Source organism: Tardiphaga sp. 215_C5_N2_1, from assembly GCF_052076055.1.
Lineage (GTDB): Bacteria > Pseudomonadota > Alphaproteobacteria > Rhizobiales > Xanthobacteraceae > Tardiphaga > Tardiphaga robiniae.
The window spans coordinates 2,604,312-3,523,570 of sequence record NZ_CP197240.1 but is presented as its reverse complement, the minus strand read 5'-3'; the positions used below and the strand labels follow the sequence as shown (position 1 = coordinate 3,523,570).

Sequence of the window (919,259 nt, the reverse complement as noted above, 5' to 3'; positions counted from 1 at the left end):
CTCAACGTGCGCGACAATATCGGTTTCGGTCTCAAGAGCGCTAGCCTGACGCGTCTCGGCATCGATACGCGGGTTGCCGAAATGGTGGCGCTGGTCAAGCTCCAGGGACTGGAGAAACGCCGACCGGATCAATTATCGGGCGGCCAGAAACAACGCGTGGCGCTCGCCCGGGCGCTGGCGCGGCATCCGCAATTGTTGCTGCTCGATGAGCCGCTGGCAGCTCTCGACAAGAAACTGCGCGAGGAAACCCAGGTCGAATTGATGGCGCTGCAGCGCCAGCTCGGCACCACCTTCGTGATCGTCACCCACGATCAGGAGGAGGCGATGACCATGGCCGACCGTATCGGCGTCATGAATGACGGTCGCCTGCAACAGGTCGCGACACCGCGACAGCTTTATGAGGCGCCTGCATCGCGCTGGGTCGCGGAGTTCGTCGGCGACATCAACATCATCGAGGGCGGGATCACGCATCGTGACAGTCATCGCCTGACCATTGCAGGCCGCGATGTAGGAACCCTGTTTGCGATTGAGCCGCGACAGCCCGTCGGCGATGCGGTCATCTGTGTTGCGATCCGCCCGGAGAAGATCCGGTTGTCGCGTCGCGGGCCGGCGACGGACCTCGTCAATAGCGGCGCCATGAATAGCCTTGAGGGTGTCATTTCCGACGTCGGCTATCTCGGCGGTCGCTCGCTCTACAAAGTGAAGCTCGACCGCGGAGCCACATTGCGGGTCGCTCTCGCCAATACCGCGCGGCTCGATGTTGATGCCTATTCGATCGGCGAGCGCGTTGCGGCATGGTTCGCCCCCGATGATTGCGTGGTGCTGGTTCAATGAGCGCGCGTCGCATCTTCACGGCGCCGGCGCGGCTGGCTGCCATCCCGCCCTATGTCTGGATGGTGCTGTTCTTTCTGGTGCCGTTCGGTTTCGTGCTGAAGATCAGCCTGTCGCAGACGGCGATTGCGCAGCCGCCTTATCTGCCGGTGTTCAGTCTGTCCGAAGGAATCGCCGGGCTAAAGGCGTCGTTTATCGCGCTGTCGCTGGATAATTTCCGGCTGCTCGTTTCCGACAATCTCTATCTTGCGTCCTATCTGCGCAGTGTCCTCGTCGCCGTCGTGTCGACCCTGATCTTGCTCGCGGTCGGTTATCCCATCGCCTATGGCATGGCGCGTTTGCCGCGACGCTGGCAGGGCATTGCGATGATGCTGGTGATCGTGCCGTTCTGGACCTCGTTCCTGATCCGCATCTATGCCTGGATCAACATCCTGCAGCATGACGGCTTGCTCAATAAGGTCCTTCTTGCGCTGCACGTCGTATCGACGCCAATCGTGTGGCTCTCCACCGACAGTGCGATGTATCTCGGCATCGTCTATTCCTATCTGCCTTTCATGATCCTGCCGCTCTATGCCACGCTGGCGAAGCAGGACCCGTCGCTGATCGAGGCCGCCGCCGATCTCGGCGTCTCGCGCATCGACGCCTTCTGGCTGGTGACGGTTCCCTTGTCGCTGCGTGGCGTCGGCGCCGGTGCACTGCTCTGCTTCATTCCGATCATGGGCGAATTTGTCATTCCCGATCTGCTTGCCGGATCGAATTCGCTGATGATCGGCCAGACGCTGTGGCTCGAATTCTTCACCAACAAGGATTGGCCGGTCGCCTCTGCCACCGCCATCGTGTTGCTCGGGCTGCTGTTGATCCCGTTATTGGTCTATGACCGGCTGCAGCGCCGGCAGCTGGAGGCGCGCTGATGGCCGTGCATCCGCTCCGCCTGTCGCGCTTTAACGTCACGTCGCTGGTGCTTGGTCTGGCGTTTCTCTATCTGCCGATCGTCATTCTGGTCATCTATTCGTTCAACGCGTCTCGCCTCGTGACCGTGTGGGGCGGCTGGTCGACGCGCTGGTACACCGAATTTTTCAACGACCGCGCGATGCTGGACGCTGCCTGGATGAGTCTCCGTGTGGGTGTCGTGTCAGCAACACTGGCAACGCTGCTCGGCACTTTGGCCGCGATAGCGTTGACGCGTGGCGCGGGATTTCGCGGCCGGATGCTGATGTCCGGGATGCTCTATGCGCCGCTGGTGATGCCCGAAGTGATTACCGGCCTGTCGCTGCTGCTGCTGTTCGTGGCGCTGGATGCCGAGCGCGGCTTTGTCACGGTGACCATCGCCCACACCACACTGACCATGTGCTTCGTCGCTGTCGTGGTACAGTCGCGTCTCGCCGGGATCGATCGCAGCCTCGAGGAAGCGGCGATGGATCTCGGCCGCGATCCGCTCCGCGCATTTATAGCCGTCACGTTGCCGCTGATCTGGCCGGCCATTGCAGCGGGCTGGATGCTGGCCTTCACACTGTCGCTGGACGACCTCGTCATCGCTAGTTTTACGACCGGGCCGGGTTCGGCGACGCTACCGATCCGGATCTATTCGGAAGTGCGTCTCGGCGTGAAGCCGGAGATCAACGCGATCTGCACGCTGATCGTCGGTTTCATCGCCGTCGTTATCGTGCTGGCATCGCTAGTGTCGAAACTGTCGAGCGCCCGCGGCGAAAGCGCCGCGCCGTTGTAAGGCAAAAAGTTAGTTCGCCTTTGGTGCTGCATCCGCAGGTGCTGCCGCCGCAGGTGCATCGGCGGGCTTATCCGGCTCTGCTATCGGCGCCTGCTTCGGCACGCCCGTAAAGCGCTCGATCACCGAGCGTACAGCGTCGCGGGTCTTGCGATCCTTTACCGCATCCAGCAAAGGCGCCGCGCCCGGCGACCGGCGGATCAGGCTTTCCGGATCTGGGAAGATCAGCGGATCGTCCCACGGGCCTTGGATCACAAAAGGCAACTCGAAGCCGCCGGTGCCGTTGGTTGCCGGATTGAGACTGGCAATGCCCTTGAAATCATATTCACGCGCCGGCACCGACGCGGTACCGGTCAGCGTCAGTTTCGCAGCGGGACCATCGATCCGGATATCCTGTGCGGTGGCGATACCGTCGTTGAATTTCACGGACATGTTGAGCGTGTTGAACGGCGTCGAACCCGAGCGGAAATTGCCGGCGCCGGACAGCGGACGTCGCTCCAACCGCTTCAGCAACTGTTCGACGTTGAAGCCACTGATGGCGCCGTCATGACCGGTCAACGTCGCGGTGCCGTCGAGTGATTGTGCGAGGCCGAAAGGCGATGAGCCCGAGGCCTCCAGCATCATGCTGAGATTGCCGCGGCCGGTGAGCTTGTTGACGCCGAACAGATCGCTGGCACAGGCCTGCAGATCGACATCGCTGAACTGGAACTGGGCCTTCACATCGGCCACGGCATCGGAATGGGCAACATTGAACGAACCACGGACGATGCCGCCATACATCTGCGCTTCACCCACCGACAGCGCCAGTGTGCCGCCGCGCAGGTTGGCGCCGAGCGCGGTGCGGCCGAGCACTGAGGAGCCAACTGTGACCTTGGCGGCCGACAGGCGCATGTCGAGATCCGTGGTGGACAGCGCGTTCAGATCGAACAACTGCCGGTTCCAGTCACGGGCGCCGGAGGCCAGCAGCCGCACGGTAGACACATAGGGCGTGAAGTCGAGTGCGCCGGCAGCCAGGGTGGCCTGCAGCGTCTGACGGCCGGTGTTGCTGTAGGTCATGACGCCTTCGGCGCTGTTGCCGTCGAGCTCGACATTGACATTGGTCAGCGCGATCGACGGACCGACCAGGCTGGCGCGCGCCTTCAGGGCAAAGCGGCCGAAACCGCCGGAGCCGGGCGGTGCCTGACCGACCCAGCGCAGCGCATTGCGCAGCGACAGGCTGTCAGCAGTCAACGTGCCTTCCATGACCAGACTGGCCTTGTTGGCGACGGTGCCGTCGAATGCCAGCTTGATCGGCGCACCAGCGATGCGGGCCTTTACACCGGAGCGCTCGCCGGACAGTGCGGCAATGAAGTCGCTGACGCTGAGGCTGCCGTCGATGCGTTCGCCGCGCCAGTCGAACTGGCCGGTTGCAGCGAACGAGCGCGAGATCGATGGCCAGGCCAGTGACAGGTCGATGTCGCCGAGACGCTCGGTGTTGTGCGGGTCCTGATAGTGCAGCACGCCGTCCTGGATGCGGATCTCGGAGAAGGATAGTGGCTGTTCAGCGCCCGGCCTCATGGTGCGGGCGATGGACTCGATGAATGGAGTCCAGTTGCTTTCGCCGGAGGCCTCGCGGATCACGCGGATACGTGGCCGCAGCATCATCATGTCGGCGATCTCGAAACGCTGAAGCAGCAGCGGCAACAGCCGGAGATTGGCCGTCAGCACATCGACCGTCAAAGCGGGATCGATCGACCCGCCGCCTTTCAGACCGACATCGTGAAACGAGACATAGCTGCCTGGAAAGACCGAGACATCCACCGCGCCGTTGACGACGAAATCCAGCCCGGTCACGGCGCGGATCTGGGCCTCCACGGCATGACGCAGCGTATCGCGGTTAAGCAACCACGACATGGCAAACAGCCCGATCACTGCAACACCCAGGAGCGCCGCAATCGGCATCCCCAGGCGTCTTATTCCTTGGGCACTCGTCAATGAACTATCCGGGTTGGTTGGTGGTCACACATAGCGGGGCGGCATCCACGTGCGCCCACGTCCAAGGTCCTCAATTTGAAGGGTTTTCTTGACGCTTTCAAGGCCATAGCGGGGGTGATGGGGTCGCAGTCCCCCGCGATTGACCTGTCGCGGAGTTTCCGCCTAATAATCCACGACATAGCCGCCCGCGCCCGCTGGGTTCTCAGCGCATTCCTGCATCAGGTCGATTCCCATGAACAAGGTCTACCCCGACGCCAAATCGGCACTCGATGGCATTCTCAAGGACGGCATGATGATCATGTCCGGCGGCTTCGGCCTCTGCGGCATTGCCGAGGACCTGTCGGACGCATTGCGCGATTCCGGGGTCAAGGACCTCACCGTGGTGTCCAATAACGCCGGCGTCGACGGCATCGGCCTGTCGCGCCTGCTGGAAACCCGCCAGATCAAGAAGATGATCTCGTCCTATGTCGGCGAGAACAAGCTGTTCGCCCAGCAGTATCTGGCCGGCGAACTGGAACTCGAATTCTCCCCGCAGGGCACGCTGGCCGAGCGTATCCGCGCCGGCGGCGCCGGCATTCCTGGCTTTTACACCAAGACCGGCGTCGGCACGCTGATCTCGGAAGGCAAGCCGACCATGGAATTCAATGGCGAGACCTACATGCTGGAGCGTGGTCTGTTCGCCGACATTGCCATCGTGCACGCCTGGAAGGGCGATACCGCCGGCAACCTCGTCTATCGCAAGACCGCCCGCAACTTTAACCCGATGATGGCGACCGCCGCCAAGATCACCATTGCCGAAGTCGAGCATCTGGTGCCGGCCGGCGAGATCGACCCGGATCACATTCACACCCCCGGCATTTTTGTGAAGCGCATTGTCGAGGTCGGTACCGGCAAGAAGCGGATCGAAAAAGTTACCTCGCGTCAGCGTCCCGCGTAACCGCCAAAAGCAAAAACAGGAGAGAACGATGGCTTGGACCCGTGATCAAATGGCAGCGCGCGCGGCTAAAGAACTGCGCGACGGATATTACGTCAATCTCGGCATCGGTATTCCGACGCTGGTGTCGAACTACATTCCCGAAGGCGTCGACGTTCAGCTGCAGAGCGAGAACGGCATGCTCGGCATGGGTCCTTTCCCCTATGAGGGCGACGAAGATCCGGACCTCATCAATGCCGGCAAGCAGACCGTCACCGAACTGCCGGAGACCAGCTATTTCTCGTCGGCGGATTCGTTCGGCATGGTCCGTGGCGGCCATATCGATCTGTCGATCCTCGGCGCCATGCAGGTCGCCCAGAATGGCGATCTCGCCAATTGGATGATCCCAGGCAAGATGGTGAAGGGCATGGGCGGTGCGATGGACCTCGTCGCCGGCGTCAAGCGCGTCGTCGTGGTGATGGAGCACTCCGCCAAGGATGGCGCCAAGCTGCTGAAGAGCTGCAACCTGCCGCTCACCGGTGAGCGCGTCGTCGACATGGTCGTCACCGATCTGGCGGTGTTCACCATCGACAAGCACGGCAACGATGGCATGGCCCTGATCGAACTCGCCGATGGCGTGACGCTCGATGAGGTGAAGGCCAATACCGAAGCTGAATTCCGGGTCGCGCTGACCAATACCTGAACGATTGCGTGCTCCGAACGTTGACATGATGCCCGGCCTCGTGCCGGGCATTCGTGTTAGTATCTGCCTTTTCATCTCTTTAGTTGAGCATGATCATTCGGAAAACCGGTTGCCACTTTTCCGGGTCATGCTCTAGGAAGCCGACATGCGCGCCAGTCTCGAAGACCGTTTCTTCCTGCTTCTGATAGTCGTGGTCACGTTGGCCTTCGGCTGGATCATGAGCTCGTTCTACAGCGCGATCCTGTGGGGCGTCGTCATCGCGATCATGTTCGCGCCGATGCATCGGCGGCTGGAGCGCCGGATGCCGAAGCATCCGAATTCGGCAGCTCTGCTCACCGTAGGTCTGATCGTGTTGATCGTGATCCTGCCGCTGACACTCGTTGGCGCATCGCTGGCGCAGGAAGCGGCTGTCGTCGTCGGCAAGATGAAATCTGGCCAATTCAATCTCGGCACGTTTCTGCAGCAGATACTCGATGCCGTTCCGCAATGGGCAAAGGGACTGCTGGATCGCTTCGGTGTTGCCAATCTCGGCGGTATGCAGGACAAGCTGACCGAGGGTCTCGTCAAAGGCAGTCAGTACTTCGCATCCCAGGCGCTGAACATCGGTCAGAGCACGTTCGACTTCATCATCAATCTCGGCATCATGCTCTACCTGCTGTTCTTCCTGTTCAAGGACGGCGAGGCGTTGTCGCAGCGTGTGAAGAATGCCATTCCGCTGCGGCCCGAGCTGCGCGATGAGCTGATGGAGAAGTTCACGGTGGTGATCCGCGCCACGGTGAAGGGCGGCATTCTGGTGGCGCTGGCGCAGGGCGCGCTCGGCGGGTTGATCTTCTGGATCCTTGGCATCAATGCCGCGTTGCTGTGGGCGGTGCTGATGGCGTTCCTGTCGCTGTTGCCCGCGGTGGGGGCTGGCCTCGTCTGGATGCCGGTCGCGCTTTATCTGCTGGCGACGGGCTCCGTCGTTCAGGGTGTGATCCTGATCGCCTATGGATTTCTCGTCATCGGTCTGGTCGACAACATCCTGCGCCCGATGCTGGTCGGCAAGGACACCAAGCTGCCGGACTATCTGGTGCTGATCGCGACGCTCGGGGGCATCGATGCGCTGGGCCTCAATGGCTTCGTCGTCGGTCCGGTGATTGCTGCAATGTTTGTTGCGGGCTGGGCGATCTTTGCGGAGTCACGCAAAAGCGGTCAGGTCCCGATCGCGTAAGCGCGTTACACCGGCCCCTGAGGCACATCTGCAAAACGTGTCAGCCAGACCACGGGGCCGATGCTCGCGGCGACGATGAGAAGTGCGGCCAGGGCGCCTTCTTCAAAGCTGCCACGGCTCGCATATTGATAGATCGAAGTCGCCAGCGTTTCGACATTGAGCGGTCGCAGTAACAGCGTTGCCGGCAATTCCTTCAGGCAATCCACGAAGACGACGATGACGGCGCCGAACAGTGCCGGACGCAATAGCGGCAGTTGAATCACGCGCAGTGTGGTGATTGCCGGTGCGCCGGCGGCGCGGGCGCTGTCGTCGTAATCGACGGGGATGTGCTCGAAGCCGGCCTTGATGAAACCGGTCGGCACCGCCAGGAACCGGATCACATAGGCGATCACCACGGCGGCGCCAGAGCCGACCATGACAAGCCCGGGCGAAGCGAGACTGAGCCATCCGGCGAGCTTGCTGAATCCATTGTCGATGAACAGCACCGGCGTCAGCAGACCCAGCGCCAGCACCGTTCCGGGCAGCGCATAGCCGGTCTGGGCGACAGCGACCGACAGGTTAGTCAGCCGCGAAGCACGCCAGCGCTGAGCGACGATCACCACGAGCCCGAGAAGCAGCGCGGCTCCCGTGGCAATTGCGGCCAGCGCAATGGTGTGGCCGGCATCGCGCCAAACCGTCGTTTCCATCGACAGCAGACCGCGGCGCAGGCTTTCACGCAGCAGATAGAGCAAGGGCACGGCGAAGCCGAGCAGGGCAGGGATGAGACAGGCGGTGAAAGCAAGCCATCCGCGTGCACCCGTCAAAGGCGTGCGCGGTGCCAACCGCGGATTCTCCGAAGAGAATTCCACGCTGCCTTCGCGGCGGCCGAAGCGCTCGATGGCGATCAGCACCGCGACGATGGCGAGCATGAACAATGACAGCTGCGCAGCACCTGCAAGGCTGCCGCGGTTGAGCCAGGTCGTGAAAACCGAGACGGTGAGCGTGCGAATGCCCAGATATTCGCTGGCGCCGATATCGTTCAGCGTTTCCAGCGATACCAGTGCGAGGCCCACAGCGAGGGCGGGGCGCGCCATCGGTAGCGAGACACGGCGGAACGTCGTCCAGCGATCCGCACCGAGTATCTTCGCGGCTTCAGCAAAATCGGCGCTGCGATGCTGGAACATCGCGCGGGCCGAGAGATAGACGTAAGGATACAACACGATGCCGATCACGAAGATGGCGCCGGGCAACGAACGCAGGCTCGGCAGCCACCCGATCGCGCCGGGCAACGACATTGCCGTTGCCAGCGCGCGATGGACGAGACCCAGTGGCTCGAACAGGTCCACATAGACGTAAGCGGCGAGATAGGTCGGAATCGCCAGCGGCAGCGGCAAGAGCCAGAGCATGAGCGTGCGGCCGGGGAAATCGTGCGCCGAGACCAGCCATGCGGTGCCGGCGCCGACTGTGAGCGTAACGATACCGACGCCGATCAGGAGGGCTGCGGTGTCGCGCAGCGCTTGCGGTAATACATAGGCAATCAGATGCTGCCAAAGCTCAGGCTCCGGCTGCAGCGCCAGTAATGCGATGCTGATCACGGGCGCTGCCACGAGGAGTGCGGTGGCAACTGCGACGAGAATCGCGAGCGCTTCGGTGCGGGAAGGCCTCACGGGCGTGCATGCCCACGTGGGCACTCTCCGCATGTCATCCCCGCGAAGGCGGGGATCCATACCCCAAGGAGAAGTAAGTCAGAAATTGCCGTAGCCACAGCGCCCTACCGAGAGTTCGGTGCGTATGGGTCCCCGCCCCGTGTGCGCTGCAGGCACACAGGGCGGGGACAACATACTGATAGGCTGTGCATCATCGCAGCCTACGGAGCAATAGCCGGGCTCAATTATCAAACCCGACCTTGTCCACCAGCGTCGACGCGGCTTTGCGGTTGGCGGCAATCTTGGCGATGGGCATCGGATCGGCATTGAGCTTGCCGTAGCCCGCGATGGTCGGATTGATCGTGATGCCGGCGCGCACGGGATATTCGTAATTGGCGTCGGCATAGACCTGCTGGGCATGCTCGCCGGCGAGCCATTCGATCAGCTTCATGGCATTGGCCTTGTTCGGCGCATGTTTGGCAAGCAGCACGCCGGACAGGTTCACATGGGTGCCGCCGCCTTCGAAGGTCGGCAGGATCACCTTGGTGGCTTCCGCCCACGGCTTCTTGTCGGGATCGGCATTCATCATCAGCGCCCAGTAATAGGTGTTGCCGATACCGAGATCGCATTTGCCGGCTGCAACGTCCCGCGCGGTCTCGCGGTCGCCGCCCGAGGGCTTCTGCGCCAGATTGGCCTTGACGCCGCGCAGCCATTCTTCGGCCTTGGCTTCGCCGTGCTTGGAGACATAGGCGGCGAACAGCCCGTTATTGTAGATGTGTTGGCCGGAGCGGATGCAGATCTTGCCCTTCCACTTCGGATCGGCCAGTTCCTCATAGGTGATGGCGTCCTGCTTGACGCGATCCTTCGACGCATAGACCACGCGGGCGCGCATCGAGATGCCGGCCCAGTGGCCGTCGGGATCACGATATTGCGCCGGCACGACCTTCTCGATCACCTCGGATTTCATCGGCTGCGTCACGCCCGCCTGCACGGCTTCGTCGATCCGGCCGATATCCACGGTGAGCAGTACGTCCGCCGGGCTGTTGACGCCTTCGGCCTTCATGCGTTGCTCGAGGCCCGAGCTCGCGGAGATCACATTGACCTTCACGCCGGTGTCCTTGGTGAAGGCCTCGAAGATCGGCTGCACCAGCTTGGTCTCACGATAGGTATAGACATTGACCTCTTCGGCCGCCTGTAGCGCGGATGCACCGAGGGCAGCGAAGACGACGGCAGTGGCAAGGGCGTGATGCTTCATCATGAAATGGCTCCGGCAAGGGGCATATCTGCAATGTCAGGTGGAATAGCGCAGTGGGCGTTCGAATGTCAGTGACTGGACGTCGCGTGACAAAAGATTAGATTGATTCCAGATTCGAAGGTGGGCCGCAGATAAGCAACAGCTTACCTGCGGCCCGAGATGAGAGATCTTAGAAGTTAGCCGTTACCGAAGCCCGGAACGCACGCGGCGAGCCCGGCGTGATGTTGTTGGCCGCATCGGCGGTGGCGTAGTAGCTGGTATCGAACAGGTTCTCGATGTTCAGCTGGGCACGCCACGTCTTGTCGAGCCGGAAGTAGATTGCGGCATCGACGCGGGTGAAGGCTTTCAGCTTCACTGTATCATCCGACGTAGCGAAGAAGTCGTCGTAATGGATGATACCGAGGCCGGCACCCCACATCTCATTGAACTGATATTTGTTCCACATGGTGAAGGTGTTGAACGGCACCAGGCCGACGCGGTTGCCCGCGACGATTGTGGCGGAGCTGGCATCGACGATGCGCGCGTCGGTGTAGGCGTAGCCGCCGGTGACTTGCCACTGATCGGTGACATAGCCGGTTAGGCTGAGCTCAGCACCCTTGGTGTTGGTCTTGCCAAGGGCGACGACCTGGCCGCCCACGATGAACCTCTGGTTCTCCCGGTCGAGATCGTAGACGGCCGCGGACGCCTGCAGCCGCGGGGTAATGTCCCACTTCACGCCGACTTCGTTGTTGATGAATTTCTCCGGCACGGTGACGGCGAGCGATGGCGTCAGCGAGCTGAACTGGTCGCCAGCGCTTGGCAGATACGAAATGCTGTAGCTGCCATAGACCGAGACGTTGTCGACCGGCTTGATAATCACGCCGGCGCGCGGCGAGACAAGGTTGTCGACACGGCTGTCTACGGTGCCGCCCGGATTGAGGTTCTGCGACGTGAGGTCGAAGCGATCGTAACGAACGCCGCCGATGAACTGCAGGTAACGGCTGACTTCGATCTGATCCTGAATATAGACCGATGCGATATCGAGCGTCGCATAGGAGTTGTTGTCGGAGGCGTTGTTGTGGATGAACGACCACGGGGCAAAGGTGGTCGGGCTGGACGCGAGAACGGGCAGGGTCGTGCCGCCGTTGATCTGGCCGGTGTTGCGGAGGCTGAACGTGTTCTGCCGTCCGAACTCGGTACCGAAGACGATGGTGTGCAGCACGGGGCCGGTATTGGTCTTGTAGGTCCAGTCGGTTTGATTGAAGAGGTTTTCGCGCTGAGCAAGGTTGTTGTAAGCCGAGATTGACGCGATACCGCCCGGTGTGACGAACGTGCCCGTGGTCGGGAAGACGTTCTGGTAGAATTTGTCGTAATTGGCATAGCGCGACGAATTTTTGACCGAGAGACCGTTGTTGAAATCGTGATCGATGACGGCGTTGGCAATGTGGACGTCCTGCTTCGAATAGCTCTGGTCCGGATTGCCGAAGAAGGTCGACGCATTGGTTGCGAATGGCACCGTCGGGCGTGCATTCGTGGGCGCCGGCACGGTGCCCTGTGCCGGGATGCCGCGATCCGCGGTGCGGTCGTCATGCAGATATTCGTAGCTGAGCTTGACCTTGGTATCCTCGCCGCGGATTGTCACGGTCGGATTGATGCCATAACGCTCCAGGTGACCGTAGTCACGATAGGTTCCGGAATTCTCATACATCGCGTTGATGCGCGCCGCGACGTTCTCGTTCACGGCGCCGCCGGTATCGATCGTCACGCGCTTGTTGTCGAACGAGCCGCCCTGAACCGTCACTTCGCGGATCGGAACGCCGTCGGCTTCCTTCTGCACGCGATTGATAACGCCGCCACCGCCGCCGCGGCCAAAGATCATGGCATTCGGCCCCTTCAGGACCTCGATGCGCTGGGTGTTGTAGAGATCGCGGAAATACTGCACGTCGTCGCGGATGCCGTCGATAAAGAAGTCGGCATTGGTGCGCTGCCCGCGGATGACGACGTCATCGCGATTGCCTTCGCCCTGATGCGGAACGACGCCCGGCACGTAGCGGACCGCTTCGCCAATGCTGCGGAAATCCTGATCCCGGATGAATTCCTTCGTCAGCACCGTGACGGATTGCGGCACGTTAAGGAGCGCGGTGTTGGTCTTGGTGCCGCTCGAAATGTTCTGGGTGATGTAGCCGACCTGGCCGGACTGTGCGTCCTGGGGGTTGACGCTGAGCGGCTGCCGAACCGGCTGCGGCGCAACGGGGCGCGTCCGGGCGACGCGGCCGGATGCGGCGCGTTGCGGCTGGGCGCGGCGTACGCGCGGTGCGCTGGGAGCGTCGACTTGCACCGGCGGCAATGTCGATGCGCCGGAATTCGCATTCTGCGCAATTGCCGGCTCTGCGATGCAAAATCCCGCCGCGATGATGGCCGCCGCGCTCGTCGAAATCAGAAAAGCTTTGCGCGCCGCCGTGCCGCGCTCCCCGATAGAAGTCCTGGAAGTCATTACTACGCCCCTGAAATATTCTCCGCTCATGCAAATGCCGGCGGTCCTTGTGCTTCCTCGGAAACACTTGGACACATCTGCAATTCGGAGTATTAGGCGCGAATTAGATGGCGTTTAGAATAAATCGAACTTCGCGGGATATGCCCAAGGTGTGTGATCTACGCACCAATGGCGTCTAGATAATTTGTAATCGTTCTAAACGAGGGGCGGCGGCTAGCCAGCGCCAAACGATTGGTCACTGGACAAGCGCTGCGCGTAAGCGCCGCAGTCACCGACACTTGGGATAAGGGAATATCGGGATGCCTCCGATGTTGTCTGACTGACTGACCTTCCGAAGGTCCTGCAGGCACGAGATTGAATGATGCGCGTTCTACTGATCGAAGACGATGCCATGTTCGGCAAGGCGCTGGTGCGCGGCCTGAGCGAGAATGGCATGAGCGTCGACTGGGCGCGCAATGGCCGTGATGGCTTCGCCGCGATGGACCGGTCGGAATATGCGGTTGCACTGATCGATATCGGTCTTCCCAAGATGTCCGGTCTCGACGTGCTCAAGGCGAAAAGAAAAGCCGGTATGACCACGCCAGCCCTTATCATCACCGCGCGGGATGGCGTGTCCGACATGGTGGCGGGTCTCGATCTCGGCGCAGACGATTACATCGTCAAGCCGTTTGAATTGCCGGTACTGCTCGCGCGAATCCGCGCAGTCACGCGCCGCGCCAATGGTCGCGTGGTATCGCTCATGACGTCTGCGGAGATCACGCTGGATCCATCGACGCAGGTGGCGACGTTCCGCGATATCAAGCATCTGCTGTCGGTGCGCGAATTTGCGGTACTGCAGGCTTTGATGGAACGCCCCGGGCAAATCCTGTCGCGCAGCCAGATCGAGAGCCGGATTTACGGCTGGGGCGAGGAAGTCCAGAGCAACGCAGTCGACGTGCTGATTCACGGGCTGCGCAAGAAATTTGACAAGGACATTGTCCGCAATGTCCGCGGTGCGGGCTGGATGGTCACCAAGGAGGGCGCATGACGTCGTTGCGAAAGACCGTGATGACTTACGTCACGGGACTGCTCATCTTCGTTGGCGTTGCTGCGGCCATCACGTCCTATTATTTCGTCAAATACGAGGTGAACAGCTTCCAGGACAACGCTCTGCACGAGGTTGCGCTTACGGCGGGCATGGTGTTCCGCCATGATATCGAGCCGCGGATCGATGCCGAACTGGAAGACCAACTGGTAATCCAGATCTGGGATCAGTCGAAACAGCCCATTCATCGTTCAGGCCCTTCGGTCGATATCCCGTTTCAGTCGGAACTCGGCTATGCCGACGTGACCGCAGGTGGGGAGCGCTGGCGCGTGTTCAGGTCGCGCGACGCGACGCATGCGATCCAGGTTGCGCAACGCTGGAGCGCGCGTGAGGAAGTCGCCGCCTATGCGGCCGCTGGCGCTGCGGTGCCGTTGATCGCCGCCATTCCGATCGCATGGCTGATGATCTGGTGGGCGGTCAAACGCGTGTTGTCTGGCCTTGGGACGCTATCGTCGGATATCGGGCAGCGCAGTGCCGATGCGAAGGATGCACTTAGCCTGAAAGGTGTGCCGGTTGAAGTCGCTCCGCTTGTGACAGCCATGAACTCGCTGATCGAGCGACATCAGACCGCGCTGGAGACCCAGCGTCGCTTCGTGTCTGACGCGGCACATGAATTGCGGACTCCGCTCGCGGCCCTTCAGATCCAGATCGACAATCTGCGATCGCGGGAGCTCAATGGGCCTGAGCGTGAAATAGCGCAGGATCTGCTCGACGGGATTCGAAGGGCCTCCTATTCGGTCAACCAGCTGATGACCATGGTTCGCGCCGATGCCGGCATCGAAAGCGAAGCCGAAGTCGTCGATGCGGAGGCCTTCGTGCGGCTGGTGGTGTCCGGTTTCGTGTCCATCGCCGAGGCAAAGGGCGTCTCACTCGCGATCGCACCGGGGACGCGTGATGAATTGAATGTCCGTGCCGCGGATCTCCGGCTGATTGTCTCGAACCTGCTCGACAATGCGGTGCGCTACACGCGCGCCGGCGGCGCGGTCAGCATCAAGGCTGTGCGCCGAGGCACGGATTTCGTCATCGAGGTGATCGACAGCGGATGCGGAATACCGGAATCCGCCGTGCCGTATCTCTACGACCGCTTCTTCCGTGCGGCGCCGATGGATATCGATGGCACCGGGCTCGGATTGGCGATTGCCCGGACGGCGGCGGATCGTAACGGCTTCAGCCTCGATATCGCAAACCGCGACGATGCTCAGGGCGTCAGGGCTGCCGTCTCGATCCCACTCGGAGAAGTGTCGAACGAAGCCAGGCAGTTCGAAGCGGCGTAACCGCGCTACGCGTCGTCACCTGGAACCGCATCAGCGAGCGCACGCAATGTCTCGGGTTCGCGCAGCACGATGCGCTGCCGGCTGCTTTCGATCAGCCCGCGCTGTTCCCAGGTGCTGAGCGTGCGGCTCACGGTGAAGACCGTGGCGCCGGTCATCTCAGCGATATCCTGACGGCTCAACTGGAAATCGATCTCGATGCCTTGTGCTGTCTTGCGGCCTGATTGGTTCACCAGTCGCAGCAGGGCGTGAGCAACGCGCTGCTCGACCTGCTGGGTCGACATCTCGACCACGCGCGTATGCGCTTCCTGCAACCGGCTACCGACGGTCTTGAGCGTATTGGCGGCGAGAGCAGGATAGTCGGCAACCAGCCGCGTCCAGATCGTGGTAGGCCACACCAGAACCACGCTGTCATCCACCGCCGTTGCCGTCGCCGGATAAGTCGTAAGCCCCATCGCCTGACCGATCCCGAAGATCTCACCGGTCGCGACATAGCGCACAATCACCTGTTCGCCGGCGGGCGTCATCTTGGTCGCGCGGATATGGCCATGGAGCAGTAGATAGAACGAATGGACGTCCTCGCCCTGCTCGAAAATCACCTTGTTCTTCGGGACGCGGATCGAATGCGCCTCGCGCAGGATCGCCTCGCAGGCTGCGGTATCGAGACTCTCGAACAGCGGCAGATGCGCGACCATGGAGCTGTCGACTGCCGACATGCGTTCTCCGTCAAATTTCCGTTCCGGCCACTTCTAGACCGTGATTGCGGGCGTCGATCAAGCGGAAGTTTGCGCTGGCGCAATGTCGCTGCCCCGCCATGCGCCTAATTTGGTGCATCCGGCTGAAATGACCGGTTTACGGAGAAACACGATGCGCAAGGCTCATATGCTTGCAACCGCCGCCGTCCTTTTCGCTCTGACAGGCGCCGCTGGCGCTGCGGAGGTCGAGGTCAAAATGCTCAACAAGGGCGCTGACGGGGCCGCCATGGTGTTCGAGCCCGCATTGGTCAACGTGCAGCCCGGCGATACCGTGAAATTCGTGTCGACCGACAAGGCGCACAGCGTTGAATCGGTCAAAGGCATGCTACCCGCCGACGCGACGCCCTTCGTTGGCAAGATGAGCCAGGACCTCGTGGTGACCTTCGACAAGCCCGGCGTCTACGGCGTGAAATGCGCGCCACATTACGGCATGGGCATGGTGGGACTGGTGGTGGTCGGTACGCCAACCAACGCGGCTGAAGCCAAGGCAGTGACCCATCCCGGCAAGGCCAAGACAGTGTTCGCGACGTTATTCGAGAAAGTCGCTGCGAAGTAACACACCCCAAACGGGAGAGTAACGATGACGCTTCTTCGTGTTCGCTCCATCGCCGATTGGCCGTTGCTCTCGGCCGGCTTCCGCCCTTTTTTCCTGCTCGGTGCGTGTTATGCCGGCTTGGGAATTCTGGTTTGGATGCCGGCCTTCCATGGCCGGCTGGCTCTGGCCACCGGTTTTGCGCCGCGCGATTGGCACATTCACGAGATGCTGTTCGGCTTCATGTCGGCCGTGGTCACCGGCTTTCTGTTCACGGCCATTCCGAACTGGACCGGCCGGTTGCCGATCCGGGGCTTGCCATTGCTCGGGCTGGTCGTCCTCTGGATCGCTGGGCGCGCTTGCATGACATTTTCGGCCTATACGGGCTGGCTCGTGGCGATGCTGGTCGATGTGAGTTTCCTGACGCTGGTCGCTGCCGCTGCAACCCGCGAGATCGCCGCGGGGCGCAACTGGCGCAATCTGCCAGTGGTCGGCATCGTCGCCTTCCTGCTGCTCGGTAACATCGCCTTTCATGTTGAAGCTCATCTTGCTGGCGTCGCAGACGTCAGCATCCGGATCGGCGTCGCGGTCGTGGTGTTGCTGATCTCGCTGATCGGCGGGCGGATCATTCCGAGCTTCACCCGCAACTGGCTGGTGCGCGAGAATCCCGGTCGGCTTCCAGTGCCGTTCGCGCGTTTCGATATGGTTGTCATTGCCGTCAGCGCCGCTGCGCTGGTGCTGTGGATCGCGCAGCCCTTTGCCGAACTAACGGGAGTGGCTCTCGCTCTGGTCGGCTTGCTGCACATCATGCGTCTCGCGCGCTGGGCCGGCAATCGGACTTGGCGCGAGGGCCTGCTGCTGATCCTGCATATTGGTTACGCTTTCGTGCCGCTGGGTTTCCTGCTGAATGCCGCAGCGGCAGCAGGATGGGTCGCGCCCAGCGCCGGCCTGCATGCATGGATGGCAGGTGCGGCCGGCGTGATGACGCTGGCTGTCATGAGCCGGGCAACACTCGGTCATACCGGCCAGGCACTGCATGCCTCACGCACGACGCTGATGATCTATGCTGCCGTCATCGTGGCGGCACTGGCGCGGATCGGCGCCGTGATCGCGCCGGCTTACAGTCCGCCGCTGCTCCATGTTGCAGCATTGACGTGGGTCGCGGCCTTTATCGGCTTCGCCGTCTCATTCGGTCCGCTGCTGATCGGCTATCGCAAGCCACGCCGTTCCGACGCGGCGATGGCGCTCAGTCACTAAATCGGTGAAGGCCGCTCAGGCCTTCATCGCCGCATTCGAGAATGCCACCTCGATCAGCGTGCCCGAGCTCGGCGCGGTCTTGATCTGGAAGCGCGCGTTGTTGGCTTCGACGAGGGCTTTGGTCAGCGACAGGCTGACACCCGAACTCTCCGAAGAATCCGCCGGCGTCGAACTCCGGAACGGCTCCATCGCGGCGGCGAGTTCGTTGTCGTTGAGGCCGTGACCGGTGTCGCGGACGCGCAGTACGATCTCACCGAAGTCCGACAATGCGGTGGAGACGATCACCTGACCGCCGGCATTGGCGAGATGGATCGAGTTGCCGATCAGATTCAGCGTGATCTGCCGCAGCGCGCGGGCGTCGGCAACGACGGTCGGCAGCAGATGCGCCAGCGAGGTACGGATGATGATGCGGCCGCGATTGGCCTGCGGCTGCATCACCGCGACGCATTGCTCCACCATCTCGTTGAGGTTCTGCGTGGTGAAAGCGAGGTCAATCTTGCCGGTCTCGATGCGTGACAGATCGAGCAGATCGTTGACGATCGCGATGACGCGTTCACCCGAGGCCCGAATGTCTTTCATGTATTCGACATAGCGCTCGTTGCCGAGTGGGCCGAAGCGCTGGTCGACCATCACTTCCGCAAAGCCGATGATGGCATTCAGCGGCGTCCGGACCTCGTGGCTGATCCGCGCCAGCACATCCGCCTTGGCGGTTGCCGCACGATCGGCCTGGCGGCGTGCATTCAGCAGTTCGGTTTCGGTCTTCTTCGTCTGCGTCAGGTCGCGGAACACGGCAAAGAAGTTCGGTCCATCCGTGCGCGTGCGGCCGATGGTCATCGACAGCGACACGAGGCCGCCGGCGCGCACCTGGCCCAGGGCCTCACGGCCATGATCCATCAGGCTGGCCACGCCGGAATCCTTGACGCTTGCGAGATAGTCCTGCACCACGCGGCGGCTTTCTGCTGCGAAGAGGTCGGTCAGATTCCGCTGCGTCAGTAATTCGCCGCTATAGCCGAACAGTGCCTCGGCGCTGCGGTTGCAGGAATTGATGTTGCCTTCGGCGTCGAACATGATGACGCCTTCGGCCGTGGTATCGAGGATCGTGGCCAGATCTTCGGCATCGATATGGCCCGCGGGCAATGGCGCGTCCGCAACGGGCGCAGCGATCGTAACAGGGGCGGCGACAGGCTCTGCCTTGGGCGGAGAGAAAATCAGCGCATGCGCCGGTTCGTTGTCCCATGAAATCGTGTACAGGCGCGCTTCGGCAGGCACTGTGTTGCCGGACTGGTCACCGCCCGAAATCGTGACGGCGGTGCCGTCATCCGAGGTACTGGCCGCAGACGAAACATCAGCTCCGACATAGAGCGCATCGAGGCCACCTGCTTCTTCCAGTGCGTTCAGGCTTGGATAGTTCATCCGGGCGAGGAAGGCGGGATTGGCGAATAGCAGGCGATCGAGGCGATAGATCAGGACGCCGACCGGCATCAGGTCGAGCAGCACCTTGTCGCGCATCATCTCGCCGCGTGGTGCAGCCGGTGGCGTTGTCAGCCAGGCAGCCTGTGACACCGCCTCAGTTGGCTGAGACAAGGTCTGGGCAGCCGTCGGTGCATCTTCCGTCTCGCTGTCCGCTTCCGGTGTGTTCGTGCTTGTGATCAGTCCCGTTTCCGACTCAAGCCGCGCCGACAATTGCCGCGCAAGCTCGTTGAAGGCGCTGTTCTCGACAGGCGTCAGTGCCGGCGATCTGGGATCGCCTGGTCGAAATGGCACGACGTTCTCGGGTGGTTGCACGGTGCTGTCCGGTGTGGTTGGCGGTGGTGTCTGTTCTGGTATCGGGTTGGTGGTGAGGGTAATCGGTTCATCGAGACTGTCGCCGACAGGGCCGGCCTGCGCGACATCGGCGGATAATGGTCGGGGCGGTGGATCGCCGATGTGATCATGTCGACGCTGCTCGGCGAGCCGCGTCATTCCATCGAGGTCGCGGCAAACACCGAAACCGCGATAGCCGGTGAAATTGCGCTCGCGATCGAACAGCGGCAGGCCAGAGAGTTCGACAGGCAGGCGGCCACCGCCATCCACCGGCCAGAGCAGTGTGATGCCACTCCATGTCTGCTGCGTGGCCATCGCCTTGACGACGTGGCTATCGGGATCGAGATTGAATTCGGCTGTGAGATCGTTCCACTTACGGCCAAAGCCTGCCGCTGTGCGCGGGCCGATCAGGTGGACGAACTCGTCGGAGTTCAGTGTGAAACGCTTCTCCGCATCGATCTGCCATACGAAACGGAGCGGCGTCGTGCGCGGTTCGATCTCGGGCAGCGCGACGGATGCATGTTCGTCAGCAACGGCTTCGACGGTCGGCGTCTGCGCATCAGTCTCAGTCGGTGCGTCGGCATGTGCGATGGTTTCGGCGATCACCTCTTCGAGATGTACGTCGCGATCGATCTCGGCTTTTTCCGGCTCGATCGGAGCGTCGATGTCGATGGCGTTTTCGCTCGGGTCTTTTGCCCCGGTGGCCTCATCGAATTCGACAAACAGGTCGCTCGGCTCTGCAAGGGCGCTCTGTGGTTCAACACTGGCTTCGGGTTTTGTGGGAGCCTCGAGTTCTTCTTCGCTCGGTGCCGGATGCACAGCGCCCGGCGCGATCAGCGCCACCAGTCCGACATCGGCGCCGCTGCCCACGCGCTGCAGTACCATGCGGCCAAAGCCGATAGGTGTTTCGATGCGGCCGTCCTTCAGCGCGCCGTCGCGCGCATGATCGAGGCCGGCATCGGAGAGATTGCGAAAACCAAGCAGCGCCCGAGCCATTTCGTTGGCGCCGACGAACAGGCCGTCGCGTGCAAAGGCGGCGATCGGAGTGTCGATTCCCTCGACGAGATTTTGCAGCCGTTCGACCAGCGGCATGCCGCGGCCACCGAGCGGCTCCGCTGCGACAACGAGAATGCCGCTGCCGCCATCGGGAAATTCAAGCTGCGAGCAGGCGCAGGTCATCAAGCTGCCCAGCGCCGCGCCGAAGCCGCGCAGGCGCTCCAGCCGCATTGCGCCACTGGCCGGCAACCGGGAGCCGAGCTGGGCTATCTGGCGGCGATGGGTATCGGCGGGTCCGAAAGTCCTGGCAAACAGGTCCGCTGCGTTACGGGCGCCGAACAGTCGCGCGCCGACCGGATTGGCCCACAGCACACGGGTGCCGTCGCGCGACCACAGCCAGACCGGTTGGTTGCTGGTGGCGTGTACGGCCAGCCGTGCATCGCCAACGCCCCGCAACTGAAAATCCGCATTGTTCATCGGCACTTCATGACTGACTCGTTGGGCGCCCGTCCGGTATCCGCGTCACAGATTGCGGGCCAAACGATGACATCCTTAATAATTCGTTAGTATCGCCCGCGCGGACGCGCAGGTCCACGTCCCCGGCCCATTCCAGCAGGCCAAAGCAGCAATAACGTTAATCCGCTCCGAGGGTTCGGCATTCTGCCGAACGGAGGGGCTGGGCCATGCGTTGGCAGTTGCAAAACAAAAACAAAGGTCCACGATGGGATCGGACGAGGACGGGACGCCGCGTCACATCGGCGATGCCAAGCTCGGCTAGATTGCAGTGGGCGACACGGGAGACGGGGCCGTGGATGGCTTCGTCAATGCAAAATGGAGCGGGACATGACCGACCAATTCGAAATTCCGAAGGAAATGCGCGCAATGGCCGAAGCCAGCTTCGACCAGGCCAAGCAGGCATTCGAGAAGTTTCTGGCCAGCGCCCAGAGCACGGCGTCGTCGATCGAGAACCGCGGTGAGACCGTGCGCGCCGGCGCCAAGGATGTCAGCACCAAGGCCATCGCCTATGCCGAGAAGAACGTCGCCGCGTCGCTGGATTATGCCCAGCAGTTGCTGCACGCCAAGGATCTCGGCGACGTCATGCGGCTCCACAGCGAATACGTGCAGTCGCAGATGAAGTCGCTGGCAGAGCAGGCCAGCGAAATGGGCCAGATCATGAGCCGCGCTGCCATGGACGCCGCCAAGCCCAAGAGCTGACCGACCCCTGCGCTCTCCGTTCTGCAATCAATGGTTGATATTGAGCGGGTTCCATGACGTGGGCGCGCATTCGATCCGGGTCTCATGCGATTCTGCGGTGCAATATTCTGTTGCGCCGCACAATTCCGACATGATATTGCGGTAACCACAATGAGGCATCGCCGATGGCGATGCCGCTCTGTTTCCCGCCAGCTGATGAAAGGCACCGGTGCCTTTCGCAGCCTCCACGGGTTTATTGATTTCACCCCCACCACGAAGGATGCACGCTATGGCCGAATCGACCGATCCGTTCTCATCTTCCGTTATCCCGTTCCAGGTGCCGGAGCAGGTCCGCGCGTTCGCCGAAAAGGGCGTCTCGCAGGCGCGCGAGGGTTATGCCAAGTTCAAGGACGCTGCCGAGACCCATAACAGCACGGTTGAAGCCGTGTTCGGCACGGCCACCAAGGGCGCTGCCGAATATTCGGCCAAGCTGCTCGACATTGCCAAGACCAACACCAATGCGGGCTTCGACTTCGCTCAGTCGCTGATCGGCGTGAAGTCGCCTTCTCAGGCGATGGAGCTGTGGACCGCTTTTGCGCGCAGCCAGGTTGAAACCTTCACCGGTCAGACCAAACAGCTGGCCGAACTCGGCCAGAAGATCGCCACCGAGACCGCCGAACCGATCAAGACCGGCGCTTCGAAGCTGTTCCAGCCGGCCGCCTGAGCCGATCGCACCGCCAAATAATCGAAAGCCCTGGCCGCAAGCCCGGGCTTTTGTTTGCGCCAAAAATCATCATCGCGGCCTTGCCAAAGTGATGCGTTGCACCTAGTTTCCCGCCTGTTCGGGACCCCCTGATTTTGGGGCCGGTCAGGATGCAGTTGTAGCTCAGTTGGTTAGAGCGCCTGTTTGTGGAGCAGGAGGTCGGTGGTTCGAGACCACCCAACTGTACCATACAAATCAATCATTTAGCCGATTCGAGCCTGGCCGTTGCTTTGGGCTGCGGCAATGTCTGACCGCTTGGGGCGGGCCGGTAACGCCGGCGCGCCGGTCAGATCACTCAGCGTGCCCACGATCTGGCTCGGGGCTGTAAGGTTTCCGCACAAACAGCCCGCCTTCGGGCAACTCGACGTCGTAAATGCCCGCGTGCTTCCGCCGGGCCGGTCGTGGAACTCGATTGCCATCGTTCCGTTGGCTTCCCAACGACAGGGAGGCAATCATGATCGACGCTGATATCAGCAATACCGCTATTGCGATGATGTGCGACATCGCGCGCGCCTCTGGGCCCGATCTCAATGCCGAAAAACGTGCCGTGCTTGACGGGCTGATTGCTCAAGGGCTTGTCGAGGTAATCGATCAAGCCAAGCCGGCAGCGGGGCCGAAATTTAGGATCACGTTGAAAGGGCAGCAGCTCCTTGATGAGCGCGGCGTTGGCGTCAATGAGGCCTGATGCGGTTTTCTGCGTTGTTGTTACTTGCCTTTGCAGAGGACGTCGCTGACCCCGCCGAGAACCGCCTTGGTCCAGATGGCATAGCCGGCATCATTCAGGTGAATGCCATCGGTTGTGTATTTCGCTGGCATGGACGGGATGGTGACAAGGCTCGCGCCAGCATCGCCCGCGATGGTTGGCAGCAACGCGTTGTAGCTGTCGATCGCCCGGTCGTTGATGCGCGCGCTATCGGATTTGCCGGCTTCAACACGTGTCACCGTCGCGATGGCCATTCGCGGAGCCGTGGATTTTAGCGTCGCGAGCAAAGCGAGATAGTTGGTCCTGTATGAGTCCGCGTTCACAGGGACCGCAGCATCGTTGAGTCCGAGGGAGACGACGACCATGGCGGCCTGCTTCCCGCCAAGTGCTTTTGTCAGCATGGCATCGAGACCGCTCGATGTCGTCGATCCGTCGATTCCGGCATTGACGATGGGCCGACCGCAGACGGCACGGGGGAAGGTTGCGCGTTTGACGATACTGTCGCCGAGGATGATGACGGGATCATCGACCTGTTTCAATGCTGCCCTGATCAGAAGTGGGCGCGGCGGCGTCGCGTCATTTCCTTTGGGCCATGCCGCCCAGCCGCACAACCCCACGAAGCCGATAATGCCAATACGGGTCCAGTTCATGATCGTGGACCGCCCGCGCAGGTTCGGAGTATCGCTTTTGTCTCACTGTTCATCTTGGACCGTCTCTCGCACGAGGTCGCGACGGGGCAACGGCGCCGCGATGTCCGGGAGAAACTACAGGGCCGGCGCGAAGGCAAGCCCGATCCCCGTCACGTCCACCTTGCCAAGCTCGCAATCGTCTCCGACACTCCCACGATAACGTGCAACCAGGGGAGGAGTAATGTCGGTACGTCCAGGGATTTTGAGCGGGTCGCTTGCCATGTCACTCATGATCGGCGCGTCGTTCTTGGCGACGCCGTCGCAAGCTTATACCGACGATCAGCAACAGCTCTGCACCGGCGATGCCTTTCGGCTCTGCAGCGCGGCCATTCCCGATGTGGATCGCGTGACGGCCTGCATGATCCAGAAGCGGGCGCAATTGAGCCCGGGCTGCGCGCAATTCTTTCGGGCAACGCCGGTCAACGCGCGCAAACCCACGGTCAAGTCGCGAAGGGCGAAAAAACCGACTCGTCCGAGCTGATCAGGCTTCGCTCTCACGTGAACGGACGTTTAGTCAGCGTGCAGAACGGCGTGATCTCGCCGAGTCGCTGCACCGTGACGCCATCGATCGTGGCAAAAAAATGAACCCGTGACAAACTGACACGTTGGTATCACGTCACGAAGCAACATCTCCAAATCACAAGGAGCGTCATTTTGAGCAGCGAAACCAATATCGACTACAAGGCCGAACTCAATCGGCACCTTGCATGGTTCGAAACCAAACTTCCGCCCCGACCGGCTCGATTTGTAGGTTGGTTGCGCAAGCCCTCATCGAAGCTCATTCGATTCCCGCTTGGCATTTTGCTGATTATCGGCGGGATTTTCAGCATTCTTCCCGTGCTGGGCCTCTGGATGCTGCCGCTCGGACTCATCCTCATCGCGCAGGATATTCCGCCGCTGGAAAAACCGGTGGCGCAGTTTCTCGGTTGGCTTGAGCGAAAGTGGATCGAACGTCAGCGCGCGAAGGGCATTGTTATCGAAGGTCCGGACTCAACTCGTTCCAACGGCGCTGATAGCAAGATTTGAGCGCCTGACTTGATACCAGAGTGCGACAAAGTGGCGACAAGCGTACTACACCTGACTCATTTCGGGCCTGTTGCGCCGCACTGTGTGACTCAAAAACCAACATTCCAAACAAATCAGGCACATATCCTTGAATTACGCGTAAATATGACTTTAACGAATCAGCAGACTGATTCATTTTCGCCTCCTGGGGTCAATCTGGAGGCCAACATATGAACGTCATAGTTTTCGCATCGCGTAAAGGCGGCTCGGGGAAGAGTACCCTGGCTGCACATCTTGCTGCTCAAGTTCATAAATCAACGAAGCCTTGCTTGCTCATCGACGCGGATCCGCAGGGTTCGTTGACGCTGTGGCACAAGCTGCGGGGAACAAATGAACCGCCGCTGAAGATCGCAAATCGCAGCGTGACCGAAATGGTTGCCGCCGCGAAGCGTGATGGTTTCGAATGGGTGTTCATCGATACGCCGCCGAACACATCGGCTGTGGTCGACGATGCCATCAAGAACGCAACCATGGTGATCATTCCTGCGCGTCCCGGCGTGTTCGACGTCGACGCCGTACAGGCGACGATTCAGTCCTGCCGTTCGGCCCGCAAGCCCTATGCGGTTGTCATCAATGGTGCGCCGGCACGCCGTGACGATTCCGAAAGCCGTATCGTGACGATCGCCCGCGAAGCGCTCGCCAAGTTCAAGGCTCCGGTGTGGTCCGGTCAGATCACCAACCGTGCAGATCTCCTGCTCGCGCTTGGCAACGGCGAAGGCGCCCGCGAATATCAGGCAGAAGGTCGCGCAGCCAGCGAGATCGGGAAGCTGTGGGCGGCGATCGAACGTTCGATCAAGGCTATTCGCGGCAACGGATCGGCGACCGGCGCGATGCACAAGCAGGCGGCCTGATAGCCGTTCTGCTCTTTTGACCCCAGAAAAAGCGCGCGAGACTTTCGCGCGTTTTTTGTCGTTGGTATGACCGCGACGGTGGGGTGTTCACGCCTATGCTGAAATGGCGATATCTCCGGCGGGCGAGGTCACCCCTTGGGTGACTTCACGGAAGTTGTCTATGTCAGCCGGACGGCCGAGCAGATAGCCCTGCGCCTCGTCGCATTTCTCGTCGCGCAGGAATGCGAATTCCGCTTCGGTTTCCACGCCTTCGGCGAGCACCGGTAGCCCAAGCCCGCGGCCGAGGCCGAGGACGGCGCGCACGATTGCTGCTGCCTGGCTGTTGGTGTTCACCGACCTGATGAATGATCCGTCGATCTTGATCTTGTCGAAAGGGAATGCACGCAGGTTCGACAGCGACGAGTAGCCGGTGCCGAAATCATCCATGGCGATGTGAACGCCGAGTGCCTTGATCCGGCGAAGTGTCAACAGCGCGCGATCGAAGTCGCGAATCAGCGCAGTCTCGGTGATCTCCAGTTCGAGCCGATGCGGGGGCAGGCCGGTTTCCAGCAAGACCTCATGGACGGTTGCGACAAAGCTATCGTGGTGGATCTGAACCGCCGAGACATTGACCGCGATGGTCAACGGATGCTTCCACGTCGCTGCTTCACGGCATGCGGCGCGCAGCACCCATTCGCCGATGCCGAGAATGGCGCCGGTGTCTTCCGCAATCGGAATGAAGATGTCGGGGCGAATATTGCCGCGGACGGGATGGTTCCAGCGCAGCAGCGCCTCAAAGCCGATCACGCGGCCCGACTCCATGGTGCCCTGGGGTTGATAGACCACTTTCAGCTGATTGGCATCGATGGCGTTGCGCAGATCGTGTTCGAGCAGCCGGCGGTCGCGCACGGCTTCCCCCATTGCAGGTTCGAAGAAGCGCCAGGTCGCGCGGCCTTCGGATTTGGCGCGGTAGAGCGCGGTGTCGGCGCAAGCGAGCAACGTGTCGCGATCACTGGAGTCGTCGGGGCAGAGTGCGATGCCGACACTGGCGGTGACGCTGCCGAGTTCGAAGGTGGCGTCCTTGCTCCGGAATGCTTCCAGTATCCTGTCGGCGAATTGACTCGCAGCTGCGGGCGAGGTCAGGTTCGGCAAGAGAATGGCGAACTCGTCGCCGCCAAGACGCGCCATCATCTCGCCTTCGCCAAGCAGGGCGGTGATGCGCGCCGTTACGCTCTTGAGGACCTTGTCGCCGGCGGCGTGGCCGAACAGGTCATTAACCTGTTTGAACTGATCGAGATCCAAAGCGAGTACGGCGAGCGGGCGGTCCTTGGATAGTGTCGCAATCTCCTGATCGATTCGATCATGGAACGTGCCGCGATTGGGCAGTCCGGTCAGGGAGTCGTAGTGGGCGAGATAGCGGATGTGCTGTTCGGCCTGTTTGCGTTCGCGGAGGTCACGTACGGCGATGACCTGATGCGGCTCCCCTGCAAAGTCGATTCCACGCAGGATCAATTCGACCGGAATCGTCTGGCCGTTGCGCTGCCGCAGGCTCGCTTCCACCGATTTGTCAGGCTGGCTCATGATCTGCGTCCGCGTATCTCCGTCGGGGAAGCAGTCTTGCAGACGCCCGCCAATCAGCAATTCAGCGGACGATCCCGCCAGCGCGGCGAAGGACGTGTTGACCGTGACGATCGTGTCGCCGTCGCACACCAGCAGGCCTTCGACGGCAGCATTGGCGAGTCCGCGCATGCGGCCGGCTTCGAGATCGGAGCGGCGGTGATCACGGATATCCAGCACGATGCCGGCCAGCGCCAGACCAATGATGGCGAAGCTGATCAATGAGACGCCAAGTGCGAGCCATCCGGCGGGGATGGTGAGCGGCGAGACGGCGATGGTCGGATCCGGGGTGATCGTGACCGCGCTCATCGCCGTGAAATGGTGACTGCAGATCGCGAGCGTTAGCAGCAGCGCGCCGCTGATCTTCCAGCGCAGGGTGGTGCCATGCAACCCTACCGGAAGCGCGATCGCACCGAGCACGGCTCCCAATACGATCGAGACGATGACGAGCGTCATATCCCAGTCGATGCGCGCCTGAAGTTCGAAGGCGGCCATACCGGTGTAATGCATCGCCGCGATGCCGCCCGCGACAACGGCGCCGCCGATCCAGAGGCCGGCACGAAAATTCGGGATCAACGATACGGCGAGGCCGGCGCCGGTCAGCAGCAGCGCGGCGATCAGCGAGACGACCGTAAGTACAATATTGTAGCCGCTCGGCATCCCCGGCGAGAACGCCAGCATCGCTACGAAATGCGTGGCCCAGATGCCGAAGCCCGTGGAGATCGCGGATACCGCGAGCCAGACGAGGCGCATCTGGCCTGTGGCGCTTCGCGCATGACGGAGCAAGTTGATAGCAGCGAGGGACGCGATCGCGCAGATGATGGCCGCGAGTCCGACGAGCCTGAAATCATGGGCATTGGCGATGCAGTTATAGATCGTAAGCATGTACAGGTACCGCGAGCGGGATTACCGCAATTGCGCGGGACGTTAGATATAAGTACGTAAAGACACGTAAATACCGGCGATCGGCGCTATTAGATCGCCCCGTGTGCTATCGCTGCGCATGCTTATCCAGTCGTAAATTTTGCGGATATTCGCCGGCTCTTGATGACCTAAAGGTGTGGTCGCATTTCAGCGCCACCCTCACCGGGCAAAAAACGTAACGACTGATCAACCGTTTTCCAACATCGCGCCCGCTCGTCGCATTCGCGTCACCGGTCGACGCGACTGACCACGTCCATCAACTCGGCGATCTTGCGGCGTTGGTCGGCCTTGTCGCCTGATGAGATCGCGTGCTCCACGCAATGCGCGACATGGTCGCGCAGGATTTCTTCCTCGACGCGTCGCAACGCTGCGCGGGCCGCGGCGATCTGCGTAACCACATCGATGCAATAGCGGTCGGCCTCGACCATGCCGGCCAAGCCGCGGACCTGGCCTTCGATCCGTTTGAGGCGTTTTAAACAGGACGTCTTGATCTCGCTGCGCATGAGGTCCATATACCCCCATAGGGTATATGTTTCAAGAGGCGAGGTCACGGTGGCAGAGACAACTCACACGCATAGGGGGCACGATGCCCATGCCGGTCACACGCATGGCGCATGCTGTTCGCATGGTCACCATCACGACGAGGTTGCGCCGACCAAAGTGCTCGATCCGGTCTGCGGCATGACCGTCGATCCGGCGACCGCCAAGAACCGCCTGATCTATCAGGGTCATGAGTATTTCTTCTGCAGCGCGCGCTGTCGCGAGCGGTTCAATGCGGATCCCGAGGGTTTCCTGAAGCCGAAGGAGCCCGCGCCGCCCGCGCCGGCCGGCACCATCTATACTTGCCCGATGCATCCGGAAATTCGCCAGGAAGGGCCGGGCAGCTGTCCGATCTGCGGCATGGCGCTGGAGCCGGAGCAGGTCTCGCTCGACGACAAGCCCGATCCCGAACTGATCGACATGACCCGGCGCTTCTGGATCGCGCTGGCACTGACATTGCCCGTGTTCGTGCTGGAGATGGGCGCGCATCTCGGCCTGATGCAACTGGTATCGCAGACCACATCGAACTGGATCTCGTTGGTGCTGGCGACACCCGTGGTGCTGTGGGCCGGCGCACCGTTCTTCGAACGTGGATGGCGCTCGGTGGTAACGCGCAATCTCAACATGTTCACGCTGATCGCCATGGGCACCGGTGTGGCGTGGATCTACAGCGTCGTTGCGACCTTCGCGCCCGGTCTGTTTCCCGACACGTTCCGTGACCATCACGGTGCTGTGGCGGTCTATTTCGAAGCCGCTGCTGTCATCACCGTGCTCGTGCTGCTCGGACAAGTGCTCGAGCTGCGCGCGCGCAATCAGACGTCAGGTGCGATCCGCGCGCTGCTCGGTCTTGCGCCGAAGACCGCGCGGCGCATTGGCAAGGACGGTGATGAGGACGTCGCCCTCGATGCCATCGCCATCGGCGATTTGTTGCGGGTGCGGCCGGGCGAGAAAATTCCGGTCGACGGCGTCGTTACCGAGGGGCGTTCGTCGGTGGATGAATCCATGGTGACCGGCGAGTCCATGCCGGTGAGCAAGGCCGAAGGCGCGCGCGTCATCGGCGGCACCGTCAACCAGAGCGGTGGCCTCGTGCTGCGGGCCGACAAGATCGGCCGCGATACGATGTTGTCGCGGATCGTCGACATGGTCGCGAAGGCACAGCGCTCGCGCGCGCCGATCCAGCGTCTCGCGGATCGTGTCGCCGGCTGGTTCGTGCCGGCCGTGTTGGCCGCGGCGATGATCGCATTCATCGCCTGGGCGACATTCGGGCCGGAGCCGCGGCTCTCGTTCGCGCTTGTTGCTGCGGTCACTGTGCTGATCATCGCGTGCCCCTGTGCGCTCGGTCTCGCAACGCCCATGTCGATCATGGTCGGCGTCGGTCGCGGTGCCCAAGCCGGCATTCTGGTGCGTGACGCGCAGGCGCTGGAGCGGCTGGAAAGCATCGACACCATTGTGATCGACAAGACGGGTACGCTGACGGAAGGCAAGCCGAAACTGGTGAGCATCACGCCGGCGGAAGGGTTCAACGAAAGTGACATTCTGCAACTTGCGGCAAGTATCGAACGTTCCAGCGAGCATCCGTTGGCGCAAGCCATCGTCAATGAAGCAAAGCAACGCAATGTGGTGCTGAGCGATGCCAGTGACTTCGCCTCGCCGTCCGGCAAAGGTGCGTCGGGTGTGGTCAATGGCAAGCGCGTTGCGCTGGGCAATGCGATGCTGATGGACGAATTGAAAGTGGATACGACGCGCTCCGACGGCGTCGCCGAACTGGCGCGGCAGAACGGTGCGACTGCCATCTTCGTGGCCATTGATGGCAGCGTCGCCGGCGTGATGGCGATTGCCGATCCCGTGAAGCCATCGGCGCAGGACGCGTTGAAGAAGCTGCGCGCCGACGGCCTGCGCATCGTCATGCTCACCGGCGACAATGCGACGACGGCTAAAGCCGTGGCAAAGACACTGGGTATCGATGAGGTCGAGGCGGGTGTGTTGCCGGAGCGCAAGAGTGACGTGGTCACACGTCTGCGCGGCGAAGGCCGCCGGGTCGCCATGGTTGGCGATGGCGTCAACGATGCACCTGCGCTGGCTGCTGCGGATGTCGGCATCGCCATGGGGACCGGCACCGATGTCGCGATCGAGAGTGCTGGCGTGACGTTGCTGACCGGCGATCTGATGGGGCTGGTGCGCGCGCGCGAACTATCAAAGGCTGTGATGGGTAATATCCGTCAGAATCTGATTTTCGCCTTCATCTACAATGCGGCCGGCGTGCCGATTGCGGCCGGTGTGCTGTATCCGATCTTCGGCATCCTGCTGTCGCCGATGCTCGGCGCTGCAGCGATGGCGCTGTCCTCGGTGAGCGTGATCGGGAATGCGCTCCGGCTGGCGAAAGTGAAGCTGGACTGACAATTCGCGGGCGCAAAAAAAAGCCGGACTCAAACGAGTCCGGCTCTGAGGTATTGGCCTCGAGAGGCCGACACAATCACCTTCCAAGAGGGATTACTGAGACTTCGCACCACTGGAGGAGGGGGACAAATGCGCAGCGCAAAATCTCAGCGTCTGAGAAGTATGATCCCTGAAGGTGGCATGCAGCAACGCATCACTTGGCATGTCTGACATGCTGGGAAGCGTGGGCATATCTGCCCTGAAATATTGCGGGTTAGGACGGCCAGCGCTGCGCCTTGCTGACGATGAAGTCGCGGAACACCTGCACACGGGCGACCGTCTTCAACTCTTCGGGATAGACAAAATAAGTGTCGAGTTGAATCGAGTCCGACTCGCTGAAGAGCTGAACCAGACGATCGTTTTCTTCGACCAGGTAGTCCGGCAATGCTGCAATGCCCAAGCCCTGCTGGCAGGCGCGCATCAGGCCCAGAATATTGTTGACCTTGAAGTAGGGTTCGCGCGGGCCGGAGCCGTTGCGCCCGGCATCGATCAGCCAGCTGCGGTTTTGCAGGTGCGGGGACACCTGGGCGTCGCTCAGCATGATAATGCGGTGCCCGTCGAGTTCGTCGAGGGTGCGCGGGGTGCCGAAATGCTTGATATATTCCGGCGAGCAATAAGCGTGGAATCCCATGGCGAACAGCTTGCGCTGGATCAGGTCCGGCTGGGTCGGCTTGCGGGTACGGATGGCCACATCGGCTTCGCGCATCGACAGGTCGAGTTCCTCGTCGGTAACGATCAGCGAAATGCGGATTTCCGGATAGAGCGCGGTGAACTCGCCAAGGCGTGGGATCAGCCAGTTGATGCCGACGCCCGGGGTTGTGGTGACCTTGAGGTCGCCGCTCGGCCGCTCGCGGCTGTCGGTCAGCTTTGCGCGGGCCGCCTGAAGCTGCATGAACACGTCATGGGCGGTGCGGAACAGCAGGTCGCCCTGTTCGGTGAGGATCAGGCCGCGGGCGTGGCGGTGGAACAGCGAGACCGCCAATTCCTGCTCAAGCGCGCTCACCTGTCGTGAGACTGCCGATTGCGACAGGCCCAGTTGCTCGCCTGCATGCGTGAAGCTCCCCGCTTCCGCCGCCGCGTGAAACACCTTCAGCTTGTCCCAGTCCATATCTGTAAATCCGTCGCGGGTTCGTTTGATCATCATTCGGCCGCTGCGCGGTCATGAGCATGCGCGGCAAGATAGCGTTCGGCTTCGAGGGCGGCCATGCAGCCCATGCCGGCGGCGGTGACCGCCTGCCGATAGGTTTCATCCGCCACGTCGCCGGCGGCGAACACGCCGGGCATCGAGGTTGCGGTGGAATTCGGAGCCACTTCGACATAGCCCGAGGGCTTCAGCTTGATCTGGCCCTTGATGAGTTCGGTCGCGGGCGCGTGGCCGATGGCAATGAAGACGCCGTCGGCTGGCACCTGGGTGATGGCGCCGGTCTTGACGTTTTTCAGGCGCACATGGGTGACCTTGGCCGGGCCTTCGGTGCCGCAGATCTCGTCGAGCGCCGAGTCCCAGACCACCTTGATCTTCGGGTGCTTGAACAATCGCTCCTGGAGGATGCGTTCGGCGCGGAAATGGTCGCGGCGATGCACGATGGTGACCTGCGAGGCGAAATTGGTCAGGAACAAAGCTTCCTCGACGGCCGTGTTGCCGCCGCCGACCACGATCACTTCCTTGTTGCGATAGAAGAATCCGTCGCAGGTGGCACAGGCGGATACGCCGCCGCCCTGGAATTTCTCTTCCGACGGGATGCCGAGCCAGCGCGCCTGTGCGCCGGTGGCGAGAATGACGGTTTCGGCGAGATAGACATCGCCGCTGTCGCAGGTCAGGCGGAACGGACGCTGGCTCAGATCCATGTCACTGACCAGATCGGTGACGATCTTGGTGCCGACATGATGCGCCTGCTTCTCCATCTGCTCCATCAGCCAGGGACCCTGAATGACGTCGGCGAAGCCCGGATAGTTTTCGACATCCGTGGTGATGGTGAGCTGGCCGCCGGGCTGGATCCCCTGGATCAGGACGGGCTCGAGCATCGCGCGTGCGGCGTAGATAGCGGCAGTGTAGCCAGCCGGGCCTGAGCCGATGATGACGACTTTGGCATGGATGGGGGCGGCCATGGTCGAGTCCCTTTCTGAAGGGAAATTGGTCATTGCTGAGGCGAAATGTGCCGGCGAACACGTCGCTGCGGCGTCGAAAGTCTTGTCTGCTAGTGTAGAATATCTGGCGAGCCATGCAAGAATTGCAATTCGTCCCGGCAATTTTTCCCCCGGAGACACTTAATTTCTGCGATGCACGCGCAATAAAATTGCGCAAGTTGCGGCTCCTGCGCTAAGAGAGTTCAAACGGTTTGTTTGAATACCAGCCAGGATCCGCGCCGCGTGCCGAAAAGCCTAGACGACATCGACCTCAAAATTCTCAGCGAAATCCAGGCCGACGGCCGAATCACCAATGTGGAACTCGCCAAGCGCGTTGGCATCTCGCCGCCGCCCTGCCTGCGGCGGGTCCGGACCCTGGAAGAGGCTGGCTATATCCAGGGCTACCGCGGGTTGCTGGATCCCCGATTGCTCGGTTTCGACGTTACCGTGTTCGCCTCGGTCCACCTGTCGAGTCAGGCCGATGCCGATCTCAAGGCGTTCGAGGATTTCGTCCGCAAGGAGCCTTTGGTGCGGGAGTGCTGGATGCTATCGGGCGAGATCGATTTCATCCTGAAATGCGTGGCGCCCGACATGGCGACCTTCCAGGATTTCGTCGGCCATCTCACGGCCGCGCCGCATGTCCGCAACGTCCGCACGTCTCTGGTTCTGCAGAATTCGAAATACGCTGCCGCCGTGCCGCTCGAGCTGAGGGCTGCGGATTAGCAGTACTTTCTAAGAGCGAAGGGCGCTGACCGTGAAGTCAGCGCCCTTTCTTTGTGTAGGATGGGTAGAGCGAAGCGAAACCCATCACCTGAATGTGTGCACCGATGGGTTTCGCGAAGGCGCTCTACCCATCCTACCGTTCAATCAGTTCTTCTTGCGCAGTATAGCGTCGAGGCTGATCGGGCCTCCGCCTGACGTCGCAAGATAGAGGCAGGAGAAGCAGAACAGGATGGCAGCGGTGCCGCCGTTCAGCAGCGGCAGGAAAACCGGATCCGCGCCTTTAAACATGTGGCCGAGGAAGTAAGCGAAAGCCATTTCACCGGCGAGGATGAACGCAACTGGGCGCGTGAACAGGCCGAGCAGCAGCAGCGCACCGCCGACGAGTTCAAGCGTTGCCGCGACCTGGATCAACGGCGGGATATTCGCGAAATAGGGCAGAACCGGAAATTTGAAGATCTTGGCGATGCCATACTGCAGCAGCAGCAGGCCGGTGATGAAGCGGAAAAGGCTTAGTGCAGCAGGCTGAAATTTAGCGAAGGCTTGGTCCATGTCATTAGTCCCCCTGTGATGACCATCGTTTCTAGCATTACTGCAATGCAAAATGCTGGTCACTCTCGTGTGAAAACACGTGAGCTGTGGAAGTATTCCAGAAGTTTCCGTGAGTAGCGATGGCTGGATACCGCAATCAGGGGACAATAAAAAAGCCGCGCATCATGCGCGGCTTTCTTGTTTCGCGTTGAGCGCTGTCGATCAGCGCCACTCGACCTTGGTGATCTCATAGGCCTTGGCCCCGCCGGGAGCGACGACTTCGACCGATGCGCCTTTGCTCTTGCCGATCAGCGCACGCGCCAGTGGCGAGGTAATCGAGATGCGACCTTTCTTGGCATCGGCCTCGGGCTCGCCGACGATCTGCCAGACTGCCTTCTTCTCGGTGTCCTCATCGATCAGCGTCACGGTCGCGCCGAACTTGATGGTATCGCCGGACAGCTTCGAGATATCGATGATATCGGCGCGGGCGAGCTTGTCTTCGATATCGCTGATGCGGCCTTCATTATGCGACTGCTCTTCCTTGGCGGCATGATACTCGGCATTTTCCGAGAGGTCGCCATGGGAGCGCGCTTCGGCGATCTGCTCGATGATCCGCGGACGGTGCACCGACTGACGTTCCTTCAGCTCGACCTCCAGCGCAGCGTAGCCACCTGCTGTCATCGGGACCTTCTCAACCATTCTCTTCGTCCTCTAACGTCATGCGGAACGCGGCGGCGCGCGCATGAAACCATTCGTTCTGCAAGATGTCGGCTTGGCCGCGCTTGCAGCCAGCTCAGACGCCGGCTTCGAGTGCCGAAACAAAACAAAGACGCGACCGGTGAGTTCCGGTCGTGCCTTGCCTAGCTGATCTCGTCGGACCTGCAGTCCGCCCGAATTCAGGCTTCGGAAAAGTAACTCTGCAATGTGCGGACCTCAAGGTCCCCGCCCAGATAGGCCCGGACGCCCTGTGCAGCCGCCACGGCACCCGAAAGAGTGGTGTAATACGGTACTTTATGCAAGAGGGCAGCCCGCCGCAGCGAGCGGCTGTCGGCCAGGGCCTGCGGCCCGTCGGTGGTGTTCAGAACCAGCTGAATCTCGCCATTGGTGATGGCATCGACGATGTGCGGCCGGCCTTCCAGCACCTTGTTGATCTTCTCGGCGGGGACGCCGTTGTCGACCAGGAAGCGCTGGGTCCCCGATGTCGCGAGCACCTTGAAGCCGTTCGACGAGAGCAGCTTCACGGCATCGAGAATGCGCGTCTTGTCGCTTTCGCGCACGGACACGAATACGGTGCCACTGCGCGGCACGCGGGTGCCGCCGCCGAGTTGGCTCTTGGCGAAGGCGATTTCGAACGAGCGGTCGATGCCCATCACTTCGCCGGTGGAGCGCATCTCCGGGCCGAGCACCGTATCGACGCCGGGGAAGCGCGCGAACGGGAAGACCGATTCCTTGACGCCGACATGGTCGAGCTTGCGCTTCTTCAGATTGAAGTCGGCGAGCTTCTCGCCGGCCATGATGCGCGCGGCGATCTTGGCCACCGGCATGCCCATCACCTTGGCAACGAAAGGCACGGTGCGCGACGCGCGCGGATTGACTTCGAGCACGTAGATGTCGCGATCCTTGACCGCGAACTGCACGTTCATCAGTCCGACCACGTCGAGGCCGAGCGCCATGTCGCGGGTCTGGCGTTCGAGCTCGGCGATCATGTCGTCGTCGAGCGAATGCGGCGGCAGCGAGCAGGCCGAGTCGCCGGAGTGAATGCCAGCTTCCTCGATATGCTCCATGATGCCGACGATGAAGGTGTCCTTGCCATCGCACAGGCAGTCGACGTCGACTTCGATGGCATCAGACAGATAGCGATCGAACAGCAGCGGATTGGTGCCGAGCACCGTATTGATCTGGCCGGTCTTGTCGTTCGGATAGCGCGCCTTAACGTCGCCGGGCACCAGCTCCGGCAGCGTGCCGAGCAGGTAATCGCCGAGCTGGCTTTCCTCGCGAATGATCTGCATCGCGCGGCCGCCGAGCACATAGGACGGACGCACGACCAGCGGCAGGCCGAGATCGGCTGCGACGAGGCGGGCCTGTTCGACCGAATAGGCGATGCCGTTCTTCGGCTGCTTCAGCTTGAGCTTGTCGAGGATGCGCTTGAAGCGATCGCGATCTTCGGCAAGATCGATGGCATCCGGCGAGGTACCGAGGATCGGCACGTCGGCGGCTTCCAGCGCGCGCGCGAGCTTCAGCGGGGTCTGGCCGCCGAACTGCACGATCACGCCATGCAGCGTGCCGTTCTGACGTTCGGTGTCGATGATCTCGAGCACGTCTTCGGCGGTCAGTGGCTCGAAATACAGGCGATCCGCCGTGTCGTAGTCGGTCGACACGGTCTCCGGATTGCAGTTGACCATGATGGTTTCGTAGCCGGCGTCGGCGAGCGCGAAGCAGGCGTGACAGCAGCAATAGTCGAACTCGATGCCCTGGCCGATACGGTTCGGGCCGCCGCCAAGAATGATGACCTTGTTCTTGTCCGACGGCTGACTCTCGTCGGCGAAGCTGCCGGCGAAGGACGACTCATAGGTCGAATACATGTAAGCGGTCGGCGAGGCGAATTCGGCGGCGCAGGTGTCGATGCGCTTGAACACCGGGCGCACATCGAGCGAGCGGCGCAGTGCCTTGACGTCGGCCTCGGTCTTGCCGGCGAGCACGGCAAGGCGCGCGTCGGAGAAGCCCATGGCCTTCAGCGTCCGCATGCCGAAGGCGTTGGCGGGCAGGCCATTGGCTTTCACCTTGGCTTCCATTTCGACAATGCCGCGCATCTCGGCGAGGAACCACGGATCGATCTTGCAGGAGTTGAAGATTTCCTCGTCGGTCCAGCCCAGACGCATGGCCTGGCCAACCTGCAACAGACGGTCCGGCGTCGGTGTACCGAGGGCAGCGCGGATGGCGTTCTTGTCGTCGCCGCGGCCGAGATCCTCGATCTCGATTTCGTCGAGACCGGTCAGGCCGGTTTCAAGTCCACGCAGCGCCTTCTGCAAGCTTTCCTGGAATGTGCGGCCGATGGCCATCACTTCGCCGACCGACTTCATCGACGTGGTCAGCGTGCGCGATGCGCCCGGGAATTTCTCGAAGGCAAAGCGGGGAATCTTGGTGACGACATAGTCGATGGTCGGCTCGAACGACGCAGGGGTTGCGCCGCCAGTGATGTCGTTGGCGATTTCATCCAGCGTGTAACCAACGGCAAGCTTTGCCGCGACCTTGGCGATCGGGAAGCCGGTGGCTTTCGAGGCCAGCGCCGAGGAGCGCGACACGCGCGGATTCATTTCGATCACGACCATGCGGCCGTCGGCAGGATTGACGCCGAACTGCACGTTGGAGCCGCCGGTCTCGACGCCGATCTCGCGCAGCACCGCCAGCGAGGCGTCGCGCATGATCTGATATTCTTTATCGGTCAACGTCAGCGCCGGCGCGACGGTGATGGAGTCGCCGGTATGCACGCCCATCGGATCGAGATTCTCGATCGAGCAGATGATGATGCAGTTGTCCTTTTTGTCGCGGACGACTTCCATCTCGTACTCTTTCCAGCCGAGCACTGACTCTTCGATCAGCACTTCGTTGGTCGGAGACGCGTCGAGGCCGCGCTCGATGATGTCGAGGAATTCTTCGCGGTTATAGGCAATGCCGCCGCCGGTGCCGCCCATGGTGAAGGACGGGCGGATGATCGCGGGCAAACCAATTTCGGACAGGGCCATCAGCGCCTGGCCGAGGGCATGCTCCTGATAACGCTTGCGGCGGTCGCCTTCATGCAGCACCCACTGCCGCTCGTGCTCGGCCAGTGCGTCGCCCGTCAGCTTGGCTTTTTCGGCCTGGTGCTGCTCGCGATACTGCTTCTTCAGCGCGGATGCGTTGGCGAGCCGCGACTTCGGTGTCTCCAGGCCAATCTTCGTCATCGCCTCGCGGAACAGCTGGCGGTCTTCCGCCTTGTCGATGGCTTCGGCGGTGGCGCCGATCATCTCGACGTCGAACTTCTCCAGCGTGCCCTGCTGGCGCAGCGACAGCGCGCAGTTCAGCGCGGTCTGGCCGCCCATGGTCGGCAGCAGCGCAAAACCCTTGGAGCGGTCGCCGCGCTCCTTTTCGATGATCTTGGCGACGATCTCGGGTGTGATCGGCTCGATATAGGTCGCGTCCGCCAGTTCCGGATCCGTCATGATGGTGGCCGGATTGGAATTGACCAGAACGATCCGGTAGCCCTCTTCCTTGAGCGTCTTGACGGCTTGCGTGCCCGAATAGTCGAACTCGCAGGCCTGGCCGATCACGATAGGACCGGCGCCGATGATCAGGATGGTGGATATGTCGGTGCGTTTTGGCATTTAAACTCGCGGTGGTGACAAATCGGCACAAAAAAAGGGCGCGCATACGCGCGTCCCTCGGGCCCGGGCGCCAAACCAGCCATTGACCCCTCAGGGAGCCATAGGCCGATCCTCGCGCGCGGCTGTCTTTAGACCACTATAACGGGGCGGGGAAGGCTTTTGAAGGTGCCATCAACCGGCAATTTGGGCCGGTTTCGGGCGCTTCAGAAGGTGTCCGGCGAGGACGAGCACGAGGGCTGCTGCCTCGGCGCAGCCGCCGATCCAGCCGAGGTGGTTGGAGCTCAATGTCGACAGCACCACGCCGCCCAAAGCGCTGCCGCCGGCAAAGCCGATATACATGGCCGAGGCGTTCAGCGAGAGCGCGATGACCGAGGCTTCCGGCGTGACGCGCACGAGATGTGCGACCTGTCCGGGATAGAACATCCAGCCGGCAATGCCCTGGGTAAAAATGAAGACCAGAAACAGCACACCCGCAGTGGCGGGCGGTGCGAATGTCAGGGCCGCCGATTGCAGCGTCAGTGACAGCATCATGCCGATCAGGCCCAGCGTTGAGGTCCGGAGCGGTCCGATACGGTCGGACATCGCGCCGCCCAGGGTGTTTCCGATGGCCGCAGCGACGCCAAAGACCAGCAGTGCCAGACTGATTCCGTTGGCGTCAAAGCCGAGCCGATGCAGCGGCACAGCCAGATAGGTGAATGAGGTAAAGCCCCCGAGGCCCCACATGCAGGTTACGGCAAGGGTTTTCAGCACTTCGGGATGGCGCGCAACGGCGAGCCTCTGACCGAGGGTGGCAGCAGTGCGCGGCAAACCGCGGGGCAATCCCAGCAGCAGCCCGGCCAATGCGACGGCGCCGAGCGCTGCGACCATCACGAATGTCGACCGCCAGCCAAAATGACTGCCGACCCAGGTTCCGAGCGGCACGCCCAGAACCGTCGCCACCGTCAGGCCGGAGATCACCAGCGACGCGGCGCGGCCACGGCGTTCCGGTGCAGCGATCGCGATTGCGACGGCCATGGCGGTCGGCATGCACAGTCCGGCGCCCACGGCCATCAGCATGCGCGACAGCAGGAGCGTGCCGAATGTGGTCGCAACGGCCGCCAAAAGATTTCCGACGATGAAACAGACCAGCGCCAGCGAGACGACGGTGCGGCGGTCAAAATTGCTGAACAGCACAGCCAGGATCGGCGAGCCGATGGCATAAGTGATGGCGTAAACGGTGACCAATTGTCCCGTGGCCGCCAACGTGACATTCAGGTCCGCTGCCATGATTGGAAGAAGGCCAGCAATTACAAATGCTTCGGTCCCAATCGCAAATGCCGCCAGGGCCAGCCAGAAGACGCTCATCGCCACATCCTTAGTTCAATCTTCGTTGAACTATTGATGCGGCAATGCAAAATGTCAAATGGTTCAAGAAATATTGAACATTGCGACGGCCGGTCGGAATCAGTATTGAGGAGCCATGAGCCGCATTCTCCCGCATCCCACGCGCGAACAGATCGAATTGCCTGGCGTGATGGATTGCCTGAGCGATCCGATCCGGCTGGCGATCGTCTACAATCTGGCCAAACGCGAGAAAGAGGTCGGAGAATTGCGCTGCGGCGATTTTTACGGCCTCAGCGGCAAGTCCAATCTCGCCTATCATTTTGCGAAACTGCGCGAGGCCGGCCTGATGGAAACGCGCGCGGTGGGGACGGCGAGGTTGATGAAACTGCGCCGCGAAGATCTCGAGAGCAGATTTCCGGGTTTGCTGGATGCGGTGCTCGCATCGGCCGAGCGCGATGCCGAGCGCCTGCAGCTTCCGGTGCTGGAATTCACCGAAGCCTGACAGCGCCGACCCACTGGTAAATGCCTGAAAGGTTGGAGGCCCAGCCTGGACTTGAACCAGGATAAAGAGCGATGCATCGCCCCCGCGTAGACATTTCCGCCACCGGGCCGAGCACAATGTTACCGATCACGGGGTGGCGATCCACCTCAAGTTTTGTAAACCGTCTGTTAACCTTAATCGTCCGTTTGCCCGGGCCGATGCCTCAGAATGCGTGATGGGCGACGAAGGTCATGCGCGAGGAATTGTGGCCGATATTGATCGGCGCCCGCGACGCCCGGAAACCGGCCGCGGTCAGCTTGGCCAGCATCTCCGCCTCGCTGTAGCGCTGCAGGCCAACCTTGGTGCGCAGCTGGCGGTAGTCAGAGAGGGCCGTGCGAACAAGCCCAACGAACGCATCCCACAGAAAGCCGTGTTCCCGGGCGAGCTTCAGCAGCGCCATGACATCGGTCGCCATGCCGACATCGGGCTGCAGGATGTCGCCGACCACCAGCTTGCCGCCAGGCGCCAGCAGCCGCTTGATGATCGCAAAGGCATCGTCGAGTTCGGGGCCTGTCATGTACTGAGCCACCGAATTCATGACAGCCAGGTCGATCGACTGCGCTGTCATGTTGCGCAACTCTTCCAGCGAACGGACCCGGATTTTGGTGTTGGGCGCGAAGCGGGCGACCAGTCGGCCGCGAACGCCAGGCGCGGGCTCTGCCAGGATCAGCTTGCTGCAGGCATTGGCCACTTTGGCGGCCGAGAGTGCTTCGCCGCAGGCATAGTCGAGCACGACGGCATCCTGAGAGGCGATGTAGCCAATGATGTCGCGGGCGATGACCTCGAAATGCACGTCACGATGCAGCTTGCTCGCATAAATCGTATGCGTGGAATCGTAATAATCGATCCAATCTTCCATCGTCTGCCCGGCCCGATTGTTGTTCCCGTGTCGGGAACCCCTATATTTGTGATGCGTTGAAACGGTCTAGAGCGTTTTCAGGCGCGTGGGAAACCGCCTTTCCTTCAAGAACCGCAGTTTTCGGAAATTTGCAGTGCTTTCCGTCAAGACCACTCCGATTTTTCCTGAAATCTTCCGCCCTGACGACAACCCTCCAGCCATCAAATCATCCGACACGGGAAGGTAAGTAACGTGAGCACCAAGACATCGAAAATCGCTGCCGAAATGAATACCCCGACTGACCTCTCAGCCGACGCCGTGGAGAAGGTGGCCAAGGCGCTGAACGGGTTGCTCGCCGACGCTTTCGCGCTTTACCTGAAGACCAAGAATTTTCACTGGCATCTCAGCGGGCGCCATTTCCGCGACTATCACCTGATGCTCGACGAGCAGTCCGACCAGATTTTTGCGACGACTGACCCATTGGCAGAGCGCGTGCGCAAGATCGGCGGTCGCACGCTGCGTTCGATCGGCGAAGTCGCCAAGCTGCAGACCATCAAGGACAATGACGAGGCTTATGTGCCGCCGGTGGAGATGCTGCGCGAGCTGATGAACGACAACAAGAAGATGGCAGCGGCGATGCGCAAGGCTCACGAGGTCTGCGACGACGCCAAGGACATCGCCAGCGCCAGCCTGCTTGAAAACTACATCGACGACACCGAGCGCCGCACCTGGTTCCTGTTCGAGGCGTCGCAGCAGGAAGGCGGCAACGAGGCGTAAGCTTCGTTCCCGATTGAATATGTCAAAGCGCCCGCTTCACAGCGGGCGTTTTCATGTGGAGATGCTGCCGTTGTTCGGCACAAGCGCTGGGCCGCGGTTATTCAGGCTGAATACCGAGCTCCTGAATCGTCTTGCCCGTGGCGACAAGCTCGGCGTCGAAAAAGCGCTTCGCGCCCGCAGGCGTCACCACGTCACCGGAGGCGACATCGAAGCCGAGCACGGGCGCGCGCTCCTGCACGTCCGGCGATTTCAGTGCCTGCGCAATCTCGGCACTGAGTTTGTCGACGATCTCGGCAGGTGTCCCGGTCGGGGCCATCATCATGAACCAGCCTTGCAGATCCGCGCCCTTCAACGTCTCGGCAATTGCGGGCACATCCGGCAATGAATCGACGCGCTTGTTGCCGGCAATGGCGAGTGCCCGCAGCGTACCGGCCTTGATGAAGGACTCAGCCACCGATGCGGACTGGATCGTCACCTGGGTGCGTCCGGTCAGGCTGTCCTGGATCGCGTTGGTGATGGTGTTGTAGGGGACCAGGACGAAACTGGTGCCCGCCTGCTTGTTGATGGTCTGTGCGATCAGGCCGGAAATGTTGCGCGCGCCGTCGACCGCCATGCTCAGGGAACCGGGGGCGGATTTTTCGAGCGCAATCAATTCCGCAAGCGTCTTTGCTTTCACTTCGGGATTGACGAGCAGCACGTGGTTGCTGCGCGCCACCATCGCCACCGGCACGAAATCCTTCACGGGATCGTAGGGCAGCTTCTTGAACGTATAGGGATTGGTGACCAGCGCCGCCGACGTCGCGAACAGGAAGGTGTAGCCGTCGGGCGCGGCGCGCGCGACCGTCTGTGCGCCGACGAGGTTCGCGGCGCCCGGGCGGTTCTCAACGATGAATTGTTGTCCGAGCGAGCGGGAGAGTTTTTCGGCGACGATGCGGCACAGCACATCCGGGCTGTTGCCCGCCGCCTGCGGCACCACGATCGTTACCGGCTTTTGCGGCCATGATTGCGCGTGGGCGGGCAGCGAGAGGCAAAGAATGCCACCGGTCAACAAGATACGACGGGACAATGTGAGCATGAACTTCCTCCTGAAATGGTTGGCCTGCGATTTCTGATCGCTTGTTGAGGCGTGCTTTTTGAACGAGCGGGTCTTTGTCGTGCGAAGCAGCCCGCGGCGCTGGCGGTGCGGGCTGCCGCTTGCATCAGGCTTCGTCGGCCACGCCGTTGCGAAGCACACCTAGCCGATCGATCTCGACTTCGACGATATCGCCCGGCTTCAGCCAGAGCGGAGGCGTGCGCTTGGCGCCGACGCCGCCCGGCGTGCCGGTGGCGATCACGTCGCCCGGCTCAAGACGGGTGAAGGACGAGCAGTATTCGATCTGACGCGGGATATCGAAGATCATTTGATCGATGGTGGCGTCCTGCACGACCTGGCCATTGACGCGGGTCTGCAGCCGCAGCGGCGCCACGTCGCCGAGTTCGTCCGGCGTCATCATCCAGGGGCCGAAGCCGCCGGTCTCCGGAAAATTCTTGCCGGGCGTGAACTGATGGGTGTGACGCTGGAAATCGCGCACGCTGCCTTCATTGTAGCAGGCGTAACCGGCGATATGGCTCCACGCATCGGCCTGCGTGATGTGGCGGCCGGGCTTGCCGATAATGATGGCGAGTTCGCCTTCGAAGTCGAGGTGGGTCGAGACCTTCGGCCGGATGATATTGGTGAGATGACCGGCCTGACTGTTGGCGAAGCGGCCAAACACCGTGGGATTGTCGACCTCGGCGCGTCCGGTTTCCTTGCGGTGCATCTCGTAGTTCAGGCCGATGCAGAGAATCTTGTCCGGATTCGGAATCACCGGCAACCAGGTAATATCAGCCGTCGGGATACGTTTGGCCTTGTCCGCTGCATCACGCACCACGGACAGCGCGTCGGCTGCAATGACGGATTTGAGATCGGGATAGCGCGCTCCAAGAACCGCGCCGATGTCGAGTGCCTCGTCGCCCTCGATCACACCCCAGGTCTTGCTGGTGCCGATCTGAAAACTTGCCAATTTCATCGTGATGTCCTCGCTGTGGAAGCTGCGTGTCCGTGGGGAATGGTGGTGTGGCGACGCTGTGCGGCCGGCGTGATCATCGGAGCCGCTCAGCAAGATCGGTGAGCAGCGCGTCGAGTGCGCTGGTCTCGCTGGCGACGCCGAAGACGTAATGGTCGGGTCTGACGACGGCGGCATGGCAGCCGTGGCGATCGAACCAGGCAGCGAGAACGCCATCTTCTTCAGTAAGTACGTCATCGGCGGAGGGGCCGATGCGAATTGGCCTGATGTCCAGCCGAGTCAGGATCGCTCGCAGATCGGGACTGAGCTCCAGTTCGTTGCGCATATCGAGCACAAGCCGCCATCCAGTGCCGGCGACGCTATCGAGACGGCGCCGTCCTTCTGCAGTCCTGATCCAGGGCTGTGGAAACAACGTGCCGTGTGCCGGGTGGAGGGGAAATGCCAGTAGTCCCGTCTGCAAGGGCGGCACGATTTCCTGACGGGTGATGGTGCGGGGATGGCCGCCATCCTCCGCAAGAATGCGCTCGTCGCGTGCTGCTGCGGCGTCGGGATCGCGTTCGCAGATCACATGACCGATGGCCTTGATGCGGGAAGTGAGCTGGCGCACATGCTCGCCGCGCTCCTCGCCGTAGCTGTCGAGCAATTTTGCATTGGATTGTCCGCGGAGTACGCGGTCGAGCTTCCAGACCAGATTGCCGACATCGCGGATACCCTGGCACATACCCTGGCCGATGAAGGGCGGCTGCTGATGTGCGGCATCGCCGGCGAGGAAGATGCGGCCGCGTCGCCATTCCTTCGCGACGAGCGCATGAAACCGGTAGCTCGCAGCACGCCACAGCGTGGCATCATCAGGCGTGATCCAGCGCGCAAGCAGTCGCCAGACTTGCGCGGCCGTTTCCATCTCGCGCGGATCTTCGCCGGGCAGCAGCATGATTTCGAAGCGACGATGATTGCCGGGGCCGATGATGAAGGTCGTGGGCCGCGACGGATCGCAGAATTGCGCCGCGGTCTGCGGCAGCTTGCTGAGGGAGGCGTCGTTGACCTGAAGATCGACGACAAGCCAGGGCTCATCGAAGACGAGATCTTCGAATGCGATGCCAAGCTGTTGCCGGGTGCCGCTCGATGCGCCGTCGCAAGCGATGACGTAGTCGGCGGTAACGTCGCGCGTCGCGCCGCGGTCGTTCCGCAAATGCAGCGTCACACGGTCGGTCGATTGCTCGAAGCCGAGCAGTTCGGTGCCCAGCTCGACTTCGACGCTATCATAGGCCGCGGCATGTTCGCGCAAGGCAGCTTCGACCGGCGGCTGCGTGAACACCATGCTGGGCGTGTAGCCGAGCGGATAGGGCTCCGCGACCATGTCGATCCGGCGGATCAGCTGCCCTTTGGCGCCGAAATGCTGGGAGGCGGGGAATGGAGCAACATAAGGCAGCACGCGCTCGGCAGCGCCGATATTGTCGAGCAGGCGCAGGATCTCGTGATCGATCGCGATCGCACGCGGCTTGTCATAGACCTCTAGCTGACGGTCGATGGCCAGTGTGCGGATGCCACGGTCGCCAAGAAGACTGGCCGCGATGGCGCCTGACGGCCCATGGCCGACCACGACGACCTGAAAATCATTTCGTGTCTGCTCGGATGAAAGCGTCACGCGGTACTCCCGTCGGCGTAGCCAATGGCGGTCTGTGCCGCCTTGACGTGATCGGCCTTGGGTGGGGCGATGCCCCAGTGATCGGTGCGGCCGGGTGGCCAGACCCATTCCGCCGGGCCGCGCACGACATAGCTGTCATCGACCTGCAAAACTTCGGCGGTGTATTCGATGACGATCCCGACCGGATCGATGAAATAGGCAAACACATTGTCGCCGGGGCCGTGACGGCCGACGCCCCAGGCAATGGGAAATCCGGCGTCGATCATGCGGCCCGAGCCGCGCATCACGGCTTCGAGATCCGGCATCAGGAAGGCGACGTGATTGAGCCCGTTCACGGCAGCGTCGGCGATGACGATGGCGTGGTGGTCGCTGTTGCAGCGAACGAAGGCCATGATCTTCGAGCGGTCGGTGAGACGAAAGCCGAGTGCCTGCTCGTAGAATGCGGCGAGATCATCGACACCGGTGCTGTTGATGTTGACATGCGCGAGGCGTGTCGGATGGTTGGCCGATGACGGAGCTTCGGCATGTTGCAGGTCACCATGAACGAAGCGCAGCACGCCGCCGTCCGGGGCGCGGATGGTCATGATCGTTCCGCCATCGGGCGCCGGATTTGGTGCCGGGCCGGAGAGCAGCGTGGCCCCGTGCTTCACCGATGTTGCAGCGATCGTTTCGAATTCCGCATCCGAATGCAGTCGGAACGTGATGGCCCGAAGCGCGGGGCGATCGCCCTGCCGCAAGGCGACGACATGGTGATCGCTGCCGCTGGCCCGCAAGTAAGTGACGCCTTCCTGGCGCGTCACGCGTTCGAGTCCCCACACAGATGTGTAGAATTGCTCGGATCGCAGCAGGTCAGGCGTGTCGAGATCGACGCTGCGCAGAGCGGTGATCGGGAAATGGGTCATTGCGAAGCCTGCTCGTCAAGGCCGAGGAAACGTCTTGCATTGGCATGAAGGACGAGATTGCGCGTGGCCTCGTCGTTGATGGCCGATGCGGCGCGCGTTGCCGGCGTGCGATCGTGAAATGCGAACGGGTAGTCTGTGCCGAGCATGATCTGCGTTGCGCCGAACTTGCCGATCAAATGCAGCAGCGTCGGGTCGTCATAGACCAGCGCGTCGTAATAAAGTCGGCGGGCCTGCAGGGTCGGGGATTCCTGGATGCTCTCCTGCAGCACCGGGAAGACCTGATAGCCCTCCTGAAGCCGCGGCAGCAGCGCGGCGAGCGTGCCGCCGCCATGGCTGAACGCCATGCGCAGGCGCGGATGCCGCAGCAAGAGGTTCGAGGTGATCACTGACGCCGCGGCAAGGCCGACATCGGTCGGATAGGCCAGCACCTGCTGCAATTGCGCCGGGCCGACGAGGCGGTCCATGCCGCAAGGCCGCAAGGCGTGGACGAACACCGCCATGTCGAGCTTCTCGACTTCGCCGAAGAATCCGTCGAAGTCGGGAGACCCGATCGGCTTGCCGTTGATGTTGCTGCCGATCTCGATGCCCGCAAAGCCGAGTTCGTGCTTCAGCCGATGTAGCTCGGTGATGGCCCGGTCGATGTCCTGCAGCGGCACCGCGCCGAGGCCGACCAGTCGCCCCTCGGAATGCGCGATCATCTCGGCCATCTGATCATTGATGTAGCGCAGCAGGTCAGTGGCCGGTTCGGGCGCCATCCAATAGGACAGTAGCTCCGGCATCGGCGAAATGGCCTGCTCACCGAGTCCCATCTCCGCCATATCCGTGACGCGCTTGGCGACATCCCAGCAGCGATCCGACACCGTGCGATAGACGCGGCCGGCCATCATCACATGCTTGTGGCAGGGTTTGGCATCCGCCATCGACGGCCAGTCGGCCGGCACCGCCGCGCCCATATAGGCCGGGAAGGAGGAGGGCACGACATGCGCGTGGATATCGATCCCGCAAGTGCATCGGGAGATGGCGCTCATGGCTGTGACTGGGCCATGCGCGGCTGGACGGCTGCGAAAACTGCCGATGCCTCAGGCGCTTGCGGAGCCTTGCCAAACATTGTCGCGCCTCCCGGCAGTCATCTCTCAGGACCTTGGGGAACTAATATCTATAGAAATCGGCTCGTACAATAGAAATTTATAGATTTTTCTGAAATCAGAAAAAGTGTATAGAAATCGAAGCCGACAGGCAGATGATTCCGGGATTGAAGCACGTGGACACAACCTCACTGGAATTGGCTTCGCCGCCGTCCTCGACCCAGGCCAGCACGGTCTATGACCGGTTGCGGGAGGACCTGCTGTCCGGACGGCTCGAGCCGAGCCGGAAGCTCCAGATGCGTTTCCTGACTGAGCTGTATCAGACCGGTCAGACGCCGCTCCGCGAGGCGCTCAACCGGCTGACCGCCGATGGTCTGGTCGAGTGCCGCGAGCAGCGCGGATTCTATGTCGCGGATATCAGCCGCAGCGAGCTGGCCGAACTGACCAAGACCCGGTGCTGGGTCGAGAGTCTGGCGCTGCGGGAATCCATGGCGGCCTCGACGCCGCAATGGGAGGAGCAGCTTCTGCTCGCGCAACATCGCCTCGGGCGAACCCCGCGCTCGCTCAATGCCGAACACTTCGAAGACAATCGGGAATGGGAGCGGCTGCACCGCGTCTATCACCGCACCTTGATCGGGAATTGCGGTTCGCAGTCCCTGATCGCGTTCTGCGGACAACTCGCCGACCAGCTCTACCGCTATCGACGTCTGTCGATCCGCAAGGCATTCCCGTCACGCCATGTGACGGACGAGCATCAGGCGATCATGACTGCTGTTTTGAGCGGCGATGCGGACCATGCCGTGGATCTGCTCACCGCGCATTACAGGCAGACCGCTGAAGTCATTCTCCAGGACAAGCAGATCTTCTCAGAACTGCACGAGGGCGAAGACGCCGCATCGTAGAGGGCACGGACGCAGGCCGAGCAAGCGCCTCTGCGGGCATGAAAAAGGCCTCGCGACGCATGCAAGGCCTTGGAAACATGTCTGCAAGATTTGGTAGGCAGAAAATTTGGTAGCGAGGAGTGGACTCGAACCACCGACCCCAGGATTATGATTCCCGTGCTCTAACCAACTGAGCTACCCCGCCACGGCATCCGGAGGGGACAAATTGTCCCCCGGCGAATGCGCGGCATATAAGAAGTCGAGGGACTCGATGTCAAGCAAGGCGACGTCTGAAATCACTGCCTGAAATCGATGTTCCTGCCACCCGGCCGCCGATTTCGGGGCCGGGCCGCTATCGTCGCCCGATCAGGCACTTAGGACCGGCTTCAGCCGCCGTCGAAGGCCTTTTTCAGGGCGGCCATGTCGAGTTTGACCATGCCCATCATGGCCGTCATGGCACGCTTGGCGCCCTCGCCATTCTCGCTGGCAAGCATTTCAGTAAAGCCGTTCGGCACGATCTGCCAGGGCACGCCCCAGCGGTCGTTGATCCAGCCGCAGGCATTTGCCTCGCCGCCATTTGTCAAAATGGCGTCCCACGCACGATCGACCTCGGCCTGGTCTTCGCAATGGATGGTGAAGGACACGGCCGTGCTGAATGTGGCGGGGCTGCCGCCATTGAGGCCAATGAAGCTTTGGCCGGCCAGCGTGAAGCCGACCACTAGCACGTTGCCTGCTTTGCCGCCGGGATAATCGATCGGGGCGCGCTGCACGCGATCGATGGAGGAATTGGGCACCAGCGAGCAGTAGAATCTGGCGGCTTCCTCGGCCTCGGTCTCGTACCAGATGCAGGGTGAGATCTTTGACATCGCTGCTATCCCTCTCTCGATCAGGCCTGAGCCATCGCAGATTGCGCGGCGGCCATGTCCATCCACATCACTTCCCAGATGTGACCGTCGGGATCCTCGTAGCTGCGGCCATACATGAAGCCGAAATCCTGCGTGGGTGTTGGATCGGCGCTGCCGCCCGCACCCACGGCCTTCTTCACGAGACCATCGACTTCGTCGCGGCTGTCGGCGGAGACGCAGATCAGAACTTCGCTCGACGTCTTCGCGTCGACGATCTTCTTCGAGGTGAACTGACGATACTTGTCATGGGTCAGCAGCATCGCGTGGATGGTGTCGGAGAACACCATGCAGGCGGCGGTGTCGTCGGAGAATTGCGGGTTTTTGGTCGCGCCGACCGCTTCATAGAAGGCGACCGCGCGGGGCAGGTCGGTGACGGGCAGGTTGACGAAGATCATTTTGCTCATCGGATGGCTCCTGTGGGTATACGCTCTGGGTGTTCTCTTTGGTGACTGTCTCGCTTAGGACGCGTGGGCCTGCCGCGATCCGACATCACCGGCAAAATTTTCTCAGTTATTTTTACAGGCGGAATTTCTTGTCCGCCGCGATCAATATGTCAGCCGGGCGATCTCCGCGTGCAGACGGAATGTCGCATGGCTCATCCTGATTGCGAATTGCGGCGGCGGTGAAATCATCGTTGATTGCCAAAGACGCAAGACGCGTTCGCAGCCGGGTTCGAAACATGTCCTTTTCCTGGGTTTGTTCCGGGCTAGACTGAACGACAATAAAAATACAGCCGGTCCGGGCATCACCCCCGGAATCGCAGAGGGAGAAACACATGTTGCAACGCAATCGCCTTGCCTTGTCCGCTGCTGTCGCGCTTTCCGCGGCCGCCACCATGTTCGGTGGTGCAGTCCAGGCGCAGGACTATCCGACCAAGCCGATCACACTGATCGTGCCATGGCCCGCCGGTGGCTCCACCGACATCTCGATGCGCGCGATCGCGGACGCGGCGTCGAAACATCTCGGCCAGCCGATCGCGGTCGACAACAAGGGCGGCGGTGGCGGCACGGTCGGTCCCGCGACCATGGCAGCCGCGGCCAAGCCGGATGGCTACACCATCTCGCAGATTCCCATCACCGTGTTCCGTCTGCCGCTGATGCAGGAAGTCTCGTGGAATCCGGACAAGGATTTCTCCTACATCATCCATCTCACCGGCTACACCTTCGGCATTACGACGAATGCGGAGTCGCAGTTCAAGACCTGGAAGGACGTGGTCGATTTCGCCAAGGCCAATCCGGGCAAGGTGACCTATGCGACGCCGGGCACCGGCACCTCGCTGCATGTGGGCATGGAGCAGATCGCGGCGATGGCCGGCATCAAGCTCACGCAGGTGCCGTTCAAGGGCGGTGCTGAAACCAACGCTGCCGTGCTCGGCAATCACACCATGCTGCAGGCGGATTCCACCGGCTGGCGGCCACTGGTCGATGCAGGCAAGCTGCGCCTCCTAATGGTGTGGACCGACAAGCGGTCGCCGAATTTCCCGGATGCGCCAACGCTGAAGGAGAGCGGCTATCCGATGGTCTATGACTCGCCGTTCGGCATCGCCGGCCCGAAGGGCATGGATCCGAAGATCGTCGCCAAGCTGCACGACGCCTTCAAGAAGGCCATCGAGGATCCCGCCGTCATCGCGACGCTGGCGAAATACGACATGGTGCCGAATTACAAGAACACCGAGGACTACAAGAAATTCGTTGTCGAGGTCACCAATTCCGAGCGCAAGGTGATCGAGGGAATCGGGTTGGGCAAGAAGCCGAATTGATCGTCGAATAGCGACGTCAGGCGCATGCGATGGGGTCCATCGCATGCGCCTTCATTTCATGTCGATGTCCCGGGACAGAAACGATGACTGACCAAACCCGCCCGCCATTCCGGCTGAACAATTCAGAACTCTGGACCGGCGTGATCGGCATTGCGCTTGGCGTGTTCGTCATTCGCTCCGGCCTCAAGCTGAAGCTCGGCACCATCAACGATCCCGGCTCCGGCTTCATGCTGTTCTATATTGGCCTGCTGATGTGCGCTTTCGCGCTCACCATCGTTCTCGCTTCGGTAACCGAAGGGGGACCGACCTTTGGCTCGCGGTGGGAAGGTGCAAGCTGGGGCAAGCCGGGCGCGATCATCGTCATCCTCTCGGCTTATGCTTTCGCGCTCGAACCGCTGGGTTTCCTGATCTCGACCATCCCGCTGATGCTGGTGTTGTTGCGCGTGATCGATCCCGTGCGCTGGACTTTGGCGATCCCGCTCGCGGTGCTGGCGCCTGTTGGTGTGTGGTGGGTGCTGAAACGCGGCCTGCTGATCCAGTTGCCTTCGGGCATGTTTGAAATCGGCTGACGGGAAACACGGATCATGGATGTTCTCGTCAATGTCATGCACGGCTTCGGCGTGGCGCTGCAGCCCGTCAATATTCTCTACTGCTTCATCGGCGTCTTCATCGGCACGCTGGTCGGCGTGCTGCCGGGCATCGGGCCGATCTCGGCGATGTCGCTGCTGCTGCCGGTGACTTTGTCCGGCACGCCGGAATCCGGCATCATCATGATGGCCGGCATCTATTACGGCTCGATGTATGGCGGTTCGACCACGTCGATTCTGGTCAACATTCCCGGTGAGGCCGCCTCCGTCGTCACTTGTATCGACGGCCATCAGATGGCGAAGCAGGGCCGTGCCGGTCCGGCGCTCGGCATTTCCGCGCTCGGCTCCTTCATCGCCGGCACTTTTGCGCTGGTGATGCTGATGCTGGTGGCGCCGTCGCTGGCCTCGGTCGCCATTGCCTTCGGTCCCGCCGAATATGCCAGCCTGATGGTGCTCGGCCTCGTGGTGCTGACCTTCCTGACACAAGGCTCGATGGCCAAGGCGCTGCTGATGGCCTGTATCGGCATCGTGCTTGGCCTCATCGGCCTAGACAGCATCACCGCGCAGCCGCGGCTGACCTTCGGCCGGATCGAGCTGATCGATGGTATCGGTCTCGTGCCCGTGGTGATGGGTCTGTTCGGGCTCGGCGAGGTGCTGCTCAACACCGAGCAGGTGATCAAGCGCGACATCATCAATGCCAAGATCACGCAGCTATTGCCGAACAAGGAAGACTGGAAGGCCAGCGCCGGACCGATCGGACGCGGGACAATTCTTGGCTTCTTCCTCGGCATCCTGCCGGGCGGCGGTGCGGTGGTCGCGTCCTTCGCGTCCTATGCGCTGGAGAAGCGGCTGTCGAAACATCCGGAGCGCTTCGGTCATGGCGCGATCGAAGGCGTTGCCGGACCTGAAGCGGCGAACAACGCGGCAGCAGGCGGTGCCTTCATTCCGCTGATGACCCTCGGCATTCCGCCGAACGTCGTCATGGCGCTGCTGCTCGGCGCCTTCGTCATTCACGGGTTGCAGCCCGGCCCGTTGTTGATCACGCAGAACCCCGGACTGTTCTGGGGCATCGTTGCCAGCATGTATATCGGCAACCTCATGCTGCTGGTGCTGAACCTGCCGCTGATCGGCATGTGGGTGAAGCTCTTGAAGCTGCCGTACAACGTGCTGTTCCCGCTGATCATCCTGTTCACGATCATCGGCGTCTATTGCAGCAGCAACAATGTGTTCGACGTCTATGTCATGATCGGCTTCGGCGTGATCGGCTACTTCATGCGCAAGTTCGGTTACGAGCCCGCGCCGCTGGTGCTGGCCTTTGTGCTTGGTCCGCTGCTGGAGAACAATCTGCGCAAGTCACTGATCCTGTCGCAGGGCAATCTCATGACGTTCATCGAGCGGCCGATCTCGGCGGCTTGTTTGCTGCTGGCAGTGGTGCTTCTGATCGCCCCGCTGTTGCCTGCACTGCGCAAGAAGCGCGAGATGGTCGCGCTCGACGAGGGCGCGTAGCCGGGGAGCGTTCGCATGGACACCGAATTGGCCAGGACATTCCTTGCGGTTGTGAGCGCCGGCAATTTCGTAACTGCGGCGGACAAACTCCATGTCACGCAGTCCACGGTCAGCGCGCGGATCCAGACGCTCGAGCAGTTGCTGCGCGTGACGCTGTTCGTCCGCAACAAGGCCGGTGCGACGCTGACGCCGGCCGGCCGCCAGTTCCAGAAACACGCGTCCACGCTGGTACGTACGGTCGAACATGCGCGGCAGGATGTCGGCATTGCGAAAGGCTTCAGCGGTACGCTGACCGTCGGCGGTCGCATCGGGCTGTGGGAGGAGCATCTGCTGCACTGGCTGCCGCTGATGCGCGCGAAACATCCGGATATCGCGATCCGCGCCGAGAGCGCTCTCGAAGCCGAATTGATGCAGGGCCTCGTCGAAGGCAGGATCGATATCGGCGTGATGTATACGCCGCAGAGCCGGCCCGGCCTCAAGGTCGAGCAGTTGTTCGATGAGCAGCTCATTCTGGTCTCGACCAGCACGCACAGCGCGCCGGAGCCGCAGTCGGGTTACGTCTATATCGACTGGGGCCCGGAATTCTACGCACGCCACATGGCGCTGTTCCCCGATTTCGCCGGGCCATCGCTCACCGCCAATATCGGTTGGCTCGGGCTGCAGCATGTGCTGGAGAATGGCGGCTCCGGATATTTCCCGCGCCGCATCGTTGCACCCCAGCTGAAGGCTGGGCGGCTGCATGCCGTCGCCGATGCGCCGGAATTCTCGATGCCGGCCTATGTCGTCTATCCCGGCGATCGCGACGATGCGATCATCGCCGAAGCAGTCGCACTCATGCATCGCCTCGCGCGTGACGCGGCCAACAAAAAGCCCGCGCCTGCAGGGCAGGCGAGGGCGCCGAAACGTCCGGCAAGGCGGACGTGATGCGGGGCTGAGGCGCGCCTAGGTGCCGGACGGATATCCCGATGTCGCAACGATGGCCGCGATCTGATCGGCGCTGTGCCGGGAACGCGTGGTGGCTGTCAGGCGTGCGATGATCGCCGCGGCAAAGGCGAACAGCGCGAGAGCGACCGATACGTCGGGGTGGATGATCGTTTTCATGGTCGGCTCCTGCATCATCGAGGGGCGGCATCGCCCCTCGGCTTCCTTCGAGCCTAGGACTGTCATGAATTTTGACAAACGAATATTATTGACGCTTGTAATCGATATTATCGATTTGAAATCCACCCGGGCCGAATGACGCCGCGATCGTCGGAATGCGGATCGTATCGGCAGCCTGTTGCGGCCCGCATGGCAACGGCATCGTCACACGATGAGGGCCACGCCCGAGAACAGCAGCAGGACGAGAATGGTGCGTCGGAATGTGGCGTCCTGCACGTTGCGGAATGCAAAGATTCCGAGGCAGACACCCGCGGCCAGGGCGGGAAGGCTGTAAGCGAATTCGCTGACGATGTTCGGCGACAATTGCTGCCGGGACAACATCAGGACGAGCGAGAAGATCTGCATCACGGCGATGAACGGCTGTACGAGGCCGCGCTGTTGCGCTTTCGGCACGCCGTTCAGGTCGCACCAGATGGTTGGCAGAGCTCCGGGCATCGCCGTCAGTCCGCCGACGAGGCCGCCGCCGAAACCGATCATGACATTTCGATTTCGGGTCATCCGGTTCAGATGCGTGAGCGACGGCCGGAGCAGCATATATGCGGCGTAGATCGCGATCAGTGCGCCAAAGCCTTCCTTGAGAATGCGCGCATCGGCGATCTGTAGCAGCCAGATCGCAAGCGGTGCACCGAGAACGCCGCCAATAACAAGCGTCAGGCTCTCCTTCCAGGCGATGCTGTCGCGCAGCGCCCAAAGGTTCGTTGCCTGAACGGCGACGCTGCAGGCCATCATCAATGGAACGGCCTCGGTCGGTGGCAGGACATGCAGCAGGAGAGCGCCCGCAACGGCCGAGAATGCGAAGCCGGCCAGACCGGACACGAATGCTCCCAGGAACACGGCGGCGCTGAGAATGATGAATGTGGATGAGGTCATTCCTGGTTCAGCCCCTTGCCCAGCGCGTCATCCGGATATGGCAATGGTGATGCGCCGACGGCCGGACTCGCGATGAATGGAAGGGTCCTGTGCGGCAGGAGCGTCTTGCGCAGGAGGCGGTGAGTCCAATCGCCATCGCTACGTTCGATGGCATAGCCAAGCGAGCAAGCGAGCTTGTGGATGCGATCGTTGGTGCCGAAGATCGTGCCGTACAATTCCTGCACGCCTCGCTGGGCCGCCAGTGCTTCCACCGTCGCCAGCAATGCACGACCGATGCCGCATCCCTGGACGGCGTCGTCTACCGACAGGGCGACTTCCGCGGTGGCGGTCGCGGCGCATACGGCCTCACCGACGATGTGATGCGACTTCTCCGATTGCGTCGTGGCGATCACGCAGAAGAAGGCGCTGCCAGCACCGTCGATGGTGTGAGCGATGTGGCTGATGGATTGATCGGCCACATTTCCGAGGAAGCGATTGTAGCGCGAGGGCTTCGACAGCGTTCTGAAGTAAGATTGCAACTTCGCAGCGTCGCTCGGACGTGCCAGTCGCAGGTTGATCGCGTGATTGGTCATGTTGCTCCGGAACGAATGCGATTGCGGTGATGGCGTTGAGCGACCTGTTTAGGTCGCGCCGCTATCGCAATGCGTCAGCCGATCGAAGGAGATCGCTGCAAGAATGATGTGGCCATGTGCGCGCAGCCGTCAGCGCCGCGCATGAGTGAGCTTGCGTGTGGAAAACCGAATATCGCGATAAGCGATGAGACCGAACGGGCCGTCGACGTGATCGCCAGCGCGCTCGTTGCAGTGAGACAAGGCAGCCGCGCCGAACGCATACGATGGGATGCAATTGATTCAATGCGAGGACGAACAACGCGCGCTCGACAAATATCAGCCGCAGATTCGTCCGATTAAAGATTCACGCTCCGGCGAAATGAGTTGGGGGCTGCATCATGGCGTTTGTCGGACCTGAATTTCCCATCAATTCCACCACGGCCAATGATCAGGCGGGCGCAACCCAAACGTTGTTGTCCGACGGACGTATTCTTGTCACGTGGACTGCGACCGATGTCGGCGGTCATCAGCCGCATACAATTCAGGGCCACTATTTGTCGGCGGACGGTACGCCTCAAGGACCTGATTTTCAGATCACGATCGACCGTAGCGGGGATCCGGGAGCGCCTTCGGTCACGGCGCTTTCCGACGGCCGCGCCTTTGTCGCATGGCAGTCCTATATCGCCGCCGACAATGTCACCGAAGTTCGCGGCACCCTCATCGATGCGGAGGGGCATCCCGTTGCCGATATGGTGGTCAATTCATCGACGGCAATTTTGCCGCAGATGCCTTCCGTCACGACGCTTGCTGATGGCCAGATCTTGCTGACCTACGTGTCCGCAGACGGCGGGGATCCGAAATATCTTGGCGACATCCGCGGGAGGATCCTCCACGACGACGGGACCGTTGCTGTCGACGATTTCACCGTGAATACGACCACCTGGGGTACGCAATATGATCCGAAGGTAACGGCGCTGCCCGACGGGCGGGCGTTCGTCACATGGAGGTCGTACGATCCCGACGAGGGGCGCTACAACGTCTCCGGCCAGTTCGTGAACCCCGATGGCAGCGCGAGTGCGCCAGACTTTCGCATCCTGGCGGGAGCCCAGTTCAATCAGAGCGACGCGTCCACCGCGGTTCTCGCGGATGGACGCATTCTCGTGGCCTGGACCGCGCAGGAACCGGATGGTGACAGCAACATTCATGCGCGCCTGCTCAACCCGGACGGGTCTGTGGTTGTGTCCGATAATATCGTCAATGCGAATTTTGACGGCGGTCAGGATTCCCCGTCGATCGCCGCACTGCCGGATGGCCGCGCCGTGATCGTCTGGCACGCCACCGATCCCGTCACCGGCGCCAGTGATCTCTATGGTCGCCTGCTGATTCCGGGCGCTTTTCCGATCGGCAACGATTTCCTTGTTAATTCGACAGGTGGCTTGGCGGAAACCGGACCGTATCTGCTGACATTGTCCGATGGGCGTATTCTCGCGACCTGGACCTCGTTCGAGCAGGGACCGGCTGCAGACGATATCCACGGCCGCATCATGTCGTTCAACACGATCACGAATGGCACGCCGGGCGATGACGTGCTTCCCGGCACCGCGGATAACGATATCATTCACGGCGGCGATGGTCGCGACACAATACATGGTGCGGCGGGAAACGACGTCCTGCATGGCGACGGCGGCAACGACTTTCTCTACGGCGATGCCGGAAATGATTTTCTGTTCGGCGGCGATGGCGACGACCGTATGTGGGGCGGTGACGGCAATGACATTTTCGTCGGCGGCAAGGGCGCCGATGCTTTCGCCGGCGCGTCCGGTATCGATACGGTGCGCTACGAGACATCGCCGTCTGGTGTTCACATCGATCTGACGCTTGGCACGGGCAGTGGAGGCGATGCCGCCGGTGACAGTTTCAGTTCGATCGAGATCGTCATTGGTAGTCGCTTCGACGACACGTTGATCGGCGACGGTGCCGCCAACACGTTATTAGGCGGTAGCGGCAAGGATGCGCTTGACGGGCGCGACGGCAATGACGTGCTGGATGGCGGCGAAGGCAACGATGCCCTGACCGGCGGCGCCGGCAATGATATTCTGCATGGCGGTGCCGGTAACGACCAGCTTTGGGGCAATGCGGGTGACGATATCCTCGCCGGCGGCGCAGGTGCCGATGTGCTTGCCGGTGGCGCCGGCAACGATACGGCGGACTACGGCACGTCCATCGCCCAGGTGAATATCAATCTGGCGACAGGTGTCATTCAATGGGGAGATGCTGAGGGCGACAAACTCATTTCGATCGAAAATCTGATCGGGAGCGGGACCATGGACCTGCTGACGGGTGACGCAGGCGACAATCGCATTTCCGGTGGCGGTGGGAACGATCTGATCGATGGCGGCGGCGGAAACGATAGTCTTGATGGCGGCAGCGGCAACGATACGCTCACAGGCGGGCTCGGCGCCGACATCTTGACCGGTGGAGCTGGCGCGGACAGTTTTGTATTCAAAGCTGTGCAGGACAGTCTGCCCGGAGCTGCCGATCAGATCGCCGACTTTTCGTCGATCGTCGCAGACACGGCCGACTGGATCGATCTGTCGGCAATCGATGCCAACAGCAAGGCCGCCGGCGATCAAGCGTTCGCCTTCGTCGGAAGCGCTGTTTTCACACATATCGCCGGCGAATTGCGCTTCGCCGATCATCTTCTTCAAGGCGATGTCGATGGCGATGGTGCGGCCGACTTCGCGGTTCAGGTGAACAGCGCTGTCTTGAAGGCAGGTGACTTCGTCTTGTGATGTCCGCGATGTGAGTGTTGTCGCGCAGCCACCGGCGTCGCGGCCGCTTTCGCGTTACGCTGCGGTCGACGTCCGCGACGTGACGCCCGGCATCAGCTGAAACGGTTGCTCGATCACGATGCTCGGGCAACCCAGCGACGCCGCGACCTGGCTGGTCGAGGCGACCACGGCATGGTCGATCTGCGAGCCGGGAATCTGGGCCACGATCAGCTGCGCGATGCAGAGCTGTTTGGTGCCGCGCAGGTCGAGATCGACCCGGTAGGCAAATAGCGCGTGGACGATGTCGCGCCGGTCGCGGATCACGATCAGCCCGTTGTCGCCGCCGTCGGCATCGGTTCGCCGGCGCACGAAATCCAGCCATGTGTCCAGCGTAACGCTGGCATCGTGCAGATAGACGAGCGGATAGGCCGCGCGAGCGTCCGCCCAAGCCATTGGTTGCGCCTGATATTCCTCATTCATCGCCGGATTCCCGCATGGCCTGCGAAATTGGCGGGGATGGGCTGGTTCGGCATTGATATGGGTCAAAGCGTCCACGATTGATCCATGTCAAATGGTGTAGAGTGATTTTCAAGACCTGCCACATATCACCAAACCGAAGATGGACAGTGCCATGACCTTCGCGGAACCAGCGGCCGAGACCTGTGCCGGAGAGCGCGACTGCAAGCACGGCCGCAGCACCAACGGCTGCGACGATTGCAAGGTGCGCCTGTTCAGCGTCTGCGGCGCATTGGAACCGGCGGAACTCGACGAGCTCGATCGCCTCAGCCAGGTCAAGAATTTCCCGGCCAAGGCCATGCTGTTCGATCAGGGCGCGCTGGCCGGTAGCGTGTTCAACGTGACCGAAGGCATCGTCCGGCTCTACAAGTCGCTACCGGATGGCCGTCGCCAGATCGTTGGCTTTGCGCTGCCCGGTGATTTCCTGGGACTTGCGCTGATGGACCGCTACGGCGTCGCCGCCGAGGCCGTAACGTCGGTGCGCGTCTGCCGTTTCTCCCGCGCGCAGTTTCTCAGCTATGTCGATGGCAAGCCGCATCTGCTGCGCCGTTTGCATGAATTTGCCGGCCATGAACTCTCGCTCGCGCAGGACCAGATGCTGCTGCTCGGGCGCCGCACTGCCGACGAGAAGGTGGCCGCATTCCTGCTGAACCTGCAGGCGCGCTATGGCCGCATCGGCGCGATGTCGGTCAACGTGCCGCTGCCCATGAGCCGCCAGGACATCGCCGACTATCTCGGCCTGACCATCGAAACCGTCAGCCGCACTTTGACCAAGCTCGCCAAGGAAAAGACCGTGGTCGTGGTGCCCGATGGCGTGCGGCTGCTGTCCACCGACCGGCTGGATCAGCTCGCCGCGGCGTAATGCGGCGCTGCATTTTGATGCAGCTCAAGGAGAGCGTGTCCTGCCGCGCTCACACTCTTCTCCGTCAATCAAGGAGAAGAGATATGCCTTTCGACAGTATGCTGGTCGCCGCCGCCGTGGTCACGATGTTCGTCTGCTTCGCGCTGCCGCTGGCCTGCGTCTCGCGCCGGACCTTCGGGCAGTCCTGAGCCCTCCGCGGGCCGCTCGGCGCCTCGCAAACAGCTGATTTGTCTTTCAAAACATGCCATGAGTCCTGACCCCGGCGACTGTTGCGCCGCGTCTGGGCTCTTGGTGTACGAAGGAGAACAAATGGCTGCTCATGTGAGTCCGCTGGCCGGCAAAACCATCGATCCGTCCCTGCTGGTCAACGTGCCTCGGCTGGTGACGGCCTATTTCGCCGGCAAGCCGGATCCGTCCATCCCCGCCCAGCGCGTCGCTTTCGGCACCTCCGGCCATCGCGGCTCCGCGCTCCACAATTCCTTCAACGAGAACCACATCCTCGCGGTCAGCCAGGCGATCTGCGATTACCGCAAGGGTGCCGGCATCGACGGCCCGCTGTTCATCGGCATCGATACCCATGCGCTGGCTGAACCAGCGCTGGTCAGCGCGCTGGAAGTCTTCGCCGCCAATGGCGTGCATGTGCGGATCGACCAGGACGACGGTTATACGCCGACGCCAGTGATCTCCCACGCCATCCTCACCTACAACAAGGGCCGCTCATCTGGTCTGGCCGATGGCGTCGTGGTCACGCCGTCGCACAACCCGCCGGAAGACGGCGGCTTCAAGTATAATCCGCCGAACGGTGGCCCGGCCGATACCGACATCACCGGCATCATGGAGAAAGCTGCCAACGGCTTCCTCGAGAACGACATGGCCGGCGTCAAGCGCATCCCGATCGCGCGTGCGCGCAAATCCGAATTCGTGAAGCGCTACGATTTCATCACGCCCTATGTGACCGACCTCGCCGATGTCGTCGACATGGAGGCGATCCGCGCATCAGGCGTCAAGATCGGCATCGATCCGCTCGGGGGCGCCGGCGTGCATTACTGGCAGCCGATCATCGAGCGCTACAAGCTCGATGCGACCATCGTGAATACCGCGATCGATCCGACCTTTCGCTTCATGACGCTGGACTGGGACGGCAAGATCCGCATGGACTGCTCGTCGCCCTATGCGATGGCCAAGCTCATCGGCATGCGCGACCGGTTCGATGTCGCTTTCGCCAACGACACCGATGCCGACCGCCACGGCATCGTCACCCGCACCGGCGGCTTGATGAATCCGAACCATTATCTGGCGGCGTCCATCGACTATCTGTTCGCGCATCGCCCGAACTGGCGCAAAGATGCGGCGGTCGGCAAGACCATCGTCTCCAGCGCCATCATCGACCGCGTGGTGAACAAGCTCGGCCGCAAACTGGTCGAGACGCCAGTCGGGTTTAAATGGTTCGTGAATGGCCTCGTCGATGGCTCGTTCGGCTTCGGCGGCGAGGAAAGCGCCGGCGCCTCGTTCCTGCGCAAGGACGGCACGGTGTGGACCACCGACAAGGACGGACTTATTCTGGGCCTGCTCGCCGCCGAAATCACCGCGGTGACCAAGCAGAATCCGAGTCAGCGTTTCGAGAAGCTCACGCAAGAATTCGGCGCGCCCTATTACGAGCGCATCGACGCCGCGGCTACGCCTGAGCAAAAGAATGTGCTGAAGAAAGTCACGCCGGAGCAGATCGGCATGACCGAACTCGCCGGCGATGCGGTGACCAAGACCGAGAGCAAGGCGGCCGGCAATGACCAGTCGTTCGGCGGCATCAAGGTCTCGACCGCCAATGGTTGGTTCGCCGCGCGGCCGTCCGGCACCGAGGATGTTTACAAGATTTACGCCGAGAGCTTCCGCAGCGCGGATCATCTCAAGCAGATTCAAAGCGACGCGCAGGCGGCGATCTCGAAGGTGTTTGCGAAATAGCCTCACGCGCAACCTCACACTCGTCGTTCCGGGGCGCGCGGCACGCGCGAACCCGGAACCTCATGGTGCTTGGCACGATCAGAGAGCCACAGGATGAGGTTCCGGGTTCGCTCGCAAGAGCGAGCGCCCCGGAACGACGAGTATGTTTCTCAATGCCCGCTCGTTCGCCACCGTAGCAGTCGCTGTTCGACCATCGACATCGCCAGCGCGGTCACATAGCCGATCATGCCGAGCAGGATGACGCCGGCGAACAGATCCGCCGAACGAAACGCGCGCGCCGAGAGCAGCACCCAGTGGCCGAGGCCGTCGAGCCCCGCGAGGATTTCGCAGACCACTGCCAGGATCAGCGACACGGTCAGGCTGAGCCGCATGCCGGAGATGATATCGGGACTGGCAGATGGCAGAGCTATCTTGAAGATCACCGCGAGGCGCGACATATGCAGCGAGCGCGCGACCTCATAGAGACGCGGCTCTACTGCGCCGAAGCCGTGAACGGTCGCAAGCAGCATCGGCCAGATCGCGCCGAAAGCGATGACGAACAGCGCCATGCCTTGGGTCAGTCCGAACAGAGCGATGGCGACGGGAATGATCGCCGATACGGGCAGTGGCCGCAGGAATTCCAGCGACGGGGCGACATAGCTGCGCATCGCCTTGGACGAGCCGATCATGGCGCCGAGTGCGATGCCGACGACGGATGCGACCAGCCAGCCATAGAACATGTGTTCGAGGGTGCCGATCGTCTTGTCCAGCAATGTGCCATTGCTGAAGCCGCGCATCAGCGCGGCCCAGGCGCGATCGGGGCCGGGCAGGAACACCGGCGAGACCAGTTTCAGATTGGCGATCAACTGCCACAGCGCGATCAGGCCTGCAGTCACGGCGAAGCTGGCAAGGCGCCAGAGGGTGAGTGCCCAGTTCATCGGACCTCTCCCGCCAGCGCTGCGGGGCCAAACAGATGCTGCTGCGCTGCCAGCAATCCGGCATTGAGCGTATAGCCGATGAGGCCGATCCACAGCAGGTAAGCGAGCATCAGGTCGGGTCGCAATGCTTGCTGCGCAATCATGATGCCGGCGCCAAGCCCGATGGGATTGATCGCGATCTCCACGGTGACCGCGACGATCAGCGCGATGCCGGCGGCCAGGCGGAAGGCGAGAAAGATGCGCGGCAGTGCGGCGGGAATGATGATCTTGCGGACGCGGTCGCCTGGCGACAGCCGCAGCGCGCGGGAGACTTCGATCAGTCGCGGCTCGATGCTGCGCACGGCAGCGCGGCTGAGGATCAGGATCGGCCACACACAGGCAAAGGCCACGATCACAATTTCCATGCGATAGCCGAAGCCGAGCGCGATCAGGGCGATCGGTAGCAGCGCGATGGAGGGGATCGGCCGCAGGGATTCGATGGTGACTTCCATCAGCCGATCCAGCGGCTGGAAGATACCGAGTGCAATTCCGAGGAACAGGCCGATGGCGCCGCCGAGCACGAGGCCGGCAAAGGCCGAAGCCAATGTGTCGCGCGTCGCCGCCAGGATCGAGCCGTCGCCGAACGCCTGAAACAGCGCCAGCACGACGGCGCTCGGCGGCGCCAATGCATCGCTGTGGATATCGACCGAGCGCGCCCAGATTTCCAGCACGATGAGCAGGCTCATCGGAAGGATCGCCGCTTTCAGGCGCTCGGACCTCATGCTTCCGATGCCTTGATGAAGTCGAACAATTCGCGGCGCAGCCGCAGGAATTCCGGGTTCTCGCGTGTGGTCAATTGATCGCGCGGGCGCGGCAGGTTGATCTTGAGATCAATGCCGATGCGGCCGGGATGCGGCAGCAGGCCGACCACGCGGTCGCCGAGATAAATGGCTTCTTCGAGATCGTGGGTGACGAAGATCACTGTGGCCTTGCTGGCATCGAGCAGTGACAGGACCTCGTCCTGCAGACCCTGCCGCGTCATGGCATCGAGTGCGCCGAACGGCTCGTCCATCAGCAGCGCTTTCGGTTCCTGCGCCAGACATCGTGCGATCTGCAGCCGCTGCTGCATGCCGCCGGACATCTCGGCCGGATATTTCGCGGCGTGATTGGGCAGCCCGACTTTCTTCAGCAACTCGTCGATGCGGGCCGGGCGCTGGGTCTTGGGCATGCCGATGGTTTCCAGCGCCAGCGCGACATTTCCGGCGGCGGTGCGCCATGGCAGCAGTGCCTTGCCATAATCCTGGAACACGATGGCGACGTCGCGCCGCGGCGCGCGCATGGGCTCGCCGTCGAAGCTGACATGTCCGGATGTCGGTTGGTACAGGCCGGCGGCAAGGCGAAGCGCCGTCGTCTTGCCGCAGCCGGAGGTGCCGATGATGCAGAGGAACTCGCCGGGCTTCACGTCGAGGCTGACGTTTTCGATAATCGTCTTGCCGCCGAGATCCAGCGTGACATGGGAAAACCCGATCTGCGACTTTTCGGGTTGGGCCGCCGGCATGTCTTTGCGAAGGGCAATGGATGTCATCGCGCTCAATCTCCCTGTCCGGGCGGATAGACGAAAGCGAGCGTCGAGTGCAGATGCGACGTCAGCATGGCCTGTGCAGGACCGGTTTCGCGCGCAAGCACCCGATCGGCCAGAAGCTGATGGGCTGCGACAAAGCGGCTGCCGCTGTCGAAGCCGCGCATCATCACTCGGCGGTAGCGATAGGCCTGATCGTAAAGTTCCGAATGGGCCGCGAGCAGGCGCTTCGAATTGCAGGCCGCCAGCAATGCGGTGTGAAATCCCTTATGGAGCTTGTCGAAATCCGGCGCTCCTTCGCGGAATTCATCGCCGGTCCGGTCGATATGCCTGCGCATCTGGTGAAGCGCGCCGAGGATGCCAGCCTCCCAGGCATCGTCGCCATGTTCGATGGCCAGCCGCAGCGCCTCCATCTCCACCACGCTACGCATTCGTGTGATGTCGGCCAGATCCTCCCGGCTGATGTCGGCGACGCGAAAACCGCGCTGGCCGATGCCGATAATCAGGCCGCGTGAGATCAGGCGTGACAGTCCTTCGCGCATCGGCGTGGCGCCGATCTCGTAACGCTGCACGAGATCGACGATGCCAAGCCGCGTGCCCGGCGCGAGATTGCCGGCAATGATGTCATGCTGGAGCAATGTCGCTGCACGTTCGCTCAGCGTATCCGAGCCGGATACATCGATTGGACTGCTAAGGGGCTGGCCCGCCATTCAGTTTGACCTATTTCAGAATCAGTTTGTTGAGATCGAGTTTGGTCTCCAGCATTTTCTGCGAGGACATGACGTCGATCCACCATGCCAGTTGCTCGGGCTTCAGCACCGGCTCTGACTTGTTCGGCGGCGATGCCTTCACCAGTTCGATGGTCTGTTTGGTGAATTTGGCAATCGCGGCTGAGGTCTTGTCTTTGTCGCTGTTCACGATCGCCGCACCTTCGGCGATGGCAGCGCGAAATTTCCTGACTGTGTCGGGATTCTTCTCGGCCCATTCGCGCGAGGCCGCGTAGAAGATGATCGGCTCCGTGCGCTCAAGCTCCGACGCGTAGCGTGCGCCGATGCTGCCGCTGCCGGCCGCCAGCATGCGCGATACCGTCGGCTCGGCGGTCAGCACGGCATCGACACCGCCGGACTTGATGATGTCCGGCATGGTCGGGAAGGTCACTTCGACGAAATTGACCTTCCTGGGATCGACACCCTTGTCGACCAGCCATTTGACGAACAGCACGTGAAGAAACGCACCGAGGCCCGGTGCGCCGACCTTCTTGCCGACGAAATCCTTTGGCTCCTTGATCGTGATGCCGTTACGTACGAAGGCGGTAATATTGGCGTTTGAGGTCGGGCTCATCACCGTTGCGCCGGCGACCGCGACGAGATCGAGACCGCCGTCGGCAGCCTGCAGGAAGACGGTGGAGGTCGGGCCGCCGATCTGGATCGAGCCGGACAGAATGGCCGCCGGGATATTGGAGTTGATGCCGATGGGAATCATCTCGGCATCGAGCCCGTGCTTCTTGAAGATGCCTTCATCGACCGCGATCATCGCGGACGCGCAGTCCGTTGTTGCAGTGCAACCGATCTGGAGCTTGGTCTGGGCATGCGCGGTGCCCGTCACAGCGAGCGTGGCCAACAGGGCTGCCACCGTCCACTTGGTCATGGTCGTCTCCCTCACCCGAGCATTTTTCGATCGTGAAGCAATCTTTGCGATCGCCTCTTGTTTATCGATATTTTTTTTGATCATATATTTTATCGAAGAACAAGCAAGTGGGAGACGCCAGTGAAACTCGCGACATTTCGTGCCGGCGGTCAGCAGGATGGCCAAGCCAGGGTCGGCGTCGTTCACACCAACGATACCAAGCTGTTCGATCTCGCCAGCGCTGCAGCCCGCGATGGCGGAAATCCCGCCTTCGACTCGATGCTGGCGCTGATCGATGCAGGTGAAGGCGCACTCGATACGGCGCGAGCCTTGTTTGAGAAGCACGGCAGCGACGCCTCGCTGTCCGTGAATGTCGCCGGCACAGACATTCTCGCACCATTGCCCGAGCCGCGGCAGATGCGCGATGGCATGTCGTTTCCGTTGCATATCCGGCAGTCGCCGCGTGGCCAGTTGAAGCTGGCCGCCCGTGCGAAGGGTGACATGGAAGAACTGGCACGGCTCGAAGCCGAGCCACTCGGCGAATTGCCTGAAGTGTATCGCCGCCAGCCGATCTACTACATCACCAACCGCTTCAGCGTGCGCGGTACGAATACGACGGTGAAGTGGCCGCGCTACAGCAAGGTGATGGACTACGAACTCGAATTCGGCATCGTCACCAAGAACAAGGGCGCCAATATTTCCGCGGCCAAGGCGAAGGATCACATCTTCGGCTACACCATCTTCAACGATTTCTCGGCCCGCGACGCGCAGCGGCTCGAGATGGAAGGCCGCCTCGGCCCGGCCAAGGGCAAGAGTTTCGATGGCGGCAACGTGCTGGGGCCGTGGATCGTCACCCCTGACGAGATCGGCGATCCCTACAGACTGAAGATGGAATGCCGCGTCAACGGCAAGGTGCGTTCGTCCTCGACCAGTGAAGGTATGCTGTTTTCCTTCGAGGAGATCATCGCCCATGTGACGCAGGACGAGACGCTAATGCCCGGCGAATTCATCGGCTCCGGCACCGTCGGCAACGGCTGCGGTCTCGAACTCGGCTGGTATCTCGAACACAATGACGACATCGAACTCGAGGTCGAAAAGATTGGGATATTGAAGAACAAGGTGGTGCGGCAGGATATGTAACGCACCTGCCTCTCCACGTCATTGCGAGGAGCGAAGCGACGCGGCAATCCAGAAGCAACAAGCGCAGACTGGATTGCTTCGTCGCAAGGGCTCCTCGCAATGACGACCGATAGGATCAAACAAAAAACGAAAATCGAGGAAATCCCATGCCCCGTCGCCTCATCGACATTTCCGTTCCCCTGCAGAATGACGTTCCCGCCGATCCGCCGGGTAATCATCCCACCATCAATTATGTCGATCACCAGCAGGGCCTGCCGCGGATGCTGCAGTTTTTCGACGGGCTGAAGGCCGAGGATCTGCCGGACGGGCAGGGCTGGGCGGTGGAGCTGGTGCAGCTCTCGACCCACAACGGCACGCATCTCGACGCGCCCTATCATTTCCATCCCACCATGAATCGCGGCGAGCGGTCATGGACCATTGACGAAGTGCCGCTGGACTGGTGTTTGCAGCCCGGCGTGAAGCTCGACTTCCGGCATTTTCCGGACGGCTATGTCGCGACGGCCAAGGACGTCGAGGACGAGCTCAAGCGCATCGGCCATACGTTGAGCCCGCTGGAGATCGTCGTCGTCAATACGTCTGCCGGCGTCAAATACGGCCAGCAGGACTATGTCATCTCCGGCTGCGGCATGGGCTATGAGGCCACCATGTATCTGCTGGAGCGCGGTGTGCGCCTCACCGGCATCGATGGCTGGAGCTGGGACGCGCCCTTCGTCTACACCGCGAAGAAATATGCCGAGACGAAAGATGCCAGCCTGATCTGGGAAGGCCACAAGGCCGGCCGGCATATCGGTTATTGCCATCTCGAGAAGCTGCACAATCTCGAACAACTGCCGTCCACCGGCTTCATGGTGTCGTGCTTCCCGGTGAAAATCGAGAAGGCATCGGCGGGGTGGACAAGGGCGGTAGCGATTATCGATAGTTGAACATCGCGAGCGCAAGCGCAGCCTCACACTGTCATTCCGGGGCGCTTGCTCTTCGCGAGCGAACCCGGAATCTCGAAGTGTTCATCACTCTACTACTTCGAGATTCCGGGTTCGCGTGCGCGAAGATGCGCTCGCGCCCCCGGAATGACGAGTGTGTGGAGCAGCGCTGTCCTACACCGCCGCCGCTTCCTCATGCCCGAAATAGGCCCGCTCCAGCCGCTGCGGCAGGTTGGCTTCCGACGTCGCGGCTTCCAGCACGATGCGCCCCTGCGACAGCGCGTAGACGCGGTTGGCAGCGCCGAGCGCTTTCTCGACAAGTTGCTCCACCAGCAGTACGGCGGTGCCTTGTTTCTGCAATTGCGCGATCACCGTCAGCACGCGATCGACCAGCACTGGCGACAGACCGGCAGAAGGTTCATCCAGCATCAGCAGCCGCGGGCGCCGCACGAGACCTTGGGCCACAACCAGCATCTGCTGCTGCCCGCCCGAGAGCGAAGCTCCGCGCTCGTGGCGCTTCTCCGCGATTTCCGGAAAGAACGACAGCGCCTCATCGACACGCGCGTTGCGCTCGCCGCGCGGCAGGTCGTAGGCCGCGAGCAGCAGATTTTCGGTGACGGTCTGCTGCGTGAACACGCGGTGGCCCTCGATCACATGCACGAGGCCGGCACGCGCGGCTTCGCGCGGCGTGCCGTTGCTGATGTCACGGCCGTCGAAGCGCACGCTCGCAGCATTGACCGGCAGCAGGCCGGAGATCGCGCGCAGCAGCGTCGACTTGCCGGCACCGTTGGGGCCGAGCAATGTGACGACCTCGCCGGCGGCGATATGCAGGTCGATGCCATGGAGCACGCGGATCTTGCCGTAGCCGGATTCCAGCGCGGTGACCCTGAGCAGCGGTTCAGCCTCCGAGGTAAGCACTGACGACCTCCTTGTGAACGCGGATTTCGGCGGGGGTGCCGGCGGCGAGAATCTTGCCGAGATTGAGCACCGTGACCTGATCGCAGATGTCGAAGATCAGGTCGGCGTGATGTTCCACCAAGAGTACGCCGGTGCCGCGGCGGCTGATGGCCATGATCAGCGCGCCGAGCCTTGTGATCTCGTCGCTGGAAAGACCGGCGGCAGGTTCGTCCAGCAGCAGGAAGTCCGGCTGCAGCATCAAGGCCCTCGCGATCTCGATGAAGCGCAACTCGCTGTGCTGCAGGCGATCGGCGCGGACATCGGCCAGCGCCTCCAGCCCGACAACGCCGAGCATCGCGCGCGCCTGTGCGGCGAGCTTGCGTTCGTCGCGATGATGCCGCGGCAGCGACAGCAGCGCCTCGGCAAATGTTGCTTCGCCCTCGATGGTGCCGCCGACCATGACATTCTCAAGCACCGAGGCTTCGCCGATCACGCGGGGCGTTTGGAAGGTGCGGGCGATGCCTTTGCCAGCGCGCAGTTCCGGCATCCCGGGCGGCAGCGCGTCGTCGCCGAGCGTGATGGTGCCGCCCTTGGCGGCGTAGTAGCCGGAGATCACATTCAGCGTGGTGGTCTTGCCGGACCCGTTGGGGCCGATCAGGCCGTGGATCTGGCCGGGCTTCACGTCGAGATAGAGGCCGTCGATGGCGCTGACATTGCCGAAGGTCAGCACCACATCACGCAGAGTCAGCGTCTTGGTGGTGGCCGTCTTGCGCAGGACCTCGGCAAGCCCGGCGATGCGCGGCACGATGGTGCGGTTGCTGGCGAGCGGACGGCGGCTCTTGAAATCCAGCAGAGCGGCGATGCCGCCCGGCATCACCAGCACGATGAGGAGCAGCAGCACCGCATAGAGGAAGGTTGACCACGCCGCGAGCGGTGCTGCGATTTCCGGCAGGATGGTGAGGATGATCGTGCCGAGCATAGGGCCCAAAATTGACCCGCGGCCGCCGATCAAGATGGCGATGAAGAACAAGACCGAGAGATCGAAGGTGAAGGCATCCGGCGTGATATAGGTCTGCAGGCTGGCGAACAGCCCGCCGGCAAAGGCCGCCATCGCGCCGGCGAGCAGGAAGATCGACACCAGCAGCTTCGGTTTGGAAATGCCGGTGGCTTCCGCCGCCACATCCGCATCGCGGATCGCGATCAGTGCGCGGCCGAACCGGCTATAGGCGATATTGGCGCTGAGCCATGTCGCCACCGCCGCGAAGCCGATGCACAGATAATAAAAGCCCCATGGCGTGTTGAACGGCGCGGAGAATTCCGGGCCGACGATGCCGATGCCGCCGCCGGTGACGCTCTGCCAGGCCAGCGCGATCTGTGTCACGATGGTGGCGAAGCCGAGTGTGGTCATGGCGAAGTAGAAGGTGCGCAGCCGCATCGCCGGCAGGCCGACGATGACGCCGAACACCGCGCCGACGCAGCTTGCAATGATCAGCGCGCCATAGATCGGCACCGGCGGCAGCACATTGCCGGCGGCGAGTACGCTGGTCGTGTAGGCACCCAGCGTCAGTAGTGCCACATAGCCGATGGCGAGATGGCCGGCGAAACCGACGACGAGATTGAGCCCGGCCACCAGCACCCAGTAGATCGCGGCGCGGGTGCCGATCAGCGCCCAATAATCGTTGCTGACGAAAGGCAGGATCATCGCCAGCGCGAACACGCCGAGGAAGGGCAGTAGTGCGGGCAGCACGGAATGTCTGGTCGTGGCGTCGCGCGATGTCGGAATATCGGTGATCGCCGTCATCACACCCTCCGCGCCGTTGCGGAGCCGAACAGGCCCGAGGGCGCTGCCAGCAACACGATGATGAAGATCGCGAACACCGCGACCGACGAGAAGATGCCGCCGACCAGGAAATTCGCCGCTTGCTGGAACAGGCCGAGCGCGAGCCCGCCGATCAGCGCGCCGCGATTGTTGCCGAGGCCGCCGAGCGCAACGGGCACGAAGCCGTAGAAGTTCAACAGCGCGCCATTGGCGAAGAAGGCCAGCATCAGTTCGCCGCCGGCGAAGCCGGCCACGCCGCCGATCACGCCGGCGAGGGCATAGCTCGCCACGCGCAGGTTGCGCTCCGGCAGGCCGAGTGCACGTGCCGCAAAGTTGTCCTCCGCGATCGCCATGAAGGCGTGACCGACCAGCGTGCGGCGATAGAGATATTCGAGGCCGAGGATGGTGAGGCCGCAGGCCACCACCGGCAGCCAGAATTTCTCGTCCCACACGCCGGTGCCGAGACCGACGATGCGTGGGAAGGGCTGCGGCTCGGTGCCCCATTTGATGGCGGTGACCTGCTGGATCATCAGCGCCAGCGCCAGCGTCGAGAGCACATAGAGGTGCTGTTCGAGGCTTTTCAGCACCGGCCGCACCGCGACGAATTCGGTGATGACGCCGATGATCGCGCAGGCGATTAAAGTGAGGGCGAAGCCGACCAGCGTCGGCATCCCCATTTTCAGCATGAACAGCGAACCGAACACCCCGCCGAGCATCGCGAGCTGTCCGGCGGTGAAGCTCATCACCCGCGAGGTCGAGAACATCGTGTTGTAGGTGATGCCGACGAGCGCATAGATTGCGCCCGCTGCGAGGCCTGAAGCTATGATCGAGCCGAGCATATGTGTCGTCCTCGCGCCGGTCTATGAGTAGCCGGGGGCGAGGGCGAATGTGCCGTTCTTGGCAGAGCGCGCTTCCGACATCACGATCTCGTCGGTCGGATAGCCGTTGTGCTGGGTGGGTGAAAACGAATAGTTGCCGAAATAGCCGGGATATTTGGTCAGCGAGTTCCAGTATTTGACGATGCCCTCGCTGTCGGTCGATCCGCTGGCTTCGACAGCCCTGGCAATCAGTTCGACGGCGTCGATACCGCCCGCGATCCACCACAGCAGCGTGTCGTTCAGCGGCACCTTGGCCTTGTTCAGGCGATCGACGAGATCCTGACTCTTCGGCGGCAGTTTGCCGGCTGAATCGTAACTGCAGCTCTTGTAGCCGATGGCGTAGACCTTCTCCCAGTTGGCAGGCTTCTCGATCAGGCTGGCGAGTTCGCCGGATGCCAGCGAGGGATGGCCGACAAAGGCAACGTCCCAACCCATCGATGCGCGGGTGTTGAACATGCGCGCTTCCATGCCGGTGGAAACACTCCATACCACGATGACCTGCGCAGCGGCATTCTTGGCGCGCAGCATGTCCGGCGTCATGTCGGGCTGCGTCGCGTCGATATTGGCGCTGTAGACCACGTCAGCGCCGTCTTTCTTGAAGGCCTCGACCGAGGCTTTCACGGCGGTGACGCCGTAGCCCGTGGTGTCGCCGATCACGGCGATCTTGCTGACTTTCAGCACCTTGAGGCAGTAGTTGCGGACGGCGTCGTCCCACTGGCCGTTGGATGGCGCGATACGAAACGCGGCGGGGAATTTCGCGGGATCGATCAGCGTGTCGACGACGCAAGGATGCAGGTCGGGCATCTTGGCGCGCGCCATCAGTGGCGTCGTGGCCAGTGCCTCGCCGGAATTCACCGGCCCCCAGATTGCATGGACCTTGGCCTGGCTGATCAGTTCCTGGGTGGCGTTGACGGCCTTGGTCGGATCGCCCTGCGTGTCGCGCGTGATGATCTCGATCTTGCGGCCCTTGACGCCGCCGGCGGCATTGATGGCTTCCGTGGCAAATGTGACGCCGCGGTTGAAGCCGACGGTCGGCGCCGAACTCGGTCCGGTCATGGCGGCGAGCCAGCCGATCTTGATCGGTTCGGACGATTGCGCAATGGCGGGACGTGCGAGTGGAAAACTTGCTGCGCCGAGTGCGCCGGCGCCGCCCAACAGAATTCCACGACGAGAAATGCTCATCTTGACTTCCTCCCTGTGTTTTCCCTTTGCGGTGCCTGTCATTGATGCAGGCATCCGTTTCGTCCGCCCGGTCGTTGCCGGATTATGTATGTGGGTGATGTCGTTGGTCGGTCAGATACTCCGGATCGTCATGATATATGCCGATGTTGCGCGGTGGCAGAACGCGGCGCGCAAATCCATCTCCATCGCCTCAGGCTGACCTGTCGCGGTGGCTTTGGCAATCGGCTTGTGATCTTTGACGATGGCAAGGACGTTGCCAAGGGCGTAGTCGTTGCAAGTCACACGGTGCTGCTCTGCAGTCTCGCTCGTCTGTTGCAACGCAATGATGCGCGCCGTCGTCAGGTCGCGCTGAAGCCGCCATCTGCCGATAGCACATGGCCGACGATGTAGCCGGCATCGTCGGACGCGAGCCACACCACGGCTTCGGCCACTTCATGCGGTTGGCCCATACGCCGGATCGGCAGGCCGGCTGCGACGGCCGACATGTCGGCGATCCCCGAGGCCAGCATCATGTCGGTGACGACGCGGCCCGGCGCCACCGCATTGATGCGGACGCCGCGCGGCCCGCATTCCATCGCTGCCGAACGCATCAGTGAGATCACCGCCGCTTTCGATGCGGAATATAGCGCAAGGCCGGGATTGGGATTGCGGATGCCGCTCACCGACGCGTTGATGACGATGCGGCCGCCGCCACTCAGTTCCATGGCCTGGATCTGATGCTTCAGGCCAAGAAACACCGAGCGGACATTGGCATCGAACACGGTGTCATAGACCGCCTCTGTCTGCTGCTCGACCGGCGCGCGCCGTTCCTGATAACCGGCATTGTTGAAGGCCACGTCGAGCCGCCCGAAACGGGACATCACAGCCTGCACCAGGCTGGCGACCTCGGCCTCCTCGGTTACGTCAGTGCGCACGAACAGCGTTTTGGCACCGAACCGGCCGCAGTCGTCGGCGGCGGCCTGTCCCTCGGCCTCGCGACGGCCTGCGATCACCACTGCAGCTGCGCCTTCCTGCGCCATCAGCAGCGCAGCCGCCCGGCCGATGCCGGTGCCGCCGCCGGTCACGAGGCAGATGCGTCCGGCCATGCGGTCGCGGGGGCGGAACTGGGCAGCGCTGGTTGTCATGATCATTCCTTGCACGGATCGTGCTAACACGGGCGTTATTCGTTGCCAGCAATATAGTTGTATTATGCAACTATCGTCAAGGAGCCTGCGATTGTCCGATATTGACGCCGATTTGATTGATCACATCCGCGCCGCGTCGCGTCTGATGGTGCGCGAACTCGGTTTCATGCAGGCAACGGTTGCAGCGACCGACTATCCGCCATCGGCGGTGCATACGCTGCTGGAGATTGGCGCGCGCGAGGCGATGACCGCGGTCGAATTATCCGCGTTTCTCGGGCTGGAGAAATCCAGCGTCAGCCGGATGATCCGCAAGCTGATCGACGCCGGCGAGCTGAAGGAAGCCGCCAGTGCCGGCGACGGCCGCGTCAAGCGGCTGTTGCTCACGGCCAAGGGGCGGCGGACCCGCGAGGCGATCGAGGCCTATGGGCAGCGGCAGGTCACCAATGCCTTGCAGCAACTGGCCCCGGCCCAGCGTCAGAAGGTGGCCGAAGGTCTCGCGCTCTATGCCGAGGCACTGGAAGCGCATCGGCTGGCAGACGCACAGACGCCGGACCGGACATTGGCCAGGCGGTCTTGAACCGCTACAGTCGAATCCGGCACACTCGACCGGCTTGACTGGTTCGCATCGTGCAAAAGTAAGTCGTGCCAAAGCAAAAAGAAACAGGGATGGAATTATGCCGGGCCACAAGAAGACTCCCGATCAACTCCGCAGCGCACGCTGGTTCGCGCCGGACGACCTGCGTGCCTTCGGCCATCGCTCGCGCGCCATGCAGCAAGGCTATGCGCCGGTGGAGTGGGCCGGGCGTCCCGTCATCGCCATTCTCAATACCTGGTCGGAAGCGCAGCCGTGCCACATGCATTTCAAGACCCGCGTCGACGATGTGAAGCGCGGCATCCTGATGGCCGGTGGCTTCCCGATGGAGCTGCCGGCGCTGTCGCTGTCGGAGAGCTTCCTGAAGCCGACCACGATGCTCTATCGCAACATGCTGGCAATGGACGCCGAGGAACTGCTGCGCGGCCATCCGGTCGATGGCGTGGTGCTGATGGGTGGCTGCGACAAGACCACGCCGGGGCTTCTGCTTGGCGCCACCAGTGCCGGCTATCCCGCGATCTATCTGCCGGCCGGCCCGATGCTGCGCGGCAACTGGAAGGGCAAGACGCTGGGCTCCGGCTCCGACGCCTGGAAATACTGGGACGAGCGCCGCGCCGGCAAGATCTCCGACAAGGAATGGGTCGAGGTCGAGGGCGGCATTGCCCGCAGCTACGGTACCTGCATGACCATGGGCACGGCCTCGACCATGACGGCGATCGCGGAGTCCATCGGCATGACGCTGCCGGGCGCATCGTCGATCCCCGCTGCAGACGCCGGTCACATCCGCATGGCCAGTGAATGCGGCCGTCGCATCGTCGAGATGGTGTGGGAGGATCTCACGCCGCAGAAGATCCAGACGCGCAAGGCCTTCGAGAACGCCATCACCGTGGCGATGGCGATGGGCTGCTCGACCAATGCGATCATCCATCTGATCGCGCAGGCGCGCCGCGCCGGTCAGGACATTGGCCTCGACGATTTCGAGATCGCCAGCCGCAAGGTGCCCGTGATCGCCAATGTCCGCCCGTCCGGCGACAAATATCTGATGGAGGATTTCTTCTATGCCGGCGGCCTGCCGGGACTGATGAGCCGCATCAAGGAGCATCTGCATCTCGACGTGATGACCGTCACCGGCAAGACGCTGGGTGAGAACATCGCCGGCGCTGAAGTCTATAACGACGACGTCATCCGAACCGTCAAAGATCCCATCTACGCCGAGGGCGCGCTCGCGGTGCTGAAGGGCAACCTCGCGCCCGATGGCTGCGTCATCAAACCGTCAGCCTGCGAGCCGCGCTTCCTCAAGCATACCGGCCCGGCACTGGTGTTTGACGACTATCCCAGCATGAAGAAGGCGATCGATGACGAGAGCCTCGATGTGACGGCCGATCATGTGCTGATCCTGCGCAATGCGGGTCCGCAGGGCGGGCCGGGCATGCCGGAATGGGGCATGCTGCCGATCCCGAAGAAGCTGGTGAAGCAGGGCGTGCGCGACATGGTCCGCTTGTCGGATGCGCGCATGAGCGGCACCAGCTATGGCGCCTGCATCCTGCATGTGGCGCCGGAATCCTTTATCGGCGGTCCGCTGGCGTTGGTCGAGAATGGCGACATGATCACCCTCGACGTCGATGCCCGCACGATCAATCTCGACATCTCGGATGCCGAAATGGAAAAGCGTCGCGCGGCGTGGAAAGCCCCGGAGCGCAATTACGAACGCGGCTATGGCTGGATGTTCACCAAACATATCCAGCAGGCCAATGAAGGCTGCGACTTCGACTTCCTGCGCACCGACTTCGGCGCGCCGGTCAAAGAACCCGTGATTTATTGAGTGAGTGATCCCATGACCAAGCTCAGCGACGCGACCCGCGCCAAACTCAAGACCATTTCCACCGCCACGGTGGCCACCGCGCTCTACAAGCGCGGCTTCCGCAATCAGTGCATCCAGGATGTCCATCCGCTCGGCCCGGATCAGCCGACGCTGGTGGGCGAGGCCTTCACGCTGCGCTACATGCCGGCGCGCGAGGATCTCAACAAGCTCGACGTGTTCAGGGACCGTTCGCATCCCCAGCGCAAGGCTGTCGAGGATTGCCCGCCCGGTGCCGTGCTGGTGATGGACAGCCGCAAGGATGCGCGTGCGGCGTCCGCAGGCGCGATCCTGATCAACCGGCTGGCGCAGCGCGGCGTTGCCGGTGTCATCACCGATGGCGGCTTCCGCGATTCCGCTGAAATCGCCAAACTCGGCTTTCCCGCCTATCACCATCGTCCAAGCGCCCCGACCAATCTGACGCTGCATCAGGCCATCGAGATCAACGGCCCGATCGGCTGCGGCGACGCGCCGGTGTTTCCCGGCGACGTCATTCTGGGTGACAGCGACGGCGTCATCGTCATTCCCGCGCATCTCGCCGACGAGATCGCCAACGAGGCCTTCGAAATGACGGCCTTCGAGGATTTCGTCACCGAGCAGGTACAGAACGGCAAAGGCATCTTCGGGCTTTACCCCGCGACGGACGAGCAAACGCTGGTGGATTTCGCAGCGTGGCGGAAAGAAAAGGGGCGGTAGGGCGCGATCACGGCGTGCATCGCGTCAGGATGGAACCAGAGGCGGTTCTTGGCTTTGTCTTGGAGAGATGCGCCGGTGCGCATCATCCATCACTCAGCCGGAAAGAGACGCTATGCGCAGCCTCATCGTCGCGGTCGGACTGTCGCTGCTGGCGCAGGGCGCAGCCCTCGCCAAGGATTCCGACAAGCCGTCCAGGGCTTTCAATGCCGAGACGATCAACGCAGCCAATTTCACGGGCAAGCTGCCGCCCGACGAGAAGCTCAGCTCGCTGGCGGTGAAGCTCCAGGTGCTGCTCGACCGCGCGCATTTCTCGCCGGGCGAGATCGACGGGATGTTCGGCGACAATGTGGAGAAGGCACTGCTGGCTTTCGCGGAAGCCAACAGCCTGCCGTCCGGCAAGGCGCTGACGCCGGAGATCTGGGCGAAGCTGCAGGCGGGATCATCGGACCCGGTCATGACCGACTATGTGCTGACTGAGAAGGACGTGAAGGGCCCATATCTCGACAAGCTTCCGGTCAAGATGGAAGAGATGAAATCGCTGAAGAAGCTGGACTACACCAGCGCCCGCGAAGCCCTCGGCGAACGCTTCCATATGAGCCAGGATCTGATCGAGACGCTCAATCCCAAAGCAAAGTTCGACAAGGCCGGTGAGACCATCACCATCGTCAAGCTTTCGGATCGCAAGCCCGACAAGGTCAGCCGCCTTGAGGTCGACAAGGTCCGGCAGACCGTGAAGGCCTTCGCCAAGGACGGCGCGTTGCTCGCCTTCTATCCTGCCAGCGTCGGCAGCGATGAGAAGCCGACGCCATCGGGTGCACTGAAAGTGACGTCGGTTCACGCCAACCCGGTCTATCGTTACGATCCGAAATACAAGTTCAAGGGCGTGGAATCGTCGAAGCCCTTCACCATCAATGGCGGCCCCAACAATCCCGTCGGTGCCATGTGGATCGGCCTGTCGGAGAAGAGTTATGGCATCCACGGCACGTCGGATCCGTCCCGCGTCAGCAAGAGCGATTCCCACGGCTGCGTGCGTCTCACCAACTGGGACGTAGAGCGCCTCGGTGCATCCGTGAAGAAGGGCGTGGAAGTCAGCTTCGTCGACGGCAAGCAGGCGGCGAAATAGGTTCGCCGGCCCAGCGCAAGTTTCCTGCGGTCATTCCGGGGCGTGGGCGGCGCCAGCCGCACGCGAACCCGGAATCCCGGAGTGTTTTCCGCTGAACATGCTGGGATTCCCCGCCACTCCAATTGGAGTGGCTGAGGTTCGCGATACGCCGCCTTCGGCGTCTCCTCGCGCCCTCAGGCAAACCAATTGGTTTGCCGGGGAATGACAGTGTGGGGCTGGAAGACCGTACCTGGATATTTTTTCCTATCTCCCGTTGACACCATCCCCATCAGGTTTATATTCCCCTTCGTCCTGCCCCACCGAGAGGGGCGATCGCGATCGTCACGTTCGCGGGGTGGGATGCGGTGGACGCCGGAGATGCGGCGTTACGCGGTTTGGGGGTGACGTCTGTCTTCGGGCAGGACGGATCTGCGCCAGCACTGCCACTGGCAAGGAGACGGCCGACCTTGGGATGGAAAGACCCCCTGGACAGTGTGACGGACGACCAAATCGAAACGCGTTCGGCCAAGTGCTTTGCGGCTACCCTGTCCCTCCGCCCTGGGACATTAATTTTGGTGATGGGACCGTTCGCCATGGCAGATGTGCAAGCAACCGAAAAAACACCGCAGGCGGAACGTCGGGCACTTGCTCGGCGCCTCCGAAAGTCCTGATGCACTCACAATTGCGGAAGACCGCATCGCATCAGGCCCAAGGGTGCAACGGGCACCCGGCGTTCCGCACGCCCTCTCACAAGGGGGTAGGAATGCAGGAGACGACGGCGCCCCCGCGCCGCAAACAATGGGGGCGATGACGCATGTCTGAAGAGCCGTGGCTGTTTGAAATTCTGGGTTTGCGATGGCGCGACGGCGCCAGAAATATCCCTCCCCCCACGCGAAGCGAAGCTTCGCTAGGTGGGGAGGGTCGGCCGATAGGCCGGGGTGGGGGAGCCACAAGCGACGCTCTCACGTGGGGCACCCCCACCCGTCACGTTTGCTCGCTGCGCTCGCAACGCGCCACCCTCCCCGCAAGGGGGAGGGAGAAGCAAGATGCTATCCCCTGAAATCCCGCACCCGCTTCACCATCTGCTCCACATGGGCGATCGGCGTTTCCGGCTGGATGCCGTGGCCGAGATTGAAGATGAAGCGTCCGCTGGCATAATTCGCCAGCACGTCATCGACGGCGCGGTCGAGCGCTGCGCCGCCGGCGATCAGTACCAGCGGATCGAGATTGCCCTGCACGGCGACGTGGCTCTGCACCCGCTCGCGTACGAAGGACGGCTCGGCGGCCCAGTCGATGCTCACGGCATCGACACCGGTTGCGCCGACATAGCTCGGCAGCAGCGCGCCGGCGCCGCGCGGGAAGCCGATGATCTTCGCATTCGGCACCTTGGCGCGCACGCCGGCGATGATGCGCTTGGTCGGCTCGACCGACCAGCGCTGGAATTCCGCTGCAGGCAGTATGCCGGCCCAGGTATCGAAGATCTGCAGCACATCGGCGCCGGCCTTGAGCTGGCTCAGCAGATAGGTGATCGAGTTCTCGACGATGGTGTCGATGATTTTTGCGAAGGCCTCGGGATGCCGATAGGCCATCATCCGCGCCGGCGCCTGATCCGGCGTGCCCTTGCCGGCGACCATGTAGGTCGCAACGGTCCAGGGCGCGCCGCAGAATCCGATCAGCGTAATCTTCGGATCGAGCTGCGCGCGCACGCGGCGCAGTGCTTCGAACACCGGCTCAAGCTTCGTGAAGTCGGCCTCGGGTGAGAGCGTCGCGACCTTTTCCGGCGTGTCCAGCGGATCGAGCCGCGGGCCTTCGCCGACCTCGAAGCGGACCGAGCGGCCAAGGGCATAAGGGATCACCAGGATATCCGAGAAGATGATCGCGGCATCGAAGCCGAAACGCCGGATCGGCTGCAGCGTCACTTCAGTGGCGAAATCCGGATTGAAACACAGATCGAGGAAACCGCCGGCCTGCGCACGAACCTCGCGATATTCAGGCAGATAACGTCCGGCCTGACGCATCATCCAGAGCGGCGGCACCGCCTGGCGCTGGCCGGCGAGGACATCGAGGAACGGCTTGCGGGGCGCGGACTGGGTCAAATGCTTGGGTTCCGGAAACTGGTGCCGACAGGCATGATTTTGCCGCCTCTGATACACCGCCGCGGCGCTCTTGGCGAGGCGCGGCAATTCCGCAAAACCGGCGATTCACCTCACGTTTTGACGCATCTCAAGGTGCCATCGCGCTGCAAGCGGCATATAGACTGTACGAACATCATGAGCGAAAAGACCATGAACATCATGACCCCGATCGTCAGTCCAGAAATCGAACAGAACCGCACCCGTGCCAAGGTCTGGTTCGAATCCCTCCGCGACCGCATCTGCGCCGAGATCGAGGCGCTGGAGCGCGAGGCGCCGCAGGCGCTGTTCCCGGGCGCGCCGGCCACGTTCACCTACAAGCCGTGGACCCGTGCGACAGGCATCGGCGGCGGCGTCGGCGGCTTCCTCTCGGGCGGCCGGCTGTTCGAGAAGATCGGCATCCATACGTCATCCGCGAACGGCAAGCTGTCGCCGGAAATGGCGCGGCAAATGCCGGGCGGCGGATCGCAGCTCGATTACGTCTCCAGCAGCATCAGCCTGATCATGCATCCGCGCAGCCCGCGCGTGCCGACCGTGCACATGAACACGCGCTTCCTGTCGACGGCAGTGGGCTGGTTCGGCGGCGGCGCGGATCTGACGCCGATGCTGCCGGAGCAGCGCAAGGTCGATGCGCCGGATACGATCACGTTTCACGATGCGATGCGCGGCGCCTGTGATGCGCATGATCCCGCTTACTACAAGAAGTTCAAGGCCTGGGCCGACGACTACTTCTTCCTGCCGCATCGCGGCGTGGCGCGCGGCGTCGGCGGCATCTTCTTCGATCAGCTCAACACCGGCGATTTCGAGAAGGACTTTGCGTTCACGCGTGATGTCGGCTCGGCCTTCCTCGATGTCTATCCGCGCATCGTGCGCGCACGGATGCAGGAAGCCTGGACCGAGGAAGAGCGCGCGCAGCAGCTCGAAATGCGCGGGCTCTATGTCGAGTTCAATCTGCTCTACGACAAGGGCACGATGTTCGGCCTGCAGACCGGCGGCAACGTCGAGAACATTCTGAGCTCGATGCCGCCGCTGGTCAGCTGGAAGTAATTTCCTTCTCCCCGCAGGCGGGGAGAGGCTAAGAAGCCACCTGCTCCGCTTCGATCGCACCCTGCACCGCCCAGGACAGATCGGTGTTGAGCTGGAACGCGACCGAGCCTTCATCGATGATCGCCTGCGGATTCTTGGCAAGCTTGCCGGCCTCGTCGAGCGCGTTGCGATAGTCCGACTTCAGCGCGGCGAGATCGGCATAGGCCGGGAAGTCGTAGAACGACAATTCCTCCGGCGCGAGGCCGGGCTTCTTGGCGAGCAGGCGCTTGAGAATCTGGCCGCCGGAGAGATCGCCGAGATAGCGCGTATAGGCGTGGGCAATCAGCAATTCGCCGTCGCCCTTGGCGGCATCCGCGATGCGCTTGGCATAGGCTTCGCCAGCAGGCAGCATCGGCACAGCCGAGAAATCGCCATCGCACAGCACATTGAGATCGGCTTGCATGGCCGATGCACGGTCGAGCCGATACTGGGCGAGTGCGGCGAGCACAGGCGTGTCGCGATGGCTCTCAAGTCCGGCTTCCAGCGCCTGATAGGCGGCCAGCAGATTCCGCTGCAGCAGGACATAGCCCTTGCGGCTGACGTCACCGCGCAACATGTCCTTGATGATGCCGGAGCGCTCGGCTTCGGTGTGAAGCACCTTGGTGCCGAGATAAAGGGCGGTCACGACGCTGACGGGCGCAGTGCTATCTGCCGAGGCAGCAGGCATTGAATTCTCCGATGACTGATAAAGGGATGTGTTGGCGCTCAGGCTGGCGACACCATATCACCCTCGCCGGATGCTACAAGGTGAGGCCAGGTCGGTCGCTATAGCGCCGCGCGGCTGCGGGACTTGCGGCGTACCGGCGCAGATTTGCCGGTTTCCGTCGCAGGCAGGAACTGCGCGCCCTGTGCGGCGAGGAATGCGCGCATCGCCTGCGCCGGCGGCAGCAGCACCTTGTCCTTGCGGTTGAGTACGAACCATTGCCGGATGATCGGCAGGCCGATCACATCCAGCATCACCAGTCGCCGCTGCTCCAGTTCGGTGGCCACCGTATGCGCGGAGATGAAGGCGATGCCGAGCCCGGCCATCACGGCCTGTTTGATGGTCTCGTTGCTGTCCATCTCCATGCCGATCGTGGCGCGCAAGCCTGCGCTCTCGAACAATTGCTCCATCAACCCGCGCGTGCCCGAGCCGGGCTCGCGCGTCAGGAAAGTCTCGCCTCCAAGATCGCTCATGGAGAGGCGTGCCTTGCCCGCGAGGCGATGATCGCTCGGCGCGATGATCACATGCGGATGATCGCCGATCAGGTTCACATCCATGTCGATCCCGGCCGGCGGCCGGCCCATGATCGCGATATCGAGATCGTAGCTGCGCAGACCTGCGATGGTCTCCTCGCGATTGCCGACCGTCAGCAAGATCTCGATCTTGGGATGGAGCTTCGCGAAGGCCGAGATTGCGAAGGGCACGAAGTATTTCGCGGTGCTGACGGCGCCGATGGAGATGCGCCCGCCGGTCTTGCCGGCCATCATGTCCAGCGATGTCGCGCAGGCGGCCATCGCCGCCTCGATCCGTTCCGACAGCGCCAGCACCTCGCGGCCGGCATCGGTGAGGACCATCCCGTCGCCAGTGCGCTGGATCAGCGGCAGGCCGGCGAGGCCTTGCAGGTTGCGCAGTTGCAAGGTGACAGCCGGCTGTGTCAGGCGCAGCTTCAAAGCTGCCGCCGTAATACTGCCGCTGGCGGCGACGGCGGCCAGTGCACGCAGCTGGCGGATCGAGATGTCGCGGAAGCGCTTCGTCATATAAGGAAAACTTTCGCCGCCCGATTCTTACGAAAGTTCCTTTATTTGGCCCAGCGGGTCAATATCTGTGGGCAAAATGACCCATTTCTGCCATTCCCGGGCCTTCCGGACGCGGCCATGTGCCAGAAGGAGCCCAGTATTTTGCGGAGATTGCGATGACCGACCACATGCCCCTGTCCCGATATACGGCTGACTACGCCGGACAGGACCCGCTGCGGCTGGCCGTGGCTGCTGCGGTCGATGCCTTCGCCAGGGCCTCCATCGAAATCTCCGACCTGATCGGCTGCGGCGCGCTGGCCGGAATTACCGGCGAGGCGCAGGGTGCGCAGAATGCCGATGGCGACGTGCAGAAGGATCTCGATGTCCGCGCCGACGAGATTGTTCGTACCGCGCTGAAGCCGGTGTCCTGGGCAGCGCTGGCCTCCGAGGAAGCCGAGACGGCGGATATCCGCGACGGCGGCGGACTGCTGGAGATCGCCTACGATCCGCTCGACGGATCGTCGAATATCGAAACCAATATGACCGTCGGAACGATCTTCTCGATCATGCCGACGTCGAAGGACGCTGTGCCGTTCACGCAGAAGGGCAGCGCGCAGATTGCTGCCGGCTTCGTCGTCTATGGTCCGCAGACATCGCTGGTCCTCACGCTTGGTGATGGCGTCGAAATCTTCACGCTCGATCGCGCCGCTGGGAGCTACAAGCGCATTCGCCAGCGCGTGCAGATCCCGGCCGAGAGCTCGGAATATGCCATCAATGCGTCCAACCATCGCCACTGGGAAGCGCCGGTGCGCGACTTCGTCGAAGAGTGCCTCGCAGGCGTCGATGGCCCGCGCGGCAAGAATTTCAATATGCGCTGGATCGCAGCCCTGGTCGCCGAGGCCTATCGCATCCTGATCCGGGGCGGCGTGTTTCTCTATCCGTCCGATGCGCGCAAGGGCTATGCCGATGGCCGGCTGCGTCTCGTCTATGAAGCGCATCCGATGGCCTTCATCGTCGAACAGGCCGGCGGCGGTGCGACCACGGGCCGTGCCCGCATTCTCGATCTTGCGCCGACGGCGATTCATCAGCGCGTGCCGCTGATCATGGGTTCGATCAGCAAGGTGAGACGTATCGAGACCATGCATCTCGATGCCAGCGCGGGACAAGCGCAAGCTGCAGCAGAATAAAGCAAAGCGCAGCCGAACAAAGAATGTGCGCACGACACATCCTGTTTTGATCCATTCAAAACATGACAGGCTTGAGGGCTTCTAAGGCCCGTGGTCCCGAAACAAGTTGAGCATGACGCGACCGCGGCCTAGACAAACGCAGGGGTCGCAAAGGATACGCGCATGCTTCCGCAGCAGGTCAAGGTCTCCGATATCACCGATGAGAATTCGGCACAGACCTATCTCAACCAGGCCATCATGACGACGTTCTGCCGCGTGCTCGACAGTTCGCGTCTGCCGCCCGATGTGGTGATGCGTCTTCTGGCAACCGCGATCGGCGCGACCTATCGCGAAGTTGCTGCTGCCCATCAGGACGGCCAGTGCCCCTGCGGATGGCGCCCGGTCCCGGATGCCGATATCGAGGCCCTGCGATCGTCGCTTGAAGGCGCTGCTGCGCCGAAGATGGCTGACGATTTGCACAGCATGGTGATCGCCGGACGGGCGTAGCCGCCAGTCGATCTGCCCTCAAATAAGGCTGCATTTACGCGGAATTGGCCACTGAGGATCACCGCAGATGGCATTTTTGCGTCTGTTCCGCTCTCCCGATCACGTGATTGGGCCAGCGCGATCGACATATGGCAATTCCTTTAGACCTAAACTACTTTGGCCCGATCCTTGAATGTCGAGGAGATCGCGATCGGTGCAAAGTGACCTCATGACATCCTCATCCGCTGCAGTTCTCGACCACACCCCGGCCAATTCGACCGTCTGGCGCGAAGTCGCACGCGCGATCGCCGATATCGGTGCCAAGCGCTGTTTCGGCCTCGTGGGCGGCGCAAACTTCAAGGTAACGCTCGGATTGACCGAGTTCGGTGTCGAGTTTGTCGCTGCGCGCCACGAAGGCGGCGCGGTAAGCATGGCCGATGTGGCGGCGCGTCTGACGCGCGACCTGACCATCGTCAGCGTAACGGCCGGGCCGGGTTTGACTAATGCGATCACCGGCATCGGCGAAGCGGCCAAGAGCGACACGCCTTTGCTCGTTCTCGCAGGTGACGTTGTGCTCGGCGACAAGCAGTCGGCATTTGCCTTCAATCAGTCGGAACTCGTTCACGCGGTCGGCGGCGAGTGGCGTCAGATCACCGATGCACAGAGCGCTTACGCCGACACCTGGAAAGCAGCCTCGGTGGCTCTGCGCGAGCGCAAGCCGGTCGTGCTCAGCCTGCCGATCAATGTGCAGGAAATGCCGGTGACGGCGACGATGGGCAAGAAGCATTTGCCGATCATGCCGCGGGTCACGATCAATCCGGCGAAGCTGGATGAACTTGTTGCGACGATCCGGACATCGAAGAGACCGCTGATTCTGGCGGGTCATGGCGCTGTCGTGGCCGATGCGCAGCCGCTGCTGGTTCAACTGGCCGACAAACTTGGCGCGTTGCTGGCGACGTCGTTGCAGGCGCATGGGATGTTTTCCGGTCATCCGTGGAATCTGGGTGTGGCCGGAGGCTTCTCCTCGAAAGCAACGGCTGAGCTGATCGCGCAGAGCGACATGATCCTTGCTTTCGGCATGTCGCTGAACATGTGGACCACGAAGAAGGGCAAGCTGATTTCGGACTATGCTCAGCTCGTGCAGATCGATGTCGAGAAGGGCCGCATCGGCGTGCATCGCCCGGTCGATCTCGAGCTCGAAGGCGATGCATCGGCTGTGGCCACTGCCGTGTTGCAGGCGTTTGATAAGACGCCGCCCAGCGAGGCCGGCTGGCGCACGCCCGAGGTTGCCGCGGTGATGACTGCCAGAGGCAATCATAATCTGGCCTATGACGACACCAGCACTGCCGACCACATCGATCCGCGCACGCTGAGCAAGGCGATGGACGATATCCTGCCGAAGGATCGCACGGTCGTTGTCGACGGCGGCCATTTTGTCGGCTGGGTGACGCGCTATATTTCAGCGCCCGACCACAAGGGTTGGTGCATTCCGATTGCGTTCCAGTCCATCGGTCTCGGCCTTGCCGGCGCGATCGGTGCGGCAGTGACGCAGCCGGAGCGGCTGACTGTGCTGGCCGTCGGCGATGGCGGTTTTCTGATGTCGATCGCGGAACTTGAGACCGCGGTGCGGCTGAAGAAGCGCATCTGCATCTTCATCTATAACGACAGCGCCTACAGCGCCGAGGTGCATCACTTCGGGCCGGAAGGCTACAATGCGGGTATGGCGCAATTTCCGGTGACCGATTTTGCGGCCATTGCGCGCGGATATGGCGCCGATGGCGTTGTTGTGCGGACGCTCGCCGATCTCGATGCCGTGAAGACCTGGGTCGCCGATGGCGCGCAGGGCGTGTTCATCGTCGATGGTCGCATCAATCCAAAGCTGATCGCGGATTGGTACAGCGAGATGTTCAGCGGAGCGAACTTGTAATTGGCCTTCTTACCTCTCCCCGCTTGGCGGGGAGAGGTCGGCTGAAGCGCGCGGAGCGCGTGAAAGCCGGGTGAGGGGGAGCGCATGATACACTTAAGCGCAAACCACTAACTCCCCCTCACCCGAAGGCTCCGCTGCGCTCGCCTTCGACCTCTCCCCGCAGGCGGGGAGAGGTTATGCCGCGGCTTGGTTCGTTGCTTCAACATTCCCCAACCATTCCTTCGCAATGGTCAGATCCGCCTGCGAGAGCTGATGGCCAACGGGCAGCGTGCGATGCTGCACATCGGCCCCCGCGTTTGCCAGCATCACGGCAAGCCGCTGCGAATTGCTTGGCGGGATGATCGGATCGGATTGGCCCGACACGATCAGTACCGGCTTGCCAGCGAGATCTGCCACCGGTGGTTCATGTAGAGGGACCATCGCCCGCAACAATATGCCGCCGGCCAGCGCCTCGGGGCGCAACAGCATCATTGCCGCGGCGATATTGGCGCCGTTGGAATAGCCGAGCGCGATCGGTGCTTTGAGCCCGTAGCGCTTGCGGGCTTCGACTACGAAGTCTGCAAGGTCATTAGCGCGACGCCGAACGTCGTTCTCATCGAACACGCCTTCGGCGAGCCGGCGGAAGAAGCGCGGCATGCCGTGCTCCAGCACCTGACCGCGGGGCGAGAGCAGTGCTGCACCCGGCGCAATCGCCTCGCCGAGCGGGAGCAGGTCGCTTTCGTCACCGCCGGTGCCATGCAGCAGCAGGAGCGGCGTTGCCTCGCGCCGGTTGCCCGGCGCGAAGCGATGGATGTGGGACAGGTCGTTACTCATGACGTCACCTTTTCAGTGTCGAGCGCCGGCAACACGCGCTCGATCTCGCCGCGATGCTTTTCGAGGAACGCGGGCAGTTTCAGATGCTCGCCAAGGGATTCGACGGGCTCATCCACGGCGAAGCCGGGGATGTCGGTCGCAATCTCGAACAGCACGCCGCCTGGCTCGCGGAAATAGACCGAACGGAAGTAGTTGCGATCCTTCTGCTCCGTCGGCTGCTGGCCGTAGGTCTTCACCAGCTTGTTAGCCATCACCTGCTGATCGGCATCATCCACGGCGCGGAAAGCGACGTGATGCACCGAGCCGCGGCCCTGACGGCCCGGCAGGAAACCGCCGGCCTCATAGATGTCGACAATGCCACCTTCGACGCTGTCGGTGCTCAGGCGAATGATCGAGCCTTCACGCGCCGTTTCCTTGAAGCCGAACACGTCGGTGAGGATCGCGCTGGTCTTCTCGGCCTTCTCCAGCAGAAGCGTCACGCCATGGAAGCCGCGGATCGCGTGCTCGGCCGGAACGTCGCCATTGCTCCAGCCGGGCTCGTTCTCCGCGCCGGTAACGCCGACCAGCGCAAGGCTCATGCCGTCCGGATCGGTGAAGGGCAGCACGGCTTCGCCGAAGCGCTTTTCGAGCGCCTCATGGGCAATGCCCTTCTCGATGAAGCGATGCGTCCAGTAGCCGAGCGAGCGGGCAGGGACCCGGAACGAAGTCTGCTGGGTCTGGCCCACGCCGCCTCGGCCGGGGGCCGCATGCTCCCACGGGAAGAAGGTCAGGATGGTGCCCGGCTTGCCGGTCTCATCGCCGTAGTAGAAGTGGTAGGTGCCCGGATCGTCGAAATTGACGGTCTTCTTGACGAAGCGCATGCCCAGCGCGCGGGTGTAAAAATCGAAATTCCGCAAGGCGTTACCGGCGATTGCGGTGACATGGTGGATGCCTGACATGGTCTGTCTCCTGGTTAGGAAGGCGTCTCGTCTTCCGTTGCCGGGATAATTGGGGCATCCCCGTTCAAAGACAATCTGGCCATTTGTGACATGACTGTCTATGAATTGGGGACAGTCGGGAATGCTCCATGGATAAGCTCAACAGCCTGCGCGCCTTCGTCAAAGTCGTCGAACTCGGCAGCTTCTCCGAAGCAGGGCGGCAGCTGCGGCTGTCGCGCTCGGCGATCTCGAAATATGTCGGCGAGCTCGAACAGGACCTCGGCGTGCAATTGCTCAACCGCACCACGCGCCATGCCAGCGCGACCGAGAACGGTCAGGCCTATTTCGAGCGCGCGCTGACCATCCTCGCCGATCTCGAAGCCGCCGATCAGGCGGTGGCGCAGGCGCAGTCGACGCCGCGCGGATTGCTGCGCGTCAATGCGCCGATGTCATTCGGCACGCTGCAGCTCGGGCCTGCCATTGCCGACTTCATGGCGCAGTGCCCAGAGTTGCAGATTCAACTCGTACTGTCGGACGATCAGGTCGACCCGATGCAGGGCGGTTTCGACGTGACGCTTCGCATCGCCGACCTGGAGTCTTCAAGTCTCATCGCGCGAAAAATCGTCGCCATCGATCGCGCAGTTTGCGCGTCGCCGGACTATCTCAAGCAGCATGGCACACCGAAGCTGCCGGAGGATCTGCGCAGCCACGCGCTGCTCACCTATGGCTTCCTACTCACGGGCAATCAGTGGAAGCTGACCGGCAGGGATGGCAACGATCACTGGATCCAGCCGAGCTGGACGCTCTGCGTCAACAATGCTGAAGTACTGCGCGATGCCGCGATCAAGGGCAGGGGCGTCGCGCTGCTGCCGACCTTCATTGCCGGCGATGCATTGCGCGCGGGCGCTCTGCGCAGCGTGCTCAATACCTACGAAGCACCGCCGCTGACGCTCTATGCGATCTATCCGCCCACGCGGCATCTCGCCGTAAAAGTGCGGCTGTTCATCGATTTCCTGGTGGCGCGCTTCAGCGGCGTGCCGGAGTGGGATGAGAAGCTCTAGCGCCAGATCGCGCGCATCCGCGAATTGATGTCCATGCGCACACCCTGCGCCGCCGCGCGCGCGGGATCAGCGGCGGCCACTTGCGGCCAGGTTGTGCGCTCGAACAGGCCGAGCAGCGCTTCCGGAATGAAGCGGGTGCGCGACGCATAGACGTGGCGGTCACCTTGTGCGTGCTGGCCGTGGGTGAAGAAACGCTGCGGCACCATCAGATGCAGATCGTCCTTGGCGCGCGTCATCGCCACATAAAGCAGCCGGCGCTCTTCCTCGATCTCCGCTGATGTCCCGGTGCCCAAATCCGACGGCATGCAGCCATCGACCACATTCAGCACATAGACAGACTTCCATTCCTGCCCTTTGGCGGAATGGATGGTCGAGAGGATCAGATAGTCCTCGTCGAGCAGCGGCACGCCGGACTGATCGCTGGTCGCGTCCGGCGGATCGAGCGTGAGTTCGGTGAGAAAACGTTCGCGCGACGGATAGCCTGATGCGATCGCTTCGAGCTGGATCAGATCGGCGCGGCGCGTCAGCGAATCCTCGTGAATGCGATCGAGATGTGGCTCATACCAGCGTCGCGCCAGTTCCAGCTCGGCGGGCCAGCCCGCACGGCGTGACTTGATCTCGCTGATGACCTCGACAAAGCCGCGCCAGTCGGCTGCTGCGCGGGGCGGGGCCGGCGCGTGAGCGAGGGCGTCGATCGGATCGGGTGCCGCGATCATGTGATCCAGCGCGCGCTGTGCGGAAGCTGGTCCCACACCGGGTAGCAATTGCATCAGCCGGAAACCGGCGACGCGGTCACGTGGGTTCTCCACGAAACGCAGCAGCGCCAGCATGTCCTTCACATGCGCGGCGTCGAGAAATTTCAGGCCGCCAAATTTGACGAATGGAATGTTCCGCCGCGTCAGCTCCACTTCGAGTGATCCGCTGTGCGAGGACGTCCGGAAAAGCACGGCTTGTTCCTTCAGCTTCATGCCGCCTTCGCGATTGTCGAGCACACGCGCAACGATGGCGCGGGCCTGATCGGTCTCATCCCGGATGGTGACGAGTTGCGGCCTAGCGGAGGAGACGCGATCGGTCCAGAGATTCTTCGTATAGCGTTCACGCGCGAGATCGATCACGCCATTGGCCGCCGCCAGGATCGGTTGCGTCGAGCGATAGTTGCGGTCAAGCGTGATGATGTCAGCCGGCGGGCTGAACTGCCCGGGGAAATCCAGAATGTTGCGTACGGTGGCGGCGCGAAACGAATAGATCGACTGCGCGTCATCGCCGACAACGGTGAGGCCCGCCCCGTTGGGCTTCAAAGCCATCAGGATCGCCGATTGCAGGCGATTAGTGTCCTGATATTCGTCCACGAGCACGTGATCGAAGCGACCGCCGATATCGCTAGCCAGTAGCGGTTCGCTCGCCATCTGCGCCCAGTATAGAAGCAGGTCGTCGTAATCGAGCACGTTCTGCTTCTGCTTGGCTTCGACATAGCCGGCGAACAGTTCGCGCAGCTCGGCTGACCACGCCGCGCACCACGGATAGGACGCACCGAGCACCTGATCGAGTTCGGTCTCGGAATTGACGCAGCGGGAATAGATCGCGAGGCATGTGCCTTTTGTCGGGAAGCGCGTCTCGGTTTTGGAGAAGCCGAGTTCGTGCCGGACCAGATTCATCAGGTCGGCGGAATCCTCGCGGTCGTGAATGGTGAAACCGGGATCGAGTCCGATTTGTTCGGCATAGTCCCGCAGCAGCCGCGCGCCGATGCCATGGAATGTGCCAGCCCAGGCCAGCGCATCGGTCATGACGCCGGCATTGTCGCCCATCACTTGGCGCGCGATGCGCTCGACGCGGCGGCTCATCTCGCTGGCCGCGCGCCGTGAGAAGGTCATCAGCAGGATGCGGCGCGGATCGGCGCCGTTGACGAGCAGATGCGCGACGCGGTGGGCGAGGGTGTTGGTCTTGCCGGAACCGGCACCGGCGATGACCAACAGCGGAGCAGACGTGACGCTGTTCCCATGCGGGAACACGCCATGCTCGACGGCACGGCGTTGTTCTGGATTGAGGGCGTCGAGATAAGAGGCTTGAGCGAGCAAGGCATGTATCCGAGGTGACGAATCACGCTCGCTGATTCCCGCTTTGTTCGCAATGGAAGAGCGGCGTGCCGAAGCGCGCCGCCGGAAGAATTACGCCGCCCGCACTTCGCGGAGGAACACATCGACCTGCGTGCGCAGATCTTCGCCGTTGCGTGACAGGTCCGCGGCCGACTCCACCACGCGCGACGCGGCGAGGCCGGTCTCGCGGGCGGCGTCATTGACGCCGGCAATGTTTTGCGAGACCTCGCCGGTGCCGCGGGCGGCTTCGGCGACGTTGCGGGCGATTTCGAGCGTGGCTGCGCCCTGTTCCTCGACGGCGGCGGCGATGGCGCTTGCGATCTCGCTGACGCGGCCGATGGTCGAGGTGATGCTTTGGATCGAACCCACCGAGAGCTTCGTGGCGCTCTGAATCGCGCCGACCTGTGCCGAGATTTCGTCCGTTGCCTTCGACGTCTGGGTGGCCAGTGCCTTCACTTCGGAAGCGACGACGGCGAAGCCGCGGCCGGCTTCACCTGCGCGGGCCGCTTCGATGGTGGCATTGAGTGCGAGCAGGTTGGTCTGCGCAGCGATCTCGCTAATCAGCTTGACGACGTCGCCGATCTTCTGCGCGGCCTCCGCAAGACTCTGCACTTCGCTATTGGTGACGTTGGCCTGCGATACCGCATCGCCGGCGACGCGGGCAGATTCGTTGACCTGCTGTGCGATCTCGCTGATCGAGGCATTGAGCTCTTCGATAGCAGCGGCGACCGCCTGAGCGCTCTGCGTGGCCTCCTCGGATGCTGCCGCGACAGCTGCGGTCTGCCGGGTCGATTCCTCGGCGGTGGCCGCCATCGATTGCGCGGTTGTGCGGAGTTCGCCGGCAGCCGAACCAACGGCGGTGACTACGGTACCAACGCTGCCCTCGAAGCGCGAGGCGAGAGCACTCATGGTGTCGCGGCGATCAAGCTGGGCGCGCTCGCGCTGCTCTTCCTGGGCGGCGCGCAGCTGCTCGGTTTCGATCAGCCCGGTCTTGAAGATTTCGACGGCGCCGGCCATCGAGCCGATCTCGTCCTTGCGGCCTGCACCCGGCACCGCGATCGTGTGATTACCGCCCGCAATGGTCCGCATCGCAGTTTCGAGTGCGCGGATCGGCTTCGCCATCGAGCGGCCCATGAAGGTTGCGATGGCACCGGCGAGCAGCAGCACGCAGGCAGAAATGATGGCCAGCCAATTCAGCGAGGATCGCATCAGGCTGTGATATCCGCTGGTATCACGGGTGATTTCGAAGACGGCGATGTTGTCGCCCGAAAAGCTCTTGATTGCGCCGAAGGTCGTGGCAACGGGCTTGTTGTCGAGTTCGCCATATTGGGTCACAACTTCGCCGGCAAGCGCGCGACGCAGCATATCGACACCCGGAGCAGCCGACTTCAGGGTGGACGCCAGCGTCTTGCCGGCCTGGCCGTCGATCTGGTGAATGCCGACATCGACACCGAAACGCGACTTCATGGTGTCGACGAAAGTCTTGCCGAACGGAGCGCCGACATCGATCGTGCCGAGAATGGTATCACCATCCATCGCCGGTGCTACGCCAAAGACGTTGAGCGCATCACGGCCGGGCTCGATGCCGCCGACCGACTTCTTGCTGGTCATCGCCTGCACCACCATCTTGCGGCGCTCGGAAACGTTGTCTCCGAAGGTGCCGGGATTGTGGACGCGGGCGAAGCTGATGGCCGGCGGTGTTTGAATGGTGATCAGTTCGAGGCCGCGCGGCTTGATACGCTGATGGGCCTCCTTCAGATTCGCGAGCGCACTGGCACGATCGTTCGCCTTGATGGCGTCCTTGATCGGCTGTGACGACGCGATCGACTCGGCAACTGCGAGCAGCGTGCGCGTTTCGGCATTCAGCGCTGCCGTGAGATTGGCGTAGTCATCATGCGCTTCGCGACTAAGGGCTGTGTCGATGATCGCCTGTTGCTGCCACATGCTGAAGGCAGCGAGCGCGCCGCACGATCCGGCAGCGACGAGCGTGATGGCGACAATCATACGTGCTGAAATAGAATTGAGTGCTTGCATCGACATGCCCCTTGGACCGCGACAAGCAATTTTGCTGCGGCACTGAAATTCCACGTGAAAATAGGGAAGCCGAGTGAAGGAGCCCTTAATTACCTCTGATGTGTAGGTATCCTGGTATCATGATTCCATTATGCCGCAGCAGATTTTGGCTTCGGGCGATGCCAGCATCAGTCGTGATCGAATGCGCGACGATACTAGTGGAGCCGAGACGAGCCATTCCCCGGCGCAAGGCACCGGTCCACGTGCGAGAGAAGAACTGCTGATTTGAGGGGCTTCTGGAGGCGACAGACGGCGCCGAGCTCGGTGGACATCGCGAGAAAATCGGGCGCGGACACGCCTGCCGGTGAGGCCGCGTGACCTGACATGACGATGATCGGGATCTCCGGGCGGCACCGATGCGCCAGCTTCATCGTCTCCAGCCCGTTCATCCCGGGCATGAAGATATCGATGATGAGCAGATCGAAATCCGTGTTGCGGAGAATGTGGCGCGCGCGCGGGCCGTCGCTCGCGCAGGTAACGCGGTGGCCTTCGCGCTCAAGCATCAATTTGGTGAAGATCTGAACGACCTTGTCATCGTCGACGATCAGGATGCTTGCCATCTGCCGGTCCCCCGGATGCCGTCGCGCCAGTGCGGAGCATGGTTGTCTGGTTACGCACGCATCGCTACATGCCACGTTGCAAATGTGGCTTCTCGTTAAACGCCGCATCGAGCAGCGATCTGTGGACCTGAATATGTCCGTCATAGCTGACGAAGCCGAGCTTACGAAACTTGTTCATGAAGAAGCTGACGCGCGACCGCGTGGTGCCGATCATCTCCGCCAGCATTTCCTGACTGATGTCGATATCGATGGGATGGCTGACACCTCCCTCGCCATAGTGAGCGAGGATCAGCAACAGGCGCGCGAGGCGCTTCTCGCTTGAATTGAACAACTGATCGATCAGATCTTCTTCGATGCGGTTGTTGCGCGACAGAAGATAGGCGACGAAGAATTCTGCGAAAGCGGGCTCGTCGCGCAGATGGGCGAGCATCACCGACTTGTTGATGGTAACGATGGTGCAGTCTTCCATCGCCGTCGTTGTGACGGTGCGCAGCGGATGACCATTCAGGCAACCCTCACCCAGGAACTGTCCGGGTTCGAGCAGGCCGACGACAGCTTCCTTGCCTTGTTCGGACAGGACCGTGAGCTTGATACGTCCACTCAGGATGTAACAAACAGAATCTGCCGTCTCACCCTGACAAAAGATGTTCTGGTTTTTCTTGTAGTCGGTTGTAACCTTTCCGATGCCGGGACAAGTCAGAAAATACGGCGCATCGAACTCGGCTACAGCAGGGACCTTCAAGGCAGCTAGCCGTGTCATCGCGAATCTCCGGAGATCAATCTTTGCAGGTCAGCGTAAATCTATTCAGGGTTGTATTGTTCCCGCCAGATCTAGTTAAATTGCCGGCATAAGAGATTACAAACGCACATGCGTGAGTGGGAGGATTGATGGGGTCATCAATCCCGATGTGCATATAGATACCACCAGGCGCGTGAGGCGGCGTAGTTACGTCATCGGATTCACTGCCCTGAAACAACTTCCCTCCATGTTGCTACGCAACTTAACGCGCAGATCGTCTGTCATGTCCGCAACACACGCTGCCCTCGAATTGCGAGGGTTAACGAAACGTTTCGATCGGCCAGCTGTCGACGGACTCGATCTCACGGTTCGTGCTGGCGAGTTCTATGCGCTGCTGGGTGCCAACGGAGCCGGCAAGACGACGACATTGCGCATGGTCGCTGGATTGCTGCGCCCCGATTCAGGATCGGTGTCGATACTTGGTATCGACGCGCTCGCCGATCCGGTGGCAGCGAAACAGATCATGGCCTGGGTGTCCGATGAGCCGATGATCTATGACAAGTTGACGCCGCTCGAATATCTCGAATTCGTTGCCGGTCTATGGGGCTGCGATGCTGAAACGGCAGAGCGCACGTCGCATGAATTGTTGGCATCGCTAGGTCTTGGTCCACATCTGCATGAGCGATGCGAAGGCTTCTCCAAGGGCATGCGCCAGAAGGTGGCGCTGGCCGGCGCACTCGTGCACGAACCTCGGCTGATCATTCTCGATGAACCGCTGACCGGACTCGATGCCGTGTCGGCGCGTCACGTCAAGGGCCTGCTGCAGGATCGCGTGCGCTCCGGCTGCACCGTGATCATGACCACGCATATTCTCGAAGTCGCCGAGCGCATGGCTGACCGGATCGGCGTGATCGCCGCAGGCAGGCTGATCGCCGAAGGTACGCTTGCCGAATTGCGTCAGCAGAACGGACAGGGCGACACCAGCCTCGAAGATATGTTCGTGGCGCTGGTGGACGGCGCGCCGGTTGCCGCATGACGCCATCCGCCAGCGTGATGTGGTTTGCCGGCCACGAAGTCCGGCTGGCCTGGCGAGAGATGCTGAGCATGCTCACGGCGGGCCGTCGCTGGCGTCCGCGCAGCGTTTCGCTTCTGCTGATTGTCTTCGTGATTTTCCTGCATTTGCCGGCCTATGCGGTGGTCGGCCGTTTCGCAGATGTGCAGACGCCGCTCGATCAATCGACGGCGATTGTTATCACTGCGAGTATCTTCCTCGCCTGGGCGCTCGTTCTGTCGCAGGCCATCGAGTCCGTCACCCGCGTATTCTACGCGCGCGCCGATCTCGATCTCATCATGTCGTCGCCGGCGCCGCTCACCAACCTGTTCTCCGTCCGCATCGCGGCCATCGCTTTGACAGTGACCCTGATGGCGATGCTGCTGGCGACGCCTTTCGTCAACGTACTGGTAATCGGCGGCGGCGCACGCTGGTTCTCCGCCTATGCCGTCGTCATTGCCATGGGCCTGTCGGCGTCTGCGTGCGCTATCGCCATCACTGTCGGATTGTTTCAGCTCTGCGGCCCTGCCAAGACGCGGCTGGTGGCACAGATCATTTCGGCGGTCACTGGCGCAGGTTTCGTCATCGCATTGCAGGTTGCGGCGATTCTCTCTTACGGCACGCTGTCGCGTTTTGCCGTGCTGACCTCCGATGCCGCAGCCGCCTTTGCGCCGGCGGCGGACAGCGTGGTGTGGTGGCCCGCGCGCGCGATGCTCGGCGATATCGCAGCACTGGTGCCGCTGCTGGCGGCCGGGTTGATCCTGCTTGGCATCACGATGGCGATCTTCTCGCCGCGATTCAGCAATTACGTGGCCAGTGCCGTGCCATTGGCGCAAGTTCGTCGCAAGAAAGTCGTAAGACCGTTCCGGACGGGATCCCGGCGTAACGCCTTGCGTCGCAAGGAGTTTATCCTGTTGTGGCGCGATCCGTGGTTGGTCTCGCAAACGCTGATGCAACTGCTGTATCTGCTGCCGCCGGCCTTGATGCTGTGGCGCAGCTTCGGCGAGGGGGCAGGCGCGTTCATCGTGCTGGCGCCGGTGATCGTGATGGCGGCCGGTCAGCTCGCCGGCGGCTTGGCCTGGCTGACGATCTCCGGTGAGGACGCTGCGGATCTGGTCACAACCGCGCCGCTTCCGGCAAACACGATCATCACGGCCAAGGTCGAAGTCGTGCTCGTGATCATCGCCGTGGTGTTCACGCCGATGGTCGCGGGTCTCGCGCTCGTCTCACTGCGGCTTGCTGCGGTGACGGCATTGGCAACTGTCGTGGCGGCAGCCTCGGCGACGGCTATCCAGCTCTGGTTCAGGGTGCAGGCAAGGCGCAGCCAATTCAGGCGACGTCAGACGTCATCGCGTATCGCAACCTTTGCTGAAGCCTTCTCGTCGATCGGCTGGGCTGCGACTGCGGCACTGGCACTGGTGCTGCCAATTGCCTCTGCAATCTCGGGCGCCTTGACGGCAGGCATCATGGTGCTGACCTGGAAGATCAGTCCTGTCAGGACCTGAAAACAACAAAGCCACTCGCGGACACGGGTGGCTTTGCAATTACCAACTGCCTCGAAACGACGATCAGGCCACCATCGACATCGGTGCGATGGCAGGGGTGGCTTCGCTAAAAACCTCTTCCGTGACCACCGTAAAGCGCACCAGCGGCGTCGGACCGAAATTGGTGGAGATCGCCACGTCCGCGGCATCGCGGCCGCGGGCCATCACGATACGGCCGATGCGTGGATGATTGTGGCGCGCATCGAATGTGTACCACTTGTTTCCGAGATAGACTTCGAACCAGGCGCTGAAATCCATCGGTGCGGGATCGATGGGCACGCCGATATCACCGAGATAGCCGGTGCAATAGCGTGCCGGAATGTTCATGCAGCGGCACAGCGTGACGGCCAGATGAGCAAAGTCGCGGCAAACGCCGATACGTTCCTCGTGCCCTTCGAAGGCGGTGCGATCGTTGCGGGCATGGTGATAGCCGAATTCGATACGCTGATGCGCGTAATCGACTATGGCCTGGACGCGTGCCGCGCCATCCTCGATATGGCCGAACAGCGACCAGGCAAGATCTGACAGCTTCTGCGTGTCGCAATAGCGGCTGCCGAGCAGGAAGACCATGACCTCGTCAGGCAGTTCGCCGACCGCCTGCAGCGGCCCTGATGGCGGAGCCGCATCCGGCAATCCGCTATCGGAGATGAGAAAGTCATTCCTGATCTCGATCAGTCCGGGCGGCGCGACGATGCGCGTGCAGGTATTGCCGAACATGTCGAGATAGTCATGCGCCTGTACGTCGTGGGAAAACTGGATGCGGTGTGGGCTCTGCAAATCCTTCGCGCGCGAAGGATGAATGCTGAGCATCAGGATCATGGGCGTTTCCTGCAAGCACTGGAAAGCGATGTCGTAGCCCGCGCGAATCTTCACTTTTGCGTCTCCGCTAGCTCGGCAAATCAGGAATTCATCGTTGCCAGACAAGTGTAGTCACCAAACATCGTTCCGAGGTTCAGTGACAGGAATGTGCAGAAAATGTGGGCAGCGAGGCCGCGCCGGCCCCGCTGCGCCATAAGCTATTTCTTCAGGGACAACAGCAGCAGCGAGCGGGCGGTCACCTGATACATATGGCCGAACGGGAAATCCTCGCCACCCTTCGTATCGGGAATGTTGGTATCCACCAGAAGTTCCCATGCCTGTCCACCAAACGCCTCTGGCATCGTGAAATCGACCAGTCCTTCGAAGCCGTTGAGAATCATCAGCATGGTCTGATCCTCGGCCGGCTTGTGAATGCCGGTCTTTTGCGCGCGGCCGTCCAGCAGCATGCCGAAGCACTTCATGTTGCCGTCTTTCCAATGCGCATCCTGCATCGGGCCGCCATTGGCGTTGATCCACGTGACGTCACGAACATCGAGGTCGGGATCGTGCTCGCCGGTCAGGAAGCGGCTGCGGCGCAGGACCGAGCAGCCGCCGAGCAGTTTGATGAGCCGCTTGGTGAAAGCGAGAAGGTCCTTGCCCTCGGTCGTCAGGCTCCAGTTGAACCAGGAAATCTCGCTGTCCTGGCAATAGGCGTTGTTGTTGCCATTCTGCGTGCGGCCGAATTCATCGCCGCCGAGCAGCATCGGCGTGCCCTGAGAGAACAGCAGCGTCGCCAGCATATTGCGCTTCTGCCGCTCGCGCAGGGCGATGATCGCCTTGTCGTCGGTCGGCCCTTCGGCGCCGCAATTCCATGAGCGGTTGCTGGAGCTGCCGTCCTTGTTGTTCTCGCCATTGGCCTCGTTGTGTTTCTCGTTGTAGCTCGCCCAATCATTCAGCGTGAAGCCGTCGTGAGCGGTGACGAAATTGATGCTGGCCCAGGCGCGGCGCCCCTGATGGTTGAACATGTCGCCGGACGCGACGAGACGAGGTGCCAGTGCCGCGACCGGCGCTTTGCCGCGCCAGAAGTCACGCGCGGTATCGCGGAACTTGTCGTTCCATTCCGCCCAGCCGGGCGGGAAACCGCCGACCTGATAACCGCCGGGGCCGATGTCCCAGGGTTCGGCGATCAGCTTCACTGTCGTCAGCAATGGATCCTGATCGACGGCTTTCAGGAAGCCGCTCTGTTCGGTGAAGCCGTAGACTTCGCGCGCCAGGATGGTGCCGAGATCGAAGCGGAATCCGTCGATATGCATCTCCCGCACCCAGTAGCGCAGGCTGTCCGCCACCATCTGGATGACTCGGGCATTGGATAGGTTCACCGTGTTACCGGTGCCGGTGTCGTTGATGTAATAGCGCGGCTTGTCCGGCATCAGCCGGTAATAGCTGGCATTGTCGATGCCCTTGAACGACAGGGTCGGGCCTAGCTCGTTGCCTTCGGCAGTGTGGTTATAGACCACGTCGAGGATGACCTCGAGCCCGCCGGCATGCAGCGCTGATACCATCTCCTTGAACTCGCGCAGCGAGTTCGGCACGTCTGAGGCGTAGCGCGGATCGGGTGCGAAGAAGCCGATGGAATTATAGCCCCAGTAATTCACCAGCTTCTTGTTCAGCAGATAGTCGTCATTGATGAAAGTATGGACCGGCAGCAGCTCGACCGAAGTGATGCCGAGGCCGCAGAGATAGTCCACCACAGGCTTGCTGCCGAAGCCGGCATAGGTGCCGCGCAGCTTCTCGGGCACGTCGGGATGCAGCCTGGTGAAGCCCTTGACGTGGGTCTCGTAGATGATGGTCTGGTCCCATGGCACGGGCTGCCGGCCGGCCTCGCCGGCCCAGTCGAAGTCGCGATCGACGATCACGCATTTCGGCATGAAGGGCGCCGAGTCGCGTTCGTCGAAGGTGGTGTCGTCGCCGCTCTCCATCTTGTAGCCGAACACGGCCGGATTCCATTCGAGCTGCCCGGCATGGGCACGGGCATAGGGATCGAGCAGCAGCTTGTTCGGATTGAAGCGATGGCCCTTTTCCGGCTCATACGGGCCATGGACGCGATAGCCATAGAAATTGCCGGGGCCGACGTCGGGGATGTAGCCGTGAAACACCTCGTCGGTATATTCCGGCAATTCGATTCGCGTTTCCTTGTCGCCGTCGAACAGGCAGACCTCGACCTTGGTGGCATTGGCAGAGAAGAGCGCGAAGTTGGTGCCCTTTCCGTCCCAATGCGCGCCAAAGGGATAGGGAAGACCTTCTTCGACTACTCTGTTCGTCACGATTGCCCCACTGTCTGGTGATGAAAATGCGCGGGATAACTGCGCTGCCGCATTTCCGTTGCAATGCAATCAGGCTGTTTCGGAATATATCTTGGCCTGCGAGGGTCGCTAGCCCGGAGTTTTGCTTATGACCGATGTCTCACGTCACAAACGCATCGCATTGCTGGGCGCGCCAGTCGAAGTCGGGGCCTCGCAGCGCGGGACCTTGATGGGACCGGCAGCGATGCGCACCGCGGGGCTTGGTCCGTTGCTGGAAGAGCTTGGTTTCGCGGTGGAAGACCACGGCGATCTGGTGCCGCCGTCTGAGCCTCTGTCAACCGATACACCACCCGACAATGCCAGGCATTACCGTGTGATCCAGAACTGGATTCAGGCGCTGAGCGCCCGGGCCTATACGCTGGCACGATCAGGGGCACTCCCGATCTTCATGGGCGGTGACCACAGCCTGTCCATGGGATCTGTCAACGGCGTCGCGCGCCACTGGCATGAACAGGGGCGCGAATTGTTCGTGCTGTGGCTCGATGCACATGCCGATTACAACACGCCGCATACGACCATCACCGGCAATATGCATGGGATGTCCGCGGCCTTTCTGTGCGGCGAGTCCGGTCTCGACGGCCTGCTCGGTGTGGAGCCTCGGGCCTCGATCAAGCCTGACAATCTCGATCTGTTCGGGATCCGCTCCATCGACAAGCTCGAGAAAGAGCTGGTGCACGCACGCAAGGTGGCCATTGCAGATATGCGGCAGATCGACGAGTTCGGTGTCGGCGTTCTGATCCGCCGTGTCATCGAGCGGGTCAAGGCGCGCAACGGCGTGTTGCATGTGTCCTTCGATGTGGATTTCCTCGATCCTGCAACAGCGCCCGGCGTTGGCACCATGGTGCCCGGCGGCGCGACCTATCGTGAGGCGCATCTGATCATGGAGCTGCTGCACGATTCCGGCCTGATGTGTTCGCTGGATGTCGTCGAGCTCAACCCGTTTCTGGATGAGCGCGGGCGTACCGCACGGGTGATGGTCGAGCTGGTCGGCAGCCTGTTCGGCCAGCAGATCACCGATCGGCCGACACCGAGCAACGCAATTATACCGCCCGGCTAGTTCACGGTCGGCTAAACCTCGGTTGGTTCCGAGCTTTCGCGCGCGTTGCGCATGATCGTTTTGTAATGTTCTCGGAACCAACCCTGCAGCGCGGGATTGCTACCTCATGGTTCACACACGAGGAGCACGTCATGATTAAGCATCTTGCCATCATCGCCGTTGCTGCGGCGGGCATCAGCAGCGCAATTCCAGCCAAGGCCCAGGAGATCGGCGTTGGCGTCGGTCCGGGAGGCGTTACGGTCGGCGCCGTCGGCCGCGACCGCTATCGCGACGATTATGACCGCGGTTACTACCGCGATCGCCGTGACCGCAACGAGACCGTGATCATCAAGCGGAGCCGCGACCGCGATCGTGGCTATTACGATGGCGGCGTTGAACGTCGTACTGTCATCGAACGCTACTAATATTGCGCCGAACGAGAGGCGGCCCTTCCTCGGAAGGGCCGTTTTTTCGTGCGTGAAGGAAGCCTCAGAACATTGAGTGACATAACTATGGCAACTGCAGCGACAGTCTGGTGGCAGGCCGGTACCATCTATCAGATCTATCCGCGGTCGTTTCAGGACTCCAACGGAGACGGCATCGGCGATCTGGCGGGCATCGTCGGCCGGCTTCCCTATCTGCGGCAACTTGGCATCGACGCGATCTGGCTGTCACCGATCTTCCCGTCCCCGATGGCAGACTTCGGTTATGACATATCAGACTATATCGGCATCGATCCGATCTTCGGCACATCGGCCGATTTCGACGCGCTGGTGGCTGCGGCTCACGGTCATGGTCTGAAGATCATTCTCGATCTGGTGCCAAACCACACCTCGGATCAGCATCCGTGGTTTATCGAGAGCCGATCGTCGCGCGATAATCCCAAACGCGATTGGTATATCTGGCACGATCCGAAGCCGGACGGCAGCGTGCCGACCAACTGGATGTCGGAGTTTGGCGGCAGCTCTTGGCAATATGACGAGGCCACAGGGCAATATTACTACCACGCCTTTCTCGACAAACAGCCGGACCTGAATTGGCGCAATCCTGCTGTTCGCAACGCGATCTATGAGGTGATGCGGTTCTGGATGCGTCGCGGCGTCGATGGCTTTCGCGTCGATGTGATCTGGCATCTCATCAAGGACGAAGAGTTTCGGGATAACCCGACAAACCCAAATTTTACGGCTGGACGTCCGCCGCACGAGGCTTTCCTGCCGCTCTACTCGACCGATCGGCCGGAGACGCTGGATGTGGTCGCCGAAATGCGCCGCGTTGTCGATGAATTCGACGATCGCGTGCTGATCGGCGAGATCTATCTTCCGGTCGATCGGCTGGTCGCCTATTACGGAAGTGACCTGTCGGGTGCGCATCTGCCGTTCAATTTTGCGTTGCTCTCCGCGCCGTGGAATGCTTTCGCCATCGGCGAATTGATCGCGCGCTACGAAGCGGCACTGCCGCTCGGCGCCTGGCCGAACTGGGTGCTCGGCAATCACGACCGGCCGCGCGTCGCCAGCCGGGTCGGCATGGCTCAGGCGCGTGTCGCCGCGATGTTGTTGCTGACGCTGCGCGGGACGCCGACGCTATATTATGGCGACGAGATCGGCATGAAGCAGGTGCCTATTGCACCGGAGCAGGTTCAGGATCCGTTCGAAAAGAACGTGCCTGGGATTGGTCTCGGCCGCGACGGATGCCGCACGCCGATGCAATGGGGTGCCACCGAGCATGCGGGTTTCACGACCGGCGAGCCCTGGCTGCCGCTGGACACGGACTATCACCATCAGAATGCGGCCGCTCTCGCGGCCGATCCCCATTCGATTCTCAGCCTCTATGTGAAGCTGATCGATTTGCGCAAGCACATGCCTGAACTGGTGTTCGGCAGCTATGACCCTGTGGATGCTGCAGGCGATGTGCTGGCCTATCGGCGCGTCTATGACGGGCAAATGGTTCTGATCGCCCTCAATCTCAGCGGAGAGCCGGCGTCATTGCATGTGGGAGGCGGCGAAATATTGCTGGCGACGGGACTGGATCGCCATGGCGAGAACGTTTCGGGCGCGCTGGAATTATCGGGCAACGAAGGCGTGATCGTTCGGTTGCGCTAGCTCAATCTCCACTGTCATGGCCGGGCTTGTCCCGGCCATCCACGCCTTCTTGCTTGAGGCTAAGACGTGGATGCCCGGCACAAGGCCGGGCATGACGGCGTTAAGGTTGATGGGCTGCCGCTATCAGTCCAGACCGATCGTCGTCAGATCCTGGAACCAGTGCTGCGCCTGCACGAACTTCTTCACCTTCGGCGACAGCGCATGCGGGTTGGTGTCGTGAACGACCCAGACCAGCACCGCATCGTCGACGATCTGCGCATGGGCTTCAGCGAGCAACTCGTCCTGCTTCTTCGGATCGAAGGTGTTCTTGGCTTCGTCGATCAGTGCATCGACCTTCGGGTTCTTGTAGCCGCCCCAGTTCACGCCGACCGGTGCGATCTGGCCGGAGTGAAAGAAGCGGACGATGGCGTAAAGAGGATCCGAGGTGACGTAAGCGATGTTGTTGGACGTGATGCCCTTCATGCTGTCGTCGGCCGCACCCTTGCGCCATGCGGTGTAGAGCACTTCGAGCTCGACGACCTTGAACTCGACCTCGACGCCGATTTCCTTGAAGCTCTGCTGCAGGAATTCGTTGATCGGCAGCGACAGCATCTGGCCGGTGCCGCCATTGGCGATGATGAAGGTCGCCTTCAGCGGCTTCTCCGGACCATAGCCGGCTTCCTTCACGAGCTTCTTGGCTTCGGCCAGATCATATTTGATCTTGAAGGTCGGTTTGCCGAACCACGGGCTCGACGGATCGACCTGGCCAATGGCGGGCTTGGCGAGACCGTTCATCAGCGCAACGACGGCATCGCGATCGATGGCGAGGTTGAGCGCCTTGCGCAGACGGACGTCGGTCCAGGGCGAACCCGGCAGCACGCTGAGATGATAATTCCAGACATGCGGCGTGACGTTGTCAACGATCTTCATGCCGGCGCCCTTGAGCTGCGGCACAGCGTCGGGAGCAGGGGTCTCGATCAGATCGACCTGACCGGCAAGCAGCGCGTTGGTGCGGGTGAGGGCTTCCGGCATCGGCACAAGTACAAGCTTGTCGGCTTTCGGAATGCGCTTCTTGTCCCAATAATCCGGATTCTTGCTGAGCTCGGCGAGCTCGCGCGGCACGAGCTTGGTCAGCTTGAACGGGCCGGTGCCCGAGGGCTGCGACGCGAACTTGTCCCAGTCCTTGCCGACCTTTTCATACTGCGCGGGGCTGGAGACTAGGAACCACAGCATCTGATAGGGGAAGAAGCTGTCGACGCTCTTGGTGGTGATCTCGACGGTGCCGTCATCGATCTTGGCGTAGCTGGCGACCGAGGGCAGGCGGGTCTTTACCTGCGCGCTCTGGCGCTTGTCGAATTGCGGCGCCTTCTCGTTCAGCACCTTGTCGAGATTCCAGATCACCGCATCGGCGTTGAAGTCGCTGCCGTCGTGAAACTTGACACCCTTGCGCAAGGTGAAGCGCCACTTGGTCTTGTCGGTGTCGTCGACCTTCCATTCGGTGGCGAGGCCGGGAATGAGTTTGCCGGGACGATCGGCGACATCCATTTCCCAGGCGACGAGCGGATCGTAGATCGTGTAGCCGGTGAACTGGTAGCCTCCGGCGCCGCGATCAGGCTGGCCTGTGGTCAGCGGCACGTCCGCCATCGAGATGCCATAGCGCACCACCGTTTCGGCTTGCGCCGGCGCGGCTGCGCTTATGACGGCGGCGATGGCCGCAACAAATAACGAGCTTCGAACGCGCATAAACCAGACTCCGTATGGTGGGATATTGTCCGCCAGATACCTGCAATCCTGATGCCAGATTGGGCATATCGAACGGTTGCTGTGTGCTGGTGTGCTGCAGTGCCGCAGTTTGAGTCATTGCGGTGCAAGGTTGCAGGCCTTGGCACAAGCGTTGCATAAGAATTAGCCAGTTTAGAACAAGCCAACACTGGCGAAAGCCAACGTGTCATCCAAATCCAAGAGGGACTGATTACGATGCGTATCGAAAAGCCAACAAAGAGCCGTCTCGCGGCAGCAATCACCTTGCTGACGTTCGCCACGGCCCTGACCTTGCCACAGGTGGCGCGCGCCGAGACGGTGCTGCGCATCGGCATGACCGCTGCCGATATTCCGCGGACGCTTGGCCAGCCCGATCAGGGCTTCGAAGGCAATCGTTTCACCGGCAATACGATGTATGACGGCCTGACCGGCTGGGATCTGTCGTCCGCGACCAAAGCGAGTGTTGTTATCCCGGCGCTCGCCACTGAGTGGGCAGTAGACGACGCCGACAAGAAGAAGTGGACCTTCAAACTGCGTCCCGGCGTCACTTTCCACGACGGTTCGGCCTTCAATGCGGATGCCGTGGTCTGGAATGTGGACAAGGTGCTCAAACAAGATGCAGTCCAGTTCGACGCCAGCCAGGTCGGCGTGACCGCCTCGCGCATGCCGACCCTGGTGTCCGCGAAGAAGATCGACGACATGACCGTCGAACTGACCACGAAGGAGCCGGACTCCTTCCTGCCGATCAATCTCACCAACCTCTTTATGGCGAGCCCCACCAAGTGGCAGGCGCTGTTCGACAAGGCCGAAGGCGCCGATGCCAAAGCCAAGTCGCAGGCCGCATGGGCGGCCTTCGCGCGCGAAGCCTCCGGCACCGGCCCGTGGAAGATGTCGAAGTTCACGCCGCGCGAGCGTCTCGAACTGGTGAAGAACGACGCCTACTGGAACAAGGACCGCGTTCCGAAGACCGACAAGATGGTGTTGCTGCCAATGCCGGAAGCCAACGCCCGCACCGCTGCGCTGCTGTCCGGTCAGGTGGATTGGGTCGAAGCGCCGGCGCCCGACGCGGTCAAGGAAATCACCGCGCGTGGCTTCAAGATCGAGAAGAACGAGCAGCCGCATGTCTGGCCGTGGCAGTTCTCCCGTGCCGAAGGCTCACCGTGGAACGACATCCGCGTCCGTAAGGCCGCCAATCTCTGCATCGATCGCGAAGGCCTGAAGGATGGTCTGCTCGCCGGCCTGATGGTGCCGGCAAGCGGCACTTTTGAGCCGGGCCACCCCTGGCGCGGCAAGCCGACCTTCGAGATCAAGTATGACCTGAAGGCTGCACAAGCGCTGATGAAGGAAGCCGGTTACGGCCCTACCAAGAAGCTCGAAGTGAAGACCCAGACCTCGGCGTCCGGCTCCGGCCAGATGCTGCCGCTGCCGATGAACGAGTATCTGCAGCAGGCGCTGGCGGAGTGCTACTTCGACGTCAAGCTCGACGTCATCGAATGGAACACGCTGTTCACCAACTGGCGCCGCGGCGTCAAGGATCCCTCGGCGAACGGCTCCAACGCCACCAACGTCACCTATGCGGCGATGGATCCGTTCTTCGCACTGGTTCGCTTCCTGCAATCGTCGATGGCGCCGCCGGTCTCGAACAATTGGGGCTTCATCAACAATCCGAAGTTCGATGAACTCGTGACCAAGGCACGCACCACCTTCGACGCGACGGCACGTGACGCGGCGCTGGCCGAGCTTCATGCTGCTTCGGTCGATGACGCAGCCTTCCTCTACGTGGCCCATGACGTCGGTCCGCGTGCGCTGAGCCCGAAGATCAAGGGCTTCGTGCAACCGAAGAGCTGGTTCGTCGACTTCTCGCCGGTGTCGATCACGCCGTAAGCAACAAGCGAATATCGGCCGCACATTGTGCAGCCGATATTCGCACGAACCTCTCCACGTCATGGCCGGGCTTGACCCGGCCATCCACGCCTTCTTCGCTGCAAAGACGTGGATGCCCGGGTCAGGCCCGGGCATGACGAACGAGGGGGCAGAGTTTCTGAATCGAAGGTGATCAGTGTTCGTCTACATCGCGCGACGCGTCGTCTATGTGATTCCTATCGTCCTCAGCGTGGCGCTGGTGTGTTTCCTGCTGGTGCACATTACGCCCGGCGATCCTCTCGTTGCCATTCTTCCCGCTGACGCGTCGCAGGAACTGGCGCAGCAACTGCGCGTCGCTTACGGCTTCGATCGCCCGCTGCCGGTGCAGTTCGGCCTTTGGCTGTGGCGCGCGCTGCACGGCGATCTCGGCAGCTCCATCGCCACCGGACGTCCTGTTCTGGCAGAGGTGATGAAAGCCGTCGGCAATACCGTGACGCTGGCCATCGCGGCCGCCGCCATCGGTTTCACGCTCGGTTTGTTTTTCGGGCTGATCGCCGGCTATTTCCGCGATACCTGGGTCGACAAGGTTGCGACCTCGATCGCCATTGCCGGCGTCTCCGTGCCGCATTACTGGCTCGGCATGGTGCTGGTTATCATCTTCTCGGTGCAGCTGAACTGGCTGCCTGCTGTTGGCGCAGGGCCGGGCGGTTCGGGCTCATGGGCCTGGGACTGGGAGCACATCAAATATCTCGTGCTGCCGGCGATCACGACCTCGGTCATTCCGATGGGCATCGTGACCCGCACGGTGCGCGCGCTGACCGGCGATATCCTGTCGCAGGATTTCGTCGAGGCGCTGCGTGCCAAGGGTCTGCAGGAAACCAAGGTGTTCCGTCACGTCATCAAGAATGCGGCACCCACGGCGCTTGCCGTGATGGGCCTGCAGCTCGGCTATATGCTCGGCGGTTCGATCCTGATCGAGACCGTGTTCTCGTGGCCCGGTTCGGGGCTTCTTTTAAACTCCGCGATCTTCCAGCGCGACCTGCCGCTGCTGCAGGGCACGATCCTCGTGCTGGCGCTGTTCTTCGTGTTCCTCAATCTTCTGGTCGATATCGCGCAGGCGTCGATCGATCCGCGCATCAAGCGGAGCTGACCATGCTGGATATCCTCTCATGACCGCGATGACCGACACCGCATTGCAGGCGGCGCCTGCCACCAAGGCCCGCGGCTATTGGGCCACGGTGGGCCGCCGCATCGTGCGCGACAAGGTCAGCATGGCCTGCGCGTTCATTCTGCTGCTGATCTTCCTGGCGGCGATCTTTGCGCCCTATCTGCATCTCGCAGATCCCTATCAGGGCTCCATGATTCGCCGTTTGCGTTTCATCGGCACACCCAACTATCCGCTCGGAACCGACGAACTCGGCCGCGACATGCTGGCGCGCCTGATCTATGGCGGGCGACTGTCGCTGCTGATCGGCATCCTGCCGGTGATCCTTGCCTTCTTCATCGGGACGGGGCTTGGCGTTGTGGCCGGCTATGTCGGCGGGAAGCTCAATACCGCGATCATGCGCACCGTCGACGTATTCTACGCGTTCCCGTCGGTGCTGCTGGCCATTGCGATTTCCGGTGCGCTGGGCGCCGGCATCGTCAATTCGATCGTGTCGCTGACCATCGTCTTCGTGCCGCAGATCACGCGTGTCGCTGAAAGCGTCACCACCGGCGTGCGAAACATGGATTATGTGGAAGCCGCGCGTGCCTCCGGCGCGAATGCCTTCACCATCATGCGGGTGCACATGCTCGGTAACGTGCTGGGCTCGATCTTTGTCTACGCCACCGGCCTGATCTCGGTGTCGATGATCCTCGCTGCCGGCCTGTCGTTCCTCGGCCTCGGCACCAAGCCGCCGGAGCCGGAATGGGGTCTGATGCTGAACACGCTGCGCACCGCGATCTACGTCAACCCATGGGTAGCAGCACTCCCCGGCGCGATGATCTTCGCCGTGTCGATCTGTTTCAACCTGCTGAGCGACGGCATGCGCAGTGCCATGGACATCCGGAACTGATGGCATGAGTGATATTGTAGAAGAAATCGACAAGCTGGAACCGCTCGAAGATATCGGCGGTGTTGCACAGCCGCTGTTACAGGTGGTCAGTCTGACCAAGCACTTCCCCGTGCGCGGCGGATTGTTCGCGCCGAGCAAGACCGTGCGCGCGGTGGACGATGTGTCCTTCGCCATCGCCAAGGGCGAAACCGTTGGCATCGTCGGCGAGTCCGGCTGCGGCAAGTCGACAACGGCGCGGTTGCTGATGCATCTGATGCCGCGCAATTCCGGCGATATCATCTATGACGGCCGCACTGTCGGGCGCGAACTTTCGCTGCGCGAGCTGCGCCGCGGCATGCAGATGGTGTTTCAGGACAGCTATGCCTCGCTCAATCCGCGCCTGACGATCGAGGAATCGATCGCGTTCGGACCAAAGGTCCACGGCATGGCCGATAAAGCCGCGCGGCTGCTGGCGCGCGAGCTGCTCGGCAAGGTCGGTCTGCGGCCCGAGACGTTCGCCAACCGCTATCCGCATGAGGTCTCCGGGGGGCAGCGTCAGCGTGTCAACATCGCGCGTGCGCTTGCGCTGTCGCCGCGTCTCGTCATTCTCGATGAAGCGGTCTCGGCGCTCGATAAATCGGTCGAGGCGCAGGTGCTCAACCTGCTGGTCGATCTCAAGCGCGAATTCGGACTGACATATCTGTTCATCAGCCACGATCTCAACGTGGTGCGTTATATCTCCGATCGTGTGCTGGTGATGTATCTCGGTGAGGTCGTTGAACTCGGTCCGGTGGACGAGGTCTGGGACGGGCCGGCGCATCCCTATACGCGCGCGCTGCTTGCGGCGATGCCGTCGTCCGATCCCGACAAGCGTACCGAAACGCCGCCGATCACCGGCGACCCGCCGAATCCGATCGATCCACCGTCCGGTTGTCGTTTCCACACACGCTGCCCCTTTGCCGAAGCGATGTGCGGCGAGGCCACGCCGAAATTGACTGAAATCACTGTGACCGGCCATCAGGCTGCCTGTTACATGGCGATCCCGGGTTCGGGCCACAGCAAAGCACCTGCCGCAGGAGCGCACTGACATGACCAAACCCACTGCCAAGCAGATCAAGGCGCTGACCGAGGTCAGCGGCCTTCCGGCCTCCGACGAGGTTGCGGAGCGCATCGCCAATTCGATCGGTCCGGCCTTCGAGGGATTCGCGGCCGTGGCCGGGACGCTGCCGTTTGATCTCGAGCCCGCGACCTTCCTCGCCGTTCAGAATACGAAGGCTGCCAAATGAGCGCAACCGAACCCGCATTGCTGTCGCTGACAGACGTCGCCGACGCGATCGCAAGCAAGAAGATTTCCTCGCGCGAAGCCACGCAGTCCTGCCTCGATCGCGCCGTGAAATCGCAGCCGAGCCTCAACGCCTACATGTCGATCGAGGCCGATGCAGCACTGACGGCAGCCGATGCTGCCGATGCCGCGCTCGCCAAGGGGCAGAGCCGCGGCGCACTGCACGGCGTGCCGCTGGCGCACAAGGACATGTATTACGACGAAGGGCACGTCGTGACATGCGGCTCGCATATTCGCCGCGACTGGGTTGCGACCACGACGGCAACGTCGCTGCAGCGCTTGAAGGATGCCGGCACGGTGCGGCTCGGTTCGCTGCAGATGGTCGAATTCGCCTATGGTCCGCTCGGTCACAACGTGCATTACGGCGCCGTGCATAATCCGTGGCATGTCGATCACGTCACCGGCGGTTCATCGTCGGGTTCGGGCTCCGCTGTGGCGGCGCGTTTGACTTTTGCAGCGCTGGGCTCCGACACCGGCGGGTCGATCCGTCTGCCAGCGCATTTCTGCGGCGTCTCCGGCTTGAAGACGACCGTCGGTCTGGTCAGCCGCGCCGGCGCAATGCCGCTGTCGCAATCGCTCGACACGGTCGGTCCGCTGGCCCGCACCGTCGAGGATTGCGCGCTGCTGACCGGTCTGATGGCTGGTGCCGATCCGCTCGATCCAACCACCAGCGCACGCCCTGTGCCGGACTACATGGCGGCGACGCGTGCGTCCGCCAAAGGCATGACGGTCGGCATTCCCAAGGCATTCTATGTCGACGATCTCGACGCCGACACGGCTGCGATCTTGCAGAACAGCATCGCGACGCTGAAGGATGAAGGCGTCAAGATCGTCGAAGTCGATCTGCCCAATCAGGGCCAGCTCACGGCGGCCTGCCAGTTCGTGCTCGCGACGGAAGCTGCGGCGATGCATAAGCGCTGGATGATCGAGCGTCCGCAGGACTATGGCGCGCAGGTGCTGATGCGGCTGCAGAACGGTCTCGCGATCACCGGCGTCTCCTATATCGAGGCGCTGCGCTGGCGCGGTCCTGCACTTGCAGCCTATCTGGCTGCAGTCACCGGTACTGACGCCGTGCTCGCACCGGTCTCGCCCGGGGCGGCTCCGACCATTGCCGAGACCGATGTCGGCAACAGCTCTGGCGCCGAAGCGATGATCCAGCGCCTGACGCGCTTCACGCGCCCGATCAACTATCTCGGTCTGCCCGGTCTCTCGATCCCGGCGGGTTTCACCAAGTCGAAACTTCCGGTGGGCATGCAGCTGATCGGTCGCCCGTTCGATGAAGCGACGTTGCTGACCATCGGTGCGGCCTTCCAGCGCGCCACCGACTTCCACAAACAGTGCCCGGAGCTCGCATGAGCAATCTTGTCGAGGTTCGCAATCTCAACGTCCGGTTCGGCGGCGAACGCACCGTCTATGCAGTCAACGATCTCAACCTGACGCTCGGCGAAGGCGAGGTGCTCGGGCTGCTCGGTGAGTCCGGGTCGGGCAAGAGCGTCACCTTGCGCGCGCTGATGCGGCTGCTGCCGAAGAAGCGCACGCAGATCACCGGCACGGTCAACGTGCTCGGCAAGGATGTGCTGGCGCTCGACGATGACGAACTCTCGGCATTTCGCGGCCAAACGGTGTCGATGATTTTCCAGGAGCCGGCGTTGGCGCTGGATCCGGTCTATACGATCGGCCAGCAGATTGCCGAAAGCGTGATGCGCCACGAGGGCAAGAGCCAGGCCGAGGGCGTGAAGCGCGCGCTCGAAATGCTCGAAGTCGTGCGTATCCCCTCCGCCAAGCGTCGCCTCGATGCCTATCCGCATGAGATGTCCGGTGGCATGCGGCAGCGCGCAATGATCGCGCTGGCGCTGGCCTGCAAGCCCAAGATTCTGCTCGCGGACGAGCCGACCACTGCGCTCGATGCCACCGTGCAGATCCAGATCCTGCTGCTGCTGCGCGAGCTGCAGCGCGAATTCGGCATGTCGATCATCTTCGTCACGCACGATATCGGCGTGGCCATCGAAATCTGCGACCGCGTCGCGGTGATGTATGCAGGCCAGATCGTCGAACAGGGCACGCTGAGCCAGATCGTGCGCTCGGCCGTGCATCCCTATCCGCAGGGGCTGCTGGCCTCCACCGTGCACGGCGCCAAGCGCGGGGCGCGTCTGGAGACGATTCCGGGTACGCCGCCGTCGCTGGACAAGCCGCCGGTGAATTGCTCCTTCGCGCCGCGCTGCAAATTCGCCCAGCCGCGCTGCGTCGAGGCGCCGCCGCCGAATGTCGAACTCGCCGACAATCGTGTGGTGCGGTGCATTCTGGCGGAGCAGGCGGCAGCGGCAGTGCCGGCCTGACGCTGTCCTACCCCGCCAAATTCTTCAGCAGGAACGTCAGTGCCGTCTGGGCGAAACTGCGCATGTTGCCGGAGCGGTCATTACTGCCGGTCTCCAGCGTCATGACCTCGTTCCGGGGGCCGGCGACGGCCATGCAGCTATGGCCGGCGGCATCGCCATAACGATTGCCGGAGGGGCCGGTGGCGCCGGTCTCCGACAGTCCCCAGTCGCAGCCGAGGCGGGTGCGGATCTGCGTCGCCAGCAGTTGTGCGTAGGGCTCTGAAGATGAGCGCATGCCCGGTATCCTAAACGCGTCATCGGAAATATCCATCAACACGCGCCGTGCATCGCGCGTATAGATCACGCCGCCGCCGATGAAGTAGGCGGAGGCGCCGGGCACTGCGAGCAGTGCTGCGGAGATCAACCCGCCGGTCGAGGATTCAGCTATGCCGATGGTCTGTTTGCGCGCGATCAGCTCAATCGCGATCTTCTCGGCGAGGGGAATGAGATCTCTCATGACTTCTTCCCCCAAGGTTTTGACCAGGGCCTGATCCACGGCTTCTTCGCCATTGATCCATAGACAGCGCGAATGAAATTCTTGCTGGCGGTCTCGTTCGGCGCCCATTTGGCGTCGAGATCGGCGAATGGCTTGGCCGCCAGAACCTCGTCCTCGGTCTTGCCGTCCTTGATCAGCTTGGTCATGCGATCGCGCGCCGTCACCAGCATGGTGCGATAGTCGACCAGCGCAGCCTTGTTGGCCAGCGGACCGTGGCCGGGAACGATCTTGGTGGTGTCATTCGCCAGTTTCAGATAGGCGTCGGTCGCCGCGATCATGCCCTTGATATTGCCGCCGTTGAGGACGTCGATATTGGGATAGCGGCCGTTGGTGAATGTATCACCGGTCGCAATGACATTGGCGCTCTTGAAGTAGACATAGGTGTCGCCATCGGTATGCGCGTTGTCGGGGTGGCGCAGTTCGGCGATGCGGCCGCGCAGGCTGAGTTTAAGCTGATGTGTGTAGGTGTTGGTCGGGAGCGCCGCCTTCGGCGCAGGCGGATTCTGTGCACCGGTCAGGAAGTTCGTGGTGCCTTTTTTCAGGCGGGTTCTGACCTTGACGTTGGCGACGATGGTTGCGCCTTCATTGACAAAGGCCTCGTTGCCGCCGGTATGGTCGCCGTGGAAATGCGTGTTGACCAGATACTTGACCGGCTGCGGCGTCACCGCGGCGATGGCCGCCTTGATCTTGTCGTGCAGCGGGGCAAACTGGCTGTCGACGAGGATGGCGCCCGATTTGGCGGTGGCCAGCGTCATGTTGCCGCCCTGGCCTTCGAGCATGTAGACGCCGTCACCGAGATCCGTGGTCTTGATCTCGACCTTTGAGAAGTCGGGCGGCGGCGGTGCTGCCGGCGGTGTGGACGCCTGCTGTGCGAGCGCAGGCGCCAGCGCCAGAAGGGTGAAAACCGCAGCCAGTGTCGTCCGATTCATCGCAAGCTCCATTCCGAAACAGGCCAGACTTCTAGCATGTTTCGGATGGCGATCTGCTCGCGAACACGTGATGTCTACAATGCCGATCAGCGGCCAGAACGGTCACGTTCCGGCGGGACCTGGGAGAGCAGCCAGTCGCGAAAAGCCTTCAGTTTCCGCGAATCCGACGACGCTTCGGGAGACACCAGATAGAAGCCGGCGTCGGCGGGCATGCGCATGTCGAAGGGCACCACCAGTCGGCCCTTGGCGAGATCGCCCTCCACATAGGTGGTGCGGCCGATGGCGACGCCGAGGCCGTCGATCGCAGCCTGCAGCGTCATGAAGATCATGTCGAAGGTCAGGCCGGGCTGTTTCGAAATATCGGTTGGCAATCCGGCCGCGGTGAGCCAGAGCCGCCAATCATCGTCATAGCCGCCGCTCGAATGCAGCAGCGTATAGTCCGCGAGATCCTGCGGCTTCAGCAGCGCCTTCTTTCCGGTGCGAAGCGTCGGGCTGCAGACCGGAAACAGATCGTCCGCCGTCAGCCAGTCGGCGCGGAGGCCAGGCCATTGGCCACGACCGTAACGGATCGCGGCATCGACATCGCCGCTCTTGAAATCGACCATGCTTGTCGATGTGGTGATGCGCACATCGATATCGGGATGGGCTTTCTGGAACGCTGAGATGCGCGGCAGGAGCCATTTCGAGGCCATCGATGCGAGCGTGCTCACCGTCAGCACGTGGTCATTGTCGCGGCGCTTGAGCCGGTCTGTGGCAAGACGCAGATCGTTGAAGGCCGCGCGTACGCCGGGCAGATAGTCGTGTCCCTGCGGGGTGAGTGCGAGGGCGCGGTTCTGCCGAATGAACAGTTTGAGACCAAGCTCTTCTTCCAGCCGCTTGATCTGATGGCTGATCGCCGTCTGCGTGACGTTCAACTCGCTCGCCGCATTGGTGAAGCTCAGATGGCGTGCGGCGGCTTCGAAGGCGCGCAGTCCGTTGAGTGACGGCAACCGGGTGCTCATCCGCGCTCTCTCCCTGGCGATCCACTGCTCTTGCCACACATGAGTTTGTGTCATGTGATGCGATGCACAATGTCGTTTGTGCAATGTGAGAATGAAGCCGATATTTCCTAAGTAAATTTAGCTTCAGGAGAGCAAAATGTCTACTTGCACCCATGAATCGATGACAAATCATCATGCTCCGCTCAGCGTGGCGGCCATCGCCGAGACGTTCCACGTCTGGCGGGAGCGCGCCCATCAACGCCGCGAACTGGCCCATTGGAGCGAGCGCGACATCCACGACGCCGGCCTTTCGGTGGGCGACGTGATGGCCGAGGCCAGCAAGCCGTTCTGGCGCGCGTAAGGACGGTCCGATCGTCCGGGAGCAACTGTCATGCAACATCTCAACCTCGATGACCTCGGTCAGTATTCCGATGTGGTGTTGTCACGCAGCGGCGCTGCGGTGACAGTTCGGTTTGTCGAGCTTCACGATGCGGACGCGTTGCAGGCCTATTTCCGCGGCCTGTCTGTGCGGTCGCGCTACAATCGCCTGATGGGCGCCGCCAGCGAATTGCCGGCGGGGCAGCTCGACAAGTTCATCCATGTCGGCGAGGCCGACAGTTTCTCGGTCGTAGCGACGATCTCGCGCGATGGCTCGGAGACCATTGTCGGCGAGGCCCGCTACGCGTTCGATGAAGCGACGTCCCGTTTCGAGCTGGGCCTGTCCGTTGCCGATTCCATGCAAGGGCAGGGCATCGGCGCGGCCCTTTTATCTAACCTGGAATGCCGTGCTGCTGCGCTCGGAGCCGACCAGCTCTTCGGGGATACATTGCGCTCAAACGAGGCAATGCTCGCACTGGCCCGCAAGGCCGGCTTCACATTCGCGCCGACGCCGGGCGATTGGAAGCAGGTGCGCTTCGTAAAGCAGATCGATGCGGCGCCAACCGCAAACCCATGTGCGGTCTGGCGCCTCGCAGCGCGATCCCTGCAGCCGATACTTGCCTAAGCGCGGCAACGCTCGCCACGTTCAGGCAAGGTATGATGCGACGAAGCAATTCAATCCCTCTCTAGCTCAGGATTGCTTCGTCGCATCTGCGTGTCCTGAAGACGGCGCCTATGCCGTCCCTTTCGCGAAGTCTGTTGATGTGGCCACGTCGCGCCACGCAGCCAGTTCCTTTTCGACAAAAGCATGCTTGCTCTCAATCCGCGCAACCGTGTCGCTGCCGAGCGGCAAGCGGACTGGAGGGGTCTTGGCAGCCGCGAGCTGCATGAAGGCCTTTGCCAGCTTGCTGGGATCGCCGGGCTGCGCATGATTGGCGTCGGCGGCATGGCCGCGAGTCTTGCCGACGGTGGCGTGATAGTCGCTGATCTCGAGTGCGGTGCGCACCAGCGAGTTATCGTCCAGAAAGTCGGTGCAGAAGAAGCCGGGTTCGACCACGGTGACATGGATGCCGAGCGGCGCGACTTCGGCGGCCAGTGCTTCACTGATGCCTTCGACCGCGAACTTGGTCGAGCCATAGACGCCCCAGCCGGGGAAGCCGGCATATCCGCCGACGGATGAAATGTTCATAATGTGACCCGAGCCCTGCCGGCGCATATGCGGCAGCACGGCACGGGTGACGCCGAGCAGGCCGAACACGTTGGTGGCATAGAGGCGTTCGACTTCATTGGCACTGGCTTCCTCGATCGCGCCGAGCAGGCCATAACCGGCATTGTTGACCAGCACATCGATGCGGCCGAATTTCTTCACGGCCTGACCTGCGGCCTCATGGGCCTCGGTCTCGCTGGTGACATCGAGCCGCGTCGCCAGCAGGCGCTCATGGGTGCCGAGACGTGCAGTGACAGCATTGGGATCGCGGGCCGTTGCCACGACGGCATCGCCCTGGGCCAAGGCTTCTGCCGCGATGAGGGCGCCGAAACCGCGGGATGCTCCTGTGATGAACCAGACACGCATGGTGGTCTCTCCTGTGTTGGCCCCGCGTTAGTGCAGGGCTGATGGGAGGAAACTAGCGGCTCGCCAGAACTGAAATAATCCTCTATTTGTTCCATGTGTTCATGAGTTGGATTCAACAATGAGCCTGATCGGCCCGGCCGACCTCGCCACCTTTCTGGCGATTGCCCGGCATCGCAGCTTTCGCAATGCCGCCATTGAGCTGGGCGTATCCGCCTCCGCGCTGAGCCACGCCTTGCGCGGCATCGAGGAGCGTCTTGATGTCCGGCTGGTCAATCGCACCACCCGCAGCGTCGCGCTGACGGAGGCGGGCGAGCGGTTGTTCGCGCGGGTCAGTCCGGCGTTTCAGGACATCAATGATGCGCTGGAGGACCTCAACCATTTTCGCGGCAAGCCGGCGGGGACGTTGCGCTTCAACGCCGCCCGGCAATCCGCACAGCTCGTGCTGCTGCCGATCGTCACGCGATTTCTGAAAGCCTATCCGGAGATCAATGTCGAGATTGCCGTGAATGACGGTCTTGTCGACATGGTCTCGGCCGGTTTCGATGCGGGCATCCGCTTCGGCGAAACCGTTGCGGCGGACATGATCGCGGTGCCGATCGGCCCGCGGCAGCGATCGGCGGTCGTTGCGTCACCCGGCTTCCTCAAGCAGCACAAGCTGCCGCAGACGCCGCATGAGCTGAAAGATCTGCCGTGCATCCGCTATCGCTTCTGGGGTGGCGCGCTCTATCGTTGGGAATTCGAGCGCGGCGGCATCGAGGTCGAGATCGACGTCGCGGGCGCGCTCACACTGAACGATCAGGATCTGATGGTGGACGCCGCGCTGGACGGAGCCGGACTGGCTTACGTGTTCGAAGGGCAGGTCGAGGAGTTGATCGCCAAGCGAAAGCTTGTTCGAGTCCTCGCTGACTGGTGCCCGGCCTATCCCGGCTTCTTCATGTATTATCCCAGTCGCCGACAATTGCCGGCGGCACTGCGGGCGTTTGTCGATTTTGCCAGGACGGTGGGTTGAAGTTTCATGCGCTTTGCTCTCAGTCGTCATACGCGGGCTTGACCCGCGTATCCATCTTGACCGCATGCGCATCGTTCCGACAGGTGGATTGCCGGGTCAAGCCCGGCAACGACGTGGGAGAGGCTATTCCCTAGTTGCCAGAGAAGTTTGGCTTGCGCTTCTCGATGAAGGCTTGCACCGCCTCGCGGTGATCTGCCGTCATGGTCGTGCGGATCAGCCTCTCCGCTTCATGATCCCTCGCGGTGGTGAAATCGAATGCGAGCGCTTCGTCGAGATTGTCCTTCATGTAGCGCAGCGCCAGCGTCGGTCCCTGGGCCATGCCACGGGCCATGGCGAAGGCTTCGTCCTGCAGCCTGTCGTCAGGCACCACGCGGTTGAACAGACCGATGGCTTCGGCGCGGCTTGCCTCGACCTTATCGGCCGTGAACATCAACTCGCGCGCGCGGGCTGTGCCGACGAGCCGCGTCAGCAGCCAGGCGATGCCGTAATCGCCGCTGAGGCCGACGCGCAGATAGCCGGTGGAAACGAAAGCCGATTGCGCCGCGATGCGGATGTCGCAGGCCATGGCTATGGCAAGGCCGGCGCCTGCAGCGGGGCCGGGCAGGGCGGCAATGGTCGGCTTGCGTACGGCGACCAGCGCACCGGTCAGCAGGCGCTGGCGCTCCTGCAGGTCGGCAACGCGTTCGTCGAAGGACATATCGAGCGTGGACTGCTTGCGATGAGCGCCCATGCCCTTCACGTCCCCGCCGGAGCAGAAGGCCGTGCCGGCGCCTGTAATCAGTAGCGCGCCGACATCGGGGTTTTCGCCGCAGGTGCGGATCATCGTGCGCAATGCGGGCGTGAGATGATCCGACAGCGAGTTGCGCGCTTCCGGCCGGTTCAGGGTGATGACGGCAACGCGCTCGCGGATCTCACACAGCAGTTCACTGGTGCCGGTGTCGATGATCTTTGCGGCTTCACTCATGTATCTCGCCCCGTTCTCGCGTCAGAATTTCTCGACCCATGGACGGATTTCGAGCTCCGAACTCCAGGCACTGCGCGGCTGCTGTAGCACGTTCCAGTAATTCATGGCGATGGCATCGGGGTCGAGCATCGAATCCGGCCTGTCCGCGGGCTCGATCCGCACCGAACTGCGAATGCCGCCATCGATGACAAAGTGGGCGATGTGGATCCCTTGCGGTGCAAACTCGCGGGCCAACGACTGCGCCATGCCGCGCAAAGCGAACTTGCCCATGGCGAAGGGGGCCGATTGCGCAAAGCCCTTGATACTCGCGGAGGCACCGGTGAACAGGATGGCGCCGTGCTTGTTGGGCAACATGCGCTGCAATGCCTGTTGTGCGACCAGAAATCCGCCGAAGGCGCTAACTGCGATGGATTGTGCAACATCGGGAGGTGCGAGCTCGATGAAAGGTCCGCGGGCGCGCTGGCTGGCATTGTAAACGACGATATCGGGCGCGCCGATCTGGCGTTCGGCATCTGCAAACAATTTGGCGACATCTCCAGCCTGGGTCGCGTCGCAGGCAAAGGCCTTGGCGCCGGTCTCCTGGCACAGCGCATCCAGCTTGACGGGATTGCGGGCGGCGAGTGCGACGCGGATGCCCTGTTTGGACAGCAGCCTCGCCAGCGATGCGCTGATGCCCTCACCGACACCGACGATCAAAGCGGTTTCGTAATGCGGAATTTCCATGGATCAAATCTCCGGCTGGGCACTTTATTCGCTGGCGCGGTAGGCGCATGATGAAGATGGAAACGCAACTGCCAAACACAAGAGGCCGTCATGAACGCCCATGCCCAGATCGCCGCCAATCTGATCGCACCCGACACGTCCGGCATGAATTTCTACCGCGCCGATCCGGCGCTGACCGATCTGCTGCGCATTCATCTGCCGGAGGATCTGTTCAAGCATATCGAGCCGCATCTCGATCGGCTGGGTGGCCTTGTCGGTGGTCCGCTCGATGAAGCCGGGCGGATGGCCGACAAGCATGGGCCCGTGCTGCATCAGCGCGACAAGTTCGGCCAGGACGTTCAGTGGGTGGAATATCACCCGGCCTATCGCGAACTGGAGAACGCAGCCTTCGGCGAGTTCGGCATTCACGCGCTGTCGCACCGCAAGGGCATTATGGGCTGGCCCTCGACCTATCCGGTGGCGGCCAAACACGCCTTTACGTTCCTGTTCAACCAGGCCGAGTTCGGCATGGGCTGCCCGATCAATGTCACCGACGGTGCTGCGAAGCTGCTGTCGAATTACGGCGACGATGCGCTCAAGGCGAAATATCTCGACGGGCTGACGCAGACCGACATGAGCAAGCTGACCCAGGGCGGCCAGTTCATGACCGAGAAGGAAGGCGGCTCCGACGTCGGCAAGCTGACGACGCGGGCCGTGCAGGAGGGCGATCACTGGCGGCTGTATGGAGAAAAGTGGTTCTGCTCCAATGCCGATGCGAAGGTCGTGATGCTGCTGGCGCGGCCGGAAGGTGCGGTCGGCGGCACCAAGGGCGTCGGCCTGTTCCTGATGCCGCGGACGCTCGATGACGGCACGCCCAATCACTACCGGATCGTGCGCCTGAAGGACAAGCTCGGCACGCGGTCGATGGCATCAGGTGAGATCAAGCTTGAGGGCGCTATCGCTTATGCCGTCGGCAAGCTCGATCGCGGCTTCGTGCAGATGGCCGAGATGGTGAATTCGTCGCGCCTGTCGAATGGCGTGAAGTCGACCTCGCTGATGCGCCGCGCCTGGCACGATGCGATGGCAGTCGCGCGTGGACGTGTCGTGTTCGGCCAGCGCATTATCGACATGCCGCTGGCGCGGCGGCAGTTGATGAAGATCATGCTGGCGACCGAGCAGGCGTTGTCGATGAGCTTCCTCACCGCGGATGCGCTGGACCGTGCCGAAGCCGGCAGTCAGGATGCTGCAGCGCTGCTGCGGATCCTGACGCCGACGCTGAAATTCCGTGCGACGCGTGACGCGCGCAAGGTCTGCGGGGATGCGATGGAGATGCGCGGCGGTGTCGGTTACATTGAGGAATTCGCCACCGCGCGGCTGCTGCGCGATGCGCATCTCGGCTCGATCTGGGAAGGCACCGGCAATATCGTCGCGCTCGACGCGCTGACGCGTGCGGTGGGCCGGCACGGTGCCGAGGCTGCGCTTGCTGCCGACTTGCATGCGCGGCTGGACGATTCTCCGAGCGTACCGCAGGCATGGCGGGATCGCCTGCGCGGTCTGACAGACAAGGCGATCGACTTTGCCCGTGAGGTGGCTGCACGTTCGGACAATGAGGGCGATGCCCGCCGCGCAACGAGCTCGCTGTATCATGTGGCCAGCGCCGTGGCACTCACATGGGAGGCGCACCGCATCCACGCCCGGCGCGGCGACGCGCGGCGCCTGCTGCTGTCGCGCCTCGTGATCGATCATCGCCTGATGACGCCCGATCCGTTTGCTGTGATCGAAAGCGAAACGCAGAAACAGATCGTCGCGCATCTGCTGGGTGAGCGCGATGTCAGCATGGAGGAGGCCAGTCGGCTGATGCTGGGCTGACCTGATCGCAGGGACTATGAGCGCGGACCGTTGTCTTTCAGGAACTTGAGCAGCAAGCGGCTGACCTCTTGTGGTTGTTCCTGCTGCACCCAATGGCCTGCGCCGTCGATCAGGTGCATCGCGCGCATATTCGTGCAGGCGCTGTTTTGCATCGTCTCGATGGCGCCGGGACGCTGATAGATGCCCCAGTCCTGCTTGCCCGAAATGAAAGCTGAAGGGACGTCGATGGTGCGACCGGCAAACGTCTCGTAGTCGGCATTGAACGCGCCTGTCGTGTTGCAGCGGTACCATTGCAATCCGCCCTGGAAGCCGGTGCGGGCATATTCACCGGCATAGAAGGCCAGTTCATTGTCCGGCAGCCATTTGCATGATGCGATCTGATCGGGCGTCGGCATCTCTGCCGCGACGGTCTCGGCCATGGTCTGGTCGCGGTCCATTACATAATAGGCCGGAAGTTTCGCAAGTTCATTCGCCGTCCAGCCCTGCAATGGAGTGGGCGTGTTGCCCGGCCAGTCCGCACTCTTGTGATGATAATAGGCGCGCAGGAAATCATGCACGCCTTGCGGTGCGTGTTGCATATGAGCGTTGGCAGCACGCGTCGCGTAGTACCACTGATAGTGGATACGCGGCCGCGGCAGTGCGGCGAGGTCGCGATGCACGGGATCTTCCGCCTTTGGCGGAGCCGGCTGATCGGCGGTACCGAAAGGCAGCGGCGGAGGTCCGGCGAAGGGCGCGCTCATCAGCACGACGGATTTGAAGACATCCGGCCGCACCAGTGCGCACCATGCTGCGACCGAGCTGCCGTAGTCGTGTCCGACCACGGCGTCGACATGGCGGTAGCCGAAGGCGGCGACGAGGCCGACCGCATCGCGCACGAGGTTGAGCAGATTGAAGGGACGCAGATCGCCATCATAGTCTGCGCTCCAGCCGGTGGTACGACCATAGCCGCGTTGGTCCGGCGCAATCACGTGATAGCCGGCCGCGGCGAGCTGCGGCATGACCTTGCGCCAGCTGAAGGCCAGCTCGGGAAATCCGTGTACCAGCAGGATGCAGGGCCGGCCTTTGGTTTCAAAGCCGGCCTCCAGCACATGGACACGCAAACCGTTGATGCCCTCGACGAAGCGCGAGCGAATTCCAGCCGGCAGAATGTTGGGATCGATGGGTGTCACGTCGCCTCCATGCTGCACTTGTGCGGCAGCGTGAGTGCACTCCAGCGCAAGCACCGTGAAAAGACAACTAGCGTTTGAAGCGGGCCACCAATTCGATATGGGGCGTATGCCGGAACTGGTCCACGGGTGTGACGCTCTCGAGCTTGTAGCCGCCATCGATCAGGATCTTTGCATCGCGTGCGAAGGTCTGGACGTTGCACGACACGGCGACGACGACGGGGATCTTGCTTGCCGCGAGCCGTTCGACTTGTGCCTGTGCGCCCTGGCGCGGCGGATCGAACACAACAGCGTCGAAGTCGCGCAGCTCCTGCGGCACCAGTGGACGGCGAAACAGGTCGCGCATCTCGGCCTTGATCGGCTTCAGACCCTTGGTGTCCTTAATGGCCTGTTGCAGCGAGGTGATGGCGCCTGCGTCGCTATCGAAAGCTGTAATCTTCGACTTGGTGGCCAACTGCAGCGCGAAGGGACCGATGCCGCAGAACAGGTCGGCAATGTTCTTCGCGCCTTTGCAGAGCTGGAGCACAAGCGCCGCCAATGTCTCTTCACCGGCGGCCGTGGCCTGCAGGAATGAGCCCGGCGGCAGTGTAACCTGTGCGCTGCCCATCGTGACCACAGGCGGTACGCGCATCAGCACGAGTTCACCATGCCGCGTGAGGCGCGCGAGTTTGTGCGCTTCAGCGATGCGCGACAGCGCTGTGATGATCGCGGTCGGCAATGGCCCGGTGCCGCGGACGTCGATATCGAGTCCGTTACTGGCCGCTGTCACCTGAATGTCCAGCGGCTTGCTGACCGGCTTCAACACCTCGGCCAGCGCGCGCGCGGCATCGAGCGCGCCATCCAGTGCAGGATCCAGGATCGGGCACGCGTCAATGGCGATGATCGCGTGGCTCGCGGATGCGGCAAAGCCGACACGCAGCTCGCCATCACTACCACGCCGGGCATGCAACGTTACGCGGCGGCGGCCGGCGCCATGAGCATCAACGATCGGATCGACCGGGCAGGTGATCTTCGCCTGCGCCAGCGTGTCGATCACGATCTGGCGCTTCCAGGCCTGATAGGGATCGGGTTGCCAATGCTGGATGGCGCAGCCGCCGCAGCGCGTGAAGTAGGTGCAGAACGGATCAATTCGTTCCGAGCTGGCGGTGTCGATCTGCAGCAATCGTCGACGCTCCGGATGTTCGTCGTCGCGTTCCGTCTCGACGATCTCATGCGCCAGCGTGTAGGGCACGAACAGCGACGCGCCACTGGTGAGGCTGACGCCGTCGCCGCGCTGGCCGACATGATCGATGGTCAGGTGTTCAGCCACGCCGGGCACCCATGAAGAACTCGATATTGCCATCGCCGCCTGTGATCGACGACGGGAAGACCTCGATATCGGTGCAGCCGAGCGTCCTGGCAAAATCCGTGATGTCGTCGCAGATGGCCTGATGCACGGCAGCGTTCTTGATGATGCCGCGCTTGGATTGCTTCCGGTCGGCCTCGAATTGCGGCTTGATCAGCGCCAGCAGGCTCATCGGCGCCGCGGCGAGCGACAGCGCGACAGGCAGCACCGCCTTGAGCGAGATGAAGCTGACATCGATTACCACGACGTCGGGCCGCGCCGGCAGGCGCTTGTTCTCATAGTTGCGGATATCCGTTTCTTCCATCGAGATGATTTTCGGATGGCCGTGCAGCGATGGATGAAGCTGGCTGTGCCCGACATCGATGGAGAAGACCATGCTGGCGCCGTTGGCGAGCAGCACTTCTGTAAAACCGCCGGTGGAGGCGCCGACGTCGAGGCAGACGTGGTCCTCGATCTCGATCGGATATAGCTCGAGCGCGCCGGCCAGCTTGACCCCGCCGCGCGAGACCCAGGGATGCGCCGGTTCAGCCTCGATCGCGGCGTCGAGCAGTAGCGGTTCTGACGCTTTGGCGACCGCTTTGCCGTTGGCCTTCACAAGCCCCGCTTCGATGGCGGCTTGCGCACGCGCGCGGCTTTCGAAAATTCCGCGGTCGACGAGAAGCGTATCGGCGCGTTTGCGCGGCGCGGCAGCAGTGTTCTGAGATTTCGTCATGGTCAGTACGATGCAGCAAGTTTCAAACAGGCTTCGAAGCTCGTCAGATCCTGCCAGAGATCATTGGGTGCTTCGCGGGGGACGATCATGGGCGCGCCATAGAGATCGAGCGCGTGGATCATCATTAGATTGTCGGCGAGGCCGAAATTTTCGACGGTGAGCCCATCCGCATCCACCAGATGTCCGTCCCGATCGGTGACCTCTGTCATGCGGCGGACACGGTCGATATAGAGCGTGGGGTCATTGCAATAGCCGAAGCAGAGCTTGCCGTGGCCCGCCATATAGCCAAGCTCGAACACCGTGCCGGCATCGGCGCTGGGACCGCGGAACGGCGTGAGATTGGCGATGATAATGTCGCAATGATTCATCATCGCTTCGTTGCCGTGGAAGATCTGGCGCGAAGCGTCGCCGGCATTGATGTCGATGGCGTTATCGAGCGGGAAGAACCCGTGCGCGCCGTAGCGCTTGCAGAGCGCGACCTTCTGCCGGCCGATCTCGGCGGCATTGGGCAGGAACACGTCGGGGCCTGCGAGATAGATATTCATGAAGTCCCCGTCTCATGGTGAGCCGCGCCGACATTGACGAGCCAATTCAGACGAGAACGAGGCAATCCGGCGGTTCCTGCCGAATTGCCTCGTCGTATTCTCTTCGCAATTGCAAACGCGATGTCGCGTTCAACGACAGATCAAGCGAGCTTGACGGTCTCGGCCTTGAAATCCTTGCCGAGGGTCTCGAACACCTTCTTGACGATCCCCTTAGAGTCGAGACCCGCCTGGGCATACATCGCTGCCGGTGTGTCGTGATCCTGGAACATGTCGGGCAGCACCAGCGAACGCATGCGCAGACCGCCGTCGAGCATGCCGTTGTCGGCGAGCAGCTGCATCACATGCGAGCCGAATCCACCAATCGAACCTTCTTCGACGGTCAGAAGGATCTCGTGATCGCGGGCGAGCTTGAGGATCATGTCAGTGTCGAGCGGCTTCATGAAGCGCGCGTCGGCAATCGTGGTCGACAGGCCGTGGGCGGCGAGTTCGTCGGCGGCCTTCTCACATTCGGCGAGGCGCGTGCCGAACGACAGAAGAGCAACCTTGCTGCCTTCGCGGACGATGCGGCCCTTGCCGATTTCCAGGGGGATGCCGACTTCAGGCATCTCGACGCCGCGGCCTTCGCCGCGCGGGTAGCGCAGGGCGCTCGGTGAATCGTTGATGGCGACCTGGGTCGCGACCATGTGCACCAGTTCGGCTTCGTCGGAGGCGGCCATGATGACCATGTTCGGCAGACAGCCGAGATAGGCATTGTCGAATGAGCCCGCATGGGTCGCACCATCCGCACCGACCAGTCCGGCGCGATCGATGGCGAAGCGCACGGGCAGATTCTGGATCGCCACGTCGTGGACGATCTGGTCGTAGCCGCGCTGCAGGAAGGTCGAGTAGATGGCGCAGAACGGCTTGTAGCCTTCGGTCGCAAGACCGGCGGCAAAGGTCACCGCATGCTGTTCGGCAATGCCGACGTCGAAGGTGCGGTTCGGGAACGCCTTGTTGAAGATGTCGACGCCTGTACCCGACGGCATGGCCGCGGTGATGGCGACGATCTTGTCGTCCTTCTCGGCTTCCTTGACGAGGCTCTGGCCGAACACGTTCTGATAGGCCGGGGCGTTGGGCTTGGACTTCGATTGGGTGCCGGTGGCGACGTCGAATTTGACGACCGCATGATATTTGTCAGCGGCGGCTTCGGCCGGGCCGTAGCCCTTGCCCTTCTGGGTCACGACGTGAAGCAGGATCGGGCCGGTCTCCATGTCGCGAACGTTCTGCAGCACGGGCAGCAGATGATCGAGGTTGTGACCGTCGATCGGACCGACATAATAGAAGCCGAGTTCTTCGAACAGCGTGCCGCCGTTGACCATGAAACCGCGCGAATATTCTTCGACGCGCTCGGCACGATCGGCGATCAGCTTCGGCAGATGTTTGCCGAGCTGCTTGGCGGCATCGCGCAGCGAGCGGTAGGTCTTGCCCGAATACATGCGCGACAGATAGGCCGACATGGCGCCGACCGGCGGCGCGATCGACATGTCGTTGTCGTTGAGGATGACAATAAGGCGGGAATTCATCGCGCCTGCGTTGTTCATGGCTTCATAAGCCATGCCTGCCGACATCGAACCGTCACCGATCACGGCGATAACGTTGTTCTTGCCGCCGGAGAGGTCGCGGGCGACCGCCATGCCGAGGCCGGCGGAGATCGAGGTCGAGGAATGCGCGGCGCCGAACGGATCGTATTCGCTCTCGCTGCGCTTGGTGAAGCCGGACAGACCACCGGCGGTGCGGAGCGTACGGATACGGTCGCGGCGACCGGTGAGGATCTTGTGCGGATAGGCCTGATGGCCGACATCCCAGATGATGCGGTCGCGCGGCGTATCGAAGACGTAGTGGAGGGCGGTGGTCAGTTCGACAACGCCAAGACCGGCGCCGAAGTGGCCGCCGGTGACGGACACCGCATCGATGGTTTCCTGACGAAGCTCGTCGGCAACCTGACGAACCCGCTCGATCTTCAGCTTCCGGAGATCTTCCGGAGTCTTGATGGTATCGAGCAACGGTGTCTTACTAAAATCGGTCACGGCACTATTCCAATTTTACATGTCCGGGACTGCGTCTGGCTTCGGGGCCGTCGCGTTTCCGCGCGCCCACCGGACAACCGCAGCCTCCAGAACCGGGAAGCCTGTTTCGAGGCCTTATAATGGGCTTCGATTTTTCAGTGTGATATCTAACATGCTTGGCGGCGACTTCATCTGATCATTTTTGCCAGATGAATGAAGCGCTTATCTACGTTAACGGCCGGCGTTTCAGCCTGCTCGTCAGCGCATAGTCCTAGTCCCTTTACACCAAAGCGATGGCCAAAGCCAACCGCCGTGCCTGCGGGGGTGGCAGCACAAAGGCGCTATGGACATTCGCGCGGTGTGCCTAGCCGATGCGCCGGGCGACCGGTTCCGTCTCATGGGAACCCGTGTGGGTAGGGCTCTTCGCGCCCAAATCGAGCTTTTTCCATGCGTTTTCGCGGGTGGTGGGGGTGCCATCGACCAACGCCAAAGTTGTAGCCGGCTGACTGACACGCCCCCTGAGAGGCACAGGCCCGCAAACGATCATGAAGAAATCGTAGGCATGCGGCCGCTCATTGGCCATGACGAACTGGAAGTGCACCCGGAAGAATTTCCAGCGGAACCGGTTGTAATGTTCCGGGCGGATGATTTCGCGGAACCGGACGGGGACGATGGTGGGATTGCGCCGGGCCGCGCCGGCGTCGATCCCGTGACCGGCGATGGGATCGAACGGAAAGAAGTTCATCACGTCCTTGCGGGATTGGCAGTCGATCCAGTCGATGGAAGGCTCCACGGCCAGCAGCCGCAAATTGTCGCGAAAGCCTTGCGCGACTCTATGGAAGCCGACGATCGGCATATTGCCGCCGAGCGTCAGCAGCACGACGCGAGGGCCGTGGCTACCGAGTTCCGGATCGAGTTTCAGCGCGCGGGCGAGGATTTCGGAGCCAAGGAACGAGCCGGAGCTGTGACCGACCAGCACGATTTCCTGCGCCTTGGTAGACTTGGCGACCTGGACCAGATGCTGCGCGAAACGGTCGATCCGGGCGTCCCAGTCCGGCCGGTTGCCGTGGGAAAACTGCCAGGTGAAGATCGTGTCGGCCATCAGATAGAGCAGATAGGTGTGCTTTTCGGTGTATTTCAGCAGCGAGCCGAGCACGGCCACGAACACCGCCGCAGCGCCGCAGCCCACCAGAAATCCGTGTATTCCAAGCGCCTGCAGCCCTAACGCGAACAGCCAGGCGATGCCCGCCGACCAGATCGCTCCGTTGAGCAACAGGACGTGGGGCCAGCTGATGAAGGTGGCGAAGCGCCAATGCGCCTTCCAGAACCGGCCCATCGTACCGGAGAAGACAAGGCCCCAATAGATGGCGATGGCGTGGATCAGCGTGCGCCAGATCGGCACGGCCAGATCGCGCTGGATCATGTCTTCCCAGCGCAGGAAATCGTAATCGGTTGTGGTCTGCCAGCCGTCGCCGGAGGTTTCGATGCGCCAGGAGGCGGATTCATGCGCAAATTCGCCGTCCGTATGACCTTTCGGCCGGCTGACCGAGGTGGTCAGACCATAGAGCCGGCCGAACTTGCGCAGTTCGGTCCGAAACATGCGGTAATACTGCGAGAGTCCCCGCGGATCGTATCCCTGCACATAGATGACATGACGGTGCTGGACGCGCACGCTGGTTCCCCGGACTGACGGCGGACTATAAACAGGCCGCGCCATGCGCCAAGCGCTAATTCGGCCGCGGGGTGGTGCGAGGTCTCAGCCCGCGCGATTTCCTACTGGACGTCCAGCGGTTCGGTGCCGATCGCTTTGCCGTTCGAATCCGTGGTGATCTTGTCCACGCGGGCTTCAGCCTGACGCAGCAACTCGTCGCAGCGCCGTTTCAGCGCCTCGCCGCGCTCATAGATGGCGACCGACTCTTCCAGCGGCACCTTGCCGTCTTCGAGGCGCTTCACGATCGATTCCAGTTCTTCGATCGCGGTCTCAAACGTCAGCTTCTTGACGTCAGCATGGGTGTTCTCGGCCATTCGGTTTCCCGTGTGCGCATTTTGGAAGGACGGAGTCAAAGATATGTTTGAGGGCGTATTGTGGCGGGTACGTTTTGCGACCTGCCCCCTTTCAGCGCGATGCCCCCATCAGCGCAGAAACATGGGCCGCGGCCGATTCTTTCAAGCCCTGCAGATCATAACCACCCTCGAGTACCGAGACAATGCGGCCACCGGCGGTGCTGTCGGCGAGATCCATCAGCTTGCGTGTCACCCAGCCGAAATCCTCGGCGTCGAGATTGAGCGACGCGAGCGGATCGCGGCGATGCGCATCGAAGCCGGCGGAGATGATCAGCAGTTCCGGTGCGAATTTCTGCAGTTGCGGCAGGATGAGATTGTCGAAAGCAGAGCGGAATTTTGCACTGCCGTCGCCGTCATGCAGCGGTGCATTGACGACCGTGTCGTGCTCGCCGCGCTCCTGGGATGCACCGGTACCGGGAAACAGCGGCATCTGATGTGTCGAGCAATACATCACCGTGGGGTCGGCCCAGAAAATGTCCTGCGTGCCATTGCCATGGTGGACATCGAAATCCACGACAGCCGCGCGGGTAATGCCGTAGGTGCGCTGCGCATACCGCGCTGCAATCGCCGCCTGATCGAAGAAGCAGAAGCCCATCGGTTTGTTGTGCTCGGCATGATGGCCGGGCGGGCGGGTCGCGACGAAGGCATTGGTGTGCTCGCCTTTCATCACCGCGTCGGTCGCCGCGATTGCGCCGCCAACGCCGCGCATCACCGCTTCCCAGGTGCCAGGGGACATCGACGTGTCGCCGTCGAGATAGACGAGGCCGCTGCTCGGCGCGACATGGCGCAATTCATCGATGTAATGATTGTCATGACAGAGGCTGACGACGTCGAGATTGCCCTCCGGCGCTTCGCCCCGCACCAGCGCGTTGAAGCGGTCTTCGCTGAGTGCCTGCGCCACCGCGCGCATACGGTCGGGGCGTTCAGGATGGCCGGGCGGGGTGAGGTGATCGAGCGAGGCCGGATGGCTTAGAAGAAGTGTCGTCATGCAAATGGTCCGCAAGCGCAGGGTGCGCTGGTATGATGAGACGATAACCTAGCCGGTCAGGTCAGGTTCCGATAGGGGGGCATCGCTGGTGCGGTCGTCCCCTAACAAAGCTACCGATCAGAATTATGGATCGCTTTCTTCACATTCGATTCATGTCGTTTCATCGACACCGCCTGACGCCGCGGAATTGAAACGCGCGTTAAGTCGCGGCTGCTATCGGTGGAGGCCGCGGCATTCTGCGGAGAAGGTGCGCATATTCCATCGTCGGACTCCGCAGTTGCGCTCGCGTCTGGGGTGGGTTCGTACGCGATGAGTGAATCGAAATATCCAAGGCGCGTACCCCATCTCTTGCGTTCGGTGTGGCCGTTCGTTGCCATCGTCTTGCTGCAGGCATTTCTCGCCGGCACCAGCATCCACATCCTGTCGTCGGTCCGCGCCTATGTCACCGGCGAAAGCCGATGGTCGAAGGGGCAGATGGAGGCGGTGCATGCACTCAGCCTCTATGCCGAGACCGGCGACGACAAATATTATCGTCTCTATCAGGCGAGCATCGCCGTGCCGCTCGGGGATCTCATCGCGCGCCGCGCGCTCGAACAGGCGGTGCCGGATCTGCGGGCTGCCTATGACGGATTCCTGCAAGGCGGCAACGATGCCGCAGACATCCCCGGCATGATCTCGCTGTTTCGCAATTTCAGCAAGGTCGTCTATCTCGCCCGAGCCATCGAGACCTGGCACGCCACCGATCCCGTGATCCAGAATTTGGTGGATACGGCCGACGCCATTCACGCCAGCGTCATCGATGGCAAGGTGGGATCGATGCGCCTTGCAGCCCTGAAGGCGCAAATCGACCAGATCAATGAACAGACCTCGCCGCTGGCAGTGGAGTTCTCCCGACGCCTCGGCATCGGCTCCCGCGCCATTCAAGGCATTCTGCTGGTCGCCAATGTGTTCACCGCGGCGCTGTTGATCCTGCTCGGCATCTGGCGGACACGTAATCTGCTGATCCAGCGTCAGCGCTTCGAGACGGCGCTGAAGATCGAGAAGGAGCGTGAGCAGAAATACATCTCACGTCTCGCGTTCCAGGCCTCGCATGATGCACTGACGGGGCTGCCGAACCGCCGCGAATTCGAGCGTCGGGTCCAATATGCACTGCCGCGGATCGACGCCGATGCGCGGCCGCATGCACTGATGTTTCTCGATCTCGATCAATTCAAGATCGTCAACGACACCTGCGGCCATGCCGCCGGCGATCATCTGCTGCGGCAGGTCTCGGGCATACTGAAAAAACATCTGCGCCCGGACAATCTGTTGGCCCGCCTTGGTGGCGATGAATTCGCCGTGCTGCTGGAACGCTGCGAGCCGGATCGCGCGGCGGCGACCGCCGAGCGATTGCGGCGGACGGTCGAAGAGCTGAACTTCGTCTGGAACGGACGTTCGTTCAACGTCACCGTCAGTATTGGCCTCGTCTGTATCGCGCAGCCCGAGGTGACGCTGGAAGAAGCGCTGCGCGCGGCCGATGCAGCTTGTTACATGGCCAAGGAGAAAGGCCGCAATCGCGTTACACTGCATCAGCCCAGCGATTCCGAATTGCTGCAGCGGTTCGGCGAAATGAACTGGGTACAGCGCATTCACGATGCGCTGGAACAGGATCGCTTCCGTCTCTATGCCCAGAAGATCATTCCGCTCAGCGAGCGCGAGGATGGCACTCTGCATGTCGAACTGTTGTTGCGGCTGCGCGACGAGGCGGGGCAACTGGTTGCGCCCGGCCATTTCATTCCCGCGGCAGAACGTTATGGTTTGATGACGCTGATCGATCGCTGGGTGGTCAGGAATGCGTTCATCATTCTCGCCGCGCGATTGGTCGAAGGTGCGACGCCGGTCTCGACCTGCGCCATCAATCTGTCCGGCGCGACATTCAAGGATGAAAGCTTTCTGGACTATGTCCGCGAGCAGTTCCGCATCTATCGGATACCGCCGACCATCATCTGCTTCGAGATCACCGAGACAAGCGCCATCGCCAATCTCGCCGACGCCAATAAATTCATCCAGGCGCTGCAGCAGATCGGTTGCCGCTTCTCGCTGGACGATTTTGGCAGCGGCATGTCGTCCTTCGCCTATCTCAAGCACCTGCCTGTGGACTATCTCAAGATCGATGGCTCCTTCGTCAAGGACATGCTCACCGATCCGATCGACCGCGCCATGGTCGAGATGATCAGCCATATCGGCAAGATCATGGGCAAGCGGACGGTGGCGGAATTTGTCGAGAGCGACGAGATCATCACGGCGCTCACGCAGATCGGCGTGGACTTTGCGCAGGGCTATGCGGTGGGCAGGCCGGAGCCGTTCGATGTCCATAGCGAGATCGACCGGAGGAACGTGGCGTAGAAGGTGAAGGCCGTTCAATTTCATGACGGTCATGGCCGGATAGCGCGAAGCGAGCTTCGCAATAATCCCAGGCCTCTCCCCACGTCATGGCCGGGCTTGACCCGGCCATCCACCTTGTCTTGTGCGACGGTGTGCGGGCCAAGCTGGATCCCCGGGTCAAGCCCGGGGATGACACCTGTGGGGGCGGCGCCTTCATCGCGCCATCACAGATTCAAATGTCAAACAGCCACTGCTCTTCAGACATGCGTCATCGCCCCCATTGTTTGCGGCGCGGGGGCGCCGTCGTTGCTTGCATTCCTGCCCCCTGTGAGAGGGCGTGCGGAACGCCGGGTGCCCGTTGCACCCTTGGGCCTGATGCGAATGCGGTCTTCCGCAATTGAGAGTGCATCAGGACTTTCGGAGGCGCCGAGCGATTGCCCGGCGTTCCGCCTGCGGTGTTTTTTCGGTTGCTTGCACATCTGCCATGGCGAACGGTCCCATCACCAAAATTAATGTCCCAGGGCGGAGGGACAGGGTAGCCGCAAAGCACTTGGCCGAACGCGTTTCGATTTGGTCGTCCGTCGCGCTGTCCAGGGCTCTTTCCATCCCAAGGTCGGCCGTCTCCTTGCCAGTGGCAGTGCTGGCGCAGATCCGTCCTGCCCGAAGACAGACGTCCCCCGTGAACCGCGTAACGCCGCATCTCCGGCGTCCACCGCATCCCACCCCGCGAACGTGACGATCGCGATCGCCCCTCTCGATGGGGCAGGACGAAGGGGAATATAAACCTGACGAGGGTGTTGTCAACGGGAGATAGGAAAAAATGTTTAATGACGTCTCCCGCCCCAAACTGTCATTCCGGGGCGCGGCCGGCATTTGCCGGACGCGAACCCGGAATCCCGATCTGTTCAGCGCAAAGCACTTCGAGATTCCGGTTCGCACTGCAGCGGCCCCGCCGCTTTCGTGCGCCCCGGAATGACGAGCCATGATGATTCCGGAATGACGGCTTGGGGCCGACAGGCGTTCCGCTAATCCACCCGCGCAATCCGCCCCAGCGGCATCGGCGACACCGGGCTGTTGGCCTTCATGTAGGCGTTCAGCGCATCGACATCATAGACGCCGACCAGCGGCTCCTTGCCCTCTTTCAGCACCGTGAAGCCATCGCCGCCGACGGCCAGAAAGCCGTTCACGGTGACGCGATAATTTGCTGCGGGATCGATCACCTTACCATCCAGCATCATGCGCTCGGGTGGAACACGCTGGCCGGCGGCTGCACCGTTATTCCAGGCGTAACTGAAGCCTTTCGACACCTGCAGGATGCGCGGCCGGCTCTGCGTGTTCCATTGCTGCTCGAGCATCGCCTTGATCTGCGCGCCTGTGAGCGTCAGCGTCACCAGCTGGTTGCGGAACGGCTGCGCTGCGAAGACGTCGCCATAGGTCACGCTGCCGTCGGCCGATTTGGTGATGTCGGCGCGGATGCCGCCGGGATTGGTGAAGGCGATCACGGCGGCGCCGAGATTGCCGGCCGATGTCGCGGCGAGATGTGCGTCGGCGATGATATCGCCCAGCGGGCTTTCGCCGGTCGTCATGTCGGGCATGCGCGACAGCGTTGCGGTGACCGATCCCGCAGGGCGACTGGCAATGGGCGCGGCAACCTTGTCATAGGCGGCAAGCAAGGCCGTCTGCGTGGGATCTGCGGGATAGGTTGCCGTGCGCACGATGACGTTGTCGGCCTTCGCGCTGATGACGTCGCGCGTCGTGCGGTCGAGCTTGAGATCGATGGTGGTGACCAGCGTGCCGTATTTGTCGCCTGACGTGACGAGGCGTCCGTCGATCTGGCAGGTGTAGGCGCGGTGGGTGTGACCGCTGACGACGACGTCGACCGCCTTATCGAACTTCTTCACAATATCGACGATCGGTCCGGAAATACCCGGACATTCATTGTAGTCGCCGGTGGGGAAGCCGCCCTCATGGATCAGCACCACGATGGCCTCGACGCCTTTGGCCTTCAGTTCGGGCACCAGCGCATTGACCGTGTCGGCTTCGTCCCTGAATTCCAGCCCGGCGATTCCCGGCGGGGCGACGAGACCGGGCGTGCCTTTCAGCGTGAGCCCGATGAAGGCGACGGGAATGCCGTCGAATGTCTTGATCTGATAGGACGGCAGCAGCGGCTTGCCGGTCTTGGTGTCGATGGTCGAGGCGGCGAGATAGTTGAACGTCGCGCCGGCAAAGGGATGCGGGCCCTGGCAGCCATCGATGGGGTGGCACCCACCGTTCTGCATGCGCAGCAGCTCCTCGCGCCCTTCGTCGAATTCGTGATTGCCGACCGAGGCGATCTCAAGGCCCATCATCGATAGTGCCTCGATGGTCGGTTCGTCATGAAACAGCGCAGAGAGAAACGGGCTGGCGCCGATCAGGTCGCCGGCAGCCACGAATACACTGTTCGCCTTGCCGGCGCGGAGCTGCTTCACCAGCGTCGCCATATGCTCCGCGCCGCCGGCGGGCACGGTGATCTTCTTCGTCCTGTCGGCGGGATCGTCGATACTGATACCGCCGGGGGCAGGGCGCAGATTGCCGTGGAAGTCGTTGATGGCAAGGACGGTGACGTCGACGGGAGATGCGGGGGTCTGGGCGTAAGCACCTGTAAAGCTCAGCGACCATGCCGCGAGCACCGCAAGTACGATGGTCCTAACCTCTCCCCGTGTCCATGCGAAGCGCAGCTTCGCTAGGCGGGGAGAGGTCGACCGGCGAAGCGCAGCGCACGATGTCAGCAATTCTGGAAGATCCCTCGGGTCGGATGTCCGCAACTTTCGCTGCGATAATTGGTCATTCATGCCGCTATCGTTTGACATGACAGCGACACGATAGCTCACAATTGCGTTGACGACAGTGCCATGCCCCTCACCCGACGTTCATGCGCTGCGCGCCTGAACGTCGACCTCTCCCCGTGAAACGAGGAGAGGTTAAGAAAGCGCAGGATCATCACCCCTTCTTGCGCGCGAAGAACGCCTTGAACGCCGCGCTCGCTTCGTGCGACTTCATGCGCTCGCCGAACAGATGGCTCTCCTGATCGATGCGCCGCGTGAGATCCTCGGGCGGGAGCTTCAGCAGCCGGCGCGAGATTGCCACGGCTTCCACCGGCAGTGCGCAGATTTCGCGGGCGACCTTGCGCGCTTCGACTTCAGTGTGACCGGGCGGCACGATTTCGTTGATGAAACCGGCGGCCTGGCCATCTTCCGCCGTCATCGTGCGGCCCATCACCAGCGCGGCGAAGGCCCGCTGATGACCCATGGTGCGCGGGAACAGCAGGCTGGAGGCGGCTTCCGGCACCAGGCCGAGATGAATGAACGGCGTTGAGAAGGTTGCGGTGGTCGAGGCCAGCACATAGTCGCAGTGGAACAGCATGGTCGTGCCGATGCCGATGGCAATGCCATCCACCGCGGCGATGATCGGCTTGGTGTTCTGCGCCAGCGAATACAGAAACTTCACGGCGTTCGACGCGCGTGGGGACTCGGCCTTTTCGGCGCTGTCCTTCAGAAAATCCTGCAGGTCGTTGCCCGCGGTGAAGGCGCCGGAGCCGCCGGTGATGATCATGCAGCGGATATCGGGATTGTTCTGCGCGGTGTCGATCGCGTCCGACATGGCGTGATACATGTCCTGCGTCAGCGCGTTCTTCTTTTCCGGCCGGCGCAGCGTGATCACGCGCGTGGCCTCGTCGTCGGTCACGATCAGATGTTCGGTCATGTCAATCCCTTGCAGCTCCTTGCAGCGCCCCGCAAAAAGCGCGGCTGGCACGTTTCCTCTGCCGGATATTACATCAATCCGCTGCGGCCGATATGGAGGGCGATGGTTTATGCCAGCAAAACGGCATCGGCCGACATCACGGATTCACTGGAGTCCATCACGGTGCGTTCAAGCGAACCAGCCTGCACCGCAACATTCTCGGCGAAGAACCGCGCCAGTGTGACATAACGCGTCGCGTTGCTGCCGCCGTCGATGTCGCGCGCTGCAAGCGCCTCATTGGCCAGCATGCAGCCGCCGAGGGTGGAGCCGAACAGCCGCAGATAGGGCGTGGCGCCGGACAGAGCGTCGTTTGGCGCCGAGGCCAGCTTCTCCAGCAGCCATTTGCTCGAACGCTCCAGCGAGCCGAGCGCGTCGCGGAGTTTTGCGCCGGTGGTGCCGAAGGCGGGATCGTTGGAGGCCTCCACGCGCGACACGATGCCGCTGAGTTCGTCAAGCAGTGCCCATACGGCTTCGCCGCCTGATGCTGCGAGTTTTCGCGTGACGAGATCGATCGACTGGATACCGTTGGTGCCTTCATAGATCGCGGTGATGCGCGCATCGCGGTAGTGCTGCGCAGCGCCGGTCTCCTCGATGAAGCCCATACCGCCATGGATCTGCACGCCCAGTGACGTCACTTCATTGCCGATATCCGTGGAGAATGCCTTGGCGATCGGCGTCAGCAGTGCGCCGCGTGCCGCCGCTTCGGTGCGCACCTTGGCGTCGGGCGAACGCGCGGCGACGTCGAGCGCCACGGCGGTGGCGTAGCAGATGGTGCGCGCAGCGGCGGTGAGCGAGCGCATCTGCATCAGCATGCGCTTGACGTCGGGATGCACGATGATCGGGTCCATGCCCGCAGTCTTGCTGCCGATGCCGCGGCCTTGTTTACGCTCCTGCGCGAAGGCCAGTGCCTGCTGATAGGCGCGGTCGGCAATGCCGACGCCTTCAAGCCCGACGCCGAGCCGGGCCTGGTTCATCATCGTGAACATGCAGAGCATGCCGCGATTTTCCTCGCCGATGAGGTAGCCAACCGCGCCGCCCTTGTCGCCCATGGTCATGGTGCAGGTGGGGGAGGCGTGCATGCCGAGCTTGTGCTCGACGCCGGAGGCATGGATGTCGTTGCGTTCACCGAGCGAGCCGTCGGCATTGACGAGGAATTTCGGAATCAGGAACAGCGAGATGCCCTTGGTACCGGCGGGGGCATCGGGCAATCGCGCAAGCACGAAATGCACGATGTTATCGGTCATGTCGTGATCGCCATAGGTGATGAAGATCTTGGTGCCGGAGATGCGATAGCTGCCGTCCGGCGCACGCTCGGCGCGCGAGCGCAGCGCGCCGACATCGGAGCCGGCCTGCGGCTCGGTGAGCTGCATGGTGCCGGTCCATTCGCCGGTGACCAGCTTTTCCAGATAGATCTTTTTCAGCTCATCGCTGCCATGGGCGTCGAGCGCTTCGATGGCCGACAGCGTCAGCAGCGGGCAGAGGCCGAAGGCGATGTTCGACGCGCTCCAGATTTCGGTGCAGGCGGCATTGATCGCCAGCGGCAGGCCCTGGCCGCCGAAAGCTTCGGGGCCAGAGACGCCGTTCCAGCCGGCGGCAGTCCAGCGCGCATAGGCATCGGGCCAGCCGGGGGCGGTGGTGACTTTATTATCCGCGAGCTTGATACCGTTCTTGTCGCCCACGGTATTGAGCGGCGCCAGAACGTCACTGGCAAAGCGGCCGGCTTCTTCAAGCACGGCAGCGGTCATGTCGGCGTCGAAATCGCCATAATGGCCGGCTTTCAGGGCCGCCTGCAGGCCGGCGCCATGGTTGAGGGCCAGCAGCATGTCGTTGATCGGTGCTCGGTAGGTCATGGCATCTCGCTCCCAGAAATTCTTTGGGTACACTTTTTCAGCTTTCCGCCGTCTTCCCACGAAACGGGCAGCTCCTCAACACGCCAAAGGGCGCATCCGGGCCCCGCTGTGGCTGGGGCGGGAAGATTCGACCCTTCGCAGGGGGAGGCGAGATCCGCCAACTTCTGCTGCAATATCAATGGCTATTCTGAAGCTGACTTGTGCGATACGACGCATTCATGTTGATGCGGATCAAAAGCTGGGCTCGGAACATCAAGACGGACACGCATGCCGTCTATCTCGCCGCGCGCGATCCGCGGGTGCCATGGTTTGCGAAAGTTCTCGCGATCGCTGTCGCCGCCTATGCGCTGTCGCCGATCGATCTCATTCCGGATTTCGTGCCGGTCCTCGGCTATCTCGACGACCTGATCATCGTGCCGCTGGGTATCTGGCTCGTGGTGGCGCTGGTCCCGGGCGAGGTGATGGCCGAGTACCGGATCAAGGCGCGCGAGGCTGCGGAACGCCCGACCAGCAGATCGGGCATGATCGCCATCATCGTGTTGTGGCTCGCCAGCGCACTCCTGCTCGGGTGGCTCGGCTATCGCTACTGGACGCGGGCCTGATCGCCCACGCCCGTCAGAACCTGACTTTCACACCCGCATAGAAAGCACGCGGCCGCGCCGGGCTGACCGAACGTGCGTCTGTGAACTGAGCGCCGCCATTGGCAAAATTCGGCACCGAGTCGGTCTCGAAGAAAGTCCCGTATGTCGAATAGCGTCGGTCGAGGAGGTTGTCGACGCGGGCGAAGACCTGCACGGATTTGTCGATCTGGTACGACGCGTGGGCATTGAACACGGTATAGGCTTCAAGTTTCGGTGCCTGGTTGGAATCGTCCCCGACGAAATACTGGCTGCTGACGAACAGCGCATCAGCCCCGACCTTGAAAGCGTCAGTCAGCGCATAGTCGAACCCGGCCTTGACGCGGTGACGCGGGATCGCCGGGATCTGGTTGCCGGGCAGGATCTGGACGTTGCCGTCATCATCCTTGAACGGGCTGTTCGAGCCGATAGCGAGCGGATCAAGGAAGCGCGCATCGACGAAGGCATAGCTCGCATAGAGCTGCAGGGTCGGTGCACGCAGCGTGACCTCCGCCTCGATACCCTGCCGGCGCGTCGAGCCGACATTCTGGAAATAGCCATAGCCTTGCAGCACCGGGCTCGGGATTGCGAGAATGTCATCGGTGTTGGTGGCGCGGAAGGCGCCGAGCTTCCAGCCCAGCGTGCCCGCATTCAGCTCTTTGGTGCCACGCAGACCAGCTTCTATCGTATGCGAAACCACCTGCTTGAGCGGCGGATCGGAGATCAGGAAGGCACCGACGATGCAGGGATTGGCGGGGTCGGCGCAGCCGAGTTCCAGCGGGGTCGGCGCGCGGTTGGCTTCCGAATAGCCGGCATAGGCGGTCAGTTCAGGCGTGATCTTGTAGGTACCGCCGATGATCGGATTGAAACGATTGAAAGTGTGGTCACCGTTGAGCGCGGTGCCGATCTGATCCTCGAGCACGATCTGCGCGGTGTTGAAGCGACCGCCGCCGGTGATCGAAAAGGCATTGGTCACGTCGAACGTGTCGAGCGCGTAAATGCCGCCATAGCGATTGGTGGTGCGCAGCGACACCGGGCCGATCGCGATCGGATCGCCGGACTGACCGAGGGAAATCCCGCTGCCGGTGACGATGTAATCCGGGCCGATGGTGCCGAGTTCGGCGCTGGCCGTGAAGTGACTGGCGCTGGACGAATAGCTGGCGCCGACGACAAAGCGGTTGTTATGGCCGAACAACTGATCGGTATTGGTCGCCTGCAGGGAGCCGCCCACCGTGGTCGAGCGCGTCGAGGTCCGATCATTCTCGCCAAGAACCGCGCCGGGCGCGAAAGGATTGGCAATTTGCGCGCCGTTGAGGCCGTTGGCCGGCGTGTCGTCATCGCCGAAGCACAAGAGGGTCGGATCTTCACAGGGCTGGGTGCCGGTTGGATTGCCATCCTGGGTCTTGTTCCGGAAGAAGCGAAGATGCGCCGCCGCCTCCACCGTCCAGGTCGGCGTCGCCTCGACCTTTCCAGTGAAATTGAGATAGCCGACGCGATTGTTCGAGGTCTGCGGCGTTGTATAGGTGGCGCCATAATTCTGCTGCAGCAGTTCGACCGGAACGGTCGCCGAGGCGCCAAACTTGTTGTTGGCGACGCCCATATTGAGGTGAAGCTCGCTGCTGTCGCTGCGATAGCCAACATCGCCATAAAAGCGTCGGACGTCCGATGTCGCGAAGTTGCGGAAGCCCTTGTCATGCAGGCCTTCAAGCGCGCCATAGACGGCGAAACCCTCGACCTGCTTGCCCCATTGCGCCGAGCCCTGGATGCGGCCGAACGAGCCGCCCATCGTGCTGAGCTCGGCTCCCTGATAGTTGAAGCCGTCCTTCATTTGGATGTTGACCGCGCCGCCCAGTGCGTTGAGGCCGAAGGCGGGATTGTTGGTCACCACGCTGACCGATCGGATTGCCGCGGTCGGGATCAGGTCCCAATTGACGGTGTCGCCGAAGGCTTCGTTGATGCGCACGCCATTCTGATAGACCGCGAGCCCCTGCGGCGTACCAGCCACCGGCGACGCCACGAAGCCGCGAAATTGCAGATCGGGCTGGAAGGGATTGCCCGCGACTTCGTTGATCAGAATGCCGGGCACTTGCTGCTGCAGCGCATCCGTGACGTTCAGGGAATTGGCACGTTCGATCGCGCGGGCATCGACATAATTGATACTCGCCGTGACCTTGTCGACGTCGATGCCGGAACGCGACGTCGGTGTGGTCGGATAGACGTAGACCGTACGCGGCCGCTCGGCGACCCGCTGGGTGGTCTGACGCCGGGGGCCGCGTTTGCTGGCGGTGGCGGGGGCGGACACCACCACCGGAGGCAGCACCTGCGGCTCTCCAGGTGGACTTTGCGCAAAAGCCGTTTCGGAAACCGGTAGAAAACCCGTCGACAGCGAAGCCACGACCAGCACTCTTACGCGCATCTGTTTCACCCCATTCCGCGTCGGCGCTCTGATGGCACCGTTCGGTAGCGTGATACTAGCGAGTGTGAGAGGCTGCGCTATCTGCAAATGTCGAAATCCGTCTCAGTTATTTTCCCGATAAAGTCGGGACAAATTCCCGATCGCGCGTTACAGGCGCATTTGGCAGCGGCTCCGTCACGGGAATGATAGCCTCGACAGTCACACCGTCCACATCAGATCTGACCGTGAGCGTCCCGCCCAGGGCCCAGACCCGCTCTCTCATGCCGACCAGACCAAAGCCGCCATTGCGATCAGGATCGAGGCCGCGGCCATTGTCGCGCACGCGGACCAGCACGTTGTCACAATCAGGCTTCGCCGCTGCCCCCATCACCGGTTCGATGATCACGCTCACGGCGGAGGCTTGCGCGTGGCGGAACACATTGGTGAGTGCCTCCTGAACGACACGATAGGCGGTCAGCTCGGCGACCTCACCAAGGCGAGCAAGCGTCGGCGATACCAAGCTCTCGATCATGACCTCCGGATGGGATTCGCGCCAGAGACGCAGCAAGACCGTAATAGCCTCGGACAAACCGAGATCTGTCAGCCCGACCGGTCGCAATCGCTCGAGAATGCGGCGATTGAACTGCTGCAAGACATCGACCTGCGCCAGAATGGCAGTGCCGTGCCTCGACAAGGCACCTGTGCCCGAGGGATCGTGATCGGCGAGACGCATCACTGCGCCCGCATGGGCGCGCAGGGCGAACAGATACGGCCCGAACTCATCATGCAGTTCGCGTGCGATATCCTTGCGCTCGATATCCTGCAGCGAGACGGCCCGTTGGGCCAGACGCCGCCGGTCCTCGAGCACATCGCCCAATGTGGCAGCGAGATGATTGAGCCGGATGCAGAGTGCGGCGAGTTCCGGCGCTCCCGCGGGGGCGACGCGCGCCTGATAGTTCCCCGCTTCGATATCGACCATGGCCTGCGACAATGCATCGAGCGGCGCCAGCGCCCGCCGGACGACCAGGCTAGTCACGACGAACAGCACCATTGCAACGATCAGGCTGAGTGTCAGCTGGGTGACGATGCCGTCCCATATCTCCCGCATCTCGTCATCGGGATGCGAGGTGATCAGCAGCGTCTGCCGCTTCTCGCCAACCATCACCGACACCGACTCCGATATCCGCTCCGGGTGAATCAAGGATACGAACCACGATGGCGGAGAGCCTGCACCCTCGCTCCGATCCTGACCGTCACTCTTCGGGGGCGGCGTGTTCCCATCGCCTTGCCTGACAATACTGACATGTCGCAATCGATTGAGATCGGCGACAATTTTATCGAGCCGCGCATTCGGATCCTGCGCTTCGTTCAGGCCAGTTCCGATACTTTCGATGACTTCACGTGTCAGCCGGATAACGCTCTGGTCCTCGGCCTGGACGCGTGGGCCAGCTTCCAGCGCGAGCCGCACGACATTGGCGACCAGGCCAAGAGCGAGCACGACCGCCACCAGAAGATTGATCCGCGCGCGCAGCGAAAGATTCTGCCACATGACCATGCTTTCACTCGCATCTCGCCTGCATGCCGCGACTATGAACTTGACAGCGAAATTCGACGGCGATCATATCGGATCGAGGCGACCTTCGATTGTCAATCATGTCACTCCAAAGGCGCGCGGCTGATGCAGCGCAGCAATCGAGGAGCAGGCCGAGACTTGCTGACAGAGTTTCTGGCCGACAGAGTTTACGGGGTTAACCCATGCGCGTTCTGATCGTCGATGATCACCCCATCGTCACATCGGGCTGCCGCGCGGTGTTTGCGGACGATCCGGAGATCGAACTGCTGGAAGCCTCCGATGCCGCCAGTGGGGAGCAGGTTTTCCTCACCGGCGACCCCGACATCTGCATTATCGACATCAATCTGCCAACAGTGTCCGGATATGAACTGGCGCGGCGCATTCTGCTGCGCGACGACACGATGCGCATCATCATGTTCAGCATGAATGACGACCCGATCTTCGCAGCCCGCGCGATCGAGAGCGGCGCCAAGGGCTATGTCTCCAAGACCGGCGACCCACACGATCTGCTGGAGGCCGTCTATGAGGTCGCGCGCGGCGGCGTGTATCTTCCGCCTGCGATGGCGCGAAGCCTAGCCTTTGCCGGACCTGCGCTGACGCAGAGCCCGCTGTCGAAGCTGAATTCGCGCGAGATGGAGATCCTGCGACTGCTCGGTGCCGGCAAGAGCCTCGCCGAGATTGCATGGATGGTTCACGCCTCCTACAAGACGGTCGCCAATACGTCGTCACTCATGCGGCAAAAGCTCGGCGTCCGCAGCTCGGTCGAACTGGTGCGCTTCGCCATCGAGCGTGGCATCGCCTGACCGGACGTCCCTGACCAGACATCACCTGTTTCGGCGATGTCGCATCGCTGCCGCACCCAACCTGTAAAGTCATGACCATGCAGACAGTTTCGCTCAATCGATCATATGGCGGCACACAGGGTGTCTACAAACACGCCAGTCGCGCGACCGGAACTGACATGACATTCTCGGTCTATGTGCCGCCGCATCAGGACGGCGCCAGGCTGCCCGTGGTCTGGTATCTCTCGGGCCTCACCTGCACCCACGCCAATGTCACCGAAAAGGGCGAGTTTCGCGCTGCATGCGCCGAACTGGGGCTGATCTTCATTGCGCCGGACACCAGCCCGCGCGGTGCCGATGTTCCCGGAGACCCCGACAATGCCTATGACTTCGGGCTGGGCGCCGGCTTTTACGTCGATGCCACCCAGGAGCCGTATGCGCGCAACTATCGCATGTGGAGTTATGTGACCGAGGAGCTGCCGGGCCTCGTGGCCGATCAATTCCCCATCGATAGCAGTCGTCAGTCGATTCTCGGCCATTCCATGGGCGGGCATGGCGCGCTGACCATTGCGCTGCGTCATCCTGATCGCTACCGCGCGGCCAGCGCTTTCGCGCCGATCGTGGCGCCGTCGCAGGTGCCGTGGGGGATCAAGGCGCTGCGCGGCTATCTCGGCGACGACAAAGCGGCGTGGCGAAAGCACGATGCGGTTGCCCTGATCGAGGACGGCGCGCGATTCCCCGAATTGCTGGTCGATCAGGGCGACGCCGACAATTTTCTGGCCGAACAATTGCGGCCTGAACTGCTGCAAAGTGCTTGTAAAAAGGCAGGCATTCCGCTGACGCTGCGCCATCAGCCCGGCTACGACCACAGCTACTATTTCATCTCGACCTTCATGGCCGATCATCTGCGCTGGCACGCGGCGCGGCTCAAGGGGTGAGCTGGGGCTCGCGTTACTGCGGCTGCGGGGCGCCGTAATTCGGAGCGAGCAGGCGGTTGCGCACCAGATAGCTCGTCGCGCGCGACCAGCTTTCATCGGTGTTGCCGCGCAGGTCGGCGCTCATTGTGGCGACCAATCGCCCGGTGTGAACATTTCGCAGGGTGATGTTCATATTGAGGATGAGGTTCGAGACCTTCTGTACGAGCCCCGTAATGACGAGGTCGGCACCGATCTGCTGCGCGAGTTGTACGTCACAGCCGCCGCATGCCTGCAAGTTCCGGCCTTGCGCCGCAACATTGAGGGATGACATGTCCAGCAGCTCGAAACGGCCGGACTGCTTCATCTCCTCGCGAAGCTGGTCGGCAGCATGGAGCAGTCTTGCCTGCTCGTCGCTGCGGCGTCCCTTCACCTCGCCTTCGAGGCTTGTATCCAGCCATTCGAAACTGAATACTGCCACTTTAGGCGCTGCGGCGTGAGCTGTTGCCGTCATCATCAGTAACAGCACGGTGATCGATAGGGCTCTCATCGCGGACCTCGCATCATTAAAATGCAACGCGTCGGCAGAATCCGAGGTTGCAAGCTACGATAATTGGTTCATGTTTCAAGCACGAGACCCTTTACCAGCGCCAAGCCGGGAAGGAGTAGCCGGAGGGAACATGATACGGTGGTTGATCGGCGCGATCAGTCTATGCGCCGTGACGTCGTCTGCGCTGGCGGCCGAACCGCTGACGATCAGCATCGGTTATCTCGGTCAGACCGGCATCAAGGCAACTCTTTCGCTGGTCGAATTACCGTCCGAGAACGATGGCATCGCCGGCGCGCGGCTCGCCATCGAGGACAACAACACCACGGGCAAGTTCCTGAAGCAGCAGTTCGGGCTGGACGAGGTCCGTGTGAAGGACGGTGACGATGTCGCCGGAGCCGCACGCGATCTCGCTGGCCGTAATACCTTCATCATTGCCGACCTGCCGCCCGATGCATTGCTGCAGGCGGCCGACGCGGTGCGTGACCGCGGTGGCATCCTGTTCAATGTGGGTGCCGCCGACGATCGGCTGCGCGAGGCGGATTGCCGTGCCAATGTGATCCATATCGCGCCGACGCGATCGATGCTGGCGGATGCGCTGGCGCAGTATCTGGTGTGGAAGCAGTGGAAACGCTGGCTGCTCGTGATCGGCTCGCATGACGACGATCGACTTGAAGCCGACGCCTATCGCCGTGCCGCCGCGCGGTTCGGCGCAAAGATCGTGCAGGAACGCGTCTTCGAGGACACTGGCGGCGCGCGGCGCACCGATAGCGGCGTCACGTTGATTCAGCGCCAGATCCCGGTCTTCACACAACAGGCACCGGCCTATGACGTCATGATCGCCGCCGACGAGAGCGAAGTCTTCGCCTCCTATTTGCCGTATCGCACATGGGATCCGCGGCCGGTCGCGGGATCGGCGGGCCTGGTGCCGACCAGTTGGCATGCCGCACAGGATCAATGGGGCGCCGTGCAGATCCAGAACCGCTTCACCAAACTGAACGCGCGCCGCATGACAGCGCGCGACATGCAGGCCTGGCTTGCGACCCGCATGATCGGCGAAGCCGCGTCCCGCACGAATTCGGGCGACGGCAAGGCCATTCTGGCGTTTCTGAAGTCGCCCGATTTCTCCATCGCCGGCTTCAAGGGGCAGCGGCTCACGATCCGCGACTGGAACCTGCAGCTACGCCAGCCGATCCTGCTGGTCGACGGGCGCATGGTGATCTCGGTCTCGCCGCAGGAAGGCTTCCTGCATCAGGTCTCGGAGCTCGACACGCTCGGTATAGATCGTCCGGAAAGCAAATGCAGGCTGCAATGATGATGAACAGATCGAAGATGCTGTGCCGTGTCTGGCTGTGTGGAGCGGCGACATGGCTTGCAACGGCAGTGCCTGCATCGGCCTTTCTCGCTTATGTGTCGAATGAGAAGAGCAACACGGTCTCGGTGATCGACACCGATAGCTGGACCGTCACAGCGACTATCAAGGTCGGTCAGCGTCCGCGCGGCATCGAACTGACGCGCGATGGCAAATCGGTACTTGTCGCGGTCGGCGACGACGACACCATCCAGATCATCGACGTCGCCAGCCAGAAGGTGGTCGACTCGCTGCCGTCCGGTCCTGATCCTGAGCTTTTCACCCAGGATGCCGCAGGCAAGGTTCTCTATGTCGCCAACGAGAATGACAACACGGTGACCGTGATCGATCTCGAAAAACGCGTGCGCATGGGCGACGTGCAGGTCGGTGTCGAGCCCGAAGGCATGGCGATCAGCCCCGATGGCAAGATCCTGATCAACACGTCTGAAACCACCAACATGGCGCATTTCATCGACACGACGACACGCGAGATCGTGGCCAATGTCCTGGTCGACGCGCGCCCGCGCTTTGCCGAATTCAAACGCGACGGCTCGGAGCTGTGGGTGTCGTCCGAGATCGGCGGCACCGTATCCGTGATCGATCCCGCCAAGCGGGTCGTGACCGGCAAGATCGAGTTCAACATTCCCGGTCTGCGGCGCGAAGCCATTCAGCCGGTCGGCATCGGCATGACCCGGGATGCCAAAATCGCCTTCATCGCGCTCGGCCCCGCCAACCGGATCGCCATCGTCGATGCGGCGACCCACAAAGTGATCAAGTATCTGCTGGTGGGGCAGCGGGTCTGGCACATGGCGTTTACCCCCGATGAGAAATATCTGCTGGTCACCAATGGCGTCTCCAACGATGTCTCGGTCATCGACGTCGCGGCGCAGAAAGTCATCAAGACCATTCAGGTCGGCGAATTGCCCTGGGGCGTCGCCATGGCACGGCCATGACCACCATCGACACATCGCGCCCTGAACAGCTCGCGCACGACGCGCCGGAGCCAATTGACGCGCCGGCGGTCACGCCCGCTCTGTCGGTCGCAGGCATCGGTCATTGCTATGGTCGTCGGCAGGCGCTGTCGGATGTCTCCTTCAGCGTCGCGCCGGCGAGTTTCACGGCTCTGCTCGGCCTCAATGGCGCGGGCAAGAGTACGCTGATTGCGCTGATCACCCGGCTGTTCGGCATTCAAACTGGACGGATCAGCGTATTCGGCCACGACATCAGCGATACGCCGAGCGATGCCTTGCGGCTGCTTGGTGTGGTGTTTCAGCCGCGTACGCTCGATCTCGATCTGTCTGTCATGCAGAACCTGCTCTATCATGCCGCGCTGCAGGGTATCGCGCGGCGCGAGGCCCGCTTGCGCGGCGACGAGGTGATTGCGCGCATTGGTCTTGCCGACCGGGTGAACAGCCGGGTGCGCGATCTCTCCGGCGGACAGATGCGACGTCTCGAGATTGCCCGCGCACTGCTGCACCGGCCGCGGCTGCTGTTGCTGGATGAAGCGACCGTTGGCCTCGACGTGCAGGCGCGCGCCGATATTCTTGCGCATGTCCGGATGCTGGTCGCGGAACAAGGCATCGGCGTGCTGTGGGCAACACATCTGTTTGACGAGATCGCCGCCAGCGACGATCTCGTCGTGTTGCATCACGGTCATGTGCTCGCACGCGGTTCCGTAACGCAGATCCTGGGCGAAACCGGCGCTGCCAATTTCGACATGGCTTTCCGGAGCATGACCGAGGCGGCCGACCGGCGCGGGAGGTCATCGTGAGTACGATATTCGTCGCGCATGAGCGTCGCAAGCTGGGTTTCGGCAATTATGTCACCTGCCTCAACGGCATTCTGTGGCGCGAGGCATTGCGCTTCCTGCATCAGCGCGAGCGTTTCGTTTCGGCGCTGGTGCGTCCGCTGGTCTGGCTGTTCATTTTCGCCGCCGGCTTTCGGCAGGTGCTGGGTATTTCGATCATCCCGCCTTACGAGACCTATATTCTCTATGAGGTCTATATCGCGCCCGGCCTTATCGCGATGATCCAGTTGTTCAATGGCATGCAGTCCTCGTTGTCGATGGTCTATGACCGCGAGATGGGGAACATGCGGACGCTTCTGGTCAGCCCGCTGCCTCGCTGGTTCCTGCTGGTCTGCAAATTGCTGGCCGGGACAGTGGTCTCCCTGCTGCAGGTTTATGCGTTTCTCCTGATCGCGTGGTTCTGGGACATCGCTCCGCCGCTCATTGGCTATCTCACTGTTCTACCGGCACTGATCCTGTCCGGATTGATGCTGGGATCGCTGGGCATGCTGATATCGTCGCGCATCAAGCAACTGGAGAATTTTGCGGGGGTCATGAACTTCGTGATCTTCCCGATGTTCTTTGCGTCGTCCGCGCTCTATCCTTTGTGGCGCGTGCAAGAGGGCAGCCCGATGCTCTATTATCTCTGCCTGTTCAATCCCTTCACCCATGCGGTCGAACTGATCCGCTTCGCGCTCTATGACAAGGTCAACTGGGTCTCCCTTGCCGTTGTCGCGGGCTGTACCGCCGTATTCATGATCGGTGCAATCATTGCTTACGATCCCGGCCGCGGCCTTGCCCGCCGGGCACCAGCCGGGGGCGAGACATGAACAGAGCGATCGGCATCATCACAGCACTCTTGTTGATCTGGTCGGGCACTGCGCAGGCCGCGGATCCGCGTTATCCCGACTGGCCGTGCGTTCAGGCCAAGGTACCGGAAATCTCGCTGGCTGCCGTCTGGGCCGGACCGTCGATCGATGATGTCGCCAGCGCCTGGAAAGACGACGTGGATGTCAGCGCGCTTGTCGAACGTCTGGCGACACGGCGCGTACCTGTTGAGGAAGCCCAGAAGGCGGTCACGGACTTTCTGTCGCGATCGCCGGACAAGGCCAGGTCAGGCAAACTGATTTTCGCCGGGCTGTTCGACAGCCTGAACGCGCAGCGCGCGACGGTGCTGGCCGGTCTCGAACGCGTCACGCGTAAACAGCGCGAAGCGGCCGACCGGGTCCGCGCCGACACAGCCACGCTGCAGACATTGCAGAGCGCGTCGCCACCCGATCAGGCGAAGATCGACGAACTCAACAACAAGCTGCTATGGGAAGCCCGCATCTTCGACGACCGGCGCCGCGTCGTCACCTTCGTCTGCGAGGTGCCGACGCTGATCGACCAGCGGCTGTTCGCGCTCAGCCGCACCATCCAGCAGGAGATGGAATGATATCGCGTGCCAGGGCGTGGACCTATAAAATCGGCTGCTTGGAGTAGGCTCGCTTGATGTCCGCTTGGCACCCAACACTGGCGGAAAGCCGGCTATCCAACGACTTCGCCTTCGCGCCATAGGCGGTCGTCGCGCACCAGCTACATAAACGAGAAGGAGAGACCGCCGTTGCCGACTGTCTCTCTTACGTCCCGGCAATGGCCTAGCGCGATTAGCTTTTTTGAACGGCGGCCGCGGCCTTGCGGATCACCTCGATAATGATGTCGGGCTGAGAGAGCATCGGCACGTGACTGCTCGCCACTTCGGTGACGGTCGCTCCCATGCGCTTCGAGACCCAGCGCTGCAGGTCAGGGTGTACTGTACGGTCTTGCGTGGCCAGAATGTACCAGCTCGGCTTCGATCTCCACGCGATGTCGTCTGCGCTGAGCTTCTGTTGGCGGAACAGATCGTAGACGGGCGCATAATGCGTCGCCCACACGAGTTTCTGGTCTTTCTCGGAAAGATCTCCAGCGAAGAACTCGGTGCCATTCGGAAGCATCCAAGCGCGCCCGTCCGCGACCTCGACGCGAGAGAAAATATCTGACGGGTACTTGTCAAGCTGGTCCTGCACGGTCTCGCCGGCGTCAGGGGCGACAGCTGCGATGTAGACGAGGCCGACTACGCGCTCATCGGTGCCCGAGGCGGTGATGGTCGCTCCACCATAAGAATGACCGACGAGGAGGACCGGGCTGCCGACACGGTTGAGCGTGCGCTTCACCGTCGCCAGGTCCTCTTCGAAGGAGTCCAGGCCATATTGAACCGCGATGACTTCGTGTCCGTCCGCCTGCAATGCAGGAATGACCTTACTGAAGCATGAGCCATCGGCCCAGATTCCATGGCAGAAAACGATGGTTGGTTTGGCTTGCGCAGGCATATTGCGTTCCCTTTTTTTACGAAGTGAGAAGTGGGATTCTAACTCTGACGATTTGCTGGCCGTCTACTCTACGGGGGAGCGATGAAAGGCATTTGAAGACCTAGACCATGGCGTCCAGGGATCTGAACAATGACAGCGGATCTCGCCTTGTATCTGCGAGATCGCTCATTGCGATGGCTAGACTATTCGTTCATAGATGGCCGAATAGATAGAAGTCGTTCGGTTCTTTCGAGATCAAATGTCCTGAATGGCGACGATTTTGGAAAAGACGGCGGGCCTGCTCGCCTTTGTGCGGACGGTTGATGCCGGGTCTTTCGCCGGCGCCGCAAGGTTGATCGGCGCCAGCCCTTCAGCGGTATCGAAAAGCGTCGCGCGCCTGGAACAACGTCTCGGTGTCCGCCTTCTGCAGCGGTCGACGCGCACGCTCAGCCCGACGTCCGAAGGCGCCGCGTACTACGAGCACGTGGCTCCCCATCTGCGCGCTATAGAGGAAGCCGAGGACATCGTGCAGATTCCGGGCAACGTACGTGGCGTGCTTCGGGTCTCCGTGCCGACTACATTTGGGCGTCCGCTAATTTCTGCCTGGTCTGGCTCGTTCCTCGAACGCTACCCAGACATCAAGCTCGACCTCAGCGTCACAGACCGCCGCGTTGATCTGATTCGCGAAGGTTTCGATCTCGCGGTGAGAATCGGAGAATTGGAAGACACGAACTTGATCCGTCGGTCGTTGGGTGTCCTGCAATATGTCCTGGGCGCATCGCCAGACTATCTCCAGCGCCGGGGAATCCCCCGGTCTATCGATGATCTCAAACAGCATGCTTGTCTTGGCCATTTGCTTGCCGGCCGGCCGCAACCGTTTACTTTTGCCGATGGCACGCGGATCGTTCCGGCTGGCCCCTTCGATAGCGACGACGCTCAATCCTTGATCGAGGCAGTCCTAAAGGGGGTCGGTATCACGCAATTCATGCGCCTGGCGATCGAGGATGACCTTGCGGCCGGACGATTGAATATCGTGCTGCCAGAGATACCCATGTTCACCACGCCGATCCATGTTCTCCACGCGTTCGGACGGCAACTTCCGCTACGAGCGCGCCTGTTCATCGATTTTCTAGTCGAGGCGTTGGGCGTTTGAACTCGCCGATTTTGAATGCGCTACGATAAAGCCGATGCTGCTCAACAAGCAGCGTCGCGTTCCCCGCGTAAATGACGGGGCGCGGCTCGACTGTCCGGCCTCGTCATTTATCCAGCAAGCTTCAAAAGCCTGCGGCGACGATGGTGCGCAGCAGCTTCGCGTTGCTGAAGCCAATATCTTCACGCGTCAATCCCATACGCAAGATCACCAATTTGCGCGAGGGAATGATCGCGATCACCTGACGGAGGTGACCTTGCAACATAAACGTGTCGGCGGGGAGATCGAATCCTTGGCCACGCGCCAACCAAAGCTGTCCACGACCATAGACGGGGCCTTGGCCCTGATCGGACGCTGGGAAAGGTGAGCGCATATAGTCGACAAAGCCCGCCGGCAAAAGCTGTTGGCCGTTCCAATCCCCGCCCAATCGCAAAAACTCGCCGAAGCGCGCCCAATCGTGCGCGTTGGCGTAGAGGAAGCCTTCGCCGAGAAACGTGTCGGCCTCGTCGGCTTCGATAACAGCGCTATTCATGCCCAAAGGGTTGAACAGTCGCTCGCGCGGATAAGACAGAGCCCCCTCGCCAATCGCGTTCTGCCATAGTCGCGTCAGCAGAACGGACTCGCCGGACGAATAGTGAAATGTCGTTCCCGGTGAGGCGACGAGCCTTCGATCCCGCGCGAAAGCCGCCGCATCCCGCACGAGATACTCCATGCGTCCCGGGTCGGTGTGACGCCCCTGATCTTCGTTCCATTCCAGTCCGCCAGACATGGCCATCAGATCGGCGACCGAGATGTCCGAGCGGGCGTCCCCCGCCCATTGCGGAAACAGATGTTTCTTATCGAGCGAAAGTTTGCCGTCCTTGATGGCCAGCCCGACCAGGGCCGCCGTGACGCTCTTGGTCATCGACCAACCCAGCAAGGGCGTTGAAGGGGTGAAACCCTGGCCATAGGTTTCGGCGACGATGCGCCCGTCGTGCACGACAACGATCGCTCGCATGCCCGGACCTTGCAAAACCGGATTGTTCACCGCCGCCTGCAAACGTGCGTTGTCGGATAACTGCACTTTTTCGCCGGTCGGCCAGAGCGTGTCGGCGTCTGTCGTAGGTGAGGGTCGCAGCGCGGCAGGATGATTCCAAGACGTGCCATTCAAGACGTTGGTGCAGCCCCGTCCCTCGACATACTGGGCGTGACGTTTGGCGAAAAGACCGAAAAGACTGGCGTCGACGCTGTGGTCGACGGCGCTGACGTCGATTTTCACGAGGCGGAAGATCGGATGTCCGAGGGCCAGCAGGTCGGTACGCAAGATCGCATCCGCTTCACGCTTGGCCATGAATACGTTCGAGCAGATGGTCTTCGCCGCAGCAGCGGAGGCGAGCTGTAATTCGTCTTGATGGGCGATGACGATCCAACCGCCAAGCCCCAATATCGCCAAGGCCAAAACACCGACGACGAAACCGAAAAGCCTGAGCGCCCAATGCATGATGTCTTATCCCAGCCAAGGGGAGTTCTTTACTATGGCGCGGAAGATGGTTCCAAGCACGGCCTAATTCGCCTGCGACCGTGGTTCAGGCTGCGCATCCGCCAGCGGTAGATCCTCCAGCTCCCAACCGTCGGTGCCTTCCGGATACCAGACGATATTGCTGTAGCCATAGGACACCGCGCGCTTTGCGGCATTCCACGACATCCAGCAATCGGCCTGACAGTAGATCACCAGAAGCGCAGCACGGTTGCCGGCCGATGCGCGCGCGAGACCATCCTGCAGATAGGCCTCGGTCTCGGCGGCCAGTCTGCCGTAGCCGGTGTCGGGCAGCCACAAGCTGCCCGGAATGTTGTGCCGCGGCTTGTCGCGCCAGACTGTTTTGGGCGGTAGATTGGCCGGCTTCGGCGGACGCGGCATGACATCAATGAAAGTGCCACGTTTGTCGCGCCAGATCGCCTCCGCGTCTTTCGTCGTGATGACGCGTCCGCCTTTCAGCGTTGCCGGCACCGGCGTGCGATAATTGTCGGTGCGATAGTCATCGGGCTCGGGGACGATATCCTGGGCCCGGGCCGACGTGACCATCACCAGTGCCATCGCGAGAAGGATGGCGTAACGCATGGTCACGGCGACTTGGCTGCCGCCTCCGGCCCGATCGGACGATTGTTCTCATCGAGAATGGGAACGCCGAAATCGAGCAGGACCTTGTTGATGGCCGGCTGGTTTTCCTGAATCAGCCGGTTGAGTTGCCGCTTCCAGTTCTGATCCGCGGAGCGCACGCCCATGCCGATGCGATAGACGAGGCGCGGCCCGGTGGTTTCCTTGACCAGCGGCGTGACATGAAGCGGAGGATTGGCGTTCTTGGCGTAGAAGCCCGCCATAGGCCCCCACAGGATCGCAGCGTCGATATCGCCAGCTGTGAGGTCCTTGATCATGGCTAGTGCCGATGAATCGATGCGGGTATCGATCACCAACGGATAGGGCTTCGCATTCACCATCAGCCCGTTGACCGCCATATTGGTGGCCGGCGGCGTCCCCGCCACGATGCCGATATGCTTGCTCTTCAACCTGGCGTCATCCAGCGTCGTGACACCATCGAGACCGGCGCCGGTCTTCGACACCAGCGCATAGGCCGTCCGGTAATATGGATTGGTGCCCTGGACGAGGTCGTCGCCCTGCGGGAAGCCCATGATGACATCGCAACGATGCGCGCCGAGAGTCATGCGAACGAAACCCGTCGCCTGCGGGAAATAGACGTAATCGAGCTTCTTGTTCAGTTTGGCTGCGAACAGCTCGGCGAGCTTGTTCTCCAAACCCTCGCCCTTCTCATTCGAGAACGGCATGTTACGCGGATCGGCGCAAACACGCAGGACCTGCGGATCGACCAGTTCGATCGAGAGATCGTCGGTCGCAGCAGTCTGGCCAAGCGCGGTGCATATGCCCTCAAGCAACAGCGCACTCGCAAAGAGCGACGTCAGTAGCGCGCGACGTGTTCCGGATCGTTCCGTTCTGTGGTGCATGCGCTACCTGCCGTTCACATTTGATGGGTGACACGACAAAAACCTAGGCCTCTCGTTTTAAGCGTGCAAGATGCAATGGGGCGCTTCCGATGTTGCGCCGCACTTTCCGGGTGATTGCAGGATCGCTGCTTCCCCCGGGGTGATATGGAGATGCAAATGACATCTCGCCTTGCGATGCATGTAGCGCTCATCATCCTGGCAATGCTCGCATCTGCTCGCGCACAACAGCAGACTTTGGCGATCAGTGAAATCGCACCGGGTGTTTTCATGCATCAGGGACGCATTGCCTTGATGTCGTCGGACAATGACGGCGCCATCGCCAATATCGGCGTCGTGATCGGCGAGCAGGCTGTTGCCGTGATCGACACCGGGGGCAGCGTGCGGGAGGGGCGACAATTGCTGGCTTCTATCCGCGCGCGCACAGACAAGCCCATTCGCTACGTCATCAATACCCATGGTCATCCCGACCATATGTTCGGCAACGCCGCCTTCGTCGCTGACGGAACCGAGTTCGTCGGCCATATCAGGCTGCCGCAGGCACTGGCTGCACGCGGACAGTATTATCTCGGCGCCTTCAGGCGCAGCATGGGTGATGCACTGATCGATGACGTCCGTATCGTACCGCCAACCCGACTCGTCGATGGAGAACTCGTCCTCGATCTCGGCGGGCGCACACTTGTCGTGAAAGCCTGGCCCACCGCCCATAGCGATAGTGATGTCACGGTATTCGACGCGGCGACGAAGACGTTGTTCGCTGGAGATCTGGTCTTTCTCCGCCATATTCCGGTGCTCGATGGCAGCATCCAGGCGTGGCTCAAGCTGCTGGACGATCTCGCGGCGCTGCCGGCCGAACGCGTCGTTCCCGGCCATGGTCCAGTGAGCATTTGGCCGCAAGCCCTCGCCGCTGAACGCCGGTATCTCGAAACACTCGCGTCCGGTATCCGCAAGGACGTCATCGACGGCAAGCCGATCGCGGAAGCTACGAAACACGCGGCAGAAGCCGAACGCGGCAAATGGGAGCTTTTTGATGATTATAACGTCCGCAACGCAACTGCAGCATACTCACAATTTGAATGGGAATGACTGCCGGTTGGGGTAGTATGAAGCGCGTCGCTTCTTCTCTTGCGAGGGCCGTACCATGCCGGAATTTGCAATCCGCAGCGTCTGTGCCGCCATCCTGCTGAGCGCCTTACTCAGTGCGCATTCTGTGTCCGCGGCTGGTCCGGAGCCTTACGATCCATGGCCGGGGCTGGTGCAGGATATTTTCGACAGCCGACCGATGGAAGACGGCAGCAACCTGATTGCACTCGAGATGCCGACGCGCGCGGAGGATGCCGCGATCGTGCCGGTGACGTTGCGCCTCAAGCCGACGTCGGACGCACGCTCGCGGGTGGTGACGATCACGCTGGTGATCGACCAGAACCCGGCGCCCATGGCAGCGAAATTCAAGCTCGGGGCCGACGCCAATGTCTCGGAGATTTCCACCCGTGTCCGAATCAACAATTACACCAACGTCCACGCCGTCGCTGAGACCAGTGACGGCAAACTCCATGTGGTGCAAACCTATGTGAAGGCATCCGGTGGCTGCTCTGCACCTGCGGCGAAGAATGCCGAAGAGGCCAAGGGCCGGTTGGGCCAGATGCGCTACAGGGAGTTTGCCGGAGCGCAAAACGAGGAAAAAAGCGGTACGCGCGAGGCGCAGGTCATGATCGGCCACCCCAATAATTCGGGCCTGCAGATGGATCAGGTCACGCAACTCTATATTCCGGCCCTCTATGTCGACCGGCTCCAGCTTTGGCAGGACAGCAGCCCGGTCCTGTCGGTGGAGGGTGGCATCTCGATCTCCGAAGACCCGAATATTCGATTCACTTACGTCTCAAATGGCGCAAAGACGTTCCGCGCCGAGGCCAAAGACACCGACGGGCATCAGTTCAGGCATGAGTGGAAGGTCAATGGCTCCGGCATGTAACGTAGCGCAGCATGCGGACCATAGCGCTAGAAGCAGCGCACTTCAGCCTCGGCCTGGGCGCGTCGGACGTCATTGATGGCGCTGGTGGCCTGCTCCGAGGTCCGGAACTGGGCGCTCAGATTGCCGCGCACCTGTGACATGCTCAGCGCCGTTTCCGCCGTGATGTAGCGGGTATAGGGCACCAGAGATGCCACGACATCGATCGAGCACGAACATTGCTCGATCGACTGCCGGGTCTCACCATTCGCCTTCATGCAGCCGAAGACATATTCGGCGCGCGCGGAGGTCGGATAGTCATTGATCTCCGCCGCCCTTGCCGACCCCGACAAAACGGCAACGGCCGCAAACGCGACGAGATATCCTGTCATTCGATCGGGTCCCACGAGAGCCTCGCAAAGCTGGCGAAGACGACCGGCAAACTATACTAAGAAAACGAAACGGCTCAATAAGCCGAACAGATATGGAGGGGACATGTCACGCGCATCTCTATCGATGGCTGTCATATTGTTGCTCATGGCAAGCCAAGCTCATGCTCAGGGCAAAGCCGGCAAGGGCATTCGGCTCTGGAACCTGACGACATCAACCATTACCGGGTTCCAGCTATCCCCAGCTGGAAAGCAGCAATGGAGCGCCAATCTGACATTGGCGGACAAGGATAAGGAAGTCGATCACGACGAGCGGCTGCGCATCACGGGGATAGAGCCCGGCAGTTACGACGCCAAGGTCAGCTATTCCGAGGCGCGCCAATGTCTGGTCAGGAATATCGAGATCAAGGCCGATGCGGTATTCTCGATTGCGGACAAGGACCTGCAGGACTGCAACAAGTAGCGATCATGCCTTGTCGTGGCTATGCGGATATTCGCAGCGCCACTTCACCGCGGTCCATTTCGGATGTTCGCCGATCCACTGGGCGATGTAGGGCGGCGCCGCCATCGCGCATTGATGCAGCGAGAAGTCCGCCGTGAACGACAGGTTCCGCTCTTCGCAGGTGTTTGGCGACATCACCGCGCAGACTGTCAGGACCAGATTGATCATATTCATGTCGGCATCCCAGATCGTTCACCGGACGATAACATCTGAAATACGCGCCCGTCAGCGCGAAGTTTCGGCGATTTCCAGGCTAAAAATTGATCCCGTAAACCAGCCGGGCCTGGTGACGTTCGAAATTGACCAGATCCAGCGACGATCCCGGCACCTCGGAGCGGCCCCACACTTGCGTGCTCCAGCTTGCAGTCAGCCGTGATCGGTCCGAAAGCTGGACATAGGCGGTTGGCCCGACGAACAGCGCCTGACCGGACAGTTCGCCAAGACCGATTCCTTCATATCGGCGCATATAGCGTGCTTCGCCGCCGAGAAGGATGCCGGGGCGCACCTGCATCATGACGCCGAGCGCCGCTCCGATGCTCGCCTCGCGTTCCCGCGTTCCGGTATCGACATAGCGCGTCCATTCCGGCTGATAGATCAGATTGAGTGCCGCAACAGCAACGTCAGGGACGATCTCGCGATCGAAGGCCAGCGTGAGCCCAGTGCCGTAGCTCCTGACCCGCGCTGCGCTCGTTTCGTCGATCCCGTTGAACTGCGTGTCGATCGCGAGCGTCATGCCGACGGGGGCCGTCTCGCGATCAAGAAATCTGTAGCGAAAATCCAGCGATGCCCCCTGCCAGGCAAGCGTGCGCTGATCGGCGAATCCGGGAACGCCAGTGATCCGATGGGCCGAGAAACTGCTGCCGATCTCGATGCGAATGTCCTTGGCGGGAACGAACTCCAGTTCGAATTCCTGCTCGCCCGCGCGATAGCGACCGCCGGATTTGCCGAATCGCCCGGTCGTCTCGCTCTGGAATTCCCGCTCGCCCACCCGGCCGACATCACTGCCGATCATGAAGCCGAAAATATGCTCGGTATCGATGTCACCGGCCTGAGCGCGTGGCACGGCCAGCGTGCTGAATGCAAGAATCGCCGCGTAGACTGTCCTGACGCCGCGCTGCACCTGCATCCAATCCTGTCATCGAAGAGAGACGTATATATAGAGAGATAACGCACCGCGCGAGCCTAGCCGAAATTGGCCCTGCCGCGAAGACGCCCTGCGATTGACTTGAACATCGCACCAGGATCGGTTGCTATACGCATGCGGCGCGCCGTTAGTGCCAATAGTCAGGGAAGGATAAATCCATGGCGAGACTTCTGGTCCTCTACAAAACACCGAAGAAGCCCGCAGCCTTCGACAAATACTATCAATCCGTACATATCCCGCTGGCGAAGAAGATTCCGGGGCTGAAGCACTATGGTGTCAGCACAGGGGGCGTCACAACGCCGACGGGAGACAGCGATATTCATCTGGTCGCGGCGCTGGATTTCGAAACGGTTGCGGCGCTCAAGCTTGGCCTCGCCTCGCCGGAAGGGCAGGCTGCAGCAGGCGATCTCGCGAATTTTGCGGATGGCGGCGTAGATCTTCTGATCTTCGACACGAAGGACGCCTGACAGCCGCAACGCGGGTTCAGCGGCCTCTGCCCGGCTCACAAACCGCAGTCTGCGAGCCGGGAGAGATCGATCAAGACGATCAATCTGTCACTTACGGGCCGCGCAGGCGTACATGTTGATTTCCATGCCGACCTGCACTTCCACGATCTTCGGAGTCTTCCAGCTCATCTTGGTCTCCTCAGAGTTTGCGCGATGATTGCGCCGCCGCACGATAAGCAGTGAGGCGACGTCTTTCAACTTAACTCCTCAGGTTGCGGCGCAAAATGTGCAGGCAACCGAAGTTTAACTACACTTCCTCGGTGAGAGCAGGGCGCTGATGGCCGTGATGCGCTTTGTGTATCGCGGATGGAGCCACGCCAAAATATTTCCGGAACACGCGACTGAAGTGCGAGGAACTTGAGAAGCCCCAGGAAAATGCGACGTCCGTGATCGTCTTTCCGTTCTGCGCTTCCAGCTCCTGCCGGCAATTCTGCAGCCGCGCCTGCCAGATATAGTCGCTGACGGTTATTCCGCGGTCGCTGAACAGCATATGCAGATAACGTTTGGTGCAGTGCAGTGCAGACGAAATCTGATCGATGCTGAGCTCGGGGTCCCGCAAGTGTTCCCGAATGAAACCCTGCGCACGGACATACATGGCTTCCGGCCCGACGCGATCGAGCGTCATGTCGACTTCCCGCAGCGGCAACAGCAACAGATCAATCAGTGAATCGGCAACACCGATGGCACTGTTTGGCGATAGTCTGGTCGCTTCGTGGAAAGCGGCCTGTACAAATTCGTGCGCGATGCGCCCGGTGCCGGCGCGCGCCGACAGTTTGCAGGCGGCCAGATTTCCCGCACCGAGGCCGCGCTCATGCAGCAACTCCTTGGGCACGATCACGACGTCATGGCGTGTAAAGGCCGGGCTGACGATGGTATGCGGGCACGACACATCATAGACGAGGCAATCGCCGGGCCCGATATCGATCCGGCGACTGTCCTGTTCGAAATGCGAAACGCCATAAGTTTGGAACACGATCTTCACGTAGGGATGATCGCTTTGCCGAATTCGCGGGGCCGCGTGGCCGATTCGGTGCTGGCTCGCCTCGATGTGACACAATTTCAGCCGCGAAACCGATGTGCAGCTGATCAGCGCATCGAATGTTGATGCTTCCAGCGGATCGATGTCAAAACGCCCGCACAGATCGGTCAGGGCATCTGACCAAACCTGGATCTGCCTTGTCGGCGTCAATCCGGATGTGCTGAGAGAACTAAGCGTATCGGACATGAACAATTCACCGATGAAAGGTCATCACGTAACAATTCGTCACGAGACGGAACTATACTTACAGAACGAAGCACATATCGAACGAAGCACATATGGAAAAATGTGCGAAACAATATGTAACGGCGCAGCCCGCAGCTCGTGAATTGTGGTCAGAGTAACTCACTTCTCCTTGTCGATCCTCTGACTCGATACCAGCCCCGTCAAGTGAAACATCACCCTTAGGTCGCAGTGCGGCGATCCGTGTGCAGTGCGAAAGGCGCGGGCTTTCCAGATACCGTTCAGGTTTTTCGTCAATGTACGAGAAAATTATCTTGCACGGGTTCTCTGTCGAGCAAGCCTGCTTCGCTCTTGGGCAAGTACGCAGCAGCGGATCTTGCTACTCATAGATACCAAAATGAAGCTGGGCCGCTTGACGAGACCCGGCATTATGTCTGGGAGGACATCACGATGCGAAAGGTGCTGCTTGCGACCTGTCTTGGCACAATGGCGGCCTCTGCCGCGAGTGTTGCCATCGCCAATGATGAACTGACAAAGATGGCGCAGAACCCGAAAGACTGGGTCATGCCAGCGGGCGACTACGCCAATACGCGCTATTCGAAGCTGAACCAGATCACGGCGGCTAATGTCGGCAAGCTGCAGGTGGCCTGGACCTTCTCTACCGGTGTTCTGCGCGGCCACGAAGGCGGTCCGCTGATCATCGGCAACATGATGTATGTGCATACGCCGTTCCCGAACAAGGTCTACGCAATGGACCTGTCGCAGGACAACAAGATCGTCTGGAAGTATGAACCGAAGCAGGATCCGAACGTCATTCCGGTGATGTGCTGCGACACCGTCAATCGCGGCGTTGCCTATGCGGACGGCAAGATCTTCCTGCACCAGGCCGATACCACGCTGGTCGCACTCGACGCCAAGACCGGCAAGGAAGTTTGGACCGTCAAGAACGGTGACCCTGGCAAGGGTGCAACGGGCACGTCGTCCCCGCTCGTGGTCAAGGATAAGGTCCTGATCGGCATCTCGGGCGGCGAATTCGGCGTTCAGTGCCACATGACTGCCTATGACCTGAAGACCGGCAAGCTCGCTTGGCGCGCCTTCTCGGAAGGACCGGACGACCAGATCATGGTGGATCCGGAGAAGACCACCGCACTCGGCAAGCCCGTCGGCAAGGACTCCAGCATCAAGACGTGGCAAGGCGATCAGTGGAAGATCGGCGGCGGCTGCACCTGGGGCTGGACCTCCTACGATCCGGAGCTGAACCTCGTCTATTACGGCTCGGGCAATCCTTCCACCTGGAATCCGAAGCAACGGCCGGGCGACAACAAGTGGTCGATGACCATCTTCGCGCGCGATGCCGACACAGGCATGGCCAAGTGGGTCTATCAGATGACTCCGCATGACGAATGGGACTATGACGGCGTCAACGAAATGATCCTCAGCGATCAGCAGATGAACGGCCAAAACCGCAAGCTGCTGACGCATTTCGATCGTAACGGCCTCGCTTACACCATGGACCGTGTCACCGGTGAATTGCTGGTTGCCGAAAAATACGATCCGAAGGTGAACTGGACCACCGGTGTCGACATGAACAAGTCGTCGCCGACCTATGGCCGTCCGAAAGTGGTCGATCAGTACTCCACCGAGAAGCAAGGTGAAGACGTCAACACCAAGGGCGTCTGCCCGGCGGCACTCGGCACCAAGGATCAGCAACCCGGAGCCTATTCGCCGGATACCCAGCTGTTCTATGTGCCGACCAACCATGTCTGCATGGACTATGAGCCGTTCAAGGTGAACTACACCGCCGGCCAGCCTTATGTGGGTGCGACGCTGTCGATGTATCCACCTCCGGGCGAAACCCATATGGGCAACTTCATTGCCTGGGACAACAAGACCGGCAAGATCGTCTGGTCCAACAAGGAACAGTTCTCGGTCTGGGCGGGGGCGCTCGCCACTGCCGGTGGCGTGGTGTTCTACGGGACGCTGGAAGGCTACCTGAAGGCGGTCGATGCCAAGACGGGTAAGGAACTCTACAAGTTCAAGACTCCGTCCGGCATCATCGGCAACGTCACCACCTACGAAAACAATGGCCGGCAGTATATCGCCGTCCTGTCAGGCGTCGGCGGCTGGGCCGGCATCGGTCTCGCAGCGGGTCTGACGGATCCGACTGCCGGTCTCGGTGCCGTCGGTGGTTACGCAGCCCTGACCAACTATACCGCACTCGGCGGCGCGCTGACGGTCTTTGCACTCCCACAGTGAACTGACGCATCAGTCACCGGCGCATGGCTTCGTCCATGCGCCGGTCTTTTCTGAAATCGCATGTCGAGGACAAGCTATTGCGTCACATCTGGTCTGTCATTGCCACGATTGTTGTCGTGGCCTCCGGGAATACGAGCTTCGCCGAGAATGCCGGCGATCCGAAAGCCGTCAAATCCGAGGACGGCAAGTATCTGGACAAGGAGGGCAATCCGACCTTCAACGTTGCCGCCGATGGCACCATCGACTGGTACACATATTCGGGTTACCGGCGCTATCACTCGGAATGCCACGTTTGTCATGGCCCCGATGGGATGGGATCGACCTACGCGCCGGCGCTGAAGGACTCGCTGAAAACGATGAGCTACGGCGATTTCCTCGGCGTTGTCGCCAGCGGTCGCAAGAATGTCAGCACGTCGCAGGAAAGCGTCATGCCGGCCTTTGGCGATAATACCAATGTCGCCTGCTATATGGACGATCTCTACGTCTATCTGCGTGCGCGCGCCAATGATGCAGTCGGCCGCGTCCGCCCGGGCAAGCGTGAGGAAAAACCCGCAGCCTATACGGAGGCCGAGAGCGCCTGCATGGGGAAACCGCACTGATGCGGATCGCAAGCCGCTGACCTGCAATCCCGGATGACGCGAGCTCGGACCACACAGGACCGGATGACGCAAGATCAAACGACCGAGGGAGTTGAGAATGAAGACCCGCGCCGCAGTCGCCTTCGAAGCAAAGAAGCCGCTTGAGATCGTCGATGTCGATCTCGAAGGGCCGAAGGCAGGCGAAGTTCTGGTCGAGATCAAGGCGACCGGCATTTGCCACACCGATGCCTATACGCTCGATGGTTTCGACAGCGAAGGCATCTTTCCTTCCATCCTCGGCCATGAGGGCGCGGGTATCGTGCGTGAGGTCGGTCCCGGAGTCACCTCGGTCAAGCCCGGGGATCACGTCATCCCGCTCTACACGCCGGAATGCCGGCAATGCAAAAGCTGCCTGAGCCAGAAGACCAATCTCTGCACCGCGATCCGCGCCACCCAGGGCAAGGGCGTGATGCCGGACGGGACCTCGCGCTTCAGCTATCAGGGCAAGCCGATCTACCACTACATGGGCTGCTCGACCTTTTCGAACTTCACGGTGCTGCCGGAGATCGCGGTGGCGAAGATCCGCGACGACGCGCCGTTCGACAAGAGCTGCTATATCGGCTGCGGCGTCACCACGGGTGTCGGTGCCGTGGTCAATACGGCGAAGGTCACGCCGGGCTCCAATGTCGTCGTATTCGGCCTTGGCGGCATCGGCCTCAACGTCATTCAGGGCGCACGGATGGTAGGGGCCGACAAGATCGTCGGCGTCGACATCAATGACGACAAGGAAGAATGGGGCCGCCGCTTCGGCATGACCCATTTCGTCAATCCGAAGAAGGTCGATGGCGACATTGTTCAGCATCTGGTGGGGCTGACCGATGGCGGCGCCGATTACACCTTCGACTGCACCGGCAATACCACGGTCATGCGCCAGGCGCTTGAAGCCTGCCACCGCGGCTGGGGTGTTTCCGTTGTCATTGGCGTCGCGGAATCAGGAAAAGAGATCGCGACCCGGCCATTTCAGCTCGTCACAGGTCGCGTCTGGAAAGGCACAGCCTTCGGCGGCGCGCGGGGTCGTACCGACGTGCCCAAGATCGTCGACTGGTACATGAACGGAAAGATCGAGATCGATCCGATGATTACGCATGTCCTCAAGCTGGAAGAGATCAACAGGGGATTCGATCTGATGCACGAAGGAAAATCGATCCGATCGGTGGTCGTGTTCTGAATGCAGGCTGCAACACCAGAGTGCCAATACAACAATGCTTCACACAAGTGACGCATCATACCAGGAGGATAGACTGATGACTGTTCATATCCACCCGTCCGTTGACGGCGGTGTCAAACAAGGTTCAGGCCATTTTGCCGGCGGAACGCTGGTCTGCAAATGCAGCGACAAGCCGGTCAAGGTTGGTGTCAAAGGCGACGTCGCTCATAACCACGCCTGCGGCTGCACCAAGTGCTGGAAGCCGAGCGGCGCGACGTTCTCTGTCGTCGCAGTGGTTCCGCGCGAAAACGTCACCGTACTGCAAAACGGCGACAAGCTGCGCATCGTCGACCAGGCCGCAACCATCCAGCGTCATGCCTGCACCGGATGCGGCGCCCACATGTTCGGCCGCATCGAGAACAAGGGACATGCGTTCTATGGCCTCGACTTCATTCATCCTGAATTATTCGAAGAATCCGGCTCGGCCGCACCGGGCTTCGCCGCCTTCGTCTCGTCGGTGATTGAATCCGGCGTGAAGCCGAGCGACATGACCGCAATACGGTCGCGCCTCAAGGAACTGGGACTCGAGCCTTATGATTGCCTTTCGCCTGCGCTGATGGATGTCCTCGCCAATCACGTGGCAACGGCCAAAGCGGCCTGAGTCAACACAGCATATGAGTATCCGCCGGTGGCGACATGTCGCTACCGGCGTTGCTATTAGTAGATTTGCTCCGGCAAGGGGCTTCGACTTGGTGGGTCACCCGAATAATCGCGCTTCGGCCTCGCTGCGATCGGCCCGCTGCTTTGTCGCGACAATACTCACAGCATTGACTGCACGAAGAAGGAGAGCCCGTAAGGGCTCGTCATGCTCCTTCTTTCACCAGGCACGGGGTGTGGACGCGCTAAGACGAAGGTCATCCCTCACCAACTCTGCCAACTGGCCTGCAGAATGTCAGGATTGAGCGATAGCAAGGTCCCTACCTCGCGATTAAATTGACGCCACGATTGTCCAACAAGATCGCCGGTATATGAGCTTCAGGCTCAAAGAGTGAGCATTTGTCGAACGCTTCGGCTTCCTAATTGAGCAAAAAAACGCGTTTCGGCAAATCCAAAGAACAGCGGCGGTTTTTCCTAATTTACCCGAAGATGAGGCACGGCTAGCTTTCGTTCAGAGCGGCAGAGAAGAGGTTTGACTTAGTGCATGGAAGCCTGGTCCCGATGGCATCGACATCCTCCTCTGCGAGCGATGCAGTAAAGCTGCATGCTCAGGGTATCTGCAAATTCTACGATGCCACGGCAGCGCTGAATCCGATCGAACTTAAAATCTTCACCGGCGAACTGCTCACACTTCTTGGACCGTCGGGCTCCGGCAAGACGACGCTGCTGCAGCTCATCTCGGGCCTTGTGAAGCCGAGCAGCGGTCGGCTGATCATCGACGGCCGCGATCAGACCGATCTGGAGCCCTACAAGCGCGATATTGGCGTCGTGTTTCAGAACTACTCGCTCTTCCCGCATCTGACGGTGCAGGAGAACATCGCATTTCCGCTGCAGATGCGCGGGCAGTCGGACCGGGTGTCCGCAACGCAGGTTGCCGGTGCGCTCGACATGGTCGGGCTTGAAAAATTCGGCAAGCGCTTTCCGCACGAATTGTCAGGCGGACAGCAGCAGCGCGTCGCGCTGGCTCGATGCCTTGTCTATAAACCGTCGCTGATCTTGATGGATGAATCGCTCTCGGCGCTCGACCGCAAGCTCCGCGAGGCCATGCAAGTCGAGATCAAGCGGATCCACCGGGAGACCGGCTCGACGATCGTTTTCGTGACTCACGATCAGGAGGAAGCGCTCGCGCTGTCCGATCGCATCTGTCTGATGAATGACGGCGCGATCGAGCAGCTCGGAACGCCGCTCGAACTGTATGACAAGCCGAAGAGCATTTTCGCGGCGAAATTCATCGGGACGTCGAATGTCATCAGCGGCGAAATGGTAAACGCGACGCAGATCCGGTCGGACATCAGCGACCGGGCCATCGATATCGGAGGCGCGCCCAAGAATGCGACTCCCGGTCGAGCCTGCAGTGTTGCGATCCGGCCCGAATATGTCCGCATCGGCGACAGCGGGGCAGGCCTCCTCGACGGCACGATCATCGAGCAGATCTATGCCGGCTCCGAGACGCGCATGATGGTCGAGTTGCCGCATGGCTCGGTCTTCACGGTCCGCGTTCCCGGCGGCGCGCAGCGTGGTCGGCTGGGCGAGCGCGTCTCGTTAGTGTGGGATTCCCAGTATATCCGCATCCTCGAGAGCTAGCCTACCAGAACGCCCCTCATCATTTCATCCGAGTCGACCATCAAGGAAAACCTCATGAAGCGCACCACGTTGAACCGACGCACGCTCCTCAAGGCCACCGTCCTCGGAGGTAGTGCGCTGGCGATGCCATCGATTCTGACAAAGTCAGGGTTTGCGGCCGAGTCTCTCACCGTCGCGGATGTCGGCGGCGCGGCCGGCGACGCGATTCGCGTGGCCTTCTGTGAGCCGTTCAAGAAGGAGACCGGCGTTCAGGTCGTCAATGTCGCGCATGACCCGGATCCCGTCACGCAGTTCAAGCTGATGGTCGATACGAAGACCTATCTCTGGGACGCCTGCATGATGATCCCGGATTACATCTTCCGCCTTCAGGAGGGAAAGAACTATATCGCACCGCTCGATCTGAAGGACGAGACCGGAGATATGGTCCCAGGCATGTTGACCGAGAACTGGCTCGGCTTCTCCGTGTTCGGCATTCTCATGGCCTACAATACCGAGAAGTTTGGCGACAACGGTCCGAAGAGCTGGCCCGATTTCTTCAACACCGAAAAATTCGTCGGCCGGCGTGGCCTCTACCGCGCGGGCTGGGGCTCGCTGGAAATGGCGCTGCTGGCAGATGGCGTCGCGCCGGACAAGCTCTACCCGATCGACGTCGATCGCGCGTTCAGGTCGCTCGAGAAGATCAAGAAGAACGTGTCGGTCTGGTGGACTAGTGGCGCGCATAACACCCAGATACTGCAGAGCGGCGAGGTCGACATGGCCGATACCTGGTCGGCGCGCGTGTATAGCGCGATCCAGGGCGGCGCGAAGCTCACACCCGTCTGGCAGGGACTGTATTCGGTGGATGGCTGGGCCATGCCGATCAATGGCCCCAAACAGTCGCTGGCCAAGGAATTCATCCGCTTCTGCATGCGTCCGGACCGGCAGGCCGCCTATTCGAATCTGGTGGCGAATGGCCCGACCAACAAGAAGGCGTTCGATTCGATCGCGCCGGAGCGCGCGAAGATCCTTGCGACCAATCCGGCGAACTTCGCCGGTCTCGTACCCCTGGATCCGCGCTGGTGGTCGCAATCCAATAGGCAGATGGTCAAGAAGCGCATGGACGAATGGCTGCTCACCTGAGCGGAGCTCGCCGCAACGTCCAACCTCGCTAATGTGAATTCGAACTGGTACTGACGATGACATCAAAAAAGCAGATCGTTCTATCGGCGCTTGTCCATCCGCATGGCATCTACAAGGGCGCCTGGCGGCATCCGGACGCCGAGGCCGGTCGCGTCAATGATGTCGAATACTACAAGGAGGTCGCGCAGCTCTGCGAGCGTGGTTTGCTCGACCTCTTTTTTATCGCCGATACGCCTGCGGCGCGCACCGACAATCTCGACATCTGGACACGATCGCCGCTGTTCCAGAACGTAATGGAGCCGGTGACGCTGCTTGCAGCGCTGGCCGGCGCGACGTCACGGATCGGCCTCGGGGCGACGGTTTCGACCAGCTTCTTCGAACCCTACAATATCGCGCGGCAGTTCGCGTCGCTCGACCACATCACAGGCGGACGCGCCGCCTGGAACGTGGTGACGTCGGCCAATGACTATGCAGCCCGCAATTTCGGCCTCGACCGGTTACCGCCGCATGGCGAGCGCTATGCCAAAGCGCGCGAATGCCTCGAACTCGTGAAGTCCTATTGGGACACCTGGGATCAGGATGCGTTTGTCTTCGACAAGGAGAAGGCGATCTATTTCGATCCCAAGAAGTTTCACACCGTCGATCACAAGGGCGCATATTTCACGGTGCATGGCGGCCTCAATATCGCGCGACCGCCGCAGGGGCATCCCGTGATCATCCAGGCTGGCGCATCGGAGAGCGGCAAGGAGCTCGCCGCGCAGACCGCCGAAATCGTATTTGGGACAGGCGCCGAGCCCGAGGCTGCCAAGGCGTTCTACAGCGATCTCAAGGGCCGGATGCCGAAATTCGGCCGGGATGAATCGCAGCTCTTCATTCTGTCCGGATTGAGCACGGTGATTGGCCGGACCCGCGAAGAAGCGAAGGAAAAATTTGAATATCTGCAGTCGCTGGTTCCGGTCGAAGTGAAGGTCATGGCGCTCAGCAACGATCTGGAGGTCAATCTGCTCGATCTGCCGCTGGACGAGCCGGTGCCCGTCGATCGCATTCCGGCCTCGTCCAATCTGCACCAGGCCTATTTCAATCAGATCGCGGACATGATCCGCGGCCAGAAGCTCACGCTGCGCGAGATGGCCAATAAATATACCAGGGGATCGAAGGCCATGTGCGCCACGGCCAACGAAGTCGCTGACTTCATGGAGAGCTGGATCGAGCAGCGCTGCTGCGACGGCTTCATGCTGTCGCCTGCGGTTGTTCCGGGTTCGCTGAAGGAGTTCATTGATGAGGTCGTGCCGGTCCTTCAGGAGCGCGGCATCTACAAGACGGCTTACAAGGGGAAGACACTGAGAGAGAATCTCGGGCTCTATCCCGTCGCCAACAAGAATTCGCTGTAGCAGACAGCGATCGGGGGGGGGACGTGACGTCGTTAGACCTATCTTCAGCAGTCCTTCCGGTGACGGGGAAGCCGAGCTTTCGTTTCGGGCCTATTTGGCTTGCCTTGCCAGGCGTGGCATTCCTGCTGATCTTCTTCCTGTGGCCAACGCTGCACATACTCGTGTCGGCCATATGGGGAGGCGACAGCGGCTTCTCGTTGAAGGCCCTGCTGGCGGTCTTCACGTCGCCGTCCTACAGCCGAGTCATGACGACCACGTTCACCGTCGCCATCCAGGTGACGGTGCTTTGCGTGCTGATCAGCTATCCGTTGGCCTACTGGCTAAGCCGGCATTCGGCGAGGCGCCAGCGATTGATGATGATGCTGATCCTGCTGCCATTCTGGACCAGCGCTCTGGTCAAGAACTTTGCATGGCTCGTCCTGTTCGGCCGGAACAGCAGTTTTGCGCAGCTCATCATGTCGATGGGCGGAGCCGGAGATCGGCTGCTGTTCAACAAGACGGTCGTGCTGTTCGGCATCGTACACACGCTGGTGCCGCTTTGCGTCATCGCAATGATGCCGACGCTGAACCAAGTCAACAAATCGCTTCTCTCTGCTGCGACGACGCTGGGCGCGAGTCCGACGCAGGCATTCTGGCGGATCTTTCTTCCGCTTTCGATGCGCGGCGTAGCGACCGCCGGCCTGATGATTTTCATCACGTCGCTCGGCTTCTTTATCACCCCGTCGCTGCTCGGCAGCCCGCGCGAGACGATGGTGGGGCAGCTCATCATCGAGCAGATTAACGAATTACAGAATCTTCAGCAGGGGAGCGCGTTCGGTGTGATTCTGCTCGCCGGGGCGATCATCGCAGTGGTGCTGTTCGACCGCGTATTCGGTCTTTCGGGCATGGGCGGCGGTGGTGGGCAATCGCAGCCGGACAGCCCTGTTCGTCGCTTCGGCCTCCGGCTCGCCGGCCGCATCGGCAACATCTTCGACCCGGTGGCGCGCAGCTATCGTAATACGTTTCGTGGACTGCCGGGATCCCGCCTGCTGGGATCGTACAGTTTGCTCGTGATCGCCATCCTGCTCGTCCCCGTGATTGCGATCATCCCGATGGCATTTACGAGCGGGAGCTTCCTTGCCTTTCCGCCGCCTGGCTTCAGTCTTCGCTGGTTCGACACTTATTTCGCGTCGCCGATCTGGATGGCTGCCACCGCCCGGTCGTTCGGAATCGGCGTGGCTTGCGCGGCGCTAACGATCGTGGTGGCGGGGACCGTTGCCTTTGCGGTCGTCCGCTCAGGAAGCAGACTGGCGGGCGCCATCTTCATCTTCTTCATGTCGCCGATGATCGTGCCGCATCTCGTCATCTCGATAGGCCTGTTCTACCTGTTCGCGCAGATGTCGCTGATCGCGACAGATGTCGGCCTCGTGCTCGGCCACAGTGTGATCGCAACGCCCGTCGTCTTCATCATCGTCCTGTCGACTCTGCGTGGGCATGACTGGCGGCTGGATGACGCGGCGCTCACGCTCGGGGCCTCACCTCGCAAAGCGTTTTTCAGGATCACGCTGCCACTGATCAGCGGTGGCATCGTTGCGGGGCTGATCACGGCCTTCCTCATCTCCTTCGAAGAGTTGACGATCGCGCTCTTCATTGGCGGTGGTCTGATCACGACGCTCCCCAAACAGCTTTGGAGCGACATCTTCCTCCAGATCAACCCGACCCTGGCGGCTGCGTCCGTTGTCGTGCTGGGCGTTGTGACGGTGCTGTTCCTGCTGATGGAGGTCATCAGCTATTGGCGAAAGCCGGCTTGACCGCGCCCATCGGGACAGGTGTATAAAAAGCGAGCATCGGATCGCGGAAGCCTGGATGCGAGCGTCCGGGTCTGCTTGGAAACACTCGCATCGACATGGCGGCCCGTAACGCCGATGGCAAGATCGCGGGTTGGCAATGCGTTTTACGTTAAGACAGCTGGAGTATTTCGTGGCTGCCGGGGAGACGGGCAGCATTACGCTCGCGTCCGAACGCATCAACATATCGCAGCCGTCGATCTCGACCGCCATCTCACACCTTGAGAAAGAGCTGGGCGTCCAACTGTTCGTCCGGCATCACGCGCTCGGTCTGTCGCTGACGCCGGCCGGGCGAAGTCTGCTTCGGGAAGCGAAGAACGTACTCAATCAGGCCGAGCAACTCTATTCGGTCGCCTCCGATGTCGACGGGCAGGTTCGTGGCCAGATCACGGTTGGCTGTCTGGTGACACTGGCGCCGATGGTCATGCCGGAACTGGCGCATTCGTTCACCACCGCATTTCCGGATACCCAGATCAGGCATATTGAGCTCAATCAGGAGCAGCTTCTCGAAGGGCTGCGCTGTGCCGAGATCGATGTCGTCATAACTTACGACCTGCAGTTGCCATCGGGGATCGCATTCACGCCGCTGGCCCAGCTGCCCGTGCATGTCGTGGTCAGCGAAAACCACAGATTTGCATCCAGATCGGCCGTATCGCTCACCGAGCTCATCGACGAGCCGTTGCTGCTGCTGGATCTCCCGTTAAGCCGCGAATATTTCCTCGCTTTATTCATGGGCGAGGGATTCGAGCCGCGCATCGGCGGACGTTCAGCATATCAGGATGTCATTCGCACGATGGTTGCGAATGGCTATGGCTATACGCTGGCCAATGTGAGGCCGAGATCTGATACGGCGCTCGACGGCAGGAAGGTCGTCCGGGTGAAGCTCGTCGGTGAATACCGCCCGATGGTGATCGGCGTCGCGACACTGGCGCAACTGACCAAGTCGCGCCTGATCGAAACGTTTCAGGCGCATTGCCAGGCGCTGATTTCCGAGGACTACATACCCGGCATGGTGGCTCCCGGCGTCGATCATCCGGTATCCGGAAAGAAGTGAGCAGGGCGCGCCGACTCGCGCCGATCCTGCCCGGTTCAGGATCAATGCTGCCGACTATGCAGGCATGCCTCGGAAAAGCGGAAGGCGTCCTTCGCGAAAGCGAATTAGGCCGAAACCGGCAGGTTCAGTAAGCTCAATCACAAGTCCAGCGCATCCGCCGAGCAGCGTTCGAACTGCATCATCCAGATGTGGTGACAAACGTCCGGTCTTCGGTACGCGCCGTTGGGTCGCGTCTTCACAGCGTCGATCAACGTTGGCGCGTCGAAGCCAGAGCCTCGGCAGACGATCGTCGTAGCACGCGGCGGTGCGCAGCATATGTTTCGCAAATCGGAGCCAGTCATTGACCACCGAACCGAATGATTCCAACGAACGCCAGCTCAGAATTGACCTCGCGGCTGCTTTCCGCCTGTTTGCAAGGCTGGGTATGCACGAGGCTGTCGCCAACCATTTCAGCGCGGCAGTGTCGAGCGATGGTCGTAAGTTCCTGATGAATCCGAAGTGGCGACACTTCTCGCGGATCAAGGCCAGCGATCTCGTGTTGTTCGATCTCGATGCAGATGGCTCGTTCGGAGGTCGGGCATCCGTAGATCCGACTGCGTGGTCGATCCACAGCCAGATGCACAGCCTGCTTCCGCAGGCACGCGTCGTGCTGCATCTGCATCCGCCCTTCGTCACGACCATTGCCACGCTGGCCAACCCCGACATCAAGCCAATCGACCAGAACACCGCGCGCTATTTCAACCGTGTCGCTTTGGATGCCGCATATTCCGGAATGGCCGACAGCGAACAGGAAGGCGCGCGTCTCGCAAAGCTGCTGGGCAACCGCTCGCGCCTGATGATGGGAAATCATGGCGTGATGATTGCGGCGAGGACGGTCGGCGAGGCGTTTGACGACATGTACACCATCGAGCGTGCGTGCCAGACCCTGGTGCAGGCCTATGCCACCGGTCAGCCGCTGAATGTGCTGCCCGACGATATTGCCGAACGCACCGCGCACGACTGGGAAGGTCTCACCGATTTTTCCGAAGCGCACTTCGCCGAAATGAAAAAGCTGCTCGATGCGGAAGATCCGTCCTACGCGCATTGAGCGTTTGTCGTCATGCGTCGATCGGCGCGCGGAGCCTTCACATCGGTCGAGCCTAAGCACCAGGAAGCCAAATGATAATGATCGCGTGCTGGTGCGTTGCTTCAACATCGATGCGTGGATGATCCAGAAGTGGATACAGGAATGTCGATCGAGCGCGTAGACACGATTGTGGTGGGCGGAGGCCAGGCTGGTCTCGCCATGAGCGAACATCTGGGCATGGCGGGCGTGCCGCATGTGGTGCTCGAACGGCATCGGATTGCCGATCGCTGGCGGACCGCCAGATGGGATTCGCTGGTCGCCAACGGCCCCGCATGGCACGATCGCTTTCCGGGGATGGAATTTCCCGGTGCGCATCCCGACTCGTTTCCCGGCAAGGAAAGCGTCGCGGACTATTTCGTGTCCTATGCCGAAATGATCGCTGCGCCGGTGCGCTGCGGCGTTGATGTAACGTCCGTCGAACGGATGGCCGGACAGCCGGGATTCATGGTCAGGACCTCCGCGGGCAATTTCGAAGCGATGAACGTGGTCGCGGCGACCGGGCCGTTTCAGGTGCCCGTCATTCCGCAGATCGTTCCGGAACGCGCTGACATCATCCAGCTGCATTCCAACGACTATCGCAATCCCGGCCAGTTGCCGGAAGGCGCCGTCCTGGTCGTTGGCGCAGGCTCGTCCGGCGGCCAGATTGCCGACGAATTGTTGCGTGCGGGCAGGCGCGTCCATCTGTCGGTCGGGCCGCACGAACGTCCGCCGCGGGCCTATCGCGGCCGCGACTTCTGCTGGTGGCTCGGCGTGCTCGGAAAATGGGACCTGGAAACGAAGCAGCCGGGCACCGAGCACGTCACGATTGCGGTGAGCGGCGCGCGTGGCGGCCAAACCGTCGATTTCCGGCGACTGGCGGCTGAAGGCATGCATCTCGTCGGTTCGACAGCGTCGTATGATCAGGGCAAGGTGCTGTTCGCGAATGACCTCGCCGACAACATCGCCCTGGGCGATGCGTCCTACAGAAGCTTGCTGGACGAGGCCGATGCTTATATCGCGCGGTTCGGGCTGGACTTGCCGCCCGAGCCGGACGCGCGCATCGTCAGGCCCGATCCTAACTGCATAACTGATCCAGTGCGCGAACTGGATCTCGCGACAGCCGGCATCACATCGATTGTCTGGGCCACGGGTTTTGCCACCGACTATAGCTGGCTGAGAGTCGATGCATTCGACGCGGTGGGCAAGCCGAGGCACCAGCGCGGCGTGTCTTCCGAACCCGGGATCTATTTTCTGGGACTTCCTTGGCAGTCGCGCCGTGGGTCGGCATTTATCTGGGGCGTCTGGCACGATGCGAAGCATCTGGCGGACCGCATCTCCACACAGCGGCGTTATACCGACTACGATAGGTCGGCGCGACGCGCGGTCGGGCATGCAAGCTAGTCCGTACTGGCAGGTTCCGGAGCAGGTTCGTCCTCGTGTCGACAGGGCTCGCGGTTCAGGCCCTGGCGGGGCCAGGATGGATTGTGAGATCGACGGTACGGCAGTTATTCCGGAACAGGCGGGGCGGAGGGCGCCGTCCATGCGCGCTTCTCGACATGATCGATGAGCGTGTAGTCCGGTCACGGTACGCGTGTATCTTACGCGCTGATGATCAATCGTCAGCTTGCGTTGCAACCGGATGCCGGGACCGATCGCGGGGCAATGGGCACGGCAGACCGATAGGCACGGTTCGCGTAGATCAGAGGCGATCCTTCTGTGGCGAGCGCAACGTCCTGGACTTCGCCGAAGAAAACGTAGTGGGTACCGATCTTCTTCCACAAGGACAGGGTACAGCTGAAGGCGACCAGTCCGTCGACGACACGGGGAGAGCCGTTGACGTCGGGAGCCCAGGTCGCGCACGAGAATTTGTCGCCGTCTCCAGTGGTCCATCGCTTCGCAAAACAGTCCGAAATGCCGGATTGATCATCCCGCAGCAGGTTGACGCAGAACACGCCGTTCACCTTGATCGCTTGGGCGGTCGCACTGGTCTCGTTGATGCAGACGAGCAAGGTCGGCTGTGGCGTATCGGCCGAGACGGACGACATTGCCGATACCGTCGCGCCCTGGCGGCCAGCCGTGCCATCTGTCGTTACGATACTGACGGTGCAGGCCGCATTGCTCATGCCGGCCAAGAACTGATCGCGCAGTACCATGGTTATGGACCTCTAAGGAGCTGACCGCTCGGAGCGAGCGATATCCTTTCACGAGTACCCTTGAGCGGGCTCGCCGCCGACCCGCGGATGCGTATCTGCTCCCTAGAGTTGCCCAACCCATGACTGCGATAAATTATCGGTTTTGAGAGCGATGCTTCTGATTTTCAAAAGTGCCAAGTTGCGGTAGCCAAACGGGCGTGTGGCCGGTGCATCTCCCATCGTGAATTGCAGAAGCTAGTGCAATCACACCAGGGTCGCTGGTCGTCCTTGTACGCGCGAGCGCCGCCGATCATCTTTCCATCTAACCGATCGATGTAAACTGCGGAGCCGATGGCTCGACGCCGCTTCTGGCGCGCAGCAGTCATTTGGTGAATACGATCTGCCTAGTAAGAGCCCCATCGCCCATTAATGTGGCAGCTCTGCCCAAATCATAGGAGCGGACGATCCAAATTATTGTACGTCCCGGGACAAGCTTTCTGCGGACATGCGCCCGTAGGCTTCCTCGAGGTTAGGAACATGGTTCAGGCCATGACAACGTCGAAGGAGCGATCGAATGGTCAAGTTGCATTTTGCTGACATCCGTAGGCTTTGGCCTGAAACGGACGTGATGATCGGATGGCGTGCGGCGGCAGTGGGCGCGCTATTGGCGGTCGGCACCTTTGTTCCGATGTCGGCGCAGGCGGCCGTGCCGGCGGCTTGCGCCGAGTTGCAGGCGAAATATCCGGACTGGAAAGGCAAGACACTCGTCAACGCCATTAATCCGCATACACCGGGCTATGAATCGATCGATCCCAAGGATCCCAACAAATATATCGGTTTCGATATCGATCTCGGTGAGCAGATCGGCGAATGCCTTGGCTTCAAGCTGACCTACAAAGCTGTGACCTTCGCGGCCTTGCTGACCACGCTGGCATCGGGCCAGGCGGACATCGTGATTTCCGACATCTATGCCACCGAGGAGCGCGCCAAGGCCGCCGATTTCATCACCTATTCCAAGGTGTTCGACGGCGTGCTCGTCGCCAAGGGTAATCCGAAGAAGATCACCGGTATCAACACCTCGCTGTGCGGCACGGCTGCGGCGGAAAACACCGGCTATGTCGAAGTGCCGCTGATCCAGGCGCTGGGGCCGGAATGCAAGAAGGAAGGCAAAGCGGAGCCGACCATCCAGCTCTATGACAACAATGCCAACTGCATCCAGGCGATCCTTGCCGGCCGCGCTGATACCTATATCAACGACGTCAACACCGTCGATAACGCGGTGAAAGCCTATCCGGACAAGCTTGAGAAGGCGGTCGCGGTGACGATCCCCTATCAGGTCGGCATTGCCGTGCCGAAGGACAAGCCCAAGTTCCGCGATGCAGTGAAGGCCGCACTCACCGAGATCTACAAGTCCGGTGATCAGCTCGCGCTGCTGAAGAAGTGGAAACTCGATCCGGAAAACCTGATGGAGCCCGGCCTGCTGACGGTGAAGTAACGCCGGTCCGCAAGCAAGGATCACTCTCACGTAAGGGCTTTCTGCCTCCATGGAGCTGTTCCTCCACTATCTCAGCATGCCGTATATGATCGAGGGCATCCAGGCGACCTTGCAGGTCACCGCCCTCGGTCTGTGCGGCGGGCTGATCCTCGGTGTGATCCTGGCATGGATGCAGCTCAGCAGGTTCAAGCCGCTGGCATCCTTCGCCCGGGTCTATGCCGTGATCTTTCGCGGCACCCCGCTGATCCTGCAGATGGTGTTTGCCTATAACGCCCTGCCGCAGATTGGCATTAAGCTTCCCGCCATTCTCGCAGCCGGCCTGGCGCTGGCCTGCAACGAAGCGCCATTCATCGCCGAGATGCTGCGCTCCGGCGTGCTCGGCGTTGACCGCGGTCAGGTGGTGGCCGGTCAGGCGCTCGGCATGACCCCGGGCGTCCTGATGCGCCGGATCATCGCGCCGCAGGCGATCCGGTCGATGATCCCCGCTTTCGGCAACGAAGCGGTCAGCGCGCTGAAGAATTCGTCGCTGGCCTCCGTCATCGCCGTGCAGGAGCTGACGCTGCGCTCGACGCAACTGGCGTCCTCGACCTTCGATTTCTTTTCGATCTTCTTCGCGTCGGGTTTGATCTATCTGCTGCTCACAGCGGCGATCGCCGGCATCCAACTGCTTCTGGAATGGAAGTTCGACCTCGATCGCACGACCAGGCAGAATCAGTTCATGCGCTTCATGCCGTGGTATCGCGCGCCTGGCAGCGACGATCCGCTGGCGCCGCAGGTCGACATGCCGTCGGAAATCCTGCCCGACGGTGGCATTGCGGAATTACCGCCGCCGCGGATGCGACCGGAACGCGCCGATCGCACCAAACGCGCGGAGATGCTGGCGCGCAACAATGTCGCCGTCGAGGTCTCCGATCTCCGCAAGAGCTACGACAGGAACGTGGTGCTCGACGGCGTCGACATCACGGTCAGGATCGGTGAAGTGATCGCGCTGCTCGGACCAAGTGGCTCCGGCAAGAGCACGCTGCTCCGCTGTATCAACAATCTCGAACTGTGGAACGGCGGCGCCATCAAGGTCGCCGGCCGCCAGCTCGGCTTCAACGCGCATGGCAAGCCGCTGTCGCCGCGGCTGCTGGCGAATGCCCGCGCCGAGGTAGGCGTCGGCATGGTGTTCCAGCAGTTCAACCTGTTCGGCCACCTCACGGCCAAGGAGAACATCGCCGGCCCGCTGCGCTGGGTGCATGGCGTCGCGCGCGCCGATGCCGAGCGTCGTGCCGATGAACTCCTGGCGCGCGTCGGTCTCAGCCACCGCGCCGATGCGCTGCCGCGGCATCTGTCCGGCGGCCAGCAACAGCGCGTTGCCATCGCCCGGGCCATCGCGCCCAATCCAAGCGTGCTGTTGCTGGACGAGCCGACGTCGGCGCTCGATCCCGAACTGGTCAACGAGGTCCTCGAAGTGATCCGCAGGCTCGCTGTCGAGGACGGTCTGACCATGATCATCTCGACGCATCAGCTGCGCTTTGCCAGCGAAGTGGCCGACCGTGTCGTGCTGCTCGCCGGAGGCGCGATCATCGAAGAAGGCCCAGCCGGTGAAGTCCTGACCAATCCGCGCAATCCCGTCGCGCAGCGTTTCCTCAATGCGATGGAGGCGGAAGTCTCGTGATCGTCGCGCCTGTGAAGTTCGTCCATTTGCTACCGAGGGCCTCAGCATGAAACATCATCTTCTTCCGGTGTCGCCGAAGACCGTTCACTGGGGCTATTTCAGCAAGGTGGTCACGCCGTCGCTGACGCTGAAGTCGGGCGACCGCGCCACCATCGAAACGCTGACGCATCATGCCAATGACGATTACGAGCGCATGATCGAAGGCGATCCCGGCGCCGAGAGCGTGTTCAAATGGACCCGCGAGCACAAGGCCATCGTCCGCCGCGGCTCCGGCCCGGCGGAAGGTCCGTTCATTCGCGGCTCAGGCGAAGGCGTCGGCGTGCATCTGCTCACCGGGCCGGTGGCGATCGAAGGCGCAGAGCCGGGCGACGTGCTGGAAGTGCGTATTCTCGACGTGCGCCCGCGGCCGGCCTGCAAGGCCTGTTATGCCGGCAAGTGTTTCGGCTCCAACGTCGCCGCGAATTGGGGCTTCCACTATCACGACCTGATCGAGGAACCGAAGCCGCGCGAGGTCGTAACGATCTTTGAGCTCGATACGTCGGGCGAGCCGTTTGCCAAGGCGGTCTATAATTATGTCTGGACGCCGCAGACCGACCCCGATGGCATCCTGCATCCAACCATCGATTATCCCGGCGTGCGCGTCGATCATGCGACCATCAGGAAACGCGAAAACATCCTGCCTAACGTCAGGGTGCCGGCACGGCTGCATTTCGGCACCATGGGCCTCGCGCCATCCGAGGAGGATTTCGTGTCGTCGATCCCGCCGAGTTACACAGGCGGCAATATCGATGACTGGCGCGTCGGCAAGGGCGCCAAGATGTTCTATCCCGTGGCGGTGCCCGGCGCGTTCTTCTCGGTCGGCGATCCCCATGCCGCGCAGGGCGACAGCGAGCTCGGCGGCACGGCCATCGAGACCTCGCTGACCGGCGATTTCGAGTTCATCCTGCACAAGCATCGTGACCTCGGCGGTACGCCCCTCGAAGGCCTGACGCATCCGATGCTGGAAACCGCCGATGCCTGGTCGGTCTACGGCTTCACCTTCCCGAATTATCTCGCCGAACTCGGCGCCAATGCGCAGCTCGACGTCGCTAATCATTCCAGCCTCGATCGGGCCATGCGCGATGCGTTCCGCAAGCTCAGGCGTTTCCTGATGACGGTGCACAAGATGAGCGAAGACGAGGCGATCTCGCTGATGTCGGTCGGTGCGGATTTCGGGGTGACGCAAGTGGTCGATGCCAATTGGGGTGTCCATGGCACAATCCGCAAGAACGTCTTCCGCTGCGACTAAGCGGATGAAATTGCACTGAATTCGGCTACGAGGATGATGGCGCGGTGATCGGGGAAGTTGCAGGGCAGGGCGCTGCGTCCTTCGGGATGGCACGGAGGTTGCTTCGCTTCGGCTATGAAGGTCGATGCATGAGCCTCCGTCCGTTCACCAGTGAATCCTACTCTGAAGACGACCGCCCCGAAGCATGGCGCGACGTCCTGAGTTCGATTGGCCTGCAGCCGACGGCTGCAACGACCACGCATCACGGCCACGCCACCGCGGTTCGTCGCACCTTCGAAGGTATTGCACTGGCCAAATTGTCTGCTGGCGCGCAGGCGATCTCGCCCCTGTCGGATCTGGCCAGCGACCATCCCCTGGTGCTGCTGCCGCTTGAGGATGGCGTCGCGCTGAAGACGGCCGCCGGACATCAGATCGTCGCCGCTGGACATCTGCTGCTGTTACCCCGCAAGGGCGATTGGAGCGTATCGTTCCAGCGCGACATGCGCGCGGTGGTGCTCTCGGTGACGTCCGATCCGCTGCACAGTCGCCGCGCCAGTGCACCCGCCATTGCCGATGTCCAGATCGTAGGCCCCGGCGGCTTCGGAGATGTGTTCGCGCGTATGATGGAACAGGCGGCCCGCAACCTCGAAACATTATCCGATGCCGAATGGTCGGCGATCGCACAAAGTCTTGCCGATCTGTTGCCGACCTTTACACGTCAACTGGCCGAGCCGACGGCCGATCTCAACAGTGGCACGGCGACCAAGGCGGCGACCTTGCATCGGCTGTGCCAAACCATCGAGCGACGCCTCGACGATGCGGATCTGACACCGGCCAAGGTGGCGCAGGCCGAGGGCATCTCCGAACGTTATCTGCAGAAACTATTCGAAGGCACGGGCAGCAGCTTTACGCATTACCTGCGCGAACGCCGGCTGCAGCGCACCTGGGCCGATCTGTCGAATCCGTCCGAGGCGCATCACTCGATTTCCGAGATTGCCTTTCGTGCCGGCTTCAATGACTCCGCGCATTTCAGCCGCACGTTCCGTCACCGCTTCGGCCTGTCGCCGCGCGAATTCCGCCAGAATGAAGCCGAGCGCTTGACGGCGTCGGCCACGGCGGCGGGACAACGCGGATGGCCGCAGGAAGCGCTGGCGCAGTTGCGCAGCCAGCACGCGCCGTCGACCACGGGGAAGATTGCGCAGCCGGAGCCGGCCGAGACGATCACGCACGGCATCGCGGATGCTTCGAAGAATCTCCGGCACCATCATCTTGCCGCCGATGCATCTCGCGTGCACTGGGGGTATTTCAGCCGCTCGTTGCCGCCGCAGATCGAGATCAATTCCGGCGACACGATCACCATCGAAACACTGACGCAGCACGCATCCGACGATCCCGAGCGGATGATCAAGGGCGATATCGGCGCTGAGAGCGTGTTCTGCTGGACGCGCGATCAGAAGAATGTCGATCGCCGCGGTGCCGGTCCGATGGACGCCTCGATCTATGGCCGCGGTGCCGGTGAGGGCTTTGGCGTCCACATTTGCACCGGGCCGGTGGCGATCAGGGACGCGCAGCCCGGCGATGTGCTGGAAATCCGCATCCTCGACATCGTGCCGCGCGCCAGTCGAAATCCGGATTTCGACGGTCAGGTTTTTGGCAGCAGCGTCGCGGCATGGTGGGGCTATCACTACAAGGAATTTCTTGCCGAGCAGAATGCGCGTGAGGCGGTGACGATCTACGAAATTCTCGATCACGACGACGTGCCATATGCGCGCGCGCTCTACTCGTATCGCTGGGAGCCGCAGACCGATCCGTTCGGCACCGTGCACAACACCTACGACTATCCTGGCATTCCGATTACGCCGGCCTCTGTACGGCGTCGGCATGACGTGCTCGACGGCATTCGCATTCCTCTGCGCCCGCATTTCGGTGTCATTGCGGTGGCGCCGCGAGAAGTCGATCTCGTCGATTCAGTGCCGCCAGCATATTTTGGCGGTAATCTCGACAATTGGCGGCTCGGCAAGGGATCGACGGTCTATCTGCCGGTATCGGTGCCCGGCGCATTGCTGTCGGTCGGCGATCCCCATGCCGCACAGGGCGACGGCGAACTCGGTGGCACGGCGATCGAATGTTCGATGACCGGAACCTTCCAGGTGATCCTGCACAAGAAGGGTAATCTCGCCGGCCAGGCGTTCGCCGATCTCACTTATCCGCTGATCGAGACCGAGAGTGACTGGGTGCTGATGGGCTTCAGCCATCCGAACTATCTCGCTGAATTCGGCGCCAAGGGGCAGAGCGAGGTCTATGCGACCTCGTCGCTCGATCTCGCGATGAAGGACGCCTTTCGCAAGATGCGGCGCTTCCTGATGAACATCAAAGGTCTCACCGAAGACGAAGCGATCGCGTTGATGTCAGTCGCGGTCGACTTCGGCGTGACGCAGGTCGTCGATGGCAATTGGGGCGTCCATGCCATTCTGAGCAAGCGGGTGTTCGACCACACGTCAAAATCATAAGGTCCAGGAGACGCGCTGTTGCAATTTCACATGATCTCCGGCGGGCCGAAGCCGGTCGCGCCGTTCAGCCATGCTGTGGAGACCGACGGCTTCGTGTTCGTCACCGGGCAGATGCCGGACACGCCGGCAATACCGGGCGTGCTGCCCGATGGCATCGTGGCGCAGACCGAAGCGGTGATGGAAAATCTGCGCGTGGTGCTCGCGGGGCTCGAGCTCGGCTTCGAGCACATCACCATGACGCGGATCTATCTCACCGAGTTCAAGCGCGACTACGTGGCGATGAACGAGACCTATCGCAGCTATTTTCCACCGGATCGCCTGCCGGCGCGGACCTGTGTCGGCGTCACGGGCCTCGCTTATGACGCTCTGATCGAAATCGACCTGGTCTGTCGACGGCCCACATAATGGTCGGTGCGAAGAGATGGAAAACCTAGTTCGCCTTTTCGATCAGGCTTTCGAGCAGGCGCTTCAGGTCGGCCGTTGCCTTGTTGCCGTAGTTCTCGGCGATATGGGCTTCCTGGCTCAGCGCCAGCGAGTTCAGCCGCTGGGTCAGTGTCTTGCCGCGGTCGGATATGAACATCACCACCTTGCGGCGGTCGTCGGGGTCCTGCACCCGGTAGACCAGCGCATCAGACACCATGCGATCGACCATCTTGGTCAGGGTCGGATGATTCAGCAGAACCGCATCGGCGAGGTCGCCCATGGAGTGGCCCTTGCCGTCGGACAGCACTTTCAGAATGCGCCACTGTTCGACCGGCACGCCTTCCTTCTTGAAGCGCGCATCGAGCTGGCGATTAATTTCCCGGTTCGCCTGCGCCAGCAGATAAGCGAGGTGTTCGGTGATGGGCGTGCTCGGCGTTCTGGCCACGGTTGGGAAACTTTGCTGGAAGGGGTGATGAATATTAAGCGACTTTGCCTGATCCATATGCACGGGAATCGTTGAATATTCAATATTTTCCTCTACGATATTTTCTTTCGCACGATTTTACTGCCGATAAATTGACGCCGCACCGCCGCTGACAACGTCGAAAGGAGAGCGACATGCTCTCGTCACTGCAGATTGCAACGACCGGTGCGCTGCCGATGCCGGCGCCATGGTTGCTGAAGGGCTTTCAGGACAGCGGGGGAGGTCGTGCCGCTATTGCACGTCCCGATTTGTTTCCGCGGCGTCGCAATCGCGAAAAGCTGCGCGTCGTCAATTTTATCGGGCTGTCCGGCCCGGCCGGGATCTGGGGCCTGGCGGGCACCAATAGCATGATGCTCGCGGCATCGGAGATCAATCGGCGCGGCGGCATTCTCGGGCGCGAGATCGAGCCGGTGTTTCATGACGCCGGCGGCGATATCGATGGCGTTGTCCGCACGGCAGCCGACATGATCGCGGCTGGTGATGCCGATGTCATCATGGGCTCTCATATCAGCGCGGTCCGCGTCGCGTTGCGCAAGGTGATCGCCGGGCGCGTGCCCTATATCTATACGCCTGTCTATGAAGGCGGCGAACGCACGCCCGGCGTGATGGCGATCGGCGAGACGCCGCGCGATCAGTCGCGCCCCGCCATCGAATGGCTGGCGAGTGAAAAGAAAGCGGCGCGTTGGTATCTGATCGGCAGCGATTACGTCTGGCCGTGGCTGGCCCACAAGGCCACCAAGACATATATCGCCGGCGCCGGAGGGCGCGTGGTGGGGGAGGAATTCGTTGCGCTTGGCGAGCAGAATCACGATGCCCAGATCGCCCGTATCCGGGCCGCCAAGCCGGATGTCGTGGTCATCTCGCTGATCGGTACCGACAGCATCGTGTTTAACCGCGCCTTCGCCGAACATGGTCTCTCGTCGAAGGTTCTCCGATTGGCGGGTGCCATGGATGAAACGCTGCTGCTCGGCATGGGCGCGGATAGCTCCGAGGGGCTCTATTGTGCATCGGGCTATTTCGTCGACCGCGCGTCGGCGGCGAATGATGCATTCCGTGCGCAATATGAAGCATCGTTTGGACGCTGTGCGCCTGTGCCGGGATCGGTCGCGCAGTCGAACTACGAGGGGCTTCGGTTTCTCGAATCCGTGGCGACCAACGCGGGCTCATTCGACGTCCGGCCGATGCTGAACGCGGCGTCCAGCGTGGCCTATCACGGCGCCCGCGGTGAGGTCAGCATGCGCGGCGGGCGGGCGAAAATGCCGATCTATCTTGCCGAAGCAGACGGTCTGGATTTCAGGCTCATCCGGACATTCTAGGTCAGTCGCAGACCCGATCAGGACGACCCCGAAAAATAATACTTGAAAAGGAAAATATTTCTCTTTCTAATGATGCGTGAAAGGCAACACCGTCGTCGCCTTGACGGCGTGGGCATCCCGAAGAAATGCCGCGCCGGTTGCATCGTGGATATCAGGAGAAATCATCGTGGCCGTTTCACTTCCCACTCCCGATCAACTCCTCGCCGTCGCCGATCAGTGCGGCCTCGCGCTGTCCGATGAGGACGTCATCTCGTTCCGCGCGCTGATGCAGGGATCCGTCGATGCCTACAACGTCGTGGCGGCGATGCCCGACGAAGTACCCGAAGTGAAATATCCGCGTACACCTGGCTATCGGCCCGCGCCGGAAGAGAACACGCGCAACGCCTGGTATCGGAAGTCCGTGGTGAAGGGTGCGCCCGGCGGCAAGCTCAAAGGCAAGACCGTCGCGCTGAAGGACAACATCATGCTGGCCGGCGTGCCGATGATGAACGGCTCCTCCACGCTGGAAGGCTATGTGCCGGATTTCGACGCCACCATCGTCACGCGCATGCTGGACGCCGGCGCCGAGATCATGGGCAAGGTGCATTGCGAATCCTTCTGCATGTCCGGCGGCAGCCACACCAATTCGACGGGCAACGTGCATAACCCGCACAAGATGGGCTATTCCGCCGGCGGGTCTTCGTCCGGCAGCGCCGTTGTCGTGGCGCTTGGCGAAGTCGACATGGCAATCGGCGGCGATCAGGGCGGCTCCATCCGCATGCCGTCTTCCTTCTCCGGCACCTATGGCATGAAGCCGACCTGGGGTCTGGTGCCTTATACGGGCATCATGCCGATCGAGATTTTCGTCGATCACACCGGCCCGATGACATCCAACGTCGCCGACAATGCGCTGTTGCTGGAAGTGCTTGCCGGCGATGACGGTTATGATCCGCGGATCAAGTCGCCGGAAGTGCCGGAATACACCAAGGCGCTCGGCGCCGGTGTCAAGGGCATGAAGATCGCTATCGTCAAGGAGGGTTTCGAGCAGCTCGGCGCCGAAGACGCGGTCAACCGCAGCGTTCGCGAAGCCGCCAAGCGCTTCGCCGATCTCGGCGCGACAGTGGAGATGATCTCGATCCCGATGCATCTTACCGCGGCGGCGGTCTGGACCCCGATCGGCACCGAAGGCATGACCCAGACCATGATGGTGGGCGACGGGTATGGCCTCAGTCGGTCGGATCTCTATTCGACCTCGCTGATGGACGCCCATCGCGGCTGGCGCGGGCAGGCGGATTCGCTGTCCGAAACCACCAAGCTGCTGCTGCTGTTCGGCACCTACATCAATAACAACTTCGGGCCTCGTTTTTACGGCAAGGCGCTGAACATCTCGCGTCGCGTCACGGCTGCCTATGACAAGGCGCTGGCGAGCTATGATCTGTTGCTGATGCCGACCACACCGATGAAGGCGACACCGCTGCCAGCGCCCGGCGCGCCGCGTGAAGAAGTCGTCGGCCGCGCTTTTGAGATGATCTCCAACACCTCGCCTTTCGACATCTCGCATCATCCGGCGATGTCGATCCCCTGCGGCATGGTCGATGGTCTGCCGGTCGGGCTAATGCTGGTCGGCAAACATTTCGACGAGATGACCATCTATCGCGCCGCGCACGCTTTCGAGCAGTCCGCTGATTGGAAGACGATGTGAGGAATCCATGCAGAAGCGGGGATCGGTGATCGCGCATGGATAATCTGATCATGGCGATCTTCGAGATCGCCAGTTTCGGGGCGATCGTCGTGCTGGTCGTGCTGGGGCTGGGGATCATCGCCAGCATGATGGGTATCTTCAATTTCGCGCAGGGCGAGTTCGTTCTGCTCGGGGCCTATGTCACCTATATCGTCCATTCCGCCGGCGCACCGGTGTGGCTGGGCATGATCGCTGCACCCTTCGTGGTCGGTGCTTTAGGCTTCGTGCTGGAGCGGCTGATTGTCCGGCGCTTCTATGCCGCGCCGATCGTGGCAATGCTCGGCACCTATGCGCTCGGACTCATCATTCGCGAGATCGTGCGTGGCCTGATCGGTGGGCTGTATCTCTCGGTGCCGGAGCCGGTCGGCGGCTCGGTGACCATTGGTGGCATGCATTTCTCAACTTGGCGTCTGGTGATCATCGTGATCACCGCACTGGTGATGGCAGGGAGCTATCTGCTTCTGGCGCGCACCGCGTTCGGCCTGCGCATCCGCGCTTCCCTGGAGAACCCGGCGCTGGCGCGAGCCTCCGGCATTTCGACCAACGCAATCTATGGCGCAACCTTCGCCTTCGGCGCCGCGCTCGCAGGTCTGGCCGGCGCGCTGATCGTGCCGGTGTTCACGCTGTTCGCCGATCTCGGCATTCGCTTTCTGATTCAGGGCTTCGTCGCCGTCATGGTCGGTGGCATCGGCTCCTTTGCCGGACCGGTGGCTGGCGCAGGCCTGATCGGCACGCTCAGTGCAGCGCTGCCGTGGGTGATTTCGCCCGTTATCGCCGACGTCGCGGTATTCGTGCTCGCCATCATCTTCATCAAATTCCGGCCGCAGGGCCTCGTTGCAGGAAAAGGGGTTTAGTCCAATGTCTCATGACGCCAACACTCTCAGCCGCCGCCGCTTTCTTGGCAACTTCGCCTTTGCTTCGACGGCCATCGCTACCGGTATCGGAAGCTGGGTCATCCCCGCAGGCTGGGCTAACGCGGCTGCCGGACCGATCAAGGTCGGTGTCGGTACCGATCTGACCGGGCCGATGGGCTATGCCGGCAATGCTGACGCCAATGTGGCCAGGATGGTGATCAAGGACATCAACGATGCCGGCGGCCTGCTGGGCCGACCGTTGGAACTGTATATCGAGGACACCGCGTCCAATGAATCCGTCGCGGTCGGCAATGTTCGTAAGCTGATCCAGCGCGAAAAGGTCGATCTGGTCATCGGCGGCATTACCTCGTCGATGCGCAACGCCATCAAGGACGTGATCGTCTCCCGCGGCAAGACGCTCTATATCTATCCGCAGCTCTATGAGGGCAAGGAATGCACGCCCTATCTGTTCTGCACCGGGCCGACGCCGGCGCAGCAATGTGATGAATTCATTCCCTGGCTGATCAAGAATGGCGGCAAGAAATTCGCGCTGCCCAGTGCCAATTATGTCTGGCCGCATACGCTGAACGTCTATGCACGCAAGGTGATCGAGGCCAACGGCGGCGAGGTCGTGTTCGAGGAATACTACCCGCTCGACCAGATCGATTTTTCGTCGACCGTGAACCGCATCATTTCGAACAAGGTCGATGTCGTCTTCAACACCGTCATTCCGCCAGGTGTCGGGCCGTTCTTCAAGCAGCTCTCCGAAGCGGGCTTCCTCAAGAATGGCGGGCGGCTCGCCTGCGTCTACTATGACGAGAACACGCTCAGCATCAATCAGCCGGCCGAAATCGAGGGCCTCGCAAGCTGCCTCGATTACTTCAAGGCGCTGACGCCGGAAGATCCGTTCAGTGCCAAGCTCCAGGCGGCCTACGAAAAACAGTTCCCGGGCAATTTCCTGTTCGCGGCTGGCAGTGCCGCGACCGGCACCTATCGCGGCCTGAAACTGTGGGAGGCGGCCGTCAAGGAAGCCGGCAGTGTCGATCGTGATGCAGTTGCCAAGGCGCTCGACCATGCCAAGATCGCCGAGGGTCCGGGCGGTCCGGCCGAGATGGTCCCCGGTCAGCGGCATTGCAAGATGAAGATGTACACGGCGGTGGCCAAGGGCGGAAAATATGAGGTCGTCGCGCGCAGTGCCGGTCTCGTCGATCCCAAGGAATGCTGAGCCGATAATCCGAACCTCGCGGGAGTGACCGATATCACTCCCGCTTCTCTTTCTCTCATGCCGGCAACCTGATGACCGAGATGACGCCACTCTCTGCCGTATCTCTGACGCGAGGCATCAGCGCATCGCGCCAATGGCGCGTGCTGCCGATGATCGAGATCGCGGTGCTGGTCATTGGCCTGCTGCTGCCGCTAGTGCTGCAGGACTATCTCACCGTCTATGCCACGCGCGTGCTGATTCTCTGTCTGTTCGCGCTGTCGTTCGATCTGGTGTGGGGCTATGCCGGAATTATGAGTTTCGGCCAGGCCGTGTTTTTCGGCTCGGCCGGGTATGGCGTGGCGCTGCTGGCGCGCGATCTCGGCATTACGTCCATCCTGCTGGTGCTGCCCGCCGGCCTTCTGATCGGCTTTGCCTTTGCGCTGCTGCTCGGCGGCTTTCTGCTGCTTGGTCGCCATCCCGCCAGCGTCATCTTCGTGGCACTGGGCACACTGACCGGCTCCTATGCCTGCGATCGTCTGGCGCGGGGGTGGTATTATCTCGGTGGCCAGAACGGCATTCCCTCGATCCCGCCGATGACAATCGGCAGCTATGAGCTCACAGAGGGACCTGCCTATTACTACATGGCCATCGGCTTCCTGATCGTGGTCTATCTGCTCTGTCGTTTCTTGATGCGCTCGCAATTCGGCCTCGCGCTGGCCGGCCTGCGCGAGAACGAACAGCGCATCGCCTTCTTCGGCTACAAGGTGCAGCACCTCAAGGCGATCATCTTTTCGCTGAGCGGGGCTATCGCTGGGCTCGCCGGCAGTCTCTATGCGTTTCACGAAGGCTTCGTCTGGCCCAACATGCTGGGTGTCGTGATTTCCACCCAGGTGGTGCTCTATGTGTTGTTCGGCGGTTCCGGCACGCTGATCGGCGCCGTGATCGGCACGGTCGTCATTGAGGCCGTCAGCTTCTGGCTGTCGAACAGCTATCAGGACATCTGGCCGATCATTCTTGGCGTATTGCTGCTGCTGGTCATCCTGTTCCGGCCCGCAGGACTGATCAGCCTGTTGTTGTCAGAGCGGGAGCGGGTCGGCAGCTTCGGCCGTCCGGGGAAGCGATAGTCATGGCGCTTCTGGAAGCAAAAGGCCTCATCAAAATATTCGGCAAGCTCACGGCGCTGAACGGCGCCGATCTCACCATCGCTGCCAATGAATTTCACGGCCTGATCGGACCCAATGGCTCCGGCAAGAGCACGCTGATGAAATGCATCGCCGGTGCGGAGACGCCGACGCAAGGCACCGTCACTTTCGGCGGTCGCGATATCACGCAGGCCTCGCCAGCCGAGCGCGCCCGCGCCGGCATGAGTCTGAAATTCCAGATCACCAGCGTGCTTCCGGCTCTGACGCTGTACGACAACATCTTGCTGGCGCTGCAGGCACAGACATCGCTGCTCAATCTGGCGCTGTCGCGCACCCGCGGCGTGCTGCATGACAAAGTCATGGCGATGCTCGAGCAGTTTCGTCTCGTCGATCGCGCCCACGAGCCGGCCTCCGCACTGTCGCACGGGCAGCAGCAATGGCTTGAGATCGCGATGGCGCTGGCGCCTGAGCCGAAGCTCCTGCTGCTCGATGAGCCGACCGGCGGCATGAGTCTGGAAGAGCGCCGCGTCACCGGCGAATTGTTGCAGCCGATCAAGGCGCGCTGTTCGCTCGTCATCGTCGAGCACGATCTCGATTTCATCCGCGATATCTGCGACCGCCTCACGGTGCTGGATCAGGGCCAGATCCTGCAGACTGGCTCGGTGCAGCATGTGCAGTCGTGTCCCAAAGTTCAGGAGGTCTATCTCCGCCGTGCCTGACGATAAATTCCTTGATATCCAGTCGCTGGATGCCGGTTACGGCCGCAGCCAGGTGCTGTTCGGCGTCACGCTCAGCGTGCCGTGGCGCGGCGGCGTCGCCATTCTCGGCCGCAACGGCGCCGGCAAAACCACGCTGATGAAGGCTATTGTCGGTGAGTTGCCGGTGCTCGGCGGTGCGGTGAGCCTCGATGGCCGCGATGTCGGCAAACTGCCGACCGAGCAGCGCATCCGCCGTGGCGTCGGCTATGTCCCGCAGGAACATTCGGTGTTCGCGAAACTCTCGGTGCGGGACAATCTCGCCGTCGGCGCGCTGACCAATCGCGACAGCGGGGCAGTCAACCGGGTCTTGGAGATTTTCCCCAAGCTCGGCCAGCGGCTCGATCAGTTTGCCGGCACATTGTCCGGCGGTGAGCGCAAGATGCTGGCGATCGGGCGCGCCATGCTGTCCGATCCCAAAATCTTGCTGCTGGATGAGCCGACTGAGGGCGTCTGGATCGGTGTCATTGAGGAAATTACCGAGCGCCTGATCCTGCTGGCGAAGGACATTGCCGTCGTCATCGTCGAACAGCATCTCGATCTCGCGCTTCGCGTCGCGAGCCGCGCTTACGTGCTGGATCGCGGCCGGGTTGCGCTGACAGGTTCGGCCGGCGAGATTCGTGACGATCCGAGATTGTTGCAGTATTTGGCGCCTTAGAGCCAAGCGAGATCGTTGGCACGTACCTCTTTGCAGCCTTCGCTTCAGGGTGAATAATGTCCGCGTTTGGCCCAACGCGGACATCGTCATAAAACGCTTCTGATCCGGAAGTCCGGCCTTACTGAGTGTTCGAGGTCGCCCTTCGGAGTGCCGGATTGCAGGTGGTGCATTTATTCAGAGGTTTAAAGTGACATCATAAATTCCGTGATCTTCCGTGTCGGCGATGATTTCGAAACCCAGCTCTCTACACATTTGAAGCATGATCGTGTTTTCGCGCATGATTTGGCCAACGATCTGTTTAAGCCCTTCGGAGCGGGAATACTCAATAATCAACTGCATCAAAGCCCAACCGAGCCCTCTGCCTTTGAGGTCCGATTGAAGGAGGATGGCATACTCACCGGAAACGCCGTCATCTTTACGATGCATCCTGACGACGCCAAGTGGCTCCTGGCTCGCCTCATCGAACGCGATGAACGCCATGGCTTTAGCGTAATCAATCTGCGTCAGGCTTACGAGAAATGGATGGGTGAATTCTTTGATGGCACCAAAGAAGCGAAGCCTGAGATCGCCTTTATTAACGTGGGAGAGAAGCGTCAGAACCGAAGGTTCATCCGCCGCCGTGATCGGCCGCGTAAAAATTCTCCAGTCAGAATTGAGAACGAGATGTCGCTCCCATTCGACCGGATAAGGACGAGTTGATCCACCGACCGCGTTCATGTGTGGCTCGTGGCCTGATCCGGCACTAAAAGCCACCCTGCAGCTTGGCAGAGAGCACCTTCAGAATACCTTCGTAAGTGGTGATCATCTTCTTGTGCCGATCGATTGTCTCGGCCGTTATGTCCTGCCAGTCGCCGCCGGTGGCGCGCTTGCCGATTTGCAATTCGCCAGCTTCCATAGGCGACATGTGCTCGTGGCATTCGTCCAGAGCTTCCCTGATGCCATGTGCGTATGTTTCTAGATTTATCATGGGTGCCTCGTTGGTTATACGGTGCGGACGCGTAGCAATGCCTGTCGAATTTTCGCGATCTTGTTTGAAGTAGAAAATGACTCTCCTAAGTTGAAGCGGATTCGCAATCAGCTAAGTCTCGTACGCAGTAACGCGCGATGATCAATTCCTCGTTCGTCGGAATGATCCTTATTTCAATTCTGCTGTCCCTAGTGCTGATGCACGCGAATCCGGCATCGTTTGCTTCTGCATCGACGGTGAGACCCAACCAGTTCAACTGTTCGCAAACGCGCCGTCGAATTTCCTGTGCGTGCTCGCCAACCCCGCCGGTGAAGATCAGGCAATCCAGACCACCAAGGCTATTGACCATCATCGCCGTTTCTCTGGCGATGGAAGCCACGAACAGATCGATGGCTTCGGAGGCATGCGGGTCTTTACTGGCGAGCAGTGCTCGCATGTCGCCTGACAATCCCGACACTCCAAGCAGCCCAGATTCTCGGTAGAGCAGATTTTCAAGATCGGCTGTCGACATTCCGCGGTCTTGTTGCAGATAGAGGAGCACGCCAGGATCAATGGCGCCGCAGCGGGTGGCCATCACCAGGCCGTCGAGTGGGGTAAAGCCCATCGTGGTGTCGATACTGGCACCGCCACGCATGGCGCATAGGCTGGCGCCGCTGCCCAGATGTGCAATAATGCACCGTTTTTCGGCGGGAGATGGTGAGAGTTCCTGGAGTCGTCCGGCGATGAACTCGAACGACAGTCCATGAAATCCATAGCGGCGGATGCCGGTGTCGTGGAGCTGGCGTGGAATGGCAAAGCGGGTGGCGGAGGCGGGAAGTGAGTGGTGGAACGCCGTGTCGAAGCAGGCGATTTGAGGCAGTTCCGGGCGTTCGGTCATGATGGCACGTATCGGCGATAGACAGCGTGGCTGATGCACCGGCGCCATCGGTGTCAGCTTGGCAAGCTCGTTGACTATCGATCCCGTCAATCGGACCGGCGTTGCGAAGGCCAATCCGCCATGCACCACGCGATGACCAACTGCAATCAGATCGTCACTGGCAAGATAGCCATCGACCCAGTTCAACGCATCGAGCAGCAGCTCTTCTCCGTGGCCGTCTACGACCTTGCGATGCCGATCATAGAGAATGGCTCCATCGGTCTCCTTGATCGTCAGGCGCGGTTCGACCTCGTGTTCGTCCAGACTCCCTCGGCAGAGCAATCTCGGCCCCCCATCCGATGCGATGTCGAATAGCGCAAGCTTGATGCTTGAAGAGCCGGAGTTCACGACAAGGACGGCATCTGGCATTGTTTGTCCTCAGTCGGCGGTGTGCTTGGCGAAGCGGTCTGGCCAGCTCCAATCGCGAATCTGCGGCATGTCCTCGCCATGGGCGCGCACATAAGTTGTGTGCTCAAGCAGCTTGTCGCGAAACTGCTGCTTGATCGCCGCTGCTGTGATGCCGAGGCGAGGAACGCGTTCGATGACGTCGATGGCGAGATGGAAGCGGTCGAGCCGGTTCAGCACCACCATGTCGAACGGCGTGGTCGTCGTCCCTTCCTCCTCGAAGCCGTGCACGTGCATGCCGGCATGGTTGGCGCGGCTATAAGTCAGGCGGTGGATCAGGTTGGGATAACCGTGAAAGGCGAAGATCACCGGCTTGTCCCGGGTGAACATGCCATCAAAGTCGCGGTCATCCAGTCCGTGCGGGTGCTGCGTCTTGGGTTGCAGCGTCATCAAATCGACGATGTTGACGACGCGGACCTTCAAGTCGGGTACGGCTTGCCGCAATAGGTCCACCGCAGCCATGGTTTCCAGGGTAGGCACGTCGCCACAGCAGGCCATCACGACATCCGGTTCGCTGCCTGTGTCTTCGGTGCCAGCCCAAGACCAGATACCGATCCCGGCGTCGCAATGGGTCGCAGCTTTCTCGATACCGAGCCATTGCGGCGACGGCTGCTTGCCGGCAACGATGACGTTGATGCGGTCATAGGTCCGAAGCACGTGATCGGTGATCCAGAGCAGGGTATTGGCGTCCGGAGGGAAGTAAATCCTGACGATATCCGCCTTCTTGTTGGCGACCAGATCGACAAAGCCCGGATCCTGATGGCTGAAGCCGTTGTGGTCCTGGCGCCAGACATGGGATGTCAGAAGATAATTGAGAGAGGCAACGGGGCGTCGCCAGGGTAGCGCCCGGGACACTTTCAGCCATTTAGCGTGCTGATTGAACATTGAATCGACGATGTGGATGAAGGCCTCATAGCAGGAGATCAGCCCGTGGCGGCCGGTCAGCAGATAGCCTTCCAGCCAGCCTTGACACAGATGTTCGCTGAGCACTTCCATCACCCGGCCGTCCTGGGCGAGGTGGACATCATACGGCTCGATGCCCTCCATCCAGACGCGCTCGGTCACGTCGAATACCGCGTCGAGCCGGTTCGATGCTGTCTCATCTGGACCCATGATGCGGAAGTTGCGCGCAGCGGCGTTTAGCTTGATGACGTCGCGCAGGAATTGGCCCATCACGCGCGTTGCTTCGCCTTCGGTCCCGCCGGGATGGGGAACATCGAGGGCGTATTCGCGGTAGTCAGGCAGCTTCAGCTCGCGCTTCAGCAAACCGCCGTTGGCATGAGGATTCGCTCCCATGCGCCGGCGACCCTGCGGCGCCAGAGCCTGCAACTCAGGTAGCAGCCGGCCGGCTTTGTCGAACAGATCGTCGATCCGGTAGCTGCGCATCCATTCTTCGAGCAGACTGAGATGTTCGGGATTGCCGCGCGGGTTGACAATCGGTACCTGGTGAGCGCGCCAGAAACCTTCGACCTTCAAGCCGTCGACTTCCTTGGGGCCGGTCCAGCCCTTTGGACTGCGCATGACGATCATGGGCCATTTCGGCCGATCCACCGTTGCGCGACCGTCACGAGCGGAAGCCTGGATCGCACGAATCCTGTCGATCGCGCGCTCAAGCGTGTGTGCCATCAGCGGGTGCATCATGGCGGGATCGCTGCCCTCGACGAACATCGGCTCATGACCGTAGCCATGAAACAGATGGCGTATTTCGTCGTCGCTCATCCGCCCCATCACAGTGGGATTGGCAATTTTATAACCGTTGAGATGAAGAATGGGCAGTACCGCGCCGTCATGCTTCGGGCTCAAGAACTTGTTGGAGTGCCATGACGCGGCGAGGGGGCCTGTCTCCGCTTCTCCGTCTCCGACGACACAGGTGACGATCAGGTCGGGATTGTCGAAGGCCGCGCCGTAGGCGTGCACCAGCGCATAGCCGAGTTCACCGCCTTCATGGATGGAACCGGGAGTTTCCGGAGCCGCATGACTGGGAACGCCGCCGGGAAACGAGAATTGTCGAAACAGTTTCTGCAGTCCGTCTTCATCCTGGGTAATGTCCGGATAGACCTCGCTATAGGTGCCTTCCAGATATGTATTTGCGACCATCCCCGGGCCGCCATGGCCGGGGCCGCAGATATAGATCATGTCGAGGTCGTGGGCGCGAATAACGCGATTCAGGTGCGCGTAGATGAAGTTTAGCCCAGGCGTGGTTCCCCAATGGCCGAGCAGGCGGGGCTTGATGTGGTCCTTGCGCAACGGCTCGCGCAGTAGCGCGTTGTCCAGTAGATATATCTGACCCACCGACAGGTAATTTGCGGCGCGCCAGTAGCGATCAATTAGCTGAGCCTCGTCGGTGCTGAGGAAAGCTTCTCCATAACGTGGCATATGCTGCACCTTGATCCAGTCGCCGCACCGCGGCAAATATCTGCCGCCAATATTCGCAATCGCTTGGTCGCAAATTTCAGCGGCTTGCGGGTGCGTCGCCGCGCAATGTACCGATCTTGAAGTGCTTCTTGGCGTAAGCGACGATTTGACCATCGGTGGGATGGTCAACGGCCTCGACGCCGACAATGCGGCTGCCGATATGCGTATGCTCTCGCAGATAGGTCGCCAGTTCGGTTTTCGCCTGCGCCGGACCAATGATCAGAATCTCACCGGCATCACTCACCGCGTCCGCCACGTCTTTCATCAGTCCCTTGTCTTCGTGGATATGACCGCTTCCGATTTCGTTGGCCTTGTGATGAATGTGGCGTGTCTCGAATGTCGGATGGAGATCGAGTTGATCCGTCCCGGTGAGGCCGACATGGAATATCTTCGCTTCGCGATGGTCGATCCAAACGACCGCATGAAAATGATGCATCTTGTTTCCTTGTTTGCGGTTTGCTGCGTCTAACTTGCTCTTGCAGCCGTGGTATCCTCCGCAGAAGCGAGGCACATGCTTGCTGTTGCGGAGTATCGTCGCAGAACAGTACGGCAAACGGCGAGTGGCCGTTTGACATACGTCAAACAGCTGTCACGTCAGAAACGATCTAATTGAATAAGACCACGAACACGCGCGGATGATCGACTTCACTTCATCCAAACCGCCAGAGCGGCGGAAGTTCCGAAGATAAGTTTACAGGCCGATGATATACGGAGTTTCGTTCCGGTGATCAGGCAGAAGGAACTTCGTTGTATGATTTGAGGGCGATCCGTGTCACCCAACATGTGGCCTCCGCTTCAACCCGCGTGTCGTCCTGCTGACGACGCTCGATGGCGCCTCCACGGGCCTATTTTGGCATAAGCGCAGGAGATCGTCGTGATGAATGCACCTTTGCTGATAGCAAGCGCCAATGGCGATGCGCTCGAATTGCGCCCTATAGGAAGTTGGACCGTCGTCAATGCGGCAACTCTGGAGCAACTATCTACCAGCATCGCGCCACAGCTCGCGCGGGCACGGTCGGTAACCGTGAACATGTCCGGCGTCCGGGAGCTCGACACATTGGGCGCTTGGCTGATCGAGCGATTATCGCGACATTTGGCCAGCGGCGGCCAACGCGCGCACATTGTGGGAGCTGCAGAAGACTATATCGATCTGATCGAGGAATTAAGACAGGTCAATCGACGACGCAATCCGGGTCCCACGGAGCGTAACTCCATCGCCGACAGATTCGAAATGCTGGGTCGGGCGGCGCTGGCGGCAGTTTTAGATCTGTCGGCTTTCCTTCAAATGCTCGGCGCAATTTGCCTGGCCGCTGTCGGTGTGCTTCGCCGCCCGAGATCGTTTCGGCTGACATCACTGGTTTACCAGATCTATCGGGTCGGCTGGCAGGCGCTTCCGATAGTGGTCCTGATTACATTTCTGATCGGCGCCATTATCGCGCAGCAGGGTATCTTCCACTTCCGCAAGTTCGGCGCGGAGGCCTATGTGGTCGATATGGTCGGGATCCTGGTGTTGCGTGAACTGGGGGTTCTGATCGTTGCAATCATGGTCGCCGGAAGATCCGGGAGCGCCTACACCGCTGAACTGGGCTCCATGAAGATGCGCGAGGAGATTGATGCTCTATCGACGATGGGTCTTGATCCGGTCGATGTGCTAATCCTGCCTCGCGTCGTCGCGTTGATCGTCGCGTTGCCGATCCTGGCCTTCGTAGGGGCGGTCGCGGCGCTTTACGGGGGAGGCCTCGTTGCATGGTTTTATGGGGGAATGTCGCCGGTAACATTCATAGCCCGGTTACATGAAGCGATTTCGGTGACGCATTTCGAAGTGGGTATCATCAAAGCGCCATTCATGGCGCTAGTGATCGGGATCGTCGCGTGTAGCGAGGGGCTTCGCGTGAAAGGTAGCGCTGAATCCCTAGGCAAACAAACAACGACATCTGTCGTGAAATCGATCTTTCTCGTCATCGTTCTCGACGGACTATTCGCGGTGTTCTTCGCATCGATAGGAATGTAGCGATGCAGGAGACAGACACGCATGTTGCCATCCATGTTGAGGACCTAGTTGTCGGTTTCGGCCGCCATATCGTCATCGATCGTCTTTCACTCGATGTTCGGCGCGGCGAAATCCTGGGGCTGGTCGGTGCCTCCGGTGGCGGGAAATCGGTGCTGATGCGGACCGTGATTGGTTTGATTGAGCGGAATAGCGGAAAGATCGAGTTCATGGGGAGCGATATCGGTCTGACGCCCGGGCGCCGGACAAGGGATGTCGCTGCAAAATGGGGAGTGTTGTTTCAGCAGGGAGCACTGTTCTCGTCACTTACGGCATTGCAGAACGTCGAGTTTCCGCTTCGCGAGAATGCAACGCTCTCGGACGAGCTCATGACCGAGATTGCGAGTGCCAAGCTGGAAATGGTGGGTCTCGCGCCGGAAGACGGTGCCAAGTTTCCGTCGGAACTCTCCGGCGGCATGACAAAGCGAGTCGCGCTTGCACGCGCATTGGCGCTGGATCCGGCCATCGTCTTTCTCGATGAACCGACTTCCGGCCTCGATCCTATCGCAGCTGGCGATTTCGATACGCTGATCAAGACGTTGCAGAAGACCCTTGGACTGACGGTCTTCATGGTCACGCACGATCTCGCCAGTCTGAACACCGTTTGTGATCGCGTTGCCGCTCTGGCTGATGGAAAAATCGTCACGATCGGACCGATGAGCGAGTTGCTTCGATCCGAGCATCCATGGGTTAAGGCTTATTTCCACGGCAAGCGCTCCCTCATGCTCCAACCAAAGGCGATTTGATATGGAAACGCGCGCTCCTTTCGTCATCGTCGGCGCATTCGTTCTCGCAGCTATCGCTGCGGTATTCGGCTTTATATTCTGGCTGCATAGCACCGGAAATTCAGGTCCGCGGACTGCCTATCAGATTCAGTTCGACGGCTCTGTGCCGGGTCTGCTGGTGGGCGCCGCGGTGCTCTTTAACGGCATTCGCGTAGGGGAGGTGACGCGTCTCGATTTGGCGGCCGATAGCCCCAGTCGCGTCAATGCAAGCATCTCGGTTGTGAACACCACTCCCGTTCGCAGTGACACAAAGGTGGGATTGGACTTCCAGGGACTGACGGGGGTGCCGGTAATCGCATTGGAGGGAGGTAAATTGTTGGCGAATTCCGCTCCCGTGACGATGCTGGTAGCCGAACCCGGCGCTGGCCGCAGTATGACACAAGCGGCACGCGATGCCCTTGGGCGGGTCGACGGCGTTCTGGCGGACAATGCCGCGCCGCTCAAAGGCACGATCGCCAATCTTCAAGTATTCTCAGAAGGACTCGCTCGCAACACTGGAAAGCTCGACGGAATTGTCAGCGGTCTGGAGCGAATGACGGGCGGCGGCGCTTCTCCGGTATCTAAGGTGACCTATAATCTTCGCGCTGCTGTTGATTTCCCGGCACCAACCAAAATACTTAAGGGGCAGTTCGCGATACCCGAGCCAACAGCTGTCGTCCTTTTGCAGACGCAACGATTCTTGTTTTCGCAACCCAAGGACACGGCGGCCTTCCCCGATGCGCAGTGGGCAGACAGCATCCCCAAGCTCATCCAGGCGAAGATCTTGGAGAGTTTCGAAAACTACGACGTAACGCATGCACCCACGCGGCCGCTGGACGGCGTTCAGCCCGATTATCAGCTTTTGATCGATGTCAGACGATTTGACGTTGGGCCCGATGAAACCCCCGCGGCAGAAATTGAGTTGTCTACAAAGATTTTGGATAAGGATGGAAAGGTCATGGCTTCACGGATATTTCGCCAGAGCCAGAGGATCGAAAAGCTGGATGCACCAGGAACCGTTCGGGCTTTCGACTCCGCTTTCTCAAACCTTGCCAAAGAGCTCGTCTCTTGGACTACCCAGAGTTTCTGACTTCGGAATCAGCAATGGTTGGCTTGTCCACTTTTGGCGCAAAGCGGACCTTCATTCGTAAACCCGAGTCCCTTGTGGAGGGGGGCGTTGGTGCTGGCCGTGATTGCAGATCGCTGATACGCCCGATGCCTCCAGGCTCCGGATCTCTTCGAAGGACTTGAGGTAGAGGTCCGGATTTCGCGTATTGCGAGGACCGATACTGCGATCGAGATTTTAGCGCGCTGGAAGCGTTTTAGCTCCGATCTCAACCGCGGCAGGGCGCCTGGCAAGCTCGACCATTTGGGCTGTACGGTGCAATGTGGACGTCCGGCCTTCCGTGCTGCTACTTGTTCGGTCGCATTCATCTTGATCGTTTGTCCGGGCCCCGTTTCGCATGCAGAATTCCACTGGCCAGAGGAGGCGGATGTCGCTGGCGGGCATCCGTCTCGACCGGGCTTCGTCAGTGGCATTGCCCCAGCAAATCGCGGCGCAGATGCGCGACGGGATTCTGCACGGGACGCTGCCGGCGGGCACCCAGTTTCTCGGTTCGCGGGAGATTGCGCGCGAGCTCGGTTGCTCGCGCATGGTGGTGCTGAGTGCCTGGGACATCCTCTATGCCGAAGGCTATCTGGAATCGATGCCGCGCGGCGGTGTCTCGGTCGCCGCAGTCAGCCGCAACGCGGCATCGCCGGCGGGCGCGTCTGCGGATACGTCTCGTATCGCCGGTCCCATCTCTCAGCGCTGGCAGTCGCTGATTGGCTTCACCTACGAGACTAATTGGGCGTCCGATTTCAGCCCCGGTGCGCCCGATATCTCGACCTTTCCGTTCGGCGACTGGGCTCGGTTGCTGCGTCAGACGTCGCTGCACCCCGACAAGGAGGAATGCCTCGATTTGTCCCCCGCCGGGCTTCCCGAGCTTCGGCGCGAGATCGCGGACTTCCTCGGCGCGGTACGTGGTCTCGTCTGCACGCCCGAGCAGATCGTCGTGACCTCGGGCACTTCCAGCGCGCTCGACCTGTGCAGCCGCATGATCCTCGATCATGGCGATGAAGTCTGGGTGGAGGAACCGGGCTTCGTCGAGGCGCAGTGGTCGCTGACAGCGGCGGGCGGTAAATTGGTGCCGATACCGGTGGACGACAAGGGGCTATGCGTCACCGAGGGCATTCGCCGCGCGCCGAATGCGAAGCTGATCGTGGTGACGCCGTCGCATCAGTATCCGCTCGGCGTCAGCATGGGGTTGGAGCGGAGGCTGGAATTGCTTGACTGGGCCAATCGCAACGACGTCTGGATTGTCGAGGACGACTACAATTCCGAGTTCCGGCATCAGGACAGTATGATCGCGTCGCTGAAGTCGCTCGACCGCGAGCAGCGCGTGATCTATCTCGGCACTTTCTCCAAGATCATGATGCCGAGCTTGCGCCTGGGTTATATCGTCGCGCCGGAGCGCTTCGTCGAGATCTTCACCAAGGGCCGTGCGCGTATCGACGTGCACAGTTCCGGCATCGGCCAGCGCGCGCTCGCCGAATTCATGCGCGAGGGCCATCTGTTCCGCCATCTTCGCCGCATGCGAAAAGTCTATGCGGAGCGGCAGAAGGCCCTGATGGATGCGATCCATCAGTATTTGCCTGATGATCTCACCGTCGCTCCCTGTGCAACCGGTCTTCATCTCGTCGCTCTGTTCACCGAGCGCCTGAAGGCGCGGATGAGCGATGTGGAGGCGGCACGGTTGTTGAAGCAAGCGGGTCTCCACGTGCAGCCGCTATCGCAGAACCATCTGGAGACGCCGATCTATGCCGGCCTCGTATTGGGCTATGGTCGCCTCAAGCCCACCGATGCGACGCGCCTGATCGCGAAAATGGCGCAGGTTCTCGGTGTGGAGCCATCTGCAGCGAAAAAATAATCCGATCCGCCATATGCGTGTCCCGGCAATGGCCGCGCGCCTGCGAATTGATCAATCGTCGGCGGGGAGCTCTCGGCCGCCGCCTAGGCGCAATCGCGTCGAACCATCGACGGCGCGACCGCTGCCGCGCATCCTGCATTTGGGCGGATAGGCGCATCGATGAGATCGTTGCTGCATTTGCGTGCAGCGCTTGCACTGTAACAAAGCACCTTGGTGCCTCGCTCGCGCGTTACCCTGCGTCCGGCAATCTGGCCTAGTCGTTTCCGGTGAGTCTGGCTCTATCCGGATCCACACGATGCGCCAAGATTTTGCAGAACGAGGTTCGGCAGGGGACGGTGGCAGATGATGACTGATCGCGGGCGTTTGTTGAGATTGACGGGCAGCGTGCTGCTGATGGCGCTCATGCCAGCAGCGGCACAGGCGCAGACGCGGGCCGAGACCCTGCGCCAGGTGACCGGTAACAACATCCCCACGCTGGACCCCACCACGCCGGGCGCGACACGCGAGGCCTTCGGTGTCTCAACCAGCATCTATGATCGCCTCGTCGCTTTCGATCGCAAGCGCGACGAGAACGGCGTCTGGGTGTTCGATCGCAGCAAGATCCGCGGCGAATTGGCCGAAAGCTATGAGGTCAGCCCGGACGGATTGAAGATCACCTTCAAGCTGCGCGATACCAAGTGGCACGATGGTACGCCCGTCACTGCAGAAGACGTGAAATGGTCGCTCGATCGTGCCGTCACGGCCAAATCCATTGCCGCAGGGCAAATGGGCACGGGATCGCTGACCAAGGCGGAGCAGTTCGCGATTGTCGACGATCGCACGATCACTGTAACACTCCCCAAAGCGGATCGTCTGGCGCTGGCCAATCTCGCCACGCCGCTGGCGCCGATCTTCAACAGCAAGCTCGCGAAGCAGCACGCGACCGCCGAGGATCCCTGGGCTCAGGAATGGTTGAAGACCAACACCGCCGGCTCGGGCGCCTACACGGTCGAGATGTTCAAGCCGGGTGAACAGTTGATCCTGAAGCGCAACGACAACTGGAAGAGCGGCCGTGACGGCAAGCTGCCTTACTTCAAGCGCGTCATCGAACAGACCATCGGCGATCCCGCCACGCGAGCCAATCTGATCGAGAAGGGCGATGCCGACATCGCCATCGATCTGCAGGCCAGCGACGTACCGTCGCTGCAGCAGCGCGGCAAGGTCAAGGTGGAGTCGTCGCCGCAGACCAACGGCTTCACCATGATTGCCTTCAACACGCAGATGGCGCCGTTCGACAATCTCAAGGTCCGTCAGGCCATCGCCATGGCGCTGCCCTATAACGACATGTTCAGCGCAGCAATCTTCAAGCGTGGCTTTCCGCTGTTCGGTGCATCGTGGACGTCGCCGCCGGATGGCGACTTCCCGCAGCCGATGCCGGCGAAGACCGATATGGCCAAGGCCAAGCAGCTTCTGGCTGAAGCCGGTTTCGAGAAAGGCTTCAAGACCACTTTCAGCATCAATGTCGGCTCCGCCGCTGTCACCGAGCCGATGGCGGCGCTGCTGAAGGAGGCGCTGGCGAAGCTCAACATCGAGGTCGACGTGCAGAAGCTGCCGGACTCGCAGATGTCGACGCAGATCACCGAGAAGAAGCTGCCGTTCTTCACCGAAGGTTCCACCGCCTGGCTGCCGACCACCGATTACTTCTTCCGCAATTTCTTCACCGGTAACCAGCGCTGGAACTACAGCTCCTGGAATGACGAGCTGGTGGTGAAACTGGCCAATCAGGCTCGGTTCGAGCAGGATCAGGCCAAGTATGACGAGATGGGCAAGCAGATGATCGCGCAATACGTCAAGGAAGTTCCGCTGGTGCTCTTGTGGCAGGCTAACCAGGACGCCGTGATGATCCCGCAACTCGATGGCTACACCTACTGGTTTCACCGCCAGGTCGACTTCCGCGATCTCGCCCGCAAGTAAGCGAAGACGAACGACCCGACGATGTAGCCCTTGTGCTGCATCGCCGGCCCTGAACGAAAGCGGGACCAACGCGCGTGACGAATATCTGGGAAATCGGAACCGACATCGGTGGCACCTTCACCGATATCATCGCCATTCGGCGCGACACGTCAGAGACGCGGATCGCCAAAGTGCCGTCGCGCCCGCATGCGCCGGTGCAGGCGATGCTGGAAGCGATCGAGGCCGTGGGTCTGCGCAAGAGCGACGTGAAGCGCTTCATTCACGGCACCACCCGGATCACCAATGCGATTGTCGAAGAGCGCCTGCCCAGGATCGCCCTGATCGCGACGAAGGGATTCGAGGACGTTCTTGAGATCGCGCGCTATCGTCGCCGTGATCTCTATCGCCTGGATATCGCGCCAAAGGCCAAGGCGCTGGTGCCGCGGGAATTGTGTTTCGCTCTGGACGAGCGCCTCGATCATGAAGGTCAGATACTGAAGCCGCTGGCAGAGGCTGAGATCGAACGTTTGATCGCCTGGCTGAAGGAGACCGGCGTGGAAAGCGTCGCCGTCTCGCTGCTGCATGCCTATGCCAATCCCGTCCATGAACAGATGTTGGCCGAGCGGTTGAAGGATATCGTCCCGCATGTCTCGCTGTCGCATGAGATCAATCCCGAAGCGCGCGAATATGAGCGCACGTCATCGACGGCGTTCAATGCGGCGGCGATGCCGATTGCGGTGGAATATCTGAGCGAGCTTGAAGAGCGTCTGCCCATCGGTCCGGGCCTGCAGGTGTTTCACTCCGCCGGTGCGATGATCCCGATCTCGGCCGTCAAGCGCCGTCCACTGGTGATGGCGATGTCCGGTCCGGCCGCCGGCGTTGCGGCCTCGGTCAGCATTGCGCGCCAGCTCGAGAAATCCCGCGTGCTCACTTTCGATATGGGCGGCACGACGACCGACGTCTGTCTGATTGTCGATGGCCAGGCAGAGATGGCCGACGGCAAGATGCTTGGCGATCGCCCGCTGCGTCAGCCGATGCTCGCGGTGCATTCCATTGGCGCCGGCGGTGGCTCCATCGTGCGCGCGGGCGCAGGCGGTCTGACCGTCGGGCCGGAAAGTGCCGGCTCCGAACCGGGCCCAGCCTGCTATGGCCGTGGCGGCACCAAGCCGACCATCACCGATGCCAATGCGCTGCTCGGCTATCTCAACCCCGAAACCAAGCTCGGCGACCGCATCGGCATCGATGTCGACGCTGCAGCCCGCGTGATCGAGCCGATCGCGCAGGGCCTCGGGCTCAGCCTTACCGAGACCGCGCTCGGCATCATCCGCGTCGCGAATGCCACCATGGCGCGGGCACTGCGCCGCGTGACAGTGGAGCGCGGCATCGATGGTCGCGACTGCACGCTGCTGGCGTTTGGCGGCGGCGGCCCGATGCATGCGGCGGGTCTCGCCGAACTCTACGGGATCACCGAGATAGTGGTGCCTGCTGCCTCCAGCGCCTTCTCCGCGCTGGGATGTCTGACTGCGGATTTCAGCTTCCTGCAGCAGCAGACGTTGCGCGTGGCGCTGGACGGCATCGATCTGGCCAAGGTCACGCAGCGCATCGAAGCGCTGGTCGAGCAGACCCTCGTGCCTTTGCTCGCGAATGCGATCCCGCACGACTCCATCCAGATCGAACTGGTCGCGCTGATGCGCTATGCCGCACAGGCCGATGCGATCCCCGTGCCTTTCACGATGCCGCTCGATGCTGAAAAATTGCGGCAGGACTTTCTCGTCAAGCATCGCGAGTTGTTCGGCTACGCGACCAACGAAAGCTGCGTGATCGAATCCGTCCGTGCGCAGGCGCGGCAACCCTCGACCACCGAAGTCAGCCGTCCAAAGACGGCGCTGCGCACCATGGCGACTCCCAGGCGCCGCTGTTCGTTCGATGGCGCACTGGATGTGATGACCGATGTGATCGATCGCAGCGCGATGACCGACACCATTATTGGCCCTGCGATCATCGAAGACGCTTGGTCCACCGTGGTGCTGCCACCGCAATGGCAGGCGAAACCGGATGCCAATGGCAACCTCTATCTCGCGAAGGTGATGTCATGAAGCTCGACCCGTTCGCCGTCGAGGTGATCCGCCATGGCCTGTCGGCCGCAGCGGAAGAGATGAGCCTGGTGATGACGCGTTCGGCACGCTCACCGCTATTGCGCGAGGCCGGCGATCTGTCCTCGGCGATCACCGACGCGCACGGCGAGCTGATCGGGCAGGGCCGCGACATCCCGGTCCATCTTGGCGCCATGGCCTATACGATCCGCGAATTGCTGAAAGTCGTGCCGGCTGCGACGCTGAGCGAAGGCGATGTGCTGATCTACAATCTAGGCGCGCTCGGCGGCAATCACCTCAATGACGTCAAGGTGGTGCGCCCGGTATTCTTCGAGGGTGACATCGTTGCCTTCGCCGTCAGCCTCGCGCATTGGCCGGATATCGGCGGCACCTGGCCTGGCAGCTATCTCGCCAAGGCCATCGACACCTTTCAGGAAGCACTACGGATTCCGCCGATCAAGATCGCCACGGCAGCGGGTGTCAGCGATGCCATCGTTCAGTTCCTCAAGGTCAATGTCCGAGATCCGGAATCCTGCGAGGGCGATCTGCTCGGCCAGATCGCCTGCACGCTGGCCGGCGAAAAGCGCATCGTCGAATTGTGCAAGCAGCACGGCAAGGCAATGTTCGTGGCGGCGCTGTCGCGGCTGCACGATCTCTCCGAAGCCGAGATGCGCGAAGCCATTCTCGGGCTACCTGACGGCGTCTATGAAGGCGAGGATTTTCTCGATGACGGCGGCCCGGGCGACGAGCCGGCGCGTATCCATGTCAAGATCACCATCAAGGGCGACGAAGCGACGTTCGATCTGTCCGGCAGCTGCGACCGGGTCTCGAATTTCTGCAATACGACGTCCTTCATTGCGAAATCCGCGGTGGCCTATAGCGCGCGCATCATGAGCGGGCGCGATATGCAGCAGAATGGCGGCGCGTTGCGTCCGCTCACCATCATCACCCGGCCGGGCTCGATCTTCGAACCCGGTCTCACCGCACCGGTGGCGGCAGGCAATCACGAGACTTCGCTGCGTATCGTCGATGCGATCTTCTTGGCGATGCAGGATGTGATTCCGGAGCGGCTGTCGTCGGGCGGCGCCACCACGTCCGGTATGCTCTCTTTCGCCGAGCCGCGGCAGGATGGCTCCTGGAAGATGCTGTACGAGGTCCATGCCGGCGGCGAGGGCGCGCGGCATAACCGCGCCGGCTGCGCTGCGACCCGCGTGCACCTGACCAACACCTCCAACACGCCGGCTGAGGCCATCGAGGCCAACTACAATATCCGAGTCGAGCAGCAGGCGATCCGCTGGGGCTCCGGCGGCGCTGGCGCCTATCCGGGCGGCGACGGTGTCGTGCGCAGCTACCGCATCCTTGCGCCGAGCATGCATCTGACCAGTTGCGTCGAGCGCAAGCTTATTCCCCCGTTTGGCCTGAAGGGCGGCGCACCCGGCAAGACCGCACGCCTCACGCTCACGCGCGGCGACGAGGTGATCGATGTCGAGGGCAAGTCGAACCTCGTGCTGCAACGGGACGATGTCATCACCATCGAGATGTGCGGCGGCGGCGGCTATGGCCGCGCGTGATGCACCTCCGCAAGGACAAAAAGGATAATCGATGAGCAGACTTTTGCGGACGGGCCTCAATGCCGGCGACAGCGCCCCTCTGACCGTGGTCGGTGGCGAAGGCGTGTATTTCCATCTGCAGGATGGGCGTCGCCTGATCGACGGCAGCAACACCGGCGGCGGTCTCGGCCATCGCCACCCGAAAATGGTGGAAGCCATTCGTGCAGCCGCGGATACGCCGGTCGTGAATGAGGGCTGGACTTGGATTGGCCGCGAGAAAGCCGCGGACGATCTGATCGGCAGAGCCTTTGCGGGCGAGGAGGACTGGGTCGGCGGCGTGCGCTTCTGCATCAGCGGCAGCGAGGCTAACGACATGGCGCTATCGTTGTGCCAAGCCCTGTCGCAGAAGACGGCATTGGCGACGCGCGAGCGCGCCTATCACGGCCTCGTCGGTCTGTCGCGTAGCATGACCGTGCAGCCGCACTGGCATGGTGGGCTCGCCGTGCAGGCCGGCGGTTCGCGTCTGCCCGCCCCGATGGCGCCGGTGAAGATCCTGCCCGCACCTGACGGGGCGATCTATGGCGCGCCGCTCAGCAACCAGCCGGTCAAGGACGTGCTCGCCGATGCTGGCACTATTCTGGCGGATACAGCGGCGACCATCATCGACTACACGCAGGGCGGCAATTACTACGACGGCGACTATCAGGACGAAGTCGCTGATCACGCCGCCAAGGCGAATTCGATCTGGATTGCCGACGAAGTCGTCACCGGCGCCGGCCGCTCCGGCCGCTGGTTCGCTTTCCAGGGCGCCAAGAGCCGTCCGGATATCGTCACCATGGGCAAGTCGCTCGGCGGCGGCGCTGCGGCGGTCGCTGCCGTGATCGTGTCCAAGAAGATCGTTGAACAGCTCAAGGGATCGAGCTGGCAGAACTACGGCACGCTGCGCGGCCATCCGATCAGCATGGCCGCCATCAGCGCCTATCTGAATGTGGTGACCGAGGAGGATATCCTCGCGCGGGTGCGCACGATGGAAGCATTCTTCACCAAGCGCCTGCTGGAAATCGCCCGTCGCCATCCGAGCGTCAGCCGCGTTGCAGGCCAGGGCCTGCACTGGACCGTCGAACTACACGGGCCCGACTGGCGTTCATGGGCTGCCGACACCACGGAAAATCCGATCGCCTCGCGTGTTGCCGCGCGGGCGATGGAAGCCGGAGCCGTGATCGGCACCAGCGGCGAGCAGACCTCACTGTTCCTGGCGCCGCCGCTGATCATCAGCGAGCAGGATGCCGAGCGGCTGCTCGCAGCGCTCGACCACGGACTCGAACTTGCCGACCAGGAACATGCGCGTTCCGGCGGCCTCAACTGACATACACGACAACAGAGACTTGAAGATGCAAGACGAACAGGACATCCGCGCCGTCATCGCCGGCTATTTCGAAGCGCTGTATCACGGTGATGTCGCCGGTTTCCGTCGGGTGTTGCACCCGCAGGTGCGGCTGTCCTCGGTAACCGATGGCACGCTCGTCAATCTCGATCTCGAAACCTATATGGGCATGGTTGCCGCGCGGCCATCATCGGCGTCGCGGAGCGACCCGCGCGAGGACGACATCGTGAGCTTGTCCGTGGCATCGCCGACCACGGCCCATGCCCGCGTCAGGGACATGTATCTGCCGAAGCGCTTCGTTAACGAACTCTCCTTCATCAAGATCGATGGCCGCTGGCAGATCATTGCCAAGGTCTGGCACTTCTTCGCCTGAGTATCTGCGTGAGGACCGCGTCAGGAGGCTTGCCGTGAGTGCTGTCTCTCCGTTCTGGCCGCCCGGCGAGCCGCACACGCTGCCGTTGCCCGAGGGCGTCCTTTACGACGCGCTGGTGCGGGCGGCGACGGCGAGGCCGGATCATCCGGCCACGCTGTTCTATGGCGGTGTTCTCACTTACGCGGAATTGCTGCGGCAGGTCGATGCGCTCGCCGGCTATCTGCAAAACGCCTGCGGCGTGAAGCGCGGCGACCGCGTCATGGTCGCGCTGCAGAATTCGCCGCAATATGTGATCTCGTACTACGCCGTCATGCGGGCCGACGCGGTCGTGGTGCCGATCAACCCGATGAACAAGACCGCCGAACTCGACTACATGGCGTCCGACAGCGGCGCGAGTGTGGCGATCATCGGCAGCGATCTCGTCGATGTTTTTGCACCGCTGCTTGGCAACGCCATCAACAGCATCATTGTCGCGCACTATCGCGACTATGTGCCCGAGACATCGTCTTACACGCTGCCAGCCTGCGTGACGCAAAACGGATCGTGCCCCACGGCGCCGGGTTGGCGCGCCTGGGACTATGTCATCGCGCGTAACGAGACGCCGTCGCCGATGACCGTGACGCCAGCCGATCTCTGCCTGTTCCCTTACACATCCGGCACCACGGGCAAGCCGAAGGCCTGCATGCATCTGCACTCGAGCGTGCTGTTCACAGCGGTGTTGCAAGCGCGCTGGTACCGGCTCGGTGGCGACGACGTGCTGACTGGCGTGCAGCCGTTCTTTCATGTGGCGGGCATGCAGGGCTCGATGAATGCAGCGATCTCGGTCGGCGCGACGCTGATGCTGTTGGCGCGCTGGGATAAAGACCTGATCCCGCTATTGTTCGAGGCACATGGCGTGACCTTCTGGAACGCGGCGCCGACCATGATCGTCGACGTGCTCTCCAGCCTGACATTCCGTGAAGAATGTTTTGCAACGCTCAAGGTCATCACCGGAGGTGGCGCGGCGATGCCGGTGGCGGTGGCCGAGCGGCTGAAGACCCGCTTTAGCCTCGAATTCGTCGAGGGCTATGGCATGACCGAGACCATGTCGCCGACCCACATCAATCCGATGGAAGCGCCGAGGCGGCAGTGCCTTGGCATCCCGGTGCATCAGACGGATGCGCGGATCATCGACCCGGAGACCTTGGTCGAGCTCGGCAATGGCGAGACCGGCGAGATCGTGGTCAACGGCCCGCAGGTGCTGCAGAACTACTGGAATAAGCCTGAGGCTAATGTGACCTCGTTCGTCACCCTTGAGGGCGGGCGCTTCCTGCGCACCGGCGATCTCGGCTACCGCGATCGCGACGGCTATTTCTTTGCTGTCGATCGGCTGAAGCGGATGATCAATGTGTCAGGCTTCAAGGTGTGGCCGGCGGAAGTCGAGTCCATCATGTATGGCCATCCCGCCATCAAGGAGTGCTGCATCATCTCGACGCCGGACAGCTATCGCGGCGAGTCGGTGAAGGCGCTGGTGGTCCTGCATGATGCGGCCAAGGCGTCGACAACGGCAGACGACATCATCGGCTGGGCGCGTGGGGCCATGGCCAACTACAAGACGCCACGCTCGGTGGTGCTGGTCGATAGCCTGCCGCGCTCGGAAAGCAACAAGATCAGCTGGCGGTCGCTGCAGGAAGCGGAGTGGACATGACGACAGCAACCTCGCCAGCGGCCGAGCTTGGTCCCGAAGGCCAGTTCTGGGCCCATCTGCGCGCCGGCAGACTGATGATCCAGCGTTCGCGCTCGACCGGCGAATATGTGTTCTATCCGCGCCTGATCGCGCCCCGCAGCGGCGCAGACGATCTCGAATTCGTCGAGGTCGGCGGCTTCGGCACGGTCTATTCGACCACCATCATGCGCCGTCCCGCGAAGCACGGCGGTGACTACAACGCTTGCGTCGTCGAGCTCGACGAGGGCGTTCGCATGCTTAGCCGCGTCATCGCGTGCGCGCCGGATGAGGTTCATATCGGCATGCGCGTGCAGGCGGTGATCGCGTCGGTGGATTTCGGCACCTATGCCAATAGCGAGCAGCCCATCGTGCTGTTTCGTCGCGTGGGAGCCGCGCCATGACCGCATCCTCGTTGCGTGGCAAGAGCGCCATCGTCGGTATCGGCACCTACGGCCTCGGCCGTGCGCCCGGTCTGTCCTCGATGGATCTGATGGCGGGCGCCACTGCGCGCGCGGTCGCCGATGCGGGTCTGCAGTTGAAGGACATCGACGGCATCTGCGGTGGCACGCTGTATCACATGTTCCCGACGCTCTCGATGGGTGAGTATCTCGGCATCCGCCCGAAATGGGCTTGCTCCGACATGACCGGCGGCTCGTCCTTCCTGTCGCATCTCCTGCAGGCGACCATGGCCATCGAGGCAGGGCTCTGCGCCACGGTGCTGATCGCTTATGGCTCCAACCTCAAAGGGGCCGGCACCTTCGGCATCCACGAACTGCCGACCTTCGAGAAAGTCTACGGCCTGATGTCACCGCTGCCCGGCTACGCGATGTGCGCCGCGCGGCACATGTATGAATACGGCACCACGCGCGCGCAGATGGCGGAAGTTGCCGTGGCCGCGCGGCAATGGGCGCAGCTGCATCCCTATGCGACGATGAAGGCACCGCTGACCATCGACGACGTGCTGGCATCGCCACTGGTGGCCGATCCGCTCTCGCGGCTGGATTGCTGTCTGATGAGCGATGGTGGTGCGGCGGTCATCGTCACCAGTCCCGATCGTGCGAAAGCGCTGAAGCACAAGCCGGTCCATTTCCTCGGCGGCGCCGGGGCGAGCTGGAGCCGCGAGGTCTCGCAGATCCCGGATTTCTGTACGACGCCGACGGCCGAATGCGCGCCGCGCGCGTTTGAGATGGCGGGCATCACCACGGCTGATGTCGATGTGTTGCAGCTCTACGACGCCTTCACCATCAATGTCATCATGTTCCTGGAAGACATGAGATTCTGCAAGAAAGGCGAGGGCGGCGCGTTTGTCTCCGGCGGTCGGATCGCGCCGGGTGGTGCTCTGCCGGTCAATACCAATGGCGGTGGATTGTCGTTTGCGCATCCAGGCATGTATGGGCTGTTCACGCTCATCGAAGCGACGGAGCAATTACGCGGCAATGCCGGCGCACGGCAGATCGCGGGTGCCGAGATCGCGATCGCTCATGGCAATGGCTGCACCTTCTCGCATGAATTTACGGCCGTGCTTGGCGGCGCCAACACGCTGTAATGACGGATCTGTTGATGTCCACACCTTGTGGATAATAGACGATCATGTGTAACCACACGTGGTGTCGCTGATGCTGCCCTAGTTCTTCCTATCCATCGTGAAACCGAAATTATGGCCTTCATCGGCTTGCGTCGCTGTCTGTTGAAACAGGTACACGTTGCCGAAGCCCGGCGATGAATGGGTCATGTATGTATCGTGCCAATACGGTGAAATGTTCCTAGCTTTTGCCGGCAGAAGTCGCTTGCGCGCGCCGACGCAAACCTTCATCGGTGATCGTTGCCGCCAGCCTTTGAACGGAAGGCGCATACGAACCGAATGCGAGTGAAAAGCGCCCCTTTGCGGGCGCTCTTTTTTGACCACTCCGCAGAACGCACCGGAAACGAGTTGTCAGAATGGGCGGGGGATGAGTTGTCAGAACGGCTTCTGACGATAATTCCTAACCATCTGATAATATTGTTAAATATTGGCTGGGGCGGGAGGATTCGAACCTCCGCATGGGGGAATCAAAATCCCCTGCCTTACCACTTGGCGACGCCCCAAAGGCCAAGGCGATAAAGGGCGGGCTGGGCCCGCGGATCGCTTTGGCTCCGTCGGTCTATAGAGAGAGCTCCGCAATTTCAACCACCTGCCAGCGGTGTTCCCCGCTTCCGGATGCGACTGACTTTTGTGCAATTGGGGGTGTCGGCGTCTGCCGGCGCGCGTGAGCCCCTGACGCCCTGAATTTTCCGATTTTCACGGTTGCATAATGCGCGATACGGACTGGGAGCTGGCGCTCGGCGACGTTCCCGAAGCCTGTCCGCGGGCGGGCTCTCGCCCAACACGCCATAGAATGTGGTCGGAACGACAGTTCTAGAGTTGTATATGCGGGATGTGCTTGAGCGAGACCTCGTCGATGGCCTCGCCATACCCCGCATCCGCGTAGCGGATGACGCCGAGGCCGGTGTCGTTGTCGAGGCTCATGGCGAGTCGTTCTGCCGCGGCGGCCGTGCCGTCGGCGATCAGGGTGACCCCGGCGCTGGTCATGTAGCCGGCATAGCCACCGCCGCCGGAATGAACGGCGACGAGATCGGCCTGGGACGAACACAATGCCATGGCGTCGAGCAGTGGCCAGTCAGCGATGGCATCTGAACCGTCGCGCATGTTCTCGGTCATGATGTTTGGATGCGCCATGCCGGCGGCGTCGAGATGATCGCGCGAGAAGGCGACCGGTCCCTTGAGCGTGCCATTGGCGACGAGTTCATTCACGCCCAACGCCAGTTCGCTGCGCTCGCCATGACCGAGCCAGGCAATGCGCGCCGGCAAGCCTTCGAAAGGCACGTATTGGCGCGCGAGCTTGATCCAGTTCGAGACGATCTGGTTGTCGCCGAACAGGCGCAGCACGAGATCGTCGATGGCACGGATATCGTCGGGATCGCCCGACAGCGCCATCCAGCGGAACGGACCGATGGCGCGCGCAAATAATGGGCGCAGATAGGCTTCCGTGAAAATGGGGATATCAAAGGCATTTGCGACGCCGCCTTCCTTGGCGTGAGTGCGAATGAGATTGCCGTTGTCGAACACTTCCGCGCCGCGCGACTGGAAGGTCAGCATGGCGCGCACATGGTCGACAATCGACGCGCGGCTCTCCTCCATCAATTGTTCCGGCGCTGTCTTGCGCATGATCCGCGCTTCCTCGAGCGAGCGCGTGCGCGGTACGTAACCATAGACCAGATCGTGGGCCGCGGTCTGGTCTGTGACGACATCGGGAACGATGCCGCGTCGGGCGATCTCCGGATAGATATCGGCGGCATTGCCGACGAGACCGACCGACAGAGCGCGGCGTTCGGATTTGGCTGCCTCGATCATCGTGAGTGCCGTGTCGAGATCCGGCGCGATCACTTCGAGATAACCGATCTCCTTGCGCTTGCGCGCGCGCTCCGGATCGATGTCAACGGTGAGGATCGCGGCGCCAGCCATGCGGCCTGCGAGCGGCTGCGAGCCGCCCATGCCGCCGAGCCCGGCGGTGAGGATGAAGCGGCCGGCGAGGGTGCCGCCGAAGCGCCGCTCGGCAATGCGCATGAAGATCTCGTAGGTGCCCTGGATGACGCCCTGCGAGCCGATATACTGCCAGGCGCCGGCCGTGAGTCCGCCCCAGCAGATCAGGCCCTTGCGCTCGAGTTCGTAGAAGATCTCGGCCTTGGCCCATTGACCGACAATGTTGCAATTCGCCATGATCACTAGCGGCGCCTTGGCGTGGGTGCGCAGCAGGCCCACGGGCTTGCCGGACTGGATGACGAGAGTCTGGTCCTCCTCCATCGTCATCAGCGCCTGCACGATGGCCTTGTGTGCGGGCCAGTTACGGGCCGCGCGCCCCAGCGCCGCATAGACGACGAGGTTCGACGGATCCTCACCGACCGCGAGCACGTTTTCCAGAAGGCGCAACAGACCTTCCTGCCGCCAGCCCTTGGCGCGCAGCTTTGGGCCGCCGGGAATCGGAAAATCGGGGTGCCGTGGATTCGCTGATGTCATGGCGGACTCCTGTCGTGTCTCAGGCCAGTGCGTAGCGTGCGATCTCGATGCCCATGGCGCGTTCGACGGAGGGATAGACCGCCGGATCCTTGACGCTGGAGGCAAGCGGAATGATTGTCTTCGGCACATGGAACAGATGCACGTTCATGCCGACCTCGAGATGGCCGACGCTCATCGGTTCAGCCTCGTCGGACAGCGTGGCGATGATGTCCGGGAAGGTCGCGAGACGCTTACCATTTGCGTCGACGATGGCCATATATTCATTCATCACATGCAGCGTGATGGCGCGGTCGCCTTCGCCGATGGTCAGCGTGCCGATATCGAAGGCCTCCGGTGTATAGACGACGTTCTTCGCAGTAATCCTGCCGCTGCCGAGGATGGAGCCGCCGGTGTCCTTGCAGATCGCGTCGATCACGGCAGACGGGCCTTTGGGCTCGGCGGCGAGGATGGCTTCGCCGAGGCGCAGCGCCAGCGAGATGCCACCGAGTGCGGCGTTGTCGCGCACATAGGACGCGTGGACCGGATTGCGGCAAGAAGCGATAAAGCCGCCGGACATGTCGCCGGCCGTACGCAGGATCGGCGATACCTTGGCGGTGGCGCCGCGCACGGTAAGTTCGATGTAGCGGTTCTCGGCGCGGTTGCCGCCGGCGGCGGTCTGGATCATCGGCTCGGGCGAGCCAGCAAGGCCGATCGATCCCATGTCGCCGGTCGGATGCGCGCGCATGTCGCCCACGGCATCCACCACCTTGGTGCCGAGCAGTGCCGATGGCAGCCACGCATTCATGGTGGAGGACTTGCCGTTCTGACCGATGATGAGGCCTTTCAGCGGTTCACCCAGCGCGTCCTGCAGTAGTTGCACGGCGCGGACGTAATCCTTGCCCTGCATCTCCCAGGCGGTGGTCGACGCCGGCGCGCCGATCGCAGCGGCAGTGGCGACCCAGTCGTCGTCGTCGAGTTCGTCGATCGACACGAGCTCGGGCTTGCCGACGAGAATCGCGGCGCGGCCGAGCATGCGCCCGTGATCCGCCCAGCCGCCGCCACCGGCAGCGTAGACACCGCCGCCGCGCACGGCGGCTTCAATATCGCGTTCGGTCAGAATACGTCCCATCGGAATGTCTCCTCGGCAGATGTTCTTGTGTTCGATACGTGTTCGGTGATCGGAACGGCGGGCGTCACGCCACCGGCAGTCGCTCCGGGAGGAGCAGCGGCGGCCGCACGAATTGTCCGCTGCCAGGTTCGGCGAGAACCTTGCTGCCATCGAAAGCAAGCTGGCCGCGCACGTAGGTCGCAGCCACGGTCCACGGCAGCGTGATGCCGTTATAGGGGGACCAGCCGACCACGTTGTTGCCGCTTGCGGCACCGTCATAGACGATGGGCTTGTCCACCAGCACGGTGATGTCGGCGTCGAGGCCAGGCGCCAGCGCGCCCTTGCGATCGTCGATGCGGAAGTGCCGCGCCGGATTGAACGACATCAGCTTCGCGGCATGGGTCAGCGGCAATTTGCGTTCGACGAGGCCCTTTACCAGTAGCGGCACCATGGCCTCTAAGCCGGGGACGCCGGACGCATTGGCAAGCATGTCCGGATTGATCTTGCGATCTTCCGACCAACTGACGTGATCGGTCGAGACCAGCGAGACGCGTCCGGCTGCAAGCTCTGCCCACAGCGCTTCGACATCGGCGCGGGGGCGCACCGGCGGATTGATCTTGGCCTTGCCGCCGAGGCGGGAGACGTCGTTCTCCTCGTCGAGCACGAGATAGTGGATGCAGCATTCCACTGTGGCGTGATAGCCCTCGGAGCGATACCACGCCGCAATGTCATAACCGCGTGCGACAGAACAATGCACCACATGAGCGGGACAACCGGTCTCGGCGCCGGTCTCATAGATCTGCAGCATCGCGAGGATTTCGGCGAGCGGCGGGCGCGACATGGCATGCGCGCGCCAGTCGGTAATGCCTTTTGCCTTCACCTTGGCGACGGCATCGCGGATGAATTCGTCGTCCTCGTTGTGGACGCCGGCGGCTAGGCCGGTCGGCGCAATGGCGGCGAAACAATCGGCGAGCAGCGGCGCGGGGATGCGCGGAAAGCGCTTCGGGTCAGTGCCGAAGGTGGAGAACTTGAAGGCAGCGACACCGGCCTTGGCCTGTTCGGCGATGCGTGCCGGACCTTCTTCGGGGTCGATGGTGCCATAGAGCGCGAAATCCACGCGCGCCTGTTTGCTCGCATGGGCAATCTTGCGCTCGACCGCAGCAGCCGAGCAGACCAGATCGCCTTCATCATAGGGCATGTCGACGATGGTGGTCACACCGCCGGCTGCGGCGGAGCGCGTCGACCAGATGAAATCTTCCTGATTGCGCTGCGACAGCGAGTGCACCTGCGCGTCGATGGCGCCCGGCAGGATCATGCCGGACTTGAAATTCTGCCGCTCGCGCGCGGCAGGCGGCGTGCCTTCCCCGACGGCACCCACGCGCCCGTCACGGACCGCGACCCAGCCGTTCTCGATGATGCTGTCGTGACCGATCACCTTGCCGGTGAGAACCAGATCGAAATCCATGTGCAACCCCACATTCGCCGCCGGCGAGCCGGCTTGTCGTGATGGTCCCGCGGGACCGTGTGTCCTAGAGCCTGTGCTCCAGCCGCGCGATCAGCCGCACGACTGGTAACAGCAAGAGCAGATAGATGATGGCCGCGAGGATCAGCGGCGATGAGTTGTAGGTGAGCGAGCGCGCCAGATTGGCGGAATGCAGCAGCTCCGGCACCGAGATGACGCTGGCCAGCGTCGTGAGCTTCACCAGCTCGACCGTGTTCGAGAGCAGATCGGGCAGCACGTTGCGGATCGCCTGCGGCAGCGTCACGTAAAGCAATGTCTGTGTGGCGGAGAGTCCGGTCGACCGCGCGGCCTCGCGCTGGCCCTTCGGCACGCTAACCATGCCGGCGCGATAGATCTCGCCGTAGTAACTTGCCGAATTGATCAGGAAGGCGACGGCCACAGCCACCAGCGCGGGCACGCGCAGCCCGATAAAGGGCAGGCCCGCATAGACGAAGACCAGCAGCACGAGCGGCGGAAAGGCGCGGAAGAAATCGACGGCGGCGATCACCGGCCAGCGCAGCAGGCGATAGGGGCTGGTGGTCAGCAACATCACGAGGATACCGCTGACGAGGCCGATCGGGATCAGGAACGAGCATAGCAGAAGCGTCTGCAGCAAGCCCTGCAGCAGGAACGGTGCGACCTTCGCCATGACGTCGAGATTGAAGAATTCCTGCGTGAACTGCTCCATCAGTGCTCACCCCACCGATAGTTGCGTTCGAGCGTACGGGAGGCGATCACCAGTGGAATGAAGACCAGCACGTAAAGTAGCGCGCCCATGGTCAGCGGCGTCGCATTGGCGGACATCGACAGCGCGGAATTGGCGCGGCCAAGAATCTCGTTGACACCGATGGCGCTGCCAAGCGCGAGGTTCTTGGTGATGGAGATCGCGCGGTTGGTGAGCGGCGGAATGCCGAGGCGGACCGCCTGCGGCAGGATCACATAGCGCAGCGTCTGAGCGAAGGTGAGCCCTGTCGAGCGCGCGGCCAGCCACTGGCCTTTTGGCACTGAGGTAATGCCGGCCCAGAAGATCTCTTCGGCAAAGGCCGCAAGCACCGCACCGAGGGACATCCACAGCACGATGAGGCTGGGCAGGACGATGCCGATATTTGGGAAGCCGAAGAATAATACCAGGATGATTGCGAGCGGCGGCAGGGAGCGGAAAATGTCGACGAACACGATGATGAGGAAATTGACCGGCTTCCAGCCGATCGCCCGGAGCGCCGCGAGGCCGAAGCCGGCGCCGATACCGGTGATGACCACTGCGAGACCGGCAAGAATGGTAACGCCGGCGCCCTGCAAAATCTCCCAGCCGTACTTCATCGCGATATCCGCATTGAAGAAGGTGAAGACGAAGCGGTCCCAGTTGCTCATCGCGTCGGCGGCGGTCATGACCTAGTGCCTGATCTGCGCGAGGAAACGTTTGGTGCGATCTTCCTGCGGCCGGAGGAAAACGTCTTCGGCACTGCCTTGCTCGATGACGAGACCGCCATCGAGGAACACGACCTTGTCGGCGGCCTCGCGGGCGAAATTCATCTCGTGGCTGGCGATCACCATGGTGATGCCGCGGGCACGCAGATCCTTGACGACGGCGAGCACGCTGCCGACGAGTTCCGGGTCGAGCGCCGAGGTCGGCTCGTCCATCAGGATGATCTTGGGATTGAGCGCGAGCGAACGCGCGATGCCGATCCGTTGCTGCTGGCCGCCGGAGAGTTGCGCGGGATAGGCCGCGGCCTTGTCGGGCAGACCCACCAGCGCCAGCATCTCCGCGGCACGGGCATTGGCGTCAGCGGTGCTCATGCCGGCCACCTTGCGCAGGGCCAGCGTGATGTTCTTCTGCACAGTGAGATGCGGATAAAGGTTGAAGCTCTGGAACACCATGCCGATCTGTCGCCGTGCGGCATTGATATCGGTGCGCGGCGACAGCAGGTCGACATTGTCCATGATGATGGAGCCGCCGTCCGGCTCCTCCAGACGATTGCAACAGCGCAGCAAGGTACTCTTGCCCGAGCCGGACGGGCCGATCAGAAAGACCAGCTTGCCTGGCTCGACCAAAAGATCGACGCCCTTCAGGACTTCCGTGGTGCCGAAGCTCTTCCGGACGCCGCGTGCTTCGAGCAGATAGCGGGGCACAGGCGCTGCTGCTGCCGAACTCATGAACAGGTCGGCTTTTGTTCGGTCGCGTCATAGCCGGCAACGCCCGGTGCGCCATAGCCGGGATAGATGGTGGTGGTCGCCGAACCGGCCTCCGGCTCGACACCGAACCATTTTACGTAGAGTTTCTTCAACGTGCCGTCCTGCTTCATGCAGACCAGTGCGTCTTCGAGCTTGTTGCGCAATTCAGTATTGCCGTTGCGCAGCGGCATGCTCCAGACGAGGCCCGTCTTGTAGAGAAAGGCATTCTTCAGCCGCGGATTGTTCTTCACGATCCAGGCGACGACGGTGGCGGCCGAGATGTTGGCGTCGGCACGGCCGGCGAGCACGGCCTGCGCCGCGTCGGTGCTGGTGGCGAAGGATTCCGACTTCCAGCCATATTTGGCGGCATTGTCGTTGACCCATTTCTCGTAGATCGCGCCTTTCTGCACGGCGATGGTCTTGCCGGAGAGATCTTCGAGTTTGGTGATGGGAGGTGCCGAAGCCAGTGTCATGAAACGATAGTCGGCGTCGACGAAGCCTTCCATGAACAGCAACTGCTGCGCGCGCTCGGGCGTGACAGTGACCACAGCAGCGAGGAAGTCGTAGGTGCCGGCCTGCAGAGCCGGAATGAGACCGGCGAATTGCGCGCCTTCCACCGTGATCGGGCGCTTGATGCGCTTCGACATTTCGTCAACGACGTCGATGTTGAAGCCTTCGAGGCCGCCCGACAGTTTGGGCATCGCATGCGGCGCGAAGGTCGAGTCGATCGCGGACTTCAGCGGTTCCTGCGTCTGAGCGAATGCGGGACTGGCAAGGGCCAGAAGCCCGGCGGCAAGGATCATTGCTTTCATCGAACACCTCCATTGGTGCGGCCAGGCCAAGCCGGCATCTGGCTCCGCGGTCCCTGTTACGAAGGCTAACGCAATTGCGCATCGGGGGGATATCCCATTTGGTGGACATCCTATACGCTCTCGCTGCAGCGCGGAAAAATCGACTACAGACCCGGATGACAATGGAATGGACATTGCGACCTTGGTGATGACAGCCGTGGTGCTCCGTTGCGGCAATGTGCGTGAGGCCGCGCGCCAACTTGGACGCGCACCCAGTACGCTCTCGGCAGCGGTGAAACGGTTCGAGCGCTCCATCGCAGCGCCGTTGTTGAATCGCGTAGGTGCCGCGAGCTTTCTCACGCTTGAGGCACGGCGAATGCTGGACGAGATTGAAGCCGCAGCGGATATCGCGATGGGGATGATCGCGCCCGATAGGGCAGGCGATGCAGCACGGGCTTTCTGCGCCGAGTGTGATGTCAGTCTCACGGCCTTGCAGCGTGTCGCATTGGTTGCGGAAACTGGCAGCGTTCGTCGTGCCGCACGCATCATCCGTCTCGGTCAGCCGCAACTCGCGCGTCAGATTGCACGCGTTGAAGATGAACTCGGCAGCGTGTTGTTTCATCGCTCCCGTATCGGTGTCACGCCGACGCCGGCATGCCAGTTGCTGGTCACGTCGCTGGCTGAACTTGAAAAAACCATGCAGCGACTGTCACGGCGTGCGCGTGAGCGTTTTCGTTCGACCAATGCCACCATCAGGCTCGGGGCGGTGATGCCGCTCGGCCATGAAAGCAATGTCGCGCGGCTGCTGGCCTTTCTCGTCGCAGCCTGGCAGCGGGATCGGCCGACGCAGCCGCTGTTTGTCACCAATGGTACGGCAGAGGATCTGCTGACCGGCCTGAAAGACAAACGGTGCGACGTCGCGCTGATCGACAGCGATACGATCCCGGCCGATGTCTCGTCTCGGGCGCTGGTGCGATCGAAGCTTGTGGTCGTCGGCGCGCGCGCGGTGCTGGGTGACCAGCCCGATGTCATGCAGGTGCTTCGGCAACAGCCGCTAGCGCTACCCAGCCGACGCACCGGGCTCGGCCAAGCCGCGCACAAACTGCTGGCGCAATTGCTGCCTCAGGCAGAGATCGATGCGCTGACAATCACGGAAATCGACTCGATCCCGATCATTGCCAACCTGATGCTGGATTTCGGCTTCGTGTCAGTACTCCCCGAAAGCGCGCTCGTCTCGTTCGATGCACGCCTCGTGGCGCTGCCGGTTGATCCCGGGCTTGAACTTATCCTGTCGCTGGTCTGGGTACAGACCGAAGGCGCGCGGCGCGGCGCCCGCTCCATTCTTGCTGCCCTGCGCAACTATGCGCCGGCAACGCCAGCAGCCGCCATGATGGTGAACAGCGATTGATTTGAATGAGCGTGGCTACCCACTGCCGCTGACTATGAATTATAATTCTTGATCTTTTCCAATTTCGTGCATTATGCTGCAGAGATGCGAGCGCGGGTGGAGGGCAATGCTCCCACCTGGCGTCAATCTGCATTGGTAGGCCGGATCAACCGGTCATCAATTATTCCGAGGGGAGACGAGCCGATGACCACCAAGGGGTTTCTGCGTCCGTTGACGCGGCGCGCCATGCTGTCCGGGACCGCCGGTGCAGCAACATTCATTGCGACGTCGCCGCTTCATAGCCCGGCCATCGCGCAGAACGCGCCATTGAAGGTGGGGATGATGCTTCCCTACACCGGGACCTATGCGAAGCTTGGCCAGTTCATCGATGACGGCTTCCGCCTTTATGTCGAACAGAAGGGCGGCAAGCTCGGTGGGCGCGACATTGCGTTCGTGCAGGTGGACGATGAATCGAAGCCGGAATCAGCCACCGACAACATGAACCGGCTGGTCGGCCGCGAGAAGGCTGACGTCGTTGTCGGCACCGTTCATTCCGGCGTGGCCATGGCGATGGTCAAGGTCGCGCGCGACACCAAGACACTTCTGATCATTCCGAATGCTGGCGCCAATGATGCGACTGGTCCAGCCTGCGCGCCGAACATCTTCCGTACGTCGTTCTCGAACTGGCAGAGCACCTACCCGATGGGCAAGGTGATGGCCGATGCCGGTATCAAGAACGTGGTCACGATCACATGGCGTTATACCGCCGGTGCGGAGATGATCGGCGCCTTCGCTGAAAACTTCACCAAGAACGGCGGCAAGATCGTAGCTGACCTGACGGTGCCATTTCCGGAGGTGGAATTTCAGGCACTGATCACGCAGATAGCACAGTTGAAGCCCGATGCCGTGTTCAGCTTCTTTGCAGGCGGTGGCGCGGTGAAATTCGTCAAGGACTATGTGGCGGCCGGCCTGAACAAGACCATTCCGCTTTATGGCGCGGGCTTTCTGACCGACGGTACCATCGAAGCGCAGGGTGAAGCCGCCAAGGGCATCAGGACGACGCTGCATTACGCGGACAATCTCGATAATCCCGCCAATCTCGCCTTCCTCAAAGCCTTCAAGGCCAAGACAGGCAAGGACGGCGATATCTACGCCGTACAGGGCTACGATGGCGCGGCGCTGCTGGATATCGGGCTGACCGCCGTCGGCGGCGACTTCAATGCGCGCGACAAGATGATCGCGGCGATGGGGGCTGCGAAGATCGACAGTCCGCGCGGGCCGCTGTCCTTCAACAAGGCGCATAACCCGATCCAGAACATCTATCTGCGCGAGGTCCGCAACGGGCGTAACGAGATGATCTCGATCGCCCAGGCCGATGTCGACGATCCCGCGCGGGGCTGCAAGATGACCTGACGCATCGTTGCGCGGTCTGTCGATGAAGATCGAATCGTCGAAGCCTGTTACGCGCAATACCGTCCGTGACGGAGGCGTAGCTGCGAAGCCAGGTACGGCCTCATGCTTGATTGCGCCGGCGACTGAAGGTGGCCCGCCGTGACTGGATTGATCTGATGGACCTCATCACACTAGGCGTTCAGTTGCTGAATGCGGTTCAGTATGGCGCAGTCCTGTTCCTGGTCGCGAGCGGCCTGACACTGGTGTTCGGCATCCTGGGGGTCATCAATCTCGCCCATGGCGCGTTCTATATGCTCGGCGCCTATCTGGCTTACTGGATCACGTTGATGACCGGCAGTTTTGTGGTCGCCTTGCTTGGCGGCGTGCTGGTTGCCTTCATCGCCGGCATTCTGCTTGAGACCGTCTTCGTTCGTCTTCTCTACGGCCGGGATCATCTGGCGCAGGTGCTGCTCAGCTTCGGCCTCATCCTGGTCATCGATGAAATCAGGCAGTTGCTGTTCGGCAAGGACGTGCACGCGGTTGCTCCACCCGCGTGGTTGTCGGGGTCGATCCAGCTGACCGACAATCTGTCCTATCCGGTCTACCGGCTGGCGATCTGTGTATTCTGCCTGATGGTGGCACTCGTCATCTTCTTCGTAATCACGCGCACCAAGATCGGCATGATCGTGCGGGCGGGCTCGGAAAATCGTGAGATGGCGCGCGTGCTCGGCATCAAGTTCGACCGGGTCAATCGCTACGTCTTCGCCGCCGGCATCGCGCTGGCGGCGCTCGGCGGCATCCTGATCGCGCCGATCTCGACAGTGTTTCCCGGCATGGGGGATGGCATGCTGATCCTGTCCTTTGTCGTGGTCGTGCTCGGTGGCATCGGTTCGGTCGCTGGCGCAGCCGTCGGCGCACTACTGATCGGCCTCACAGATACGTTCGGAAAGGTGTTCTTTCCCAGTGTGTCCAGCATTCTGATCTATGTGGTGATGGCAGCCGTGTTGCTGTGGCGGCCCAGTGGAATTCTCGGACGCCAGGATGCTTGATATGGGCATGCCCAATCTGCGGGCCCGGTTGTTCGGCATAGCCTGTCTGGCTATGGCGATTGCGCTGCCATTCTGCGTGTCGACCTATTACACGCAGTTTTTTGCCAAGGCGCTCATCATGGGCATGCTGGCCATGTCACTGAATCTCGTGGTTGGCCATGGCGGTCTGGTGAGCCTCTGTCATGCCGCCTTTTTCGGCCTCGCCGGATATGTGCTTGCGCTGATGTCGCCTCGTTATGATGCGGCGTCGCTGTTAACGACGCTTCCGATTGCGATCCTGTGCTCTGGCACGGCGGCCCTGCTGATTGGCGCACTGGTGCTGCGCACCCGCGGTGTCTATTTCATCATGGTGACGCTCGCCTTTGGCGAGATGCTGTTCTTCTTCTTCCACGATACCAAATTCGCGGGCGGATCGGATGGTATCTCCATCAATATCCGGCCCGAGATCGCCATTGCCGGCCGTCAATTGCTCGATCTCGACAAGCCCATGACTTTCTACTTTGTCGTGCTGGGTTTCCTGGTGGGCGTGATCGCTCTGCTCACGATGGTGGTCCGCTCAGCGTTCGGGCGGGCGCTGGCGGCAGCCCGGGACAATGAGCGCCGGGCACGGTCGCTCGGCTTTCCGATCTTCCGCCTCCGCCTGACGGCGTTCACCCTGTCTGGCGCGCTGGCGGGCGTTGCCGGTTATCTGGCCGCGGCGCAGTTCGGTTTCGTCGCGCCGCAGATGCTGGGATGGCACCAGTCGGCGACAATCCTGGTCATGGTGCTGATCGGTGGCCTGCGCTCGGTCACCGGGCCGCTCGTCGGTGCGCTGGTTCTGATCGGCATGGAAGAAGTGCTGAAGGCGCATCTCGACAACTGGAAGCTTGTCGAAGGCCTGATCATCATCGGCATCGTTATCCTGCTACCCAACGGTGTCCGGCAGATCTGGTCGATGGTGTTCGGGGCGTCGCCGCAACGCGCGGCCGAAATCAAGCCTGCAGCTGCGGAAGCCCGCCATGCATGACATTGCGCTGCGTGCCGCTGGATTGCAGAAGCGCTTCGGAGGCCTGCTGGCCGTTTCCGATGTGTCGATCGACATTCGCGCCGGCGAGATCCATGCGGTGATCGGCCCGAACGGTGCCGGAAAATCCACACTGATCAATCTGCTGGCCGGCGAACTTCTGCCAACCTCGGGTGAGGTCCTGTTGAATGGCGCGGATATTACATCGTTATCGCCGGACCGACGCGCGCGCGCCGGCCTCGGCCGCGCCTATCAGAAGACGACGTTGTTTGCGCAATTCAGTGTTCATGAGAATGTGCGTCTTGCGGCGCAGGCTCGTTCAACCGCGCCGCTCCGGATGTTTGGCGGCACGCGGTCCGACCGGCCATACCTCCAGTTGGTCACCGATGCGATCGACCGGGTCGGATTGTCCACACGGTCGCAGGTCATCGCCGACAGATTGAGCCACGGCGAACAGCGCCAGCTCGAAATCGCGATGGTGCTGGCGACCAATCCGCAGGTCATTCTGCTCGATGAGCCACTGGCCGGCATGGGACCATCGGAGGCGCGGGGCATCATCGGATTGATTGCGTCGCTGAAGGCCGACCGTGCGCTGCTGGTGGTGGAGCACGACATGGATGCAGTGTTCGAACTCGCGGACCGGTTGACGGTGATGCAGGACGGTCGTGTCATTGCCACAGGTTTGCCACAGGACGTGCGCGTGGATCCTGGCGTACGCGCCGCCTATCTCGGGGCTGATGGAGGCGTCGCGTAATGGCCTTGCTCGAGGTGAAAAAGCTCGATGCGTTTTACGGCGCCAGCCAGATTCTGCACGGCGTCGATCTGACCTTTGCGCCGGGTGAGCAGGTCGCGCTGATCGGTCGCAACGGTATGGGCAAGACCACACTGCTGCGCTCGCTGATGGGATTGATGCCCCTTTGCCGTGGCAGTTTGCGTTTCGACGGCCGCGATATCCGCAATGCAGCGCCCGAAACGATCGCGCGATGCGGCATGGCACTGGTGCCGGAGGGGAGGGGCATTTTCGGCTCGCTATCGGTGATCGAAAATCTGGTGATGGCTGCGCGACCAGGAAATCATGGTCGTCAATCCTGGACCCTGCCGAAAATCTTCGAGCTGTTTCCGCGTCTGCACGAACGCCGCAACAATGGAGGGCATCAACTGTCGGGGGGTGAGCAGCAGATGCTGACCATCGGCCGCGCGCTGATGACCAATCCAGATATGATCATGATCGACGAAGCCACGGAAGGTTTGGCACCGCTGGTGGCGCAGTCGATCTGGCAAACGCTGGCGATGGTCCGGGGCGAGGGCATTGCGACCATCGTCGTCGACAAGGATTTCAGGAGTCTGGCAAAAGTCGCCGACCGAATGGTGATCCTGTCGAAAGGCTGCGTGGTGTTCGACGGAACGCCGGCAGCATTGGCCGCGCAGCCCGGCGTGCTGGAGCGCCATCTCGGCGTTTGAGCGATCAGGCCACGACGACGGTCAACGCATCGTCATCGGCCGCAAGAATATTGTCGGAAAGCGGCTCCGGCCATTGCACGACCAGACGGCCGAACAGATCGTTGAGTTCTTCCCGGTCAATGACGTCATAAAAACAGGGCGTCGTTGCGCGCGCGATGAAGCTGTGCAGCAGGTGGGCGGCGTCGTAGTCATAGACGATATCGCCGGGAACGCTTCCCGGCTTGCGCAGCAGGAAGGTTCGCAGGCTTGTCAGGCGTGCCTGCCCGCCGTCTGTTGCGGCAAAGGAGAGCACGGCTGTCTGATGCGCGATGCGTGGTCCGTCCTGCATCCGGTCATACATCGGCAGCGCATTGGCGCTGATGACATCGGCGAGATCGCGGAAATCGTTTGAGACGTCTTCGGAATGCAGGGTGTTGCGGATCGCCATGACACCGGCGGGATCGAAGCCGCGTGCTTGCAGAAGCTCGCCCAGTGTCACGACGCAGCGCTTCTCAGTCCGAAAGCCTGGGCATTGGTGTTCAACACGCGCGATACTGCGCCGACCAGTTGCGCGGCAGCCTTGTCCTTGCTGAGGCCGGCCGTATCGACAATGGCGGATGCGCGGGAATAGAGCGGTTCGCGGCTCAGCAGGATCGTGCGCAATTCCTGCATGGCGGAGCGGTCGTCGGCCATCGGGCGCAAGTCACCCTGGCGGCGGACGCGCGCCATATGCTCTTCGGGCTTGGCCTTGAGCCAGATCGTGTAGAACGACGACAATACGCGATCGAAGGTCACGGGTTCCGAGACGATGCCGCCGCCGGTCGCAAGGACGATGGGCTCCTTGCGTCCGAGCAGGCCGTTCAGCGCGGCCTGTTCCATGCGGCGAAAGCCCTCCTGTCCATAGAGGGCGATGATCTCGGCGACCGATAGTCCGTTGTGCTGCTCGATCTCCTTGTTGAGTTCGACGAAGCTCCAGCCGATCTTGTCCGCCAACAATTTGCCAAGCGTCGATTTTCCGGCGCCGCGCAGCCCGATCAGGGCGATGCCGCTGAATGACATATAATTCTGGAACTGACCGTTCCCGCGTCCGGCGAGAACGTCCTTGGCCTGGGCGATCTGGTTCGGTGTCGCGTTGCGAACGAGGTCGCGAATGACCGGCCACTCCGTTGTCGGTTCGTCCGCCGGAATCAGATCTTCGAGATGGGCACCCATGGCGCCGGACACCCGGCGCAGCAGCACGATAGACACGTTGCCCTTGCCGCTTTCCAGTTGCGCGATGTAGCGCTCCGAAATCCCTGACACTTTTGCCAGCACCTTTCGCGACATGCCGCGCATGCCGCGCATGGTGCGGACACGCTGACCGAGCTGTTCAAGAAAGGCAGTTTCGGGATCGGCCTGGTCGGTCATGTGGTGTGCGTGCTCGCAGAGGATTTCAGGAAAGATAATTCCGGATGCGATTGACAGCAACCGGAGTTGGTGACTTTATATGAATTATAATTCAAAAAAGACGATAGGGAGAGCACCGTGAGCAACGGTTGTGGAATCGCCCAAGGTGCAGACGCATCATGAGTGGGCCGTCCAGTTCTTACAATGCGGTGACCTGGCTTCTCGACCGCAACATCGATGAGGGCCGTGGCAGCAAGCTCGCCTTCACCGATACCGTGACCGAACTGACCTATGGCGACCTGCAGGTAAAAAGCTGCCAACTGGCCAATTTACTGAAGCGGCTCGGTGTCCGGCGCGAAGAACGCGTCGCGATGATTATGCTCGACACCGTCGACTTTCCTGTGGTGTTCCTCGGCGCGATCCGGGCCGGCATCGTCCCGGTGCCGCTCAACACTCTGCTGACCTCGGACCAATATGCCTATGTGCTGGCCGATTGCCGGGCGCGCGTGTTGTTCATTTCCGCGGCGTTGTTGCCGGCGGTCGACGAGATGCTCGGTCGTTTGCCGGATCTTGAGCATGTGATTGTGGTCGGTGGCGCTGGCAATGGCCGCAAGAGTCTGGCTGACGAAGTCAGGAATGAGAGCACAAGCTTCGCCACGGTCGCGACCCATGCGGACGAACCTGCCTTCTGGTTGTATTCGTCCGGATCCACGGGCATGCCGAAAGGCGTTCGCCATCTGCACGCCAGTCTGGAGGCAACGGCGACCACCTATGGCAAGCAGGTTCTCGGCATCCGCGAGGACGATGTCGGACTGTCTGCGGCCAAATTGTTCTTCGCCTACGGTCTCGGCAACGCCATGACATTTCCCATGTCGGTCGGCGCTACGACGGTGCTCAATCCGGAGCGACCCACGCCGGCCACGATGTTCGGCCTGATGCGGCGATATCAGCCGAGCATCTTTTTCGGGGTGCCGACATTGTTCGCGGCGATGCTGAACGATGAGGGGTTCAAAACGGAAGCTCGCCTCCCGCGCCTGCGCATTTGCACCTCGGCCGGCGAAGCGCTTCCGGAGCCGGTGGGGAATGGCTGGAAGAGCCGCTTCGGCGTCGATATTCTCGATGGCGTCGGCTCAACCGAACTGCTGCATATCTTTCTGTCGAATGCTCCCGGCGATATCAAATACGGCACGTCCGGAAGGCCGGTACCAGGTTATCGTGTGCGGCTCGTCGATGACGCGGGGCTCGATGTCGCCGATGGAGAAATCGGCGAGTTGCTGGTCGATGCGCCTTCCGCCGGCGAGGGATACTGGAATCAACGCAGCAAGAGTCGTCGCACCTTCGAAGGGCATTGGACGCGCACCGGCGACAAATATGTGCGCGACGCCGACGGGCGCTATACGTTCTGCGGACGTGCCGATGACATGTTCAAGGTGTCCGGCATCTGGGTGTCTCCGTTCGAGGTCGAGAGCGCGCTGATCGCCCATCCCGCCGTATCCGAAGCGGCGGTCGTGCCGGAGGCCGACGCCGAGGGGCTGTTGAAGCCGAAGGCTTTCGTGGTGCTGAAACCGAATGCCGTGGTCGAGGGCCTGCGCGAATCATTGAAGGATCACGTCAAGCAACGGATCGGTCCGTGGAAATATCCACGCTGGATCGAGGTTGTCGATTCCCTTCCCAAAACAGCCACCGGAAAAATCCAGCGCTACAAATTGCGCGATGGAGCGACGGTCTGAAACCGAGAGATGGATGACAAGATGAGTGCATTGCAATCCGCGGGACGGCTGACCATCGGTGCGTCCGAACTCGAATACCGCATGATCGGTCCGCAACCGGATGCAGCGCCGACCATCGTGCTGCTGCATGAAGGGCTGGGCTCGGTCGCGCTGTGGGGCGACTTCCCGGACAAACTTCAGGCAGCGACCGGCGCCGGCGTCTTCGTCTATTCGCGCGCTGGCTACGGTGCATCGACGCCGGTCGCGCTGCCGCGGCCGCTGGACTACATGCATGTCGAAGCACTCGAGGTGCTACCGCAACTGCTCGATGCCATCGGCTTTCGCCGCGGCTTGCTGGTCGGTCATTCCGATGGCGGATCCATCGCCGCAATCTATGCCGGCGGCATTCAGGATCATCGCATCCGCGGCGTCTCGATGATTGCGCCGCATTTCGTCGTTGAGGATATTTCCGTCACGTCGATCGCCGAAATCAAAACGAGTTACGAGCAGGGCGACCTCAAGGCCAAGCTCGCGCGCTGGCATGATGACGTCGACAACGCGTTCTATGGCTGGAACGGCGCATGGCTCGATCCGCAGTTCCGTGACTGGGATATTTCCGACTATCTCGCTTATGTGCGCGTGCCCGTGCAGATTTTGCAGGGAGCCGACGATCAGTACGGCACCATGAAGCAGATCGAGATCGCCGAGGTCGAATGCTATTGCCCGGTGGATGTCGAGATCATGCCCGGCGCTGCGCATTCGCCCCATCGCGAAGCCCCCGAGGCAACCTTGCGGGCCGTGGCGGATTTCGCCAATCGTCTACTGCATTTTCACGGCGAGGGCGAATTACGCGCTGCGTAAGCGAGCACGATCGTGACTGTCACTCCTTCTCTCGCGATGCCGCGCTGGCCCTATCGGCTCGGCAAGCAGACGAAGGCTGATCACGACACGCTCGCGCTGGCCAAGGCACTGGTCCCGATGCGCTATGCAAGCTTCGTCCCGGCCAGTGATCCGGCGTTGCGCTATGGGCTCGGGCTCAACGATGCCGGCTTCTTCTGGGAGGCTCACGAAATTCTCGAGGCTGTCTGGAAGGTCGCGCCGCAAAGAGGGCGCGACCGGATTCTGCTTCGCGCCTGTATTCAGGTTGCCAATGCCAATCTGAAACTCAGTTTGCAGCGGCCGCGCGCGGCATATCGATTGCTGCAGGACGCACTGTCCGAACTCGATGAACTCGCCATGCGTCCGCCGGCGGGTATTGCCGGAAGCTTTTCCGAGCACTTTCCGGTCGCGATGCTGGCGTCTGCGCTCGCGCATCAACTGGCGATCGACGAGGCCGAGCGGGGTCCGGTCAAGATCACCGGAACATGAAAGAAAATGCATAATTCTATCGGATTTTCCTAGACGCCCTCAATATCATGAATTATTGTGCATATAAGCAAGGCGCACAGCGCATGAATCAAGACTGTCAAAGGGTGGAGCATGGCCGCAGAGCAACGCGTTCTCTCGAACGGCGCCAAATTTATCGACTTCCAAACCGATCCGTCGCGCTACCGCCACTGGAAGCTCAGTGTCGATAAGGCCATCGCAACGCTCACCATGGATGTTGATGAGAATGGCGGTCTGTTCGAAGGCTATCAGCTCAAACTGAATTCCTACGATCTCGGCGTCGATATCGAACTGGCAGATGCCGTGCAGCGGCTTCGCTTCGAATATCCCGAGGTCAAGGTTGTGCTGCTGCGCTCCGGTAAGAACCGCGTGTTCTGTGCTGGCGCCAATATCCGCATGCTGGCCGGCGCGACCCACGCGCACAAGGTCAATTTCTGCAAATTCACCAACGAGACCCGCAACGGCTTCGAAGACTCGAGCGAAAATTCCGGCCAGCGCTTCATTTCGGTGATCAACGGTACCGCTGCGGGTGGCGGCTACGAACTGGCGCTGGCCACCGATCACATTATCATGGCGGACGATGGTTCGGCGGCGGTGGCGCTGCCGGAAGTGCCGTTGCTGGCGGTGCTGCCGGGCACTGGCGGTCTGACGCGCGTGGTCGACAAGCGCAAGGTGCGCCGCGATCACGCAGATTACTTCTGCACGATCGAGGAAGGCATCAAAGGCAAGCGCGCAGTGGCGTGGCGGCTGGTCGATGACATCATTCCGAACAGCAAGCTTGAAGCCAAGGTCGCGGAGCGGGCCAAAGAGTTTCTGGCGACGTCGAAACGTAGTGGCGCCGGCGATGGTCTCAAGCTGGCACCGCTGAATCGCTGCTTCGATGACAGCGGTATTCGTTACGGTCTGGTCAATGTCGATATCAATCGCGCAGAGCGAATTGCTACTATCTCGATTAAAGCGCCTGACGCGGCGGCGCCGTCGGATGTCGAGGGCATGATGGCGCGGGGCGCTTCCTTCTGGCCGCTGCAGGTGGCGCGCGAGCTGGACGACGCCATTCTGCATCTGCGAATCAATGAACTTGAGACAGCCATGCTCGTGTTCAAGTCGCATGGCGAAGGCGCCAATGTGCTGGCTCATGACGCCTTCCTCGAAACGCACAAGGCTCATTGGCTGGTCAACGAGATCCGGCAATACTGGAAGCGGGTGTTGAAGCGCATCGATGTGACCTCGCGCACGCTGGTGACGCTGGTCGAGCCGGGCTCGTGCTTTGTCGGCACGCTGGCCGAACTCGTCTTCGCTGCGGACCGCTCCTACATGCTGGTCGGCCAAAAGCAGGGCGACAACCGCGCGCCGCCGGCCATCGTATTGAGCGCGATGAATTTCGGACCTTACCCGATGAGCCACGGGTTGACGCGGCTGCAGTCGCGCTTCCAGGCCGATCCAGAAGATGTCACCCGCGCGAAAGCGCGGATCGGCGAGCCGCTGGATGCGGAAGCTGCCGAGCAGCTCGGGCTCGTCACCTTCGCGCTCGATGACATCGACTGGGATGACGAGGTGCGCGTGTTCTTCGAAGAACGCTGCAGCTTCTCACCCGACAGCCTCACAGGCATGGAAGCCAATCTGCGCTTTGTTGGGCCGGAGACGATGGAATCGAAAATTTTTTCACGGCTGACCGCCTGGCAGAACTGGATCTTCCAGCGGCCCAATGCGGTCGGCGAGAACGGCGCGCTTGGACGTTACGGCACCGGCCAGAAGGCGCAGTTCGACATGACGCGCGTATAGCGTCCGCAACTGGAACAGCGCGGCCATGTGTCACTCTTTGGATAAATGCAAGTCGGTGGCTTGCCCAATTCGAACGATCAGAAATACAGCGGGAGATCCCAGTCATGAACATCATGAATGTCGACTACAGCACCAAGATTCCGAACAACGTGAATCTGGCCGAGGATCGCCAGGTGCTCAAGGCGCTGGAGGGATGGCATCCCGGCTATCTCGATTGGTGGAACGACATGGGGCCTGAAGGTTTTCAGGAATCCCTCGTCTATTTGCGCACCGCGATATCCGTCGATCCCAAAGGCTGGGCCAAGTTCGACTATGTGAAGATGCCTGAATATCGCTGGGGCGTGTTGCTGGCGCCGCAGGACACCGAGCGCAAGGTGAACTTCGGACGACATATGGGCGAACCCGCCTGGCAGGAAGTGCCCGGCGAATATCGAGCGATGCTCCGACGCCTCGTTGTCATTCAGGGTGACACGGAGCCAGCGTCGGTCGAGCAGCAGCGTCATCTCGGTCAGACCGCGCCGTCGCTCTACGACTTGCGCAACCTGTTCCAGGTCAATGTGGAGGAGGGCCGCCATCTCTGGGCGATGGTCTATCTGCTGCAGAAATATTTCGGCCGTGACGGCCGCGAGGAGGCCGACGATCTTCTCCGCCGCCGCTCGGGCGATGCCGATGCGCCGCGCATGCTCGGTGCGTTCAATGAGGCGACGCCGGACTGGCTGTCCTTCTTCATGTTCACCTTCTTCACCGACCGCGACGGCAAGATGCAGTTGGAGAGTCTGGCGCAATCCGGCTTCGACCCGCTGTCGCGGACCTGCCGCTTCATGCTGACGGAGGAGGCGCATCATATGTTCGTCGGCGAGACCGGCGTCGGGCGCGTGTTGCAGCGAACCTGCGAAGCGATGAAGGCGGCGGGGATCGAGGATCCTAACGCCATCGAGAAAATCCGTGCGCTCGGCGTGATCGACCTGCCGACCATGCAGAAGAAGATCAACCTGCACTATTCGCTGTCGCTCGACCTGTTCGGTTCGGAAGTTTCGACCAATGCCGCGAATTTCTACAATTCCGGACTGAAGGGCCGCTTCCAGGAGACCAAGATCGAGGATGATCACCAGCTCACCAACGACATCTATCAGGTCCTGAAATTCGTCGATGGCGAAATCAAGCTGGTCGACGAGCCGGCGCTGACCGCGCTCAACATGCGCCTGCGCGACGATTACACCGCGGATTGTGCCAAGGGCGTCGAGCGCTGGAACAAGATCATCGAGAAAGCCGGCGTCAATTTCCGCTTCGATCTGCCTCACACCGCGTTCCATCGCCAGATCGGTGAATTCCGCGATGTGAACGCTTCGCCGAAGGGCATCATCATGAGCGATGCCGCCTGGGCGAAAGCCAGGAACGACTATCTGCCGTCCGTTGACGACGGTGATTTCATCGCGTCGTTGATGACGGCGGTCAGCGAGCCCGGCAAGTTCGCCAGCTGGATATCGGCGCCGAAGGTCGGCATCGATAACAAGCCGGGCGACTTCGAATACGTAAAGATTGCGGCCTGAAACGGGCACGCGCGGCGGAGGGATTTCCAGCTTCCCCCCGTCGCTGTCAGTCCTCGATGGCACGTGCGGGATTTGCCATGAACGCCCCTTTCAAACAGCATCTGATCGATCCGGAAATCTGCATCAGGTGCAACACCTGCGAAGAGAGCTGCCCGGTGGATGCGGTGACGCATGACGACAACAACTATGTCGTCAACGCAGAGATCTGCAATTACTGCATGGATTGCATCTCGCCATGTCCGACCGGCGCGATCGACAATTGGCGCGTCGTCGCGGCGCCATATTCGCTCGACGAGCAGTTCTCCTGGAGTGACCTGCCGGCGCAGGAAGAGATCGCGGACAACGGCGCTGGCGCGGGCGCCATCGAGGCGCTCGAGGATGAGATCGGCGCGTTGCTCGAAGAAGCACGCAAAGGGCTAGGCGGTAAGCCCGTCGCGCCGCTGTCATCGAGCAAGGCGTCGGTCAATCTTTATAACCGCGGCAAGCCCGCACTGGCCACGGTGACCGGCAATTTCCGGCTCACCCACGCGACGGCCGACTCCGACGTGCGCCATATCATCTTGGATTTCGGCGAGCAGCCATTTCCCATCCTCGAAGGCCAAAGCATCGGCATCGTCGTGCCGGGCCTGGGCGCGGACGGCAAGCCGCATCAGGTGCGGCTCTATTCGATCGCGAGTTCGCGCGATGGCGAGAAGCCGAACACCAACAATCTGGCGCTGACCGTGAAACGTGAGTCCGGCGGGCTGTGCTCGAACTACCTGTGCGATCTGCCGCGTGGCGCAAAGGTCGAAGTCACTGGACCGTTCGGTGCCACCTTCTTGCTACCGAACGATCCTTCGGCGAATGTTCTCATGGTCTGCACTGGCACGGGCTCTGCGCCATTCCGTGGCTTCACGGAGCGCCGCCGGCGCGCGATGCCTGGCGCGCCCGGGCGGCTGCTCCTGTTCTTCGGTGCGCGCCGCCCCGAGGAGCTGCCCTATTTCGGTCCGCTGCAGAAGGTCCCGGAGGAGTTGCTGGGCAAGCACTTCTGCTATTCGCGCGTGCCGGGCGAGCCACGGATCTATGTGCAGGATCGTATCCGCAGCGAAGCTGCTGCGATCACGTCGCTGCTGCGCGACGCGCAGACCCACGTCTATATCTGCGGGTTGAAAGGCATGGAAAGCGGCGTTGAAGAGGCCTTCGCCGATATTTGCCGCGCCGCGTCGATGGATTGGTCGGATCTGAAAGCGGCGATGCGCGGCGGTGGAAGATATCACGTCGAGACTTACTGATCGATGTTGCATCCGAACTGGCAACGACCGGTTCGACTGAACAGCCCGAACAAGAACAAAGACGGGTAAGTTGTGGGGGAGAGAAGCGATGGTTCTGGACCGCGACAATGCGGCTGGCTCGGGCAGTCTATTTTTTCTGACGCCGTCGGTTGACGCAGAACCGCGATCCGACGGTACGATCCTTCTTCGATCCGATACAGCACTGCGTCCCTATGCGCGTTGTGTCGGGGACTGGCTTGAACATTGGGCACAACAGGTGCCGGAGCGGATCTTTCTGGCAGAGCGGTCCAGTCCGGATGTGCCTTGGGTGACGCTGAGCTATGCCGAGACGCTTCGGCGCGTGCGCAGCGCGGCTAGCTGGATTCTTGCACAGGAGATGAGTGCGCAGCGGCCCCTCGCAGTGCTATCGGACAACGGTATCGAGCATGCGGTTCTCGCCCTGGCAGCGATGCATGTCGGTGTGCCCGTCGCTGCGATTTCGCCGGCCTATTCGCTGATGTCGAAGGATTTCGAAAAGCTGCGTGGCGCGATTCAACTTCTCGATCCCGGTGCCATCTACGTCTCGAACCTGCATCAGTTCGGTCCGGCCCTCGCTGCGATAGGCCCGTTTCACACTGCCGCCATCATCGGCGGTGGCGCGGCTGCCGGGGCGGGATACTCATACGCCGATGTGATCACGACGCCGGTGAGCGCAGCGATCTATCATGCCTTCGCAGCGGTCGATGCCGATACGATCGCCAAGTTCCTGTTCACGTCGGGATCGACCGGCGCGCCGAAGGCGGTCATCAATACCCAGCGCATGCTGACCTCGAGCCAGCAGGCCAAGGCACAGACCTGGCCGTTTCTCGAAACTCAGCAGAGCGAACTCGTTCTTCTGGACTGGCTGCCATGGAGTCATACGTTCGGGGGAAATCACAATTTCAATATGGTGCTGCGCAACGGCGGAACGCTGTACATCGACAGCGGCAAGCCCGCGCCCGGATTGTTCGCGACGTCCATTGCCAATCTGCGCGGCGTCATGCCGACGGTCTATTTCAACGTGCCGCGTGGCTTCGACATGCTTATCGCAGCTCTGCGGAACGACGATGGGTTGCGAGCGCGATTCTTCAACGAGGTCAAGTTCGTCTTCTATGCCGGTGCGGCTCTGCCGCAGAGCACATGGTCGGCGCTGGAGACACTTTCCATCGAAACAATCGGGCGTCCGCTGCCGATGGTCTCTGCCTGGGGATCGACGGAAACATCGCCGCTTGCGACCGATTGTCATTTTCAGGCGCCAAGATCAGGCAATATCGGCGTGCCGATTCCCGGTACGGAGCTAAAGCTCGTACCATCTGACGGCAAGTTCGAGGTGCGGGTGCGCGGGCCCAATGTGACGCCGGGCTACTGGAAGGCGCCGGACCTCACCGCGAAAGCTTTTGATGCGGACGGCTTCTATCTGATCGGCGATGCCGTTGCATTTGCAGATCCGGCTCATCCCGAGCAGGGCTTGCTGTTCGACGGGCGCATCGCCGAGGATTTCAAGCTGACATCAGGCACATGGGTCAACGTCGGAACGCTGCGCGTGGCGGGAATCTCTGCATTGGCGCCGCTGGTTCAGGATATTGTCGTGGCCGGCCATGGCGGCGAGGATGTGCGCTTCCTTCTTGTTCCCAATCTGGCTGCCTGCCGCGCCGTGTCGGGCCTGCCGGAGTCAGCGAGCATCGATGCTGTGCTTGGCTGCGAAAATGTGCGTTCGTCCATAGGGGAAGGGCTCGCAAGACTGAAGGCAGCAGGCGGAGGGTCTTCCACCCATGCAACTTGCGCGCTGTTGCTGGCAGAGCCGCTATCTGTCGATGGCGGCGAAATTACTGACAAGGGCTACGTCAACCAGCGTGCCGTTCTGGCGCGCCGTCCAGTCGACGTCGAAGATCTGAACATAGGGGTCTCAGGTCGCCTGATAATCTGCGCGAGTGCCGAGCAATACGCCCGTCATGCCTAGGACGTTCAGAATCCGAACGATGCATCGGGATTAAAAAAATATCGCGTTGATGGAAGGCATCAAGTCGAACGACCACACGCAAGACTCAGCCGATGCGATCAACTGTCACATGCGGTGTCATGCCGTCGTCACACCCCAGCGCGGCCGCCGTGGTCAAATATGGCGCTCTTCCCCAGAGCACATGGACCGGCGCGAGGGCATTCGCGCGCTCCACGAGGTCGCCTTTCCCTCCAGGAGGCGACCTCGTTTGTTTCAGATGAACGGCTCATGCGGAGTGTTCGCGGAACGTGTCCGATCCGCATGCGTGTTAAGTGGCACTGAGTTCTACTCCTGGTGCAGACCGAACTCCGGCATTCTTCTCACACAGTGAGATTTCACGCGACACACACGGCAACTCCCGGCGCTGCACGTCGTTGCATCATTCTGGTCCGTCAGGGCCGAGCGAAGAAACGTTGATGCGGCGGAATGAAAAATTTGAAATCCTATTCCGCCGATCGCTCGAACTATGAAGTTTCATCTCAAGCAAACAGAGTATGATCGCTGCGATCCGCAATCGGATTGCGCGGCACCGATGCTATCGTTCCCGTCAAATACATCGACTGGAGAAGCGAGCAATGGTGATGCGGACGATAGGTTTGATTGGTGGAATGAGCTGGGAAAGTACTGCTGTTTACTACCGCCGGCTGAATGAGCAAGTCCGCACGGAGCTCGGTGGGCTCCACTCCGCGGATATTCTGATGCGCTCAATCAACTTCGATGCGATTGTGAGCCTGCAGAAGCAAGGGCGTTGGGACGAGGCCTGCCAGGTTCTTGCTGACATCGCCCGGGATCTGGAAGGAGGCGGTGCCGGTTGCATTCTGATCTGCACCAACACGATGCATAAGCTTGCCGACGAAGTGCAGCAGGCAGTGTCGATCCCGCTTCTTCATATTGCCGATGCGACTGGTGCTGCCGTGAAGGCTGCAGGGTTGCAGCGGCCGCTACTTCTGGCAACGCGCTACACGATGGAGCAGGACTTCTATGTGACGCGATTGCGCGAGGGGTTCGGGCTAGATCCCGTTATTCCGGCTGAGGCCGATCGTGTGTTCATTCACGACATCATCTTCGATGAACTATGCCAAGGCGTTGTTCGCGAGGATTCGCGCCGTCTCTATCTCGATGCGATTGCACGAGGAAAAGAGCACGGCGCTGACGGTGTAATTCTTGGTTGCACCGAGATATGTCTGTTGGTCGGCCCCGAGCACATCGATCTTCCCGTCTTTAATTCAACAATTCTGCACGCGGATGCGGCGCTGGCTTTTTCAATGTCGAAAGAAGAGCCGCGACCACGTGCTGCATGACATCGGCGTGATTGATCTTTGGATTGGCATCGATCTTGCTCGTCTCTCTAACCTGGAAGGCAATGAGGCTTTCGTATGAGTGATATGCGTACCGCGCAACGTAAGATCTCGCCGGTCCTCGACCACGTCGTCATTAACGTGATGGGCCAGCTTGATGAGGCTGCTGCGCAATATACTCGCCTCGGCTTTCAGTTGACGGAGCGCGGTCACCATACGCTCGGCTCCAGTAATAACCCGGCGATCTTCGGCACGAACTATCTCGAACTTCTCGGCTATTTGCCGGGGCGTGAAACGATGCGTGCAGATCTCTGGACACATCCGCCAGGATTGAGCGGTCTGGTTTTCAAGTCCGTCGATGCCGATCTGGTTTATGCGACACTGAAGGACAACGCTGTTCCCGTCATGGAGCCAATGAGCTTCGCGCGGCCGGTCGAATTGCCGGGCGGCGCCCAAGACGCGCGTTTCAAGGTCATCCGCGTGGCGGGCGACGAAGTGCAGAACGGCCGCACGTTCTTCTGCCACCATGATACGCCGGAACTGGTGTGGCGCCCCGAATGGCAGACGCATGCCAATGGCGCTACTGAAATCGTCGAATTTGTCATCGCCTCGCAGCAACCGGCGCGAACTGCAGCGCTCTATGAACGCATGTTCGGCGCACCGCTCCTGACGCCGACGGATGGCGGCTTTTCGTTCAGCGCCGGTGCCGCGACGATCTTCATACTCGATCCTGCAGCCGTGGCCGATCGCTACGTCGGGGCCGCGCTGGTCAGCCCGGATGGCACTGACCGCATGGTCGCGCTGATGTTCAAGGTCGCGGCGCTCGACACGCCGCGCGCCGTATTCGATGCGGCCGGCGTTTCCTTCAAGCCCTATGCTGATGGCATCATCGTGTCGCATGCCGATGCAGCCAATGTCGCTCTGGGGTTCACGGCGTGATGGTAGCGCTCCCTAATGATTTCACCCGGAGTTTTGCGCTCGACTATGACGGCGCACGCGTGAAGTTTCGCAACGCTGCGAATGACGTCGGCGCCGCGTTGACCACCTACACCCATCCGGCGCTCAAGGGCCCGAATGGCCAGGATCTGTGCATCGACGTGGCGCGGCTCGGCGATCCGCGCGCAGCTTCGCAACTGGTGATCCTGAGCGGTACGCACGGCCTCGAAGGCCTCAGCGGTTCGGCGGCGCAGATCGGTTGGATGCAGAGCAATTTTGCACGCGCCCTTCCGCGCGGCGTGTCGCTTCTCTTCGTTCACGCGATCAATCCCTACGGCTTTGCCTGGGGTACGCGGACCACTGAAAACAATGTCGATCTCAATCGCAACTTCATCGATTTCGCCGCTCCCCGTCCGGCCAACCCGGGCTATGCGAAGCTCTATCCGCATCTGCTTCCGGAGGACTGGACGCCGGCAGCCCTGCAGATCTACGCCGACGCCGTCGAATCTTTCAAGGACGCGCATGGAGACGACGGTCTGTTCGACACGCTGGCGCGCGGGCAGTACGATTTTCCGGATGGTTCCAATTATGGCGGCGACGGGCGCGAGTGGTCCAATCTGACTCTGGAGACCATTGTCGCCGATCATCTCGGCGCGGCCGAGCGCGTCGGCTTTATCGATTGGCATACAGGCATCGGCGATTTCGGCCAGTCCTTCTTCCTGTGCTTCAACCCTGAAGGCGGCGCGCTTCATGCGGAAGCCGTGCGCTGGTGGGGGCGTGACCGCATCGTCGGCCAGAAGCCGAACAATTTTACGCGGCCCAATTATCAGGGACTCGTGTTTCACGGCATGACCAGGTTCCTCGGCGAGCGACCGATGGTCGGCGCAGTAATCGAATTCGGTACGCGCGGTACCAAGGTTCGTCGCGCCTTGCAGCTCGATCTCTGGCTGAAGTTCAAGGCCGAGAAAGACAGCGAGCGCGTTCGCATGCTGCGCGCAGACCTGCACGATTGCTTCGTGCCCGTGTCGTCGCACTGGCGTGAAGAGACCACAGAACGAGCCATTTCCATCACTCAACAGGCGGTAGAGGGGTTAGCAAGCTGGTCCCTCTCCGCCGCAGCCTGAACCAACGGAGCGAGGTAGATCATGCGAGCAGTTGTCCTTCACGAACACGGCGATAACGATAAGCTGCAATTCACGGCGGATTATCCGACGCCGAAAGCGGGCGAGGGCGACGTTGTCATCCGCGTGCGGGCATCGTCGATCAACTATCACGACGTCTTCACCCGCCGGGGTATGCCCGGCATCAAGGTGCCGCTGCCTGTCATCATTGGTCTCGACGTGGTCGGCGAGATCACCGAACTTGGCGCGGGCGTCACCGGCTGGAACATCGGTGATCGCGTGCTGATCGATCCCGTCAACCGCGTCGAAGGCGGCCTGATGGGCGAGACCCAGGACGGCGGCCTCGCCGAATTCTGCCGCGCCAAGGCGCATCAGCTCGTCAAGATTCCGGAAGGCGTCAGCTTTGAGCAGGCGGCCGCGCTGCCGGTCGCCTATGGCACCGCTATTCGCATGATGAACACCATCGGCCAGATCAAGGCCGGCGAGAAGGTTCTGATCCTTGGCGCCAGCGGCGGCGTCGGCGTGTGCTGTGTCCAGCTCGCCAAGCTGGCCGGCGCCTACGTGATCGCCTGTGCCGGCAGCGAGGAGAAGGGTAAGCGTCTCACCGAACTCGGCGCGGACGAGATCATCCTCTACACGCAGTCCGACTTCATGAAGACGATCTATGAGCGCCACGGCAAGCCACATCGCCGGCGCTTCGTCGAAGGCGGCGGTGTCGATGTGGTCGTCAACTTCACCGGCGGCGATACCTGGGTCAAATCGCTGCGCTGTCTGAAGCTCGGAGGCCGCATTCTGACTTGCGGGGCGACTGCCGGCTACTCGCCTACTGAAGATCTTCGCTTCATTTGGACCTTCGAACTGGAGATCAAGGGCTCCAACGGCTGGGAACGTGACGATATCACAAAACTGTTCGATCTCGTCGCAGCCAAGAAGCTGCAGGTACTGATCGACAAGACCTATCCGCTGGAAGAAGCGAAGGAAGCTGTGCGCGTCATCGAGGACCGTGCGGTATTCGGCAAAGTCGTGGTGACGCCGTGAGCAAGCCCGACGTCAAGACGCTGACGGCCCCTGAGATTCAGCAAATGCTGGACGTGTCGCCGTTCAATCTGTTCCTCGGCCTTGAGGTGATTAAGGCCGATCCGGCAACGCAGGAAGTGACGATGCGGTCGCCGATGCGGCCGGAATTCGAACGCCGACCGGGCTCCAAGCAATGGCATGGCGGCGTCATTGCCTCGGTCATCGACACCGTCGGCGATTTCGCCGTCGGCATGATGGTCGGGCGCGGCCTTCCGACCGTGAACTTCCGGGTCGATTACCTGAAGCCGGCTGTCGATACCGCCTTGGTCGCCGTGTCGCGGGTGCGCCGTGCCGGCAAGAGCGTCGGTGTCGCTGACGTCGATGTGTTTGACGAAAAGGGGGCGCTGCTCGCCATCGGCCGCGGCACCTATTCGACGCTTGAAGCAAAATAATAGCAGGGCCGGGCGGCGCACGATGGCGGACCGGTTCCTGTCTGCAACAAAGGAAGAACAATGAGCGGTTTTAGCAGACGTGATTTTTTGATGACAACGGCCGGTGCTGCTTTAGCCTCCGGCTTTGCCGGTTCTTCCAAGGCGGCAACCGGGGCGCCGAAGCGCGGCGGCACGCTGGTCGGCACATGGGGCGGATTTGAGCCGCAATCGCTGTTCGTTCCAGCGGGTGGCGGCTCCAGTCCGTATTTCACGTCGACCAAGGTGTTCGAGCGGCTGATCCGCCTGACCGCCGATCTCAAATTCGAACCGGTGCTGGCTCTCGGGATCGAACCGGCAGAGGATTTCCGCAGTTACACGATCAAACTACGTCCGAACGTCACTTGGCATGATGGCAAGCCGCTGACCTCGGATGATCTGGTCTTCAATGCGATCCAGTATTGGAAGCCGATCTCCGCTGGCGTCACGCTCGATGCTCTGCTGACCGCGGAGGCCGTGGATCCGCTGACCGTGGTGCTGAAATTCAAAGTGCCGGTGCCAGAGTTCTTCCTCAAATCCGTGCTGGCAGGCAAGGCCGGTCTTGTTATTCCCAAGCATATCTATGACGGGTCGAACATCATTACCAACCCGATCAACAACACGCCGATCGGCACCGGTCCTTTCAAGGTCAAGGAGTGGGTGCGCGGCAGCCATGTCGAATATGCCCGCAATGACAATTACTGGAATTCGGGCCTGCCCTATCTCGACAAGCTGGTGATCCGCTGGTGGCGAGATCCGGCGTCGCGGTCGGCCGCGTTCGAGGCGGGGCAACTCGATATTGGTACCTTCAATCCGATCCCTGCGCCGGACATCGCGCGCCTGACCGGAACCAAGAAATTTGTCGCCGAGACCAAAGGCTATTCGAACTCGGCGTGGATCACGAGCGTCGAGTTCAATCAGCGTCGCGAGATCTTCAAGAAGCGCGAGGTGCGTCAGGCCCTGCTTCATGCGATCGACCGCAGCTTCATCGCGGATACGGTTTTCTTCGGTCGCGCGCGTCCCTCGCTTGGCGCTCTCCATTTCTCGAATTCGATCTTCTTCACCAAAGACGTCCAGGATTATCCGTTCGACGTCAAGAAGGCTGCCGCGTTGCTCGATGCTGCCGGCTATCCGGTGAAGGCCGGTTCGCGCTTTAAGATGAGCCTGGTATCGGCCGGGTGGTTCGAGGAAAACGTCAAGATCGGTCAGTACCTGAAGCAGGCTTTCGAGGACGTCGACATCACCGTCGACCTGGCTATCCCCGATCGCGCGACCTCGCTGAAACGCATCTACACCGACTATGACTATGACGTCGCGGTATCGAACAATTCAGCCAGCATCGAGCCGATCCCGCAGACAACGCAATACTACACTACCGATGGTATCGTGAAAGGGGCAGCCTTCCGCAACGCCACCGGCTATTCCAATCCGAAGATGGACGAGACCGTCAGCAAGATGGTGATCGAGACCGATGAGAAGAAGCGCGTATCCCTGGTGCACGAGTTCGACAAGCTCGCAGCGAGCGACGCGCCGGTCCTTCCGATGGTCGACCTTGAACCCGTGACGATCGCTCGTTCTGACGTTCGCGATCATTCGCTAACCGCGGACTTCATGGGCGAAAGCTGGGCCGAGGTCTGGCTGGACCGCTGAGAGCGGAGGCAAACGTGCGTCGCATCATCATCCGCAGGCTCGTGCAAATCATCCCGTTGATCTTTGCGGTCATCGTGATGAACTTCGTGCTGATCCATCTGGCGCCGGGGAGTCTGTTCGACGTGATGACGTCCGAACAGCAGATCACCGACCCGAAGATGCTGGATCAGCTGCGTCACACCTACGGCGTCGATCAGCCGGTGTCGGTGCAGCTTGCCAAATATATCTGGTCGGTGATGCGGCTCGATCTCGGCTATTCGTACCGGCAGAACGCGCCGGTGTTTGATGTGATCATGCAACAGCTTCCAGCGACCTTGATCCTGATGCTGGCGGCAATCGGAATTGCTTTGCTCGTTGGCGTCACGGCCGGCGTGCTGGCGTCGATCAAGGTCAACACAATCTGGGATAATCTGATCTCGCTCGGTGCGGTATTCTTCTTCGCTGCACCGAGCTTCTGGCTTGGCATCATGATGACGGTGATGTTTGCGGTGAAGCTCGGCTGGTTTCCGGTGGGCGGCATGCGCACCATCGGCGTCGACGAAAGTGCCTTCGGTGCCGTTCTGGATGTGATGCATCATCTCGTCCTTCCCGCAACGGCACTAGGGCTGTTCTATGCCGCGACCTTCGCGCGCGTGATGCGAGCCTCAATGTTGGAGGTCGCCCGGCTGGATTTCGTGCGAACAGCGCGTGCCAAGGGCCTGTCGGGCGGTCGGGTGGTGCTGGCACATGTAATGCGTAACGCGATGTTGCCGATCGTCACGCTGCTCGGACTGCAGCTTGGCACCATGCTCGGCGGCAGCGTCGTCATCGAGGCCGTGTTCAGTTGGCCCGGCATCGGCAGCCTGCTGTTCGACAGCGTGATGAGTCGCAATTTCCCCATGGTGCTCGGTGTGCTCATCCTCGGTTCGCTGCTGGTCGCGGTCTGCAACGCGACCGTCGATCTGCTGTATCTGCGGCTCGATCCCCGGATCAAGGCGAGGTAGATCATGCTGACATTGTTCTTCGACTTCGCCCGGCGCTTCGCCCGCAACCGCGCGGCGCTGGTCGGTCTGTTTCTCGTCCTGGTCGTCGTCGGTGTTGCTATTGCCGCGCCATGGTGGTTCCCGCGCAACCCGCTTCGTATTGTCGGGCGGCCGGAGATCTGGCCCTTCATGTCGTCGCGTTATCCGCTTGGCACGGATTCTCTGGGTCGTGACATTGCGGCGATGATTGCCCACGGCGCCCGCACCACGCTTCTGATCGGTCTCTGCGCCAGCCTGACCGCCACCATCATCGGCATCACCGTTGGCGCCACCGCGGCCTATGTCGGCGGCTGGGTCGATGAGCTGCTGATGCGCCTGACCGAATTGTTCCAGACCATCCCAAACCTGATCTTCGTGCTGACTATCGTGTCGATCCTCGGGCAGAAGATCGAATATGTCACCATCGCAGTGGGCGTCGTGACCTGGACGCCGATCGCACGGCTGACGCGTGCAGAGTTCATGTCGCTGCGCGATCGCGAATTTGTGCAGGCCTGCCGGGCCATGGGGATGGGCAGTCTGCGGATCATGTTCGGCGAGATACTGCCGAATGCACTGCCGCCGGTGATCGTGCTGTCATCACTGGTCGTTGCCGGGGCCGTTCTGTTCGAGTCCGCTGTGGCATTCCTCGGGCTCGGCGATCCCAATGTCACCAGTTGGGGACAGTTGATCGGGGACGGCAGGACGCTCATCCGCTCGTCCTGGTACATCTGCGCGGTGCCGGGTCTCGCGATCATGCTCACTGTGCTGGCGCTCAACCTTGTGGGCGATGGCCTCAACGATGCGCTCAACCCCAAACTGCGGGACCGCTGAGATGATCATGGGCAGCAAAGCCGGTCCAGCGCCGATCCTCTGCATTGAGAACCTGCAGGTGTCGTTGTTCACGCGCCGTGGCGTGTTGCCTGCGGTCGATGGTCTGTCGCTGACAGTCTCGGCCGGCGAGACTCTGGCCATCGTCGGTGAATCCGGCTGTGGCAAGTCGTTGACGGCGCTGGCGATCATGCGGTTGTTGCCGAACCCGCCGGCAAAGATCGTCGGTGGCGCCGTCCGCTTCATGGGGCGTGATCTCGCTGCCTTGTCCGAGCGCGAGATGCAGCGGGTCCGCGGCAAGGACATCTCGATGATCTTCCAGGATCCGATAACATCGCTGAACCCTGTGGTCGCGGTTGGGGATCAGCTGATCGAGGCAATCAGGCGCCACAATGACGTGTCGCGTCACGAGGCGAGAGACCGCGCGGTCGAGTTGCTGCGCCGGGTGCGTATCCCGGATGCGGAACGCCGCTTCAACGATTATCCGCACCAGATGTCCGGCGGCATGAGCCAGCGCGTCATGATCGCCATGGCGATTGCTTGTGGGCCGAAGCTCCTGATCGCCGACGAGCCGACGACTGCGCTCGACGTCACGATCCAGGCGCAGATCATCGAACTGATGAAGGAGCTGCAGTCCTCATCCGATATGGGCCTTATCATTATCACCCATGATCTCGGCGTGGTTGCCGAAGTCGCCGACCGGGTGGCCGTGATGTATGCCGGCCGCAAGGTCGAGGAAGCGCCGGTGGAGGCATTGTTCGAGCGGCCGCTGCATCGCTACACGCGTGGGCTGCTGGGGGCGACGCCGTCGGCACAGCGCCGACGTGGCAGTCGTCTCGTCGAAATTACGGGCAACGTGCCGGCGCTGTCCGATTTGCCGCAGGGCTGTGCCTTCCAGAACCGCTGTCCCGATGTATTCGATCGCTGCCGTGCCGAGCGACCACAGCTGGCGCCGTTGCTGCCGCACCGTTCCGCCGCATGTTTTGCTGCCGAGAAGGAGTTATCGCGCGATGCCGCTACTATCGGTGCTTAGTCTCTGTGTCCAATACCAGAGCGCACAGGGCGTCGTGCGGGCGGTCGACGATGTGAGTTTCGACCTGGAGCCCGGCGAGACTGTGGGGCTGGTCGGGGAATCCGGCTGCGGCAAGTCCACGCTCGGCAAGGCGATCATGCGCCTGGTGCCGACGTCCGACGGACGCGTCTTCCTCGATGGTGACGATGTCACGCGGATGCAGGAAGGCGCGTTGAAGGCCTCGCGGAAGTCGATGCAGATGATCTTCCAGGATCCTTATGGATCGCTCAATCCACGCCACGACGTCGGCACCATCGTCGGGCAACCGCTCAGCGTCGCCGGCTGGTCGCGCCGTGATATCAAGGATCGTGTCATTGAGCTGACGGGACAGGTGGGCCTGCCGGCCGATGCGATGCGGCGCTATCCGCATGAGTTCTCTGGCGGCCAGCGCCAGCGTCTCGGCATTGCGCGTGCACTTGCGCTCAAGCCCAAGGTCATCATCTGCGACGAGCCGGTATCTGCGCTGGACGTTTCGGTGCGCGCGCAGGTCATCAATCTGCTCGAGGACCTGCAGCAGGCAACGGGCGTGTCGTATCTATTCATCTCGCACGATCTCTCGGTCGTCGAGCATATTTCGGATCGGCTGATCGTGATGTATCTCGGTCGGATCGTCGAAACAGGCCGCAGCGAGGACGTCTGGGATAGACCGGCGCATCCTTATACGGAGGCATTGCTTGCCGCCGCGCCGATCGCCGATCCGCGCACCGCACGCAGCCGCACCCGCAGCGTGCTGCAGGGTGAGTTGCCCAGCCCGCTCAATCCGCCGCCAGGCTGCAGCTTCAATACGCGCTGCCCCTACGCTCAGGCGCTTTGCCGCGAGGAGCGACCGATGCTGCGCGATGTCTCCGACGGCCGCAAGGTGGCTTGTCATTACGATCTGCTTGAACAACCCGCGGCGCTGCCGCGGGTTGCGCGGGTAGCCAATTAAGTTCTCAGAAGTGGAGTATTGCCAATGCGGTGGAATAATCTCGGTGACCTGATCGATCGCAGCGGTGACCTTGATCGGGAGGCGGTCATCGATCTGATCGATCCCGCGCATCCCAGGCGCTACACGCACCGTCAGATCGACGAGATGGCAAACGGGGTCGCCCAGTATCTTGTCGATAGTGGCTACAAGCGCGGCACACATATCGCGATCCTGTCGTTTAACCGCGCCGAATACATCATTTGCTATTTCGGCATCATGCGCGCCGGATGCATCGCTGTCCCGGTCAATATCAAGGCTGCGCGCGACACGGTCGATTTTGTGATGGACGACGCGAAGATCGCGCTGGCATTCGTCGACAATGCCAATCGGCCGATGGTGCGCGACGACATTCCCGTCATCAATTTCGACGACAACGGCCCAGAGGGCTTTTTCGCGACGATCAAGCCCGCCTCGTTCACAGCGGTAGAAACCACGCGGGAGGAGGTCGGGCAAATGCTCTATACGTCCGGCTCCACCGGCCGGCCCAAAGGCGTACCACTATCGCATTACGGACAACTCTGGGCGATCTCGACACGGACCAGCGGCGCGCTCAATCAGGATGATCGCTACATCATCGCGCAGCCGCTGTTTCACATGAATGGCCTGTTCGCCATCAAGACGATCTTCGCTCAGAATGCGTCTGTAGTGGTGCTGCCGTCATTCGAGACCCGCAGTTATATCGAAGCCATTGCCAAGTATAAAGTGACCGCTGCCACGGCTGTTCCCACCATGTGGGCCCGTGTCGTCAAGGAAACGGAACTGCTGGCGAAGAACGATATCGCCTCGGTTCGTCGCCTGATGCTTGGGTCGGCGCCGATGACCATGGGTCTGTGGGACAGGATCAAGCAGGCGCTGCCCAACGTCGTGATGACGATGGGTTACGGCACCACGGAAGCGGGGCCGGCTGTGTTCGGTCCGCATCCCGACAAGATCCCGACGCCGCCGTTAGGGTTGGGCTATCCGATCCGCGTGGAGGACGTCCGTCTCGTTAATGGAACCGAAAATGAAGGTGTGCTGTTGATGCGCAATCCAGCAGTGCTGGATCACTATCACAATCTGCCGCAGCAGACCGCCAAGGTGCTGACCGATGGTTGGTATTACAGTGGCGATGTGATGCGCCGCGATGCCAACGGCTTCTATTTCTTCGTGGGCCGAGCGGATGACATGTTCGTCTGCTCCGGCGAAAACATCTATCCGGGCGAAGTCGAAAAGCTTCTGGAACGTCACCCACAGGTCCAGCAGGCGGCAGTAGTGCCGTTGCCCGACGAGGAACGGAGCCAGGTGCCGGTTGCGTTTATTGTCACGCGCGAGCAGCCCACGCCGAGCTTCGACGACATCCGTCAGTTTGCGATCGCCAATGGTCCGGCATATCAGCACCCGCGGCGGGTTGAGTTCGTCCACGAACTGCCTTGGGCGGGCACGAACAAGATCGATCGCAAGGCGCTGATCGACAGGGCGCGGAGCCTGGAAGCCAGTCACGGCTGGTCCGCATGAGCGGGCTGGCAGGAAAAATCGTGCTGGTCACTGGCGCGAGTCGGGGGATCGGTCAGGCGATCGCGCTTCGCCTGGCGAAGGACGGCGCAACCGTTGCGGTTCATTACAACGCCTCGGTCGATGCCGCGAATGCGACTGTGACGGCCATCTCCGCCGCTGGCGGCAATGCCTTTGCCATCAAGGCCGATCTCTCGGAACGCGGTGGCGCAGCCGCCTTGGCCGCGGATTTTGGCGCCGAACTGACCGAGCGCCATGGCAGCCCTGCATTCGACATTCTCGTTAACAACGCAGGCGTCGGAAAACGCGCGACCATTGAGGATATTTCCGAGGACGACTTCGATCTTCTGCTGCAGACCAATCTGAAATCGCCGTTCTTTCTGATCAAGGCACTGATGCCACATCTTCGCAATGGCGGACGTATCATCAATATCTCGTCGATGGGGACGCGTTCGGCCTATCCGACCATGGCCGCCTATGTGCCGGCCAAAGCGGGTCTGGAAGCGCTGAGCCGATTGCTGGCCGTTCATCTCGGCGGTCGACAGATCACGGTGAATTCCGTGATGCCCGGTGCGACGGCGACGGACATGAACATCGTCGCGCGCGATCCGGTGGCCAGCCGCGCAGTGGCTGAGACAATCGCGCTCGGCCGGGTCGGGCAACCCGACGATATCGCCAGGGTCGTCGCCTTTCTCGCGTCGGGCGAAGCGGGCTGGGTCACTGGCCAGCAGATCGATGCCAGTGGTGGCCAGCGACTGTAAGAGGCCACGCGTTCAATCAACGCGCCGATATCACGACACGCGGTAGCGAATTCATCTTAGCGCTGCGTTAGCAGAGGCGTCGCTTTTGACGCCAGCCTGCTGCTCGAATGCGCAGCGATGATAATTGTTTATGCTCGCGAACTTTCAAATCTCGCAATAGCATTGCGTCACGATGGCAATGAACGGCAGAAATATTCTGCGTACACCCTTCATCGGAGGTCACAATGCTCGACGAGCTCGACCGCAAAATTCTCGCGGCACTCCAGGTAGACAGCAGCCTTTCCATGCAGGACCTGGCTGATCGCGTTGGCCTGAGTTCCACGCCGTGTTGGCGTCGCATCCAGAAGCTCGAAAGCTCTGGCTACATCAAGCGACGCGTTGCACTTCTCGATGCAGATAAGCTGAATTTGGGTGTCAGCGTTTTCATCGCCGTGCGAACGAACCAGCATAACGCGGAGTGGGTTCAGCGTTTCCGGAAAATCGTCGTCAGCTTCCCCGAGGTGGTCGATTTCTATCGCCTGAGCGGCGACGTGGACTATCTGATCCGGGCTGTGGTCTCGGATATCCGGGCCTACGACGATCTTTATCAGCGGCTGATCGCCAAGATTGATCTGCATGATGTGTCGTCGATGTTCACCATGGAGCAGATCAAGTCGACGACCGAATTGCCGCTCATGAATGCTTTGGTGAAGCAGGGGCGGGGCGATATATCTTCGGCGGCGCATTCCCTGTCGCATTGAGAGGCCGCGGCTCCGAAGCTGCCGCATGGAGTGTAATCGTTCGTGTGCTGCGGGCAGCACCGTTCCACGATTTCCGGCTAGAGCGGTACGTGCCGGCCGATCGCATCTGCGTCTTCTACGGTTCGACGAGGGTCGGCAGAGGCATTATGTGGGCCAAACGAAAAACCCGCCGGTTAGGGCGGGCTTCGGCAGTCGTCTCGATTTTGGTCCATCATTCAAAGCCACAAGTGTACTGCCCCCGCGAAGGGGGTCTGTTTCAAGCTCGTTTGAGTCCGGTGATAGGGCTGCTTATGCCGGATGATTGGAACAGGCAGGGAACAGAGCCCCGGATAGTCCCGTATTGAACCGCGATTGGCGTTCTGTTCTGCCGCGAGATGCCTGATTGTCAGGTGCCTCGGTCGGGAGAACTTATTGATTTAACAGGGAAAAATGGTGCTGCCAGACAGGATTGAACTGTCGACCTCTCCATTACCAATGGAGTGCTCTACCACTGAGCTACGGCAGCATGCTGGGTGCAGGAATCAGCCTCGAGGGCGCCTACCAAGCGGGGCGATCCTTGCCACAAGGTCACGGGCGGCGCAAGCGCGGGTGGCACTTAGAATGCATCATTATAACAGGGGTGTGGTCGGCCTGTTGCGGTTGCAGCCGCCTTGCGCTTCGCCATTGGCGAGTCGATCCGGTTCCCCATGGCCTCGATAACCGCCGGCAGAGCCTTCATTGGCCGGATCATCACCTCGAAGTCGATATCTCGCGTGATCCGTTGAAGGCGGTTATGTATGGGGTCACAGGATCCAATCTGGCGCATCTGTGCACGCCATTCGATCGACCATGACCGCCATGACCGATAAGCCGAGCAAACCCGCCAAGGAAAGTGCAGCTGCCCGTCAGGACAGGCTGCGCCAGGCGCTGCGTGAAAATCTCAAGCGCCGGAAGGTGCAAATGCGCGGGCGCGCCAGTCAGGCCGGCGATGTCGTCGCAGTCGAGGCGTCATCGGATGCCGATAAGATACAGGACTTCTGTTCAAGACCCGTCGATCCCGATCGGGATTGATGGCACCAGTCCGCCGCGTGAGCATGCGAGTTTAAATGTCGTCAGAATCCCAGGCATCATCCAGCGCCGAGTTGCCGGCCTATGCGCCGCGGGCGGCGCTGCCGCGCCACGATCAGACCTTTCCTGTGCTGACGGCGGCGGAGATCGAGCGGATGCGCCGCTTCGGTGAGATCCGACATTACAAGGATGGCGATTGCCTGTTCGAGACCGGCAAGCCCGGTCCCGGCATGTTCGTGGTGTTGTCCGGACATGTGGCGATCACCCAGCGCGACGGCTTCGGCCGCATCACGCCGGTGGCCGATCAGTGCACCGGACAGTTCGTGGCCGAGATCGCGCAACTATCGGGCCGCGTCGCGCTGGTTGACGGTCATGCTGAAGGCGATATCGAGACACTGCTGATTCCGCCGGAACGGCTGCGCGCGCTGTTGATCGCGGAAGCGGATCTGGGCGAGCGCATCATGCGTGCGCTGATCCTGCGTCGGGTGAACCTCCTGCAGGGCAGCGCTGGCGGTCCGGCTTTCATCGGCACGGCCAATTCCAGCGATGTCATTCGCCTGCAGGGCTTCCTCTCCCGCAACGGCTATCCGCATCATCTGCTCGACCCCGCAACGGACAAGGACGCCGCCGATCTGATCGCGCGCTATACGCCGTCGCCGGAGGATCTGCCGCTGGTGGTGGTGGCCGACGGCACGGTGCTGCGCAATCCGTCCTTCTCCGAACTCGCCCGCGCGATGGGCATGATCAGTCATATCGCCAAGGGCAAGACCTATGACGTCGCCATCGTTGGCAGCGGGCCTGCGGGCCTGTCCACCGCAGTGTATGGCGCGTCGGAAGGCCTGTCGATCGCGGTGTGCGATGCCAAGTCATTCGGAGGACAGGCCGGCGCCAGTGCGCGGATCGAGAACTATCTCGGCTTCCCCACCGGCATCTCCGGGATGGCACTCACGGCGCGTGCCTTCAACCAGGCGCAGAAGTTCGGCGCCGATATCATGATCCCGGCGGCCGTGAAGTCGCTGGACTGTTCACGCAAGGACGGACTGTTCGCTCTTGAACTTGACGACGGCGATGTCATGCGTGCCAAGGCTATCGTAGTGGCATCGGGCGCACGCTATCGCCGGCCGGATATCGAGCGGCTCGCCGATTTCGAAGGTCGCGGCGTCTGGTACTGGGCATCTCCGATCGAGGCCCGGCTCTGCAGGGAGCAGGAAATCTACCTGGTCGGCGGTGGCAATTCGGCAGGTCAGGCGGCGGTGTTTCTCGCGAGCCATGCCAACAAGGTGCATATGGTGATCCGCGGTGGCGGCCTCGGCGCCAGCATGTCGCGCTATCTGATCGAGCGCATCGAGGCCACACCGAATATCGAGCTGGTCTTCAACACTGAAGTCGTGGCGCTGGAGGGGACGCAGGAAGTGGGGCTCGAACGGATCTGTACCCGTAGTCGGCTGTCCGGCGAGGAGTCCTGCGCTGACATCCGCAATCTGTTCCTGTTCGTCGGCGCCGATCCCGCCACCGAATGGCTGGCGGATTGCGGCGTCACCCTCGATCGTCATGGCTTCATCATCACCGGCATTCCCGCCAATGGTCGCAGCGTGCAGGCACTGGAGACGTCGGTGTCCGGTGTCTTTGCGGTCGGTGATGTGCGCTCGGGTTCGGTCAAGCGCGTCGGCGGCGCGATCGGCGAGGGCGCCCAGGTGGTAGCGGCGCTGCATGGTTTTCTCGGCGATACGGCCACGCCGACCCTTTGAGCCGATAACGGGAGATCATCATGCCCAAAGGCTGCACGCATATTTCCGGCATTCGCGACGTTACGCCGAGCGCACTCGGTTGCGAGGAATGCCTGAAGACGGGCAGCATATGGCTGCACTTGCGGATCTGCCGGACCTGCGGTCACGTCGGCTGTTGCGACGATTCCCCGAACAAGCACGCGACCAAGCATTTCCATGCCACGAAGCATCCGATCATCGAGGGCTACGATCCGCCGGAAGGTTGGGGCTGGTGCTATGTCGATGAAGTGATGTTCGATTTGTCGGATCGAAAGACTCCGCACAACGGGCCGATTCCGCGCTACTACTGAGACAATCGTCCCGACGCGGGCGACGTTTCAGTGGGGACTTCATGCACATTTTTACGATCGGACGCCGGGCTTTGTTGGGTGTGCTGCTGGCCGTCCTGGCAGCGCCGTTTCTCCCCGTATCCGCTTCAGCGCAAGCTCCGCAAAGCCGCTTCGCCACCATCAACGGCGTCAAGCTGCATTATCTCATTGCGGGCAAGGGCGATCCGATCGTGCTGCTGCATGGCTATGCCGAGACCAGCCATATGTGGCGCCCGCTGATCGCGAAACTTGCGGCCAGTCATACGGTGATCGCGCCAGATCTGCGTGGCTTCGGCGATTCCGACGCGCCGGCTGATGGCTACACCAAAGCGGCGATGGCACGCGATATCCATGCGCTGGTGGCCGGCTTGAAATATCCCAAGGTGAAAATTGTCGGCCACGACATCGGTCTGATGGTCGCCTATGCCTATGCTGCGCAATATCCGAGCGAAGTCGATCGTATCGCGTTGATGGATGCCTTTTTGCCTGGTGTTGGCGACTGGACGCATGTCTGGCTGTTGCGCGACCTCTGGCACTTCCATTTCTACGGCAAGACGCCGCTGGCGCTGGTCGCGGGCCGCGAGCGCATTTACCTTGAGCACTTCTGGAATGATTTCGCCGCGAACCCGAAGAAGTCGGTGCCGGAAAAGGACCGCGTGTTTTACGCCAAGGCCTATGCGAAGCCCGGCCATATGGCAGCCGGTTTCGAGGTCTTCCGCGCTTTTGAGAAAGATGCCGCCGAGTTTGCCGAACTTGCCAAGACCAAACTGCCAATGCCGATGCTGGTTCTCTCCGGTGAGAAGGCCGGTGGGTCTTTCCTGATCGAGCAAGGGCGCCTCGTCGCCAGCAATGTGGACGGCGTTATCGTCAAAGGCTCAGGCCATTGGCTGATGGAAGAAGCCCCCGATCAGGTGATCCCGAAACTGGTTGAGTTTCTCAACAAGTAGGATTTCGCGGCTCTATTGATCGAACGCGAAAGTCTTGAACGAAACGGCGCCTTGCACGCAAATCTATATGATGACTATCAGCCAAAAACTATTGGCAAGTTCCCGCGCTGCACCCTAAGATTTGAAAAGTTCTAAAGCAGGGGTGCATCATGGTCCTAGGAATGAGCTTGGCAACGTTCACGTTGCTTCATGTGGTGGTCAGCCTGATCGGCATCGTCGCGGGCCTGGTCGCAATGGTCGGGTTGTTGAAGTCAAAGCCGATGCCCGGCTGGACCGGTCTGTTTTTGCTGACGACGATCCTGACCAGCGTGACCGGCTTCTTCTTTCCGGTCGAAAAACTGCTGCCGTCGCATGTCATCGGCATCATTTCGCTGGTGCTGCTGGCAGTCGCCTGTCTGGCGCTGTACGGCCAGAAGCTGGCGGGGCGCTGGCGCTGGATTTACGTGCTGACCGCGATGATCTCGCTTTATCTCAATGTGTTCGTGCTGGTGATCCAGAGCTTCCTGAAGGTCCCGCCGCTGCATGCGCTGGCACCGAGCGTGCCGCCGAGTGAGCCGCCTTTTGCGATCGTTCAGGGCATCGTGCTGGTGTTCTTCGTCGTCACGACCTTCCTTGCGATCAGGAAGTTTCGCCCGATGCCCGGCGGCTTCGCCTGATCGCCGGGCGGCTAATATCACCCGTCAGGTTTTCGCCTTGCGTGCGGGCGGCTCGTCGAGGGCCGCCCGGATATCCGCAAACATGCGCCTGACCAGCACGTCCGGCTTTTCGCGCGCGCCTTGGGTCAGCCAGTTCTCGCTCGCGATCCGGATGGCGCCGGTGGTGATCATTGCCACCAGTCGCGCCCGCGTCTGACCGGTCTTGTCGCTGGCGCGCGCTGCAAGCGCCCCCGCCATCGCGCGTTCCATCTTCTCGTATTTGAGCTGCTCGCGCGCCTGCAGTGCTGGCGTTTCGCGCTTCAACCGGGCAATGGCGATGGCATCCTCGGGGTTGAGGTGCCGAGTCATGGTCAGGATCGCATTCTCTGCTGCGGTGATCATCGATTCATCAGCAGGGCGTTCGGCGATGGCAGCGGTCAGGGCATCGGCGCTGCGATCCTGCCACGCCACCACGACATCTTCCTTGGACGCGAAATAATGGAAGAAGCTGCGGCGCGAGATCTCGGCGGCGGCCGCGATATCGTCCAGCGTGGTAGCCTCGTAGCCTTTGGCCAGAAACAGCTTCATCGCCGCTTCCGTCAGCCGCTGCAGGGTCTGCTCACGCTTGCGCTCGCGCAGCCCGGCGGCCGGCGCAATGTCGGCCGCTGACGTTTTCAATTTTGATTTCAGAGGCTTGGCGGTGCTCATCGGCCTTAAGATAAGGCTAGCCTGCACCTATTGCAAATTTGCACTGAGTGCACATTTAGCCTTGCGCAGGCGTTCGTGCCGCTGATCGGATGTGGGGAGACAGAGATGAGCGATTGGACCACTAGGGACATTCCGCCCATGACCGGCAAACTGGCCGTGGTGACCGGGGCGACAGGCGGCCTCGGCTTCGAGACGGCAATGGCGCTTGCGGGAGCCGGCGCCGAAGTGGTGCTGACCGGCCGTAGCGACACCAAGGGGAGCGCTGCGATCGAGCGCATCTGCGAGCGACATCCCGACGCGATCATCAGCTATGAGCACCTCGATCTCGCCAGCCTGGACGCCGTCGCTACTTTCGCACGCCGTTTCGATGCGATGTACGCGTCGCTTGATCTGCTGATTAATAATGCCGGCGTGATGGCGCTGCCGACGCGCCAGACCACCGCCGACGGCTTCGAGATGCAGCTCGGTACCAATTATCTCGGTCACTATGCGCTCACGGCGCGTCTGCTCCCTGTGCTTCGCCGCAACAAGGCGCCGCGTGTGGTCAATCTCAGCAGTCTTGCGCATCGTTCGGGCCTCATCGATTTCGACGATCTTCAGGGCGCGACATTCTACAAGCCGTGGAAAGCCTATCAGCAGTCGAAGCTCGCGATGCTGATCTTCGCGATCGAGTTGCAGCGGCGCAGCGATGCCGCGGGCTGGGGTCTGATGAGCAATGCCGCGCATCCCGGTTTCGCACTCACCGATCTCATTCCGAACGGTCCCGGCAGCGGTGGCTTGATGGGGCTCGGAAGCCGGTTGCTGCGTCCGCTGAGCCATTCAGCCGCCGCCGGTGCCTTGCCGACATTGTTTGCAGCCACCTCACCCGATGCGAAGCCAGCTGGCTATTACGGCCCGAACGGCGTCTACGAAATGAAGGGGCCGCCGGCTCCCGCGAAGATCATGCCGCGAGCTCAGGATGCCGCCGTCGGCGCGCGGCTGTGGGAGGTCTCAGCTGCGCTCACCGGCATGTCGTTTGATCAGGTCGCAATTGCCGCCTGATTGCGTCGCGCGATCGACTGTCAGTCATCCAAAGGAAGTCTCATGAAAGTCATTCTGTTCGGTGCGACCGGCATGGTTGGGCAAGGCGCGCTGCGCGAGTGTCTGCTCGATCCCGATGTCGAAGCCGTGCTCGTGGTCGGCCGCAGTCCTACCGGGCAACGCGATGCCAAGTTGCGTGAGATCACGCATACGGATTTTTTCGATCTGTCGGCCATCGCGCCCGACTTGACGGGCTATGGCGCCTGCCTGTTCTGCCTTGGCGTCTCGTCGCTGGGCATGAGCGAGCCGGACTATCGTCGGATCACCTACGACATCACCCTCGCGGTGGCGAACACGCTGGCGCGACTCAATCCTGGCATGACCTTCGTCTACGTGACCGGCCAGAGCACCGACAGCACCGAGCAGGGCAGCGTGATGTGGGCGCGGGTCAAGGGCAAAACCGAGAACGACTTGCTCAAGCTGCCGTTCAAGGCGGCCTATATGTTTCGCCCCGGTGGCATCCAGCCGCTGCACGGTGTGCGCTCGAAGACGGCGTGGGTTCAGGCGATCTACACCGCGACCGCGCCTCTCTGGGAGCTGCTGGTCCGGATCGCGCCAAGATACGTCACCACGACAGAGAAAGTCGGCCGCGCCATGATCCGGGTGGTTCGTAACGGCTACTCCAAGCCAATCCTGGAAACCCCGGATATCAATCAGGTCGGAGCGTAAACGGGCCGATTCGGCCCTTTTTCAGATTTGCTGCCGGCCTCATCGAAAAACCGCAAATTTCGACGCTTTTGCTTTAAAGAGGCCATCCGCCCTATAGTCAGGGCACAGCAATCAGCGGGAATCGGTATGGATCGCATTCGCATCGTCGGCGGCAGCAAACTCAATGGCACGATCCCGATTTCGGGCGCCAAGAACGCGGCGCTGCCATTGATGATCGCCGGTCTGTTGACCGACGAGACGCTGATTCTCGACAACGTGCCGCGTCTGGCCGACGTCGCGCAGTTGCAGCGCATCCTCGGCAATCACGGTGTGGACATCATGTCGGCCGGCAAGCGCCCGGGCGACCATGAATATCAGGGCCAGACCCTGCATATCTCCGCCGCCAACATCATCGACACGACAGCGCCCTACGAACTGGTCTCGAAGATGCGCGCCTCCTTCTGGGTGATCGCGCCGCTGCTGGCGCGTATGCACGAAGCCAAGGTGTCTCTGCCCGGCGGCTGCGCCATCGGCACCCGTCCGGTGGATCTCTTGATCATGGCGCTGGAGAAGCTCGGCGCAGAACTCACCATCGACGGCGGTTATGTCATTGCCAAGGCCCCCGGCGGCCTCAAGGGCGCCGAGATCGATTTCGCCAAGGTCACCGTGTCCGGCACCCATGTAGCGTTGATGGCTGCGACGCTGGCCAAGGGCACGACCGTCATCAACAATGCTGCGTGCGAGCCGGAAATCGTCGACGTCGCCGACTGCCTGAACAAGATGGGCGCGCGCATCTCCGGCGCCGGCACCCCGACGATCACGATCGAGGGCGTGGCCAAGCTGAATGGCACGCGCCACACCGTGCTGCCGGATCGTATCGAGACTGGCACCTATGCCATGGCCGTGGCCATGACCGGCGGCGATGTGCAACTTTCAGGCGCACGGCCTGAATTGCTACAGTCGGCGCTCGACGTACTGGTCGAGGCCGGCGCGACGGTGACGCCGAACAACGACGGCATCCGCATCTCGCGCAACGGCGCGGGTATCAAGCCGGTGAACGTGTCGACAGCGCCATTCCCCGGCTTTCCGACCGATCTGCAGGCGCAACTCATGGCGCTGATGACGACAGCCACGGGCTCCTCGCATATCACCGAGACAATTTTCGAGAACCGCTTCATGCATGTGCAGGAGCTGGCACGCTTCGGCGCGCGAATTCACCTCGACGGTGAAACCGCGACCATCGACGGTACGGCCAAGCTGCGCGGCGCGCCCGTGATGGCGACCGATCTGCGCGCCTCGGTCTCTCTGGTGATCGCCGGCCTCGTCGCGGAAGGCGAGACCATGGTCAACCGCATCTATCATCTCGATCGCGGCTTCGAGCGGCTCGAGGAAAAGCTGTCCGCCTGCGGCGCTACCATCGAGCGCATCAGCGGATAGGATTCTCTCAAAGGGGTCGCCGTGACGGGTCAACGCAAGCTGATTGCACTGGATGCCGACGACCTCGCGGTGATTTCCGCGCATGTTCAGGATGCGGCCGTCAATGTTGGCGACATTATCTGGCGGCAGGGCGAGAAGCGGCTCGTGGTCGGCATGAGCCGGCTCGACTGGGATCAGACGATTTCAGGGGAAGTCACGCCGCGCCGGCTGGTCTCGGCGCTGCGCTTCGACCGCGTGCTGGCCTGCAAGTCCCGCGATATCGATCTCGAAACGCCCGACATCGCGCTGGAACTGTTCGGCATCGAATTCCATGCCGCCGAGCCTCCTGGCGGTAGCGTCGTCCTGATCTTCGCCGGTGGGGGCGCACTCCGGCTGGATGTCGAGTGTCTCGAGGTCGAACTGGCCGATCTCGGCCCGGACGATCTGACCAGCGATGCCGGCACCGAGGCCTCCGGTCTGGACGCCTGATCCGCTATTCATCCTTTCCATGGCAGCACAGGGTTGACGGCCCTTTGCCGCCGCGCCATTGAGCAGGGGGCCTTGGCCGGCAAGGCCCCGCCGGAACACCAGAATGCCAATTCGTATCGATACCGCCAGCGCCGATTTCACCCAGCGCTTCAATGCTTTCCTGACCATGAAGCGTGAAGTCGCGGCCGATATCGAGGCGGCCACCCGCGCCATTGTCGACGATGTCGCCGCTCGCGGCGACGCAGCGCTGCTGGAGGCCACCCGTAAGTTCGATCGGCTCGACCTCAAGGCCTCGGCTCTGCGCGTGACCCCTGCCGAGATCGATGCCGCCGTGGCCGCCTGCGACGCAGAGACCGTCGAGGCCCTGACATTCGCCCGCGATCGCATCGAGCTGTTCCACAAGCGCCAATTGCCCAAGGACGACCGCTTCACCGATGCGCTGGGCGTCGAGCTTGGCTGGCGCTGGAGCGCCATTGAAGCTGTTGGTCTCTATGTGCCCGGTGGCACCGCCGCCTATCCATCGTCGGTGCTGATGAATGCCGTGCCGGCCAAGGTCGCAGGCGTCGAGCGCGTGGTGATGGTGGTGCCGTCGCCGGACGGCAAGCTCAACCCACTGGTGCTGGCCGCGGCGAAGCTCGGCGGCGTGTCCGAGATCTATCGCGTCGGTGGCGCGCAGGCCGTGGCCGCTTTGGCCTATGGCACCGCGAGCATCGCGCCGGTGGCCAAAATCGTCGGTCCCGGCAATGCCTATGTGGCCGCTGCCAAGCGCCAGGTGTTCGGCAAGGTCGGCATCGACATGATTGCCGGCCCCTCAGAAGTGCTGGTCATTGCCGACGATACCGCTAATGCCGACTGGATTGCCGCCGATCTGCTGGCGCAGGCGGAGCACGACGCCAATGCGCAGTCGATCCTGATCACCGACAGCGAGCGCCTTGCGGACGATGTTATCCTTGCCGTCGAGGCCCAGCTCACCACACTGCCGCGCGCCGAGATCGCGCGTGCGTCGTGGGAGAGTTTCGGCGCGGTCATTCTGGTCGATAAGCTCGATGACGCCGTGCCGCTCGCCAACGCCATCGCCGCCGAGCATCTCGAAATCATGACGGCCGATCCTGAGGCGTTCTCGCTCAAGATTCGCAATGCCGGCGCCATCTTCCTCGGCGGCCATACGCCGGAAGCGATCGGTGATTATGTCGGCGGCTCGAACCACGTGCTGCCGACCGCACGCTCGGCGCGGTTCTCGTCGGGTCTCGGCGTACTTGACTTCATGAAGCGAACATCGATCCTGAAGTGCGGGCCGGATCAGCTGCGGGCGCTGGGACCGGCTGCGATGACGCTGGGCAAGGCCGAAGGCCTCGATGCTCACGCACGTTCAGTCGGATTGCGCCTCAATTTGCGATGAGTAATGCCCCTCCACCAGAGGATGACAGCAACAACCGCATCGTCGCGGTGACGCTCGATGAGGAATCGATCGGCCGTTCCGGGCCGGATATCGAGCATGAGCGCGCGATCGCGATCTACGACCTGATCGAGCAGAATCTGTTCGCGCCGGAAGGCGCACACGTCGGCCCGTTTACGCTGCATATCGGCATCACCGGCAGCCGGCTGATGTTCGACATCCGCCGCGAGGACGGCACGCCAGTCGTCGCGCACCTTCTGTCGCTGGGGCCGTTCCGCCGCATTGTGAAGGACTACTTCATGATCTGCGACAGCTACTATCAGGCGATTCGCACCGCTACGCCCGACAAGATCGAGGCCATCGACATGGGCCGCCGCGGCATCCATGACGAAGGCTCGCGGACGCTGCAGGAACGATTGGCCGGCAAGGTGCGCGTCGATTTCGAAACGTCGCGCCGGCTTTTTACGTTGATCTCTGTCCTTCATTGGAAAGGCTAGTCGCTGATGGCCGCGCCGCCACGCGCGCGTACGCCGCAGGCGGTGTTGTTTGCCTGCGGCCAGAATAGCGTGCGCTCGCCGATGGCCGCCAGCCTGTTGCAGCAGATGTTTCCGCAGGCGCTGTATGTGAAATCCGCCGGGGTGAAGAAGGGCGAGCTCGATCCCTTCGCAGTGGCCGTGATGGCCGAACTCGGCCAGGACATCTCCAGACACAAGCCCATGACCTTCGAGGAGCTTGAGGACTGGGAAGGGCTCAATTTCGATCTCATCATTACGTTGTCGCCGGAGGCGCATCACAAGGCGCTGGACCTGACGCGCACCGATGCCGCCGAGGTTGAATACTGGCCGACGGTGGATCCCACGGGAACCGAAGGTAATCGCGACCAGAAACTGGCCGCCTATCGCGAGGTCTGCGATGGACTGCTGCTGCGGATCCGCAAGCGTTTCGCCAAAGGCGGTGCTGCCAGCGGTTAAATAACCGCACCGCGGTTGTCGAAGCAGAGCCCTTCCGATAGGTTCCGGCCGCATTTCCAGGATCATCGCCCCGCATGCTTGGCCGCCCCAAATTCGTTCTCGCCTCCGGTTCGCCCCGTCGTCTCAGCCTGCTCAATCAGGCCGGGATCGAACCCGATGCGCTGCGCCCCGCCGATGTCGACGAGACCCCGAAGCGGGGCGAGTTGCCGCGCGCCTGCGCCAATCGCCTGGCACGCGCCAAGGCGGAAGCGGCGCTCAAGTCAGTTCAGCTCGACGACGAACTCCGCGGCTCGTTCATTCTTGCAGCCGATACCGTGGTGGCCGTCGGTCGTCGCATCCTGCCCAAGGCGGAACTGGTCGATGAGGCTTCGCAGTGCCTGCGGTTGCTGTCGGGCCGCAACCACCGTGTCTATACGGCGGTCTGCATCGTCACCCCCAAGGAAAGCTTTCGGCAGCGGCTGATCGAGACCAAGGTGCGCTTCAAGCGCCTTAACGAAGAAGACATCTCGACCTATATCGGCTCTGGCGAATGGCGCGGCAAAGCCGGTGGCTACGCCGTGCAGGGCATTGCCGGTTCCTTCGTGGTCAAGATGGTCGGCTCCTACACCAATATTGTCGGCCTGCCGCTCTACGAGACCGTCACACTCCTCGGCGGCGAGGGCTTCCCGATCCGTTTCGGATGGTTGAATGCAAGCTAAGGCGTCCAAATCTGGCGAAAAGCCGTGCCCGATCTGCGGCAAGCCCGCGGTGGAGGCCTCCAAGCCGTTCTGCTCCGAGCGTTGCCGCGACGTCGATCTCAATCGCTGGCTGTCGGGTTCCTATGCGATTCCCGGCAAACCGACGGATGACGAGGACGCCGAATAGGCTTGACGGGCATTCGCGCTGTCCAAGCCGGTCCGAAGCGGTCATTTCCCATTGTTTTGACGGGAAAATCTTCGTTCACAGAAATGCCATCGGGCGGGTGGACAGGGCCGATTTGCCTGACTATAAACCGGCGCTCCCTGGACCTGATCCGGGGCGGCGCCCAGGTAGCTCAGTTGGTAGAGCATGCGACTGAAAATCGCAGTGTCGGTGGTTCGATCCCGCCCCTGGGCACCATTTGTTGTCCCCCAGCTTCCTCCTCTGTCCGCTGATGTGCTATAAGTGCTTGAATTAGAGCGCTTTCTCGTTCGCTGACATTCGCGACCGTCCGCCGGCAGCCGTTGTTTTTGTTGGTATTGCTGTTGGTATCCCGTCGATCGCGTGTTGGTAGATTGACTGCGGGGACCTAATCGATGCCGCTTTCGGATGCCGCCTGCCGTGCCGCCAAATCCGCCACGAAGCCCTACAAAATCAGCGACGGAGGCGGGCTGCATTTGCTTGTTGAAAAGAACGGGTCGCGGCTTTGGCGGCAGGCGTATCGGTTCGACGGAAAGCAGAAGCTGATCGCGCTGGGCGCCTATCCGGCGGTCAGTCTCGCCGACGCCCGCGCCGGTCGGGACGCGAACAAGACGCTTCTGGCCAAGGGCATCGATCCGTCCGCGCAGCGCAAGTTGGATCGCAGCGCGGCGCGCATCGCGCGCAGCAATACGTTCCGGATCGTCGCGGACGAACTGATCACGAAGTTCGAAGCCGAGGGCGACGACCCAAAGACAATTGAGAAGAAAAAATGGCTTCTCGGCTTCATCAACGCCGATTTGGGCGATCGACCGATCGCCGAAATCAAGGCGTCGGAATTGCTTGATGTACTTCGAAAGATCGAGAGGCGAGGGCGATATGACACGGCCCGACGCGCCCGCAGCATTAGCGGTCGTGTCTTCAAATATGCGATCAGCACCAATCGCGCCGAGCGCGACCCATCGGCTGACCTAACGGGGGCCCTCATAGCGCCAAAGGTCAATCACCGGGCCGCCATCACCGAGCCGAAGGCCGTCGGCGCGCTTCTCCGCGCGATCGACGACATGGACGGTCAGATCACAACACGCGCAGCGTTGCAGCTGATCGCCCTTACCTTCGTTCGGCCGGGCGAACTGCGGCACGCGGAATGGAAGGAATTCGATCTGCGGGACGCCGTCTGGAACATTCCGAAGGAAAAAATGAAGATGCCGCGGCCACACAAAGTGCCGCTGTCTCGACAGGCGATTGCGATCATCAATGACCTTCGCGAAGTCACAGGCACGTCGCCCTATTTGTTTCCGCAGATCCGCTCGTGGCATCGTCCAATTTCCGATGGGACGCTAAACGCTGCGCTTCGCCGGCTTGGGTACACGAAAGCGCAAGTGACCGCGCATGGCTTCCGGTCGACGGCATCGACACTGCTGAACGAAAGCCGCCGCTCGGATGGCAGGCGCCGTTGGGATAGCGATGCTATCGAGCGTCAATTAGCGCACCAAGAGGAAGACGAGGTTCGCGGTGCCTATAATGGCGCCGAATATTGGGAAGAACGCGTCCCGATGATGCAGTGGTACGCAGATTACCTGGATGACCTCCGCAGGTCCGGAACCGTTCTGTCGACCGCGAAGGCCCGGCGATCCCGATCGTCGTCAGCATCCTAGCCGTCGAACCTACCGTACTAGCTAGACAACGCCGCTTCAATCGGTCGCGGCGCCGCTTGCTGTACCGGCGCACTGGATACGCGCCGTGATGACCGTCGAAAGTGCCGGTGACCCGCGGGCCAGATCGCCAAAAGGTGCGATGGGATTGATGCAGATCATGCCCGAGACCTGGGCGGACCTGCGCGCACATCGCCGCTTCGGCAACGATCCCTACGATCCCCATGACGGCATCCTGGCCGGTGCTGTGTACCTCCGCGAACTGCACGACCGCTATGGCTCGCCCGGTTTCCTCGTCCCGTACAATGCGGGCCCGTGCCGCTACGAACACTATCTCGCGGGCCGTCCACTGCCGGCGGAGACCCTCGCCTATGTGGCAAAGATTACTCTTTTGTTGGGTGGCGGTGAACTCGCCGGTCCGCCCTCCGTCGCTGCTGTTCATTCGAAGTCATGGACCGAGGCGCCGCTGTTCGTCGGGCGATCCGAACGCGCAACCGCTGCCGATCAGGTGTCGGCTGAGCTTCGATCGAACCGCGCTTCGACGAGTGATCCGATGCGCGATCTCCCAGCAATCGTGCCGCAAGCGCGCAGCCTGTTTGTTGCTCGATCTAATGCCGGTGGCCAGTCATGACGGGATGTGCAGTCTCGCGCGCCATAAGGTGCTTCGGGATAGAACGGCTGGGAGGGCGAGAGCAGCAGGGAAACACGACGACGGCTCTTCAAATCGGGCTTCGAGAAACCGGTGCACGAGAATAGCACGGCCGTGGCGGAATCCGAAGCGTGGTGCAACGACTTATGTGGTCGTTCACACAACGGAGAGCTCCAATGAAACTGTATGTTGGATTGGACGTCGGCCTTGAGGAAACCAGCCTTTGCATCGTCGATAGTGAGGGTCTTACGGTGCGCGAGATAAAGATCAACACGGTGCCGGCGGCGATCCGCTTCGCTCTTGAAAGCTACGCGGATCGCCTCGATACGGTCGGTGTCGAAGCGTCGTCGCTCGGCATCTGGTTGTACCGTGAACTTTCAGCCGGCCGGGGTCCCGATCATTGTTGTCGAAGCGCGCCATATGCGTGTCTCGCTGTCGACGATGCGCAATAAGACGGACCGTGACGACGCCCGAGGCGTTGCGCAGATGATGCGCCTGGCCTGGTACCGCGCGGTCCATGTCAAGAACATCGAGATGCAGAAGATGCGCTCGTTATTAGCCAACAGGAAGCTCCTCAAGCGCAAGCTGATCGATATTGAAAACCACATTCGTGGTACGCTTAGGGCTTGCGGTCTGATGGTTGGAGCAGTCGGCCGCGGGGGATACGAAGCGCGAGTCCGCGAGTTGATCGAGCACGGCGATCCGGTATTTACCATGATGATTGAAGCTATGCTGGAGGTGCGGCGAGCGATCTTCGAAGGCTACGAACGATTGCATAAGGTGCTCCTGCAGGTAGTCCAGCATGATGCGATTTGTCGTCGATTAATGACCGTACCCGGCGTGGGTCTCGTTGCGGCCCTTTCGTTCAAGGTCGGTGTTGATGGTCCTCTTCGTTTTGCGCGATCTCGGACACTTGGTGCGCATTTTGGCCTGACGCCGAGAGGGCACCAGTCTGGAACCTCCATCGACTATGAAGGCCGAATTACGAAGCAGGGTGACGTCGCGGTTCGCGAGGCGCTTTGCGAGGCGGCCGCAAGTCTTCTGCTGCGGGTCAGGAAATGGTCGGCGTTGCGGGCGTGGGGCCCGCGGATAGCCAAGCGGTCAAGCATGCTGTGCGCGATCGTCGCGGTCGCGCGCAAGCTCGCGGGCATCCTACATCGAATGTGGGTCGGCGAAACGGACTTCCATGTCGGCTTTGGTGCAAAGGCGACGCAGCGACTGCGATTGAAGCCTGCAAAGTAACTGCTGCAGGAGCACGAAAGCTTAACGCTGGTGTTGCACCCGGCATGTTGAGGAGGAGCAAAGATTAGAGATCCGCGCGCGCGTTGAGCGTCCGCTGGCGGGGCCGTGAAACGGGGAATGTCCGCTATCTCTTGCCTGCTTCCGTCCACGTGAGGAGAGCGCCGGACTGCTTGAACAGCCCTGTTTACGAACCTGATGAAGAGCATGCGACAGCCAAGTGCTGAACGCGAAGGAACGCATGGACCCCGCCTGGAGAATGCAGATCGTGCACGTGGTTGTGGCGGACTCTGCTCACCATCAGCGCAGAGAGAAAGGAATTGGTGATATGCGGAAAATCGCGAAAAAGCGTAGCGAAGTGTTGACTTTGACCGCCCGATTAGGAAGGCGAGATAAAAGAGGCTCGCCGCTTAAACCACAAGCCATTGGAATGGCTTGGGTTCGGGCGTGCCGTCGGTCGGGGCGCGTGCCGCGCCTGATGCTTTCGCCAATGAATTCAACAGTGTTTTCGGCACTGCCCGGCATTCCCTGTTCGTGGAGCCTTTGCGATGAGCGCGGGCGACAGCGATTTACGCATCCGGCCTGGCCGCATCCGCGGCACGCGAGCGCCGAAGCCGAAGAGCTTCATCAACTAGGTGCTGCCTGCGCCGGCCGTAGGCTTCAACCTGACAATGCGGTTGTACGGTTCCCAAACTCCGATACGGATCGTACCGGCTCCTGCGGTCAGTAAAGTGAACTAGCGAAGGCGGCATGAGCGGCTACGACGTTTTCGCTGCGCTGGTGAGACAGCATACGCACGGCTTATCGCGATCTGCGGGAAGGTGAGAACGACCGCTTCTGGCGGATTGTGTTGAAGAAGTCGGCGATGTGATTGCTGCCGTGCGCACAGGGATGCGGCGCGCATGGGTCTGTTCCTGCTCAGGCGGGCATTGGAGCAGGCACCGGGATCAGCTTCGCCAGCTTCCGAAGGTTTTGGGCCGTGGCGGCGAGCAGGAACTCGTCTTGAGCACCGCAAGGGCCTCTCAAACGAAGCCGATCGAGGCGCAGGATGCGCTTCAGATGCGCGAACAGCATCTCGATCTTTTTGCGTTCCCGCCGCGACGTGACATAGGCCTCCGTCCTGGCGATCCCGCGCGCCACGTCCCGAGCGCTCTCGTAGATCGAACGCGGCACCTTGCGGGCTGGCATTTTCGGACAGCACCGTGGCTTCAACTCGCAGATGTCGCAGTCACGTTTGCTGGCGCGATAGAGAAGCGTCGCGCCGTCATTCACTAGCGTCCCGGTTGAAGCCAGCACCTTGCCGGCCGGACAAAGATAGATGTCGGCTTCCGGTTCGTAGGCAAAGGCGTCCCGGGCGAACGTCCCATCCTCGCGAGCCGACTTGTCGAACACAGGGATGTGCGGCTCGATCGTGTGATCGTCGACCAGCCAACCCAGCATCTCGGCCGATCCGTAAGCGCTATCGGCAGCCAGACGCTGGGGATGGATGCCGAAGCACTCCCCAGTACGTTCGATCATCGTGCGGGCCGCACCGACCTCGGCCTGTCGAATGGCGCGTGTTGCCTCAACATCGACGATGACCGCAGCCTTTAGATCGATGAGGTAATTGTCGGCATAGGCAAAGAAAGCATGACCTTTGTGAGCCCCGGTCCATTGCGCCGCCGGATCGGATCGGGAGATGAACTTCGGTACCGTCTCGCTCGCCGCGCCCCAGGCCGCCTCGTCCAGCGTGTCGAGGTATTCGCGGACGGATCGCCGCGTCCGGGCAAGCGCTTCCCAGTCATGGCTGTCGGTCCCCGCGGTTGAACGCTGCTTGTTGGCGTCGGCAGCGATCAGGCTGGCATCGACGGCGAAGGCTGTTCCCTCGACCAGTCCCTCTGCCATGCAGCGCCGCACCACCGTCTCGAACAGCTTGCGCAGCAGATCGCAGTCACGGAAGCGACCGTGTCTGTTCTTTGAGAAGGTCGAGTGATCCGGCACCTCTCCGTCGAGGCCAAGCCGGCAGAACCACCGATAGGCAAGATTGAGGTGGACCTCTTCGCACAACCGGCGCTCCGATCGGATGCCGTAGCAGTAGCCTGCCAGCAGCATACGGACGAGCAGCTCAGGATCAATCGATGGTCGTCCGGTCGAACTGTAGAATGGCGCCAGTTCGCTCCGAACGACCGAAAGATCGACGAACCGATCGATCTTCCTCAGCATGTGAGACCCTGGTACATGCCGCTCCAGCGAGAACTCGTAGAACAGAGCCGCCTGATCAGTCTGCTGTGGACCCATCATCGATTCAGTCTCCGCCGATACCGAGATTGAATCAGCGATGGCGCTCCGCTTCAACGGGGGAGTTTTTCAACGCAATCGGCGCAAAGCGGACATGGATGAGTTTTGCGGAAGTTCCGCTTGGGGGGCTGCGGAGGCGTGGATGCTCTTAAACCTGCTTCTTTGTATGGTTGTCGCGAGCGCCACGATCGTCGGGGGCGGCGCGTAGGCATCAAGATCCGGAAGGAAGGCCGCGGCCGGCGCGTCACCTGCACGCGCGGCCGTAGCGTTCTACAGGTCTACGATCTCGGTGCGAGCTGAGGCGCGCAGGCTGGGGTGACCTTTCCCCACTCGCAGGCCCGGCGCTCGCCGAAGCTTCCGTTTGCATGACAACTTCTCGCCACTGCCCCACTTCGCGGACGATGTATTTTTGGGAGCGGTACCGTCGCTTAAACCAATCGCACGAGGGCAGATCGTGTCGGTAAATTGCACCCGTGCGACTCTGGTTCTTCAAAAGTTGTTTGAAGAACCAGAGTGCTTCCCAGCCTCCACGAATGTCTCACGCAAATTTATGCGACACGTTCTTCGTCACCGTGTAGCAGGCGAGGCCCTCGGTACCGCCTTCGCGGCCATAGCCTGAGTCCTTGACGCCGCCGAACGGGGTCTCCGCTGTGGATGCGACGAAGTGGTTGATAGTGAGGTTACCGGTTTCCACGTCGTTGGAGATCCGCTGCACGTTGTCGGCTGACTTCGTGAAGGCATAGGCGGCAAGGCCGAACGGCAATGCATTGGCCTTGGCGATGGCTTCGTCGAGATCGCGCACCGGATTGACGAGAGCGAGCGGACCGAACGGCTCCTCGTTCATCGCCAATGCATCGTCGGGCACGTCGGCGAGCACGGTGAGTGGATAGAAGTAACCGCGATTGTTGATGCGCTGGCCACCCGCGAGCACGCGCGCGCCGCGGTCCTTGGCGTCCGACACGAGCCGTTCCATGGCGTTGACGCGTCGTGAATTCGCTAAAGGCCCGAGCTGCGTGGATGGATCCATGCCATTGCCGATCTTCAGCTTGGCGGCGCCTTCGGCAAAACTCTTTGCGAAGATCTCAAAGTTCTTCTCGTGCACGAAGAAACGCGTCGGCGCGACGCAAACCTGACCGGCATTGCGTGACTTGGTGACGACCGAAGCCTGGGCGGTGGTGACGGGATCAGCATCGTCGCAGACGATCACCGGGCCATGTCCGCCGAGCTCCATGATCGCCGGCTTCATCTGCTGACCGGCCATGGCGGCGAGATGTTTGCCAACCGGTACCGAGCCCGTGAAGGTGATCAGGCGGATGGCCTGATGCGGCACCAGATAGCCGGAGATTTCGGCAGGATCGCCGAACACGAGATTGAGTACGCCCGCGGGCAAGCCTGCATCATGGAACGCGCGCGCCAGCTGCAGCGCGCCGGCCGGGGTTTCTTCCGAAGCTTTCAGGATGATCGAACAGCCCGACGACAGCGCGCCGGCCACCTTGCGCGCCGGTGAGCTCATTGGGAAATTCCACGGCGAGAAGGCCGCCACCGGGCCGATCGGCTGGCGGTACACCGTATGCTGCAGACCGGGACCGGCCGAGATCACGCGGCCATACACGCGCATGCCTTCGGTTGCATCCCATTCGATGATCTCGCAGCCGCGCAGGATTTCGAGCTTCGCCTGATCGAGCGGCTTGCCTTGCTCCAGCACCATCGCCGTCGCCATCTCGTCGACGCGCGAGCGGATCAACGTCGCAGCCTTCAGAATGATTTGCGCGCGCGCGTTCGGTGCCGTCTTGCGCCAAACATTGAAGCCGCGCACCGCCGCATCGAGCGCATCGTCGAGATCGGCTTTCGTCGCATGCGGCACCGTCCCTAGTACGCTCTCGTCGGCGGGATTGATGATCGGCGTGCCGGAGGCCCGGCGCCAGTGTCCGTCCACGTAAAGCTCGATGTTGGGATAGGTCATGTCGAAGTGCACTTTCTTGGTCGTCGGAAGCGGTTGACTCAGCCTCACTTGCGCGGCATCCAATCATATGTTGATATAATAGAACAATAGTTCTGTCAGACAGAACGTTCTGGGATTGAATGAGATCGAAGATGCGTACGATCGGACGATGCGAGATGGCGGAGAACGCAGCGGCAGATGCCGCGGCGCGCGCCACTTGCGTGTCGGTCATCACGCGTCGGGCGCGCTGAACAACAAAATCATCAAGAATATCGATTGGGAGTTGAAACATGAGAGAGCAGTGGGCTGCGGCGTGGTCGCTCACGCGGCGCGGCGCGATGGCAGGCATGCTGGCGGCGACGGCAGCGGTGTTCACACCGGCGCAGGCGCAGGACGTCTATCCGAGCAAGATGATCCGGCTGCTGGTGCCGTTCCCCGCGGGCAGCGCCACCGATGTGGAAGCGCGCTTCCTCGCCGAGAAGGTCGGCGCAGTGCTGGGCCAGAAGATCCTCGTCGACAACAAGCCGGGCGCCAATGCCAATATCGGCGCCGCCGAAGTCGCGCGCGCGCCGGGCGACGGCTATACGCTGTATCTCGCGACCAATTCGACCCATTCGGCGAATGTACATCTTTACAACAAGATGCCATTCGATCCCGTCGCCGACTTCACGCCGATCGCGCGGTTGACGCGCAATCCACTGGTGATGGTGGTCGCCAAGGATTTTCCGGCCAAGGACCTCAAGGAATTCATCGCCTACGGCAAAACCAACCCGGGCAAGCTCAGCTACGGCTCGGGCAACACCGGCAGCATGGCGGCGGCGCAGCTCGTCAAATCGATGGCGAGCATCGACGCCGTGCGCATCTCCTATCCCGGCACGCCGCAGGCGATCACCGATCTGCTCGGCGGCCGTATTGAATTCGTCATCACCGACGTCGCCGTGACGCGCGAATTCATCAACAATGGCAGCCTGCGCGCGCTTGGCGTGACGACGGCGCAGAAGGTCGCCTCGCTGCCCGGCGTAGCGCCAATGGCCGATGTCGGTCTGCCCGGCTATGACTTCGCCGCCTGGAGCGGGTTGTTCGCGCCGAAGAACGTCCCTGCCGACATTGTGCAGAAGCTCAACAAGGCGTTCCTTGAGGTGATGGCGACCGACGAAGCCAAGAAGTTCTTCGCCGATATCGGTCTCGAGCCGGATGTCAGCACGCCCGAAGGCCTCGCCGAACACGTGGCCAAGCAGACCGAATTGTGGGGCCGCATCATCAAGGAGTCCGGTCTTGAAAAGATCTGATCCGGTCAGCGAGGCATTCTCGCAAATTCCGGCGTTGCTCGAACGCGACGCTGCGCTGATCCAGCGCGGGCGCTTCCTCGACGTCGATTGTCTGCTCGGTTCGACCACGCAGGCGTTCCACGTCGCCATTCGCGCCGGCCGCATCATCGATATGGTGGCGGCGCCAGTGCTGATGCGCTCGTGGACGTTCGGCTATCGCGCCACGCCTGACGCATGGACCGCGTTCTGGCAACCGATGCCAAAGGCAGGCTGGCATGACCTGCTCTCGCTCACCAAGCGCGGCGACGCCACGCTCGAAGGCGACATCAAGCCCTTCATGACCAACCTTCAGTATTTCAAGGACCTGCTGGCGCTGCCGCGCAGCGCGGGAGGTGTCGCATGACCGCTTACATCGAACCGATGGTCGGTCGTTACGTGCATGTCGACATCGACGGCACCTCGCACCGGATCTATTTCGAGGAAGCCGGGCAGGGCGTTCCGCTGGTCTGCCTGCACACTGCTGGCTCCGACAACCGGCAGTGGCGCTATCTCCTTGCCGATGAGGAGTTCACGAGGAACTACCGTATCATCGCCTTCGACATGCCCTGGCATGGCAAGTCGAATCCGCCGGCGAACTGGGACGGCAGCGAATATCAACTCACCACCGCACGCTACACACAGACGATCCGCGCGTTCTGCGCGGCGCTCGATCTCGACAAGCCTGTCGTGATGGGTTGCTCGATCGGCGGCCGCATCGTGCTCAATCTGGCGATCGATCACGCCAGCGAATTCTGCGCGTTGATCGGCCTCGAGGCCGCTGACTTTCAGGCGCCGTGGTACGATACGACCTGGCTCAACCGCCCCGACATTCATGGTGGTGAAGTCTGCGCCGCGCTGGTGTCCGGCCTTGTCGCGCCGCAGTCTCCTGCGGCAGCGCGCATGGAAACGCTGTGGGCTTACAAGCAGGGCGGCCCCGGCGTGTTCAAGGGCGACCTGTATTTTTATCGTGTCGATGGTGACCTGCGTGGCCGCACCAAGGCGATCGATACAAAACTCTGTCCGCTCTATCTGCTCACCGGTGAATACGACTTCTCCTGCATGCCCGAAGACACCGTGCGAACGGCCGCCGGCATCGCGGGCACGGAAGTCACCGTGATGGAGCAGCTCGGCCATTTCCCGATGAGCGAGAACCCCGCGCAATTCCGGCGTTACATCGCGCCGGTGCTTGAGAAAATCCAACAACAACAGAAAATCTGAGGAGAGGGCATCACATGACAACCAGGGCATTCACGAAAAGTCTATATCTATCCGCCGCACTCTTGCTGTCGGCGCAGGTCGCCAGCGCTGCCGAGACCATCAAGATCGGCGTGCTGAACGACCAGTCAGGCGTGTTCGCCGACAATGGCGGCGTCGGCTCGGTGGCGGCTGCCGAGCTCGCGGCCGAGGATTTCGGCGGCGAGATTCTCGGGCAGAAGATCGAGGTGGTCACCGCCGATCACCAGAACAAGCCGGACGTCGCTGCGGCCACCGCGCGTCGCTGGTTCGATACCGAAAACGTCGACATGATCGCCGACGGTGCCGCATCGTCGGCCGGCTTCGCCATCCTCGAAGTGGCAAAGCAGAAGGGCAAGATCTTCACCATCAGCGGCCCGGGCTCGTCGGACTTCACCGGCAAGGCCTGCTCGCCGGTGAGCTTCCATTTCAACTACGACACCTATGCGCTGTCGAAGCTAACATCTGAGGCCATCACCAAGGCCGGTGGCAACACCTGGTATTTCATCTCTGCCGATTATGCCTTTGGACACGCTTTGCAGCGTGATGCGACGAAGTTCATCGAGGGCGCCGGCGGCAAGGTAATCGGTTCCTCCGCACATCCGCTCGGCACCACCGACATGGCCTCGTTCCTGCTGCAGGCGCAGGGCTCCAAGGCCAAAGTCGTCGGTCTCGCCACCTCAGGTGCCGATGTGCAGACGGCGATCAAGCAGGCTGGTGAATTCGGCATCGTCGAGAGCGGACAGCAGCTCGCCGGTCTTCTCGTCTTCATCACCGACGTCAATGCGCTCGGCCTCAAGGCGACGCAGGGCCTGCAGGTCACGACCTCGTTTTACTGGGACCTGAACGATGAGACCCGCGCCTGGACCAAGCGCTATTTCGCGATGACCAACAACAAGGTCCCCAGCATGGTGCAGGCCGGTGTGTATAGCGGCGTGCATCACTATCTCGCCGCCGTGAAGGCCGCGGGCACCAAGGACCCGGCCGTGGTTGCCAAGAAGATGCACGAGATGAAGGTCAACGACATGTACAACAAGGACGTCACTGTGCGTCCCGATGGCCGCGTGTTGCACAACATGTATCTGGTGCAGGTGAAGAAGCCGGAAGAATCGAAGTACAAATACGACTACTACAAGGTCGTCACGACTTCGCCCGGCGAACAGGCGTTCCGGCCGATGAGCGAAGGCAACTGCCCGCTGGTCAAGGGCTAAGCGAACCACGACATCGCGGGTGCAGCCTGGCTGCGCCCGCTTCTCGATCTCTCTTGGAATGAAGACGAAGGAGTGCGGCATGGTGAGTGCCATTGGTTTTATCGGTCTTGGCGTGATGGGCGAGCCGATGTGCCGCAATCTGGCCCGTAAGTCGGGCGTGCCGGTGTTCGGCTTCGACCGCGCCGATGCGCCGCTTGCGCGTCTGGCCGAAGCCGGCGTCAAGCGCGCCACCTCGCTGGCCGAACTTGCTGGGCAGTGCGATGTCATCTTCATGGCGCTGCCGAGCGGCAAGCATGTGCAGGAGGTGTGTGAGGGCGATGACGGGCTGCTTGCGTTTGCCGATGCGCGCCACACCGTCGTCGATCTCGGCACCTCGCCCGTCGAAGCCAGCCGCGACCTCGCCAAGCGCTTCGCCGCCAAGGGCGCCGCTTATGCGGATGCGCCGATCGCGCGCACGCGACAGGCCGCCGAAGAGGGCACATTGAGCGTCATGGTCGGCGCCAGCGCCGCCATTTTCGCGAAACTGCAGCCGCTGATCGCCACCTTCGCCACCGACATCACCCATTGCGGCGATATCGGCGCCGGGCAGGTGGTCAAGATCCTCAACAACATGGTGCTGATGGAGACCGTCGTTGCGCTCGGCGAGGCGCTGGAGACGGCCAAGCGCGCCGGGCTCGATCCCAAGCTGGTGTTTGAAACGCTCGCCAAAGGCTCGGCCGACAGTTTCGCGCTGCGCAACCACGGCATGAAGGCGATGCTGCCCGACACCTTCCCGGAGCGCGCCTTCTCCACCGAATATGCCCGCAAGGACATCTCCTATGCGCTCGATCTGGCGAAGTCCGTGGATATCAAGCTGCAGGGCGCGGAACTTGCCGACAAGCTCCTTGGTGAGGCGATTGACGCCGGTGATGGCGACCTCTACTGGCCGGTGATTGCGCGCGTCATCAAGGCGTCGCGGACGGCCTGATGGGAAGCTCGATGAAGAAGCCCGCAACCAAAGCTGTGACGATGGACGCCCCGGTGCGCGAAGCCGGGGAGGGCGTGGCCGCTGTCGAGCGGGCTCTCTCCATCGTGGCGGCGCTCGAAACCGCGGACCAGCCGATGACGTTGGCCGAACTTGCGGTGCGCACCGGCTTCTACAAGAGCACCATCCTGCGGCTACTGGGTTCGCTGATCCCGACCGGCTATGTGACGCGGCTACCGGACGGCAGCTACGATCTCGGTCCCACGGCGTTCCGACTCGGCGTCGCCTTCACCCGCAAGAATGCGCTTGGGCATCACGTGGTGCCGGCGCTGCAGGAGCTGGTCGATCGCGGCACCGAAAGCGCGTCGTTCCATGTGCGGCAGGATGCCGACAATCGCGTCTGCCTGTTCCGGGTCAATTCGCGTCACGCGACGCTCGACCGCGTCGAGGCCGGCCACAGCTACGCACTGCTGCGTGGTGCCGCCGGTCACATCATCCTCGCTTACGCCGGCAGCACGGGTCCGCGTTACGACACTATCCGCACGGATGGGTTCAATGTTTCGCTCGGCGAGCGTGATCCGAGCTGCGCGGCGGTGGCCGCACCTGTGTTCGGCCCGCGTGGCATGCTGGTCGGCGTGATCTCGCTGTCCGGGCCGCGCGAGCGCTTTGGCGAGGCGGAGATTGCCGAAATGAAGCGTGTGCTTGGCCCTGTGGCCGAGAAACTCACAATCAATCTGGGTGGCGAATGGCCGGTCTATCGACGCTGACAATTTTACGTGCGGCGCAAAGCTGCGCAGGACTGGCTTGATCAATGAAAACGACGCCATCCATGCCCGACGTGCTCGTCATCGGCGGCGGCAATGCGGCTTTGTGTTCGGCGCTGATGGCGCGTGAAGCAGGCGCGTCGGTGCTGATGCTGGAATCCGCTCCGAAAGAATGGCGCGGCGGCAATTCGATGCATGTGCGCAACCTGCGCTGCATGCATGACGAACCGCAGGGCGTGCTTGTCGAGGCCTATCCGGAAGAAGAATACTGGCAGGACCTCCTGAAGGTCACGGGCGGCCTGACTGACGAGCCGCTAGCGCGGATGGTGATCCGGCATTCGTCGCGCTGCCGGCCGTGGATGCGCAAGCACGGCGTGCACTTCCAACCACCGCTGTCGGGCGCGCTGCATGTGGCGCGCACCAACGCCTTCTTCATGGGGGGCGGCAAGGCGCTGGTGAATGCCTATTACCGGTCAGCCGAGGCGCTCGGCATCGACATCCGTTACGACACGCCCGTGAAGACGCTTGAGCTGATGGATGGCCAGTTCGTCGCTGCGATTACCGAGTCCGGCGAGCGCATCACCGCGAAAAGCTGCGTGCTCGCTTGCGGCGGCTTCGAGTCCAATCTGGAATGGCAGCGCGAGGCCTGGGGCCAGAACGAGCGTGGTGAATGGACCGCGGAGAACTTTCTGATCCGTGGCACCCGCTTCAATCAAGGGGTGCTGCTCAAATTCATGATCGATGCTGGCGCTGATACCATCGGCGATCCCACCCAAGCGCATTGCGTTGCCATCGACGCGCGCGCGCCGCTCTATGACGGCGGCATCTGCACGCGCATCGATTGCGTCTCGCTCGGCGTCGTCGTCAATCGCGAGGCCCGGCGCTTCTATGATGAGGGCGAGGACTTCTGGCCGAAGCGCTATGCGATCTGGGGCCGCCTCGTCGCGCAGCAGCCCGGCCAGACCGCGTGGTCAATCATCGACCAGAAAGCGATTGGCCGCTTCATGCCACCGGTGTTCGACGGCACCAAGGCGAATACGCTGGACGAACTGGCGGTCAAGATCGGTGTCGATCCCGCGACTTTCGTTGAAACGCTGTCCGCTTACAACGCCGCCTGCCGTCTCGGCAGCTTCGACCACACTGCGCTCGACGACTGTCGCACCGACGGCCTGACGCCGGCCAAGACCCACTGGGCGCGGGTGATCGACACGCCCCCATTCTACGCCTATCCGCTCAAACCCGGCATTACTTTCACCTATCTGGGCATGAAGACCGATGCCACAGCCGCCTGCCGCTTCAACGGCGTTGCGAGCAGCAACCTGTTTGCCGCCGGCGAGATGGTCGCCGGCAATGTGCTCGGCAAGGGCTACACCGCCGGCGTCGGCATGAGCATCGGCACCGCGTTCGGTCGCATCGCCGGCGTCAATGCGGCGGCCGCGACCGGGCATCGCCACCCGACATTCCACGAGGAGCTTCGCTATGCCGCCGCTCACTGAGTCGGAAGCGCCCGTCGCCGGCGGCGCCTGCGAAGGCGGCGTGAACTTCGCCGACGCGCTGACCACAGGCGAGGCGGAGATCGCCCGCGTCATGCAGATCTGCAACGCATGCCGTTATTGCGAAGGGTTCTGTGCCGTGTTTCCGGCGATGACGCGCCGGCTCGAATTCAATCAGGCCGATACGCATTACCTCGCCAACCTCTGCCACAATTGCGGCTCGTGTCTTTATGCCTGCCAATACGCGCCGCCGCATGAATTCGCGGTCAATGTCCCGCAGGCCATGGCCAAGGTGCGGGTGCGCACCTATCAGGACTATGCGTGGCCGCTCGCTTTCGGCCGACTCTATGAACGCGCCGGGCTGACGGTTGCCTTCGCGCTCTCGGGCGGTCTCGCGCTATTCATGATCCTCGCGATCGCGATGAATGGCCGGCTGATCCACGAACCGCTGGCCGGGAATTTCTACGCGATCTTCCCGCACAACTTCCTGGCGCTCTTGTTCGGCACCGTGTTCCTGTTGGCAATGCTGGCGCTCGCCATCGGTGTCGTCAAATTCTGGCGCGAGGTCTCGCCGACGAAGGACGGCAATCCTGCCGACATCAAGGCGGCCGCGCAGGCGCGCGTTCCTGCGGTGGCCGAAGCCGTCCACGACGTCGTGCGACTGAAGTATCTCGACGGCGGCCACGGCGAGGGCTGCAATGAGGGCGACGATACCTTCACGCTGTGGCGGCGTCGCTTCCACCACTTCACGTTGTATGGCTTCCTGCTGTGCTTTGCGGCGACCTGCGTAGCGACGCTGTATCACTATCTGTGGAATCTGCACGCACCCTATGCCTTCGCCAGCGCGCCGGTGATCCTCGGCTCACTCGGCGGCATCGGTCTGATCGTCGGGCCGGCTGGCCTGCTGTGGCTGAACCTGAAGCGCGATGCGCTGCGCGCCGACGTCAAGCAGAACGCCATGGATCGCGGCTTTATCGCGCTGCTGCTGCTGGTCAGCGCCACCGGCTTCGCGCTGCTGCTGCTGCGCGATACCCGCTTCATGGCGCTGTGGCTCGCGATCCATCTCGGCACCGTAATGGCGTTGTTCCTAACGCTGCCCTATGGCAAGTTCGCCCACGGCATCTTCCGCTCGGCTGCACTGCTCAAGTTCAATATCGAGAAGCGGATGCCGAACCGGCTGGGGCTGAGGGGCGAGTAGGGAGCATCCCTGAACGTGCTCATTGAATGTCAGGTACTGGCGCTAAGCGGACATTGAGATACACCTGCTAAATGTGAAGCCCTGCGCACTTATCCCATCATCTTTAGAATTTGGAATTTGCTAGCTCGCGCGCCAGCGCAAGAAACGCCTTCAACCCCGCTGACGGATTCCGGCGCCCAGGGTAATACAGGCATAGCCCGGGAAAAGGCGGGGTCCAGTCTTCCAGCAGGCGCACGAAGCGCTTGGCCTCGATGTCGGCCAAGACGCTCTGCTCCATGAAGCAGCCAATCCCGACATTCTCCGCGACGGCAATGCGGGACAGGTTCACTTCGTCCAGCACGATCGGACCGGGCGCATCGATCTGAATTGCCTCTCCGTCGCGTTCAAACCGCCAGCGAAACAGCGCGCCGTCGGGAAGCCGGACTCGAATGCACCGGTGATTGAGCAGGTCCGGTGGCACGCGCGGCCTGCCGTGGCGCTTCAGATAGTCCGGCGATGCAACGATGGCGTAGCGCTGCGCGCGGCCGAGCGATACCGTGATCATGTCACTGGGCACGAGGTCGGCGACCCGGACGCCGAGATCGAAACCATCGGCAACGACATCGACGAGTCGCCCTTCGGTGACCAGATCGACATTCATATCCGGAAAGCGGCGCAGAAACTCGATCACAAGCGGCGATATGATTTCGCGGGCAGCGAACGGGGCAGCATTGATCCGGATCGTGCCCGATGGCGTCTCGCGCTGGGATCGTACCGTGTCCAGGGCGCCATGAAGGTTGAGCAGTGCGGGGCCAACTTGTTCCACAAACAACCGCCCGGCGTCGGTGACGGATACACTACGGGTGGTCCGGTTGAATAGCCGGACACCTAGGCGCTCCTCTAATTTGCCGATCGCATGACTGAGCGCGGTGCTGGACATGCCAAGGTCAATCGCCGCGGCCCGAAAACTTCCCCGCCGCGCGATCGCCATCACCGCTTCCAGATCGTTTAGCCCAGCGCGCTCCATTGTCCCGATCCATTCAGTTCCTCGTCCCGATTTATCCCACTTATTGCGACAATCGTCGAGTGCTAGGTGAGGGTCGAGCGTTACAGTGGAGAAGAGAGATGATGGATTTACCGGATACAGCCAAAGCGTTCTTCGACGCAGACGAACGGAGCGATCCGCACGCCGTGGTCGCAGCGTTTTCTCACAACGGATCGGTGATGGACGAAGGAGTTCGTCACCAGGGGGTCGATGCGATCCGCAAGCGGTGGTCAGCCGCGAAGGATAAGTATCACCACGTCGCCGTGCCGTTCGAGGTCGCACATGTGGACAACAAAACAAGAGTCCGGGCGACAGTGACCGGATACTTCCCCGGTAGCCCCGCGGCGCTCAATTACACCTTCACGATTATCGGCGGAAAAATTGCCGAGCTGGAGATTGGCTGATGACCGGATTTCTCACGCTGAAAGGAAAGCGCGCCCTCATCACCGCGGGCACCAAGGGCGCTGGTGCTGCGACGGTCAATCTGTTCCGTGAGCTCGGCGCACAAGTGATCACGACCGCGCGTTCCCGAACGGAGGCGCTGCCCGAGGCGCTTTTCGTCGCGGCGGATCTCACCACGGAAGACGGCTGCGCTGGCGTCGCCGATGCTGTGGCTGAACGTCTTGGCGGGGTAGATCTCGTCGTGCACATGCTCGGTGGATCGTCAGCGCCGGGAGGCGGCTTCTTGGCGCTGACCGACGCGGCCTGGCACAGGGAACTGTATCTCAATCTCTTCCCAGCCATTCGGCTCGACAAGCATCTTCTGCCTGGCATGATCGCTCAGGGCAGCGGCGTCGTTGTTCACGTGTCCTCGATTCAAAGGCAGCTTCCGCTACCGGAATCGACAACGGCCTATGCCGCCGCGAAAGCCGCACTGTCGACCTATAGCAAGGCGCTGTCCAAGGAAGTGACCCCGAAAGGAGTCCGCGTCGTGCGGGTGTCGCCGGGGTGGATCGAGACGGAAGCGTCGGTGGCGCTTGCTAATCGTCTGGCCGCGCATGCGGGCACCGACTACGAGGGCGGCAAAAAGATCATCATGGAGGCGCTGGGCGGCATCCCGCTAAGTCGGCCAACAAAACCGGAAGAGGTCGCCAGCCTCATCGCATTCCTTGCGTCCGACCGAGCTGCGGCGATCACCGGCACCGACTACACGATTGACGGTGGGACCGTGCCGACTGTGTAGCGATCGGGCAACGCCGCCCTGCGAGGTACTTCGCCTTGCAGGGCGGCGCAAAGCCACATGGCCGAGGCGAGGTCGATCGTCTAGATCACGCGGGATTTTTAACAAGCCTTTAGAAAGAGAGATGATGAGCGTTACCAAAAGAAGAAGAACTCTTGCGACGATCGCGGCAGCGGCAGCTATGACTGCTGCGATGGCAGCATCTGCCCCTGAGGCGGCGTCGCAAAGCCAGACTGTCCGAAATGTCGTGCTGGTCCACGGAGCGTTTGCCGACGGTTCGGGATGGCGCGGCGTGTACGAAGAGCTGAAGAACCGCGGCTTTCAGGTGACAATCGTCCAGAACCCGCTCACGTCGCTTGATGACGATGTCGCCGCCACCAAGCGTGCGCTCGATCGAGCGAGCGGTCCCACCATTCTTGTTGGCCACTCCTGGGGCGGAACCGTGATTACGGAAGCGGGCGTCGATGCAAAAGTGGTGGGACTTGTCTATGTCTCTGCGCTCTCGCCTGATGCCGGAGAAACGACGGCTCAGCAATATCAAGGTTTTGCGCCGGCATCGCAGTTCGTCATCGACAAGGCAGCAGATGGTTTTGGCTTTGTCAGCCTCGAGAAGTTCAAGTCCGGCTTTGCTCACGACGTCAGCGATGCAGACGCTGCGTTTATGCGGGACTCGCAAGTGCCGATCAACATGTCGGCCTTCGGTGCCAAGCTGAAGAACGCAGCCTGGCGGTCCAAACCGAGTTGGGCGGTCATCGCCACTGAGGACAGGGCGTTCGAACAGGCGATGCTGCAACATATGGCAAAGCGCATCGGCGCTGATGTCACCACTGTTTCGGCCAGTCATGCGCTTTTCATGACGCAGCCCAAAGTCGTCGCCGACGTGATCGAAAAAGCTGCGAAAAGCACATCGAAATAACGCATCCAGCGTCGTGCTAACAAATGGGAGCGGCATCATGTGCCGCTCCCATTTTTATTGCTTCCCGTCGCGAGCGCTGCAGGCAGAGAGCGGCGATGAATCGCTGCGCGTGCAGGCGGCTCCACCGAGGATCGCGTGTCGAGACTGACGCATCACGAAAAGTTTTGAAGACGACGGCACGGCGTCTGGTCTTCGCCGATATCCCGACGGCTGCAAAATAATACCTAATTGAATCAGACCATTGGCCCGTCGCGCCGCGCTCCTGGCGGGCAGCCGGGGCCCGATCTTGTCCAAATCTAAATATGATAGATTTGATAATATTGTTGAATATGAAACCTAAGCCCATTATCAGGCGGGCCTCGTCACCCCAGCTCATCGACGGAGGTCAACCAGATGAACGACACAACGCGGCTCACACAGCTCCACCAGGCAACACCAAGCAGCGCTTCTCTCGCGACACAAACCAGCGCCGCATTCGACTTCATCGTCTGCGGCGCCGGATCCAGCGGATCGGTCGTTGCGGCAAGACTCGCTGAAGACGGCAACGCGCGCGTGCTGCTGCTCGAAGCCGGCGGCGACGACAATTGCGACGCCGTCTCGGAGCCGTCGATGTGGCCGAGCAATCTCGGCAGTGCGCGGGACTGGGGATTCATGGGCGAGCCCGCAGCAGGGCTCGGCGGCCGACGGCTTCCGCTCAGCATGGGCAAAGGCCTCGGCGGCGGCTCGAGCATCAATGTGATGGTGTGGGCGCGTGGCCACAAAGAAGACTGGGAACACTTCGCCGCGGAAGCGGGCGATGATGCATGGGGCTACAAGTCAGTGCTCGGCTACTATCGCCGGATCGAGGATTGGCGCGGCGCGCCGGATGCGCTGCGACGCGGAAGCGGCGGCCCGGTCTATGTGGCGCAGCCGGACGCCCCGCAGCCGATCGCGCGGGCTTTGGTGAGTGCCGCCGGCCTCATGGGCATTCCGGTTTTCGACAGCCCCAACGGCGAGATGATGGAGAGCGCAGGGGGCGCGTCGATCGCGGAGCTGCGCATTCGGGATGGCAAGCGGGAGTCGGTGTTCCGCTCTTACGCCTACCCGGCGCTGGCGCGATCGAATCTCACCGTCCTGACCGATGCGCTGGTCACGCGGCTGCTGTTCGATGGCAAGAAGGTCATCGGTGTCGAAGCTCTGGTCAATGGCGAGCGCCGGAAGTTTCGCGCGCGATGCGAGACGGTGCTGTCGCTTGGTGCCGTCCATACGCCCAAGGTCCTCATGCAGTCGGGCATCGGCCCGCGCGATGAGTTGAAGGCCCACGGCATCGCTGTTGTCCAGCATTTGCCCGGCGTCGGCCGCAACCATCAGGATCATCTCGCTTTCGGGTGCACCTGGGCCTATCGCAAGCCTGAAGGCGTCGGCGGCGGTGGCTGCGAAGCGACGCTTTACTGGAAAAGCGATTCCCGTCTGCTTCAGCCGGATATCGTTCAGTGCCAGCTCGAATTCGCGGTGCCCTCGCCCGCTGAGGCGGAGATCGCGACACCGGAACATGGCTGGACCATGTTCGCCGGGCTTGCCCAACCAAAAAGCCGTGGCCGGTTGCGGCTCTCCGGGCCTGACCACACCGATCCCATTCTCATCGAGCCGAACGCACTGAGCGCGCCCGAGGATCTGGCCGCTGCAATCGCGGCCGTGGAGTTGTGCCGCGAGGTCGGCAACAACGAGGCATTCGCTCCGCTGATCCAGAGCGAGGCAGCCCCGGGTCCACGCGACCATGCGGGATTGATCGATTTCATCCGGAAATCGGCGGTCACCTATTGGCACCAGTCCTGCACGGCGAAGATGGGACGCGACAGCATGTCCGTGGTTGATCGCGAGCTAAAGGTCTACGGCATCGACGGCCTGCGCGTCGCCGACGCTTCGATCATGCCGCGTATCACGACCGGAAACACGATGGCGCCGTGTGTCGTCATTGGAGAGCGGGCTGCCGACATGATCCGGGAGCAGCATGGCTTGTCGCATGCGCAGAGCGACGCAGGCACTCATCGCGGCTGACTTTACTGAGCCGGCCAAAAACATCGTGTCGTGGCGCCGGTCGCAGCGCGCCACGAATTCCCCAGTGAACATGATCAGCCACTTGTTCGCCAGTGATGGCGCAAGGTGGGTACAGAGAATGAATATGAACGCTACCACACGTCTCGACGTCAAAACGTCTCATGGCAGAATCGCTGTCGAAACAAGAGGAGCAGGCTTTCCCGTCGTTTTCATTCACGGGAATTCGGCGTGCCGCGCGGTGTTTCAGAAGCAGATCACGTCGCCGTTGCTGGACGGCTACCATCTGATCAGCTTCGATCTGCCCGGCCATGGCGATTCAGAAGATGCCCTGGATCCCGAACGGACTTACTCACGTCCGGGCCTCGCCCATCTGGTGATCGAGCTTCTTGGTGAGCTCGACATCAACTATGCGGCGATTGTCGGTGCCTCGCTTGGCGGGCATATCGCGATCGAAATACTCGCCCGTTCGGGCATTTCACGCGGGCAGTTCCTGATGGGAACGCCGGCGTTGGGAGAAAATTTTGCAGAAGGATTCATCGGAAAGCCGCTGAACGGTTTGGCATCCAGAGGCGAGCTGACGTCAGAAGAAGCGCGGGAATTTGCCAAAGTTGTATTTGGCAGAGACTTCGAACCCTTCATGCAGAAGGCCATCGAACGCGCCGATAAGCAGTTCAGAAGCAGGCTGTTTTCCGCAGCGAGAAAAGGCGCAGGCGTCAATCAACGCGCGGTGATCGAACTAACAAATGTGCCAACCGCCATCGTAAACGGCGAGAATGATGCAATCATCAATCTCGATTACGTCGATGGCGTTCCCTATGGCAACCTTTGGCGAGAAAAATGCTTCCGAATCCCGCATGCGACCCATTCCCCATTCTGGGAGGTCCCCCATATCGTCAATCGCCTGCTGTCCGAGTTCCTGAAAGAGCTGACGGGAAGGCGAAGCGATTAGCCGGTCGGTAGAGCGCAGGCGCGGGGAGTTCGAATGGGGAGCGCGGTGCAGCTCCGAAGCCGAATTAGCCTTGCTGCGATCTTCGCCGCATCCACTCATAACGCCTCCAATGGGAGACTCGATGGAGATCTCCATTGGTTTCAACGAATATCGGACAGATCAAATGCGTATACTAATCGTAGGGGCCGGCATCGCCGGCCTGGCTATGCACCGCGCACTAGCTCAGCGCGGTTTCCAGGCCCGGATTGTCGAGCGCAATAACTTTGCTGGTGTCGGTGGCGCTGCGCTGTTTCTACCCGGCAACGGGGTGAGGGCTCTCGGTGAACTCGGACTGCGCGACGCGCTGCTGGATATCTCGCATCCGATCGCTTACCAGCGTTTCTACGATGAAGACGGGAATCTCCTGAATGAAATCGATACGAGTTCATTCTGGGGCGATGTCGCACCGTGTCGATCCATGAAGCGTTCGGCGCTCTGGGATCTGCTCAAGGAAGGGGTGGGTGACAGCCTCATTCAGCACCGGCGTATCCTGGATATCAGCAGCGATCGCTACTGTAGTCGTGTGGCATTTCAGGATGGTGGCGTGGAACAATATGATTTGGTCATCGGCGCTGACGGCGTTAATTCCACGGTGCGCGAGTCCGTCTTCCCCGACGCCGCATCGCCCGTCTATGTGGGAAACGTGTGCTGGCGCTTTATCGTGCCGAACATCTGCAACATCAATGATTGGACATTGATGCTTGGCGCCACGAACAGCCTTCTCGCCAAGCCGGTGTCATCGTCCGAAATGTACGTCTACGCCGATATGTCGGCCGACGATGCGCATCGCAAGATCTACTCGCCATCGACACCCCTGAAGCCATTGTTTCGGGATATCGCGGGTCCTCTTTATCCCGTTCTCGATCTGTGCGCGAAGGCGAGGGTTCACTATGGAGAACTGGTGAGCCTGCAGTTGAACAGCTTGTGCCGGAATCGGGTCGCTCTTGTGGGCGACGCAGCGCACGCATCGCCGCCGAGTATGGCTCAGGGTGCCAGCATGGCGGTCGAAGATGCCATCGTTCTAGCTCATGAACTTGCGGAGACGTTATGCGTTGACACGGCGCTCCTGCGATACGAAGCACGCCGTAAAAAGCGCGTTGATTGGGTTCACCGCCAGTGTGCCGCCCGCGACAAAATGCGTCGCTTCCCCCGCAAATTGAGAAATGCCCTGTTGCGTTTCGCGGGCGGGCGTCTTTACCAGCGGTCTTACGGCCTTCTCACAGGCCCCATTTGAGCCTGTTGTGCATGGGGGGCTGACAGGCGTTTGCTGGCGAGCCGATGCATCTGAGGTTGCGTTCGCTCGTCAGAATTGAGGTGCCGATGACCGGCCGATGCTATTGGTGCGAATGTCGCGTCCGAATCCCGGTGTTCTGACGACCCTCTCGTCTAAATTTTATTGCGAATTAGGCATTCCCGAATATGTATGGTCCACACAGTGGATGATGATGTGAAAGATATTTTGACGACGGCGGAGGCCGCCCAGCTGCTGGGCATATCAACCCGTACCGCCCAGCTCTGGGTCGAAAGCGGGCAGCTTCCTTCGTGGAAAACGCCGGGGGGGCATCGGCGGATACCGCGCCAGGCTGTGTTCGATTTGATCGAGCGTCCTTTGCAGCAGCAATCGGGTGTCAGGGCCCACGCGATCATTTTGGCGGCCGGGGGACGTGGCGACGGGTGGCGGAGTGCCGGTCTTCCCGGCTTGGGCCTGCTCCTTCATGTTGCGGAAGGCCTTCAGCAGGTCCGTGAGTGGCTCACACTCACGCCGCCAATGCTGATCGTTGTTGAACACGCCGACGAAGGCGAGCGCAAAAAGCTAGTCGCTTCGCTCTCCAACGATGGTCGTTTCGCACAAACGACGATCGTCAGTCTCACGATGACAAGGTCTGGTACCCCCGTTTTGCGCCAGCCACAGCGTGTCCAGCTGGGAATGTTGCCCGATGTCGCTGCAACAAGCGCGGCCGTCGTCGAATACTTGATGACCGGGCGTCACGATCTCGATTTTGCATTTCGAACGCCCTGGAACGAACGCGCCCGACTGGTGGCAGTGAGAGACTCGGGGTTGCTTGGATCCGCGCCTGATCCAGGTTTTGATAGACTGGTCCGGTTGGCGGCCCATGCCATTCGGGCGCCGATCGCGATGTTTACACTCGTGACGCAAGATGAGCAGTGGTTCAAGTCGCGGACCGGTTTTGATGGATCCACTACGCCGCGCGACTGGGCGTTCTGTAACGAAACGCTCGTTGCCAATGAACTGACTGTCATCGAAGATCTGTCGAAGGCACCTCAGTTTTCGCAGAACCCCACGATAGCCCAGCCGTACGGCTTTCGTTTCTATGCCGGCGCGCCCGTTCGCGACCCTCTCGGCTTTGCTCTGGGTTCGACATGCGTAATTGATGTGAAGCCGAGAAGATTGAGCGCGAATGAACGGGAAGCGCTCGGCACCATCGCCGATGCGGCATCCAACTTGATCCGCTTGAGAGCTCTTGAGCGCGAGATCACCTAGTCTGAGCGTAAGTGCGCTTGCAGTTCGCAGTATTCACGATCTGATGATTTCTGGAAATTCCGTCAACCCACTGGCCTTTGTCAGCTGACGACCTAGCCTCAATTTGCCCCGGCCGGATTCAAGCTTCCACGTCTAGAATTGAGAATGGCCGCTTATGGCGCAAAGGAGACACTAGTAGCGCTGGTCTTCCATGGGACCGGGTCTTGGCTTCCAATTCGATGTCATTCGCACAGATGCTCAGTTCCTGAATAACATTTCCGCTCGCGGCCGGTCGAGGCTTGAAGGAGCACCTGGCGGCTGCTGGCGGTACAAATTTTCGGATGAAACCTCTTGGCTGAGAACTGGATGCCGACACCAATGGACCACTGCGAAGTCAGTATTCGACTTCAGTTAGCAGAGTGAGTGCAGAAACCCTCCCCGATGGGCGCAAATGGTGGGCCGAATGCAGACGAGGTGCCAAACGGACGATCTTGCGATACCCGAACGCTAAATGGAAATAATTGTCGTCGGGCAGGAATTTGTTGTCCACGATTTCAACAAAACGCGTCGCCGTGACGGCTCGCAGGTCGAGAAAGAAACCGGCGTCGTCTTCACCAAGCACCGCACCAATCGTCTGGTCAACCGCCGACGTCGGGGGGCAAAGAAAATGAAAGGCCTCTCGAGGTTGATCGGAGTCCTCGGCTGCGAACGTTGCATGCACGGTGTCATGCGCCGCTGGCCCAAAGCGATAGCAGTGACCGGCGTCGAAGAACCGGTCGAACATCTCAAACGCCCCGATTGAAAGCTCGGCATGCGGTGCGATGGTCACATTGCGCACCGCTTCGATCACCGGCGTCTTGCCCTCTCTCAGGCAACGCAAGGTCAATTTGCCGGTGGCGGCCCGCGGCGTGTCGTTGACGAGATGCAGATAGAGCCCGTTGGTGCCTTCGTCAGTGATCGACAAGCGCAGCGGCTGCGAGGCGCGGCGCAGGGAGTAGAAGACCGATTTCGGACGGCCGTCGGAATCCAGCAGGCCCCAGCCTGCGCCGGGCCGCAGGTCGCGCCACAGCCATATCAGTGCGCCAGCCGTAGTGGAGGCTGGGCGGCGCCATTCGTCGATCGTCCGTTCGATAACCTCGGCTGTGATCGCGCGCGATAGCTGGCGCCAGCGTTTGGGTTCGCTGGAGCGCAGGCTGCGGCCGTCTTCGTTCCACAGCGCCTGAAGATAATGCTCTCGCACATCGTCGAAATCCCAAGACGCGCCTCCGTCGCGCGGGACGCTGGCGAGCCAGCGTTCCGGATTGCTGACAGGATCGAGCCGATGGCTAGCGAAGTGACGATCGTCCGGCAGGTTGGCGAAAGCGAGACACTCGGAGGCAAAGCGGACATTGGCGCGGCGCGCATCGTCGAGGGGCCGCAAATAAGCGCCAACGCCGTAATAATGCGACGGGCCTGCCTCGGTCACGAAGGGCAGGGCGCCGCCCGACGGTGAACCCGGCACATAGGCGACGTCGCTGAAGCCTGCCAGAACCTCGGGAATGACGGTTTCGGCCAGCGGGACGTCGCGCATTTCGCGCGGCAGGCCCATCATCGCAGCTTGCTGACCAACCTCACTGCCGCCTGATATCACGACCAATGACGGCGACGCGTTCAAGCGGCTAACGACTGTCGTGACTTCGCTGCGGATGACTTCAGCAAAGGCCACATCCGACGGGTAATCAAAATTGGCCATCATGACGTCCTGCCAGACCATGATGCCGAGCCGGTCGCAGAGGCGGTGGAAACTCGGGGTCTCATAGACCATGGTCCCGCTGAGACGGACCATGTTGAGGCCAGCACCTTGCACCAGGCTAAGGTCCCGCGCGTAATCCGCCTCGGATGCCTGCAGGCCGACCACGTCGATCGGCGTCCAGCATGCGCCGCGGCAAAAAATGCGGACGCCGTTCACATGCAGGGTGAAGCCATGTCCGTCCGGCCCGCGATCGACCGCGATCCGGCGAAATCCGACCTCTCCCAAATCGATCCGGACGGTACCGATGTCGATGGTCACCGCATGGAGCGTCGGGCTACCATGCGTGTGAGGCCACCACAGCCCCACATCTGGGATCCGCACTGTGCCCTGCCAGCGCGCCGCAGCGGCCGGCGGCGCTTCCGTATCGAGCGGCCTCAGCAGCGCCTCCGCCCCGGCGCAGTGCAGGACCGGCGTCACGCCTTCGGCCACTCCCGACAGATCGAGCGCGAGCGTCAGAACGCCTTCGGTGTCGTCGAGCCGGCTGCGCAGATCGACATTGTCGGCGCGAACAATTCCCTCTTCGATCAGCAGCACAGACCGGTATGGGCCGACCACGTCGAAGGGCGGGCACCATCCGGGCATGTGCCCGATCAGCGTGGTGCGCAGGAATCGCAGTCGTGGCTCCTCGATCATCATCGTCTTCCAGCGTGGCCGGGGGCCTTTCGTTCCTGCCAGCACGCCGCGGAGGCTCCGGAAGGCGATATGCATCCAATGCTCACCGCCGAGCACAATCTCGGCCTCATACGGCTCGAACATCGAGCTCCCGGTCAGGATGAGCCTGCCATCGAGGAAAACCTCGGCGAATGTCGCGAGCCCCTCGAACCGCAGCTTGCGCTTGCCGCGTCCACTGATTTGGACCCGGTACCAGACGTCCTTGTCGTGCAGCGGTTGAGGGTCATCGAAACTCCATTGTCCGAGGGCCCGCAGCGCGCCCGAGACCGTTCCAGGGACGATCGCGGGCAACCAGACGGCTTCACTCAACCCGCTGGGCTCCTGCCATGCGTGAGGGAGCGACAGCGCCAGTTCCCAGCCGCGGTCGAGCGACTGAACCTTGCGTCCCGTCATGGCGCGGATGTCGGTCATGGCAATCAACAGGCCGATCAGGTCACAGAGAAATCATGCCGCGGCATCGCGAGCCGCGAAACGCTCATGAGGCTGTCGAGGGCGATATCGTAATCGGTCGCGAGCTGGCGGATGGCATCCGCCACATCCGGAACTTTGCCGCGGGCCGATGCGCGGGCGAATTGAAACTGCACGATCTTGGTGCCGCCGGCGATCGCCTCCGCGGCCAGCCTGGCGCGCTCCAGCGCCGGGTCACCGTGCTCCTGCAACCACGCCAGATAGGTCGCGAGCAGTTCGAAATTCGCACCGGCCTGACGTAATGTACTGAAAGCGTAGGTGTGAAACCACTCGGAAGGCCCTCCCATCAGCCGGCCGATGTCGGCACCGATCACGTCGCCCCATGCGGTAAATGGATTCTGCGCCGGACGACGACGCAGATGTTGTGCCAGCAACGTGCGAGACATCGCCATCTGCTCGTGTGCAGACGGCGCCGGACCGAACTTGATGAATTCGACGTAAGGGAAAAGCGGCAGGCCGTTGTCACGCACGGGCCGCAACAGCGCCTCGAAGTCTTCGCCTTCGAGACGGAAATATCCGCCATTGTGAAAGTAATCGAGCCGGCGGTCGACCGAATCCAGGACGTTGACGCCGATGGTCGTTTTGCTGTGACTGTGACGATAGGTGATGCCGCGGGTATCCGGCAGGTAGTAAGAATCGACCTCGATCAGCGGCAGACGGCCCCGCGTCAACTGCACGTGCGCGTGATCTTCCAACTGATCGAAGATCGCGAGCTCCAGAATCTCGACGCCGTACAACAGCGCGAGATCGGCGGCCGGGATCTTGAAAAACGTGAACTGGTCGCCCTCGTAATCCTGCGCGACCGTGAAAGCCAGCGCGGCCCGGGGATCATGCCCGCGTCGGGCCAGTACTTCGATCAGTAGATCGACGTAGCAGTTGGTCTCGGGCCAGTTGCGCGCGGGATCATGCAGCCCGTGACGCACATAGGTTGCGGGATCCAGTCCATCGATGGCGCAGGTGGTTTGCAAGGCCTAGCCCCACAGCACGCGACGGACATCCGCGGGCCACGCGTCGACCTTGGTGCCGTGGTGACGGAATAGCGCCAGCGCCGTCCGCTCCAGGCCGAAGCCGACGCAGGCCGAATGTGCGACTTCGCCGCCTGCGAAATGCATGCCCCACAGGCTGCCGAAATGGTTCTGATGATAATTGAATGACAGACACGCGGTCGGATTTTCATCGCTGGCGACCGGGATCAGCAACTCAAATTTCAGACCCTGGTCGCGCTGGCTCGACGCCATGACGCGGCCAGTGCGCCCGAAGAAGGGATCGTTGGCCACATCGATAACGCAAGGCAGGCCCAACGAAGCGATCAGCTTTTCGCCGCGCTCGAGCCAAGTGGCCCGGAAAGACGTCACTTCGTCGGCCGTGCCGATGCGGACGAATTCGCGCATCCGGAACAGCTGCATCCGCGCCGGATCCTTCGAGGGCTCATGGCGGAAGCAGTATGACTTGAGATCGAACAGCCGACCGCCTTCCGGCACCGGACCTTCCGCCGCGACAGTAGGATAAAGCGGGTAGCAGGCAGCTGGCGTCAGCGCGACTTCCGTCGCATCCTGCATCTCGGTCCAGTCTTCGCCCCGCTCGATCATGCCGACGAGCTTGGCATGGTCGGCGTTATCGCCCATGAAAGAGTGGACGCAGCCGGCCAATTGCGGAAAGCTCTTCAGGTAACCGGCTTTCACAAGATTTTTGCGCGGCATGCCTGGCGGAAAATGAATCCGCGTCGCCTGATCGCCGACGGCTATTTTCGTCACCGCGGCTTCGAACCCGTCGATGACCTCTTCGAACACGCCGGCGCGGCCATAGAGCCCGTCGACGCCGGTCCTGATCAGGATCGACTCGTCGAACAGGGCGTCGAGAAATGCTTCCGGACTTTGCACGACTTTAACAGGCGCGTTCATCGCTATCACTCCAGATCTGAGTCAAATCGGCTCGCGACCACGAGGCCAGCGGTGTTGGCGAGGATGCGATCGTTAGCCACCATCAGCGGCGCCGACAGCACATCCCTGAGATGGCGGCCGACCGAGAATGGACCGTCGTTGCGATAGCCGGCGATGCCCGTCACCATCAGCGCTTCATGTACGATGTCGACGGCCATGGTCGAAGCCATGACCTTGAGATTGTTCATTTCGATCGCGAAATTGATCGAGCTGAGATCGTCTTCGTTGCGCTTCGCAGTCTCGAACCGCTCAATATGGGCGACGAGCGTGGACTTGAACGTCTGCAATTTGGCGGTGGCCTCGGCCAGTCGAGCCGCGCCTGGGAGCGGCCCCGCGAAATCGGACGGCACGCGCCGCGCCGTTGCTCGAACCGAGGCATGCCCGCGCGACAAAGCATCGGTCGCGATCCCGAACCAGACGCTCGCCCACAGAACATGCGCGGTGGCCAGCATGGATTGCACCGCGATCTCGTGGAACGGCTTCGGAAAGATCTGATCGGCTCCGGCTGTTGCCGTCAGCAGGAAACCCTCGGAGCAGGTGGCGCGCATGCCGAGCGTATTCCACTCAGCGGTGCGCTGAAGTTGGTAGTCGCTACGCCGCAGCGCGATCAGGACCTGATCGGACCCGACGGACGCCGGAGCGCGCCGCGCGGTCGCCATGATGATATCGGCTTCTGCGGCATAGGACAGGACACTTGCCTGCTTTGTCAGCGAAACCCGATCACCCGTCGTCTCGATCGCGCAATTCGATATCCGCAGATCGCCGCCGATACCAGCCTCCGTGGTCGACGACGCGATCAGCAGCTGCTCGACAGCTACATCGCGCATGAGCCCGCGATGATATTCGGTTTGCATACCATGGGCGACCAGGCTCGATAGCTTGATCTGATGCATGGCGTAAATCATGCCGCTGGCGCCGCACGCGCCCGCGAGAATCGCGCAAAGATTGGCAATCTTGCGCAATTCCAATTCCTGACCACCAAGGCTTCTAGGTACCATCAAGCCGAGCATCTTGTTACGACGAAGAGCTTCGAATGTCTGCGCTGGAAACGTCGCGGTTAGGTCCGCAAGAGCGGCATTTGGCGAAGCAACGTCGATGGCAACCCGCCGCATCGCGTCACGCCAGGACACGGCTTCGGGCACGTCAATGCCTTGCTTCACCGCGTTCGGGATCACGACCCTAGACTTTCTCAGAGACGAGCTGTTCGACGGCAGAAATCAACCCACCAAGCGTCGCAAATGTCTTGCGAGTCAGCAGACTGTTGGGAAATTCTATATCGAATTCTTCCTCGATGGCCATCATCAGCTGAACTGAACCGAACGACGTCATGCCCGCATCGAACAGATTGTCCTGGTCGGATAAGCCATCGACTGGAACGGGAAGTAGGTTCAGCGATCCGACAATGGTGCGGACACGGTCACGCATGAAGTTTCTCCAACGCTACAAAAAGTCCATTGCTTCGCCAGGGATGCGAGCGGCTCATAGTGATATGGACCAGATACCAATCAAAGGTAGAGAGAATCGTAATAAGCCTCAAATGCAACAGACCGTTCCGGCGTCAAGATTAACAAAATGAAGATGCAATCACGCAAAATGGACGCTTTCGTCAATCCTGGCGCGGGTTGCTGCGGTCGCGATTATCAGTCGGGTGCTTTTGAGCCACGGCGCTGATGGCAGGATCAGCGGCTTCAAGTCGATAGCGCGAGATAATGCACCATGATTAGGAAATAGCTAACTATCGGCGGCAACGTATCGCGCCGGGTACACGTTAATGATGGAACGCGATATCGAATGACACCTTCGTCGCCCCTGAGTTAATAAATTGGCATCCGGCAAGGGCGACTGCTTAGCAGCGAAAATATCCGTCTGCAGGCGCCATTCGGCTGACGAACAGAAAACTGTAATAGTTTCAAGATCATGAAATCCCGATACGGCGCACCTGTAACGTTTGATAATTTCGGCGGCTTTTATCACGCGGGCCGCATTGACCGATGCGGACGCAAGGCGGTGCTGTTGCTCGCACCGATCGGATATGAAGAATTGTGTACCCGAGCCACATGGAGTGCTTTGGCAGAGTACATTGCCGCGGCAGGTCATGCATGCCTCAGATTCGATTATCCCGGCACGGCAGATGCAATCGATCTCGCTGGCGACCCCGAAGGCATCTCTGACTGGTTTGTTGCTGCCCGTCACTGCGTTGCGTTCTTGCGGGAATACAATCCGGGCATCGAACTCGTTCTGGTCGGACAAGGTCTTGGCGCTAGTCTGGCCGCCCAACTCGGAACCGAATTACCCGACGTCGCAGCTACGATCCTGATGGCGCCGGTCGTCAAAGGCCGCGCCTATCTTCGTGAACTTCAGGCCTGGTCGCGCATGCTGACCGACCGGATGGGTATCGGGCCCGACCCGTTCGACAACGGTTACAGCGTCGCTGGTATTCCACTGGCAAGCAGCCGCGCCGCAGCCATCAAAACTATCGATCTTACTCGGACAACTGAGCCTCCCGCCGCACGGGTCCTTTTGGTTGAGCGCAGTCAAATGTCCCGCGACAGCTCAATCGGCAAACACCTGAAGACGCTCGGAGCCGATGTTTCGTCCATCGACTACGAGGGGTATGAAAATATCCTGCAAAATCCAAGTTTGGCTGGTCCACAGCTCGGCACGCTGACACGCATCGTGTCATGGATCGACAATTTCGGGCATTTTCCAATCGCGGGCGCCAACTGTTCTGCCAAAGTGGTAGGGCCCGCGCGGCCAATCGTTGGACCTCACTATGACGAGTTACCGGTTCGGTTTGGGCCAGACGAGCGGCTCTTCGGAGTCCTCTGTCGGCCACTCGGTCGAAGGCCTTCAGCTATCGCAGTGCTCGCTAATTCGGGGCGCGACTATCACATCGGCTGGGGGCGCGCGGCAGTAGAACAGGCTCGCGCCCTCGCGGAGCGCGGGATCGCTTCGTTGAGAATGGACGCCGGCGGTATAGGCGACAGTGCGGCGTCGGCAGGCGCGCCGGCCGAAGTACTTTATTCGGAAGAGCAAACTGCTGACCTGCGTCACGCGATCGACTATGTAGAGAAGCTCGATGCCGGCCCGATCGCCTTGGTAGGACGCTGCAGTGGTGCTTACGCCGCATTCCAGGCTGCGGTGCAAGATGTGCGCGTTCGCAATGTCATCGCCATCAATATCATGCGTTTTGTCTGGGACCCACGGGAAACCGTCGCTGAAGCCTTATTATCTGCCCATCGCACCATCGGCGGGTCTGTTGCGATGTTGTTTAGCAAGCGAAGCCTGAGACGACTACTGTCAGGCAATTTGCGCGTCAAAGCTCCGGTTATCTTTTTCTCCAAACGCCTGGTTCGAACTCTCTCATTGATAGTCAGCCACATCCCGGGCCGGGCCGGCCAGAAGCTTTACAGCGAGGGTCATCGCCGTTTCCAAATTCTCGAAAGTCGCGGCGTTGGTCTAGCGATGTTATTTTCGGAAGGAGATCACTCGCTGGGCGAATTCCGCACGTATATGGGAAGAAGAGGCGCGCGGCTACGCCGCTATCCGAAGGCTTCGGTTTCGATAATCCCTGATGCCGACCACGATTTCACCCACTCGGCGGCGCGCGCGCGACTAACGAGCGCCCTGTGCGACGTGCTCGCGGCGCCTTCGTCACTGCCATCCCGCGAACAGTACCGTCAGGCTTCCAAGTTTCCCTCGAGATCTCTCTTGCGCCGCTAACGTTTCTCGACTGCTTTGCAGTGCCTCACCTCTCTCAGCGAGCAGTCGAGGACTATGACAAAGCGATATCCCAGGGGCATCTCAGTCAGGATGATCTGGTGCGGCTTCAGGTCGGGCGCGGCTATGCCTATCTCAGCTTGACAACCTGTTCAGCGGCCGCGGCGGACTTCACCGCCGCGCTCAAATTCAATCCCGCCTTCTCCAAAGGGTTGAAATGGCACGGTCTCTATCTTGAACGGATGGACCAGACAGACAAGGCAGTTCGTGACTACGAAGCTGCCCTAGAACTGAAACCATTAGACAGCGTACTTGCAAAGAAATTGCGGGCCACGACAGCAAGTGAATCGATTCCAACTAGCGTCGACTTAGTCAGCAGCAGCATAGCAGTAGGAAAGCATCGACCTTGAATTCACTACTGACCTTCGTCTCTGCATGATCCACCTCCATCTTTATGAGACACGTAAATTGGTGTCGATCAAACTGGTAACATTTCACGCACGCGTTTGTGCGTTGACGCTTGGCAAAGATTGTGCCGCCGCTGCCGATTTGTGTCAATCTGATGAAATCTAATGCCGGTACTACAATTCTTTATCGGTTGTTCACCGCGCCGTCCGATTGAGAGCTGCATGCCTGCCGCGCTCTTGACGAAGCCATATGACTACCTCTCATTGCAGAATGAAGCGATGATCCGCGATCGTGAAGATGCTCAATGCGGGATGATCACGCTCTAACAATAGAAATTTTCTAAAGGGACGTGACATGCCTGCCTCCACACCGCTTCCATATGCAACAGTAACGTCCTTAAGCGCTTTCGACATGATCGACAGTATGGGGACAAATACAAACATCGCTTATCAAATCGGAGGGACAACGGCCGCGGATCTGCCAAATAGGGATGGTGAGATCGAGCTGATCAGCGCGCTGCAATATCTCGGCATTCATCACATCCGCAACGCCGGCTTGGATGCAAATCCAAACGAGAATGCTGGCACTGCCTATCCAAATGCGCCGAGCGACTATCAGAATTTCCTAACAATCCGAAACTCAATTCCAAACATTAAAATAGATTTCGTGGTTGACGCAGGTGGACCGCCCCACTGGGGTGACGGCACGGCGAGCGATATGAAGGTTATCCTACTCAACCTCGCACAGCTTGGTGCTCTGGCTGCCATGGAAGGCCCGAACGAGCCGAACAATCAAACGACGTACAGCCCCTCCGGAAGTCTCTATCCGCCAGGCAACACGGCTTACAATCAGATCTGGACGGACTGGGGCGTCGCATTTCAGAGTTTGAAGAACAGTAGTACGGCGTTTACAGGCGTCCTCATATTGCCGCCAACTAGCGCGGTGACGGGGCCAAATGGCGCCGATGGTGTCGAAGCGACCTATGCGACTTCCGGACTGACCGATCATACGGCCTACTATGATCTAATGAACTTCCACAGTTACTCGTCCGAAGGCCTTGATGGCCTCAGTCTTGGCGACCCGCACGGCGCTATTTCAAATGGCAATCCACCCAACTCCGGTTGTTATCAAGCATCGATCCCCAACTGGGGTCGATATGCTATGCCGGGAAAGAGAGTTGTCATAACCGAAAGCGGAAATAACACGGCGTTGGTGGCAACTGGCGGCCTGAAGGTAAGCGAACGTGCGCAAGGCGTAGCACTTGTCAGTAATTACTTTTGGGCAAAGTATTTTAATGCCGTCAGGCTCTATCAGTATGAGATCAATGACGACTCAAACGACTTGAGTGATAGTACTGTGGTGCGCTGGGGCTTTTACCGCGGCGATTGGAGCAAAAAAGTCGCTGCCGACTACGTGCATAATTTTACGAGCGTTCTAGCGGATACCGCACAAAGTGATCCGAGCACGATCCCGAGTTTTACAGTGTCGGGGAAGAATACATCGACTTGGGGGGCGACTCTGGCATTCTCCAAGTCAGACGGATCCTACGTGATCGCCTGCAATAATACGCTTCAATGGTGGAACGCGACGAATGGCGGAGATCTGACTCCAATCGCGGAAAACTGGACGATTACGTTTTCAGCGAATTCAACCTATACCATCACCGATGTCATGACCGGCGTGACGTCTGCTCCCCAGACTGGGTTAACGGCCGCTGTTGCCGTCCGTGGATATCCCATGCTGGTCCACGTCACTAACAGCGCGCCAACTGTTGTTGTTCTGACGAACGGTACCTCATGGACCGTCCCGGCAGGCGTCACAAAACTTTCGCTGGTCGAGTGCACTGGCGGGGGTGGCGGCGGCGCCATGGTGACTGGGAACGGTGGTGGAAACGGCGGCGGTGGTGGCGCATATGCTGCGATCGCCAATTTTACTGTCACACCCGGCGCCAGCATTCCCTATAAAATAGGAGCTGGCGGCGCGGGCGGAGGCAATAACGGTTCAAGCCCCGGTGGAGCAGGGGGCACGACCTTCTTCAGCTCGGCGAGTAGCGTATCTGCCGTGGGAGGAAAGGGCGGAGTTTTAACCAACAATACAGTTGCAGCCGGTGGGTCCGCTACAAATAGCGTCGGGACAATGAAATTCAGCGGCGGCAATGGCGGGCCTAACACCACCTTCGGGGCATACGGCGCAGGCGGCGGTGGCGCGGCGTCAGCGGCCGGCGCAGGCAATGCGGGTCACAATGATAATACGGGAGCCGGCGGCAGCTCGCCGAATGGGGGTGCTGGCGGTGTGCCTGATGGCGACGGTGTGTCTAACCCGAATGGCGGTGGTGGCGGCGGCGGCGTTAACAGCGTGCGCTGTGGTAACGGCGGCACCCCCGGCGGTGGTGGCGGCGGTGATGGCGCCGATATATCCAGCCTCGGCGGTATTGGTGGCCAAGGGCAAGTCCGAATTACCTATTCTAACTAACAAAAGGGCGCGCCTATAGGCTCCAGTCGGAACATGGCTCAGAATCAAGTTGAGCCTCTCTAAATTCATAGAAACCTCGAGCCCGAGGAGTGTCATGGAAACGTGTTCATGTCGTCTATCTGCGTACGATTGGAAGAAGCTTAACCCTATCGATCTTGTGGAGGAGGGCCATTATGTCTGACTCACAGGTCAGCTCTCAACGGTTGGAAAAATTTCCGGCTTTTGACGGCTTTCGTGGCGTGGCAGTGCTAGTTGTCGTCTTCAGCCACTTACCGCAAGTGGTTGACAGTGACATGTATAACACGGCCTGGAAGCTCAATCAGGCGCCCCGGGCAGCTTATGTGGTGCTGGACATTTTCTTCGCCGTCAGTGGCTTCTTTATTACCCGGCTATTGCTGCGGGAACGCGCCAAGACCGGCCGCATTTCGTTCTTTAATTTTTACGCTCGCCGCGCCCTGCGAATTGTTCCGGTTTATTACATTGCAGTGGTCTCTTGCTACTTCGTTTTTCATTTTGGGCCGTGGGATACGCTCAGTCTGCTTACCTACACATTTAATTTTTACCACCCGTTTCATCCTGCGCCGCATCCGCTCGAACAGACCTGGTCGCTCTCCGTCGAGGAGCAGTTTTATTTCTTTTGGCCGCTGTTGGTCCTGTTGGTGCCGCAGCGCCTGTTGAGCGTTGTTACGGGGCGCGTGGTTCCCGCTCTTGCAGTCGTCAGTGGCCTCGTGATCGCTGCAGGTTATGGTGGCCGGGATAACGTTTTGTCCGGCGATCTCGTTTACATGTCGATCTTTACACGCATGCTGTCACTATCGCTTGGCGGTTGGTTGGCAGTTCGCGAGTTTGAAAAACGCTCGCTGCGTGGACGGCATTGCGTGCTGTTTCTGGCGGTCGCGATCTTGCTGCTGATTGCCGATCGGGTTGGCCGGAGTAATGACATCATCACCTCCCAAGCGGCGTATTGGACATTGGCTCTAGCGGCCTACGCGATGATCAGTGTATCGTTCGTCAGTACGATGGTTTTCGACAATGGTATCGTTAAGCGCGGGCTGACAACGTTTCTGTCGATGCCGATCTTGCGCGGCTTTGGCCACATCTCCTACGCGATGTACGTTGTCCATCTCCCGGTGTTGTTCTTTTTGGGCCTTAATGATGGTGCGCTAAGCGGCAATAAAGCACCACTGGCGCAGGTTGTCCTCGCCTTCGCCATTACCCTTGCACTTTCTGTTCTCTCGTATTTTGCTCTCGAGAGCCCGCTATCATCCTTCAAGGCAAACTTTGGCGGAGCGCCGGGGCAGCCTGCAGAGAGCCCGGTCGTTGAAGCGTTACCCACCGGGGCGCCGTCAAATTGAGGCCTGCGTCCCTGTCTTGTCGCGCCTGATACAGCAGACTGTCCGCGATCGTTGGGAGGCTCGGTGAGAGCTGGCGGTCTCCCATAGACCGTTTACGTTAATCTGAACTCCCCGCGATTGCTGTAGACAAGTACCGATAATAGCTGTTCGGTCCTCGTTGGCGGCTGAGGCAAATGCTGCGGGACTGACGATTAGATTAAAGTTGGAAATATTTCCGGAGTTTGACGGCTTCCGAGGATGGACGTCGCCGTTGCTCCCCCAATATCCTGCCTGCAGTCCATGTTCGGCGCCAGGCGAACTTTAGAAGGCATGCTTTATGGGTAATCTGGCCGATCTCTATCATCTGTCGCGCTTCGCAAACCGCCACCCGCTGGCGCGGGAGAATAAACGTCGTACCTTCTTAAGGTTCATGCGATGGCAGGTTGCCAGCCGCGCCATTCAACAGCCCATCGTTTTACCCTTCGTCGGAGAATCTCGGCTTATTATATCCAAACAGATGCCGGGTGCTGCAGTGAACTATTACTTCGGCTTGCCTGAGGTCGAAGAAGTCTCGCTCGCGCTTCACTTCCTTAGAGAAGGCGATCTTTTGGGAGATGTCGGCGCCAACATCGGCGCACTTTCGATTGCGGCAAGCAGCGTAGCTAAAGCGCGCGTGATCGCCATGGAACCGGTGCCGTCGACATTCAAAGCTCTGCGCGACAATGTCGCGATCAATGAGGTATCGAACCTGGTGACCACGCTCAACATGGGGGCGGGGAAGGAAGCTTCCGATCTAAATTTCTCCACCGATCGCGGGGGGAACGACCGGATCGTCCTGGATGGCTCCGGGCTGTCAATTCCCGTCCGGGCACTTGATGAAGTATTCCCGGAGACTCCGAATATGTTGGTTATCGACGTGGAGGGATTTGAGCCCGCGGTAATCGCGGGAGCGAAACGGCTTCTTGCTGATCCCAAGCTTGAGATCATCATCGTTGAGACGCTCGGGCTGGCCTCCGATTACAATCTCGACGATCGCGCGATGCATGAGACGATTCTCAGTAATGGTTTCGTCACAGTGAAGTACGATGGATTCACGCGCGTACTGGAACCGACAATAGGCATGGATAGATTCAATACAATCTATGTGCGTGATGTAGCGAGAGTGAGTGAGAAAGTCCGCAAGGCAAATGCTTTCCGAGTCGGCGACCGCAATATCTGAGATCACCTGGTGCCAGTGTTGACACAAGCCGCAGCGTGTATGTGCGGTAATAATCGGTGTATCGACGAGACTCAGACTGTGTGAATCGGTGTTGCCAAATTTTCGCTGCGATTTTGTCGAGCGCCGCGTTGCGTCCTTTGATCGGTCATGGGTGTGAGGATGCATCATTCGGGCCACGTTAGGCAGATGAGACCTAACGGGGGGCAGGCCAATCGGCGGCACATGCTTTTAAAGAGTCTTTTTGTAATAACGTTGCACAGATACCGGCTGCCACGCCGAGACGATCTGACCAAAACAGCGGTTCCGGCTTCCGGTTGACGCCTTGCTAAAAAACACAGTTAGCGAAACGTAAAAGGAGAAATTTAACGAATCTCGCCGAAGCTGCGCCCAATCTTGATGCGGTGCTCGAGTGGGGTACATGACCAGAGTATCTGTTGTCGTCGCTTCTCTGCTGCTTGGCGCAAGCCAGGCGGTCGCTGCGGATTTGCCGGAATACGGTCAGCCTTATCCCCTCGCGGTTTGGACATGGGCCGGACCTTATCTCGGCGTCCATATCGGCGGCGGATTGGGACAATCCAGATTTACAGATAGCAATGGCCCGGCCGTTTATGGCGGCGATGTCAGAACGCCGACGGCTTTGGGAGGCGCGCAGGTAGGCTTTAATTTTCAGCCGACTCGGAATCTGGTGCTCAGCGTCGAGGCCGATATTAGCGCAGTCAGCTCCAACGGCACCAATACGTGCCTTGCGTCATCCGGCTATTTCCTGTCGGCCAATTGCCGCGTGCGGCAGAACGCGCTGGGCACCGTAACAGGGCGCGTTGGCTTGGCGACTGGCGAGGCCGGACGCACCTTGCTCTATGCCAAAGGTGGCGTCGCCTGGCTCAATCAGCAGATTGATATCAATACCAACCCGATCGACCTCTCGACCGGCACAAAGAACAGCCAATGGGGCTGGACCGCAGGCGTCGGCATCGAACGGGCGGTGGCACCAGCTTGGTCGGTGAAGGTGGAATACGACTATGCCGGTTTCAACAGCTTCGACATGTCGACGCCCGGCAGCTATTTCCAGCCGTTTCCGCCTTTTGCGCTCTATGGGACGACGCCACCAGGCAGCACTAGCGTTTCGCAGAACATCCAGACTGTCAAAGTCGGGCTGAACATGAAGTTCGGCGGCGATACCGATGCGCGGTGGGACGATGCCGAGAACATGCATCTGCGCGGCTCGCAAAGTGTTGAAGATCCGAGCATGCGCGGCGACATCGAGATCGGCGGACGCGTCTGGTATTCGTCGGGTCGTTTTCAGAAGGACCTCGGTGCAGGCACCGATCCGGCACAGCAGAACATCCTGAACTCGCGACTCACTTATGAGAGTCCGGCGGTCTCCGGCGAAGTGTTCGGTCGTGTCGATGGCCTGGCCGATTTCTTCCTCAAGGGCTTCATCGGCGGCGGTAAGTTGCTAAGCGGCAAGATGAACGACGAGGACTGGATGCCCGGCTACGGTGTTCCCTATTCGAACACGCTGTCGGACCCCGTGCAGGGCAGCCTCGCCTATGCCACAGTCGATGTCGGCTATGCGTTTATCCGCGGCCCAGGAGTCAATGTGGGCCCGTTCATCGGCTACAATTATTATCGTGAGAACAAATCGGCCTATGGCTGCACGCAGATCGCCAATGCGACCGTCGCGGCACCTTGTGTGCCGGCGATCCCTGGATCGACGCTGGCGATCACGGAGGACGATACGTGGCATTCGTTGCGAGTCGGCCTTAACGGAGTCGTCATGCTGAACGATCGGCTTAAACTCACCGGCGATGCGGCATATCTGCCTTATGTTCGCTTTTCGGGCGTCGACGACCACGTGTTGCGCAACGCATATGATACCCGCTCGCCGGAGAGCGGCGAAGGCAGGGGCGTGCAGCTGGAAACGATCCTCTCTTATTATGTGACGCCGTCATTCTCCGTCGGTGCAGGCGCGCGCTATTGGGCGATGTGGGCCACCGAGGATGCCAAGACCAATTTCTTCGGCACGCCATGTCCCTGTCAGACCCTGCCGGTCCGCACCGAGCGCTATGGCGGCTTCCTGCAAGCGGCCTATACGTTTAATACCGACTAAGAGGCGAAAGCCGTGGCCGATCGTCCGATACGCCGCGCTTCGATGCCTCTGACTCCGGGGATTTTGGTTCGCAATTGTCGTCATATCCGACCGAAAGTCTCAAGATCAGCGGCTCTCTTTTGCTGCCATGCCTACCGACCAAAGCCAGTAACGAGTGGCATGGCCAAGGATCGCACATGTTCGCGTTAGCCGGAAGGTTGGGGCTGGTGCTACGTCGATAAAGTCTTTCTCGACCTAGGCAACGACACAACCGAGCAGGACCGCCCGATCGTGCGATACTACTAGTACATCGCGCGTAGATGTACACCGACGGCATTATCAAGGGCATCCGTGGAACTGGGTCAGGCTGCGTCCGAGCTCGGATTCAGGCAGTTCGTCGTGGGCCTGGTCGCCGGAGCTCGTTGCTTCACTGCCAATCTCGCGAGCGGGCCGGTCGGGTCTCGTCGTGCAGCGCGCCGGTGCAGATGCCGCGCACAATTGCGGAAAGCCATGAGCGTGCGGCGGATTGCGCCCGATAATCGGAGGGAGTGAGGTGTTGAGGACTTCTGCCGAACCAGCTGCGAACTCGCAATGTATTTCGGACCTTCATATCGAAAGCGTTAAGTTGAGGCCGCTGGGTTTTAGTTAGGTGGATATCGACTTATGTCGCAGAGATCGTTCGATCGCGCCAAGCTAGGCCCGCGCCAGCGACCACGCGCGCTCCCGGAATCATGCTACTCGGGCTGTCGCCTTACCGGCCTGGATTGTGGAAGGGGCTCGGTCATCGACGCTCCTAAAAGTATCGCAAACCTACTTCGAATTGCGAGGCCTTAGCCGAGCGATCTATCTCGTGGCTAGGAAGCACCTCGGCCACCAGTCTTCTTGGCGAATTGGTACCTCGAGGCTTTGGGCGAAGTTAGGCAGCAACGACGGCCTTTCGCAGTTCCGGCATAAGCTTGGGAAGCTCGCAGCCGCAAATCAACTGCCTGACTTCCATTTGGCTTGGGAAGATGGGCCGGATGGCATCCTGACGATCACTCCGCGCGAGATCGCACCGCCAAATCCGCGTATCGTCATTTCAGAAATGTAAACGCCGGCTTCGGCGGGGAATTCGTCATTCGAGAAATCCGGCGGCGGGATGCCGGCTAAACATCTAATCTCTAGCCTCTTTTGTGTGTTTCCTTTGCCCTTTTTCTCTTGTCCTTACCCATACCCATCGTGAAGGCATAGCTGGACCAGTCCCTGCAAAAGCAGGGTGCCGCACCAGGTAATGGTCTCCGCATATGCGTGCCATCGCTTGGCCCTCCTGTCGCGCCATTCGCAGGAGAGTTTGCTCGCTACTTAACGGTGATCATTGGCTCACCGGTGGCTGGGCTTCGAGCTTTCGCGGTGCCCTCGGGATATAGCCACGTCCCCACAGTACCCTAGACTTTATCGCGCTGCCGTATTGCGCCGACCACGATAAGCCGTCCGGATGGACTAGTACGCCTAATCTGGTCACAGAATTTGCGCTATCAACTGCTTGCGTGATCTTTAGTGCGCTTGCGAGTCAGCTCGACTGCAGGATCCGGGGGGCTTCAGACGGCTCACGATGAACGAGAGTCAGTTCGGAGATGCCGATTTCCGCCTGCACGGGGCGCCGCGATGAGGGGCATTGGATAGCATAGCATCTCCGTATTTTCTAAGAGTGCGGCCTGTCCGCTGATTTTGATGAAAGGTCAAAGCTGTTCGCCGATTAACGAGCGAATATCAAAGCTCGCGCTCTGCTTTGACCGCATTCTTTGGTCCCTCACCTGTACAGTAGCGGTCATTCCGACGACCAAACCTTCGCGATCTTCGCTCTTGATACGGATCCGGACCGGAATGCGCTGTGCGAGCCTGACCCATGAGAAGGTCGGATTGACGCTGGCAAGCAGGCTTGCCCCCGAACTCCTGTCCCGGTCCTCGATGCCACCGGCGATACTTTCGACCTGCCCGGCCAGGACCGCTCCGCCCATCAACCTTACATCGACGGCGTCGTCGACATGGATGCGGGGCAGTTTGGTTTCTTCGAAATAGCCTTCGACGCGCACAGTGTCGGTGTCGATCAAAGCCATGATGCCGCGCCCGGCGGCCAGATAGGCGCCCGGCCGCAAATCGAAATTGGAGACGCGGCCATTCATGGGCGCGCGGATTTCCGAGCGGTTAAGATTGAGGCGCGCGATGTCGAGGTCGGCGACGGCCTGACTATAGGTCGCCTTGGCCTGCAAGTCCGCCGCGCGGATCGTCTCGCGCTGTTGCTGCGACACGACGCCTTCGCTCAGTTTTTCGTAGCGTGCACGATCGCTGGCCGCCTTCTCGGCGGCGGCTTCGCGGTTCGCCAGGGCGGCCTCTGCCTGCCGGACGGCAAGGCGGAAACGTTCGGTGTCCAGTCGCAGCATTATATCGCCCTTGCGGACGAGGTGATTGTCCTGGATCAGCACCTCTTCGACGAGACCGGACACATCGGGCGCCACGGCGATGATGTCGGCGCGAACGCGGCCGTCCCGGGTCCAAGGAGCATTCTCATAGTGCTCCCACATGCCGACGCCGATTGGCACCGCCACACCCATCGCCAAAGTGGTGAGCAAAATTCGTGGAAGAAATGAACCAATTGTCCTCATGACGGCAGCTTTCCCAGAACGGAGTAGGAGATGTTGATCAGGATCACGAAGATGGCGAAGTCGAACAGCGCCGGGTGCCAGGCAAATTTCCGGACATCAGTGAGCGCTAGTCTGCGGATCGTCGCGGAAGTCGCGAAGCAGATAGCAAGCGCACAAACACAGGCCAGAGCGAAGGTCGGTACATAGACGCCTGCAATGGAGATTTCCTCGTTCATCGAATGACCTCGCTGGATGAGAGAGCGTGGGCATGTGGAAACAGCGTGCGGCGCAGGCCCGTCAGCGCGACCTGCCGCTTTTGGAGGTCTGTACGTTCGCCGGCCTGGACGCTCAGCGCGCTGTCGATCGCTGTCAGGAGGGCGTGCGCGTCATCGGGCCTCAGTTCCGCATTGCCGCGTGCAAGCCAGCGGAATGAGTGCGACAGCATGGGCATAAGCCGCGAAAGTTCGTGGTCGCCGTGCATGTCCTCGACGGCGGATTGCTTCAGAGCCATCAGGTCGAGGCCGATCTGCAACGCGGCCAGCGAACGGGGCGTTTCCGCTCCGATGTCGGCGCCGGTGGCGACCAGGCGGGGGATGATCAGTCCGAAGCGATCGAACATAATGCCGACCCATCGCGCGCGGCTCATCGGCCGGCGTGCGGTGGCCAGCCTAGCCAGGTCGGCCCAGCCAAGGCGCAGCAGACGTTGCGCTGCACGTGATGCCGATAGCGAACGCAGCCAGCGTATGGCGAGGAACGCTGCCATGAGCCCGATCAGCGCAGCTGCATTGCCGTTGATGAATACGGCGAGATCGGCGCTGAATTTATTTTGCAGATCGAGCGCGCTGATCAGGCCGAGGCCCAGCGCCAGTGCCTTGATGAAATGGCGGGGGTTCGCTTGCAGATAGCCGATGACGAGGAAGGTTGGCGCTAGCGAGAACACCAGCATTGGAAAGCCCGTAATGGCCGGGAAGATCAGGAATAAATAGATGGCGGCGATCGGCAGGCAGGCCAGCGTCCAGAGCGCGTACGAGATCAATGTCGGGGCGGGGTCGTCGAGGCTGCTGTAAAGCGCCGCGGCGATCGCGGCGATCTGTGCGGCGACGCCTCCTTCTGGCCATGCCGTCGCAATCCAGACTGCGCAGCAGCCCGCCACGGCGATGAAGAGAGCAGCCACCGACAAAGCGGCGAGACCGGGATCGCGATGCAGATGCCGGCGTGCTTTGGCATGCGGACATTGGGCTCTGTTTTTTCGCGCGGAGGCCGGCGAAGTGCCGTGCAGTGCTGCGGAAATGCTATTGGCGGAGGCGAGCGCATCGATCAAGGTGGCCAGTCTGGTGACCGTGCTGGCTTCAAGAAGGCGATCCCAAATCTTGGTATCGCCGCTCGCGACTGCTCCGAATCTTTCGCATCTGGCGATCAGGTCTTTCGCATCCACCAAGGATCGATCCGGATCTCGTGCCCAGTCGGCGAGGTCTGCCAGCAGGCCGTTCAATTCGGCCGAGCGCAGCTCGCCCATGGCCGCGAGGCTGTCCTCGACCGCCAGCAGCATCGGCAACACCAGTGCGAGCTGGTTCTGGACGGCGCTGATGGCGCGCGGCTCCGGCTTTCTTGCGGCGGTGTCGTAGCGCAGATGCGTCGACAGGATGTCGAGCTGGGTGATGTCGGCAGCCAGTTTCCAACGACCCGGATCCGGAACGTTGCTGGCGCGCGCGGACAGCACCTCGCTTGTCAGTGCGAAGGCGTCGGCGACGGCGTCGCGCAACAACTTTAGAACGGGGCGCGTGACATCGCTCGGGAAAAGCAGCGTATGCACCAGCGTCGCGCAGCTGATCCCGAGCAGGATTTCCTCGACCCGCGACAGCGCGGTATCGAACACCATGGCCGGCGCGTTCACGCTGGAAAAGGCGACGGTGGTCGCGGTGTAGCCGGCCAGCAGGAAGACATAACTGCGTGGGGTGCGGTCCTGCAGGGAGATGTAAAGGCACAGTCCAGCAAAGGCGGTGACCGCGACCGACAACAGTGCCGGCTGATCGACCAGCACCGGTACCAGCGCTAGAGCGGCGCAAGCGCCAAGCAAGGTTCCGAGAAAGCGATAGGCGGCGCGCGACCGAACCGCTCCAGCGAAGGGCTGCGCGGTTAGATAGACGGTGAGCATCGCCCAATAAGGACGCTGCAGGCCGAGGCGAAAGGCGAGATAGATCGCAAGCATCGCCGCTATGAACGAATTCGCCGAGAACAACGCCCATTTGGGGTCGAGTTGGCCCAGCGGTGCGACGGGGAGAATCCGAGACAGAAGTGATTTTGGCATGGTCCTGAGCTTCCGTGGAGCAAGCATCCAGACCATAGGCATTGCTGTGTCGCGCGAATTTCGATACTCTGCCAATTAATTGCTAAGGTATGACAATGCGCGGGACGCTTCATCAGCACTACCGTCTATTCGACCCTGATAGTCTGGACCGTCCAATCGTGGCGAGGATGGTGGATACGCAGGAGAAAGAGGACGAGCTACCGGTTCATACCCACCGCAAGGGGCAGCTCGTCCTCGCGCAGCGCGGCGGAGTGACCTGCGAGGTACCGAGCGGGCTGTGGATGGTCCCACCGCGCTGCGGCGTCTGGATCCCGGGCGGCATGCCGCACAGCAACCGGGTCACCGCAAATGCCAGCCTGCTCTTTCTCTATGTGGACATGGAAGCCGCGGGCCTGCCGCAAGAATGCTGCACCCTCTCGATCACGCCGCTGCTGCATGAACTGATCCTCCGCATGGCGACGCTGCCGCCGCTTTACGATCCGCAGGGGCCCCTCGCTCAGATCGCGGCGGTGCTCCTGAACGAACTGATCGCCCTGCCGACCGAAAGGCTGCATCTGCCAATCACGCGTCATTCAAAACTACGCTTCATAGCCGACGCCTTGATAGACGATCCCGCCGATCGCCGGACCGTGGCGGAATGGGCGGAAGCAGCGGCGCTCGGCGAGCGGACGCTGATGCGTCTCGTGGTCACCGAAACAGGCATGACCTTCAGCCGCTGGCGCCAACAGCTTCAGATCATCGTCGCCATCCAGAAACTGTCTGCTGGAGACACGGTTCAGTCCGTATCAGGCGCTTTAGGTTATGAGTCGGTGAGCGCTTTCATCACCATGTTTAAGAAGGCGCTCGGAAAGTCGCCAGCCCGCTACTTCTCCGACCGCGGGGCCGATCAGACGCGGCACCTTCGCGTGCACCTGGCTGGTGGTATGCTGCCGGCCTCGCCGGATGCCTGGGGCTTCTGATGTAATCATCGGGATGTTCGCCACGACCGAATTCGTGCAATCAGAGCGACTCGTTCCGGACGATCTCGATGCCGAAGCCCGACAATCCCCTGAAGTGATGGGTTGAGGAGGTAAGATGACGGATGGACGTGATCCTCAGATCGCGCAGGATCTGGGCGCCCACACCAATTTCGCGCCACTGCCTGTTGCGATCATCCTCTTGCGATGAGGCCGACGCCAGCGGCGCCGGGGGGACGCCCGCTGCGCCATCGCGCAGATAGACAAGCACGCCGCTGCCATTATCCTTGAAGCGATGCAGGACGACATTCATCTTCGCCTGTTCCTGACCCGAAAATAGGTCGCGCAGGATGTTCGGCTTGTAGAAGCGCGTGAGGACGTTGGTGCCGTCGCCGATATCGCCATAGACGTAAGCGACATGATGGATGGGATCGAACGGAGAGCGATAGGAATAGCCCTGCAACGGGCCGATTGGGCTGTCCGCGGTGACGCTCGATACGCGTTCGATTAGCGTCTCGCGGGCTTGCCTGAAGCGGATCAGATCAGCGATGGTGACACGTTTCAGTCTGTGCCTCTCGGCAAATGCCGCGACCTGCACTCCCTTCATGACCGAGCCATCGTCATTCATCAGCTCGCTGATCACGCCGACCGGTTCGAGTTTAGCTAGTTTGCACAGATCGACAGCGGCTTCGGTGTGGCCCGATCGCATAAGCACACCTCCCTCTTTCGCGATCAGCGGAAAGACGTGGCCGGGCCGGGAAAAATCGCTGGCGCCGGCATTAAGATTAGCGAGCGCGCGGCAGCATGACGCCCGCTCCTCAGCTGAGATACCCGTCCCATCATCCGGCCGGTAGTCCACCGATACGGTAAAAGCAGTCGTATGCGCTGAGTCGTTGTTCACGACCATGGGGTCAAGGCGCAGACGCCTCGCGTGGTCGGCCGTAATCGGCGCGCAGACGATTCCCGATGTATGCCGGATGATGAATGCCATCTTTTCGGCCGTACAGAGGGATGCGGCAACGACAAGATCGCCCTCGCCCTCGCGGTCATCGTCGTCGGTCACGACGATGATCTCGCCTTCGGCAAAGGCGCGCAGTACCGTGTTGACTGATGTCGCCATTGAAAGATCTCACCCGCGACGATGTTGGAACGATAGTTCGGTGGTCAAGCAGCTGGATCCGCATATGGCGCCTGCGAGATCACACACGCCTATTCAAGCATGGATCGAGGCCATCCAAGATGGTTGTCACGATCGCTTCATAGCCTTCCCGCGCAATAGCTGGGGTAACGGGCATCGATGCCGACTGGCGCATCCGATAGCGATGAACTCGTTGCGTCGCATCGAGGTTTCGTCGTTCGCTCAAGAGAGCGGGATGAGCTGCGGCATACCTTCACGACAACCGGATGATTGGTATCGAGCGGCAGAACAGTCTTGTGGGAAATGCGTTTGAGCGCGAGATTGGATCGAATGCTGGAAACGCCGGGAATACGTGAAAGCTTGTTGACGATGAGATCCTCGAGATCTTCGATGTCGGACACCATGACACGCAGCATGTAGTCGCTGTCGCCCGTCATCAGATAACATTCCATGACCTGCGCCAGGCGATCGATGACCCGTGTAAACGCTTCCAGCGAGGTCTGGACCTGCTTTTCGAGTTTAATCTGGATGAACGCGGTCACTGCGATGCCAAGTAATGCAGGATCGAGAATGGCGATACGGCGGTCGATCACGCCGAGTTTTTCGAGCGTCTTGACGCGTGCGAGACATGGCGACGGTGAAAGATTGACGCGCGACGCGAGTTCGACATTGGTCAAGCTCGCGTTCTGCTGAAGTTCGTTCAGAATCTTGATGTCTATCCTGTCGAGAGAGGTCGTCATCATCGCGTGTCTCCCAAAACTAACAGTTTTCAATCCGGACCGGCTTCTCGCGTTATGAGGCCGAGTGACAACCGAATGACAAATGGTAACCTCAGGCGCGCCGATGGAATTTCGACAAAATGCCGACTTGTGTCGAAAAACAGTCAAAGTCATTTTTGTGCATTGCGGTCGATTGGCTGATTGCTTAGTTTCGAGCCATTTTTTGCATATTCGATGCGCAGTATAGTTGCCGGTTAGGCGTGAACGCTTGCGCAAACCTCGCAGTGTCGGCGAGCCAATAGGCTGATCATCAATCAGCTCTCGGGACCGTGCACGATCCGATACGGTAGAATATCCCTGACATCAGGATCGATTGACAGTTTGCTTTTGAGCGGGGGAACGGCACGCTGCGAGCAACTCACCCGCTCGCAGATCCGGCACGAGATGCCGATCGGGTCGTACGCGGCCCTGTTAGTGAGGTCGAGCCCATCCGCATAGACGAAGTCCTTCGCATAAGAAATTTCGCATCCAAGGGCGATCGCATAGCGTGGACGCGGGGCTTCGAATCCTCCACGTGCTTTCGATAATTCCGTGGCTACGCATAAGAAGCGGACGCCGTCCGGCGTCTCGGCGAGCTGCCTGATGATCTGGCTCGGCGTCTCGAAGGCCTGGTGGGCGTTCCAGAGCGGGCAGGCAGCGCCATAGCGTGCGAATTGCAATTTGGCGGCGCTATGGCGCTTGGTGATGTTGCCGGCGCGGTCCACCCGCGCAAAGAACACGGGCACGCCCTTATGGCCCGGGCGCTGCAATGTGGAAAGGCGGTGGCCCACCTGCTCTAGGCTGGCGTCGAACCGGATTGCGATCAGTTCGAGATCGTGCCGGAGCTCCTTGGCGGCTTGCAGGAACCGGCGATAGGGGAGCAGAAGCGCGCCCGCAAAATAGTTGAGAAGGCCGGCCGCACAGACATTGCGCGCATCTGCCGACCGGAAGGTGGCTTTGCCGACGATCTCGCTGATCCGCTCTTCCTCTTCGAGAACTGCAATCTGGAGTGCGATCTGGAAATTGCGGGTCGGTGCCGGAAGATAGGGGCTCAGAAATAGCGTCCGGGACGCGCGGTCGAAGCGTCGCTGCGAGGTCTCGTGAGGAGCGCCTCGCCGGATTTGAACATTGTGGTGGGATGCCAGATGGTCGACCAGGGCTTGTGTAACGTTCTCATCAGGAATGCCCAGACGGTCGGCAAGTGCCTCGGCCGCCATATCGAGATCATGGACGTAATTGTCCACTAGGTGGAAGAAGTCGCGGATTTCCTCATAAGCGGTCGGTTCGCCGGCGCCATTTGCGGATTGTCCGTCGATACTGGCCAGCTGTTCGCTGTTTCGCTTATAGGCCCGGTGCGAATTGAGCAAAGCCTGCGCGAAACCGGGCGCATTTTGCGCGACCAATTTCAGCTCATGAATGCTGGGATTGTAGGAGGCAAAGACCGGATCCGCCAATGCTTCGGTGAGCATCGACAGAATTCTGTCGCTGTCGTTGAGCGAAAATGCGTCGAGGTCGATCTGAAAACGCTCCGCCAGCAGAACCAGGACCGAGGCGGAGACCGGCCGTTGGTTGTTTTCGATCTGGTTGAGATAGCTCGTGGAAATCCCAAGCCGCTCCGCAAATGCGGACTGGCTGAGCCGCCGGCTTTCCCGAATCTCGCGGACCTTTCGGCCGATGAAAAGTTTGCCCACCATTCGCAAATTCGCAAATTGCAATTCGCAATTTCATAACATGCTCATATGCGCCCGTTCAACTCTGTTCCTGACGTTCTCGCTGAAGTAGTGCGGCACGCTCAGATCTTGCAAACCGGAACAGCGTGGAGCGGCGATTGACGACGACCATGGAATCACTCGCAGCGCGCCGTGCCGGCGCCAAGCTCGGCGGCGGCGAGAAGCGCATCGAGTCGCAACACAGCAAGGGCAAGCTGACCGCCCGCGAGCGCATTGAGCTTTTGCTCGACAAGGGGTCGTTCGAGGAATTCGACATGTTCGTCGAACACCGCTCCGTGGAATTTGGCATGGAAAAGTCCAGGATTCCCGGCGACGGCGTCGTCACCGGCTGGGGCACCGTGAACGGCCGCAAGACCTTCGTCTTCGCCAAGGATTTCACCGTGTTCGGTGGCTCGCTGTCCGAGACCCACGCGCTCAAGATCACCAAGCTGCAGGATATGGCGATGAAGGCGCGGGCGCCGATCATCGGTCTCTATGACGCCGGTGGCGCGCGCATCCAGGAGGGTGTCGCGGCGCTCGCGGGTTACTCCTACGTGTTCCGCCGCAACGTCCAGGCGTCCGGCGTGATCCCGCAGATCTCGGTCATCATGGGACCCTGCGCCGGTGGTGACGTCTATTCGCCGGCCATGACCGACTTCATCTTCATGGTGAAAAACACCAGCTACATGTTCGTCACCGGCCCCGACGTGGTGAAGACCGTCACCAACGAAGTCGTCACCGCCGAAGAACTCGGCGGCGCCAGCGTGCACGCCACGAAATCCTCGATCGCCGACGGCGCGTTCGAGAACGACGTCGAGACGCTGTTGCAGATGCGCCGGCTGATCGACTTCCTGCCGGCCAACAACACCGAAGGCGTGCCGGAATGGCCGAGCTTCGACGATATCGAGCGTACCGACCTGTCGCTGGACACGCTGATCCCCGACAATCCGAACAAGCCCTACGACATGAAGGAGCTGATCCTGAAGGTCGTAGACGAGGGCGATTTCTTCGAGATCGCCGAGACCTTTGCCAAGAACATCGTCACCGGTTTTGGCCGCATCGCCGGCAAGACCGTCGGCTTCGTCGCCAACCAGCCGATGGTGCTGGCCGGCGTGCTCGACAGTGACGCCTCGCGCAAGGCCGCGCGCTTCGTGCGCTTCTGCGACGCCTTCAACATCCCGATCGTCACCTTCGTGGACGTGCCGGGCTTCCTGCCGGGCACCGCGCAGGAATATGGCGGCCTCATCAAGCACGGCGCCAAGCTGCTGTTCGCCTACAGCCAGTGCACCGTCCTCCTGGTGACCGTGATCACCCGCAAGGCCTATGGCGGTGCCTTCGACGTGATGGCCTCGAAGGAAATCGGTGCCGACATGAACTATGCCTGGCCGACGGCGCAGATCGCCGTCATGGGCGCCAAGGGCGCGGTGGAGATCATCTTCCGCCAGGACATCGGCGACGCCGACAAGATCGCCGCGCGCACCAAGGAATATGAAGACCGCTTCCTGTCGCCGTTTGTGGCCGCCGAACGCGGCTATATCGACGACGTGATCATGCCGCACTCCACCCGCAAGCGCATCGCCCGTGCGCTGGCGATGCTGAAGGACAAGCATCTCGAAGTGCCGATGAAGAAGCACGACAACATGCCGTTGTGAGGCCACAAGTGTTCAAGAAGATTCTGATCGCCAATCGCGGCGAGATCGCCTGCCGGGTCATCAAGTCCGCCCGCAAGATGGGTATCAAGACCGTCGCCGTCTATTCTGAAGCCGATCGCGATGCGCTGCATGTCGAGATGGCCGACGAGGCCGTGTTCATCGGACCTCCAGCCGCGGCCGAGAGCTATCTCCTGATCGAGAAGATCGTCGAGGCCTGCAAGCAGGCCGGCGCCGAAGCGGTGCATCCCGGCTACGGCTTCTTGTCCGAGCGAGAAGCCTTCCCACGCGCGCTGGAGGCCGCCGGTATCGTGTTCATCGGCCCCAATCCCGGCGCCATCGCCGCCATGGGCGACAAGATTGAATCCAAGAAGGCGGCAGCCAAGGCCAACGTCTCCACCGTGCCGGGCTATCTCGGCGTCATCGAGGATGACAAGCATGCTGTGAAGATCGCCGACGAGATCGGCTATCCCGTGATGATCAAGGCGTCCGCTGGCGGCGGCGGCAAGGGCATGCGCATCGCGCATTCGACTTCGGAAGTGGTCGAGGGTTTCAACCTCGCCAAGGCCGAGGCGAAGTCGTCGTTCGGCGACGACCGTGTCTTCATCGAGAAGTTTATCGTCGATCCCCGTCACATCGAAATCCAGGTGCTCGGCGACAAGCACGGCAACGTGATCTATCTCGGCGAGCGCGAATGCTCGATCCAGCGCCGCAACCAGAAGGTCATCGAGGAGGCGCCGTCGCCGCTGCTCGACGAGACCACCCGTCGCAAGATGGGCGAGCAGGCCGTGGCGCTGGCCAAGGCCGTGAATTACGACTCCGCTGGCACCGTGGAATTCGTCGCCGGTCAGGACAAGAGCTTCTACTTCCTCGAAATGAATACCCGTCTGCAGGTCGAACATCCCGTGACCGAACTGGTCACAGGCGTCGACCTCGTCGAGCAGATGATCCGTGTCGCTGCCGGCGAGAAGCTGCAGCTTGCGCAGAAGGACGTCACGCTGACCGGCTGGGCCGTGGAGTCTCGCGTCTATGCGGAAGATCCGTTCCGCAACTTCCTGCCGTCGATCGGTCGTCTCGTGAAATATCGTCCGCCGGCCGAGAGCAAGTCCGACAACATCACCGTGCGCAACGACACCGGCGTACAGGAGGGCGGCGAGATCTCGATCTATTACGATCCGATGATCGCCAAGCTTGTCACCCACGCCCCGTCGCGCGCCGCCGCCATCGAGGCGCAGTCTCATGCGCTCGACGCCTTCTATATCGACGGTATCAGACACAACATTCCGTTCCTGTCGGCGCTGATGAGCCATCCGCGCTGGCGCGAGGGCAATCTCTCCACCGGCTTCATCGCTGAGGAATTCCCGAAAGGCTTCGCCGCCAGGGCGCCGGAGGGCGAAGTCGCCCGCCGTATCGCCGCGGTGGCCGCGGCCGTCGACTCCATCTACGGCGAACGCAAGCGGCAGATTTCCGGCCAGTTGATCGGCCGTCCGGTGACCCGTGCGGGTCGCCGCGCCGTGTGGCTGGAGCGCGAGGAGATCGCGCTCGACGTGGCCCGTGACGGCGATGTCGTGACGGTGGCCTTCGTCGGTGCTGACGGCAAGACGGGTGTGCCGCATAAGCTCTCGTCGTCCTGGAAGCCGGGCGTGCCGGTCTGGGAAGGCACCATCGACGGACACAACGTGGCCATGCAGGTGCGCCCTCAGACGTCGGGCATCCGCATCGCGCATCAGGGTTATGAAGTCGCGGTCAATGTCTTCACCGAAGCGGAGGCTACCGCTGCGCGCCTGATGCCGGTGGGCGTCAAGGCCGACACCGGCAAGAAGCTGCTGTGCCCGATGCCGGGCCTCGTGGTCTCGATTGCCGTGACCGAAGGTCAGGACGTCAAGGCCGGCGAGACCCTCGCCGTTGTGGAGGCGATGAAGATGCAGAACGTGCTTCGCGCCGAACGCGACGGCACCGTCAAGAAAATCCATGCCGCTGCTGGCGCAACGCTGGCGGTGGATGCGCTCATTCTTGAATTTGCATGAACTATCGTGACGATAGATTTATGCGCCCGGAATGGGCCCACTTCGACGCTGCCCAGTGGCGCAAGCTGGTGGATGGCGTGCTCAAAGGTGCACCGTTTGAGAAGCTGATCGGCAAGACCTATAACGGCATTGCCACCCATCCGCTCTATGAACGTGCGGCCGATGCGCAATCGATCGCCGGCCGCCCCGCTGCCGCACCATGGCAGATCATGCAGCGGATCGATCATCCCGATGCCGCCGCGTCGAACGGGCAGGCGCTGCACGATCTCGAAAACGGCGCCACCGGCCTCGCATTGGTGCTTGAAGGAGCCATTGGCGCCCGCGGCTTCGGCCTGCCGGCCAACCAGGACAGCATCTCGACTTTGCTCAACGGCATCTATCCCGATGCCGGCGTTGGCTTCGAACTTCATGCCGGCCCGCAATTGCGCATGGCAGCGACCTGGCTCGCCGACGCCATCAAGGTCCAGGGCTTCGATCCAAAAAAGTGCGACATCCGTTTCGGCCTCGATCCCATCGGCGCCTGCGCGGTGTGGGGCGCGGGCGTCCACGACCGCGACGAGATCGCCCCTGCTGTCACCGATGTGGTGAGGAAGCTCGACGATGACGGTTTTAGGGGCCCGTTCATGGTCGCCGATGGCCGCGTCATCCATGATGCCGGCGGCTCGGAGGTACAGGAACTCGCTTATACATTGGCGGTGATGCTGGCCTATCTGCGCAAGCTCGACGGAGCCGGCTTTGCGCTGGAGATGGCGCGGCGCATGGTCTATGCGCACCTTGCCTCTGATGCCGACCAGTTTCTAACGATGGCAAAATTTCGCTCTCTGCGCTTGTTGTGGGCGCGTATCGAGGAAGGTTGTGGCGTGAGGCCGAAGCCGCTCTTTATTGCCGCAGAAACCGCATGGCGCATGATGACCCAGCGCGATTCCGCGGTGAACATGCTGCGCGCCACCATGGCGACATTCTCCGCCGGGCTTGCTGGCGCCAACTCGGTTTGCGTGCTGCCTCATACGCTCGCGCTCGGCCTGCCGGATTCCGGCGCCCGCCGCATCGCGCGCAACACGCAGCTGATCCTGCTGGAAGAGGCCAATCTCGCCAAGGTCACCGATCCTGCCGCTGGTGCTGGCGGCATCGAAACGCTGACACGCGAATTCTGCGACGCCGCATGGGCGCTGTTCCAAGAGATCGAGAAAGCCGGCGGCGCCTTCGCCGCTCTTAGCGCCAATCTGATTCAGTCGAAGGTCGCAGTTACCGGCGCCGCGCGCCAAGCCGCTGTCGGCAAGCGCAGCGATGTCCTGACCGGCACTAGCGAGTTCCCCAATCTGCACGAAACCCGCGCTGCGGTGCTGAAGGCCAGGCCGATCTTCGCGAGACGCCGTGACGACAACGAGATCAAGTTTCCGCCGCTGGAGCCGATCCGCCTTGCCGAACCGTTCGAGGCGCTGCGCGACAAATCCGATCAGCTGCTCGCCCACAACGGTGTGCGGCCGCAGGTGTTTCTCGCCAATCTCGGCACGTCCGCCGATTTCACCGCACGCGCGAGCTTCGCCAAGAGCTTCTTCGAAACCGGGGGCATCGAGGCTGTCCATGGCGAGGGCTTCGCCGATCCCGCAGCCTTAGCTAACGCATTCAAGGCGACGGGGGCGGCAATCGCTTGTCTGTGCTCCTCGGACAAGCAATATCCCGTTCATGCCGCGGCGGCGGCGAACGTGCTACAGGCGGCGGGTGCTCGCCATATCTATCTCGCCGGTAACCCCGGGGATCTTGAGGCCGAGCTGCGTGCAGCTGGCGTGCAGGACTTCATCTTTGCCGGCAAGGATGCACTCGGCGTTCTAGCCCACGCCTTCGGTGAGGTGACATGATATCGGCCAATATCATCGATCACGTTGGCACCCACCCCTTCAATCACGAAGGCTGGACATGACCAGGATTCCGAATTTCGCCGATATCGCTTTCGCCCCAACCGCAACCCCGGTCTTTGCCGGCACAGCCGAACCGTGGCTGACGCCAGAAGGCATCCTGGTGAAGCCCGGTTACAGCGAAGCCGACGTCAAGGGCATCGATTTCCGCGACACCTATCCCGGCATCGTGCCATTCCTGCGCGGCCCCTACCCGACCATGTATGTCAACCAGCCCTGGACGATCCGGCAATATGCCGGGTTCTCCACCGCGGAAGATTCCAACGCCTTCTATCGCCGCAATCTCGCCGCCGGCCAGAAGGGTCTCTCGGTCGCCTTCGATCTCGCCACCCATCGCGGCTATGACAGTGATCATCCGCGCGTGTCGGGCGACGTCGGCATGGCTGGCGTGGCGATCGACTCGATCTATGACATGCGCACGCTGTTCGCCGGCATTCCACTCGACCAGATGAGCGTGTCGATGACCATGAACGGCGCGGTGCTGCCGATCCTCGCGCTCTATGTCGCTGCCGCCGAAGAACAGGGCGTGCCGCCGGAGAAGCTCACGGGCACCATTCAGAATGACATTCTGAAAGAGTTCATGGTGCGCAACACCTATATCTACCCGCCGACGCCCTCGATGCGGATCATCTCCGACATCTTCGCCTACACCTCACAGAAGATGCCCAAGTACAATTCGATTTCGATCTCCGGCTATCACATGCAGGAGGCCGGTGCGACGCAGGACCTTGAACTCGCCTACACGCTGGCCGACGGCGTCGAATATCTGCGCGCGGGTCTCGCCGCCGGCATCGACGTCGACCGCTTTGCGCCGCGGCTGTCGTTCTTCTGGGCGATCGGCATGAACTTCTTCATGGAAGTCGCCAAGATGCGCGCCGCACGCCTCTTGTGGGCGAAGCTGCTGACGCAGTTCAATCCGAAGGATCCGAAGTCGCTGTCGCTGCGCACCCATTGCCAGACCTCCGGCTGGTCGCTGACCGCGCAGGACGTCTATAACAACGTGATGCGCACCACCATCGAGGCGATGGCGGCGACGCAGGGCCACACCCAGTCGCTGCACACCAATGCGCTCGACGAGGCGCTCGCCTTGCCGACCGATTTTTCGGCGCGCATCGCCCGCAACACGCAGCTGTTCCTGCAGCAGGAAACCGGCACCAACCGCATCATCGATCCATGGGGCGGCTCCTATTACGTCGAACGCCTGACCCACGATCTCGCGACCAAGGCCTGGGCGCACATCCAGGAAGTGGAAGAGCTCGGCGGCATGGCCAAGGCCATCGAGGCCGGCGTGCCAAAGCTGCGCATCGAGGAAGCCTCGGCGAAGACCCAGGCGCGCATCGATGCCGGCCGTCAGGCGGTGATCGGCGTCAACAAATACAAGCCGGAGAATGAAGAAGCGCTCGACGTGCTCAAGGTCGACAACTCCAATGTCCGCCGGCTGCAGATCGACAAATTGAAGAGGCTTCGCGGCGAGCGCAGCCAGGCCGATGTCGATGCCGCGCTGGCGGCGCTGACGCGCTCGGCAAAGGACGGCAATGGCAACCTGCTGGCGCTGGCCATCGACGCCGCCCGCGCCAAGGCCACCGTCGGCGAAATTTCCGATGCGATGGAGAAGGTGTTCGGCCGCCACCGCGCCGAGATCAAATCCATCACCGGTGTCTACAAGCGCGAGGCGTCCACCATGAACGACAAGGTCCAGAAGGTTCAGGCGCTGATCGACGCCTTCGAGGACGCCGAGGGTCGCCGCCCGCGCATTCTCGTCGCCAAAATTGGTCAGGACGGCCACGACCGCGGCCAGAAGGTGATCGCCTCGGCCTTCGCCGATGTCGGCTTCGACGTCGATATCGGGCCGCTATTCGCCACCGCCGACGAAGCCGCGCGGCAGGCCGTCGAGAATGACGTACATATCCTCGGCCTCTCCTCGCTGGCCGCAGCCCATCTCACCGCGGTGCCGGAGCTGAAGGCCGCACTCAAGAAGCAGGGCCGCGAAGACATCATGATCATCATCGGCGGCGTCGTCCCGCCACAGGATTACGACGAACTCTACAAGGCCGGCGCCGAGGCGATCTTCCCGCCGGGCACGGTGATCTCGGAAGCGGCGGAAGAGCTGATCCACAAGCTCAATGCACGGCTGGGATACCTTGTTGTCTCCTGATTTCTGCCGCGTTGAAGACAGCCTGATGCCACGCCGCCGGTGCGCGGACGAAGAAGGTTTGTAACATCGCAAAGGGCAAGCGCAGGCCCGAATTTCCCGCATGGCGCCGCGGCAGCATAAAATGCTTATGAACGACATGCGACACGCGCTGTTCAAGCATTAATGCTGGACGGCCAGGGTGACTATCCATCGACGATCGCATTGCAGGGGGCATCGATCGAAATGGATTTCGAACGTGAAACTCAAGCAAGTTTATCTCACAGTGGCCGACCCAGAGCGTCTGGCCTCGTTCTACGAAGGCCTGGGTCTGAAGGTGCGCTTTGCGGACCCGGGAAAGTGGATTCAATTCGTGAGCGATCCCGCGGCTTTCTGTGTCGCCAGCCCAGCTGAATCGGTATCGGATCAACTGCAAGATGCCGTTCTGGTGTTTGATGTCGACAATCTGGAAGCTGCGATAGAGAGCGCCGTAGCAGGTGGTGCTCAAGTTGAGGCAATTCGCGACATGGCCAGCCACGGCCGTGCGGTGAAGGTGCGCGACCCGAGCGGCAACGTTATCCAGTTCTACCAGGCGATCAAATAGATCACACGCTCAGTAGATAAGACGGCGGATACCAACGCCGGTCACCATCGACGATATCGGGGCGCATCTTTTACATGAATCTAAGAGTATCACCTATGCAAGCGCCAGCAGCCTCAGCTTCCGATCCGTCATCCTTCGATCCTGCTGAGTTCCGCGTCGCCATGCGCAACGTGCCGGGCGCTGTTTCGATTGTCACGACAGGCCGCATGCCTCATCGGCACGGCCTGACACTGACCGCGGGCTGTTCTTTATCCACCGAGCCGCCGAGTGTGCTGGTCTGCGTCAATCGCTCTGCAGGGGCGCATGACACGATAGAAAGCAACGGCTCGTTCTGCTGGAATATTCTGGGCATCGAACATCTCGGCTTGGCTCTGACCTTTTCTGGTCAGGATGGAAGCAAAGGCGATATCCGCTTCGCCGACGGCCTTTGGTGCGATCTGAAAACCGGAGCGCCAAGTCTGATCGACGCGATCTGTAGCTTCGATTGCCGGGTCGTGAATGCACACAGCTCCGGCAGCCATACCATCTTCACCGGCGAGGTCGTGGCTCAAACCACGAGAAAAGGCGGTGAACCGCTCGTCTATGTCGATGGATATTTCGCCGCGCCGAAGGCGCTTCCGAAATAAGCCGAGCATCTACGCAGTACCGATTTGGATACAACCAGAATGGAGCCGATTGATATGCCAGGAAAGTGTAGCGTTCCAATCGAGGTCAGTCGTGATCTTTCCGATCAGGCATGTCTGGAAATGCGTCGGCCGTGCGAGGCGCGCCGTCATCGACGAAGCGATCGCGCTGCAAGCCGCTTCACCCGCCTGCCAGCGGGGGTGTGCTGATGTTGTCGCTTTGGCTCAATGTTCTTGCGAGCGGGGTACTTATCGGCCTGGTTTACGGGCTCGTGGCACTTGGCCTCACCATTATCTTCGGCGTCATGCGCGTGGTGAATTTTGCGCATGGAGAAATGGTGGTGTTCGGGGTGTATATCGGATACTGGACCGTCCGCATCTGGGACATTCCGATCATTGCGGCCGCTGCGATCGCCGCAGTGATAATGTTCTTGTTCGGATATCTCCTGGAAGCATTGGTCGTGAAGCGGTTCGTCAATCGACCGCACCACTATCAATTCATTGTCTTCATCGGCCTGTCGCTCCTCTTCAGCGGCGTACTGCTGGTCTCGTTTGGTCCTGATCCGCGGCCGACGGCCTCCCAGCTATCGTTCCAGACCGTTGCGGTGGGGCCGCTGACGCTGGATTGGGCGCGGATCCAGGCCGCCCTTACAGCCGGCGTTCTGATCGCTGCTCTTAGCGCCTATCTGAAATATTCTGCATTCGGCCGATCGCTTCGGGCTGCTGCAAATAATCGCTTGGGCGGGTTGGTCGTCGGCCTCAATATTCCGCGCGTGTATGCCGTGACCTTTGGTATCGGCTCCGCTTGCGCCGGAGTCGCCGGTGCGCTGATTTCACCGTTGTTCGATGCACAGCCTTATCTCGCGGTCGACTTTACTCTTCTGGCCTTTGTGACAGTGATTGTCGGTGGTCTCGGCAGTTTTGGGGGCGCTCTTTTGGGGGGTCTCACGATCGGAGTGGCCGAAGCGGTCGCGGCGTTGATGTTCACGCCGTCGATGAAGACGGCACTCCCTTACGCGCTCTTGATCATCATTTTAATTCTCCGTCCGAGGGGTTTTTTCGGTGCAAAAGAAGTTTGATCAAACCAGCGACCCGAAGCGATGGGGGGCCGGCGTTCTGGTTTTCGCCATCCTTGCGATGGTGGGTAGTATATCAAATGCCTACATCATTTCGCTCCTCACGGTCGTCCTGTTGTTTGCGTTTATGGGACAGTCCTGGAATCTCATGCTCGGGATCGGCGGGCAGTTATCCATCGGTCACGCGCTGTTTGTCGGGATCGGCGCATATAGCGTGGCGATCCTGAACATCAAATACGGCATCACACCGTGGATCGGGTTGATCCTGGGAGCGGCCATTGCCGGTCTTATCGGTGCTGTGCTCGCATGGCTCAGCTTCCGTTTCGAGGTCCGCGGCATCTATTTCGCGCTGCTTACGATCGCTGCCGCTGAATTCGCTCGGATCATGTTCGGCGGATGGGACTATGTAGGAGGGATGCAGGGCCTTTTCTTTCAGGCACCGACGGGTTCGATGGACCTCGCCATGCTCCGAGGCGACACGCGGTTCTATTACTTTGTCGCTCTTACCCTCGCTGCCATCGGCGTGGCGGGGACGGAAATGATCTCGCGGTCCTATCTAGGTTACGTCTGGCGCGCGATGAGGGACGACGACGACGCGGCGCGCGCGCTCGGCGTTCAGACCTTTCGTCACAAGATTTTGGTGATTTCGATCTCAGCCGCAACGGCGGCGATCGGCGGTGGCGTGCTAGGGCTCGTGCAGGGGGCGATCTTTCCGGACTCGATCATGGGTATGGGCATCTCCGTCGATGTGCTCATCGGCCCGGTGGTGGGCGGACTGGGCACGGCCTTTGGTCCGCTGGTCGGTTCGATGGCTGCCATACCGCTTCACCATGCCATGGGTGCTCTTGGGGACAGTTTCGGCATTCCGGGATTGAACAGCATCGCGTACGGGGCCGTGCTGATCCTTGTTGTTTGGTTTCTGCCTGACGGTATCTGGCCCGCGGTAGTTCGCCTTTATGGCGCGATCCAACTGCCGGCGCGTGTTCGGATATTGAAATTGCAGGAGGTCGAGAATGACCGCGCTGCTTGAAGTGAAAAACCTGACCAAATCCTTCCAGGGATTGGTTGCCGTCAATGACGTTAGCTTCGCGCTGGCGCCGGGCCGCATCACCGCGCTGATCGGGCCGAATGGCGCGGGCAAGACCACATGCTTCAATCTCGTTGCCGGTGCGCTGAGCCCGACCCGCGGACAGGTTCTGTTTGAGGGGCGTTCGATCGAACGGACGCCACCCGAGACGGTCTGTCGCATGGGCGTAGCGCGGACGTTTCAAATCGTCCGGCCAATGAAGGACATGTCGGTGCTGGAGAATGCCATGGTGGGGGCCTTCAGCTGGACGACGAGTGTCAAGGAGGCGCGGGCCAAGGCCTACGAGTCGCTCGAAAGCGTCGGCCTTGCCGGCAAGGCGAATGCGCGCACCGATCAATTGACGCTGCCTGATCGCAAAATGCTGGAAATGGCCAAAGCGTTGTCGACGCGCCCCAGATTGCTGCTGCTTGACGAAGTGATGGCAGGTCTGCGGCCGACCGAGGCGGCCGGCGTGGTCGGCGTGCTGCAAAAGCTCGCGGAGAGTGGGCTGACGATTTTGCTGGTCGAGCATGTGATGCGGATCGTTATGGAAGTAGCCTCGACGGTGGTGGTGCTGCATCACGGCGCCAAGATTGCGGAGGGCAAGCCGTCGGACGTGGTGGCCGACCCGCGGGTGCTCGAAAGTTATCTGGGGGCCGGTTTCCATGCTTGACGATGCTCTTCTCGCCATCGACGACCTGTGCGCCGCCTATGACGGTTCCAATGCCCTGAACGGCGTGTCGCTCCGGATTAGCAAGGGTGAGCTGATCTGCGTGGTCGGAGCCAATGGCGCCGGCAAGACTTCCCTTATCCGCTCGATTGCAGGAATCGTCCCGTCATCGGGTGGATCCGTGAGGATGAAGGGGGTCGATATCACGCGGCTGCCGCCCTGGGAGATCTGCGAAATGGGCATCGCCCAGGTCGCCGAAGGCCGCCAGATCTTCAGCGCGCTTTCCGTCGAGGACAATCTGCTCATCGGCGGCGCGCTGAAGCGGGCACGAGACGACCAGATGGGTACGCTCGAATTCGTCTATCAGTTGTTCGAGCGGCTTCGTGAGCGCCGCCGCCAATTGGCCGGTACCCTGTCCGGAGGCGAGCAGCAAATGCTGGCGATCGGCAGAGCCATTATGTCGAAGCCGGAAGTCGTGATGTTCGACGAGCCGTCGATCGGTCTATCACCGGCGCTCACCGACGTGATGTTCGGGGTGGTCAAATCGCTCAATGACCAGGGCATCACCGTTCTTCTGGTGGAGCAGAATGTTGCGAAATCGCTGGCATTGAGCAGCCGCGGCTATGTTCTGGAGAACGGGTCCGTGGTGCTTCACGGATCGAGCAAAGAACTGCTCGAAAATCCCGATATCCAGCGCGCTTATCTGGGGATGTGAGCGCGCGCCGAATTGACGAGACCTTTATGCAGCACGAGCAGGCATGCGTCGTGGCTGCATCAATCAACTTCCTGTCGGCGGCAGCTCCTGCCGTATCCTGCCGAGGATCTTCTCATGATCTCTGATGCGTCCCTTCTGATCGAGCGCGATGGTGACCTGGTCACGATCACCATGAACAGGCCACCGGCTAATGCGTTGAATTCCCGGCTCATCGCCCTGTTGCTGGACGCGATCGAGTGCTTTGCGGCGGAGGAGCAGCCTCCCGGAATCGTGCTGACCGGAAGCGGCAGTCGCTTCTTCAGCGCCGGCGGAGACATCAAGGAGGTGGTGGGGCTGGAGGTCGCAAGGCCGCGCATCCGGCTCTTCCACCAATTGCTCGTGACGATGGAGAGCTATCCGGGCCCGATTGTCTGCGCCGTTCGCGGCTATGCGGTCGGAGGTGCTTTGGAGTTCCTGCTGCATGCGGACCACGTGGTTGCCGATGAAGCGTGCAAGGTCGGCTTCCCCGAAATCAATCACGGCCTCCTGCCCGTGACCAAGGGCATGCGCCGGGCCGTCGAAAAACTCGGCGTGCGGGCGGCCCAAGAGTTGCTGTATTGGGGCGACTTCATCGACGCGGCGCGGGCCAAAGCGATCGGAGCGATCAACGAAGTCGTTCGGACCGAGGAGGTGGCGCCGCGTGCGACGGAGGTCTGCCGAGCATTGCGGCAGAAGGATCGCAAGCTGTTCGATGTCATCAAGCGATCGCTCAACCGCACAGCTTTGTTGGACGATCGGGCGCTTGAGGACATGACCGTCGCCGACCTCGAGGCCTATGTCACTGCCGAAAGTTCGGCCGAGGCCCGCGCGCGGTTTCTGTCCAAGAACAGCAAAGGCTGAGCGATGGCGCGGGGATATCCCAGTGAAATCCATCTGGAGCAGATGAGTTTCGAGGACGTCGGCGCTGCGCTGGCGCAGGGGTACACGGCGGTGATGATCCCGCTAGGCGCCATCGAGCAACATGGGCCGCATCTGGCACTCAGCATGGATGCGGATCATGCCGACGCCTTGGGCGAGCGCGTCGCGCGAGGCCGAGGCAAGACCTTGGTGGCGCCGACCATCAAGGTCGGCTGTTCGGCTCATCATTTGCCGTTTCCGGGTACCCTGTCGCTTCGCCCGGAAACGCTTGAGGCGATCTGCACGGACTATTGCACAAGTCTTGCTGGGCATGGCTTCAAGCGGCTGCTGATCTTCTCCGGTCATATCGGTAACTTTCCCGTCATCAAGGGAATGCTCGATCGGCTGCGCGCATCGGTGCCGCCGGATGTCGAGATTGTCGCGTTCACTGACTCGACGCTCTGGATCGACACTTGGCGTCATGCGGTGGGGGCTGCAGGCGGAGATCCTCTCGCCGTCGGCGGACATGCCGACATCGCCGAAACCTCGTTGATGATGGCGATCCGCCCGGACAGCGTGAGGCAGGACCGGTTCGAAGCCGGACATCTTGGTGCCTTGACGCAGGTGCAACTCGAATTGATGTGGAAGAACGGAGTTCGGTCGATTTCTCAAAACGGCATCATCGGAAGCCCGATCGGCGCGAGCCGCGACATTGGTGAGGCGTGTCTTGCCGCGATCGCAGATCTGCTCGTCGATACGTTCAAGGAGCAGGAGAGATCAACCGGCTCCTGACGGCATAAAATTTGGAAAGACTTGCGGCATGCTGCAGCTTTCGAACGAAAATGTCGCTCCGCCTATGAAACTCTGAGCCATCTCGAAATCTAAAAGGATCTAGAAATGGCACTAACGTTTGGGTTCTGGTCTGAACAGGAAACCCAGGTCGGCCACAGCTACTCGCGCAGACTCCACGAGCTGGTGGATGAAGTGCTTCTGGCAGAAAAGGTTGGCTTCGATTGCGTCGCGCTTTCGGAGCAGCATGTCGCCCTGGGCGGTATATCGAGCTCTGCGCCCGAGGTCGTATTCGGCTATCTCGCCGCCGTGACCTCCCGGGTCAAGTTGCGCGCGGCGGTGACGCTGATGCCCCAGCGCATCAACCATGCCTTGCGTTCTGCCGAGCGCCTTGCGGTGACGGACATCCTCTCGAATGGCCGCATGGAATTCTACGGAGGCCGCGCCAATACAACTATCGCGATGCGGGCGTTCAACGTCGATCCGAACGAAACGTTGGCACAGATGGAAGAGGGCCTGGCGCTTCTGAAGAAGTCGATGCGCGAGGACATCTTCACCTTCGAAGGAAAGTACTACCAGATCCCGCCGCGTCAGCTGGTTCCAAAGCCGCTGCAGAAGCCGCATCCGGTCATCGGCATCGCCGCGACCAGCGAGCGCAGCCATGTCTGGGCGGCGTCCGAGGGCTTCGCTGTGATGAGCAGTAACATCTATCAGGGCTGGGAGGTCCAGCAGAAGCTGATCGACACTTACCGGTCCAACTGGAAGCGCGACGAGGAAGGACCGCTGCAACGCCCCCGCATCGGCATTCCGCTGTTCATCGGTATCGGTAAGACTGACGAGCAGGCCAAGGCCGATTACGCCGGACCGCTCATGCATTATGCGAAAATCTCGACTGATGCCTATCCGCGTCTCGCCAAGATCGCTGATGACTACAAGTATATGAGCGAAAGCATTCCTTCCATGGAGCGCGCGGCGAACGACTGGGACTATCTGGTCAACGAGTCGGCCACGACGGTTTGCGGCAGCCCCGACACGATCATCCGCCAGCTCGAGAAATTCGAGGCCATGGGTGTCGATGAAATCCTGCTGCACATGGACTCGGTGCCGCATGAAAAGATCATGGAAGCGATCGACATGGTCGGCCGCTTTGTCATTCCGCATTTCAACGACCGAAACAATGTGGTGCGGCCTACCGAGGAAATTCTCGGGAAGATCCGTCTGATGCGGCCACAGAACTAATCGAAAGGAAAAATCGATGTCGAAATACGACTACAAGTATCTCATCGTTGAGAAGCGTGCCACCGGCGTTGCGATCGTAACGATGAACCGGCCGGAGATTCTCAATGCGATTAACTGGGATATGCATGAGGAGCTGGAAGACGTTTTCGTCAAGCTGGACCACGACAAGGCCGTCAATGCCATCGTTCTGACGGGCGCGGGACGTGGATTTTGCTCGGGAGGCGACCAAAAGTCGCTCGATAAAGGCGTGCTTCCGTCGCCGACCCGCAGCGGACGCCATCTCATTCGCAACATGCTCGAAGTGGAAGTTCCGATCGTGGCGGCCGTCAACGGCGTTGCTGTGGGTCTTGGTGCCACGCTCGCTCTGTTCTGTGACGTGATCTATGCGAGCCCGAGCGCGCGATTTGCCGATACGCACGTTAATGCCGGTGTGGTCGCCGGCGATGGCGGCGCCATCATGTGGCCACTTCTTATGGGGCCGGTGCGGGCCAAGCATTACCTGATGACCGGCGAATTCATCTCGGCCGAGAAAGCAGCGGCCATCGGTATGATCAACGAGGTGATTGCGGACAAGAACGTTCTCGACGTCGCGATCGAATATGCCGAGATGCTTGCCAGCGGCCCGAAAGAGTCGATCGTGTGGACGAAATACAGCGTCAACAAGATTATCAAGCAGTATACTCATCTGTTGCTCGACACCTCGGCGGCGCTCGAGATGTTGACCTTCGCGTCGCCTGAGCGGGCTGAAGCAGTTGCTGCGTTCGCAGCAAAACGTAAGCGTTTCGCGGAGCGATGAGATGAATCTCGCTGCGGTCACTTCCGGCGCTCAGCTGGCCGACTCGACGGTTGCGCAGCTGTTCGCTGCGCGGCTTGCGGAGCGGCCCGGCAAGACTGCCTATCACCAAAAACGTCACGGAGCATGGGCGGGCGTGACATGGGGCGTCTATGCGCAGCGCGTGGTCAATCTTGCCAACGCTCTGCAACGCGCTGGATTGCAGCGCGGCGACCGGGTCGCGATCATGGGCGATTCGTCGCAGGAATGGTTGATCGCGGACATGGCGATCATGTGCGCCGGTGGCATCATGGTCGGAGTCTACTTCACTTCTTCGCCTGAAGAGGTTGCCTACTACTTCAGCGATTCCGGAGCCAAGTTCGTATTCGTGGGCGGTGAGCAGCAGCTGCGTGTGGTGCTGGCCTCCGGCGAAGCTGAACGGTTCAGCCGCATCATTGTCCTCGACCCAGAATGGAAGGGCCAACCAGGCGCTTCGGCCCAAACCATGGCGGACTTTGTAGGAGCGGAAAACGTCGAGCCCGCCGCATATCTTCAGAAGGAGAGCGCGGCGGCCAAGACCTCAGATCTGGTTAGCATCGGATACACATCCGGGACCACCGGAAATCCGAAGGGCGCGATGCTAACCCATCTCTCCATTCTCGCTGGCGCCCATTGCGTCACCTTGTTCGGGCCGAGCATGCGTAACGATGAGCATCGCGTGGTGGTGCACTTGCCGATGTCGCATACTGTGGCGCGCGGACAGGCAACGGTACTGCCGCTCGTTGCCAATGTCGTTCCCTATTTTGGCGAGACGACTGCGGATTTCGCTCAGACGATCAAGGAAGTGAAGCCGACGTATTATATGGCGCCTCCGCGCTTCTATCAGCGGTTCGCGACCCAGATCCTTAGCAAGGCGCATGCTGCAACGGAGACGAGAGTTCAGCGATACGCTCTCGCCATGACCATCGCGCGTAAGGCCCTGGATGACCGACAGACCGGAGGCGCGCTCGATGCCTTCGTCTCCAAACTCTTCTCCACCTGCCGCGAGCAGGTGTTCCTGCCTCTTCTCGCGGAGGTCGGCTTCGACGAGCTAAAGGTCGCATTCACGTCGTCCGCAGCGATGCCGTCCGAACTGATGTCGCTTTGGCAGCTATGGGGACTGCAGCTGAAGGAATGCTACGGACAAACCGAATTGGTCGGCGCCAATCTAGTCCAGATGGCCGAGTGGCCCCATTCTGGCAACGTAGGTGTTCCCTTGCCGGACGCTGCCTGGGAGACAGCGGTGTTGGAGGACGGGGAGATGATCGTGCGCGGGCCGGGTCTTTTCGCCGGCTATTGGAATAAGCCTGACGAGACCGAGTCGGCGCTGCGCGATGGCTGGCTCTACACCGGCGATATCGTCGAAGTGTCCCCCGAGGGTGTATTCAAGCTGGTCGACCGGAAAAAGGAGATCATCAACACCTCGAACGGAAAATCAATCAGTCCGACTCAGATCGAGAACGAGATTCGGCATAGCTCGTTCATCTCCGAAGCGGCGGTGATCGGCGAGGGACGGAAGTATCTCACCGCACTGATCGAGGTAGATGCGACCGCGACTATGGACTGGGCGAAGTTGCGCGATCCTAAGATCGTAGAATACTCAGATCTTGCAAAGTCCGAAATCGTTAACCGCTTGATCGAGGCGGAGATTGGCAAGGCGAACGGAAGGCTGGCGCGCGCTGAGCAAATCAAGGCCTTCCGCATCCTACCGGAGGAGCTGTCACCAGAGAACGGAGTGATGACTCCGACACGCAAGAAACGCCGCAAGCAATTGCATGAGCGATATCAGTCCCTGATCAATTCCCTCTATGACGAAACCGAAGAAAATCTGATCAGGGCTGAAATGGGTCTTTAACGTCAACGCCGGCCAAGCGTGGATGCGTCGATGCCCCCCAAGACTAGGCGGCGTCGACGATATGAAGGTGTCGGTGTCGAAGAACTTCAAGCCCAGTACGCCCTCGAGTCGGGCAAATCTTTCTCATTTCAAAGCAGGACATTCATATGACCAAGCGAGGCGGAATTACACGGCGGACGATCGTAGGAAGCGGATTGGGGATTGCAGTCGGCCTGACGTCGTGGCCGTCTGTCGCGGCGACGCCGAAAGTGAAAATCGGGGCGATCATGCCCAGCAGCGGCGTGCTCGCCTTTCCAGGCCAGGCCTGTGTTCGGGGAATTGACCTCGGTGCGAAATTCGCGCGCGAGAAATACGGGCTCGACATCGAGATCGTTCATGCGGATACGCAGAGCCGCCCCGAGAATGGTCGGATCGCTGCGGAGAGCCTCATTCGGCAGGGCTGCACCGTGCTGATCGGCGCGTGGGATTCCGGAGCCACCATCTCGGCGCTCCAGGCATGCGAAGCCGCCAAGGTGCCGATGGTCGTTCACATTGCCAGCGCGACACAGGTGACTTCGCAGGGGTTCACCCAGGTCTTCCGTTATTACCCGACCTCGCTCACCATCGTGCGGCAGTCGCTGGTCGAGCTGAAGTCCGTACTCGGCACGTTGAAAGATCCGCCGACCAGCGCAGCCATCCTCCATCTCAACAACACGATGGGACAATCGACGGCTGCGAGTATTGACCAGGCGTGGAAAGAGGTGAACGTTCCGCTCAAGATCGCGCAATATGTCGCCTATGACGAAAAGGCCAAAGACCTCTCCGTCGAAGTTGCTAAGGCCAAGGCATCGGGAGCTGACGCGTTGATCTCGGTCACCCGCGTCAACGACGCGATCATGATCGCACGCGAATGCATCAAGCAGGGATGGGATCCCAAGATGGTGTTCTCACCCAATTCCAATGGCGTGTCCGACAAGGCCTATCACGACGCGCTTGGAAAATATGGCAATGGTCCGATCTTGTCGGCGCTCTGGCTCAATCCGAAGGGAGCCGATTCCGGAAAGATCATCAAGATGTTCGCGACCGACTATCCCAATGACTGGTTCGACGCGAATGCGGGCTGCGCCTTCGAGGCCGTGCAGATCGTCGGCGATGCGGTGAAGCGGGCGTCGTCGTCGGAGTCGGGAGCCATTCACAGCGCGCTCAAGGCGACCGACATGAAGCCGGTCCTGATGTATGGCGAAAACACCAAATTCGATGAGACCGGACAGAACGTCAACTGTTCGATGGTCATGCTGCAAGGCCTGCAAGGCAGACCACGCGTGGTGGCGCCGAAAGAAATCGCGGAAGCGTCGCTCGAATATCCGCTGACGCCCTACAGCAAGCGATAACGAAGCCGGTTCATGCGGCCCCATGGAAACATCGTGGGGCCCGCCCGCGCCCGGATGCTGCGAAGCGTGAGGGCTACGGCAGAGTTTCAAGATTGATCAGACGCGCTCGCTCGGCTAGAAAGCGCCGCGGGCTTTTTCCCATCGTTTTTTTGAACATTGTAATGAACGCACTGGGCGTCTCGTAGCCTAGATCCAGCGAAACCGTCTGCACAGAACTGCCGGCCGTGAGGCGCTGCATCGCGATGAGGAGCTGCAGCCGCTGGCGCCAGCGCCCGAATGTCATTCCCGTCTCCTTTACGACGAGGCGGGCGAATGTGCTCTCGCTCATTGCATATCGTGCTGCCAGCTCACCAATAGTGCTGCGGTCGCCGGGATTCTGCAGCAGGGCCGCTGCGAGATGCTGAAGTCGGCTGTCCGCGGAGATCGGCAGATACATCTCATCCGTCGTCGACATCTGAACAAGCTCGTCGAGCAAGACTCGCCCAAGGCGGCTGGTCGGCCCCTCCAATGGGTAGAGCGGCGGGAAGACGGACAAGCGATGGATCAGTTCCCGCACCAGCGACGTGATCATGAGCGTGCAGCAGGTCCGTGGCAGCATGCTGACTTGCGGATCGATGAACACCGTGTAGATGCGGCCGAAGTCGGCCACGCAGTTACTGTGAAGAATGCCGGCCGGTATCCAGACGGCGCCTTGCGGAGGGACGATCCACAAGCCGCCCGGTGCTCTGCACATCACCGAGCCGTGAGATGCGACGACCAGCTGGCCCTTTCGATGTGAATGCAACGGGAGATCGTCGTTGTCCTCACTCGTCTCGAGGCAAAACGAGGTGATCGGGCGATCGAACTGATCCGGATCGACCGGATCATAATTGATCCGGAGATCGGGCAAATCCATGCGGGCAAAATCGGGATCGTATTTGGGATCGGGCGCGATTCGCATTGTGTGACTCGTCGACGCTGTCTGGCCCTGGCGCGGCCTTGCCAAGCGACGATAGCGTTTCCGCAACGCGAGGTCACTGAAAACTGCGCAGCATGAGATGGCCGATCTGCGGCAAAATGCCGGTTTTGTAATCCGCGCAGCAGATCGGCCAACAGCAGAGAATGCTGAATGAGGCGTCCGGCGTCCACGTAAGGCGTGCAATCTTCCAGATTGCGTCGGTATTCGGCAGCAAGTGCCACGGTACTCGATGCTACCAAGTACGGGCTTTTTCAGGAGTCCGACGAATGACCGTTCATATCGATCCGCCGCGCAAAGTCGTTACCTCGCCGCTTCTTGATCAAGACGAATTGGAGACCGCTGATTGGCTGGCGTCCCTCGGATCGCTCCACCGAAGTGCCGGCGCCGATCGTGTCCGATATATTCTGGCGGCACTGGATCGGCGTGCGAAGGAGATCGGGGTGTTGCCCGATGCGCCGCCCTATTCGCCATATCGCAATTCGATTCCGCTGGAGACGCAGAAGCCCTATCCCGGTGACGTCGCGCTTGAGACACGCTTGACCGCCATCATCCGCTGGAATGCGCTCGCGATGGTGGTTCGCGCCAACAAGGCCTATGGTGAGCTTGGAGGGCACGTCGCTAGCTACGCGTCGGTCGCCGAGATCTTCGAGGTCGGCTTCAATCATTTCTTCCGCGCATCGACCGACGAATCCGAGGGCGATGTGGTCTATTTCCAACCGCACTCGTCTCCGGGGGGTTATGCGCGCGCCTATCTCGAAGGGCGGCTTTCGGACGAGAATCTAAAACTCTATCGACAGGAACTAAGCGGCCCGGGCCTCGCCTCTTATCCGCATCCCTGGCTGATGCCTGAGTTCTGGCAGGTCCCCACGGCCTCCATGGGCCTTGGGCCGATCAGCGCCATTTATCAGGCGCGGTTCATGAAGTATCTCGAACATCGCGGGCTGGTGCAGACGCGCGGCCGCCACGTATGGGGTGTGTTCGGCGACGGCGAGATGGACGAGCCGGAATCGATCGCCGGGCTCGCACTCGCTGCGCGCGAGAAACTCGATAATCTCACTTTCATCGTCAACTGCAACCTGCAGCGCTTGGATGGGCCGGTTCGCGGCAACGGCCAGGTGATCCAGGAGTTGGAGTCGATCTTCCAAGGTGCCGGTTGGAACGTCATCAAGGTCTTGTGGGGATCGGACTGGGATGACATTTTCGCGCGCGACAGCAAGCATGCTTTGTTGCGCAAGTTCGCCGAAACGGTCGATGGAAAGTATCAGACGCTCGGAGCCAAAGATGGCGCCTATAACCTCGCCAATTTCTTCAGCGAAGACCCCGAGGTTCGCGCACTTGTCGCGCATATGTCCGATGCCGATATCGATGGTTTGAAGCGCGGCGGCCACGACTTACGAAAACTCTTTGCGGCATTCGCAGCGGCCAAAGATACTAAAGGCCGCCCGACCGTAATTCTCGCCAAGACGAAGAAGGGCTATGGCATGGGCGGGGCTGGCGAGTCTCGCATGACCTCGCATCAGGCGAAGAAGCTCGACATTGATGCGCTCTATGCATTCCGTGACCGATTTAGTCTGCCCCTCACCAATCAGCAGGTCGAGAATCTGGAGTTTTTCAAGCCGGCGGAGGACAGCGCGGAGCTGCAATATCTGCGCGCCCGCCGCGAGGCGCTTGGTGGCTATATGCCCGTGCGACGGCGCCGGTCTGAGGCTCTCGCCGTGCCGCCACTGCAGTCTTATGGCGACTTTGCACTACGCGGAGACGGCAAGGAAACATCCACCACCATGGCGATCGTGCGTCTGTTCTCCAACCTGCTGAAGGACAAGACGCTCGGCCCGCGCGTCATTCCCATCGTTGCTGACGAAGCGCGGACATTCGGGATGGCCAATCTCTTTCGCCAAGTCGGCATCTATTCGCCGGTCGGCCAGCTCTACGAGCCGGAAGATGCCGGCTCGATGCTGTACTACAAGGAAGCGACCGACGGTCAGCTGCTGGAGGAAGGCATCACCGAGGCTGGGGCGATCTCGTCCTGGACCGCTGCCGCGACATCCTACAGCGTGCATAATTTCGCGCTTCTGCCGTTCTATATCTACTATTCGATGTTCGGGTTCCAGCGGATCGGCGATCTCATCTGGGCGGCTGCGGATCAGCGTGCGCGCGGCTTCCTGATCGGCGCGACGGCGGGGCGCACCACGCTGGGCGGTGAGGGGCTGCAGCATCAGGACGGTTCGAGCCATGTGATCGCGGCCACAATACCAAATTGCCGCGCCTATGACCCGGCCTTCTCCTACGAGGTCGCAACCATCGTCGATCACGGCATGCGGTCCATGCTGGAGGAGGGGCGCGACGAGTTCTATTACCTGACGGTGATGAACGAGAATTATGCGCAGCCGTCGATGCCGGCGGGCGTGCAGGATGACATCATCAAGGGGCTGTACCGGATAGTTGCAACAAAGACGGTATCGCCACAGGTGCGGCTCGTCGGATCCGGCGCCATCCTGCCGGAGGTTCTGGCCGCGGCCAAAATGTTGGAGGACGATTGGCAGATCGCATCTGAGGTGTGGTCAGCCACCAGCTTCTCCGAACTCGCGCGCGACGCACGCGACGTCGAACGGCACAACCGCCTCAATCCGTTGTCCGATCAGATCGAATGCCATGCATCGAAATGTTTATCTGGAGGCATCCCCGTCGTGGCAGCGTCTGATTACGTGCGCGCCTATCCGCAGTTGATCGCCTCGTATATCGAGGCACCCTACATGGTGCTGGGGACCGACGGTTTCGGACGCAGCGATACGCGCGCAGCGCTAAGGTCGTTCTTCGAGGTCGATCGCAAGCAGATTGTCCTGGCCGCGTTGTCCGCCGCGGCACGCGCAGGCAATATCGACCGCAAGCGCGTGGCTGATGCCATCAAGCGCTACGAAATAACCGTCGAAGTCGTTTCGCCATGGTCCCGATAATCAATTAGTCAGAACAGCGTCATGAGCAATTCAGTAGAAGTGGTCCTGCCGGATATTGGCGACTACAAGGACGTTCCCATCGTCGAGATCAATGTGGCGGTCGGCGACCAGATCGCCATCGATACGCCTTTGCTGTCGATCGAATCCGACAAGGCGACGATGGAGGTGCCGTCGCCCGCCGCCGGCAAGATCAAGCAGTTGATGATCGAGGTCGGCAGCCGGGTGTCCCAGGGCGCGGTGCTGATGATCCTGGAAGGTGCGGGGGCCTCCGCCTCGACCTCTCAGGTGAAGCCCATTGAGACACTGTCGGCCCCCGCGCAGCCCGATTCACCGACTGCGCCTAAGCCGGCCGCGCCCGCACCGATGGTGGAGAGCCGCGACACCCAGCGGCAGCCGATCGCATCGGCGGCGCATGCATCGCCGTCGGTGCGCTCCTTGGCACGCGAACTGGGCGTGGCATTGAATGGCGTGACGCCTACCGGGCTTAAGGGCCGGATCCTGCGCGAGGACGTCGCCAATCACGTCATGCGTGTCCTGAGCGCGCCGCGCGGGACATCGCCAGGGCAAGGCCTGCTCGACTGGCCGAAGGTGGATTTTGAGAAATTCGGTCCGATCGAGCGGCAGCCACTATCGCGAATCCAGAAGCTGACCGGCGCAAACCTGTCGCGCAACTGGAACGTGATCCCTCATGTCACGAATTTCGACAAAGCGGATGTCACTGACGCCGAAGCGTTCCGCAAGATCGTCAACGGCCAGAGCGACAAGAGCGCACCGAAACTGACCATGGTCTCCTTCCTGATCAAGGCATCGGCGCTGGCATTAAAGAAATATCCGCGCTTCAATGCCTCGCTGGAACAGGACGAGCTGGTACTCAAGCAATACGTCCATGTCGGCTTCGCCGTCGATACGCCAAAGGGCCTGGTCGTGCCGGTGATCAGGGACTGCGACAGGAAAGGTCTGCTGGAGATCGCATCGGAGATGCGCGCCCTCGCGGATAAGGCGATCGCGGGTCAGCTTCCCGCGAGTGACATGCAGGGCGGATGCTTTTCCGTCTCCTCCCTCGGCGGCGTCGGCGGCGCTGGCTTCACGCCCATCATCAACGCGCCCGAAGTCGCCATTCTCGGCGCCGGACGATCGGCCACCGAGGCTGTCTGGAACGGCACCGAATTCCAGCCGCGTTCGATTCTTGCGGTCAGCCTGTCATGGGATCACCGCGTGGTTGATGGCGTCGCTGCCGCCCAATTCCTCGGCTTCATCGCAGCGGTCCTCAGCGACCTGCGGCGATATGCGTTGTGAGGTCGATCATGGAACGCACCGTTAAGATCGAAGTCCCCGATATCGGCGACTTCACGGAAGTCGAGATCGTCGACGTACTTGTGGCGGCGGGCGATGTCGTCGCCGCCGAACAGGCGCTGATCACCGTAGAGTCCGACAAGGCGACCCTGGAGATTCCATCGCCTGCGGCAGGCAGGATCGCCAGCGTGCTCCTGAAGGTCGGCGATAAGGTGTCGAAGGGCACGGCGATCGCCACGCTGGTCCCGGCCGATGCGGAGCGAGCCGATGCGCCGATCGCAGCCCCTGTCAAGGCGGCCGGCGAGGGCGGCGGCGGGCAGTTCGACCTCGTCGTGATCGGCGGCGGGCCGGGCGGCTATTCAGCGGCCTACCGCGCCGCGGATCTCGGCCTCAAGGTCGCGATCGTCGAACGGCACGAGACCCTCGGCGGCGTATGCCTGAATGTCGGATGCATTCCATCAAAGGCACTGCTGCACATCGCCGCCGTGAAGGAGGAAGCGGAGCGGATCTCCGACAAGGGCGTGCGTTTCAGCAAAGCGGTGATCGACCTCGACGCGCTCCGCGCGTTCAAGAATGGCACGGTCAAGAAGCTCACCGACGGCTTGAGCCAGATGGCCGGCGCTCGGAATGTCACGTTGATCCGCGGCGTCGCGCAGTTTGAATCCGCGCAATGCCTGACCGTCACCGACGCCGAGGGCGCAACGCATCGCGTGGCATTCGCCTCCTGTATCATCGCCACCGGCTCGTCGGCCGTGAAGCTCGGTGTGTTTCCGGACGACAAGCGCGTCGTCACATCCACCAGCGCGCTGCGATTGGACGCTATCCCGGAGCGCATGCTGGTGGTCGGCGCCGGCATCATCGGCTTGGAGATGGCCACGGTTTACAACGCGCTAGGCGCCAGGGTCGACGTGGTCGAGCGCCTGTCGGACATGCTCGCTGGCCTTGACCCCGATGCGATAAAGATCTGGCGAAGCCGCAACAATCATCGCTTCGGTGCTATCGATCTCAACGCCAGCGTCACCAGCGCCAAAGCGGGCCCTGACGGCATAGCGGTGCAGATCGCCGGCGCGAAGGACACGAGCCGGTCCTATGATCTGGTCCTGCAGTCGGCCGGCCGGCTGCCGAACAGTGCGGATCTCGGGCTCGAAACCATTGGCATTGCCTGCGATGCCAGAGGTTTCGTGACCGTCGATGCGCAGATGCGCACCAATGTGCCGCACATCTTTGCCATCGGCGATGTCGCTGGCGGTCCCATGCTGGCGCATAAGGCCGTGCACGAAGGCCACGTGGCGGCGGAAGCTGCGGCCGGCCACAAGAGCTTCTTCGACGCCAAGTTAGTGCCGAATGTTGCCTATACTGATCCCGAGATCGCCTGGGTCGGAGAGATGGAAGGTGCAGCTGGCGCCGCACCGTTGGGCCGGCGCAGCAAGAGCGCGAAATTTCCGTGGGCGGCATCGGGGCGAGCAATTGCGTCAGGCGCCGCCTATGGCATGACAAAACTAATCTTCGATGAGGAAACGCATCGCATCATCGGCGGCGTGATCGTCGGACCGCATGCCGGCGACATGATTGGGGAAATCTGCCTCGCCATTGAGATGGGCGCCGATGCAATCGATATCGGCAAGACTATCCATCCGCATCCGACTCTCGGCGAAACCATCGGTATGGCGGCTGAAATCTACGAAGGCGTCTGCACCGATACACTGCCTAGCTCTCGAAAGTCGCTGAAAAGATCGTCGGCCAACGGAAGTATTTAAGCTGATCCAGAGGATGACTATGACGTGGCAGGCGATCTCACCTATCTAGGAATCTCATTAAACGCCCAGGAAGAGGAGTTCGCAGCCGCTTGTCGCGATTTTACTTTGGCGAAGCAGCCGCAGCTATCCGCGAAAATCCTTCTTTTCAATCGATGCCTCTCGATCTCGAGAGATTTGCCGGTCATAGAAGCGTTCTTAGAACACGGTCTAGCGCGTTTGCTCAAAGTCATGTCGCTAGCGGTGCAAAACGGGCGCATAAGTGCCAACGATCAACCGAAGCTGAAACACGATCTCGCGTTATTCAAAATAAAAATCTTGAGTTCGGTCAGCCGGGACAACGGCCAAATGTTGAACAGCTAAATCACTTCTCTTTGGATCGTGCGCTCTACGGCAGACGATTTCGGCAGAGACAATCTAACTGGCCTCTGGACGGGATTGACGACCGGGCTGCCAGAATGGCCTCAACATACCCGGACTTTGCGGTTATTTTTGCCGAGGCATGGTTCGACATCATCAGTCCGTCTGCGAAACTTTTCGTTCCGGGAAGTGCCTGAGTGTCAGTTGTTTATCATCGGCGAATTACTTTTTTTAAGATCTCAGTCAGCGTTCGAAACTCCTGCTGGCTCAGCGGCGAAAATGTCTCGCTAGATATCTCCCCGATGGTCTCTATCGCGGCGTCGGCTATTCGTCGCCCCTTTTCGGTCAGGTCGATTTCTCTCCGTCTTGGATCCAGCGGATCCTTGTAGCTCGTGATCAGGCCGCGCGACTTGAGGCGTGTAATTACGCCAGTGATCGTCGCCGAATCATAATGAATGAGCCGACCGAGATGGTTCTGGGAGCAGGGACCCACCTCGCGCAGTTTCGCTAGCGTCGAGAACTGAGGCGCCGTCAAGCCTTCGATCATCTTTGCGGTAAAAAAAGCCGTGTGGGTCCGCAAGGCGACCCGCAGCAGAAAGCCGGGCGCCTCATCAAGCGTATATGAGAGCGCGGCATCTTTCGCTTTGTCGGTCGAGCGTGGCTTCGTCTTAGGCGACAAACATTCCCCCGGGTCTGATCTGGCATCAATTGCAAGCCATGATACGGCGCGAAAGCCGTTAAGGCTGCTTGCCTGTTTACCGATCCCGGCCGCCGAAATCCACGGTGGTCTCTGCAATTTCCTGTCTTTGGCCTCATGGGAAATGGCCGTCTGCACGCAGGGAGGGTCAAAGCTCCCGGCCAGCCTATAATGCGTACAGTCGTGCACGAGCGCAGCACTTGCATACGAGCAATAAATGCTTTAGCGCTTGTCGCAGCGTTTTTCAAACTGCGTCGCGGCACCGCGCGGCTCGGAATAGCAGCGAAGTTCCCGTGGATTGTTGAATGTCGAAGACGATTGACAGTATGAGCTCCGTGCGGCCCGACCTCATCGAGAAGGTCACCGGGCGGGCGGAGTACATCACCGACCTGACGGTGCCGGGCATGCTGCACGGCTTCGTGGTCCGGTCGCCGGCGGTCCATGCCCGTATCGTGTCGATCGATACGAGCGCAGCACTGGCGTCCGACGGCGTTGTTGATGTGCTGACCGGCGCCGATGTCGCGCAATTCGGCCTATGGGGTCTGGTTCTCAAGGATCGGCCGATCATTGCGATCGACCGCGTTCGTCATGTCGGGGAACCCATCGCCGTGGTGGTCGCCGACACGGTCGAGATCGCGGAAAACGCCGCGGAACTGGTCGATGTCGAATATGAAGAGCTGCCGCGGGCGACGACGATCCAGGAGGCGATGGCCGACGGCGCACCGCTGATCCACGCGCATCACGAAAATCTTCAGGACTTCTATTTCAAGGGCGGCGCGCGCCCGACCCAGGGCAGCAACGTCTTTCACACCTATCGGAACGAAGTCGGTGACGTCGACGCGGCCGAGGCCACCGCCGCCTATATCCACGAGGATCACTTCACCTTTCCCGGCATCTCGCATTTCGCATTGGAGCCGCACACCGTGATCGCCGACTTCAAGGGCGATTCCCTGACCATCTGGGCTGGCGCACAAACGCCGACGGCCGTGCAGAAAGTATTGTCACGCCTGTTCGGCCTGCAGCTTGCGCGCATCCGAGTGATCGTCCCGTTCGTTGGCGGCGGCTTCGGTGGAAAGGCATCGGTCAAAATCGAGCCGCTGGTCGCAGCTGCGTCCTGGAAGGTGCAGCGTCCGGTTCGCATTGCCCAATCCCAAGTGGAGTCCATGCTCACCTGCCGCAGGCTCGGCGCGGACATAACGATACGCACCGCAGTGGACGCGAAGGGGCGCATTGTCGCCAAGAGCGCAAAGCTGCTGCTCGATGGTGGCGCCTATTCCGATACAGGCTCCGCGGTCGCAACCAAGTCGGCCAATCGCATCATGGGCCCGTATGTGATGCCCAATCTGCGTCTCGAAGCGCAAGCGGTGTATACGAACACGATCCCGGGGGCCGCATTTCGTTCGATCGGCGGCCCGCAGGCCGTATGGGCCAAGGAGTCGCACATGGACAATGTCGCGGCGGCCATCGGCATGGATCCGAGCGAATTCCGGTTGATCAATTTGGCATCCCGAGGCCAGCGCACGCGGCCGGACCTGCGGGCGCTCGACATGGATATGAGCGAGCTGATGGGCCGGGTGAGCCAGTCGTTCGGCACCGAAGCCAACGCGTCCAACAGGAAGTCGCGTGGGCTCGCCGTGGCGGCAACGGATCCGGCCAATACGCCGATCAGCAACGCGATCGTGCGGCTCAAGATCGACGGCTCGATCCTGGTTTCGACCTCTGCCATCGAAGTGGGACAGGGATCCCATGCGACCATGGGGCGGATCGCGGCACAGACGCTGAAGCAGCCGGCCTCCGCGGTCACGGTGTTGCGCACGGATACGGCGGTCGCCCCCTATGACTGGGGCACTGGGGCCAGTCGCTCGACCATTGTGGTCGGCCTGTCGGTCGAAAAGGCAGCGCTCGATGCAGCCGATCAGATCCTGGAGATGGTCGCAGATGTCTGGGAGCTGCCGAAGGAGAGCCTGTCGCTGGTCGAAGGCGGCGTCTCGATTGGCGCCGAAGTTCTCACCTTTCACGAGATATTCCATCGGACGCTGGGCGTCGATTCCGGCGAGGTCATCGGCCGCGGCGCCATTACCCCGCGCTCGAAGAAAGGGGCGTTGGTCGAGTCGCCGCTGTTTTGGGAGACTTCGGCGGGTCTTGCTGAAATCGTCGTCGATGAAGACACCGGCGAAATCCACGTTCCCCGCTATGCCAGCGCCGCCGATGTCGGCCGGGTCATCAACCGCGTCGCCGCCGAAGGGCAGGACGAGGGCGCGGCTGTGATGGGATTCGGGCACGCGCTTTACGAGCAGTTGGAATTCGAGGACGGCCAGCCGGTCAATGCGAATCCAATCGACTATTTCATCCCGCGGATCTCCGACGTGCCGCCGGCCTTCGACACCATCCTGATTGAAAATGGCGACGGTCCCGGGCCGGGCGGCGCCAAGGGAATGGGCGAAGGCGCCATTCTTCCGGTCGCGCCGGCGATCGCCAACGCGCTGTTCTCTGCTTATGGGGTCCGCATTACCGACCTGCCCATGACGCCGGAAAAAGTGTGGCGCGCTTTGCAGAAGAGGAATTGAGCTAATGGAATTCAAGATGTCGATGGTCGTCCCGGCGACACCTGCGGAGCTTTGGAGCACGCTGCTAGATGTGCCGCGCATTTCGTCCTGCATCCCGGGCTGCGACAATGTCGAGGAAATCGAACGGCTCGTGACCTACAAAGCAACGGTCAAGCAGAAAATCGGCCCGTTCAAGATCGAAGTACCCGCCGATATCGTCGTCGAGTCCATCACCGAGCCGTCGCACGTACGCACCCGCGCCACGGGGCGCGACAAGTTCACCGGTACGCGGCTTGCGGTGGTCCTCGATGTGACGGTGACGCCGCAGGACGCCGGCTCGACATTCGCCGTGGAAGCGAAGGTCGATGTGCAGGGACGCCTCGCCTCCATGGGCTTCGGCGTCATCAAGCGACGAGTCGATCAGAATTTCGAAGAGTTTGAAAAGAAGCTCAAAGACATGTTGGGCGCTGCTTGATCATGCTGCCGCTTCCCTTCGAATATACAAGGTTGCCGACGATCGACGAGGCACTCGCAGCCGTCGGTGAGGACGGCGAGGGCATGTTCTATTCCGGCGGCACCGAGCTGCTGTTGGCGATGAAGATGCGCGTGATCCATACGGAACGGCTCGTTGATATCAAGGGTATCGCGGGGCTCGATGGCATCATGTTGAACGATGCGGACGAGATCGAGATCGGCGCGCGCTGCACGCATAACCGGATTGCGGGCGATGCACTCATTCAGGAGCATGTGCCGGCGCTGTCCGCGCTCTGCGCCGATGTGGCCAATATCAGGGTCCGCAGCGTCGGGACTATCGGCGGCAACCTGTGCTTCGGAGAGCCGCATGCCGATCCGCCGACCATGCTGGCGGCGCTCGATGCGCGGCTGGTGCTGCAGGGTCTCGGTGGCATCCGAACCGTGCCTGCGGACGAGTTCATCCAAGGCGAATTGGAAACGGTGCGTGCGCCGAACGAGCTGCTGACGACAATCGTATTTCCGCGGCCGAGCGGCTCCGTCACCTATCGCCGTTTCAAGCATGGCGAACGGCCGTCGGTAAATGTCGCCATGGCCTGGTCGCTGGCCGAGCGCAATACGATCATCGCAAGCGCCCGGATCCGCGTCGGCGCACTGAGCTTCCGCCCGCAGGCGTTGACGGCCGTCGAAGACGCACTTCGCGGCCGTTCCGTCGTCGAGGCGCGTTGCGCCGTGGCTGAGGCATTGCCGGCGGCGCTTGATGCGCTCGACGTCAACGCCGATCGGCATGGCGGCGCCGACTACAAGCGCCATCTCGCCCGCGTCCTGCTACAGAGAAATCTGGACGACGCGCTTGGTGGCAGCAGGAGCTAGGCCGGATGACACATCATCTCCCCATTTCCTTCTCGCTGAATGGCGAGGCCATCGCGATCGAGGTGCCGACTCACACGCTGCTGGTCGATCTGATCAGGGATCGCATCGGCCTCAAGGGCACGAAGCGGTCCTGCGACATGGAGGTCTGCGGCGCCTGCACCGTGCTGCTCGACGGCGCGCCGATTTCGAGTTGCACGACACTGGCGGTGGACGTGGATCGCCGCGAGGTCACGACCATCGAGGGGGTAACTCCGGCGGACGGTCTGTCGCGCATCCAGGAGGCCTTCGTGCGTCACGGCGGTCTGCAATGCGGCTTCTGTACGCCTGGCTTCATCATGGCGGTGACCGCGCTGCTGAAAGCGAAGCCGCATCCGACCGACGACGAAATCCGCCACTACCTGCACGGCAATCTGTGTCGGTGCACCGGATACATCAAGATTTTCGAGGCGGTGAAGAGTCTTGCCTAGCAGCATGTCTCGGAAGACGCCGCCTGAACCATCGTGCCCCAGCACATCTTTTGTCCGGAGATATCATGAATACTGAACAAGTCGGCAAGTCGAGCATTCTCATCGCCGGCGCCGGGATCGGCGGCCTCGCGATGGCCCTGTCGCTGCTGCGTCGCGGCATCGATTGCGACGTGTTCGAGCAGGCACCCGAACTGCGCGAGGTCGGCGCTGGCCTGTGGATTTCCATGAATGGCGTGCGTGTTCTCAACGATCTCGGCCTGACCGAGCAGGTCGAGCAGAGCTGTATCGCGGCCGAACGGCGCGACATCCGTCTGTGGAGCACTGGCCAAAGCTGGCCGCTCTATAACCGTGCGATGGATGTTGCCGGCAATCAGCCTTACCTTCTGCTCCGTGCGCATCTCCTCAAGCTTCTGACGGACGGCGTCCGCAAACTGAAGCCGGGCGCCATTCATCTGAACGCCCATGTCGTCGGATTCAGCCAGACCGATGGCGGCGTCCGAGCGACCCTCGCCGACGGTGCCGAGGTCGAAGGCCGCGCGCTGATCGGGGCCGACGGCGCCCATTCCAAGGTCCGGACCGGGATCATGGGTCAGCTCGCGAGCAAGTACACCAATGTCATCGCCTGGCGCGGTCTGGTGCCGGTCGATCGGCTGGCGCCGCACCAGCGAGAGCATGTGGTGTCGACCTGGATTGGGCCGACCGCGCATGTCACCGCCTATCCGGTGCTGTGGCAGGACACCATGCTGATGACTTTTTCGGGACAGGTCGACCGCGCCGACTGGCAGCTGGAATCTTGGTCCGAGAAAGGATCGATCGAGGAGTGTCTCCGCGATTTCGTAGGCTGGCATTCCGACATCATCGCGCTGGTCGAGAACGTCGATACGCTGAACAAATGGGGCCTGTTCGTGAGGCCGCCGCTCAAGACTTGGTCGCAGGGCCGCGTCACCTTGCTGGGCGACGCCTGTCACTCGATGCCGCCCTATCTCGGGCAGGGCGTGAACATGGCGCTGGAGGACGCCGCCGTGCTGGCGCGCTGCCTCGACGAGCAGCCCAACGATTTGGCCAGGGCGTTCCAAACCTATCAGGGGCTACGGCTCGATCGCACCGGCAAGGTGGTGGAGTCGGCGATCGGCATGCTGCCGATCTTCCACAACAAGGCGCTCGGCACGGTCGAGACCGCGGACGACTACATCAGGACGCAGTGGTCACCGGTCGCGTCCAAGGCGCGCTTCGACTGGATCTACCAATACGACGCGACCTCCGTGCCGCTTCGGTGACATCAAAGACAGGAGTGTAGTCGTGACCATCAAGCAGCCTTGGGACGACGTCATTCCATTGGAGGAGCGCGAGACCTATGCGATGGCCGGGCTCGGCGGCGCGGCCGGCTTCGGCAAGCGGCCGGCACTCCTCGTCATTGACGTTCAATATCGTTCGGTCGGCGACCGGCCGATGCCGATCCGCGAGGCGGTGAAGCAGTATCCGACCAGTTGTGGCGACGCCGGGTGGAATGCCATTCCGCATATCGCCAATCTCGTGAGCGTGTTTCGCGAGAACAGGTGGCCGGTGATCTTCCCGCACGTCGCCCGCAAGGTCGCCCAGGACCACGGCGCGTTCGCCACCAAGATTCCGGGCATCATGCAGATCCCTGCAGCGGGTTATGATTTTGTCAAGGAAGTTGCCCCGCAACCCGGCGAATTGCTGCTGCCGAAGACTCAGGCAAGCGCCTTCTTCGGCACGCCGTTGGCGACCTATCTGATCGGCGGCGGCGTGGATTCGCTCGTCGTCACGGGCTGCACCACCAGCGGCTGCGTTCGCGCATCGGTCGTTGATGCCTGCGCCTTGAACTTCAAATCCATCGTTCCGAGCGACGCGGTGTATGATCGGTCCCCGACCTCGCATGCCGTCAACCTGTTCGACATCGCCAGCAAATATGCCGACATTCTGCCCACGCACGCCGTCATCGACAAGCTTCGGACATTGTCGGCGGAGCGCGCACCGTGACCGGCACCGGGCCCTCGAAATTGCTTTACGGCGCCCATGTGCGCGCCAACGGCATCCGACAGCATTATCTGAGATTCGGTGGAAGCGGACCGGTGTTGATCATCGTTCCGGGAATCTCGACCACGGCGGCGCAATGGGCTTTCGTCGCCGAACGCCTTTGCGTCGGACGCGATATCTTTGTTCTTGATGTTCGCGGCCGCGGCCTGTCCGAAAGCGGTCCGCATCTCAACTACTCGCTCGATGCCTGCGCGTCCGACCTCCTCGCATTCACCGAGGCGCTCGGCATCACGAGATACACGATCCTCGGTCACTCCATGGGGGCGCGCATCGGCATTCGCGCGTCGCGCTGGCGGCCGGCCTCCATCGAGCGTTTGATCATGGTGGATCCGCCCGTTTCGGGTCCAGGTCGTCGCGCCTATCCTATTCCGATCGAACCGCTGATCAGACTGCTGCACAGCGCGCAGCGCGGCGATGTTGAAGCGGCCCTGCGCGGCCCGGATGCTCCGAATTGGCCAGAGCAGCACATCAAGATGCGTGCCGAGTGGATGCATACCTGCGACGAGCGCGCCTTGACGGAGAGCCACAAGGGTTTCCATCACGACGACGTTCACTTCGATCTCGGCAATCTCGCCGTCGCTGCCACATTGATCGTCGCGGGCAAAGGCGGCGTCATTCGGGGTGAGGATGAAGCCGAAATCCAGCGACTGCTGCCTTCCATTGCGATCCGGCGCCTCGAAGGCGCCAGTCACCAGATGCAGATCGACGATACCGAAGGATTCCTCGCCATCGTCGAGGACATTCTTGCGCCGCCACGTTCCCAGCAAGCCGATCTTTCCACCCATCGCTAACAGGAGTCTGTCACAATGCCCAGGCAACGCGTCGATGTTGAGATGCTCGATCTGTTCAAGACCGAGCTCGAACTCTGCAAGGTCAGGAAGGGCGAAGTCGTCGTCGTACTCAGCGGCGGCGAGGATCAGCCGGAATACGCCCAGGCCTTCATGCTGGCTGCCCAGAGCCTGGGTGCCACGACCTTTCATATCAACGTGCCGAAATACGGTCAGGGCAAGGTCGCCGGCCTGCAAGGCCGCCACGCCCTGACGGGCATTCAGCTAGCCATCGATACGCTGAAGCGCGCCGATATGGTGATCGATCTGCTCGGTCTGCTGTTCTCCAAAGAACAGGCCGAAATCCAGGAGGCCGGTGCGCGCATCCTGCGCGTGATGGAGCCGTTCCACATTCTCAAGAAGATGTTTCCGACCGAGGACCTGCGCCGCCGCACCGAACTGTCGCGCAAGCTGCTGCAGTCGGCCAGCAAGATGCGCATCACCTCGCCGGGCGGAACCGATGTGACCTATGGGCTGAAGCAATATCCGGTGATTTCCGAATATGGCTATACCGACGAGCCCGGCCGCTGGGATCACTTCCCTTCCGGCTTCGCCTTCACGCAGGCGACCGATGGCGATGTCAACGGCACCGTGGTGCTGATGCCCGGCGATATCCTCTGCGCCTTCAAGCGCTACATCCAGTCGCCGGTCACGCTGACGGTAAAGGACGGCTTCATCGTCGATATCCAGGGCGAGGGCACAGATGCGCTCCTGATCAAGAACTATATCGACAGCTTCGGCGATCCGCGCGGCTGGGCGATCGCGCATATCGGCTGGGGCTCCAACGAGCGCGCGCAATGGCATCACATCGCCGCCTCGCAGCAATTGTCCGAGGAGCACATCATGAACGCGCTTTCGTTCTACGGAAACGTGCTGTTCTCCACCGGCCCGAACGTGGAGCTCGGTGGCACCAACGACACGCCGTGCCATCTCGACATTCCGCTGCGCGGCTGCAGCCTGTGGCTGGACGACATCCATATCCTGGACAAGGGCGAGTTTGCCTACAAGGAGCTGAGAGCCCCGGGCAGATAGGCGGCAGCGACAATCATTCGGCGGGCTTCGCGCGATCGAAGCCCGAGCCCTCCGACTTTCAGCCAGATTGCCAGATGTCCGCATCGGTCTTTTCCATCGAACAATTAAACCGCGAACCAGCACTACGCGATCATGATTTCGGCCATGCTGGGACACATCCTCGACTTCTGTTTTCCGTGGCCGCCCTGGTGACCGCCTTTGCATGGAATTACTGATCGCTCGCGGTGCTGCGGCTGATCACCGGCACGCGCGCCCTTACAGCATCGGCATGGTGCTGTTGAACGAGGTCTGGAAAAGCAGAGCCGGGGCTTCGGCGCGGGGGCGGATCTCGGCGGCATGGTCGCCATCGCATTGCTGGCCGCAGCCGTCCTCGTCATCGCGTCGCTGCTATTGCCAGAGACCCTCGGCCGGGCCTGTCGGCCAAGGGATTTCACAGCGGCGATGGTCATGGGCGGATGCCGCTTCGGTGTTGCGCTCCTAAGGATCGCGGCGGCGACAACGCTGCAGGCACAGACGTCCGGCGAGGGCTGCTTTTGTCGGCCACCGGCTATCGACCGGATGTCAGAAAGACCATCCGGCCCGTCGCCAGCAAACGATTTTCCCGATTAAAAACGGACGCGTCGACGCCGGCCACGGTGCGCCCGAAATGAAGCACGTTGGCGTCCGTCATCAGTTCCGATTCGAAGCCCGGCCGCAAAAAATCGACCCGCATATCGATGGTCTGCGCCGGCCTGCCGAGCAGGGTAGCGACCGCATACGATCCCGCGGTATCGAGCAGGGTCGCCAGGATGCCGCCATGGGCGAAGCGATGGTCGGGATTGGAGATGAATTCGTCCCGCCAGGGCGATGACAGCCGGATTTGTCCGGCGGCGGCGTGGACGACCCTCAAGCCCATCCAGTTCGCAAGGTGATTGCGGGACAGACGGCTTTGGAGTTCATCGGCAGTGAGCTGCATCGAATGGGCGGGCATCGCGGCTTTGGCCTATCAGAAAGGAAAAAGAAAATCGCGGGGCTATCGCAGGATCACTTTCTTTAGCAGCGCGGTTAGCGTCGCATGCTCGCTCGCAGACAGCGGCGAGAATGTTTCCTGCGATATCTTCTTGACGGCGGCGATGGCATCGTCGGCGATGGCCCGGCCACTCTCCGTCAGGTCGACAGCGACGCGGCGGCGATCGAGTGGATCAACGATGCTTTCGATCAGACCGCGAATCTTCAGTCGGTTGACGACCCCGGTGATGGTTGCGGAATCATAGTGGATCAGGCGCCCGAGATAGTTTTGCGAGCACGGCCCGACTTCCTTGAGCTTAGCCAGCGTCGAGAATTGCGGCGCGGTGAGACCGTCGATCATATTTCCGGCGAATACCGTCGTATGGGCTTTTAGCGCCACGCGCAGGAGAAAACCGGGTTGATCGTCGAGCGCATATGGCTGCTCCGGCTGTGGAGCAACGCTGGCAATATTTGCTCTCTTCGTTGAAGCGATGGTCATCGGGTTCTCGCGCCTGTCGTACGAAGGCTGCAAGCGTCTCGATACCTGACAACCGGGATGAATGCTTCTATCCCATTCGTTTGCTTGCTTGCAAGTTGTGCGCTTGCGAACAAGTTTTGTGCTTGCATACGAGTGATAATCGAAATATCGTTGTGTTTGATAAAAGTCGGCGGAAGCGTCTTGCCCGGGCAGATCATGCGCTCGGAGTCCGAAGCATCGGGATGTGCCCGACCGTCGATTTCTGTTTGGTCACTCGACGGGGTAGCTCACGATGCGCAGAATTGCAGGAATCGCCTTTGCTAGTTTCGCTCTCGCCAATTCGTGCGCTTTCGCTGCGGATGAGCCGTTTCCCACCAAGCCAGTGACCTTGACCGTCAATTACGGCGCCGGAGGCGGCTCGGATGCGATTGCGCGCGCGCTTGGAAGGGCGCTGGAGAAGCCGCTGAAGCAGCCGGTGACAATCGAGAATGTGGCGGGCGGCGCGGGCACGCGCGGCGTGACGGCCGTAGTGACGGCCGTGGCCGATGGGTACCAGATCGGTGTCGCGACCAACAGTCCGATGACCATTGCCGTGCACTCGGTCAAGGGGCTGTCCTGGGGAGATCCCGGCACCTATGATATCCTAGGCGGTATCGGCATCGTCTACAACGCCCTCTGCATTCAGGCCGATTCGCCGTTGCAGAAGCTGGACGACGTGGTGAACTATGCGCGCCAGAATCCCGGCAAGCTGAAGGTCGCCAGCATCGCCGGCGGCATCAATCACTACACTTGGGACGCCTTTGCCAAGAAGGCCAATATCAATATTAGATTCGTGCCCTATAGCGGCGACGCCGACGGCGTAGCCTCATTTCTCGGCAAGAACACCGAGCTCGTGGCGCTCACATGGCCGGGTCTGAGAGCGCAGGTCGAGGTCGGCAAAGCGCGGCCGCTGGCCGTGTTCGGCCCGGAGCGGATGGCGACCAATCCGAATGTTCCGACCTTCAAGGAGCTGGGTTACGACGTCGTCACCACCAGCGACTATGTCGTCTACGCACCAAAGGGAATTCCGGAGGCCAGGCGAAGCGTTCTGATCGAAGCCATCAAGCAGGCGGTGTCGGATCCCGATTTCCGGCTTGTTCTGGTGGCGCAGAACATCCAGGTCAAGTTCACCGATGGCGAGGAGATGACCCGGCAATTCACAGAGGTCTTTCGCGGCACGGCGCCGTCTGCACAGGCCGGAAAGTAGGTCGCGGATGGTCGACGCGACAGCAACTGACGTCGATGTCCCGGCAGCGGCCAAAGGATCGCGGCTGACCTCGCTGATCCTGACCGCTGCAGGCCTGGGCTATTTGTACCAATCGATGCAGCTTCCGATGGGGGATCCCCTGGGGACAGGCGTCGGTGCGATCCCTGCACTAATCGCGGTTTGCTGGGTGGCATTCGGCATCTATGTCACGATCCGCAACCGCCCCGTGGCTGCGGAGCTCGGTCCGTGGCCGCGCGGCACAGCGGCGCTGCGCGTCGGTTATTCGCTTCTGCTCTGCATAGCCTTCGTAGTGACGTTGCCCTTTCTCGGCATCTTCCTGACGACGACGGCCTTCCTGCTTCTGATGGCGCGCCTCGCCGATGCCACATGGAAGAATGCGTGCGTGGTTGCCGTGACGACGCCGATCGCGTTCTGGGTCGTGTTCGCGCTCGGCCTTAAAGTCTCGCTTCCTTACGGATCGCTGTTCACCACCATGTTTGGAGGCTGACGATGGACCTGCTCGCCCAAATGCTCGGCGGCTTCGCCGTCGCGCTTCAGCCGGTCAATATCGGCGCTGCCCTGTTGGGTGCGCTCGTCGGCACAGCCACTGGCGTTCTGCCCGGCCTCGGCGTGCTCGGTGCGATGGCCATTCTCATGCCGATCACCGTGCATTTTTCCGCGGTCACCGGTTTGATCATGCTGGCCGGCATTTATTACGGCGCCATGTATGGCGGATCGACAACGGCCATCCTCCTGCGTATTCCGGGCGAGGGAGGATCCATCGTCACCACCATCGATGGCTACGAATTCGCACGCAAGGGACGGGCAGGGGCGGCGCTGATGATCTGCGCCGTCGGCTCGTTCATCGCGGGCACGATTAGCATTGTTGGGCTGAGCCTGTTCACCACCGTCCTAGCCGATGTCGCCTTGCGCTTCTCCTCGCCAGAATTCTGCTTGTTGGCGCTGCTGGGCGGCCTGACCCTGGTGCGCATCACCGGCAACGACCCGGCGCGAAATATGTTGATGCTGTTGATCGGGATGGCGCTGGCAACGATCGGTGTCGATGCCGTGGGCGGTGACACCCGTTTCACTTTCGACACCAACACTCTCGCGCTGGGCTTCGATCTTGTCCCGATCACGCTCGGCCTTTACGGGTTGAGCGAACTGTTTCATGTCGTCGCTTCTAATAATGGATTCCCTCGTGCCGATAGGGTGCGGCTGCGCGACATGATTCCGACACGGGTCGAATGGTCGCGGGCATGGCCGGCGATCGTGCGTGGCTCCGGCATCGGTTTTCTAATCGGCCTGTTACCGGGGCCAGGATCGCTGACCGCAACTTTCGCGTCCTATGGCGTTGAGAAGGCGATCGCTCGCAAATATCGCGATGAATTCGGCCGCGGGGCGGTTGAGGGATTCGCCGGGCCTGAGGCTGCCAACAATGCCGTGGCGACGTCGGCGCTGGTGCCTGTGCTGGCCCTTGGCATCCCGTTCACGCCCAATGTGGCATTGATGCTGGGCGCGCTGATCGTTCAGGGAATCCAGCCGGGGCCGCTGCTGCTGTCGCAGCATCCGGATGTGGTGTGGGGCCTGCTCGCATCGATGTATATCGGAAACATTGCATTGCTCGCGCTGAACCTGCCGCTGGTCGGCATTTGGGTGCGCCTGCTGCGGGTGCCGCAATATGCGCTGATCGGCTTCATCTTTGCGATCAGTTTCATCGGCGTCTATACGATGCGCAGCAGCTACTGGGATCTTTGCGTGCTGGTGGGATTCGGCGCGGTCGGGGCGATTCTGCGGCAGATCGGTTTCGACCTCGCGCCGCTGGTCCTTGGAATCGTAATCGGGCCCATTTTCGAGAAATCGCTCCGCGAAACGCTGTTTCTAAGCGGTGGCGATCTATCCATCTTTGTCACCCGGCCGATCAGCGGGACCTTGTCCGCGCTTTGCGTCGTGGCAGTGCTGGGTCCCGCCATCATCGCCATGGTCAGGCGAAACGCCATCCGCGCAAAACACGCATAACATCGCAGCCTGTCATCAAGTTGAACAGCACTGCGGGGAGGGAATGGATGAAATATCCCGGCGAGAAATTCTATCCGGAAGGCGTCCGCTGGGATGAGCCAATCAAGACCGGCCTCGTGCCGGCGCTGCTGGAGCAATCGGCACGCGAATTCGCGGATCGACCGGCCATCGAATTCCGTGGCCGTCAGATCAGCTATTCTGAGCTGAATGCCAAAGTCACGGAGACGGCCGCCGCTTATCTGCGCGACGGTCTCGACCCCGGCACCACTGTCGGGATCTTTCTCGGCAACACGCCGGATCATCCGATCAACTTCTTCGGCGCGCTCAGGGCGGGCGCGCGTCTCGTGCATCTCAGCCCGCTTGATGGCGAGATCACGCTAAAGCATAAATTGACCGACAGCGGCGCGCGGGTCGTCGTCACCAGCAATCTCGCGTCGATTTTCCCGCGCGCCCTTGCGTTTCTCAAGGCCGGCATCGTCGATCGCATAATTGTCTGCGAAGACGAAGCATGGGGCGCGGCCAAGAACGCGCTGGCTTCCTACGACCGGCGTCCGGAGATCGTCACTTTCGCGGATTTCATCAAGGAGGCGCAGTCGCCCGCGACCTGGCCGGCTCTCGATCAGGACGACGTCGCTCTGCTTCAATACACAGGCGGGACCACTGGCCTGCCCAAGGGAGCGATGCTCTCGCATCGTAATCTGACCGCCGCGGTCTCGATCCGGGAAGTGTGGACGCGCCCGTTCCGGGCCAAGCGCAGCATTGCCGAGCGGGTGATCTGTGCGCTTCCCTTGTTTCACATCTATGCCCTTACGCTCGTGCTGATGAAGCGGCTGCGCTACGGCGACCTCATTTCGCTGCATCAGCGCTTCGACCTGGACGAGATTATGCGCGACATCGAGGTCAAGCGCGCGACAGTCTTTCCGGGCGTGCCGACCATGTGGATCGCCATCACAAGCCTGCCGGATCTCGACAACCGCGATCTGTCGTCGTTGGTCTCCTGCGGCTCGGGTGGAGCGCCGCTGCCCGTCGAGGTCGCGGCGATCCTCGAGCGCAAGACCGGTCTGCGGCTGCGCAGCGGCTGGGGCATGACCGAAACCTCGTCGCCGGGCACCACGCATCCGTCGGACGGTCCGGACCGGCCCGGCTCCATCGGCTTGATGCTGCCGGGCATCGAAATCGACATCGTCGCGCATGACGACCCGCACCGCGTGCTGCCTGCCGGCGAGGTTGGTGAATTGCGCATCCGCGGGCCGAACGTGACGAAGGGGTACTGGAATCGCGACGAAGACCGTTCCGAATGGTTCATCGGCGATCGCTTCCTGACCGGCGACATCGGCTACATGGACGCCGATGGCTGGTTCTATCTGGTCGACCGTAAGAAGGATCTCATCATATCGGGCGGCTTCAACGTGTATCCGCAACTGATCGAGCAGGCGATCTATGCGCATCCGCACGTCAAGGAGGTGCTCGTCATCGGCATTCCCGACGAATATCGCGGCGAGGCCGCAAAAGCCTATGTCACGCTGCGGCCCGGCGCCGCGGGTTTCGACATCGACGAGTTGCGCGCCTTCCTCACCGGCAAGATTGGCAAGCATGAATTGCCGACGGCGCTCGATTTCATCGACGAACTGCCGCGCACCAATGTCGGCAAGCTGTCCCGGCAAGCGCTCCGCGACCAACTCTCCTTCCGTTCTGCTTAAACTGGAACTTCTCCCATGACCGATGCCGTTATCGTTTCGACCGCGCGTACCCCAATTGGAAAAGCCTATCGAGGCGCGCTCAACAACACTGATGGTGCCACGTTGCTGGGCGAGGCGATCAAGGCGGCGGTGACGCGCGCGCAGGTCGATCCCGGCGACATTGAGGACGTGGTCATGGGCGCCGCCATGCAGCAGGGCACCACCGGCGGCAACATCGCCCGAAAGGCCTTGCTGCGCGCAGGCTTGCCGGTTTCGGTGTCGGGCACCACGGTCGATCGCCTTTGCGCGTCGGGGCTGCAGGCCATCGCCATCGCCGCCCGCTCGGTGATCCACGATGGCGTCCAGATTGCGGTCGGCGGCGGCGGCCAGTCTATCACGCTGGTGCAGAACGAACATGCCAACACCTATCGCGCCGTCGATCCTGCATTGATGGAGATGAAGCCGGACATCTATATGCCGATGCTCGAGACAGCGGAGGTGGTGGCGAAGCGTTACGCGATCTCGCGCGACCGGCAGGACGAATATTCGTTCGATAGCCAGATGCGCACCGCATCCGCGCAGACCAGTGGCAAGTTCGACGACGAGATCGTGCCGCTGACGACCACCATGTCGGTGACGAACAAGGAGACCAAGGAAACGAGCCTGAAAGGCATCACGCTGTCGCAGGACGAGGGACCGCGTCCGGATACGACGCAAGATGGCCTGACCAGGCTGAAGCCGGTGCGCGAAGGCGGCTGCATCACGGCAGGCAATGCCAGCCAGCTGTCGGATGGCGCCAGCGCCATGGTGATCATGAGCGACAGGGAAGCGGCGCGGCGGGGTCTGGAGCCGCTCGGCATTTTCCGGGGCTTCGTGTCAGCAGGCTGTGAGCCGGACGAAATGGGCATCGGCCCGGTTTACGCCGTCCCGCGCCTTCTCGCGCGTCACGGCCTTGGCATCGACGATATCGACCTCTGGGAACTGAACGAGGCCTTTGCGGTCCAGGTGATTTATTGCCGCGACAAGCTCGGCATCGATCCGGCGAAGCTGAACGTCAATGGCGGCGCCATCTCCATGGGCCATCCCTATGGCATGAGCGGCGCGCGGCTGGCCGGCCATCTGTTGATCGAGGGCCGCCGCCGCAAGGCGAAATATGGCGTCGCGACCATGTGCGTGGGCGGCGGCATGGGCACCGCGGGCCTGTTCGAGATCATCCACTGACCCGCGTGCCGATAATAACGTGCGCAGCGTTCTGCGGCTGGCAGGACCGCGGCTCGCTGCGGGCACCGAGTGATAATGCTCTGATTGGAGAATGACATTGAGCGAAGTCGTCAAGCTCGCGGTGACCGACCGCTGTGCGGTCGTTACCATCGACTCACCGCCGGTGAATGCGCTGAGCGCCGCCGTCCGCCGTGGGATCCTCGAACGGGTCGAGGCCGCAAATGTGGACGCCGCAGTGGATTGCATCGTGATCGCCTGCGCCGGACGCACATTCGTCGCCGGTGCCGACATCACCGAATTCGGCAAGCCGCCGCAGTCGCCATCCCTCAACGAGGTGATCGCTGCGATCGAGAGCTGCAGCAAGCCGGTGATCGCCGCTATCCATGGCACCGCGCTCGGCGGCGGGCTCGAACTCGCGCTGGGCTGTCACTTTCGTGTCGCCACGAACGACGCGAAACTCGGCCTTCCTGAGGTGAAGCTCGGTCTGCTGCCCGGGGCCGGCGGCACGCAGCGCCTGCCGCGCGCGGTCGGTCCGGAATTCGCCGTCAAAATGATCGTGACCGGCGAGCCGGTCGGCGCCGCCGAGGCGCGCGAGCGCCGCCTGATCGACGATATCGTCGAAAGCCCGGCGGATGGCGCGATTGCTTTTGCGAAGCGCGTCGTTGCCGAGCGGCGCCCGCTGCTTCTGCTGCGCAACGACGACTCAAGGCTCGCGGACGCACGGGCGGATCGCTCGCTGTTCACCGCCGCGGCTGCGGCAGCAACGAAGAAAGCGCGTGGAATGAATGCGCCTCTGGCTTGCGCCGAGGCGGTGAGCTGGACCCTCGACACGCCGTTCGACGACGCGTTGAAGCGGGAACGCGAGACCTTTCTAAAACTCGTGGTCGACGATCAGTCTAAGGCGCAGCGTCACGCGTTCTTTGCAGAACGTGAGGCGGTCAAGGTTCAAGGCGTGCCGGTTGGCGTGAAGCCGCGGCCGGTCGAGCGCGTCGCCATCATTGGTGCTGGCACCATGGGCGGCGGTATCGCGATGGCCTTTGCCAATGCCGGCATCCCCGTGACCCTGATCGAGACCGGAGCGGCGCAGCTGACCCGTGGCCTCGGCATGATGCAGAAGAATTGGGAAGCCACCGCGGCACGCGGCGGCATTGCCGCGGACGAGCCCGGCAAACGCATGGTTCTGATCGACGGCAAGGTCGGGCTCGAACATGTCAGGGACGCTGATCTTGTCATCGAGGCCGTGTTCGAAACCATGGCCATCAAGAAGGACGTCTTCACCGCCATTGATGCCCATGCAAAACCGGGCGCGGTGCTGGCCACCAACACGTCCTATCTCGACATCAACGAGATAGCGGCCGTCACAGGGCGGCCGCAGGATGTCCTGGGCATGCACTTCTTCTCACCGGCCAATATCATGAAGCTCTGCGAGATCGTGCGCGCCGACAAGACGGCGGCCGATGCGCTGCTGACGGCCGCCGCGGTGGCCAAGCGCATCCGCAAGACGCCCGTCGTCGTGGGCGTCTGCCACGGCTTCGTCGGCAACCGCATGCTTGCCGTTCGCGGCCTGCAGGGCGAAGCGCTGCTTAAGAGCGGCGCGCTGCCCGAACAGGTCGACGCGGTCATCACCCGATACGGCCTTCCCATGGGCCCGTTCGCGATGGGCGATCTCGCCGGCCTCGATATCGGCTGGCGCTCGCGGCAGGATCGCGGCATCCGCTGGGACATCGCCGATGCGATCTGCGAGGCGGGCCGCCTCGGCCAGAAGACATCCAAAGGTTACTACCGGTACGAAGCGGGATCGCGGGCGCCGATCTCCGATCCGGAAGTCGAAAAGATTATCGACGACACCTGCAGGCGTCTTGGCCTGACGCGTCGGGCGATCGGCGATCAGGAAATTCTGGAGCGCATGATCTATCCGATGATTAACGAAGGCGCGCGCATCCTCGAGGAAGATATCGCGGCGCGCCCGAGCGACATCGACGTGATCTGGCTCTACGGGTATGGATGGCCGACCCACCGCGGCGGTCCGATGTTCTATGCCGACCAGGTTGGCCTGAAGCACATCGTCGGGCGGCTCGAATTCTATGCCGACCACCTCAACGAGCCGGCCTTGAGACCGGCCGCCTTGCTCGCTCGGCTGGCGAGCGAAGGCGCGACTTTCGCATCGCTCAATGCTGCAAGGAGCGACCGCTGACGGACGCCCTGCGGATGATAACGACGCCTTCATACGCTTGGGCAGTCCGCGCTAGATGCCGCGAGGGCAGCCGCATCATGGCGAATGGTGGGCTGCACAAAAACTGATGAAATGTGAGCAGGTTTTTGTCGCTCGTAAACGAGTGCTGAGCTTGTGTACGAGTAATTTACCGAATAGCGTTGCGTTAATTGTCAACCGGCTTGAGCCTGGAGTTTTAAGAACATGAATAAGCTTCTTGCTGTTTTCTTTCTGACGGTTTCCGCCTGCGGCGCGCTTTCCGGTGCCGTCTCCGCCGAACAAATCAACGTCCTGCTGCCGCAGCGCAACGCGAACGAGGCCATCGCACCGTTCATCGCTGCGAAATATCTCGGCTATCTCGATCAGGAGGGGCTCGACGTCGCCTACATCCTGGCGGCAGGATCGAACGAGGTCGCCATTCAGGTTGCTACCGGCAACGCCCAGATCGGCTGGGCCAGTCCGGCGCAGGCCGTGATCGCGATGCAAGAAGGCGTCGCCGCGCCGCTCGACCTGCGTTATTTCTCCAGTGTTGAATATCGCAATATCTGGTCAATCTCGGTTCCGGTCGACAGCGCGATACAGTCGGTCACCGAATTGAAAGGCAAGCGCATCGGTGTGACGGCGCTTGGCAGCGCCGCCATGAATTATGGCAAGGCCTATCTTCGCGCCGCTGGGCTGAATCCGGACCGCGATGTCACCTTCATTCCGATCGGCGCCGGCGGGCAGGCGATGGCTGCCATGAAGCAAAAGGTGGTCGACGCGATCGTGTTTTGGGAGACGGCGAATATCACCTTCGGGCTCGCCGGCTCGCCGGTCAGGCAGTTGCCGATCGACGACAAGCTCGCCAAGCTTCCCGACGTTTCGCTTCTGGCGACCAATGAAACAATCAAAAAAAAGCCGAAGCTGCTCGCCGGTTTCGGCCGTGCGCTGGCCAAGGGCCTCGACTTCTGCCTCGCCAACCGAACCGCCTGCGTCCTGATGACCTGGAAAATCTATCCGGAAAGCAAGCCTGCCGAGGGCTCCGTCGAACAGAAGCTTGAGCGCGGATTGAAGATGACCACCACTTGGGACGGTTGGACCGATCTCGAGATCGGCGACAAGCGCGGCGTGTTCATCGAATCGCGCTGGCAGGATCTGAGCGATTTCCTGCTGCAGGGCGGTCAGATCGCCAAGCCGATTCCGGCGTCGCGCATGTTCACCACCGAACTAGTCGATCAGATCAACGACTATGATCGGGCAGCGATCGTGAAACAGGCGAAGAATTTCGACCTAAAAACGCTTCAATAGCGAGCGGCACATTCGATAGCGCGGCCGCACGGGCGCGCCCACTTCACCAAAACGAACGAGACATATGCATGCTGACGTCTCCCGTCACAGAGACCGATAGGCCGGCGATTGCGAGCCGCGGGCTGATCACGATCGAGAATGTCGAAAAGAAATTCGCCACACACTCGGGCGAGGTCGTGACTGCGCTCGCGAAAGTCAATCTCGACATCAAGGAGAACGAATTTGTTTCGGTCGTCGGACCGAGCGGATGCGGAAAGACGACGTTGCTGCGCATCCTGGCCGGCCTGACCTCGGTGACGTCGGGGACTGTGAAATGCGATGGCGAAATCCTCCGCGGGCCGCGGTCCGATGTCGGCATCGTGTTTCAGCAGGCTCTGCTGTTGCCGTGGAATACCGTTCTGGACAATGTTCTGCTGTCGCCCCATCTGAAGAACGATCGGTCGGAGGCGACCAGGTGGCGTGCAGAACGCTGGCTGGATTTCATGGGGCTTGCTGATTTCGCCCGGAAATATCCGTTCGAACTGTCGGGAGGCATGCAGCAGCGCGTCGCCATCTGCCGCGCGCTGATGCGCGAGCCGAAGGTTCTTCTGATGGACGAGCCGTTCGGTGCGCTCGATGCCATGACCCGCGAGTCGCTGAATGTCGAATTGATGCGGGTCTGCTCAGAAGAGAAGAAGACCGTGCTGTTCATCACGCATAGCATTCCAGAGGCTGTGCTGCTCGGCGACCGCGTAGTGGTGATGTCGCCTCGGCCCGGCCGCATCTCGGAAATCATCGACGTCGATATCGCGCGGCCGCGCAGTCTCAAGACCATGGCTGACACGCGTTTCGGCGAGATTTGCGATCGGATCAGGACCATTTTCGGCTCGGAAGCGCCGACGGGGGCGTCACTATGAACCACAAGCTAGCGAACCAATTATCCGCGCGAATCCAGGTGATCGCCCTAGCGATCGTTCTCGTGGCTCTCTGGGAAGCCATCTGCCGCATCGGCCATGTCTCACCGCTGGTGGTGCCAGCGCCCAGCGGCGTCGCCGTCCGCCTTTACACCCTGCTGAGCGATGGGACGATGTGGCCGCATCTGCTGGTCACATTGACCGAGGTGCTGATCGGCTTCGCTGTCGGAATAGCATCCGGCCTCATCGTTGGCGCGCTGATATCCTTGGTGCCGGTGATCGAAAAGCTGGTCTATCCCTATCTGGTCGCATTGCAGACCGTGCCGAAGGTCGCCGTCGCGCCGCTTCTGGTGATCTGGTTCGGTTACGGCTTGACCTCGAAGGTCGTGATCACCGCGCTGATCTGTTTCTTCCCGATCCTAGTCAGCGTCATTTCCGGCTTTCATTCCACCGATCGCGATCAGCTCGACATGATGAAGGCCTATGGCGCGACGACATGGCAGACGCTGCTCCGCCTGCGGATTCCTTCCGCGCTGGTCCTGATCTTTGCGGGGCTCGAAATCGCATCCGTTCTCGCGGTGATCGGCACCATCGTCGGCGAGTTCGTGGGCGCGCAGGCCGGGCTCGGTTACCTGATCATGAACTATAATTTTAATTTGGACATCACCGGCGTCTTCGCCGTCCTGATCATTTTGTCGGCGATCGGCATGATCCTGCACGGCATCACGCGTTTTGCCGGGCGTCGCTACATCTTCTGGATCCGGCGCGAGCAGCCTGCCGTGATGCCGCACTAAATCGCGGCCGCATCTCAAACCCCTGAAATCGTAGGGCGCCCTCGTGATGATGAGACGCCCCTAGCATGGTTACGGGCCGCGGCCCGCCGAAACCGGAGTCTTAGGTATATGGATCTCAGTTTTACGGCCGATGAAATCGCGTTTCGCGACGAAGTGCGTGAATTCTTCGAGGACAACCTCGACCCTGCGGTGCGCGCCAAGCTGATGGCGACGCGGCATGTTAGCAAGGATGAACTGGTCTCCTGGCAACGCGTTCTGAATCGGAAGGGCTGGGGCGTGCCGCACTGGCCGGTAGAATATGGCGGTACCGGGTGGAGCGCGGCGAAGCAATATATCTTCCTTGAGGAGCTGCAGAAACATCCGGCGCCGCCGCCATTGCCGTTCGGCGTCAACATGGTCGGTCCGGTCATCTACACTTTCGGCAATGACGCGCAGAAGAAGCACTATTTGCCGCGCATCGCGAATATGGACGACTGGTGGTGCCAGGGTTTTTCGGAGCCGGGTGCTGGCTCGGACCTCGCCTCGCTGAAGACCACGGCGAAGAGAAAGGGTGACGTCTATATCGTCAACGGTCAGAAGACCTGGACCACACTGGCGCAGCATGCCGACTGGATTTTCTGCCTGTGCCGCACCGATCCCGATGTTAGGAAGCAATCAGGCATTTCCTTCCTCCTGATCGACATGGCATCGAAAGGCGTCACCGTCCGTCCAATTCAAATGATCGACGGCGGCGCCGAGATCAATGAAGTGTTCTTCGATGAGGTTCTGGTGCCCGCCGAAAACCTCGTCGGCGAGGAAAACAAGGGATGGGATTATGCCAAGTTCCTACTCGGCCATGAGCGCGTCAATATTGCACGCGTCGGCATCTCGAAGGCACGCATCCGCCGCATCAGGGAGCTTGCGGGCAACGTGATATCGGGCGGCAAGCCGCTGATCGAGGATCCGCAATTCCGTCAGAAACTCGCCGCCATCGAGATCGAGCTTAAGGCGCTGGAGCTGACGCAGATGCGTGTCGTTGCCGCCGAAGGCAAGCATGGCAAGGGCAAGCCGGATCCGGCCTCGTCTATCCTCAAAATCAAGGGTTCGGAAATCCAGCAGACGCTGACCGAGCTCTTGCTCGAAGTCGCCGGCCCGTTCGCGATGCCTTTCCTCCCAGAAGCCGACGGCACAAACGACGAGACCGACTGGGCCTCGCCGATCGCGCCGACATACTTCAATTGTCGGAAGGTTTCGATCTATGGCGGCTCGAACGAGATCCAGCGTAACATCATCGCCAAGGCCGTTCTCGGCCTTTGATCATTCTTACCTCTTACCTCCGAAGGAGGTCGACGCGCGCAGCGCGGCCGCTGAGATCACATAGCCCGTCGCTCGCGGCCCCCTTCACCCGGCGCTTCGCGCCGAGATGAAGAAGAGCCGAGCCGGCTCATTCAACGCACGCGCACTCCGCGCGATCCGAAAGAAAACACGATGGATTTTGATCTTTCCGAGGAGCAGCGCCTCCTCAAGGACAGCATCGACGGCCTTTTGAAGTCGTCCTACGATTTCGAGGCCCGCAAAAAGTATCGCGCTGAGCCTGGTGGCTACAGCAAGGCCATGTGGGGCAAGTTTGCCGAGCAGGGCCTGCTTGGCCTGCCGTTTAGCGAGGAAGACGCCGGTTTCGGCGCCGGTCCCATCGAGACCATGGTCGTAATGGAAGCGATTGGCCGCAATCTGGTAGTCGAGCCCTATCTCGACACGGTCGTCATCGGCGGCGGCTTTCTGCGCCGCGGCTCAAGCGACCAGCGTGCAGCACATCTGCCGAGAATTATTGAGGGCGGTAAGAGCATGGCCTTTGCCCAGCTCGAGCGCGGCTCGCGTTATGATCTCGGCGATGTGGCGACCTCCGCCAAGAAGAACGCCGCGGGCTACGTGCTCAACGGCGAGAAATTCGTGGCGGGCCATGGCGACACGGCCGATACACTCATCGTCACCGCTCGCACCGCCGGTGGTCAGCGCGATGCCAAGGGTATCGGTGTGTTTCTCGTTCCCGCCAATGCCAAAGGAGTCGATATCCGCGGATACGAGACGCAAGATGGCAGCCGCGCTGCCGATATCAAGCTCACCAATGTGGAAATCCCTGCGGATGCCGTGATCGGTGATGCCGAGCACGGCCTTCCCATCGTCGAGCAGGTCGCCGATGACGCTCGCATCGCGCTGTGCGCCGAAGCGGTCGGCGCGATGGAGGAGGCGCTCAAGATCTCGGTTGAGTATATCAAGGAGCGCAAACAGTTCGGCGTCGCAATCGGCTCGTTCCAGGCTCTGCAGCACCGCGCCGCCGATATGTTTACCGCAATGGAGACCGCACGCAGCATGTCCTATCTGGCTTCGATGGCGTCAAGCCTCACAGATCTGGACGAACGCGCAATAACGGTCGCTGCTGCCAAGCTACAGATCGGCCGCTCGGCGCGCTTTGTCGGGCAGGGCGGCGTGCAGCTGCATGGTGGCATTGGCGTTACGATGGAGTACAAGATCGGTCACTACTTCAAGCGGCTGACCATGATCGAGCAGCAGTTTGGCGATGCTGACTTTCATTTGAACAGGGTCGCCAGGGCGGGTGGCCTAATCAGATAGTTGTGCTAGCTCCGACAAGCCCCCTTTCGGCGACCGTCTGCATCGATTTGCCATCAACCGCGAACCGTCATTGATGTGAAACGACAAGATTCCGACGCTTCGATGAGTCGTGGTCGGAGCGGAAGGGCTAGGTCGAGCACCTTCCTCCTCCAACCAGCGTAAAGCGCTGAGGCCTGCGATCTGCTCGCCTCTGGTACGTAAGCGTAGTAGCTGTGCGAAGATTTCGCCGCGCGGACGATGGAGCTGACCGGTGGCGTCGGCGCCGATGTGATCTATGACGGCGTCGGCAAGCCGGCGTTTCTCAAATCCCTCGATTGCATCCGGCCGATGGGCATGGTTATCAGCCACGGTACCGCGTCCGGCAATGTCGGCGCATTCGACTTGCAGCTCCTGCACCGCATCGTGACCCGGCCGACCTTGCGCACATGGATCGCGACCCGTCCGGCCTATGAAGCAGCCGCTGCCACTTTCTCCGAGGCGTTAACCTCAGGCAAAGTGCGCGCCGAGATCAACAGGAATTATCCGCTCAGCGAGGTCAGGCGAGCACCCGAGGAACTTCAGGGACGCGGCACAATCGGCCCGGCCATCATAGTGCCTTGAGTAGGTCAATGGCTCCTTCTGGCGCAAAGCGGACGCTGAATCTCTAGAGCGTCTGCCGCAAATGTGAGAAGACTGGGTCATAGCCGACCTGAGCTCCTCGACGAGATCGCTTAGCAGGTGCTTGGCGCTCCTAGCCCTTCGCAGCGGGTGTCGGCGGCACCGGCAGAATAATCTCAGAGGTGACCTTCCAGTCATTCCCGATGCGAAGCCAATTAATGATCGTCAGAAATGGCCTGGCTGTTCCATCCTGTCCCGCATATGAGACCGTAATGTTCATCGGCACATAGGATTCTGCTACGTCGCGCGTTAGGCCGACAATCTTGAGCTTCGAATAATCTGGCTCGAGCACGACGGGACCGGAGCTACCGATGTCATGCAGCTTTTGATCAATCGCTTGGTTGCCCCAAAAGCCGGCCCAGCTCCCCTCGGACGGGATCGCGCTCTTCGCCACCAACAGGGTGGAGGGCGATTGCCAAAACATCTCATGCAGAGCCTTGAAATCGTGGTTGTTGGCCAATTCCATGAGCCTGCCAAACTGCGATTTGATTGTGTTAAGGGTCGCGGCATCCAGCGGCTCAGCACTGACGGCGGGAGCAGCCGTGACGGCCATTGTCGAAAGAGCCGTCGCGATGAGGAGGGCAAGACGTTTCTTGTACATGTCGGAATGCTCTTCCAGGTTTAATGGCCATTCGTCTCGCTCGCGTCACGAAGTTGCGTTCTCGCGTTGCGCGATTGCCGCTTTGAGACGCTCACTTCCGCCGACCGAAACGTCATCGGGAAGTTTTAGCTTGCACATTCGCGCAGCAAGGTCGTGATTTTCGCATCGAGGTTGCGGGCGACGGCGAGTGCTTCTGCGTTGCCATATGGCAAGAGGTAGCTCTCCATTCTGTCATAGGAGAGATGCACGCCATCGGAACGTTCATCAATGAGGATTGTAACTGGAGCGTAAGATCCGGCATCGGATACGTGTTTGACCATTTCTTTCATGATGAGTGGGTTTCCCACCAAGAACCGCGTGCTGTTAGGCATCTTGGAACCAGCTTCATGACGCAGAACCGCGCCCAGGTCGAATTCAGCGAAAAGCATGAAGCCCGTGCGGCCGAGCCCGCTTTGCACAACGCGCTCCAATTCCGGGAAGGAAGTTGCTGCCCTCGACGCCTTGAAAAATTCGACTATGTCGGGCTGCCCAACAGCCGACCTCAGCGCGGCCACAACGGCATCGAATGGCGTTGAGCTCGTAAGGCTGAAACGTTCGACCTCGACTTTCTTTATTTCCATTTTGTCCTCCGAAAAATTCTCATGGATTAAGTGCGTATGATCGCGTCGATCTCTCGCCGGGGATCATGCGGCCGCTGGTTACGCGTTCAGGAAAGTCCGGACGTCACTGACGAAGATCTCGTGGTGCTGAAACAGAGCGCCGTGGCCTGAATCGGGATAGAGGACCAGCTGCGCGTTGCTGAGTTCTTTGAACATTGCGTAGGCATTGTTTGCTGGAAGCATGCTGTCGTGGCTACCGCTGACCACAAGAGTGGGCTGACGAATCGCGTGCAGAATGGTGTGCTCGGGATCAGGTGTGGCGCACCAAGTGATCAGCGCCTCGGCCTGCGGATCGGTGACCGCGCTGCGGTTGTCGGTGTCCCTATTGTCCTTGCGCACCTGCGTCCGCTTCAGGAACGCTAGGCCGGACGAGCGGCTGGCGGACGACGTCGTGAAGAACAGCGGCAGGCGGGGGTCCGGTGCATCGGTTTGGGAAAACGCGTCTTGTAGAGCTGCTAACAGGTGTTCCTCTCCCCTTTGGGCGCGGTCCCGACGAGGATGAGCTTGCGGACGAGCCGTCCATGCTCGGCAGCGATCTGCTGGGCGACGCATCCGCCGAGGGAAAAGCCCAGCAGGTCGACTTCGGAGATGCCAAGCGCGTTGATGAAGGCGACCGCGTCGCGTGCCATCGCCGCGACATTGTCGGGCGTCTGACCGGTCGAGCGACCGACTCCGGCGTTGTCGAAGGCGATCACAGGGCGATCGGCGGCGAGGACGTTGACGACGGCGGGATCCCACGCATCGATGTTGCCGGAGAAATGCTGCAGAAGCACCAGCGGCGTTCCGGTCGATGGGCCGAGGCGGCGATAGGCGAAGCGGATTCCGCGGCCTTCGATGTAGCGGGTGGGTGCCGTTTCAAGCGTGGCGTCCTCGCTCGTGATGTCGAGTGCAGTCATTTCATCCTCCCAATGCTTGGCATGAAGTAACAAGTGGGGGACCAGTGCAGCGCTCCCGGCACGCATGCGCCGGGAGCGGTCTTGTCACTTCACCAGCGCGGCTTTTTCAATCACCGCCGCGACTTCCTTCGCATGAACAACGAGCGAAGCATGGCTGCCGGCGACTTCCGTCGTCTGAGCCTTCATCTTGCCGGCGAAAAACTTCTGGGCCTCGGGTGCGATCACCTTGTCCTTCGTGCTGATGACATAGAATGTCGGCTTGTCGCGCCAGGCTGCAATGTTGACGGGCGCCTCGAATGCAACGTGATTCAACGGAAGCTGCGAGTTAGCCAGGTGCGCGGCGATCTCCGGAGGAAGGTCGGCCGCAACGGCTGACGGAAACACCTTCGTATCGATGTAGAGGTTGCCCTTGTCGTCCGGATGAATCGCCGCACCACCTTCGGTCGCAGGACCGCTCTTGGCGAGATCCGCCAGAGATTGTCCCACGTCGGGCGCGAATGCGGAGACGTAGACGAGCGCCGAGATCTTGGGGTCGTTGCCGGCTTGCGTGATCACCACGCCGCCCCAGGAATGGCCGACGAGAACGGTCTTACCGTTCTGCTTCGCCAAGGCCTGTTTGGTGGCATCGACGTCAGCGGCAAGGGAGGTGAGCGGATTTTCGACGAGCGTGACGTTGTAGCCCTTCTTGGTGAGGATGTCGGCAACAGGCTGCCAACTCGTCTGGTCGACGAAAGCACCATGGACGAGCACGATGTTGTGAGCGGCCCCCTTGGGCAGTTCGGCCGACTGGGCGGAGGCGGCAAATGCCGCTCCGGCCATGAGGACGGCGGCGGTTGAAAGCAGAAGATTTCGCATGAATGGCTCCTGTTGGATGACGAACGACGCGAGGTCGGGGATGGGCAGGCGATCCAGCAAAGTCACGGGTCTTCCATCTCCCGCTTCGGAAATGGATGACTGCACGATGCGTCCGCGCGCTTCGGCAGGACCTAATATGAAGATGTCTTGGACGGTAGAGCCCAATCGTCCAAGTATTGCGTCGGATCGTCCGCGAGATTAGCATCGCCGCCATGGACATCCTCGCCGAAGTACTCGACCGCGTGCGCCTCGGGGGGACTTTGCTGTTCCACTTCGAGCTCGGCCATCCCTGGAATCTGGCGTTGCCACAACGCCCGTACGCTATGTTTCATTATATCAGTCGTGGCTCGGCAACCCTCGCACTTGAACAGGGACAAGAGCTCCACATGGCCGCCGGCGACTGTGTCGTCATCTCGCGAGGCGAGCCACATAAGATTTATTCAGATCGCCGGACGACGCCGTTTTCGGTTCTCGACTTCGATAAATCGTCCGCGGATCGTGGCGTCGTTCGTCACGGCGGCAATGCGCAGCCGCATGCGACGATGATCTGCGGCAAGTTCACCGTGGCGCGGCCCTCACGCGGCAGCGTGCTGGACTTACTCCCGCCCGTGCTTCTCCTGAAGCCCACCGAGGACGGAGCGTGGCTCGAGGCGATTCTGCGACGCATGGTGAGCGAGTCGGCGTGTGAGCGCCCCGGCCAGGGCGTCGCGCTGTCACGACTAACAGAAGTGCTCTTCGTCGAGGTTTTGCGAAATTGGATCAAGTCTCTTGGTTCCGGAGAAGGTGGGTGGCTTGGGGCGATGGCTGACCCCCACATCGGACCGGCACTTCGGTTGATCCACGAACGACCGGATCGGCCCTGGACTCTTGATGACCTCGGGCAGCGGGTTGGGCTAGGTCGCTCGGCGTTTTCGGCGCGCTTCACCAAGCTCGTCGGTCAGTCCATGTACAGTTATCTGATCGCACGCCGGATGTCGGAGGCCGCATTCTTGCTTGAAACAAGCGACGAGGCGATCGCACGGATCGCGACCTCTGTCGGCTATGAGACCACTGCCGCGTTTTCAAAGCTCTTCCATCGACATCACGGCCTATCGCCTGGTCGTTACCGAGCAACGTTACGCTCTGACGGCGACCGAAGCCAAGAGGACGTCCTGGAAGCAGAAGTCACCGATTGATCCACGAGCTCGATAGGTCGAGCTACTACCGCCGAGCTGCCTGCTGGCGCGTCCGTTCAATGCCGTCATTGATCTCGCCGTGGCATGCTTCCACAGCTAGCTCACGCGAGCGAAACTTGACCGGCCCTTGTACCGAGCGATTGCCTGGATAAATGTTCCAGCGCCAAAGCCCCGGCTGGACCTCTTGCACGTCGTATTGAACTGTTCGATGTAGCATTCAACGCAGGCCCCATTCTCTGGCGAAAGTATATCACAGATAACGTTGCTCAAATACCCGTACCGGGAAACAGCCTGATTCCACCTCCGTATACCTGCCCTGTGGAAGCCATCGTAAGGCTTTTCAGGCTAACGACCATTGTCCTCATCCAGCCCTTGGGTAATGATCCAGACAAGCTGGGGAGCTCGGGGATGGTCAAGGATTTCATCGCATTGGATGTTGAGACGGCAAATGCCGATTTCGGCAGTATCTGCTCGGTCGGGCTTGTCCACTTCAAAGACGGAGCGGTCTTCAAGTCTCTCGACATTTTGGTCGATTCCGAGGACGCCTTCGACCCGGCCAACATCAGAATCCACGGGATTACACCCGAAAAGGTCGCCGGAAAGCCGAATATGGCGCGGGTTATTCCGGTCATCGCCGCCGCGCTTGAGAACGCAGTGATAGTCCACCACAGCCCTTTCGATCGCACAGCGCTTGCGCGCGCTGCTGGGCGATACCGGACGGGCGGGCTACCGTGCACCTGGGGGATTCCTGCCAAGCCGCGAAACGGACTTGGGATCAGTTTCGAGGGAACGGCGGCTACGGTCTTGCGAACCTTACCAAATCGTTCGGGATCGAGTTTACGCATCATCAGGCCGTCGATGACGCACGAGCATCTGGAATGTTGATGTTGCTCGCGATAGAGGCCAGCGGAACACCGCTGCATCGATGGGTTGATGACATAGGTTACGCGTCGACGGTCGATACATCTCCGCGTCGCATTCAGGCGCCTGCTTATGCCGGCAAAAAAGTCGCTCAGTCCGGCCTGTCTGATGGCCCGCTTGCAGGCGAAACGGTCGTTTTCACGGGCGCTCTTCAGATCGCGCGACAGCAAGCTGCCAGCGCCGCCGCGTCGGCCGGCTGCGATGTCGCCGACAGCGTGACCAAGAAAACGACGATTCTCGTGGTCGGAGACCAGGATCTGCGGTTGACGAAGGGGCAGGAAAAGAGATCGAAACACCGCAAGGCGGAAAGCATGATCGCCAATGGCGCGACCATCCGCATCGTAGGAGAGACGGATTTCATGCTGATGGTGCAGTAACTCGCGCCCTGCTCCCTCTCATTGGTTGTGATTGATCGGCATGAACATGTGGAGTGTGGCGAGCCTGCGCACATCGACGTTCACTACGAGTCAACACTCAAGAGCGATGCTGCATATGTTCGGGCCTTTTCCAGCGCTCTGGCTTCTACCTGACGTACCCGCTCCCGTGACACGCTCAATTCTGCGGCCAGCTCATCAAGTGTAAGCGGGGCGTCCGATAGCCATCGTGCTTCGATAATTCGCTGCTCCCTCGGTTTCAGCTGGTCGAGTGCTCGCCTGAGGATCTGCCGCCTCCAGTTTAGCTCGCTGCGTTCCGCGACATCCTCTTCAAAATTAGACGTGGGATCAGGCAGGCGCTCCTGCCACTCGGCTCCCTCTTCGTCATTCTCTCTTGACGTTGCGTTGAGCGACATGTCCCCGAGGAACCGACGATTCATATCGATCACCTCGCTCTCGGGCACGTTCAAGCGATGCGCAATCGTTGCGACGTGGTCGGGCTGCATGTCGGCGTCTTCAAGAGCTGCGATCTTGCTCTTTAGACGACGCAAGTTGAAGAACAGCCGCTTTTGGGTGGACGTAGCGCTAATCTGGACGATCGACCATGACCGCAGGATGTAATCTTGGATCGTTGCCTTGATCCACCAGCTGGCGTAGGTCGCAAGCTTGAAACCTTTAGACGGATCAAATCGCTTCACGGCTTGCATCAGGCCGATGTTACCTTCCGAAATGACGTCGGCGATAGGCAGCCCATAGCCGCGATAGCGCATCGCCAACTTGGCGACCAGACGGAGATGGCTTGTCACAAGATGATAGGCAGCGTCCCTGTCGCCGCCTTCGCGTAAGCGCCTGGCGTAGGCGAGCTCTTCTTCAGGCTTGAGGAGCGGAAACTGCTTGATAGCGGTGAGATAATTCGTAAGGCCTTCTCCAGCGGCCAAGGCTGGAAGTGCGAAGTGGGTCATCCCTGCCTCCTGACGATTTCGCGAGTGATCAGCGCGATGCCAAATGTCACGCAGGTCCGCGACGGCCGAAGCCATCGCGGAACGATTGCACAAAGCGATCGATAAAGGCGTTAGGCCGCCCTGGCTTCAAGTTGCTCGACGTTTGAGCGCGGGCCAGCGTTGATGGCGATCTTTCGCGGCTTCATGGCCTCGGGAATCTCGCGGATCAGGTTGATCTGCAGAAGGCCGTTCTCGAAAGTCGCGCTGGTTACCTGGACGTGGTCGGCGAGGTTGAACTGCCGCTTGAACGCGCGACCGGAGATGCCCTGGAAAAGGAAGTCACGCTTCTGTTCACCTTTGCGGCCGTCGACAGTCAGAACGTTCTGCTCTGCCGTCAAGCTGATCTCGTCCGGCGAGAAACCCGCCAGAGCCAGGGAGATGAGGTATCGGTCGTCACCGACACGCTCGATATTGTATGGGGGAAAACTGTCCTCGTTGGCGCGTTGTGCGGCATCCACAAGATCAAACAGGCGGTCGAAGCCAATGCTTGAGCGCCAAAGCGGAGCAAAGTCATAAGTCTTCATAGCCAAATCCTCCAATGAGCAAGATGGGTATGAGCAGGCGCCGGACACCCCCGGCGTCCGCCTCACACTGGACCCGACCTCTGGCGTCCAGCAGCACTAAAATAAAAAAAAACTGCGAGAAAGTTTCAAGGGGGCGTCGCAAATTTTTTTGGGCTTCTGCCAGGGCGATGTTCTTGACCTGCCGGCCGACCGCTCTACATCGCTCGTCGCCGTCTTAAACAGAAAGGAGTAAAGGAGGCGACCATGAAATCGAACCAGACACTCTTCGACATTCATGCAAATTCACTTCTGGCAGCAACCTACAGCGACCCGTCAGAGGTGCTCGCTAACCCGGTCCTCTCAAGCCTAGAAAAGCGCTGCGTGCTGGCGGCATGGGCGTCCGACGCATTTGCCGTCGAGAATAGTCCGTGGCTCAGGCAACTTCCCGGTTCACCGACCGCTATCCCGGTGGGACGCATCCTGAGTGCTTTGAGAGACCTCGATGAGGAGGATGATCCTCCCCCTCTGAGCGGTGCGCCGGCGGCGCGGCTTCCCATTTTGGAAGAGCCCAAATTGGCGGTCGGCTTTTAGGCTAACGTCGAGCCATGACGTAGTTAGGGACATTCATCTCGATTGCGGTCGAGACGCTTGATGACGAGCCCGCCGTGGGTGCGGCGGGCTCAAACCTCGGCCAGGGGCGCTGCACCAATAGGATCTGGAGCAGCGATGGGTACCCCTTCCCTTCGAAAGCATGGCATCCGATGCGCAAGCGGCGAGAAGCCTTGTCGTGACGTGCGGGATAAACGGACACCTAACTCTCTGAGAGTCGCAAAACCTTCACTGCGGAATATCTTCTTGCACACGTACCGGCGCAACACCCGTTCGGTCGGAAGGTGGTGCCGAATCCAGTTCGACGTTCTCAGCTGCTATTTACCCAAATTATACCAAGATGCAGGGCGCGCCCCTACCGACGCATCATCCGCTCAAATCGTTTAAGGCTGCATGCTACCAAGCTAGTTCTATTATTGTGCGCGTTCGTCTTGGTGGGGAAAGATGGCCGTTCGAAGATTGTCATTGGGGCAGCCTCCCGCACCAGAAGCGCGGAGGCGCTGGCATGAGGAGCGGTCGCTGCATCGCGCGATGAGGATGGCTCGCGTATGGTATTGGGAGTCGCACAGCGCCACTGCGGCCAATTTCTGGGAATCAGCAGAATTCGCTTCCCTTTACGACTTCCAAACTCCCGATGGTTCCGCTCCCATTGCTGCAATGCGAGAGCGTTACCTACCCGAAAGCCGCGATGTTTTAGCGGCCCATTACTCAGCATGTTGGGCGGAGGGTCAGCCATTTGCGATACAGACGAAACTTCTCAGATCCGATGGCACTCAGCTTGATTGCGTAGTGCATGGCGAACCAGAGTTCGCCCCGAACGGTCAGGTTCAGCGGGTGTTCGGCGTTGTCCGGGACGTAACCCCGGAAACTTCTGCCCTACGACTTTTGGCAGAGAGCGAACAGCGGCTCGCGGATTTCGTCAGTACCGCTTCGGACTGGTGTTGGGAGACTGGCCCCGACCATCGGCTGCTTCCCTATCCTAAGTCACTTGATGGAAATGCAGCCTTACAAAATGTAGCTTCCGGCGGAAAGGCGCGCTGGGAGCTATCTTATGCACCCGAAGAAGAAGGCTCCATGGCCTTGCACAGGGCGGACATGGAAGCCCAGCGCCCCTTCCGTGACTTTGTCTACACATCGATTGGGAATGATGGCTCGCGGATCAGTATTTGCACGAGCGGCAAGCCGATCTTCGCCGATGACGGGACATTCCTAGGCTATCGCGGCACGGCGAGCGATATCACACAGCTCAGAACAGCCCGCGCGTTGCTCGACCAGCGAACCCACGCTCTGGAAGATGCTCATCGCCTGGGCAAAATAGGAACCTGGAATCACCGACTGGACACCCGCCGAACGGTATGGTCGCTTGAACTCTATCAAATGCTTGGCCTGGACCCTACCACCTTTGAACCAACCGATGAGAGTACCAGGCCTTATTTTCTAGAAAACGATGCCGATCGTCTTCTGAACATGCAGAAGCGCATTCTTCGCAGCAGCAAGACGGAAGCCACAGACATACGAATTGTGCACGCTGACGGCACGACGCGCGATCTGGCCGTCATATGCAAAGCGGAGATTATTCACGGAGAGATTGTCGGCATAGTTGGCACTGCTCAAGATGTCACCGATCGCAAAGAAGCTGAGCGCAAGCTCGAGCTGCTTGCTTATACCGATCCTTTGACAGGACTTGCCAATCGCGCTCTCTTTAAGCGTAAACTCGCCGGTCTTTTCGAGAAGCCGATCTCGGAAAACGGACACGACGCTCTGTTACTAATAGACCTTGATCGATTTAAAGAGATCAACGATTCCCTCGGTCATTCCGCTGGCGACAGCTTGCTGATCCACGTCGCGAATGTCCTGAGACAAGAGCTGGGTCCGCAAGCTTTCGTTGCCCGGATCGGCGGCGACGAATTTGCCGTGCTGACGGACGAGCCCTCCACGTCTGCCAAAGCGCTGCTCATCCTAGCAAATCGGCTTATCGCTAAGTTATCGGTCCCCGTCGAACTCGCCGAAGGCGAGGCCTGCATTGGCGCCACCATCGGCATTGCTGTCTTGCCAGAACATGGGGCAACGGCGGAGAAAGCTTCTCGCAACGCAGACCTTGCGCTTTACATGGCCAAAGAGGCAGGACGCGGCCGAGCGCAGCTTTTTGAGCCTATTTACGCTCAGGCGGCTGATCAAAGGCTAGACCTCGGCCGACGCCTCCGCCACGCCGTAGAGACTGGGGGCCTCGAAGCACATTACCAGCCACAAGTCGATTTGAAGACCGGCCGCGTAAGTGGTTTCGAAGCGCTACTGCGCTGGGATCATCCTGAGCGGGGGCCGATTGCACCTTCGGAGCTCATTCCCATTGCGGAAAGTACTGGTCTCATTGTTGATCTCGGCCATTGGGTGCTACGCAACGCCTGCAAGCAAATGCGCAGTTGGCTAGATGCCGGATTGCCGCCACGATCCATTTCGGTGAACGTTTCTCCGGCTCAAATCTGCAGTGGGGATTTTGAGGCAGTAGTTTCAACTGTGCTCGCAGAGACCGGCCTTCCTTCAGAACTGCTCTGCCTGGAACTGACTGAAAATTTGTTTGTCGATCATACCAAGCAGAAAGTCAGTAGCACGCTTGCAGCCTTATCGAAATTGGGCGTCCAGCTGGCGCTTGATGATTTCGGCTCCGGCTATTCTTCGCTCGGCTATTTGACGCGTCTTCCATTCAATTGTCTGAAGATTGATCGGACATTCGTGGACGGCATTGCAACCGTGCCCGAGAAACGTAAGCTGCTCGGTGGGATGATCGCTCTATCGCATGGGCTGGGAATGAGTGTCGTCGCCGAAGGGGCCGAAATGGCGACGGAGGTGGACTTGCTCGCCGCGTTCGATTGCGATTTCGTGCAGGGCTACGTCTTCTCTCCGCCTATCGCAGCCGAGCAAGCGCCTTTGGTGGCGGCCAACATAGAACGCGACGCCAGATGGACGAAGTCGAAAATCATAACCATCATCCCGGAATAAAAGCCGAGCGTGAGGGATGATGGTTTCAGAAACGCGCACGACGTAAGGAAGCTGTCTTGGGCGCGAGCGCTACTGCCAAAACGAGCACGACCGCCTCTTCGCGAAAGTGGCAGAAGAGATGACGTGTGGCCCCGCTGTTTTCTCAACTTTTGGCGACGCGCGCGTATCTCGCAAACGCCAAGTTTGAACGGTCGCTTCGTGTTCGTAGCGACGGATTTGGAAATCATGACGCGGGCTACGGGGGCACCTGATCCCTCGGAAGATATTGCAACTCGAGTGGCGCGAGACGTAGTCGCGCATAACAGATCCGCAAGTTTCGTATCCTTATCCGATCGGCGGGATCGCGATCCCCGGCTTAGCTGCGGCCGCCAGGTTTCGCGCCGCCGGGATTTGGGTCGACTACACTTTCTCCTGGCTCCTAGTCTCACACCTTCGCTGGTCGCAAAGGGGCGAGAACGCTGGCCAGCAATAGAGCGGGAAATAATGGAGGCCGCCGCGAGTATTGAACGGCACAACTATTGTTTTGCGACGTGGCAGCCCGACGTGACGGCACCTTCAACCCCTATCGTCGTCGAAGGACGTCCGATCTAAGTCGTCAATGTTAGCGCTACCTCGGCTGAACCCGCAAGCAGATGGGTGGAGCCATTACTAGAGCCGCTCGTGAAGTTAAGTTCGCAGATCAGAGCAGCTATCGTTGATCTGAATTTTCCATAGGCAGACGCGTGGCGCTTCGCGGCGCGAACCACGTCGATGGTCTGCTTGGGATTCCATAGGGTGGAGGGTAGGGCCCGATACCGGGAAGTAGCGTGAGTTCGACACTATTTTTGTCGGCAATCGAACATGGTATCGATAAGAGCGAAAGGCAAGTCATTGGCGCCATTTGGACGTTTAAGAAACAGCTGGGCTGATCTAGTCTTTCCGTTGCTTTCTGTTAGAGCAAATACTTCGCATTGTAGATGCGGTCGAGATAGGCGATGTCGGAGTGATACGGGCGGTCAAATCAATGAAGCAAATAAGCAGTAAGGCCGGAAGTATCGAATCCAGAAGGAAGATCATCGACGCCGCGACGAGTCTTTTTACGAAGACCTCGTTTCAAGATGTACCCGTTGAGGAAGTCGCCCGCCGGGCCGGGGTCGCGCACGGTCTTGTCTTTCACTATTTCGGGACAAAGGCGAAGCTCTATGAGGCAGTTTCGCAGGTCGCCGCCGATCGCCTCGATCTGCTTCACATCGAAGCGACGCGGCGGCCGAAGACACCGAACGCGAAACTTCGCGCTTTCTTGGTAAGCCATATGGACGCCGTCAGCCAGCGGCGGGCGGACTATGTGTTTCACTCGCGCGGCGGAGGCACGCCCGCCATTCAGGCTATCTGGGAAAAATCCCGCAGCAATGCCATCCACTTGGTTCTCGGCTTTTTCAACATCGAAGAGCCTTCAGAGCCGCTTGTCGTCGCCACGAGGGCGTGGCTTGGATTCTACGACGAACTGGTCCTGGAGTGGATTCAGGGGCGGCGTGTGCTGCCCGATGGTGTGATCACCGCATCCCTGCAGCTGTTTCCCGTCGTAATGGCGCAAGCGCACGTCCTCGGCGCAGATGATGCACCGCAAAGCCTATGAGATACGGCTTGACTGCTAGTCAATCTAACGATTGACTGTCAGTCAATGAAGGTGATGCGGCTTAGAACGCGTCATGCCGGAGGAAGCGATGCCTGACGTTGCGGTTATCGGCGCGGGTCCTGTGGGGCTGACGTGCGCCTTGTTGCTCTCCCATGAGGGCATAGCGACGATCGTCTACGAACAGAATGCAACGACGTCCACGCATCCCCGTGGTCATGTCGTCAATGCGCGCAGCATGGAGATCTTTCGCTCTTTGGGGCTGGAAGAATCCATCGTGGCCCAAAGCCTTCCAGCCGACCGAAACCAGGGCGTTGCTTTCCTGCGACGGCTCGCCGAGCCTGCAGTTGCGGTGCTGCGCACGCGCGGTGTAACGGAACGCGATGCAGCCCATCGCGCCGCTAGTCCCAGCTTGCGCGCATCGTGTCCGCAGGATCGCCTCGAGCCGATCCTGCTGCAAGCGGTCCGCAACGATCCGAATATCGAGCTCCGCTTCGAAACCGAGATCCAAAGCGTTGCGCGTGAAGGCGATGGCGTGCGTCTGGTCGGCATCGGTCCGGATGGCGCGTTCGAAATCGCCGTTCCCTTCGTGGTTGGTGCCGACGGCGCGCGCAGCCTGGTTCGCCGACAGGCCGGCATCGAAATGTCCGGGCGCGGCCGGATCGGACGCCAGATCGGCATCTATTTCGAAGCCGACTTGTGGTCGCTGGTCGAGGATCGCCCGTATCTATTGTGGTGGATCTATAATGCACAGACGTGCGGGGTCCTGATCGCGCTCGATGGGCGCCGTCGCTGGACCTATAATTTCGCTTTCGATGAGCAGAAGGAAACGGCAGCTGATTTCACGCCGGATCGCTGCGCCGACATCCTGCACGAAGTAATCGGCCTCGACAGCATCGACATCAAAATCCATTCGATCATGCCATGGCGGATGCAAGCGCGGCTGGCCGACCGCATGAATGCGGGACCGATTTTCCTGGCGGGCGATGCGGCCCATCCGCTCCCGCCGACGGGCGGGCAAGGTATGAATACAGGGATCGCAGACGTTCAGAATCTCGCCTGGAAATTGGCGCTGGTGTTGCGCGAACGGGCGCCGGGCGCACTGCTCGACAGCTACAATACGGAGCGGCGGCCGATTGCGCAGATCAACATCGAGCAAAGTGTCGCCAATGCCTTGAAGATGGCGGAGCTTGGCTTGTCCGGTATGGCGACGGCTGACAGCGCGATGGCGAGGAGCCTCGACGGCGATGGCCGCGATGCGGCGGAAGCTCATATTCGCAACGTCGTGCCGAGCCTTCGGGAGCATTTCGATTATCTTGGCCAGACTTTTGGCCACGTCTATCCAAGGGGAGCCTTCGTCAGCGACGGGACGTCGGCTCCGCCGTTTTCGGTAATCGACTACACGCCGGATGGCCGCCCCGGTCATCGCGCGCCGCACATCTGGCTGGAGCGCGGCGGACAGCCCGTTTCGACCATCGATCTGATCGGCTACGGGCAGTTCACGTTGTTCACGACGCCGGAGTTCAAGGTCTGGCACGCTCCATTCATGCAGGCCATCGACGCTCGGCAGTTGCGGGGCGGCGCCTGGTCGATCGGCGCAAGCGGTGACCTGGACGATCCGTCCGAACAATTCCGTGCGCTGTACGGGCTCGCGCAGGGCGGCGCCGTGCTGGTTCGGCCCGATGGTTACGTGACCTTCCGGACTACAGACCCGCACGCGGAGCCGCCCGACATTGTCGATGACGCATTGGACGTCGCGCTCTGTCGGACGCCGAGACGACATCCGGAACACGAAGCATATCTGCAAAAGACAGGTAGCTGAACATCAAGGGGAGGGACGTCATGAGCTACTCGGTAAAGAAAGCGCGGTTTGCAGCGCTAGTTTCCTGTCTGATGTTCGCGTCGGGCGGCAGCGCCGTGAAGGCGCAGACCGCCGTGACGATGGCGCTGCCGGCGCAGTCGCTGCTGTTCGCGCCGGCTTACATCGCCGTCGAGCGGGGGCTGTTTCGCGAACAGGGGATCGACCCCAAGATCATCTATGTCGCCGGGCCCGGTGTCATTCCGGCTGTGCTCGGCAAGAGCGCCGATTTTACGCTGATCTCCGGCGGCATTCAGATCGCGGCAGCCGCGCGCAACCAGAAGCTTGTCGCGATTGCCAATACCCAGGATCGCTTCACGACCGATATCATCGTGCGCAAGCCGGTCGCCGACAAACTCGGGTCGATGGCCTCCGCAGGCGCCCTCGACAAGGTCAAGGCGCTCAAGGGACTGACCATCGGTATCGATGCGGTGAACGGTCTGCCGCACAGCTTCCTGCGTTATCTTGCCCGCAAGGCGGGCATGAATCCCGAAACAGACTTCACCATCACGGCTCTGCAGCCGCAGGCGATGGTCGCCGCAATGAAGAGCGGGACGATCGACGCGATGGCGTTCTCGCCGCCGTTCTCCCTGACGGCGGTCGCCGACGGCGGCGTGATGTGGGTGTCGGGTCCCGACGTCGACCTGCCGGAGATGAAGACGTTTCCCTACAACGTCGTTCTGGTGCGTCCGGATCATTGCCAGGCCCAGGCGGCGATCTGCCGTGGTTTCGTCGCGGCGCTGAGGAAGGCCGTCGCCTTGATGAAGAGCGATCCGACCGCGAGCCTCGCGGCGCTCGGCAAGACCTTCGACAAGATGGAGCCCGGAGCGCTGAAGCAGTCGTTCGAGATCTTCGCGAAATATGCGCGGTCCGACCTCGAACTGACCGACGACATGTATCGTAACGTCGTCTCCTTCGACAGGATCAGCGGCATCATCCCGGAGGATGCCAAAGTTCCACCTGCCGGCGAGCTGTACTCGCCGGCATCCGCCAACTAACGCCATCTGGAGCTGAGAGATGTGGGATCGCATCATCTTTGCGGCTGCACTGGCTGCCGTCTGGCAGGCAGGAAGCGCCTGGGCCGGGCCAGAGCAGATAAGCTCTCCGGTCCTGGTGGTGCACCAGATCTATGTCTGGATCGCATCCGGCGTGCTGCTCGGTCATGTCGGCTACACCGTGCTCGAGGCGGCGCTCGGCTTCTTAATCGGAGCGGTGCCCGGCTTGCTGCTGCCGTTGGTGCTGCGGCGACACGTGTTCCTCGCCGCCGTGCTCGATCCCTTCATCATGATCGGCTACGGGCTGCCAAAAATCGCGTTCATTCCGCTTTTCATCGTCTGGTTCGGGATCGGTATTTGGAGCAAGGTCGCGCTGGTCGCGAGCGTTAGTTTCTTCCTGGTTTTCTTCAGTACTTCTGAGGGAGTGCGAGCCGTCGATCCACGCCTGCTGCGGATGGCAAAGGTCGCCGGCGCCAGCGAAGCGCAATTACTGCGCACCATCGTGCTGCCCTCGGCGACGCCGTTCGTCTTTCAGGCGGTCCAGATTGCCCTGCCGCTGTCGATCGGCGGTGCGGCGATCGCCGAATTGATCTCCTCAAACCGCGGCCTCGGTTACTTGATCCAGTCCTCGGCCGGCAACTTCGAGATCACGGGCGCGCTGGCCGCCGTCGCGGCGCTGACGCTGATCGTGGCGCTGACCAATATCGCCGTGGCCGCTGCAGAAGCGCAGCTACTGGCATGGCGTCCGCAGACGAACCCCAGCACTCCGAAGGCGGCTTGACATGACTTGTGAACCCGTTCTCGAAGCCCGCGATCTTGGCAGGTTCTTTAGCGACAGAGCGACGCAGAGCGAGCGTTGGATCATCAAGGGGCTCTCATTTGCGCTGCACGAAGGCGAGTTCGTCACGCTGGTTGGCCCATCGGGATCGGGAAAGTCGACGCTTCTGAATCTGCTCGCCCAGATCGATAGGCCTTCGGCGGGAGAGATCCGGCTCCACGGCGAGGTCATAAGCGCGCCGTCGCGGCCGGGTCAGAGCGCGGGCGCAAATGGACGCATCGGCTACATCATGCAGGACGACAACCTGCTGCCGTGGCGCACGCTGCGCGCCAATGTCGAATACCCGCTGCAGATCCAGGGCCGGCTCGATGCCTCGTTTCGCAAGCGGGTCGATGAGTTGATCGCCGCTGTCGGCCTGAACGGTTTTGAGAACCACTATCCGCACGAATTGTCGGGCGGCATGCGCAAACGCGCATCGATCATCCGCACGCTGGCCTACGATCCGCCTGTGATCCTGATGGACGAACCATTCGGCGCGCTCGATGCGGAGTCGCGCCTGCACATTCAGAAGGATCTGGTCCGGCTGTGGGAGCTTGGTCGCAAGACCATCCTCTTCGTAACGCACGACATCACCGAGGCCATCGCGCTCGGCGATCGGACGCTGACGCTGACGAAATCGCCGGCCTGTATTCGCGGCGAACACCTGATTGACATTTCCCGCCCGCGCTCGGTCGACAGTCTGGTCACCGAGCCGAACTATCCTGGCATTTTCAGCCGCATCCGGGCGGAGGTCTGATGAGCCAGTCCATCAGCCACATCGTCCCCGAGATCGCGCAGCCGCTGTTGCGTCGCTCTGCAATGCCGTGGCTTGCGCTGGCCCGCGGTGGCGTCGCCATCGTGTTGCTGACGGTGTGGGAAGCATCCGCACGCTGGGTGCCGGATTTGATTGCGGGCCCGCTGCCGACCCTACTACGTGTGATCGATCTGGTTCGGACCGGTGAGATCGTCTGGATGTTGTGGACGACGACGCTGGAGGCCATCGGCGGACTTCTGATCGGCGCAGGCCTCGGTGTTGTGCTGCCGTTTGTCGTGCAGATGTCGCCGCGGCTGTCATCGGTCATTGAGCCGTTTGCCAAGGCCACGGTCGGGATTCCGAAACTCGCGCTAAGCCCGATCCTGATCATGTGGTTCGGGATCGGCCTGACGTCGAAGATCGTGCTTGTGGCGCTGATGACGTTCTTCCTTGTCTTCGTCGCCACCTTTATCGGCATTCGGTCGGTCGGACCGAACCTGATCCGGACGGTCGCGATTTTCGGCGCCGGCAAGCGCGAGATCGCGCGCGAGGTTTTGTGGAATTCGTCCCAGCCCTTCGTATGGGCGGCGCTGCGGGCGGCGCTGCCGTGGGCGATCAATGCGGCGCTGGTCGGTGAATTCCTCGCGGCCGAAAACGGCATCGGTTACTACATCCACCATTCCTACAACGTTGCCGATATCACCGGTGTTTATGCCGGCATGGTCATTACCGCAGCACTGGTGCTGCTCGCCGACGCCGTGCTGCGCCTGTTTCAGCGCCGTGCCCTAGCCTGGCGTCCCGACAACGCAGATCAAACTCTTCATTAGAGGACGAGCATGAAACTGTTTTACGCACCCGGCGCGTGTTCGATCGGCATCCACTATCTGCTAGAGACCATCGGAGACCCCTACGACCGGCAGAAGATCGACATCAAGACGGGCGAGAACCGCCAGCCCTGGTATCTAGCTCTCAACCCGAAGGCCAAGGTGCCCACGCTGCAGCGTGACGACGGATCGGTGCTGACGGAATTTCCGGTGATCGCGCAGCACATCGCTGCGTCGGCGCCGGGCACTGGTTTGTCGCCGTCCGATCCTGAGTGTGCATTGCGAGCGGCCGAAATGACAGACTACTTGGTCTCGACCCTGCATATGCAGGGTTTCTCGCGCATCTTTCGTCCGGCAAAATTTTGCGAAGATCCGACGACGCACGATGCCATCCAGCGGCAGGGGCGCGACGTGGTCACTTCCGGGCTCGCGGTTGTAGAAAACGAATTGAAACCGGGCGGCGCTTTGCACGGCGAGGCGACCTTCGCGGATGCGGCCCTGTTCTACGTGCTTTTCTGGGCCATCGACCGCGTCAAGCTCGAAGTCCCGCGCGCCTGCGCCGAGCGCTACGCCACCTTGAAGTCGACCGAAGCAGCGACGCGCGTGTTCGCGGAAGAGGGGATCGCGCTATGACGTGGCGCTGTCCGTCAAGACGATGGATTGGGTCGGTCGCGGCCGTACTTGCCACTGTTCTTTCGACGGCGGGCGGGCAGGCCGCGGACGAGTATCCGAATAAGCCGGTCCGCATCGTGGTGGGGTTTGCGCCCGGCGGTAGTTCCGATACGGCGGCGCGGTTGGTCGGCGAACGGCTGTCCAGGCGGCTTGGCCAGACCGTGGTGGTCGAGAACAAGCCCGGTGCCGGCGGCATGCTCGCGACAACGCAGGTCATGAACGAGCCGGCGGACGGCTATTCGCTGCTGCTGCTGGCGAGTGCGCATTCTGTGGCAGCTGCGATGCGCGCCAAGCTCCCGTTCGATCCCGTCGCAGATCTGGAATGGATCTCCACGGTGTCGACCTACGGCATGGTGGTCGGCGTTCGACCGGCGTCACCCTACAACTCGCTGGCCGAGCTGATCGCGGCGGCCAAGGCAAAGCCGGGGTCGATCAGTTTTTATTCGGTGGGATTCGATACGGGACACCACCTGGTGGGCGAATGGATCAATGCCGCCACCGGTGCAGGACTGCTCCACGTGCCGTATCGTGGAAGCACGCCCGCACTGACCGATTTTCTCGGCGGGCGTGTCGACGTGATGATCGATACGATGACCTTCGCTTATCCGCAGTCGCTGGCCGGCACCGTTCGGCCGCTCGCGGTGACGACGCGCGACGTCCCCGCGGAGATGAAAAACGTTGCCTTCTCTGGGGACGTCGTGCCGGGGCTGGAATACGAATCGTGGCTCGGTATCGCGGCTAAGAAAGGCATCCCATCCGAGGCCGCTGACCGTCTGCGGCAGGAAGTCGTCGCGATCGTCAAATCAGAGGACTTCCAGAAGGAGATGCGGGCTCTGGGGGCCAATGCGACGCCGAGCACCGCGCCCGAATTCGCCGGTCGCGTGAGGCGGGAGATCGCAGAATTTAACAAGGTCATCGATGCCCGGGGCATCGAGCGTCAGTAGCGGTACCGACCGCATTTCCGACAGGAGATATTCAATGGCTCTCAAGTCTCTCGGCTATATCGGCATTCAGTCCACCAAACTCGAGGACTGGAGTGGCTTTGCCACCAGTCTTCTAGGCATGCAGCCGGTCGACCGGGGCGGGGCCGTGCGAACCTTCAGGATGGACGATCGCAAGCAGCGACTTGTGGTGACCGGAGCGGACAACGAAGGGCTCGGCTTCATGGGCTGGGAGGTCGATCATCACGACGACCTGGAAGCGATGGCTACGCGGCTTGATGCGCATGGCGTCCGGGTCAGGCGCGGCACGCGGGCGCTCGCGGACGAACGCCGCGTCGCCGACTTGATCGTCTTCACCGATCCCAACGGGCACCGCGTCGAGATCTTCCACACGCCAGAGATCGCGAGCGACCCGTTCAGTCCCGGCCGGCCGATTTCCGGGTTCAAGACCGGACCGCTGGGCATGGGCCACGTGGTCCTGAACGTCGACAATATCGAGCAGGCGATGTTGTTCTATCGCGATGTCCTCGGTTTCAGTGTGACGGACTATGGCTTGAAGCCCTATCCGCTATATTTCTTCCACATCAACGGGCGCCATCACTCCTTTGCGATGGTCGGGTCCGGCAGGCAGAGCTTCCACCATTTCATGGTTGAACTGCAGAGCCTCGACGATGTCGGGCAGGGCTACGATCTGGCCCAACTCGACGAGGGCCGCGTCGCCTATACGCTGGGACGCCACACCAACGATCACATGACGTCGTTCTATGCGCACTCGCCGTCGGACTTTTTTGTCGAATACGGCTGGGGCGCGCAGGTCATCGATCCCAACACCTGGGAGCCGTTCGAGACCCATGACGGCCCGAGCCTGTGGGGCCACGAGCGGCTCTACATGGCGGAGGAACAACGCAAGCGCATGCGGGACATGCGGCTGGATGCTGCCCGCCGCGGCGTCCGCGTTCCCAACCCGGCAAACTGCGCCTGGCTCGACTCCGTGGTGCGGGCGGAGTAGCGGAATGTCCGTCAGCGATAAAACCGTCGATGTGGCAATCGTTGGCCTCGGGCCGGTCGGCGCCACGCTTGCGCTGCTGCTAACCCAGGCCGGTCTCTCCATCACCGTGCTGGAACGCGAGGCCGAACCGTATCCGCTGCCGCGCGCGGTTCACTTCGACGACGAAGTGATGCGTGTCTTTCAGACGATCGGCATCGCCGCCGACGTCCTGCCGTCCACCTGCCTGTCCCCCGGCATGCTGTTCGTCGATGCCGATGGCCGGTGCATGCTCGATTGGTCTCGGCCGGCGACGATCGGGCCGCAGGGTTGGCACGAAAGCTACCGCTTTCATCAGCCGGACCTCGAGCGCGTGCTGCGCCACAAGCTTGAGACGCTGCCCGAGGCGACGGTGCTCACCCGTCGCGATGTGTTCGCGATCGATCAGGACGCGGACGGCGCAACGTTGCGCTTCGAGGATCTTGCCTCGGGCCAACTTGAACAAATCCGTGCGCGCTATGTGGTCGGCTGCGACGGGGCGCGCTCGTTGGTTCGGCGTCTGATCGGTTCGACATCGACCGATCTGGGTTTTCACGAGCGCTGGCTGGTGGTGGATTGCCTGTTGAAGCGCGACAGGCCGGATCTCGGCGATCACAGCATCCAGTTTTGTGAACCGGAGCGGCCCGCGACCTATGTGCGCGGTGTGGGACAACGCCGCCGCTGGGAGATCACGGCGCGCGATGACGAAAGCAACGCCGCGCTGATCGAGCCCGCAAAGATCTGGCAACTGCTGTCGCGCTGGATCACGCCGGACGATGCCGACATCGAACGCGCCGCCGTGTACATGTTCCATTCGGTGGTGGCGCGCAGGTGGCGACGGGACCGCTTGCTGATTGCCGGCGATTCCGCCCATCAGACGCCGCCGTTTCTTGGTCAGGGGCTTTGTGCGGGGATCCGCGATGTGAGCAATCTGGCGTGGAAACTGATCGCAGTGATCGGGGGCTGCGCTGACGATGCGTTGCTCGATACCTACGCCAGCGAACGCGTGCCGCATGTCACCGAATATATCGAGCTTGCCGTGCGTCTCGGCGGATTGATCAATACCCGCGCCGTCGAGCGCGCGTTGCCGGGCGCGTCGGCCACCGCCGAGCCGGTCCGCATGAGTTCGATCAAGCCCCGTCTGGGCCCGGGTCTGGCGCCGGACGGCGTTTGCCCGATCGGGATGCCCGGGCCGCAACCGCGCATGTCGGACGGCCGCCTTCTCGACGATCACGTCGGATATGGATTCGCCCTGATCGCGCGTGCCGGCGACATCGGCGCCGAGGAAACGCTGCGGCGGCGATGCCGGCAGCAGGGCGTGGCATTCGTGGCGGCCGATGACGACGGTCCGCTTCGGGACTGGCTGGATCAGGGCAATATCAGCGCCGCGCTCATCCGGCCGGATCGATACGTGCTCGCCGTGGCCGCGACTCCGGGTGATGCAGCAAGCCTGCTCACCCACGCGCTCCACCTTCCGCCTTCACTGCACCGGGAATCCTGCGCCGCATGAGCGCTCCAGATCATTTTTTCATTCAACTCAGAGAGACCGATCATGAAACTCGTATCGTTCCAAGCCGACAACGTCACTCGCTTCGGCGGCATAAAGAACCAGGGCATCGTCGAACTCGGCCCGCATTTCAGGGAGCGCGGCATCGCGTCGTTACGGCAGCTACTCGCGGCGGATGCGCTCGGCGAAGCGAAGCGCATTGTCGAGCAGGCTGCGCCGAACTGGAAACTCGATGATGTCGCCTTCCTTCCAGTGATCCCCGACCCGGGTAAGATCATCTGCATCGGTCTCAACTATCGCGATCATGTCGCGGAAACCGGGCGTACGGTCACTGAAAATCCGTCGATCTTCGTCCGTTTCCCCGAAAGCCAGGTCGGTCATCTGCAACCGATCGTGAAGCCGTTGGAATCCGATCATTTCGATTACGAGGGCGAATTGGCCGTGGTGATAGGCAGCGGAGGTCGTCGCATCGCAGAAGATCTCGCGTTGGCCGCGATTGCCGGATACGCTTGCTACAATGAAGGCAGCATCCGGGACTGGCAGCGCCATACGTCGCAATTCATTGCAGGAAAAACGTTCGCGCGAACCGGGTCGTTCGGACCGTGGCTAGTGACGGCCGACGAGATTCCCGACCCGTCGAAACTGTCATTGCAGACCCGGCTCAACGGCGAGGTCGTTCAGAGATCAACGACGGATCTGCTGATCACGGGCATCCCAGCGCTGATTAAATATTGTTCCACGATCATGACTCTCGAGCCGGGCGACGTGATCGTCACCGGCACGCCCGGCGGTGTGGGTGCGAAGCGCTTTCCGCCGCTGTGGATGAAAGACGGCGACACTGTTGAAGTAGAGATCAGCGGAATCGGTGTGCTGCATAATCATGTCATCGCCGAAAAAGCCTAGGTACCCGAACAAACAGAATGTTGCGCGTGCAGACCACGAAGCAATCCTTCGCCTTTCGATATAAAGCCGCGCAACTGGCGCGGCAGGCCCAAGCCGAGCCTGAGCCCGATAAATCGGCACTTCTGCTTTCGGGATGCACTAGCCTGGACCGGGATAGCCGAGAACGAAGAAATTTTGGCTCAAGACAACGTTAATATGCGGAATGATTAGCCCATGAAAAGCTAGTCGAAGCTCTCAGAAACCCAACTGGACCGCTCTTGGCGCAAAGCTGACGTCGAGATGCAAATTTGACCTATTTGATCTGACCCGTACTTGACGTGGCGTCGCCATCATCGGGTCCAGCGACCTTCGTGGAAATCTCGGTGCTATTGATCGTATTCACTTGAGGGCAGCTGCGCTTCGAGAAATGTTCTCTGCCAAGGTCTGAAGGCTGGGCAGGAAGGTTTTGAGCAACTCACGTCGATCGATTGCAGAGATGAAATAAGTCATACCAACCGTCGCAAGCACCTTGTCGCCACTCATGATCGGGATGGCGATCGTCCCGGATGAGCGAGGGTCGACGGCGCGATCCCGCTCGGCATAGCCTTGCTTCCGGATTGATCTCAGCATCAACAATGTCTGAGCACGATCGCCGATGAGTTGATCTTCATCAATCGTCGATCGTGAAAGTAGGTCGAGCAGCATCAGGCGCTCCCCGATGGGGCAGAATGCCAGATAGGCACGACCGAGCGCGCGGCGCAGCAGGCTGAGATGCATGTTGATCGTTCCGTGGAACGGCGACACCGGACTGTCCGCAATAGTGCTGAAGCGCACGACCACGGACGTGTGGTCGAGAACGCCAATCGCCAACGGCCACTGATGCTGTGACGTAAAGGACAGCGCCCAGGGTCGCGCGGCTTCGACCACCAGTGGGTCGCCGTGAAAGCCGTTGCTCAGGGATTTGACGCGCGACGCCACCGTGTAGCCGCCTTGCCTGCGGTCATTGGCGGCATAGCCCATGGCGCACAGCGATTTCATCAGCCGAACGATGGTCGATTTAGGCAGGCCGGTCGCGAGATGAAGGATCTGGATCGAGGCGACGCGATGCCGGTTCAACTCCTCCAGCAGGATGAGCGTGCGGGCTGCTGCTTCGACCTTCGGTGAACGGGGGGCCATACCAAGATTCCACTCTGCGGAACGCTGGCGAATAGATATGGCAAATGGCCCGGCTGGTTGCAATATCGGCCCAACAGAATGTGCCGGTGTCGTTCAGGCCACCGAAGCGCAACCGTGTCGTGGGAGGAAGTGCCGTGTCTTGCGGAGAGGTCAGCGCGCCAATGGCGTCGTCGCGCCCCACCAGTATCGCGTGGCAATTAGTTCACCTGCCATATCCGGAAAACGTCGGGCGCTATTGCGATCTTTCGCGTACGCGCCGACGCGGGAGTGCCGCTCGATGAGGCGTGGGCTGCGGCCCCGCCATTCATCGGCAGATCGCCATTTTCTCAGAACCAGCATCCACTGAAGGGCAGCCATCATGGCCGAGAATTCCGTTTCATATCCTGACACTGTCGCGCTCCCGCCGCTCTCGCGTCCGAAGGAGGTCGAGGAGCTGCTGGTCGATGCGATCGATCTGCATTGCCACAGCGGGCCTGCCGCGATGCCGCGGATACTTGATCACTATGAGGAGATGCAGGACGCTGCCGCGGCGGGTTTTCGCGCGGTGCTGTACAAGGATCACTTCTATCCCGGGATGGCGCATGCCATCATTCTGGAAAAACTGTTTCCGCAGTCCGGCGTCCGCCTGTATTCGGGCGTGGCGCTGAACAATGCGTCGGGCGGCATCAACCCGCACGCGGTCGATCATGCGATCAAGCTCGGCGGCAAGATCGTCTGGATGCCGACGCTTTCGGCGGCGAACCATATCAACGTTCAGGCCAGCGGTCAGGCCAAGACATTCCCGAAGACATCCCAGAAGATGCTGGATCCGATCCCGCTCACGGCGCTGGACGCCAACGGCAAGCTCACGGATGACACGAAGAAGGTCATCGATCTGATCGCGGAGGCAAACATCATCCTGGCTGGCGGTCACCTCCACGTCTCGGAACAGCACGTCCTCTTCGAGGAGGCCAAACGCCGCGGCGTCAAGAAGATGATGGTCAATCATCCGACCTACGTGGTCGGCTTTGCCGATAGCGATATCCGCCAGTTGGTCGCGCTCGGCGTGACGATGGAACATTCCATCTGCATGTTCATCGAAGGCAAGTCGAAGAAGTTCAGCGGAGACGATCTGGCCCACCTCATCGAGGTCGCCGGCGTGGAGAGCACCATTCTGTCGTCCGATCTGGGCCTGCTCGGTTCGCAGCGTCCGGTGGATGGTTTCCGTAGCATCACGCAGATGCTGCTCGATCTGCAGATGCCGCGCGCCACGATCAAGAAACTGATCAGCGAGAACGCGGCGGCATTTCTCGATCTGCCGGCGAAGCGCGCCGCTCAATAGAATCCTGACAAGAACGACCGGGGAAGGTCGGCCAACAAGATCGACGAGGAAACCATGAACGTGGATCGCGAAAGCGAAGAAGCCCTGATGAATCGCATCATGTGGCGGGTCATGCCGCTTGTGATGGCGATGATGATGCTGGCCGTGATCGACCGGTCGAATGTCGGCTACGCCAAACTGCAGATGGCCAGCAGCCTGGGCATGTCCGAGACCATGTACGGACTGGCGTCCTCGCTGTTCTTTATCGGTTATTCGTTCTTTGAAATCCCGAGCGCCTTGGCCGCGCATAAGTTCGGCGCGCGGCTCTGGTTTGCGCGTATCCTGCTGACATGGGGCATGCTGACGGTGCTGCTGGGTTTCAGCATGACCGGCTCGATGTTTGCGGCGGTGCGCTTTCTGGTCGGCGTGGCCGAGGCGGGGGCGTATCCGGGCATCATCTTCTACCTCACGCTCTGGTTTCCCAAGCGCTACCGCGTGCAGGCCGTGGCGCTTCTCACCATCGGCAGTCCGCTCGGCAACATGTTCGGCTCGCTGTTTGGCGGCATCCTGCTGGATTTCGATGGCATGCTTGGCCTCGCCGGCTGGCAGTGGGTCTTCATCGCCACCGGTGCGCCCGCGGCCATCCTGTTCGTTTTGGTGATGCGCTATCTCCCCGACAATCCGCAGACGGCCGGTTTCCTGTCGTCCGAGGAGAAGGAGCGGCTGGCGGCCGCGCTCGGCCGCGATGAAATCGCCACCACCATGCATACCAGTCCGCTCCGCGTCCTGATCGACGCGAGGGTGTGGTGGTTTTCGTTCGTCTACACGCTGATCACGCTGTCACTCTACGGAATCATCTATTGGTTGCCAACGGTCGTCAAAGGATTCGGCACGACCGGCACGCAGAATGGTATCTTGAATGCACTGCCATGGGCTGTGGCTGCCGCGGTCCTGGTCTGGCTCCCGCGCCATCTGCGCGAGCACCGCACAGTGCTGATCGGCATGGCGGTGATCGCTTTGTGCGGGATGGGGGCGTTCTTCACCTCGACCCTGCTGACCGAGAACTGGATGCGTTATGTGGCGCTCGCGGTTGGCACCCCATGCGTCTCGCTCATGTTTCCATGCTTCTGGTATTTGCCGTCGCAGATCTTCAAGGGAGCGCATGCGGCGGCGGCGATTGCAGCCATCAGCACGATCGGCAGTCTCGGGGGCTTTGCCGCGCAGAATCTCATGCCCTGGGTCGCGGGCTTGTCGGGCAGTGCGCTGGCTGCGATGTCGGTACCCGCCCTCAGCCTGGGTCTGCTGGCCGCCAGCGCATTCGCGATGTTGCTGACATGGCGCGTCCTGCCGAAGACGGACGGCGAGAGTGAGGTCACTGTTGCGGCTGCTGCCGCTCGCCGGCAGGTCGTGTCATGACGGCGCTTCCGTCGGACATGCGGGCGGTCAGGATCGCCCGCTTCGGCGGTCCCGAGGTGCTGGCGCTTGGCGAAGAGGCCTTGCCGACTCTGGCGCGCGGCGAAGTGCTGGTGCGTGTGGTGGCGGCCGGCGTGAACCGGCCAGACATCCAGCAGCGCCGCGGACTCTATCCGCCGCCGCCCGGCGCAACGGAGATTCCAGGCCTCGATATTGCCGGTATTGTGGTCGCGACAGCGCCGGATGTGAACTGGCCGCGGGTCGGCAGTGCGGTCTGCGCGCTCGTCACCGGCGGCGGCTATGCGGAGTATTGCAGCGTGCCTGCCGTGCAATGCATGTCGGTCCCTCGGGGATACGACTTCGCACAAGCGGCGGTACTTCCCGAGGTGCTGTTCACCTGCTGGAACAACGTCATTCTTCTCGGCAAGCTGGCGGAGGGTGAGAGCATCCTCGTACAGGGCGGCACCAGCGGTGTCGGCATGGCGACCATCCAGATCGCAAAGCTGCTGCGATCGGCGCGTGTCTTCGCCACGGCCGGGTCGGAAACCAAGCGTCAGATCTGTCGCGATCTCGGCGCGGAGATCGCGCTCGACTATCGCTGCGATTGGGTCAAGCCGCTGGTGGAAGCGACGCAGGGGCAGGGCATCAACGTCATCCTCGACTCGCAGGCTGGTCCTTACACCAATCTGGAGCTGGAACTGCTGGCCTTCGATGGTCGCCTTGTCCTGATCGCGAGCCACCTCGGTGAACGCGCCGACATCAATGTCCGGCAGATCGTGCGCCGCCGGCTGACGCTGACGGGGTCGACGATCCGGCCGCGTCCGCCGGAATACAAGGGCTGGATTGCCAAGGCCCTGATGCGCGAAGTCTGGCCATTGCTCGAGGATCGGCGGATGCGGCTCAGCATCTGTGCGGCATTTCCGCTGGAGGACATGGCCAAGGCGCATGCCCTGATGGATGCCAATGAGCAGATCGGCAAGGTCGTGCTGATCGTCGATCCGGCCCTTGCCTATGTGGTGCCGGACGGTCGACCGAACTAGAGCACGAAAGACGACGTGATGAGTGATGTCCTGTCAATGCCGGTCGCGGCGGCCGAGGAGTTTCTCGCCGATCTGTTCGAGCGCGCCGGTCTTCCGTCGCTGGCGTCCGGGCAGATGGCGTGCGCGCTGGTCGATGCCGATGTGGCCGGCCTGCCGTCGCACGGTCTGTCGCAGGCCGACATGTATATTCGCCGGCTTCGCCTCGGGAGTGTGTCGTCCGTTGTGAAGCCGATCGTGGTTGAGAGTCGCGCGGCAATGGCTGTGCTGGATGCGCGGGGCATGTTCGGCCATCTGGCGGGTGACGCGGCCATGCAGATGGCCATTGAGCGCAGTAAAGAGATGGGTGTCGGTGTCGTGGCGGTTCGCAACAGTTTTCACTTCGGCGCGGCGGCCCGGTATACACGCCAGGCAAGTGCCCGTGATTGCATCGGCATCGCCATGTGCAACACCAAGCCGATGATGCCGGTTCCTGGCGGTCTGGAGAAACTGGTCGGTAACAATCCTCTCTCGATCGCTCTTCCGGTGTCCGACGGGCCCGAGTTTGTGCTGGACATGGCGCTGAGTGAAGCTGCGCTCGGCAAGATCCGTGTCTATGAGCGGGAAGGGAAGCCGCTCCCGCCGACATGGGCCGTCGACCGCAACGGGGAGCCTACGACGGATGCCAAGGCCGCTATCGACGGCATGCTGTTGCCGTCGGGCGGCGCGAAGGGCTTCGGCCTGTCGCTGGCGATCAATCTGATGTGCAGCCTGCTGTCGCAGGGGCCCGGCGGCGACGAGGTTGCGCCGCTCTATGGCGACCTTTCGAAGCCGTTTCTGTGTTCGCTGCTGTTTCTGGCGATCGATATCGAACACTTCCGTTCGGTCGAAGACTTCCGCAATGAAGCGTCCGCCGAGCTCGCGAAAATTCGCGCGTCGCGCGCGCAGGCGCCGCCGCGTACGCCGGGTGAACGCAGTTGGACGAAGCGCCAGAGCGATGGCGGCCGGATAGATATTCCACGCGCACTGTCCGCGACGTTGAACGCGCTGGCAGAGGAAATCGGATCGCCAGAGCGTCTGCCGTCTTAACGGTACGCGCTGCCAAAGAGCATCACCGTAAGAATTAAAATGAGACCGGCCGTCATGTCGACGGCCGCAGAATGAACAGGAGCACGGGCGATGCAGGCGCCGCGTCAAAAGGTTTTCATCACTTGCGCCGTCACCGGCAATCTGACCACGCCGGAGCAGACACCGCATCTGCCGATCACGCCGGCGGAAATCGCCGACGCCTGTCTCGGGGCGGCCGAGGCCGGCGCCGCCATCGTGCATATCCATGTGAGGGAGCCTTCCACCGGGAAGCCTTCGATGGAGCTCGAATATTACCGGGACGTGGTCGACCGGATACGCGCGAAAAACACCCAGCTGATCCTCAACATCACCACGGGCCCCGGCGGCCGTTTCGTTCCATCCACGGACCAGCCACGCGTCGCAGCGGCGGGAACGACGCTGATTGCACCTGAAAAACGTGTCGAGCACATCGCCGCGCTTCGCCCGGATATCTGTACCCTCGATCTCAACACCATGAATTCGGGCAGGGAAGTCGTCATCAATACGCCCGGCAATGTTAGGCGGATGGCGAAGGTGATCCGTGAGGCCGGGGTAAAGCCGGAGATCGAGCTGTTCGATTCCGGCGATATTGCGCTGATGAATGATCTGCTGAAGGACAACACACTCGACGGGCCCGTACTCTGTTCCTTCGTCATGGGGGTTCGTTATGGCTTCCAGCCAAGTCCCGAGACGGTCATCTACGCCCGCAACATGCTGCCGCCGGATGCTCAGTTCACCGCCATCGGCATCGGCAAGACGTCATTCCACAATGTCGCGCAATCCTATCTGTGCGGCGGACACGTTCGCGTTGGTCTGGAAGACGCCGTCTATCTGTCGCGCGGACAACTCGCGCCATCGAATGCTGCCATGGTGGAGAAGGCCCGTCGCATCGTCGAGGAACTCGGCGGAGCGATCGCATCGCCACGCGAGGCGCGGGAGATCATCGGCCTTCCCACTCGCCTAGCGGCAAGCTGACGGAGGTCTGCTGGATGACGCGTCTCAACGTTACCGTCGGCCGAACGGCCCTCAAGAATCCGCTGATCGCCGGATCCGCGGAGCACCATATCGACCCCGAAGGCGTACGTCGTGCGCTGCGCGCCGGCGTTGGCGCGGTGGTGGTCAAGTCCATCAACGAATCCGAGCGCGGCCGTGACCAGCTGCAGCGCGCCGAATACATGCTGCTCGACAGCGAGTGGCGCGAAATGGCGTGGACGCCGAACGCGCCTGACACGGCATTCATCGCCTGTCGCTCTGGCCTGACGCCGCAGAGCTTCGATGCGTGGCTCGATCAGACGGTCCAGCTCGATCGCGAGGCCAGCCAGGTCGAATCCTATGCGGTCGCGAGCCTGATCGTTGCGGACCTCGCGCGAACGGTCGAGATGGCCAGGCAGGTCGAGCAGGCGGGCCTGCGCGTCCTCGAGCTGAATATCGGCACGCCCTATGCCAGCCAGGCAAAAGGTGTGGTGTCCACCGAACTCGATCCCGAGCGGGTGTCCATGATCGTGTCTGCGGTAAGGCAGGCGATCGGCATCCCGCTATGGGTCAAGATCACCGGACAGAGCGAGCGCGTGCCGGACCTGGCGGATGCCGCATGTCTCGCGGGCGGCGAAACCGTGGTGATGGCCGGGCGGCTGCTCGGCTTCGTGCCTGACGTCGAGACGATGCAGCCGTTTCTGGGAACGACGCTGGGCGTCGGAGGATACTGGAATCTGCCGCTGACGTGTCACTGGCTGGCTGTGTCGCGGCAACAGCTTGGCGCCGACAAGCCGCTGATTGCGACCAATGGCGCACGCAACGGTCTCGATGTCGCGCGCATGATGCTCGCTGGCGCCAGCGCGGTGGAGATGGCATCGGCCGTGATGCTGCGCGGCGCGGCCGTGCTGTCATCCGCGCTGGATGAACTCGACGCTTACCTGCGCGGCAAGCGGATGACCGCTGCCGAACTGGTTGGCAGGGCTGCAGACCAGCGCAAGACATTTGCCGACATGCCGCTGCGCACCGACAACTGGAGAAAATACATTGCCGATCAGCTTTAACGCGGGCGCGCCGTCCGCGCGCTGCGCTTGACGGGTGGTGGCTGATGAGCGCCGCGGCCGTGCCCGAGCTTGTGCGAGATCTGGCGTGCCGCCTCGATGAGCTGGGCGACGTCGGACGGCCGTGTCTTCTCCGGCAGGACCTGAATCGATGCCACGATGGCGACCGAGGCGATGCAGGCATCCTGCGCGTCGAAGATCGGCGCGGCCACCGCATTCATCCCGATCAAGCTCTGCTCTGGGGCCGTGGCAAAACCAAGACGCACGATCTCCAGATATTCCTGTTCGAGCTTGCGGACGGAAACAATGGTCTTGTCGGTGAAACGCTGCAAGGGCTGCGCGAGGACGCGCGCCCTCATGGGGCTGGGGGCGAAAGCCAGCAGGACCTTTCCCTGCGCCGACGCATGGAAGGTCAATTCGCTCCCCGGGCGAACGCCGAGTTCAATCGCCGCCGTGCCCGACAGCTTGTGCAGGATCAATGCGCCGCGCGGCGTCATCTCGGAAAGAACGACGAAATGGCCAAGGGCATCGCGCAACTGCCGCATCGGTCCTTCCGCGAGCTGAATGAGATCCGCATCAGGCGCGTGCCGGGCGAGCAACCGGCCCTTCGGACCGATGCTGTAGCGCGAGGTGCTGGAGTTCTGCGTGAGATACCCGCGGTCGACCAGCGTCTGCAGATGCCGATGCACCGATCCCTTCGTCATGCCCAGACGGTCGGCGATCTGCGTCACGCCCAGTTCATCGTCCGAGAATGCAACGGCTTCCAGTACGTCGATGGCCAGTTGCACGGAGTGGACGCCGGTTGATGCTGAATCGCTCATCGTTTCTCAAATTCGTGTTCGCCTGTGCTGAACAACGTAGCGAACTGGAATGCAAGTGCAATGTGATTGATGCGTTGAGCGTCGCGGACATATGCCCCGAAACTATTGACACGACCGTGCGCCGACCACTATCTTTAAATGAAACAGCGTTCCGCGCTCGAGAACGTTAACGAGATCGACGGTCTTCAAGGCAATCGGGACAAAATGCGGTGAGGGAATGACAGAGTTAGCTGATCCCAAGGTCGAGGCGCGCATCGACGCGTTGTTGAAAGGCGCGATTGATCCGCATGTGCATAGCGGGCCGTCCATCGCGCCGCGCGGCATCGACCACGTCACGTTGCTTCGGCAGGCCTCGCAGGCGGGTTTCGCCGCGGTCGTTACCAAGGATCACGACTACAGCGGTGTCATGACGGCCGAGCTGATCCGGCAGCACTTTCCCGAGCTGAAGACGAAGATCTATTCCAGCATCGTGCTCAATAATGTGGTGGGCGGTCTCAACCCCTACGCGGTTGAGCACACCGCTGCGTTGGGTGGCAGGATCGTCTGGCTTCCCACGCTGGCCGCCGCAAACCATCTGCGATGGCAGGCGTCTGCTCAATGGGTGCACCCGGCTTCCACCGAGCGGATGCGACCGGTTACCGCCATTCCGGTGCTGGACGACGACAAGTCGGTACGCGACGACATGAAGGAAATTCTCGATATCGTCGCGCGCAACGACATGGTGCTGGCCAGCGGTCACCTGCACGTCAGCGAGACCTGGCTGATCTTCGAAGAAGCGCAGCGCCGCGGTGTCAAGCGTCTGGTGTTCACTCATCCGGAGGACATCGTCGACGCGTCGTTGAACGACGTTAAAGGCATCGCGGCGATGGGGGCCTTCGTCGAGCACTCGCTCTGCATGTTCCTCGACGGCAGCAAGTTTAAGAGCCGTGAGGCCGAGGATCTGCGCGACCAGATTGAGGCCGCGGGCGTGGAGCAGACGATGCTGTGCTCCGACCTTGGCCAGACCGGAACCTTCAGCCCGCTCGACGGATTCCGCCGCGGCATCAGGCTCTGTATGGATCTGGGCTACGACGACGATCAGATCCGCAAGATGGTCTCCGGCAACACCGCGCGCGCGCTTGGCATCGAAGCGGATGTAGCTGCGGCGCGGGCCAGTTAGCCTTCCGGACAAGATACAGGCTCAGGCCGGCGCATCGTGAAACGCCGGCTCCCAGAATTGACACCAAGGGAGATTCCACATGTACGACACCACCGATCCGAGGGCCAAGCTTGCGCCCGCAGCCGCAGGCGCCGCGCCGGCAGGTCCTTTCGGTCAGGCCGAATATCTCCGCTTCTACGACGAGCCGCCGCAGGAGGATGGGCCGTCAGGCAGGAGCTGGTATGGGCGCGGGCAGAACTTCCTACTCGTGCATACGGAGGGAAAAGCCGGCGGTGTGCTGGCGCGTGAGGAGCAGCCGGACGAATACGCCGTGCTGTTGTCCGACCCCAAGGTGGTCGTGGAGATCACCACGGCGGAGGGCACCAAGCGTGTCAACGGCCGGTCGCTGGCCTTCGTGCCGCCAGGACGGTCAAGCATCAAGATCATTGAAGCCGGCAAGATCGTTCGCATCTTCACCACGCGGTCGGAGGATCTTGCGGCGAAATGCGCCAATGCAGCATCATATGCCACGGCCAAGCCCTACGTCGCACCGCTGGAGCCGTGGCCCGCGCCGAAAGATGGCTTTCGTCTGCGCGTCTACAGCCTCGACGTGCCGCCGGAGCCGGGCCGCTTCGGTCGTATCTGGCGCTGCACCACCATCATGGTGAACTATCTCGACGGCTATAACGGCCCCCGCGATCCCAGCAAACTGTCGCCGCACCATCACGACGACTTCGAGCAGTGCTCGCTCGCGGTTGAGGGGGAGTTCATTCACCATTTGCGCTGGCCCTGGACGATCAACAAGAAGAACTGGCGCAAGGACGATCACGAACTGTGCAAGACGCCGTCCATCGCCGTCATTCCGCCGCCCTCGATTCACACCACCGAGGCCTGTGGAAGTGACTTCAACCAGCTCGTCGACATCTTCTGTCCGCCGCGGCTCGACTTCTCGCAGAAGCCCGGCTGGATTCTGAACGCCGATGAATATCCGATGCCGTAACCGGCAGTCCACCCAGCAACGGCAACAGGATTATCAAAGATGACAACTGCTTCCACATTCCGGCAACGCATGCTTGGTGGCCAGAAACTTGTCGGCACGTTTCTGAAGACACCGACCGGTCACGGCACCGAAATCCTCGGCGATATCGGCTATGATTTCGTCGTGATCGATCAGGAGCACGGTCCATTCGATCGCACCAGCAGCGACATCGCGCTGATGGCTGCGCGGGCAACCGACACGCCGGCGCTGGTTCGGGTGCCGGGACCGGAGGCCATTCTCTCGGTGCTGGATTGCGGCGCCACCGGCGTCCTGGTCCCCCATGTGAAGAGCGCGGCCTATGCGCGCGAGGTGGCGGCAATGTTGCGGTATCGTGGCGGCAGCCGCGGCTTTGCGACCAGCACACGTGCGGGTCGCTATTCCGGCATACCGATGTGGCGGCACATTGCGGATTCGGATGCCCGGATGGTGTTCGTAGCCCAGATCGAGGATCCGGTGGCGCTGGACGAGATTGACGCCATCGCCGCCGTCGACGGCGTTGACTCGCTGTTTATTGGGCGGGGCGACCTGACCGCGGCCTTTGGCGATGAATCGAAAGATCCGCCCGATGTGTTGCGCGCAGTCGAACGCATCTCGGAGGCAGCACGCAAGGCCAACAAGCCGATCAGCGTCTATGTTGGCAATGCGAGCGAGGCCGCCTGGTTGAATTCGCTCGGCGCCAACGTCTTCGTGCTCTCGTCGGATCAGGGCTTTCTGCGCCAGGCGGCGACTGCCGCCCTGCGCGATGTCCGGGACAAGGTTGGATGAGCACGCGTTAGATCGATCAATCTGCAATCAGCGCTCAAGCTGAAAAAACAGACAGGGGGACGGAGACATGAGACCACACAAGGCGTCAATTTGCGCCACGCTGTTCGCGCTCGCGCTGGCACTGCCGGCGTCAGCGCAGCAGACGATCAAGATCGGATCGTCGCTGGGTTTGACGGGATACGGGTCGGCGACCGACGGTCACTGGCGTGACGGGATGCAGATCGCCATTGAGGCGGTCAATGCGCAAGGCGGCGTCCTGGGCAAGAAGCTCGAACTGGTGATCGAAGACAACAAGTCGACGCCGCAGCAGGCAGTGGTCGTCTATCGGAAAATGATGACAGACGACAAGGTCGCCGCCTTCGACAGCGGCTGCATCTCGGCCGGCAACTTTGCCGCCGCGAGCTTCGTCTCCAGAGCCAAGTTGCCGATGTTTCTCTGTTCCATTCTGCCGCGCCAGCCGGATGAGCAGAAGTGGGCCTTCCAGTTCCTGCCGCCACCCAAATTCGAGGTGGATGCGCGCTATCGGTATCTCAAGGACAAGACCGATATCCGTAAGGTCGGAATCCTCTCCGATCCGAGCCCGTACAGCCTGTTGATGCGCGGCCTAGCGGAAAAGGGCGCCGAGGAATTCGGACTGACCGTCGTGGCCAACGAGTCCTACCAGCAGGACGACGCCGACTTCAGCGTTCAGATCGGGCGCATCAATGCGGCTGGCGCCGGGGCGATCATCATGCTGGGGCAAGGCAATGCGGTGGTAACCGTCGTCAACAACATCCGCAGCCTCGGCCTGACCAAGATGCTGATGTTGGGCAGTATCAACGAGCTCGATATTCTGCTCTCGGCGGGCAAGGTGCTTGGCGACCAGTATCTGGTCCCGTCGCCGCTTATTCAGGTGGCAGCCGACGACATCAACGTTATCACAGATCCCACCGCCCGCGCGGCTGCGGAGCCGTTCGTCAGGGCGATGAAGGCGAAGTTCGGCAAGTCCGACAACGCACAGGCCTCGCGCGCCTGGGACTCGATCATGATGATGGCTGCCGCCATGAAGAAGGCGAATTCGACCGATGGGACGGCCGTACGCGATGCATTCGAGAAACTCGGCCATTACGACGGTGCGGGCGCGTCCTACGACTTCAGCGCGGAGAACCATATCGGGATTATCAAGAATCCCTACGTGATCGCCTTCGTGAAGGACGGCGTTCTGGTTCTCAAGAAGTGACGGCGATGGCGGACATTGTCCCCCTGATCGCTGTCCGCGATCTGACGGCCCGCTACGGTCATATCGAAGCGCTGCGGTCGACCGCGCTCCATGTGGCGCCCGGTGAGTTCGTGACCATTCTGGGACCGAACGGAGCCGGCAAGACCACCTTGCTTCGCGCCATCACGCGGCTGATCGCCAGCACCGGGCAGATTGTGTTCAACGGCCGGGATGTCACTCATCTACGCACCCATGAGCTGGCCGGGCTCGGTATCATCATGGTGCAGGAAGGGCGGGGCCTGTTCGGTGACATGAGCGTGCGGGAGAATCTGCAACTCGGCGCCTACAAACTGTCCGGACCGCAGGCCCACAGCGAGCGGCAGCTGGAGAAGGTGTTCTCCCTGTTTCCACGGCTGCGCGAGCGTATCGACCAGACCGCATCGTCCATGTCCGGCGGTGAGCAGCAGATGCTGGCTGTCGGCCGGGCACTGATGGCCGATCCAAAACTGCTCATTCTCGACGAGCCGTCGCTCGGCCTTGCGCCGCGCGTCGCTTCCGAAATCCTGTCGACGCTCGGCGCCCTCAACAAGGAGGGTCTGGGTATCTTGCTGGTCGAGCAGAAAGCGCCGCTGGCGCTCAAACTCGCCCAGCGCGTTTACATTCTTGCCTCTGGAAGCGTTCGGGCCGAGTTGCCGACGCACGAGATTGAATCGCACCATGACCTTGCTCGCTATTACTTCACCTAAGCCGGTTGCGCGTCTCGACCGGTTCTCCATCGGCCTGCTTGGGACAGGCGCGCTGCTGTTTGTCGCCGTGCTGATCTATGGCGGCTATCTGCTGACGGTGATGCAGCTCGCGATGATCTATGGCATCTTCTGCCTCGGATTGAATTTCTTCATGGGCTATACGGGGCAGGCCTCGTTCGGCCAGAACGCCTTCGCCTGCATCGGCGGCTATGGCAGCGCCATTCTCTGTGTGCAGTACAACTGGGAGCCTGTGCTTGCCCTGATCGCCTCGATGGGCGTGGCGGGAATAGCCGCGCTGGTGATTGGCTATCCGACGCTGCGTCTGCGCGGCCACTATCTCGCGATGGCGACCTTCGCGCTGGGCCTCATTACTTATGACATCTCGGTCCAGTGGACCAGCCTGACCCAGGGCTATATGGGCTATGCTGGCATTCCACCGCTCGGCATCGGCAGCCTGACCGTCGAGGACGAACGGCTGAAGCTGCTCTGCCTCGGTGGGCTGCTGCTGGTCGGTTTCTGGATCTCGCAGCGCCTGCGCGATTCCCGTTTCGGCCGCGGACTGCGCGCCATTTCCGGAAGCGAGAACGGCGCCGCTGCGCTCGGCATTCGGATTTCGCGCTTCAAGCTTATCGCCTTCGTCATCGCCGGATTGTATGCGTCGGCCGCCGGATCGCTGTTCGCGCATACGGTTGGCTTCATCAGTCCCGAAGTGTTCGGCCCGCAGATGGTCATCGTGACCTTTACGATGCTCTATGTCGGAGGCGTCGGCACGCTGATCGGTCCGGTCGTCGGCGCCATTGTTGCATCTCTGCTGCCGGAGATCTTCCGCAGCACCGGCCGCTTCCAGGACATCGCCTATGCGCTGGTGCTGCTGCTGATGCTGATCTATGCGCCCAAGGGCCTGTCGGCGCTCGGTGGACTGTTTCGCCCGCGCAAAGACAAAGGGGAGGCGTGACCATGGCGCTCCTCAAGGTCAAGGGTCTGACCAAGCGTTTCGGCGGGCTGCTCGCCAATAACGAGATCGATCTCGACGTGCCGCAAGGCAGCCTGTTCGCGGTCATCGGCCCGAACGGTGCGGGCAAGACGACGTTCTTCAGCATGATCTCCGGTTTCCTGAGTTCGACCTCGGGAAGCATCGCATTCGATGGCCGCGACACCACCCGCATGCGCCAGGATCAGATCGCCGCTATGGGGTTGATCCGGACGTTTCAGCTCGTGCAGCTGTTCAAGGGCATGTCCGTCGCCGAGAATGTCGAGGTCGGTTGCCACCTCGCGACCCGCGGCGGCGTCGCCGCGGCACTGCTGCGGCCATCCTGGTTTCGCCGGCAGGAAGCCGAGGTTCACGAGCGGGCGCGCGAACTGCTCGATTTCGTCGGGCTTGGCGCGCAGGCCGATCTCGATGCCGAATTGCTGCCCTATGGTCAACAACGACTGCTCGAAGTCGCACGCGCGCTCGCATCCAAGCCGCGGCTGCTACTGCTCGACGAGCCCGCCGCCGGTCTCAATACGCAGGAGACCGACGCGCTCGCGCACATCATCCAGAAGATCAACCGCCAAGGCACCACGGTGCTGCTGATCGAACACGATGTCGGACTGGTCACACGGATCGCGCACCGGATCGCGGTGCTCGATTTCGGACGAAAGATCGCCGAAGGCACGCCGGACGAAATCAAGGTCCATCCCGAAGTCATTGCCGCCTATCTCGGCGTAGAGGAGGCAGCCAATGCCTAGCGCAGTCGAACTCGTTCAGAGTCTGGTCAACGGCGTCGGTATCGGACTAATCTACGGACTGGTCGCGATCGGATTTTGCGTCATCTACAACGCCAGCGGTATCGTCAATTTCGCGCAGGGCGTGTTCGTCATGCTCGGCGGCATGTTCGCACATACGCTGCTGACGCAATTCGGCCTGCCGATCTATGTCTCGGCGGTGCTGTCGACAATCCTGGTCGCGGGCATCGGTGTTCTCGTCCAGATCACCATCATCAATCCGATGTGGCGTCGCAAAGCGCCGCTGTTCGCGATCATTCTCGCGACTCTGGCTATCCAGCTTCTGATCGAACAGGTCGTCATTCTCACGCTGGGCGATCAGCCGCGGACCTACCCTGAATTCACATCCGGCGGGCCGTTGAAGATCGGGCCGATCGCGATCGGCTATCAGTTGTTCTGGGTGCTCGGCTGCGGCGCCCTGATGGTGTTCGCTCTGACGCAATTCTTCAACCGCACGCGGATGGGACGCGCTTTGCGGGCCTGTTCGCAGAACCGCGAGGCCGCCGCATTGCTCGGCATTCCCGTCGAGCGCATGCTGATCGTGTCCTTCGCACTCAGTGCAGCGCTGGGCGCCGCAGCCGGCATTCTCATCACGCCAACGCAATATACGGCGTACAGCGTCGGCGGGCCGTTCGGCATCAACGGCTTCATCGCGGCGATCATCGGGGGCTTCGGCAGTGCGCCGGCGGCGCTGATCGGCGGCATCTTCCTTGGCGTCATTCAGTCCGGTGCCATCGTGTTCTTCGGCGCGGGCTTCAAGAACATCGTGGCGCTGACGGTGCTGCTCATCGTGCTGCTGTTTTTCCCCAGTGGGTTGTTCGCCGGCCGGGCTAAGAGCGCCTGATCCAATGATGTCGCTTGCGAGAGTATCGCGATGAACGTCCTGATGATCTATGCGCATCCCGAGCCGACCTCCTTCACGGGTGCCCTGAAGGATGCCGGTGTCGCGACATTGCGGCAGGCCGGCCACGCGGTGGTGGTGTCCGATCTGTATGCCGAACGGTTCGATCCGGTCGCCGGCCGACACGACTTCAATGCCGTGGCGGATGCGGGACGTTTTCACTATCAGACCGAACAGGCCCATGCGCATGGCACCGGCGGTTTCGCGGCCGACCTCGTGCGTGAGCAGCAGCGCCTTCGCGACGCCGATCTTGTCGTCTGGCTCTATCCGATCTGGTGGGGCGGCATGCCGGCCATTCTGAAGGGCTGGTTCGACCGCGTCCTTGCCTTTGGCTTCGCCTATGCCGATGGCCGCCGCTTCGACAGCGGCTTCTTTCCCGACAAGCGCGGTCTGCTGTGCCTCAGCACCGGCGGCACCCGGCAACGGTTCTCGGCTGGCGACGCTTATGGCGATATCCAGACTGTGCTGTGGCCGGCACAGCGCCTGATGATCGAGTATCTTGGCATGACAGCTCTTGAACCGTTCGTCGCTTACGCCGCGCCGCGCGTCGATGCCGAAGGCCGCGAAGTGTATCTGAGGCAATGGAGCCTGCGATTGCAAAAGGCAGTCGAAGACATGGCGCCGCACGCCGGCATCGCAGTAGTCACTCCCACGGAAAGAGGCAGGTCATGAGCACCAGCGATCAAGGGCGGCCCGACCGGGATTCGTTGAGCAACAAGGTCGTGCTGGTCACGGGCGGGTCGCGCGGGATGGGAGCTGCGATCGCACGGCGTTTTGCCGGCGCGGGCTGTCGTGTGGCGATCGGCTACCGCAATGAGTCCGCGGCGGCGCATGCGGTACTCGGTGATATCGCCGAGTTGGGGGCACAAGGCATCGGCGTTGCTGGTGACATTTCCAATCCGCACGAGGCGCGGACGATGGTCGCACAGGTCATTGCGCGGTTCGGGCATCTCGACATTCTGGTCAACTGCGCCGGTATCGCGGAATATCGGCCGTTCGAGGCGGTCGACCCCGAGCTGTTCCGCGCCACCTTCGATACCAATGTCCTCGGCACGATCGCTGTTATTCAGGCGGCGCTCCCGCATCTGACCGCGCCGGGAGGACGGATCATCAATTTCTCCTCCGCACTCGCTACCCGGCCGATCCCGACCACCTCGATCTATGCGGCCTCCAAGGCGGCGGTTGCTGCCCTGTCGCATGCGCTCGCCAAGGAATTCGGCCCGCGCGGGATCACAGTCAACACGATCGCGCCCGGCGTGATCGAGACCGACATGACGACGCAGATCCTGGCCGAGCGCGGCGCAGGGATCGCGGCGATGACGCCGCTCGGTCGCGTCGGGCAGACCGACGACATCGCCGGTGTTGCGCTATTCCTCGCGTCGCCGGAGGCGAAATGGCTCACCGGGCGTACGATCATCGCCGATGGCGGCGTGAGCTGACGGAGCGCGCCAAACAGCAGTCCGCATCCGCTGCGGGATCGAACGACGCCGGTTCGACAATAGTTCGGCGGCATTCATACGCCGACCATGGATGCGCTGCCCTACACGCCCAATGATATCGCCGCGCGCGCGAGCCGCAGCGCGCGGCATCTTGCGGAGCGACTCACTAAATCGATCGCCGGCAGTTCGCAGCGAGGCGATACGAGTTCTATTGGCGGGCTCGCTATCATCGTTCTCGACGTGCGGCGCGCATGCGTTTCGATAGTTGTTCGCGATGACGAAACGGTACCCTTCGTTTGTGCGTCAATGCAACGCGAATGACACACTCCGTTCATCATTGGCCCGAAATTCGCCGCCATCGTTGACAGGCCGATCTCTCCATCAATATCCTATATCAAAACAGCGTTACGCCCTCGCGTACAACGAACGCGAGCCGGCGGTGGGCGGCCAAGTAACATTTCACTGAGGAAACGACGGCAATTCGGAGGGCTATAATGACGACGACTATCAAGACTCTTGTTCTCGGCTCGGCGGCAGGGATTCTCGCGATCGGCGGTGCATACGCAGCCGATCTTCCGGTGAAGGCCAAGGCGGTCGAGTATGTGAAGATCTGTTCGCTTTACGGCGCGGGCTTCTATTACATCCCGGGCACCGACACCTGCATCAAGATCGGCGGTGCACTTCGCATCGATACCGCCTTCAATGCTGCGAGCAATTATGACGTGCCGTACTGGTTCGGCGGCGCCGGCGGCAACAATCTCTACACGAAGGACTATTTCAACACCAAGCCGCGCCTGACGCTGACCACCGATACGCGCACAGCGACCGAATACGGTCTGCTCCGCACATTCTCCAACATTCATTTCGATTTCGCGCAAGGACGTGAAAGCATCGCCGGTGGCTACGTCGAAGTGGATTTCGCGTTCATCCAGTTCGCAGGCTTCACCTTCGGCAAGGCCGTCTCGCAGTTCGACCCGCAATGGGCGCTCGCCAAGCCGACGATCGCCTCCGGCTTTTTCGCGGGCTCCAACAACGCGACCGGCATCCCGCAGCTGGCCTATACGGCCTCCTTCGGCAACGGCGTCTCCGGCACCATCTCGCTCGAGAACGCGTCGCCCTATCGCAATGCCGGCCTGTGGAACGTGAACACGTTCATCGTGGCGCCCGGTGCCTCGCAGTTCACCGGTGCATTCTATGGCTCGTCGTCGAACACGTTCCTCGGTAATGCCGCCGGCGGCAACCATATGCCGGACGTCGTCGGCAACCTGCGCCTAGATCAGGCATGGGGCACGCTGCATTTCGCTGCAGCCCTTCATCAGGCGACGGCGCAATACTACACCAATGAACCCTCCGGCCACCCTGACGATGCCTATGGCTTCGCCGTAAGCGGCGCTGTCGAGTTCAAGAACCTGCCGACGGGCGCGGGCGACAGCCTCAAGCTGGAAGCCTCCTACGCCAAGGGCGCCGCGAAATACGTTTTCGCTGGGACGGTGGATACGCTGGGTGGCGGGCGGTTCGCCAAGTTCGATGGCAACACGGTCGGCTTCGGCTACGTTCTCGATGGTGTCTATGCGCCCGGCGGCCAGATCGTGCAGAGTTCGGCTTGGGAAGTCAGTGGCTTCTTCGAGCATTACTGGAACCCAGCGTGGCGCACCTCTCTCTTCGCCAACTACAGCCACATCTCCTACGGCGACGCGGGCAATGCTCTGTTGGCAGGGGCATTCGCCTCGACCACGCGGGGCTTCGGCACCAGTTCGTCCTCGGCAGCGGCTTCGTCCGCCGGCGTTCTGTCCGGGACCAGCAACAACTTCGACTTTGCCACCATGCAGGTCGGCACCAGAACAGCCTGGACGCCCGTTCAAAATCTGACGCTCTCGGCGGAATTCATCTACAGCCGCATGGATCAGAGCCTGGGTGGCACCTACACCGGCAACGTCGTGGGCAAGCCGGCGGGCACATCCTACGCCGTGCGCGATCAGAACCTCTACAACGGCGCGGTTCAGATCCTGCGATCGTTCTGAGCCTGATCGACCACTGGGGCGGTGTTGAAAACAAGAGCCCCCGGCAGACGTGCCGGGGGACTGTTCACGCAAGCGCGTGAGCGAGCCATGCCGTACAGCGGAACGGCGGCACATTCCGCAACTTCGATAGCGGTTTGATTGTAGGACATCGAACAGGGAAAGCGCTGCGGAAGATGGCGCTGAACAAGCGGGCACAGCCTGCATCGTAAAAATCGGAGGAAACATGCGTGCATTGCTAGTCGGCCTGTGCGGTCTCGTGCTCGCCCTGACGCCCATTCACAACGCCGCCGCGCAAGGATGGCCGGAACGGACCGTCACTATGATCGTGCCGTTTCCGGCAGGATCCGCCGTCGATACGCTCGCGCGCGCGGTCGGCCAGGCGCTGAGCGAGGCGCTCGGCAAGCAGTTCATCGTCGACAATCGTGCGGGGGCAGGCGGCAGCATTGGCGGTGCGGCCGTGGCCAAGGCGAGCGCTGACGGCTACACGCTCCTGTTTGGGACCCCTGCGCCGATTGCACTCAACAAGCTGATGTATAAGGGGCTGGCCTATGATTCCGAAAAGGATTTCACGCCGGTCGTTCTCGTCGCCAAGTCCCCGCTCATTGTAACGGCGCGCGCCGACTTTCCAGCGAAGACATTCGAAGAGTTGATCGCTTATGCGAAACAGAACCCTGACAAGGTCAATGTGGGACATCCCGGCAACGGCACGCTCGGGCACATCACGTCGGAACTGGTGCAGAGGTCCGTCGGCGTCAAGATGACCAACGTGCCGTATCGCGGCACATCACCGCTGATGACGGATTTGCTCGGCGGTCAGATCGACATCGTCATCGACTTCATGCCGACCTATGTGCCGCTGGTCACTTCGGGAAAAGTTCAGGCGCTTGCCGTCACGACCAGCCAGCGGGCCGCGCAACTGCCGGCCGTACCGACAGTGCAGGAGACGGGCTTCAAGGGCTTCGAGGCATCAGCGTGGTACGCCATGGTCGCGCCGACCGGGACGTCGCCAGAGATCGTCGCCAAGTTGAACAGCATCGTGAACGGCTTTCTTCAGAGTGAAAAGGGAAAGGCTATTCTCGGGCAGAATGCATTGCTGGGCGTCGGTGGATCGCCGGACGATCTCAAGGCATTCGTCGCGGCCGAACTCGCCAAGTGGCGGCCGGTCATCGAAGCGGCAAAAATTGCAATGTAGCAAGGGCGAGGCCGGCACCGCGCAGTGCAGCGTTATCCTGCTTGCGCTGGTCCGGGCTCGTCGTCTGACGATCGGGAGTGATTGAGTGACCCACATGATCCGCATCGATGTTCCCGCGCTATCGACTCCCACAGTGGCGCTCGTCACGGGCGGTGGCAGCGGGATTGGCAAGGCGACAGCGGCGCGGCTCGCCGCCAGCGGATCGGCTGTTGTGGTCGGCTACAACAGCCGCAAGGAGCTGGCGGAAGATGTCGTGAGCGGGCTGCAGGGTACCGGGCATCTCGCTCTGCGCATCGCGATCGACGATCCATCCTCTATCGCCGAAGCCGCGGCGCAGGTGGAGAAGGAGTACGGCCGGCTCGATGTACTGGTCAATTGTGGAGGCGCCACGACGCCAGTGCCCGCCAACGATCTTGACGCACTGACCGACGAGATCTTCGACCGGACCGTGACTGTCAACTTGCGGGGGCCTTTCGCCATGGTGCGCGCTTTCCGTCCATTGCTGGAGCGCGGCAGCGGCGCTGCCATTGTGAACATTTCGTCCATTGCCGCCCGCACGGGGCTGGGAAGCAGCCTCGCTTATCTCTCCGCCAAGGCGGGCGTCGACGCGTTGACGATCGCGCTCGCGAAAGTGCTCGCACCGAAAATCCGGGTGTTTTCCATTTCGCCGGCCGGCGTGGATACGGATTTCGTCGCTGGCCGGACGCGGGAACAGTTGCAGCGGGTCGCCGAAAAACTCCCGCTTGCCCGCATCACGACGCCCGACGATGTCGCAAGAGCGGTGATGGCCTGCATCGTCAGCCTGACGAGCTCGACGGGGATCGTCGTGCCCGTGGACGAGGGCAGGCACCTCTAAAGCACTCGGCGGCGGGAGTTGCGGCGAGATAGCGACGGCGGGGCCGCGAGCTCCAAACACAATGGCTATGTAGGCGTTACGGATGGAGAAGATGGACAAGCTGAAATTCTATATCGACGGCGCCTGGGTGGATCCCGTCACACCGTCAACTCTTGAAGTTTTCAATCCTGCGACGGAGGAGGCCTTCGCGCGGATTAGCCTGGGCTCTCGCCGGGATGTGGACCGGGCTGCGCAGGCCGCCCGCCGCGCCTTCGCGACATATTCCGAAGTGAGCGTGAAAGATCGCTTCGTCTATCTTCAGAAGATCATCGAGGGATTCAGGGCACGTCTGCCGGAACTGGCGCGGATGATGACGCTGGAAATGGGATCACCGATCACCTTTGCGATGGAGCGCCAGGCGACCGTTGCGCTGTTTCATTTCGAGGAAGCTGCGCGCGTGCTTGCGGACTACAGGTTCGAAGAACCGATGGGAGGCGGGGTCGTTCGTCGCGAGCCGATCGGCGTCTGCGGCCTGATCACGCCTTGGAACTGGCCGTTGAACCAGGTGGCTTCGAAGGTCGCGCCAGCGCTGGCGGCCGGCTGCACGGTTATTCTCAAGCCCAGCGAGATCGCGCCACTCAGCTCCATGCTGTTCGCCGAGATCGTGCACGAGGCCGGCATCCCGCCGGGTGTGTTCAACGTGGTGAATGGCGATGGTCCGACGGTGGGCGAGGCGATCGCCGCCCATCCCGAGATCGACATGGTGTCGTTTACCGGATCGACAACGGCCGGCGTCCGGGTGGCCAAGCTGGCGGCGGACACCGTCAAGCGCGTCGCGCAAGAGCTGGGCGGCAAGTCCGCCAACATCATCCTTCCTGATGCCGATTTGAAAGCTGCCGTGATACAGGGCGTTCACGCCTGCTACACAAATGCAGGCCAGAACTGCCAGTCGCCCACGCGCATGCTGATTCCGCGCGCGCAGCGCGACGAAGCCTTCGCTGCCGCAAGCGAGGCCGTTGGCAGCATCCGTCTCGGTGATCCGCTCGATCCGGCGTCTACCATGGGGCCCTTGGTGAGCCAGTCACAGTTCGGGAAAGTACAAGATCTGATCCAGTCCGGCATTGACGAGGGCGCGACCCTGATCACGGGCGGAACGGGCCGGCCGGCGGGGCTCAATCGCGGATACTACGTTCGCCCCACCGTGTTCGGCGACGTGACATCGCAAATGAGAATTGCGCGCGAGGAGGTGTTCGGTCCCGTGCTGTCCATCATGAGCTATGACAGCGAGGACGAGGCCATCGAGATCGCGAATGATACGCCGTTCGGACTGGCGGGCTTCGTGCAATCGCGTGACCGCAACCGGGCGCGCACCGTCGCCAATCGCATCCGCGCAGGACGCGTTTACCTCAACGGCGCTGCATTCGACCGCAGCCTTCCGTTCGGAGGATACAAGCAGTCCGGTAATGGACGCGAGTTCGGGGTTTTCGGCTTCGAAGAATATCTGGAGGTCAAAGCGATCATTGGGTAGCGAATCCGACTTCGCCCCAAAACACGATAGCGGTTCGCCGCAAGTAGTCCGCCACGAGGCTGTCGTAGCTCTCGCGGCGCCGCGGTCGCGCGCTTCCTCCAAGTTGGCGCGCGGCCGCACATTTCTTCCCGCGGGGAAATTTGGGCTTCGAGCGCCGCAAATTGGCCGGCTCAGGTCATACGGCCTAAAGGACTAGAAGTGTGACGTGAGGGCGGCTCTTGGCGCAAAGCGGACTTCTAAATAATCTCGATGCCGATGGCGAAAGATCGGTGCCTGTGCTGGGGGCAGGCCGACTGTTATGGAGAATATGGAAGATCTACCCGGTTTCTGACTGTATAAGAAATACGCAAAAGCTATCCAGACGACGACTGTATAAGAAACATGAATTTTCTATACAGTCTGAACCACGCTTGGCTGGTAGCTCATGGCGCAAATGTATGGACCGGCAGCTGATCGCAAGTGAAAGTTTGCGTGGATAGCGGAAGTCGCTGATATGTATCCGGCCTGTTGATCGGCTCGCGGGCCGTGGCCTTGATGGGGATACGCACGCACCTTTGGCCTCATTAGCGGACAGGTTTTCGAGTAACCATTTGCGCCACCAGGCTCTGAGCACGTCGATCGATCCGGTCCATGCAGCTTTTCAATCGCGAACTGATTTGGAGGTCGAGAGCCTAGATGGTTTCGGCCTCAAGTCTGTGGGTGTCGAAGGCCTTTCCGCTATAGAGCACGCTCCAGGCAATGCGGGCGAGCTTGTTGGCCAGAGCGGCGGCGAGCTTGTTGCGATGCATCCTCGGCGCGGCATTGGTCAGCCACTCTCCGAAGCTGAACTTCGCCCAGTTTTGAGGTCGCATCAAAAGGACCTTGGCAGCCTGGATGAAGAGGGTTCGCAGGTATCGGCTGCCGCGCTTGGAGATGCCGCCCAGGATCGAGCGCCCTCCGGTGCTGTACTGTCGCGGCACCAGCCCAAGCCAGGCGCCAAAATCCCGGCCTCGGTTGAAAGCCTCACCCGTGCCGATCGCTCCGACAATGGCCGTCGAGATTAATGGCCCAACGCCAGGCACACTCATGAGGCGGGTGCAGTTCTCCTCGTGCTCGCTGATCTCCTCGATCTCGCGCGTGGTCGTCTCTATGCGCTCGTCGAGCCGGAGCCAGTCCTCATGGAGCCCGATGATCAGATCGCTCATGCGCGGCGATATCTCGTCTTTGCGGTTCTTCAGAATCTCGAATAGTGAGGTGCGCAAGGCGCGCGAGCCGGTTCGCACGGCAATGCCCTGTTCGATGAGGAAGGCTCGAATCTGGTTGATGGTCGCTGTTCGGCGGGAGACCAGCCGAGAGCGAACCCGGTGGCAGGCCTGCAGATCAAGCTGATCCTGACTTTTCTCCCGGACGGTACGCAGGTTAGGCCTTAAAGCGGCTTCGGCAATTGCCTCAGCGTCGTTGTAGTCGTTCTTCTGCCCCTTCACGAATGGCTTCACATAGATCGCCGGAATGATCCGCGGCTCATGGCCAAGCTGTCGCAAAGCGCGACTGACGAAGTGGGCGCTGAGGGAAGCTTCCATGCCAACGATGCATGGCGGTAGCTTCTTGAACGTTTCCACAAGGGCTAGTCGCTTGATCTTGCGACGGAACGCGATCTTGCCGTCGGTGCCGAAGCCGACGAGGTGGAAGACTTCCTTGCCAATATCGATGCCGATCGAGTCGAGGGGCGCAATGGTTGTATCCATGGGCTGCTTCTCCGGTTGAAATGCAGCAGTCTAGGCCGACTGCCGCGCGGGAGAAGCAGCCGGTCCATCCCATTAGCGGACATAAAGCGTTTTCCGGTGACCAGTTCCTGCCGAAGCTAAGCGTCACGCTCTGATCGCTTTGAACCAGCAGGCCGCCCGGCCCTATAAGCGTCAAGAAATTTTCTGGACGAGACGCCATCTGCAAGCTCCCGAAGTTGAGTGGCCGAATCGTGTCCGAGTACCAGCTCGGTGCGACGATTTGCAGTGGTCCACAACTTGATCCCTTCGGCCAAACGCTTTCTGCCCAGCGCTGTGAGTGATGCGTGTTTCGTTCGTTTGTCGTGTTTGTCCTGCTCAAGCTTCATCAAGCCATCGCGCACCAATGGACGCAGCGCATATGTCAATGATGAGATGCTGAGTGCGAGACGTTCGGCAAGCGTATTTAGAGTAGGGCCATCCACCCCGCCGAGACGATCGGCCTGGAAAAGTAAGCCAACTTGCGTAGCCTTCAGGCCAGTTGGTGCCACAGCCTCGTCATAGAGATGGCCGAGCCGTCGGGCAGCCTGACGAAGCGCTGTATGCGTGCAGGGAAGCTCGTCCAACTCATAAGCCGACGAAATCTCGCTGTTTTTCCGGTTTCTCATATCCTCAAGATAGTTGGGCACCGTAGCATTGAAAAGCCCTGACCATCACCTAAATACTTGGGTACCCAACAATTGGGTGCCAAAGTTTATGGAGAAATGCCATGTCCGCACCGAAAACCGCTGTTATCACAGGAGCGTCCTCGGGTATCGGCGCCGTCTACGCCGATCGTTTTGCCAAGCGCGGCTACGACCTTGTGCTCGTCGCGCGGCGCGTTGATCGCCTTGAGGATGTAGCCGACCAGATCCGGAAAGCTCACGGCGTAAACGTCGAAGCGCTTCAAGCTGACCTCGAAAAGGATAATGACATCGCCAAGGTTGAGCGCGTTCTATCAACCAATCCGACAGTCCGAATCCTGGTAAACAATGCTGGTTTGGCTCGGCTGAAACCGCTTGCACAGTCTCTCCTTCAAGACTCGCTCGCGCAGATTGCGCTCAACATGACGTCTTTGACGCGCCTCACCCATGCCGTTCTGCCGGCCTTCGTGAAGGCGAATGACGGCTTGATCATCAACATTGCTTCGGTGCTCGGGATTCACGCGCTGCCGGTCAGCGCTGTTTACAGCGGCACGAAGGGCTTTGTTATAAATTTTACGCGCGGCCTTCAAGAAGAGCTCGCCAGCACCGGTGTCAGGGTTCAGTTGGTCAACCCGGCTACAACCGCAACTGAGATATGGGACAACTCCGGAATTCCTCTCTCGGCACTCAACCAGGAAGCGGTGATGACGACTGAGAACATGGTTGATGCGGCATTGTCGGGCCTAGACAACGGCGAGAAGGTTACTTGGCCGTCGGTCGCCGACGCGACTCTCTGGGATAGGTACGACGAGGCACGCTTGGCACTTTTCGCCGCGACTCAAACCGCCTGATAAGAGATAGTAGAGAGACGCGCAATCTGTTGGCCAGAGCGTCGGCGGCGCGCGTCTCGCACGGAACGAATGCAAGATTTCCATGACCGCTTATGGCGCAAAACAGACGTTCATGCTCGCGCTCGTGTGTGAATTGTGAACACCTCCTGCGGCGAAGCGATTGACACATCTCCAGCGCCGGCGCGGCGCGTACAGGAATTTCGGATTTGTGCTCAGTTACAGACTTCGAAGTTTCCGGCGTATCCATTGCGCGTCTGCACTAGTTTGCATCCCTTGCCGATTGGGCGGCAGCCACCATTACCACAAATGATTTGCGCGGACGGCGCGGCGGGCGCCGCTACCTGGGTCGTTGAAGGGGCGCGCTTTGTCGGCGGCTTCTTGACTTCGATTTTTTCGCAAGCGTTGTTGTCTCCAACCTCATAGCCGGCGCGGCATGTTACTTTCGTGCAGCGATCGCCATCGGCCTTGTAGCCGCTTTCGCAGACCAGCGGACAGATGCGGCCGGTTTTACTTTTGACTAGATCGAGCGCATCAAGACTTGCAAGTTTCACATCTAGGGTGGTGCCGGCGTGCTTGTTAAAGAGACCGAGTGCGCGCTGGGCGGCGCCGTTCCACTCGCTGGTAACGGCTCCGGTGTTGCAACCAACTCTACGCAGCTCTGCTTGTACTTGACGAGGTATATCAATTGCATTTTCGGCAGATCGTGATGAAGTTTCGAACTTCGAATCGGATGCAACGCTGGCCACCGGCCCAGTAGGTCTGTCCGTATCCAAATTCGGCGAGATCGCCTGGCGTCCGTCAGCTTCGCGCTTCCTCTCCGGTAGATTTGGGCCATCGGTAGCGTTTTTCTTCTCCGCCGCAACGCGTGCTTCTTCCGCAGCCTTCGCTACCGCGGCGATCTTGGCGCGCTCTGCTTGGGCCAGCTTGGCGTCTTCCGCCGCTTTTTTCTTTTCCGCTGCAACGCGCGCCTCTTCTGCAGCCTTCGCTACGGCGGCGGTCTTGGCACGCTCTGCTTCGGCTAGCTTGGCGTCTTCCGCTGCTTTTTTCTTTTCTGCAGCGATCCGAACCTCGTCGGCTGCCTTCGCGGCTTTCGCTGCTTTCGCTTGTTCCGCCGCACGCGCACCGTCGGCAGCGAGCCGGGCTTTCTCTTCGTCAGCGATACGTGATCGCTCGGCCGCGGCGCTGCGAGCTTCCTCGGCCAATAACTTTGCGCGCTGCGCCTTGGCGAGCTCCGTGTATAGGCCTCTCGGATAATCGACAATAAACGCCTCCCAAACCGCTTGGGTACCGATCGTCACTGCGGCGTCGTAGTCACGCCGGGCATCGGCATTGGTGGAGCCTGGCAATGAAGATGGGGGGGCAACTGCAGTCGGTAATAGAACCGCACCCGACGGCACTAGCGACACGTCGTTGCCGCCGAGGGACCCGTAAACATAGGGCTCTTGCTTGTTGTCGGTAGCTTTCATCACATCGTCGCGAATGAAGCCGAAAGCCTTACGCAGGTCCAGTCCGGGTTTAGGCAGGTGATCCACGAGTGCGGTGGCGAACGGGCTATTGCGGCTCGCGCCGTCTGAAGCGGTCGAACCTGCTTTGGCGGCGAACGCAATCATGGTATTGGGCGTGGTAGGCTCAACCTTTGCCAAGCCTCGGCCAATCGCGCGAGAACCCAACGTACGCTTCATGGTCTTGGCGAACGGGTTGTCGCGACAAGCATCAAGGATTACCAGCCGCAGCTTTTTGGCGGGCTCAACAGCGACAAGGATACGGTCGAGCGAGACCGCTTCATCGTAGATATCCGTGTCCTGCTCAAGAGTCGCGTCGATCGGAATAATGTAATTGATGCCGTCGACTTCAATACCGTGTCCCGCGTAATAGATAACGGCTACGTCTGCATCACGCGTCTTTGCCGTAAAGTCCCGCAGTACTTTTCTCGTGTCACTTATGGAAAGATCACGACGCGAATCGACCGTATCGAAACCGGCTTTTCTCAACACTGTTTCGATGGCGGCCGCGTCATTCGCCGGATTCGCAAGTCTTCCGACATGACTGTAGGCGGAGTTTCCCACGATCAACGCGACTCGTTTTTCTGCCGCCGCCGCTGTAACCAACGTGCAGTAGAGCCCAGCCGCGATCAAAAGGCGTATGACGGTCACTATCAAAATTCCAAAAAGTATAACTTAGATTGCTACAGAAGCCCCCTGTTGGGTAGCGTAAAATTCGTCTGGTTAGCTTGGACTACCTGGCAGGCAACAAAAAAGATGGCGACGGTCGTTACTGCGTTCACCATCAACCTCCGTGGCGATCGCCGCTAATGGGATTAACCAGATACCGCTGTAATTTACCGTACCGGAACTGCCCCGCCAGAGCGGGTAGGGTCCTTAAGATCCGATTGTATTGAAAGGAAATCGTTCGAACTACCACCTCTCGCCAATCCTGAACGGTTGCAGTCAGGGCGCCTCGCAGATGCAAGTCCTTCAGTGTCGGAGGAGCGGGGGGCAATTCCTGTGGAGAGAGTCTGTCACCACAGTTATTTGCCCCGGTGCGGAGCGGCTAGGAATTGAAATAACCGCTTGGATGAGTCTGTCGTGACGTCCTGTCTAAACTTATAAGAAACTAGGTTCCCGCGTAAATCCGTCTTGCTACGACCGTCGAGTTGCCGGCAGTCCCAGCAGTGGCCAGTGTCAGGGTAGACATGCCATTCTACGGCTGAGCCAGCCGACTTGGCTTCATGTAGTTTTTCAACGCATTCGCTGGCGGGGGTTTCATTGTCGGTGGCGCCCATGAGAACCAGTGTCGGCTGCTTCATGTCATCGCTGACGATGTCAAAGCTCGGCGTATTTGGCCGCGAAACGCGGAAGCACCCGGGATAGAAACTTGCAACGGATGCGAACGGGCGACCGCCCAGCGCTTCCGCGTACCTTGCGCTGGAGACGATAAGGCCAACCATCGCTCCCCAAGAGAACCCGACGAATGATAGCCGAGTCGGGTCCACGAACGGATATTGACGGAGATGGTCCGCCGCTTGAAATGCGTCCTTTGCTCCGCGGAATAGATTGACGCCGTTTCGCGGCCCGAAGCACAACGTGCTAACCTGCCGAGGCGTCAGACTGTCGATCAGGAGAACGACATAGCCAAGGCTGACAGCTTCGCGCGCCCAGAGGACGATCGCTTGGTTCACGCCTGCGCACTGATGGACCATCACCAGCGCAGGAAACGGGCCATCGCCGTCAGGCTTCAGAAACGCAGCTTGGGACGAAGTCAGTTCATCTCCCGCCTTGACCGGCTGCGGAAAGGTGAGATCCTTCGCGAATGACGCGGCGCGGCTGGCGATTTCAGAAGGAAGCATACGTAACGGCGGGACAAAATCTTCCGCCAGAGAGCTCGTCAACAGCCCGGCGGTACCTGCGATCAACACTAGTGCAACGTAAGACACTCGGCAAATGGTCGCCATCTCGTCTCCGAGCGTTACTACAATGAACCTGGTTCCATGCGGAACCTGTCTCAACGCGCTTGTCGATCAAATTGGTTTGCGGCTAGGATCACGTCATATTTTGATAAGTTATTTTGGAGCCGTGATCATGCAAGCGGTCATTTCCAAGCGATTGATAATTCGGCATGTGGCTTTATGCGCATCGGCGACGCTCTTCATCAGCGCAGCGCTCGCGCTGTTGTCGCAGGCGGCATTTGCGCTCACGCAGGAAGCTGCGATCGAGCAGTGCCGGATGTCGGTTGGAAAGCCAATTGTGATGTCCTGCATGCGCGGTGGCGGCGGCAGCCTAGAGGCATGCCGGACGAAGGCCACTCCCGCAGTACGCTCTTGTGTGATGTCGAGACTGAACGCGGCAAACGGGCGTGCCAATGTCGCCGTCGCCGTCCCCGCCGATGTCACGCCGAAGATCGCACCGGAAACGGCATTGCCGGTCGGCTTTGTCGCACCGCCGCGCTCGATCTCCGATATCACGGCGATCCTCGATACCGAGAAGCCGGACGAGAAAAAGATCGAGCAACTAAGGGCCGACGCAGACGTGAAGCCTCCCGGCGGAGCTTCGCGCGTCTCGCTTGCGCAGTTCTATCTCGACCGTGCGGGCGCAAGAAGCCAGCTCGGTCGGCTAACGGATTCCATCTCCGATCTTGAAAAAGGGATTGAGGCGGGCCGCGGTGCTGCTCCGCCCGGACTGATGGCGCGCCTGGTTCAACTAGTGGCTGTCCAGTACGGCAGTGCGGGCGATCCGAAGAAGGCGCTCGAAACATATCAGCGGCTACTGCGCGACACCGCGAACACGCCGGGTGCGAAGGGGTTCGTACATACAGCTAATCGCTCGATTGCCAATTCGCTGATCCAGATGGGCGATATCGTTCAGGCAGAAGGCTACATGCGCCGCAGCCGCCCGGCGATCGAGGAGGCGCGAACGAGTGGCCATCCTTCCATGCGCGCAGCGTATGCGCGTTACGGCCAGAATTGGGAGGCGGAGATCGAGCTCGGGAATGCTGCCATTTTCGAGGCACGTGGACAGTTTAAGGAGGCTGAGGCTTCGCTTCGCATTGCGGAAGCCCGCAAGCGCGCAGGCATGAAGGGCCTTCTCAGTGGCGAGAATCCGCCGACGGAGTCGGCATTGCTTCAATCCATCGATTTTATCACGCTCAGTCTTGCACGGACGAAGGCCCGGCAGGGCCGTCTTGCGGAGGCCGAATCCGATGCACGTCGCGCGCTGTTGTCCCGGTTGAAGGACCAAGGCAAATATCATTACGCGACGCCGCGTTTCATTGCAGGTCTTGCGGGCATCCTGGTCGAACAGGGGCGCCATTCCGACGCCGAAAAGCTGCTGCGCGTGGCACTCGATATCGGCAAGACGACGGGCGTTCCGGATGAAGCGCCACAAACCGTACAGATGCTTTCACAGCTTGGCGGCGTCCTTAACTTGCAGCGCAAGAGCCGTGACGCCGTCGCGGTTTATGCCCAGATCGACAGGGCAATCGCCAACTGGGAGCCGATGCGGCGTCAGGTATTCGAACTGAACGGCTCGCGTATCGCATCGCTCTATGCTTCGGGCCAGATCGAGGCGGGCATTTCCGCGGCTGACCAGTTGGTCAAGAAGCAGATCGCACGCGTAGGCGAGAGCCATTTTGATACGGCGTCGGCGCGCGGAACCCTTGCTATCGGCTTGATGCGAGCAGGACGCGATGAGGAAGCTATCCGCGAATTCAAGACCGCAATACCAATCCTAGTCGCATCGTCGCGAGAGAATGCAGACGGTGACGACACAACCGTCGTTGCGGCCAAGAATCAACGCTTCCAGGCGATCATAGAAGCCTATTTCAGAATGTTGGCCAGGCAGAAGAGCCGGTCCGCAGATATCGGTGTCGAAACATTCAGCTTGGCGGACGCCGTCCGTGGCAGCTCGGTGCAGCAGGCCTTGGCGGCTTCGAGCGCGCGTAGTTCAGTCAAGGATCCCGCGCTGGCCGAGCTGGTGCGCAAGGAGCAGGATCTGTCGAAACAGATCAATGCGCAAATCGGTACGCTGAACAATGTGTTGTCCTTGTCATCGGCTGAGCGAGATGAGAAGGGCGTGCAGACGCTGAATGTGTCGATCGCCAATCTGCGCAGCGCGCGGACCACGGCGCGACAAGAGATCAATCGGCTTTTTCCGGCTTATGCAGATCTGGTCGCGCCAAGAGCGCCATCCGTGGACGAGATTCGCGATACGCTGGCGCCCGACGAGGCGATGCTATCATTTTACTTTGGTCAGGACGCGAGTTTCGTCTGGGCGGTTCCGAAGACCGGTGCGGTTGCCTTTGCTTCAATCGGGTCCAATGCAGCGGATGTCCAGACCAAGGTAGCTCAGTTGCGCGAAGCGCTCGAGCCGCAGGCGGCTATGATTTCCGATATTCCCGCTTTCGATGTGGCATTGGGATATGACCTGTATTCGTCGCTCCTTAAGCCCGTAGAAGCCGGCTGGAAGCCGGCCAGGAAACTGATCGTCGTCACCAACGGCGCGCTGGGTCTGCTGCCACTCTCACTACTGCCGACGCAGCCGTCGGTGATCAAGAAGAATGAGGAGGTTCTGTTTGCGAGCTACAGGGATGTGCCCTGGCTGGCGCGCACCCATGCGGTCGCCATGGTTCCGTCCGCAGCCGCATTGCGCACTTTGCGGCAGCTACCGCCCGGCAAGTCCGACCGTAGCGAGATAATCGCGTTCGGAGATCCGTATTTCAACACCGAGCAGCAGGCCGAGGCCGAGCAGATCGATGCAAAAATACGAATCGCCGATGCCGCCGACGCCAATACCATGCGCGGTGTGCCGCTGAAGCGGCGCAACAGTCCGAAGCTTGACGGCGTGGATAGCGCGGAGCTTGGCTTGTTGCCGCGGCTTCCGGATACGGCCGACGAATTGCGCTCGATCGCCTTGGCGCTGCGGGCCGACCCGTCGAAAGTCTTGAATCTAGGCAAGGGAGCGACGGAGAAAGCCGTTAAGTCGATAAATCTGTCCGGCTTCAAGATTATCGCGTTTGCAACGCATGGCCTCGTGCCTGGCGAATTGAATGGGCTGACCCAGCCGGCGCTTGCATTGTCCTCGCCGACTGTGACCGGTGAAGAGGGCGACGGCCTATTGACGATGGAGGAGATACTCGGTCTCAAACTCGACGCGGACTGGGTCATTCTTTCGGCCTGCAACACCGGTGCGGGCGCCGGCGCCGGCGCAGAAGCCGCCTCGGGCCTTGGCCGGGCGTTCTTTTACGCGGGCACCCGCGCTCTTCTGGTCACCAACTGGTCGGTGCATTCACAGTCCGCGCGAGAGTTGATGACAGATCTGTTTAAGCGGCAGGCCGACGATCCAAAGCTGGCACGCGGCGAAGCTCAGCGTCAGGCCATGATGGCTTTGGCTGACGGACCCGGCTATCTGAATGCCGATGGAAAGACAGAGTTCGCTTACGCACATCCGTTATTCTGGGCGCCCTACTCCATTATAGGGGATGGGGGCACCAGATAAGTTTATAGATCGCGTTGGGGGGAATGATGCGACGTCGTATAGGAATTTGCTTTACGTTCGCCTGCCTGATCGTGCTGTGTCAATCCGTGCCGTCGCGGGCCGCGGGGGTATTAATCACACAAGAGGAGGCCTCCTTGCCGCCGCCGAAAGGTGCAGTGGTCGTCGATCGGCGCGGTGTCACGCGTGGCCCGAAGATCGAGCTCCTTTCCGGCAGCGATAACATCCAATCGCCGACTCACTTTCAGCTCAAGTTCCTGTCATTTGGTGGAGCGACGATCGATGTTACCTCCGTAAAGGTCATTTATCTTCGTACGCCGAATGTGGACTTGACGGAACGGTTGAAGGTGTTCGTTCAACCGGCTGGCATCGATATGCCGGATGCGTCTCTACCTCCCGGCGAGCACATGCTGCGCGTGGATCTCAAGGATTCTGATGGGCGCCCCGGCAGCACGAGTTTCGTCCTCAAGGTCGCGCGCTGACGCGATGGCAATCATTTGTCCGTACTGTCTTCGAGAGAACAGCGATCTCGTACTGGTCTGTGGCTGGTGTTCCAGAGACATCGCCGTTCCCGAAGCACTGGCGAGGGAACGCAAGGACCTGATTGCCAAGCGTGATGCAGCAGTGGCTAAACTTTCCCGGATCAGAACCGAGATCGCGTCCATCCGTGCGAAGCGGAAGGGCTGAGGCGTCTTATGGAATGCCCGTTCTGCACAGAGACAATCAGGGATGAAGCCATCGCGTGCAAGAACTGCTCGCGTGACCTGCGTTTCGTCCGTCCGATCCTGCTCGAGGTCCAGGACCTTGTCAGTGAAATCGACAATCTAACGCACGCGCTGGATCGGGCCGAGGTTGCGCTGGCGCGGCTGACCAGTCCGCTCCGCTACTACGTAATTCACTTTGCGGTCTATGTACTGCTGCCAGCCGTGTTACTTGTAGCCGCCCACATTGTAATCACCATCGTCCTCAATGTTGCACCGCTATATCTGCGTCTTGCATCGATCGTGATCCCGTTGCTGTTCGGAATTGCTTCGATGCCCTTCAATAAGCTTGGGCCACTCGGCGCTTGGCTGGTGGGGTTGATCACGGCCATCCTGAGTGTAGGGTGCATGTTGGTTGTTACCGGAATCAACGACAGCGTGCCGATTGTCCCGGCATCGGTCGTCGAGTGGCGTGAGGTCGGAGAATATGTAGCCAGCATCAGTTTGGCATTCCTGTCCGGCAATGTCCTCGGGATGGTTATTTTTCGAATTTTGCCGAACACATTGGCGCAGGGTGGCAAACCCAATGCCATTGCCTTTAAGGCTGCCCGCCTGCTCGGAGAGCACGTTGGCGGAGAGCAGATGAGACGTCGTGCAAGATTGATTCAGGAGTTTGCGCAGACCGCGGGACCACTGCTCGGCGCAGGTGCCGGCGTGGCTGGGTCTCTTTATACCGGACTCAAAGGTGTGATTGGATCCTAACTTCCACAAGCCAACGTGTGTTCCGTGCCGTTGGCCAAACGCGCGCCAACTCCGTCAGCTGAACAATGTTTGTTGGCCGCTCCGCAACCGTCCGCTTCTGGCGCAAAGCCGCCGTTCATAGGGCTCGCTGTCGGGGAGCGAGGACTTCTATTTCACCACGCGATAGGCCGCTCCGGCCAAATCCGTCTGGTGGCTCGCGTCGCCTAATTTTTAAATGGAGAAGCTCCGCCGGGTCTGACGTTTATGTTTTTTCCCCGTCCGTATTTGGGTTAGTGGTGCTCAATATCCTGAGGAGATAGAGCCTCCAGTGCTCCTAAGACCGCTACCAGTTTCGGCAGCGTTCGTTTCGAGCGCGGTGTCTACGTCCAAATGACGGCGATCGATGGTTCGTGGCGCCGCTCATGCGTCATGAGGGATGTATCGACATACGGAGCCACGCTGACGACTAAGGCGTCGATCGAAGGCCTTAACCTCTGCGAATTCTTCCTCCTATTATCCACTACCGGACTCGCTTCTCGCAGGTGCGAATTAGCTGGCGTCAAAGGCGATGTTTTCGAAAGGGGCGAAGAAGAAGCCTCAGTCGGTTAAAGCGGAATGGCGCCAGCAACCGATCGACCACGATGGCGCGCAGGATGGCCGCGCCCGACCAATTGCAAAGGCTTGAATAAGGATCAACTCCGGGGCGATGAAGTATGTAGTCGCTATGACAAACAATGCTACCGGCCGGAAGCTCCGTGTGGGGAACGGAACTCGTCCGCCAAAGTTTCATCTGCGGTTGATATCACACGCCAATTTGCGCGGAAGGGCAAGATGCACGCAGGAAGAGGTGGTTCGTACGGTGCCGACTCGGCCGTCGATGAGGGCTTCGTGCGTGTTCGCGGAGCTCGCGAGCACAATCTGAAGAATATCGACGTCGACATTCCCCGCAATGCACTTGTCGTTTTTACAGGGGTGTCGGGATCGGGCAAGTCCTCGCTGGCCTTCGGCACGCTCTATGCCGAGGCGCAGCGGCGTTATCTTGAGTCGGTGTCCCCTTACGCGAGAAGATTGTTCAATCAGATGTCCATTCCTGAGGTGGACGAAATCGAAGGTCTACCACCAGCCGTGGCTTTACAGCAGCAACGCGGATCTCCGACGACACGCTCGTCGGTCGGCAGCGTGACCACATTGTCGAACCTGCTGCGCATGCTGTATTCGCGCGCCGGCGACTACCCGCGTGGACAACCACTGCTCTATGCCGAGTCATTTTCGCCCAACACTCCCGAAGGAGCTTGTCCTCACTGTCACGGAATCGGTCGGATCCACGATATTACCGAGGCCTCGATGGTCCCCGATGACAAGCTCACCATACGGGAGCGAGCCGTGGCGGCTTGGCCGAGTGCCTGGCAGGGACAAAATCTGAGGGACATCCTGGTAACTCTCGGTCATGACGTAGACACGCCCTGGCGCAAACTGCCGAAGAAGACCCGCGACTGGATACTCTTTACCGAGGAACAGCCCACCGTCCCGGTATATGCAGGCTACACGCCAGCTGAGGTGAGGCGAGCCCTCAAACGCAAGGAAGAGCCGAGTTATCACGGCACCTTCACCGGCGCGCGCAAATACGTCTTGCAGACGTTCGCAACAACGCAGAGCGCGATGATGAAGAGGCGGGTTTCGCAATTCATGCTGAGCGGCCGTTGCCCGGTATGTCGGGGAAAACGGCTTAAGCCCGAAGCTCTCTCGGTCAAATTCGCAGGCTTGGATATTGCGGAACTGTCTGAGCTTCCTTTAAGGGGCGTTCGCGAATTGATCGTGCCGTATCTCGAAGGCAAAGCTCATACGCCCAAAGACCATCCGGAAAAAGCTCTCGTGGTCCAGCGCATCCTGGAAGATCTGAACGGGAGATTGGCGGTTCTGCTCGATCTCGGCCTGGGATATCTCGCCCTCGAGCGTAGCACGCCGACACTGTCCCCCGGCGAATTGCAGCGGCTCCGGCTGGCGACCCAAGTCAGGTCGAACCTGTTTGGCGTGGTGTATGTTCTGGATGAGCCCTCCGCTGGGCTTCATCCAGCCGACACCGAAGCTCTCCTGCGAGCGCTGGACCGGCTCAAGGCAGCAGGCAATTCGCTTTTCGTCGTCGAACATGAATTGGATGTCGTCCGCCACGCGGACTGGATAGTCGATGTCGGCCCCGCCGCGGGCGTTCACGGGGGCGAGGTGCTTTACAGCGGTATCCCTAAAGGACTTGCCGGCGTCGAGGCGTCTCAAACAAGGCGCCATCTGTTCGGAAACGCGACGGCCATCGACCGCACGCGCCGTCTCCCGCGAGGTCAGCTACAACTTCGCGGTGTCACCCGCAACAATCTCAACGACCTCGACGTCGACATTCCTGTCGGTGTGTTTACCGCGGTGACCGGCATCTCGGGGTCGGGCAAGTCCAGCTTGATCACTCAATTTCTGGTCGAGAAGGTTGGGGAAATATTGGGGCACAAGAGCGGCGAAGAGGACCGGGGCGCTCCGGACGAAGGAGACCTTCTGGAAACCGCCATTCAAACGCTTGGCGGCAACATCGTCGGGGGCATGGAGCACGTAAAACGTCTCGTTGTCGTCGATCAAAAGCCGATCGGGCGCACCCCGCGGTCGAATCTCGCCACCTATACAGGGCTTTTCGATCACGTCAGAAAGCTGTTCGCGGCCACGAAGCAGGCCAAGACACGGCACTATGATGCCGGCCGCTTTTCTTTCAATGTCGCCAAAGGACGTTGCGAAACCTGTCAGGGGGAAGGCTTCGTCACCGTCGAATTGCTTTTCCTCCCGTCAGTCTACGCGCCATGTCCGACCTGTCACGGGTCGCGCTACAACGCGAAGACGTTGGAAATCAAGATCCGGGACAAATCCATTGCCGACGTGTTGGGCATGACGGTGGACGATGCGCTCGCGTTTTTCGAGAAAGATGCGCTACTCGCACGTTCGCTCGGTGTCATTCGAGAGGTCGGCCTCGGTTATATCAAACTCGGTCAGTCCGCAACGGAACTCAGTGGCGGCGAAGCCCAACGGATCAAGCTCGCTACCGAATTGCAACGAGCTCAGCGGGGGGCGGCACTATATGTACTGGATGAGCCGACGACTGGATTGCATCCCTCAGACATCGAAAAGCTAATGCTGCAGCTTCAAGGCCTGGTGGATGCCGGTAACACGGTGGTCGTCGTCGAACACGATATGGCAGTGGTCGCCGAAAGTGATTGGGTAATCGATATGGGCCCCGGCGCAGGCAATGAGGGCGGATCCGTCGTGACCGCTGGCGAACCGCAACATGTTGCGCGCAACGCCGAAAGCCGCACGGCCAAATTTCTGGAAGCCTCAATCGGTTAGAGACCCGATCAACTTACTCCCGTCTTTCTGAAGAAGCCGGCGCCAGACATGGCTTATCGCAACGTCACCGGGATCGTACCGTAAAATGGGGTGATGCGGGCATTGAAGCCGCCGTGGTCATGGACAAGTCGGCGGGCCAACCGTCAAACTTGATGACACCTGTTCCGGTGAGCTCAGGGGCGCGGCCGGTCAGGGGAGGCGTGATCGTCTACGGCACGATTGAACTCTTTTTGGAACCCGGCGTTGACGGGTATGGAGGTCGTTCGTGTTTCGAATTTTGTATCTTAGCACTGCAAATGAGCCATTTTCATCCGGGGATCTTTCCGAGCTACTGCAAAAGGCAAGGGCCCGGAATGATGCGGCGCATATAACAGGCATGCTTGTCCATTCGGACGGCGACTTTCTTCAGGTGCTTGAGGGAGAGCCGGATAATGTAATCGAAGTTTACAGCCGCATCAGCGTCGATCCGCGGCATCGAGATATCAGCTTGCTCCAGCGCGGCCTTGCATATGGTGATCGACTGTTTCCGAACTGGGCAATGGGCTTCAAGCGGGTGCCGGATCAGACATTAGTTAACGAGGCCGTTGGGTTGAACGGCCGTGTGAAATTGCGATATCTAGATGCTATGTCGGCTCTGGATTTCCTGTTGGCGTGCAGCCAAAACCAGACCTAAACAATCCCTCAGATGGGCGCCCTGAACTTGAGATGGACCTCCAACCTGATGTCTGGCACCTGAGGGGAAGCGCCGAAGCCGCGTGCGTCTCCACGAATGATGGTCCCGGCGAAGCTCAGCGTCGCCTCGTCCAGCCCGAACAGGGACGGGATTTCGTTGGCGTGACGCGATGTCCGCACAGTCGCTTCGAACTTCCCGTCTCGTTGCGAGTAAGCGCCTTTGTACAGCAGAGAAGAATCGCCCCCAAGCAAAACGCCGTCACAGAGCACGACGACGCCGGCACCTCCGGACCCACCGAGACCGGCATTGAACGCAATGCTATAGAGCCCATTTTGTAGCAACGACCTACGCCCTTTGGCCGCGGTGGATAGCTACTTGCAATCGCTCAACTCGCTGTCTGGTTCCATCGACCCGAGGCTTTAGAACACGCCTTCGAAAGTCCGGCGACCGCCGGTATCGCCGATTGGTGGCGGAAGCTCTGACGCAAGGCATGGTGAATGCCTTTCCGACCGAGAAGGAACTCAAGAATAGCTTAGCTGTTTTCAAGCCGTGCCCGACGATGACAACATTCTCGAATGTCAAAACACCGAAACGGCATGTCTGATTTCCGGTCAACGCCAAATCCCATTCTCGGGACGAAATTCCCTAGAGAGACGCGACTATGTCGAAGAACACGAACGACGCCGAGACTCTATCCATATGGGCGACGGATATCCTCCTTGAGGCCCACGCCATCGCGCCCTGTCCGGATCACGGCTATCTGCGCCTTCGTCACAGCCACCATGCCGTGGATTATGCAAGATCGATCGCCGAACATCGAAAGTTCTCCGGTAAGAACAAGGAGCAACGGGTGAAAGCCATCGAGAAAGTACTCGATGGCCTAGCGGACACCTGTCCGGCCTGCGAGTGATGGCCCGGAAGCTCAAGACCTACCAGACATCGATCGGCTTTTTCGACCTGGCCGTTGCCGCGCCGTCCATGAAGGCCGCGCTCGAGATCTGGGGCGCCGACAGCAACCTGTTTCACCAGGGCTTCGCCGAGGAGACCGACGACCCTGCAATCGTCTCGGCAACAATCGCGCATCCCGGCATCGTTTTGCGGAGAGCAGTCGGCACCAATGGCGCGTTCAAGGAGACGAGCGAACTTCCGAAAGGCCTTGCGGCCGGCAAGAAAGTGTCAATTCCGCGGAAGCGGGTGGCTCCTCAGGCCAAAGCGACCAAAGTCGACAACGCGGAAGCACGTAGAGCCGCGGCCATCTTCGACAAACAGCAGCGGAAACGCGAAGCCGACCAGCGCAAGGAAGAGCGAGCCAGGATCAAGGAGCGAGACCGGAAAGCAGCGCAGGTTGCAAGCGCACAAGTAGCCTTTGATGCCGCTGAACAGGAGCACGACGCGAGAGATGCCGCGATACAGGCGGAACGCGACGAAATCGACAATCGCACGGAGGCCGAACGACGGCGCTGGGAGCAGCAACGGGAGAAGCTGGGCGCCGCGCTACGTCGGGCCAAGAAGGGCGGCGACTGAGGCGGGAATTGGAACGGAACTCAGATTGTTCGGTTTCGTAACCATGCAGCCTCGCAACATGGATACAATCTTCATTGCAACGGCTTTTCCACTGGCGCTTATTCTCCTCGCGATCGCGTACGCCCCGTTCTTATTTGGTTGGTTATGATGTGCGGGATCCCCCTGACCTTTGACTTTGCGCTGCGGCTCCATAAGTAGGTCGTAGATCCACAGCCTTGGTAGAATCCACTGTCCGACCAATTCAGTTTGTTTGCGGAAAACACGCCAGGTCCCGATGGACTCCGGTATGCCGAAGACTTCGTTTCGGCAGCGGAAGCGCTCGACCTTATAGCCCAAGTGGCCGACTTGCCCCTCCAGCCGTTTCAGTTCGGCCAGTATGAGGGCAAGCGTCGCGTAGCCTCCTTCGGGTTCAGCTACGACTATACGGCACGCCACCTCGTTGAAGCCGAGCCAATTCCTCAATGGCTCTCCGATGTCTCACATCGCGTCGAGACTTTCGGTGGACCCAGTACGCGAATACAGCAAGTCCTCTGCACCGAATACGACGTCGGCGTCGGGATCGGTTGGCACAGGGACAAGCCGCACTTCGACCGGATCTTCGGCCTGTCGCTGGGCGCGATATGCAAGTTCGGATTTCGCAGGCCCGCTTCGACCAAGTTCGAGCGTTTCACCCTCGAAGCGAAGTCTCGTTCGATCTACATGATGTCCGGCGAGGCGCGGTCGGTATGGGAACACAGCATTCCGGCCGTCGAAGCCAAACGCTACTCCATCACCTTCCGGACGATGGTCGAGCGTAGCCCCTAAATGGCAAAGAATCGGATATCGAGGACGAATGGCGAAACGGACCGGCAGCGCCGATCTTCCTTTGCATGGTGGACGGGTTCCGCCATGGCTGGCCTCGCGCATGTCAGCGCTCGGTGCCATCGTCACCCAGGCGATCGTCCACCATTACGGTCGCGACGAATTTTTGCGGCGGCTGTCCCATCCGTTCTGGTTTCAATCCTTCGGTGCCGTGATGGGAATGGACTGGCATTCGTCCGGGATCACGACCAGCGTCATCGGTGCTCTCAAGCGCGGCCTAGGTCCGCTGCAGGACGAACTCGGCATCCACGTCTGCGGAGGTCGGGGCCAGCATTCGCGGAAAACTCCTGACGAACTTCACGCGCTCGGCGACCGCATCGGATTCGACGGGGCCGCCCTGACGCGCGCGAGCCGTCTCGTCGCCAAGGTCGATAGCGCAGCGGTCCAGGATGGCTTCGATCTCTACCTGCACGGCTTCTTCGTCACCGACGAGGGCAAATGGACGGTGGTCCAGCAGGGCATGAACGGCGACAAGAAACAGGCCCGTCGCTATCATTGGCATTCCGAGAACCTGACGAGTTTCGTCGATGAACCGCACAGCGCCATCGATGGTCCGTTTCAAGGAAACGTCGTCAATCTGACGGATGGGCGCGCCGCGCCTTCCCGAACAGCGCAACTGGACCTGCTGATGGCTTTGGGGCCCGACGGCATCGTCGACGAGTTCGCGGCGCTGACTGGCAGCGCGCCTGCCCAGCCCCTCCTGCCGCATCTCGTCATGCCGGCGCATCACGATGTCCGCTCGAGCGATGTGTTCACCCGGCGCCTTCATGGCACGCTCGCCGCGGCTTCCGAGCGCGGGCCGCTCGACTTTCCCGAGCTACTGCTCACGCCGGGCGTCGGCGCACGGACGGTCCGCTCGCTTGCGATGGTGGCCGAGGTCGTCCATGGCGCGCCGTACCGCTTCCGCGACCCGGCGCGGTTTTCACTCGCCCATGGAGGCAAGGATCGTCACCCGTACCCGGTGCCGATCAAGGTCTACGACGAGACCATCCGCGTGCTGAAGACAGCCGTCCAGAACGCCAAGCTCGGCCGAGACGAGGAGATGCAGACTCTGAAACGGCTCGACGACCAGGCTCGCCGCCTCGAACAAACGGCAAGCGGTCCGTCCTTCGAGGATTTCGTGGATGGCGAATTACAGGCATCCTCCGCGCTCGGCGGTCGCTCGGTCTTCGGCTTGGAGGAGGAGCGATTCGGCGAGCGCTCGACAGCGAAATGAACACCCGGCTGCCGCGCGTAACGCCCCTGACGCTGAAGAGCAAGGACGCGCTCGCGCTTTCAGCCCTCCTGATGAACCCGCGGAACGCGCAAGCCTGTTTCGTCTTCGCCCACGGTGCAGGCGCAGGCATGACGCACCCGTTCATGGAAGATGTCGCTGCAAAGCTTTATGGCCATGGCATCGCGACCTTGCGCTTCCAGTTCCCGTTCATGGAGAAGGGCAGCAAACGCCCCGACACTCCGGCTGTTGCGCATGCGGCCATACGATTGGCCGTGGCGGACGCCCGCCGTCGATGCCGCGGCATGCCTATTATCGCGGGTGGCAAGTCATTCGGCGGGCGCATGACCTCGCAGGCGCAAGCAGAAGATCCGATCGAAGATGTGCGCGGGCTGGCCTTTGTCGGTTTCCCCCTACATCCGACCGGTAAACCTTCGATCACAAGGGCCGAACACCTTGCAGGCATTCGGATCCCCATGCTCTTCATCCAGGGAACGCGTGATAAGTTGGCGGAGCCCGTGCTCCTTCGCCAAGTTTGCAAGGGACTGAGATCGAGGGCAACCTCTCACCTAATCGATGGCGCCGATCACGGCTTTCATATCCCGGCCCGCAGCGGACGGACCGACCAGGACGTAGTGGCGGAAATTGCGCTCACCATCTCCCAATGGGTGGAGCGCTTGGAAAGCTAATGTCGCCCCCGTCGAGCCCGCTCGGATCGAATTACTTCGCGCCCATGTCTCCGGCCAGCAAAGCTGCATACGCCCGGGCCTTTTCGAGTGCCCTGACTTCCACCTGCCGCACACGCTCGCGTGACACGCCCAGTTCTGCGGCCAGGTCGTCAAGTGTAAGAGGGGTATCCGACAGCCATCGTGCTTCGATGATACGCTGCTCTCTCGGTTTCAGATGGGCGAGCGCTTGCCCGAGGATCTGCCGCCTCCAGTTAAGTTCGCTGCGTTCCGCGACGTCGTCTTCAAAATTCGACGTTGGGTCGGCCAAGCGCTCCTGCCACTCAGCGCCTTCTTCTTCGTCCACTCGTGAAGCCGCATTGAGCGACATGTCTCCGAGGAACCGCCGGTTCATCTCAATGACCTCGCGTTCAGGCACATTCAAGCGGCGCGCTATCGTTGCTACGTGGTCGGGCTGCATATCGCCTTCTTCGACCGCTGCGATCTTGCTCTTCAAGCGACGCAGGTTAAAGAACAGCCGCTTTTGGGTGGACTTGGCGCTAATCTGGACGATCGACCACGACCGCAGGATGTAATCTTGGATCGTTGCCTTGATCCACCAGGTGGCGTAGGTCGCAAGCTTGAAACCTTTAGACGGATCAAATCGCTTCACGGCTTGCATCAGGCCGATGTTGCCTTCCGAAATGACATCAGCGATGGGCAGCCCATAGCCGCGATAGCGCATCGCCAATTTGGCGACCAGCCGGAGATGGCTGGTCACAAGATGATAGGCAGCGTTCCTGTCGCCGTGTTCGCGTAAGCGCCTGGCGTAGGCGAGCTCCTCTTCAGGTTTGAGGAGAGGAAACTGCTTGATCGCGGTGAGATAGTTTGTAAGGCCTTCTCCAGCGGCCAAGGCTGGAAGTGCGAACTGGGTCATCCCTGCCTCCTGTCGATTTCGCGAGTGATCAACGCGCCATGCCAAATGTCGCGCAAATCCGCGACGGCCGAAGCCATCGCGGAACGATTGCACGAAGTGATCGAATAGGCGTCAGGCCGCCTTGGCTTCAAGTTGCTCGACGTTTGAGCGCGGACCTGCGTTGATGGCGATCTTTCGCGGCTTCATGGCCTCGGGAATCTCGCGGATCAGGTTGATCTGCAGAAGGCCGTTCTCGAAAGTCGCGCCGGTTACCTGGACATGGTCGGCGAGGTTGAATTGCCGCTTGAACGCGCGACCAGAAATGCCCTGGAACAGGAAGTCGCGCTTCTGTTCGCCTTTGCGGCCCTCGACCGTCAGAACGTTCTGCTCTGCCGTCAAGCTGATCTCGTCCGGCGAAAAACCCGCCAGAGCAAGCGAGATGAGGTATCGGTCATCCCCGACACGTTCGATATTGTATGGGGGGAAACTGTCCTCGTTCGCGCGCTGAGCGGCATCCACGAGGTCAAACAGGCGGTCGAAGCCAATGCTTGAGCGCCAAAGCGGAGCAAAGTCGTAATTCTTCATAGCCAAATCCTCCAATGAGCAAGATGGGTATGAGCGGGCGCCGGACACCCCCGGCGTCCGCCTCACGCTGGACCCAACCTCTGGCGTCCAGCGCACCTAAAATAAAAAAAACTGGCGGAAAGTTTCAAGGGGGGTGGGGCAAATTTTTTTGGCTTCCGCGCGGGCGAATTCTTGACCGCCCAGTCGACCGCTCTACATCGCTGATCGCCGTCTCAAACAGAAAGGAGTGAAGGAGGCGACCACTAAGCTTACGTCGATCCATGACGCCTAGTAAGGGGCGATTAGCCGATCGCGGTCGAGACGACTGATCCCGCCAGATGCGGCGGGCTCCTAGCGCCGACGGGGGCGTTTCACCACTGGCTTTCCTTCTTCGACGGCAATGCCATCCGATGCCCAAGCGGTATGAACGCATTCCTTGTCTGGGATGAACGGACTCCTCAACTCTCTGACAGCCGCAAACCCTATCAGCTGAATATTTGGCAATCGCGGCGGTCAGCTAACCTGGCCAAACGGATAATTGGAACCTGACGGCCGGCAACGAATTGACCAAATTCCGAATTTTATTGAATTTATGGGGTCACGTGAGCCTTTTTCTCAGTCCCGTTCGAAACGCTTCGAGTCGTCGCGACCTTGTACAGCTGCCGCCAGCTGAGGCCTTCGCATGACGGCAATGATGGCTTCGGGGCTGCGCAGTGATGTGCTATCCGCATTGGGCGATCATATCCGCCAGATATCAGACCCTGACGATCTTGCGTACTCCGCCGCGGAGACCTTGGGGCGGGCTCTCGGTGTCAGCCGCGCGGGTTACGGCACGATCGACCTTTCCGCTGAAACCATTACGATAAGCCGGGACTGGAATGCGCCGGGCATAAAAAGCCTGGCTGGGGTTCTGCAATTCCGGGATTACGGCAGCTACATTGAGGACTTGAAGCGCGGCGTAACCGTGGTGTTCGCCGACGCCGAAAAAGATGGTCGGGTAGGACATCAGGCGAAGGCCCTTGAGCTTATTTCGGCACGCGCCTTGGTGAACATGCCCATCCTTGAGCCAAACGGCGTGGTGGCATTGCTCTATCTCAACAATGCCGAAGCACGAGAATGGTCAGACGCCGAACTTGACCTCATGCGGGAGGTCGCTGACCGGACCCGGACTGCGGTAGAACGGCGTAGGGCAGAGGCAACTATTCGGGCGAATGAAGCCCGTCTTGTCTTTCTGGATGACCTCGGCAAAGAAACTGCGAAGTGCCGGAGGGCCGACGAGATTCTATCAGTCACGACCCGGATGCTAGGCCAGCACCTCAATGTGTCTAACTGCGCCTATGCCGACATGGATGAAGATCAGGATGGCTTTACTATTCGCGGCGACTGGGCAGCACCTGGCGCGAAACACATCTTAGGTCACTACAGCCTTGCTGACTTCGGCAGAAAAGCTGTTCAGGAGCTGGGTAACGGCCGACCGCTGATCATCAATGACAATCTTGAAGAATTGGAGCCGGAAGAAGCCCGAACCTTCCAAGATATTGGGATCGGATCCACTATTTGCATGCCCTTCGTGAAAGAGGACCGCTTAACGGCATTGATGGCAATACATCATCAGGCCGCCCATCGCTGGGCGGCTGGCGAGCTGGCCCTGCTTGCGGAGGTTACCGAAAGGTCGTGGGCTCATATCGAGCGAGTCCGTTCAGAAGAAGCCGCGCGAGAAGCCGCAGAACGCCTCAGCCTAGCTAACAACGCAGCCGGTATCGGAACGTGGGACTTTGACCCGGTAAATAACGTCCTTCGCTGGGACGCGAGATGCAAAGCTCTGTTTGGCCTTTCATCCGAAGCCGAGATTTCATATGAAAAATCGTTTCTTGCGGGGCTGCATCCTGACGATCGCGAACGCGTTCATCGCGCGGTGACCAACACCTTGGACCCCTCCTCCTCGGCTGCATATCGCATCGAGTATCGGACGATTGGAATCGAGGACCGGATCGAACGATGGCTCGCCGCAACGGGTGACGCAATATTCGTCAATCACAACGCAGTGCGCTTTGTTGGCACTGTCATTGATATCACGGCGCGCAAGAAATCCGAACGACATCTCAGGATCTTGAATGACACGGGGGCAACCGTCGCCAGGGAACGCAATCTCGAGACCATCGTCCAGACCGTTACGGATGCCGGCCTGGAGCTCTGCGGTGCGGAATTTGGCGCGTTCTTCTACAATGTTCTCTCGCCCGAGGGCGAGAGCTACATGCTCTACGCGCTCTCCGGCGCGCCCCGGTCTGCATTCGCGAATTTTCCGATGCCGCGGAATACAGCAGTGTTTGAGCCGACGTTTCTTGGCACGGCGGTTGTACGATCAGAAAACATCCTCGCCGACCCGCGATACGGCAAGAACGCTCCCCGCAAAGGAATGCCCGAAGGCCACCTTCCGGTGCGCTCGTACCTTGCGGTACCGGTCATCTCACGCACCGGTGACGTTTTGGGGGGGCTGTTCTTCGGCCATCAGGAAATCGGCAAGTTCCAAGAAGAGCATGAGGCTGCTCTCTTGGGGATTGCGGGACACGCGGCGACGGCCATCGACAATGCGAGGCTGTTTGCGGCTGTCGAAAGGGAGCTCGCCGAGCGAAAACGGGCCGAGGCGGAGCTGCAGGCGCTCAATATCGATCTCGAGCAGCGCGTGGCCACAGAGATTGCCGAACGTTCGAAGGCGGAGGAGCAGCTGCGACAGGCCCAAAAGATGGAGGCGGTTGGCCAATTGACTGGCGGGATAGCTCACGACTTTAACAACATGCTCGCCGTGATCATCGGAGGCTTGAATCTAGCCCGCCGGAAGCTGGCAAAGGGTGACATTGACATCACCCGCTTCATTGACGGAGCCTTGGACGGCGCTAACCGGGCCGCTACCTTAACCCAGCGCTTGCTGGCTTTCTCCCGCCTGCAGCCCTTAGCTCCAGAAGTCATCGTAGTGAATCGTATGATCGCGGGTATGAGCGAGCTTCTCGATCGGTCGCTGGGCGAGACCATTGCAATCGAGACAGTGCTCGCAGCGGGGGTGTGGAACGTCCAAGCCGATCCGGCTCAACTTGAGAGCGCTTTACTCAACCTCGCGGTCAATGCGCGGGACGCGATGCCTCAAGGAGGAAAACTCACGATCGAAACGATGAACGCGTCTGTGGATGCGGCGTATGCCCGACAATACTCAATTGAACCGGGACAGTTCGTTCTCATCGCAGTGACCGACAGCGGTACCGGTATCAACAGCGATGTGCTGAGCAAAGTTTTTGATCCGTTCTACACGACCAAAGAAGTCGGAAAAGGCACGGGCCTTGGCCTTAGTCAAGTATACGGCTTCGTGCGTCAGTCGGGCGGTCATGTGAAGATTTATTCGGAACTTGATGTTGGCACCACCGTAAAAATCTACCTGCCGCGTTTCTACGGCGAGGTTACGACCGATGCTTCGACTGGCGCGGTGCGCGCAGACGTGGGGCAGCATCAAGAGCTGGTCCTGGTGGTTGAGGACGAAGAACGCGTGCGAGCGATCTCTGTCGAGACGCTTCGAGAACTTGGCTATTCGGTCATAGAAGCTGCAAGCGCGCGAGAAGCCATTCACCTCATTGAGAACGGCTCACGGCCCGATTTGGTTTTCACGGACGTTGTGATGCCCGAAATGACAGGCAGTGAGCTCGCAAAAGTCCTCCAACCGCTGTTGCCCGACGCCAAGATTTTGTTCACCACGGGCTATACGCGAAACGCCATAGTCCATAATGGCGTTCTGGATGCGGGTACGCATCTCATCTCAAAGCCTTATACAATCAACGATCTTGCAGAAAAGGTCAGGGCGTTGCTTGACGGCCTCTAAAACCAAAGCTGCGGCGCCTTAAGCTGAACGAAAACAACAGATACAGGAGCTCCGGCAGCCGACGTATTCCCCTCGATCGACGCGATCAATTGACGCTCCTCGGCTAATGCCCATCGGCCAGATCGAAGGTGCACGGAAGCCTCAATATCGGGAACAGACAGGAAATCGATTGGGATATCGCACTTGGATTATGTAAACAGAAGTGGTTGATTTGGTTCCGCTCCAAGATTGATGAGTGCAGATCAACAGGTCTCGCCGCGTCAGGTTTTTCGACGATTCCCCAATTTATTGCATCTTGACAGTGCAAGTCAGATCGAGGAAATGCGGCCTCCCGCCAAATTTCCGACGTCACGATGGTCAAATCCGAACTTGTTCCACGCATCGCTAAACATAACCCGCGCCTCTACCAGCGGGACCTTGAGAACATCGTGAACGCGATTCTCGATGAGATCGTCGCTGCGCTGGCGCGCGGTGATCGGGCTGAGCTTCGCGGTTTCGGCGCATTCTCGGTAAGGCATCGCCCCGCTCGTGCAGGCCGCAATCCACGTACTGGAAAACATGTTACCGTGCACCAAAAGAGCCTTCCGTTCTTCAAGGCCGGAAAGGAAATGCGCGAGCGCCTGAATCGCGAAAATGCTGCGCCGGAAATGAGCGCTGCCTCAAGACCGGCCGCCGGTTTTTCGGGGAGCTAAACCAGCTTTGTCTAATCGTAGGGGAAAGTCTGAAAGCATTTTAGGCGCAATCGCCAAGGACCGGCGCTCTCCTCACGCGCAGATTTTTTCCTGTCTGGGGAAAATGCATACTGCGTATCACAAAACGAGTAGGCGGAAACCTCAACGACATCCGCCACTTGAGCTATTTTTCGGACGGCGAGGTACGCATCACAGATACGCAACTGCGTACCGCGTACCGTAGGGTAAAGGTCTGGCGCCGGATGCCTTAGCGGCGCGTGCCTTTAATGAAGTTTTTAAGACGAGCTTCGAAAAAGGCCGTTCCGATACAGAAGCTACAGCTCACGAGATGTCTTTTGCTGTTTGCTATCGGACGCGTCCGTTTCTCCGCATTCCGCGCGCACGATGCCTATTGATCGTGAACGTTTAGCCACAACTGGATTGCTCGCGCGGCACGCATCCACTCGCTGGAGCTTTGGGGGACGCTTCGGCTGTGCTGATATCCAGCCAGATCGCGGATCGCAGTCAAAGCTACTCGTTCAGCCTCGGCCATCGCGGGAGAGGTGTTCGTGGTAACCTGCTCGGTGGCCAGGCCGTTCAGCAAAATGCGGGCTTCCTGCTCGGTGCTGATCGCGGCGACCTTCAGGATCGATCTGCAGTAACGGGCCTTGATCAGGCTTTGGTCGTCGCTCATTCGAGAGCGCTCGGCGGCTTGGGCATGTGGCAGCGTAGGAAGGTCAAACTGGTTGGTCTTGTTCAAGATGCAGCCTTGGTCGATGGGACCATAGAACAGGCAATCGCCGGCTTAGTTCCCGCCCGTGAAGGGAGGTCAAACTTCTTTCAGGAGGTAGCGAGCGCGGAGCTGCTTCTCTATTCGCACCACAGTCTTTGCCAGATCGGGATAGTGCCGGCGTTCGGTGGCATTCGTCAGCGCGGACCAATTGCCGTTACCGATTGGAATAATCGCAATCCCGGCATTGGGAAAGTTGGAGCCTGCAAGCTTCTCGTGAAAGAGCCAGATCAGCTCGTTGGCGGTCGCTTTCTTTTTAAGCATGGAGGTCAGACTTCAGGACGAGGTGGGAGTCTGACTTCCTGTAAGGGATCACTCCGGGGCGCGCAATTCATATTGATGGCGCAGTTTGTTTACGGTCATTTCCAGCGCACTATGCAAAGCACCCGGATCAATTCGGCCTTCTGTGAAGGCATACAGAGTCCAATTCGTTCGGCTCGAAGGTCACTGTATTGGACGTCGACTGCCTTCAGCGTCTCGCAACCTGGGCGTTTTCTCATCTCCGCGAGGGCTTCGCGCTCCAGCTCCTTTTTAGAAAGTATCACTTTCATCGATTGGCTCCGGCGAGTTTTCCAGAAAACAGCCGCTGTGGCGGATCGTTCCCGGTCGCGAAGGTTCAGCAATGAATGATCACTCTGTCGCCATGTTTCACGCCGCCCTTAAGGTGGTCATCAAACGTGCAATCATCGTGCTCGATGCGCTCGGCGACTCCGAGATGAGGTGTCAGAACCAGGGGCAGGTCTGGATAGGGCGATCAACGATGTGCGCTGGCTGAGGGTATATTGACTGACAACTCTCACCTTGATTGAAGAAATGCGCCCGCCACGGAGATGTCCGCGGCGGCCGTAATTGTTCTGATTGTCTCGCCAATCGTCTGGCAAATAGAAAAGGCCGGCATTCATTTGCCGGCCTCTCACTGACGTCAGTGTTTAGAAGGTGCCGGTGCCGAAGTTGCCCAGATTGAAGCGGTAGTTCAGGCCCGCTTTAATCGTGTGCTCGTCGTTTCGGAAGCCGCCGATAGCAAACGTCGGAGTGACGAAACTAGTCGTCCCGAAATCGTAGTACTGATATTCCACCTTGCCCGACCAATTCTGGCTGAACAGATATTCGAGACCGCCGCCAACTGTGTAGCCATCCCGGCCACCATCGCCGGTGAAGCCGTTGGTGAAGCGCGAGTCGGCCCAGGCGTAACCGCCCTTTACGTAAAGAAGGGACGGGCCCCATGTGTAACCGAGACGGCCGGTAACCGAACCGAGACCGCGGTTTGCAAAGCTGCTGCTGGTGTCGATGAAGCTGTAGTTCGCTTCCAGACCAAACACCCAGTTAGGCGCGAACTGCGTGTCCCAACCGATCTGACCGCCGCCCATGAAGCGACCGTCGTCACCGCCGCCGAGAACGTTGTTCGAATTGCCGCGGAAGGCGCCGCCGACGTGACCGCCGATATAGAAGCCGGTCCAATTGTAGATTATCGCGGGCGCCATTGCGGGCGCCTTGGTATAGGGACGTGCAGCCATGTCGGCAGCCGAGGCCGACGTTGCAGCGAAAAGTAGCGCGGCCGTTGCGAGTAAATACTTTTTCATGTGTCGCTCCATTTTGAATCTGTAGCGAGATCGTATGAACTAATACGCCCCACTACCGTCTCTCAAAAGGCACACACGGGGACGATCGCGCCGAAGTTGTGAGCGGCAGGCGGGAACAAATTAAAGCGTGCGGCACCCGCTACCGTCTGGTTCCATACGCAGGAAGAGCGACGTTGAGCATCCCGCTGATCAAGCAAGCCTTGATGGAACATGCCGGCGTGACAGGCCTGATCATGGGCACGGATCGAGGCGGGACACCGCCGGTATCCAGACTTCGGTATTGAAGCTGTCCGCCCGCTGCACCGGAGCGAGGCGGGTTTCGCATTCAATGGGCGAGTGATGTCGCTGCGGAGCATTTTTCTAACCCGTACTCTCGTTCTTCTGTCTATCGTCCTCGATTTTCGCGCTGCAGCGATCATGTCCTGTTGTTGCGAGTGTCGGCGATCCGCACCTGGATGCACTCGAAGTCCGTTTCTTCGGAATGTGGGCAACAAGCTCTACTGACCAATGGCAATCTGACTATTCGTTACGTTCGACCAGAGACGGGCTATCGCCTCGGAGAAGAGCTCGTGCTTCTTGGACCAGTTCGTTGGCGATCTGTTCGTTGATCAGAAAATCGTAGTGCCCATCTCGGGTGACTAACGTCAGAGTACCAAGGAGCGGGGAATCGTGTATCGACATCACGCCCACATCGAGGGCCAGCAGCGCTTCGAGGTCATCCTCGGCGGGCATGTTGAGTGGTTTGTCATGCAGGGAAGCCGCTGGTTTCTTTGTCATGCTTTGAGCTTACCCGAGCGCGGTACGACATTTGGAAAGTCGATGAGATCTGGCAAGCTGGGTGTCAGCATGCGGGACACTCATCACTCAGCCCATCGAGCACGCTCTCGACCGCCGCGATCCGCTCCTTTTTGCCCGAGGATGTTCGGTGTTCTGCCAGCGACAGAGCGTAGTCCACAGCGTGATGGCTGTGTCGCAAACGCATATAGCCGTGGTGGGGCATGGAGCGATCGCGTGCGCTTCCATCAGTAGATCTGCGGCCCACATCTCGAGTTCATGCTCAGTCATTCTCTTGGGCATGGTTAGGCCTTCTTGGTTCGTTTCGGCTTTGGAGGAGGCTGCTGCGGGATAGATCGAAATATTACGTCGCCGATGACGTGCCGCTCGGTCGTCTCGATGCTATCCGCTGCGAACGAGACGCGATCACGCCAATCCCGTCCCATGGGATCTGCTCTCGTCGCAATGGCGCGAGCCACCCCCTCGGTCTCGGCGGGGACGATGGCAATCTGTCTGCTCTTCTCAAGCAGATTCAATGCAGGCGTTAACCGCCACAATCGATTGGTTTCGGGGACCAAAACGGGCGGAGCGGCGATCTCGGTGACGGGCTCGTCTTCGTCGGACATAAGGGGAAAACGACAACCAGCGCGCCATATTCCTTGGAGAGATGGGGAGCAGCCGGGCGTGCGCTTGCTACCGGGATCGATGATCTGCGTAACCAGCAATCACGGCCCCTACGGCGATGCCGATAATGATGCCAGCGGTCACGTTCCTGATGGCAATGCCGAGGACAGCTCCAAGGCACACCCCTAACGCAATGCCTAGCCCCATCCTCGAAGGATGTTGTTTCATCGGATTCCAGACCAGTTGGGATAAGATAGCTTAGGGAATCGGCGCGCTGTAAGTCCAGATGTTTAGGGCCCCGGTCGGGTCTCTTCGTGGAAAAGGCAAACGCGGGGTCGAACCGGAGCGCAAATCTAACATCAGGCCTTGTGCGCCATCACCGCCACAAAGGAAGCGCCGTCCTCGAAGAACAAATCCTTCATCATCGAGGAGAAGGCCCCGAGATCGTGCGCCGCTATTGGGACTGGCATCACGTTCGCCTTGACAGGTTTTTGGAGAGCCGAATTCGTCCGAGCGCGCACGCTTAAAGAGGCGGCCCAGCGCCCGTTTGGACTCAGGCGCCGAGCCTAACCAACAGCCGCTGAGGAAAGCTGCCGGCTTCGTAAAAAATCAACGCAAACCTAATTCGTTCCTCGGGGAAGATCGGCCCGACGGCGGATGGGATCGGCCGCCGGGCCGCCTCACTGAACTCGGTGCGGAATGATCCCGAGCCCGGTGATGGAAATTTAGAGAGGCCCGGCGGCGGTCGAGTTGGGTGCAAGGGTACGCCGCCGAGCCCGGAAGGCAGCCCACGACAGAAACTGCCGACCGCGGAAAAAATTGGCAAAAACGGATTTAGTTCCAACCAAGCCCGGCAGCGAAATGGCCCGACGCTCAACCGAATCCATGAGCGCCGGGCCTGGCCTAAGCGTGGCTTCTAGGGTCACGCCGACCATCGACCTCTAGCATCGCAACCCAAGGAAACTCATTGATCCGCCTGTTCTCCGCGTGCGTTTTGCTGTGCGCATTTTTTTCAATTCACCGGCGTTTGCCCAGAATTTTCTCGAAGGCGTTGTCTCGATTGGCGTCAAGTTGACCAAGGAAGAAACGTGCGTCGCCAGCCAGTACGGCGTTGGGGATGGCTACCACGGCCGTAGGACGGCTTCGGGCGAACGGTTCAATGCTTGCGCCCTGATGGCCGCGCACAAGAGCCGGCGCTTCGGTAGCCACGTCACGGTCACGAACAAGAACAACGGCAGATCGGTGCGGGTCCGCATCACGGACCGGCCCGTTCATCGAGGGGCTGCATCGACCCGTCTCGAGCAGCAGCCAACGCAATCGGCATGGGCGGGATCGCGCGCGTAACCGTTCAGTAGCCCACGAGGCCCGAGAGGGCGACCCGGATGACCCGGTCTTGTTTACGGAGCGATTCTCAGCCGGCGAGAAACTAAGCGACTTGAGACAGAAATCCGGTTATCATTGACGTCGCCGGCTGCGGGCGGGGAGAATACCGTTTCGACGTCGAAGCTCGTGTACATGCGGCGAAGAGCTAAGGTCCATGAAGCATGGAGGCCCTGCGATGTGGATAACATTAATGGCTTGCTTCGCTTGTTTTCTGATCGGCGGATATGCGGGCCTCTGCCTTGGTTACTACTCGGGTACGGAAGTGGTCCGGCAAGAGGTGCGAGAGTTGTTGGACAGACGGTGGCCGATCGCAGAAGGTCAGTCGGCAGTCATTCAGGACAACGGCGGCGCCTTCTCCGCAAACTGAACGACGGCCTGTCGTCAGGCGTGCCCCCATTTAAGTACACTCCGGCGCGTTCCTCAACTCTCCGCGCTCGTTCCTGGTATTTCACCGCCAGAGCATTTAGCCGGTCGGACACTGATCGATACCCGCCGAATTTCGCAAACTCTTCGCACCTTCGAGATATCGCTCTCAGTCGTGCAGCCGTTGCGATCGCTTCTCGTTGGGGCGTCGTCAGAGCCATCGACGCACTCGGCACAGCGCTACTAATCGATCCACAATCTCGAAAGTGGTCTTTTGCGCAATTCGATGCGCTCTCCACCTTTGGCAGACGTGAGTCTGGCCCTCAGCAAGCAAGACCGAAAATATGATTGAACCGCCATGTTGCGGCGCATAATCTTTTTTTGCCGGGAAGGTAGCGTCGGTATGGAGGATGGAAATGCCGCACGAATATCGGGTGTGGACCGATGATGATATTGCAAAGTTACGAGATCCGGCTGGCAGCCGATCTCCTGACGATATTTCCAGAGAGTTGGGACGGACGCGAGCGGCAACTGTGTGCAAAGCTCACCTGCTTGGTATTTCAATGCGTAGGCCTGCAAATGCAGGACTTCCACGAAATTGGTATAAGCAGCCGCAGGAACGTTCACCTAGACTTTAGTTTACTATGGCCGGACTTATCCTGAGGGACAGCTGGCCATTTTTATTCCACGAGCCGAAGGCGCCCGTAGCCCTTGCGCAGCCGCTCCTGTGCAGCGCTCACGTCTTCGTGGTCAAGTATTTCGAGCATGCGTTGTAAGACGAATTGCGGGCTCCGCGGTCCCGGCCACATGAGCTGTGTAAGACGGCCCGAGCGTCATCCATGGCGTCGTTGATGGTGTCGATGTCGCGCATCATTGATCCCTCACGAGCTTGTAGCGGTTGCGCCACTTCGGATCCTTGTCGACGGAGTGGTAAACCGGCGTGCCTCCTGGAAAGAGTGCTTGCAACATGCCGAGGCGTGCGAACTCGATCGGCCCGTCGTACTCGGCGGCCTGTATCAACACGTGCATTGCGTTCTGCCACGGTGGGGCGTCGTGCATCTGCTTCGGCAGGCGGGTGATGTATTCGCCGGCATCCTGCAGGGTGGCCAGTTTACCGCCAGCGGGGAGGGCAATGGGGTCTGGAAAACGCGTCGACCATGGCATAACTCAAATCCGCAACTGAACGGCAGATTCAAACGTCCTGTTGCGGATTAGTTCCGGTCAAGCGCTCAGGCTTCTCCCACAGACTATCGGTGTCGAAGGTCTTCGATAGCGCCTTTGGCTCGCAGGTCCGCCCTTACCTTGCGGACGCTTGGCAGCGAAATCCCCAGATCGCACGCCTTCCTTTTGACTGACGTAATGGGCCGGCCGAGCGCCGCTGCGGCACGTAGAGCAGACGCTCCGCTGTCGACTAGCTCTTTCAGCTTGGCGACGTCTTCCGTATCCCATGGTTTCGCAAGCAGGCGCCTTGTCACGGTTATTTCTCCAGCGGTCGCAGCTCGCCGTTCAACCAGCCCTCGGCCTGGATCACTGGATCTGGCCCAACAGCGGCATGGATGAAGCTGCACTTTGGACATTCGTAGGCATGGATGACCATGCCCTTGTCCGCCGGAGTAGACCGCAGCCAAGCAGTGACAGATCCGCATTTCGGACAGATCGGCGTTTGGGTCTGTGGCATAGCGGTGACAAATTATCAGAAATGGTCAGTCTGAAAAGTGAATTGCGCTTGAGATCAATCGAGCAGCGGGGGTACCTCGCAATAATTCGGCCCGACGTCATCGGGGGCAATGTCGTCGGGCCTCACCGGATTATCGACCTTGGAGAGATGGTGTCCGGCTGCTCCAACAAGCAACGTCAGGGAACATCGTTCCTTAAAGGGCGCGCCGCGATATAATGTGGGATGAAACCAACGAAGTCGCTCAGGAAGCAGGCTAAGAAAGCCGAGGCTGTAGCTCTGCGCTCGGAAGACACCGAGCACGCTGAACGCATGCACAATCTAGCCGAAGCGTTCCGAGCTCAAGCTGAGGCGCTGAAACCTAAAAAGAAAGGGAAAGCGAAGAACAGCAGCGGAGATTAGTCGGCCAGCTTCTGGCAATGATTACGTCACTCTTCGGGCCGGCTGAAAGTTCGTCCTCTTGCCGTTCTTGATGCCTTCAACTTCCCATCGGCCATCGTCGGCCTCGAGCTTGGAAATCAGCGAGTAGCCGGACTGCAGCACCTTCGCGATCACTTGCTCCACTGGCATGCCAAAGCGTGAGAGACCTTACCTCGTTGCCTTGACAGTCACGAAAACCGATGCGTCATCGCCAAGCGGATTCTGCACCGCGTCAATGAGGGAGAGCGGACCTTCGTCGGCATGGCAGTTGCGGGGATAGCGGCGGTTGAAGGGCTACGGCGCGGCACCAACAGGTTTGAGCTACAGCATACCCAGAGCGGCTGGCTTTGTCGGTCTATAACCGTGGCTCTCTGGGCTTCGCTAAATCACACTGGAGCCACTCCGGAACGAATGACAGATTCTCCCGTTTTTATCGAGACTCAAACGAGGGAGAGCCGTTATGGCAAACGAAACGAGCAATCTGATCAGCAGCGAGAAGGTTGAAGGCACCGCCGTCTATGGTCCCGACAGCGAAAAGGTCGGCTCGATTGAAAGCGTGATGATCGACAAAGTCAGCGGCAAAGTTGCCTATGCAGTGCTGAGCTTCGGCGGCTTCCTTGGGATGGGCGATGAGCATTATCCGCTCCCTTGGCAGACGCTGAAGTACGACACCAATCTTGAGGGTTACGTTACCAACGTGACGAAGGCTCAGCTCGAGGGCGCGCCGAAATACGCCAATGACAGCGACTGGGACTGGTCGGACACCAACCGGGCTCGCTCGCTCAATGATTACTACGGCACTCCTTGGGTCTAGCTCCTCGATCGCGGCAAGTCGTGGCTCTTTGATCTTAAAGCAAGAAACTATTCTACTTTGGCTGAATTGTCTGACGCATACGCCGGGTGACAACCGGCCAAAACGGGGATGATGGACGCGGCGGTTTTGCCGGTTTCTCGTCACGACAGCAACGCATTGGTACGCGCGGCCATCTAACCCGTTCCCGGCATATGCGCTTAAGTACTTCGCTCGGTTCGCGGCAGAAGCGTAATGCTCATAGTCGTACTAGAAAAATGCCAGCAGCCGCGACGGCGATGATCCAGGCAACCAGCACAGCGATTGGCGCGATCCTTGAGGTGGGCATTAGAATTCTGCATGAGCGGAGCTCACAGAAACGCAAGTACGTTTGCGCTGGAGGCCTTTGAGGGAGCCGACGACCCTCAGTACCTTGCCGTAACTACAGCTGTTGTTCTGGACATAGACGACAGCAAAGGGGGGCAGGGTGTGGGGCTCACGGGCAAGGATGGGCTGAGCCGACGCGTCCGCGTCAAACAACAATGCGATACCGAAAATGAGCATACGCATAACACATCCCATCATCCAATAACCGCGTACAATACTTCTATTGAGATTTAGTTCGCTTTGCGAAAACGTCGCACCGCCCGTGGCACAGGGGGTAGCCACAATGGGGTACGAGTGTGCATGAGCCTTCTAGCCCGACGCCTAGCGCAGAAGGGAGCAAGGTTCTGCATCGCTCTTCCTATTTTTCTGTGTCAGTCGGAGCACTAGATTGCGAGGCTTCGGGGAGGTGTGCAGTCGGGTTACTCCGTGCGGGGCATTTACACGGCTCGTTGACGTCGGAATGCTCTTGGCTCGATCAAGCCTTGTCATTCAAACGACGTAATAGGCAAAGGGAAAGACGCAATGTTGAACTTGACCCAGAGTGCCGCATTGCCTGCCGCAATTGCATCCCTTCATCCATTCAGGGAATCAATCTTCAACATTTCCAATCGCGCATCCCTCGTCAGGTCGGATGCTGATCCAGACAAGAAGCCTGACCTAGCTGGACAACGTGACGTACTACACGCGGTCCTGGCGCGAATTGGCTGCGGGCAAGTTCTACTCAAACGAGGCGGTTTGCTTGACGTGAGCGCAATCGGTCGTGCGATATTGGAACGCGAATGTGGCGCCGCGAGCGGGGAAACACTCTATCGCGCCGTCAAGCAACTCGTGAATCGCGCGGGAGCGCAAATTCCCGTTGGCTCGACATCATGGCTCGCGACTTCCTTCAGGGAAGGCGTCACCAGGCTTGTAAGCCAGATGATCAATGTTTGGACCGATGAAACCAGCACCATCATTCTGCTCGATCTTGACGCTCATCCAGAGCCGACGCCTGAGGCGCTGCGGCGCTTGTTCGGCCTTACAGCCGCGGAAAGCCAGCTTGCAGTCGAATTGGCGCGTGGTCATAATTTGCTTGACATTTCTCGCTCCCGGCGTCTGAGCCGGACGACAATCCGCTCACACCTGGCCTCTCTGTTCGTCAAAACTCAAACAAGGCGGCAGGCGGAGCTGGTTGCATTACTCGGGCGTGTCGCCGTCCTCCCGTCTCATGGCAATTGAGGTCGGCGATAGGCAGCCAGAAAGCCGGAGTGCGGTGCGATCGATGGAGAGATGTTGGAGCTGAAGGGCGTAGCTCCGCTTTGCGCGCACTAAGGGGATCAATCGCTATGGCTAACCTGGGGAAACCTATAAAGCCACGAAAGCAAACTTTCACCCAAACTAACGGGACGTCAACGAGCGTTAGCCTCGAGGATGCCTTTTGGGACGCGTTGACAGAGATTGCGAGCGAAGAAGGTATCTCTCGGTTAACACTGACTAGGCGGATAGATCGCGACCGAGTCCACTCCAACCTTACGTCAGCTATCCGAGTTTCTGTTGTGGAGCGTTTTATTGCTAAGTACCGCTCGGCAACTGGCGCCGATGCGGATAGGCAGCAAAAAGCCCGCCCCGGAGAGGGCGGGCTTTCTCGATAATTGCCGACATTATTTTTCCGGATGACCGGAGCCGGGCGGTGTCGTCTTCGGAGCCTTGCCATCTTCGACACGGCCTTCGTTGCGGAGGTCGCGACCTTGCTGGGCCTTCTTCTTGCTCTCCGCGTCCTTGCCGTGTTCGTTCAGCTCTTCCTTGACGAAGCCGGCACCTTCTTTGATTTTACCTTCCACGCTCATATTCATCTCCTGTGCTGTTAGCCATAAAAAACTCAGCTGGGGCAGTTTTGATCCGTCGCAAAAGCGATCTTCCGCAAGACGCCGGATAGGCACCGACGCCGAACCAGTCCGCAATTGTCACCGACACAGCCGAGCGCCCGGTGCAGGACCGGGGAGAAGCGATCACATTCACCGGCTCTTTCTGCTACCGCCGCCCTTGGAAACCAGGCCATCGCTTCCGCCGTCACCTGAAACAAAACAGCCCGAACTGCGTCATTGTCCCGGGAGCGACCATGACCGGGAAAGGACAGGCGATGTTACGGAAAACAGTAATCCTTGCAGTTGCTGTTGCCGCCATGAGCCTGCTTCCACTAACCGATGCTTCGGCTCGCGGCGGTTTCGGCGGCGGTGGGTTTCATGGTGGCGGCGGCTGGCACGGAGGTGAATGGCATGGAGGTGAGTGGCGCGGCGGTGGATGGCGCGGCGGCTGGGGGGGGCCGGCGTTCGTCGGCGCGGGATTTGGTCTGGGCCTGGCGAGCGCTGGCTGGGGCATTGGCGGTTGGGGTCCGGGTTGGCGTGACCCGTGTCTTCGTCATCGACAGGTTTGGACCCGTTGGGGTTGGCGGATTGTGCCCGTGAATGTTTGCTGGTGAATCCTGGTCGGCGCTGGGAATTTCGCCTGCTAGCGGCCGACTGCCATCACCACGTCGATTAAGCGCTGGGTATGACTGCTACCGCGCATGGTCTGAACTGAAACTTCGGAAACAGGCGGCTGCTGGTGCGCGGCCTCACTTCGCATCTTGGCTCGGAGTTTTGTCCCCAACCCGGCCGGCCGGAGCGACGCTGGCGCCGCTATTTCTCAAAGAAGGCGGCCCAGCGTTCGGATTGGCCATCACGCCCGTGTTGGTGCTGCTCAGCGAGTTCGTCGCAGCCGCGCCAGCCGGCGACTGTCCGTAGGTTTGCGAGCTGGTTGAGGACGATGGCGCCGCGGTGACGCTGTTGATGTTGCCGGTCCCGATGTTGCCGGAGTTGGCAGCGCCCGTAGCTCCGCCGGCACCAGCGCCAGACGATCCTGCGCCGCCAGCTGAAGACGCGCTGCCACCCGCCGAGCCGCCGCTAGATCCTCCCCCGCCGCCACCTCCACCACCTTGGGCGAAAGCAGGCGCTGAAATTGCGACAATTGCCGAGATTAATATCGCGACGGCTGTGGATGACATGATCGAGCTCCCTGTTGAGCCGGTTCAAAGCGAATGTTGGAGAACAGTTCCGAGACTGTTTGGAACGATATGCCGGATCGCAAGCTTGTGCTGCTGCAGCGAGGAGATCACGACATGACTGACAAAACGCTACCACCTGCAGAGCCGGCCGAAGATTTGAAAGATGTCGTCATCGACGGCGTCAAAGACGCCGCCGACCGGGTCAGCACAGCGATCGACGAGGGTCGCAAGCCCGGCAGACCGTTAGACATTCTGGCAAAGGTCACACGGGACGCGCCATTGGGGACCCTCTTAGTTGCTTTTCTTTTCGGAGCAGCAATGGCGCGGCGGCGCCATTGCTAGACAGATGAGTTACGATCCTGCTCGCAATATTGTCGACGGTTTGTTGAAACTAAGCGCGCTGAGCGTCCAGATAGGTGTCTTGATGGCTGAGGCGCTCCTCGCTGCGGGTGGTTCCACCAAAACGTTGCCAGCCGATGACGTTCCAGATCCGCCGCCTTCCCCCGCTCAGATTGAAGCGATTGCGCTAGCGCTCGAGCGGGAGATCCTTGGCAACTACGAACTCGGCTTCCAGGCTATGCTTCGGCTGAACTTTCCCCGGGATCGACTTCGAGAAATCGCCGTCACAGCGCTGAATGCGGCGCGCGGCGCCGGCCGCACGACCACCGGTGCAACTGCAGGGAACGATGCTGAATAGGAGATGTTCCAACGTAGTCCCGTCCCGTTTGAACGGGAGCTCATAAGCTGGGAGCCAACATGTTTGCATCTACTCTCGTCGCAATGACCGAAGCTTCCCTTCTCGGCTTCGAAGCAAGCCGGGTCGTCGCATTGCGTATGCAAGTTTTTATGCTGGGCGGGACGGCCGCATGGAATGAGGCTGATCTGATGGTCCGTGAAAAGACGAAAGCCTTCAGTCAGGCGTTCCGTGATCTTGCGGCTGGGTCATCCCGATCAGACGTCTACTCTGACCTCAGAGCGATAGTGAAAGAAAATTACGATCGGCTCTCCGAGCGGCATTAAGCCCTATGAGCAATGCCGTGTTCCAGAAAACAAGTGCTCCGACGATAGTAGGCATCGTGAACTCACCACCTTTTGGTCAGGAGCGCGGAAGCCTCTCGGCTTCCGTTGCTTGGGCCGGGCGTCACTCCAGCAATTCTTGCCGATGCAAGAAGGCGTCGATCAGGACAACTGCATGGTAGCGGATGGCGAATACCACAGCCGGCCTGTGTCGCGAAACGCGCGGTCCAAACCATCGACCGCATCATCACCGCACTGCGGTCGGGATCCTTCTTTAAGGTTCCTCCGATAGCTTCATCTCAAGCGGCACTGTAATGCCTACTGCTAGCTGGTAGACGAAACGACAGAGCCGCCGGAGCGACCCGGCGGGTTTTCTTTGGAGGCGGCAGTGGCACCAGCAATCGAGCTTATCGTCAGCGCATACATCCAGGTTGGTGATCGGGCGGCGCTGGTCGGTCTGCTGGATCATCGAAAGCGCATCGCTAAGGACCTGCGAAGCCGGACCGGTTTCGATTTTCGCGTGCCGCTGGATGCTGTCGAGAATGAAATCGAGGTCATAGAGGCAGGCGTGGCCACATTCGATAACTCGCCGTCCTAGTCTCTCGTGCGTGCTCTTCTTGACTCTCGGTGGCTTCATGCGACGTTGTGCCGATAGCCGTAGGGAGAGCGATGTGGCGACTGGTACCGTAAAGTGGTTTAACGCGACCAAGGGCTTCGGCTTCATTCAGCCGGACACAGGTGGCAAGGACGTGTTTGTGCATATTTCGGCCGTGGAACGGGCGGGGCTGAGCACGCTCAACGAGGGTGCCAAGGTCAGCTACGAAGAGCAGGAAAACCGCGGAAAGACGTCGGCAGAAAACCTGCGCGTCGGCTGATTGCGGCGAACTGACTGAAATATCGATCCGCCGGTTTCCCAGTCCCCCGGCGGTTCTCCTTTGCTCAGAAGAAACCCGGGCTGAGATCCAAGCCGTAGGTCATTGCAAGGATCGATACGAACAGTCCGGCCGCCCCGAACCAGACAAGATGCATCCAAGGCGACGTTGTGGGTGCTGTGACGATCGAGGGCGTTGGCTGCTTCAGTGCGACTGGCATGATGGCCTCCTGTGTTGCTGGCCTTCATAGGTGCGGCGAGCTGTCGCAGAGGTTCAGTTCTATTTTGCTGACGAGACGATAGCGGCCGCGCACGAACAGCGGGACCGTCGACAACCACGAAGACGGCCCCGCCACGCGCTCGAACCCTAGCCTTGGGGGGCATCGGGCCGTTCGGCGAACCTCAGGATGGATTGGTTTTCAGGAGGTGTCGTCACAGCATTTTGCCGCATCGACGGCGTTACCGCGCATAGAGCGATTCGCTAATACCGTATTGCGTGCACTCATCGTGACTAAAAGGGAAAGCCCGAATCGAAGGGGTTTAGCAGATACGAGATGCAGCACGTAAATCTGCAAAAGAACGAAGCCGATACCGAGCGAAGTAGCTGAATTTTGCTGGGCAATTCATGTTGGCCTCGGAGCGATTCGAACGTCCGCCCCTCAGAATCGAAATCCGGTGCTCGTTCATGGCATTGCAACATTTTCCCGATTGGAACTGAACGACAGTCTTTTTTGTTCTTCCCCGATAAACGGGGGCGTGATGGATGGTAGAAAAGGCCGGAACGGAAGCGTTGCGCAAGCGACGGATGGTGCACATCGAACAAGCGTCACCCAAAGCAGAGCGAAAGCCGCTACCTTTAGGAGCTGACGCGCGTAGGAACTCCCGGGTCGTGCTTGCCCTGGTCCTTTTCGGCCTCGGGACATGGACCGCCTCAGCTTTTCTGCCGGCCCTGATATGGGCCACCATTCTCGCAGTTGCCCTGTGGCCGCTGTATCTTAAGTTTGCGGCGCGCTTTTCGTCAGGTCATTCAAGTCTGGCAGCGTTCATCTTCACCGCAATCGTGGCTTTGGTGCTGTTCACCCCGCTGTCACTTGCCATCTACCAAATCGCGCAGCAAGGCGACGTTCTTGTGAGGTGGCTAAAGCAAGCCCGCGAGAGCGGTGTTGAGGTGCCGGATTGGGTCGCGCGTCTACCGCTCGTTGCGGAAACTCTGCAAACTTGGTGGCGCGCCAACCTCTCGGATCCAAAAGCTGCAGCGGCATGGCTTCAAACTGTTAACGCGGATAATGCGTCGGAGTTGTTTAAAACATTCGGCTCACAGCTGCTTCATCGTCTTTTTCTGTTGCTGTTCTCGCTTCTGACCTTGTATTTCCTCCTCCGTAATGGTCGCGCTGTCACGAGCCGTTTCCTCGAGACGTGCGACCGCCTTATCGGCGATCCAGGAGAGGGACTCGTCGAGAAAATGGTCGAAGCGACGCGCGGCACGGTCAACGGTACAATTCTCGTCGCTGTGGGCGAAGGATTGCTTATTGGTATCGGATTCTTGGTCGCCGGCGTACCGACCCCCGTGATGTTTACTATAATAACCATAGCATTCGCGATGTTACCGTTCGGAGCCTGGTTGGCTTTCACCGCGGCGGCATTAGTTTTGCTCTCCGGGGAAGGCAGTGGGTTTGCGGCCGCTGGGGTGTTTCTATGGGGTGCGATCGTTATGCTTGCTGGCGATCACTTCGTATGGCCCACTCTGGTCGGTGGTTCGGCGCGACTTCCCTTTCTTCTAGCATTTGTTGGTATCTTCGGAGGTATTGCTGCGTTTGGCCTGTTCGGCTTATTCCTAGGGCCTGTCATTATGGCAGCACTACTGACCGTGTGGCGCGAGTGGATCTTCCGGCCAGTGCCGCAGTAACTTTGTGATCCTTCTTGAAGGGCTCCGCAAAATGAAAGATTTCCATATGAACAACGCTAGCTACTAACAACCGAGGAGGTGCCTTTGCCGTCACAACATCAGTAATGGTCCAAAGATCGTGGTCCGCGGGAGGGGCCCATACGGCAGAAATCATTTTTAAGTCAAGGCGTTCTGCGCTGGAGTTAATTAACCTCTAGCCAATCCCCGGCATTGATGTAGTTCACCTTCAGCGCCGCGAAGCTCGCGCGCAGGCAACGAAATAATGAGTTGAGCCGCGTCTAAGCAAGAATTACTCGATTAGAGGGTTCACCAGATCGCGCCCGTCAGCAGTGGCGAATCCACGCGGCAACGAAAGGCAACTCGTCGTCTTACAACACCCGACCGGCGAAACGGCCGGTCTTGGCGCAAGGCCATTGTGAGGTTGAGGGCCTTGCTGTGTGTGACCTCCAGCCCGCATGTGGCTCGCGTAGACGGCTTGCTTCAGGTTTCGCCCACAGGCGTCATACGCGCCATCGAACGGCTTGGCCAAATAAATCCAAGCGAAATCTAAAGCCCCCGTCGTCCGCCTTAGCCGCTGTTCAGTACAAGACTTGCGGCAGCCAAGGTTAGCGAGAAGATCGGCGCATTCAATTCGATCTACTACGTTCCACCTAACTCACGCGACCTCACGTCGATAGGCAGCTCCAGATCCGCGAGCACCCATCCAATGCGGCATCGCTGCACCGTCGCGGTGGCTGCCGCCGACGCTGCCGGCGGCCACCGCGATCACCGCGCCCAGCAATATGGCCGCCGCGACGGAGAAGGCCAGGATCACTGAACTCCGTCGAGATTTGGCTATCGACGCTTGAGAGGTTGCAATCGCGGCATCGACCCGTTTTTCCGCCTCTGCGCCGGCGAGACCGGTGTTCGCGGCAACGAGTTGAGCAAGATAAGATCGATCCTCGCTGCTCATTCCCGAGTGGCTCGACGAGGTCAAGAGAATTCTTCCCGCCTCCGCACGTTCCTGCAGAAGGTCTACGTTTGCGGCGCGACGCAAGGGCCTGAACAGGCGGTCGATCTCGTAGCTTAGCAAAGGCTCCGCAGCGCTGGTGCGTGCTGACGATGAGTTACTGTTCGGCCGCGTTAGTGTCGCGCTTCCAATGAAGGCCGCAAGCGCTACGCCGAGAACAACGGCAAGCGCCCACGCAGCGAGTCCATGTAGACCATCGCGCTGTTCAATTTCGGCGGTATCCAAAGCAGCCAGACCGACATTTGTCCGCCCTGCAATATAGCCTCCCACTCCGAAACTCAGCGCGGCTTGGAGAATGAGATAAAGTCCCGACAATATCCAAAGCGCAGCGGAGGCGTCCCGCCAAGTCGGAGCCGTCGATGAAACGCCAAGTCCGATCGTTACGCCAAAGGCCAGCAGAATTGACGAAAGCGCGGTCGCTATGAGGGCACCGAGGATTACGGGCGTCCAGCTCAAATACCTTGAGGGGACTTCAACGGAAGCTGCGCCAGGTTCAATCGATTCAACCATCTCAGCGCAACCCGAAGAATGACAACACGGCCAAGATGACGACGATTAATCCCACCAGATAAATCAAACCATTCATCGTTCTTCTCCTCGTTTTGTTACCGTCAGAGCCTGCAGTCCTCACCGCTGTATTCAAAAGCATCGCTCGGCCGTCTGCTGCATGAATCGACTTTTTTGCCCTGCGTTTTCAAACTCTCGAATATTGCTTATTGTTCCCGACGCGTTGAGGCTCGCGGCCTTAAGTGACGGTGGCTCTACCTGCCGCCAGGGGCTGCGGCGCATCCTCATCGCTCGCTTGTGTCTTCTCGGCCTCCAACGTATTCCCCAACCGGGAAAAAGATGATTGTGGCCGAAGGCGCCCGTCGGGATGGCCTTCGGGCGGTAAAAACGACCTCGCGTCCAAACGGCGAATAGGCCTGCTAGCTCCTTGATTGATCGTTCGCGGCGGTCCTTAGCCTCCAGCACCACGGCGGCGCTTCCGGGCCGTCGAGGAGCAAAACGATGAGCTACCATCTTTCAAATGGATGCCCAGTCCGGGCTGCGGGACAAAAATGTACTGATCTATTGAACGTCAATTTACGGCGACACACCGCGCGCTTCTCCGCTATGGCCGACGTTTCGGGAAGAACTGGCAACTTTCGCCGTCGTGCTGAGTTGGCACCGACTGTAAGCAATCGCCGGAGCGAGAATGGTTGACGAAGTGGCGGTGAGAAGGGCGGCAGAGACAGCATGGACGGTGTACAGGGCGGCGCATCCCGACGTCGATACACAGGACAGCCGCCGCTGCCTGCTGGAGCGCTATCTGCACAGGAGTGGTGAAACGCGAGAAAGCGATACCGAAGAACTCGCCAGCTTCGGCATAGCGCACCTGCGCCGGCTTCCCCAAGACGAATGTTGACGGGCATGAAAATGCTCGCTGGATGGGCTCAAGGAAGCACAAGGCCGAATTGGACACTGCTCGCGATTTCATTCCTCATTTCCGCGACCATCGTGACAGTCCTGCGGTTCGTGTTCGGAGGCTAGCCGATGCGGATTGACCAACTTGCTTCGTTGTAGGTTGCGGCGAACTTGACACCCCGGCCCGTGAACGGGTCGGCAGGATGCCGAGCGTCGTCTAGTCCTGAGCCGGCGCATGGACATGCCGACGACGAAAGTTACGATGAGGGGGATTGCGAAGCCAGGACGGAACCCGCATCATCCGTCCATCAGGACCCGGCGGCGTCCGCGGCTTCGCGAGCTTTCTCGCCCATGCGTTGCACAGTCCTTTCACCGACCTTCTCGGCAGCAGCGCGTGCCTCGCACTTGGTCCGGATATCCTCTAATTCCTCGTCGGTCAGATGCTCGATGCCGACGAATGAGTTATGAGCGGCACTCGTTCGGATGAGTTCGTCTAGCTTCACCTGAATGGCGGCGCTGTCTCGGTTCTGAGAGTTCTGGATGAGAAAGACCATCAAGAACGTCACAATCGTCGTCCCCGTGTTGATGACAAGCTGCCACGTGTCCGAGTAACCGAACAGAGGACCGGTCACGGCCCAGATGATCACGACGGCGGCTGCGACGATGAACGTCGTGGCTCGACCCGCGAGTTGAGAAGTCTTGTTAGCAAGGTCTCCAAAAAAGCGGGAAAATCCGCTGCGACGTTCGTTGTTTGACACTATTGAATCCATTTGCCGGTGCGACCTTCCACAACATGCCGTGCAAATTCAAGGCGATGGTAATTTATTGCTCGAGCGCTCGGGCACGCCAGGCGCGACATTTCTTGGCACCCATGGATAACGTGACGCTCAATAGCCCAACAATCATTACGCGCAAACGCTGTAGCAAGCTCACCAGGTCAAGGGTAGTTGCTCGGAATCCTCACGTTGCATCACTTGTGGCCTTGAAATGCGCCGGCTTGCATAGTGCGGCGTCTGGCGCATCTTACGCCGGCGGGGCGTTTCTGTGACTTGGCGGAGCTCAGTTGGCTTGCGCTCGGCGGTGTTTGTAGAGGCGAGGATAGGTGTCGGCTTCGCCGGCTCGACAGCAGCCGGTTGTAGGTGAACTTGACGCGGAGCGGATCCGCCGCCTTCGCCGCGCAGGCATTCTTCGGAGTAGTATGGCCAGTTTTGCTTTTCGCACACGCTATCGGCAGCAGTTTGCGAAACCCGTGCGGCGTCTTGGTCCATAGGCGCTCTGCCTAATGCGATTAGCGCGTCAGAAGCTCCTGCGGGGGCATTAGGCACCGCGGAGCCCTGGGTCGCAAATGCTAACGTGATGGAACCAGCGAAAATTATTAAGCCAGCTGCACGTCGATCGAATGTCTTTAGAAAAGTCATGCGGATAACCTTGTCAGAAAAGGAGGAGGTGGCCCATGCGGGCCACTTCCTAGGATCAATCCCAACGATGACGGCGCTGCTTAATCACTACCACCCGGTCGCGATTGCGCCAGCCGCGGTGCCATCCATGATCGCGGCGATATTCCGCGCGAGGGCCGCGGTAGCCGCGGTCATAGTCGCGGGACATTCCGTGATCCTCGCCGATGCGAACGCGCACGTCCTGCGCACTTGCAAAGGTCGGGGTAGTTATGGTCGCCACGACGGCAGCGGCAAATGCGTAAGTTGATAACTTCATCTTCAAGCTCCCTTGTTCAACCGAGACGCCAACGGGATAAAGTGGCAATCGTTCCGCTGTAGCTGCATTGATCCGCACAAGGCCAAAAAAAACTGCCCGCGGATGTGGACCCGGGGCAGTAGAGTGAACGAGGAACGAGTGTCTAGCGCCACAAGGCGGCGCCGGGCCTAACCTTCGATGATGTAGACGATCTCATGCGTCTGCGGTCGAAGGATAACGTAACGACCATTGACCAGAATGAAGTCGTATCCGCGCCATTCTGGATAGATTTCGATCACTCGCGTTGGGAGCGGGTGCACGCGCACTGTAGACGGTACCGTCACGCCTACTGAGATGTTGAAGTTCACATTGCGAACTTCCTCGACCTTTTCTTGCCGGATCGCACTAGTGATCTGCGTGCGCTTTTCAGCAGGAAGGGCAACGGTTGCAGACGTCGCGGCATTGCCCGTCGTAGACGCGGAGCCGGCCTTGCCGTCGCCGGTCTTAGCGTCAGTGGCAGCCTTGGTATCAGTTGTCGACTTGGTGTCCGTCGCGGACTTCGCGCCCTTTGTGTCGGTGCGCTCTTGCGCAGAGGTCCCGGCTTTATCCGACGGAGCGACGGCAGGCTTATCCTGGGCGGTCGTTGCTGGTTTGGTAGGCGCGGCCTTCTGGTCGGAGGCGGCCTTGGCATCAGGTGCAGACCTGGAATCGGTCATCGACTTGCCGTCACTTGCCGTCCCCTTTGCAGCGGGCATGTTGGTCGAAGGAGCCTCGCCGGCCCGCGGTGCTGATGCGGCAGGTGCATCGCCGCCCTTTGATCCGCTCGCGCCGCCGCCCTGCGCCAGAGCGAAAGCAGTCGTGGCAATCAAGGCAATGGCCGCAGCCGATCCCATCAATCTCCTATTCATTTTATGACCTCCACTGTCGAGACCGCTCATTCGGTCTTGCGCAACAACAGCGAAAGCAGTTTCTTGGTTCCGTTCTTGGATGACGATTCCGGGTAAAAGAAGCAATACGGGCGGCGCCATATTCCAAAAAGATGCGCTGATGCCAGCTGTTGTCTTCGTAACGCCGAGCTCAGGAACCCATCGCAGCCCGGGAATTTGTGTCAACGGCCGCATGGTGCGGTCAAAGGAGAGCAATATGAAACGGATGATAATCGCCGGGGTCGCGGCCCTTTTGCTGACGGCGGGAAGTGGAGCGGCCGTGGCCGCTATGCCGCTAGCGCCGATGACAGCTTCGGGCGATGCGATCGAGATAAAGGGCGGCCACGGTCATGGTCATGGCCACATGCATCGTGGTGGACGCGGACATCATTACGGCTGGTCCCGCGGGCGCGGGCATCATTACGGCTGGAGCCGCGGCCGCGGTCATCGTCATCATTGGTGATAAGTCCGGCGGACGCGATTAAGCGTCCGCCACTCGTTCCGCGCCTGGCGCTGTTGTTGCGCTGCGCCCACGCACGCAATGCAGCAGCGTTTCCGCAATTTCGCGCGGATCCGGCGACAGGCGTCGCGCCTCCCTAAGACTGTGGCGGCACTTTCTCCCATGTCATAGGAACGCTAGCCACTTGTCGATCCACGTCCTTAGGCTTTAAGCCTGCGGCTGATGGGAGCTGTGCCGAAAGAAGGCCAAGACTTGATCGTGAAGAACTCTAATTTAAGCCCATCTCGACGGCTATACGGATAAGATCGGAGTGGTTCCGTGCGCCCAGCTTCTGCTTCAGTAGGGACGTGGTATTTGCTACCGTCTTGTAGGAGATGCCGAGCGCGTCGGCGACCTCAACGATCTTGTCGCCCCGGCCGAGGAGCCGAAGAATTTCCAGTTCCCGGGCCGACATGCTGGTGGCCGGATTTGCCCGGATAGCAGCGCCTGAGAACGTTACTGTCTTGGCGAGATGCGGAGAAATGAAGTTCTCACCCGCGGCCACTTTGCGTACTGCCTTGATGAGCAGGCGCGGATCGTCGCCCTTAGAGACATAGCCTTGGGCACCGAGCTCGATGGCTCGGACTACAAAGGCTGGATCGTCATTCATGCTGAACATGATAATACGCGCGTCGGGATCATCCTTGCGGATACGACGCATCAACTCGAAGCCGGAAAGATCCGGCAGATTGATGTCGATGATCGTCACGTCGGGTCGTTTAGATAGATAGGCGCGGTGCCCCGATTTCTCATCGACCGCCTCATCGATGGATATTGTAGGGTCCGACGCAAACAGCGAACGGCAGCCCGACACCACGACGGGGTGGTCATCGACAATCAGGAGCTTCACAGGCTGTGCCATCGGCGGGACAATCTCGCAATTATGCTATGCATATTGGATTTCAACGCTTTGACCAGAGGAATGGTGCCGGGTTGACCAATTTAATGATTCCAATGTGGACGACTTTGTCGCTGCGTGCACGCATTTGCGTGCTGCTGGGCGGCATGTTTCTGAGCGCCCTGATTGCCGGCCTCGCTTTGCTATGGATTTTCTCCTCGGATCAAATTTTGGAGGAAAACGAGCCATCGGCGCGGTCGGCGATCACCGTCGCGGCGGGTTTGAACGCCGCTCTCGCGGCCTCCACAAGACCCGACGCAATCCTCGCGGCGTTCGTCGATCAGCTCGGTTCGACACCTGCGGATGCGATCCGGTTTCGCCGTGATGGCGAGGTGCATGCACCGGAGCAGGGCAAGACGTCCGGCAGGGTCCCGGAATGGTTCGTGAAAGCGCTGTTCGTGCCTGACCTTGCGCAGCATATTCCCGTCCTGGTCCAAGGTCGCCGGGTCGGCGATCTTATTTTCGAACCAGATCTCTCTGCGCAGATCTACGAGAAATGGATCGGCTTTCTCTCGCTTCTCGGGTCACTCGTCGGCATGGCATTGCTTGCCGGCCTCTTGTCGTTTGTGACGATTGGCGCAGCGCTGCAGCCCTTACGCGATCTCGCTGAGGGGCTGGCACGGCTCCGCACTGGTGACTTCTCGAAGAAAGTCGATTGTTCCGGCCCCCCTGAAGTTCGGGAAAGCTGCTTGTCCGTGAACGAGCTTGCTTTGACTCTCGGTCGCCTCAGTTCAGAGAACCGAAGTCTATTACGAAAGATGATCTCCATCCAAGATGAGGAGCGACGTGACATCTCGCGTGAGTTGCACGATGAACTTGGTCCACTTCTGTTTGCTATCCGGGCTAACGTTACTGCTATGATCGACGACCGCGGCAGCGGCACCAACCGGTCTATGGGAGAGGAGCGCGTGCTGCAGGCGGTAGAGGCTTTGCAAATCGCCAACCGCCGCATTCTTGAGCGGCTGCGACCAATGCTCATCGAAGAGCTGGGTCTCGATGCTAGCATCCAAAAGCTTTTGCGTGACGTACACACGCAGGTGCCTGAAATGGCCGTGACATTCGAGATCGATCCCCGGATCGTCACGGCGGACAGTGTGGTCGCTCAGACCGTATACCGTTTGCTGCAGGAAGGCATCACCAACGTCCTGAAACATGCCGGTGCGTCTAAGATGAGCGTGAAGACCGAGGTGACGAACGAAGCTATTCTGGTCGAGGTTGCCGATAATGGTGCGAGGGCGCCCCTAGAGCCGAAATTCGGCCGGGGCCTGACGGGGATGCAGGAGCGCCTCCGCGCCTTAGAAGGAAAGTTTGACTACATCCGTGCCGACGGATGGACAACAATCCGGTGTAGCCTACCGCTGGCAGCGCCGGATTAGGTTGGACCGGCCGTCTTTGCCATCGGCGTGATCTCAAAACCGGCCAGCGAGAGAGCCGTGATCACTACCTTTGCAACGCAGGTCGCTTGCTCGCTCGTTATCGGCAATTTTTCTCCGTTGCGGTTCTCGATAGCACAAGTGCTAATAGCCTCGGCTATGATCGTCATTAGCTGGAAGTCATCCACCTCTAGCAACTCCTGAACAAAGCAACGACCTGCTTAAGTCTCTAGGAACGGCACGTTGAATAGACAGGGCTTGGGGCCTCCGATCTATTATTTGACGATGCGAAACGCCGCGTCCCGGGCACGTGGCGGGTCTTCCGGCTGACGATGATGCGCCATGCTGCGCAGTGAATCGGTGGGCCTCCAGCCCTTTGCGGAGGAGCTTTTTGTCGGAGAGCTGTCGCTTTCGCCGATGGCAAATAGAACTCCCAGCAGTACGGCGCCGACCCACACGAAATATTGAAATATGGGCAAGATGATCCTCCCACAAAGACGCGTCGAACTGGTCGAGGCGGCCCTTTCGGCCCGCCTCGAAAAGCGCGCTTAGTCGATCACTTCGACAATACGATGGGTGCCCGGGTCGACCAGTACGGTCCGATCGTTGACCACCGTGTAGCGATAGGCAGTGGAACCGTACTCTCGCGGAACTTCATAATAGGTGACGCCGCTGTCGGGCAATACGGCACCGACGCGTAGCTCGCGGTCATACCGGTATGACGGGTGACGACGCTCGGTGACGTAGCTGTGGAAGCGGGGACGGTTGGCCTCGGAAATGCCGCCTGCCGTGGCGCCGGCGGCAGCGCCAACGGCGGCACCGACAGGGCCGCCGACGGCGCCACCGACGATTGCGCCGCCGACGGCTCCGCCCGCCGCTCCATTCTGAGCGAGGGCAGGCGAGAAGTAGGCCAGCGAAGCGATTGCAATGGCAGCCGTGGAAATGAATTTCATGATCGTCCTCCTGGTGTGTTGGCGGAGTGAAAACTGCCAACGCTTAGGGTCGTTCCGTCGAATTGCCGCTTTATCCCGACATTTTCCATCGCCGTGTGGAAGGCGGGGAAACGGCTTCTAACCGAGTGATCGAGGACCGCGCGCCACGTTTGTACCCGTTAGTACATTGACTTATATGACCTATCATAACTATTGGATGTGATTCAGAAAGCGTGGTGCTGACTATTATGAGCCCTGGCGGAAATAGACGAGCGGGAAATCCTGGTATCTCGATTGCTGCCGAGGAGGAAGACAGCTGCATATAGAGCGCGGGGATTTGGACGCGCATCCGGCGTCGGAGGAATTGTTTGTCGACATCGCCGAGGCGGCTGACGCTCCATGCCGGGATTGACCGCTATGAGCTGGTGGAAGGTCAGATTTTCTGACGTTAGAAAATAGTGGGATCGATAGCCGACTAATGCATGACCGAACTATAAACAGAAATCCTAGGCGCGAAATGAACACAGACAATGGTGCGGACGAACACGTCATCTACCAAACGAGATTTCAGGGAAGGGTACTGGATTTCCGCGGGCGTCCCGTTTTCCTGAGATACGACTGCTGTGAGTTCGTCAAATGCCAGATACTGCTCGATGAGGGGACCACCAGCGTCGCTTTCACGTACTGCACGTTCGAAGATTGCAACATCGATGCAATCCAAGCCGACGAGCATCGAGGCGTGGTCGCTCGCGATAATATTTTCAAGCCGCCAATAGAAGATCGCAGGCTTAACTTAGAACGACGCTTAGCGTTGGCGCTCGCTGCGAGGGATGTGTCACGCGGACGGAGGTTCCCTTAATCGATCGATGTGCTCCTGAAATTGCAACAGAGGCGTGATGCCCACTCGATTAGCATTCGGCAACGGGACCCATTGAGTGATCGATTCATGCGTGTCCCGCTTTCCGCTACGCGCGAAGGCTGGCACTGCCATTCGCTAAGGCTCGAGCCGCGCCGACATGTGCTGCAAGCGCGAGACGTCGTGGAGCGCTGGACATGCGATTGCGCATCCTTGCGATTAGTCGCGTCGACTCTCGCTAATCGGAACCGCGATACCGTGACCGGTCGGCACAAGCACCCGTCACCGATCGAAGTGACGGGTGCTGACGCGCGTCAGTTCTCTGTGCAGACCTTCATGGTCTTCATGCCGGTTTCGGCTTCCGTTCTGGTCTTGAACGTTCCGTTGTCGACAATCGTCGTTGTCGTGGTCGTTGGCTTCTTATCAACGATCGTGCACTTCTTGGTGGTGGCATCGCGCACCACGTAGTAGTCGCTGGAAACCGTCGTCGTTTGAGCGAAGGCCGAGGTACAAGCGAAAGCAGCTAGCGTTCCGGCGAGATAAAGTGTTTTCATGGTGTATCCTCCAATTGCAAAATTTGCGAGACGCAAACGCGTCAATCAATCCGCGCAATTGCCGAAAGTTCCCGATCATGGTGTGGCGGTGAGTCAAACACAGGCACGCAAGCCGGCCATATGATCCGCCGTTACGGGAAAGAATGGCATAAGCAAGGGATGTCGCGCCGCTATCGTAGGTCCAGGCCTTTTTTCGGCAATCAATGGAACGCGTCAGCTAACAGCTTGTTGGAGGATCCCAAACACCAACCTATGAGGGACCTATGAAACGCGTTTCGACTATCTGTGTCGCCGCTCTCCTGATCTCGGGAGTAGCCCATGCCCAGAGCCCGGCGGCAAAAGATCGTCCGGGCAACAATGCCGTCAACAGCGAGCAGAAGAACTCCAATGCGCCGGTCGCCGGACGCAACTCCTTCACCGAGGGGCAGGCCAAGAGTGCCATCGAAAAGGCTGGCTACACGAACGTCACCGAACTGAAAAAAGACGACAACGGCGTATGGCGCGGCAAAGCGACCAAGGGTGGCTCGACCAGTGCGATCAGCGTCGATTTCCAGGGCAACGTCAACGCAGCAAAGTAACCGGAAGGTAATCTCATGACCGTGACCATTTCACGTTTGTACGACTCGTATACGGAAGCGCAGAAAGCTGTCGGAAGCCTTGAGGCCGCCGGCGTTCCTCATGGGGACATCAGTATCGTGGCCAACAACTCCGAGGGCTGGTTCGACGGCAAGAAGGACCGCGACGGTGATGGCGTCGATGATCGCGCCGAAGCAGCCGGCACCGGTGCGGGAATCGGTGCAGGGATCGGCGGCGCTGCGGGCCTTCTAGCCGGACTAGGGCTGCTTGCAATTCCTGGCCTTGGACCAGTTGTCGCGGCAGGATGGCTTGCCGCCACGGCAGTCGGCGCTGCCGCCGGAGCAGCAACCGGCGGCATTGTTGGTGCTCTGACCGAGGCTGGCGTCTCCAAGGAAGATGCACCGCTTTACGCGGAAGGCGTTCGCCGCGGCGGCACGTTGGTCTCGGCAAAGGTCAGCGAGGCCGATCGCGCGCGCCTCGAGGCGCTGATGAGCCCATCGTCAGTCAATCTCAATGATCGCCGTGTGGCCTGGGAGAAGTCGGGCTGGAGCGGGTATGACCCGGCAAGCCCGCCCTACGATGCGGGGCAGGTGCGCAAGGAGCGAGAATTGTACGGTCGTTCCCGATAACAACGATGGCCCGCTTCGGCGGGCCATTTTTTTCACCGGAGGTCAAGCTCAGCAGTCAGGGCGGAGTGGTGTGGCGTGTCAGGCGGCCGAGCGAGAAACCGGGCTACGCGACGGGGAATTATGAACAACCGGCGGGATAAATTGGCAGCACTAATGCGGATCAATGCAGCATCGTCGAAGCGCTGCGTCCGTCGTTGAAAGCTGATCTTGAGGGTTTTCGTGAGTCATCCGGCAGGGGGCGTATTGGCTGCCGCATTGAATGGTGACTTAGCGCCGTCGCACGGCGTGGACCGAGTGATTCAACGTCTATCGACAACCGGACAGCGCTATTTTTACTCGTTCTATGGTCAGTTCGCGCGCCGTCGACTGGCATTTGACACCGGCCGAGCGCGGGTTGGGAAACGCCAGCGTTTAGTGAGCTAGAGTCGGGAAACACCGGCAATCAAGGCAAGCGCAGAGCGCTGAATGTTCCAGCTCGCGGAACTCGATGGTGCAGCGCGTGTTATTGCCTATCACTCTGGCGTTTGGAGACACCTTGAACCGCAGACAACTTCTCGGCGCTTCGGCCGCTTTGCCATTGATGACGATTATCCCGCGCAGCGCCCGCGCAGCTCCCGGGCCTGTGCCGTTCGACGCCGCCGTGGTGCGGCAAATGGCGCGGGAAGCCGCCGCCAAGGCGTTCAAGGCGCCAGACAACAAGCTGCCAGACTCCCTCAAGGATCTGGACTACGACCGATACCGCGCGCTGCGCTTTAATCCGGAGAAGGCTTTGTGGCGCGGCGAGAAGCTGCCCTTCGAGGTGCAGTTCTTTCATCGTGGCTCGTTCTACACCAATCGCGTCGATATCTATGAAGTGGCCAATGGCCAGGCGACCCAAGTCCCTTATCAACCTGAGCATTTCTCCTTTGGCGCTACGCCGCCCCCGCCGGCCGGCGCCGACTTAGGCTTCGGCGGCTTCCGGCTGCATGCCCCGATCAACAAGCCCGATTACTATGACGAGGTCTGCGTTTTTCTCGGCGCCAGCTATTTCCGCGCGGTGGCCAAAGGCCAAGTATACGGCTTGTCCGCGCGGGGCCTGTCCATCAACACCGGCGAGGCGGCCGGCGAGGAATTCCCACAGTTCAAGTCCTTCTGGATCGAGAAGCCGGCGTCCAACGCCAACTCGATCGTAGTGCATGCGTTGCTCGACAGTGAAAGTGCCGCGGCCGCCTATCGGTTCACCATCCGGCCAGGCGATACGACCATTTTCGATGTAGAAATGGTCATTTACCCGCGGGTGGAAATAAAAAACACTGGCCTCGCGGCGATCACGAGCATGTTCTTCTTCGGTCCGAACGACCGTAAGGAAGTGGACGATTTCCGCCCTGCCGTGCACGATTCCGACGGTCTGGCAATTTTCAACGGGCGAGGCGAGCAGCTCTGGCGACCCCTGCATAACCCGCGCGATCTGCAGATCAGCTCTTTCGGAGACCGAAATCCGCGCGGCTTTGGACTGATGCAACGGCAGAAGGACTTCTCCGACTACCAGGATCTCGAATCAAGTTTCGAACGGCGCCCCAGTCTCTGGGTGGAGCCGATTGGCGATTGGGGCGAGGGATCGGTGCAACTGCTGGAAATTCCAACCAAGGAAGAGATTCACGACAATATCGGTACCTTTTGGCGTCCGAAAAACCCGCTTCCAGCAAAGGGCGAGCTCGCGTTTACCTACCGCCTGCATTGGGGGCCCGATCAACCGAAGCCGTCGGCGCTGGCGATCTTTTCACGCAGCGGCATCGGTGCGCGCGGGGACGATACCAAGCTATTTGTGCTCGATCTGATTGGCGACAAGCTCAAATCCATCGATCCCACCAAGATCAAAGGTGTTGTCACGGCCGAAAAGGCTGAAATCCGCAATATCGTAACACAGCGGAATCCGCAAAACGGCGGCTGGCGCCTGAGTTTCGAGATGCCGGTCAAGAGTAAGGCGCCGGTCGAATTGCGCGCTTCTTTGATGCAGGACGATCAGGCGATCTCCGAAGTTTGGGTCTATCGATGGACACCATGAATGTGAAGAAACAAATGCCGTTGGTTACCGTGCCTGCGGCTACGTTGCCGGCCGGCGCGGGCGAGAGGTTTCTACCGCCAGAGATGCCGTTGACGATGATATCGGATGGGCTCGCAGGGCCAGCTTCCTCCCAACGACGCGCGCAGTTCAGGCCCATGCCGACTGTTCTGCGGCGCGCTTACATCCTCCTCGGCACCGTGGCCCTGACCGCGGCCGGCGGCTACGAGATGTTCGAGGTGCTGAAGGTCGGCGGCGTGACCATCCTCGAAGGCATGGTACTGGCGCTCTTCGTACTGCTGTTCGCCTGGGTCGCGTTCTCGTTCATGTCGGCACTGGCCGGCTTCGTCCTACTGTTGATGCGCGCACGGGATCCGCTCGCCATAGAACCGCTTACGCCACTTGCGATGATCTCAAGCCGCAACGCGATGCTGTTACCGACCTATAACGAAGATCCCCATCAGATCACGGCGCGGTTGCGGGCGATGTGGGAATCTATATCGGAGACCGGTTACGCCGCGCAGTTCGACTGGTACGTGCTGAGTGACAGCACTGACCCTGCAATCTGGGTGGCCGAGGAAAAAGCCATTTTGAAACTGCGCCGCGAGACTGCCAGCGATCGCATCTTTTATCGCCATAGGATGCGCAACACCGCGCGCAAATCGGGAAATATTGAGGATTGGGTCAAGCGGTTCGGCGCTGGGTATGATCACATGATCATCCTGGACGCCGACAGCCTCATGACTGGTGACACGATCGTGCGCCTGGTCGCCGGCATGGAGCAGCATCCCGGCGTCGGTCTGATCCAGACGCTGCCTATCGTTGTCAATGCGCGGTCGCTATTCGCACGGATGCAGCAATTCGCTGGCAGGCTTTACGGCCCGGTAATCGCCTCCGGAATCGCTTGGTGGCACGGCTCGGAAGGCAATTACTGGGGACACAACGCCATCATCCGCGTGCGCGCCTTTGCAGAACATGCCAGCCTGCCCGAACTTCCCGGGCGCAAGCCGTTCGGCGGCCATATTCTCAGCCATGACTTCATTGAAGCAGCTTTCATGCGGCGCGCCGGATGGGCGATCCACATGGCACCGAAACTGGGCGGCAGTTTCGAGGAATGTCCGCCGTCGCTCCTCGATTTTGCAGCGCGCGACCGCCGATGGTGTCAGGGCAATCTGCAGCACCTGGCTGTGCTGGCAGCGCCGCGGCTTCATTGGGTCTCGCGGTTGCATCTCCTGACCGGCATCGGTTCTTATTTAACTGCGCCGCTGTGGCTCATGTTTCTGGTGCTCGGGATTCTCATCTCGCTGCAGGCCCAGTTCGTGCGTCCGGAATATTTCGCAAAGGGATTTTCGCTGTTTCCGCAGTGGCCAGCCCAAGATCCGGTTCGCGCGGCCTGGGTCTTCGCCGGCACGATGGGTCTTCTGATCGTACCAAAACTGCTTGCCTACGTTTTGCTGCTCACCCAGGCCGAAAATCGAGCGCGGTTCGGCGGCGGCTTTCTTGCTTTGTCCGGCATCATCGTCGAGACTTTGCTGTCCGGCCTGATCGCGCCAGTGATGATGATCTTCCAATCGTCGGCGGTAGGCGAGATTCTGCTTGGTCGGGATGCCGGCTGGCAGGTCCAGCGCCGCGACGACGGCGTCGTCCCGATCCGCGAAGTGGTCAGAAAGTACGCGGTACCGACCGTGTTCGGTGTACTGATGGCGATTAGCGCTTATGCGGTGTCGCTACCGCTATTCCTGTGGATGACGCCGGTAATCGTAGGTCTGTGGCTGTCGATGCCGCTGGCCATCGTGTCGTCGCGCGCTCTGCAGCCAGGCCAGCACGCCGGCTTATTCGGAACTCCCGAACAGAATCTACCGCCGAAAGTACTGATTCGCGCAAAAGAGTTGGCCGTGGCGGCACCGATCTACGGCGCAAGCTCGCTGCACGAATTGCGTAAGGACATGGATCTGTGCGCGGCCCATTTGAGATCGCTGGTTGATGAGCCACGCAGCCGTGGCCAGATCGATTCCGACCTCGCCATCGCGCGAGCAAAAATTGTAGAAGCTGAGGATTTTGACGAAGCCGTCAGTTTTTTCAGTACGCGCGAGACTTTTGCGGCGCTGAACAGTCGGGTCGCGCTTCAGCAATTGGCTGCACTGCCCGATAAGGCACACGCCACGAAGTCTGAGTAGGACCTGCCAAAATATAATACGGAAAAGTGCGCGAGCCCCCATATGACAGCCATCGCACCCGAGGTTTCGGCCTTTGTAATGACATTGCGAAAAAGAGGCGGCCCGTTGGCCGCCTCGATTCACTTTGTGAAGTCGTGTCAGTCAATTTCGTCGATCACCACGCGCTCTCCGGGGTCGACCAGATAGGTGCGATTTTCGCGGTGGATGTAGCGGTAGTCGCGCAGTGAAGGAGCTTCTCGGTAAACGACGTCGGGAAATTCTTCAATCTCGACCGTTTCCGGTAGACGCTCGCCGCGGCGGATAACCGTCTTGGCCGTACTGCCGGTCGTTTGGCGCTCGGTTGTCCTCGTCTTGACGTGCTGGCGCACAACGTCCCGGTCCTTGTCGGTAAACGAGACCTTGGAGCGGGCCGGTGCAGGCGCGGCGGCCGTTGATCCACCGGAGCGCGGCAGCACAGTTACGATTTGCAAGGTCGAAGGTTCGACGATGACGATTTCGTCGCGCACCACAAAGAAGCTGTAGCCTCGATATTGCGGTACGACTTCGACGACCTCAGAGGGAAGCGTCTGCAGACGGGTGTCGCGGGGAACAGAGGTGCCCACGGTCAGGGAAAAATTAACGTTGTTAAGAGGCTGCACGTTGAGCCGAGAAATCGACTGGGTAACACGCGTGCGCTGCTGGTCATTGATATTGACGGAAGCATTGACGCTGGTCGATTGCGACTGCGCATTGTTGTTCGTCGAGGGAGCTTGCGCCGCGTTGTTAGAAGGAGACTGCGCCGTATTACTCGTTGTCGTTGGCTGCGCTGCAGCGTTAGTACCGCCGCTGGTCGGAGCCTGCATCTGGCCGCCGGCCGTTGCGGGCGGCGTGTTGGTCTGCGCCTGCGGGGGCTGCGATGTCGAAGACCCGGCCGCCGACGATGGAGCAGTCGTCTGCGCCTGCGAAGAGCTGGTGGATGTGCTTGGTGAGGTGGACGTGGACCGATCGTTGGTCGTATCGGGCGCCTTCTGAGTCGTAGGCGAAGAGGTGCTCGGGGACTGCGTTTGTTGTGCGCTAGGGGAGGTTGCTGTCGCGCTTGGCGACTGAGCAATTGCTGCGGTGGCGAACACCAAGCCGACCGCCGTGCTAAATAAGAAACGCGCCTTCATGATCAATTCCTCCATTTTTTGTAGTCATCGTGAATGAGGAAGACACACGGTAGTTCCGATAGAAGTCGGGAATAAGTGGCAAATTCTAATGACAAGGGGTCTCTTCTCGGTCGCGTAGGCACTGATGGCCGCGTGGCAGAGCCGGAGAGCGAGGGCCTGGTGCAATTGCACGGCGCCTGCTGATCTTAATGCGAGCTGCGGCATCGTTCTGCTCAACGCCGTCCCTGCGAGTTCAAGTCTGCTAACCGGCTCCCTCCTTGTATTCTCGCAAAATTCGCCGGACTGCTCCGGCAATCAAGCAACCATTGTAATTGGGGAGTACGTCAAGGCAGACACATGCTCGCGGCGCACCCGCGACGCTCGCAACGTGACGGGAACCGTATGGTGTTTTAGCGGGACCAAAATTATTTGTAGGCGGGACGCATTGCGGGCCTACCGGGAACGGCGTCTCAACGACTACCCGGCTTCGGAATTAGACGACCTTCAGCCGGTCCGCAGCGGGGTCGCAATTGCATACCTTTCCCACCACCAGTCGCTTGGAACAACGCTCAATTAGAGCTCTTGATCCCACGTCCTTGCATGCACGCAAACTCTTGCATAGACGAACTCGCCGCGCGGGCCTTTGGGTTGGCGCGGCTCCTTTATGTGATCGTAACGTTTTACAGAGCGCTAACCTGCGCGACTGGCGCCAGATGTGTCTGTAGCGGTCTTGGCGGGAACTTGATGCCGCTGTCCGCCGTTTAACACGCGAATCGAGGCTGTTATGGACGATCTTAAAAAAACTCCGCAAGGTCGCAGCAAGAGTTCGATACTGGACCAAGCACCTCAAGGTTACGAAGGAGGAGTTGCAAAGCGTTGTCGAAAAAGTTGGCAACTCTGCCGCGACCGTGCGTAAAGAGCTCGCAATTTCATAACGGGAGGCGACCCTGACTACTGGCTCGCTCGCTGCGCTTCTTGATGAGTCCGTCGATATCGCTTTCGATTTTCTGCGGCGCTCGGGAGACTTGGAAGATGTTCGTGAGGCTAACCAGTTCCTCACATTTCACGTAGCCAGACTGATGCGAGAGGGCATCACGAGCCGCCTTCTGTTGTCCAATCGGGCTATCGCGGCATATCGATCCCGAGCGGCCAATGGCCCGCCAAGGGATGTCAAGCGCTCAGCGGGCTAGCGTGGAGTTTTACCGGTCCTACTTTCGCGCGTCGCCGAAGGTTTGACGCCGACTTGGCCTTCGCCAACTGGGAGATCCCCGGCTAAGTCCTCAGGCCAAGTCTGCGCTCATTCTGGCCGCAACGCTCGTTGGATGGGCCCTCATTCAACGTCGAGGCCAAGCTCACGCAACGCTCGGGCTGGCTCAACCGAACCGAATGCGTCTCGGCGCTCCTCGGGATCATAGCGTCCCAACCGAAATGGAGAGCGGCGACGCTTTTGTACCGCAGTATCCGGAATCCTATCGCCCAGATGAGATGGGAATGCCGTTCGACGAGGGGCCGAGGAAAGCTTCCGGCTCCGTGAAAAGTCAGCACAAACTAATTCGTTCCTCGGGAAGGATCGGCCCGGCGGCGGAGGGATTTCGCCGCCGGCCGCCTCACTGAACTCGGTGCGGAATGCCGCTCAGCTCGGCCAACAGCTTCTGCAAAAGCTGCCGGCTCGTGAAAATTGGATCAAATGGTTTCGTTCCGGCGGCGCTTCATCAAGCCCCCAATAATATAATGGAAGGCCCGGCCGCCTGAGGTTGAGGGACATGGTGAGCCGCCGAGCCCGGCGACAGCTTAAGGGATCATCTGCCAGCTGCCGGAAAGAACAAACTTCTTGGAATCCTTCCTGGGCCGACGGAAACCGGAGTGTATGACCTTGGAAGAACGACCATCGGCTCCTCAAATAATCAGATCTGATCGACAACGTTCCGGTCAACATCCGCCTAGCTTAGTGGGGCCGCTCATATTGCAATTGAGCGACCCCGTGCCACGCAATTGAAATGTTGCCGGTACGAACGACAAGTCCGGCAACGTCACGCGACACTTTTGACGCTAAGCCCTTCGTTCATGTGCACAACACAAGCCGCTCCTTAACCTAACTACTCAACCTTACCGGCGAAATTCGTTAGCTGCTTCTCACGGCTTGCGGAGCGGATTTCGCCATCGCCTGTCACCGGCGGCGCAGGGCACATCAGCTGAGTACAATCATAGGAGGCTCGGCGGCGTTGGGTTTTGGGGGTGGGGAAGCCGCCGAGCCCGGCCGACAGCACCATACAACTGCCGACCGCAGGAAAAAGCGGCAATAATAGATTTCGTTCCATCAAATAGCAGCCAATGAAATGGCCCGACGCTCAGCCGAATCCTTGAGCGGCGGGCCGACCGTCGCGTGTGCTTCCTGGGATCGCTCCGGCCGGGAAAATCTAGCATCAACACAAATGGAAACTCAATGACCCGCCTTTTAGCGGCAGCCTGGCTGTGCGTGCTCTCCGTCAGGCCTGCTGCTGCTCAGAACTTCCTCGAAGGCGTCGTATCCCTCAACCTCACTATGACCAAGGAGGAAACTGCATCGCTAGCCATACGGCGTAGGAGATGGCTATCACGGCCGCGGGACGGCCTCGGGCGAACGGTTCGACTTACGCCCTGGCGGCCGCACACCGCACCACGCGCTTCGGCAGCCACGTCACGATGATAACGCCAATGATCGGTCGGTAAAAGTTCGGATCACGGCTCGCGGCCCGTTTATCAAGGGTCGTTGCATCGATCTGTCTCGAGCAGCAGCCAATGCAATCGGCGTGGGTGGTATCGCGCGCGTCACCGTCCGGGTAGCCCCACGAGCGGGTGACCCGGTCGTGTTTGCCTCCGGAACTTGCCCGGCTGTCGAACGGAGGCCGGGCTTTTTGTAATCCGTCGCGATGGAGTGTCTAATAGCCGGACAGGCACGGTGCCGACAGGGAGGTTGCAATGCGCGAGCAAAATCCATCCCGGACGATTAACTTTGGTCAGGCCATCGTTTTAATCGTTCTGTTCGCCATGCTGCTCTTCGCAATTGTCTGGTCGATGATGGCATGGACGTCAGCTGAGGACGCTGAGATGTCGATCCATGGTTGGATCGCCTTGGCGCTCGGGACGGTTTTCTCACTCGTTATTGGATGCGGCCTGATGGCCTTGATGTTCTACAGTAATAGAAGCGGCTACGACGACACGGCAAACACCGATTGGCGCAGCGAAAAAAAACCGCCAGATGATGAAGTCGGGTAGGTACCCGCGATTAGCCTGCAGCCGCTCTTGCTCGGCGCCGGTGACCGGGCTTTTTATTCGACTAGCCTGATGACCCTCAGCGCGTTTGCGCGGTCAAGTGGCCCTAATTTGGCGGGCCGCATTTTTGGAAGGTGATCTGGCCAGCAGCATCAAATTCAAAGTCAGCCCGGATATTTGAGCCGTGGCAAACGTAAGTAATGGCAACGCCATCACGGGCCGGTTTGAGATTGTCCAAGTCCGCGGCCGGAGAATCTCTTAGGCGCTGCTCCCAATATGCACGTAAAGCCTCGCGACCATTTATCGTCGTGGCGCCGCCGCAACCACATTCGATCGTAGCGGCTTCGGCATAAAGGCCGAGAATACTTTCAAGGTCGCCTGAGCGATAGGCATCTAGCCAATCAACTACCGCGGCCATCGGGTCAAAGGACATTTTCTCACCTACTTGCCAAACGTATGCGTCTAACAAGCGATTTAGAAGTAGTCTAATGAATGCGTCCTGAATGGTTTATTCAGGGAAGTGGCCTGGAACCCACCGTGGACGGTATACCAGTATGTTAGTGGTGTTTGGTGATCGCCGTCCTCTTAGCACTTTGGAATCTGGGGATTGCTCCATGGTCGGATCGACAGCACGAGCGAGCGCATTAACGATGCGCTAACCAAGCTCGATCAGCCTATCCAAGAATGCGGCGGCACCGGACGGGGAGCCGGCAGCCCCATCAGGATGCCGGCCGGTGTCATGCCCGGGCGGCTTTTTCGTCATTCGATCAATCGGATCACTTTGCGCCGATTGAGCCGATCCAGCGTGGCAACGAAGTCCCGATCGTCGAGCACGTCGATCAGCCGATCGACTAGATCAACGGCACTTCGCGAGCCCGGCCCGATGTAGTCTTTCAAAAGATTTCTCGCCGCGGTCACAGAACGTATCAGATGATCGATCTCATCTCGCTCACTCATTGGTCCCTCGCCAGCTTGGTCGCGCCACGCCGGCTCCTTCTTGCCCTAGTGATAGACGGGTTCATCCATCGGAAAAGGTTTGCATCGAGCCAAGCCGAGCGAACATTTGCGGTCTAGAAACTGGCCCCCGACACCAACAGAACCGCACCAATTACCATTAGGAGAATGCCCGGCCAGTTGGTTCCGAGCCCCAAGAATCTCATGCCCCGCCGCGGTGGCTCCAGAGTGTCGCGAACTGGCCGGGAGGAATCTGGGCCGCTAAGCGATCCCCGCCAAATAGCGGCGCGTGCCATGTACAAGACGCCGCCTAGGACTAGCAGCGCGCCAAGGCCCATCAGGAACATTCTCGGCTCCGCATTCATCGCTGACACACGCACGGACCGGGATTTTAAGAGCCGGCGGAATAATTCGTTCCGGGCTGGCCGATCGACAGGCGAGGCAGATTGCTGACGAAGTATACGCTAACAAAAAAAGCCCGCCGAAGCGGGCCTTTTCTCAATCAGAGAGAACCATACAGCTGGCGCTCTCTGCGCATCTCGTCCGCATCGAAGGTTTGCTCGCAGGATCGTAGCCAGTCCAGCCGCTTTTCTGCCAGGCGGGCTCCTTAGAAAGTAGAGAGCGAAGACGCTCATCGATGCAATACGTTTCATGTTCTTCACGAGCAGGGGGCCCGTCCAACTCGCACGTGCGAATGGTGTTCCAATCCCATCGCGCTCGATGGTGCGGTGCGATCCGACCAAGTGGCCAGCCAGATGATGTTTCCAATTGGTGAGCCGTGGAGGAACAGAGCAAGGCGAAGAGCTGTTATCAAGGGCAAATAGGAGTTACTGATGACACGTTCGATCCTGTTAATAGCTGCGGCAATCGTATTCTCCGGCACAGCCCTTGCGCAAAGCAGCGGAACGCTGGAGGAGCAGGCTGCGTGCCGTGCCAGCGTGAAGCGCTATTGCGCACAAGCGATTCAGGGCGGGGATATGATAGTGCTTTCCTGCCTTCAGCAGAATAGGCCGCGCATTTCGAAAGCATGTCGGCAAGTGTTATTGAAGCATGGCCAATAGGCGTGCTCAGGCGAAGGGCCCCGGCACTTGCTCCGGGGCCCCAGCTGTCCAGTAGAGTACATCCGTCCAGCTGGACAATTAGTTCCCGCCGCCCGCGCCACCCCCGGCACCGCCGCCTGCGCCACCACCTGCGCCGCCTGCACCACCGCCCGCGCCGCCGCCGCTAGTGCGGCCTTGGTCAACGTTGTTCATTGAGTTGGCGCCGCCGGCTTTTCCTGCAGCTGCGTTCGAACCGCTGAGAGAGCTGGCGTTGTTGCCGCGTTCCGAGCCAACTGCGCCGGTCGTCCGGTCCGACGTTGTTGGTGCAGTGGGCGAGCTCGGCGTCGTCTGGGCGAGCGCCGGCGCTGCAATAAGTGTCAGTGCTGCACTTGCAATAAGAAGTTTTCGTTTCCTCTCGTGACGCCCCAACCGAGAAATGCAAACTAACAAAACCTGTTCCCGAACGACTTCACTTTTAGATGGGAACAATTTCTGGTTCTCGCATTTCTCAGAATGCCTCGCATGAGTGTGTCTTCGTAAGGCGTTCAATTTTCTGGTTGCCTCGCCGCGGCGCCTCGAACACCGGGGGACCCTTGAAAGTAGCCTCTATGTTGAAGAGTCCGCGACGATCCATCCGACCGATTTACGGCTACGCGCTCGGCTTCATCTTGTTGCTGGGTCTCATTGGAGGCGCGGTCTCGGTCATCAGAAACGAAGGTAAGGCACCTGTCGATCAGCAAACCAAAACGGTGAAATAGCGTGCCTCAGCCGAAAAGGAGAAAGCAGGGACTCGTTAAAGCCGACGGATCGAAGTCGAGCGTCAGCCTTGAGCCTGAGTTTTGGAGCGCTTTAAAGGAAATTGCCAGTGAACGAGGGACGAGCCCAGCAGCCCTTGTCAGACTGGTCGACCGCAACGGGCCTCAGGTGAACTTAACCTCGGCCGTCCGTCTGTTCGTCTTGCATCATTTCAAAGCCAAAATAAAGGACGGGTCTCCCGCGTAACTTAGCCGGCTGTTGGCAACGTTCGCATTGTGAAATTCAATGCGGTCATCAGCAACCGGCCGGTAATGCTCAATCATCGTCATGTATGCCTCCGCTGGAAAATCCGCGAAATAAGCGCGCGCTCGTTGTCTGGCGGCAAGACGGGGCCGGGTAAATGTCTCGGGGACGGACCCACTGTTAAGTCGAAGCTTTTCACGTCGTGATCGAAGCCGTTCGCTCAACGACCGGGGCTTCGTTTACGATCCTCAACTGGCCATAGCCCTTCTGCAAACTCTCCAGCGCGGCGATTTGCATCGTCACGGTCAGGTATTTCAGGCATGCACTGGAGAACCGACTGCGGGTGGCGACGCCTAGGCTCGATGTAGTCCCATAGAAGCCGCAGGTCCATTTTCAGATGCCAGACCTTTCCGGGTTCGCATTCCAGTCTTGCTGAGCGATGGTGCCGACGTCTACGTCGCCGTACCGGATGTCCATGTCTCGAGCAGGGCGGGAGAGCGATGGCGGGAGAGTTCGGGCGGGCATCACAGCGCCTTTGTGGCGTGCCGCCGTCCGGCGGCGACGATTTCGATGAGCGTCGGGATGGGCAAGCGGAACAATAGGCGCGAATTGGCATTGCAACACAATGGAAGACAGACTCTACCGAGTCCTTCTCGCGTTAGGCATAGCCGGGCTGATTACTGCATTCGTGGTTTTGGTCCTCCTACTGCTTTATTGGGCAGTAGGTAGTATTTGAGCGGCCGCCTCAGTTGGCGGCCTCTTTCATTATGACTCGATGCGACGTCTGCGGATCGCGCCAAATCAAAACGCGGCTCCTACCTCTTTAGACGATGGCCGGTGGGTGTCGCCCTCGCGCATCAGAACGAGCCGTCATTTGGCTCCTGGTGTGTCTGAAGGATCAGCGCTATGCCGAAGAGTAAGATGCCCAACATTAGAAGATCGAAAATATGGTCCTGCATATCCCCATTTTATCCGATGGCGGGGAGGGCGTCACGTGCTGATGGGCGCCGCGTTCTGCGTCCCCGTTAGCTTGTTCGAAATCGTCGCGGGCTCGCGCATAAAAAACCGCCCGCATTTTCGCGCGGCGGCTACCGGAACTGCTCAAAATGGATCGGTAATAAAAACCTTTCCTCCTCCGGTCGGATGAGCAGATCAGATGCGAGAAACATACCGTTGATTCGTCGGGTCCCTTCTACAAGTTCACATCGGATGTTCGCGACGCTTGATTGGTTGAGCCTGCGTTTTAATAGCCTTTCAAACGTCTGATCAGAAGTTGCGCGTCAGTGGCACCCACTTCATAGGGAATCCTCGTGACGTTTCATTGAGTTCGTTCACTCAACCCAGAAATAAAATAAGCGTCAGCAAAGGGCATTATAAATTGCCGCTTGTTCCCGAATTGGAATCCTCGACACGATCGGACTGTTGTGGGTAACGGCCGGTGCCATGCTGCACGGCGTGCATCCCAGGTTTTTTTTGCCCGGTCGGCAATCTTTGCCGGCGCGCCGCGACGTCCCGGATGCCGCTGGGCTGAAACTCGTCGACTTCCGCGCCGTCCAGTTGCTAGCATTCTGTCATAGTCGACACTGACACCAAACGACAACTCCGCTTTATTCGCACATGCTGTTTATAAGGATCGCTGTGTTGACGGGAACCATTGATAGCACCAGCAGTTTAATCGACTTCATCCGCACGGCCAAAGTAATTGCGGCTCGTGTAGTCGATGGATCTTTCCTTCGCGTCGAGCTCTCATGGTTCAGGACTGAAAATGGCGTTGCGATTTTGGACGTGTGCGCCGTCGGCAAGCTCCAACGATTCCGAGTGAGTCCCGGCTGATCGACGCGACCCGGTTGCGACACAACCACGGACCAAAGGGCCACATGATCGACGACCTCTGGTACAAGAACGCCGTCTTCTACTGCCTCTCCGTAGGCAGTTTCATGGATGCTGATGGCGACGGTTGCGGCGACTTCAAGGGCCTGACGCGGCGGCTCGACTACATTCACGGCCTCGGCATCACCGCGATCTGGCTGATGCCCTTCCAGCCCTCGCCCGGCAAGGACGACGGCTACGACATCTCCGACTACTACGGCGTCGATCCGCGCTACGGCACGCTAGGCGACTTCGTCGAATTCACCCATGGCTGCCACCAGCGCGGCATCCGCATCATCATCGACCTTGTGGTCAATCACACCTCGGACCAGCACGCCTGGTTCAAGGACGCGCGCAGCGCCAGGGATTCGCGCTATCGCGACTGGTATGTGTGGTCGGACAAGAAGCCGCCCAATGCCAACAAGGGTATGGTGTTTCCCGGCGTGCAGAAATCGACCTGGACGCATGACACGACCTCGAAGTCCTGGTTCTTCCACCGGTTCTATGACTTCCAGCCAGACCTCAACACATCCAATCCCTATGTGCAGGCCGAGATCCTGAAGATCATGGGGTTCTGGCTGCAGCTTGGCGTCTCCGGCTTCCGCATGGATGCGGTGCCCTTCGTGATCGCCACCAAGGGACCGAAGGTCAACAAGCCCACCGAACAATACGACATGCTGCGCGCCTTCCGCGAATTCCTGCAATGGCGCAAGGGCGACGCCATCATTCTCGCCGAAGCCAATGTGCTGCCGGAAACCGACATGGAATATTTCGGCAGCGACGGCGACCGCATGCAGATGATGTTCAACTTTCACGTCAACCAGAACCTGTTCTATGCGCTGGCCTCCGGCGACGTGCGCCCACTGGCTGCGGCGATGAAGGTGACCAAGCCACGCCCGGCGACGGCGCAATGGGGCCTGTTCCTGCGCAATCATGACGAGCTCGATCTCGGCCGGCTGACCGAGGAGCAACGCCAGACGGTGTTCGCGAAATTCGGCCCGGACAAGGACATGCAGCTTTACGATCGCGGCATCCGACGTCGGCTGGCGCCAATGCTCGGCGGCGACCGACGCAGGCTCGAGCTTGCTTACAGTCTGATGTACACGCTGCCGGGTACGCCGGTGCTGCGCTATGGCGACGAGATCGCCATGGGTGATGATCTCACGCTGCCTGAACGCAACTGCGCGCGGACGCCGATGCAATGGTCGAACGAACCCCGTGCCGGCTTCACCAAGAGCGAGAAGTCAAAGAATCCTGTGATCGACAAGGGCCCCTACGGCTACAATCACGTCAATGTCGCCAAGCAGCGCCGCGATCCCAATTCGATGCTGAACTGGACCGAGCGCATGATCCGGATGCGCAAGGAGGTCCCCGAAATTGGCTGGGGCGACTTCACCATCATCGCCACGCGCAACCCTGCCGTGCTGGCGATCCGCTACGACTGGCGCAACAACTCCGTGCTGTTCGTGCATAATCTCGACGAACAGCCACGCGAAGTGTCATTTGCACTCGGCCTCGATGGCAAGCAGGGCGACCACCTGATCAATCTTCTGACGGAAGACCATAACCGCGCCGATGCCCAGGGCAAGCACCACCTGATGCTGGAAGCATATGCCTATCGCTGGTACCGCGTCGGCGGTCTAGATTATCTGCTCCGGCGCAGTGACATCGACAGTGATACGGATGCGCATCCGGCGTGAGGGTGCCTGCGCCCGGATCGCGGGACCAAGCCTGCGGCCATCAGCAAGTACGCCGACATCAGCGGAAGGCAGATGAAGAAGCTTCGCTCTAAAACCTGGAGAGCGATACGACCTGGAACATGGACAGGCCTTCGCGCCAGTCTCTTGATAGAGTAGCCGCTGCGGCCCAGCTGAGGGAACATGCATCGAACCTGGCGATTAGCAGGCGCACCTACGCCAGGACGCTCCGCCTTATGAATACGAACATCGAGCCTTTCGCGATCGTCACCATTCCGGCATGCAACGAAGCCGACCGGATCGAGCGGTGTATCGCTGCGCTGGCCGTCCAGCGCGACCGTTTCGGCGCGCCCCTTACCGCGGACGCGTTCGAGATCCTGGTGTTCGCCAACAATTGCACTGACGGTACCTCGGGAGTCGCCAGACGTTTCGCCGACTCGGTCCCGCAGAGGGTGGTGGTCATAGAGGAGGAATTGCCGTCGGAGATGGCCAACGCCGGCTGGGCGCGGAAGCGTGCAATGGACCTTGCGGCCGACCGCCTCGATGCGCTCGGCCCGGGCGGTGTAATTATGAGCACGGATGCCGATAGCTGCGTCGGCCCCGCGTGGTTTTCGTCTAACCTCCATGAGTTGGCGAACGGTGTGGAGTGCGTGGCAGGCTACATCGATGCAGAACCGCTCGAGATCGTTTCGCTTGGACGGGATTTCCTGTCCCGCGGTAGGCTCGAAGATACTTACCTCAGCCTTGCCGCGGAAATCATCGCGCGCTGTGATCCGCGAGCCCATGATCCCTGGCCGAACCATCGTGTCTCTTCGGGCGCGAGCCTGGCCGTAGCCGTGGCGGCCTATCGGGCCATCGGAGGACTTCCTGCACGCGCTCTCGGCGAAGACGCCGCCCTTACGTCTGCGTTGGACGAGGCGGGATTCAAGGTTCGTCACTCGCTCGACGTCGTCGTCCAGACGTCCTGTCGGATCTTGGGGCGGGCGCCTGGCGGAGCGGCCGACACCATGCAACGCCGGCTCGCCGATTTGAATGCTCCTTGCGACGACGATCTTGAGCCCGCCTTGCAGATCGCCCGTCGCGCCATGTACCGATCGCTTTTCCGCCGGGCGTGGCAGAGTGCGCTCGAAGACGGTCCGATGTCCGCCCGGTTGTGCATTCCCTCCGACTTCGTTCGTCACCTCCGTGCAGAGGAGGCGACGCTTCGTGAGGCATGGGAAGCCGTATCGGGCAGAAGTCCTGTTCTCACGGTTCACCGGACGCTGCGCCCCTCGGAGCTGCCTCGGCAGATCGCGATCGCCAGAATGATCGTCGCAAGCCTGAGGGCCGCCGCAATCACGCGGACAGCCGCTCCAGGCGGTAGACTTCATCGCGAAGGATCCGGCGAGCCGGAACTCGCTTGACGACGGCGTCGGCGAAAGCGTCGCTGGCCTCCGTTCCCCTCAGCGGATAGTCAGTCTCGCCCAGCCAGTGGCAGAGGACGATCTCTCCGTCGGGAGCGAGGACCCTGCAGCAGTTTTCGGCCACCGAAAGGAGATCGGCCCGGCTGAAGTAGTACAGCACTTCAGACAGCACGATGAGGTCGAAGGCGCCGTCCGGGAATTCGGTCGGCAGCACACATTCCTCGAAGGCGACGTTCGGCGGCGCGTCCTTTCGCGCAGCTTCCAGCGCCGTGCGGGACGCGTCGATCGCCAGCAGTTCTCCGCCTCGCTGCGCGAGCCTTGCCGTCAGGACCCCGATCGAGCAGCCAACTTCGAGGATACGATCGTAATGGGCGCGCGTAAGAGCCGACAGAGTGCGGTCATATTTCTCCCGCTCGTAGGCGCTGGTTCGGAATCCCCAGGGGTCGATATCCTGCCGGTACCGTTCCTCGAAGTATGAAGCGGGCAAACTCTCTATGTGCCTCCTCATCGGGAGACCTCGTAAACGTACTCGTGCTCGCCAAGGAACGGCGCCAACGTCTCTTCGGTGAACCGGAAGCCCGTTGGATCGTCTTCGATAAGCGTGGACATCTGCGAAGCGTGGGCCGCGATAGCACGGTGCTTGAGATCACGTTCTCCAGCGATATCCAGCCGGTGGCCCCGCGGGAAGCCTGGGACATCGTCGTCCTGATCGAGGTGCCACCCCCAGATGGGGTAGGCCCAGAGCCTGACAGCTGGGTTGGCGACTCCGGCCGCCTTGGCGATGGCAGCGGCCGCCTGATGATCGCAATGCGGATCCCGATCCCACGTCACAAACAAGGCCTTTGCGCCCGTCTCCTGAAGAAGGTCGGACACGGCGCGGACCGCCGCGTCGAACTGGGGTCCCTCCAGAGGAGCTTGCGTGTCGGGGAGGTCGAGATGGCGTACGAACGCCGGATGGAGGCCCAGAATTTCGCCTGCCGCCCTGACTTCCGCCTTCCGGAGATCGACCAGCCGTTCCGGAGGGTACTGGACCGACCGGGGGTGCGAACCCGCACCATCGGTCAAAACCACGACGTGAACCTTCTGGCCTGCTTGGCAGGCCTGAGCGATCAGACCGCCAAGACCTAACGTCTCGTCGTCCGGGTGCGGCGAGAGAATTAAGAAGGGCGCACCCTCCGTCAGCGCCTCGCGCGAGATGATAGGAAGCGCCTTCGTCACTTCGAGATATTCCGAAACCTTCACTAAAAGTCTCCTGCCGACCGCGACGAACTCAGAAAGACCTGAGCCCCATCGCTCATGGCGCGGTCCGGCACCGGTTGCCGCAGATACGTCGCCAAGTCGCGGCAGATGCGCTCAACGTCGTGAGGACGCACAAACGCCCGAAGCCCGATGCCCCTCTGGACGGTCTCCATGACAGTCAGGGCGGATCGTTCGACAACCATCCGGGTGAGGTTGGCGAAAGCCACGATGCTTTCTGGATCATCTTCGACCGCCAGACGGCGCGCGGCGTCCTCCACCCAAAAGCGCGCCGTCGTCGCGTCGGCGACACAAGTCGCAAGGCGCTCGAGCTGATACGCGTCTTCGCCCCTTGCTGAGGAATTAAGGTGCTCTCGGAACAGGTCGACTAGCCGTTCCGTTGCGCCGGTATGGACGGCGCAGAAGCGCCATGCGCCGCCCGAGAAGTGCGGCTGTCGCATGAAGTCGCCGGGAGCGCCGATCCGCTCACGATCCGTGATGCGTCGCCCGGTGAAGTCGACCGTCCCGGTCGCCGTCGCGCGCATGCCTTGCGCCTGCCAGCTGGACGTGTCGTGCGCATATCCGATCTCGAGGTCGAGCAGGCACATCTGCTGCCCCTCCGGTGCTGATGCGGTAACCAGGGGACGCGTCACGAACCCGGCGCCCGACGCCAGGATCTTGCGGCCTTTGAGGACGTTGCCATCCCGCTCCGGGGTGATCCTCAGGCCCTGCGCGTCGTCGGCGCCCCATACTGCGGACAGCGCACCATCACGCACGCTTCCCGCGAGACCTTCGATCTGCGCTTGTGTTCCGTAACGGCAGACCAGCCCCACCGCGTTGACGTGGCCCTCAAATATACGGGCAAGCGAGAGGTCCGCTGCGCCGAGTAGACGCAGGATGGTGCAGAGTTCGGCGCCGAACCGCGGGTCCCAGAGACTGCTGCCGCCGAGCTCATGAGGCAGTGGGCTCATGGCCAATCCGCTGAAGCGGAAGTCCGTCCAGACGTCCGGTGCGATGTGAGCAGTTCTGTCCGTATCAAAGGCGCGGCTTGAGAGCTTCGCGGCGAAGGCCTGCGCATTCTCCAGCAGCTTATGACATTCGGAAGGGGCGAGAATGACGGTGTCCTCACGACAGTTGGCGAGCATGCGATGAAGTCCGCAGCGCACCGATAGTTCCGATCTGCTGGAACGACTCCTAATCTTGGCGTTGTCCTCGGGCACTCCTTTTGGACGAACTATATGGCGACCATCGAGCTGCAGCCACACAACGAGAACTCCCAGACGTGGCTGCTCGTCTGGGCCGAGCGTCAGGAGATCGTCGGACGCGTCCGACGGGGGGAGGATGGGTGGTTCCATATCACCGCTCACGGACCGCACTGGAGCCCCATGAAGAGTTTCGCCGGCGACAAGTTCGACGACCCGTCCGAGGCTCTGAAGCAGGCTCAGGCGTATTTCGGAAACCGGTAGGGCACTGTCCTACAATAAGCAGATAGGACAAAGGCCACGTCGTCATGGGCGATGCGGCCTTTCTTTTTAAGCATTATCTAGTCGATCGTTCGAAGGACCAACCGCACATGCGAAGGGCCGTAGGCGCCAGCGGGCCGCGGCCATCCTAATGCGGTTTGAATAAACTCACGACGAAGTCGTCGCCGACAAGGCGAAACGACGCTAGGTCCGTTCCAGTCCGGTCCATTTCCTCGATTGGAATCCGTAATGGACCGCCGCCAAGCCGCTTCAACATGACGATCAGCAACTGATCTTTGAAACGATCGACGAGACCATCGCCGTTAAGTCTCGGATCACTTCCTAGTGCAGTCTTCATGAAACGCTCCGCGGCCGCTTAACGGCCTTTGCTGGTGAATCGTGGGCAAAGACGCTGCCTCCAAAGAGATCCAAGCGAGTCATCGCCCAGGCGCAAGCACGCCGGAAAAGGTCGTTAGATAGCCAAGGCTCAAGGCGCGGAGAGCTAGGCGACCTTGATCGTTGAGACTGCGAAAGCGAGTTCAAGCGTCCGGCGACTTCACTGTATGACCAAGTGAAAATTGTTAGCGTTGTTCCCAAGATGTACCGCTGACATTGGTCCATCCACCGAGCAGAGCCGCCTGCCATGCAAATTATTACTACTGCCGCGGCGGCAATCAGGCCGACAGCGTCAACGTCACCAAGATCCGAAGTCCCGCCCCATTAAGGCAATCCGCTGGGCCCGCTGGCGTCCCGTTGCCGACCGCCGGCCGCAAGATGAGCGCAACCGGGCAGGCCGTGAAGGAGGGAGCGAGGCCTAGTCCTTCGCCGCCTTTGCTAGGATAGCCCGTGCCTGCTCCAAAATCCGACGTGCAATTTCAAGCTTGGCCACCTGCTCGGCGTCTATCCCGGGGATTGTGGTTCCGTCCCTTGTGACCATGGCAAACACTTCCACGCTGACGAACGCGAAAACAGTTTGATCTTCAAAAGCACGTTCCAAAGCTGGCGCGAAACGGCGCCGCGGCCCTCAAGGACAACGAACAAGGCGGCAAGCAAGACGATCTGCAACGTGGAGTCTGACAGAAGGGACATGGCGCCCTTACTACGTTCATTTCGCAGATGCGTTCCAATCTAAACTGCGTTCTCAACACTCTGCATTTAGATAAAATTACGGCCACGCAATCGAAGGCATCGTCGCATCGCGAACCCATGAGGGACCTTCGCCTTGCTCCATCGGCTCTCGCCATGGCAGGCAAAGTGTCATGAGCCGATGAGGCTGACGCTAGTCAAGACAGGTGGGCGTAAGATCCGGTGCATTGTTTGTGGTTCAATTTAATAGAGCGCCCTTCGATCTTTGGTGAAGGGCTGTCTGTAAGGCACTACTCAGCTCATGAAGCTCGTAAGGTTTTCGCAACAGCAAAAATTCAGAGCCCAGTTTCCGCGCTGCCTCACTGTAGCCCGTTGCGAGAACGACGGGGATGTTCGGGTAATTCTGCCTAAGATGTCGGGCCAGGCCGAGACCATCCATTTTTCCAGGCATCACGACATCGCTGAAAACGAGGTCGATGCCGTCGTGCTCGATCTCGCGCAATGCGGACTCCGCGTCCGGTACGCATTTCACGCGATATCCCAACTCTTCCAGAAATACGGCGCTGGCGGTGGCAACATCCGGATTGTCTTCAACAAGAAGGACATTGCCGGCGCCTTTGGCCAGAACCTCTGCTTCGTGCGCACCTGCATGGCCTTCGCCACGCGGAAGCCGAATGGTGATTTCCGTACCAGCGCCGAGCTTGCTTTGGATTTCGACACGACCGCCGGCCTGGTTGGCAAAGCCATGCACCTGTGAGAGTCCCAATCCTGTTCCTTTGCCGACGGGTTTGGTCGTGAAAAACGGATCGAACACCTTCGCAATGACGTCCTCGGGAATACCTGCGCCGGTATCAGCCACCTTGATCTGCACGTACTCGCCTTTATCCTCTCCATCCCTGACCCGGTAATTTGCTGCCGTAATCGTCAAGGTGCCCCCGTCGGGCATGGCGTCACGAGAGTTGATGCTGAGATTGATGAGTGCAGTTTCGAGTTCGGTTGGATCCGCGAAGATTGGCCAAACTCCGGCCGGTACGGAGATTTCGAGCTTGATCGCGCTACCCAGAACGGTAGCCAAGACCTCGCGTACAGCTTGCACGGTCTCTTCAAGATTGAGCAGCGTCGGAGCGACTTGCTGACGCCGCGCAAACGTCAGCAACTGACGAGTAAGTGCCGCGCCGCGACGAACGCTTGCCTCAATCGCTCCTGCTGCCTCGATCACGCGGGGGACAATGGCATGCCGTTTGATCAGCCGAACGTTACCCGTGATTGCCATAAGGAGGTTGTTGAAGTCATGAGCCACTCCGCCGGTCAGCTGACCGAGCGCATCCATTTTCTGCGCTTCCGCCAGCTGCTTTTGCATACGTTCAAGTTGCTGCGTTGCTTGACGTCGCTCTGTGATGTCGCGCGTGATCTTGGCAAACCCGATCAGCTCGCCTGCGTCATTGCGGACGGGATCAATGACCACACTCGCCCAAAAGAACGTGCCGTCTTTGCGGACGCGCAAGCCTTCTTCTTCGTAACGGCCCTTTTCACGTGCAATGCTGAGAGCACGCGCTGGTTTTCCAGCGTCCCGGTCGCCGGGGGTATAAAAGCGCGAAAAGTGCTGACCGATAATCTCGTCAGGAAGATAGCCTTTGATCCGCTGACCGCCGAGGTTCCAGCTGGTGACATGACCTTCCGGATCAAGCATGTATAACGCATAGTCCGTGACATTGCTCACCAACAGGCGAAAAAGATTTTCGCTTTCGCTCAATGCGGAGCGGGCTTGCATCCGTTCGGTGATGTCCCGCGTGATCTTGGCAAAGCCGACAAGGACATCGTTTTCATAGATGGCGTCGATAACCACGGACGCGAAAAACCGCGTACCGTCTTTCCGCATCCGCCAGCCTTCCGCTTCGAAGCGCTTATTCCGGCGTGCGGCCTCCAATGCGGTGGCGGGAAGTCCGGCTTCGCGATCCTCCGGCGGATAGAACACCGAGAAGTGCTGGCCCACGATTTCGTCGGCGCCATACCCTTTGATCGTCTCGGCGCCTGCATTCCAGTTTGATACGATGCCGTTGGGGTCGAGCAGATAAATCGCATAATCTGTGACGCCTTGAACGAGAAGTCGGAAGGCGCGTTCGCTTTCTAAAAGATTGCGGTCGTTTTTTGTTTTTGGCATCATTCACTTTCCGCGAACCAATCCCTCTGGTAGAGGCGATAACTGCCATCGTTTAGCGGCACGGGAGTCGCAGGTCAGAGTAGGCTCCCCCACATACGCGGCACAAGAACACTTTTACCGTCAGATTTGGAACCAAAGTTTGCTTTAAGGATTGTCTCTGCCTTCTCAGATTAGCCGCTCGTTACGGCGATAAATTCAAATTTCTAGAAGAGGGCAAGGCGACCGGCCGGAGGATCGCCTAAGCCGCGACCTTGTGCGGGCACGGGCTCTGTCGATGAGGATCAGGCTTGGGTCTGAGAACGGCGCTCAGTTCAGCTAGTTGGTCTGAAGGGCGGCCCGCTCGCAGTGCCTTTTGCTGCACGGACAAATCTGTTGTGCCGTCCCCAACGGGACGATTCGCCGTCGATAATCGCTGACTTGGTTTTTAAATGCCACGCGTCGGTTGCGATCTTCTTAAAGCGTCCCCGCCAGTCGTGAAGAAGTAAGGCGATGCTCCCTAGGCCCAACATTCTCGGCGCTGTAGCCCTGCCGTTGCTACCCGGCAGAGCGCTTATTCTGCGTGACGCCGGCTCGCGCGAACCGCCCGACCAGGTTTTCAAAGCGCAACGGGAATGATCTTGGACCGGGAAGAACCGTCTTGCCCGGAACAATACTCATAGTGAGTGCTTGTGCAACGACCCGATGAGGACGCGCCATGACCGATCAAGAGACGCCATGTGTAAGTGACCAATGGTCTGATCTGAAGGCCACCGTGGCGGATGGTGTCAAAGCCGTCGCATCAACAATGGGAGAAGCAATCGAGGAAGGCAAAAAGCCCGGCAAGCCGCTCGACATACTAAGCAAGCTTACGCGTGAAGCTCCGCTCGGTATGTTGTTGGCAGCATTTCTCATTGGCCGGGCACTGGCACGGCGGCAATGATTAGGCCCGTTGCCTTTTGAGATCGCCGAGCACGACGCTTTTGGCAGACATGAATCTAGCAGTGGCTTGTGACCGACAGTTATTCCGGAGGACACTATGGGTTTAGCAACTTATGCCGTCATCGAATCTAACGATGGCTGGGGCGTTCTGCACGATGGAGACGTGGAAGGGAAATTCCTGACCAAAGAGTCTGCTTTCGAAGCAGCCGTGGCTGCAGCGTCTCTTGCGATCCGCCAGGGACACGAAGTCCATGTCAGCGCCCCGAGCAGCGAAGCCGGAAACAAGACAGCGCTTGGCGGTCCAACAAATTGACGGGGGCTCAAGCTGCGTGAAAGGATATGAATTGGGACGAGATGATGATGGCGCCGAAGTAAAGTCAGCGCGCAAAGCACGCGGCGCCGAGCCAGGGCCGTCGGTTCGCAACGTTTTAATTTGGAGCCTTGGCTTAGTTGTGGCCGCCTTTGCCGTTGTATATTTCCTGTTTTTCAAAACCTAGCCGACCGTCAGCTGGTGGCGACGTACCCGCTTGGAGACGCCGATCAGGTTGCCGCCTGTTACTTAGAAACGACTTACATTCCTTCCTCTTTTGAGGTTGAGCGTCCTGTTCGCATGGTGGCCGTTCCGATGGCCCTGCCATCGCTCCAAACGTGGCGGAGCTTTTGCTGTCATAGCCGTTGGTATGCAGTAGCCGGATGAACTCGTCCATCGAGGCATTAACTGTTGGTACGCTCGGCAGCTTCCGGTGTGAGGGTGAGGCCAAAAAGCCGGCTGATGGATTCGCGAAAAGCCATGCGAGTCCCCTTTTTTCGTGACAGCGCTTTGCTGCGCGGACGAGAGAAAGGTTCATTCGGGAGCGACAGTCCTAACGGAATATTCTTGGACGGGGAACTGGTCGCATAGTGGCGTCTTAAGCGCACAAGCAATTATAGCGATCGATGCGCTCGCCTGCATGACTGTACCAAAGCGATTCGCCGCCGCAATTATCCGTTTTTGAGGAGAGGCCGATGCCCCGATACTCTGAAGAACAGATCCGAGAGTACGCTCACAAACTTTGGGAAAGGGAAGGTCGCCCGGAAGGTAAGGCCGATGACTTCTGGCACCAGGCCAAAAGCGAGCTCGAAAGCGATGCGCCTGGCGACGAAGACCCGAAACCGGTGCCAGAGTAGGAAAAAGCGCTGCCCAAGCGCCCCTTCGTCATTGGGCGGGCGATGTCGCCACCGGCGGAACGCTGCATCCGATCAAGCGTTTTCGATTGGCACTTATCTAGGAGCTGGTTCATGCCCCATTCTTATCCCGCGCCTCCGTTTGCTGCCCAGAAACAACCGATGCCCGGCCGAACGGAGGCCATGCAGCCTCGTCCCGATCATGGCGAGAGCAGTTACAAGGGGGGTGGTCGATTGCAGGGCATGAGAGCGGTAATTACCGGTGGCGACAGCGGGATCGGCCGCGCTGTCGCGTTGGCCTACGCACGCGAAGGTGCCGACGTCTTGATTTCTTATCTCGATGAGACCGAGGATGCCCTCGAAGCTAAAGCTTTAATCGAGCGCGAAGGCCGCAAGGCCATAATGGTCCCAGGTGACATCCAGCATCGGCGCCATTGCGACGTGATTATCGATAAGGCGGTAAGGGAATTGGGCGGGATCGACATCCTCGTTAACAACGCCGCGCATCAAGCGACCTTCAAGGACATCGGCGACATTTCCGATGACGAGTGGGATTTGACGTTTAGGACAAATATCTATGCAATGTTCTACCTGACAAGGGCCGCCGTGCCTCACATGAAGCCGGGAAGTGCGATCATCAATACCGCGTCGGTCAATTCGGATATGCCGAACCCCACCTTGCTGGCCTATGCAACGACGAAGGGGGCCATTCAGAATTTCACCGGCGGCTTGGCGCAGATGTTGGCCGATAAGGGCATCCGCGCAAACGCGGTGGCACCGGGACCGATTTGGACGCCGCTCATTCCATCCACTATGCCAGACGAAGCCGTTAGAAATTTCGGCAAGCAGACGCCGATGCAACGTCCCGGACAGCCCGCAGAGCTTGCAACCGCCTACGTGATGCTCGCAGATCCACTCTCAAGCTACGTTTCCGGGGCCACGATCGCCGTTACAGGCGGCAAACCTTTCATCTAATCGGATCGAGCGTTTCGCGGCAAAGCAGTGGGGTCTCATCGGTGTCCAGCATTTTGCCGTGGGTGGGAGGGTTCGCCGCTGTCCTGACTTCGCTGTCGTACATTCCCCAGGTCCGGAAAGCATTGCCCCGGAGCTCAACCAAAGATCTGTCGCTCAAGATGCTTGTGGTGCTGACATCAGGCCTGGGTCTGTGGATCGGCTACGGTCTACTCAAGGGCGACTGGATCATCGTTCTGGCGAACAGTATCGGCTGTGCGCTGACAGCAACCGTGCTCGGCTGTAAAATACGAGACATTCGCGGGGAGGACTCTGCATAGGGAGCGGAACCTGGCTGCATGATCAGGGTTTAGAGTGCGTGTTATCTAGGTGTCATACGGAGATGCCATGCGGCCAATAATGGTACCACCCACTCTCCTTGATCGCGAGGTCGCAGCAACCGCCGTTCGGCACGCACATGCCGCAAGCGAACAAGTGGCCGAAGCTCTGACGTGGGGCGCGGACGAGCATGTTCTCGTTGTTGCTGCAGCGGCCTTCTGGCTCCTGTCGCGTAGCGGCTCCCCCCGGAAGCGAACTGTCGGTACGCATTTTCTGGCGGCCTCGTTGGCCACGGCCGTTGTGCCGCATGCACTGAAGCATGTTTTCAATCAACGTCGACCGGATAGGCTCACCATTCTTGGCCATCTACACGGAGTACCGATCTCAGGCCGCCCGAATGATGCGTTCCCCTCGGGGCACGCGATGCATATGGGGGCTCTCGCGAGCGCAGCATCCTCATTCGATCGGCCGTATCGCGAGCTGACCTGGACGGCTGCGGTCGGTATCTCGCTGACGAGGATCTATGTTCTCGCGCACTGGACGAGCGATGTGGTCGCGGGCTTCGCCAGCGGATATCTGATTGATCGGCTATTGAGACGCTGGACCGGCTACGGCAATGGGACGACGACGCCATGACGGATTACGCCTTCCGATTTTTCGTTGGAGGGGCAGTCGTCTCGATATTCGCGCTGCTCGGAGACGTGTTACGGCCTAAGTCCTTCGCGGGACTGTTCGGCGCCGCGCCATCGGTGGCCCTGGTTTCGCTCGCGCTCGCAATCTCCAGGCACGGACCGGACTACGTCTCTACGCTGGCTGCTTCGATGATGGCCGGCGCGACCGCTCTTCTCGTGCTCAGCTTCGTGACGTGCCGTTTACTCAAACGCACGGGGTTGTCAGTTCTATCTGTTACCCTGCTCGGGTTTCCCCTGTGGCTGGTAGTCGCGTTTGGCCTCTATGGGATGGTGGGCTGAATGTTTGTTCGAGCCTCATTCTCGTCGTTGAGCGATGGTCGCTGGTACGAATACATCGTCCGGTTCCTGCTGGGCGGAGCATCGACTGCAATAACTGGCCTGATCGGCACACGTTGGGGTCCGGGCGTCGGAGGTCTGTTCCTGGCATTTCCAGCCATGCTCTGCGCCAGTGCCACGCTGGTCGAGGCGCACGAAAGGCGCCGCAAAAGGGAAATTGGCCTGCAGGGCAAGAGACGTGGTGAAGACGCCGCTGCGCTCGAGGCCGCTGGAGCGGCTCTGGGAAGCATGGGCCTCGTTGCGTTCGCTCTCACAGTCTTCCTCGTAAATGCCGCGGCTCCCTGGAGCAGCTTGGCGCTGGCATCTCTGGTATGGGCGGCGACCGCAGGTTCTTGCTGGTGGACTTACAAGAGACTTCGCAGGACGTGGACCTGAGATGGGCGAGCTCCGATCAAGAATAGACACCAGTCGGGCAGTGCACTTGTGTCTGGACATGCAGAGGCTGTTCGGTCCCGAAGGGCCTTGGCCGACACCTTGGCTCGAACGTGTCATGCCGGCGGTGGAAAGCCTCGTCCAACGTGACCCGGCACGGACTGTCTTTACGCGCTTTATTCCCCCGGCGTCGCCCGAGCATGCAAATGGGATGTGGCAGAGCTACTTCCGAAAATGGCGGTTGGTCACGCGCGAACGTCTGGACCCGCACCTCCTCGAGCTTATGCCGCCTTTGCAGCGACATGTCCCACCGGCGATTGTCTTCGACAAGTCTGCGTATTCTGCGTTCTCGAACGGAAGGCTTCACGATATTCTGCAAGACGGTAACGTCAATACCTTGATTGTGAGCGGCGCGGAGACTGACGTCTGCGTTCTCTCAACCATCTTGAGTGCTGTTGATCGCATCGTCGTTGCGCAAGATGCGATGTGCAGCTCAGCTGACGAAACTCACGATGCCTTACTTGGCTTGTACGCCCGGCGTTTCGACCTACAGATCGAACTGGCAGATTGTGCCGAGATCCTTGAAAGATGGTCGCAGGCTTGAATGCAGTCAGGGCTAGGCTGGGCGGGCGAAGTGTTTGGCGCGCGCGCCACAGGCGCGGGCGACCAAGACCCACAAAGAGGAGACCCCGATCATCGGGGTCTCCTTCTGGTTGGCATCACGCGCTAGTTGCCGCCGCCGGCACCACCACCAGCGCCACCACCACCACCACCAGCACCGCCGCCCGAAGTGCGACCTTCGGCAGAGCTGTTAGACCCGGTAGTTCCAGTCGCTGCATTCGATCCACTAAGGGAGCTGGCATTGTTGCCAGTCTGCGATCCTGCAGCGTGCGGCGCCGCGTGTGGAGTGCTCGAGGTCGGGCGATCGACTGCCGTCCCCGTACTGGTAGTGCCGGGCTGTGTAACGCCATTGCCTGCGGAATTGACCTGAGGCGCGCTCGGATTTGCACCGCTCTGTGCGAATGCGGCAGGAGCAGTCATCAGTGCCGCTGCCGCAACTGCTATCAACGTCTTCTTCATATTGTCCTCGTTCGTTGTCATGCCCCGAGCTGGATGAATTAACTTGCTCGCTTGTTGTTCCTGGCGAGAAATCGCGCAACAGTGGAACAACACTCGCTTCTCCTCACCCATTTGCCCGAGGCGGTTCCCCGACAGCATCCTGGCGGCCTTCCGACGGCGCGCCTGAGACGCCAGAAGCGGGAAGGTTGGCCTCGCCGATCGGTGCGGGCAAGCCGATCCTGAGGGCGGAAGAAAACGGAACATCCTACGATTAGAATGGTTCTGATGGCGAACGCATAGCGAGGCGCCCCGTGAACCAGATCCCACATCACCCACAGATCCCAATTTGCCTGACGATCAACGGAACGTTGCACGAACTCAAAGTAGAGCCGTGGGTGACGCTGCTGGACCTGTTGCGCGAGCGCCTCTCGCTCACCGGGACTAAGAAGGGATGCGATCAGGGACAATGCGGCGCCTGTACCGTGCTCGTCGATGGCAAACGCGTCAATTCGTGCCTGGCACTCGCGGTGTCGCGCGACGGCGCCGAGATCACCACTATCGAAGGGTTGGCTCAGAATGGCGAACTGCATCCGCTGCAGGTCGCCTTCATGGAGCGCGACGCGTTTCAATGCGGCTACTGTACGCCTGGCCAAATTTGCTCAGCGGCGGGTCTGCTGGCGGAAGGCCACACCCGTAGTCGGGCCGAGATACGCGAGCATATGAGCGGCAATCTGTGCCGCTGCGGCGCCTATACCAATATCGCCGACGCGGTCGAGGACGTGCTGATGCCGCGCATCGCGGCGAAGGAGGCCGCCGAATGAACCGGTTCGAATATATCCGCCCGGCCACAGTGGCCGATGCCATCGCGGCGCTGAATGAACCTGCAGCGCGCGCGCTGGCGGGTGGCACCAATCTCGTCGACCTCATGAAATATGATGTGGCGCAGCCGTCGCGGCTGGTCGACATCAACCGGCTTCCGCTCAAATCGATCGAAATCACTCCCAGTGGAGCGCTGCGCATCGGCGCGCTGGTCACCAATACCGATCTGGCGTGGCATCGAGACGTTCGGGAAAAGTGGCCGATACTGTCAAGCGCCATTCTTGCCGGCGCATCGCCGCAATTGCGAAACGCAGCTACAGCCGGGGGAAACCTGATGCAGCGAACCCGCTGTTATTATTTTTATGATCCGTCGACAGCCTGCAACAAGCGACAGCCCGGAAGTGGCTGCTCCGCCATTGGCGGCGTCAATCGCATTCACGCCATTCTCGGCGCCAGCGATAGCTGCATTGCAGTCCATCCGTCGGACATGTGCGTCGCGATGGCTGCACTCGATGCATCCGTCGAAGTCGAGGGGCCGGACGGCAAGCGATCGATTCCGATGTCTGGTTTCCACCGCCTCCCCGGCGGAGAGCCCGAACGCGACAACACGCTGAAGGGCGGCGAGCTCATTACATCGATCATTATCCCCAAGCCCGACTTCGGTGCCCATCACACCTATCTCAAGATCCGGGACCGGCTCTCCTATGCCTTCGCGCTGATCTCCGTCGCCGCCGCGCTGCGTGTGGAGGAGGGCATCATCCAGGACGTCCGGATCGCGCTCGGCGGGGTCGCGCATAAGCCGTGGCGGGATTTTGACGCAGAAAGATCGCTGAAAGGCGAGCGAGTCGGGACCCAGAGCTTTAAGCAGGTCGCTGATTTCATTCTTCGTGATGCGAAGGGGCAGGGCGACAACGACTTCAAGATCGAGCTTGCTCGCCGCGCTATCGTTCGTGCGCTGGAGCAGGCGGCTGCGGGCACACCGCAGGATCAGGCCGACAAATCGATCCACTAGAAAGTTAACGGGACCATCGCATGTCAGTTGGTGAAATCACGCATATCGGACGTCCGACCAACCGGGTCGACGGTAAACTGAAGGTGACCGGCCAAGCGCACTACGCGGCGGAGTATCCTGCTGACGATCTGCTCTATGGCTACATCGTTGGTAGTACGACCGCCGCTGGACGGATCGCGGCGATGGACTTGGATGCAGCAAGGCAGTTTCCAGGCGTCGTCGAAATCTTCACGCACGAAAATCGCAGCAAGGCGGCATGGCTTGATCGTAGCTGGCGGGACGAAGTCGCGCCTCCTGGCCATCCGTTCCGGCCGCTGAATTCGGACCGTATCCTGTTTGACGGTCAGCCGGTCGCGTTGATTGTCGCCGAAACGTTCGAGGCCGCGCGCGATGCGGCCTCCCTGGTTCGCATTGCCTATGATGTCGATGCGCATTGTACCGAGCTTGAGGCGAAGCGGGCAGAGGCCTATGTGCCTCCGAAGAAGCGTAGCGGTATTCCGCCGCCACCGGACCCGCGCGGCGATGCCGAGCAGGCGTTTCAAGATGCGCCCGTCAAGATCAGCCGCGATTACCGGATCAATGCCGAGCACCACAATCCGATGGAGATGTTCGCCACCACCTGCGTGTTCGAGGGCGACGGCAAGCTGACGATCTATGACAAGACGCAGGGCTCCCAGAATGCGCAGGGCTATGTCACCTCAGTGTTCGGCCTGCGCAGCAAGGATGTCCGCCTGGTCAATCAATATGTGGGCGGGGCATTCGGCGCCGGCTTGCGGCCGCAGCACCAATTGTTCTTCGCCGTCATGGCCAGTCTCGAACTCGAACGCTCGGTGCGGGTGTCGCTGACGCGTGCTCAGATGTTTCATATCGGCTACCGGCCGGACAGTTACCACACCGTCTCGCTCGCCGCCGATCGCGATGGGCGGCTGCAGTCGATCATGCATGATGCCGTTGCCTCGACCTCCCATTACGAGGATTATCAGGAGGCTGTCGTCAATTGGTCGGGCATGATGTATCACTGCGACAACGTCAAGCTGACCTATCAGCTTGCCAAGCTCGATACGGCCACGCCGTGTGACATGCGCGCACCCGGCGCAGCCATCGGCGTGACAGCGCTCGAATGCGCGCTCGATGAACTTTCATACGAACTCGGTATCGGTCCGCTCGAAATCCGGCGGATCAATTTCGCCTCGAAGGACGAAAACACCAACAAGCAGTTCACATCCAAGGCGCTTCTGGAATGCTACAGCGAGGGCGCTGCGGCATTTGGATGGGAGAAGCGAAGCCCCAAGCCGCGTGCCATGAAGGAGGGTCGCGAGCTGATTGGATGGGGCGTCTCAACGGGAATGTGGGACGCCTTCCTGCAAAAGGCCCAGGCCACTGCGACTCTCAAGGTGGACGGGACGCTGGAGGTGGCAACGGCGGCGTCCGATATTGGCACTGGGACCTGGACAATCCTGACGCAGATCGGCGCCGAAGCGTTCGGATTACCACTCGAAGACGTTCAGGCCAGGATCGGCGATTCGACTCTGCCGATGTCGCCGGTCGAAGGAGGTTCGTGGACCGCAGCGTCGAACGGCTCGGCAGTTCAGGCCGCATGTGAGGCGGTCAAGCATTCTCTGTTCAAGCAAGCCAGGAAGATGGCCAATTCGCCTCTTGCGGATGCAAGTTTCGAAGACGTCGAGGTTCGGGATCGACGCATCTTCCGGAAGGATGATCCGGCGCGCGGGCTTTCCGTTTTCGAAGTCATGCACGCCGCCGAACTCACGGAAATCACCGAGCAGGGCAAAGTCAGCCCGAACCTGCGACAGATGCTGAAATATATCAGCTACACGAATTCCGCGGTGTTCGCGGAAGTGCGCGTGGATGAAGATCTGGGGGTCGTTCGCGTGACGCGCGTCGTGTGCGCGGCGGCGGCGGGCAAGATCCTTAATCCCAAGACGGCCCGCAGCCAGATCCTAGGCGGTGTGGTGATGGGAATCGGCATGGCGCTTCACGAGGAAGCCATGACGGATCATCGCCTCGGCAAGATTATGAATGCCAATCTCGGCGAATATCACGTTCCGGCCCATGCCGACATCGAGGATATTGAAGTGATCTTCGTCGATGAAAAGGACGACAAGGTCAGCCCTCTTGGCGTCAAGGGCCTGGGCGAGATCGGCATCGTGGGAACCGCGTCTGCCGTCGCTAATGCGATCTTTCACGCAACTGGTGTGCGGGTGCGTGATTTTCCCATCACGATTGACAAGATTTTGAATGCTCCACGACCGTCCTGAGTTCATCTCGTACAGACCCAACGGTGGCATACGCCGATGGGGCTTCACTTGTCGGCTTTGGAGCCCGGGCCTCTGCATGACTGAGCTAAATGTCCGTAAGCCTCGGATCAGGAGAGCGCGTGAAGATCGCTACCTTCAACGTGAACAATATCAACAAGCGATTGCCCAATCTGCTGGCATGGTTGAAGTCGTCGAAACCGGATGTGGCCTGTCTTCAGGAGTTGAAGGCCGCCAATTCCGAATTCCCGGAAAGTGCGTTGCGTAAGGCGGGCTATTTTGCCGAGTGGGTTGGGCAGAAGACTTGGAATGGCGTCGCAATCCTCGCTAGAGAATCCAAGATCGTGGTAACGCGCAGGCGGTTGCCTGGTGACGAGAGCGACGAGCAAAGCCGATACATCGAGGCTGCCGTCGACGGCGTTCTCGTTGGCTGCGTCTACGCACCCAACGGCAATCCGCAGCCGGGACCGAAGTTCGATTACAAGCTCACCTGGCTGAAGCGTCTGAACGCCCACGCCGGCAAGCTGCTCAAGTCCGGTGCTCCTGCCGTTATCGCCGGCGACTTCAACATCGTGCCAACGCCCTTCGACATCTACCCGACCAAGTCGTGGGACAAGGATGCGCTCGTGCAGCCGGAAAGTAGGGCGGCGTTCGGCAAGCTCCTCAAGAAGGGGTGGATCGATGCACTGCGCGAACAGCATCCGGAGCCGATGTATACGTTCTGGTCGTATTGGCGGAACCGCTACGAGCGTGACGCTGGCCTTCGCATTGACCATCTGCTTCTCAGTCCTGCGCTGAGCCCGCGGCTTGCGCAGGCCGGTGTCGACCGAAAGGTGCGCGGCAAGCTGGATCCAAGCGACCATGCTCCAGCGTGGATAGTGCTGAAGTAGCGCTACGCCTTACTTTTTTGCTTTCCGATCGACCCGGACGTCGCGGAATTCCTCGGGCCCTTTGAGCAGGCGCCGCTTCCGACTGGCCTGATCGTCCGCACTGGCGCCCTTGTCCGTCAGCTTGTCAATTGCGCCGGCGGCCATCTCACTGGCACGGGCTCTATGAGCGACGTTCTTTCTGCGAGACGGTTTAACGGTAAGGCCCAGTTCGACAAGGCGGCGCACAGCTTCTGAGAGTTTCGGAGTGTCCGGCTGAAACTCGGCCCAATGAACAATCCTGCCGCGTAGTTCGTCTGCGGCGCGAAAGCCGAGCATTGGCGTTTGGCCGGTCGCAGGTCGGCCTTTTGATTTTTGCTTTGCTACTGTCGTTTTCTTCATAAGATAATGTTTAGCATAAATGCCAGACCGCGAGAAGTTGGAACTCTGCGTCATGTTATTGAGTTGCGATCTCCGAGGGCACGCTGTTTTAGCGGACTTTCCCCCTGCGCCTTGCTAAACAGTGTGAGAGCGGCCGACCGCCGCATGATGGCGAGGAAGCCGTGGCGAAAGAACTGACAGCGTCCGAACAGGCCCTGCGCGATCGGGAAAGCGAACTCGCGGAGGTCCAACGGATCGCGAAAGTCGGCGGTGTGATCGTCGACCTGCGCGATGGATTTCAGAACCGACGATCACCTGAATATCTCGCCATACACGGGTTACCCCCTGAAGCTGCAAACGAGACACATGAAGACTGGGTCGCCAGGCTTCATCCGGACGACCGGGAGCGCGCTGAGCGGCAATTTCTGGACCTTCTGAATAGTGATGCGGAACGTTATTCTTCGGAGTATCGCATCATTCGGCCCAGCGACGGGGAAATTCGCTGGATCGTAGCAGAGGCGCGTATCGAGCGTGATCCAGAAGGCCGACCGCTGCGGATGATCGGCGCTCATATCGATATCACGGAACGTGCGATCGCCAGAGAGGCGCTACGCGAGAGTGAAGAGCGGTTCCGATTGATCGCCGACAGTGCGCCAGTCCCGATGTGGGTGACACGTCTTGATCGGACGCGGTCCTTCGCAAACAAAGCCTACCTGGAATTTCTTGGCCTTGAATATGAAGAAGCGTTGGCTTTCGATTGGAGGACCATCCTTCACCCGGACGATATGGCGCGCGTCGTGCGCGAGAGCATTGCAGGTGAGGCATCCCTAAAGCCGTTCGTGCTGGAAAGCAGATATCGACGTGCGGATGGCGTGTGGCGTTGGGTCAGATCCGAATCGCAACCCCGATGGGACCCGGCGGGTAAGCATATCGGCTTTATTGGGGTTGCCCACGACATCACGATTGCAAAAGAAGCAGAGATCGAACTGCGTGGGTTGAATGAGGTGCTTGAACGGCGGGTTGAAGAGCGAACCGCGCAACTTCATACCCACGAGGCTCATTTACGAGCCATTTTGGAGACGACCAACCAGTATCAGGGATTGCTCGCGCTGGATGGTACGCTCGTTTTCGCCAATGCGGTCGCACTTGCCGCCATCGCGGTCGAAGCGAAGACAGTGCTCGGGATGCCGTTCTGGGATACGCCCTGGTTTACTGCGACGCCCCGTATGCCCGAACGAGTTCTCAGCGCGTTTAAAACCGCACTGAGCGGCGATGCGTGGCGCGCCGAAGTTCAATTGAACCTATCCGGCGCGGGGCGGCATCTCGACCTCGCCATGCGCCCAGTATTTGGCAGTGGAGGTAGGATTACAGCCGTCTTGGCAGAGGCCGTCGATGTGACCGAGCGTCGCCGGAACGAGGACGCTCTGCGCCAGGCTCAGAAGATGGAGGCGGTCGGACAACTCACCGGAGGCGTGGCGCACGACTTCAATAATCTCCTGACGATTATCAGGTCAGCCACAGATTTTCTTCGTCGGCGCGATCTTCCAGAGGAGAGACGAGGGCGGTATATCGACGCGATTTCCGATACAGTTGACCGTGCGGCCAAGCTGACCGGACAGTTGCTTGCATTCGCTCGCCGACAGCCGCTTGCTCCGCGCGTCTTCAATGTTTGTACGCAGGTCGCGAGCGTGGCGAATCTGATCCGACCACTGGTCGGCGGCCGGATTCAGATTGATCTGGAAGTTCAGACTGCCGACCAGTTCGCCATGGCCGATATAACGCAGTTCGAAACCGCGTTGGTCAATCTCGCTGTTAATGCACGCGACGCCATGAACGGCGAAGGGCGCCTCGTCATTGGTGTCGCGGCAGTGGGTTCGATCCCGGGGATGCGTTCTCATCCTTTGAGGGAGGGCGACTTCATCGCGGTTTCCGTAACTGACTCTGGCGTCGGCATAGCTAGCGAGTACCTGGATGCGATCTTCGAACCATTTTTCACGACCAAGGACGTGGGAAAAGGAACGGGCCTCGGCTTGAGTCAGGCCTTCGGGTTCGCCAAACAGACGGGCGGCGAGATCGGCGTCAGCAGCACGCTTGGAGCGGGCGCGACGTTCACAATTTATCTGCCGCGGGCCGAAACTGGCGCCGAAGTCGAAAGCAGCGCGCCGCCATTAGCAAGCGCAGCGACAAGCGGGCGGGGGCACCGCGTTCTTGTTGTCGAGGATAATACGGATGTCGGGGGATTCTCGACAGAGCTTCTGCAGGATCTCGGATACGCAACCGACTGGGTGACGTCAGCTTCCGCGGCACTGGACGTTCTAGCCAAGGATGAATTCGCATTCGACCTCGTGTTTTCGGACGTCATCATGCCCGGCATGAACGGGGTGGAGATGGCCACGATTATCCGCGACCAATACCCTGGATTGCCGGTCGTTCTGACAAGTGGCTACAGCCACGTTCTAGCCGAAAACGCCCATACAGGCTTTGAACTCATCCAGAAGCCGTATTCGGTTGAGCTTTTGTCGCGCACGCTGCGCAAGGCGATCACTGATCGACGGACTGAATCGGCTTAGCGCTGCTAGATTGGTAATTGGAACTGGGATTGCGCGTCGTCCCCCTTCGTCTGAAGTGTCGATAGCGAAACACCGAGAAGCCGCACGGCTTTCGGCAGTGGCATCGAGCGTTCGAGAAGTGATGCCGCGACCCGTTCGAGCTCTTCGCGGTTTGATACGGCTGTCGGCATTGATTGGCTTCGTGACATGATCTCGAAGTCAGCGTACTTCACCTTCAGCGTGACGGTTCGTCCGCGGTTCCCTGTGTTCGCACAGTGTTGCCACACTTTGTCGACGAGGGGCTGCAGCGCGGCAATCATGGCGTCGAACTCGGTGAGGTCGTCGGAGAAAGTGTTCTCGGCGCCGACGGATTTCCGCATGCGGTTGGCGCGGACAGGACGCTCTTCGATGCCGCGTGATATCCAGTAGTAATAGGTCCCGGCTTTGCCGAAGTGTGCCTCCAGGAACGTCAGCGACTGGTTCCGGATGTTTAGTCCTGTCTGGATACCCAATGCGTTGAATTTAGCCGCAGTCGCCGGTCCGATGCCGTGGAACTTGCCGACGGGCAGGGTCTCCACGAAGGCCGGGCCCATCTCCGGAGAGATGACGTACTGACCGTTTGGCTTGCGATGGTCGGAGGCGAGTTTGGCCAGGAACTTGTTGTAAGAGATGCCGGCGGAGGCATTGAGCCCTGTCTCGGCTTTGATTTTAGTGCGGATCGCCAGAGCGATGTCGCGCGCCAGTGGGATGCTCTGAAGGTTCTCGGTAACATCCGGATAAGCCTCGTCCAGCGACAGCGGTTCGATGATCGGCGTGTGCTCGGCGAAGATCTCTCGGATCTGCTGGCTAATAGCCTTGTAGACCTCGAAGCGCGGTTTCACGAAGATTAGATCTGGACACTGACGTTTGGCTATAACGGACGGCATCGCCGAGTGGACGCCGAACTTGCGGGCTTCGTAACTCGCTGCTGCCACGACCCCGCGCTCCTGAGAGCCGCCGACGGCGACAGGTTTGCCGCGAAGCTCTGGATTATCCCGCTGTTCGACTGACGCGTAGAAGGCATCCATGTCGATATGGATGATCTTACGCTGTCGGATTTCCGGCGCGACGTCGTTCGTCACCGGGCCATCGGTTTCCATTTGCCATCTCTGATCGCCAGCATCGCCTTCGCGACCGGAGTGGATGCGCGATCGGCCGCTCCATCGGCCGCCGCCTCGACGGCGCGCCAGTCGATCAGAACGGTGCCGTCCGGAGCGACCTCATAGAGGCCGACGCCCACTGGAGTGCCTGAGATGCGCTCGGTTCGGACGGGGCGCTGCGTGATGTCTTGCGCCAGCGCGGCAGCGGGCAGCACGATGGCAAGTAAGGCGATCCACATTTTGCGCATTTGGTGCATCCTTCTTTGGGCCTTGGACTACGATCTTTCAGGGCAAGCAGATCGGATCGCCAACGGCCAAGGATATGGCGTCTCGAACGCGGGTCAGCAACCATTGTCCTCTCGGCTGCCGGTCGGTTCCTGGCAGGTGCAGGAGGCGCATATCCGGGCAATCTGGGAAGGGCGCGCTCCGACGCCTAGTCCACCAAACGTTTCATTAAATGGACCTGTTTGTCCAATACGGTGCTGGGCAAACGGAGGAGCTTACGATGAACAACGAGGAACGGGAAATGAAAGGCTCCGATCTGCTAGTGGCGGCTCTCGAAAACGAGGGCGTCGACCGCATCTTTGGCGTTCCCGGCGAGGAGAACCTCGACGTCGTCGAGAGCCTGCGCAAGTCTTCCATCGAGCTGGTCGTCACGCGTCACGAGCAGCCCGCCGCCTTCATGGCTGCGACCCACGGGCGTCTCACAGGGAGGCCTGGTGTCGCGCTCAGCACTTTGGGGCCCGGAGCCCTGAATCTCTCTACAGGGGCTGCTTATGGACTCCTGGGAGGCATGCCGATGGTCCTGATCACTGGCCAAAAGGCGATCCACGCCAGCCGACAGGCGCACTTCCAGATCGTGGACGTCGTCGCGAGCATGAAGCCGCTCACGAAACTGTCGCAGCAGATCGTAAGTGCGTCTTCCATCGCGACTGTCGTCCGGAACGCTTTCCGGATTGCGATGGAGGAGCGTCCCGGACCCGTGCACCTGGAGCTTCCGGAAGATGTCGCGGCGGAGAAGGTGTCCGGCGTTTCGGCCGTCCCGGTCCACCCGACCGATCTCCCGGCGCCCTCGATGGACGCCGTCCGGAAGGCGGCTGAGCTCATCCTCTCGGCAAAATGCCCGTTGCTCATGTTCGGTGCCGGTGCCAGCAGGCCCAGGCTGGCGCCCGCGCTCTCCGAATTCGTCCGCCGGGTGAAGATCCCATTCTTCAACACGCAGATGGGGAAGGGGGCCGTCGGCGGGGCGTCCGACTACTATGTCGGCACGCGGCGCTGAGCGAACGCGACTACGTCCATCGCGCGATCGACTGCGCCGACCTGATCATCACCATCGGCCACGACACCATCGAAAAGCCGCCATTCATCATGGGGCGTGGCCGCCATCAGGTGCTCCACATCGGCTTTACGCCGGCGGCGGTCGAGGAGGTTTACTACCCGCAAGCTGAACTTATCGGCGACATTGCGAAAGGTCTCGACATGCTGGCGGCCGAGCTCGATGGGAAGCTCAAGCAGACCACGCAGTGGGACGGCGTGCGCGCGGATATCCTGCGCCACATCGGCGACCGGGCCAACGAAGACCGCTTTCCGCTGACCCCGCAGCGGATCGTCCACGACGTCCGCCAGGTCATGCCACTCGACGGCATCGTCGCGTTGGACAACGGGATGTACAAGATATGGTTCGCGCGTAACTACCGCACGGACGTCGCCAACACGCTGCTGCTCGACAATGCGCTTGCGACGATGGGAGCGGGGCTTCCGTCGGGCATGATGGCGGCGTTGCTGAATCCGAAGCGCCGTGTGCTCGTTGTCGCCGGCGACGGCGGTTTTATGATGAATTCGCAGGAACTGGAGACCGCGCAGCGTCTGAAGCTCGATCTGGTCGTGCTCGTCATCGAGGATCACGCCTACGGGATGATCAGGTGGAAGCAGGCCGTCGACGGTTTCGCCGATGCGGGGATGACTTTCGGCAATCCGGATTTCGTTGCCTACGCGCAGTCCTACGGTGCCCAGGGTCATCGCGTGACAGAGGCGGGCGGTCTGGCACCGACACTGGAGAAGGCCTTCGCGGCTGGTGGCCTTCACCTCGTAGTGGTGCCGGTGGACTACAGCGAGAATGTTCGTGTTTTGGTGGATGAACTGGCCGACATGCAGCAACAAGAATGAAAAACCATTCGACAACTGAAACGGGTTAGGCATTTGCAGTGCGAAGGGACATCAGGCCAATTCGTTCCCCTATTCGTTTGAACCCAGTTTTGGTGCTGGCCTGTTTTTGGCCGCAGTGGCCTATTCTGGCCGCGCCCTTATTTCGGAGGTTCTAGAGAACCAATTTCTCCGTCCCGCGTAACGATATCGGCGGAGGGTGGAATGCATACACGACGTACAGTCGGGGAGCTTCGAGAGAAGGTAGATAAGTATCGGGCCATGGCCCGGATGACGACCGATCCTGAAACGGCCAGACGTATTATCGAGCTTACTGACGAATTGGAACAACAGGCCCGCGATATCGAGCGAGGAAAGTAAGGCCTCAATGGGCGGCCTCTTTCGTCAATGCGGTCTCATGCCACGTTGTCGCTAATTCATTGTAAGAATGCGAGCATTGAGTGCAGCCGCAAAAAGTATCCAAGCGAGATAGGGCAAAAGCAGCAAGGCGGCGGTGCTGTCGACGCCCAAGCCTATGATGACGGTCACTCCTATTGCCGCGAACAACAGCGAAATAACAATCATGCCAGACCGCAGATCGTGGCGACCGAAGAAGAGCGGCGACCATATCGCGTTCAGGGCGAGCTGGATGCCGAATGCGCCAAGAGCTGCGGTTCGAGCGGGCGAAGGAGGCGCCTCCCAGAACATCCACACGGACAGCGCCATGAGGAAATACAGGATGGGCCAGACGATGGGAAACGCGATGCGCGGTGGTGTCCACGATGGTTTCGCCAAACTCGCGTACCAAGTCGGAATCTCAGGCGTCGTAACCCGAGCGCCGATAAACGCGACGCTATAACAAATCCCAAGTGAGCAGAGTAAGGACGCGACCGAACTGTTAGTCATGCACCGTTAAGTCCTTGCGTTCTCGCCAGTTCCCCGGCCTCAGACGACTTCCACATTAACGTGGCGCCGCGCTCGTGCATTTCGATGATGCCGTCGGAGACGTCTTGTCGCGGTCGGCCGTGTAACTCCGACACTCCCGGCCTTCAGGAGTGTGCCGTTCCACTCGCCAACGGGCATGCGGCCAGCCATCGCGTCCAGTGCTTGCTTTCAGGTCGCAGAATGTTGGTAGTCCATTGTCCGGCTTTTTCCGGAGTTATTCCCCGGTGGCGTACTGCTTGCCCTAGGCGTCCGGCTTGTCGGTGCGCTCCTTTGCCTTCTTGGAGAAGGCATCGCTCGACGACGGCATCCCCAGCGTAGCACGGCCAACTCACGCCATCTTCCTTTCGGCGGATGAGGTAACGCTCTCCCAGATTTGGCTATCGGAGGACATTTGTCGTGTCCTTCGTCAAATGGGGGGCTGCTTCGAGATCGCGGCCGAGTGTTATCGGTCGATCGGGGGGAGAAGGGTGGTGATGCCGGCGAATGCCCTTGAGCCAAATCAGCAGTGCTTCCCAGTGGATGCCTGCGATCACCTTCAAGGTCAGCAGGGGGTAAACGCAGAAGGCGTGCGCTAGAGCTGCGTCGGTCAGATTCTGGCGGGTTGCAGCGAGCTTGGCGATGAGCAGCGGCCCTTGTGCATCGTGACCGATGACCGAAACCGTCAAATTCTTTCCCGGAGGGACGACAGAAAACGAATAGACCATGTCGGTGCTCATGAAGGGGGAAACGTAGAAGGACTTCTGGCTTTTCTGGCGGATTGGCACTTTCGTGTCGCGGGCAACGGGAATGAGATAATTGTGACGCTCACCGAACGTATTGCTGACCTCGTATAAGATCGCCGAAATCGAGTTGTCTCGCCTGTAGCAGAAATAGATGCTCAGCGGATTGAAGGCGTATCCCAGGATGCGCGGCATGGTGAGAAGCCGGAGCGGGCCGCCGGCTTCGATGCCGGCCTCTTGCAAATGCCGCTCGATCCTGGCCCGCGGCGACGTGGTCTCTCCCTCGCCGTGATCCCGATCATGGAAGCTGAAGAGGTTGAAGCGGTTGTGCGAGAAGAGGTGCAGCCTGCCTGCCAGCATATCGACTTCATCAAGATCGAGAAGCATGTAGAAAATGCTGTAGCGCAGCCGATGCTCTCTTGGCCGCAATCGGTGATGCATCACTGAGCCGGAGTAGAGGGCCGAACGAAAGCCCGACATCAGGCAGCCTCCGTTTCAGGCGTGGCGAGCACAGTCTCATGAACATGGATGCGGCCGGATTCGTCAGCGACTGTCCAGGGGCGCCGCAGGTCCCCGAGGGCTTCAGCGACGGCAAGCCCGGCTTGTAATCCATCCTCGTGGAAGCCGGCGCCGAAGTAAGCCCCGCAAAACCATGTATTGCGCTTGCCCTGCAACGACCAAAGCTCTCTCTGCGCTTGCATCGCCTGCGCATCGAAACGGGGATGGCTGTAGCGCATTTCCCTGAGAATAGCGTTGGGTGCGATCTCCCGGTGGGGATTGAGCGTGACGAAAAGCGGTCGCTCGCTTTCGATTTCCTGAAGACGGTTCATCCAATACGTCACGGCGAGCTTGCGACCGCCATCGTCGTCCCTCGCCATGTAGTTCCAGCTCGACCAGACCCGGCGGCGGCGCGGCATCAAGCGAGGGTCCGAATGAAGGACTGCATCGTTGTCGATATAGTCGAACGCGCCGAGCAATCGCCGTTCCTCGCTGCTCGGATCAGCAAGCACTTGGAGCGCTTGATCCGCGTGAGTGGCAATCACCACCTGATCGAAACGGCGACGATCACCGTCATATCCGACGACCTCGGAACCGTTCGTGGTGCGAACGATTGTACGGATCGGATAGTCAGACACCACTTCGGCTATGGCGTCAGTAAGCACTCGCACATAGGAGCGGCTGCCGCCGCACACGGTGCGCCAGATCGGGCGACTAGACAGTTTCAGGAGGCCGTGGGTGTCGCAAAATTTGATAAATGAAGCCGCTGGATAGGCCCCGATCTTTGCAGCAGGCGTGGACCAAATGGCCGCCGCCATCGGATAGAGATGATCGTTGCGGAATCCTTCTCCATAACCGGCGGCGTCGAGATACTCATCGAGCGTAATCAGGCCCAAGGCCGCCACATTGCGTGGCGCCTCGCGATAGAAGCGCACGAGGTCGCGCAGCATCCGCCAGAATCGTGGGCTGATGGCGTTTCGACCCTGCGCGAACAGGCCCAGAAGGCCGGTTCCGGAGTATTCGAGCCTGCCATCGTCGAGCGAGACGGCAAATGACATGTCGGATCGCTTCGTGGCGACGCCGATATGCTCAAAGAGTGATGTCAGGTTTGGATAGGTGGATTCGTTGAAGACGATAAAGCCGGTATCGATCGCGGCGCCCGCGGCATCGACCGTGTGGCTGTGCCCACCCAGGCGGCTATCGGCTTCATATAGAACAACCCGATGTCGTTTTGAAAGCAGCCACGCTGCGGACAGGCCGGAAATACCACTCCCAACAACGGCTATGTCGAGGCTTCCGCTATGTGCCGCGGCGTTAAGGCTGTTCATTCTATCACTCCCAGCAATCTTTCTCGTCAAAAGACTTCCCTCCACGCGCCAAGCTGCCAATATTTACGGAACCCAGCGCGCATTGGATCACTTGAGGCGTGATCCAATTAGGGGGAGGGCGCGTATGAAGGGCAAATGGATGCTGCAAGATTACATCTCGACATCAGGCGCACGCGGGATGTCGGTCCGGCGGCGAGGCTCATTGTTTTGAACGAGGGCATTCAAAAAGAGGTGCTGCCCTCTCCTGTTGAGTTGATCCGCCTGATAGATGCCGTTGCACAGGCGCAGGATCGCAAGGCGTTCGCGCAGCTCTTCGCCTATTTCGCGCCGCGTGTGAAAGGCTTCCTTATTCGGACCGGTCTCGCGGAGTCGGTTGCCGAGGAGGTGACACAGGAAGTCATGATCGCGGTATGGAGAAAGGCGTCCTATTTCGATCCCAGCCGGGCGGGCGCGTCGACATGGGTGTTTACGATTGCTCGTAACCAGAGGATCGACAGGCTGCGCCGCTCGCGCTCCCGTACGGCCGATCATCTCTTGGATCTGAGTGACGAACCGGACACGCCACCGTCGGGCGAAGATATCGTGATCATGGCAGAGCGGGAAGAAGAGGTCCGGAAAGCGCTGGCGACCCTATCAAATGAACAGGCAACCATCGTGAAACTCTCTTTCTTCTCCGAAGCGCCGCATGCGGAGATCGCTCGTGAGCTGGGCATCCCGCTCGGCACCGTAAAATCCCGCGTCCGGCTCGCATTGAACCGGCTGCGAACGCTATTGGACCGCGATATATGACGATCAACCATCACCCCAGCGACGAAACGCTTCTGCGTCTTGCGACCGGAGCATTGGGCGCCGGCCCGGCGCTAGTCATTCGCGTCCACCTCGAAGGATGTGCCGTTTGCCGCGAGCGCTTAACCCGGTTCGAGGCTGTGGGCGGGGCGATCCTCGACGAGATGCGCTTGGCTCCGCTTGCTGAGGATTTGTTCGGACGGACCATGGAGCGGCTGGAAAGCATTCCATCCACGTTAGTGAAAGAACCCAGGCCGAGGAAACAGCCGGACCTGGGCATCGAGCTCCCTCATGCGATGCGCCACTGCGAAATTGGTCCCTGGCGATGGCTTGGCCCCGGCTTCAGATGGAGCAAGGTCCAAATTGCCGGAAGTCCAGATGCCAAAGTCATGATGATTAAGGGTAAAGCGGGGCTTCATCTGCCTGCCCATGGACACACCGGCATGGAGTTTATGCAGATTCTATCTGGATCTCTGTCGGACGAGCGCAGTCAATATTTTCCCGGCGATCTCGACGAAGCCGATGATGAAGTCAATCACCGGCCCCTTGTCGGCGAGAAGTCGGATTGCGTCTGTCTCGCTGCTTTGGAAGGAGATACGCGCCTTCATGGATTTCTGGGGCGTCTCCTACGTCCGATCGTGGGATTTTGAACGATGGCGGCGGCACAGCCGATCAGATTCCTTTGGCTAGCCTCGGTCGGCCTATGAAGATGTTTCATGAGGTCGTGTAATTGGCCTTGCGAGAAAGCCGTCGCGAAAATTGTGCCAGTTTGGACGGTACGGGACAGAATCGCATGACACTGGTCATCGCAGTCGTTGCGCTTGCGATTTTCCTTTCACTGACCATGGCGGGAGCATGGTTGGTCGCGCTTCGAACCGGCCAGTCAGGATGGATCGACGCGATATGGTCGTTTGCCACCGGCGTGTTCGGCGCTGCCGCCGCTCTTCTCCCTTTCGCCGGGGGGGAAATTTCATCGCGTCAGATACTCGTGGCAGTGCTGGCGCTCTTGTGGGCACTGCGTCTCGGCATCCACATCGTGGCGCGCACCGCGCGGGGCGGTGATGATCCGCGCTACCGGCACTTGCGCGAGCAGTGGGGAAGTGCCTTCAGATCGCACCTGTTCTGGTTCCTGCAAATCCAGGCATTGGCTGCGCTGGTACTCGTCCTCTCTATCATGATCGCGGCGCAAAATCCGACTCCTGGCCTGAGGGTCCTAGACTGGCTCGGAATTGCCATCCTGATTGCGGCCGTTGTCGGGGAAACGATCGCGGATCGCCAGCTGTCCACCTTTCGCCTAGACCCCGGAAACCAGGGAAATGTTTGCGACGTCGGGCTTTGGGGTAGGTCACGCCACCCAAACTATTTTTTTGAATGGTTGGGATGGCTGGCTTATGCCGTGATCGCGGTCGATCTCACAGGCGCCTATCCGCAGGGGTGGCTGGCTTTCGCCGGGCCATTGCTGATGTATTGGCTCCTCGTCCACGCCTCCGGCATTCCGCCCCTGGAAGGGCACATGTTGCGCTCGCGCGGCAAGGCCTTCCGAGAATACCAGCACCGCGTCAACGCATTCTGGCCCGGCCCGCAGAGCGGCGCTGGCGCCGCCGGCAACAAAGAAGACCTTTGATGAGCCTGATTTCCTCGGCGATACGCGTCGCGGAGTGCCGTCCGCTTCCCGACCCAATGACGCGAATGGGCATCGAGTTTCTGGTCGGGCGCACGAGAAGTAAACTTGCCGCTGCAAGCGATCGCGAGGAAGGCGATTTCGCGCGCGCCATGGCAGAGTACCCGATCGCAGAACATGCGAACGCCGCCAACGCACAGCACTACGAATTGCCGCCCGAATTCTTTGCCCTTACGGTCGGCCCACGTCGCAAATATTCCTGTTGCCTCTATTCGACGGGTCACGAATCGCTGGCCGATGCCGAGCGCTTGGCGCTTGAGGAAACGGTTGCGCATGCCGGTATCGCCGACGGACAGTCGCTCCTGGAACTCGGCTGCGGCTGGGGCTCGCTGACGCTGTTCATGGCTGAGCGGTTCCCTCGCACTAATATCACCGCGGTTTCGAATTCGACCCCGCAACGGCTTCACATCGAGGCGGAGGCCGTGGCCCGCGGTTTGGGAAATATCCGCGTCGTCACTGCCGACATGAACGCTTTCGAACCGGACAGCACATACGATCGGGTCGTGTCGGTCGAAATGTTCGAGCACATGTCCAACTGGCGGAGTTTACTCGCGCGCATCAAGACATGGCTTGTACCCCAACAGGGGCGGGTTTTCGTTCACGTCTTCAGCCACAGGCGCAGTCCCTATCGCTTCGATCATAACAACGATGCCGATTGGATCGGGCAGCATTTCTTCACTGGCGGAATCATGCCGAGCCATGGCCTTATCCGGCATTTTCCGGACTGCTTTGCCGTTGAACAAGACTGGCGCTGGAACGGCCTTCATTATCAGAAAACCGCGATCGACTGGCTGGCTCGCTTCGATGCAAACCGCCCTCACATTGATAGCATTCTGAGTAGAGTCTATGGACCGGACGCGGCGCTTTGGCATCAACGCTGGCGGCTTTTCTACCTGGCGACGGCAGGGCTCTTCGGGCATGCCGGCGGTGAAGAATGGGGTGTGAGCCACTACCTCCTGCGCCCGGCATAACGCATGGCGTTCGTGATTCTAGTCCGGAACATCTGGCGGCGAGTTGCCGCTTATGCCGCTCACGATGATCCGATGGTCGCGACCTGCAACTTGGTCGCGCTTGTCGTCGCCTCCAACCAGCCCTTCTATCCGCTCTATGTCTATTGGGCCGTCAGCGAACACATTTGGCCGACCTTCTTCACGTTCCTGTCGACGCCATTTTTCCTCGCGGTACCCGCACTGGCTAGGCGATTGCCAACGGCAGGCCGTGCGCTTCTCCCACTTACCGGCATCGCCAATACGGTTTTGAGCGCAAAAGTGTTCGGGCAGGCATCGGGCGTGGAGATTTTTCTCATCCCTTGTGCGCTGATTGCCGCGACCTTCTTTCGACCATCTGAAAGGTTGACCGCCCTCATTCTGGTTGGGCTGGCGATAATGGCTTACCTTGGACTCGATGGCGCGTATGGCGCCCCCGTCCACCTCTACGCGGTCTCAGAATACCGTGCTTTCCTCAGATTGAACGTCATGAGCGCTGGCATCCTCACCGTGTTCATCGGACTTGTCGCATCGGAAATGTTAAGCCGACGTGCTTAAGCTCGTCAGGATGAAGCTGTGAAGGCGCGCGTGATCAGAAAGCCGATGGTTGCGGCAGAGGCCGTCAGCAACGTTCCCCAGCATAGATCTGCGATCGTCACCGCCACCGGCCAGTTCCGCAACGTCGCCTGGTTGGTCAGATCGTAGGTCGCATACGCAACGAACCCGAGGAAAGCACCGTTGAGCGTGGCCGTTGTCAAACGCTCGCTGGCAATGGCCGGTGCAATGGCGAGCACCACGATGCCGGCAACGTAAATCAGATAGAAGAGCATCGCCGGTACCAGCCGGAAGCTATCAAGCAGCATCTCGCCCATCAGCGGTCGATACAGCCGCTGCGACGCAAGCGTAAGCCAGATCGCGTCCATTCCGAGAAATACCAGACCCGTCGCGACATAGGCGATGCCATAAGTTTTCAATGTAATTTCCTTTACCGAGTCGACGCTGAAGATTTTACGCGCGAGCGAGATGGTCGGATCACTCTGCCGCATGACGGCAATGTCCAACATCAGAAACAGATTGATTTCCCGTAGAAGGAATCAAAGCCGGCGCGTGCTGCGTCGAGGTCCGGGGCCACTCTGAAACATTTGTCGGGATTGAGCGTAAAAGCCGCAAGGCCATTTCCAGACGCCAGACCGCTCCGGGTTCGGATCCCAATCCTGCTGAGCGATAGTACCGACGTCAACGTCGCCGTACCGGATTGGATGATGGGCGATCGTCTTGAGTTGGCTGATCGTTGCTCGAGGGGCTTAGCGTCTTTCTATCAAGCTCGTCGTCCGCCCACCTTTGCGCAATCGCTGAAGACAGGCGAATTCGCCTTCGCGGGCGGAACCATACTATTGAATGCACATTGTGTGGGCATCGGTATCTATTCCGGAGCCGCTCCAAGGGGAATTTCAGAATGATTGATACTGTTGTCGTGCAGCCAGCTTCCCCTGGCGTAGACGAGCCTTCGGTTGCGGGTGTCTCGTGGGCTGCAGTCGCGGCTGGTGCCGTCGTCTCGCTCGCGTTGACACTCGTTCTTATTGCTTTCGGGGCAGGGCTTGGTTTGTCAGTCGTGTCGCCCTGGTCGTCCAGCGTATCGGCTACGACATTCAAAATCACGACGGGAATCTATCTGATCGTCATCGCCATGATCTCGTCGTCGATCGGCGGATATCTCGCTGGTCGTCTGCGGTCGCGCTGGATTGGCGTTCATGCAGATGAGGTCTATTTCCGCGACACCGCGCATGGGTTTCTGGCATGGGCATTTGCAACGGTGCTCGGTGCTGTACTCCTAGCTTCGCCCGCGACGACCGTTTTAAGCGGCGCGACGTCGGGAGTCTCTGCTGGTGCGACGGCGTCTGCGGCGCAGGCGGGACCGGTCGAAGGCTTCATCGACGCACTATTGCGTCCATCGACACCATCTGGCGATGGCAACAGTGCTGACGCGCGCGGTGAACTGTCCCGCATAATGGCCTCTAGCCTCCGAGCCGGTGAGCTGAAGCCAGCCGATCGCGCTTACGTCAATAAAGTCGTGGCCGCTCGCACCGGTTTGAGCGAACCTGATGCTGACAAGCGCGTTACCGAAGTCACCAATGATGCAAAGGCCGCTGCCGATAATGCTCGAAAGGCTGCAATGCAGCTCGCCTTTTGGCTCACGGCATCACTTTTGATTGGCGCCTTTTCTGCGAGCCTGGCGGCGACCGAGGGCGGTGGACTTCGAGACGGAACTTGGAAAGCGCGTCGCACGCGATAAGGAGAGAACAATGCCTATTCTGCTATGGCTACTTGGAATTCCACTGCCGCTGATCATTCTGGTCCTGCTGCTTCGATGAATAAAGGCCCCGCGGTGCGGGGCCTTTATTCATTGCGTAGGAGTGCAGGGAACAAGAGCCGGTCGCATTACTTGACCTTCATCGCTGCTCGGATTTTGGCTAATAATCAGTGATGAGAGCATAGCTCCAGCCTGAAATGGGAGCGCAATATGTGTACCAAGTGCATCGGACTGGAAGATCAGATCGCCCGATATCTTGGTTTTGCCAGGCGCGTAAACGCTTTGACGAGGGGGCGCATCTACGATCTGGTTTTGCATCTCCAGAATGATAAAGAAGCGATTGTACACGGCCAGGATGCTCTTCGGCCGCGCCTTCTTGTGTAGCTCACCTTGCCTGCACGCTTCTCGTTAGTTTATCTGACCGCCACGAGAAGAGCTTGGCGGGCCGGTTCGGGGATTGCCACGAGGCTGTTAGTGGGGGCCCGGCGCGGAACGAGTCAGGCAGCGCCACGTTCGACTGACAAGGGCTTCATGAACAGATTGGCTTTGGTTCAATGCAAAAGATTATAACGATCAGCGCTACAGCGCTTCTCCTCGTCGGTGCCACGATGTCGTCGGCGTCCGCCGAAAAGTCCCGCCGGCACCACACTCAGCAGGGCGTCACCTCCGGTCAAGGCATGACCACCGGTACCGGCCGCACATATACTGGCGGCAATACCGCTCTGAAGGGCAACAGCGGCAATTCGGGGCAAGGGGACAACGCGCTGGGCAACATCAAGGGCGGCAACATCGGCGCCGGCAAGTAGCATTTCGGAGGGACCATGAGCAAAGAAAATCCCAAAGATGATCCCCGCACGGAGTCAGATTGGGCTCCGACGAAACAGACCGACAAGCCCTGGAAAGGCGTGCCGGAAAAGGAACAGTTTGCTCAGGACCGGGAAAAGCCGGACCTTGAAAAGTGGAAAAGGACCGACACTCATTGACGTTGCGGCGGACGTGCATCCATCTTTTCGATGGGTCGACGATTGAGCCGTCCGAGCAATATGCTCGGGCGGCTTCTTTGCGAAAATGGTTTCGCGTCTTATGGATGGATGTCCGCTAAACGGCGGCGTCGATCCTCTCCTACGGTCTGGCCCACGGCTCGGACACGTATGGGTGCTTCCGGCAACGGCATTCGCGACGTCTTCGGTGGAGGACCGTCATCCTCATCAAGGGATCGGAGAGCTGCGAGAATATCACCGATCCTAACAGTCTCATGGGAGCCTGGAATTTGGCGTAGCCATGGCTTCCCTTCGACAGTAAACGCATCCGATGCCCAAGCGGCTAGGATGCATCGCTTTTGCAGCGTGTCTAAGAAGGGATTGGCAAGAACCTCCCGCGGGTGCGAGAAGGTGCTGGCGAGTAGAGAATTCGCGTGGATTTCATTCATCGACATGGCAGCGCTTGTCATGCTGGGCCTCCTAACTCCTTTCGTTTAAAGGCGATTATCGATGTAGATTTTCGCTGCTTTCGGTCAAGGGGTGACGCTAAAAATTTTCGGGGCGCTTCTCAGACTGCCGGGCGCTGTCTTAGTGTCGCACGGGAAACAAAGACCTGATCACGACGTTCATCCCACTAACAAGGGAGAGAAAAAAATGGATTGGAACAGGGTCGAAGGAAATTGGAAACAGATGAAGGGCAAGGTCAAGGAGCAGTGGGGCAAGCTCACTGACGATGACCTCGACGTCATCAACGGCAAACGGGAGCAACTCGAGGGTCGTCTTCAAGAGCGTTATGGCTACGCCAAGGACCAGACCACGAAGGAAGTCGACGACTGGTATGGACGTCAGAGTTGGTAATCAGAACGTACTTCGCTCCAGAGTTGTTCCACGCTTTTCGAGAACAGGATTGAGCGAGTTGCCTCAAACCGCTGATGGATTTGCGGTCGGAGTTAACGCAGGATGACAGCGACCGAATCTTGACCCCAGAAGCCTCGCTTCGGTCGGCCCGGCGGTAGAGCGACCTACCCGCCAGGCCTTTAAGCAGCAATGTTCCCTAACGTTGCTGTTCGAGCAACCAGACAACACCCTCCAGTATCGACAAGCCGGTCAGGCCCGACGCGCACTTGCCTAGCTCCCAAGGACGTCAATCTTCGATCGCAGGCTTCTGCTGCCTCAACTTGCGCGTTGAGCCTCGGTCGATGACACTTCGGAAGTCTGACATGGAAGGCACCAGACGCGATTACATCGCCAGCATGGTGGAGACGACGCCGTGGGTGGCAAGGATCCGGGTGCCAAAACGGCGAAGGTGCACCGCAAAAAAACATTGAGATCCGCTCTCGGTAAATTCGTCTCAAATGAGACGATGTCACCTCCTCGCTTGTGGTTCCATCCCGAGGAACCGTTGGAGGAACCGACATGAATGAGCGTCAGCTGATAACCCGCGCATGGCAAGATGCGGACTTGGAGAAGCTCAAACAGTTGCATGCAGAGGGGGCTACGCTCCTACGAGCATGTGCGGCTATGAAGCGACCAATGGCTTCCGTCAAAAAACGTGCTCGTGAACTTGGCCTGCATTTCGCAAGTGTTCGAGAAGTTCGGCGAGAGATCAGCGCTCGCGAGCAAACCCAATGACAGTTATTGGGTCTTCAGTGCCGAAATGCCCAAAGTGCAATCGCAAGATGACGTCATCTGAAAAGGGAGATTCGGAGTTTAGATGCGCGAGGTGCGAGGTCGATCCGATGGAGCGCAGCAAGGGTTGGCTTTCGAGCGAGTTGAAGCCACCGTCAAGATGACTAGGATGCTGAGCGCAGCCGAACAGGTTCAGCCGCGTAGGAGGCTACAATCGACCCTCTAGTCGTCCTTATAAAAAAACTGAAAGAGCACTCGCACCTGAGCCAAGAGGACCTTTTGGAGGTCCGCCGCCTGCCGTGCTCTGTCCGCGAATTGGATAGTCATGAGGACTTCATTCGGCAAGGCGATCGACCCAAGGTGTCCGCAATCGTCGTCGAAGGAATGCTGGCTCGCTATCATCTCCTGCCGAACGGCGCACGCCAGTATTTGTCCTTTCATCTCGCTGGCGACATGCCGGATTCACAGTGTCTGTTCATCGAGGTGATGGATCATGCCGTCTGCGCGATCGGCAAGGCCGTCGTCGCCTCGGTCCCGCATCGGGACTTGATGAAGTTATTCGATAGTAGACCAAAGGTTGGCGCTGCAATCTGGCGTGAAACCCTGATCGACGCAGCCATCTTCCGTGAAGCGATCACGAACAATAGCGCGCGGTCCGCCCCTGCCCGCATGGCTCATCTCTTCTGCGAACTCTTCTACCGATCGCGGGCTTCCGGCTTGACGCGTGACGATACGTGTATTCTGCCGATAGGTCTTAATCAGCTGGGAGAGGCTCTCGGGCTGTCGCTAGCTACCGTAAACCGCGCTTTGGCCAACCTTCGAGACACCGATCTTGCCGACTTCAAGAGCGGGTCTCTCACCATCAGAAATTGGGCGGGTCTGGCGGACTGCGGCGAGTTCAATCCTCGCTACTTGCATCTGCGACGCGAGCCGTTCTGACATCGCGAATGTCAACGAACAGCACAATAGCGGCACCTATGCCAATCTCAAGACCGCTGTCGAGTTTGTAGAGGGGCTGCACAACGCGATCACGGTTCTTAGCATCTCGGCGGTCGTCGCGGTCTGACCGACACTAGCCTCTGACCAAATCCCGGTAACGCCTTCCCGGCATTGGCGGAGATTATGCGTAGGCAGGGAAAAGGCCCGGCTTTCGCCGGGCCCCGGTCTGTTGAATTCAGTGTTGGGACTTAGAAGTTTGAGCCGCCCCAGTTGAAGTGATAGTTGATGCCGCCCTTCACAGTGTGGGTGGTGGCACCAAGCTCCAGACCGCCCGGAGCAAATGCAGTCAGATAACGTTCGCTGCCATAGTCGGCGTACATGTACTCACCCTTGAGCGACCAGTTGGGGGCGAACATGTATTCCACGCCAGCGCCGACGGTCCAGCCCGACAGCACTTTGCTCTCGCTGAAGCTGCCGCCCAGGCCGGCGATCGAAAAGCGATTATCGGCCCATGCGTAACCGCCCTTGGCGTAGAACAGCGCTGCGCCTGACGTCACACCGATGCGACCGGTGACACTCCCGAATGAACGAATCTTATCCTCAAGCGTGACCGGAAAAATGCCGAACAAGCCGGTCTGGCTATATGAGATGTCTGACGCTGCCGCGTCTGCTTCAAGACCCCAGACCCAAATGCTACCGGGCGTCTGCCAGTTATAGCCTATAGTGCCGCCGCCGAAGCCGCCCTGCAGGTCGCTGCTCGTGGTCGTGACACCGCCGACGTTGACGCGATCCGACCAGCCGTAACCACCCATGACACCGAGATAGAAGCCCGACCAGTTGTAGCCTACCGGAATCGGAGCGGGCGGGGCTTTAGTGTAGGGACGAGCTGCCAGATCGGCGGCAGAAGCCGAAGCTGCGCCCAAGGTTAGAATGACAGCGGCCATCAGAATCTGTTTCATGCGGACTCCCCTGTGAAAGTTCGGTGATCACAATCCTATGTGCACGCGCATCTCGAAGCTGTCACCGTTTCGCCACACGCGCGAGTTTTTACCGCACCACAACCTCACCCCGATACCAGCCGATATGCTAAGTCGACTGCGGCAATAACCGATAACAATGTCTCCACGCTGCAGGGTAGCCATCCCTTGAAGCGAGAGTTCTTTGAGAAACTGGAAGGACGATTTCGAGCTCGACTGGACGCTCCGCGACATCCACGGCGGCAGGCTGAAGCTGTCACCGATCACGGAAGACCAACTGAGCGAGCTATTGGAGATGGGCCTCGTGAGGTAGTGAACGATCAAGTGAAGCTCACCGAGACGGGATACCAGAAGATCCACTAGTGGAGCCATGGCAAGACGCCGATTAACAGGACCTGGACTCCAGAAGTCATTGCTCGATTGATCAGCCTTGCCGACAGCGGCGCAACGGTGTTGCGAGCCGCTGCCGCCCTCGGGCGGCCGGCGACAGCGGTGCAAACAAGGCCCGCGAACGAGGGAAGCCGTTGGTAGGTGTTCGGGACTCCAGGGCGGCAATACGAGCCCATATCGAGGCCAAGTGAATGTGGAGAATGTTCATCGCAAGCTCCCTTGTTCTGTGTGAGCCAAATCAGAACACCTTCCGATTTCCGGCCTCCGTCAGTTTGACCTGGTCGTCCACGATTTCGACGAGGCCCATCTCCAGGAGTTCGCTGAGTTGGTCTTCCGTGATCGGGGACAGCTTCAGCCGGCCGCCACCGATATCGCGGAGCGTCCAGTTGAGCTCGAAATCGTCTCTCCAGTATTTCATCTGATGGGGCCGTCGCCGGCAGAGGTTGAAAAATTAAAAGCCCGCCGGATCGTCCACGGGGGCTTTCACTATCTAATGCCGAAAACCAACGTAGAGACCAATCATGGTAATGGCCGATACCAAGATGAAGCAAAAAAGCCCCCACGCAATAATAGTGGCTTCATCTGGGGTATTCCGATTCGTCTTCTGAAGAACGTTCAATGGTCTCTCCCTGTAATCTCTGTCATCGGCGCTCGCATCTTGAGGCGAACTTGTGCAAAGCGTAGCGACGGTAGATCGCAGGGTCCAGAATGAATTGATGGTGCGCTGCAGCGCGGCGCGTCACAGCGGGTTGCCCATTTCGGTAGCTGCCGTAAGCACCGCAGCTCCCATTGAAGGAACTAAAACACCAAATGCACGATATAGGAGAAAACAAGGGAGGTCGTCATGTTGATGGAAGATGGAATTGCAGGACGGCCAGTCGCCAGCGCACCGCCATTGGTCGCGCAGATGGTCGACAAGCGAACAATTCTTGAGATGGAGATAGCCCTTACCAAAGCGTGCGAGGTCTTGCCGCGCGAGTTGGACAACCACAAGAACCGCTGTTTCGTCGCCAAGAAAATACTGAAGCGCGTGAATGCGGGTGAGCGCACGTTCGGCGGCATGATGTCCGCGGGAATGGCGGCAGTGGAGACGCTACGGCGCAGGCAAGAGCAGGTTTGACGGCGTTTCCTGAACAATCATTCAGGAAATTTATCCTGAGACGACGGAACGGCCCCTATAGTCGCGCATTCAATCTCCGCTCATTCAAAGGAGAAGATAATGCGCAAAGTTCTTTTGGCTATCGCTGCCTTCGCTACCATCGGCATCGCTGTTCCTGCCGCTACTTCACAGGCTGATGCTCAGACCGTAGTGGTGCGGCATGGCGGCGGCCATCACGGCGGCTACCATCGCGGTCATCGTGTCAACAAGGTTGTTATCGTGAAGCGCGGTCATGGTCACATGCATCGTGGAATCCACCACGGCCATCGCTGAACGCGTTGCTCTTCAAAACAAAAGGCTCCCTCCCGGGGGCCTTTTTCGTTGGGCGCTATCAAGGGCAACTGAACAGAGGCCATCGCGTTTTGGAAAGAAGAGCGCAGCTCCTCATCGGAACTTAAGTTCCAGCGGTCTGTTGGGCTGGCGTGATAAGCCGCCCCAGCTCACCGGGGCTACTGGAGGAAATTTCCCATGGCCAAAAAGCCGAAGCTTCTTGCCGACCTTTTCCATGACACGCTCAAGGATGTCTATTTCGCCGAGAAGAAGATTCTCGCCACGCTGCCGAAGATGGCAAAAGCCGCACAATCGAAAGAACTCAAGGCCGCCTTTCTGAAGCATCAGAAGGAGACCGTTGGTCAGATCAAGCGGCTCGAAGGCGTGTTCAAGATATTCGGCAAGAAGCCGACCGCCAAGAAGTGTGAAGCCATCATGGGTATTACCAAGGAAGGCGCAGAGATCATGACCGAATACAAGGGCATGCCTGCTCTCGATGCCGGTCTTGCTGCCGCGGCACAGGCGGTGGAGCACTATGAGATCTCCCGCTACGGAACGCTGGCGACTTGGGCGAAGGAGCTGGGGATGCCTGAAGCTGTCTCGCTTCTCGATGCCACGTTGAAGGAAGAGAAGGCCACCGACGTTGCGTTGACCGCGCTGGCCAAATCTGTCGTCAACGTCGAAGCAGAGCAAGATCTCTAAGGCTAAATGTCCGGCTCCGTCACTGGAGCCGGACTACGTAAGTCCTCCCACCCGTCGAAGAAACCTTTAGCGCAACAGTGGCTTATGTTTTCGCTGAAATGGAGAGCGAAAATGCGCCAAGGTACGTCGTTTCGGTTGATGGCATCCGATGCAGCGAGACAGGCAAAAGAAGCCACGGACCAGGCTGAAGCTCTCCGGCTTTTACAGATGGCACACTACTGGATCTCAGCTGCAGACAACGAGGACTGGCTGAATGCCAACTCGATCCATCATCCGGTAAGATCACCTAGCTCCGACTGAAAACTGAGAAATTTCGGAACGATAGGAAGTAGCGGGACTTGACTTCGACAACTGTCGCACATGGCGACGGTGAACGGGTGGCTGTGGCCATCAGAAAGCTCGCCATGAACATCCCGGCCGTCGACCGCGCCATCGATATTTATGGCGCCCTCTCAGGACATTCGGAAGCACCGGGCGTCCGCGCGCAGCTTGCCCAGCATCTTGACCAACTGCACAATGAGGGGGAGACCGATCATCACCGCCTTACGGTGCATGGCCTCTCGTTCCTTCGGCAAAACGATCTTCAGCGCAACAGCTAGCCGCGCTGCATAGCTCGCTGCTTCTGCAATGATTTACGGAGCGTCGCTTTCGCAGAGTGAGCACGTTCCTTGTCGCTCGCCGATTTCTTGATCGGACGAAATGGGCCGGTCTTGGAATTTCCGGCCATCGGCATTGCCGGCATCATCTGCGAGCAGGATTCCGACTGGGAAGGTTGAAGGCCCATAGGGGCCGATGTCCGTGTGCGTTTGGGCATATTTCTCAACCCGCCACTCAACCCAAAGTTCATTCGTGCAGATCAAGCGGCGGCAAAAAGACACCTCGTCCCTTTAGAAGGCCGGCATCAGTACCGCGAAGAGGCGCGGCGACCTACCGCGGCGGCTGCCTCACTGGCCGCGCCGGAACAAGAAAGTCAGAAATGCGTTCCTTTAGGCATCAAACACTGGAGGATGCCATGGACGATCTGAAGAACAAGGGGCAGCCGGATCGCAGCAAGATCAACATGCACGAGGCGCATGAGGTCAAGTATTGGACCAAGGAGCTCGGCGTGGATAAAGACAAGCTGCAGAAGACGGTCGCCAAGGTCGGCAACTCAGCCGCCGCAGTTCGCAAGGAGTTGGCAGCCTGAGCCAGTCAACGGAATCCCTGCACGAGCAATCTGTAAAGATCGCGCTGGATTACCTGGCGGGGGTTGGCCGCTTGCGCGACCTGCAAGAAGCGTTTGAATTTATTGGAAAGCATGTCGCGTACCAGATCGGGCAGGGAGTCGTCAGTCCTCTGCTGCTGTCGAACCAGGCGATTGCAGCCTACGAGCGCCATAGGGAAAAGACGCCGCTTCGGTTGGTGGAGTATGAGTGATGATGCCACTAATCCGGCCTTGGTCGGCCGACGAAAGTGAAAAACTTAAAGCCATGGCTGAAGCGGGGGCATCGCCGATCAAAATTGCTGCGGCCATGAAACGTAATGTGCAGGCCGTCAGACGTCAGGCGAATCGATTGGGGATCTCTTTGCCCACAACGCGAGAGACGCGCAAACGACAGCGTGCGTTAGAGGCGGAAGCCACAACGTCTTCAGCATGACATCGCAAATGGGAACAAGCTGCGCGTTCCGTAGTTGCTAGGGAAATGGAGGTTCCCATGCTTACAGACGATCAACTGATGGTTCTGCGGGAAATCGATAACGCCTTTGCTTTTGACGATACAGCGAAGGCAAAAGAGTTGGTGCTGGACGGCTATGTCCAGAAGGACGGCGACCTTTATCAGCTCACGCCGAAGGGTGAGAAAAGCCTGCTCGACAATGGCGTCTCGGCATAGACTGCATCGTGAAGGGATTCCAGACCTCACATAGAAGCTCAGGGAGGACGACGAGGCGCTCCGGGACCGGTCGTCGCTCCAGAGGCGTCAAATTACATCGCACAATTGAGGGACATTGAGCCAACTGAAAGCTGCCGGGTTCTGCGACTATGGCTAAGCACGATGTTGCCGACGATAGGTTTAGTTTGCCCCCTGCACCGTATCGGTCACAACTAGCCCTCCGCAACTTCACAGGAGGCTGTGAGATAGCATAGATCTCGGTAAGCAAGCATGACAGCCGCCATGCCCGCCGCGACTCATTGTTGTGGCTGATGCGGTCGGTGAAAATTCACCTCACCGCCGTTGATGTCCGGATATGCTCGAAAAGTCCGTCGAAGCACGCTGTTGTACGCAAGGGCCCTCGCTTGCTCGCATTGACGTTGCTCGTCGCGCGGTCAACTCTCGCCGTCGAACGCTTTGCGATTGGGAGGCTTCGTGAGATACAGACGTCGAGAGAAGAACGGAGGACAGCAGCCACAGGCTACTCCATGCCTTCCAAAATCTGCTGAACCGCAGACGATTGCATTCTCCCAGCGGTTCACCTGTACGATCGACGAAGCATGTGAGGCGACCGGTTTGGGGCGCACGAAGCTTTACGAACTGATAGGAGCGGGACATCTCGCGACCACAACGGTCGGACGTCGGCGACTTGTGGCAGTACAATCACTTCTGTCGCTTCTTAAAGCGAACATGTCGACGTGATGAGGCTACTTAAGTGGCGCGGCTACATTTCGGTTCGTGTTTTCCTTCACACTCTCACTCTGAGGACGCGACCGTTCTCCCTCAACAGGTCAAGCGCGTCGGCCCAAAAACGCATCATCCGAACACGCTCCTGCCAGAATTCGACGGCGTGGGTATAGGCGCTACGGATTTCGTTCGCGCGGCAGAGCCAAATTTCTAGAGGTCGATTCTCGCCTATTTTAAATCAGCGTCGCGGGTGCTCGGCCAGGATGGGTATTAGTTGATCAAGATATCGGGCAATGTTCACAGGCCCGTCGTGTCCGAAGCTGCGAAGTATGCTATCCTACCGAAGCCAGTTGGTGGGTCTGAGCCTGTCCAACGCTTCGAGTATGCCACGAGCGCTACTGGACGCGGCGGTGATCGGGGGGCGCCACGCCTCCCCTTCGAAGTGCTGGTCCGCCTTGTTACTGAAGCCGTCCCAAGTGACCTGATCGGCCTCCTTTAACTGTTCGCTGCTATCCATATCGAAGCGGTTTTTGGCGAAGCACGCTCCCAGGTGATCGGTCTCATCGAAAAGCAACGCCCTACCCATATCGGGAATGGTGCCGTAGTCTGCCTGCCGGTGGTGCTGGTCGACGATATCCGCCCGCTGGCGGCCGGGCATTCGTTGTCCCGGCAAAACTCAGTCAACATTCGCAAATTGTTGGTATCGACGTTGGTAGCGTCTCGGATCAACCAAAAAAATCATGTGTCTTGTCAATATTATAGCTTTGCAATGCGGAGCCGCCCCTGGGCACCAAAGGTCCCGGGCCAGCCGATGGTGCTGGCAAAGCCAGCGAGCACTGTAATTCCCGTAATCGCACGGCACGCTTGCCGAGTTTGACCGTCTAGGCCCTCTCCCGTCGGGCGGCGAGCGCTTGACCGTTCTCGCTCAGGTCGTCCATTTCGGATATTTGAGAAAAGCGAGTAGTGGGACGTTCGCTCCCCGCGGTAGAACGTCTCGCTGTTGTGCTGGGAAATTCCTCATGCGGAAGACTATCGCGCTCCATCGACGAAGTGTTCTTGCGTTTGCTGCGATCTTGGCCCTGCCGCGTCTGGCGGTCGCGCAGGTGGCGCCCGAGCGGCGGCGCGTCTCATTCCTACTGAGCACCGCCTATGACGAGCCTATGACCGTTGCACGCCTGGCAGCGATGAAGGCCCGACTTGGCGAGCTTGGATGGGTCGATGGGCGTGTGATCGAGTATGAAGCGCTGTCGTGTCTGAACGATCCGGTCCAACGCAAGGCGATGGCCAAGCAGATCGTGGCACGGACGCCGGATCTCATCATCACGGGTGGCGTGCTCGACGCCCAAGCCATTCTGAGTGAGACCCAGACCATTCCGCTCGTCTTCTCGACGGCCGCGGATCCGGTTAGCAGCGGATTTGTGCAGAGCCTGGTGCGCCCGGGGGGAAATGCCACGGGCTTCACGACCAGCCATCCGTCGATGGGGAGCAAATGGCTGGAGATCCTTTTGGAGCTTGCGCCTCGCGTCAAGCGCGTCGGTGTGATCTTCAATCCGCTCTCCGCGCCGCGCAATGGCGACTACTATCTCGATCCATTGAGGGAGATGGCATCATCTTTCGGCGTTGACATCATCCCGCTTCCGATTTCGGATCCGGGCAACATATCGGCGCAGATTGCCCGGCTCGGCGGTGCACCGGCCGGCGGGCTTGTCGTGACGCCGGATGCGTTCACCGTCCTCAACCGCAAGGCGATCGTATCCGCTGTCGCGGCAAATGCGGTCCCGGCGGTCTATTCCTATCACTTCTTTATGACCGAAGGTGGCCTGGTCTCCTACGGGTTCAAGTATGAATCGGCGGCGTCGGAGCGCTCGGAGCTGGTGGAGGCGATGGTCGAATATATCGACCTGATCTTGCGCGGCGCCAAGCCCGCGGAGCTGCCGGTGCGATCGCCGCGCACCTATCAGCTGATCATCAATCTCAAGACTGCGAAGTCACTGAACCTGACGGTGCCGCCGGTGCTGCTGGCCCGCGCGGACAAGATCATCGAATGAGCGCGATCGGCGCCGATCGCGATACACGACCACCGGTACGCGGCGGTCTGTTCCGCAAGTATCTCGTTTCCTTTCTGGTGGTCGTTTCGGCGGCGCTGATCGCCAACAATGTGATCGATGCGATATTCTCCTATCGCGAGCAGCAACGCCTGCTGATCGCCGTGCAACGCGAGCAGGCCGGTGCCGCGGCGGACAAGATCGATCAGTTTCTCAAGGAGATCGAGCGGCAGCTCGTCTGGTTGTCCCAGCTCTCGCTACAGATGCTTCCGCCAGAAGAGATGCGCGTCACCGGCATTCGTCTGCTACGCCTGACGCCGGCGATCTCCGAGATCGCTCAGCTCGATCCGCAAGGTCGCGAGCAATTGCGGGTATCGCGCTATGTGCGTGACATGGTCCGCAGCAATACGGATCTTTCGCAGTCTCCCGCATTCGTCGATGCGAAGGCGCGCGGCATCTACTATGGGCCGATCTTCTTTTTCCGCGAGACCGAGCCCTATATCACGGTTGCCGTGAGCGGCGCGGATGGCGGCGTGATTATCGCCGATGTCAATCTGCGCTTCATGTGGGATCTCGTCTCGCAGATTAAGGTTGGCAATGAGGGGAATGCCTTCGTCGTCGATACGAGGGGTCGCCTGATAGCCCATCCCGATCTCCGCCTTGTGCTGAAGAACACCGATCTGTCGGGGCTTCCGCAGGTTGCGTCCGCTCTCGCCGGTAACGCCGACAGTGACGCAGGTTCCGTCGTCACCGATCTCGCGGGGAAACGCGTTCTGTCCGTTCACACATCCATCGCGCCGATCGGCTGGAAGGTGTTCGTCGAACTGCCAACTCACGAAGCCTATGCGTCGCTTTACGCGTCGATGCTCAATTCGGCACTGCTGCTGCTTGTCTCGCTATTCTGTGCGTTTCTCGCGGCGCTGTTGCTCAGCCGCCGTATGGCAGATCCCATTCGTGCGCTGACGGAAGGCGCTGAACGCATCGGAAGTGGTGATCTCGATCAGAGACTCGTCATTCGGACGGGTGACGAACTGCAGACCCTGGGCGAGCAATTCAACCGGATGGCAGAGCGCCTGCGGGAGTCATACCTGACCCTCGAAGGACGGGTTGCGGCGCGGACGACCGAACTTGCACAGGCGCGCGATCAAGCGATCGAGGAACGGGCAGAAGCGCATCACGCGCGACAGGCGGCCGAACTGGCCAATGAAACCAAGTCGCGCTTCCTCGCCGTGGTCAGCCATGAACTGCGGACGCCTCTCAACGGCGTGATGGGCGTGCTGCAACTGCTCGATAACAGCCATCTGGACGGGCGCCAGATCCGGTTGCTCACGGCAGCCAAGGTCTCGGGCGATACTCTGCTCGCACTGATCGAATCGATTCTCGACTATGCCCGCCTCGAAGCGGGCGCCGACAAGCTCGAATTACGCAATTTTCGCCTGGATCAACTCATCGAAGCGGATCTGGATCTGTTGAGGCAGGAGGCGGAGGCGAAGGGATTGACGCTGGGCCTGTCGATGCGGGGCGATGTGGCCGCGGACGTTGCCGGCGACCCGATCAAGCTCAGTCGGCTGGTGCTCAATTTACTCGGCAACGCTGTCAAATTCACCGCGCGAGGTAGCGTCCAGGTCGATCTCGCATTCGATACACTGGATGCTCCCGGCATGCTCCATCTGTCGGTTACGGATACGGGTATCGGAATCGCGCCGGATATTCAGGAGCGCATCTTCGAAGACTTCGTGCAGGCTGACAGCGATATCGAGCGTCGGTTCGGCGGGACGGGGCTTGGCCTCGCCATTTCCCGCCGGTTGGCGCGGCTGATGGCCGGCAATCTCTCGGTCCGCAGCGAACTCGGCAAGGGAAGCACGTTTACTCTGTCCATTCCCCTCGATCGGGCGCAACTGGTGCCGGCCGTTGTCGAGACGAGACCTCCGACGACGAAGCTGTCCGTGCTGCTCGTCGATGACGATCCGGTCAATCGCGACGTGGGGCATGCCCTCCTTGTTCGTCTCGGTCACGAGCCAGTCGTAGCATCGAGTGGGGCCATGGCTCTGGAGCTCGTTCGCTCAGGTGCCTTCGACGTCGTACTCATGGATGTGCATATGCCGGAGATGGACGGCATTGCCACGGCCAGGCTCATTCGGAAACTGCAGCTTGATCGATCGCCACGGATTATCGCACTGACAGCCGACTTGTCGGATCGCACACAGGGACGGCTCACTGCCAATGGCATCCGCGCGCGCGTAGGCAAGCCGATCACGCTACAGGCGCTGCAATCAACCTTGCAGGCGGGTGTCGACGATCTGCCAGGCGCCCCGGTTGGTGCGTCCGAGCTAACCGCTGGTTCTCTCATCGATGACGATTTCTTTAACGATCAGGAAGAACTGCTAGGGGTGCCCCGGTTGCGTGGTCTGCGCACCATCTTCCTTGACACCTGCCTTCCGCTGACGCGGAGCATGGTGGAAGCGGCCAGCATGGGGGATCGGCATCACATGCAACGCCTGGCGCATCGGATCGGCAGTGCGGCCAGTGCGCTCGGTCTCGAACGTCTGTTCTTCCAATGCAACGGGATCGAGGCTGATGCGGCGCGATTGCCGGCAGATGCGCTTGAAGCTGTTGCCGTCCAGCTGGAGGCAACCTGCCGTGAATCTATCGCTGCGCTCAATGAACGGTTGCGAGAGTCCGAACAGGCCTAGCGCTTTGATTCGATCGTGAGTTTGTAACCTATGCCCGTCACGGTGGTGATCAGGGGCTGGTTGCTGCCGCTGGCGAGTTTGCGCCGGAGCCTGGCAACGAGGGCGTCGACGGTACGTATATCGACATCGGTCTGCCGATTGCTGACGACCTCGATCAAATACTCCCGGCTGAGCGGCCTGCCATCGGCACCGACCAGCGCTGCGAGCAGATCGAATTCGGCGCGCGTGAGATGCACCAGCTCGCCGCCGAGCGTGGCCAGTTCGCGTCGCACAAGATCAATGATCCAGCGCCCGAATACGATCGTAGTGCCGGTGATCGCGGCGTCACGCTCGATCGCGCGTCGCCTGAGGACCGAGCGCGCGCGCGCGAGCAGGTCGCGCAGGTTAATCGGCTTTGTGACGTAGTGATCGCCAGCCACCTCGAGGCCAAGGATCCGATCAACTTCGGTATCGCGGCGCGTGACGAATATGATGCCGGCCTGGCTCACGCTCTGGATCTCCCTCGCGAGTTCGAACCCGTCGCCGTCCGGAAGTTGAACGTCGATGAAAACGAGCTCAGCGCCGTTCTTCCTGATCTTCTGACGGCACTCAGCGCAATTTGCCGCTTCGGCGACGTCAAAGTTGTGATCGGTGAAGTAACCGGCCAGCATGGCCCGCGTCACGGGGTCGTCCTCGACAATCAGGAGCCGGTCGCGGCGCTGCGAATCTCGGTTAAATGAAGGGGCCGGCGCCGACATCTTGTACTCCTGCCGTATCAATGGAATGGCATCTGACCGAAAGCAAGTGATCCGTCCGTTGTTGCCATTTCCGGAGTCTAGTAGCGGATCGAGCCGCCGGCGAACACCATCCAGCCGTCGAGGCTGGAAGCGCTGGCACGTCGTTCGCTCAGCTCCACGAAGCCGGACAGCGACGGGGCGTCGGGTGCCTGCGGCGCGAGCTGGAAGCGCACGCCGCCGCCATAGTTGTTCGCGCGGATGACCGGGATTTCCAATACGGTCGGCATTTCATAGCGGCGCTCGCCGGTAGCTGCGAAGACGTAAGGCACGATTGCATGCGGTTCGGCGATGAACGGAAGCTGGGTGCTCCAGCCGAATTCTCCGCGTCCCACCCAGCCGGTATCGCCGGCGAGCGTGCCGGCGGCGAAGCCGGACAGCATGTTGGCGCCAATGATCGGAAACTGCTCGGACGTGAGCATCGGGCGACCGAATGATGTCTGACCTGCAAGTCCTGCCGAAAGAAACAGATTCTCGGGAAGCGTTTGCATGACGTCGATGCGACCGTCGAGCTTGCTGAATTCCGCGTCCGCGCCTTGCCGCGAGAGCGTGAGCAACGGCGTCGCATCGGCTACGGAGCGGGCTCCAAGCGCATTGATGCCGTGAGAATAGGTCGCCGTGTAGCTGAGGGTGGTTCCGCTTTCGCGGAATCGCAGGATGCCGTCGAGGCCGACACGTGGCACGCGTGTACGGTCAAGCGATAGCGGCGTGGCCGGCGTCGTGATCAGCGTGCTGACCTGTTCTTCCGTGAGATCGAATCGCGCATTGAAGCTCAGCTCGGTATCGCGGCGTTTGACAACATCGTAGGCGAGCTTCGCGCGCCCTTGCCGGAAAACACCCTGTGAAGCGAATATCGCATCGACCCGCGGGGTCGTGCGACCATCGGTGACGCCCAGTTCGAACCGCCAGCCGTCGATGCCGAGTGGAACGGCGAGGTTTGCACCGAGATAGCGACGCGTCGGATAGGGCGTCACGAAATCATTGTCGGGCAGGCCAGCGATGGAGACCGAGAGCTGTTCGCCAAATCCCGCCAGGTTGTTGAGCGAGAAGTATGTTGCCGCCTGCCATTCGCCAAAGGATTTGGGCATGCCGTTGTCGAGATAGAGGCTCGCCGAAACGGGCCTGTACCGGCCGCTGAGCACCAGGACAGAGCCGCCGACGGCCGAGCCGGCAGCAAAAGTGGCATTGAGAACGAGACCCGGTGTATCGCCCGCAATCAGCAATTGCCGTTCGAGTTCGTTCTGCGTGAGGCGTCGCTTGTTGAGTAATGGCGCCAGCACGGCTGCAACACGAGCAGCCGATGTTCCGGACAGGGTGCTAGTATCGAATTTCTCGACATAGCCGTCAATGACGCGCAGCTTTACACGTGCGCGCCGATCAAGTTCCTGGGGCAGGATGACGATACGCACGAGCGGGTAGCCTGCGCGCACATAGGCTTGCTGCAACTTGTCGGCAAGGCCGAACAGATCTGCGACCGTAACGGACTTTCCCAGCAGCGCGGCCGCGGCTTCTTTCTTCGCGATGGTGATCTCGTCAAATTCGCCTTCGATGTCGATTCCGGTCAAGATAAACGTCAGTTTTTTAGCGGCATCCGGCACAGTTGAGCCAGCAGAGATTTGCGGTAAGGTGATACGCGTCGATGCGGGCGGCGTGGCAATCGTGGGCGGTTGTACGAGGCTCGGTGCGGGCGCGGGGGATTGAGCGAGCACGGCACTGCACGACGATCCCAAGGCGATTGCGATCAATGCCAAGGATTTCTTTATCGAACGAATAGACATCAAGACAGCCCCAGAACTTCCCACGTGCAGTGCGCATGCGTCCGTCGGTCATGCGCAACCCGACGACCGGCACCGTCAGGCAGCAGCGACGCGGCGCATATATGCATGGATAGTTTGAGCGCGCATCAACCATAACGGTCGTTGATGGTCGATGTGAACGAGCGTTCACACGGTGTTCGAAACTGATTGCATCCAGCCCCTAATAAGACGCTGGTATCATGGGCATCGGCCGCGTTTGCGCAGCCCGGGGCGGTTCTGCGCTCAACCGATGCAATTGATCGCTTAGGAGTTGAGCAGGTGAGAGATCGTTTCGGCACTTCCATTCGTTGTGATTCCGCTTCGCATGCGCTCAAGCGCGCGATGGCACGGTTGATCCTCGTTGCCGCGATTGTCGCGGGCGTGGTCGATGTTTTGCCGGCCCGGGCGCAGCAGGAAGCACCGAAATATGAAGTCACCGGATTCCGCGATGCCCGTTTCGGCATGACGGAGGCGGAGGTGCGGGCCATCGTGACGAAGGCATTCAATGTCAAGGGGACCGACATCGCGAGCAGCGTGAACAGCATCGAGGGCACGAATGTCCTGACCGTCGCTGTGCCGTCGCTCGATCCTGGTCCGGGCGCTGCACGGGTCGCCTACATCTTCGGCAACAAGTCGAAGAAGCTCATTCAGGTCAATGTCGTCTGGGGCGAGGTCGCCTCCACGCCGCCGGTCGATCCCAATGCGATGATCACTGCCGGCACGCGTCTTGAGCGCTATCTCGCAGGCTTTGTCTGGAAGAAGGACACGCTCCGCTCCGGCATTCCCGTTGGCGACAATACGATTGTGCTGTTCGCCGGCGAGGATGAGAAGAAGGGGGCGGTCCGGCTGATCGCCGATGGCGTCAAATACCAGATGCAGCGCGAAGGCAATCAGACCACGTCGCCGGACCCGAAGGGGCCGCCGAAGCTGATCATCAACTACATCGCTGAACGCGACGATCCCGACATTGCGCGGATCGAGCGCGGCAAATTCTAAACAGGGCAGACAAGACGACCTCGGGAGCGCCGGTCAACGGCGCCCGTGCAGGTGACAGGAGCTGGGCATGACACAGACATATGACGTGACGCCGATCCGCGGCAGCGTGAGGGCGGCTTTCGCACCGCTGGTGTTCGGCTGCGTGGTGTTCAGTGGCAGCATTGCACTGGCGCAGACGCTGCCGGGCGGAGGCACCGTGACCCATGGCGCCGCGAGTATCGCCGCGCCGTCGAACGGGACGCTGAACGTCAACCAATCCTCGAACAGCGCCATCATCAACTGGAATTCGTTCTCGATCGGTGCCGGTGGCACCGTCAACTTCAACCAGCCGAGCGCGGCGGCTGCCACCCTCAACCGCGTTACGGGTACCACGCCCTCCAGCATCGCCGGCACGATCAACGCGCCCGGCACCGTGCTGCTGGTTAATCCGAACGGTATCGCGATCACTAATACGGGTGTCGTCAATACTGGCTCTTTCGCGGCCTCAACGCTCGACATCAGGAACGAGGACTTCCTATCGGGCAAATACAAGTTTACCGGTAACGGCTCCTCGGCTGTTGTCACCAATGCCGGCCGCATCAACGTGTCCGACGGCGGCTTCGCAGCGTTGCTCGGTGGCCGCGTCGCCAATGACGGCGTCATTTCGGCGCGGCTCGGCAAGGTCGGTCTCGGCTCCGGCGAGATGATTACGCTCGATCTGTCCGGCGACGGCTTCCTGTCGGTCGCTGTACCGTCCAACCAGCTTGGCAATCTCGTCGATGGCACCGGCAAGGCGCTGGTGACCAATAGCGGAAAGATCCGTGCCGATGGCGGACAGGTGTTCCTCAGCGCCGCCACGGCGAACAACATCCTGCGCGATGCGGTGAACGTCCCGGGCACGATCCGCGCCAATTCGGTCGGCACCCGCGCCGGGCGCATCGTGCTCGGTGGCGGCGAGGGTGGCCGCGTCAACGTGTCCGGCCGTGTCACGGCGACCGGCAAGTCGCGCAATCAGGTGGCTGCCAAAAAGACAGGCGGCCAGATCGACATCAGCGGCGCCGAGATCGCGCTGGCCGGTGCGCGCATCGACGCGTCGGGCGCGGCCGGCGGCGGCGGCGTTCGCATCGGTGGCGATGCCTATGGTCGCGGCGATTTCCAGCATGCCGTCAAGGTCACGGCGGATTCGGCGACGGTGATCCGCGCCGACGCGCTGGACAGCGGCAAGGGCGGCAAGATCGTGCTGTGGTCGGACGGTCTCACCAGCGTGCGCAGTACGTTGTCGGCGCGCGGCGGTGTCAATGGCGGCGACGGCGGCCTCATTGAGACCTCGGGCAAGCAGCTTGATTTCGCTGGCATCCGCGTCGATGCGTCAGCGCCGAAGGGCCGCACCGGCGACTGGCTGCTCGATCCGGTCACACTGACCATCGATTCCGCGGCGGCGGCGACCATCGGCGCCAATCTCGGCGCGGCCAATGTCACGCTGATCACCACGGCATCGTCCGCGAGCGGCCCGGGCAACCAGACGCAGGGCGCCGGCGATATCATCATCAATGCGCCGATCTCCTGGACATCGGCCAATACGCTGTATCTCAATGCCTATCGCGACATCCAGATCAACGGCACGATATCCGGCCGCAACGGGACGCTGTGGCTGACGTCGCCCGGCAGCATCTCGCAGACCGCGCCGATCATGGTGTCTAACCTGGTGCTCCCGATGACGTTCACATCGGTATCACTGACCAGCGCCGGTAATGTCGTCGGCCGGCTGTCGAGCGATACAGCGAGTGTGGGCTGGGGGAACGAAGACCCGCAGCCGTTTACTCCCGGTTCGGTGGCCTTCACCAACAACGGCAATCTGGTAACCGGCGACCTCATTGGGCGCGATATATCGCTGGTGATCGGCGGCTCGCTCACTTTCGAAGGCAGCATTCGCGCAACAGGGACGGCGGCCTCGACCTCGACATCGATCGTGGCGTCGGGCGACGTCACTGCCGGAAGGATCGGCAGCATTGTCGGCGGCAATATATCGATCACGTCGGGTGGTGCGATCACCACCAACTCGCTGGGCTCGTTCGGCACGATCAATCTGCGGTCGGCCGGAAATATCCAGATCAACGATCACATTTCCAACTTCAACAGTGCGCTGACTTCGGTGACGCTCCGCTCCGACAACGGCCTCGTCAACTTCGCGTCCAATGCGCGGGTGAATACGGCCACGCCCGTCGAAATCTTTTACAATCCCTATGCGGCAACCGGCAGCTACGCCAATACGATCAACTATTCCAGCATCACGCAGAGCGGCTACGGCGCGACCGTGGCAGCGTATATGCTGGTGAATGATGTCTACCAATTGAAGGGAATCGAATCCAATCTCGGCGGCACCTACGCGCTGGGCCGGGACATCGATGCCAGCGTGACGTCGACCTGGACCTGTCTGAGCGGCATCTGCCGCGGCTTCGATCCGATCGGTGCGTTTGGAGATGGTCGCCCCTATCAGGGCTTCACCGGTACGCTCGATGGCCGCGGCTATGCGATCCTGAACATGTACCAACGCCGCGGCGAAGGGCAGGTCGGCGGTGGCGATGTCGGCGTGTTCTACCAGAACAATGGCACGATCCGGAATGTCGGTATCATCGGCGGTTCGTTCAGTGGCAATGCCAGCTATGTCGGTTCGATCGCCGCAGAGAACAATGGCACGCTGACGAATGTTTATTCGACGGCGAGCGTGACCAACATCGCCAGTTCGCTGGGCGCGGGCGGTCTGGTGGCACGCAATAATGGCATCATCAATGGCGGCTCCTATTCGACCGGTGCCATCCGCGGCTATGTTGTTGGCGGCATCGCCGGCTACAATTACGGTACCATCCAGGACTCCTATTCGGCCGGCTCGGTCACCGGCGCGACGGCAGGTGGCATTGCCGGCATCAATGGCGAAGGCGCCATGGTCCGCTGGACTTATTCGCTTGCCAGCGTGAACGGCACGAGCTGGACCGGCGGTCTTGTTGGCGAAAATCAATGGAGCGTGATGGGCTTCGCGTCGCTTCAAGATTCGTATTTCGCGGGCGTGGTGTCCGGCACCAATGTGGGTGGCATCGTCGGGCGCAACCAGTTCCGCGACTGGGATACGATGGAAAGCTTCAATTCCCAGCACAGCCAGTCAGCACGCATCTGGCATGTTTACTGGGATCAGGCCACGTCCGGCACCAGCCGCGCCTTCGGTCGCTCCTATCACGACATGCCCGGCGGCTGGACGTCGGAGCAGATTCAATATGTTGCTGCGCTGAACACGAATTCCGACAACAGCCCGTATTCGCTTAACTCCTACAGCAATTTCAACGACCCGAACTATCTCAATGGATACCAGGAAGGCAACTTTCACTCCCACTGGTACATGGTGGACGGCTATACGCGCCCGTTCCTGAAGGCCGAATATTCGACCAACATCCAGAACCTGCACCAGTTGCAACTGGTGAATATGAACGGTGCTGCCAGTTACAAGCTTGCGCGCGACATCAACGCGTCGGCAGAATTGTCCACCGGGATGTGGAAGGGCAACGCCTTCTCGCCGATCTCGCCGATCAGCTATAGCGGTTACACGACGAAGTACTTCATGCGCCTGCAATTTGGCGAGAATCGACCGTCCGATTCGTATGAGGTCTGGAACAATGGAGTGCGCGAGGTCTACACGACTGTTTATACGCTGGGCGAGACAGGATATTCGCAGTCGGGACAGTACGCCGACTACGCGAAAACGGCAGCCTCGTTCACCGGAACATTGGACGGCCAGGGTCACGCGATCAGAAACCTCTTCGTGAATATGACCGACGGCAATCATGCGGGCGTGTTTGCCTATCTGGCATCCGGCAGCGTGGTGAAGAATCTCGGCGTCGTCGATAGCAGGATCATAGCCGACTGGGGATCTGCCGGCTCGATCGCTGGCGTGAGCGACGGCACGATCTTCCGCTCATGGGCGTCGCGCAGCGATGACGCGAGCGGGGTCTATTCGAACTGGGCCGCCGGCGGCCTGGTCGGCTACAATCGCGGCGCGATCGAAGAGTCCTACAGCACAGTCGCGGTCGAGGCTGTTGGCCAGCAGTCTGATTACGTCACCTTTGTCGGCCAAGGGGGCGGCCTCGCCGGCGTCAACGTGAACGAAAACGGCGGACCCGGGCGGATCGTCAATTCCTATGCGACGGGCCTCGTGCGCGGCAATGGCACGATCGGCGGTCTCGTCGGTACCAATGCGACCAATGACGGCACGGGCACCATCATTAATTCCTATGCGACCGGGCGGCTCGACCGAGCCTGGAACTATGGGGTGCACTTTGTCGGCTCGGTCGTCGGGCGCAATGTAAGCGACAACGGGCGGACGGGAACGGTCACCAATACGTATTACGATTCCAGCGTCTCGAATCCGTCCTGGCTCAATCCCAATCGTGGCCAGACCTTCGTCGGCACCGGCCTGACCACGGCGCAGATGCAGGATCTCAACACGTTCCGCACCGTCTATACCGGCTGGGATTATCGCAACGTCTGGATCCCGTCGAACAGCGCGGGCCAGTCGGACGGCGTCGCGCGCTATCCGGAATTCTACTGGGCCAATCACGTCGCCGTCGTCGAGACATCGAATGCCACGCGCATGTATGGCGATGCCAATACGACGCTGGCGGCGATGATCTACGGCCTCAAAAACTACGATACGCCGAACAAGATTCCGCTTGCCCTGAGCACCACCGCCAATCAGTCGTCGGGCGTCGGTACCTATGCCGTGACGGCGGGGATGACCGTCCTGCCGCCGCAGGCTGTCGGCGCTGGTGCCCCGAGCCAGGGCGGGTTTGGACCGCAATATCTCGGCATGCGGATCAACAACGGGAACGACATCCTGTGGGATCGGAATTCGACCGCGCAGCAGATCGCGGATCGCATCAATCAGTTTACCTCGCAGAACGGCGTATCCGCCACGGTCAACGGCAATGGTGCGATCGTTCTCACCGGTACGTCGGACTTCTTCCTGGTTCCGATGGGCGTGACTATTGGCGATGGCGTGGCGTGGCTGCGCATGACGCCGTATGTGACCAACCGTCCTACCCAGCTCCAGCCCGTCAGCAATGACGGATCGACCTATCGCATCGTCAATCTGCCGAGCGGGCAACTGACGGTGACGCAGCGTGCGATCACGGTGGCGGCCGATGCCGGTCAGGGCAAGACCTATGGCGACACAGGTTCCGCCCTCACCTGGCAGGTGACCAGTGGATCGTTGGTGAATGGCGACAGTCTCACCGGCACGATCGGCCGCGCCGCGGGCGAGAATGCCGGCAACTATGCCATCAATCAGGGCTCGCTCGCCGCATCCTCGAACTATCGGGTGAGTTTCGTCGGGAACGATTACAGCATCGCCAAGCGCACCGTGACGCTGTCGCTCACCGGCACGGTGGAGAAGCAGTATGACGGCACCAACACCGCCGCGCTCGGCACCAACAATTTCACGCTGAGCAATGTGGTGGTGGGCGATTCCGGCCTGCTGTCGGTGACGAACCTGCCGACCTCGGGCGCCTATGACAATGCCAATGCTGGAAGCGGCAAGACCGTCTCGTTCAATCTCGGTTCCGGCGGCCTCGCCGGCAGCGCGGCCGGCAATTACACGCTGGTCGTCACGAACAGCCGCAATATTGGCAGTGTCACCAAGGCAGCGCTGACCATCACGGCGAACGACCAGTCCAAGACCTATGGCGATACGCTCGCCCTCGGCAGCACCGGTTACAGTGTCGGCGGCACGCTCTATGGCACCGACCGTGTGACGGGTGTGACACTGGCGAGCCTCGGCGCAGACGCACTGGCGAATGTGACCGGCGCGCCTTACGGGATCACGGCCAGCAATGCACTCGGCAATGGCCTCGGTAATTACACCATCAGCTATGTCGGCGGTTCGCTGTCGGTCGCTGCGGCGGACATCATCGTGTCGGCGAATGGTGGCAGCTCGGTCTATGGCCAGTCGCCGTCCAATCCGGGCCTCTCGGCGAATGGTTTGAAGAACGGTCAGGATGTCGATGCCCTGACCGGCCTGAGCAACTCGTTCGGCATCCTGCCGACGACGGGCGTGGCTGGCGGTCCGTATACGCTCAGCGTGGCGGGAACACTGACCAATGCGAATTATCGCGTGGCGGCGCGCAACGACGCCAGCTGGACCGTCACACCGGCGTCTATCGTGGTCTCGGCCAATGGCGGCACATCGGTCTATGGCAGCTCGCCGCTCAATCCTGGTCTGTCGGCCACTGGCTTGCAGAATAACGAGGGCGTCGACGTTCTGGCGGGCCTTCGCAACTCGTTCGGCATTACTGCGACCAGCGGCGTGGCTCATGGGCCATATGCGCTCAGTGCGCTCGGCACGCTGGCCAATCCAAACTATCAGGTCTCCGCATTCAATCCGGGCAGTTGGACCGTCACGCCGGCCTCCATTGTTGTCACGGCCAATGGCGGCACATCGGTCTATGGCAGTTCGCCGCTCAATCCCGGCTTGTCGGCCATCGGTTTGCAGAACGGTCAGGGGATTGAGGTTCTGACCGGGCTCGTCAATTCGTTCGGCATCACCGGCCGGACCGGCGTCGCGGGCAATCCCTATTTGCTCGACGTAGCCGGAACGCTGACCAATCCGAACTATGCGATCTCGGCCCGCAACAGTGGCGTCTGGATCGTGACGGCCGCGCCGCTGACAGTCACCGCAGATCCCCAGAGCAAGATGTTCGCAGAGCTTGATCCGGCGCTGACCTATCGTCTTACCGGCGGCACGCTGTTCAACGGCGATCGCTTCTCCGGCTCGCTGGAGCGCGCGCTGGGTGATGTGGTGGGCGACTATGCCATTCGGCTAGGCTCGCTCGGCGTTTCGCCTAACTATGCGCTGAGCTATGTCGGGGCAGTTTTCACAATCAAGTCGTTCAACGTCTCGCTCGCGCCGAGCCCCGGTCAGATCGCCGTGGTCAACCCGGCGGCGCCAACGACCAATACGATGTCGCCGTCCCCTGTCGGCAGTCCGAAGTCCTCCTTCGATAACCTCTTCCAGGCGCCGCCGAGCTCGCCGGCTCCAACTGGAATCGTCGCCGGCAATGCTGGCGGGAGAACCAACACCAACGGATCGCCCAACGATGACGTGACGAACTCCATCGGTGGTGAGCGCGGCGAAGACAGAAAGCGGAGGAACGGTCGGTGAAACAACTTTCGCCGGCAGCTCCGCGTCTCTGAATTGCTCTCAAATCAACGGATAGTTGTGATGAGAGACGTCCGCTGAAAGAAAGGATGGGAACTCTTGGCGCCGCGCGATCGCTCTTAGCTCACGCCAAGCTTAAAAGCACTAGAGTTGCCTATGCGTGCGGATACGACAGCATCGCAACATTTCTATCGCGTGTTCCGAAATGCGACGGCGATGGCGCCCAACGACTGGCGTGCGATGCATCGCAAGATCTAACCCGCAGGTGCTTCAAGAACGATCGTGTCATGGGATGACCGCTTCTGGTGCAAAGTCGTCATTCGATCCCTTTGCGATTCCATGAGGGGAGTGTCGGGGATGCGCATATGACCCGCATTCCGCCGACCTAGTACGCGAGATGACGCCGCGTCTGACAGCACCGCTGTCAATTCTCGTCCTCAACGAGCTATTGCAAGCCATCCAACGATGCAGCAACGTGTGCTTGCGAGAAGCAAGCGCCAGCGGACAGGGCCTGGTCCCTTATGATGCAAAGCGAAGGATGCGCTCGGCCATTCTCACATTGGCGAGATCGAGCATCCGGCCATCCAGTGTCACGGCGCCATGCCCGTCCCGTTCGGCAGCGCGCATCGCTTCGATGACACGTTGCGCCGAGGCGCTGTCGCTGGCTGACGGGACGAATGCGGACCGCGTCGGCTCGATCTGGTCGGGATGGATCACCTGCTTGCCGTCATAGCCCATGCTTGCCGCCTTGACCGCGGAGCCGAGCGTGCCTTGGTTGTCCCGGAATGCGCCAAAAGGCCCGTCGATCGCCCTCAGCTGGAAGGCGCGTGCCGCGATCAGAATCCGCATCATCGGATAGGCGAAGAGGTCGAGCGCTGTTTCCCGGTGCTCCTCCGCTGCGGAGGCGACGTGCCTGTAGTCGCGCGGGGACAATCCGATCTCGTCGCTGCGCGCGCCGATCGAGGCGCTGAAATCGCCGACACCGAAATGCAGCGCGGCGACCGTCGCATGCGCAGCGGCGAGGGCATCGACATTGACCACGCCGAGCGCGGTTTCGATCAGGAGCTCGAGCTCCAGCGGATGGTTTCGGTCGCCGCGATGCTGCGACAGCCGCTCGCCGATGCCGATCACATCGGTCACGCGTTCTGCTTTCGGCAGCAAGACGGCGTCCAGCCTTGCGAGGCCGGACAGTTTTTCGACTTCCTCCGCGATGGACGGGCTGTCGATCGCATTGATGCGAACCGTGACGGTCTTCTGCCCCCAGTCCAGCCGCGTGATGGCATCGATCGCCGTCCGCAAGGCGGCGTTCTTTTCGCCGGCGGGAACAGCGTCTTCGAGGTCGAGAAACACGGCGTCCGCTGCAGATCCCGCGGCGCGCTCGACCATGCGTTCGCGATGCGCCGGCACGGCAAGATAGGTCCGCGTCAGTCGAGGGGCGGTCATGGGCGGGCTCGTTCTCGGAGTTCAGAGAGGATCGCGTCGGTGTGCTGCCCGACCGCGGGGACCGGACCCATCTGCGGCGTCAGGCCGGGGATCGTGATGGCCGGGAGATAGCTGGTAACAGCGCCATTCGGCGTACCGACATTGACGACGCGATGACGGCTATGCAGTTGCGGGTGATCGAGAAATTCCTCGACGCTGTTGAGGCGCGCATTGGCGATCGAGGCCTGCTCCAACTGGGCCAGCAACTGGTCGCTGGTGGTGCCGGCAATGCGGCTTTCGATCAGACGTTCGAGCTCGTCGCGGTTGGTCATGCGATCCGGATTAGTCACGAATCGCAGATCGATGGCGAGATCGGCGTCATCCAGTACGTTCGTGCAGAGCGAAAGCCATTCGCGTTCGTTCTGGATTCCGAAAAACACCGTCTTGCCGTCGCCAGCGCGAAACGGACCGTAGGGCGCGATCGTGGCGTGGCGCATGCCGGTCCGTTTCAGCGGCTTTCCAGCGCCCGCTGTATAGAGCGAGGGATAGCTCATCCATTCGGTCATCGCATCGAACAGCGACACCTCGAAGGCGGTGCCGCGCCCGGTGCGCTCCCGCGCATAGAGTGCCATCAGAACGCCGTTCAGCACATACATGCCGGTGGCGATATCCGCGATGGCGATGGCGCCCTTGGCGGGATGGTCTTCTGAACCGCTGATCGAGAGCAGGCCGGTCTCGCATTGCACCAGCAGGTCATAGGCCTTTTTGTCGCTATACGGCCCGCCCGATCCGTAGCCGGAGATGTCGCAGGCGATCAGGCGGGGAAAGCGCTCAACCAGAGCCTTCGCATCCAGCCCGAGCCGCTGCGCCGCTCCCGGCGCCAGGTTCTGCAGAAAGACGTCGGCGCCGGCGAGCAGGCTTTCCAGCGCGTCGCGGTCCTGCGGCTGCTTAATGTCGAGCGCCAGGCTTTCCTTCGAGCGGTTGGTCCAGACGAACTGGCTCGACATGCCGTTCAGGACGAAGTCGTAATCCCTGCAGAAATCGCCGCGCCCCGGCCGCTCGATCTTGATAACGCGGGCGCCCCAATCCGCCAGATGTCGGCTGGCCAAGGGCGCAGCAATCGCCTGTTCGAGCGATACCACGGTGACGCCCGACAGGGGCAAGGCGCGCTTTTCTTGGTCCATCTGCTGTCCCGACAATTTTGCTCCGCGCACTTTTAACCGCAGCGATGCGCGCAGGGGGCATACTGGTTTGCCATCGCAGGTATAGGCTGAACCAATAGCGGGTCAGTCAGTGGCCTTGTCCCAGATCACGGCATGTTCGCGCGCCAGTGTGCGGATGGTCTCCTCCGCGGCCAGTGCGGCCGCGGTCTGCGGAATGCCGGTGGGCAGGCAGAGACCCACGGTGCGATTAATGGCGGGGTTCACCGGCCGTCTCGACAGGATGGGTGTTTCCGCGATCCGGGCGACCCCGGAGGAGTTGATCGTCGCGGCGGTGCCGTTGCGCACGAGTTTCATCATAACCGGCAGGGAGTCGATGTCGGACATCACATTCAGCGGCACGCCGGCTTCCGAGAACGCTTGCTCGACGAGAAGGCGCAGCCCGTTGGTTCTGTCCGGAAGGACCATGGGGACATCGGCCAGGGATGCGAGATCGCAGGTCGTCGCTTCGGGATCGCCTATATCGGGAGCGCCGAATACGGACAATTGCTCGGTAAACAGCGGCCTGACGGTCATACCCGGCGCGTCGGAGCCGCGAAACAGGATGGCCATGTCAAGGCGGCCATTGGCCAGCAACTCGTTGAGATAGCCGCTGAAGCTCTCGAAGAGCTGGAGCTTCACGCCGGGGTGGTCGTGCCGCAGGCGCTCTACCAGCGGTACGGCGAGCACCGAGGCGATGCTGGTGGGAAGGCCGACGGCCACGGGTCCGACGGCGCCGCTGCCCTCGTCAGCAATGTCGGCCGTGAGCTCCTGCATCTGCCGCAATACGATGCGGGCATGACGATACAGTTTGGCGCCCGCATCGGTTGGCTTCACGCCCGTCGCGCTACGCAGCAGAAGCGGCACGCCCAGGTCGTGCTCCATCGCGGCGATCTGCTGGCTCAGCGAGGGCTGCGACACTGCGAGCAGCACCGCGGCCTTCGACAGGCTGCCCATGTCGACCACGTTGACGAAGTAGCGAAGCTGTCTCAGTTCCAAGGCATCGATCCAGTGAAGATGCGGGCAAGCTCGTTTCCTTACACCGAACCGAACTTCGCTGGCCATTGCCAGCGATGGCGATGCGGCCGGTGCCCGATCTTATACCCCTCAGAGCAACAGCCTATGGGACGGGCCCCGGCGAGTATGCCAGAAGGACAACAAAGGCGCGCGAAGCGCCGCATCGGCAAATATCAAGGGGAGGCTCTACGTGCGCCGTCTGTTCATTGCACTGCTCTGGATTGCAGCTTCGCTCACGTTGGCACGGGCGAACAACTATCCGGACCGCCCGATCACGCTGGTCGTGCCCTATGCGGCCGGTGGCACCACGGACGTGCTGGCTCGCATTCTCGCCAAGGCACTCGGCGCCGAACTCAAACAGACGGTGATCGTTGAGAATGTCGGCGGCGCCGGCGGCACGATTGGCACCCAGCGCGTGGTTCGGGCCAAACCCGATGGCTACACGCTCAATTTCGGCAATATGGGCTCGATGGCGGCGATCGTGCCACTGTACCCGAATCTGGGCTTCGATCCGCGCAAGGACCTGACCGGCATTGGCGTGTTCGCGAATGTCCCGATGATGCTTTCGGTCAGCAAAAAGAGCGGCATCGAGAATCTGAGCCAACTGATCGAGCGCCTCAAGGCGCCGAACAACCGCATCACCTTCGGGCAATCCGGGGCGGGCTCGACCGCGCAGCTCGCCGCAGCGATGTTGCTCTATCTGACGCAGACCAATGCGATGCTGGTGCCCTATCGTGGCTCGGGGCCTGCCATCCAGGATTTGATCGCTGGCAATATCGAGGCGGTGATCGACCAAACCGTCACGATGATTCCGGCGCATCAGAACGGGCTGGTGCGGGCCATCGGCGTCACCGGGCCGCAGCGACTGGTGCAGGCGCCCGACGTGCCGACTTTCGTCGAAAGCAATCTGCCGAAATTCGATTTGCAAGTGTGGAATGCGCTGGCGGCCCCTGCCGGCACGCCGCCCGAAGTGATCGCCAGATTGGAAGCGGCGCTCGCCAAGTCGCTCGAGAATGAAGACGTCAAGACGCGCTTCGCCGAACTGGCGGCGCAGGCGCCATCTGCGCAAGGCCGCACGGCCCTGCAGCAACTCATCAACTCGGAGGTCGACCGCTGGTCGATCATCGTGAAGGAAGCGAAGCTCGAACCCTGACACGCGCGAGATGAATTTATCTCTCGCGAGATCGCAGCGCGGCTAGGCGGGATCGATGACTATCTCAAGGTTAAGTGTCTTTGCATGGGCGGGATCTGATTGGTGCCGTTGAGCCCAGATGCTCGCCCGTGAACAACTTAACGTCACGCTTAGGCACTAAGTTATTTTAAGTTGGACAGGCTTATTATGGCGCAGAGCGGATATCAAAAACGTCAAACCGGAGTATTCGCGTTACGCTTCATCAGCAGATTAGGCGAGCTCAGTTGGTCTTGAGGTTGTAGAGCTTGCGCAATCTTTCTTGCGTGCCGTCAATCGCGCGGACTGTATTGAGCTCTGCGGTGAGCCTCAATTGCACGTCGGCCGCTCGGTGAAGTGAGAGAATGCCCCAGTTCGTCTCAAAGCGAGGGTCTGCGATCTCGTCAATGATCACGGCCGTGACGTCTTCGCAGCCGTAGCAGCTGCGGATTTGCAGCAAAGCCGCATGTTCGAGGTCGTGTCTGGAAAGCAGCGACTTCGCCATATTGGGTATTCCCTTGCGTCATCGTTTGAGCCAACCCTGAAGATCAGGCCTTTAGTTTCGCAGAAACGGCAAGTATGGCAGGCGGCTCTTAAATCATCACCAGCTTGATCTCACCGTCGTTGGCTGCAACCAGTTCCATCTGCTCGCGCGCCAGTTTTTCGATCAGCGGCCTGTTGGCGTGGAAGTACCTTTTGGCCTGATCTTTGGTTGGAAACTTGGTCGTCAGGGTACACGCAATCCGGCGGTTGCCGTGTCTTATGTCGAACGCCACGCGCTGAAAGTCATCAGGCGCCTGAACCTGTGTCGAAATAGCAATCATGTTTGGATCCATAAAGCTCGGCGAAAGCCCGAACTCCAGGAACATTACGACGTCTATGTGTTCAATGTATGTGGACGAGGGCGGCAAACAGCCTTAAGGCGATCTCGCTCTCGCTGCGGTTCTCCGTCGGTTAGCCCAGGATAGATTGGTATAGAGCCAGGTAGCGATCTGCCATTCTATCGACGGTAAAGTGCTCAGAAACCGCCGCCCGGCAGGCGCGTCTATCCAGTTCGCCAATGCGCTCAACGGCTTGAACGGCTTCTAGGGCGCTATTGACCAGGAGACCTGTCACGCCATCCGTGATCAATTCAGGCATCGATCCGCGGTTACGCGCGATCACGGGTGTTCCGCAGGCAAGCGCCTCGACAACTGATAACCCGAATGGTTCGTCGAAATTGATCAGGTGAAGCAATGCCCGTGCCGATCCCAGAACGCGTGTCCGCTCCAGACCTCCGACCGAACCGAGATAAGTCGCGGACCTTCCCAGTGCTGGCACCACATGACGTCGATGATAGTCCGCATCCTGAACGATACCGGCCATGATGAGGTGGCGGCCAACCGCTTCGGCAGTTGCTATCGCTTCCGCAGCCCCTTTATCGGGATGAATGCGACCGAAGAATAGAAGATCGTCGCTGCCAAGCGGATCGAAGGGAAACTCGTCGATCGGAATGCCGTGATGGATCGTTGCCGCATAGCGAAGGTCGGGATGGCGATTGGCATCGCTGATTGCGACATAATGGACACGATCCTCATACTCCTTGAAAACCGGAACAATACGGGCTGATGAAAAGCCGTGAATGGTTGTGACGACTGGCGTATCCACAAGGCGAGAGAAGCCCAGCGGTACAAAATCTGCCTGATTGTGGATGATGTCGAATTCGCCGGCCCGCTCGAAGACATTTGCAACATGCAGGAGTTCCCACGCCTTGGCGTCGAGCGACGGGTCTTCAGAGTATGGTGCCGGGACGACACCGGCGAGATTTCCCGACGTCAAACTGTCCTTGGTGGCAAACAGTGTAACGTCAACTCCCCGCAAGAGCAGTGCCTCCGTTAGCAAGCTCGTCACGAGTTCCCACGGGCCGTAGTGCCGGGGAGGAGTTCGCCAGGATATAGGCGCTAACATCGCGACGCGCATCGTGTTTAGCCTCGCAGGATCGATGGCGGATAATCAGCTACGTCAATCCGGGTACGGCGGATATATGGCCGATGGATTGGTGGAGGCCCGCTGTAAATTGGATTGACGCGACGACTCAGGAGCGCATGGTGAATGTCATCGATGGCTGGTTCGATGGTGTCATCATCACTGCAGAATGAGAGGCGCTCCGCCCGTCATCTGTCAAGAGCAAGCGCCCCGATCGCTGCAGAACGGCGCGCGGCGCCTTCAGATAAACAGGCAGGAAGCGACCTTTTGTAAATGCTGTTTCGAAAGTGAGGCTCGACATGGTGGCTATGTATCGCCAACCAAACCTGGAAGTCATAGTCACTCCACATCCCCTGCTTTTCTGGGAATGGCAGGTGCAGGACGATGGTGATCTGTTCAACAGTGGCTTCAGCAGCACGCGATGGAAGGCTCGGTATGATGGAAACGCAGCGCTTTTCGAGGTCCTGGCAGCCGGATTTTACTCTGAGCCTCTGTTTGACTGATTGTTAGAAGTGCCGCAACGCGGTCTTGCCCGCGAGGCAATCCGATCTTGCTGGGCTAGCGCGGTTCTTCAATAGGCGCCCAGTGCGTGGGATCAATCCGGGTGACGTTGACGCATCCTGCTTCAGCAAGGGTAATAATCCAGTCGCCGTCGTTCCACCATGCGCGGCAAGCGGTTCGCATTTTTTCCGCCTCGGATTCCATGGCATGATCCGAATTGTCATCGTATCCGCCAGCCAGGAATATTGGCGTTCCGTCTTGTGGTGCGGTGTCTATAGGTAGCCAATTCAACGGTTCATGTCCTTGCAGTGGTGGAAGAAATAAAGCTGATGTTGTCCGACGCGATGACTACGTGCCGCGCACGCGGTTCACGTTGATTTTGCGACAATGTGGGGTGGACGTCGGTGTTTGAAGGCTGAGATGCAGAGGATTCCTTTTTCGGCTTCGTCGGCAAGAAGCATAAGTAGCCGGTACACCTCGGGACTGCTTTGGGCGGCTGCCAAACGTCTGTACCGAGCAGCACGCGCGCCGTTCATGGACAGGCCGTCGTCAGATGCTGCGTGTCTGCCAGCCTGATGGAGGTCATGTGGTCGTCCGAATGACTGGTTGCGAAGCGATAATGGCATCGAGTGCTGCTCTACCGAGTTGCCGCGCTTCATCTTCGTAAAGCGGTGATGGCATATCGCCCATCGTATCCCAGGTCTTTCTGATTGCCTTCGCAGCAACCTCGACCGCCGCATCATATTCGGACTGCTCGTTACATCTGGCGTGCTGCGGCGTGTGTTGAAGGTCATCCACGGCACTGAATTCCAGCTCTGACATTGAGAAACCCTCTCAAGTTGAGATCGCGTAAGCTTTTCTTCCGTTAAGCCGAGGGCTTGGCGTCAAGCAGATTGCCGCGCGTTCCGGCTGGAGTGGTCTAGTCTCGGCGAATAACGACAGCACCAATAACAAGAAGAGCGAAAAAGACCGGCGGTAGTATTGCGGGCACAAGGCAATCCCGGAATCGATCTTCCGACACTCTGACATGATCGCCCCCTTGCTTGAGGCGGGAGCGGGGCTCTCGGTCATCGCTAAAAGCCGAAGTCCTCACGGTGATGCTTGAATCTTACGCTTCCGGTCGGAAATTACGAATGGAAGATATTATTTTGGAAGCACGAATTGTGTCGCTGCCAAAGCGCCGATCGCGAGTTAGTAGCTGGATTACTGGATAGGTCTTCACACTTCCGGTGTTTGTAGCCGATGCTTCTTCGCATCGGCGATTAGTTGCAATTGTCCAGCTTTTCGCATGGCAAGCGTTCGCTCGTCTCCGTGAGGGAGTTGAGCAGCTGCCGCAAGCGCGATCATCGCGGCGTGCTCAGCTTCGAGGTGAGAAGCCTTCACCGTCCGGACCTGTGCTGTTGCGATTCCAAAGTACATTCGGAGGTAGGCATGGCAGTCCCGAGACATTGGGCGGGAGCGCGACCGAACTCTCTGTCACCGGTGAATGCCTAAGGACGGCCGATGATGCGGTGCAGTAGATGCCCTTTATGTTCGGAAGTCGACCTAATTCGAAGGTTCTGATTTGCCGCCGGAATCGCTGAGGTCAATCCGCTGGACTGCCCGTGCCTTGGGTGGCTGGTTCAGGAGAATAGGGGGCCTACGGATACATGCGACCGCGGTATGGCGTAGGTGAAGAAAGTCGGATGTCGTCGTGCGGGTCTGCGTCCGGCTCTAGGCGGAGCGGCGCAGACGATATTTTCTGTCGATGACAGGTGGCGTTGCAACGAGCTTTACAGTCCACTTTGCTGCCGATGCATCCATCACGACGGATCTCACCGATCCCGTGACTGTTTGACCGTTCAGCTGAAGTGCGCGCGGCAGCCCGTGATATTGAGCCAGACGAGCGCGCCTGGCCTCGACGAGGTCTGTGATTTCGATGACCTGCATCTGCGACTCCAGAGTTGGCGCGGTACGCTCGACAAGACCCGCGCTACAGGACGGGTAGCATCGTATGGTTAATGAAATGCGTCAGATCGTCTTCAGCAATTCCGATGCTGAAGGCAAGTCAGCGGGCGGGATTGCCATCCAGATTTTGGGACCCCGTATGAGCGCTCGCGGCCCTTCATTGTCGCAAATGAGCCACTCGGTTTCGTCCCAGATGACGAGGCATGGAAATGTCTGAGGCAGCTTGTCCTTGTTTCCGCGTATCCATGTTCCACCCGCAACGATGATCCTTTCATCGTCCTTCGGTGCGGTGCTGATTGGTTGCCACCCGTCGCCCATTTGATCGCCCCTTTGTCTGCGCCTCAGTGCGACTCAAACGCGAGGCCGCAACGTCCAGTTAAAGCGTGCAGACCTTGGCTGCCACATGAAACTTGCTCCCGATTGGCAGGCAGCTAGGCGATTACGGAAGGGCTGTGCATCAAGTCGCATAGTGTCGCGACGAATTTGATTGACCGTCACGGGCATAGGCGCATGGTTCCACCATGGCCTTCAATTTCACCTCCGACGTCAAATCCAAGCAAAAAGATTGCTGGCTAATTCTGAACTTCAGCGGAGAGGAGATTTCCCTGTCGTTCGACGATGCAATCGAGCTTAAGATCCAAATCAATCACGTCCTGGAAACGGGAACTCCCAACGAACGGAAGATCGTGAGCGAAGCTGACAGCTGGTCGGCGCTGTGTGTGCCAAATGCGGGCGGTTTCGGGGTTGCCTTTGTCCTGTCGGCGACGTCGACGATAAAACTATGGCTGGATGCCAGGCAGGCCGAGCGCTTTTCTGCAGAACTTCAGACGTTTATCGATCTGGTTGGGAGTCGGAGTTGAAGGGCTTCTGGCATGGCTATGTCGAACTGGTATTGGCAGGCGTGACGTACGAAGCCAGTTACGACATCCTGGATGGCATGGTTCAATTGACCATTGGCCAGTTGATCGTAGTCGCAGAACCGCTGCCGGGTGCGACGTATGAGGAAAGTGCGCTCTACGCTTTGGAACAGTTCGCGACCGGAAAAATCGTCGCGCGGGGCTAGAGCCGCTCCCCGGGTGCTGGGTCAGTTCGCTGCCACTTCGCCTGCTTTTGTCGTCTCATAGGCAATGTCTGTCTTGTTCATGATGAGGGGCGATAGCCACCCGAGATCGACAAGGCGCTGGTATTTGCTGCGATCGATATTGCCAGCCGTATATTTTGCGCCGCCGTGCAGGACGATCTCACGGATCAGTTCCAGGTCTTCATGTGTCATGATTGCTCCATCTGGCATGATCGCCGATGCGCGTCGGAGCGCCCCGGAAGGGGATTGGACATTTTGATTGAATTTTCTGGTTCTCGATCACTGCGAACGCGGTAGTGCTATCGAGCGCATGGATCATGCGTCGGGTGCCCGTGACCTCAGATGCTGCAGCTATGCTGGCGATGCGCTCTGTTCGACTATTTCTTTCGGGGCTTTTCCGCCTCGGGGTGCATCAGGCCCTTCATGGTCGGAGCTGCTGCGATCGTCTTGGCCTTGTCCTTCTTGGGCTTCTTTACTTCGCGATTGTTCCGTTGTTCGCCTTTGGCCATGGTTTGGTCCTCCGCCCGCACTGGGCTTCGGTGACATTAGCACGTCGGTTGGGTCTCCCGGAGATTATGTTGCCTAAAGCCGCTGTCGCACCGCGGCAGTGCGGGCGGACGACCGCCACCCGTCGTCCTGGCAGCCGACAGCCGCATCAATTCAGGAGATGGAAGTTTGCTTGATTGACTCCTTCCTGAATTCAGGGTTGCTATCGTTGAGAGACAACCGGGAGAACTGAAGTGACCACTGGCGTAGTAAAATGGTTCAATGCGACGAAGGGCTTCGGCTTTATCCAGCCGGACGATGGCAGCAAAGACGTCTTTGTTCACATCTCGGCCGTCGAGAAGGCGGGGCTGAGCACTTTGAATGAAGGGGCCAAGGTCAGCTTTGAGGAAGTGGCCAACCGTGGCAAGACGTCGGCAGAAAACCTTCGGGTTGGCTGATCGGGCCTCTTTTGCCTGGCGCCGCAAGTCTGGTGGCGCCCGGCTGTCGGCCAAATGACCACATAACTGGCAGCCCGTCGGACTTGTCCCGGCGGGCGTTTCGCGATGATTTCAGCGGCCGGTTGGTGTCGCGTCGGCTTTCGCGAATGATGGTCAGGAATGCTTGTTTGGGCCAAGTAAATTCAAGCTGCCGTGCAGCTATCCATATCGTTGTGCATGATTGTCTGGCTGGCGCGGCTATCCCATTTGACCGTGACGCTACTCCAGTCCTTGGCGATGACGGTGCCAAAGTCATTTTTATCGTTCTTCCAAAAGACTGTCGTTCCGAGAACGAGCGCCCTTGATTTTTCACCGGTCACTGTGCGTCTCCCAAAAGTTCTACTTGCCGTTTGGTGAAAGGTGCCAACCACGGACGAGCTCGGCGTGCTGAGAAGCCACGTACGATTGCCTCTACGGTAAAGCTAAGTCAGCTCTTATTTGTCCATCGCTGCGAGCAGGCTTCTTATATCGATCGTCGCGATGTTCGAGTAACTGTCCGAAATCGCATACGGGAAGATAATTTGATCGCCATGCCGCATTGCGCCGCATGTATAGACGACGTTCGGCACATATCCTTCGCGCTCGGACGGCGCAGGCCGAAGGAGCGGTTCGTCCAGGCGCCCCAGCACCTTCGTCGGGTCGTTTTTGTCGAGCAGTGCTGCTCCTATCGAATACTTGCGGACCGGGCCGACACCGTGGGTCAGCAATAGCCAGCCCTCATCTAATTCGATAGGTGAGCCGCAGTTGCCGATTTGAATGAACTCCCAAGGGGCGGCCGGCTTCAGGATAGGCGTGCCGCCATCCCATGTATAAAGATCATCCGAATAGATCAGGTAGAGGTTTTCATTGTCTTGCCGCGCGATCATCGCGAACCGCCCGTCGATTTTCCGGGGGAAAAGTGCCATGCCCTTGTTATGTGATGCGCTGCCTCTGAGGGCTGAAAAGCGAAACGTGACGAAGTCGGACGTCTCGATGATCTCCGAGCGGATCGCCCTGCCGCTATAGGCCGTGTAAGTCGCGTAATAGACCGTTCGCTCGGAATGCTCGAATTTCACGAAGCGCGCATCCTCGATGCCGTTCGATTGCGACTCCGTAATCGGAAAAATGACCCGCTCGCTGATATCCTCGCTGCTACGAAACGTGACGGCGACATCCTCGCCGCCAGGCCCAGACCCGAGGTGTTGAACTGCTGGATTTGATGCGAGGCGTGCGGTCGGATCGATGCTCACGGTCCCGTCGGTATCCACAAGGCCTGTGCGAAATGTCAGGGATGACACATGGCCTTCTCCGACGGCGCGCAGGCTGAGGATGAAGCGCAGGGCGCCGGCTGTCGTTCCCGATTGATCGGGGTGAGGCACGATGCTCGGATTGAAGAGTGCCGATGCTTCAAACGAGTATTCACTCAGGAAATAGGCGCCGACTAGCTGACGCTGAATCGTCGTGAACCGGCTATGGCCGTGGAATGCATCTTCCATTTCGTCAGCGCGGGCCTCGAATGTCTGAAGCAGATTCCGGTGGCGGCCCAGAAAGTTTTCAAGCACGTCGGCCAACTGATGCTCTGCCTGCTCGGGACTGAGCGCAAGAATCCGGTCGACAATATGATTGGCGCGGGTTTTATCTGTCGGATTGAGATCGCGTGGCTCCGTCGCAGGTTTAAACGGCCGTACGATGACTCGGGACGCATCGGGCCGGAGATAGAGCGCCTGGCGATTCAGTATCGGAGATGAGGGCAAAAGGAATCTCAATTATCTGCTGAGAGAGGGAGTGCAACGTGATCAGGCCACGCGGGTCGCGGACTTGGATTGATCCTCGGCGATACGTGCCATGTGCCGAATTTCGGATAGTCCGAGCAGGTAGGATACGACTGACTCGCCACCGCGGTTCTCATTCGCACGGTCCGGATGGAGTCCGTCACGGCAGCTTCCTGTCTCAAGATCGACGAGCGGGATAGAAAGGTCATTGCTGCCGAGGAACCACGCGAAGACCCGGGCGGCTTCGCTCTTCCATTCGATGTTTTGGTCAGCGCGCCACGCCGCAAGGCTGGCCGCGATGGTGGCAGCAGCCTCGACAGGCTGTTGGTCGAAGCTGCGTGGCTGGCGCCGGATGTCGTGAAATCCCTCCGTGCCCACCGGCCTGAACTGACCGCTGGCCGAGGTCTGCTGTGTCAGCAGCCAGCGCAGGCTTCTCAGCCCGGCATTGAGATAGTCCGGCCGTTTCATCGCTGTGCCGGTGAGAATCAAGGCTTGGCAGAGTCTAGCGTTGTCATAGGAAAGTCCGTCTTCGAACCACACCCAATCGCTCGTCTCGACTTTCTCAAGAAGCGAGACGAGCCTGTCGGCCAGAACCGTCTGGATTGCATTGGCGCGGCCATTGTCGGTGACGGTCGTGCAATACGCATCGAGTCCCAGCAATACGAACGCCCACGCACGGGGCGAGAGGAAATCGCCGACCTTTGGCAAGGCCTCGGCAAAGAGGGCTGCGGCCCAGGTGCGCCGAGAGGGGTTTGCATCCGAAAGAGCGCAAACGCCCAGCGCCCAAAGCGTGCGCCCATGACTGTCTTCCGATCCGCTTTCTTCCAGCCAGCTGCGATCGAAAGCCATGAAATTTCGAAACCGGTGCGTCTCGGGATTCCACGCATGCTGGACGAAAGCCGCAAAGCGGGAGGTCAGGACCTCCGACAGACGCAATTCCCCTGGCGTGTTCAATGCGCATGCCAGCAGCAGCGCGCGGGCATTGTCGTCGATGCAATAGCCATGCAGGCGATCCGGAACACAGTGGACCGCATGCTGGAATAGCCCGGTGTCGTCGCACATCGACAAGAAGTGACCAATGCGCATCTCGGGAGGCGCGCGACTATCTCGCAGGAGCGTACTCGTATCCGACTTTGCAATGGTCTTGAGCCGGTGGCGGCGACCCGCGTTCTCGAAAACGGACATGTATCGCTCGGCCGTCCGTTCCCAGGTCATGGAGCGGCTGCTGGCATAGGCGCGCTTGCGCATCGCCTGGCGCAGTGGTGCGTTGATCAGAAGCTTTTCGATCTCGACACCGATCGCATTCGCATCCGCGAACGGGACGATAATGCCGCGGCCGTCGGCGAGCAATTCGCGAGCATGCCAATAGGGAGTCGATACCACGGCCTTTCCCAAGCCAAAACTATAGGCCAGGGTGCCTGACGTCATCTGAGATTCGTTCAGATAAGGCGTGACGTAGACATCGCACATCGAGATGAAATCGAGCAAGGTCTCTTGGTCAACGAAGCGATCAAGGAAGACAACATGATCCGCGACGCCAGCTTCGCGGGCCCTTGCAATGAGGGATTCGCGATAGGTCTCGCCTTCGTCATGTACCAGATTTGGATGGGTTGCACCCAATACGACATAGACCGCACCCGGACAGGTGCTCAGGATGGACGGCATCGCATCAATCATGAATTCGATGCCCTTATTAGGTGAAAGCAGGCCGAACGTCAGAATGACAGACCTGCCGGCGAAACCGAGCCTCGTCTTTGCGTCGTCGGGCTCCACAAAAGCGAATTCCGGAATTCCATGTGGAATGATCTCGATCTTCTCTTCGGCGACCTGATAGATGGTTCGAAGCAGTTCCCGACCTTTCTCCGCCATCACCACCACTTTCGACGACATCTCGACAACGCGTGTGAAGACATCCTTTTGTGCGGCGGTGGGCTCTGCAAGAACCGTATGAAGTGTCGTCACGATCGGCATCTTGAGCAGCGAGAGAAGCTGAATGATATCGCTCCCGGCTTCGCCGCCGAAGATACCGAATTCATGTTGAAGCGAAACCACGTCGAAATGGCCGTTGTTCAGGAATTCCGCTGCACGTATGTAGTCGTTGATCAGCTCGTCGTTGATCTGAATGCCAACGGTGGCTGGATAGTCATAGAAATGACCGTGATCGGTCATTGCCACGATGACGGTTTTGGAGTCTGCGCGAGCGGCTGCTACTGCGCTTTGCAGATCGGTGGTGAACGTGGCGATCCCACATCGGCGTGGAAGTGAATTGCCAATGAATGCAATGCGGCTGAACACCGTCAATCTGCTGCCTCGCGATTTCAATGTTGAAAGGGCAATCGCTCAAAATTGGCAATGCTGCGCCAGCCGCGGCATATCGGACAATTTCGTGACAAAAGCAGCGCGCGCTCGGCAGGGACCATCAGGGTCATCAATGCGCGCGAGCACAGGGTGCGCTCTTTCTTCGCGAATAGCCATCAGTATCTTCGAGGGCTGGGAGTTGGAACAAGTCGGTGGGAGGTTGGCGAGAGAGCGGTGATAATAAATCGATCTTTCAGTGCCAGCCGTGGTAACGCTCGGGCTCACACAGCGGGAGTACGATATGGCCAAGGGAAATCGCGAAACCAAGAAACCGAAGAAGGTGCCGGTCAAGACGATCGCTGCTGCAGAGAGCCTCAAGGGTGGCGGTCCCAAGATCATGCCGGCACTGGGGGCGGTCAGAAAGAAATAGTACCACTCCTCGCGCGGTAGCACTGCACGCTTCCCGTCCGGCGTTGAACAGAGGGCTCGCTCACGCGGCGACGATGCGCCAACGTTACGTCATCGAAATGTTCACAGATCGAGGAAAGACATGTCGATCAAGTCGACCATTCGAGATGCATACGGCACGCCTGCGATGTTCGCCGGCTCCAAGACAGGGCAGGAAGATGCACCGTTTGTTTTCATCAATGTTGGCGGCGAGGAGCGCCGGATGAGATCTGCCGAGTGGGAGGCGCTGCCGCCATGGCTAGGCGAGCGCCCGGCCTGGGCAGGCAAAGGCTGATATTCAAGATCTTTCCTCGCCTGCTGGAACATAAAATCCTTACGGCGACTTGTCGGGCGTGAATAACCTCAACCAGAGAATGCGAGGCCCCTGCATCAGCGGGGGCTTTTTATTGGAGAAACCCCATGGCCAAAAAGCCCAAGCTGCTCGCCGACCTTTTCCACGACACTCTCAAGGATGTGTATTTCGCTGAGAAGAAGATCTTCGCAACTCTGCCGAAGATGGCGAAGGCCGCTCATGACAAGGGTCTGAAAGCGGCCTTCCTGAAACATCAGAAGGAAACCGCAGGTCAGATCAAGCGCCTTGAGAGCGTGTTCAAGATTGCAGGCAAGAAGCCCGTCGCCAAGACCTGTGCAGCCATCATGGGCATCACGAAGGAGGGTACCGAGATCATGACCGAGTACAAGGGCATGCCCGCGCTCGATGCCGGCCTCCTTGCTGTCGCTCAGGCGGTGGAGCATTACGAGATGTCTCGCTACGGCACGCTGCGTACATGGGCGCAAGAACTGGGCATGTCGGATGCGGCGTCGTTGCTCGACGCGACGCTGAAGGAAGAAAAGGCTACGGACGCTGCGCTGACCAGTCTGGCAAAGTCGGTCGTCAACGTCGAAGCTGAAGCGGAGATGTGATACAGATACCCGGTTGCTTCGGCGGCCGGGATCTGCCGGTGTTTGAGAAAGTCTGGAACATTTGGCGCTGGCGAGCTTTACATTGGACAACCGCCGCACCGCGCGTCGGATACGGATGGCCTCTGCCATCATAAAGGCCAGCCATGAACATCCAGGCCGTTGATCGCGCCCTCGACATTTACGGGGCGCTCTCAGGTCATTCCGAGTCGCCCGGGGTTCGGCAAAAGCTTTCCATGCACCTGGACGAGCTGGTGGGCAGCGGCGAGAAAGATCACCACCGTTTGACGGTGCACGGTCTGACATTCCTTCGCGAGTACGACCGACAGCGCAACAGCTAGCTTGTCTGAAAAGCTGCGATGATTGTAGCCGCTATCGTCGAGATGATGATCGCGGCGATATCCATAGGGCTTAACATGCGCCATGCGGACACTCTGCGTGATCTGCAGTCGGTCAGACCAATACAGAAGATGCGCCAGGACTTAAACGGTCTGCAAAAGCTGCGGGTCCAGCCAAGCTGACGCTCTGTACTAATTCATCGGAAGAATGCGGGCATTCAGTGTCGTCAGTTGGCTTGCTCGAGTCTTGAGCATCGACGGCTAGCCCAGCATTTGGGTGTCGCCGCAGATCGAAATAGCCTGGCCCGAGATCGTGCGCCCGCGCGGGCTGCAAAGGAAGAGGATCTGGTCGGCGATCTGCTGCGGCGTGACGTAGTCCTTGATCGATGTATAGGAAAACGCAGTCTTCTCCATTTCGGCAAATGAAATGCCGCGCTGCTGCGCCTTGGCTTCCAGCACGCGGCGCTGGCGATCGCCGGCGACGAGGCCGGGCAGGATCGCATTCACGCGGATATTGTCGGGACCGAGCTCAATCGAGAGCGACTTGGTGAAGCCGATGACGCCCCATTTCGCCGCGGCGTAAGGGGAGCGCAAGGCGAAACCGACGCGACCTGCGGCCGAGGACAGATTGACGATGGAGCCGTTGCTGCTTCGGCGCAGCAGCGGGACGGCGAGGCGGGTGCAGTTGAACTGTCCGGTCAGGCAGATGTTCAGGCAGCGATCCCAGTCGTCCGGATGCATCTCGTCCACCTTGGCGGTCGGGCCTGCAATGCCGGCATTATTGATGAGCACGTCGAGGCCGCCGAGTTTTGCGGCGGCCTCGTCGAACAGTTTCTGCACTGAGGCGCGGTCGGCGACGTCGCAATGGGTCTGGGTGATTGTGGGATCACTCGCTGTGAGTGCGGCAAGAGCAGCTTGGTCCACATCGCAGACATGAATGCGTGCGCCTTCGCCGGCAAAGGCGCGGGCGATGGCCAGGCCAATTCCGTTGGCGCCGGCAGTAACAATGACGCGCAAACCCTTGATGTTGAGATCCATGGTGGCTCCGGGGACTCTGTGAGAACTAGGCGGCGAGGCCGCCGCGTGACAGGATGAAATTGGCCGCGTTGGTGATATCGGCAGCGATCCCGACTTTGGCAGCTTCGGCATCACCGATCTCGATCGCCTTGCGAACGTCCGCATGAAACCGAATGGCTTCACCCTTGGCGAGGCGATCGGGATTGCCGCGCAGATCGAGATTGATGACGGGGCCAGCCTTGAGCCAGAGCGCACGGATGATCTCGACCAGGATCGGCGACTGCGCGGCCTCGTAGACGGCAAAGTGAAACGTCTTGTTGAGTTCGACGGCGCGCGGCAGGTCGGGTGCTTTCATTTCGCTTTCTGCGCGCATGGCCGCTTCTGCGATCGCGATGGAAGCGAGATTGCGGTCTCCACGTAGTTGCGCTGCCTCTGCTGCGGCATGACCCTCGATAGCGATACGCACCTTCGTCAGATCGCGAAACTGCGTGGCCGACATCACGGGCACGCGCACGGCACGGTTTGCCGCGACTTCCAATGCCTTGTCGGCGACGAGGCGGGACACCGCTTCGCGCACCGGCATGATCGACACGCCGAGCACTTCGGCGGCCGTACGCAATGACAGCTTTTCGCCAGGCGCGAGCCTGCCCGAGATGAGCAAATCCGCCAGTTGCGCATAAGCGCGCTCGCCAAGCGTCTGGCGGTCGAGCGGCTCCACAAGGGTCAGCGCAGTCGGCAGGTTCAACGCGGTCTCCGGGCATCGTCGCGAAATTACAGGGAGGGACTCGACAAAGTCCCCGTCTTTTGCAACTCTAACTGTGATCACAGATCACGGCAAGCGGACAAAGCCCTCTCAACAGAAGAGTGCGGCGCCTGCCGGAGGGGAAACAGCCGCGCCGCGCGGCCGTATCAGGGAGACGAATCTGATGTCGAACACCAATCAATTCACGCGCCGCAGTCTGCTGAAGACCGCGGGCGGTCTCGCACTTGCTTCCGGCCTCTCTGCGCCATCGGTTCTGAGCGCGCAGACCTCCGACGTCATTCGCATCGGCCATCTCACGCCGCGTACCGGCTTTCTCGGCCCGCTCGGCGAATATGGTGTGATGGCCATCGATCTCGCTGTTGAGGAGATCAATGCCGCTGGCGGCCTGATGGGGCGCAAGGTTGAACTGCTCAAGGAGGACTCGATCAATCCTCAAACGGCATCGACCAAGGCGGAGCGCATGATCGAGCGCGACAAGGTCGCCTGTATCATCGGCGAAATTTCTTCGGCATCGTGTCTGACCATCGCGCAGGTCGCCACGCGCAACAAGACGCTGTTCATCAACACCGGCGGAAATTCCGATGCGCTACGCGGCAAGGACTGCCAGCGCTATATGTTCCACGTCGAGTCGCAGAACTCGATGTATGTAAAGACCGTCGGCCGCTCGTTTCTGCGCGATGGCCTCGTGAAGGGCAAGAAGTGGTACTCGCTCACGGCCGACTATGCCTTCGGCCATGACCTGCTAAGCGTATCGAAGCGCTTCATGCAGGCCAATGGCGGTAATTTCGCTGGCGACGACCTGGTGCCCACCGACGCCACGGACTTTTCTGCCTATCTCCTCAAGATCCGCGAGGCCAAGCCTGATCTCGTGGTGATCAATCTTGCGGGCAACCAGATCACCAACTTCCTCAAGCAATATGCCGAATTCGGTCTGACTTTCCCGGTCGGCGGTTTCGGCTTCGACACGGCTCTGGCCTGGGCTGCTGGCAAGGGCAATTTCGTCGGCACCTGGCCTGTGGTCTGGCACCATCTGCTGGACACGCCCGGCAGCAAGGCCTTCGTCGCGGCCTTCACCAAGAAGTACAACAAGCCGCCGGAGAACCAGGCCTGGGGCGACTACATCGCCACCAAGATTGTGGCGCAGAGCATCAACGAGTTGAAATCGGCTGAGTCGCCGAAGATCATCGAGCATTTCGAGAAGGGCGCGAAGTTCGATCTGTTGAAGACACGTCCCGGCTACTTCCGCGCATCGGATCATCAGCTGATGCACGAAATGTATGCGGTGACGGCGCTGCCTGCGGACAAGATCAAGAACCAGTGGGACATCTTCTCATCGAGCCCGGCCGTCCCGGGGCCGGATGAACCGCTCGAAGTGATTGCGTCTACCGCGGAAGAGAACGTCTGCAAATTCCCGAGCTAGCAACAATGTCGGCGTTTCGCCTTCGGGCGAGACGCCGACATTCTGCTCGCGAAGTTGCTTTCGTCTCGTCCTTCCGACCCCTGTCAGATGCGCATCAGCGCGCGACTGCGGAGCCCATATCATGTCCGCCATGTTGCTCACCCAGCAGATCCTCAACGGACTGCTTGATGGTGTCTATTATCTTCTGATTGCGCTCGGCCTGTCGCTGATCTTTTCGCTCGGCGGCATCGTGAATCTCGCGCATGGCGCGTTCTATGCGATTGGCGCCTATCTTACCCTTGTCATTTCGCCCTATCTCGGCTTCGGTGGTGCATTCGTCGTGGCCCCCGTTGTCGTTGCGTTGCTCGGCGTTGTCATCGAGCGGACGTTGTTCCGGCGCTTCTATCGGTCAGATCCCATTCTCTCGCTGCTACTGACTTTCGGGCTCGCGATGGTCGCCGAGCAGGCCTTGCGTATGATCTTCGGCGCGCCGCCTTTGTCGTATTCGATCCCGCCAGCGCTGCGCGGTCAGGTCGCGATCGGAAGCTTCATCTATTCGTTCTATCGCGTGGTGTTGCTCGGCATTGCCGTGGCCTGTGTGGTCGGGCTCTGGGTGCTGCTGCAGAAGACCTCATTCGGCCGTGTGGTCCGGGCCGGCGTGCAAAATCCGGACATGGTCGGAGCGCTCGGTATCTCGCTGCAGCCCTATATGTCGGTCGTCGCAGCCCTGGGTATTGGTCTGGCGGGACTCGCGGGCGTGTTGCTGGCGCCGATCTATTCGATCCATCCGGCGATGGGACAGGAGATCATCACGCCCGCCTTCGTGGTGGTCGTGATCGGTGGCCTCGGCTCGTTCTGGGGCGTGGTGATCGCTGCGCTGCTGGTCGGATTGGTCAAGGGCGTCATGGTCGGCATCGGCTATTCGGCGGCGTCCACGGCGGCGATCTATTTGTTGATGCTTCTGGTGCTGCTGTTCCGGCCGCGCGGCTTGTTCGGCGAACGCATCATGCGGTTCGAGTAAGGCGATGCCAATGTTGAATCGTCTTCCCGTTCCATTGCTGATCGCGGGCGTCGGCTTGCTCATCCTGCCGCCGATCTTGCTGGCGCTCGGATTGACCGTGACGTCGGCGACGGAGATCGTCGTCTTTGCACTGGCCTGCATGGCCCTGAATATCCTGGTGGGGCACACCGGTCTCGTCTCGTTCGGTCATGGCGCCTGGTTCGGCCTTGCGGCCTATGCTGCAGCGCTGATCCAGCGTAACTGGATGCCGAATTCATTCGTCGGGCCGACGCTGCTTGCGCTTGTCGTGGTGGCCATCACGGCGGCTGCCTTCGGCTACCTGATCCTGCGCCGCCGCGGCGTGTATTTCTCGCTGCTGACGCTGGCGCTCGCGGCCATGCTCTACAGCGTCTCGTTCCGCTGGACTGACGTCACCGGTGGCGAGAACGGCCTTGGCGGCATCACCCGGCCGGCACTGCTTGGCTTCGACCTCGATGCGGGTGCGACCTATTATTGGTTCGTGGCGCTGATCGCGTTTCTCGTGCTGATCCTGCTGTGGCGTTTCCACAATTCCACGGTCGGTTCGGTGCTGGTGGCGATCCGCGAGAACGAACAGCGCGCGCGCTTCCTCGGTTATCCCACCAATCGCTACAAGCTCGCCGCCTTCGTGCTGTCGGCTACCATCACCGGGCTGGCCGGCATTCTGCTGCTCTACAAGAACCGTATGACGTCGGCGGATCCCATTTCGGTGGCGTTCTCTGGCGAGCTTCTGGCCATGGTCGTGATCGGCGGCATGCGTAGCTTCCTCGGGCCGGCGCTCGGTGCGCTGTTTTTCATTCTGTTTCGTGAGTTTCTCGGCATCTATTCCGAGAACTGGTTGTTCTGGTTCGGTCTCGTTTTCGTTGGCTTCATCATCTTCTCGCCTACCGGCCTAATCGGTATGGGCGAGCGGCTGATCGCGCCATTCCGCAAGAAAGTGGAAGAAGACGCGGCAATGTCGGCGCGGCGCATCGAAGTGCTACCACTGCCGGAGTTTTTGCGACCGAAGTCGTCAGTCGACGGAGCGGTACTCGCTGCCAGCCATATCGTGAAAAGTTTCGGTGGCATCAAAGCCGTGCAGGGCGTCGATATCGCCATTGCCGATCGCACGCTGCATGCGCTGATCGGCCCGAACGGTGCCGGCAAGACCACGGCGTTCAATTTGCTGTCGGGTATGTACAAGCCGGATCAGGGAAGCGTGTCGCTGATGGGCATGCCTATCGCAGGCCATACACCGGAAGATATTGCAAGGGCCGGCATTGGGCGTTCGTTCCAGATTACCAACCTGTTTCCCGCGCTCAGTGTTGGCGAAAATATCCGCCTCGCGGTGCAAGCACGGCATCCGCGGCGCTTCGATCCCGTGACCAACGCGCTATCGATTAGCGCAATCAACGCGGAGACCGATGCGGTGATCCGCTATCTCGGCCTCGCTGGAATCGAGAAGGCAGAGGCAGGCATGCTGTCTTACGGCGGCCAACGCCTGCTCGATATGGGCGTCGCGCTGGCTACAGCGCCGCGCGTCCTGTTGCTTGACGAGCCGCTTGCAGGCCTCGCTGCTGCCGAACGTGAACGTATCGGTGCGATCATCAAGCGCCTCTCGACCGATTTACCGGTCCTGCTGGTCGAGCATGACATCGATCGGGTGTTCCAGCTGGCCGACCACGTCACCGTCATGAATGAGGGACGCGTATTGCTGGATGGCTCCGTCGAAGAGGCGCGGTCCAGCCCGAAGGTGCAGGAAGTCTATATCGGGTCGGGCACAACGGCTGTGGCTGCGCGCCCCCGCGAGACCGCGGCGGGGGCGAAGCCGCTGCTGACGGTGAAGAATGTCGATACGTTCTATGGCAAGAGCCATATTCTCAACGACGTCAATTTTACCCTGCACGAGAACGAGATCATCGCACTGCTCGGGCGCAATGGCGCGGGTAAGTCGACCTTGCTCAAGTCGTTGATCGGGATCGCGCCGGCATCGAATGGCTCTATTCAACTGGCAGGCAGCGAGTTGATCGGCCTGTCGTCTGCGGAAGCTGCGCGGCTCGGCATCGGCTACGTACCACAGGGACGCGCCTTGTTCGCAGGCATGACCGTCGAGCAAAATCTCGAACTTGGTGGTCTCAAGCGGCAGACTGGCAATGGTGTGCATTGGACCCGCGAGCGCATCTACGACTATTTCCCACGCATTCGTGAGCGTCTCGACAGTCCCGCCGATTATCTGTCAGGCGGCGAGCAGCAGATGGTGGCCGTGGCGCGCGCGTTGTCGGGCGACGTCCGCGTCTTGTTGCTGGATGAGCCATTCGAAGGATTGGCGCCCGCGGTCGTGGAGCAGTTGTTTGAAACCTTTGACCGGCTTCGCAAGGAAATTGCCATCATCATCGTCGACCATAATCTCGATCTGGCTTTGGCTTTGTCCGATTCGACGGTGGCGCTGGAACGGGGCAAGGTCATTCATCAGGGGCCGTCGAAGGCCCTGCGTGACGATCTCGATCTGCGCCGCAAGGTGCTGTGGCTGTGAGAACATCAATGACACTGAACAATCGACATGTAGCGATCGTCGGCGTTGGCTTGATCGGACGCGCCTGGGCCGCGATTTTCGCGCGCGCTGGATGGACCGTGCGGCTGACAGATCCGCATCGCCCGACGCTGGATGCTGCGCCCGGGCTTATTCGCGATGAACTGCATGCGCTCGCCCGCCACGGACTTGCCAATGACCCCGACGGCGCCGCCGCGCGCATCTCGATAGCGGAAAGTCTGGCCGATGCGGTGAAGAACGTTTCCTTCGTACAGGAGAATGGCCCGGAGAACGTCGATCAGAAGATCGCCATCTTTTCCGAGCTGGATCGTCTTGCGCCTCCAGATGCACTGCTCGCATCATCCACCTCGGCCATCGTCGCCTCTCGCTTCACGGAAGCGCTTCCGGGGCGGGCGCGCTGCCTCGTCGGTCATCCCGTCAACCCGCCGCATCTGGTGCCGCTGGTCGAACTATGCGGCGCATCCTGGACCTCGCAGGAGACTATCGACCGCGCGCGTGAGATCTATCGCGAGATTGGGCAGGTCCCCGTGACCGTCAACCGCGAGATCAACGGTTTTATCCTCAATCGGCTGCAGGGCGCCTTGCTGGCGGAAGCGTTCCGTCTGGTCGGCGAAGGCTATGTCTCCGCGGAGGATCTCGATCACACTGTGAAGGACGGTCTCGGTCTGCGCTGGTCGTTTCTGGGCCCGCTGGAGACCATCGAGCTCAATGCGCCCGGCGGCATCCCGGATTACTGCGCGCGCTACACCGGTTTCTACAAGGAGCTGGCCGCTGCATCGGCAGGGCCCGAGGTTTATCAAAGCCCGAATGTCGACCGGGTGATAGCGGCCTGGCCGCATCAGCCGTCGCCCGATCGGATTGCCGCACTGACACAACAACGCAACGAACGCCTCGCAGCGCTGGCGGCTCACAAGGCCACGCAGCGTCCCAAATCCTGACTACACCATCTCTTAACAGTAAGACGGAGACTGACATGAGCCGCAAAGTCATCATCACCTGCGCCGTGACGGGCGCGATTCATACGCCCTCGATGTCCAAAGCATTGCCGGTAACGCCGCAGGAAATCGCCGACGCTGCCGTCGATGCGGCGGAAGCCGGCGCCGCCATTGTGCATCTGCATGCGCGCAACCCGAAGACCGGGCAACCCGATCAAAGTCCCGAAGCCTTTGCGCCATTCCTGAAGATCATCAAGCAGCGTACCAATGCGGTGATCAACCTGACTACCGGTGGTGCGCCCACCATGACGGTGGATGAACGCGTACGGCCTGCCGCGGTCTACAAGCCGGAAGTCGCCTCGCTCAACATGGGCTCAATGAATTTCGGATTCTTCGGGATGCTGAACCGCTTCAAGAAGTTCGAACATGATTGGGAATTGAAGCACCTGCAGAACAAGGACATTGTGTTCCGCAACACATTCCAGGACATTGAGTATGTGCTGAAGACACTGGCCGAGACGGGTACACGCTTCGAGTTCGAATGCTACGACACGGCGCACCTCTATAATCTCGCCTACTTCCTCGAACAGGGGCTGGTGAAGCCGCCGCTGTTCATCCAGACGGTGTTCGGTTTGCAGGGCGGTACAGGTGCACATCCCGAAGATGTGCTGCACATGAAGCGCACGGCGGATCGGTTGTTCGGCGACAAGTATGTCTGGTCGGTGCTCGGCGCCGGTCGCAATCAGCTGCCGATCGCGGCGATGGCCGCGGCCATGGGTGGCAATATCCGCGTCGGTCTGGAAGACTCGCTGTGGGCGGCGCCAGGTCGCATGGCCTCCTCGAATGCCGAGCAGGTCACGCTCGCGCGCAAAATCGTCGAAGGCTTGGGTCTTGAGATCGCGACCCCGGATGAAGCGCGCGAGATGCTTGATCTGAAGGGTGGAGACAAGCTGGAGGTCTAAGCTATCCCTGGAGGAGGCGGACAGTGCAAGAGATGTCCGCCTGCTCTGCTTTGGGGGAACCCTGCTGGCGAATGCCCGCTTCTGACACAAAGTCGACGTGATGGGTTACCGCTTTTGGCGCAAAGCGGACATTTGGCGCGCTGGACGTTGCGGGGATCGCATACTTTATCGTTCATGAATTTGGCATTTCTCAACCAAATCTCTCCGTATGATTCTGTTCACCATCCGCTTTAGGGAAGCGAAGAGCCGCATAAGAGATGCTGTGCCATGTTCGAAGATCAACTTCGACAAGGAGGCGTCAATGGCCCTTATCATTATGCCGTTTTTGGTGACCGTAGCGGCTGTCGGTATGTTTGTCCTGGCGACCGAGCGCACCGATGACAAACAATGCAGTTAGGCGCGGGGCTGGTCAGATTTAGAAACTTCCGGCTGATCGGAGAGCAGCTGAACAGCTTGCGAGATCAACAAGGCTACATCGCTTAGATCCAGGCGTTGGGCCCGGCCTCGCATGATGTGCAGATCGTTTTTCAACAGAATAAGTTGAGCGCGGCGAGAAACATCATGCATCTTGGGTTCCCTAGCGTGGGAACCGCCCAGCTTCATTATATGGAATGTGGAATAGCGCCGAATTACTGCACATGAATGTTCAATGCATCCCATATGACGTCAGATCTGTCATGCAACTCGCTCCGGTCTGATCACTCGCTTGTTATCGTTTGGGCGTAGTCGCTTCTGGATTTGGCCGAATTGATAAGGAACGTCGGGGGCGTTTGCCGGTATGCGAGTCCGCCCTTGTTCAAAGCGAAGGGGCGCAAACCAGAATCACGCTGGCTCAATTAATCAGATCCAACGCTGGCTTATCGCGAGATCCTTGGTGGCTGTGTCGAGCGGCGCACGATGAGCAGGGGCGCTGTGACGACATAACGCGCATCGCCGCGGACACCTTCGATCAGGTCGAGCAGGAGCTGGCCGGTTTGTTCACCCATCTCGCGGTGGCTGATGCGGATCGTGGATAGCGGCGGATCCACCAGATCCACCAGCGGCATGTCGTTGTGACCGATCACTGACAGATCTTCCGGACATCGCCGGCCCGTTTCGCGCAACGCTTCATAGATGCCGAGCGCGAGGAGATCGTTGGCTGCGACGATGGCGGTGGCCTCAGGCTGTCGTGCGAGCAGTCTGAGTGCGGCAGCGCGTCCTGCCTCGCGCGTGAATGCTTCAGCCTCTTCAATATCATTGTCGGCTGGCGCGAAACCGGCTTCGTGCATTGCCTCCAAGAAACCGCGGCGGCGAAGCGATCCGGTCGATAGCATTTGCGGGCCGGCGAGGTGGAGGATGTGGCGATGTCCAAGTTCGAGAAGATGCGCAACCGCGAGCCGCATGCCGGCCACATCGTCCGAGACCACCGAAGGCACACGCGCCTCAGCTTCCGCGCGATTGACAAGCACGACAGGGACTTTCCAACTCAGACAACGCTCGATCGAATTATCCTTGAGCGCGACATTCGCCAGCACGAGGCCATCCACGCGGCGCGCCACGAGCCGTTGAACGATGTCGTCGGTGCCCGTCCGTTGCGGTTGCGGGTCGGCGACAATCAGCGCGTAGCCGCGCTCCGATAGCACGTCTTCGAGGCCGCCGATGATCGGCGAGAAGACGGGGTTCGCGATGTCCGGGACGATGATGCCGACCATGTTCGAACGGCCGCTGCGCAGACTCGCGGCCACCGTGTCCGGGCGGTAACCCAGCCGCTCCGCTGCTTCCAGAATCCGGCGCACGACCGGCTCACCGATCCGTCCGCGGCGGGCAGGGTCGAGCGCGCGCGACACGGTGGAGGGGTGCACTCCCACCTCGCGCGCCACGTCTTTGATTGTCGTCATCCCTGCCACGATCTCCAAACTAGCTGGTGCGGTTGACTTGCGCAATCGATTGCACTATATGTGCAATCGATTGCGCAGCGTGGACAGCCAAAAATTCGCAATGTGAGGGAGTGTCGATGATCATCACGCGTCAGGAGGATGTGACCGACGTTGTGCTTGCCGCGATGAGCGGTGCGCCGAACGAGCGGTTGCGCACGGTCATGGCCGTTTTCGTTCGTCATCTGCACGAATTTGCCCGCGAGGTTCGGCTGACCGAGGCGGAATTCGAGTTTGCTATCGATTTCCTGAACCGCATCGGCCAGGCGACAAACGACACCCATAACGAGGGCGTGTTGTTCAGCGATGCAGTCGGGCTCTCGACATTGGTCTGCCTGTTGAACAACGGCCAGGATGGCGCGAGCGAGACCGCCGCAGCGTTGCTCGGGCCGTTCTGGCGGGCGAACGCTCCGCGCGTGGAGAATGGTGCCTCGATCTTGCGTTCGCCGACGCCCGGTGCACCACTGTTCGTCGATTGCCGCATCACCGACGCACTGGGAGCGCCGCTCTCGGGTGTCAGCGTTGATGTCTGGCAGGCCTCGCCATCGGGAATGTACGAAAACCAGGACGCGGGTCAGGCTGACATGAATTTGCGCGGCGTGTTTGAGACCGATGCGAATGGCCGCTTCGCGTTCCGCTCGGTCAAGCCTGCTGGCTATCCGGTGCCGACCCATGGTCCGACCGGGGAGATGCTGGCCGCGCAGCGCCGGCATCCGTTCCGGCCGGCGCATCTGCATGTGCTTGCCTTCAAGCCAGGCTTCAAGACGCTGATCACGCAGATCTTTGTCGATGACGACGAGCATCTGGAGAGCGACGTCGTATTCGGCGTGACGCGCGCGCTGATCGGCGATTTCCGCAAGGGCGAAGGAGCGTCGCCAGCGCCGGATGTCGCTGGCGAATGGTTCAGCCTCAACTACACATTCGTCATGGAGTCCGGCGAAGCCGTGCTCCCGCATCCTCCCATCAAGTGAGCTGTCGATGTCGGATATTCTCGCGAACAAGGTAGCCGTGGTGATCGGCGGTTCGGGCGGCATTGGGGCCGCGGCCGCGCAAGCTTTGGCAGCCGAAGGTGCCCGTGTCGTCGTGACCTGGCGCTCCGGCGAGGCAGCCGCCAACGCGTTGCTGGCCGGCCTTGCGGGCGAAGGCCATCTCGCCAGACGCGCGGTAATCGAAGATAGCGCAACGCTGACGGCGCTCGCCGGCGAAGTGGAGCGAGCGTTCGGTCGCTGCGATATTCTCGTCAATACCGCGGGCTACACCAAGCCGATCCCGATCGGCGATCTCGACGCGCTGACCGACGAGTTCATCGACGACATGTTCAAGGTGAACTGGCGCGGCCAGTTCGCGGCCATCCGCGCTTTCACGCCGCTGCTCAAGGCGAGCGGCGACGGGCTCATCGTCAACGTTTCCTCGATTGCGGGGCTGAATGGCGTCGGCTCCAATCTGGCTTACGCTGCGATCAAGGCCGGCATCGACACCATGACCAAGTCGCTCGCGCGGGCGCTTGCGCCGACAGTGCGCGTGATGGCGGTATCGCCGGGCGTGGTGGCCACTGACTTTGTGCCGGGCCGCGATGCGGCCGCGCTTGAAAAGGTCGCGGGGACCATTCCGCTCAAGCGTGTTGCGACGGCCGAGGATGTCGGCCGCGCAATCGCGGCCTGCGCCACCCACCTGACCTATTCCACCGGCTCGCTGATCGTCGTTGACGGCGGCCGAGCGTTATAAGGAGAGATTGATGCGCCCGATGCTCGACAAGATCGTCATCACTTGCGCCGTCACCGGCAATCTGACGCGGCCGGACCAGACCCCGCATCTGCCAATCACGCCGGAAGAAATCGCCGACGCCTGCCTCGGTGCCGCAGAAGCCGGCGCGGCAGTCGCGCATATCCATGTGCGCGAGCCCGGCACCGGCGCGCCGTCGATGAAGCTCGAATATTATCAGGACGTCGTCGGACGCATTCGCGCGCGCAATCGCAACCTGATCCTGAACATCACCACCGGTCCCGGCGGTCGCTTCGTGCCTTCGCAGGACGATCCCAAGGTCGCCGCCGCCGGTACTACGCTGATGAACCCGGAAGAACGCGTTGCCCATATCACGGCGCTGAAGCCTGACATCTGCACGCTCGATCTCAACACCATGAATTCCGGCGGGCAGGTGGTGATCAACACGCCCGGCAATGTGCGCCGCATGGCCAGGGTCATCCGTGAGGCCGGCGTGAAACCCGAGATCGAACTGTTCGATTCCGGCGATATTGCGCTGCTGCACGATCTCCTCGCCGACGGTACGCTCAGCGGCCCGGCGCTCACCTCCTTCGTGATGGGGGTGAAATACGGCTTCCAGCCGTCGCCGGAAACGGTGCTGTATGCGCGCGGTCTGCTGCCGCGGGATGCGCATTTCACGGCCATCGGCATCGGCCGCTCCACATTTCCCATGGTGGCGCAATCGGTGCTCGCCGGCGGTCATGCCCGTACCGGTCTGGAAGATGCTGTGATGCTCGGCCGCGGCGTACTGGCGCCGTCGAACGCCGTGATGGTGGACAAGGCACGCCGCATCATCGAAGAACTCGGCGCGCAGATCGCGACGCCTGCTGAAGCACGCGCACTGTTCGATTTGCCGGGCGCCGCATAACACAGCATTCGAGGACTGAAATGACTGCAGCCGCCAAGACTTCCTCCAGCGTCACCGCAACATGCCTGCGGGTCGCCGCCAAGGCTGATCGCATCGAGAATGTGGCGCTCGGCATCGAGCAACGCACACTCGCCTGCGCCAGGTCAGGCGATGCGCTGGTCGAGATAAGGGCCGCCGCGATCAATCCGTCGGACGCCAAGGCGACGCTCGGTCTGATGCCGCATGCGGTCTTCCCCCGCACGCCCGGCCGTGACTTCGCCGGAGTCGTGATCGATGGGCCGACCGACCTGATCGGCAAGGAAGTATTCGGCTCGTCCGGTCAACTCGGGATCGGCCGCGACGGCACCCATGCCACGCATCTGGTGGTGGAAGCGTCTGCGCTGGTCGAGAAGCCGATCAATATCAGCCTCGCGGAGGCGGCCGGCATCGGCGTGCCCTTCGTCACTGCGCAAGAAGGCTTTCGCCGCAGCGGCATGCCGAAGCCCGGCGAGACGGTGTTGATCCTCGGTCTGAACGGCAAGGTCGGTCAGGCGGCGACGCAGATCGCGTCATGGCAGGGCGCTCGCGTGATCGGCGTCGTCCGCAAGGACGAGCTATATGCTGGCCATGCCCATGGCGAGGTGACCGTCGTCGATTCCAGCCACAATGACGTCGCCGCGACCGTGCGCGAACTCACCGGCGGCAAGGGCGCGGACATCGTCTACAATACTGTCGGCGAGCCCTATTACGACGCGGGCACGAAATCGCTCGCGCATCTCGGCCGCCAGATCTTCATTGCCTCCACCAAGGCCACCGTGCCGTTCGACATCTTCGCCTTCTATCGCGGCAAGCACACCTTCTTTGGCGTCGACTCGCTGTCGTTGTCATCGCCGGAAGCCGGTGAGATCCTGCGTGAATTGGTGCCGGGTTTCGCCAGCGGCGCGTTGAAGCCGTTTCCGATCAAGCCGGACGCGATCTACCCGCTGGAGCGCGCTGCAGAGGCCTACGTCGCCGTGCTCGGCTCCTCGCGCGATCGTCTTGTTTTTCAGCCTAACGGGTGAAGCCATGCATGTTGTCCGCCTGAACGATGCCCCGCGCTACGAAGCCCCTGGCCACAATGACATGCGGATGTTCCGCCTGCAGGGCCGCGACGCCGGGCCGGGCGATGTGATGTGGCTCGGCATGAGCCAGATTCTGCCGGGCGGCGGCATTACGCCCTCGGCCTCGCCGGAGGAGAAGTTCTATGTCGTCCTCGAAGGCGAAGTAACCTTCGAGACGCCGGATGGCATCGCCACTCTCGGCATCTGGGATTCCTGCCGCATCGCGCCCAACGAGACGCGCGCGCTGCGCAACGAGACGAAACGACCGGCGGTGGTGTTGCTTGCAATGCCGCTGCCCAACACCGCCAGAGGCTGAAAGCCCGGCACTTGGTTCTTTAAGGGAGAAAATGATGGATCGCCGACACTTTATGATCGGCTCTGGCCTCGCCGCGACTGCGGCGCTGATGGGCAGCGGAGCCATTGCACAGACTTATCCGAACCAGCTCGTGCGTATTATCGTGCCGTTTTCGGGGGGCAGCCTCACCGACATCCTTGCCCGTTCGGTGGCCGAGAAGCTTGCTGCGAAGTGGAAGCAGCAGGTCATCGTCGAGAACAGGCCCGGCATCGCCGGTGTCAGCAGCGTCGCCAAAGGCCCGACCGATGGCTCGCAGATCATGCTGACCTCGAACGGCCACAGCGTGATCGGCGTGGTCAACAAGAACCTCAACTTCGATCCGATCAAGGATTTCGCTGCGATCAGCCGCGTCGGATCGACGCCGTCCATCCTGATCGTGCCGCCGGATGCGCCGTTCAAGACGCTGGCCGAACTGATCGCTGCGGCAAAGGCCAAGCCGGATTCGCTGAGCTACAGCTCTGCCGGCGTCGGTAGTTCCACCGGTATTGCCGCCGAACTGTTCAGGCATCTCACGCAGACCAAGATGGTGCTGATTCCGCATCGCGGACTGCCGGAATCCCAGATCAGCATTATGCGCGGCGACACCTCGGTTGCCTTCACTTTCTTCGGCGTCGGTGGCGACCTGATCCAGTCGGGAAAGTTGCGCGCACTGGCAGTCACCGGCAAGAGCCGCATGGCGCAACTGCCTGATGTGCCAACCTTCGCCGAGGCAGGGCTCCCCGAATTCACCTACGATAGCTGGTTCGGCATGCTCGCCGCCGCGGCGGTGCCGAAGCCCATCGTCAGCCAGATCGCGCGCGATCTCGCCGAGGCGCTCAGCGATCCGGCCCTGATCAAGCAGTTCGCCGCGCAGGGCGCCGACATCGCCAGCTCGACGCCGGAAGCGTTCGAGGCCGAATTGCGCAGCGATGCGGAGCGTTATGGCAAGCTCATCGCGATGTCGACGGACGGGGCGGCCAAGTAGGAAGGCGGGCCTGCAGCACGCGACGGGTCTGCAGGCCCGTTAGCGCTACTTCGCGATATACGCGTCCGGCGTCGGGCAAGTCCGGTCCTTGTAGGGGACGAGCCAGGGCGCATAATTGGCCTTGGTGATGATCGCACCAGGGATCGTGATCTGCTTCGGCGCACTCTGGCCGCGAATGGCGTTAAGGCCGACCGCGGTGGCGACGCAGCCGATCTTGAAGCCGTCGAACTCCGCGATTGCCAGCAGGCTGCCGGCCTTCACGGCTTCGACAGCCTCCGGCACGCCATTGATCGAGACCACCGCGACGTTCTTGCGGCCGGCTGCATTGAGTGCCTCGATGGCGCCGAGGGCGGACGCGTCGGCAGCGGCGATCACGCCGTCGATGGTGCTGAATTGCTGGATCAGGTTCTCCATCGTCTGCATGCCGAGCAGGCGCTGGAAGTTAGTGGGCTGCGAGGCCAGTATCTTGATATTCGGATAGTCCTTGGCCGCAGCGTCGAAGCCGCGCTTGCGCTCGTCGCCCGTGGTCGAGCCCTTGACGCCTTCGAGGATCACCACATTGCCCTTGCCGCCGAGGTGGTCGAACAGGGTCTTGGCAATGTCATAGCCGAGCTTGTAATCGTCCTGGCCGACAAAGGAGAGATAGGGGGCGTCGCCGCCGCGGTCGTTGTAGTTGATGATCGGCAGGCCGGATTCGATCAGGCGCTTGATCGTCGGCAATTGCGCCTTGGCATCGATCGGCATGAACAGCATCAGATTGGGCTTGGTCACGCCGACGTCTTCGAGCTGCGACATGCCTTCGGTGATATTGTTCGGCTTGGTCGGCGTGTAATATTTGACCGTCGCGCGCATTTTCTCCGCAATCTGCGCGACGCCGGCGCGCACACCCTCGAAATGCGGGTCCACCTGGTTCTTCGTGAAGGCTGCAATCACTTCGCCATCGGCGCGCACCGCCGAATTGAACAGGGTGCCGCAAATGACGGCGGCAAGAACGCATCGGATAGATCGGGTGGTTCGCATGATGGCCCCTCTGGTTGTGAATGACGAGACGTGTGGTGAACTGGTGATGCCGGGTCTATCCGCTCCCTGATCGGCGTCGGCTGATGACGAGATCCGCAATGATGGCGACCAGGACGACGGCGCCGTTGACGAAGGGATGCCAGGTCGCTGCAACATTCAGCAGATTGAGGCCGTTGACGATGATGGTGAGCAGGATGGCGCCAAGCACGGTGCCGACGATGTTGCCGTTGCCACCGAACAAGGATGTGCCGCCGACCAGAACTGCGGCGATAGCAGGAAGCAGCAACGGCTCGCCGATTCCGGGCTCGGCGGCATTGAGGCGTGCGAGATAGACGAGAGACGCGATGCCCGCCGTCAAGCCGCTGAGCACATAGAGCAGCAGCCGACGACGCTCGACCGGGACGCCGGACAGCAGCGCGGCGGTCTGGTTGGCGCCCATGAAATACGCCTCGCGGCCGAAGGTCGTGCGGTGCAGGAGGATGCTGCAGGCGAGACAGACCACAAGCGTGATCCAGATCGGCAGCGGAACGCCGAGGAAGAAGCCGGTGCCGAAATAGCGAAACGACATCGGCATGCCGTAGATCGTCTGCCCGGCCATGAACCAGTAGGCGATGCCCTGCGCCACCCACAGCATGCCGAAAGTCGCAAGGAAAGGCGGCAACTGCAGGCGGTTGATCATCAGCCCGTTAGCGTAACCGATCAGCGTGCCGGCGCCGATGGCGACCGCAACGCCGTACCACGGATTGCCGGTGGTCTTGATCGCGGCTGCGGCGAGACAGGCCGACAGCGTCAGATTGGCGCCCACCGACAGATCGAGCCCACCGCCGATGATGACGAGTGTGAGGCCGGACGCGACGAGAAACAGCAGGCTCGCCTGCCGCAGCATATTCAGCAGATTGCTCACCGACGCGAATCCCGGATCGACCGCGGTCAATGCGCCGGCGATCAGAACGATCAGCACGAACCGGCCGAGCAGGGCCGCGGCGTCGGGCGACAGGGACGATGGGCGGATATCGAGCGTTGCCGGGATCGTCATGCCGTACGCCTCACGAATTGCTTGCGCGCCTGGTCGATCAGCAACGCGAGGATGAGCAGGATGCCGATGCACACGACCTGCAGCGATGAGTCGATGGACAGAATGTTGAGTCCATTGCGCAGCACGGTGATGGCAAGCGCGCCGAGCACGGCACCGAACAGCCAGCCCTGTCCTTTTTCGAAGGAGGTGCCGCCGAGCACGACTGCGGCGATCGCCTCGAACTCCATGCCGATGCCGACGGTCGGATGCGCTGAATTGGTGCGCCCGATTAGCAGCACGGCAGAGAGACCGATGATCGCGCTGCCGAGCACATAGACGGCGAGGTGGACGAGATTGGCGCGAATGCCGGCGAGACGCAGCGCGTCCTTGTTGCCGCCGATGGCGATCACATAGTTGCCGAGCCGAGTGCGATAGAGCAGTAGCCACAGCGCAGCATAAAGGGCGGCCGCGATCGCGATCGGCGTCGGAATGAACCAAAGCTGGGAGCGATAGAAGGTTTCGATGGCAGGCGTGAAACCGCCGACCGGATCTCCATTGGTGAGCACCAGCGCAATCCCCTGCATCAGCCCCATGGTGCCGAGGGTGACAACAAAGGCAGGGAGCGACAGATAGGCGATCAGGATGCCGTTGAGGGCCCCGAAGGCAATGCTCACCGCCAGCGTCGCCGTACAAGCGGCGAGCACGCCCCATCCGGCAAGAAGCGCCTCGGCGACGATGACGCCGCTCAGCCCGAGCAGAGCTCCGGCCGACAGGTCGAGGCCCTCGGTCATAATGATGAGCGTCATCGGCAGGGCGAGCATCAGCAGTAGCGAGGTCTGCAAGCCAACATTGATGAGGTTGGTCTGGGACACGAATCTCGGATTGACGATCGTGAACAGCACCAGCATCAGGATCAGCAGGAGGCCGGCGCCGGGGATTGCGCTGAGGAACTGGCCCATGCCGGACCTGCGCTGCAGCTGGATCGTCACGCTCATTGATGCACCGCCAGTTCGAGGATGGCCCGCTCGGTTAGCTGGTCGCCGGCGAGATGCCCGACGATGCGATGGTCGCGCATGACATAGGCGCGGTCGCAGAGCTGAACGAGCTCCGGCAGTTCCGAGCTGATGACGACGACACCGGCCCCGCCATCGACCAGTTGATCGATCAGGCGATAGATCTCCGCCTTGGCGCCGACATCGACACCGCGCGTCGGTTCGTCCAGCAGAAACAGTTTGGCTCCCGCGGCCAGCCATTTGGCCAGCACGACCTTCTGCTGATTGCCGCCGCTGAGGGTGTGGACGCTCTGGCGCGTGCCGTGGGCGGCAATGCCGAGCTGTGCGATCAGCCCGCGTGTGTCCCGCTCGGCTTTGGCCGGTGAGAACCAGCCGGAGGCGAAGCTGCGCCACAACGAGGCGACCGTCGCATTGTCGCGGACATCGAGTGGCAGCGCCAATCCCTCCCGTTTGCGATCTTCCGGGAGCAGGGCCATGCCCGCACGCACCCGTCTGTCCAGTGTGGCCGGCGTGCGCGATCCGAACAGAGCGATCTCGCCGCTCGCGATTGGATCCGCGCCGAACAAGGCGCGAACCACTTCGGTCCGGCCGGACCCAACGAGGCCGGCAAGCCCCACCACCTCGCCGGCGAGAATTTCGATGGAGATGTCCGACAGTTTGGCCGTGTTCACATCCCTGGCGAGCAGAACGGGCTCGCCGGGTGGGCGCGGCGTCCGTGCGAGTTGCGATCCCGATGGTCGCCCGATCATCGCGCCGACCATCTCGGCCTGGCTTTTCTGACCGCGCAGCACGCTGGTCACGACGGCGCCGTCGCGCAGGATAGTGATGCGATCGCCGAGCATCTGCACCTCTTTCATGCGATGGGAGATGTAGACGATGGCGACGCGCTTTTCCGTCAATCGCGCGATGGTTTGAAACAGGCGATCTGATTCACGCTCGGAGATCGCCGCCGTCGGCTCGTCCATCACGAGCACCCGCGCGTTCTGCGAAAGCGCCTTGGCGATCTCCACCATCTGCTGCTGGGCTACGCCGAGATCGGCGGCGTATGCGTGGGTGTCGTAGTCGAGGCCGAGATCGTCGAGGATGGTGCGTGCGGCTGCATGCATGGCCGCGGAATCGACGAGGCCGAAGCGACTGAATGCGGCTTCGCGACCGAGAAAGATGTTCTGCGCGATGTCCAGATACGGGATCAGCGAGAATTCCTGGAAGATGACGGCGATACCAAGCGCGCTGGCATCGGCGGGGCGGGCGACGGCGACCCGCCGGCCCTCGATCTCGATATAGCCGCGATCGGCCGCATAGGCGCCGTACAGCGTCTTGATCAGCGTCGACTTTCCCGCGCCATTCTGACCGAGGATGACATGGACCTCGCCGGCATAGACGTCGAGCGATACGTTCTTGAGCGCATGCACACCGGGAAAGGATTTGTCGATGCCGACCAGACGCAGCAGCGGTGCATCGGCCTCACTTCCGGGCGCCCGCGACGCAGACCCCTTTGGGGTGTGCAGCGAGCGGTCCCCTTGCTCATCTTGATTTTCAGTGCCGTGCATCATTGTCGGCCTCGTTCGGCCCGATGACCCGGGGCCGGCGGGAGGTCACATCCGGTCTATTTTTGCACGGGAATGGCGGCGATCATGTCCAGCTCGACACGGGCGCCCTGGGTCGAGAGCTGGTTGATGCAGATGGTGGTGCTGGCCGGCGTCCAGTCGCCGAAATATTCCTTCATCACCTTCACCATACCGTCCTGGTCCCGGATGTCGGTCAGGTACTTCGTCACCTTGACGATGTCGGTCCAGGTCAGCCCTTCGTGATCCAGGATCGACTGGATCGTCTGCATGGCGCGGTGGGTCTGGTCCTCGATCGAATTCGGATGGTCGTGCTCTTCGAGGACGTGGGGATGCTTGTGATAGAGCGGCGAGGGGGTCGCTCCGGAAATGAACAGCATGCCGCAGGGCACTTCGACGCGGATCGCTGGCGCATAGGGCATGTCCGGCTTCCGCTCCGGCATCGTCTGGATTTCCTTGACGTGCGGATTGGTCGGCGAGGTTGCAAAGGCCGGCTTGGCAGTCATGGTCGTCTCCATCGGTGCGGACGCTGCGGCGATCTCCGCCCTGCGTGGGTCAGTCGCTCATTGAACTGTCATAAAGCGTGAAGCCAAACTATCTTTGAGTCAAGATAAAATATCTTTATGGAAAGATACATGAGTTGCATCGAATTGGTGCGCCATGCCTATATGATCGTCACCATGACCACCGATTCGATTGACAAGATCATTGCCGGCTGGAGCCGGCGGCGACCCGACCTCGACGCAGGCCACCTCGACGTCGTCGGCCGGATTGTCCGGCTATCCGTGCATATGCGCAGTGCTATCGAGCCAGCACTTGAGGAGCAGGGCTTCAATTGGGAATTGTTCGACCTGCTCCTGACGATTTACCGTCGGGAGGCCGATGACAGTATCGGTGTTCGACCGACTGACCTTTATGCGGAGTGTCTGCTGTCGTCGGGCGGGCTCACCGCGCGGCTGCGGCGGGCCGAGCAGGACGGCTTCATCGTCAGGCGCCAGGATCCCGAAGATGGCCGCGGCGCGCGGATCACGCTTACGGCCAAGGGGCGAAATTCCGTCGACAAGGCGATTGCCCAGCACTTCAAGCTGTCCCGTTCGGTCGACGAGATACTGACGGCCAACGAGCGTCAAACGCTCACACGGTTGCTGCGGAAACTTCTGATGTCGGTCGAGAAGCCAGATCTGTAACGGATCGCTTCTGAGCGCTCCGCTCTCGGCAACTTTGGGCGGTCGCTGACGCCCCTCCATGCCACCGCTGCAGAGTGCGTCAAGTTTCGTTTAGCTTTGTCGACGCTGTAATCTGACTTCTCCTTTGGCCGCGTCAGGAAAACCTGACGAACGTGCCTTGGTCGGCAACTTGATCGTGGCAACAGAATCCCGCGCGAGCAAAACCGGCTTCAGCACGATCCGATCGTTTTGAACCGGCGTTCCCTTGATCATCGCAATAAGGATGTGAGACGCCTGCGTTCCCAGTTCCGCAGTCGGCGTACTGACGGTCGTCAGCGCCGGCGCTATCGCGTCCATGAACAGCATGTCGTTCATGCCGACCAGCGAGATGCTGCCGGGACATGAAATGCCTTTGTTCCTCAGGTGCCGAAGGCAGCCTACGGCCAGCATGTCGTTGCCAGCCACAATCGCCGTAATATTGGGGTTCTCCGTCAGCAAACGCTCGCAAGCGAACTCGCCTTCCTCGACCGTAAAGGCCTCACCGAAGACGGCAGTGGGCGCAACTCCGTCTTGAGCCAGGGCTTTGCAAGCGCGCCGGAAGCCGCGATAGCGGTGGTAACCCGTCGACACATTTTGCGGGCCGCCGACATGAGCAATTTGCCTGTGCCCACACTCGGCGAGATGATGAACCGCCAGTTCCATTGCCTTCGCGTCGTCGACCCGGACGCTCGGAATGAATTCGCTTTCAGGATCGCGAAACACCGCGACGACTGGAATGTTCGCCTCGACGCAGGCTGCGATGCCGGGATCGTTTCGCTCGAAGGTCGCGACGATCAGCCCCTCGACGCCTTGCTGGATGAACCGTTCGATCAGCGCGGCCTGCCTGAGCGGATGGTTGTCGGTGTTGCCGACAATGGTGACGTATCCAATCTCGGCGAAACTGTCTTCGATCGCGCGGACAATCGGCGGATGCACGGGGTCACCCAGATTTGAAACGATGACGCCAACGGTACGAGAGCGCTGCGTGCGAAGCGCCGACGCCATCGCGTTCGCGCGATAACCGAGTTTCTTCGCGCAAGCCTCGACGCGCTCGATCATTTCTGGGGAGATCAGGTGGCGCTTCTCGGGATTGAGCCCGCGCGACACCGTTGACCAATGGACGCCAGCACACTTCGCGACATCAATGATTGTCTTACGCGACGACCGCTCCTGAAGCGCGGGTGACGTCTTCTTGGTGTTCTTGATTTTTTTGGGCATCGCCATCCAGCCTGCTCGCGCGCGTCGTCGTATCCGCTAACGATCACGTGAGAATGCCTTATCTTGCACAAATTGACAAACGTGTGCAGAGTTTCTTGACAAACGTGTGCACGGGAATGATGGTAGCGAAAATCCGCTGCATGCCTTGGTGCAGTGCAGCAGAAGCGCCCTAACGGCGTCGACGATCAGGGATGGAATGATGGAGAGCTTCGTCTATCAGGCGGCGCCCATGCGGGTCGTCTTCGGCTCGGGACGGCTGGCAGATCTGGCCGCCGAGCTCGACCGACTCGGCGTTAAGCGCGCACTCGTTCTGACGACAGACCAGCAGAAATCTCACGGCGAGCAGATTGCCGCCTTGATCGGTGACAGAGCGGCGGGCGTCTATGCCGGTGCGGTGATGCATACGCCGGTTGATGTGACCGAACTTGCGATGCAGCAGGTCAAGGCTCTGCAGGCCGACGGCATCGTCGCGGTGGGCGGTGGTTCGACCATCGGGCTAGGCAAGGCGATCGCGCTACGGACCGACCTGCCGCAAATCGTCGTACCGACCAGCTATGCCGGGTCCGAAATGACGCCGATCCTGGGTGAGACCCGCGAGGGACTGAAGACCACGCAATCGAGCCCGAAGATACTCCCCGAAACGGTCATCTACGACGTCGACCTGACGCGCACATTGCCGCCTGCGTTTGCCGTGACATCGGGCGTCAATGCAATCGCTCACGCTGTCGAAGCGCTCTATGCGCGCGATGCCAATCCGGTCGTGTCGTTGATGGCGGAAGAGGGCATTCGCCTGTTCGCCGGCGCGCTGCCGAAGCTTGCGGCTGGCGAGGACAACGCGGCGGCACGCGATGATGCCCTGCGCGCTGCCTGGTTGTGCGGCGCCTGTCTCGGCGCCGTCGGCATGGGTCTGCATCACAAGCTCTGCCATACGCTGGGCGGCGCGTTCAATTTGCCACATGCCGAGACCCACACGGTGATCCTGCCGCATGCGATGGCCTATAATACTCCGGCTGTACCGGTCGCGGCGGCTCGCGTCGCGCGCGCACTTGGCGCCGGACAGGCCGCGCAGGGACTGTTCGATCTTACGCAGGGACTTGGCGCCAAAGTCGCGCTGCGCGATCTGGGAATGCCGAAGGACGGCATCGAACGCGCCACCGACCTTGCCGTCAGCAACGCCTACTGGAATCCGCGGCCGCTGGAACGCGATGCTATCCGCGATCTGATCGCGCGGGCGTGGGCGGGCGATCCTCCGGTCATGGCGGAGGCGTTGCGATGACGGCGATGCGCACGCTCATCAAGTCAGCCACCATCCTGACGATGGATGACACGATCGGCGACCTCGCGCAGGCTGACCTGCTGGTTGATGGCGATCGCATCGTGGACATCCGGCCAGGCCTAGATGCCGCTGATGCAGAGATCGTTGATGGTCGTGGCCGCATCGTCATTCCCGGCCTCGTCAACGCGCATATGCATACGTGGCAGACCGCCTTGCGCGGCTTCTCCGCGAACTGGACGCTTCCCGAATATTTCCGCCGGATGCATGCGGGACTGGCCACGGTCTTCCGTCCCGAGGATATTCATATCGGCACGCTGATGGGCGCGCTGAACCAGATCAATTGCGGCACCACCACGCTGGTTGACTGGTGTCACAACAACCCAACGCCTACGCACAGTGATAGCGCCGTCGCGGCGCTGAAAGAGAGCGGCATCCGTGCCGCCTTCTTCCACGGCTCGCCGAAACCGGAGGCGGCGCCGGGGCAGCCGCACTTCTCTGAAGTTCCGCATCCGCGCCATGAGGTCGAGCGCTTTCTGGCAGGGGCACTGTCTAGCCGCAGTGATCGCGTCACGCTCGGGCTCGCGATTCTCGGCCCGCATTATTCGACTATGGATGTTGTCATCCATGATTTCGAACTGGCGCGTGAGTTCGATCTGATTGCCTCGATGCATCAGGGTGGAGGCCCGGCCAAGACGCCGGGTGGCTGGGCGAAGCTGATTGCAGCCGGTCTGGTCGGTCCCGGCATCAACATCGTGCACGGCAACGATCTTCCCGACGATCTGCTGCGTCAGCTTGTCGATCTCGGCGTGTCGTTCTCGGTCACGCCAGAAAATGAAATGAATCAGGGCCATGGCTACCCGATCACCGGGCGGTTGTTGAAGCTGGGATCGCGGCCATCGCTCGGAGTCGATCTGGAATCCGTATTGCCTGGCGACATGTTCAATGTTGGCCGCATCGCACTGTCGATGCAACGCGCGCTGGACAACGCCGAGAGTCGGCAGGCCACGGGCGCCATTCCAGCGGTGACGACAATCACGACGCGTGAGGCCTTGCGCTGGATCACCATCGAGGGCGCGCGCATGCTCGGACGTGAAAGCAGCATCGGCTCGCTCACGCCGGGCAAGAAGGCGGATCTGGTCGTCATCAATGCCACGGACCTTAACCTCTGGCCGGTCCATGATCCGGTTTCTACGGTCTTGATGCAATCCAGCATCACCAATATCGAGGCGGTCATGATTGACGGCATCTGGCGTAAGCGAGGTGGACGCCTGCTGGCGGAGAACATCGACCGCAAAAAGAATGAACTCGAGCGATCAGGCATGCGCATCGTCTCCGAGATCGAACGTCAGGAGAAAGCGGCATGACAACCCCGTCGAGAGATCAAGCTCAGGCCGTCGCCTGGATCGGTGTTGGCAAGATGGGCTTGCCGATTGCAGGCCGTATGGTGGAGGCCGGTATCCGCGTCACCGGTTACGACCCGGGCAAACAGCGCTTGGTGTTGGCACAGCAGCTTGGGCTTCAGACGGCCAACTCGGCCGCAGACGCCGCTGCAAACCACGCCATCATCTTCACATCGCTGCCCGACGATGCGGCGCTGCGTTCCGTGGTGCTCGGACCAGACGGCCTGCTGAACAGGCTGACACGTGGTGCGGTTCTGGTCGAGACGAGCACGGTCAGCGCCGAAATATCGGCTGAAGTTGGTGTTGCGGCGGAGGCGAGCGGCGTGACCTATCTGCGCGCTCCGGTGTCCGGCAATGCAGCGATCGCGCATACCGGCGCGCTGACCTGCTTCGTGTCGGGGCCGCGCAACGCGTTCGATGCGGTTCAGCCGGTGCTGGCGACGTTCACCCGCGCGCAAACCTATCTCGGCGTGGCTGAAGAGGCGCGATTTGCCAAGCTCGCGGTCAATCTGATGATCGCGGTGTCTGCCGGAATGATGGCCGAAAGCCTCACGCTGGCGCGCAAGGGCGGAATCTCCTGGCCGGATATCCTCAAGGTCCTGGACGATAGCGCGGTCGCCTCGCCGATGGTCAAGTACAAGACGCCGCCACTGGCCACGCGCAACTTCGAGTCCACTTTCTCGTGCCGGCAGATGGCCAAGGATCTCGACCTCATCATCGGGGCCGGCCATCACGTCGGCGTGCCACTGCAACTCGCGGCGCAGGTGCGGGAAATCTACGGATCACTTATCGCACAGGGCGATGGCGAATCCGACTTCATCGCCACCGTGCGTCACGTCGAGCGACTATCGGGTCTCGGCGAGCCGAAGCTTGGGTGAGGGAAGGCCATGCGGAATTTCAACGAGAACACCATCACCGATGCCGTGCTCGATCGCATCACGGATGCCGGCCAGCCGCGGATCAGGCAGATCAGCGAGGCGCTGGTGCGCCATCTGCATGCCTTCGTCCGGGAGGTTCGGCCGACCCAGAGGGAATGGGAGCAGGGTGTCGAATTCCTGACGCGCACCGGTCACATGTGCGACGATAAGCGCCAGGAGTTCATTCTGCTTTCGGATGCGCTCGGGGTGTCGATGCTGGTCGATGCTATCAATCATGGTGCCGAAAAAGGTGTGACGGACACGACCGTGCTCGGGCCGTTCTTCGTCCAGGCGGCCCCGGAGAAGAAGCTTGGCGAAGACATCTCCGGTGGCATGGAGGGCGATCCGATGATCGTGACGGGATCGGTCTCGACGCCGGACGGCAAGCCGATCGCAAATGCGACAATCGACGTCTGGCACTCTGACGACGACGGGTATTACGATGTTCAGCAGCTCGACAAGATCGGCGATCTGGCGATGCGGGCGCGGTTTCATGCCGATGCCGAGGGTCGTTTCCGGTTCTGGTCGATCAAGCCAGCGGCCTATCCGATCCCGCATGACGGGCCGGTCGGCGATATGCTCACGGCTCAGGGGCGTCATCCGTGGCGGCCCGCCCATGTTCACTTCATGATCTCGGCGCCTGGCTTCGAGCAACTGGTGACGCATGTGTTCGTCGCGGGCGACAAGTATCTCGACTCCGACGTCGTCTTCGGCGTCAAAGATACGCTCATTCGCGAATTCGCCCGCAAAGATGCCGGCGAAGCTCCCGACGGGCGCATGCAGGACACGCCTTACTATCATTTGAATTACGATTTCGGTTTGAAGCCAGACGCCAACAAGGCGCATGCTGTCTAGCTAACAATGCGCATCAAGGGCCGCAGAGCCTGAGCGCTGATATGGAAGGGGAGGATGCTATGGGAGCGCCAGTGAGCGCCGAGACGGCCGTGGTCCGTCTGAACGAGATCATTGGGGCGCGCGCGACGATCGCGCGCGGCGTGCTCGATGATCACGGCCGCAGCGAGGCCTATCACGCCAGTCGTCCACCGGACGTCGTGGTGTTTCCGGAGACCACGCAGGAAGTCGCTGAGATCGTGAAACTCTGCGGCGAACTCGGCATGCCGGTCGTTCCATTCGGCGCAGGCACCTCGCTCGAAGGCAATGCGGCATCGGTGGCTGGCGGCGTCTGTATCGATTTTGCGCGGATGAACCGCGTGCTCCAGGTGCATGACAAGGACCTCGATGTCGTCGTGCAGCCTGGCATCACCCGCAAGCAGCTCAACGCGCATCTGCGCGACACCGGATTGTTCTTTCCGATCGATCCCGGCGCCGATGCGTCGATCGGCGGCATGACTTCGACGCGCGCGTCCGGGACCATGGCCGTCCGCTACGGCACCATGAAGGACAATGTGCTTGCGCTCGAAGTCGTGCTGCCGGATGGACGGGTGATCCGTACCAGCCAGCGTGCCCGCAAGTCGTCAGCCGGCTACGATCTCACCCGGCTGTTCGTCGGCTCCGAGGGTACCCTCGGCGTGATCACCGAAATCACGCTGAAACTTCATCCCTGGCCGCAGGCGATCTCGTCCGCGGTCTGCAGTTTTGGGCGGCTCGATCAGACCATCGATGCCGCGATCGAAGTGATCCAGTCGGGCATTCCCGTCGCGCGGATGGAACTGCTGGATGAAGTCATGATGCGCGGCATCAATGGTTATTCCAAACTTGGCTATCGCGAGGCGCCGACGCTGTTCTTTGAATTCCACGGCACCGAGGCGAGTGTCGCGGAGCAGGCCGAACTGGCGGAGGCGATCGCTGCCGAACATGACGGCCAAGGCTTCCAATGGGCGCGTGCGGCGGAAGAGCGGACGAAGCTGTGGCATGCCCGCGACAACACGCTCTATGCGGGTCTCAGCCTGAAGCCGGGCGCCAAGGCCATGATCACGGATGTCTGCGTGCCGATCTCGCGGCTGACGGAGTGTCTCACCGAGACGCGTCGCGACATCGATGCCAACGGACTGATCGCGCCTGTGGTGGGCCATGTCGGCGACGGGAATTTCCATCTGCTGATCCTGATCGACCAGGATAATGCCGACGAAGTCGCGCGCGCCAAGGCGCTGCACGCGCGGTTGGTGGCGCGGGCGATCGCGATGGAGGGCACCTGCACCGGCGAGCATGGCATCGGCACCGGCAAGATCGATTTCCTCCAGGACGAGCTTGGCGACGCCGTCGATATCATGCGTGGCATCAAGGCGTCGATCGATCCGAAAGGCATGATGAACCCCGGCAAGATCTTCTTGCCCAATGCAGCGGTGCTGGCATGACGCAACTTGCACAGTCCAAGGCTGCCGTGTCGATCGTTCAGGCGGCGCCGCCGCTGTTCGAACTGCGCGGCATCTCCAAGGAATTCCCGGGAGTGAAGGCACTCGACGATGTGTCGTTCTCGGTGTGGCCAGGCGAGGTGCACATGCTGCTCGGCGAGAACGGAGCAGGCAAATCGAGCCTGATGAAAGTGCTGTGCGGGGCCTATCGCGCCGATAGCGGCTCGTTCCACTACAACGGCGAGACAGTCGAGATCGCGTCGCCGGCCGATGCGCAGAAGCTCGGCATCGCCGTCATCTTCCAGGAATTCTCGCTCGTCCCCTATCTCGACATCGCGCAGAACACCTTCCTCGGACGGGAGCCAGCAGGACGTGTTCCCGGCACGATCGATCGCAAGAAAATTCTGGCCGATGCCAGGCGTGTGCTGGCTTCAATTGGATTTGACATCGATCCATCGATCCGGATCGAGAAGCTGGGCGTCGCCCAGCAGCAGATGGTGGAGATTGCAAAGGCCATCAGCCAGAACGCGCGAATTCTCGTGATGGACGAGCCGACGGCGGCGCTGTCCGACCGCGAGACGGAATTGCTGTTTGCGCTGATCGCGCGGCTCAAGGCGGATGGCGTTGCCATCATCTACATCTCGCACCGCATGGCAGAAGTATTCTCGCTCGGTGACCGCATCACGGTGCTGCGCGATGGGCGCCGTATCGACGAGGTAAAACCCGGCGCCGTGTCGTCGGACGATCTGGTCCGGATGATGGTCGGTCGCAGCGTCGATATGAGCTATCCACGGACCTTCGCCCAGGCCCCCGGCGAGGTCATGCTTGAGGTGAAGGGTCTCGCCTCTGCCTCCGGCATTGCGGGCATCGACCTGGTGGTGCGGCAAGGCGAGATCGTCGGGCTGTGCGGGCTGGTCGGCTCGGGGCGCACCGAAGTGGTGCGGGCCATTTTCGGAGCCGACAGGGCGACCGCGGGACAGATCCTGTTCGACGGTCAGGAGAAATCCGGTGGTCCGGACGAAGCTGCCAGACTGGGGCTCGCGCTGATTCCGGAAAGCCGCAAGGCCGAAGGTCTGGCTCTGATCCGCTCCGTCGGAGACAACCTGATCGTTTCCGCGCTACGCAAGATCTTTCCGCGTGGCTTCTTCGATCAGGGGAAATCCAGGCAGGTTGCCAATGATCTGATCCGGCAGTTGAGGATCGTGACCCCATCGGACAAGCAGGCTGTCGGTCTTCTGTCCGGCGGCAACCAGCAGAAAGTCGTCATCGGCAAATGGCTGGCGGCCGGCGCCAAGCTGTTCATTTTCGACGAGCCGACACGCGGCATCGATGTCGGAGCCAAAGCCGAGATCTTCGCGCTCATCGATCGGCTGGTCGCGGATGGTGCCGCTGCGCTGATGATCTCGTCGGAGCAGGCGGAAATCTGCCACGTCTGCGATCGCGCCTATGTCATGTGCGACGGGCGGATCGCGGGTGAATTGGCTCGCCACGAACTGAGTGAGGAAAACATCGTGAAGCTGGGGATGCATCATGCGTGAACAAGCGATGGTATTGAACACCAATCCGCTTCAGCGGATTCCCGGCGTTGCCGTCATGCTGGTGCTGCTATGTGTCATCTTCAGCCTGATGACACCCGGCTTCCTGACGGTGCCGAATATTTCCAACGTGCTCGTCCAATCGACGATCCTGCTGATGTTGGCGCTGCCGATGACGCTGATCATCATGACCGAAGGTCTCGACCTGTCGATGGGCGCGGTCTTGACGCTGACCTCGCTGATCGTCGCCATCGTCGCTTTGGCCACTGGCTCGCTGCTGCTCGGCCTGCTTGCGGCTCTCGCTGTCGGAATCGTGTTCGGGACGATCAACGGCTGGCTGGTGGCCGTTGTCGGCATTCCTCCCTTTGTTGCCACCCTGGGCACACTCGGGATGGCTCAGGGCCTCTCCCTGATCGTCAGCGATGGCCAGAGCGTCGTCGGCATGCCGGCCGCCGTTCGCGGCGTGTATTCCGGAACGCTCGGCGGGGTTCCGCTTCCGATCGTGTTGGGACTGGGAAGCTACCTTGCCTTCCATGGATTGCTCTACCACACGCGTTTCGGGACTTACATTTTCGCGCTCGGCGGCAACCGTGAAGCGCTGAAATTCGCCGGTATCTCGGCACGTCGCTTGCTGATCCTCGTCTACGCGCTCGGCGGCGCCATGGTCGGTCTGGCCGGTCTCCTGATGACCGCGCGCATGAACTCCGGGCATCCGACCGCTGGCCTCGGTCTTGAGTTCGATGCCATTGCAGCGGTTGCCGTCGGCGGCACGTCGTTCGAGCGCGGCAATGGCTGGCTCCTCGGCACCTTGCTCGGCGTGGTCACCGTAGGCGTGTTGCGCAACGGATTGAATCTGCTGGCGCTGCCGTCTTCGATCCAGGTGGCAAGCGTCGGCTTGCTGGTAATTGCAGCCTTGTTCGTCGATGGATTGCGGAGCCGATCATGACCGATATCTCAAAGCCGATCACAAGCGGCAGAATGTTGCTCTCCGACGAGATGATCCAGGTGTTCTATCGCCTGCTCGCCGCGTTTCTGATCTGTGCGGCGCTGACCATCCTGACCAACTCGTTCTTCAGTCTCGGCAACATCCTCAACGTCCTGCGCCAGGCGAGTCTGCTGTTCTTCATCGCGTCGGGCCTGACGCTGGTGGTGCTGACAGGCGGCCTCGATCTCTCGATTGGTGCCAATGTCGCTATTTCCGCCTGTATTGCCGGGACGGTGATTCATCAGACGGGCTCGCCGACTTTGGGGGTGCTGACAGGCATCGGCGTCGGTGGCGCGGTGGGGATGCTCAACGGCGTGATGGTCACCGCGCTTCGAATCCCATCCTTCATTGCGACCTACGGGATGCTGTGGGTGCTGCACGGCATCACTTACTGGTACATGGGCGGAGAGACCATGCACGGCTTCCCGGCTGGCTTTCGTCAGATCGGCAGCGGCTATTTTCTCGGTCTTCCGATCCCGGTCTATCTGTTGCTGGTCTTCCTCGCCATTGGAACCATTTTCGCGCAGCGCACCACGTGGGGACAGGAAATCTATGCTATCGGCGCCAACCCGGTCGCCGCGCGATTGTCGGGCATTCCCGTCGCTCGCCGGCTTCTGCTGGTCTACACAGTGTCGGGGGCGATGGCCGGGCTCGCGTCGATCATCTTTCTTGCGCGACTAAACTCTGCCGAAGCCGACATCGGCGAAAGCCTGACACTCCCGGCGATTGCCGCGGTTCTGATCGGGGGCACCTCGCTGTTCGGCGGCCTCGGAACGGTGTTTGGCACGTTCGTTGGCGCACTCATTTTGACCCTGGTCCTCAATGGCATGAACCTGTTGTCGGTCAACGCGAGTTGGCAGCCACTGGTGACCGGCGTCATCGTCATTCTGGCAGTATGGCTGGATATGAAAACACGGCGCCGTGCGGCGTAAGTGTTCGATCTTAAAAACAAAACGGAGGGAACGACTATGAAGAAAGCCTATGGCGCGCTTGCTGCATTGCTTCTGACGACATCACTCTCATCTCACGCGTTCGCTGACGGCGAGACGATCGCGGTGTTTACGAAAAACCAGACCAATCCGTACTTCCAGACCGTGCGGGTCGGGTCCGACGCAGCCGCCAAGGCGATGAAGGCAAAGACGCTGCATTATATCCCGACCAAGCCGGACAGCATCCCGGAGCAGCTCAGCCAGATTGAGGACGTGGTGGTGAAGAAGCCGTCGGCGATCGTCTTCATCCCGGTCGACTACAAGGCGATGGTCCCCGGTGTCGAGAAAATCAATGACGCAAAGATCCCGGTGGTCAACGTGACCGATCGTTCCGCGGGTGGCAAGTTTGTCGCCTTTGTCGGCGCCGATGACTACAGTCTGGGTCTGGAGACCGGGCGCTATCTGCTGAAGACGCTTGGCGGCAAGGGCAATTTCGTGATCATTGAGGGCGTCAAAGGATCCTTGACGAGCATCGACCGCGTCCGCGGCTTCAACGACGCCCTGAAGGAAAACCCGGGAGCCAAGCTGCTTGCGTCGCAACCCGGCAACTATCAACGGCTGCAGGCGCTTCAGGTCATGGAGAATCTCATGCAGTCGAATACTCAGATCGACGGTGTGTTGGCTGCCAATGATGCGATGGCGATCGGTGCGATCGAGGCGCTCGATGGTGCCAATCGCAAAGCCCAGGTCATCGGCGTCAATGGCACCAAGGAGGCAATCGACGCGATCAAGAGCGGGAAGCTGCTGGCGAGCGGCGACTACAATGGCTTCATGCAGGGGTGCCTCGGCATGATGATCGCCATTCGTTCGCTGCGCAACGAGCCGGTGATCACTGAGATCGTTCTCAAGCCAACGGTTATCGGCAAGGAGAACTATCACCCCTACGACGTGCCACTGGAATCGCGGACCTGTCCGAGCTGGGACGAGGCTGCGAAGCTCGGTACCAAATAACATCTATTACCATCAAGACGGCCGCCGCAGGTCGGCGGCCGTCTTCTGCCTTTCAGGAGCTATGCATGCTGTTTGCCATCCATGCCGTCGATCATGCCGGTGCGCTCGACAAGCGCTTGTCTCACTACGAGGCTCACAAGGCCTTTTTGTCCGACACCTCGGCCTATGACGTGACGATCGTCATGTCCGGCCCGCTGACAGCCGATGACGGCCAGACCATGATTGGCAGTCTGTTTCTCGTCGAGGCCGCCGACCGCGCGGAGGTCGAAAGATTTCATCATGCGGATCCGTTCTTTGCCGCCGGCATCTGGCAGACGGTCACGATCACCGGCTTCCTGCGCCGACAGGGATAAGCGCAACGCCCTCCGGGGCTTTCATGGCGGCCCGCCATCCGGATAGCCTGTTGGTGAGACAGTCGTTCGGCGTTTGAACGTCGACAACGAAATCAGCCTGGGATCTGACAAGATCCCAGGCTGATTTTATGATGAGCTGAACCGTAACGATTAGCCGAACTGGTTCATCGTGTTGTGCGCGCCGCCCGCCTTCAGGGCCGCCTCACCGGCGAAGTATTCCTTGTGCTCGTCGCCGATGTCCGAACCCGCCATGTTCTGATGCTTCGCGCAGGCGATGCCTTGACGGATTTCCGCGCGCTGGACGTTCTTGACGTAGCCCAGCATGCCCTGTTCGCCAAAATACTCCTTGGCGAGGTTGTCGGTGGACAGCGCAGCCGTGTGATAGGTCGGCAGCGTGATCAGGTGATGGAAGATGCCGGCACGCTTGGCTGAATCAGCCTGGAATGTCCGGATGAGCTCGTCGGCTTCGACCGCCAGCGGCGTGCTGTCGTACTCCACCTTCATCAGCTCGGCGCGGTTGTACTTGCTGACATCCTTGCCGGCTTCCTTCATCGCGTCATAGACCTGCCAACGGAAGTTGAGCGTCCAGTTGAACGACGGCGAGTTGTTGTAGGCCAGCTTCGCATTCGGGATCACCTCACGAACGCGATCAACCATCTTGGCGATCTGTTCGATGTTCGGCTTCTCGGTTTCGATCCACAGCAGATCGGCGCCGTTCTGCAGCGAGGTGATGCAGTCGAGCACGCAGCGGTCCTGACCCGTGCCTTCACGGAACTGGTACAGGTTGCTGGCCAGACGCTTCGGGCGCATCAGCTTGCCATTACGCGTAATGACGACGTCGCCGTTGCCGATCTTTGAGGCGTCGATTTCCTCGCAATCCAGGAAGCTGTTATACTGGTCGCCGAGGTCGCCGGGCTTGTGGCTGACAGCGATCTGCTGCGTCAGGCCAGCGCCGAGCGAGTCGGTGCGGGTGACGATGATGCCGTCTTCGACGCCCATTTCGAGGAAGGCGTGACGGCAGGCGCGGATCTTCGCGAGGAAGACTTCGTGCGGCACGGTAACCTTGCCGTCCTGATGGCCGCACTGCTTCTCGTCCGAGACCTGGTTCTCGATCTGCAGCGCACAGGCACCGGCTTCGATCATCTTCTTGGCTAGCAGATAGGTTGCTTCCGCATTACCGAAGCCGGCATCGATATCGGCGATGACGGGAACGACGTGGGTCTGGAAGTTGTCGATCTTGTTGATCAGTTCTTCTTCCTTTGCCTTGTCGCCAGCCTTGCGGGCGGCGTCGAGGCTGCGGAAGATGTCGTTGAGCTCGCGGGAGTCAGCCTGACGCAGGAAGGTGTAGAGCTCCTCGATCAGCGCGGGTACCGAGGTCTTCTCGTGCATCGACTGATCCGGCAGCGGGCCGAATTCCGAGCGCAGCGCCGCGATCATCCAGCCCGAGAGGTACAGGTAGGTGCGGTCGGTGGTGCCGAAATGCTTCTTGACCGAGATCAGCTTCTGCTGCGCGATAAAGCCGTGCCAGCAGCCGAGCGACTGGGTGTACTTGGTGGTGTCTGCATCATAGGCGGCCATGTCGGCACGCATCAGCGATGCCGTGTAGCGTGCAACGTCGAGACCGGTCTTGAAGCGGTTCTGCAGGCGCATGCGTGCGACGGCCTCGGCGGTCACGCCGTTCCAGGTGTCCTTGGTCTTGAGCAGCGCCGACGCCGCCTCGACTTCGCTCCGATAGGAGCCGGTGCCGAGGATGGTCTGGTTGCTGATCCCGCGTGGCTGGAAGTTCATTTTCTCGATTCCTTTGGCTGACGAAAACCTGTCCTTGGTTGTAATCGCGGGATCGCCAGCCGCTAGACGGAACGCAGATAACTTGTCATACTTTACAAATTGAACGTGTAAGGCTGTAAAGTAATTACAGGGTATTGGAGTGTACGATGGCCGCCTCGGCAGGTCGTTCGGTGTTCATGGGGCCGCGAATCCGGCGGCTTCGGCGCGATCTGGGCCTGACCCAGGCCGATATGGCGGCCGATCTGGAAATTTCGGCCCCTTATGTCGCTTTGCTGGAGCGCAACCAGCGGCCGATGACGGCCGACATGCTGCTTCGGCTGGCGCGCACCTACACGATCGATCTCGCCGATCTCGCCGGCGATGGCGGTGCCGACAATACGGCGCGGATGCAGTCGATCCTGAAAGAGCCGATGTTCTCGGACATCGATATCCCTGCGCTTGAAATCAGCGATCTCGCGGTGAGCTATCCCGGCATGGCCGAGGCTTTTCTGCGCCTCTACACGGCCTATCGCGAGGAGCAACTCGCGCTGGCGGACCGACGCGCGCCGGCGCTCGCGGGCGGTGCATTGCAAGCGGGTAGCGAGGGCTATGATGCCAACGATCCCGTCGCCGAGGTCCGGCGTTTTCTCGCCGCACGTCGCAACAATTTCGCGGGTCTCGACGACGCGGCCGAGCGTCTCGTGCAGGCGACGTCGGGCCCGAGCGGTTTCGTCGAGCGTCTCAAGACCCGACACAGGCTGCAAGTGCGCTATCTGCCGCCGGACGTCATGCTCGGCTCGGTGCGACGATTGGATCTGCATCGGAAACAATTACTACTTGAGGACTCGCTCGACACCGCAAGTCTCAATTTCCAATTGGCGCAGCAACTCGTCTATCTCGAAATGGAAAACGAGATCGGCACCGCGCTCGAAGACGGCCAGTTCACCACCAAGAGCGCCGAACTGCTGGCGCGCCGCGCGCTCGCAGGCTACGCCGCGGCTGCGCTCATCATGCCCTATGCAGCCTTCGTGCGTGCAGCCGAGACGCGGCGCTACGATCTCGAAGCGCTGGCGCGCCAATTCGGTGCCAGCTTCGAACAGACCGCGCATCGCATCACGACCTTGCAGCGGCCGGGCGCCGAAAAGGTCCCGTTCTTCCTGATCCGCGTCGATCCAGCCGGCAATATTTCCAAACTGCTCGACGGCGCGGGCTTTCCCTTTGCGAAGCACGGCGGTGCGTGTCCACTGTGGTCGGTACACGACGTCTTCCGAACGCCGCGCCAGATCGTCACGCAGTGGCTGGAATTGCCGGATGGCCAGCGCTTCTTTTCGATTGCCCGCACCGTCACGGCTGGCGGTGGTGGTTACGGCGCACAACGCGTTGAGCGCGCCATCGCGATCGGTTGCGCAGCCGAACATGCCGGCCAGTTGATCTATACGCGCGACGCATCGGCGCCGCGTGCGGATGCTCCCACGCCGATCGGTGTCGCATGCCGTGTCTGTCATCGTCCAAGATGTGCTGCGCGCTCGGCGCTTCCGATCGGGCGCGAGTTGTTGCCCGATGATTTCAGGACGCTGAACGTTCCGTTTGGATTCTCGGCGGACTGAAACGGCTCAGGCCTGCTCGGCCGCAGCTTCCTCGGCATTGGGATCGCCGGGTGCCGTCGCCCAGGCCAGTTCGACGAGTGTCACGATGCGCCGACCGGCGCCATCGAGCTGACAGACGATAAGGCCTTGCTCCTCGATATAGTTGAGCAGGCGCTGTGCGCGGCGTAGCGAATGCGAGCCGTAGGCGCGGGCGATCGCGGCATTGCTCGGGCAGGGCCAGCCTTCCTTGGCGGCGCGGGCGATCATCATGAAAACGCCCTGCATATCCTCCGGCAGAATCGAGGCGCGGACCGAGACGTCTTGCCAGCCGTCATCGTTGGTCATGTCGGAGCCGAGCCCGGCGCGGGCGCGTGTCAGCATGCGGCGGAAGTCGTCGAGGTCCGGCACGGCGGCACCGAGCCCCTCGATGCGGCAGCGGACCACGAATTCCTGATAGAGCACGCCGACCACCCGGAAGCCTGCATCGGGCTCCGCCATCAGGGCCTGCAACACGCGGTCGACGCGCATGCGCCGCTCCGCCAGTTCTTCGGCGCTGATCGGCGTCTCCGCCACGTCCGGCCGAATTTCCAGCGCTGCGGACTTCGCCGCCATGAGCTGGCCAAGCAGATCCGGCGATGACGGTGCGCGGCGCTGCGGCCGGACCGGCTCCGGCGGGGGCGCTGCGAGAATCGTGGCGCGGACGTCGTCGAGTGTCGCTTCCGGCAGCGGCATCAGGCGTGGGGTCGCATTGCGCGGACTTGTTTCGGTGACGCCGATGCGCAGGCCCAGCGGACGACGGGAGAGGGCGGGACCCAACGCCATGAACTGGCCGCGCTCGAGGTCGCGGAAGGATTCGGCCTGCCGTCGCTCCATGCCGAGAAGATCGGCGGCGCGTGCCATATCGATATCGAGGAAGGTGCGACCCATCAGGAAATTCGACGCTTCGGCCGCGACGTTCTTGGCGAGCTTCGCCAGTCGCTGTGTCGCGATGACGCCGGCAAGGCCGCGTTTGCGGCCGCGGCACATCAGGTTGGTCATGGCGCCGAGCGATAGCTTGCGGGCTTCGTCGGACACCTCGCCGGCAACGGCCGGGGCGAACAGCTGTGCCTCGTCCACCACCACGAGCATCGGATACCAATGGTCGCGAGGCGCGTCGAACAGCCCGCCCAGAAAGGCGGCGGCGCGGCGCATTTGATTCTCGGCATCCAGCCCTTCGAGATTGAGCACTGTGGAGACGCGGTGCATGCGCGCGCGCTCGCCGGCCACCTGCAACCCGCGTTCGGTATGCGCCTCGGCATCGATCACCAGATGACCGAATCGCTCCGCCAGCGAGACGAAATCGCCTTCAGGGTCGATGATGGTTTGTTGCACCCATGGGGCGCTCTGTTCGAGCAGCCGGCGCAGCAGATGCGATTTTCCGGAACCCGAATTGCCCTGTACGAGCAGACGCGTCGCCAGCAGTTCCTCAAGGTCCAGAGCCGCCGGGGCGCCTGACGTCGTATGCCCCATCTCGATCGCAACGGTCATGTCTCGACTCAGGTCTCCTTGTAGAGAGGGCTTACCAACCCGGCCACAGCGCGTCGAGCGGCGCACGGCTATCATCCCGTGTTCCGCGCAACTCTCACCAAGTAAATCGCGACAGCGAATCGGCGATGTTCTGCACACGGCGGTGTCCGGTTTTGCCAATGGCAATCTCAGGCGGTTTCCTTGCATGATCGCGTTGTGTTCGACCCGCGGTGATAGAGCGTCAGCAAACAGAAAATCCCGCGTGACGTAACTGTGACGTCAGCAAGGCAGGGACATCGCTGGAATCTTCGGGCGCCGCAGTCACCAAACATTTGATTTGGAATTCTTCCAGTTTCAGGGGAGGGTTGCTGCAACGGCGATATGCGCCACGACCCGGGGAAATGCGATGGCAAGCCTCACGATCAATGGACGAACCTACGAGATCGATGCAGAACCGGACACGCCGTTGCTATGGGCGATCCGCGAAAATGCCGGGCTGACAGGGACAAAATACGGATGTGGCGTCGCCCAATGCGGCGCCTGCACCGTTCATGTCGATGGCCAGCAGGTCCGCTCCTGCAGCATGGCGCTCAGTGAGGCGATCGGAAAGCAGATCACGACGATCGAGGGCCTTGCGTCCGAGGGGGCCGTGCACAAGGTGCAGCAGGCCTGGATCGATCATGATGTGCCGCAATGTGGTTACTGCCAGAGCGGCATGATCATGGCAGTTGCAGCGCTGCTGGAGACAGTGCCGCAGCCGACCGATGAGGATATCGACCTCGCCATCACCAATATCTGCCGTTGCGGCACGTTCCAGCAGGTCCGTGAAGCGATTCACGCCGCTGCAAGCGCTTGAGGAAGATGGTCATGGGTCATGCTCCGCAACTCAATCGCCGTTCGTTTGTCCTGGGAACTGCTGCTATCGGCAGTGGCCTCGCGCTCGGTATTCCCTTTGGCGGGCCGACCGCAGTCTATGCGGCCGATGGTACGCCTGAGGTCAATGCCTGGGTGGTGATCCGGCCGGATGAGACCGTTGTCGTGCGTATCGCGCGGTCCGAGATGGGGCAGGGAACGCTCACGGGTCTGGCGCAATTGGTCGCAGAAGAACTTGAATGCGACTGGTCCAAGGTGACGACGGAATATCCTACGCCCGGGCAAAGTGTCGCACGCAAGCGCGTCTGGGGGGACTTTTCCACCGGCGGCAGCCGCGGCGTTCGCACTTCGCATGATTACGTCCGCAAAGGCGGCGCGGCTGCGCGCCTGATGCTGATCCAGGCGGCAGCCGATGAGTGGGCCGCGCCCGTGTCGGAATGTGCCACCAGCAAGGGCGTCATCACCCATGTCCCGTCGGGGCGCACCATCACTTACGGCAAGGTCGCGGAAGCGGCTGCTAAGCTGCAGCCGCCGACCGACGTCAAGCTGAAGGATCCCAAGGACTGGACCATCGCCGGCAAACCGCTGAAGCGGCTCGATACGGTCGAGAAAACCAACGGCAAGATGGTCTACGGCGCCGATATCAAGCTGCCGGGAATGCTCAATGCCGCGATCAAGGATTGCCCGGTGTTCGGCGGCACGCTGAAGAGTTTCGACGACAGCAAGATCCTGGGCATGAAAGGCGTCAAGAAGGTCGTGCGCGTCGGCGACAGCGCCGTCGCTGTGGTCGCCGATACGTGGTGGCACGCCAAGTCGGCGCTGGAAGCGATGCCGGTCGTCTGGGACGACGGCAAGAACGCCAGCGTGTCCAGCGAGTCCATCGCCAAGTGGCTGCAGGAAGGCCTGGACGCTGCGCAGCCCGCTTTTGTCGGCAACAAGGCTGGCGATGTCAAAGCAGCGTTTGCGGGTGCTGCGAAGACGGTGGAAGCGGTCTACGCCTATCCCTATCAGAACCACGCCACCATGGAGCCGATGAACGCGACGGTGCTCTATACGCCAGAGAAGTGCGAGGTCTGGACCGGGACGCAGAATGGCGAAGCCGTGTTTGCGGCCGCTGTCGAAGCGTCAGGTCTGCCGAGCGACAAATGCGAGGTCTACAAGATCATGCCGGGCGGCGGCTTCGGTCGGCGCGGCATGACCGATTACGTCCGTCAGGCGGTGGCCATCGCCAAGCAGATGCCCGGCACGCCGATCAAGCTGATGTGGTCGCGCGAAGAAGACATGCTGCACGGCCGTTATCACCCCATTACGCAGAGCAAGCTGGTCGGCGCCTTCGATGCCGATAACAATCTGATCGGTTTGCACATGCGGATCTCAGGCCAGTCGATCCTGGCCAGTGTGCGTCCCGAGGGAATGCAGAACGGGATGGATCCCGTCACTTTCCAGGGTCTGAATGCCAGCGGTGAGGCAGCGATCGGCTACACTGTTCCGAATTTGCTGATCGACCATTCCATGCGCAATCCGCATGTGCCGCCGGGCTTCTGGCGCGGCGTCAACGTCAACCAGAATGCGATCTATCTCGAAAGCTTCATGGACGAACTCGCGCATTCGGTCGGTCAGGACCCGCTCGAATTCCGTCGCAAGCTGATGACCAAGCATCCGAAGCATCTCGCGGTGCTCAATGCGGTTGCGGAGAGGATCGGCTGGACGACGCCGGCGCCGCAAGGCGTGTTCCGCGGCATCTGCCAGCACATGGGCTTCGGCAGCTATGTTGCGGCTGCTACGGAGATTTCGGTGACGGGCAGCAACAAGATCAAGATCCATCGCATCGTTGCCGCCACGGATCCCGGTTACGCGGTGAATCCTTGGCAGATCGATCGACAGATCGCCGGCTCGTTCGTCTATGGCCTCTCGGCACTGTTCTATGGCGAATGCACAGTGAAGGGTGGTCGCATCGAGCAGGAAAACTTCGACACCTATCAGTCGATGACCATGAAGGAGATGCCGAAGGTCGAGTCGATCCTGATGCCATCGGGCGGCTTCTGGGGCGGCGTCGGCGAACCGACGATCTGCGTGGCGGCGCCGGCCGTGTTGAATGCCTATTTTGCCGCGACCGGCAAGCGCATCCGTTCCGTGCCGCTGAAGAATCACGACATCATCTTTGCGTAACCGACGCGTCGCCATGCTTGCTGCCCATCACTGGATTTCGCTCATGAAGACGTTGTGTACCTCACTTGCGATCGGGCTGATCGTCGCCTCGGCGGCGCCGGTCCGGGCGGCATCGCCGCCGCCGCCTGGCGCGGCGTCGTGCTCCGGCTGCCATGCGGCGACATCGCAGGCCATCCCGAACATCTATGGGCGCGATGCCGATGCGACGCGCTCCACATTGCTGGCCTTTCGCAATGGATCGATGCCGGCCACGGTGATGACGCGGATCGCCAAGGGCTTCTCCGAAGACGAAATCGGGTCGATTGCGGCCTGGCTGGCAACGCAGAAATAGCATGACCCACAAAAATCATACCTCACGACGGGAGTTTCTTCGCGCTGCCGCTGCCGCGACGGCGTCCCTTGCGCTGGCATCGCCAAGCCTGGCGCAATCGCCCGCGCGCGTCGTCGTGATCGGCGGCGGCTTCGGCGGCGCCAGTTGCGCGCGCGCGCTGCGGCAGCTCGATCCGTCGCTGGATGTCACGCTGGTGACGGCCGATCGCCAATATGTCGCGTGCCCGTTCAGCAACGAGGTCATTGCCGGTGACCGCGCCATCGAGGCCCAGCAATTCACCTACGAGAAAACCGCTACCGCCGGCATCAAAGTCGTCGTGCAAATGGCGCAGACGATCGACCCGCAGGCGCGCACGATCGGTCTCGCCGATGGATCGACGTTGCGCTACGACCGGCTGGTTCTGTCGCCCGGAATCGATCTGCGCTTCGATGCGCTGCCGGGCTATGACGAGGCTGCAGCGTCGCGCATGCCGCATGCCTGGAAGGCCGGTGAGCAGACGCTGCTGCTGCGACGCCAGTTGGAAGCGATGGACGATGGCGGCGTGGTTGCGATCGTCGTTCCCGCCAACCCCTTTAGGTGTCCTCCGGGCCCCTATGAGCGCGCGAGCCTGATCGCGCATTACCTGAAGACCCGAAAGCCGCGGTCGAAGCTGATCATTCTCGACTCGAAAGACGCGTTCTCGAAACAGCGGCTGTTTCAGGCCGCGTGGCAGGAGCTATATCCGGGATTGCTCGAATGGGTCGCGCTATCGCAGGGCGGCAAGGTCACGTCGGTCGATCCGGCGACCAATACGCTGGTGACCGATTTCGCGACACATCACGTTCAGGTGGCCAATGTCATTCCACCGCAGCGCGCCGGACGCATCGCGGAGATTGCCGGCGTCACCGATAAATCCGGCTGGTGTCCGATCAATCCCGTCAGCCTCGAGTCCACACAGGTGCCGAACATCCATGTGATCGGCGATGCCTGCATTGCCGGGGCCATGCCCAAATCCGCATTCTCGGCGAATGCGCAGGCGAAGACCTGTGCCGGCGCGATCGTGGCGTTGCTGGCGGGGGCGACGCCGACGTCGCCGAAGCTGATCAACACTTGCTACAGTCTGGTCGCGCCCGACTACGGCATTTCCATCGCGGGCGTCTACCAGCCCCGCAATGGCCTGTTTGCGGATATCGAAGGCGCGGGCGGTACGAGTCCGCTGGATGCGCCGCGTGATGTCCGGGCCCGCGAAGCGATCTATGCACGGTCCTGGTTCGAGACGATCGGAGCAGAGGTCTTTGGTTAGTCGTCGCCGCGCATCGACGCTGTTGTCGGCGAGCGTGGCGACGCTGCTGCTGACTGCTCCGGTCCGTGCGAGTGAACTTGTCCCTTATGCGGTGATTGGCGATGCGATTCCGCTGCCCCTGGCGGGCGCGGTCGGCGACGCGTCGGCGGGCAGGGCGATCGTCGTCAACCGCACATATACGTGTCTGCTCTGCCACAGCGGGCCATTTACCGAACAGAGATTCCAGGGCGATCTTGCGCCAAGCCTTGCCGGCACCGGCAGCCGCTGGTCGGAAGGCCAGTTGCGGCTGCGGCTGGTGGATGCCTCACGCCTCAATGCCGCGACCATCATGCCGTCCTATTATCGTGCAGATGGGTTACAGCGTGTCGGGGATGCATGGCTTGGCAAGCCGATCCTGTCGGCGCAACAAATCGAGGACGTCGTCGCTTACCTGACAACGCTGCAGAACCCATCATGACGAAAGCAATCCATGGCTGAGCTCGATCGATCGACACGCCGCCAGTTTCTGGCGACGGCCGGTGGCGCTGCGCTCGGCGCGGTGTCGCTCGTGCATATCGGCCCGGCCCATGCGACGCCGGACACCATGAAGGCAGCCATCCGCGATATCGTCAACGGCGCCGCGGTGCGCCCCGGCAAAGTGAAGCTCGACGTCCCGCCGCTCGTCGAGAACGGCAACACGGTGCCGCTCACCGTCACGGTAACGAGCCCGATGAGCGATGCGGATCACGTGGTCAGTATCCACATTTTCAACGAGAAGAACCCGCAGCCCAATGTCGGCAACTTCTATATCTCGCCGCGCGCAGGCCGCGCGCAGATAGCGATGCGCATCCGGCTTGCCGATACGCAGACGCTCACGGCCATCGCGAAACTCTCCGATGGTTCGTTCTGGTCGGCGACCGCCGATGTCGTCGTCACGCTCGCGGCATGTACCGAGGAGGCAACCTGATGGCATCCGCGCTGATCAACGTTCCCGCCACGGCCAGGCGTGGCGATATCATCGAGATCAAGACGCTGATGTCCCACATCATGGAGACGGGCTTTCGCCATACCGTGACCGGTGAGGTTATCCCGCGCAACATCATCACCAATTTCACCTGCCGCTATAATGGCGATGAAGTGTTCCGGGCCGATCTGTTTCCCGCGTTCTCGGCCAATCCCTTCATCTCCTTCTTTACGATCGCCACGGAGAGCGGAAAATTCGAATTCCAGTGGATCGGCGACAACGGATTTCAGGAAACCGCGTCGGCCAGCATCACGGTCACATGAGGCGACTGCGCAATATCAGCCTGTCGTTGCTGGCAGCCGTCGCTTTCACGTCGCTCATCGAGGCGGCGGAGATCGCGCCGGGCGAGCGACGCTCCGGTGCCAGTTTCATGTCCGTCGAAACCCAGGCCATGCAGAACGACGCCACGGCCAATCCCGGCATGCTGTGGGTGCTGGATGGCGAGGCGCTATGGACCCGAAAGCCCGCCGCCGGCCGTGCTTGCGCGGATTGCCACGGTGATGCCAGCAGCATGCGCGGCGTCGCTGTGCGGTACCCGGCATTCGACGACAAGCTCAATCGCCCGGTCGATCTCGAACAGCGCGTCAATCTCTGCCGCGTCGATCATCAGCAATTGCCGCCGCTCGCCGATGAAAGCCGCGATCTGCTGGCGCTGACCGCATTGATCGGCCGGCAGTCACAGGGGATGCCGATCGAGACGGGCGCCGATTCACGTCTGCAGGCATTCATCGACAAAGGCCGCGACGCCTTCATGCGCCGGCAGGGGCAATTGAATCTGGCGTGCACGAACTGTCACGACGACAACTGGGACAAACGTCTCGCCGGCTCCGCGATCACGCAGGCCCATCCGACGGGCTATCCTGTCTATCGGCTGGAGTGGCAGGGGCTTGGCTCTCTGAAGCGGCGGCTGCGCAACTGCATGATCGGCGTGCGCACTCAACCCTACAGTGCCGACGCACCTGAGATGGTTGAGCTTGAACTCTACCTGATGTCGCGTGCGCGGGGCATGGCAAGCGAAACTCCCGCTGTCAGGCCGTGACGTATCGAATGTCTGTAAGGGTGCCCGCGGGCTCCAGTTCAGGTTGTTTCCTTCGGTATCTCGAACACCAAGCACGTCGTGGTGGCATGGGCGATGAGCCGCCCCTTGGAGTCCGTGATGCGCGCTTCCGCCGTCGCCGCGCGGCGGCCGACATTCAGCGTGCGGCCTTCGGTGCGCACAGTGCCGCTATCCTTGCTCATGCCGCGGATGAAGCTGATCTTGAATTCCAGCGTGGTGTAGCCGGTGCCAACGGGCAGCATCGAGTGCACAGCCAGTCCCATCGCCGAATCCAGCAGGATCGCGGCGTAACCGCCGTGCACCGAGCCGATCGGATTGTAGTGCCGGAAGCCGGGGACGCTGTGAAACACGACAACGCCAGGTTCTGCGGTCGAGTCGAACGGCTCGACATTCTCCATGATCGGCGGCTGCGGCAGCTCACCGGCGAACATCTTTCGCACGAAATCGATCCCGGGCATCGACGCCATCAGGCTGGTGGGAACGACGTCGTAGCGGGGCGTAGGTGCGTCGGTCATGGCGCTTCCTTTATTTTTGATGACGATCATCATACAAAGCTGCAGGTGCGGATGCTAGCGCTTGCCGCAAGCCCTTCCACGTCATGCCCGGGCTTGACCCGGGCATCCACGCCTTCGCAGCCCTAAAACGTAGATGGCCGGGACAAGCCCGGCCATGACGTCTGAATTCTATCGATAAAGAAAGCTACGACGCCTTCTTCGCCCGCATCAGATCCGCGAACCGCTTGAACAAGTAGTGCGAGTCGCGCGGACCGGGGGAGGCCTCCGGGTGGTACTGAACCGAGAACACCGGCTTGCCGTCGAGCTGAATGCCACAATTGGATCCATCGAACAGCGAGATATGGGTCTGCGTCGCGCCCTTCGGCAATGTCGCTTCATCCACCGCGAAGCCGTGGTTCATCGAGGTGATTTCCACCTTGCCGGTGGTCTCGTCCTTGACCGGATGATTGGCGCCGTGATGGCCCTGATGCATCTTCTTGGTCTTGGCGCCCACCGCTAGGCCGAGCATCTGGTGACCGAGGCAGATGCCAAATGTGGGCACGCCGGAATCGATCACCTGCTTGATGACAGGCACGGCATATTTGCCGGTCTCGGCGGGATCGCCTGGGCCATTCGACAGGAACACACCGTCCGGCTTCAGCGCCATGATCTCTTCGGCCGAAGTCGTGGCTGGAACGACTGTGACCTTGCAGCCTTCGCCGGCCAGCAGGCGCAGAATGTTGCGCTTGATGCCGTAATCGATAGCGACGACGTTGAATTCAGGGTTGGTCTGGCGACCGAAACCCTTTTCCCATTCCCAGGGAGTCTCGTCCCACGTGAAGCGCTGGGCCGACGTCACCATCGGCACCAGGTCCATGCCTTCGAGACCCGGCCATTCGCGCGCTTCTTCCTTCAGGCCATGCAGGTCGAATTGGCCGTCCTTCGCATGCACAAGCACCGCATTGGGCATGCCCTTGTTGCGGATCAGCGCGGTCAGGGCGCGGGTGTCGATGCCGGAAATGCCGATGATGCCGCGCGCCTTCAGCCAGGCGTCGAGATGCCGGGAAGAGCGGTAATTCGACGGGTCGGTGATCGCCGAGCGCAGGATCACGCCGCGGGCGCCTGGCGTCGCCGCCATGTTCACCGTCTCGATATCCTCGTCGTTGGTGCCGACATTGCCGATATGCGGGAAGGTGAAGGTGATCAGCTGCCCGGCATAGGATGGATCGGTGAGGATTTCCTCATAACCGGTCATCGCCGTGTTGAAGCAGACTTCGCCCACGGCCTGGCCTTCCGCGCCGAGGCCGAAGCCCTCCAGCACGGTGCCATCGGCGAGCACGAGGAGCGCGGTCGGTTTGTGGTCCGGCCAGGCTGAAGATGTTTCTGAGGGGGTCATGAGGGGACTACATAGTCCGCGCATCCGCCGCCGTCAAAGCCGGAAAGGCCGGATTCACACGTCAACCATGGCCTGGCAGGGTTAGCAATCGGCGCTTTGCCCGATCAACGGGCCCGGACAGAGCTTCATTAAGGAATAACATCTTATCTGGCAGAATTGTGGTGTTCCGGTTGTCCGGCGAAACCTGCACGCCGATAGCGCGTAATTTGCAGAATGAGATGTAAAATCAACTAATTATAATTACGGATGCTTGCCGGAACTCACTTTCGCCGGTAGCAAGCTACGACTTCCCGTATTTCCGGATATTTCAGTGCAGTTGGACCATTTCGCCAAGATGGCCGCGCGCTCGGCCATCGCGCCAGCGCGATGGCGCAGGCCTTTTCTGACCTTCCTCGATGGGATCGAGGCGGGCTGGACGATTCCTGTGCTGATCGTCGGCTTCGCGGGAATCTGGCTGCTGTTTCTGGTGATCGCCTATCAGAGCGGCGATCTACATGCGGACGCGCTGGAAACTTGGACGCTTGGCCGCGAATTCGCTTGGGGGAATCCCAAACATCCGCCCTTGATGGGCTGGGTCGCGCGGCTGTGGACGCTGGTTTTCCCGCTGACCGACTGGTCGTTCCAGTTGCTGTCGATGACCAATGCCGCGGTGGCGCTCTGGGCTGTCGATCTGATTGCACGCCGCTTCGTGCGCGGCGATTCGCGAGCCGTCGTGCTGCTGCTGCTGATGCTGCTTCCGGCCTACCAGTTCCATGCCCAGCGCTTCAACGCGAACACGGTGCTGCTCGCGGTCTGGCCGCTGGCGACCTATTGCTTCCTGCGCTCCTTTGAAACGCGCGCTATCGGCTGGGCTGCCGCCGCCGGCGTCCTGTCCGCGCTGGCGATGCTCGGCAAATATTATTCGATCTTCCTGATCGCCAGCTTCGCGCTGGCAGCGATCGTGCATCCGCAGCGGGCGGTCTATTTCAGGTCCTGGGCACCGTGGGTCTCGACACTTGCCGGGCTCATTGCCCTTGGGCCGCACATCCATTGGCTCGTGACGACCGGTGCTGCGCCGTTCGCCTATGCCATACAGGTTCACGGCGGCATCGACTTTGGTCAGTCACTCATCGAAGCCAGCATGTTTTTGCTCGGTCTCGCGGCGACGCTGGCGCTCCCGGCCATTGTCTGGGTTTTATCGGCCGAGCTGCGCCTGAAGTACTTTTCGGCCGATTTCCGTGCCATGGGTCCGGGGTTGTTGCTGCTGTTCTGGGTGTTCATCGGCACGGTGCTGCTGCCCGTTATGACTACCGTCACGCTTGGCACCGACATGCCTTCGCTATGGGCGCTCCAGGGTTTGTTCCTGCCTGCCGTTTTGATCGTTTGCGGCGCCCGCTTCACGCTCGAACGCCTGTATGTGGTCAATATGGTGGTGTTCGTCGCCGGCATCGCCATCATCGCAACCATTGTGGCTGCTCCGATCCATGCGATTTACCGCAATAGCATCAATCCTAACGAGCGGACTTACTATCGGCTGGCCGCTCAAGAGCTGACGGACCGGTGGCACCAGATGACAGGCCGGCCGATGCCGCGGATCAGTGGCGACGACGGGCTGGCATTCGCGACGGCCTTTTACAGCCCTGACCATCCCGTCTACAGCCGCCCGTTCCAGTTCCAGTACACTTGGGGCATGCCGCGCGCGACGACGCTGCAGAAGGGGTGGGCTTCGATGTGCTTTGCGACAGATAGCGATTGCCTGATGTGGATGGGCAAGGTCGCGATGCTCGAGCCGCGGCACGTCAGGTTTGATTTCGAGGTTCAGCCCCGGCTATGGGGCCAGGCCGGTATTCCGGCCACCATATCGGCGTTGATGGTTCTGCCCTACGTCGCTGGGGCCAATGCGCCCGGGCCGCTGTCCGCAGGCGTGGAGGATTTCAGCTCCAGCCATCGGCAATAGGTTTGGGCAGTAGGTTCGGGCAACAGCTCTGGGCGGCGTCCCCGAGAATTGGCGGGTGCAGTTGTGCATACCCCTTAAAACGCTTAGATCGGGGCCAACCGAGTTCCGGCGCTGCGATTGGCGGCCGCAAGAGGAGACGCAGATGCTGCGCGATGACATCAACAACGCCGTCAAGGACGCCATGCGGGCCAAGGACGAGCGCAAGCTTTCGACGCTGCGCATGGTCAATTCGACCATCAAGAATGCCGATATCGAAGCGCGCGGCCAGAGCAAGCCACCGCTGTCCGACGGCGATCTGCTGAGCTTGCTGCAGAAGATGATCAAGCAGCGCCAGGAATCCGTGGAGCTCTATGACAAGGGCGGCCGCGCGGAGCTCGCGACCCAGGAGCGCGAGGAAATCGCGATCATCTCCGCCTATCTGCCGCAGCAGATGTCGGAGGACGAGACCAAGTCCGCCATCGCAGCCGAGATCGCAGCGACGGGTGCGGCCGGCATGAAAGACATGGGCAAGGTGATAGCCGCGCTGAAAGCGAAATATGCCGGCCAGATGGACTTCGGCAAGGCCAGCGGTCTGGTCAAGGCCGCACTGAACGGCTGAGGCTCTCTTTAACCTCTCCCCGCCCTTTGCGGGGAGAGGTCGCGCGCACCTGGCGCGCGGGTGAGGGGCCAAGCACGCTGCTTCAACGCACGCAGTCTATCGGTTCGGATCAATCCGAGGTCTTGCGCAATTCCTCATCGATGAGCGACAGCACGCCTTCGATATTTGACAGCACATCGTTGTTCCAGAAGCGAAGCACGCAATAACCTTGCTCGCGCAGATATCGATCGCGCATGGCGTCCCGTTGCGACTCCAGATGCTGCCCGCCATCGACCTCGATAACGATCATCTTCTCCCGACAAACGAAGTCGCAGATATATCGCCCGATCGGCTCTTGGCGAATGAATTTGCAGCCGGCAATCTGCCTGTTGCGCAGACGATTCCACAGTTTCGTTTCGGCGTCGGTGGAGTTGGCGCGTAATTCGCGCGATCTGTTGGTGATGCGAATGTGGCCACGCATGTGCCATGCCCCTCACCCGACCGGCTTCGCCGGTCGACCTCTCCCCGCGAAGGGCGGGGAGAGGTTAGGAACGCTGTCGCTCTTGTCAGCTACGCCGCCGCCGTCGGCAGGCTATACGTCTTGAACTGATCGCGCAGCGCGGTCTTCAGGATCTTGCCAGTGGCCGTGTGCGGGATCGCATCGACGAACACCACGTCATCCGGCATCCACCACTTTGCGATCTTGCCATCCATGTATTTCAGGATGTCCTCGCGCGTGGCGGTCTGGTCCTGCTTGAGTTGGACGATCAGCAGCGGGCGCTCGTCCCACTTCGGATGATAGACGCCGATGACGGCGGCTTCCGCCACCTGCGGATGACCGACGGCAAGGTTTTCCAGATCGATCGACGAGATCCATTCGCCGCCGGACTTGATGACGTCCTTGGAGCGGTCGGTGATCCGCATATAACCATGCGCGTCGATGGTCGCGACGTCGCCGGTGTCGAAATAGCCTTCATCGTCGAGGATTTCGTCCTCGACGCGGAAATAGGCTGATGATACCGACGGGCCGCGCACCTTGAGACGGCCGAAGGTCTTGCCGTCCCAGGGCAGGTTCTTGCCGGCGTCGTCGGTGATCTTCATCTGGACGCCGAACGGCGGATAGCCCTGGGTCTGCAGGATATCCAGCCGCTCGTCGCCTTCGAGTTGGTCGAACGGCGGCTTCAACGCGGCCAGCGTGCCGATCGGGCTCATTTCCGTCATGCCCCAGGCATGACGTGCACCGATGCCCATGTCGACGAACGCCTTGATCATCGAGCGCGGCATCGCCGATCCGCCGCATACCACCATGCGCAGGTCGGGCAGTTTCAGATTGTTCTGCGACATGTAGTTGAGCAGCATCAGCCATACCGTTGGCACGCCGGCGGTATGGGTGACCTTTTCGGTGGAGAGCAATTCGTAGATCGAAGCGCCGTCCATCTTGGCGCCCGGCAGCACGAGCTTGGTGCCCATCGACGGCGCGGAGAATGCGATGCCCCAGCTATTGGCATGGAACAGCGGGACCACCGGCAGCATGGTGTCGGCGGCATTGGCGCCGAGCGAGTCACCGGTATTGGCCATCAGCGCGTGCATCACGTTGGAGCGGTGAGAATACAGCACGCCCTTCGGATCGCCTGTTGTTCCCGATGTGTAGCACATCGCCGCTGCGGTGTTCTCGTCGAACTCCTTCCATTTGAAGTTGCCGTCGACCTCAGCGATCCAGTCCTCATAGGCCACGGCGTTTTTCAGCTTGGTCTGCGGCATGTGCGCCTTGTCGGTGTAGATGATGTAGCGCTCTACTGATGGCAGCTGGTCGGCGAGTTTCTCGAGGATTGGGACGAAGGTGAGGTCGGTCATCACGATGCGATCTTGCGCATGGTTGATGATCCACGCGATCTGATCCGGGAATAGACGTGGATTGACGGTGTGGCAGATGGCGCCGATGCCCATGATGCCGTACCACGTTTCCAGGTGTCGCCACGTGTTCCACGCGATGGTGGCGACGCGGTCGCCCATCTTGATGCCCTCGCGGTCGAGACGCTGCGCGACCTTCAGGGCACGGGTACGAATTTCGGCGTAATTGGTGCGGTGGATGGGACCTTCGACTGATCTGGTCACGACCTCGCGCTCGCCGTGGACTTGGGCCGCATGATCGATGATCCGATGACACAGCAAAGGCCAGTCTTGCATCAAGCCACGCATTTGATCGTTCCTCCGTCTTGTGATTGGCGTGCCGGCTCCCCGATCGTTGCCGGGGAACTTCGACCCTGTTCTTGCTTTAGGTCTTGGCATGAAGTTTAGCGCGGGGAAAGCGGCCCGGAAATGGACTTTTGGTCTATCCAGCTGCGACCAAAGGACAATTGGGGTGGTTCTGGCGTTGCTGCTGGTTGCTGCGCCGGCGCAGGCCTATCTGACGACATCGCGTGTGCCGCTGCCAAAGCCCCGCCCGGCAGAGGCGCCGGCGATCGAGCCGGCGCAAAATCCCGGTGAGGAGCCTGCGAGATCGGAGCAACCCGCTGAGCCTGAGAAGCCTGCTGCGGAAGCGCGTCCGCCGGAGCCGCCGCCGCCTTCAGCCTGCCGCCTCGCGCTCACCGATGCCGTCGCCGTTGCGCCGAGCATTCCCGACATCAAGGGGCCAGGCGCCTGCGGTGGCCCCGACATGGTGCGGCTCGAGGCCGTAGTGCTGCCGGACAAGACGCGCGTGCCGCTGAAGCCGGCGGGAACGATGCGCTGCGCCATGGCTACGGCCGTGGCTGAATGGATCCGTACCGACATGGCGCCGCTCGCGACCAGCCTAGGTACGAAGCTTCTTGAGCTCGATAATTTCGACTCTTTCGATTGCCGTGGTCGCAACCGTGTCGTCGGGGCGAAACTGTCAGAGCATGGCCGCGCCAATGCGCTGGATGTGCGCGGGCTGAAACTCGCCAATGGCCGCTCGATCGCGCTCACCGAGCGTAACACGCCGCGCGAGCAGCGCGAGGCCGTGCTGCATTCGGTCTGTACGCGGTTCACCACCGTGCTGGGGCCGGGCTCCGACGGCTACCACGAGGATCATATCCATCTCGATATCGCCGAGCGCCGCGGCAACTACCGCATCTGCCAATGGGACGTCTGGGACGAGTGGCCGCGCATCGCGCCGCTGATGCCGGCCGTGCGTCCGGACGAAGCACCGCCGCGCGAAGTGGCCGAGGGCAAGCCGGGCGAGGCGAAGCCTGTAGAGCCTGCTGCTGCTCAGCCAGCTGCGGAGCCCGAGCCGGAAGCTGCTGAAGCCGAGCCCGCGCCGGAGCAGCCCAAGCCGAAACCGAAGCCCAAGCCGCGCAAGCGCCGCGCGCCGCCACCTTCGCCGTTCAGCTTTTTGCGGTGAGGGGACAGGAAGTCCACTTGTGAGGCTGAGTAATCTATCGATTGTCATCCCCGCGAAGGCGGGGATCCATAACCGCTATCGGGTGTAGTGGGGGCGGTCACGGTGCCGCATCTGCTGTGCTTCGTCAGTTCTCGGGAGTTTATGGATCCCCGCCTTCGGGGATGACACCGGTGTTTGGGGGTAATCGCCGGGCAACCCGATATCCACCCAACAAAAAAACGCCGGAAAAACCGGCGCTTTTTCTAATCGGATAAAACCCTGTCGGCTCAGTACGGCGTTCCGCCGCCGCCCTGCAGGGCGAGCTTCGAGTTATACGGCGAGTCGCCGGCCTTCGGCTCGAGCACGACGACCACAGCGCCAGGCTTGACGCGGCTATAGAGGTCGATGACATCTTCGTTCGTCATGCGGATGCAGCCCGACGAGATCGAGGCGCCGATATATTCCGGCTGATTGGTGCCGTGAATGCGGAACAGCGTGTCCTTGTTGCCCTGATAGAGATAGAGGGCGCGGGCACCGAGCGGATTATCGACGCCGCCGGGCACCTGGGCCGGCAGGCCTTCGATGCGGGCGTGAATGTCCTTGGTCGGGGTCCACTTCGGCCATTCGGCCATGTTGCCGACGCGCGCGACGCCCGAGAAGGCCAGCGCTTCTTCGCCGACGGTCACGCCGTAGCGGATCGCCTTGCCGCCGTCCTGGACGAAATAGAGATAGTGGTTGTCGGAATCGACCACGATCGAGCCCGGCGCTTCCTTGCGGTGGAAGTCGACGATGGCGCGGCGGAACGGCTCGGCGACGGCAACCTTGGCGTAACGTGCCTTGGCGAGCTGTGCCTTGTCATTCGGCTTGAGGCTGGCTTCCGGAGCGGCCTGGAATTGCGTGGCGGTCTGCATGCAGCCCGACAGCATCAGGCCGGCGGCGACAATCAAACCAAGCTTAATCTTGAGCGGCGACATGTCATTGTTCCAATTGCGTGAGGTCCGAAGAAACAGGCTGGTGCAAGGAAACGCACCCAAAATAGCCTGCGAACGCCACGATTCCGTTAAAGCTACTATCGCTGAAATCCGCTGCAATTCCAGCGGTTAGATGCGCTGCGCATCATGCAGCGCACAACCTGTGTCATATTTGCCGCAGAATTTTCGACCCTCCGGCCAAATCCTGTGCAGAACCGCAACGCCTCGCGAAGCCGTGATGCGCGCGTGACAATTTTGTCAAATCGAGACCATGGAGCGCGTGATCTTACGGGAAAAATTCCCCGGGTTGGCGCGCCGCACAAAGGCTGTCATGACGGCTGCATCCGCGTCGGTCATGGTCGGTCGCCCCTGCCGATTCTGCCCGGATCGTCCGTATTGCAGTTTCCCGCCTTTTCAATCTTCCGGAGTTGCCATGCTCGCTGTCTTCACCCCTGCCGACCACGCCTTGAGGAAATCCGAGCCGACCGATCTCGAGGCGTTGCCGGATAATGCGGTGTGGATCGACATGGTGAAGCCGTCGCCGGCCGAGGACAAGGCGGTGGAGAAGCTGGCGGGGATCGAAATCCCGACCCGTGAAGACATGCAGGAGATCGAAATCTCCAGCCGTCTCTATATCGAGAACGGCGCCCGCTATATGACCGCGAGCTTGATGTGCGGCTCCGACACGGAGTCGCCGCGGATCACGGCGGTAACGTTCATCCTCACCCGGCAACGGCTGGTGACGGTGCGCTACGATACACCGCGTCCGTTCGCGTCCGTCGAACTGAAGCTTGGCCGCAATGCGCCCGCCGGCGCCAATGGCGAAACCACCCTGCTCGAACTGCTCGACGCGGTGATCGATCGCTGCGCCGACATTCTCGAACGCGTCGGCGCCGATGTCGATCAGGTCAGTCACGACATCTTCGAGCCGGATGAATCGCTGCGGACCGGCCATGCCAAGCGCTATTCGGAAATCCTGATCACCATCGGTCGCAAGGGCGACCTGACCTCGAAAGTGCGTGAAAGCCTCGTCTCGATCGGCCGCGTCGTCACCTTCATCACGGCGGAAGCCGAAGGCGTGAAGTGGTCGAAGGACATGCGCGCGCAGCTCAAGACCATGCAGCGCGACGTGGTGTCCCTGACCGATCACGCCTCCTATCTGTCGAACAAGATCACCTTCACGCTCGATGCGATGCTCGGTGTCGTCAATCTCGAACAGAACAACATCATCAAGCTGTTCTCGGTCATGGCCGTCGTGCTGATGCCGCCGACATTGATCGCCTCGGTCTATGGCATGAATTTCAAGGCGATGCCGGAACTGCAATGGGATGTCGGTTACCCCATGGCGCTGATCATGATGCTGTTCGCCGCGGTGCTGCCTTACATGTTCTTCAAGTGGAAGAAGTGGCTGTAGGGCACGTAGGGCGGCACTAACCTCTCATTTGTCATTCCGGGATGCGTCACGCCGGCGAAGCCGGTGGGGTGCAGGCCCGGAATCCATAAGTTCGATCGTGGTTATGGATTCCGGGTTCGCGCAAGGGCGCGCCCCGGAATGACAAATGAGGGATAGCAGCGCCCAAACATTTTTCCTGCATCTCTTGACAATATGCCTATAAGGATTATCCTCCGCTCATCCGGTTCGCGAGGGGCGCTTCATGAGGCGTCTTGAAGTGGGACAGGGATGCGGCGCCTGCGGGTGTGGGGTGACGTACCCCGCGCACTCGGGAGGCCTTGGGTCACCGTCCGACCCCACTACGGGGGTCTGCCACTCATGCTGGCTGGACGTGGCATTGGTGAACGGCGGGAAACCGTCGGGATCAGCGGAGTGCGGAGCTCTGCGCCTTTGCCCGGAAGAACGGTCCCGGGGACAGAAATCGCCGCGGTGGCGCGCCGGATGGCGTTGCGCGGTTGCAGCTTGCCGGCGTTCCGGCGGAGCGGATCGCGAAAATTACCACCATTTCGCGTCGTCAGGCGCGCTGCCACCCCTCATGTTTCAGGAGGGGACACCGCTTAGACAACCCCGAGCATGCGCTCGCGGGATCATAAAGGCGCGGGTGTCTGAATCTTTTTCCAACTATCAAAACGCATTCATGATGCGTGTTCGAAAAGCCCAATGATCATAGGCTTCGCGCGATTCCCGCCACAATTTATCCGGTAAAATTCGAGCGTTCCGCTGAACGGTTGCGCTAATGGTTGCTGTCATAACGCTGTCAGAAGCGATGAGGACAGCAATGGTTGACAAAACAGAAACATCGGGACGGAACGTCGTCGATCTCAGGTCCTATCAACAGGCGCGCATGGCCAACGGTCGGGCGCAGGCGATGTCTGCGCGAACCTGCCGGCATTGCGGCGCAGGGTTGATGGACGGCGAATCCGAAGACGATTGTTCCAGCGCGGGGATCAGCGCGGCTGCGCCGATGCCGCGGAAGTTTTACGCGGACTAGAAGGTCCCGCGTGTCTTGGGGAGCGCCAGAATGGCGCGGTCCTCAGCATGACTATTCCCCACCTGTTACCACTGATCAGACGTGCTGGCCGCCATTGATGTGGATCTCGGCGCCATTCACGTATGAACTCGTTTCCGTGCACAGCACATAGATGATCTTGGCGACTTCGTCGGGCGTGCCGAGCCGATGCAGCGGGATCTGCTGATCGACGATAGTCTGCGTGCCCGGCGACAGGATCGAGGTGTCGATCTCGCCCGGCGCGATGGCGTTGACGCGGATGCCGAGGCGGCCGAAATCCGACGCCATTTCGCGGGTCAGCGACGCCAGCGCCGCTTTCGATGTGGCATAGGCCGCACCGGCAAACGGATGCACGCGCGAGCCGGCGATCGAGGTGACGTTCACCACCGAGCCTTTGGCTGCCTTCAACTGTTCGATCAGCCCACGGGCCATCATGATCGGCGCGAAGAAGTTGACGTTGAAGACGTGGCTCCAGGTCGCGACGTCGGTATCGATCGAGCCCATGCGCGCGCCGCCTTCGGCCTTCGGCGAGATGGCGGCATTGTTCACCAGCGCATGCAGCGCGCCGCCGTTCAGCCGTTCCTTGATGTCGTCGATGGCGCGGACGGTGTCGTCATGGTCGGAGAGGTCGACCTGGATGTGATCTTCGGGGCCTGCATCCCATGGGCAGACTTCCGGAAACGGATGCCGCGAACAGGTCAGCACTCGCCAGCCGGCGCTTGAAAAGCGCATCACGGTGGCATGACCGATGCCGCGGCTTGCGCCGGTGAGCAGCATGGTGCGCTTGGGCGCGTTCGATCCTGGGTGGTTCACGTGTCTGGCTCTCGTTTCGTTGTCAGGGCTCACGGATACAGTCTCACCTTGGACCAGGACGTATCTGGTGCCGCGGTGTCGCGGCGGAATTCGATGCGATCATGCAGGCGGAACGGGCGGTCGTGCCAGAACTCGAAACGCTGTGGCGTGATGCGCCATCCGCTCCAGCCTGGCGGACGCGGAACGGCGCCGATCAGGTGCTTGGCGCCTTCCTTGGCGATGGCCTGTTCGAACGCAAAGCGGCTTTCCAGCGGCTGTGACTGTTTGCTCGCCCAGGCGCCGATCTGCGCCTGTTTGGGGCGGGTCGCAAAATACTCGTCGGCCTCGGCATCGGTCACGCGGGTGACGGGACCGCGAATGCGGACCTGCCGGCGCAGCGACTTCCAGTGAAACAGCAAGGCGGCCTTGGGATTGGCGGCGAGCTCCTGGCCCTTCTGGCTGGCGATATGGCTGTAGAACACGAAGCCGTTGGTGTCATAGCCCTTCATCAGCACCATGCGCACGTCCGGCAGGCCGTCGGCATCGACGGTCGCCAGTGCCATCGCGTTCGGATCGTTGGGCTCGGACGCCTTTGCCTCGGTAAACCACTCGGAAAACAGCGCAAATGGTTCCGCAGCGGCCGTAAAATCACCTGACGTTAACGGAGTTGAGTCTTTGATGGGGGAGGTCGTATCGGTCATGTCCGGAGTTCCGCTTGCGTTGGCCTGCTGTCGAGAGCTTGCTACTGCCCCTGCATAGGCAAGACCTATATAGGGCACGGCTGCGCATTGGCCTATCGGCCATCTGCCCGCTCGGTGCGGCTTTGACAGCAATTCTTATCGGCAGCACGCTTGGTGGTTGCAGTATGGGCCGAAACGAGTCCGCGCTGGCCAGGATGGAGGGCGGCGATGTCACCGGTTCGATTTCGCCGGCATCCGTCCAGGCCGCCAATTACGAGCCCACCGAAGCCGATCTGGTCCTGACGCGCACTGCGGCCTCCGATGTCCTCACCAAGGGCAGCAAGGATTCCAGCCAGCCGTGGGAAAACCCGTCGACCGGCGCGCGCGGATCGGTGACGCCTCTGTCCAGTGCCTATGTCGCGGAAGGTCGCACCTGCAGGGATTTTCTGGCCAGCTACGTCAACGGCACCAGCGAAAGCTGGATGCAAGGTGCGGCCTGTAAGGGTGAGCGCGGCAGCTGGGACGTGCATACGCTGAAGCCGTGGAAACGGAGCTAGTTTTCACCGACGGGCCGCTTGCGGCCGAGTTGCAAAAATGACACGAAGTCACCAGATGAAGAAGCAGGCGGGCCCTGGCCCGCAAACCCAACATGCGGGCCGATTGCCCGCCTTTTAGTTACCTGAAGGAGAGACGACGGATGCGCGACCCCTATGAGGTCTTGGGGGTGCAGCGGGGCGCCAGCGCTGCGGCGATCAAGAGTGCCTATCGCAAGCTCGCCAAGAAGCATCATCCCGACAGCAACAAGGACGATCCGAAAGCCGCCGACCGGTTTTCGGAATTGAATGCGGCCAACGAGATCATCGGCGACGAGGACAAGCGCAAGCAGTTCGACCGCGGCGAGATCGATGCCGAGGGTAAAGCGCGCTTCCAGGGCTTCCCTGGCGGCGGCCGCGCCGGCGCGTCGCAGCGCGGCTTCGAGCATGCTTTCCGCGGCGGTCCCGGTGCGCAGCAGGGTTTTCCCGGCGGTGCTGCCGGCGGCGGTTTCGAGGACATCCTCAACAGCATGTTCGGTGGCGCCAGCCCGCGCGGTGCGCGTCCCGGTGCGCAGGGCTTTGAGTTCGATACCGGCGGCTATGCCGGCGGGATGCCCGATCTGGATTTGAACGTCGCCATGACGGTGACGCTGGAAGAATCTGTGAAGGGCGCCGAGAAGCGCGTACGTCTGCCATCCGGCAAGGAATTGAACGTCAAGATACCGGCCGGCGTCACGTCGGGCCAGCAGATCCGGCTCCGCGGGCAGGGCGAAAGCGCGCCAGGACATCGTCCCGGCGATCTGATGATCACCGTCACTATCGCTCCCCATTCCTTCTTCAAGGTGGATGGCAACGACCTGCGCGTCGATCTGCCGATCACGCTGTACGAAGCCGTGCTGGGGGCCAAGGTGCGCGCGCCGACACTCACCGGCGCCGTGGAGCTTTCAATTCCGAAGAACACTTCGAGCGGACGGGTGTTTCGCCTGAAGGGCAAGGGCCTGCCGCTGGCCGGCGGCGCCGCGGGCGATCTCTACTTCACCACCAGGATCATGCTGCCGGACGGCAACGATGCCGAGCTGGAAGCCCTGATGGAGAAGTGGCGCGACGGGCACCCGTATCATCCCCGTAGCGATCTGGGGTGAGGTGAGCAGCGATCAGCTCGCCGTCTCACCCCCCCGTCTTCTCCGTCTGATCGTAGATCTGGCGCGCGACGTGGTTGAGCCGGTCCTTGTCGGTCGGGCCTGACACGACATAGCCGACGCCCTTGTCGGCCCAGAACATGGCCCCATCCTTGTCCTGCGCAGCGTAGCGCATCTGGGTGGCGTCGGCTTTCGCCGCACGCGAAGTGTAGAGCGTGTAGCGCTCGCCCGACGGGCTCTCATACATGAAGAAGGCCGCAGGCGCTTCGGGGCCGGGCAGCAAGCGTCCGCCGACCAGCTTCAATCCGGCTGCATCGAGTTCGGGCGCCTTGATCTCGTAGCCGACGCGCTTCGACAGCCACTGCTGCAGGTGTGCACGTTCATTGGCTGCGACTTCGACCGGATGACGGACTTCGACCACATAGGTCCGGTGTGCACCGAGCGCGTCCACCGTGAAACTCCGGAATATCGACGGCGTGGTCGCTGCGCCGCGTGCGACCCAGCCCGCGCTGCCACCTGCAACGAAGGCGACCAGCGTTGCGGCGACTGCGCCGTAGACCCAGCGCCGCGGCTGCTGAACCAGTCGCTCGATTTCCAGCTGCTTTGGCACTGCCTCGTCGGCGATCGAATCGTAACGGGCATGCAGCAACTCGGCCATCGCGCGCCATGATGCGACGCGCTCGGCATCGTCGGGATGTGTCGTAAGCCATGCCTCGACATCGGCGCGGCGCTCAGCCGGCAATTCATTGTCGACGAAGGCGTGCAATTCGTCTTCGGTCACGGGAATGTTCGGTCCGGTCATTATCATCTTCCCTTTAAATCATTTGACCGCGCGCAGCGCCGGGCGCTCGCCGTCGAGATAGGCTTTGACATGGGCGCGGGCGCGGGCGAGGCGCGACATCACGGTGCCGATCGGCACGCCCTGGATGTCGGCGACTTCGCGGTAGCTCAGGCCCTCGAGCATCACGAGCAGCAGCACCGAGCGCTGCTCTTCGACGAGGGCGGCAAGGGCGCGCGAGATGTCGCGCCCTTCGGCTTCGGTGCCGCTGGCATCCGGATTGTTGTCGAACAGTTCGGTGAAGACCGGCTTGCGCGCCAGCGAGCGGCGGCGGTTGCGGTTCAGGTTGGTCAGGATCGTATAGAGCCAGCTTCTGAGGTCACCGCCGATGAACAGTTTTTCCGAGCGCAGCGCGCGCACCAGCGTGTCCTGCACCAGGTCGTCGGCAATGTCGGTGTCACGCGCCAGCGCTCGCGCATAGCGGCGCAGCGCCGGAATCATGCTCTCAACGCTTTCGCGAAAGGCGCTCATGGGGCTCGTGCCATCCGTTGCAATCCTGACGGTATCTTGGGCGGTCCGCAATTGCGCCGCATCTATCATAACACCTTGGCGGACCGTCTATTCCGGCGTTAAGCCCCGGACGGTAAACAGCCACATAACCAGGCTTTTGGGCTGTACCGGACGCAAGTGCTGGTGTACCCCCAAGGGCAGATCGGTATGGACTGCCAAGTTATCAGCCAAGCAAATAGGATGTGATATGAGCGAAGTTTCAGGCCTGATGAAGGGCAAGCGCGGCGTCATTCTCGGCGTGGCCAATAACCGTTCCATCGCCTGGGGCATTGCCAAGGCGTGCCAGGCGCAGGGCGCCGAAATCGCGCTGACCTATCAGGGCGATGCGCTGAAGAAGCGCGTGGAGCCGCTGGCGGCGGAACTGGGCGCGCTCGTGCTTGGTCATTGCGACGTCACGGATGCCGCGACCATCGATGCGGTGTTCGACGAGCTCAAGGTGAAGTGGGGCAAGATCGACTTCGTCGTCCATGCCATTGCGTTTTCCGACAAGAACGAGCTCGAGGGCCGCTATGTCGACACCACGGCGGAGAACTTCAGCAAGAGCATGCTCATCTCCTGCTATTCGCTGACCGCGGTTGCGCAGCGCGCCGAGAAACTAATGACCGACGGTGGTTCGATCATCACGCTGACTTATTACGGCGCCGAGAAGTGGATGCCGAACTACAACGTGATGGGCGTCGCCAAGGCCGCGCTCGAAGCCAGCGTGCGCTATCTGGCGGCTGACCTGGGCGAGAAGGGCATCCGCGTCAATGCGATCTCCGCCGGCCCGATCAAGACGCTGGCCTTCGCAGGGATTGCCGACTCCCGCTATCTGCTGAAATACAACGAGGTCAATGCGCCGCTGCGCAAGAACGTCTCGATCGACGAAGTCGGCCAGAGCTCGATGTATTTCCTGTCTGACCTGTCCTCTGGCGTCACCGGCGAAGTGCATCACGTCGATGCTGGCTATCACGTGCTCGGCACCAAGGTGCCGGATGCGCCGGATATCTCGATGGGCGGCAAGGACTGATCGCTTAGTCCATGCCGAAACCAACGATCTATTATATTCGCCACGGTCAGACCGAATGGAATGCCGCCGGTCGCTTTCAGGGCTCGAAGGACATTCCGCTCAACGATCTCGGTCGTGAGCAGGCGGCGCATGCCGGTGGTGTCCTTAAAGATCTGCTGGCGCGCGACGGGCGCACCAACGGCGATGTCGCATTCGTCTCCAGTCCGCTCGGCCGCGCGCGCAACACCATGGAATTGGTGCGCGGCAAGCTGGATCTGCCGCATGACGACTACGGCCTCGACGATCGTCTGCGTGAGATCGGCTTCGGCCACTGGGAAGGATTCACGTTGGCCGAGCAGGAAGCTGCGCATCCCGACATCTTTGCGGCACGTCTTCTGGACAAATGGAGCCTGCCGGCGCCGGGCGGCGAGAGCTATGCTGAGGTGCAACTCCGGATGCGCGAATGGGTTGACGGCCTGACGGGCGATACCGTTGCCGTTGCCCATGGCGGTACGGCGCGGGCGCTAATGGTGGCGCTGGGCCTTGAGACTCCGGACGGGGTCAGTGAGCTGCCGATCCAGCAGGGCGCGGTCTACGTGTTCAACGCCGACGGGATGGACAAGTTTAGTTAAGCATTGCGGCTGACCGGGCGATTTGACCCCTCGGACGGCCCGCGTTACGACATCTGCTCAAGCAGCGAGCGCCCCATGTCCCACAACACCTTCGGCCACATGTTCCGCGTCACGACCTTTGGCGAGAGCCACGGGGTGGCGATTGGCTGCGTGGTCGATGGCTGTCCGCCGCTGATTCCGCTGGATGTTGCCGAGATCCAGGCCGATCTCGATCGCCGCCGTCCCGGCCAGTCGCGCTTCACCACGCAGCGCCAGGAGGCCGATGCGGTCAAGATCCTGTCCGGGGTCATGGCGCATCCGGAAACCGGTGTGCAGGTCACGACGGGGACGCCGATCGCGCTGCTGATCGAGAACACCGACCAGCGCTCGAAGGACTATTCGGACATCAAGGACAAGTTTCGGCCTGGTCATGCCGATTTCACCTATGAAGCCAAATACGGGTTGCGCGATTATCGCGGCGGTGGCCGTTCGTCTGCCCGCGAGACGGCGACGCGTGTTGCGGCCGGCGCGATCGCGCGCAAGATCGTGCCCGGAATGACGGTGCGTGCCGCGCTGGTGCAGATGGGACCGCACAAGATCGACCGCGGCAATTGGGATTGGGACGAGGTCGCCCGCAATCCCTTCTTCTGCCCGGACAAGGACAAGGCCGCCTTCTTCGAAAGCTATCTCGACGGCATCCGGAAATCCGGCTCGTCGATCGGTGCGGTGATCGAGGTGGTCGCCGACGGCGTGCCGGCGGGATTGGGGGCTCCCATTTACGCCAAGCTCGACGGCGATCTGGCAGCGGCGCTGATGAGCATCAATGCGGTGAAGGGTGTCGAGATCGGCGACGGTTTCGGTGCTGCGGAATTGTCCGGCGAGGACAATGCCGACGAGATGCGCATGACCAATCACGGCCCGTCATTTCTCTCAAACCATGCTGGCGGCATCCTCGGCGGCATTTCCACAGGCCAGCCGGTCGTGGCACGTTTTGCAGTGAAGCCGACTTCGTCGATCCTGTCGCCGCGCAAGACCGTCGATCGCAATGGCGCCGATACGGACATCCTGACCAAGGGTCGTCATGATCCCTGCGTCGGCATCCGCGCCGTGCCGGTGGCGGAAGCCATGGCCGCTTGTGTGCTCGCCGATCATTTCATTCGGCATCGCGGACAGGTCGGCTAGAGTAAGTGACTGACCGAAGCCCGCGTTCGCGCGAGTTTGAAAGTGCCAGCCGTGTTGCCCGACAAGCTCAGAGAGATCATCGACTGGCTCAGTGACGGTGCGCGATCCGCGCCGACGCCATCGCGCATGATGGCGGAATGTTGCGAACGGCTTGTCGCTGCGGGGCTGCCGCTATACCGCGTCGGCATCTTCATCCGCACCCTGCACCCGGAAATCTTCGGCCGAAATTTCATCTGGCGTCCGGAGACCGGGGTGGTCCTCAGCTCGGTTGATTTCGACATTCAGGAGGCGCCTGAATTCCTCAGCAGTCCGCTTGCGCTGGTCTTCCGTGAAGGTGTCGAGGTTCGCAGCCGACTTCATGAGCCATCAACCACACCCTTTCCTTTTTTCGACGATATGCGCGCCGAAGGCGTTACCGACTACATCGCGATCCCGCTCACCTTCGTCGACAACATGCTCCACGCATCAAGCTGGACCACGAAGCAGCCTGGCGGTTTTACGGACGAGCAGCTTGCTGCCTTGAAAACGGTGCTGCCGACATTGGCGCGGTTGATCGAGGTCATCGGCATACGACGAGTGACTGTGACACTGCTCGATACCTATGTGGGCAATCGCGCTGGCGGACGTATTCTCGGTGGTCAGATCCGACGGGGCCACACCGAGACCATGCGCGCAGCGATCTGGTTGTCGGATCTGCGCGGCTTTACGGCGCTGTCGGATCGATTGCCGCCGGAAAGCGTCGTCGAGATTCTCAACCTTTACTTCGATTGTCAGGTGCCTGCGATCCTCAAGCATGGCGGCGAAGTGCTCAAATTCATGGGCGATGGCCTGCTGGCCGTGTTTCCCATTGCTGAGGATGATACGGATCGTTCGATGGTTTGCGGTCATGCGCTGGAGGCTGCGCGTGAAGCCAGCGCTGCCGTTGAAGCGCTGCGCTGGTCGGATGCGGCAGGTGCCGAAGAGCGCTTTCGCTTCGGTCTGGCACTGCATGTCGGCAAGGTACTTTACGGCAATATCGGCGGCGGCAACCGGCTCGACTTCACCTGTATCGGCCCGGCGGTGAACCTCGCCGCACGTCTGGAGAAGATCGCGGGCAGGCTGCATCGTACAGTGGTCGCGTCGACCGCTTTTGCTGGTGCGACAGACGCCGACTGGGCCGATCTCGGTGAATTTCCCATCGCTGGCTTCGCCAAGGCCGAGCAGGTCTATGGATTGGGCGATGAAACCGCGGTCGCCGGCTGAGGTCAGTCGCCGCGCAGATGGGATTGCTTGAGGGCCGCGGTCAGGATCATCAGGGTCACCCAAAGCCGCAGCATCGCGAAGCTGAAGATAAAGACGAAGAAGATCAGGTTTCGGATGAAGGTGTTCGTCGTCGGCGCCTGCCCGTAGATCGCAATCGCGTTGCGAACGAGACCCTGGACAAAACCGAGGCCGAAATAGGCGGCGGTCAGGACCAGAAGGCCCACGCCGAGCCACGCGCTTCGCCTGGCGAATTCACGGCAAGCCGCGAAGAAACGAACCCTGTTGTCATGGCGTTCGACGCCGACGATCATCAGCAAGATCAGCGTGGCGATGGAGGCATTCCAGATCTTTCCGGCCGCCGTCGGCTGATCGAACGCCATGCCATCGATGCCGCCCATGAAGTTCAGGTCCAGCGGCGAGATCCCGAGCGATACAGAGATCATGCTCGCTATAAGCATCAGCGCGCCGATACGCACCAGAATGCGCAGCGATAGTCGGAATTCATCCTCGAACGTCATCGCTCCGAGATGGGTCTCGCCGTCGGCAAGCTCGATCGACCGCCGTGCGGTCACCAGAAACGCGAGAAGAACGGCAACCGTGGCGACGAAGATGGCCGGCAAGGCGATAACGCCACCGCTGAACGCGATCACGCGCATTCCCGCTGCCAGCACGAGCCAAGGCAGGCATTCGATGAAGCGCAAAGGCCCGAACGACAATTCCGGCCGGGATACATATTGCTTGCGGAGTGCAATCGACATCTGGCGAGCTTGCCACATGCCGCCCAACCTCGGATTGAGCCGATCGTTAAATTTTTATCGTCTTGAGGGCCAAAGCAGAAGCGCCACGTCCTATTCTTCTGGCTCGGTCGTGAACAGAAGCGGATAGCCCTTGGCGCGGCCGGCATCTGTCGCGCGGGTCGCCTTGGTCTCGGCGACGTCACGGGTGAACACGGCGACGACGCAGACGCCGCGTTGATGCGCCGTCATCATTACCTTGGCGGCTTGATCCTCGGACATGCGAAATTCCGCCTTCAGCACCCGCACGACGAACTCCCGCGGCGTGAAGTCATCATTGACGAGGATAACCTTGTACAATTTCGGCCGCTCGACCTTCGGCTTGGTCTTAGTCTTGGTCTGCGGGGCGGTGACACTCTCGGGCATGCACACTCATCCGGATCGCGCTCTGTGGCGGCGACGCGACGATGATCACTCGGCCGGGCAATCCTTGAGGCGTTGCACGGCATCCTGATCGCCGCGCTGCACGGCCATTGGTTTCAGTTTACAGGCTCCGGGGACGTCGCGAAACTGCGGGTTCTGCGATAGTTTGAGATCGACCAATGCGGTAAGTGCGTCAGGCTCGCCAAGTTCCGCAGCCTGAATTGCCTCATACAGAACGATGTTGAGCGAAGAGATCTGAACCTGCGGATGGCCGGCCAGCAACCGCAGGGCCTTTAGCCGGGAGTCGTAATCCCAAACCCCGGCAGTGATCAGCAAGTCGATCCCCTTTGACACGTCGCGTGGCACCAGCTTTCCATCGAGATAAAGCTCGCCGAGCAGGCCACTCGCGCTCGCTTGATGGCGCTGGCTTTGCAAGATCGATAATGCGCGCTTCGGATCGGCCGGGCCGCCTTCGCCATCGAGCAGCATCTGCGCCAGCTCGGTATCGCCTCCCAGATGATCGCGCGCAGCCTCTTCAAATAGTTTGCGGGCGCGCACGGGATCGTTGGGACGCGTGGCTTCAGCCAGCGCCGCCTTGGCGCCAAACGAGCCGCCTTGGGCGAGACGTGCGAGTAAATCCCGGCCGAGGGTCTGCTCGTCCGGCTGCGGGGATCGCGCGAGAAGCCGGGCAAGCCTGATCTGCTGGTCCGCACGGGTGACGTTCTCCGGCAGCGGCAACCGAAGCGCGCGCTCGGTCCAGTATCGTTCGGCCGAGGGGGCCCGCTTCACGATGCCGCCACGGCCATAGAGGATGGCGAGCCTGTTTACCGCTGACGGGTTGTCCAGTTCGGCTGCCTTGATCAGCGCGTGCTGTGCCTCGTCGCGCGCAATCAGTTGCGGGCGATCAAGATGATAGTCCCATGAATTGTGCGACTCATAGATTGCGTAATTTGCCTCGCTATCGTTCCGGGCTGCGGCCTCGCGCAACAGTGCGACCGCCTCGGCGCGCCGTTCATGCGGCAGCGATTGAGCGAAGGCCACCTTGTTGCGGACATCGTCCGGAGCTGCAGCGAATGCTTCGCTGCAGGCGGCCTGGCGCATCCGGTAACGCAGCTTCTCTTGTTGCTCGGGGAGGTATTCGGTGGCGTTCCGCAAAAGACGGCGGCATTCGTTGGCTGCGTTGGCGCCGAACGGCTGAATAGGTTCATCGTGTTCGGCGGCCCCTGTCTTGCGCTGTTCGGCAGGTGCTGAAACGAACAAAGCGATCGCTGCGCCGATGCAAGCGAGCAGTACGGCCCACACGATTGGGTGCCGCGCTGCGGGCTGGCGGCCACCGTTCATCGGCGCATTCAAGGCGGCACTCATGTCGGCCATTCCGGTCGGCAATGGTGGATGTGGCGTTGGCGACATCCTGCGCTAGCTTTGTCGCGCGAACGTGCAAACCGTTCAAATCCGGGGGCAGGCGCCCGTTAACTCTGCCGCAGCAGCAGAGCCGCCATGACCGGATTGTGAACATGCCTGCAGGTTCCTGCTTTGCGGCTCGTCATTTGCATGTCACCATTCGATTCTCAACGGGAGGGCCGCTATGCGCTGGTGTGTCTCGATTGGAGCGGTACTCGTCGCGGGAGCGATGGCCGGCGGCGACGTCGCGAGCATGGCGGCGACGGGCCCGAAAGCGCAGTTTGCCCAGAGCAAGCAGGACCCCGTAGTCGATGTCGAACTGGTGCTGGCGGTCGACGTTTCCTATTCGATGGATATGGACGAGTTGGCGATCCAGCGCGAAGGCTATGCCCAGGCCATCGTCTCCAAGGAATTTCTTACCGCGCTCAAAAGCGGCCCGACAGGCAAGATCGCGGTCACTTATTTCGAGTGGGCGGCATCGTCAGACCAGAAGCTGATCATTCCCTGGCGTGTCATCGATGGTCCTGAATCCGCCGACGCGGTGGCATCCGAAATCATGAAGACGCCGATCCGCCGGGCGTCGCGGACGTCGATCTCGGGAGCGATCTACTACGCCATGCCGCTGTTCGATGAAAATGCGCTGCACGGTCTGCGCCGGGTCATCGATATTTCGGGCGATGGGCCGAACAACAATGGAGGACCGGTGACGGTGGCGCGCGACGAGGCAGTCGCGAAAGGCATTGTCATCAATGGCCTGCCGATCATGGCCAAGGAACTGTCCTACTCGACCATGGATATCGAAAATCTCGACCTCTATTACGAGGACTGCGTGATCGGCGGCGCGGGTTCCTTCGTGGTGCCGATCAAGGAGCGCGATAAGTTCAAGGAAGCGATCCGCACCAAACTGGTGTTGGAAGTCGCAGGATTGATGCCCGAGCCGCGCGCGATTCCTGTCGCCAACACGACGAAGGAGCCCCGCGTCAACTGCCTGATCGGCGAGAAGATCTGGCAGGATCGCTGGGGCCGTTAGTTCCCGTTAGCCATCGACCCGCGCAATCGCGTGGAAGAACGTGCCGGTGACATGGCCGCGCCGTCCGCCGCGTTCTGCCATGGGTTCGGCCTGCGCGTTGCGGAGATCGACCAGCGGGTCGTCGCTGCCTGGATCAATCAGTGACGCGTAGTGGAATTCGTGGCCACGGATGAGCGATCCCTTTGGTCCGATAGGGCTGTCGGATAACAATTGCGCCTCGCGATAGCCGAGATGCAAGCGCCGCTTGTGGAAACTCGTCGTGTGGCTGAGCAGCCCCATCATCGCATGCCGGTTGCCGTCGGCGTCCTCCAGGCCTTCACCGAGCACCATATAGCCGCCGCACTCGCCATGGACCGAACGTGTCTGTGCGAAGCGCACCAGCCCGTCGCGGAATTTTTGCGCCGAGGCAAGCGTCGCCACGTGAAGTTCGGGATAGCCGCCTGGCAGCCAGCATGCATCACAATCATCCGGCGGAGCTTCATTGGCTAGCGGGGAGAAGCGCAGGATCTCCGCGCCTGCGTTGCGCCAGCCATCGATCAGGTGCGGATAGATGAAAGTGAATGCGGCATCGACGGCAAGCGCAATGCGCTGACCAGGCGGTGGCAATGCTGGCGTGGCATTGAGCGTGGGCTCCCGCTCGATGGGGGCGGCCAGCGCGATGATGGCATCGAGATCGAGGTGCTTCTCCGCCATGTCGGCGAGTACGTCCATCCGCGTGGCAAGGTCGCCGTGTTCGCCAGCCTGGATGAGGCCGAGATGACGCTCTGGCAGCGCCAGTGCGGCATCCCGCGGAATGGCGCCGACGACGGGGATGCCGAGCGGCGCGATGGCGTCCGTGATAAGGCGGCGGTGGCGATCGCTGCCGACGCGGTTCAGGATCACGCCGGCGACGTGCACGTCAGGACGATGACTGGCAAAGCCGCGCACCATAGCGGCGGCGGATTGCGATTGCGCGGTCACGTCGAGCACCAGCAGCACCGGTAGATTGAAGCGCGCGGCGATACTGGCGCTGCTACCGTCTCGGTCGGCGACGCCGGGCACGCCGTCGAACAGGCCCATGACGCCTTCGACCACCAGCAGATCGGCGGCGTCGATGGTGCCAGCCATCAGCGCCTGCAGCAGCGAGGGCGGCATGGTCCAGCTATCGAGATTGATGCAGGGAGCGCCGGTGGCGACCGCGTGAAAGGCAGGGTCGATATAATCGGGCCCGGCCTTGGCCGCGCGCAGTACCATGCCGCGCCGCGCCAGTGCGGCGAGCAGGCCGAGCGTGACCGTGGTCTTGCCCGCGCCGGATCGCGCTGCGGAGACCAGCAGGCCGGCGGTCATGATGGATGAACTTGCGACATCACGGCGGATTACCGCGGCGACTGCAATGCCGCAAGGGCGAGGTCTAGGCCGACGCCTTTTCCTTCTTCGGCCAGTACTTGTCCCGCAAATGGCGCTTCACCAGCTTGCCGGTCGGCGTACGCGGCAATTCCGGCTCGAAGTCGATGCTCTTGGGGCATTTGATCGGGGACAGATGCTTGCGGCAGTACAAGATCAATTCGGCCTCCAGCGCCTTGCCGGCGCGGCTCATGTCGTGCGGCTGCACCACGGCCTTGACCTCTTCGCCCATCTCCTCGTTCGGCACGCCGAACACCGCAACATCGGCGATGTCCGGATGGGTGATGAGAATGTCCTCGGTCTCCTGCGGGTAGATGTTCACACCGCCGGAAATGATCATGTAGGACTTGCGGTCGGTGAGGTATAGGAAGCCTTCGTCATCGAGATAGCCGACGTCGCCGAGGGTGGACCAGCCGCGCGCGTTATAGGCGCGCTTCGTCTTCTCGGGATCGTTGTGATAGCTGAACTGCGGCGTATCGGCGAAATACACCGTGCCGATTTCGCCGGTCGGCGCTTCCTGGTCTTCTTCATTGACGATCTTGACGCTGCCGACCACAGCCTTGCCGACGGTCCCGCGATGCGACAGCCACTGCTGCGAGTTCGACACGGTGACGCCGTTGCCTTCGGAGCCGGCGTAATATTCGATCAGGATCGGTCCCCACCAGTCGATCATGCGCGCCTTGACGTCGACGGGGCAGGGGGCTGCGGCATGGATCGCGCCGTTCAATGAAGAGACGTCGTATTTCAAACGGACTTCATCAGGCAGCTTCAGCATGCGGACAAACATGGTTGGCACAAGCTGCGACTGGGTGATCTTGTGCTTCTCGACAAGCTTGAGGAATTCCTCGGCGTCGAAATGCTCCATGATCACCGACGTGCCGCCGAGCGTGATCGCCATCATGTTAAAACGTAACGGAGCCGCGTGATACAGCGGCGCCGGTGACAGATAGATCGAGTCCGATGTCATGCCGCACATGTTCGCGCAGAGCAGCTTCAGGAACGGATTCGGCACGTCGATCGGATTGTTCTCCGAGGCGCGCTTGATGCCCTTGGGGCGGCCCGTCGTGCCCGACGAATACAGCATGTCGTAGCCGGCAACCTCGTCGGCAATCGGCGTGGCGGGCTGAGTGGCGAGGGCACTATTCCAGTCGCGGAAACCGGTGCGCGAACCGTCGACGATATAGAACATCGGCTCCGCGGCGCTGGTAATCAGCGGCGCAACCACATCGGCGCATTTTTCGGAAGTGATGACGACCCGTGCGCCGCAGTCTTTCACGATATAGGCGATTTCGTCCTGCGTGAGGTAGCGGCTGATCGCCGTGTAATACAGCCCGCTGCGCTGGGCCGCCCAGCAGATCTCCATGAAGTCGAGGCGATTCTCCATCAAGAGCGCGATGTGATCGCCGGCCTTCAAGCCCAGCGAGCGGAACAACTGCGCGCCGCGGTTCGAGCGTTCGTCGAGTTCGCGATAGCTGAGCGCCTGGCCGGAGCCGGCCATGCGGTAGGCAATCTTGTCGGGATTGGTCTTCGCGTGAATCGACGGATGCGTCATGGAGAATTCCTTGGTGTTTCCTCGAAGACCGGCGGATTTTTCCGCTCGTGGTGTGGTTTAGTTTTCTTACGTCCCCTCTCCCCTTGTGGGAGAGGGTGCCTGAGCGAAGCGAAGGCGGGAGAGGGGTATGGCCAGTCGCGGGCCCTCTCCCGTCTCGAACCCGCTTCGCGTGTTCGATCCACCCTCTCCCACGTCGCGCTGCTACGCAGCGCTAGGGGAGAGGGGAAGAAAATTACAATCGCTCGACGATCGTCACATTGGCCATGCCGCCGCCTTCGCACATGGTCTGCAGCCCGTAGCGCTTGCCGGACTGCTGCAGCGCGTGCACCAGCGTGGTCATCAGCTTGGTGCCGGAGCCGCCGAGCGGATGGCCGAGCGCGATGGCGCCGCCATTGACGTTGAGGCGCTTCGGGTCGGCGCCGGTGGCCTTCAGCCAGGCCGTCGGAATCGAGGCGAAGGCTTCGTTGACTTCGAACAGGTCGATGTCGTCGATCTTCATTCCGGCCTTTTCGAGCGCGCGCTTGGTGGCGGGCAGGGGCGCTTCCAGCATGATCACGGGATCGCCACCCATCATGGTCATGTGGTGGATGCGCGCCAGCGGCTTGATGCCGAGTTGCTTGAGGCCCTTCTCGTTGACAACCATCACGCCCGACGCACCATCGCAGATCTGGCTGGCGGATGCTGCGGTGAGCTTGCCGTTCTCGGCGATCAGCTTGACGCCCCTGATGCCGTCGAGCGTGGCGTCGAAGCGGATGCCCTCGTCGATGTGATGGGTGTCCGTGGTGCCATCGGCGCGGGTGATCTGCAGCGGGATGATTTCGTCCTTGAAGCGGCCGGCTTCGGTTGCTGCGATGGCGCGCTGATGGCTCTCGAAGGCGTATGTGTCGAGGTCATCCTTCGACAGTCCGTATTTCTCGGCGACCATTTCGGCGCCGGTGAACTGGCTGAACTGGATATTGGGATAGCGCGCTTCCATGCCGGGGCTCTTGTAGTGGCCCATGCCGGCCTTGGACGCGAGAATGCTTGGCGAGCCCATTGGCACGCGGGTCATGCTCTCGACGCCGGCGGCGATCACGATGTCCATGGAGCCAGCCATCACGGCCTGGGCGGCGAAATGCAATGCCTGCTGGGACGATCCGCACTGGCGGTCGATGGAGGTGCCCGGCACGCTTTCCGGCAGCTTGGAGGCCAGCACCGCGTTGCGCGCGACGTTCACAGCCTGCTCACCGCCCTGGCCAACGCAGCCCATGATGACATCTTCAACCGAGGCGGGATCGGCGCCGGTGCGCTCCACCAATGCGTTCAAGACCGAGGCGGCGAGATCGGCCGGATGCCAGCCGGCTAGACGCCCGCCTTTGCGGCCACCAGCGGTGCGTGCAGCGGCGACGATATAGGCCTCAGCCATGCGTGATCTCCCTTTTTGCCTTGTTTGGCGGCGTTTTTCGTGGCGTTGAATGCGCGGGATTTAAGTGTCCGCGGAGAGTTTAGTCAATCGGTCAATTAACTCTTGAGTGCGGCCGATTGTTCGTATTATCTGCGCTCCGAATGGCACCGACTTTGAACCCCAGCACCTCTGTGAAAACCGCCGCTGCCCGTAATCCGACGGCCGACAAGCTGTTGCTCGCGGCGAGCGAGCTGATGATTGCCAGCAACTCCATCGAGGTGTCGCTGAGCGAGATTGCGCAGCAGTCCGGGGTCAATGCGGCGCTGGTGAAATATCATTTCGGCAACAAGGACGGCCTGCTGCTGGCGCTGCTTGCGCGCGACGCCGCCACCGAGATGACCAATCTGGAATATCTGCTGGCGCAGCCGATCTCGGCCACCGCAAAACTGCGGCTGCACATCGCCGGCATCATCAAGGCCTATTACCAGTTTCCCTACATGAACCGGCTGATCCACTACTTGCTGCATGAGAGCAGCAACGAGGCAGCCGATGAAGTATCGAAGTTCTTCGTGGGGCCGCTGCTCGGCTTCCATCGCCGACTGCTGGCAGAAGGGCTCGACTCCGGCGAATTTCGCAAGGTCGATCCGGTGCTGTTCTACACCAGTTTGATCGGCGCCTGCGACAACCTGTTCTTCAGCCGTCATGCCATGTCGCGCGCCATTGGCGTCGGCCCGGTGACCGATGAAGTCTGCCGCGACTACGTCGCCCATATGGAAGCGATGCTGCTCGGCGGGATCCTCACAAACAAGAAGGCTGCCAAGGCCTGACATCACGAGCTCAGAAGAAACGGCCCAAGGAAAACTGCCAAGAAAATTCAAAAATGTCGGGAAACGCCCAAGGAACTAAATTCAAGAACCAACAATAAGAAACGCCCAAGGACCAGTTCCAAGAACAACAACCAAGAAAACGCCCAAGGACCACTTCTTCTTTTTCTTCTTCGTCGCGACTCAAGAATTCAAGAAACGATCAGAAACGCCCAAGGAAAGGCATTATCGATGCAGTTGAAAGACGTAGCCGTATTCATCACCGGCGGTGGCTCGGGACTGGGCGCGGCAACCGCGCGCGCGATGGCTGCCAAGGGCGCCAAGGTCGCCGTGTTCGACCGCGCGCAGGACAATGCCGAGAAGGTCGCTGCCGAAGTGAAGGGCGTTGCTACCGTCGGCGATGTCACCAGCGAGAATGACGTGAAGGCGGCGCTCGCCAAGGCAGCGGCTGCGCATGGTACCGCGCGCGTGCTGATGAACTGCGCCGGTATCGGCGGTTCGCAGCGCATCGTCGGCAAGCAGGGCGTTTATCCGCTCGAGAAGTTCACCAATGTCATCATGGTGAACTTGATCGGCACCTTCAACTGCCTGCGTCTGTTCGCCGAGCAGCTTGCCACCGCCGAACCGATCGGCGAGGAACGCGGCGTCATCATCAACACCGCCAGCGTCGCCGCCTATGAAGGCCAGATCGGTCAGATCGCCTACTCCGCCTCGAAGGGGGGCGTTGTCGGCCTCACGCTGCCGGCTGCCCGCGATCTCGCCTCCAGCAAGATCCGCGTCAATACCATCGCGCCGGGCCTGTTCCTGACGCCGCTGCTGATGGGCCTCAACGAGGAAGCCCGCGCTAGCCTGGGCGCGCAGGTGCCGCATCCGGCCCGCCTCGGCGACGCCTCTGAATACGGCAACCTCGCGGTCCACATCGTCGAGAACCCGATGCTGAACGGCGAAACCATTCGCCTCGACGGCGCCATCCGTATGGCGCCGCGGTAGTACTTGTCTTCCCCTCTCCCCCAGCGCGGCGTAGCCGCGCGCCGCGGGAGAGGGTGCCTGAGCAAGCGAAGGCGGGAGAGGGCTCGTTGTGGCACCCCTCTCGTGAGTTTGTTTCTAACTCCTGCGCTGCCCTCTCCCGCAAGGGGAGAGGGCGCGGCAATGAGCGTCGGCAAGGCGCCAACGAGTGAAACGGGAGAGCGCGTGTGTCTAATCCACTGCTGATCGAACACGACGATGGCGTGGACCGGGTGACGCTTAATCGTCCGGACAGTCTCAACGCGCTCGATCCTGCTCTGATCGACGCACTAAACGACTATTTCGAAAGCCTGCAGCGCAATCGCAAGACACGCGTGGTCGTCCTCAAGGGTGCCGGCGCCAATTTCTGCGCCGGGCTCGATCTCAAACACGCAATGGCCGTGCGCTCCGGGCAGAATGCGCCGCGCACCGTCACCGAGTCGCTGGATTCCCAGCGCCGCATCGCGGATATCGTGATGCTGATGCGCCGCTGTCCGCAGCCGATCATCGCGCTGGTGCAGGGTGCTGCCGCCGGCGGCGGTTTCGCGCTGGCGCTCGCCGCAGATATCCGCATCGCCGCCAAGTCGGCGCGCATGAACTGCGCCTTCATCAAGCTCGGCCTCGGCGGCTGCGACATCGGCTCAAGCTATTTCCTGCCGCGTCTCGTCGGTGTCTCCGTCGCCTCTGAACTGATCCTCACCGGCCGCTTCATCCATGCCGATCGCGCGCTGGCTGTTGGGTTGGTGTCGGAAGTTGTCGACGACGGTCAACTCGAAGCCGCCGCTGCGCCCTATGTCGATGCGATGATGACCGCGTCGCCGGTAGGGCTGCGGCTGTCGAAGGAATGCATCAACATGTCCGTCGATGCCGGCTCGATCGAGGCCGTCATCGCCATGGAAGATCGCAATCAGGTGCTGTGCAGCCGCTCGGAAGATTTCGAGGAAGGCATTCGCGCATTCATCGAGAAACGAAAGCCGGTTTACGTCACACGTTGAAGCGTGATCTCACGCAACGAACACAGGGTCCGACAAACGAGACCATGGTTCGATAAGAACGGTTTTGGGAGAAACCACATGAACCCGCAGGCTGCCGCGGTGCTGACAAAGCCCGCCTTCCGCAAGATCCACTGGATGGAGCGCGACATCGATGTCGAGCGCCGGCCGGACGGCGTCATCGTCATGAAGTCGCTGATACCGTTGATGCCCTATGAGACGCATCTGCCGGCGTCTCTGGCGAAGTGGGCCAAGGAGCGTCCCGATCACACCTGGCTGGCCCAGCGCGCCGGCGATGACCGGCAATGGCGTCGGCTCAGCTATGGCGAGGCGAAGCGGACCGCCGATGCGCTGACCCAGGCGCTACTCGACATGAAGCTCGCGTCCGATGGACCGGTTGCGATCCTTTCGGGCAATTCCATCGAGCATGCACTAATGACCATGGCGGCGATGCAGGCGCGGCATCCGGCAGCGCCGGTGTCGCCGGCCTATTCGCTGATGAGCCAGGATCACGCCAAGCTCAAATATCTGTTCGACCTGATCAAGCCTGTCGCGGTCATGGTGCAGGACGGGCCGACCTTCCAGAAGGCGCTAGATGCGCTCGATCTCACCGACATCAAGATCATCCATGTGGCGCGCCCGCCGACGGGGATCGCCAGCACCGCCTATGCCGACATGGTCGCGACCATGGTTACGCCCACGGTCGACGCATCGCTCGCCCAGATCATGCCCGATACGGTCGGCAAGCTGCTGTTCACCTCGGGCTCCACCGGCATGCCCAAGGCGGTCATCAACACGCAGCGGATGATGACGGCGAATGCCGCGATGATGATGCAGACGCGCCCGCGCGATCCGAACGCGCAGCCGCCGGTCTATCTCGACTGGATGCCGTGGAATCACACCATGGGCGGCAACGCTTTGTTCAACCCGCTGCTGATCGATGGCGGCACGCTCTATATCGACGATGGCCGTCCAATGCCGGGCATGATCGACGAGACATTGCGCAATCTGCGCGAAATCTCGCCGACCTATTACGCCAATGTTCCCGCCGGCTATGCTGCCATCGCCAGCGCGATGGAGAAAGACGATGCGCTGGCGCGCTCGTTCTTCAAGAACCTGAATCTGATGGCCTATGGCGGCGCGCGTCTCCCTGACGATCTCTATGATCGTATGCAGGCGCTGGCCGTGCGCGCCACCGGCGAGCGCATCGTGTTCTATACCGGTTGGGGCTGCACCGAGACCTCGCCGACCTCGACCGGCACCTATTGGGACACCGAGCGCGTCGGCCTGATCGGCCTGCCGTTCCCCGGCGTCGAACTCAAGATGGTGCCGGTGGATTCGAAATACGAATTGCGCTTGCGCGGCGTCAACGTGATGCCGGGCTACTATCGCCAGCCGGACCTCACCAAAGCGGCCTTCGACGAGGAAGGCTTCTACAAGATCGGCGACGCTGGCATTTTCGTCGACGACAATGACCCCGTGCAGGGCCTGATCTTCTCCGGCCGCGTGGTGGAGGACTTCAAGCTGACGACCGGCACCTTCGTGCATGTCGGCTCACTGCGCACCGATGTGATCGCTACGGCGACGCCGGTGGTGCAGGACGCGCTGATCACGGGACAGGATCGCCCCTATATCGGCGTGCTCGCCTGGCCCAACCTGCCGGCCTGCCGCATCATGATCGGCGAGCCCGAGGCGACATTTGCCGATGTGGTGAAACATCCCGCGGTTCTTGCCTGTCTGAAGAAGGGGCTGCAGGCACATAATGCGTCGTGCGAAGGCGCCAGCAGCAGGCGCATTGCGCGCGCGATGTTCATGGTCGAGCCGGCGTCCATCGACGGCAACGAACTCACCGACAAGGGCTACATCAACCAACGCGCCGGCCTCGAACGCCGCGCGGCACTGGTCGCCCAGCTTTACGCCGAGCACCCCGGCGAAGACGTCATCATCCTCAACTAGACTTTCCATCGATCAGAACAGAGTACACCGCCATGAACTTCGATTTCTCCGACGACCAGAAGCAGCTCCGCGATGAGGCCCGGCGTTTTCTCACCGAGAAGTGCCCGCCGAAAGCCGTGCGCGCCGTGATCGACGGCAAGGCGCCCTATGATCGTGAGCTCTGGAAGGGCCTGGCTGACATGGGCTTCCTCGGCGTCGCCATCCCGGAAGCGTTTGGCGGTTCGGGTGCCGGTCATCTCGAACTCTGCGTGATCGCCGAGGAAATGGGCCGCGCGCTGGCGCCGGTGCCATTCTCGTCTACGGTTTATCTCGCCGCTGAAGCGCTGTTGCTCGCCGGCTCCGATGCGCAGAAGCAGAAGTGGCTGCCGGCGATTGCACAGGGCAATGCCATCGGCACGCTGGCGCTGTTCGAAGGCTCGGGCAATCCGTCGCCAAAGGCGATCAAGCTCACCGCCGCGAATGGCGTGCTCAATGGCACCAAGAAGCCGGTGGCCGATGGTGCCATCGCAGATTTCGCCATCGTCGCCGCGCGCACCGGCTCCACCGGCCGCGACAGCGATATCGCGCTGTTTCTGGTTGATCTCACCAGCGAAGGCGTCGAGGTGAAGGCGCTGACCTCCATCGATCCGTCGCGCAATCAGGCCGAGATTACCTTCAAGAACGTCAAGGCCGAGCCGCTCGGCGTTGCCAACGAAGGCTGGAGCATTCTCTCGCAGGTGCTCGATCGTGCCGCCGTGCTGATCGGCTTCGAACAGGTCGGCGGTTCCGACCGTGCGCTGGAAATGGGCCGCGACTACGCGCTGGATCGTATCGCCTTCGGTCGCCAGATCGGTTCGTTCCAAGCGGTCAAGCACATGCTCGCCGACATGTATGTCTCGGCGACGCTGGCGCGCTCGAATTGCTATTACGGCGCCTGGGCGCTCTCGACCAACGCGTCCGAACTGCCGGAAGCCGCCGCTGCAGCACGCATCAGCGCGACGCAGGCATTCCAGCACTGCTCGAAGAACAACATCCAGGTTCATGGCGGCATGGGCTTCACCTGGGAGTTCGACTGCCACCTCTACTACCGCCGCTCCAACGCGGTGGCGGTTGGGCTCGGCTCGATGTCCTATTGGGAAGACCAGTTGATCGAGCGCATGCGCCAGAAGAACGCGGCGTAAGGACCAATCGCGATGAATTTTGATGACACCCCGCAGGAGGCCGCGTTCCGCGCCGAGGCGAAAGCCTGGATCGCGGCCCATGCGCCCAAGCAATATGAAGACGAACTGAAGAAGGCTGCGCTTGGCCGCATTCAGCTCAAGAGTGCGAATATTCTGGAAGTCGCGAAAGCCTGGCAGAAGAAGAAGGCCGATGCCGGCTGGGCCGTACCGCACTGGCCGAAGGACTATGGCGGTCGCGGCGCATCGCCCATCGAGCGGGTGATCTGGCAGCAGGAAGAGGGCGTGTTCGGCAAGCTCGGCGCGCTCTTCATCATCGGCCACGGCATGTGCGGCCCGACCATGATGGCCTACGCCGCCGAGGAGCATAAGCGGCAGTATCTGCCGCCGCTGGCGTCCGGCGAGAAGATCTGGTGCCAGTTGTTCTCTGAACCCGCCGGCGGATCCGACGTCGCAGGTCTCCGCACCCGCGCGGAAAAGGACGGTGACGACTGGGTCATCAACGGCCAGAAGATCTGGACTTCCGGCGCGCATTACTCGGATTATGGCATCCTGATCACCCGCACCGACCCGACTGTGCCGAAGCACAAGGGCCTCACCATGTTCTTCCTGGACATGAAGAGCCCGGGCGTCGAGGTGAAGCCGATCAAGCAGGCCAACGGGCAGGCCGAGTTCAACGAGGTGTATTTCACCGACGTACGGATTCCCGATGCGCAGCGGCTCGGCGCGGTCGGCGATGGCTGGAACGTGTCGCTGACCACGCTGATGAACGAGCGCATGGCGATCGGCGCCAATGTTGCCACCGGATTCCCGGAGCTGTTCGAGTTCTGCAACGGCCTGATGCTCGATGACGGTCCGGCCATCGACGATCCCGCGGTGCGCTCCAAGCTCGCCAGCTGGGCGGTGCGCGCCAGCGGACTTCGCTACACCAGCTTCCGCGCTATCTCGGCACTGTCGCGCGGCGAACGTCCGGGTCCGGAAAACTCCATCGGCAAGCTCGTTGCGGGTGCCATGCTGCAGGATGTCGCGACCTATGCGCTCGATCTGCAGGGTGCGGCCGGCGTGCTCAACGGGCCGGAGGATCCGGAGGTCGCCGGCAAGTTCCAGGCGATGCTGCTGCGCTCGCCCGCCACGCGCGTCGAAGGCGGCACTGACGAGATCCTGCGCAACATCATCGCCGAGCGCGTGCTGGGTCTCCCCGGCGACATTCGCGTCGACAAGGACGTGCCATTCAACAAGATCCCGACCAAGGGACGATAAGTCAGCCTGTAGGATGGGTAGAGCGCAGCGAAACCCATCAATGTCCGCGCAAGCCCATCGATGGGTTTCGCAAGGGCTCTACCCATCCTACGCTTTCTTTTCTCATTAAGGACGACTGCCATGAATTTCGATGACACGCCGCAGGAAGCCGAATTCCGCGCCGTCGCGCGCAAGTGGATCGATGCGAACGCACCGAAGGAGCTGGAAGCTGAGCTGACCAAGCCATCGGCGAAGCGCGCCAGCGAGAAGCGCGACGCGATGCTCGATGTCGCCAAGGCGTGGCAGAAGAAGAAGGCCGATGCCGGCTGGGCCTGTCTGCATTGGCCGAAGGAATATGGCGGCCGCGGCTCGACGCCGATCGAGCGCGTAATCTGGCAGCAGGAAGAGGGCGTCTATGACAAGCTCGCGCGGCCCTTCGCCATCGGGCAGGGCATGTGCGGCCCGACCGTGATGGCCTACGCCTCCGAAGACCAGAAGCGCAAATATCTGCCGCCGCTGGCCTCCGGCGAGAAAGTCTGGTGTCAGCTGTTCTCCGAGCCCGCCGGTGGTTCCGACGTCGCTGGCCTTCGTACCCGCGCGGAGAAGGATGGTGACGACTGGATCGTCAACGGCCAGAAGATCTGGACCTCCGGCGCGCATTACTCTGATTATGGCATCCTGATCACCCGCACTGACCCGAATGTGCCCAAGCACAAGGGCCTCACCATGTTCTTCCTCGACATGAAGAGTGAGGGCGTCGAGGTAAAGCCGATCAAGCAGGCCAATGGCATGCAGGAATTCAACGAGGTGTTCTTCACCAATGTAAGGATCCCGGATAGCCAGCGGCTCGGCGCCGTCGGTGATGGCTGGAACGTGTCGCTGACCACGCTGATGAACGAGCGCATGTCGATCGGCTCGCGCGTCGCGACGGGCTTCCCGGAGCTGTTCGAGTATTGCAGCAACCTGATGCTGGAAGACGGCCTCGCCATCGACGATCCCAATGTGCGTTCGAAGCTGGCGGGTTGGGCGGTGAAGAATTCCGGCCTGAAATACACCAGCTATCGCTCGATCTCGGCGCTGTCGAAGGGCGAGCGTCCGGGTCCGGAGAACTCCATCGGCAAGCTGGTCTCCGGCATGATGATGCAGGACATCGCGATGTTCGCGGCCGACCTGCAGGGCGCCTCCGGAGCCTTGGTCGGCGCCGATGCGGAAGCTGCTGGCGAATTCCAGGCGACGATCCTCGGTTCGCCCTCGATGCGCATTGCCGGCGGCACCGACGAGATCCTGCGCAACATCATCGCCGAGCGCGTGCTCGGTTTGCCGGGCGACATCCGCGTCGACAAGGACGTGCCGTTCAACAAGGTCCCGACCAAGGGACGGTGATATCTCTGCCCTCATCCTGAGGAGCGTGCCACTTGGCACGCGTCTCGAAGGATGGCAACAAACTCAAGAGCCAAGCCAGCTCATGGTTCGAGACGGCGCCAATTGGCGCCTCCTCACCATGAGGGACCGAGCCAGGATGTTTCCATGACTGACGCCATCTCCACTCTCGAAACCCTTCTCGCCGGTCGTTACTCCTGTCGCGCCTACAAGACCGAGCAGGTGCCGCGCGCGATCATCGAGCGCATTCTCAGTGCCGCGCAGAAGACCGCGTCGTGGTGCAACAGCCAGCCGTGGCAGGTCACGATCACGTCGGGTGAAGCCACCAAGAAGTTTCGCGACGTGCTCTATCCCGTCGCGGCCGCGGGTGCGCCGAATTCGGGCGACTTCCCGTTTCCGCGCGAATATCGCGGGGTCTATCTGGACCGCCGTCGCGAAAGCGGCTTCCAGCTCTACAATACGCTGGGCATCGCGCGTGGCGACAAGACGGCCTATGCCGAGCAGGCGCTGCAGAACTTCAATTTCTTCGGCGCGCCGCATGTGGCGATCATCACGTCGGACGAGGCGCTCGGCGTCTATGGCGCCGTGGACTGCGGCGGTTACGTGAACAACTTCATGCTCGCCGCCCAGGCATTGGGCCTCGCGACCGTGCCGCAGGCGGCGCTGGCATTTCATTCCGCCGTGGTGCGCCAGCATTTCGGCATGAGCGACGACCGCCGCGTCGTTTGCGGCATCTCGTTCGGCTATCCGGACCGTGAGCACAAGGTCAACAGCTACCGGACCAACCGCGCACAGTTGGATGACGTCGCGACGTTTGTGGAGTGATCTTGGCTGTCATTCCGGGGCGCCGGAATGCGGCGAAGTCGCATGCAGGCGGACCCGGAATCTCAGCATGGCTGAACACTTCGGGATTCCGGGGTCACGCGAGCAAGAGCTCGCGCGCCCCGGAATGACGAGTGAAGCCTAAAACCTCGGCGCCCGTTTCTCCGCGAACGCCTTCGTCCCTTCCTTGATCTCATTGCCGCGCATGCTGTCCCGCGCGCGCTGATCGGCGGCAGCCTCGTCCAGTTCACCGCGGGCGAATTCGTTGATGGCCTGCTTCATGCCGCGCATGGCGATCGGGGCGTTGCCGGCCAGAATCATAGCGAGCTTGTCGACTTCCTCGTCCAGCGCCTCGGTCGGCACCATGGCGGTGAGGTAGCCGATCCGCAGCAGTTCGCTGGCTTCCAGCTTCTGCGCCGTGAGAAACAATCGCTTGGCGTTGTCGACCCCGAGCCGGCTTACATAGCGTTTGATGCCGCCCTTGTAATAATGCAGCCCGAGCCGGGCGGCCGGCATGAACATCTCGCAGGTGTCGACGCCGATGCGGAAGTCGCAGGCCAGTGCCAGGTCGGTGGAGCCGCCATAGACGCCGCCATTGAGCCGGCAGATCGTCGGGAGCGCCAGGTCCTCCAGCCGGTTTGCCACGGACTCAAAGGCCGATCCGGACGAACCTTCGGCCACGGGCTTGGGCGCGCTGGCAGCCCGTTCGGAGATCGCATTGAGATCGAAGCCGGCGCTGAAAGCGCGGCCGGTGCCGGTGAGCACTAGCACCCGGACGGCGCGATTCGCCTCTACGCGATCGAACAGCTGTACCAAGGTGTCCAGGTCGAGCTGGGACAGCCGGTTCAGCTTCTGGGGGCGGTTCAGGCGGATGGTGGCGCGGGGGCCGTCGATGGTCAGAATGGGGGGCGAGGACTGGTCAGATGCGGTTTCCGTCGTTTCCGACATGTTGTTCTCCTTTGGGACGCGAGCGACGGTGCCCGCACCGGCGGATCGCGTCAATCTGCGCACGACTCCGTGATTTTTGCGGGTCGCAACACGGGCTATTTTAACCAGATGGGCTATATTGCGGCTGCAAAGGCCCGGTCATTCGCGCTTCATAGTCGCGGAGGACGGTGCGGCCGTTCCTGGAAACCCGGTTTGCTCCCATGGATATGTCCTATCTCCATCACTTTGGCAGCGCCGCCGCCACGATCTTCGTGGTCGCGACCGCCACGATGCGGACGATGATTCCGCTGCGGGTGTTTGGCATCATGGCCAATGTCCTGCTAATCGCGATCTCGATCCCGACCCATAACTATCCGACCATGGCATTGCATGCGGTACTGCTGCCGCTCAACATCTACCGCCTGCGCCAGATGCTGCAATTGGTCCAGGATGTGAAAAAGTCGGTGAACTCGGACCTGTCGATGGAATGGCTGAAGCCGTTCATGACCAAGCGTCCCTGTAAGGCCGGTGAGGTGTTGTTTTACAAGGACGAGAAGGCCGAAGACATGTTCTACATCGTCAGTGGCCGTTATCGTCTCGTCGAATCCGGGATCGAATTGCCGGTCGGCGCCATTGTCGGTGAACTCGGCATGCTGTCGCCCTTGAACGAACGCACCCAGACGCTGGAATGTATCGAGCCCGGCATGGTGCTCAGCGTCAGCTACAGCCAGGTCGAAGAGCTCTACGTGCAGAATCCGGAATTCGGTTTCTTCTTCCTGCGTCTCGCCAGCGCGCGATTGTTCGAGAATATCGACAAGCTGGAAGCGCGTCTGATGAAGCAGGACGCGCCCGCATTGCCCATGGCGCCGCAGCACGCATAAGCATCAGGACGTCCCGTGGCAGGTTTCATCAACGTCATCCGTTCCACGCTCGCCGAGCTGGCGAACAGGAGCGAACCTGCAGCGCCGGTTTTGCCGGTGGGGCTGCCGGCTGCAGTGCGTCCTGTGGCGGAAGATGGCGTGGCCCTGTTGATCAACTATCAGAGCGCAGTTTACGCGCAGCTCTACAGCGACCGGCTGCGTCGCTTTGTCGGACGGCGCAACGTCAGCGACGAACTGTTTAGCGAGATTGCGCGGCTGCTCACGATGCGCATGAGCTATCACGATCCGATCCGCATCGCGCAGCTCAAGCTGCAGGAACCCGTGATGCCCGGCCGGCCGCCCGTCGTCGACAGGCGGCGTTTTCGCCTCGACGAGTTGGTGTCGGCATTGCCGGAGATCGTCGGCGATCCCCTGATGTGGGCGCTCGAGCGCATCTATTGTGCGCATCGCACCGTGCCGATCCGTTTCAGCAAGGCGAGCATCTGGGGCATCAAGCGCCTTGAGTTCGAATCCTGGCTGCGACGTTGGCGCCTGTTGTCGACGCGTTATGAAACCGAGCGCGTCTGGGTCGAACGCTGGCTGCACATGATTGATCGGGCACTGACCAAGCAGCCGGACGCGGCAATGGCCATCGTGCAGACGGCAACCATGATCGAAGGTTACGGCACGGGCTATCGGCAGGGCATGGCCGCCTGGCATCAGATCATCGACGGACTAGCCAAGCCGGCTTTCGATGGGACTCTGGTTATCACCGACCTGGCGGATGCGATCACGCGTGCCCGTGCGGTGCCGCGCGATCCGAAAGGTGACCAATTACGCAAGGCGATCGGCGAGCTCCGGGCGCATGCCGTTCTGAACTAGCGAGAAAGTGAGCGTGCGCAGTGTTTTCCCGTCCAGGCTGGCTCTGCAGGAAGCGGTGGGTTTTCGGTTCCGCGGCGTGCATTCCCGGTTTCGGAGTGTCATAAATAGGGCGAGTGATCGGGCCGGCTAAGCGGGCCAGCCTGTCGTGACCGGTGAGAGGGACGTCAGCTTGTTGTTTCCTGCAATGTCGTCGTCGATTGCTCTGGGCGGGCTCGTCGGGTGGATGCTCGTCCTCACCGTCAAGCACGTGATCGCTGATTTCCTGCTGCAAAACGCCTGGATGGCGATAGGCAAGGATCAACGGACCGGATGGGCGCTGCCGCTGCTGGCGCATTGCGCGATCCATGGCGTGCTGACGACGCTGTTCATTGCCGTTGTACAACCCAAGCTCTGGTTCCTGGGACTGGTCGACTTCGCGATCCACATCACCATCGATCGGCTCAAGGGCATCTGCGTATCGCATTTCGGTGTGACGCAGGGCCATCGCTGGTTCTGGTGGCTGATCGGCATCGATCAGGCGCTGCATCACCTGACCGACTTCTTCCTGGCCATCTTCATCGTCGCCAACAGCTGATGCGCGTTTGAACGCATCGAGTTCCAATGTGGCGGTAGCAGGGCACGGCTGCCACATTTCAAACTGTTACTCAAGAGTCGCACGCGGCCATTAAGGCTGTTGGTTAACCCTGCGTTAGGAAATTCAACCGCATCCTCATTAACGAGGAGAAACCCCATGCGGTCCAGCCGTCAAGCTTTTGAGAACGATTTTTGCCCCGTCGAGGAAGATCTGCTCGGTGCAATGTATCGTGCAAATGAAAATGGCCTGCCCCATCTCGTGGCCAGCGTTTCATCCGATGTCCGTGCGATGCTGGCCTTGTTTTGCTATCGCCGCAGTCATCTCCACGCTCTGGCGATCTCGATCGCATCGAGCTGCAGCGAGCGCGAACTGATCGAATTCGGTGGCCGCGTTGGTTCCACGCTCTACGCGCTGTCGCACGACACCGCTGTGGCGCGTCCTTCGGTGTCGGCCTATCACAACCGCAAGGCCATCACGCTGTCGACCAAGCCGCTCTCGACGCTGGCGCCGATGGATGATGACCTCGACGACGAGCTGGATGACAAGGAATTCGCTCACGCCGTCACGGCGTAAGCTGACATCAACTACTCTGCGGCTGCCAGAATTGGCAGCCCGTGCCGGCGCCGCGCCATGGCGCATTCGGGATCGCCAGGCATGCAGGTCCGGCACACGTCCGGTCTGACAGCGTAAATCCCGCAGGCTGTGGCCTCTCCAACCTTACCGTTCAACGCGCTGCACCGGTCTCCGTCGCAGCGCATTCCCGATTCACGGTCGTTGACATATTTGGCCGGGATCAGATCGAGATCGGCATCGTCCTCGATGGTGAAGCGCGGCCAGTTGCTAGAATACGAACAGCACGCACCACAGGCCTGGCATGGGCTGGCGTCGCTGATCGTGGTGGCATTGCTTGTCATGCCGCGGTTTATCGCGATCGGGCGGGTTTCACCAGCCGTGCAGATGCAGGCTTGGCTGTTTCAGGTATCCTGTGGCCGCTCCCAGCTCAGCGTCTTGCGCCATTTGCTGCGCAGCGTCTCGCGCCGTTCCGGATACTTCTCATCGAGGAAATGTGCCTCGATCGCTCGGTCGGTTCGAAAACTGCGGAAATCCTTGCGAAGCTCGCACCAGGCCGCCAGCAGCCGCACGGCTTCCAGGTAGCCCACCGCGATCGGCCAGACGATGCGCTCGCTGTCGCGACCGGCTTCGTCGCGGTAAAGCAGCCGGACCTTCTTGCCCGCATGAATATGCGCGCGCATCTGCACCATATCCATGCTGTCGGCGGTGCCGCGGAAATGCGGCCGTGCGCGGCTCGCGGGCTCCAGCACGAAGGGGCGCAAGCGCTCGGGCACGGTGTCCGCGATCTTCGCAATGAGATCCTGTGCCGCCTTGGCCAATGCCGGATCGGCGTGCCCCATCACCCATTGCGCGCCGAGCACGGCGGCTTCGATCTCGTCGGGTGTCAGCATCAGCGGCGGCATGTCGAAGCCGCGTTCGAGGATATACCCCATGCCGGCTTCGCCGCGGATCGGGACGCGTTGCGCCATCAGTGTCGCGATGTCGCGATAGATCGTCCGCTTGGACGTCTCCAGTTCGGCTGCAATGGCATCCGCCGTCAGCGGCTTCCGCGTGCGCCGAAGCACCTGGATGATCTGAAACAGGCGGTCGGCGCGTCTCATGGTCGTCCCTCTATCTTTGTTGGCAGATGTCGATGCTGACAGCATGTTGGCAGCAGGGGGCAGTCATACAGGGTCCAGGTTCAAACGAACGAAGGATTCTGCAATGACCGCTTTCGATAGCCTCGAGGCATTTTCGCATGATGACCGGCTCTGGCGCATCCGGGCATGGCTGCTGGAACGCGCCATTCTCGCCCTGTCGGGCGACCTCCGCTGGGCCTTGATCGGGCTCGGCTGGCGCATGGTTTCCACCGCGGCGGTCCAGACGCGTGTCTGGGTCGCCGGTGCGACTCGGCGTGACGGCTGCTGACACCACGGTGGCAGCAGCGACTGCCTAGTCTCTTGTCCTTATCACTTGGAGAAACCACATGATCGTCCTTCACGGCGCAGGTGCAGGCTTTGGCCTGCCGGAAATCAGCCCTTTCGTCACCAAGACGGAAGTCCAGCTCAAGATGGCCGGCTTGCCCTACGAGAAGCAACCGGCACGGCCGCAGGATTCGCCGAAGGGGCAGATGCCCTATATCGATGACGGCGCTGAGTGCATTGCCGACTCCACCTTTATCCGCGCCTATATCGAACGCAAATATGACGTCGATTTCGATAGGGGTCTCGATCTCGCCCAGCGCGCTCAGGCCTGGGCGATCGAGCGGATGATCGAGCATCACCTCTACTGGTCGCTGGTCGGCGTGCGCTGGGTCGATGCCGATAATTTCGCCAAGGGACCGTCGCATTTCTTCGACGGCATTCCCGAAGCGCAGCGCGACGAGATTCGTGCATCCGCGCGCAAATCCGTCATTCAGAACCATCTGGCGAATGGCCTCGGCCGGCATCCTGCCGATGAGGCGCTGCAACTCGCGGATCGTTCGCTGATGGCTCTGTCGGTGCTGCTGGCCGGGAAGTCTCACTTGATGAGCAACCGCCCGGCCGGTGTCGATGCGACCGCATTCGGCGTTCTGGCCGGGATCCTGTCGCCGTTGTTTCCGTCGCCCCTGCAGCGTCAGTTGCACCGCTATGGCAACCTCGTCACCTACGTGGATCGGATGATGGCAGAGTATTATCCCGAACACGTCTGGCAGTGCAGCGTCGCTGCCTGAGGCTGTGTCGCCTTCAATGCGGCGACGCTGCCCCCTTCAGCGTCGCCAGTTCGGCTTCCAATTCCGCAATCCGCGCATCGCGTGCTGCCAACACCGCCGCGACATCGGCCGCATCGAATTTCTGCGGGATATGCTGCGGACAATTGGTGTCCCACGCAGCGATTGTGAACAGGATGACCTGCTCGGGCTTCGCACGATAACCTTGTGGCATCAGCGATCGCATCAAGGCCGGGTCGTCCTCGACCACCCGCGCGGTGCCCCAGAGCTTGACCCGGCGGCGATGCGCGTAATCCATGATGAAGATGTTGGCCTTTGGATTCTCGGCCAGATTGCCCTGGGTGATGTATTGCCGGTTGCCGCTATAATCCGCGAAGGCCAGCGTCTGTTTGTCGAGCACCTTCACGAACCCCTTCGGTCCGCCGCGATGTTGCATATAAGGCTGGCCGTCAGCGCTGGCGGTAGCCAGAAAGAAGCTGTTCGCCTCGGCGAGAAACGCTGCGAGATTGTCGTCGATCTCGGTGCGCCAGCCGCCGTTTTCCTCGACATGCGCGTAGCCGGAACGCGACCCCTTGCGCGTCTGGATCGCCTTGACGGTCGGCGTGAAGGCAATGTCGCTGGAATAGGTGTGGATGTCTGACATGACTTACTCCCTGATTGGAGCTTGGGACGGGATGCGTTCCCGCCGCCCCAAGTTGGCTATTTCCTCACACAAGAACAATCATCGGAATTGACACTTCATTATTGCTGGATATGAAATGGTTCGATGGATCGCATCGAAGCCATGACTGTCTTCGTCGCCGTGGCGGACCTGCAGGGGTTTGCGCCTGCGGCCCGCAAGCTCGGACTCTCCGCGTCGGCGGTCACCCGCATGGTGGCGGCGCTGGAGGAGCGCCTTGGCGCCCGCCTGCTGCAGCGGACCACGCGCTCGGTGATGCTGACGGATGTCGGCGCGCGCTATCTGCAACGAGCGCGCCAGATTCTCGCGGATATCGAGGAGGCCGAAGGCTCCGCACAGGCCGAACGGGCGCGGCCGAGCGGGCGTCTGGTCGTCTCGGCGCCGGTCGGATTCGGGCGGCTGCATGTGACGCCGCTGATCTCGGCCTATCTGCAGCGCTATCCGGATGTGTCAGGTGAATTGCGGCTGACCGATCGCATGGTCGGCCTGGTCGAGGACGGCATCGATGTCGCGGTGCGGATCGGCGATCTTGCCGATTCCAGCCTCGTGGCGCGCAACCTCGGTACCATGTCGCGCATCGTGGTGGCGTCGCCGGATTATCTGGCGCAGCGCGGCCAGCCGACGGCACCGGAGGATATCGCAAAGCACGACACGATCCAGTTCGGTTCGATCGCGTCAGCGCCGGAATGGCGCTTCGTGCGTGATGGCCGGGATGTTCGCATCACGCATACGCCGCGCTTCACCACCGATGTCGCCGATGCCGCCATCTGGCACGCCGAGCACGGTGGCGGCCTGACTCGCGTGCTGGCCTATCAGGCTGCGGAGGGGCTGGAGGCGGGACGGCTGAAGCGCGTGCTGACGAAGTTCGAGCCGCCGGTGGTGCCGATCCACATCGTCTATCCGACGTCGCGGTTGCTATCGGCTAAAGTGCGCGTCTTCATCGACCTCGCCGCCGAAACCTGCCAGTGGGATTTCAGCAAGCGATAGCCATCGCTACGTTTTTGGTGGCGCGACGCTGAACGTGCCGTTGGCCCGGGCGCACGGCTCGCCGTCTGCCGTGATTAGTGCCTGCGCAAAGCAGAGACGCTTGCCGGTCTTGATGACCTCAGTCTCGATCTGCAGCCATTGCCCGATCTGCGCGGAACCGAGAAAATCGGCGGACAGATTAACAGTCACCAACCGTGTGCCGCCGCCGAGTACATGCCCGCAACTTAGGCCCATCGCATTGTCGGCCAGCGCCGTGATCAGCCCGCCATGCGCCATGCGGCGCGAATTGGTATGCGCTTCAGCAATGCGGAGGCCGAGGATGACATTGGTCTCCGTCACCTTTGAATAGATCGGTTCCCACGGCGTGGTGAGGGGGCTCTTGCGATAGTGTGGCGCGAAGCCGTGGGGGATAGCGGTGTCGGTCATGGCACATCCATCTGGATTGTTTGCGCCATAGAAGCGAAAGCACGCGCAAAGGACAGGCCAACAAAGTTTCAAACAACCTTTTCCGGCCGTTCAAAACAACGCGGCGCCTACGATCCTAATACGGCAGTCCCACATAATTTTCCGCCAGCGACGCTGTCGCGACATCCGAATGTACGACATAATCCAGCTCGGCCTGCTGCAGCTTGGTGCCGAAACCGTCATTGTCGGGGAAGCGATGCATCATCGAGGTCATCCACCACGAGAAACGCACCGCTTTCCACACGCGCTTCAGCGCGATGGCCGAATAGAAGTCGAGGCCGCTCGAGGATTTCTCATCGTAGAATTCGCGTAGCGCCATCGACAGGTAATGGACGTCGGAGGCCGCGAGGTTGAGCCCCTTGGCGCCGGTCGGCGGCACGATGTGGGCGGCGTCGCCGGCCAAAAAGAGCCTTCCGAAGCGCATCGGTTCCGCGACAAAACTACGCAGCGGCGCGATACTCTTCTCCAGCGATGGGCCGGTGATGAGGCTTTCGGCGGCCTCCGTGTCGAGGCGACGGCGCAACTCGTCCCAGAACATGTCGTCGGTCCAGCTCTCGACTTTTTCGTCGAGGGAGCACTGGACGTAATATCGGCTGCGCGTCATCGAGCGCATCGAGCACAGCGCGAAGCCGCGTTCGTGATTGGTGTAGATCAGCTCATGCGACACTGGCGGCGTATCCGAGAGCAGGCCGAGCCAGCCGAACGGATAGACGCGCTCGAAAGTCTGCATGGCGGACGCCGGAACGCTCTGGCGCGAGACGCCGTGGAACCCATCACAGCCGGCAATGAAATCGCAGGCGATCTCGTGGCTTACGCCGTCCTTGACGTAGCGGACGCGGGGGCTTGTGCCGTCGAAATCGTGCAGCGAGACATTGTCGGCGTCATAGACCGTGGTCAGCCCGGCCTTGTCGCGGGCGTCCATCAGGTCGCGGGTGACTTCGGTCTGGCCGTAGACGGTAACGACCTTACCGCCGGATGCCTTCTTCAGGTCGAGGCGGTGGCGAATTCCGCCGAATAGAAGTTCGATCCCGTCATGGATCAGGCCTTCGTGATGCAGGCGCTCGGTAATCCCCAGCTTTTCCAGCAGGCCAACGGTGCCCTGTTCGAGCACGCCGGCGCGGATGCGGGCGAGGACATAGTCCCGATCCTTGCGCTCCAGAATGACGTTATGGATCCCATAGGCATGCAATAGTTGCCCTAGCAACATTCCAGCCGGACCAGCTCCAATGATGGCAACTTTTGTTCGCAACGCTTGCTCCCGCGGTTGATATAGGCTCTGTCGTCCGACTGAGTTGACAAGTCAAGCGGGGTCGCGACACTGGCTCCGCAACGCGTGCTATCGCACCGCTTGCAAGGATGATTATAACATATAACAATATTCGCAAAGGGCCATTCAAGGTCCGGTGAACAGGTTCGTGAGAACACGTCCAAACGGGCGTAGAGGGAGAGACGTCGATGAAAAGGGCAATCTTTGCATTGCTGGCGGCTGGCTGTCTGACGACTGCAATGAGCCCGGCGCAGGCGCAAGACAAAACCGTCAATATGAAAGTATCGCTGTGGGTGCCGCCGGCGCATCCGCTGGTGCCGGCCACACAGGCCTGGGCGGCCGATATCGAGAAGGCCTCGGGCGGCAGCATCAAGATGTCGGTGTTCCCCTCCGAACAGCTCGGCAAGGCGTTCGACCATTACGACATGGCGCGCGATGGTATCGCCGATATCACTTATGTGAATCCCGGCTATCAGCCCGGCCGTTTCCCCATCGTGGCCGCAGGCCAGCTGCCCTTCGTGTTCTCGGACGGCAAGAAGGGCACCCTCGCGCTCAACGAGTGGTATCAGAAATACGCCAAGACCGAGATGAAGGACACGAAGCTGTGCTTCGCTTTCATCCACGATCCCGGATCGATCCACGGCAAGAAGAAGATCGTCGTGCCGTCAGACCTCAACGGCGTGAAGGTCCGCCCGGCGCAGAGCACCATCGGCGAAATGGTCAAGCTGTTCGGCGGCACCAATGTGCAGGCCTCGGCGCCGGAATCGCGCGATGCGATCGAACGCGGCGTTGCCGACGAGATCGCGTTCCCGTGGGGCTCGATCTTCCTGTTCGGCATCGACAAGGTGGTGAAGTATCACATCGACGTGCCGCTCTATTCGACGGTGTTCACCTACAACATCAATCTCGCCAAGTATAATTCCATGTCCGCGGCGCAGAAGAAGATCATCGACGATCACTGCACGCCGGAATGGGCCTCCAAGGTCACCGATCCCTGGGTCGACTTCGAAGCCAATGGCCGCACCAAGATGAAGGCGCTTCCGGATCACGAGGTCTACAAGCTGACGCCCGAGCAGCTTGCCGAGTGGAAGAAGGGCGTTCAACCGCTCAACGCCGCCTGGGCTGCGGCCGTGAAGAAGGCCGGCGGCGACGCCGATGCCATCGACGCCGACCTCAAGGCGATGCTGAAGAAGCACGACGCGGGGCTGTAGCTTTCCGCCGAGTCCGTTGATCGCACGGACCTCTCACCACGTCATGGCCGGGCTTGACCCGGCCATCCACTTTCCTTCGCACCCAGAAGATGAATGCCCGGGTCATCTAGTGAAGTTCGCTTCGCGCTGCCCGGGCATGACGATCGAGAGGGCGGAGGCTGGCTTCTCCTCTTGAGCATTGTGACATCGACGATGACCGCCACGTCCGAAATCTCCCAATCCAGCGCCCTCGGCATTCCGCCGGATCCGCCCCGCAAGAACGTGATGGATCGCTTCATCGATTCCATCGAGTGGATCGCCGCGTTCTTCGTCGGCATCGTTGCACTGAACACTTTCATCGCCGTGTTCATGCGAAAATTCTTCGCGGTCACGATCCCCGATTATTACAATATCGGCCAGTTCATGCTTGGCGTGCTGATCTTTTGGGGCATCGCCGCGACGTCCTATCGCGGCTCGCACATCACCGTCGATCTGGTCTGGGCCAATGCCACGCCAAAGTATCAGCGCTGGATCGACGTGTTCGCAACCTTGGTGCTGCTGTTCGTCGTGACCGTGCAGACCTACACGCTGTTCGACAAGGTTGTGGACACCTATTCGAGCCACATCGTCACCATGGATCTGCAACTGCCGGTCTGGCCGTTCTTCCTGCTGTCATGGATCGGCGACGTTTCGGCGGTGCTGTTGATCGCGATCCGCACTTACAGGCTGATCTTCCATCCGGAAGAGATGCATGAACCCGAAATCAAGACGGCAGAGTAAATCGCATGGATCTCAGTAACGAAGCGGTTGCCGTCATCGGCTTTGTCAGCCTGTTCGTATTGATGCTGTTGCGCGTGCCGGTGGGTATGGCAATGGGGCTCGTGGGCATCACGGGCTTCGGCTATCTCACTGGTTTTGCGCCAGCGCTGAAACTGGTCGGCCAGACTACCATGCGGACGGTGACGGACTATTCCTTTGGCGTGATCCCGATGTTCCTCCTGATGGGCGCCTTCGTTTCGGTGTCGGGTATCAGCCGTGAACTATTTCGCGCGGCCAACACCTTTGTCGGCCACTGGAAGGGCGGATTGGGCATCGCGACCATCGCCGCCTGCGGCGGCTTTGCCGCGATCTCCGGGTCGTCGGTGGCGACGGCCGCGACATTCTCCGCCGTTGCCTATCCGGAAATGCGGCGTTTCAATTATCCGCAGAGCTTCGCCACGGGTGTCATCGCCGTGGGCGGCACGCTCGGCGCGATGCTGCCGCCGTCCACGGTATTGGCGGTTTACGGCATTATTACCCAGCAAGACATCGGCAAGCTGTTCATCGCCGGCATCGTGCCGGGCCTGCTCGCTATCGTCATGCACATGATCACCATTGCGATCATCGGCGTGGTCAAGCCGGGCTTCTTGCCGGCTGGCCCGAAAGCCTCGTGGCGCGAGCGCGCCGCGGCGATCCGCGATGTCTGGTCGCCATTGTTGCTGTTCGTCTTCGTGATTGGCGGCCTTTATGGCGGCTTCTTCATCCCGACCGAAGCCGGTGCGGTCGGCGCGGTCGGCGCCTTCATCATCGGCGTGCTGCGCGGCAAGCTGAACAAGGACGGCATCCTGCAGTCATTGCTGCAAGCGACGCGGACCGCTGCCGCCGTGTTCACCGTGCTCATCGGTGCGCTGTGCTTTGGCTATTTTCTCACGATTACCCAGACCCCGCAGCACGTCACCGAGTTCCTCACCGGCCTCGGCATCGGCCCCTACGGCGTGCTGGCGCTGATCCTCCTGATGTATCTGGTGCTGGGCTGCCTGATGGATGCCATGGCCATGGTGATCCTCACCGTGCCGATCGTGTTTCCGGTGATCATGGCACTTGGTTTCGATCCGATCTGGTTCGGCATCGTCATCGTCATGACCGTCGAGCTCGGCCTGATTCATCCGCCGGTCGGCATGAACGTCTTCGTCATCAAGAGTGTGATCAAGGACGTCAGCATGTCGACGATATTCAAAGGCGTGCTGCCATTCGTGGTTACCGACCTGATCCGTCTCGTGCTGCTGATCCTGTTCCCGCTGATTGCCACCTGGCTGCCGATGCGGATGATCGGATGACATCATGACGACACCGCAGCTTGCGACGAAGTATGTCTTCAGCCTGTCGATCAAGGTCGGCACGCCGATCGTGGCCGGCGATCTCGGATATGGCATCCGCCGGGTCATCCCGGTCCTTGGCGGCACTGTGCAGGGCGAGGGCATCAAGGGTACGATCCATTCGGGCGGCGCCGATTTTCAGATTATCCGTCCGGATGGCTTCACCGAGCTGGAAGCGAAATATACGTTCGAGCTCGACGACGGGGCCTTGATCTATATCGAGAATATAGGCGTCCGCTTTGGCCCGAAGGAGGCGCTTGATCGCATCGCTCGGGGCGAGGCGGTCGATCCCACCCTGATCTATTTCCGCTCGGTGCCGAAATTCGAGACAGGGCATCCCAAGTATCGTTGGCTGATGCAGAACCTGTTCATCGGCGTCGGCGCACGGCATCCCGATCGCGTCGAACTCGCGGTGCATCAGGTGCTGTAGGGCTCTATCCTCTCCGCTGTCATTGCGAGGAGCGAAGCGACGAGGCAATCCAGTTCTTGGCTTTCTGGATTTACTTCGCTTCGCTCGCAATGGCGGAGGTGTCAGCTTACTTTCTCAGCAATTTCTGGTGTTAAATCTCCATCGACCGGCAAAAAGCCGGCGTTACACAGGGAGGCGACGATGCTGAGAGCTTGGGTGCTTGGATCTGCGATTTCGCTACTGATGGCTGTGCCTGCCCTGGCGCAGGACTGGACCAAATCGAAATGGGGGCCGAACGACGAGATCGGCGCCGCCAACTACATGAAACCGGATCTCGTGAAGTCTGCCGCGCAACTGGTGAAGACCGGCAAGACCTATGCGCTCGGCATTCCGGTGGGGGCGGACACGCCGGCCTATCCGCCCCGCGGTTTCAAGATCACCGTGGTACAGCCCGGTCAGGCCGGCAATCCCGGGCTCGGTCCCAATCACGCGACCTACAACGACGACATGCTCAACGGCTGGGTCGGCGTCAACCACGTCTATTACAATGGCAACAAAGTCGCCGATTTCGGCGATGCCAACGGCCTGAAGAAACTTGGCATCGACAAGGTGCCGCCGCTCGTCACCCGTGGCGTGCTGCTGGACATGGCGGCTTACTACAAGACTGATGTGGTCAAGGAAGGCACTGCTTTCAACGTCAAGGAAATCGAGGAGGTCGCCAAGGCGCAGGGCGTCGAGATCAGGCAAGGCGACGTCGTGCTGTTCCACACCGGATGGCTCAGCCTGCTCGGCAAGGACGATAAACGCTACAATGCCGGCGAGCCTGGCCTTGGCGCCGAGGGCGCCAAATATCTGACCAGCAAGGGTGTTGTCGCGGTCGGCGCCGATACCTGGGGCGTCGAGGTGCTGCCGTTCGAAACCGGCAATGTATTTGAAATCCACCAGATACTTCTGGCGATGAACGGGACTTACATCCTCGAAAACATGGATACGTCCGAACTGGCCAAGGACAAAGGCTACGAATTCCTGTTTGTGCTCGGTCAGCCCCGCTTCAAGGGCGGTGTGCAGAGCATGATCAACCCGGTGGCGATCCGCTAGCCCCGGTAATAGAGGCGATCCGGTCTATCAGGCGAGACCGGATCGCTGTCGCACCAGAATACCTGACTTTATGCAGGACGAGATCAGCCTATTGCACCGCAAGATTGACTCATGCGCTATTCGTTATAAGATATAATTATTCTAGCCAGGACCTAATCGCGCTCATGAACCAAGCCGTCGCCGCTACCGCTGCCATGCTCCAGATCGAAACCCAAGGCCGCGTGCTGATCGTGGGCCTGAACCGTCCTGCCAAGCGCAACGCGCTGAACGATGGACTGATCCTGGACATCGAGCGTTGCTTCGCGTCGCTGCCCGAGGAAATCGGTGCCGTCGTCGTCCACGGCATCGGCGGGCATTTTTCCGCGGGTCTCGATCTGTCCGAACTCACCGAGCGCGACGCGACAGCCGGCTTGATGCATTCGCGGATGTGGCACCGGGTGTTCGATATCATCCAGCACTGCCGCGTCCCAGTGATCGCCGCACTACAGGGCGCAGTGATCGGCGGCGGCCTTGAACTGGCTTGCTCCGCGCATATTCGCGTTGCCGATCCCTCGGCCTATTACGCGCTGCCGGAAGGCAGCCGCGGTATCTTCGTCGGTGGCGGCGGCTCGATGCGTCTGCCGCGCCTGATCGGTGTGCACCGGATGGCCGACATGATGCTCACCGGCCGCGTCTACAAGGCGGAGGAGGGCGTGGCGCTCGGCTTCGCGCAGTATCTGACGGAAGCCGGCGGCGCCTTGCCCAAGGCCATAGAGCTTGCCGAGCGTGTCGCGCAGAACGCACCGTTGACAAATTTTGCCGTGCTGCAGGCCTTGCCGCTGATCGCCGAAGCCAGTCCGCAGACAGGCCTGATGCTCGAAGCGCTGATGGCCTCGGTGGCGCAGAGCGATCAGGAGGCGAAAAATCGCATCAGGGATTTTCTGGAGCGCAAGGCAGGCAAGGTGAAGCCCGGCTAATCCTGCAAGACGACAACGAACAAAAATAAAAGCAACAATCGGGACGAATACACAGGGCGGAAACAATGTCTGCAAGTGCCGACAAAATCGATCAGACAAAGCGAGCGATAACCGCGCATCCGCTGCGGCCGATTTCCTATGGCGATCCCGCGGTCACCATCGAGCGCCACGACGACGGCACCATCTATCTGCGTCCGACCAATGCCATCGGCGACTATCCGGACCGTGTCACCGACTATCTGCATCACTGGGCCAGGGAAGCGCCGGATCGGGTCTTCATGGCTGAGCGCGCGGAAGGCGGCGGCTGGCGTGAAGTCACTTACGCGCAGATGCTGGATGCGGTGCGCCACATCGCCTCGGCGCTGCTGTCGCGCGAGTTGTCCGCCGACAAGCCCATCGTCATTCTCTCCGGCAATTCGGTCGATCATGCACTGATCGCCTTCGGCGCGCTCTATGCCGGCATTCCCTACGCTCCAGTGTCGCCGGCCTATTCGCTGGTGTCGAAGGACTACGGCAAGCTCGGCTATCTCATGAAGCTGCTGACGCCGGGGCTGGTCTTTGTCGATGACGCCAATGCATTCACGAACGCTATTCACTTCAATGTGCCCGAAGGCACTGAAGTCGTCGTAAGTACCGGCTCCCTGCCGGACCGGCGCGTGACCAAACTCTCCGATCTGCTCGTGATGCCGGAGGCCGCCAATCTCGACGCAGCGAACGCAGCCATCGGTCCGGATACCATTGCGAAGTTTTTGCTGACCTCAGGCTCCACTGGCAATCCGAAGGCTGTGATCAACACCCAGCGTATGATGTGCGCCAACCAGATCATGCTGCGCGATACGCTGGCCTTCCTGAAGGACGAGCCGCCGGTGATCATCGACTGGCTGCCATGGAATCACACCTTTGGCGGTAATCACAATATCGGGCTGACGCTGTTCAATGGCGGTTCGATGTATCTCGACGACGGCAAGCCGACGCCCACGGGTATCGAACAGACAATTCGTAATCTCCGCGAGATCTCGCCGACGGTCTATTTCAACGTCCCCAAGGGGTATGAATCGTTGTTGCCGTATTTGCGTGAAGACGCTGCGTTGCGCGAAAAATTCTTCGCGCGGCTGCACGCAATGTTCTTTTCCGGCGCAGCGCTGTCGGCCTATGTCTGGGACAGCCTCGATGAGCTGTCGGTGCAGACAACGGGTGTGCGTGTGCCCATGCTCACCGGCCTCGGCGCTACCGAGACATCCCCTTTCTTCATGTGCGTCAACCCGGTGACCAGTCGCTCAGGCCATGTCGGCCTTCCGGTGCCGGGCAACGATGCCAAGCTGGTGCCGAACAACGGCAAGATGGAAGTGCGCGCCAAAGGGCCGAACATCACGCCGGGCTACTGGCGCGAGCCGGAACTGACCGCGAAAGCGTTCGACGAGGAAGGCTATTATATCTTCGGCGATGCGCTGAAGGCCGTCGATCCCGATGATCTCTCCGCTGGTTTTGATTTCGACGGCCGCATCTCCGAGGATTTCAAGCTCGGCAGCGGCACCTGGGTCAGTGTCGGCCCGCTGCGCGCGCGCTTCGTCGGTACTTGTGCGCCGCTGGTGCGCGATGTGGTCATCGCCGGCATCAACCGCGACGAACTCGCAGCTCTCGTTATTCTCGATCTCGATGGCTGCCGCGTGATCAATCCCGATCTTCCTGCGGGCGACCTCGCTGCGGCAGCCAATGATCCGATCATCCGCAACGCGTTCCGTGAGCGCCTCGCACGTTTCATGGCCGGTGCTACCGGCTCGTCCACGCGGATTGCCAAGGCGGTGCTGCTCGACACCCCGCTGTCCATCGATCGTGGTGAGGTCACGGACAAGGGCTCGGTCAATCAGCGCGCCGTGCTGGAGCATCGCGCCAGGTTGATCGACGATATTTATGGGAATCCGGAAGTTGCGAAAGTGATCGTGATCTAGTTGAAAGCCGCCAATGAACGGCAGAGAAATCGAACAGGGGAGGACATCATGCAATTGAAGAACCAGGCCGCTATCGTCACGGGTGGCGCTTCCGGTCTCGGCGCTGCGACCGCCCGCAGGCTCGCCGCGCAGGGCGCGAAAGTCGCGCTGCTCGATCTCAACATCGCCCTCGCCGAAGCCGTCGCCAAGGAAATCGGCGGTGTTGCCATTTCCTGCGACGTGTCCGACGCCGCCTCCGCTGAAGCCGCGGTCGCCGCCGCCGCCAATGCGCACGGCCCGGCGCGTGTGCTGGTGAACTGCGCTGGCATCGGCGTCGCCAAGCGCGTGATCGGCCGCGATGGTCCGATGGCGCTCGGCGATTTCGACAAGGTCATTCGCGTCAACCTGATTGGCTCGTTCAACATGATCCGCCTGGCAACGGACCCGATGTCCAAGCTGGAGCCGCTGGAGACCGGCGAGCGCGGCGTGGTGATCTCGACGGCCTCGGTGGCGGCCTATGACGGCCAGATCGGCCAGTCCGCCTATTCGGCCTCCAAGGGTGGCATCGTCGGCATGACACTGCCCATCGCCCGCGAGATGGCCCAGTTCGGCATCCGCGTGCTGACCATCGCGCCGGGCCTGTTCATGACGCCGCTTTTGGCGGGCCTGCCGCAGGAGGCGCAGGACAGTCTCGCCGCAGCGATCCCGTTCCCACGCCGGCTCGGCCATGCCGACGAATTCGCGTCTCTCGCACTGCACATGATCGACAATCCGTATCTCAACGGCGAGGTGGTCCGGCTCGACGCCTCGCTGCGCATGGCGCCACGTTAAGCCTGCGGCAAAGCATCAGTGCGCCAGCCCTTTACCGGTACGGGCGCACTGACCTAAAGAAGGGGCTGATAAGCCAGCCGAACTTTGATTTAGCTGAAGCCATAAAAAATGACTCTGAGGGAGAGACCCATGACCAAGCATCACTTGGCGATCGCGGCTGTTGCCGCATCGCTGGCACTCGCTGCACCGGCTTTTGCCCAAACCTCCGACATCACTATCGGCATCACCACGTCAACCACGGGCCCCGCGGCGGCGCTGGGCATTCCCGAACGCAACGCGCTGGAATTCGTGCCGAAGGAAATCGGCGGCGTGCCGCTCAAGATCATCGTGCTCGACGATGGCGGCGATCCGACCACCGCGACCACCAATGCCCGCCGTTTCATGACCGAATCCAAGGCCGACATCATCATGGGTTCGGCGGTGACGCCAACCAGCATTGCGGTGTCCAACGTGGCCAACGAAGCTGGCATCCCGCATTTCGCCCTGTCGCCGCTGCCGATCACGCCGGAACGCGCCAAGTGGTCGGTGGCCATGCCCCAGCCCGTGCCAATCGTCGGCAAGGTGATGTACGACCACATGAAGTCCAAGGGCATCAAGACCATCGGCTATATCGGCTATTCCGATAGCTACGGCGATCTGTGGTTCAACGATCTCAAGACCCAGGCGGTGCCGATGGGCATCAACATCGCGGCGGAAGAGCGTTTTGCCCGTCCGGATACGTCGGTCACCGGTCAGGTACTGAAACTGCTTGCTGCCAATCCTGACGCGATCCTGGTCGGCGCCTCCGGCACCGCCGCCGCGCTGCCGCAGACCGAATTGCGCGACAAGGGCTACAAGGGCCTGATCTACCAGACCCACGGCGCCGCCTCGATGGACTTCATCCGTATCGCCGGCAAGGCCGCCGAAGGCGTGCTGATGGCCTCCGGCCCGGTGATGTATCCGGAAGGCCAGGCCGATACGGCCCTGACCAAGAAGCCCGGCATGACGCTCAACACCGCCTATGAGGCCAAATACGGCCCGAACAGCCGCAGCCAGTTCGCCGGCCACTCCTATGACGCCTTCGAGGTGCTGAAGCGAGTGATCCCGACGGCGCTGAAGACCGCCAAGCCTGGCACTCCGGAGTTCCGCGAGGCGATCCGGCAGGCGCTGCTCACCGAGCGTGAGATTGCCGCCACCCAGGGCGTCTACAACTTCACGGAAAAGGATCGGTATGGTCTGGATGAGCGTTCGCGCATCTTGCTGACGGTGAAAGACGGCAAATACGTTCTCGCCCAGTAATGCAGATCTGACGGAGGGCAGGGGCGCGAAGCGCCTTTGCTTCGCCGGCATTTTTCGATAACAAGGCCGGCCCTCGCCAGAGGGTCGGCTTTTTGCTGTGCGCGAGCCTTCGCGCGGCCACAACCAGCGCCACGTCTGCCGGTATCGCTGCCGCTTTCGGCGCTCTCCGCTTCCACACGAGAAAGATAAGACATGTCTAAGCTTCATCTGGCGATCGCGGCTGTTGCCGTCTCGCTGGCGATTGCCACCTCCGCCGAAACCCAGACCGCAGAGATCACCGTCGGCATCAGCATTTCCACCACGGGCCCTGCGGCGGCGCTGGGCGTGCCCGAGCGCAACGCGCTGGAATTCGTGCCCAAGGACATCGGCGGCGTGCCGCTGAAGCTGATCGTGCTCGACGACGGCGGCGATCCGTCCATCGCCACCACCAACGCGCGCCGGTTCGTGTCGGAATCCAAGGCCGACATCATGGTCGGCTCGTCGATCGTGCCGTCCTCGGTCGCCATGTCAGCGGTTGCCAATGAAGCCGGCGTGCCGCATTTCAGCCTGTCGCCGATGCCGTTCACGCCCGCGCGCGTGAAGTGGTCGGTGGACATGCCGCAGCCGGTCGAGATCGTCGGCAAGGTCATGTACGACCACATGAAGGCCCACGGCGTGAAGACCATCGGCTATGTCGGCTATTCGGACAGCTATGGCGACCTGTGGTTCAACGACCTCAAGGCGCAGACATCAACGATGGGCATGTCCATTGTCGATGATGAGCGCTTCGCGCGTCCGGATACGTCGATCACCGGCCAGGCGCTGAAGCTGATCGCCGCCAATCCCGATGCCATCCTGATCGGTGCCGCTGGCACCGGCGCCGGCATGCCGCAGTCCGAACTGCGCGATCGCGGCTACAAGGGCCTGATCTATCAGACCCACGGCGCCGCCTCATCAGACTTCATCCGCATCGCCGGCAAGTCGGCCGAAGGTGTGCTGATGGCTGCTGGTCCCGTGATGTACCCGGAAGGCCAGCCCGACTCGGCGCTGACCAAGAAGCCCGGCCTCGAACTCAACGCAGCCTATGAAACCAAATACGGCGCCAACAGCCGCAGCCAGTTCGCCGGTCATGCCTATGACGTGTTCGAAGTGCTGAAGCGCGTCGTGCCCGTGGCGTTGAAGACCGCCAAGCCCGGCACCCCGGAATTCCGCGAGGCCATCCGCCAGGCGCTGATGAGCGAGAAGGAAATCGCCGCGACGCAGGGCGTCTACAACTACACCGAAAAGGACCGCAACGGCGTCGATGATCGCTCGCGGATCCTGCTGACGGTCAAGGACGGGAAGTACGTTCCGGCGAAGTAAACCGGAGCACAGTTCAAACAAAGGCCGGCTGTCGCGAGGCAGCCGGCTTTTGTTGGTGCGTAACGAGCTGTCAGTCCAGCGGACGCCATTTTCGTACGTCTGCATCGGATGGCTGGAATGCTGCACCATCCTTGTAGACCATGTCGGTCATCACGCCCTTGCCGTCCTTGACCCCGGTGTGTCCGACATAGAGGCCGAGCGTCGCCTGATGATCGATGCCGCGGAAGGCGATCGGTCCGGCGGGGCTGTCGAATGTCAGGTCGGCGAATGCGGTGACCAGCTTCTCGGACTCTGTGGACCCGGCTTTCACGATGCCTGCAGCCAGCGCCTTGCCGGTCACATAGCCGACCAGCGACGCCATTCGCGGATAGTCCTTGTACTTGGCCTGGTAGTCTTTCACGAAGATCTCATGTGCGGGCGTTTTGATCAGGTACCAGGGATAACCTGTGACGATCCAGTTCTTGGGTGCGTCGTCTTTCAGTGGATCGAGATATTCAGGTTCGCCGGTCAGCAGGCTGACGACGTCCCGCTTCTCGAACACGCCGCGGGTGTTGCCTTCGCGGACGAACTTGGCGAGATCTGGCCCGAACAGCACGTTGAATATCGCATCAGGCTTGGCATCGTCGAGCGCCTGCGCAACTGCACCGGCTTCGATCTTGCCGAGCGGCGGCGCCAGATCGGCGACGAATTCAACGTCGGGCTGCTGTTGTTTCAGCAGGGTCTTGAAGGTCGCGACGGCAGACTGGCCGTATTCGTAGTTGGGATAGACCATTGCCCAGCGCTTCTTCTTGAGCTTCACCGCGTCGGGAACCAGCGCGGCGGCGTGCGTGTAGGTCGAGGGCCGCAGCCGGTAAGTATAGCGGTTGCCATTTTCCCAGATCAGCTTGTCGGTGAGCGGCGCGGAGGCAAGGAAGAACATCTTGCGCTGCTTGGCGAAGTCGGCAACGGCAAGGCCGACATGGCTGAGGATGGTGCCGGTCAGGATATCAACATTCTCACGCAAGATCAGTTCGTCGGCCGCCCGCACGGCTTCATTGGGATTGGCGCCGTCGTCGCGATAGACCATTTCGAGCCTCTTGCCGATTACGCCGCCCGCAGCATTGGCTTCTGCGATCGCAAGGTCGAGGCCGTTGCGATAGGGCTGCGTATTGGCGACCATTGCCTTGTAGCTGTTGAGATCGCCGATCTTGATCGTATCGCCTGCCTGCGCAGCCGTGGATGCTGATCCCAGCAACAGGAGCGTCAGTAACGTTTTTACCCGAAAGGCCATTTCTGTCTCCTTGTGTTGATCTGGAAGAGTGGGGCGGGTATCCGCCGCGCGGCACGGCGTCGATTCAGGCGATGGCGGCTATCGCAACATCCTTGCGCTCGGCTTCGATCATGCGCTCGACCATTTGACGCATGCGGATCGGTGCGCCATCGATGGCGATCCGTAGCGGGCGCCGCGTACGCGGTTCGCGCTCGTTCTGGTGGATCGCTTCGAGGATGTCCTTGTCCTCCTGGAAGGCGATGCGGAATTGGTCCGACAGACGCTTGTTGGCGTCGTCGTCGGCCTTGAAGTTTTTCACGTGTAGCCAGTGGTCGATACAGTTGTTCTCATCGACTGGCGTGATGAAGTGGCATGCGAAGATCTGGATGCAGTCGTCGCGCTTGCCTTCGGGCGCGCCCGTGCCGGTGGCGGCACTGCCGAAGTCGATCACCGCGATGCTTGGCGCGTGATAGTGGTAATAATGCCAGCGATCGACATGGCCGGTGAAGCTGCCGAATTTCTGGAACAGCGGGATGGCCGGTGCATCGATGATCCAGCGCCAGGTGACGAGATAATCGTCGCCGCGCTTCTCGGTTTCGACCGGCACTTCCTCGCCGGCTGAATTACCCAGCGTCGAGAGGTGCACGAAGCTGACATGGGCAGGGTCGCACAGATTGTCGGCGAGATTGAGATAGTTGCAGCTGATGTGCAGTGCATCGCCTTCCACCGCACTCCATTCAGAGTCGGTAAACTGTGGCAGGTCATAGATTGTTGCGGGATCTGCCAGCGTCGCATCGCCCATCCAGATCCAGATCAGGCCCATTTTCTCGAAGACAGGGAAGCTACGCACCTGAGCGTTAGCGGGGATGTTGTGCTGGCCAGGGATACGCACACAGCGGCCGGTCGTGCCATCAAAGGTGAGGCCATGATAGCCGCACTCCAGCATGGAGCCCCTGATCCGTCCCATCGACAGCGGCGCCAGTCGATGCGGGCAGGCGTCTTCCAATGCGTGGATATTGCCGTCTTCGCCGCGATACAGCGCGACGAGTTCACCGAGGATACGTCGCTGCACCGGCTTGTCGGTGACGTCGCGCGACCATGTCGCGGGATACCAGGTGTCGCGGACATAGGAGGCTGGCTGCTGCTGGTCTCGTTCGATCATCGCCATTACTCCGGTAAGGGAAGAACGTTGTCCGATTTATTGAAGTAAATACTTAACGAATATAGATCCGATCTAAATCAGACGTCCAGCTTAAGATTTATTCGAAGCTGCGCAGGCTTGTGGCAGCCGTTGCGGCGGCGCATAGAATGTGCCGATGAGAGCAAGGGAATCGCTTTAAATGGCTGAAAAACGCGCCGTGGCCGCGCGAACCGCCACGCGCGGCGCACCAACGACGACGGCCCGGTCAGTCAGTCAGCCGGACGATGGGATGCCAGGGCGCAAGGCAGCCGTGCCCAAACGCGCGCCACGGGGGCGGCCGAAACTCGTTGATGGCGGGATCATTCGCAAGAATATCCTGGACGCCGCGATCCGGATCTTCGCCGAACGCGGACTCAGTGGGGCGCGCATCGCGTCGATCTCGAAGCTGGCGAAATCCAACGACCGGATGATCTATTACTACTTCGGCAGCAAGGAGAAGCTGTATATTGCGGTGCTGGAAACACTGTACGTCAACATGACGGATGCGGAGCGCGAACTGGCGCTCGATCTGACTGATCCGATGGATGCGCTACGCCGGCTCGCGGTTTTCACCATGCGACACTATATCGAACATCCCGAGATGATCACGGTACTCAACAACGAGAACCTGCATCGCGGCCGGCACGTCTCGAAAGCCAAGAGCCTTAAGCGGCTTTCATCGCCGGCACTGGAAATGGTCGAGAAGATCGTCAGCCGCGGTATCTCCCAGCGTGTGTTCCGCGCCGATGTCGAGCCGCTGCAGCTCTACATCGCGATCATGTCGCTGAATTATTTCTACGTCTCTAATCGCTGGACGCTGACGGCGTTTCTCGGCCGCGACCTGATGGACGCAGGCGAGCTCTCGCGCTGGCAGGACTGGGTCTGGAAGATGCTAGAGCGGTCCGTCGCACGCTAGAAGGCGCGCGCATCCCGACTAGATCGCGCTCTCGCCTTCGTGCTGGAAACCCAGATAGCTCGCGACCACGCGTTGGTTACTGGCGATGTCGCTGGCGTTTCCGTCGAGGATGAACTCGCCGAGCTCCATCACATAAGCGCGGTCGGCGATCTTCAGTGCGGCCTGCGCGTTCTGCTCCACCAGCAGCACGGAGACGCCGGCAGCCTTCAGCTCGCTGACGATGCGGAAGATGTCGGCGACGATGATCGGGGCGAGGCCGAGGCTTGGTTCGTCGAGCATCAGCAGCTTCGGCGCGCCCATCAGTGCGCGGCCCATGGCCAGCATCTGCTGTTCGCCGCCCGATAATGTGCCGGCGAGCTGCTTGCGGCGTTCCTTGAGGCGCGGGAACAGGGTGTAGACGTGCTCGAAAGATCGTGCGGCAGTCGCCTTGTCGATACGGAAGGCGCCGAGCAGCAGGTTGTCTTCCACATTCATCGTGGCGAACAATTCGCGATGCTCGGGCACGAGGCTGAGGCCGGCAGCGACGCGGTCTTCGATGTCGATCTTGGAGACGTCTTGCCCTGCGAATATCACACCGCCTTTCAGCGGCAGGATACCCATCACCGCATTGAGCAGCGTGGTTTTGCCGGCGCCATTGGCGCCAATGATCGTGACGATCTCGTCGGCGCGAACCTCGAGATTGACCGCACGCACGGCCTCGACCTTGCCATAGGCGACATGCGCATCAGAGACTTGTAGCAACGCGCTCATGCGACCGCTCCCAGATAGGCCTTGATGACGTCGGGATTGGTCTTGATGTCAGCCGGCGCGCCCTCGGCGATCTTGGTGCCGAAATCGAGCACCACGATGCGATTGGCGAGATTCATGACGAAGCCCATGTCGTGTTCGACCAACAGAACCGACATGCCGCCGTCGCGGAGCTGGCGCAGCAGCGATGCCAGTTGCTGCTTCTCCATGTGGCGCAAGCCGGCCGCGGGCTCGTCGAGCAGCAGCAGCATCGGATCGACGCAGAGTGCGCGGGCGATCTCGACGATGCGCTGCTGGCCGAGCGACAAGGATCCTGCGAGCTGGTTCATCTGGTCGCCGAGACCGACACGTTCGATCTGCTTGGCAGCTTCCGCGAGCAGCTTCGCTTCGTCGGCGCGGTCAAGCCTCAGCATGCTGGCGATGGCGCCCGAACGTCCGCGCAGATGCGCGCCGAGGGCGACGTTTTCCAGCACGGTCATGTCGGGCACCAGCTTCACATGCTGAAAGGTACGGGCAATGCCGAGCTTGACGATCTCCTGCGGCGGCGCGCCGGACACACTCTTGCCGAGCACCGTGACCTTGCCGGCGGTCGCGGCCAGTACGCCGGTGATGAGGTTGAAGGTCGTACTCTTGCCTGCGCCGTTGGGGCCGATCAAAGCGACGATCTCGCGTGCCTGCACATTGAACGACACGTCGTTGACGGCGACGACGCCGCCGAACTGCTTGCGTGCCTTGTCGACCTGCAGCAAGACGCCGGTGTCCGGACGGTGGTCGTTGCGGGCGGGCAGTGCATCGGCTGGCGCGGGGCGCTTGCGGCTGTCGCCAGCAGGGAGCCACGCGGTCAGCCACGGCCACATGCCAGTTGGCGCGAGTTGCAGCAGCGCCACGAGCAGGATGCCGAACACGATGGTTTCGAGCTGGCCCCCGCCGCCACCGAAGATCAGCGGCAGATAGCTTTGAAGCACTTCCTTGAGGATCACGACCACGGCCGCACCGAGCACACCGCCCCAGACATAGCCCGCGCCGCCGACCACCGCGATGAACAGATATTCGATACCGAGATGCGGTCCGAACGGCGTCGGATTCGCAGCACGCTGGAAATGCGCATAGAGCCAGCCGGACAGGCCGGCGAGTACTGCTGCGTAGATGAAGACCAGGAGCTTCGCGCGCGCCGTCTGCACGCCGAAGGCTTCGGCTGCGATATGGCCACGACGCAGCGCGCGGATGGCGCGGCCGGTCCGCGAGTCCAGAAAGTTCATGGACAGCAGCGCGCAGATGATGACTGCGATCCAGATCGGGAAATAGATCGAGCCGGGATCCAGCATCTTCCACGTGCCGATCGACAGTGGCGGGATGCCCGAAATGCCATCGTTACGGCCGAGGAATTCCAGCTTGCTGAACAGATAGAACAGGCTGATGCCCCAGGCGATGGTGCCGAGCGGAAGATAGTGGCCCGACAGACGCATGGTGATGATGCCGAGCAGTACCGCGGCGAGGCCCGAGACGATCAGCGACATCGGCAGCGTCAGCCACGGCGACATGCCATAGGCGGTGGTGAGATAGGCCGTCGTATAAGCGCCGAAACCGCAGAACGCCGCCTGGCCGAATGAGGTCAGGCCGCCGACGCCGGTGAGCAGCACGAGGCCCATGGCGACGAGCGCGGCGAGGCCGATATTGTCGAGCAGCACGATCCAGAATGGTGGCACGCCCGGCACGAAGGGGATCGCAGCCATCACCAGCGCGAAAACGAGAATGGGAAGGAGACGCTGTTGCATGGCGCTTAATCCTTCTCTTCTTCGACTTCAGGTGCGGCGAGCGAGCGCAGCACCAGAACCGGAAGGATCAGCGTGAAGACGATGACCTCTTTGTAGTTGCTCGCATAGAACGACGAGAACGCCTCAACGCAGCCGACCAGGATCGCGGCGGCAGCCGTCAGCGGATAGCTGACGAGGCCGCCGATGATCGCGGCGACGAAGCCCTTCAGGCCGATTAAGAAGCCGGTGTCGTAATAGAGCGTAGTGATCGGGACGATCAGGATGCCCGAGATGGCGCCGATGACGGAGGCCAGCAGGAATGCGATCTGACCCGACAGCGAAGTGCGGATGCCGGCGAGGCGAGCACCGAGGCGGTTTACCGCCGTGGCGCGCAGCGCTTTGCCATAAAGCGTGTAGCCGAAGAACAGCCACAACCCGACGATCAGAGCGATGGTGATGCCATAGACGGCGATGCTCTGGCCGGTGAAGCGCAGCGCGCCGATGGTGATGGCGTCAGACGAGATCGCAGGGCCGCGCTGGCCTTCGGCGCCGAAGAAGACGAGGCCAAAACCCTGCAGTGCGAGGTGGCAGCCCACCGAGGCGATCAGCAGTACCAGAACCGATGTGTGGGCGATCGGCTGGAACGCGATGCGATAGAGATAAAGGCCGATGGCGGCGACGATCAGCAGCGACAGCGCGATGTTGAGGGCGATATTCCCCGGCCGTCCACCCAGCGCCCACATCACGCCCCAGATCGCCAGCGGGAACACGATATTGACGGCAATCGAGCGCAGTACGCGCCTGGCATGGAGCGCCTTGCGGAAGGTGAAGAGATCGAAGGCAAAGGCCACGACGCCCATGGCGACGGCGAGCTTGATGGTGCCCGGCATCTGGCCGGCCGAGAGGCTGGCATAGGTCAGCGCGCCAAAGGTGATGAATTCGCCCTGGGGGATCAGGATGATACGTGTGACCGCAAAGACCAGCACCAGGGCCAGCCCGAGCAGCGCATAAATCGCGCCATTGGTGATGCCGTCCTGCAAAAGGAACAGCAAAATCGTCGTATTCAAAGCCGCGCGCTCCCCCACACTGTCTGGCGCGCCGGATACCACAGGCGCGGGACGATCAACAATGGCGGTTGAAACCCGCCGTCTATTTGATATACTTCATAACGATTATTGAACATAATCTCAAGGCCTGTCGCACGTCGACCGGGTGTTTCATTCAAGCCGCCGGGTATCGCGGAAAGCGAGCGATGACTGTTTCAAAGATGACGTCTCAGGATCAAGCCAAGCAGGTCGCGCCCGTCGGGTTCGACGAGGAGGGCGGTGCGCTGCAGCTCGGCGAACTGTCCGAACTGCTAGGCTATTCGCTGAAACGTGCGCAGTTGAAGGTGTTTGAAGACTTCCTGCGCTGCATGGCGCCGCTGCAGCTGACGCCGGCGCAGTTCTCAGTGCTGCTGCTGCTGGACAAGAACCCGGGCCGCAACCAGACCGAAATCGCCAATACGCTCGGCATTCTCCGTCCGAATTTCGTTTCGCTGCTTGACGCTCTGGAGAGCCGCGACTTGCTGACGCGGATGCGCTCGCCGAGCGACCGCCGCTCCCATGTGCTGATGCTCACCGACAAGGGGCGTGCCACGCTGGCCCGTGCCAAGAAGCTGGTGGCGACCCGGCATGAAGCGCGGCTGATCGATGTGCTGGGGCCGGCCGAGCACAAGGCGCTGCTGGGCATGATGGCGAAGATTGCTCGGGAGTTCTAATTGTCATTCCGGGGTGCGATCTCGGCGTAGCCGAGAGTGCGAGCCCGGAATCTCGACATGTTCATCACTCCTGGATTCCTCGCTACTCCAAGTTGAGTGGCTGAGGTTCGCGAGCGCCAAGTGGTGCCCGCGCCTGGAATGACAGTGTGTGGTTAGTCCACCAAAATCACCCTGACATCATTCACATTGGTCAGCGTCGGCCCGGTCTGCAGCAGATCGCCTGTCGCGGTGAAGAACGTCGTCGCGTCGTTATTCGCCAGCGTTGCTTTCGCATCGAGCTTCTGCGCGCGCATTGCCTCGAACGTACGTGCATCGATGACCGCGCCGGCGGGATCGCTGGCGCTGCCGGCGCCGCCATCGGCGCCGTCGGTGTCACCGGCGAGCGCGACGATGCCGGTGGTATCCTTGAAAGCATCCGCGAGCGCCAGCGCGTATTCCTGGTTCGGGCCGCCGCGGCCGTTGCCCGTGACGGTCACAGTGAGTTCGCCGCCGGAGAGGATCGCGAGCTTTTTGCCGTCTGCCTTGGCCTTAAGCGCCAGCTTCGCATGGTCAGCGGCAATCTCGCGCGCTTCGCCTTCGAGATCGGCACCGAGATCGATGATCTCATAGCCGGCATCACTGGCCACCTTGATTGCGGCATCGAGTGACTCGCGCGGACGTGCGATCAGCTCAAACCGTGCGCGCGCGAACGCCGCGTCATCCGGCTTCACGCTTTCATTGGCCTCATCGCTGAGCGCCGCCCGTACCGCGTCATCGATGGCGAGATTGAATTTCGCGATGATGGCACGGGCATCGGCCAGTGTTGTTGTATCCGGCACCGTCGGTCCCGATGCGATCACGGCGGGATCGTCATGCGGCACGTCGGAAATCGCCAGCGACACGATCTCGGCCTTCTGCCCGGCGCGGGCGAGGCGGCCGCCCTTGATGCGGGAGAGATGCTTGCGCACGGTGTTGATCTCGCCGATTACCGCACCGGAGCGCAGTAGCGCGCGGTTGAGCTGCTGCTTCTGCTGGAAGGTGATGCCCGCCACCGGCGCGGTCCAGTTGGCCGAGCCGCCGCCGGAGATCAAGACCAGCAGGAGGTCGTCCGCGGTGGCTTCCGCTGCGAGCTTGAGGCTGTCATCGGCACCCTTGAGGCCTGCTTCATCGGGCACGGGATGGCCGGCCTCGACCACACGGATGCGCCGTGTCGGCACCCCATGGCCATGGCGCGTGGTGGCGATGCCGGTGAGGCGCACGGGATCGAGCTTCAGCGTGTCGAGATAATGCGCCTCTGCGGCAGCGGCCATGGCCGCGGCGCCCTTGCCGGCGGCGAGGCAGATGATGCGGCCCTTCGGCGGCGCCGGCAGGTGGGCGCTGAGGATGACATCGGGATGGGCCGCAGCAACTGCGGCATCGAAAATTGCGCGGAGCAGGGGGCGTTTGTCGGTCATGCTCGGGGTTATGCCGCTCTACGGCAGGGACGGCAAGCGCTTCCCCTCGCCCCCGGACGCGGCGCAGTCGCGACTGGTGGGAGAGGGTGGATCGAACCGCGGAGCGGTTCGAGACGGGAGAGGGGGGGCTTCGCTTAAGAAGCAAGGAGCCCTCTCCCGCCTTCGCTTCGCTCAGGCACCCTCTCCCGCGGCGCGCAGCTTCGCTGCGCTGGGGGAGAGGGGAAGTAAGAGCTAACCGCCCTTGCCGCTTTCGCCGAGTTCACCGGTCAGCACGTCGCCGAACAGTTTCCAGTTTTCGCCCTCGAACCGCATCAGCTGCATCTGCTCAATGGGCGAGAAGTCGGTGGGCGAGGTGTTGACCTTAACGCCCGGCAGGAGCGTCGACTGCTGGACATCCTTGAGGTTCGCCGCCTGCTTCATCACATTGGCGCGGGTGAGATCGTCGCCACACTGCTTGAGCAGGATCGCCATGGTCTCGGCGATGTTGTAGCCGGACATCAGCGACGAATCCGACGGGTTGCCGTCCGGCACGTATTTGGCGAGGAATTCGCGATAGGCCTTGATGCCCGGGTCGTCCTTCCACTGCGGGTCGGTGGCGTCCTTGGAGTAATGCGCGGAGAGCAAGCCCTGTGCGTTCTCGAAACCCGCCGGACGCAGCACCTGACCGATCGAGACGCTGACGCCCGGAACGATCATGGTCGGCTTCCAGCCGAGTTCGGCAATCTTCTTGATCGTCTGCGCGGCGAATTTCGGCGTGGCGAAGATGATGACCACATCGGGATTGAGCGACTTCATCTTGACGATGTGGGAATCCACGGTCGGCTCGGTGAGCTCATAGCTCTCCTCGATGACGATGGACGAGGCCTTGTCGCCGAGGCCGTCCCTGACGCCCTTCAGATAGTCCTTGCCGAAGTCGTCATTCTGATAGAGCACGCCGATCTTGGCGCCGGCCTTTTCCTTCAGCAGGTACTTGGCGTAGATGCGGCCTTCGCTCTGGTAGCTGGGCAGCCAGCCCATGGTCCAGGGGAAGTTCTTCGGGTCGGCCCATTTGGTTGCGCCGGTGGCGAGGAACAGCTGCGGCACCTTCTTGGCGTTGAGATATTTCTGGATCGCCGTATTGGACGGCGTGCCGAGCGCCGAGAACATCAAGAGCACTTCGTCGGACTCGACCAGTTTGCGGGTCTGCTCAACAGCCTTCGGCGGCGAATAGGCATCGTCATAGCTGATGTAGTTGATCTTACGGCCGTTGATGCCGCCCTGATCGTTGATCATCTTGAAATAGCCTGCCTGCGCCTTGCCCACCGCACCATAGGCCGAAGCGGGGCCGCTATAGGGCACGATATTGCCGAGCTTGATTTCGGTGTCGCTGGCGCCGGTGTCATATTTCTTCTGGGCGAGGACGTGGGTCGAGGAAACGACGAGCAACACGGTGGCGGCCGAGAGCGACAACAGCCGCGCGGACGTGGCAGACATTTGAGTTCCTTCCCTTGCTTGCAAGGCGAGATTTTCTTGTTCTGCAGGCTCTTTTGCGCCTGCGAGATAGTCATACCGCGATTGCACAATGGCTCAAATGGAAAGCGACCAAAAACGCAATAAGGCCCGCGCCGTTTTTGACGCGGGCCTCACGTATTTTCCGTTATGTGGAATGAGGGCGATCAGCCGCCTACATCAGCGCTAATGACCTCGCCGAACAGCTCCCATTTATCGCCTTTGAAACGCATCAGCTGAAGCTGGCTGATCGGCGCAAAGTCGGTCGAAGATGTGTTGATCTTGATGCCGGGCAGCAGCACCTCGGTTCGGAAGTCCTTTAGGCTGGCCGCCTGCTTCATGACGTTTTCGCGGGTCAGGTTGTCACCGCACTTCTTGAGAACCTCAACCAGCGTCTGGGCGACCCCGTAACCGGTGACGATCAATCCATCGAGCTTGTTGCCTTCCGGAAAATCTTTGTCGAGGAAGGCGAGAAATTCCTTCATGCCGGGGTCGTTGTTCCACTGGGTATCCGCGACGTCCTTCAGATACGCTGCGGAAATAATGTCCTGCGAGTTTTCGAAGCCGGCCGGCTTCATCACGCTGCCGATCGAGTTGGACACGTTGTTGAGGAAGTGCATCGGTTTCCAGCCGATCTCGGCGGCCTTCTTGATAGCCTGCGCCGCAAATTTCGGCGTCGTGATGTTGACGAATACGTCGGCGTTTAACGACTTCAGCTTGACGATGTGATTGTCGATGGTCGGCTCGGAGGTCTCGTAGCTCTCCTCCACTACGATCATCGAGGCGGCCTTTGCGCCAAGGCCGTCCTTCAGACCTTTGAGATAGTCCTTGCCATAGTCATCGTTCTGGTAAAGGACGGCAATCTTCGCGCCGGGCTTTTCCTTCAGAAGATATTTCGCATAGATCTGCGTCTCGCTCTGGTAGTTGGGCTGCCAGCCCATGGTCCAGGGGAAGTCCTTCGGGTCGTTCCACTTCGTGGCGCCGGTGGCCACGAACAGTTGCGGTACCTTCTTGCTGTTCATGTATTTCTGGATCGCCGAGTTCGGCGGTGTGCCGAGCGAGTTGAACACCAGCAGAACTTCGTCCGATTCCACCAGCTTGCGCGCCTGCTCGACGGTTTTTGGCGGCGAATAGGCATCGTCATAACTGATGAAGTTGATCTTGCGGCCGTTGATGCCGCCAGCAGCATTGATCTTCTTGAAGTAGGCTTCCTCGGTCTTGCCGATCACGCCATAGGCGGAGGCGGGTCCGCTATAGGGCATGATGTTGCCGATCTTGATTTCGGTATCTGAGGCGCCGGTGTCATATTTTTTCTGGGCGAGCGCCCCGGTGGCGGACGCGGCGAGCAAAGCCCAGCCAACCAAATAGGCGGCTGAAAACGCGGCTAGGCGCAGACGAGTTGCGGGCATTTCTGATCTCCCTGATCAATTGTGATGTGTCACGTTTCTTGACAAGGAGCTCTGTGGCTCCTGAGAGCATTCAACACCCGCCTGCATTTCGCAGCAAGAAAAAGCCCCCGCGACGATGTCGCGGGGGCGGTATAATTCGTGTTCGCTGATGCAGCAGAACTGCTGCCGCAACTGAGCTATTGCGTCGCGACGTCGGCGCTGAAGATCTCGCCGAAGCGCTCCCACTTGTCGCCCTTGAAGCGCTGCATCTGCAATTGCGAGATAGGCGCGAAATCGGTGGGCGAGGTATTGATGGTGATGCCCGGCAGCAGCGTGTCGGGGGTAAAGTCCTTCAGGCTGGCGGCTTGTTTCATGACATTCGCCCGAGTCAGGTCGTCGCCGCACATCTGCAGCACCTTGACCAGCGTCTGCGCAGCACCATAGCCATAGACCGTGCTCGAATCCGCCTTGTTGGCGTCCGGCATGTATTTGTCGAGGAACGCGTTCCACTTCTTCATGCCCGGATCGTCCCTCCACTGGGAGTCGGTGCCGTCCTTGGTGTAGGAGGCCGACAGCACGCCTTGCGCATTGTCGAAGCCGGCGGGCTGCATCACCGCTCCCACGGAGACGCTGACATTGGCGAGAATCTGTAGCGGCTTCCAGCCAAGCTCGGCGGTTTTCTTGATAGTCTGTGCCGCGAATTTTGGCGTCGTGAAGATCATCAGCACGTCGGGGTTCGCAGCTTTCAGCTTCACCACATGGGTGTCAATGGTCGGTTCGGCGATCTCGTAGCTGTCCTCGATGGCGATCATCGATGCTGCCTTGTCGCCGAGGCCGTCCTTGAAGCCCTTCAGATAGTCCTTGCCGAAATCGTCGTTCTGGTAAAGCACGCCGATTTTCGCGTTCGGCTTCTCCTTCAGAAGATACTTCGCATAGATCTGCGCTTCGCTCTGATAGGAGGGCTGCCAGCCGATCGTCCAGGGGAAGTTCTTCGGATCGTTCCATTTGGTGGCGCCGGTGGCAACGAAGAGCTGCGGCACTTTCTTGCCGTTCAGATATTTCTGGATCGCGGTATTCGAGGGCGTACCCAGTGGATTGAACACCACCAGCACCTCGTCCGATTCGACCAGCCTTCGCACCTGCTCCACGGCTTTCGGTGGCGAATAGGCGTCATCGTAACTGATGAAGTTGATCTTGCGTCCGTTGATGCCACCCTGTGCGTTGATCATGTTGAAATAGGCGGTCTCGGTCTTGCCGATCGTTCCATAGGCAGATGCGGGGCCGCTATAAGGGATGATGTTGCCGATCTTGATTTCAGTATCGGTGGCGCCGGTGTCGTATTTCTTTTGCGCGAGCGCGCCGGACACACTGGCGGCCAGAAGCGCCATAGCAGCAGGCAGTGCTGCAAGGCGCATGGATCGTGCGAGCATCATGGATCTCCGTGATCATTTCTTCCCAGGTCTTTGGTGGAGTTCTGCGACTCCTGTCCGCATTGAATACCCCTGATGCGCCGGTCACAAGAATAAGCCCCTGCGACCAAATCGCAGGGGCTCCGTTGTTTTAGTGGTGCAGTGCAAAGTGCTGCGGTACTAGTCCGGCGCAGTCGTGTCGGCATTGATCACCTCGCCGAACAGCTCCCACTTGTCGCCCTTGAAGCGCATCATCCGCAACTGCGCGATCGGCGCATAGTCGGTGGCCGAGGTGGAGATGGTGATGCCCGGCAGCAGCGTGTCTGGCGCGAAGTCCTTCAGGCTTGCCGCCTGCTTCATGACATTCTCGCGGGTCAGGTTGTCACCGCACATCTCCAGCACCTTCACCAGCGTCTGCGCGGCGCCATAACCGTAGACGAGGCTGTTGTCGGTGCGATCGGCGCCCGGCATGTATTTGTCGATGAAGGCCGACCATTTCTTCATGCCCGCATCATCTTTCCATTGCGAATCCGCGCCGTCCTTGCGGTAGTCGGCGGACAGGACGCCCTCTGCATTGGCAAAGCCTGCCGGCTGCATCACTGCTCCAACAGAGACGCTGACATTGGTCACGAGCTGCAGCGGCTTCCAGCCGAGTTCACCGATCTTCTTGATGCCTTGGGCCGCGAATTTCGGCGTTACGAAATGGACGACAACATCGGGATTGAGCGACTTCACCTTCACGATGTGGGAATCGATGGTCGGCTCGGAGATCTCATAGCTCTCTTCCGTGACCAGCATCGTGGCAGCCTTGGCACCCAGCGCTTCCTTGAACGCCTTCTGGTAGTCCTTGCCGAAATCGTCGTTCTGATAAATCACCGCGACCTTGGCGTCCGGCTTCTCCTTCATCAGATATTTTGCGTAGATTTGTGCCTCGACCGCGTAGCTCGGCTGCCAGCCCATCGTCCACGGGAAGTGCTTCGGATCGTTCCACTTGCTGGCGCCGGTGGCGACAAAGAGTTGCGGCACCTTCTTGGCATTCATATATTTCTGGAACGCGGTATTCGACGGCGTGCCGAGCGAATTGAAGATGAACAGTGCCTCGTCGCTCTCGACCAGCTTGCGGGCCTGCTCGACCGCCTTCGGCGGCGAATAGGCGTCATCGTAGCTTATGAAATTGATCTTGCGGCCGTTGATGCCGCCCTGGTCGTTGACCATTTTGAAATAGGCGGTTTCAGTCTTGCCGATCAGTCCGTAGGACGAGGCAGGGCCGCTATACGGCATAATGTTGCCGATCGTGATTTCGGTGTCAGTGGCGCCGGTGTCGTATTTCTTCTGGGCCAGCGCGCTGCCGCTGGCTGCGACGCTGAGGGCCGCGGCAACCGACAAAGTCAGTGCGCGCGAACGGATCGAAGGCATTTCAGAACTCCCTGATTTTTATTCGTGTTGTTTTGCGGGCCTTTGCGGCTCCGGCCGGATTGAACACCGTTCGCGTGTATGCGGCAACAAAAAGCCCCTCGCGATGACACCGCGAAGGGCTGCTTTATTGGGCAACGGATATGCCGTCCCCCGGTATAATTCAGCGGCTGATCTCGCCCGAGATCACAGGGCCAAATAACTCCCATTTGTCGCCCTTGAAGCGCATCATCTGCAACTGTTCGATCGGGTAGAAATCAGTCGCGGACGTGTTGAGCTTGACACCCGGCAGCATCGTGTCCGGCGCGAAGTCCTTCAGGGTGGCGGCCTGCTTCATCACATTGGCGCGGGTGAGATCGTCGCCTGCCTGCTTCAGCACCTGAACCATGGTCTGAGCTGCGCCGTAGCCATAGACCACGGAGATGTCGTTGCGGCGGGCGTCCGGCGCGTATTTTGCGAGGAAGGCGTAGAAACGTTGCATGCCGGGGTCATTGTCCCATTGCGGGTCGGAGCCGTCCTTGGCGTAATAGGCCGACAGGATGCCTTGGGCGATGTCCTGTCCGGCCGGCTTCAGCACGGAGCTGATCGATGCGCTGGCATAGCCCTGGATGTAGAGCGGCTTCCAGCCGAGTTCGGAGACCTTGCGGATACTCTGGACCGCCGACTTCGGTGTCGTGACGCTGATGAAGGTATCGGCGCCAGAGGCTTTCAGATTGATGATGTGGCTATCGATGGTCGGCTCGGTGACCTCATAGCTTTCGGCGGCGATCAACATGCCCCCAGCTTTGTCGCCGAGACCATCTTTCAGGCCCTTCAGCACGTCCTTGCCGAGGTCGTCGTTCTGATAGAGCACCGCGATCTTCGCGTCGGGCTTTTCGTTCAGCAGATATTTCGCATAGATGCGGCCCTCGCTCTCATAGGGCGGCTGCCACGCCATCGTCCACGGGAAAGCCTTGTGATTGCCGAAATAGGTTGCGCCGGCGGCGACGAACAGTTGCGGCACTTTCTTGATGTTGAGATATTTTTGGATCGCCGCATTGGACGGTGTGCCGAGTGGGTTAAACACCACGAGCACCTCGTCCGATTCCACCAGCTTGCGGGCCTGCTCGACGGCCTTGGCCGGATTGTAGGCATCGTCATAGCTGATGAAATTGATCTTGCGGCCGTTGATGCCGCCCTGATCGTTGATCATCCGGAAATAAGCGGCCTCGATGATGCCCGCGATGCCATAGGCCGAAGCCGGCCCGCTATAGGGCATGATGTTGCCGATCTTGATCTCGGTGTCGGATGCGCCGGGATCGTATCGCTTCTGCGCGAGGGCATGGCCGGCGCAGGCGATGCTCAGTGCGGCGGCAAGCGAGATTGTTCGTGGTCGAAAGGCAGGCATCCCGGGTTGGTCCTCGTACAGCAGTCGCGAGGCGTTAATGGCATGTGCATCAACAAAAATCCCCGGCGATGTGAGCGCGAGGGGCACTTTCTGTGTGGCGGAAAGATGGTGGCGGTTCCTTCGCCCCGATTGCGGAAGAAGTCGGTGCGCTGCTGATACACTCATACCAACTCGCACAAAAAAAGCGGCCACCGAAGTGACCGCTTGTCTTGCCTCAATTGCGGATCGAACTAACCGCCCGATCCGCCGATCACTGCGCGGACGGTATCGTCCGGGCCGAAGTCTTCCGCGCCATCCACGTAGAGAAGAGCGCTGAGCTTCGAACGCGCGCGGTTGACGCGGCTCTTGATGGTGCCGACGGCGCAGCCGCAGATCGTGGCCGCGTCCTCATAGGAGAAGCCCGATGCGCCGACGAGAATAAGCGCTTCGCGCTGATCCTGCGGAAGCTTCTCAAGCGCCGCGCGAAACTCCTCAAATTCCAGATGGGCGTTTTGTGCCGGCTGGGTCTTCAGAGTCTTGGCATAGCTACCGTCCGCATCCTCAACTTCCCGTCGCCGCTTGCGATAGTCCGACCGGAACAGGTTGCGCAGAATGGTGAACAACCACGCAGGGAGATTCGAGCCGACCTGGAAGGAGTCGATATTGGCGAGAGCGCGCAACAGCGTTTCCTGAACGAGGTCATCGGCCCGGTCACCGTTGCCGGAGAGCGAGATCGCGAAGGCGCGCAGGCTAGGCACCGACGCCAGAATGTCGTCGCGGAGTGAGTCTGTGAGAGGCATTATTCCCCTCCTTCATTTTTGCCGGGATCGCCAGCGATCTGGGCTTGAGCCTCAGCCCCGTCCAGCTTGCGGATCAGCTCCGCAAATCGGTCCGGCACGCCCTGTCGCACGACATCGTCGTACATAGCGCGCAACTGATGCCCGATCCGTGACTGGATTTCGGCGTTTAATCCGCCCTTTGGCTTCACATCTTTCATGACCCGTTCCACATTCCCCAGAAGACATGTCCCTGGAATTTGAGAAATTTTCTTGATTTTTGAAGCCTTTGCGGCGTCTGTCGGCGATCTAATGCGGAGCGTGGCCGAAAGTTCCGACCCGATGGAACTTTTGTCTGGCTGGGGCGTAAACAAGCACAACGAGGGAGCCGGATTGTATCCGAATACCCCTTCGACTTTGACGTAGAGTCGTCTTTGACCAGACAGGATGGAGTGGGGATGTCCCGATCACAGCTCGTAGCTGAACACTTGCCGCTGTTGCGGCGCTATGCCCGCGCCCTCACAGGTAACCAGGCCTCAGGCGATGCCTATGTAGGCGCCATGCTGGAAGCGTTGCTGCAGGACCAGTCGTTGCTCGACGAGCAACACGGAGCCCGTGCCGGCTTGTTTCGCCTGTTCACCCAGATTTGGAACTCTGTCGCCTTGAACGACAATCCGGACGTCGCGCCGCTGCAGGCCGCGTCCGAGAAGCGCATTTCCAACATCACCCCGCTGCCACGACAGGCCTTCCTGTTGCTGTCGCTCGAAGGCTTCTCGGAAGAGGAAGTCGCCTTCGTACTCGATGCTGATGTGGCGGAAGTGCGTACACTGGCCGATACGGCCGGCCGAGAAATGGCCGCCGAAATCGCCACCGACGTTCTCATCATCGAGGACGAGACCTTCATCGCGATGGATCTCGAAAGCCTCGTGAAGAATCTCGGTCATAACGTCATCGGCGTTGCACGCACTCATGCAGATGCGGTTGCGCTCGCAAAGAACAAGAAGCCCGGCCTGATCCTCGCCGATATCCAGCTCGCCGATGGCAGCTCGGGTCTCGATGCGGTGAACGAGTTGCTGCGTATCTTCGAAGTGCCGGTAGTCTTCATCACCGCCTATCCGGAGCGTTTCCTGACTGGCGAACGTCCGGAGCCGGCCTTCCTGATCTCGAAGCCGTTCCAGCCCGCGATGGTCTCGGCCGTCGCCAGCCAGGCGCTGTTCTTCCAGCGCAACTCAAAGAACAAGACAGCCAAGGCATCCTGATTTCAAGGTGCCCTAACTTCGGGCGTCATTGATTGACATCGAAGCGGCTAGGCCATGTGCCCGGCCGCTTTCGTTTGGCCAGAAGCCATCCAGAGCGCGCCGGATGATACCTGCTCAATAAGTCCTCTTCGCTTGCGCAAACTATCAGCGGGCAGAAGGAGGGGGCTGACAGTATTGTGTTGATGCAGCGATCAATGCCGATATCATCCCTCGATAAGCGGCAAATTGCCACGTCCCGCAGGGCTCATAGGCTTTGACGGGCTGGCGGGGCTGCGTGACCCTTCTGGTCGAACCGGTGCGCATGAACTCAACTGCCGACGCTGAACCTCATATCTATCAATCCACAGTGACACGCCCCGTTGCGGTCGATGTCAGCAAGGTGTCGCTCACTTTCGATACGGCCGACGGCAAGGTCGAAGCGCTATCCAATGTCGATCTGCAAATCAGTGGCGGGGAGTTCGTCTCCTTCATCGGTCCCTCCGGCTGCGGCAAGACCACGCTGCTGCGTGTGATCGCGGATCTGCAGCAGCCAAGCTCTGGGAGCGTCACTGTCAATGGCATGAGCGCGGAGCAGGCGCGGCTCGGGCGCAATTACGGTTATGTATTTCAGGCGCCGGCGCTGTTTCCCTGGCGCAGCATCGAGGCCAATCTCAAGCTGCCGCTGGAGCTGATGGGCTTTTCGCCGACCGAACAAAAGCAGCGCGCCGCGCGCTACCTCGACCTCGTCAATCTCACCGGCTTCGCGCGGAAATTTCCCTGGCAGCTCTCCGGCGGCATGCAGCAGCGGGTTTCCATCGCACGGGCGCTGTCGTTCGATCCCGAATTGCTGCTGATGGACGAGCCGTTCGGAGCACTGGATGAGATCGTGCGCGATCATCTCAACGAACAGCTCCTGCAGCTCTGGGCCAAGACCCGCAAGACCGTGTTGTTCGTGACGCATTCGATTCCCGAAGCGGTGTTTCTTTCCACCAAGATCGTGGTGATGTCGCCGCGGCCGGGCCGTATCACTGATATCATCGACTGCAATTTCCGGCGCGACCGCACGCTGGAAATTCGCGAGACGCCGGAATTCATGGCGATCGCGCAGCGCGTGCGCACCGGGCTGCGCGCCGGACATTCCTATGACGAGTAGCACGGTGGATACGATGCCGGTCGCGCGTGCGGCATGGCGCACGCATCCGCTGGTCAAGGGTAGCGCGCCGGTGGTGACCATTGTCGCGGTGCTGATCGTCGTCTGGTACATCGGCGCCGTGCTGATGAACCTGTCGCTTGTGCGCGGCGGCTTCGAGCGCGAGGAAGCGCCTTATACGACGATGGAATTGCTGGAAGGCACCATGAGCGCGGAACGGCCGCTGCTGCCGGCGCCGCATCAGGTGGTCGGTGCTTTCATCGACGGCGTGTTCGGCTATGCGCCGACGGCGCCGCGTAGCCTCGTCTATCATTCCATGGTGACGCTGTCGGCGACGCTGCTCGGCTTCGCGCTGGGCGCGCTGCTCGGCATCGTGCTGGCGCTCGCCATAGTGCACAGCCGCGTGCTGGAGCGTAGCCTGATGCCGTGGATCATCTGCTCGCAGATGGTGCCCATATTGGCGCTGGCGCCGATCTTCATTGTGGTGCTCGGTGCCGTCGGCCTACAGGGCCTGCTGCCGAAATCGATCATCTCGGCCTATCTGAGCTTCTTTCCCATCACCATCGGCATGGTGAAAGGCTTTACCTCGCCCGATCCGATGCAGATGGACCTGATGCGCACATGGTCGGCGACATCTAGACAGGTGCTGTCGAAACTGCGCTGGCCATCGGCCGTGCCGTATCTCTTTGCCAGCCTCAAGGTCGCCATCACCATCTCGCTGATCGGCGCCATCGTCGCTGAACTGCCGACCGGTGCCGAGGCCGGCATCGGCGCGCGCTTGCTGGCCGGCTCGTACTACGGCCAGACCATCCAGATCTGGTCGGCGCTGGTTGCCGCAGCCGTTTTGGCTTCTGGTTTGATCGCCATCGTCAGCTATGCTGAACGCAAGGTGGCGCAGCGGATGGGGGCGCGTGCATGAATCGTCGCCAGATCCGCCTGGGCTTCATCATGTCGGCGGTGTGCGTGCTGATCACACTGATGCTGCCATTGCCGCTCTCGGGTGTGCCTGTCGCCGCGCTGATGGCGCGCCCACTGACGTTTCTGCTGACCGGCGTCATTGTGCTTGTGTTCGCTTTCGCTGCCGGCTTCCGTGGCCTGCCTGCCATCGTGATCGGGCTTGTCGGCGCAGGCATCACTGCGGATATGACACTGATGCTGCTCCGCGATCCCTTGATCGCCGGCGATGCGGCATCAGGCTTCTGGATGGTGGTGATCGGCGTCTGGCTGGCGTCGTGGATCTGCGTTGGTGCGCTGGCCGGGCTGAGGCCGCGCAGCAGTGTATTCCGCAAGGCTATCGATCTGGCCATCCCGCTGCTGTTCGGTGCGGCCGTGTTCTATCTCTGGGAAGTTGTGGTGCGCGGGGCGGGCGTGCCGCCGGTGCTGCTGCCGTCGCCGAGCGCTGCCGCTACGAAATTCATGGCGTCGCTGCCGATATTGGGCGCGGATTTCGTGCAGACCTTCATCCGTGGTGTGCTGATCGGCTATGCCATCGGCTGTGGCGCCGGGCTTCTAGTGGCGATCCTCGCGCATCGCTTTGAATTTCTCGGCCGCGGGCTGCTACCCTTGGGTAACTTCTTCTCGGCACTGCCGCTGGTTGGCGTCGCACCGATCATGGTCATGTGGTTCGGCTTCGACTGGCCGTCGAAGGCCGCGGTCGTGGCGCTGGTGACATTCTTCCCGATGCTGGTGAATGCGTTGGCCGGTCTGCAAGCTGCCGGCGATATCGAGCGTGACCTGATGCGCTCCTACGGCGCGAGCTATGCCCAGACTCTCATCAAGTTGTATCTTCCCGCTGCTCTACCTTTCATCTTCAATGCACTGAAGATCAATGCCACACTGGCCCTGATCGGTGCCATCGTCGCGGAATTCTTCGGCACGCCGACGCAAGGCATCGGCTTTCGAATTTCCACCGAAGCCGGGCGCATGGCGCTCGATATGGTGTGGGCGGAGATCGCGCTCGCCGCGATCGCGGGAATGGCATTTTATGGACTTGTTGCGCTCGCCGAGCGCGTGACGACGTTTTGGCATCCATCCATGCGGACCTAGTTCGGCAGGTTCGCCCATTCTGGAGTTGAGCATGAAGAAGATCATGGCGTTCGGCGCAGCGATGGCTCTCTCGCTCGGCTCCGCACAAGCGGCGGACAAGGTCACCATCCAGCTCAAATGGGTCGCGCAGGCCCAGTTCGCCGGCTACTTCGTCGCCAAGGAGAAGGGCTTCTACAAGGACGCCGGGCTCGACGTGTCGATCAAGCCGGGCGGTCCCGATGTCGCCCCACCGCAAGTGATCGCGGGCGGCGGTGCCGATGTGGTGGTGGACTGGATGCCGTCGGCGCTAGCCTCGCGCGAGAAGGGCGTGCCGCTGGTGAATATTTCGCAGACCTTCAAGAAGTCCGGGCTCGAACTCACCTGCCGCGCCGAGACCGGCATCAAGAAGCCGACCGATCTGAAGGGCAAGGTTACCGGCGTCTGGTACGGCGGCAACGAATATCCGTTCCTCTCCTGGATGTCGAAGCTGGGCTACAAGACCGATGGCTCGCCGGCGGGTGTCAAGATCATCAAGCAGGGCTTCAATGTCGATCCGCTGCTGCAGAAGCAGGCCGATTGCGTCTCGACCATGGCCTATAACGAATACTGGCAGGTGATCGACGGCGGCTACAAGCCGAGCCAGCTCACCGTGTTCAAGTATGAGGACGAGGGCGTCGCCACGCTGGAGGACGGTCTCTGGGTGCTCGACAAGAACCTCAAGGATCCCGCCTTCGTCGCCAAGATGGCGAAGTTCGTGAAGGCGTCGATGAAGGGCTGGGACTATGCCAAGGCTAATCCGGACGAAGCCGTGAAGATCATCCTGGCTGGCGACTCCACGGGCGCCAAGACTGCCAAAGACCAGAAGCGCATGATGACCGAGGTCAGCAAGTTGCTCGGCGATGCCAATGGCAAGCTCGACGTCAAGGACTATGATCGCACGGTTGCGACGCTGATGTCTGGCGGTTCGGATCCCGTGATTACCAAGAAGCCGGAAGGTGCCTACAGCTTCGCAGTCTATGACGCGATGAAGTAATCGCGGGTATCAGCGGCGCGCGAATAACGGCTGCGCGCCGATTGACTTGGCGAGGTGATCGCCAAAGGCTTCACTGATCGGCGGCAGCGTGCGGCCGGCCTTCTTGATGATGGTGATGGCCCGCGAGAAATCCGCGACGTCGATCTGCCGCGAGCGCAGGTCCGGCTCGGCGCCGATCTCGCGTGCGGAGCCCGGCAGGATGGTGATGCCCAGGCCGGCGCGGACCATGGCGATGGCCGTCATCATATAGGTCGCTTCGCAGGTCGGCTGCGCGATGTGTCCCGCGGTCAGGAAGGCGCTGTCGACGACCGCGCGGACGCTGGTCGCGGGATCCATCAGCACCAGCGGATATTTCATCAGATCGTCGATGGTGACCTTGCGGATGCCGCCGATCGGGTGCTTCGCCGGAAACACCACATGCATGCGGTCGCGCACTTCGAGCAACGCGTCCACGTCGTGGCCGGTGACGCTGCCGCCCATGATGCCGAGATCGACCTCTTCTGAGCGGACGAGGTCAAGGACGCGGTTGGCGATCACGTCCTTCAGGACGAAAGATGTGCCGGGCTGCAACTCGCGAAACGACTTGATGGCCTCGGGCAGGGCACCCGCGGCGACTGAGGGAAGCGCCGCGATCCGGACGATGCCCCGGCGCTTGGCCGCGATATCGCGAGTATCCACGACGACGGCGTCGAGATCGCGGATCATGCGCTGAAACACCGGCAGCAGTTCGCGGCCGACCCGCGTCAGTTCGACGGAGCGGGTGTTGCGATCGAACAGTTTCACCTCGAGGGTTTCTTCGAGGCGCCTGATCTGAACCGTCAGCGTCGGCTGCGCCAAATGCAGCAACTCCGCGGCGCGGGTGAAGCTGCCGGCTTGGGCGACGACGACGAAAGACCGGATCTGCCGGAGATTCACATCCATAGAGAATTTCTATCAATGGGATAGAATTAATTCAATTGAATAGAGTGAAGCTTCTGGCTTCAATGCCCGAAAGCGACATGCGCGAGATCCTGCTCAGGCCCGTGACATGTCCGTCAAAAGAGATCGGGAGATAGACATGCAGCGGTCGCGGTTTTCGCGATGTGACTGCAGGCAAGTCTGATCCAGGAGACTGCTCGTGCGTACCATCAGGATCGGATCCGGTGCCGGCTATTCGGGGGACCGGATCGAACCGGCGATCGAACTCGCCGAAAGCGGCAACCTCGATTATCTCGTCTTCGAGTGCCTTGCCGAACGCACCATCGCGCTGGCCCAGCAGGACCGCCTGAAAGATCCGCAAGGCGGTTTCGACCCGTTGCTTGCCGACCGCATGAAGGCGGTGCTCCCGATCTGTCGAAAGAATGGCGTCAAGATCGTCACCAATATGGGCGCGGCGAATCCCGTCGCGGCGGCGCAGGCGACGCGTGACATCGCCAGGGCGCTCGGTCTGCCCGGTCTTAAGGTTGCGGCAGTAACGGGCGACGATGTGCTGGAACAGGCGCGCGCGTCCGATGTCGCGCTGGACGAAGGTGGCTCCGTGAAAGCGCTCGGCAACCGCGTGATCTCTGCTAATGCCTATACGGGGGCCGCGCCCATCGCCGAGGCGCTTGCCGGCGGCGCCGATGTCGTCATCACCGGCCGTGCGGCCGATCCGGCGCTGTTTCTCGGGCCGCTGGTGCATGAATTCGGCTGGGCGATGGATGACTGGGACCTGCTTGGCAAAGGCACCATGGTCGGCCATCTCCTGGAATGTGCTGGCCAGATCACCGGCGGCTATTTCGCCGATCCCGGCGTGAAGGATGTGCAGGGCCTCGCGCGGCTTGGTTTCCCGATCGGCGAGGTGCGCGAGGATGGCGATCTCGTCGTCACCAAGGTCGCGGGCTCGGGCGGCCAGATCACGCGAGCGACGGTGACCGAACAACTGCTCTACGAAATTCATGATCCGACCCGCTATTACCAGCCGGATGTGGTTGCCGATTTCTCGCAGGTGCGTGTCGAGGAGGTTGGTCCGGACCGCATCCATGTCACCGGCGGGAGTGGCACGCCGAAGACGGGCCTGCTGAAGACGTCTGTCGGCTATCTCGACAGCTATATCGGTGAGGGCGAGATCTCCTATGCTGGTGCCAATGCCGTGGCGCGGGGGCGTCTGGCGCTTGAGATTGTGCGCGAACGCCTCACGCTCACCGGCGTGAAGATGACGGAGAGCCGGTTCGACCTGATCGGCGTCAATGCGCTGCATGGTGACGCCCTGGCCGAAGGCCGTGATCCCTATGAAGTCCGCATCCGCGTCGCCGGGCGTACCGACTCGCTCGCAGAGGCCGTGAAGATCGGCAACGAGGTCGAAACGCTCTACACCAACGGGCCTGCCGGTGGCGGCGGGGCCTGGAAATCGGCGCGCGAAATCGTCGGCGTCGCTTCGGCTTTACTGCCCGAAACTGTCGTGACGTCATCAGTCACATTCATGGAGGCCTGACCATGAAACTCCGTGAGATCGCGCATTCACGCAGCGGCGACAAGGGCGACACGTCCAACATTTCTGTCATCGCTTTCGATATGGGGGACTTCTGCTTTCTTGCCGAGCACGTGACGGCAGATCACGTCGCGCAGCATTTCAGCAAGACCGTCACGGGCACCGTCACACGTTATGAATTGCCGACGCTCGGCGCGCTGAACTTCGTGCTGACGGGTGCGCTCGGTGGCGGTGTCGTGCGATCGCTCGCGCTGGATACGCATGGAAAATCATTGAGCTCTGCGCTGCTTGAATTCGAGCTGCCGGACAAAAGAGTGTCGTCCGGCTCACCATGATCTTCGTCACAATAGGGCGACGATACTTTCATACCAAAAAACCAAAAACGGGAGGACTATTGATGAAGCGACGTACATTCCTGGCTGGCCTCGGTGCAACCGGCGTCAGCGCTGCAGTTTTTTCTCCGGCGATCGTTCGTGCCGCCGCGGATACTCCACTGAAGTTCGGTGTGCTGTCCGACATGACGGGTCTGTTCGCTGACAATGGCGGGCAGGGCTCGGTAGCTGCAGCGCAGCTCGCGATCGAGGAATGCGGCGGCAAGGTACTCGGCAAGGCGATAGAGCTGATCCAGGCCGACCATCTCAACAAGCCCGATGTCGGCGGGAATATTGCGCGCCAGTGGTATGATCAGGAAGGTGTCGACGTCATTCTGGACGTGCCGGTGTCGTCTGTTTGCATCGCCGTGCAGACCTTCGCCAAGGACCGCAACAAGATGTTTATCACGTCGGCCGGCGGTTCGGCGGATCTCAGCGGCAAGTTCTGTTCGCCGAACTTCATTCAGTGGACCTACAATACTTACGCGCTGGCCAATGTCGCCGGCAAGGCGATGCTTCAGCGCGGTGGCGACACATGGTTCTTCGTTGTTGCGGACTATGCCTTTGGCCAGGCGCTCGAGCGTGACGTGACGGAAGTGGCCGTGAAGGGCGGCGGCAAGGCGCTTGGCCGTGCGCCGCATCCGATCAATACAGCGGATTTCTCCTCGCAGCTTCTGACGGCGAAGTCGTCGGGCGCCAAGGTCATCGCCATCGCCAATGCCGGCAGCGACACACAGAACGCCATCAAGCAGGCAGAAGAGTTCGGTTTGATGGGCGGTGATCAGAAGATGATTGCGCTCTTGATCGACGTGAATGACATCCGCAGCGTCGGCCTGAAGAGCGCGCAAGGCCTGCTGGTGACGTCCGGCTTCTACTGGAACATGGACGACCGCACGCGTGCGTTCTCCAAGCGCTACGCTGCCAAAATGGGCAAGCCGCCGAGCATGATGCAGGCCGGTGTCTATTCCTCGACGCTGAACTACATCAAGTCGGTGGGGGGCGCGAATACCAAGGATCCTGCCGCCGTGGTCAAGGATCTGCAGGGGCGTACCTTTGACGATGCCTTCCTGCGCAACGGAAAGCTGCGTCCGGACAATCTGATGGTCCACGACATGTATCTCGCCGAGGTCAAGAAGCCTTCCGAGGTCACCGATAGCTATGACGTGTTCAGGATCCTTGCCACGGTGAAGGGCGAAGACGCGTTCTCGCCGCTCTCGGCGAGTGCATGCCCGATGGTGATGAGCAAGAAGTAAGCCGAGCTATGAACCGAGCGTCGCGGGCAGGGAAATACCTCTGCCCGCGATTCTTTCGAAGGGTGAGAGAGCCTTACCTATCCCTCAAAAGAATGCGGGGTGCAGCTGGCATCACCACAGCTCCACCCCGCGTCGCCGGTCAATTGGGGCAGGGGACGACCGGCTTCCAAGAAGACGCGCGAAGGTGAAAAGCGTTCCCGCGGACGTCAAATATTTAACACACGGTTAAGTGATCGCCGTTCTTGAACCTAGAGCCTTGACGCACGTTCCTATCATGAGCGCCACGCAACGACGCGGCGCAGGGCAGGCGAGGCTCACATGTCAAAGGTATCCAGCTTGGTCTTGGGAATGGTCGCCGGAGCGACCATGTTCGGCGCCATCCAGTATGCTTCCGGCAATGATCTGCGGGGCACGTTGACCGATTCAGACACGGCTGCGTCCAGCGGCGTCAATCGGGCAGCCAAGGGCGACCGGGCATCACTAATTACCACACAGAACGAGCAGAGCCAGACTCTCTCGTTCCGCGTTCAGGGCCTGTCGGATACGTCCGTCCTTCTGCGGATGGGCGTCGCGCCCGTGGTGGCTCCAACCAAGAATGAAGCCGTCAATATCCGGCCTCTCCCCATGAATGCCAAACCGCAGCGTGCGGCGGTAGGCTGCGAACCGCCTGTGAGTGTGCTCAGCGAGATGGCAAAGATGCTGCAGCCGGGTCGCTGCGTGACCTGATCTTCACGCTGACAATTTAGATCAATCGTCGGCGACCTCATCGGGGTCGCCAGTTTCATTCGTATCATCATCTGCCGCAGCGCTGCGATTGGCCATATAGCCGAGTGCGACGCCGGCCAGCGCTAGCAGCGGAATAACCTTCTTGAGGCCGAGCGTGCGCGCGATCTGGATGCCGGTCGCCACCAGCATCGGATCGATCAGCGGCGCATTCGCAGCAGCTCTGGCCGCTGCGCGCGCCGCGGCTGCTGCGCGCTCGCGAGCCTGCTTCTGCTTGGCCGCATAGACCTGTGTGAAGATCGCCGCGATGACCAAAAAGATGCCGGCGATGGTGAGGCAGGCCTCAATGACGCCGTAGCGCTGCATCACCGCGATGAAAGCCGCAACACACAGGAAGCACAGCGCCACGAAACCAGCAAAGCCCGCCAGTGCCATGAGCGATGTCATGCGCAAGCTATTGCCTGTGCTGTTCTTTAGATCGTCGATGATACCCTTCAGCATGGAAGCCCCCGAACCCGAACTCTGAAATACAAAGAAAACTGACGGCACCCTCGGGCACCGCCAGTCATCACATTTCAATCCTGCGCATATGACTCAGCGGCGCCAGGCCATCCCGATCAGCACGCCGAGGCCGAGCGCCAGGCCGACTGCAGCCAATGGGCGCTGGGTGATGCTGTCTTCCAGCGTTTCCTCCAGTGAATAGGCTGCGTCATGCGCAGCATCGTAGGCCGCGCTGCCGCGCTCCCGCATGTCGGACATCATGTCTTCGGCGTCGGCACGGGCTTGCTTGACGCCGCGGCGGGCTTGTTTAGTAGCTTGGCCGGTAAAGGCATTAAGCGCGTCGGTGATCTGTTCGGTCAGGGCTGCAACATCGTTTTTCACGGCGGTGAGATCCTTCTGAAGGCGGCTATAGGTTGCTTTGTCGGTCAGTTTCTTGAGTTCATCCAGGCCATCGATATCCGCCATGCGAAGCTCCCCTGATACTGAAAATCCAATGCAGAAACGCCCGGTTAGACCGTAGGTTCCATCAGTAGAGCTGGATTAATCCGGCGGCAACTGCGGCGAATTGATCGGCATCAAATGCTCTTTCAGGATCAGCCCGACGATCAGGATCGGCGCCGCCAGGAAGCCGCCCATCGGGCCCCAAAGCCAGGTCCAGAACGCCAGCCCGATGAACACCGCCAGCGCGTTGAGTTGCAATTTGCGTCCAATGATCGTTGGCGTGATGAAGTGGCCTTCCATGAAGGTGAGGCCGACGAACAGCAGCGGCGCGATCATGCCCGCGGCGATCGTCTCCGACGAAATGATGCCGACCGCAACCAGGATGACGAACATGGCGACGGGGCCGATGATCGGGAAGAAGTTGAGCGTGGCTGCCAGCGCGCCGAGGCCGGCCGGGTTGGGCATGCCGGTGGCCGCGCAGATCACGCCGGTGGCAATGCCGACTCCGAAATTGATCATGGTGACCATCAGCAGATATTCGCCAAGGCTGGTCTCTATGGCATTGAGAATGCGTAGCGTCCGCAGCCGCCACTCGTGATCGGCGAAGTTCATCACCAGCGCGCGGCGCAGGTCTTTCCAGCTTGCGATGAACAGCACCAACGTGGCGAAGAACAGTAGGAATTCGGTGAAGGTCGGCGACAGGAATTCGACGGTTGGCTGCACCCAGTCGATCTTGGGCAATTCGAACTTTGTTGTCGCAAGCGTTTCGGCGCTGCTGAACATGCTCTGTATCTGGTGCCAGAGCGCCAGCGGTCGGTCAAAGACATGCAGCTTGTTCTTAAGCAGCGAACCTAGTTCGGGGAGCCGCGTCGTCCATTCCATCAGCGGGGATGAAATAAGCCCCACGATGAAGGCGAGCCCGGCGCAGACCAAGATAACGATCAGGACTGCCGAGACTGATCGCGGAATGCGACGCTTTTCGAGAAAGCTGGCTGCAGGCGACAACATGGTGCCAATGATGAAGGCTGTCACGATTGGCAGGAAGAATGCCTTGGCGACATAGAGCACCGTAATCACGGTGATCACCAGCAGCGATACCAGCGTGAAAGCAACCACCTCGGCACGGCGGAACACCGGCGGCTGCTCAATTTTGCTCTCGGGCACCGGCGTGCCTGCAGGCTGCTTTTCGGGGAGAGCGCGTACTTCACTCATGAGCTGTCCCGACATGCCGCCACTTGTTCGCGCAAACCGCGTTCGCGCGTCAGATCGCCGACATGCGATCGGGCTCTACAACACGACCATACCGCAAAAGTTCCGTCGCGATTTCGTGATGGTTCCTTGGTTGACAAATCATTCGGTGAACGCCCGCAGGGAGGGAACTGTGAGGCTCCGGCGCGGTTGGTTGCGGTCATCACGACGATGACGCGTCGCCAAACGGGGCAGTCACATGTCACAGGCATCATCTGGAAACCGCAAGCTTTCGCTGCGTCTCACAAACGCGCTCGTTGTTGCAGCCGCTCTGATCGTAGCTCCGCCGTTCATCTCCAGTGCATCGGCGCAGGTGCAGGTAATGAACTATGGACCAGCTGCGTTAAGCGCGTTTCCACCGGACGAGGATGTGATGGCTGCGCCGCGGGTGCGGGAGAACATGGATGCCGCTCTCCCCGAGCGCCTGCGCCGCGCTGAAGTCAACTATATGACCCGCGAAGCGCCGGGCACAGTGATCATCGATACTGGCAATACCCAGCTTTATTATGTGCTCGGCAACAACCGCGCGATCCGCTACGGCGTCGGTGTTGGCCGCGAAGGATTCACCTGGTCCGGAACGCAAACTGTCACGCGCAAGGCGGAATGGCCGGATTGGCATCCGCCGCAGGAAATGATCGCGCGCCAGCCCTATCTGCCGCGCTTCATGGCTGGCGGCCCCGGCAACCCGCTCGGTGCCCGCGCGATGTATCTCGGCTCCAGCGCTTATCGCATCCATGGCACCAATGATCCGTCAACCATCGGCAAGTTCGTGTCGTCGGGTTGTATCCGCCTGACCAATGAAGATGTGCAGGACCTTTTCAGTCGCGTCAGCGTTGGGACTAGGGTTGTGGTGCTGCCGAAGTCGGTTGCCCCACACTATGAGGCGCGCACGGCTCCGGCGCCGCGCAGCGTCACATCGATCTCGGTTCGCCCTGCCGGCGTGCAGCAGGCTCCGGGCCGTCAGGCGATGAACCTTTCCGCGTCGTCGCTCTACTGAGAGTCGATCATTCAGCTTTGATACCGCGTTGGAGGCCCCATGGCCCGATTTCCAGGACAACGGATGGCCCTCGGCGCGGTTGCGGCGATTGTCATGCTCGGTGCCGCTCCAGCGCAGGCACAGGATTTCTTCTCGGCATTGTTCGGCGGGATGGCGCGTGGTCGTGGCCCGGATATCTCGCTGCCTTTCGTCAATGAAGGTCCGCCGGTGCAGGAGCTGCGCCCTCGCGCAGCAAGCGGCGGGCGTCAGGCTTTTTGTGTGCGCACGTGCGATGGGCGTTACTTCCCGATATCAGCGACCGACAGTCAGAGCCGTGCGGCGTCGTGCAATAATTTCTGTCCGGCGAGCGATACCAAGGTTGTTTACGGCAGCAGTATCGACACAGCTGCGACTGAGAGCGGTAAACCCTATTCCGAGCTGCCGAATGCATTCAAATACCGCACCGAACTGGTGGCCGGCTGCACCTGCAATGGCAAAGACCAGATCGGTTTGGCGCCGGTGAAGCTCGAGAACGATCCGACCTTGCGCAAAGGCGACATCGTCGCTGGTGTCGATGGATTGATGGTCACGGGCCGCGGCGCTGACAAACGCGGTGCATCGCTGAACATGTCGCCGGTGTCGCAGTCGGTGCAGGCGAAGTATGAGCGCATGCCGGTGGTGGCGCGGGAATAATCCGCGCCACGTGATCGATTGCGCTTAAGCCGCGCGGATCTTCCCGAGGAAGTCCGTTACCTGAGTACCGAGCTGGCGTGTCTGCGTCGCCAGGGTCTCTGATGCCACCTTCACATCCTGAGCGGCTGCACCGGCTGCGTCGGCGTCGGCACTGACTCCGCTGATATTGTCCGACACGTTGCGGGTGCCATCGGCCGCCTGCTGGGTGCTGCGGGTGATTTCCTGCGTCGCCGCGCCCTGTTCTTCGACTGCAGCCGCAATCGCGGTGGCGACTTCATTCACTTCGCCGATAATGCCGCCGATCGACTTGATGGCTTCGATGGCCTCATTGGCGACCTTCTGGATATCCGCGATCTGTTCGGAAATATCCTCGGTCGCCTTGGCGGTCTGGCTGGCCAGCGACTTCACTTCCGACGCGACGACCGCAAAGCCACGTCCGGCCTCGCCGGCGCGTGCCGCTTCGATGGTGGCATTGAGTGCCAGCAGGTTGGTCTGCGAGGCGATGTCGTTGATCAGCCCGACCACTTCGCCAATCCGGTTCGCAGTCTGGGCGAGGCCCTGAACGGTATTGTCGGTCTGCTGTGCCTGGCTGACGGCGCGGCTGGCGATGCCGGCTGCATGCGATGCCTGGCGGCTGATGTCGTTGATCGAGGCACTCAGCTCCTCCGCCGCAGCGGCAACGTTCTGCACATTCGCTGAGGCTTCGCCGGAGGCGCGCGCAGCATCTTGCACGCGGGCATTGGTCTGGCTGGACACAGTGGCCATGCCGTCAGATGTCGTATTCATTTGGTCAGAGGCGCTGCCAAGGGCGCCCAGCGTGTCGCGCATCTGGATCTCGAACATGCCGATATACTGCTCGACGGCCTGCTGGCGCTGGCTCGCATTGGCATTGCGATGGCGTTCCTGCGCCTCGATCTCGGCTTTTTCCATCGCCTGCTTTTTGAAGGTCTCCAGCGCACCGGCCAGCCCGCCGATTTCATCCTGGCGATCGGCATAGCCGGCATCGACGGTGAGATCGCCGCCCGCCACTTTCAGCATCGCGTCGCGGATGGTGAGCAGCGGCGTGGTGACACGGCGCGTGATAGTGACTATGGCGCCAACGACGAGCATGATGGCGGCCCCCAGTAGCACCAGTTGCAGTATCAATGAGCGTTGCGCAGCAGACCACTGCACAAGGCTGTGGTTCTTGGCCTCGTCCAGCGCGCGTTCGGCTACGACCACGGCTGTGCTCATTTTGTCGACGGTGAGCGGTGTCCAGGCCGTCGCCGGCATTTCGGGCTTCTCGCCGGTTGCGACAGCCTGAATCAGGCGGTCGCGCAGTGCCAAGTATTGAGGATCGAAATAGGATGCTTTCGCTGCGGCAAGGGCCGTGATGAGACCTTGCGGCAGTTCAGTTCCCGACGATGCGATGTCCAGCGCATTCCATCCAGTTTCGATGCCGCCCGTCAGCTTCACATAGCTTCGCTGCAGCTCCGGCGAGATCTTGTTGACCGCGAGCGCGTTCGACACAATGACGGAGGCGTCGCCCGATGTGTTGCGCATCAGCCAGGCCATCTGCTTGACCGACAGCAATTGATCGATCACCGGATCGTTGTGGGTTACGGCGGCGGTGAGGGCTGACGAGACTTTTTCGAGCATGGCCAGAACGGAATCGACATTGTCCTGGAATTCCTTGGCAAGGCCGGCGCGGCGCGAGGCCTTCGGCTTGCTCATCTGGTCCCAGGATTCTGTCTGCAGCGCGATCAAGGCCTGCATCAACCGGTTAAACTCGGGCACCAGCGTTGCCTTGCCGGGGAAGTCGGCGGTGACCAGCAATGCTCCTGCTGCTTTCATTGCCGGCATTTCAGCGCCGCGGATACGGCGCAGATAGGCCTCGGTATCGGGCTGGATCACGACATCGGCGTTCAACGTGCGGAACGTCGTGGACCGGTCGGTGCGCAGATTGTGCATTGCCTTGAACACATGGCCGGATGCCTCGGCGATCGTCGACATGCGCCCCGCGACGTTGAGGCGCCCATATGATTCCCACGCGCTGAGAACGAGGAATGTGACGACACAGACCGCCATGATGGCGATCACGGACTTGAGCAATGCGGAAACGGTCAATCGATGAAGCACAATGAATCCCCCAAAAAATATTTCGGTATTTAAGGCTGCAATTGGTAAATATTCACGCTCATGCTCGTTCTGATAAATTCGTTTCTAATGTCGCCACTTAAGGTAGAAGATTGTCGTGCCCGGCGATGCTTCAACAAAAAAAGCCCCGACAATGCCGGGGCTTTTGATACTTGTCAGGGCTCGATGACGTGACTGATGAGGCCTGCCTAGGCAGCCCGGATCTTGCCGAGGAAGTCCGTCACCTGAGTGCCGAGCTGGCGCGTCTGCGTGGCTAGCGTTTCCGAGGCTACCTTCACATCCTGCGCGGCAGCGCCAGCGGCGTCCGCATCGGCGCTCACACCAGCGATGTTGTCCGACACATTGCGGGTGCCATCGGCGGCCTGCTGCGTACTTCGGGTGATCTCTTGTGTCGCGGCTCCCTGTTCTTCGACGGCTGCGGCGATGGCGGTTGCTACTTCATTGACTTCGCCGATGATGCCGCCGATCGACTTGATTGCCTCGATGGCCTCATTGGCGACCTTCTGGATATCTGCGATCTGCTCGGAAATATCGTCGGTTGCCTTGGCGGTCTGGCTGGCCAGTGACTTCACTTCCGACGCGACGACCGCAAAGCCGCGTCCGGCCTCGCCAGCGCGCGCGGCTTCGATAGTGGCGTTGAGCGCTAGCAGGTTGGTCTGCGAGGCGATATCGTTGATCAACCCGACCACCTCGCCGATCCGGTTGGCGGTCTTGGCGAGGCCTTGGACGGTGCCGTCGGTTTCCTGCGCCTGATTGACGGCGCGACTGGCGATTCCCGCGGCGTGCGCGGCCTGCCGGCTGATATCGTTGATCGACGAGCTCAGCTGTTCGGCGGCCGAGGCGACATTCTGCACGTTCAGGGAGGCTTCGCCCGAAGCTTTTGCTGCGACCTGCACGCGGGCATTGGTCTGGCTGGATACGACCGCCATGCCATCCGATGTGGTGTTCATCTGATCGGACGCGTTGCCGAGCGCGTTGAGCGCATCGCGCATCTGGACCTCGAAGGTCCCGATGTGCTGTTCGATGGCCTGCTGCCGCTGGGTCGCGTCGGCGTTGCGATTGCGCTCCTGCTGTTCGATCTGTGCTTTCTCCTTGGCCTGTTGCTTGAAGGTCTCCAGAGCGCCGGCGAGCGCGCCGATTTCGTCTTTCCGTTCGGAATAGCCGGCATCGACGACGAGATCGCCTGCGGCGACTTTCAGCATCGCATCGCGAATGGTGTGCAGCGGGGTGATGACGCGGCGGGTGACGGCAACCATGCTGCCGAATGCTATGCCGAGCGCGGCTGCGAGCAGCGCCAGTTGCAGGATCAACGCGTGCTGCGCGGCAGTCCACTGCGTCAAGGTGTGGCTTTTTGCTTCATTCAGCGCTCGTTCGGCGACTGTAACCGCACTGGCCATGCGATCAACGGTGATTGGAGTCCATTCGCTCGCGGTGATTTCGGGCTTTTCGCCGCTCACGAGTGCATTCATGACACGGTCACGAAGAGCCATATATTGCGGGTCGAAATAAGCCACCTTCGCAGCAGCCATGGTTGCAGCCAGGTTGGGCGGCAGCTGCATTCCAGACGCGGACAATTCCAGCGCATTCCAGGCAGCGTCGATGCCGCCAACAAACTTGGTGTAGGCGAGCTTATTCTCAGGTGTGGCGCGCCCGACAGCAAGGCCGTTCGCGACGAGGAGGGATCCTTCGCCGGCGGTGTTGCGCAACAGCCAGGCCGCCTGTTTGATCGACAGTAATTGATCGATCATGGGATCGTTGTGGTTCACCGCGGCGGCGAGCTGGGCCGACACCTTTTCCAGTGTTTCAAGCAGAGCTTGCGTGGTCTCCATATACTCCTTGCCGAGGGCTGCACGGCGCGACGCCTTCGGCTTGCTCATCGCGTCCCAGGATTCGGTTTGCAGAGCGGTCAACTTGTCGACCAGCTGGACCAGCGTCGGGTGCAGCGTCTTTTGATCGGCGAATTCGATGGTGGCAATGAGGTCAGCCGCTGCTCGCATCGCCGGCATCTCGGAATCGCGAATGGAGCGGAGATATTTTTCTCCGTCCGGCTGAATGACTGTCTCGTTGTTCAGGTTTCGGTTCGTCGATGCACGGTCGGTGCGCAGATTGTGCATCGCCTTGAAGGCATTCGCGGAGGCGTCCGCAATTACCGAGATGCGGCTGGCTGAACGTAGCCGCCCGTAGGAGTCCCAGGCTGTCGTTGCCAGAACGGCGACCACACAGAGCGCCATGACCACGATGACAGATTGAAGCAATGCGGAAACGGTCAATCGATTGAACATCATGAATCCCCCAAATATTTGATTTAGTAAGGCTTCAAATGGTAAATATTTCCGATTGCACACGTATCGTGAAGTAGGCTTGAATACGGCTACTTTAGGTGGTTCGTGCGTAAGCGTTCTTGCGGCACGGCGATCGGTTCTGCTTCTCCGCGCGGGTTCGGCACTCCGCTGGTGGCGCGGATTTTACGTGACCGTCGGTGACCTGAGGGCCAGCTTGCGTGCCTAGTTTGGCGAGGTTCTTTTGTTCCGATCCGGGAACCCAATGCTCTCGCCCACGTTGGATCACTGTTGAGCAGCTGCGATGGCCGGGGCTGCTATTCGTTTCCATTGAGTCTGGGGGATACGCACATGCTCGTCGGCGTCTTGATCACTTTTCTCGTCGTCATTCTCATTCTGTACTTGATCAATCTGTTGCCGATCGACGGCCGCGCGAAGCAGATTTGCCGCGTCGTCGTGATCATTCTCGGTGTGATCTCGCTGCTGAAATACATCGCGGTTTTCTAGCGAGATGGACTAACGAAAAAGCCCCGGCGGTTTGCCGGGGCTTTTTGCTATTGATAGTGCCGCTTGCGATCAAGCCAGCGCCTTCGCCTCGCGGCGGCGCGCCGTGAGGATGTATTCAGTATAGCCGTTCGGCTGTGTGCGTCCCTCGAAGATCAGGTCGCAGGCGGCCTTGAAGGCGACGCCGTCGAACGAGGGCGCCATGTTCTGATACAGCGCGTCGCCCTTGTTCTGCTCGTCCACCACCACAGCCATGCGCTTCAGCGATTCCATCACCTGATCCCTGGTAATGACGCCCTGATGCAGCCAGTTGGCAAGGTGCTGGGCGGAGATGCGCAGCGTGGCCCGATCTTCCATCAGGCCGACGCCATGAATGTCCGGCACCTTGGAACAGCCGACGCCCTGGTCGATCCAGCGTACGACATAGCCGAGGATACCCTGGCAGTTGTTGTCGATCTCCTGCTTCACATCATCCGGCGCCCAGTTCGACTGCGACACCGGAATGGTGAGGATGTCGGTGAGCTTGCCGCGCGGCCCGCCCTTGGCGAGATCCTTCTGGCGCGTGGCGACATCGATCTGATGATAGTGCAACGCGTGCAGCGTCGCGGCGGTGGGCGAGGGCACCCATGCGGTGGTGGCGCCGGCCTGCGGATGGCCGAGCTTCTGCGTGAGCATGTCCGCCATCTTGTCGGGCGCGGCCCACATGCCCTTGCCGATCTGGGCATGGCCCGGCAGGCCATCGATCAGGCCGACATCCACGTTCCACTCTTCATAAGCCTTGATCCACGGCGTCGCCTTCATGTCGTTCTTGCGGATCATCGGACCCGCTTCCATCGACGTGTGGATCTCGTCGCCGGTGCGGTCGAGGAAGCCTGTGTTGATGAACATGATGCGCTTGGATGCATTCTGGATACAGGCCTTGAGGTTCACCGTGGTGCGGCGTTCCTCATCCATGATGCCGACCTTCATGGTGTTCTCGGGCAGCGACAGCAGTTTCTCAACGTGCGCAAAGATTTCGCAGGTCAGCGCCACTTCATCGGGGCCGTGCATCTTCGGCTTGACGATATAGATCGAGCCGGTGCGGCTGTTGCGGATCGGACCCTTGCTCTTGAGGTCGTGGATTGCGATCAGGCCAGCAACGGCGGCATCAAGCAGGCCTTCCGGAATTTCCTCGCCGGCGCTGTCGAGCACCGCATCCGTAAACATGTGATGGCCGACATTGCGCATCAGCATCAGGCTGCGGCCATGCAGGGTCAGGTTCTTGCCGTCGATCGTCTTATAGACACGGTCTTCATTGAGCGAACGCTTTAGCGTCTTGCCGCCCTTTTCGAAATCGGCCGAGAGCGTGCCGTTCATCAGGCCCAGCGTGTTGCGATAGACCAGCACCTTGTCGTCAGCGTCCACGGTGGCGACGCTGTCTTCCATGTCGAGAATGGTCGAGACGGCCGACTCCATGATCATGTCGGCAACACCAGCGGAGTCGTCCTTGCCAATGGTGTTGGTTCGATCGATCTTCACTTCGATATGCAGGCCGTTATTGACCAGCAGGATCGAGGTCGGGGTGGCGAGCTCGCCGAGATAGCCAGCGAGCTGGGATTCGTTCTTCAGCGCGGTGAGGTTGCCGCTCTTGAGCTTGGCCGAGAGCTGGCCCGCAATGATGCTGTAGGCCGTGACATCGGTGTGGCTGCCGGTAGCGAGCGGCGCGGCCTGATCGAGGAAGGCTTTTGCCTTGGCGATGACTTTGTCGCCGCGTGCCTTATTGTAGCCTTTGCCACCTTCAGACGGATCGTGCGGGATCGCATCGGTGCCGTAGAAGGCATCGTAGAGGCTGCCCCAGCGCGCATTTGCGGCATTCAGCGCGTAGCGCGCATTGGTGAGCGGTACCACGAGCTGCGGGCCGCAGATCTGGCCGATCTCGATATCGACATTGGCAGTCTCGACCTGCTTGGTCGCGGGCTCCGGGAGGAGGTAGCCGATTTCCTTGAGGAACGCCGTATAGGCGTTCATGTCGAAGGCGCCCTTATTGGCCAGATGCCAGGCATCGATCTTGGCCTGCAGCGTATCGCGCACCTTGAGCAGTTCGCGGTTCTTCGGGCCCAGGTCTTTGATGAGAGCGGCGACGCCGGCCCAGAACGCATCCGGCTGGATGCCGGTCCCGGGGGCGGCTTCCTTGGCGATGAAGTCGAACAGGACGGGGGCGATCTGCAGTCCGTGGGCGTCGATGCGTTTCATGGTGTCTTTCTCGCGAGAAGCGGCAATTCTGCTCTAATTTCAGGGAGTATAAGCATAAACGGCGCCAAACCGCGGCGCCCATGGGACCTTTTAACGCCAAACGCTACCCGGTGAGAAGTCCCCTAAAGGGATCAGTGGCCGGGCGGCCGGGCCGGGGCCTGCGCGTGATCCGGCGAGATCCGCTCCAGCGCCACCTTGATCACGATGGTGAGCAGTGCCACGGCCGTCAGCACCGTTGCCGCTGCGAAGGCGCCGGCGACATTGTAGTCCTGATACAGAAGTTCGATCTGCAACGGCAACGTCGTGGTCTGGCCGCGGATGTTGCCGGAGACGACGGAGACGGCGCCAAATTCACCCATCACGCGGGCATTGCACAGGATCGCGCCATAGAGCACGGCCCAGCGCACATTCGGCAGCGTGACCCGCATGAAGGTCGCAAAGCCGGAAGCGCCGAGTGTGACGGCGGCCTCTTCCTCATCGGTGCCCTGCACCTGCATGAGCGGGATCAACTCACGCGCCACGAAGGGCGCGGTCACGAACATGCTGGCGAGCACGATCGCCGGCAGCGCGAACATCACCTTGATGCCCATGGCCTCGATCAGCGGGCCGAACAGGCCCTGCGAGCCATAGACGAAGATATAGGCGACGCCGGCGACGATCGGCGAGATAGAATAGGGCAGTTCGATCAGCGAAATGAGGAGCGTGCGGCCTGGGAAGACGAACTTGGTCACTGTCCACGCCGCGGCGAGGCCGAACACGATGTTGATCGGCACAGCGATCAGCGCGGTGGTGACTGTCAACAGAATGGCATGCTGCGTGCCGGGCTCGGTGAGGCTGTTGAAGAACGTGCCGATGCCTTGCGACAGCGCTGAACTGAAGATCAAAGCCAGCGGTGCGATCAGGAACAGCAATGTGAGGATCGCGACGATGCCAAGTACCACGCGGCGCGTCACCGGGCCGGCACCGACGGGCGTCACCATCCATTCGGTATGGGCCCGTTCACTCGTCGGATGCGACATCACACATCTCCCCGGCCGAGATAACGCAGGTTCCAGGCCTGCACCGCGTTGGTGACAATCAGCATGGCGAAAGCCATCGCCAGCATTACCACGGCAATCGCGGCGGCAGCTTGGTAGTTGTATTCCTCGAGCCGAATATAGGTCAGCAGGGCAACGATCTCGGTCTTCATCGGCTGGTTGCCGGCGATGAAAATCACCGCGCCGAATTCGCCGAGGCTGCGTGCGAAGGACAGCGAGCAGCCGGCGAGGAACGCCGGAAAGATCGCCGGGAAGATTACGCGCCAGAGAATCTGCAGATCATTGGCGCCGAGCGAGCGGCCGGCTTCCTCGACATCGGAGCCGAGATCCTCGATCACCGGCTGCACCGTGCGCACCACAAAGGGAATGCTGGTAAAGGCCATCGCGATGGCGATGCCGAGCGGTGCGTAGGCGACCTGGATGCCAAGTGCATCGAGCGGTGCGCCGAACCAGCCTTTCTTGGAAAACAGCGCCGTCAGCGCGAGGCCGGCCACGGCGGTCGGCAGCGCGAAGGGCACGTCGACCAGCGCGTCGAGAATGCGCTTGCCGGGAAATTGATAGCGCGCCAGCACCCAGGCGAGCAGCAGGCCGTAGATGGCGTTGAATGCGGTGGCCGCCAGCGCCATCGTCACCGTGACGCGGATGGCCGACAGTGTGCGCGGCGACGACAGGATGTCCCACAATTGCGCAAGCCCGACGTCCGAGGCTTTCAGGATCAGCGCGCAGAGCGGCAACAGCACAATCGCTCCGAGATAAAAGAGCGTAATGCCGAGCGAGAGCCCGAAACCTGGAATGACGCTACGTCGCAAGGGAAGGTCCGTGTGTGAAGCCGTTGGGGCTTCTCTTAGACGATTTGCACGGAAAGGGAATGCGGCGAGGTCGTCTAATGCAGGCGCCCGTCCTCTCCCATGTCATGGCCGGGCAAAGCGCGAAGCGCCGCTTCGCTAGATGTTCCCGGCCATCCACGTCTTTAGTTCATTTGCAGCGAAGACGTGGATGCCCGGGTCAAGCCCGGGCATGACGGAGTTTGTGGTTCACTTCCCGCCGAACAGCGTGTCCAGCTTCGCGCCGGGATTGAGGTGTTCGGCATTCAGCTTGTCCCAGCCGCCGAATTCGTCCTCGACGCGGTACAGCTTCACTTCCGGGAATTTGTCCTTGTATTTTGCCATCACGGTCTTGTCGGTGACGCGGTTATAGCCCTTGGCTTCGATGTCCTGGCCTTCCGGCGAATACAGGAATTCAAGATAGGCGGTCGCGAGGGCCTTGGTGCCGTGCTTGTCGGCATATTTGTCGACGACGGTCACCGGGAATTCGGCGAGCACGCTGGTCGGTGGCACCACCACTTCATACTTGTCCTTGCCGCCGGCATCTTTGCCCGCGAGGTCGCGGATCGACGAGGTCTCGGCCTCGAAGGTGATCAGCACATCGCCGGTACCGCGCTCGACGAAGGTCGTGGTGGCGGCTCGGCCGCCGGTGTCAAACACCGGGACATTGGCGAACAGCTTCTTGATGAAGTCATCAGCCTTGTCGGCACCGTACTTGTTCTTCGCGAAGGCATAGGCAGCCAGATAGGTGTAGCGCGCATTACCCGAGGTCTTTGGGTTCGGGAAGATCACCTGTACGCCGGGCTTCACCAGATCGTCCCAATCCTTGATCCCCTTTGGATTTCCGGCGCGCACCAGGAAGGCCGGCAGCGAGTAATAAGGCGAGGAATTATTCGGCAGCCGCTTGGCCCAATCGGCCGGAATGAGCTTGCCGCGATCATACAGTACCTGCACGTCGGTGACCTGGTTGAAGGTCGCCACATCGGCCTCGAGGCCTTCGAGGATCGAGCGCGCCTGGCGCGACGAGCCGTTATGCGACTGGTTGATGGTAACGTCCTGGCCGGTTTTGGCCTTCCACTGCTTGGCGAAAGCAACGTTGATCTCGGCATAGAGCTCGCGCGAGATGTCGTAGGAGACATTGAGCAGCGTGTTCGGCGTCTGCGCCTGGGCGGGTGCAGACGCGAGAATGCCGAGTCCGGCGGCGAGAGCGATAATGAAACGGTTCACGTGTAGTCCCCTGTGAGTGAGAGCGATCGGATGGCCGGGAGCGGCGGCTGCGGCGTTTTGCCCGGCAAACGGTCCGGAATTTGCTGCGCAACGGGGGCGGGCACGGGTGCGATTTCGCGCAACTCCTGCATCGGCCGACCGTTATTGAGAAGAAGCATCTACGACGCTTGGTGTTTGAGGACAAAAATTCTATAGTTAGAACGCCTCGAAGAAGATAAAATCTTCTCTTTGCGCCTCGTTATCGAGAGATATATAGAATATAATTCCAGTCAACCCCCGAATTTCGGGGCAGCGGAGTATGTATGCGGTTTCTGCCTGTCTTCCTCGATTTGCAGACCGGGCCGATTATTCTTGTCGGCCAGGGCGAACTCGTGCGCGCCAAGCTGAGGCTGCTGCTGGCGGCCGGTGCGCGGATTCGCTGGTACGCGACGGACGGCAATCGTGACACGTCCGGGCTCGATGCCGAGGGCGTGGCGCGCATTGAGCATGTCGAGGGCGATCCGGTGACCGCCGATCTTTCGGGGTGCATCGCGGTGCTCTGCGCCGGCGCCGGTGAACTCGGTCACGCGGTGGCTGCCCGCGCCAAAGCGAGCGGCGTGCCCGTCAATGTAATGGATGAGCTTGCGCACTCCACTTTCATCTTTCCAGCCATCGTCGACCGCGGCGATGTGGTCGTCGCCGTCGGAACCGGCGGTGCGTCGCCGGTGGTGGCGCGGCGTGTACGCGAAAAGATTGAGGCGATGCTGCCTGCGCGGATCGGCGATCTCGCGGGCTTCATCGGGCGCTGGCGCAAACCGATCAACGACAAGATCGCCGAGGCTCCGTTGCGTCGCAGGTTCTGGGAGCGCATCGTCGATGGTCCGATCGGCGCGTTGGTGCTGGCGGGGCGCGGTACCGAGGCCGAGAAGGCGCTGACGGAAATCGCCGATCTCTCGATCTATGCGGGTGCAGCGCAGGCCGGCGTTGTCGAAGGTCACGTCACGCTGGTGGGAGCTGGGCCGGGCGATCCGGATCTCCTGACCATCAAGGCGTTGCGCGCGCTGCAGGACGCCGACGTTGTATTTTACGACGAACTGGTGTCCCCCGAAGTCCTCGACCGCATCCGCCGGGATGCATCGCGCATTCCCGTGGGTCGCCGGGTTGGCAAGCCCGGTATCGGTCAGGATGCGATCCACAAATTGCTGATCGAAGCCGCGAAAGCCGGGCAACGCGCCGTGCGCTTGAAGGGCGGCGATCCCTTCATTTTCGGGCGCGGTGGCGAGGAGATCGAAGCGCTGCGCGAAGCGGGTGTTGCTTACTCAGTTATTCCCGGCATCACCGCAGGCCTTGGCGCTGCGGCTATGTTCGAGGCGCCGCTGACCTATCGCCGCGAAGCGCTGCGCATCACCTTCCTGACGGCTCACAAGGAAAAGGACGCCGACAAGGTCGACTGGTCGACGCTCACCGACGAGAAGATGACCGTCGTTGTTTATATGGGTATGACCGCTGCCCCCACGATCCGTGCTGGATTGCTCGCTGCCGGGCGCTCGCCACAAACGCCGGTTGGCGTGTTTGCGCGCGTGACGCGTCCGGACGCGCAAGCGGCGGTGGGTATGCTCGACAATCTCCCGGCGCTGGTCGACCAGATCGATGGCGGTCCGGCGGTTCTCATCATTGGCGATGTCGTGGCGCATTCCGCGCCGTGGCGGGCCGCTCAGATCAACAAGCTCGTTTCAGATTTATTGGTGGCTGCCGAATGACCTCTCCGCTGCAACAGAAAATCAAGATCACCGGCCCGTCGGTGGTGACTGCCAACCGTACCTGGGACGGCGTGGTGATTTATCGCGATGCCCATAAAGGCTGGACCACCGACCTCGCAGAGGCTGCCATCGTGCGCACTGCCGATGATGCGCGTGCGCTGCTTGCTGAATCCACAGCCGATGACGTTGGCGCCATCGGTCCCTATATCGCGCCGGTCGCCGTGAACGACAACGGCACCGTCGAGCCCGGCAATCTCCGTGAACAGATTCGCCGCAAGGGCGTCACCATCGACCTTCCGGCTTCGGCTTAAGGCACCTGAATTATGTATGCTTATGATGAAATAGATCGCACGCTGATCAACGAGCGTGTCTCGGAATTCCGCGATCAGGTGAAGCGCCGTCTCGCAGGTGAGCTCACCGAAGACGAGTTCAAGATGCTGCGGTTGATGAACGGCGTCTATCTTCAGCTTCACGCCTATATGTTCCGCGTCGCCATTCCCTACGGCACGCTGTCATCACCGCAACTGCGCAAGATGGCGCATGTGGCGCGACGCTATGACCGCGGCTATGGCCACTTCACCACACGGCAGAACATCCAGTTCAATTGGATCAAGCTCGCCGATCTGCCGGATGCGCTGGAAGATCTTGCTTCGGTCGGCATCCACGCGATGCAGACCTCGGGCAATTGCACACGCAATGTCACCACCGATCAATGGGCAGGTGTCGCGCCGGGCGAGGTCGAGGATCCACGCATCTGGGCGGAATTGCTGCGGCAGTATTCGACCATGCATCCGGAATTCTCGTTCCTGCCACGCAAGTTCAAGATTGCGATCACTGCGTCGGCCCATGATCGCGCGGCGATCAAGGTGCATGACATCGGTCTGCGAATTCACAAGAACGAGGCCGGCGAAACTGGCTTCGAAGTGCTGGTCGGCGGTGGCCTCGGTCGCACGCCATTCATCGGCAAGGTGATCAAGCCGTTCGTGCACGGCCGCGACATTCTGAGCTACGTCGAGTCCATCCTGCGCGTCTACAACCAGTATGGCCGCCGCGACAATATCTACAAGGCGCGCATCAAGATTCTGGTTCATGAGCTGGGCATCGAGAAATTCGCCGCCGAAGTCGAGGATGAGTGGCTGGCGACGCGCGAGAGTGCGCTGACGCTGGACAACGAGGTTGTCGAGGATATCCGCTCGCGCTTCAGCTATCCGCACTATCAGAAGCTCTCCGACACGCCGGACGAGCTGGCGGCCGCGTCGGCCGATCCGCATTTTGCGCGCTGGCTCAAGAACTCGGTCGCGCCGCATCAGCAGACCGGCTACGCCATCGTGACATTGTCGTTGAAGCCGGTGGGCGGCCCGCCCGGCGATGCCACGGCTGAACAAATGGATGCGGTCGCCGATCTTGCCGACAAATATTCGTTCGGCGAAATCCGCGTGGGCCACGAGCAGAACCTCGCGCTGCCGAATGTCGCCAAACGCGACCTGTCGGCGCTGTGGCGGCAGCTCGACAAGCTCGGTCTCGCGACGCCGAACGTCAATCTGGTCACCGACATCATCGCATGCCCCGGCCTCGACTACTGCTCGCTGGCCAATACGCGTTCGATCCCGATCGCGCAGGAACTGACGCGGCGTTTCGCCAATCACGATCTCGCGGAGCTGATCGGTCGGCTGCATATCAACATCTCCGGCTGTATCAATGCCTGCGGCCATCACCATGTCGGCCATATCGGTATTCTCGGCGTCGAGAAGAACGGCGAGGAATTCTTCCAGATCACAATCGGTGGCCGTGCCGACGAGCATGCCGTGGTCGGCACCCTGATCGGACCGGCGGTGCCTTTTGCCGAGGTAGCCGACGTCATCGAGGATATCGTCGAAGCCTATTTGGCACTGCGTGCCCGGCCGGACGAATTGTTTGTCCAGACTGTCGAACGTCTCGGCGTCGAGCCGTTCAAGGAGCGCGTTTATGCCACTCGTTAAGCAAGGCAAGATCGTTGCCGACGGCTATATTCACGTGGCCGACGATGCGGAGATTCCGGTCGACGGAGCGGCGTTGATTCCGGCTGCGCGTTTTCTCGCCGATCCGGAGGCGCTGCTGAAGCGCAGCGGCCCGACCGGTGTGATCTGGCCGAATAACCGCGATCCGGAAGAGCTGGTGCCTTATCTCGACAGGCTCGCGGTGGTCGCGCTGGTCTTCCCGTCGTTCCGCGACGGCCGAGCCTACAGCCAGGCGCGCCTGCTGCGTGAACGCTACAAATACAAGGGCGAATTAAGGGCAACCGGCCAGGTGTTACGCGATCAGTTCGTCATCATGCTGCGCGCCGGTTTTGATTCATTCGAAGTGAAGAAGGATGCCGATGCGGAAGCGTTCGCGGCTACGGTGAAACGCTACACGGTGTTCTATCAGCCGACCGGCGATGGTCGCATCACGGCGCTGCATCAGCGCATGCAGTTGCGTCATGCGGAGAACGCGCGCTAATTCGCCGCATGTCGACGGCTTTCGCAGCGTTGGTTGATGACAAATGACCAACGCGCGATACGGTCTCCATACGAAGGCATATTCATAGCACATTGCTGCCGTCATGCCGCCAACATTGGAATCTGGTTTCGTTGACTTAGCGGTGCTTCTTCAAGATTTTGCCCCCACCTCATGACGATCGTGTTGTGAGGTTGGATGGAGATCAAAATGGTCCGTCGTATTCTTCCCGTCATTGCGGGTCTCTTAATTGCAACATCGGCGCACGCGGCAGACATTTCGCTGCTCAACGTGTCGTATGACCCGACGCGCGAGCTGTATGTCGATTTCAACAAATCATTCGCTGCTGCGTATCAGAAGGAAACCGGCAAGAGCGTCGAGATCAAGCAGTCGCATGGCGGCTCGGGGGCGCAGGCGCGCTCTGTGATCGATGGTCTGCAAGCCGATGTGGTCACCCTCGCGCTCGCCTACGACATCGACGCAATCGCCAATAAGGGCCTGCTGGCGAAGGACTGGCAGAAGCGCCTGGCGCAGAATTCATCACCCTATACGTCGACCATCGTGTTCCTGGTGCGCAAGGGTAACCCCAAGGCCATCAAGGACTGGGACGATCTGATCAAGAGCGGCGTCAGCGTCATCACGCCAAATCCGAAGACTTCTGGCGGCGCGCGCTGGAACTATCTCGGCGCCTGGGGCTATGCTCTGAAGAAATATGGATCGCAGGACAAGGCAAAGGAATTCGTCGGTAACATCTTCAAGAACGTTCCGGTTCTCGATACCGGCGCGCGTGGCTCGACCATCACTTTCGTCCAGCGCGGTGTCGGCGATGTCTTGCTGGCCTGGGAAAATGAGGCGTATCTGGCAATCCAGGAATTCGGCAAGGACAAGTTCGAGATCGTCGCGCCGTCGCTTTCAATTCTCGCCGAGCCGCCGGTCGCCGTCGTTGATACCGTCACTGATAAAAAGGGTACTAAAGCCGCTGCCGAGGCCTATCTGAAATACTGGTACACCAAGGAAGGTCAGGAGATCGCCGCGCGCAATTTCTATCGTCCGCGTGATGCCGATACTGCCAAGAAGTACGAGGCTTCCTTCGCCAAGGTTGATCTGTTTACGATCGACGACGTGTTCGGAGGTTGGACCAAGGCGCAGAGCGAGCACTTTACCGACGGCGGCGTGTTCGACAAGATCTACAAGAACTGATCGTTCGCAGCGAAACATCCAGACCGGTATGCCGGTCTGGGGGCTTTTACCAAAGCAAGGGGACATTGTGAGCGCGGCACCTAAACGAAGTTCGTTGCCGGGGTTCGGCCTGAGCATGGGCCTGACCCTGACATGGCTGTCGCTTTTGATTTTGATCCCGCTGGCGGGGTTGTTCGTCAAGACAGCGGATCTCAGCCTCTCGCAATTCCTCGATACCGTCACCAGCAACCGCACATTACACGCGCTCAGGATTTCGTTCGGATTGGCCTTCGCGGCTGCGCTGGTCAATCTGGTCGCTGGCCTGATTATCGTCTGGGCCCTGGTGCGGTACCGGTTTCCCGGTCGCCGGCTGTTTGATGCCATTGTCGATATTCCGTTCGCCCTTCCCACTGCAGTGGCAGGCATCGCGCTGACGACGTTGTTCGCGCAGAACGGATGGCTCGGCGCGCCGCTGGCGTCGCTCGGCATCAAGGTGGCGTTTACGCCGCTCGGAATTTTCCTGGCGATGGTCTTCATTGGCATTCCGTTCGTGGTGCGGACGGTGCAGCCGGTGCTGATCGACCTCGATGTCGAGATCGAAGAGGCCGCGGCCTGTCTCGGTGCCTCCCGCTGGCAAACCATCACCCGCGTCATCATTCCCAGCCTCACGCCGGCCATTCTCACCGGCTTCGCGCTGGCGTTCGCCCGCGCCGTTGGCGAATATGGCTCCGTGATCTTCATCGCCGGCAACCTTCCAAATGTGTCGGAGATTGCGCCGCTCTTGATCGTCATCCGGCTGTCGGAATTCCGCTACGCCGATGCGACAGCGATCGCGGTGGTCATGCTGGTCTTCTCATTCCTGATCATCTTCGTGCTCAATCGGCTGCAGCGCTGGGCGCAGACACGCGCGCTGGCCGTGAGTTGACCTGACATGACCATTACAATTATCAATTCGCCAGTCACCGTGGAGCGCGCCCAGTCCGTGGCACGACAGGACCTGCATACCGAGCCATGGCTCGTGCGCGGCATCATTATCGGTGTCGCAGTGATGTTCCTGACAGTGTTCGTGGTCCTGCCGCTGATTTTGGTATTCTCGGAGGCATTGTCCAAGGGCGTTGGGTTCTATCTGTCGGCCTTGGCAGATTCCGAGGCGCTCTCGGCCATCTGGCTGACGCTGATCACAGCAGTGATCTCGGTCAGCCTCAATCTGGTATTCGGCGTTGCCGCCGCTTGGGCGGTGGCCAAATTCGAATTCAGGGGCAAGACCTTGCTGGTCACCCTGATCGATCTGCCGTTCTCGGTCAGCCCCGTTATCTCCGGTCTGGTATTCGTGCTGCTGTTTGGCGCGCAGGGTTTCTTTGGGCCATGGCTGATGGCGCATGGCATCAACATTCTGTTTGCCGTGCCGGCGATCGTGTTGGCGACCACCTTCGTCACCTTCCCGTTCGTCGCCCGGGAATTGATTCCGCTGATGCAGGAACAGGGGTCGCAGGAGGAAGAGGCTGCGATATCGCTCGGGGCGAGTGGCTGGCGTACCTTCGTTGTGGTGACGCTCCCCAACATCAAATGGGGCCTGCTCTACGGCGTATTGTTGTGCAATGCGCGGGCGATGGGTGAGTTTGGCGCGGTTTCGGTGGTGTCGGGCCACATTCGCGGCGAGACCAACACCATGCCGCTGCTGGTGGAAATCCTGTATAATGAATATCAACTGGTGGCGTCGTTCGCGATCGCGTCATTGCTGGCTCTGCTGGCGCTCTTGACGCTGATCGCAAAGACCATCCTCGAAGGCCAGATTGAAGAAGGACAGCTGCCCCGTGACGATTGAAGTTCGGAATATCGTAAAGCAGTACGGTGCCTTCAAGGCGCTGGATAATGTCGACCTCAGGGTTGCTGATGGCGAGCTGCTCGCGCTGCTCGGACCGTCCGGTTCCGGCAAGACGTCGTTACTGCGAATTATCGCAGGGCTCGATTGGCCGGATTCCGGAGAAGTCTCATTCGATGGTGAAAACGCGCTGGCCCGCGGCGCTGGCGAGCGCCACGTCGGTTTCGTGTTTCAGCACTATGCGCTGTTCCGCCATATGAGCGTGTTCGAGAATGTGGCCTTCGGCCTGCGCGTGCAGCCGCGCGCCGTGCGCAAGAGCGAAGCGCAGATCCGCGCGCGGGTGAAGGAGCTTCTCGATCTCGTGCAGCTCGACTGGCTCGCCAATCGCTATCCCAGCCAGCTCTCGGGCGGCCAGCGGCAGCGTATTGCGCTGGCGCGTGCGCTCGCCATCGAGCCGCGCATTCTGCTGCTCGACGAGCCGTTCGGTGCGCTCGATGCCAAGGTCCGCAAGGAGTTGCGGCAGTGGCTGCGCACGTTGCACGAGGAAATCCACGTCACCTCGATCTTCGTCACGCATGACCAGGAGGAGGCGCTCGAAGTCGCCAATCGCGTCGTGGTGATGGACAAGGGCAAGATCGAACAGATCGGCACGCCTGGCGACGTTTACGATAACCCGGCGACGGCTTTCGTGCACTCATTCATAGGTGAATCGATCGTGCTCCCGGTCGATGTAAGCGACGGCCAGGTGAAGCTCGGCCATCGCCCGCTCAACATCGATGCGGGCAGCGCAAGCGGACCGTCGAAATTGTTTGTTCGTCGTCACGACATGCAGATCGGTCCGCTCGGTGAGGGAGCCCTCGAAGGCACCGTGCGCCGCGTCCGCACCTTCGGCCCGATCCAGCGCGCCGACATCGCGTTGTCTGGCGATGATACGCTGGTGGAGATCGATGCCCCGCGCGACCGTCCGCTCACCACGGGCGATGCGATCAGCCTGCAGCCGCGGCGCTACCGGATCTTTGCCGGGCAGGAGTGACTGGCGCTTTCTAAAAATCCCCTGCGTTCACCTTTCAGCCACGGTTGGTGTGCAACAACGGCCCCTTGATTTGGGGGATTGCCGATGAAGCGGGTGGCTCTGGCCAGTCTGGGATTTCTGTTGCTGGCAGGGTGCGCGGGGACCGTCGATACCGTGCCGGACCAGCCCACCATGTATCTCAGCATGGCCAATGGTGGCGCCAAGCTCGATCCTGTGGCTGCGGCCTCGATGATCTCGCTGTACCGGCAGAACAATGGCCTCGGCCCGGTTGTGGTCGATCCCGCATTAATGGCGTTGGCTGAAGACCAGTCCACCGCCATGGCCAAACGAAACAAGCTCGATCACGATGTGAAGGCACCGCTGGCCAAGCGTCTGAATGCCGGCGGTTATCCGGCGAGCTTGGCCGTCGAGAACGTCTCGGCGGGCTACCATACGATGGCGGAAGCCTTCTCGGGCTGGCGGGACTCGCCACCGCATCGGGCTAATATGCTGAAGTCCGGTGTCACAAAACTGGGCATTGCGGCGATCTATGCTCCCAACACCAAATACAAGGTGTTCTGGACCATGATCCTGGCGTCGACGGATTCCAAATAAGCCTTCCCAGATAGCCGAAGCGTGATGGTGCTCTGCACCATCCCTGATTGACGTCGCCGCAAGGGGGCGCCACGGTATGGTTCCCGTCGCCGACAGGATCGAGTGGTCTCATGGATATGTCCGATCAGCCTCAATCCAGCGCTGCCAGCAAACCCGCCGAAGCCAAGCGCGTCCTGGTGCTGCAAGGGGGCGGCGCGCTTGGCTCCTATCAGGCCGGCGCCTATGAGGCGCTGTGTCATCATGATTTCGAGCCGGAATGGGTGGCTGGCATCTCCATTGGTGCCATCAACGCGGCGATCATCGCGGGCAACGAGCGCGACAAGCGGATCGGCAAGCTCACGGAATTCTGGGAGATGGCGGCATCGCCGGTCCCCTGGAGCCCGATGCTGACGGATGATCGCGCGCGCTCTTATTTCTACGAGGCAGGCGCCGCTGTCATTGCTACATTCGGTGTGCCAGGCTTTTTCGTGCCGCGGATTCCGCCAGCACCACTGTGGCCGCTCGGCAGTCCGCAGTCGCAGAGCTTTTACGACACCGCGCCGCTGAAGGCGACGCTGGAACGGCTGGTCGACTTTGATCGTCTCAACGATTGCAAGACCCGGCTAAGCGTTGGCGCCGTGAGCGTGACCACCGGCAACTTCACTTATTTCGACAACACGCTCTTCAAGAAAGATCGCAAAAGGATCGAGCCCGAGCACATCATGGCCTCCGGTGCGTTGCCGCCGGGGTTTCCCTCGATCGTCATCGATGGCGAGCATTTCTGGGATGGCGGCATCGCCTCAAACACACCGCTGGATTTCGTACTGGATGACGTCACCAGCGATCTGCTGATCTTTCAGGTCGATCTGTTCAGCGCGCGCGGGCCATTGCCGCAGTCGATCCTGGAAGCGCAGGAACGCGAAAAGGACATTCGCTATTCCAGCCGCACCCGCATGAATACCGACAAGAACAAGAAGATCCACAACATCCGCAAGGCGCTGCGTGATCTGATTGGTAAATTGCCGGCAGAACTGAAGCAGGATCCCGGAGTGGCGCTGTTGTCGGAAGCCGCGAAGGAAAATACCGTCACGGTGGTGCATCTGATCTATACGAGCAAGAATTACGAGTCGTCGTCGAAAGACTACAATTTCTCGCGCATTGGCATGGTCGAACACTGGGGCGCCGGCGAGCGCGATGTGTTCCTCTCGATGCGCCACAAGGATTGGTTCGAGCGGCCGCAATTCGATGAATCGATGGTGACCCATGCGCTCACCGCAGACGATTACAATGACCTCCCGCAGCATTTGACGTCCAACAGGAGCAAGTAATGGCTAATCTCACAGGCAAGACCGCCGTCGTCACCGGTTCGACCAGCGGCATCGGCCTCGCTTATGCGCGCGCTTTCGCAAGCGCTGGCGCCAATATCGTCATCAACGGCATGGGCGCGCCTGCTGACATTGAGAAAGAGCGCGCGGCGATTGAGAGCGATTTCAAGGTCAAGGCGATCCATTCGCCAGCGGACATGACCAAGCCGGCCGAAATTGCTGAAATGATCGCGCTCGGCGAGAAGACCTATGGATCGGTCGATATTCTCGTCAACAATGCGGGCATCCAGTTTGTGTCTCCGATCGAGGAATTCCCGATCGAGAAGTGGGATGCGATCATCGCCATCAATCTCTCTTCGGCCTTCCATGGCATCCGCGCCGCCGTGCCCGGCATGAAGAAGCGCGGCTGGGGTCGCATCATCAACACCGCCTCAGCGCATTCGCTGGTCGCCTCGCCATTCAAGTCGGCTTATGTCTCTGCCAAGCACGGCATCGCCGGTCTGACCAAGACCGTGGCGCTGGAAGTCGCGACCCACAAGATCACCTGCAACTGTATCTCGCCCGGCTATGTCTGGACGCCGCTGGTGGAGAAACAGATCCCCGACACCATGAAGGCGCGCGGACTGACCAAAGAGCAGGTCATCAACGACGTTCTGCTCGAAGCGCAGCCGACCAAGGAATTCGTGACCTCCGAGCAGGTCGCGGCCCTGGCACTATTCCTGTGCGGTGACGATGCCGCGCAGATCACCGGCACCAACCTGTCGATCGATGGTGGCTGGACGGCGGAATAAGTTTGCTTCCTGACCTCCTCCTGCTTTGCAGGGGGAGGTCGTTAGGCGCGTTGCTTTCCGAAGGCGAGCACGTGCAGTCCAAGCCGCTGTCGCACGATCCAGAACAGCAGGATCGTCTCGAATGTCAGCGCGATCGACGTTGCCGCCGCCGCGCCATGACCGCCAAATTTCGGCACCAGCACGAGACACAGCACCAGGTTCATCACGAAAGCCGACGCGTAGGCCACGGCGCAAATATGTTGGTGACCGAGCATGTTGAGCAGCCGCTCGACCGGACCGATGGCGGCGCGCACCACGAGGCCGATGGCTGCGATGAACATGATGTCGTAACCGCCAGTGAATTGCGGACCGAACAGCCATAGCAGCGGCTTGCCTAGAGCGAGCAGGATCAGCGTAGCGGCGAGTGACGGCCAGAACGTCCATTTGATCGCGTGGGTGACGTAAGCGGCAAGACGATCCTTGTCGCCGGCCGCGTGATATTCGGTAAAGCGATGCGCCGTTGTCGCCGACATCGCGTAATGAATGAACGACACCAGCGCCAGAGTCTTCACCACAGCGAAGTACACGCCGACTTCGTCGGATGAGACGAACTGTTGCAGCACCAGCACGTCGGTGTAGGACAGCAGCAGATAGAAGCTCTCGACCAGCAGGATCGGCAACGACACTGCGAGCCAGCCGCGATAGTCATAGGCCTTCGGGCCGGGCTCGATATGGGTGTGAAGCCGGCGGTTGAGCACGATCATCTGGCCGATCATCGCAACCCAGACGGCCGCGACGCTGGCCAGCATTGCGATGGTCGCACCAAGCTTAAAGCCCAGTGCGAAGGCGCCGGCGGTGAAGCCGATGATGAGCGCCTGGCGGATGATGAATTGCGGCATCAGGCCGAGGCGCATCCAGTCATGGGAGCGCGCGATACCATCCTGCGTGTTGGCGACGACGAAGGCCGGCAGCGTCAGGCAGCCGAGATAGAGCGGCACCACCGTGTCGGCGTCGATCCACGGCGAGATGAGCTTGACGAGGCCAGCGAGCAGCAGCGAGACCATCACCGAGACGATACCGGTCATCCAGCGGCTGCCGGAGAGGAAGCCGCGCAGCCGTGCGTGATCGCCGCTGGCGCGATACTCCGGGATGATCTTCTGGGCTGAAGCGGCGATGCCGAAATCCATCATCGAGCCGAGCAGCAGTACCCATGTCCAGACATAGACATAGATGCCGTAATCCGACGTGCCCATCCAGCGCGCCAGCAGGATCTGGGAGAAGTAAGCGAGGCCGGCCGAGATCACGCGGATGAGGAAGATAGTGCCGGCGAGGCGGCGCGTCAGCCAGGCTTCGCCTGAGCCGGTGAACAGCGCGCGCAGCCTGGCCTTGAGGCCGGTGGGCGCGGTTGCGGGTGCGGAGTTTGCGTCCATCACGGCCACGACAAGGTCCTCAGCCGCAGGCGTGCGGCAGCGGTCTGGCGTAGCAAGCAGTCGTTAACATCCGGTTGGACGGAGATATACAGGTTGCGCGCAACAGGTCACGCGCCAGCGGTATCAGGGCAGGTTGACGTTGAATTCATAGGCGCGGTCGCTGCCGACCAGCGTCAGTTTCAGGGCCGCGCCATCGGTCGTGGCGCCGGGCGGCACGCCGTCGAGTTCGAAGCTGAAGCGCTTCACGCCCGGCGGGCTCTTGGCCTCGAGTTTGGGGATTGGCAGCGCCCATTCCGGGGTCGGTCCCTCGACGAACAGGTTCGGTTCGCTGCCCTCTGGCGCGACGACGTCGACGAACACATTCTTGCCCTCGCGCTTGAGGTCGCGCACCGTCAGCGGACCTGCGTCGCCCATGGTCGCGGGCTTCGGCACGGTATCGAGCGCCGCGGTCAGCGCGCCGTCTTCAGTGCTGGCCACGCTGGTAAAAGCGAGCTCGGCATTGGCATCGACCGGGATGCAGAGCTTGTCGCAGACCGCGTAATTGATCGCCGCACGGAGAATCACCGGCTTGCCGGGGTCCTTGGCGATCACCCGCATGGGCAGCACCACCTGTTTCACATAGCCCAGCGACAGGCCACCAGCCCCATCCTCGAATTTTTTCGGCGCCGGCCATAGGATGGTGACGGTATCCAGATTCTCCGATTTGGAGAAATCGAAGCGGGGCGGTACCCCGGAATCACCGGGATTCCGCCAATAGGTGTGCCAGCCGGGCTGCAGCAGGATCGCGATGCCTCCCAGCATTACCGGCCCGCTACGCGAGCCTGCCACAAGCCTGATCTGCGAATGACTGTCTATCTGCCAAGGTGAGGTGTCCTCCGCCTGCGCGCTGCAGGTGAGGAGCAGGCCCGCGGCGCAGACAGCGACAATGTGGTGCGGAACAGATGCGGTCATCGGGCGTCCTTACAGGGTGGGCCTGTCATAAAGCCAAACCTGTCTTAAGCTATTGAACTGCTTGTGATCCGGTTTTCGTATGCGTTGCGGAAGGCTGATTGACAGAACCCAGACCCAATATCAGGATAGGCAACGAAATGAGAGCGGTTTGCTGATGGAACCCACTCGCAGGCGCCCCCGGAAAAGCCGCGCGAAATCCAGCGCCGGCGACACTGGCAACTACCTCGACGGGCAGTTGCTGATCGCCATGCCTGTGATGGAAGACGAGCGCTTCGCCCGTTCGGTGATTTACGTCTGCGCGCATTCGTCGGAAGGTGCCATGGGCATCATCGTCAATCGGCCTGCGGGGAGCATCGATTTTCCCGAATTGCTGGTTCAACTGGACATCATTGAAAAGTCCGACAGCATCAAGCTCCCGGAAAGCGCCGAAAGCATGAAAGTGCTGAAGGGCGGTCCGGTCGAGACGGGCCGCGGTTTCGTGCTGCATTCCAGTGATTTTTTCATCAAGGATGCGACATTGCCGATCGACGATGGCGTTTGCCTCACGGCGACCGTGGATATCCTGCGCGCCATCGCCAATGGTGGTGGACCCAAGCACGCGATTCTCGCGCTGGGCTATGCCGGCTGGGCGCCGGGCCAGCTGGAAGACGAAATCCAGGGCAATGGCTGGCTGCATTGCGCGGCTGATGAGGATCTCATCTTCGGCGGCGATGTCGAGGAGAAGTATCTTCGCGCGCTGCAGAAGATCGGGATCGCCCCGGGGATGTTGTCGGCGGAGGCCGGCCACGCCTGACGTCAGGAGCCGGTGGAGCGCAACGGACACGCCACGTTGGTGGAGCCCAGTTGGGCACCTTCGATCTCCACGCAGGGCTGCGACGCATCGATCATCAGGTCATAGGCAGCCAGTGCTTCTGCACGGAACGGCCGACCTTTGATGTGCATCTCCCACACGCCGCCGGGCAACGGCTCCTTCAAACCCGCTCGGATACGATTATCGTATTTGCCGGCAGGCAGGATCGGCAAAGCGAGATCGGCAATCGTGTAGAAGCGGGATCCAGCAGGCAGGAGTGGTGCGACGAAAGCTAGCGGCTTGTCGAGTAACAGATAGGTCGCGGGCTGTGAAAGCCGCGATGAAATCATTGGCGCGTATGGATTTGACCATGGTCGTCGCCACCAGTCGGTTGGCTGCGACCACGCAGCGGTGATCGCTGCAATGATGAAGATCGAGCGGCTTGCGTATTGGCTGACAGGATGCGTGGGGATGGTCGAGCGAAATGCCTTGACGATGCGTACCAGCAACAACACGATTAGTGGCCCGGTCAGCAATTCCAGCGCGACGGCATAGCGCTGGATCGAGAACAAAATCAGCCAGACCGCATAAGACGTGACAAAGAAGATCAGGAGCTGCAAGTCGCGCCTCGAAAAAATAGCGCGCGCATGCTTCATTTGAGCAATGAAGGCGATCGGAAGCAACACGCATAGCATCGCAAAGCGTGCGTCGCGAAACGGTAGCTCCGAGCTGCGGAAATTTCCGACGAGCCAATGAAATGGATAGGCTAGGCCATCCAGAATTCCCTTCGGAATGAACTGCCGATCGAGCAGCGTAATTTCTCGCATTTCCGGCGAGGGAAACAGACTATTTAACAGCGGAAAGAACGGATTGCCGAATTCACGCCACAGCATCAGGCTCCAGACGCCGCCCGTCATGATCGTGCCGATCGCGCCGCCGATGGCGAGGCAGGTCACGGCCACCAGAGGGCGTGTCGCGCCAAGTGCGGCGCCCGCCAGGCCAATTGCGAAGACGATGTTGGTGAGTTTGAAGCCGAGCGCGAGGCCGACCAAAATTCCGGCGACGATGTAACGTATTGGTCGCGGCTCATCGGCCGCCAGCATCAGCGCCAGCCCGGCGATAATCGGGATCGCAGTGAGAATGTCGGAAAAGCTGGTGCCGACTTCCGACAGCGTCATCGGCCCCAGCGCAGCCAGCAGCAACGCAGCGACAATAGTCATCGCGTTGGCTGCGTGCCCGAGCACGATCCGTGACAGCCAGTAGACCAGCGCGAGGTTGAGCCCATGCACCGCGCCCATGGTTATCCCGGCAATAGCCGGCGGCAGCGCGTGACGGAGATAGTACCAGGGGAAGTAGATGATAGGGTTGAAGTGGGTCTGGAAGCCCGGTGGGATTACATCGTGATCGTAACGGCCATTGAGCAATGCCCAGACGTTGTATTCGTGATAATTCTGCCAATCCCAATTGGCATCCTCGCCAGCCCATCCGGCATAGACCGCGCCGATCGCCATCGCGCCCGCCACAACAAAAAACGGCCGAAACCGGTCGTGAGGACGTGGGGCCGCAGCCGCGGCGTCCGCCAGAAATGGCAGTTCATGGGTGGAAATTGACGTCACGATGAGCGATGCAACCACAAATGAATATGGAGCTTGCCTATCGAGTTAATCTTGCCGAATTGCTAAATGCGACTCGCACACCCTTTCCTTGCAGACGGCAAGAGGTCGCAGGTGCGCAGGTATGGTTTACGAGTGGTATCCGGCTCGAGTCAGCTCGCCGCTTCGAGCCTCTCTTCCGTCAGCATGCGCATTGCCGCATCCGCATCCATCGGCTCGCCGAAGGCAAAGCCCTGGGCGTATTCGCAGCCGAGCTGATACATCTCCACCGCATCCGAATCTGTCTCGACGCCTTCAGCGACGACGTCCATGCCGAGATCGTGGGCCATCGCGATGATGGATTTGAGGATCACCGGGCGGGTGCCGCGCGAGGTGGTGCGAACGAAGGACTGGTCGATCTTCAGCGTGTCGAACGGGAAGCGCTGCAGATAGGATAGCGACGAGTGGCCGGTGCCGAAATCGTCGAGCGAAAGACCCGTACCGAGTTCGCGGATCCGGTGCAGCATCTGCGCTGCATGTTCCGGATTTTCCATCACCAGCGATTCCGTGAGTTCGAGCTTCAGCGTGCCGCGCGCGACTGACGAGCGTGACAGCACGGTGCGGATGTCATGCAGGAGGTCGTGGCGCAGCAGTTGCCGCGAGGAGACGTTGACGCTGGCGAAGATCGGTTCGCGCGAGCGCATCGCGCGCTGCCAGATTGCGAGCTGGCGTGCGGTCTGATCCATCACGAACATGCCGAGATCGATGATGAGGCCGATCTCCTCGGCGATCGCGATGAATTCCGACGGCGACATCCGGCCGAGCTTCGGATGATCCCAACGGGCCAGCGCTTCGAAGCCGGCGATGGAGCGATCTTCCAGCCGAACGATGGGCTGATACAGGATGGTGATTTCCTGGCGCTCGATGGCGCGGCGCAGTTCGGATTCGAGCGTCAGGCGATCCGTTTTGCGGGCGCGCATTGCCGGTTTGTAGACGTCGATACGGTCGCCACCGATCCGCTTCGAATGATACATCGCGAGCTCGGCGTCCTTGATGAGCTCGTCGGTCAACGGTACCGCGGGATCAGAGAGCGCTAGGCCTATCGATGCCGTCAGGAAAATTTCGCGGTCGTTGAAGGCAATCGGGGCGCGGATGGTCTTGCGGATGGTCTCGGCGAAGGCGGTGATCTTGGCCGCGTCTTGTTCGGACATCAGGATCAGGCCGAACTGATCGCCGGCGAGGCGGGCCAGCGTGTCCTGCGGCTTGAGGATGCGGGTGAGGCGGCGGGCCAGCGTCAGAAGGATCGAGTCGCCGACGGCGATGCCAACGGAATCGTTGACCTGTTTGAAGCGATCGAGATCGATCACCATGATGGTCGGCCGCATGGTCGGCACAGTCTTGGAGAAATTCGCGACGGCGTTTAGGCGGTCAATGAACAGCTTGCGGTTCGGCAGACCGGTGAGATTGTCGTGCACCGAGTCGTGCAGCATGCGTTCTTCGGCATTCTTCATCTCGGTGACGTCGGTGAGGGTGCCGACCACGCGTGACACTTCGCCGTCGGAGCCGACCACCGGACGCGCCTTCAGCGCAAACCACATGAAGTGACCGTCGGGGGTGCGCAGGCGAAAGTCCTGCACGAGGCGGCCGCGACGCTGGTCGAGCACGCTGTCCAGCGCCGCCCGGAAGCGATCCTGATCGAGCGGGTGGAGCACTTCGAGCCAGCTTGCCGCGGGGCCTTCCAGCGTGCCGCGTTTGAGGCCGAGCAGTGCTTCGGTCTCGGGCGAGGTGAACACTTTGTCGGCGGAGACGTCCCAGTCCCAGATCAGGTCGCCGGAGCCGGTCAGCGCCAGCGCGCGGCGCTCGACGTCCGACACGATGCCATTGGTGGCGCCGCCGCCCGCGAAGGCGTGCTGCATAACCGTGAAGCCGATCAGCATCACGATCAGCACGAGCCCGCCGAGCAGCGCCGGGCCGACGATGTCATTGGTGACACTACCGGCAACGGTCATGCCCGCGGCAACAACCCAGACCACAAGCAGGAACCAGGTCGGGATCAGCAACACCGCGCGGTCGAAGCCATGGGTGGAGAGATAGACGATCAGCGCAAAGCCGGCGAAGGCGATGAGCACCAGCGAGATGCGCGCGATACCTGAGGCGACGGCAGGATCGAACAGCGCCAGACCTACGAGAGAGCCAAGGAAAGCCAGCCAGCCTAGCGTGATGTGCGAGTAGCGGACATGCCATCGACTGAGATTGAGATAAGCAAACAGGAACACCAGCAGCGTTGCCGCCAGGATCGCTTCCCCCGAGGCGCGCCAGACGCGCTCGGCGCCTTGGGACATGTCGAGCACCTTGCCCCAGAAGCCGAAGTCGACACCGATATAGACCAGCACAGCCCAGGCCAGCGCCGCGGCGGCCGGGAACATGATGCTGCCCTTCACGACGAACAGGATCGTCAGCACCAGCGCCAAGAGGCCCGAGATGCCGATGACGATGCCTTGGTACAGCGTGAAGGAGTTGACCTTGTCCTTGTAGGCTTCCGGCTCCCACAGATAGAGCTGCGGCAGCTTGTTGGTGCGCAGTTCGGCGACGAAGGTGATGACAGCGCCGGGGTCGAGGGTGACGCGGAAGATATCGGCGGTGGCGCTATCCTGACGTTCCGGGCGATCCCCGGTTGACGGCGTGATCGTCGCAATGCGCGAGAGGCCAAGATCGGGCCACAAGAGGCCGGACGACACGATGCGATAATGTGGCGCGACGATCAGACGATCGAGCTGATCGTCGGTGTTGTTGGCGAGCGCGAACACCACCCAGTTCTGACCGGCTTCGCGGCCACGCACCTCGATGCGGCGAACGATGCCGTCGGTGCCGGGCGCGGTGGAGACCTGGATGCGGTCGGTGTCGCTATGCTGATATTCGAGGATGCCGGTGAGATCGATTGCGGGCGCATCACCGCGGACGCTGACAGCGTCAACAGCCTGTGCCGGTGCTGCGGCAACAACAATCATTAGGCCGAGCGCGAGCGGCGCGAGCCACCTGATCAAACGCAATGTCATTCTCCGCGATCAACAAAACATCGACCCTGCGTCACGCAGAAGCAGGGCCATTTCCCGACGCGCGATAAATGACATGAAAGCGAGATAAATCAAAGGGTTTCCGGCTGTTCTCCAGCCCTAAACGACCAACACAATTTTGCCAATATGTGCGCTGGTTTCCATGCGTTTGTGTGCGTCGGCAGCCTTTTCCAGCGGGAAAGTGCTGTCCATCAGGGGCTTAACCTTGCCGGCCTTGAGCAGCGGCAGGACATTGGCCTCGATCGCCCTGACCATGGCGGCCTTGTCCGCATTGGTGCGGGGCCGCAGGGTCGAGCCGGTATAGTGCAGCCGCTTCACCATGATCTTGGCGGCGTTGATGGTGGCTTTCGGGCCGTTCAGCACCGCAATCTGCACGATGCGGCCATCGGCGGCGGCGGCATCGAAGTTTTTCTCCACATAGTCCGCGCCCACCATATCGAGGATCAGCTCGACGCCGGTCTTGGTGATTTCCTTGACGCGTTCGACGAAGTCCTCGGTCTTGTAGTTGATGGCGTGATCGGCGCCGAGCTTAAGGCAGGCATCGACCTTGTCCTGCGAGCCGACGGTGACGATCACCTTGGAACCTAGCGCCTTGGCGAGCTGGATCGCCATGGTGCCGATGCCGGAAGAGCCGCCATGGATCAGCACGGTCTCGCCGGGCTGCAATCCGCCACGCTCAAACACGTTATGCCAGACGGTCATCAGGGTTTCGGCGGTGGCGCCGGCCTCGGTCATCGAGAAGCCTTCGGGGACCGTCATCGCCTGCGCATCCTGTGCGATGCAATATTGCGCGTAGCCGCCGCCGGCGACCAGCGACATCACCTTGTCACCGAGCTTGTGCTTGGTGGCGCCTTCGCCGAGGGCGACGACTTCACCGGAGATTTCGAGGCCGGGCAGATCGCTGGCGCCAGGCGGCGGCGGATAGGCGCCGGAGCGTTGCGCGACGTCCGGACGGTTCACACCGGCGGCAGCGACCTTGACCAGGATTTCGCCGGGACCGGGCTTCGGAACGGGGCGCGTCTCGGGAATCAGCACCTCGGGGCCACCCGGTTTGCTGATACCAACGACGGTCATTTGCGTGGGCAGCTTTTCCATGATTTGTCCTTGCGGCGTACGGGATGTCGGTTGGCCATCTGATTAAACAGCCGGATCAATGCTGGCAACATCCGGTGCATATTCGAATTTGAGACGGGGAGGGCCCCAAATGGCGATCGACGACGACGACAAACCGAAGAAGAAGGTCAGCCATGAGGTCGGGCAGGACCTCTCGCTGCTATCGGTCGAGGAACTCGCCGAGCGGATCGCGCTGCTCAATGGCGAGATCGCGCGGCTGCAATCGAGCATGACCTTGAAGCGCGCGACGCGCGATGCGGCGGATCGCTTTTTCAAATCGTGACGGGCTATTGAACGGCGCTCTCCCGGCTCTCTGCCGTCATTGCGAGGTGAAGGAAAGCTGTCCTGCAGCTTTCCTCTTAGCGAAGCAACGCGGCAATCCGGAAGCCATACGCGAAGAAAACTGGATTGCTTCGCTCGGCTCGCAATGACGGACGAGAGGCCTGTGCAATACCGCCGACGCTTCCTCAGTCGCGATCCCGACATTGTCTCATTCCGATACAGCTTGCGAGGCGTCGCATGGCAAACGGATCGTGAAGAAAGCCCGCGTATTTACGCGCAATTAAGCTTTCTCGCATATTACTTAAATTGTCCTTGTTTGGACACCGAGTGGCTCCTGTCCACTCTGTTTGACGCCTCCCTGTTATCAACTTTAAAGCCGCCGGAAACGGCGGCTCTTTTTTTGGTACTCATGTCTTCTTTTGGGGCGTCAGCGATCGTTAAATCGCGTTGGAAACCATAAATACTTCTTTAATTTTACGCCGCTGGACTCTCACGCACGCACGCGTAATGATTTGTTCATCATAAGCCCGCCGTTCAGAGCTGGCTGCGAAACCATTTGCGTGAGGCGTTAACTATGTCGGATCGTTTGCACAGCGAACCCGCTCTCGTTCAGTTTAGCGAGCGGCTGACCAATTCTGCTGCCTTCGGCGCCTTGTTTCGCGAGGGGATGGATCTGGTCGAAGAGACCGCGGCCTATCTCGACGGCGTCGGCCGTAGCGAGGCCAAGGCACTGGATCGCTCTGTCAGCCTGACTTACGCCACCGAAAGCATGCGCCTCACCACCCGCCTCATGCAGCTTGCCTCATGGCTGCTGCTGCACCGTGCGGTGAAGGAAGGCGAGATGACGTTGACCCAGGCCAATCGTGAAAAGACCAAGGTCAAGCTCAGCGCCGCCGATCCGAGTCCGGAAGAAATGCTGCTCAAGCTGCCCGAGCAGCTGCAGATCCTGATCACGCGTTCGATGGTGCTGCAGACCAAGGTTCGTCGCCTCGACATCTCGATCCATGCCGCGACCACCACGCATGCGCCGATCGGCAATCCGCTGGTGCCGCAGCTCAATCGCCTGAAGGCTGCGTTCGAACGCTGATCGCGCGTCCCTCACATTCCTGAACGCTGTTCCTCGCTCGCCGCTCATGCGCTAAACATGAGCTAGGCGCAGCGGGGGCATTTGCGATGGCAGACGATATCAGGGCATTGACCGGGGTGCGCGGCGTCGCAGCCGCTGTCATCGTCGTGTATCATTTCGGCGACGTGCAGCTCGCAACCGGTGGCACGGGCTCATTCTTCCGCATTCCCTACGGCTATTTGCTCGTCGACCTGTTCTTCATGCTGTCAGGCTATGTGATGGCGCTGACCTATCGCGACGCGTTCCTGCATCTCACCGGCAAGGCCTTTGCGCATTTCATGCTGAAGCGGGTCGCGCGGCTGTACCCGGCCTATTTCATTATCGGACTGTTCTATGTGGCCAAGATCGCAGCCGGTCTGTCCGGCGAGAAGCTGGAGATGTATTCGGCCTGGGACTGGACCGGCAACCTGCTGATGATGACCGGCTGGGGTCTCTACATTTTCCCGATCATCGGCGTAGCCTGGGCGGCGAGCGCCGAAATGGGCTCCTATCTGCTGCTGCCGATCCTGATGCCCTTCACTCAGCGCGGCAGTAAGTGGATCGCGGGTCTCGCCGTGATCGTGGCGTTGCTCGGCATCTATGCTGTCAGCATCAGCGGCCGCGGTTCGGGCGGGCCGCTCGATGTCGTCAACGGTAATTCGCTCTATCCACTGCTGCGCGCGGTGGCGGGCTTCACGCTGGGCCTTGCAATCTTTCGCTTTGGGGATGTGGTCGATCGACTGTCGCCGGGCGTGCAGGATGGTCTGGTCGTCGCGCTTCCGCTCGCCATCATCGCCGTCGGTTTGGCCGATGCGAGCGATCGCTTGATGTATCTGCTGTACATCCCGCTGGTCGCGGTGCTCTCGCGTGATGGCCGGATGGCACAACTGCTGTTCGGCAACGCGCTGGTCTACCGGCTCGGCATCATCTCGTACTCGATCTATCTGATCCATCCATTGTTCGTCAGTTTCGCTATCAGGACCTGGCGGCATTTAGGCCAGACCGAGGCTGTCTATATCGCCGCATCGCTGGTCTGTTTCGCCATCATCTGGGCGCTGGCGGAAGTGAGCTATCGCTTCGTCGAAATGCCCGGGCGCAACTGGGTTACGCAGCGGTTTATCCCGCGGAGAAGCGATGCGCCCGTGAAGGCGTAAGCCAGCCGGAGATGCTGTGAGCGGTGCGGCGCGATGCCGCAGACACTGGCGGTCCATTCTTTCAGATATCACCGCCAAACTGTCCGCAAATGTGAGCGATGCCACTGCACGAAGGGCTTCATCTTCCGCAAAGTACTGCTGCCATAGGGTTTCCCGACAGGAAGCCAGAGCGTTGGTCCGAGAGCAATGCGAGTTTTGAAGACAGGACGCGCCGGCTATCTTCGCATTGCTGCGGTGACTCCATGTCGCACGGGGCAATCGCAGCGATGTGGCATTGAAGCGCGGCCACACGAAAACTCCGCGCCGATCCAAGTAGGAATCTGATGTCTTTGTCTCCCCGTCTGTTCGGTCTCATTGGTATGTTGGCGTGTCCGGCCGTTGCAGTGGCGGCTGATCCAGTGGTGATGCTGCCATCGGTGCCCTTCGTGCCCTCGGCTTCCGGTGGCTGGACCGTGACCGTCGGGATCGGCGGCGAGATGCAGCCATCTTACGAAGGCGCCGGGAGTTCTGAACTTGCGCCAAAGCCGATCATCTCGATTCGTCGTGCCGGCACGCCGGCCCGTTTCAAGAGCATGCGCGACAATGCAAGCTTCGCCCTGATCGACGTGGGCGGCTTTCGCGCCGGTCCCGTCGGCAACTATAAAGCAGCGCGCAAGGCCGCCGATCACAGCGAGCTGCGCGGTCTGAGGGACGTCGATTTCGCGGTCGAACTCGGTGGTTTCGCCGAATACTACGCCTTCGACTGGCTGCGCCTACGCTCCGAACTGCGCCGCGGTCTCGGTGGCCACGAAGGCATCGTCGCGGATTTCTCGGCTGACGTGATTGTGCCGATCAACGAGCGGATGACCTTTGCTGCCGGCCCACGCTACCGGGTGACGGATGCGAAGTATGCGGAGACTTACTTCAGCGTCAACAATATCGAGGCACTGGCCTCGGGCCTGCCGGTTTACGACGCCAAGGGCGGTTCGAGTTCGGTCGGTGCGGGCGCGCAATTGCGCTACAAGCTCGATCCGCAATGGGAAGTGCGCGGCTATGTCGAATATGACAAGCTGCTCGGCAGCATCGCCGATAGTCCGCTGGTGAAATTCCGTGGGTCGACCAATCAGGTCACCTACGGCGTCGGCGTGGCCTATTCGTTCGACGTCGGCGTGCGATAGCACGTACGATTGCACAGCGTGGCCAATACGGCGCACGCTAGCTCACGCTTCTAGCGCTCCCCGATCAGATAGTACGACAACATCGTATCCAGCTCCTGTTCCAGCTCGCCATTGGCGAAGGCATCCGGACGGAATGCGATCGCCGCATCGAGTGCCGAGCCGACCATTCTCGGAATGAAGAAACTTCCGGCTTCGCGATTGAAGCCAGGGCGTAGCTCGTCGGCATGGTTGTCAAACATGCCACGCAAGAGGCCTTGCCGCTGCGGAAAGGGGTCGAATGGCCACTGAACAGGGGGACGGCCGGAGGCGGTCTCCATCAAGACCTTCAGCAGCGGCAGCACGCGGGCATGCTGGCTGATCGCGGTGTTCAGACCGGAGCGGACGAATCCACGCAGATCCAGCCCTTCGAATCCTGAAATGGTCTGCCAGATATTTTCTGACATTTGGGCTTCCGTCCGGCCATGGAGGGCCCCGAACAGCGCGTCCCGATTTGGAAAATACTGATAGAGCGATCCGATGCTGACCCCGGCGCGCTCCGCAATCCGGTTCGTGGTGGCCCGGTCGTATCCTTCATCGACGAGCACGATGGCAGCGGCGTCCAGGAGGATGCCCACGGTCGCAACGGAGCGCGCCTGACGCGGCTTCTTGCGGTGGTGCCCGGTATTGGTCGGCATGGTCTCGTTGCGCCCCCGCGCAAGATGATGTGGCGCACCTTATAGGGAGGGCAACGGAGGCGGTTTTAAGGTACCGCCATGGCCAATGTCGGCCAGCAACGAAAAACGCCCCTGCTGGCTGCAGAGGCGTTTTGAAAGGCAATCGGATAAGCCTGAAAGGCCGATCTTCCTTGTGAAGATCAATCTTCCTTCTTGAGGAAGCCCGAGAACTTCTTCTGGAAGCGCGACACGCGGCCACCGCGGTCGAGAAGCTGGGTGGTGCCACCGGTCCAGGCTGGGTGCGACCTCGGATCGATGTCGAGGTTCAGCTTGTCGCCTTCCTTGCCCCAGGTGGAACGGGTCTGATACTCCGTACCATCGGTCATAACGACCGTAATGTTATGATAATCCGGGTGAATTTCGGCTTTCATGACGGTTCCTTCGGCGCGCCGGCGCCTGAATCTCTGTGATTTCGATGGCGGATTTGGCCGCTCTATATCGCAGGAACGTGCGGGAGACAAGGACTCCCGTCGTGGATCATTGCCTCTGCAATTGACCTAGGTCATTTGCCTCGGGGCCCGCTCCGGCCTATCTCAGGGCAACGACAAGAACGGTTATAAATCATGAGTGCAGTCGAACGGCTTGAGATCCCCCGCGCGGCCAAGCCGACGCTTCCGCAGCCCGATCCGGTGCTTCCGGAGCCGTCGCTGGCGGATACCGTTGTGGAGCCCCAGGTACCACCCAGCCGAGCCAAATTGCGGCCGCTCCTTGCGTTGGCGCCCTATGTGGCGCGGTATCGCGGCCGGGCGCTGCTGGCGCTGGTGTCGTTGACCGTTGCGGCTGTGACCACGCTCGTCGTGCCTGTGGCGGCACGGCGGATGATTGACTTCGGCTTCAGCCCCGAAGGCATCGCGATGATCAACAACTATTTCAGCGTCATGATCGCTGTGGTGGTCGTGCTCGCGCTGGCCAGCGCGGCTCGTTACTACCTCGTCATGACCATCGGCGAGCGCATCGTCGCCGATCTGCGCCGCGACGTGTTCCAGCATCTCACCGCACTGTCGCCGTCCTTCTTCGATACGTCACGCTCCGGCGAACTGGTGTCGCGGCTCACGGCCGATACCACGCAGATCAAGTCAGCGGTCGGCGCGTCCGTATCCATCGCGTTGCGCAACCTTGTGCTGTTTCTCGGCGCGGCAGCCATGATGGTCGTTTCTAGCCCGAAGCTCTCCGGCTTCGTGCTCGCGGCGATCCCGCTGATCGTGATCCCGCTGGTGGCCTTCGGGCGCTGGGTGCGGCGTCTGTCGCGCAACGCGCAGGATACGCTGGCGGAAGCCTCGGCCTATGCCGGCGAACTCGTCGGTTCGATCCGTACGGTGCAGGCCTATACCAACGAGCAGCTGGCGAATGCGCGCTTCGGCAAGGAGGTCGAGCAGGCCTATGACGCCGCACGTGGCTCGACCCGTGCGCGCGCTGTGCTGACCGCGGTTATCATCTTCATCGTGTTCTCCAGTGTCGTGGGCATTCTCTGGGTCGGCTCGCATGACGTGTTGACAGGCGCACTGACACCGGGGCGGCTCGGCCAGTTCGTGCTCTATGCGGCCTTTGCTGCGTCCAGCCTCGGCCAGCTCAGCGAAGTCTGGGGCGAGATTTCGGCGGCGTCGGGCGCGGCGGAACGACTGTTCGAAATCCTCAACGTCAAATCCGCCGTGGTGGCCCCGGCATCGCCGCGGGCATTGCCGCAGCCCGCACGCGGCGACGTCGTGTTCGACAATGTCTCCTTTGCCTATCCGACCCGGCCGGACATCCTGTCGGCCGCTGGCGTATCGCTATCGGTGAAGGCTGGCGAAAAGGTCGCCATCGTCGGGCCGTCCGGCGCCGGCAAGAGCACGCTCTTTCATCTGCTGCTGCGCTTTTACGATCCCAAGGGCGGCGCCATCTCGGTCGATGGCGTGCCGATCCGCGACGCCGATCCGCGCGAGCTCCGCAAGCGCATCGCATTGGTGCCGCAAGACTCCGTCGTGTTTGCAACAACCGCCCGCGAGAACATCCGCTTCGGTCGTCCCGATGCGACGGATGCCGAAGTCGAGCATGCCGCATCGCTGGCGCATGCCACGGAATTCATTCGCCGCCTGCCTGATGGATTTGAGGCGCAGTTGGGCGAACGGGGCGTCACGCTCTCGGGTGGCCAGCGTCAGCGCATCGCCATCGCACGCGCCATCCTGCGCGATGCACCGCTGCTGCTGCTCGATGAAGCAACGTCTGCACTCGATGCCGAATCCGAGACGCTGGTGCAGACTGCTCTGGAAGAGCTGATGAAGCACCGCACCACGCTGGTGATCGCCCATCGCCTCGCCACCGTGCTGTCCTGCGATCGCATCCTCGTCATGGATCATGGCCGCATCGTCGAGCAGGGCACGCACGCCTCGCTGGTTGCCGCGAACGGGCTTTATGCCAGGCTGGCAAGGTTGCAGTTCGGGGTGTGAGTGTCGACGATGGGAGGCTTGCTACGGCTTCCATTCCATCAGGTCGACGGCGCGGCCTGACGTGTTCACTTCATCGCCCGTTTTGACGAAGCCGTTGCGTGCATAGAATTTGATAGCGCGGGCATTATCGGCATTGACCTTGAGCGTCACGCCGCCCGGCGATAGCCGCTTGGCGTCATCGACGAGTAGGCGAGCAACATCCGATCCCCATTTGGCTGGGCTCACCACCAGTTGGTCGAGATATCCGGTGCGGTCGATGGTGACGAAACCGACCATCGCACCGTTTTGCTCGGCGACCACGATCTGCGCTACGGGTACCAGTTCGTCGCGCCATCGCTCGCGCCACCAGTCGACGCGGGCGTCGAAATTGATCGAGGGATAGGCCTGTCGCCATGTCTCCAGCCACAGGGCTATAGATGAGTCTTCATCGCTCTCGCGATAGGACCGCAGCTGGAATGCCTCGGGCATGTCCTCAGCGCTCGGTGAGCTTGAGTTCGATGCGGCGGTTGCGCTTGTAGGCTTCCTCGGTCTGGGCCGTATCCAGCGGTTGATTTTCGGCGAAGCCGGCGGCGACGAGGCGCTGTGCGGGCACGCCGAGCGAAATCAGATACTGCACCACCGAGATCGCGCGCGCCGATGACAGTTCCCAGTTCGATTTGAACAGCGGGCTGTTGAGGATCGGCCGCGAGTCGGTGTGGCCGTCGACGCGCATCACCCAGGCGATTTCGGCCGGGATTTGCTTGTCGAGCTCAATCAGAGCGCTTGCGACTTTGTCCAGTTCGGCGCGGCCTTCGGGAAGCAAAGCCGCTTGGCCGACATCGAAGAATACTTCGGACTGAAACACGAAGCGATCGCCGACCACCCGAATGTCAGGCCGGTTGCCGAGAATGGCGCGCAGGCGTCCGAAGAATTCGGAGCGATAGCGCGACAGCTCCTGAACGCGCTGCGCGAGTGCGACGTTGAGGCGCTGGCCAAGATCGACGATGCGGCCCTGCGATTCCTTATCTCGTTTCTCGGACGCTTCCAGCGCTTCTTCGAGTGCCGCGAGCTGGCGGCGCAGCGCGGAGATCTGCTGGTTCAGCACCTCGACCTGCGCCAGCGCACGGGCGGAGAGCTGCTTCTCGGAATCCAGCGCCTTGTTGAGCTCGGTGTTGCGGCCTGCGGCATCAGAGCCCGCACCGGCGAGGCCGTCATACAGGCCCTTGATCCGGTCGCGCTCCGATTCCGCGGCGGACAGCCCGGCGCGCATCTGAGAAAGCTGTTCGTCGAGATTGAGCTTGCCGAGCTTCTCCAGCGACAGCAGATCGTTCAGCTGTGCCAGTTTGGCGGTGAGCTGTTCCAGCGCCTTGTCCTTGCCGGTGACTTCCTGCGACAGATAGAATTGCACGACGAGGAAGATCGACAGCAGGAAGACGATCGCGAGTACCAGCGTCGACAGCGCGTCGACGAAGCCCGGCCAGTAATTGAATTCGGAAGAGCCGCGGCGATTGCGTGCCAATGCCATGGATCAGTTCTTCTCAGGTTGGCGAGCGATGTGTTCCAGCAGCTTCTTGATCTCGCGGCTCTGTTCGCCCTGGCCATCGGCCCATTCGCGGATCATCTCCTGCTCGCTGCGCATATGCGCCACAAGGCTCTGGATCGCATCGGCGAGATTGGCCATGGCGGTCGTGGTGCCACGGTTGTTGTTGCCGTCCTCGATGGAGCGACGCAGGCGCTCGATGGCATCCTGTAACTCGGCCGGGGTGCCAGATGAGGTAACGGGGGCTGTCTCGCCGGAATATTCCTTCACGGTGGAGGCGAGCCAGTCTTCCAGATCCGTATAGAACCGGTTCTGCGCCTGGCTGGATTGCAGGTCGAGGAAGCCGAGGATCAGTGAGCCGGCGAGGCCGAACAGCGATGACGAGAACGAGATGCCCATGCCGGCGAGCGGCGCGGCGAGGCCTTCCTTCAGCGTGTCGAACAGCGAGCCGGCATCGCCGCCGACCTTGAGGCCTTCGATCACCTTGCCGACGGAGCCAACGGTCTCGATCAGGCCCCAGAAGGTGCCGAGCAGCCCGAGAAATACGAGGAGGCCGGTCATATAGCGCGAGATGTCACGGGATTCGTCGAGGCGCGTCGCGATCGAATCGAGCAGATGCCGCATGGTCTGCTGCGAGATGGTCATACGGCCGGTACGCTCACCGCCGAGGATCGCAGCCATCGGAGCCAGCAGGGTCGGGCGTCGGTCCAGCGCGAGGCCAGGATCGGAAATCCGAAAGCTGTTGACCCACGAGACTTCCGGATAGAGCCGGATGACCTGCCGGAACGACAGGATAATGCCGATCGCCAATACCGCGCCGATCAGCGCGTTGAGCCCGGGATTGGCAAAGAAAGCGAGAACGATCTGCTTGTAGAGCACGGTCATGATCAGACCGCAGAGCACCAGAAACACCAGCATTCGGACCAGGAAGATCCGGGGCGATGAGAGCTTGGTCAGTTCGATTTCCATCGCGGAGCGGGAGGAGGAGCCAGGCGCCATGTGCTGATCATCTGCATGCGAGGAAAGGTTCGACGCGCAATATGGCACAGCCCCGCGACAAAAAAAGATCGGATACCGCCGGAATCAGCGATGTCACCGGGAACTTCCAGTTGAAACCCGGCTCGATCTGCCGCGTATTTAGAAAAGACCTTTTTGTTGAGCCGTTTGTGGAGAAGAGTGGCGCTGGAGCGGCACGCGCTACGCACGCACGGCGAATGACTGGCTCGACAATTTCGATTGCCATCGCGACGAGATCGAACGCATCCTGCGTCTGGTCCATGGACGCAACTCCGCATATGGATGCGGTGCTGGCGCCGGTTCTTTCTGCGACCGCAGGCTTGTTTGTCTATGCGAATGGAAGCGAATAGTGGCGTGAGCCACTATCGAATGGCTGCTGTTAACTAAACGTATGCCGGTTCCATCCGATTCACGTTCGCGTGAGCCTCGAAAGCCTTTGTGAGTTCAATACGATAGGCCGTGTGGCAATGCGCCGCCTCGATATGTATTGCGCCGCAGCACCGCGGTTTTTATTCTAGGCTATCAAAGAAGTTCGATAAATCCGGCTACGCGCATGAAGACCACAGAGGTCCGGCGTATCCGTTGATGCATGTTCGAATTCGCAACTTGGGATATCAAAGTAAATGACGATGTTGAACGCACGCTCTGCAGGCTTCGCGCTTCTGCTGGCGGGACTCGCGCCCGTGCTCGCAGGATGCAACGAACCCAAGGACGCGGTGGCGTCTGCGCCGCCTCAGGTGAGCGAGCCTGAAGTCAGCATCATTTCCGTCACGCAACAGCGACGTGCGCTGGTTCGCGAATTGCCCGGACGTATCGCGCCGACGCGCGTTGCCGATGTGCGCTCGCGTGTGTCGGGCATTATCATCGAGCGCGCGTTTCATCAGGGCACCGAGGTGAAGGCGGGTGACACGCTGTATCGCATCGATCCGAAGCCGTTCGAGGTGGAATTGCAGTCCGCAAAGGCGTCGCTTCACAAGGCGGAAGCTGCCTATGACCTCGCGTCGATGCAGGCCAAGCGCGTGTCGGGTCTTGCACTGCAGAAAGCAGTCTCCGAAGCGGAAGCCGAGAAAGCAGTCGGTGCGCAGCGTCAGGCTGAAGCCGAGATTGCATCCAAGAAAGCCGACGTCGCGCGTGCGCGCCTCAATCTGGACTATGCAACCATCCGCGCGCCGATCGACGGCATTGTCGGAGCCGCTCTGGTGACCGAAGGTGCGCTGCTTGCGCAGAACGACAATACGAATCTCGCCACCATTCAGCAGCTCGATCCGATCTATGCCGATTTCACGCAGTCGGTGTCCGAATTGAATAACTTGCGCCGCTCTTTCGAGACCGGCGATCTCGAGCGGATCGCGCCTGGCGCGGCCAAGGTGAGACTGATGCTTGACGACGGCACGCTCTATTCGCTGCCGGGCAAGCTGCTGTTCTCCGAAGCCAAGGTCGACACCTTCACGGGTCAGGTAACGCTGCGCGGCGAGTTTCCGAACCCGAAGCGTGAGCTGTTACCGGGCATGTATGTCCGCGTGCAGATCGAGCAGGGCATCGACACCGACGCCATTGCCGTTCCGCAGCAGGCAGTGCAGCGCAATGGCGGCGGCGGCGCCGAAGTATTCGTCGTCAAGGATGACGGTCATGTTGCGGTCCAGATGGTACGAACGGGTGCCGTGCAGGACGGTCAGTGGTTCGTGACTGAAGGCCTGAAGGGCGGCGAGCGCGTCGTGGTCGAGGGCTTCCAGAAATTTGCTGCAGGCGACAAGGTCAAGGCGACCGCCTGGACTGACGCGAATGCCACTGCGGGCCTTCCGCCCGAGGGGCAGAAAACCACTCAAGCGCGTCCCTGAGTAAATCGACATGGCTAGTTTTTTCATCGACAGGCCGATTTTTGCCTGGGTCGTCGCGCTTTTCATTTGTCTTTTCGGCGCCATTGCGATTCCGCAGCTGCCGATTGCGCAGTATCCGATCATCGCGCCGCCGTCGATTTCGATCTCGACCAGCTATCCGGGCGCGTCGCCGGAGAATCTCTACAACAGCGTGACGCGGCTGATTGAAGAGGAACTCAACGGCGCTGCGGGCATCCTGAACTTCGAATCGACGAGCGACTCGCTGGGCGCCGTCGAGATCATCGCGAACTTCCAGCCCGGTACCGATACCAGCCAGGCGTCAGTCGAAGTGCAGAACCGCCTGAAGCGCGTGGAAGCGCGTCTGCCGCGTGCTGTGATCCAGCAGGGTATCCTGGTCGAGGAAGCCTCTGCCGCGGTGCTGAACATCATCACGCTGCGCTCCACCGATAACAGCCTGGATGAAGTCGGCCTCGGCGACTTCATGATCCGCAACATCCTTGGTGAAATTCGTCGTATTCCCGGCGTCGGCCGTGCCTCGCTTTATTCCACCGAGCGCTCGCTGCGCGTCTGGGTCGATCCCGCCAAGCTGGTTGGCTACAATCTGACCTCCGACGACGTCAACAAGGCCATCACCGCACAGAACGCCCAGGTTGCCTCCGGCAGCGTCGGTGCCGAGCCCTCGACAGCGACCACCAAGACGTCGTCACTGGTGCTCGTCAAAGGCCAGCTCTCCACGCCGGAAGAATTCGGCGCCATCGTGCTACGCGCCAATTCCGATGGCTCGACCGTGCGGCTCCGCGACGTCGCCCGTATCGAGATCGGCGGCCTCAGCTACCAATTTACCACGCGCCTGAACGGCCAGCCGACGGCCGGCCTGTCGGTGCTGATGTCCCCGAAGGGCAACGCGCTGGCGACGGCCTCGGCTATCGAAGCCAAGATGAAGGAGCTGTCGAACTTCTTCCCTGCCAACATCGCTTACGACATTCCGTACAACGTCACGCCGGTGGTCAAAGCATCGATTATGAAGGTGGTGATGACGCTGATCGAGGCGGTTGTCCTCGTCTTCATCGTGATGTTCATCTTCTTGCAGAATTTCCGCTACACGCTGATCCCGACCATCGTCGTGCCCATCGCGCTGCTCGGCACCTGCACGATGCTGTTGTTGGCCGGCTATTCGATCAACATGCTGACCATGTTCGGCATGGTGCTGGCTGTCGGCATCCTCGTCGACGATGCCATCGTCGTGGTCGAGAACGTCGAGCGCATTATGAGCGAGGAGGGGCTTCCGCCGAAGGAAGCCACCAAGAAGGCGATGGGCCAGATCTCTGGCGCCATCATCGGTGTCACGCTGGTGATGATCGGCGTGTTCGTGCCGATGGCGTTCTTCCCCGGCTCAGTGGGCATCATCTACCGCCAGTTCTCGGTCACCATGGTCGCCTCGATTGCGTTCTCCGCGCTGCTGGCGCTGTCGCTGACGCCGGCGCTTTGCGCAACCTTCCTAAAGCCGATCAAGGAAGGACACGGCCATGCCAAGAAGGGCGTGTTCGGCTGGTTCAACCGCAAGCTCGACGCTACCCGCGACGGCTATTCGAGGACGGTGGGCTGGTCGATTCAGCGCACCGGACGCTTGCTGATCGTCTATGTCGCGCTGCTCGTCGGACTGACCTGGGGCTTCATGCGGATGCCCGGCGGCTTTCTGCCGATCGACGATCAGGGCTTCATCACCACTGACGTGCAGACGCCGTCGGACTCCTCGTTCGCTCGCACCGAGGGCGCCATCGAGAAGGTCGAGGCATATCTGAAGAAGCGTTCCGGCATCGAGAGCGTCGTGTTCCTCACCGGCTTCAGCTTCCTCGGGCAGGGTATGAACACCGCGCAGGCCTTTATCACCCTGAAGGACTGGGCTGAACGCCCGCCCGGCGATTCCGCCGCGGCGCTTGTCAACGATATCAATCGGGAATTGTCGTCGATCCGCGACGCCAAGATCTCCGCTTTGCAGCCGCCGCCGATCGATAACCTCGGCAACTCTTCAGGCTTCAGCTTCCGCCTCCAGGACCGCGGCCAGAAGGGGTTCGTCGCGCTTAATGCTGCATCCGACAAGCTGATTGCAGACGCCAATGCCAGCCCGGTGTTGCAGAAGGTGTTCGTCGAAGGTCTGCCACCAGCGCCATTGGTCAATCTGATGATCGACCGCGAAAAGGCAGGCGCCTTCGGCGTCACCTTCGAGGATATCAACAGCACGATCTCGACCAATCTCGGTTCGAACTACATCAACGACTTCCCGAACCGCGGCCGTATGCAGCGCGTCGTGGTGCAGTCCGAGGCCGCCAACCGGATGAACGCCGCCGACATTCTGAACTACAATGTCAAGAATAGCCGCGGGCAGCTGGTGCCGTTCTCGTCCTTTGCCACTGTGGAATGGGCGAAGGGTCCGACCCAGATTGCCGGCTTCAACTTCTATCCGGCGGTGCGAATCTCCGGCGAGGCACGGCCCGGTTTCACCTCGGGCGACGCCATCAAGGAGATGGAGCGTCTGGCTGGCCTGTTGCCGCGCGGTTTCGGCTTCGAGTGGACCGGCCAGTCGCTGCAGGAGAAGCTGTCCGGCTCGCAGGCGCCGTTCCTGCTCGCGCTGTCAGCGCTGGTGGTGTTCCTGGTGCTCGCAGCGCTTTATGAGAGCTGGACGATCCCGGTGGCCGTGCTGATGACGGTGCCGCTCGGCATCGTTGGCGCCGTGCTGGCGGCGAATTTGCGGGGCCTGCCGAACGACGTGTATTTCACGGTGGGTCTGATTACGATCATCGGTCTCGCGGCCAAGAACGCGATTCTGATTATCGAATTCGCCAAGGACCTGCGCGCGCAGGGCAAGTCGCTGGTGGATGCCACGATGGAAGCGTGCTTCCTGCGGTTCCGGCCGATCGTGATGACCGGTCTCGCCTTTATCTGCGGTGTGTTGCCAATGGTCGTTGCATCGGGCGCCGGCGGTGCCAGCCAGCAGGCGCTAGGTACATCGGTCACCGGCGGCATGATCGCGGTGGTGATCCTGGCGCTGCTGATGGTGCCGGTGTTCTTCGTGTCGGTGCAGAGGCTGTTCTCGCCGGACAAGGCGCCGAAGACGGAAGAGGCAAAGCAGGACGAGCCGAGCGCATCGCCGTCCGTGTCGCACAGCTAAGGCAATCATACAAAAAGCCCGAATGGCGCAACGCCATCCGGGCTTTTTGTATTCGAGCGATCAATCTTACTTCGTCAGCGGCCGCAGGATCTTCGTTAGAGCGCCGTGGACGAACTCGTTGCCGGCAACGATGTTGCCGGTCGTCAGCACATCACCGCCATTGATATCGCCAACAGTACCGCCGGCTTCCTTGATCAGGATCAGGCCGGCAGCGATGTCCCAAGGCTGCAGGTTGCGCTCCCAATAGCCATCGAGGCGACCGGCTGCCACGAAAGCCAGATCGAGCGAGGCCGCGCCGAAGCGGCGCAGGCCGGCGACCTTTGGCTGCAACGCGGCCATTTCGTTGCGTGACAATTCGAAGTCGCCGCGGCCGATATGCGGCAGGCCGCAGGCGATGACGCATTCGTTGAGTTGCTTGCGGCCGGCGACGCGCAGGCGGGTATCGTTGAGGAACGCGCCCGAGCCCTTCTCGGCCATATAGAGTTCGTCATTGGCCGGATTGTAGATCAGGCCGGCAATCACCTGACCTTCGCGCGCCAGACCGATCGAGACTGCGAATTGCGGGATGCCATGCAGGAAGTTGGTGGTGCCATCGAGCGGATCGACAATCCAGGTATGGCTCTTGTCAGTGCCGTCACGGTTGCCACCCTCCTCACCGAGGAAGCCATAGCCCGGGCGGGCCTTGTTGAGGTCCGTATAGAGCATCTCTTCGGCCCGCTTGTCGGCGAGGCTGACGAAATTTGCGGGGCCCTTCATGGAGACCTGCAGGTTCTCGATCTCGCCGAGGTCGCGCTTCAGGCTACGGCCGGCGCGGCGCGCGGCTTTCACCATCACGTTCATAAGGGCTGAATTGATCATGCGTTCGTCTCACGACGACCTGACGGCAGGTCTGATTGGGGGTTGCTGAGGCGATGGGTGCCCTGCGGGCGGCATCTCGTCAAGGCAAGATCGCTACAGGGGTCATTTCTGGGTCGTGCCCAGCCACTTCTTGGCGGCTTCCTGGGCCTTGGTCTTTTCCTCGGGGGTAGCCTGGGCCAGAAGCTCGTCGAGCATCAGGTCGCCCTTTCCGGCGGTTTTGGCGACGATGTGCCATTTCAGACCTTCCAGCCGGTCATCTGTATTGGTGCGGAGCGCCAGTACCCGGGCGAGGCGGTTCTGGGCGATCGGGCTGTTCTGTTTGGAGGCTTTGCGGAGCAGGGCGATGGCCGCAGCCTCGTTCTTGGGGGTTCCCGTGCCGTTATAGAGCGCAATGGCATATTCGACCTCGGCGTCGACATTGTCGGCCAGGGATGCCGCCTGGAGCAGGCGGACCGCCTTGTCGATGCTTTTCTCGACGCCGGTGCCTTCCTTGTAGAACGTCGCCAGCGCGTATTGCGCTTCGGGGTTACCGGCATCGGCGGCGACGCGGAGCAATTCGGCCGAACGCTTGACGTCCTGCGGCAGCGTCTGTCCGTCGAGATAGAGCAGCGCCAGATTGTAGGCGGCCTTCGGATTACCGAGCTTGGCGGAGGATGCCAGCAGCTTCACGGCCTCATCGCGTTTGCCGACATTGCCGCGATCCGACAGTCGCAGCATCGCCAGCGCGAACATGGCCTCGCGGTCGCCGCGTTCCGACGCGCGCTGATACCATTCTGCAGCTTTCGCATAATCGCGTTTGACGCCCAATGCATTGGCATAGAGTTCGCCAAGCATGGTCATCGCCTTCGGATCGTTGTTCTCCTGCGCGCGCTTGCTGGCGAGGTCGAAAGCGGTCTTGTACTGGCCGCGTTGATAGGCGCCATAGACCAGATCGGCATTGGGGTCGGTTGGTGCAGCTTCTGCAGGCTGCGCGGACTTTTCAGGAGGCGGCGTAGGAGCTTTCTTCGCGGCTGTCGGCGCTTTCGCTGGTGCCGGCGCCTTTTTTGGCGCTGCCTTGCTTGCAGCCGGTGGTGGCGTTTGCACCCCCGGCGGTGTCAGCGAAATCTGCGCGGTCGCGCTGGCTGCCCAGGTCAGGCAGCCGGCAATTACAGTGAGGGAACGCAGAATTTTCATTCCGGCGTTATTCCTGTTCGACCTTGGACTGCCCCGAGACGAGCGTCGCGTATCCCTGCTGGATTGCCTTCTCTGCGTCCACCAAGGCTGCAGCAGCACCGCGCGCGTCGTTCCAGATGACGTCGCCGACCAGCACGAAGTCAGCGCCGGCAGCTGCGAATTCCCTGGCCTCATCGAGCGTTGTGGCAAAGCCTACGCAAGGCGGTTCGAACAATTCGGCCCACCACTGAAGGCGCTCGACAATGGCGTCAGCCGATGGGCGCTGGCCGTTCGGGTCGGGTTCGCCGAATAGCACGTAATCGGCGCCGGCCTCGCCCGCTGCCATCGCATTATGGCGCGTCGACAATCCGCCGCAGCCTGCAATGCGATCGGGCTTCAGCGAGGGCAGTGCATCCTGCAAGGGAGCAAGACCGGGCAGATGCGCACCATCGGCGCCGCCGCGTGCGACGAGCTCGACATTGCCTTCGACCAGCATCGCGGCGCCTGCGTTTTGGATGACCGGCGCCAGCGTCTTGATGCGCGTGATCATGGTGCGCTGGTCGGTCGTCGCCAGTCGCACCAGGACGGCAGCGACATCTGCTCTCTCAAGAAGAGCAGGCAGGTTCGCCGCCAGCACTGACGGATCCTCGACGACGGGCGTCGCGAGATAGAGGCGCGGCATCGGCGGTGGCGGGACGGGTTTGGAGGCCAAGATTATAGCGCCTTCTGTTCTTGATCAGTCGTCCACTCGCCCTTGCTGGCGAGTGAATTCATGTGTGCACGATGGGTGAAGGCCTGCTGACCGGCGGGCACATTGTTGGCTTTGCCGGACCATGCCTTTTGCGGCGCTGCCTGAAGCGCGCGGCCATAGGAGAATGTCAGTGGCCAGGGCAGGCTACCGATCCTGTTCATGGCGTCGAGATGCGCGGTCGCATCTTCGTCAGATTGGCCACCGGAGAGGAATGCGATGCCGGGCACCGATGCGGGCACGCAGTTCTTCAGCATGCGCACGGTCTTCTCGGCCACTTCAGCCACACCAGCCTGCGTCTTCGACTTCTTGCCCGAGACGGCCATGTTCGGCTTCAGGATCATGCCTTCCAGCGCGACCCGCTGGACCCGCAATTCCTGGAACGTCTTGTTGAGCACGCGTTGCGTCACCTCGACGCAGCGGTCGATGTCGTGATCGCCGTCCATCAGCACTTCGGGCTCGACGATCGGGACGATCTGTGCGGCCTGGCATAGTGCTGCATAGCGGGCGAGCGCGTGCGCGTTGACGGAGATTGCGGTCATCGAGGGAATCCCGGCACCGATATCGATCACCGCGCGCCACTTCGCGAAGCGCGCGCCGCGCGCGTAATATTTGGCAAGACGCTCGGCCAGCTTGTCGAGGCCCGCTGTGACGAGCTCACCGGGACAGTTCGACAAGGCCTGCGTGCCCTCATCGACCTTGATGCCGGGAATGGCGCCGGCTTCCTCGATCAGCCGCACCAGCGGCGTGCCATCCTTGGCGTTTTGCCAGATGGTCTCGTCGTAGAGGATCACGCCGGAAATGTAGCTGCTCATCGCCTCGCGCGAGCGAAACAGCATTTCACGATAATCGCGGCGGTTGTCCTCGGTCGACTCGACGCTGATCGCATCGAAGCGCTTCTTGATCGTGCCTGACGATTCATCTGCGGCAAGCAAGCCCTTGCCCGGCGCGGTCATGGCGCGGGCGATTTTGTTGAGTTCGGCGAGATTCATGGGCATGTCCTGAGCGGGCTAGTCCTGCAGGTCAATCTAGACCGTTCTCGGGCAAAATCCGAGCATCTGGCCGGCCAATGAGCCCGTCCGCATCCGATTCCGGCAAAAATTCAGCCTGCCATAGGCTGTATGGCAGGCTGAATGGCAGTCAATTGACAGTTTGGGCTCAGGCGATCTTCGCGTTCATCTCGCCCGATGCATAGCGCTTGGCCATTTCGGCCGTGGTCAGCACCTTTTTGATCTTGCTGGCCTGGCCGGCGGTATTGAATTCCTGCAGGCGCTGCTTGCAGAGCTTGACCATCGCTTCCATCGCCGGCTTCAGATATTTGCGCGGGTCGAATTCGCTGGGGTTCTCGCTCAGCACCTTGCGGATCTGGCCGGTCATGGCCATCCGGTTGTCGGTGTCGATGTTGATCTTGCGGACGCCGTGCTTGATGCCGCGCTGGATTTCCGACACCGGGACGCCCCAGGTCGGCTTCATCTGGCCGCCGAACTTGTTGATGATGTCCTGCAGGTCCTGCGGGACCGAGGACGAGCCGTGCATCACCAGATGGGTGTTCGGCAGCTTGCGGTGGATTTCCTCGATCACGTTCATGGCGAGAATGTCGCCGTCTGGCTTGCGGGTGAACTTGTAGGCGCCGTGCGAAGTCCCCATGGCAATCGCCAGCGCGTCGACCTGCGTCTCCTTCACGAACTTCACGGCCTCGTCGGGATTGGTCAGCAACTGGTCATGGCTGAGCTGGCCCTCGGCGCCGTGGCCGTCTTCGGCTTCGCCCATGCCGCTCTCCAGCGAGCCGAGCACGCCGAGCTCGCCTTCCACCGAGATGCCGCCAAGATGCGCCATGTCGGTCACAGTCTTGGTCACGCCGACATTGTAGTCCCAGTCCGCCGCCGTCTTACCGTCCGCTTTCAGCGAGCCGTCCATCATCACCGAGGTGAATCCGGCCTGGATTGCGGTCATGCAGGTTGCAGCTTCGTTGCCGTGATCGAGATGCACGCAGACGGGAATGTGCGGATAGATTTCGGTGACCGCGTCCATCATGTGCTTGAGCATGATGTCGTTGGCATAGGAGCGGGCGCCGCGCGAGGCCTGGATGATGACCGGTGCATCGACACCCGATGCGGCTTCCATGATCGCCAGCGCCTGTTCCATATTGTTGATATTGAAGGCCGGCACTCCGTAATCGTGTTCTGCCGCGTGATCGAGCAGTTGACGCAACGTAATACGGGCCATGCAGGAAGCTCCTTGTAAATTGGGACAGGCGCAAACGCCGCGCCGAGGGATATATGGCTCTTAGCGCGAGGAGACGGCGAATCCAAGACGCCATCAGTCGCGCATACAGCCAACGTTAATCGCCACGATGGCCCAGCGTTCCAGCTAATGGAATTCCCGGTAACTAATGTTCGCGAGCTTCGAGTGCCGCGACGTGCTCTTCCACTTCAGTCACGCGCTCGTCGAAATCGCCAGCAGTCGCACGCATCATCACGAGCATGCCGGCAGCGTCCCGACGCTGCTTACGGCTTATTTCTTCCAGCCGATCAAGACGCTGTTCAACCGAGCTACGAAACGACGAAATATCATCGCGGATCGCGATGAGGATGTCCGTCGTGATGTTGATCGGTTCGTCTGCCATAGCAGGAACATACCATAAACATTGCGGCGCCCACAAGTCTTGCGGGCAAAAATTTACCGCTGCTACTTCTTCAACACTTCCACACCCGGCAGCGGCTTGCCTTCCATCCATTCGAGGAAAGCGCCGCCGGCGGTCGAGATGTAGGAGAAGTCATCGGCGACGCCGGCGTGATTGAGCGCGGCCACCGTGTCGCCGCCGCCGGCTACTGAAATCAGCTTCTTCGCCTTGGTGCGCGCCGCTGCGTGTTTGGCCCCAGAGACTGTGCCGCGATCGAACGGCGTCATTTCAAACGCGCCGACCGGGCCATTCCAGACCAGCGTGGCGGCATCGTCGATCGCTGCGTTGATGCGTTCGATCGACTGCGGACCGACATCGAGGATCATGCCCTCATCTGGGATCGCATCGAGGCCGTAGGCGTGAGACGGTGTGTTGGCGGCGAAGTGGAATGCGACGATGGCGTCCACCGGCAGGATGATGGCGCAGCCGGAGGCTTCGGCCTTGTCGATGATCCGCAGCGCGGTGGCGGCGAGATCTTTCTCGCACAGCGACTTGCCGACCTTGACACCCTGCGCATGCAGGAAGGTGTTGGCCATGCCGCCGCCGATCACGAGCGCATCGACCTTGGTGACGAGGTTTTCGAGGAGGTCGATCTTCGAGGACACCTTGGCGCCGCCGACGATGGCGATCACCGGCTTGGTCGGCGCGTCCAGCGCCTTGCCGAGGGCGTCCAACTCGGCCTGCATGGTGCGGCCGGCATAGGCGGGTAACTTGTGGCCGAGGCCTTCGGTGGAGGCGTGGGCGCGATGTGCAGCCGAGAATGCATCGTTGACCCAGATATCGCCAAGCTTGGCGAGTTCGGCGACGAAAGCCGGATCGTTCTTCTCCTCAGCGGAATGGAAGCGCGTGTTCTCAAGGCAGAGAATGTCGCCGTCCTTCATGGCGCCAACGGCCTTGGCTGCGACGTCGCCAACGCAGTCGTCGGCAAAGGCGACCGGCTTCTTGATCACATCGGCAAGTGCCGCAGCCACGGGCTTCAGCGAGTTCTTGTCGTCGCGGCCCTTGGGGCGGCCGAAATGCGCGAGCAGGATTACTTTGCCGCCCTTGTCGGACATTTCGGTGATGGTCGGCGCGATACGTTCGAGACGCGTTGCGTCGGTAACCTTGCCACCATCCATGGGCACGTTGAGATCGACGCGCACGAGAACGCGTTTGCCCTTCACATCGACGTCGTCGAGGGTGCGGAAAGAATTGGTCATGATGTTGTGTCCCAAACGCAGGTCAGCGCACAGCGGCGCGCCGCGAAGCGGGGACCGCTACATTCGTTGGCTCCCGGACGCGGCGTCTTATGCTGCGCCCGGGATAACGCTCTTGCCTTAGAGCAGCTTGCCCATCGCGACGGCGGTATCGGCCATGCGGTTGGAGAAGCCCCACTCGTTGTCGTACCAGGAGAGCACGCGCACCAGCGTGCCGTTCTGCACCTTGGTCTGGTCGAAGGCGAAGGTCGACGAATGCGGATCGTGATTGAAGTCGATCGACACGTTCGGATGCGAAGTGGTGCCGAGCACGCCCTTCAGCTCGCCGGCCGCAGCCTTCTTGATCGCTTCGTTGATCTCTTCCTTGGTGGTGCTCCTCTTGGCGATGATCTTGAGATCGACCACCGAGACGTTCGGGGTCGGCACGCGGATCGAAACGCCATCGAGCTTGCCGGCCAGTTCGGGCATCACAAGGCCGATGGCCTTCGCGGCGCCGGTCGAGGTCGGAATCATCGACATCGCAGCGGCGCGGCCGCGATAGAGATCGCTATGCAGCGTGTCCAGCGTCGGCTGGTCGCCGGTGTAAGCGTGGATCGTAGTCATGAAGCCGGTTTCGATACCGACGGTCTCGTTCAGCACCTTGGCGACAGGCGCCAGGCAGTTGGTGGTGCACGAACCGTTGGAAACGACCAGATGCTCCTTGGTCAGGGTCTTGTGGTTGACGCCGTAGACGATCGTGGCATCAGCACCATCGGACGGAGCCGAAACCAGCACGCGCTTGGCGCCTGCGGTCAGATGCGACGTCGCCTTCGCCTTGGCGCTGAAGATGCCGGTGCATTCGAGCGCGATATCGATGCCGAGATCCTTCCACGGCAGCGTGTTCGGATCGCGCACCGCAGTGACTTTGATCTTGTTGCCGTTGCCAAGCTGGATGCTGTCGCCGTCGACGGTGACGTCGCCGGGGAAGCGGCCATGCACGCTGTCGAAGCGCAACAGGTGGGCGTTGGTTTCAACCGGACCCAGATCGTTGATGGCGACGACTTCGATGTCGGTGCGCTTGGACTCGTAGATCGCCCGCAGGACGTTGCGGCCGATGCGGCCAAAACCGTTGATCGAAACCCGGACTGCCATTCAACTTCTCCCTTTTATTAGGCTCAAACCTCGCGTGAGGGCCTTCATATAGTGACGTGTGACGGGCGTTTCATGCCCTGAATGGAACGCTGGTGCAATGTGTCAAATTTACCAGCGTTCCGATAGAGTTAAGCCGCGTTGTGCTTGCTGGTTGCAGCCTCGACCACGGCCTCGGCCGTGATGCCGAACAGCTTGTAAAGCTCCTTGGCCGGCGCGCTCGAGCCGAAGCCCTTCATGCCGATGAAGGTGCCATCGTGTCCGATCACGGCATCCCAGCCGAACCGGACCGCGGCTTCGACGGCGATCTTGATCGGCGCGTCGCCGATGATGGCCTTCTGGCGCTCTTCAGGCTGCTCCAGCAGCAGTTCGAGCGAGGGGACCGATACGACCCGGGTCGCGATGCCCTTGTCGGCCAGTTGCTTCTGCGCTGCGACGGCGATCTCGACTTCCGAACCCGAGGCGAAGATCGACACGGCGGCTTTGCCCTTGGCCGCGATCAACTCATAGCCGCCAGCGGCGCAGAGATTGTCGTCGTGATGCGTGGTGCGCACCGGCGTCAGGTTCTGGCGCGACAGGGCCAGCATGGTTGGGCCGTTGGTCTTCTCCATGGCGAGCTGCCAGCATTCGGCAGTCTCGACCGTGTCCGCGGGGCGGAACACGCGCATGTTCGGCATCGCGCGCATCGCGGCCAGATGCTCCACCGGCTGGTGGGTCGGGCCGTCTTCGCCGAGACCGATCGAGTCATGGGTCATGATGTAGATGACCGGGATCTGCGCCAGCGCCGAGATGCGCATCGCCGGTCGCGCATAGTCGGTGAAGCACATGAAGGTCGCGCCGGCCGGGATGAAGCCGCCATGCAGCGCGATGCCGTTCATGGCTGCGGCCATGCCCATTTCGCGAATGCCGTAGTGAATGTAGCGACCCTTGAATTCGCCGGGCTTCACTTCGATGGCGCCCTTGGTGCGTGTGTTGTTCGATGGCGTGAGATCGGCCGAACCGATGACCATTTCCGGCACGACCTGCACCAGCGCTTCGAGCGCGAGTTCGCTCGCCTTGCGGGTCGCGACGGTCTGCGGCTCGGCAATCAGCTTCTTCTTCAGCGTGAGGATCGCGTCCGCCATGGCTGTCGGTCGAACGTGATCGTTGCGGCGGGTGAATTCGCTGCGCTTGTCGTCCGGAAGGGCATCAAAACGCTTCTGCCAGTCCGCGTGCGCCGATGCGCCCTGCTTGCCGACGTTGCGCCAAGCCTGCAGGATATCATCGGGCACCTCGAACGGGCCGTAATTCCAGTCCAGTGCTTTCTTGGCGCCTGCGAGTTCTTCCGCGCCGAGCGGTTCGCCGTGGGCCTTCGAGGTACCGGCGCGGGTTGGTGCGCCAAAGCCAATCTTAGTCTTGCAGGCGATCATCGATGGGCGGTCGGACGCCTGCGCTTGCTTGATCGCAGCGGCGATGGCGACCTGGTCGTGGCCATCGACATGCACGGCATTCCAGCCATGGGCCTTGAAGCGTGCGACCTGATCGACGCTGTCGGCAAGCGACAGCGGACCGTCGATGGAAATGCCGTTGTCGTCATAAAGGAAGATCAGCTTCGACAGCTTGAGATGACCGGCCATGGCCAGAGCTTCGTGGCTGACACCTTCCATCAGGTCACCATCGGAGCACAGCACGTAAGTGTAGTGATCGACGATATCGCCGTATTCGGCGGCCAGCATGCGCTCGGCGAGCGCGAAGCCAACGGAGGTGGCGATGCCCTGACCGAGCGGGCCGGTCGTGGTCTCGACGCCCGAGGTATGGAAATTCTCGGGATGGCCGGGGGTCTTCGAATGCAGCTGACGGAAGTTCTTCAGCTGGTCGAGCGTCATCTCCTTGTTGCCCGTCAGATAGAGCAGGGCATAGAGCAGCATCGAGCCGTGGCCGGCCGAGAGGATGAAGCGATCGCGATCCGGCCACTTCGGATCGGCCGCGTCAAATTTAAGGAACTGTGTGAACAGCACGGTGGCGACGTCGGCGGCGCCCATCGGCAGCCCAGGGTGACCGGATTTGGCCTTTTCCACGCCGTCCATGGCGAGGGCACGAATCGCGTTGGCCATTTTCGAGTGATCAACCTGCGCCATGTCGGTTTCCGTCTAAATTGAAGGGAATGGAATATTCTGCGTCCGCAAGAGGGGCGGTCTGCAGCGAGATGTTGGGATCGCTTAGGAGAAACTGGTGGATAGCATCTGGGTTCCTGGGAGTCCAAGGTCTCCCGGACAGTTCTGGTCTGTGGATATCTACCGGCGGTTTTTGTCGGCTTTGCGGTGCATAGCTTTTAAGCTTTGTTGCGTCCGGCTCGCTTGCAACCTAAGTTTCAGGGCCTAAAGGCTTGCGGAGCCGTGGTTTTTGAGCTCCGGTCGCATCACACCCAAGGTCCCGCGTAACCCAGTATGATCGAACGCCCCGCCCATCTCACAGCCTCCGATCCCGCCAATGGCGGTGCGGCCGAGATCGACGCTGCCACGCGGCGGTTGATGGCAGCGCTGGATGCTCTAGAAAGTGCGGTCGAGCGCCGCCGTGAGGCGGATCGCGACGAGGATGAGCTGGCCACCCGCATTCAGGCGCTTGGCGCCGACCGGTCCCGGCTGGCGGATGAGCTTGATGGCACGCTGGTGAAATCGCGCCGGCTCGAGCGTGCTAACCGCGAGATCGCCGACAAGCTCGACACCGCCATCGGTACCATCCGCGCGGTGCTGGCGACTGACAACGCGCATGAGTAAAGCGAGATGAGCCACGTCAACGTTACAATCAATGGCCGGCAATACCGCATGGCCTGCGAGGAGGGGCAAGAAACCCGCCTGCTGCGGCTGGCGGAAAGTCTTGAATCCCGCGTCGAAAACCTGCGCGGCAAATTCGGTGAGATCGGCGATGCGCGGTTGACGGTGATGGCGGCGCTGACCATTGCCGACGAACTGGTCGATGCCAATCAGCAGATCCGTGCCCTGCAGGAAGAACTCGCCGCATTGCGCGATGTGCGCGTTGTCGCCGCGGATCGCGCACGGGCGACGCAGACGGCGGTTGCCGCGGCCCTGAATGCTGCGGCAGAGCGGATCGAGAAGACCACGCAGGTGCTCAACCGCACCATCGGCGGCGGTGTTGCTATTGGATAACGCAGGCTTTGATGCCAAGCGGGCACTGGCGCATCCGTCTCATAACCCCTACATTGCTCGGGCGAGGCTGCGTCGCGCGTCAGGAGCCATATATCCCCGGGGCCTTATCGATCCTTCAGGGAACTGTCCCTGACCAGGTCCGTGGACCTGGTCACATGGTGCCCACCTACTTTCGTAGGTGCTCCGGGATCGAGTGCTTCAACGGCCATCGTGGCTTCGCACTTTCACTTTCTTGATGGGGGCGGCCCTTTGCGTGGCGTTTGCCGTGCAATCTTGGCCTCGCTCGCCAAAGATGATCGCGAAGACCGGTCCTGCGCTTCCGCAGGCTTTGCGGACAGCATATCGTACGGCATGTCCGACAAGCCGCCCCCTCCGACAAAGATTGAGCTCCGCATCGCCGCGCTGGCACGCCGCACGGCGCTGAGCGAGGCCGAACGGTCGGCAGCCGCGCAAGCCATCGCAGCGCGTGGGCTGCCTTTCCCTGTCAGGGCCGGTAGCATCGTCGCCGGCTATTCTCCCATCCGCAGCGAGATCGATCCGATCCCTCTGATGCAGCATCTCGCCGCCCAGGGTGCGCGACTGGCGCTGCCGGTGATCATCGCCCGTGATGAGCCCCTGATGTTCCGGATCTGGAGCCCGAGTGATGCGCTGGTGCGCGGTTCACTGGGCATTCCGGAACCAGCACCGGAAGCGCCACCACTGATTCCCGATATCCTGCTGGTACCACTCGCGGCATTCGACCGCGCCGGCCACCGCATTGGCTATGGCGCGGGGCATTACGATCGCACCTTCGCGCAACTGCACGCCATCAAGCCATTTATCGCCGTGGGCGTGGCCTTCGACACCCAGGAAATCGAGGCCATTCCCATGCAACCACACGACGTGGCGCTGGATTATGTGCTAACCGAAACCCGGACGATCGATTTTCGGAGCATCTGACTTGCGTATTCTCTTCATCGGCGACGTGGTCGGCAAAACCGGCCGCGTGGTGATCCTCGAAAAACTGCCGGGCCTGATCCGCGACTGGAAACTCGATCTTGTCATCATCAATGGCGAGAACGCCGCCGGCGGCTTCGGTATCACCGAGACGATCTATAATGATCTTATCGACGCTGGCGCCGATGCGGTGACGCTCGGCAATCACGCCTGGAATCAGAAAGAGGCGCTGGTCTTCATCGAACGCGCGCCGCGTCTGATCCGTCCGTTGAACTTCCCACGCCACACACCGGGCCGTGGTGCCGCGCTGATCGACGCCAAGAACGGTGCACGTGCGCTGGTGATCAACGCCATGGGCCGCGTCTTCATGGAGCCACTCAACGATCCGTTCAGCGCTGTCGGCAAGGAGATAGATGCCTGTCCGCTGGTGGAAGCCGCGGACGCCATCGTGGTGGATTTCCATGGCGAAGCCTCGAGCGAAAAGCAGGGCATGGGTTACTTCTGCGATGGCCGCGTGAGCCTCGTCGTCGGCACGCATACGCATGTGCCGACCGCCGATCATCAAATCCTGTCCGGCGGCACAGCTTACATGACCGATGCCGGCATGACCGGCGACTATGATTCCGTGATTGGCATGCAGAAGGAAGAGCCTGTCAGGCGCTTCACGACCGGCATTCCCTCCGGCCGTTTCGAGCCGGCCTTCGGCCCGGCGACTTTGTCGGGCGTTGCGGTCGAAACCGATGACAAGACCGGCCTCGCATCACGCATCGCGCCGGTGCGGCTCGGTGGCCGCTTGTCGCAGGCCGTGCCCGAGTTCTGGCTGACCTAGTTCGGCCTACTGCTCCGTCTGCTTGCGTAGATTCGCGACATCGCTTGCCGTGATCTGCGATCCCCTGCTGCCGAAGCGCGCGGTCACGTAATTCGCGACAGCCGCGATCTCCGTATCTGAATGGCTCTTGCCAAAGGCTGGCATCGACAGCGCGCCTTGCGGCGTATGCCGCTTGGTGCCGGAGATCACGATCTGCGCCACGTTCGTCGCGCCGGGATCGTTAACGGCCCACGCGCCAGTCAGCGTGGCCATGGGCGAGAGTGCGCTCTCGCCTGTCCAGCCATGGCAGCTCACGCAGGCGCCCTGGAAGACCGTCTTGCCAAGCGCGTTCGCCGTCATGCCGTCCCTATGCGAGGGCGGTGCGGGTGGCGCGAGTTTCGCGGGCAGATCAGGTGAGGGCACCGCCGGCACCGTGCGCAGGAATGCGACCATCGCCTTGATATCCGTCGGCGCCATCTTGCTGAAACTGTGGTCCACCGCTTCGCCCATCGGCCCCGACGCGGTGCCGTGACCCTTGGCATGCCCGATCGACAGATAGGAAACGACATCGTCGTCGCTCCAGCTGCCAAGGCCTGTCGTCTTGTCCGAGGTGATATTGAAGGCCCGCCATCCGGCGGTCAGGGCGCCAGCGAATTTCTTACGGTTGTCGAGCGCGAAGCCGAGATTGCGCGGCGTGTGGCATTCGCCGCAATGCGCCAGCGCCTCGACGAGATAGGCGCCCCTGTTCCATTCCGGGCTTTGCGACGTATCGGGTTCGAAGCGCGTATCGGGATTGAAAAGCGCCGACCAGAATGTCATTGCCCAGCGCTGATTGAACGGAAAGGCCAGCGTATTCTCAGGCGGCGCTGCGCGCACCGGCGCGAGGCTGAACAGATAGGCCTTGACCGCGAGCGTGTCCGCATCGGTCATATAGGTGTAGGACGTATAGGGCATTGCCGGATAGAGCCGGGCGCCGTCGTGGCGCTTGCCGCTTCGAACGGCGTCGAGAAACTGCTGGTCGGTGTAGTTGCCGATGCCTGTCTCTTTGTCCGGTGTGATGTTAGTCGAATACAGCGTGCCAAACGGCAGTTTGAATGCGAAGCCGCCGGCATATTCCTTGCCGCCGGGCGCAGTGTGGCAGACCATGCAATCCGCCGCACGCGCGAGATATTCACCGCGCTCGATCGGGCTGGCGCTGGTCATGTTGGCGGGAACGCCGGTCGGATTGGCGCCCTTGTAGTCGGCCAGCGCTACCTTCGGCCCACCCGAGAAGGCCATCGGTCCGGGGCCGCGCACATAGAGCGCAGCGCCGGCTGCAGCCACGACACCGATCACAATGACGCTGCCGAGAATGCGACGTGCGGCGGGCGTCATGACTTCTTCCTCTCGGCGATCGCATCACGGTCGATCGGCATCCTGCGCAACGCAACGCCAGTCGCGGCATAGATCGCATTGCGCAGTGCCGGCGGGCCACCGATCACGCCGCACTCGCCTATGCCGCCGGGCGCTTCGCCGCTCTTGATGAGGTGGACATTGATTTTTGGCATCTGGTCGATTCGAAGCATGCGATAGTCGTGGAAATTGGACTGCTGCACGCGTCCCTTCTCGACGGTGATGTCGCCATAGAGCGCGGCAGTGAGGCCGAACACGATGCCGCCTTCGATCTGCGCCACTATGGTGTCAGGATTGACAGCGATGCCGGTGTCGACCGCCACGTTGACCTGACGCAGACGAATTTCTCCCTGCGAATCGATCTCCGCTTCGACCACGGTCGCGATCGAGGTATCGAAGGTGGGCTGGATGCTCACGCCGCGTCCGACGCGCGCCGGCAGCGGCTGACCCCAGTTGGCCTTCTCTGCCGCGAGATTGAGGGCCGCCAGCATCCGCGGCGCCTTGCCGAGCAAGTCACGCCGGAACGCGACGGGATCCTTGCCGGCCTTGCGAGCGAGCTCATCCATGAAGCTCTCGATCGCGAACACGTTGTTGTTCGGGCCGACGCCGCGCCAGAAGCCGGTCGGCACCGCCGGCGGTTCGACACGGACATATTCACACTGGAAATGCGGGAAGTCGTACGGCTGGTCCGCAGCACTATCGATGGCGTCGATGTCGATGCCCTTCTGAAACGCAGGCGGCAGCCAACGCGCGATCACGGCCGAGCCTGCGATCTTGTACTTGAAGCCGACCACTTTGCCGTTGGACAGCGTCGCCGAAATGTTGTCGCGATAGACGGGGCGATAAATGTCGTGCTGGATGTCCTCTTCGCGGGTCCACACTACCTTGACCGGTCCATTGACCTGCTTGGCGATGCGGACTGCCGTTACCACCATGTCAGGCTCAAGCCTGCGGCCAAAGCCACCGCCGATCATGTGTTGGTTGACCATCACCTTGTCGACCGGCAAACCAGCGGCCTTGGCAGCCTCGGACTGCACCCGCGACATGATCTGCGTGCCCGTCCAGACCTCGCAGGAATCTCCCTTGAAGTGCACCGTGCAATTCAAGGGCTCCATCGTCGCATGCGCAAGGAACGGCATCTCGTAGGACGCGTCGATCCGTTCGCCGGTGGCGAGACCCTTGGCGATGTCGCCGACGGATTTGGCGATTACGCCGTCCGTCTCGCTGGCCGTGCGCAAATGCGCCCAGATGTCCTTCGAACTGATCTTGGCGTTGGGCCCTTCGTCCCAGGTGATATCGAGCGCTTCGAGCCCGGACTTGGCGGCCCACATGTGATCGCCGACCACGGCCACGAGGTCGTCGAGCACCACGATCTGCCGCACGCCCGGAATTTTCTTCGCCGCACGGTCATCGACCTTGGCAACTTTGCCGCCGAACACCGGGCATTGCGCAAGCGTCGCGAATGTCATGCCCGGCACCATCGCGTCGATGCCGTAGATCGTCTTGCCGTTGACCTTGTCCGGCGTGTCGAAGCGCTTCAGCGGCTTGCCGATCACCGAGAAGTCTTTCGGGTCCTTGAGCGCGACCTCTTTCGGCGGCGTGAGCTTGCCGGCGGCGTCGCACAACTCGCCATAGGACAGTTTGCGCCCGCTGGCCGTATGCATCACTTGCCCATTCGACGCCGTGCAGCTCGCAGGTTCGACCTGCCACTGTTCGGCTGCGGCTTGCACCAGCATCGCACGCGCGGTTGCACCGGCATTGCGCAGCGGTTTCCAGAATGCGCGCACCGAAGTCGATCCGCCGGTCGCCTGGATGATGAAAATCGGATTGCCGTAGAGCTTGTCGCTGGGCTGCGCATGTTGCAGCGTGATCTGCGCATAGTCGGCGTCGAGCTCTTCGGCGAGGATCATGGCGATGGCGGTATAGATGCCTTGCCCCATCTCGACTTGCGGCATCACCAGTGTCGTCTTGCCGGTAGTGTCGATGCGGATGAAGGCGTTGGGGGCGAATTTGCCCTCCGTCGTATCGGGAGGTTGCGTCGGCTCATTGGCCGCGCGGACCGGAAGCTGGAAGGCGAACATAAAGCCGCCGGCAAAGGCGCCAGCGAGCAGATTGCGCCGTGACAGGCCAGAAGGCTTGTTTGCAGGACTGGCCGCAACAAGCATGTTGTCTGCAAGTTTCATGGCCGACTCCTAGGTTTGCCGTTCGGAGGCAGCATGCTTGATGGCTTCACGCACCCGGACATAGGTGCCGCAGCGACAGATATTTCCGGCCATGGCGGCATCGATGTCAGAATCGTCAGGGGTTGGCGTAGAAGCGAGGAGCGCCGCCGCTGACATGATCTGCCCGGACTGGCAGTAACCGCATTGAATGACTTCGAGGTCGAGCCAGGCTTTCTGCACCTTGGCGCCGACCGGTGTGGTGCCGACGCCTTCGATTGTGGTGATGGCGCGTCCGCTCACCGCACTGACCGGCAGCAGACAGGAGCGCACGGCCTTGCCGTCGACATGCACGGTGCATGCTCCGCATAGCGCTACGCCGCAGCCGAATTTCGTGCCGGTCATGCCGAGAATGTCGCGCAGCACCCAGAGCAGAGGCATGTCGTTTGGTGCGTCGAAGGACTTCTGCTCGCCGTTGATGTTGAGATTTGCCACAGTGAGACCCCCGTTTGCTCGACTCGATGATGCAATGGCGAATGGTTCGTCATCGACCAACGACGGTACTATAGGCGTACGGTCATCATTTCAAAAGCAGCAATAAGATGCAGCAGGACTATACATTGGTTTGTATGGTTTGTATGTCGCGCGAGCGTGTCTGTCGGATAAATCGCGGTAAAATCTGCGCGACGTCATCCGACGCCCTGTTCGTGGGCGTCGGATGACTTTTATTCAAAAGAATATTGCGGTTGCGTTAGGCTCGGCCTGCCCGAAAAACGTCACGCGATCTGCCGGCTGTGGGGCTAGTACCGCTCCGGCACATACATTTCGGCTGGCACCGGCGTGCGGTGATAGTCGGGATTGCGCACGCGTGCAGGCAGGACCACAGGCGGATGCTCGACCTCCTGATAGGGAAGCTGTTCGAGCAGATGCGCGATGCAGTTCAGGCGCGCCTTCTTCTTGTCGACGGCCTGCACCACATGCCACGGGGCTTCCGGAATATGCGTATGCTCGAGCATCGCTTCCTTTGCCTTGGTGTATTGCTCCCAGCGGGTGCGCGCCTCGACATCCATCGGGCTGAGCTTCCACTGCTTGAGCGGATCGGCGATGCGCATCGAGAAGCGCAGGTGCTGCGCTTCATCGGTGATCGAGAACCAGTATTTGACCAGGATGATGCCCGAGCGCACCAGCATGCGTTCGAATTCCGGCACCGAGCGGAAGAACTCCTCCACGTCATCTTCGGTGCAGAAACCCATCACGCGCTCGACGCCGGCGCGGTTGTACCAGCTACGATCGAACAACACGATCTCGCCGCCGGCGGGGAGGTGCGAGACGTAACGCTGGAAGTACCATTGGGTGCGTTCGCGCTCATTCGGCGCGGGGAGTGCGGCAACGCGGCAGACGCGTGGATTGAGCCGCTGGGTGATCCGCTTGATGACGCCGCCCTTGCCAGCGGAATCGCGACCCTCGAAGATCACCACGACCTTGAGCTTGTTCTGCTGCACCCAGCTCTGCAACTTCACCAATTCGCCCTGCAGGCGGAACAGTTCCTTGAAATAGAGGCGTCGCTCGATGGTCTCCGCCGGGCTGTGGTCGGACATTTCGTTGGTCAGGGCGTCGAGACGATCGTCATCGATCTCGAGCTCGAGTTCTTCGTCGAAGCCGTCCAGCATCTCTGCACGAATGCGGTCGTGGATTGCTTGCGCGTCATCGAGGGAATGTTCGGTCATGGCAGCTCCGCTTGTATCGAATGGGTTCACGGTTATGGACCGATGCAAATGTCAGCGGTGTGACACTGCCTCCCAGGCCCGGGGCGAATGGGCAAATGGCCCCAATGGGTCTCGCCGCCGCTGTCCATGCAGGACGGGGTACCGCAAGCCGAAATTCAACTACGCGTGATTGGCGCTACCTTGAGAGCCAAGCGTGCGCATCTGAGGTCGCGGGGCTCGTTGACCAAGGAAAAATGTGATGAATAAATTCATTCTGTTGGGCGCCGTTTTACTGATCGCCGGCACTGCGAGCTGGACCGCGCAGGCCAAAGACGGGCATAGCGCTGCCAGCAAGCATCGACGGATCATGTCCTCTCACGCGCGGTATGAGGGAAGCGCCCCCGTAACGGTCTATCGCGGATTTGGTGCCGGCCCCGGTTCATATGGATACAGCGCGCCATATGGATATGGCGGCGGTTCATACGGCGGAGATGACAATGCGGAAGGCCGAACGAGCGGCGGCTAGGACGCCTTGGCAGTTTCGGCTGCTAGCCCACTCGCAGACGGAATAGGCGGCGCTGCGCCAGGTCTCAGGTGGCAGCGCCGTGTGCAAACCCAAATCATAATTTGTACGCCGTGCGGAAGCCGCCCCAATGGCGTCCCTGTATGCGCACAGGCACGTCGATCTCGCGCATCATCACGGTCTGGCCGTTGCCCATGTCGCGGGCATAACTCTGGATCAGGTAGGAACGTGTATTGCGACCGGCGGCCAATCCAGCCGGATCGTTGAAGATGCGGCGATTGCGGCAGTTGGCCGTGTTCCAGGCGACATCACCCGGGCGCTGCGGCTTGGAATAGATGCTGTTATGTACCGGTAGATAGCCGTTGCGGTCGATCATGGCGCAGAACGCCATGCGGCTGTCCTTGGCGAGAAATGCATCCTGGAATTCGGGTAGTGCGCGGTCGGCCCAGCCGAGAATCTTTGTCCGGTACTGCACCGGACTGGAGCCAGGGATTTCGACGTAGTTGTCGTCGAACATGTCGTCGATGCTGATAGCGCCGGATGCAATACCGTCGGCAAAGATCTTGTTGAGCACGGCGCCGGCGTCGATGGCGCGGGTGACGAATTCGGTGTTCTCGTCATGGATCGCCCATAGTCGGTCTTCGATCCGGCTGATGAGAGCCCCGTCGGGCGCGACGAACAGTGCCTGTGCGCCGGCGGGGGAATGTTCGGCAATGCGCAGGCGGCAGGGGCCGACCTCGCTGAGTTCGGCAGCAACGATGTCGTGCAACGGAAGCCGGTTCGCGTCCGGTCCGCCGATGAGAATGCCGTCCATCGAGATTTCATAGACCGGCGCGCTGATGTGGCCGCCGCGTGCCTGAAGATCGACATTGAGGTGACATGGCAGCTTTTCGCGTCGGCGCTCGTCTTCGCGCTCGCTTTGTTTGAGCAGCACCGCGCAACGCGACTTCAGCCGCGAGGCAAACATCGTCACGGCCTGGCCGGCCTGCGCGACATGCTCGCCATGGGCAGCGGCTTCCTTTGCAGCGCTATCGATTTCCGCGGCACTGTTGCCGACCGAGACGATGAACTGCGAGGCGGTGGTGGCGTTGTGCGACATCTCGCTGGTCGTCGCGTTCTGCTCGGCGACCGCGCCGTTGACATTGGCAAAGACCGGGCGGATCGCGTCGATGGCGGTGGAGATGCGATGCACGGCGTCGACCGAACTCGCAGCGTCGCGCTGCAGGGTGTCGATCTTCTTCCTGATCTCTTCGGTGGCGTTCTGCGTTTGCACCGCCAGCGCCTTGACCTCGGTGGCGACGACCGAGAAGCCGCGGCCTGCAGCGCCTGCGCGTGCCGCCTCGATGGTCGCGTTCAGTGCCAGCATCGTTGTCTGGCGGGCGATCTGCGCGATCAGCTCCAGCACATTGCTGATCGCGGCCGAGGAGTCGCGCAGCCGGTCCACATTGGCGCTGGCTTCATGGGCGGCGGCGCCGGCCTCGTCCGCGAGCCGGCTGGCATCGCGTACTTGGGTGCCGATGCCCTCGGCCGAATGGGTGAATTTGTCGGCGGCCTGCGCAAAGGTTGTGGCGGTGGATTGCGCGGCGCTGCTGCGGTCGGCCAGCACGTCGGTGCGGGCGCGGATGGCGGAGAGGGTGGTGGCGGTCGATTCGGCGCCGCCGGCGACGGATGTCGCGGCACGCTCGAGCTGGCGGATAAGCGCGCCCAGCTCGAGTTCCAGCAACTCAAGGATGTCCCGAGCGGTATCTGGTTCAGGATGCTGCGGTGCCACAGAAGGTGCTGTGTTTTCAGCAATCATCACCACTTCAGCCGCTTCCGGTCGCCGCTTGCGGAACAGTCCAAACGCCATCGGTGACCCCAATGAATACAATCTATGCGGGTAACCTTGCACCTCGGCGTGAAGTGATGGTTAAGGTCGGTCGCGGTATTGCGAAGATCTGCCGGATTCGGCTGCAAATTTTTGATTTTGCCGATTTCGCGGCCTATAACCCCGCGCCGCAGCCCTAAATACCCTGACGCTTCAAGAGAGACCGCATGGCCGGACATTCCCAATTCAAGAACATCATGCACCGCAAGGGCCGGCAGGATGCCCAGAAGTCCAAGCTGTTCAGCAAGCTGGCGCGCGAAATCACCGTCGCTGCCAAGATGGGGACGCCAGACCCGTCGATGAATGCCCGGCTGCGCTCCGCCGTGATCGCCGCCCGGCAGGAGAACATGCCGCGCGACAACATCGAGCGTGCCATCAAGAAGGCGATCGGCAGCGATGGCGAGAACTACGATGAAATCCGCTACGAGGGCTACGGCCCCGGCGGCGTCGCCGTCATCGTCGAGGCGCTGACCGACAACCGCAATCGCGCCGCCTCCGACATCCGTTCTTACTTCACCAAATCTGGCGGCAATTTGGGCGAAACCGGCTCAGTTTCCTTCATGTTCGACCATGTCGGCGTGATCGAATATGACGCCGACAAGGCCTCTGCCGACGACATGCTCGAAGCTGCCATCGACGCCGGCGCGGATGACGTGGTGTCGGGCGAGGGCGGCCATGAGGTCTATGCCTCGCAGGAGACGTTCCGCGAGGTTGCCAAGGGACTGGAAGCCAAGTTCGGCGAAGCCCGCAAGGCGGCGGTGATCTGGAAGCCGCAGAATACGCTCTCGGTCGATGACGAGACCGGCGAAAAGCTGATCAAGCTGATGGACCTGTTGAACGAGCATGACGACGTGCAGAACGTCTACGCGAACTTCGAGGTGTCCGACGCGCTGATGGCCAAGATGGGCGGCTGAGCAGGGGCTCAGCTTCCCTCTCTTTCCTTTGGGACGGCTTCGCGTTTCTATTTCGTTCCCTGCCCTCCGGCGTTATCCCTGTGGGATGACAAACCCTCCGATTCGCCCTCCTGTCCGTATCATCGGCATCGATCCGGGCCTGCGCCGCACCGGCTGGGGCGTGATCGAGATCGACGGCAACCGGCTGACCTATATCGGCTGCGGTTCGGTGGAACCGCCGGACAATCTGCCGTTGGCAAGCCGGCTGCTCGGCATTCATGAAGGTCTCGCCAAGATCCTCGGCGACTTCCAACCGGCCGAAGCTGCGGTGGAGCAGACCTTCGTCAACAAGGACGGCGTCGCGACGCTGAAGCTCGGCCAGGCGCGCGGCATCGCCATGATGACGCCGGCGATGTTCGGCATTGCCGTCGCCGAATACGCGCCCAATCAGGTGAAGAAGACCGTGGTCGGCGCGGGCCACGCCGACAAGAACCAGATCCAGGTGATGCTGAAGATCCTGCTGCCGAAGGCTGAGCCGAAATCCGCCGATGCGGCCGACGCGCTGGCCATCGCCATCACCCATGCGCATCACCGTCAGAGCACGGCACTGCGCCTCAAGGTCGTCGGCGCGTGATCGGCAAGCTCAAAGGCCTGATCGACAGCTATGGCGAGGACTATGTGATCCTCGACGTACAGGGCGTGGGTTATCAGGTGCATTGTTCCGCTCGCACGCTGCAGGCACTGCCGCAGGCGGGCGAAGCTGCGGTGCTCGCCATCGAAACCTATGTCCGCGAAGACCAGATCAAGCTGTTCGGATTCCGCAGCGATATGGAGCGCGAATGGTTTCGCCTGCTGCAGACCGTGCAGGGCGTTGGTGCCAAGGTCGCGCTCGCCGTGCTCAGCACGCTGCCGCCGGCCGACCTCGCCAACGCTATCGCGCTGCGCGACAAGACGGCCGTGGCGCGCACGCCGGGCGTCGGTCCTAAAGTGGCCGAGCGCATCGTCAGCGAATTGAAGGACAAGGCGCCGGCCTTTGCGTCCGTCGATCCGGTGGTCGCGCAACTCGCCGGTGCGATGGACGACAACCGCGCACCAGGCGCCGTCAGGGATGCGATCTCCGCGCTGGTCAATCTCGGCTATGGCCAGCCACAGGCGGCGGCCGCCGTCGCAGCCGCGTCGCGCAGCGCAGGCGAGGATGCGGAAACGGCGCAACTCATCAAGCTCGGGCTGAAGGAATTGGCGAAGTGAGCCTGGCCAGAATCGCCCGTGTGATCGGCATTGTCGCGATCTTCGGTATTGTCGGTTCGCTATCCGTGGCTGCGCTCGTATCGTTGCTCGTCGTCGGTCTGGGTGCGTCGATCCTGCAATTGATCTTCTCTGTCGCCGATCTCGATGGTTTCAGATCGCTTGTCTCGATTGCACTGTGGCTGCTGGCATTCGTCGCTGCATTGGCGGCGCTGCTGCCGTCGCTCGGTGCCGGCGTCGTCTTCGCGCTGTCGGCCGTCTATGCCGGACAAAACGCGATCTGGATGGCGTGGCTCGCTGCGGGCGTCGGCATTGCCGGCTTCATCGGTTTTGGAATGTTCGTTCAGCCCTCGGAATCGTCGGCGGTGATTTTGCCCGGCGTTCGATCGCTCACGCAAGCGCTGTCGCTGTCCGCATTGCTCGCGGGCATTGCCGTGATTCCAGCCAGCCTGTGCTGGTGGTTCGCGCGGCCGTTGCACCGTGGTAACGTCGCATCATGAATACGCCACCCGATCGCATGGTTACACCTGAGCGCCGCTCCGACGATGTCGGTGACACCACGCTGCGCCCGCAGTCGCTGTCCGATTTCGTCGGCCAGGCACAGGCGCGCGCGAATCTGCAGATCTTCATCGATGCCGCCCGCAAGCGCGGTGAGGCACTGGATCACACATTGTTTGTGGGCCCGCCCGGCCTCGGCAAGACCACGCTGGCGCAGATCGTGGCGCGCGAGCTCGGTGTCGGCTTTCGCGCGACATCGGGGCCGGTGATCGCCAAGGCCGGCGATCTCGCGGCATTGCTGACCAATCTCGAAGAGCGCGATGTGCTGTTCATCGACGAGATCCACCGTCTCAGCCCTGCAGTAGAGGAAGTGCTCTATCCCGCGATGGAGGATTTCCAGCTCGATCTCATCATCGGCGAAGGCCCTGCGGCACGCTCGGTGAAAATCGAGCTGTCGAAATTCACGCTGGTCGGCGCGACCACCCGTGCGGGTCTGCTGACCAATCCGCTGCGTGATCGTTTCGGCATTCCGCTGCGGCTGAATTTCTACACGATCGACGAGCTCGAAAAGATCGTCACGCGCGGCGCCCGCGTGCTGGACATCGGCATGACCCCTGAAGGCTCTAACGAGATTGCGCGCCGCGCCCGCGGCACGCCGCGCATCGCCGGGCGTCTGTTGCGCCGTGTGCGCGACTTTGCCTCCGCTGCGGATGCGTCAGCGATCGATCGCAAAATCGCCGACCACGCGCTGTCCGCATTGGAAGTTGACAGTGCGGGTCTTGATGCGATGGATCGCCGCTATCTCACCACCATCGCGATGAACTATGCCGGTGGTCCCGTTGGTGTCGAGACCATGGCGGCCGCGCTGTCCGAGCCGCGTGATGCCATCGAGGACATCATCGAGCCCTATCTGATCCAGTGCGGCTATCTGCAGCGCACCCCGCGCGGCCGGCTGCTCACCTCGCATGCGTTCAAGCATCTCGGACTGAGTGAGCCGAAACGGGATGAGAGCCAGATCGGATTGTTCGGTTCGGGCGACGAGGAGTAGTTCGCAATGACTGACAAGATCATCGGCGTCGTCGCTGCGCTGATCCGCGATGACGCAGGGCGCATGCTGGTGGTGCGCAAGCGCGGCACCGAGGCCTTCATGCAGCCGGGCGGCAAACGCGATGCCGGCGAGGACGATCTGGCCGCGCTGGAGCGCGAGATCAGCGAGGAGCTCGGCTGCCGGATGGTGCCGGGTTCTGCGCAAGCGCTCGGACAATTCAACAGCGTCGCCGCGAATGAGCCGGGATGGCGCGTGCAGGCTAGTGTTTATGCGGTGAAGGTGGATGGCGCGATCGCGCCGCAGGCCGAGATCGCCGAAGCGATTTGGATCAATCCAACTGCGCCTGAGGCTATCGTCTTGGCGCCATTGACGCGTGATCACGTGCTGCCACTCGCAGCTCACGGCTTTTCGTTATGACCGGTTCTACGACCTTCCATCTCGACGGCGCCATCGCCGACGGCTGCATCGCATGCAGGTGCGGCGCCATGGCCTTTGTGGGGTCTTTTAAGAGCCAAGAGATCGAAGGGGGGCTCGGACGCCGGCTGCGCGAGCGCTTTGATCTCGTCCGTAGCACAAGCTCGGGCGCAATTGTCGCCGCGCGGATCAGCGTTGCCCAACATTGGCGGCCGCTAGGCCTGAATCGTCGATGCGGCGATCTCGTCCAGTACTTCGGTCAATCGGTCTACGGCCCAATCCACCTGTGACTCGTCGATAATCAAGGGCGGCGCAAAGCGTATCGTGTTCCGGTGAGTATCTTTGGTCAGCACGCCCGCCTGAAGCAAGCGGCTGATCACCGTACCGGCACTAGCCATGTTGCGGTGTAACTCGACCCCCGCAAACAAACCGCGACCGCGCACCTCGCGAATGATCGGATTTTTGATCGCGGAGAGCCGATCGAGGAGATGCGCGCCGACAGTCGCGGCGCGTTCAATCAATCGCTCGTCGATCAGTGTGTCGAGGGCGGCTAATCCAACCGCTGATGCAATCGGGTTGCCTCCGAACGTGCTGCCGTGGTCACCGGGAGTGAAAACCTGCATGACCTCGCGACGGGCGAGGAAAAGCGAAACCGGCAACATCCCGCCACCGAGCGCCTTGCCGAGCATCAGACCGTCGGGTGTTACCCCTTCATGCTGACACGCGAGTAGACGTCCGGTGCGTCCCAGACCGCTCTGGATCTCGTCGCACAGCAGCAGCACGTTGTTCGCCTTGCAAATGCGCGCGACCTCAGCGAGATATCCAGGGGGCGGCACATTGATCCCGCCTTCGCCTTGAATTGGTTCGACCAAAAAGGCTGCGGTGTCAGAGGTAATGGCCGCGGCGAGCGCCGGCGCATCGCCGAACGGCACGCATGTGAAGCCAGGCGGGAACGGCCCGAAGCCGTCGCGATATTGGGTTTGCGAAGAAAAGCCGACGATCGAGATGGTACGGCCGTGGAAATTTCCCTCCGCGACGATGATTTCAGCCCGGTCAGTCGGCACTCCCTTGACCCTGTAGGCCCATTTACGTGCCGCCTTGAGCGCCGTCTCGACGGCTTCCGCGCCGCTGTTCATCGGTAACGCGGCGTCCATACCGGTAAGTGCACAAGCCTTGGCGAGAAAAGGCCCCAGCCGATCGCTGAAATAAGCGCGCGAGATCGTATCCAGTCGCTGTGCCTGTTCTGTCAGCGCCTTGACGAGGCGCGGATGGCAATGGCCGAAGCTTGCCGCCGAATATGCGCCCATCATGTCGATGTAGCGTCTGCCAGCCTCGTCCCACACGTAGACTCCAGCCCCGCGGACGATCGTGACCGGCAATGGTGCATAGTTTCCTGCGCTAAAGCGGGATTCAAGACCGGCGAAATCAGTCATGACAAGCACTCCTGCCGCGTTCCTCCCCCGTGCCCGCTCGGCATGCCATCCCGACCGTTAGCGAGGACGCTCAAGCACAACTACATCGTCAGATCACCGCTCATGGCGCGCTCTCCCGATTGGGCGCGCTTAAGGCGATGCGCACCTCAGTTCTGATGTAGGAAGGCCGACGCAGAAAAAACAGGTGCGAGGGCTCAAGACTGGCACCGCCACCTCTCCCGTTCTGCTATAATCCGTTCATGACGATCGGGATTACCGGGCCCGAACGGAAGACGCCAGGGCGAAACGCCGTGGTCGGGGTGATTGTGACTGCCATCTTCTCCGGGATTTGCCTGATCCTTTTCGCGATTGTCGGCGACTTCCTGGTCGACTGGATGTGGTTCTCCACGGTCGGCTATTCGCAGGTTTTTTGGACATCGATCGGCGCGAAAGCCGCAGTCTTTTCTGTCGTCTTCGCGGCAACTGCCGTCATTGCGTGGGCGAACGCCCGGCTGGCACTTTTTCTTGTCCGACGGCGGCGAGGCCGGCTTCCCGTCGACTTCGACTGGAAGCTCGCGGCCACCGCGGTGCCGCCCGATCCGTTCGAATTCATACGCGATCGGTTGCCATGGCGCCTTGCCATCGCTGGCGGCACCGGATTCCTCGCTCTGCTTGTCGCATGGGAGGAGGTCGGCAACTGGAGCATCATTCTCCAGTTCCTCTATCAGGTGCCATATGGCGCGAATGATCCGCTGTATGACAAGGATATTGGATTCTATCTGTTTTCTCTGCCCGCCTATATCGGCATCAAGAATTGGGCATTGCTAACGCTGTTCATGAGCGCACTTCTCGCCGCAGTGATCTATTGGCTGCATGGTCAGATCGAATACCAGGTCCAGCGGTGGTCGATATCACCGCCAGCGGTTGCTCACGGCTCGGCGCTGCTCGGCTTGCTCTTTGTGGTGAAGGCATGGTCCTACGGACTCGACCGCTATTTGCTGCTCTACGGAGACAATGGCGTAGTGGTTGGCGCGAGCTACACCGATGTCCACGTTCAGCTACCCGTTCTCTGGTTGCTGATCGGGCTTTCGATCGTTGCGGCATGCGCCGCGTGGGCGAACCTGTGGGCGCGTACCTACTGGCTCCCCACTGCCGCGATGTTGCTCGTCTTCGGGGGCGCTTTCCTGCTGTCCGGCGTGATCCCGACGCTGTTTCAGCGCTTCTACGTGAAACCGAACGAACTGGAACTGGAGCGGCCCTACATCGAGCGCAGCATCCGTCTGACCAGGGAAGCCTATAATCTCGACAAGATCGCCGCCAAGCCCTTTCCTGCCGAACAGGACCTTACCTTCGCGACACTCGAAGCCAACAAGGCGACCATCGAGAACATCAGATTGTGGGACGGGCAGCCGCTAGCCGATACCTACGCCCAGCTGCAGGAGATACGCACCTACTACAAATTAAATGACCTGGATGTCGACCGCTACTGGCTTCGCGGCACCTACCAGAGCGTGATGCTGTCGGCACGCGAGCTCAGATCCTCACTGCTGCCGCCGAACGCCCAGACGTGGGTCAACCTCCACCTGCTGTTCACCCACGGCAATGGAGCGGTGATGAGCCCGGTAATGCACAAGAGCGCTGAAGGGCTTCCGCTGCTTTACCTACGGGATATTCCTCCCGTTGCGGACGGCGGTCCCGAGATCCGCGAACCGCGCATTTATTATGGACAAGAGGAGAGCAACTACGTTGTCGTCAGGACGACCACGCCGGAATTCGACTATCCGAAGGGGAGTGAAAACGCATACACGGTCTACGACGGTGCCGGTGGCGTGCCGCTGACGGGGATGGTGCGAAAAATCATCTTCGCTCACCACTTCAACGACATGAACCTGCTGCTCTCCAGTTACATCACCGACGACAGCCGGATCATGATCCGGCGCAATATCGGGGAACGGTTACGCACGATCGCCCCGTTCCTCAGCCTCGACCACGATCCCTATCTGGTCATCAGCGAAGGGCGGATGTTCTGGATCCAGGACGCCTATACAACCAGTAACTATTTTCCCTCTGCGCAGCCTGCGCCCGGCCGCAATCTGAATTACATCCGCAATTCCGTGAAGGCCGTCATCGACGCCTATAACGGCAGTGTCGACTTTTATCTGACGGACCAGGCGGACCCGATCGCGGCCACCTACCAGCGAATCTTTCCGGGGCTATTCAAGCCGTTTGCGGCAATGCCGTCCGATCTGCAAAAGCACATTCGCTATCCCGAGGACCTCTTCCTGATTCAGGCGCAGCTTTACCAGACCTATCACATGGCATCTGCCGACGTTTTCTATAACCGGGAGGATCTTTGGCAGTTTCCGCGCCAGCCGGCCGGCGACGGCGTCGCGCCGATGGTCCCTTACTACATCGTGATGCGGCTGCCCGGCGAAACCCAGGCCGAGTTCTTTATCATGATCCCCATGGTGCCAAGCCGACGCGACAACATGATCGCATGGCTGGCAGCGCGCTGCGACGCTCCCGACTATGGAAAATTGATCGTCTACGAATTTCCCAAGGAGAAGCTCGTCTACGGACCGTTCCAGATCGAGGCGCGCATTCATCAGAACACGGAGATCTCCCAGCAAATATCGTTGTGGAACCAGATGGGTTCACGGGTGATCCGCGGAAACCTGCTGGTGATCCCGATCGAGAATTCGATCCTGTACGTATCGCCGCTGTACCTGCGCGCGGTCCACGGGCACTTGCCGGAGCTCAAGCGTGTGATCGCCGCCTACGGCGAGCATGTCGTCATGAAAGAGACGCTTGCCGAGGCCTTGTCCGCGCTTTTCATCGAAACTAACGCGTCACCGACATCGCTGGGTGCTGCGACGGAAATGCCACGTGCGAGCCCTGCGGAAAACAGGGCGCAGGAGGCGTTTGATCGCTATAACGAGGCAATGAAGCTGTTGAGGTCTGGGGATTGGGCAGGCTTCGGTGTGCAGATCGACGGGATGCGCGGTCTTTTGGAGAAAATGAGCCGGGAATCGGCCGGGCACTGACCAGCGCCGGCTAATTGCCATTCGACAAAGAGATGCGCGTCCCCGCAACCAAGATTCCAGGTGCATCCCAAGCAAGGTTCCAGCCCAAAGCGATTGGCGCTTGCTGAGGAAGGTGCCTCTGTGCAAGACGATTACTCCCCGGAGTGTGATAAGAGGAATCTCCCTGTGACAGCCTCTCTTGATGGCGAAATTCGCGACGGTCGTCATCATATGCGGGTTCGCGTTTATTTCGAAGATACTGACGCCGGCCAGATTGTTTATCACGCAAACTTTCTGCGTTTCATGGAACGCGGCAGAACGAATTACTTGCGTTTGCTCGGAACGAGTCAACAAGAGCTGCTGAAAGAAGCGCGAGAGGATGCGCCCGGCTTTGCCTTCGTTGTTCGTTCGATGAAAATTGATTTTCTAAAACCGGCAGTCCTGGACGATCTGCTTGACGTCGTCACGGTTCCACAAGAGGTGAGGGGCGCCTCGATCATGCTGGGTCAGGAAGTGCGCCGCGGCGATGAGTTGCTGCTTGAGGCCAAGGTCAAGGTGGCCTTTGTCTCCGGCGGCCGCGCCAAGCCGATCCCGAAAGCGCTGCGGATTGCCATGAAGGCCGATCAGATTTAGCAATCGCCCCATAGGTGAAACGGCATCGACTCCGCATGCGGCAGGGCTACAATCCCTGCAACATCGCAAAGCCGAGGGTCCCATGTCGCGTCCACCGTTTCCGCCCTTCACCCGAGAGAGCGCCGCCCAGAAGGCCCGCATGGCCGAGGACGCCTGGAATTCACGCGATCCGGTGAAAGTGTCGCTCGCCTATACCGAGGACTCGACCTGGCGCAATCGCGGCGAGTTCTTTCAGGGGCGCCCGGCGATCGTCGAATTCCTCACCCGTAAATGGGCGAAGGAGCACGAATACCGGCTGATCAAGGATTTGTGGGCGTTCGACGGCAATCACATTGCCGTGCGCTTTCAATATGAATGGCACGATGACGCCGGCAACTGGCATCGCTCCTATGGCAATGAGCAATGGGAGTTTGACGAGGCCGGCCTGATGCGCCGCCGCGAGGCGAGCATCAACGATGTGGCCATTGCTGAGAAGGATCGCCGTTTCCTGTGGCCGGCGCCGGGGCCGCGTCCCGTCGATGTGCCGGGTCTCGGCACCGACCCGTTCTAACTAAAGCGAACCGCTATCGACCACGAATTCGACGCGCTCGGCGACGAAGCGCGAATGCGTAGCGCTGAGCGGCGTGCCGTCGGCATCCACATCGATGGAATCGACAATCAAGATCGGACGCCCGAGGGCGACACCAAGCCGTGTCGCATCGGTCGCGTCGATGATCCCCGCGGTGACCTTCGTCGAGGCGCGGCGATAGTCCTTGATGCCGTAATGCGCCAGGGCCTTAGTCATCGAGCGCACGCGCTCATAGACCTTGCCGAAATCGGGAAAGCGTTCGGCCGACAGCCAGTTGGTGCCGACGCAGATCGGCGTCTTGTCCGCCAACCGCAAGGCTTCAATGCGGATCAGCGGAGCGCCGGCTTTGAGGCCAAGCTGCCTGGCGAGATCGCGTGTTGCCACATCGTCCCAGGCTCCGATCAATTGCGCTTGCGGCTCGCGCCCGCCGGCACCGGCAATTTCCGAGAAGCGGGTGCGTGATCGCAGGGGATATGCAAGCTTTGGCGATTCCACATAGGTGCCGCTGCCGCGCTCGGCGCGCACCAGGCCGCGTTCGGCCAGGGTCGCGAGCGCGCGGCGCACGGTGTGCCGATTGACGCGGTAGATGTCAGCCAGTTCGGTCTCGCCGGGCAGCTTTTCGCCAGCGCCATAGCGGCCATCTGCAATGCCGCGCTCGATGCCGTCGGCGACGTGCCGCCACAATGCAACGCCTGTTGGCTTGTCCTGAATGGTCACAAAATCGGTCCCGGAATGATGTCGACCACGCATTAGCGAAAAATCGTGCCGCTGTCACGAAACGGTCATTGCCTCCGCCTATAAAGTTGTCTAGTAAATCATACAACTTGTTGAGCGGCGGTGACATGACTTCATCCTCCCTGAACCACCAGCAGGCCCGGCGCCGTGAGGCGATGGGGGTCCTTGGGCACTCCGGCACGGCGGATATCGCCGGATATCTCGATGCAGTGGCTGTTCCCGCCCATGAACAACTGCGTCAGCCGGAAAACGGCCTGGTGATGCTGCGCGGCCGGATCGGCGGCGATGGCGCGCCATTCAATCTCGGCGAGGCGACGGTGTCGCGTGCCGCTGTACGGCTTGCCAGCGGCGAGGTTGGCTTCGGTTACACACTCGGTCGTGACGGCGCGAAGGCACAGCTAATCGCGCTCTGCGATGCACTCATCCAGACCAGTGAATTTTCAGATGCTGTCGAGACCAAGGTGCTCACGCCGCTGCGCGCGCGCGTCGTCGCCGATAGCAAGCGCAAGGCCGCAGAGACGGCGGCAACCAAAGTCGATTTCTACACGCTCGTGCGCGGGGAGGGCTGATCATGACGACAGTTGCGGAAATGCCGGCCGGTTTCGCGGACAAGGTGCTTGCAGCGCAATCGACCTTCCGTTCGGTGATGGATGCGATGGCGCGTCCGGGTACCGTGCAGCGCATTCAGGCTGTTTCGGGCGTGCCCGCGCCAATGATGCGCGGCGCGGCGGCCATCGCGCTGACGCTGTTCGATCAGGATACGCCGGTGTGGCTCGATGCCAAGTTGGCGGCGACGATGGATGTTGCCAAGTGGATCAAGTTTCACACCAGCGCGCCGGTCATCGCCGATCCCGCCGTGTGTGCCTTCGCTGTGGTGGCTGATGCTGCCGCGCTGCCGTCCTTCGAGCACTTCGCCTTCGGCACCGGCGAATATCCGGATCGCTCCACCACGATCGTTCTGCAGGTGGCGAGCCTGACTGAAGGCCCGACCTATGAATTGCGCGGTCCGGGTATCGATGGTGCCACCATCCTGCGTGCTGCGATCGGTGTGCCGGATCTGCTGGATCGTCTCGCGCTGAATGCCTCGCTGTTTCCCCGCGGCATCGACCTCGTGCTGGTCTCCGGCGAATCCATTGTCGCGCTACCGCGTACCACGCGTCTTGTCGCGAAGGAGGGCTGAGCATGTATGTCGCCGTCAAGGGTGGCGAACGCGCCATCGAGAATGCGCATCGTCTGCTGGCTCATGAGCGCCGGGGTGATCGCGATGTGCCGGAAGTATCGCTGGCACAGATCTCCAATCAGCTCGGTCTCGCCGTCGATCGCGTGATGACCGAAGGCTCGCTCTATGACCGCGAGCTCGCGGCGCTGGCCATCAAGCAGGCACGCGGCGACATGATCGAGGCGATCTTTCTGCTGCGCGCCTTCCGCGCGACGCTGCCGCGGTTCGGTTCGAGTGAACCCGTCGATACGTCGCAGATGCAGGTGCGTCGCCGCGTCTCCTCGACCTTCAAGGACATGCCGGGCGGCCAGGTGCTCGGCCCGACCTTCGACTATACGCATCGTCTGCTCGATCCGGTGCTGACCGGCGAATCCTCGCCCGAGCAGCCGGCCATGACCGATGCAGAGCCGGGCGTGATGCCGCGCGTCACCGATATTCTTGGCCGCGACGGCCTGATTGAAACGTCGCCCATCGAAGATCCCGAGAAGCCGGTCGGCGATCTCACGCGCGACGCGCTGAGCTTCCCGGCAGACCGCGATCTGCGGCTGCAGAATCTCGCGCGGGCCGATGAAGGCTTTCTTCTCTCGCTCGGCTATTCGTCGCAGCGCGGCTATGGCCGTAACCATCCTTTCGCCGGCGAGATTCGCCTCGGTGAAGTCGAGGTCGAATTCATGGCCGAGGATGTCGGCTTTGCCGTGCCGCTTGGCTCGATCACGCTGACCGAGTGCCAGATGGTCAATCAGTTCAAGGGCTCGGATACCGAGGCGCCTTGCTTTACCCGCGGTTACGGTCTCGCCTTCGGCCAGTCTGAGCGCAAGGTGATGTCGATGGCGCTGGTCGATCGCACGCTGCGTGCACGCGAACTCGGCGAGGACATCAAGGCGCCGGCGCAGGACGAGGAATTCGTCATGTCGCATTCCGACAATGTGCAGGCGACCGGCTTCGTCGAGCATCTGAAGCTGCCGCATTATGTCGACTTCCAGTCCGAGCTCGGCTTGCTCCGCAAGCTGCGCAAGGAATTCGCCGATGCCAACGAGACGCCCGTTGCTCTTCAGGAGGCCGCGGAATGAACGCGCCGACATATAACTTCGCTTATCTGGACGAGCAGACCAAGCGGATGATCCGCCGCGCCATTCTCAAGGCGATCGCGATCCCCGGCTATCAGGTGCCGTTCGCCAGCAGGGAAATGCCGATGCCCTATGGCTGGGGCACCGGCGGCGTGCAGGTCACGGCGGCGATCCTCGGTCCCATCGACAAACTCAAGGTGATCGACCAGGGCTCCGACGACACGACTAATGCGATCTCGATCCGTAAATTCTTCGAGAAAACTGCCGGCGTTGCCGTGACCACGAGCACGGGCGATGCGACTGTGATCCAGACACGGCATCGCATTCCCGAAGCGACGCTGCAGGCGCATCAGGTGCTGGTCTATCAGGTGCCGATCCCCGAGCCGCTGCGCTTCCTCGAGCCACGCGAGACAGAGACGCGGCGTATGCATGCGCTCGCCGAATACGGCTTGATGCATGTAAAGCTGTATGAAGACATCGCCCGCTTCGGCCATATCGCCACGTCCTATGCCTATCCGGTGAAGGTCAATGCGCGTTACGTGATGGACCCGTCGCCGACGCCGAAATTCGACAATCCGAAGATGGACAATTGCGCGGCGCTGCAGCTGTTCGGCGCCGGCCGCGAGAAGCGCATCTATGCGATCCCGCCTTACACATCGGTGGTGTCGCTGGATTTCGAGGATCATCCATTCGAGCCCTACAAGCACAAGGCCTGCTGTGCACTGTGCAACGCCGAGGATAGCTATCTCGACGAGATCGTCACGGACAACAAGGGCAGCCGGATGTTCGTCTGCTCCGACACCGATTATTGCGAAACGCGGCAATCACAGGGGTATCGCGGCAGCGAGAATGCTGCGCCCTATGCGGAGAGCGCAAATGCTTGATGTGACAGCGAATTCAACTGTACCGGGGGCGCGCGCGGCTGCGAGTGACGAGCCGTTGCTCGTTGCGGCAAACCTCGGAAAATCTTATGGCCGTCTTGCGGCATGCCGCGACGTGTCCTTCGAACTCTATTCCGGCGAGGTGCTGGCTATCGTCGGCGAGTCCGGGTCCGGCAAATCGACACTGCTGCAGATCCTCTCCGCCCAGTTAGCGCCGACCACCGGCAGCGTCTCCTACCGGATGCGCGACGGCGTGACCCGCGATCTCGCGGCGATGGGCGAAGCCGAGCGGCGCTTCCTGTTTCGCACCGACTGGGGCTTTGTGCATCAGGACCCGGCGATGGGACTGCGCATGGCAGTCTCGGCCGGCGCCAATGTCGGCGAGCGGTTGATGGCCGTCGGTCAGAACCACTACGGCAAGATTCGTGATACCGCGACCTCGTGGCTCGAGCGCGTCGAGATTTCGCCCGAGCGTATCGACGATGCGCCGCGGACCTATTCCGGCGGCATGCGGCAGCGGCTGCAGATCGCGCGCAACCTCGTCACCGAACCGCGTCTCGTGTTCATGGACGAACCGACCGGCGGTCTCGATGTCTCCGTGCAGGCGCGCTTGCTGGACATGATGCGCACGCTGGTCAGCGAGCTCGGTCTCTCGGCCGTCGTTGTGACGCACGATCTCGCGGTGGCGCGGTTGCTGTCGCATCGCGTGATGGTGATGCAGGGCGGTCGCGTGATCGAGACGGGGCTCACCGATCAGGTGCTCGACGATCCCAGAGAGCCCTATACGCAACTGCTCGTTTCCTCGATCCTGCCGGCGTGAGGTCAAGATGATTCCGATGATCGATATCCGCAACGCCGAAAAGACCTTCGTGATGCATCTGCAGGACGGCATCCGCCTGCCGGTGGTGCGCAACGTCTCGTTCCATGTGGCACCGGGCGAATGTGTCGTGCTGTCCGGTCCGTCGGGGGCCGGCAAATCGTCGATCCTGAAGATGATCTTCGGCAACTATCGCTGCGACGGCGGCACCATCGGAGTGCGCCACAACGGTGATGTCATCGATATCGCCACCGCCGAGCCGCGCGAGATCCTGGGTGTGCGCCGTGACACCATCGGCTATGTCAGCCAGTTCCTGCGCGCGGTGCCGCGTGTCGCCGCCATCGATGTCGTGGCCGAGCCGCTGCTCGCTGCTGGCATAACGCGCGAGGAGGCGCGTGCGCGTGCCGGTGCATTGCTTAAGCGCCTCAACATTCCGGAGCGGCTGTGGAAGCTGCCGCCCTCGACCTTTTCCGGCGGTGAGCAGCAACGCGTGAATATCGCGCGTGGCTTTATCTCCGATCTGCCGATCCTGTTGCTGGACGAACCGACCGCGTCGCTCGATGCCGCCAACCGAGCCGTGGTCGTTGAACTGGTCGCCGAGAAAAAACGTGCCGGCGTCGCCATGGTTGCCATTGTGCATGACGACGAAGTGCGGCACTTGATCGCCGATCGGCTGGTGGACGTCGCATCCTTCGCCGCTGCTGCCTGAGAAAGAGAACCATGACCGCATCATCGACCGAAACCGTCATCGGCAACGCCAGGATCGTTCTTGCCGACCGCGTCATCGACAAGGGCTGGATCGCCTTCGCTGGTGGACGCATCGCCGAATTCGGCGAGGGTGATGCGCCACGCGGTAGCGACGATGCGCGCGGCGATCTGATTATGCCCGGCCTGATCGAATTGCACACCGATCATCTCGAAGCCCATTTCATGCCGCGGCCAAAGGTGTTCTGGGATCCCATCGCTGCCGTCGTCTCCTATGACGGTCAACTTGCCACGTCCGGCATCACCACGGTGCTCGACTCGGTGCGGGTCGGCTGCGAGGACTCAAGCCAGGGCATCGACAGCTACGCCGGCTTGCTGGTGGATTCGATTGCCTCTGCCGGCGAAGCCAGTCTCCTGCGGGTCGATCACTTCCTGCATCTGCGCTGCGAGATTCCGATGCCGACCGTGGTCGAGGAAGCGAAGGCACTCTTGGCGAAGCCGAACGTCCGGCTGATGTCGCTGATGGATCATACGCCCGGGCAGCGCCAGTTCCGCGACGAAGAAAAGCTGCGCACATACTATCGCGGCAAGGGCGGCAAGTCCGATGCCGAGCTCGATGTGATGTTCGCGCAACGCCTGGCTTGCCAGCAGCAATATGCGGCAGGCAATATGCGGGCGATCGTGGCGCTGGCTCACGGGCGCAATATTCCGCTGGCGAGCCATGACGACACTACGGAAGACAACGTGACCGAAGCCGTTGGAGACAAGGTCTCGGTGGCCGAATTCCCGACGACGCTGGAAGCGGCCCAAGGACTGCACAAGGCTGGCATCGGCATCCTGATGGGAGCGCCGAATGTCGTCCGCAACGGCTCGCATTCCGGCAATATCGCGGCGATCGATCTCGCCCGCGAAGGCATGCTGGATATTCTGTCGTCGGACTATGTGCCGTCGAGCCTTCTGATGGGAGCCCTGCAGCTCTCGAGCAAGGTATCCTCGATAGATCTGGCGAGCGCGATCCGCACCGTGACCAAGCGGCCCGCGGAAGCCGTTGGGCTCATGGACCGCGGCGAGATTGCGGTCGGCAAGCGCGCCGACGTGATCCGCGTCCATGTGGCGCATGAGGTACCGGTGGTGCGCAATGTCTGGCGCGAAGGACATCGGGTGGCATGACCGACACCGCGGCGATATCCGAAGCGCAAGCAGGCCGGATCGGCCCCGGCCGGTTGGTGCTGGTGGTCGGCCCGTCGGGTGCCGGCAAGGATACGCTGATCGGTCTGGCGCAGGCCGCCTGCGCGGATGACGACAATGTGGTGTTCACGCGCCGCGTGGTGACGCGCGAGGCGTCGGAATTCGAGAATAATGCGCAGGTCACGCCGGAGGCGTTCCGTCAGGCACAGGCCAGCGGCGCCTTCGCCGTCCACTGGGAAGCGCATGGTCTTTCTTATGCACTTCCGCGCTCGATCGATGATGCGCTTCGCGCCGGCCGCAATGTCGTTGCCAATATCTCACGGACGGTGATCCCGGCGCTACGTGCCGCTTATGAAGATGTCGTCGTAGTGTCGATCACGGCGCCGCCGGAAGTGCTTGCGGCGCGACTTGCGGCGCGGGGACGCTCAACCGATGGCCCGATCGGCGATCGGCTCAAGCGCAGCGTCGAGACATCAGGTGCCGACGTCACGATCAACAATATTGGTGTCGCGGAAGATCATGCGGATGACCTGATACGGGTCATCCGGGGTCAATAGATACGGCGGAGGGCAGTGCGGCCATGTCGGTGATCGAAACCATCGAGCAGCTCGAACAGATCTACGGCCGTCTCGATGACATCGGCGAAGCATCCACCGCCAAGGTAGCCGACTGCGTAACGGCGCAGTATCGGCGGCTGATCGAGGTCTCGCCCTTCGCCGCACTGGCGACCACCGGCCCCGAGGGGCTGGATTGCTCACCGCGCGGCGACAAACCGGGCTTCGTCCGGATCCATGACGAGCGCACCTTGATGATGCCGGACCGCCGCGGCAACAATCGCGTGGACTCTCTGCGCAACATCGTGCGCGATCCCAAGATCGCGCTGCTGTTTCTGATCCCTGGTGCCGGCACCACGCTCCGCATCAACGGGACGGCGCATCTCTCAACGGACCCGGACCTGCTGGCGTCCTTCGCCGTGGAGGAGAAGGCTCCCCGCACGGTTATCGTGATGACGGTCGGAGAGATCTATTTCCAATGCGCCCGCGCCATCGTGCGGTCCGATCTCTGGAACCCTGACAAACGCGTCGATCCGAAGACCCTGCCGACGCCCGGCGAGATCCTGGCGGAGATGAGCGAGCGCCGGGTCGGTGGTCCGGAATACGATCGGCAATGGCCGGAAAGGGCGCGCCAGACCATGTGGTGAGGGGGCGAATCTGGGGGTGATTTTTGCAGTGCGCTTCTGTCGCCTGCCGCGACTCCGTAGGCCCCTTAATCTAAGTATTTTGCGCTTGCGAGGGTCCTGAAACCCTGCCGTACAAGTCGAATCGGGGTTTGATGGTCAAAAAACATCATTTTTCCCGGCAAAATCTGTGAAAATTTCATTGAGCACGGGTTTTTTCCCGTAATTCCTCATAGTGTCTGTCTCACCGAATCACGGCAAACCAAAAGGTGCAAAATGGCAGACCAAATGACGAAGTCGCAGCTCATCGAGAAAATCGCTGAGACCACTGAGCTCTCGAAGAAGGACGTCAAGGGCGTTATCGAGACCATGGCGACCCTCGGCTATAAAGAGCTGAAGAAGAGCGGCGTGTTCCTCGTTCCCGGCTTCGCCAAGTTCGTCGTCATCAAGAAGCCCGCCACCAAGGCACGCAAGGGCACCAACCCCTTCACCGGCGAAGCAATGACCTTCAAGGCCAAGCCGGCCCGCAAGATCGTGCGCGCCCGCCCGGTCAAGGCTGCGAAGGACGCGGTCTAAGCGGACCCTCGGCGCGGTCGCCCATGAGGTGACCGCAGCCGACCAGAATTGAGGACGGCGCGGCATTCCCTGGGGATGCCGCGCCGTTTTCGTTTTGGGGAGTGCCTGACCTCTCCCCGCTTGCGGGGAGAGGTCGACTGCAACGCGCGAAGCGTGTGGAAGTCGGGTGAGGGGGCTCTCCATTCGCTCCGCGCCTGCGGAGGCTCCCCCTCATCCGTCGTCGCTTCGCGACGCCACCTTCTCCCCGCAGGCGGGGAGAAGGCAGTTAGCGCGGCTCTAATCGTTCACGCGCTTCTTGTAGGCGACCGCGTCCATATCCCTGATATCGACGCTGAGGCTTTTGGTGTGCGGCAGCAGCAAAACCATTGCCGCGCGCAACGCCTCGCTCACGGCGACTTTCTGCTCGGGTGTGCGGCCCTCCAGCATCGAGACCGACAGGTGGCAGAAGCCTTCGGCCCGGCCGGCCATCAGGTGATGCGCATATGGGATCCCGCGCACCTTGATGTCGGCGGCCTTCATTACCCCGGTGGCGGCGCCGGCATTGTGCAACGCCTGCATCAGGCTGGCGATGTCGAGCGCGTCGCCATGGCCGTCGGTGGAATGTTCGATGACGATATGGGGCATGAGACGACAATTCCTGGTGCGTGTTCAATCTCGGACCTCATGGTGAGGAGGCGCCACTTGGCGCCGTCTCGAACCATGAGTGTAGGGCTCCTCATCCTTCGAGACGCGGCCAAGTGGCCGCTCCTCAGGATGAGGGGGCAGCGTTAAAGAAGCAGCGGCTTCACCGAATCCGCGGCGTCGCGCAGCAGCGGCAGGAAGCGGTCGATCATTTCCCCGGTGGAGACGCGGTCCACATGGGCGCCCATATTGATGGCGGCGACGATGGCGCCATCGTAGCGCCGCACGGGTACGGAGATCGAGCGGAAGCCCGGTTCGGCCTCGCGGTCGACCAGCGAATAGCCTTTCTCGCGGTCGGTGATGATGGTGGCCTTCAGCAGTTCCTTGTCGATGACCGTGAACGGCGTCATTGCCACGAGGTCCATGGCATCCAGCGTCGCGGTGAGGTCGTCGTTGGAATACTTGCCCAACATGGCGCGGCCCACCGACGAGCAGAAGGCGGGCAGCCGATAGCCGAGATCGATGCCGGCAGAGAACACGCGCGCCGGGCTGGCGCGGGCGACGAAGATCACCTCGTGGCCCTCGAGCACCGCGAGCGACGAAATCTCCTGCGCGTCGCTGGAGATGCTGTCGAGCACGGGTTGCAGGATGGTGACGACCTGATTGGACGTCATGTAAGAACCAGCCAGCGCCAGGACGCGCGGTGACAGCGCGAACAGCTTGCCGTCGGTGGTCACATAGCCTTTGCGTTCCAGCGTAAACAGGATGCGGCGCGCAGTGGCACGCGGCAGCTCGGCGGCCTTGGCGACGTCGCTCAGCGTCATCGGGCGCGAATGTGCGCCGAACAGTTCGAACACCCTCAAGCCCCGATCGAGGCTCTCGATGAAGTCGGTATTGCCGCGTTCGTCGTCGGGGCGCTTGATCTTGGGCATGAGCCGTGGGTCCGCCCTATTTGCCTGCTTCGAATTTTTTCAGATCGAATGACAGATCGGCGGCTTGTTCTGGTGTTGGCGACAGTGACGCGGTGATCAGGCGACGCGCGATCATCTGGTCGCCCGGCCGGTTGATACTGTCGACGGCGGTGAGCTTGCCGTCGCGATAATAAAACACCGAGAACTTGCCATCATCCATCGACCCGCGGATCACCGCGCTGTCGGTCGGCGCGGAGAGGCCGACGATCTGCAGCTTGGCGTCATATTGATCCGACCAGAAACGCGGCACTGCGTCATAGGCTTCCGGCTTGCCGGCGATCATCGCACCCACAGCCTTGCCCTGATCGGTGGCGTTCTGCACGGCTTCCAGCCTGACGCGGCGGCCGGCGAAGCCGTTGTGGTGATTGCTGACGTCGCCGGCGGCATAGATGTTCGGCACGCTGGTCAGGCCATGTTCGTCGACATCGATGCCATTGGTGCAGGTGATATCGGCCTGCGCGGCCAGCTCGTCATTGGCGATGCCGCCAATGCCGGCGACGATCAGATCGGCGCGCACCCGCAGGCCGCTGGAGCAGACGACCTCATGCACGGCGCTGTTGCCTTCGATGGCAATGACGGATTCGTTGAAGCGGATGTCGAGGCCATGGGAGCGATGGCTATCCAGAAGGAATTGCGAGATCAGCGGCGATACCGCGCGCTCCAGCAGGCGCGACTGCGCCTCGATCAGCGTCACCTTCTTGCCGGCCTTGGCAGCAGTCGATGCCACTTCGAGGCCGATGAAGCCGCCGCCGACGATGACAACATCGTTGGCTGCTTCGAGCCGCGGCTTGAGATGCAGCGCGTCATCAAGGGTGCGCAGATAGACGATGCCGTCGCGCTCATGGCCGGGCACGCTGAGGCGCCGCGCGCGTGAGCCGGTGGCGATGACAAGCTGATCGAAAGGCAGGCTGTCGCCGCCGTCCAGTGCGATCCGGCCGGCTGCACGATCGAGCCCGATGGCGCGATGGCCGAGCACCAGTTCGATGCCCTGGGTCTTGAAATAGTCCTCGCCGCGGAGGAAAAGGCTGTTGTGCGCCACATCGCCGGACAGGAATGCCTTCGACAAGGGTGGACGCTGATAGGGCAGATGGATTTCATCGGCGACGATGCGGATCGGCGCCTGATAGCCCTTCTCGCGCGCGCTGATGCCGGCTTGGACGCCCGCATAAGAGGCGCCGATGATCACGAGGCCGCTCACGAGCGCGCTCCCTGGGTCCGATCCGTACGCGAATTCAAAGTCTTCGACATCATCAACTCCCGAATTGCGTCCGTATATTGAACAAGTGTTCGTTCCGCGCAAGGTGATGCTTTAGGCGCGAATTGCTGCATTTGCTCAGTGACGCGGCAAATCCTGCTGCAAAATTCTGCTTGCCTGGAATTAGTCTAACGATAATATTCGCACATTCGTTCGTCTATTGAACATTGTTGATGGAGCGGCGGGATGCATCTGGGTGCGAAATGTCTGATTGCAGGAGCCATTGCAATTGGCGCCTCCGTCTTGCCGGCGGTGGCGCAGCAATCTGACCCGAACGCGCCCCAGGTCGTCCTGACGGGCGGCAAGATCCTCACCCTCGACGGCCAATCGACGATCGCGCAAGCGCTGGCCATCCGCGACGGCAAGATCCTCGAGGTCGGCAGTGACGCCGCGATCAAGCCGCTGGCCGGTCCGCAGACCCGGGTCATCGATCTCGCCGGCAAGTCGGTGGTCCCCGGCCTGATCGACACCCACGCGCATTTCAAGGCGGCCGGGCTCGGCGACTATGTGGTCAATCTCGGCGGCGCCAAGGACGTGGCCGGCGCGCTCGATCTCATTCGGGCGTTCGTTGCGAAGAAGCAGCCCGGCGCGTGGATCACGACCGGCGGCTGGCATCCGCCGTCGCAGCTGGCCGAAAAGCGCTACCTGACCCGCCAGGAACTCGACAGCGTGTCCCCCAACAATCCGGTCTATCTGCGGACCGTCGGTCATTTTTCGATGGCCAATTCGCTGGCATTGCAGAAGGCGGGCATCAGCAAGAGCACGCCGGATCCAGCCGGCGGCGCGTTCGAGCGGGACGCGAGCGGCGACATCAATGGCGTGCTCGTCGAGACGGCGATCCCGCTGGTCGAGAACATCGTGCCGCCCTACACCGAAGACGAGGAGTTGCGGCAATATCGTCTCGCCGAGGCCGCGCTCAACCGCCTCGGTATCACCAGCGTCGTCGAGGGGGCGACAAGCGCGCGTGACACGCAGATTCTGCAGAAGCTCGCTCTGGCCGGCGATGCGACGGTGCGGGTCGGAACCATGTTTCGACCGGAGCCGCCCGCAGATTCGGCCGGGTGGGACGCCATCATGAGCGGCAACGGCGCCACTTCGGGTTTCGGCGACGATTGGTTGAAGCTCGGCGGCATCAAGATCTTCTACGACGGCGGCATGACCCTGAAGACGGCCATGATGCGCGACGCCTATCCGGACTCGCATGACGATTATCATGGAATCGCGCAGGTTACGCCCGAACGGCTGAAGCAGCTGGTATCGATCGCCAACCTTCGCGGCTGGCGGGTCGGCGTTCACGTCGTTGGCGACCTCGGCGTCGATCAGGTGCTGGATGCGTTCGAAGCCGCCGACAAGGAAAAGTCGATCAAGGATCGCCGCTTCGTTTTGATCCATGCCAGCCTGATCCGCCCCGAACAGATGGAGCGGGCACGCCGCGTCGGGGCGCGGATCGATTTCCAGAACGCCTTCATGTGGGACAAGGCGGCGACGGTCGCGCGTTTCCTCGGCAGGCCGACCGCGGATCGTGCGGTCCCGACGCGCACTTTGATCGAGAAAATGGGACTGGAGAATCTCGGCGCAGGCACCGATTTCCCGGTCAATCCGCTGAACCCGTTCCTCACGATGTATATCATGGTGACGCGGAAGGACCCGGCCGGCCAGGTCTACGGCGCATCCGAAGCGATCGGGCGCGAACAGGCGCTTCGCCTCTATACTAGCGCGGCATCGCGCTACATGTTTGAGGAAACGCGGAAGGGGACGCTGGAGGCCGGCAAGCTGGCCGACCTCGTGGTGCTCTCCGCCGACTTCATGACGGTGCCGGACGACCAGATCAAGGACATCACCGCCGATATGACGATGGTCGGCGGCAAGATTGTATTTCAGCGTTAAAAGGCGCATCGCCAGAGTTAAAAAGGAAATCTTGCCATGATGAGCCAAGAGCAGAACGACCTGATCACCCGCATTGGGCCCAAGGCGCCCGCGGGCAAGCTGATGCGCCAATACTGGCAGCCGGCGGCACTGGTCGATGAGCTCGAAGGGGATCGTCCGATCCGTCCTGTCAAATTGCTCGGCGAAGATTTTGTCCTGTTCCGCGACGAGCAGGGCCGCTATGGCCTGCTGGACCGCGATTGCCCGCATCGCGGCGCCGATCTGGCGTTCGGCCGTCTCGAAGGCGGCGGTGTGCGCTGTGCGTTTCACGGCTGGCTGTTCGACGTCGAGGGCAAGTGCCTGGAGACGCCGGCCGAGCCGAAGACCTCCAAGCTCTGCGCCGGCATCAAGCAGCGCGCATATCCCGTGGTCGAGAAGGGCGGTATTCTCTGGGCTTATCTGGGCGAGGGCGAGCCGCCGGCATTCCCGGAAATCGACTGCTTCGCGGCCCCAGGTCAGTACACCTTCGCCTTCAAGGGCCTGTTCGAATGCAACTGGCTGCAAGCGCTGGAAGTCGGCATCGATCCCGCCCACGCCTCGTTCCTGCACCGCTTCTTCGAGGACGAGGACGTCAAGGCATCTTACGGTAAGCAGTTCCGCGGCGCCTCCGCGGGCACCGAACTGCCGATGACCAAGATCCTGCGCGAATATGATCGCCCGATCATCAATGTGGAATCGACCGAATACGGCCTGCGCCTGATCGCGCTGCGCGAGCTCGACGATGAGCGTACCCATGTGCGCGTCACCAACCAGCTATTCCCGCATGGCTTCGTCATCCCCATGAGCACGGAGATGACGATCACCCAGTGGCACGTGCCGGTGGATGACGAGAACTGCTATTGGTATGCGATCTTCACCAGCTACACGACGCCGGTCGACAAGAAGAAGATGACCGACCAGCGGCTCGAACTTTACGAGCTGCCGAACTACACCTCGCGCAAGAACAAGACCAACGACTACGGCTTCAATCCGCACGAGCAGAAGCACGAGACCTATACCGGCATGGGCGCCGACATCAACGTCCACGACCAGTGGGCGGTGGAATCCATGGGCAAGATCCAGGACCGAACCCGCGAGCATCTCGGCTCCAGCGACAAGGCGATCATCGCCTATCGCAAGCTGCTGCGTGCGGAGATCGAGAAGGTTGCCGGCGGCCAGAGGCCGATGATGTCTCTCGATGCGGACACCGCGCGCAGCATTCAGGGCCCGGGCACCATGGACGGCATCGGGCCGACCAAGGGCTGGGAAACCTACTGGATGGAAGTCGACGTCGCCCGTCGTCGTGGTGCGCCATGGATGGCAGCCGCTCCGGCCGATCAGACCGAGCCGGGGTCCAATGTCATCCACCTGCCGGCGGCAGAGTGAAGATCGATCAGAACAGGCGCGGGAGAGTGCGTTGAGTTTCGTTGAACGTCACGGTTTGTGGTCCGCGGAGCAAAAGGAAGCAGCCGTCCGGCTGCGCAGCATGGTCGAAGAGCACAAGCTCGAAGTGATCCGGCTGTCGTTTCCGGATCAGCACGGCATCCTGCGCGGCAAGACGCTGATCGCCAGCGAGGCATTGCGCTGTCTCGAAAGCGGCTGCTCGATCACCACGACCATGTTCGCCAAGGACACGTCGCACAAGACGGTGTTTCCGGTGTTCACCGCCGGCGGCGGCTTCGGCATTCCCGAGATGCAGGGCGCGGCCGACGTGTTGATGATCCCCGATCCCAGCACGTTTCGGATATTGCCCTGGGCGCCTGAGACCGGATGGGTTCTCTGCGACGTGCATTTCGCTGATGGCCGTCCGGTGCCGTTCGCGACGCGTAACCTGTACAAGAAGGTGCTCGGCGATCTCGGCGCACGTGGCTATGATTTCGTCGCCGGTCTTGAAGTTGAATTTCATATCTTCAACGTCGAGAACAACCGCATGAAGCCGGAGGATGCCGGCCAGCCCGGCAATCCGCCGGAGGTCAGTCTGCTCTCGCACGGCTACAACTATCTCACCGAGCAGCGCTACGACCAGATGGAGCCGGTGCTCGAAATCATCCGGCGCGACGTGATTGCGCTCGGTCTGCCGCTGCGGTCTGTCGAAGTCGAATACGGTCCGAGCCAGTGCGAATTCACCTTTGCACCGACTGTCGGCCTGACACCCGCCGACAGCATGGTGCTGTTTCGCAGCGCCGTGAAGCAGATCGCCCATCGTCACGGCTATCACGCCACCTTCATGTGCCGGCCGAAGATCCCGAATGTGGTGTCATCTGGCTGGCATCTGCATCAGTCGATCGTGTCGCGTGCCACCGGCGCAAACGCATTCATGCCGACCGAGGGTACGCAGCCGCTGTCCTCGTTCGGGCAAGGCTATCTCGCAGGTCTTCTCGCGCATGCGCGCGCGGCGACCGTGTTCACGACGCCGACCATCAACGGCTACAAGCGTTATCGCTCCTATTCGCTGGCGCCGGATCGGGCGATCTGGGGCCGCGACAATCGTGGCGCGATGCTGCGTGTGCTCGGCGGTGCCGGTGATTCCGCGACGCGTATCGAGAATCGCGTCGGCGAACCCGCCGCCAATCCCTATCTCTATATGTCGTCGCAGATCCTGTCGGGTCTCGACGGCGTCGATCGCAAGCTCGATCCAGGGCCATCAGCCGATACGCCTTACGAGACCAATGCCGATCTGTTGCCAAAGTCGCTGCGCGAGGCAACCTTCGCGCTCAAGGAAGATCCTTTCTTCCGCGAGAAGATGGGCGCGACGATGGTTGACTATTATACGCATATCAAGAATGCCGAGATTGATCGCTTCCAGGCGGAAGTCTCCGACTGGGAGCAGCGCGAATATTTCGAGATGTTCTGACGCGTCATTTCGGCGCGCTCACGCCGGATCAAACGGGCCATCTCGGCACGTTTATTGAATACAGATTTGCCGAATCGTTTTCTTAACTTTCCAACGGGGACAATCGCAATGAACAGACGCAGCCAATCCATTCTTGCACTGGCCATTCTCGGCCTGATGACCGGCACGGCCTCCGCCGACACCATCAAGGTCGGCGTGATCGGCACCATGTCGGGCCCTTACGCGCTGTTTGGCAAGAACTTCAAGATGGGCATAGACGCCTGGGTCGCCGAGCATGGCACCAAAGCTGGCAAGCATGATGTCGAATTCATCTATCGCGATGAAGAGAGCCCGAATCCCGCCAAGTCGAAGGCGCTGGCGCAGGAGCTGCTGGTCAAGGACAAGGTGCAATATCTCGCTGGCGTCTATTTCACGCCGAACGCGATGGCCATCGCGCCGCTGCTGGAAGAATCCAGGACGCCGCTGATCGTGATGAATGCGGCGACCTCGTCGATCGTCGAGAAGAGCCCCTATATCGTCCGTACCTCGTTCACGATGTGGCAGAATACCGTGCCTGCCGCGAAAATTGCGTTGAAGAACGGCGCCAAGAAGGTGGCCATCGCGGTCAGCGATTACGGTCCGGGTGTGGATGCTGAAGCGGCATTCAAGAAGACGTTCGAAGGTGAGGGCGGCGCGGTGGTCGAAGCGGTTCGCATTCCGCTCGCCACCACCGACTTCAGCCCGATCATGCAGCGCATCAAGGATTCCGGCGCGGACACCATCTTCACCTTCCTGCCATCCGGCCCGCCGACGCTGGGGTTCGTCAAGGCCTATATCGACAACGGGTTGAAGGCCGGCGGAGTCAAGCTGATGTCGACCGGTGACGTCGTCACCGAGCCGGATCTGCCGAACATTGGCGATGCCGGCATCGGTATCCTCTCGACCTATCACTATTCGGTGTCGCACGATTCCAAGGAAAACGCGGCCTTCCTTGCCACCATCAAGAAGGGCGGCGGCAACCTCGACGAAGTCACCATGACGTCGGTCGCGGCCTATGACGGCGCGCGCCTGATCTACAAGATGATCGAGGCCACTGACGGCAAGCGCGATGCCGCCAAGGCGGTCGACGCCGTCAAGGACATGAAGTGGGTCAGCCCGCGCGGTCCGGTGTCGATCGATCCCACCACGCGTCACATTCGCCAGAACGTCTATCTGCGCAGTGTGGAGAAGGTGGACGGCAAGCTGATCAACAAGGAGAGCCAGACCTTCGCCGATCAGCCGGACTGGGCGCTGAGCGCGAAGTAGGCAATGCCGGGGATTCCGCCTCGTTGCGGAATCCCCCTCTTTCTGCGACATCGTCGCGCGAGATGAGATTTCCTTCGACATGACCAGCCGCGCGCGCTCGCTTCGATTAACCAACGCCCGCATCTATCGTTCTGCCTGGGATGAAACCCCCGCGGGCAGCATCGTCGTCAGCGATGGCAAAGTTGTCTGGATTGGTGCAGCAGATGTTGCGCCATCCGCCGATGAGACCATCGATCTCGCGGGTGCCACCGTCATTCCCGGCCTCACCGACGCGCATATTCATCTGTTCGCCATCGCTCATGCGCGACTGCAGGTGCCGGTGACGCCGCGCGATGCGCCCACGATATCCGATGTGCTTGATTTGCTGGTTGCGCGTGCGCGCGCCATTCCAAGTGATAAATGGGTCTACGGCGCGGGCCTCGATGAGAACGGGCTGGCGGAGCATCGGCTGCCGACACGGGCCGAGATCGACGTCGTCATTTCCGATCATCCGGTGCTGATCCGCCGCTTCTGCGGTCATGTCGCCATCGTCAATAGTGCCGCGCTGCGACTGCTGGGCATCGACGATGCCACCGCCGACCCGGAAGGCGGTACGTTCGGGCGCTCCGAGGATGGCCGACTGGACGGCAGCGCCAAAGAAAGCGCAGCCGAACTGATATTCCGTGCTGCGCCGCCGATGGATCGCAATGAGCTCACCGCAGCTCTGCGCGCGACGATTGCCGATAGCACCAGGTTCGGTCTTGTTGCTGCCGTAGAAGCCGCGGTCGGATTCACCGTCGGCTTCGATGATGAATTCGCGATCTGGAACGAGATCCGCGCAAATGGCGATGTGCTGCCAATGCGGCTCGGCTTCATGAACCAGCTCGATCCGGCTGAAGCGGCGGCGCGTGGGCTGGCGCCGACGCACGACGCCGACTGGCAGTCCATGACGCTGAAATATTTCGCCGATGGCATCGTCGGCGCGCGAACGTCGGCGGTGAGCGAGGATTTCTTCGATACGCCATCCCGCGGCATGTTCATGCGCGATGAAACCGAACTGCAGCGCGTGATCGCCGAGGCCCATGCGGACGGCTGGCAGGTCGCTGTTCATTGTACCGGCGATCGCGGAATCGAGTGCATCATCGAAGCCTATGAGAAGGCGCAGGCAGCGTATCCCCGCGCCGATGCCCGGCATCGCATCGAACATTACTTCGTGCCACCCGCCGGTGGACTGGCACGGATGAAGGCATTGGGCGCGCTCGTCGTCACCCAGCCAAGTTTTCTCACCCGGATGCGGCGCTCGATTGCCGGCGCCTTCGGTCCGCGCGCCGATCGTTGCTATCCCGGCCGCTCCGTGATCGGCGCGGGTGTCACTTACATCGCAAGCTCAGATGCGCCGACCGGGTCGTGGTCTCCGTGGGATGGCATCGCCGATGCGGTGAGCCGCGCCTCGGACAGCGGTGCGCCGATCGGGCAGGGGGAAGCCATCAGCGTCCGCGAAGCCATTCACAGCTATACGGTCGGTGGCGCTATCGCGATGAGGCAGGAAGACCGGCGCGGCACGCTGATGCCGGGCATGGCGGCCGATCTGATCGCCCTTGATCGCGATCCCTTCGCCGCCGACTGCCTCCCTCTGAAAGAGACGAAGGTGTTACTCACCATGGTGCGCGGCGCTGTCGTCCATGACGCCATGCCGCAGTTTCCGGAATGGCGCTCGGGCGCTGCTTCGGCATAGGATCAATCATGCGTACCGTCTTCAGCATCATGACCGACGCCGTCGCCTACGGGATGGTGCTGTTCATCATTTCCATCGGCCTGTCCATCATGATGGGGCTGATGCGCGTCGTGAACCTCGCCCATGGCGCTTTCGCCATGATTGGCGGCTATCTGGCCTCCTATGCGATCCGCGACCTGCATGTGCATTACAGCGTCGCGATCCTGATGGCAGTGGTAGGCACTATCATCGTTTCGATCCCGTTCGAGATTTTGTTGTACCGTCGGATCTACCGGAAGTCCGATCCGCTGATTCAGGTGCTGATGACCATCGGCATCACGTTCTTCATCATCGGCATCGTCAATTTCATCTTCGGCCCGTCGCTGAAATCGATCCCGCTGCCGCAGACCCTCAGTGGTCCGCTCGATATCGGTTTCCGCATGCTGCCGACCCATCGCATCTTTGTCATCGCCTGCGGCGTGGTTACGGCGCTGGCGCTGTGGCTGCTGATCGAGAAGACGGAGTTCGGAATCAAGCTACGCGCCTCGGTCGATCATAGTGGTATGGCGGACGCCTTGGGCATCCGCACCGAAATTATCTATGCAGTGACCTTCGCGCTGGCGATCGGGCTCGGCGCATTTGGTGGCGTGGTCGGCGCGGAGATCCTGCCGATCGAACCGTTCTATGCACTGCGCTATATGGTGACGTTCCTCGTCGTCGTCTCTGTCGGCGGAGCAGGCTCGATCCTTGGTGCTCTGTCGGCGTCGCTCCTGCTCGGCCTCGCCGACACCACCGGTAAATATCTCGCGCCGGAGTTCGGCGATTTCTTCTTCTATCTGTCGGTGATCGTCGTCGTGTTCCTGTTTCCGCATGGCCTATTTGGCAGGTCGCACGCATGAGCGAGATCGTCGCGACCCAGGTTCCGCACAAGCGCAGCATTCCCTTCGGTCAGGAGGCGGCAGGTGCGCTGAGTATCATCGTGCTCGGTGCTATCGGCTACTTTCTGTATCCGGACGATCTGGCGTTCCTGACGCGGCTGATCGGCATCGCATTCCTGGTGCTGTCGCTCGATCTGGTCACAGGTTATTGCGGCGTCGCCACCCTCGGCCATGCCGCGCAATTCGGCGTCGGCGCCTATGCCGCCGGCATTGCTTGCGTGCGTGGCATCGCCGATCCCATTGCGTTGCTGGCGATCGGTGTATTCGCGGGAACGGTCATGGGGCTGATCTCCGGTGCGCTGATCACGCGGTTTCGCGGGCTCCCACAACTGGTGCTGTCGATTGCCGTGGGGCAATTGGTCGCCGCACTTGCCAACAAGCTGTCGTGGCTGACCGGCGGCAGCGACGGCCTGTCAGGCATCACACCGGGCAAGGTGTTCGGCATCTTCAATTTCGACATGTATAGCCGCACGGCGTTTTTGTTCTCGCTGGGTGTGCTGGTCATTGTGTTCGTGCTGCTGCAGCGTTTCGTGCGCTCGCCGTTCGGTTTGATGTGCCGCGGCATCAAGGATGACGATCTGCGCGCCAAGATGATCGGCGTCTCGATCTATCCGCGCCTTGTCGTGATGTATGGCGTCGCTGGTGCTGTTGCCGGGATCGGTGGAGCGCTGACGGCGATCAGCACCGGCGTCGTCGGTCTCGATAGCGTCAGCTTCGAACGATCAGCCGAAGTTCTGGTGATGCTGGTGCTTGGCGGTGCAGGGCATCTGTGGGGCGCGCTGGCGGGGACGATCATCTTCATGATCTTCGAGCATATCGTGGCCGCCGCCAATCCGTTCCACTGGATGACGCTAGTCGGCCTGCTGCTGATCCTGATTGTGGTGTTCGCGCCGCGCGGGCTGATCGAACCGGTGCTGTCACTGGCCTCCCGCTTCAAGCGCAAGGGAGAGGCGGCATGACCAATCTCCTCGAAGCCCGCGGCGTGTCGTGCTCGTTCGGCGGTCTGCATGTGACGCGCGACGTCAATTTCAAATTGGCCGCCGGCGACCGCGTTGCGCTGATCGGCCCGAACGGTGCTGGCAAGACCACGCTGGTCAATCTGATCACCGGCGACATTGCGCCGAGCGAAGGCCAGTTCTTCATGGGCGGTGACGAGATCACCGGTCTCAGCATTCCGGATCGCGTGCGTCGCGGTCTGGTGCGTACGTTCCAGACCACGCGGCTGTTTGCCAATCTCACTGTCGCCGACAATGTCGCGCTGGCGATCATGCAGCGCAAGCGCATCACGCGGCGGTTTTTCTCGAGCTCGACGGAGCTGCCGGAGGTGCGTGCCGAGTGGAGTGAGATCCTTAGCCATCTAGGTCTCGACAGGCTGGCCTATCGCAAGGTGGTCGAGCTCGCCTATGGCCAGCAGCGCCTGATCGAGCTGGCCATCGGCCTTGCGCTGCATCCGAAGGTGCTCCTGCTCGACGAGCCCGCCGCGGGCGTGCCGCATGACGAGGCGCCCAAAATCCTTGAGGCGATCAATCGGCTGCCACCTGATATCGCCGTGTTGATGATCGAGCACGACATGGATCTGGTGTTCAAGTTCGCCAGGCGTGTGCTGGTGCTGGCGGCCGGGCGGTTGATCTTCGAGGGATCGCCTGATCAGGTCACCGCCGATCACGAAGTGCGCCGCGCGTATTTGGGGAGCTATGCCGATGCCCGCCGCGCCACTTGATATCCAGAACCTGAGCGCCGGCTATGGCCCGACGCGGATCATCGAGGGCATTTCGTTCTCGGTGAAAGCAGGTGATCGTCTCGCCGTGCTCGGCCGCAACGGCATGGGCAAGACCACGCTGCTGGCGACGCTGATGGGCCTGACGACGCGCCATGGCGGCGAGATCAGGATCGGCGACCAGGACGTCACGGCCAAGCGGACCTCGGCGCGCGCGGATCTCGGGATCGGCTATGTGCCGCAGACCCGCGACATTTTCGCCTCGCTGACGGTGGAGGAGAATCTGCGCACCGGGCTGAAGGGGCGGCCGGCGTCGGCGCTCGATGAAGCCTATGCGATGTTTCCGCGGCTACGCGAACGCCGCGGCAATTACGGCAAGCAGCTGTCAGGCGGTGAGCAGCAGATGCTGTCGATGGCCCGGACACTGCTGGGCAAGCCCTCGATCCTGTTGCTGGACGAGCCGCTGGAAGGCCTCGCGCCCGTGATCTGCGACGAGTTGATGGCATTGTTGGCGAAGCTGGCCGCCACCAGTGAAGTCACCATCATTCTGGTCGAGCAGCAAATCGAGCGCGCGCTGGATTTCGCGAGCAGCGTCATGGTGATGGAGCGTGGCCGCACCAGCTGGAGCGGTGCGCCGGATGTTCTGACCGCCGACCGCGCGCTGGTCGATCGGCTGGTCGGTGTCGGTATTCACTAGATTCCGGAACTGGCGCGCCGGCCGGCGCGTCAGGCCCGAAAGATCGTGATCCCCAATACCAGCAGCACGATGCAGATCACGAGGAAGATATAAAAAAGTACGCGTGCGACATCCGCCGTGGCGGCGGAAATGCCGGTAAAGCCGAACAGGCCGGCGGCGACGGAAATCAGAAAGAAGATCAGCGCCCATTTCAGAAGGCTCATCGGGGAACTCCGGTTGCAGCAATGCCGGAACGCCGCGCTGCGAGATTTGGTTCCGGCTCGCAACCAAAGCTGCCGCACCTACCTGGCTCGCTAATGCGGCACCGGTCCGGGGGAGGCGTAGCAGCCTACTAATTAGGCAGCGCAAAGGTATTGGTTAGCATTTTAAACCCGCCCTTAACCAAAACATCCCTAATGAATGGATAGTAGACCTGCTCCCCGCAGTGGATTTGTGGTTCGGGGGACAAAGGGTTCAGTATGCGTGTCGCGGTCGGTCATGGGTGGTTGCGCTGGGTGAGCACCGTTACGGCGCAGGGATGTGCGGTGCCAGCGCCCCGTAGTAAAGTCTGACGCGCATGTTCACCAAACGCGCCATCGTTACGAATACGGAAGCCGCCGATGGCGCGGCGGGCGAGAGCCCGCTGCTCAGGGTTTGGCGCAATCGTAGCCTGTTCGGTGCTGTGTTTCTCGGCGTGATGATCCTGACGGTCATTGCGCTGGTTGTGCTGCCGGTGCGCTATCTCGCCACAGGTTCGGTGATCGTTGCCGAGCAGGAGCCCAGCAATAGCAATGCATCCGCCGCCTGGGCGCAGAAGATCGGCGACCCCGCCGACGTCGAAAGCCAACTGCTGATTGCGCGCTCGCCGCGGGTGATGCGGCTCGCCATGCAGCAGCCGGGCGTCACGGAAGCCGCGATTGAAGAGTGTCAGAGCAGGAGCAGCAGCTCCACCTGCGAAAAGATGAAGACTGATACGGCGGCGCTGATCGACTATGTGTCGGGAAATTTCGCGATCGGTGCTGTCGGACGTTCGCGCGTCATCAATATCTCCTACACTTCGTCGATCCCCGAAGTTGCGCAGAAGATGGCGAATGCGCTGACCAATGCGTTTCTCGACGAGCAGCGGACATCGGGTGCGAGCAGCCGCGAGGTTGCCGCGTCCTATCTCTGGAAGGAAGCCAAGCAGCTGGATGCAGAGTTGCGGGATGCCGATGCCAAGATCCAGGCATTTCGCCGCAACAAGGGCTTGATGCGCGGATCGCTGGCACCGATCAGCTCGGAGCGGCTGAGCAGTATCAGCCAGCAGCTGTCGACCGCCGAGACCGCGCGTGCTGATGCGCTCGCCCGCCTGCAGGAGATCAAGGCCAATCAGGCCCGTGCTGTGGACTCGCCTTCCGTGCTGTCGAACCGCTCCATCGCCGATCTCAAGCAGCAGCTCACGGTCGTCACCGCGCAGCTTGCCAGCCAGGCCAATGTGCTGGGGCCGCGGCATCCGTCGCTGCGTGCGCTGGAGCAGGAGCAGTCCGCGATCAAGGAGCGCATGGCCACGGAAGTGGCGAGCATTGCCGCCAGCGCGCAGAAGGCGTTCGACGCCAATGACGCCCTCGTGAACGCACTCAAAAAGCAGATGGATGCCGTGAAGGCTGAAGTCGGCTCGGCGACATCGGACGAGGCCTCGATCGAGAGCATGGTGCGCAGTACCGAGATCAAGCGCCAGCAATATGCCGATCTCTACAAGCGCGCCAGCGAACTCGAAACCGAGCGCCGCGTGCTGATTGGCAATACACGGCTGGTCAGCCTTGCCGAACTGCCGACCAAGCCGTTTTTCCCGAAGAAAATTCCGTTCCTGGCCGCTGGCGGCACGCTCGGCCTGCTGCTCGCATTCGTCGCAGCCTTCTTCGGCGATCGCGTCAATCTTGCGGGTCTGTCCCGGCTGCGGACGGCAACTATTCGCCCGGTGCGTGCAGACGCGCCTGCCGCCGCTGCGCCTACCGCCGTAGCTGCACCTGTCGCAGTCGCTGCACCCGTCGCTCCGGCCCCTGTTCAGGCGACTGCCCCCGTGACGCCGCGTCCCGGACCGCCGCTGCCGACGTCGTCATCGGAATTGGCCGTCGTCACCGGCGCGCCCGTTCTGGCACGATTGCCGACCGTCAAGCGCGATCCATCGGAATCGCCGATCGGTGCGATCCTCACGGCGCAGTCCGGCGCCTCGCTGGCGCGTGCGCTGCCGCTCGCGCTGCAGGATCCGCACTATCAGGATGCACTCCGAGATCTGGCGACGGGCCTGCTCGCGTCGAACGACGCCATGACACGCCGCAAGATTCTGGTCGCGTCGCCGACGACGGCCGAGGGCAAAACGTTTCTGACCCTGACTCTCGCGCAATATCTCGCAACGGCTGGCCGCAGCGTGCTGGTGATCGAATGCGATTTCGGCGCGCCGAAGTTCGAAACAGCCTTGGGCTTGCGCAGCAGCATGGGGCTGCAGGGAATTCTGCGCGGCGACATCACGCCGCGCGAAGCGGTGGTCCGCACCGCGACTCCTAATCTCGACGTCATTCCTGCCGGGCCGTTCTCGGCATCCGCCGAATTGCTGATGCGTAAACCGCTCGGCGATCTCCTGCTCTGGAGCCAGATCTACGACGTTGTCCTGATCGACGCGCCGTCGCCGGGCATCCAGACGGATCTGGGCGTACTGGCCAGACAGGTCGATGGCGTACTGCTCTGCATGCGTTCCGGCCGCTCGTCGATCGGGCAGGCAGTGGCGACATCCAGCGCGATCCGGGTCGCGGGCGGCAGCGTCTTCGGCATTGCCGTCACGATGATGCCGGACGCCAATACGCCGAGCGGCGCAGACCGGGTTTCGAATAATGCCTATGCCGGAGCGACGTGATGCCCGCTCCCAGCGTTCTGTTCGTCTGCCATACGGGCTCGATCTCCGGCGCTGAACTCGTTCTGATCGATCTCGTTCAGCCATGGGTGGGCGAGGCGGCCTTCCTGTTCGAGGATGGTCCGCTGCAGCAGGCGCTCGCAGCCAAGGGCCTGAAGGTGCGCGTGTCGCGCTGGGGCGAGGGGCTCTCGGATGTCAGGCGCGACAGCTCAATCCTGAAAGCCTTTCCGCTGATTGGTCGGCTCGGGGCCATTATTGCCGAATTGACGCGCGAAGCGCGCCGTCATGACGTCATCTATGCGAACTCGCAGAAGGCCTTTGTGTTATCGGCCGTGGCCGCCACGCTGGCGCGGCGTCCGCTGATCTGGCACCTGCACGATATCATCAGCAGTGAGCATTTCGGCGCCACGCAGCGCCGCGTGCAGGTGGCGCTGGCGAATTATTGTACGGCAAAAGTGGTCGTTCCTTCGCAAGCTGCTGCAGATGCCTTCATTGCGCAAGGCGGCCGCAAGGAGCTGGTCGCGATCGTGCCTAACGGTCTTGATGTGCCGCCGGACGCCAGCACGCCGCTCGAGATCAGGCGCGAGTTGAAATTGCCTGAAGGACCGCTCGTCGGCGTCTTCAGCCGCCTCGCGGCCTGGAAGGGCCAGCATATCGTGTTGCAGGCTCTGGCAAAGACACCGGGCGTCAGCTGTATCATTGCAGGGGCTGCGCTGTTTGGCGAAGAGCCTTATGCCGAGAAGCTCAACCGGATGGTGGCGGATCTCGGTCTTGGCGATCGCGTGCATTTCCTCGGCCAGCGCAGCGACGTGCCGAGGCTGATGCGCGCTGTCGATGCGATGATCCATCCGTCGATTGATCCCGAACCCTTCGGTCGCACGCTTGTCGAAGCCATGCTCGCGGATGTGCCTGTGATTGCCACGGATGCCGGTGCGGCGTCTGATATTCTCGAAGCCGGCAAGGCCGGGACGCTGGTGCCGCCCGGGGATGCCGAGGCGCTGGCCGCCGCTATTACCAAGGTCATGTCGCGCCCGCCTGAACTGGCGAGCCAGTTGCACTATGCCGAAGCGCGGGCGCGCTCGCATTACAGTGTCGATCAGATGCTGCAGACCGTTTCAAACCTGATCGGGCGAGCGGCTGCCGGAGCTCCCGTGTGACCGCGTATCGCCGTTCAGTTTGCAATTTGAGTTCTCGGACGGTCCCTGATCGGACCGCAGCGGCGCGCTTATGAGCGGCGCCCGGCATTCGACGCGGAAGTTTACGGCAATTCTCATCAGCGGTGCGCTGACCAGCAAGCTGCTGGGTTTCGGCCGTGAGATCTTGATGGCGCAGGTGCTTGGCGCTTCGCTGGTCGCCGACGGTTTTCGTGGTGCGATCACGGCGGTGATGCTGCCGCTGGCCTTTCTGCAGAACGAAACCGTCCCCGCCGTAATGATCCCAATGCACCGGGATGCGCTGAAGGACGGCAACGGACCTCAGCGCCTCGGCGCCATGACGGTGGCGATCACCGGCATTGCCATGATCCTGATGATCGGGCTGCAGGCGCTCGGTGAGCGGGCTGTGGATGCGCTGGTCGGCGGCTTTTCGGCGGAGGGGCGTAGCCTCACTCTCGACTTCATTCGCATCATGGCGCTGGGCATGCCGGCCTCGGCGATGATCAACGTGCTGGCTGCAGGCGAAATCGCGCTCGGTCGGACCCGCTTGACGAATATCCGCGCCAGCATCCTGAACGTCGCCGTGCTGATGGGCATTGCCCTCGTTGCTGTGTCCGGCAACTTTCATACACTGGCCTGGTCGTTCTCGGCTGCCTTCAACGCGCTCGGCGCCTGGGGGCTCTACACGATGTGGCGCGAGGGCGTGCTCAGCTTCAAGGGCCTGTCGCTGTCATCGGTGCTGGCGTCAGGCCGCGAATTCTTCCGTCGGCTGCGACCGCTGCTCGCGCTACCGGTCGCCGAACAGGCCAATGTCTGGATCGAACGCCTGCTGGCATCGCGGGTCGGGACCGGTGCGGTGGCCTCGCTGGACTATGCGCGGACACTGACCGAAAGCGCGCTGCTGCTGATCAGTCAGCCAGTCGGGCTGGCGGTGTTGTCCAGCCACCCGCCGAAGGACGTCGGCGCGCAGATCGAAGGGATCGCTCGGCCTATTCTCGCGCTCGCAGTGCCAGCGTCAGTCTTTCTCGCGATGTTCGCGCCGGAGATCGTGCGGCTGGTGTTTCTGCGCGGCGCCTTCAACGAGCACGCATTGTTCCTGACCAGTCAGGCCTTGCGCGGCATTGCACTTGGTCTGTGGGCCGCGACGCTTGGCTGGATCCTGATCCGCATCCTCAATGGCGCAGGCCGGAACTTTGCGGCTGCTGCCATCATCGTCAGTGCCTATCTGGTTAATATCGTAGTTAACCTTCTCGCCTCATACCTGCCCGCGGCGCATGAATGGGGCACCTTGTTGCTTGGACTGGGTGAAGCCGCCCGTGGTATCGTTCTTCTGGCTGGCGTCATGATCGTCCTGGGGTCCCGGCGCAAGCTACTCTACCTGATGTTTCTCGCGTGTTTCCCGGCGGCGCTGATGGCGCTCTTCAGCTGGCAAATTCACGAGGTTCTGACGGGCCCGTGGCAGCGGCTTTTCGCCGGTGGCTTTGCCTATCTGGTCTGCCTTGCGCTGTCTGTCGCGATGCTGATGCCGGGCGTCTACATTGCGGCATTTGCGCGCGTCCGGGGGCGCTTGTGATTTTGATATGTGTTTTTGTATTAGAGAGTGCCTTGATCGTCTGAGGACTTTTCGATGAAGCACCTGTTATCCAGCGCCGCCCGACGCATGGCGTCTTCCGAAGCGCTGGTTCGCCCGATCAGCATGGCTGCCGATATGTTCATGGGCACGCGTGGCTGCCTGATGACCTTTCATCGCGGCGCCTCCGCTCGGGCCTGGGAAAAGCTGCCGAACCGCGACTTCTATCTCGACACGAATTTTCTCGATCAGTTCCTGTCGCATCTGAAGCAACGCGGCTGGGATGTCGTGACGATGGAAGAAGCGATCCAGCGCTCGAAGGCAGGAAAGTCCAACGATCGCTTCGTCAACTTCTCCGTCGACGATTGCTATCGCGATACCTATGAGGAGATCGTGCCGCTGTTTCGCCGTCACAATGTGCCGGTGACGCTGTTTGTCACGACGGGCATTCCTGACGGTACGCTTCCGCTGTGGGCCGCAGGTCTGGAAGATGCGCTGCTCAACAACGACCGCGTCATCCTTGAGGATGGCGCGATTGACGTGCCGACGTCTGATGCCAAGCGTGCGGCATTCTATCGTATTGCAGATCGTTGGGACGGTCCGCAGGCGTCAGCCTCTTACAAGAAGTTTTGCGAGCTCAATGGTGTCGACATCGACGCGATGCACTGGAAGCATGCGATCACCTGGGAGATGCTCGAAGAGTTGCGCGACGATCCGTTGGTGGAGATCGGCGGCCACACCGTGACGCATGCCCGTATTTCGTCGCTGTCACCCGATGGCGCACGCTTCGAGCTCAAGGGCAGTCGCGATCGGTTGGTCGAGCGCCTTGGTATTCCCGCCAGGCATTTCGCATTTCCCTATGGACGTTCGGGCGATTGCGGTCCGCGCGATTTCGCGATCGCGCGCGATGCCGGTTATGCGAGTGCAGCGACGACCCGCAAGGGCCTCGTGCGCAATGGCCAGGATGCCTACAACCTGCCACGCTGCACGATCAATGGTTCGGATCGCAGTCTCGCGACCATGGAGCTCCATCTGTCTGGCCTGACGGGTGTGGCCGCGAGGATGACGGGGCGTGTCTAGCAGTCGTCGTCTCAAGGTTCTTTCCATCGCCCATTCCGCTGTCAGCCGCGATGCGGGGCGTCTGCGATACTATCCACTCGTCGGACGTGATGACGTCGACATGCATCTCGTCGTCCCGGCCACCTGGTACCAGTTCGGCCGTACGATCATTGCAGATCCGTCCGACGATCCCGGCATGACCGTGCATGTGATGCCGATCCGCCTGCCGCGCGCCGGCCCGATGAGCTGGTATCTACATTTCTATCCGGGCTTGCGGCGTCTCATCCGCGAGGTCGATCCCGATGTGATCCATCTCTGGGAAGAGCCGTGGAGCGTCGTCGCGATGCAGGCGCGCATCCTCAAGGGCCGGGCCGCGATGGTCCTGGAAGTCGATCAGAACATCCTGAAGCGCTTGCCACCACCGTTCGAATTCATCCGCAAGGTCGTGTTGCGGAACACGGATCATATCCTCTCGCGCAGTCCGGAGGCGACAGCAGTCGTCCGCGCGCGCGGTTATACCGGGCCGACGTCGCCGATTGGCTATGGCGTCGATCTTGCGACCTTCAATCAGACCGGCGAGCGCCAGGCGCCGATTGCGCCCGGGCGGGGACTACGCATTGGCTATGTCGGGCGTCTCGTCGAGGAGAAGGGTCTCGACGACGCGCTCGACGCCATGAAGCGCGCCACGGCGAATGTGACATTGGCGATCATGGGCGAAGGTCCGCATGAGCCTGCGTTGAAACTGCGCGTCAACGAACTGGGACTGACTGATCGTGTCACATTCCGGGGCTGGGGCAAACCGGCCGATGTCGCGTCATTCCTGAGCGGTCTCGATGCAATGATCTTGCTGACACGCACCACCAGCGCCGTGCGTGAGCAGTTCGGCCGGGTGATCGTCGAGTCGCAGGCTTGCGGCGTGCCGGTGATCGGTTCGACGGGCGGCGCTATTCCCGATGTTGTCGGCAAGGGCGGCTGGACTATTCCCGAACGGGATCCCGATGCACTGGCGACACTGCTGGATCGGCTTGCTGCCCACCCGCAGCAGTTGCTGGACCGCGGCGCGGCCGCGCGCGACAACGTGCTGACGCGTTTTACTTACGAGGTGGTGGCGAATGCGCTGGTGTCGGCCTGCCAGCAGGCCGCCGATGCAAAGCGGGGGGCTGATCGGCCGCGCCCTTGAAGCAGGCGCTTGCGATCAGGCGCCGACCGCCATAGCGCCCGGCGCAAATTCGTTCTTCGACGCCTGCACCTGCTCCAGCAGCTCGATGTAGCGCGAACCGACATAATCCCAGCCGTAATTCAGTGCCGTGGCATGCGCGCCTTCGCACAGCCGGGCCAGTGTCGCCGGATCGGAGAAAGCCATCGCGATCTTGTCGGCGATGTCTGCGCCGTCCATCTTGATCTGATAGCCGTTTACGCCATCGACGAGATAATCCTCGATGCCGCCGACCGGCGTTGCAAAAACCGGCGTCGAGCAGGCCATGGCTTCCATGCAGACCAGCGAGAAAGTTTCATAGGCAGTCGGCAGTACAAAGGCGTCGGCCGCAGCGTAGAGGGCCGGCATATCGGTACGCGATCCCGTAAAGACCAGCCGATCGGCGGAGGTCGTCGCCAGTTTGCGATAGGGCGCGGGATTATCCGAGCCCACCACAAGCATCCAGACATCCGGGCCGAGGCGTTCGAGCGCGCCGATGGCATGTGCCAGACCCTTGCGGCGGAATTCATGACCGGCGAACAGAAGCAGCTTTGCGTCCACCGGGATGCCGAATTCCTGACGGATCCTGAGACCGGCCGCGGTGTCGCGGGCGAAGCGATTGAGGTCGATGCCGTTGGGGATCACGCGGATGCGCGACGCTGGCACCTTGTAGATCTGTTGCAGTTCAGTTGCGACGCGCGGCGAGACCGCGACATACATGCGATAGCGCAGGCCGCCGATCATCCAGCGATCACGCAGGGCCACCCACAGATGCATGGGATTCAGCATCCATGACCAGGAGCCGGCGTTGCGCTTTTCGGCGAGGCTCTGCGCGTTGACCGCGTGCACGACCAACACGTCGCCCGTCAGGCTGTCGCCGTGGCTGATGATGACGGCCTTGGGATGATGATAGGCGGCGCGCGTCGCCAGTAATGTGAAGGTGGGAACGACAAAAGCGCGACCAAGATAGCGCAGGATGCCGCGCGTCTTGATGTGCGAAAGCCAGGCGCCGACGCGCTCGATGCGCGTACCTGGCGTTGCCTTGTCGCCGACGGCGCTGGCGAGAACTGTGTTGGCGATTTTGGCGCGACTGAATGCGCATGCGAGTTCGCTGGCCACGCTTTCAACGCCGCCGACCGAACTCAACTCCTGGACGATCTGGACGATCTCGATGGTCATGGGCCGACACTATGAAAACGGGTGAACGCCAATACCGTAGGTGCGCTGATAAGTCGCAATTTCATCAATATCCTGCTTTCGCAGGCTTTTGTCACCAGCACAACGTCTAAGATTTTGCCTTCGCGATAAGGCATATCAGCGGAAACACTCGGACACAGTCGAGCAAATGCAGCCCTGCCGCGCCAAGTAGTATTCCGCTCCACCTGGAGTCGGTAATTGGCGCCGTCGCATGCGTCTTATGGGTGCAATCCTACGTCGACGACGATCTCGTAGGCACTTTTCACCAGCGCTTCGGGCCTAATGGTGAACGGCGTCTTGAAGTGACATCTGAAACAGAGCGCGGAAATGGATATTGTGACCCCGATTCAATATCGAGTCATGCTTAACGCGCGCTGTTTCAAATTGATCACGCAGGTTTCAAAGAGATACAGCACTGATCGAGCGTGGGACAGTTACGGCCAGGCCGCATAGGACGGGCCGTGCTGACTTGGATCAAGCCGCGCGCGACGCCGATAGGCGCCTGGCGACGCATTCTGATACTTGCGGAAGAAGCGATTGAAATAGCCGGGATCGCGGAAGCCGAGGCCATAGCCGATCTGCTCGACCGGCAGATCGAGCTGCCGCAACCGCATGCAGGCTTCGTGAATCAGGCGCTGATGCACGATGGCGCGCGGGCTGTAGCCCTTCTCGCGCTTGCAATGTGCGTGCAGCTTGTCGTCAGTGACGCCAAGTGCAGCCGCATAGCGTGCGATGGGCCAGCCGTCGCGATAATGCAGTTCGACCATCTGCAGGAAATTGCCGACGAGGCGCGGGCCGTCGCCGCGCTGTGCAGCATCGTCGGGGGCTTCCTCCGAAATCACCGAGCGCCAGATGTGGAGGCACAGCAACAACACATGCGTCGATGTCATCGTCGCGCTGCCGCGGCCCGGCGTATTCAACTCACGCACCAGCGTGCTGCAGGATTCCGTGATGGCCGCAAAAGTCGTCGCGAGTTGCGTGCCTTCGCGCAGGACCAGCCGGTCGATGGTTCGCCGCAGATGCAGCGCCTCGGCACTGCCGGCGACGGTGCGGGTGAGGACATCGTCCGACACTGAAATCAGATAGCCTTGTGCGCCGGCTTCGACTTCGAACGTGCCTTCGTGATCGCCGGGAAGCCACAACAGGCCGGGGGACTGAATGGCAACCGTGGTGCCGCGCATCGTGGCGGTGCCGCGCCGGGTTTCGATCACCAGCAGGTGCGAGCGCCTGGCAACCGACTGCCGGATGATCCAGCTGCGCGGCGCCAGTCCGGGTGCGAATCTTTCCGCATGCAGTGCCGGAAGCGGCTTCTCCGCGAAGCCGGTGGGACCCGAAACGATGTGCGCGGTCTCAAGCACTGGGACAATCCGTCGCGTGAAATAGCTCGCCTACACGGATCAATACAATCTTTCCCCGGATGCGTCCAATTCCCAGCCCCAAACGCTGGACTAGTCTCCGGCCATCGAACGCCACAAGGCGTCGGTGAAAAGAATTCGGGGAGGATAACATGGTGTCAGCAGTCAAGCGCCTTGCGGCGGGACTACTCGCAGTGGCCGGTGCGGCGTTCGTCGGGTGGGACGGTGCAGCCGAGGCCCAGACGTCGGTCAAGATCGGTTATGCCATCTCGCGCACCGGCCCAGCCGCCGGCGGCGCCGCGGTAACGACGATTCCCAACTACGAGCTGTGGGTGAAGGAAGTGAACGCCGCCGGCGGGCTCAAGCTCGGCGACAAGCGCGTCCCAATCGAGGTCGTCCAGTATGACGACCGGTCGAGCGCCGAGGAAGCCGCCAAGGCGCTGGAGCGGCTGATCACCCAGGACAAGGTCGATTTTATCCTGCCGCCCTGGGGCACCGGCCTGAATCTCGCGGTCGGACCGATCCTGAACAAGGCCGGCTATCCGCACATCGCCTCGACGGCGGTCACTGACCGTGCGCCAGAACAGGCGAAGCGCTGGCCCAACAGTTTCTGGTTGCTCGGCACCAGCGCCGATGCTGCCAAGACGCTGGTTGAGCTGCTGGTGAAGCTGCGCACTGAAGGCAAGATCGGCGACACCGTGGCGATGGCCAGCATCGCCGACGGCTTCGGCATCGATCTCTCTGGTGCCGCCAGACCAGCTCTTACAGCCGCCAAGTTCAAACTTGCCTATGACAAGACCTACCCGGTCGGCACCCAGGATCTCAGCCCGATCATCAATGAGGTGAAGGCGCTGAACCCCGACGTGTTCATCGCCTTCAGCTATCCGCCGGACACGATCGCGATCACTGAACAGTCACGCATCTCCGGTTTCAATCCGAAGATCTTCTACACCGGTGTCGGCACTGCATTCCCGCTGTTCAAGCAGAAATTCGGCGCCAGCGCGGAAGGCGTCATGGGCATCGGCGGCTGGAATGGCGACAGCCCGGCCATCAAGGACTATCTGGCGCGGCACAAGGCGTCGGCGGCGAATGGCGCGGAGCCGGATCGCTGGGCCAGTGCGGTCACCTACGCCGGGTTGCAGATGCTGCAGCAGGCGATCGAGCGGGTTGGCAAGGTCGATCGCGCTGCGGTCATCAAGGATCTGCAGAGCGGCACCTTCGACACCGTGATTGGCAAGGTGAAGCTCGAGAACAACATGCCGACCAAATACTGGTGGGTCGGGCAGTGGCAGGACGGCGAGTTCTATGGCGTCGGCCCGTCGGGTAACGAAGGCGCGCGTGCGCCGGTCGTGCCGAAGCCGGCATGGAAGGCGCAGTGATCGCGTCCCTCCCGTATCTGGTCTGACAGAATGACAAACGCGGTTCTCACCGGCCTCGTGCTGGGTGGCATGTACGCGCTGATCGCCATGGGGCTCACCCTGCAATATGGCGTGGCGCGGATCATGAACCTGTCCTATGGCGAGTTCCTGATCGGCGCGGCCTTTGCGTCCTACTGGCTGTTCACCGGCTGGGCGCTCAATCCGCTCGCAGGACTGGCGTTTGTCATTCCGGTCAGTTTCGGCATCAGCTATCTCTTGTACCGCGTGTTGCTCACGCCGCTGGTGCGCCGCGCGCGCACCCGCGACGCCCTTGAGGTCGACAGCATTCTAGCCACCTTCGGCATGATGTTCATTGTGCAGGGCATCATGCTGACCATGTTTGGCGGCGCCTACTTTAGTTACTCGTTCCTCGCTGTGCCGGTGACGATCGTCGGCGAGGTGCTGGCACTGAACCGCCTGATTGCATTCGGGCTTGCGGTCGTGGTCGGCCTTGCGCTCTATCTGACGCTGACCCGCACACGGATCGGGACGTCCATCCGCGCCGTAGCCGTCGATCCCATCGCAGCGCAGCTTGTTGCCATCGATGTCACCAGGACATCGGCGCTGGCCTTTGCGCTCGGCGGCGCGCTGGTGGCGTCTGCCGGCGTGCTGATCAGCATGTTCCTGACCTTCAGCGCCACTTCCGGCGTGGTGTTCACCATGAAGGCGCTGATCGTCGTTGTTATGGGCGGCGTCGGCAATCTGCTCGGCTGCCTCGTTGCTGGCCTCGCCCTCGGCCTGAGTGAGGCGCTGGTGGCGACCTTCATTGATCCTGGCCTGACGCTTGCTGTTAACTTCGCGCTGTTTCTCGGCGTGCTGCTGGTGAAGCCGGCCGGCATTTTCGGGAGGGCGCAGCGATGAGCCGTACCCAAATGACGACTGCCGCGATCTGCCTCGCAGCCGTGGTTGCGCTCGCATTCGTCCCGATGATTGTCGATGCCTATCACCTCGCGCTCGCCATCAGTCTCTTGCAATTCACGGTGCTGGCGACGGCATGGGGCATGTTCTCTGGCCCGACGCGCTATGTGTCGCTGGCGACCACAGCCTTCTTCGGTGTCGGCGCATACACCGTCGCCGTGCTGGGCGAGCAATTGCCGTGGTCGCTGGTGCTGCTGATCGCGGCTGCGATCGGCGCGGTCATGGCCGTCATCGTCGGCCTGTCGACGCTGCGGCTGAGCGGCGTGCATTTCGTCATCTTCACCTTCGGTCTCGCCGAACTCGTGCGCCAGATCGTGGTCTGGTACGAGGTCAACAAGACCCGCGTGCTCGGCCGTTACGTCTTTGTCGATATCACCCAGAACGACATTTACTGGCAGCTGCTGGCGCTTGCCGTCATCGTGTTCGGTACCGGCTGGCTGATTGCCCGCTCGCGCTTCGGCTTCGCACTGCGCATCATCGGCGAAGACGAGGCCGTGGCACGACACTGCGGCATCAATGTCACCATCGCCAAGGTCGCGCTGTTCACCATCACGGCCACCTTCATGACGCTGGTCGGTGCGATCATGGCGCCGCGCTTCACCTATATCGAGCCATCGATCGCCTTCAACGCCACCATCTCCTTCGAAGTGGTGATCATGGCACTGCTTGGCGGCGCCCACCGCCTGTGGGGGCCGGCGCTCGGCGCCATTCCGCTGACGTTGCTGTTCGACTTTCTGTCGGCGCGCTTTCCCAGCACGTCGACCTTGATCATGGGCGTGGTCTTCCTCCTGATCGTCTATGCGCTGCCATCAGGCGTGGTCGGCCTCTGGGAGAGGTTGAAAACCTGGCGACCCACGGCCTCAAAAATGCGGGGAGCGCAGGCATGACCCTCAGTGCAACGCCAGTCCTGCGCATCGAAGGCCTGACCCGCGCGTTCGGCGGTCTCATCGCTGTCAACGGCATCGACCTGACGGTGCATGCCGGCGAGATCGTCGGGCTGCTCGGTCCCAACGGGTCTGGCAAAACGACGGCGCTCAACCTGATCTCCGGCGTGCTGTCGCCGAATGCTGGCGTGATTGCCTTCGCCGGCCACGACATCGCGGGCTGGCCGACCCATCGCATCGCGCGTCTCGGTCTGGCACGCACCTTCCAATTGGTCCGCGTGCTCGACGGCATGACCTGCGGCGAGAATGTTGAGGCTGGGCTAGCCTTTCACCATGCGCCGCTTGTACGCGACGCGATGGCGGCCGCTGCGGCTGGCCTGCTCGCGCGGGTCGGTCTCGCTGGATTTGGCGGACGGCCCGCATCGGAGCTCACTTATATCGACCGCAAGCGGCTCGAACTGGCACGCGCGCTGGCGCTGCAGCCGCGCCTGCTGCTGCTCGATGAATGGCTCGCCGGTCTGAACCCGTCCGAATTGCTGATCGGGATCGAGCTGATCCGATCGCTCAAGGAGGAAGGGCTGTCGATCCTGCTGGTCGAGCATGTGATGGATGCGATCCGTTCGCTCTGCGATCGTTGCGTGGTGATGAGCGGTGGCCGCAAGATTGCAGAAGGGCCTGTAGCTGCTGTGCTGAGCGACCCCGCGGTGATCGAAGCCTATCTGGGAGTGCCGGCGGATGCTTGAGGTCTCCAATATCAGCGTCACCTATGGCCAGCATCACGCGCTGAGCGATGCGGCGCTCCATGTCGAGCGCGGCGAGATCATTGTCATTCTCGGCGCCAATGGCGCGGGCAAGTCATCGTTGCTCAAAGCCATCGCCGGCTTGCTGCCGTCACCAGCCAAGATCGTCAAACTCGCCGGTCGTGATCTGTCCCGTCTGCCGCCTCATGAGATCGTGGAAGCCGGGCTTGCGCTGGTGCCGGAAGGTCGCGGCGTGTTCGGCGAATTGACAGTGGCCGAAAACCTGTTGCTCGGCGCCAACCCGAAGCGTGCGCGGGCGGTCGAGGCAGCGCAGCGTGCCAAGGTGATGACGCTGTTTCCGCGGCTTGGCGAACGCTTGGCGCAGACCGTGCGCACCATGAGCGGTGGCGAGCAGCAGATGGTAGCAATCGGTCGTGCGCTGATGTCGAACCCCGACATTCTTCTGCTCGACGAACCGTCGCTCGGTCTGTCGCCGTTGCTGGTGCGGGAATTGTTCGCCGCCTTGCGTAAGGTGCGCGAGACCGGCGTCGGCCTGTTGCTGGTCGAACAGAACGCACGCGAGAGTCTGGCTATCGCCGATCGCGGCTATCTGATCGAGAACGGCAAGATCACCGGCAGCGGCACCGCCGCAGCCCTGCAATCCGACGACGCCGTGCGCCGCGCCTATCTCGGCGGGCTCGCCAGCGGCGCGGCTTGAAATTCAAAGAAACATCCAACGGAGGACATCATCATGAACCAGATCAATCTGCTGCTCGAGAACCAGGATGTGCAGGCCATCGACGGCGCGACATTCGATCGTCTCAATCCGATGACCGGCGATATCGCCTCGCGCGCCGCGGCAGCCCAAATCGCCGATGCCAAGCGCGCTGCCGATGCTGCCGCCGCTGCTTTCCCTGCGTGGTCGGCGACCGGCCCGGGCGCACGCCGCGCCGTCCTGCTGAAGGCGGCCGATATCCTTGCCAGCAAGGCGCCTGATTTCATTGCCTTGATGGCGTCGGAAACCGGCGCGACTGCCGGCTGGGCCGGCTTCAATGTTCATCTCGCCTCCAACATGCTGCGCGAAGCGGCATCGATGACGACGCAGATTTCCGGCGAGGTCATTCCATCGGACAAGCCCGGTTGCATCTCGATGGCGATCCGCCAGCCCGCGGGCGTCGTGCTCAGCATCGCGCCGTGGAATGCGCCGGTCATTCTGGGCGTGCGGGCTGTGGCGTTGCCGCTGGCCTGCGGCAATACGGTAATCCTGAAGGCATCGGAAATCTGCCCGGGCACACATCGGTTGATCGGCGAGTGCCTGCGCGAGGCCGGTCTGCCGCCTGGCGTACTTAATGTGATCACTAACGCGCCGGAAGATGCGCCCGCGCTGATCGATGCGCTGATCTCGCATTCCGCCGTGCGCCGGATCAACTTTACCGGTTCGACCCGCGTCGGCCGCATCATCGCAGAGACCGCCGCCAAATATCTCAAGCCAGTGCTGCTTGAACTCGGCGGCAAGGCGCCGCTGGTGGTGCTCGACGATGCTGATCTCGATGCAGCAGTGGCGGCCGCGGCCTTTGGAGCATTCATGAACCAGGGGCAGATCTGCATGTCCACCGAGCGGCTTGTTGTCGATCAGAAGATCGCCGACACCTTCGTGGCTAAGCTCGCGGCCAAGGCGGGTAGCCTAGTCGCGGGCGATCCGCGCAAGGGCGATACACCGCTCGGTTCACTGATCGGCAAGGATGCTGCGGATCGCATGCAGGCGCTGATCAAGGACGCCGTGGGCAAGGGTGCCCGTGTTGTGGCGGGTGGCAGCGTCGATGGCACGCTGATGTCGGCTACAGTACTCGATCACGTTACCTCGACGATGCGGATCTACAATGAGGAGTCATTCGGGCCGATCGTGAGTGTCGTGCGCGTCGATGGCGTGGACGAAGCCGTGCGCGTTGCCAACGATACCGAATACGGACTATCGGCAGCGGTGTTCGGCCGCGATATCGCCCGCGCGCTGGATGTCGCCAAGCGGATCGAGTCTGGAATCTGCCACATTAACGGCGCGACCGTGCATGACGAAGCGCAGATGCCGTTCGGTGGGGTGAAGGCGTCGGGCTACGGTCGGTTCGGCGGCAAAGCCGGTATTGCCGAATTCACGGAACTGCGATGGATCACCATCGAGACCGGCCCGCAGCACTATCCGATCTGATCGTGTCCGTTACACGCGGCCGTCAGAAGCTGACGGCAGCGTAGGCCTTGCTGATATCTGCGGCTGCGTGCTGCAGATGCTCGCGCAACCTGATCTGGCTGGCTTTCGGCGTGCGGAATGCCGGCGTCACGAAAGAGATTGCGGCGATCACGCCACCGGAATCGCGGACGGGAACGGAGACGGCATAAACATGCGGTGTGATTTCCGCGCGTGACTCCGACCATCCTTGCTCGCGGATCACGGCGAGCTCGCGCACCAGCAGCCTGCGATGTGGTGCGAAGCCGGGATCGCGCCGAACGGCGTCGTCGAGGATTGTCTCGCATTCAGCTTCGGGCATGTGCGCGAGCAGCATTTTCGGTCCGGCGCCACGGTGCAGCGGCAACGCCGTTCCGACCTCGAAGGTCAGGCGAATGCGTGACGATGACTCGGCGCGCTCGATGCACACGGCGCGATCGGCCGAGCGGCGCAGCAAGATGATGGTTTCGCCGACTTCCTGAGAGACGCGCTTCATGAAGGGGCGCGCAATGGAGGCAAGGTCGGTGCCGGCGCGGGCCGCCTGCGCAAGGCCGATGACGCGCGGCGCGAGCACGAACGAGCCGCGGCCATCTTCGTCGATGAGATCGGCTTCGCGCAAGATGCCAATGTACCGATAGGTCGACGACAGTGGCACCCCGATCTGTTCAGACAGGCTTTCCGCGGAATGCCGCGGGCGATCGGTGGAGAAGGCCAGCAGGGCGCGAAGTATCTTTCGCGAACTGCCATCTGCAGCAGCAGGACGGTCCGTCTGGTCGACGCGTTTCGACGCAGTTGCGGCTCTCTTGATGGCCAACGGAACCTCCATTCGGTAATGCTTGCCAATGGAAACGGCAGCATGTGGATATCATTTGCGCACCAACAAACATTGCCGTGCGCGTACCTTCTTATAAGATAAGATAGTGTTCTCAGCAATTGAGAAGTAGCAAATCAGCCCATGAAGCTTCCGCCGCTGGACTATATTTGCCCTGCTACGCTGATCGAGGCGATTGCCGCGCTCGCGGTTCATGGCGGCAATGCCAAGGTGATCGCGGGTGGGCAGAGCCTGATGCCGATGCTTGCTTTCCGGCTGGCGGCGCCAAGCGTGCTGGTCGATATCGGACGGCTGCCAGATCTCAAAAGTATCAGTATTTCCGCTGAGGGCATCGACTTTGGCGCCCTCGTGACCTGGCGGGATATCGAGCGTGATGCGCGGCTCGCACAGGCGCATCCGCTACTGGCGGCTGCCATCGCCCATGTCGCGCATTACCAGGTCCGTAACCGCGGCACCGTCGGCGGGAGCATGGCCCATGCCGATCCGGCGGCCGAAATGCCGGGCATTGCGGTGACCTGCGATGCGATGCTGACGATCGTCGGACCGACCGGGACGCGCATCGTGCGCGCAGATGAATTCATCACCGGCGGCCTCAGCACGGTTCTGGGGGCCGACGAAATCTTGACCAGCATACGCCTGCCGCTCTGGAAGAAGGCGCGGCGCTGGGCCTTCGAGGAATTCGCACGCCGCCGCGGAGATTTTGCGCTGGCGGGTGTTGCCGCATTCTACGACATCGACGCGCAGGGCCTGACGTACAACGCGCATATCGGGGTGATCGGCGTTGCCGATCGTCCGATGCGGCTGCCCGGTGTCGAGGCCATCCTCGATGGCCGTCGGATCAATGCCGACGTGATTTTACGGGCCGCAGCTGCTGCGCGGGACGCGGTCGATCCCGCCGATGATATCCACGCGGAAGCCGCCTATCGCCGCGATCTTCTCGGCGTGTTGCTGGAGCGGGCGCTGGCGCGTGCGGCCGACATCGCTTTGCCGGAGGCTGCATGATATCGGCGCGTCCCGTCCATTTCACCGTCAACGGTGCCGCGGCGACCGTCACAGTCGAACCTCGCACCACGCTGGCGGATGCGCTGCGCAATGAGCTGCACCTGACCGGCACACACCTGGGCTGCGAGCACGGGGTCTGCGGTGCCTGCACGGTCATCGTCGATGGTGCCGCCGTCCGCGGCTGCCTGATGCTGGCGGCGCAGGCAGAAGGGCGAGAGATAACCACGGTCGAGGGTCTTGGCAGCGCCGCGCATCTCAGTGCGTTGCAGCTTGCGTTCCGCAAGCATCACGCTTTGCAGTGCGGCTTCTGCACCGCCGGCATCCTCACGACTGCCCATGCATTGCTAACCGATGAGCCGCATGCGGACGAGGACCGCATCCGCGAGGTGATTTCCGGAAACCTATGTCGCTGCACCGGTTATCTGCCGATCATCGCGGCGATCATGGAAGCCCGCATTGCCTATCGCGACGTGCAATGCGAGGCGGCGCAATGAGCGATGTCGCCAAGCTCCTGGTCGGCAGCGCAGTCGAGCGCATGGAGGATGCGCGCTTCCTGTCGGGATCCGGCAATTTCGCTGACGATCTCGCCGTCGAGGGCATGCTGCATGCGGCGATCCTGCGCAGCCCGATCGCGCATGCGCGGATTGTCGCCATCGATGCATCGGCGGCACTAGCGATGCCGGGCATTCACGCCGTGATCACGGCTCGCGACATCAGCGACACCATCCCCATCATCCCGCTTCGCCTGGCGCCGTTGCCCGAATTCGAGCCGTTCCGTCAGCCTGTCATCGCCAGCGACAAGGTGCGCTATGTCGGTGAGCCCATCGCTATCGTCGTCGCCGACAGCCGCGCACTGGCCGAGGACGCGCTGGAGACGATCGGCATCGAATTTGAAGCGCTATCCGCAGTCACCGAGCGCGGCGCAAGTGAAACCCCGCTGTTCGACTTCGCGGAAGATAATGCTGCGCTGCGCTACGATGCCGGGTTTGGCGATGCCGATGCGGCCTTCGCGTCGGCGGACTATGTGCGCACCGAGCGCTTCAGCGTGCAGCGCCATACGGCGCTGCCCATGGAGACGCGGGGCCTCCTCGCAGAATGGAATTCATCGGCCGGTCGGCTCGTCGTCACAGGCGCGACAAAGGTTACGTTCTATAACCGCCGCGCGCTGGCGCAGATGCTGGGCCTTCGCGAGGATGATATCGATCTGATCGAGATCGATGTCGGCGGCGGCTTCGGCGTGCGCGGCGAATTCTATCCCGAGGATTTCCTGATCCCCTTCGCTGCCCGCAAACTGGCACGCCCGGTCAAATGGATCGAGGATCGCCGCGAACATCTGATGGCGATCAATCACTCACGCGACATCGCTTGCGAATTGTCGCTCGCCTGCCGCAGCGACGGAATGATGCTGGGTTTGCGCGGCCGAGTATTCGCCGATATGGGCGCCTATATCCGCACCAATGGCGGCGTGGTCCCGGCCAAGGCGGCGCAATTTCTGCCCGGCCCCTATCGCATCCCCCATGTCAGCGTGTCGGTCGAAGCTTTCATGACCAGCAAGACGCCGGTCGGCACCTATCGCGGGCCGGGCCGCTTCGAGGCGAATTTCTTTCGCGAGCGGCTGATCGACATGGTCGCGACCGATCTCGGCATCGACGTCGCCGAATTCCGGTGCAAGAACCTGATCACCGAACAGGAATTGCCTTATCCGATCGATGGGCTCGTGCCCTATGAAGGGCCGACATCCTACGACACCGGCGACTATGTCGAGGTGTTCGAGCGCGCCTTGAAGGAGATTGGCTGGCACGAGAAACGTCACCTGCAGGGTAAACTGGTCGATGGCGTACGTCATGGCATCGGGCTCGGCTGTTTCGTCGAAAGCGGCGGCGCCGGCCCGAAGGAAAACGCAGCGCTCACCCTTGAGAAGGACGGCTCGCTGACGGTGGCCGTTGGCTCATCGGTGCTAGGGCAGGGATTGGAGACGGTGCTCGGCCAGATCGCGTCGGATACGCTGTCGATCCCGTTCGATCGCATCCGTGTGCTGCATGGCTCGACCACGCTGCTCGATGAGGGCTTTGGCACCTATCATTCGCGCGCGGTGGTGATGGGCGGCTCAGCCGTGCTCGACGCCGCCACCCGGCTGCGCGAGAAGATCCTGCAGCAGGCCGCCAATCACCTGGGCAGGCCGAACAGCGAGTTGAAGATCATCAATGCGAACGTCGTCGCCGATAACGGCGCGTCGGTGTCGTTTGCGGCGCTCGCAGCCAGGCGCGAATTGCAGGCAGACGGCACGTTCGCCAACGATGTGCGCACTTATAGCTACGGCACCCATGCCGCGCATGTCACCGTCGACTCGCGCACGGGCGCGGTGAAAGTTCTCGATTACATCGCGGTCGAAGATGTCGGTCGCGCCATCAATCCGGCCATCGTGCACGGACAGGCGATCGGCGCCATCGTGCAGGGACTGGGTGGCGTTTTCCTCGATCATCTGATCTATGACGAGCAGGGACAGCTCTTGAACGCCTCTCTGGCCGATTATCTGGTGCCGACCGCGAGCGACTTTCCGGTGCTGCGCGCGGTGACGCTGGAGCTGCGGCCGTCGCCGAGCAACCCGCTGGGTGCCAAGGGCGCGGGCGAGGGCGGTATCGTTGCTGTGGCCGCAGCGACGGCCAATGCGGTGGCGGCAGCGCTGGCGCCGCTCAATGTCGAGATTCATCACTTGCCGCTGACGCCGCCGCGTCTGTGGCGCCTCATCAAGGATGCGCGCGAGCGCACGACCAATGCCGCATAGGGACTGATTGTGCCGATCGATATCCATGCCCATTATGTGCCGCCGCAGCTGCTGTCCGCCATCGATGGCCGTGGCGCCTATTGCGGCGTCAGGCTGCTGCCATCAGGGAATGGCAAGCCGCCGGCCCTCGGCTTCGATTATGGTTTCAGGGTTCGGCCGTTCTTCCCGCAACTGGTCGAGCCGGTCGAACAACGCCGTGCCAGCCTCGACCGCCAGGGTCTCGACCGGCAACTGGTCGCCACATGGCCGGACATCTATGGCTACGGTCTGGCGAAAGATGCCTGCGCGCATTGGCACCGCATGCTCAACGATACGCTGGGCGAGTGGTGCCATACGAACAATGACCGCTTTTCGTTCGTCGCATCGGTGCCCTTGGTCAACGCTGCAGATGCTGCGGCCGAACTCGATCGCGCCGTGGATCTCGGGGCGGTCGCGGTGATGGTCCCGGCCAATATCGAAGGCGTCAATATCGGAGAGAAGCCGCTCGATCCGTTCTGGGCCAAGGCGGAAGCGTTGGGACTGCCAGTCATCCTGCATCCAGTGCTCGTCGACGCCGCGCCGCGTGCTGCGAAATTCGCGCTGACGCAGATCGCGCAATACACGTTTGACACCACGCTCGGCATCGGCTCGATCATCTTCTCAGGTGTGCTCGATCGCTTCCGGGCGCTCTCGATCGTCCTCAGCCATGGCGGCGGCACATTTCCTTATCTGCTGGGCCGCTTCGATGTGATGCATGCGCGGATGGATCGCGCGGGACAGGGCGATGTCGCGCAATGCGACCCGTCGGTCTACGCCTCGCGCATCGGCTATGACAGCATCGTTCATGCGCCGAAAGCGTTGCGTTTCCTCGCCGATACCGTGGGTATCGAACGTGTCGCGCTCGGTACTGACGAGTCCTTCCCGCCGGCGGATCGCGATCCTCTCGCCAGCGTCAAGGCTGCGGGCTTTTCCGCTGCCGATATAGAACTGATTACTGAAACCAATCCGAGGCGTCTGTTTCCACGTTTGCCCTGAGCTGCGGTGCGTTCTGCCGTATCATCTTCATGCGAGATAAAGAGGACCGATCATGCTGAAACGTCTGCTTGTTGCCGCCGGTGTTGCGATGTCGATGCTGGGTCTTGCACACGCCCAGGAGATGAAGACGGTCAAGGTCGGGACGACCAATCTGTCATCGGATATCGGTCTGTTCCTCGCCGAGAAGCGCGGCTACTTCAAGGAAGAGGGTGTCAAGGTTGAACTGATCCCGTTCGATTCCGGCGCCAAGATGGTGGCCCCGCTCGGCGCAGGCGATCTCGACGCATCGGCAGGCGCGGCCTCCGCCGGGCTCTATAATGCCGTCAATCGCGGTCTCAAGCTGAAGATGGTCGCGGACAAAGGCACCAATATCGCGGGCTATAGCTACAAGGCGCTGATGGTGCGCAAGGATCTGATCGAGTCAGGTGCATTCAAGTCGCTTGCGGATCTCAAGGGCAAGAAGGTCGCGATCATCGCCAATGGCGCGGCGGACGAGTCCGTCATCAATCAGGCGCTGAAAAAGGCCGGTTTGAAGGACGAGGATATCGAAAAGGTCTTCCTTCCGTTCCCGCAGCATCTCACCGCCTTCGCCAACAAGGCGATCGACGCGGCGATTTCGGCGGAGCCGGGCGTGACGGCGATGGTGCGCAACAATGTCGCTGTGCGCTTCACCGGCCTCGATGATTTCTATCCGGTGCAGCAGACAGCCATGCTGCTGATCAATGGCAAGTTTGCCGAAGACCGCAAAACAGTGACGGCGTTCCTCAAGGCCTATCTGCGCGGCGTGCGCGCCTATGCCGCGACGCTGAAGGACGGCAAGATCGCGGGGCCCGGTGCCGAGGACATGATCAAGGACATCGCCGAGATGACGGGCATCAAGGACACGGCGCTGCTGCATCAGATCGTGCCGGTGTTCATCGATCCCGACGGTCAGATCAATCTTCCCAGCGTCGAGACCGATCTTGCCTATTTCAAGTCGCGCGGGCTGGTCACCAGCGACATCGAGGCAGCCAAGGTCGTCGACATGTCCTATGTCGATGCGCTGAAGCCGATCCTGGGGCCGTTCGCGCGGCCCAAGTGAAACGGTGAAGAGAAGTGTGGCGATGACGGTGCAGATGTCGACAGCAGCAATCGGGGATGGCGGACAAGTGCCCGCGCCGAAGATCAGCCTGCGCGACGTCACCAAGCGGCACGATACGCAACTGGCGCTGGACCGGATCACGCTCGATATCCCGGCCAGCACCTTCTTCGTGGTGGTCGGTCCAAGCGGCTGCGGCAAGACGACCTTGCTGCGCATGCTTGCCGGACTGGATGCGCCATCGGAGGGCCGGATCGACATCGCCAATCCGCAGCCCGGTCATCCGCAGAACGCCATGGTGTTCCAGGGGGACTCGTTGTTTCCCTGGATGACCGTCTGGGACAACGCGGCCTATGGCCTGACGATGCGCAATGTTCCGAAGGCGCGCATCGATGACGTGGTCGGGCACTATCTGAACAAGACCGGCATGTATGGCGCGCGGACGCTCTATCCGCATCAGCTGTCCGGCGGCATGCGCCAGCGCGTCTCCATCGCGCGCGCCTTTGCCAACGATCCCGATATCCTGCTGATGGACGAGCCGTTTTCGGCGCTCGACGAACAGAACAAGACATTGCTGCATGAAGAGCTGCTGCGGATCTGGGAAGAGACCCGCAAGACCGTGGTCTTCATCACCCATAGTGTCGATGAAGCTGTGACGCTGGGCGACCGCATCATGGTGATGACGGCTGGCCCCGGCCGCATCAAGACCATCGTGCCAGTGGATCTGCCGCGGCCGCGCAATGTCGTCGAGCTCCGGCATACCCCGGCTTACGGCGAACTAGTCTATGACATCTGGGCGCAGCTGCGTGAAGAGGTCGATCGCGCGCGCAGCCGCGAACCGGGGAGCAAGGCATGAGCGCGGCCCGCACCGGCGCACTGTGGAGCGAGCGCGCCATCAGCATCCTGTCGCCGCTGGTGCTACTGGGCCTATGGGAAATCTGCGCCCGCACGGGCATCGTGGATGTCAGGTTCTTTCCGGCGCCCTCTAACATCATTGGGCATCTGTTCGAACTCGCTTCCTCCGGCGCGCTGTGGCGTCATGTGGGAGCCAGCCTCTATCGCCTCGCTGCCGGTTTTGTCGTCGGCTGCGTGCCAGCGATCGTGATCGGGCTCGCGATCGGCCTGTATCGACCGATACGTGCAGCCTTCGATCCACTGATCTCGGCGACCTATCCAATTCCGAAGAGCTCCCTGCTGCCGCTGATCCTGCTGATCTTCGGTCTCGGTGAAAGCTCGAAGATCGCCATGGTCGCGATCGGCGTGTTCTATCCGGTGGTCATCAACACCGCGGCTGGCGTGCGACAGATCGCACCGATCTTCCTCGATGTTGGCCGCAACTTTGGCGCCAGCCGCTTCAACATGTTTCGCACCGTGGCGCTGCCCGGCGCATTGCCGCTGATCATGACCGGCATCAAGCTCGGCGCGGGCATGGGCCTCGTGCTGATCGCCATCGCCGAAATGGTCGGCGCCAAACAGGGGCTGGGTTACATGATCTGGAATGCGTGGGAGTTGTTCGATGTCCAGACCATGTATGTCGGCCTGTTTGTCATTGCGATTATCGGCTTCGTGATGAATGCCGGTTTCGACGCGCTGGAGCGCGCCATCGTGCCGTGGCGGAAGGGCTAGAGCGTCTTCAACTGCTCGCTCACGGCCAGCAACTGCCGCCGAATGTTGGACGCCGCAGTCACTTCCCAGAACGCGCCGCGCGTCGCCGGGCCGATGGCATAGAAGCCGGGCTGAACATGACCGGCACTGTCGCGGAGTTCGCAGGTTGAGGCGACATCGAGGCCGAGGCCGTTGAAGCCGGTCCGCGCTTGCCCGGTTGCGAGCAGCGACTTGATGAGCGGATCGCCCAGGCGATCATAGTGCTCTTCCGGGCCGGTACAGTTCAGAATCCAGTTGGTGGCGAGATCGATGGTCTCGCCGTGTCCGCGCTTGCGGATGGTCACGTCATGTCCCGACGGTGTCGCAACTGCACTGGTGATGCGACCCGCGATCACATCGAGCTGCTTGTCTCGTTGCAACTGCTCCAGCAGTTCGGCGACGTCGGGCGCCAGCCGATGCCGGTGCACCATCCAGATCGCGCGCAGATGCCGCGCGAAGCGGGCACGTTCGGTTTCGGAGGCATTCCTGTAGAGTTCACCGATCGACAGTCGAAACGTATCGACCATCGTCTGCCATGGAATGCCCGCGGCAACCTTGCGGCGGGTGTCCTTGAGCAATGCCGCCAGAAGGCCCCGTGCGGTGGGCACCGGGAATGAGTTCATCGGATCGGGATCGGTCTGTGCCGGCACGTCGATCAGCGGCAGCAACCCGCGCCGCGAGACCATCGTGATGGGCGCGCGCATGCCGCGATGGACGAGATCGATCACCATATCGACGGCGGTGGCACCGGTGCCGATGACCAGCACGCGATCGTCCTTGCCGATCGGATCGAGCGCGCCCGGCGCCCAGACATTGGTGATTGAGCGCGGCGATGCCTCGATGCCGGGAAATGGTGACGGCGGCTGGTTGCCAAGACAGAGGAACACCAGATCGGCGTCGATGATCGCGCCCGATGCCGTCGCAACGCGATAGCCATCGCCCTGCCGCGTCACACCCAGAGCCACATCCTGCCGTGGCGTCACACGCCCGGTACCGGTCAGTTCGTTGAACTTCGTCGAGATATAGTCGCCATAGACCCGGCGGGGCACGAAAGAGGTTGAATAGTCCGGCCAGTCCGCCTGGCCGGTCTCCGTCAGCCATTCGACGAAGCCGTTATCTTCGGCGCCGAGTCCGCCCATCTTTGAGGCTGGGACGTTGATGCGGTGCCACTTCGCTTTCGCGGAATAGGCGAGCCCGCGCCCGAAGGCGCCGTCGCGATCCAATACGGTGATCGTCCCGACCTGCGGCAGCTTCGCCAGAATGAGCGCGGCAAACGCGCCGGCCACGCCGCCGCCGATGACGGCAACGCGCAGAGAATGGGGAGAGGCTGATGTCATGCTGCCGGACGATGTGAGGAAAGGATGTCGAATATATCAGCTCGGCGGTGCGTAAGCGGCCGGATCGACCGATGCCGGGCGGCCGTCGAGCGCGAGCCGGCCGATCCGCGCGGGCGTCTCGGCGATCACCTTACCACGGCGCACGACCGCAAGCCGCGTCGCCTTCAGCCGGATCGCCTCGATCGGATCGCGCGCCTGCAACAGTACGAGGTCGCCGTTACAGCCCACATCGAGGCCGTAGCCGTCGAGCCCCATGATCCTTGCCGGATTGGTGGTGACCGTATCGAAGCAGAAGCGCATCGCGTCGCGGCTGGTCATCTGCCCGACATGCAGGCCCATATGCGCGACTTCGAGCATGTCCGCCGAGCCCAGTGAATACCACGGATCCATGCAGCAGTCCTGGCCGAAGGCCACGTTAATGCCGTAGGGCCGCATCTCCGGCACGCGGGTCTGGCCGCGCCGCTTCGGATAGCTGTCGTGGCGCCCCTGCAGCACGATATTGATCAGCGGATTGGCGATCGCGGCGACGCCGGCTTCCGCGATCAGCGGCAGCAGCTTCGAGACATAGTAGTTGTCCATCGAATGCATCGAGGTCAGATGAGAGCCGGCGACGCGGTCCTGCAATCCCAGCCGCTGGGTTTCATAGGCCAGCGTCTCGACGTGCCGCGAGAGCGGATCGTCGCTTTCGTCGCAATGCATGTCGACGCGCAGTCCGCGCGCAGCGGCGATCTCGCAGAGTGCCTTCACCGATGCGGCGCCATCGGCCATGGTGCGCTCGAAATGCGGAATGCCGCCGACGATGCTGACCCCCTTGTCGAGCGCGCGCGCAAGATTTTGCGCAGCCGTGGGTGAGCGGAAATAACCGTCCTGCGGAAACGCGACCAGTTCGAGATCGAGATAGGGCGCGACCTGCTTCTTGACGTCGAGCAGCGCATCGACAGCCAGCAGCCGGTCGTCGCAGATATCCACATGGGTACGCACCGCGAGCAGGCCCTGTGCCACCGCGAGGTCGCAATAGCGGAGAGCCCGTTCGACCAGGGCCTCATAAGTGAGGTGCGGTTTCAACTCGCCCCACAGGGCGATGCCTTCGAGGAGGGTACCCGACACATTCAGCCGCGGCAGGCCCAGCGATAGCGTTGCATCCATGTGAAAGTGGATGTCGACGAATGGCGGCGAGACCAGGTGCCCGGCGGCATCGATCACACGTCCGGCCTCTCCCGCCAGATTGGGCTGCACCGCGACGATACGGCCCCCTTCAATGGCGATATCCTGGCCCGTGCGGCCGTCGGGAAGCGTGGCGTTGCGAATGAGGAGGTCGAACGGCATGAAACCCTTGCTGCTGCAGGTGTGATCGCCGAATTATCGGCGTTGCGCTGCAGCAATGCAAGACGGTCCCACGCGGGCGGCATCTGCCGGTCCGCGCGGACCGATTTGACCTGTATCAGTGAAACGATTGTTGTGCGGCGCGGAGCAGGTCGATCGGGCTCCATGGCTTGGCCATGAACAGCGTGCCATCGGGCAGCCGACGCACGCGAGGCGTACCCGAGGTCACGATCACATGCATATCCGGGTATCGTTGCTTGGCGAGATAAGCGAGCTCGATGCCGTCCATCATGCCTGCGAGTTCCACGTCGGTGAAGACCATCGCAACATTGTCGCCGGATTCCTCCAGCACCAGCACAGCCGCCTCCGCGCTTTCGCATTCGATGACGTTCATCTCGCTCTCTTCGAGCAGCAGGCTGACCAGTGTGCGTTGTGCTTCGTCGTTCTCGACCACCAGCGCTGTCGACCTGTGTGCATAACCCATGGGGGAGCCTCCGTGGTTTGGTTGCGACAGGAGGGCAATGCGTGAGTTCATCAGGGGTTCAGATAAAAGTGAGTTCCCGTGAGCAACAATGTTACTCATGAATATGCGCCGGCGCAGGATGATGTGCCGGCAGAAACGCAGTTAACCCACTACGGAAGTTGAAGTCGCAATCTGCTGCATCATTTGCGGCAGCAGATAAGGCGCGCCGTCATCGGTGCGTGCGACGACAACGTTGATATCGAAGACCCGACGGATCACGTCGCTGGTGATCGTTTCCGCAGGCGTTCCTTCCGCTGCAACGGCGCCGTTGCGCATCACGATGATGCGGTCAGCAAACCGAACTGCGAGATTGAGATCGTGCAGCACTGCGATCACGGCCGTGCCGTTGCGCGCACGCTGCCGCGAAATTTCGACAAGTTCGATCTGGTGCCGCAGATCGAGCGATGATGTCGGCTCGTCGAGCAGCAGAATGCCAGGACCGTGCACAGCTTCGCCGCAGGCAAGCTGCACGAGGATGCGCGCGAAATGCGCGCGCTGTTGCTCGCCGCCGGAGAGCGTCGGCAATTCGCGATGACGGAAGTCACCAAGGCCCACTTCATCGATGGCGGCATTGACGAGCGCTTGCGCAGAAGCCAGCGGCAGGTTGCCCCGACCCATCTGCACGACTTCCTCGACCGTGAATGGAAAGCTCACACTGACATGTTGCGACAGCATCGCGCGCCGCATCGCCAGTTCGGCGGGCGACCAGGCGTGGAGGTCGCGGCCTTTCAGCGTGATGGCGCCGCGCGACGCACGCAGATCGGCCGACAGCAAGCGTAGCAGTGTCGACTTGCCGGCGCCGTTGGGGCCGACGATGGCGACCATCTCGCCGCTGGTGATGGCGAGATCGACATGATTGAGCAGCGTGGCCTGGCCGATGGTCAGCGAGATGCCGGATGCTGTAAGGACGGGAGCGTTGGCCATCGGTGTCACAGCCCCACCAGCCCGCGCTGACGCAGCAGAATCAGCAGGAATATCGGCGCGCCCACGGCGGCAGTCAGGATGCCGATCGGCATCTCGGCCGGCGCCACGATGGTGCGGGCCATCGTATCGGCGCCAACCAGCAGGCTCGCGCCGAGACCGACGGAGGCCGGCAGCAACAGCCGATGACCCGGTCCAATCATCAGCCGTAGCAGGTGTGGCACGACGATGCCGACGAAGCCGATCACGCCGCAGACGGACACCGCCGCGCCGGTCATGACCGACACCAGCACGATGCAGATGCGCTTGAGGCGCTCGACATCGACGCCGGAATGAAAGGCCTCGGACTCGCCGAGGATCAGCACATCGAGGCCGCGGCTGGTGAACAGCATACCGATCAGGCCCAGCGCCAGCATAGGCGCAATCGTTGCGGCCTTGCTCCAGGTGGCGCCGCTGAGCGAGCCGAGCAGCCAGAACGTGATGTCGCGCAATTGCCGGTCGTCGGCGATGAAGACCAGCAGCCCGATGCCCGCATTGGCAATCGCGGCGATGGCAATGCCGGCGAGCAGGAACAGCGCGATGGAGGTGCGTCCGCTGCGGCTGGAAATTCGGTAGAGAATGATGGTGGTGAGTAGCGAGCCGATGAAGGCGGCTAATGGCAATAGAAAGGGCTGCAGAAAACTCACATAATGCGCAAAGCGGCTGTCGCTGATGACGATGGCGCCGGCTGCCGCAAATGCGCCGCCGCTGGAGACGCCGACCAGCGCCGGATCGGCGAGGGGATTGCGAAACAGGCCCTGCATGATCGCGCCGGCGGCGCCCAGCATGCCGCCGATCATGGCGGCGATGGCAATGCGCGGAATCCGGATCGACCACAGGATCAGCTGATCGCGCGCGGCAAATTGATTGCCGGGATCGGCGGCCGCGAGGCCAAGTGCTGCGGGCAGGCGGGACAGTGGGATGCCGGCGGCACCCACGGTGGCGGCAAGCAGCACCGTCAGCAGCAGTGCCGCGAGCAGGCCGCACAACACGATAACGGTGGCAGGGCGACGCACCCGACCGGTCGTTCTGACAAACGCAGTCAGCTTGGCGTCGGCAGCGCTCATCTTATTGGCGGCAGTTGACGGCGAGCGAGACGGGCTTGAACGTTGCAGCCTCGGACGACAGCGCCGGATCGAGCTTGACGGCGAGGTCGCGTGCGGCGGCGGCCGTGCGCGGACCGAAGCCGAGCAGATAGAGGCCGTCCATGGCGACCAGGCTCCTGGTCTTCGCGGCCGGCGTCAGTGCGAATGCCGGGCTGGCAAACACGGTGTCGGCCTGCAGCGTATCCTTGCCGCGCTCCATCGAGAGCACGGTATCCGGCTTGGCTGCGGCGATGGCTTCATCGCTCATGATCTTGTAGCCGTCGAAGCTGTCCGCGACATTGACGCCGCCGGCCAGTTTGATGATCTCGTTGGCTGCCGTCTTCTGGCCTGCGACCATGGTGCGGCCATCGAGGAAGGACATCACGAACATCACCCGTGGCGGGGTCTTCACCTTGGCGCGCAACTCACGCAGCGCGGCAAGATCGCCGGCCACGGCGTTAGCGAGACATTCGCCGCGTGTATCGACGCCCGCGACCTTGGCGACCAGCCGGATCTTCTCCACCATGCCGGCTTCGGTGAACGTATCCGGCACCATGATGAGCGGAATCTTGGCGGCGTCGATGACGTCGATGGTTTCCTTCGGGCCGGAGCCCGCGATGGCCAGCACCAGTTGCGGATTCAGCCCCAGCACGCCTTCCGCAGAGAGTTGCCGCATGTAACCGACATTGGGTTTGTCGGCCATGGCCTTCGGTGGATACAGGCTGGTCGTATCGACGGCGACGATACGGTCGTCAGCGCCGAGGGCATAAAGGATTTCGGTCACTGCGCCGCCGATTGAGACGATGCGGGTCGGGTGGCCGATGGTGACGTCGCGTCCGCGTGCGTCGCGCACAACGGCGTCTTCCGCCGCGGCCGCGACTGACAGCGCCAGCGTGCCGGCAAGCACTACACATTGCAGCGCATGTGCGATGCGATGACGTCGAACGGGGAGGCCGGCGGTCATTTGGTGAGGATCAGCTTGTTCTGGAACGTCAGGCGCAGGCGATAGGTCTCGTCGCCATGCGTAATCAGCAACTCGCGCTGATCCGCGAACAGCTCCTTGCTGTCCATCCGGTCGCCATTTATGACCACATTGCGTCCGGCTGAGGATTTGGCGTGAGCGGCAGCGCTGCCGTCGTGAGAACCCGTATCCATAGCGCCGATCTATCCCATCCGTAAAAGTCTCTGTCATCGTTATAGGTTTTGTCGCACCTCATCGCCAAGCACTGCAGTCTATAATCAGTATAAACAGGGCGGGGATTGCTTGACCCCCCCGTTAAGGAACCGTAATCGAAAATGGCAACTTGGTGGCAGGGGTCCCCGAGTCGCATTCGAGAGCCAGCAAGCTCACTGCCTCGTGCAGCGCCAGCCAGCCACGATCCGTTGAAATTTGTGTTTGGGGATTAGGCTATGGCTCTTGGGGGCATGACTACGCGCGCCTTGTTGTTGGGTGTGTCGATCGTATCAATGGGGGCGTTGGTCTCCGAGACAGCCTTGGCACAGGCCGCCGCGCAGGCAGGCGACGTGCAGCCGCAAAAGCCGAAACCCGCCAAGAAGAAGCGTGCAGCCGCCAAGCCGGCGGCCGTGCCGGCGCAGGTCGCTAACGCCAATGCGCAGGCCAGCCGCACCGGGCAGTCACTCGATGAAATCACGGTGACGGCTTCGAAGACCCAGGAGCGCGCCATCGATGCGCTGGCCCCGGTCAGCGTCGTAACGCAGGAGCAGATCCAGCTGCAGCAGCCGAGCCGGCTGAGCCAGCTTTTCTACAATGTCCCCGGTGTCTGGATGCAGGATCGTGGCGATGATCCATCCACGGCGATCAATATCCGCGGTTTGCAGGACTTCGGCCGTGTCGCTGTTGTGGTCGATGGTGCGCGCCAGAACTATCAGCGCTCCGGTCACAATGCGAATGGCTCGTTCTTTCTCGATCCCGAGCTGATCGGCGGCATCGATATCACCCGCGGCCCGACTGCCAATATTTACGGCTCTGGTGCCATCGGCGGCGTGGCCTCGTTCCGCACCAAGGACATCAATGACGTCCTGCGGCCCGGTGAGCGTTGGGGCGTGGATATGAGCGGCTCCTACGGTTCCAACAACAGTCGCGGTCTCGGCTCCGTGTTCGGCGGCGTGCGTGTCGATCCGACGGTCGATGTGTTCGGCGGTGCGGTCTATCGCACCCAGGGTAACTACAAGGATGGCGCCGGTACCGAGATCGGCAATACAGGCAACGACATCGCTGCGGGCCTGATGAAAGTTACGGTTCGCCCGGCCGACGGCCATGAGGTGAAGTTTGGCGGCCTGTTCCAGGACTATAGCTACACAATTGGTCAGTTGAATCGTGGTCCAACTACAACGCCGGCCTTGATCGCTCTGAATCAGGGCTCGTCCGTCTATGCCTCCAATGCAAAGAACTATACCGGTACGGTGACGTGGAAATACGCGCGTCCAGAGGACATGCTGTTCGATTTCAACGTCTCGCTTTACGGCAATCGCGTCGACAACGACCAGACCAAGACCTACCACTATTCGACGGCCGGCACCGCGCTCTGCGGTGCTGGTAGTGCCGGTAATAACATTTCTGGTTGCGTTGGCGATCAGCGCGGCTACTTGCTGGATACGTTTGGCGTCGACGTCAACAACACGTCTCGCTTCAATATCGGTGAGTGGCGCAATGCTGTGACCTATGGCTTCGACGTCTTCAACGACAAGGTGAAAACATTCGACTCGCGTGGAAACTCCAACATCACCACGCCGAGCGGCGAGCGCACAGTCTCCGGCGGCTTCGTCCAGCTAAAGACCAACTATTCGAGTTGGCTCGAAGTCATAGGCGCACTGCGTTATGACCACTATGAGCTCAATTCAAGCGGGACAGCCGTGGGTGTTAACAATGTTTCATCCAGCGGTGACCGCCTGTCGCCCAAGATCACACTCGGCGTGACGCCGGTAGCGGGCTTTACGCCCTATGTGAGCTATGCGGAGGGTTATCGTGCACCATCCATCAGTGAAACGCTCATTGCAGGTGGCCACGCTTCCGGCGGCGGACCGACTTTCGTCACCTGTGCTGATGGTACCGCTGGCCTGTTCTGCTTCTTGCCGAACCCGAACCTCCGGGCAGAAGTCGGCAAGAACAAGGAAGTCGGCATCAATCTGAAATACAACGACGTCTTTACGTCTGGCGACAGTTTCCGCGCCAAGTTTAACTTCTTCCGCAACGACGTTGATGACTACATCGACCTCGTCGCCTCTACGCCAGTTCTCGTCAACTATGTATTCATGGGGCGTCCTGGCACCATCCTCAACAGCAACTTCTATCAGTACCAAAACATTGCCAATGCGAAGATCGAAGGCTTCGAGGCCGAGACGGCCTATGACGCGGGCCTTTGGTTCCTGGGCGTCGGCGCGACGGTTCAAAGCGGCAAGAACACCCAGACCAATGTTGGTCTGGCGACAATCCAGCCGCGCAAGGTCACGACCACCGGTGGCGTCCGCCTGCTCGATCGCAAGCTGACAATCTCGGCTCAGTGGGCTTCGGTCGCGGCCAATACCGACCTTCCGGCCGGATACGTGCCATCGACCTCCTACGATCTCGTCAATCTCTACGTCGCCTATCAACCGACGCAGGACATCACCTTGAATTTCGGGGTCGACAATATCCTGAACCAGTATTACCGCCCCTATGCTATTCCCGGGTCGACCAGCGATGGCACAACGCAGAACGACGCGTTGTGGACCGCCCCTGGTCCGGGCATCGTTTACAAGGGTGGCATCAAGGTGCATTTCGGCGGCGCATAATCGCCATCTGCATCCACCAGCCTCCAAGGAATCGCGCTCATGTCCGGGCGCGATTTCGGTTATGATAGGTTCTCGACGTCACGAAAGGAAAGACATCCATGTTCATCGCCATGAACCGCTTTCAGGTCAAAACCGGATCCGAAGCCGCTTTCGAAAACATCTGGGCGACCCGCGAATCCTATCTCTCGGAATTGCCGGGCTTCATCGAGTTCAGCCTGCTGAAGGGGCCGGTGGCTGAGGATCACACGCTGTATTCGTCGCATACGGTCTGGGCCAGCAAGGCAGACTTCGAGGGCTGGACCAAGTCCGAGCAGTTCCGCAAGGCGCATGCCCGCGCGGACAATAAGTCGGAAGGCGCCAGCCTCTATCTCGGTCACCCCAAGTTCGAGGGTTTCGAAGTGATCCAGTCCGAGCGCCGCAAGAGCGCTGCGGCCTGATTGCAGGCACTGCGTCTCACATCAACGATCGATCACGGAGCCATCTCATGCTGAATACGGATCTCGCCGCGCTGAAGACCTATATGGCGGAGAATCCAGGCGCCGTGATCGAGACCGTTGCGCGCGAGCGGGGCGTCATGGCGCGTGCGGTGCTGGAAGCGCTGCCCGAGGGGATGGTGACCATCGGCGGCGGCGCTGACGCGTTCGTCACGGCGATGACGGATATCGCCGAGTGGGGCGAGGTGACGCTGATCGTGCATACCGAGGACGGCATCTTCGAAACGACCGCACCGCTGTCGCCGGGCGCCATTGGCCACGGCTACTATAATCTGACGCAGCCCAAGGGCCTGCATGGCCATCTGCGTCATGAGCGCTGCGGCGGCGTGGCTTTCGTCGAGCGGCCCTTCATGGGCAAGTCGTCGGCTTTCGTCGCCTTTCTCAATGTCGATGGCGGCGTGATGTTCAAGGTCTTCGTGGGACGTGATGAGACCCGTGCGCTGAAGCAGGACCAGCTCGAACGTTTCCGCGCGCTGGCTGGAAAGCTCGCTGCTTAAGACGTCTACCCTCCCTCGTTGTCCTTCATCTGCGCCACCAGCATCTCGGCGACCAGTCGCGTCGAAGGCGATGCCATGCGCGCGGCCGACTGCACCAGCGTCACCTGTGTTGACTCCAGCCTGCGGTCGCGCGGCGGGATCGCGACAAGTGTGCCGGCGTTGATCGCCGCCGTTGCCGAGACCATCGGCAGGAACGTCGCAAGATCGGTGCGGGCAGCCACGGTCTGGGTGAAAGCCAGCGAGTTGGTCTCGCTGCACATTTCAAGCCGGACACTGGCCTGTGCGCAGGACTTGTCGAGTTCCTGACGAATGCCGAACGATGGATCCGGAAGGATCACGCGCAACCCTGCGAGATCCTTCATCGCGTATGAGTTTTGGCCGGCGAGCGGATGCGTGGGCGCGACGATCAGGCAGACCGGTTGTCGCATGCGTCCGAGTTCGATCAGGTCGCGGCGTGGCGCACGACCGAAGATCAGGCCGAGATCGACCTCGTTCTGGCTGACCATCTCGACCACATCGCGAGCGCCCACGGCGGTGACAGATAGCGCGATCCCCGGATATTGCTGCGACAGGTCGACGAAGGAGTTGGGCAGGAAGCTCGACAGCATGCCTTCGACGGTGGCGATCTTCACCTGGCCGCGGCGCAGCGATGCGAATTCCTCGACCTGGCTGCGCAGCCCGTCGAGCTGGCTGCGGTTCTCGACTGCATAGCGATAGAGCACGTGGCCGGCATCGGTCAGGTTCATGCCGCGCGCGCCGCGCTCGAACAGTTTGACCGCAAGCTCCTCCTCCAGCCCCTGCACCTGCCGGCTGATGGCGGAGGGGGCGATGCGGAGCGCTGCGGCGGCCTGTTTGATCGAGCCGGACTCGGTAACCACGCGAAAATAGCGAATGGCGGTGGATTCGATCATGCTCAGTCCCTCGCGGCTGGCTGCCCAGCGCGATGGCAGGACCTGACTAGCGTTCTGATTTTCAGACCTCTCACATCGAAATTCAATGCTTTTATTCGAAATCTAAATTTGACAGAGTTTTGATCAGGTCACGGTCCCGTCATCGATGGAGAATTTGGATGTTTCATCCCCGGCTTGCTGTCTCGGCTTTTTCCGCATCCCTCCTGCTGGCTGCGGCTGGTGTGGGAGCGACCTCCTCAATGGCTTCGGCGCAGGATGTGATCCGCTTCGGCGCGCCGCTGCCGATCACCGGGCCGCTGGCGCCGGAAGCCGTGAAGCAGCAGCAGGGCTATGACCTCTGGGCCGAGCAGGCCAACAAGGCCGGCGGCATCGATGTTGGCGGCAAGAAGTACAAGGTCGAGATTGTCTATTCGGACTATCAGTCCAACACGCCGCGCTCGGTGCAGACCACCGAACAGATGATCACCCAGGACAAGGTGAACTTCATGTTCGGCCCGTTCGGCTCGGGCGCTGCCAAGGCCGCCAGTACCATCGCCGAGAAATACAAGGTGCCGATGCTGGCCGCGACCGCGTCGTCGTCGCAGGTCTATGACCAGAACTACAAATATCTGTTCGGCACCTTCACCCCGAACGACACGCTGACCACGCCGCTGACGCAGCTCGTCAAGGCCAAGGCTGCCGACGTCAAGAAGGTCGCCATTCTGGCGCGTAACGATCTGTTTCCGCTGGCCATCGCGCAGGAAATGGAAAAGTCCGCCAAGGTCAACGGTCTCGAAGTCGTTTACTTCGAGAAGTACGCCATCAATACGCTCGATCACTCCGCAACCCTGTCGCAGATTAAGTCGCTGAATCCGCAATGGGTGTTCGTCACCGGCTACACCAACGATCTCCTGCTGATCCGCAAGCAGATGGTCGATCAGCAGATGAAGGCCAATGTCGTGACCATGATCGCCGGTCCGGCCTATCAGGAATTCATCGAATCCGCCGGCCAGAGCGCCGAGAACATCTCCAGCGCCTCGTGGTGGCATCCGGCGGAACAGTACAACGGCAAGGACATTTTCGGCACCACGGCCAACTTCGTGAAGCTGTTCAAGGACAAGTACAAGCTTGAGCCCGACTACGCTCACGCTTCGGCTGCGGTCTGCGGTGCGCTGTTCCAGATGGCCATCGAGAAGGCCGGTTCGCTGGACCGTGACAAGGTGCGTGATGAACTCGCCAAGATGGACGTCGTGACCTTCTGGGGGCCGGTCAAGTTCGGCGCCAATGGCCAGATCAACTCGCTCGAACCGCCGGTCTTCCAGATCCAGGCTGGCAAGCCGGTGGTGCTGTTCCCCGACGCGATCAAGCAGGGCGACTTCAAGCTCGGCGTGAACTGAGCACGGCTGGGATCGGCGGGGGATCGATATGCTGGCCATCCAGGTCCTGATCAATGCACTCGTGCTCGGGTGTCTCTATGCCTGTATTGCGATCGGTTTCTCGCTGGTCTGGGGCGTGCTCAACGTCATCAACCTGATCCACGGCTCCTTCATCGTGCTCGGCGCCTATCTGGCCTGGGGGGCCTATAATTCGCTCGGCCTGTCGCCTTGGTATGCGCTGCTGATCGCCGCGCCGGCCTTTTTCGTGTTCGGCTATCTGCTGCAACGGCTGCTGCTCAACCGTGTCATCACTGCGCCGGTGCTGGTGACGCTGACGCTGACCTTCGGGCTCGATCTGATCCTGAACAATGCGATGATCTATTACTTCAAGGCCGACTACCGGAAGCTGATCCTCAATCCGCCCACGGGATCGATCTCGATCTTCGACGTCGTCGTCCCTGTCGATCGCCTGATCGCGACCGGCTCGGCGCTGGCGCTGACCTTTCTGCTCTATCTGCTGCTGCGTCGCTCGAAAGTCGGCCGCGCCATCGTTGCGGTCCGGCTCGACCGCGATGCCGCCGTACTGATGGGCGTCGACGTCAAATCGATCTACGCCATCGCCTTCGGTCTCGGTGCTGCATTGGCCGGTTGCGCCGGCGTGCTGATGGCGCTGATCTTCCCGATCTCGCCGCTGACCTCGTCGGCCTATCTCGGCAAGGCTTTCGTGGTCTGTGTCCTCGGTGGTCTTGGCAGCGTGTCAGGTGCACTCGCAGGCGGCTTGTTGCTGGCGCTCGTTGAAGGCGTCGGCTCGGTCTATCTCGGTCCGGCCCATGCGGTGACGTTGTCCTTCGTCCTGCTCATCATCTTCCTTGTCGTCAGGCCGCAGGGCTTGCTCGGCCGAAAGGGTTTTGAATGACCCGGACCAATATCGCGCTTCTCGTTCTCATTGCCGGCGTAGCATCGCTGCCGCTGTTCGGCGACGCGTATGCGCTGCGTCTCGGCACCATGGCCTGCATGTATGCGATCTTCGCGCTGTCATGGAATATCGTCGGTGGCTTTGCCGGCTATCCGTCCTTCGCGACGGCGGCCTTCTTCGGGCTCGGTGCCTATACGACCGGCATTCTCATGAATAAGGGCGTGCCGCTGACACTGTCGCTGCTGGGTTCGCTGGTATTGTGCCTGTTGCTTGCTGCGGCTCTCGGCACGGTGCTGCTTCGCCTCCGCGGGCATTACTTCGCCATCGCCAGCCTGTCGCTGGTCGAAGTGTTTCGCGAACTCGTCAACAACGCCACCGACCTCACCGGCGGCGGCATGGGCCTGAATATCCCGCTGGTGTCTGGCTCCAGTGTCCTCTCCGACGCGATGTTCTTCTTTTACGCGATGTGGGGATTGCTGCTGATCACCGCGATCGTCGTCATCGCGGTGTCGATGTCGAAGCTCGGTTTCGGTCTCAACTGCATCCGGCAGAACGAGACGGCCTCGAACATGGTCGGTCTCAACTCGACGCTCTACAAGGCCGTGGCTTTCGGCCTGTCCGCCTGTTTCGTCGGCGCTGCCGGCGGTCTCTATGCGGCCTGGGTGCACTACATCGATCCGTCCGACGTGTTCGACATTCTCTATTCGGTGAAGCCGATCGTGATGGCGCTGATGGGTGGCCTTGGCTCGCCGCTCGGCGTGGTTTGCGGCGCCTTCGTCTATCTCGGCCTCGAGGAAGTGGTCTGGCGCAATTACATCCAGATCCATTCGGGCGTGCTGGGCGTCCTCATCATCCTGCTGCTGCTGTTCCTGCCGCATGGGTTGGTCTCGCTCCATGCCGGCAAGATCTGGCGCGGGCTGACCGGACGAAAGGCAAAGCATGTCTGAGATCCGTCACGAAATCCTGCATCTCAGCAATGTCTCGCGAAACTTCAGCGGGCTGAAGGCGCTGAGCGATGTTTCGCTGTCGGTCAACAAGGGCGAGGTGGTCGGTCTGATCGGCCCGAACGGCGCCGGCAAGACCACGCTGGTCAACACCATCTGTGGTGTTACGCCTGCATCGTCCGGTGTCGTCACCTTCGATGGCCGCGACATCACGCGGATCAAGACATATCAATCGGCGCGGCTCGGCCTGTCGCGCACCTTCCAGATCGTGCAGCCCTTTGCGGAATTTTCGGCGCTCGACAATGTCGCTGCCGCCGCGCTGTTCTCGCAGCCGGGCGAGAGCTTGAAGTCGGCCCGCGAGGCCGCCCGCGCGCATCTCGCATTCGTTGGTCTGGATGCCCAGGCCGATCAATCCGCAGCGACATTGACGCTGGCCATGCGCAAGCGGCTGGAGCTGGCCAAGGCGCTGGCGATGAAGCCGAAGCTGCTGTTCCTCGACGAGGTCAATGCCGGCCTCAACAGCGCCGAAGTCGAGCGTGCGACAAAACTGATCCATCAACTCGCCGCTGATGGCATCACCATCGTGATGATCGAGCATCTGATGAAGGTTGTGCTCAATGTCTGCACCCGCATCGCGGTGCTGCATAACGGACGGCTGATCGCTGACGGTGCGCCGCGCGACATCATCAAGGATCCCGCCGTCGTCGATGCCTATCTGGGCCAGCAATATGCACAACGGAACGCCGCCCGTGGCTGATCATCCGATGCTTGAACTCAATCAGGTCTGCGCCGGTTACGGCGAAATCCAGGTGCTGTGGGGCATCGACATGGTGGTGCGCTCCGGCGAAATCACCGCGCTGATCGGCTCCAACGGCGCCGGCAAGACCACGCTGATGCGCGCGCTGTCCGGGCTGATCCCGCTGACATCAGGCAAATATGTCTCGGAAGGCGTGGATCTCTCGAAGGCCACGGCGGCGCAGATGCTGGCTCATGGCATTGTCCATGTGCCGGAAGGGCGCCGTCTATTCGGTGCCATGAGCATCGAGGACAATCTGCTGATGGGCGCCTATTCGCGCAGCGTTGGCCGTACCGAGCTCAATCGCGATCTCGATCGCGTTTACACGACCTTTCCGAAGCTGCGTGAGCGCCGCAACCAGGCGGCGGCGACATTGTCCGGCGGCGAACAGCAGATGTGCGCCATCGGCCGCGGGCTGATGAGCGCGCCGCGCCTCTTGATGATCGACGAACTCTCGCTCGGCCTGTCGCCATTGCTGGTGGAGCAACTGGTCGCGGCGCTGCGCCAGTTGAACTCCGAAGGCATGTCGATCCTGCTGGTGGAGCAGGACGTCACCACGGCGCTCGATCTCTGCCATCACGCCTACATCATGGATATGGGCCGCATCGTGCGCACCGGGCAGGGCGCCGAATTGCTGGCCGATCCAATCATCCGCGACGCCTATCTCGGCGTCCTCGAAGACTGACTTTGATTTCATCCAAAGAGGCAAACATGATCGAGACCGTCGAAGTCCCCAATAGCGGCTACCGTTACATGCCGGGCGTGTTCCAGTATTCCTGCGGCGTCGGCGCGCTGCCCGGCTTCGCGCTGGAGCGCGTGCGCTTCTCCAAAGTCGTTCCGCTGAAGGATGGCTTCGCCAGGGTTGCCGAGATCATCAAGGCCGCCGGCCGGCCGCTGACCGCCTTTGCGGCCTGCGAATTGCGCTCGCCGGCGCCGTTCACGGAGCAGGGGTTCATCGACTTCAACGAGATCTACATCAAGACCCTCGAAGACTGGGGCATCATGAAGGATCGCGTGAATCCCATCGCGCGCAGCAATGTGTGTCCGAAGATCGATCCGCCGTCGGAGCCCGGCTTCCACGCTTTCTCTTTCACGACCGTCGCGCCGAATGCGCCGGCATCCTTCGTCATCGCCGGCAGCGGCGAGGCCGCGGAAGGCAAGGGCGACTATCGCGACAACACCGTGCGTCTCGGCGACATCAGCCCGTCGGGCATGCTGGAAAAAGCCAAGTTCGTGCTCGACGAGATGGAGCGCCGCATGAGCGCATTCTCCGGCACCTGGGACCAGACCACCGGCGCGCAGCTCTACACCGTGCGCGACGTCTATGCGCTCTTGGAAAGCGAACTCGGTCGTCGTGGCGTGTTCCGCAACGGCCTGACCTGGCACTTCAACCGTCCGCCGGTCGTCGATCTCGAATACGAGATGGATTGCCGCCGCGTGCATGTGGAGCGCGTGGTCGAGGTTTAACCGCCTCAATGATGACTGATGCGCAGATCTTGTGAGGTCTGTCGCAGTCGCCGGGTGAGTTCGCGCGCCAGGTTGCCCAGAAGCCTGGTGGCGAGCACCGGATTTTTCTTCAGGATCAGGTCGAAGCCGTCGCGCGGGAATTCGTAACAGATCACCGCGTCGTCGGCGACGATGGTCGCCGAGCGTGGTACCGATTCCACCAGCGCCATTTCTCCGACCGTCGTGCCGCGGCCAAGTCCGGCGATGCGGCGTCGCTCGTGATGTCCGTCGGTACGCAGCAGCACGCTGACGCTGCCTTTCAGGATCAGCCACATGCGGTCGCCGGCGTCGCCCTCGCGGCAGATCGTATCGCCGCACGCGAATTCGCGTCTGGTCATCACTGTGGTCAGTTCGGCTATCTCGTTCGCCGATACACCATCGAGAAAGTCGATCTGCTCGAGCGTGAGTTCATCCGCTTGCCCCTGCCTCGTAGCTGAGCGATCGAGCATGGTCTGCTCCATCCACTCCAGTGCGGAATCGAGATCCTGCGTCATGGACGGCGATGCGGGATCGTGCCCGATCCCGTTGCCGATGATGGCGGCATGGACGGGCCGGACGTTGCAGTAGATCAGTCGCCGTTTCTTTTCAGTCGCCTTCTGGCGCAGGGTTCGCAATGTGTTGATGCCGGAGATGTCGAGGTCGGAGATGGCGCCCATGTCGAGCAGGATCATGTCCGTGCTGTTGAACAAGTCCTTGACGCGGAGCGAGAGGTCGTCGGCATTGCCGAAGAACAGCGCGCCTTCGAGCTGCAGGATGGCGCGCTGCTGCCCGGTCTGCTGCAGGATCGCGAGATCGTCGGCCGAGCGAATGCGCTTGGAGAACAGCGTGTCGCCGAGATGGGCGCGGCGTACCAGTGGCCGGCTCATATTGATGACGAAGATGATGCAGGACAGGATGATGCCGACGATCACTCCGGAAACGACCGAGCTGAACACGGTCACGGCCATCACCGCGAGCACCACGATCAGGTTGTAGACCGCGTGCCGGCGAACCTGCGGTTCGATGCTGTATCGGATATCGGCCAGCAGTTGCAGGTTCCAGCGATCGAACAGCACGATGCCGATCACCAGAAGCAGGCCGGCGAACACCGCGCGCGGCACCTGTGCGAGCACCGAGGACAGCGCGAATGTGATGGCCAACAGGCTGAGAGCCACGAAAATGCTGGTCCAGCGCGTGCGGCCGCCCATGCGATAGCCGAGCAGGATCACCGATGGAATCGCAGATCCTCCAATGCCGCCGCCGAGTGCTGCTGCCGCATTAGCGATGCCTTGTGCGGCGAGGTCGCGCACCGGATGGATATGCGTGTCGTCGAGCTGCTGTGCCACGCGAAACGCCAGCATGGTCTCCACTGTGCCGATGATCGCCAGCACCAGCGACACCAGCACGACATGCGGAAGCACGGCGGTCAGTTCCGGCGTGATGGAGCCGTCGAACACTGCGCCGAGCGGCATGGCGGGCGGGAAGCTGACATGGATCTCACCGATGGTCGGCCCGAGATCGAGACCGGTCGGGATGCTGATCAGATAGTAGAGCGCGGTGCCGGCGACGAAGCCTGCAAGCGATCCCGGTATTTTCCGCAGCCAGTCCGGCAGCCGCAGCCAGGCTGCTATGGCCGGATAGTTCAGAACAAAGAGCGCCAGGGCCACGACGTAAACCAGCATCGCGGGCTTGTTCGGCCACAGCGTCTGCGCGGCAAAGAACGGCTTGAACTGGGAAATCACGATCAGCATCCCGACGCCATTGAGCAGGCCCGTGAGTACCGGGTGCGGCGCGAATTTGATGGCGCGCGTCAGGCCGAGCAGTCCGAACAGGACCTGCCACAGCCCGGCCAGAAACAAACACAGCATGATCGCGGTCACGATCATCGCAGGCTGGCTCGCAAGCGTGGCGTCATTGACCAGCGTCGTAGTCAGGCCGGCCTGCACCAGGGCCATGCTGACGCGGCTCGTCGTCACGATATAGGACGAGGTGGCGACCACGGCCGCGACCAGGCCGACGATGGCGCCGCCATACAGGCCGGCCGCAGCGCCGGCCGCGACATAGTCGGGGCCGAGCGGCGCAAACACCAGCAGTCCGCAAGCAAGGCAGAGCGGCAGACAGACGAGGCTGGAGATCAGACCGGCGCTGATTTCCGATCGCCAGTCGACGAGCGGCTCGGCGGGAGGCGAAGCTTTGAGCACGGGCTGGCCTTCATCACAGGGGGTACCGGCCACGCCTTCATGGATGATAGTTGTTGCCAGCTTTTGCCATTATTGTGAAACGGAACTGATCCGCAAGCCAAGATCGGGGTTCGCCCGCCGATTTCCCGCGCTACACGCCGGCGACGATCGTCTTGCGATACAGCGCGCTGTAGCTGGCGGCAGAAATATTCCAGCTGAATGATTTCGACATGGCGCTGCGACGCATCGAGTTCAGGCGATCCTTCGAGCCATAGGTCGCGAAGGCCCGCAGGATGCCGCCCAGAAATGACTCGGTGGAGGGCTGCGTGAACAGGAAGCCGGTCTCGCCATCGACGATGGTTTCGGCGAGGCCGCCGGTCTGGTGGCCGATCGGCAGCGAGCCGAAGCGCTGCGCATACATCTGGCTCAGTCCGCACGGCTCGAAGCGCGACGGCATCAGCGTGAAGTCGCTGCCGGCGAAAATGCGCCGTGCCTCGCGGTCGTTGAAGCCGATGGCGACACCGATCGCGTCGGGGCGACGGCGATGCGCGTCCATCAGCGCATTTTCGAGCTCGGTCTCGCCGCGGCCGGTAACGACGATCTGTCCGCCGGCGGACACGATGGCGTCGGCGGCCGACAGCACGAGGTCGACGCCCTTCTGATGTACGAGGCGGGCGACCAAACCAAAAATGGGCCCGCGGGAGAGTGCGAGCCCAAATTGTTGGCGTACCCCGTCGGCATTGGCGCGTTTGGCTTCCCAGTCGCCCGCGCCGAACGGTCTCATGAGCTCCGCGCAGACGCGCGGATCCCAGCTTTCATCGATGCCGTTGAGAATGCCTGTCAGCCGCGACTCGTTGGAGCGCTTGGTCAGCAGGCCTTCCAGCCCGCAGCCGAGTTCCGGTGTGGTGATCTCGCGCGCGTAAGTCTCGCTCACGGTGGTGAGGTGGGAAGAGTAGATCAGCCCACCCTTGAGAAAGGAGAGCTTGTCGTAGAATTCCAGCCCGTCGATATGGAACGACTCCGCCGGCGCACCGATCCGGCGCAGCGAAGACTTCGGAAACAGGCCCTGATAAGCGAGATTGTGGATCGTCAGGATGGTCGGAATCTTCACCCCGCTCCAGGCGAGATAGGCCGGCACCAGGGCCGCCTGCCAGTCATTGGCGTGGACCAGATCGGCCGACCAGTTCTTGTCGAGCTTGCCCGAGGCGAGCAGCGCAGCAGCGGAGGCGAAGCGCGCGAAGCGAATGTCGTTGTCCGGCCAGTCCCGGCCGCAGGCATCGCCATAGGGATTGCCGGGGCGATCGTAGAGCTGCGGGCAGAGCAGGATATAGATCGGCAGCCCGTCCTTGGTCGCGGCGAGGCCGACCGAGCAGGCGGGCATTTCCGCCAGCGCCGGGCATTCGCCGACGATCTCGATATCAGGAAACTGCGTGACGACGTCGCGGTAGCCGGGAAGGATGATGCGAACGTCGGTCCAGATGCGCAAGGCTCGAGGGAGAGCGGCGGACACGGCTGCAAGGCCGCCCACCCGGATGAAGTCGTCAATCTCTGGAGTGACGAACAGTACCCTCAAGAAATGCCCTCGTGCCCCGCCGCGACTACAAGGATACGAAACTGGTCCAGCGTCTTTGGGTACTTACGGAACCGAAGGGCAATGGAACTCAGTTTTGTTACTTGCGCTGCAAAATATCTGTCTCTGCACTGCAGTATATCACATCACTTAATACGGCATTGCAAAAGAGAAATGTGAGTTCGCTAAATTATCTCTGAAATCAGTGACTGGGTGACGACGGGACGATCAGCCGCAGGAAGCTCATGACGCAGCCGAGCGCGGCAAAGCCGGCACCGAGCGCCAGCGCCCAGGTCGCGCCGCCATGGCCGAACAGGCCGAAGCAGAAGGCGGCAAGCGCCGCGCCCATGCTCTGGCCGGTCAGCCGGGCGGTGGCCACGATACCGCTGGCGCCGCCGCTGCGGCCGGCCGGCGCGCTCGACATGATCGCCTTCATGTTCGGCGCCTGGAAGAAGCCGAAGCCGGCGCCGCAGATCACCATCCGCCAGACGATATTGGCGACGCTCGGGTCGGGCGGCAGGGTGGCCAGCAGCACCATGCCGATGCCGAGCAGGGCCATGCCGATACCGCCAAGAAGCCCGGCGGGATAGTGGTCCGACAACCGGCCGGCGATCGGCGCCATGATGCCGACGACCAGCGGCCAGGGCGTCAGGAAGAAGCCGGTCTCGACTGCCGAACGATGCAGAACTTCCTCGAAGTAGAACGGCAGCGACACAAAGGCGAGGCCCTGGACGGAGAAGGAGCAAACCGCCGTGGCCGCCGACAGCGCGAACAACGGGCGGCGAAACAGGTCGATCGGCAGCATGGGCGCAGGGTGATCGGCCTGCCGGCGGAGCAGCAGCCAGCCGAACAACAGGCCGGCAACCAGTTCGGCGACGACGATGGACGGCGCGGTGTGATGGGCGGCGCTGTCGATACCGAGGATCAGCAGGCCGAGGCAGAGCGAGGTCAGCAGGGCACCGAGAAAATCGAAACGATGGGTGGCGCGCGTGGTCTTTGGCAGTGTCTTGAGGCTGATGATAATGGCGGCGAGGCCGAAAGGCAGGTTGATCGCGAACAGCCAGGGCCAGGTTGCAACCGACAGGATGCCCGAGGCGATGGTAGGGCCGAGGGTGAAGGCCGTCGCGACGACGAGGGCATTATGACCGAGCCCGCGGCCAAAATGGCTTGGGGGATAAACCACACGGACCAGCGCGGCATTGACGCTCATGGCGCCGGCGGCGCCGAGGCCCTGCAGCACCCGCGCGAACAGCAAAGTGTCCAGCGACCACGCGAATGCGCAGGCGACCGACGCGATCGTGAACAGGATCAGCCCGCCGAGATAGATGCGCTGATGGCCGACAATCTCGCCCAGTGCGCCGAACGGCAGCAGCGTGGCGACCATGGCGATCTGGTAGACATTGACCACCCAGATCACATCCGCTGGCGTCGCATGCAGGTCGGCGGCGATGGAGGGCAACGCGATATTGGCAATGGCGGTATCGAGCGAGGCCATGGCAAGGGCGGTAAAGATGGCAAGCCGCGCCCAACGCTGCTGGCTCGGCGTCAGCCCTTCCGTCGGCTGGGGAGCCTGTGCCGCGATACCGTCTGCCATAGCTGGGGATTCCTGGGTGCGGCCGAACTGACCGCCGATCCGCGCTATCTAGGATAGTTCGCTTTGCCCCTACAGGCGTGCAACTGCATGAGGCATATGCACATCTTTACTCCCAGCGGAAAATCCGCTTACGGCTGATCACATCGCTGTCAGGCGATCGCATCGCTGGCGATCACATCGCCGTCAGACCGGCTTGGTCTTGAACCAGGTCCCGGACGCCACCGCCGTGACGATGATAGTGCCGTAGACGACCAGCGCGAAGGTCAGGCAGGCAAACAGCCAGGTCAGCGATCCCGTCAGCCGCAGCGCCAGCCAGCCGCCGCCGATCGAGATCAGGAGGCGCAGCACGCCGGCGAGCAGCGGATAGAGCATTTTGCCGGCGCCCTGGGAGGCAAAATAGAGCGACAGGCCCAGACCGAAGAAGCCATAGGCCGGGCCGACAATGCGCAGATAGGCGCTGCCGGTCTCGATCATCTGCGGATCCGAGCCGAACAGGCCGAGCCACGCGGCTGGCCAGATCGCGGCCGCCAGGCCGACGGTTTCGGTGATCACGAACACCATGCCGCCGCCGATCAGCGCCGCCCGCAGCGCACGCTGCTCCTGTCCGGCGCCGATATTGGTGCCGACCAGGGCGACCAGCGGTCCGCCAAACCCGAAGGCCAGCGGCACCATCAGATATTCCAGCCGGACGCCGGTGCCGAAGCCCGCCACGGCGTCGCCGCCAGCGAAGCCGCCGACCAGTGCGGTGGTCAGCAGCACCGTGAAACTCGTCTGCAGCGAAATCACCGCAGCGATGGCGCCGACACGCAAGATGTCGGCTGAGAGATCCCAGCGCAGCCGCGCCAGTTTGAAATGGACGATGCAGCGGCCGGAGAGAATGTAGCCGGCGAGTACCGCGCCGACGGTGAAGGTGGACAGCACCACAGCCCAGCCGCCGCCGGCAATGCCGAGCGCCGGAATCGGTCCCCAGCCGAAGATCAGCAGCGGCGACAACGGGATCAGCAGCACCACGCCGATACAGATCGACAGCGACGGCACCAGCATGTTGCCGGTGCCGCGGATGATGCTGGCAAAGCCGTTCATCAGCCAAACTAAAACGCTGCCGCCGAACACCACGTTGGAATACTGCATGGCCGCGTCCAGCGCGCCGCCGCTGACACCCATCGCGGTGTAAATCGCACGGCCCCAGATCAGGAAGATCGCCGAGCCGATGAGGCCGAGCAGGATATTGATAAGGGTCGCGTGCATTACCAGCGCCTCGGCATCGTCGGTGCGCCTTGCGCCGAGCGCACGCGCAATCGCCGAGGAAATGCCGCCGCCCATGGCGCCAGCCGACAGCATCTGCATCATCATGAAGCCGGGAAACACCACCGCCATGCCGGTCAGCGCGTCGCTGCCGAGATGCGACACCCACCAGGTCTCGATCAGGCCGGTGGAGGCCTGCGCCAGCATCACCAGCAGATTGGGCCAGGCGAGCTTGACCAGCGTGGAGGCGATTGGCGCCTGCAGCAGCATCCGCGTCCGCGGGTTCATCTCGTGGACGGGCGCAGCCGTGGCGGCGACGATGGCCTGCGGCGTTTCCAGTTTCATGGTGATCCGTCCTTCTGCGGGCGCGGTTTGCTGAGCCGCCGTTGCACGCGTGCGCTGGCGGCAGGGCCGGGCGCATTGGCGTGGGTGGCTTCGGTGATTGGTTTGCCGGTACGGCGGTCGACCAGGATGGGATCGGCGGTCTCGCCGGTCTCCTTGTCGATCAGAACAACGCTTTCACCCTCAGGCGCGAAGTGCCGGTTGCCCCAGCTTTGCAGCGACCACAGCACGGAGCGGAAATCCCGGCCGCGCGGGGTCACGATATATTCGTAGCGCGGTGGCTTTTCGCAATATAGCCGCTTCTCCAGCAGCCCGGCCTCGACCAGGACTGCCAGCCGACGGGTCAGCATGTTCGGCGCGATGTTGAGGTTCTTCTGGAACTGGTCGAACCGCGTCATGCCGTAAATGGCGTCGCGCATGATCAGAATGCTCCACCACTCGCCGACGCGCTCAAGGCTGCGGGCGACCGGGCATTCCAGTTTCTCGAAACTCTTGCGCTCCATGGGGGGAAGATAGGGGAGTAACTATCATCATGCAAGTCACTTGGTGGTGACCCTCCACTGTCATTCCGGGGCGCAGGTCAGCGGCGAAGCCGCTGGCAGGCGAACCCGGAATCCCGAAGTGTTCAGCCATGTCGAGATTCCGGGTTCGCGTGCGCAAGATGCACACGCGCCCCGGAATGACGGCGTTAGTGCTAAGCCCTTACCCCACCATCCGCTCGCGCCCGACCCAGAAGCTCGCGCGCAGCGCCTTCTTGTCGATCTTGCCGACGCCGGTCATCGGCAGCTCCGTCACGAACTTGATGTGCTTCGGCGCATGGGCCGAACCCTTGCGGGTCTTCACCAGATTGATCAGCTCATCCGCATTCGGCTTCGCGCCGCCGCGCGCGACCACGATGGCGGTGACAGCCTCGCCCCATTTGTCGTCGGGCACGCCGACCACGGCGCACATGGCGACATCTGCATGGGTGGTCAACACATCCTCGATCTCGCGCGGAAAGATGTTGAAGCCGCCGGAGACGATCATGTCCTTCTTGCGGTCGAGGATGAACATGTAGCCGCGCTCGTCGGCGCGGGCGATGTCGCCGGTGTGCAGCCAGCCGTTCTTCAGCGTCTCCGCGGTCTGCTCCGGCCGCTTCCAGTATTCCTTCATCACATGCGGCGCGCGCACGCAGATCTCGCCGGCTTCGCCGGGCGAGACCTCCTGATCGTCATCGTCGAGAATGCGCAGATCGCAGACCGCGATGGGGAAGCCGCAAGACAGGAATAGTTCGGGCTTCTTCGGATCATGATCCGTCTTGCGCAGCACCGACACTGGATAGCATTCGGTCTGCCCGTAGAGCTGCGAGAACACGGGGCCGATGCGTTCGATACCTTCCACCAGCCGGCTCGGTGACATCGGCGATGCGCCGTAAAGCACCAGATCGAGCGACGACAGATCGGTCTTTGACAGTGTCGGATGATCGAGCAGCACGTAGATCATGGTCGGCACGAACAGCGTGAAATTGATGCGCTCGCGTTCGATGGTCTTGAGCACCGCGTCGGGATCGAACCCCTTCAGCATATGCACCGTGCCGCCGCGCATCAGCGTCGGCAGCACCTTGGTGCCGGCGACATGGCTGATCGGCGCAACCGTGAGATAGCTCGGCGTGTCCGGAATCTCGAAATCCGACAGAATGGCGCTGGCAAAGCCCGACACTTCGCGATGCCGGCGCAGCGCGCCCTTGGATTTTCCGGTGGTGCCGCCGGTGTAGTTCAGCACGGCGATGTCATCGACCTGTGCAAAGTCCCGCGCGGTGGCGCTGCCGCCCGAGCCGATGACTTTCAGCAGATCGATGCCGTAATCTGCACGGCCCAGCGTGAATACGTGTTGCAGGCCCTGCGCGCGCGAGGCGAGCTCGCCGCCGCGCTGCAGGAAATTGTCGGCGTCAATGATCAGGATCGTGGCTTCGGCATCCTCGATCTGGTCGATCTGATCCTGCATCGAGCCCAGCGGATGCAGCCAGGAGATCGCGAAACGCGACAGTTGCGCGGCGACGCCGGCGCACCAGGTGTCGGCGCGGTTCGCGGTCAGCAACGCCACTTTCGTGCCGGGCTGTGCGCCGAGGTTCATGAACACATTCTGCAGCCGCGCGATCAGGTCCGTGGTGCCGCGATAGGTAATGGTGCCGCCGGGCCAGCTGAAAGCGATGCGGTCCGGATAGCGCGCCAGCGCCCGCAAGGTCTGCGCGCCAACAGTCGGAAACGTGTTCAGCACGTCCGTCATGGAAACCTCCCCAAATGTCCTCGGCTTCTGTGGGCCGATGGTTGTGGCAAGGCTAACAACGAATGCCGGGTATGCAAACATAAACCCGTATGGGCATTGCAGCATTCGCGATGAACTTGTGGCGGCTTTCGTCGTTTGCCTGTGTTAGAAGCGGTCGAGCCATTTGAGCCGCGTCACAGGAGAATTTCATGCGCAAGTTTTTGACCGTGCTGGCAGCACTGGCCACCCTCAGCCTGACCAATTGCGGTTACAACGCGATTCAGACCAATGACGAGCAGGTCAAGTCGGCCTGGTCGGAGGTGGTCAACCAGTATCAGCGCCGCGCGGACCTCGTGCCGAATCTCGTGAATTCCGTGAAGGGCTTTGCGCAACAGGAGAAAGACGTTCTTCTGGGCGTCACAAATGCGCGCGCCAAGGTCGGCTCGGTGCAGGCGACGCCCGATGTGGTCAACGATCCCGCTGCGCTGCAGAAATTCCAGGCCGCGCAAGGCGAACTCTCCAGCGCGCTGTCGCGCTTGCTCGTGGTCACCGAGAATTATCCGCAGCTCAAGTCGGACGCGCTGTTCAAGGATCTGATGTCGCAGCTCGAAGGCACCGAGAACCGCATCACCGTGGCGCGCAACCGCTACATCAAGTCGGTGCAGGATTATAACGTCGGTGTGCGCACCTTCCCGAACAATCTCACCGCCATGATGTTCGGCTACAAGGAGAAGGCGAATTTCTCTGTCGCCAATGAGAGTGAGATTTCGACCGCGCCGAAGGTCGACTTCAACCCGACGCCGGCGCCTGCGAAATAGGCCGGTGCCGATCAGGCCGATCCGATGAAGGCGATCAAAGCCTGTCTGCTGGCATGGTTGCTGTGCTGGAGCGCCGTCGCTCTGGCCGATGTGGCCGTGCCGGCTTTGACGGGGCGCGTGGTCGATCAGACCGCGACGCTGAGCCAGGGCGAACAGGCATCGCTCGACAGCACGCTGCGTGATTTCGAGTCGCGCAAGGGCAGCCAGATCGTGGTGCTGATCGTGCCCACCACGGCGCCGGAAGCCATCGCGCAATACTCCATCCGCGTTGCCGAAGCCTGGAAGATTGGCCGCAAGAAAGTCGATGACGGCGCGATCCTGCTGGTCGCCAAGGACGATCGCAAGCTGCGCATCGAGGTCGGCTATGGCCTTGAAGGCGCACTGACCGACGTGGCCACGAAACGGATCATGGACGAGATCATCACGCCGCGCTTCAAGACCGGCGATTTCGCGGGTGGGATCACAGCCGGCGTCAATCAGATCATCAAGGTGATCGACGGCGAGCCGCTGCCGGCGCCAGATGAATGGAAGGGCAATTCGAATGCCCTCGATCAGATCATGGAATATGCGCCGTTCCTGCTGTTCGGCGTTCTGATCTTCGGCAGCATCCTGCGCAACATTTTCGGCCGGCTGTTCGGCTCGCTGGCGACCGGCGGGCTCGTCACCACGGTGGTCTGGCTGGTCGCCGGCAGCCTGCTGTTCGGCGGCATTCTCGGCGCGATCGCGTTTTTCTTTACGCTGATCAGCGAGGCCCTCATGTCGGGCGGCGGAGGCGGCGGACGCCGCGGTGGTGGCTATATCGGGGGCGGCGGCGGTTCCTGGTCATCAGGGAGTTCATCGAGCAGCGGCGGCTTCAGTGGAGGCGGTGGCAGTTTCGGTGGCGGCGGCGCTTCGGGGAGTTGGTGATGAGCCTGAAACGCATCGGCAACCATCTGCTCGGCAATCGCTCGCGGGTCCGCAAGGCGTTCCCGCCGCAATCGCTGGCGGCGATCGAACAGGCCATCAAGGCCTCCGAAGCCAGCCATGCCGGACAGATCCGCTTCGTGGTCGAGGGCGCGCTCGACGGCGCGCCGCTGTTCCGCAATCAATCCGCGCGCGAACGCGCCATCGATGTGTTCGCGCAACTGCGCGTCTGGGACACCGCGCATAACAACGGCGTGCTGATCTATCTGCTGCTCGCCGATCGCGACGTCGAGATCGTGGTCGATCGCGGCATCGATGCCCGCGTCGGCAAAGCCGGCTGGGAAGCGATCTGCCAGATGATGGAAGCCGAGTTTCGCGCCGGGCATTTCGAACGCGGCGTGATCAAGGGGATCGACGCGGTGACGCAGCATCTGGCGGCTCACTTTCCGCGGGACGGCGCGTTGGCGAATGAGCTGCCCGATGCGCCGGTGGTGCTGTAACGCGCTGCTCCCTCAGCCGTCATTGCAAGCGTAGCGAAGCAATCCAGTCTTCGCTTGTGACCTTCTGGATTGCCGCGTCGCTTCGCTCCTCGCAATGACGTGGAGAGGCCATTGACCTCCGCTCACGCCTTCGCCGACTCCCGCGCACCGACCCGCTCGAACCACGCCGCGACCTTCGCATTTCCGCGATCCCAGGGCTGCTTCACCTTGTCGGCGAAATCGAGCCAGCAGAACAGCACGATATCTGCCATCGTGAACCGCTCACCGCAGATGAAGGTCTTGCCGCCCATCTGTCCATCGAGCCAGCGCAGCCGGTCGATCGCGATTGTCTTCAGGCCCGGCGCGCCTTCGGGTACGCAGACGATGCGCGTCTCGAAGCGCTTCAACCCCTCGGCGAAGCGATAGCCGTTGGCGATGTGCTGGCAGATGTTGAGATCGACGCGCTGCCGCCACATCCGTGCCTCGGCGCGCTGTTCGGGCGTGGTGCCGATCAGCGGCGGCATCGGATGCGTCTCCTCGACATATTCGCAGATCGCGACCGTCTCGGACACATAGGCGCCGTCGTCGAGCTCGAGCGTCGGCATCTGGCCGTGCGGATTGCGCGCCAGATGCGCGGGCTCGCGGTTCTCGCCACCAGCAAGATCGACGGTCTGGACGGGAAGGCTGATGCTCTTCTCGGCCAAGAACATGCGCACCACGCGCGGATTCGGCCCGATGGAATCGTAGAGCTTCATGGCATTTCCCCGATTGTTCTGTTTGCAGGTGTTGTGCGAGCGGGGCGCGTGCGCGTCAAGCAACGGTTCCCACCGCCGGACGAGAGGTGAAATTTTCGTAAGCACGGCACCCGGTAAGGATTTGGCAAGCAATGAAAGTTACCAAAGTGTTCATCTATTCTGGAGAATTTGATCGTGAGCGAGCACAAGGCCGATTCCACCCCAGACGTCAGCGGCGATCACGTCGACACCGGCGCGGCGGCGGCCGGTTCCCACGATACTGACATCCACGTGGAGTCGCCGAAGCTCGCACCGGAGCAGGGCGACGAGCGCCGTGCTCAGATGCCAAAGAGGGAAGCGCCGAAGCTCGGTGCGCCTGGCCGGATCACCATCATGGCTCCCTCCCGCGACAGCGGCCCGCACGAAGGCGCATCCCGCGAGAATGCATCGCGCGAGCACTCCTGGGAAGACCTCGTCAATTCCGAGCCGAAGATTGAGTCGGCAGAGAAGGCTGGCCGCAGCCGGATGATGGCGATTGCCGCGATGATCGCGCTCGGCATCACCGTCGGCGCGGTTGGCGGTTCGGTCGCCATGTCGGGCCTCGGCAAGCTGTTTGCCGCCGACGACACCAGGTCTTCCACTCATGCGCTGGAAGAGCAGGTCGCCCGTCTCGATAGCGAACTCACGGCGCTCAAGGCCGAGGTTGACCGCAACGCCAAGCAGTCCATTGCGGCGCGCGCGAAATCTGCCGATCGTCTCGACAAGCTTGAGAAGGCGCAGGCCGAACCGGCCGCGAAACTCGCCAAGCTGAGCGAAACCGTCGAAAAGCTGCGCACCACGCCGCCGCCTGCAGCTGCGCCCGCGCCGACCCCGGCACCGGTTGCCTCCGCGCCGGCCAAGGAAGTGACCGGTTCGATCAACGTGCCTGTGCCCACTCCGGCACCGAAGCCCGAGGTTGCGCGCCTGCCCATGGTCGAAGGTTGGCGCATCATCGACATCGCCGGCGGCGGCGCCACCATCGAGGGCCGTGCCGGAATCTTCGAAGTCTATGCCGGTGATCCGGTTCCGGGTCTCGGCCGCGTCGATGCGATCCGCAAGCAGGACGGCCGCTGGACGGTGGTCACGAGCCGCGGCCTAATCGTTGCCCGCTGATCCCCTCTTCCTGTGATGCAAGCGTTCGGGCCGCTGCCAGTGCAGCGGCCTTTGTTTTGCGCTAGCCTCGCGTCCTGACCCGTCGGGATTGCGCCGTGCGACTTCGCTTGAACTTCATCGCTATCCTGCTGTGCCTCGTGGCTCCCGTCGCGCAGGCTGAAGAGGGCAACGGTCTCGCCGTCACCGATCCCGGTGTGTTGCGGGCGCTGGAGACGCACGGGACCCACGGTCTCGGTCTCGCGCAGTTGCTCGATCCCGCGCGATCGGTACCGATCCCCAGTGATACCCTGTTCGCTCTGCCTGCGATGACGCCGGTCCGCGCCGCGTTGGATGATGCGTTCACGCGCTATCTCGCCGATCACCGGAGCCGCCAGCCGCGCGTGAGCATTGGTGTCGGCCCCGGCCATGATGTGCAACTGTTCGACCAGGCGATGCTGACATCGCCGGACGCGCGGTTCGTGCTCGCCGGAATCGTCAACCGCATGGATCGCGCCTATGTCGCACCCGATACCTGCGGTGAAATCAGGCTGATCTATCGCCTCACACGCACGGCCGCCGGCACAATGCCGCCGCGTCTGCCGATGACGCTCAATCTTGTGCTTCATGCGAAGGACCCGAATGATAGGTCGGTGACATGCACGGATCTCGCCGGGCGCTGGCTCGACTCTGCGTCATTCACCGAGACTGGCGCAGCACGCGCAGATCGCTTGCTGAAACCGGATGGTCCGCTTGCGACAATCACAGCCGCGCATGTCGATCGCGTCGAGACCAATCTGCAGATTGTGCATCGACCGAAGTCCGAGACGCAGGAATTCCGCACCGACTATTTGCAGAAGGTGTTTCGCTTCGATGCCACCGTGAAGCAGTTTCGCGAGGCACCCATGGAGAACCAGATCGACCGTGACCGGTTGCTGGCTGATGCGGCGCTCGGTCGCGCGTTTCGCGACTGGCTGCTTGCGCCCGTCAATCTCCTTGCTTTCGATCGCGGTACAGTTTTGATCCCCGAGAAATTCCTTGCGACCACGTCGCTGTCGTCGACACCAGCCGGCTTTGCACCGTCGGCCCTGCAGCCGGAATTCGGGCTGTTAGACAGCAAGGGGAAGGGCGTGTTCAGCGAGCGTGACGTCGTCGCCGCGCTGGAGCGGGCAGTGGCGCAGGGCGGCGCCTTGGAGAATATCCGTTCGCCGGCTGGCTTCGCGCGGCGGCTGAACGACATCACCTGCGGTGGTTGCCACCAGATCCGCGGCATCGGTGGCTTCCATTTTCCGGGCGCGGACACGCTGGCAGACCAATCGCAGGGAACGGTTGCCGCATCGCCGCATTTCATCGGTGACCAGCCCCGCCGTCGCGATATCGTCATGGCGATGCGCGATGGAAAGGCGCCGGATTTTTCGCGCGGCTTCTCCGATCGCCCGCAGATGCGTGGTAACAATGAACTCGCGGGATCGCCTCTCCTCGATGGCTGGGGTGCGACATGTTATCGACCGAAGCTGAAAGGTGTCGCGGACAAGAGTTTCGCGACCTGGACCTGTGCCGAAGGTCTCGCCTGTCAGCAGATTGGTGCCGATGCATCGTCTGCGATCGGCATGTGTTTCGTGAAATGAAATGAGGGCGCGATGAACGAGACCGACAAAGAGATCAAGGAACGTGACATCGCGATCGCCGAGAACGAGAGCAAACAGCAGACGACAAGCAGCATCCGCGTCAGCGTCTGGGCGATCGGTGTGGCGGTTCTGCTCGGGCTCGGCTTCTTCGGCTGGCTGCTGGCGCGGTAGCGTTTCCCTCGCCCCGCAGTGCGAAGCATAGCTTCGCTAGGCGGGGAGAGGGTGGATCGAACGCACGAAGGGCGTTCGAGACGGGTGGGGAGCCAGCGTGTGAAATATTGGCTCCCCCTCACCCGAATTGCTCCGCTCCGCTCGCAATTCGACCTCTCCCCGCAAGCGGGGAGAGGTAAGATCAATCAGCCCGGCATCAGCACGGTGTTGACCACGTGGATCACGCCGTTCGACTGGTTGACGTTCGGGATCGTCACGGTGGAGGCGCCACCCTTGGCATCGACGATCGTGACCTTGCCGCCCGAACGCTTGACGGTGAGTTGTTCGCCTTCAACAGTCGTCAGCTTCTTGCCATCGGTGAGGTCGGCCGCCGAGAGCCGTCCGGGCACCACATGATAGGTGAGGATCTTGGTGAGGGTCATCTTGTTCTCGGGCTGCACCAGCGTATTGACCGTGCCCTTCGGCAGTTTGCCGAATGCGGCATTGGTCGGCGCGAAGACGGTAAACGGGCCGGGGCTGGCCAGCGTATCGACGAGGCCGGCAGCTTTCACGGCGGCGACCAGCGTGGTGTGATCCTTCGAATTCACCGCGTTCTCGACGATGTTCTTCGACGGATACATCGCGGCGCCGCCAACCATGACGGTGTTCTCGCCCTTCATCATCTTGGCAGCAGCAGGCTCAAGGAAGCTCGCCGAAATCATCAGCGTGCTGAAGGCGGCAAATGACAGCAGTGCAATGCGCTTCTTGGACATGGTCGTCTCCCGGTTGATAGTGGCGTCGCCGGCGGGGAATCCGCAGGCGTGGTGATCTCGTTGCCGCGCGACATGGCGAGTGCCTGTTGCGCTAACGAGACCAGCTACGCGTTTTAGGGGAGGCGGTTTCAGGTCGGCCTGTGACCACTTCGTGATCACAGGCCGCATCGCAATTTGAAACTCTTTCGCGCGAGCTGCGTAACCCGCGGCGCGACTATGCTACCGTGCCGGAAGCGCGCAACCGCGCGATATCGACATCATCGAAGCCGGCGGCGCGCAGGATCTCGTCGCTGTGTTGGCCGATGGATGGCGGCAGATGCGGCTTGCGCTTGGTCTCGCCGCCGATCCAGATCGGGCTGTTGATGGTGAGGATGTCGGTTCCTTCGAACGGGATCAGCACGTCATTGTCCTTCATCTGCTGATCGTTCGGAATATCGTCGAGAATGCCGACAAAGCCGAACACGAGGCCATTGCCGTCGAGCCGCTCGCGCCAGTCGGCGAGGTCGCGGGTCGCGAACACCTCGTCGAGGATCCTGATCAGCTCGACCGAGCGCGCATGGCGATCGGGTTTGGTTGCGAAGCGCGGATCGTCGCGCAGGTCCTCGCGGCCGAGGCATTTGGTGAAAGCCGGCCATTGCCGCTCTTCGGCAAGCAGCGACAGCATGATCCAGCGACCGTCGCGGCACCTGTAGTGATTGGTGACGGCATTGAGCGCTTCCTCGCGCGAGCGGCGCTTCTCGAACTTGGCACCCACCAGCTTGGCCTGCGCCAGCACGCTCGACGACCACACGCCATTGGCCATCAGGTTGGATTTTACCTGGCAGCCCTTGCCGGTCTTCTCGCGCTTGTAAAGTGCGGTGACGATGGCGCCATAGAGCGCCATGGCGCAGGGGTGGTCGCCCATGCCGGCGATCGAACGCGCGGGCGTGGTGTCCTCGTCGGCGCGCACGAGATCCATCATGCCGGAGCGTGCCCACCAAGCGGTGGAGTCGAAGCCGGGCTTGTCGGCTTCCGCGCCCTTGTCGCCATAGCCGGTGAAGCAGGCATAGATCAGCCGCTCGTTCAGCGGTGCGATATCCTCATAGGCGATCTTCAGGCGCTTGCGCACCGGCGGCGGGAAATTGGTGATGAACACGTCCGCTTCGGCGATCAATTTGTAGAGCACCGCCTGACCTTCCGGCTTGGCCAGATCGAGCGCCAGGCTTTTCTTGTTCCGGCTCTCCATCATCCACGCATAATTGTGCTCGCTCTTGGGATAACCGGGCAGGTTGGGCAGATTGCGATAGGGATCGCCGGCACCGGGCGGTTCGATCTTGATGACGTCGGCGCCGAAGTCGGACAGCACTGTGGCTGCGGCGGGCGCGGCGATGAAACTCGCGCAGTCCAGCACCTTCAGCCCTTTGAACAGACTGTCTTCCATGCGTCACTCCCGTCGCTTTTGTTCTGCGTGTTGTTCTTGCCGTCTGCCGGAATTTAATTCCATCTGGAATCCGGTGGCGCATTTGACCCATCTTCGATGGGTGATGCAACGGGCTCAGCTAACCCTCCTCTGGAGGGGGAGGGTCGCTGCGTGCATAGCGCGCAGCGGGGTGGGGTGAAGCAGCAAGCTCCGTCGTTGTGGCTTCACCCCACCCCGTCTCGCAACACGCGTTGCGTGCTGCTCACCGACCCTCCCCCTCCAGGGGAGGGTAAGAAGGATCAGTTTTGATCTGTCATCAATGCTGCATTGCCACCCGCCGCGGCCGTGTTGATCGTGACGGTCTGCTCGGTGGCGAAGCGGGCGAGGTAATGCGGGCCGCCGGCTTTCGGGCCGGTGCCGGACAGGCCGAAGCCGCCGAAGGGCTGCACGCCGACCACAGCGCCGATCATGTTGCGGTTCACATAGACATTGCCGACCGGCAGGCGCGCGATCACGCGCTCAACCATATCGTCGATCCGCGAATGCACGCCGAGCGTGAGCCCGAAGCCGGTGTCGGCAATATCCTGCAGCACCCTATCGAAGTCGGCAGCGCGGTAGCGCACCATATGCAGGATCGGGCCGAATACTTCCTCGGTGAGCTGCCGTGCGCTCGCGAGCTCGAAGATATGCGGTGCGACGAAGTTGCCTGCAGGTGCCGTGCCCGCAAGGTGCACGCGTGCTTCGGTCGTCATGCGCGCAATATGCGCATCGAGCTTTTGCTTTGCCTCGGTGTCGATCACCGGGCCGATATGGGTGGCGGCATCACGGGGATCGCCCAGCTTGAGTTCCCGGGCCGCGCCGGCGATCATCTCGATCATGCGGTCGGCGACATCGTCCTGCACGAGCAGCAGCCGCAACGCCGAGCAGCGCTGCCCGGCCGACCGGAACGCGGACATCACCACATCGTCGGCGACCTGCTCGGGCAGAGCCGTAGCATCGACGATCATTGCATTGATGCCGCCGGTCTCGGCGATGAGTGGCACGATCGGGCCATCCTTGGCGGCGAGGGTGCGGTTGATCGATCGGGCCACCTCGGTCGAGCCGGTGAACACCACACCGGCGATGGCGGGATGCGCGACGAGCGCTGCCCCGATGCTGCCGTCGCCCTGGATCAGATGCAATGCTGACGTGGGCACACCGGCTTCATGAAGCAGGCGTACGGCCCGTGCCGCGATGCGTGGCGTTTGTTCGGCCGGCTTGGCGACGACCGTGTTGCCCGCCGTCAGCGCGGCACTCACCTGGCCGAGAAAAATCGCCAGCGGAAAATTCCACGGCGAGATGGCGATAAAGACGCCACGGCCGCGCAGGCTCAACACGTTGCTCTCGCCGGTGGGCCCGGGCATCACCTCGCCCTCGCCGAATTGCTTGCGGCCCTGCGCGGCGTAGTAACGGCAGAAGTCGATGGCTTCGCGGACCTCCGACAGCGCATCGTCGAGCGTCTTGCCGCCTTCCTGTTGCAGCAATGCGATGAAGGACGCGTGGCGCTGTTCCAACAGATCGGCGGCGGTGTCGAGGATCGCCGCGCGGTCTTCAGCCGGACTGCGGGTCCACGATGCAAAGCCTGTGCGCGCCACTGTCACTGCAGCGTTTGCCTGCTCAGCATTGGCATCGACCACCTTGCCCATGTCTGGCTTGCTGGTCGCAATCTCGGCCAGCAATTTGTTCAACGCAGCGCGTTCGCCGAATTCGATGCCGCGTGAATTGGTGCGCTCGGGTCGATAGAGATCGACAGGCAATGGAATCTTCGCATGCCGCGCACGATCGGGCGCGCCGATAATCGCGGCCGGTCGCTGCAGCAACGTGGCGACAGGCACAGCGTCATCCGCGGCGATCGCCACGAAAGATGAATTCGCGCCATTCTCCAGCAGACGTCGTACCAGATAGGCCAGCAGATCGCGGTGGCTGCCGACCGGCGCATAGGTGCGCCAGCGGATCGCGGGATGATCTTGGCCGAGCTGCTCATAGAGTGCGTCGCCCATGCCGTGCAGGCGCTGGAATTCGTAGCCGCCGCTGGTGCCAGCCAGTTCGAGGATGGTCGCGACGGAGAGCGCGTTGTGCGTGGCGAATTGCGGGAAGATGCGCGGCCGTAAAGCCAGCAGCTTCTGTGCGCAGGTGATATAGTTGAGATCGGTCATCGCCTTGCGCGTGAACACCGGATAGCCAGCGAGGCCGCGTTCCTGCGCGCGCTTGATCTCGGTGTCCCAATAAGCGCCCTTGACGAGCCGCACCATCATCTTGCGATCGTGACGGCGCGCCAGCGCGTCGATGTGATCGATCACATCCGCGCAGCGCTTCTGATAGGCCTGGATCGCAAGCCCGAAGCCGTCCCAACCCGTCAGCGACGGATCGGCAAAGGCCGCATCGATGACATCGAGCGAGAGTTCGAGCCGGTCGGCTTCTTCGGCATCTACGGTGAAATTGAGGTCATAGCTCTTCGCTTGCTGCGCCAGCGCGATCAGGCGCGGCACCAGTTCGCGCATCACGCGCTGATGGCTCACGGCCTCATAGCGCGGATGCAGCGCCGAGAGTTTGACCGAGATACCCGGCCGGTCGGGCAGCGGGTTGTTGCCCGCGGCGCGGCCGATGGCCGAGATGGCCGAGGCATAGGAGTCGAAATAGCGCTGTGCGTCGTCCTTGGTGCGCGCGCCTTCGCCGAGCATGTCGAAGGAATAGCGCGCCGGACGCTCGGACGGTGCACGCGCGCGGGCCAGCGCTGCATCGATGGTTTCGCCGAGCACGAAGTGGCTGCCCATCAGCCGCATCGCCTGCCGCGTCGCCGTGCGCACCGCAGGCAATCCGATCCGCTTCGCCAGCCGGCCCAGCGTGCCCGTTGGCGTCTCGCCGGGCTGGATCGCCCGCTGGGAGATGCCGAGCGCCCAGGCCGAGGCGTTGACCAGGAAGGCGCTGGATCTGGTCTCGTGATGAATGAAGTCACCCTGACCGAGCTTGTCCTCGATGAAGGCGTCGGCGGTCCGGGCGTCCGGCACCCGCAGCAGCGCCTCGGCCAGCACCATCAGCGCAAGGCCCTCTTTGGTGGAGAGCGCATATTCCCGCAGCATGTCCTCGACACCGCCAAAGCGGTCGTCTTTGGCGCGGATCGCGTCGATCAGGTGCGTGGCCGTTGCGTCGATCCGCGCGTCCTGGGCGGGCGTCATGGCCGCGTTGGCCAGAAGCCCGGCGGCGATGGCCCCATCATCCGGTGCATAGGGAGCGGTGAAGGCAGGCATGGAATCGGGCGGCATGGGCGTTTCCTCGGATATCCTTCAAGCCTAATCCCGGTCTGTCCGTAGTTCGATAGGAGATATCGGAATTTTACCTTAGATAATCCGGAAATGATCGTGCTATACACCCGGTATGAGCGATATCGACAAGATTGACCGGAAAATCCTCGCCGTCCTACAGGCTGACGGCCGAATCGCCAATGTCGAGCTGGCCGAGAAGGTCGGCCTGTCTCCGACCTCGATCGGCGAGCGGCTGAAGCGGCTGCAACGCGACGGCTATATCGAAGGCTATGGCGCGCGGCTCAATCCGCAGATGCTCGGTCTTGGCCTCCTGGTCTTCGTCGAGGTGCTGCTCGACAAGACCACGCCGGATGTATTCGAACGCTTCGCCCGCGCCGTGCGGCTCGCGCCGGAAGTGCTGGAGTGCCACATGGTGGCGGGCGGTTTCGATTATCTGGTGAAGGCGCGCGTGGCCGACATGAGCGCCTATCGTCGTTTTCTCGGCGAAAGCCTGCTGGCGCTGCCCGGCGTGCGCGAGAGCCGCACTTACGCGGTCATGGAAGAAGTGAAGCGCGACGCACCGCTGCCGGTGGGATAGCGAGCCGGGATAACGCCGCCGTTGCCTTGGCAGTCCGAGAACGCTGCGTTAGGTTTCCGCGCGTTTCTCTCGGAGCAAATCATGCGGGCAGGCTACTTCAATCTTCGTGTCGCCGATTTTCGTATTCTGATGGCGGCAGGTGTCATCGCGCTGACCGGCCTGTTCTCGATGTCGCATGCGCGCGCGATCGAAATGTCCCGCGAGGTCAGCGATCTCTACACGTCGGTGTCGATCTACCCGCCATCCGCCGGTTCCATGACCATCTGCTATGGCTTCGTCTGCCGGCGTCGCCACGCCTTCGATTTCACGCCTGCCGACAGGGGTGCGCTCACCAAGCTTCTCGCCGCGGGCAAGGGGTCGGCCGCGGCGGAACGCGCGGCCGTGCAGAAGGCGGTGGTGTGGTGGGACCGCCGCGTCGGCCCGGTGCTCGGCACCGACAAGCGGATCGCCAATGCGGATTTCCGTTATTTCGACGACAAGCATAATTTCGATTGCTGGGACACGACGCGCAACGTCACCAGCCTGCTGCTGATCATCCAGGACTGGGGTTTGCTGAAGCATCACACGGTGGGCAATCCGCGCTATCGCGGCAATGCGCTGGTGCTGCAGACGCCGCACAATACCGCCGTGCTGCTGGACCGTGCGACGGGCACCGAATGGGTGGTCGACATGTGGACGCGCGGCTATGCGCAGCTCCCGGACGTCAAGCCGGCCGATCAGTGGGTCAAGGAAAACTGAAGCAGGGAATGGAGCGCCGTCGCGTCGCTGAGGCGTGCGTCACGTCAACTGGCGGCTCTGAGGAGCGGACCTTCGAAAGATCTCAGCTCGGGTTTTTGGAGTTAGGCTAGAGCGCACACCGCGGATCGAATTAGCGCAATCCTGCGTGAAACTGATTGCGTTGCAGGAGAGGTGCCCCTTTGGAGGAAACCGCTCGTGCCGAATGCGCTCTACATTGTTGAGGCGTGATCTGGAAAACTTCGGGGAAGCAGCCGGATCACACTGGTATCAAACCAGATGCATCAGACCTTGAGGTTCTCAGCCGAGGTCTTGCCGCGGTTGGCAACTTCCTCGAATTCAACGGTCTGTCCTTCGTTCAGTGTCGAAAGGCCAGCCTTCTCAACTGCCGAAATATGAACGAACACGTCCTTGCCGCCATTCGCCGGCTGGATGAATCCATAACCCTTCGTCGGGTTGAACCACTTCACAGTGCCTTTAGTCATCACGTCGTCTCCGCGGGATCAAAATCGATAACGAACTGCCGGTCCCCGCAAACCGGCATATCCGACATGCGCACGTTACCCGCGGATTGCCAAGCTTGATAGCTCAAACGGCGTGCAGAAATCGTCCAAACCGACCGTTATCTGTCCAATTTGCCGGGATTCGTCGCTATTCAGGATGTTTCCGACGCGGCGGAAGGTCGCAAAAGTAGAGTGCCGGGTTCGGTCGCAATACGACCATGCGTTGTCGCCTGCACGCTGGTGATATCGCTGCAATGCAAAACCCCGGCCGAGGTGGCCGGGGTTCGCAGCCCTCATGCGAGGATTAGTAGCAGACGTTAACCGTGCGCCAGCGCAGGCCGTAGGGCGTCATCACGCGGCGGCTCACATAGCATCCACCGCCGCCACCGACATAGCCAATGCCGAAAGTGGGGCCGTAGAAGCCGCCGCCATGGAAGTGGTGGTGATGGCCATGCCAGCCCCAGCCATGGGCCGATGCGGCGGACGGCGTCAGTGCCATCGCGCCGAGGGAAGCTGCTGCAACGAATGCGAGTGCGAGTTTGCGAAACATGGTCGTTCTCCTTCAGTGATGCGCGAAGCGCTGGTTGCGGGATCTGTCTGTTCGATCCATCGCAAATTCGTCGCATCGATTTCGGAGCGGGTTCGAAGAAATTCTGTAGGAATTTTCTGAATACTTGTTCAGGCGGGCAAAGCATGTGCGCCCTGCAGGAACAGCGTTAAAGCGCGGAAACCATGTCGCTGGTAACGAGAGACGAAAGCAACTTCGCATCTGTGATCGTGCGTACATTCATCGGCGCGGCGCGACCGCGGATCGCGACGTCCTGTTGTGGCAGCGCGTCACCCGCGAGGCCTGCAGTGGTGCTTACTTCTTCGGAGATGATGACTTCGCAGGCGAGGCTCTTGGTCATGTCCTGCAGGCGCGCGGCGACATTGACCGCATCGCCGAGTGCGGTGAACACCATGTGGTCGCGATAGCCGATATCGCCGACGATGACTTCGCCGCCGTGAATGCCGATGCCGAAACGCAGCGGCTGCGGCAGGTCATGGGCGAGGGCGCGATTGAGTTCGTCGATATTTTCGGCAATGAGCCGTGCAGCCTGCAGGGCCTGACGACACGCGGTCTGCGGATCGCAGGCGAGGCCGAACAGCGCCAGCTCGCCGTCGCCGATGAACTGATTGGGCTTGCCGCCGCTTGCGATCACAGCTCGCGAGACGGCGTCGAGAAAGCGGTTGACGATGAACACCGTGTCGTAAGGCAGCCGCTTCTCGGCGAGCATGGTGGAGCCGCGCATGTCGACGAACATGCAGACGAGATAACGCTCCTGGCCGATCCGCGCCGGCTGCGATGCGTGCGCATTCGCGCTGGTCACTTGCGGGGCGAACAGTTGAACGAAGGCCACATCAGTTGTCGGCCGCAACTGGCAGGCCAGCCGGACCGCGGGATCTGCAGCGCCGCCGATCCTGCTCAGCACGAAGGCTTCGCGCGCGGAAGGTGCCGGCAATGTCTCGACACCGCTGGTGACGCGAATGCGGCAGGTCGAACAGCGCGCGCGTCCGCCGCAGACGCTGGCATGCGGCACGCGATGACGTAGGCTCGCTTCCAGCACGCTGAGGCCGAGAGGGACGCGCAGCTTGCGACCGTCGCTATAGGACAGATTGATCATCCCGGCGCGGCGTTCGACGACCATGCGGATGGCCCGGGCCGCGAGCACGATACCAAGCAGCGCGAGATAGCCGATCAGGAGATCGTCGGTGATGTCGCCCAGTGTCTGCTGCTGTGGAGCGGTGCCCATCCGGTCCGGGCCGAAATTCTCGGCCTGCCAGTGCGGCGATGCGAGCTTGGCCTCGACCTCACGCTTGCCCTGGAAGATGCCAAGCAGCGCCAGTGTCGGGATCAGCACGGCAGCCGACAGAAGATAGGGCGCCAGGCTCTTGAAGTGTGCTTTCAGCCGCAGCCAGAAATACAATCCGATACAGCCGTGTAGCCAGGACACGACCACCACGAGATACATCGACCACGTCTTCGCGGGCGAGGTGATCCAGCCATAGAACACCTGAGGATAGCTGCGATTGATGTCGTACAGGTTTTCTCCCAGGCGGACGGCGACCACATGGCCGACGATGAGCGCGGGAATGCTGAGCCCGAGTACCAGTTGCAGCGGCTCGACGGCTCGCCAGCGGAATTGCCGGCGTTCGAACAGCGCCCAGATCCCGAGCACGCCATGGATCGTCACCGCCGAATAGAAGGTCACGGCGACCGGAAAGAACTGCCAGAAGCCGGCATGGATCACGACGCCGGTCTGCAACGCGTCGAGCGAGATATTGCCAAGCGCGTGATTCAGAAAATGGCTGAGCAGATAGGTGAACAGCACCAGTCCGCAGACCAGCCTGACCTGGCGCAGCCCGATGCCGCGCCACCACGCGGTGGCAGGGGCCGTCCGGGGCAGGTTGCTGGCGGGATTGAGCGAGGCGTCCATGGCGAAACCCTACGGCGAGACGCGCTCCGATGCCATCCGGAGCGGCCTCCGGACAGACCTTATCCAGCAGTAAAGTCAACAAGTTGACAGCATGGCGAAGTCCGCCGAAAAGCTCGGCGATGACGTCTTTCCCCGACCCTTACCTCGATCGGAATGTCTCCCGCCGCGCCTTTTGGGTGATCGGAGCATTGCTGGTCGCGCTGACAGCGATGCGGCTGGTCTATGCCGGGCTGTTCGATCTGCGCACCGACGAGGCCTATTACTGGACCTGGTCGAAGGAAAACGTGCTGTCGTTCCTCGATCATCCGCCGATGATCTCATGGTTCATCCGTGCAGGCACGCTGATCTTTGGCGACACGAATTTTGGCGCGCGTTTCGCCGGCATCGTGGCGATGGCGGTGACGCAATTGCTGCTCGCCGACATCGTTCGCCGCGTCACGCAGGATCTGCGCGCGGTGCTGCTGGCGGTGCTGATGTCGGAAGCGGCGCTGTATTACGGATTGCTGATGGCCAAGGTCGCGCCGGACGTGGCGCTGATCCCGTTCGCCATGGCGATGCTGTGGTCGCTGCTGCGGCTGGCCGAAAGCCATGACGGACGCTGGTGGCTCGCGGCCGGTGTCTTCGGCGGTCTCGCGCTGCTGTCGAAGCTGACCGTGGTGATGTTCGTGCCAGGCATTCTCGCTTTCATGCTGGTGCCGGAATGGCGCGGGCGCTGGCTGCGCAGCCCGTATCCTTGGCTGGCCGTGCTGATCGCACTGGCGATCTCGTCGCCGGTCCTGATCTGGAATGCCGGCCACGACTGGGCGTCGTTCAGGTTCCAGTTCATCCGCGCCACCACGAACAACGAGGTGTCGCTGCGCACGCTCGGCGATTTTCTCGGTCTGCAGTTCGGTCAGGTCGGCTTCATCCTGATGCCGGTCATTCTCTCCGCGGTTGTCGTCACGGCATGGCGTGGCTATCGCCGCCGCGAACCGGTCGCGATCCTGCTCGCCACCTGTGTATTGGTGCCGTTCTTTTTCTTTGCATGGAAGTCGCTGACCCTGCGTGTCGGCGATACCTGGCCGATGTTCCTCTGGCCCGCCGGCATCGCTGCAGCGGCGATCAACCTGACGAAGCTCGCGGGCGACGGCTGGTCGCAGCGCATGGTGCGTGCCTCCTATGGCTGGAGCATCGCCGCCATCGCCACCGGCATTCCGCTGGTGGTGCTGGTGTTCCTCTACAGCGTGGCCGCGCCGTGGAACCTGATCGGCAAGAACGATCCGCTCGGCGGCGAGGGCGGCTATCAGGTGCTGGCCGACCGCGCATTGGCTGAGATGAAGACCACCGGCGCCACTTGGATCGCGACGACCGACTACCGCACCTATGCGATGCTGCGCTGGCATCTGAAGGACAAGGTCCCGGTGGTGCAGGTCAACGAGCGCGCCAGATTTATCGGCTTCCGCGATCCCGGCATGGACAGAATCAAGGGGCACACCGGACTTTACATCGCGCAGACCGCGGACAATCAGCGCCCGCTGCTGGCGACGACGAGTGCAGTGCTCACGCCTGTTGCTGAAGTCGATACCATGTGGCGCGGCACGGCGATGAAGCACTATGCGATCGACAAGCTCACGGGCTGGACGCCGGACCTGACGCCGAAGCCTGATACACCGTTCTATCGCTGGCCGGCGCTGGCGGAGATGTCTGTGCCGTCACGCATTCAGCTGGCAGCGCGCTGAGGACTCTCTCCTGGTTGACGAGGCGGAAGCAGGCCGCGATTGGTGCATGCGACGTCCAGATCGATGCCAAATATATCTCTCAATTCAACCTTGCCGGTATCCGTTACTTTAAAGGCGCGGGTCGCGCCCGTTCGAGCAACCCATCCGAGTTCCAGAAACCGCCGTTGAAGCTCGGCGCCGACCAATCCACCCACATGATAGCGCCGCTCGCTCCAGTCCAGGCAGGCCCGGCAGAAGATGCGCTTGCTGCGGCGGTCGGTTTCAAGCCTGGCTCCGAAGTCGCAGAGGAAGCGGTGGCCTGCGTCGGTAAGGGCTCCGCCATCTGCGCTCAGATGCATGTAGTCTCGTTCGATCAGCGCGTCCGCGACTGCAACGCCCAACCGTCCGGCCATATGATCGTAGCAACTGCGCGCAAGGCACAACGCTTCATCGCGCGCAGAACGCGGTCGATGCCTCGGTGGCATTTCCAGGGCCGCGACGGCGATCATGCTCTCCAGCATCTGGGCCACGAGCGGTGATGTGATCCGATAGTAACGAAATCGCCCGCTCGGTGTCACCGATATCAATCGCGCGTTGAGCAGCTGAGCCAAATGTTCGCTCACGGTGGGACGGGATATCCGAGCCTGAAACGCCAGCTCGGTTGCCGTGAGCGCCTGACCTCCCATGAGTGCCGCAAGCATGGTCGCGCGCGCAGTGTCACCAACCAGCGCTGCGACTTCGACCATGTTTGCGGAGGCGACCATATCCCAGCGTAGCGGCTCGCCGGATAATTCGCCACTCCCGTCGGTTCGGCCGGCGCCGAACCAATTGGCCCGGCGCCGGCCGTCCCCCGTGCGATGATGCGATCAATAATGGCAGCCGGGAGCGGAAACATGCAGGCACAGTTCATTCGCGTCGAACCGTTCTCATCCTATTTCGCGGCACGAAAGGTTCCTGTCGCGCCGGCCGTGCGCTATGGCGATCTCGTCTATGTCTCGCAACTGCCGCCCTATGATCCCGAGACCGGTGAAATCAGGCGTTTCTCGCTGGAGCGGCAGATCGAGATTGTCCTCGATCAGATGGCGCTGTGCCTTACGGCTGCGGGCTCATCGATCGACAGGGTGATCAAGTGCAATGTCTATTGCACGGGGGCCGATCAGTTCGAAACCATCAATCGGGTTTATGCGCGTTACTTCTCTGCGGATCCGCCGGCGCGCGGCTTTTTCATCGTTGCAGGGTGGCATGGCCCGTTCGACGTTGAGGTCGACTGCGTGGCAGCGGTCTAGAAGTCGTGCGGATTACGTATTCTCTTCTCCGTCGCGCTTGCGCAGCAGATCCTTCGCGAGATCGCCAAGCTGCGGGCGTGGCAGCGCCGTGAACGGCAATGGCCGCGTCACGTCGATGGCGGCGAGACCCAGGCGCGCAGTGAGCAGGCCATTGAGCACGCCTTCGCCGAGCCGCTGCGAGAGCTTTGCCGCGATGCCGTGGCCGAGCACCTGCTGGATCATGCTGTCGCTGGCGGCCATGCCGCCGGTGATGGCGAGATGGCTGATGGCATGACGCATCAACGTGATCATGCCCAGCGTCCCCGGCCGGCCGCCATAGAGTTTTGCGAGTTGGCGCACCAGCCGGATCGCCGCCGCAGCGACGAACAGGACATCGACCACCGCGCGCGGGCTGACGGCGGTCACCACCGAGACGCGCTGCGCGGCGACCGAGACGAGGCGACGCGCTTCGATATCGAGCGGGCTCATCAATTCGCGTTCGGCCACGCGAATGAGATCGGCGCCGTCGATGATGTCATCGGCATGGCCGTGCAGAGCCGTGCGCGCGCGGGCGAGGCGCGGATTGGTATGTGCGAGCTTCAGCAGGTCAGCGAGAACGGCGCGGCTTTCGGCATGGTCGTCGCTGGCGATCACGGCCAGCGCGCGGGCATGCAGCTTCTCGATGGTGGCGAGCCGCATCAGGCTCAGCGCCTCGCGTGTGATGATGGCGATCAGCGCGATGCTGACCAGCGCGGCGAAGCCGAGGCCAAGAAAGCCGAGGCCGTCATTGATCGCGAACAGGTCGCGGACCAGTTGCGTGACGCCCAGACCCGTGCCGAGCAGCACGAGGCCGCCGAGCCCGGTCCAGAACAGCGTGCCCCAGCGGAAGCCCGATCGTACGGGTCGTAGCGGCTCGTCGATGACGACGGGCACCGCCATCGGATCGGCTTCGGGCGTGATGCGGATGGTGCCGCGTTTGAGGTGGCCGGCGTCCTCGTCGGCGTCCAGGACGGTGACGTGGGGATCGTCGAGCCGGAACGTAGCCGGGCGGCGCGTGCGGTCGGTCATTGCAGCCTGTCTCCGATCAGGAACTGGAGCGCGCGGTCGAGGCGGATGTGAGGCAGTGCCGGCTCCTCGCCGCCATCGCGCGTGAGTTGCGGCGGGCGGAAGCGCAGGAAGCGATAGTCGGCCTTGTCGGCGCCATCTGTCGAGAGGCCCTTGAAAGAACCGCCGGTGAACAAGCCATCGAGATCGGTCGGCAGATCGCCGGGAAAGGTCGCGACTTCGGTCTCGCCGTCAAAGGTCTCGCCATTGGCGACCTCGCCGGCGGCCGGCGTGCCCAATATCGACGGCAGCTTGTCACGGCCGCGTTGCACCAGCGCTTCCTTGGTGGCGCGCACGGCGGCGATGGCGACGACATCGACCGACGCACCGGCCAACTCCGAGCGTGCAACGGCCTTGGTCACGGTGCGCCTGAGCACATCCTCCAGCCGGTCATGGCTGAGGTGATGCAGATGATCGGCCTTGGTCGCCGCAAACAGGATGCGATCGACGCGCGGGCGGAACAGCGTGCTGAGGATCGTGCTGCGGCCGATGCGGAAACAATCGAGAATGCCGGCGAGGGCGGCTTCGAGATCGTGCAGTGCTTCGGGTCCCGCGTTGAAGGCAGAGAGCGCATCGACGAGTACGATTTGCCGATCCAGCCTGGAGAAGTGATCGCGGAAGAAAGGGCGGACGACGACGTCCTTGTAGGCCTCATAGCGTCGCTTCATCATCGCCCACAGCGAACCATCCGGTGCGCTGCCATCACTGGCGACGTCGAGCGGCGCAAAGGTCAGCGCCGGTGAGCCCGCAAGATTGCCCGGCATCAGGAAGCGGCCCGGCGGCAGCAGGCTCATGGCAAAGCGTTCGTCGCGGCAGGCGCGCAGATAGTCGGTGAAGAGCCGCGCCGCGGTCAGCGTCGCCTGCTCATTCTCCGGCGCATTGGGATCGAGCGTGGCGAGATGCGCGTGAAACGCCGCAGCCAGCGCCCTGCGCGGTCCTTGCCGCGACAGCGCGAGGCTCTCCGCCGACCATTCCTCATAGCTCTTGTTGAGCAGCGGCAGGTCGAGCAGCCATTCGCCGGGATAGTCGACGATGTCGAGGGTGAGCTTGCGGTCGGCGCCGCTCGCGCGCTGATAGTCGATGACCAGACGCAGCTCGCTGATATCGGTGGTTGAGTTCGGCCAGCGGCGGTCGTCGATCAGCGTGCGCAGATGCTCTTCATAGGCGAACCGGGGAACGGCATCGTCGGGCTGCGGCGCGAGACGCGCCTTGGCGATGCGTCCGGTGGCGAGCGACTCGAAGACGGGAAAGCGTCCGCCGCGCGTCAGGCCATGCACCAGCGCGGTAATGAAGACCGTCTTGCCGGCGCGCGACAGGCCTGTGACCCCAAGCCGCACAGTGGGATTGAACAGACCATCGCCATAATCGAGCAATGCGCGCGCGGACAGCCGTGCTTCTTCGACGAGTTCGGACAGGCTGGGCATCGTGCGGGAAAGCTCATCATGGTGAACGTGAAGGGTATTGGCCTGCCTTCAAAAATGGCGATTGTCTGGCTGAAATCAAGTTCGTCACGAAAGCGTCGTTACTTCGTCGTTTGGCTTTCGTTGACGATCTCCAGCCTATGATCTATCGCTGATTTCAGGGGAAGTCACAGGCGGGCTTACGGGGCAAGCTCACCGCATCGCACCGGCCGGGTTGACGCCACCATGACCGTTTTCCGAATCAAAGAACTGACCAGTAATTCCGCTCACATGGTGGCCGGCGCGATCCGCTGGAATTACGACCGTGCCGAACTGATCGCCGACGGCATCGTTCACGGTCTCGGCGTGTTCTCCGGCCTGATCGCCGCCACTGTCCTCATCGTGCTCGCTGCCGTTTTCGCCACCGCCTATGAAGTGGTGACCGTCTCGGTCTATTCCGTGGGCCTGCTGGCGATGCTGGTGCTGTCGGCCATCTATAATATGTGGCCGGTGTCGCCGCGAAAGTGGTTCCTGCGTCGCTTCGATCATTCCGCGATCTATTTGCTGATCGCGGCGACCTACACGCCATTCTTTGCGCAGATCGCCAACACGCGGCTCGCGATCTCGCTGCTGGCCGGCGTGTGGAGCGTCGCCATCACCGGCATCGTGATCAAGCTCGTTTATCCCGGCCGTTTCGATCGGCTCGCCGTGGTGCTCTATCTCGCCATGGGCTGGAGCGGATTGATGGCCTATGACGCCGTGTTCACGCCGCTGCCGCCGCTCACCATGTGGTTCGTCGCTGCCGGCGGCACGCTGTATACGCTGGGCGTCGTATTCCACGCCTGGCAGCGGCTGCGTTTCCAGAACGCCATCTGGCACGCATTTGTCCTGCTCGGCGCCGCATGCCACTATACGGCCGTGCTCGACATGGTGCTGAGCACCTAGAGCATCATCCCGAAAAGTGGGTACCGGTTTTCGGATCAGATCATGCTCTAATAAGAAACAAAAACAAACAAAGGGAGTGCGGCATGCGGGTAGACGGCAAGGTCGTCGTCGTGACCGGTGGCGCCAATGGCATCGGCCAGGCGCTATGCGAGACATTTCATAAAGCGGGCGCTGCGAAAGTCGTCGTCGTCGATCTCGACGGTGAGCGCGCGACCGCCGTTGCAGAGTCCATCGGCGGCGCCGCATTCCGATGCGATGTCGGCAAGGAAAAAGATATCCAGCATGTGATCGAACTGACCGAACGGCATTACGGGCCGATCGCGCTGTTCTGCTCCAATGCCGGTATCGGCGGCGGCTTCGATCCCATGAGTCCGAATGCCGGTGGCACATCGGATGAACCATGGGCGCGGAGCTGGGCGATCCATGTGATGGCGCATGTCTATGCGGCGCGGCATCTGATCCCGCTCTACAAGGCGCGGGGCGGCGGCTACTTCCTCAACACGATCTCGGCCGCGGGGCTCCTCTCGCAAGTCGGCAGCCCGGCTTACTCGACCACCAAACATGCGGCGGTTGGCTTCGCCGAAAATCTCGCGATTTCGCACCGGGCCGATAACATCAAGGTCTCGATCCTGTGCCCGCAGGGTGTCGATACCAACATGCTGAAGAACATTCCGAAGGGCCCGCAATCCAATGACGGCAATCTGTCGCCGGAGCAGGTCGCGCAGGATGCACTCGCCGGCATCGAGGCGGAGACGTTCCTGATCCTGCCGCACAAGCAGGTCATCGACTACATGCGCAAGAAGACCGAGAACTACGACCGCTGGATCGGCGGCATGGCCAAGATCCAGGCGAAGATGCGGGAGACGTTTGGGACGAAGTGAGGGGCGCAGGGCTTCCTTAACCTCGCCCCGCATTTGCGGGGAGAGGTCGGCGCACAGCGCCGGGTGAGGGGCATGGCACGCGGCCAGCCACACAAAAGCCCTCTCGGATCTCTCTGAATGATGCCGTGTGGTTCAAGGACGCGACCCGAGAGACTGGCGCTGTGGCGAATGTCGCGCGCGGCCCCTCACCCGCCGCGAAGACGCGGCGACCTCTCCCCGCAAAGAGCGGGGAGAGGTAAGATCATTCCGCCGCTTCCAGCTTCGGCGGGCGCGGCCAGATCACCGGGACCGGCGGGTCGTAGGCCTGGATCGGCGGCAGGTTGCCGGTGAACCTCTCGACATTCACCACCGTGAGCTGGCCGGTGCAGCCCTGCGCCAGGCGCGAGGTGCCGGTGTCCCTTGTCAGCACATTCGGATTGCCGTGCACGCAGAGCGGCTTCTCCTCGTTCGGATCTTCCGGATCGTAATAGGCGCCGGTCGGCAGCTGCACAACGCCGGCCATGACGTCTTCGGTGACCACCACCGAGGCGAGACACGAACCGCGCTGATTGAACAGCTTGATGATGTCGCCGTCCTTGATGCCGCGCGCATCGGCATCGATCGGATGCATGCGCGCGACCTCGCGGCCGCGGCGCTTCTCGGCACTGCTATGGCCGCCGAAATCGAGCTGGCTGTGCAGACGCGACGCCGGCTGATTGGCGACAAGCTGCAGCGGGTTGGTCGCATCGACAGTGTCTTCTGGCGTCAGCCAGACGGGATGGCCGGGGCAGTCGTCGTAACCGAAGCTGGCGATGGTATCGGACGTGATCTCGATCTTGCCGCTGGTGGTCGGCAGCGGCGTGCCCTCGGGATCGTCGCGGAACGCGCGCAGCGTGCCGCCATCCAGCGGCAATTGCGGCAGCATCACTTCGCCGGCGGCCCAGAAGGCGTCGAAGTCCAGCGCGTCGAGACCCTTGGCGACCAGGCCGTCATAGGTCGGCTGATAGAGATGCTTCAGCCATTCACGCGGCGTGCGGCCTTCGGTGAAAGCGTCGGCGGCGCCGAGACGCTCCGACAGGCCGGTGAAGATCGCATAGTCGTCGCGCGCGTCGCCAAAAGGCTCGGCCATCTGATGCATCGCCACCATCATCGGATCGGTTTGCGAGCTGCCGATGTCCTCGCGCTCCAGGCTCATGGTGCAGGGGAGCACGAAGTCGGCATGGCGCGCCGATGCGGTCCAGGCGAGGTCATGCACCACCAGCGTATCGACCTGCGCGAAGGCCTTGCGCAGGCGGTTGAGGTCCTGATGGTGATGGAACGGATTGCCGCCGGCCCAATAGACCAGCTTGATATCCGGATAGGTCATGTGCGCGCCGTTATATTCGAACGGTGCGCCGGGATTGAGCAGCATGTCGCTGACACGCGCCACCGGAATGAATTCGCTGACGCCGTTCTTGCCCTGCGGCAGGCCGGCAATCGGCACGGCATTCTGGCGACGGCCATAGTTTGCGATGGCGCCGAGCGCATAGCCGAAGCCGCCGCCGGGCAGGCCCGATTGTCCGAACATCGCCGACAGCACTGATGCCATCCAGACTGGTTGCTCGCCATGCTTCGCGCGCTGCAGCGAATGCGCGACCACGAATAGCGCGCGCTTGCCGGGCAGGCGACGCGCCAGCGTGAGGATGGCGTCGGCCTTGAGGCCGGTGATCGCAGCGGCCCAGGCGGCGTCCTTCGGCTGCCCGTCGCTGCGGCCCATCAGATAATCTTCGAACGTATCCCAGCCATGGGTGTGGCTGGCGAGGAAGGCGCGATCATGCGTGCCGTCCATCACCGCGGTGTGCGCGATGCCGAGCATCAGTGCCACATCGGTGCCGGGACGCGCGGCGACCCAGTCCTGGTTCACTTCATCCGGCAGGTCGCTCTTCAGCGGTGAGATCAGCACGAGTTCGCCGCCGCGCTTGCTCAGCGCGATCATGTCGCGATGTTCGGTGTGCTTGCTGATGCCGCCGCCGGCAACGCGCGAGTTCTTGGTATTCATGCCGCCGAAGGCGAGAATAATATCGGTGTGCTCGACGATTTCATCCCAGCCGATATTGCGGCGGGTCATGTCTTCGTAGTTGCCGAGGATGTGCGGAATGAGAACCGTCGATGCGCCGGCCGAGTAGCTGTTGACCGAACGCACATAGCCGCCAAGCGCGACATTCAGAAACCGATGGATCTGACTCTGCGCATGATGGAAACGCCCCGCGCTCGACCAGCCATAGGAGCCGCCATAGATCGCCTTGGCACTGTAGGTGTCCTTGACGCGCTTCAGCTCGCCGGCGAGCAGGTCGAGCACCTCGTCCCATTCCATCTCGACGAATGCGTCGCGGCCGCGACGCTCGTCCGGGCCCGGCCCATTCTCGAGCCAGCCACGGCGCACCATCGGCTTGGCGATGCGCGCTTTGTGGCGCAGCGCCTCGGGGAAATTCTGGATGATCGGATTCGGATCGGGATCGATCGGATGCGGTGTGATGACCAGCTTGCCGTCGACCCATTGTCCGGAAAAGGCACCCCAGTGGGAGCTGTGCGTTTTCTTCGAGGAGTCGCCTGCCTGCTTCGTCATGCCTGACCTTCCGTTATGATCCCGTCATATCAGTGCTTCTGTCCATAAAGCACGGGAACGGCCGAGTCGACGATGACTTCGACAAGGCTGACGCCCGGATGTTGCAGACTGGCAGTAAATGCACCCGCAAGTTCCGATGATTTGCTGACGCGCACCGCATGCGCGCCCATGCCTTCCGCCAATTTGACGAAATCCAGACCGGGCAGATCCAGCCCGGGAACATTGCGCACCTGCATCACCTGGCTGAACGAGCGCATCGCGCCGTAACCGGAATTGTTGATAACCACTATGGTTAAAGGCAATTTGCGCTGCGCGGCGGTCCACAGTGCCTGGATCGAATACATCGCCGAGCCATCGCCGATCAGGCAGACGGTGCGCCGATCAGGATAGCCTAGTGCCATGCCGACAGAGGCGGGGAGGGAGTGGCCGAGGCCGCCTGACGACATGGTGTAGAAACTATTGGCGCCGCGCATCGGAAGATACTTCTGCATTGCAGGGCGATGCGACGGCGCTTCTTCCACCAGCATCGCATCTGCAGGCATGGCCCGCGACAGCGTGTGCAGCAGATAATCTATCGGGATCGGGTCAGCACCTGCGGGCGGCGGCGGCAGGATGCGGCCCTTCGCAACATGTCGCTTGGTGTCTGGTAGCAGATCGAGCAGCAGCTTGAGCGCCGGCTTCATGGTCGCAATGATGCTGGTGCCGATCGGCGCGACGGCAGCCGAGTCCGCATCGTCCGTGATCTGGAAGATCGTGGTGTCGCCATCGAAGATCGCGGCATGACCTTCGACGTGGAAGGTGAACACCGGCGCGCCGATCACGACGACGAGATCGTGTTCGCGGAGTGCATCGGAGAGCTGTGCCGGCGACGCATGCAGGAACCCCGCAAATTGCGGATGAAGTTCCGGGAAACTGCAACGCGCCGAAAACGGACTGACCCAGACGGCAGCCTTCGTCTTCTCCGCAACGCTGACCATGAGATCGACGGCGTTTGCGCGGTCGATGCCGGGGCCGACGATCAATGCAGGGTTCTTGCTTGTGTTGAGTGCGGCGACGAGTTCCTGCATCGCCTTGGGATCTGGCCCGAGCTCGCGGCTCACATGGCGCGCCTCAAGAGGTTGGGCCTGATGCGTCCAATCGTCGATCGGCACCGACACGAAAGTCGGTCCGCAAGGCGGCTGCATCGCCACATAATAGGCGCGCGCGATCGCGGCGGGCACATCCTCGGCACGTGCGGGCTCGACGCTGTATTTCACATAGGGCCGCGGAAATTCCGAGGCGCGCTCGGCATAGAGAAACGCTTGCAGCGGCAGAATGCTGCGCGCCTGCTGGCCGGCGGTGATGACCATCGGCGTCTGGTTGCGATGCGCGGTGTAGATATTGCCCAGCGCATGGCCGACACCGGCGGCGGAATGCAGATTGACGAAAGCGGCATTGCGTGTTGCCTGCGCGTAGCCATCGGCCATGCCGATGACCGAGGCTTCCTGCAGGCCAAGCACGTAATCGATATCGTCGGGCCAGTCGGACAGAAACGGCAGTTCCGTCGAGCCGGGATTGCCAAAGACTTTGGTGATGCCGAAGCCGCGCAGAAGGTTCAGCGTGGCGTCCTTGACGGTCACGGGAGTACGGGCGGCGGTTGTCTTGCTGTCGCGGGCCAAGGCGGTTTCCTCACGGGATCGGGCAGTGGTCTGCCGTGTTGTTGACTCATCAACAGCAGGAGGGGGCCGGGAGTCAATCGGGGAGGGGGTGCAAAACCGCGCGGACCGAACGGAGGCGCGCTGTCGCTCCCTCTCCCCGGCTCTTGCGCGGGGAGAGGGGTGGGGTGAGGGGCGGGGCACATAGCCCGCGAAAGGCTGGGAGATTGCGGATCGAAAAGTCGAGATCCGATAGGTGAGGCCACTGGGTCTCTATAGCGTGCGGCCCCTCACCCGCCGCGAAGACGCGGCGACCTCTCCCCGCAATGCGGGGAGAGGTTAGGTCAGAGCTTCGCTGCGATTACCAGCTCGCCGTCGCCTTCATGGTCGGCGCGCCCTGATGGTTCGCCGTCCAGACCTCGAGACCGTCCGCCGTCTCGTTCGCATTCACCGAAAAATCCGCGCCGTCAAACAGCGGTGACACGCCGCGATAGCTGAATTTCGCCGGCGCCTTGCCGGCCTTCAGCTTGGCGGCGAACTCCACCAGCAAGGCCGCCTGCAGCGGCCCATGAAACACGAGGCCGGGATAGAATTCGACCTTGGTGACATAGTTGCGGTCGTAATGGATGCGGTGACCGTTGAAGGTCAGCGCGCTGTAGCGAAACAGCAGCACGGGATCGGCGTAATGCGTTTCCTGATGCTTGGCGGCCGGTATTTCCTTCGGCGCGGGCGCCGGCGGCGCCATACTGGTCGGCATGTCCCTGTAGACGATGTCCTGCCGCTCGCGGATGGCGAGGCCGCGCTTGGTGGTGATCAGGTGCTCGACATTGACGAAGCACAGCGCGCCGGTCGAGCCGGTCTTGAGGTTGACGTCGAGGATCTTCGAGGAGCGCGTGACCTCGTCGCCCACAAGCAATGGCTCGATAAACTGCACTTCGCCGCCGGCCCACATGCGGCGCGGCAGCGGCACTGGCGGCAGGAAACCGCCGCGCGCGGGATGACCATCGGGGCCGAGCTTGTCCATTGCCGCCACCGGCTGCGCCAGGCACCACTGTGTGGTGAACGGCGCGGCGTCGCCGGGCTTCGGCGTGCCGATGTCGAGAAACAGCGTCGCGCGCAGACCCTTCACGAGCTGCGCAGTCACGACGTCGGAGGCCTCGTCGGTGCGACCGATCCACTGCTTGAGATGATCGATGTCGAGCTTGTCGGTCATAGCGACCTCCGTCTGATCTTGAAGTTTACTTCTGCACTTCGCCGATGCCGGGCACGGCGCCATAGCTGCGCGGCGCATCGACCCAGATCGCGGCCGGCGCCGGATAGGACACTTCGCCATTCGGCGTGTTCACCGTGATGCGGCGCAGATGCGGATGGGTGGTGAGGTCCGCCATGGTATTCACTTCGGCAAAGGCGATATCGGCGTCGGTCAGGCGCTTCAGGAGTTCGTCGCGGCTGAGCGATCCGAAGATGTCGCTGACGGTCTGGTCGGTGAAGGCGCGGTTGCGCACGCGCTCGACGCCGTTGACGAGGCGCGGATCGGCGGCGAGGTCGGCATTCCCCAGCACCTTGGCGCAGAGGATCTTCCACTCGCGCTCGCTCTGGATCGAGATCAGGATGTCCTTGCCGTCCTTCGAGCGAAACACGCCATAGGGCGCAATGGAGGGATGCGCGAGGCCCATGCGCTTCGGCTCGTTGCCAGCCTCGGCATTGAGCAGCGGCACGGTGAGCCAGTCGGCCATTACGTCGAACATGGAGATGCGGATATCGGCGCCTTCGCCCGACACCGAGCGACCGATCAACGCTTCCAGGATCGCCGCATGAGCGGCCGCGCCGGTGGCGACGTCGACGATGGACACGCCGACGCGCGACGGCCCTTCGGGACCGCCGGTGATCGACGCCAATCCGCTCTCCGCCTGGATCAGCAGGTCATAGGCCTTGCGATGGGCATAGGGGCCGGTGTCGCCATAGCCGGTAATGGTGCAGCAGATCAGCCGCGGATAGTCCTTGCGCAGCCGCTCGCGGGTGAAGCCGAGCTTGTCCATCGACCCGGGCTTGAGGTTCTGGATCAGCACGTCGGCGGTGGCGATCAGCTCTTCCATGGCCTTGCGGCCGTCCGGCGTGGAGAGATCAACGACGACGGAATCCTTGCCGCGGTTGAGCCAGACGAAGTAGCTGCTCTGGCCCTTCGCCGCGGCGTCGTAACCGCGGGCGAAGTCGCCTTCGGGTCGCTCGATCTTGATGACATGTGCGCCGGCATCCGCGAGACGCGAACTGCAGAATGGTGCAGCCACCGCCTGTTCAACGGCGATGACGGTCAGTCCCTTGAGCGGCAGCATGGGTCTATCTCAATATGAGCGCGGCATGCCGAGCACGTGCTCGGCCACGAAGGACAGGATCAGGTTGGTCGAGATCGGCGCCACCTGATACAGACGGGTCTCGCGGAATTTGCGTTCGACGTCGTATTCCTCGGCAAATCCAAAACCGCCATGGGTCTGGATACAGGCATTGGCCGCCTCGAAGGAGGCGTCGGCCGCAAGCATCTTGGCCATATTGGCTTCGGCGCCGCATTCCATGCCGGCTTCGTATTTGCGCAGCGCTTCCTTCACCATCAGCTCGGCCGCGCGCATGTTGGCATAGGCCTTGGCGATGGGGAATTGAATGCCCTGGTTCTGGCCGATCGGACGGCCGAACACCTGACGCTCCTTGGCATAGGCCGACGCCTTGGCGATGAACCACTTGGCATCGCCGACGCATTCGCTGGCGATCAGGATACGCTCGGCATTCATGCCGGAGAGGATGTAGCGGAAGCCCTTGCCCTCTTCGCCGATCAGGTTTTCCGCCGGCACCTTCATGTCGGTGAAGAACACTTCGGTGGTGGCATGGTTCATCATGGTGCGGATCGGGCGGATCTCGAGGCCGTTCTTCTTGGCCTCCTTCATGTCCACCAGAAACACCGACAGACCATCGGTGCGCTTCGCGGCCTGTTCCTTCGGTGTGGTGCGCGCGAGCAGCACCATCAGGTCGGAATATTCGGCGCGGCTGGTCCAGATCTTCTGGCCGTTGACGATGTAGTCGCCGTTGTCGTCCTTCTTCGCCACCGTCTTCAGCGAGGACGTGTCGGTGCCCGAGGTCGGCTCGGTGACGCCGAAGGCCTGCAGGCGAACTTCGCCACTGGCGATCTTCGGCAGCCACTTGGCCTTCTGCTCGTCATTGCCATGACGCAGCACGGTGCCCATCGTATACATCTGCGCGTGGCAGCCGCCGCCGTTGCAACCGGCGCGCTGGATTTCTTCGAGGATCGCCGCCGCGGCCGACAGCTTGAGGCCGGAGCCGCCATATTCCTCGGGGATCAGAACCGACAGGTAGCCGGCTTCGGTCAATGCATCGACGAAAGCCTTCGGATAGGCCATCTCGCGGTCGAGCTTGCGCCAGTATTCACCGGGGAACTGTGCGCACAGTTTGGCAACGGCATCGCGGATATCGTGGAATTCGTCCTGTTCCGCGGGATGGTGTTTCGTCAAGGAATTGAGCTTCTCTTCTTGAGGGGAAAATTATGAATCCTGACCGGCATTACGAAATCCTGCGGTCTCACGTGATCCGAACCGGCAGGGTCTCATAGCCTTTAACGAAGCTCGAATACACGCGCTTGGGTTCCCCCACAACTTCGATGTTCTCGAACCGTTTCAGTATCTCCTCCCAAACGATCCTCAATTGCAACTCCGCCAGGCGCATGCCCACGCAGCGGTGTATGCCAAAACCGAATGACAGGTGAATCTTGGGCCGCGCGCGGTCGATGATGAATTCGTTGGGCCGCTCGATCACCTCCTCGTCGCGGTTGCCCGAGACGTACCACATCACCACCCGGTCGCCCTTTTTGATGGTCTTGCCGCCGAGTTCAGTATCCTGCATGGCGGTGCGGCGCATATGCGCCAGCGGCGTCTGCCAGCGGATCACTTCGGGGACCATGGTCTCGATAAGCGACGGATTGTCGCGCAACTTCTGATACTGGTCGGGGTTCTCGTTCAGCGCCAGCACCGAGCCGGTCATGGTGTTGCGGGTGGTATCGTTGCCGCCGACGATGAGCAGGATGATATTGCCCATCAGCGTGTCGGGATCCATGAAGCGTGTGGCGTCGCTATGCGCCATCATGGAAATCAGGTCATTCCGCGGGTCGGAATTCACGCGCTCATTCCAGAGCTTCTGGAAATAGGCGGCGCATTCATCCATCTCGCGGCGGCGCTCTTCCTCCGACGACACGATTCCACTTTTTGGCAGCGCGGTGGACACGTCCGACCAGCGCGTCAGCTTGCGGCGCTCCTCCCACGGGAAATCGAACAGGGTTGCCAGCATCTGCGTGGTGAGTTCGACAGAGACGCGTTCGACCCAGTCGAAGGTCTCGCCGCGCGGCAATCCGTCGAGCACCTTGCAGACGCGCCCACGGATCAGCACCGCCATCTCGTCGAGATGCGTTGGCGTGAACATCGGCGTCACGGTCTTGCGCTGGGCGCTGTGCTTCGGTTCATCCATGGCGATGAAGCTCGGCCAGTCATAGCCTTCCGGCACGTCGCGGATCGCGATGCCGCCATGCTTCACGTCGGACGAGAAGATGCCGTGATTGGTGTCGACATGCATGATGTCGTGATACTTGGTCACCGACCAGTAGGGTTCGATCGGTGCATTGGTGCAGTAATGCACCGGCTCTTCCTTGCGCAGCCGTTCGAAGAACGGCCACAGCGTATCGGTTGCGAACAATTTCGGCGCGCCGGGATGGAAGTCCTTCAGCGGCGTCGAATAGGCGATCTCGCGCGCGACGCGCTGGATCTCGGCTTTGTCAGGATTGATCCTGGCTTGGATATTCATGGCGTCTGCTCTCCAAAAAATCGATCCTGAGCCGTTGCGGTCGCTGGTTCAGCCGGCGATCCGCACAGGCAATGTTTCATAACCCTTCACGAAGCTCGAAAAGACGCGGCGCGGCTCGCCGACGACTTCGATCCTGTCGAAGCGCTTGATGATCTCTTCCCACACAATCTTCAATTGAAGTTCGGCAAGTCTGAGGCCGACGCAGCGGTGGATGCCGAAGCCGAATGACAGATGGCGGTTCGGGCGCACACGGTCGATGATGAATTCGTTGGGGTTTTCGATGACCTCGTCATCGCGATTACCCGAGACGTACCACATTACGACCTTGTCCCCCTTCCTGATCTGCTTGCCGCCGAGCTCGGTGTCCTGCACCGCCGTGCGCCGCATATGTGCCAGCGGCGTCTGCCAGCGGATGATCTCCGGCACCATGCTCTCGATCAGCGCCGGGTTGGCGCGCAGCTTGTCATATTCACCAGGGAATTGATTGAGTGCGTAGACGCCGCCGGACATCGAATTGCGCGTGGTATCGTTGCCGCCGACGATCAGCAGAATGATGTTGCCGAGAAAACTCTCCGGATCGAGATGCCGCGTGGCCTCGCTATGCGCCATCATCGATATCAGGTCGCTCTTCGGCGGCGCATTGAGTCGCTCCTGAAACAGTCGCCCGAAATACTCGCCGCATTCGCGCAGTTCTCTCTGCCGCTCCAGCTCGGCCTCAGGCGTGGGCGGCAACATGGTGGCGACATCCGACCAGTGGGTGAGCTTGCGGCGCTCCTCCCAGGGAAAGTCGAACAGGGTTGCCAGCATCTGTGTGGTCAATTCGATCGACACGCGATCGACCCAGTCGAAGGTCTCGTTGCGGGGCAGGGAGTCCAGCACCTCGGCAGTACGACTGCGGATCAGGCTGGAGAGCTCGTCCATGTGGTGAGGCGCAAACATTGGCGCCACCGTCTTGCGCTGGGCGCTGTGATGCGGCGGATCTGTGGCAATGAACATCGGCCGGCGAAACTGCACACCGGCGTCGCGAATGGTGATGCCGCCGAAAGCCGCGGCGGAAGAGTAGGTGGCGTGATTGGTCTCGACCTGCATGATATCGTTGTACTTGGTCACCGACCAGTAAGGTCCGAACATGCTGTCCTTGCAGTAGTGGACGGGATCCTCGCGGCGCAGCCGTTCGAAATAGGGCCAGAACGTATCGGTGCGGAATAGTTCGGGATTGCCGGGATCGAACTCATCGAGCGGCATCCCGTAAGCTTGGGCGTGAGCGGCGGCTTGGGCGGATTTGCTGCTGTCGGAATCCTGGACGCGATCGAGCATCGGTTCTCTCCCTGGCATGTCCTCCGTGGTTGGTCCCGGAGGGCTTATTTGGATGAATTACAACCCGTTGCGCGGCCAAGAGCAAGGACCACTTTATGCCTCTTCTCAGCCCGTTCGGCCCGTGACATGGTGATTTCAATCAACAAAACCGGTGCGCTTGCGCGCCGTTCTGACCGGAGGCGACCCTGTGATTGCGAACGCTCAACGGATGTTCAATTTTGATCTCGGCGAGACTGCGGACGCGATTCGCGAGACCGTGCGTGACTTCTCCCAGAACGAGATCGCGCCGCGCGCCGAAGCCATCGACAAGACCAACCAGTTTCCGCTCGATCTCTGGCCCAAGATTGGCGCGCTCGGCCTGCACGGTATCACGGTGGAGGAAGAGTTCGGCGGCGCCGGGCTCGGCTATCTCGAACACGTTATCGCGGTGGAAGAGATTTCGCGCGCCTCGGCGTCGGTGGGCCTGTCCTATGGCGCGCATTCCAACCTCTGCGTCAATCAGCTCCGCCGCAACGGTAATGAAGCACAGAAGCGCAAATATCTGCCGAAGCTGATCTCGGGCGAACATGTCGGATCCCTCGCGATGTCCGAGCCGGGTTCGGGCTCGGACGTGGTGTCGATGAAGACCCGCGCCGACAAGAAGGGCGACCGCTACGTTCTCAACGGCAACAAGATGTGGATCACCAATGGCCCGGTGGCGCAGACGCTGGTGGTCTATGCCAAGACCGATCCGGCTGCCGGACCGCGCGGTATCACCGCCTTCATCATCGAAAAGGGCATGAAGGGTTTTTCGACGGCGCAGAAGCTCGACAAGCTGGGCATGCGCGGCTCGGATACCTGCGAACTCGTCTTTGAGGATTGCGAGGTGCCCGAGGAGAACGTGCTCGCCGAGGTCGGCCGCGGCGTCAATGTCCTGATGTCCGGGCTTGATTATGAGCGCGCGGTGCTCGCGGCGGGGCCGCTTGGCATCATGCAGGCCTGTCTCGACGTCGCGCAGCCTTATGTGCATGAGCGCAAGCAGTTCGGCGAGCCGATCGGCAACTTCCAGCTCGTGCAGGGCAAGATCGCCGACATGTATGTCGCGCTGAGTTCGGCGCGCGCATATGTCTATGCGGTGGCGAAAGCCTGTGATCGCGGCGAAACCACCCGCGAGGATGCTGCCGGCGCCATCCTCTACGCGTCGGAACGCGCCACGCAATGCGCGCTGGACGCGATCCAGCTGCTCGGCGGCAATGGCTATATCAACGACTATCCCACCGGCCGCCTGCTGCGCGACGCCAAACTCTACGAGATCGGCGCCGGCACCAGCGAGATCAGGCGGATGCTGATCGGGCGGGAGCTGTTTGCGAAGAACGGGTGAGGTTTTCACGCCGTCATTTCGGGACGTGCGCCTTGGCTCGTCATTCCGGGGCGCGCGTCGCCGGCCAAGCCGGCATAGCGCGAACCTCAGCCACTCCAATTGGAGTGGCGGGGAATCCCGATATGTTTGGCGCGGTTGAAGACTCCCATGTTGAGATTCCGGGTTCGCGTCCGGCAAGTGCCGGCCGCGCCTCGGAATGACAGCGTGGGGCGCCCCAAACATTTTTTCCTATCTCCCGTTGACAACATCCCCGTCTGGTTTATATTCTCATTCGTCCTGCCCCACCGAGAGGGGCGATCGCGATCGTCACGTTCGCGGGGTGGGATGCGGTGGACGCCGGAGATGCGGCGTTACGCGGTTTGGGGGTGACGTCTGTCTTCGGGCAGGACGGATCTGCGCCAGCACTGCCACTGGCAAGGAGACGGCGGACCTTCGGATGGACAGACTCCTGGACAGTGTGACGGACGACCAAGTCAAAACGCGTTCGGCCAAGTGCTTTGCGGCTACCCTGTCCCTCCGCCCTGGGACATTAATTTTGGTGATGGGACCGTTCGCCATGGCAGATGTGCAAGCAACCGAAAAAACACCGCAGGCGGAACGTCGGGCACTTGCTCGGCGCCTCCGAAAGTCCTGATGCACTCACAATAGCGGAAGACCGCATCGCATCAGGCCCAAGGGTGCAACGGGCACCCGGCGTTCCGCACGCCCTCTCACAGGGGGCGGGAATGCAAAAGACGACGGCGCCCCCGCGCCGCAAACAACAGGGGTAATGACGCATGTCTGAAGAGCAGTGGCTGTTTGACAGTTGAATCAGGAGAGACGTGGCGCTCCGTGGCCACGACATACTCAGTCGTCATGCGCGGGCTTGTCCCGCGTATCCACGCCTTGGCGACATCCACAGCAAGGCGTGGATGGCCGGAACAAGTCCGGCCATGACGTGGGAGAGGCCTGGGATCATTGCGAAGCTCGCTTCGCACTGTCCGGCCATGACGACTGAGAGCGTTACGCGAGATCGCAGAATGGGTGGAGCGCAGCGCACCGCGCCGGAGCATGCACCGGCACGCGAAGGCGATGGGTTTCGCTGCGCTCACCTCATCCTTCGTTACTGCCTTTGACGCGCTCACATCGCCAGGAAGCTGCGATTCCAGGTCGGGCTGATCAGCACCTCGTTGATACAGACATGCGGCGGCATGCTGGCGATGAAGGCGATGGTCTTGCCGAGATCGTCCGGCTGCAGCATCCGCGCCATCACTTCGTCACTCGGCGGCACCGGACGGTTCTTCATGATGTCAGTGGCGACCTCGCCGGGCGAGAGACAGCAGGCGCGCAAGCCATTGACGCATTCGTCCATGTTGAAGGAATGGGTCAGCGCCAGCACCGCATGTTTGGTGGCCGTATAGGCCGGTCCCGTCATCTTGGAGACAATGCGCCCGGCCCATGAGGCGACATTGATGATGCAGCCGTCCTTCTGCGCGCGCATCGCGGGCAGCACGGCGCGCATGCAATACATCACGCCATTGAGATTGATGTCGACGATCTGGTCCCAGCCGTCCTGCGTGACGTCTTCCCAGCTGCGCTTCGGCAGGTTGACGCCGGCGCTGTTGACCAGAAGGTCGATACGGCCATGTTTGGCGAGGATGGCCTGCGCAACCTTGTTGACGTCGTCGGCATTACTGACATCCAGCGCCATCGCCTCCACGGGCTTACCGCCGGCGCCGAGTTCATCGGCGACGCCCTTCAGCACATCGGCCCGGCGGCCGGAAATAACCACCGTCCAGCCGTCGGCCAGCAGCGCCGCTGCGCCCGCTCTGCCGATTCCGGTGCCGCCGCCGGTCACCCATGCGATCCTGGTCTTGCTGCTCACGATTTTCTCCCCGATCGTTTCTTGCTTCACGATGTCCATCGTTTTCTTGCTTCACGATGGCCAAAGTGTTCAACAATAATCGCGCCGGCGCCAGTGCCGCCAACTCATGAGCCTCATGCCGATCATGCCGACCGAGACAAAGCCGCCCATCGATCAGAACCGCCTCTGGGACGACCATATGGCGCTGGCCGCCATCACCGATCCCGACAAGCCATGGACGCGGCGATCGTTCTCGCAGCGCTTCCTCGACGGCCGTGCGTGGCTGCATGAGCAATATATCGCAGCCGGCATGACGGTGCGTATGGATGCCGCCGCCAACGTGATCGCACGGCTGGAAGGTAGTGTCGCAGGCCTGCCGCCGATCATGCTCGGCTCGCATTCCGATACGGTGCCGTCCGGCGGGCGCTTCGACGGCATTTCCGGCATCCTCACGGCGTTGGAAGCGGTCAGAGCGCTGCAGGCGTCCGGCTACAAATCGCGACATCCGATCGAGATCGTGGATTTCCTCGCCGAGGAGCCCAGCGAATATGGTCTGTCCTGCGTCGGCAGCCGCGCCATGGTTGGCGAGCTCGATGCCAGGATGCTGACTTACACCAACGCAGCAGGCGAAACTTTGGCTGATGCCATCAAGCGCGTCGGCGGCGATCCCGCCGCCATCGCCGCGATGCAGAAGCCGGAATTCGTCGGCTATCTCGAATTGCATATCGAGCAGGGCGTCGTGCTGGAAAGCAAGAAGCTCGATCTCGGTCTCGTCACCGGGATCGCCGGCATCACCCGCGTCGAGATCGTGCTGAAGGGCGCCGCCGATCATGCCGGCTCGACGCTGATGGAGTATCGCAAAGACGCGAGCCTTCCCGCCGCCGAACTCGTGCTGCTGGTCGCGCAGCAAGCCAATGCCTTTGCCGCGCGCAAACAAGGCCACTTCGTCGCCACCACAGGGATCCTCGAGATCAGCCCGAATGCCGCCAACGTCGTCCCTGGTGGTGCGCGCATGATCCTCGATATTCGCGCCGAGAAGGCCGCGCTGGTCGATGAATTTGTGGCACTGCTCGATCGCGAGAGCCTCGCCATCGCAGGCCGAGCCAAGGCCGAACGCGAGCGTTTCGCGTTGATCTCGCAAAATCCTCCCGCGCCTTGCGACGATCATCTGCTTGATGTGCTCGGGCGCAGCGCTGCCAAGCTCGGCTATTCCACGACGCGGCTGGCGTCGGGGGCCGGTCACGACGCGGCTTTCATGTCGCATATCGGCCGCAGCGCGATGCTCTTCATTCCGTCAAAGGACGGCAAGAGCCATTGCCCGGAGGAATGGTCGGAGCCCGAGCAACTGGCCGTCGGGGCGGCAACACTGTTCGAGGCGGTGCGGCTGCTCGACGGACAGAACGACTAGCTGGCGGTGCGTTCGGCCAGCGCGCCGTGTTGAACAGAGGTCAGATAATCGCCGACCTGCTCGATGCCCATGGGCTTGGCGAAGAAGTAACCCTGCATGAAACGGCAGTGCTCCTTGCGCAGGAAGTCGACCTGTTCGCTGCTCTCGACGCCCTCGACGATGCAGTCGTGACCGAGGCCGTTGCACAGTCCGAGCATGGTGCGCAGGATCAGGCGCGCCGCAGAATCCGTCTCGATCTTGCTGATGAAGCTGCGATCGATCTTGACCTTGTCCAGCGGCAATTCGCGGATGCAGCTGAGGCTCGAATAGCCGGTGCCGAAATCGTCCAGCGAGATGCGTGCGCCCAGAGCCTTCAGAGCATTCAGCGCTTCGGTCGCTTGTGCGAGATTGCCCATCACGGCCGTCTCGGTAATCTCGAAGTCGATGCGGCTGGCCTTCACCTTGCTTTGCTGGACAACAGCAATGATCTTGAGGATCGACAGGGGAGAGGCGACGTCGACCGCGGAGAGGTTGAACGAAATCCGGACATGCTCCGGCCATGTCGCTGCACCTTCGAGGGCCTTGCGCAGCAGCAACGGTGTCAACTGGCCGATCATGCCTGAGCGCTCGGCGGCGACAATGAAGCTCATCGGCGGAACATTGCCGAGTTCCGGGCTCTTCCAGCGCGCCAGGGCTTCGAAGCTCGCGGGCTGTTGTGTTTCCGCGTCGATGATCGGCTGATAGGCGATCCACAATTCCCGTTCGAGGTCGGCACTGGCCAGGGCCCGGCTCACAGAGGAGGCCTCGCGGATATCGGCTTCGTGTTCTGCAGAAAACCGGACCGCCTTGCCACGCTTGTGCTGCTTGGCAAAGAACAGCGCATAATCGGCGCGCTCGAACAAATCCTGCGCGGTCCTGGCTGTGTCCGGAAATTCCGCATATCCGATCGAGCAACTGATGCTGACTGTAATGTCATCAATCTCGAACGGGATGTCGAACAGGTTCTCGATGCTCTCTTCCGCCTCAACAATCGCGTCCGGGTCGAGCAATTGGTCGCTGAACATGACGAATTCGTCGCCGCCCAGTCTGCCCAGAAACACGTGAGGAGCGAGATGCGCGCGCAGTCTGTCCGCAACTTCGACCAGCAAGCGATCACCCGTGTGGTGCCCATGAATGTCGTTGATCGGCTTGAAGCCATCAAGATCCAGGATGCCGAGCAGCAGGCCGCCGCTACTGTGCTCAGTGTTGACAATGCCGCGCTCAAGCTCGGCAAAGAAGTTCCGGCGATTGGGGAGACCGGTGAGGCTGTCGATATTCGAATTCCGGAAATTCTTGTCGCTCAGCACCTGCAGCTCAGCCTGCTTGATACGCAGCGCCTTCTCCGAATTCACCCGCTTCTCGAAATCGGAGTAATTGCCGAGCAACATGAAGAGAACGGCCCCGATAACCACGACGAAGTTGAAGGCGATGGAGACGAAGACGACATTGTCGCTGGAGCCGAAAAAGAAAGCGAAGGGCACGACAACCAGCGCCATCACGATCAGCGCTGCCGCGCGCAGATGCATGAGGCAGAAGCCGCAGCCGATCGATGTAACGGCCATAAAGAACGCAACGTGGCTTTTGCTATAGGCGTCGCCATAGGGAAACAGGCTGAGGCTCCAGGCAGTGAACGCGACGCCGAGAATGCCTGCAAAGATGATGGAGCCGGTGAGCTTCTCGACGGCCTGGTTGAGCGATAGCGTGGTGTTCCGCGCTCTCAACCAGCTCAGTATCCGGATCACACAGATTGCATCGAATGCAGCAGGGAGATAGACGGTAAGCAGATGCGGCGCAGTACCATAAAAGGTAATCGCAAGTGCCGTCGTGTTGACGACCACCAGCGCATACATCATCGGCACCTGACGGGTGAAGGCAGCGAGTTTCGCCTCCACCAGTTCGGGGTTTTCGCGCGGCACGCGGAAGATCGTTCCGATTTGCGATGCCGCCATTTCGAAGTAGTTCAGCATCGTACCGTCCTGGACTCTGCACTCGTGAGTTAGATACCTATCGCAACTTCTTTAAGATTGGCCTGCCTCGGTTGTCTAAAGTTCGAGCGACTAACCGATTGTTCTGATTGGTGTATTTTCCTCGATTTACGATTGTGCAAGTGCGAAAAGGTCGGGGGTGGTATTAAGAAACCGACCTTGCATCAGCGACATCGCAGCGGCATGAGGTTGAAGAAGGTCCATTCGCCGTGGGTGAGAGGAAGGACATGACGACAGCGAGCAGGGTGTTCGAATGATCTATGTGAGCTCGCTCGGAGGCCTTGCTGCTGTGGCAGACACGCTGCCGGCCTTCGATCTGCTGACCCTTCTGTCGCCCACAACGAGTGAGCGCGACTGGAGCGGGTTGGCGCGTGAGCGGCATGTGGAGCTAACCTTTCACGATATCGTCGAAGCAACGCCGGACCTGATCGCGCCCGATGCCGACGTCGTGGATGCCATTCTTCAATTCGGCCGCGGCAGCATCGCTGACCGCCCGATGCTCATTCACTGCTGGGCCGGTATCAGCCGTTCCAGCGCCGCCGCTTACGCCATCGCCTGCGATCGCAATCCTGGCTATGAGGCGGTGATCGCCGATGAACTACGCAAGCGTTCGCCTTATGTGACGCCGAACAAATTGATGGTGCAATTGGCCGACGAACAGCTTGGCCGCGACGGCCGCATGGTCGAAGCCATCGCACGCATCGGCCGCGGCGCGGACGCTTTTGAAGGTGAGCCTTATCGATTGCCGTTGAACTGGCCTATCTGATCAGGGCTGCGGCACCGAGCAGAAAGCCGATCTCGAATAGTTGCTCGACGGCGCCGAGCACGTCGCCGGTGTAACCACCGATCAGTCGACGCGACCAGAGCGCGAGCAGTGCGGCGAGCGCTGCGCCGAGCAGAAGACCCGCAAAAAGCGATGCGACCGAGACGAGCGCAAGCGGGATTGCTGCAAGCACAACCACACCAAGTGCAAACAACGATTCCTCAAATCGCACGGGCGCCTCGGCGTAAGTGACCTTCATCGCACTGGTATCGCCGCTATAGGGCAGGCGGTTCATCACGAAGGCCGGCATGGCGCGTGCTGCGGCGTGGACGGCGAGGAGTGATGCCGCACCTGCCCAGACAGGTAATGTTGCCAGTGCCGCGATACGCAGTGCCACGCCGAGGCCGAGTGCCAGCGCCCCGTAAGTGCCGATGCGGCTGTCCTTCATGATCGCAAGGCGCTTCTCGACGGTCCAGCCCCCGCCGAAACTGTCGGCTGTGTCGGCGAGGCCGTCTTCATGCAGCGCGCTGGTCAGGGCGATGCTTGTCGTGATCGCCAGCAGGGCAGAAATCAGCGGTGACCAGAATTCGCCGGCAACGAGAAACACGATTGCGGATGCAGCACCGATGCCGGCGCCGACCATCGGAAAATACTTCATTGCACGCGCAAGCCAGTCAGCATCCTGCGCGTCGCCAGTTGCCGGTACCGGCAGCACCGTCAGGAAACGGATCGCATTCAAAAGATGCGGATCCAGCCTCATCTAGATATTTCCGGCCAGCACGTCGTCGAGGCTGGCGACGTCGGTCAGCATGCGCGCGGCGGCGCGGACCAACGGCACCGCAAGCAGCGCGCCGGTGCCTTCACCGAGCCGCAAGCCGAGATCGAGTAGCGGCTTGGCATCGAGCGCGTTCAGCACGATGTCATGGCCGCGTTCAGCCGAACGATGTGCGAAGACGCAGTAGCCGCGTGCAGCCGGGCACAGACGAACGGCGAGCAGTGCCGCGGCGCTGGAGATGAAGCCGTCGATGATCACCGGCCGCCGTTGCGAAGCTGCGCCGAGGATCGCTCCGGCCATGCCTGCGATTTCCAATCCGCCGAATTGGGCCAGCACATCCAGTGGCGCAGTTGCGTCGCTGCGCGCTGCCGCCTTCGTGATCGCCGCGCGCTTGCGCGCCATGCCGGCATCATCCTGCCCGGCGCCAACGCCGATACAATCATCCAGGGGTGCCGGTGCGAGTCGATGAACCACCAGTGCCGACGAGGCCGTGTTGCCAATTCCCATCTCGCCGAGCGCGATGATGTCTGCGCCGGCCTTGATCTCACCGACGGCGATTCTGAAGCCGCGCGTCAGCGCATCGGCCGCGTGCTCTGCCGTCATCGCTGGCTCGCGCGCGGCATTCGCCGTACCCATGCGAACCTTTGCATCGACCAGCTTCGGGTGCACCAGCAGCTCGGCGGCGACGCCGATGTCGATCACGCGGACGTCGATGTTGTTGGCCGCGGCGAAAGCATTGGCCGTGGCGCGGCCGGCCAGATAGGTCATCACCATCGCGACCGTGACCGCCGACGGATATTGCGACACGCCTTCGGCCACCAGTCCGTGATCCCCAGCGAACACCAGCAGCACGGCATTGTCACCGCGCGGTTCGCCTGGATGCCGGATCATGCCGAGTTGCAATGCCAGCTCCTCGATTCGTCCGAGCGATCCCAGCGGCTTGGCCTTGCCGTCGATGGCGGCGCGGATTCCTGCCGCGATCTGCGGGTCAACAGGCGCAATGGCGGGCGGTTGCCACAGGGGCTGGGAATGGGCGGACATAGGGTTCCTTTTCGCGGCCTAACTGACGCAAGACGACCTGCAAGGTCAACAGATCCGGGCTACAGTCCGTCGGCGCGGTTGACCCCGGCGCACCCGGCAGATAGCGTCTTTTGCGATGGTCCTTCCGCGTGGAAGGTGAATAGGGAAGCCGGTTTGAGGCCGGCGCTGCCCCCGCAACTGTAAGCGACGAGCCCGCGCCGGTGCCACTGGGAATTCTTCAGAATTCTTGGGAAGGCGGCAACAGGCTGTGACTCGCAAGCCAGGAGACCTGCCATCACGAACTGTGCTTTGGAGGCGTCGTCGGGGCGGGGTGCACCGGACGGGAGCGAACTGACGGCCATGCTGTCGGCGCGATCCAACAAAGCTCGTAGGCCCGCGAGGGCATGAACTGAGCATGTGATGGATCACGACAGCGCCGATATCTCTGGCGAACAAATTTCGGTCGAACCGCCGCGCCCCGTGCCGGCTGGTCCCGTTGTCGTGAGTGTGTGCATCAGCTGCAAGGCCGCCGAAACCGGCACGATTGTCGGGCCGGAGATGTTCGATGCGGTGAAGGCCGCGCTCGGCGATGGCGATGCCGCCGTGATGGTGCGTCCGGTGCAGTGTCTCAGCGTCTGCAAGCGGCCAGCAACCGTCGCGGTGACGAGCCCTGATGGCTACACGTTCCTGTTCGGCGATCTGCAGACCGATAGCGGCAGCGCGGCGCTGGTGTCTTTCGTGGAGTCCTATCAGAAGGCCGACTACGGCCTGGTGCCATGGCGCGAGCGCGCCGAGGTGCTGCGCAAGGGCATGGTCGCGCGCGTGCCGCCGATGCGTTGGTCGCCTGAAGATGGGCGTGCGCCGAAATGACCGCGGTCTCCACCACGTTGGTGCTGGGTGGTGCGCGGTCCGGCAAGTCAACTTTTGCCGAGAGGCTGGTCGATGGCATCGGCCTGACCAAAGTCTATCTTGCGACTGCAACGGCCGGTGACGACGAGATGCATGCCCGCATCGCGCAGCATCGCAAGCAGCGCGGCGAAGGCTGGATCACCGTGGAAGAGCCGCTGGCGCTGGTCGATGCGCTGACGCGCGAGGCGACGGTCGGCCGCGTCGTGCTGGTGGATTGCCTGACGCTATGGCTGTCGAATCTGATGTTTGCCGAGCGCGATCCGGAGATCGAGGCGAAGCGTCTGGTGCGCTTCCTCGATGTCTCGCGCTATCCGATCGTTTTCGTGTCCAACGAAGTTGGCCTCGGCCTCGTGCCTGAGACACCGCTCGGCCGCGCGTTTCGCGATGCGCAGGGCCGCCTCAACCAGATCATCGCGGCCGCCGTGCCGAATGTTGCTTTCATTTCCGCCGGGCTTCCGCTCTGGCTCAAGCGTTCCCAGGAGAATTGAATGTCCCGCGTTCCCGTCACCGTCCTCACCGGATTTCTCGGCGCCGGCAAGACCACGCTGCTGCGCTCGCTGCTGACCCAGGCCGATGGCCGCCGCATCGCCGTGATCGTCAATGAGTTCGGCGATGCCGGTTTCGATGGCGGTCTGGTCGAGGAATGCGCGGTAAAGGCCTGTGCGCCCGGCGATATCGTCGAGCTTACCAATGGCTGCATCTGCTGCACCGTCGCCGACGATTTCGTGCCGACCATGGATAAGCTGCTGTCGCGCGAGCGTCCACTCGATGCCATCGTCATCGAGACCTCCGGCCTTGCGCTGCCGCAGCCGCTGTTGAAGGCCTTTGCCTGGCCGGCGGTGAAGACTCGCGCCACTGTCGATGGCGTCGTCACTGTCGTCGACGCGCTGGCGCTCTCTGAAGGCCGCGTCACGCTGGATGAAGACGCCGTTGCCGAGCAACGCGCCAGGGACGAGGGTATCGAGCACGACGATCCCATCGAGGAAGTGTTCGAAGACCAGTTGGCTTGCGCCGATCTCGTGGTTCTCTCGAAGAGCGATCTCGTCGCCCCGGAAAAGCTCGCCGAGATCGAAGCCAAGCTCAAGGCCGTGTTGCGTCTCGGCGTGAGCATCGTGCGCTCCAAGGGCGATCTCGCGCCGTCGGTGCTGATCGGCCTCAACGCAGCCGCCGAAGACGACATGGCCGCCCGCGTCGGTCATCACGGCGAGGAAGAAGAACACGACCATGACGATTTCGACAGCATCGTCGTCAAACCGACCGCTGCGGCCAGCATCGACGCGATGCGCGCACGCATTAGCGACGCGCTTGGCCTCGATGGCGTGTTGCGCGTGAAGGGTCATGCACGCATCGCCGATAAATCTGCGCCGATCGTCGTGCAGGCCGTTGGCGCTCGCGTTGAACTCGCCTTCGCCCGGCCGGACGTGATGCAGGCCGAGCATCTGGTGGTCATCGGCCTTAAGGGATTCGACGGCGACGCCGTGCGAAAGGCACTCGCCGGGTAACGCAGGTTCACCCGCATGCATCTGAAGCTCGATACCTCCGGCAGCATTGACGACGGCGACGTCGCCCGCGATCTCGGGCAGGACACCGCCGATATCGTCGTGCTGTCGGCGGCGGACAGCGATCTGGCGGCGTTCGGCGCCGCACATGCGATGCTGCCGGGCGACTTTCCCAGCGTGCGCTTCACCAACATGCTGGCGCTCGGTCATCCCGCGTCGGTCGATCTCTATGTCGAGCGCACGCTGGCTGAGGCGAAGATCGTGGTGCTGCGCATGCTCGGCGGCATCAGCTATTGGCCCCATGGTGTGGAGAGTCTGCGCAGCGACGCGCTGAGCCGCGGTAGCAAGTTCGCCTGCCTGCCCGGCGAGATGGACTGGAATGCCGAACTGGCCGCCCGCGGCACGGTTAGCAGCGACGAAACCCATGCGTTGTGGCGCTATTGCAGCGAGGGCGGCGTCGACAACGCACAGCTGGCACTGCGCTATGCCGCGCATCTGATCGGTCACGGAGAGGAGCCGCCTGTTGCGCGGCCGATGCCTTCGGCCGGCTTCTGGCCGGGTGAACCCGCGGGGGATAACCGGCCGAATGCGATCGTGATCTTCTACCGCGCGCTGGTGGCCGGCGGCGATACGGCGGCAATCGATGCATTGCGTCGTTCGCTCGACGCGCGCGGCCTCAACGCGGCCTGTCTCTACGTCACCAGCCTGAAAGATGAGCGCTCCGCCGCATTCCTGCGCGCCGCGCTTGCGGCCTATCCGCCCGATATCATCATTAACGCGACGGCCTTCGCCACTGCGACCGCGCATGACGATGCCGGCGTGTTGTCGGCGTCAGGCTGTCCGATTCTGCAGGTCGCGCAGGCCGGCATCTCGCGCGCTAGCTGGGAAGCCTCTACTCGCGGCCTGACGCCGCGCGATCTGGCGATGCATGTGGTGTTGCCGGAAGTCGATGGCCGCATCTTCGCCAATGCCATCGCCTTCAAGGAACGTGGCGCCAGCGACGGCGGCTTTGCGCCGACAACATTGCGGCCGGTGCAGGATCGGATTGATGCGACCGCTGATCTGGCGCGCGCCTGGGTGCGCTTGCGCCGCGCTGCGGCGTGCGAACGACGCGTCGCGCTGATTCTGGCCAATTATCCCAATCGCGATGGACGCCTTGCCAATGGCGTCGGCCTCGATACGCCGCAGAGCCTGATCGATGTGATCGCCGCGATGCGCGAAGCCGGCTACGGCACTGGTGACGCGCCTGACACGACGACCGCCATGATGCAGCTGTTGCAACAGGGTCCAACGAATGCGCTTGCCGGTCGCGCCGAGCGAAGCGGTGGCGTGACGTGGCCGCTGGCTGAGTATCACGCGGCCTTTGCGACGCTGCCGACCAATGTGCGGCTGGCTATTGAGTCACGCTGGGGCAAAGCTGAGAACGATCCGCATGTCGTCGATGGCGCATTCCGCCTCGGCCTGCATCGCTTCGGCAACATCACCGTCGGCGTGCAGCCAGCGCGCGGCTACAATATCGATCCCAAGAGTACCTATCACGATCCCGATCTGGTGCCGCCGCATCACTATCTCGCCTTTTATCTCTGGCTGCGCCGCGACTTCGATAGCCATGCAGTGGTGCATCTCGGCAAGCACGGCAATCTCGAATGGCTGCCGGGGAAAAGCGCAGGCCTGTCGGCCGATTGTTTGCCCGATGCCGTGCTCGGTCCGCTGCCGCATCTCTATCCGTTCATCGTCAACGATCCCGGCGAGGGCATTCAGGCCAAGCGCCGTGCCTCCGCCGTGATCATCGACCACCTGACGCCGCCGATGACACGGGCCGAGCTGCATGACGATCTGGCGCGGCTGGAGAATCTGGTCGACGAATATGCCATGGCGACCGATCTCGATCCCAAGCGCGCCGCTGTGATCGCCGAGGACATCCTGTCGCTCGCCCGCGCACAGCAGATCGATGCCGACGTCAATGTCACCCGCGACACGCCGACGGGCGAGGCGCTGCGCGCGCTCGACGCCCATCTGTGCGATCTCAAGGAAATGCAGATCCGCGACGGATTGCACATCTTTGGCCGCGTGCCCGAGGACGCGCAGCGCAATGGTCTCCTGGTGTCCATCGCGCGCTTGCCGCGCTCGGATATCAAGCCGCAGGATGCGTCACTGCATCGCGCATTGGCTGCCGATCTCGGTCTTGGCACGTTCGACCCGCTCACCCGTGATATGGCCGATGACTATCTCGGCCCGCGCCCCGGCGTTCTTGCCGATGTCAGCGATGCAGTGTGGCGCACCACAGGTGACACCGTCGAACGAATCGAAGGGCTGGCGCTGCAACTTGTCTCCGGCGAGCTGCCCTGCGATCCCACCTGGACGCGCGCCACCGATGTACTTCACTGGATCACTACGAAACTGCGACCCGCCATCGATGCTTGCGGTGGCGCGGAGACGGCCGCATTCCTCGGAGGACTCGACGGTCAGTTCGTGCGGCCGGGTCCATCTGGCGCGCCGACGCGTGGACGCCCCGATGTGCTGCCGACCGGGCGCAATTTTTTCGCCGTCGACGTTCGCGCCGTGCCAACGCCATCCGCCTGGCGCATCGGGCAACTGGCGGCCGAACGGCTGGTCGAGAGCTATTGGCAGGAGGCCGGCGAGTGGCCGCGGGCGATCGCGCTGTCGGCCTGGGGCACCGCGAATATGCGCACCGGCGGTGACGATGTCGCGCAGGCATTGGCGCTGATTGGTGCACGGCCGTTGTGGGAGGAAACCTCCGGCCGTGTCACCGGCTTTGCCATTACGCCGCTGTCTGAGCTGAAGCGCCCACGCGTGGATGTGACCTTCCGTGTCTCCGGTCTGTTCCGCGATGCGTTCCCGACCCAGATGGACATCATCGGCTCCGCCGTGAGTGCCGTGGCCGAACTTGACGAACCCGACGACGCCAATCCTATTGCCGCCAATGTCCGCGCGCGTGCCCGCACGCTCGAAGCCGGTGGCATGACCTGCGAGATTGCACGGCGACAGGCGACGCGCCGTGTGTTCGGCTCCAAGCCCGGTGCTTACGGTGCAGGCTTGCAGGCGCTGATGGACGAAGGGGGCTGGAGCAATCGCGCTGATATCTCCGACGTCTATCTCGATTGGGGTGGTTACGCCTACGGCAGCGGAACTGACGGCGAGGACGCGCGGGGCGAATTTGCCGAGCGGCTGAGGGGCATCGACCTTGTCGCGCAGGCGCAGGACAACCGCGAGCACGACATTCTAGATTCCGACGACTATTACCAGTTCATCGGCGGTCTCGCCGCGACGGTGCAGACGCTGCGTGGCTCGGCGCCGCGCATCGCCCATATCGATACGTCGCGCCCCGAAGCGCCGATTGCCCGGCCGCTGGCGCATGAGATTTCGCGCGTGGTGCGCGGCCGCGGCGCCAATCCGAAATGGATCGCCGGCGTGATGCGCCATGGCTACAAAGGTGCGTTCGAGATCGCGGCCACGGTTGATTATCTGTTCGGTTTCGCGGCCTCCACCAATGCGGTCGCCAATCACCATTTCGATCAGCTGTTCGCCTCCTATTTGGAAAATGACGAAGTTCGCTGCTTCATGGCATCTGCCAATCCCGCGGCGCTACGCGAGACGGCTGCGCGCTTTGCGGAAGCGATGCGCAGGGGCCTGTGGACGCCACGTTCCAATCGCGCTGCCGATCTGATCGCCGAACTTCTGCCGCAGGCACACAAAGAGATCGCAAAGGAAATCGCATGACCGAACTCGCCCACGGCGATGAAGAAAATGCCCGCCACAAGATCAAGGCGGCCAAGCACAAGGCCGCCAAGGACAAAATCATGGCGACCAAGGTCGGCGAGAAAGGCCTGTTGATCGTCCATACCGGAACCGGCAAGGGCAAGACCTCGGCAGCGCTGGGCATGGTGTTCCGCCATATCGGTCATGGCTATCCCGTCGGCATTGTGCAGTTCACCAAGTCACCGGAATGGGACACCGGCGAAGCGCGGCTGCTGAAGACCTTTCCGGATCTCGTCACGCTGCACATCATGGGCGAGGGCTTCACCTGGATCACGCAGGACCGCGAACGCGACATTGCTGCCGCGACCGCGGGCTGGGAGCGCGCCAAGGAAATGATCCGCGATGACCGCCATCGTCTGGTGCTGCTCGATGAACTCAACATCGTGCTGCGTTACGACTATCTCGACCTCAATGAGGTGCTGACCTTCCTGCGCGACGAGAAGCCGGCCGACAAGCACGTGGTCATCACCGGCCGGAACGCCAAGCCCGAGCTGATCGAGATGGCCGATCTGGTCACCGAGATGACGCTGATCAAGCATCCGTTCCGCGCTGGCATCAAGGGCCAGAAGGGCATCGAGTTCTGATGAACCTGAATACGCCCGCGCTGATGATCCAGGCGACCGGCTCCAATGCCGGCAAGTCGACGATCGTCGCTGGGCTGGCGCGGGCACTGGTGCGGCGTGGCTTGAATGTGGTACCGTTCAAGCCGCAGAACATGTCGAACAATGCTGCTGTAGCGGTCGATGGCGGCGAGATCGGCCGCGCGCAGGCGGTGCAGGCGCGGGCCGCCAGGTTGCCGCCAAGTGTCCACATGAATCCGGTGCTGCTGAAGCCGGAGACGGACACCGGCGCCCAGGTGATCGTTCAGGGCAAGCGCTGGGGCACGCTGCGGGCGAAGAACTATCTGGAGAAGAAAGCTGCACTCCTACCGGCGGTGCTTGAAAGTTTCTCGCTGCTGGCCGATCAGGCGGACATCGTTCTCATAGAGGGCGCCGGCAGCCCGGCCGAGATCAATCTGCGCGCCGGCGACATCGCCAATATGGGTTTTGCTGCCGCGGCCAACATTCCCGTAGTGCTCGCCGGCGATATCGATCGCGGCGGCGTCATTGCGAGCCTCGCCGGCACGCATCTGGTGCTGGAGCCGGAAGAACGTGCGCGCATCCACGGCTTCATCGTCAACAAGTTTCGCGGCGATCCCAGCCTGTTCGACAACGGCCTCAGGGCGATCACGCGGCTGACGGGGTGGCCATCCATCGGTGTGTTGCCCTGGCTGCCGCAGGCGGCGTTCCTGCCCGCCGAAGACGCCGTCGATCTCGATCGCACCCATGCCTCGTCATCGACCCGCATCATCGCCGTGCCGGTGCTGGCGCGGATCGCCAATTTCGACGATCTCGATCCGCTCGGCATGGAGCCCGGCGTGAAGCTCGTCTTCATCAGGCCGGGCGAAGCCATTCCGGGCAATGCCGACGTGATCATCATTCCCGGCAGTAAATCCACCATCGGCGATCTCGCCTTTCTCCGCGCTCAAGGCTGGGACATCGATATCAAGGCGCATGTGCGCCGCGGCGGTCACGTGCTCGGCCTGTGCGGAGGCTATCAGATGCTGGGTAAGACGATCGCCGATCCCGATGGCGTTGACGGTTCGCCAGGGACCGTCGACGGGCTTGGCCTGCTCGATATTGCGACGTTGATGAGCGCGGACAAGTCCACCACGCTGGTGGCAGGAACGCATTGCGCAACTGGCGCCGCCATCGAAGGCTACGAAATTCATCTCGGTCGCAGCGAGGGTGACGACTGCGCGCGGCCGCTGCTGATGATCGATGGACGACCTGATGGTGCTGCGTCAGTCGATGGACGGGTGCAGGGCACTTATGTCCATGGCTTGTTCACCGGCGATGCGTTCCGCAAGGCATGGCTGGCCAATCTAGGCATTGCGTCGTCGCTGGCCTATGACGCGCAGATCGAAGCCGCGCTCGATGCGCTGGCCGATCATTGCGAAAAGCATCTCGATATCGATCGGCTGATCGAGATTGCCCGCAGCCGTCAGAGCAGCAGCGCCAGCGCCGCATAGATCATCACCTGCAAAAGGCAGGCTGCGACGAATACGCGAAGTGCTCGCCTGATGTCGTCAGGTTTTGCGGTTCGGCCTTCGGCATTGAGATAAGGATCGTTGACGACGCCCTCGGCATAGGCGCGCGGTCCAGCGATCGCGATTCCGAGCGCGCCAGCCATGGCGCTTTCCGGCCAGCCGGCATTGGGCGAACGATGCTTGGAAGCGTCGCGCATCATGATCTTCAATGACGCGATGATTGATCCGCGTGACACTGGCGCGGCAAGCGCGACCAATATTCCCGACAGGCGCGCCGGGATCAGATTGACGAGATCGTCGAGCCGCGCTGCAGCCCAGCCGAAATCGATATAGCGCGTGCTGCGATGGCCGATCATGGAGTCGGCCGTGTTGATGGCCTTGTAGGCGATCAGGCCGGGCAATCCGAGCAATGCCAGCCAGAACACCGGCGCGACGATGCCGTCGGAGAAATTTTCGGCGGTGGATTCGATCGCCGCGCGCGATACGCCGGCTTCGTCGAGTTGTTCAGGATCGCGCCCGACGATCATTGCGACGGCCTGGCGTGCTGCGGGCAATCCGCCCTCGGTGAAAGCGCGGTGCACGCGGGCCACATGCTGATACAGGCTGCGTTGGGCGATCAGCGTCGAGGCAATCAGGGCTTCGACGCCGAAACCGATCCAGTTGTCGTTGAGAAGATCGGCGAGCAGTCCGCCGACAAGCATTGCGACACTGACCAGCGCGATGATGGTGACGACGCCTGCCAGCTTGCGCTGCCGACGCGACCAGTCTTCACGATTGAGCCAGCGTTCCAGCCAGCCGATGCCGTTGCCGATCCAGACCACGGGATGCGGTAGTCGTCGCCACAGCCAGTCGGGATCGCCGATCACGGCATCGAGCAGCAGCGCCGCGACCACCAGGAGGAGCGCGTCGCCATCCACCAGCATCAGGGGGCCACGCGGTTGATTTCGGTGGTCAATCGGTCGAGTGCTTCGACCATGGTCGGGCCACCGCAGGCGGTGAGGCGCTCGGGCAGAACCAGTCGCTTCGACGCCGGATAGAATGTCTCCAGTGCGGGATGCAGCAGGAAGGCGCGGCCTTCGTCTTCGGCGAAGTCGGTATTGTCGGTGACCAGCAGCAGATCGGGCCTCAGTGTGACGATCGCCTCCAAGGAGGCGAAGCCGCCAGCCTTGAGTCCGAGCTCGCCGCCGGCATTGCGCAGCCCGACCGCTGATAGCAACGACGTGGTCAGATTTTCGCCGCCGGATACCCAGCCGCGCCGCGACACCGCCAGCACGCGCAACGGCTTGCGCTGTACGGCGGCATGGGCCTGCGCGATAGCAGTATCGAGTTTCGCGATTTCGGCCTCGGCACGCTCCGGGTGCTTGACCAGCGCGCCCATCTGGCGAAGCTGTTTCTTGACGTCGTCGAGCGAGCGGGCGGGATCGAATTCGGTGACCTTCAGTCCCTTGTCCTTCAGGAGTTCGCGGGTCGCGCGCTTGGTGAAGCGGCCGGCGACGACGACATCCGGCTTCAGCGCCAGCACATCCTCGGCTTCGCCGGACAGCAGGCGGAACGCCTTTGCCTTGTCCTTGTCCCAGGAGCGGAACGGATCGCGTGCATAGGGGCTGAGGCCCAAAATCTGCTCGGGATCGGCGAGGGTGACGAGCAGTTGATCGGTGCAGAGATTGATCGAGGCGATGCGCGGCTGCTCCGCAGCACGGGCCTGCAGCGGCGACCATGCGAGCAGCGCGAGTGCCGTAGCCGCGAGCGGCCAAAGCCTCTCGCGCTTTGCCCGATATGATGGCATGACACAGGCATGAAACATGGTGGCGATCTCACGCAGGCGATGGCTGAATTCGGCGGCGTGCCGGACCAATGGCTCGATCTCTCGACCGGGATCAATCCATGGCCGTGGCCCATGCCTGCCAACCTGCCGCGCCATCTTTGGGAGCGCTTGCCGACGCGCGCCGACGAACAGTCGCTGCTGTCCGCCGCGCGCAGCGCTTACCACGTGCCCGATAACATCGATATCGTTGCCGCTGCCGGTACGCAGGCGCTGATCCAGTGGCTGCCGCATCTCGCCGTGCCTGGAGCTGTTGCCATCGTCGGGCCGACCTATAATGAACATGTCGCGGCTTGGCGTGCCGGCGGACATGATGTTGGCGTGATCGGCAGCCTCAGCGCATTGCCTGATCATGCCAAGCATGTGGTGATCGTCAATCCCAACAATCCCGACGGGCGTGTCGCTACGCGCGATGAACTCGCCGATGTTGCGGCGATCCTGCAGCGACGTGGCGGCTGGCTCGTGATTGACGAGGCCTTCGCCGATGTCGATCCCGCGATCAGCGTGGCTGGCCTGTGTGCGACACTGCCGGTAGCGATCCTGCGCTCGTTCGGGAAATTCTATGGCCTTGCAGGTCTGCGTCTCGGCTTCGCGCTCGCGGCGCCGCTGATCGCGCAGCGTATCGCGACCGCCATCGGCCCATGGGCCTGTTCCGGTCCGGCGCAGGTCATCGGCGCGGCCGCTTTGCGCGACGAGCGTTGGGCCACGCAGACTCGCGTCGCGCTTGTCGCGCAGAGCATCAAGCTGGACAATGTGTTGACCGATGCCGGTTTCGAGATCGTCGGCGGCACGCCGCTGTACAGGCTGGCGCGACATGTCGACGCCCTGAAATGGCATGCCGCATTGGCCCGGCAGCAGATCTGGTGCCGCCACTTCGACTGGAGCCATGAGCTGCTGCGCTTCGGCCTGCCGCCCGATACGGCTGCTCTGAGCCGGCTTGCTGCTGCGCTGGCGAAATAGCCGCCACATCGCTCAGACTCCCGCCCAGGGCAGGATAATCGTTTCGTTCCGGTGTTCGGCGCGATAGGTGCTGATACGAAAGACATCGGCGACGATGTCGTCAGATAGCGCTTGCTGCGGTGCGCCTTGGGCTGCGAGGCGTCCGTCGGACATCACCAGCACCGTATCGGCGAAACGTGCCGCGAGGCCGAGATCGTGCGTCACCACGATCACCAGCACGCCGCTGTCAGCGACATCGCGCAAATTCTTCATGACGTCGATCTGGTAGCGTGGATCGAGCGACGCGGTCGGCTCATCGGCCAGCACGATCGGTGCCTCGACGGCGAGAACGCGGGCCAATGCGACGCGGCTGCGCTCGCCACCCGAAAGCTCAGTCACGCGGCGATCGGCAAAGGCGACGACGTCCGTTGCCAGCATTGCGCGCTCGACCGCAGCCTTGTCCGACGATGTCAGCCGCGCCGGATCGGTCGCGCCATGCGGATAGCGGCCGAGGGCGACAACGTCCTTCACGTCGAGCGGCCAGTGCACAACATGACCTTGCGGCAGATAGCCGAAGCGTTTTGCGCGCTCGCGCAGCGTCAGGGATGCCAGCGCATCGCCGGCGACGTGGATCGTGCCCGTTGAGGACTGCAAGCCTGCCAGCGCACGCAGCAGCGTCGTCTTGCCGGCGCCGTTCGGGCCGACCAGAGCGACCAGATGCCTGCGTTGCAGCGAAAGCGAGACTTCGTGCAGCACCTCGCGCCCGGAGAGCGTGACGCTCAGATTGCTCGCGGTCAGTAGCGCCTGATCGCTCATGCGACGCCTCCGCCCAGAGCGCGACGCTCGCGCATGATGAGATAGAGGAAGAACGGCACGCCGATGATCGAAGTCAACACGCCGACCTTGATGTCGGTGGTCGACGGGATGACGCGCACGGCGATATCGGCAGCCAGCAACAGCGCCGAGCCGGTCAATGCGCTCGGGATCAGCAGGCGCGCGGGATCATGGCCGATGATCGGGCGCATCAGATGCGGTGCGATGAGGCCGATGAAGCCGATAGTGCCGGTGACTGCGACGGCGCCGCCAACGCCGAGTGCGACGCCAAGAATCACCAGCAGGCGCAGGCGGCTCACATTGACGCCGAGGCTCTGTGCGGTCTCTTCGCCGAGGCTCAATGCACGAAAGGCCGAGCGCTGGCTCATCAAAATGATTGCGCCGGCGACAATGAACGGCAGCGCCAGCGTGACGTGACGGAAGCTGCGGTCTTCCAGCGAGCCGAGCAGCCAGAACGCGATCTCAAGTGCGGCAAAGGGATTGGGAGACAGGTTCATCACCAGCGCCGTCGCGGCACCTGCTAGGCTGGAGATTGCGAGACCCGCGAGGATCAGCAGCAGCAGACCCGCATTGCGGCCGGCGATGCCGAGCAGCACGAACACCGACAGGAACGCCATCGTGATGCCGGCAACAGGCAGCGCCCATGAGCGGACATCGGCCAAACCGAGCGAGATCATCAGCACCGCGCCGAAGGCCGCGGATTGCGGCGCGCCGAACAGGGACGGCGAGGCGAGGGGATTGCGCAGAAGGCCCTGCAGCGCGGCACCGGACAGGCCGAGAATCGCGCCGATCGCCAGTGCGAGGATCGCGCGCGGCAAGCGGATTTCGCGCACGATGATCTGCTGCACGTCGCTGCCGCCGCCGAACAGTGCATCGAGCACCGTCAGCGGCGAGAGTTTGACAGGTCCCGTGCCGAGCGAGCCCAGTGCCAGCAGCGTGACGAGACCGATGAGCGCGATGGTCGCGATCGTTCGGCGTTGTGCTGCTGGCGCTGCGGTTACCATGTGGCGTTGAAGCCTGCGTAAGCCGCAGGTCCCGTGGTGCCGAAGTTCAGCACTTCCTGATAGTGCTCATTCAAGATGTTCTCACCGCGGGCGAAGACCTTCCAGTTCGCATCGATCTTGTACTCGGTATAGAGATCGACACGGGTATAGGCATCGACCTGACCGACTTGATTGGCGCTGCTGAAGCGCTTCGACACGGTCGTGACGCGCGGCTCGATCATCCACTTGTCGGTGGGCGTGATCGTGAGTGCGAAGCGGGCGAAGTTCTTGGGACGACGTGCCAGCACTGTATCATTGCCGAGATCTTGCGCGTGCAGATAGGTGTAGGCCGCGTTGAACTTCATCAGGCCGGGAATTACGTCCACATTGGCGCCAACTTCGAGACCGCTGGTTTCGGCGCGTGCGACGTTGTTATAGCAACCCGTCTTCTGGTCAGCGGCGCATGCACTAGGTGTAAACGATACAAAGTTGATCAGATTGCTGTAGTCGGTTGCGAAGCCTGTGACCGATACTACCACGCGACCGTTGAACAGGCTCTGATCGATACCAGCATCGTAGCCAAAGTTCGTTTCGGGGGAAAGCGACGGGGTGCCGTTGGCCTGTGAATAGAGCTGGAACAGCGTTGGTGCCTTGGCGCCTGTTCCGGCGCTGGCGTGAAATTTGGTCCCGGTCTCCGTGATGTTATAGGCGGCAGTCGCGCGCCACGTCTCGAAGCGAGCGACATCGACGACGTCATCTACACGGCCGCCGAGGGTGATGTTAAGCCGCTCTCCTATCGGGACTGACCACAACGCGAACACCGAATTTGTGTCCTGCCGTTTCGACAATGTGGAGGTCATTGCAGTCGGTGTCGGAAGGATGCCCGTGGTGAAAGTCTGTGCCGTTTCGCTCTGGGTCTTGGCACCGTAGATCAGCGAGCCGAAAGCGCCAAGTTTCAGCGTCGCTTGGTATTCTGCGCCGAGACTGTTGCCCCAGTAATCCAAGATCCTCGCGGTCGCGCCCGGCGGCGGCCGCATACTGAGTGGATAGCTGAGTTCGTTGAACGAGCGCTCGGTATGGGTATTCGAGACAGTTATGTTGTGCGTCAACACCCCACCGAACGAGTCGATCCCAACGCGGCCGTAGACGGTTTGCAGCAGGCGGTCAGTGGACGATCCTGTATCTGGATATGTACCGCTGGCCGCATCGTAGGCTGCGCGCGTGAACGAATGAACGATGCCGGATTCCAGCCGGATGCCTTCGCCTGCATCGTAGCCGATGCGCGCCGAGCCGCCGACGCGATCGAAGCTGTCGTTTTCGAGATTCGGAAAACGTGCTTCGAGGGCAGGGATACGATAACCGTAACGCGAGAAACCGTTCGAATGCTGACCGCCACCTGTGAAAGCGTAGGACCACGGACCGTTGGTGCCGGTCAGCGATCCCTGCGTCATGACAGTGCCATAGCTGCCGGCTTCGGTGCGCACGTTAACTTGCGCAGGGCCCGAGCCCTTCTTGGTAATGATATTGATCACGCCGCCCATGGCGTCTGAGCCATAGAGCGCGCTCTGCGGGCCCTTCAGGACTTCGATGCGCTCCATCGCCGAAGGCGTGAACATGGCGAATTCGAAGTCGCCCGATGCCGCCGTGGGATCGTTGACGCGGATGCCGTCGATCATCACCAACGTCTGGCCGGTATTGCCGCCGCGCAAGCGCACATTCGCGGTGCCGCCCGGACCGCCGTTTTCACTGATATCGAGACCAGGCACGGTGCGCAGCGCATCGACCAGCGAGCCGGGATTGCTGGTCGCAATGGTTTCGCCCGACACGACGCTGATCGAACTGCCAGTGCGATTGAGCTGTTCGGGTGCTCTGTCAGCCGTCACCACGATTTCGGAGAGTTGCTCGGCACTGGACTGCGCATGGGCAGCACTGTGAGAGCAGGACAGAACAACAACGGCCGCAGTGCCTGCGGCCAAATTCCGGATAGTCATATAACCCCTTCCGTCGACCCACCGTCGAACGAGTGTGAAACTCGTTACCGGCCGGTCTCCTGGCTCGCGGTGGTCTCCCGGTCCGCCTTCCCGAATCTGCGATGCAAATTCAGTGGCTTTGTGGACCTGGAATGGCCGCTTACAGTTGCGGGGGCAGCCGCGGCATAGGGGGACATTTCCCCGCACCGCATTCCCGTTTCACCTCCTTGCGGAGGCACCGATAACACCGGACAGGAAGCACAGCGCGCCGCGCGGTGCAACAGTCATCGAAGACTTCTAGACTCTATTGCTCGTGCTGTAGCGCGGCGAGCACGTCGTCGGGACGTTCGACCATCATCATGTGGCCCGTACCCGGCAGAATCACCGTGCGGGCGTTTTTCAATGCGGCGGCCAGGGTCTTGCCGGCCTTGGCAGGAGTCATCATGTCCCGTTCGCCGAGGATGAGCGTGACCGGGATTTCAAGCTGGCCCGCAGCGGTCAGCGCATTCTGGTATGTATTGCAGGCGTTGAGATCGGCGAACAACACGCCCGGCTTTGTGGCTTCGAGCACGCGCTGTGCACCGCTATGCATCCACAACCCCGGCGCGAGGCTGCCGCCGAGTTCGGCGCGAAAGCCGAGCCCCCAGATCGACACCATGTCGATGGCGGAATGCTGATTGGCTTCGGCGTCCTTGAGCAGATCCGGGCCGACGGTCATCGTTCCTGCCGTGCCCATCAGATCGAGGCGCGTGATTTTGCCCGGATGCCGCGCGGCGGTCTCCAATGCGATTAGCGAGCCCATGGAATGGCCGATCAGTCGCGCAGTCTTTGCGCCTGCAGCCTCGATCAATGCTGCGGTCCAGTCTGCGAGATCGGCGATGGTCGTGAGCGCTTCACCCTTTGAGCGACCATGGCCGGGCAGATCCGGCGCCAGCACGGCGAAGCCATGATGCGCGAACCAGCGCGTATGCAGCGCCCAGGTCGAGTGATCGAAGCCGGCGCCGTGGATCATCACGACCACCGGCAGGGAAGGATCGAACGTGCGGCCGCCATTCGCGATATAGGTCTTGTGACCGTTGACGGTGAGTTGCATCGCTCAGCCCTTCTGCGAGATGCGCAGCGCCTGCGCGAGGTCATCGATGATGTCATCGGCGGCTTCGATGCCGATGGAGAGACGGATCAGCTCCTCGCCGATACCGGCGGCCTTGAGTTGCTCGGCGTCCATCTGCTGATGCGTGGTGCTTCCGGGATGAATGACCAGTGTCTTGGCGTCGCCGACATTGGCGAGATGGCTGGTGAGTTTCAGCGCTTCGATGAATTTGCGGCCGGCATTGCGGCCGCCCTTGATACCAAACGAGACGATGGAGCCGGCGCCGCGCGGCAGCAGGCGTTTCGCGAGTTCGTAATCCGGATGGTTCTCCAGCGACGGATGCAGCACCCAGTCGACCGCCTTGTTGGCCGTGAGCGCCGCCAGCACCGCATGTGTATTGGCCATATGGCGCTCCATGCGAATGCCCAGTGTCTCGACGCCTTGCAGAAGCTGGAACGCATTGGTCGGCGAGAGACAGGCGCCGAAATCGCGCAATCCTTCCGTGCGGGCGCGCATGATGAAGGCTGCAGTGCCGAATTGCTCGTCGAAGACAATGCCGTGATAACCGGCATAGGGTTCGGTCAATTGCGGGAATTTGCCGGAAGCGTGCCAGTCGAAGCGGCCGCCATCGACGATCACGCCGCCGATGGCGATGCCATGGCCGCCGATCCATTTGGTGGCCGAGTTCATCACGATGTCGGCGCCGAGCTCGATCGGCCGCGACAGGAACGGCGTCGCGAAAGTATTGTCGATCAGCAGCGGAATCTTTGCGGCATGCGCGATCTCGGCAACGGCGGGAATGTCGAGCACTTCGAGGCCGGGATTGCCGATGGTTTCGCCGATCACCAGTTTCGTGGTCGGCTTGATCGCCGCCTTGAAGGCGTCGAGATCGCGCGGCTTGACGAAACTCGTGGTGATGCCGAAGCGCGGCAGCGTATGCGCCAGCAAGTTGATGGTGCCGCCATAGAGCGAGGACGACGCCACGATGTGATCGCCGGCATTGAGCAATGTGGCGATGGCCAGATGCAGCGCCGCCATGCCGGATGCGGTGCACACCGCGCCGACGCCGTTCTCAAGTGCGGCGAGTCGCTCTTCCAGCACCGCCGTCGTCGGATTTGAAATGCGCGTATAGATGTGGCCGGCGCGTTCGAGATTGAACAGTGCAGCGGCGTGATCCGAATCCTGAAACACATAGGACGTGGTCTGGTAGATCGGCACGGCGCGCGCGCCGGTGATTGCGTCCGGATGCTGGCCGGCATGCAGACTCAGCGTTTCGAAAGCAGGCGGTTTGGGTGCTGGCATGGTCGTTTTATCCCTGGACGCAATTTGCGCCATCTATGGCACGAATCGGATGCGAGTGTGAGTCGGCGATATTTCAACTGATGGAACGAAATGCGGAGCGGCGACTTATAGGAGGTCGATCACGCGGGAGAGTTATCATGAAGAAATTGCTGCTGTGCACTGCGGTTGCGGGTCTCGCGTTTTCATCGGTTGCGGCCGAGGCGAAAGGCTGTATCAAAGGCGCGATCATTGGCGGAATCGCCGGCCACTATGCAGGACATGGCAAGGTCGGCGTTGTTGCGGGGTGCGTGATCGGACGCCACGAGGCCAACAAGGCCGATGCGGAACGGGCGCAGAAGGCGCAGCATCCACAGCCGTCGAACGAGAATGGTCGCATCTAGATCGGCGTTGTTCTCAACGCTGGACGATGTTGCTAAAATTTGATGGACTAGACCGGTTCAGTAGAGCCTCACCCTCATCAGGTTGGGGTTCTTTTCGTCTCTGTACGATACCGGACGAGATTGGGCGTAGACGTGGTGCTGCATCGGGATGTGTTTTGGCTCGGCAAACAATGGGCCGTTACCGGCTATGGAATTCAGGCTGTCAGCCAGAAGCACAATATGAAGTTCGATATCGAGGTGTCGCAGATCTGGAACGAGGATCTGGATGCGTTGATGCGCGATGAGCCGTGGTTCGATGCGCAGGATTTTGCACAGGCCGTCGATCGCGCGAGGCAGCGTGCGATGGAATCACCGCTGACGTTCAAGCCACCGCTGAGTGATGAACGATAGCGGCAGCGCATCATTGCAGGATTTAAATTTCAAACAGCCACTGTCCTGAAAACATGCGTTCGCATTCTCGCGGCGCTTGCGCGTCCGAGCTATGAGCATTCCCACCTCGCCCCCTTCAAGAGGGCGTGCGGAACGCCGGGTGCCCGATGCACCCTTGGGCCTGATGCCGATGCGGTCTTCCGCAAGGGGTAATGCATCAGGACTTTCGGAAGCACGAGCGATTGCCCAGCGTTCCGCCTGCGGTGTTTTTTCGGTTGCTTGCACTTTGCCTCAACGAACGCTCCGATCGCGAATTAAAGTCCCAAGGCGATGGGAAGGGAGCCTCAAGCGAATAGGCCGGACACGTTTTGACTTGGTCGTCCGTCACACTGTCCAGGGGGCTGTCCATCCGAAGGTCGGCCGTCTCCTTGCCAGTGGCAGTGCTGGCGCAGATTCGTCCTGCCCGAAGACAGACGTCACCCATGAACCGCGTAACGCCGCATCTCCGGCGTCCACCGCATCCAGCCCCGCGAACGTGACGATCGCGCTCGCCCCTCTCATCGGGGCCGGACAAAGGGGAATATAGTCCATGTAGGGATGTTGTCAATGGAAGATAGGAAAATATGTTTGACGTCTTCCTGCCCCCACACTCGTCATTCCCCGGCAAACCAATTGGTTTGCCTGAGGGCGTGGCCGGCGTAAGCCGGACGCGACCCCGGAATCCCAGCATGTTCAGCAAAACACCTCAAGATTCCGGGTTCGCACTACGCGGCTGTGCCGCTTCGTGCGCCCCGGAATGACGAGCAAGGAGGCCCCGGAATGACAGTGTTGGAGAGGGAACGCAGTCTACAGGCAACGCCGCCGAAAACTGCGGCTTGCTTCTTTCGCCCTCTGCTGCAATCTGGACGGATCACTGTCAGTCACTCCAATTACGAGATTCCACGGATGAGCCAGCTCAAAGTCCATGTCGGCGACTTCACCTTCGACGCGAAATTCGAGGAGAAGGACGCCCCCAAGACCGTCGCCGCCTTCAAGAAGGCGATGCCGTTTGTCAGCCAGGCGATCCATGTGCGCTGGAGCGGCGAGGGCGTCTGGATGCCGCTTGGCGATCTCGATTTCGGCGTGCCCTATGAAAACCACACCAGCTTTCCGGCGCCGGGCCACATCATCCTGTATCCGGGCGGCATCAGCGAGACCGAGATCCTGCTGGCCTATAGCGGCGTGCATTTCGCCAGCAAGATGGGCCAGCTCGCCGGCAACCATTTCATTACGCTGACCTCGAACCTCGAAAATCTGAAAGAGATGGGCAAGACCGTGCTCTGGAAGGGTGCGCAACCCGTCCGTTTCGAGATGGTCTGATGGCCGGGAGCGACTATCCCCGCGATCTGCGCGGCTACGGCCGCAATCCGCCCGATCCGAAATGGCCGGATGGCGCGCGCGTGGCGGTACAGTTCGTCGTCAATTTCGAAGAAGGCGGCGAGAACAACATCCTGCATGGCGACCGCGCCTCGGAAGCGTTTCTCTCGGATGTGCTGGGCGCACAGCCCTGGCCGGGCCAGCGCCACGCCAATATCGAATCCATGTTCGAATATGGCTCGCGCGCCGGCTTCTGGCGGCTGTGGCGGATGTTCACCGAACGCAATATGCCGACCACGGTGTTCGGCGTCGCCACCGCCCTACAGCGCAATCCCGAAATCGTCGCCGCCATGCAGGAGGCGAAGTGGGACATCGCCAGCCACAGTCTGAAGTGGATCGAGCACAAGGATATGTCGGAGCCGGAGGAGCGTTTCGAGATTGCCGAGGCGATCCGCGTGCATACCGAGGCGACCGGCGCGCGCCCGACCGGCTGGTACACCGGCCGCAGTTCGATCAACACCATTCGCCTGCTGATGGAAGCCGGCGGCTTCAAGTATCTGTGCGATTCCTATGCCGACGATCTGCCGTACTGGATCAAGGGGCCCAGCGAACCGCAGCTCATCATTCCCTATACGCTCGATGCCAATGACATGCGCTTCGTCAACCCGCAGGGCTTTGGTGGCGGTGACGAGTTCTTCACCTACCTGAAGGATTCGTTCGATGTGCTGTATGCCGAAGGCGCGACGTCGCCGAAGATGATGACCGTGGGCCTACATTGCCGCGTCGTCGGGCGGCCCGGACGTGCGGCGTCGCTGATGCGGTTCCTCGATTACATCGCGAGCCACGAGCGCGTTTGGGTGCCGACGCGTCTTGATATCGCCGAGCACTGGCACGCCAATCTGAAACATCTCGCCGCCGACGCCCGTGCCATCGGATAGACCAGGATTGGGATAGACCCTGTCATGACAGAGAAGACGCTCGACGAACTCAACGCCTGCAGCAAAGCGGATTTCGTCGCAGCGCTGGCGAATATCTTCGAATATTCGCCGTGGATTGCGGAGAAGGCCGCGGACAGCCGGCCTTTTGCGGGCGTGAAGCAGTTGTTCGCCGCGATGCGTGGGGTGGTCGAGGAGGCAGCTGCAGGCCAGCGGCTGGCGCTGATCAAGGCGCATCCGGACCTTGCCGATAAAACGCAACGCGGCGATCTCCTGACGGCGGAATCCAATGCCGAGCAGAACAGCGTCGGGCTCGACCGGCTCTCGGAAGCCGAATACGCCGCCTTCGATCGCGTCAACAATGCCTATCGTGCGAAGTTCGGCTTCCCCTATATCGTCTGCGTTCGCCGCCACACCAAGGATTCCATCCTGGCGGATTTCGAGAAGCGGTTGCCCAACGACCCGGCCGCCGAGGTCACCGCATCGGTCGCCGAAATCTGCAAGATCGCGGCATTGCGCACCGATCTGCTGGTCGACGGGCCGGATCGCCTGCAGGTGCATGGCCGGCTCTCGACCCATGTGCTGGATACCCATAGCGGCAGACCTGCGGCCGGGATTTCGGTCGAGCTTGTCGAATTGTCGAAGCTCGGCGTCAGCCGCGTGATTGCGCGCACGCTGACCAATCACGATGGCCGCACCGATGTGCCGCTGATCGGCGGCCGCCCGGTGCCGATCGGGCGTTATGAACTGACCTTCAAGGTCGGTAGCTATTTTGCGGAGCGTGGCGTGCCGATGTCCGATCCGCCGTTCCTCGACGAGATCCCGCTGCGCTTTTCGGTCTATGAACCCGAAGGCCATCTCCACGTGCCGCTGCTGGTGACGCCGTGGAGCTATGGGACGTATCGGGGGAGCTGAGAAAGTCGACCCATCCTACATTCGACCCAAACAGGTCGTCTCATAACAAAACAAAAATCAGGGAGAACGTCATGCGTGGCATCAATCGCCTGCTGCTGGTCGCGGCATTCACATCCATCGCCACGGCCAGCGCCTTCGCCTCCGAAGTCCATGTGATGATCTCCGGCGGCTTCACGGCAGCCTACAAGGAACTGGTGCCGCAATTCGAGAAGGCAACAGGCAACACGGTCGTCACGGCCTATGGGCCGTCGATGGGGGAGACGCCGCAGGCGATCCCGATGCGGCTGGCGCGGGGCGAGCCGGCCGATGTGCTGATCATGGTGGGCTATGCGCTGGGCGATCTCGTCAGCAAGGGCAAGGTGATCGCCGACAGCCGCGTCGATCTCGCGGATTCGCCCATTGGCGTTGCCGTGAAGGAGGGCGCGCCGAAGCCGGACCTGTCCTCGGCGGATACGCTGAAGGTCGCGCTGCTCAAGACCAGAACCGTGGCCTATTCGGACAGCGCCAGCGGTGTGTATGTCAGCAAGGAGATGTTCGAGAAGCTCGGCATTGCCGACGCCATGAAGGACAAGGCGCGCAAGATCCCGGCGACGCCGGTCGGCGAGATCGTTGCGAGGGGCGAGGCCGAGATCGGCTTTCAGCAGATCAGCGAGTTGAAGCCGGTCAAGGGCATCGACATTGTCGGCCCGCTGCCGGCGGAGCTGCAGAAGATCACCGTGTTCTCGGCGGGGCTTGCGAGCAATGCGCCGCAGCCCGATGCCGGCAAGGCGCTGATCGCGTTTCTGTCCTCGAAGCAGGCCGCGCCGGTGATCGTGGCCAGCGGGCTTGAGCCGAAGGTGAAGTGAGGCGGCTGTTTGCCTTCTCCCCGCTTGCGGGGAGAAGGTGGCGTCGCGAAGCGACGACGGATGAGGGGGACTCTCCACGAGCCGTGGCGTTCGCGGAGAGTCCCCCTCACCCGACGCCCACATGCTTCGCATGCGGACGTCGACCTCTCCCCGCAAGCGGGGAGAGGTTAAGAGGCAAACTAATGCGTCGCCGCCGCGGCAACACCAGCCGCTTCCGCCTTTGCGGTCTCGGCACTGCTCACGCCATTGAAGAACGCGTTCAGGACTACGGCCACCAGCGCGCAAAGCAGGATGCCCGACTCCAGCAGTGGGTGCAGGTCATGCGGCAGTGCCTTGAAGAAATTCGGCGACACCAGCGGGATCATGCCGAAGCCGACGGAGATGGCGACCACGAACAGGTTGCGCTGGTTGGTCTTGAAGTCCACCGCGGTGAGGATGCGCGCGCCGGTCGCGGCGACCATGCCGAACATCACGAGGCCGGCGCCGCCGAGCACCACCTGCGGCACGGATTCCACCAAAGCGGCCATCTTCGGCAGCAGGCCGAGCACCAGCATGATGCCGCCGCCGGCAATGGTGACCCAGCGCGAGCGCACGCCGGTGACGCCGACAAGGCCGACATTCTGCGAGAACGAGGTATAGGGGAAGGTGTTGAAGATGCCGCCGAGGAAGGTGCCGACGCCATCGGCGCGCAGGCCCTTGGTCAGCGCGTCCCTGTCGACCTTCTTGTCGGTCATCTCGCCGAGAGCCAGGAACATGCCGAGCGACTCGATCATCACCACGATCATCACGATGCACATGGTGACGACCGGCACGAGATGGAATTGCGGCATGCCGAAATGGAACGGCAGCACGATATCGACCCAGCCGGCAGTGCCGACCTTGTCGAAATGCATCACGCCGAGCACGCTGGCAAGGATCGCGCCCGCGATGATGCCGAGCAGCACCGAGACGTTGGACAGAAAGCCGGTGCCCCATTTGATCAAAGCAAGGATCACGACCAGCACGAACAGCGCGATGCCGAGCCCCTGCAACTGGCCGTAAGCCGGATTGGGGAACGTGTGCGGAACGCCATCGATCATCTTTGTGAACATGGGTAGTCCGCCACCAGCCCAGTTGATACCAACGCGCATCAGGGAGATGCCGATCACCATGATGATGGTGCCGGTGACCACCGGTGGAAACAGCGGCAGCAGCCGGCTGATGAAAGGCGCGACAATGATGCCGAAGATTCCGGCAGCGATGACCGAGCCATAGATGCCGAGCAGGCCGATCTCCGGGGCGGTGGCCATCGACAGCATCGGGCCGACCGAGGCGAAAGTGACGCCCATCATGACAGGCAGGCGGATGCCGACGCCGGGAAAGCCGATACACTGGACCAGCGTGGCCAGGCCGCAGGCGAACAGGTCGGCGGAGATCAGGAAGGCGACGTCCTGCGGCGGCAGCTTCAGGGCGCGGCCGATAATGAGCGGCACCGCGACCGCGCCGGCATACATCACCAGCACATGCTGCAGGCCCAGCGCGAGCAGGCGCGGGGTCGGGAGGACCTCGTCGACGGGATGGACGCTCTCTGTCATTGATCTAGCCCCTTGCTTAGGTGATGAAATATCGTGGCATTATGATCGTCAGATACAAGCCTCGTGCCAGACGCCGCTGAAAGCCATTTCGAGGTTGATGAGTGGCCGGTGGCACGAAGGTTGCTCGAAAGTGAGCATTGCTGAATATATTGCCCGGCGACCGAGGTTCTCTGGTCGCCAACACAGACCGGAGGTCGCGCGTGTCGCTCATCAAGAACAGATATGGAAAAGGCCGTGTCCGCATCATGCGGATCCATCGCGACGGCGACAAGCAGGATGTCAGCCAGCTCAGCATCAAGGCGATGCTGGAAGGCGATTTCGGCCGCGCCTATACCGAGGCCGACAACTCCACCTCGACCTCCACGGACACGATCAAGAACATCGTCAATGTGGTGGCGCGCGAGAATACTGCACTGTCGACCGAGGAGTTCTGCCAGGTATTGGCGAAACGCTATCTCGACCTGTATCCGCAGGCGAGTTCCGTCAGCATCACTGCGCATGAGACCAAGTGGGCGCGCCTTGCCGTCGATGGCGAGTTGCATCCGCATTCGTTCCTGCTCGACAGCAACGGCAAGCCCACTGTCGAGATTGTCGCGACGCGCGATGGCATGACCATGAGCTCGGGCCTCGACGGCTTCACCTTCATGAAGTCGACGCAATCCGGCTGGGAGAATTACTACACCGACAAATATTCGACGATCCAGCCGACCAGCGACCGTATCTGCGCGACATCGATGGTCGCGTCGTGGAAGTGGTCCGGCAAGCCCACCAGCTATCCGGCGACCAACAAGACAATTCTGGACACGCTGCTGAAGGAATTTGCGACGACCTACAGTCCGAGCGTGCAGAACAGTCTGTATCGTATGGGCGAGAAGGTGCTGGCTGCTGTGCCGGAGATTTCCGAGATCAGCATGGCCTGTCCCAACATCCACTACATCCTGATGAATCTCTCGGCCTTTGGTCTCGATAACAACAACGACGTGTTCCTGCCGACGGACGAGCCACACGGGCAGATCGAATGCACGGTGGGGCGGGGGTAGTTCGCGGCGAAGACAAGAGCGCCGTTCTTAACCTCTCCCCGCCCTTTGCGGGGAGAGGTCGGATCGCCCTTGCGATCCGGGTGAGGGGCAAGGCGCGATGCTGCGGCAAACTCACGCTAGCGGATCGGATAACATTCAATTCGGCTATTGGAGGTTGATGCAGCCGATCGACCTCAGAGGTTGTCGGCAGGTTTAGCCGTATGCCCGGCCCCTCACCCGCCGCGAAGACGCGGCGACCTCTCCCCGCGCAGAGCGGGGAGAGGTTAAGATCGGCGTTTTGCTCTCATGCCTTCCCAAACTTCTTCTGCAACTCCGGAAAAATCCGATCCGGTTTGAACGGCACCTGCGTAAACCGGATGCCCGTGGCGTCGAACAGCGCGTTGCCCATGGCGGCCGCAACGGGATTGTAGGGGCTTTCGCTCATCGACTTCGCACCCAATGGCCCGATCGCATCATAGGTGTCGGCGAAATACACGTCAGTGCGCGGCAGATCGGCGAAGGATGGCAGATGATAGTCGCGGAATTTCGGATTGACGACGCGGCCGCGGTCGTTGATCACCATCTCTTCATAGAGCGTCGCCCCCAGCGATTGCGCGACGCCGCCTGCGATCTGGCCGCGGAGCTGCATCGGATTGGCGACGGCGCCAGCGTCCGCAGCCTGCACGCTCTTGAGAACCTTGATCGCACCGGTCCCCTTGTTCACCGCGACGCGAAATCCCTGGACGTTGAAGGCGACCGAACGCGGGGTGCCGCCCGAAGTGCCGGTGGCGCTGCGTGCATTGCTGTCTGCCTGCATCGCCGCCGCCAGCTTCTGCGCCGCGTCATGGGTGGCTTTGCCAGCGACGAATGTGCCGGCGCTGCCATAGGCGCCGGTGTCGTGGCCGCCGTTCCGCGTATCGGACTGGCGCAGATGAATCTGCTCGACAGTGCAGCCAAGTGTCGTGGCCGCGATCTGCCGATGCACCGTCGCGGTACCATTGCCGAATTCGGCGGTGCCGACCGTGAGATCGTAATCGCCGTCGTCACGTTTGGCGATAACGACTTCGGCGATGTGGCCCTGCGGCGGTACGGTGTCGATCATGGTGAGCGCGATGCCGTCGCCGATCAGCCAGTCGTCATCGAGATCGTGCTTCGTCTTCACCTGCATCGCCTGTTCGACCAGATCGAGGCACTGGTCGAGGCCGTAGCTGCCGATTGTCACGTCGTCATAATGCGTGCCGGCTGGCGATACCATCGCATCACCGGGCTTGATTGCGTTGCGGCGGCGGAAGTCATACGGGCTGATACCGAGCTGCGCGGCGAGATCGTCGATGGCAGCTTCCACGGCGAACAGCGTCTGCGGCAGGCCATAGCCCCGAAAGGCGCCCGCAGGCACCGTGTTAGTATAGGCGACGACCGCATCGACCTTCTTGTTGGCACAGTTATAGACGCCGAGCGATTCACCGCAGGCGTGAAACAGCACTGGACCCGCATGATTGCCATAGGCGCCGGTGTTGGACAGCACGTCAAGCTGCAGCGCGGTGAGCTTGCCGTGCTTGTCGGCGCCGGCATTGACCGTGACGCGCATCGGATGCCGCGTCGATGTGGCGATGAATTGCTCCTCGCGGGTCAGTTCCCATTTCACCGGGCGGCCGGTCTTGAGCGCGGCTAGCGCGAGAATGTCCTCGACGAACATTTCCTGCTTGCCACCGAAGCCGCCGCCGACGCGTTCGCAGAACACGCGGACCTTGTCGGAGGGGAGGCCATAGAGCTGCGCAAGTGCACGCCGCGTCAGGAACGGCGTCTGCGTGCTGGAGCGTACGTTCAACACGCCGTCTGCATCCAGCCAGGCCATGCCGCCATGGGTCTCGAGATGGCCGTGCTGCACGCGTTGCGTGGTGAAGGTGCCCTCATAGGTGACGGCCGACGACGCCAGCGCTGCCGCGACATCGCCGAATTCGCCGTGTGTTTCGGCGATGACGTTGCGTGCCGCATCGCTGACGCGATGGATCGGCGTCTTGTCGGGATGAATGACCGGCGCGCCCGGCGCGATGGCGGCAGCGGGATCGAACACCGCGGGCAGGATGTCATAGACAATGTCGATGCGGCGGCAGGCTTCCTCCGCGATCGCTTCGCTGTCCGCAACCACGGCGGCGACTTTCTGGCCGATGAAACGCACGGTGTCGTCGAGGATCCGTGTATCCTCGGGATCCATTGCATCGATCTCGTGGCGCGCCGTTGAGAACAATGTGGCTGGCGCATCCGCATGGGTCAGCACCGCATGCACGCCCGGCATCGCCTGCGCGGCTGACGTATCGATCGACACGATGCGGGCATGCGGATGCGGCGAGCGCAGCATCTTGATATGCAGCAGGCCGTCCATGGCGACGTCAAATGTGTAGCGCGCCTTGCCCGTCACCACCTGGGGACCAGCGGGCGCGGGCAGGCTGCGGCCGAAGGCGGTGCCGGGCTCGGCGTCTTGCACATTGGACTTGCCGTCGAGTGCGTCCTCGATCGTGCGATAACCTGTGCAGCGACACAGATTGCCCTTCAATGATGCTCCGAGATCGGCGCGCTGTGCCTGATTGAGCGACGCGCAGGTCACGATCATGCCGGATGTGCAGAAGCCGCACTGGAATCCCTGTGCGTCCAGGAACGCCTGCTGCATCGGATGGATGCCGCCTTTGGACGCGAGACCTTCGATCGTGGTGACCGCATGGCCTTCGGCGCGGAATGCCGGAATGACGCAGCTATGCACCGGCTCGCCGTCGAGCAACACGGTGCAGGCACCGCAGTCGCCGGCATCGCAGCCCTTTTTGACGCCGAAATGGCCGAGCTGACGCAGGAAGGTACGAAGGCATTGGCCGGCTTGCGGCTGCTGCGAAAAGCTGTGGCCATTGACCTCGAAACTCATGGCCTGAAGCCCCGCAGCTCGGTACGGATGTCTTCCGCGAGCCGCAGCGTCATCTGCTTGCGCCAGGCCGGCTTGCCGTGAACATCATCGTGATAGAGGTTGTCCGGAACCCGATCGAGGATCGCTTCTTCGAGCGTGGCGGCATCGGGAAGTGTTGGGAGCGCGATACGGACAGGCCGCTTCGTCGATGCCGTGATCGTCAGCCGCCAGCCATCCTCATCAAGACTTCCTATCAACAGCGCAGCAGATCGCCCGACCGGCGTCAGCGAGATCTGCCTGAATGCAGAGCGTCGTTTGAAGGCTGCAAGCGGAATGGCAATGCTGCGCAGGAGATCACCCGGCATCAGCACATTGCTTTGATCGCCGGTGACGAAGTCCACCACGTCGATCGTGTCTACGCTGCCATCCGCCTTCCAGATCGTGCAGCGGCCATTGAGCGCTGCGGTGAGCGCGATCATCGGGCCGGCGGGCAGCGACATGCAGAGATTGCCGCCGACCGTTGCAGTCTTCCAGATCTTGAAAGAAGCGAGGAAGGCGCGGCAACATTGATTAATCAGGGGCGATGCGATCCAGTCAGGAGGGCAGGGCAGCGCGTCGAGCTGCGCCACGGTGCAGGTCGCGGCGATCTGCAATTCGCTGTCGGTGACGGTGAGGGCCGGCCATTTGAGATCGGTGAGATCGATCAGCCGCGTCAGGTGGGTCTGTGGTTCGGAGAAAAGCCAGGTGCCCCCGGCGAGCCATGCATCCCCGGCAGTCCATGTCGGTAGCTGTTCCCGCGTCGTGGGGCGGGCAACGGACGTGACCGTATTCAAATCCATAGGGCGGTTATGCTTTCACTCGGCAATGACCCCTTGAAGTATCATTGTGAACCTTGCAAGACCGACGCCAAGTCGCCGACAATTGCAGAACAAATTGAAGTATTCGTGGCTGGTCCCTGAATTGCAAGGTCGGGTCCATGACCGAAGGAGATGAGCCATGACAGAAACGCAGGCCACATGGATCAAGGATCCGCTCGGCATTTTCGCCGAAGGGGCCGAGCGCGGCATTGTCGTCAGGAATGGCCGGATTGTCGAACTGGTGCCGGCCGGCGGCCAGCCGGCCACGGTGGATATCGCAACTTATGATGCCAGCACCCATGTGGTGCTGCCGGGGCTGATCAATACGCACCATCATTTCTACCAGACGCTCACGCGCGCCTTGCCAGCGGCGCTGGATCGCGAGCTGTTTCCCTGGCTGCAGGCGCTCTATCCGGTCTGGGCGCGGCTGACGCCCGAGAATCTCCATCTCGGCGTCAGCGTAGCGATGGCGGAATTGCTGCTGTCGGGCTGCACGACGACCACCGATCACCACTATGTGTTTCCGGCCGGCCTCGAACAGTCCGTCGATATCGAAGTGGCGGTGGCACAGCGGCTCGGCATGCGCGTGCTGCTGACGCGGGGATCGATGAACCGTTCGGTGAAGGATGGCGGATTGCCGCCGGACAGCGTGGTGCAGGACGAGGATACGATCCTGGCCGACAGCGAACGGGTGGTGGCGGCATTCCATCAGCGCGGCGAGGACGCCATGGTGCAGATCGCGCTGGCGCCGTGCTCGCCGTTCTCGGTGACGACCTCGCTGATGGCAAGCACGGCCGCGCTTGCGGACAAGCTCGATGTCCGCCTGCATACGCATCTCGGCGAGACTGAGGACGAAAACCGCTATTGCGAGGAGATCTATGGCTGTCGTCCGCTGGATTATCTGGAGCAGACCGGCTGGCTGAGCAAACGCACATGGCTGGCGCATGGCATCCACTTCAACGCGGGCGAAATGCTGCGGCTCGGCAAGGCCGGGACCACCATCAGTCACTGCTCGTGCAGCAATCAGCTATTGGCCTCCGGCTGCTGTCCGGTCTGCGAGATGGAAGACGCGGGTGTCGGTATCGGCCTCGGCGTCGACGGCTCCGCGTCGAATGATGGATCGAATTTGATACAGGAAGTGCGCGCGGCATTTCTGTTGCAGCGGGCGCGTTACGGCGTCGGACGCGTCAGCCACAAGGATGCACTGCGCTGGGCGACCAAGGGCTCGGCGGCGTGCGTGGGGCGGCCGGAGCTTGGCGAGATCGCTGTGGGGAAGATGGCGGATCTGGCGCTGTTCAAGCTCGACGAGCTGCGCTTCTCCGGCCATGGCGATCCCCTGGCGGCGCTGGTGCTGTGCGGTGCGCATCGTGCGGACCGCGTGATGGTGGGCGGCGCGTGGCGCGTGATCGACGGCGCCATTCCGGGGCTGGATGTCGCCGATCTGATCCGGCGGCATAGCGCTGCGGCGAAGAAGATGCAGGCGGGGTAGTTCTTACTTTCTTCCCCTCTCCCCCAGCGAAGCGTCGCGCAGCGGGAGAGGGTGCCTGAGCGAAGCGAAGGCGGGAGAGGGGAAGCGACGGAGCTCTGACGCTACCCCTCTCCCGTCTCGAACCCGCTTCGCGTGTTCGATCCACCCTCCCCCACAAGGGGGGAGGGGACAACGGCGTTCATTGTGCGGCTATTCGCCCGTTACTTCCCCGGAATCTTGTCGTCGATGCCCTTCACATAGAAGTTCATGCCGAGCACCTGGCCGGGGTCCAGCGCGTCGCCGCCCTTGCATTCCACTTCCTTGCCGTCCTGTCCCATGATCGGGCATTTGAACGGCTTCAGCGTGCCAGCGATGATGGCGGCTTCGGTGTCCATCGCCATCTTCTTCACGTCATCCGGCATGTTGGTATAGGGCGCCATCACGACCATCTTCTCTTTCAGGCCGGCCCAGGTGTCTTCCGACTTCCAGGTGCCGTCGAGGGCCGCCTTGACGCGCTCGACGTAATACGGGCCCCAGTTGTTGGTGACCGCAGTGAGCTGCGTCTTCGGACCGAACTTGATCATGTCGGAGTCCTGGCCGAAGGCGAGCGCGCCGCGCTCGGAGGCGACCTGCATCGCGGCCGGCGAATCCGTGTGCTGCATGATCACGTCGGCGCCCTGATCGAGCAGCGCCTTGGCGGCGTCGGCTTCCTTGCCGGGATCGAACCAGGTATTGACCCAGATGATCTTGATCTTGATATCCGGATTGATCTTCTGCGCGGCCAGCATGGTGGCATTGATGCCGGAGATCACTTCCGGGATCGGGAACGAGCCGATATAGCCGAGCACGCCCTTCTTCGACATCTTGGCGGCGATCAGGCCCTGGATGTAGCGGCCTTCAAAGAACCGGCCGGAATAGCTCGACATGTTCTTGTCGCGCTTGAAGCCGGTGGCGTGTTCGAACATCACCTTGGGATTGCGCTTGGCGACCTTCAGCGTCGGATCCATATAGCCGAACGACGTGGTGAAGATGAGCTGGTTGCCGGCGCGCGCGAGCTGTTCGATGGAGCGCTCGGAGTCCGGACCCTCACTGACATTTTCGAGATAGGTGGTCTCGATCTTGTCGCCGAATTCCTTGACGAGCATCTGGCGGCCAACTTCGTGCTGATAGGTCCAGCCGAAATCTCCGACCGGGCCGATATAGACGAAGCCGACTTTCAGCTTGTCGGCGGCGACGGCTGCACCCAATCCGAGGCCGGTGGCCAGCAGTAGGGCGGCGGCTGCAAGTGCTTTCCTGTTCATACGCGTCTCCTGTTTGCGAGATAGTCTTGCGAGAATGTCTTTAGCGGTCGGGCACGAATACCGTGCCCAATGCGGCCGGCGCCGTGGAGCCGCCGCTGCGGGTGCGCGAGATCAGCACCAGCACGACGACGGTTGCGAGATAGGGCAGTGCGGACATCAGTTGCGAGGGCACGCCGACGCCCCAGCCCTGCGCATGCAGTTGCAAGATCGAGACCGCGCCAAACAGATAGGCGCCAATTACGAGGCGCCCCGGCAGCCATGAGGCGAATACCACCAGCGCCAGCGCGATCCAGCCGCGGCCGGCGGTCATGCCGGGGACGAAGAACGGCGTATAGGCCAGCGGCAGATAGGCGCCGGCCAGACCCGCGCAGCCGCCGCCGAACATCACGGCGAGGGTGCGTATCTTCAGCACGGGATAGCCGAGCGCGTGCGCCGAGACGTGATTGTCGCCGATGGCGCGGAGGACCAGCCCCGCCCGGGTGCGATAGAGGAACCAGGACATGCCGATGATCAGCGCGAGCGAGACATAGACGAAGGCGTCTTCGCCGAACAGGATCTTGCCGACAAAGGGGAGCGTGGTCAGGCCGGGAATGTACAGCCGCGGCGCAGTGGCGATACGCTCACCGACGAAGCCGGCGCCGATCAGGCCGGAGACGCCGATGCCCAGGATTGTGAGCGCGAGACCCGTGGCGACCTGATTGACGGCGAGGCCGAGCGTCATCAGTGCAAACACCAGCGATAGCGCGACGCCCGCGAGAATTCCGCACAGCGCGCCGATGAACGTCGAGCCGGTGGCCCAGGCGCCAGCAAAGCCGCAGGCTGCGCCGACGATCATCATGCCTTCGACGCCGAGATTGAGCACACCGGCGCGCTCCACCAGTAGCTCGCCGGAGGCGGCGAGCAGCAGCGGTGTCGACGCCGCGAGTACGGCAAGGATGATGGCTTCAAGCAGCTCCATCGGCGACCTTTCGCTGCGGCATGATGAGCTTGATCCGGTACAGGATCAGGCTGTCGCAGGCGAGCACATAGAACAGCAGGATGCCCTGAAACACCTTGGTGATATCGAGTGGGATCTTCATGGCGATCTGCGCTTGCTCCCCGCCGATAAATGTCAGCGCCAGGAAAAGCCCTGCAATTAGTATTCCAACCGGGTTGAGCCGTCCGAGAAATGCAACGATGATCGCGGTGAAGCCATAGCCGGGCGAGATGCCGGGCTGCAGATGACCGACGGGGCCGGCGACCTCGATGATCCCCGCAAGGCCGGCCAGCGCGCCGGATATCGCGAAAGTCAGCAGCACCAGCTGGTTCGACGAGAAGCCGCCGAAGCGCGCCGCCCGCGGTGCCGCGCCAACCACGCGAATTTCAAAGCCCTTGATGGTGCGGCCGAGCAGGACAGCAGCGGCAACAACGATCACCAGCGCGATGACCGCGCCGAGATGCAGCCGCCCACCCTCGAACAGCAGGGGCACGGTGGCGACCGGATCGAATTCGGCCGTGGTCGGGAAGTTGAACCCTTTGGGATCGCGCCACGGGCCGCGGACGAGATAGTCGAGCAGCAGGTCGGCCACATAGACCAGCATCAGGCTGACCAGAATTTCACTGGCGCCGAAGCGCACCTTGCAGAAGGCCGGGATCAACGCATAGAGCGCGCCCGCGATGGCACCGAGTAGCAGCATCGCCGGCAAGACCCAGACGCCGGCATCGGTGCCGTTGGTCTTCACCGCAAGCCAACTGCCCGCCACGGCACCGACGAGGAACTGTCCCTCCGCGCCGATGTTCCAGACATTGGCGAGATAACAGAGCGAGAGGCCGATGGCGATCATCACCAGCGGCGCCGCCTTCACCGCGAGCTCCTGCAGCGAATAGGCGTCGGTCAGCGGCGTGATGAAATAGACGTTGAGCGCGGCGATCGGATTCTTGCCGATGATCACGAACAGGATGCTCATGGTCACGATGGTGAGCCCGATGGCGATAACGGGCGATACCAGCGCGATGATGGTCGATCGCTCCGCGCGCTTCTCAAGCACCAACTGCATCGGGCACGTCCTTTGGCGTGAGTGCGCTGCCGCCCATCAACAAGCCCAGCGTTTCCCTGTCGGCATCCGCCGTCATTAACGGCTCGGACAGATGGCCGTGGAACATCACAGCGATGCGATCGGCAATGTCAGCGAGTTCGTCAAGGTCCTGGCTGGTGACGAGGATGGCAGCGCCTGCAGCGGCAAGATCGAGCAGCGCCTGACGAATGACGGCGGCAGCGCCGGCATCGACGCCCCATGTCGGCTGGCTGACCACGAGCACGATGGGATTGCGCAGGATCTCGCGGCCGACGATGAATTTCTGCAGGTTGCCGCCGGAGAGGCTGGCGGCTTCCGGATCGCGTTTGGCCTTGCGGACGTCGAAACTCGCAGTGGCGCGATCGACAGTCGCGAGCGTCGCCGCCGTATTGATGAAACCGTTGTGCACCATGCCTGACGCAGCATGGCCGGTGAGCAGCGCGTTCTCCGACAGGCGCATGCGCGGCGCGGTGCCGTGGCCGAGTCGTTCCTCGGGCACAAAGGCCGCGCCAAGCTTGCGGCGCGCGGTAATCGACAGATGTCCGGCGGCGTGGCCGTCGATGACAATGGTGCCGGGATCTTTGGCGAGACGCTCGCCGGAGAGCGCCGCGAAGAACTCGTCCTGGCCGTTGCCAGCGACGCCAGCGATGCCCAGGATCTCGCCGCCCTTCAGCTCCAGCGAAATGTTTTTCAGATGCACGCCATGTGGTTCGTCGGGCGCGAGGCTGAGATCGTTGACCACGAGCCGCGGCACGGTGGTTTGCCGATTGGCGGCGGCTTTCACCTGCTTGATCTCGGTGCCGACCATCATGCGCGCCAATGATGCGGCAGTTTCTTCGCGCGGCAGACAGGTCGAGATCTTCTTGCCGCCGCGCAGGATGGTGGCGGTGTCGCAGAGCCGCTTCACCTCGTCGAGCTTGTGGCTGATGTAAAGGATCGCGCGGCCTTCCGACTTCAGGCGCTCCAGCACGACGAAGAGCTGATCGGCCTCCTGCGGCGTCAGCACGGCGGTGGGCTCGTCGAGGATCAGGAATTTCGGATTCTGCATCAGCACGCGCACGATCTCGATGCGCTGACGTTCGCCGACCGAGAGCTGCCAGACCTCGCGCTTCGGATCGAGCGGCAAGCCATATTGCTGCGACACCTGTTCGAGCCGCGCCGACATCGCCTTGAAGGATTCCTTGCCGTCGAGACCGAGCGCGACGTTCTCGGCGACAGTGAGATTGTCGAACAGCGAGAAATGCTGGAACACCATGCCGATGCCGCGCGCGCGCGCATCATGCGGGCCGGCGAGCACCATCTTCTCGCCCTGCCAGAGCATCTCGCCTTCGCTCGGCTGGATCAGGCCGTAAATAGTTTTGACGAGTGTGGATTTGCCGGCGCCGTTCTCGCCGAGCAGCGCGTGAATTTCCTGCGGACGGATCGCGATGTCGATGGCGTCATTGGCAAGGAAACTGCCATAGCGCTTGGTCAGACCGATGGTCTGCAGAAGCATCGTCCCCGAACGCGCGTGTCCCGATCCCGAATCCAACATTCGCTACTCACGCGTGAAAAGGAGGTTTGCGGCAAGTGTGTGCCGGATTGGAATGCAGCGTAAATCTCGAATAAGCGCCAGCGTCTGCCTTATTTTTGGACTGGATCGCTTTCTTGGGCGATTCCTGTCGACGCAATCGCGTGAGGCTCGGGCTTTTCGTTGATTGAATGACGTTTATTCGACTTTCGCATTGTATACTTGGTCTGAAGTGTTGCAGTTCTGGTACACGTCCAACGAATTCGGGATCCGGATTTTCTCGTGTGTTGAGAAGTTGGGCAGTGATTTTCTTGCGGTGCAAACACGGAATCACGGCGTGAATTCATCATCGGAGCTTCGCTCGGAAACCTGCGACAGAACGTCGCAAAATACCAATCTTTACAGCCCCTAAGCGCGTGTCTTGCACGCGCTCGCATGGTGTCATTTCACCATCCCGAAAACAGGATGCTTCAAGCATAAAATACTGATTTCACTGGGCATCCCTGATGAAATCCGTGGCAACTATTGGAAAAAGTTGAGGCTTCTCACCCGGACTGATTGCAACAACTCTCTCGCGAGAGGCACGCAATCATTGTCAACAGGTGGGGGTAATTCCAATGGCCAATCGTTTCCGCGCAATCGCAGCCGCGACGTTGCTGTCGCTAACAGCCATGGTGCCGACAGGCTCGGCAAGCGCCGCCGACATGGCGGCCATGCCGGTCAAGGCAAAGCCGATCCCAGATCTTCCGTTCTTCCTGTTGATCGATAACCGCTTCACCTATGCCTATCAGTGGGGGGCGGTCGATCCCGGCGTCACCGCCAAGACCACCAAGCAGGTCTTCGCCTTCACCCACTTCGACGTGTGGACCTACGGCACCAACTTCTTCAACATCGGCCTCGAGAAGGCGGGCAAGAGCAGCCCGGCTAATCCGTGCGCCGATCCGCTGCGTCCGATCACGGGCTGCGAAGGCGCAACAGAAATCTACGGCCTGATCCGTAGCACGATCGGCTTCAACGAGGTCTTCAACACTAAGGCCTTCTCGATGGGGCCGCTGCGCAACGTGTCGTTCGTCATCGGTGCGGATGGCAGCACTGAAAATCGGTTCTTCTCCGCATCCAAGCGCGACGTCGTGACCGGTCTGCAATTCGCTTTCGACCTGCCTTACAAGGGCTTCTTCAACGTCAATCCGTTGTTCTACTACGAATTCGCCAATCGCAGCACGTTCACGCAGTGCGGCTATGCCGGCGCTCCCGGCCAGATTCCCGGCGTCTCCTGTAACATCGACGGCAACCGCCAGTTCAACCCGACCTGGGCCGTCGAACTCAACTACTACATGGATCTCGGCTTCCTGCCCCCGAGCATGGACTATTTCGCGATCAGCGGCCGCGCCGGCTTCTACGGGCCGAAAGGTTCGGAGAACGGCCAGATCATCGGCACGGCAACCAAGATGGAGATCAACGCCGAACCGATCCGTCTGACCTTCGACGCCAGCAAGGCGATCTGGGGACCGAAATACACTCACAATGTCGACGTGTGGGTGGCCTATCGGCTCTGGCGGAACAAGTTCGGCTTGGATGAGAATGCCAGCCTGCCGTGCACCACGTTTGCGCCGGGATCGTGCCGCGAGGACTCGCTCTATTCCGGCGTCACCGTCAAGTTCTGATCTGAGCTGACTTCAATACGAAAACGACGCTGCGTGAATCGCGGCGTCGTTTTCATGTCGACATGACTAGCCCTGTTGTGCCCAGAAATTTTCGTGTTGCGCGGCTGCCTCGTCTTCGAGCAGCGGTCCGACGACCTCGATGCTCTTCTGCCCGGCAGCAAAGACATTGCGGCAAGGCAGATCCAGTGTGGGATTTTCCGGGTGGTCGCCGGTGATCGCCTTGAGCCTTGCTTCGCCGAGCCCATAAACCAGCCGTCCAATGCCGACCCAGTAGATCGCGCCGGCGCACATGGCGCAGGGTTCTGCCGAGGAATACAGCGTGAAGGTCTTCAGCTCGGTCTCGTCATAGGCAATCGAGGCTTCGCTGCACAGCAGCCGCTCTGCATGGGCGGTGCCGTCATGGGACGGCATGAAGGCGTTACCGGCTTCCATCAGGACCTTGCCGTGCGCATCGACCAGGATCGCGCCGAACGGATGGTTGCCGCGCTCCACGGCTTTGCGTGCAGCGTCGAAAGAAAGCCTGAGAAGGGCCTCATCCCTACTCGACGAGTCTTGCTTTGGCATCAGGGGGCTCCTGTCGTCCGGGCATCAAAATCTGCTAGCTTCCCGCGAGGCCAAGCGCGGATTCGCTTTGGCCCGCTGGCCGCACTAATATTTACGACCTGGATCATTCAAGTCCCAGCCGGGCCTACGGCCTGAACAAAGAAGCATGATTGCGATGGAAGAGAAAGTCGTCGGAGCTTCCGGCCAATCGCTCGGCGGCGAGATCGTCGAACGCATCAACGCGCTGGCTGCTATTTCGGAAGCGCCGGACAACATCACGCGAATATTCCTTACACCGGAACATCGTGCGGCCGCCGAACTGATCATCGGCTGGATGCAGGCAGCCGGTATGCGGGCGCGCATCGATGCGATCGGCAATGTCTGCGGACGCTATGAAGGCGACCAGCCCGGTCTGCCGTGCCTGATGCTCGGCTCCCATTACGACACCGTGCGCGATGCAGGCCGCTGGGACGGACCGCTCGGGATCATCACGGCGATTTCCTGCGTCGGCGACCTCAACCGCCGTGGCCTTCGTTTGCCCTTCGCCATCGAGATCGCCGCCTTCGCTGACGAGGAGGGTGTGCGCTTTGCGTCGACGCTGCTCGGCAGCCGTGCGGTGGCCGGGACTTTTGTCGAGAGTGTGCTCGGCGGCCGCGACAAAGCGGGTATCTCGATGCGCGAGGCGATGATCACCTTCGGCCTCGATCCCGATCACGTCGGCGCCGCAGCGCGCGCGCCCGGCGAATTGCTCGCCTATCTCGAACTGCATATCGAGCAGGGGCCCGTGCTCGAAGCACAGAAGCTTCCGGTGGGTGTCGTGACTGCCATTTCGGGTGCGACGCGTCTCGCTGTCGAATTGCACGGCATGGCCGGTCATGCCGGCACGGTGCCGATGGCGATGCGACGCGATGCATTGGTGGGCGCTGCCGAATGTATCGTTGCGATCGAGGAGTTCTGCCAGTCGGACCGCGGCGGCCTTGTCGGCACCGTGGGTTATATCAATGCGATGCCGGGGGCGACCAATGTCATTCCCGGGCTGGTATCGTTCACCATGGATATCCGATCGCCGAAGGATTCCTATCGCAAGCTCGCCATCACCGACATGGTGCGCGAGATCGAGTCGATCGCCAAAGCGCGCAAGCTCGATCTGCAGATCAATATCACCCATGAGAATCGCACGGTGCCGTGTGCGCCCTGGCTGCAGAAGCAGTTCGCCGATGCAATTACTGCCGAGGGTTATCGCGCTTTCGAGCTGCCGAGCGGCGCCGGCCACGATGGCATGGCGATGACCGATATTGCCGATGTGGCGATGCTGTTCGTACGCTGTCGCGGCGGCATCAGCCACAATCCCGCCGAGCATGTGGACGATGCGGATGTCGAGGTCGGCGCGCGCGTGTTGCTGCGCGTGATCGAAAATTTCCAGCCGAAGGCCTGATGCGATGGCAGATTTTCACGGCGTATTTCCCTATCTGGTCTCGCCCGCCGACGATGAGGGGCGTATCCGCACCGATGTGCTGGGCCGCCTGTGCGGCGATCTCATCAGCGCGGGCGTGCATGGTCTGACGCCGCTCGGCTCGACCGGCGAATTCGCCTATCTCAATCGCGAGCAGCGCAGGACGGTGGTGCAGGCCACGATCGAGGCGGCAAGCGGGCGCGTGCCGGTGGTGGCGGGCGTGGCCTCGACCTCGACGGTCGATGCAGTGGCGCAGGCGAAATCGTATCAGAAGCTCGGTGCCAACGGCATCTTGGCCATTCTCGAAGCGTATTTTCCGCTCAAGGATGCGCAGATCGAATCCTACTTCCGTGCCATCGCGGATGCCGTCGATATTCCCGTGGTGATCTATACCAATCCGCAATTCCAGCGTTCGGATCTGACGCTCGATGTCGTGGCGCGGCTCGCCGAACATCCGCGCATCCAGTATATCAAGGATGCCTCCACCAATACCGGCCGGCTGTTGTCGATCATCAACCGCTGTGGCGACAGACTGAAAGTGTTTGCCGCCTCGGCGCATATTCCGTCAGCTGTCATGCTGATCGGTGGCGTCGGCTGGATGGCAGGCCCCGCCTGCGTCGTGCCGAAGCAGAGCGTCGAACTCTACAATCTCTGCAAGGCGCATCGCTGGGACGAGGCCATGGTCTTGCAGCGGCGGATGTGGCGTCTCAACGAGGCCTTTGCGCGCTATAATCTGGCGGCCTGCATCAAGACGGGCCTCGCGATCCAGGGCTACGAGGTCGGCGACCCCGTGGCGCCGCAGCCGGCTTTGACCGCCGACGAGCGCAAGGTGATCGAGGCCGTTTTGCAGGATGTCGGCTGATCGATGTCGTTGCCGCCAGACGCGCAAACGAGCAGCGCTCATGCACATTCTGTCGCTCAGCCTTGTGCGGCTGGCCTGTTGGCTCACGCGGTCTTTCTGGGCTAGAAACCATACAGCCCGCCCGTAAGGCTCGCCATTGAAGGACGTCTGATGAACATTCTGCCCGGCAATCTGCGCTTCGGCGCCGGTCTTTCTCCCAAGCGCCTTGAAGATCAAAGACTTCTCACCGGGCAGGGCAAATTCATCGACGACAAGCCGGAAGACGGCGCGCTGTGGCTGCATCTGCTGCGCTCGCCGCATGCCCATGCGAAGATCACCGCGATTGACGTGGCCGCCGCCAGGGCGATGCCCGGTGTCGAGGCGATCTATACCGGCGCGGATCTCGTGGCCGACGATGTCGGCACGCTGCCGACGCTGCCGATCTTCAAGCGTCCTGACGGTTCCGCGGCGACCTTTCCGCCGCGCCGGCTGCTCGCGCATGAAGTCGTGCGGTTCGCCGGCGAAGCAGTGGCGGCGATCGTCGCCACGTCGCGCGCCGCTGCCCAGCTCGCGGCCGAAGCGATCGACATCAGCTATGATGTCCTGCCGGCGGTGGTCGATCCCGTCGAGGCGATGAAGCCCGGCGCGGCGGTGGTCTGGCCGGATGCACCGGACAATATTGTCGCGGCCACCAGCTATGGCGATCCTGCCAAGGTGGAGGCTGCTTTTGCCGCTGCCAAGCATACGGTGTCGCTGGACATCGTGAGTCAGCGTCTCGTGCCATCGGCCATGGAGCCGCGCTCGACCATCGCTGAAGTCGACAAGAAGTCCGGCAAGCTGACCCTGTACGTGCAGTC

Annotated in this window: 842 protein-coding genes, 5 tRNA genes, 1 other RNA gene, 6 pseudogenes and 2 riboswitches (2 of these 856 cut by a window edge); of the genes and pseudogenes, 530 read left to right on the top strand and 324 right to left on the bottom strand. The window is 61.2% G+C overall.

Annotation, left to right across the window (positions count from 1 at the left end; all coding sequences use genetic code 11):
- The 3 genes in view from AB7828_RS16760 to AB7828_RS16750 are tightly spaced (each overlapping or abutting the next) and all read left to right on the top strand, a layout consistent with a single transcriptional unit that may run on beyond the window.
- Positions 1-834 carry the 3' portion of an ABC transporter ATP-binding protein gene (locus AB7828_RS16760; RefSeq protein ID WP_439061947.1) on the top strand. It extends 333 nt beyond the left edge of the window, so 834 of the gene's 1,167 nt are visible here — the last part of the coding sequence; its start codon lies beyond the left edge, outside the window; it ends in the stop codon at positions 832-834.
- A complete protein-coding gene (locus tag AB7828_RS16755) occupies positions 831-1,742 on the top strand; it encodes an ABC transporter permease (protein ID WP_439061946.1) in 912 nt (303 codons plus the stop codon). The genes AB7828_RS16760 and AB7828_RS16755 overlap by 4 nt, the downstream gene beginning before the upstream one ends.
- On the top strand, positions 1,742-2,557 hold the full coding sequence (locus AB7828_RS16750; protein ID WP_439061945.1) for an ABC transporter permease: 816 nt from the start codon (positions 1,742-1,744) through the stop codon (positions 2,555-2,557). The genes AB7828_RS16755 and AB7828_RS16750 overlap by 1 nt, the downstream gene beginning before the upstream one ends.
- Before the next feature lie 9 nt (positions 2,558-2,566).
- Here the strand turns inward: AB7828_RS16750 and AB7828_RS16745 are convergent, their stop codons facing one another.
- Positions 2,567-4,495, bottom strand: coding sequence for an AsmA family protein (locus tag AB7828_RS16745; protein WP_184512007.1), 1,929 nt, complete (start codon positions 4,493-4,495; stop codon positions 2,567-2,569).
- 265 nt (positions 4,496-4,760) lie between these two features.
- On the opposite strand from AB7828_RS16745, the gene AB7828_RS16740 reads away from it, so the two are divergent.
- The 3 genes from AB7828_RS16740 (at position 4,761) to AB7828_RS16730 (ending at position 7,354) form a co-directional block, all read left to right on the top strand.
- Complete coding sequence (locus AB7828_RS16740; protein ID WP_068728766.1) at positions 4,761-5,465, top strand: CoA transferase subunit A; 705 nt, start codon at positions 4,761-4,763, stop codon at positions 5,463-5,465.
- A 28-nt stretch (positions 5,466-5,493) separates the two neighbouring features.
- Positions 5,494-6,144: a 3-oxoacid CoA-transferase subunit B gene (locus tag AB7828_RS16735; protein ID WP_068728764.1), complete on the top strand. Its 651-nt coding sequence runs from the start codon at positions 5,494-5,496 to the stop codon at positions 6,142-6,144.
- A gap of 145 nt (positions 6,145-6,289) precedes the next feature.
- Positions 6,290-7,354, top strand: a complete 1,065-nt coding sequence (locus tag AB7828_RS16730) for an AI-2E family transporter (RefSeq protein ID WP_441230670.1) — start codon at positions 6,290-6,292, stop codon at positions 7,352-7,354.
- A 5-nt stretch (positions 7,355-7,359) separates the two neighbouring features.
- Here the strand turns inward: AB7828_RS16730 and AB7828_RS16725 are convergent, their stop codons facing one another.
- The 3 genes from AB7828_RS16725 to AB7828_RS16715 form a co-directional block, all read right to left on the bottom strand.
- The gene (locus tag AB7828_RS16725; protein ID WP_441230669.1) at positions 7,360-9,033 is read right to left on the bottom strand and encodes an ABC transporter permease; all 1,674 of its coding nucleotides are present in this window, start codon (positions 9,031-9,033) and stop codon (positions 7,360-7,362) included.
- A 187-nt stretch (positions 9,034-9,220) separates the two neighbouring features.
- Complete coding sequence (locus AB7828_RS16720; protein ID WP_441230668.1) at positions 9,221-10,237, bottom strand: Fe(3+) ABC transporter substrate-binding protein; 1,017 nt, start codon at positions 10,235-10,237, stop codon at positions 9,221-9,223.
- 166 nt (positions 10,238-10,403) lie between these two features.
- On the bottom strand, positions 10,404-12,707 hold the full coding sequence (locus AB7828_RS16715) for a TonB-dependent receptor (RefSeq protein WP_441230667.1): 2,304 nt from the start codon (positions 12,705-12,707) through the stop codon (positions 10,404-10,406).
- A gap of 361 nt (positions 12,708-13,068) precedes the next feature.
- Here AB7828_RS16715 and AB7828_RS16710 point away from each other — a divergent pair, with 361 nt between their 5' ends.
- Entirely contained in the window at positions 13,069-13,734 is a 666-nt protein-coding gene (locus AB7828_RS16710) for a response regulator transcription factor (protein WP_089266246.1), read from the top strand.
- On the top strand, positions 13,731-15,065 hold the full coding sequence (locus AB7828_RS16705; protein ID WP_441230666.1) for an ATP-binding protein: 1,335 nt from the start codon (positions 13,731-13,733) through the stop codon (positions 15,063-15,065). Before AB7828_RS16710 ends, AB7828_RS16705 begins: the two co-directional genes overlap by 4 nt.
- 5 nt (positions 15,066-15,070) lie before the next feature.
- Here AB7828_RS16705 and AB7828_RS16700 read toward each other — a convergent pair whose 3' ends face one another.
- Positions 15,071-15,778, bottom strand: coding sequence for a Crp/Fnr family transcriptional regulator (locus AB7828_RS16700; RefSeq protein ID WP_175367835.1), 708 nt, complete (start codon positions 15,776-15,778; stop codon positions 15,071-15,073).
- A 151-nt stretch (positions 15,779-15,929) separates the two neighbouring features.
- Between AB7828_RS16700 and AB7828_RS16695 the strand changes: the two genes are divergently transcribed.
- Together AB7828_RS16695 and AB7828_RS16690 are read left to right on the top strand one after the other, a co-directional pair.
- Positions 15,930-16,373, top strand: a complete 444-nt coding sequence (locus AB7828_RS16695; RefSeq protein WP_441230665.1) for a pseudoazurin — start codon at positions 15,930-15,932, stop codon at positions 16,371-16,373.
- Positions 16,374-16,397: 24 nt separating this feature from the next.
- Entirely contained in the window at positions 16,398-17,606 is a 1,209-nt protein-coding gene (locus AB7828_RS16690) for an NnrS family protein (RefSeq protein ID WP_441230664.1), read from the top strand.
- A gap of 15 nt (positions 17,607-17,621) precedes the next feature.
- Here the strand turns inward: AB7828_RS16690 and AB7828_RS16685 are convergent, their stop codons facing one another.
- A complete protein-coding gene (locus AB7828_RS16685; RefSeq protein WP_441230663.1) occupies positions 17,622-20,882 on the bottom strand; it encodes a PAS domain-containing protein in 3,261 nt (1,086 codons plus the stop codon).
- A 366-nt stretch (positions 20,883-21,248) separates the two neighbouring features.
- Between AB7828_RS16685 and AB7828_RS16680 the strand changes: the two genes are divergently transcribed.
- The 4 genes from AB7828_RS16680 (at position 21,249) to AB7828_RS16665 (ending at position 23,047) form a co-directional block, all read left to right on the top strand.
- Positions 21,249-21,620 (top strand): phasin, encoded by a 372-nt coding sequence (locus tag AB7828_RS16680; RefSeq protein ID WP_115033036.1) that lies wholly within the window; start codon positions 21,249-21,251, stop codon positions 21,618-21,620.
- A 268-nt stretch (positions 21,621-21,888) separates the two neighbouring features.
- Complete coding sequence (locus tag AB7828_RS16675) at positions 21,889-22,323, top strand: phasin (protein WP_068728746.1); 435 nt, start codon at positions 21,889-21,891, stop codon at positions 22,321-22,323.
- Positions 22,324-22,474: 151 nt separating this feature from the next.
- A tRNA-His gene (locus AB7828_RS16670) sits at positions 22,475-22,551 on the top strand.
- A gap of 265 nt (positions 22,552-22,816) precedes the next feature.
- Positions 22,817-23,047, top strand: coding sequence for a hypothetical protein (locus tag AB7828_RS16665; RefSeq protein WP_089266247.1), 231 nt, complete (start codon positions 22,817-22,819; stop codon positions 23,045-23,047).
- Between the two features lie 20 nt (positions 23,048-23,067).
- Here AB7828_RS16665 and AB7828_RS16660 read toward each other — a convergent pair whose 3' ends face one another.
- Entirely contained in the window at positions 23,068-23,715 is a 648-nt protein-coding gene (locus AB7828_RS16660) for an SGNH/GDSL hydrolase family protein (RefSeq protein ID WP_441230662.1), read from the bottom strand.
- A gap of 268 nt (positions 23,716-23,983) precedes the next feature.
- Here AB7828_RS16660 and AB7828_RS16655 point away from each other — a divergent pair, with 268 nt between their 5' ends.
- The 3 genes from AB7828_RS16655 to AB7828_RS16645 all read left to right on the top strand — a co-directional run bounded on the left by AB7828_RS16655 (position 23,984) and on the right by AB7828_RS16645 (position 25,670).
- A complete protein-coding gene (locus AB7828_RS16655) occupies positions 23,984-24,235 on the top strand; it encodes a hypothetical protein (protein ID WP_441230661.1) in 252 nt (83 codons plus the stop codon).
- 173 nt (positions 24,236-24,408) lie between these two features.
- Positions 24,409-24,780, top strand: a complete 372-nt coding sequence (locus AB7828_RS16650; protein WP_441230660.1) for a hypothetical protein — start codon at positions 24,409-24,411, stop codon at positions 24,778-24,780.
- A 209-nt stretch (positions 24,781-24,989) separates the two neighbouring features.
- Positions 24,990-25,670 carry a ParA family protein gene (locus AB7828_RS16645; RefSeq protein WP_068728738.1) on the top strand — a complete coding sequence of 227 codons (681 nt, stop codon included), beginning with the start codon at positions 24,990-24,992 and terminating at the stop codon, positions 25,668-25,670.
- A 93-nt stretch (positions 25,671-25,763) separates the two neighbouring features.
- Here AB7828_RS16645 and AB7828_RS16640 read toward each other — a convergent pair whose 3' ends face one another.
- Both AB7828_RS16640 and AB7828_RS16635 read right to left on the bottom strand, forming a co-directional pair.
- Positions 25,764-28,151, bottom strand: a complete 2,388-nt coding sequence (locus AB7828_RS16640) for an EAL domain-containing protein (protein WP_441230659.1) — start codon at positions 28,149-28,151, stop codon at positions 25,764-25,766.
- 266 nt (positions 28,152-28,417) lie between these two features.
- Positions 28,418-28,693, bottom strand: coding sequence for a metal-sensitive transcriptional regulator (locus tag AB7828_RS16635; protein ID WP_089266249.1), 276 nt, complete (start codon positions 28,691-28,693; stop codon positions 28,418-28,420).
- Here AB7828_RS16635 and AB7828_RS16630 point away from each other — a divergent pair.
- Entirely contained in the window at positions 28,692-31,127 is a 2,436-nt protein-coding gene (locus AB7828_RS16630; protein WP_441230658.1) for a heavy metal translocating P-type ATPase, read from the top strand. The two genes, AB7828_RS16635 and AB7828_RS16630, sit on opposite strands and share 2 nt — an antisense overlap.
- A gap of 253 nt (positions 31,128-31,380) precedes the next feature.
- Here the strand turns inward: AB7828_RS16630 and AB7828_RS16625 are convergent, their stop codons facing one another.
- Together AB7828_RS16625 and trxB are read right to left on the bottom strand one after the other, a co-directional pair.
- The gene (locus AB7828_RS16625) at positions 31,381-32,274 is read right to left on the bottom strand and encodes a LysR family transcriptional regulator (protein WP_089266250.1); all 894 of its coding nucleotides are present in this window, start codon (positions 32,272-32,274) and stop codon (positions 31,381-31,383) included.
- Positions 32,275-32,306: 32 nt separating this feature from the next.
- Positions 32,307-33,272 carry a thioredoxin-disulfide reductase gene (trxB, locus tag AB7828_RS16620; protein WP_315843819.1) on the bottom strand — a complete coding sequence of 322 codons (966 nt, stop codon included), beginning with the start codon at positions 33,270-33,272 and terminating at the stop codon, positions 32,307-32,309.
- 261 nt (positions 33,273-33,533) lie between these two features.
- Here trxB and AB7828_RS16615 point away from each other — a divergent pair, with 261 nt between their 5' ends.
- Positions 33,534-34,013: an Lrp/AsnC family transcriptional regulator gene (locus AB7828_RS16615; RefSeq protein ID WP_068730339.1), complete on the top strand. Its 480-nt coding sequence runs from the start codon at positions 33,534-33,536 to the stop codon at positions 34,011-34,013.
- 144 nt (positions 34,014-34,157) lie between these two features.
- On the opposite strand, the gene AB7828_RS16610 is transcribed toward AB7828_RS16615, so the two are convergent.
- From AB7828_RS16610 to AB7828_RS16595, 4 genes are all read right to left on the bottom strand, one after another.
- Entirely contained in the window at positions 34,158-34,562 is a 405-nt protein-coding gene (locus tag AB7828_RS16610) for a DoxX family protein (protein ID WP_089265916.1), read from the bottom strand.
- Positions 34,563-34,763: 201 nt separating this feature from the next.
- Positions 34,764-35,240: a transcription elongation factor GreA gene (greA, locus tag AB7828_RS16605; RefSeq protein ID WP_068728727.1), complete on the bottom strand. Its 477-nt coding sequence runs from the start codon at positions 35,238-35,240 to the stop codon at positions 34,764-34,766.
- A gap of 197 nt (positions 35,241-35,437) precedes the next feature.
- Positions 35,438-38,902, bottom strand: a complete 3,465-nt coding sequence (gene carB, locus AB7828_RS16600) for a carbamoyl-phosphate synthase large subunit (protein WP_093757104.1) — start codon at positions 38,900-38,902, stop codon at positions 35,438-35,440.
- Between the two features lie 171 nt (positions 38,903-39,073).
- Complete coding sequence (locus tag AB7828_RS16595) at positions 39,074-40,246, bottom strand: MFS transporter (protein ID WP_441230657.1); 1,173 nt, start codon at positions 40,244-40,246, stop codon at positions 39,074-39,076.
- Between the two features lie 115 nt (positions 40,247-40,361).
- Here AB7828_RS16595 and AB7828_RS16590 point away from each other — a divergent pair, with 115 nt between their 5' ends.
- Positions 40,362-40,727, top strand: a complete 366-nt coding sequence (locus tag AB7828_RS16590; RefSeq protein WP_089265920.1) for an ArsR/SmtB family transcription factor — start codon at positions 40,362-40,364, stop codon at positions 40,725-40,727.
- 202 nt (positions 40,728-40,929) lie between these two features.
- On the opposite strand, the gene AB7828_RS16585 is transcribed toward AB7828_RS16590, so the two are convergent.
- Entirely contained in the window at positions 40,930-41,625 is a 696-nt protein-coding gene (locus AB7828_RS16585) for a class I SAM-dependent methyltransferase (RefSeq protein ID WP_120287108.1), read from the bottom strand.
- 264 nt (positions 41,626-41,889) lie between these two features.
- Between AB7828_RS16585 and AB7828_RS16580 the strand changes: the two genes are divergently transcribed.
- Complete coding sequence (locus AB7828_RS16580) at positions 41,890-42,381, top strand: Dps family protein (protein ID WP_089266251.1); 492 nt, start codon at positions 41,890-41,892, stop codon at positions 42,379-42,381.
- A 97-nt stretch (positions 42,382-42,478) separates the two neighbouring features.
- Here AB7828_RS16580 and AB7828_RS16575 read toward each other — a convergent pair whose 3' ends face one another.
- From AB7828_RS16575 to AB7828_RS16555, 5 genes are all read right to left on the bottom strand, one after another.
- The gene (locus AB7828_RS16575; protein WP_441230656.1) at positions 42,479-43,456 is read right to left on the bottom strand and encodes a Bug family tripartite tricarboxylate transporter substrate binding protein; all 978 of its coding nucleotides are present in this window, start codon (positions 43,454-43,456) and stop codon (positions 42,479-42,481) included.
- Between the two features lie 124 nt (positions 43,457-43,580).
- Positions 43,581-44,429: a fumarylacetoacetate hydrolase family protein gene (locus AB7828_RS16570; protein ID WP_439065012.1), complete on the bottom strand. Its 849-nt coding sequence runs from the start codon at positions 44,427-44,429 to the stop codon at positions 43,581-43,583.
- A 73-nt stretch (positions 44,430-44,502) separates the two neighbouring features.
- Positions 44,503-46,071: a bifunctional 3-(3-hydroxy-phenyl)propionate/3-hydroxycinnamic acid hydroxylase MhpA gene (gene mhpA / locus AB7828_RS16565; RefSeq protein ID WP_441230655.1), complete on the bottom strand. Its 1,569-nt coding sequence runs from the start codon at positions 46,069-46,071 to the stop codon at positions 44,503-44,505.
- Positions 46,068-46,973, bottom strand: a complete 906-nt coding sequence (locus tag AB7828_RS16560; protein ID WP_441230654.1) for a VOC family protein — start codon at positions 46,971-46,973, stop codon at positions 46,068-46,070. Before AB7828_RS16560 ends, mhpA (AB7828_RS16565) begins: the two co-directional genes overlap by 4 nt.
- Positions 46,970-48,001 carry an amidohydrolase family protein gene (locus AB7828_RS16555; RefSeq protein WP_441230653.1) on the bottom strand — a complete coding sequence of 344 codons (1,032 nt, stop codon included), beginning with the start codon at positions 47,999-48,001 and terminating at the stop codon, positions 46,970-46,972. Before AB7828_RS16555 ends, AB7828_RS16560 begins: the two co-directional genes overlap by 4 nt.
- Positions 48,002-48,234: 233 nt before the next feature.
- Here AB7828_RS16555 and AB7828_RS16550 point away from each other — a divergent pair, with 233 nt between their 5' ends.
- Positions 48,235-48,960: a GntR family transcriptional regulator gene (locus tag AB7828_RS16550; RefSeq protein WP_441230652.1), complete on the top strand. Its 726-nt coding sequence runs from the start codon at positions 48,235-48,237 to the stop codon at positions 48,958-48,960.
- Between the two features lie 107 nt (positions 48,961-49,067).
- On the opposite strand, the gene AB7828_RS16545 is transcribed toward AB7828_RS16550, so the two are convergent.
- The 3 genes from AB7828_RS16545 to AB7828_RS16535 all read right to left on the bottom strand — a co-directional run bounded on the left by AB7828_RS16545 (position 49,068) and on the right by AB7828_RS16535 (position 50,248).
- Positions 49,068-49,144 (bottom strand) — tRNA-Met (locus tag AB7828_RS16545).
- A 181-nt stretch (positions 49,145-49,325) separates the two neighbouring features.
- Positions 49,326-49,805, bottom strand: a complete 480-nt coding sequence (locus AB7828_RS16540; RefSeq protein WP_441230651.1) for a VOC family protein — start codon at positions 49,803-49,805, stop codon at positions 49,326-49,328.
- 20 nt (positions 49,806-49,825) lie between these two features.
- On the bottom strand, positions 49,826-50,248 hold the full coding sequence (locus AB7828_RS16535; protein ID WP_093757095.1) for a VOC family protein: 423 nt from the start codon (positions 50,246-50,248) through the stop codon (positions 49,826-49,828).
- A gap of 431 nt (positions 50,249-50,679) precedes the next feature.
- Between AB7828_RS16535 and AB7828_RS16530 the strand changes: the two genes are divergently transcribed.
- The 4 genes from AB7828_RS16530 (at position 50,680) to AB7828_RS16515 (ending at position 54,620) form a co-directional block, all read left to right on the top strand.
- Entirely contained in the window at positions 50,680-51,603 is a 924-nt protein-coding gene (locus AB7828_RS16530; protein WP_246297792.1) for a tripartite tricarboxylate transporter substrate binding protein, read from the top strand.
- An 83-nt stretch (positions 51,604-51,686) separates the two neighbouring features.
- Positions 51,687-52,172: a tripartite tricarboxylate transporter TctB family protein gene (locus AB7828_RS16525; RefSeq protein WP_175367854.1), complete on the top strand. Its 486-nt coding sequence runs from the start codon at positions 51,687-51,689 to the stop codon at positions 52,170-52,172.
- A 15-nt stretch (positions 52,173-52,187) separates the two neighbouring features.
- Positions 52,188-53,696, top strand: coding sequence for a tripartite tricarboxylate transporter permease (locus AB7828_RS16520; protein WP_309943462.1), 1,509 nt, complete (start codon positions 52,188-52,190; stop codon positions 53,694-53,696).
- A 15-nt stretch (positions 53,697-53,711) separates the two neighbouring features.
- Positions 53,712-54,620 carry a LysR family transcriptional regulator gene (locus AB7828_RS16515; RefSeq protein WP_439084044.1) on the top strand — a complete coding sequence of 303 codons (909 nt, stop codon included), beginning with the start codon at positions 53,712-53,714 and terminating at the stop codon, positions 54,618-54,620.
- An 18-nt stretch (positions 54,621-54,638) separates the two neighbouring features.
- Here AB7828_RS16515 and AB7828_RS16510 read toward each other — a convergent pair whose 3' ends face one another.
- The 3 genes from AB7828_RS16510 to AB7828_RS16500 all read right to left on the bottom strand — a co-directional run bounded on the left by AB7828_RS16510 (position 54,639) and on the right by AB7828_RS16500 (position 56,299).
- On the bottom strand, positions 54,639-54,797 hold the full coding sequence (locus AB7828_RS16510) for a hypothetical protein (RefSeq protein WP_441230650.1): 159 nt from the start codon (positions 54,795-54,797) through the stop codon (positions 54,639-54,641).
- A 204-nt stretch (positions 54,798-55,001) separates the two neighbouring features.
- Entirely contained in the window at positions 55,002-55,727 is a 726-nt protein-coding gene (locus AB7828_RS16505; protein ID WP_441230649.1) for a sulfite exporter TauE/SafE family protein, read from the bottom strand.
- On the bottom strand, positions 55,724-56,299 hold the full coding sequence (locus AB7828_RS16500; RefSeq protein WP_441230648.1) for an N-acetyltransferase family protein: 576 nt from the start codon (positions 56,297-56,299) through the stop codon (positions 55,724-55,726). Before AB7828_RS16500 ends, AB7828_RS16505 begins: the two co-directional genes overlap by 4 nt.
- A gap of 377 nt (positions 56,300-56,676) precedes the next feature.
- On the opposite strand from AB7828_RS16500, the gene AB7828_RS16495 reads away from it, so the two are divergent.
- The gene (locus AB7828_RS16495; protein ID WP_441230647.1) at positions 56,677-59,070 is read left to right on the top strand and encodes a calcium-binding protein; all 2,394 of its coding nucleotides are present in this window, start codon (positions 56,677-56,679) and stop codon (positions 59,068-59,070) included.
- Positions 59,071-59,124: 54 nt separating this feature from the next.
- Here AB7828_RS16495 and AB7828_RS16490 read toward each other — a convergent pair whose 3' ends face one another.
- On the bottom strand, positions 59,125-59,529 hold the full coding sequence (locus AB7828_RS16490) for a hypothetical protein (RefSeq protein ID WP_441230646.1): 405 nt from the start codon (positions 59,527-59,529) through the stop codon (positions 59,125-59,127).
- Positions 59,530-59,680: 151 nt separating this feature from the next.
- Here AB7828_RS16490 and AB7828_RS16485 point away from each other — a divergent pair, with 151 nt between their 5' ends.
- Together AB7828_RS16485 and pgm are read left to right on the top strand one after the other, a co-directional pair.
- Positions 59,681-60,427 carry a Crp/Fnr family transcriptional regulator gene (locus AB7828_RS16485; RefSeq protein ID WP_441230645.1) on the top strand — a complete coding sequence of 249 codons (747 nt, stop codon included), beginning with the start codon at positions 59,681-59,683 and terminating at the stop codon, positions 60,425-60,427.
- 309 nt (positions 60,428-60,736) lie between these two features.
- Positions 60,737-62,386: a phosphoglucomutase (alpha-D-glucose-1,6-bisphosphate-dependent) gene (gene pgm, locus AB7828_RS16480; protein WP_441230644.1), complete on the top strand. Its 1,650-nt coding sequence runs from the start codon at positions 60,737-60,739 to the stop codon at positions 62,384-62,386.
- Between the two features lie 149 nt (positions 62,387-62,535).
- On the opposite strand, the gene AB7828_RS16475 is transcribed toward pgm, so the two are convergent.
- From AB7828_RS16475 to AB7828_RS16455, 5 genes are read right to left on the bottom strand one after another with little or no spacing between them, the layout of a single operon-like run.
- On the bottom strand, positions 62,536-63,303 hold the full coding sequence (locus tag AB7828_RS16475) for an ABC transporter permease (RefSeq protein WP_441230643.1): 768 nt from the start codon (positions 63,301-63,303) through the stop codon (positions 62,536-62,538).
- Positions 63,300-64,028: an ABC transporter permease gene (locus AB7828_RS16470; RefSeq protein ID WP_441230642.1), complete on the bottom strand. Its 729-nt coding sequence runs from the start codon at positions 64,026-64,028 to the stop codon at positions 63,300-63,302. The genes AB7828_RS16475 and AB7828_RS16470 overlap by 4 nt, the downstream gene beginning before the upstream one ends.
- Before the next feature lie 32 nt (positions 64,029-64,060).
- Positions 64,061-64,867, bottom strand: coding sequence for an ABC transporter ATP-binding protein (locus AB7828_RS16465; RefSeq protein WP_441230641.1), 807 nt, complete (start codon positions 64,865-64,867; stop codon positions 64,061-64,063).
- Between the two features lie 5 nt (positions 64,868-64,872).
- Complete coding sequence (locus tag AB7828_RS16460; RefSeq protein WP_441230640.1) at positions 64,873-65,571, bottom strand: GntR family transcriptional regulator; 699 nt, start codon at positions 65,569-65,571, stop codon at positions 64,873-64,875.
- 10 nt (positions 65,572-65,581) lie between these two features.
- Entirely contained in the window at positions 65,582-66,508 is a 927-nt protein-coding gene (locus tag AB7828_RS16455; protein WP_441230639.1) for an ABC transporter substrate-binding protein, read from the bottom strand.
- 120 nt (positions 66,509-66,628) lie between these two features.
- Here AB7828_RS16455 and AB7828_RS16450 point away from each other — a divergent pair, with 120 nt between their 5' ends.
- Positions 66,629-67,627: a fumarylacetoacetate hydrolase family protein gene (locus tag AB7828_RS16450; protein ID WP_441230638.1), complete on the top strand. Its 999-nt coding sequence runs from the start codon at positions 66,629-66,631 to the stop codon at positions 67,625-67,627.
- Between the two features lie 146 nt (positions 67,628-67,773).
- Positions 67,774-68,550, top strand: coding sequence for a cyclase family protein (locus tag AB7828_RS16445; RefSeq protein WP_441230637.1), 777 nt, complete (start codon positions 67,774-67,776; stop codon positions 68,548-68,550).
- 171 nt (positions 68,551-68,721) lie between these two features.
- On the opposite strand, the gene AB7828_RS16440 is transcribed toward AB7828_RS16445, so the two are convergent.
- The 5 genes from AB7828_RS16440 to AB7828_RS16420 all read right to left on the bottom strand — a co-directional run bounded on the left by AB7828_RS16440 (position 68,722) and on the right by AB7828_RS16420 (position 74,447).
- Positions 68,722-69,465, bottom strand: a complete 744-nt coding sequence (locus AB7828_RS16440; protein ID WP_320445448.1) for an ABC transporter ATP-binding protein — start codon at positions 69,463-69,465, stop codon at positions 68,722-68,724.
- Positions 69,446-71,245 carry a branched-chain amino acid ABC transporter ATP-binding protein/permease gene (locus AB7828_RS16435; RefSeq protein WP_441230636.1) on the bottom strand — a complete coding sequence of 600 codons (1,800 nt, stop codon included), beginning with the start codon at positions 71,243-71,245 and terminating at the stop codon, positions 69,446-69,448. The genes AB7828_RS16440 and AB7828_RS16435 overlap by 20 nt, the downstream gene beginning before the upstream one ends.
- Positions 71,245-72,102, bottom strand: a complete 858-nt coding sequence (locus AB7828_RS16430) for a branched-chain amino acid ABC transporter permease (RefSeq protein WP_068734444.1) — start codon at positions 72,100-72,102, stop codon at positions 71,245-71,247. Before AB7828_RS16430 ends, AB7828_RS16435 begins: the two co-directional genes overlap by 1 nt.
- Before the next feature lie 21 nt (positions 72,103-72,123).
- Positions 72,124-73,323 (bottom strand): ABC transporter substrate-binding protein, encoded by a 1,200-nt coding sequence (locus tag AB7828_RS16425; protein WP_115033215.1) that lies wholly within the window; start codon positions 73,321-73,323, stop codon positions 72,124-72,126.
- A 338-nt stretch (positions 73,324-73,661) separates the two neighbouring features.
- On the bottom strand, positions 73,662-74,447 hold the full coding sequence (locus tag AB7828_RS16420; RefSeq protein ID WP_441230635.1) for an SDR family NAD(P)-dependent oxidoreductase: 786 nt from the start codon (positions 74,445-74,447) through the stop codon (positions 73,662-73,664).
- A 91-nt stretch (positions 74,448-74,538) separates the two neighbouring features.
- On the opposite strand from AB7828_RS16420, the gene AB7828_RS16415 reads away from it, so the two are divergent.
- The 4 genes from AB7828_RS16415 to AB7828_RS16400 all read left to right on the top strand — a co-directional run bounded on the left by AB7828_RS16415 (position 74,539) and on the right by AB7828_RS16400 (position 78,716).
- On the top strand, positions 74,539-75,024 hold the full coding sequence (locus tag AB7828_RS16415) for a MarR family winged helix-turn-helix transcriptional regulator (protein ID WP_374725612.1): 486 nt from the start codon (positions 74,539-74,541) through the stop codon (positions 75,022-75,024).
- A 97-nt stretch (positions 75,025-75,121) separates the two neighbouring features.
- Positions 75,122-76,861: an L-arabinonate dehydratase gene (araD, locus tag AB7828_RS16410; RefSeq protein WP_439074831.1), complete on the top strand. Its 1,740-nt coding sequence runs from the start codon at positions 75,122-75,124 to the stop codon at positions 76,859-76,861.
- A 12-nt stretch (positions 76,862-76,873) separates the two neighbouring features.
- Entirely contained in the window at positions 76,874-77,593 is a 720-nt protein-coding gene (locus AB7828_RS16405; protein ID WP_441230634.1) for a ribonuclease activity regulator RraA, read from the top strand.
- 112 nt (positions 77,594-77,705) lie between these two features.
- Entirely contained in the window at positions 77,706-78,716 is a 1,011-nt protein-coding gene (locus AB7828_RS16400) for a L,D-transpeptidase family protein (RefSeq protein WP_441230633.1), read from the top strand.
- A 1,028-nt stretch (positions 78,717-79,744) separates the two neighbouring features.
- Here AB7828_RS16400 and hemE read toward each other — a convergent pair.
- Entirely contained in the window at positions 79,745-80,791 is a 1,047-nt protein-coding gene (gene hemE / locus AB7828_RS16395; protein ID WP_441230632.1) for a uroporphyrinogen decarboxylase, read from the bottom strand.
- A gap of 189 nt (positions 80,792-80,980) precedes the next feature.
- Here hemE and hemF point away from each other — a divergent pair, with 189 nt between their 5' ends.
- A complete protein-coding gene (gene hemF / locus AB7828_RS16390) occupies positions 80,981-81,874 on the top strand; it encodes an oxygen-dependent coproporphyrinogen oxidase (RefSeq protein ID WP_441230631.1) in 894 nt (297 codons plus the stop codon).
- Positions 81,875-81,902: 28 nt separating this feature from the next.
- On the opposite strand, the gene AB7828_RS16385 is transcribed toward hemF, so the two are convergent.
- Together AB7828_RS16385 and AB7828_RS16380 are read right to left on the bottom strand one after the other, a co-directional pair.
- On the bottom strand, positions 81,903-82,580 hold the full coding sequence (locus AB7828_RS16385; protein ID WP_441230630.1) for a heme oxygenase (biliverdin-producing): 678 nt from the start codon (positions 82,578-82,580) through the stop codon (positions 81,903-81,905).
- A 98-nt stretch (positions 82,581-82,678) separates the two neighbouring features.
- Positions 82,679-83,653 (bottom strand): LysR family transcriptional regulator, encoded by a 975-nt coding sequence (locus AB7828_RS16380; RefSeq protein ID WP_441230629.1) that lies wholly within the window; start codon positions 83,651-83,653, stop codon positions 82,679-82,681.
- Positions 83,654-83,808: 155 nt separating this feature from the next.
- Between AB7828_RS16380 and AB7828_RS16375 the strand changes: the two genes are divergently transcribed.
- From AB7828_RS16375 to AB7828_RS16365, 3 genes are all read left to right on the top strand, one after another.
- A complete protein-coding gene (locus AB7828_RS16375; RefSeq protein ID WP_441230628.1) occupies positions 83,809-84,819 on the top strand; it encodes a class 1 fructose-bisphosphatase in 1,011 nt (336 codons plus the stop codon).
- Positions 84,820-84,981: 162 nt separating this feature from the next.
- Positions 84,982-85,305, top strand: coding sequence for a hypothetical protein (locus tag AB7828_RS16370; protein WP_441230627.1), 324 nt, complete (start codon positions 84,982-84,984; stop codon positions 85,303-85,305).
- A 208-nt stretch (positions 85,306-85,513) separates the two neighbouring features.
- Complete coding sequence (locus AB7828_RS16365) at positions 85,514-87,211, top strand: thiamine pyrophosphate-binding protein (RefSeq protein WP_441230626.1); 1,698 nt, start codon at positions 85,514-85,516, stop codon at positions 87,209-87,211.
- Positions 87,212-87,385: 174 nt separating this feature from the next.
- Here the strand turns inward: AB7828_RS16365 and AB7828_RS16360 are convergent, their stop codons facing one another.
- Both AB7828_RS16360 and AB7828_RS16355 read right to left on the bottom strand, forming a co-directional pair.
- Positions 87,386-88,024 carry an alpha/beta hydrolase gene (locus AB7828_RS16360; protein ID WP_441230625.1) on the bottom strand — a complete coding sequence of 213 codons (639 nt, stop codon included), beginning with the start codon at positions 88,022-88,024 and terminating at the stop codon, positions 87,386-87,388.
- Complete coding sequence (locus tag AB7828_RS16355) at positions 88,021-88,962, bottom strand: ring-cleaving dioxygenase (RefSeq protein ID WP_441230624.1); 942 nt, start codon at positions 88,960-88,962, stop codon at positions 88,021-88,023. The genes AB7828_RS16360 and AB7828_RS16355 overlap by 4 nt, the downstream gene beginning before the upstream one ends.
- A 128-nt stretch (positions 88,963-89,090) precedes the next feature.
- On the opposite strand from AB7828_RS16355, the gene AB7828_RS16350 reads away from it, so the two are divergent.
- Positions 89,091-90,002: a LysR substrate-binding domain-containing protein gene (locus tag AB7828_RS16350; RefSeq protein WP_441230623.1), complete on the top strand. Its 912-nt coding sequence runs from the start codon at positions 89,091-89,093 to the stop codon at positions 90,000-90,002.
- Here AB7828_RS16350 and AB7828_RS16345 read toward each other — a convergent pair.
- From AB7828_RS16345 to AB7828_RS16330, 4 genes are all read right to left on the bottom strand, one after another.
- On the bottom strand, positions 89,999-92,077 hold the full coding sequence (locus AB7828_RS16345; RefSeq protein ID WP_441230622.1) for an ATP-dependent helicase: 2,079 nt from the start codon (positions 92,075-92,077) through the stop codon (positions 89,999-90,001). The two genes, AB7828_RS16350 and AB7828_RS16345, sit on opposite strands and share 4 nt — an antisense overlap.
- A 90-nt stretch (positions 92,078-92,167) precedes the next feature.
- Complete coding sequence (locus AB7828_RS16340) at positions 92,168-94,129, bottom strand: methyl-accepting chemotaxis protein (protein ID WP_441230621.1); 1,962 nt, start codon at positions 94,127-94,129, stop codon at positions 92,168-92,170.
- A gap of 194 nt (positions 94,130-94,323) precedes the next feature.
- Positions 94,324-94,728 (bottom strand): response regulator, encoded by a 405-nt coding sequence (locus AB7828_RS16335; protein ID WP_093757066.1) that lies wholly within the window; start codon positions 94,726-94,728, stop codon positions 94,324-94,326.
- A gap of 64 nt (positions 94,729-94,792) precedes the next feature.
- Positions 94,793-95,488 carry a Crp/Fnr family transcriptional regulator gene (locus AB7828_RS16330; protein ID WP_441230620.1) on the bottom strand — a complete coding sequence of 232 codons (696 nt, stop codon included), beginning with the start codon at positions 95,486-95,488 and terminating at the stop codon, positions 94,793-94,795.
- 226 nt (positions 95,489-95,714) lie between these two features.
- Here AB7828_RS16330 and AB7828_RS16325 point away from each other — a divergent pair, with 226 nt between their 5' ends.
- Positions 95,715-96,503: an ABC transporter ATP-binding protein gene (locus AB7828_RS16325; protein WP_441230619.1), complete on the top strand. Its 789-nt coding sequence runs from the start codon at positions 95,715-95,717 to the stop codon at positions 96,501-96,503.
- Positions 96,500-98,023, top strand: a complete 1,524-nt coding sequence (locus tag AB7828_RS16320; protein ID WP_441230618.1) for a permease — start codon at positions 96,500-96,502, stop codon at positions 98,021-98,023. The genes AB7828_RS16325 and AB7828_RS16320 overlap by 4 nt, the downstream gene beginning before the upstream one ends.
- 63 nt (positions 98,024-98,086) lie before the next feature.
- Here the strand turns inward: AB7828_RS16320 and AB7828_RS16315 are convergent, their stop codons facing one another.
- Together AB7828_RS16315 and glgX are read right to left on the bottom strand one after the other, a co-directional pair.
- Positions 98,087-98,935: a transglutaminase-like domain-containing protein gene (locus AB7828_RS16315; RefSeq protein WP_441230617.1), complete on the bottom strand. Its 849-nt coding sequence runs from the start codon at positions 98,933-98,935 to the stop codon at positions 98,087-98,089.
- 143 nt (positions 98,936-99,078) lie between these two features.
- Positions 99,079-101,184, bottom strand: a complete 2,106-nt coding sequence (gene glgX / locus AB7828_RS16310) for a glycogen debranching protein GlgX (protein WP_441230616.1) — start codon at positions 101,182-101,184, stop codon at positions 99,079-99,081.
- Between the two features lie 127 nt (positions 101,185-101,311).
- On the opposite strand from glgX, the gene rocF reads away from it, so the two are divergent.
- From rocF to AB7828_RS16295, 3 genes are all read left to right on the top strand, one after another.
- Entirely contained in the window at positions 101,312-102,280 is a 969-nt protein-coding gene (gene rocF, locus AB7828_RS16305; protein WP_441230615.1) for an arginase, read from the top strand.
- Positions 102,281-102,411: 131 nt separating this feature from the next.
- Entirely contained in the window at positions 102,412-102,684 is a 273-nt protein-coding gene (locus AB7828_RS16300; RefSeq protein WP_371423346.1) for a hypothetical protein, read from the top strand.
- Between the two features lie 87 nt (positions 102,685-102,771).
- Positions 102,772-104,358: an alpha-amylase family glycosyl hydrolase gene (locus tag AB7828_RS16295; protein ID WP_441230614.1), complete on the top strand. Its 1,587-nt coding sequence runs from the start codon at positions 102,772-102,774 to the stop codon at positions 104,356-104,358.
- Positions 104,359-104,481: 123 nt separating this feature from the next.
- Here the strand turns inward: AB7828_RS16295 and AB7828_RS16290 are convergent, their stop codons facing one another.
- On the bottom strand, positions 104,482-106,080 hold the full coding sequence (locus tag AB7828_RS16290) for an ABC transporter substrate-binding protein (RefSeq protein ID WP_441230613.1): 1,599 nt from the start codon (positions 106,078-106,080) through the stop codon (positions 104,482-104,484).
- A 234-nt stretch (positions 106,081-106,314) separates the two neighbouring features.
- Here AB7828_RS16290 and AB7828_RS16285 point away from each other — a divergent pair, with 234 nt between their 5' ends.
- From AB7828_RS16285 to AB7828_RS16255, 7 genes are all read left to right on the top strand, one after another.
- Entirely contained in the window at positions 106,315-107,982 is a 1,668-nt protein-coding gene (locus tag AB7828_RS16285) for an ABC transporter substrate-binding protein (RefSeq protein WP_441230612.1), read from the top strand.
- Between the two features lie 175 nt (positions 107,983-108,157).
- Complete coding sequence (locus tag AB7828_RS16280; RefSeq protein WP_175365626.1) at positions 108,158-109,111, top strand: ABC transporter permease; 954 nt, start codon at positions 108,158-108,160, stop codon at positions 109,109-109,111.
- 28 nt (positions 109,112-109,139) lie between these two features.
- Positions 109,140-110,018: an ABC transporter permease gene (locus tag AB7828_RS16275; protein ID WP_170849596.1), complete on the top strand. Its 879-nt coding sequence runs from the start codon at positions 109,140-109,142 to the stop codon at positions 110,016-110,018.
- Positions 110,019-110,022: 4 nt separating this feature from the next.
- The gene (locus AB7828_RS16270) at positions 110,023-111,084 is read left to right on the top strand and encodes an ABC transporter ATP-binding protein (RefSeq protein ID WP_441230611.1); all 1,062 of its coding nucleotides are present in this window, start codon (positions 110,023-110,025) and stop codon (positions 111,082-111,084) included.
- A 1-nt stretch (position 111,085) separates the two neighbouring features.
- Positions 111,086-111,283 (top strand): hypothetical protein, encoded by a 198-nt coding sequence (locus AB7828_RS16265; RefSeq protein ID WP_120287058.1) that lies wholly within the window; start codon positions 111,086-111,088, stop codon positions 111,281-111,283.
- Positions 111,280-112,695 carry an amidase gene (locus AB7828_RS16260; RefSeq protein WP_441230610.1) on the top strand — a complete coding sequence of 472 codons (1,416 nt, stop codon included), beginning with the start codon at positions 111,280-111,282 and terminating at the stop codon, positions 112,693-112,695. Before AB7828_RS16265 ends, AB7828_RS16260 begins: the two co-directional genes overlap by 4 nt.
- Positions 112,692-113,675 carry an ABC transporter ATP-binding protein gene (locus AB7828_RS16255; RefSeq protein ID WP_093757055.1) on the top strand — a complete coding sequence of 328 codons (984 nt, stop codon included), beginning with the start codon at positions 112,692-112,694 and terminating at the stop codon, positions 113,673-113,675. Before AB7828_RS16260 ends, AB7828_RS16255 begins: the two co-directional genes overlap by 4 nt.
- 7 nt (positions 113,676-113,682) lie before the next feature.
- Here the strand turns inward: AB7828_RS16255 and AB7828_RS16250 are convergent, their stop codons facing one another.
- From AB7828_RS16250 to AB7828_RS16240, 3 genes are all read right to left on the bottom strand, one after another.
- Positions 113,683-114,171, bottom strand: coding sequence for a CinA family protein (locus AB7828_RS16250; RefSeq protein ID WP_120287056.1), 489 nt, complete (start codon positions 114,169-114,171; stop codon positions 113,683-113,685).
- On the bottom strand, positions 114,168-115,139 hold the full coding sequence (locus AB7828_RS16245; RefSeq protein ID WP_441230609.1) for an MBL fold metallo-hydrolase: 972 nt from the start codon (positions 115,137-115,139) through the stop codon (positions 114,168-114,170). Before AB7828_RS16245 ends, AB7828_RS16250 begins: the two co-directional genes overlap by 4 nt.
- Before the next feature lie 86 nt (positions 115,140-115,225).
- Positions 115,226-116,140 (bottom strand): transcriptional regulator GcvA, encoded by a 915-nt coding sequence (locus AB7828_RS16240; RefSeq protein WP_441230608.1) that lies wholly within the window; start codon positions 116,138-116,140, stop codon positions 115,226-115,228.
- Positions 116,141-116,276: 136 nt separating this feature from the next.
- Between AB7828_RS16240 and AB7828_RS16235 the strand changes: the two genes are divergently transcribed.
- Both AB7828_RS16235 and AB7828_RS16230 read left to right on the top strand, forming a co-directional pair.
- Positions 116,277-116,480: a DUF1127 domain-containing protein gene (locus AB7828_RS16235; RefSeq protein ID WP_120287053.1), complete on the top strand. Its 204-nt coding sequence runs from the start codon at positions 116,277-116,279 to the stop codon at positions 116,478-116,480.
- Between the two features lie 30 nt (positions 116,481-116,510).
- Complete coding sequence (locus AB7828_RS16230) at positions 116,511-117,122, top strand: N-acetyltransferase family protein (protein WP_441230607.1); 612 nt, start codon at positions 116,511-116,513, stop codon at positions 117,120-117,122.
- Positions 117,123-117,230: 108 nt separating this feature from the next.
- On the opposite strand, the gene AB7828_RS16225 is transcribed toward AB7828_RS16230, so the two are convergent.
- The gene (locus AB7828_RS16225; protein ID WP_441230606.1) at positions 117,231-118,070 is read right to left on the bottom strand and encodes an oxidoreductase; all 840 of its coding nucleotides are present in this window, start codon (positions 118,068-118,070) and stop codon (positions 117,231-117,233) included.
- A 118-nt stretch (positions 118,071-118,188) separates the two neighbouring features.
- Here AB7828_RS16225 and AB7828_RS16220 point away from each other — a divergent pair, with 118 nt between their 5' ends.
- Positions 118,189-119,079 (top strand): LysR family transcriptional regulator, encoded by an 891-nt coding sequence (locus AB7828_RS16220; RefSeq protein ID WP_441230605.1) that lies wholly within the window; start codon positions 118,189-118,191, stop codon positions 119,077-119,079.
- A 130-nt stretch (positions 119,080-119,209) separates the two neighbouring features.
- Here the strand turns inward: AB7828_RS16220 and AB7828_RS16215 are convergent, their stop codons facing one another.
- On the bottom strand, positions 119,210-120,043 hold the full coding sequence (locus AB7828_RS16215; RefSeq protein ID WP_231079366.1) for an enoyl-CoA hydratase: 834 nt from the start codon (positions 120,041-120,043) through the stop codon (positions 119,210-119,212).
- Between the two features lie 21 nt (positions 120,044-120,064).
- The gene (locus AB7828_RS16210) at positions 120,065-120,766 is read right to left on the bottom strand and encodes an SDR family NAD(P)-dependent oxidoreductase (protein WP_231079367.1); all 702 of its coding nucleotides are present in this window, start codon (positions 120,764-120,766) and stop codon (positions 120,065-120,067) included.
- Between the two features lie 90 nt (positions 120,767-120,856).
- On the opposite strand from AB7828_RS16210, the gene AB7828_RS16205 reads away from it, so the two are divergent.
- On the top strand, positions 120,857-122,614 hold the full coding sequence (locus AB7828_RS16205) for an acyl-CoA dehydrogenase family protein (protein WP_441230604.1): 1,758 nt from the start codon (positions 120,857-120,859) through the stop codon (positions 122,612-122,614).
- Positions 122,615-122,628: 14 nt separating this feature from the next.
- Here AB7828_RS16205 and AB7828_RS16200 read toward each other — a convergent pair whose 3' ends face one another.
- The 8 genes from AB7828_RS16200 to AB7828_RS16165 all read right to left on the bottom strand — a co-directional run bounded on the left by AB7828_RS16200 (position 122,629) and on the right by AB7828_RS16165 (position 131,479).
- A complete protein-coding gene (locus tag AB7828_RS16200) occupies positions 122,629-123,774 on the bottom strand; it encodes an alpha/beta fold hydrolase (RefSeq protein WP_441232255.1) in 1,146 nt (381 codons plus the stop codon).
- 76 nt (positions 123,775-123,850) lie between these two features.
- Positions 123,851-125,089 (bottom strand): class I SAM-dependent RNA methyltransferase, encoded by a 1,239-nt coding sequence (locus AB7828_RS16195; RefSeq protein WP_441230603.1) that lies wholly within the window; start codon positions 125,087-125,089, stop codon positions 123,851-123,853.
- Positions 125,082-125,837, bottom strand: a complete 756-nt coding sequence (locus AB7828_RS16190; RefSeq protein ID WP_441230602.1) for a TlyA family RNA methyltransferase — start codon at positions 125,835-125,837, stop codon at positions 125,082-125,084. Before AB7828_RS16190 ends, AB7828_RS16195 begins: the two co-directional genes overlap by 8 nt.
- A gap of 2 nt (positions 125,838-125,839) precedes the next feature.
- The gene (locus tag AB7828_RS16185; protein WP_439064957.1) at positions 125,840-126,382 is read right to left on the bottom strand and encodes a nucleoside 2-deoxyribosyltransferase; all 543 of its coding nucleotides are present in this window, start codon (positions 126,380-126,382) and stop codon (positions 125,840-125,842) included.
- Between the two features lie 140 nt (positions 126,383-126,522).
- Positions 126,523-128,448 (bottom strand): 1-deoxy-D-xylulose-5-phosphate synthase, encoded by a 1,926-nt coding sequence (dxs, locus tag AB7828_RS16180; protein WP_089265987.1) that lies wholly within the window; start codon positions 128,446-128,448, stop codon positions 126,523-126,525.
- 343 nt (positions 128,449-128,791) lie between these two features.
- The gene (locus AB7828_RS16175) at positions 128,792-130,099 is read right to left on the bottom strand and encodes a hypothetical protein (protein WP_441230601.1); all 1,308 of its coding nucleotides are present in this window, start codon (positions 130,097-130,099) and stop codon (positions 128,792-128,794) included.
- Positions 130,100-130,200: 101 nt separating this feature from the next.
- Positions 130,201-130,452, bottom strand: a complete 252-nt coding sequence (locus AB7828_RS16170) for an exodeoxyribonuclease VII small subunit (RefSeq protein WP_068734542.1) — start codon at positions 130,450-130,452, stop codon at positions 130,201-130,203.
- A 91-nt stretch (positions 130,453-130,543) separates the two neighbouring features.
- Positions 130,544-131,479, bottom strand: coding sequence for a histone deacetylase family protein (locus AB7828_RS16165; RefSeq protein ID WP_093757041.1), 936 nt, complete (start codon positions 131,477-131,479; stop codon positions 130,544-130,546).
- A gap of 309 nt (positions 131,480-131,788) precedes the next feature.
- On the opposite strand from AB7828_RS16165, the gene AB7828_RS16160 reads away from it, so the two are divergent.
- Positions 131,789-133,864 carry a putative bifunctional diguanylate cyclase/phosphodiesterase gene (locus AB7828_RS16160; RefSeq protein ID WP_441230600.1) on the top strand — a complete coding sequence of 692 codons (2,076 nt, stop codon included), beginning with the start codon at positions 131,789-131,791 and terminating at the stop codon, positions 133,862-133,864.
- A 1,004-nt stretch (positions 133,865-134,868) separates the two neighbouring features.
- On the opposite strand, the gene AB7828_RS16155 is transcribed toward AB7828_RS16160, so the two are convergent.
- The 3 genes from AB7828_RS16155 to AB7828_RS16145 all read right to left on the bottom strand — a co-directional run bounded on the left by AB7828_RS16155 (position 134,869) and on the right by AB7828_RS16145 (position 139,473).
- On the bottom strand, positions 134,869-136,512 hold the full coding sequence (locus tag AB7828_RS16155; protein ID WP_441230599.1) for a bifunctional metallophosphatase/5'-nucleotidase: 1,644 nt from the start codon (positions 136,510-136,512) through the stop codon (positions 134,869-134,871).
- 310 nt (positions 136,513-136,822) lie between these two features.
- Entirely contained in the window at positions 136,823-137,584 is a 762-nt protein-coding gene (locus AB7828_RS16150; protein WP_441230598.1) for a crotonase/enoyl-CoA hydratase family protein, read from the bottom strand.
- A gap of 107 nt (positions 137,585-137,691) precedes the next feature.
- Positions 137,692-139,473, bottom strand: coding sequence for an acyl-CoA dehydrogenase (locus AB7828_RS16145; RefSeq protein ID WP_441230597.1), 1,782 nt, complete (start codon positions 139,471-139,473; stop codon positions 137,692-137,694).
- Positions 139,474-139,691: 218 nt separating this feature from the next.
- On the opposite strand from AB7828_RS16145, the gene AB7828_RS16140 reads away from it, so the two are divergent.
- Positions 139,692-140,075: a YkvA family protein gene (locus tag AB7828_RS16140; RefSeq protein WP_441230596.1), complete on the top strand. Its 384-nt coding sequence runs from the start codon at positions 139,692-139,694 to the stop codon at positions 140,073-140,075.
- Positions 140,076-140,088: 13 nt separating this feature from the next.
- On the opposite strand, the gene AB7828_RS16135 is transcribed toward AB7828_RS16140, so the two are convergent.
- Together AB7828_RS16135 and AB7828_RS16130 are read right to left on the bottom strand one after the other, a co-directional pair.
- Complete coding sequence (locus AB7828_RS16135; RefSeq protein ID WP_439074873.1) at positions 140,089-142,506, bottom strand: TonB-dependent receptor; 2,418 nt, start codon at positions 142,504-142,506, stop codon at positions 140,089-140,091.
- A 106-nt stretch (positions 142,507-142,612) separates the two neighbouring features.
- Positions 142,613-144,034: an ATP-binding protein gene (locus AB7828_RS16130; protein ID WP_441230595.1), complete on the bottom strand. Its 1,422-nt coding sequence runs from the start codon at positions 144,032-144,034 to the stop codon at positions 142,613-142,615.
- Between the two features lie 206 nt (positions 144,035-144,240).
- Between AB7828_RS16130 and AB7828_RS16125 the strand changes: the two genes are divergently transcribed.
- Positions 144,241-144,861 (top strand): response regulator transcription factor, encoded by a 621-nt coding sequence (locus tag AB7828_RS16125; protein WP_068734560.1) that lies wholly within the window; start codon positions 144,241-144,243, stop codon positions 144,859-144,861.
- A 71-nt stretch (positions 144,862-144,932) separates the two neighbouring features.
- Positions 144,933-145,778, top strand: a complete 846-nt coding sequence (fghA, locus tag AB7828_RS16120) for an S-formylglutathione hydrolase (protein ID WP_441230594.1) — start codon at positions 144,933-144,935, stop codon at positions 145,776-145,778.
- Positions 145,779-145,791: 13 nt separating this feature from the next.
- On the opposite strand, the gene AB7828_RS16115 is transcribed toward fghA, so the two are convergent.
- Positions 145,792-146,271: a DUF3280 domain-containing protein gene (locus AB7828_RS16115; protein ID WP_441232254.1), complete on the bottom strand. Its 480-nt coding sequence runs from the start codon at positions 146,269-146,271 to the stop codon at positions 145,792-145,794.
- 163 nt (positions 146,272-146,434) lie between these two features.
- Here AB7828_RS16115 and AB7828_RS16110 point away from each other — a divergent pair, with 163 nt between their 5' ends.
- The 5 genes from AB7828_RS16110 to AB7828_RS16090 are packed head-to-tail and all read left to right on the top strand — an operon-like array spanning position 146,435 to position 150,873.
- On the top strand, positions 146,435-147,616 hold the full coding sequence (locus AB7828_RS16110) for an ABC transporter substrate-binding protein (RefSeq protein WP_441230593.1): 1,182 nt from the start codon (positions 146,435-146,437) through the stop codon (positions 147,614-147,616).
- Positions 147,616-148,605 carry a YVTN family beta-propeller repeat protein gene (locus tag AB7828_RS16105; protein ID WP_441232253.1) on the top strand — a complete coding sequence of 330 codons (990 nt, stop codon included), beginning with the start codon at positions 147,616-147,618 and terminating at the stop codon, positions 148,603-148,605. Before AB7828_RS16110 ends, AB7828_RS16105 begins: the two co-directional genes overlap by 1 nt.
- Positions 148,602-149,423: an ATP-binding cassette domain-containing protein gene (locus AB7828_RS16100; protein WP_441230592.1), complete on the top strand. Its 822-nt coding sequence runs from the start codon at positions 148,602-148,604 to the stop codon at positions 149,421-149,423. Before AB7828_RS16105 ends, AB7828_RS16100 begins: the two co-directional genes overlap by 4 nt.
- Positions 149,420-150,268, top strand: a complete 849-nt coding sequence (locus AB7828_RS16095) for an ABC transporter permease (protein WP_441230591.1) — start codon at positions 149,420-149,422, stop codon at positions 150,266-150,268. The genes AB7828_RS16100 and AB7828_RS16095 overlap by 4 nt, the downstream gene beginning before the upstream one ends.
- The gene (locus tag AB7828_RS16090; protein ID WP_184511900.1) at positions 150,265-150,873 is read left to right on the top strand and encodes a hypothetical protein; all 609 of its coding nucleotides are present in this window, start codon (positions 150,265-150,267) and stop codon (positions 150,871-150,873) included. The genes AB7828_RS16095 and AB7828_RS16090 overlap by 4 nt, the downstream gene beginning before the upstream one ends.
- A gap of 211 nt (positions 150,874-151,084) precedes the next feature.
- Here AB7828_RS16090 and AB7828_RS16085 read toward each other — a convergent pair whose 3' ends face one another.
- Positions 151,085-151,786 carry an alpha/beta fold hydrolase gene (locus tag AB7828_RS16085; RefSeq protein WP_441230590.1) on the bottom strand — a complete coding sequence of 234 codons (702 nt, stop codon included), beginning with the start codon at positions 151,784-151,786 and terminating at the stop codon, positions 151,085-151,087.
- Positions 151,787-152,033: 247 nt separating this feature from the next.
- On the opposite strand from AB7828_RS16085, the gene AB7828_RS16080 reads away from it, so the two are divergent.
- Positions 152,034-152,918, top strand: a complete 885-nt coding sequence (locus tag AB7828_RS16080) for a LysR family transcriptional regulator (protein WP_120287033.1) — start codon at positions 152,034-152,036, stop codon at positions 152,916-152,918.
- A gap of 121 nt (positions 152,919-153,039) precedes the next feature.
- On the opposite strand, the gene AB7828_RS16075 is transcribed toward AB7828_RS16080, so the two are convergent.
- From AB7828_RS16075 to AB7828_RS16065, 3 genes are all read right to left on the bottom strand, one after another.
- Entirely contained in the window at positions 153,040-154,395 is a 1,356-nt protein-coding gene (locus AB7828_RS16075; protein WP_120287032.1) for a serine hydrolase domain-containing protein, read from the bottom strand.
- 63 nt (positions 154,396-154,458) lie between these two features.
- The gene (locus AB7828_RS16070; protein WP_441232252.1) at positions 154,459-155,013 is read right to left on the bottom strand and encodes a PQQ-dependent catabolism-associated CXXCW motif protein; all 555 of its coding nucleotides are present in this window, start codon (positions 155,011-155,013) and stop codon (positions 154,459-154,461) included.
- Between the two features lie 2 nt (positions 155,014-155,015).
- On the bottom strand, positions 155,016-155,912 hold the full coding sequence (locus AB7828_RS16065) for a substrate-binding domain-containing protein (RefSeq protein ID WP_441230589.1): 897 nt from the start codon (positions 155,910-155,912) through the stop codon (positions 155,016-155,018).
- 156 nt (positions 155,913-156,068) lie between these two features.
- Between AB7828_RS16065 and AB7828_RS16060 the strand changes: the two genes are divergently transcribed.
- On the top strand, positions 156,069-156,995 hold the full coding sequence (locus AB7828_RS16060) for a quinoprotein relay system zinc metallohydrolase 2 (protein WP_441230588.1): 927 nt from the start codon (positions 156,069-156,071) through the stop codon (positions 156,993-156,995).
- Positions 156,996-157,050: 55 nt separating this feature from the next.
- Positions 157,051-157,881 (top strand): quinoprotein dehydrogenase-associated SoxYZ-like carrier, encoded by an 831-nt coding sequence (locus AB7828_RS16055; protein ID WP_441230587.1) that lies wholly within the window; start codon positions 157,051-157,053, stop codon positions 157,879-157,881.
- 26 nt (positions 157,882-157,907) lie between these two features.
- On the opposite strand, the gene AB7828_RS16050 is transcribed toward AB7828_RS16055, so the two are convergent.
- On the bottom strand, positions 157,908-158,249 hold the full coding sequence (locus AB7828_RS16050; RefSeq protein ID WP_441230586.1) for a hypothetical protein: 342 nt from the start codon (positions 158,247-158,249) through the stop codon (positions 157,908-157,910).
- Between the two features lie 103 nt (positions 158,250-158,352).
- Here AB7828_RS16050 and AB7828_RS16045 point away from each other — a divergent pair, with 103 nt between their 5' ends.
- Entirely contained in the window at positions 158,353-158,709 is a 357-nt protein-coding gene (locus tag AB7828_RS16045) for a hypothetical protein (protein ID WP_231079391.1), read from the top strand.
- Positions 158,710-158,712: 3 nt separating this feature from the next.
- On the opposite strand, the gene AB7828_RS16040 is transcribed toward AB7828_RS16045, so the two are convergent.
- Both AB7828_RS16040 and AB7828_RS16035 read right to left on the bottom strand, forming a co-directional pair.
- A complete protein-coding gene (locus AB7828_RS16040) occupies positions 158,713-158,922 on the bottom strand; it encodes a hypothetical protein (protein WP_068734580.1) in 210 nt (69 codons plus the stop codon).
- Between the two features lie 79 nt (positions 158,923-159,001).
- Complete coding sequence (locus AB7828_RS16035) at positions 159,002-159,874, bottom strand: hypothetical protein (protein ID WP_441230585.1); 873 nt, start codon at positions 159,872-159,874, stop codon at positions 159,002-159,004.
- 176 nt (positions 159,875-160,050) lie between these two features.
- On the opposite strand from AB7828_RS16035, the gene AB7828_RS16030 reads away from it, so the two are divergent.
- The gene (locus AB7828_RS16030) at positions 160,051-160,359 is read left to right on the top strand and encodes an EthD family reductase (protein WP_441230584.1); all 309 of its coding nucleotides are present in this window, start codon (positions 160,051-160,053) and stop codon (positions 160,357-160,359) included.
- Between the two features lie 87 nt (positions 160,360-160,446).
- Here the strand turns inward: AB7828_RS16030 and pqqA are convergent, their stop codons facing one another.
- Positions 160,447-160,527, bottom strand: a complete 81-nt coding sequence (gene pqqA / locus AB7828_RS16025; RefSeq protein ID WP_081421972.1) for a pyrroloquinoline quinone precursor peptide PqqA — start codon at positions 160,525-160,527, stop codon at positions 160,447-160,449.
- Between the two features lie 118 nt (positions 160,528-160,645).
- Complete coding sequence (locus tag AB7828_RS16020) at positions 160,646-161,623, bottom strand: helix-turn-helix domain-containing protein (RefSeq protein ID WP_170849575.1); 978 nt, start codon at positions 161,621-161,623, stop codon at positions 160,646-160,648.
- Between the two features lie 447 nt (positions 161,624-162,070).
- Between AB7828_RS16020 and xoxF5 the strand changes: the two genes are divergently transcribed.
- From xoxF5 to AB7828_RS15965, 11 genes are all read left to right on the top strand, one after another.
- Positions 162,071-163,876: a lanthanide-dependent methanol dehydrogenase XoxF5 gene (gene xoxF5, locus AB7828_RS16015; RefSeq protein ID WP_441230583.1), complete on the top strand. Its 1,806-nt coding sequence runs from the start codon at positions 162,071-162,073 to the stop codon at positions 163,874-163,876.
- Between the two features lie 107 nt (positions 163,877-163,983).
- The gene (locus AB7828_RS16010; protein WP_244628663.1) at positions 163,984-164,475 is read left to right on the top strand and encodes a c-type cytochrome, methanol metabolism-related; all 492 of its coding nucleotides are present in this window, start codon (positions 163,984-163,986) and stop codon (positions 164,473-164,475) included.
- Positions 164,476-164,572: 97 nt separating this feature from the next.
- Positions 164,573-165,682 (top strand): S-(hydroxymethyl)glutathione dehydrogenase/class III alcohol dehydrogenase, encoded by a 1,110-nt coding sequence (locus AB7828_RS16005; protein ID WP_068734594.1) that lies wholly within the window; start codon positions 164,573-164,575, stop codon positions 165,680-165,682.
- A gap of 76 nt (positions 165,683-165,758) precedes the next feature.
- Complete coding sequence (gfa, locus tag AB7828_RS16000; RefSeq protein ID WP_441230582.1) at positions 165,759-166,322, top strand: S-(hydroxymethyl)glutathione synthase; 564 nt, start codon at positions 165,759-165,761, stop codon at positions 166,320-166,322.
- Between the two features lie 557 nt (positions 166,323-166,879).
- Positions 166,880-167,962 (top strand): ABC transporter ATP-binding protein, encoded by a 1,083-nt coding sequence (locus tag AB7828_RS15995; RefSeq protein ID WP_441230581.1) that lies wholly within the window; start codon positions 166,880-166,882, stop codon positions 167,960-167,962.
- Positions 167,963-168,016: 54 nt separating this feature from the next.
- Entirely contained in the window at positions 168,017-169,081 is a 1,065-nt protein-coding gene (locus AB7828_RS15990) for an ABC transporter substrate-binding protein (protein WP_441230580.1), read from the top strand.
- A 56-nt stretch (positions 169,082-169,137) separates the two neighbouring features.
- Entirely contained in the window at positions 169,138-170,472 is a 1,335-nt protein-coding gene (locus AB7828_RS15985; RefSeq protein ID WP_093757018.1) for an LLM class flavin-dependent oxidoreductase, read from the top strand.
- Between the two features lie 23 nt (positions 170,473-170,495).
- Positions 170,496-172,262 carry an ABC transporter permease subunit gene (locus AB7828_RS15980; protein WP_441230579.1) on the top strand — a complete coding sequence of 589 codons (1,767 nt, stop codon included), beginning with the start codon at positions 170,496-170,498 and terminating at the stop codon, positions 172,260-172,262.
- Between the two features lie 136 nt (positions 172,263-172,398).
- A complete protein-coding gene (locus tag AB7828_RS15975) occupies positions 172,399-173,352 on the top strand; it encodes a LysR substrate-binding domain-containing protein (protein ID WP_320445378.1) in 954 nt (317 codons plus the stop codon).
- A gap of 340 nt (positions 173,353-173,692) precedes the next feature.
- Complete coding sequence (locus tag AB7828_RS15970; protein ID WP_441230578.1) at positions 173,693-174,439, top strand: class II aldolase and adducin N-terminal domain-containing protein; 747 nt, start codon at positions 173,693-173,695, stop codon at positions 174,437-174,439.
- Between the two features lie 141 nt (positions 174,440-174,580).
- Positions 174,581-175,858 carry a flavin-containing monooxygenase gene (locus AB7828_RS15965; RefSeq protein ID WP_441230577.1) on the top strand — a complete coding sequence of 426 codons (1,278 nt, stop codon included), beginning with the start codon at positions 174,581-174,583 and terminating at the stop codon, positions 175,856-175,858.
- 218 nt (positions 175,859-176,076) lie between these two features.
- Here AB7828_RS15965 and AB7828_RS15960 read toward each other — a convergent pair whose 3' ends face one another.
- On the bottom strand, positions 176,077-176,610 hold the full coding sequence (locus tag AB7828_RS15960) for a flavin reductase family protein (RefSeq protein WP_441230576.1): 534 nt from the start codon (positions 176,608-176,610) through the stop codon (positions 176,077-176,079).
- Positions 176,611-177,217: 607 nt separating this feature from the next.
- Between AB7828_RS15960 and AB7828_RS15955 the strand changes: the two genes are divergently transcribed.
- The 5 genes from AB7828_RS15955 (at position 177,218) to AB7828_RS15935 (ending at position 183,926) form a co-directional block, all read left to right on the top strand.
- The gene (locus tag AB7828_RS15955) at positions 177,218-178,084 is read left to right on the top strand and encodes an ABC transporter substrate-binding protein (protein ID WP_244527955.1); all 867 of its coding nucleotides are present in this window, start codon (positions 177,218-177,220) and stop codon (positions 178,082-178,084) included.
- Between the two features lie 49 nt (positions 178,085-178,133).
- On the top strand, positions 178,134-179,744 hold the full coding sequence (locus AB7828_RS15950) for an amino acid ABC transporter permease/ATP-binding protein (protein WP_441230575.1): 1,611 nt from the start codon (positions 178,134-178,136) through the stop codon (positions 179,742-179,744).
- A 46-nt stretch (positions 179,745-179,790) separates the two neighbouring features.
- Entirely contained in the window at positions 179,791-181,032 is a 1,242-nt protein-coding gene (locus AB7828_RS15945; RefSeq protein ID WP_441230574.1) for an acetamidase/formamidase family protein, read from the top strand.
- A gap of 128 nt (positions 181,033-181,160) precedes the next feature.
- On the top strand, positions 181,161-183,521 hold the full coding sequence (locus AB7828_RS15940) for an acetamidase/formamidase family protein (RefSeq protein WP_441230573.1): 2,361 nt from the start codon (positions 181,161-181,163) through the stop codon (positions 183,519-183,521).
- Between the two features lie 18 nt (positions 183,522-183,539).
- A complete protein-coding gene (locus tag AB7828_RS15935) occupies positions 183,540-183,926 on the top strand; it encodes a RidA family protein (protein ID WP_441230572.1) in 387 nt (128 codons plus the stop codon).
- A gap of 25 nt (positions 183,927-183,951) precedes the next feature.
- Here AB7828_RS15935 and AB7828_RS15930 read toward each other — a convergent pair whose 3' ends face one another.
- Complete coding sequence (locus tag AB7828_RS15930; protein WP_068735340.1) at positions 183,952-184,389, bottom strand: MarR family winged helix-turn-helix transcriptional regulator; 438 nt, start codon at positions 184,387-184,389, stop codon at positions 183,952-183,954.
- A 173-nt stretch (positions 184,390-184,562) separates the two neighbouring features.
- Between AB7828_RS15930 and AB7828_RS15925 the strand changes: the two genes are divergently transcribed.
- From AB7828_RS15925 to AB7828_RS15895, 7 genes are all read left to right on the top strand, one after another.
- Positions 184,563-185,744, top strand: a complete 1,182-nt coding sequence (locus tag AB7828_RS15925; RefSeq protein WP_441230571.1) for a substrate-binding domain-containing protein — start codon at positions 184,563-184,565, stop codon at positions 185,742-185,744.
- A 166-nt stretch (positions 185,745-185,910) separates the two neighbouring features.
- On the top strand, positions 185,911-187,425 hold the full coding sequence (locus AB7828_RS15920; protein ID WP_441230570.1) for an amidase: 1,515 nt from the start codon (positions 185,911-185,913) through the stop codon (positions 187,423-187,425).
- A 35-nt stretch (positions 187,426-187,460) separates the two neighbouring features.
- On the top strand, positions 187,461-188,318 hold the full coding sequence (locus tag AB7828_RS15915; protein WP_441230569.1) for a branched-chain amino acid ABC transporter permease: 858 nt from the start codon (positions 187,461-187,463) through the stop codon (positions 188,316-188,318).
- A 4-nt stretch (positions 188,319-188,322) separates the two neighbouring features.
- A complete protein-coding gene (locus AB7828_RS15910; RefSeq protein ID WP_441230568.1) occupies positions 188,323-189,543 on the top strand; it encodes a substrate-binding protein in 1,221 nt (406 codons plus the stop codon).
- A gap of 80 nt (positions 189,544-189,623) precedes the next feature.
- Positions 189,624-190,646, top strand: a complete 1,023-nt coding sequence (locus AB7828_RS15905) for a branched-chain amino acid ABC transporter permease (RefSeq protein ID WP_244628662.1) — start codon at positions 189,624-189,626, stop codon at positions 190,644-190,646.
- Positions 190,647-190,648: 2 nt separating this feature from the next.
- A complete protein-coding gene (locus AB7828_RS15900) occupies positions 190,649-191,383 on the top strand; it encodes an ABC transporter ATP-binding protein (protein WP_441230567.1) in 735 nt (244 codons plus the stop codon).
- Entirely contained in the window at positions 191,376-192,077 is a 702-nt protein-coding gene (locus AB7828_RS15895; RefSeq protein WP_068734624.1) for an ABC transporter ATP-binding protein, read from the top strand. The genes AB7828_RS15900 and AB7828_RS15895 overlap by 8 nt, the downstream gene beginning before the upstream one ends.
- 174 nt (positions 192,078-192,251) lie before the next feature.
- Here the strand turns inward: AB7828_RS15895 and AB7828_RS15890 are convergent, their stop codons facing one another.
- From AB7828_RS15890 to AB7828_RS15870, 5 genes are all read right to left on the bottom strand, one after another.
- A complete protein-coding gene (locus tag AB7828_RS15890) occupies positions 192,252-192,794 on the bottom strand; it encodes a GNAT family N-acetyltransferase (protein WP_184511882.1) in 543 nt (180 codons plus the stop codon).
- Positions 192,795-192,819: 25 nt separating this feature from the next.
- Positions 192,820-193,044 (bottom strand): hypothetical protein, encoded by a 225-nt coding sequence (locus AB7828_RS15885; RefSeq protein WP_184511881.1) that lies wholly within the window; start codon positions 193,042-193,044, stop codon positions 192,820-192,822.
- Positions 193,045-193,129: 85 nt separating this feature from the next.
- On the bottom strand, positions 193,130-194,329 hold the full coding sequence (locus AB7828_RS15880) for an acetate/propionate family kinase (protein ID WP_441230566.1): 1,200 nt from the start codon (positions 194,327-194,329) through the stop codon (positions 193,130-193,132).
- A gap of 9 nt (positions 194,330-194,338) precedes the next feature.
- Positions 194,339-196,741 carry a phosphoketolase family protein gene (locus AB7828_RS15875; RefSeq protein WP_441230565.1) on the bottom strand — a complete coding sequence of 801 codons (2,403 nt, stop codon included), beginning with the start codon at positions 196,739-196,741 and terminating at the stop codon, positions 194,339-194,341.
- Positions 196,742-196,817: 76 nt separating this feature from the next.
- Positions 196,818-197,216, bottom strand: a complete 399-nt coding sequence (locus AB7828_RS15870; RefSeq protein WP_441230564.1) for a translational machinery protein — start codon at positions 197,214-197,216, stop codon at positions 196,818-196,820.
- Positions 197,217-197,657: 441 nt separating this feature from the next.
- Here AB7828_RS15870 and AB7828_RS15865 point away from each other — a divergent pair, with 441 nt between their 5' ends.
- From AB7828_RS15865 to AB7828_RS15810, 12 genes are all read left to right on the top strand, one after another.
- Positions 197,658-198,791 carry an MlaE family ABC transporter permease gene (locus tag AB7828_RS15865; protein WP_441232251.1) on the top strand — a complete coding sequence of 378 codons (1,134 nt, stop codon included), beginning with the start codon at positions 197,658-197,660 and terminating at the stop codon, positions 198,789-198,791.
- A gap of 2 nt (positions 198,792-198,793) precedes the next feature.
- Positions 198,794-199,573 carry an ABC transporter ATP-binding protein gene (locus tag AB7828_RS15860; RefSeq protein ID WP_441230563.1) on the top strand — a complete coding sequence of 260 codons (780 nt, stop codon included), beginning with the start codon at positions 198,794-198,796 and terminating at the stop codon, positions 199,571-199,573.
- Between the two features lies 1 nt (position 199,574).
- A complete protein-coding gene (locus AB7828_RS15855; RefSeq protein WP_441230562.1) occupies positions 199,575-200,681 on the top strand; it encodes an ABC-type transport auxiliary lipoprotein family protein in 1,107 nt (368 codons plus the stop codon).
- A gap of 373 nt (positions 200,682-201,054) precedes the next feature.
- Positions 201,055-202,560, top strand: coding sequence for a MocR-like pyridoxine biosynthesis transcription factor PdxR (gene pdxR / locus AB7828_RS15850; protein WP_441230561.1), 1,506 nt, complete (start codon positions 201,055-201,057; stop codon positions 202,558-202,560).
- Positions 202,561-202,902: 342 nt separating this feature from the next.
- The gene (locus tag AB7828_RS15845; RefSeq protein WP_441230560.1) at positions 202,903-204,513 is read left to right on the top strand and encodes an ABC transporter substrate-binding protein; all 1,611 of its coding nucleotides are present in this window, start codon (positions 202,903-202,905) and stop codon (positions 204,511-204,513) included.
- A 74-nt stretch (positions 204,514-204,587) separates the two neighbouring features.
- Entirely contained in the window at positions 204,588-206,588 is a 2,001-nt protein-coding gene (locus tag AB7828_RS15840) for a hydantoinase/oxoprolinase family protein (RefSeq protein ID WP_441230559.1), read from the top strand.
- Positions 206,585-208,156, top strand: a complete 1,572-nt coding sequence (locus AB7828_RS15835) for a hydantoinase B/oxoprolinase family protein (protein WP_441230558.1) — start codon at positions 206,585-206,587, stop codon at positions 208,154-208,156. Before AB7828_RS15840 ends, AB7828_RS15835 begins: the two co-directional genes overlap by 4 nt.
- Positions 208,157-208,187: 31 nt before the next feature.
- Positions 208,188-209,501, top strand: a complete 1,314-nt coding sequence (locus AB7828_RS15830; protein WP_441230557.1) for an aminotransferase class III-fold pyridoxal phosphate-dependent enzyme — start codon at positions 208,188-208,190, stop codon at positions 209,499-209,501.
- Positions 209,502-209,526: 25 nt separating this feature from the next.
- The gene (locus AB7828_RS15825) at positions 209,527-209,892 is read left to right on the top strand and encodes a nuclear transport factor 2 family protein (RefSeq protein WP_441230556.1); all 366 of its coding nucleotides are present in this window, start codon (positions 209,527-209,529) and stop codon (positions 209,890-209,892) included.
- A gap of 34 nt (positions 209,893-209,926) precedes the next feature.
- A complete protein-coding gene (locus tag AB7828_RS15820) occupies positions 209,927-211,579 on the top strand; it encodes a long-chain-fatty-acid--CoA ligase (RefSeq protein ID WP_441230555.1) in 1,653 nt (550 codons plus the stop codon).
- Positions 211,576-211,998, top strand: a complete 423-nt coding sequence (locus AB7828_RS15815; RefSeq protein ID WP_441230554.1) for a Zn-ribbon domain-containing OB-fold protein — start codon at positions 211,576-211,578, stop codon at positions 211,996-211,998. The genes AB7828_RS15820 and AB7828_RS15815 overlap by 4 nt, the downstream gene beginning before the upstream one ends.
- On the top strand, positions 211,995-213,143 hold the full coding sequence (locus tag AB7828_RS15810; RefSeq protein ID WP_441230553.1) for an acetyl-CoA acetyltransferase: 1,149 nt from the start codon (positions 211,995-211,997) through the stop codon (positions 213,141-213,143). Before AB7828_RS15815 ends, AB7828_RS15810 begins: the two co-directional genes overlap by 4 nt.
- Before the next feature lie 464 nt (positions 213,144-213,607).
- On the opposite strand, the gene AB7828_RS15805 is transcribed toward AB7828_RS15810, so the two are convergent.
- From AB7828_RS15805 to AB7828_RS15770, 8 genes are all read right to left on the bottom strand, one after another.
- A tRNA-Gln gene (locus tag AB7828_RS15805) sits at positions 213,608-213,682 on the bottom strand.
- Positions 213,683-213,992: 310 nt separating this feature from the next.
- The gene (locus tag AB7828_RS15800; RefSeq protein ID WP_441230552.1) at positions 213,993-215,651 is read right to left on the bottom strand and encodes a urocanate hydratase; all 1,659 of its coding nucleotides are present in this window, start codon (positions 215,649-215,651) and stop codon (positions 213,993-213,995) included.
- Positions 215,652-215,670: 19 nt separating this feature from the next.
- Entirely contained in the window at positions 215,671-216,759 is a 1,089-nt protein-coding gene (locus AB7828_RS15795; RefSeq protein WP_441230551.1) for a DUF917 domain-containing protein, read from the bottom strand.
- A gap of 64 nt (positions 216,760-216,823) precedes the next feature.
- The gene (locus tag AB7828_RS15790) at positions 216,824-218,203 is read right to left on the bottom strand and encodes a dihydroorotase (RefSeq protein WP_441230550.1); all 1,380 of its coding nucleotides are present in this window, start codon (positions 218,201-218,203) and stop codon (positions 216,824-216,826) included.
- Positions 218,204-218,267: 64 nt separating this feature from the next.
- Entirely contained in the window at positions 218,268-218,927 is a 660-nt protein-coding gene (locus AB7828_RS15785; protein WP_441230549.1) for an amino acid ABC transporter permease, read from the bottom strand.
- Positions 218,927-219,628, bottom strand: a complete 702-nt coding sequence (locus AB7828_RS15780) for an amino acid ABC transporter permease (RefSeq protein ID WP_199711958.1) — start codon at positions 219,626-219,628, stop codon at positions 218,927-218,929. The genes AB7828_RS15785 and AB7828_RS15780 overlap by 1 nt, the downstream gene beginning before the upstream one ends.
- Before the next feature lie 3 nt (positions 219,629-219,631).
- Positions 219,632-220,393 (bottom strand): amino acid ABC transporter ATP-binding protein, encoded by a 762-nt coding sequence (locus AB7828_RS15775; RefSeq protein ID WP_093756989.1) that lies wholly within the window; start codon positions 220,391-220,393, stop codon positions 219,632-219,634.
- A complete protein-coding gene (locus AB7828_RS15770; RefSeq protein WP_149534228.1) occupies positions 220,390-221,223 on the bottom strand; it encodes a transporter substrate-binding domain-containing protein in 834 nt (277 codons plus the stop codon). The genes AB7828_RS15775 and AB7828_RS15770 overlap by 4 nt, the downstream gene beginning before the upstream one ends.
- 166 nt (positions 221,224-221,389) lie before the next feature.
- Here AB7828_RS15770 and AB7828_RS15765 point away from each other — a divergent pair, with 166 nt between their 5' ends.
- From AB7828_RS15765 to AB7828_RS15740, 6 genes are all read left to right on the top strand, one after another.
- Positions 221,390-222,610, top strand: coding sequence for a LysR family transcriptional regulator (locus tag AB7828_RS15765; RefSeq protein WP_439064913.1), 1,221 nt, complete (start codon positions 221,390-221,392; stop codon positions 222,608-222,610).
- A gap of 183 nt (positions 222,611-222,793) precedes the next feature.
- The gene (locus tag AB7828_RS15760; RefSeq protein ID WP_441230548.1) at positions 222,794-224,002 is read left to right on the top strand and encodes an ABC transporter substrate-binding protein; all 1,209 of its coding nucleotides are present in this window, start codon (positions 222,794-222,796) and stop codon (positions 224,000-224,002) included.
- A 155-nt stretch (positions 224,003-224,157) separates the two neighbouring features.
- Entirely contained in the window at positions 224,158-225,030 is an 873-nt protein-coding gene (locus tag AB7828_RS15755; RefSeq protein ID WP_439064911.1) for a branched-chain amino acid ABC transporter permease, read from the top strand.
- A 1-nt stretch (position 225,031) separates the two neighbouring features.
- Positions 225,032-226,036: a branched-chain amino acid ABC transporter permease gene (locus tag AB7828_RS15750; protein ID WP_439064910.1), complete on the top strand. Its 1,005-nt coding sequence runs from the start codon at positions 225,032-225,034 to the stop codon at positions 226,034-226,036.
- Positions 226,029-226,787, top strand: a complete 759-nt coding sequence (locus tag AB7828_RS15745; RefSeq protein WP_441230547.1) for an ABC transporter ATP-binding protein — start codon at positions 226,029-226,031, stop codon at positions 226,785-226,787. Before AB7828_RS15750 ends, AB7828_RS15745 begins: the two co-directional genes overlap by 8 nt.
- Positions 226,787-227,494 carry an ABC transporter ATP-binding protein gene (locus AB7828_RS15740; protein ID WP_441230546.1) on the top strand — a complete coding sequence of 236 codons (708 nt, stop codon included), beginning with the start codon at positions 226,787-226,789 and terminating at the stop codon, positions 227,492-227,494. Before AB7828_RS15745 ends, AB7828_RS15740 begins: the two co-directional genes overlap by 1 nt.
- A gap of 4 nt (positions 227,495-227,498) precedes the next feature.
- Here the strand turns inward: AB7828_RS15740 and AB7828_RS15735 are convergent, their stop codons facing one another.
- Positions 227,499-227,972, bottom strand: coding sequence for a hypothetical protein (locus AB7828_RS15735; RefSeq protein ID WP_441230545.1), 474 nt, complete (start codon positions 227,970-227,972; stop codon positions 227,499-227,501).
- On the bottom strand, positions 227,969-228,880 hold the full coding sequence (locus AB7828_RS15730) for a helix-turn-helix transcriptional regulator (RefSeq protein ID WP_441230544.1): 912 nt from the start codon (positions 228,878-228,880) through the stop codon (positions 227,969-227,971). The genes AB7828_RS15735 and AB7828_RS15730 overlap by 4 nt, the downstream gene beginning before the upstream one ends.
- 158 nt (positions 228,881-229,038) lie before the next feature.
- Between AB7828_RS15730 and AB7828_RS15725 the strand changes: the two genes are divergently transcribed.
- The 20 genes from AB7828_RS15725 (at position 229,039) to AB7828_RS15630 (ending at position 251,923) form a co-directional block, all read left to right on the top strand.
- Complete coding sequence (locus AB7828_RS15725) at positions 229,039-230,589, top strand: benzoate-CoA ligase family protein (protein ID WP_441230543.1); 1,551 nt, start codon at positions 229,039-229,041, stop codon at positions 230,587-230,589.
- Between the two features lie 21 nt (positions 230,590-230,610).
- Positions 230,611-231,429 (top strand): alpha/beta fold hydrolase, encoded by an 819-nt coding sequence (locus tag AB7828_RS15720; RefSeq protein ID WP_441230542.1) that lies wholly within the window; start codon positions 230,611-230,613, stop codon positions 231,427-231,429.
- 12 nt (positions 231,430-231,441) lie between these two features.
- On the top strand, positions 231,442-231,936 hold the full coding sequence (locus tag AB7828_RS15715) for a DUF309 domain-containing protein (protein ID WP_441230541.1): 495 nt from the start codon (positions 231,442-231,444) through the stop codon (positions 231,934-231,936).
- 111 nt (positions 231,937-232,047) lie between these two features.
- A complete protein-coding gene (boxC, locus tag AB7828_RS15710; protein ID WP_441230540.1) occupies positions 232,048-233,736 on the top strand; it encodes a 2,3-epoxybenzoyl-CoA dihydrolase in 1,689 nt (562 codons plus the stop codon).
- A 104-nt stretch (positions 233,737-233,840) separates the two neighbouring features.
- A complete protein-coding gene (gene boxB, locus AB7828_RS15705) occupies positions 233,841-235,286 on the top strand; it encodes a benzoyl-CoA 2,3-epoxidase subunit BoxB (RefSeq protein ID WP_120286981.1) in 1,446 nt (481 codons plus the stop codon).
- Positions 235,287-235,363: 77 nt separating this feature from the next.
- Entirely contained in the window at positions 235,364-236,557 is a 1,194-nt protein-coding gene (boxA, locus tag AB7828_RS15700; RefSeq protein ID WP_441230539.1) for a benzoyl-CoA 2,3-epoxidase subunit BoxA, read from the top strand.
- Positions 236,558-236,645: 88 nt separating this feature from the next.
- A complete protein-coding gene (locus AB7828_RS15695) occupies positions 236,646-238,535 on the top strand; it encodes a feruloyl-CoA synthase (protein ID WP_441230538.1) in 1,890 nt (629 codons plus the stop codon).
- Positions 238,536-239,155: 620 nt separating this feature from the next.
- Entirely contained in the window at positions 239,156-239,875 is a 720-nt protein-coding gene (locus tag AB7828_RS15690; protein ID WP_120287977.1) for an aspartate/glutamate racemase family protein, read from the top strand.
- A gap of 75 nt (positions 239,876-239,950) precedes the next feature.
- Positions 239,951-240,811 (top strand): VOC family protein, encoded by an 861-nt coding sequence (locus AB7828_RS15685; RefSeq protein ID WP_441230537.1) that lies wholly within the window; start codon positions 239,951-239,953, stop codon positions 240,809-240,811.
- Positions 240,811-241,932 (top strand): M14 family metallopeptidase, encoded by a 1,122-nt coding sequence (locus AB7828_RS15680; RefSeq protein ID WP_441232250.1) that lies wholly within the window; start codon positions 240,811-240,813, stop codon positions 241,930-241,932. Before AB7828_RS15685 ends, AB7828_RS15680 begins: the two co-directional genes overlap by 1 nt.
- Before the next feature lie 21 nt (positions 241,933-241,953).
- The gene (locus AB7828_RS15675; RefSeq protein ID WP_120286977.1) at positions 241,954-242,967 is read left to right on the top strand and encodes a zinc-binding dehydrogenase; all 1,014 of its coding nucleotides are present in this window, start codon (positions 241,954-241,956) and stop codon (positions 242,965-242,967) included.
- Positions 242,964-243,398, top strand: coding sequence for a PaaI family thioesterase (locus AB7828_RS15670; RefSeq protein WP_199711956.1), 435 nt, complete (start codon positions 242,964-242,966; stop codon positions 243,396-243,398). Before AB7828_RS15675 ends, AB7828_RS15670 begins: the two co-directional genes overlap by 4 nt.
- A 90-nt stretch (positions 243,399-243,488) precedes the next feature.
- On the top strand, positions 243,489-245,063 hold the full coding sequence (locus AB7828_RS15665) for an ABC transporter substrate-binding protein (protein WP_441230536.1): 1,575 nt from the start codon (positions 243,489-243,491) through the stop codon (positions 245,061-245,063).
- A gap of 14 nt (positions 245,064-245,077) precedes the next feature.
- A complete protein-coding gene (locus AB7828_RS15660) occupies positions 245,078-246,046 on the top strand; it encodes an ABC transporter permease (RefSeq protein ID WP_439064900.1) in 969 nt (322 codons plus the stop codon).
- A 3-nt stretch (positions 246,047-246,049) separates the two neighbouring features.
- A complete protein-coding gene (locus AB7828_RS15655) occupies positions 246,050-246,895 on the top strand; it encodes an ABC transporter permease (RefSeq protein WP_093756969.1) in 846 nt (281 codons plus the stop codon).
- A 7-nt stretch (positions 246,896-246,902) separates the two neighbouring features.
- The gene (locus AB7828_RS15650) at positions 246,903-247,925 is read left to right on the top strand and encodes an ABC transporter ATP-binding protein (RefSeq protein ID WP_441230535.1); all 1,023 of its coding nucleotides are present in this window, start codon (positions 246,903-246,905) and stop codon (positions 247,923-247,925) included.
- Complete coding sequence (locus tag AB7828_RS15645) at positions 247,903-248,892, top strand: ABC transporter ATP-binding protein (RefSeq protein ID WP_441230534.1); 990 nt, start codon at positions 247,903-247,905, stop codon at positions 248,890-248,892. The genes AB7828_RS15650 and AB7828_RS15645 overlap by 23 nt, the downstream gene beginning before the upstream one ends.
- 24 nt (positions 248,893-248,916) lie before the next feature.
- Positions 248,917-250,425, top strand: a complete 1,509-nt coding sequence (locus tag AB7828_RS15640) for a class I adenylate-forming enzyme family protein (protein WP_441230533.1) — start codon at positions 248,917-248,919, stop codon at positions 250,423-250,425.
- A gap of 20 nt (positions 250,426-250,445) precedes the next feature.
- The gene (locus AB7828_RS15635) at positions 250,446-251,183 is read left to right on the top strand and encodes an SDR family oxidoreductase (protein WP_441230532.1); all 738 of its coding nucleotides are present in this window, start codon (positions 250,446-250,448) and stop codon (positions 251,181-251,183) included.
- Positions 251,184-251,407: 224 nt separating this feature from the next.
- The gene (locus AB7828_RS15630) at positions 251,408-251,923 is read left to right on the top strand and encodes an Lrp/AsnC family transcriptional regulator (protein ID WP_089266090.1); all 516 of its coding nucleotides are present in this window, start codon (positions 251,408-251,410) and stop codon (positions 251,921-251,923) included.
- 430 nt (positions 251,924-252,353) lie between these two features.
- Here AB7828_RS15630 and AB7828_RS15625 read toward each other — a convergent pair.
- Positions 252,354-252,428, bottom strand: a tRNA-Thr gene (locus AB7828_RS15625).
- A 323-nt stretch (positions 252,429-252,751) separates the two neighbouring features.
- Between AB7828_RS15625 and AB7828_RS15620 the strand changes: the two genes are divergently transcribed.
- From AB7828_RS15620 to AB7828_RS15600, 5 genes are all read left to right on the top strand, one after another.
- A complete protein-coding gene (locus tag AB7828_RS15620) occupies positions 252,752-252,973 on the top strand; it encodes a hypothetical protein (RefSeq protein WP_439084153.1) in 222 nt (73 codons plus the stop codon).
- 35 nt (positions 252,974-253,008) lie between these two features.
- A complete protein-coding gene (locus tag AB7828_RS15615) occupies positions 253,009-254,718 on the top strand; it encodes an FAD-dependent oxidoreductase (protein WP_441230531.1) in 1,710 nt (569 codons plus the stop codon).
- Positions 254,719-254,738: 20 nt separating this feature from the next.
- Positions 254,739-255,047 (top strand): UBP-type zinc finger domain-containing protein, encoded by a 309-nt coding sequence (locus AB7828_RS15610; RefSeq protein ID WP_068734755.1) that lies wholly within the window; start codon positions 254,739-254,741, stop codon positions 255,045-255,047.
- Between the two features lie 41 nt (positions 255,048-255,088).
- Positions 255,089-256,012 (top strand): alpha/beta fold hydrolase, encoded by a 924-nt coding sequence (locus AB7828_RS15605; RefSeq protein WP_439072911.1) that lies wholly within the window; start codon positions 255,089-255,091, stop codon positions 256,010-256,012.
- Positions 256,013-256,161: 149 nt separating this feature from the next.
- Complete coding sequence (locus AB7828_RS15600; protein WP_441230530.1) at positions 256,162-256,668, top strand: hypothetical protein; 507 nt, start codon at positions 256,162-256,164, stop codon at positions 256,666-256,668.
- Positions 256,669-256,692: 24 nt separating this feature from the next.
- On the opposite strand, the gene AB7828_RS15595 is transcribed toward AB7828_RS15600, so the two are convergent.
- A complete protein-coding gene (locus tag AB7828_RS15595) occupies positions 256,693-257,325 on the bottom strand; it encodes a TetR/AcrR family transcriptional regulator (protein ID WP_441230529.1) in 633 nt (210 codons plus the stop codon).
- 135 nt (positions 257,326-257,460) lie between these two features.
- On the opposite strand from AB7828_RS15595, the gene AB7828_RS15590 reads away from it, so the two are divergent.
- The 14 genes from AB7828_RS15590 (at position 257,461) to AB7828_RS15525 (ending at position 267,777) form a co-directional block, all read left to right on the top strand.
- Complete coding sequence (locus tag AB7828_RS15590) at positions 257,461-258,396, top strand: SDR family oxidoreductase (RefSeq protein WP_120286964.1); 936 nt, start codon at positions 257,461-257,463, stop codon at positions 258,394-258,396.
- Positions 258,397-258,438: 42 nt separating this feature from the next.
- On the top strand, positions 258,439-259,104 hold the full coding sequence (locus tag AB7828_RS15585) for an epimerase (protein WP_441230528.1): 666 nt from the start codon (positions 258,439-258,441) through the stop codon (positions 259,102-259,104).
- Positions 259,105-259,230: 126 nt separating this feature from the next.
- The gene (gene murA, locus AB7828_RS15580; RefSeq protein WP_184511827.1) at positions 259,231-260,520 is read left to right on the top strand and encodes a UDP-N-acetylglucosamine 1-carboxyvinyltransferase; all 1,290 of its coding nucleotides are present in this window, start codon (positions 259,231-259,233) and stop codon (positions 260,518-260,520) included.
- Between the two features lie 21 nt (positions 260,521-260,541).
- Positions 260,542-260,988 (top strand): DUF2948 family protein, encoded by a 447-nt coding sequence (locus tag AB7828_RS15575; protein WP_315843657.1) that lies wholly within the window; start codon positions 260,542-260,544, stop codon positions 260,986-260,988.
- 103 nt (positions 260,989-261,091) lie between these two features.
- Positions 261,092-262,387, top strand: coding sequence for a histidinol dehydrogenase (gene hisD, locus AB7828_RS15570; RefSeq protein WP_441230527.1), 1,296 nt, complete (start codon positions 261,092-261,094; stop codon positions 262,385-262,387).
- A complete protein-coding gene (locus AB7828_RS15565; RefSeq protein WP_089266102.1) occupies positions 262,384-262,881 on the top strand; it encodes a UPF0262 family protein in 498 nt (165 codons plus the stop codon). The genes hisD and AB7828_RS15565 overlap by 4 nt, the downstream gene beginning before the upstream one ends.
- Positions 262,882-262,887: 6 nt before the next feature.
- A complete protein-coding gene (locus AB7828_RS15560; RefSeq protein ID WP_068734774.1) occupies positions 262,888-263,355 on the top strand; it encodes an arsenate-mycothiol transferase ArsC in 468 nt (155 codons plus the stop codon).
- Between the two features lie 74 nt (positions 263,356-263,429).
- Positions 263,430-264,053: a Maf-like protein gene (locus AB7828_RS15555; RefSeq protein ID WP_184511824.1), complete on the top strand. Its 624-nt coding sequence runs from the start codon at positions 263,430-263,432 to the stop codon at positions 264,051-264,053.
- Positions 264,043-264,219 carry a DNA gyrase inhibitor YacG gene (gene yacG, locus AB7828_RS15550; protein WP_175366280.1) on the top strand — a complete coding sequence of 59 codons (177 nt, stop codon included), beginning with the start codon at positions 264,043-264,045 and terminating at the stop codon, positions 264,217-264,219. Before AB7828_RS15555 ends, yacG begins: the two co-directional genes overlap by 11 nt.
- 158 nt (positions 264,220-264,377) lie before the next feature.
- Positions 264,378-264,453 (top strand) — tRNA-Phe (locus AB7828_RS15545).
- A 176-nt stretch (positions 264,454-264,629) separates the two neighbouring features.
- Positions 264,630-265,889, top strand: a complete 1,260-nt coding sequence (locus AB7828_RS15540) for a tyrosine-type recombinase/integrase (RefSeq protein ID WP_120286960.1) — start codon at positions 264,630-264,632, stop codon at positions 265,887-265,889.
- 88 nt (positions 265,890-265,977) lie between these two features.
- Complete coding sequence (locus tag AB7828_RS15535) at positions 265,978-266,517, top strand: lytic transglycosylase domain-containing protein (protein WP_120286959.1); 540 nt, start codon at positions 265,978-265,980, stop codon at positions 266,515-266,517.
- Positions 266,518-266,711: 194 nt separating this feature from the next.
- Positions 266,712-266,987, top strand: a complete 276-nt coding sequence (locus AB7828_RS15530) for a hypothetical protein (protein WP_199711954.1) — start codon at positions 266,712-266,714, stop codon at positions 266,985-266,987.
- Positions 266,956-267,777 (top strand): IS110 family transposase, encoded by an 822-nt coding sequence (locus AB7828_RS15525; RefSeq protein ID WP_439064788.1) that lies wholly within the window; start codon positions 266,956-266,958, stop codon positions 267,775-267,777. The genes AB7828_RS15530 and AB7828_RS15525 overlap by 32 nt, the downstream gene beginning before the upstream one ends.
- Positions 267,778-268,692: 915 nt before the next feature.
- Here the strand turns inward: AB7828_RS15525 and AB7828_RS15520 are convergent.
- Positions 268,693-270,054: an IS1182 family transposase gene (locus tag AB7828_RS15520; RefSeq protein ID WP_441230526.1), complete on the bottom strand. Its 1,362-nt coding sequence runs from the start codon at positions 270,052-270,054 to the stop codon at positions 268,693-268,695.
- Between the two features lie 535 nt (positions 270,055-270,589).
- Positions 270,590-272,014 carry an NAD-dependent succinate-semialdehyde dehydrogenase gene (locus AB7828_RS15515; protein ID WP_441230525.1) on the bottom strand — a complete coding sequence of 475 codons (1,425 nt, stop codon included), beginning with the start codon at positions 272,012-272,014 and terminating at the stop codon, positions 270,590-270,592.
- 269 nt (positions 272,015-272,283) lie between these two features.
- Here AB7828_RS15515 and AB7828_RS15510 point away from each other — a divergent pair, with 269 nt between their 5' ends.
- The 8 genes from AB7828_RS15510 (at position 272,284) to tcuB (ending at position 280,163) form a co-directional block, all read left to right on the top strand.
- Positions 272,284-273,282, top strand: coding sequence for a Bug family tripartite tricarboxylate transporter substrate binding protein (locus AB7828_RS15510; RefSeq protein WP_309943676.1), 999 nt, complete (start codon positions 272,284-272,286; stop codon positions 273,280-273,282).
- A complete protein-coding gene (locus AB7828_RS15505; RefSeq protein ID WP_231079465.1) occupies positions 273,269-273,664 on the top strand; it encodes a hypothetical protein in 396 nt (131 codons plus the stop codon). Before AB7828_RS15510 ends, AB7828_RS15505 begins: the two co-directional genes overlap by 14 nt.
- Positions 273,661-274,518 carry an alpha/beta fold hydrolase gene (locus tag AB7828_RS15500; protein WP_441230524.1) on the top strand — a complete coding sequence of 286 codons (858 nt, stop codon included), beginning with the start codon at positions 273,661-273,663 and terminating at the stop codon, positions 274,516-274,518. Before AB7828_RS15505 ends, AB7828_RS15500 begins: the two co-directional genes overlap by 4 nt.
- 14 nt (positions 274,519-274,532) lie before the next feature.
- Complete coding sequence (locus tag AB7828_RS15495; protein ID WP_441230523.1) at positions 274,533-275,744, top strand: ABC transporter substrate-binding protein; 1,212 nt, start codon at positions 274,533-274,535, stop codon at positions 275,742-275,744.
- A 79-nt stretch (positions 275,745-275,823) separates the two neighbouring features.
- A complete protein-coding gene (locus AB7828_RS15490; protein ID WP_441230522.1) occupies positions 275,824-276,711 on the top strand; it encodes an NAD(P)-dependent oxidoreductase in 888 nt (295 codons plus the stop codon).
- A gap of 11 nt (positions 276,712-276,722) precedes the next feature.
- Positions 276,723-277,475, top strand: coding sequence for an IclR family transcriptional regulator (locus tag AB7828_RS15485; protein WP_441230521.1), 753 nt, complete (start codon positions 276,723-276,725; stop codon positions 277,473-277,475).
- Between the two features lie 62 nt (positions 277,476-277,537).
- Positions 277,538-278,968 carry an FAD-dependent tricarballylate dehydrogenase TcuA gene (tcuA, locus tag AB7828_RS15480; RefSeq protein WP_441232249.1) on the top strand — a complete coding sequence of 477 codons (1,431 nt, stop codon included), beginning with the start codon at positions 277,538-277,540 and terminating at the stop codon, positions 278,966-278,968.
- Positions 278,952-280,163, top strand: coding sequence for a tricarballylate utilization 4Fe-4S protein TcuB (gene tcuB, locus AB7828_RS15475; protein ID WP_441230520.1), 1,212 nt, complete (start codon positions 278,952-278,954; stop codon positions 280,161-280,163). The genes tcuA and tcuB overlap by 17 nt, the downstream gene beginning before the upstream one ends.
- Before the next feature lie 103 nt (positions 280,164-280,266).
- Here tcuB and AB7828_RS15470 read toward each other — a convergent pair whose 3' ends face one another.
- Complete coding sequence (locus tag AB7828_RS15470) at positions 280,267-281,169, bottom strand: LysR family transcriptional regulator (RefSeq protein WP_441230519.1); 903 nt, start codon at positions 281,167-281,169, stop codon at positions 280,267-280,269.
- 98 nt (positions 281,170-281,267) lie between these two features.
- On the opposite strand from AB7828_RS15470, the gene AB7828_RS15465 reads away from it, so the two are divergent.
- The 7 genes from AB7828_RS15465 (at position 281,268) to AB7828_RS15435 (ending at position 288,811) form a co-directional block, all read left to right on the top strand.
- Positions 281,268-281,591: a nuclear transport factor 2 family protein gene (locus AB7828_RS15465; protein ID WP_441230518.1), complete on the top strand. Its 324-nt coding sequence runs from the start codon at positions 281,268-281,270 to the stop codon at positions 281,589-281,591.
- Positions 281,591-282,370 (top strand): SDR family oxidoreductase, encoded by a 780-nt coding sequence (locus tag AB7828_RS15460; protein WP_441230517.1) that lies wholly within the window; start codon positions 281,591-281,593, stop codon positions 282,368-282,370. Before AB7828_RS15465 ends, AB7828_RS15460 begins: the two co-directional genes overlap by 1 nt.
- 124 nt (positions 282,371-282,494) lie before the next feature.
- Positions 282,495-283,283 (top strand): alpha/beta hydrolase, encoded by a 789-nt coding sequence (locus tag AB7828_RS15455; protein ID WP_441230516.1) that lies wholly within the window; start codon positions 282,495-282,497, stop codon positions 283,281-283,283.
- 393 nt (positions 283,284-283,676) lie between these two features.
- Complete coding sequence (locus AB7828_RS15450) at positions 283,677-285,320, top strand: GMC family oxidoreductase (protein WP_441230515.1); 1,644 nt, start codon at positions 283,677-283,679, stop codon at positions 285,318-285,320.
- Complete coding sequence (locus AB7828_RS15445; RefSeq protein ID WP_441230514.1) at positions 285,286-286,269, top strand: alpha/beta fold hydrolase; 984 nt, start codon at positions 285,286-285,288, stop codon at positions 286,267-286,269. Before AB7828_RS15450 ends, AB7828_RS15445 begins: the two co-directional genes overlap by 35 nt.
- 121 nt (positions 286,270-286,390) lie before the next feature.
- Positions 286,391-287,542: an FAD-dependent monooxygenase gene (locus AB7828_RS15440; protein ID WP_231079476.1), complete on the top strand. Its 1,152-nt coding sequence runs from the start codon at positions 286,391-286,393 to the stop codon at positions 287,540-287,542.
- A 213-nt stretch (positions 287,543-287,755) separates the two neighbouring features.
- Positions 287,756-288,811: a helix-turn-helix domain-containing protein gene (locus AB7828_RS15435; RefSeq protein ID WP_441230513.1), complete on the top strand. Its 1,056-nt coding sequence runs from the start codon at positions 287,756-287,758 to the stop codon at positions 288,809-288,811.
- Positions 288,812-289,184: 373 nt separating this feature from the next.
- Here AB7828_RS15435 and AB7828_RS15430 read toward each other — a convergent pair whose 3' ends face one another.
- The 5 genes from AB7828_RS15430 to AB7828_RS15410 are packed head-to-tail and all read right to left on the bottom strand — an operon-like array spanning position 289,185 to position 295,087.
- Positions 289,185-291,665, bottom strand: a complete 2,481-nt coding sequence (locus tag AB7828_RS15430) for a glycosyl hydrolase 2 galactose-binding domain-containing protein (RefSeq protein WP_441232248.1) — start codon at positions 291,663-291,665, stop codon at positions 289,185-289,187.
- 17 nt (positions 291,666-291,682) lie between these two features.
- Positions 291,683-292,690 carry a DUF1839 family protein gene (locus AB7828_RS15425; RefSeq protein ID WP_441230512.1) on the bottom strand — a complete coding sequence of 336 codons (1,008 nt, stop codon included), beginning with the start codon at positions 292,688-292,690 and terminating at the stop codon, positions 291,683-291,685.
- A 3-nt stretch (positions 292,691-292,693) separates the two neighbouring features.
- Positions 292,694-293,602 carry an amino acid--[acyl-carrier-protein] ligase gene (locus AB7828_RS15420; protein WP_441232247.1) on the bottom strand — a complete coding sequence of 303 codons (909 nt, stop codon included), beginning with the start codon at positions 293,600-293,602 and terminating at the stop codon, positions 292,694-292,696.
- A 26-nt stretch (positions 293,603-293,628) separates the two neighbouring features.
- A complete protein-coding gene (locus AB7828_RS15415; RefSeq protein WP_441230511.1) occupies positions 293,629-294,822 on the bottom strand; it encodes an acyl-CoA dehydrogenase family protein in 1,194 nt (397 codons plus the stop codon).
- Positions 294,823-294,841: 19 nt separating this feature from the next.
- A complete protein-coding gene (locus AB7828_RS15410; RefSeq protein ID WP_309942668.1) occupies positions 294,842-295,087 on the bottom strand; it encodes an acyl carrier protein in 246 nt (81 codons plus the stop codon).
- Positions 295,088-295,579: 492 nt separating this feature from the next.
- Here AB7828_RS15410 and AB7828_RS15405 point away from each other — a divergent pair, with 492 nt between their 5' ends.
- The 8 genes and pseudogenes from AB7828_RS15405 to AB7828_RS15370 all read left to right on the top strand — a co-directional run.
- Positions 295,580-297,385 carry a serine aminopeptidase domain-containing protein gene (locus AB7828_RS15405; RefSeq protein ID WP_441230510.1) on the top strand — a complete coding sequence of 602 codons (1,806 nt, stop codon included), beginning with the start codon at positions 295,580-295,582 and terminating at the stop codon, positions 297,383-297,385.
- A gap of 98 nt (positions 297,386-297,483) precedes the next feature.
- The gene (locus tag AB7828_RS15400; protein ID WP_441230509.1) at positions 297,484-297,792 is read left to right on the top strand and encodes a hypothetical protein; all 309 of its coding nucleotides are present in this window, start codon (positions 297,484-297,486) and stop codon (positions 297,790-297,792) included.
- Between the two features lie 409 nt (positions 297,793-298,201).
- Positions 298,202-300,262, top strand: a complete 2,061-nt coding sequence (locus AB7828_RS15395) for a glycine-rich domain-containing protein (protein ID WP_441230508.1) — start codon at positions 298,202-298,204, stop codon at positions 300,260-300,262.
- Between the two features lie 173 nt (positions 300,263-300,435).
- Positions 300,436-301,617, top strand: a complete 1,182-nt coding sequence (locus tag AB7828_RS15390; protein WP_441230507.1) for an acyltransferase family protein — start codon at positions 300,436-300,438, stop codon at positions 301,615-301,617.
- Positions 301,618-301,933: 316 nt separating this feature from the next.
- Positions 301,934-302,815 (top strand): FkbM family methyltransferase, encoded by an 882-nt coding sequence (locus tag AB7828_RS15385; protein WP_441230506.1) that lies wholly within the window; start codon positions 301,934-301,936, stop codon positions 302,813-302,815.
- A 418-nt stretch (positions 302,816-303,233) separates the two neighbouring features.
- Positions 303,234-304,925 carry an outer membrane beta-barrel protein gene (locus tag AB7828_RS15380; protein ID WP_441230505.1) on the top strand — a complete coding sequence of 564 codons (1,692 nt, stop codon included), beginning with the start codon at positions 303,234-303,236 and terminating at the stop codon, positions 304,923-304,925.
- 189 nt (positions 304,926-305,114) lie between these two features.
- Positions 305,115-305,210, top strand: a pseudogene (locus tag AB7828_RS15375) (UBP-type zinc finger domain-containing protein); the annotation flags it as partial.
- 448 nt (positions 305,211-305,658) lie between these two features.
- Positions 305,659-305,994, top strand: a pseudogene (locus AB7828_RS15370) (replication initiator protein A); the annotation flags it as partial.
- A gap of 628 nt (positions 305,995-306,622) precedes the next feature.
- On the opposite strand, the gene AB7828_RS15365 reads toward AB7828_RS15370, so the two are convergent.
- The 3 genes from AB7828_RS15365 to AB7828_RS15355 are packed head-to-tail and all read right to left on the bottom strand — an operon-like array spanning position 306,623 to position 309,833.
- On the bottom strand, positions 306,623-307,495 hold the full coding sequence (locus AB7828_RS15365; protein ID WP_441232246.1) for an efflux RND transporter periplasmic adaptor subunit: 873 nt from the start codon (positions 307,493-307,495) through the stop codon (positions 306,623-306,625).
- 47 nt (positions 307,496-307,542) lie between these two features.
- The gene (locus AB7828_RS15360; RefSeq protein WP_441230504.1) at positions 307,543-307,761 is read right to left on the bottom strand and encodes a DUF1656 domain-containing protein; all 219 of its coding nucleotides are present in this window, start codon (positions 307,759-307,761) and stop codon (positions 307,543-307,545) included.
- Positions 307,758-309,833 carry an FUSC family protein gene (locus AB7828_RS15355; protein ID WP_441230503.1) on the bottom strand — a complete coding sequence of 692 codons (2,076 nt, stop codon included), beginning with the start codon at positions 309,831-309,833 and terminating at the stop codon, positions 307,758-307,760. The genes AB7828_RS15360 and AB7828_RS15355 overlap by 4 nt, the downstream gene beginning before the upstream one ends.
- Positions 309,834-309,928: 95 nt before the next feature.
- Between AB7828_RS15355 and AB7828_RS15350 the strand changes: the two genes are divergently transcribed.
- The gene (locus AB7828_RS15350; RefSeq protein ID WP_120287974.1) at positions 309,929-310,792 is read left to right on the top strand and encodes an AraC family transcriptional regulator; all 864 of its coding nucleotides are present in this window, start codon (positions 309,929-309,931) and stop codon (positions 310,790-310,792) included.
- A gap of 40 nt (positions 310,793-310,832) precedes the next feature.
- Here the strand turns inward: AB7828_RS15350 and ribB are convergent, their stop codons facing one another.
- From ribB to AB7828_RS15335, 3 genes are all read right to left on the bottom strand, one after another.
- Complete coding sequence (gene ribB, locus AB7828_RS15345) at positions 310,833-311,909, bottom strand: 3,4-dihydroxy-2-butanone-4-phosphate synthase (protein ID WP_120286945.1); 1,077 nt, start codon at positions 311,907-311,909, stop codon at positions 310,833-310,835.
- Between the two features lie 137 nt (positions 311,910-312,046).
- Entirely contained in the window at positions 312,047-312,670 is a 624-nt protein-coding gene (locus AB7828_RS15340; protein WP_120286944.1) for an Lrp/AsnC family transcriptional regulator, read from the bottom strand.
- 290 nt (positions 312,671-312,960) lie between these two features.
- Positions 312,961-314,379 (bottom strand): helix-turn-helix transcriptional regulator, encoded by a 1,419-nt coding sequence (locus AB7828_RS15335; protein WP_120286943.1) that lies wholly within the window; start codon positions 314,377-314,379, stop codon positions 312,961-312,963.
- Between the two features lie 146 nt (positions 314,380-314,525).
- Between AB7828_RS15335 and AB7828_RS15330 the strand changes: the two genes are divergently transcribed.
- The 16 genes from AB7828_RS15330 to AB7828_RS15255 all read left to right on the top strand — a co-directional run bounded on the left by AB7828_RS15330 (position 314,526) and on the right by AB7828_RS15255 (position 333,811).
- Positions 314,526-316,046 (top strand): acyl-CoA carboxylase subunit beta, encoded by a 1,521-nt coding sequence (locus tag AB7828_RS15330; RefSeq protein ID WP_441230502.1) that lies wholly within the window; start codon positions 314,526-314,528, stop codon positions 316,044-316,046.
- Positions 316,047-316,054: 8 nt separating this feature from the next.
- On the top strand, positions 316,055-318,070 hold the full coding sequence (locus AB7828_RS15325; protein WP_441230501.1) for an acetyl-CoA carboxylase biotin carboxylase subunit: 2,016 nt from the start codon (positions 316,055-316,057) through the stop codon (positions 318,068-318,070).
- On the top strand, positions 318,067-319,929 hold the full coding sequence (locus AB7828_RS15320) for a methylmalonyl-CoA mutase family protein (protein WP_441230500.1): 1,863 nt from the start codon (positions 318,067-318,069) through the stop codon (positions 319,927-319,929). The genes AB7828_RS15325 and AB7828_RS15320 overlap by 4 nt, the downstream gene beginning before the upstream one ends.
- A gap of 58 nt (positions 319,930-319,987) precedes the next feature.
- On the top strand, positions 319,988-322,141 hold the full coding sequence (gene scpA, locus AB7828_RS15315) for a methylmalonyl-CoA mutase (RefSeq protein ID WP_441230499.1): 2,154 nt from the start codon (positions 319,988-319,990) through the stop codon (positions 322,139-322,141).
- 235 nt (positions 322,142-322,376) lie between these two features.
- Positions 322,377-322,721 (top strand): VOC family protein, encoded by a 345-nt coding sequence (locus tag AB7828_RS15310; protein WP_441230498.1) that lies wholly within the window; start codon positions 322,377-322,379, stop codon positions 322,719-322,721.
- Positions 322,722-322,816: 95 nt separating this feature from the next.
- Positions 322,817-323,347 carry a flavin reductase family protein gene (locus tag AB7828_RS15305; protein ID WP_441230497.1) on the top strand — a complete coding sequence of 177 codons (531 nt, stop codon included), beginning with the start codon at positions 322,817-322,819 and terminating at the stop codon, positions 323,345-323,347.
- 206 nt (positions 323,348-323,553) lie between these two features.
- Entirely contained in the window at positions 323,554-324,423 is an 870-nt protein-coding gene (locus AB7828_RS15300; protein ID WP_120286767.1) for a branched-chain amino acid ABC transporter permease, read from the top strand.
- The gene (locus tag AB7828_RS15295) at positions 324,407-325,450 is read left to right on the top strand and encodes a branched-chain amino acid ABC transporter permease (RefSeq protein WP_441230496.1); all 1,044 of its coding nucleotides are present in this window, start codon (positions 324,407-324,409) and stop codon (positions 325,448-325,450) included. The genes AB7828_RS15300 and AB7828_RS15295 overlap by 17 nt, the downstream gene beginning before the upstream one ends.
- The gene (locus tag AB7828_RS15290) at positions 325,434-326,159 is read left to right on the top strand and encodes an ABC transporter ATP-binding protein (protein WP_120286703.1); all 726 of its coding nucleotides are present in this window, start codon (positions 325,434-325,436) and stop codon (positions 326,157-326,159) included. Before AB7828_RS15295 ends, AB7828_RS15290 begins: the two co-directional genes overlap by 17 nt.
- Entirely contained in the window at positions 326,152-326,871 is a 720-nt protein-coding gene (locus AB7828_RS15285) for an ABC transporter ATP-binding protein (protein ID WP_441230495.1), read from the top strand. The genes AB7828_RS15290 and AB7828_RS15285 overlap by 8 nt, the downstream gene beginning before the upstream one ends.
- A gap of 114 nt (positions 326,872-326,985) precedes the next feature.
- Positions 326,986-327,750 (top strand): enoyl-CoA hydratase/isomerase family protein, encoded by a 765-nt coding sequence (locus tag AB7828_RS15280; protein WP_120286705.1) that lies wholly within the window; start codon positions 326,986-326,988, stop codon positions 327,748-327,750.
- A gap of 42 nt (positions 327,751-327,792) precedes the next feature.
- Positions 327,793-328,539 carry a creatininase family protein gene (locus AB7828_RS15275; protein ID WP_439068609.1) on the top strand — a complete coding sequence of 249 codons (747 nt, stop codon included), beginning with the start codon at positions 327,793-327,795 and terminating at the stop codon, positions 328,537-328,539.
- A 105-nt stretch (positions 328,540-328,644) separates the two neighbouring features.
- Entirely contained in the window at positions 328,645-329,775 is a 1,131-nt protein-coding gene (locus tag AB7828_RS15270; RefSeq protein ID WP_120286707.1) for an LLM class flavin-dependent oxidoreductase, read from the top strand.
- A gap of 16 nt (positions 329,776-329,791) precedes the next feature.
- Positions 329,792-330,571 carry an enoyl-CoA hydratase-related protein gene (locus AB7828_RS15265; protein WP_120286708.1) on the top strand — a complete coding sequence of 260 codons (780 nt, stop codon included), beginning with the start codon at positions 329,792-329,794 and terminating at the stop codon, positions 330,569-330,571.
- 1 nt (position 330,572) lies between these two features.
- On the top strand, positions 330,573-332,441 hold the full coding sequence (locus tag AB7828_RS15260; RefSeq protein WP_120286709.1) for an AMP-binding protein: 1,869 nt from the start codon (positions 330,573-330,575) through the stop codon (positions 332,439-332,441).
- Positions 332,442-332,587: 146 nt separating this feature from the next.
- Entirely contained in the window at positions 332,588-333,811 is a 1,224-nt protein-coding gene (locus AB7828_RS15255) for an ABC transporter substrate-binding protein (protein ID WP_120286710.1), read from the top strand.
- A 73-nt stretch (positions 333,812-333,884) separates the two neighbouring features.
- On the opposite strand, the gene AB7828_RS15250 is transcribed toward AB7828_RS15255, so the two are convergent.
- Entirely contained in the window at positions 333,885-334,751 is an 867-nt protein-coding gene (locus AB7828_RS15250) for an AraC family transcriptional regulator (RefSeq protein ID WP_439068608.1), read from the bottom strand.
- Positions 334,752-335,035: 284 nt separating this feature from the next.
- Here AB7828_RS15250 and mdeB point away from each other — a divergent pair, with 284 nt between their 5' ends.
- From mdeB to AB7828_RS15230, 4 genes are read left to right on the top strand one after another with little or no spacing between them, the layout of a single operon-like run.
- A complete protein-coding gene (gene mdeB / locus AB7828_RS15245; RefSeq protein ID WP_441230494.1) occupies positions 335,036-337,723 on the top strand; it encodes an alpha-ketoglutarate dehydrogenase in 2,688 nt (895 codons plus the stop codon).
- Positions 337,724-337,744: 21 nt separating this feature from the next.
- A complete protein-coding gene (locus AB7828_RS15240) occupies positions 337,745-339,019 on the top strand; it encodes a 2-oxo acid dehydrogenase subunit E2 (RefSeq protein WP_120286713.1) in 1,275 nt (424 codons plus the stop codon).
- Between the two features lie 8 nt (positions 339,020-339,027).
- Positions 339,028-340,773 carry a dihydrolipoyl dehydrogenase gene (lpdA, locus tag AB7828_RS15235; protein ID WP_441230493.1) on the top strand — a complete coding sequence of 582 codons (1,746 nt, stop codon included), beginning with the start codon at positions 339,028-339,030 and terminating at the stop codon, positions 340,771-340,773.
- Between the two features lie 24 nt (positions 340,774-340,797).
- Complete coding sequence (locus tag AB7828_RS15230; protein ID WP_441230492.1) at positions 340,798-341,133, top strand: hypothetical protein; 336 nt, start codon at positions 340,798-340,800, stop codon at positions 341,131-341,133.
- Between the two features lie 208 nt (positions 341,134-341,341).
- Here AB7828_RS15230 and AB7828_RS15225 read toward each other — a convergent pair whose 3' ends face one another.
- Entirely contained in the window at positions 341,342-341,965 is a 624-nt protein-coding gene (locus AB7828_RS15225) for a MarR family winged helix-turn-helix transcriptional regulator (RefSeq protein WP_439068606.1), read from the bottom strand.
- 167 nt (positions 341,966-342,132) lie between these two features.
- Between AB7828_RS15225 and AB7828_RS15220 the strand changes: the two genes are divergently transcribed.
- From AB7828_RS15220 to AB7828_RS15180, 9 genes are all read left to right on the top strand, one after another.
- Positions 342,133-344,394, top strand: a complete 2,262-nt coding sequence (locus AB7828_RS15220) for a xanthine dehydrogenase family protein molybdopterin-binding subunit (RefSeq protein WP_199711947.1) — start codon at positions 342,133-342,135, stop codon at positions 344,392-344,394.
- A 16-nt stretch (positions 344,395-344,410) separates the two neighbouring features.
- Positions 344,411-344,848, top strand: a complete 438-nt coding sequence (locus AB7828_RS15215; RefSeq protein WP_439068605.1) for a CoxG family protein — start codon at positions 344,411-344,413, stop codon at positions 344,846-344,848.
- Between the two features lie 2 nt (positions 344,849-344,850).
- Positions 344,851-345,717 carry an FAD binding domain-containing protein gene (locus tag AB7828_RS15210; protein ID WP_120286716.1) on the top strand — a complete coding sequence of 289 codons (867 nt, stop codon included), beginning with the start codon at positions 344,851-344,853 and terminating at the stop codon, positions 345,715-345,717.
- Between the two features lie 5 nt (positions 345,718-345,722).
- Positions 345,723-346,184 carry a (2Fe-2S)-binding protein gene (locus AB7828_RS15205; RefSeq protein WP_120286717.1) on the top strand — a complete coding sequence of 154 codons (462 nt, stop codon included), beginning with the start codon at positions 345,723-345,725 and terminating at the stop codon, positions 346,182-346,184.
- A 65-nt stretch (positions 346,185-346,249) separates the two neighbouring features.
- A complete protein-coding gene (locus tag AB7828_RS15200; RefSeq protein WP_120286718.1) occupies positions 346,250-347,461 on the top strand; it encodes an FAD-dependent monooxygenase in 1,212 nt (403 codons plus the stop codon).
- A 22-nt stretch (positions 347,462-347,483) separates the two neighbouring features.
- Positions 347,484-348,185, top strand: coding sequence for an isochorismatase family protein (locus tag AB7828_RS15195; protein ID WP_439084159.1), 702 nt, complete (start codon positions 347,484-347,486; stop codon positions 348,183-348,185).
- Positions 348,182-349,033: an alpha/beta fold hydrolase gene (locus AB7828_RS15190; RefSeq protein ID WP_120286720.1), complete on the top strand. Its 852-nt coding sequence runs from the start codon at positions 348,182-348,184 to the stop codon at positions 349,031-349,033. The genes AB7828_RS15195 and AB7828_RS15190 overlap by 4 nt, the downstream gene beginning before the upstream one ends.
- Positions 349,034-349,048: 15 nt before the next feature.
- The gene (locus AB7828_RS15185) at positions 349,049-350,101 is read left to right on the top strand and encodes a leucyl aminopeptidase (RefSeq protein ID WP_120286721.1); all 1,053 of its coding nucleotides are present in this window, start codon (positions 349,049-349,051) and stop codon (positions 350,099-350,101) included.
- A gap of 74 nt (positions 350,102-350,175) precedes the next feature.
- The gene (locus AB7828_RS15180) at positions 350,176-350,316 is read left to right on the top strand and encodes a hypothetical protein (RefSeq protein ID WP_439084160.1); all 141 of its coding nucleotides are present in this window, start codon (positions 350,176-350,178) and stop codon (positions 350,314-350,316) included.
- Between the two features lie 332 nt (positions 350,317-350,648).
- Here the strand turns inward: AB7828_RS15180 and AB7828_RS15175 are convergent, their stop codons facing one another.
- Both AB7828_RS15175 and AB7828_RS15170 read right to left on the bottom strand, forming a co-directional pair.
- The gene (locus tag AB7828_RS15175) at positions 350,649-351,071 is read right to left on the bottom strand and encodes a PaaI family thioesterase (protein WP_120286722.1); all 423 of its coding nucleotides are present in this window, start codon (positions 351,069-351,071) and stop codon (positions 350,649-350,651) included.
- 42 nt (positions 351,072-351,113) lie between these two features.
- Entirely contained in the window at positions 351,114-351,587 is a 474-nt protein-coding gene (locus tag AB7828_RS15170; RefSeq protein WP_439068603.1) for a MarR family winged helix-turn-helix transcriptional regulator, read from the bottom strand.
- A gap of 271 nt (positions 351,588-351,858) precedes the next feature.
- Between AB7828_RS15170 and AB7828_RS15165 the strand changes: the two genes are divergently transcribed.
- The 12 genes from AB7828_RS15165 to AB7828_RS15110 all read left to right on the top strand — a co-directional run bounded on the left by AB7828_RS15165 (position 351,859) and on the right by AB7828_RS15110 (position 366,127).
- Entirely contained in the window at positions 351,859-352,812 is a 954-nt protein-coding gene (locus AB7828_RS15165; protein WP_120286724.1) for a tripartite tricarboxylate transporter substrate binding protein, read from the top strand.
- A gap of 7 nt (positions 352,813-352,819) precedes the next feature.
- Positions 352,820-353,320 carry a tripartite tricarboxylate transporter TctB family protein gene (locus AB7828_RS15160; RefSeq protein WP_120286725.1) on the top strand — a complete coding sequence of 167 codons (501 nt, stop codon included), beginning with the start codon at positions 352,820-352,822 and terminating at the stop codon, positions 353,318-353,320.
- A 2-nt stretch (positions 353,321-353,322) separates the two neighbouring features.
- Positions 353,323-354,831 (top strand): tripartite tricarboxylate transporter permease, encoded by a 1,509-nt coding sequence (locus AB7828_RS15155; RefSeq protein WP_120286726.1) that lies wholly within the window; start codon positions 353,323-353,325, stop codon positions 354,829-354,831.
- Between the two features lie 47 nt (positions 354,832-354,878).
- A complete protein-coding gene (gene pimA, locus AB7828_RS15150; protein ID WP_120286727.1) occupies positions 354,879-356,531 on the top strand; it encodes a dicarboxylate--CoA ligase PimA in 1,653 nt (550 codons plus the stop codon).
- Between the two features lie 15 nt (positions 356,532-356,546).
- On the top strand, positions 356,547-357,731 hold the full coding sequence (locus AB7828_RS15145) for an acetyl-CoA C-acyltransferase (protein WP_120286728.1): 1,185 nt from the start codon (positions 356,547-356,549) through the stop codon (positions 357,729-357,731).
- A gap of 97 nt (positions 357,732-357,828) precedes the next feature.
- Positions 357,829-359,925, top strand: coding sequence for a 3-hydroxyacyl-CoA dehydrogenase NAD-binding domain-containing protein (locus AB7828_RS15140; protein WP_120286771.1), 2,097 nt, complete (start codon positions 357,829-357,831; stop codon positions 359,923-359,925).
- A gap of 222 nt (positions 359,926-360,147) precedes the next feature.
- Positions 360,148-361,230: an ABC transporter substrate-binding protein gene (locus AB7828_RS15135; RefSeq protein ID WP_120286729.1), complete on the top strand. Its 1,083-nt coding sequence runs from the start codon at positions 360,148-360,150 to the stop codon at positions 361,228-361,230.
- A 68-nt stretch (positions 361,231-361,298) separates the two neighbouring features.
- Positions 361,299-362,126: an ABC transporter ATP-binding protein gene (locus AB7828_RS15130; protein ID WP_120286730.1), complete on the top strand. Its 828-nt coding sequence runs from the start codon at positions 361,299-361,301 to the stop codon at positions 362,124-362,126.
- Positions 362,123-362,917 (top strand): ABC transporter permease, encoded by a 795-nt coding sequence (locus AB7828_RS15125; RefSeq protein ID WP_120286731.1) that lies wholly within the window; start codon positions 362,123-362,125, stop codon positions 362,915-362,917. The genes AB7828_RS15130 and AB7828_RS15125 overlap by 4 nt, the downstream gene beginning before the upstream one ends.
- Before the next feature lie 108 nt (positions 362,918-363,025).
- Positions 363,026-364,213 (top strand): pimeloyl-CoA dehydrogenase large subunit, encoded by a 1,188-nt coding sequence (pimC, locus tag AB7828_RS15120; protein WP_120286732.1) that lies wholly within the window; start codon positions 363,026-363,028, stop codon positions 364,211-364,213.
- Positions 364,214-364,384: 171 nt separating this feature from the next.
- Complete coding sequence (locus tag AB7828_RS15115) at positions 364,385-365,527, top strand: acyl-CoA dehydrogenase family protein (protein ID WP_120286733.1); 1,143 nt, start codon at positions 364,385-364,387, stop codon at positions 365,525-365,527.
- Positions 365,528-365,737: 210 nt separating this feature from the next.
- Positions 365,738-366,127 (top strand): zinc-binding dehydrogenase, encoded by a 390-nt coding sequence (locus AB7828_RS15110; RefSeq protein WP_439068999.1) that lies wholly within the window; start codon positions 365,738-365,740, stop codon positions 366,125-366,127.
- A 130-nt stretch (positions 366,128-366,257) separates the two neighbouring features.
- Here AB7828_RS15110 and AB7828_RS15105 read toward each other — a convergent pair whose 3' ends face one another.
- From AB7828_RS15105 to AB7828_RS15090, 4 genes and pseudogenes are all read right to left on the bottom strand, one after another.
- On the bottom strand, positions 366,258-366,785 hold the full coding sequence (locus tag AB7828_RS15105) for a hypothetical protein (protein ID WP_441230491.1): 528 nt from the start codon (positions 366,783-366,785) through the stop codon (positions 366,258-366,260).
- A gap of 125 nt (positions 366,786-366,910) precedes the next feature.
- Complete coding sequence (locus tag AB7828_RS15100) at positions 366,911-367,405, bottom strand: DUF302 domain-containing protein (RefSeq protein ID WP_120286736.1); 495 nt, start codon at positions 367,403-367,405, stop codon at positions 366,911-366,913.
- Positions 367,406-367,483: 78 nt separating this feature from the next.
- Positions 367,484-368,340 (bottom strand): annotated as a pseudogene (locus tag AB7828_RS15095) (alpha/beta fold hydrolase).
- Positions 368,341-368,424: 84 nt separating this feature from the next.
- A complete protein-coding gene (locus tag AB7828_RS15090; RefSeq protein WP_120286772.1) occupies positions 368,425-369,195 on the bottom strand; it encodes an alpha/beta hydrolase in 771 nt (256 codons plus the stop codon).
- Positions 369,196-369,407: 212 nt separating this feature from the next.
- Here AB7828_RS15090 and AB7828_RS15085 point away from each other — a divergent pair, with 212 nt between their 5' ends.
- From AB7828_RS15085 to AB7828_RS15075, 3 genes are all read left to right on the top strand, one after another.
- A complete protein-coding gene (locus AB7828_RS15085) occupies positions 369,408-370,370 on the top strand; it encodes an AraC family transcriptional regulator (RefSeq protein WP_120286737.1) in 963 nt (320 codons plus the stop codon).
- 408 nt (positions 370,371-370,778) lie between these two features.
- Complete coding sequence (locus AB7828_RS15080) at positions 370,779-371,255, top strand: exonuclease domain-containing protein (RefSeq protein WP_441230490.1); 477 nt, start codon at positions 370,779-370,781, stop codon at positions 371,253-371,255.
- Complete coding sequence (locus tag AB7828_RS15075; RefSeq protein WP_439064779.1) at positions 371,249-371,668, top strand: BRCT domain-containing protein; 420 nt, start codon at positions 371,249-371,251, stop codon at positions 371,666-371,668. The genes AB7828_RS15080 and AB7828_RS15075 overlap by 7 nt, the downstream gene beginning before the upstream one ends.
- Before the next feature lie 83 nt (positions 371,669-371,751).
- Here AB7828_RS15075 and rpoH (AB7828_RS15070) read toward each other — a convergent pair whose 3' ends face one another.
- Positions 371,752-372,627 carry an RNA polymerase sigma factor RpoH gene (gene rpoH / locus AB7828_RS15070; protein WP_120286773.1) on the bottom strand — a complete coding sequence of 292 codons (876 nt, stop codon included), beginning with the start codon at positions 372,625-372,627 and terminating at the stop codon, positions 371,752-371,754.
- A gap of 110 nt (positions 372,628-372,737) precedes the next feature.
- Positions 372,738-373,190, bottom strand: a complete 453-nt coding sequence (locus AB7828_RS15065) for an Hsp20 family protein (RefSeq protein WP_120286739.1) — start codon at positions 373,188-373,190, stop codon at positions 372,738-372,740.
- A gap of 243 nt (positions 373,191-373,433) precedes the next feature.
- On the opposite strand from AB7828_RS15065, the gene AB7828_RS15060 reads away from it, so the two are divergent.
- The 13 genes from AB7828_RS15060 (at position 373,434) to AB7828_RS15000 (ending at position 388,682) form a co-directional block, all read left to right on the top strand.
- Positions 373,434-373,760 (top strand): hypothetical protein, encoded by a 327-nt coding sequence (locus AB7828_RS15060; protein ID WP_120286740.1) that lies wholly within the window; start codon positions 373,434-373,436, stop codon positions 373,758-373,760.
- Between the two features lie 462 nt (positions 373,761-374,222).
- Positions 374,223-376,775, top strand: a complete 2,553-nt coding sequence (locus tag AB7828_RS15055) for a bifunctional diguanylate cyclase/phosphodiesterase (protein ID WP_120286741.1) — start codon at positions 374,223-374,225, stop codon at positions 376,773-376,775.
- 1,003 nt (positions 376,776-377,778) lie between these two features.
- Entirely contained in the window at positions 377,779-378,390 is a 612-nt protein-coding gene (locus AB7828_RS15050) for a TetR/AcrR family transcriptional regulator (RefSeq protein ID WP_120286742.1), read from the top strand.
- 88 nt (positions 378,391-378,478) lie between these two features.
- Positions 378,479-380,209, top strand: coding sequence for an FAD-dependent monooxygenase (locus AB7828_RS15045; protein ID WP_158596706.1), 1,731 nt, complete (start codon positions 378,479-378,481; stop codon positions 380,207-380,209).
- Positions 380,210-380,229: 20 nt separating this feature from the next.
- Positions 380,230-381,243 (top strand): ABC transporter substrate-binding protein, encoded by a 1,014-nt coding sequence (locus AB7828_RS15040; RefSeq protein ID WP_120286744.1) that lies wholly within the window; start codon positions 380,230-380,232, stop codon positions 381,241-381,243.
- A gap of 19 nt (positions 381,244-381,262) precedes the next feature.
- On the top strand, positions 381,263-382,021 hold the full coding sequence (locus AB7828_RS15035) for an ABC transporter permease subunit (protein WP_120286745.1): 759 nt from the start codon (positions 381,263-381,265) through the stop codon (positions 382,019-382,021).
- 1 nt (position 382,022) lies between these two features.
- Entirely contained in the window at positions 382,023-382,814 is a 792-nt protein-coding gene (locus AB7828_RS15030; protein ID WP_120286746.1) for an ABC transporter ATP-binding protein, read from the top strand.
- Positions 382,814-383,638, top strand: coding sequence for an ABC transporter permease (locus AB7828_RS15025; protein ID WP_120286747.1), 825 nt, complete (start codon positions 382,814-382,816; stop codon positions 383,636-383,638). Before AB7828_RS15030 ends, AB7828_RS15025 begins: the two co-directional genes overlap by 1 nt.
- A gap of 9 nt (positions 383,639-383,647) precedes the next feature.
- Positions 383,648-384,268: a glutathione S-transferase family protein gene (locus AB7828_RS15020; protein WP_439068602.1), complete on the top strand. Its 621-nt coding sequence runs from the start codon at positions 383,648-383,650 to the stop codon at positions 384,266-384,268.
- Positions 384,265-385,251 (top strand): Bug family tripartite tricarboxylate transporter substrate binding protein, encoded by a 987-nt coding sequence (locus AB7828_RS15015; RefSeq protein ID WP_439064775.1) that lies wholly within the window; start codon positions 384,265-384,267, stop codon positions 385,249-385,251. Before AB7828_RS15020 ends, AB7828_RS15015 begins: the two co-directional genes overlap by 4 nt.
- Before the next feature lie 34 nt (positions 385,252-385,285).
- Positions 385,286-386,257 (top strand): VOC family protein, encoded by a 972-nt coding sequence (locus AB7828_RS15010; RefSeq protein ID WP_120286750.1) that lies wholly within the window; start codon positions 385,286-385,288, stop codon positions 386,255-386,257.
- A gap of 4 nt (positions 386,258-386,261) precedes the next feature.
- Positions 386,262-387,782 carry a bifunctional 3-(3-hydroxy-phenyl)propionate/3-hydroxycinnamic acid hydroxylase MhpA gene (mhpA, locus tag AB7828_RS15005; RefSeq protein ID WP_120286751.1) on the top strand — a complete coding sequence of 507 codons (1,521 nt, stop codon included), beginning with the start codon at positions 386,262-386,264 and terminating at the stop codon, positions 387,780-387,782.
- A gap of 42 nt (positions 387,783-387,824) precedes the next feature.
- A complete protein-coding gene (locus tag AB7828_RS15000) occupies positions 387,825-388,682 on the top strand; it encodes a fumarylacetoacetate hydrolase family protein (RefSeq protein ID WP_120286752.1) in 858 nt (285 codons plus the stop codon).
- A 378-nt stretch (positions 388,683-389,060) separates the two neighbouring features.
- On the opposite strand, the gene AB7828_RS14995 is transcribed toward AB7828_RS15000, so the two are convergent.
- Positions 389,061-389,900 (bottom strand): DNA-binding transcriptional regulator, encoded by an 840-nt coding sequence (locus AB7828_RS14995; RefSeq protein ID WP_147421554.1) that lies wholly within the window; start codon positions 389,898-389,900, stop codon positions 389,061-389,063.
- Between the two features lie 295 nt (positions 389,901-390,195).
- Between AB7828_RS14995 and AB7828_RS14990 the strand changes: the two genes are divergently transcribed.
- From AB7828_RS14990 to AB7828_RS14965, 6 genes are all read left to right on the top strand, one after another.
- Positions 390,196-391,158 (top strand): DUF6282 family protein, encoded by a 963-nt coding sequence (locus tag AB7828_RS14990; protein WP_231079513.1) that lies wholly within the window; start codon positions 390,196-390,198, stop codon positions 391,156-391,158.
- 54 nt (positions 391,159-391,212) lie between these two features.
- Positions 391,213-392,553 (top strand): MFS transporter, encoded by a 1,341-nt coding sequence (locus tag AB7828_RS14985; RefSeq protein WP_089265630.1) that lies wholly within the window; start codon positions 391,213-391,215, stop codon positions 392,551-392,553.
- On the top strand, positions 392,550-393,590 hold the full coding sequence (locus AB7828_RS14980) for an NAD(P)H-quinone oxidoreductase (protein WP_231079514.1): 1,041 nt from the start codon (positions 392,550-392,552) through the stop codon (positions 393,588-393,590). The genes AB7828_RS14985 and AB7828_RS14980 overlap by 4 nt, the downstream gene beginning before the upstream one ends.
- An 18-nt stretch (positions 393,591-393,608) precedes the next feature.
- Positions 393,609-394,655, top strand: a complete 1,047-nt coding sequence (locus AB7828_RS14975) for an Ldh family oxidoreductase (RefSeq protein WP_120286754.1) — start codon at positions 393,609-393,611, stop codon at positions 394,653-394,655.
- 90 nt (positions 394,656-394,745) lie between these two features.
- Positions 394,746-395,648: a 3-keto-5-aminohexanoate cleavage protein gene (locus AB7828_RS14970; protein WP_120286755.1), complete on the top strand. Its 903-nt coding sequence runs from the start codon at positions 394,746-394,748 to the stop codon at positions 395,646-395,648.
- 14 nt (positions 395,649-395,662) lie between these two features.
- Positions 395,663-396,709 (top strand): tRNA-dihydrouridine synthase, encoded by a 1,047-nt coding sequence (locus AB7828_RS14965; RefSeq protein ID WP_120286756.1) that lies wholly within the window; start codon positions 395,663-395,665, stop codon positions 396,707-396,709.
- Here AB7828_RS14965 and AB7828_RS14960 read toward each other — a convergent pair.
- Positions 396,706-397,527: an IclR family transcriptional regulator gene (locus AB7828_RS14960; RefSeq protein ID WP_089265626.1), complete on the bottom strand. Its 822-nt coding sequence runs from the start codon at positions 397,525-397,527 to the stop codon at positions 396,706-396,708. The genes AB7828_RS14965 and AB7828_RS14960 overlap by 4 nt on opposite strands.
- A gap of 217 nt (positions 397,528-397,744) precedes the next feature.
- Here AB7828_RS14960 and AB7828_RS14955 point away from each other — a divergent pair, with 217 nt between their 5' ends.
- The 14 genes from AB7828_RS14955 to AB7828_RS14890 all read left to right on the top strand — a co-directional run bounded on the left by AB7828_RS14955 (position 397,745) and on the right by AB7828_RS14890 (position 412,096).
- Positions 397,745-398,686, top strand: coding sequence for a DUF6282 family protein (locus AB7828_RS14955; protein ID WP_120286757.1), 942 nt, complete (start codon positions 397,745-397,747; stop codon positions 398,684-398,686).
- Between the two features lie 79 nt (positions 398,687-398,765).
- Entirely contained in the window at positions 398,766-399,665 is a 900-nt protein-coding gene (locus AB7828_RS14950; protein WP_093758665.1) for a hypothetical protein, read from the top strand.
- Between the two features lie 39 nt (positions 399,666-399,704).
- The gene (locus tag AB7828_RS14945) at positions 399,705-400,469 is read left to right on the top strand and encodes an HpcH/HpaI aldolase family protein (RefSeq protein WP_089265623.1); all 765 of its coding nucleotides are present in this window, start codon (positions 399,705-399,707) and stop codon (positions 400,467-400,469) included.
- A 67-nt stretch (positions 400,470-400,536) separates the two neighbouring features.
- Positions 400,537-401,688 carry an ABC transporter substrate-binding protein gene (locus AB7828_RS14940; RefSeq protein WP_115031017.1) on the top strand — a complete coding sequence of 384 codons (1,152 nt, stop codon included), beginning with the start codon at positions 400,537-400,539 and terminating at the stop codon, positions 401,686-401,688.
- 5 nt (positions 401,689-401,693) lie between these two features.
- Positions 401,694-402,413, top strand: a complete 720-nt coding sequence (locus AB7828_RS14935; RefSeq protein WP_244558396.1) for an ABC transporter ATP-binding protein — start codon at positions 401,694-401,696, stop codon at positions 402,411-402,413.
- Entirely contained in the window at positions 402,385-403,368 is a 984-nt protein-coding gene (locus AB7828_RS14930; RefSeq protein WP_120286758.1) for a branched-chain amino acid ABC transporter permease, read from the top strand. Before AB7828_RS14935 ends, AB7828_RS14930 begins: the two co-directional genes overlap by 29 nt.
- A gap of 2 nt (positions 403,369-403,370) precedes the next feature.
- Positions 403,371-404,144 carry an ABC transporter ATP-binding protein gene (locus AB7828_RS14925; RefSeq protein WP_120286759.1) on the top strand — a complete coding sequence of 258 codons (774 nt, stop codon included), beginning with the start codon at positions 403,371-403,373 and terminating at the stop codon, positions 404,142-404,144.
- Positions 404,137-405,024, top strand: coding sequence for a branched-chain amino acid ABC transporter permease (locus AB7828_RS14920; protein ID WP_120286760.1), 888 nt, complete (start codon positions 404,137-404,139; stop codon positions 405,022-405,024). Before AB7828_RS14925 ends, AB7828_RS14920 begins: the two co-directional genes overlap by 8 nt.
- 30 nt (positions 405,025-405,054) lie before the next feature.
- Positions 405,055-405,753, top strand: coding sequence for an NAD(P)H-dependent oxidoreductase (locus AB7828_RS14915; protein ID WP_231079521.1), 699 nt, complete (start codon positions 405,055-405,057; stop codon positions 405,751-405,753).
- The gene (locus tag AB7828_RS14910) at positions 405,750-406,520 is read left to right on the top strand and encodes an SDR family NAD(P)-dependent oxidoreductase (RefSeq protein ID WP_120286762.1); all 771 of its coding nucleotides are present in this window, start codon (positions 405,750-405,752) and stop codon (positions 406,518-406,520) included. Before AB7828_RS14915 ends, AB7828_RS14910 begins: the two co-directional genes overlap by 4 nt.
- 494 nt (positions 406,521-407,014) lie before the next feature.
- A complete protein-coding gene (locus AB7828_RS14905) occupies positions 407,015-408,541 on the top strand; it encodes a porin (RefSeq protein ID WP_120286763.1) in 1,527 nt (508 codons plus the stop codon).
- 223 nt (positions 408,542-408,764) lie between these two features.
- Entirely contained in the window at positions 408,765-409,733 is a 969-nt protein-coding gene (locus tag AB7828_RS14900; RefSeq protein WP_120286764.1) for a Bug family tripartite tricarboxylate transporter substrate binding protein, read from the top strand.
- Between the two features lie 94 nt (positions 409,734-409,827).
- Positions 409,828-410,589 (top strand): SDR family oxidoreductase, encoded by a 762-nt coding sequence (locus AB7828_RS14895; RefSeq protein WP_120286765.1) that lies wholly within the window; start codon positions 409,828-409,830, stop codon positions 410,587-410,589.
- A 91-nt stretch (positions 410,590-410,680) separates the two neighbouring features.
- Complete coding sequence (locus AB7828_RS14890) at positions 410,681-412,096, top strand: aldehyde dehydrogenase family protein (protein ID WP_120286776.1); 1,416 nt, start codon at positions 410,681-410,683, stop codon at positions 412,094-412,096.
- 671 nt (positions 412,097-412,767) lie between these two features.
- Here AB7828_RS14890 and AB7828_RS14885 read toward each other — a convergent pair.
- The gene (locus AB7828_RS14885; protein WP_439068597.1) at positions 412,768-413,820 is read right to left on the bottom strand and encodes an IS110 family transposase; all 1,053 of its coding nucleotides are present in this window, start codon (positions 413,818-413,820) and stop codon (positions 412,768-412,770) included.
- Positions 413,821-413,936: 116 nt separating this feature from the next.
- Complete coding sequence (locus AB7828_RS14880; RefSeq protein WP_439064769.1) at positions 413,937-414,485, bottom strand: MarR family winged helix-turn-helix transcriptional regulator; 549 nt, start codon at positions 414,483-414,485, stop codon at positions 413,937-413,939.
- Positions 414,486-414,565: 80 nt separating this feature from the next.
- Here AB7828_RS14880 and AB7828_RS14875 point away from each other — a divergent pair, with 80 nt between their 5' ends.
- Positions 414,566-415,330 (top strand): SDR family NAD(P)-dependent oxidoreductase, encoded by a 765-nt coding sequence (locus AB7828_RS14875; protein WP_120286835.1) that lies wholly within the window; start codon positions 414,566-414,568, stop codon positions 415,328-415,330.
- Positions 415,331-415,542: 212 nt separating this feature from the next.
- Here AB7828_RS14875 and AB7828_RS14870 read toward each other — a convergent pair whose 3' ends face one another.
- The 3 genes from AB7828_RS14870 to AB7828_RS14860 all read right to left on the bottom strand — a co-directional run bounded on the left by AB7828_RS14870 (position 415,543) and on the right by AB7828_RS14860 (position 419,087).
- Positions 415,543-417,483 (bottom strand): caspase family protein, encoded by a 1,941-nt coding sequence (locus AB7828_RS14870; protein WP_439087827.1) that lies wholly within the window; start codon positions 417,481-417,483, stop codon positions 415,543-415,545.
- A 374-nt stretch (positions 417,484-417,857) separates the two neighbouring features.
- A complete protein-coding gene (locus AB7828_RS14865) occupies positions 417,858-418,781 on the bottom strand; it encodes a dienelactone hydrolase family protein (RefSeq protein WP_120286833.1) in 924 nt (307 codons plus the stop codon).
- A gap of 108 nt (positions 418,782-418,889) precedes the next feature.
- Positions 418,890-419,087: a hypothetical protein gene (locus AB7828_RS14860; RefSeq protein ID WP_244628280.1), complete on the bottom strand. Its 198-nt coding sequence runs from the start codon at positions 419,085-419,087 to the stop codon at positions 418,890-418,892.
- 67 nt (positions 419,088-419,154) lie between these two features.
- On the opposite strand from AB7828_RS14860, the gene AB7828_RS14855 reads away from it, so the two are divergent.
- The 11 genes and pseudogenes from AB7828_RS14855 to AB7828_RS14805 all read left to right on the top strand — a co-directional run bounded on the left by AB7828_RS14855 (position 419,155) and on the right by AB7828_RS14805 (position 432,093).
- Positions 419,155-422,319, top strand: coding sequence for a CHAT domain-containing protein (locus AB7828_RS14855; RefSeq protein WP_439061894.1), 3,165 nt, complete (start codon positions 419,155-419,157; stop codon positions 422,317-422,319).
- A gap of 26 nt (positions 422,320-422,345) precedes the next feature.
- A complete protein-coding gene (locus tag AB7828_RS14850; protein ID WP_184511667.1) occupies positions 422,346-422,798 on the top strand; it encodes a hypothetical protein in 453 nt (150 codons plus the stop codon).
- Positions 422,799-423,011: 213 nt separating this feature from the next.
- Positions 423,012-423,779, top strand: a complete 768-nt coding sequence (locus tag AB7828_RS14845) for a hypothetical protein (RefSeq protein ID WP_120286831.1) — start codon at positions 423,012-423,014, stop codon at positions 423,777-423,779.
- Positions 423,780-424,148: 369 nt separating this feature from the next.
- Positions 424,149-424,328 (top strand): annotated as a pseudogene (locus AB7828_RS14840) (PilZ domain-containing protein); the annotation flags it as partial.
- A gap of 261 nt (positions 424,329-424,589) precedes the next feature.
- Entirely contained in the window at positions 424,590-427,133 is a 2,544-nt protein-coding gene (uvrA, locus tag AB7828_RS14835; protein ID WP_120286830.1) for an excinuclease ABC subunit UvrA, read from the top strand.
- Between the two features lie 265 nt (positions 427,134-427,398).
- Entirely contained in the window at positions 427,399-427,806 is a 408-nt protein-coding gene (locus AB7828_RS14830) for a BLUF domain-containing protein (RefSeq protein WP_120286829.1), read from the top strand.
- Positions 427,807-428,467: 661 nt separating this feature from the next.
- Entirely contained in the window at positions 428,468-428,716 is a 249-nt protein-coding gene (locus AB7828_RS14825; RefSeq protein WP_120286827.1) for a hypothetical protein, read from the top strand.
- Positions 428,716-429,330, top strand: a complete 615-nt coding sequence (locus AB7828_RS14820) for a cell envelope biogenesis protein TolA (RefSeq protein ID WP_120286826.1) — start codon at positions 428,716-428,718, stop codon at positions 429,328-429,330. Before AB7828_RS14825 ends, AB7828_RS14820 begins: the two co-directional genes overlap by 1 nt.
- Before the next feature lie 246 nt (positions 429,331-429,576).
- Positions 429,577-430,134 carry an alpha-ketoglutarate-dependent dioxygenase AlkB gene (locus AB7828_RS14815; RefSeq protein ID WP_120286825.1) on the top strand — a complete coding sequence of 186 codons (558 nt, stop codon included), beginning with the start codon at positions 429,577-429,579 and terminating at the stop codon, positions 430,132-430,134.
- A gap of 28 nt (positions 430,135-430,162) precedes the next feature.
- Positions 430,163-431,407 carry a DUF763 domain-containing protein gene (locus tag AB7828_RS14810; protein WP_120286824.1) on the top strand — a complete coding sequence of 415 codons (1,245 nt, stop codon included), beginning with the start codon at positions 430,163-430,165 and terminating at the stop codon, positions 431,405-431,407.
- A complete protein-coding gene (locus AB7828_RS14805; RefSeq protein WP_120286823.1) occupies positions 431,404-432,093 on the top strand; it encodes an alpha/beta family hydrolase in 690 nt (229 codons plus the stop codon). The genes AB7828_RS14810 and AB7828_RS14805 overlap by 4 nt, the downstream gene beginning before the upstream one ends.
- A 31-nt stretch (positions 432,094-432,124) precedes the next feature.
- On the opposite strand, the gene rpoH (AB7828_RS14800) is transcribed toward AB7828_RS14805, so the two are convergent.
- Entirely contained in the window at positions 432,125-433,006 is an 882-nt protein-coding gene (gene rpoH / locus AB7828_RS14800) for an RNA polymerase sigma factor RpoH (RefSeq protein WP_120286822.1), read from the bottom strand.
- 111 nt (positions 433,007-433,117) lie between these two features.
- Complete coding sequence (locus AB7828_RS14795) at positions 433,118-433,570, bottom strand: Hsp20 family protein (RefSeq protein WP_120286821.1); 453 nt, start codon at positions 433,568-433,570, stop codon at positions 433,118-433,120.
- Between the two features lie 661 nt (positions 433,571-434,231).
- Here AB7828_RS14795 and AB7828_RS14790 point away from each other — a divergent pair.
- Complete coding sequence (locus AB7828_RS14790; RefSeq protein WP_439061893.1) at positions 434,232-437,414, top strand: GAF domain-containing protein; 3,183 nt, start codon at positions 434,232-434,234, stop codon at positions 437,412-437,414.
- Positions 437,415-437,767: 353 nt separating this feature from the next.
- On the top strand, positions 437,768-438,106 hold the full coding sequence (locus AB7828_RS14785; RefSeq protein ID WP_120286819.1) for an integration host factor subunit beta: 339 nt from the start codon (positions 437,768-437,770) through the stop codon (positions 438,104-438,106).
- Between the two features lie 388 nt (positions 438,107-438,494).
- On the opposite strand, the gene AB7828_RS14780 is transcribed toward AB7828_RS14785, so the two are convergent.
- From AB7828_RS14780 to AB7828_RS14760, 5 genes are all read right to left on the bottom strand, one after another.
- Positions 438,495-438,845: a hypothetical protein gene (locus tag AB7828_RS14780; protein WP_068738777.1), complete on the bottom strand. Its 351-nt coding sequence runs from the start codon at positions 438,843-438,845 to the stop codon at positions 438,495-438,497.
- Between the two features lie 69 nt (positions 438,846-438,914).
- Complete coding sequence (locus AB7828_RS14775) at positions 438,915-439,139, bottom strand: hypothetical protein (RefSeq protein WP_068738776.1); 225 nt, start codon at positions 439,137-439,139, stop codon at positions 438,915-438,917.
- Between the two features lie 665 nt (positions 439,140-439,804).
- The gene (locus AB7828_RS14770; RefSeq protein ID WP_068738774.1) at positions 439,805-440,455 is read right to left on the bottom strand and encodes an outer membrane protein; all 651 of its coding nucleotides are present in this window, start codon (positions 440,453-440,455) and stop codon (positions 439,805-439,807) included.
- Positions 440,456-440,974: 519 nt separating this feature from the next.
- Positions 440,975-441,232, bottom strand: coding sequence for a hypothetical protein (locus AB7828_RS14765; protein ID WP_120286816.1), 258 nt, complete (start codon positions 441,230-441,232; stop codon positions 440,975-440,977).
- Positions 441,233-441,534: 302 nt separating this feature from the next.
- Complete coding sequence (locus tag AB7828_RS14760; protein ID WP_120286815.1) at positions 441,535-441,855, bottom strand: hypothetical protein; 321 nt, start codon at positions 441,853-441,855, stop codon at positions 441,535-441,537.
- A gap of 985 nt (positions 441,856-442,840) precedes the next feature.
- Here AB7828_RS14760 and AB7828_RS14755 point away from each other — a divergent pair.
- On the top strand, positions 442,841-443,197 hold the full coding sequence (locus tag AB7828_RS14755; protein WP_439068593.1) for a septal ring lytic transglycosylase RlpA family protein: 357 nt from the start codon (positions 442,841-442,843) through the stop codon (positions 443,195-443,197).
- Between the two features lie 1,272 nt (positions 443,198-444,469).
- On the opposite strand, the gene AB7828_RS14750 is transcribed toward AB7828_RS14755, so the two are convergent.
- Entirely contained in the window at positions 444,470-444,763 is a 294-nt protein-coding gene (locus AB7828_RS14750) for a hypothetical protein (RefSeq protein ID WP_120286813.1), read from the bottom strand.
- Positions 444,764-445,499: 736 nt separating this feature from the next.
- Here AB7828_RS14750 and AB7828_RS14745 point away from each other — a divergent pair.
- Positions 445,500-445,676, top strand: a complete 177-nt coding sequence (locus AB7828_RS14745) for a hypothetical protein (protein WP_199711949.1) — start codon at positions 445,500-445,502, stop codon at positions 445,674-445,676.
- A 21-nt stretch (positions 445,677-445,697) separates the two neighbouring features.
- Here AB7828_RS14745 and AB7828_RS14740 read toward each other — a convergent pair whose 3' ends face one another.
- On the bottom strand, positions 445,698-445,844 hold the full coding sequence (locus AB7828_RS14740) for a PepSY domain-containing protein (RefSeq protein ID WP_120286811.1): 147 nt from the start codon (positions 445,842-445,844) through the stop codon (positions 445,698-445,700).
- 310 nt (positions 445,845-446,154) lie between these two features.
- Between AB7828_RS14740 and AB7828_RS14735 the strand changes: the two genes are divergently transcribed.
- From AB7828_RS14735 to AB7828_RS14725, 3 genes are all read left to right on the top strand, one after another.
- Complete coding sequence (locus AB7828_RS14735) at positions 446,155-446,508, top strand: PRC-barrel domain-containing protein (RefSeq protein WP_120286810.1); 354 nt, start codon at positions 446,155-446,157, stop codon at positions 446,506-446,508.
- Between the two features lie 885 nt (positions 446,509-447,393).
- Positions 447,394-448,089 (top strand): helix-turn-helix transcriptional regulator, encoded by a 696-nt coding sequence (locus tag AB7828_RS14730; protein WP_147421559.1) that lies wholly within the window; start codon positions 447,394-447,396, stop codon positions 448,087-448,089.
- Positions 448,090-448,196: 107 nt separating this feature from the next.
- Positions 448,197-448,502: a ribbon-helix-helix domain-containing protein gene (locus AB7828_RS14725; protein ID WP_120286809.1), complete on the top strand. Its 306-nt coding sequence runs from the start codon at positions 448,197-448,199 to the stop codon at positions 448,500-448,502.
- 9 nt (positions 448,503-448,511) lie between these two features.
- Here the strand turns inward: AB7828_RS14725 and AB7828_RS14720 are convergent, their stop codons facing one another.
- Complete coding sequence (locus AB7828_RS14720; protein ID WP_068738891.1) at positions 448,512-448,697, bottom strand: hypothetical protein; 186 nt, start codon at positions 448,695-448,697, stop codon at positions 448,512-448,514.
- A 1,310-nt stretch (positions 448,698-450,007) separates the two neighbouring features.
- Here AB7828_RS14720 and AB7828_RS14715 point away from each other — a divergent pair.
- The 5 genes from AB7828_RS14715 (at position 450,008) to AB7828_RS14695 (ending at position 451,785) form a co-directional block, all read left to right on the top strand.
- Positions 450,008-450,235: a hypothetical protein gene (locus tag AB7828_RS14715; protein ID WP_120286842.1), complete on the top strand. Its 228-nt coding sequence runs from the start codon at positions 450,008-450,010 to the stop codon at positions 450,233-450,235.
- Positions 450,189-450,590: a hypothetical protein gene (locus AB7828_RS14710; protein WP_439068591.1), complete on the top strand. Its 402-nt coding sequence runs from the start codon at positions 450,189-450,191 to the stop codon at positions 450,588-450,590. Before AB7828_RS14715 ends, AB7828_RS14710 begins: the two co-directional genes overlap by 47 nt.
- Positions 450,591-450,649: 59 nt before the next feature.
- Positions 450,650-450,913: a hypothetical protein gene (locus tag AB7828_RS14705; RefSeq protein ID WP_147421558.1), complete on the top strand. Its 264-nt coding sequence runs from the start codon at positions 450,650-450,652 to the stop codon at positions 450,911-450,913.
- Between the two features lie 385 nt (positions 450,914-451,298).
- Positions 451,299-451,508: a hypothetical protein gene (locus AB7828_RS14700; RefSeq protein ID WP_120286841.1), complete on the top strand. Its 210-nt coding sequence runs from the start codon at positions 451,299-451,301 to the stop codon at positions 451,506-451,508.
- 73 nt (positions 451,509-451,581) lie between these two features.
- Positions 451,582-451,785 carry a cold-shock protein gene (locus AB7828_RS14695; protein WP_068738889.1) on the top strand — a complete coding sequence of 68 codons (204 nt, stop codon included), beginning with the start codon at positions 451,582-451,584 and terminating at the stop codon, positions 451,783-451,785.
- A 64-nt stretch (positions 451,786-451,849) separates the two neighbouring features.
- Here AB7828_RS14695 and AB7828_RS14690 read toward each other — a convergent pair whose 3' ends face one another.
- Positions 451,850-452,002, bottom strand: a complete 153-nt coding sequence (locus AB7828_RS14690) for a hypothetical protein (RefSeq protein ID WP_158596709.1) — start codon at positions 452,000-452,002, stop codon at positions 451,850-451,852.
- Between the two features lie 668 nt (positions 452,003-452,670).
- Here AB7828_RS14690 and AB7828_RS14685 point away from each other — a divergent pair.
- Positions 452,671-453,687, top strand: a complete 1,017-nt coding sequence (locus AB7828_RS14685) for an AI-2E family transporter (protein WP_439068590.1) — start codon at positions 452,671-452,673, stop codon at positions 453,685-453,687.
- A gap of 655 nt (positions 453,688-454,342) precedes the next feature.
- On the opposite strand, the gene AB7828_RS14680 is transcribed toward AB7828_RS14685, so the two are convergent.
- Positions 454,343-455,206 (bottom strand): hypothetical protein, encoded by an 864-nt coding sequence (locus AB7828_RS14680; RefSeq protein WP_120286805.1) that lies wholly within the window; start codon positions 455,204-455,206, stop codon positions 454,343-454,345.
- A gap of 685 nt (positions 455,207-455,891) precedes the next feature.
- Between AB7828_RS14680 and AB7828_RS14675 the strand changes: the two genes are divergently transcribed.
- Positions 455,892-456,101: a hypothetical protein gene (locus AB7828_RS14675; protein WP_120286804.1), complete on the top strand. Its 210-nt coding sequence runs from the start codon at positions 455,892-455,894 to the stop codon at positions 456,099-456,101.
- A gap of 307 nt (positions 456,102-456,408) precedes the next feature.
- Here the strand turns inward: AB7828_RS14675 and AB7828_RS14670 are convergent, their stop codons facing one another.
- The 3 genes from AB7828_RS14670 to AB7828_RS14660 all read right to left on the bottom strand — a co-directional run bounded on the left by AB7828_RS14670 (position 456,409) and on the right by AB7828_RS14660 (position 458,913).
- Positions 456,409-456,870, bottom strand: coding sequence for a low affinity iron permease family protein (locus AB7828_RS14670; RefSeq protein WP_068738758.1), 462 nt, complete (start codon positions 456,868-456,870; stop codon positions 456,409-456,411).
- 703 nt (positions 456,871-457,573) lie between these two features.
- Positions 457,574-457,813 carry a hypothetical protein gene (locus AB7828_RS14665; protein WP_081422159.1) on the bottom strand — a complete coding sequence of 80 codons (240 nt, stop codon included), beginning with the start codon at positions 457,811-457,813 and terminating at the stop codon, positions 457,574-457,576.
- A 167-nt stretch (positions 457,814-457,980) separates the two neighbouring features.
- Positions 457,981-458,913, bottom strand: a complete 933-nt coding sequence (locus AB7828_RS14660) for a DUF1236 domain-containing protein (RefSeq protein ID WP_439068589.1) — start codon at positions 458,911-458,913, stop codon at positions 457,981-457,983.
- Between the two features lie 161 nt (positions 458,914-459,074).
- On the opposite strand from AB7828_RS14660, the gene AB7828_RS14655 reads away from it, so the two are divergent.
- Positions 459,075-459,203, top strand: coding sequence for a hypothetical protein (locus AB7828_RS14655; protein ID WP_286144418.1), 129 nt, complete (start codon positions 459,075-459,077; stop codon positions 459,201-459,203).
- A gap of 243 nt (positions 459,204-459,446) precedes the next feature.
- Here AB7828_RS14655 and AB7828_RS14650 read toward each other — a convergent pair whose 3' ends face one another.
- On the bottom strand, positions 459,447-460,079 hold the full coding sequence (locus AB7828_RS14650) for a response regulator transcription factor (protein WP_081422136.1): 633 nt from the start codon (positions 460,077-460,079) through the stop codon (positions 459,447-459,449).
- 71 nt (positions 460,080-460,150) lie between these two features.
- Here AB7828_RS14650 and AB7828_RS14645 point away from each other — a divergent pair, with 71 nt between their 5' ends.
- A complete protein-coding gene (locus AB7828_RS14645) occupies positions 460,151-461,491 on the top strand; it encodes an ATP-binding protein (protein ID WP_158596707.1) in 1,341 nt (446 codons plus the stop codon).
- Here the strand turns inward: AB7828_RS14645 and AB7828_RS14640 are convergent.
- The 3 genes from AB7828_RS14640 to AB7828_RS14630 all read right to left on the bottom strand — a co-directional run bounded on the left by AB7828_RS14640 (position 461,488) and on the right by AB7828_RS14630 (position 463,830).
- Positions 461,488-461,676, bottom strand: coding sequence for a hypothetical protein (locus tag AB7828_RS14640; protein ID WP_139069975.1), 189 nt, complete (start codon positions 461,674-461,676; stop codon positions 461,488-461,490). The genes AB7828_RS14645 and AB7828_RS14640 overlap by 4 nt on opposite strands.
- 360 nt (positions 461,677-462,036) lie before the next feature.
- Positions 462,037-462,441 (bottom strand): DUF1236 domain-containing protein, encoded by a 405-nt coding sequence (locus AB7828_RS14635; protein ID WP_068738747.1) that lies wholly within the window; start codon positions 462,439-462,441, stop codon positions 462,037-462,039.
- A gap of 1,149 nt (positions 462,442-463,590) precedes the next feature.
- Entirely contained in the window at positions 463,591-463,830 is a 240-nt protein-coding gene (locus AB7828_RS14630; RefSeq protein ID WP_068738743.1) for a hypothetical protein, read from the bottom strand.
- Positions 463,831-464,093: 263 nt separating this feature from the next.
- Between AB7828_RS14630 and AB7828_RS14625 the strand changes: the two genes are divergently transcribed.
- From AB7828_RS14625 to mdoH, 4 genes are all read left to right on the top strand, one after another.
- Positions 464,094-464,408 (top strand): hypothetical protein, encoded by a 315-nt coding sequence (locus tag AB7828_RS14625; RefSeq protein ID WP_068738741.1) that lies wholly within the window; start codon positions 464,094-464,096, stop codon positions 464,406-464,408.
- Between the two features lie 15 nt (positions 464,409-464,423).
- The gene (locus AB7828_RS14620; protein ID WP_120286800.1) at positions 464,424-465,035 is read left to right on the top strand and encodes a hypothetical protein; all 612 of its coding nucleotides are present in this window, start codon (positions 464,424-464,426) and stop codon (positions 465,033-465,035) included.
- Between the two features lie 580 nt (positions 465,036-465,615).
- A complete protein-coding gene (locus AB7828_RS14615; RefSeq protein ID WP_309943909.1) occupies positions 465,616-467,079 on the top strand; it encodes a glucan biosynthesis protein G in 1,464 nt (487 codons plus the stop codon).
- A 14-nt stretch (positions 467,080-467,093) separates the two neighbouring features.
- Positions 467,094-469,253: a glucans biosynthesis glucosyltransferase MdoH gene (gene mdoH, locus AB7828_RS14610; RefSeq protein WP_439068996.1), complete on the top strand. Its 2,160-nt coding sequence runs from the start codon at positions 467,094-467,096 to the stop codon at positions 469,251-469,253.
- A 137-nt stretch (positions 469,254-469,390) separates the two neighbouring features.
- Here mdoH and AB7828_RS14605 read toward each other — a convergent pair whose 3' ends face one another.
- Positions 469,391-470,401, bottom strand: a complete 1,011-nt coding sequence (locus tag AB7828_RS14605; protein ID WP_441230489.1) for a DUF1236 domain-containing protein — start codon at positions 470,399-470,401, stop codon at positions 469,391-469,393.
- 758 nt (positions 470,402-471,159) lie between these two features.
- On the opposite strand from AB7828_RS14605, the gene AB7828_RS14600 reads away from it, so the two are divergent.
- The 3 genes and pseudogenes from AB7828_RS14600 to AB7828_RS14590 all read left to right on the top strand — a co-directional run bounded on the left by AB7828_RS14600 (position 471,160) and on the right by AB7828_RS14590 (position 473,635).
- Complete coding sequence (locus AB7828_RS14600; protein WP_441232245.1) at positions 471,160-471,315, top strand: DUF3606 domain-containing protein; 156 nt, start codon at positions 471,160-471,162, stop codon at positions 471,313-471,315.
- 1,668 nt (positions 471,316-472,983) lie between these two features.
- Positions 472,984-473,280, top strand: a pseudogene (locus tag AB7828_RS14595) (RlpA-like double-psi beta-barrel domain-containing protein); the annotation flags it as partial.
- A gap of 58 nt (positions 473,281-473,338) precedes the next feature.
- On the top strand, positions 473,339-473,635 hold the full coding sequence (locus AB7828_RS14590; RefSeq protein ID WP_120286796.1) for a hypothetical protein: 297 nt from the start codon (positions 473,339-473,341) through the stop codon (positions 473,633-473,635).
- Positions 473,636-473,738: 103 nt separating this feature from the next.
- On the opposite strand, the gene AB7828_RS14585 is transcribed toward AB7828_RS14590, so the two are convergent.
- Positions 473,739-474,065, bottom strand: a complete 327-nt coding sequence (locus tag AB7828_RS14585; protein ID WP_120286839.1) for a nuclear transport factor 2 family protein — start codon at positions 474,063-474,065, stop codon at positions 473,739-473,741.
- Positions 474,066-474,391: 326 nt separating this feature from the next.
- Positions 474,392-474,589 carry a hypothetical protein gene (locus AB7828_RS14580; protein WP_147421557.1) on the bottom strand — a complete coding sequence of 66 codons (198 nt, stop codon included), beginning with the start codon at positions 474,587-474,589 and terminating at the stop codon, positions 474,392-474,394.
- A 1,796-nt stretch (positions 474,590-476,385) separates the two neighbouring features.
- Between AB7828_RS14580 and AB7828_RS14575 the strand changes: the two genes are divergently transcribed.
- Positions 476,386-476,628: a ribbon-helix-helix domain-containing protein gene (locus tag AB7828_RS14575; RefSeq protein WP_081422132.1), complete on the top strand. Its 243-nt coding sequence runs from the start codon at positions 476,386-476,388 to the stop codon at positions 476,626-476,628.
- On the opposite strand, the gene AB7828_RS14570 is transcribed toward AB7828_RS14575, so the two are convergent.
- Positions 476,589-476,711 (bottom strand): hypothetical protein, encoded by a 123-nt coding sequence (locus tag AB7828_RS14570; RefSeq protein ID WP_439060590.1) that lies wholly within the window; start codon positions 476,709-476,711, stop codon positions 476,589-476,591. The genes AB7828_RS14575 and AB7828_RS14570 overlap by 40 nt on opposite strands.
- Positions 476,712-478,502: 1,791 nt before the next feature.
- On the opposite strand from AB7828_RS14570, the gene AB7828_RS14565 reads away from it, so the two are divergent.
- Entirely contained in the window at positions 478,503-480,194 is a 1,692-nt protein-coding gene (locus AB7828_RS14565; RefSeq protein WP_120286793.1) for an alpha-amylase family protein, read from the top strand.
- A 233-nt stretch (positions 480,195-480,427) separates the two neighbouring features.
- Complete coding sequence (locus AB7828_RS14560; RefSeq protein WP_441230488.1) at positions 480,428-481,594, top strand: glycosyltransferase; 1,167 nt, start codon at positions 480,428-480,430, stop codon at positions 481,592-481,594.
- On the opposite strand, the gene AB7828_RS14555 is transcribed toward AB7828_RS14560, so the two are convergent.
- Genes AB7828_RS14555 through AB7828_RS14545 form a run of 3 tightly spaced genes read right to left on the bottom strand, consistent with a single transcriptional unit; the run spans position 481,527 to position 483,975 of the window.
- Positions 481,527-482,081 carry a class I SAM-dependent methyltransferase gene (locus tag AB7828_RS14555; RefSeq protein WP_244499902.1) on the bottom strand — a complete coding sequence of 185 codons (555 nt, stop codon included), beginning with the start codon at positions 482,079-482,081 and terminating at the stop codon, positions 481,527-481,529. The two genes, AB7828_RS14560 and AB7828_RS14555, sit on opposite strands and share 68 nt — an antisense overlap.
- A gap of 17 nt (positions 482,082-482,098) precedes the next feature.
- On the bottom strand, positions 482,099-482,836 hold the full coding sequence (locus tag AB7828_RS14550) for a PIG-L family deacetylase (protein ID WP_120286792.1): 738 nt from the start codon (positions 482,834-482,836) through the stop codon (positions 482,099-482,101).
- Positions 482,836-483,975 (bottom strand): acyl-CoA dehydrogenase family protein, encoded by a 1,140-nt coding sequence (locus AB7828_RS14545; RefSeq protein WP_081422130.1) that lies wholly within the window; start codon positions 483,973-483,975, stop codon positions 482,836-482,838. The genes AB7828_RS14550 and AB7828_RS14545 overlap by 1 nt, the downstream gene beginning before the upstream one ends.
- A gap of 93 nt (positions 483,976-484,068) precedes the next feature.
- On the opposite strand from AB7828_RS14545, the gene AB7828_RS14540 reads away from it, so the two are divergent.
- Positions 484,069-484,296, top strand: a complete 228-nt coding sequence (locus tag AB7828_RS14540; protein WP_068738721.1) for a hypothetical protein — start codon at positions 484,069-484,071, stop codon at positions 484,294-484,296.
- A 145-nt stretch (positions 484,297-484,441) separates the two neighbouring features.
- Here AB7828_RS14540 and AB7828_RS14535 read toward each other — a convergent pair whose 3' ends face one another.
- Positions 484,442-484,651 (bottom strand): hypothetical protein, encoded by a 210-nt coding sequence (locus AB7828_RS14535; protein ID WP_120286791.1) that lies wholly within the window; start codon positions 484,649-484,651, stop codon positions 484,442-484,444.
- A 966-nt stretch (positions 484,652-485,617) separates the two neighbouring features.
- Positions 485,618-487,540 (bottom strand): PAS domain S-box protein, encoded by a 1,923-nt coding sequence (locus tag AB7828_RS14530; protein WP_439060533.1) that lies wholly within the window; start codon positions 487,538-487,540, stop codon positions 485,618-485,620.
- Between the two features lie 694 nt (positions 487,541-488,234).
- Between AB7828_RS14530 and AB7828_RS14525 the strand changes: the two genes are divergently transcribed.
- The 12 genes from AB7828_RS14525 (at position 488,235) to xth (ending at position 498,365) form a co-directional block, all read left to right on the top strand.
- A complete protein-coding gene (locus tag AB7828_RS14525; protein ID WP_147421556.1) occupies positions 488,235-488,459 on the top strand; it encodes a hypothetical protein in 225 nt (74 codons plus the stop codon).
- A 96-nt stretch (positions 488,460-488,555) separates the two neighbouring features.
- Positions 488,556-488,771, top strand: coding sequence for a hypothetical protein (locus AB7828_RS14520; RefSeq protein ID WP_081422127.1), 216 nt, complete (start codon positions 488,556-488,558; stop codon positions 488,769-488,771).
- A gap of 692 nt (positions 488,772-489,463) precedes the next feature.
- On the top strand, positions 489,464-489,625 hold the full coding sequence (locus AB7828_RS14515; protein ID WP_120286788.1) for a DUF2934 domain-containing protein: 162 nt from the start codon (positions 489,464-489,466) through the stop codon (positions 489,623-489,625).
- A gap of 111 nt (positions 489,626-489,736) precedes the next feature.
- Positions 489,737-490,597 (top strand): SDR family oxidoreductase, encoded by an 861-nt coding sequence (locus AB7828_RS14510; RefSeq protein ID WP_120286787.1) that lies wholly within the window; start codon positions 489,737-489,739, stop codon positions 490,595-490,597.
- A 41-nt stretch (positions 490,598-490,638) separates the two neighbouring features.
- On the top strand, positions 490,639-490,914 hold the full coding sequence (locus AB7828_RS14505) for a SemiSWEET family sugar transporter (RefSeq protein WP_068738714.1): 276 nt from the start codon (positions 490,639-490,641) through the stop codon (positions 490,912-490,914).
- Between the two features lie 67 nt (positions 490,915-490,981).
- Positions 490,982-491,548 (top strand): phosphatase PAP2 family protein, encoded by a 567-nt coding sequence (locus tag AB7828_RS14500; protein ID WP_120286786.1) that lies wholly within the window; start codon positions 490,982-490,984, stop codon positions 491,546-491,548.
- On the top strand, positions 491,545-491,883 hold the full coding sequence (locus AB7828_RS14495) for a DUF3147 family protein (protein WP_120286785.1): 339 nt from the start codon (positions 491,545-491,547) through the stop codon (positions 491,881-491,883). Before AB7828_RS14500 ends, AB7828_RS14495 begins: the two co-directional genes overlap by 4 nt.
- Positions 491,884-492,316: 433 nt before the next feature.
- Positions 492,317-492,916, top strand: coding sequence for a cysteine hydrolase family protein (locus tag AB7828_RS14490; protein ID WP_441230487.1), 600 nt, complete (start codon positions 492,317-492,319; stop codon positions 492,914-492,916).
- A 766-nt stretch (positions 492,917-493,682) separates the two neighbouring features.
- Complete coding sequence (locus AB7828_RS14485; RefSeq protein ID WP_439068588.1) at positions 493,683-494,192, top strand: (2Fe-2S)-binding protein; 510 nt, start codon at positions 493,683-493,685, stop codon at positions 494,190-494,192.
- Positions 494,189-495,202 (top strand): FAD binding domain-containing protein, encoded by a 1,014-nt coding sequence (locus AB7828_RS14480; protein WP_120286783.1) that lies wholly within the window; start codon positions 494,189-494,191, stop codon positions 495,200-495,202. Before AB7828_RS14485 ends, AB7828_RS14480 begins: the two co-directional genes overlap by 4 nt.
- Positions 495,203-495,222: 20 nt before the next feature.
- Positions 495,223-497,478 (top strand): xanthine dehydrogenase family protein molybdopterin-binding subunit, encoded by a 2,256-nt coding sequence (locus AB7828_RS14475; RefSeq protein WP_120286782.1) that lies wholly within the window; start codon positions 495,223-495,225, stop codon positions 497,476-497,478.
- Positions 497,479-497,597: 119 nt separating this feature from the next.
- The gene (gene xth, locus AB7828_RS14470) at positions 497,598-498,365 is read left to right on the top strand and encodes an exodeoxyribonuclease III (RefSeq protein ID WP_441230486.1); all 768 of its coding nucleotides are present in this window, start codon (positions 497,598-497,600) and stop codon (positions 498,363-498,365) included.
- Between the two features lie 9 nt (positions 498,366-498,374).
- On the opposite strand, the gene AB7828_RS14465 is transcribed toward xth, so the two are convergent.
- Entirely contained in the window at positions 498,375-498,743 is a 369-nt protein-coding gene (locus AB7828_RS14465; protein WP_120286780.1) for a hypothetical protein, read from the bottom strand.
- Between the two features lie 161 nt (positions 498,744-498,904).
- Here AB7828_RS14465 and AB7828_RS14460 point away from each other — a divergent pair, with 161 nt between their 5' ends.
- Positions 498,905-501,292, top strand: coding sequence for a PAS domain S-box protein (locus AB7828_RS14460; RefSeq protein ID WP_120286779.1), 2,388 nt, complete (start codon positions 498,905-498,907; stop codon positions 501,290-501,292).
- A 5-nt stretch (positions 501,293-501,297) separates the two neighbouring features.
- Here AB7828_RS14460 and dinB read toward each other — a convergent pair whose 3' ends face one another.
- Entirely contained in the window at positions 501,298-502,410 is a 1,113-nt protein-coding gene (gene dinB / locus AB7828_RS14455; protein ID WP_120286778.1) for a DNA polymerase IV, read from the bottom strand.
- Complete coding sequence (locus AB7828_RS14450; protein ID WP_120286777.1) at positions 502,389-502,658, bottom strand: hypothetical protein; 270 nt, start codon at positions 502,656-502,658, stop codon at positions 502,389-502,391. Before AB7828_RS14450 ends, dinB begins: the two co-directional genes overlap by 22 nt.
- A gap of 257 nt (positions 502,659-502,915) precedes the next feature.
- On the opposite strand from AB7828_RS14450, the pseudogene AB7828_RS14445 reads away from it, so the two are divergent.
- Positions 502,916-504,576: pseudogene (locus AB7828_RS14445) on the top strand (acetolactate synthase large subunit).
- Between the two features lie 408 nt (positions 504,577-504,984).
- On the opposite strand, the gene AB7828_RS14440 reads toward AB7828_RS14445, so the two are convergent.
- The 3 genes from AB7828_RS14440 to AB7828_RS14430 form a co-directional block, all read right to left on the bottom strand.
- Positions 504,985-505,458, bottom strand: a complete 474-nt coding sequence (locus tag AB7828_RS14440) for a TspO/MBR family protein (RefSeq protein WP_120293167.1) — start codon at positions 505,456-505,458, stop codon at positions 504,985-504,987.
- Between the two features lie 416 nt (positions 505,459-505,874).
- Complete coding sequence (locus AB7828_RS14435) at positions 505,875-506,696, bottom strand: DUF1365 family protein (RefSeq protein ID WP_120293169.1); 822 nt, start codon at positions 506,694-506,696, stop codon at positions 505,875-505,877.
- The gene (locus tag AB7828_RS14430; RefSeq protein WP_120293171.1) at positions 506,696-508,042 is read right to left on the bottom strand and encodes an NAD(P)/FAD-dependent oxidoreductase; all 1,347 of its coding nucleotides are present in this window, start codon (positions 508,040-508,042) and stop codon (positions 506,696-506,698) included. The genes AB7828_RS14435 and AB7828_RS14430 overlap by 1 nt, the downstream gene beginning before the upstream one ends.
- 135 nt (positions 508,043-508,177) lie before the next feature.
- Here AB7828_RS14430 and AB7828_RS14425 point away from each other — a divergent pair, with 135 nt between their 5' ends.
- The 5 genes from AB7828_RS14425 (at position 508,178) to AB7828_RS14405 (ending at position 512,053) form a co-directional block, all read left to right on the top strand.
- Complete coding sequence (locus AB7828_RS14425; RefSeq protein WP_439059602.1) at positions 508,178-508,831, top strand: sigma-70 family RNA polymerase sigma factor; 654 nt, start codon at positions 508,178-508,180, stop codon at positions 508,829-508,831.
- Positions 508,828-509,478 (top strand): ChrR family anti-sigma-E factor, encoded by a 651-nt coding sequence (locus AB7828_RS14420; protein ID WP_120293173.1) that lies wholly within the window; start codon positions 508,828-508,830, stop codon positions 509,476-509,478. The genes AB7828_RS14425 and AB7828_RS14420 overlap by 4 nt, the downstream gene beginning before the upstream one ends.
- 143 nt (positions 509,479-509,621) lie before the next feature.
- The gene (locus AB7828_RS14415; RefSeq protein WP_120293175.1) at positions 509,622-510,452 is read left to right on the top strand and encodes a DUF1295 domain-containing protein; all 831 of its coding nucleotides are present in this window, start codon (positions 509,622-509,624) and stop codon (positions 510,450-510,452) included.
- Positions 510,452-511,480 carry an SAM-dependent methyltransferase gene (locus AB7828_RS14410; protein ID WP_120293177.1) on the top strand — a complete coding sequence of 343 codons (1,029 nt, stop codon included), beginning with the start codon at positions 510,452-510,454 and terminating at the stop codon, positions 511,478-511,480. The genes AB7828_RS14415 and AB7828_RS14410 overlap by 1 nt, the downstream gene beginning before the upstream one ends.
- 3 nt (positions 511,481-511,483) lie before the next feature.
- A complete protein-coding gene (locus AB7828_RS14405) occupies positions 511,484-512,053 on the top strand; it encodes a hypothetical protein (RefSeq protein WP_120293179.1) in 570 nt (189 codons plus the stop codon).
- 5 nt (positions 512,054-512,058) lie between these two features.
- Here AB7828_RS14405 and AB7828_RS14400 read toward each other — a convergent pair whose 3' ends face one another.
- On the bottom strand, positions 512,059-512,469 hold the full coding sequence (locus tag AB7828_RS14400; RefSeq protein ID WP_199712142.1) for a DUF2177 family protein: 411 nt from the start codon (positions 512,467-512,469) through the stop codon (positions 512,059-512,061).
- Between the two features lie 482 nt (positions 512,470-512,951).
- Between AB7828_RS14400 and AB7828_RS14395 the strand changes: the two genes are divergently transcribed.
- The 5 genes from AB7828_RS14395 to AB7828_RS14375 all read left to right on the top strand — a co-directional run bounded on the left by AB7828_RS14395 (position 512,952) and on the right by AB7828_RS14375 (position 517,354).
- Entirely contained in the window at positions 512,952-513,788 is an 837-nt protein-coding gene (locus AB7828_RS14395) for a hypothetical protein (RefSeq protein ID WP_120293181.1), read from the top strand.
- A 572-nt stretch (positions 513,789-514,360) separates the two neighbouring features.
- Positions 514,361-514,612 (top strand): hypothetical protein, encoded by a 252-nt coding sequence (locus tag AB7828_RS14390; RefSeq protein ID WP_120293183.1) that lies wholly within the window; start codon positions 514,361-514,363, stop codon positions 514,610-514,612.
- Positions 514,613-514,627: 15 nt separating this feature from the next.
- Positions 514,628-514,789 carry a hypothetical protein gene (locus AB7828_RS14385; RefSeq protein WP_184511611.1) on the top strand — a complete coding sequence of 54 codons (162 nt, stop codon included), beginning with the start codon at positions 514,628-514,630 and terminating at the stop codon, positions 514,787-514,789.
- A 651-nt stretch (positions 514,790-515,440) separates the two neighbouring features.
- Positions 515,441-515,644 (top strand): CsbD family protein, encoded by a 204-nt coding sequence (locus AB7828_RS14380; RefSeq protein WP_068738686.1) that lies wholly within the window; start codon positions 515,441-515,443, stop codon positions 515,642-515,644.
- Between the two features lie 984 nt (positions 515,645-516,628).
- Complete coding sequence (locus AB7828_RS14375; RefSeq protein WP_120293185.1) at positions 516,629-517,354, top strand: Crp/Fnr family transcriptional regulator; 726 nt, start codon at positions 516,629-516,631, stop codon at positions 517,352-517,354.
- Positions 517,355-517,602: 248 nt separating this feature from the next.
- Here AB7828_RS14375 and AB7828_RS14370 read toward each other — a convergent pair whose 3' ends face one another.
- A complete protein-coding gene (locus AB7828_RS14370) occupies positions 517,603-518,313 on the bottom strand; it encodes an outer membrane beta-barrel protein (protein WP_120293187.1) in 711 nt (236 codons plus the stop codon).
- Positions 518,314-518,515: 202 nt separating this feature from the next.
- Between AB7828_RS14370 and AB7828_RS14365 the strand changes: the two genes are divergently transcribed.
- Positions 518,516-518,644 carry a hypothetical protein gene (locus tag AB7828_RS14365; RefSeq protein WP_276511282.1) on the top strand — a complete coding sequence of 43 codons (129 nt, stop codon included), beginning with the start codon at positions 518,516-518,518 and terminating at the stop codon, positions 518,642-518,644.
- A gap of 315 nt (positions 518,645-518,959) precedes the next feature.
- Here AB7828_RS14365 and AB7828_RS14360 read toward each other — a convergent pair whose 3' ends face one another.
- Positions 518,960-519,139, bottom strand: a complete 180-nt coding sequence (locus AB7828_RS14360; protein ID WP_120293189.1) for a hypothetical protein — start codon at positions 519,137-519,139, stop codon at positions 518,960-518,962.
- Positions 519,140-519,565: 426 nt separating this feature from the next.
- Here AB7828_RS14360 and AB7828_RS14355 point away from each other — a divergent pair, with 426 nt between their 5' ends.
- The 9 genes from AB7828_RS14355 (at position 519,566) to AB7828_RS14315 (ending at position 523,464) form a co-directional block, all read left to right on the top strand.
- Complete coding sequence (locus tag AB7828_RS14355; RefSeq protein WP_147421762.1) at positions 519,566-519,841, top strand: hypothetical protein; 276 nt, start codon at positions 519,566-519,568, stop codon at positions 519,839-519,841.
- A 99-nt stretch (positions 519,842-519,940) separates the two neighbouring features.
- Positions 519,941-520,153 carry a hypothetical protein gene (locus tag AB7828_RS14350; RefSeq protein ID WP_120293193.1) on the top strand — a complete coding sequence of 71 codons (213 nt, stop codon included), beginning with the start codon at positions 519,941-519,943 and terminating at the stop codon, positions 520,151-520,153.
- A 195-nt stretch (positions 520,154-520,348) separates the two neighbouring features.
- Positions 520,349-520,852 (top strand): YciE/YciF ferroxidase family protein, encoded by a 504-nt coding sequence (locus AB7828_RS14345; RefSeq protein ID WP_120293195.1) that lies wholly within the window; start codon positions 520,349-520,351, stop codon positions 520,850-520,852.
- A 404-nt stretch (positions 520,853-521,256) separates the two neighbouring features.
- On the top strand, positions 521,257-521,451 hold the full coding sequence (locus AB7828_RS14340) for a hypothetical protein (protein ID WP_147421763.1): 195 nt from the start codon (positions 521,257-521,259) through the stop codon (positions 521,449-521,451).
- A gap of 413 nt (positions 521,452-521,864) precedes the next feature.
- Positions 521,865-522,038, top strand: coding sequence for a DUF3606 domain-containing protein (locus tag AB7828_RS14335; protein ID WP_120293199.1), 174 nt, complete (start codon positions 521,865-521,867; stop codon positions 522,036-522,038).
- Between the two features lie 71 nt (positions 522,039-522,109).
- A complete protein-coding gene (locus AB7828_RS14330) occupies positions 522,110-522,268 on the top strand; it encodes a hypothetical protein (protein ID WP_158596886.1) in 159 nt (52 codons plus the stop codon).
- Positions 522,268-522,489 carry a hypothetical protein gene (locus AB7828_RS14325; RefSeq protein ID WP_120293201.1) on the top strand — a complete coding sequence of 74 codons (222 nt, stop codon included), beginning with the start codon at positions 522,268-522,270 and terminating at the stop codon, positions 522,487-522,489. The genes AB7828_RS14330 and AB7828_RS14325 overlap by 1 nt, the downstream gene beginning before the upstream one ends.
- A 57-nt stretch (positions 522,490-522,546) precedes the next feature.
- Positions 522,547-522,723: a hypothetical protein gene (locus tag AB7828_RS14320; protein ID WP_199712137.1), complete on the top strand. Its 177-nt coding sequence runs from the start codon at positions 522,547-522,549 to the stop codon at positions 522,721-522,723.
- A gap of 474 nt (positions 522,724-523,197) precedes the next feature.
- On the top strand, positions 523,198-523,464 hold the full coding sequence (locus AB7828_RS14315; RefSeq protein WP_199712138.1) for a helix-turn-helix domain-containing protein: 267 nt from the start codon (positions 523,198-523,200) through the stop codon (positions 523,462-523,464).
- A gap of 322 nt (positions 523,465-523,786) precedes the next feature.
- Here the strand turns inward: AB7828_RS14315 and AB7828_RS14310 are convergent, their stop codons facing one another.
- The gene (locus AB7828_RS14310; protein WP_120293205.1) at positions 523,787-524,107 is read right to left on the bottom strand and encodes a hypothetical protein; all 321 of its coding nucleotides are present in this window, start codon (positions 524,105-524,107) and stop codon (positions 523,787-523,789) included.
- A 361-nt stretch (positions 524,108-524,468) separates the two neighbouring features.
- On the opposite strand from AB7828_RS14310, the gene AB7828_RS14305 reads away from it, so the two are divergent.
- The gene (locus AB7828_RS14305) at positions 524,469-525,497 is read left to right on the top strand and encodes an ABC transporter substrate-binding protein (protein ID WP_441230485.1); all 1,029 of its coding nucleotides are present in this window, start codon (positions 524,469-524,471) and stop codon (positions 525,495-525,497) included.
- Positions 525,494-528,187: an ATP-binding protein gene (locus tag AB7828_RS14300; RefSeq protein WP_441230484.1), complete on the top strand. Its 2,694-nt coding sequence runs from the start codon at positions 525,494-525,496 to the stop codon at positions 528,185-528,187. The genes AB7828_RS14305 and AB7828_RS14300 overlap by 4 nt, the downstream gene beginning before the upstream one ends.
- Here AB7828_RS14300 and AB7828_RS14295 read toward each other — a convergent pair.
- The gene (locus AB7828_RS14295; RefSeq protein ID WP_441230483.1) at positions 528,184-528,924 is read right to left on the bottom strand and encodes a response regulator; all 741 of its coding nucleotides are present in this window, start codon (positions 528,922-528,924) and stop codon (positions 528,184-528,186) included. The genes AB7828_RS14300 and AB7828_RS14295 overlap by 4 nt on opposite strands.
- Before the next feature lie 77 nt (positions 528,925-529,001).
- Entirely contained in the window at positions 529,002-530,525 is a 1,524-nt protein-coding gene (locus AB7828_RS14290) for a ShlB/FhaC/HecB family hemolysin secretion/activation protein (protein WP_441230482.1), read from the bottom strand.
- A gap of 573 nt (positions 530,526-531,098) precedes the next feature.
- Here AB7828_RS14290 and AB7828_RS14285 point away from each other — a divergent pair.
- The gene (locus AB7828_RS14285) at positions 531,099-531,752 is read left to right on the top strand and encodes a hypothetical protein (RefSeq protein WP_120293213.1); all 654 of its coding nucleotides are present in this window, start codon (positions 531,099-531,101) and stop codon (positions 531,750-531,752) included.
- Positions 531,753-531,819: 67 nt separating this feature from the next.
- The gene (locus AB7828_RS14280) at positions 531,820-538,935 is read left to right on the top strand and encodes an MBG domain-containing protein (RefSeq protein WP_441230481.1); all 7,116 of its coding nucleotides are present in this window, start codon (positions 531,820-531,822) and stop codon (positions 538,933-538,935) included.
- A gap of 516 nt (positions 538,936-539,451) precedes the next feature.
- Here AB7828_RS14280 and AB7828_RS14275 read toward each other — a convergent pair.
- The 3 genes from AB7828_RS14275 to AB7828_RS14265 all read right to left on the bottom strand — a co-directional run bounded on the left by AB7828_RS14275 (position 539,452) and on the right by AB7828_RS14265 (position 542,552).
- Positions 539,452-540,375, bottom strand: coding sequence for an HpcH/HpaI aldolase/citrate lyase family protein (locus AB7828_RS14275; protein ID WP_441230480.1), 924 nt, complete (start codon positions 540,373-540,375; stop codon positions 539,452-539,454).
- Entirely contained in the window at positions 540,372-541,538 is a 1,167-nt protein-coding gene (locus tag AB7828_RS14270; protein ID WP_441230479.1) for a CaiB/BaiF CoA transferase family protein, read from the bottom strand. Before AB7828_RS14270 ends, AB7828_RS14275 begins: the two co-directional genes overlap by 4 nt.
- Before the next feature lie 102 nt (positions 541,539-541,640).
- Positions 541,641-542,552 (bottom strand): LysR substrate-binding domain-containing protein, encoded by a 912-nt coding sequence (locus AB7828_RS14265; RefSeq protein ID WP_441230478.1) that lies wholly within the window; start codon positions 542,550-542,552, stop codon positions 541,641-541,643.
- Between the two features lie 208 nt (positions 542,553-542,760).
- Between AB7828_RS14265 and AB7828_RS14260 the strand changes: the two genes are divergently transcribed.
- On the top strand, positions 542,761-543,723 hold the full coding sequence (locus tag AB7828_RS14260; protein WP_441230477.1) for a Bug family tripartite tricarboxylate transporter substrate binding protein: 963 nt from the start codon (positions 542,761-542,763) through the stop codon (positions 543,721-543,723).
- Between the two features lie 259 nt (positions 543,724-543,982).
- Here the strand turns inward: AB7828_RS14260 and AB7828_RS14255 are convergent, their stop codons facing one another.
- The 6 genes from AB7828_RS14255 to AB7828_RS14230 all read right to left on the bottom strand — a co-directional run bounded on the left by AB7828_RS14255 (position 543,983) and on the right by AB7828_RS14230 (position 548,133).
- Positions 543,983-544,243: a hypothetical protein gene (locus tag AB7828_RS14255; RefSeq protein WP_089266051.1), complete on the bottom strand. Its 261-nt coding sequence runs from the start codon at positions 544,241-544,243 to the stop codon at positions 543,983-543,985.
- An 88-nt stretch (positions 544,244-544,331) separates the two neighbouring features.
- Positions 544,332-544,607, bottom strand: a complete 276-nt coding sequence (locus AB7828_RS14250) for a hypothetical protein (protein WP_246297440.1) — start codon at positions 544,605-544,607, stop codon at positions 544,332-544,334.
- Positions 544,608-544,692: 85 nt separating this feature from the next.
- A complete protein-coding gene (locus AB7828_RS14245) occupies positions 544,693-545,685 on the bottom strand; it encodes a glycosyltransferase family 4 protein (RefSeq protein WP_441232244.1) in 993 nt (330 codons plus the stop codon).
- Positions 545,686-546,261: 576 nt separating this feature from the next.
- Positions 546,262-546,408 carry a hypothetical protein gene (locus tag AB7828_RS14240; protein ID WP_158596715.1) on the bottom strand — a complete coding sequence of 49 codons (147 nt, stop codon included), beginning with the start codon at positions 546,406-546,408 and terminating at the stop codon, positions 546,262-546,264.
- A 378-nt stretch (positions 546,409-546,786) separates the two neighbouring features.
- Positions 546,787-547,026: a hypothetical protein gene (locus AB7828_RS14235; protein ID WP_309943618.1), complete on the bottom strand. Its 240-nt coding sequence runs from the start codon at positions 547,024-547,026 to the stop codon at positions 546,787-546,789.
- 891 nt (positions 547,027-547,917) lie between these two features.
- Positions 547,918-548,133: a hypothetical protein gene (locus AB7828_RS14230; RefSeq protein ID WP_441230476.1), complete on the bottom strand. Its 216-nt coding sequence runs from the start codon at positions 548,131-548,133 to the stop codon at positions 547,918-547,920.
- Positions 548,134-548,672: 539 nt separating this feature from the next.
- Here AB7828_RS14230 and AB7828_RS14225 point away from each other — a divergent pair.
- The gene (locus AB7828_RS14225) at positions 548,673-549,011 is read left to right on the top strand and encodes a hypothetical protein (RefSeq protein ID WP_068734854.1); all 339 of its coding nucleotides are present in this window, start codon (positions 548,673-548,675) and stop codon (positions 549,009-549,011) included.
- Entirely contained in the window at positions 549,008-549,214 is a 207-nt protein-coding gene (locus AB7828_RS14220) for a hypothetical protein (RefSeq protein WP_089266057.1), read from the top strand. The genes AB7828_RS14225 and AB7828_RS14220 overlap by 4 nt, the downstream gene beginning before the upstream one ends.
- Positions 549,215-549,235: 21 nt before the next feature.
- Here AB7828_RS14220 and AB7828_RS14215 read toward each other — a convergent pair whose 3' ends face one another.
- Entirely contained in the window at positions 549,236-549,424 is a 189-nt protein-coding gene (locus tag AB7828_RS14215) for a TenA/THI-4 family protein (RefSeq protein WP_441230475.1), read from the bottom strand.
- 185 nt (positions 549,425-549,609) lie between these two features.
- Entirely contained in the window at positions 549,610-549,741 is a 132-nt protein-coding gene (locus AB7828_RS14210; RefSeq protein ID WP_256461247.1) for a hypothetical protein, read from the bottom strand.
- A 231-nt stretch (positions 549,742-549,972) separates the two neighbouring features.
- On the opposite strand from AB7828_RS14210, the gene AB7828_RS14205 reads away from it, so the two are divergent.
- Positions 549,973-550,176 (top strand): cold-shock protein, encoded by a 204-nt coding sequence (locus AB7828_RS14205; protein WP_068734860.1) that lies wholly within the window; start codon positions 549,973-549,975, stop codon positions 550,174-550,176.
- A gap of 182 nt (positions 550,177-550,358) precedes the next feature.
- Here the strand turns inward: AB7828_RS14205 and AB7828_RS14200 are convergent, their stop codons facing one another.
- From AB7828_RS14200 to AB7828_RS14190, 3 genes are all read right to left on the bottom strand, one after another.
- Positions 550,359-550,535, bottom strand: coding sequence for a hypothetical protein (locus AB7828_RS14200; RefSeq protein WP_158596714.1), 177 nt, complete (start codon positions 550,533-550,535; stop codon positions 550,359-550,361).
- A gap of 114 nt (positions 550,536-550,649) precedes the next feature.
- A complete protein-coding gene (locus AB7828_RS14195) occupies positions 550,650-551,948 on the bottom strand; it encodes a glycoside hydrolase family 130 protein (protein ID WP_175366316.1) in 1,299 nt (432 codons plus the stop codon).
- Positions 551,949-551,990: 42 nt separating this feature from the next.
- Positions 551,991-554,267 carry a glycosyltransferase family 4 protein gene (locus AB7828_RS14190; protein WP_441230474.1) on the bottom strand — a complete coding sequence of 759 codons (2,277 nt, stop codon included), beginning with the start codon at positions 554,265-554,267 and terminating at the stop codon, positions 551,991-551,993.
- Between the two features lie 298 nt (positions 554,268-554,565).
- Here AB7828_RS14190 and AB7828_RS14185 point away from each other — a divergent pair, with 298 nt between their 5' ends.
- The 3 genes from AB7828_RS14185 (at position 554,566) to AB7828_RS14175 (ending at position 555,635) form a co-directional block, all read left to right on the top strand.
- Positions 554,566-554,694 (top strand): hypothetical protein, encoded by a 129-nt coding sequence (locus AB7828_RS14185; RefSeq protein WP_256461248.1) that lies wholly within the window; start codon positions 554,566-554,568, stop codon positions 554,692-554,694.
- Between the two features lie 120 nt (positions 554,695-554,814).
- Positions 554,815-555,006, top strand: coding sequence for a hypothetical protein (locus AB7828_RS14180; protein WP_439064919.1), 192 nt, complete (start codon positions 554,815-554,817; stop codon positions 555,004-555,006).
- A gap of 125 nt (positions 555,007-555,131) precedes the next feature.
- Positions 555,132-555,635, top strand: coding sequence for a YciE/YciF ferroxidase family protein (locus AB7828_RS14175; protein WP_439078137.1), 504 nt, complete (start codon positions 555,132-555,134; stop codon positions 555,633-555,635).
- A 191-nt stretch (positions 555,636-555,826) separates the two neighbouring features.
- Here the strand turns inward: AB7828_RS14175 and AB7828_RS14170 are convergent, their stop codons facing one another.
- From AB7828_RS14170 to AB7828_RS14160, 3 genes are all read right to left on the bottom strand, one after another.
- Positions 555,827-556,057 (bottom strand): hypothetical protein, encoded by a 231-nt coding sequence (locus tag AB7828_RS14170; protein ID WP_439072771.1) that lies wholly within the window; start codon positions 556,055-556,057, stop codon positions 555,827-555,829.
- Between the two features lie 174 nt (positions 556,058-556,231).
- Complete coding sequence (locus AB7828_RS14165; RefSeq protein WP_441230473.1) at positions 556,232-557,008, bottom strand: SDR family oxidoreductase; 777 nt, start codon at positions 557,006-557,008, stop codon at positions 556,232-556,234.
- Positions 557,009-557,033: 25 nt separating this feature from the next.
- The gene (locus AB7828_RS14160) at positions 557,034-557,732 is read right to left on the bottom strand and encodes a GntR family transcriptional regulator (RefSeq protein ID WP_441230472.1); all 699 of its coding nucleotides are present in this window, start codon (positions 557,730-557,732) and stop codon (positions 557,034-557,036) included.
- 181 nt (positions 557,733-557,913) lie between these two features.
- Between AB7828_RS14160 and AB7828_RS14155 the strand changes: the two genes are divergently transcribed.
- From AB7828_RS14155 to AB7828_RS14135, 5 genes are all read left to right on the top strand, one after another.
- Positions 557,914-559,170 carry an ABC transporter substrate-binding protein gene (locus tag AB7828_RS14155; protein WP_175366270.1) on the top strand — a complete coding sequence of 419 codons (1,257 nt, stop codon included), beginning with the start codon at positions 557,914-557,916 and terminating at the stop codon, positions 559,168-559,170.
- A gap of 121 nt (positions 559,171-559,291) precedes the next feature.
- Positions 559,292-560,170, top strand: coding sequence for a branched-chain amino acid ABC transporter permease (locus AB7828_RS14150; protein ID WP_068734877.1), 879 nt, complete (start codon positions 559,292-559,294; stop codon positions 560,168-560,170).
- Positions 560,171-560,180: 10 nt separating this feature from the next.
- On the top strand, positions 560,181-562,700 hold the full coding sequence (locus AB7828_RS14145; RefSeq protein ID WP_441230471.1) for a branched-chain amino acid ABC transporter ATP-binding protein/permease: 2,520 nt from the start codon (positions 560,181-560,183) through the stop codon (positions 562,698-562,700).
- An 8-nt stretch (positions 562,701-562,708) separates the two neighbouring features.
- Positions 562,709-563,656, top strand: a complete 948-nt coding sequence (locus tag AB7828_RS14140; RefSeq protein ID WP_175366268.1) for a 3-hydroxyacyl-CoA dehydrogenase — start codon at positions 562,709-562,711, stop codon at positions 563,654-563,656.
- Positions 563,657-563,691: 35 nt separating this feature from the next.
- Positions 563,692-564,615, top strand: coding sequence for a 3-keto-5-aminohexanoate cleavage protein (locus AB7828_RS14135; protein ID WP_068734883.1), 924 nt, complete (start codon positions 563,692-563,694; stop codon positions 564,613-564,615).
- Positions 564,616-565,008: 393 nt separating this feature from the next.
- On the opposite strand, the gene AB7828_RS14130 is transcribed toward AB7828_RS14135, so the two are convergent.
- Positions 565,009-565,182 (bottom strand): hypothetical protein, encoded by a 174-nt coding sequence (locus AB7828_RS14130; RefSeq protein ID WP_158596890.1) that lies wholly within the window; start codon positions 565,180-565,182, stop codon positions 565,009-565,011.
- Between the two features lie 290 nt (positions 565,183-565,472).
- The gene (locus AB7828_RS14125) at positions 565,473-566,492 is read right to left on the bottom strand and encodes a LacI family DNA-binding transcriptional regulator (RefSeq protein WP_441230470.1); all 1,020 of its coding nucleotides are present in this window, start codon (positions 566,490-566,492) and stop codon (positions 565,473-565,475) included.
- 116 nt (positions 566,493-566,608) lie between these two features.
- Here AB7828_RS14125 and AB7828_RS14120 point away from each other — a divergent pair, with 116 nt between their 5' ends.
- Genes AB7828_RS14120 through AB7828_RS14095 form a run of 6 tightly spaced genes read left to right on the top strand, consistent with a single transcriptional unit; the run spans position 566,609 to position 571,555 of the window.
- Complete coding sequence (locus tag AB7828_RS14120; protein ID WP_441230469.1) at positions 566,609-567,499, top strand: dioxygenase family protein; 891 nt, start codon at positions 566,609-566,611, stop codon at positions 567,497-567,499.
- A gap of 7 nt (positions 567,500-567,506) precedes the next feature.
- Positions 567,507-568,253 (top strand): SDR family NAD(P)-dependent oxidoreductase, encoded by a 747-nt coding sequence (locus AB7828_RS14115; RefSeq protein WP_441230468.1) that lies wholly within the window; start codon positions 567,507-567,509, stop codon positions 568,251-568,253.
- A gap of 19 nt (positions 568,254-568,272) precedes the next feature.
- A complete protein-coding gene (locus AB7828_RS14110) occupies positions 568,273-569,157 on the top strand; it encodes a 3-keto-5-aminohexanoate cleavage protein (RefSeq protein ID WP_441232243.1) in 885 nt (294 codons plus the stop codon).
- Positions 569,158-569,177: 20 nt separating this feature from the next.
- A complete protein-coding gene (locus AB7828_RS14105) occupies positions 569,178-570,197 on the top strand; it encodes a quinone oxidoreductase family protein (protein ID WP_441230467.1) in 1,020 nt (339 codons plus the stop codon).
- A gap of 4 nt (positions 570,198-570,201) precedes the next feature.
- Complete coding sequence (locus tag AB7828_RS14100) at positions 570,202-570,552, top strand: cupin domain-containing protein (RefSeq protein WP_089265520.1); 351 nt, start codon at positions 570,202-570,204, stop codon at positions 570,550-570,552.
- Between the two features lie 34 nt (positions 570,553-570,586).
- Complete coding sequence (locus tag AB7828_RS14095) at positions 570,587-571,555, top strand: Bug family tripartite tricarboxylate transporter substrate binding protein (protein WP_158596892.1); 969 nt, start codon at positions 570,587-570,589, stop codon at positions 571,553-571,555.
- A gap of 45 nt (positions 571,556-571,600) precedes the next feature.
- Here AB7828_RS14095 and AB7828_RS14090 read toward each other — a convergent pair whose 3' ends face one another.
- From AB7828_RS14090 to AB7828_RS14070, 5 genes are read right to left on the bottom strand one after another with little or no spacing between them, the layout of a single operon-like run.
- Positions 571,601-572,575 carry a sugar ABC transporter substrate-binding protein gene (locus AB7828_RS14090; protein ID WP_439059576.1) on the bottom strand — a complete coding sequence of 325 codons (975 nt, stop codon included), beginning with the start codon at positions 572,573-572,575 and terminating at the stop codon, positions 571,601-571,603.
- A 55-nt stretch (positions 572,576-572,630) separates the two neighbouring features.
- Positions 572,631-573,611 carry an ABC transporter permease gene (locus tag AB7828_RS14085; RefSeq protein WP_093756898.1) on the bottom strand — a complete coding sequence of 327 codons (981 nt, stop codon included), beginning with the start codon at positions 573,609-573,611 and terminating at the stop codon, positions 572,631-572,633.
- Positions 573,608-574,585 (bottom strand): ABC transporter permease, encoded by a 978-nt coding sequence (locus AB7828_RS14080; protein ID WP_441230466.1) that lies wholly within the window; start codon positions 574,583-574,585, stop codon positions 573,608-573,610. The genes AB7828_RS14085 and AB7828_RS14080 overlap by 4 nt, the downstream gene beginning before the upstream one ends.
- Positions 574,582-576,153, bottom strand: coding sequence for a sugar ABC transporter ATP-binding protein (locus tag AB7828_RS14075; protein WP_441232242.1), 1,572 nt, complete (start codon positions 576,151-576,153; stop codon positions 574,582-574,584). Before AB7828_RS14075 ends, AB7828_RS14080 begins: the two co-directional genes overlap by 4 nt.
- Positions 576,154-576,209: 56 nt before the next feature.
- Complete coding sequence (locus AB7828_RS14070; protein WP_158550404.1) at positions 576,210-576,674, bottom strand: RidA family protein; 465 nt, start codon at positions 576,672-576,674, stop codon at positions 576,210-576,212.
- A 129-nt stretch (positions 576,675-576,803) separates the two neighbouring features.
- Between AB7828_RS14070 and AB7828_RS14065 the strand changes: the two genes are divergently transcribed.
- Positions 576,804-577,355 carry a MarR family winged helix-turn-helix transcriptional regulator gene (locus tag AB7828_RS14065; RefSeq protein ID WP_441230465.1) on the top strand — a complete coding sequence of 184 codons (552 nt, stop codon included), beginning with the start codon at positions 576,804-576,806 and terminating at the stop codon, positions 577,353-577,355.
- Positions 577,356-577,445: 90 nt separating this feature from the next.
- On the opposite strand, the gene AB7828_RS14060 is transcribed toward AB7828_RS14065, so the two are convergent.
- Complete coding sequence (locus AB7828_RS14060; protein WP_441230464.1) at positions 577,446-578,597, bottom strand: LacI family DNA-binding transcriptional regulator; 1,152 nt, start codon at positions 578,595-578,597, stop codon at positions 577,446-577,448.
- A gap of 190 nt (positions 578,598-578,787) precedes the next feature.
- Between AB7828_RS14060 and AB7828_RS14055 the strand changes: the two genes are divergently transcribed.
- The 10 genes from AB7828_RS14055 (at position 578,788) to AB7828_RS14010 (ending at position 589,309) form a co-directional block, all read left to right on the top strand.
- Positions 578,788-579,867 carry a maleylacetate reductase gene (locus AB7828_RS14055; protein ID WP_441230463.1) on the top strand — a complete coding sequence of 360 codons (1,080 nt, stop codon included), beginning with the start codon at positions 578,788-578,790 and terminating at the stop codon, positions 579,865-579,867.
- Positions 579,864-581,231, top strand: a complete 1,368-nt coding sequence (locus AB7828_RS14050) for an amidohydrolase family protein (protein ID WP_441230462.1) — start codon at positions 579,864-579,866, stop codon at positions 581,229-581,231. Before AB7828_RS14055 ends, AB7828_RS14050 begins: the two co-directional genes overlap by 4 nt.
- Entirely contained in the window at positions 581,228-582,145 is a 918-nt protein-coding gene (locus AB7828_RS14045; RefSeq protein ID WP_441230461.1) for an NAD(P)-dependent oxidoreductase, read from the top strand. Before AB7828_RS14050 ends, AB7828_RS14045 begins: the two co-directional genes overlap by 4 nt.
- Positions 582,146-582,154: 9 nt before the next feature.
- On the top strand, positions 582,155-583,039 hold the full coding sequence (locus AB7828_RS14040) for an intradiol ring-cleavage dioxygenase (protein ID WP_441230460.1): 885 nt from the start codon (positions 582,155-582,157) through the stop codon (positions 583,037-583,039).
- Positions 583,040-583,098: 59 nt separating this feature from the next.
- Positions 583,099-584,499 carry an FAD-linked oxidase C-terminal domain-containing protein gene (locus AB7828_RS14035; protein WP_441230459.1) on the top strand — a complete coding sequence of 467 codons (1,401 nt, stop codon included), beginning with the start codon at positions 583,099-583,101 and terminating at the stop codon, positions 584,497-584,499.
- A complete protein-coding gene (locus tag AB7828_RS14030) occupies positions 584,496-586,034 on the top strand; it encodes a sugar ABC transporter ATP-binding protein (protein ID WP_441230458.1) in 1,539 nt (512 codons plus the stop codon). The genes AB7828_RS14035 and AB7828_RS14030 overlap by 4 nt, the downstream gene beginning before the upstream one ends.
- Complete coding sequence (locus AB7828_RS14025) at positions 586,027-586,977, top strand: ABC transporter permease (RefSeq protein ID WP_439059566.1); 951 nt, start codon at positions 586,027-586,029, stop codon at positions 586,975-586,977. Before AB7828_RS14030 ends, AB7828_RS14025 begins: the two co-directional genes overlap by 8 nt.
- Positions 586,974-587,948 (top strand): ABC transporter permease, encoded by a 975-nt coding sequence (locus tag AB7828_RS14020; protein WP_120293261.1) that lies wholly within the window; start codon positions 586,974-586,976, stop codon positions 587,946-587,948. Before AB7828_RS14025 ends, AB7828_RS14020 begins: the two co-directional genes overlap by 4 nt.
- Positions 587,949-587,984: 36 nt before the next feature.
- Positions 587,985-588,956, top strand: a complete 972-nt coding sequence (locus AB7828_RS14015; protein WP_441230457.1) for a sugar ABC transporter substrate-binding protein — start codon at positions 587,985-587,987, stop codon at positions 588,954-588,956.
- Positions 588,957-589,021: 65 nt separating this feature from the next.
- Positions 589,022-589,309 carry a YciI family protein gene (locus AB7828_RS14010; protein ID WP_441230456.1) on the top strand — a complete coding sequence of 96 codons (288 nt, stop codon included), beginning with the start codon at positions 589,022-589,024 and terminating at the stop codon, positions 589,307-589,309.
- A 150-nt stretch (positions 589,310-589,459) separates the two neighbouring features.
- Here AB7828_RS14010 and AB7828_RS14005 read toward each other — a convergent pair whose 3' ends face one another.
- Positions 589,460-591,097 carry an isocitrate lyase gene (locus tag AB7828_RS14005; RefSeq protein WP_068734918.1) on the bottom strand — a complete coding sequence of 546 codons (1,638 nt, stop codon included), beginning with the start codon at positions 591,095-591,097 and terminating at the stop codon, positions 589,460-589,462.
- A 146-nt stretch (positions 591,098-591,243) separates the two neighbouring features.
- Between AB7828_RS14005 and AB7828_RS14000 the strand changes: the two genes are divergently transcribed.
- The gene (locus AB7828_RS14000; RefSeq protein ID WP_441230455.1) at positions 591,244-592,683 is read left to right on the top strand and encodes a helix-turn-helix domain-containing protein; all 1,440 of its coding nucleotides are present in this window, start codon (positions 591,244-591,246) and stop codon (positions 592,681-592,683) included.
- 6 nt (positions 592,684-592,689) lie between these two features.
- On the opposite strand, the gene AB7828_RS13995 is transcribed toward AB7828_RS14000, so the two are convergent.
- Entirely contained in the window at positions 592,690-594,189 is a 1,500-nt protein-coding gene (locus AB7828_RS13995; protein ID WP_315843361.1) for an ATP-binding protein, read from the bottom strand.
- Between the two features lie 385 nt (positions 594,190-594,574).
- Between AB7828_RS13995 and AB7828_RS13990 the strand changes: the two genes are divergently transcribed.
- The 8 genes from AB7828_RS13990 to soxA are packed head-to-tail and all read left to right on the top strand — an operon-like array spanning position 594,575 to position 600,865.
- On the top strand, positions 594,575-595,024 hold the full coding sequence (locus AB7828_RS13990) for a (2Fe-2S)-binding protein (RefSeq protein WP_093756882.1): 450 nt from the start codon (positions 594,575-594,577) through the stop codon (positions 595,022-595,024).
- An 11-nt stretch (positions 595,025-595,035) separates the two neighbouring features.
- The gene (locus AB7828_RS13985) at positions 595,036-597,210 is read left to right on the top strand and encodes a molybdopterin cofactor-binding domain-containing protein (RefSeq protein ID WP_441230454.1); all 2,175 of its coding nucleotides are present in this window, start codon (positions 595,036-595,038) and stop codon (positions 597,208-597,210) included.
- A gap of 43 nt (positions 597,211-597,253) precedes the next feature.
- Positions 597,254-597,541: a c-type cytochrome gene (locus tag AB7828_RS13980; RefSeq protein WP_441230453.1), complete on the top strand. Its 288-nt coding sequence runs from the start codon at positions 597,254-597,256 to the stop codon at positions 597,539-597,541.
- Between the two features lies 1 nt (position 597,542).
- Entirely contained in the window at positions 597,543-598,823 is a 1,281-nt protein-coding gene (locus AB7828_RS13975; protein ID WP_441230452.1) for an FCSD flavin-binding domain-containing protein, read from the top strand.
- The gene (gene soxX / locus AB7828_RS13970) at positions 598,816-599,280 is read left to right on the top strand and encodes a sulfur oxidation c-type cytochrome SoxX (RefSeq protein WP_374725722.1); all 465 of its coding nucleotides are present in this window, start codon (positions 598,816-598,818) and stop codon (positions 599,278-599,280) included. The genes AB7828_RS13975 and soxX overlap by 8 nt, the downstream gene beginning before the upstream one ends.
- 12 nt (positions 599,281-599,292) lie before the next feature.
- Positions 599,293-599,769, top strand: a complete 477-nt coding sequence (locus tag AB7828_RS13965) for a SoxY-related AACIE arm protein (protein WP_441230451.1) — start codon at positions 599,293-599,295, stop codon at positions 599,767-599,769.
- Complete coding sequence (gene soxZ, locus AB7828_RS13960) at positions 599,769-600,089, top strand: thiosulfate oxidation carrier complex protein SoxZ (RefSeq protein ID WP_441230450.1); 321 nt, start codon at positions 599,769-599,771, stop codon at positions 600,087-600,089. Before AB7828_RS13965 ends, soxZ begins: the two co-directional genes overlap by 1 nt.
- Complete coding sequence (gene soxA / locus AB7828_RS13955; protein ID WP_441230449.1) at positions 600,086-600,865, top strand: sulfur oxidation c-type cytochrome SoxA; 780 nt, start codon at positions 600,086-600,088, stop codon at positions 600,863-600,865. The genes soxZ and soxA overlap by 4 nt, the downstream gene beginning before the upstream one ends.
- Positions 600,866-600,903: 38 nt before the next feature.
- Here soxA and AB7828_RS13950 read toward each other — a convergent pair whose 3' ends face one another.
- Entirely contained in the window at positions 600,904-601,398 is a 495-nt protein-coding gene (locus tag AB7828_RS13950) for a PaaI family thioesterase (RefSeq protein ID WP_309948506.1), read from the bottom strand.
- 184 nt (positions 601,399-601,582) lie between these two features.
- Positions 601,583-602,773, bottom strand: a complete 1,191-nt coding sequence (carA, locus tag AB7828_RS13945; RefSeq protein ID WP_175366242.1) for a glutamine-hydrolyzing carbamoyl-phosphate synthase small subunit — start codon at positions 602,771-602,773, stop codon at positions 601,583-601,585.
- A 310-nt stretch (positions 602,774-603,083) separates the two neighbouring features.
- Between carA and AB7828_RS13940 the strand changes: the two genes are divergently transcribed.
- Complete coding sequence (locus tag AB7828_RS13940; RefSeq protein WP_441230448.1) at positions 603,084-604,709, top strand: glycosyltransferase family 39 protein; 1,626 nt, start codon at positions 603,084-603,086, stop codon at positions 604,707-604,709.
- 142 nt (positions 604,710-604,851) lie between these two features.
- Positions 604,852-605,307, top strand: coding sequence for a GatB/YqeY domain-containing protein (locus AB7828_RS13935; RefSeq protein WP_184511553.1), 456 nt, complete (start codon positions 604,852-604,854; stop codon positions 605,305-605,307).
- 109 nt (positions 605,308-605,416) lie between these two features.
- Here the strand turns inward: AB7828_RS13935 and AB7828_RS13930 are convergent, their stop codons facing one another.
- On the bottom strand, positions 605,417-605,767 hold the full coding sequence (locus tag AB7828_RS13930) for an endonuclease domain-containing protein (RefSeq protein WP_120293285.1): 351 nt from the start codon (positions 605,765-605,767) through the stop codon (positions 605,417-605,419).
- 89 nt (positions 605,768-605,856) lie between these two features.
- Positions 605,857-607,485, bottom strand: a complete 1,629-nt coding sequence (locus tag AB7828_RS13925; RefSeq protein WP_441230447.1) for a fatty-acid--CoA ligase — start codon at positions 607,483-607,485, stop codon at positions 605,857-605,859.
- A gap of 163 nt (positions 607,486-607,648) precedes the next feature.
- Here AB7828_RS13925 and AB7828_RS13920 point away from each other — a divergent pair, with 163 nt between their 5' ends.
- Complete coding sequence (locus AB7828_RS13920) at positions 607,649-608,647, top strand: extensin family protein (protein WP_441230446.1); 999 nt, start codon at positions 607,649-607,651, stop codon at positions 608,645-608,647.
- Positions 608,648-608,913: 266 nt separating this feature from the next.
- Here AB7828_RS13920 and AB7828_RS13915 read toward each other — a convergent pair whose 3' ends face one another.
- Positions 608,914-609,600: a L,D-transpeptidase gene (locus AB7828_RS13915; protein WP_068734945.1), complete on the bottom strand. Its 687-nt coding sequence runs from the start codon at positions 609,598-609,600 to the stop codon at positions 608,914-608,916.
- Between the two features lie 430 nt (positions 609,601-610,030).
- Between AB7828_RS13915 and AB7828_RS13910 the strand changes: the two genes are divergently transcribed.
- A complete protein-coding gene (locus tag AB7828_RS13910) occupies positions 610,031-611,011 on the top strand; it encodes a magnesium transporter CorA family protein (protein ID WP_309948501.1) in 981 nt (326 codons plus the stop codon).
- Positions 611,012-612,116: 1,105 nt separating this feature from the next.
- Here the strand turns inward: AB7828_RS13910 and AB7828_RS13905 are convergent.
- A complete protein-coding gene (locus AB7828_RS13905) occupies positions 612,117-612,836 on the bottom strand; it encodes an SDR family NAD(P)-dependent oxidoreductase (protein WP_068734949.1) in 720 nt (239 codons plus the stop codon).
- Positions 612,837-612,901: 65 nt separating this feature from the next.
- Positions 612,902-613,552 (bottom strand): pyridoxamine 5'-phosphate oxidase, encoded by a 651-nt coding sequence (gene pdxH / locus AB7828_RS13900; RefSeq protein ID WP_441230445.1) that lies wholly within the window; start codon positions 613,550-613,552, stop codon positions 612,902-612,904.
- Positions 613,553-613,674: 122 nt separating this feature from the next.
- On the opposite strand from pdxH, the gene AB7828_RS13895 reads away from it, so the two are divergent.
- Together AB7828_RS13895 and AB7828_RS13890 are read left to right on the top strand one after the other, a co-directional pair.
- Positions 613,675-614,088 (top strand): RT0821/Lpp0805 family surface protein, encoded by a 414-nt coding sequence (locus AB7828_RS13895; RefSeq protein ID WP_231079671.1) that lies wholly within the window; start codon positions 613,675-613,677, stop codon positions 614,086-614,088.
- Positions 614,089-614,228: 140 nt separating this feature from the next.
- A complete protein-coding gene (locus AB7828_RS13890; protein WP_441230444.1) occupies positions 614,229-615,206 on the top strand; it encodes a DnaJ C-terminal domain-containing protein in 978 nt (325 codons plus the stop codon).
- Positions 615,207-615,231: 25 nt separating this feature from the next.
- Here AB7828_RS13890 and AB7828_RS13885 read toward each other — a convergent pair whose 3' ends face one another.
- A complete protein-coding gene (locus AB7828_RS13885) occupies positions 615,232-616,005 on the bottom strand; it encodes an anti-sigma factor family protein (RefSeq protein ID WP_441230443.1) in 774 nt (257 codons plus the stop codon).
- A gap of 18 nt (positions 616,006-616,023) precedes the next feature.
- Entirely contained in the window at positions 616,024-616,512 is a 489-nt protein-coding gene (locus AB7828_RS13880; RefSeq protein WP_089265487.1) for an RNA polymerase sigma factor, read from the bottom strand.
- 226 nt (positions 616,513-616,738) lie between these two features.
- Between AB7828_RS13880 and fabI the strand changes: the two genes are divergently transcribed.
- From fabI to AB7828_RS13860, 4 genes are all read left to right on the top strand, one after another.
- Positions 616,739-617,560 (top strand): enoyl-ACP reductase FabI, encoded by an 822-nt coding sequence (fabI, locus tag AB7828_RS13875; RefSeq protein ID WP_175368253.1) that lies wholly within the window; start codon positions 616,739-616,741, stop codon positions 617,558-617,560.
- Between the two features lie 11 nt (positions 617,561-617,571).
- On the top strand, positions 617,572-618,171 hold the full coding sequence (locus AB7828_RS13870; protein WP_175368254.1) for a histidine phosphatase family protein: 600 nt from the start codon (positions 617,572-617,574) through the stop codon (positions 618,169-618,171).
- A gap of 75 nt (positions 618,172-618,246) precedes the next feature.
- Positions 618,247-619,332: a chorismate synthase gene (gene aroC, locus AB7828_RS13865; RefSeq protein WP_089265485.1), complete on the top strand. Its 1,086-nt coding sequence runs from the start codon at positions 618,247-618,249 to the stop codon at positions 619,330-619,332.
- A 51-nt stretch (positions 619,333-619,383) separates the two neighbouring features.
- Complete coding sequence (locus tag AB7828_RS13860; RefSeq protein ID WP_175368409.1) at positions 619,384-620,574, top strand: adenylate/guanylate cyclase domain-containing protein; 1,191 nt, start codon at positions 619,384-619,386, stop codon at positions 620,572-620,574.
- A 2-nt stretch (positions 620,575-620,576) separates the two neighbouring features.
- Here the strand turns inward: AB7828_RS13860 and AB7828_RS13855 are convergent, their stop codons facing one another.
- The 3 genes from AB7828_RS13855 to AB7828_RS13845 form a co-directional block, all read right to left on the bottom strand.
- Positions 620,577-621,332: a hypothetical protein gene (locus tag AB7828_RS13855; protein ID WP_439059549.1), complete on the bottom strand. Its 756-nt coding sequence runs from the start codon at positions 621,330-621,332 to the stop codon at positions 620,577-620,579.
- A 90-nt stretch (positions 621,333-621,422) separates the two neighbouring features.
- Complete coding sequence (gene clpS, locus AB7828_RS13850; RefSeq protein ID WP_120291842.1) at positions 621,423-621,734, bottom strand: ATP-dependent Clp protease adapter ClpS; 312 nt, start codon at positions 621,732-621,734, stop codon at positions 621,423-621,425.
- A 45-nt stretch (positions 621,735-621,779) separates the two neighbouring features.
- Positions 621,780-623,096 (bottom strand): tetratricopeptide repeat protein, encoded by a 1,317-nt coding sequence (locus AB7828_RS13845; protein ID WP_441230442.1) that lies wholly within the window; start codon positions 623,094-623,096, stop codon positions 621,780-621,782.
- Between the two features lie 220 nt (positions 623,097-623,316).
- Between AB7828_RS13845 and AB7828_RS13840 the strand changes: the two genes are divergently transcribed.
- Complete coding sequence (locus AB7828_RS13840; protein WP_092145074.1) at positions 623,317-624,162, top strand: DUF1194 domain-containing protein; 846 nt, start codon at positions 623,317-623,319, stop codon at positions 624,160-624,162.
- Positions 624,163-624,168: 6 nt separating this feature from the next.
- On the opposite strand, the gene AB7828_RS13835 is transcribed toward AB7828_RS13840, so the two are convergent.
- The 3 genes from AB7828_RS13835 to AB7828_RS13825 form a co-directional block, all read right to left on the bottom strand.
- Complete coding sequence (locus tag AB7828_RS13835) at positions 624,169-625,488, bottom strand: cobyrinate a,c-diamide synthase (protein WP_441230441.1); 1,320 nt, start codon at positions 625,486-625,488, stop codon at positions 624,169-624,171.
- A 64-nt stretch (positions 625,489-625,552) separates the two neighbouring features.
- Complete coding sequence (locus AB7828_RS13830; RefSeq protein WP_441230440.1) at positions 625,553-627,097, bottom strand: acyl-CoA synthetase; 1,545 nt, start codon at positions 627,095-627,097, stop codon at positions 625,553-625,555.
- 232 nt (positions 627,098-627,329) lie between these two features.
- Positions 627,330-628,502, bottom strand: a complete 1,173-nt coding sequence (locus AB7828_RS13825; protein ID WP_441230439.1) for an acetyl-CoA C-acetyltransferase — start codon at positions 628,500-628,502, stop codon at positions 627,330-627,332.
- A 140-nt stretch (positions 628,503-628,642) separates the two neighbouring features.
- Here AB7828_RS13825 and AB7828_RS13820 point away from each other — a divergent pair, with 140 nt between their 5' ends.
- The 8 genes from AB7828_RS13820 (at position 628,643) to AB7828_RS13785 (ending at position 637,859) form a co-directional block, all read left to right on the top strand.
- Positions 628,643-629,308, top strand: coding sequence for a TetR family transcriptional regulator (locus tag AB7828_RS13820; protein ID WP_120291832.1), 666 nt, complete (start codon positions 628,643-628,645; stop codon positions 629,306-629,308).
- 228 nt (positions 629,309-629,536) lie between these two features.
- Positions 629,537-630,295, top strand: a complete 759-nt coding sequence (locus AB7828_RS13815; RefSeq protein WP_089265474.1) for an SDR family NAD(P)-dependent oxidoreductase — start codon at positions 629,537-629,539, stop codon at positions 630,293-630,295.
- A 203-nt stretch (positions 630,296-630,498) separates the two neighbouring features.
- Positions 630,499-631,305, top strand: coding sequence for an enoyl-CoA hydratase/isomerase family protein (locus tag AB7828_RS13810; RefSeq protein ID WP_093756858.1), 807 nt, complete (start codon positions 630,499-630,501; stop codon positions 631,303-631,305).
- A gap of 78 nt (positions 631,306-631,383) precedes the next feature.
- Positions 631,384-633,258 (top strand): AMP-binding protein, encoded by a 1,875-nt coding sequence (locus AB7828_RS13805; RefSeq protein ID WP_441230438.1) that lies wholly within the window; start codon positions 631,384-631,386, stop codon positions 633,256-633,258.
- A 32-nt stretch (positions 633,259-633,290) separates the two neighbouring features.
- Positions 633,291-634,418, top strand: coding sequence for an acyl-CoA dehydrogenase family protein (locus tag AB7828_RS13800; RefSeq protein ID WP_441230437.1), 1,128 nt, complete (start codon positions 633,291-633,293; stop codon positions 634,416-634,418).
- 12 nt (positions 634,419-634,430) lie between these two features.
- Positions 634,431-635,675, top strand: a complete 1,245-nt coding sequence (locus tag AB7828_RS13795) for an acyl-CoA dehydrogenase (RefSeq protein ID WP_441230436.1) — start codon at positions 634,431-634,433, stop codon at positions 635,673-635,675.
- 120 nt (positions 635,676-635,795) lie between these two features.
- Positions 635,796-637,037, top strand: a complete 1,242-nt coding sequence (locus tag AB7828_RS13790) for an acyl-CoA dehydrogenase (protein WP_441230435.1) — start codon at positions 635,796-635,798, stop codon at positions 637,035-637,037.
- A gap of 144 nt (positions 637,038-637,181) precedes the next feature.
- The gene (locus AB7828_RS13785) at positions 637,182-637,859 is read left to right on the top strand and encodes a nitroreductase (RefSeq protein WP_441230434.1); all 678 of its coding nucleotides are present in this window, start codon (positions 637,182-637,184) and stop codon (positions 637,857-637,859) included.
- A gap of 138 nt (positions 637,860-637,997) precedes the next feature.
- On the opposite strand, the gene AB7828_RS13780 is transcribed toward AB7828_RS13785, so the two are convergent.
- The gene (locus AB7828_RS13780; protein ID WP_309948490.1) at positions 637,998-638,804 is read right to left on the bottom strand and encodes an enoyl-CoA hydratase/isomerase family protein; all 807 of its coding nucleotides are present in this window, start codon (positions 638,802-638,804) and stop codon (positions 637,998-638,000) included.
- Between the two features lie 200 nt (positions 638,805-639,004).
- On the opposite strand from AB7828_RS13780, the gene AB7828_RS13775 reads away from it, so the two are divergent.
- From AB7828_RS13775 to AB7828_RS13760, 4 genes are all read left to right on the top strand, one after another.
- Positions 639,005-639,664: a Crp/Fnr family transcriptional regulator gene (locus AB7828_RS13775; RefSeq protein ID WP_089265467.1), complete on the top strand. Its 660-nt coding sequence runs from the start codon at positions 639,005-639,007 to the stop codon at positions 639,662-639,664.
- 15 nt (positions 639,665-639,679) lie between these two features.
- A complete protein-coding gene (locus AB7828_RS13770; protein ID WP_093756853.1) occupies positions 639,680-640,525 on the top strand; it encodes a DUF6537 domain-containing protein in 846 nt (281 codons plus the stop codon).
- A 169-nt stretch (positions 640,526-640,694) separates the two neighbouring features.
- Positions 640,695-641,099 (top strand): DUF3307 domain-containing protein, encoded by a 405-nt coding sequence (locus AB7828_RS13765; protein WP_068735395.1) that lies wholly within the window; start codon positions 640,695-640,697, stop codon positions 641,097-641,099.
- A gap of 156 nt (positions 641,100-641,255) precedes the next feature.
- Positions 641,256-641,672, top strand: a complete 417-nt coding sequence (locus AB7828_RS13760; protein WP_068735003.1) for a hypothetical protein — start codon at positions 641,256-641,258, stop codon at positions 641,670-641,672.
- Between the two features lie 11 nt (positions 641,673-641,683).
- Here the strand turns inward: AB7828_RS13760 and AB7828_RS13755 are convergent, their stop codons facing one another.
- Both AB7828_RS13755 and AB7828_RS13750 read right to left on the bottom strand, forming a co-directional pair.
- Positions 641,684-642,013, bottom strand: a complete 330-nt coding sequence (locus AB7828_RS13755; protein WP_093756852.1) for a YkgJ family cysteine cluster protein — start codon at positions 642,011-642,013, stop codon at positions 641,684-641,686.
- 60 nt (positions 642,014-642,073) lie between these two features.
- Complete coding sequence (locus tag AB7828_RS13750) at positions 642,074-642,772, bottom strand: helix-turn-helix transcriptional regulator (RefSeq protein ID WP_089265463.1); 699 nt, start codon at positions 642,770-642,772, stop codon at positions 642,074-642,076.
- Positions 642,773-642,875: 103 nt separating this feature from the next.
- Between AB7828_RS13750 and AB7828_RS13745 the strand changes: the two genes are divergently transcribed.
- Both AB7828_RS13745 and AB7828_RS13740 read left to right on the top strand, forming a co-directional pair.
- Positions 642,876-643,079, top strand: a complete 204-nt coding sequence (locus AB7828_RS13745; protein WP_441230433.1) for a hypothetical protein — start codon at positions 642,876-642,878, stop codon at positions 643,077-643,079.
- A gap of 58 nt (positions 643,080-643,137) precedes the next feature.
- Positions 643,138-643,863 (top strand): glutathione S-transferase family protein, encoded by a 726-nt coding sequence (locus tag AB7828_RS13740; RefSeq protein WP_441230432.1) that lies wholly within the window; start codon positions 643,138-643,140, stop codon positions 643,861-643,863.
- A gap of 13 nt (positions 643,864-643,876) precedes the next feature.
- On the opposite strand, the gene AB7828_RS13735 is transcribed toward AB7828_RS13740, so the two are convergent.
- Positions 643,877-644,503, bottom strand: coding sequence for a pyridoxamine 5'-phosphate oxidase family protein (locus tag AB7828_RS13735; RefSeq protein ID WP_184511535.1), 627 nt, complete (start codon positions 644,501-644,503; stop codon positions 643,877-643,879).
- 123 nt (positions 644,504-644,626) lie between these two features.
- Between AB7828_RS13735 and AB7828_RS13730 the strand changes: the two genes are divergently transcribed.
- Positions 644,627-645,526, top strand: a complete 900-nt coding sequence (locus tag AB7828_RS13730; RefSeq protein WP_441230431.1) for a LysR family transcriptional regulator — start codon at positions 644,627-644,629, stop codon at positions 645,524-645,526.
- Positions 645,527-645,532: 6 nt separating this feature from the next.
- On the opposite strand, the gene AB7828_RS13725 is transcribed toward AB7828_RS13730, so the two are convergent.
- Positions 645,533-645,952: a PaaI family thioesterase gene (locus tag AB7828_RS13725; protein WP_441230430.1), complete on the bottom strand. Its 420-nt coding sequence runs from the start codon at positions 645,950-645,952 to the stop codon at positions 645,533-645,535.
- Positions 645,953-646,067: 115 nt separating this feature from the next.
- On the bottom strand, positions 646,068-647,240 hold the full coding sequence (pobA, locus tag AB7828_RS13720; RefSeq protein ID WP_441230429.1) for a 4-hydroxybenzoate 3-monooxygenase: 1,173 nt from the start codon (positions 647,238-647,240) through the stop codon (positions 646,068-646,070).
- Positions 647,241-647,446: 206 nt separating this feature from the next.
- On the opposite strand from pobA, the gene AB7828_RS13715 reads away from it, so the two are divergent.
- From AB7828_RS13715 to AB7828_RS13670, 10 genes are all read left to right on the top strand, one after another.
- On the top strand, positions 647,447-648,469 hold the full coding sequence (locus AB7828_RS13715) for a TRAP transporter substrate-binding protein (protein ID WP_089265456.1): 1,023 nt from the start codon (positions 647,447-647,449) through the stop codon (positions 648,467-648,469).
- 264 nt (positions 648,470-648,733) lie between these two features.
- On the top strand, positions 648,734-649,228 hold the full coding sequence (locus AB7828_RS13710) for a TRAP transporter small permease (RefSeq protein WP_231081064.1): 495 nt from the start codon (positions 648,734-648,736) through the stop codon (positions 649,226-649,228).
- A gap of 5 nt (positions 649,229-649,233) precedes the next feature.
- Positions 649,234-650,544, top strand: a complete 1,311-nt coding sequence (locus AB7828_RS13705) for a TRAP transporter large permease (protein WP_089265454.1) — start codon at positions 649,234-649,236, stop codon at positions 650,542-650,544.
- Between the two features lie 4 nt (positions 650,545-650,548).
- Positions 650,549-651,013, top strand: coding sequence for a DUF3237 domain-containing protein (locus AB7828_RS13700; protein ID WP_441230428.1), 465 nt, complete (start codon positions 650,549-650,551; stop codon positions 651,011-651,013).
- A 180-nt stretch (positions 651,014-651,193) separates the two neighbouring features.
- Positions 651,194-652,090, top strand: coding sequence for a cyclase family protein (locus AB7828_RS13695; RefSeq protein ID WP_441230427.1), 897 nt, complete (start codon positions 651,194-651,196; stop codon positions 652,088-652,090).
- Positions 652,091-652,254: 164 nt separating this feature from the next.
- Positions 652,255-653,046 carry a crotonase/enoyl-CoA hydratase family protein gene (locus tag AB7828_RS13690; protein WP_120291800.1) on the top strand — a complete coding sequence of 264 codons (792 nt, stop codon included), beginning with the start codon at positions 652,255-652,257 and terminating at the stop codon, positions 653,044-653,046.
- A 65-nt stretch (positions 653,047-653,111) separates the two neighbouring features.
- Positions 653,112-654,995, top strand: coding sequence for a feruloyl-CoA synthase (locus AB7828_RS13685; protein WP_441230426.1), 1,884 nt, complete (start codon positions 653,112-653,114; stop codon positions 654,993-654,995).
- 48 nt (positions 654,996-655,043) lie between these two features.
- Complete coding sequence (locus tag AB7828_RS13680) at positions 655,044-655,805, top strand: SDR family NAD(P)-dependent oxidoreductase (RefSeq protein ID WP_089265449.1); 762 nt, start codon at positions 655,044-655,046, stop codon at positions 655,803-655,805.
- A 129-nt stretch (positions 655,806-655,934) separates the two neighbouring features.
- On the top strand, positions 655,935-657,083 hold the full coding sequence (locus AB7828_RS13675) for an ABC transporter substrate-binding protein (protein ID WP_093756840.1): 1,149 nt from the start codon (positions 655,935-655,937) through the stop codon (positions 657,081-657,083).
- Positions 657,084-657,275: 192 nt separating this feature from the next.
- On the top strand, positions 657,276-658,424 hold the full coding sequence (locus AB7828_RS13670) for an ABC transporter substrate-binding protein (RefSeq protein ID WP_441230425.1): 1,149 nt from the start codon (positions 657,276-657,278) through the stop codon (positions 658,422-658,424).
- A 70-nt stretch (positions 658,425-658,494) separates the two neighbouring features.
- On the opposite strand, the gene AB7828_RS13665 is transcribed toward AB7828_RS13670, so the two are convergent.
- Both AB7828_RS13665 and AB7828_RS13660 read right to left on the bottom strand, forming a co-directional pair.
- Positions 658,495-659,694, bottom strand: a complete 1,200-nt coding sequence (locus AB7828_RS13665; RefSeq protein ID WP_441230424.1) for an ABC transporter substrate-binding protein — start codon at positions 659,692-659,694, stop codon at positions 658,495-658,497.
- A 64-nt stretch (positions 659,695-659,758) separates the two neighbouring features.
- Positions 659,759-660,835, bottom strand: coding sequence for an aromatic ring-hydroxylating dioxygenase subunit alpha (locus AB7828_RS13660; protein ID WP_439062873.1), 1,077 nt, complete (start codon positions 660,833-660,835; stop codon positions 659,759-659,761).
- Positions 660,836-661,013: 178 nt separating this feature from the next.
- Between AB7828_RS13660 and AB7828_RS13655 the strand changes: the two genes are divergently transcribed.
- Positions 661,014-661,769: a TetR/AcrR family transcriptional regulator gene (locus AB7828_RS13655; protein ID WP_441230423.1), complete on the top strand. Its 756-nt coding sequence runs from the start codon at positions 661,014-661,016 to the stop codon at positions 661,767-661,769.
- 18 nt (positions 661,770-661,787) lie between these two features.
- Here the strand turns inward: AB7828_RS13655 and AB7828_RS13650 are convergent, their stop codons facing one another.
- The 3 genes from AB7828_RS13650 to AB7828_RS13640 are packed head-to-tail and all read right to left on the bottom strand — an operon-like array spanning position 661,788 to position 665,337.
- On the bottom strand, positions 661,788-662,519 hold the full coding sequence (locus tag AB7828_RS13650) for an ABC transporter ATP-binding protein (RefSeq protein WP_441230422.1): 732 nt from the start codon (positions 662,517-662,519) through the stop codon (positions 661,788-661,790).
- The gene (locus AB7828_RS13645; RefSeq protein WP_441230421.1) at positions 662,516-664,291 is read right to left on the bottom strand and encodes a branched-chain amino acid ABC transporter ATP-binding protein/permease; all 1,776 of its coding nucleotides are present in this window, start codon (positions 664,289-664,291) and stop codon (positions 662,516-662,518) included. Before AB7828_RS13645 ends, AB7828_RS13650 begins: the two co-directional genes overlap by 4 nt.
- 5 nt (positions 664,292-664,296) lie before the next feature.
- The gene (locus AB7828_RS13640; protein ID WP_175368285.1) at positions 664,297-665,337 is read right to left on the bottom strand and encodes a branched-chain amino acid ABC transporter permease; all 1,041 of its coding nucleotides are present in this window, start codon (positions 665,335-665,337) and stop codon (positions 664,297-664,299) included.
- Between the two features lie 185 nt (positions 665,338-665,522).
- Between AB7828_RS13640 and AB7828_RS13635 the strand changes: the two genes are divergently transcribed.
- Positions 665,523-666,029, top strand: a complete 507-nt coding sequence (locus tag AB7828_RS13635) for a MarR family winged helix-turn-helix transcriptional regulator (protein ID WP_441230420.1) — start codon at positions 665,523-665,525, stop codon at positions 666,027-666,029.
- 152 nt (positions 666,030-666,181) lie between these two features.
- On the opposite strand, the gene AB7828_RS13630 is transcribed toward AB7828_RS13635, so the two are convergent.
- From AB7828_RS13630 to AB7828_RS13595, 8 genes are all read right to left on the bottom strand, one after another.
- Complete coding sequence (locus tag AB7828_RS13630; protein ID WP_441230419.1) at positions 666,182-667,462, bottom strand: glycerate kinase type-2 family protein; 1,281 nt, start codon at positions 667,460-667,462, stop codon at positions 666,182-666,184.
- Between the two features lie 231 nt (positions 667,463-667,693).
- A complete protein-coding gene (locus AB7828_RS13625) occupies positions 667,694-668,935 on the bottom strand; it encodes an ABC transporter substrate-binding protein (RefSeq protein WP_441230418.1) in 1,242 nt (413 codons plus the stop codon).
- 182 nt (positions 668,936-669,117) lie between these two features.
- A complete protein-coding gene (locus tag AB7828_RS13620) occupies positions 669,118-670,359 on the bottom strand; it encodes an ABC transporter substrate-binding protein (RefSeq protein ID WP_441230417.1) in 1,242 nt (413 codons plus the stop codon).
- A gap of 176 nt (positions 670,360-670,535) precedes the next feature.
- Positions 670,536-671,771 (bottom strand): ABC transporter substrate-binding protein, encoded by a 1,236-nt coding sequence (locus AB7828_RS13615; RefSeq protein WP_441230416.1) that lies wholly within the window; start codon positions 671,769-671,771, stop codon positions 670,536-670,538.
- Between the two features lie 156 nt (positions 671,772-671,927).
- Entirely contained in the window at positions 671,928-673,163 is a 1,236-nt protein-coding gene (locus AB7828_RS13610) for an ABC transporter substrate-binding protein (protein ID WP_441230415.1), read from the bottom strand.
- Positions 673,164-673,323: 160 nt separating this feature from the next.
- Complete coding sequence (locus AB7828_RS13605; RefSeq protein WP_120291771.1) at positions 673,324-674,547, bottom strand: ABC transporter substrate-binding protein; 1,224 nt, start codon at positions 674,545-674,547, stop codon at positions 673,324-673,326.
- A gap of 230 nt (positions 674,548-674,777) precedes the next feature.
- A complete protein-coding gene (locus AB7828_RS13600) occupies positions 674,778-675,326 on the bottom strand; it encodes a sigma-70 family RNA polymerase sigma factor (protein WP_068735058.1) in 549 nt (182 codons plus the stop codon).
- A complete protein-coding gene (locus AB7828_RS13595; RefSeq protein ID WP_068735402.1) occupies positions 675,326-675,523 on the bottom strand; it encodes a NepR family anti-sigma factor in 198 nt (65 codons plus the stop codon). Before AB7828_RS13595 ends, AB7828_RS13600 begins: the two co-directional genes overlap by 1 nt.
- Positions 675,524-675,760: 237 nt before the next feature.
- Between AB7828_RS13595 and AB7828_RS13590 the strand changes: the two genes are divergently transcribed.
- The 5 genes from AB7828_RS13590 (at position 675,761) to AB7828_RS13570 (ending at position 680,748) form a co-directional block, all read left to right on the top strand.
- Positions 675,761-676,561 carry a response regulator gene (locus AB7828_RS13590; protein ID WP_068735059.1) on the top strand — a complete coding sequence of 267 codons (801 nt, stop codon included), beginning with the start codon at positions 675,761-675,763 and terminating at the stop codon, positions 676,559-676,561.
- A 301-nt stretch (positions 676,562-676,862) separates the two neighbouring features.
- Positions 676,863-677,693 (top strand): ABC transporter ATP-binding protein, encoded by an 831-nt coding sequence (locus AB7828_RS13585; protein ID WP_441230414.1) that lies wholly within the window; start codon positions 676,863-676,865, stop codon positions 677,691-677,693.
- A 13-nt stretch (positions 677,694-677,706) separates the two neighbouring features.
- A complete protein-coding gene (locus AB7828_RS13580) occupies positions 677,707-678,609 on the top strand; it encodes an ABC transporter permease (RefSeq protein ID WP_231081067.1) in 903 nt (300 codons plus the stop codon).
- Positions 678,606-679,736 carry an ABC transporter permease gene (locus tag AB7828_RS13575; RefSeq protein WP_441230413.1) on the top strand — a complete coding sequence of 377 codons (1,131 nt, stop codon included), beginning with the start codon at positions 678,606-678,608 and terminating at the stop codon, positions 679,734-679,736. Before AB7828_RS13580 ends, AB7828_RS13575 begins: the two co-directional genes overlap by 4 nt.
- A gap of 31 nt (positions 679,737-679,767) precedes the next feature.
- Positions 679,768-680,748 (top strand): ABC transporter substrate-binding protein, encoded by a 981-nt coding sequence (locus AB7828_RS13570; RefSeq protein ID WP_441230412.1) that lies wholly within the window; start codon positions 679,768-679,770, stop codon positions 680,746-680,748.
- Between the two features lie 9 nt (positions 680,749-680,757).
- Here the strand turns inward: AB7828_RS13570 and AB7828_RS13565 are convergent, their stop codons facing one another.
- Positions 680,758-681,669, bottom strand: a complete 912-nt coding sequence (locus tag AB7828_RS13565; protein WP_441230411.1) for a LysR family transcriptional regulator — start codon at positions 681,667-681,669, stop codon at positions 680,758-680,760.
- Positions 681,670-681,865: 196 nt separating this feature from the next.
- Between AB7828_RS13565 and AB7828_RS13560 the strand changes: the two genes are divergently transcribed.
- The 4 genes from AB7828_RS13560 (at position 681,866) to AB7828_RS13545 (ending at position 685,547) form a co-directional block, all read left to right on the top strand.
- Positions 681,866-683,200 (top strand): acyclic terpene utilization AtuA family protein, encoded by a 1,335-nt coding sequence (locus AB7828_RS13560; RefSeq protein WP_441230410.1) that lies wholly within the window; start codon positions 681,866-681,868, stop codon positions 683,198-683,200.
- A gap of 2 nt (positions 683,201-683,202) precedes the next feature.
- Complete coding sequence (locus AB7828_RS13555; RefSeq protein ID WP_441230409.1) at positions 683,203-683,532, top strand: AtuA-related protein; 330 nt, start codon at positions 683,203-683,205, stop codon at positions 683,530-683,532.
- Between the two features lie 62 nt (positions 683,533-683,594).
- A complete protein-coding gene (locus AB7828_RS13550; RefSeq protein ID WP_441230408.1) occupies positions 683,595-684,821 on the top strand; it encodes an ABC transporter substrate-binding protein in 1,227 nt (408 codons plus the stop codon).
- A gap of 318 nt (positions 684,822-685,139) precedes the next feature.
- Entirely contained in the window at positions 685,140-685,547 is a 408-nt protein-coding gene (locus AB7828_RS13545) for a hypothetical protein (RefSeq protein ID WP_441230407.1), read from the top strand.
- A gap of 21 nt (positions 685,548-685,568) precedes the next feature.
- Here AB7828_RS13545 and AB7828_RS13540 read toward each other — a convergent pair whose 3' ends face one another.
- From AB7828_RS13540 to AB7828_RS13530, 3 genes are all read right to left on the bottom strand, one after another.
- Positions 685,569-686,045, bottom strand: a complete 477-nt coding sequence (locus AB7828_RS13540) for a hypothetical protein (protein ID WP_441230406.1) — start codon at positions 686,043-686,045, stop codon at positions 685,569-685,571.
- Between the two features lie 93 nt (positions 686,046-686,138).
- Positions 686,139-686,510 carry a DUF883 family protein gene (locus tag AB7828_RS13535; protein WP_175368300.1) on the bottom strand — a complete coding sequence of 124 codons (372 nt, stop codon included), beginning with the start codon at positions 686,508-686,510 and terminating at the stop codon, positions 686,139-686,141.
- 75 nt (positions 686,511-686,585) lie between these two features.
- A complete protein-coding gene (locus tag AB7828_RS13530; RefSeq protein WP_441230405.1) occupies positions 686,586-687,698 on the bottom strand; it encodes an AI-2E family transporter in 1,113 nt (370 codons plus the stop codon).
- Between the two features lie 235 nt (positions 687,699-687,933).
- Between AB7828_RS13530 and AB7828_RS13525 the strand changes: the two genes are divergently transcribed.
- Complete coding sequence (locus tag AB7828_RS13525; RefSeq protein WP_441230404.1) at positions 687,934-688,731, top strand: L,D-transpeptidase family protein; 798 nt, start codon at positions 687,934-687,936, stop codon at positions 688,729-688,731.
- 39 nt (positions 688,732-688,770) lie between these two features.
- Entirely contained in the window at positions 688,771-689,403 is a 633-nt protein-coding gene (locus tag AB7828_RS13520; RefSeq protein WP_441230403.1) for a DUF2865 domain-containing protein, read from the top strand.
- 24 nt (positions 689,404-689,427) lie between these two features.
- On the opposite strand, the gene AB7828_RS13515 is transcribed toward AB7828_RS13520, so the two are convergent.
- A complete protein-coding gene (locus tag AB7828_RS13515; protein ID WP_441230402.1) occupies positions 689,428-691,521 on the bottom strand; it encodes a methyl-accepting chemotaxis protein in 2,094 nt (697 codons plus the stop codon).
- Positions 691,522-691,727: 206 nt separating this feature from the next.
- Positions 691,728-693,821: a methyl-accepting chemotaxis protein gene (locus AB7828_RS13510; protein WP_184511507.1), complete on the bottom strand. Its 2,094-nt coding sequence runs from the start codon at positions 693,819-693,821 to the stop codon at positions 691,728-691,730.
- A gap of 348 nt (positions 693,822-694,169) precedes the next feature.
- On the opposite strand from AB7828_RS13510, the gene AB7828_RS13505 reads away from it, so the two are divergent.
- Positions 694,170-694,325: a Thivi_2564 family membrane protein gene (locus AB7828_RS13505; protein ID WP_086937086.1), complete on the top strand. Its 156-nt coding sequence runs from the start codon at positions 694,170-694,172 to the stop codon at positions 694,323-694,325.
- Between the two features lie 69 nt (positions 694,326-694,394).
- Here the strand turns inward: AB7828_RS13505 and AB7828_RS13500 are convergent, their stop codons facing one another.
- From AB7828_RS13500 to cysP, 4 genes are all read right to left on the bottom strand, one after another.
- Entirely contained in the window at positions 694,395-696,554 is a 2,160-nt protein-coding gene (locus tag AB7828_RS13500) for a malate synthase G (protein ID WP_231079710.1), read from the bottom strand.
- A 131-nt stretch (positions 696,555-696,685) separates the two neighbouring features.
- Positions 696,686-697,573 (bottom strand): sulfate ABC transporter permease subunit CysW, encoded by an 888-nt coding sequence (cysW, locus tag AB7828_RS13495; protein ID WP_093756819.1) that lies wholly within the window; start codon positions 697,571-697,573, stop codon positions 696,686-696,688.
- The gene (gene cysT / locus AB7828_RS13490) at positions 697,573-698,400 is read right to left on the bottom strand and encodes a sulfate ABC transporter permease subunit CysT (RefSeq protein ID WP_089265424.1); all 828 of its coding nucleotides are present in this window, start codon (positions 698,398-698,400) and stop codon (positions 697,573-697,575) included. Before cysT (AB7828_RS13490) ends, cysW (AB7828_RS13495) begins: the two co-directional genes overlap by 1 nt.
- Positions 698,401-698,625: 225 nt before the next feature.
- Positions 698,626-699,642: a thiosulfate ABC transporter substrate-binding protein CysP gene (cysP, locus tag AB7828_RS13485; protein ID WP_441230401.1), complete on the bottom strand. Its 1,017-nt coding sequence runs from the start codon at positions 699,640-699,642 to the stop codon at positions 698,626-698,628.
- Between the two features lie 302 nt (positions 699,643-699,944).
- Here cysP and cysG point away from each other — a divergent pair, with 302 nt between their 5' ends.
- The 11 genes from cysG (at position 699,945) to AB7828_RS13430 (ending at position 710,579) form a co-directional block, all read left to right on the top strand.
- The gene (gene cysG / locus AB7828_RS13480) at positions 699,945-701,381 is read left to right on the top strand and encodes a siroheme synthase CysG (RefSeq protein ID WP_441230400.1); all 1,437 of its coding nucleotides are present in this window, start codon (positions 699,945-699,947) and stop codon (positions 701,379-701,381) included.
- Positions 701,378-701,692, top strand: a complete 315-nt coding sequence (locus tag AB7828_RS13475; protein WP_089265421.1) for a DUF2849 domain-containing protein — start codon at positions 701,378-701,380, stop codon at positions 701,690-701,692. Before cysG ends, AB7828_RS13475 begins: the two co-directional genes overlap by 4 nt.
- A 12-nt stretch (positions 701,693-701,704) precedes the next feature.
- Positions 701,705-703,360, top strand: a complete 1,656-nt coding sequence (locus AB7828_RS13470; protein WP_441230399.1) for a nitrite/sulfite reductase — start codon at positions 701,705-701,707, stop codon at positions 703,358-703,360.
- The gene (locus tag AB7828_RS13465; RefSeq protein WP_441230398.1) at positions 703,347-703,859 is read left to right on the top strand and encodes a DUF934 domain-containing protein; all 513 of its coding nucleotides are present in this window, start codon (positions 703,347-703,349) and stop codon (positions 703,857-703,859) included. The genes AB7828_RS13470 and AB7828_RS13465 overlap by 14 nt, the downstream gene beginning before the upstream one ends.
- Before the next feature lie 207 nt (positions 703,860-704,066).
- Positions 704,067-705,056 carry a sulfate ABC transporter substrate-binding protein gene (locus AB7828_RS13460; protein WP_093757326.1) on the top strand — a complete coding sequence of 330 codons (990 nt, stop codon included), beginning with the start codon at positions 704,067-704,069 and terminating at the stop codon, positions 705,054-705,056.
- Positions 705,057-705,084: 28 nt separating this feature from the next.
- The gene (cysT, locus tag AB7828_RS13455) at positions 705,085-705,960 is read left to right on the top strand and encodes a sulfate ABC transporter permease subunit CysT (protein ID WP_441230397.1); all 876 of its coding nucleotides are present in this window, start codon (positions 705,085-705,087) and stop codon (positions 705,958-705,960) included.
- Between the two features lie 6 nt (positions 705,961-705,966).
- On the top strand, positions 705,967-706,860 hold the full coding sequence (gene cysW / locus AB7828_RS13450) for a sulfate ABC transporter permease subunit CysW (protein ID WP_093756815.1): 894 nt from the start codon (positions 705,967-705,969) through the stop codon (positions 706,858-706,860).
- Positions 706,850-707,890: a sulfate/molybdate ABC transporter ATP-binding protein gene (locus AB7828_RS13445; RefSeq protein WP_089265416.1), complete on the top strand. Its 1,041-nt coding sequence runs from the start codon at positions 706,850-706,852 to the stop codon at positions 707,888-707,890. The genes cysW (AB7828_RS13450) and AB7828_RS13445 overlap by 11 nt, the downstream gene beginning before the upstream one ends.
- Positions 707,891-707,974: 84 nt before the next feature.
- Positions 707,975-708,484: a CAP domain-containing protein gene (locus AB7828_RS13440; RefSeq protein WP_093756814.1), complete on the top strand. Its 510-nt coding sequence runs from the start codon at positions 707,975-707,977 to the stop codon at positions 708,482-708,484.
- Positions 708,485-708,594: 110 nt separating this feature from the next.
- The gene (locus tag AB7828_RS13435) at positions 708,595-709,791 is read left to right on the top strand and encodes a DUF3734 domain-containing protein (protein WP_441230396.1); all 1,197 of its coding nucleotides are present in this window, start codon (positions 708,595-708,597) and stop codon (positions 709,789-709,791) included.
- Complete coding sequence (locus tag AB7828_RS13430) at positions 709,791-710,579, top strand: 3-hydroxybutyrate dehydrogenase (protein ID WP_089265413.1); 789 nt, start codon at positions 709,791-709,793, stop codon at positions 710,577-710,579. Before AB7828_RS13435 ends, AB7828_RS13430 begins: the two co-directional genes overlap by 1 nt.
- 41 nt (positions 710,580-710,620) lie before the next feature.
- Here AB7828_RS13430 and AB7828_RS13425 read toward each other — a convergent pair whose 3' ends face one another.
- Together AB7828_RS13425 and AB7828_RS13420 are read right to left on the bottom strand one after the other, a co-directional pair.
- The gene (locus AB7828_RS13425) at positions 710,621-711,997 is read right to left on the bottom strand and encodes a flippase (protein ID WP_441230395.1); all 1,377 of its coding nucleotides are present in this window, start codon (positions 711,995-711,997) and stop codon (positions 710,621-710,623) included.
- 114 nt (positions 711,998-712,111) lie between these two features.
- Positions 712,112-712,939, bottom strand: coding sequence for a protein-disulfide reductase DsbD domain-containing protein (locus AB7828_RS13420; RefSeq protein WP_441230394.1), 828 nt, complete (start codon positions 712,937-712,939; stop codon positions 712,112-712,114).
- 154 nt (positions 712,940-713,093) lie between these two features.
- Between AB7828_RS13420 and AB7828_RS13415 the strand changes: the two genes are divergently transcribed.
- Positions 713,094-713,732 (top strand): YqgE/AlgH family protein, encoded by a 639-nt coding sequence (locus AB7828_RS13415; protein ID WP_093756809.1) that lies wholly within the window; start codon positions 713,094-713,096, stop codon positions 713,730-713,732.
- Between the two features lie 2 nt (positions 713,733-713,734).
- Here AB7828_RS13415 and AB7828_RS13410 read toward each other — a convergent pair whose 3' ends face one another.
- The 3 genes from AB7828_RS13410 to AB7828_RS13400 all read right to left on the bottom strand — a co-directional run bounded on the left by AB7828_RS13410 (position 713,735) and on the right by AB7828_RS13400 (position 719,490).
- A complete protein-coding gene (locus AB7828_RS13410) occupies positions 713,735-715,345 on the bottom strand; it encodes a hypothetical protein (protein ID WP_441230393.1) in 1,611 nt (536 codons plus the stop codon).
- Positions 715,346-715,494: 149 nt separating this feature from the next.
- Entirely contained in the window at positions 715,495-718,371 is a 2,877-nt protein-coding gene (locus AB7828_RS13405; protein WP_170849563.1) for an EAL domain-containing protein, read from the bottom strand.
- A 123-nt stretch (positions 718,372-718,494) separates the two neighbouring features.
- A complete protein-coding gene (locus AB7828_RS13400; protein ID WP_441230392.1) occupies positions 718,495-719,490 on the bottom strand; it encodes an NAD(P)H-quinone oxidoreductase in 996 nt (331 codons plus the stop codon).
- 109 nt (positions 719,491-719,599) lie between these two features.
- Between AB7828_RS13400 and AB7828_RS13395 the strand changes: the two genes are divergently transcribed.
- The 4 genes from AB7828_RS13395 to AB7828_RS13380 all read left to right on the top strand — a co-directional run bounded on the left by AB7828_RS13395 (position 719,600) and on the right by AB7828_RS13380 (position 723,206).
- A complete protein-coding gene (locus AB7828_RS13395) occupies positions 719,600-719,791 on the top strand; it encodes a DUF1192 domain-containing protein (RefSeq protein ID WP_089265408.1) in 192 nt (63 codons plus the stop codon).
- Positions 719,792-720,364: 573 nt separating this feature from the next.
- Entirely contained in the window at positions 720,365-720,877 is a 513-nt protein-coding gene (gene rcdA, locus AB7828_RS13390) for a protease adaptor protein RcdA (protein ID WP_089265407.1), read from the top strand.
- Positions 720,878-720,963: 86 nt separating this feature from the next.
- Positions 720,964-722,049: an acyltransferase family protein gene (locus AB7828_RS13385; protein WP_441230391.1), complete on the top strand. Its 1,086-nt coding sequence runs from the start codon at positions 720,964-720,966 to the stop codon at positions 722,047-722,049.
- A gap of 323 nt (positions 722,050-722,372) precedes the next feature.
- Positions 722,373-723,206 (top strand): MipA/OmpV family protein, encoded by an 834-nt coding sequence (locus AB7828_RS13380; protein ID WP_320445200.1) that lies wholly within the window; start codon positions 722,373-722,375, stop codon positions 723,204-723,206.
- A 50-nt stretch (positions 723,207-723,256) separates the two neighbouring features.
- Here AB7828_RS13380 and AB7828_RS13375 read toward each other — a convergent pair whose 3' ends face one another.
- On the bottom strand, positions 723,257-723,880 hold the full coding sequence (locus AB7828_RS13375; RefSeq protein ID WP_441230390.1) for a TetR/AcrR family transcriptional regulator: 624 nt from the start codon (positions 723,878-723,880) through the stop codon (positions 723,257-723,259).
- 179 nt (positions 723,881-724,059) lie between these two features.
- Positions 724,060-724,290: a 50S ribosomal protein L31 gene (rpmE, locus tag AB7828_RS13370; protein WP_089265403.1), complete on the bottom strand. Its 231-nt coding sequence runs from the start codon at positions 724,288-724,290 to the stop codon at positions 724,060-724,062.
- Between the two features lie 192 nt (positions 724,291-724,482).
- Between rpmE and AB7828_RS13365 the strand changes: the two genes are divergently transcribed.
- Positions 724,483-726,345 carry an ABC transporter ATP-binding protein/permease gene (locus AB7828_RS13365; protein WP_441230389.1) on the top strand — a complete coding sequence of 621 codons (1,863 nt, stop codon included), beginning with the start codon at positions 724,483-724,485 and terminating at the stop codon, positions 726,343-726,345.
- A 21-nt stretch (positions 726,346-726,366) separates the two neighbouring features.
- On the opposite strand, the gene AB7828_RS13360 is transcribed toward AB7828_RS13365, so the two are convergent.
- From AB7828_RS13360 to AB7828_RS13345, 4 genes are read right to left on the bottom strand one after another with little or no spacing between them, the layout of a single operon-like run.
- A complete protein-coding gene (locus tag AB7828_RS13360) occupies positions 726,367-726,813 on the bottom strand; it encodes a GNAT family N-acetyltransferase (protein ID WP_441230388.1) in 447 nt (148 codons plus the stop codon).
- 4 nt (positions 726,814-726,817) lie between these two features.
- The gene (locus AB7828_RS13355; protein WP_089265400.1) at positions 726,818-727,849 is read right to left on the bottom strand and encodes a peptidoglycan -binding protein; all 1,032 of its coding nucleotides are present in this window, start codon (positions 727,847-727,849) and stop codon (positions 726,818-726,820) included.
- A gap of 3 nt (positions 727,850-727,852) precedes the next feature.
- Positions 727,853-728,863, bottom strand: a complete 1,011-nt coding sequence (locus AB7828_RS13350; protein ID WP_089265399.1) for a flagellar motor protein MotA — start codon at positions 728,861-728,863, stop codon at positions 727,853-727,855.
- Between the two features lie 7 nt (positions 728,864-728,870).
- Positions 728,871-729,143: a hypothetical protein gene (locus tag AB7828_RS13345; protein ID WP_439062842.1), complete on the bottom strand. Its 273-nt coding sequence runs from the start codon at positions 729,141-729,143 to the stop codon at positions 728,871-728,873.
- A 361-nt stretch (positions 729,144-729,504) separates the two neighbouring features.
- On the opposite strand from AB7828_RS13345, the gene AB7828_RS13340 reads away from it, so the two are divergent.
- Entirely contained in the window at positions 729,505-730,719 is a 1,215-nt protein-coding gene (locus AB7828_RS13340) for an efflux RND transporter periplasmic adaptor subunit (protein ID WP_089265398.1), read from the top strand.
- Positions 730,720-730,729: 10 nt separating this feature from the next.
- Positions 730,730-733,888, top strand: coding sequence for a multidrug efflux RND transporter permease subunit (locus AB7828_RS13335; protein WP_441230387.1), 3,159 nt, complete (start codon positions 730,730-730,732; stop codon positions 733,886-733,888).
- A gap of 66 nt (positions 733,889-733,954) precedes the next feature.
- Here AB7828_RS13335 and AB7828_RS13330 read toward each other — a convergent pair whose 3' ends face one another.
- From AB7828_RS13330 to tkt, 9 genes are all read right to left on the bottom strand, one after another.
- Positions 733,955-734,746 (bottom strand): inositol monophosphatase family protein, encoded by a 792-nt coding sequence (locus AB7828_RS13330; protein WP_231079726.1) that lies wholly within the window; start codon positions 734,744-734,746, stop codon positions 733,955-733,957.
- 102 nt (positions 734,747-734,848) lie between these two features.
- On the bottom strand, positions 734,849-735,919 hold the full coding sequence (locus tag AB7828_RS13325; protein ID WP_309948445.1) for a tetratricopeptide repeat protein: 1,071 nt from the start codon (positions 735,917-735,919) through the stop codon (positions 734,849-734,851).
- 7 nt (positions 735,920-735,926) lie between these two features.
- A complete protein-coding gene (locus AB7828_RS13320) occupies positions 735,927-736,610 on the bottom strand; it encodes a thiamine phosphate synthase (RefSeq protein WP_441230386.1) in 684 nt (227 codons plus the stop codon).
- 2 nt (positions 736,611-736,612) lie between these two features.
- Positions 736,613-737,638 carry a class I fructose-bisphosphate aldolase gene (locus AB7828_RS13315; protein WP_441230385.1) on the bottom strand — a complete coding sequence of 342 codons (1,026 nt, stop codon included), beginning with the start codon at positions 737,636-737,638 and terminating at the stop codon, positions 736,613-736,615.
- Positions 737,639-737,804: 166 nt separating this feature from the next.
- Positions 737,805-738,872, bottom strand: coding sequence for a class II fructose-bisphosphate aldolase (gene fba / locus AB7828_RS13310; RefSeq protein ID WP_441230384.1), 1,068 nt, complete (start codon positions 738,870-738,872; stop codon positions 737,805-737,807).
- A 163-nt stretch (positions 738,873-739,035) separates the two neighbouring features.
- Positions 739,036-739,272: a hypothetical protein gene (locus tag AB7828_RS13305; protein ID WP_089265391.1), complete on the bottom strand. Its 237-nt coding sequence runs from the start codon at positions 739,270-739,272 to the stop codon at positions 739,036-739,038.
- Positions 739,273-739,334: 62 nt separating this feature from the next.
- Positions 739,335-740,528, bottom strand: a complete 1,194-nt coding sequence (locus AB7828_RS13300) for a phosphoglycerate kinase (RefSeq protein ID WP_120291707.1) — start codon at positions 740,526-740,528, stop codon at positions 739,335-739,337.
- A gap of 117 nt (positions 740,529-740,645) precedes the next feature.
- Entirely contained in the window at positions 740,646-741,656 is a 1,011-nt protein-coding gene (gene gap / locus AB7828_RS13295) for a type I glyceraldehyde-3-phosphate dehydrogenase (RefSeq protein ID WP_092144873.1), read from the bottom strand.
- A 128-nt stretch (positions 741,657-741,784) separates the two neighbouring features.
- Positions 741,785-743,770, bottom strand: a complete 1,986-nt coding sequence (tkt, locus tag AB7828_RS13290) for a transketolase (RefSeq protein ID WP_092144871.1) — start codon at positions 743,768-743,770, stop codon at positions 741,785-741,787.
- Positions 743,771-744,079: 309 nt separating this feature from the next.
- Here tkt and AB7828_RS13285 point away from each other — a divergent pair, with 309 nt between their 5' ends.
- The 5 genes from AB7828_RS13285 (at position 744,080) to AB7828_RS13265 (ending at position 746,564) form a co-directional block, all read left to right on the top strand.
- Positions 744,080-744,409, top strand: coding sequence for a DUF4164 domain-containing protein (locus tag AB7828_RS13285; RefSeq protein WP_439091924.1), 330 nt, complete (start codon positions 744,080-744,082; stop codon positions 744,407-744,409).
- A 6-nt stretch (positions 744,410-744,415) separates the two neighbouring features.
- Complete coding sequence (locus AB7828_RS13280; RefSeq protein ID WP_068735170.1) at positions 744,416-744,799, top strand: cell division protein ZapA; 384 nt, start codon at positions 744,416-744,418, stop codon at positions 744,797-744,799.
- A 61-nt stretch (positions 744,800-744,860) separates the two neighbouring features.
- A non-coding RNA gene (gene ssrS / locus AB7828_RS13275) (6S RNA) lies at positions 744,861-745,020 on the top strand.
- Between the two features lie 130 nt (positions 745,021-745,150).
- Positions 745,151-745,738: a 5-formyltetrahydrofolate cyclo-ligase gene (locus tag AB7828_RS13270; protein ID WP_441232241.1), complete on the top strand. Its 588-nt coding sequence runs from the start codon at positions 745,151-745,153 to the stop codon at positions 745,736-745,738.
- 1 nt (position 745,739) lies between these two features.
- Entirely contained in the window at positions 745,740-746,564 is an 825-nt protein-coding gene (locus AB7828_RS13265; RefSeq protein WP_441230383.1) for a TIGR00282 family metallophosphoesterase, read from the top strand.
- Between the two features lie 6 nt (positions 746,565-746,570).
- On the opposite strand, the gene AB7828_RS13260 is transcribed toward AB7828_RS13265, so the two are convergent.
- From AB7828_RS13260 to AB7828_RS13240, 5 genes are all read right to left on the bottom strand, one after another.
- Entirely contained in the window at positions 746,571-747,917 is a 1,347-nt protein-coding gene (locus AB7828_RS13260) for a c-type cytochrome (RefSeq protein WP_441230382.1), read from the bottom strand.
- Entirely contained in the window at positions 747,914-750,118 is a 2,205-nt protein-coding gene (locus tag AB7828_RS13255; protein ID WP_441230381.1) for a molybdopterin cofactor-binding domain-containing protein, read from the bottom strand. The genes AB7828_RS13260 and AB7828_RS13255 overlap by 4 nt, the downstream gene beginning before the upstream one ends.
- Before the next feature lie 9 nt (positions 750,119-750,127).
- Positions 750,128-750,589: a (2Fe-2S)-binding protein gene (locus AB7828_RS13250; RefSeq protein WP_441230380.1), complete on the bottom strand. Its 462-nt coding sequence runs from the start codon at positions 750,587-750,589 to the stop codon at positions 750,128-750,130.
- 305 nt (positions 750,590-750,894) lie between these two features.
- Positions 750,895-751,821, bottom strand: a complete 927-nt coding sequence (ppk2, locus tag AB7828_RS13245; protein ID WP_092144861.1) for a polyphosphate kinase 2 — start codon at positions 751,819-751,821, stop codon at positions 750,895-750,897.
- Between the two features lie 599 nt (positions 751,822-752,420).
- On the bottom strand, positions 752,421-754,121 hold the full coding sequence (locus AB7828_RS13240) for a methyl-accepting chemotaxis protein (protein ID WP_441232240.1): 1,701 nt from the start codon (positions 754,119-754,121) through the stop codon (positions 752,421-752,423).
- A gap of 62 nt (positions 754,122-754,183) precedes the next feature.
- Between AB7828_RS13240 and AB7828_RS13235 the strand changes: the two genes are divergently transcribed.
- The 7 genes from AB7828_RS13235 to AB7828_RS13205 all read left to right on the top strand — a co-directional run bounded on the left by AB7828_RS13235 (position 754,184) and on the right by AB7828_RS13205 (position 758,291).
- A complete protein-coding gene (locus AB7828_RS13235) occupies positions 754,184-754,330 on the top strand; it encodes a hypothetical protein (RefSeq protein WP_158596842.1) in 147 nt (48 codons plus the stop codon).
- A gap of 27 nt (positions 754,331-754,357) precedes the next feature.
- Entirely contained in the window at positions 754,358-755,104 is a 747-nt protein-coding gene (locus AB7828_RS13230) for a YebC/PmpR family DNA-binding transcriptional regulator (protein ID WP_439062831.1), read from the top strand.
- An 85-nt stretch (positions 755,105-755,189) separates the two neighbouring features.
- Positions 755,190-755,717 carry a crossover junction endodeoxyribonuclease RuvC gene (ruvC, locus tag AB7828_RS13225; RefSeq protein WP_089265379.1) on the top strand — a complete coding sequence of 176 codons (528 nt, stop codon included), beginning with the start codon at positions 755,190-755,192 and terminating at the stop codon, positions 755,715-755,717.
- A complete protein-coding gene (ruvA, locus tag AB7828_RS13220) occupies positions 755,714-756,331 on the top strand; it encodes a Holliday junction branch migration protein RuvA (protein WP_441230379.1) in 618 nt (205 codons plus the stop codon). Before ruvC ends, ruvA begins: the two co-directional genes overlap by 4 nt.
- Positions 756,328-756,828, top strand: a complete 501-nt coding sequence (locus AB7828_RS13215; protein WP_441230378.1) for a hypothetical protein — start codon at positions 756,328-756,330, stop codon at positions 756,826-756,828. The genes ruvA and AB7828_RS13215 overlap by 4 nt, the downstream gene beginning before the upstream one ends.
- Complete coding sequence (ruvB, locus tag AB7828_RS13210) at positions 756,825-757,874, top strand: Holliday junction branch migration DNA helicase RuvB (RefSeq protein ID WP_231079736.1); 1,050 nt, start codon at positions 756,825-756,827, stop codon at positions 757,872-757,874. Before AB7828_RS13215 ends, ruvB begins: the two co-directional genes overlap by 4 nt.
- A gap of 6 nt (positions 757,875-757,880) precedes the next feature.
- A complete protein-coding gene (locus AB7828_RS13205) occupies positions 757,881-758,291 on the top strand; it encodes an NUDIX hydrolase (protein WP_441230377.1) in 411 nt (136 codons plus the stop codon).
- A 212-nt stretch (positions 758,292-758,503) separates the two neighbouring features.
- Here the strand turns inward: AB7828_RS13205 and rocD are convergent, their stop codons facing one another.
- Entirely contained in the window at positions 758,504-759,721 is a 1,218-nt protein-coding gene (gene rocD, locus AB7828_RS13200) for an ornithine--oxo-acid transaminase (RefSeq protein WP_441230376.1), read from the bottom strand.
- Positions 759,722-759,960: 239 nt separating this feature from the next.
- Between rocD and AB7828_RS13195 the strand changes: the two genes are divergently transcribed.
- The 3 genes from AB7828_RS13195 (at position 759,961) to AB7828_RS13185 (ending at position 763,906) form a co-directional block, all read left to right on the top strand.
- Positions 759,961-762,744 carry a UPF0182 family membrane protein gene (locus AB7828_RS13195; RefSeq protein WP_441230375.1) on the top strand — a complete coding sequence of 928 codons (2,784 nt, stop codon included), beginning with the start codon at positions 759,961-759,963 and terminating at the stop codon, positions 762,742-762,744.
- Between the two features lie 165 nt (positions 762,745-762,909).
- Positions 762,910-763,356 (top strand): tol-pal system-associated acyl-CoA thioesterase, encoded by a 447-nt coding sequence (gene ybgC / locus AB7828_RS13190; protein WP_175368336.1) that lies wholly within the window; start codon positions 762,910-762,912, stop codon positions 763,354-763,356.
- Between the two features lie 82 nt (positions 763,357-763,438).
- Entirely contained in the window at positions 763,439-763,906 is a 468-nt protein-coding gene (locus AB7828_RS13185) for a nuclear transport factor 2 family protein (protein ID WP_441230374.1), read from the top strand.
- Here AB7828_RS13185 and phnF read toward each other — a convergent pair whose 3' ends face one another.
- The gene (phnF, locus tag AB7828_RS13180) at positions 763,907-764,641 is read right to left on the bottom strand and encodes a phosphonate metabolism transcriptional regulator PhnF (RefSeq protein WP_068735417.1); all 735 of its coding nucleotides are present in this window, start codon (positions 764,639-764,641) and stop codon (positions 763,907-763,909) included. It abuts the gene before it with no gap.
- A gap of 125 nt (positions 764,642-764,766) precedes the next feature.
- Here phnF and phnG point away from each other — a divergent pair, with 125 nt between their 5' ends.
- The 10 genes from phnG to AB7828_RS13130 all read left to right on the top strand — a co-directional run bounded on the left by phnG (position 764,767) and on the right by AB7828_RS13130 (position 772,289).
- Positions 764,767-765,228: a phosphonate C-P lyase system protein PhnG gene (gene phnG / locus AB7828_RS13175; RefSeq protein WP_231079741.1), complete on the top strand. Its 462-nt coding sequence runs from the start codon at positions 764,767-764,769 to the stop codon at positions 765,226-765,228.
- 2 nt (positions 765,229-765,230) lie between these two features.
- Positions 765,231-765,839, top strand: a complete 609-nt coding sequence (phnH, locus tag AB7828_RS13170) for a phosphonate C-P lyase system protein PhnH (RefSeq protein ID WP_441230373.1) — start codon at positions 765,231-765,233, stop codon at positions 765,837-765,839.
- A gap of 2 nt (positions 765,840-765,841) precedes the next feature.
- Positions 765,842-766,948, top strand: coding sequence for a carbon-phosphorus lyase complex subunit PhnI (locus AB7828_RS13165; protein ID WP_089265368.1), 1,107 nt, complete (start codon positions 765,842-765,844; stop codon positions 766,946-766,948).
- Complete coding sequence (locus AB7828_RS13160; protein WP_231079744.1) at positions 766,945-767,829, top strand: alpha-D-ribose 1-methylphosphonate 5-phosphate C-P-lyase PhnJ; 885 nt, start codon at positions 766,945-766,947, stop codon at positions 767,827-767,829. Before AB7828_RS13165 ends, AB7828_RS13160 begins: the two co-directional genes overlap by 4 nt.
- On the top strand, positions 767,822-768,646 hold the full coding sequence (gene phnK / locus AB7828_RS13155; protein ID WP_441230372.1) for a phosphonate C-P lyase system protein PhnK: 825 nt from the start codon (positions 767,822-767,824) through the stop codon (positions 768,644-768,646). Before AB7828_RS13160 ends, phnK begins: the two co-directional genes overlap by 8 nt.
- Positions 768,647-768,653: 7 nt before the next feature.
- Positions 768,654-769,352 carry a phosphonate C-P lyase system protein PhnL gene (phnL, locus tag AB7828_RS13150; protein ID WP_441230371.1) on the top strand — a complete coding sequence of 233 codons (699 nt, stop codon included), beginning with the start codon at positions 768,654-768,656 and terminating at the stop codon, positions 769,350-769,352.
- 11 nt (positions 769,353-769,363) lie between these two features.
- Positions 769,364-770,518, top strand: coding sequence for an alpha-D-ribose 1-methylphosphonate 5-triphosphate diphosphatase (locus AB7828_RS13145; RefSeq protein WP_441230370.1), 1,155 nt, complete (start codon positions 769,364-769,366; stop codon positions 770,516-770,518).
- Entirely contained in the window at positions 770,515-771,093 is a 579-nt protein-coding gene (phnN, locus tag AB7828_RS13140; protein WP_089265363.1) for a phosphonate metabolism protein/1,5-bisphosphokinase (PRPP-forming) PhnN, read from the top strand. Before AB7828_RS13145 ends, phnN begins: the two co-directional genes overlap by 4 nt.
- A 23-nt stretch (positions 771,094-771,116) precedes the next feature.
- Positions 771,117-771,737 (top strand): pyridoxamine 5'-phosphate oxidase family protein, encoded by a 621-nt coding sequence (locus AB7828_RS13135; protein WP_441230369.1) that lies wholly within the window; start codon positions 771,117-771,119, stop codon positions 771,735-771,737.
- A 252-nt stretch (positions 771,738-771,989) separates the two neighbouring features.
- Positions 771,990-772,289 (top strand): HU family DNA-binding protein, encoded by a 300-nt coding sequence (locus AB7828_RS13130; RefSeq protein WP_068735221.1) that lies wholly within the window; start codon positions 771,990-771,992, stop codon positions 772,287-772,289.
- Between the two features lie 276 nt (positions 772,290-772,565).
- On the opposite strand, the gene AB7828_RS13125 is transcribed toward AB7828_RS13130, so the two are convergent.
- From AB7828_RS13125 to AB7828_RS13115, 3 genes are all read right to left on the bottom strand, one after another.
- Positions 772,566-772,913 carry a 5-carboxymethyl-2-hydroxymuconate Delta-isomerase gene (locus tag AB7828_RS13125; protein WP_441230368.1) on the bottom strand — a complete coding sequence of 116 codons (348 nt, stop codon included), beginning with the start codon at positions 772,911-772,913 and terminating at the stop codon, positions 772,566-772,568.
- A 143-nt stretch (positions 772,914-773,056) separates the two neighbouring features.
- On the bottom strand, positions 773,057-773,842 hold the full coding sequence (locus tag AB7828_RS13120) for an IclR family transcriptional regulator domain-containing protein (protein WP_441230367.1): 786 nt from the start codon (positions 773,840-773,842) through the stop codon (positions 773,057-773,059).
- Positions 773,843-773,858: 16 nt separating this feature from the next.
- Positions 773,859-775,079, bottom strand: coding sequence for an NAD(P)/FAD-dependent oxidoreductase (locus AB7828_RS13115; protein WP_439059490.1), 1,221 nt, complete (start codon positions 775,077-775,079; stop codon positions 773,859-773,861).
- 243 nt (positions 775,080-775,322) lie between these two features.
- On the opposite strand from AB7828_RS13115, the gene AB7828_RS13110 reads away from it, so the two are divergent.
- From AB7828_RS13110 to AB7828_RS13070, 9 genes are all read left to right on the top strand, one after another.
- On the top strand, positions 775,323-777,023 hold the full coding sequence (locus AB7828_RS13110) for an amidohydrolase (RefSeq protein WP_441230366.1): 1,701 nt from the start codon (positions 775,323-775,325) through the stop codon (positions 777,021-777,023).
- Positions 777,024-777,059: 36 nt separating this feature from the next.
- The gene (locus AB7828_RS13105; RefSeq protein WP_068735228.1) at positions 777,060-778,427 is read left to right on the top strand and encodes an aromatic ring-hydroxylating dioxygenase subunit alpha; all 1,368 of its coding nucleotides are present in this window, start codon (positions 777,060-777,062) and stop codon (positions 778,425-778,427) included.
- A gap of 31 nt (positions 778,428-778,458) precedes the next feature.
- On the top strand, positions 778,459-779,895 hold the full coding sequence (locus tag AB7828_RS13100) for a glutamine synthetase family protein (protein WP_439091953.1): 1,437 nt from the start codon (positions 778,459-778,461) through the stop codon (positions 779,893-779,895).
- Positions 779,896-780,003: 108 nt separating this feature from the next.
- Entirely contained in the window at positions 780,004-781,179 is a 1,176-nt protein-coding gene (locus AB7828_RS13095) for an ABC transporter substrate-binding protein (protein WP_441230365.1), read from the top strand.
- 79 nt (positions 781,180-781,258) lie between these two features.
- The gene (locus AB7828_RS13090; protein WP_441230364.1) at positions 781,259-782,893 is read left to right on the top strand and encodes an amidohydrolase; all 1,635 of its coding nucleotides are present in this window, start codon (positions 781,259-781,261) and stop codon (positions 782,891-782,893) included.
- Positions 782,894-782,901: 8 nt separating this feature from the next.
- Positions 782,902-783,771, top strand: a complete 870-nt coding sequence (locus tag AB7828_RS13085) for a branched-chain amino acid ABC transporter permease (protein WP_120291915.1) — start codon at positions 782,902-782,904, stop codon at positions 783,769-783,771.
- Positions 783,768-784,769, top strand: a complete 1,002-nt coding sequence (locus AB7828_RS13080; RefSeq protein ID WP_441230363.1) for a branched-chain amino acid ABC transporter permease — start codon at positions 783,768-783,770, stop codon at positions 784,767-784,769. The genes AB7828_RS13085 and AB7828_RS13080 overlap by 4 nt, the downstream gene beginning before the upstream one ends.
- Positions 784,766-785,530 carry an ABC transporter ATP-binding protein gene (locus tag AB7828_RS13075; RefSeq protein WP_439062809.1) on the top strand — a complete coding sequence of 255 codons (765 nt, stop codon included), beginning with the start codon at positions 784,766-784,768 and terminating at the stop codon, positions 785,528-785,530. The genes AB7828_RS13080 and AB7828_RS13075 overlap by 4 nt, the downstream gene beginning before the upstream one ends.
- Positions 785,511-786,224: an ABC transporter ATP-binding protein gene (locus AB7828_RS13070; RefSeq protein WP_089265716.1), complete on the top strand. Its 714-nt coding sequence runs from the start codon at positions 785,511-785,513 to the stop codon at positions 786,222-786,224. Before AB7828_RS13075 ends, AB7828_RS13070 begins: the two co-directional genes overlap by 20 nt.
- A 29-nt stretch (positions 786,225-786,253) precedes the next feature.
- Here the strand turns inward: AB7828_RS13070 and AB7828_RS13065 are convergent, their stop codons facing one another.
- Positions 786,254-786,427 carry a DUF1328 domain-containing protein gene (locus AB7828_RS13065; protein ID WP_089265352.1) on the bottom strand — a complete coding sequence of 58 codons (174 nt, stop codon included), beginning with the start codon at positions 786,425-786,427 and terminating at the stop codon, positions 786,254-786,256.
- A 353-nt stretch (positions 786,428-786,780) separates the two neighbouring features.
- Here AB7828_RS13065 and AB7828_RS13060 point away from each other — a divergent pair, with 353 nt between their 5' ends.
- From AB7828_RS13060 to AB7828_RS13040, 5 genes are all read left to right on the top strand, one after another.
- On the top strand, positions 786,781-789,093 hold the full coding sequence (locus AB7828_RS13060; protein ID WP_441230362.1) for a GumC family protein: 2,313 nt from the start codon (positions 786,781-786,783) through the stop codon (positions 789,091-789,093).
- Positions 789,093-790,247 carry a glycosyltransferase family 4 protein gene (locus tag AB7828_RS13055; protein ID WP_441230361.1) on the top strand — a complete coding sequence of 385 codons (1,155 nt, stop codon included), beginning with the start codon at positions 789,093-789,095 and terminating at the stop codon, positions 790,245-790,247. The genes AB7828_RS13060 and AB7828_RS13055 overlap by 1 nt, the downstream gene beginning before the upstream one ends.
- Positions 790,248-790,317: 70 nt before the next feature.
- Positions 790,318-791,817, top strand: a complete 1,500-nt coding sequence (locus AB7828_RS13050) for a lipid II flippase MurJ (protein ID WP_441230360.1) — start codon at positions 790,318-790,320, stop codon at positions 791,815-791,817.
- A gap of 54 nt (positions 791,818-791,871) precedes the next feature.
- Entirely contained in the window at positions 791,872-792,894 is a 1,023-nt protein-coding gene (locus AB7828_RS13045) for a polysaccharide deacetylase family protein (protein ID WP_231079759.1), read from the top strand.
- Positions 792,887-794,053: a glycosyltransferase family 4 protein gene (locus AB7828_RS13040; protein ID WP_175368360.1), complete on the top strand. Its 1,167-nt coding sequence runs from the start codon at positions 792,887-792,889 to the stop codon at positions 794,051-794,053. Before AB7828_RS13045 ends, AB7828_RS13040 begins: the two co-directional genes overlap by 8 nt.
- 15 nt (positions 794,054-794,068) lie before the next feature.
- On the opposite strand, the gene AB7828_RS13035 is transcribed toward AB7828_RS13040, so the two are convergent.
- Entirely contained in the window at positions 794,069-795,247 is a 1,179-nt protein-coding gene (locus AB7828_RS13035; protein ID WP_175368361.1) for a glycosyltransferase family 4 protein, read from the bottom strand.
- 452 nt (positions 795,248-795,699) lie between these two features.
- Positions 795,700-796,623, bottom strand: coding sequence for a helix-turn-helix transcriptional regulator (locus AB7828_RS13030; RefSeq protein ID WP_441230359.1), 924 nt, complete (start codon positions 796,621-796,623; stop codon positions 795,700-795,702).
- Between the two features lie 149 nt (positions 796,624-796,772).
- On the opposite strand from AB7828_RS13030, the gene AB7828_RS13025 reads away from it, so the two are divergent.
- From AB7828_RS13025 to AB7828_RS13000, 6 genes are read left to right on the top strand one after another with little or no spacing between them, the layout of a single operon-like run.
- Positions 796,773-797,999: an amino acid ABC transporter substrate-binding protein gene (locus AB7828_RS13025; protein WP_441230358.1), complete on the top strand. Its 1,227-nt coding sequence runs from the start codon at positions 796,773-796,775 to the stop codon at positions 797,997-797,999.
- 30 nt (positions 798,000-798,029) lie between these two features.
- Positions 798,030-798,899, top strand: a complete 870-nt coding sequence (locus AB7828_RS13020; protein ID WP_068735257.1) for a branched-chain amino acid ABC transporter permease — start codon at positions 798,030-798,032, stop codon at positions 798,897-798,899.
- Positions 798,896-799,843 carry a branched-chain amino acid ABC transporter permease gene (locus tag AB7828_RS13015; RefSeq protein ID WP_441230357.1) on the top strand — a complete coding sequence of 316 codons (948 nt, stop codon included), beginning with the start codon at positions 798,896-798,898 and terminating at the stop codon, positions 799,841-799,843. The genes AB7828_RS13020 and AB7828_RS13015 overlap by 4 nt, the downstream gene beginning before the upstream one ends.
- Positions 799,840-800,583 carry an ABC transporter ATP-binding protein gene (locus tag AB7828_RS13010; protein WP_441230356.1) on the top strand — a complete coding sequence of 248 codons (744 nt, stop codon included), beginning with the start codon at positions 799,840-799,842 and terminating at the stop codon, positions 800,581-800,583. The genes AB7828_RS13015 and AB7828_RS13010 overlap by 4 nt, the downstream gene beginning before the upstream one ends.
- Complete coding sequence (locus AB7828_RS13005) at positions 800,576-801,298, top strand: ABC transporter ATP-binding protein (protein WP_120291622.1); 723 nt, start codon at positions 800,576-800,578, stop codon at positions 801,296-801,298. The genes AB7828_RS13010 and AB7828_RS13005 overlap by 8 nt, the downstream gene beginning before the upstream one ends.
- A gap of 33 nt (positions 801,299-801,331) precedes the next feature.
- A complete protein-coding gene (locus AB7828_RS13000; protein ID WP_441230355.1) occupies positions 801,332-802,783 on the top strand; it encodes an aldehyde dehydrogenase in 1,452 nt (483 codons plus the stop codon).
- 22 nt (positions 802,784-802,805) lie between these two features.
- Here AB7828_RS13000 and AB7828_RS12995 read toward each other — a convergent pair whose 3' ends face one another.
- On the bottom strand, positions 802,806-803,612 hold the full coding sequence (locus AB7828_RS12995) for an IclR family transcriptional regulator (protein WP_170849559.1): 807 nt from the start codon (positions 803,610-803,612) through the stop codon (positions 802,806-802,808).
- Positions 803,613-803,753: 141 nt separating this feature from the next.
- On the opposite strand from AB7828_RS12995, the gene AB7828_RS12990 reads away from it, so the two are divergent.
- From AB7828_RS12990 to AB7828_RS12960, 7 genes are read left to right on the top strand one after another with little or no spacing between them, the layout of a single operon-like run.
- On the top strand, positions 803,754-804,632 hold the full coding sequence (locus AB7828_RS12990) for an FAD binding domain-containing protein (RefSeq protein WP_441230354.1): 879 nt from the start codon (positions 803,754-803,756) through the stop codon (positions 804,630-804,632).
- Positions 804,629-805,126 carry a (2Fe-2S)-binding protein gene (locus AB7828_RS12985; protein ID WP_441230353.1) on the top strand — a complete coding sequence of 166 codons (498 nt, stop codon included), beginning with the start codon at positions 804,629-804,631 and terminating at the stop codon, positions 805,124-805,126. The genes AB7828_RS12990 and AB7828_RS12985 overlap by 4 nt, the downstream gene beginning before the upstream one ends.
- The gene (locus AB7828_RS12980) at positions 805,123-807,417 is read left to right on the top strand and encodes a xanthine dehydrogenase family protein molybdopterin-binding subunit (protein WP_441230352.1); all 2,295 of its coding nucleotides are present in this window, start codon (positions 805,123-805,125) and stop codon (positions 807,415-807,417) included. Before AB7828_RS12985 ends, AB7828_RS12980 begins: the two co-directional genes overlap by 4 nt.
- A gap of 9 nt (positions 807,418-807,426) precedes the next feature.
- Positions 807,427-808,431, top strand: coding sequence for an amidohydrolase family protein (locus AB7828_RS12975; protein ID WP_441230351.1), 1,005 nt, complete (start codon positions 807,427-807,429; stop codon positions 808,429-808,431).
- A gap of 52 nt (positions 808,432-808,483) precedes the next feature.
- Positions 808,484-809,512, top strand: coding sequence for an ABC transporter substrate-binding protein (locus tag AB7828_RS12970; protein WP_441230350.1), 1,029 nt, complete (start codon positions 808,484-808,486; stop codon positions 809,510-809,512).
- A gap of 34 nt (positions 809,513-809,546) precedes the next feature.
- Entirely contained in the window at positions 809,547-810,365 is an 819-nt protein-coding gene (locus AB7828_RS12965; RefSeq protein ID WP_441230349.1) for an ABC transporter ATP-binding protein, read from the top strand.
- Complete coding sequence (locus AB7828_RS12960; RefSeq protein ID WP_439083002.1) at positions 810,362-811,135, top strand: ABC transporter permease; 774 nt, start codon at positions 810,362-810,364, stop codon at positions 811,133-811,135. Before AB7828_RS12965 ends, AB7828_RS12960 begins: the two co-directional genes overlap by 4 nt.
- Here the strand turns inward: AB7828_RS12960 and AB7828_RS12955 are convergent.
- The 7 genes from AB7828_RS12955 to hemP all read right to left on the bottom strand — a co-directional run bounded on the left by AB7828_RS12955 (position 811,132) and on the right by hemP (position 817,536).
- Positions 811,132-812,490 carry an FAD/NAD(P)-binding protein gene (locus tag AB7828_RS12955; protein WP_441230348.1) on the bottom strand — a complete coding sequence of 453 codons (1,359 nt, stop codon included), beginning with the start codon at positions 812,488-812,490 and terminating at the stop codon, positions 811,132-811,134. The genes AB7828_RS12960 and AB7828_RS12955 overlap by 4 nt on opposite strands.
- A 36-nt stretch (positions 812,491-812,526) precedes the next feature.
- Complete coding sequence (locus AB7828_RS12950) at positions 812,527-813,816, bottom strand: amidohydrolase family protein (RefSeq protein WP_441230347.1); 1,290 nt, start codon at positions 813,814-813,816, stop codon at positions 812,527-812,529.
- Positions 813,817-813,931: 115 nt separating this feature from the next.
- Positions 813,932-814,297: a response regulator gene (locus AB7828_RS12945; protein WP_441230346.1), complete on the bottom strand. Its 366-nt coding sequence runs from the start codon at positions 814,295-814,297 to the stop codon at positions 813,932-813,934.
- Between the two features lie 141 nt (positions 814,298-814,438).
- Entirely contained in the window at positions 814,439-815,260 is an 822-nt protein-coding gene (locus AB7828_RS12940) for a heme ABC transporter ATP-binding protein (protein ID WP_441230345.1), read from the bottom strand.
- 5 nt (positions 815,261-815,265) lie between these two features.
- On the bottom strand, positions 815,266-816,363 hold the full coding sequence (locus AB7828_RS12935) for a FecCD family ABC transporter permease (protein ID WP_441230344.1): 1,098 nt from the start codon (positions 816,361-816,363) through the stop codon (positions 815,266-815,268).
- A 1-nt stretch (position 816,364) separates the two neighbouring features.
- Positions 816,365-817,345 (bottom strand): heme/hemin ABC transporter substrate-binding protein, encoded by a 981-nt coding sequence (locus AB7828_RS12930; RefSeq protein WP_441230343.1) that lies wholly within the window; start codon positions 817,343-817,345, stop codon positions 816,365-816,367.
- Positions 817,342-817,536 (bottom strand): hemin uptake protein HemP, encoded by a 195-nt coding sequence (hemP, locus tag AB7828_RS12925; protein WP_068735289.1) that lies wholly within the window; start codon positions 817,534-817,536, stop codon positions 817,342-817,344. Before hemP ends, AB7828_RS12930 begins: the two co-directional genes overlap by 4 nt.
- 255 nt (positions 817,537-817,791) lie before the next feature.
- Here hemP and AB7828_RS12920 point away from each other — a divergent pair, with 255 nt between their 5' ends.
- The 3 genes from AB7828_RS12920 to hutX all read left to right on the top strand — a co-directional run bounded on the left by AB7828_RS12920 (position 817,792) and on the right by hutX (position 821,164).
- On the top strand, positions 817,792-820,173 hold the full coding sequence (locus AB7828_RS12920) for a TonB-dependent hemoglobin/transferrin/lactoferrin family receptor (RefSeq protein ID WP_441230342.1): 2,382 nt from the start codon (positions 817,792-817,794) through the stop codon (positions 820,171-820,173).
- 98 nt (positions 820,174-820,271) lie between these two features.
- On the top strand, positions 820,272-820,610 hold the full coding sequence (locus AB7828_RS12915; RefSeq protein WP_068735293.1) for an antibiotic biosynthesis monooxygenase family protein: 339 nt from the start codon (positions 820,272-820,274) through the stop codon (positions 820,608-820,610).
- Positions 820,611-820,657: 47 nt separating this feature from the next.
- On the top strand, positions 820,658-821,164 hold the full coding sequence (gene hutX / locus AB7828_RS12910) for a heme utilization cystosolic carrier protein HutX (protein WP_441230341.1): 507 nt from the start codon (positions 820,658-820,660) through the stop codon (positions 821,162-821,164).
- 5 nt (positions 821,165-821,169) lie between these two features.
- On the opposite strand, the gene AB7828_RS12905 is transcribed toward hutX, so the two are convergent.
- Positions 821,170-822,075 carry a LysR family transcriptional regulator gene (locus tag AB7828_RS12905; RefSeq protein ID WP_441230340.1) on the bottom strand — a complete coding sequence of 302 codons (906 nt, stop codon included), beginning with the start codon at positions 822,073-822,075 and terminating at the stop codon, positions 821,170-821,172.
- Positions 822,076-822,314: 239 nt separating this feature from the next.
- On the opposite strand from AB7828_RS12905, the gene AB7828_RS12900 reads away from it, so the two are divergent.
- From AB7828_RS12900 to cnbZ, 6 genes are read left to right on the top strand one after another with little or no spacing between them, the layout of a single operon-like run.
- The gene (locus AB7828_RS12900; protein ID WP_441230339.1) at positions 822,315-823,451 is read left to right on the top strand and encodes an amino acid ABC transporter substrate-binding protein; all 1,137 of its coding nucleotides are present in this window, start codon (positions 822,315-822,317) and stop codon (positions 823,449-823,451) included.
- Between the two features lie 28 nt (positions 823,452-823,479).
- Complete coding sequence (locus AB7828_RS12895; RefSeq protein ID WP_320445126.1) at positions 823,480-824,346, top strand: branched-chain amino acid ABC transporter permease; 867 nt, start codon at positions 823,480-823,482, stop codon at positions 824,344-824,346.
- The gene (locus tag AB7828_RS12890; RefSeq protein WP_441230338.1) at positions 824,343-825,293 is read left to right on the top strand and encodes a branched-chain amino acid ABC transporter permease; all 951 of its coding nucleotides are present in this window, start codon (positions 824,343-824,345) and stop codon (positions 825,291-825,293) included. Before AB7828_RS12895 ends, AB7828_RS12890 begins: the two co-directional genes overlap by 4 nt.
- Positions 825,286-826,047 carry an ABC transporter ATP-binding protein gene (locus AB7828_RS12885; RefSeq protein WP_320445124.1) on the top strand — a complete coding sequence of 254 codons (762 nt, stop codon included), beginning with the start codon at positions 825,286-825,288 and terminating at the stop codon, positions 826,045-826,047. The genes AB7828_RS12890 and AB7828_RS12885 overlap by 8 nt, the downstream gene beginning before the upstream one ends.
- Before the next feature lie 7 nt (positions 826,048-826,054).
- Positions 826,055-826,771 (top strand): ABC transporter ATP-binding protein, encoded by a 717-nt coding sequence (locus tag AB7828_RS12880; protein ID WP_441232239.1) that lies wholly within the window; start codon positions 826,055-826,057, stop codon positions 826,769-826,771.
- A 26-nt stretch (positions 826,772-826,797) separates the two neighbouring features.
- Entirely contained in the window at positions 826,798-827,553 is a 756-nt protein-coding gene (gene cnbZ, locus AB7828_RS12875) for a 2-amino-5-chloromuconate deaminase CnbZ (protein WP_441230337.1), read from the top strand.
- Positions 827,554-827,558: 5 nt separating this feature from the next.
- Here the strand turns inward: cnbZ and AB7828_RS12870 are convergent, their stop codons facing one another.
- From AB7828_RS12870 to AB7828_RS12845, 6 genes are all read right to left on the bottom strand, one after another.
- Positions 827,559-829,772 carry an SLC26A/SulP transporter family protein gene (locus AB7828_RS12870; RefSeq protein ID WP_441230336.1) on the bottom strand — a complete coding sequence of 738 codons (2,214 nt, stop codon included), beginning with the start codon at positions 829,770-829,772 and terminating at the stop codon, positions 827,559-827,561.
- Positions 829,773-829,902: 130 nt separating this feature from the next.
- Positions 829,903-831,324 (bottom strand): glycogen synthase GlgA, encoded by a 1,422-nt coding sequence (gene glgA / locus AB7828_RS12865; protein ID WP_089265318.1) that lies wholly within the window; start codon positions 831,322-831,324, stop codon positions 829,903-829,905.
- A gap of 199 nt (positions 831,325-831,523) precedes the next feature.
- A complete protein-coding gene (locus AB7828_RS12860) occupies positions 831,524-832,915 on the bottom strand; it encodes an MFS transporter (RefSeq protein ID WP_439077935.1) in 1,392 nt (463 codons plus the stop codon).
- Between the two features lie 183 nt (positions 832,916-833,098).
- Positions 833,099-834,505 (bottom strand): MATE family efflux transporter, encoded by a 1,407-nt coding sequence (locus AB7828_RS12855; protein ID WP_231079783.1) that lies wholly within the window; start codon positions 834,503-834,505, stop codon positions 833,099-833,101.
- On the bottom strand, positions 834,502-835,005 hold the full coding sequence (locus AB7828_RS12850; RefSeq protein ID WP_175368385.1) for a helix-turn-helix transcriptional regulator: 504 nt from the start codon (positions 835,003-835,005) through the stop codon (positions 834,502-834,504). Before AB7828_RS12850 ends, AB7828_RS12855 begins: the two co-directional genes overlap by 4 nt.
- 199 nt (positions 835,006-835,204) lie before the next feature.
- Entirely contained in the window at positions 835,205-836,767 is a 1,563-nt protein-coding gene (locus tag AB7828_RS12845; RefSeq protein WP_441230335.1) for an AMP-binding protein, read from the bottom strand.
- Between the two features lie 188 nt (positions 836,768-836,955).
- Here AB7828_RS12845 and AB7828_RS12840 point away from each other — a divergent pair, with 188 nt between their 5' ends.
- The 3 genes from AB7828_RS12840 to AB7828_RS12830 are packed head-to-tail and all read left to right on the top strand — an operon-like array spanning position 836,956 to position 838,967.
- Positions 836,956-837,564 carry a LemA family protein gene (locus tag AB7828_RS12840; protein WP_089265314.1) on the top strand — a complete coding sequence of 203 codons (609 nt, stop codon included), beginning with the start codon at positions 836,956-836,958 and terminating at the stop codon, positions 837,562-837,564.
- Between the two features lie 24 nt (positions 837,565-837,588).
- A complete protein-coding gene (locus AB7828_RS12835) occupies positions 837,589-838,470 on the top strand; it encodes a TPM domain-containing protein (protein WP_441230334.1) in 882 nt (293 codons plus the stop codon).
- Positions 838,470-838,967: a TPM domain-containing protein gene (locus tag AB7828_RS12830; protein WP_439059452.1), complete on the top strand. Its 498-nt coding sequence runs from the start codon at positions 838,470-838,472 to the stop codon at positions 838,965-838,967. The genes AB7828_RS12835 and AB7828_RS12830 overlap by 1 nt, the downstream gene beginning before the upstream one ends.
- A 122-nt stretch (positions 838,968-839,089) precedes the next feature.
- Here the strand turns inward: AB7828_RS12830 and AB7828_RS12825 are convergent, their stop codons facing one another.
- Positions 839,090-839,701, bottom strand: a complete 612-nt coding sequence (locus AB7828_RS12825) for a glutathione S-transferase family protein (protein ID WP_441230333.1) — start codon at positions 839,699-839,701, stop codon at positions 839,090-839,092.
- Between the two features lie 174 nt (positions 839,702-839,875).
- Between AB7828_RS12825 and AB7828_RS12820 the strand changes: the two genes are divergently transcribed.
- The 3 genes from AB7828_RS12820 (at position 839,876) to AB7828_RS12810 (ending at position 842,607) form a co-directional block, all read left to right on the top strand.
- Entirely contained in the window at positions 839,876-840,832 is a 957-nt protein-coding gene (locus AB7828_RS12820; protein WP_441230332.1) for a hypothetical protein, read from the top strand.
- A gap of 95 nt (positions 840,833-840,927) precedes the next feature.
- Positions 840,928-842,436, top strand: a complete 1,509-nt coding sequence (locus AB7828_RS12815) for a hypothetical protein (protein WP_441230331.1) — start codon at positions 840,928-840,930, stop codon at positions 842,434-842,436.
- A gap of 12 nt (positions 842,437-842,448) precedes the next feature.
- Positions 842,449-842,607, top strand: coding sequence for a hypothetical protein (locus tag AB7828_RS12810; protein WP_176454609.1), 159 nt, complete (start codon positions 842,449-842,451; stop codon positions 842,605-842,607).
- A gap of 185 nt (positions 842,608-842,792) precedes the next feature.
- On the opposite strand, the gene AB7828_RS12805 is transcribed toward AB7828_RS12810, so the two are convergent.
- The 3 genes from AB7828_RS12805 to putA all read right to left on the bottom strand — a co-directional run bounded on the left by AB7828_RS12805 (position 842,793) and on the right by putA (position 848,060).
- Positions 842,793-843,359 carry a fasciclin domain-containing protein gene (locus AB7828_RS12805; RefSeq protein WP_175368393.1) on the bottom strand — a complete coding sequence of 189 codons (567 nt, stop codon included), beginning with the start codon at positions 843,357-843,359 and terminating at the stop codon, positions 842,793-842,795.
- Between the two features lie 214 nt (positions 843,360-843,573).
- Positions 843,574-844,779: a CaiB/BaiF CoA transferase family protein gene (locus AB7828_RS12800; RefSeq protein ID WP_441230330.1), complete on the bottom strand. Its 1,206-nt coding sequence runs from the start codon at positions 844,777-844,779 to the stop codon at positions 843,574-843,576.
- A 278-nt stretch (positions 844,780-845,057) separates the two neighbouring features.
- A complete protein-coding gene (putA, locus tag AB7828_RS12795) occupies positions 845,058-848,060 on the bottom strand; it encodes a bifunctional proline dehydrogenase/L-glutamate gamma-semialdehyde dehydrogenase PutA (protein ID WP_441230329.1) in 3,003 nt (1,000 codons plus the stop codon).
- A gap of 112 nt (positions 848,061-848,172) precedes the next feature.
- Here putA and AB7828_RS12790 point away from each other — a divergent pair, with 112 nt between their 5' ends.
- On the top strand, positions 848,173-848,637 hold the full coding sequence (locus tag AB7828_RS12790; protein WP_068734214.1) for an Lrp/AsnC ligand binding domain-containing protein: 465 nt from the start codon (positions 848,173-848,175) through the stop codon (positions 848,635-848,637).
- 81 nt (positions 848,638-848,718) lie between these two features.
- Positions 848,719-849,375: a hypothetical protein gene (locus AB7828_RS12785; RefSeq protein ID WP_441230328.1), complete on the top strand. Its 657-nt coding sequence runs from the start codon at positions 848,719-848,721 to the stop codon at positions 849,373-849,375.
- A 281-nt stretch (positions 849,376-849,656) separates the two neighbouring features.
- On the opposite strand, the gene AB7828_RS12780 is transcribed toward AB7828_RS12785, so the two are convergent.
- The 3 genes from AB7828_RS12780 to AB7828_RS12770 form a co-directional block, all read right to left on the bottom strand.
- Positions 849,657-849,857, bottom strand: coding sequence for a cold-shock protein (locus AB7828_RS12780; protein ID WP_068734210.1), 201 nt, complete (start codon positions 849,855-849,857; stop codon positions 849,657-849,659).
- Positions 849,858-850,179: 322 nt separating this feature from the next.
- Positions 850,180-850,425, bottom strand: a complete 246-nt coding sequence (locus AB7828_RS12775) for a hypothetical protein (protein ID WP_093756722.1) — start codon at positions 850,423-850,425, stop codon at positions 850,180-850,182.
- A gap of 166 nt (positions 850,426-850,591) precedes the next feature.
- Positions 850,592-852,352, bottom strand: coding sequence for an adenylate/guanylate cyclase domain-containing protein (locus tag AB7828_RS12770; RefSeq protein WP_441230327.1), 1,761 nt, complete (start codon positions 852,350-852,352; stop codon positions 850,592-850,594).
- Positions 852,353-852,471: 119 nt separating this feature from the next.
- Here AB7828_RS12770 and AB7828_RS12765 point away from each other — a divergent pair, with 119 nt between their 5' ends.
- Positions 852,472-854,070 carry a glycosyltransferase family 39 protein gene (locus AB7828_RS12765; protein ID WP_441230326.1) on the top strand — a complete coding sequence of 533 codons (1,599 nt, stop codon included), beginning with the start codon at positions 852,472-852,474 and terminating at the stop codon, positions 854,068-854,070.
- Here AB7828_RS12765 and AB7828_RS12760 read toward each other — a convergent pair.
- On the bottom strand, positions 854,052-854,795 hold the full coding sequence (locus AB7828_RS12760) for an ArsR/SmtB family transcription factor (protein WP_441230325.1): 744 nt from the start codon (positions 854,793-854,795) through the stop codon (positions 854,052-854,054). The genes AB7828_RS12765 and AB7828_RS12760 overlap by 19 nt on opposite strands.
- A gap of 147 nt (positions 854,796-854,942) precedes the next feature.
- Here AB7828_RS12760 and AB7828_RS12755 point away from each other — a divergent pair, with 147 nt between their 5' ends.
- The gene (locus AB7828_RS12755; RefSeq protein WP_441230324.1) at positions 854,943-855,335 is read left to right on the top strand and encodes a RidA family protein; all 393 of its coding nucleotides are present in this window, start codon (positions 854,943-854,945) and stop codon (positions 855,333-855,335) included.
- Between the two features lie 12 nt (positions 855,336-855,347).
- On the opposite strand, the gene AB7828_RS12750 is transcribed toward AB7828_RS12755, so the two are convergent.
- Positions 855,348-856,382: a YcjF family protein gene (locus tag AB7828_RS12750; protein WP_441230323.1), complete on the bottom strand. Its 1,035-nt coding sequence runs from the start codon at positions 856,380-856,382 to the stop codon at positions 855,348-855,350.
- Positions 856,379-857,842, bottom strand: a complete 1,464-nt coding sequence (locus AB7828_RS12745; protein ID WP_184518997.1) for a YcjX family protein — start codon at positions 857,840-857,842, stop codon at positions 856,379-856,381. The genes AB7828_RS12750 and AB7828_RS12745 overlap by 4 nt, the downstream gene beginning before the upstream one ends.
- A 222-nt stretch (positions 857,843-858,064) precedes the next feature.
- Between AB7828_RS12745 and trhA the strand changes: the two genes are divergently transcribed.
- Entirely contained in the window at positions 858,065-858,763 is a 699-nt protein-coding gene (trhA, locus tag AB7828_RS12740; RefSeq protein ID WP_184518994.1) for a PAQR family membrane homeostasis protein TrhA, read from the top strand.
- Positions 858,764-858,846: 83 nt separating this feature from the next.
- The gene (locus AB7828_RS12735) at positions 858,847-859,644 is read left to right on the top strand and encodes an SDR family oxidoreductase (RefSeq protein ID WP_089265298.1); all 798 of its coding nucleotides are present in this window, start codon (positions 858,847-858,849) and stop codon (positions 859,642-859,644) included.
- Positions 859,645-859,885: 241 nt separating this feature from the next.
- On the opposite strand, the gene AB7828_RS12730 is transcribed toward AB7828_RS12735, so the two are convergent.
- The 7 genes from AB7828_RS12730 to AB7828_RS12700 form a co-directional block, all read right to left on the bottom strand.
- Complete coding sequence (locus tag AB7828_RS12730) at positions 859,886-862,228, bottom strand: molybdopterin guanine dinucleotide-containing S/N-oxide reductase (protein WP_441230322.1); 2,343 nt, start codon at positions 862,226-862,228, stop codon at positions 859,886-859,888.
- Between the two features lie 29 nt (positions 862,229-862,257).
- A complete protein-coding gene (gene mdlC, locus AB7828_RS12725) occupies positions 862,258-863,886 on the bottom strand; it encodes a benzoylformate decarboxylase (RefSeq protein ID WP_441230321.1) in 1,629 nt (542 codons plus the stop codon).
- Positions 863,887-864,223: 337 nt separating this feature from the next.
- The gene (locus AB7828_RS12720; RefSeq protein WP_441230320.1) at positions 864,224-865,075 is read right to left on the bottom strand and encodes an FAS1-like dehydratase domain-containing protein; all 852 of its coding nucleotides are present in this window, start codon (positions 865,073-865,075) and stop codon (positions 864,224-864,226) included.
- A gap of 25 nt (positions 865,076-865,100) precedes the next feature.
- Entirely contained in the window at positions 865,101-866,195 is a 1,095-nt protein-coding gene (locus AB7828_RS12715) for a CaiB/BaiF CoA transferase family protein (RefSeq protein ID WP_441230319.1), read from the bottom strand.
- Between the two features lie 9 nt (positions 866,196-866,204).
- A complete protein-coding gene (locus AB7828_RS12710) occupies positions 866,205-867,380 on the bottom strand; it encodes an acyl-CoA dehydrogenase family protein (RefSeq protein WP_089265293.1) in 1,176 nt (391 codons plus the stop codon).
- Between the two features lie 67 nt (positions 867,381-867,447).
- Complete coding sequence (locus tag AB7828_RS12705) at positions 867,448-868,719, bottom strand: cytochrome P450 (RefSeq protein WP_175368407.1); 1,272 nt, start codon at positions 868,717-868,719, stop codon at positions 867,448-867,450.
- Between the two features lie 48 nt (positions 868,720-868,767).
- The gene (locus tag AB7828_RS12700; protein WP_309948669.1) at positions 868,768-869,964 is read right to left on the bottom strand and encodes a cytochrome P450; all 1,197 of its coding nucleotides are present in this window, start codon (positions 869,962-869,964) and stop codon (positions 868,768-868,770) included.
- 259 nt (positions 869,965-870,223) lie between these two features.
- On the opposite strand from AB7828_RS12700, the gene AB7828_RS12695 reads away from it, so the two are divergent.
- A complete protein-coding gene (locus AB7828_RS12695) occupies positions 870,224-871,396 on the top strand; it encodes an isovaleryl-CoA dehydrogenase (protein WP_089265707.1) in 1,173 nt (390 codons plus the stop codon).
- A 1,120-nt stretch (positions 871,397-872,516) separates the two neighbouring features.
- Here the strand turns inward: AB7828_RS12695 and AB7828_RS12690 are convergent.
- Positions 872,517-873,260: an SDR family oxidoreductase gene (locus tag AB7828_RS12690; RefSeq protein ID WP_441230318.1), complete on the bottom strand. Its 744-nt coding sequence runs from the start codon at positions 873,258-873,260 to the stop codon at positions 872,517-872,519.
- Positions 873,261-873,366: 106 nt separating this feature from the next.
- Between AB7828_RS12690 and AB7828_RS12685 the strand changes: the two genes are divergently transcribed.
- The gene (locus tag AB7828_RS12685; RefSeq protein WP_441230317.1) at positions 873,367-874,647 is read left to right on the top strand and encodes a Zn-dependent hydrolase; all 1,281 of its coding nucleotides are present in this window, start codon (positions 873,367-873,369) and stop codon (positions 874,645-874,647) included.
- Here AB7828_RS12685 and AB7828_RS12680 read toward each other — a convergent pair.
- Positions 874,644-876,632 carry a putative bifunctional diguanylate cyclase/phosphodiesterase gene (locus AB7828_RS12680; RefSeq protein WP_441230316.1) on the bottom strand — a complete coding sequence of 663 codons (1,989 nt, stop codon included), beginning with the start codon at positions 876,630-876,632 and terminating at the stop codon, positions 874,644-874,646. The genes AB7828_RS12685 and AB7828_RS12680 overlap by 4 nt on opposite strands.
- A 271-nt stretch (positions 876,633-876,903) precedes the next feature.
- Between AB7828_RS12680 and AB7828_RS12675 the strand changes: the two genes are divergently transcribed.
- Positions 876,904-877,416 carry a tyrosine phosphatase family protein gene (locus AB7828_RS12675; RefSeq protein ID WP_441230315.1) on the top strand — a complete coding sequence of 171 codons (513 nt, stop codon included), beginning with the start codon at positions 876,904-876,906 and terminating at the stop codon, positions 877,414-877,416.
- Here the strand turns inward: AB7828_RS12675 and cobS are convergent.
- Both cobS and cobT read right to left on the bottom strand, forming a co-directional pair.
- Positions 877,409-878,173 carry an adenosylcobinamide-GDP ribazoletransferase gene (gene cobS, locus AB7828_RS12670; protein ID WP_441230314.1) on the bottom strand — a complete coding sequence of 255 codons (765 nt, stop codon included), beginning with the start codon at positions 878,171-878,173 and terminating at the stop codon, positions 877,409-877,411. The genes AB7828_RS12675 and cobS overlap by 8 nt on opposite strands.
- A complete protein-coding gene (cobT, locus tag AB7828_RS12665) occupies positions 878,174-879,229 on the bottom strand; it encodes a nicotinate-nucleotide--dimethylbenzimidazole phosphoribosyltransferase (RefSeq protein ID WP_441230313.1) in 1,056 nt (351 codons plus the stop codon).
- A gap of 99 nt (positions 879,230-879,328) precedes the next feature.
- A riboswitch (cobalamin riboswitch) is annotated at positions 879,329-879,519 on the top strand.
- Positions 879,520-879,628: 109 nt separating this feature from the next.
- On the opposite strand from cobT, the gene AB7828_RS12660 reads away from it, so the two are divergent.
- From AB7828_RS12660 to AB7828_RS12635, 6 genes are read left to right on the top strand one after another with little or no spacing between them, the layout of a single operon-like run.
- Positions 879,629-880,078: a DUF1636 family protein gene (locus AB7828_RS12660; protein WP_441230312.1), complete on the top strand. Its 450-nt coding sequence runs from the start codon at positions 879,629-879,631 to the stop codon at positions 880,076-880,078.
- Positions 880,075-880,605, top strand: a complete 531-nt coding sequence (cobU, locus tag AB7828_RS12655) for a bifunctional adenosylcobinamide kinase/adenosylcobinamide-phosphate guanylyltransferase (protein ID WP_441230311.1) — start codon at positions 880,075-880,077, stop codon at positions 880,603-880,605. The genes AB7828_RS12660 and cobU overlap by 4 nt, the downstream gene beginning before the upstream one ends.
- The gene (gene cobW / locus AB7828_RS12650; RefSeq protein ID WP_441230310.1) at positions 880,606-881,619 is read left to right on the top strand and encodes a cobalamin biosynthesis protein CobW; all 1,014 of its coding nucleotides are present in this window, start codon (positions 880,606-880,608) and stop codon (positions 881,617-881,619) included. It abuts the gene before it with no gap.
- Positions 881,620-881,634: 15 nt separating this feature from the next.
- Positions 881,635-885,357, top strand: a complete 3,723-nt coding sequence (cobN, locus tag AB7828_RS12645; RefSeq protein ID WP_441230309.1) for a cobaltochelatase subunit CobN — start codon at positions 881,635-881,637, stop codon at positions 885,355-885,357.
- Positions 885,354-885,980: a cob(I)yrinic acid a,c-diamide adenosyltransferase gene (cobO, locus tag AB7828_RS12640; protein WP_441230308.1), complete on the top strand. Its 627-nt coding sequence runs from the start codon at positions 885,354-885,356 to the stop codon at positions 885,978-885,980. The genes cobN and cobO overlap by 4 nt, the downstream gene beginning before the upstream one ends.
- A complete protein-coding gene (locus tag AB7828_RS12635; protein ID WP_441230307.1) occupies positions 885,980-887,467 on the top strand; it encodes a cobyric acid synthase in 1,488 nt (495 codons plus the stop codon). Before cobO ends, AB7828_RS12635 begins: the two co-directional genes overlap by 1 nt.
- Here AB7828_RS12635 and cbiB read toward each other — a convergent pair.
- Positions 887,440-888,408, bottom strand: a complete 969-nt coding sequence (gene cbiB / locus AB7828_RS12630) for an adenosylcobinamide-phosphate synthase CbiB (protein ID WP_441230306.1) — start codon at positions 888,406-888,408, stop codon at positions 887,440-887,442. The two genes, AB7828_RS12635 and cbiB, sit on opposite strands and share 28 nt — an antisense overlap.
- Positions 888,408-889,271 (bottom strand): ABC transporter substrate-binding protein, encoded by an 864-nt coding sequence (locus tag AB7828_RS12625; RefSeq protein WP_441230305.1) that lies wholly within the window; start codon positions 889,269-889,271, stop codon positions 888,408-888,410. Before AB7828_RS12625 ends, cbiB begins: the two co-directional genes overlap by 1 nt.
- Positions 889,272-889,280: 9 nt before the next feature.
- Here AB7828_RS12625 and cobD point away from each other — a divergent pair, with 9 nt between their 5' ends.
- Complete coding sequence (gene cobD, locus AB7828_RS12620; protein ID WP_441230304.1) at positions 889,281-890,267, top strand: threonine-phosphate decarboxylase CobD; 987 nt, start codon at positions 889,281-889,283, stop codon at positions 890,265-890,267.
- A 12-nt stretch (positions 890,268-890,279) separates the two neighbouring features.
- Here the strand turns inward: cobD and AB7828_RS12615 are convergent, their stop codons facing one another.
- The 5 genes from AB7828_RS12615 to AB7828_RS12595 all read right to left on the bottom strand — a co-directional run bounded on the left by AB7828_RS12615 (position 890,280) and on the right by AB7828_RS12595 (position 896,425).
- Positions 890,280-891,062 (bottom strand): ABC transporter ATP-binding protein, encoded by a 783-nt coding sequence (locus tag AB7828_RS12615; protein ID WP_120291512.1) that lies wholly within the window; start codon positions 891,060-891,062, stop codon positions 890,280-890,282.
- Positions 891,059-892,084, bottom strand: coding sequence for a FecCD family ABC transporter permease (locus AB7828_RS12610; RefSeq protein WP_441230303.1), 1,026 nt, complete (start codon positions 892,082-892,084; stop codon positions 891,059-891,061). The genes AB7828_RS12615 and AB7828_RS12610 overlap by 4 nt, the downstream gene beginning before the upstream one ends.
- Positions 892,078-894,054, bottom strand: coding sequence for a TonB-dependent receptor plug domain-containing protein (locus AB7828_RS12605; RefSeq protein WP_093756693.1), 1,977 nt, complete (start codon positions 894,052-894,054; stop codon positions 892,078-892,080). The genes AB7828_RS12610 and AB7828_RS12605 overlap by 7 nt, the downstream gene beginning before the upstream one ends.
- Positions 894,055-894,086: 32 nt before the next feature.
- A riboswitch (cobalamin riboswitch) is annotated at positions 894,087-894,291 on the bottom strand.
- Positions 894,292-894,337: 46 nt separating this feature from the next.
- On the bottom strand, positions 894,338-895,126 hold the full coding sequence (locus AB7828_RS12600) for an alpha/beta fold hydrolase (protein WP_441230302.1): 789 nt from the start codon (positions 895,124-895,126) through the stop codon (positions 894,338-894,340).
- 3 nt (positions 895,127-895,129) lie between these two features.
- A complete protein-coding gene (locus AB7828_RS12595; RefSeq protein ID WP_441230301.1) occupies positions 895,130-896,425 on the bottom strand; it encodes an O-acetylhomoserine aminocarboxypropyltransferase in 1,296 nt (431 codons plus the stop codon).
- A 137-nt stretch (positions 896,426-896,562) separates the two neighbouring features.
- Between AB7828_RS12595 and AB7828_RS12590 the strand changes: the two genes are divergently transcribed.
- The 6 genes from AB7828_RS12590 to AB7828_RS12565 all read left to right on the top strand — a co-directional run bounded on the left by AB7828_RS12590 (position 896,563) and on the right by AB7828_RS12565 (position 901,225).
- Positions 896,563-896,805, top strand: a complete 243-nt coding sequence (locus AB7828_RS12590) for a hypothetical protein (RefSeq protein ID WP_441230300.1) — start codon at positions 896,563-896,565, stop codon at positions 896,803-896,805.
- A 120-nt stretch (positions 896,806-896,925) separates the two neighbouring features.
- Positions 896,926-897,195 (top strand): hypothetical protein, encoded by a 270-nt coding sequence (locus AB7828_RS12585; protein ID WP_141137111.1) that lies wholly within the window; start codon positions 896,926-896,928, stop codon positions 897,193-897,195.
- A 924-nt stretch (positions 897,196-898,119) separates the two neighbouring features.
- Positions 898,120-898,533: a DUF3830 family protein gene (locus tag AB7828_RS12580; protein ID WP_068735441.1), complete on the top strand. Its 414-nt coding sequence runs from the start codon at positions 898,120-898,122 to the stop codon at positions 898,531-898,533.
- Entirely contained in the window at positions 898,533-899,468 is a 936-nt protein-coding gene (gene puuE, locus AB7828_RS12575) for an allantoinase PuuE (protein WP_093756689.1), read from the top strand. Before AB7828_RS12580 ends, puuE begins: the two co-directional genes overlap by 1 nt.
- A gap of 24 nt (positions 899,469-899,492) precedes the next feature.
- Positions 899,493-900,380, top strand: a complete 888-nt coding sequence (uraD, locus tag AB7828_RS12570) for a 2-oxo-4-hydroxy-4-carboxy-5-ureidoimidazoline decarboxylase (RefSeq protein WP_089265269.1) — start codon at positions 899,493-899,495, stop codon at positions 900,378-900,380.
- Positions 900,381-900,451: 71 nt separating this feature from the next.
- The gene (locus tag AB7828_RS12565; protein WP_441230299.1) at positions 900,452-901,225 is read left to right on the top strand and encodes a substrate-binding domain-containing protein; all 774 of its coding nucleotides are present in this window, start codon (positions 900,452-900,454) and stop codon (positions 901,223-901,225) included.
- A gap of 179 nt (positions 901,226-901,404) precedes the next feature.
- Here the strand turns inward: AB7828_RS12565 and AB7828_RS12560 are convergent, their stop codons facing one another.
- Positions 901,405-902,799 carry a nucleobase:cation symporter-2 family protein gene (locus AB7828_RS12560; protein ID WP_441230298.1) on the bottom strand — a complete coding sequence of 465 codons (1,395 nt, stop codon included), beginning with the start codon at positions 902,797-902,799 and terminating at the stop codon, positions 901,405-901,407.
- A gap of 200 nt (positions 902,800-902,999) precedes the next feature.
- Between AB7828_RS12560 and pucL the strand changes: the two genes are divergently transcribed.
- Positions 903,000-903,839, top strand: a complete 840-nt coding sequence (gene pucL, locus AB7828_RS12555; protein ID WP_175366623.1) for a factor-independent urate hydroxylase — start codon at positions 903,000-903,002, stop codon at positions 903,837-903,839.
- Between the two features lie 283 nt (positions 903,840-904,122).
- Here the strand turns inward: pucL and AB7828_RS12550 are convergent, their stop codons facing one another.
- A complete protein-coding gene (locus AB7828_RS12550; RefSeq protein WP_441230297.1) occupies positions 904,123-906,732 on the bottom strand; it encodes a molybdopterin-dependent oxidoreductase in 2,610 nt (869 codons plus the stop codon).
- Positions 906,729-907,550, bottom strand: a complete 822-nt coding sequence (locus tag AB7828_RS12545) for an FAD binding domain-containing protein (RefSeq protein ID WP_441230296.1) — start codon at positions 907,548-907,550, stop codon at positions 906,729-906,731. Before AB7828_RS12545 ends, AB7828_RS12550 begins: the two co-directional genes overlap by 4 nt.
- Positions 907,551-907,707: 157 nt before the next feature.
- Here AB7828_RS12545 and AB7828_RS12540 point away from each other — a divergent pair, with 157 nt between their 5' ends.
- Positions 907,708-909,057 carry an 8-oxoguanine deaminase gene (locus tag AB7828_RS12540; protein WP_441230295.1) on the top strand — a complete coding sequence of 450 codons (1,350 nt, stop codon included), beginning with the start codon at positions 907,708-907,710 and terminating at the stop codon, positions 909,055-909,057.
- 200 nt (positions 909,058-909,257) lie between these two features.
- Here AB7828_RS12540 and AB7828_RS12535 read toward each other — a convergent pair whose 3' ends face one another.
- The 4 genes from AB7828_RS12535 to AB7828_RS12520 are packed head-to-tail and all read right to left on the bottom strand — an operon-like array spanning position 909,258 to position 913,925.
- On the bottom strand, positions 909,258-910,337 hold the full coding sequence (locus tag AB7828_RS12535) for a BMP family ABC transporter substrate-binding protein (RefSeq protein ID WP_093756681.1): 1,080 nt from the start codon (positions 910,335-910,337) through the stop codon (positions 909,258-909,260).
- 40 nt (positions 910,338-910,377) lie between these two features.
- Positions 910,378-911,295 (bottom strand): ABC transporter permease, encoded by a 918-nt coding sequence (locus AB7828_RS12530; protein WP_439064544.1) that lies wholly within the window; start codon positions 911,293-911,295, stop codon positions 910,378-910,380.
- The gene (locus tag AB7828_RS12525) at positions 911,282-912,373 is read right to left on the bottom strand and encodes an ABC transporter permease (protein WP_120291479.1); all 1,092 of its coding nucleotides are present in this window, start codon (positions 912,371-912,373) and stop codon (positions 911,282-911,284) included. Before AB7828_RS12525 ends, AB7828_RS12530 begins: the two co-directional genes overlap by 14 nt.
- The gene (locus tag AB7828_RS12520) at positions 912,357-913,925 is read right to left on the bottom strand and encodes an ABC transporter ATP-binding protein (RefSeq protein ID WP_441230294.1); all 1,569 of its coding nucleotides are present in this window, start codon (positions 913,923-913,925) and stop codon (positions 912,357-912,359) included. Before AB7828_RS12520 ends, AB7828_RS12525 begins: the two co-directional genes overlap by 17 nt.
- Before the next feature lie 593 nt (positions 913,926-914,518).
- On the opposite strand from AB7828_RS12520, the gene AB7828_RS12515 reads away from it, so the two are divergent.
- Positions 914,519-915,565 (top strand): hypothetical protein, encoded by a 1,047-nt coding sequence (locus tag AB7828_RS12515; protein ID WP_439072534.1) that lies wholly within the window; start codon positions 914,519-914,521, stop codon positions 915,563-915,565.
- A gap of 66 nt (positions 915,566-915,631) precedes the next feature.
- Here AB7828_RS12515 and AB7828_RS12510 read toward each other — a convergent pair whose 3' ends face one another.
- Positions 915,632-916,129 (bottom strand): nucleoside deaminase, encoded by a 498-nt coding sequence (locus tag AB7828_RS12510; RefSeq protein ID WP_441230293.1) that lies wholly within the window; start codon positions 916,127-916,129, stop codon positions 915,632-915,634.
- Positions 916,130-916,274: 145 nt separating this feature from the next.
- Here AB7828_RS12510 and AB7828_RS12505 point away from each other — a divergent pair, with 145 nt between their 5' ends.
- The 3 genes from AB7828_RS12505 to AB7828_RS12495 all read left to right on the top strand — a co-directional run.
- Positions 916,275-917,543, top strand: a complete 1,269-nt coding sequence (locus AB7828_RS12505; protein ID WP_441230292.1) for an allantoate amidohydrolase — start codon at positions 916,275-916,277, stop codon at positions 917,541-917,543.
- A 4-nt stretch (positions 917,544-917,547) separates the two neighbouring features.
- Complete coding sequence (locus AB7828_RS12500; RefSeq protein WP_441230291.1) at positions 917,548-918,423, top strand: dihydrodipicolinate synthase family protein; 876 nt, start codon at positions 917,548-917,550, stop codon at positions 918,421-918,423.
- A gap of 150 nt (positions 918,424-918,573) precedes the next feature.
- Positions 918,574-919,259: the 5' end (the start) of a xanthine dehydrogenase family protein molybdopterin-binding subunit gene (locus AB7828_RS12495; RefSeq protein WP_441230290.1), read on the top strand. It continues 1,642 nt past the right edge of the window; only the first 686 of its 2,328 coding nucleotides appear in the window; the start codon lies at positions 918,574-918,576; its stop codon lies off the right edge, out of view.

Excerpts from the sequence above, each read along its gene's own strand:
- AB7828_RS16755 (WP_439061946.1), top strand. The coding sequence starts at position 831 with ATGAGCGCGCGTCGCATCTTCACGGCGCCGGCGCGGCTGGCTGCCATC.
- AB7828_RS16750 (WP_439061945.1), top strand. The coding sequence starts at position 1,742 with ATGGCCGTGCATCCGCTCCGCCTGTCGCGCTTTAACGTCACGTCGCTG.
- AB7828_RS16745 (WP_184512007.1), bottom strand. The coding sequence starts at position 4,495 with ATGCCGATTGCGGCGCTCCTGGGTGTTGCAGTGATCGGGCTGTTTGCC.
- AB7828_RS16740 (WP_068728766.1), top strand. The coding sequence starts at position 4,761 with ATGAACAAGGTCTACCCCGACGCCAAATCGGCACTCGATGGCATTCTC.
- AB7828_RS16735 (WP_068728764.1), top strand. The coding sequence starts at position 5,494 with ATGGCTTGGACCCGTGATCAAATGGCAGCGCGCGCGGCTAAAGAACTG.
- AB7828_RS16730 (WP_441230670.1), top strand. The coding sequence starts at position 6,290 with ATGCGCGCCAGTCTCGAAGACCGTTTCTTCCTGCTTCTGATAGTCGTG.
- AB7828_RS16725 (WP_441230669.1), bottom strand. The coding sequence starts at position 9,033 with ATGCGGAGAGTGCCCACGTGGGCATGCACGCCCGTGAGGCCTTCCCGC.
- AB7828_RS16720 (WP_441230668.1), bottom strand. The coding sequence starts at position 10,237 with ATGATGAAGCATCACGCCCTTGCCACTGCCGTCGTCTTCGCTGCCCTC.
- AB7828_RS16715 (WP_441230667.1), bottom strand. The coding sequence starts at position 12,707 with ATGACTTCCAGGACTTCTATCGGGGAGCGCGGCACGGCGGCGCGCAAA.
- AB7828_RS16710 (WP_089266246.1), top strand. The coding sequence starts at position 13,069 with ATGCGCGTTCTACTGATCGAAGACGATGCCATGTTCGGCAAGGCGCTG.
- AB7828_RS16705 (WP_441230666.1), top strand. The coding sequence starts at position 13,731 with ATGACGTCGTTGCGAAAGACCGTGATGACTTACGTCACGGGACTGCTC.
- AB7828_RS16700 (WP_175367835.1), bottom strand. The coding sequence starts at position 15,778 with ATGTCGGCAGTCGACAGCTCCATGGTCGCGCATCTGCCGCTGTTCGAG.
- AB7828_RS16695 (WP_441230665.1), top strand. The coding sequence starts at position 15,930 with ATGCGCAAGGCTCATATGCTTGCAACCGCCGCCGTCCTTTTCGCTCTG.
- AB7828_RS16690 (WP_441230664.1), top strand. The coding sequence starts at position 16,398 with ATGACGCTTCTTCGTGTTCGCTCCATCGCCGATTGGCCGTTGCTCTCG.
- AB7828_RS16685 (WP_441230663.1), bottom strand. The coding sequence starts at position 20,882 with ATGAACAATGCGGATTTTCAGTTGCGGGGCGTTGGCGATGCACGGCTG.
- AB7828_RS16680 (WP_115033036.1), top strand. The coding sequence starts at position 21,249 with ATGACCGACCAATTCGAAATTCCGAAGGAAATGCGCGCAATGGCCGAA.
- AB7828_RS16675 (WP_068728746.1), top strand. The coding sequence starts at position 21,889 with ATGGCCGAATCGACCGATCCGTTCTCATCTTCCGTTATCCCGTTCCAG.
- AB7828_RS16665 (WP_089266247.1), top strand. The coding sequence starts at position 22,817 with ATGATCGACGCTGATATCAGCAATACCGCTATTGCGATGATGTGCGAC.
- AB7828_RS16660 (WP_441230662.1), bottom strand. The coding sequence starts at position 23,715 with ATGAACTGGACCCGTATTGGCATTATCGGCTTCGTGGGGTTGTGCGGC.
- AB7828_RS16655 (WP_441230661.1), top strand. The coding sequence starts at position 23,984 with ATGATCGGCGCGTCGTTCTTGGCGACGCCGTCGCAAGCTTATACCGAC.
- AB7828_RS16645 (WP_068728738.1), top strand. The coding sequence starts at position 24,990 with ATGAACGTCATAGTTTTCGCATCGCGTAAAGGCGGCTCGGGGAAGAGT.
- AB7828_RS16640 (WP_441230659.1), bottom strand. The coding sequence starts at position 28,151 with ATGCTTACGATCTATAACTGCATCGCCAATGCCCATGATTTCAGGCTC.
- AB7828_RS16630 (WP_441230658.1), top strand. The coding sequence starts at position 28,692 with ATGAGGTCCATATACCCCCATAGGGTATATGTTTCAAGAGGCGAGGTC.
- AB7828_RS16635 (WP_089266249.1), bottom strand. The coding sequence starts at position 28,693 with ATGCGCAGCGAGATCAAGACGTCCTGTTTAAAACGCCTCAAACGGATC.
- AB7828_RS16625 (WP_089266250.1), bottom strand. The coding sequence starts at position 32,274 with ATGGACTGGGACAAGCTGAAGGTGTTTCACGCGGCGGCGGAAGCGGGG.
- trxB (WP_315843819.1), bottom strand. The coding sequence starts at position 33,272 with ATGGCCGCCCCCATCCATGCCAAAGTCGTCATCATCGGCTCAGGCCCG.
- AB7828_RS16610 (WP_089265916.1), bottom strand. The coding sequence starts at position 34,562 with ATGGACCAAGCCTTCGCTAAATTTCAGCCTGCTGCACTAAGCCTTTTC.
- greA (WP_068728727.1), bottom strand. The coding sequence starts at position 35,240 with ATGGTTGAGAAGGTCCCGATGACAGCAGGTGGCTACGCTGCGCTGGAG.
- carB (WP_093757104.1), bottom strand. The coding sequence starts at position 38,902 with ATGCCAAAACGCACCGACATATCCACCATCCTGATCATCGGCGCCGGT.
- AB7828_RS16595 (WP_441230657.1), bottom strand. The coding sequence starts at position 40,246 with ATGAGCGTCTTCTGGCTGGCCCTGGCGGCATTTGCGATTGGGACCGAA.
- AB7828_RS16590 (WP_089265920.1), top strand. The coding sequence starts at position 40,362 with ATGAGCCGCATTCTCCCGCATCCCACGCGCGAACAGATCGAATTGCCT.
- AB7828_RS16585 (WP_120287108.1), bottom strand. The coding sequence starts at position 41,625 with ATGGAAGATTGGATCGATTATTACGATTCCACGCATACGATTTATGCG.
- AB7828_RS16580 (WP_089266251.1), top strand. The coding sequence starts at position 41,890 with ATGAATACCCCGACTGACCTCTCAGCCGACGCCGTGGAGAAGGTGGCC.
- AB7828_RS16575 (WP_441230656.1), bottom strand. The coding sequence starts at position 43,456 with ATGCTCACATTGTCCCGTCGTATCTTGTTGACCGGTGGCATTCTTTGC.
- AB7828_RS16570 (WP_439065012.1), bottom strand. The coding sequence starts at position 44,429 with ATGAAATTGGCAAGTTTTCAGATCGGCACCAGCAAGACCTGGGGTGTG.
- AB7828_RS16560 (WP_441230654.1), bottom strand. The coding sequence starts at position 46,973 with ATGACCCATTTCCCGATCACCGCTCTGCGCAGCGTCGATCTCGACACG.
- AB7828_RS16555 (WP_441230653.1), bottom strand. The coding sequence starts at position 48,001 with ATGAGCGCCATCTCCCGATGCACTTGCGGGATCGATATCCACGCGCAT.
- AB7828_RS16540 (WP_441230651.1), bottom strand. The coding sequence starts at position 49,805 with ATGTCAAAGATCTCACCCTGCATCTGGTACGAGACCGAGGCCGAGGAA.
- AB7828_RS16535 (WP_093757095.1), bottom strand. The coding sequence starts at position 50,248 with ATGAGCAAAATGATCTTCGTCAACCTGCCCGTCACCGACCTGCCCCGC.
- AB7828_RS16530 (WP_246297792.1), top strand. The coding sequence starts at position 50,680 with ATGTTCGGTGGTGCAGTCCAGGCGCAGGACTATCCGACCAAGCCGATC.
- AB7828_RS16525 (WP_175367854.1), top strand. The coding sequence starts at position 51,687 with ATGACTGACCAAACCCGCCCGCCATTCCGGCTGAACAATTCAGAACTC.
- AB7828_RS16520 (WP_309943462.1), top strand. The coding sequence starts at position 52,188 with ATGGATGTTCTCGTCAATGTCATGCACGGCTTCGGCGTGGCGCTGCAG.
- AB7828_RS16515 (WP_439084044.1), top strand. The coding sequence starts at position 53,712 with ATGGACACCGAATTGGCCAGGACATTCCTTGCGGTTGTGAGCGCCGGC.
- AB7828_RS16510 (WP_441230650.1), bottom strand. The coding sequence starts at position 54,797 with ATGAAAACGATCATCCACCCCGACGTATCGGTCGCTCTCGCGCTGTTC.
- AB7828_RS16505 (WP_441230649.1), bottom strand. The coding sequence starts at position 55,727 with ATGACCTCATCCACATTCATCATTCTCAGCGCCGCCGTGTTCCTGGGA.
- AB7828_RS16500 (WP_441230648.1), bottom strand. The coding sequence starts at position 56,299 with ATGACCAATCACGCGATCAACCTGCGACTGGCACGTCCGAGCGACGCT.
- AB7828_RS16495 (WP_441230647.1), top strand. The coding sequence starts at position 56,677 with ATGGCGTTTGTCGGACCTGAATTTCCCATCAATTCCACCACGGCCAAT.
- AB7828_RS16490 (WP_441230646.1), bottom strand. The coding sequence starts at position 59,529 with ATGAATGAGGAATATCAGGCGCAACCAATGGCTTGGGCGGACGCTCGC.
- AB7828_RS16485 (WP_441230645.1), top strand. The coding sequence starts at position 59,681 with ATGACCTTCGCGGAACCAGCGGCCGAGACCTGTGCCGGAGAGCGCGAC.
- pgm (WP_441230644.1), top strand. The coding sequence starts at position 60,737 with ATGGCTGCTCATGTGAGTCCGCTGGCCGGCAAAACCATCGATCCGTCC.
- AB7828_RS16475 (WP_441230643.1), bottom strand. The coding sequence starts at position 63,303 with ATGAACTGGGCACTCACCCTCTGGCGCCTTGCCAGCTTCGCCGTGACT.
- AB7828_RS16470 (WP_441230642.1), bottom strand. The coding sequence starts at position 64,028 with ATGAGCCTGCTCATCGTGCTGGAAATCTGGGCGCGCTCGGTCGATATC.
- AB7828_RS16465 (WP_441230641.1), bottom strand. The coding sequence starts at position 64,867 with ATGACATCCATTGCCCTTCGCAAAGACATGCCGGCGGCCCAACCCGAA.
- AB7828_RS16460 (WP_441230640.1), bottom strand. The coding sequence starts at position 65,571 with ATGGCGGGCCAGCCCCTTAGCAGTCCAATCGATGTATCCGGCTCGGAT.
- AB7828_RS16455 (WP_441230639.1), bottom strand. The coding sequence starts at position 66,508 with ATGACCAAGTGGACGGTGGCAGCCCTGTTGGCCACGCTCGCTGTGACG.
- AB7828_RS16445 (WP_441230637.1), top strand. The coding sequence starts at position 67,774 with ATGCCCCGTCGCCTCATCGACATTTCCGTTCCCCTGCAGAATGACGTT.
- AB7828_RS16435 (WP_441230636.1), bottom strand. The coding sequence starts at position 71,245 with ATGACGGCGATCACCGATATTCCGACATCGCGCGACGCCACGACCAGA.
- AB7828_RS16430 (WP_068734444.1), bottom strand. The coding sequence starts at position 72,102 with ATGCTCGGCTCGATCATAGCTTCAGGCCTCGCAGCGGGCGCAATCTAT.
- AB7828_RS16425 (WP_115033215.1), bottom strand. The coding sequence starts at position 73,323 with ATGAGCATTTCTCGTCGTGGAATTCTGTTGGGCGGCGCCGGCGCACTC.
- AB7828_RS16420 (WP_441230635.1), bottom strand. The coding sequence starts at position 74,447 with ATGACAACCAGCGCTGCCCAGTTCCGCCCCCGCGACCGCATGGCCGGA.
- araD (WP_439074831.1), top strand. The coding sequence starts at position 75,122 with ATGCCGGGCCACAAGAAGACTCCCGATCAACTCCGCAGCGCACGCTGG.
- AB7828_RS16405 (WP_441230634.1), top strand. The coding sequence starts at position 76,874 with ATGACCAAGCTCAGCGACGCGACCCGCGCCAAACTCAAGACCATTTCC.
- AB7828_RS16400 (WP_441230633.1), top strand. The coding sequence starts at position 77,706 with ATGCGCAGCCTCATCGTCGCGGTCGGACTGTCGCTGCTGGCGCAGGGC.
- hemF (WP_441230631.1), top strand. The coding sequence starts at position 80,981 with ATGAACATCATGACCCCGATCGTCAGTCCAGAAATCGAACAGAACCGC.
- AB7828_RS16385 (WP_441230630.1), bottom strand. The coding sequence starts at position 82,580 with ATGCCTGCTGCCTCGGCAGATAGCACTGCGCCCGTCAGCGTCGTGACC.
- AB7828_RS16380 (WP_441230629.1), bottom strand. The coding sequence starts at position 83,653 with ATGACGAAGCGCTTCCGCGACATCTCGATCCGCCAGCTGCGTGCACTG.
- AB7828_RS16375 (WP_441230628.1), top strand. The coding sequence starts at position 83,809 with ATGACCGACCACATGCCCCTGTCCCGATATACGGCTGACTACGCCGGA.
- AB7828_RS16370 (WP_441230627.1), top strand. The coding sequence starts at position 84,982 with ATGCTTCCGCAGCAGGTCAAGGTCTCCGATATCACCGATGAGAATTCG.
- AB7828_RS16365 (WP_441230626.1), top strand. The coding sequence starts at position 85,514 with ATGACATCCTCATCCGCTGCAGTTCTCGACCACACCCCGGCCAATTCG.
- AB7828_RS16360 (WP_441230625.1), bottom strand. The coding sequence starts at position 88,024 with ATGAGTAACGACCTGTCCCACATCCATCGCTTCGCGCCGGGCAACCGG.
- AB7828_RS16355 (WP_441230624.1), bottom strand. The coding sequence starts at position 88,962 with ATGTCAGGCATCCACCATGTCACCGCAATCGCCGGTAACGCCTTGCGG.
- AB7828_RS16350 (WP_441230623.1), top strand. The coding sequence starts at position 89,091 with ATGGATAAGCTCAACAGCCTGCGCGCCTTCGTCAAAGTCGTCGAACTC.
- AB7828_RS16340 (WP_441230621.1), bottom strand. The coding sequence starts at position 94,129 with ATGCAAGCACTCAATTCTATTTCAGCACGTATGATTGTCGCCATCACG.
- AB7828_RS16335 (WP_093757066.1), bottom strand. The coding sequence starts at position 94,728 with ATGGCAAGCATCCTGATCGTCGACGATGACAAGGTCGTTCAGATCTTC.
- AB7828_RS16330 (WP_441230620.1), bottom strand. The coding sequence starts at position 95,488 with ATGACACGGCTAGCTGCCTTGAAGGTCCCTGCTGTAGCCGAGTTCGAT.
- AB7828_RS16325 (WP_441230619.1), top strand. The coding sequence starts at position 95,715 with ATGTTGCTACGCAACTTAACGCGCAGATCGTCTGTCATGTCCGCAACA.
- AB7828_RS16320 (WP_441230618.1), top strand. The coding sequence starts at position 96,500 with ATGACGCCATCCGCCAGCGTGATGTGGTTTGCCGGCCACGAAGTCCGG.
- rocF (WP_441230615.1), top strand. The coding sequence starts at position 101,312 with ATGACCGATGTCTCACGTCACAAACGCATCGCATTGCTGGGCGCGCCA.
- AB7828_RS16300 (WP_371423346.1), top strand. The coding sequence starts at position 102,412 with ATGATTAAGCATCTTGCCATCATCGCCGTTGCTGCGGCGGGCATCAGC.
- AB7828_RS16295 (WP_441230614.1), top strand. The coding sequence starts at position 102,772 with ATGGCAACTGCAGCGACAGTCTGGTGGCAGGCCGGTACCATCTATCAG.
- AB7828_RS16290 (WP_441230613.1), bottom strand. The coding sequence starts at position 106,080 with ATGCGCGTTCGAAGCTCGTTATTTGTTGCGGCCATCGCCGCCGTCATA.
- AB7828_RS16285 (WP_441230612.1), top strand. The coding sequence starts at position 106,315 with ATGCGTATCGAAAAGCCAACAAAGAGCCGTCTCGCGGCAGCAATCACC.
- AB7828_RS16275 (WP_170849596.1), top strand. The coding sequence starts at position 109,140 with ATGACCGACACCGCATTGCAGGCGGCGCCTGCCACCAAGGCCCGCGGC.
- AB7828_RS16270 (WP_441230611.1), top strand. The coding sequence starts at position 110,023 with ATGAGTGATATTGTAGAAGAAATCGACAAGCTGGAACCGCTCGAAGAT.
- AB7828_RS16265 (WP_120287058.1), top strand. The coding sequence starts at position 111,086 with ATGACCAAACCCACTGCCAAGCAGATCAAGGCGCTGACCGAGGTCAGC.
- AB7828_RS16260 (WP_441230610.1), top strand. The coding sequence starts at position 111,280 with ATGAGCGCAACCGAACCCGCATTGCTGTCGCTGACAGACGTCGCCGAC.
- AB7828_RS16255 (WP_093757055.1), top strand. The coding sequence starts at position 112,692 with ATGAGCAATCTTGTCGAGGTTCGCAATCTCAACGTCCGGTTCGGCGGC.
- AB7828_RS16250 (WP_120287056.1), bottom strand. The coding sequence starts at position 114,171 with ATGAGAGATCTCATTCCCCTCGCCGAGAAGATCGCGATTGAGCTGATC.
- AB7828_RS16245 (WP_441230609.1), bottom strand. The coding sequence starts at position 115,139 with ATGAATCGGACGACACTGGCTGCGGTTTTCACCCTTCTGGCGCTGGCG.
- AB7828_RS16240 (WP_441230608.1), bottom strand. The coding sequence starts at position 116,140 with ATGAGCACCCGGTTGCCGTCACTCAACGGACTGCGCGCCTTCGAAGCC.
- AB7828_RS16235 (WP_120287053.1), top strand. The coding sequence starts at position 116,277 with ATGTCTACTTGCACCCATGAATCGATGACAAATCATCATGCTCCGCTC.
- AB7828_RS16230 (WP_441230607.1), top strand. The coding sequence starts at position 116,511 with ATGCAACATCTCAACCTCGATGACCTCGGTCAGTATTCCGATGTGGTG.
- AB7828_RS16225 (WP_441230606.1), bottom strand. The coding sequence starts at position 118,070 with ATGCGTGTCTGGTTCATCACAGGAGCATCCCGCGGTTTCGGCGCCCTC.
- AB7828_RS16220 (WP_441230605.1), top strand. The coding sequence starts at position 118,189 with ATGAGCCTGATCGGCCCGGCCGACCTCGCCACCTTTCTGGCGATTGCC.
- AB7828_RS16215 (WP_231079366.1), bottom strand. The coding sequence starts at position 120,043 with ATGAGTGAAGCCGCAAAGATCATCGACACCGGCACCAGTGAACTGCTG.
- AB7828_RS16210 (WP_231079367.1), bottom strand. The coding sequence starts at position 120,766 with ATGGAAATTCCGCATTACGAAACCGCTTTGATCGTCGGTGTCGGTGAG.
- AB7828_RS16205 (WP_441230604.1), top strand. The coding sequence starts at position 120,857 with ATGAACGCCCATGCCCAGATCGCCGCCAATCTGATCGCACCCGACACG.
- AB7828_RS16190 (WP_441230602.1), bottom strand. The coding sequence starts at position 125,837 with ATGACGAAATCTCAGAACACTGCTGCCGCGCCGCGCAAACGCGCCGAT.
- AB7828_RS16185 (WP_439064957.1), bottom strand. The coding sequence starts at position 126,382 with ATGAATATCTATCTCGCAGGCCCCGACGTGTTCCTGCCCAATGCCGCC.
- AB7828_RS16170 (WP_068734542.1), bottom strand. The coding sequence starts at position 130,452 with ATGGCCGAGAACACCCATGCTGACGTCAAGAAGCTGACGTTTGAGACC.
- AB7828_RS16165 (WP_093757041.1), bottom strand. The coding sequence starts at position 131,479 with ATGACGACACTTCTTCTAAGCCATCCGGCCTCGCTCGATCACCTCACC.
- AB7828_RS16160 (WP_441230600.1), top strand. The coding sequence starts at position 131,789 with ATGAGTGAATCGAAATATCCAAGGCGCGTACCCCATCTCTTGCGTTCG.
- AB7828_RS16150 (WP_441230598.1), bottom strand. The coding sequence starts at position 137,584 with ATGACCGAACATCTGATCGTGACCGACGACGAGGCCACGCGCGTGATC.
- AB7828_RS16145 (WP_441230597.1), bottom strand. The coding sequence starts at position 139,473 with ATGACCTACCGAGCACCGATCAACGACATGCTGCTGGCCCTCAACCAT.
- AB7828_RS16140 (WP_441230596.1), top strand. The coding sequence starts at position 139,692 with ATGTTGATGCGGATCAAAAGCTGGGCTCGGAACATCAAGACGGACACG.
- AB7828_RS16135 (WP_439074873.1), bottom strand. The coding sequence starts at position 142,506 with ATGCGCGTAAGAGTGCTGGTCGTGGCTTCGCTGTCGACGGGTTTTCTA.
- AB7828_RS16130 (WP_441230595.1), bottom strand. The coding sequence starts at position 144,034 with ATGTGGCAGAATCTTTCGCTGCGCGCGCGGATCAATCTTCTGGTGGCG.
- AB7828_RS16125 (WP_068734560.1), top strand. The coding sequence starts at position 144,241 with ATGCGCGTTCTGATCGTCGATGATCACCCCATCGTCACATCGGGCTGC.
- fghA (WP_441230594.1), top strand. The coding sequence starts at position 144,933 with ATGACCATGCAGACAGTTTCGCTCAATCGATCATATGGCGGCACACAG.
- AB7828_RS16115 (WP_441232254.1), bottom strand. The coding sequence starts at position 146,271 with ATGATGACGGCAACAGCTCACGCCGCAGCGCCTAAAGTGGCAGTATTC.
- AB7828_RS16110 (WP_441230593.1), top strand. The coding sequence starts at position 146,435 with ATGATACGGTGGTTGATCGGCGCGATCAGTCTATGCGCCGTGACGTCG.
- AB7828_RS16105 (WP_441232253.1), top strand. The coding sequence starts at position 147,616 with ATGATGAACAGATCGAAGATGCTGTGCCGTGTCTGGCTGTGTGGAGCG.
- AB7828_RS16100 (WP_441230592.1), top strand. The coding sequence starts at position 148,602 with ATGACCACCATCGACACATCGCGCCCTGAACAGCTCGCGCACGACGCG.
- AB7828_RS16090 (WP_184511900.1), top strand. The coding sequence starts at position 150,265 with ATGAACAGAGCGATCGGCATCATCACAGCACTCTTGTTGATCTGGTCG.
- AB7828_RS16085 (WP_441230590.1), bottom strand. The coding sequence starts at position 151,786 with ATGCCTGCGCAAGCCAAACCAACCATCGTTTTCTGCCATGGAATCTGG.
- AB7828_RS16080 (WP_120287033.1), top strand. The coding sequence starts at position 152,034 with ATGGCGACGATTTTGGAAAAGACGGCGGGCCTGCTCGCCTTTGTGCGG.
- AB7828_RS16075 (WP_120287032.1), bottom strand. The coding sequence starts at position 154,395 with ATGCATTGGGCGCTCAGGCTTTTCGGTTTCGTCGTCGGTGTTTTGGCC.
- AB7828_RS16070 (WP_441232252.1), bottom strand. The coding sequence starts at position 155,013 with ATGCGTTACGCCATCCTTCTCGCGATGGCACTGGTGATGGTCACGTCG.
- AB7828_RS16065 (WP_441230589.1), bottom strand. The coding sequence starts at position 155,912 with ATGCACCACAGAACGGAACGATCCGGAACACGTCGCGCGCTACTGACG.
- AB7828_RS16060 (WP_441230588.1), top strand. The coding sequence starts at position 156,069 with ATGACATCTCGCCTTGCGATGCATGTAGCGCTCATCATCCTGGCAATG.
- AB7828_RS16055 (WP_441230587.1), top strand. The coding sequence starts at position 157,051 with ATGCCGGAATTTGCAATCCGCAGCGTCTGTGCCGCCATCCTGCTGAGC.
- AB7828_RS16050 (WP_441230586.1), bottom strand. The coding sequence starts at position 158,249 with ATGACAGGATATCTCGTCGCGTTTGCGGCCGTTGCCGTTTTGTCGGGG.
- AB7828_RS16045 (WP_231079391.1), top strand. The coding sequence starts at position 158,353 with ATGTCACGCGCATCTCTATCGATGGCTGTCATATTGTTGCTCATGGCA.
- AB7828_RS16040 (WP_068734580.1), bottom strand. The coding sequence starts at position 158,922 with ATGAATATGATCAATCTGGTCCTGACAGTCTGCGCGGTGATGTCGCCA.
- AB7828_RS16035 (WP_441230585.1), bottom strand. The coding sequence starts at position 159,874 with ATGCAGGTGCAGCGCGGCGTCAGGACAGTCTACGCGGCGATTCTTGCA.
- AB7828_RS16030 (WP_441230584.1), top strand. The coding sequence starts at position 160,051 with ATGGCGAGACTTCTGGTCCTCTACAAAACACCGAAGAAGCCCGCAGCC.
- pqqA (WP_081421972.1), bottom strand. The coding sequence starts at position 160,527 with ATGAGCTGGAAGACTCCGAAGATCGTGGAAGTGCAGGTCGGCATGGAA.
- AB7828_RS16020 (WP_170849575.1), bottom strand. The coding sequence starts at position 161,623 with ATGTCCGATACGCTTAGTTCTCTCAGCACATCCGGATTGACGCCGACA.
- xoxF5 (WP_441230583.1), top strand. The coding sequence starts at position 162,071 with ATGCGAAAGGTGCTGCTTGCGACCTGTCTTGGCACAATGGCGGCCTCT.
- AB7828_RS16005 (WP_068734594.1), top strand. The coding sequence starts at position 164,573 with ATGAAGACCCGCGCCGCAGTCGCCTTCGAAGCAAAGAAGCCGCTTGAG.
- gfa (WP_441230582.1), top strand. The coding sequence starts at position 165,759 with ATGACTGTTCATATCCACCCGTCCGTTGACGGCGGTGTCAAACAAGGT.
- AB7828_RS15995 (WP_441230581.1), top strand. The coding sequence starts at position 166,880 with ATGGCATCGACATCCTCCTCTGCGAGCGATGCAGTAAAGCTGCATGCT.
- AB7828_RS15990 (WP_441230580.1), top strand. The coding sequence starts at position 168,017 with ATGAAGCGCACCACGTTGAACCGACGCACGCTCCTCAAGGCCACCGTC.
- AB7828_RS15985 (WP_093757018.1), top strand. The coding sequence starts at position 169,138 with ATGACATCAAAAAAGCAGATCGTTCTATCGGCGCTTGTCCATCCGCAT.
- AB7828_RS15975 (WP_320445378.1), top strand. The coding sequence starts at position 172,399 with ATGCGTTTTACGTTAAGACAGCTGGAGTATTTCGTGGCTGCCGGGGAG.
- AB7828_RS15965 (WP_441230577.1), top strand. The coding sequence starts at position 174,581 with ATGTCGATCGAGCGCGTAGACACGATTGTGGTGGGCGGAGGCCAGGCT.
- AB7828_RS15960 (WP_441230576.1), bottom strand. The coding sequence starts at position 176,610 with ATGGTACTGCGCGATCAGTTCTTGGCCGGCATGAGCAATGCGGCCTGC.
- AB7828_RS15955 (WP_244527955.1), top strand. The coding sequence starts at position 177,218 with ATGATCGGATGGCGTGCGGCGGCAGTGGGCGCGCTATTGGCGGTCGGC.
- AB7828_RS15950 (WP_441230575.1), top strand. The coding sequence starts at position 178,134 with ATGGAGCTGTTCCTCCACTATCTCAGCATGCCGTATATGATCGAGGGC.
- AB7828_RS15945 (WP_441230574.1), top strand. The coding sequence starts at position 179,791 with ATGAAACATCATCTTCTTCCGGTGTCGCCGAAGACCGTTCACTGGGGC.
- AB7828_RS15940 (WP_441230573.1), top strand. The coding sequence starts at position 181,161 with ATGAGCCTCCGTCCGTTCACCAGTGAATCCTACTCTGAAGACGACCGC.
- AB7828_RS15925 (WP_441230571.1), top strand. The coding sequence starts at position 184,563 with ATGCTCTCGTCACTGCAGATTGCAACGACCGGTGCGCTGCCGATGCCG.
- AB7828_RS15915 (WP_441230569.1), top strand. The coding sequence starts at position 187,461 with ATGGATAATCTGATCATGGCGATCTTCGAGATCGCCAGTTTCGGGGCG.
- AB7828_RS15910 (WP_441230568.1), top strand. The coding sequence starts at position 188,323 with ATGTCTCATGACGCCAACACTCTCAGCCGCCGCCGCTTTCTTGGCAAC.
- AB7828_RS15905 (WP_244628662.1), top strand. The coding sequence starts at position 189,624 with ATGACGCCACTCTCTGCCGTATCTCTGACGCGAGGCATCAGCGCATCG.
- AB7828_RS15900 (WP_441230567.1), top strand. The coding sequence starts at position 190,649 with ATGGCGCTTCTGGAAGCAAAAGGCCTCATCAAAATATTCGGCAAGCTC.
- AB7828_RS15890 (WP_184511882.1), bottom strand. The coding sequence starts at position 192,794 with ATGAACGCGGTCGGTGGATCAACTCGTCCTTATCCGGTCGAATGGGAG.
- AB7828_RS15885 (WP_184511881.1), bottom strand. The coding sequence starts at position 193,044 with ATGATAAATCTAGAAACATACGCACATGGCATCAGGGAAGCTCTGGAC.
- AB7828_RS15880 (WP_441230566.1), bottom strand. The coding sequence starts at position 194,329 with ATGCCAGATGCCGTCCTTGTCGTGAACTCCGGCTCTTCAAGCATCAAG.
- AB7828_RS15875 (WP_441230565.1), bottom strand. The coding sequence starts at position 196,741 with ATGCCACGTTATGGAGAAGCTTTCCTCAGCACCGACGAGGCTCAGCTA.
- AB7828_RS15870 (WP_441230564.1), bottom strand. The coding sequence starts at position 197,216 with ATGCATCATTTTCATGCGGTCGTTTGGATCGACCATCGCGAAGCGAAG.
- AB7828_RS15865 (WP_441232251.1), top strand. The coding sequence starts at position 197,658 with ATGAATGCACCTTTGCTGATAGCAAGCGCCAATGGCGATGCGCTCGAA.
- AB7828_RS15860 (WP_441230563.1), top strand. The coding sequence starts at position 198,794 with ATGCAGGAGACAGACACGCATGTTGCCATCCATGTTGAGGACCTAGTT.
- AB7828_RS15855 (WP_441230562.1), top strand. The coding sequence starts at position 199,575 with ATGGAAACGCGCGCTCCTTTCGTCATCGTCGGCGCATTCGTTCTCGCA.
- pdxR (WP_441230561.1), top strand. The coding sequence starts at position 201,055 with ATGCAGAATTCCACTGGCCAGAGGAGGCGGATGTCGCTGGCGGGCATC.
- AB7828_RS15845 (WP_441230560.1), top strand. The coding sequence starts at position 202,903 with ATGATGACTGATCGCGGGCGTTTGTTGAGATTGACGGGCAGCGTGCTG.
- AB7828_RS15835 (WP_441230558.1), top strand. The coding sequence starts at position 206,585 with ATGAAGCTCGACCCGTTCGCCGTCGAGGTGATCCGCCATGGCCTGTCG.
- AB7828_RS15830 (WP_441230557.1), top strand. The coding sequence starts at position 208,188 with ATGAGCAGACTTTTGCGGACGGGCCTCAATGCCGGCGACAGCGCCCCT.
- AB7828_RS15825 (WP_441230556.1), top strand. The coding sequence starts at position 209,527 with ATGCAAGACGAACAGGACATCCGCGCCGTCATCGCCGGCTATTTCGAA.
- AB7828_RS15815 (WP_441230554.1), top strand. The coding sequence starts at position 211,576 with ATGACGACAGCAACCTCGCCAGCGGCCGAGCTTGGTCCCGAAGGCCAG.
- AB7828_RS15810 (WP_441230553.1), top strand. The coding sequence starts at position 211,995 with ATGACCGCATCCTCGTTGCGTGGCAAGAGCGCCATCGTCGGTATCGGC.
- AB7828_RS15800 (WP_441230552.1), bottom strand. The coding sequence starts at position 215,651 with ATGACATCAGCGAATCCACGGCACCCCGATTTTCCGATTCCCGGCGGC.
- AB7828_RS15795 (WP_441230551.1), bottom strand. The coding sequence starts at position 216,759 with ATGGGACGTATTCTGACCGAACGCGATATTGAAGCCGCCGTGCGCGGC.
- AB7828_RS15790 (WP_441230550.1), bottom strand. The coding sequence starts at position 218,203 with ATGGATTTCGATCTGGTTCTCACCGGCAAGGTGATCGGTCACGACAGC.
- AB7828_RS15785 (WP_441230549.1), bottom strand. The coding sequence starts at position 218,927 with ATGGAGCAGTTCACGCAGGAATTCTTCAATCTCGACGTCATGGCGAAG.
- AB7828_RS15780 (WP_199711958.1), bottom strand. The coding sequence starts at position 219,628 with ATGACCGCCGCCGACGCGATGAGCAACTGGGACCGCTTCGTCTTCACC.
- AB7828_RS15775 (WP_093756989.1), bottom strand. The coding sequence starts at position 220,393 with ATGAGTTCGGCAGCAGCAGCGCCTGTGCCCCGCTATCTGCTCGAAGCA.
- AB7828_RS15770 (WP_149534228.1), bottom strand. The coding sequence starts at position 221,223 with ATGAAAGCAATGATCCTTGCCGCCGGGCTTCTGGCCCTTGCCAGTCCC.
- AB7828_RS15765 (WP_439064913.1), top strand. The coding sequence starts at position 221,390 with ATGGACATTGCGACCTTGGTGATGACAGCCGTGGTGCTCCGTTGCGGC.
- AB7828_RS15760 (WP_441230548.1), top strand. The coding sequence starts at position 222,794 with ATGACCACCAAGGGGTTTCTGCGTCCGTTGACGCGGCGCGCCATGCTG.
- AB7828_RS15755 (WP_439064911.1), top strand. The coding sequence starts at position 224,158 with ATGGACCTCATCACACTAGGCGTTCAGTTGCTGAATGCGGTTCAGTAT.
- AB7828_RS15750 (WP_439064910.1), top strand. The coding sequence starts at position 225,032 with ATGGGCATGCCCAATCTGCGGGCCCGGTTGTTCGGCATAGCCTGTCTG.
- AB7828_RS15745 (WP_441230547.1), top strand. The coding sequence starts at position 226,029 with ATGCATGACATTGCGCTGCGTGCCGCTGGATTGCAGAAGCGCTTCGGA.
- AB7828_RS15740 (WP_441230546.1), top strand. The coding sequence starts at position 226,787 with ATGGCCTTGCTCGAGGTGAAAAAGCTCGATGCGTTTTACGGCGCCAGC.
- AB7828_RS15730 (WP_441230544.1), bottom strand. The coding sequence starts at position 228,880 with ATGACCGACCAGGCCGATCCCGAAACTGCCTTTCTTGAACAGCTCGGT.
- AB7828_RS15725 (WP_441230543.1), top strand. The coding sequence starts at position 229,039 with ATGAGTGGGCCGTCCAGTTCTTACAATGCGGTGACCTGGCTTCTCGAC.
- AB7828_RS15720 (WP_441230542.1), top strand. The coding sequence starts at position 230,611 with ATGAGTGCATTGCAATCCGCGGGACGGCTGACCATCGGTGCGTCCGAA.
- boxC (WP_441230540.1), top strand. The coding sequence starts at position 232,048 with ATGGCCGCAGAGCAACGCGTTCTCTCGAACGGCGCCAAATTTATCGAC.
- boxB (WP_120286981.1), top strand. The coding sequence starts at position 233,841 with ATGAACATCATGAATGTCGACTACAGCACCAAGATTCCGAACAACGTG.
- boxA (WP_441230539.1), top strand. The coding sequence starts at position 235,364 with ATGAACGCCCCTTTCAAACAGCATCTGATCGATCCGGAAATCTGCATC.
- AB7828_RS15695 (WP_441230538.1), top strand. The coding sequence starts at position 236,646 with ATGGTTCTGGACCGCGACAATGCGGCTGGCTCGGGCAGTCTATTTTTT.
- AB7828_RS15690 (WP_120287977.1), top strand. The coding sequence starts at position 239,156 with ATGCGGACGATAGGTTTGATTGGTGGAATGAGCTGGGAAAGTACTGCT.
- AB7828_RS15685 (WP_441230537.1), top strand. The coding sequence starts at position 239,951 with ATGAGTGATATGCGTACCGCGCAACGTAAGATCTCGCCGGTCCTCGAC.
- AB7828_RS15680 (WP_441232250.1), top strand. The coding sequence starts at position 240,811 with ATGGTAGCGCTCCCTAATGATTTCACCCGGAGTTTTGCGCTCGACTAT.
- AB7828_RS15675 (WP_120286977.1), top strand. The coding sequence starts at position 241,954 with ATGCGAGCAGTTGTCCTTCACGAACACGGCGATAACGATAAGCTGCAA.
- AB7828_RS15665 (WP_441230536.1), top strand. The coding sequence starts at position 243,489 with ATGACAACGGCCGGTGCTGCTTTAGCCTCCGGCTTTGCCGGTTCTTCC.
- AB7828_RS15655 (WP_093756969.1), top strand. The coding sequence starts at position 246,050 with ATGCTGACATTGTTCTTCGACTTCGCCCGGCGCTTCGCCCGCAACCGC.
- AB7828_RS15650 (WP_441230535.1), top strand. The coding sequence starts at position 246,903 with ATGGGCAGCAAAGCCGGTCCAGCGCCGATCCTCTGCATTGAGAACCTG.
- AB7828_RS15645 (WP_441230534.1), top strand. The coding sequence starts at position 247,903 with ATGCCGCTACTATCGGTGCTTAGTCTCTGTGTCCAATACCAGAGCGCA.
- AB7828_RS15640 (WP_441230533.1), top strand. The coding sequence starts at position 248,917 with ATGCGGTGGAATAATCTCGGTGACCTGATCGATCGCAGCGGTGACCTT.
- AB7828_RS15630 (WP_089266090.1), top strand. The coding sequence starts at position 251,408 with ATGCTCGACGAGCTCGACCGCAAAATTCTCGCGGCACTCCAGGTAGAC.
- AB7828_RS15620 (WP_439084153.1), top strand. The coding sequence starts at position 252,752 with ATGACCGCCATGACCGATAAGCCGAGCAAACCCGCCAAGGAAAGTGCA.
- AB7828_RS15615 (WP_441230531.1), top strand. The coding sequence starts at position 253,009 with ATGTCGTCAGAATCCCAGGCATCATCCAGCGCCGAGTTGCCGGCCTAT.
- AB7828_RS15610 (WP_068734755.1), top strand. The coding sequence starts at position 254,739 with ATGCCCAAAGGCTGCACGCATATTTCCGGCATTCGCGACGTTACGCCG.
- AB7828_RS15605 (WP_439072911.1), top strand. The coding sequence starts at position 255,089 with ATGCACATTTTTACGATCGGACGCCGGGCTTTGTTGGGTGTGCTGCTG.
- AB7828_RS15600 (WP_441230530.1), top strand. The coding sequence starts at position 256,162 with ATGGTCCTAGGAATGAGCTTGGCAACGTTCACGTTGCTTCATGTGGTG.
- AB7828_RS15590 (WP_120286964.1), top strand. The coding sequence starts at position 257,461 with ATGAGCGATTGGACCACTAGGGACATTCCGCCCATGACCGGCAAACTG.
- AB7828_RS15585 (WP_441230528.1), top strand. The coding sequence starts at position 258,439 with ATGAAAGTCATTCTGTTCGGTGCGACCGGCATGGTTGGGCAAGGCGCG.
- murA (WP_184511827.1), top strand. The coding sequence starts at position 259,231 with ATGGATCGCATTCGCATCGTCGGCGGCAGCAAACTCAATGGCACGATC.
- hisD (WP_441230527.1), top strand. The coding sequence starts at position 261,092 with ATGCCAATTCGTATCGATACCGCCAGCGCCGATTTCACCCAGCGCTTC.
- AB7828_RS15565 (WP_089266102.1), top strand. The coding sequence starts at position 262,384 with ATGAGTAATGCCCCTCCACCAGAGGATGACAGCAACAACCGCATCGTC.
- AB7828_RS15560 (WP_068734774.1), top strand. The coding sequence starts at position 262,888 with ATGGCCGCGCCGCCACGCGCGCGTACGCCGCAGGCGGTGTTGTTTGCC.
- AB7828_RS15555 (WP_184511824.1), top strand. The coding sequence starts at position 263,430 with ATGCTTGGCCGCCCCAAATTCGTTCTCGCCTCCGGTTCGCCCCGTCGT.
- yacG (WP_175366280.1), top strand. The coding sequence starts at position 264,043 with ATGCAAGCTAAGGCGTCCAAATCTGGCGAAAAGCCGTGCCCGATCTGC.
- AB7828_RS15540 (WP_120286960.1), top strand. The coding sequence starts at position 264,630 with ATGCCGCTTTCGGATGCCGCCTGCCGTGCCGCCAAATCCGCCACGAAG.
- AB7828_RS15535 (WP_120286959.1), top strand. The coding sequence starts at position 265,978 with ATGACCGTCGAAAGTGCCGGTGACCCGCGGGCCAGATCGCCAAAAGGT.
- AB7828_RS15530 (WP_199711954.1), top strand. The coding sequence starts at position 266,712 with ATGAAACTGTATGTTGGATTGGACGTCGGCCTTGAGGAAACCAGCCTT.
- AB7828_RS15525 (WP_439064788.1), top strand. The coding sequence starts at position 266,956 with ATGCGTGTCTCGCTGTCGACGATGCGCAATAAGACGGACCGTGACGAC.
- AB7828_RS15520 (WP_441230526.1), bottom strand. The coding sequence starts at position 270,054 with ATGATGGGTCCACAGCAGACTGATCAGGCGGCTCTGTTCTACGAGTTC.
- AB7828_RS15515 (WP_441230525.1), bottom strand. The coding sequence starts at position 272,014 with ATGACCTATCCCAACATCGAGCTTTACGTGGACGGACACTGGCGCCGG.
- AB7828_RS15510 (WP_309943676.1), top strand. The coding sequence starts at position 272,284 with ATGAGAGAGCAGTGGGCTGCGGCGTGGTCGCTCACGCGGCGCGGCGCG.
- AB7828_RS15500 (WP_441230524.1), top strand. The coding sequence starts at position 273,661 with ATGACCGCTTACATCGAACCGATGGTCGGTCGTTACGTGCATGTCGAC.
- AB7828_RS15495 (WP_441230523.1), top strand. The coding sequence starts at position 274,533 with ATGACAACCAGGGCATTCACGAAAAGTCTATATCTATCCGCCGCACTC.
- AB7828_RS15490 (WP_441230522.1), top strand. The coding sequence starts at position 275,824 with ATGGTGAGTGCCATTGGTTTTATCGGTCTTGGCGTGATGGGCGAGCCG.
- AB7828_RS15485 (WP_441230521.1), top strand. The coding sequence starts at position 276,723 with ATGAAGAAGCCCGCAACCAAAGCTGTGACGATGGACGCCCCGGTGCGC.
- tcuA (WP_441232249.1), top strand. The coding sequence starts at position 277,538 with ATGCCCGACGTGCTCGTCATCGGCGGCGGCAATGCGGCTTTGTGTTCG.
- tcuB (WP_441230520.1), top strand. The coding sequence starts at position 278,952 with ATGCCGCCGCTCACTGAGTCGGAAGCGCCCGTCGCCGGCGGCGCCTGC.
- AB7828_RS15470 (WP_441230519.1), bottom strand. The coding sequence starts at position 281,169 with ATGGAGCGCGCTGGGCTAAACGATCTGGAAGCGGTGATGGCGATCGCG.
- AB7828_RS15465 (WP_441230518.1), top strand. The coding sequence starts at position 281,268 with ATGATGGATTTACCGGATACAGCCAAAGCGTTCTTCGACGCAGACGAA.
- AB7828_RS15460 (WP_441230517.1), top strand. The coding sequence starts at position 281,591 with ATGACCGGATTTCTCACGCTGAAAGGAAAGCGCGCCCTCATCACCGCG.
- AB7828_RS15455 (WP_441230516.1), top strand. The coding sequence starts at position 282,495 with ATGAGCGTTACCAAAAGAAGAAGAACTCTTGCGACGATCGCGGCAGCG.
- AB7828_RS15450 (WP_441230515.1), top strand. The coding sequence starts at position 283,677 with ATGAACGACACAACGCGGCTCACACAGCTCCACCAGGCAACACCAAGC.
- AB7828_RS15445 (WP_441230514.1), top strand. The coding sequence starts at position 285,286 with ATGCGCAGAGCGACGCAGGCACTCATCGCGGCTGACTTTACTGAGCCG.
- AB7828_RS15440 (WP_231079476.1), top strand. The coding sequence starts at position 286,391 with ATGGAGATCTCCATTGGTTTCAACGAATATCGGACAGATCAAATGCGT.
- AB7828_RS15430 (WP_441232248.1), bottom strand. The coding sequence starts at position 291,665 with ATGACCGACATCCGCGCCATGACGGGACGCAAGGTTCAGTCGCTCGAC.
- AB7828_RS15410 (WP_309942668.1), bottom strand. The coding sequence starts at position 295,087 with ATGCGTGACCGTGTCCGCACCATTGTCGGATCGCTGAACCTACTTCCC.
- AB7828_RS15405 (WP_441230510.1), top strand. The coding sequence starts at position 295,580 with ATGAAATCCCGATACGGCGCACCTGTAACGTTTGATAATTTCGGCGGC.
- AB7828_RS15395 (WP_441230508.1), top strand. The coding sequence starts at position 298,202 with ATGATCGACAGTATGGGGACAAATACAAACATCGCTTATCAAATCGGA.
- AB7828_RS15390 (WP_441230507.1), top strand. The coding sequence starts at position 300,436 with ATGTCTGACTCACAGGTCAGCTCTCAACGGTTGGAAAAATTTCCGGCT.
- AB7828_RS15385 (WP_441230506.1), top strand. The coding sequence starts at position 301,934 with ATGGGTAATCTGGCCGATCTCTATCATCTGTCGCGCTTCGCAAACCGC.
- AB7828_RS15380 (WP_441230505.1), top strand. The coding sequence starts at position 303,234 with ATGACCAGAGTATCTGTTGTCGTCGCTTCTCTGCTGCTTGGCGCAAGC.
- AB7828_RS15365 (WP_441232246.1), bottom strand. The coding sequence starts at position 307,495 with ATGGGTGTGGCGGTGCCAATCGGCGTCGGCATGTGGGAGCACTATGAG.
- AB7828_RS15360 (WP_441230504.1), bottom strand. The coding sequence starts at position 307,761 with ATGAACGAGGAAATCTCCATTGCAGGCGTCTATGTACCGACCTTCGCT.
- AB7828_RS15355 (WP_441230503.1), bottom strand. The coding sequence starts at position 309,833 with ATGCCAAAATCACTTCTGTCTCGGATTCTCCCCGTCGCACCGCTGGGC.
- AB7828_RS15350 (WP_120287974.1), top strand. The coding sequence starts at position 309,929 with ATGCGCGGGACGCTTCATCAGCACTACCGTCTATTCGACCCTGATAGT.
- ribB (WP_120286945.1), bottom strand. The coding sequence starts at position 311,909 with ATGGCGACATCAGTCAACACGGTACTGCGCGCCTTTGCCGAAGGCGAG.
- AB7828_RS15340 (WP_120286944.1), bottom strand. The coding sequence starts at position 312,670 with ATGATGACGACCTCTCTCGACAGGATAGACATCAAGATTCTGAACGAA.
- AB7828_RS15335 (WP_120286943.1), bottom strand. The coding sequence starts at position 314,379 with ATGGTGGGCAAACTTTTCATCGGCCGAAAGGTCCGCGAGATTCGGGAA.
- AB7828_RS15330 (WP_441230502.1), top strand. The coding sequence starts at position 314,526 with ATGGAATCACTCGCAGCGCGCCGTGCCGGCGCCAAGCTCGGCGGCGGC.
- AB7828_RS15320 (WP_441230500.1), top strand. The coding sequence starts at position 318,067 with ATGAACTATCGTGACGATAGATTTATGCGCCCGGAATGGGCCCACTTC.
- scpA (WP_441230499.1), top strand. The coding sequence starts at position 319,988 with ATGACCAGGATTCCGAATTTCGCCGATATCGCTTTCGCCCCAACCGCA.
- AB7828_RS15305 (WP_441230497.1), top strand. The coding sequence starts at position 322,817 with ATGCAAGCGCCAGCAGCCTCAGCTTCCGATCCGTCATCCTTCGATCCT.
- AB7828_RS15300 (WP_120286767.1), top strand. The coding sequence starts at position 323,554 with ATGTTGTCGCTTTGGCTCAATGTTCTTGCGAGCGGGGTACTTATCGGC.
- AB7828_RS15290 (WP_120286703.1), top strand. The coding sequence starts at position 325,434 with ATGACCGCGCTGCTTGAAGTGAAAAACCTGACCAAATCCTTCCAGGGA.
- AB7828_RS15285 (WP_441230495.1), top strand. The coding sequence starts at position 326,152 with ATGCTTGACGATGCTCTTCTCGCCATCGACGACCTGTGCGCCGCCTAT.
- AB7828_RS15280 (WP_120286705.1), top strand. The coding sequence starts at position 326,986 with ATGATCTCTGATGCGTCCCTTCTGATCGAGCGCGATGGTGACCTGGTC.
- AB7828_RS15275 (WP_439068609.1), top strand. The coding sequence starts at position 327,793 with ATGAGTTTCGAGGACGTCGGCGCTGCGCTGGCGCAGGGGTACACGGCG.
- AB7828_RS15270 (WP_120286707.1), top strand. The coding sequence starts at position 328,645 with ATGGCACTAACGTTTGGGTTCTGGTCTGAACAGGAAACCCAGGTCGGC.
- AB7828_RS15265 (WP_120286708.1), top strand. The coding sequence starts at position 329,792 with ATGTCGAAATACGACTACAAGTATCTCATCGTTGAGAAGCGTGCCACC.
- AB7828_RS15260 (WP_120286709.1), top strand. The coding sequence starts at position 330,573 with ATGAATCTCGCTGCGGTCACTTCCGGCGCTCAGCTGGCCGACTCGACG.
- AB7828_RS15255 (WP_120286710.1), top strand. The coding sequence starts at position 332,588 with ATGACCAAGCGAGGCGGAATTACACGGCGGACGATCGTAGGAAGCGGA.
- AB7828_RS15250 (WP_439068608.1), bottom strand. The coding sequence starts at position 334,751 with ATGCGAATCGCGCCCGATCCCAAATACGATCCCGATTTTGCCCGCATG.
- mdeB (WP_441230494.1), top strand. The coding sequence starts at position 335,036 with ATGACCGTTCATATCGATCCGCCGCGCAAAGTCGTTACCTCGCCGCTT.
- AB7828_RS15240 (WP_120286713.1), top strand. The coding sequence starts at position 337,745 with ATGAGCAATTCAGTAGAAGTGGTCCTGCCGGATATTGGCGACTACAAG.
- lpdA (WP_441230493.1), top strand. The coding sequence starts at position 339,028 with ATGGAACGCACCGTTAAGATCGAAGTCCCCGATATCGGCGACTTCACG.
- AB7828_RS15220 (WP_199711947.1), top strand. The coding sequence starts at position 342,133 with ATGTCGAAGACGATTGACAGTATGAGCTCCGTGCGGCCCGACCTCATC.
- AB7828_RS15215 (WP_439068605.1), top strand. The coding sequence starts at position 344,411 with ATGTCGATGGTCGTCCCGGCGACACCTGCGGAGCTTTGGAGCACGCTG.
- AB7828_RS15210 (WP_120286716.1), top strand. The coding sequence starts at position 344,851 with ATGCTGCCGCTTCCCTTCGAATATACAAGGTTGCCGACGATCGACGAG.
- AB7828_RS15205 (WP_120286717.1), top strand. The coding sequence starts at position 345,723 with ATGACACATCATCTCCCCATTTCCTTCTCGCTGAATGGCGAGGCCATC.
- AB7828_RS15200 (WP_120286718.1), top strand. The coding sequence starts at position 346,250 with ATGAATACTGAACAAGTCGGCAAGTCGAGCATTCTCATCGCCGGCGCC.
- AB7828_RS15185 (WP_120286721.1), top strand. The coding sequence starts at position 349,049 with ATGCCCAGGCAACGCGTCGATGTTGAGATGCTCGATCTGTTCAAGACC.
- AB7828_RS15180 (WP_439084160.1), top strand. The coding sequence starts at position 350,176 with ATGTCCGCATCGGTCTTTTCCATCGAACAATTAAACCGCGAACCAGCA.
- AB7828_RS15175 (WP_120286722.1), bottom strand. The coding sequence starts at position 351,071 with ATGCCCGCCCATTCGATGCAGCTCACTGCCGATGAACTCCAAAGCCGT.
- AB7828_RS15170 (WP_439068603.1), bottom strand. The coding sequence starts at position 351,587 with ATGACCATCGCTTCAACGAAGAGAGCAAATATTGCCAGCGTTGCTCCA.
- AB7828_RS15165 (WP_120286724.1), top strand. The coding sequence starts at position 351,859 with ATGCGCAGAATTGCAGGAATCGCCTTTGCTAGTTTCGCTCTCGCCAAT.
- AB7828_RS15160 (WP_120286725.1), top strand. The coding sequence starts at position 352,820 with ATGGTCGACGCGACAGCAACTGACGTCGATGTCCCGGCAGCGGCCAAA.
- AB7828_RS15155 (WP_120286726.1), top strand. The coding sequence starts at position 353,323 with ATGGACCTGCTCGCCCAAATGCTCGGCGGCTTCGCCGTCGCGCTTCAG.
- pimA (WP_120286727.1), top strand. The coding sequence starts at position 354,879 with ATGAAATATCCCGGCGAGAAATTCTATCCGGAAGGCGTCCGCTGGGAT.
- AB7828_RS15145 (WP_120286728.1), top strand. The coding sequence starts at position 356,547 with ATGACCGATGCCGTTATCGTTTCGACCGCGCGTACCCCAATTGGAAAA.
- AB7828_RS15135 (WP_120286729.1), top strand. The coding sequence starts at position 360,148 with ATGAATAAGCTTCTTGCTGTTTTCTTTCTGACGGTTTCCGCCTGCGGC.
- AB7828_RS15130 (WP_120286730.1), top strand. The coding sequence starts at position 361,299 with ATGCTGACGTCTCCCGTCACAGAGACCGATAGGCCGGCGATTGCGAGC.
- AB7828_RS15125 (WP_120286731.1), top strand. The coding sequence starts at position 362,123 with ATGAACCACAAGCTAGCGAACCAATTATCCGCGCGAATCCAGGTGATC.
- pimC (WP_120286732.1), top strand. The coding sequence starts at position 363,026 with ATGGATCTCAGTTTTACGGCCGATGAAATCGCGTTTCGCGACGAAGTG.
- AB7828_RS15115 (WP_120286733.1), top strand. The coding sequence starts at position 364,385 with ATGGATTTTGATCTTTCCGAGGAGCAGCGCCTCCTCAAGGACAGCATC.
- AB7828_RS15105 (WP_441230491.1), bottom strand. The coding sequence starts at position 366,785 with ATGTACAAGAAACGTCTTGCCCTCCTCATCGCGACGGCTCTTTCGACA.
- AB7828_RS15100 (WP_120286736.1), bottom strand. The coding sequence starts at position 367,405 with ATGGAAATAAAGAAAGTCGAGGTCGAACGTTTCAGCCTTACGAGCTCA.
- AB7828_RS15090 (WP_120286772.1), bottom strand. The coding sequence starts at position 369,195 with ATGCGAAATCTTCTGCTTTCAACCGCCGCCGTCCTCATGGCCGGAGCG.
- AB7828_RS15085 (WP_120286737.1), top strand. The coding sequence starts at position 369,408 with ATGGACATCCTCGCCGAAGTACTCGACCGCGTGCGCCTCGGGGGGACT.
- AB7828_RS15080 (WP_441230490.1), top strand. The coding sequence starts at position 370,779 with ATGGTCAAGGATTTCATCGCATTGGATGTTGAGACGGCAAATGCCGAT.
- AB7828_RS15075 (WP_439064779.1), top strand. The coding sequence starts at position 371,249 with ATGTTGATGTTGCTCGCGATAGAGGCCAGCGGAACACCGCTGCATCGA.
- rpoH (WP_120286773.1), bottom strand. The coding sequence starts at position 372,627 with ATGACCCACTTCGCACTTCCAGCCTTGGCCGCTGGAGAAGGCCTTACG.
- AB7828_RS15065 (WP_120286739.1), bottom strand. The coding sequence starts at position 373,190 with ATGAAGACTTATGACTTTGCTCCGCTTTGGCGCTCAAGCATTGGCTTC.
- AB7828_RS15060 (WP_120286740.1), top strand. The coding sequence starts at position 373,434 with ATGAAATCGAACCAGACACTCTTCGACATTCATGCAAATTCACTTCTG.
- AB7828_RS15055 (WP_120286741.1), top strand. The coding sequence starts at position 374,223 with ATGGCCGTTCGAAGATTGTCATTGGGGCAGCCTCCCGCACCAGAAGCG.
- AB7828_RS15050 (WP_120286742.1), top strand. The coding sequence starts at position 377,779 with ATGAAGCAAATAAGCAGTAAGGCCGGAAGTATCGAATCCAGAAGGAAG.
- AB7828_RS15045 (WP_158596706.1), top strand. The coding sequence starts at position 378,479 with ATGCCTGACGTTGCGGTTATCGGCGCGGGTCCTGTGGGGCTGACGTGC.
- AB7828_RS15040 (WP_120286744.1), top strand. The coding sequence starts at position 380,230 with ATGAGCTACTCGGTAAAGAAAGCGCGGTTTGCAGCGCTAGTTTCCTGT.
- AB7828_RS15035 (WP_120286745.1), top strand. The coding sequence starts at position 381,263 with ATGTGGGATCGCATCATCTTTGCGGCTGCACTGGCTGCCGTCTGGCAG.
- AB7828_RS15030 (WP_120286746.1), top strand. The coding sequence starts at position 382,023 with ATGACTTGTGAACCCGTTCTCGAAGCCCGCGATCTTGGCAGGTTCTTT.
- AB7828_RS15025 (WP_120286747.1), top strand. The coding sequence starts at position 382,814 with ATGAGCCAGTCCATCAGCCACATCGTCCCCGAGATCGCGCAGCCGCTG.
- AB7828_RS15020 (WP_439068602.1), top strand. The coding sequence starts at position 383,648 with ATGAAACTGTTTTACGCACCCGGCGCGTGTTCGATCGGCATCCACTAT.
- AB7828_RS15015 (WP_439064775.1), top strand. The coding sequence starts at position 384,265 with ATGACGTGGCGCTGTCCGTCAAGACGATGGATTGGGTCGGTCGCGGCC.
- AB7828_RS15010 (WP_120286750.1), top strand. The coding sequence starts at position 385,286 with ATGGCTCTCAAGTCTCTCGGCTATATCGGCATTCAGTCCACCAAACTC.
- mhpA (WP_120286751.1), top strand. The coding sequence starts at position 386,262 with ATGTCCGTCAGCGATAAAACCGTCGATGTGGCAATCGTTGGCCTCGGG.
- AB7828_RS15000 (WP_120286752.1), top strand. The coding sequence starts at position 387,825 with ATGAAACTCGTATCGTTCCAAGCCGACAACGTCACTCGCTTCGGCGGC.
- AB7828_RS14990 (WP_231079513.1), top strand. The coding sequence starts at position 390,196 with ATGGCCGAGAATTCCGTTTCATATCCTGACACTGTCGCGCTCCCGCCG.
- AB7828_RS14985 (WP_089265630.1), top strand. The coding sequence starts at position 391,213 with ATGAACGTGGATCGCGAAAGCGAAGAAGCCCTGATGAATCGCATCATG.
- AB7828_RS14980 (WP_231079514.1), top strand. The coding sequence starts at position 392,550 with ATGACGGCGCTTCCGTCGGACATGCGGGCGGTCAGGATCGCCCGCTTC.
- AB7828_RS14975 (WP_120286754.1), top strand. The coding sequence starts at position 393,609 with ATGAGTGATGTCCTGTCAATGCCGGTCGCGGCGGCCGAGGAGTTTCTC.
- AB7828_RS14970 (WP_120286755.1), top strand. The coding sequence starts at position 394,746 with ATGCAGGCGCCGCGTCAAAAGGTTTTCATCACTTGCGCCGTCACCGGC.
- AB7828_RS14965 (WP_120286756.1), top strand. The coding sequence starts at position 395,663 with ATGACGCGTCTCAACGTTACCGTCGGCCGAACGGCCCTCAAGAATCCG.
- AB7828_RS14960 (WP_089265626.1), bottom strand. The coding sequence starts at position 397,527 with ATGAGCGATTCAGCATCAACCGGCGTCCACTCCGTGCAACTGGCCATC.
- AB7828_RS14955 (WP_120286757.1), top strand. The coding sequence starts at position 397,745 with ATGACAGAGTTAGCTGATCCCAAGGTCGAGGCGCGCATCGACGCGTTG.
- AB7828_RS14950 (WP_093758665.1), top strand. The coding sequence starts at position 398,766 with ATGTACGACACCACCGATCCGAGGGCCAAGCTTGCGCCCGCAGCCGCA.
- AB7828_RS14945 (WP_089265623.1), top strand. The coding sequence starts at position 399,705 with ATGACAACTGCTTCCACATTCCGGCAACGCATGCTTGGTGGCCAGAAA.
- AB7828_RS14940 (WP_115031017.1), top strand. The coding sequence starts at position 400,537 with ATGAGACCACACAAGGCGTCAATTTGCGCCACGCTGTTCGCGCTCGCG.
- AB7828_RS14935 (WP_244558396.1), top strand. The coding sequence starts at position 401,694 with ATGGCGGACATTGTCCCCCTGATCGCTGTCCGCGATCTGACGGCCCGC.
- AB7828_RS14930 (WP_120286758.1), top strand. The coding sequence starts at position 402,385 with ATGACCTTGCTCGCTATTACTTCACCTAAGCCGGTTGCGCGTCTCGAC.
- AB7828_RS14925 (WP_120286759.1), top strand. The coding sequence starts at position 403,371 with ATGGCGCTCCTCAAGGTCAAGGGTCTGACCAAGCGTTTCGGCGGGCTG.
- AB7828_RS14920 (WP_120286760.1), top strand. The coding sequence starts at position 404,137 with ATGCCTAGCGCAGTCGAACTCGTTCAGAGTCTGGTCAACGGCGTCGGT.
- AB7828_RS14915 (WP_231079521.1), top strand. The coding sequence starts at position 405,055 with ATGAACGTCCTGATGATCTATGCGCATCCCGAGCCGACCTCCTTCACG.
- AB7828_RS14910 (WP_120286762.1), top strand. The coding sequence starts at position 405,750 with ATGAGCACCAGCGATCAAGGGCGGCCCGACCGGGATTCGTTGAGCAAC.
- AB7828_RS14905 (WP_120286763.1), top strand. The coding sequence starts at position 407,015 with ATGACGACGACTATCAAGACTCTTGTTCTCGGCTCGGCGGCAGGGATT.
- AB7828_RS14900 (WP_120286764.1), top strand. The coding sequence starts at position 408,765 with ATGCGTGCATTGCTAGTCGGCCTGTGCGGTCTCGTGCTCGCCCTGACG.
- AB7828_RS14895 (WP_120286765.1), top strand. The coding sequence starts at position 409,828 with ATGATCCGCATCGATGTTCCCGCGCTATCGACTCCCACAGTGGCGCTC.
- AB7828_RS14890 (WP_120286776.1), top strand. The coding sequence starts at position 410,681 with ATGGACAAGCTGAAATTCTATATCGACGGCGCCTGGGTGGATCCCGTC.
- AB7828_RS14885 (WP_439068597.1), bottom strand. The coding sequence starts at position 413,820 with ATGGATACAACCATTGCGCCCCTCGACTCGATCGGCATCGATATTGGC.
- AB7828_RS14875 (WP_120286835.1), top strand. The coding sequence starts at position 414,566 with ATGTCCGCACCGAAAACCGCTGTTATCACAGGAGCGTCCTCGGGTATC.
- AB7828_RS14865 (WP_120286833.1), bottom strand. The coding sequence starts at position 418,781 with ATGGCGACCATTTGCCGAGTGTCTTACGTTGCACTAGTGTTGATCGCA.
- AB7828_RS14860 (WP_244628280.1), bottom strand. The coding sequence starts at position 419,087 with ATGCAGGACATCACAATTGGCTTTCCAACCGACATCCGGCACTGCTCG.
- AB7828_RS14855 (WP_439061894.1), top strand. The coding sequence starts at position 419,155 with ATGTCGAGACTGAACGCGGCAAACGGGCGTGCCAATGTCGCCGTCGCC.
- AB7828_RS14850 (WP_184511667.1), top strand. The coding sequence starts at position 422,346 with ATGCGACGTCGTATAGGAATTTGCTTTACGTTCGCCTGCCTGATCGTG.
- AB7828_RS14845 (WP_120286831.1), top strand. The coding sequence starts at position 423,012 with ATGGAATGCCCGTTCTGCACAGAGACAATCAGGGATGAAGCCATCGCG.
- uvrA (WP_120286830.1), top strand. The coding sequence starts at position 424,590 with ATGCACGCAGGAAGAGGTGGTTCGTACGGTGCCGACTCGGCCGTCGAT.
- AB7828_RS14825 (WP_120286827.1), top strand. The coding sequence starts at position 428,468 with ATGTCGAAGAACACGAACGACGCCGAGACTCTATCCATATGGGCGACG.
- AB7828_RS14820 (WP_120286826.1), top strand. The coding sequence starts at position 428,716 with ATGGCCCGGAAGCTCAAGACCTACCAGACATCGATCGGCTTTTTCGAC.
- AB7828_RS14810 (WP_120286824.1), top strand. The coding sequence starts at position 430,163 with ATGGCGAAACGGACCGGCAGCGCCGATCTTCCTTTGCATGGTGGACGG.
- AB7828_RS14805 (WP_120286823.1), top strand. The coding sequence starts at position 431,404 with ATGAACACCCGGCTGCCGCGCGTAACGCCCCTGACGCTGAAGAGCAAG.
- rpoH (WP_120286822.1), bottom strand. The coding sequence starts at position 433,006 with ATGACCCAGTTCGCACTTCCAGCCTTGGCCGCTGGAGAAGGCCTTACA.
- AB7828_RS14795 (WP_120286821.1), bottom strand. The coding sequence starts at position 433,570 with ATGAAGAATTACGACTTTGCTCCGCTTTGGCGCTCAAGCATTGGCTTC.
- AB7828_RS14790 (WP_439061893.1), top strand. The coding sequence starts at position 434,232 with ATGACGGCAATGATGGCTTCGGGGCTGCGCAGTGATGTGCTATCCGCA.
- AB7828_RS14785 (WP_120286819.1), top strand. The coding sequence starts at position 437,768 with ATGGTCAAATCCGAACTTGTTCCACGCATCGCTAAACATAACCCGCGC.
- AB7828_RS14775 (WP_068738776.1), bottom strand. The coding sequence starts at position 439,139 with ATGCTTAAAAAGAAAGCGACCGCCAACGAGCTGATCTGGCTCTTTCAC.
- AB7828_RS14770 (WP_068738774.1), bottom strand. The coding sequence starts at position 440,455 with ATGAAAAAGTATTTACTCGCAACGGCCGCGCTACTTTTCGCTGCAACG.
- AB7828_RS14765 (WP_120286816.1), bottom strand. The coding sequence starts at position 441,232 with ATGACAAAGAAACCAGCGGCTTCCCTGCATGACAAACCACTCAACATG.
- AB7828_RS14760 (WP_120286815.1), bottom strand. The coding sequence starts at position 441,855 with ATGTCCGACGAAGACGAGCCCGTCACCGAGATCGCCGCTCCGCCCGTT.
- AB7828_RS14750 (WP_120286813.1), bottom strand. The coding sequence starts at position 444,763 with ATGCCATGGTCGACGCGTTTTCCAGACCCCATTGCCCTCCCCGCTGGC.
- AB7828_RS14745 (WP_199711949.1), top strand. The coding sequence starts at position 445,500 with ATGAAACCAACGAAGTCGCTCAGGAAGCAGGCTAAGAAAGCCGAGGCT.
- AB7828_RS14740 (WP_120286811.1), bottom strand. The coding sequence starts at position 445,844 with ATGCCAGTGGAGCAAGTGATCGCGAAGGTGCTGCAGTCCGGCTACTCG.
- AB7828_RS14735 (WP_120286810.1), top strand. The coding sequence starts at position 446,155 with ATGGCAAACGAAACGAGCAATCTGATCAGCAGCGAGAAGGTTGAAGGC.
- AB7828_RS14730 (WP_147421559.1), top strand. The coding sequence starts at position 447,394 with ATGTTGAACTTGACCCAGAGTGCCGCATTGCCTGCCGCAATTGCATCC.
- AB7828_RS14725 (WP_120286809.1), top strand. The coding sequence starts at position 448,197 with ATGGCTAACCTGGGGAAACCTATAAAGCCACGAAAGCAAACTTTCACC.
- AB7828_RS14720 (WP_068738891.1), bottom strand. The coding sequence starts at position 448,697 with ATGAGCGTGGAAGGTAAAATCAAAGAAGGTGCCGGCTTCGTCAAGGAA.
- AB7828_RS14715 (WP_120286842.1), top strand. The coding sequence starts at position 450,008 with ATGACTGACAAAACGCTACCACCTGCAGAGCCGGCCGAAGATTTGAAA.
- AB7828_RS14705 (WP_147421558.1), top strand. The coding sequence starts at position 450,650 with ATGTTTGCATCTACTCTCGTCGCAATGACCGAAGCTTCCCTTCTCGGC.
- AB7828_RS14690 (WP_158596709.1), bottom strand. The coding sequence starts at position 452,002 with ATGCCAGTCGCACTGAAGCAGCCAACGCCCTCGATCGTCACAGCACCC.
- AB7828_RS14680 (WP_120286805.1), bottom strand. The coding sequence starts at position 455,206 with ATGGTTGAATCGATTGAACCTGGCGCAGCTTCCGTTGAAGTCCCCTCA.
- AB7828_RS14675 (WP_120286804.1), top strand. The coding sequence starts at position 455,892 with ATGGTTGACGAAGTGGCGGTGAGAAGGGCGGCAGAGACAGCATGGACG.
- AB7828_RS14670 (WP_068738758.1), bottom strand. The coding sequence starts at position 456,870 with ATGGATTCAATAGTGTCAAACAACGAACGTCGCAGCGGATTTTCCCGC.
- AB7828_RS14665 (WP_081422159.1), bottom strand. The coding sequence starts at position 457,813 with ATGAAGTTATCAACTTACGCATTTGCCGCTGCCGTCGTGGCGACCATA.
- AB7828_RS14660 (WP_439068589.1), bottom strand. The coding sequence starts at position 458,913 with ATGCGGCCGTTGACACAAATTCCCGGGCTGCGATGGGTTCCTGAGCTC.
- AB7828_RS14655 (WP_286144418.1), top strand. The coding sequence starts at position 459,075 with ATGGCCACATGCATCGTGGTGGACGCGGACATCATTACGGCTGGTCCC.
- AB7828_RS14650 (WP_081422136.1), bottom strand. The coding sequence starts at position 460,079 with ATGGCACAGCCTGTGAAGCTCCTGATTGTCGATGACCACCCCGTCGTG.
- AB7828_RS14635 (WP_068738747.1), bottom strand. The coding sequence starts at position 462,441 with ATGAAATTCATTTCCACGGCTGCCATTGCAATCGCTTCGCTGGCCTAC.
- AB7828_RS14630 (WP_068738743.1), bottom strand. The coding sequence starts at position 463,830 with ATGAAAACACTTTATCTCGCCGGAACGCTAGCTGCTTTCGCTTGTACC.
- AB7828_RS14625 (WP_068738741.1), top strand. The coding sequence starts at position 464,094 with ATGAAACGCGTTTCGACTATCTGTGTCGCCGCTCTCCTGATCTCGGGA.
- AB7828_RS14620 (WP_120286800.1), top strand. The coding sequence starts at position 464,424 with ATGACCGTGACCATTTCACGTTTGTACGACTCGTATACGGAAGCGCAG.
- AB7828_RS14615 (WP_309943909.1), top strand. The coding sequence starts at position 465,616 with ATGACGATTATCCCGCGCAGCGCCCGCGCAGCTCCCGGGCCTGTGCCG.
- mdoH (WP_439068996.1), top strand. The coding sequence starts at position 467,094 with ATGCCGTTGGTTACCGTGCCTGCGGCTACGTTGCCGGCCGGCGCGGGC.
- AB7828_RS14605 (WP_441230489.1), bottom strand. The coding sequence starts at position 470,401 with ATGAAGGCGCGTTTCTTATTTAGCACGGCGGTCGGCTTGGTGTTCGCC.
- AB7828_RS14590 (WP_120286796.1), top strand. The coding sequence starts at position 473,339 with ATGCGCGAGCAAAATCCATCCCGGACGATTAACTTTGGTCAGGCCATC.
- AB7828_RS14585 (WP_120286839.1), bottom strand. The coding sequence starts at position 474,065 with ATGTCCTTTGACCCGATGGCCGCGGTAGTTGATTGGCTAGATGCCTAT.
- AB7828_RS14580 (WP_147421557.1), bottom strand. The coding sequence starts at position 474,589 with ATGAGTGAGCGAGATGAGATCGATCATCTGATACGTTCTGTGACCGCG.
- AB7828_RS14570 (WP_439060590.1), bottom strand. The coding sequence starts at position 476,711 with ATGACGATGATTGAGCATTACCGGCCGGTTGCTGATGACCGCATTGAA.
- AB7828_RS14565 (WP_120286793.1), top strand. The coding sequence starts at position 478,503 with ATGATCGACGACCTCTGGTACAAGAACGCCGTCTTCTACTGCCTCTCC.
- AB7828_RS14560 (WP_441230488.1), top strand. The coding sequence starts at position 480,428 with ATGAATACGAACATCGAGCCTTTCGCGATCGTCACCATTCCGGCATGC.
- AB7828_RS14545 (WP_081422130.1), bottom strand. The coding sequence starts at position 483,975 with ATGCTCGCCAACTGTCGTGAGGACACCGTCATTCTCGCCCCTTCCGAA.
- AB7828_RS14540 (WP_068738721.1), top strand. The coding sequence starts at position 484,069 with ATGGCGACCATCGAGCTGCAGCCACACAACGAGAACTCCCAGACGTGG.
- AB7828_RS14535 (WP_120286791.1), bottom strand. The coding sequence starts at position 484,651 with ATGAAGACTGCACTAGGAAGTGATCCGAGACTTAACGGCGATGGTCTC.
- AB7828_RS14530 (WP_439060533.1), bottom strand. The coding sequence starts at position 487,540 with ATGCCAAAAACAAAAAACGACCGCAATCTTTTAGAAAGCGAACGCGCC.
- AB7828_RS14525 (WP_147421556.1), top strand. The coding sequence starts at position 488,235 with ATGACCGATCAAGAGACGCCATGTGTAAGTGACCAATGGTCTGATCTG.
- AB7828_RS14520 (WP_081422127.1), top strand. The coding sequence starts at position 488,556 with ATGGGTTTAGCAACTTATGCCGTCATCGAATCTAACGATGGCTGGGGC.
- AB7828_RS14515 (WP_120286788.1), top strand. The coding sequence starts at position 489,464 with ATGCCCCGATACTCTGAAGAACAGATCCGAGAGTACGCTCACAAACTT.
- AB7828_RS14510 (WP_120286787.1), top strand. The coding sequence starts at position 489,737 with ATGCCCCATTCTTATCCCGCGCCTCCGTTTGCTGCCCAGAAACAACCG.
- AB7828_RS14500 (WP_120286786.1), top strand. The coding sequence starts at position 490,982 with ATGCGGCCAATAATGGTACCACCCACTCTCCTTGATCGCGAGGTCGCA.
- AB7828_RS14495 (WP_120286785.1), top strand. The coding sequence starts at position 491,545 with ATGACGGATTACGCCTTCCGATTTTTCGTTGGAGGGGCAGTCGTCTCG.
- AB7828_RS14490 (WP_441230487.1), top strand. The coding sequence starts at position 492,317 with ATGGGCGAGCTCCGATCAAGAATAGACACCAGTCGGGCAGTGCACTTG.
- AB7828_RS14480 (WP_120286783.1), top strand. The coding sequence starts at position 494,189 with ATGAACCGGTTCGAATATATCCGCCCGGCCACAGTGGCCGATGCCATC.
- AB7828_RS14475 (WP_120286782.1), top strand. The coding sequence starts at position 495,223 with ATGTCAGTTGGTGAAATCACGCATATCGGACGTCCGACCAACCGGGTC.
- AB7828_RS14465 (WP_120286780.1), bottom strand. The coding sequence starts at position 498,743 with ATGAAGAAAACGACAGTAGCAAAGCAAAAATCAAAAGGCCGACCTGCG.
- dinB (WP_120286778.1), bottom strand. The coding sequence starts at position 502,410 with ATGGAAACCGATGGCCCGGTGACGAACGACGTCGCGCCGGAAATCCGA.
- AB7828_RS14450 (WP_120286777.1), bottom strand. The coding sequence starts at position 502,658 with ATGCGCAAAATGTGGATCGCCTTACTTGCCATCGTGCTGCCCGCTGCC.
- AB7828_RS14440 (WP_120293167.1), bottom strand. The coding sequence starts at position 505,458 with ATGACTAACAGTTCGGTCGCGTCCTTACTCTGCTCACTTGGGATTTGT.
- AB7828_RS14435 (WP_120293169.1), bottom strand. The coding sequence starts at position 506,696 with ATGTCGGGCTTTCGTTCGGCCCTCTACTCCGGCTCAGTGATGCATCAC.
- AB7828_RS14430 (WP_120293171.1), bottom strand. The coding sequence starts at position 508,042 with ATGAACAGCCTTAACGCCGCGGCACATAGCGGAAGCCTCGACATAGCC.
- AB7828_RS14425 (WP_439059602.1), top strand. The coding sequence starts at position 508,178 with ATGGATGCTGCAAGATTACATCTCGACATCAGGCGCACGCGGGATGTC.
- AB7828_RS14420 (WP_120293173.1), top strand. The coding sequence starts at position 508,828 with ATGACGATCAACCATCACCCCAGCGACGAAACGCTTCTGCGTCTTGCG.
- AB7828_RS14415 (WP_120293175.1), top strand. The coding sequence starts at position 509,622 with ATGACACTGGTCATCGCAGTCGTTGCGCTTGCGATTTTCCTTTCACTG.
- AB7828_RS14410 (WP_120293177.1), top strand. The coding sequence starts at position 510,452 with ATGAGCCTGATTTCCTCGGCGATACGCGTCGCGGAGTGCCGTCCGCTT.
- AB7828_RS14405 (WP_120293179.1), top strand. The coding sequence starts at position 511,484 with ATGGCGTTCGTGATTCTAGTCCGGAACATCTGGCGGCGAGTTGCCGCT.
- AB7828_RS14395 (WP_120293181.1), top strand. The coding sequence starts at position 512,952 with ATGATTGATACTGTTGTCGTGCAGCCAGCTTCCCCTGGCGTAGACGAG.
- AB7828_RS14390 (WP_120293183.1), top strand. The coding sequence starts at position 514,361 with ATGCAAAAGATTATAACGATCAGCGCTACAGCGCTTCTCCTCGTCGGT.
- AB7828_RS14385 (WP_184511611.1), top strand. The coding sequence starts at position 514,628 with ATGAGCAAAGAAAATCCCAAAGATGATCCCCGCACGGAGTCAGATTGG.
- AB7828_RS14380 (WP_068738686.1), top strand. The coding sequence starts at position 515,441 with ATGGATTGGAACAGGGTCGAAGGAAATTGGAAACAGATGAAGGGCAAG.
- AB7828_RS14370 (WP_120293187.1), bottom strand. The coding sequence starts at position 518,313 with ATGAAACAGATTCTGATGGCCGCTGTCATTCTAACCTTGGGCGCAGCT.
- AB7828_RS14360 (WP_120293189.1), bottom strand. The coding sequence starts at position 519,139 with ATGAAATACTGGAGAGACGATTTCGAGCTCAACTGGACGCTCCGCGAT.
- AB7828_RS14355 (WP_147421762.1), top strand. The coding sequence starts at position 519,566 with ATGTTGATGGAAGATGGAATTGCAGGACGGCCAGTCGCCAGCGCACCG.
- AB7828_RS14350 (WP_120293193.1), top strand. The coding sequence starts at position 519,941 with ATGCGCAAAGTTCTTTTGGCTATCGCTGCCTTCGCTACCATCGGCATC.
- AB7828_RS14345 (WP_120293195.1), top strand. The coding sequence starts at position 520,349 with ATGGCCAAAAAGCCGAAGCTTCTTGCCGACCTTTTCCATGACACGCTC.
- AB7828_RS14340 (WP_147421763.1), top strand. The coding sequence starts at position 521,257 with ATGAACATCCCGGCCGTCGACCGCGCCATCGATATTTATGGCGCCCTC.
- AB7828_RS14335 (WP_120293199.1), top strand. The coding sequence starts at position 521,865 with ATGGACGATCTGAAGAACAAGGGGCAGCCGGATCGCAGCAAGATCAAC.
- AB7828_RS14325 (WP_120293201.1), top strand. The coding sequence starts at position 522,268 with ATGATGCCACTAATCCGGCCTTGGTCGGCCGACGAAAGTGAAAAACTT.
- AB7828_RS14320 (WP_199712137.1), top strand. The coding sequence starts at position 522,547 with ATGCTTACAGACGATCAACTGATGGTTCTGCGGGAAATCGATAACGCC.
- AB7828_RS14310 (WP_120293205.1), bottom strand. The coding sequence starts at position 524,107 with ATGCCCGGCCGCCAGCGGGCGGATATCGTCGACCAGCACCACCGGCAG.
- AB7828_RS14305 (WP_441230485.1), top strand. The coding sequence starts at position 524,469 with ATGCGGAAGACTATCGCGCTCCATCGACGAAGTGTTCTTGCGTTTGCT.
- AB7828_RS14300 (WP_441230484.1), top strand. The coding sequence starts at position 525,494 with ATGAGCGCGATCGGCGCCGATCGCGATACACGACCACCGGTACGCGGC.
- AB7828_RS14295 (WP_441230483.1), bottom strand. The coding sequence starts at position 528,924 with ATGTCGGCGCCGGCCCCTTCATTTAACCGAGATTCGCAGCGCCGCGAC.
- AB7828_RS14285 (WP_120293213.1), top strand. The coding sequence starts at position 531,099 with ATGGCACGGTTGATCCTCGTTGCCGCGATTGTCGCGGGCGTGGTCGAT.
- AB7828_RS14280 (WP_441230481.1), top strand. The coding sequence starts at position 531,820 with ATGACACAGACATATGACGTGACGCCGATCCGCGGCAGCGTGAGGGCG.
- AB7828_RS14275 (WP_441230480.1), bottom strand. The coding sequence starts at position 540,375 with ATGACCGCCCCTCGACTGACGCGGACCTATCTTGCCGTGCCGGCGCAT.
- AB7828_RS14270 (WP_441230479.1), bottom strand. The coding sequence starts at position 541,538 with ATGGACCAAGAAAAGCGCGCCTTGCCCCTGTCGGGCGTCACCGTGGTA.
- AB7828_RS14255 (WP_089266051.1), bottom strand. The coding sequence starts at position 544,243 with ATGGCGAAGTCGCTGCTTTCCAGACACGACCTCGAACATGCGGCTTTG.
- AB7828_RS14250 (WP_246297440.1), bottom strand. The coding sequence starts at position 544,607 with ATGTTCCTGGAGTTCGGGCTTTCGCCGAGCTTTATGGATCCAAACATG.
- AB7828_RS14245 (WP_441232244.1), bottom strand. The coding sequence starts at position 545,685 with ATGTTAGCGCCTATATCCTGGCGAACTCCTCCCCGGCACTACGGCCCG.
- AB7828_RS14240 (WP_158596715.1), bottom strand. The coding sequence starts at position 546,408 with ATGGAATCCGAGGCGGAAAAAATGCGAACCGCTTGCCGCGCATGGTGG.
- AB7828_RS14235 (WP_309943618.1), bottom strand. The coding sequence starts at position 547,026 with ATGTCAGAGCTGGAATTCAGTGCCGTGGATGACCTTCAACACACGCCG.
- AB7828_RS14230 (WP_441230476.1), bottom strand. The coding sequence starts at position 548,133 with ATGCAGGTCATCGAAATCACAGACCTCGTCGAGGCCAGGCGCGCTCGT.
- AB7828_RS14225 (WP_068734854.1), top strand. The coding sequence starts at position 548,673 with ATGGCCTTCAATTTCACCTCCGACGTCAAATCCAAGCAAAAAGATTGC.
- AB7828_RS14215 (WP_441230475.1), bottom strand. The coding sequence starts at position 549,424 with ATGACACATGAAGACCTGGAACTGATCCGTGAGATCGTCCTGCACGGC.
- AB7828_RS14210 (WP_256461247.1), bottom strand. The coding sequence starts at position 549,741 with ATGGCCAAAGGCGAACAACGGAACAATCGCGAAGTAAAGAAGCCCAAG.
- AB7828_RS14185 (WP_256461248.1), top strand. The coding sequence starts at position 554,566 with ATGGCCAAGGGAAATCGCGAAACCAAGAAACCGAAGAAGGTGCCGGTC.
- AB7828_RS14180 (WP_439064919.1), top strand. The coding sequence starts at position 554,815 with ATGTCGATCAAGTCGACCATTCGAGATGCATACGGCACGCCTGCGATG.
- AB7828_RS14175 (WP_439078137.1), top strand. The coding sequence starts at position 555,132 with ATGGCCAAAAAGCCCAAGCTGCTCGCCGACCTTTTCCACGACACTCTC.
- AB7828_RS14170 (WP_439072771.1), bottom strand. The coding sequence starts at position 556,057 with ATGGCGCATGTTAAGCCCTATGGATATCGCCGCGATCATCATCTCGAC.
- AB7828_RS14165 (WP_441230473.1), bottom strand. The coding sequence starts at position 557,008 with ATGGATCTCAACATCAAGGGTTTGCGCGTCATTGTTACTGCCGGCGCC.
- AB7828_RS14155 (WP_175366270.1), top strand. The coding sequence starts at position 557,914 with ATGTCGAACACCAATCAATTCACGCGCCGCAGTCTGCTGAAGACCGCG.
- AB7828_RS14150 (WP_068734877.1), top strand. The coding sequence starts at position 559,292 with ATGTCCGCCATGTTGCTCACCCAGCAGATCCTCAACGGACTGCTTGAT.
- AB7828_RS14145 (WP_441230471.1), top strand. The coding sequence starts at position 560,181 with ATGTTGAATCGTCTTCCCGTTCCATTGCTGATCGCGGGCGTCGGCTTG.
- AB7828_RS14140 (WP_175366268.1), top strand. The coding sequence starts at position 562,709 with ATGACACTGAACAATCGACATGTAGCGATCGTCGGCGTTGGCTTGATC.
- AB7828_RS14135 (WP_068734883.1), top strand. The coding sequence starts at position 563,692 with ATGAGCCGCAAAGTCATCATCACCTGCGCCGTGACGGGCGCGATTCAT.
- AB7828_RS14130 (WP_158596890.1), bottom strand. The coding sequence starts at position 565,182 with ATGCATGATGTTTCTCGCCGCGCTCAACTTATTCTGTTGAAAAACGAT.
- AB7828_RS14125 (WP_441230470.1), bottom strand. The coding sequence starts at position 566,492 with ATGACGACAATCAAAGACGTGGCGCGCGAGGTGGGAGTGCACCCCTCC.
- AB7828_RS14120 (WP_441230469.1), top strand. The coding sequence starts at position 566,609 with ATGATCATCACGCGTCAGGAGGATGTGACCGACGTTGTGCTTGCCGCG.
- AB7828_RS14115 (WP_441230468.1), top strand. The coding sequence starts at position 567,507 with ATGTCGGATATTCTCGCGAACAAGGTAGCCGTGGTGATCGGCGGTTCG.
- AB7828_RS14110 (WP_441232243.1), top strand. The coding sequence starts at position 568,273 with ATGCTCGACAAGATCGTCATCACTTGCGCCGTCACCGGCAATCTGACG.
- AB7828_RS14105 (WP_441230467.1), top strand. The coding sequence starts at position 569,178 with ATGACTGCAGCCGCCAAGACTTCCTCCAGCGTCACCGCAACATGCCTG.
- AB7828_RS14100 (WP_089265520.1), top strand. The coding sequence starts at position 570,202 with ATGCATGTTGTCCGCCTGAACGATGCCCCGCGCTACGAAGCCCCTGGC.
- AB7828_RS14095 (WP_158596892.1), top strand. The coding sequence starts at position 570,587 with ATGGATCGCCGACACTTTATGATCGGCTCTGGCCTCGCCGCGACTGCG.
- AB7828_RS14090 (WP_439059576.1), bottom strand. The coding sequence starts at position 572,575 with ATGCGAACCACCCGATCTATCCGATGCGTTCTTGCCGCCGTCATTTGC.
- AB7828_RS14085 (WP_093756898.1), bottom strand. The coding sequence starts at position 573,611 with ATGACGATCCCGGCAACGCTCGATATCCGCCCATCGTCCCTGTCGCCC.
- AB7828_RS14080 (WP_441230466.1), bottom strand. The coding sequence starts at position 574,585 with ATGAGCGTGACGATCCAGCTGCAGCGCAGGTCCGGCATGGGCCAGTTC.
- AB7828_RS14075 (WP_441232242.1), bottom strand. The coding sequence starts at position 576,153 with ATGCACGGCACTGAAAATCAAGATGAGCAAGGGGACCGCTCGCTGCAC.
- AB7828_RS14070 (WP_158550404.1), bottom strand. The coding sequence starts at position 576,674 with ATGACTGCCAAGCCGGCCTTTGCAACCTCGCCGACCAATCCGCACGTC.
- AB7828_RS14065 (WP_441230465.1), top strand. The coding sequence starts at position 576,804 with ATGAGTTGCATCGAATTGGTGCGCCATGCCTATATGATCGTCACCATG.
- AB7828_RS14060 (WP_441230464.1), bottom strand. The coding sequence starts at position 578,597 with ATGGCGATGCCCAAAAAAATCAAGAACACCAAGAAGACGTCACCCGCG.
- AB7828_RS14055 (WP_441230463.1), top strand. The coding sequence starts at position 578,788 with ATGATGGAGAGCTTCGTCTATCAGGCGGCGCCCATGCGGGTCGTCTTC.
- AB7828_RS14050 (WP_441230462.1), top strand. The coding sequence starts at position 579,864 with ATGACGGCGATGCGCACGCTCATCAAGTCAGCCACCATCCTGACGATG.
- AB7828_RS14045 (WP_441230461.1), top strand. The coding sequence starts at position 581,228 with ATGACAACCCCGTCGAGAGATCAAGCTCAGGCCGTCGCCTGGATCGGT.
- AB7828_RS14040 (WP_441230460.1), top strand. The coding sequence starts at position 582,155 with ATGCGGAATTTCAACGAGAACACCATCACCGATGCCGTGCTCGATCGC.
- AB7828_RS14035 (WP_441230459.1), top strand. The coding sequence starts at position 583,099 with ATGGGAGCGCCAGTGAGCGCCGAGACGGCCGTGGTCCGTCTGAACGAG.
- AB7828_RS14030 (WP_441230458.1), top strand. The coding sequence starts at position 584,496 with ATGACGCAACTTGCACAGTCCAAGGCTGCCGTGTCGATCGTTCAGGCG.
- AB7828_RS14025 (WP_439059566.1), top strand. The coding sequence starts at position 586,027 with ATGCGTGAACAAGCGATGGTATTGAACACCAATCCGCTTCAGCGGATT.
- AB7828_RS14020 (WP_120293261.1), top strand. The coding sequence starts at position 586,974 with ATGACCGATATCTCAAAGCCGATCACAAGCGGCAGAATGTTGCTCTCC.
- AB7828_RS14015 (WP_441230457.1), top strand. The coding sequence starts at position 587,985 with ATGAAGAAAGCCTATGGCGCGCTTGCTGCATTGCTTCTGACGACATCA.
- AB7828_RS14010 (WP_441230456.1), top strand. The coding sequence starts at position 589,022 with ATGCTGTTTGCCATCCATGCCGTCGATCATGCCGGTGCGCTCGACAAG.
- AB7828_RS14005 (WP_068734918.1), bottom strand. The coding sequence starts at position 591,097 with ATGAACTTCCAGCCACGCGGGATCAGCAACCAGACCATCCTCGGCACC.
- AB7828_RS14000 (WP_441230455.1), top strand. The coding sequence starts at position 591,244 with ATGGCCGCCTCGGCAGGTCGTTCGGTGTTCATGGGGCCGCGAATCCGG.
- AB7828_RS13995 (WP_315843361.1), bottom strand. The coding sequence starts at position 594,189 with ATGACCGTTGCGATCGAGATGGGGCATACGACGTCAGGCGCCCCGGCG.
- AB7828_RS13990 (WP_093756882.1), top strand. The coding sequence starts at position 594,575 with ATGGCAAGCCTCACGATCAATGGACGAACCTACGAGATCGATGCAGAA.
- AB7828_RS13985 (WP_441230454.1), top strand. The coding sequence starts at position 595,036 with ATGGGTCATGCTCCGCAACTCAATCGCCGTTCGTTTGTCCTGGGAACT.
- AB7828_RS13980 (WP_441230453.1), top strand. The coding sequence starts at position 597,254 with ATGAAGACGTTGTGTACCTCACTTGCGATCGGGCTGATCGTCGCCTCG.
- AB7828_RS13975 (WP_441230452.1), top strand. The coding sequence starts at position 597,543 with ATGACCCACAAAAATCATACCTCACGACGGGAGTTTCTTCGCGCTGCC.
- AB7828_RS13965 (WP_441230451.1), top strand. The coding sequence starts at position 599,293 with ATGGCTGAGCTCGATCGATCGACACGCCGCCAGTTTCTGGCGACGGCC.
- soxZ (WP_441230450.1), top strand. The coding sequence starts at position 599,769 with ATGGCATCCGCGCTGATCAACGTTCCCGCCACGGCCAGGCGTGGCGAT.
- soxA (WP_441230449.1), top strand. The coding sequence starts at position 600,086 with ATGAGGCGACTGCGCAATATCAGCCTGTCGTTGCTGGCAGCCGTCGCT.
- AB7828_RS13950 (WP_309948506.1), bottom strand. The coding sequence starts at position 601,398 with ATGACCGACGCACCTACGCCCCGCTACGACGTCGTTCCCACCAGCCTG.
- carA (WP_175366242.1), bottom strand. The coding sequence starts at position 602,773 with ATGACCCCCTCAGAAACATCTTCAGCCTGGCCGGACCACAAACCGACC.
- AB7828_RS13935 (WP_184511553.1), top strand. The coding sequence starts at position 604,852 with ATGCTGCGCGATGACATCAACAACGCCGTCAAGGACGCCATGCGGGCC.
- AB7828_RS13930 (WP_120293285.1), bottom strand. The coding sequence starts at position 605,767 with ATGCGTGGCCACATTCGCATCACCAACAGATCGCGCGAATTACGCGCC.
- AB7828_RS13925 (WP_441230447.1), bottom strand. The coding sequence starts at position 607,485 with ATGCGTGGCTTGATGCAAGACTGGCCTTTGCTGTGTCATCGGATCATC.
- AB7828_RS13915 (WP_068734945.1), bottom strand. The coding sequence starts at position 609,600 with ATGTCGCCGCTCAAGATTAAGCTTGGTTTGATTGTCGCCGCCGGCCTG.
- AB7828_RS13910 (WP_309948501.1), top strand. The coding sequence starts at position 610,031 with ATGCTCGCTGTCTTCACCCCTGCCGACCACGCCTTGAGGAAATCCGAG.
- AB7828_RS13905 (WP_068734949.1), bottom strand. The coding sequence starts at position 612,836 with ATGCTGCTCACCGGCGCAAGCCGCGGCATCGGTCATGCCACCGTGATG.
- pdxH (WP_441230445.1), bottom strand. The coding sequence starts at position 613,552 with ATGACCGATACGACCTCCCCCATCAAAGACTCAACTCCGTTAACGTCA.
- AB7828_RS13890 (WP_441230444.1), top strand. The coding sequence starts at position 614,229 with ATGCGCGACCCCTATGAGGTCTTGGGGGTGCAGCGGGGCGCCAGCGCT.
- AB7828_RS13885 (WP_441230443.1), bottom strand. The coding sequence starts at position 616,005 with ATGACCGGACCGAACATTCCCGTGACCGAAGACGAATTGCACGCCTTC.
- AB7828_RS13880 (WP_089265487.1), bottom strand. The coding sequence starts at position 616,512 with ATGAGCGCCTTTCGCGAAAGCGTTGAGAGCATGATTCCGGCGCTGCGC.
- fabI (WP_175368253.1), top strand. The coding sequence starts at position 616,739 with ATGAGCGAAGTTTCAGGCCTGATGAAGGGCAAGCGCGGCGTCATTCTC.
- AB7828_RS13870 (WP_175368254.1), top strand. The coding sequence starts at position 617,572 with ATGCCGAAACCAACGATCTATTATATTCGCCACGGTCAGACCGAATGG.
- aroC (WP_089265485.1), top strand. The coding sequence starts at position 618,247 with ATGTCCCACAACACCTTCGGCCACATGTTCCGCGTCACGACCTTTGGC.
- AB7828_RS13855 (WP_439059549.1), bottom strand. The coding sequence starts at position 621,332 with ATGTCGATTGCACTCCGCAAGCAATATGTATCCCGGCCGGAATTGTCG.
- clpS (WP_120291842.1), bottom strand. The coding sequence starts at position 621,734 with ATGCCCGAGAGTGTCACCGCCCCGCAGACCAAGACTAAGACCAAGCCG.
- AB7828_RS13845 (WP_441230442.1), bottom strand. The coding sequence starts at position 623,096 with ATGAGTGCCGCCTTGAATGCGCCGATGAACGGTGGCCGCCAGCCCGCA.
- AB7828_RS13840 (WP_092145074.1), top strand. The coding sequence starts at position 623,317 with ATGCGCTGGTGTGTCTCGATTGGAGCGGTACTCGTCGCGGGAGCGATG.
- AB7828_RS13835 (WP_441230441.1), bottom strand. The coding sequence starts at position 625,488 with ATGACCGCCGGCCTGCTGGTCTCCGCAGCGCGATCCGGCGCGGGCAAG.
- AB7828_RS13830 (WP_441230440.1), bottom strand. The coding sequence starts at position 627,097 with ATGACGCATCCGTCGATTCACGCGAAGACCAATCCCGACAAGATTGCC.
- AB7828_RS13825 (WP_441230439.1), bottom strand. The coding sequence starts at position 628,502 with ATGGCTGAGGCCTATATCGTCGCCGCTGCACGCACCGCTGGTGGCCGC.
- AB7828_RS13820 (WP_120291832.1), top strand. The coding sequence starts at position 628,643 with ATGGCACCGACTTTGAACCCCAGCACCTCTGTGAAAACCGCCGCTGCC.
- AB7828_RS13815 (WP_089265474.1), top strand. The coding sequence starts at position 629,537 with ATGCAGTTGAAAGACGTAGCCGTATTCATCACCGGCGGTGGCTCGGGA.
- AB7828_RS13805 (WP_441230438.1), top strand. The coding sequence starts at position 631,384 with ATGAACCCGCAGGCTGCCGCGGTGCTGACAAAGCCCGCCTTCCGCAAG.
- AB7828_RS13800 (WP_441230437.1), top strand. The coding sequence starts at position 633,291 with ATGAACTTCGATTTCTCCGACGACCAGAAGCAGCTCCGCGATGAGGCC.
- AB7828_RS13795 (WP_441230436.1), top strand. The coding sequence starts at position 634,431 with ATGAATTTTGATGACACCCCGCAGGAGGCCGCGTTCCGCGCCGAGGCG.
- AB7828_RS13790 (WP_441230435.1), top strand. The coding sequence starts at position 635,796 with ATGAATTTCGATGACACGCCGCAGGAAGCCGAATTCCGCGCCGTCGCG.
- AB7828_RS13785 (WP_441230434.1), top strand. The coding sequence starts at position 637,182 with ATGACTGACGCCATCTCCACTCTCGAAACCCTTCTCGCCGGTCGTTAC.
- AB7828_RS13780 (WP_309948490.1), bottom strand. The coding sequence starts at position 638,804 with ATGTCGGAAACGACGGAAACCGCATCTGACCAGTCCTCGCCCCCCATT.
- AB7828_RS13775 (WP_089265467.1), top strand. The coding sequence starts at position 639,005 with ATGGATATGTCCTATCTCCATCACTTTGGCAGCGCCGCCGCCACGATC.
- AB7828_RS13760 (WP_068735003.1), top strand. The coding sequence starts at position 641,256 with ATGCGGTCCAGCCGTCAAGCTTTTGAGAACGATTTTTGCCCCGTCGAG.
- AB7828_RS13755 (WP_093756852.1), bottom strand. The coding sequence starts at position 642,013 with ATGACAAGCAATGCCACCACGATCAGCGACGCCAGCCCATGCCAGGCC.
- AB7828_RS13750 (WP_089265463.1), bottom strand. The coding sequence starts at position 642,772 with ATGAGACGCGCCGACCGCCTGTTTCAGATCATCCAGGTGCTTCGGCGC.
- AB7828_RS13745 (WP_441230433.1), top strand. The coding sequence starts at position 642,876 with ATGACCGCTTTCGATAGCCTCGAGGCATTTTCGCATGATGACCGGCTC.
- AB7828_RS13740 (WP_441230432.1), top strand. The coding sequence starts at position 643,138 with ATGATCGTCCTTCACGGCGCAGGTGCAGGCTTTGGCCTGCCGGAAATC.
- AB7828_RS13735 (WP_184511535.1), bottom strand. The coding sequence starts at position 644,503 with ATGTCAGACATCCACACCTATTCCAGCGACATTGCCTTCACGCCGACC.
- AB7828_RS13730 (WP_441230431.1), top strand. The coding sequence starts at position 644,627 with ATGGATCGCATCGAAGCCATGACTGTCTTCGTCGCCGTGGCGGACCTG.
- AB7828_RS13725 (WP_441230430.1), bottom strand. The coding sequence starts at position 645,952 with ATGACCGACACCGCTATCCCCCACGGCTTCGCGCCACACTATCGCAAG.
- AB7828_RS13715 (WP_089265456.1), top strand. The coding sequence starts at position 647,447 with ATGAAAAGGGCAATCTTTGCATTGCTGGCGGCTGGCTGTCTGACGACT.
- AB7828_RS13710 (WP_231081064.1), top strand. The coding sequence starts at position 648,734 with ATGGATCGCTTCATCGATTCCATCGAGTGGATCGCCGCGTTCTTCGTC.
- AB7828_RS13705 (WP_089265454.1), top strand. The coding sequence starts at position 649,234 with ATGGATCTCAGTAACGAAGCGGTTGCCGTCATCGGCTTTGTCAGCCTG.
- AB7828_RS13700 (WP_441230428.1), top strand. The coding sequence starts at position 650,549 with ATGACGACACCGCAGCTTGCGACGAAGTATGTCTTCAGCCTGTCGATC.
- AB7828_RS13695 (WP_441230427.1), top strand. The coding sequence starts at position 651,194 with ATGCTGAGAGCTTGGGTGCTTGGATCTGCGATTTCGCTACTGATGGCT.
- AB7828_RS13690 (WP_120291800.1), top strand. The coding sequence starts at position 652,255 with ATGAACCAAGCCGTCGCCGCTACCGCTGCCATGCTCCAGATCGAAACC.
- AB7828_RS13685 (WP_441230426.1), top strand. The coding sequence starts at position 653,112 with ATGTCTGCAAGTGCCGACAAAATCGATCAGACAAAGCGAGCGATAACC.
- AB7828_RS13680 (WP_089265449.1), top strand. The coding sequence starts at position 655,044 with ATGCAATTGAAGAACCAGGCCGCTATCGTCACGGGTGGCGCTTCCGGT.
- AB7828_RS13675 (WP_093756840.1), top strand. The coding sequence starts at position 655,935 with ATGACCAAGCATCACTTGGCGATCGCGGCTGTTGCCGCATCGCTGGCA.
- AB7828_RS13670 (WP_441230425.1), top strand. The coding sequence starts at position 657,276 with ATGTCTAAGCTTCATCTGGCGATCGCGGCTGTTGCCGTCTCGCTGGCG.
- AB7828_RS13665 (WP_441230424.1), bottom strand. The coding sequence starts at position 659,694 with ATGGCCTTTCGGGTAAAAACGTTACTGACGCTCCTGTTGCTGGGATCA.
- AB7828_RS13660 (WP_439062873.1), bottom strand. The coding sequence starts at position 660,835 with ATGATCGAACGAGACCAGCAGCAGCCAGCCTCCTATGTCCGCGACACC.
- AB7828_RS13655 (WP_441230423.1), top strand. The coding sequence starts at position 661,014 with ATGGCTGAAAAACGCGCCGTGGCCGCGCGAACCGCCACGCGCGGCGCA.
- AB7828_RS13650 (WP_441230422.1), bottom strand. The coding sequence starts at position 662,519 with ATGAGCGCGTTGCTACAAGTCTCTGATGCGCATGTCGCCTATGGCAAG.
- AB7828_RS13645 (WP_441230421.1), bottom strand. The coding sequence starts at position 664,291 with ATGCAACAGCGTCTCCTTCCCATTCTCGTTTTCGCGCTGGTGATGGCT.
- AB7828_RS13635 (WP_441230420.1), top strand. The coding sequence starts at position 665,523 with ATGACTGTTTCAAAGATGACGTCTCAGGATCAAGCCAAGCAGGTCGCG.
- AB7828_RS13630 (WP_441230419.1), bottom strand. The coding sequence starts at position 667,462 with ATGACCGACAAACGCCCCCTGCTCCGCGCAATTTTCGATGCCGCAGTT.
- AB7828_RS13625 (WP_441230418.1), bottom strand. The coding sequence starts at position 668,935 with ATGTCTGCCACGTCCGCGCGGCTGTTGTCGCTCTCGGCCGCCACCGTG.
- AB7828_RS13620 (WP_441230417.1), bottom strand. The coding sequence starts at position 670,359 with ATGCCCGCAACTCGTCTGCGCCTAGCCGCGTTTTCAGCCGCCTATTTG.
- AB7828_RS13615 (WP_441230416.1), bottom strand. The coding sequence starts at position 671,771 with ATGATGCTCGCACGATCCATGCGCCTTGCAGCACTGCCTGCTGCTATG.
- AB7828_RS13610 (WP_441230415.1), bottom strand. The coding sequence starts at position 673,163 with ATGCCTTCGATCCGTTCGCGCGCACTGACTTTGTCGGTTGCCGCGGCC.
- AB7828_RS13605 (WP_120291771.1), bottom strand. The coding sequence starts at position 674,547 with ATGCCTGCCTTTCGACCACGAACAATCTCGCTTGCCGCCGCACTGAGC.
- AB7828_RS13600 (WP_068735058.1), bottom strand. The coding sequence starts at position 675,326 with ATGCCTCTCACAGACTCACTCCGCGACGACATTCTGGCGTCGGTGCCT.
- AB7828_RS13595 (WP_068735402.1), bottom strand. The coding sequence starts at position 675,523 with ATGAAAGATGTGAAGCCAAAGGGCGGATTAAACGCCGAAATCCAGTCA.
- AB7828_RS13590 (WP_068735059.1), top strand. The coding sequence starts at position 675,761 with ATGTCCCGATCACAGCTCGTAGCTGAACACTTGCCGCTGTTGCGGCGC.
- AB7828_RS13585 (WP_441230414.1), top strand. The coding sequence starts at position 676,863 with ATGAACTCAACTGCCGACGCTGAACCTCATATCTATCAATCCACAGTG.
- AB7828_RS13580 (WP_231081067.1), top strand. The coding sequence starts at position 677,707 with ATGCCGGTCGCGCGTGCGGCATGGCGCACGCATCCGCTGGTCAAGGGT.
- AB7828_RS13575 (WP_441230413.1), top strand. The coding sequence starts at position 678,606 with ATGAATCGTCGCCAGATCCGCCTGGGCTTCATCATGTCGGCGGTGTGC.
- AB7828_RS13570 (WP_441230412.1), top strand. The coding sequence starts at position 679,768 with ATGAAGAAGATCATGGCGTTCGGCGCAGCGATGGCTCTCTCGCTCGGC.
- AB7828_RS13565 (WP_441230411.1), bottom strand. The coding sequence starts at position 681,669 with ATGGATGTGAATCTCCGGCAGATCCGGTCTTTCGTCGTCGTCGCCCAA.
- AB7828_RS13555 (WP_441230409.1), top strand. The coding sequence starts at position 683,203 with ATGAAACTCCGTGAGATCGCGCATTCACGCAGCGGCGACAAGGGCGAC.
- AB7828_RS13550 (WP_441230408.1), top strand. The coding sequence starts at position 683,595 with ATGAAGCGACGTACATTCCTGGCTGGCCTCGGTGCAACCGGCGTCAGC.
- AB7828_RS13545 (WP_441230407.1), top strand. The coding sequence starts at position 685,140 with ATGTCAAAGGTATCCAGCTTGGTCTTGGGAATGGTCGCCGGAGCGACC.
- AB7828_RS13540 (WP_441230406.1), bottom strand. The coding sequence starts at position 686,045 with ATGCTGAAGGGTATCATCGACGATCTAAAGAACAGCACAGGCAATAGC.
- AB7828_RS13535 (WP_175368300.1), bottom strand. The coding sequence starts at position 686,510 with ATGGCGGATATCGATGGCCTGGATGAACTCAAGAAACTGACCGACAAA.
- AB7828_RS13530 (WP_441230405.1), bottom strand. The coding sequence starts at position 687,698 with ATGAGTGAAGTACGCGCTCTCCCCGAAAAGCAGCCTGCAGGCACGCCG.
- AB7828_RS13525 (WP_441230404.1), top strand. The coding sequence starts at position 687,934 with ATGTCACAGGCATCATCTGGAAACCGCAAGCTTTCGCTGCGTCTCACA.
- AB7828_RS13520 (WP_441230403.1), top strand. The coding sequence starts at position 688,771 with ATGGCCCGATTTCCAGGACAACGGATGGCCCTCGGCGCGGTTGCGGCG.
- AB7828_RS13510 (WP_184511507.1), bottom strand. The coding sequence starts at position 693,821 with ATGTTCAATCGATTGACCGTTTCCGCATTGCTTCAATCTGTCATCGTG.
- AB7828_RS13505 (WP_086937086.1), top strand. The coding sequence starts at position 694,170 with ATGCTCGTCGGCGTCTTGATCACTTTTCTCGTCGTCATTCTCATTCTG.
- AB7828_RS13500 (WP_231079710.1), bottom strand. The coding sequence starts at position 696,554 with ATGAAACGCATCGACGCCCACGGACTGCAGATCGCCCCCGTCCTGTTC.
- cysW (WP_093756819.1), bottom strand. The coding sequence starts at position 697,573 with ATGTCGCATCCGACGAGTGAACGGGCCCATACCGAATGGATGGTGACG.
- cysG (WP_441230400.1), top strand. The coding sequence starts at position 699,945 with ATGCGGTTTCTGCCTGTCTTCCTCGATTTGCAGACCGGGCCGATTATT.
- AB7828_RS13475 (WP_089265421.1), top strand. The coding sequence starts at position 701,378 with ATGACCTCTCCGCTGCAACAGAAAATCAAGATCACCGGCCCGTCGGTG.
- AB7828_RS13470 (WP_441230399.1), top strand. The coding sequence starts at position 701,705 with ATGTATGCTTATGATGAAATAGATCGCACGCTGATCAACGAGCGTGTC.
- AB7828_RS13465 (WP_441230398.1), top strand. The coding sequence starts at position 703,347 with ATGCCACTCGTTAAGCAAGGCAAGATCGTTGCCGACGGCTATATTCAC.
- AB7828_RS13460 (WP_093757326.1), top strand. The coding sequence starts at position 704,067 with ATGGTCCGTCGTATTCTTCCCGTCATTGCGGGTCTCTTAATTGCAACA.
- cysT (WP_441230397.1), top strand. The coding sequence starts at position 705,085 with ATGCCGGTCTGGGGGCTTTTACCAAAGCAAGGGGACATTGTGAGCGCG.
- cysW (WP_093756815.1), top strand. The coding sequence starts at position 705,967 with ATGACCATTACAATTATCAATTCGCCAGTCACCGTGGAGCGCGCCCAG.
- AB7828_RS13440 (WP_093756814.1), top strand. The coding sequence starts at position 707,975 with ATGAAGCGGGTGGCTCTGGCCAGTCTGGGATTTCTGTTGCTGGCAGGG.
- AB7828_RS13435 (WP_441230396.1), top strand. The coding sequence starts at position 708,595 with ATGGATATGTCCGATCAGCCTCAATCCAGCGCTGCCAGCAAACCCGCC.
- AB7828_RS13430 (WP_089265413.1), top strand. The coding sequence starts at position 709,791 with ATGGCTAATCTCACAGGCAAGACCGCCGTCGTCACCGGTTCGACCAGC.
- AB7828_RS13420 (WP_441230394.1), bottom strand. The coding sequence starts at position 712,939 with ATGACCGCATCTGTTCCGCACCACATTGTCGCTGTCTGCGCCGCGGGC.
- AB7828_RS13415 (WP_093756809.1), top strand. The coding sequence starts at position 713,094 with ATGGAACCCACTCGCAGGCGCCCCCGGAAAAGCCGCGCGAAATCCAGC.
- AB7828_RS13400 (WP_441230392.1), bottom strand. The coding sequence starts at position 719,490 with ATGGAAAAGCTGCCCACGCAAATGACCGTCGTTGGTATCAGCAAACCG.
- AB7828_RS13395 (WP_089265408.1), top strand. The coding sequence starts at position 719,600 with ATGGCGATCGACGACGACGACAAACCGAAGAAGAAGGTCAGCCATGAG.
- rcdA (WP_089265407.1), top strand. The coding sequence starts at position 720,365 with ATGTCGGATCGTTTGCACAGCGAACCCGCTCTCGTTCAGTTTAGCGAG.
- AB7828_RS13385 (WP_441230391.1), top strand. The coding sequence starts at position 720,964 with ATGGCAGACGATATCAGGGCATTGACCGGGGTGCGCGGCGTCGCAGCC.
- AB7828_RS13380 (WP_320445200.1), top strand. The coding sequence starts at position 722,373 with ATGTCTTTGTCTCCCCGTCTGTTCGGTCTCATTGGTATGTTGGCGTGT.
- AB7828_RS13375 (WP_441230390.1), bottom strand. The coding sequence starts at position 723,880 with ATGCCGACCAATACCGGGCACCACCGCAAGAAGCCGCGTCAGGCGCGC.
- rpmE (WP_089265403.1), bottom strand. The coding sequence starts at position 724,290 with ATGAAAGCCGAAATTCACCCGGATTATCATAACATTACGGTCGTTATG.
- AB7828_RS13365 (WP_441230389.1), top strand. The coding sequence starts at position 724,483 with ATGAGTGCAGTCGAACGGCTTGAGATCCCCCGCGCGGCCAAGCCGACG.
- AB7828_RS13360 (WP_441230388.1), bottom strand. The coding sequence starts at position 726,813 with ATGCCCGAGGCATTCCAGCTGCGGTCCTATCGCGAGAGCGATGAAGAC.
- AB7828_RS13355 (WP_089265400.1), bottom strand. The coding sequence starts at position 727,849 with ATGGCATTGGCACGCAATCGCCGCGGCTCTTCCGAATTCAATTACTGG.
- AB7828_RS13350 (WP_089265399.1), bottom strand. The coding sequence starts at position 728,863 with ATGGCGCCTGGCTCCTCCTCCCGCTCCGCGATGGAAATCGAACTGACC.
- AB7828_RS13345 (WP_439062842.1), bottom strand. The coding sequence starts at position 729,143 with ATGGACCAGACGCAGGATGCGTTCGATCTCGTCGCGATGGCAATCGAA.
- AB7828_RS13340 (WP_089265398.1), top strand. The coding sequence starts at position 729,505 with ATGACGATGTTGAACGCACGCTCTGCAGGCTTCGCGCTTCTGCTGGCG.
- AB7828_RS13335 (WP_441230387.1), top strand. The coding sequence starts at position 730,730 with ATGGCTAGTTTTTTCATCGACAGGCCGATTTTTGCCTGGGTCGTCGCG.
- AB7828_RS13330 (WP_231079726.1), bottom strand. The coding sequence starts at position 734,746 with ATGATCAATTCAGCCCTTATGAACGTGATGGTGAAAGCCGCGCGCCGC.
- AB7828_RS13325 (WP_309948445.1), bottom strand. The coding sequence starts at position 735,919 with ATGAAAATTCTGCGTTCCCTCACTGTAATTGCCGGCTGCCTGACCTGG.
- AB7828_RS13315 (WP_441230385.1), bottom strand. The coding sequence starts at position 737,638 with ATGAATCTCGCCGAACTCAACAAAATCGCCCGCGCCATGACCGCGCCG.
- fba (WP_441230384.1), bottom strand. The coding sequence starts at position 738,872 with ATGGCCCGTATTACGTTGCGTCAACTGCTCGATCACGCGGCAGAACAC.
- AB7828_RS13305 (WP_089265391.1), bottom strand. The coding sequence starts at position 739,272 with ATGGCAGACGAACCGATCAACATCACGACGGACATCCTCATCGCGATC.
- AB7828_RS13300 (WP_120291707.1), bottom strand. The coding sequence starts at position 740,528 with ATGACCAATTCTTTCCGCACCCTCGACGACGTCGATGTGAAGGGCAAA.
- gap (WP_092144873.1), bottom strand. The coding sequence starts at position 741,656 with ATGGCAGTCCGGGTTTCGATCAACGGTTTTGGCCGCATCGGCCGCAAC.
- tkt (WP_092144871.1), bottom strand. The coding sequence starts at position 743,770 with ATGGCGCAGGTTGATCACTCGAAAATGGCCAACGCGATTCGTGCCCTC.
- AB7828_RS13285 (WP_439091924.1), top strand. The coding sequence starts at position 744,080 with ATGATCGAACGCCCCGCCCATCTCACAGCCTCCGATCCCGCCAATGGC.
- AB7828_RS13280 (WP_068735170.1), top strand. The coding sequence starts at position 744,416 with ATGAGCCACGTCAACGTTACAATCAATGGCCGGCAATACCGCATGGCC.
- AB7828_RS13270 (WP_441232241.1), top strand. The coding sequence starts at position 745,151 with ATGTCCGACAAGCCGCCCCCTCCGACAAAGATTGAGCTCCGCATCGCC.
- AB7828_RS13260 (WP_441230382.1), bottom strand. The coding sequence starts at position 747,917 with ATGACGCCCGCCGCACGTCGCATTCTCGGCAGCGTCATTGTGATCGGT.
- AB7828_RS13255 (WP_441230381.1), bottom strand. The coding sequence starts at position 750,118 with ATGAAACTTGCAGACAACATGCTTGTTGCGGCCAGTCCTGCAAACAAG.
- ppk2 (WP_092144861.1), bottom strand. The coding sequence starts at position 751,821 with ATGACCGAACATTCCCTCGATGACGCGCAAGCAATCCACGACCGCATT.
- AB7828_RS13240 (WP_441232240.1), bottom strand. The coding sequence starts at position 754,121 with ATGATTGCTGAAAACACAGCACCTTCTGTGGCACCGCAGCATCCTGAA.
- AB7828_RS13235 (WP_158596842.1), top strand. The coding sequence starts at position 754,184 with ATGAATACAATCTATGCGGGTAACCTTGCACCTCGGCGTGAAGTGATG.
- AB7828_RS13230 (WP_439062831.1), top strand. The coding sequence starts at position 754,358 with ATGGCCGGACATTCCCAATTCAAGAACATCATGCACCGCAAGGGCCGG.
- ruvC (WP_089265379.1), top strand. The coding sequence starts at position 755,190 with ATGACAAACCCTCCGATTCGCCCTCCTGTCCGTATCATCGGCATCGAT.
- ruvB (WP_231079736.1), top strand. The coding sequence starts at position 756,825 with ATGAATACGCCACCCGATCGCATGGTTACACCTGAGCGCCGCTCCGAC.
- AB7828_RS13205 (WP_441230377.1), top strand. The coding sequence starts at position 757,881 with ATGACTGACAAGATCATCGGCGTCGTCGCTGCGCTGATCCGCGATGAC.
- rocD (WP_441230376.1), bottom strand. The coding sequence starts at position 759,721 with ATGACTGATTTCGCCGGTCTTGAATCCCGCTTTAGCGCAGGAAACTAT.
- AB7828_RS13195 (WP_441230375.1), top strand. The coding sequence starts at position 759,961 with ATGACGATCGGGATTACCGGGCCCGAACGGAAGACGCCAGGGCGAAAC.
- AB7828_RS13185 (WP_441230374.1), top strand. The coding sequence starts at position 763,439 with ATGTCGCGTCCACCGTTTCCGCCCTTCACCCGAGAGAGCGCCGCCCAG.
- phnG (WP_231079741.1), top strand. The coding sequence starts at position 764,767 with ATGACTTCATCCTCCCTGAACCACCAGCAGGCCCGGCGCCGTGAGGCG.
- phnH (WP_441230373.1), top strand. The coding sequence starts at position 765,231 with ATGACGACAGTTGCGGAAATGCCGGCCGGTTTCGCGGACAAGGTGCTT.
- AB7828_RS13165 (WP_089265368.1), top strand. The coding sequence starts at position 765,842 with ATGTATGTCGCCGTCAAGGGTGGCGAACGCGCCATCGAGAATGCGCAT.
- AB7828_RS13160 (WP_231079744.1), top strand. The coding sequence starts at position 766,945 with ATGAACGCGCCGACATATAACTTCGCTTATCTGGACGAGCAGACCAAG.
- phnK (WP_441230372.1), top strand. The coding sequence starts at position 767,822 with ATGCTTGATGTGACAGCGAATTCAACTGTACCGGGGGCGCGCGCGGCT.
- phnL (WP_441230371.1), top strand. The coding sequence starts at position 768,654 with ATGATTCCGATGATCGATATCCGCAACGCCGAAAAGACCTTCGTGATG.
- AB7828_RS13145 (WP_441230370.1), top strand. The coding sequence starts at position 769,364 with ATGACCGCATCATCGACCGAAACCGTCATCGGCAACGCCAGGATCGTT.
- phnN (WP_089265363.1), top strand. The coding sequence starts at position 770,515 with ATGACCGACACCGCGGCGATATCCGAAGCGCAAGCAGGCCGGATCGGC.
- AB7828_RS13135 (WP_441230369.1), top strand. The coding sequence starts at position 771,117 with ATGTCGGTGATCGAAACCATCGAGCAGCTCGAACAGATCTACGGCCGT.
- AB7828_RS13130 (WP_068735221.1), top strand. The coding sequence starts at position 771,990 with ATGGCAGACCAAATGACGAAGTCGCAGCTCATCGAGAAAATCGCTGAG.
- AB7828_RS13125 (WP_441230368.1), bottom strand. The coding sequence starts at position 772,913 with ATGCCCCATATCGTCATCGAACATTCCACCGACGGCCATGGCGACGCG.
- AB7828_RS13120 (WP_441230367.1), bottom strand. The coding sequence starts at position 773,842 with ATGCCCAAGATCAAGCGCCCCGACGACGAACGCGGCAATACCGACTTC.
- AB7828_RS13110 (WP_441230366.1), top strand. The coding sequence starts at position 775,323 with ATGCATCTGGGTGCGAAATGTCTGATTGCAGGAGCCATTGCAATTGGC.
- AB7828_RS13105 (WP_068735228.1), top strand. The coding sequence starts at position 777,060 with ATGATGAGCCAAGAGCAGAACGACCTGATCACCCGCATTGGGCCCAAG.
- AB7828_RS13095 (WP_441230365.1), top strand. The coding sequence starts at position 780,004 with ATGAACAGACGCAGCCAATCCATTCTTGCACTGGCCATTCTCGGCCTG.
- AB7828_RS13090 (WP_441230364.1), top strand. The coding sequence starts at position 781,259 with ATGACCAGCCGCGCGCGCTCGCTTCGATTAACCAACGCCCGCATCTAT.
- AB7828_RS13085 (WP_120291915.1), top strand. The coding sequence starts at position 782,902 with ATGCGTACCGTCTTCAGCATCATGACCGACGCCGTCGCCTACGGGATG.
- AB7828_RS13080 (WP_441230363.1), top strand. The coding sequence starts at position 783,768 with ATGAGCGAGATCGTCGCGACCCAGGTTCCGCACAAGCGCAGCATTCCC.
- AB7828_RS13075 (WP_439062809.1), top strand. The coding sequence starts at position 784,766 with ATGACCAATCTCCTCGAAGCCCGCGGCGTGTCGTGCTCGTTCGGCGGT.
- AB7828_RS13070 (WP_089265716.1), top strand. The coding sequence starts at position 785,511 with ATGCCCGCCGCGCCACTTGATATCCAGAACCTGAGCGCCGGCTATGGC.
- AB7828_RS13065 (WP_089265352.1), bottom strand. The coding sequence starts at position 786,427 with ATGAGCCTTCTGAAATGGGCGCTGATCTTCTTTCTGATTTCCGTCGCC.
- AB7828_RS13060 (WP_441230362.1), top strand. The coding sequence starts at position 786,781 with ATGTTCACCAAACGCGCCATCGTTACGAATACGGAAGCCGCCGATGGC.
- AB7828_RS13055 (WP_441230361.1), top strand. The coding sequence starts at position 789,093 with ATGCCCGCTCCCAGCGTTCTGTTCGTCTGCCATACGGGCTCGATCTCC.
- AB7828_RS13050 (WP_441230360.1), top strand. The coding sequence starts at position 790,318 with ATGAGCGGCGCCCGGCATTCGACGCGGAAGTTTACGGCAATTCTCATC.
- AB7828_RS13045 (WP_231079759.1), top strand. The coding sequence starts at position 791,872 with ATGAAGCACCTGTTATCCAGCGCCGCCCGACGCATGGCGTCTTCCGAA.
- AB7828_RS13035 (WP_175368361.1), bottom strand. The coding sequence starts at position 795,247 with ATGACCATCGAGATCGTCCAGATCGTCCAGGAGTTGAGTTCGGTCGGC.
- AB7828_RS13025 (WP_441230358.1), top strand. The coding sequence starts at position 796,773 with ATGGTGTCAGCAGTCAAGCGCCTTGCGGCGGGACTACTCGCAGTGGCC.
- AB7828_RS13020 (WP_068735257.1), top strand. The coding sequence starts at position 798,030 with ATGACAAACGCGGTTCTCACCGGCCTCGTGCTGGGTGGCATGTACGCG.
- AB7828_RS13015 (WP_441230357.1), top strand. The coding sequence starts at position 798,896 with ATGAGCCGTACCCAAATGACGACTGCCGCGATCTGCCTCGCAGCCGTG.
- AB7828_RS13010 (WP_441230356.1), top strand. The coding sequence starts at position 799,840 with ATGACCCTCAGTGCAACGCCAGTCCTGCGCATCGAAGGCCTGACCCGC.
- AB7828_RS13005 (WP_120291622.1), top strand. The coding sequence starts at position 800,576 with ATGCTTGAGGTCTCCAATATCAGCGTCACCTATGGCCAGCATCACGCG.
- AB7828_RS13000 (WP_441230355.1), top strand. The coding sequence starts at position 801,332 with ATGAACCAGATCAATCTGCTGCTCGAGAACCAGGATGTGCAGGCCATC.
- AB7828_RS12990 (WP_441230354.1), top strand. The coding sequence starts at position 803,754 with ATGAAGCTTCCGCCGCTGGACTATATTTGCCCTGCTACGCTGATCGAG.
- AB7828_RS12985 (WP_441230353.1), top strand. The coding sequence starts at position 804,629 with ATGATATCGGCGCGTCCCGTCCATTTCACCGTCAACGGTGCCGCGGCG.
- AB7828_RS12980 (WP_441230352.1), top strand. The coding sequence starts at position 805,123 with ATGAGCGATGTCGCCAAGCTCCTGGTCGGCAGCGCAGTCGAGCGCATG.
- AB7828_RS12970 (WP_441230350.1), top strand. The coding sequence starts at position 808,484 with ATGCTGAAACGTCTGCTTGTTGCCGCCGGTGTTGCGATGTCGATGCTG.
- AB7828_RS12965 (WP_441230349.1), top strand. The coding sequence starts at position 809,547 with ATGTCGACAGCAGCAATCGGGGATGGCGGACAAGTGCCCGCGCCGAAG.
- AB7828_RS12960 (WP_439083002.1), top strand. The coding sequence starts at position 810,362 with ATGAGCGCGGCCCGCACCGGCGCACTGTGGAGCGAGCGCGCCATCAGC.
- AB7828_RS12955 (WP_441230348.1), bottom strand. The coding sequence starts at position 812,490 with ATGACATCAGCCTCTCCCCATTCTCTGCGCGTTGCCGTCATCGGCGGC.
- AB7828_RS12950 (WP_441230347.1), bottom strand. The coding sequence starts at position 813,816 with ATGCCGTTCGACCTCCTCATTCGCAACGCCACGCTTCCCGACGGCCGC.
- AB7828_RS12945 (WP_441230346.1), bottom strand. The coding sequence starts at position 814,297 with ATGGGTTATGCACACAGGTCGACAGCGCTGGTGGTCGAGAACGACGAA.
- AB7828_RS12940 (WP_441230345.1), bottom strand. The coding sequence starts at position 815,260 with ATGGCCAACGCTCCCGTCCTTACAGCATCCGGCATCTCGCTGACCATC.
- AB7828_RS12935 (WP_441230344.1), bottom strand. The coding sequence starts at position 816,363 with ATGAGCGCTGCCGACGCCAAGCTGACTGCGTTTGTCAGAACGACCGGT.
- AB7828_RS12930 (WP_441230343.1), bottom strand. The coding sequence starts at position 817,345 with ATGACCGCCGGCCTCCCCGTTCGACGTCATCGCATCGCACATGCGCTG.
- hemP (WP_068735289.1), bottom strand. The coding sequence starts at position 817,536 with ATGGATACGGGTTCTCACGACGGCAGCGCTGCCGCTCACGCCAAATCC.
- AB7828_RS12920 (WP_441230342.1), top strand. The coding sequence starts at position 817,792 with ATGGCTCTTGGGGGCATGACTACGCGCGCCTTGTTGTTGGGTGTGTCG.
- AB7828_RS12915 (WP_068735293.1), top strand. The coding sequence starts at position 820,272 with ATGTTCATCGCCATGAACCGCTTTCAGGTCAAAACCGGATCCGAAGCC.
- hutX (WP_441230341.1), top strand. The coding sequence starts at position 820,658 with ATGCTGAATACGGATCTCGCCGCGCTGAAGACCTATATGGCGGAGAAT.
- AB7828_RS12905 (WP_441230340.1), bottom strand. The coding sequence starts at position 822,075 with ATGATCGAATCCACCGCCATTCGCTATTTTCGCGTGGTTACCGAGTCC.
- AB7828_RS12900 (WP_441230339.1), top strand. The coding sequence starts at position 822,315 with ATGGCTTCGGCGCAGGATGTGATCCGCTTCGGCGCGCCGCTGCCGATC.
- AB7828_RS12895 (WP_320445126.1), top strand. The coding sequence starts at position 823,480 with ATGCTGGCCATCCAGGTCCTGATCAATGCACTCGTGCTCGGGTGTCTC.
- AB7828_RS12890 (WP_441230338.1), top strand. The coding sequence starts at position 824,343 with ATGACCCGGACCAATATCGCGCTTCTCGTTCTCATTGCCGGCGTAGCA.
- AB7828_RS12885 (WP_320445124.1), top strand. The coding sequence starts at position 825,286 with ATGTCTGAGATCCGTCACGAAATCCTGCATCTCAGCAATGTCTCGCGA.
- AB7828_RS12880 (WP_441232239.1), top strand. The coding sequence starts at position 826,055 with ATGCTTGAACTCAATCAGGTCTGCGCCGGTTACGGCGAAATCCAGGTG.
- cnbZ (WP_441230337.1), top strand. The coding sequence starts at position 826,798 with ATGATCGAGACCGTCGAAGTCCCCAATAGCGGCTACCGTTACATGCCG.
- AB7828_RS12860 (WP_439077935.1), bottom strand. The coding sequence starts at position 832,915 with ATGGCAGACGGTATCGCGGCACAGGCTCCCCAGCCGACGGAAGGGCTG.
- AB7828_RS12855 (WP_231079783.1), bottom strand. The coding sequence starts at position 834,505 with ATGAAACTGGAAACGCCGCAGGCCATCGTCGCCGCCACGGCTGCGCCC.
- AB7828_RS12850 (WP_175368385.1), bottom strand. The coding sequence starts at position 835,005 with ATGGAGCGCAAGAGTTTCGAGAAACTGGAATGCCCGGTCGCCCGCAGC.
- AB7828_RS12845 (WP_441230335.1), bottom strand. The coding sequence starts at position 836,767 with ATGACGGACGTGCTGAACACGTTTCCGACTGTTGGCGCGCAGACCTTG.
- AB7828_RS12840 (WP_089265314.1), top strand. The coding sequence starts at position 836,956 with ATGCGCAAGTTTTTGACCGTGCTGGCAGCACTGGCCACCCTCAGCCTG.
- AB7828_RS12835 (WP_441230334.1), top strand. The coding sequence starts at position 837,589 with ATGAAGGCGATCAAAGCCTGTCTGCTGGCATGGTTGCTGTGCTGGAGC.
- AB7828_RS12830 (WP_439059452.1), top strand. The coding sequence starts at position 838,470 with ATGAGCCTGAAACGCATCGGCAACCATCTGCTCGGCAATCGCTCGCGG.
- AB7828_RS12825 (WP_441230333.1), bottom strand. The coding sequence starts at position 839,701 with ATGAAGCTCTACGATTCCATCGGGCCGAATCCGCGCGTGGTGCGCATG.
- AB7828_RS12810 (WP_176454609.1), top strand. The coding sequence starts at position 842,449 with ATGAACGAGACCGACAAAGAGATCAAGGAACGTGACATCGCGATCGCC.
- AB7828_RS12805 (WP_175368393.1), bottom strand. The coding sequence starts at position 843,359 with ATGTCCAAGAAGCGCATTGCACTGCTGTCATTTGCCGCCTTCAGCACG.
- AB7828_RS12800 (WP_441230330.1), bottom strand. The coding sequence starts at position 844,779 with ATGGAAGACAGTCTGTTCAAAGGGCTGAAGGTGCTGGACTGCGCGAGT.
- putA (WP_441230329.1), bottom strand. The coding sequence starts at position 848,060 with ATGCCGCCCGATTCCATGCCTGCCTTCACCGCTCCCTATGCACCGGAT.
- AB7828_RS12790 (WP_068734214.1), top strand. The coding sequence starts at position 848,173 with ATGAGCGATATCGACAAGATTGACCGGAAAATCCTCGCCGTCCTACAG.
- AB7828_RS12785 (WP_441230328.1), top strand. The coding sequence starts at position 848,719 with ATGCGGGCAGGCTACTTCAATCTTCGTGTCGCCGATTTTCGTATTCTG.
- AB7828_RS12780 (WP_068734210.1), bottom strand. The coding sequence starts at position 849,857 with ATGACTAAAGGCACTGTGAAGTGGTTCAACCCGACGAAGGGTTATGGA.
- AB7828_RS12775 (WP_093756722.1), bottom strand. The coding sequence starts at position 850,425 with ATGTTTCGCAAACTCGCACTCGCATTCGTTGCAGCAGCTTCCCTCGGC.
- AB7828_RS12770 (WP_441230327.1), bottom strand. The coding sequence starts at position 852,352 with ATGGACGCCTCGCTCAATCCCGCCAGCAACCTGCCCCGGACGGCCCCT.
- AB7828_RS12765 (WP_441230326.1), top strand. The coding sequence starts at position 852,472 with ATGACGTCTTTCCCCGACCCTTACCTCGATCGGAATGTCTCCCGCCGC.
- AB7828_RS12760 (WP_441230325.1), bottom strand. The coding sequence starts at position 854,795 with ATGGTCGAAGTCGCAGCGCTGGTTGGTGACACTGCGCGCGCGACCATG.
- AB7828_RS12755 (WP_441230324.1), top strand. The coding sequence starts at position 854,943 with ATGCAGGCACAGTTCATTCGCGTCGAACCGTTCTCATCCTATTTCGCG.
- AB7828_RS12750 (WP_441230323.1), bottom strand. The coding sequence starts at position 856,382 with ATGACCGACCGCACGCGCCGCCCGGCTACGTTCCGGCTCGACGATCCC.
- AB7828_RS12745 (WP_184518997.1), bottom strand. The coding sequence starts at position 857,842 with ATGCCCAGCCTGTCCGAACTCGTCGAAGAAGCACGGCTGTCCGCGCGC.
- trhA (WP_184518994.1), top strand. The coding sequence starts at position 858,065 with ATGACCGTTTTCCGAATCAAAGAACTGACCAGTAATTCCGCTCACATG.
- AB7828_RS12735 (WP_089265298.1), top strand. The coding sequence starts at position 858,847 with ATGCGGGTAGACGGCAAGGTCGTCGTCGTGACCGGTGGCGCCAATGGC.
- AB7828_RS12730 (WP_441230322.1), bottom strand. The coding sequence starts at position 862,228 with ATGACGAAGCAGGCAGGCGACTCCTCGAAGAAAACGCACAGCTCCCAC.
- AB7828_RS12720 (WP_441230320.1), bottom strand. The coding sequence starts at position 865,075 with ATGACCGACAAGCTCGACATCGATCATCTCAAGCAGTGGATCGGTCGC.
- AB7828_RS12715 (WP_441230319.1), bottom strand. The coding sequence starts at position 866,195 with ATGCTGCCGCTCAAGGGACTGACCGTCATCGCCGTTGAACAGGCGGTG.
- AB7828_RS12705 (WP_175368407.1), bottom strand. The coding sequence starts at position 868,719 with ATGAATATCCAAGCCAGGATCAATCCTGACAAAGCCGAGATCCAGCGC.
- AB7828_RS12700 (WP_309948669.1), bottom strand. The coding sequence starts at position 869,964 with ATGCCGCTCGATGAGTTCGATCCCGGCAATCCCGAACTATTCCGCACC.
- AB7828_RS12685 (WP_441230317.1), top strand. The coding sequence starts at position 873,367 with ATGAGCCTCATGCCGATCATGCCGACCGAGACAAAGCCGCCCATCGAT.
- AB7828_RS12680 (WP_441230316.1), bottom strand. The coding sequence starts at position 876,632 with ATGCTGAACTACTTCGAAATGGCGGCATCGCAAATCGGAACGATCTTC.
- AB7828_RS12675 (WP_441230315.1), top strand. The coding sequence starts at position 876,904 with ATGATCTATGTGAGCTCGCTCGGAGGCCTTGCTGCTGTGGCAGACACG.
- cobS (WP_441230314.1), bottom strand. The coding sequence starts at position 878,173 with ATGAGGCTGGATCCGCATCTTTTGAATGCGATCCGTTTCCTGACGGTG.
- cobT (WP_441230313.1), bottom strand. The coding sequence starts at position 879,229 with ATGTCCGCCCATTCCCAGCCCCTGTGGCAACCGCCCGCCATTGCGCCT.
- AB7828_RS12660 (WP_441230312.1), top strand. The coding sequence starts at position 879,629 with ATGGATCACGACAGCGCCGATATCTCTGGCGAACAAATTTCGGTCGAA.
- cobU (WP_441230311.1), top strand. The coding sequence starts at position 880,075 with ATGACCGCGGTCTCCACCACGTTGGTGCTGGGTGGTGCGCGGTCCGGC.
- cobW (WP_441230310.1), top strand. The coding sequence starts at position 880,606 with ATGTCCCGCGTTCCCGTCACCGTCCTCACCGGATTTCTCGGCGCCGGC.
- cobN (WP_441230309.1), top strand. The coding sequence starts at position 881,635 with ATGCATCTGAAGCTCGATACCTCCGGCAGCATTGACGACGGCGACGTC.
- cobO (WP_441230308.1), top strand. The coding sequence starts at position 885,354 with ATGACCGAACTCGCCCACGGCGATGAAGAAAATGCCCGCCACAAGATC.
- AB7828_RS12635 (WP_441230307.1), top strand. The coding sequence starts at position 885,980 with ATGAACCTGAATACGCCCGCGCTGATGATCCAGGCGACCGGCTCCAAT.
- cbiB (WP_441230306.1), bottom strand. The coding sequence starts at position 888,408 with ATGCTGGTGGATGGCGACGCGCTCCTCCTGGTGGTCGCGGCGCTGCTG.
- AB7828_RS12625 (WP_441230305.1), bottom strand. The coding sequence starts at position 889,271 with ATGCCATCATATCGGGCAAAGCGCGAGAGGCTTTGGCCGCTCGCGGCT.
- cobD (WP_441230304.1), top strand. The coding sequence starts at position 889,281 with ATGAAACATGGTGGCGATCTCACGCAGGCGATGGCTGAATTCGGCGGC.
- AB7828_RS12615 (WP_120291512.1), bottom strand. The coding sequence starts at position 891,062 with ATGAGCGATCAGGCGCTACTGACCGCGAGCAATCTGAGCGTCACGCTC.
- AB7828_RS12610 (WP_441230303.1), bottom strand. The coding sequence starts at position 892,084 with ATGGTAACCGCAGCGCCAGCAGCACAACGCCGAACGATCGCGACCATC.
- AB7828_RS12605 (WP_093756693.1), bottom strand. The coding sequence starts at position 894,054 with ATGACTATCCGGAATTTGGCCGCAGGCACTGCGGCCGTTGTTGTTCTG.
- AB7828_RS12600 (WP_441230302.1), bottom strand. The coding sequence starts at position 895,126 with ATGCAACTCACCGTCAACGGTCACAAGACCTATATCGCGAATGGCGGC.
- AB7828_RS12595 (WP_441230301.1), bottom strand. The coding sequence starts at position 896,425 with ATGCCAGCACCCAAACCGCCTGCTTTCGAAACGCTGAGTCTGCATGCC.
- AB7828_RS12590 (WP_441230300.1), top strand. The coding sequence starts at position 896,563 with ATGAAGAAATTGCTGCTGTGCACTGCGGTTGCGGGTCTCGCGTTTTCA.
- AB7828_RS12580 (WP_068735441.1), top strand. The coding sequence starts at position 898,120 with ATGAGCCAGCTCAAAGTCCATGTCGGCGACTTCACCTTCGACGCGAAA.
- puuE (WP_093756689.1), top strand. The coding sequence starts at position 898,533 with ATGGCCGGGAGCGACTATCCCCGCGATCTGCGCGGCTACGGCCGCAAT.
- uraD (WP_089265269.1), top strand. The coding sequence starts at position 899,493 with ATGACAGAGAAGACGCTCGACGAACTCAACGCCTGCAGCAAAGCGGAT.
- AB7828_RS12565 (WP_441230299.1), top strand. The coding sequence starts at position 900,452 with ATGCGTGGCATCAATCGCCTGCTGCTGGTCGCGGCATTCACATCCATC.
- AB7828_RS12560 (WP_441230298.1), bottom strand. The coding sequence starts at position 902,799 with ATGACAGAGAGCGTCCATCCCGTCGACGAGGTCCTCCCGACCCCGCGC.
- AB7828_RS12550 (WP_441230297.1), bottom strand. The coding sequence starts at position 906,732 with ATGAGTTTCGAGGTCAATGGCCACAGCTTTTCGCAGCAGCCGCAAGCC.
- AB7828_RS12545 (WP_441230296.1), bottom strand. The coding sequence starts at position 907,550 with ATGGATTTGAATACGGTCACGTCCGTTGCCCGCCCCACGACGCGGGAA.
- AB7828_RS12540 (WP_441230295.1), top strand. The coding sequence starts at position 907,708 with ATGACAGAAACGCAGGCCACATGGATCAAGGATCCGCTCGGCATTTTC.
- AB7828_RS12535 (WP_093756681.1), bottom strand. The coding sequence starts at position 910,337 with ATGAACAGGAAAGCACTTGCAGCCGCCGCCCTACTGCTGGCCACCGGC.
- AB7828_RS12530 (WP_439064544.1), bottom strand. The coding sequence starts at position 911,295 with ATGGAGCTGCTTGAAGCCATCATCCTTGCCGTACTCGCGGCGTCGACA.
- AB7828_RS12525 (WP_120291479.1), bottom strand. The coding sequence starts at position 912,373 with ATGCAGTTGGTGCTTGAGAAGCGCGCGGAGCGATCGACCATCATCGCG.
- AB7828_RS12520 (WP_441230294.1), bottom strand. The coding sequence starts at position 913,925 with ATGTTGGATTCGGGATCGGGACACGCGCGTTCGGGGACGATGCTTCTG.
- AB7828_RS12515 (WP_439072534.1), top strand. The coding sequence starts at position 914,519 with ATGGCCAATCGTTTCCGCGCAATCGCAGCCGCGACGTTGCTGTCGCTA.
- AB7828_RS12510 (WP_441230293.1), bottom strand. The coding sequence starts at position 916,129 with ATGCCAAAGCAAGACTCGTCGAGTAGGGATGAGGCCCTTCTCAGGCTT.
- AB7828_RS12505 (WP_441230292.1), top strand. The coding sequence starts at position 916,275 with ATGATTGCGATGGAAGAGAAAGTCGTCGGAGCTTCCGGCCAATCGCTC.
- AB7828_RS12500 (WP_441230291.1), top strand. The coding sequence starts at position 917,548 with ATGGCAGATTTTCACGGCGTATTTCCCTATCTGGTCTCGCCCGCCGAC.